Raw genomic sequence first — 922746 nt, 5'->3', positions numbered from 1 at the left:
GATGGCAGCAGGCGCATCATTACATGCACCAGAGCAAGAACGCCGCCGGCCAGCGCGGTTATGGTGAACAACTCAATCACACCCCGCAACGGGAGACCAATCGCCAAAGCCACCAGCAACTTGACATCGCCGCCGCCAATCATTCCCCGCTGGTATATGACTAACAGCAGCGCGAACAGAATTGTCGCGACGATCAGCGATCCGGCAACTTGCATCGGGCCGCCAACTTGCCCGGCGATCCCTAGCAGCGCCAACACCAGACAAATTTCATTTCTGATCAATCGTGTCGCGATATCGATCGTTGCGACATAGAGCAACAACAGAATTTCCAGAAACGAGGCTGTGGGAGCAATCCAATCCATTAAATGCACGCCTTTGAAAAGCCGGGCACATTAAAACGCATGCTTTAAGATCAAATGCATGCTTTAAAAAAGGAGGGGCAGATTCCATGCCCCCCTCTGAGGTCAGACGACCATATTACGGCACGGCGGCGAAATTGGTGACGATCTTGGCGATCCCCCCACTCAGAGCAGACCCGATACCAGAACCAGTAGTGGTACCGTACGCAGCTAGCACCGCGGCGATGATACAAACGGCTACGATCACGTACTCGAACGACACCACGCCGTCCTGGTCCGCGCGCAGGTTCTTCAAGGCTTCGGTTGTCTTAAAATAATACTTCAACATAGGAGGAAATCCTTCTTTACAAGATGAAACTGCAACTACGCTGGCAGACAAACGCGCTGCCAACTGGGTAAACTTTGTGTTAAAGTGGCCTCTAAGTCAATGTTTGCCCTAATTTAACCTTAACCGTGAAACTCCGGTGTAACCGGCGGGCTACAACGCCAAATCGCCGGGCATTCTCTGCTTTTTCTGGCGCCGGTTGACCGAGTTCCCTCCCGCGCTCAGGCGGAGTACCCCGAAAAAGCAGGATGTACCGGAATGATACGCGGCAACTGGCAGCATAAGCGCGTAGTCGGGAAACGCCGACGCCAAGAGTCGCTTCACATTCAATAACAGTTTGCACATTGCCGCCCAGCGACACGCAGCCATCGAGGATTCGAGGAGCGCCATTGTGTGACCGCTAGCGGCGCGTGTTTGTCAGCGTCAGCGTGACGGCCATCGCGATGTTCGTCGTCCACAGCTCGTCTTCGGCACCGAGAGCTGGCTGGCGTTCTTCCACTGGCTGCCGAGAACCTCGCAAGCGCACCTGACCGAGGGCAAGATGACATGGTGGAAGTTGCAGAGCATCCTCTCGATGGTGCGTTATTTCAGTGGCACCGAACGACCTTTCGTAACCGGCATGAGGCCCCCACCTCGCGGTCGTGCGCGTGGTCTGCGATACAGCTTGGCATGAGCTGATCGTTGGGAGTGAATCGATGGCAGATGCCATGCTTGATGCCAGGCAGGAAGGCTGTTCGTATCGTCGTATCGAGTTGATCACCGGGGAGCGCCGGCGGCGGCGGTGGACGGCGGAAGAGAAGGCACGGATCGTAGCGGAGAGCTTCGAGGAAGGCGCCAACATTTCCGAGGTCGCGCGCCGCAATGGCGTTGTCCGCGGGCTGCTCACGGTATGGCGACACAAGCGGCGGCAGGCGTCAAGGCGCTAGGCTTTGTGCCGGTCCGGATCGGTTCCGATTGCGGTCCGGCGACGGCAGACGAGCCGGGTCATCTTCCGCCGGCGCACACGAGGCCGCAGGAGATGGTCTCGCCACCAGGTCAGCTGCGCGGGGTGATCGAGATCGAGATGAGCGGGGTGCGCATCCGGGTCGAGCCGGGAGTCGACGCGCCGACGCTTTCGACGGTGTCGGCGCTTCGGGGCGGCCGGTGATCGCGCTGCGGGCCGACCTCAAGGTGGTGCTGGCGGCACAGCCGGTCGACTTTCGCAAATCGTTGCACACGCTGTCGGCGCTGGTGAGCGAGGCGCTACGTGCGAACCCGTATTGCGGCGACGTCTTCGTGTTCCGCAGCTCCATTGCATCTGGGTTGATGGGACTGCTTTCGAATGGGGACAAGCCCAAGCAGCTTGACCTTGATCTGCAAGTTTCTGGCCTGGTTTACCGGGCTGGCCATGTCCCGCTGGGACGGTGGTTGTGGCGATCTCGTTCATTCGGCTGGTGGCGGCTCGGCCGCACTCCGCTGCAGACGTTGAGGCGTCCGCCCCGGACATCATCATCAGGCGCGTCTCGCGACCTCGGAAAGGATCATGACCCAGCGACGGCAGCAACGCGATCGCATTGAGATTTATAGCAAAGCTGAACGACATCAAATACCAACTACCAACCACCCAGCTGGCGATCGATTTGCCAGCCGCCCTCGCCCCTTCTCCGCAACCCCGACCCGCTCCGACGGGACGAGCGCTACGGCATTGCCAAACGGCTTGAAAAAAGGAAGAGAGGACTTGACAACAATCCGCAATTAAAGGGCCGAATGACACTGCCGGCATTATCAAGCGGTTCAGTCCCCACCCCGGATCGCTGCTTGCAGCAGCTCGGCGTCAATGGCCTTCGGCTGCACCGTGGTATCGACCGTCACCCGCGCCAAATCCATGCCGCGCCAGCGCGGGTGTCGTGCGCCAGACGCAGGCTCTCGGCCAGCAACATCCCACGTTGGAAGAACTCAGTTAAGTGTTCTGAGATGCTGCCCACCCTCTCAAGGCGGCAGATTCCGCTGCCGCCTTTGAGGTCAGACGACCGTACTACGGGACGGCGCTGAAAGTGTTGGCGATTTGCGCGATCCCCCCACTCAGAGCAGACCCGATACCAGTACCAGTAGTGGTACCGTACGCAGCTAGCACCGCGGCGATGATACAAACGGCTACGATCACGTACTCGAACGACACCACGCCGTCCTTGTCGGTGCGCAGACGCTTAAAAGCTTCTGTGGTCTTGACATAAAAATTCAACATAGAAGCAAATCCTTCTACAAGGCGAATTAATGCATACATCAGAACGTCGATGGCCTCCTGCCAACAGCCCAAATTTATACTATCTGGTCCGAAGGTTGTCATCCGCTAATCCTTTATTAACCTTAAGGGGTACCCTTCCCTGGTTCTGCAGCATGAAATCTTTTTACCTTCCGGGCTTGGATCGATTTTGGTGGCTGGAGGACCGCGAACCTCCTGCCCCACGTCGATACGCGTTCTTCGTTCAGCCTCGCCGGCTGCGCGAAGGCCTGCAACCAAATGGCAGCACTTCCAGCAACGCTTCCGACATGCAACGGGACGGAACGCTATGAGCTGATCTGGGCCTTCGCGCCCCCGTTCCGTTGCGTCACCGATGCCAGCTTGTTGATCAACGGTTTCTCTCCATCGCTGAGTGAAGGATGGCTTAGATCAACCGGGCTCGATTCCGTGGAACGCCGGGCGAACCACCTACGGCGGGTTCGATCCTGAGAAAAACCGGCTAAGCTTTGTGGGGATCAGAAAGGATGTATTCGCGGCATAGGCGAGATATTCAGGAAAAGCCACCTTTAGAATCGCCTCTTCGTTTATCATACGCCGACATTGAACCATCGCAACTGCAATGAGAATCAGCACGGCAAGCGGCGAAAGCACCTGGAGGGTGATGCCGATCAAAGCAACCCCCTCACAGAGGTAAAGCGGATGCCGGACGATTCGATAAGGTCCTTCTGTCACCAAGCGCCTTGCCTCCGCAAAAATGCTGAAAGATTTGCCCAACCAGCGAAGCACCACGAAAGAAAGCGAAGTGCCCACCAGGATCAACGTCGTGGACACGACCGACCAAACAGGGCCCAGCTCTGCCTTCGGAAGCAAAGCAAGTGTTGTGCACAAAAACGTGCCGAGCAAAGCCGAGAGCCGCGGCTCGATGCCTTTGGACTTCTGTATCGGGGCCAGCCGGGTAATAGCTGTCGCTGCAACCAGGCTCAGAAAAAGGACGTTAGCAATACTGGCCGCAAGCATGAGCAGCTTATGGATGCTGTCCAACGGAAACAGGCGAGGAATTACCGCAACGCCAATCATGACAAGCGCGGTAAAAACAACAACGACCGCGGCTCTCGCGGTCCGATCGAGCCAACGATTGACAGTCAACTCTACGGCCATACTTTCCCCGTGGGATTCGGTTTCATCGAGTTTGACGGTCATCGTCTCAATCTCGTGCTTTCCTTGTCGGCGAAAGTGACCCGGCAAGTCCTTGAAAATTTACCTCCGTTCCCCGCTCAAGCAGGATAGATCATTCAAGGTGCAGATTTAACCGGTAAAGCACGGGGGTCCGTTACGAAGCGAGGGCGGTGTTGGCTCCGACCACCGCGATCCAATTACGAAAGCGCCTCGGCCACGCACTCAGCCATTATCGGAACGGATACGATAGCAACGAAGTCGTACGACCAAACATGGTGGGTCGTTCAGGTCGCAGACGGATGCAGGAGCCTTCATTGAGCCACGGACGCCCGCGTTCGGCTGTTTGGCCGACCTTCGAACTTGCGGCGGATGTCTTGGAAGACGGGACGAGCCGCGGCCGCAACATGCTTAATTGCCGTCGATGGAATCCGCGTTTCCCGGATGCCTGCGACGAACGTGGACGACGGCCACGTCATCGGCATAAGTCCGCTCCCATCCTTGCAGTCGATCGAGCAGACCTACGGCCTGAGTCGAGGGGAAAAGCAGCGTTGCATCGATATTGTATTCATCGAGCAATCTGACAAAATCCGCCAGATCATCGAGCCAAATGGCTCGGAAATAGCGTTTGAGAAAGACCGGCCCGTACAATTCGGCACGTGAATCAATGAACGTCGGAATACCCTGGAAAATCAGATACCCGCCGAAGTAGTAGTCATTTAAGACGCGATTTGCCTTTAAGCTCGTGAGCCTTTCCACTGCAACGCGCGGAACAAGCGGTGGCGTATTCTCCATTGTCGCCACGATCACTCCAGTTGTTAAAACGAGGCCCGCGATAGCTGCGATAAAAGCTGTCCTTGCTGCGGGAATGACTTTCCGGCTGTGCTGCAATTGGGGCCATGAGAGGTGCTCCCCTAATGGACCGGCAACGAAGAACGGGGCAACGAGTGCGAAAACGTCGACATAGCGTATATGGGCGAGAGTCTGGTAAATTACAGCTAGGAGCACAGCAATCCTGAGCGCAGGCAGCTTAAACCCGCTGTACAGGACGTAAGCAGCGCCAGCGATAATGCATACTGTAACGGGATTTAGTGTGCCGAAGTCCAGCGCCCTCCACTCGCTGATGTTTGAAAGGGTCGCCCCAAGGTTCAAAATGCGGGATGTGACCAGGATCGACTCGAGCCCATACGGGGTGATACAGCCAGCCACAAGTGCCAGTACCCCAAATCGAAGCCATTGCAACGCGATCGTCATGCGGGCGGATTTGCCCGCTGTCCAAAGTGCTTCGAAGGCAAACGGCGCAATCAAAGCCAGGCCCAGCGTAAAGCTTCCGTGCAGATTCGCCCAGAGAGTGATGAGCGGGATATACGCGACCGAAGGAGCTCGGCCCCGTTCGGTCGCCTCGACCAGGGCGTTAGCCCACAGCACCATTAAGGGAAAGATCAAGACATGCGGCCGGGCCAGCATGTGGATCTCCGTCATGGCAATTCCGGCACCCACCAAGATCATGACAGGTATGTTCGGCAGTCTTTTCAAAAGTAGAAGCGTAAGCAGGAAGAACGCTATGGACGCCGACAGCGCGGCTAGTATTGCAGGTCCCGGCCAACCAGCTAATTTGAATGCAGCGAAGTAAAGGACTTCTGAAAGCCACGCGCTGGTTATCCAAGGTGAATCGCGCATGGTGAAGGAGAACAGATCAACGTGAGGTACAGCACGATGATCAATGATCCACTGGCCGACCGTAATGTGCCAATAGAGGTCCGAATCCCTCGATAGGCTGGCCATCCTGGTGATGAGCGTCAGATAGGCTGTAGCCGCGAATATGAGTGGCAACCAAGGCCGAAGGTAATCGCTGCGAATAGGGGCCGCGCTCAGCCTGGTCTCCGCATCCACCTGAAACGAAATATTGCTTGAAGGCATGCTCTATGTCCCGGGATGTCGACTATTGTCAACTTCGACCTATCGGCGCAACGAAAAGCTCTCAAGTTGATTAATGGCCGCGCCAGCATTGGCGGTGGCGGGCTGAACTTTCGCTTAAAGAACATCACTGCATCGGCAGCGAACAGATTAAGTTAAATTCCAACGCGGCAGGCCGACACAATTGATGAGGGTTTTGATCCTGGGCCGACCTTGCTCGCTGCAGAGCGGCGCAATCCGCAATCTCGCCAACGGTTATCTCCATCGCTGAGTGAAGGAAGGCTTAGATCAACTGGACTCGATCCATCGAACCGGGGCGAACCACCTACGGCGGGTTCGATCCTGAGAACCAGCTAAGCTTTGTGGGGATCAGAAAAGATGTATTCGCGGCATAGGCGAGATATTCAGGAAAAGCCACCTTTAGAATCGCCTCTTCGTTTATCATACGCCGACATTGAACCATCGCAACTGCAATGAGAATCAGCACGGCAAGCGGCGAAAGCACCTGGAGGGTGATGCCGATCAAAGCAACCCCCTCACAGAGGTAAAGCGGATGCCGGACGATTCGATAAGGTCCTTCTGTCACCAAGCGCCTTGCCTCCGCAAAAATGCTGAAAGATTTGCCCAACCAGCGAAGCACCACGAAAGAAAGCGAAGTGCCCACCAGGATCAACGTCGTGGACACGACCGACCAAACAGGGCCCAGCTCTGCCTTCGGAAGCAAAGCAAGTGTTGTGCACAAAAACGTGCCGAGCAAAGCCGAGAGCCGCGGCTCGATGCCTTTGGACTTCTGTATCGGGGCCAGCCGGGTAATAGCTGTCGCTGCAACCAGGCTCAGAAAAAGGACGTTAGCAATACTGGCCGCAAGCATGAGCAGCTTATGGATGCTGTCCAACGGAAACAGGCGAGGAATTACCGCAACGCCAATCATGACAAGCGCGGTAAAAACAACAACGACCGCGGCTCTCGCGGTCCGATCGAGCCAACGATTGACAGTCAACTCAACGGCCATACTTTCCCCGTGGGATTCGGTTTCATCGAGTTTGACGGTCATCGTCGCAATCTCGTGCTTTCATCGCCGGCGAAGGGCAAGCCCTTGAAATTTGCTTCTGTTCCCGACTCGAGCAGGTTTGGTCATTCAAGGTGCAGATTAACCGGTTAAGCACGGGGGATCCGTTACGAACTGAGGTTTATTAGGGCGGGGCGCCTCCTCTGGCGCGCGCATCGTCTCAGCCAGCCCCGTTGTGTCCGGTTTGGATCGAAAGATCCGCTCGCCGATGAACGGATAAAGCAACTGAAGCCCATAGCGCTGCGGCATCGGCCGATCCAGACCGTAGATCGTCGGTATTTGCCCTCGCGGCAAATGAAAACTCCCGAACAATAAATCCAGGAAGGACAGCTGCGCCGCGAAATTCCGGTCCCTGGCTTCACGCTGGTTGCTATGATGCCAATGATGAAATTCTGGCGAAACAAACAAGAAGCGCAGCGGACCGAATCCTAAGCGAATGTTGGAGTGAGCGAGAACCGACTGCCACAGATGGAGCATGGCAAAGGCCCCAATTGCCCATTCGGAGAAACCCAGCGCGATTACAGGTACCAGCGAGACCCCCATGGTCACAATCTGATCGACCGGATGGCCCCTGCTCGCGGCCAGCCAGTCAAGCTCCTCCATGCTGTGGTGAATGGAGTGGAATCTCCATAGCCAGGGAACCGCATGAAACATGCGATGGGTCCAATAGAATCCCAAATCGGCGAGCACGATGACGGCCGCGATTTGCACCCAATAGGGCAAACCGCCGACCGTTGCCTGAAGGGATGCCGGGACAATCCATGCAGCGCAATAAATGGTCCCAATAATAACGGCCAGCAGACCAAGCTTAGTCAAAATGCCATTCAAGAGCAGGAAGATTACATCGTTGCCCCAATCGCGACGAAAAACCTTCTGCTCCGGATGCATGCCGAACAGCCGCTCGAGCGGTACAAACACAATAAAAATGACAAAAATTACCTTGAAGCCAAAGGGATCCATTACGCTCCTCCCTTGGCCGTTACCCTATCGCTATTTACCGATGGAATAAAGGCTAAACCGGCGGCTGCCCATCATGATGGTTAAGTGGTCCGGGATGCTGACCGTCTGATCTCCGACAACATAGAGGTAATCATAGTCGGTGCGCCAACCGCGGACATGGGCCGGCGCCGGTCCACCACCTGAAGCGCTGTTCAACTGCGAAATCGGTGTGGGTAGGTAGTCACGCGAATCTTCGATTTCGAAACGCGATTTCGAAGGCGCTTTCTTGATAGGCCCCGACACATTGTAAAGCGATGGCACGAATGCGTTTGCGTAGTGCGCCGCCAGTGTCGGGGCATAGAACATCGGCGTATCTACGCCCCCACTGCCATCGCTGCGTGCGATCAGGATCGTTGAACCAGGGGGAAGTAAATGAAATGACTCGATCATCTCGGCGTAGTCGGAACGGTAGGCCGACCAAACGGATGCGATGCTCGCCGCATTGACGAGAATGATGGTTACAGCCACGAGTGCGGCCACCGATTGAACGGACCGTGACGGCCAGCTCACCGTCAAGAACGCGGGAAGGATCGTCATTATCGCGGGAATGAGACGAACCTCGGAGTATGCGCTATCGAACAGTCGCGTCGGCATTAGTAGATATGCGACCAGAAAACCGGATCCGATTAAGATGGCAGGCCGCGTCAGCCCGAATACGCGGTTATATCCAAGGAACAGCAGCAATGCAGCGATTGTAAGCGCAAGTGCAATTGAAAGAGATAGGTTGTACCCATTCATAACCAGTAACGGCCACACCAACTTAAATATGAACCACCAGTCGAACACCGGCTTCCCAATCGCACCGCCTGACCAAATGAGATAGACGTAAAGCGCAACGACGGGGAACCCCATCACAGCTAGCGTTCGCGCCGCCTGACGGTACCCGGCAATTCGGCTGGCTTCGTAACAACCAATCGTCAAACCATAGATACCCAGCCCGAATAGGTGACTGACGAATAGCACAACGACAAAGATCGTATGTAATGCGATCTGCGCTTGCCAACGCCCGTCACGGTAGCGAATCCAAACCGCGATAGCCCACAACGCGACGCCACAGCCAAACTCAAAGTTCAACAAACCCCAAAGGAAAGGCAAGCTGTAAAGGGCAGTTAGCGCTGCGAAGCCTGAGAGTTGATGTCGCCCGCGAACCACGATCTCCAACGCAATCGCGCCGGTAACCACCAGGGTCTGGCTTGCAAGCAGGAAAAGTCGAGTGGCGGTTTCGACACCAACTAACTGAGCCAACCATGGAACAATAATATCGACAGCGAGATTCGGATAGAGGCGCGAATCCACTACATAAGCTGTGTTCGACCGTCCAGCGGCGGCATCAACGAGCACGTGCATTCGAGCGAGATGATTGACGTAGTCGATCATCGCGGGGATCCGAACTAAAAGTACGGGGGCGACCGATATGACAAACAGCGAACCTATTAGGATTAGATCTCGGTGCCTCAAAATTGCCTGCGGCTGCCCCCGCAACTTTTGCTCGTAAATCATGTTACTCGCCAAATAACGCTTGATATCTCGCCGGAAGGATATCCGCTACTCATACAACGTAACGTCTACGACTACACCTGATTATTTGCCGATTTGTTCCAAAGAGCCGGTCGCGGAAATCTGGACAGGACGATAAGTGGAATTTCTGCCTGACAGCGGCGGATAATTGCCGTGAACAGGAGAGACCATGAGCAGACGCATCCCGTATTCATCGAGCAATCGGACAAAATCCGCGACATCGCTAAGTGTAACTGCGCGTTCATAGCGAGTGAGGAAGGCTGCCCCGTACAACTCGGCACGTGAATCGATAAACGTCGGAATCCCCTGATAAATCAAATAACCGCAAAGTAGTACTCGTTGAAAATGCGATCGGCTTTCCTCTCTTTGATTTTTTCGACGGCAGCAGAGGGCGTCCGGGGTGGCGCAAAATCAGCCATGGCTATCGTCACACCGGTCACCGCGACGAGCGCCACGATGGCCGCGATAAATCCTCGCCGCGACGAAACAGTCATCTTCAGGTCGTCCGGCTGCACCCGGTATGACAGGTGTTGCGCCAGCGGGCGCGCAACAAAAAATGGTGCTACTGTTCTGACTCATTCATTTGCATCCCGCTTTTGCGATGGCGAGCGCTTTTTTGGCTCGGCGGTGCTTTGCGAGGATGGATTTGGCGCTGGCGGTCCACTTGAAGGGCTTTGGGTTTTGGTTTCGATGCTCGATCCACTCGTCAATCGCGGTCTTGAGTTCGGTGACGTCGTTGAAGGTTCCTCGCCGGATGCGCTGGCGAGTGATTTCGGCGAAGAGCCGCTCGACGAGGTTGAGCCAGGAACAGGATGTCGGCGTGAAGTGCAGTGTGAAGCGTTTGTGTCGCGCCAACCAGCGCTTCACGGCCGGCGTCTTGTGGGTGGCGTAGTTGTCGAGGATCAGATGCAGATCGAGATGTGCGGGCGTCTCGCGGTCGATTGTTTTCAGAAACGACAGGAACTCGTCTGCCCGATGGCGTGCCAGACATTCGCCGATGACGGTACCGGCCGCCACATCGAGCGCGGCGAAGAGTGTTGTGGTGCCGTTGCGCTTGTAATCATGGGTCATCGTGCCGGCACGGCCCTTTTTCAAGGGCAAACCCGGCTGCGTGCGGTCGAGTGCCTGGATTTGGCTCTTCTCATCGACGGAAAGCACCAGCGCCTTCTCCGGCGGATCGACGTAAAGGCCGACGATGTCCTCGACCTTCGCGACGAAGTCGGGATCGTTGGAGATCTTGAAGCTGCGCACGAGATGCGGCTTGAGGCCGTGTTCGGCCCAGATGCGCTGCACGCTCGTGTGGCTGATGCCCATTTCTTCCGCCATCGACCGCACGCTCCAGTGCGTGGCATTGGCGGGACGCTCCTTCACGGTCTTCTCGACGACCTTGAGCTTCATGGCAGCGCTGAGCGGCTTTCGGCCAGGCGGCTTGGAGCGGCCTTTGATCAGACCATCGACGCCGGCCTCGGCAAAATAGTCCTGCCAGCGCCAGACGGTGGTCTTCGAAACCCCGACCTCACGCATAATCGCCACGACGCCATGACCGTCCGCCGTCATCAGCACGATCCTCGCTCGCTTGGCGATCTTCTGAGCCGTGTTTCCATCGGTGAGCAGTTGCTCCAGTTCCCTGCGAGCCTTGCGATCAAGTACAATCAAGTCATTTCCCATGCCGCGAGTGAATCATGTTCGCGACAAGTTGGGATTCAAATGTCAGTGACAGAACACTACCAGTGCCATTACGTCGACGTAGCGCATGTGGGCCAAGGTCTCGTGAAGGACCGCAAGCAGTACAACAATTCGCATGGGAGGAAGCTTCAATCCGCTATAAAGAACGTAGGCCAGGCCGGCTAACAGGTAGCCTTCAAAAGGACCCAGCATCGCGAAATTTTGCGGTTGCCACTCGCCGATGGCCGAAAGAACGCTACCGAGGCCAAGGATCCGAAACGTGGCGAGGAACGACTCTGCGCCATACGGAGTAATACAGGCTGCCGCCAGCGCCAGCAGCCCAAACCGGAGCCATTGGATCGCCAGTGCCCTCCGCGCGGATGGGTCGGCCGTCCAGACCGCCTCTGATGCGAACGGCGCAATGAGCGCCAACCCCAGCGTAAAGCTGCCGTGAAGGTTCGCCCAATGGTGTAGGGAAGGAGACTTAGATACGCGGTTGCGCCGAATATGATTGGCAGCCAAGGCCGCAGGCCATTCCCGGATTTGCGGTTGTCTACGGCGGCTAGGAGCCTGTCCGAATAGTCGCTGTTCAATTCTGAGCGAGTCTGATTCAACCTTGGGCGATGAGCAAGTATTTTCGCCCCTGGAATATCGATCAGACGCTGCTTTTGCCGCCGAATGTGCAGGACTTCGTGCCGAAAGGCCATGTCTCGCGGTTTATCGTTGAACTGATGCGGGAGAGCCTCGATCTCAAGGAGATCACGGGCCGCTATGTGAGCGGGCTCGGGCAGCCGCCGTTTGACCCGCGCATGATGGTGGCACTTCTGCTGCACGGCTATGCGAGTGGGTTGTATTCGTCGCGGCGGATCGCGAAGGCCTGCCGCGAACGGAACGATTTTGTGATGATTGTGGCGCTGGATCCGCCGGACTTCCGGACGATCAGCGACTTCCGCAAGCGGCATTTGAAGGCGAGCTATGGCCCAAAGTTGGTGACGGCGTGAATCGGGAAGGCGGCATATCGTGGGGGTGTTCAACGCCTCCACTTCTCCACCAAAGGAGCGATATGCCGTGTCTAAGGATACCGTCGTAAAACTGATTCAGCCAGGAACTTTCAGCGACCAACTCACCGACATTTTGCGCGATGGGGCGCGTGCCCTTCTCGCCCAGGCGGTGGAGGCCGAGGTCGCCGGGTTTCTTTCCAAGCATGCCGATTTGAAGACCGAGGATGGCCACCAACGCGTGGTGCGCCACGGTCATCTGCCCGAGCGCGAGGTGATGACGGGCATCGGCGCGGTCCCGGTGCGCCAGCCCCGCGTGCGCGATCGCGAGGCCGCAGCCGGCGATCCCCGCCGCATCCGCTTCTCGCCATCGATCTTGCCGCCCTATATGCGCCGCTCGAAGTCGATCGAGACGCTGCTACCGATCCTCTACCTGAAGGGCATCTCGACCGGCGATTTCTCGGACGCTCTGGCGGCCTTGCTCGGCAAGGATGCGCCCGGCCTCTCGGCCAGCGCCATCGGCCGCCTGAAGGACGGCTGGCAGGATGATCATGCCCAGTGGCGCAAGCGTGATTTGTCGGGCAAGCGCTACGTGTACGTCTGGGCGGACGGCATCCACCTCGAGGCGCGGCTGGAAGATGAAAAGCAGTGCATCCTGGTGCTGATCGGCGCGACGCCCGAGGGCAAGAAAGAGCTCGTCGGGTTCACCGATGGCGCTCGGGAAAGTGCGCAGGATTGGCGCGATCTGCTGCTGGATCTGAAGCGATGCGGGCTCGATGCCCGGCCCGAGCTGATGATCGCCGACGGCGCGCTCGGCTTCTGGAAAGCGGCCGGCGAGGTCTGGCCGAAAGCACGCGAGCAGCGCTGTTGGGTGCACAAGACGGCGAACGTGCTGGGCAAATTACCCAAGAGTGTGCAACCAAAGGCCAAGCGGGCGCTGCAGGAAATCTGGATGGCCGAGACCAAGGCCAATGCCGAAGTCGCCTTCGACGCCTTCATCGAAAGCTACACGCCGAAATACCAGAAGGCCGTCGATTGTCTGACGAAGGATCGCGACCTGCTGCTCGCCTTCTACGACTTCCCGGCCGAGCATTGGAAGCACCTGCGCACCACCAACCCGATTGAAAGCACTTTCGCGACCGTCCGCCACCGCACGATCCGATCGAAAGGCTGCCTCTCAAACAAGACCGCTCTCGCCATGGTATTCAAGCTGGTCGAAGGGGCGCAACGATCCTGGCGACGGCTCGACGGACATGCACACTTGCCAAAGATCATTCTCGGTGTGAAATTCACCGACGGGATCGAGGTCACCGCCAAGCTGGCCGCCCCTCAGCCCGCAACCGCCGCCGCCTGACTGATCAGGCCGTCACCAAAAATTGGCGATAGCTCTTTGAAGGCGCTGGGTGCGCTGTTCCTGCAGGTTCTGAAGTTGTGCGAGACGGCCGGGCTGGTCAAACTCGGCCACGTGGCGCTGGATGGCACGAAGATCAAAGCAAACGCGTCGAAACATAAAGCGATGAGTTATGAGCGCATGAAGAAACGCGAGGCGGAATTGAAAGCCGAGGTCGCTCGCATGCTGGCGGCCGCTGAGGCGGCGGATGCTCAGGAGGACGAGACTTTCGGCAAAGACAAACGCGGCGACGAGCTGCCGGATTGGGCTGGCGACAAGGAGAAGCGGCTGGCGAAGATCCAGCAGGCGATGGCGGCGCTGGAGGCCGACGCCAGGCTGGCCGCGGAGGAAGAGCGTCGCATCGAGGCCGAAAAGGAACAGCAGCGCCAAGCCGAAGGCCGCAAGAAGCCGGGCAAACCGGCGGCGCCGGCATCGGACCAGCCTGATCCCAAGTCGCAACGCAACTTCACCGATCCGGAAAGCCGCATCATGAAGTCGAAGGATGGCTTCGTTCAGGCCTATAATGCACAGGCCGCCGTCGACGCAGGCGCCCAGATCATTGTCGCGCACGAACTGACGCAGTGCGGCAACGATCAGGGCCAGCTGGTGCCCCTGATCGAGGCCATCGAGAACAATCTCGGCCGCACGCCGGAGCAGGCCTCAGCGGACTCCGGCTACTGCAGCGAATCCAATCTCGAAGCGCTCGAAGCACATCGCGTTGACGGCTATGTCGCGCCTGGACGCGCCAAGCACCCGACAGCCGCGAACGGAAAAATCGGCGGACCGCTGACCCAACGGATGCGAAAGAAGATCGACGATGGCGGCTTCGAAACGCCCTACCGATTGAGAAAGCAAGTGGTCGAACCGGTGTTCGGACAGATCAAACAGGCACGCGGCTTCCGCCAGTTCCTGTTGCGGGGTGTCGAAAAAGTGCGTGCCGAGTGGGCCATGATCTGCACCGCCCACAACCTCCTGAAGCTGTTCACCCTCGCAAAGGCTGCCTGAGCCGGCTAACCTGCCAATAAATGCCCGTCGCAACGCCTATCTGGACGGGCTCCTAGGCTGGCAGAGCTGGCTTTCTTTGTTACAAGCATTAATCCTGCCATTTTGAGCGCGCCGCCATCTTCGCTTGTCCTGAGAACGGCATCAGTGAGCTGTCGTGCATTCATTCAATACGCATTCTAACACGACCAGCAACGGAGTAGCTGGGGATAACCCGACGCAGACACCGCCCTTGGTGGCATGGTAAAGGGCGGGCGCCGGAAGCGCCCCTGTGTCGTAGTTGTAGCACGTCGGAACTGTTCTACGTCGGCATGTTTCTCTGCAGCATTCCGTTCGCCTTGGGCTTCGTCAATTTTAAGTTCGGGCTCGGAGTCGCGCTACGCTCGTCTTCCCCAGCGCTCGATGCCAAGCAAGCCAACACCGCGCCGCCCGTAACCAGAACGGCCGGAGGATCATTCGTGCCAACCTCCTGGTCTGTGACCGATATTTTGGGCGGCTCTCGAATTTGGCCTTAATATACTGAAATGCCGTGACCAGCATGGGCTCTCCACGGCCCAAAGTACCGCGATTGATCGCGACACCGGCCTGATCAAACGGACCGCTACTTTGATTTATGCTTCCGGAAATGGGTGTCTGCGGGCCGGCCTGTTTGCGTGGCCTCGAAGACGGCTGCCCCCATGCAGATGCTCAATCAAGCATCAGGCCTATCCACAAAACAGCCTTGGTAATGGTAGCGAGTGCGGCGCATTTTAGAGGCGGGAACGCTCGTGGTCAGCATTTCGGTGCTGGCTGTGATCGCTTATTCCTACTTCATGCCGTAAGGCCGCCGTCGCCGTTCATAGCCCAAAGAACGTCAATGGCTTGCCGAATATCAGAGATAAACGACGTGGATTGCGTCCGGATCCGTGGCCTGAACTGGGAATTGCATATCCTTGTCGGCATAACCGTCATATGGAGGGCTCGGTTCGTTCAAGCCATCCCATGGTCCCGGGCTTTTCACCACGCGCGCCGTCTTATCCGGAAGCGCCGATAACTTCTCGATCAATTCAGCAACGGTCATTGAGCCCTCCCCAGGGGTAACGCTTGCCCGCCCTTCACTTCCGCCAACACGGCAGCGGCGCAGCGATTCCCTACCACCGCCAGCCCTGGAACCCGTTCTAAAGCCGCCGACGGGGGCCAAGCAAGCCCCAATCAACCCCCAATCCACCAAAACGGCTGCATTCGGCGAGGGCTGGGACGCGGTGAAATCGGCAGGCTAACCTCCGAACCCATGCGCAATCTCAGGCTATAGCGCCCGCCGACCAAGCTGCTTACACAAATGCCCGTGCGACTTGCGAAATGACATTGATCGCCGCCCGCGTATAGCGGGCGTCATTAAAATGCTCGTCCACAAAATTCAGAGTGAGGACAGCAACAATTGCAGCCATGCCGACTCTCATGCTGACAATTTCATGCCAATATTTTAATTCTTCCTTAAATGGAGGCGCGTTCCGCCCGACCTTTGCCAACCGCTTTGGAACGCGCCACCGGAAGGACATATAGCACTGCGTCGCGGGTTCGATGGTGGATTATGTTGCGGCGCAACTTGCACGCGTGGACAGGACATGCCTGCACACAAGGCGTCCGGCGTTCCTGCCGTTTCCAGCTCTAATCTCCGCGTCGTTCTCTGCATGGTCCTGTGCCGACCGCCCTAATGCCGCACGGCTCCGTTTGATGATTACCCCGCGCGGCTGGCGAATTTCAATTGATGTGGCGCAGCGTTTCGTCCCGTTGTTCTTCGCGACCTCTGCCCTTGGCGTATGCGGCAGGCGCGAAATGATCGAGGCCACTGTGCGGACTGATCATGGTTTGGTTACGATCGGCCCGTCACGACGTATTTTTGACGATGAATGATTTACAAAATGCGAGCCGCGAGGACTTCGAGAACGCGTTGCACGCAATTGAGAGAATCAGCCGGTACGAGACGAGAGCATTGTCGAGGCTCAGGCGAAAAAAGTGGAAATCGCCGAGCGATTGAATACGATTTTCTGTTCATCATCTGAAGGTGCAACAACAATTACATGAGGATCGAGGAGAGCGTTTTATCGGACAAGAGCGCCTTAGTGTCTGTCCGAAAACATGTTGAATCATCGGAATCATTTGTGATTCAAGGGAGGCGGTCCGAATCTGAAGGAGCGCCGATGTGGACGAAAGAGAACCGCGGTCGTTACGACCGCAGCCGGCTACGCTATCCCAGCGATTTGACCGATGAGGAATGGGCGTTTGTGGAGCCGCTGATTGCGTCAGCCAAGCGAGGCGGCAACAAGCGCACGGTGGATGTGCGTGAAGTGGTCAATGGTCTGATGTATGTGCTGAGCAGCGGTTGCCAATGGCGAGCGATCCCGAAGGATCTGCCGCCGCGCAGCACGGTGCACGGTTATTTTGACTTGTGGACTTGGGACGGCACGCTCGATCGCATCCATCACGCGCTCTATGTACAATGTCGGGAGTTGGCCAACCGAGAACCCAGCCCGAGCGCCGCCATCATCGACAGTCAAAGCGTCAAGAGCGCGGAAAAAGGGGGGCGTGGATTGACCCGCATGGCTACGATGCGGGAAAGAAGATCAAGGGCAAGAAGCGCCACATCCTAGTCGATACCCAGGGCTTATTGCTCCACGCCCTTGTACATTCGGCGGACATCCAGGATCGAGACGGCGGGGTGTTGGTGATGGCCACTCTGTTTGGCCTGCATCCATTCCTGCTGAAGCTCTATGCCGACGGCGGCTACCAGGGGCCGATCTTTCAGTCCGCCGTTCGCAAAATCCTCCGGCAAATCGACGTGGAAATCGTCAAGCGTTCCGATACAGCAAAGGGCTTTGCGGTCTTGCCCAAGCGATGGATCGTCGAGCGCACCATCGCCTGGCTCAATCGCTGCCGCCGCTTGGCCAAGGATTGGGAGTGCCTCAACCGAAAGGCCTTGGCGTTCTTGCGCCTTGCCTCAATCCGCCTCATGCTCAGAAAGCTCTGTCAAAAAACAGCATGATCCCGGACAGACTCTTAGGCCCCTACGATGTCGCCCCGAAGTGCGTTTGTTTCCCAGCGTCCCTTAGTCTGCGCCTGTAGAAGCCGTCTTTCTCAACGGCCGACCTAATTTCGTCGCTGACGGTGCCCGTCCCCGTTCTTTTCTTCCGCCATTTTCCTGATGCTTTATCACTCGGTATCGGCAGTCCTTTGGGGACCACCAAGAGGTAATCTCGCCTATGGCTCAAATAAATATCGAACATACGCCCTCCAAACGCATGAGCATACCCCGCCCGGCTGATAAGGGAGTTACCTAGATGCAACAGTCGAAGTCGGATTGATCACCATCTTGACCGGCTCCTTTCGACCTTGGCCGCATAGATGGCCCGACGATCTTGCTGGGGGTATCGGAAACCCATCTATTGAGCTTGCTGTTGGCGTTTGGAGTATTGCTTGATCGCTTCAGTAGCGGCAGCGTCTACCGCGAGACCGAGCTGGAGCGGACCGAGCTCGAAACCATTGTTAGCGAATTTATGACCGGGCAATTCAATGACCCGGTTCGCGTCATCGCCTTTCAACACCTTAGAGCATTGGGCGGACGACGTTTCCAAAGAAATCGCGCGAGAAATCCAGACACGTTGCGATATCGCAGGTGACCCGTACCTGACCGTAGCTTTGCGGCATCCGTCCGCGCGGCATATGCAAAGTCGAAGCGAACCAGGCATTGCTCTCGGACCCCTTGCTGTTAACCGCAATCACGGACCAGGCGATGTTGCCGAGCGGTTTGCGGCTTATCCGCGGGAACACTTGGCCGATGCGCCTAGAGCAACTGGTCAGGCCGGCGACGGCATGGCCGCACGATTCGATGCCAGCCAAATACGTCGACGGACGGACCCAGCATGACGCGACATGCGAACGGCGACTGCCTCCTCCCGGGGCCTTGGTCAGCGCATTACGACTTTTCGAACGGAAGCATCGAACTCAAAGCCGTGGCATTTCAGCTTGTCTTTAGCACCACGTTATTATACTATACGTCTGTAAAGTTTATTTCAAGAGAAAAATGAGGCTGGAATCCGGAGTGAGGCAACGCACGCCCAGGCGGTTGCGCGCCGGGCGGTCGCCGCCATCATCCGTTCAATTGAGGGAATCCGTCGAAGCGGCCAGGACTTCTGGTCTGGCCGCCTCGTTGGCTGCGGCCTATTTCCAAGTGGACCTAATTCTGCCTGCGCCTACCGCTTACTTGCTTCGTTGACCCGGGCAGGCTTCCCGCGCGCATATTTTCCAAAGACTGTTTCGTCCACAAGGCGCCAGTACGCCTCGATGACCTTCGCATTTTCAGCGGATAGTCCGCTCGTAGCCTGCATTTCAGGCCCGAATCCGGAGAGCGTCGCCGTAAGACTAACCATCATGTAGTGGAAGAGGATGGGATCAACCGCAGGAAGAAGTCCTTTTTTTTGGGCCGCAACAATCTGGGGGATCAATCGTCCAAGGAGCGGCGCCAATACCGTTTCCGCAACCCACTTCAGCCGCGGATTGTTGGTAAAGGCCTCCTGCCGCATGAACCGGTGAAACTCGGGAAATGCGACGGTGTAGCGGAAAAGCGTAGCATACTCCTCCCGCAATCGGGCAAGCGGAGCCAAATCGGAGTTTTCTGGCGCCGACGTATCCCACCCTGCCCTGATCTGCTCGAACGCATGTTCAGCCGCCGCTCGCCAGAGAATGTCTTTGCTTCGGTAATGGTATGTGATGAGAGGATGTTGCAGACCAAGCCGATCTGCAATCGCTCGAATGCTCGCGCCTTCGAATCCTCGTTCGGCGAACTCCGTGATGGCCGCGTCCAGGATCGCGCCTCGCGTCTCAAGCGAGCGTTGTTGTTCGGCTCTCTTGCGCGGACGCACCCGCCGCTCCACGGTCGATTTCAGCTTTGCGCTCTTCGCCATGTTCATTGGCTAACACGATTGCAGGAAAAACGCCAAGGGGCGTCATGCACTAACGACCACTGCGACCAACCTCATCTTCCGATACTGCTTCATCGTACTCCGCCCGTGCAATCCTCTCGGTACGGCAACAGTGTCGCTCATCCTAGAATTCGGAAGACCTGATCCCTTTGTTGCCCGCGACGAAGCTCGGCGACCTTGACTCTTCTGTGCGCAGCTCTCTGGCAAGTCCGAAGTTATATTCGACGGTGTTGGTAGCCTCTTTCACCTCGGGACGAACAACGAGCGACGGCTTAACCCCAAAAACCGCATCGCTCTCCAGAAATTCATCGCCTTCGAAGAATAGATGAGTGACGAGGGTGCGATAGCCCGGTGCGCTGATCATGAAATGAATGTGCGCGGGTCGGAAGGGATGTCGTCCCATTGCCGCGAGCAACTGACCCGCGGGACCGTCATCTGGAATTGGATAACTGACAGGCATGATCGTTTGGAATCGATAGGTACCTGCCATATCGGTCCGGAAGCTCGCCCTCAGGTGACCCTGTGGTTGATCTGTGTCCTGAACGTCATACAGTTGATTTGGAGCAGTTTGCCAAACCTCTATCAATGCGTTCGCAACGGGCTGCCCCTCGGGGTCAGTGACATTGCCGCTCATCACTAACGGCTCGCTCGCCTCCTCCCGAAGCAGGATACTGTCGCCTAGCGCGAGTTCACGCTGATGCCCGGCATAGAACGGACCGAGGACTGTCGAGTCACTGATGCCTGGACCGGCTACATTGTCGACCGCGTCAACGAGCATGGAGATGCCAAGAATGTCCGAGAGCAGAATAAGCTCCTGGCGGCTTTCGGAACACATCTGGCCCGCACGGGTGAGAAAGTCGATGGCTTGCCACCACTCGCCTTGCGTTATCTTCGATTCTCTGACGATCGCATGCAAATGGCGGATGACGACCTCCATGACCTCCTGCAATCTGGCGCTCTTCGCGTTGCTCATGCGGTCAATGACGTCGCGGGTCAGTTCTGGAAAGACTTCCTCTGTTGGAACACCCTTCTGGTTGCCGATCATGACCATCATTTGCGCTCCTGCTTAAGACGGCCGGCGGCCGTGATAGGCGTCGTCGAGAAGGGCTCGGATCGGATCCCGCTCGATTGGGCGCGGATTCCAAAGCCGCGTTGCGCCGGCGGTGCGTGATGTGGATCGGAACGAACGAAGGCCCGTTTGCGACCCAGAGCGATCAGCTCGTCGGTAACGCGCGCGAGTGTTCCGAACCCGAAAATGACACGCGCTGGCAGCGCCGAATATTCAAACGCCTCCATGTCGCTTGCCCGGAATGTCATGTCCCCGTTCTGCGCGGGCGAATTCCTCGATCATCGCCTCGCGCATTGCAAACTTCTGAATCTTGCCGGTTACGGTTGATGGAAAACTCTCGACGAAGCGAATGTAGCGCGGAATCTTGTAGTGAGAGATCCGGTCCTGACAGAACCTGCGGACCCCCTCCTCGTCGACAGCGGCGCCGGCCTTAGAGACGATCCAGGCGCACAGTTCTTCGCCGTATTTCGTGTCGGGCACCCCGAAAACCTGGACGTCTTGAATATCGGGATGACCGTACAGATACTCTTCGACTTCACGCGGATAGATGTTTTCTCCGCCGCGGATAACCATATCCTTGATCCTGCCGACAATACGGCAATATCCATTGTCATCGATGGTCGCCAGGTCTCCGGTATGCATCCAGCCGGCTGAATCGATGGCTTCCCTTGTTCGGACCTCGTCATTCCAATAGCCGAGCATGACCGAATATCCCCTGGTGCACAGCTCCCCGGCTTCGCCGCGCGGCACCACCCGACCGTCGCGGTCGACTATCTTGACTTCAAGATGCGGCTGTATCCGTCCGACTGTCGAAACACGGAGCTCCAGCGAATCGTCACGGCGGCTCTGAAAGCTCACCGGGCTGGTTTCCGTCATCCCGTAGGCAATCGTTATCTCGCTCATGTGCATTGTCGAAGCGACTTCCTTCATGACTTCGATCGGGCACGGAGCCCCAGCCATAATGCCGCGCCGAAGCGAACTGAGATTGAAGCGAGAGAACTCAGGATGGTTCAGTTGAGCAATGAACATTGTGGGTACCCCGTAGAGCACGTCACAACGTTCTGCTTCGACCGTTTCCAGGGTTTTCAGCGAATCGAAGGACTCCGACGGGTAGACCATCGTTGCCGCATGGGTCACACAACCGAGATTGCCCATTACCATGCCAAAGCAGTGGTATAGCGGCACGGGAATGCACACGCGCGAGCCGGGCTCGATTCCCGTCGCTTCTCCTACGAAGAACGCATTGTTGATCAGATTGTGATGCGAAAGTGTTGCGCCCTTCGGCAATCCCGTGGTGCCGCTGGTGAACTGGATATTCACGGCGTCGTCCATCTGGATAGCAGCCGCCACCGAACTCAGCCGCTGGCTACCGAGTTGCTTCCCTCGGTCCAGGACCCGATCAAAGGCCAGGCAGCCGGCGTAGCTGCCGCTGCCAATCGAGACAACGTGCCGCAGCTCTGGCAAACGCGAACTTTTCAGCTCACTGCTTCCGTTTCCCAGCTCAGGGACAAGCTCGCGAATCATTGCAATATAGTCGCTGGTCTTGAAGCGAGCCGCAGTTATCAACGCTCGACATCCCACCGCGCGCAGCACGTGCTCCAACTCGCTCAGGCGATAGGCGGGATTGATGTTGACCAGAATCAGACCAGCCTTCGCCGTCGCAAACTGCGCGACCGTCCATTCCGCGCAGTTCGGGGCCCAGATGCCGACGCGATCGCCTGGCTCAAGGCCGAGGGACAGAAGCCCCGAGGCGAAAGCGTCGGAGCGTGATTTAAGTTCGGAGTAGGTCCAGCGAATTTTCTGGTGCGCAACGACCAGCGCTTCACGCCCCCCGTCAGTCGCACTCACCTCATCCAGGAGAGCGCCGATGGTCTTCCCGATCAGTGGTGGGCCGCTGTTACCATGCACATAGCTTTCACGTAGCACGAATACCTCCGATACCTTCGGATCTGGAGCCAGAGTCCTTTCGCGGTCGATCTACTTCCCTTCGAACACAAGGGTCGGCGGCTCGATATCCCTGTTGAACGCATCCGCCGTGTTGGCAAAGCCGCGCTGCGCATCAGGGCCGTCGTAGAGTTCCATCGCCACGTCGAGCATCACGAGATCCGCAGCGGCCACGCCTCCGCTTGACCACGCCTTGAGTAGCGTGCGCGTCGCGGCGTACGACCTGGTCGGCCCTGTCGCGAGCTGCTTCGCCAATGCGGCGGCGGCTGCCCCAAGCTCATTCTCGGGAACTACATGCGTGGCAATTCCAAGTGCACCGGCCTCGCGTCCGGAAATGGGCTCGCCCAGCATGGCAAATCGTGATGCCCGGGCACGACCGGCGCGCTCGGCGATTCGCTGGAGAGCGCCGGCGATCGGCAGCATAGCAGTCGTGACTTCCACGCAACGGAAGGTGGCGTTGTCGGCCGCAACAAGAAAATCGCAGGCCAGCGCCAGCTCGAAACCGCCACCGAAGGCGATCCCCTGCACTACCGCTACGGTGGGTATTTTCAGCATCTCGATGGCGCGATAGGACACGTTCACGTCGGCAACGAACGTCCGGAACCAATTGACATCCCTTCCCGGCCATTCCCGGACTTCGCCGCCGAAGCTGAAATGCGGCCCTTCGGAGCGAACCACCAGCACACGTATGTCGCTTTCACCGGCCTGGCGTACGGCTACCCGCAAAGCCTCCGCAAAGCGCAGATCCAGTCGGTTAAAAGGCGGGTTGGCCAGCACGATATTGCCAATCGCGCCGTCTCGTTCAAATCGGATCGTCGTCATAGCACTTCTCCTTTGGCCGGCGTCAGGCCGGACGCTGATCGCGGGGTTCAGGGATGATGGGCAGCAGCAGATGCGATGGCCGCTCTGCATCCCGATAGATCCTGTGGGTCACGGTCCTGCTGCTGCAAACGTGGTATGGAATGTACTCGACATTGGTCATCGCGCCGGTGCCGGTCGGAACATCCATGGATGTGACATCGAGGCAAATCCGGTGCCCCGCCTTAAATTGGTTTGCCGTAGCGAGGATCTGTATCCGGTACTCGACCACTTCTCCCGGCTTCACCGGAGCAATCGAATCCTGCGTGAGCTTGTGGAACGGCTCCCAGGGCTTGGAGCGCTTCTCATCGAGAGCCCGATAAGACGCTTTCAGCCAGCCCCGCGTCAGCTCGCGTTCGGGCAGCGTCGACGGAACATCGCGTTCACCTTCGCGCGCGGTACGAACCGAGACGTCGGGTCCCACATCCTTGAGCACGACAATCCAGTTGGTGTCTTCCTGATCGATTGCCGCAAACAGCGTCAGCGTGATCGGGCCGGCGACGGTGACGTCGTGCGGCAAGGGATCGGTCATATAGCGCAGCCGCTCGACCTTCGTCGTTCGGGTCACCGGCATTTGCGTGAAGACGTCGGGCTCGCGCGCGGCCGCTCCGAGCTCGGAGGCGGGTCGTAGGGGCTCGGTCGACAGAGTCTCCCAATGCGACAGATAGTATTTTGTCCATCGTGTCTCGGGCAGTGGCCAATCCATTCCGGTTCGCCACTCGTTGGCACCCATGAGCCAGTAGCGCACCGGCGGTTCGTCCATGATGCCGGTGTTCTGCCCCTTCAGCCAATGGTCATACCACCGGATGATCTCGTCGTGGTATTGATGAAATGGCCGCTCCAGATGAGCCGGGCCCGTAAACAACAGCTTCTTTGGCGCATCGACATTCTGAAAGTAGTGCTGTGCGCCGAGCCAATGGAGCTTGTAAGTGTAGGCGTAAGCTCCTGAACCGGTATAGAATGGTATTTTGATTTTCTTGAAGGTCTCTTCCGCGCGCTCGACAGTGCCGTCGAACTCCCAGGGATGTGTCATCATGAGATACATGATGAACGTCCGCTGCCCCTTTTGAGTGAGAATGTTGTAGAGGTTGATGTACTGCTTATAGTCCGGATTCCGCATCGCCCGGCGCCAAAGGTCTTCCTCCGCGGCGGGAAGTTCCGCGGGCCGGTCACGCGACTCATGAACCGTGCTGAAGACGTCGAGCAAATAGGGGAAGGAATGAAGGAGGCCGCCGGGATTGAAATCGCGGAATCCGAACATGCCGCCATAGGCGCTGCACGCGTCGTACGGGAAGATAGCTTTCAGGGCCGGATGTCCCTGCGCGGCCGCGCGCCATTGTTCTCCGGCAAATCCGGAGATGCCGACCATCCCGACCTTGCCGTCTGACCAAGGTTGCTGGGTGATCCATTCGATCAGGTCGTAGTGGTCTGTGTCCTCGTTGCCGTAATGCCCCTCCGACTTGGCCGAGCCCCTCGGCTGCGCGATCACATGAACATAGCCGTTGGCGATAAAACGCCGCGTGTCGCCCGCCTCTATGGGACCGAACCAGAGCGGTGCGTGGGCCGGTTGCGGCGGCAATATGTCCGCGATGTCTGGGCCTTGAATGTCCTTGTTATGCAGGGCCGACGCATAAAGTACGGGATACTTGCCCGACTTATCCGGTCGATAGACGTCTACCGCCAACCGCGTGCCATCTCGCATGGCGACACTGATGTCTCGCTCCTCGATCATCGCTTCGTCTCCGCCCATTTTCGCGACGCTGACCGCCGGCATTTCGGAATAGCGAGCGCGGCATCGACTGATCGTCGTCCGCGCCGCGCGGATTGGAAGATACCATTGTCCTTTACGTTCGTAAAGTATAACTTTCGATATATCGCGGTGAGGAAGCGCTCCGACCGCCCTGGAAATCGTTTTGCATCGGATAAGGAAGGCGTTCGCGGGAGCGTGACGACTGCACGTCCCCCGAGCATTCTCAATACTTGTCAGCGCACGCTCGGTCATGACGCGCTGAAAGGGCACCCGGCTTGGCCAGGAGCCCCACGATGGTGAGAATTGTCTTGCGCTGGTAGCGGCTTACGTCCGGCGCTCTAGGCGGTCGCACCGGCGATATTTTTGGTATCCCGCGTTCTGCGTGCGTCAAGGCTGTAGCGTTCGGCGCCGAAATGCGCGATTTGCAAAAGACCGCCGATAATCATGATGTTCTTGAGAAAATGGATCATCTGATTTCGGTCAGCAAAGTCGTGGTGAAAGAAGATCGCCGCTGCCAGGGTGAACACCGCAAGGCCTGACGCCACCTCCCGCGCACGAAACCCAAGTATCAACAACACTCCACCGCCAACTTCGAAGGCAACGGCAATTGCCCAGCCCAGCGGCGCCACGGGCAAGCCCGCGCTGCTGATGTAGGCTGTCGTCGGTCCGAAGGCGGCGAGCTTGCCGAGGCCGCTCACGAGAAACGGCAGACCGATAAGTATGCGACCAAGCAGTGGCAGAAATCTTGTAATTTCCATGTTCGACTCTTTTCGCGACACTTGTGTTGACGTTTAGCGGCGGTCGGAAAGGGACGGCCTGACGACCAATTCCTCCGTTAACATTATCCTTTACGATTGTAAAGTGCAATCGTAACATCGAGGCCAACACCATATTTCTCAGCATTCTGCTGAATACAATTCAGCACACATGCCCGTTGCTGAGGGGTATTGTCGCCAGGTCTCGTCAGGATCCAAGACAGAGATTGGCTTTTGGCGTCACTCGGACCCGCTCAAAAAGAATTGGATATCTTCCATGGACGCATGTGACCAGGGAGAAAGGGCGCATACGATGAATTCCAACGCTCATCTGTTCGAACAGATGCGTGGCATGCATCGAGCCTGGCTCGAAAAGCTAAGGGAAATTCGTGATCTCGAGCTGGACTACGGTTCCAGAATCATGGCCGCAAAAACTCCCTCGGAAGCGGTAAGCTTCTGCAGCGAATGGATGGTAAAGCGCATGGCTATCGTAGCTCACGAGCAAAGGATGTTTGCAAGCTCATGGGCTCGGCTACTTTCGGACATGATGGGCAAGCAGTCAGCTGTGTCTGCCGGACTCTCTGAACGCGATTAGTAAGGAGCTTACTCCGTCGACGAGCGACGGGTTTGCAGTGATGAGTGTGTCCGCCTTCTTGCTCCAATATCGGCTCATTCCCCCGTCCCCCCGGTTCCAATGGAATGAGCTGTAGCCCCGGCGTCGACCCCACCCGCGGACGCCGGGGCAATTTGTTTGGGAGCACCGTTCAGTCTCGTGTGTGCCCCACCCTCTCCCCTTCGATCGCAGACGAATTGTACGCGTTCAACAGGTTGGCCCTTACGACCTGGAGTGTCTCGACCAGTAGCTCGATCTCTGCCGGCGCAAGTCCCGCCAATGCTTCGCTGCGGGTGAGATCGCCCAATTCGCGGACTTCCGCCACCTTGGCCCGCGCAGCCGGCGTCAAGTTAAGTCGCCAGACTCGCCGATCGGATGGGTCGGTATGTCGTTCGATCAATCCCATGCTTTGCATCTTGTCGATCAGCCGCACAAGAGTGATCGCCTTCACATCGAGGAGCTGAGCCAGGCACGTTTGATTGATGCCTTCGTTTCGATGGAGATAGAGCAGTGCCTGACACTGAGTTCTGCTGAGGCGCAATCCGCGTGCTTTCGAGTCGAATTGCCTTCGCAGCAGGCGCGCAACGCCGTAAAGCAAGAACTCCAATCTCCGGGAACGCCCTCCATAAACTTGATTGGTATTTGTCGGAAGCGCCGCGACGCCATAATGCCTCTTACCCATGACGCACCGGAGCGTTCGTCACGCCGGACCGACGACCAAATCGCCCCTTCAGACGCTCACGGAGGCGCTGGAACGTCGTATAAAGCATCGGCACCAGGAAGATGCCGATCGAGCTTGCGGCGATCATACCACCGAACACGGCCGTTCCTACCGCGCGGCGGCTGATCTGAGCGGCGCCGGTTGCCACTACCAGCGGCACCAGACCGAGAATGAAGGCAACTGAGGTCATCATCACGGCCCGAAAGCGCATCTGCGCGCCCAAAACGGCTGCCTCGTCAATGTCCACTCCGGCCTCGCGCTGCTCCTTGGCAAACTCCACGATCAGAATGCCATTCTTGGCTGCGAGCGCGATCAGAACGACCAAACCGATCTGACCGTAGAGATCGAGGCTAAGCCCAGCCACCTTGATGCCGGCGAACGAGCCGAGTACGCCAACGACGACGGACAGAAGAACAGGAATGGGAATGGTCCAGCTCTCGTAGAGCGCGACCAGGAACAAATATGCGAACAAGACGGCAAGCGAGAGGATCATGCCGGTCTGGCCGGAAGCGGCCTTCTCCTGATAAGCGGTGCCGGTCCATTCGAAGTTGTAGCCCGTCGGCAAAGTCTGGTCGGACACCTTCTGCATAGCCTCCAGGGCAGTGCCAGAGGAGACCCCAGGCGCCGGCCCGCCGTTGATGGTGACGGCGCGATAGTTGTTATAGCGCGTGATGACCTGCGGGCCCCGCTCGAAACGCATGTTGGCAATCGACTGAAGCGGAACCATCTCGTTGCGGTTATTGCGAACGTAGACCTGCCAGAGGTCCGGGATATCGTTGCGATTAGCCGCCTCGCCCTGAACGTTGACCTGCCAGGTCCGGCCAAGCATGTTGAAATTGTTGACATAGATGCCGCCGAATGTGGCCTGCAGGGCTGTGAACACGTCATTTATGTTGAGGCCGAGCGCCTGCGCCTTGCCGCGGTCGATGTCGAGATAGATCGAGGGAGTGGTGGCGGTGAAAGTCGAAAACACCCGCGCCAGCAAGGGATCCCGATTGGCCGCGGCAATGAGGCCGCCCATGACGCTATTGATTGCTGCGGGCTCCTGCCCCTCCAGAGCCTCGAGCACGTATTCAAAGCCGCCGCCGACGGACAGGCCGATGATGGGCGGAAAATTGAAGGCCACGACGTTAGCCTCGCGAATTTTCGATCCTTCGCTGAACACCTTGCGGATGAGCACCTGGGCAGACGCGGCAGCGGTGGTCCGATCCTCAAACGGCTTCAATCGCACGACTAAAAACGCGGCATTCGGGAGATTGCCGCCGTCGAGGAGCGAATAGCCAATGATCGACATCGTATGATCGACTGCCGGCATCCTTTTCAGGATGTCCTCAACGCGTTTGGTGACCTCGCTCGTGCGTGCGACCGATGCTCCATCCGGCAGCTGGACCATCACAAAGAAGGCGCCCTGGTCCTCCTCCGGCAAGAACCCGGTAGGCACGATGCGCGAGACACCGTAGATACCGCCGGCGAAAACAGCTACAGCGACCAACGACAGAATGGACATTCGCAAAAGCCGGCGCACCCCCCCGGCATAACGATCTCGGGTCCAATCGATCCCCGCGAGGACCTTGGCCAGGATGCGGCGGCGCGGCCCCGTGTGCCGCAGGAACAGCGCGCAGAGGGCCGGCGACAGCGTCAGCGCATTGATCGCCGAGATCAGCATTGCCGCGCTGATGGTGACTGCAAACTGACGGAACAACGTGCCGGAAATCCCCGGAATGAACGCGATCGGAACGAACACAGAAAGCAGCACGAGCGTGATCGCAATGATAGGCGCCGTGATCTGCGCCATGGCCTTCTTGGTTGCCTCTCCTGGCGACAGGCCGGGCCCTTCTTCGAGAACCCGCTCGACGTTCTCGACGACGACGATCGCATCATCCACGACAATGCCGATCGCGAGCACCATGGCGAGCAGAGACACAGTATTCGCCGAATAGCCGATCACCAGCAGAACGGCGAATGTCCCGATCAAACTGACGGGAACGGCGACCATTGGGATGATGGTCGCGCGCAGGTTTCCAAGAAACAGGAAGACCACGACGACAACCAGGACGAACGCCTCGGCCAGCGTCCGCAGCACCTCCTTGATGGTGTCGGTTACAAATGTGGTGGTGTCGAATTGGACGAGGTAGTGGAGGCCGGCCGGAAAGTGGGCAGAAGCCTCCTTCAAAGTACGTTGTACAGCGGCGGCGGTCGCCACCGCGTTGGCGCCCGGAGCGAGATAGATGCCGATGCCGACGCCGGGACGGCCATCGATGCGCGACTCGCTGTCGAGATTTTGCGCGCCGATTTCGACGCGGGCGACGTCGCTGACATGCAACAACGAGCCATCCTGGTTGGCCCGCAACACGATCTTGCCGAATTCCTCCGGCGTCGCCAGCCGTCCCTGGGTCTGGAGATTCAGCTGGAACTGCTGGTTGTCGTCGGTCGGGCGCGCTCCGATCCGTCCGACCGGGGCCTGCACGCTCTGGGCCCGAATCGCGTTGACGACGTCCGATGGCGCAAGATTGAGGCTTGTTAGTCGTTGCGTATCGAACCAGATCCTCATCGAATAGTTCATCTTCGCGAACAGGGTCGCCTGCCCGACGCCTGGCGTCCGCGAGATCGCGTCCAGGACGTGGACCACCGCATAGTTGGTGATGAATACCGGATCCTGGGCGCCCGTATCGCTATAGAGAACGATGAATTGCAGAATCGCTGACGACTTCTTCTGAACCGTCACCCCCTGAAGCTGCACCTCGGGCGGCAGTTGCGCCAACGCCGCTTGTACGCGGTTATTGACGTTCACCGTGTTGATGTCGGGATTGGTGCCGAGCGCAAAGCTCGTCGTCAGCGTATACGACCCATCGTCACCGCTCGTCGACTTCATGTAGAGCATCTTGTCGACGCCAATCACCTGCGCCTCGAGCGGCTGGCCGACGCTCGCTTCCACCACCGAGGCCGAGGCACCCGGGTATGTGGCGGTGGCCGTCACCTGTGGCGGCACGATGTCGGGAAATTGCGCGACTGGAATCTGTGTCAGCGCCAGCAAGCCGGCGATGGTCATGACGAATGCGATCACAATCGCCAGCCGAGGTCGGTCGACAAAAACCGACGAGATCATATCAATCACCCGCCATCCCGCGTCATCGCCCGTTGCGCCGCATTTGTGCTGCCAAGCTGCGATGCGCCCGGTCTCGGCCCAACCCGCTCCGGCTGATTCATGGCGGCCTGGACTCCAGCGCTGGCCGGGCCTGGCGCGACCACCTGCCCCGGTCGCACGCGCTGAATTCCTTCGACGATGACCTTGTCGCCAAGCGAAAGGCCGGTCGTGACCGATGCGATCGTCGTCGTGGACTGACCGACCTGGATGCGGCGCTGCTCGACCTTGTTCTCCGTACCGAGGACAAGGACGTAGTTACCCTGCTGGTCCGATAGCACGGCCGCACGAGGGATTGCGGGAACCTCGACGGGCTCCGCGCCCTCAAGCATGACAGTCACCAATTCTCCGTTGGTAAGCTCGCGCACCGGGTTGGGCGCCAAGTAAAGCGGGGGATTGGGAATTGTGCCACGCAACAGCAGTGTGTCGGTGGTCTGGGTAATGGAGTTGCTCTCAAAGTCCAAATGCCCGGTCTGGCCGTAGATGCGACCATCCGGAAGCCTTAGAACGATGACGACGGCGTCGCGAACGCCCTTGGCAGCATATCGCTCGCGCAACACCAATGCCTGCCTCACCGAGACGGGAAAGGTCACATACATCGGATCCTGGCTGACAATGGTGGTCAGCGTCCCCGTGGTGGGACTCACGACGTTGCCCTCGGTGACCGCAGTGCGTCCGATCTTTCCGTCGATCGGCGAACGGATATCTGCGTAGTCGAGGTTGATCTGCGAAAGGTTGACCTGAGCCTCGGCCGCCTGCACCTGGGCTTCCAGGCTCTTCTGATTTGAGATTGCCGTATCATAATTCGCGCGCACTCCGGCCGGGCCGTTTAGCAGAATGCTCTGTCGCTCCGTCGTGAGTTTTGCATTGGCGAGGGTCGCCTCGAGCTGTGCAACCTGCGCCTTCCTGGCGTCAAGATCCGCCTGGAACGGGCCACGCTCGAGGAGATAGAGCTGGTCATTGGCCGACACCTCCGCTCCCTCGGTAAAGAACCGCTTTTCCAGGAAGGCCGTCACACGGGCAACGACGTTGACGCGATTGATTGCCTCGATGCGTCCCAGGAACTCGCTGGTCTCCGTGATCGGCCGCTTGACCACTTCGACGACGCCGACCGCCGGTGGATCCGGCGCATGCTGGGCTGGCGCCGCGCACGGCACCGCAAACGTCGCCCCCAACGCGAGGAAAGCCGCGATTGTTCTGGACACCCGGCTCGTTCCATACCTGAATAAGCACATGCCTGAAAATGACCTCACGGCTGCTACAAACCTCGCCGGCAACTATTGACTCGACGCGGCCGGATGAAAATCTCATATCAGTCCATCTGGTATTGAGAGGAATTCATCAATGAATCGCGGCGACCTCAATGACCTCAACACCTTTCTCGCAATCGCCGACCATCTCAGCTTTCGTGCAGCAGCGGCCCAGCTCGGGGTGACCTCATCCGCCCTCAGTCATTCAATCCGGCAGCTGGAAGAACGTCTCGGCGTGAGGCTGCTGCACCGAACAACACGCAGCGTGTCGCTGACCGACTCCGGCCTTCGCCTGTTGGAACGTCTAAGGCCAGGCATGGATCAGATCTCGGATGCGCTTGAGGAACTGAAGGAGGAGCGCCGCCGTCCTTCCGGTCGCCTGCGGATCTACACGCAACAGTGGACCGCAGCGACGGTCATCGCACCGGTCTGGCAGCGATTCTTGTCGAGCTATCCCGAAGTGCATCTTGAGCTTTGTGTCGACTCCGGACCGACGATCGATATCGTTGCGGGCGGGTTCGACGCGGGCCTCGCGGTGCGTGAGCGCGTGCCGGACGAAATGATCGCGGTCCGCGTGACAGGGCCGATGGAGGCGGCCGTCGTTGCGAGTCCCAGCTATCTTGCAAAACATCCTGCGCCCCGCACGCCGGACGATCTCGCGTCTCACCAGTGCGTCCAGTTTCGCATTGGACGAGATGGCGAGATCTTTCGGTGGAGATTCGAGCGGAACGGCAGCAGGAAATTCGTTTCTCCTCGCGGAAACATCACCGTCAACACCGCCGAAACGGCCATCCGCGCCGCGCTCGACGGACTTGGGATCGTCTACATGCTCGACGCCCTGGCAGAGCCGTTCCTGCGCAGCGGCCAACTTGTACGCGTCCTCGAACCCTGGTCGCCATGCATCGAGGGAGCTTATCTCTACTATCACGGCCGAAGGCAGCCGCCCGCCGCGCTGCGCGCATTCATCGATATGGTTCGCGCGCCCAAGGGACGCTCGGGCCGACGTTCACTCAAGAACCCATTTTGAAAGCCTAGAAGTCTTATTCTGCTTTGGGCGAGAGTGGAGCGGCACTTTGCGCCGCGTGGTCGACATTGATAAAAACCGCGCTCTAGTTCGGCGAGCTCTCACGGTGCGCAAGGTGGGGCGAGTAATGGCGCGGGTCGCGCGGAGCGGGGCGCTCCGAGGGATCGCGGCTGACGAAAGGCTTCAGCTCAGTGATGTCGATGAAGTCGTCGGCTTGGCGGCGCAACTCATCCGCAACCATCGGTGGTTGGCTGGCAATCGTCGAGACCACCGTGACCCGGACGCCGCGACGTTGCACCGCTTCCGCCAATGGCCGAAAATCGCCGTCGCCAGAAAACAGCACCAGATGGTCGATGTGCTCCGCCAACTCCATTGCGTGGACGGCCAGTTCGACGTCCATGTTGCCCTTCACCTTCCGGCGCCCGGTTGCATCGATGAATTCCTTGGTCGTCTTGGTAACGACCGTGTAGCCGTTGTAGTCCAGCCAATCGATCAGGGGCCGTATCGACGAATATTCCTGATCCTCGATGATCGCCGTGTAGTAGTATGCCCGGACCATCGTCCCCCAACCCTGGAATTCCCTGAGCAGGCGCTTGTAATCAATGTCGAAGCCAAGTGCCTTCACTGTCGCGTAGAGATTGGCACCATCTATAAACAGCGCGAGCTTGTCGGACCGAAATGACATTGGCATCAATTCCTGGGGACGAGAACCGCAAGGGCCGAGATGGGCTCCCGCTCGGAGGTTGACCCAAGTCGCTCGACACGTGCGTCTCGGTGGTGCACCTTCTGACGCACTCCTCGCTTGGCGGAATTCCTTACGGCCTCGATGAGGCGCGCATTGTGAAGTGCGTGTTTGAATCCCGGAGTTCTGTAGGTCCCTTCACGCAAATCGCGGACAAGCTGGGCGTAGACCTCTCCTACATTGATTGCCGTCTCCACGGTCCCGCCCGAGACCGCGGCCGCGTCCGGTTCAACGAATAGCACATTTGACGTCAGCTTGAGATCCCCGGCCTGGAAACCGTAGGGATGATTACTGGTCAGGCTGAGCCATCCAATCGATCCCCTGACCTCGAAGCTGAAGCGAATATTCTCTGGGCTCACTCCAGCGTCGACGTCGGCCGTGAATGGGGTGCCGGAACGTGTCGTTCCCAGGACGCCGACGTAATCGGCGGTGTCCCGCAGGCTCTCCGCGCCGGTCTCCGTCAACCTGACGGTAGCCCACCGAATCTCAGTCCTTGCGTCGACCTCGACAATCGGCCCGAGGATCGCTTCCACCAAATCGAGCGTATGCCCTGCGGTGATGGTGAGCAGGTTGGCGCCGGATGATGACTTATTGAAAATATCCTGCGCAACCGGGATTTCCGGCCCGAAACCGAAAGTTGGGGATGCAACTCTGGCGCTGAGCGGACGCCCGATCTTTCCAGAGGAAACCAACTCGGCCGCGCGTCGCACGGCTGGATTGTGCCGGCCCTGCAACCCGATCGCTGTGTGGTGCGAACGTACCGCGCGCGCCATCTCTTGTGTCTCGGCGACGCTGCGTCCCAGAGGCGCCTCGCAGTAGACCGCTTTGCCCGCTTCCAGCGCCGTCAGAACGAGTTCGCGGTGTGCCGGCACCCTGACAGCAATCGTTACGACATCAATCCGGTCATCGCGGATCATCGCGAACGGATCTGAAAACCAGCGATCAGCACCGAAGGCTTGAGCCGCCTCTCGTGCACTCTGCTCGTTGCGCGTTGCCACAGCCGCGAGTCTCACGCCCGGAAGGCCCTTGATCGCCGGAACGTGCGACACCTTCGCCCAGCTTGCTTTGGTGTCCGCACCGACGATTCCGACACGAATCTCTTCTTGGGTCACAGTTCAACCTCGCCATGTCGCATGTGATCGGCACGAAAACTCTAAATCCAGTCAATTCAGCCCGATCGCCCGCAACGATGTTAATCCTCAGCGAGAGGCATGTGCGATGAAATATGTTCAACAGAGTGCTGAGATCGATGCAGTAATCTCAAGGCATTTCGCCGGAAGCCAAGGCGCATAATTTTCACTGCAAGCTCGACACGCCAGCTTCGCGCCACGATCGGCCGCGGCCGCCGAACGCAGCATCATGATGATGTCACCCCGACGCGAAACAAGATGCATGGCCCGCCTCCGCTGGCCATTCGCGCTGCCTTTCTCCCCTGAACCTCAACCGCAGGTCACCGCATCGACAGCACTTGCGAATTCGACCAGCATGCCGTCGCCCGTCGTCTTGACGATGCGGCCGTTGTGAGCAGCAATGGCAGGATCGACCACTTCGCGGCAGTGTTTTTCATGGCGGCGAGAGTGCCGACCTCGTCAGCGCCCATCAGGCGACTCTAGCCGGCAACATCAACCGCCAGCACCGCCGGCAATCGCCGCGGCATACGGCCGCCGCTCACGAGACCCGCTCTGCCATCACCTCAACGACTTGACGCTACAGTTCGATGCCACCGCGCTTCAATTCGGCTTCAATCGCGTCAAAGACGATCTCGGCCGGCATCACTGCAAGGCTAGTCCAGAGGATGGCCACAGCGCGCGCGGCGATTAGGTATTCGGTCATCCAAACGCTCCTCCCATGCGAGAATGTTGGTTAGATCCGTGGTGTACGCGCGCGCGTGATAGCCACGTAAGCGGTCGATCTCGCGTCCGCAGCGGAGGAGCGGCGATGGTGTCGCGACAAAGTCTGCGGCGGTCGAGCGTGGCCATCGATCCTGGAATCGCGTTCGTTCGCAGACGCATTGGCCGAGTCGGAGAAGATGGGGCGGCCCGCACTCAACAGGTCGGCACCGGTTGATAGACCGCATACGCACCTTGGTTCAGATATTGCCTCCTCAGCAAACACGGGTTGTCCGCCGCCAAACACAGCAAGCAAGGTCGTCGCAACGATTGCAGGTTTGGACATGTAACTTGCTCCTCTTGATGCTATATGGAGTAGCTGACCTGCTTTGGACGATCTTGTTCATTCCTGATCCATTTGGACGGTTACTGCGCAGTTCCGTGCGCAAAGCCAGACTCTGTTCGTCTTCCAAGTCCTGCCAGCAAGAAGAACCACAGGCGCGCTTTCGACGAAGATAAAGTAGCGGGCTAAGGGCTCCGCCTATCGCTCCTGCAAATTGAGCAATGTCGGCTCGTCCACGACCGCGGTACAGCTCCGCAAGTGCGGCGCGACGCCGATGGGATCGGCGGCGAACTCTCGAGGAAAACCGCTTTCCACCCTAAACAGCCTTGCCATCCTGTTTGCCGATTACGCAGCGCCATGCCGCCAGACGCTCGACCGGATGCTGCTTCATCCACTCGGCGAGCTGCGGCGCGCCCATAAGGCAGGATTGCATTGAGACCTCAGCGAAGTCCGAGGTGGTGACGGTCTGCTCGTGGCAATTTGCCGGAGAGGAGAGACTGCAGAGCACGGCGATGATCTTGATCACGACGGGAGAACCCCGTCGCTACGACGGGCATTGGCGCCGCTAACCGCATGACCTACCGGTGCCTTTTTCTTCTCGCTGACTGGATCAGCCGGCGAGAAGATGCGGTCGTATATCGCGCGGGCCTCTCGAATTAGCCGGGCTCGCTCGCGCTCAGACATTGGGACAAATCGAATAATTTCGCCCATATTCACTCCAAACATTGGTTAGAGAAGGAGTCCGCAGTTAGAGAACGAGCCAACCATACGATGATGAAAGTCATCTAATGTGGATTTAGGATGTCAGCCCCAACTTTAAAGCTCTGCTGGCGGTAACGAAGGCATAAAACGTTCGTGACTGGGCCGCGCGCCAGTATCCCAACGTTCACCACACATCTCCTCCGCAGGCTGGACCGTGATGCTGTCCATCAGGTCATGTACGCCACTCGCCTTCGGCGTTGCTTTGGCCGCATCAACATGCGGGCCTTTCTCAGCTAGCCGCTGGTAGTCGTCGGCATGGGCCTTAAGATGACCCGCAATCGCTCGGTCGCTCATGGTTTGGGCAGGGCGAAGCAAAGTCTCTGCCGTTTTTAAATATCCGCTGGCTCGTTGTGAGATCCGCTGAAAGGTCATAGAGCCTTCGCGCGGTTCTCTGTCACTTGGTCTAAGGCGATTTGGAGCCAACGCAGCCAGTTCCGGTCACTTGCCCGGCGAACTCCGAAGCGATCGACGCACTTCTTGGAACAAAGGGGAGTTCGGCACGAGTAGTACCGGACGAGACCAAACCTGCCCTCACAAACCGCGCATCGCGCGGCTCTGCCACATCTAAGACTTTCGGAGCAGTTCAGCATTGCAGTCTCCTCTTGGTACTATCGTCGTTGCTGGTCGATCATCCTTCTTTCACCGTCGCACCTCATGATCCTGTGCGCCTTTCCAACTTATCCAGCCTAAGACGATCGCGGTCACCGGCTCAATAGACCAAAGTGGTCACGGAACAATACGAACGTTTTATGGCGCTCTATAAAGCCGGCCACTTCCCGATACGAGACTTTGATTAGCTCGCCGGTGTGGGCGATCACTCCTGTAGTGATCTCAGGGTATCGTGAACACCCCTACTAATCTTGGTCATTCGTGATCTGTTTAGAGGGAAACCGCGGTTTTGCTCTCAGCCTTCCAGAGCGGCAAATCGCTGCGTCCTTGCGTGTCCGTAAGATCGCAGCAAGCCAGGCGGCGACGCATAGGATGAGGCCTACAGAAGTGCACTGACCTTCAATTTGCCTCCGGGAAATGCCAGCCTATCCATGAGTCCCGACGCGCGACACGCTTACGCGATGCAGCTTTTGATAATACGGGCCCATCCGCCCACTCAGACCGACAACACTCCTCGCCCGTGCTCAATGTTGGTTGCTCGTTGCGCTTACGAGCTCTGGCCACATGAACCGACGGAAATACCCTTGGCTTACGCTTGGCTAGCGCGGGCCGGCGATGAGTATCGATCGGCCGTACATCAGGATTTAGCTTGGCCAGGGAGTCCACGCGCGTTTGATCCGTTGTCTCATCGGGCAGGCTCGCGACCAACTGCTCGGTCGGCGCCACCTCGATGCATGGTGTTGGGATCGTCAGCTGACTGGTATCCAGGACAACCTTTTCCGGCCATTTGCGCTCGGATCGGATCCGGATCGTCGCCCTGTCAATGACCTCCGGCCGATCAGGAAAACTCTCCGGGTGCTCCGGCAAAGACCGGCCGGCTATCAGCAGAAGAAGAGCAAGCGCGCTTCCGACAACTACAAAATATTTGGCAATGGGCACAGCCGATGGTTCCCGTGACTTCAACAATCCCGGTCAGCCCATGGCAGCGTTGCTTGACCACACTCATGTTGCGCGGAAAATCGATAGGGCGTGCCACACCGCCGCACCGCATCCACTGTGGAGGATGACGGCTCGACTAGACGAAATTCTCCTTCACCATTTCCCAGACGTCCCCTCCACGACCGTGCAGAATGGCACGAGTCGAATAAAGCGCCATCCCGATGGCCGGCTCTACCTGCATGAATGGCGGCATGACGAGCTGCATCGGGTTGACGTGCACGTGCAGAAGTGCTGGCCCTGGTTGCGCCAACCAGTCCTTAACAGCAGCTTCGAGCTGGTCCGCGTCCGAAACCGTCTGGCCCCAGAGACCTAACGCGCGCGCGACCCCTGCAAAGTTCGGATTCTTCAACTTCGTAAAGGTATCGAGCATCCCCTCAGCCTTTTGCTCGATCTCCACAAAGCCAAGCTTGCCGTTGTCATACACGGCAATCTTGATCGGCAACTCCTGCTGCACGACAGTCATCAGGTCTCCGAACAGCATCGAAATTCCACCGTCCCCTGCCATGCACACGACTTGGCGACCGGGTTCTGCCTTTTGAAGTCCAATGGCTGACGGCATGCCGTTGGCCATCGTTCCGTGAAGCAGACTAGCGAAAATGCGGCGCTGACCGTTCGCCTCGATATGGCGATAGGCCCAGGCCGCCGGGGTACCGTCATCGGCCGTGAACAGCGCATCTGTTGCTGCGTTGCGGCTGATCACCTGTGTCAGATAGGTTCCGGGAATGCTGCCATCGTGGCCGACAGCGACTTTGGCCCGTTCCGACTCCCGATACTTCGCGTAGCGTTTAACGTATGCGCTTCGGAACGAGGCGTCGGTGCGCTCAACCAGCATCGGTAGCAACGACGCCATCGTCGCCTTCACATCGCCGACAACGCCCTTCGTGATCGGATGACGTCGTCCCAGATGGGTCGGGTCAATATCGACCTGCACGATCTTTGCTTTGTCGGGATAAAATTGTCGCCAGGCGAAGTCGGCGCCCAGCATCAACAACGCATCGCAGTCCAGCAAGGCGTGGTAGCCGGCCTCGTTGCCGAGCATCCCGGTCATTCCGATGTTGTAAGGATTGTCGAACTCGAGGAAGTCCTTTGCGCGCGACGTATGCGCGATCGGCGCCTTCAGCTTGTTGGCAACCGCGAGAATCTCCTGATGCGCCCCCTGGCAGCCCGATCCGCCGTACAGCACAACATTTTCGCTTTTGTTGAGAATATCTGCGATCTCGGCGAGATCGGCGTCGTTCGGCCGCGTGACGGGCCTGGCGACATGCACCGAGTAAGGGATGCTATCATCCACGACTGAGGCGGAGATATCCGCCGGCACGATCAGAACGGCAACGCCGCGTTTCGCCAGGGCCGTTTGGCAGGCGATCACGGTCTTCCGGCGCGCCTGCTCCGGCGTATGGATCATGTCGCAGAAGACGCTGCAGTCCCTGTAGACCTGCTTGAAGTCAACCTCCTGGATGAAATCGAAGCCCAGTTCGTCGCGAATGATTTGACTTGCGATCAGGATGACGGGCGCACGATTCCGATTGGCCTCGAATATGCCGTTGATGAAATGCAGACTACCGGGGCCGCAGCTCCCGGCAACTGCCGTCAGGCGATCCGCTACCTGCGCCTCCGCCTGCGCGGCAAATGCTCCCGCTTCTTCGTGTCTCACCGACACCCACTCGATTTCGCTTTTTTCGAGTGAGCGGGCGATCAGATTAAGCGTGTCGCCTACGATGCCGTAACAATGCTTGACGCCTGCATTCTGCAAGGTTTCAACAATGATGTCCGCGACCAGCTTGCCCATTGCATTCGATCTCTGCTGTGACCATTCCTGCCACAACATGCATCCAACTGCAGGCTTGGGCTTGTATCGGAATGCGAGGACTTGAACCTGGCTGCGCAGACAGGGCACGGTACTCGAAGGTGTCCGCTTTAGCCGACGGCGGCCTCGGCGCCGGATTGGAGCTGGTTGAGGATTTGCAGGGCGCCCTTGCGAGTCGGGGATACAATTCCGGCTGGAGTTCGATCAAGAGCCGCGCTGAGATGTTTGTAGGCTTCTGGCAAGCGATCCTGTCGCAGCAACAGCCCGGCAAGGTCCGTCGCAGCCTTCAATTCAAACAGGGTGGCGGACTGGCTTTTCGCCCAGTCGATCGCCGACAGCAGACTTCCTTCTGCTTCGAAACAATCCTCGTCCGACCGAGACGCCAAGATGAGCCCTTTCATCCTGAACAAGGCAGGCATATGCAGAAATTTGCCAACGCGCTGCTGTTGCTCGATTGCATTCACGGTTAGGGTCAGCGCCTGCTCGTGTTCACCAAGGTCCACAAGAGCCGCGGCCAGGTCGCAGGTAAAATCCATATTCAGCATCTCGTGACGCTGGGCGCGAAGCTCCTCCAGCGCTCTCTTCAGCAATTCGATTCCATCGATGCGATTGTTTTGAAGGAGCAACCATTGACCCCTCAGGCCAGTCGCTATCGCGCGATACGGTATCAGGGAGTGCGCGGCGGAGAGATTACTCAGTTCACTGATGTACTCATCCGATTGCCTCAAGTCCGCCATGGTCAGAAAGACAGGAAGGACCAAGGCCAGGGATCGGCAAAACGTGGCGGGGTGGCCCGACTTTTTGCCTTCCTCTCTGGCGCGCTTTGCATAATCTAGGGATTGATCGAGCAAGCCTCTGTACAGGAGAGAACGTGCCATGCCGACGAGCAAGAAGCTCGTATAATGAAAAAGATACTGTTCGGTTCGAACGCCCCGACCGGACACCAAGTATCGGAGGCCCGATTCGCAATGTAGTTGTGCGGCGAGGTGATTTCCCAGCAGATGATCGGAGGCGGCCAACATTGCTTCCGCTAGCGCCGCGTCGTCGGGATTCCCCGTCTTCAACGCTAATTTCTTGCTCTGGACGGCGATGTCGGTCGCACCCCGAATGTCCATGGTCCAATGCGAATACGTGAAGAGTCCGCTTAAAATCCTCAGCTCGTAGGCGAGGTCTCCCTGATCGATCGCAATCTCCAGCGCGCTCGCAAAAGCCGCTCGGACGCGTTGATCGTTACCTTCAGTATGCATCAAGGCCAACGGTAACGATGCATAGATTTCCATTGCCCAGCGAGAGCTTTGATTTCGAGTTCCAAGGCGTTCTATCGCGCGTTCTGCCCATGCCTGGCATTCGATGAGTAGTGATAGCTCCAGAAACACCTGTGCTGAAGCGGCGGCCAGTCGCGTCGCTATTTCGTCGTCACCGTGTGAACCAAAGCTCCATTCGAGCGCCGCACGGATGTTGCTCAATTGGTCGGAATAGGCTGCGGTCCTCCTCGCTCTCGGCAAGGCCAGCATCATCTCCCTCTGCGATTCGAGAAATTCCGCAACGTATTTCGCGTGTCGGCCGGAGATCACATCGAGCTCGTCATGCTCCTCCAATTTTTCGAGTGCGTATGCCCGCGTCGTGTCAAGCAGTCGGTACCGTTGCTGACCGTCGTCAAGCCGAGTTACGATCAACGACTTTTCGACCAGGCCGGCGATGGCGTCGAAAATCTCTGCGTCGACGGAGCTCTGCTCGCCGGCGACATATCTAGCGCCCTCAAGGGTGAAATGGCCAACGAAAGGAGCGATGCGTCGAAAGACAATCCTCTCTCCGTCAGACAGCAGATCGTAGCTCCAATCCAATGTTGCCTTGAGGGTCCGATGCCTGGGAACTGCCGTCCGATGGCTTAGTTTCAGCAATTCCGGCCGAGACACCAGGCGGGAAACCGTGTTCTTGAGGCCGAGTGCGGCCACCTGACCCGCTGCCCACTCAATTGCCAGGGGTATGCCATCCAGCTTTCGGCAGATTTCCGAGACAAACGGCGCCTCCGCGTCGGTGAGAACGAAGTTTCCCGCTCTCGCCGCCACGCGCCGTACAAACAATTGCACAGCCGGATATCGAAGCACGGCATTTGCCGTTTGCTCTGAGCCGTCTGGTGGAAAATCAAGGGGAAGAACCCGGCAACAATGCTCGCCCTCTACTTTCAGCAATTCGCGGCTCGTGGCCAGAAGATGGACTTGCTCCGTTTCCCGGGAGAGTTGCTCGGCAATCAGGGCGACCGTCTCGATCACGTGCTCACAGCTATCGAGAATGATAAGAAGCTTTCGCGAACGAACGAGGTCGACCAGCTCCAGACCGGGATCTTTCGATTTGAGTGCGAGTCCCAGGGATGTCGCGACAGCCCCCGCAACAAGGCGCGGATCGGTCAGGCTTTCCAGGTCGACAAAATGGACTTGTCCGCCAAACTCCTCGGCAGCGGCGCGGGCAACAGCCAAGGCAACGGTCGTCTTGCCAATGCCGCCGGGGCCGAGCAGTGTCACGAACCGTTCATCGCGAAGCTTGTCGCTAACCTCACTGACGACCGTTTCGCGCCCAATCATCATGAGCGGTCGCACGGGGAGCCTGCCTTGGTGCCAGAACTTGGCGTTCCTGCTCTCCGTATTGCCTGTGAGAGGGACAACGGTGCCGACGAACGAGTAGCCCCGTCCCTTGATGTTTGCGATGTATCGGTTGCCGAATTGGCCGTCACCAAGCGCCTTGCGGATTGCGGCCACGTGGACCCGGAGGCTCCCCTCCTCGACCGTTACGTCCGACCAGACGTAATCGATCAGTTCCTGCTTTGCGATCACCTCACCCGAACGCTCGGCAAGGTAGATCAGCAGGTCCAGGGCCCTGCTGCCAAGGGGCAGCGCCTCGCCCTCGCGCCGCAGCACCCTCTCGCCCATCGAAAGTTCGAAAGGACCGAACCTCAGCTTCCTATGAACCGCGGCGTCAGACATGTGTCATCCAAAGCGACGGATTTCGCGCGCCCTGTATGCCGTCGGCCGGCAACTGCCACAATTGTACGAGCGTAAAGTTGGCCGCAACGAAGCTCGTAACAAACTGAACCTTGGTATAGCGCTTAATCACCTCAACGCGGAGGATTGAGCCGAACCCCGCGCCGCTGCGACCACAATGAGGGGCACGAGCAGCATGCGCCGGCACGGCCGTCCTGCGTTGCGCGTCCAGCCGCTGGAGCTGATTGCACTCGGCAGATAACGGACTGGTCATATGTTCGCGCCCTCTGCGATGCGCCGATGTTATTGAGTCGCATCGCCGATGGCCGACGGAGGCGACCTGTCGCGTGCTTAGTGGTCATTGATGCAACGTAAGCAAACTAAGGCGCGCCTCTATTTCCCTTTGCGCGATCTAGAGCGGTATGAATACAATTCAGGAGGTCGCTCTCATCGAACGGCTTGGGCAGATAACAGCTGACCCCAGCTTTAAGTGCGCGGGCACGAATATCATCGCTTGGATAGGCAGTTATCAGTACGGTGGGAATCTCTTTGCCCAATCGAGACAAATTGTTGTGCAGATCAAGGCCACTCATCTTGGGCATGTCGAAGTCGACAACCAGGCAGCCGGTGCGGCTCAGTTCGGGTGAGCGCAAGAACTCCTCCCCCGACGAAAATGCTTGGGCGACCAACCCTATCGAACGCATTAAAACTTCGATTGCGTTTCCAACCGCTTCGTCATCATCGACTATGGCCACTATTGGTCCGCTATTTGGCACTTGGCAAGACCTGTAACCGCGAGCAGCTTTTACGGAGGAACGTATATAGTCCGCGAGACACTTTCTTATCCAGCCTAGGCGCAACCGCTACGTGCTTCGATTATACAAATGTATAGGAACTCAACGATTCGCTTCGGTGGTCGGAAATCCTGTGGTCGATGGAGCAAGCTGCGTCACAGGCATCGACCTTCATATCACCCTAGCCCCTGTTACCTCACAAGAGCCCCTCCAGCTTGGACTGCGCTGCAGGGGCAAGGGAGGCCGCAGGGAGTGATCGGCCTCGAGGGAGGAGAACTTCACCATAATGGCACGCATTGGCGCTCACTATTGATCTAGCGGAAAGATCGAGTACCAAATAGGAATGTGCGCACTATACGAAGGTTGTGCGCTGCCAGCTTAGTCGGTTCGACTTTGGGCAGCTGGCTGCCTGACGCAGAACCTGGCCGATTTCAACCGGCTAGTTCGCCCATGGCTGCGATCCGTCGGAGCCGAATTGGGCTGGTGGTTCCCTCTATCGCCCATGCGGTAATCTCACTATGCTCCATAGCGGACTGGCAAAGCTAATGCGCATGTCAACGAGGAACATGTGGTAGAGCAACCGCCAATAGTGATAGTCGTCGACGATGATCCGGGGGTGCGGGACTCCCTGGGCAAGCTGCTTCGATCGGCGGGCTTTCGGGTCAGCTTACTTGGTTCGGTGAGCGAATTTTTCAAGGCGGACCGGCCAGAAGGACCCGCTTGCCTGGTGCTTGACGTGCGGCTTCCCGGCCAGAGCGGACTCGAACTGCAGCGCGAACTGGCAGGTGCCAAAAGCCAGCTGCCAATTATCTTCATTACCGCACATGGTGACATTCCAATGTCGGTGCAGGCGATGAAGGGTGGCGCGATCGAATTCCTACCAAAGCCATTCCGAGAGCAGGATTTGCTTGAAGCGATTCAGCTCGGTCATGCCCGTGATCGAGCGCGGCTTGAGCAGGAACGAGCTATGGCAGAGCTGAAAGTTCGTTTCGAAACGTTGACGCCGCGGGAGCGCGAGGTCATGGCGCTCGTGGTGACCGGGCGGTTGAACAAGCAGATCGCAGCCGATCTCGGCGTAAGCGAAATCACGGTAAAAGTTCATCGTGGCCAAGTAATGCGCAAGATGCGGGCATCGTCTTTGCCTGACTTGGCGCGCATGGCCGACCAATTGCAACTGACGCCGACAAAACCGCATAACCCGGGTCGCGTTGCCTAGCGCAGACGCGCATCTCCCGTAATGGTCCCATTGCGCCTCGCCACCGATGATCAGGGTGCCTGCTAGACTCGACGTCTGTCACGTAAGCGGCATTCCACTACGATGCGGCGGCCGGATGAGCAGGCGCAACAAAGCCAAAGATAGCGCCACGTGGCACGTTAGGTCTCGCCCACAATCGTCCGTTATGCGCTTCGATAATCGACCGGCAGATCGACAGTCCAAGCCCCAGACCGCTCGGTTTCGTGCTGTAGAAAGCCTCGAATACGCGGTCAATTTCCGCCGGCGCGAAGCCTGGACCTGAATCTCGCACCTCGACTGACACGCCATCCGGTTCGTTACGGGTGCTGATGAGCAATTCTCGCTCCTCTTCGCCGACGTCGCGCATCGCTTCGATGGCATTGATGATCAAGTTAAGTACTACCTGTTGCAGCTGGACCCGATCTCCCTGGACGCGCGGCAAGCCCTCCGCTAACTGCGTCCGCACCGAGACGCTACTGTTTTCGGCCTCCGTACGGGTGAGAGCAATAACCTCGAGGATGGCATCGTTGATCTCTACGGCGTCTTTTCGTGCGGGCGCCTTCTGAATGAGCGCGCGGATTCGCCCGACGACCTCGCCTGCGCGGTTCCCTTCCTTGACAATAAAAGAGAGCGCGTCATCCACCTCATGAAAATTCGGCGGCTCCGCGCGTAGCCAGCGCCGAGCGGCTAACGCGTATGTGACTGCCGCGGTGATCGGCTGGTTCACTTCATGGGTGATCGAGGCCGTCAACTGGCCCGTCGTCGCGACGCGATTTGCGTGCGCCAGCTGCATCTGCACCTTGCGGAAGGCCTCTTCGGCGCGCTTACGCTCGATGAACTGACCGATCTGGCTGCCGATGGTAGCCAGCATGTTAAGCAGCTCCTGATCGGGCTGCCTGATCTCGCGACTGAAAAACTCGATCACGCCCAAGACTTCGCCCCCGAGCAGGATGGGAAAGCCGAAGGCCGCGTGTAGTCCTTCGCGTTCGGCGATGGGTCCGCGCGGAAAGTTCTCATCAGAAACGACATCGCGAACGTATTCAGGCTCAAGGCTGGACCATACCCGGCCCGGTAATCCCAAGCCCGGAACGAAAGTGAACTCCCGGCTGACTCTTTCAAATTCCGGGACTTCTATCGAGGCTTTATGCCAAAGCTCGACACAGCGCAGCACCTCGGCCTCCCGGTCCACGCGCCAGAGCGCACCCAAGTCCCACCCCAGACACTCGCCCATAGCCCACAATATTCTCGGAGTGGCCTCTTCGATCGTGGCCGCTTCCGCCAAAATTTGCGCGACCGTGTGCTGCACGCGGAGGCGTTCCTCTGCGCGCTTGCGATCCTCGATGTCGTAGGCGGTTCCGTACCACTTAATGATCTTGCCGTTCTCGTCGCGCGCAGCGACACGATCGATGGAGAACCAGCGATACTGTCCGTCGGCACGCCGGACGCGCTCCTCCGTATGCCATGGCTCGCCGGTGGCAAAAGCGTCATGCCACATCTTCTCACCGGTCGCGATGTCGTCAGGATGCGCCACGACGGACCATTCCGTGCCGAGCGCAGCCTCGTCGGAAAGGCCCGTGTATTGTTTCCAGGCAGCGTTGACGAAGTCGCGCCTGGCGTCTGCCGAATAGCTCGCCACCGGAATTGGGATGGTATCGATCATCTGCCGCAGCTCGCGCCGCGCCTCGGCGAGCTGAGCCTCTCTCTCGCGCAGCGCATCCTCCGCGCGCTTGCGCCCGGTCAGATCGAGCACGAATGCGACGCCCTCGTTACCGCCCTCTTCAAATGTCGCCCCACCAATCAGCACGGGTACACGGCTACCGTCTTTTCTGGTGTATTCCTTTTCAAACGGCTCGAACCGGCCGCTTCTTTTTTGCCGTTCGATCCTTGCGTTATTCCTGTCGCGCCAGTCGGACGGCGTCAGGTCCGCCCACCTTATGCGGCCCGAAACCAGGTCTTCGCGATCGTAGTTCACCATGCGAAGAAATTCATCGTTGGCCTCAAGAACGCGACCGTCGAAATCCCAGATGAAAATTCCGATAATGTTGGAATCGACCAGGCGCCGGATTTTCGTCTCGCGCTCCGCGACGTCGCGATACAAATGGGCATTCTCCAATGCGATTGCAGCCTGCGAGGCGAGCAGTTTCAAGACTGAGATCCGGGCGGGCGCGAAGACGCGAGGCATCAGGTTGTTTTCGAGGTAGAGCACGCCGATGAGTTTGGCCTGATTGAGCAGCGGCAGGCAGAGAATGGACCGGGCCTTGCGCTGACAGATGTAGGAATCCACGCCAAACGGGGACTGGGCCGCGGCATCGTCCAGAACTACACTCTCGCGGGTGCGCAGGACGTAGTGCAGCACCGACTCGGGCAGCACGTGCTCGGTTACGGCCCCCTCGACCAGACGTACGGTCACCGTATCGCCGCTGGTCGTAGCTTCTGCCTCGATGCGAGGCCCTTGCCCGCACGGCATAATCAACAGCGCTCGCTCGGCACCGGCCTGCTCCATTGCGGTACGCATGAGCGTGTCGATCAGATTTTCGAGCACAATCTCACCTGAGACAGCTTGCGACACCTTGATCACCGTCGCGAGGTCGAGGTGTTCAACCGGCGCACCGATGGTGCTCATCGGGCCGGGAAGTGAGTCTTCCTGTCTGAGGTCTGGATACGTCTCGTCGAGTTGTCGCACCTTCCCGACGGCCCCCCAACGGAGATAACCGTAGCGGGCATTCCGCAGATACAGGTCCGCGATCTGCTTGAACCCACGCGCCGCGTAAAAGCGCGCGGCCCGTTCGTAGGCGAGCGCCTCATTGTGAATAAAGCCGTTCTCGCGGGCTGAACGGATGGCCCGTTCGTATAGGTGCTCGGCATTGAGCACACGGCCATCGATCCGAGCGATCTCCGCGCCTACCAGTGCGGTGCGGTTCTCGAAGTTCTCCGGGCAGTTTTCAGCCCAGACAGCGATCTGCCTGTAATGATCCGCCAGCGCCGCCAAATGCTGGGATCGCTCCTCGGCCGGAGCTTCATCGCACCGTGCCGCCCGGGCAAGGGCACCATAGAACTGGTATTCAGATTGCTCCACTTGCGTGGGCGCTGTCCACAGCAGCGGCGCGAGTTTCGTTGTGGCCGCGATCGCAGCTACGGAGTCGCCGGCGTAGACCCCGGCTTGTAGCTTGCGCACCCAATAGTAACAGGCGCAAATGGCCAGCTGGCGATTGCTCTCAAGACGTTGCACGAAGCGGCTCTCCTCGAACGCTTCGTCATTGAAGGAGCCAAAGTCCGGTGTCAGTCCACGCAGCATCCGGATCAGCCTGAGCTGTCCGGTGAGGCAGTCGCTGGCAAGACCAAACCGCACCTTCTGCGCAAATTGGAGCCCATTTTCGGCCTCTCGTTCGACTACCTCAAGTGGATCGCCGTAGGCGAAGAGATTCGTGGTCAAGTCAATGCAGCTATAGGCGGCATAAGAAAGGTCACCGGCTTCCTGCGCGGCCTCAAAGGCGCGCCGCAGGAAGGCGCGGCTGGTGGCCAGGGACTGTGTCCAGTGCGCGACATGGACTGCGAAGACCAGGTAGACGCGGGCTCTGAACCGATCAAGGCCACGCTTCTCGACTAGATCCAGGCCAAGCCTGCCGAAGCGGAACCCTGCCTGGTAATCGCCGAAGTGCGTCCCAAGGACGCCGCCCAGCCAAGTATATGCAAGGGACGATCCGTCGGTGTTGCCATGCTCCAGGCTGAGGGTCGCCATCCGGCCGACAACGAGGCGGAAAAGATTTAAATCCGTGAACAGGGCGGGTGACGTCAGCACCGTGAGCACGTCCATGGTTGCGCGCCGGTCGGGATCGGTCATCAGCGGCAGCTCGAGCAGCCCCTCGATCGAGCCGGATCCGAGCCGCTGCCGTAGCCGACCATACTCCTGCTGGACGTCCTCGGCCGTTGCATGCTGCGGCCACCGGGCGTCAACATGGCGGAGATAGTCCAGCCCCACCTCGACAGCCCTGTCGCTCCGGTCGACGGTCGTATAAAGATTGATGCGCACGCAGGCGACCGCGGCAGCGTGAACAATGGTCAGTGCCCGCGCCGACAGCAACGAGAGCCGTTCTTCCGCTGCCGCCAATTCCCCGGTCAGATATTCGCACTCGCCCCTATTGAGCTCAAGGTCGAAGGTGAGCTGGTAGCACTGTTCCCAACCCTTTTCTCCCAGCAGCAAGCGTCCGACGACAAAATACCGCAGGGCTGCGGCGTAGGCGGTTGCCGCCTTGGCGCGCCTACCTGCCATTAAATTGAACGTGGCGACCTGCTCGCGCTCCCGCTCTGTGCTGATAAGCGCCGCGCCACGGTCGAACTGGTTCACGATTTCGAAGATGTTCTCTTCGAGGTGCTCCGGTGGAGTGCGCGCTGCAAGTAATCGGCCAATGCGAAGATGCGACATGGCCCGCTCGTCCTCGACGATGAGCGTATAGGCCGCCTCCTGGACGCGATCGTGGAGGAATGCGTAGGTGCCGCCCGAACGAAGGACGAGGCCGGCCCGAACAGCTTCCCACAGCGCTGCGTTTGTCGCTTCGTCGCTCGCCTCGTGAACCAGCGCGAGCGTCTCCGACTCGGCAGCATTCCCCAGGCAGGCCAACTGGCCGAGAACCTTCTGAGTCGTTGGCGGCAGACGGCTCAGCTTCGCCGCCATGAAATCTGCGACGTTGTCAGTATAACCCTTGGCGCGAATGCGATTGAGGTCCCAGGACCATCGCCCTTCACCATAGTCGAATGTGAGCAAACCCTCCTCGACAAGTACAGAGATCAACTGAATGGCGAAGAATGGATTGCCTGCCGTCTTCTCATGGATCAGTTCTGCCAGCGCGGTGACGCGTTCCGGTTCGCAGTGAAGAGCATCCCCAATCAGCCGTCCCAGGTCTTCACGCGCGAGAGGCGTTAAGATAATTTCGTGCACGACCGCGCCCGCCTTGCGGATCGCTTCGAGCTTGCGGATCAGAGGATGGGCGGAATTGACCTCGTTATCCCGGTAAGCCCCGATCAACATCAGATGCTGCACGTCCGGCTGGGTCAACAAATCCTCCAGCAGGTCCAGCGTTGCCGAGTCGAGCCATTGCAAATCGTCGAGGAACAGCGCCAGCGGGTGCTCCCGCCGCGCGAACACGGCGAGAAAGCGCCGGAAGACCAGCTGAAAGCGGCGTTGCGCGTCATGGAGCGGCAGCTCGGGGATCGGCGGCTGGTCGCCGACGATGAGCTTCAGTTCCGGAACCAGGTCTATGATAAGCCGCCCGTTCGGGCCTAATGCTTCCCGAAAAGCCTCGCGCCATCCAGCCAACTCCGGATCGCTCTTGCCAAGCAGTGGTCGGATCAAGCTCTGAAAGGCTTGCGCCAGGGTCGAATAGGGGATGTCACGCTTGTACTGGTCGAACTTGCCTGATGCGAAGAGCCCGCGCGGCGGCACCAGCACCTTGTGGAGTTCATTGACCACCGAGGATTTGCCGATGCCGGAATATCCGGAGACCAGCACCAGCTCCGCCGCGCCATTGTTGACTATCCGATCGAAGCAGGCGAGCAAGGTCTCTATCTCGCGCGCCCTTCCGTACAGCTTCTCGGGAAGCAGCAGCCGATCGGGCGCGTCGTGTTCGCCAAGCGCAAAGGGGGCGATGCGCCCTTTACGCTCCCGCTCGGCAAGACAGTGCCGAAGATCGCTTTCGACGCCAGCCGCAGTCTGATAGCGCTCCTCGGCGGTCTTCGCGAGCAACTTCATGATGATTTCAGAGACCGGAACGGGAATATTCTTCGACCGTTCACTGGGCCGCAGCGGCGTTCTGGCGATATGGCAGTGCACCCACTCCATAGGATCGGCCGCGGTGAACGGCAGGGAGCCCGTGAGCATCTGGTAGAACGTGACGCCGAGCGCATAGAGGTCGCTGCGGGAATCTATCGAACGATTCATCCGCCCGGTTTGTTCGGGCGCCATGTAAGCGAGTGTACCGGCGACAGTCTCCGGCGGCTCGGGCGCCTGTCGCTCGCGCGGTGCACGTGATGCGATCCCGAACCCCGTAAGACGCACCTGCCCGTCAGCGCAGTTCACCATGATATTGGCGGGCTTTATGTCCTTGTGCAGCAGGCCTCGCCGATGAAGCTTGCCGAGAGCCACAGCGATGTCGATCGCCGGGCGCAGGAAGTGGTCCGTCTCCAAGGGCGCGCCGAGCAGCCGCTCGAGCGGCTCGCCGCCGGGATCCTCGAGCACCAGCATGGTGCGGCCGCCTTCGCGAATCAACCCGAGTGGACGCACCGCCCACGCCCCGTCCAGCTCCTCCTTCAGTCCATATTCGTGAGCAAGACGATCGAGGGTGGCAGGTGTGGGATGCTCTGCAGCAGGCAGCACGGCCAGTACAGAGCCGTCAGCGTTGGCGTGGCTACCGACCCTGCAGAAGACACGTTCGCCATCTTCCAACAAGGCCTGGAAGTTGGCATTCCCATCTGCGCCAAGCAGAGTAGATGGATTCAACTGCCGCACTCCACCGTCGAGCGGCTCACCAACTCGGGCTGAGAAATGCCCTATGACAATAGTCCACCCGGTTGGTTACACCGAGCCTAAACAGCTAGTCTGCCACATATCATGCTGAATCACAATTTCCGGGTCCTCGCGCAAAGCAGCCAATTAACTCACTTTGATAGGACATCGGACCGACAATCCTCTTGGAGAGGCGAACGCAGGCGGTGTCGCCGGCGCAGACCCTGAGCCTCGTGATGCTCAGCCCCCGTTTTTCTTTGCCAGTGCAGGCTGCAGTTACCATGCTTGGTATGGGTCAAGATGTGATTTCATGAAGCTCCCTCTCTGCTTGACGATTGCGCCCTCATCCAGCTTGTCGCGCCGGAGCGCTCGTCTGTTCGAGCAGTCGCTTAGCCCGAATGAGATCAGGCGTCGCGAGGTAGCCGGCGACGTATTCCGCATGGCGGCGGAAGACCACGTCGACTTCGGCATGCTCCTCCAGTTTTTCGAGTGCATACGCCCGAGTCATGTCCAGCAACCGATACTGCGCCTGCGCTTCATCGATCCGGGTTGCTATCAATGACTTCTCGACCAGGCCGGCGATCGCGTCAAATATTTCTCCTGTGCCTGCGCCGAGTTCGCCTGCGACAGACCGCGCGTCCTCTAGGGTGAAATGGCTGACGAAAGGAGCAATGCGTCGAAGAAGAATCCTCTCTCCGTCGGACAGCAGATCGTAGCTCCAATCCAATGTCGCCCTAAGCGTCCGATGTCTGGGAACGGTGGTCCGATGGCTTAGTTTCAGCAATTCCAGCCGAGACACCAGGCGGGAAACCGTGTTCTTGAGGCCGAGGGCGGCCACCTGCCCCGCTGCCAACTCAATTGCCAGGGGCATGCCATCCAGCTTTCGGCACATTTCCGCAACAAACGGCGCCTCCTCGTCGGTGAGTACGACGCTTCCCGTCCTCGCCGCCACGCGCCGTACAAACAACTGCACAGCCGGATATCGAAGAACGGCATTTGCCGTTTGCTCAGAGCCGTCTGTTGGAAAATCAAGGGGAAGAACCCGGCAACAATGCTCGCCCTCTACTTTCAGCAATTCGCGACTCGTGGTCAGAAGATAGACCTGCTCCGTTTCCTGGTACAGTTGCTCGGCAATCAGGGCGACCGCCTCGATCACGTGCTCAGAGCTATCGAGAATGATAAGAAGCTTCTGCGAACGAACGAGGTCGACCAGCTCCAAACCGGGATCTCTCGATTTCAGTGCAAGTCCCAGGGATGTCGCGACGGCCCCCACAACATGGCGCGGATCGGTCAGGCTTCCCAGGTCCACAAAATGGACTTTCCCGCCAAACTCCTCGGCAGCGGCGTGGCCAACAGCCAAGGCAACGGTCGTCTTGCCAATGCCGCCGGGACCGACCAGTGTTACGAACCGCTCATTTCGAAGCTTGTCGCTAACCTCACTGACGACCGTTTCGCGCCCAATCATCATGAGCGGTCGCACGGGGAGGCTGCCTTGGTGCCGAAACTTGGCGTTCCTGCTTTCCGTGCCACCAGCGAGGGAGCCAACGGGGCCGACGAACGAGTAGCCCCGTCCCCTGATGTTTGCGATGTATCGGTTGCCAAATTGGCCGTCACCAAGCGCCTTGCGGATTGCGGCCACGTTGACCCGGATGCTTCCCTCCTCGACCGTTACGTCCGACCAGACGTGATCGATCAGTTCCTGCTTTGCGATCACCTCACCCGGACGCTCGGCAAGGTAGATCAGGAGGTCCAGGGCCCTGCTGCCAAGGGGCAGCGCCTCGCCCTCACGCCGAAGCACCCTCTCGCTGCTCGAAAGCTCAAAAGGACCAAACTGCAGATTTCTATGAACACTGTCAGCCATGGCTCGCAACACGAACTTGGTGCGCCTTTCGGGGTTGCTCAATCATCAGCGTAAAACCCAAGCGTCCCTGATCGACGTTTGCTTGCTGCGGCTCTCTGCGCACAGCCTTGCTCAAAGGGATCAGCACGCGGCGACCGGCAATGCGGGATGCTTACTGCCGACGATGCCCAGGGCTTCCCTCTCGCTAACAGAGATCGTACACTTTCACCATTGTTTGCATCCCCCGAATGGGGGGAGGACCGACGTGGATAGGGGGAGCCCTTTGATCCAGCCGCGCTCGAGCTATTTTGCATATGGAACTGGCACCTTGCCCGTCGGAGGACCGGTGCCATTTCTGGCGACCAAGATCGTGTCGGCACGATTCCGGGGGTTGGTCGCACGTCCCCGGCTCCTCTCCATCTTGTCCGAACTCCCGGCTAAGCGACTTGGCGTCATCAAGGCGCCCGCGGGATTCGGCAAGAGCTCACTGGCGGCCGCCTGGGCCGAGAAACTCGAGCAAAGCGGCAATTGCGTTGGGTGGCTGACCATCGATTCAGACGACGACGAGGCCACGCGGTTTCTATTTTACGTATCTCAGGCCCTGCACCATGCCTGTCCGGACGTTGGTGCCGGAGCGATTGGGCTGATCCTCGAGAACAACCTGATCGACCCGACAGCGATCCTGTCGAGCCTGATCAACGATCTGGCAGAGATGGAAGATGATGTTTACCTGTTTCTCGAAGACTATCACTGGCTCCGCGCTCCTCGCATCCATCAGACGGTCGCGTATTTTCTGAAGCACGTGCCCTCCCACTGTCATGTGGTGCTTACGACGCGTACCGAACCTCCCCTGCCACTGGCGAACTTGCGAGCCCAGAATCAGCTGATCGAGATTGATTCCGTAGCCCTGCGATTCGATATGCAGGAAACACAAGCCTTTCTGGACAGCGCCAAGCCTGGCGCCTTAGAGCTCGCCGACGTCCAGCTATTGCAACGCAAGACTGAAGGGTGGCCCGCCGCCCTGCGAATTATCTCATCCATGGGGTCGCAGTCCGGGTCCGGCCTGAAAGAGTATGTACACAATCTCTCGGGTTCGCAGCGCCCGGTTGCCGCCTATTTGGCGGAGATGCTGGATGGGCTTCCGGTCGAATTGGTCGACTTCATGCTGCGAACGGCCATCCTTGATCGGCTATCCGGTCCCTTATGCGAAGCCGTAACCGGTTCGAGCGCGAGCCGCACAATCCTGGCATCGCTGGCCCAGCGCCAAATGCTGCTCACGCCGCTTGATAATGATGGTGTCTGGTTTCGTTATCACACGCTGCTCGCCGAATATTTGAGACAGAGGCTGAACGCGGACCGCGGCGTTGAAGTTCCTGAGCTGCACGGACGTGCCGCTCTTTGGTATGCCTCCCGCGAATTGTGGACTGAGGCGGTTCAGCACGCGATCGCAGCCGGTGCTCCTGATCGTGCGATCGGCTGGATCAAGAATTGCGCAATGGCTTTGATAAAGCGAGGTGATCTCTTCACCTTGCTTGAATGGCAACGCCAGTTTCCCGATGAACTCATGCGAGGTCAGTGCGAGGTCCGATTGGCGATCGCCTGGGGGCTATCACTCGCGCTACGTTTTGACGAAGCGCTGAAGCTCGCAACTGACATAGAGGGCGATATCGCTGCAATGGGTCTGCCAGAGAGCGAGTTGCTGCACGAATGCCAGGCGATCCGCTCTGTTGCTATCGCGCTGAAGGATGACAGCGAAAGAGCGCTGCCTCTGGCACAGGATTGCGTGAATAGTTCGTCCGATCCCTGGACGGCGAACGTTGCGTCAAACGTCGTTCGCTTCAGCCATATGAAGGCGGGCAACCTCAAGCAATTCCATGCGACGCCATGGATTCCCTATTCAGTCGAGGAAGATCGCAGGAACGTATTTGCCTCGGTGTATCGACACTGCCTGAACGGACTTGCAGAGGAGCGGCAGATACGTCTCGCGGCGGCAGATGGGCACTACCGCGAGGGCTTGCGGATCGCCGAGCAAGATGTCGGGCCGAATTCGATTGCAGCGGCCTTGCCGGCAAGTCTGATCGCGCGAATTAGATACGAACAGGGTCATCTCGATGATGCGGAGGCCTGGGTCATCGATCGCGTACCGCTGATCAGCTCGGGGACAATGCTCGACTGCGTGTGGAGCGCCTATTTCGTGATCGCCCGGGTCGCAACTGCTCGAATGAACTTCGAGCGAGCCCGCACGCTCCTGGAGCGAGCTGAAAATCAGGGCGTCACGCGAGACTGGGGAAGGCTCTCGGCTGGCGCGACAGCGGAGCAAGCGCGACTCTACCTGAACGATGGACGACTGGATGAAGCCGCCGCGTGCGTCGATCGACTGGAACGCCTTGCCCGGAAGTACCCGGCGCCAAGGCCTTGCGCCTGGTCGGAAATCGAGTGGTACCACAAGTTGGCGCGCGCTCATTTGTTGGGGCAGCAAGCTCGTCCCGACGAGGCCATTCCAATCCTGCAACAGCTACAACGCGAAGCCGAAGCGATGCAGCATCGTCAATTCCTGATCTGCATTGCGATCCGTCTGTCGGCAGTTCAGCTCAGTGCGGGCAAAGTCGCGGAGGCGGTGGGCCATTTTCGCCGCGTGCTTGCCGCGTGTGCTGCAGCCGGTCTTTATCAAACCGTTTTGGACGAGGGCCCAATCATTTCCGAGCTTCTCCGGACGACCCAGGAGGGCGGGAACGTCAAAACGGATCTGATTCCCTACGTCGATCGGCTCGTGGCAGGTCTGCAGCGAGCAGGACAAGATCGTTCGGCCCCGACCTCAGGTGCACGGATTCTCAGCGCATTGAGTCCTCGCGAGACTGACATTCTCACGCTGATCGCGGAAGGATTGTCCAACAAGGAAATCGCTCGAAATCTTTATATTGGTCCTGAGACCGTGAAGTCCCACCTCAAGAGCGTTTTCACCAAGTTGGGTGTGGAGAGGCGCGCGCAGGCGGTGTCACGCGCGCAGACCCTGGGCCTTGTCACCACGCGGTGAAGCGATACAGACGACAGACCCGACGAACGCGTAGGCCCCTCCCTTGATGTTCGAGATATATCTGCTGCCGAATTGACGCTCACCAAGCGCCTTGCGAATGGCCGCCATGTGGACCCGCAGCCTCGCCTCCTCAATAGCGGCGCCCGACCACACACGATCCATGAGTTCCCTCTCTGCTACAATCTCGCCCGGACGCTCGGCGGGATAGATCAGAATACCGAGCGACCTCCTCCCGGGGGTAAGCACCACACCCTCGTGTCGGAGCACCCTCTCCGTGCTCGAAAGCTCAAACGGACCGAGCTTCCGATAGAGGCAGAGCTAGACTAGAGCACACCTGGGTCGACAACATCCGTCCTCACGATTCAACATTGCAATTTGTCATTTGGGCAACGGTCCGTTCAAGCTTTCGCTCTGCCAGATGATTTCGCCACCCTTCGCCCGGTCTGCCGCGCCGGAACGCTCATCTGTTCGAGGATTCGCCTGGCCGAAATGAGATCGGGTGTTGTGAGACCTTCGGAGAACCGACTGTAGACGGGACTGATCAGATCATGGGCTCTCTGCACCTCGCCGCGCCCGATCCAGATACGCGCGAGTTCCAATCCAGCTCGCAATTCGAACGGCAGCGCTGATTCTTGCCGTGCCTGCATCATCGCCTTCGCGAAAAACTCCTCTGCCAACAGACTCTCGGGCACGTCCCCGGACGCGAACGCCGAGCCTTTCGCCAGGAAGAATGCGGGCAGGTGAAGAGGCTTATTGGCCTTGACAACGGCGGCAATCGATCGATCGATAAGCGCTATCGCTTCCGAACGCGCGTTTTGCTTCGCCAGGCTAACCGTCAATTCAGAGACGAAATCGCTCGTCAGGATTTCGTGCCGGTGAATTGCAAGTTTCTCCAAACTCTCTTGCAAATGTTGTATGCCATCTGCCATTCGGCCGACGCGGATCAAGTAGCGGCCCCTAAGCCCTAAAGCGACCGCGCGAGCTGGTGCCAACGAATGCATCTCGGCGGTATGCTCGAGCTTTGAAAGACTGCGTTCGACCTGCTCCAAATCGTCGATCCAAAAATAGAGCCGCATAGGGTTAGCGTGCGCCCGAAACAGTCCAATTGGATGCCCTGACCTTGCGGCCTCCTCAATGTTCATTTTGGCATAGTGGACGGCTTGGTCGAGATTACCTGAGAAAAATAGTGAATGGGTAAGAGCGCTAAGGGAAGAACTCCGCAGATCGAACAAGTATTGGCTGGCATTGAACCGTCGGAGGTGAGGCAAGCCATGTAATGAGCGTTTCAGATGTTCTTGCGCCCGCAGTTGGTCAGAACGCAGACAGTATGCCGCCCCCAGCATGGAATCGGCAATGGCCGCATCGTCTGGACTTCCCGTTTTCCTTGCGACGGCCTCGCTACGAAGCGCGAGTTCATACGTTCCTGCCGCGTCGACAATGCAGTGAAGATACATCGACATTCCGCTAAGTAGAGACAAATGCAGACGCGTATCTTCGTGCCGCTGCGCAAAGTTCAGCGCTGTATGGAACGCCTCGCGAACCCTCTCACTATTTCCTTCGGTGTACATGAGCGACAAAGCAAGCGCTGCCTGAATCTTCATCTGATGCCGAGGATCACAGTCCGGCGTCATCAGATCGATCGCCTTCTCCATCCATGTTCGGCATTCCAATAGCAGTGACATGGCCAGGAGTCGCTGCGAAGCTGCGGCCGCTAATCTTATGGCTGTGGGGTCGTCTCCATTGGGACCAAAGCTCCATTCAAGCGCGGCACGGATATTTCCAAGATAGTCTCGCACGGCGTTGGCTGCAGCTTCCGTGAACTCCAAATCGAAGAGATCGACCGGGTTTCTTTCCAGCATTTGAATCGAGAAGCTCGCGTGCCGCCCGGCAATAGAATCTTGCTCGCCACTGGTGGCCAACTTCTCCAAAGCGTAGGCGCGCGTCGTATCAAGCAACCGGTAGAACGGTCCCCGCGAGCTGGTCCAAACCCCGATCAGAGATTTATTGACGAGATTTGCTAACGCACCCGATATCTCGGACTCGCCTATCCCCACTTCCTCCGCCACTGCGAGCGCTGCCTCCAGCGTGAAGTGCCCTACGAAAATAGCGACACGTCGCAAGAGGACCCGTTCGATCTCCGAAAGATGCTCGTGGCTCCAGTCCAGCGTTGCGATAAGCGTTTGATGCCGTGGATTTGCGGTTCGTCGGCCGAACTTCAAGAGATCGAGGCGCGAACCCAGTCTCGCCACCGTGTTCCCGAGGCCAAAGATAGCGGCCCTTCCGGCGGCGAGCTCGATGGCGAGTGCAATGCCGTCAAGCTTGCGGCAAATCTCGGCAACCATGGAAGCTTCGTCGTCACCGAGCGAAAAGTCGCCGCGGCGAACGCTGACACGCTCGACGAACAACCGTGCGGCGGGATAGGCAAGCACCTCTGACGCAGTCAGCCCCGGCTGCTCTGGCGGGCAATCTAGTGGACAAAGACGAAGTACGCGTTCACCTGGGACGTGCAATGCCTCCCTGCTGGTCGCAAGTATGTAGATGTCGGGGGTATTTCGAAAAATATGGTCGGCGATCCCCGCGGCTTTCTCGATGAGATGCTCACAACTATCGAGAATGATAAGCACCCTGCGAGGGCGCAGAAAATTAAGCAACGCCTCCTTCGGATCGCCTAACGGTGAGTTGAGCCCGACCGCGGAAGCGATGGCGCCGATGACCTGCTCTTTGTCTCTGACGGTCGAAAGATCGACAAAGAACACCGCGTCGGAGAAGTGCGCCAGCGCCGAGTGTCCGACGGACAGAGCAACCGTCGTTTTGCCCATGCCGCCAGCACCCAGAATCGTAATCAGACGTTCCGTCTGCAGCCGGGCTTGAATCTCAAGAACAACATCGTCGCGGCCGACCATGCGGCCCAGTGCGGGCGGCAGGTTGGACAATCCCGCAGATGCGTTATCCTTGTCGCGGTCCGAGGGAAGTCGAGCGACCGGTGCGATGAAGCTATAGCCGTGGCCCTGTGTACTCGCAATGTACTTGTTACCGAATTGACCATCGCCCAATGCCTTGCGCAGCGCCGACAGATGGACGCGAAGACTGCCTTCCTCGACCGTTACGTCAGGCCATGCCCTCGCGATCAGTTCGGCTTTCCCGACAACCTCGCCGGCGTTTTCGAGAAGAGCGATCAGGATGTCGTAAGCCCTGCCACCAAGTGGAATGACCTGGTTCGCCTTCCTGAGCGAGCGCTCGGCGACATTCAGCTCGAATGGGCCAAACCGAAGCCGCATTGCACTCGACGAGCCAATTTGTTGAACCGACATGAGTTATTCCGCCAAGATCCTCGACGATTCGATCGTTGCGCCGTTCGTCGTCGGTCTTGTGCAAATACACCCCCAGCCCCTCAAGTGTTAGCCGAAACCTCTTCCAGCAACAAGCGGTCAGTGTAACGAATTGATGGCGCGATCGGGTCGGTATGATCCGTTCAACACCTGCTTGGCCAACCGTAGATCGACGGTCTCAAGGCCTTCTCGAAATTTCGCGCGAGTGGCTTGCAAGGTCCGCCATGCGGCCTCCTTTCGCCCGGCCGCCTCTTCGGCAAGAGCAAGGCTGGTCGCGGCCCTGAGCGCCCACGACAAGCTCCCTTGTCTGTCCGATAGTTCGAGCGCACTGAGAAAATACTGCCTGCCAACCGCAAGCCCCTCGTCGTTGCCGAGGGCCAGTTCACCCCTGATGCGATGCAATTCCGGAGCGTACCATTGGATCTCGTCAAGATCGATCTTCGCTCGTTCGAAGACAGCAAGTCCTTGCCGGGGGCGACCGGCGACGGCCGTACATCTTGCAAATTCTGCTTGCAGGATCCAATTGAAGACCCCATAGCGCGCCGCTGACAGCTTCTCCAGACCGCGATAGAGCATCGCCGAAGCTGCATCGCCCTCGCCCCGCCTGACTCCGCAGAGAGCCTGTATGCTGAGGCCGAAGCCGAGATAGCTCTCCACCGCGTATTTTCCGGCGTGGTCGACTAGCTCGTTGGCGAGCGCTTCAGTCTCGCGATCGTCCGGACTTGTCAGGTACGTGTTGAAGCTTGCCCAGGCGAGCGCCACGCAGAGCGGTACCGCGTGATCGAGTTGGCGTGCCTCGGCGATCGACATCAGGTTGAGGCGCCGTGCCTGATCAGGACAGCCCCGGAGCCAGGCCAGGTTGGCCAATACACCCAGGGCGTCGACTTTCCGATCGTAGCCAAACCGCTTGATGAGAGATTGTCGGCACGCTTCATCATCGCGATGCAGGGACAATTCGAAATGAGCTTCGGCCTGCAATATTCGCCCAATGTGGTGGTATGTTACGCCGCGCATGTAATTGGCCGTTGCGATCCCGCCACGATCGCCGCTCCCTTCAGCGACATCGCCGCATCGATCCGCCAATTCGGTCGCCTCGGCATAACTTGGAAGCCGTATCTGGTGAGCCCAGAGAACAAGCAGAGAATCGAGTTGGCATTCAGTGTCGTTGAGGCACTCGGCAAGAAGGCGCGTTTTAGCCCAGCTCGCGTACGACTCTTCGGTCATACCATCCGTGAACATCATGCAACTGGCGAGGGCGGATTGAATTATCATTTCTTGCCGTGAACCGGCGCTCGCATCGTCGAGTCGACTAATGGCTTTCGTCATCCACTCCCGGCATTCGGTAAGAAGGGCCATTGCCATCCAGGTGCTTGCCGAGGCGGCAGCAAGTTCAACGCCGATTATCGCATCACCCTCGACTGAGAAAGCCCAGTTCAGAGCGGCTCTGAGATTGTCGACCTCGCCCCCAAGCGCCCTGAGCCTTTCAGGCATATCCTTTGAAGCGCCTTGTTTGAACAAGTCGCAGAAGTAGAGGGCGTGACGCCGGCGCCAGCTGCCCTCCTCAGCGCTTTCGGCAAGTCGTTGTGAAGCAAAGGCAAGAGTGGTGTCGAGTAAACGCAGCCTCGCCCCGTGTCCCTGAGCGGCAATCATCGATTTCGAACGGAGTTCCCAAACGCAATCCGAGACATTTGCTTCATCTATCGTCTCGTCAGCGACAACGGCGACGGCCGCTTCGAAGGTAAATCCGCCGGCAAAAACGCTGAGCCGGCTCAGTACGCGCTTCTCTGCCTCACCAAGCAGGTCATAGCTCCACTCCAGCGCGGCGTTCAAGGTCTGGTGCTTCGGCGGAGCCGTTCTTCGCCCCATCCATGACAGGTTTAGTCGGTCGTCGAGCAAGCTTGCGGTCTTGCTGAGGCCAAATATGTCAACCCTGCCGGCTGCGAGTTCGATTGCCAATGGAATTCCATCAAGCCGCCGACAGATCCCCGCGGCAATCGGCGCGTCCGTATCGGCCAGTTCGAAGTCACCTCGTACGGCCCGCACGCGATTGACCAGCAGTTGGACAGCGGGATATTGCAGGACGTCGTGTGCCGACAAGCTGCTATCTACCGGAGGGCATGCGAGCGCGCAGAGTTCATAGACATGTTCACCTTCAACACGCATCGCCTCCCGGCTGGTCGCGAGCAAATGCAGTGTCGGAACACGGCAAATCAGTTCTTCTGCCACAGCCGACGCCCCGTCGACAAGGTGTTCGCAACAGTCGAGAATGATGAGCGTCGGCCTTTCCTGCAAACGATCAATCAAGGCTGGTACGACATTGTTTGTTTGTACCGACACGCCGAGTGCTGCGGCCACGGCCGGCGCGACGAGCGAAGCGCCGCCGAGAGCACTCAGGTCGACGAAATATACCTGGCCGTTGAAAGTGGCGCTCATCTCATCGGCAACTGCGACCGCTACCGTGGTCTTGCCGATGCCGCCAGGCCCGACGATCGTCACGAACTTCTGCTCGGCCAGCTTCATCTGGATCTCGGCCAGCGCGTTTCTTCGTCCGAGCATCCGCATCAAACGCGCAGGCAGTCGGGACCTCGAGGACGGTTTGAGATCCTCCGAAGTCGGCGAGGAAAGTGACGTTACCGGTACGACGAAGCTGTACCCCCGCCCGGGCACGTTCGCGATATATCGCCTGCCAGGGTCACTCTGATCGAGAGCCTTGCGTAGCGCCGAGATGTGGACGCGGAGGCTGACCTGTTCGACTCCTCTCTTTGGCCAAACGCGTTCGATCAGGGTTTTCCTGCCAACGACCTTGTTTGCTTGCTCCACCAGGACGATGAGGAGATCCATGGCGCGCGCACCGAGCGGTACGACCTTTGCGCCATTTGTCAGAAGTCTGTTTCCGATCGACAGTTCGAAAGGGCCGAAGCTCAGGACTGTCCCGTGCTGACCGCTCATGGGATATTCTCGTCCGCTCCGGTTCTTGAGGTGACCTCGCCAGGAATTCCGCGCTCGCGTCGCCAGTTGGCCGGACTTTGACCAAAGGCCTGTCTGAAGAGCCTACATAGATGTGCTTGATCCGAAAAGCCTACGCTCAGGGCTATTTCGCTCAGTGGTTCCACACTGGTCATCATCAGGTGGCAGGCTCTCTCCAGACGCCTTCTCACCACGTAGGCATGTGGCGGCTCGCCAAGGGCCAGTTTGAACTTACGTGAGAAGTGCGCCGGGCTTCGACGCGCGACAGCACTGAGATCCCGGATGTGAATGGTGCGGTGTAAGTTGCTGTCAATATAAGCTCGTACTCGAAGGATCTGCCAAGCCGCCAGACCGCCCCTTGTGGAGCCGTTAGCGCCCGAACAACGTTCGATCTCCGCTTGCAGGATGTGCGATGCTGTGACCAGTGACGCCTTGGCCGCCTCCTGATCACGCCCCAGCTCTCGCCTTGCAGTCTCAACCAGCTTGGCCACGCTGTTCGCAACCAGGTGGAACTGTTGATCCTCCGCAAAGGAAGACTCTGCCGCGATAGTTTGAAGTCCTTCCATGATCACTCCCTCGACGAGCTATCCGAGGCTTCGGATCGGCGAGAGAGTGCAGCAAGGGGCGCCGTTTGGCTCGTTAATCAGCGTTATGGAAGGTTAATGTTGCGCAGCCCCGCGAAACGACTTTTGCATTAAAGATCAATATGTTAGACCTTTGCGAACCTGAGTTCGCAACAATTCAGAACACCTCGGCAGTCGCTCAGATCCAAAATGCTATGAGAGACGCGAGGATGCAGACGTACAGGGCCGCCTCCGCGAGTGGAGGATTCGCGAACATTGATCGCAATCCGAGGCGGCCGACAGCAAATCGAACGGCGATCAGGATCACCAACGCGAGAAACAGATATCGCACAAAGGGAGCCACCAGGATGCCTCCCAAATCAATATCCCTTGGTACGCTCATTGGATCTCCCTAAGGCAGGTTTACCAGCCGATAGAAGAGCCCCCGGTCGCGCCCGACTACCGGCATTCCCTTTCCTCCGACAACCGAGACGCTGCAGGTCATTCCTGCAACGAGCGATACCTCCGGAGGGACTTGTTCGATCCTGATGCGCACCGGAATTCGTTGCGCAAGCCGAACCCAGGTGAAGATCGGGTCGACGTTTGGAAGGCCCTGCGTGCTGCTTGCCGCGTTCGCAGCACTGATTCCGCTCGTGATGCTTTCGACCTTTCCGTTGATCGGAGCCTGGAAGCCCAGCAGCGTCGCCTCCACCGGATCGCCGACATGGATGTTGGCGAGTTTCGTCTCCTCAAAATAGGCATCGATCCAATAGGAATGCTCGTCGATCACAGACAGGTTGGGGGCACCGGCCCGGGCGAAATCTCCCACGCGCATCAGAAGATTTGTGACGTAGCCGTCGACGGGAGACTGTACCTCGGTCCTCTGCAGATTGATCTCGGCTTGCGAAAGGGCTGCCTTGGCGCTAGCAAGCGCCGCTTCCGCCATTTTCGCGTTGCCGTCAAACACCTGCTTCTCCTCAATCGAGGTGGACAGCGTCGTGAGAATCGCCCGCCGGGCGTTCTGCGCTTTCTTGACTGCGAGGTCGGCCTCTCGGTTCAGGATTGTTGCCTTGGCATTGTCGAGCGCCACCTCGAAATCGAACTTTTCGATGACGTAGAGCACATCTCCCTTGTGAACGTGCTGGTTGTCGTGTGTTCGCACCTCAACGATCTGACCAGAGATCTGTGGCGCCACGTTTGCGACCTGCACACGGACCATCCCATCGCGCGTCCATGGAGATGTCATGTAAATCCGCCAAGCGTGACGCGCGGCAACAAGCGCCGCGACGACAAGCACGCCGGTTGCGACATAACGGAGCACCTTGAGCGATCGCCTTCTCGTCTTCAGTGCAACGACCATCGAATATCTCCTTTCCTGACCGCGCCATGGTCGCAGAAGTGCCGGATCCTGCGTTTCTCACGCTCAAGCACCATGCCTACCGACCAGAGGTCGGTCGCCGCCGCCAGAAGTGGCTCGCGTGCCCCGGCTTGACTGACGCGCATCCGTCGAAGAATCGATCTCGCGCCGGCGCAAAGTCGTCGGCTGTTCCCGGACCAAAGAGCGCGTTGCAATTGGCCAATCCTTGAACGGATTGCCGGATCGTCCGAGCTTTGCTCTAAATAAATATGCGCCGAGGCCGCAGCGAGCGACAAGTCATTGGTCGAAAGCAGGCCCCTGAGCACTTCCCGACGCGGCCGGCACGCGGCAGCCGACGCGACGTAGTTGGCGATCCGGGAAGCCAAATCAAATTCGAGCGCGGGCAGGCTGTATTCGGTGCCGGCGACGGATGTCGTCAATGTTCTCTGCGTCGCCCTGACGGCCGCATGTTGCTTGTCGAGCGCAGACACCGGCCACACCAGGCGGGAGGCCAGAAACACGACCCCGAGGGCGAAAGCGACGAACATGCATTCGGAATAGAAAGTGAGCGGATTGTAGACTTGAGGGTTGGACGGCGCGAGGAGGACCAGGAAAATAATGTTCATGATCAGACCGATGCCGGCGATCGCAGGACGGACACTGAGCAAACAGCCAAAAATCACGACTGGCGCGATTGCAACGGCAAGTCTCACGAAATCCTGTGACTCGGTCAGGACGTAGAAGCGCACGATTCCAGCGCTCACCGAGGCCAGCGCGAAGCTCACCATAGCTGCTACCGCGAATTTTGAAGGACTTGGCATTGTGGTGCTGAGCGCGCACAGGATCGCTGTAATCGTCAGGGCAGCAACAGATGCGGGCCATCCGGCAAACACCAGAAATGTGGCTCCCGTGACCAGCGCAATCCCAATGCGCGTTGCGTTGCCCAACGCAACGGCAAATTCCCCGCGCTGCGGCAGGTGGACCTCGCGCGCCGGCTCGAGCCCTTCGCGCAAAGATAGCAGTCCGTCGTCGAGCAGGCTTTTCGATTCCACGAAGCGGACAGCCTGTTGAATCTGCCAAACCGCTCCAACAACAATATCCGGGCGGGACAACTCGATTTCACGCAGCTTTGTCAGGAACGCAAATCCCTCGGCCTGATGGTCGTCGAGAGCGGCAAGACATTGGTCTTTGACAGTCACGGCCAGGGGATCACCGTGCGCGAGCAAACTCAACAGCCGAACCCGTTGGACGATCTCGACGAGTGCGAGCATGGCACTCCTTGCGCCCGCAGCCCGGTGCCGCCCGTCCGCCATATCGTGAGCGACGATGTCGACCTGGTCTCTCAACCCCGAGATTTGTGCAAGGAGTTCTCCCGTCCGTTCGGGATTCTCCTGGTTCCCAGCCAACACATCGCGCGCATAGCCGCGGACATCGCGCCAAATATCGCTTATCCGGCGATCCAATCCGCGCCACACCGGTGGTGATCCGAAGACATCATTTAGCAGCGTCACGCACAGGATACCGATCGCGATCGCCGCCATTCGGTCAGTCATCGTCGTGAACACATTCTGCGGCGTATCGATGTTGACGAGCGCAATGATTGCGACGGTGTAGCCGGACAATACGGCGGCGTAGGCCTGGTAGCCGCGGAGGTAGCTTGCGACGAAGACACAAATGCATATCCAGCAAACAAAAGCGCCGAGCATTCCGATCCGCTCGCCGGGAAAAAGACCGGCGATCACGACCGACATGGTGGCGCCTATGAGTGTCGCTGCGATCCTGTTAACCGCCTTGGCAAGCGCGGCGCCGCGCGTCGGCTGTGCCAGAATTGCCACGGTAACGGCCGCCGATGATGCTCCTCCAAGCTGCAGCCAGAACGCTATGTAAAGCGCGACTACCGCCGCCAGCCAGATTCTGAAGGCATAGGCCCATATGTGAACCGGTATTACCATGCGCGAACGTCACGTGCCTTCAAGGAACAGCTCCCGCCGTCCGCAATGACGTGGAATGCCTTGACACAAAGCCGCGCCAGGCCAAGCAGCAGAAGCTCGATCCCCATCATGTCTCTGCTCCCTACCGCATCGCCGTCAGCGGACGAGAGCTATTCTCGCCAGGTCGACAGGCTGGGTCGCTCGGCCGTCGAGAGCGGCCCTCGTCATGTAGATGATTTGGACCAAATATTCGTTTGCCCACTATCTTTCCTCACCTAACGCAAGAACATCTCCCCGCCGAGGGTCTCCGCGCGACGGGGGTGGCACGGAGACCCTCTCGGCGAAGCGCGGGACTGTGCGCTTCGCCGTTACGGCAGGAGTATTTTCAGTCACTTACGAGCCATGGTCTTCGAGGATCTTCAGATCGCTAACTGAGTATGAAAGTGAGTAACGAAACCCCGACTCAATCCTGTTCGGCGCGAGCGCGTGTAGTTCTTCGCCATTCGTTTCCGTAAAATTAAGCTCGCCCTTCCCGATCCAAGCGCCAGCAACGGTGAGATTGTCGATGATCGACATCGCCAGCTCGTTAACCGCCGGCTTATCCTGGTAGCCGGCCGCCAATCTCGGGAAGTATCGCAACAAGACCGTGGGTCGGCCGAGCAACGACAATCCGTTTTCGACCGGCTTGTGCAAGGTCACGCAGGCTTCCGCAAGACGTTGGCCATGCGCCGAGAGGCTGGCGCCAAACCGGCCGCCGGACGCAACCGGTGCTGCGGCGGGGCCTGAGGCCGCAAAGGAGCGCGTCTGAAAAATGCTACCCATTTTCTTTGGAAACCCCTGCGTCCAACCGCGCGCCAGTGCAGCGTCATTGTCGACATAAATGTACGGACACCACATGACCGGCACGTCGCGATACATTGCGTCGACCAAAATAAACGCCTCGCGATATTGATAACGAGCCGGCTCAAGATATTCGTCGTCCTGGGCGGTGAATTGCCAATCCAGAAACATCATGACGGCGCGACCGTTTGAGTTCGGATCTGGGGAAAGACCAATCGGCAATGTCGCCGCCGTCGCATCGGGGTCCGTCCAGAATTCGACTCCAACAGCATCGCCGGCATAGTGCCAGGGCGGTGGCGGAGTTAGAGCGGCCTGGCCGAATGGCGATTTCGGAACTGTAAAGCCCTTGAGCATTCCCGTGTCCTGATGCGTCTATCACTTTCGGCACCGACGCTACCGAAACCAGCCACATTTGATTTGATCGAAGTGCGTCGACTTGTTTATTCCTGCCGCAATCCAGGACGCGTTTGTTAGTCAGCCAAGATTGCTAGGTGGTCAAGTCTGCCAGGATCTCGATATCGGTGACGGAATAGGAAAACGAGAATCGATAACCGCGCCCCACCTTCAGCGGTCCCAACACTTCCAACTCTTCGCCATAGGCTTCCGGAAAATTGAGCTCGCTCTCGCCGATCCAGATGTCTGTAATCAGGACATGATTCGAGACGCATCGAACGAGTTCATCCACAGCTGGCTTCTCGTGCATGCCGGCGGAGAGCCGTGGAAAATGCCGCCGTCCCACAATCTGGCGATCGAGCAATCCGACAAGACGCTCGACTCTTTCGCGCAAGGTAACACGGGCTTGCACCAGTAAACGGCCATGAGCGGACATGCAGGCCGAGAATCTGCCATCATGCACGAGTGGCGCCGAAGCGGCGCTCGCCGTGCCAAAAGTACGGGTCTGGTGTACGGCACCCAACTTTCTTGGATAACCCTGGATCCAGCCTCTCATCAAGGCAGCGTCGTTATCCGCATAACAATATGGACACCACGCTATCCGTGCCCCCTTCCACATCGCGTCGAGGAGGACGGTGAACTGGCGACATTGATACCTGGCGGGGTCAAGATACTCATCGTTCTGCGCGGTGAACTGGTAGTCTGCGAAGAGCGCAACAGAGTGGCCTGGATGTTTCTTATCAAGCTCGACACCCGTCGGAAGGCTGTGGACTGATGCATCAGGATCATTCCAAAATTCCACCGCCAGAACGTCACCGGCAAAATGCCAGGGTGGCGACGGGACCAGCGCAGCAACGCCAAGGGGGGATCGAGGGGCAGTGAATCCTTTGAGCATTTCTCGTCCCCACCACCAGTGGCGTATCAGCCGCGCATTATTTCAACATGAAATGTTAGCGTCGGTGTTGTTCCCAACGCTTGGACAAACGTGTGACGACTTGGCGGTTTGTGCGCCCCGATGCTGAACTCGACCGGACCAGACGGCTTCGCATTCTGCTCGATGCGCCGCACTCCCACTTTCGGGAAGCGGGAGGACTGCTGCGGGGTCGAAAGCTACAAAGGCTGACGTTTCGCTACAAGCACCGGCTCCGGCAAGCGTGTATTCGTCTCGCTCTGATGCGTATCGACTTCGAGTACGGATGGCAGGTCCTCTGATGAACGTAGAAAGCCGGGGTAAATGGATGCTGCTTCGGCTTCCTTTGACGCAGTGGCGCGTGTCGCTGGCGTTGCTGTCTGCGACAGCCTTGCCCGCTCCCTCCTTCGCGCAAGGAACACTAGAACAACGCCTGGCGTGCACGCCCGACGTGCTCGGACTTTGCAGTGCCTTCATTCCCAATGCAGATGAAATAACGGCTTGTCTCAGAGAGAAGAATGCCGTGGTCAGCGTTGCTTGCAGCACGGCGTTCGAGGCGGGAATGAAGCAGCCGCCCAACGCGGGCGACAGCACTCAATCTCGCAAACGCACCAAAAACTGGAGGGATAGGTGAGATGTCAGTTCAAAAAATGAGGTTTGTGCTGGTGAACGACGTGGCACCGCGCACGACATCAATCTGCACGGCATGCTCGCGACCGCTGGAACAGGGCTACTTGCATGATCTTTCCACCTTGATGCGCTATTGCGGGATTGAGTGCTACCCCCGATGGATGGTGGTGGGCGGGTTCGTCGGAACGTTCGCTCCAACGAACCCATTCGAACTCGCTATCGCCTGGCGGAAGCTCACCGTTGACGTCGCATCGGCGCTGTTCGACGGCGCGTGGCGCGACCATCGCGGTTGACGCCTGAGACGCATTCCACCTGCTCCTGTCCTGTTCTGAAAGGCCGGCGCGCTACAGAGCGGCGCCGAAAACGCTATTTCGGGTTTTGTGACAGGCATATACCAGGTAAAGAACAATCGGAAGCTCGCGAGGCAATTGGTAGCTCACGTTTGCGCCCGCCTCGTCATTATCGTCGACCTTTGCGACGCGGCAGCGTTTATTGACAGGCACGGCGACCGCCCCCGGCCATGGGTCACCGCGGAGACCGCCGTCAAGTGCGCCGGTCGTAACCCACTCCTGATCGACCACGCCACCAAGACTCTCGAAACCGCACTGCGCGGGGACGGTATGCTTGATTAGCAGCCGGTATCCCTGCGACGCTCTTTAATGTTGCATCCTCATGCTCATCGGCGCGCCCGACGGCATCATCATGTTCGCGTTCATATCTGCCACGATCCACATTGTGCCGGCGACCACGACGAATACGATGAGAACGCCAAAGGCGAGCGCGAGTACGTTGTTGGTGCTTTCCGGCCCGCTGGTGATGTGCAGGAAAAACACCAGGTGAATGCCCATCTGGGCAATGGCGAGGACAGCGAGGCCCAGAGCTACGCCACCGGGCCAAATCAGCGAGGTGTTAGCGGCCCAGAAAGATGTCGCCGTGAGAAGAACCGCCACAAATAGGCCGATCGTGTAGACGAGAAACTCGGATGGAGCCGATGCGTCCATCTCGCGGCTCGGCCTGTCTCCGGGTGCGCGATCGTATCGAGCTTCGGTCATGGACTCACTCCCATCAGATAAACCACCGTGAATACCCCGACCCAAACGATGTCGAGCGCGTGCCAGAACAAAGAGAAGCACAGCAGGCGATGCTGCACCCTCGCAGCGAATCCGAATACCGCCACCTGCACCATCATCACGATCAGCCAGATCAGTCCGAGCGCGACGTGCAGCCCGTGGCATCCGACAAGCGTGAAGAATGCGGACAGAAAGGCGCTCCGCTGCGGCGTCGCGCCGATGGCGATCATGCTTGAGAATTCGCGGATCTCGAAACTAAGAAACGTGGCTCCGAGTGCGAATGTGATCAGGGCCCCAAGATAAGTCCCGAGACGGCGTCGTGAGTTGACGGCCAGTGACATCAGTCCGCAGGTGTAGCTCGAAACGAGAAGGCAAGCAGTTTCGATCGCGACCGTAGCCTGATTGAACAGCTGGGCGCCGGTCGGACCGCCGGCCGTGGAGCGCACGAGGACCGCGTAGCTCGCGAACAGCGCGGCAAACATGATGATGTCACTCAGCAGGAAGATCCAGAAGCCATAGGTGACCACGATCCTCTTTGGAGCAGGTCCCGATTCACTGGCACTTGGCAGTGCGTCTTGCGGGATCTGATCAATTGCGACGGCGACATTCATGCTGCAACTCCTGCCTGGTGGGCCCGTACGAACCGGGCGATCTCCTCGGCTGGCACCTCAATTTCGCTGTGACGGCGGAATGAGAAGGCAAGCAACGTCATGAATGCGCCAAACACTCCGACGCTGGCCAGCCACCAAATGTGCCAGATCAGCGCAAAGCCGATGACGACTGCGAAGAAGGCCGTAACAAAGCCGGTGGCGCTGTTCTTCGGCATTTCGACGGGCTCGTACTTGCGCGTCGGCGTCGGCTCGTCCTTTGTCGCTTGCGCGCGGTTTTTGCTGTTCCAGAACGCGTCCAGTCCGGCGACCTTGGGCTGGAACGCAAAGTTCCATGCCGGCGGCGGCGACGCCGTCGCCCATTCGAGCGTGCGGCCGTTCCACGGATCACCGGTCACGTCGCGCAGCTTCTCGCGATTACGGATCGACACAACGAGTTGCACGACTTGGCAAACGACGCCGACCAGGATGATAGCGGTGCCGAATGCCGCCATGATCAACCAGGGCTGCCAGGACAAATTGTCGTAATGTTGCATGCGCCGGGTCATGCCCATCAGGCCCAGCAGGTAGAGCGGCATGAAGGCGATATAGAAGCCGACGAACCAGCACCAGAACGAGGCTTTGCCCCAGCGTTCGTCGAGCTTGAACCCGAATGCCTTGGGGAACCAATAATTGTACCCCGCCATCACGCCGAACACGACGCCGCCGATGGCGACGTTGTGGAAGTGCGCGACCAGGAACACGCTGTTGTGCAGCTGGAAGTCGGCCGGGGGCACCGCCATGAGCACGCCGGTCATGCCGCCGATGACGAAAGTCACCATGAAGCCAATCGACCAAAGCACCGGCACCGAGAACCGAACCCGGCCGCCGTACATGGTGAACAGCCAGTTGAAGACTTTCGCGCCCGTCGGCAAAGCGATGATCATGCTCATGACGCCGAAGAAGCCGTTGACGTTTGCGCTGGCACCCATTGTGAAAAAGTGGTGCAGCCAGACCAGGAAGGAGAGGATACAGATGGTCATCGTCGCGGCTACCATCGAGCGATAGCCGAACAACGGCTTGCCGGAGAAGGTCGCCATCACTTCCGAGAACACGCCGAACGCCGGCAGGATCAGGATGTAGACTTCGGGGTGCCCCCATACCCAGAACAGGTTGGAGTACAGCATCTGATTGCCCTGGCCTTCGAGCGTGAAGAAGTGAAAGCCGAGATAGCGATCGAGCGACAGCATCGCGAGCGTCGCGGTCAGGACCGGAAACGCCGCGACAATGAGCAGGTTAGCGGCAAGCGCGGTCCAGCAGAAGACCGGCATGCGCATATAGCTCATCCCTGGTGCCCGCATTTTGAGGATGGTTGTGACGAAATTTATTCCCGCCAGCAAGGTGCCGATACCAGAGATTTGCAGCGACCAAAGATAGTAGTCGACGCCGACGCCGGGCGAGTATTGCAATTCGCTCAGTGGGGGATAACCCCACCAGCCGGCTTTTGAGAACTCACCGACCGCCAGCGAAATGTTGACCAACAACGCGCCCGAGGCAGTCAGCCAGAAGCTGACGGCGTTGAGCGTAGGGAATGCGACATCGCGAACACCAAGTTGCAACGGTACTGCGAAGTTCATGAGCCCTACCACGAACGGCATTGCCATGAACAAAATCATGATCGTGCCGTGCGCCGAGAAAATCTGATTGAAATGCTCGGGCGGCAGATAACCTTCCGCACCGCCGGCTGCGAGCGCCTGCTGCGCGCGGATCATGATCGCATCGCTGAAGCCGCGCAGCATCATGACGAGCGCCAGTATGCAATACATGGCGCCGATCCGCTTGTGATCGACCGAGGTGAGCCATTCGCGCCATAGATAGAGCCAGGCTCCCTTCGCCGTGATGAATCCAAGGACAGCTACCACGACAAGGACCATGAACGCCGTTGCGCCCATGATGATCGGCTGATGGAGGGGAATCGCGTTCCAATCAAGCTTGCCAAGGAGATTCATCGTTCGGCCTTCTGCGATGTTGAACAAATGCGTTGTGACTGATCGTCGGCAGCCGATGCGGTATTCACAATGCCGCTGAACAGATCGGCAGTCACGGTGCGGTAGGTGAACGGCGCGACCGCTTGGCTCGGCTTGACCAGGTCGGCACAAGCCCGCTTATCGAGTACGGAACCGGTTTCGCGGGTCTGGCGAACCCATTGCGCAAATCCGTCGTCTGTCACTGCATCGACCGTAAAGCGCATGTCGGGAAAGCCGTCACCGCTGAACATGGCGGATAACCCCGCATAGGTTCCGAGATGGTCCGCCTGCAGGTGGAGGCGCGTCGCCATTCCGGACATGGTGTAGATCTGGCTCCCGAGCTGAGGCACGAAGAAGCTGTTCATGACGCTCGATGAGGTCAGTTCAAAGCTGATCGGCGTGCCAACCGGTACGACCAGCTTGTTGACGCTCGCGATCCCCTGCTCTGGATAGATGAACAGCCATTTCCAGTCGAGTGAGACGACCTGAACGTTGACAGGCTTGACAGTTGAGCTAATCGGCTTGCCCGGATCAAGGTCGTGTGCGCCGACCCATGCGACGCCGCCGACCAGGAGCACCGTCATCGCGGGGATGGACCAGACCAGCATCTCAAGACGTCCGGAATATGTGAAATTTGGCCGATAGCGCGCACGCTCATTCGATGCACGAAACCAGAAAGCAAAGCCAAGTGTCGCAAGGATCACCGGGATCACGATCGCCAGCATGATGCCAAGCGCGTTCAGCAGAATCTGTCGCTCGGCGAGGGCAATAGGTCCTTTCGGATCGAGCACGCCTTCGGTGCAGCCACCGAGCGTGGCCGCACCGATCAGGACCACAGCAAGTAAACCGTATCGCATATCAGACCTCGCTGAAGTTGGCGATGCAGCAGGCGCTGCCGACGGCGCCTGACTTGAATTCGGCATGCACCGGGAGGCCGCGGATGGGCGGGAATGAGCCACTTCCATGGTCAACCAGGAGGGCCGCAAACAGCACGAACAAATAGAAGATGGAGAACACGAACAACCTGTGAGCAGCGCGGCGATCAACCCCAGTGCTCCTGTTGAGCTGAAGCGCGAGAAGAAGGAAAAGCGCCCCGCAGATCGCGGTGATCGCGCCATAGATCGCCCCTGCAAACCCGAGCATCCAGGGCAGCTCCGAGGCGAGAGCCAGCAGGCCGCTGTAGATCAGGATCTGCCGCGTCGTCGCAGCCTTTCCCGCAACCACCGGCAGCATGGGAACGCCGGCGCGGGCATAGTCATCGGCGCGATTGAGCGCGAGAGCCCAGAAATGGGGCGGCGTCCAAAGGAAGACAATGAGGAACAGCGCAAGCGGCTCGAGCCCGACTTCTCCGGTTGCCGCGGCCCATCCGATCACGGGCGGCAGCGCGCCTGCAGCGCCGCCGATGACGATGTTCTGTCGCGTCGCCCGCTTCAGCCACGCCGTATACACGACAATGTAGAAGAGGATCGTGCCGGCCAACAATGCGGCTGCTGTGAGGTTCGTCGCCAAAGCCAGAACCACCACTGCGAACCCGCCCAGAACGAGACCAAAGACAAGCGCCTCGAACCGGGAGACCTTGCCGCGGGGAATTGGCCGCATCGCAGTGCGGCTCATGATCGCATCGATATCTGCGTCGTACCACATGTTGAGCACGCCGGCGGCTCCAGCTCCCGCGGCAATGGCAAGAACCGCGGCAAGAGTGGTCAGCGGATCAAGTCGAACTGGAGCGCTGCTCAATCCGACGAGCGCGGTGAAGACGGCAAGCATCATCACACGTGGCTTCGTGAGGGCGACGAAGTCAGCCACACGCCAATGGCCAACCAGCGGACGAGCGGAACGAGACGACAGTGCAATGCGAACTCGTCCTTCCCCAAGCTGGCCAGCACTGGATTTGACGTTCATCTCGCTGCTCCGGGTTCTTCAAAATGAGAGCTGTCGTGTTCGGCTCGGACAGCCGCAGTGCGTGCTTTCAATATGCATCCCCACCCTCGCCCGTGATTGAACGCGGCTGCTCGATTGGGGCCAATCATGCTTCAAATCGTCGGCTGGCGAATTCGGTTCCAACGACACGCGTCGCGATCGCACGATTCGGGATGGTTCGAGCACGTTTCAACAAGCGCGCTGCGCCGGCTCTTCCTAAAGCATGCCCTTGTTCGAGTATGCGCAACGCGCCGCTTCCCAATTCTGATCGACGAGGTCTGTTGCGTTACCTGGAATCGGCCGCTTCACCTGACGGAGAACTATCGATGAAGACGCTTTCGCTCTGGATAATTGCAGCCGCCTGCCTTGTTACTCCGGCAACTTTGGCGCACGCGCGTTCCGCCTATGATGGCTCCTGGGACCTTAACTTCGTCACGCAAAGTGGCTCATGCGATCCCGCCTATAACTTCACCGTCAATATTTCCGACGGCGTTGTGACCCACCCCAATCTGGTAAAATTCAGGGGATATGTCGCTAAATCCGGTTCCGTTCGTGCATCGGTAACGGTTCACGACAAATTCGCTTCCGGCACGGGCAGGCTTTCCGGAACCTCGGGTCGCGGAAGATGGAGCGGCAGCGCGGCAGGAACGCGATGCTCTGGCTATTGGACCGCGCAACGCAATTGACAGGTGTGGAAACCGAAGCACCGTGTCCCGAGCCGCTGACGCGCGAGGCGGCATTAAAGACGACCGCGCTGGCCGCCACCCTCCTGTTTGCTCATGGGCAGACCACAGAACGGACGGTTACCGCTGCTGAGCAGCTTGGGCGCGCTCTCGGCGTGACGGTTAAGGTGCTGCCTTACTGGGGCGAACTCACCGTCGCACTCAACGGCGCGCCCATCTCACAAATCGTACCCGCCAAGCCGCTCGGCGTTGACATGGGCAGGGTACTGGCCGTTACGACGGTGATCGATCAGGTCTGCCACGGCACGTTGTCGGCCGAGGCTGCGCAATCCGCGCTTGAGTCGGCTGGCCGGCTGCCGCCAGCTTCCACGCCACGCTTCACTTTGTTCGCAGCCATTGGCGCGGCTTCGCTCGGCGTCATTTTCGGTACGCTCGATGCGACGAGCCTGCTGCTGATCGCGACCAGCGCCGCCATCGGTGCGCTCGTCCGCCGCTGGCTGTCCGGCTTCAGCAATAATCCACTGATCCAGCCGCTTTGCGCCGCGTTTATCGCGGGTGTCGTGGCTGCCGCTGCCGGCCGTTTGCTGCTATCGGATGCAGCAACGATGGTCAGTTTCTGTCCCTGCATGGTGCTGGTTCCCGGTCCGCATATCCTCAACGGTGCCATCGACCTCGCTCGCACGCGCATCGCGCTGGGAATCGCGCGCCTTGCTTATGCCGGCGTCATCGTGCTCCTGATCTGCGCCGGTGGCCCCTTCGGCTTCACGGCGGTCGGCGCAAACCTTGCGATAGCCGGACCATCTCCACCCGTGCCCTTGGTCATCGACGTGATTGCGGCAGGATGCGCCGTCGCCTCCTTTGGCACTTTCTTCTCAATGCCGTGGCGCCTGTTGGCGTTCCCGATCGCGGTCGGCATGCTCGCGCATGCCGCACGCTGGGCGCTAATCTCCGTCGTGGGGACAAATGCCGCGACCGGCGCGCTCGTCGCCTGCACACTCGTCAGCATCCTCGCAACTCCGGTCGTCGATCGCCTGCGTCTGCCGTTCGCGGCCGTGGCCTTCTCCGCCGTCGTCTCGTTGATGCCGGGCTTTTTCCTGTTCAACGCGGCAACGGGCCTCGTCGAACTGGTCTCGATCGGGCCGGCCGCGCCGGCGGCTTTGCCGACAAGCATCGTCACCAGTGGCGCCACCGCGTTTTTGATTATCATGGCCATGACCTTCGGGCTGATCCTGCCTCGCATGCTGCTCGAACGCGCAACGCCAGCCGCATGATGCGGCACGATCGTTCAACGCACGGCAGCGCGGTCCAAGAATGGCCCGAAGCGCCGCAGTACCAATGCCAATCGGGTGACTGGTCCCGGAGAGCGTCGGTGCATCCATGACTACAGTTCTGACCAAATCGTTCCCGCAGGAAAAGCCGACTGTGAAGGCGGATCCAGGCAAGAAACGCGTCTTGATCGTCGGCGGTGGCTTTGCCGGTATCGCGGCAGCGCGGGCACTAAAACGCGCCGATGTCGAGATCACGCTGATCGACCGGCGTAATCACCATATCTTTCAGCCGCTGCTGTACCAGGTCGCCACCGCTGTTCTGTCACCCGCCGAGATCGCGGCACCGATCCGTCAGCTCGAGGCAAAACAGAACAACCTCAGCGTATTGCTGGCCGAGGTTAAGGGCGTCAATCTCGGCGCTCGTACCATCGAGATCACGAGCCCAGGCGTTGGCAGCCAGAAACTCGAATACGACTTCCTGGTCATCGCCACCGGAATGCGTCCGAGTTATTTCGGCCATGACGAGTTTGCGCGGTTCGCGCCGGGCCTCAAGAGCCTCAACGACGCCGAGACGATCCGAACCAAGATCCTGAGTGCGTTCGAACTGGCTGAGTCGACCGATGACCCGAAAGAACGTGCTCGCCAGATGACCTTTGTATTGGTGGGCGGTGGCCCGACCGGCGTCGAGCTTGCGGCCTCGATCGCTCAACTGGTCTCGGTGACCTTGCGTAACAATTTTCGCAGGATCGATCCTGCCAAGAGCCGGGTTTTGTTACTGGACGGCGGCGCGCGTATTCTTCCGACCTTTGCTGAGTCACTGTCGGGAAAGGCAGCCAAGCGATTAACCAAGCTCGGCGTCGAGGTTTCGACCGGCGTAAAGGTCGAGAAGGTTGATGAGCAGGGCGTGATCGCAGCCGGCGTCCGGATTCCCAGCGCCACCGTCCTATGGACAGCCGGCGTCAGCGCCTCGCCGGTGGTGAAAATGCTGGGAACACAGACAGACCGCGCCGGGCGCGCTTTCGTTGGTGCCTTCATGGACATTCCCGATGCCCCCAACGTGTTCGTGGCGGGCGACGCGGCCACGATGACCCAGGATGGTCACCCCGTCCCCGGCGTGGCGCAGGCAGCCATTCAGCAGGGACGATTCGTCGGACGCGTCATCGCCAACCGTGTCAGGGGACGCAAGGACGGTCGGCCGTTTCGATACCGCAACAAGGGCAACATGGCGGTGGTCGGCAAGAATTTTGCCATCCTCGAGGCCGGTCATTTGCGAACCAGCGGCTTTGTGACCTGGTTGATATGGGCCGCGCTGCACGTGCTCACGCTCCCGCAGCTTCAGAACCGGTTCCGCGTTCAAACGCAATGGTTCTGGTCTTATCTGTCGGGGCAACGGAGCTCACGGCTGATTTCCGAAGGGCCGCGGTCGTCCGCGTCATAGTCATAAGGCCCCGTAGTCATCACTGCCTGGCAGTTGATTGGGAACCGCACCCGTGGACGTATCCATCATCTCCGCACTCGCTGCCCTCACTGGAGCAGCCGTCGGCGGCTTGACCAGCGGAATGGCAGCGTGGCTGAACCACCGAAGCCAGGTCCGCGTCGAGTGGGCTCTGCACGAGAAGAGCCGCCGGCAGACCCTTTACAGGGATTTTATCGAAGACGCCGCCAAATGCTACATCGATGCGCTCCAGCACGATAAAGCCGACATTCCCGGTCTGGTCAGCCTCTATGCGAAGCTGAGTTCGATGCGGGCGGTTTCCTCGAAGAAGGTGGTCCAGCGCGCCGACGATGTTGTCCGAAAAGTTCTGGATGCCTATCTGGAGCCGGACAAGAGCTTTGTCGAACTCCGCGAAATGGCCATCGACGGCACGATCGATCTGTTGCGAGGCTTCAGCGAGGTCTGCCGCGACGAATTCGAGCAAATGCGGCCAATACAATTTTGAGCTTCAGCACGCGACCCAATCTGCCGTCACGGTGTTGCCGCCCCAGGAGCCCTCCTGCAGCCGATCGCGCCCATCCCGATTGAAATATGGCAGATAATTCAATAGCTTAATTGCCAGCGCGGTTCGCTGCGCCGGCAACGACGAACGCAACACGCCCTATCTTCATCGCAGTCGCAAATCTTCGCTAGCTGGATGCCGCGGCCACCCGCGCTTGCCGCATGGAATCAGGTGCGCTGCCCTGAGATCGGATCGTCTCGACCCAGTTCGCGAACGCCTGCATGAAGTCCTGCAGGAATTTGCGGGTGCCGTCGTTGACGAGCTTGCCATGCTCATCGAAGAGCTTGTCGGCGTGGCCAATATAGGCTTCCGGCTGCTGCATGGTCGGCACGTTCAGAAATACGAGCGACTGCCTCAAATGATGATTGGCGCCGAAGGCCCCTATCGCGCTCGGCGAGCCGCTGACGATCGCACCAGGCTTGCGGTCCCAGATGCTGCTGCCATACGGCCTGGAACCGACATCCAGTGCATTCTTGAGAACGGCCGGCACTGAACGGTTATATTCCGGCGTGACGAACAACACCGCGTCGGCAGCCTTGACGCGCTGGCGGAACGCGGTCCATTGCGCGGGCGACGCGTCGGTCTCCAGATCCTGATTGAAAAAGGGCAATTGTCCGATCTCGACGACGTCGAGCTTGATCGAAGATGGCGCGAGCGAGATCAGTGCATTCGCCAGCATCCTGTTGACCGACCCCTTCCGCAGGCTTCCAACCAACACACACACATTCATCGGCTTATCCATGGTCTTCATCCCTTATGTTCGCGCGTATGCGGCCGCTGGAGACTTAATGCTCCTCGTGAAGTCAGGCTTGCGCTTTTCCAGGAACGCCGAGAACGCCTCCTTTGCGTCTTCAGAGCGGACTTGCACGCTGAACTCTTCGTTCTCGGCCTTCATCGTCGCCTTGATCTGCTCACGTGATGACTGCTTCATGAGCCTCTTGCTGGCATGCAGCGCTGCCGCCGGCTTCGCTGCCAGCTTCCCGGCCGTCTCGGTCGCTTTCGCCAGGACGTCCTTGTCGGATACCACCTCCGTAACCAGCCCCAACTCCGCGGCCCGCCTAGCATCAAACGGAGCGCCCAGCAGGATCAGCTCCGCGGCGCGGAGATGACCGATCCGCGCCGGCACCGAGCAGCTCGATCCGAATTCCGGCACGATCGCGAGATTGATGAAGGGCATCTGGAATTTCGCGGTCTCGCCCGCGTAGATGAAGTCGCAGTGCGTCAGCATGGTGGTGCCGCCGCCGATCGCCGCGCCCTGGACCGCTACGACCACGGGCTTGTCGAAGTTGACGAATGCGTGCATGAGGCTCGCCTGTGGCGATTCGCCCGGGCCCGGAGGATTCTTCAGAAAGTCCTCGATATCGTTGCCCGCGCAGAACGAATCTCCCGCGGCATGCCAAAGCACGACACGCGTGTTCTCGTCATTCGCCGCCTTGTTGAAAATGCCGGCGAGAGCCAAGTACATGGCCGACGTCATCGCATTCCGCTTGGTCGGGCGGTTGAACTGGACGCGCAGGATACTTCCTGCCTGTTCGGTAACGATATCATCCATGGTCGAACTCCCGGGTTCGTTTGGTGAATTGCACGACAAATCGAAGTTCAGGGCGGCTCACGCCGCCCCGACAGTGTCGTGTGCTAGGCCGCATGTTCCTTTGGTTTCGGAATGGCGCCGCTCGTACGCAAACCGTCGATTTCGGTCGCGCTGAATCCGAGTTGCCGGAGAACCTCGTCGTTGTGTTCTCCAATCTTTGGGGCGCGCTTCGCGGACACCTTGGCGACGCCATGCACCTGAAGCGGGCTGCTGATCGTGGACGTCAGCTTGCCGCCGGCACCTTCGAGCGGAACGATGATGTCATTCGCCCGGAGCTGGGGATCGCTGATCACCTCTTGTGGCCCACGCACCGCTCCGAACGTCACGTGAACGCCATTGAACACGTTATACCAATGCGCCATCGGCTCGGCACAGAAGGTCACGTCGAGGATCGCCGTGAGCTCCGTCATGTTCACCATCAGCTTCGCCGGGTCGGAGAATCGCGGATCAGTCAGGAGATCGGGCCGGCCGATCGCCTTCACCACGGCCTCCACCTTATCGGGCGTGATGATGAGAACGAACCAGGTGTCATCCTTGGCGCGATAGACGTTCATAGCCGCGTTCACGGGATGCTTGCGATCGTGCAGTCCGAAAAATTTCGCCTCGCACAGTGCGGCCTGGATCGAGACGCTTGCGGACCACACGCCTTCGGCGAGAAGTGAGGTCGTGACATGCGCCCCCTCCCCCGTGCGCTCGCGACGATAGAGCGCGGTGACGATCGCCGAATAAAGCCCGACGGCGGTGGCATTGTCACCGCTACCCGCTACCGGCCAGGTCGGCGGCGCACCGGCATCGCGCGTCATCGACAGTAATCCACTGCGTGCCCAGTACGACGTGATGTCAAAGCCAGGGAGATCCGCATCCGGCCCCTTGTCGCCGAAACCCGTGAGGTCCGCGTAGATCAAACGCGGGTTCCACTGCACCACATCTTCATATTCGAGCTTCAGTCGCGCGCGCGCCGGGTGCGGCGTGTTGACGATAAGAACGTCGGCCCATTTGACGAGCTTTTCGAGAACCTGATGGGCGCTCGGAGACTTCAGATCAAGCGCGATGCCCCGCTTGTTGCGATTGGCGAGGTGCCAGGGATAAGCATCCTCAGCGACCGGCTGCGGTGGCATCTGGTGCGCATGTCGCCATAGCTCGCCGCTCGGCGGCTCCACTTTGATGACGTCAGCGCCGAAATCGGACAAGATCACCGCGGCGCTGGGGCCGGCGATGAAGCTCGCCAAATCTACCACTTTCAGTCCAGAGAAAATGTTGTTGCTTGTCATGGCTGTCCTTTCCAAATCGCTGTGTGCGGCGGCTACTTCACCGACCGCGAAACTGCGGCGCTCGTTTCTCGAGGAAGGCGGAGGTGCCTTCCTTCTTGTCTTCGGTTGCGGCGCAAATGCCGAAATAGGACGCTTCGAGTGCAAACCCCTCGGCCTGGCTGGTGTCCATCCCCTTGTTCGCGGCCTCCAGCGAGAACTTCACAGCGATCGGTGCGTTGGCCGCGATCTGCTTCAGAATCGTCTCGGCACGGTCGATCAGGCTGGCTGCGGAGACGACTTCGTTGACAAGGCCTATGCGATAGGCCTCCTGCGCGGAAATCGTTTCGCCCGTGAGGATCAGCTGCAACGCACGACCCTTTCCCACCAGGCGCGGCAAACGCTGCGTTCCGCCACCGCCCGGCAGCAGGCCCAGCTTGACTTCGGGCTGCCCAAATCTGGCATGTTCCGCTGCGATCCTGATCGTGCAAGCCATCGCCGTCTCGCAGCCGCCGCCGAGCGCAAAGCCATTAACCGCCGCGATCACCGGCTTGCCGAGATTTTCGATGAGGTCCAGCACACCCTGCCCGAACCTGCTGGACTCCTCCGCATCGTAGGCGTCGACATGCGCGAGTTCGCTGATGTCGGCGCCGGCAATGAAGGCCTTGTCGCCTGCGCCGGTGAGGATCACGCCGTGCACAGACGCGTCGGCCTTTGCATCCTCGAATGCGGCCCGCAAATCGGTCCAGGTCGGCGTGTTGAGCGCGTTGAGTACCTTGGGCCGATTGACCGTCACGTAGGCGATCGAAGCCTTTTTCTCGTACTGGACGTTCGCAAGCGCCAATGCCGCCCTGGGCAGAGGGTTGGGTGCTGTTACAGCCATAGTCTACCTCCTGGATGGGGGCAGCCGGCGTCGGAGCGCCGGCCGCTGAGATGTCACACGAAGGCGCCAAGGCCGGTGACAGCCTTGCCGACGATCAGATTCTGCATCTGATACGTGCCTTCGTAGGAGTAGAGCGCTTCACAATCCGCGAAGAAGCGTGCCGCCTTGTAGTCGGCAACGATTCCGTTGCCGCCGATCAACTCACGGGCCCAGGCAACCGTCTCGCGGCATTTGGCGGTGGCGAACGCCTTGGCAAGGGCCGCATGGGCGTCCGTCAGCTTACCTTCTGCATGCAGCTGCGCCTGGCGCACGATCAGGCACTGCGAAGCCGTGATGTTGGCGATCATTTTGGCGAGAAGGTCTTGGACCAGCTGGAACGACGCGATCGGCCTGCCAAACTGCAAGCGCTCCTGGCTATACTTCAGCGCCGCCTCGTAGGCGCCCATCGCGCATCCAGTCGCCATCCACGCCACGGCGTAGCGCGTCATCTTCAGCACCTTCGCGGTGTCGCGGAATGAATTGCCGCTCTGGAGGCGGTTCGTTTCCGGCACTCGAACATCCTTCAGCGTGATGTGGCCGTTCTGGACCACCTTAAGCGCAATCTTGTTCTCGATCTTCTCGACGCTGAAGCCGGGCGTGGTCTTGTTCTCGACGATGAAGCCCTTTACCTGGTTGTCGGCGATATCGCGCGCCCAGATGATTGAAACATCGCACCACGGAGCATTGCCGATCCAACGCTTCTCGCCATTGAGGATCCAGGTGTCGCCCTCGCGCTTCGCCGTGGTCAGCAGGCCGCCGCTCGCACCTGAGCCCACCAGCGGCTCGGTCAGGCCGAAACAGCCGATCTTATCGAAGCGCGCCATCTGCGGCAGCCATTTCTGCTTCTGCTCTTCCGATCCGTCGATGTAGATGGAGCCCATCGCCAGGCCGCCATGCACGCCCATGAAAGTCGCGACCGACGGGTCGACGCGTGCGACCTCCATCTGAACAAAGCCCAACAGCGCCAGGCTCCCGCCTGCGCAGCCGTAGCCGTGCATTGCAAGCCCACCGATGCCCAGCTCCTTGATCGCCGGCAGCAATTCGAAGGGAAAAGCGTCCTTCACCCAATAATCTGTGATGACAGGCGCGACCTTGGCTTCCATGAACGCGCGCACCCGTTTCACCGTCGCGAGTTCGTTGGCGCTCAAGGTCTCGTAGACCTCATAGAAGTCGCTATTTGGCGGCGATAGCGGCTTCGGCGCGCTGGTTTTGCTTGCTGCGGTTGCGGTGGGCATTTGAGACTCCTGATGCTGTGGCTTGAAAGCCGGAAAAAGTTGAAGGACGTATGATCGATCTCGCCGGTGGCGCGTGATCTCAGGCGACTGTCGCCGTCAATTTCGCTTTGCTCGACTTGGCAACCTTGTTGCGTAGCTCAATCAGGCCGAGCAGGACTTCGTCACGTTCCGCCGCGAGTTCGTCGATCGAACGCGATCCGGCCTCGGCATGGACGCTGTCGATGAGCTTCTTTTGCACTTCCGGAGTTAGCACCGGCGAGCCGAGGGTCTTCCACCAGGCCGTCATCGGGCCGGCGAACTGCTGGAAGAAGTGCTCGATGCCGCCCGGACCACCGCCGAGATGGTTGAGCATCATGTTGCCCATAACACCCCAGCGCAAGCCAGGGCCCCAGCACAGGGCGGTGTCGACGTCGGCGGCGCTCACCACACCCTCGGCGACAAGGTAGTAGACCTCGCGCGCCAATGCGGCCTGCAAGCGGTTAGCGACGTGGCCCGGCATCTCCTTGTTGACGCGCACCGTCCGCTGCCCGATCGACGTGTAAAATTCCGCTGCGCGCTGGATTGTCGCTTCCGAGGTCTTTGCCCCGCCGACGATCTCGACCAGCGGGATCAAGTGGGGTGGATTGAACGGGTGGCCTATCACGCAGCGCTCGGGATGCATCTCGCACGCCGACTGGATCTCGCTCATGGTCAAGCCCGACGAGCTCGAGGCGATGATGACGCTGGGATGCAACAGCTCGTCCAGTTGGCGATAGAGCGTCTTCTTGAAATCGATTTTCTCGGGCCCATTTTCCTGGACCAGATCGGCATCCTTGAGAGCGTCCGTAAGGGCGGCGGTGAATGATAGCCTGTTCTGGGAGGCACCGGATGCGAGGCCACGCCGTTGCAGTGCGGGCCAGGCCGCCGCAACAAAGCGCTTCAGTGCCGCTTCCGCGCCTGGTGCAACGTCGGTCGCCACCACGTCAAGACCGTTGGCAAGGAAGAGCGCGGCCCAGCTTGCGCCGATGACGCCCGTGCCAATAATGGCAACTCGGCGAATAGCCTTGTTTTGCGACATGTCACTTCTCCTTCGGGATTTCGGCGTATGCGATGCCGGTGAGGTTGCCCTGTGCGTAGAGGAAATTTCGTTCACTGGATCCATCGAGCTGTGCTGAGTAAATTGAGCCGGCGAAATCGGTCACGAACATGCGGTCGTTTGGAATGTCGAGCGCGATACCGATCCCCTCCATGAGATGGGTCACCACGATCTCCGGCTCGACAGGCTTGTTGTCGATCGAGGCCCGGTTCACTGTGTTGCCGCGCGGAGGGTCGCCGCGGTCGGTCCAGTAGAGAACACGGTTCTTGTGGTCGAGCTCGATATCGATCGGTTCCGGCAGACCGTCGAAGAAGATCTCGATGTCGGACCTGGTCGCTGCAGTTTGGCCGGCGGGAATTTCGACATTGGCGCGGAAGATGCGACCGAGCCCGGCATTGTCTGGGCCTTTTTGCGTCCAGTAGATATGTCCGGATTTCGGGTCGATCGTCAGCCCAACGCACCATCGCGTCTGATCCCGGCGATCGACTTCGCCGCGGCCGGCTTCAATGAGCGTCTCCAGCTGCGAGCCGTCGAGATCGCAGCGCATGACGCGCATACCCTCGCGGTCGCACCAGTAGAGCTTGCCGCCTTTCTTATCGAGTATGATCTGTTTCGGAGTGTGGGTCTCTCCCTGTGCGACGATTGTCCTGCGGTTCTTGCCGTCGATGTCGGCGCGCTCGATGGACCCGTCATTCAGGTTTGGAATGCCCATGTTGGTCCAGTAGATATGGCCGGCATCGACATCGACGACGATGCCGTCGGGCAAATGGCAATCCGACACGATAGTCTTACGGTCGGAACCGTCCGTATTCATGGAGTGAATGCGGCCGGCGTTCAGCTCAAGAACAAAGAGACGAGGGGCAACGGCGATGGCTCTGGCGCCAGCGCTTAGATTGTTCTTCTTGACGGCTTCAGACATGTGGCACCCGTATGGCGATCTGACGCGAAATTGGTCAACGCTTGACCGCGACTGTGCCGCGAAGACTTGCCACGATATTGAATGGGACGATCGTCGCTGGAACGGTTGTGCTTTTTTAGCGCTGTCGTACGGCGCGGCTCATCCCTTGCCGCGCACTTGCAAATTTCGAACGCGAAGGATATTTTTTGACACCGGTCCATGACCGGTTCACAGAGGGTTTTGCGACTGCGGACATGCGGACCGCGCGAGCCCCGCTCAACCCGCTCCCGCAGCGTCTTCCATAACGCTTATTTGCCGGCGATGGCCATGCGCGCGAAATTCGCCCTGGCGCTACCTTCCGCCTCCAAACCAGGGGCGACAGTCAGGTTGCCACTGATCGACGTTCGCGTGCCGTGGCGCACGAGGCATCAGGACAACGCCGCACAACATGCCCCATGCGGCAGTTCTAGTTAGGGACCCTGCCCAGCCTGTGAGATGCGCTGATCTCAGCGCAATGGAGGGAGGATTGGATACCGTCAGCGATTCTTGACCACGACCGCTTCCGGCAAGCACCAATGCCAGCGGACCGCTAAGGCGCGCTTCGCGCTTGAGGCGCTTGACCGCTCCAGTACTCCATCGCTGTACCGGGCTGCGCGCGCAGCTCCCACTTCGACTTCGACCGCTCCGATCTCGCCAGCGTCGAACAGTCGAACACACGATCAGACGGCTCATCAAAGTCAGAAGCAAAGCAGCGCTGCGCTTTGCCGGTGCCAAGCCCCGGCATCGCTCTAATCGCGGATTCGGTGGCCGTATCCCATGGAAGTTGCGCGCGGCGGGATGCGTGATTGTGCGCGTCGTAGGTTCAAATCGGGAACCTGCAGCCACCGACGCCGACATTCGCTGACGGTCGATATTTAACGTGTGATAATGTATAGGCCCGCCCTGGCATCAGCTATTCAAATTCATCCACACCGCCTTGGGCTCGGTGAAATTCTCGATCGCCGCCGAGCCGTGTTCGCGGCCGAAGCCAGAATCGCGCACGCCGCCCCATGGCAACCGCACATCGGTGTAGCCATAGGTATTGATCCAGACGGTGCCGGCGTTCGCTTTCTTCGCGAAACGCTGCACGCGCCCGATGTCGCGGCTCCATACCCCAGCAGCGAGGCTGTAGGCAGTACCGTTGGCAATGCGCAGCGCATCGGCCTCGTCGCGGAACTTGATGACACTCACCACGGGACCGAAGATTTCCTCCTGCGAGATGCGCATCTCGTGCTCGACGTCGGCGAACACCGCGGGGCTGATGAAGTAGCCGCGGTCGCCGACACGCCTGCCGCCGGTCGTCAACACGGCGCCCTCCTTCTCGCCGATATCTACGTAATCGAGAACGCTTTTCATTTGTTTCTCGGAGATTACCGGGCCAAGTGCGGTGGCACGATCTGCCGGATCGCCCATCCGGATCGCCTTCGCGCGTTGCGTCAGCCGTTCGACGACCTCCTCGTAAACCTTCTCGTGCGCAAGCACGCGCGAGCCTGCCGAGCATACTTGCCCGGCATTGAAGAAGATTCCTGACGCAGCGGCCTTGGTCGCGGCCTCGATGTCGGCGTCATCAAAGATGACATTGGCTGACTTGCCGCCAAGCTCGAGCGAAACGCGCTTGAAGTTACCCGCCGCGCCGCGCAGAATTCCGCGTCCTACCCCCGGCGATCCCGTGAAGGTAACCTTATCCACGTCAGGATGATTGACGAGGGCGTCGCCGACGACCCGGCCGGGTCCAGTGACGATATTGAGCACGCCCGGCGGCAGACCCGCTTCGAGCGCCAATTCACCAATGCGCAGCGCCGACAGCGATGTCAACTCGGCAGGTTTCATGACAATCGTGCAGCCGCAGGCCAAAGCCGGCGCCAGCTTCCACATCCCGATCATCAGCGGGAAATTCCATGGTACGATCACCGCAACCACGCCGACGGGCTCACGGACCGTGTAGGTGAGCGCGTCGTCCCGCGTTGAGACGACTTCGCCGCTGATCTTGTCCGCCCAACCCGCGTAGTAGGTCAGCGTGTCGATGGCAGCCGGCAGGTCCTGGCGCAGCACACCCGAGATCGGTTTGCCGGCATCAAGACTTTCCAGCGCGGCGATTTCATCCGCATGCTTTTTCATCAGGTCTACAAGCCTGAGCAGGATATGGCCGCGCTCGGCGGCGCGCATCGTGCGCCAGGGACCTTCGAAGGCACGGCGCGCGGCAGCGACGGCCCGATCGACGTCGACCTCGTTGCCTTCCGCCACGGTCGCGATCACCTGCTCGGTGGCCGGATTCAGGGTTTTGAACGTACGCCCGGAGGCTGACCAGACGTGTTGCCCGTCAATCAGCAACAGTTTGGGTCTGGAGGCCGAAACTGAGGGTGTCGTCTGACGGGAATAGTCATATGCAATCGACATCATATTTCCTCCGGTGATTGTGCACCAAAATGAGGACAAAACATGCTGCTGTAAATATGATATGATCTGCCGATGCTTGCTTATGCTTGACTCGCATATGAAGTTCATTTCATATTCTTGGGGATGACCGATGCTACATATCGAGATCGAAACCATCTGGCGATTTCACAAGGACGACAGCCCGCAGACCGCTGTGGTCATGCTCGGAATCCTCAACGATATCCGGCAAACCGGAAAGCTCGCCAGCGCAGCGAAGCACGCCGAGCTTTCTTATCGGCACGTCTGGAATTTGCTCGAGCAATGGTCGGAATTTTTCGGTGTGCCGCTGGTCGAGAGCCATCGCGGCAAAGGCACTGCGCTCACACCGTTTGGGGAAAAGCTGGTCTGGGCGGGACAGCGTATGCAGGCGCGCCTCGGTCCGCAGCTCGAAAATCTTTCGCAGGAACTGGCGACCGAAATCAAACCTTTTCTGCGTTATGGGCCGTCCGTCATTCGCGTTCACGCCAGTCACGGTTTTGCCGTTGCCAAACTGCGCGAACTCCTCGACCAGACGCCGGGGATCGGCATCGATCTGCGCTATGTGAGCAATCAGAATTCACTGCTGTCGCTTGCGCAGGGGGCCTGCGATCTCTCGGGGGTTCACCTGCCGCGCGGCGAATTGCGCCAGCAAAGCATCGACGCCTGCGAAGAATGGCTCGATCCGCTCGAATATCGCGTCATCAGTTTCGTGACCCGCGAGATGGGATTGATGGTCAAGCGCGGCAATCCGCTCGCGATCACGTCACTCAAGGACCTTGCCGAGCGAAAGGCGCGTTTCGTCAATCGCGACCATGATTCCGGAACGCGGCTGCTATTCGACCAGCTGCTGGCGCTGCACAAGATCGACGAAGCCGGAATCAACGGATCGCAGCAGATCGAATTTACCCACGCCGCCGTCGCCGCCTATGTAGCCAGCGACATGGCCGATGTCAGTTTTGGCGTCGAAGCCGCAGCGCGGCAATTTGGGCTCGATTTCATCCGGCTTCTGACGGAAGACTATTTTTTCGTCTGCCGTCGCTCATTTCTCGAAACGGAGCCGATGCAGCGCTTGCTTGATGTCATGAAGGGCAGCACGTTCCACGAGGCCGTCGCCCGCCTGCCCGGCTATGCGGCAGTCAATACTGGATCGGTCAGCACCGTCCGGCAATTCCTGGACAGCCTATACCCAAAACCTGTCACATCCCGGAAGCGGCATCTGCCAAGGTGATGCAACCTCTCAACTCGAACCGTTGCCCGCTCCATCACGACAAAACTGACTCAACAAACTTCGCTGGATCTAACCGCCGGTCACTTTCTTGGCTTCTTCCCGCGAACCGGCGCTTCCCGCCGTTTTATTTCCTGCATCAACGCAGCCAACCAGCGCAACAAGCCAGCTCTCTTCATCGCATCGTGCCGGGCCGGTCCAGGCGGCATGCTACGCGCCATTTCTATAGCGTGATCGGCCTTTGTCTCCCAGTCGGTTTTTGGGTTCGTATTCCCCGTCAAAAGACGCCCCCATGCGGTTACGCGCCGCGCATTTGACCTTCGAAAATTCGCCTGCACGCGGCAGCGATTGACGAACGGGTCCGGGTCATTGCCTGAACTCGTTGGCCAATTCGCCGATGCCGTCGATCGCGATGGTGACCTTGTTGACCTGATCTTTCATTGACCCGACGCCCAGCGATGTGCCGCAGCAGATCAGATCTCCCGGCAACAACGTCATGTCGTGCGAAGTCTTGCTGACAAGTTGCTGTGCGCTGAAGATCATGTCCGAAATCGGATACGACTGGCGCTCCTCGCCATTGAGAATCGTCCGAACAACGAGCTTCGCCGGGTCGATCCCGGACGCGATGACAGGCCCAAACGGGCAAAAGCTGTCGAAGCCCTTGGCGCGAGCCCATTGCGCAAACGTGGCATCTTTGCCGATGATATCGGCGGCGGTGATGTCGTTGACGCAGGTATACCCGAAAATATAATCATTGGCCTGATCGACCGATACCCCGCTGCATCTGCGCCCGATGACGATCCCGAGTTCGCCCTCGTATGTGACTTTGCCATCATAGGACGCCGGTCGTTTCACGACCGCATTCGGCGCGGCTGATGTCGTTGGCGCTTTCAGAAGGTAGAGCGGATCGTCGGGCTCAGTGACCTTCAATTTCGCGGCAAGCGCATGAAAATTATTCCAAAGAGCGATGATCTTCGAGGGCTCGGTCGGAGCCAGCAGTTCGACATCGGACAAAGCGAGGCGCTGGCCATTTGCCCGTGAGTTACCGAACATCTCGCCGTCATGGACGCTGATCTCTGATTGCGAGATCGTTCCAAACCCGGTCATGTCGCTGTGTTGAAAGCGAACCCAATAGGTCACGATGAAACTCTCCGAAGTTCAAGAGCAAGGTTACTGCGCCGGCGTCGGGCCGGCCGCAGGGTGATAACCGCGTTCAATAGAGCCCTGCGATTCTGGCGCGTTGCGTTACGAGCGCGAGAACTGCGTCGATCGCCGGTGTCGGAGTCTGCGTGAGACGCCCCATTTCCTGAACCACGGTGACGAGCGGATCGATCTCCATCGGGCGTCCGCGCTCAAGATCCTGGAGCATCGACGTCTTGTGCGCACCGACCTTGCGCGCGCCTTCGATCCGGCGTTCGACGTCGACGCGGAATTTGACGCCAAATGTCTCCGCGATGCACTGGGTTTCCAGCATCATGGCCTTCGACAGGGCGCGGGTTGCCGGATCCGTGCAGATCTTGTCCAGGGTTGCGTGCGTCAGCGCGCTGATCGGATTGAAACAGACATTGCCCCACAGCTTGAGCCAGATTTCGTCGCGGATCCGATCGAGAATGGGCGCTTGCAATCCGGCCTTGACGAACATCGCGGCAAGCCGTTCGACATCTGCGGTTCTCTCGCCGGATGCCTCGCCGAGCGGGAAGCGATCGCCATAGACATGACGGATGACGCCAGGCGCCTCGATCTCCGTCGCGGGATAGACGATGCACCCGATCGCGCGCTCCGGACCCAATTCCCGCCATTGCCGTCCGCCCGGATCGATGCTTTCAAGCGTCGCCCCCTCGCACTCATTGCCGTGCTTGTAGAAATACCAGTAGGGAATCCCGTTGACTGCAGTGACGATGCGCGTGTGCGCGCCAAGCAGCGGCTGGATTGCTTCGATGACACCGGTGATCGAGTGCGCCTTCAGGCAAATGATCACGAAATCCTGCGGCCCCAGCTCGGCTGGGTTGTCGGTACAACGGGGATGCACTACGCGCTCCTCATCGCCGATCAGCAATTTGAGACCATTGGCGCGCATTGCGGCCAGGTGCGCGCCGCGTGCAACGAGGCTGACATCTGCCCCCGCTTGAGCCAGCTGCACACCGAGATAGCCGCCGATCGCGCCGGCGCCGTAGATACAGATTTTCATACCGTCCTCCAAAGCACTGGACTGGTCGTTCATGACCCGGTTATCCCTTCAGCACGTCGATCAACGTCTTCCCAAGACGCGCCGGCGAAGGAGACACACGAATGCCGGCGCCCTCCATCGCAGCGATCTTGGATTCCGCATCACCCTTTCCGCCGGAGATGATCGCACCGGCATGGCCCATGCGGCGGCCCGGAGGGGCCGTACGCCCTGCGATGAAGCCGACCATCGGCTTCCTTCGGCCACGTTTTGCTTCATCCTTGATGAACTGCGCGGCGTCCTCTTCCGACGAGCCGCCGATCTCGCCGATCATGATGATGGATTTCGTCGCCGGATCGGCGAGGAATAGCTCAAGCATCGCGATGAAGTCGGTGCCCTTGACCGGATCGCCGCCGATGCCGACCGCGGTGGTCTGCCCGAGCCCCTCTGCGGTGGTCTGATATACCGCCTCGTAGGTCAGCGTTCCCGAGCGAGAAACGATTCCGACGTTTCCCTTCTGGAAGATATTGCCGGGCATGATTCCGATCTTGCATTCACCCGCCGTCATCACGCCGGGGCAATTCGGGCCAATCAGCCGGGACTTTGAACCGTCGAGTGCTCGGCCGACCTTGATCATGTCCGCCACCGGAATGCCCTCGGTGATACAGACGATGAGCGGAATCTCGGCATCGATCGCTTCGCAAATCGCATCCGCCGCGCCCGGCGGCGGGACATAAATCACGCTGGCATCCGCGCCGGTCTTTTCGCGAGCTTCGGCCACGGTATCGAACACCGGCAAGTCGAGATGCCGGGTGCTTCCTTTGCCGGGCGAGATGCCGCCGACCATCTTGGTGCCGTAAAGCACGGCCTGCTCGGAGTGGAAGGTACCGTTTTTACCCGTGAAACCCTGGCAAATGACCTTGGTATTGCCGTCAATCAGAATGGCCATTACGCGGCCTCCCTTCGTGTGGCTCTGACGATCTTTTGTGCGGCATCGTCGAGGTTGTCCGCCGGCACGACATTGAGACCGGACTCTTTGATGATTTTTTTGCCAAGCTCCACATTGGTGCCTTCGAGCCGCACCACCAGCGGTACCGTCAAGCCGACTTCCCGCACAGCCGCGACCACACCTTCGGCAACGACATCGCAGCGCATGATGCCGCCGAAGATATTGACCAGAATTCCCTCAACATGCGGATCGGATGTGATGATCCGGAATGCCGCCGCGACCTTCTCCTTGGTCGCCCCGCCGCCGACGTCGAGGAAGTTTGCCGGCGTTGCGCCGTAAAGCTTGATGATATCCATGGTTGCCATGGCCAGACCGGCGCCGTTCACCATGCAGCCGATCGTGCCCTCCAGCGCGATGTAGTTGAGATCGTGCTTCGACGCTTCGATCTCCTTCTCGTCCTCCTCTGTCAGGTCGCGCAGTTCGACCAGGTCGGAATGCCGGTACAGCGCGTTCGAATCGAAGCTGACCTTGGCATCGAGGCATCGCAATTCGCCCTGCCTGGTGACAACCAGCGGATTGATCTCAAGCATCGCCATGTCGGTGCCGACAAAGGCCTTGTAGAGCTGCGCCGCCAGCTTCTCTGCCTGCTTTGCGAGATCGCCCTTGAGGCCGAGCGCGCGGGCCACTGCGCGCCCGTGATGCGCCATGATGCCGGTTGCGGGATCGACCGAGAAGGTCACGATTTTGTCGGGCGTATCATGCGCAACCTTTTCGATGTCCATCCCGCCTTCGGTCGAGACAACGAAAGAGACGCGCGACGTCTCGCGATCGACCAGCATCGATAGGTAGAACTCCTTCTCGATGTCGCAGCCGTCCTCGATATACAGGCGGTTGACCTGCTTGCCTGCGGGACCAGTCTGCGCGGTGACGAGCGTGCGGCCGAGCATTTCCCTTGCACAGGTGGCCACTTCATCGATTGATTTGGCGAGCCGCACACCGCCTTTTGCATCGGCCGGTAATTCCTTGAATTTGCCTTTGCCGCGGCCGCCGGCATGGATTTGAGATTTCACCACGTACACAGGGCCCGGGAGCGTCTTGGCCGCAGCGACGGCTTCTTCAACTGTGAGCGCCGCTTGACCTTGAGAGACCGGTGCGCCGAAGCTCTTTAGAATGGCCTTGCTCTGGTATTCATGGATATTCATGCCGTCCTCGACTCTTGTATTTTGTATGCCAGTACTTTGGAGACGAAAAAGAGAGGTGCACGGATGTTCACCTCGCCTGGATTTTCAAACAGTGGCGCTCAAACCACGCCCATCGTCCGCGCATCTGCGTCGACGCGAGCGGCTTCATTGCCCAGAATGAACGCACGCCGCATCGGCTTGATCACGAACAATGCAAGCAGCGCTGCGGTGGCGTTCAGGCCGACAGCGATGACAAAGACCGCCTGCCAGCCGTAGGTTGTCGCAACCAGGCTCGCGAGTGGGACCAGCAGCGCGGCCGTCCCCTTGGCGGTGTAGAGCATGCCGTTATTGGTGGTCGCAAACTTGGCACCAAAGGTATCGCCGCTGGTTGCGGGAAACAGGCTGTAGATTTCGCCGAACACGCCGAAATACACAGCGGTCGCAAGGACGAAGACGATTGGGATATTGCCAAAGACGGAGAGGGTCAGCACCATGAGCGCTGCCGTCGCGAACGCGATGAACATCGTATGCTCGCGGCCAATGGTGTCAGACAGCCAACCGAAGAGCGGGCGGCCGAAGCCGTCGAAAATCCGGTCGAGCGATATTGCGAAGGTCAATGCCGCCATCTGAAAGCCCAGAAGACTGACGGGTTCGTTCGCGATCTTGAAGTCATGCGCGATCGGCGCGATCTGGGCTGCCGTCATGAGACCGCCCGCGGCGACCATCACAAACACCAGATACATGACCCAGAATATTGGGCTGCGCAGCACCTGTGGCGGCGTGAAGTCGATCTTGGTTTGGGGCAGGTTGAGCTGCTTCTTTGTCACCGCCATCACTTGCGACGGCTTGCGGATGAAGATTGCCAGAACAAAAACGATCAGGCCCTGCCCGATGCCGAATGTAAGGAACGCGCTTTGGTATCCGCTGGAAGCGATCATCTGAGCGATCGGCACTACCGTGATGGCGGCACCGGCGCCGAAACCGGCCGCGGTCGCGCCGGCCGCAACACCTCGCCGGTCAGGAAACCATTTCAGGGCATTACCGACGCATGTTCCGTAGACCGAGCCTGCACCGATTCCGCCGAACACGGCGGCGGCGTAAAGCATCGTCAGCGAGGTGGCGTAAGAATTTAAGACCCAGGCGAGGGCGATCATGACTCCGCCGAACATGACGACAATGCGCGGTCCATATTTGTCGACAAACCATGCCTCGATCGGCACCAGCCAGGTTTCGGTGAGCACAAAGAGAGTGAAAGCCAACTGAATAGCTGCGCGGCCCCAGTGAAATTTTGCGTCGATCGGATCGACGAACAGGGTCCAGCCATATTGCAGGTTCGCGATCATCGCCATGCAGGCAATACCCATCGCGAGTTGCAGCCAGCGGAAATTCTTGCCTTCAACCGTCGGCAACGCAGCAGCCTTTGTCGTGATTGTCATGCTTCCTCCGGGCCTGGTTTTAAAATGAGCCTCGTTCTGTCCTGCACACCAGTCTGGTATGCAATATACCAGATGGCAAGCGAATAGTTTGCGGAACTTCAATAAAAATCGCGCTTGTTACGCCAATCCCATTAGCGCGTGAAATATTGTGTCAAAAAAAGAAAGCCCCGAAATTCGGGGCTTAGTTTGGGAGAGACGGTCGTGCAGACATGGCAGCAAGGTGTGAAATTAAATCAGGGGCGGCGCATCGCGGATTTTGACGAACGGGCCGGAGGTTGAATCCATTGGCTCGTAACAGGTTAGATATACCAGATGCCAGACATCGAGGCTCTGAAGTCGCTTACTCCGCCGCCTGCTTCCGCGGCGGATCGAGGGCGCCGGAATCGTGGATCTCGGCGACCTGATGGTCGGTGAAGCCGAGCACCTGGCGCAGGATTTCGTCGGTGTGTTCGCCGAGCAGCGGCGAACGGGTGACGTCGCTCGGGCTGTCCGACATCTTGATCGGATTGCCGACCGAAAAGTACTTGCCGCGGGTCGGATGATCGACCTCGACCACGGTGCCGGTGGCGCGCAGCGACTGGTCCTCGATGATCTCCTTCATCGACAGGATCGGCCCGCAGGGGATGTCGTCCTTGTTGAGGATGTCCATCGCCTCGAATTTCGTCTTCGTCATGGTCCACTGTTCGATCCGCGCGAAGATTTCGTTCAATCGCGACAGCCGGGCCGGCGGCTTGGCGTAGTCCGGATGGGTCTTCCAGCCGGGTTCGCCGATCACGTCGCAGATCTTCTCCCAGACCGGCGCTTGCGTGATGAAATAGATGTAGGCGTTGGGATCGGTCTCCCAGCCCTTGCATTTGAGGATGCGGCCGGGCTGGCCGCCGCCGGAATCGTTGCCGGCGCGCGGCACCGCGTCGCCGAACGGAATGCCTTCGCCGAACTGGCTGTATTCCTTCAGCGGACCGTGGGCGAGCCGCTGCTGGTCGCGCAACTTGACGCGGGCAAGGTTCAAGACCCCGTCCTGCATCGCGGCGGTGACCTTTTGGCCGCGGCCGGTGACGGTGCGCTGATAGAGCGCGGTGACGATGCCGAGCGCCAGATGCAGGCCGGTGCCGCTGTCGCTGATCTGCGCGCCGGTGACGAGCGGCAGCCCGTCGCGGAAGCCGGTGGTGGAGGCGGCGCCGCCGGTGCACTGCGCGACGTTCTCATAGACCTTGCAGTCTTCATACGGTCCGGGGCCAAAACCCTTGATCGAGGCCACGATCATCTTCGGATTGATGCTCTGGATCTTCTCCCAGGGGAAACCCATGCGGTCGAGCACGCCGGGGCCGAAATTCTCCACCAGCACGTCGCAGCTCTTGATCAGGGCGGTGAGGACTTCCTTGCCCTTCGGGTTCTTGGTGTCGAGGGTGATCGAGCGCTTATTGTGGTTGAGCATGGTGAAATACAGGCTGTCGACGTTGGGAATGTCCTGCAGCTGGCCGCGCGTGATGTCGCCGACGCCGGGGCGCTCGACCTTGATCACGTCGGCGCCGAACCAGGCCAGCAATTGCGTGCAGGTCGGTCCCGACTGGACGTGGGTGAAATCGAGAATGCGAACGCCCTCGAGCGCCTTTGTCATCGTCTTTGCTCCGTACTCTCGCCCACGCATCCGCAGGGCGTATTGGGGGTTGAAGGTCTGTTCACTTCTTCTTCAAGATGCTTTGCGGATTGAGGTTGCCGATGCGGCCGCTTTCGGAGCCGGCGGCGGGATCGATCACGGCGTTGATCAGGGTCGGCTTGCCGGAATCCATCGCTTCGTTCACGGCGCGCTTCAGTTCATCCGGTGACGTCGCGTTGATGCCGACGCCGCCGAACGCTTCCATCATCCTGTCGTAGCGCGAGCCCTTGACGAACACGGTGGGCGCGGGATCGGCGCCGGCCGAATTGACGTCGGTGCCGCGGTAGATGCCGTCATTGTTGAAGATCACGATGCAGACCGGCAGCTTGTAGCGGCAGATCGTCTCGACCTCCATGCCGGAGAAGCCGAACGCCGAGTCGCCTTCGACCGCGAGCACCGGCTTGCCGGTCTCGATGGCCGCCGCAATGGCATAGCCCATGCCGATGCCCATCACGCCCCAGGTGCCGACGTCGAGCCGCTTGCGCGGCTGGTACATGTCGATGACGCCGCGCGCGAGGTCGAGCGTGTTGGCGCCCTCGTTGACGAGGATGGCGTCCGGCCGTTCCTTGATGATGGTCCGGAGCACGCCGAGCGCGCCGTGGTAGTCCATCGGCGAGTTGTTGTTCATCAGCCGCGGCGCCATCTTGGCGACGTTCTCTTCGCGCTTTTTGGCGACCGCGCCGGTCCAGTCGGACGGCGCCGCCGCCCAGTTGGCGCCCATGCCCTCGAGCAGCGCCGTAACGCAGGAGCCGATGTCGCCGACCACGGGAGCAACGATCTCGACATTGGAGTCCATCTCCTTCGGCTCGATGTCGATCTGGATGAATTTTTTCGGCTGATCGCCCCAGGTCTTGCCCTTGCCGTGCGACAACAGCCAGTTGAGGCGCGCGCCGATCAGCATCACGACGTCGGAATCCTTCAGCACCGTCGAGCGCGCCGCGCCGGCGCATTGCGGATGGGTGTCGGACAACAATCCCTTGGCCATGCTCATGGGGAGGAACGGAATGCCGCTCTTCTCGACCAGGCTCTTGATCGCGTCATCGGCCTGGGCGTAGGCCGCGCCCTTGCCGAGGATGATCAGCGGACGCTTTGCGTTCCTGAGCACGTCGAGCGCGCGCTTGACCGCGGAGGGCGCGGGTATCTGCGCCGGCGCGGCGTCGATCACCTTGACCAGCGACTTCTTGCCGGCCTCGGCGTCCATCACCTGGCCGAACAGTTTTGCCGGCAAATCGAGATAGACGCCGCCCGGACGGCCCGAGACCGCGGCGCGGATCGCGCGGGCCAGCCCGATGCCGATGTCGGCGGCGTGCAGCACGCGGAACGCCGCCTTGCACAGCGGCTTGGCGATCGCGAGCTGGTCCATCTCCTCATAGTCGCCCTGCTGCAGGTCGACGATCTCGCGCTCGGACGAGCCCGAGATCAGGATCATCGGAAAGCAGTTGGTCGTGGCATGGGCGAGCGCGGTCAGGCCGTTCAGAAAACCCGGCGCCGAAACCGTCAGACAAACGCCGGGCTTTTTGGTCAGGAAGCCCGCGATCGACGCCGCGTTGCCGGCGTTCTGCTCGTGGCGGAACGAAATGACGCGGATGCCCGCGGCCTGCGCCATGCGGCCGAAATCCGTGATCGGAATGCCGGGCACCCCGTAGATCGTGGTGAGCCCGTTGAGCTTCAGCGCATCGATCATCAGGTTAAAGCCGTCGGTCAACTCGCGCTCGGCTTCAGTTGCATCAATGCTCTGCAGTACCGCTACGGACATTCCGCTTTCTCCCCGGCCATTTCCTGATGTGGACGAGCTTGTCGTCTTCTGTGTCGCCTCCCAAAGCGAAACCATGGCTAATCTGGCATACCAGATACCATACGGTCAAGTCTGTTTCCGCGATTAATATGCGTATTTTGTGAAACACTCTTGACAAAACGCTCTATTGGCATACCAAATACCACCTGTGCCAGCAGATCCTTGCAGGCTCATTGTGCGAACGCTGCCCGGCGAAAGCAGCGGCATCGCGGGCGCCGGGAACGAAGCGAAACGCGAGAAGGCCTGAACGCGGCGCGCGTGCAGAGCGGAATTTGAAATCGAGCAAACGAACACTCTTCACACGGATATATGCAGGTCGCGATGAAGAGAAACGTGATCCGCCGCAAGGCCATCGAGCTGAAATCCCGTTCGGACAGCGATCCCGACCCCGCCGACGGCGGCGTACAATCGGTGGATCGTGCTCTCCTGATTATCGAAACGCTGGCCGAGGATGATGAGGGATATCGGCTGACAGACCTCGCGGTGCGCACAGGTTTGTCGCCTTCGACGGTTCACCGATTGCTGACGACGCTGGAGAAGCGGCGGTTCGTCCAGTTCGATCGCGACGAATCGATGTGGCACATCGGGGCGCAAAGCTTCGCTGTCGGCTCGACATTCGTTCGGCGTCGCAATTTCGTGACACAGGCCTTGCCCTATCTTCGCAAGCTTCGCGACCAGACGCGCGAAACGGCAAACCTCGCCGTCGTCGACGACGGCGCGATGGTTGTTCTGACCCGGGTCGAGAGCCGGGAGATCATGCGATCTGTCACCAAAGTCGGTGGCCGGGTCCCCATGGTTGCCTCGGGGCTCGGCAAGGCTCTGCTATCGACCTATTCCGAACAGGACGTCTTCGCGATCATTCAGCGTGAGGGCATGCCCAGGCTGACGTCGAAATCCATCGTGCGCGCCGGCGAACTCTGCAAATCGCTTCACGACATCAGACAGCAGGGTTACTCGATCGATGATGAAGAAGCCCTGATCGGCCTGCGGTGTGTCTCCGCTGTCGTCTACGACGATTGCAGCGAACCACTTGCTGCCATCTCGGTGTCGGGCAAGGCCTCTCGCGTTCCGAACGACCGCCTGCCTGTTCTCGGGAAACTCGTGCAGGAAGTCGCAGCCGAACTGACCAAAGCGCTCGGCGGCACGATGCCCGACGCAAAGTCTTGCTGAGCGAGACTCTCCGGGATTGCGGTGTTCTCACCGGCAAGCGGTTATCGCTTGCGTCGGCCACGTTCGTCCACACTCGATATCTTCCATTTTAGAATCCGCCTAATCGTCTGATATCGCGCAAACTTCGCGATCCATTCCGCATGATGGGAAACAAATTCAATCTCATTGAGATACTTCCTCCCTCCCCTGATGATCACGCCCGAACCAAAATAAGTGAACGGGGTGTGAAATGGCGAAGATGCGAGCAATCGATGCTGCCGTGCGTATTCTGGAAAAGGAAGGCGTTGTGTGCGCGTTCGGTGTTCCGGGCGCCGCAATCAACCCGCTGTATTCAGCCCTGAAGAAGCGCGGTTCGATCAACCACATTCTGGCGCGTCACGTCGAGGGTGCGTCCCACATGGCTGAGGGCTATACGCGCGCCAAGGCAGGAAACATCGGTGTCTGCATCGGGACATCAGGCCCCGCCGGCACCGATATGATTACCGGTCTTTATTCTGCGATCGCCGATTCGATTCCGATCCTTTGCATCACCGGCCAGGCGCCCCGCGCGCGTCTCTACAAGGAAGATTTTCAGGCTGTCGACATTGAGTCGATCGCCAAACCCGTGACGAAGTGGGCGGTGACCGTGCGCGAGCCGGCGCTCGTGCCCCGCGTATTCAGCCAGGCGTTCCACATTATGCGTTCGGGACGTCCCGGTCCGGTGCTCATCGATCTGCCGCTCGATGTGCAACTTTCGGAAATCGAATTCGACGACGAAACCTATGAACCACTGCCGGTCTACAAACCGTCCGCAACCCGCAAACAGATCGAGAAGGCCCTCGATATGCTCAATGCCGCCGAGCGTCCGCTGATCGTGGCGGGCGGAGGCGTCATCAATGCCGATGCATCCGACCTCCTCGTCGCGTTCGCGGAGATCGTCAACGTTCCAGTCGTGCCGACGCTGATGGGCTGGGGCGCTATCCCGGATGATCACGTGCTGATGGCGGGGATGGTCGGGCTGCAGACCAGCCATCGCTACGGCAATGCGACGATGCTGGAATCCGACTTCGTACTCGGTATCGGCAACCGCTGGGCCAACAGGCACACCGGGTCGATCGAGACCTACACCAAGGGGCGGACTTTCGTGCATGTCGATATCGAGCCGACCCAGATCGGGCGTGTCTTCAATCCCGACCTCGGCATCGCATCCGACGCCAAGGCCGCGCTTGAACTGTTCGTCAAAGTTGCGAAGGAACGGCGGAAATCCGGCAAGCTGAAGGAGCGTCAGGCCTGGCCTGCGGCGTGCCAGGATCGCAAGCGCTCGATGCTCCGCAAGAGCCATTTCGACAACGTGCCGATCAAGCCGCAGCGCGTCTATGAGGAGATGAGCAAGGCGTTCGGGCGCGATACCTGCTACGTCAGCGTGATCGGGTTGTCGCAGATCGCGGGCGCGCAATTCCTCGGCGTCTACCGTCCGCGCAACTGGATCAATGCCGGTCAGGCCGGCCCCCTGGGCTGGACATTGCCGGCGGCGCTGGGCGTGCGCGCCGCCGATCCACATCGCGAGATCGTAGCACTCTCCGGTGACTACGATTTCCAGTTCCTGATCGAAGAACTCGCGGTCGGCGCACAGTTCAAGCTGCCCTACATCCACGTCGTCGTGAACAATTCCTACCTCGGATTGATCCGCCAGGCCCAGCGCGGGTTCGACATGGACTATCACGTGCAGTTGTCGTTCGAGAACATCAACGCGCCGGAACTTGGCGTCTACGGCGTCGATCATGTCGCGGTCGCCGAAGGCCTCGGCTGCAAGGCGATCCGCGTGACCGATCCCAAGGACGCGCAGGCAGCGTTCTCGACGGCGCGCGACTTGATGGCACGATACAGTGTGCCGGTCGTGGTCGAGTTCATCCTTGAACGAGTGACCAATATCGCGATGGGGACCGAGATCGACAACATCGTCGAGTTCGAGGAAATTCTCGACTTGCCGATCGACGATACGCCCCCAAGTCCGCATGCGCCGTCGCGAGGCACGCTTCTGCCTGTCTAGAGGCAGATCAATCCGGATCGATAAACACCGTTAGCGGAAGACACGAGGACATCCGATCGTGCCGAAATTTGCAGCCAATCTGACCATGCTCTTCAACGAAATGCCATTCCTCGACCGGTTTGCCGCAGCCAAGGCCGCCGGCTTCAGCGGCGTGGAGTATCTGTTCCCCTATGAGTTCGAAAAGGGCATGTTGCGCGAGCAATTGGAGCAACATGGACTTACGCAAGTACTGCACAATCTGCCGGCGGGCAATTGGGGGGGCGGCGAACGGGGGATCGCTATTTTCCCGGATCGGGTCGATGAGTTTCGCGATGGCGTCCTGCGCGCCATCGATTACGCAAAGGCGCTCGATTGCCGTCAGGTCAATTGCCTGGTCGGCGTCGCGCCCGCCGATGCCGACATGCGTGAGTTGAACGAAGTACTCCTGAAGAATTTGCGATTCGCTGCCGACGCGCTCTCGCCGGAAGGCATTCGCTTGCTGATCGAGCCGATCAACACGCTCGATATTCCCGGCTTTTACCTGAACGGGACCCAGCAGGCTGTTCAGATCATCTCCGATGTCCGATCGGAGAATCTCTTCATTCAATATGACATTTACCACATGCAGGTGATGGAGGGTGATATCGCGCGAACGCTGCAAAAACATCTGCCGCGCATCGGGCATGTTCAGCTGGCCGACAATCCCGGCCGCAACGAACCCGGCACCGGCGAGATCAACTACCCTTTCCTGTTCCGTCATCTCGACCAGATCGGATACGGCGGCTGGATTGGCTGCGAATACAAGCCGAGGACTTCCACGACTGAAGGCCTCGGATGGCACGCGATGCTAACAATGGACACATAGTCAAACACCTACAGGGAAGATCAAAATGATTGATGTCGGCTTCATAGGCCTCGGTATCATGGGACGTCCGATGGCCGGACATCTTCAGGCTGCCGGCCATCGGCTATTTCTTCACGACGTCGGGCCAGTTGCGCAGGAGCTCGTGGCCGCGGGCGGCATCGTCTGCAAATCCGGCAAGCAGGTTGCCGACGAATCCGACGTGGTCATCGTCATGGTGCCCGATACGCCGCATGTCGAAGCGGTCCTGTTCGGCGCAAGCGGCGTCGCGGAGGGAATTTCAAAAGGCAAGATCGTCGTTGACATGAGCTCGATCTCGCCGCTCGCCACGAAGGAATTTGCGAAAAAGATCAACGCACTCGGCGCCGATTATCTCGATGCCCCGGTCTCGGGCGGCGAGGTCGGCGCAAAGGCCGCATCGCTGACGATCATGGTGGGTGGCCCGGAGCGGGCGTTCAATACCATGAAGCCGCTGTTCGAGAAGATGGGCAAGAATGTCACCCTCGTTGGTGGAAACGGCGACGGCCAGACCACGAAGGTCGCCAACCAGATCATCGTCGCGCTAACGATCGAGGCGGTGGGAGAAGCTCTGCTGTTTGCATCAAAAGCCGGAGCCGATCCGGCTCTCGTGCGGCAGGCGCTGATGGGGGGCTTCGCTTCTTCGAGAATTCTCGAGGTGCACGGGGAGCGCATGGTGAAGCGGAACTTCGAACCCGGCTTTCGTATTGAGCTGCACCAGAAGGACCTCAACCTCGCGCTGGAAGGTGCACGGGCGTTGGGGCTTTCGTTACCGAATACCGCAACAGCGCAGCAGCTCTTCAATTCCTGCGCGGCGCAAGGCGGCAAGGCCTGGGATCACTCAGCGATGGTGAAGGCGCTGGAGCTGATGGCAAGCCACGAAATCGGCAGCGCGTGAAGCCGATCGGAAGCACACCATGAGTATCGATTATCGCCGTCTGTTGCTCAACATGTTTCAGGCGGCGGTGAACGCGGCGGCGCCCGCCCTGTGCGTGCCGGCGCATCTGCCGCCGCGGCCGAAGGGCCGCACAGTCGTTGTCGGCGCCGGCAAGGCGGCGGCTTCGATGGCGGCGGCCGTGGAGGCTCATTGGAACGGCCCGATCGAAGGTCTGGTGGTGACCCGCTACGGCCACGGCGTGCCCTGCAAGCATATCGAGGTGGTGGAGGCATCGCATCCGGTTCCGGATGAGGCGGGATTGAAGGCGGCGCGCCGGATCCTCGACAAGGTCTCCGGGCTGACGGCGGACGATCTCGTGTTGGTTCTGATTTCGGGCGGCGGTTCCGCGCTGCTCGCTTTGCCCGCCGATGGCGTATCACTTGCCGACAAGCAGGCCATCAACCGCGCCCTGCTGAAATGCGGCGCGCATATCGCAGAAATGAACACGGTGCGAAAACATTTGTCTGCGATCAAGGGCGGTCGTCTTGCCGTCGCGGCAGCGCCGGCGCGCGTGGTTGCACTGATGATCTCGGACGTGCCAGGCGACGATCTCTCCGTTATCGCGTCCGGTCCCACCGTGCCGGACCTCTCCACGCGCTCCGACGCGCTGGCCGTATTGACAAAATATAGCATTGAGATTCCAGCTAGCGTTGCCATGCATCTGAACGACGAGGCGTCGGAGACGCCGAAGCCGGGCGATCCGCGCTTTGCAAACGTCACAAGCCGTCTGGTGGCGACGCCGCAGAAATCTCTGGAGGCCGCGGCCAGGGTCGCGCGCGATGCCGGATTGGCTTCCCTGATCCTTGGCAATGCCATCGAGGGCGAGGCCCGCGACGTCGGTCTCGTTCATGCAGGCATTGCTCGGCAATGCAGCGATTGGGGCCAGCCGCTCGAAATTCCCTGCGCTCTCATCTCCGGTGGTGAGACCACCGTGACCGTGCGCGGCAAGGGCCGTGGCGGCCGCAATGCGGAATTTCTTCTGGGTCTTGGGATCGCTACCGATTGCAGGAACGGCATTTGGGCGCTCGCCGCAGATACGGATGGCATTGACGGCAGCGAAAACAACGCTGGAGCGATTCTCACGCCTGACACGCTGGATCGCGCCAAGCTCGCCGATATCGACGTCAAGTCGCGGCTTGCGGACAACGATGCTTACACCCTGTTCGCAGCCCTGGACGATCTTGTCATGACTGGCCCGACGCGCACCAACGTCAACGACTTCAGAGCCATATTGGTCACCAAAAGGAATTGATTTTGCGCCGCTCCCGGAACGCGAAGATCATTGCTACGCTTGGACCCTCCAGTTCGTCGCCGGCAACGATCAGATCCCTGTTCGATGCCGGCGTCGACATGTTCCGGCTGAATTTCAGCCACGGGACCCACGACGATCACAAGAGACGCTTCGAGGCGATCAGGGGTGTCGAACGCGATGTCGGCCGTCCGATCGGAATCATGATCGATCTACAGGGCCCCAAGCTTCGCATCGGTACTTTTTTCGACGGCCCTGTCGAGCTTCATTCCGGAGACAAGCTCAGGCTCGATCTCGAAAACACACCGGGCGACCGGACGCGCGTGCCCCTGCCCCATCCGGAGATTTTCGCAGCCCTGGTTCCCGGCACCGATCTATTGCTCGATGACGGCAAGCTGCGCCTCGAAGTCCTGGAATGTGGTCCGTGCTACGCCGAAACGCGCGTGATGATCGGTGGCAGATTGTCGGAGCGCAAAGGCGTCAATGTTCCCGGCGTCATTCTGCCGCTGTCACCCTTCACCGAAAAGGACCGTCGCGACCTGACCTTCGGACTTGAGCACGGACCCGACTGGGTTGCACTTTCGTTCGTGCAAAAGGCCGAAGACATCGCCGAAGCACGAACCTTGATCGGATCTCGCGCGTTGATCATGGCCAAACTCGAGAAGCCGGCGGCCATCGAAAATCTTGATGCCATCGTGGCACTTGCCGATGGCATCATGGTTGCGCGTGGCGACCTCGGTGTTGAATTGCCACCGGCGCAGGTTCCAATAATCCAGCGCCGGATCGTGCGCGCATGCCGTCGCGAGGGGAAACCCGTCGTGGTGGCAACACAAATGCTTGAATCCATGACTGCGTCCCCGGTTCCGACCCGGGCAGAAGCCTCGGACGTTGCAGCGGCAGTCTATGAAGGCAGCGATGCTGTCATGCTGTCAGCGGAATCCGCCAGCGGGCGTTTTCCCGTCGAATCAGTTGTCATGATGGATTCGATCATTCACGGCGTTGAAAATGATGCACACACTCAAACCCTGACAGGCCCCAAACCGGAGGATTTTCGGGCCAGCCATGCCGATGCGATATGTTCGGCCTTGCGTCTTGTCGCCAAGCTGGTCTCGGCGACGGCGACCATTGCCTACACAAAATCCGGTTTCACCAGCATGCGCGCGGCGCGCGAGCGGCCTCTCGCGCCGATTCTCAGTCTGACGCCGTCGATTGCAACGGCACGTCAATTGACGCCGGTGTGGGGCATTCATTCGGTCGTGGTGGAAACCGAAATCACTGATGAGGCGTCAATGACCCAGCTCGCCTGCGATTCGGCCCTTGCGGGAGATTTTGGAAAGCCTGGCGATAACATCGTGATCATTGCCGGCATACCGTTCGGCGTATCCGGCACGACGAATCTTTTGCGCGTGGTAACGCTTTCTACCGCGCTTGCACCCGCGGTCCTGACGGACTGATGATGGATCGAAAAAGATACCTGACGAACTGCTGAAGTGCTGCCCGTCTTGGATTCAAACATCGCGAATAAAGAAGACGGCGCCGGCTTCATCAAGCCTGCCCTAACTTTCGGTCGCCGCCCTCGCCTTCAGCTTCAAATCCCTGCAAAGCGCAGCTTCTGTATTGTTTGTTAGTCAGTTCCCGACTGGATAGTTTCCCCAGTATCTGACGGTCCAAAGGTTTTATCGCTGGTATAATCGGCCGCTTCAGATTCAGGTGATCGATGAGGTATTTCAGATCGCCGACAAAGTTCTCGCCGGAATAGCCGGCTTACGCCTTGTCGGATTGGCCGAAGCCGCGGAGATCGATGATGACGACCCGATAGTCGGCCGACAGCCCGCGCGCTTGAATACGGCACCGCTCATCATGATGCCGTGCGGGCATGTTCGGCATGGCGCGTACCTGGGCGCTGGAGACCGCGCCTCACGGCATCACGATCAATTTGGTGGCGCCGGGACCAATCGAGACCGACATGTTTCACGAGCTGGTTCCGCAGGGCAGTCCGAAACTGGATCAACTCGCCCGCTCGATCCCCGTTGGGCGCATCGGCCGGCCGGACGATGTGGCCCGAGCCGTCATGTTTTTCTCGAGCCGGGATTCCGACTGCGGCGGCGCGAGCGTCGGCTCAATCACGCTTTAGATTTTGCTCGATCTATCCGGCCATGAGACGAGACAACGCCGGACCGACGTCTGATCGGCGCGGCGGATCAGCCCCCGCACGCCCGCAGGTGAACGCCGCGCAAGCCGACGCGAACGACAACGCCCGGGCAAGCTCGCCGGAATTCATTCGCGCCAGCGCCCGGCGCTCAATCCGCCCGATGGCACGCAAGGCGAACAGCAGTGCAGCTTGAAAACTGTCGCCAGCGCCGATGGTATCCACCACATCCGCTGCGGGCGCCTCGACTTCAACCAGACCTGCCTCTCCGTGGCACGCCCGAGCTCCCTTGATTCCACGCGTGACAACGACGAGGCTTGCACCGGCAGCAATGAGTGACTTCGCCTTTTCCCGGTAGTCACTGCCGCCATAGAGAAATTCGAAATCGACATCGGACATCCGCACGATGTCGGCGGCGGCGGCGAACGCATCCATCTGATCCACGTAGCGCGCCTTGAGCTTGACCAGATTGGGCCGGCAGTTCGGGTCGAAGGAGATGGTGGTTGCACCGCCGGCGTCTTCGATCATCGCAAGCGCCTGGGCGGCCCCCTGGTCGTGGGCGAGCGTGGAAGATCCGACATGGATTGCCTCGATCTCATCAAAGGGTATGGAGCCGCGCCGATAGGTCCAGGCTCGGGACGCCGTCGCCTCGTCGTAGAACGCATATTGCGGCTCGCCTTCCAGGTGTCGGACGAACGCAAGTGTCGTCTGATGTTCGCTGCGCGTCGCATGGCGGAGGTCAACCTGCGAGCCGAGCGCGTGGTCGGCGATGATGCGTCCGAACAAATCCGTCGAGATGCCGCCCACAAACCCTGCCGGCGCGCCCAGGCGCGCCATGCCGACGGCGATGTTGAGACAGGATCCACCGGCAACCGGTACGGCCGCGTCGCGCCCGTCGACAGATGTGACGGGCAGGAAATCGACCAGGGCATCTCCACAACTCAGCAGCATGGTTCTAGCTCTTCGCGTCAAGTCCGGCGTTCGATGCGATCCCCTGCATCGCCTCGCGGCTTTCAGAATCAAGTCTGCGCATCAGCCCGTGAACCTTTCGCTTGGTGCGATGGAAGGACGCCACCCCTGGCGCCGTGGATTCGCTGAGCCTGCCGATCGCCGACATCGAAGCCATGGCATCGCCGATCGACCCGCGAGACTTCGCCGCAACGGCGCCCAGCATCGCGGCGCCGAGCAGGACGGGCTCTTGCGTTCCGGGGACGGCAACGGTCAGGCCGGTCGTATCCGCCATGATCTGGCGGACCAGCGGACTTCGTCCGGCGCCGCCGCTGATCACCATCATGTCGCTTTCGACGCCGTGCGATCGAAAGGCGTCCACAACATCCGCGAGTCCGTAGGCAAGCCCGCAGAGCCCGGCCACGAACAGCCGCTCCATCGAGCCGATGTCGGCATCGAGGTCCATTCCGACGAGGACCGCACGCGCGTCAGGATCAGCGAACGGTGACCGGTTTCCGAGAAACTCGGGCAGTACGTGGATGTCACGGGCAAAGAATGCCGCTTCGCCGGGACCTGTCACGCGCGAGACGATGCGCCGCTCGAGAAATTCCGGAACTTCCATCGCAGCCGCGCGCGCCGTTGCGACGGTCTCATCATACGCAGGATGGGACCTGACCAGATGGTCGATCGCCGCGCCGGCGGCGGACTGCCCGCCTTCGTTGAGCCAGAACCCGGGAACCATTCCTGAATGATAGGGACCCCAGACACCGGGCACGAAGCACGGCTCACGTGTCGTTGCCATGATGCAGGCCGAGGTCCCCATGATGTAAGCAAGGCGACGACACACATCGACCTCTTCACCCGATTTTCCCTGCCCGCCGATCGTGCCGACGCCGCCGGCGTGAGCGTCGATCAGCGAGGCGCCGACCGGCGTTCCCTCGAGCAGGCCGAAATCGCTCGCGGCGGATTTGGTCAGGCCGGCGCCGAGCGGCGTGCCGGCCGCAACGATCACGCTTCCAATTCTCGCATATTTGTCCGCGGCTAGATCGCCAAGACCGACGCACTCCAAATAGCTGCCGCTCCACCGCCGTTCGTGGGCGAGATAATTCCATTTGCACGCCAGCGTACACATCGAGCGCGCGGTCGATCCGGTCGCGCGAAACGAAAGGTAATCAGCGAGGTCGAAGAAATGCCCCGCTGCCTGATAGGTCGATGGAAGGTACCGCTTCAGCCAAAGCAGTTTTGGAATTTCCATTTCCGGCGAGATCGAGCCGCCGACATAGCGGAGCACGTCGTCCCGCGTCTCGTTGACCCGGCGGGCCTCGGCAATCGCGCGGTGGTCCATCCACACGATGACATTTCGCCTGATGTCGCCGGATGCGCTTACCGTCAGCGGGTTGCCGGCGGCATCCACGACCACAAGCGAGCAGGTCGCGTCGAAACCGACACCCCTGACTGCGGAAGCAGGAAGTCCTGCTTCCGCCATAGCCGCGCGGACCGAGGCCGCACAGGCGGCCCAGATCTCGGAAGACGACTGCTCGGCGACGCTGCCCGCCTCGTGCCACACCGTGATCGGATGGCGGGCGCTCGCAAGCAGACTTCCGTTCTCGTCAAATATCCCGGCGCGCGCGCTTGATGTTCCGACATCGATGCCGACGAAGGCCTGCTGCATTGCAACCCCGCTTCAGATCAGCGCCAGCTCACCAGCACGTATAACCTCCGTCGACGAGGACAACGCTCCCGGTCATCAGGCTGGCGGCGTCGGACGCCAGAAACAGGACGACGGACGCAATCTCGTCGACCTCCCCCATCCGGGCCATCGGCGTGCCGCCGATCCAGGCATCGTACATCTGCGGGCTGTTTTTGACGAATGCATTGAGAGGGGTTGCGATGTAAGTCGGCGCCACGGCGTTGACGCGCACGCCGCGCCCGCCCCACTCGGCCGCGAGCGACTTGGTGAGATGGTGCACCGCGGCCTTGGAGGCGTTGTAGTAGCATTGCTCCTGCGGTTTGTTGACGATGAAGCCGGACATCGACCCGATGTTCACAATGGAACCCGACCTGGCGTCCAGCATGAGTTTGCCGAAGGCGCGGCAGCACCAGAATGTGCCGTTGAGATTGACGTCGATGACGTTCAGCCAATGTTCGTCGGCAACCTTCTCGGCCGGCGTCTCGCTTCGTGCGATGCCGGCGTTGTTGACCAGGATATCGATGCCGCCATAGCGGGACGCCAACTGGCCGGCGACCTCGGAAACGCCGCGCGAGTCGGTTACGTCCATGATGACGATTTCGGCATCCAGGCCTTTTGCCCTCAGGCTTGTACGCCCGGCGTCGGCAAGCTGGGGGTCACGATCGGCGATCACGACTTTCGCTCCCGCCTCCGCCAGCGCTTCCGCGCAGGCCAGTCCGATTCCCTGGCCGGCGCCCGTCACCACGGCCGTTTTCCGGTCCAGCTTGAATTTTTCCAGATACATCTTGTTGTTTTTCCTGTTTGCTTATCGTGGCGTAGCGCGCCGACCGCTCATGTCCCGATGACGGCGCCATCCTTGTCGAAGCGATGCAGGCGGGCTGGATCGGGCGAAAGCCACACACGGTCGCCAGCTTTCAGGCTGAACTCTCCGATGCATCGCGCCGTCAGCATCCCAAGCTTGCCGGCGTCGACGTAGAGGAAGGTGTCGCTGCCCAGATGCTCGGCGACCGACACGGTCCCGGGCCAGCCTTCCCCCTCCTTGCCGATTTTCAGATGCTCGGGCCTGACGCCGAGCGTGGCGACGCCGGGCTCGCCGACTGCCTCGCCGGGCACAAAATTCATCTTCGGCGAACCAATGAAGCCGGCGACGAACAGGTTTGCCGGCCGCTCGTACAACTCCAGCGGCGAGCCGTATTGTTCGATGTTGCCCGCGTTGAGTACGACAATCTTGTCGGCCATGGTCATAGCCTCGACCTGGTCGTGGGTGACGTAGACGGCGGTGGTGCCGAGTTGCTTCTGCAATTTGGTGACTTCCAGACGCATCTGGACCCGCAGTGCCGCATCGAGATTTGACAAGGGCTCGTCGAACAGAAACGCCTTCGGCTCGCGCACGATCGCGCGCCCTATTGCGACGCGCTGACGCTGGCCGCCGGAAAGCTCGCGCGGCTTGCGGTCCAGATAGGGCGTCAGGTTCAAGGTGGCGGCGGCCGCCTCGACCTTGCGGTCGATGTCCGGGCGCGGCAGGCCGGCCATCTTCAGGCCGAACGCGATGTTGCCGCGCACGCTCATATGCGGATAGAGCGCATAGGACTGGAACACCATCGACAGCCCGCGCTTCGCCGGAGGCACGTCCACCACATTCTTGCCGTCGATCAGGATTTGACCGCCGGTGACATCCTCCAGTCCGGCGATCAGGCGCAAGAGCGTGGTCTTGCCGCAGCCGGATGGCCCGACGAAGACCACGAAGGAGCCGTTGTCGATATCCAGATTGGCATCCTTGATGATGTTGACCGGCCCGAACGATTTGCGGACTCCCTGCAGCGTGATCTGGCCCATGATCCCTGATCCCTTTGCTATTTGACGGCGCCGAAGGTGAGCCCGCGGACGAGTTGCCGCTGCGTGAACCATCCGAGGATGATGATCGGCGCAATGGCGAGCGTCGAGGCGGCTGACAATTTGGCCCAGAACAGGCCCTCGGGACTCGAATAGGATGCGATGAATACCGTGAGCGGCGCTGCATCCAGCGTCGAAAGGTTCAGCGTCCAGAACGCCTCGTTCCACGCCAGGATGAAATTGAGCAGCAGCGTCGAGGCGAGCCCGGGAACGGCCATTGGCGTCAGCACGTAAATCAGCTCGCGCCCGATGGTCGCTCCGTCCATCCGCGCCGCTTCGAGGATATCCTTGGGAATTTCCTTGAAATAGGTAAAGAGCATCCAGATCACGATCGGCAGGTTGCCGAGGCACAGGATCATGACGAGACCGGCGCGCGTATCAAGCATGCCGAAATCCCGGAAGATCAGATAGATCGGAACCAGCACGCCGACCGACGGCATCATCTTGGTCGAGAGCATCCAGAGCAGAACGTCCTTGGTGCGCTTGGTCGGCGCGAACGCCATCGACCACGCGGCCGGAATGGCAATGATCATCGCAATCAGTGTCGACCCGCCGGCAACGATGATCGAATTGAGCGCATGATGAATATAATCGCTGCGCTGCTGCACCGTCGCATAGTTCTCCGTGGTCCAGTGGAACACCAGGAATTTCGGCGGCATAGCGAACGCATCGAGCTCAGTCTTGAAACTGGTCAGGACCATCCACAGGATGGGGAGAAAAATCATAAATCCGAACAGCCACGCGGCAGCCGTGGACACCCATACGCGTCTCGCAGTCACCTTGCGCGCCATGGCCTATGCCTCCAGATTCCGCCCGACGATCCGCACCAGGAAGAACGCGACGATATTGGCGATCACGACCGCCACCAGTCCGCCGGCCGAGGCGTTGCCGATGTCGTACTGGATCAGCGCCTGCGAGTAGATCAGGAACGCGATATTGGTGGTCTGCAGGCCCGGGCCGCCGCCGGTGGTGACGAAGATCTCGGCAAAAACCGTCAGCAGGAATATCGTTTCGATCAGGATGACGACGGTGATCGGCCGCGCCAGGTGCGGCAAAGTAAGATAGATGAAGGTCGAAAGCGCGCTTGCGCCATCCATCTCGGCCGCTTCCTTCTGCTCCTCATCCTGGGACTGCAGCGCCGTCAGCAGGATGAGGGTGGCAAACGGCAGCCATTGCCAGGCCACGATCAGGATCACCGCGAGCAGGGGCGCATCGTTGAACCAGTCGATCGGCGTCGCTCCCACCAGTGTCGCGAGCCAGGCGAACAGTCCGGACACCGGGTGCATCAAGAGGTTCTTCCAGACCAGCGCGCTGACGGTCGGCATCACAAAGAACGGCGCGATCACCATCAGGCGGACGATGCTGCGGCCGATCACCTGCTGGTCGAGCAGCAGCGCCAGCGGCGTGCCGAGCAGGATGGTGATCGCGAGCACCGAACCGACCAGCACCAGCGTGTTCCGCAGCGCGGTCAGAAAAGCCGGGTCGGTGAGAAAATATCGAAAATTCTCCAGCCCGACGAAGCTCCAGGTTTCCGAGTCGAGCAGGCTGTAGTGCAGCGTCGAAAAATAGATCGTCATCGCGAGCGGGACGATCATCCAGATGAACAGCAATGCGACGGCCGGCGTCAGCAGGGCCCTACCGAGGACCTGGGTTTGCTGCGTTGCCATCGCCGCCTCCTGTTATCGCTTGAAGGGAGATGCGGCTGCCGTCAGTCCTTGCCTGACGGCAGCCTGGATGGGTGCGGCGCGCTACTTGATATAGCCGGCCCGCTTCATTTCACGCTCGGTGGCCGACTGCGCGGCGGCGAGCGCCGCATCGACGGTCGAAGCACCCGACAACGCCGCCGAGAATTGCTGGCCGACGCTGGTGCCGATGCCCTGGAATTCCGGAATGGCCGCGTATTGCACGCCGACGTAAGGCACCGGCTGCACACTCGGCTTGTTCGGATCGGCGGCGTCGATCGACGCCAGCGTCAGCTTGGCGAAGGGAGCGACCTTCAGATACTCCGGATTCTGGTAGAGCGAGGTTCGGGTGCCGGGCGGCACGTTGGCCCACCCCTCCTTCTTGGCGACGAGCTGGGTGTAGTCCTTGCTGGTCGCCCAGGCGATGAATTTTTCCGCAGCCGCCGTCTTCTTTGAGCCCGCGGGGATGGCGAGGTTCCATGCCCACAGCCAGTTGGCGTTCTTGCCCAGTCCCGCATTCGGGGCGAGCGCAAAGCCTACCTTGTCGGCAACCGTCGAATCCTTCGGGTTGGTGACAAAGGACGCCGCCACCGTGGCGTCGATCCACATCCCGCATTTGCCGGAGTTGAACAGCGCCAGGTTTTCATTGAAACCGTTCGAGCTTGCGCCGGGAGGGCCTGCGGCCTTCATCAGATCGACATAGGTCGAGAGCGTCTTCTTCCACTCCGGTTTGTCGAACTGCGGCTGCCATTTCTCATCGAACCAGCGCGCGCCGAACGAATTGGACATCGCGGTCAGGAACGCCATGTTCTCGCCCCAACCCGCCTTGCCCCGCAGGCAGATGCCGTAGACGCCGGCCGATTTGTCGGTGAGCTTCTTCGCCGCATCGATCACGAAGTCCCAGGTCGGCTTTTCCGGCATCGTCAAGCCGGCCTTCTGGAACAGGTCGGTCCGGTACATCACCATCGAACTCTCGCCGTAGAACGGTGCGGCATAGAGCTTGCCCGATACCGACACGGCATCACGGATCTTGGGCAGCAGGTCCGCGGTATCGTAATCGGCTCCGAGATTGTCGAGCGGAATGAGCCAGTTCTTCTTGGCCCAGATCGGCACCTCATAGGTGCCGATGGTCAGCACGTCGAACTGCCCGCCCTTGGTCGCGATATCGGTTGTGACGCGCTGGCGCAGGACGTTCTCTTCGAGGGTCACCCACTTCACGGAAATCTCGGGGTTTTTGGCGGTGAATTCGTTGGTCAGCCCCTGCATCCGGATCATGTCGCCATTGTTCACGGTGGCGATGGTCAGGGTTGTCTGGGCGATGGAAGGGGCTGCACCCAACAAGGTAGCCGCGCCCAGGAGGGCGCTGAGGACGTGCTTCACGGTAACCTCCCTTATTGGCGTTGAGCATATGCTCACGCTTTGCAATTATGTTCACACCGAGTCCCAGGGTTGTCAAGGATCGGAATCGCACTTCGGCACCAAACCAGCGGGCTGGAGGAGATGCTCGAATACGGGCACGCGCCGGATCGGCCCGCGGGCAACCCCGCGTCGGCGTGACAGCCTTGAAGGACCGGCCAGTTCGCTACGGCTTGAGGATGGCGCCTGCCGTCGCCTCGTCGGTGATCAGCCCGTTGAGGAGCCGCCCCTTCAGCGCCGCCCTGATCGCCGAAACCTTGGCACGCCCGACCGCCGCGCCGATGGTCAGCGCCCGCGCCGGTACCCGCGGTGGAATGCTGGTGAGACGGAGGTTGGTCCCGCCGTTGATGATTCGGCCCTCCGCGTCGAATGCCCATCCGGTCAATTCGCCGACGGCACCGAGCCGCATCATCTCTAGCAGTTCTTCGCGCGAGACGAAGCCATCGACATGGACTTGCGCCTGCTGATCCATCTGCCCTACCCCGACCAGCCGCAGGTCAGCCTTGGCGGCGACCGCTCTCACCTTGGCGATCGGATCGATCTTGAGCATCTGGTCGCGCTCGCGCTCGGAGGACATCAGAAACGGCAGCGGCATCGGATAATGGCGCGCCTTGGTCCGGTCCGCGAGACGGCCGACCGTGTCGAAAAAGCTGGCCGAGCCATCGGCCGAGATATTTCCGACCAGCGACACGATCTGGTGGTTCGGGCAGTCGATCGGGGACACGCGCTCAACGGCAGCCCGCACCGCCCTGCCGGTACCAAGCGCCACGATCGTCGGCTTTTCGGTGCGCAGCGTCGTTTCCAGGATGTTGGCGGCGCGTTCGGCAATTCCGGCGGACGAGAGCGGCGCGGCCGGGTCGGTCGGCACCACTTCGCAATACGCAAGATGAAACAAGTCCTTGAGCTGCGCGGCTAACTCCATGCACGCCGCGATCGGATGCTCGAGCCGGAATGTGATCAGGCGCTCGGCGAGGCAGAGTGAAACCAGGCGCTGGGCCGAGGCGCGAGAGACCTGCAGCATCTTGGCAATTTCATCCTGGGTGTGGCCGGCGATGAAATACAGCCAGCCCGCACGCGCGGCTTCGTCGAGACGCGATTTCTCGTTGTCGGATGCTGCCATCAGTCTGCTTGCCGTTCCGTTCGCCAGAAATCAGCCATTCGTCCGAACACGCGATCGGCCCCCGCTTCGCGGAGAATGGCCTTGCCGTCACGCGATTGATAGTGGCTGCCTCCGACAAATCCCCAAACCGTCATGCCGGCCGCCTTGCCGGCCCTGACGCCGCTAACGCTGTCCTCAATCACGAGGGTGCGGTGCGGATCCGCCCGCATCCTTTCGGCTGCGTAAAGGAAGAGATCGGGCGCCGGCTTGCCGCGCCTCACCATCTGCGAGGTATAGAGGTGCGCGTCGAAATGCGGCGCGAGGCCGGTCAGGGAAAGCGAGAACGCCACCCGATCGACATCGCTGGACGAAGCAACGCAATGCGGGATTTGCAGGTCCGCCAGCACCGAATTCACCCCCTCAATCGCACAAAGTGAGGAAACAAACGCCGTGCGAACCCCCGTTTTCAATTCGGCTGCAAATTGCTCGGGGATCGTGCATCCCAACGCTTCGTAATGTTCGAATACCGCACTCAGATTCCGTCCGAGGAACAGGTCAAGTGCCTGATCCACACCAAGATCGATGCCATAGCCCGCCAGCGCTTCCGAAAGGCAGCGGCAGCTCAGCATCTCGCTATCGACCAGCACGCCGTCGCAGTCGAAAATGATCAGATCGGGCCGGAACATCGCTAGTTTTCCCCATCCATGAGAGCATATACTCATAGAATGGGCAATAACCCTCATATTGGGGGATAGATTGAGCCCCTCAAAACCGAACTCCCGCGTCCGATTCCAGCGTGCGCCATGTCGCTTGCGACAAGCTACCGGGCACGGGCGAGGTCCGCGACCGCGCCATGGGAGTACACGGTCCGAGCGTATTTGGCGGGAAGCTACATTCCCCAACGCAAAGCCGGCGTATGGACCGGCGCGTCCCAGAGGCGCTTCATCTCGTCATCGAGGATCGATACGGTCGTTGAACAACCTGCCATGTCGAGCGATGTGACGAAATTGCCCACCAGCGATCGCGCCACAATCAGACCGGCGGGCTCGAGCCGTTGGCGCACGGCGTCGTACATCAAATAGAGTTCCGACAAAGGCGTCGCTCCAAAGCCGTTGATTAACAGGATGGCTTCGCCGCGTGCGCGCTCGCCCAGATCAGCCGTGATGGCATGGACCATGTCGGCCGCTATTTCGGCAGCCGGCTTCAATTTCACCCGGCGGCGCCCCGGCTCGCCATGGATGCCTACCCCGATCTCCATTTCGTCTTCGGCGATGTCGAAGGTTGGCTTGCCGGCGGCCGGAACCGTGCAGCTCGTCAGCGCGATTCCGATCGAGCGGGTGGCCGCGTTGACGCGGTCGCCAAGTGCCTTCAGGGAAGCCAGGTCGCGCCCCTCTTCGGCAGCCGCGCCCACGATCTTTTCCACGATCAGCGTGCCGGCAACGCCGCGTCGTCCCGTCGAAAAAGTCGAGGCCTCCACCGCGACATCGTCATCGGTAACGACGGTCGCAATCGATTTCCCGGACATCTCGCGCGCCATGTCGAAGTTCATGACGTCGCCTTCATAATTCTTGACGATGAACAATACGCCGCCACCGGTGTCCGCGGCCTCGGCCGCGGCGAGGATAAGATCGGGTGTCGGCGAGGTAAACACCTGACCGGGACATGCGGCATCCAGCATTCCCTGCCCGACGAATCCGCCGTGAAGCGGCTCATGTCCGGAGCCGCCACCCGACACCAGGGCAACCTTGCCCTTTGTCAGACGCCGGCGCTGCACGAACGGCGCTTGTTCGCCGATGCGCACGATGTCGGAATGCGCCGCACAGAACCCGGCAAGGCTTTCAGTCACCACGTCGTCGACGGCATTGATCAGCTTCTTCATCCTAACCCTCCCCGTTTTGCGCTTCGCTTCGGCGTCAGGTGTCCTCGATCAGCCGTGCGACTTTTTCCGCGAACTCGCTCAACAGCGAGTCAAGCTTGTGGTTCTTCTGCTCTGAACCGAGATCGGGCAGCATCAATGTGAGCCGTCGGCTGCGCTCGCGCTCCTTCAGAAGCAGCAGCCGGCGCGGATGCGCGCGGTGATAGGCTTCGAGAAAGCGGTCCCTCTCCTGCGCCGAGAAGTGGCAGACCTGAATGATGGCATGGACGTGCTGCGCCGGGATCGGCGTTTGATAGGCCGGGTTGGCAATTTGAGTGATGAAGCTGCGGTTCTTGCCGAGTGCTTCGGCCAAACGCTGGCGCATGCCCGACGGCCGCCGGTCGAGCACATCGCGAAGGACGGCCTTGTACGCCGCGATCAGATCCTGCGACGCCGCTGGCGTTACGTCCGCGCTCATGCGGCAGAGCCGGCATAATTGGCAATCGCCGCCTTGACGGCGCCAAGCGCTCCCGGCGTCACCGAAAGGACGCGCAAGCCTTGATCCAGGAGCGCCGCGACTTGCGCGGGATCGCCGGCCAGATCGCCGCACAAGCTCGCTTCGCGGCCGGAGCGGTTGGCATGATCCACGACATGCCGGATCAGGTTGAACACCGCTCGCGAGGGACGCGAGAGGTCGGCGAGCTGCGGTTCGTCCCGGCTCGCCGCCGCCACATACTGGATGAGATCGTTGCTGCCGATGGAAAAGAAGTCGGCGTTGAAGTCTTCGATGGTCAGCGCTGCTGCCGGCACCTCGACCATCATGCCGAGCGGCGGCATCTGCGCTTTTTGGCCCTCGCGAAGCAATTCGTCGCAGGCCTGCTCGAACAGCGCGCGGCAGCGGTCGAGTTCCTCGGGCACCGTTATCATTGGAATCATCACCTTGAGATTCCCCGCGACGGCGGCACGGGCCAACGCTCGCAACTGCGCGCGAAAGACGTCCGGGTACCGCAACGACAGCCGCACACCGCGCACACCTAGAAATGGGTTCATATCTCCAGGCTGCGTCAAGCCAGCGATCGGCTTGTCGCCGCCAGCGTCGAGCGTGCGGATCGTCACGGGCTTACCCGCTGCCCATTCAAGCATGCGCCTGTAGATCCGATATTGCTCTTCCTCGGTTGGGAGTTTTTCACGGCCCTGGAACAGAAACTCGGTCCGCATCAAGCCGATCCCGTCGACCTCCGCAGGATCGAGTACGCTGAGCTCGGCAAGGCCGGTCACATTGATCATGACCCGAACCAATTCGCCGGTCGCGGTTAGCGCCGGACCGCTGAATGACGCCGCGGCCTGTCGAGCCTTCGACTGCTCGGCACGGCGTAGACTGAAGCCGGCTCGCATATTGGTGTCGGGATCGACGATCAGAAGCCCGGCATCCGCATCGAGCAGTGCGTCGGTGCCCTGTTCGAGACGATCGACGTCTACCCCAACAATCATCGGGACGCCGCGCGACCTGGCGAGAATGGCAACATGGCTGCTGGGGCTTCCGCGGCGCAAGACCAACCCGCCACCGCGCCAATCCGTGGCCAGAAAGGTGGAAGGCGGCATATCGTCGGCGGCGAGGATGACGCCTGATGGCACGGTCTGATCTGCCTCACCTGCAAGATGCCGCAGCACCCGATCCCGCAGATCGCGCAAATCAGACGCGCGCGCGCGGAAATAGGGATCTTCGGCCGCATCATACGACGCGATTTCCGGATCGATCGCCGCGCTCCAGGCCTGACCCGCGCCATCGCCGGCGTCGATCCGCGCCAGCGCCGGCGCGACAAGGCTGTCGTCCTCGAGCAGCGCCATCTGGAAGGCGAGAATGGCTTCCGCTTCATCGTCGCCCGCCTGGCGCGAGAGCGCGCCGAGGTCTTCCTGCGACGCCGCGAGCGCATCGACAAGGGCCCGATGCTCCTCCGCCGCAGAGCGGTATTGATGGACTTCATGTTGCACCGAAATCAGGCGCACGAGCGGTCCCAACGCCAGTCCAGGGGCGGCGGACCGTCCCTCGATGCGATGAGCAGCCCGGTGCGTTCTATCGTCCATCCTGAAAATCTCCGTCGACAAGCGTCACGAGCGCCTCCAGCGCGGCCTTCGCATCGGCCCCCTCCGCGCGAAAATAAATCGTCGAATCCTTTGGTGCCCTGGTCGCCATCACCTTGACGATGCTCTTGGCATCGACCCAGGGACCGTCCGGCGACAGGCCAAGGTCAATGCGCGATTCAAACGCCTTTGCGAGCTTGGTCAACTTGACCGACGGGCGAGCATGGAGCCCCACCTCATGCCGCATAAGCACTGATGCCTTGTGTTTATTCATCACCCTTGCCCTGCATCAGACCGGCGTCAGTTCTTCGGCGGTTTGACGCACCGCTTCAAGCGAAGCCCCCGAAGCCGCTTCGGTCGCCGCCATGACGGCGCCCTCGACAACTGGCGCGTTGCAAACCACGACACGGGCGCGGCGCTCCTCGGGCAACATCTCGATCGCCATCTCGCTATTGGTTTCTGCGCCGCCGAGATCGACCAGAATGGCAACGCCTCGCTCCGACCACGCCCGCTCGATCGCCGCCATGATCGCCTCGACGCTGGTGCCGAGCCCGCCGCCCGGATCGCCGCCGCACCAGCCGAGCGGCACTTCATGGCCGACCATTTGCTCGACCATCAGCGCGGTGCCCCGCGCTACGTCCGCCGAGTGCGACACAATGACGATTCCAACATTTTCGCTCATGCCAATCCTTCCATGACGTCTGCGACCGCGTCGACGATCAGCGCCGAGGATCGTGCCCCCGGATCCATGTGACCTACGCTGCGCTCGCCCAGAAACGACGCACGCCCGCGAATCGCCCGCATTGGTATAGTCTCCTCGGACGCAGCCTTGGCTACGGCCTTCAGGCGCACCGGGAGTTCTGTGCCGCCTTCGCGCAGAACTGCGAGCACCGGAAAAAGCACGTCGAGCATGGTCTTTTGCCCGACATCGGACTTGCCCCGCGCCCTGACCGCATCGATGGCTGTGGCAAACGCATCGGCAACCCGCTCACACGTCACCTCGTCATCCAGCGTCTTGCCGAGCGACATGAAAAGCGTGCCGTAAAGCGGACCTGATGCGCCGCCGACTTTCATGACGAGAGTGGTGCCGACGCCCTTCAGGGATTCGCCGAGGTTTTTCGCGGAGAGCTCATCAACCGCCGCCAGCACGGCTTCAAAACCGCGGCGCATGTTGGCCCCGTGATCGCCGTCGCCGATTGCGCGATCGAGATCAGTTAATTCTTCGGCGCTGGCAATGACACGCTGCGCCACCGTTTCAAACAACAATTTGCGAGCCTCGCGGTCGATCATCATGCATGCCCCCGCAATCCTTCGGCGCCGATTCGGCGACCGGCCTGATCGAAATAAAGCGGGGACTCGAATTCGAGTGAAACCTGATCCCCCGCCTTGAGTGGCTGGACAGGATCGGCAAGCGTCACCAGCGAATGGGTCGCGAGCTTGAGGTGAACGTGGTTTTGATCGCCGAGATGTTCGACCCAATGCACCTGTGCGCGTGGTCCGGGGCCGTCCGCGGTCGAGATGCGGATATGCTCGGTCCTTAATCCCACCGTCTCCACCTGCGGCGGCACCGGTCCGCCCAGAAGCCCGGCTGGAATGAGGTTGATGACCGGTGTACCCAACCGGCCCGCCACATAGGCACTGTTGGGCCGTTCATAGATCTCTCGCGGCGTACCAAGCTGTATGAGTAATCCCTCGTTCATCACGCCGATCCGGTCCGCCATGGTCATCGCTTCGATCTGGTCATGCGTCACGTAGAGAATCGTCGTTCCCAATTCGCGCTGGATGCGCTTGAGCTCGAGGCGTAATTCGGCCCGAAGTTTTGCATCCAGCGAAGAGAGCGGCTCGTCCATCAGATAGACGGCTGGTTCACGCACCAGCGCCCTGCCGATGGCGACCCGCTGCATTTCGCCGCCGGAAAGCGCGGTGGCCCGGTTATCGAGCTTGTGTTCAATGTGAAGCAGCTCCGATATCTGCTGAACCCTGCGGCGTATCGTCTTCTCGTCGACGCGCCGGGCCGGAGAACGCAGGGGGAAAGCCAGATTGTCGTAGACCGTCAGATGTGGATAAAGCGAATATTGCTGAAAGACGAACGCGACGTCGCGTTCGGCCGGAACTTCCCTGGTCACGTCGCGGCCCTGGATCACCACATGGCCTTGATCGGGCCGCTCCAGGCCGGCGATCAACCGCAGCGTCGTCGTCTTCCCGGCGCCGGTCGGACCAAGCAGCACGACAAACTCACCATGCGCGACCGAGAGCGAGAGACCACGGACCGCTTCGACGGCGCCGTAGCTCTTGCCGACATCGAGCAGTGCGACCTCAGCCATGGAGCCCTCCATAAAGCGCCGACGAGAGCGCCCGGCCGCTGACCGCGTCGAACAGCGATAGTTTGTCCGGACGCAGCGCAAGCCCGACCGTTTCGCCAATTCGGACCGCGTTGCCTGACGGCAGCCGCGCCTTGATTTGACCGTTGGCCGTCGTCACCGTGACGATCTGCGTCGTACCGAGATATTCGGCGCCGATCACGCGACCGCGCAAGCCCGCGCTATCTGCGAACGACACGTTCTCGGGTCTCACGCCGAGTGCGAGAGAGCCCTCGGCACGATCTTCGAACAGTTGGGGCATTTCGAGCGGCACGCCGTCCACCTCGATACTGCGAGCGCCGCGCTGCAGCGACGCCCTGACAGCAAGAAAACTCATCGGCGGGGCACCGATGAAATCGGCAACGAACATCGACGCGGGACGATCGTAAATCTCCTGAGGCGTACCGATTTGTTCAACGCGGCCCTGATTCATGATCGCGATAACATCAGCCATCGCCATCGCCTCGAGCTGGTCGTGGGTGATGTAGACCGTTGTCGCATCGATACGGTCGTGCAATTCCCGCAGCTCACCGCACATCAACTTGCGAAACTCGGAATCGAGGGCGCCGAGCGGCTCGTCCATGAGAAATGCCTTCGGCCGACGCACAATGGCGCGGCCGAGCGCAACGCGCTGCCGGTCGCCGCCGGAGAGGCCGCCGACCCGGCGGTCCAGTAGATGATCTATTCTCAGCAATCTTGCCGTTTCCTCGACGCTTCGTCTGACCTCGTCGCGCCGGTAATTCTGGCAGCGCAGCGGAAAGGCAATATTCTGGCGCACGTTCATGTGCGGGTAGAGCGCAAACAGCTGGAACACAAAGGCAATGTCCCGCGCCGACGCGGGCAGCACCGTCACGTCTTCGCCATCGAGCAGGATGCGGCCGGACGTCGGCAGTTCGAGGCCCGCCATCATGCGCAAGGTCGTCGTCTTGCCGCAACCCGAGGGACCCAAAATGACGAAGAACGAGCCGTGATCGACGGTGACGTCCACGCCCTTGACGGCAGCGAATGTTCCGAACGTCTTGGCAACGGATTCGAGTTTGATCTCTGCCATGGCGGCTAATCCGGAAAGTGACTGACGATCACGAAGCCGAGCGTCCCGGCCAGGATCGTCACGAAGGAATAGCTGTACAGGTTCAACGACAGTGGCTGCATCAGCATCACGACGCCAAGGCCGATCAACGCCATCGCCACAGCCTCGCAGGGACCGCGACGGAGCCAGAGCGGCCATCTCGATATGTATCGTGCAATCCTTTCCGTCATTTGCGCACCGCCCCAAAGGTAATGCCGCGCAGCAAATGGCGGCGCAACAGGATGGTGAAGCAAAGGATCGGGATGAAGAATATTGTTGTCGCAGCCGCCACCGCGGGCCAATCCTGGCCACCTTCGCCGATGATGAAGGGGATAAAGGGCGGCATCGTTTGGGCATCGCCGCTGGTGAGCAGAACCGCGAAGGCGTATTCGTTCCAGGCGAAGATCAGGCAGAAGATCGCGGTTGCCGCGATGCCGGTCGTCGCCTGCGGAAGAACCACCTTGAAGAACGCCTGAAGCCGTGTGTAGCCGTCGACCATCGCAGCCTCTTCGTACTCGCGCGGGATTTCATCCATGAATCCCTTCAACAGCCATACCGCCAGAGAGACATTCACGGCGGTGTACAACAGGATCATCCCGAGCTTGGTATCGGTTAGTCCCAAGTGCCGAAACATCAGATAGATCGGGATCGCGACCGCTATCGGCGGCATCATCCGTGTCGACAGGATGAAGAACAGCAAATCGTCGGCAAGCGGCACGCGAAAGCGCGAAAACGCATAGGCGGCGATCGTGCCGAAGCAGACGGCGAGAAAGGTCGAGCCGAAGCCGATCACCACGGAATTCACGAAGCGCGGCACCACTTTCGACGGTCCGCCGATCACCATGTTACGCGAGCGCACGAGACGCTCATACCAGGTTTGCGGCGGCGGCAAGGTGGCCAGGAATTCAGGTGTCTGTCGCGAGCGCGTCGTAAACAAATTGACGTAGCCTTCCACCGAAGGCTCGAACAAGACCTTGGGTGGATAGGCGATCGAATCCGGCGGCGTCTTGAACCCGGTGAGGAAGATCCACAATAGCGGTAGAATGGTTATGACCGCGTAGGTGACGACCAGCAACGAAGCGATCAGCTTCGATCGTGACGATGGCTCGGCCACTGAATGAGCGGTGACGGGCGTGCTCATCGTTGCTTCACCCGGTTAAGCGCCTTTACATAGATATTGGCGGCACCGAAGACGGTGACGAAGAGAATAATGGCCAAGGCCGACGAATAGCCGGTCCGCCATTTTTCGAACGCCTCGCGTTTCAGGGTGATCGACGCGACCTCCGTGGTGGATCCCGGCCCGCCCGAGGTCAGCAGATTGACCATGTCGAACATCTTGAAGTTTTCGATCGCCCGAAAAAGGATGGCGAGCATCACGAACGGCATCACCATCGGCAGCGTGATGGACCAGAATTGCCGCAACGGGGATGCGCGATCGACCTCGGCTGCCTCATAGATGTAATCCGGTATCGAGCGCAAACCGGCGAGGCAGATCAGCATCACATAGGGTGTCCACATCCAGGTATCGACCATGATGATGGACCAGGGTGCCAACCGGACGTCGCCGATCATCTGGAACGAACTCGGATCGACCCCGGTCACCAGCGCGATCCCGCTGTTGAACAGCCCTATCTGCGGCTGCAGCAGAAAGGTCCAGAAGTTGCCGACGACCGCGGGCGAAAGCATCATCGGCAGCAGGATGATGGTGGTCCAGAAACTGTGGCCGCGGAAGCCGCGGTTGATCAGGAGCGCCAGGCCAAAGCCGAGTATTAGTTCGAGCGCTATCGACCACAGCACGAAATGAGCGGTGGCCTGCATGGCCTGCCACACCTCGGGATCCGTCAGTATGTCGCGGTAGTTGTCGAGGCCGACATATCGGAGCACCGCATTCGGGCGATTGGCCCGGTAGTTCGTGAACGACAGCTGGATCGTCCACAGCAGCGGGAAGATGTTGACCGCGAGCAGCAGCAGCACCGACGGCGTTATGAACAACCAGGCAATGGCCCTGTCGGACATCCCGCCGAACCGCAACGCAAGCCGGCGTGGGGTCCGGGCCACGGCCCGCTCTGCAAGAGTGCTCATCTGAGACCTGTCGTTCACGGATCGGAACACGATTAGGGGGTCTCCCGGCCGAGGCCGGGAGACCTGCGACGCGTCAGGTTAGATCTTACCTTCGTCCTTGAACACCTTCTGCCAATCCTTGACCAGCAGGTCGAGCGCCTCCTTTGCGGTACCCTTGTCGGCCACGACGTAGTCATGGACGCGCTTCTGCATATCGAGCAGCAGCGACGCATAGGCAGGCTCGGCCCAGAAGTCCTTGACGATGTCCATCGACTTCAGGAAGTCGGCGGCAAACGGCGCGCTCTTGGGGAAGCTGGGGTCGTTGAGCACGGCCTTGTGGCAGGAATAGCCGCCCAGCGCCCACCACTTCTTCTGAACGTCGGGCTGCGCGAACCATTTGATGTAGGCGAGCGCGTCGTCCTTATGGTCGGAGTAGGAGACGACCGAGATCCCCTGCCCGCCGAGCTGGGTGAAATGGAACTTCTGCTTCGGGTTGACGAAGAAGCCGATCTTGTCGCCGCCGACATTGGGATCCTTGTAGAGGCCGGGAAAGAAGGCGAAGAAGTTCATCTGCATCGCGACCTGACCGGACTTGAAGGCGTCGAGCCCCTCGGACATGTAGGCATTGCTCATGCCCGGCGCGGTGCAGCATTTGTAAAGCGACTTGTAGAATTCCAGTCCCTTGACCGCATCGGGCGAGTTGACGAAGCCTTCCATCTGATAGGGCTTTTTGGGATCGTCGTACTGGAAGCCCCAATCGTAGAGCGCGTTGGTCACGCCCATCGTGATGCCTTCGGAGCCGCGCTCGGTGTAAATGTAAGCTCCGTAGACCTTCTTGCCGTCGATCTCTCGACCCTGAAAGAACTCGGCGATCTGCTTGAGTTCATCCCAGGTCTGGGGCGGGCTGAGATCGCGCTCGTACTTTTTCCTGAACTCAGCCTGAATCTCCGGCCGGGCGAACCAGTCCTTGCGGTAGGTCCACCCGATCGCATCGCCCATCGCCGGCAACGCCCAATAGTTCGGAGTATTCTTCGGCCATTGCGAATAGCCGACCACGGTGGCCGGCATGAAATCGTCCATCGATATCTTTTCTTTGGCGAAGAAGTCGTTGAGCTTGACGTAGTGACCATTCTCGGCGGCACCGCCAATCCACTGGCTGTCACCGATGATGAGGTCGCAAAGTTTCCCCTTTGAATTGAGTTCGTTGAGGAAACGGTCGGCGTAGCTCGTCCATGGGACGAACTCGTATTTCATCTGAACGCCTGACTTGGCGGTGAAGTCCTTCGAAAGTTCCACCAAAGCGTTGGCCGGATCCCATGCCGCCCAGCACAACGTTAACTGCTTCGTCTGGGCGACGGCCTGACTGCCAAGACAGGAGGCGACAACAACCGCGGTCGCCCCCAAAGCACGTACCATTTGGATCATCACAACCTCCCTGTTGTCGCAGGCGATTGCCTGCTTGCGCTTCCCGTCCTCGCCGTTCGGCAGTCGTGAGCGCGGAGATCAATCCGCCATTCATTACCGCTGCGCGAGTGTTTAGTGTTTTTGTTAAGTTACAGATTTTCACTAAACACAATGACTGTCAATGGACACCATCGATTTTTCATCGAGCCAAGTTATTGCTGCAGCGCAACCACTATTGCATCGACGCGGACCAACTCACATCCGGCAGGGAAACTTCCCTTGTTTAGTAAATGAGATAGGACTGCTCTGCGTGTCCACGCGTGATAGCGGCGAACGCCAGCGCACGCCGCAGCGCTTTCACAACCCCGTTTTGCGAACAGAACCCTCGGGCAAGATCGGCCCCGCTACTTGCGGGATTTTCCGAACGAGATCACTCTCTTGAAGACCCGACGTGCAGTTGACCCGTCGCAATGCGCCGCCTGCAATCTCGCAGAGGATCAACAGCGCCGCGTTATCCGTCAGCGCTTGAATATCAGGCGCTGCGCACTCAAACGTTCCTGCCAATTGTAGCGTTCGAGTTCGGGATCGAGGTGCTCCTCCACCGGCCGGCCGATACAGAGATAGGCGATCAGGGTCCAGGATTCCGGCACCTCGAGGACCCGGCATAGCGTCTCCGGTTCGAGGATCGAAATCCAGCCAAGCCCAAGTCCCTCGGCGCGGGCGGCAAGCCATAAGGTCTGAATTGCGGCAACAACGGAATATCGAAGGGTCTGCGGCATGGTTTGACGACCCAGGCCACTGCCCGCCTCCGTCGCCTCGTCGGCGAAGACCGCAAGATGGACCGGAGCATCTTCGAGCCCCTCAAGTTTCAGTCTGGCGTAACGCGCACGCTGTTCGCCGTCATAGGTTTCGAGCGCATTTGCGTTGGCCCGAACAAAGCTCGACCTCACCGCTTCCCGGCATTCGGCGGATTCGACCAGCACGAACCTCCAGGGCTGGCAATGCCCAACGGACGGAGCGTGGCAGGCGAGTTCAAGCAGCGAGTGAATCAAAGCCGAATCGACGGGATCGCGGCGAAACCGGCGAACGTCGCGGCGCCAGAGGACGAGGTCGCGGAGCGACTGCCGAAAGGCGGCATCGAATGGTCGCGGAGATCGATCGGGCGTCTCGGTCATATCGCGATCCGGTCGATGACGTGCAAAAACGTGCCCGTTGTCGAGCCCTGTCGGGCACCTTGTTCAGGAACTTCCGCGCCGGCGGCATCCCAGCAATCGACCAGCGGATCGTCGCTCGTCGAAACCGTGCTCGCGTAGTGGAACTCATGGCCGAGCACTTCCGTGCCCTTCGCGCCCAGCGCGCAGGCTGCGCGAAGCCGCGCGCGTCGATAGCCCAGGTGCAGCCTGCGCTTCGCGAAGGAAGTTTCGAGTCCGAGCAGACCGGTCATTTCGTGCCTGTTGCCGTCGGCATCCTCGAGGCCTCGCCCCAGCACCATATGGCCACCACACTCGCCGTGGATGGGAATGGAGCGGCGGGCCAGTTTCTGAAGACCCTCCCGGAAGCTGTGAGCGGATGCCAGCGCGCCGGCATGGAGTTCTGGATAACCGCCCGGCAACCAGACGGCATCCGCCGTGGCATCGGGAGGCTCGTCGGCCAGCGGCGAGAACGGAACGATCTCCGCGCCCGCGTGCCGCCATTGCCGAAGGACATGAGGATACATGAAGGAAAATGCCCTGTCCTGCGCGAGCGCGATGCGCTGCCCGGGCGGCTGCAGCCGCGATCGAACTCCGTCAGATTGCGCTTCGCGGATCGCGATGGCGGCCTTCGCGGGCCCCGCCGATTGCCCGATTGCATCGAGATCGATTGCAGCGCCAATGATATCTGCAAGCGTTTCCAGACGCTGGTCGATCGCGGGTATCTCGCCGGCCTGGACCAGGCCGAGATGCCTCTCGGGCAGCGCGAGACGGTCGTCGCGCAGTATCGCACCGAAGATCCGCATATTGATCCGGTCGAACGCCGGCGCCACCAGTGAGAAATGACGCTTGCTCGCCACGCGGTTCAGGATCACGCCGGCGATATCGACGTCGTCCCGATATCGGGCACAACCGAGCGCGACGGCTGCCGCCGTCTCGGTTTGGCCGGCGACATCGAGCACGAGCACCACCGGCCACCCAAGGAGAGCCGCCAGATCGGCGGTCGCGCCGGTCCCGGACCGTCCCCGCGCCGCAGCGCCATCGAACAGCCCCATCACACCCTCGGCAATGGAAATAGTCGCGCCGGTTGACGCTTCGGTCGCGAGGGTTGCGATCAGTTCCTCCCCCATTGCCCAGCTGTCGAGATTGAAGCTCGGCCGGCCCGCGGCGATTTCGTGAAAAGCCGGATCGATATAGTCCGGTCCGCACTTGAAGGGCTGGACGGCACCGCCGCGACGCCGAAGCGCCCGCAACAGCCCGAGCGTCACCGTTGTCTTGCCGGCACCCGAGCGCGGCGCCGCGATGATAAGGCCCGGCGGACCGAGGGAAAAGTTCATCGCGCGCCAACCATATTCGCCAGAAGCCGTTGCCTCATTTCCGCAATGGCACCGACGATCACGATCGCGGGCGCGTCGACCCCTTGCATCGCGGCGTCCCGGGCGGCCGTCCCGAGCTGCGTTTCGATAATCCGTTCCTCCGGTGTCGTCGAGGAGCTGATGATCACGGCAGGCGTATCGGGAGCCATGCCGCCGCGTTCAAACGCGCTCATGATCTCCGGCAGATTCGCCATCGGCATATAGACGATGATCGGCTGCCCGGCGCTCGCCAGCTTCTCCCACTCGGCCGCCGACGTGTCGTCCACCGCCCGGCTTCCCGCCACCAGGATAACGGCGTGGTTGGTCTCCCGCATTGTCGCGGGAATGCCGGCCAGCGCTGCAGCGGCAAGCCCCGATGTGATGCCGGGAATGATCCTGAACCGAAGCCCGGCACGCGTCAGCGCCAAGGCTTCTTCTCCGCCCCGCCCGAACACAAAGGGGTCGCCGCCCTTCAGGCGCAGCACGCGTCGCCCCATCCTGGCGCGCTCGATCAGAAGGTCGTTGATATCGGCCTGCTGAGACGAAGGTCTGCCGCCGCGCTTGCCGGCAAAGATCAGCTTGGCCTGGTTGCCCGCGAGTTGCAGGATGCGTGGATCGACCAGCGCATCGTGAACGATGTCGTCGGCCGCTCTCAGCGCATGCAACGCGTGCAAGGTCAAAAGCCCGGGGTCGCCGGGACCCGCACCTGCAAGCCAGACTTCGCCAGGCGGAAAGTCCGGGAAATCAGGGAGACCGTCGGCGAGCAGCTTCATGGCGAAATCGTGCTAGGTTTTGCTGCGCCCGAACGGAGCAGAATGTGAACGACGCCGCAGACGCAAATCAAAGGAGGCCGGGCCAGCCGCTCAGGCGCGGCTGGACCACGGGTGCTTGCGCGACTGCCGCGACGCGCGCGGCCTACGAGGCGCTTGTCACCGGCGAGTGTCCGGATCCCGTCGAAATAGGGCTTCCCAGCGGCGCGCGCGTCAGTTTCGCGGTTGCGGTCTTCGAAACGTTTGACCGGGGTGCGACCGCCGGAATCGTGAAAGATGCCGGCGACGATCCCGACGTCACGCATGGCGCGCTGATCAAGGCGACGGTGAGAGCGGGTACGCCAGGGTCCGGCGTCACCTTTGCTGCGGGCGAAGGCGTGGGAACGGCGACCAAACCCGGCCTCCCCATCCCGCCGGGTGAGCCCGCGATCAATCCGGTGCCGCGCGAGATGATGCGAGCGGCGGTTCGCGAAGTGGTGGAGCGCTTCGGAGCCTCCGGCGACGTTATCATCGAACTCTCGATTCCCGGCGGAGACGCGCTCGCCGCCAGAACGCTCAATGCGCGTCTCGGCATTGTCGGTGGACTTTCGATCCTGGGAACGACCGGAATTGTCGTGCCCTATTCCTGTGCGGCCTGGATCCACTCCATCTACCGCGGCATCGACGTGGCACGCGCCAGCGGCCTCAAACACATCGCGGGCTCCACCGGCTCGACTTCCGAGACGGCAGTTCAGAAGCTGTACGGTCTTTCCGAAACCGCGCTCATCGACATGGGCGATTTCGTCGGCGGCATGCTGAAATACGCGAAACGACACCCGGTCCCGCGCATCACCATCGCTGGAGGCTTTGCCAAGATGACGAAGCTCGGACAAGGACTGCTCGATCTGCACTCCAAGTCTGGCAGCGTCGACCGTATCTGGCTTGCGGAACTTCTCCGGGAGGCGGATGCGCCGGCCGATCTCATCGAACTTTGCCGTGACGCCAACACGGCATTGCAGGTCTTGCGCGAAGCAGAGCAGCGCGGGATCCCGATCGGTCAGTTCGTTGCCAGGGCTGCGTGGAAGACCGCTGCGCAGGTTCTCGACGGATCGCCGAGCACCCTCGACATCGCCGTGTTCGACCGCGAAGGCAAAATCGTCGGACGCTGGGGATAGCGGTTCGATCATGCGCCGCCTCCCCGGAATCGCCGGCGATATCCGCTGTCGTAGAGTGCGCTGTCCCTGAAATCGCGCGCTGCCAGTATGTCACCGACGATGATCAGCGCCGTGCGCTCGATATCAGTCTTTTTCACCTCGGCTACGATCGTGCCGAGCGTCGCCCGGATGATCCGCTCGTCAGGCCAGCTTGCGCGAAACACGACGGCAACCGGGCAGTCCTCCCCGTAAGCGGGGACCAGCTCTGCGACGGTCTTGTCGATCGCGTGAATCGAGAGATGAATCGCCAGCGTCGCGCGGGTTGCGGCGAACGCCCGGAGATTTTCGGTCACGGGCATCGCCGAGGCGCGTCCGGGAGTTCGGGTCAGTACCACCGATTGCGCCACTTCGGGCAATGTCAATTCCCTGGCCAACGCCGCGGCGGCCGCGGCAAAAGCGGGAACGCCCGGCGTGACCGTGTACGGGATATTGAGGGCATCCAGGCGCCGCAACTGTTCGCCGAGCGCGCTCCAGATCGACAGATCTCCGGAATGCAGGCGCGCGACGTTTTGGCCGCGCTCGGTGGCGCGCGCGATTTCCGCTATGATCTCGTCGAGCGACATCGACGCCGTGTCGATGATACTGGCTCCGGGCGGGCAATAGCCGAGCAACGCTTTCGGCACCAAAGAGCCGGCATAGAGGCAGACCGGGCAAGCCGCGATAAGATCGCGTCCCCGCACGGTGATCAGGTCGGGTGCACCCGGTCCGGCTCCGATGAAGTGAACGGTCATGAGGCCTCACTGATGGCGATGGCACAGGTCACCTTGTTGGCCGCGACCCGCGCGCCGAGCAGCCGGGCATTGCGACCCGCCGCGACGAGGGCCGACGCTTCCGCGATCGACGGAACTCCCTTGAGCGCCTGAACGCGCGATGAGCGCGTCACGACCCTGTCGGTGGCGCCATCCAGATCCGCAAGCGAGCACCGGACAAGACGAACCGACAACGATTGCACAGCATTTGCAATTCCGCTCTCATCCGCCTTCGACGCTTCGGTCGCGATCGCATCGAGTTTCTCGCGCGCGATTCCAAAACTCGCAAGAACCGTGAGAATCAAATTCTCAATGTCTTCGGACAATGTCCCGCGGCCACATCCGATCCCAGCGACGATCATGGCTTCCTCACTCGCCATTGCGTAACCGGCATCGCCGGGCGCCAGCCAGACATGGCGCCCACCGTATCGGCTCTCGCGACCTGCAGTCGAATGAGCTCGCCGCCGAAACGGCCGAAATAATCGGTCAGCCGGGCCTCGGTCTCGAGCGACACCGCGTTGGCCACCAGGCGGCCGCGAGGTTTTAGAGCTGCCCAGACCGCTTCGAACACACCATCGTCCATCATGCCGCCGCCGACAAATACGGCGTCCGGTCTGGCAAGCCCGGCCAGCGCCTCCGGTGCGCGGCCTTGCACGATCTGTAGTTCCGGCACGCCGAGCACGGCGGCGTTGCGGGCAGCCCGGTCGGCCCGGTCACTGCGCGCCTCGATGCCGATCGCGCTCAATGAGGAATGGCGCAACAGCCACTCGATCGCGATCGAGCCCGCACCGAGCCCGACATCCCAGAGCAGTTCGCCATGTCGCGGTTCCAGCGACGAAAGGGTCACGGCGCGAATTTCGCGCTTTGTCAGCTGGCCGTCATGCTCAAAGAACGCGTCGTCAAGGCCGGATGCGAGGGCAATAAACGCAGCCTCCGGTTCCGCGATCACCTCGATGGCGATCGTATTGAGTGGGAGAATTTCCTCGATCTCAAAATGCGATGCAGTCGCGTGACGTATCCGCTCGCGAGGGCCCCCCATCGCCTCCAGCACCGTGACCCGCGATCGCCCCATGCCACGCGCGTCGAGAAACCCGGCAAGGTGCCCAGGTGTCGCGCCGTCCCAGGACAGCGCCAGGATGCGTGCGCCGCGCTGCAGGTGTCGAATGATGCCCTCGAGCGCGCGGCCATGCAGCGTAACAAGCGAAACGTCCTGCAACGACCAACCCATTCTCGCTGCGGCAAGACTGAAGGCGGATGGTTGCGGCAGGCAAACGAACTCCTCAGCTGGGACAAATGCCGCGAGTTGCTTGCCAACGCCGAAATAGAAGGGGTCACCGCTTGCGAGAACCGCGACGGAACGCCCGCGATACCGCTTGATCTCGCCAAACGCATCGCTCATGGGACTGGGCCAGGCAAGACGCCGGCCGCGGATAAGATCACCCGCGAGTTCCAGATGGCGCGCGCCGCCGACGACCAGTTCCGCCGACCCGATCAACTGCCGCGCCACGGAGCACAGCCCCTCCACGCCGTCCTCGCCAATGCCGATGATAGACAGCCAGCGCTTCTCCGTGCAGGTTGCGGACTCAGCACTCATGGAAATAGCCTCGATGCGCGTTCTCGTCCTCGGAGGAACAACGGAGGCCTCGGAGCTGACGCGCCTGCTTGCGGCCGACCCGCGTTTTGAGGTCACCCTTTCCCTTGCCGGGCGCACCTCGAGCCCCAAAACGCAGCCCGTTCCAACGCGGATCGGCGGCTTCGGCGGCTCTGACGGTCTGGTGGCGTGGCTGAAGCAGAACGCAACGGAAGTGGTCATTGACGCGACGCATCCCTACGCCGATCAAATCTCGTCCAACGTCGTGGCCGCCTGCGCACGACTTGCGATCCCGCTCGCTTCGATCGTACGCCCTGCCTGGGAACCCCAGCCGGGGGACAGCTGGCTTCCCGTCGCGAGCGCCGAAGCCGCCGCCGACGCGCTTGGGCCGAACCCCCGCCGGGTTTTCTTGACGCTGGGCCGCCTGGAGCTTGGCGCCTTCGCAAGGCGCCCTCATCATCATTACATTGCGCGCACCATCGACCCGCCCGGCGACGTCGCGCTGCCGCCCGATATCAAATTGTTGTCCGGTCGCGGCCCCTTCGACCTGCAGGCGGAAACGACGCTTCTCAAGCAGGTGAAGGTCGATGTACTCGTCTCCAAAAACTCGGGGGGAACGGCGACCTACGCGAAAATCGAAGCAGCACGCCATCTTGGGATTCCGGTCGTGATGATCGGGCGTCCGCTTAAATTGCGCGGACATGCCGTCGAAAATGCCGAAGCGGCGATGATTTGGCTCGAACAGGGGCTTGCTCATCGCACAACGTCCTGTTCCGCCCGCGGCGTATAGACCCAGGGTCTGCGCTCCCCTCGCGATATGAGCCGGGTTGCCGCCGATCCAATGATGACCAGCGTCCGCATATCGGCATGGGTTGGATCCGCCTCCGCCAGGACTGTCGTGACGACGCGTGTTTCGGGTGTCGCGGCACTTCTGACGAAGAGCACGACGGTCTGCGGCGACTTTGTCGCCCTCAACAGATCGAAAGCGCGACCGAGCTGATGTGGCCTTGCGCGGGAAGCGGGGTTGTAAAGCGCAATGACGAAATCACCCTCGGCCGCAGCCCGCAACCGGCGTTCGATCGTCTCCCATGATTTCAGATTGTCCGACAGCGAGATCGCGCAGAAGTCTGCGCCGAGCGGCGCGCCGGCTTCGGCCGCAGCCGCAAGCATCGCCGTGATCCCGGGCTCAACATGAATATCGAGATCTCGCCAGGCGGGATTGCCGCCTTCGATCGCTTCAAAAACCGCAGCCGCCATCGCGAATACGCCGGGATCGCCGCCCGAGACGACGGCGACGCTTTTGCCTTCCGCGGCGAGCGTGAGCGCGTGGCGTGCCCGGTCGATCTCGACGCGATTGCCGGAAGCATGACGGTAACCGGTGAAGAGAGTTTTTGGAATCCGATCGAGATAGGTTTCGTATCCAACGAGATCGGTCGCTGTCCGCAATGCTCGGCTCGCCGCCGGCGTCAGGAGATCGATCGATCCCGGTCCAAGGCCGACGACGACGAGCGAGCCGGTCACAGCCGCCTCCCCTGGCCGGGGATCAGCACCATCGAAAAGTAAGGGCCCCTGCCATCGGGACATTCGGACAAGGGCATGATCTGCTCCCCTTGCATGGTGCCGCGCTCGATATAGATCGCGCGCGACAGCAATCCGGCCGCTTCGACAGCCCGGCGGACCTTTGCGAGGTTCTTGCCGACTTTCATAATGACGGCAGCGTCGGTCTCCGCGAGCCGGCGCGTCAATTGCTCCTCGCCCAACGTCCCGGGTAATACCGAAAGGATGTCGTTGCCCCAGGTGATGGGCGCATTGGCGCGCGTCCAGCAGCCTGACATGCCGGTGACGCCGGGGACAATTTCGACCGGGAAATCGCCTTCGAGACGGCGCCACATATGCATGAAGGAACCGTAGAAGAATGGATCTCCTTCGGCCAGAAGCCCGACGGACTTGCCTTGGCGCAGCAGCTCCATCAGCGCAGCGCCGCTTTCCTCGTAGAACCGGCCGATCTGCCTTTGATAGGAAGGATCCTCGGGCGGGATCTCGTCGGTCACTGGATATTCCAGCCGGAGCTCGCTGCGCCCCGTTTCAATCAGAGGGTCGACGATGCCGCGGGCATTTCCCTGCAGCCCCCGCTTGGCGAAAAAAGCCACGACGTCGACATCGCGCACGAGGGTTGCCGCCCGCAGCGTCAGGTAGCGAACGTCGCCCGGTCCGACGCCGATGCCGTAGAGCGTTCCACCACTGGCGGTTCCCGCGATCGCGTCAAGGCTTGTCATTCTCGCTCACTTGCCAGCGCATTGATTGCCGCAACGGCCATGGCGCTCCCGCCTCTGCGACCGCGCACGACAAGGAATGGCACCCGCGTCTGCAATCCAAGGGCTTCCTTGGATTCGGCTGCGCCGACGAAGCCGACGGGAACACCGATGATGGCGGCGGGCAGCGGCGCGCCCTCGTCGAGCATATCAAGCAACCGAAACAGCGCCGTCGGCGCATTGCCGATGGCGACGATGGCGCCGTCGAGATTAGGCCGCCAGAGTTCCAGGGCCGCCGCCGAGCGCGTATTGCCGGCTTCCGCGGCGAGGCCTGCAACGGCGGGATCGTCGAGCGTGCACATCACCCTGTTGTCGCGAGGCAGCCTGTTGCGCGTGATGCCGTGTGCGACCATCTTTGCATCACACAAGATCGGCGCGCCCCTCAGCAAGGCCGCGCGCGCGCTTGCGGCAAATGTCGGGGACATCACGATATCGCTGGCGATGTCGGTCATGCCGCATGCGTGGATGATCCTGACCACCACCTTTTCCTCGTTCTCCTTGAAACGGGAGAGATCGGCTTCAGCGCGGATGATCGCAAACGAGTTACGGTAAATCTCGGCTCCATCCCGGATATAGCTGCGAAATTCAGTCATGGTGGCGCCCTTGGAAACGATCGAAGAGCGCGTCAGGATCAGCGACAAGCGCTGCGAACGAGCAACTCCGTGCAGGCCGATCCTGGGCGGTTCCGTTACGAACGATCCCGTAGAGACCATCAGCGCCGACAAGCGTGAGGTCGGCCGCGTCGGACTTGGCGCACCCCTTGGCGCAACCGGAGACGTGAGCGGTCCCTTCAAAGCCGAAGCGGGGTAACAATTCGGCGAGACGGCGAGCATCGCCACGGGTATCGAGGCTCGTCGATCGACAGGCCGGCGCACCCGGACATGCTTCGATTCTAAGCAGTGGATCGCAGGGTTCGGCAACAAAGCCTGCGGCACCGGCGGCAGCGAGGATCGCATTTCCCGCCGATGCCGAGGAAACCTCGGCATACAGGATACGCCAGGGTGACAGCCTGATTTCCTTGACACCGAAAGCCGCCATCTCGCCGGCACATTTGCGAAGCTGATCGGTCTCGACGCGGCCGAAAGGCGCTACGACGCCCACAGCGAACCGGCCCAGGCCCAAATCAAGCAGGCCAACTCGCCGATCCAGCGACACATCGATTTTTGGTGGATCGCGCGTCAGCGGATCGAGCCGTCGCTTCATCGCCGATCGGACGAAGGCAAGGCCTTCAACGGAAAGGTCGCGCATGCGTTGCCGCGTCCCGTTCGAGATCACCTTGAGGAAGGCGTACGCGGCTTCCATCGCAGCTGCAGCGGCCGTTGCGGGAGAGACTGAGCCCAGCCATTCGATTCCGGCCTGCGTGTCGAGGCCGACCGCGACCGCGGGGGCTGCGCCGAGGCGAATAGCGGCAAGACGAATATCGGCGCGCTCGCCCGCAAGCGTCAAGCTGCCGCAACCGTCGACGACAAAGCCGAACTTGGACGGCAACGCCCAGAGATCCTGCTCGGATGCGAGCATTCGCGCGAGATCCCCGGCGATGCCGCTGATATTGAGCACCTCGCCCGGGTCGATCCCCGCGAGCGGGCTGATCATGAGGTTACGCACCGCCTCCGCTTCCGGTGTCGGGTCGAGAAGCCCAAGCGCTCCGATCACGTCTTGCAGCCCGGGCAGATTTTCTTCGCCGACACCGCGGATTTGCAGATTGGCGCGCCGCGTCAGGTCGATATGACCGTTGCCGAAACGCCGTGCGGCATCGGCGAGAACGATCAGCTGGTCCAGGCTGAACATGCCGCACCGTGGGCGCACCCGCACAATCAATCCGTCGCCGCTTTGCATCGGCGTCAAAGCACCCGGACACCAGCCCTTCACCTCGAATGCCACGGCCCGATTCACTGTGCGGCCTCCATCGATGGACCGCGATCGCCCGGCGATTTCCTGGTGGCGCGGTCCAGCTCGCCGGCAACGGCGTTGCGCCGCGCGACCCAAAGTCCGCGCACCAACGCATCGCGCAGCCGCGCAACGATGGCTGCCGCGCCTGCCGGGTTGGTTGCGATCATTCCGGCGAGCACGGCCTCATCCGCAATCAGGGCATCGTGGGTGAGATCGAATAAATGACCGGGCACAGCACGGGTCGTCGCCGCGAAGGCGTAGAGCGCGTCGACGCCTTGAGCGATCTCGGCCACGCCGCGGTGACCGTGGCCGAGCATACCCTCGATCCAGCGGGGATTGGTCAGCCGTCCCCGCACCACGCGCGCGACCTCCTCAGCAACCGTGCGAGCCTTGGGCGTCGATGGCGTGCTGGTATCGAGGTGGTAGAGTTCTACATCATTGCCGAGCAATGCCGCCGCCGCCGCAAAGCCGCCGACGAAATCGGCAACCCCGTCACCATCGAGAAGATCGCGCTCGCGGTCGTCTTGCGGGTGGACCAGCGCATCGGCCAAGGACACGCGGGTACGGAAGCCATCACCCGCCGGCATGGCCGCCTGCGCGCCACCGTAGGAATGGGTCACGGCGGAGAGGTAGGCCTCGCCAAGATCTTCACGTGCTCCCCAGTTGCTGTCGAGCGTGAGCGCCGCGGTTCCCGCACCGTAACTACCGGGCGCACCGCCGAAGATGCGCGCAATATCGTCACCGCGCCGGCGCGCGCCGGCGATCGGATTATCGGCGTCGTCCTCGTCGAGATCGGCGATCCTGCGAATCGCCGTATCAAGCAGGGCGATCTGTGTTTCGAAAATATCCCTGAAAAGACCTGATATCCGCAGCGTCACATCGATGCGCGGCCGTTCGAGTTTCGCCAGCGGCAGAATTTCGACACCCGTGACACGGTTCGACGACGTGTCCCAGACCGGTCGAGCGCCCAGATAACCGAGCGCCTGCGCCAGGTCGTCGCCGCCGGTTCGCAGCGACGTGGAGGCCCAGAGGTCGATCACGAGCGAACGGGGATAGTCGCCGTGATCTTGCAAGTAGCGGCGAACCACTTCATCCGCGGCCCTTAGGCCGATCGTCGTGGCCGTCCGCGTCGGAATCGATCGCGGATCAAGCGTCGTCAAATTTCTGCCCGTGGGTAAAACATCGGCCCTGCCCCGGCTCGGAGCCCCGGCCGGGCCCGGACTCACGCGGCACCCGTCGAGCGCCGCCAGCAGCGCCCTCTCCTCGTGCGAGGCGCTGCTACGCACCGCCCCTGCAATCCGTTGACGCTGCTCACCCGTTACCGACGTGCCTGCTGCCGCAACGATCGCTTCGACCAGCGATGACTGTACATCATCCGCGGGAGCTCGCCCGAAAACGTGCAGCCGGTCGCGGATGCTGAGTTCCTTGATATCGCACAGACGGGCATCGAGCTTGATGATCGCGTCCCTTGCCGGCTCATCCCTCAAGAGATTGCATTCGGCGGCGAGACCCGACGTCCAGGCGCAGTCGATGATGGCGCCTTCGAGCAAATCGAGCCGGCGTCGATCGAGCCCCCCTGCTCCGGCATATTCCTCGACCAGCGCCTCCAGCTCGGCCGCTGCGCCGTGCAGCCCCGCTGCGCTCAGCGGCGGGGTGAGATGGCCGATGGTCACGGCACTTAGCCGGCGCTTGGCCTGCACTGCCTCGCCGGGATTGTTGACGATGAAGGGATAGATGACCGGCAACGGACCCGTCACTGCCTCGGGCCAGCACTCGGCGGAAAGGGCTAGCGCTTTGCCGGGCAACCACTCCAGCGTACCGTGGGTGCCGAGATGAATGAGTGCGTCGATCCTGGCCTGTTCGCGCAACCAGGCATAGAACGCAACATAGGCATGGCGCGGCGGAATCGACGTGTCGTGATAGCCGGCCTTGCGGTTATCAGCCAATCCGCGGTCGGGCTGAAGAAAAACCAGCAGCTTTCCGGCTTTGAGCAGGGGGAAGGAGAAGACACCGTTTTCAGCGGTGGGAGCGCCCCAGCTATTTTCGACCTCGTTCTGCAGGCGCGGCGGAAAGGCTTTCAGCCATGATGCGTAAGTGTTCACGGCAATGTCAATGCCGGCGCAGTCTCCCGAAAGCAGCCGCTCGACATCAGCCGCGCACAATCCTGCTTCGCCGACATCGTAGCCTTCCGCATGGAGCAGCTTGGCAATTTGAACGACGCTTTCGGCCGTATCGAGCCCCACGGCATAGCCGGCACGTCCCGCGCGAGCCGGATAATCGGATAGAACGAGCGCCAATCGACGCTCCGCGCGCGGGGTTCGGCCCAACTTGACCCAGCGGGCCGCCTGACGCGCGACAAACTCGATCCGGTCAGGACAAGGTCTGTGCCGAACAGACGCAAATTCGATTCGGGCATCGAACTCTTCCTCGGTCTTGAACGAAATGGCACGGCTCAACAACCGGCCATCCAGTTCGGGCAACACGACATTCATCGCGAGATCTGACGGAGACAATCCGCGGGGCGACGAGGTCCATGCCTCCTGCGAGTTGCTTGCGAGCACAACCTGCAGCACAGGAACATCGGCGGCGTCGAGAACCGTCGTGCCATCTTCGCGCAGAGCGGAGAACGCCGTCGCATTGAGGATAATCGCCGGCCGTCGAACCGCGATCAGCCGTTCGAGAACTTCTGCCGCCGCCGGATCCTTGAGGCTGGAGACCGCGACTGCGACCGGCGCGAGGTTCTCCGCTTCGAGCGCCGCCATCAAGGCGCAGATGGGAGCCGTGTCGGCCGCGAGCAGGCTCGCTTTATAGAACAGGACCAGCGCAACGGGGCGTTTGTCGACCGCGCCAAACAAATCCTTCAGGGGTACCGTGCGTCCGTCGGCGGAAAACCCGACGGCCGGTCCGACCGGCATCGGATCGGTCCAGGCGGTGTCTTGACCCAGCAGGCTGCCGACATATCCCAGGGCCTGGCGCAGATTCTCCGGCCCACCTTCGCGAAAGAAACGGTCCAGACGAGACAGCGTCTCCGTTGTCACCGTGGAGATTTCGGCCAACCGGGAATCGGGGCGAACGTCGCCGGGCAAGGCGGCAAACAGAATGCCGTTACTGCGCGCGATCGAAGCGATGATTTCCAGTCCATACCGCCAGTATTCGAAACCGCCGAGACAGCGCACGATGACCATCCGTGCATGCGCGACGACGCGCTCGACATAGAGGTCCACGGACATCGGGTGCTTCAGTTTTTTGAGGCTTGCAAGCCGCAACGCAGGGAGTACCTCGGCATCCGACTGCCAGGCGGCGGCCAGAGCGGACAGGTCGCTGTCCGCGAAGGACAGCACCACGACATCGGCTGGCGACTGTTCGAGATCGACCGCGGCTTCCGCCTCGTCCAGTTTCGCAACGTTGGTCGCCAGCAGATGCATGCGGAATCAACCCAGGATCAGGTTTCGAATCGCTGCGGCGTCGAGCCCCTTCTGGCCGATGACGACCAGACGGCTGCTTCGCTCCTCGTTCTTTTGCCATGCGCGATCGAACCGGTGCTGGATGCGGGATCCGACCCCCTGAATCAGCAGACGCATCGGCTTGTCAAGAATCTCCACAAAGCCCTTGACGCGAAGGATGTCATGCGCCGCCGCCGCCTCGGCAATTTTCTGAACCAGGGTTTGCGGGGTTTCGAAACGCCGGAGATCGATGACAAAGGACTCGAAATCGTCGTGGTCGTGCTCGGCTTCGGCATCGTGGTGGGAGAACCGGTTGGCAATATCATCTTCCGTGGCAACGCCGAGTCCCAGCAGGATAGCGGGCGACACGCGGCCGCTTTCCACCTCGACGATCTTGACCGACCTGGAAATCACCCGTCCGATCTCGCCGACCACCCGGCCCCGTTCTTCCACCGACATCAGATCGGCCTTGTTCAGGACAATGAGATCAGCGCAGAGAAGCTGATCCTCGTAGACTTCTTCGAGTGGATTGTCGTGATCGAGCGCTGTGTCCTGCGCGCGCTGCCGGCTGACGGCATCCGGATCGTCGACGAACCGTCCGGCGGCAACGGCGGCGCCGTCGACGACGGCGACCACGCCATCGACCGTCACGCGCGAGGCGATCTCCGGCCAATTGAAGGCCTGCACCAGCGGTTTGGGAAGCGCGAGGCCGGAGGTTTCGATCACGATGTGCTCCGGCGGAACCGGATGATCGAGCAGACGTTTGAGGGCGGGAACGAAATCGTCCGCCACCGTGCAACAGATGCAACCGTTGGATAACTCCACGATGCGGTCTTCCGGGCAGCTCTCGATGCCGCAGCTCTTCAAAATCTCGCCGTCGATGCCGATGTCGCCGAATTCATTGACGATCACCGCAAGGCGGCGCCCGCCGGCATTTTCAAGAACATGGCGAACGAGTGTTGTCTTGCCGGCGCCGAGGAAGCCCGTGATGATCGTGCAGGGAACTTTGGCTAGGGATGTCATCAGCAATCTTCCTTCAAATTTCTGTTCGCTAGACCGGGAGCGGCGGAACTCGCGCAATCGTGTTCTTGCGGATGTGGACCGGGCGTTCGCGCCAGACCGGCAGCCCTTCGGCATGGGCATGGTGAAGCCGCGCAAACCGAACGATGTCATCGGCATGCTGCTCGGGGTCGAGTGCGCCAAGCACGTAAGTCCATTTGCCGGGTCCCGAAACCGCCACCGTGCAACCGCGCGTGCAGTTTGACAGGCACTCGACAGGCACAATCTCGATCTCTTGCTGGCCATCCTCGATGAGCTGCGACAGGATCCCTATCAGACGCGCGCCGGGGCGCGGCTGCTGATCCTCGGTCGTCTCGCCATTGAGACGGCACGTGATGCAGACAAACAGCTTTGAGGCGCTCGGGGGCGGCAAGGCCGCGGTATCGATCAAATTGGTCATCGGCTTCCCGCGTTCAGCTCGGGAAGCCAATGGCGGCAGCGGTCACAGCGCCGATGGGGGCAATGACGGGACTCGCTGCAAGCACGCCTGGTCGATTGAGCAAAGTTGTCATCGCGGACCTCCGTCGTCATGGGCTTCGTGCGCCCTGGCTTGGTGCCGCTTCCGACGGAGCCCAGTCGCGACGAGATTCATCGTCGGCTCGTGAGCCTTCCTGTGACCATCGCGACGCCCCGCGCGATGAGCCGGATAACAGCATTCTCGACGGCAGGTCTCCTGGCTCTCGGGTCTCAGCGTCAGGCCACCTTCCCGGTTTCCCAGTGGTGTGTTGGCCTTCAGCTCACCGACTACAGTTGCGGGGGCAGCCGCGGATTTGGGGCCTGATGACCCCTTACCGCATTCCCATTCAATCCCCTTGCGGGGAACCGTCGCCCGATTGATAAGGGCAAGGATCAACCCCCGTCAATCGAATTCGCGGATCATGAGCGTTCCTCCCCTGCCTCGTCTGACCTTCGTTCTCGGCGGCGCGCGCTCGGGAAAGAGCCGATATGCCGAGGGGTTGGTGACGGGCTGCGCCCCGCCCTGGGTCTACGTCGCCACCGCTGAGGCACATGATGACGAGATGACGGCGCGGATTGCCGAGCACCGGCACCGGCGTGATCGCAGGTGGCGCACGGTCGATGCGCCGTTGGACTTGGCTGCAGCGATCCAAGCGCATGGCGGCACGGGACAGGCCGTCCTGATCGATTGTCTCACGCTCTGGCTCAGCAATGTCATGCTGGCCGGTCAGGATTCGATCGCCGAGCTGCAGCGGCTTGTCGCGGCGTTGAGCAAGGCCAGCGGCCCAATTGTCATCGTCTCCAATGAAGTCGGCTGTGGAATCGTTCCCGATAACGTGCTGGCGCGGAAATTCCGCGACGCTCAAGGCCGCGCTAATATGGAGGTTGCGGCCATCGCCGACCGCGCTGTCCTGATTGCAGCGGGATTGCCGCTCATCCTGAAATAAGTCGATGTGAGGAACGTTTTATCATGACAGCCGAAACCAACGATGAAGCGCGCCACAAGGCCAAGATGGCCAACCGCAAGGCAGCCCAGGACGCCGAGGTTGCCGGAAAGACCATCGAGAAGGGGCTGCTCATTGTCCACACCGGCAAGGGCAAGGGCAAATCGACCGCGGCCTTCGGCCTCCTGCTGCGCGCGATCGGGCGCGGTTTTCAGTGCGGCGTGGTGCAGTTCGGCAAGGGAGCCTGGCAGTCGGGCGAGCGTACCGCGATCGAGCGCTTTGGCGATCAGGTCAGGTGGCACACCATGGGCGAAGGCTTTACCTGGGAAACTCAGGATCGCGCGCGCGATGTCGCTGCCGCTGAGCGCGCATGGGCCAGGGCGACCGAGCTGATGGAAGATCCCTCCATCAAATTACTGGTCCTCGACGAGCTCAATATCTCCTTGCGTTACGAGCACATCGACCTCGGCCAGGTGCTTGCAGCGTTCGCGAACCGGCGGCCTGACCTGCACGTCGTCGTCACCGGCCGCAACGCCAAGCCTGAATTGATCGAAGCAGCCGACCTCGTGACCGAGATGGTGGCCGTGAAGCATCATTTTGCGGCCGGCGTCAAAGCACAGCCAGGCATTGAATTTTGATGCCTGCGCGCGCGATCATGCTGCAGGGTACAGGCTCGGATGTCGGCAAGTCGCTGCTGGTTGCGGGATTGGCGCGCGCGTTCGCCAATCGCGGCTTGCGGGTGAGACCGTTCAAGCCGCAGAACATGTCCAATAATGCCGCCGTTACCGCTGATGGTGGCGAGATCGGGCGCGCGCAGGCGCTGCAGGCGCGGGCTGCCCGTGTGCAACCGAGCGTGCACATGAACCCGGTGCTGCTAAAGCCGCAGAGTGAAACCGGGTCGCAGGTGGTCGTACAGGGCCGCGTCGTCGGCAACGCCAGGGGGCGCGAATATCAGGCCATGAAGCCCGGACTTCTTGGCGCCGTGCTCGAAAGCCTGCGCCACATTGCAGGCGAGGCCGACCTCGTGCTGGTCGAAGGCGCGGGTTCGGCCTCTGAAGTGAACCTGAGAGCCGCCGACATAGCCAATATGGGCTTTGCACGAGCGGCCGGCGTGCCCGTTGTGCTGGTCGGCGATATCGACCGGGGCGGCGTTATCGCCAGCCTCGTTGGTACCAAGGCCGTCATCGCCGCCGAGGACGCCGCGATGATAGCCGGCTTTATCGTCAACAAATTTCGCGGCGATCCGTCGCTGTTCAGCGATGGGATGGCAACGATCGCACGACACACCGGCTGGCAGCCGCTCGGTCTCGTGCCGTTTTTCGACCTGGCGTACAGGCTGCCGGCGGAAGACGCGCTCGGACTCGGGACTGGCCGGGCTCGCGGCGGTGGCGACCGCAGCTTGATCGTCGTGCTTGCTTATTCCCGCATCTCGAACTTCGACGATTTTGATCCGCTGCGCCTTGAACCCGGCGTCGATCTCGTCTTCATCCGACCTGGAGAGCCCATTCCCGGCGACGCCGCGCTGGTCATCCTGCCAGGCTCGAAGGCCACCATGGCCGACCTCGCCGTGCTGCTCAAAACCGGATGGGACACGGACCTCAAGGCGCATGTGCGGCGTGGTGGTCATGTGCTCGGGATTTGTGGCGGGTATCAGATGCTCGGCACGCATATTTCGGATCCCGACGGAATCGAGGGACCTGCCGGTTCCGTTGCCGGTCTTGGACTGCTGGATGTCGAGACGGTGCTTCAGGGCGACAAGATGCTCGTCGAAATCTTCGGCGAGAGTGCCGACGGGAGCGCGCCCTTCAAGGGCTACGAAATGCACGTCGGACGCACGACCGGGATGGAGTGCGCCAAACCGCTACTGCATTTCGCAGACGGACGAGCGGAAGGGGCGGTCGACGGCACGGGCCGCATCGCCGGCTGCTACGTGCATGGGCTCTTTTCCGACGACCGGCAGCGCGACCACTGGCTGCACCGCGTTGCAAATCAAGCTTCCGGTCTCGCCTACGAAACCGACGTCGATGCGACCCTCGATCGACTGGCTGATCACATCGAGCGACACATCGACTGCAACCGCCTGCTTGAACTCGCACGCGCGCCCAATCTCAAAGCAGCGTCATAGCGGCGGCGAGGCCCGCGACACACGCAAATTGAATGACGCAGGCGGCCCGGTATTGCCTGAGAGCCAGGCGAATGTCCCCGGCACAGGCGGTCTCACGGCCATCGCCGATCCAATGGTCGTCGGCCATCGCGCCGTCATAGGCACGTGGCCCGGCCAGCCTCAAACCCAGCGCTCCCGCCACAGCGGCCTCGGGCCATCCTGCATTCGGCGAGCGGTGCCCGTCCGCATCGCGCCGCACGGTCGCGATCGCGCCTCGGGAAGAAAGTCCGGATAAGGCCGCCGCGGCCAGCACCAGCCACAGCGCGGAGAGACGCGATGCGGGCAGATTGACGAGATCGTCCACGCGCGCCGACGCCCAGCCGAAGGCGAGATAGCGATCGGATTTGTGGCCGATCATGCTGTCGGCGGTATTGATCGCCTTGTAGCTGAAAACGCCGGGCAATCCCGCAACCAGGAGCCAGAACAGCGGCGTCACGACGCCGTCGGAAAAATTTTCCGCCAGGCTTTCGATCGCGGCACGGCTGACACCGGCTTCGTCCAGGGCTGCGGTGTCGCGCCCGACAATCATCGACACGGCACGACGGCCTGCCTCGATCCCCTCTTGCTCCAGCGCATCGGCAACGGCCAGGACATGCGCATCAAGGCTGCGTTGGGCGAGCAGCGGGCTGGCGACGGCTCCGCAAACCAGCGTCGTTGCGAAGCCTGCAAGAAAGTGCTGCGCCAGCAGGAAGATGACCGTCGCTGAGAAACCGCTGACGGCGAGCAGCAAGAGCAGCGTTCCAACGCCAAGCATACGCCGGCGCTCAAACGAGAACTCACGGCGGTTCCAGGCACGGTCGCACCATGCTATCAGCACTCCAATCCAGCCTACGGGATGGCCGATCCTGCGATAGAGGACGTCCGGAAATCCGAAAGCGGCTTCGATAGCGAGCGCAGTGAGAGCGAGTTCAGTGAACATGCGTGATCCGGAACATTTGGGTAGTGCAAGGGCCCTGCCTATCATGCGGCCTGCGACCGCGGAACCTATCTCGCATGGCGGCGATTTGGACGCTGCACGAGAACGGTATCCCGGCGCGCCGGAGCCGTGGATCGATCTTTCCACCGGCATTAATCCAATCCCCTTCCCGATTCCCAATCTACCGGCGGAAATCTGGTCGCGCCTGCCGGCGCGCTCTGAAGAGGAAGCGCTGCTGGCCGCGGCAGCGGCGAGGTATCGCGTCCCCTATCCCGGGATGATCGCCGCCGCATCGGGCACGCAGGCCTTGATCCAGCTTCTTCCCAGTCTCGTCCCGACATCTCGCGTGGAGATTCTCGGGCCTACCTACGAGGAGCACGAGGCCTGTTGGACGAGACAAGGCCATCGCGTTTCGGTCGTGAAGGATCTCGAGCAGAGTGAAGGCGCCGACGTTGTTATCGCCGTCAATCCCAACAACCCGACCGGGCGTGTTATTCCAGTGAACAGGCTTCGCACCGTTGCAACGGCGCTTGCCAGCAAGAACGGTCTGCTCATCGTCGACGAAGCCTTCATCGATGTGCTTCCCGAAGCCGCGAGTATCGCCTCCGATCCGCCGCCTGCGACAATCGTTCTGAGGTCCTTCGGCAAGACCTATGGACTGGCAGGATTGCGGCTCGGCTTTGCAATTGCCGAGATCCCGCTCGCAACGCGCATCCGCGCTGAATTCGGCCCTTGGGCGGTTTCAGGCCCCGCGCTGCGGATCGGCAAGGCAGCGCTCTCTGACCCGCGTTGGCTCGCCGAGACGACCGCGCGTCTTCGGTCTAATCAGCAACGGCTCGATGCCGTGCTGGAAGATGCCGGCCTTACTGTACTTGGCGGGACACCGCTCTTCCGTCTTGCCCGTCATGTCGACGCGATCAAGCTCGCCGAACGGTTGGGCCGCCATGGTATCCACGTTCGCAGCTTTCCACGTGAACCGCAGTGGCTGAGATTTGGACTGCCCGCAGACAAGCTGGCATGGGACCGTCTCGCTGCTGCGCTTTTGAGTGAATAACAGCCGCGTCTTTGATCTCCCGGTGCACACGGGGCTCTCTAATGCATTGAAAAATAGGCCTCGTCACCGGGCGACGGACGACGCTATAACATATTGTTTTTACTAGATTTTATAACAAGTCGCGCGTCATGCGGATCAACCGTCCTCCTGCGCGCCTAGGCCTCCCACCGATCGCCCTTGATGATCCGGACGAACTGGCGCGCGTGATATTCGGCGCTGTCGACATTCACGATGGTGACGTCGGGCGCAGCCGAAATGTCATCGACCGTCCGGCTTAACCGGTGCTCGATTTTGCCATCGCTGCTGCGCCCCCGCATCGCCAGCCTTTCAGCAAGAACGTTTGTCGGCGCCGTGATCGAAACCACCACGACGTCGGCGTAAGCGCGGCGCACCGTTGCAATCACGGTCCGCGATACATTGGCAATCACCGTGCGCCCGGCGCGCAGGTCGTCGTCGATCTTGCGGGACAAGGCGTAGCAATGGCCGTGCGCCTCCCAGTGCACGGCATATTCGTTCCGCGCCAGCGCCTGCCGGAACGCGTCCGGGCTGACCTCTTCATTGTCTTCAGACACCGAGGCTGCGCGCGTGATCACGCGGCGCGGAAAGACAATATTGGGATCGTCGGCGCAGGCGGCTTTTGCCAGCCCAAGCAGCGTATCCTTGCCGGCGCCGCTTGGGCCAACCACCAGAATGAGACTGCCGGGTCCAATCGCGGCGACACGATGTTCTGCGACAACAGGCGCCTCCGTCATGCCACACGCTGCCCTTCGCGCCACACACTGCGCACCGCCGGAACGTTATGGGCGACGTGCACCCGGATCACGTCGGCGCGCTTGCCGACCGCGATCTCGCCGCGGTCAGCTAACCCCACGGCTTCCGCCGGCGTCTTGGTAACGGTACGAACCGCCGACGCCAGATCGATTGCCGGCACGCGCTCGGGCAATTGCAGGGCAGCCATCAAAAGGCTCGATGGAATGTAGTCGGACGACAGGATGTCCAACAGCCCTTCGCGCGCGAGATCAATCGCGGCGATGTTGCCCGAATGCGAGCCGCCCCGCACCACGTTCGGCGCCCCCATCAGGATGCCAATACCTGCCTGATGCAGTCCGCGTGCAGCCTCGATCGTGGTCGGAAACTCCGCCACCGATACGCGGTCGCTGATGGCGTCGGCGACATTTTCCTCGGTCGTATCGTCGTGACTGGCGAGCGGGATTTCATATTGCTGCGCCAGCGCGACGATCGCGCGCATATTGGTGGCGGCATAGGTTTTCTGATAGGTAAACCGTCTCGCGAACAGCACATCGAGCTCGGCGTCCGTCATGCCGGCGCCCTTGCCGCGATAATAGTCGCGCAGCTTGACCTCGTCGCGGAACTGACGCTGGCCGGGCGTATGATCCATCAGCGACATCAGCCGCACATCCGGCCGTCCTATCAGCTCCCTGGCCTCCTCGACCACGCTTGGCATCGGGATCTCGCAGCGCAGATGCAGGAAATGATCGGCGCGCAGCAGGTTCGCCTCCCGCGCCGATGTGATCGCCTCAGCCAGTACGCCGGCCCGGCCGTCAACCTCTTCGGCGCCGTCCTCGCGCCAGACCCGCAGCGAATCCAGCACCGTCGTGATGCCCGATGTCGCAAGCTGTCCGTCATAGGAGACGACCGCCGCAATCGGATCCCAGAACACTTTTGGGCGCGGCACATAATGCGCTTCGAGATGATCGGTATGCAGCTCGATCAGGCCGGGCATGATCAGGTCCCCGGCGGCATCCTCGCTGCCGGCAGGCGCATGGCCTTCGCCGAGTTCAGCGATGCGGCCATCGGCAAAAGCCACCCAGCCACGTTCGATCACGCGATCGGCCAGGACTATCCTGGCGTTTGCAATGACGGTCTCGTGCTTGATCGAAGTCATCTCACATCTCTTCCTTCATGCCGCAGCCGCAAACGACGTCACATCAACGATTCGGTCGGCGATCAGATGACGGATCTCGTCGTCATGGACGATTGCCACCATCGCCACGCCCTGACGCTTCTTCTGGTCGATCAATTCCACCACCACGGCGCCATTGGCGGTATCGAGCGAAGCGGTCGGCTCGTCCAGAAGCAGAATCGGCAAATCGGAAATGAAGCCGCGCGCGATGTTGACGCGCTGCTGCTCGCCGCCCGAGAAGGTCGATGGCGGCAGCGCCCACAGCCGTTCGGGAATATTAAGGCGGTGCAGCAGCGCACCGGCCTGTTCGCGCGCTTCGGGACGCGCCACCCCGTTCGCGATCAGGGGTTCGGCCACGACGTCGATGGTCGCCACCCGCGGCACCGCGCGCAGGAACTGGCTGACATAGCCGATGGTAGCGCGACGCACGCTGAGAACCTGCCGCGGCTCGGCCTTGGCCAGATCCATCATGGCGCCATGGTGCCGGATTCCGATCCGGCCGCCGTCGCAACGGTAATTGCCGAACATCATCTTGAGGATCGACGATTTGCCCGCGCCGGATGGGCCGGACAGCACCACGCATTCGCCCGGCTCGACATGAAACGAGACACCACGGACCACCGGCAGTTCCACCCCTCCCTGCAGATGCATGGTGAAAGTCTTTTCGGCGTTGGTAATTTCGATCATCGCAGTCATTGGTGTGCTCATGCCGGCAAGATCGAGGAGACGAGCAACTGGGTGTAGGGCTCGCGGGGATCGTCGAGCACCTGATCGGTCAGTCCGGTCTCGATGACGCGGCCGCCCTTCATCACCATCACGCGATGCGACAACAGCCGCGCCACCGCGAGGTCGTGGGTGACGACGATGGCCGCAAGTCCGAGTTCGTTGACGAGGTTGCGCATCAAATCCAGCAGGCGCGCCTGGACCGACACATCGAGGCCGCCGGTCGGCTCATCCATGAACACCAGGCGCGGCTCGGTGACCAGATTGCGCGCGATTTGCAGCCGCTGCCGCATGCCACCCGAATAGGTCCGCGGCGTATCGTCGATGCGGCCAACATCGATCTCGACGCGTTCCAGCCATGACGACGCGGTGTCGCGGATGCGGCCATAATGATTCCAGCCGACCGCCATCAGCCGTTCGCCGACATTGGCGCCGGCGGAGACGGCCATCCGCAAGCCCTGCGCCGGATCCTGATGCACATAGCCCCAGTCGGTCCGGAACAGAAAGCGCCGCTCGGCCTCGCCAAGGCTCACGAGATCGCGCAACACGCCATCGCGCATCCGATACGACACCCGTCCGGCGCTCGCCGCAAGCTGCGCCGACAATAGCTGCAGCAGCGTCGTCTTGCCCGAGCCGGACTCGCCGACGATCGCCAGCACCTCGCCGGGGTAGAGCGCAAACGACACATCGTGGCAGGCGATCAGCCGGCCATAATTCTTGCCCAATCCTTCGGCGACCAGCAGAGGCTGATCGTTTTCCGACGCGCGCACCTGTTCAACCATGCGCTCTCTCCTTGTGCGGGGCCGCGCTCTCGCTGCCGCGATGGCCCGCCGCCTGGCGTGTCTCGCAATAATCGGTATCGGAGCAGACGAACATCCGGCCGCCCTTGTCGTCGGTGACGATCTCGTCGAGATAGGAATCACCGGCCCCGCACAGTGCACAGGGCGCGTCGAACCGGTAACGCGTGAACGGGTGATCCTCGAAATCGAGCGAGACCACCGTGGTGTGCGGCGGGATCGCATAGATGCGTTTCTCGCGCCCGGCGCCGAACAATTGCAGCGCCGGACAATTGTCCATCTTGGGATTGTCGAATTTCGGCGTCGGCGACGGGTCCATCACGTACCGCGCATTCACCTTCACCGGATAGGCGTAGGAGGTCGCGATGTGGCCGAAGCGGGCGATGTCCTCGTAGAGTTTGACGTGCATCAATCCATATTCGCCGAGCGCGTGCATGCGCCGGGTCTCGGTCTCGCGCGGTTCGAGGAAGCGCAGGGGTTCCGGGATCGGCACCTGATAGACCAGAATCTGTCCGTCATGCAGCGGCGCCTCGGGAATCCGGTGCCGGGTCTGGATCACGGTGGCGTCCGTAGTGTTGGTCGTGGTCGCAACGCCGGCGGTCTTGCCGAAGAATTTTCGGATCGAGATCGCGTTGGTGGTGTCGTCGGACCCCTGGTCAATCACCTTCAGCACGTCATCGGGCCCGAGAATCGCCGCGGTCACCTGCACGCCGCCGGTACCCCAACCATAGGGCATCGGCATCTCGCGGCTGGCGAATGGCACCTGATAGCCGGGAATCGCGATCGCCTTGAGGATCGCGCGTCGGATCATCCGTTTGGTCTGCTCGTCGAGATAGGCAAAATTGTAAGTCGGCGCGTTCATTCGGCGGCCTCCTGCAACGCCGGGGCTTCCGAGGCTTCGGCGAATTCCTTGCGTAATTTGCGCAACAGGCCGAGCTCGGATTGGAAGTCGACGTAATGCGGCAGCTTGAGATGCTCGACGAATCCGGTCGCCTGCACATTGTCCGAATGCGACATCACGAACTCCTCGTCCTGGGCAGGCGCGATAACCTCTTCCCCGAGCTCGCGCGCGCGCAGGGTACGGTCGACCAGCGCCATCGACATGGTCTTGCGCTCGCTTTGTCCGAACGCCAGACCGTAGCCACGGGTAAAGCACGGTGCTTCGCTCGCCGAGCCCTTGAACTGGTTGACCATCTGGCATTCGGTCAGCGCGATTCCGCCGAGCGGTACCGCGAAGCCGGCATCTTCAGCAAAAAATTCAACCTCGACCTCGCCGAAGCGAATTTCACCGGCGAAGGGGTGGTTGCGGCCGTAGCCGCGCTGCGAGGAATAGCCAAGCGCCAGCAGAAAGCCCTCATCGGCCCGCGCCAGGTTCTGCAACCGCAAATCGCGATCGGCCGGAAAATCGAGCGGCTCGCGTGTGAGGTCGTCGACCGGCGCATCGGCATCGGCCTTGGGTGACGGCTCGATCAGGCCGTCGCGGCCGAGAATGTCGGTGACGCGCGGCATGGCCGCGGCTGACGCTTCACCCGTCGCGGGCAACTCGGGCACCCACCCCTCCGCAAGCTGCGGGTCCAACAGACGATGCGTATAGTCGAAGGTCGGCCCGAGAATCTGGCCGCCCGGAATGTCCTTGAAGGTCGACGAAATCCGGCGGCGCACCTGCATCTCGCCGGTATCGACCGGCTCGGTCGCGCCGAACCGTGGCAGCGTGGCGCGGAAGGCACGCACCAGGAAGATCGCCTCGATCATGTCGCCACGCGCCTGCTTGATGGCGAGCGCCGCAAGCTCGCGGTCATACAACGAGCCTTCGGTCATGACGCGATCGACGCCGAGCGAGAGTTGTTCCGAGATCTGGTCGAGCGAAACCTCGGGAACATCCCGATCGCCACGGCGCTCATGCGCCAGCAGGCGGTGGGCGTTCTCGATGGCGCGCTCGCCTCCCTTGACGGCAACATACATGGTCAGGCCCCCCTTGCGATGAGCCGCGCGGTGCGGGGTATCGCGACAATGACATCGTCATGGACCAGCACGACGTCGATGCCGCGGGGAAACATTGTCTGATTGATCGCAAGCCGTTCGAACAGGTCCGGCGGCTGGATCGTGGCCTGCAGCACAATCGTGCCGTCGATGCCAGGACCCCGCAATTCGAAGGCCGGCCCTGTGGTGAGGCTTTCGACCTGCAGGATCAGCGTCGTGGAGCGATCGGGATATTCATTGCTGCCGAACGCGAACCGTTCCAGCGCCGGAAGGCCCGGCGCGTCGCCGATCAACGCAAAGCTGGCAATCGAGGAATCCGTAGTCACCGGCGCGCTGGTGTGGAATTTCAGCCATTTGGCGACGGCCGATGTCTGGGACATCCGGGCATCGAGCCAGATCGGCGTATCATGATCGAACAAGGTCAGTGCGATGGCCGCAGTGCCGCGCATCACGCCGGCTGGCTCGCCTGCGACCGCCTCGATGCGCTGAACGCTGCCGGGGCGCGCCATCGCATCCATCACCGAGCGGAAGGTCGACTGCGCCGACAATACCTTGTCGATAAATCCTGCTGGTAACTCCGCAACCGTGGTCATGCCTCACCCCTCACCGCGCACCAGTGTGTAGAAATCAACCCGCGTCGCTGCGGTCTCCGCAGCGTAGCGGTTCCGGTTCGCGACCATCGCGGCACGCAACGGCGCGATCACACCGGATTCGACGGCCCCGGCGAATTGATCCGACTGCAGCATGGCATCGCACAGCGCGATCATCCGGGCCTTCTGCCGGTCGCGCCCGAGCGTGTAGCCGAAACCCACTTCGCCGGTCGAAAGCCGCACCGCCGCACGCGATACCGTAGCCTCGCCAAGATTAAACGGCGCACCGTCGCCGCCGATGCGGCCGCGCACCATCACGAGGCCATTCTCGGGCTCACGCAGATTTTCATGGGCCGGCAACGCGACCGCATCGAGACGACCCGAGATGTCGGCTGCATCGGAATGCGCGAGCACCGCCATCGCCGCCTTGCGCTGCGCCTGCCTGGTAGTTTCTGTCGTTTCGGTCATAGCGGCCCTTGCCGGAATCAAGTTGTCTATGATACTAGACAACTTGATAACGAAACGCCATGACTGTTTCGTGACAAGAGGATGATTTTCCGGATGCGTTCCGTGGGCGGGTCCACACCATGAGCATGCAGGATGCTGCTACCGGCGTCGCGCTGTGGCGGCAGGTCGCCGACGGAATCGAGCGCGGCATCGCCGAAGGCCGCTTTCCGGCCGGTGAAAAGCTGCCGGGCGAGACCGAGATCGCCGAAACCTATCGGGTTAACCGCCATACCGTCCGCCGGGCCTTGGCGACGCTGGCGGAACGCGGGTTGGTGCGCGCCGAGCGCGGCAGCGGCACTTATGTCGAGACGCGGCGGCTGGCCTATCCCCTGCGCTCGCGGACGCGGTTTTCCGAAATCGTCGGCGCCGGCGGCCGCGAGCCGCACGGCCAGCTGATCGACGCCTCCGAGGAAGTCGCGACCCGCGAACTGGCGCGGGAACTTGCATTGAAGACCGGCGCGCCGCTGATCCGGATCGAATCGCTGCGATTAGCCGACCGAACCCCGATCTGTGTCAGCACCACCTGGCTATCGGCCGAGCGCTTTCCCGGCGCCGGGAGCGTGTTCGCCGGCGCACGCTCGATGACAAAGCTGCTCGCGCATTACGGCATCCGCGACTATCGCCGGGGATCAACCCGGATCAGCGCGGCTATCGCAGACGCTTCCGACGCCGCACGGCTGGACCTTGCGCTCGGGCGCCCGGTCCTCGTGGTCGACAGCACCGACGTCGACCCCGCCGGCAAGCCGCTCGTGACAAAACGCTCACGTTTTGCCGCCGAGCGCGTCGAGTTCCTGGTCGAGAACAGCTAGAACTGGGCGACCGCGCGTCGCCCGATAATGGCGAAGCGCAGCTTGCCCGAGATCCAATCGATCGCGGCAACCGCGACCAAGATCATCAGGATCAGGAACGAGACCTTCTGCCACTCCAGCACGCGGATCTGCTCAGCCAGCTGCAGGCCGATACCGCCGGCTCCGACGATGCCGATAATGGTGGCCGAGCGCGTATTCGATTCGATGAAATAGAGCACCTGGCCCGCGATCACAGGCAGCACCTGCGGCATCAAGCCGAAGCGTATCTCGTGCAGGACACTGCCACCGGAGGCGCGGATGCCCTCGACCTGTTTCTTGTCGGCGGCCTCGATCGCCTCGGAAAACAATTTACCGAACGCGCCGAAGTCGGACACCGCGATTGCCAGCACGCCGGCGAACGGGCCGAGGCCGACCACATTGATCCATACCAGCGCCCAGATCAGCGTATCGACGCCGCGGATGGAGTCCAGGAACCGGCGAACGGGAAAGCGGATCAGTTTCGAGGGAATGATATTTCGCGCCGCCAGCAGGCTGACCGGCAGCGCGAACACTGCTGCGATCGTGGTGCCCAGCAACGCGATCGACAGGGTTTCGCCGAGCGCGGAGAGATAAATCGGCAACGAGGAGCCTGGGTCGGGCGGGATCATCATCAGCGTGATCCAGCCAAGCTGGTGCAGGCCTGAGAACAATCTTGCCGGCGAGAACTCGAGATCGACCAGCCCGAAAATGAAAATGGCGAAAGCGCCAAGGATCATCGCCGGCATCGCCAGCCGCGCCGAAGCCGGCCGGTCGAAGACGTCGGGGTATTTCGCCCGCAGCTGCCCTGCATCGGGTTTCGGTAGCTGGCTCATGCGCGCGCGTCCTTGCCGAACAGCCGGCCGCGCAACCACCCGGTAGCGATATCAATCACAAAGACGGTGACGATGATCATAACCAAAATCGCGCTGACGTCCGAATAGTAGAATTTCCGGATCGCGACCACGAGCTCCTGCCCGATGCCGCCGGCGCCGACGAAGCCCATGACGGACGCCTCGCGGACGTTGATCTCAAAACGCAGCAGCGCGTAGCTCGCGTAGCCTGCGGTCACCTGCGGCAGCACCGCGAACCGCATGCAGGACAGCCAGCTTGCGCCGGTCGATCGTACGCCTTCAACCGGCTTCATGTCGGCGTTTTCGACGATCTCGGAGAACTGCTTTCCGAGCGCGCCGGTGGAATGGATGGCGATGGCGAGCACGCCCGCCATCGGTCCGAGGCCGAATGCGATGACGAAGATCAACGCAAACACAATGCCGGGAACCGTACGGGCGAATTCCAGCAGACGGCGGACCACGAAGCGCAGCCACGGCGCGGGCGAGGTATTTTCGGCCGCAAGGAAATTCAGTGCAAACGCCAGCACCGCTCCGGTCAGGGTGCCGACATAGCTGATCAGGATGGTCTCGCCGAGCATCTTCAACCATTTGTGCCAGCCCCAGAACCATTCACCGATGTCGGTCCACACCCGGGTGCCGTTTTCCAGCGTGAAGATACGGTCGAAATAGCTGACGAAGTTTCCGAAATAGGTGAAGAAGGTGCGCAGATTCACCTCCGCGCCGATGGCGGCAATGACAAGAGCGGCGAAAAACACCGCCGCCGCCAATGTCATCTGCAGGCGCTTGCGCGCGACCGCCCTGCGATAGGCCTCGTTGAGCGCCGCCAGTTGCGGGCCTGGCAGAATGGATACGGCCGTGGCCATCGACGATTACGATCCGGTTCAAATGCCAAACGAGAAAAAGGCCGGGTCGCATGGACCCGGCCTGGTCTTGTCTCCGCCGATCGATCAGGACGCCTTCTTGCGCAGATTGTCGACGAACTTAATCAGCTCGATGGTCTTGTCGTAGTCTGCGTTGGTAATCGGCTGCCAGGGCAGATTCTTGCCATCGGACAGCTTCTTGAAGGCTTCCTTGTCCTTTTCGGGCGCGTTGAGGAATGCCTGCCTGATCGCGGCCTTCATGTCCTCGGGCAGGTCGCTGAGATAAGCGTAGGGCGAGTTGATGATGAGGTCCGACTTCACGATGACGCGAAAATCTTCCTTCTTCAGCGGCGTGCCGTCGCTCGACTTGACCATGTTCTTGGCGAGCATGCGCGTGAGGTTCGAATCATCTTCCGCATTCCACCAATTGGCAGCGACATCGACCGTGCCCTGGGCCAGCGCCAGCACGGCGTTCTCATGGCTGCCGGTGAAAATCACCTTGGAGAAATAGGCGTCGGGATCGATACCCATCTGGTTCATCTTGAAACGCGGCATGTTGTTGCCCGACGTCGAGTTCGGGTCGACCAGGCCGAGGTTCTTGCCCTTTAGGTCTTCGATCTTCTGGTACGGGCTCTTGGCGAGCACGTAGAACACCGAATAATACCCCTTGGAGCCGTCGGCGTTGACATCGATCACGAAGGCGTCGGTCTTCACCCCGGTGAGGCGGGCGCGCGAGAACGACGCCGGACCGTAATAACCGATATGGATGTTGCCGGCGCGTTGCCCTTCGATGACGGCCGCATAGTCGTTGGCGACACGCAGATTCACCTTGATGCCGAGCTCTTTCGACAGATAGTTCACGAACGGCGTGTAGCGTTCAAGAACGCCCGAGCCGTTCTCGGCCGGAATCACGGCAAAGGTGATTTCCGGATATTTCGCCTTCCAGTCTTCGGCTGACGCGGATGCGGTGAACGCCAGCGCGGCGGCGCCGGCCAGAACGATGCGACGAGTGATCATGATGTACCCTCTTGTTGTAGTTACGCCCATCGGCCGATTGCAGGTGTGCTGCGGCCGCCCTGTACTGAAGCAATTGCTCAGGCCGCAGCTGCGGTGCCGAGCGCCGGAACGGTTGCAGTTTGAGGCGCATGAATCGGCGTGCTGCCCATGACTTCGTTGGCCTCGAGATCGTAAAGCTCACGCGCAATATGATCGGTCAGAATCGCGGGCGCGCCGTCGAATACCACGCGGCCAGCCGACATCCCGATCAGGCGATCGCAATAGCTTCGCGCCAGATCGAGCGAATGCAAATTGCAGATCACCGTGATGCCGAAGTGCTTGTTGATGCGCAGCAGTGCGTCCATCACGATCCGGGTGTTGCGCGGATCGAGCGAGGCGATCGGCTCGTCGGCGAGGATGATGTCCGGCTCCTGCACCAGCGCGCGCGCGATCGCGACGCGCTGCTGCTGGCCGCCGGAAAGCTGGTCAGCGCGCTGGGCCGCGAGCGAGCCCATATCGAACTGCTCGAGCGCGGACATCGCCAGCGCCTTGTCGTGTTCGGGCCAAAGCTGCGCTAGCGAACGCCAGGACGGGATTTCCGCCAACCGCCCCATCAACACATTGGTCAACACATCGAGCCGGCCAACCAGGTTGAATTGCTGAAAGATCATCGCCGAACGCGCACGCCACTGCCGCAAATCCCTGCCGCGCAGCGCAGTGACATCGACGCCTTCGAACAGGATCCGGCCTTCGGTGGGGTCAGCGAGCCGGTTGATCATCCGCAGCAGCGTCGATTTGCCGGCGCCGGACCGGCCGATCACACCGATAAAGGCACCGGGTGCTACCGAGAAGGAAGCATTGTCAACCGCGGCTTTGGTGCCGAAACGGCACGTCAAACCTTCTACCACCAGCATGCATTGCTCCAACCGCGTCGTCCTCGGTCATCGCTAGCGCCGGTATCTAACAGTTGTGTGACAGCCGCGCCGCGGTGCGGCGATCATCCACACCGGGGACAACTGTCATTTATCCGTCATGACATTGTCATCAGGCCCATTGATGACGTGCGCAGCACCTCTAATCACGATTGCTCATGGAAACGCAAATGGCCGGCAAGATGCTCTCCGTTGAACCGACCGTCGATCCCACCGCCTCGGTGCGTGAAAGCCAACTCGGCGCCTATACCGAGGTCGGTGCGCGGACCATCCTGCTCGACGTCACCATGGACGACTATTCCTATGTCGTGAACGACGCACAGATCACCTACACCACGATCGGCAAATTCTGCTCGATCGCGGCGATGACCCGGATCAACCCCGGCAATCATCCGATGTACCGGGCGTCGCAGGCGCATTTCACCTATCGCGCCAGCGCCTATTTTCAGGGCGAGAGCGACGACGCCGATTTCTTTGAATGGCGGCGCGAACACCGCGTTCATATCGGCCACGACGTCTGGATCGGGCATGGCGCCATCGTGTTGCCGGGGCGCTCCGTCGGCACCGGCGCGGTGGTCGCGGCCGGTGCGATCGTGACCAAGGACGTGCCCGCCTACACCATCGTGGCGGGAAATCCGGCGCGGGCGATCAAGCGGCGGTTTCCGGAGGCCATTACGAGCCGGCTGGCCGAGCTTGGGTGGTGGGATTGGGACCATGAGACGCTCCGTGCCGCCCTACCTGATTTCCGAAGGCTTGGCGTCGAGGATTTCCTCGCGAAATATGAGGCGGCGGGCAGTACGGGTCGCTCTCACGCCAGACGGCGGAGTGCAATATCGTGACAGATATCCTTCTTGAAGGCGGCCGGGCGCTGGTCGGTCGCAAAATTGTCGAGACCTCGCTGCGGGTCGCCGGTCGCGAAATCAGCGCCGTGGGTTCGGACCAGGGACGCGCCTCGCTCCACATTGATGCCGATGGCCTCAAGGTGCTGCCTGGCATCATCGACCTGCATGGCGACGCGTTCGAGCGGCAGATGATGCCGCGCGCCGGGGTCGACTTTCCTGTCGATGTGGCGCTGGCGGACAGCGACCGGCAGGCAATCAGCAACGGCATCACCACCGTTTATCACGCCACGACATGGTCCTGGGAGCCCGGACTGCGCAGCGGCGATAATGCAAGGCTTCTGCTCGAGGCGATCGAATCGATGCGGCCGCAGCTTGCCGCGGATACACGATTCCATTTGCGTCACGAGACCTATAATCTCGATGCCGAGGCCGAAATCGCCAAATGGCTGGCAGAAGGACGCATCGATCTCTTGGCGTTCAACGATCACATGGATTCGACGATTGCCAATCTGGCAAAACCGCAAAAGCGCAGCCGCATGGTGGAACGAACCGGACTCTCGAACGACGCGTTCGACCGGCTGGTGGAGCGGGTCGTTTCCCGCGCTCACGATGTGCCTCCATCGATCGCACGCCTGGCGCAGGCCGCGCGCGCAGCCGATGTCCGGATGCTGTCGCACGACGATGCAAGCCCGGAGATGCGGGCGGCATTTCGCTCGCAAGGCGTCGGCATAGCCGAATTTCCGGTGAACGAGGAAACCGCGCGCGGGGCGGCCGAGGCCGGCGACTTCATCGTGTTCGGCGCGCCCAACGTCGTGCGCGGCGGCAGTCATACCGGATGGACCAAGGCATCCGACATGATCGCCAAGGGCCTGTGTTCGGTGCTGGCGTCCGACTATTACTATCCGGCGCAATTGCTGGCGGCGTTCCGGCTTGATGCGGACGGCGTGCTGCCGCTTGCCGAAGCCTGGGAGCTGATTTCGGCGGCGCCGGCGCGCGCTGCGGGTCTTGGAGATCGCGGCGTTCTCGCCGAAGGCCAGCGCGCCGACATCATCCTCGTCGATGACCGGATGCCGCTGCGGCCGCGAATCGTCGCGGTCATTGCCGCGGGACGTCTGGTGTATCTGACGGATACGAGCCGTCTCATCCATTCGTCCGTCGCCCCACACAAGGCAGTTGCAGCCGCGTGAAGCGGCTCTATTCTGCGGCAATGGGGATTTATCCGCGCTACGCCATCTATTACGCTCCCGCACCCGGCAGTGTGCTGGACCGTTTTGGCGCAGATCTGCTCGGCTACGACGCCTATCGCGGTGACGACCTGCCCTTTCCGGGTGACGTGACCCTGGCCAGGCCCGACTGGCGCGACCTGACCCAGGATCCCCGAAAGTATGGCTTTCACGCCACGCTGAAGGCGCCGATGGCGCTGGCGCCCGGCAGGACCGAGGCTGAGCTGGCCGCGGCGTGCGAGTCTTTCGCCGCTACGGCACGCTCCATCCCGATGATTGAGCCCGTCGTCGGTTCGATCAGCGGCTTTATCGCCGTGATGCTGGCAAAACCGTCGACGGAACTGGTGCAGTTTGTCGGGGATGTGACCCGCGAATTCGATTCATTCCGTGCGCCGCTGACGGCTGGGGATCGCGCGCGACGAAATCCCGAGAAGCTGACGCCGAGGCAGTGTGAATATCTCGATCGCTGGGGCTACCCTTATGTGATGGAAGAGTTTCGGTTTCACATGACGCTGACCGGTCGACTGGATGAAGCGCGGCGCGTGCCCGTGATGGCGATGCTGAGGGATCGGTTTTCCGCAATCGGTCTCAAGACGCTCGCGATCGACCGGATCGCATTGTTCCGCCAGGACCATGCCGACGCACGCTTCCGGATCATCCAACATTGCGCCGTCAAGCAAATGCGGAACTAGCCGGGATCGGGGATGGCGGACCCCCAACTTGCGATCAAGGCGCCTAAGCGGGTCTGTCCGACGGATGCTCCGTCACCGGCTCATCATCGGCAATGGCCCGCCAGGCTGCGCCGTCGAGATCGTCATACTGCCCGCTCTTGAGCGACCAGAGAAATCCCAGCAGCCCCACGAGGCCGAGGCCAAGCGCCAGCGGCACCCAGCACTTCCATCATGACCTCGGTTGCACGACGCCGCGCGCGCGAAGCGCGTTCAGCATCACCAGCAGTGAGGAGCCGGACATCGCGACCGCCGCGATCAGCGGCGTCACGAACCCGGCAATCGCGATCGGAACCGCAAGGAAATTGTATCCGACCGCAAGCCAGAGATTCTGCCGCATCAAATACAGCGCCTTCCGCGAGAAATCGATCGCGGCAACCACGGGAGCGAGCGGCTTGCCGAGAAAGACAAGATCCGCGGTGGCCTGGCTCAGATGGGCGGCACTGATCGGCGACATCGAAACATGCGCGGCGGCGAGCGCCGGCGCGTCATTCAACCCGTCGCCGACTATCATGACCTTGAGGCCCTGCCGTTTCAGTTCTTCGATGCGCGCGATCTTGTCGGCCGGCGTGACGCCGGCGCGCCACTCGCCAATTCCGAGCGATTGCGCGGCCGCCCGGACCGCCGGCTCCCGGTCGCCCGAGACAATCTCCACCGCGATACCGCGTGTCTGGAGCGCGGCCATCATCGCCGGCGCATCCGGGCGCAGAAGCTGCCGGACCGCGAACACATAGCGGGCACCGCCCCGGCTGAACGCGACGACCGACACTTCCGGGTCCCGGATCAGAATCTCGTTGGCCAACCGGTCGGCACCGCAAAAGGACGGCCTACCCAGCCTGATCTCTTCGCCTTCGATGAAAGCACGAACGCCCTGCCCGGGCTCCTCGACTACGCCTGCCAGGGGTAATCGGGCGTTCGACGCACGCGCCACCGCAGCGGCCACCGGGTGATGGCTTGCGAGCGCCAACCGTCCGGCAAGCTCGAACATTTCGGGCGGAATAGCTGCGGAATTGACAACGTCGAGTTCCGGCAAGGTCAGGGTTCCGGTCTTGTCGAAGATGACCCGGTCGACCTCGCCGACCAGATCAAGGCGGCCTTGAGCGAACTCGGTGAGACCTTGAGCGGGGAAGAGGATCATGTCGAGAAACTGATCGCCGAGCGACCGATCACGACGCTCGCATCCGCTTTCGCGCTTGGCGTCGTCATCGGCTTCATGATGCGGAGGCACTAGGGTGGACAGCGAGAATGTCGTCAAAAAGATGTCGTATCTTTAGCCACGGCGTGATCGCAGCAGCGTTCGCCGGATGAACGAGAGCGCCGCGCTCTCACGGTTGACCTAGAGCTTTAGCCTGACCTCACAAATATCGTGCTCGACGGGATCCGGCTTGACCTCAAAACCGAGACTGCGGCACATCGCCAGCATGATCGTGTTTTCGGCAAGTACATCGCCCGAGATGGCTTTCAGCCCTTCGGATTTCGCGTATTCGATGATCAGTTGCATCAGCGCCCAGCCAAGTCCCCTGCCCTTGAGATCCGATCGCAGCAGGATCGCATATTCGGCGGATTCGTAGATCGAGTCCGAGTGAATCCTGACCACGCCCACCATCTCGCCGGTCACTTCGTCGAACGCGACAAAGGCCATGGCGCGGGCATAGTCGAGCTGGGTCAGGCGCGCGATGAACTGGTGCGAAAATTCCTTCATGGGCGCGAAGAACCGCAGCCGCAGATCATGGCTGGTCACGTGCCGCAACAGTTCATGGATCAGCGGTTCATCCTCGGGCAGGATCGGGCGGACGTATACCCGCCAGCCGTCCTTGACCTCGATATGACGCTGCCATTGCGACGGATACGGCCGCACCGCGAAGTTCGCAGGCCCGGAGCCTGCGAATTTCCGTTCCACGCGCCCGACAACGACACGCGCGTCGACCGCGAGCACGCCGGCCTCATCTGCCAGCAGCGGGTTGATGTCCAGTCCGCGAATTTCGGGAATGTCAGCGGCCATCTGCGCCAGCTTGACCAGGACCATCGCGACGGCATCCTCCTTGACCGCCGGCACGTCGCGGTAGGCGCGAAGCAGCCGCGAGACACGGGTACGCTCGATCAGGGCGCGCGCGAGCTGCAGGTCGAGCGGCGGAAGCGCCAGCGCCTTGTCGTTGATGATCTCGACCGCCGTGCCGCCGCGGCCGAATACGACGACAGTGCCGAAGGTCGGATCGTCGGCGAGGCCGAGAATGAGCTCACGCGCCTTCGGCCGCAGCACCATCGGCTGCACCAAAACGCCGGCGATCCGCGCTTCCGGCCGCAACGCTTTCGCCCGCGCGAGAATGTCCGACGTCGCCGCGCGAACCGCATCGGCGCTGGTGAGATTGAGCACGACGCCGCCGACATCCGACTTGTGAACGATGTCGCGCGACATGACCTTGAGCACCACGGTCGCACCTTGCGCGAACAAGCCCGAGGCGTGGGCAGCTGCCTGTTCGGCATCGGCGGCGGCGAATGTCGGCACCATCGCGATCTCATAGACGTCAAACAGCCGCTTGATTTCGATCGGATCGAGGAAATGGCAGCCATCGGCCAGCGCAGCGGCGACGACCCGCCGTGCGGCCCCGATATCGGGCGCAAACGCGCCGGGCATGGCCGGCGGAACCTGCGCCAGCGCCTCCACGACCTCACGATGCCGCACCAGATGCATAAAACCCCGTACCGCATCGTCCTCGGTCGGGTAGTTCGGTATCCCGGCGTCGCTCAGGAGATTGATGACCTTCGGTTCTGCGCCGATCCAGACCGCGAGCACGGGCTTGGCGGAGCCCTGGTGCTGCCGGCGATATTCCTGCACCACCCCCGTCACAGTCGCGGCGATATCGTCGGCGCGCGCGATCGCAGTCTGGACGTTCAGCACCAGGATGGCGTCATTGCCGGGATCGGCCAGCAACACCTCGAGCGCCGCCGCATATCGCGCGGGATCGGCGTCGCCGATGATGTCGACCGGGTTTGATCCGGACCATGTCAGCGGCAACACGGCGTTCAGTCTTTCCCGGATCGCAGGCGTGATAGCAGCGGGAATCCCACCCAGCTCGGCCAGCCGGTCGACGGCGAGCACCCCGATGCCACCGCCATTGGTCAGAATCGCGAGCCGTTTTCCCGGCGGCGACTTGAGCCGCCCGAGCGTCTCGGCACAGTCGAACAACTCGCGAAGATCCGATACCCGCAACACACCGGCGCGCTGGAAGGCCGCGTCGTAAACGGCGTCCGAGCCTGCCAAGGCGCCGGTGTGGGTCGCGGCAGCTTTGGCGCCCTGGGCCATGCGCCCGGATTTGACGACGACGACCGGCTTGATCCTTGCGGCGGCACGCGCCGCCGACATGAACTTACGGGCGTCCTTGATCGCTTCGATGTAGAGCAGGATGGCCTGCGTCTTCGGATCCAGCGCGAAGTAGTCAAGCAGATCGGCGATATCGACGTCGAGTTGATCGCCAACCGATACGATCCCGGAAAACCCGACGGCGCGCTGCGCGGCCCAGTCGACCATGCCGGCAGCGATGGCGCCGGACTGCGAGACCAACGCCAGATTGCCCATCGCGGGCATGTGCGCGGAAAAGCTCGCGTTGAGATTGACGCCGGGCATCATGATACCCAGACAATTGGGACCGATCAGCCTCATGCCGTATTTTTGCGCCGCCCGTTCGGCTGCGTCCGCCGACGATCCCGCACCATGGCCGAGCCCGGCGCTGATAATGATCGCGCCCGCGGCGCCGTGGCGGCCGGCCTCATCGATCAGTCCGACGACCGTCGTTGCCGGCACGGTGATGACCACGAGTTCCGGCGCAAAAGTCAGCTTGCCGAGGCTATCGACCGTTGTAACGCCGTCGACCTCGGCATAGCGCGGATTCACCAGGCCGAATTCGCCCTTGAAGTGCGCCTTGCGAATATTGCCAAGGATAGCCCGCCCGACGGAGCCGTGGCGCGGGCTGGCCCCGACCAGCGCGATCGAACGGGGCGACAGCAGATTTTTCAGGCGATAGGTCGACATCGGTCTCAATATCTGGCCGGTGCCGGCCCCTTGCGGACCCAGTGGCGTCTTCCGCGCCGAGGGTTCTTGAAGTCACATTGTAACCCGGCCCGGTCTCGGCCCGATGACAAATCTGGTCGCACTCCCCGTACCTTTCGCGGTCGATTTCCTGTTGAGACAGATCAAAGCCCGATCCGGCCCGGCGTGCGATCCTTAATTTGGAGTTCTTTCACCAAGGGTCATCTGAGGGAGACGTACCATGCCGGTAAATGTCGGAACGATTGATCAGTACGTGCGGATCGTGCTGGGATTGGCGCTGGTCGCATTTGCGTTGCAGGATGGCTTGTCGATTCAGGGATGGCATTGGGCCGGATTGATCGGTCTGGTGCTGCTCGCGACCGCGTTCTTCAGGAGCTGCCCACTCTATACCGCCTTGGGCATCTCAAGCCGCACGGCCCGCCAGTAACTCGGCCATCCCAGCGTTGGCTAGAAAACGCCTCACTGGAGCATCGGCTCTGATTCAATCAGAGCCGATTAGTCCTGGCACGATTGATCACCCCCGAACATAGTCGCCCGGTGCATCGGGCAAATTTCTGCCTTCCGCCGTGCCCATGCGCGGCGGCTCAGATAGCTCCCCGGACCGGGCGGCCAGCCATTTGGTCCATTCCGGCCACCACGACCCTTCGACCGGCGCTACCGTCTTTAGCCATTCGTCGGGACCGGTATAGGTTGCATGTGCCGGCTTCGTCCTGACCCGATAGCTGTGCCCCTGCTCGCTCGGCGGCGCCACGATGCCTGCATTGTGGCCGCCGCTGGTCAAAAGATACGTCACGTCCGCATCTACCAGAAGATTTATCTTGTAAGTCGATTTCCAGGGCGCGACGTGATCGCGCAGCGTGCCGGCCACGAACATCGGCGTGTGAATATCCGACAGCGAGATCGGCTTGCCCTCGACGAGGTAACGGCCCTCCGCCAGATCGTTGTCGAGGAACAGGTTGCGCAGATATTCCGAATGCATCCGGTATGGCAGGCGGGTGGCATCGGCGTTCCAGGCCATGAGGTCGCTCGGCGGCGCCCGCTCGCCTATCAAATAGTCGCGGGTCATCCGCGACCAGATCAGATCGTTCGAGCGCAGCAGCTGGAATGCGCCTGCCATCTGGGTGGTGTCGAGTACACCGTGCTGCCACGTCATGTCTTCGAGAAATGTGACCTGGCTTTCGTTGATGAACAGGGTCAGTTCACCAGCTTCAGTAAAATCCGTTTGCGCGGCCAGCAAGTTGATTGACTTCAACCTGTTGTCGCCCTCACGTGCCATGGTCGCGGCGGCGATCGACAACAATGTCCCGCCAAGGCAATAGCCCAACGCATGGACTTGACGGCCAGGTACGATGTCTTCGATGGTGGCCAACGCCGCTTCCGCCCCGAGCACGCGATAGTCGTCGAAGGCGATATCGCGGTCAGCGGCTCCAGGATTGCGCCATGAGATCATGAATACGGTAAAACCCTGGCCGGTGAGATAGCTCACCAGCGAGTTCTGCGGCGACAGATCCAGAATGTAGTATTTCATGATCCAGGCCGGCACGATCAGGATCGGCTCCGGATGTACCTTGCCGGTTACTGGATAATACTGGATCAGTTCAATCAGCTCGTTGCGGAACACGACCTTGCCGCGTGACGTGGCAACGGTTTCGCCGACGACAAAATCGCCGGCGTTGGCCGATGCCTTGCCGCCCGACAACAGGCGCATCCAGTCGCTACAAAAATTCTGCCAGCCGAGCAGAAAATTCTCGCCGCCGCTCTGGAACGCCTTCTGCAACACTTCGGGATTGGTCGCGGCGAAATTGGACGGTGCCAGCACGTTCAGCATCTGCCGGACGGAGAACTCGACGATCGCCTCGTTCTGCTTTGCAACTCCGCGCACCCCAGTGGTCGCGTTGTGCCACCATTGCTCCCCCAGCAGAAACGCTTGCGCGAATAGATTGAACGGCGGGCTTTCCCACTCCGGCCGGGCAAAACGCCGGTCCTGCGGCTGCGGCTTGATCAGCGACCAGGGCTCCTGATCGGGCTTTGGATATTGCTGTGCGGATTCGATCAGCCGCTTCGCATCCTGAACCGCCTCCTGCGAGATCTCGATCTGCCGCTGCGGCGATGCCGCCAGATGCAAGAGCCAGTCGGTGTACGCAAGCAACAGGGCAACCGGCGAAATGCCCCCTGTCAGGCGCGCCAACATCGCATGAAACGCGCGATCGGCCTGATGGGCTTCGCCTTCGGTTTGCTGGCGCGCTTGCACTGCTGTTGCCGTTACGTCACCCGCCACGGCGGGCGCAAGGCTGGACACGGCTGACGCTTCAGCCTTCGGCATGGTCGATGTCACCGGCATGGAATTCCAATCAGTTCAGCGGATGGCTCTTGAACAAGCTGGACGTAGCTTCGATCAGTCGTTCGCCATGCCTGAAAAGCCGATCGCAGTCGCGGCGTACAAACTCGATCTGGTGTTTGCTGCATTCCTCGTACATCGTCCTGATGTCCTTGACGGAATGCGCGCCGGACATCTTCGATACGAGCTCCGAGAACAGGTGCATCTCGGTCTGTGCCCGCTCAACCATCGCATTGCTGGTAAATACGAGTTCCTCGAGCATCAATTTTTGTGCTCCGAAGATGAAGTTGGCGACGCGCTGATTGGCCTTGGCCATTTGGGTGGCGGCTTCGGCCGTTGCCTGCTCTGGGCTCGCTGCATCCGCTTCTGAAAGCTCTGGCATGGACATGATGACCTCCGGTCTTGCGTTGGCTGAATTCCTACACCCCCACGTCAGCGAGCTTATTGAGCTGCATCAAACTAATCAGATCGAGTCCCCTTCAGGCCCGCTTTCTTGAGGCAAATCAACGGCCTCCTCGGGATTTTCCGGCAGGGGGGCAGAGTGGCGCCGCAAGGGCCTTGCAGCGCATCGCCCGGTCAGTGCGACATCAGCACCGGGACCGTCATCGATTCGAATATGCCGCGGGTGACGCCACCGAGGATGCGTTCTCTCAGGCGGGAGTGACCGTACCCGCCCATCACCAGCAGACCGATATCGATGTCGGCCGCGATCGACAGGATGGTGCCGTGAACATTTTCCCGGTCAGCCGTCAGCCGCTCAGCGCGCGCCTTGATGTCGCGCCGAGCGAGATGACCGACGATCTGATCCGAACGTGCTTCGTTGTCGTCGTGCCGATCCTCGTTTACGGCAATCACGGTGACGGCGTGGGCGGCGGTCAAAAACGGCAGCGCATCGCGCAACGCTCGAGCGGCCAGCCGGCTGCCGTCCCAGGCAATCCCGACATGGCGTGCATCGAGCTGTCCCTTGTGGATGTAGGGAACCATCAGCATCGGTCCACCGGAATTGAACAGAATCGCCTGCGGAATGATGTTGTCATAACTGGAATGGGAGGCTTCCGGCTGAAGCACGACCGTTAGATCATAAAGCCGCGCAAGCTCTCCCATGGTTTCTTCGGCCTCGGCGGGGATCGCCGCCAACGTCCGGGCGCCGTACGCGATATTGGCGAGCTTGGCCTCGATTTCGAACACCGAGATCGCCGCATTTGCCCTCTCGAGGGCCCGATCGTGCTCAACTCCCATCACGGCGGCGACGGCGGCGCCGCCACCTTCGACCACCATCCCGATGGCGCTCATGGATTCATAGCCGATGGCGATGGCATCGAGATGGGATCGACGCGCCGTGGCCAGCGAGACCGCCGCGTCAACCACCGGCCTGACGGATCGCTCCGTCGGAATATGAACCAGAATATTCTTGAACATGGTCGTTCTCCCAGGCATTTGCGAAGCGGCACGGTCATCACGATCAGACGTGGCCGAATGCCTTCTCGAGCTCTCTGCACATGCAAAAGTATCTGACAGTTCCGCTGCCAAGGTTGACGCACATCAAACCCGGCGAAGGCGGACTCAAGGATAGTTAGCGGTGGCATGGAAACAATACCCGTACGGTCGAGCGCGACGTCAGCGCGCCTCGACCTGCCTGAGGCCGCGATAAGCTTCGACCGCGGCCGCCAGCAGCTTCTTCTTTTGTTGTCGATAGCCCGGCGGCCGGAGATTACTTTGCTTGCCGCCTTCCGGCGGCAGCGATCCGGCACCAAGGCGGCCGAAGCGCTCCAGATCGCGAAGATCGCCCAGTACGCGCTGGAGGCGCTTTGCCGGTCGGTGCATTCGGCGGAATTCACGGTGCACGGATACCGGAACAATGTCGGTCAGCACTTCCAGCATGTATCGCAAACGTTTCGCCTTGATCCGCAGGCGGTGACGGCGCGACGCGCCCATGGTCCTGAGACGGCGCCCTTTGCGGATCAGCCGCTTATGCCAGCGGCCAAGCTTATGCTTGCTGTAGCTCCTCAGCGGCTCGGCAGGCTTGCGGCGCTCGGCCTTCTTCCAACGTGCGACCCACGGACCGCGCTCTATCCAGTCTGACAGTCCCTCCATCAGGCGCCGGAACCGTTGGGATCTCAGGCACCGAACGAGCCGGCGATGATCCCGCAACCGGCGGACATCGAGATCCTGGCCGATCGTGCCCTGGGCCCATGTCCGGTACCGCTTGCGGCCTGCATAATCCACGGCGACGTCGGTATCGCGCGCGGCGCCGAGCGATCCGTTCAGCCAGGCTATTTCCTTCTTGAGGCGGAGCCATTCCGCGTCGACCGTCATCTGCGCGAAAAAGGATACGGCCGCCCGCAACCGTGTGATGGCCACGCGGATCTGATGCACGGCTTCGGCATCGCCGGCGCACGCACTGCTGTGATGCGCAGCTATCCTTGCGGTGCAGTCCCGTGCGATACTTTGGAACGCCGCCGCGCAATCCAGCGGGACCGCTGTCAATGATGGCTTGCGCCGGCGATATGCCGGCTTCGTTTTTCCGGACTCCCGGGTCTGGCCCATTCTCATCACCGGCTATAAAGCGGGGCCGGACCAAGCGTGGAAAGCCAGGCCATGCTCCGGTGCAGCGTGTCGTCGGGGCTTCCCGAAGCATCGACCACATCCCAGTCGATCTCGCCGATCGCCGACGCCTCCTGCTTCAAGGCGACGTCCCGCGTCGCATCCGACGCGTCGTTTTTCCGTTGGGCGATCCGCGCCAGCCGCGTCGGAAGATCCGCGGTCAGGAACAGGCCAACGAAATGCGCGTTGTGCTTGCGTGCCAGATCGAACAGCCCTTTTCGCTGGGTCTCCTGCATAAACGCGGCATCGAGGACGACCGAGCAGCCCTGCGCCAAAACGCGTTGCGCGGTATTCGAAAGCACGTCGTAGACGCGCTGCGAGGTATCGGCCTGATAGGCGGTCTCCGGCAGGCCTGTGGTTTCGCTGACGTCAAACAGGCGTTTGCGAACGACATCCGAACGGACAATGACTGCGCCGGGCACGGGCTCGATGATGCCCGCAAGCCCCCGCGCCAGAAGCGACTTCCCGGTCCCGGACAGACCACCAATCGCAACCAGCAGCGGGGGCTTTGGCATGGCGAGGCGTCCTGCAAGGTCGAAATATTGCTTCGCGTCATGCCACGCCGCCTCTCCGCCCCCGGCCTGCTCGCTTTTCATAAAGAGCACGTGGGCCCGAATGGCCGCCCGCATCGAAAGGAACAGCAGTAACACGGCGAGGCCGTCCAGATTTTCGTCGGATGCCCCGGCGAGGTAGCGATTGAAGAGAATGTTTGCCGCCGCGCCATTCCCGAAATGAATCAGGTCCATCAGCGTAAATGCAAGATCGTAGAGGATATCCGTCGTGGCGATGTCCGGATCGAATTCGATCGCGTCGAACAGCAACGGCCGGCCGTCCACCAGCGCAATGTTGGCCAGATGGAGATCGCCATGGCAACGCCGCACGAAACCTTGCCTGGCGCGACGGGCCAACGTCGTTCGAAGCATCGTTACATGATCGCGGCTGCGGGCATCGAGCCGATCGATGGCTGCGCCGTCAAGCCCGCGCACGGTGTGGAATTTTGCGGTGTTGCGGTCGATGATTGGGGAGATGGAGGCGAGCCAGTTCTCGCCGCCGGCGCGCGGCGCCCTGTCGTGCGATTGCAGGATTTTGTCGGCAAGGGCGATCGCAAGCGCCGGCTCGATCGGTTGCGCCGCCGCAAGGCGATCAAGCGTCCGCTCCTCGTCGAAGCGCGCCATTTCGACCGCCCATTCGACCGGAACTCCGCTTCCGCCGATTTCAAGGGAGCCGTCGTTACGGCGTGTAATCGCGACCACGCGTCGATAGAGTTCCGACGCATTGCCGGCATTGACTTTCAATTCCTCTTCGCAGGCGCGCCTGCGTTTTTCGAGCGTCGAATAATCGAGAAATGGCAATCGTACGGCGCGCTTGATCTTCAATGCGATGCCGTCGCCGAGAAAGACAACCGAGGCGTGGGTGTCGATCCGCCTGCCGCCTTTCGCCCCGCCAAATCGGGAGCCATCGAGAAACCCGAGTACCCGGCCCTGACGGTCGGCTTCGGAGACTGTCTCAGCCTCGGCGGGAGGTTCCAGCGTCATGGCCGCAACACGGCAGCGCCGGTGATCTGTCCCGACCGCAACTTCGACAGCACCTCGTTGGCCTCTCGCAGCGGAAAGACGGTGGTATGCGTCTTAATGCCCGCTTGCGCCGCGATCGCAAAGAATTCCATTCCGTCGCTCCGCGTGAGGTTGGCTACGGAAAGAAGCTGCCGTTCCTCCCACAGGATATTGTAGGGGAAAGAAGGGATGTCCGACATGTAAATCCCGGCGCAAACGACGCGGCCTCCCTTTCGCACGGCGCGCAACGCCGTCGGCACGAGCGCGCCGACCGGCGCATAGATGATGGCGGCGTCCAGCGGAACCGAGGGCCGCTCATCCGAGCCTCCGGCCCAATCGCAGCCGATGGAAACGGCCAGGCGTTGCGCTTCGATATCACCCTCGCGCGTGAACGCATGGACCGAACGTCCCTGCCAGCGCGCTACCTGGGCGATGATGTGCCCGGCGGCACCGAAACCGTAGATACCGAGACGCCTCCCGTCTCCGGCCATGACCAGGGAGCGCCAGCCGATCAGGCCCGCGCAGAGCAGCGGCGCGATCGCGACGTCATCGCCCGCCTCGCCGAGCGGAAAGCAGTAACGGGCGTCGGCGACGAGGTGTGTGGCAAAACCGCCGTCGCGCGTATAGCCCGTGAACAGCGGACGGTCACAAAGATTTTCCCGGCCGCTCCTGCAATAGGCGCATTCGCCACAGGTGTAACCGAGCCAGGGAACCCCGACACGATCGCCGATCTTGACGGCGGCTACCCCGGGGCCAAGCACGTCTACCCGGCCGACCACCTCATGACCGGGAACGATGGGATAGCTGATACCGGGCAGTTCGCCATCCACGACATGCAGGTCGGTCCGGCACACACCACAGGCGCTAATCGCGATGCGGACCGCACCAGGTCCCGGCGCCGGATCGTTCCGTTGCTGAAACTGGAGCGGCGCGCCGGGCGCCGTCAGAACCATGGCGTGCATCGCGTGTGCCGTCCTCACCACAAGCGATCGTACCCTATCCATGGCGGCGCGGCCAAAGTTTGATCCTCATCAAACGGGCTCGATCCGGCTCCCGCTATGATGGCTTCAGAACAGGAGATTAGCCATGCGCGCCCATCAAATCATGACCCGGTCCGTCTATTCGGTCTTGCCGGAGGCTACCATCCTCGAGGCCGCGAACATCATGCTGCAGCGGCATATCAGCGGGCTTCCCGTCGTCGATGCCGCCGGAAAGCTGGTTGGCATCGTCTCGGAAGGCGATTTCATTCGCCGCAGCGAAATTGGTACCCAGCGCAAGCGGGGCCGCTGGCTCAAATTCCTTCTTGGCGCGGGCGAAGCGGCAACCGAGTTCGTTCATGAACACGGCCGCAAGATATCCGAGGTCATGACCAGAGATCCGCTGACCATCTCCGAGGATACGCCACTCGAGGAAATCGTGAAGACAATGGAGAACAATGGCGTCAAGCGCCTGCCGGTCATGCGCGGAGACAAGCTCGTCGGTATCGTGTCACGTGCCAACCTGCTACAGGCTGTCGCGACACTCGCCCGGGACATCCCCGATCCGACCGCCGACGACGATCATATCCGCCGCCGTATCGTCGACACCCTAGGGAAGAACGACTGGTGTCCGTTCGGACTCAACGTCGTCGTGCGCGACGGCATCGTTCATCTCAGCGGCGTTATCACCGAAGAGCGTTCCAGGCAGGCATCCATTGTCGGAGCGGAGAACGTTGCAGGTGTAAAGAAGGTTCACGACCATCTGTGCTGGGTCGACACCATGTCCGGAATGTATCTGGAGTCACCGGAAGACACGAACATGGCGAAGGCGAGTTAAGCCTGCTCCCGAAATGGCTGGTGCGGTTGAAGGCTGCCGCGCCGGCGTGACCGAGTACCTTCCAGTGCCCTTGCGCTGTTTCGATTGCGCACGCCGGACTTCCCTGTCAACCAGTTGGCGACAAGGTCGAAGGTAAAGCCTGGAACCTGATACTTCTGGTCATCGGTTAACCCGCAGATCGGAAACCTCCTCAGCGGGGGAGCGGCGCCTTGGCGCCCACGCATCGCTGCAAGGCGCGTATCACGTCTTCGCGTGAGATCATACCCGCCAGCCGCTGGTCGTTGTCGATCACCGGCATGCTGCGTATGCGATGATCGACCATCAGCTGAAGCACCCTGGCGAGCCTGGTGTCGGTCCCGACATAGATGAATTCCGAAGTCATGACATCAGCGACCGTGCGCTTCATCAGATCACCGTAGCGCGGCATCATGTGCGCCGGGGTGAAGATGAAACAGGCAAGATGATCGAACTTCGACACCAGCCCCACGACTTGGCCGTTTTCTTCGACCGGGTAGGTGTTGAAGTCGTCTCTTTCAAAGAGATCGCCGAGTTCGCGCAGCGTGACGTCGCGTGCTACCGTCTTGACGTCGCGCGTCATATGGTCGGCGACAATCTGGTCAATAAAGCTATCCAAGACGTGATCCTCGGTCGGGGCTCGACTCCATTCAAGCACGGCATGAGCCAGCGGCGTTGATTGAGATCAATATCAATGTGACAGCATGGAACAGCGGTTCGATGGATTGATGAGCCGTCGCGTCACGCCCCCGAGGATCCATTCGCTCAGCCGCGAGTGGCCATAAGCGCCGGCGATGACGACGCCAGCCCCTACGTCCGACGCGATCCTCTCCAGTTGCGTGGCGGCGTCGCCGCGCTGCTCGGGCACCAGTTGCGACGCACGCACGCCATGCCGCGACAGCCACGCCACGACATCCCCGACCCGCGACAGTGCCGCCGGCCGGTCGGCCTCGTCCTCGACAATTTCGGCGACGGTGACTTCCTTCGCCTGACCAAGCAACGGCAGCGCATCGCTGACCGCGCGCCTCGCCTCGGCGGTGTCCTTCCAGGCAACCAGGACGCTTCGCAGGTCCAGCCAGTCGCAGGTTTCGGGAACGACAAGCAGGGGGCGTCCCGTCTGCATCACGAGATCGCTCGGATTGACCTGCGCGAAAGGATCGGCCAAGGCGCCGCGGCTGGCTTCGCCGACCACGATGATATCGCAGGCGCGAGCCTGCCGGACGACATATCGCGTCGGAAAATCCTCGGCGCAGCGCCATTCCAATTCAGCCGCACGGTTTTGCATGGCGGCGCGAAACTCGCCTTCCAGCGCCGCCAGCCGATTTTTGACCGCGGCCCACCCCTGATCAATCAGCCTCTGGGCCGGTTCGCCTTCCGTGAAATAGAGCGGCGGAGTGAACTCGGCCGCGGCAACGCCGATTACCCTGGCACCGAAGCGTTCAGCCAGTTGCGCGGCAATTTCAAGCCGCGAGTCGTTTGGCTGGCCAAGCGCCATGCCGACCATCACCGTTGCATATTTCATTCCCGCCTCCGAATATCCACGTGGCACGATTTGTAGGAGGTTTGGTCGAGCGAGGAACTGAGGCAGATCAAGAAATCCACGATGCCGTTGACCTAAAGCAGCGGGGCGCTGACCCGCCGGTTCGGCCGACAGGGACTTGCTGCAAAGCAGTGGCTTGCCATCGGGCATCTTGGTATTCTTCAGCGATGCCCGGCAATAAAGGCGGAACGTGACCACCATCATACATCCAGCGGCAGATGATCCCGTTCGAAACGAGCGTTTTCGGCTGGGTATCGAAGGATCCGGCATTGGCGTGTGGGATCTGGACCTTTCGACGCACCGGCTGCTTTGGTCGGATACGACCAGGACACTCTTTGGCGTACCTCGGGACCTGCCCCTTACTTACGAACTGTTCCTTTCCCTTCTTGACCCGGAAGAGCGCGAAAGCACCCGGCAAGGCGTAGCGCAATCTGTCGAGACCGGCTGCGGTTTCGACATGCAATACCACGTCAACGGCCGATCGCAGTCGCGCCAATGGGTTCGCGCGCGCGGCAGCATCGTAAGGGGTGAGCAAGGAGGGCCCGGCCATCTCAGCGGAATCATGATCGACGTCGATGATCAGAAGCAGATTGAGCAAGCACTGAGAGTAAGTGAAAGTCACCTGCGGTCGATCCTCGATACCGTTCCGGATGCAATGATCGTCATCGACGGCGACGGCATCATGCAATTCTTCAGCAGCGCCGCCGAGCGGCAATTCGGCTACACGGAGCGCGAAGCGATCGGCCAGAACGTCAGCATTCTGATGCCCAATCCCGACCGCTCGCGCCACGACGGTTATCTCGCGCGCTATCGATCGACCGGCGAACGGCATATCATAGGAATCGGCCGAATCGTAACCGGTCAACGCAAGGACGGAACGACCTTCCCGATGCATCTTTCGATCGGTGAAATGCAATCCGGCGGAGCGCCCTACTTCACCGGCTTCGTCCGCGATCTGACCGAACATCAGCAGACCCAGGCGCGGCTTCAGGAACTGCAATCCGAGCTCGTTCACGTCTCGCGACTGAGCGCGATGGGAGAGATGGCGTCAGCGCTTGCGCACGAACTCAATCAGCCGCTCGCCGCGATCAGCAATTACATGAAGGGGTCGCGTCGCCTGCTGAGCGCGAGCTCCGATCCCAACATTTCAAGGATTGAAAGCGCGCTGGACCGCGCCGCCGAACAGGCCATCCGCGCCGGGCAGATCATTCGGCGTCTTCGCGATTTCGTCGCCCGAGGGGAATCCGAGAAGCGGGTCGAAAGCATTTCCAAATTGATCGAGGAAGCCGGGGCGCTTGGTCTGACCGGCGCCCGGGAGCAAGGCGTGCAGATTCGCTTCAACCTTGACTCGCTACACGATCAGGTGCTGGTCGATCGGGTCCAGATTCAGCAGGTCCTGGTCAATCTGTTTCGCAATGCGCTCGAGGCCATGGCGCAATCGTTGCGCCGCGAACTCGCCGTTTCCAATATTCCGGTTGCCGACGATATGATCGAAATCGTCGTCTCCGATACCGGATCCGGATTTGGGGACGACGTGGAGCAATGCCTGTTCCAGACCTTCTTTACGACCAAGGAAACCGGCATGGGCGTGGGCCTGTCGATCAGCCGCTCGATCATCGAGGCGCATGGCGGCCGGATGTGGGCCGAAGGCAATCCTGCGGGTGGCGCGACGTTTCGCTTCACGCTGCCGGCAGCATCGAGCGAGAGTTTGACAGATGGCGCATAGAGGAAGGGTTTATGTCATCGACGATGACGAGGCGATGCGGGATTCGCTCGATTTCCTGCTCGGTGCCGCCGACTTCAACGTCAGGCTGTTCGAGTCGGCCCTGCATTTTCTCGACGCCCTTCCCGGCGTCGACTTTGGATGCGTGGTCTCCGACGTTCGCATGCCCGGCATCGACGGCATCGAACTTCTGAAGCGCCTGAAGGCGGACCGCAACACATTCCCGGTCCTGATCATGACCGGACACGGCGATGTTCCGCTGGCCGTCGAGGCGATGAAACAGGGCGCTGTCGATTTCCTCGAAAAGCCGTTCGAGGACGATCATCTGATCGGCATGATCGATATCGCGTTGAAGCAGGCTGAATCGGACGCGCGAAGCGAGGCCGCGACGCTGGATGTAGCCGCCAGGGTCGCGAGCCTCAGCCCCAGGGAGCGTCAGGTCATGGAGGGCCTGATCGCAGGGCTCTCGAACAAGCTGATTGCCAGGGAGTATGATATCAGCCCGCGCACCATCGAGGTCTACCGCGCCAACGTCATGACCAAGATGCAGGCCGGCAGCCTCTCCGAGCTCGTCCGCCTTGCGATGCGGGCCGGCGCGATCAAGGATTGAGGAAAATCAAGTCGCCCCGCGCGCAAATGGGCTTTCATCATTCAATGGATGAATATTTCCAGATCAATCCGGGCGACGATTCCTGATGGCTTCGGTACCCTCAGCACCTGTTGTCTATGTTGTTGACGACGACACCGGCGTCCTCGGATCGCTGCGATTCCTGCTTGAAACCGACGGTTTCGACGTTCGGACTTTTCGCAGTGGCGCCGCCCTGTTGACCGGGAGCCTGGCGGGCGAGGCCGACTGCTTCGTGATCGACTACAAGATGCCGGCCATGAGTGGCATCGACCTGGCGAACCGGCTGAGAAACCGTCTCATCGGCGCCCCGATCATTCTGATTACCGGCTATCCCGATGAAAATATTCAGGAAAAAGCCGCGGCTGTCGGCATACACCACGTGCTGCTGAAGCCCCATCTCGAAGAAAGTCTCGTTGGCCGCATCAGGGGCGCGATTCGGGAAGGCCCGCCCGCGGCTCCCTGAGCTTGCACGCCCTGGCCTCCGGTAAACTACTTAGGGTGTTCGCCTTAAGATATTGAGCGAAATTTTCAGACCGGATCGCCCCGCGTAGAAATTGGTCATCGCCGCAACGGAGATGGCTCATGTTCACCCAATCGCTCAACACCTCAATTGGCTCCACCCAGGTTGTTCCGGTTCCCCCTGCCAGTCCTGACCAGTTCTGCGCCCTGACCGGGCATGCCGGCGTGGTGGCGACGGAGTTTTCGTACCGGAAGGACGAGGAGATCTACGGCGAGGATGAACCGGCCGAATATGTCTATCAGATCATCCGCGGCGCGGTTCGGACCTACAAGCTGCTTTCCGATGGGCGACGCCAGATCGGCACGTTTCATCTGCCGGGCGACATCTTCGGACTGGAATCGGGCAACAACCACCGCCTCGCGGCGGAAGCCATCATCGATACCACCGTGCGCCTGGTAAAACGCAGCAGCCTCGAGCAGGCGGCGGGCGTCGATGTCCGGGTCGCGCGCAAGCTCTGGAGCATGACGGCCGGCGAGCTCCGGCATGCGGAAGATCACATGCTGCTGCTCGGGCGCAAAAGCGCGATGGAACGCGTCGCGAACTTCCTGCTCGAGATGGATCGCCGCCTCGCCGTCGCCGGGATGATGGCGCTGCCGATGTGCCGCCGCGACATCGGCGATTATCTCGGACTGACGCTGGAGACGGTGTCACGGGCGCTTTCACAGCTCCATGGCGAGGGCGTGTTGGGATTTTCAGGCGCAAGGCAGATCGTGCTGCGCAACCGCCAGCGCCTGCGGAACATGGACGCCTGAGGCTCGGCTTCGGGCCGGTCCGGCAGCACGGAAGCAGCGCAATGATCGAAGCACAGCGCGCATCCCGGCTTCTCGTATCGAAGCGCCAAGGCTCCTTGTCCGCGCAAGGAGCCGCTCAGCGGAGCGCCCTGTCGACGCCCGGGAATGCCGCACTGCTTTTGCAGGCACCGCTCCCGCCCGCGCGTCCAATGGGCAGCGTCTACCTCCGCATCCGCGCCCGCCTGAAAGCTCTGATCGAACGGATTGACCTTACGAATTTCCCGGGATCATGCTGCGGATGATCGCGCGGCGATCCCCGTTCGCGTCAGGACGGGAATTCGGCATCGGCGATGTGAACGCGGTCGGCATGGAGCAGCCAATCCCCAACGTTCTCGGTCTTGCAAAATTTCGCCTTCGCCAACTCGGCGGCATCGGTCAGGCATGACGCCTCGATCTCGACCGAACGCTGGCAAATCTCGGCTTCGTGCCCGTTTTCGCCGAGCACGTCTTTCATGAATCGAGCGATATAATGTGCCATGTTGGGCTCCCGCCTGGTTTCGATTAACCCTCGTTTCAGTCTATGGCATGCAAAGCCGTTCGTTTTGACGCAAGTCAAACGGCAACGAATCACGCAAAATCGACAACCCCCTGTTGCGCCCCGCGCGTCGACCATGCGAGCCGCGCCGTGAGCAGCACTGCGCCAAAAGGCAAAATCCGCCGAACCAATTTCTGTCGGGGACCCCGCGATCAGCAGCGGCCTCAATTGGCTCGCGAGCCAGAGGATACTCCCATGGATGCGGGTCGCAATCACAATGTAGATCGCCCGGCCGTGCGGGCTGAAACAGCAGACCCGATCTGCCCGGATCATATTGAAAGGACCGGGAACGACCAAACACAGCGCATGTCTGTACCGCACGCCGGTAAAAGGGCCGGTGCAAACACGATCTCCACGCCGGCACCACCGCCCGGCACTGTGAGCAATACTGCCCCAAGCGCCGACGATCGACGGACCGGGCCAAGAGCCCTGACCCATTCGTTAGCTCCGGCCGGTGAGCAGCCGGCCGAAAGCGATTGAGAAACCGAGGAAGGCCGCAGCCCACGCCAAGGCGGCAAGATGCAGCAACGGTTCGTAATGCGATGGATCGACGGCCGCGCAAATTCGCGCGCGAGTCCGATCGCGGGCCGGAAGATCCGCAAACCCATGCCTTCGGCCTGCCGCCGCGCAATCTCGGGTTCCGGCTGGTTCGTGAGCCGAAGGCTTCGGCAGTATCGGCTTTGCCCGAAAGCTGCGCGAACAGCTCCAGCCGGTCCAGATCCACGTCCAAGCCAGGGCAATTTAATTCTCCCCTTCTCCCCGAAGTAAGCAACTAGCGCAACGTCAGTTTTGCTGTACAATTTATCCGGTTAGAACCGTGGTGCAACGTCCTGTGCGCGAACGCCAAATGACGGGGGTGTACAGCCTGTGAACCCGTTCACGTTCGATGTGGCACGCCGAAACCGCTCACAGCCCGGTTCGGGAGGTTTCTCGATCTGCATTTACGAGTCACGGGTCGCGAACGCGGCTCATCAGATAAAGGGGCAAGCACATCCACCGATAATCGCACAACCAGATGGATTTCGGGCATGACCAAGGGAGAGGCCGATGGCTTTAGATGCGAAGCAGCTACTCCAAATGTCGCAACAACAGCTCGACGCGCTATTCAGCGCGCATGATGCCGGGCCGATCCCGGACGGCGAAGCCAAGGGCACCGCGATCATCGCGCCCGGCACGTCGTTCAGCGGCGCGATCGCCGAGTTCATCAACATCTTCGCCTGGCAAGGCAAGGTGTTCGACGCCAAAGCCGGGCTGCTGCGAAACCACATTCTGGTGCTCGGCCTGAAGGCTATCATCGCTCGCGTCTACAAGGCGCCCAGCTTGCTCGACGGCAAGGAATGCATCGTTCTCGATTATTCGGAGACATCGCTGGTCGCGTCGCACATTCGCGACGAAATTCGCATGATCGAACCCGGGTTCTATCTCGGCAAGGTTTACTGGGACAAAGCCCGGTTGATCGATTTTTCGCTCGACTTCAGGACCTAAAGCCGGATTGGCGGCATGATCCCGCAAGACAGTTTTATCATCGTCACAAAGATCGATCCTGTTCAGCTCGACAAGCTGAGATCGCTGCTCAAGACCATGACCTTCGCCAACCGCACAGGCATGGCGGATCCCGACAACCCGCTGGTACGGTTTCGCGACTTCGACGAGATCCACTTTGCGCGGTTCGTCGTGCTCGCGGACAACACGTTGAACGATCGTGCCGATTATCCGCAGCTTCCAAGTAGGGAGCCGTTCTACCTCTGCTTCATGGTGGATTGCGACGGCTCGGCGGATGAGCTGTTGGCGCGCATGGCACAAAGGCCGGACGGATTGCGGACAATCTTCGGTCATTGCGAGGAGTTTGGCCAAACCACCGACCTGCTCGGCTGGCTCCGCGCGCGCCGCGTAAAGCCCGCAGCTTCCTACGTCAATTGGGTCGGACGCAGCGTCGGTCAGGTGCGGGAAGAGGCGCGGTTGCACGATCTGTTGCGCGCTGCGCTATCGGGGATCGAGGAGAGTGAGCCTCAGAAGATTCTCGTCCGCTTGCGGCAGTCGATTATGTTGCCCGAGCCGCTGAAGCCGGCGCCTCCGACGCCCCTCTCCTGGCGCATTCGTAACTTGGCGCATCTGTTGCTTCCGTTCGTGGTCGCGTTGGTCTGCCTCGCATTGTTTCCAATCATCACGATCGTGCTGCTGGGCATCGGCTCAGTGCTGTTTGCCGTCGCATTGCGCAGGCAAGAACAAACGGACAAATTCGTCAAACAACTTTACGACGCCGACTGGGTCGCAGAGCTTCGCAAGAGCGAGGATCATGATGTAACCAACCAGTACACCGCGATGGGCTCCATCAAGCCGGCATGGTTTCGTCTCAGGACCGAGAAGGCGATCCTTTACGGAATCAATTGGGTGGCTCGCCACATTTTCACGCGCGGATCGCTCGCGCGCATCGGCACGATACATTTCGCCCATTGGGTGTTTCTGGACCAGGGCCGCCGCGCCTTCTTCTGCAGCAATTACGACGGCGGTCATGAAGCCTATATGGACGACTTCATCAACAAAGCCGGCTTTGGGCTGAACCTCTCGTTCTCGAGCGGCATCGGCTATCCCACTACCAACTGGCTCCTCGCCCGCGGGGCATGGCTGGAGCAGGAATTCAAGCACTTCCAGCGCCGCCATCAGATTCCCACGGACGTCTGGTACAAGGCCTATCCTGGGCTGACCGCCCACGATCTCGCCCGCAACAGCCGCATCCGCAACGGGTTCGAAAAAGCGGCGATGAGCTACGACGAAATACGCCGATGGCTGGCCGAAATATGACGGCGCGAGAAACCAACATGCGACGTGAGATCGACGCAACCGACATCCAGGCGATCGCCCGAACCGCCTTCGGCTCGTACAAGAGCGCAAGATACATGCTGTTGCGCGTTGTCGAGCCCAGTGCCGCGCGTCAATGGCTGCGCGGCCTTACCCCGACGAGCCTTGCGAAAATGTCTCTGAAAGAGCTACCTCCCGAAATCAGCCAGATGGCCTTTACGGCGGAAGGCTTAAGGGCACTGGGCATCAAAGACACGATCCTGCAGCAATTCGCGCCCGAGTTCGTCGACGGCATGGCAAACAATGACAATCGCTCTCGGCGATTGGGCGACACCGGGGCAAATGCGCCGACGAACTGGTGTTGGGGCGTCGGCGAGAAGGAACCGCACATCCTGCTGATGCTGTTTTCGAGCGTGGAACAGATCGAAGCGTTCACCGACAGGATGCTGGATCAGGCGCTTGCCGCCGGACTGTCCAAGATTGATATCCTTTCGGACAGCGACATGGACAACACGGAGCCGTTCGGATTCCGCGACGGAATTTCGCAGCCTACATTCGACTGGGATCGCCCTCGGATCCCCGGCACCAAGGCCGATCAGGACTACACCAATCTGTTGGCGCTGGGCGAACTTCTCCTCGGCTATCGAAACGAATATGGCCTGCTGACAGACCGCCCGCTGCTCGCCGCAAGCGAAAAAAATGTCGACATCTTGCCGAAAGATTTGACGGATCATGGGGACCTTGGCCTGAATGGCAGCTACCTGGTCTATCGTCAGCTCGCCCAGGATGTCGCAGGCTTCTGGCGATGGGTCGCCGACGAGGCCGCGCGTTCCGGAATAACAAAAGAGCAGCAGGCCGAGTCGATGGTTGGGCGCAAGCTTGACGGCAGTCCCCTCCCCGACCTCCCCGTCGGCCGGTCGATTCCCGGCGTCGACGAGCGCAACTCCGATCTCAACGGCTTTCTGTTCGATACCGATCCGGATGGACTGAGCTGCCCAGTCGGCGCGCATATTCGTCGCGCCAATCCGCGTACCGGCGATATGCCCGGCGGCAGGAAGGGGCCGCTCGACAGTCTGCTGACCATGCTGGGGCTGACCACGCGCCGCGATCGCCGCCCGACTTCGTCCACGCTTCCCTGGCGGCGCAATACGACGGTGTGGCCTTTTATTCGATCCGAGGATGATGCGGTGGCTTCGGCCCGCTTTCATCGTATCCTGAGACGCGGCCGGGAATATGGCCCGAAGCCCGATCCCGACCTGGGGCACGATCCCGCGATCCCCGCTCCGGAGACCGGTATCCACTTCCTTTGCCTCAACGCCAATATCGCGCGGCAATTCGAATTCGTTCAGGGCGCCTGGATCGCCAGCGCGAAATTTGCTGCACTCGCCGGGGAGCAGGACCCGTTGCTCGGCAACCGTGAACCGTTTCCGACCACCCCGATCGCCGGGCCGCAGCCCACCGACGGGTTTTCGCGCCCGGCCGCCCCACCCCATTGCCGGCACGCTAGCGGCCTTCCGCAATTCGTCCGCGTGCGCGGCGGCGCCTATTTCTTCCTGCCGGGCCTAGCTGCCCTGAGGTGGATCGCCAGCGATTGACCCGCCGTCGAACCGTTCGTCGCCGTTCGGCTCGATGTGGATTGCGCCATTCATCTTCTGACGAAACGTTGCCAGTTCGTCATACATCCGCTTACGCGCCCGGCTCTGGTTGCCGAGCGGACGATGCTCCGGCAGGCAATGCCATGGATTGAACTTCAGATTGCGGGTGAAGGCGAATTGCGCGGGGCTGTCGAATTCCTGTCGCGGGATTCGTAAAGTTGCCACCGGTACGCGCGGAGACAGGCGCTCGGGCCAAAGCACGGCGTTGTTTTCGATCGGCATCAAAAAGGCGTCGGTCTGCAGCTGAACGCGCATCTCAAATTCGACGTCCATCTCCTTGAGGGTGCTGATCATGTTGTCGCGCAAATAATTGTCGGGTGGACGCAGCGGCAGCCGCGGGATCCTGCGGTGGACATTGGTCTTGGACCTGAAGCTGTATTGCATCGCCTGGTGCGGTCCCATGAGATAGGGAACGCAGCTGTAAAAGGTGGCGCCGAGCGGGTTGGTCTGGGTCTCGTTCCAAAGGCCTTGCATTGCCATGTCCAGCAGATGGGTCCCGCGAAAATCCATAAAATAGAACGCCGGCAGATGGCGGCGGCTCCAATATTGCAGCCGTGCATTGGCCTTGATGTCAGGCGTCACGAACGTCGGCGTGCAAACCGCCGTGAAGTCCTGCGTGTGCGTTTCGTCTTTCCACAGCTTGTCGCCCTCAACGCCCATCACTTTGACGCTGATGCTGACAAACCCGACGTCGTCGATATCCGGTTCGATATGCGGGCCGGGACCGGAAAAACGGACCCAGCACCGGTAGGTCTTTGGCGTCGCGAACAGGCCATGCCGGAAGGCTTCCGGCAGATTGTCGGCAATGGTCAATTCGCCGCGCACGAGGCCATGGGTCTTGGTGTTGCCGGCGCGCTCGAAGCCGCCGGGCGGGAAATCGATCACCAGATGACGCCGCATCTCGTCGATCATGGTCTGGACATCCTGATCCTCGCCCGGCTGCGGCGTCTCCTCAGCCAGCGCGACGTCCTCGCGGCTTCGCATGAGATTGATCAGTGCTGTGAGGAGCCGCGCGATCGGTTCGCGCAGCAAATAGTTAAACGCCGGCCGCAGAAAAGGCTGCTCGAACCGCCGTTCGAAATGCAGCAGGATATCGATGATACGGTGCAGGAACCTGAGAAGCATCGCCAGTCTCTCCCCAGCAGACGCCGCCTTGAGTACCGCCAATCGTCGTAAGCTTTCGGACTCGCGGACGCCCGCAAAACAATACGCGAAGAAACGCTTCAACCGTAGCTTTCAGTCGACATTGCCACGGACCGACGCGAAACACAAAACTCTGCGCGCCGCGATGCAACCGGTCTTAGGTCGGGTTTTTCTCGTTCGCGTTCCGTAAACATTTGAATTTGGTCGCACTTCGGAGGAATCGGCAGGAAAATCAGCCTCCTCGTCGCACCCGAGGAGGATCAAAACCTGTCACAACCTAAGGAAGCCCGCTTTAATATTGCGCGTTTCGATAAATGGCGCAAAGATGCAAGATGCAAGATGCAAGGTGCGAGGCCGCCTTTGGGCTTTGAATTGCTGTCCGGCGAGCGTCGGCTTGACGTCCCCATATGCGCTGCCGGCGGATTTCGGAAGCGAGGAAGCGATCATGCAAGCAATCCATTTGCGCGCTCGTACCGCTGGACTCATGGGAATTGTCGCGGCGGCCATGGTGCTTTGGGTACCCGGCACGCAAGCCGCGCCCCCCGCAACACCGGATGAGGCGCAACGCGCCGGGCGTACCCCGGCGAGTTTTCCGCAGGCAAAGGAGGACTATTTTCACGACATGGACAATGGCGTGGCCATGTCTCCTGAAGAGATAGAGGGGCGTAACATGTGGCTGCTCTGGACCGGCGGCAATGACCGGTTCTGGGACAAAGTGACGCGAAACAGCATGGCGACATTCGACCTCCTGAAGATTGTCACATCGCACCCAAGCCAAACTTATTGCGACGGAAAGCATTGCGATCGCGATTCGCGCTGGCATTGGCTGGGCGCACTCAACGAACCCTGCTTCGAAAAGCCTACGGCGCCAGATCCGAACCGCTTCGGTCTATGGCTCGATGCGCGCCGCAACGACTGTCCGGCGGAGCCATTCGAGGACGAGAAGGCCTATCCCGGCGTAAAGATCGGTGCGCGCGGCGCGACTTTCGCCGACGGCTCAAAGCTGCCGGTCGGCTCGTATTTCGGTTATGCGACGGGCATCGTCGGCTTGCGGCTGTTCCCGAATCCGGACTTTGACCAGGCGGCAAAGGACAAGTGGGATCCGGAGAAGTACTACACCGACGAAAATTATTACAAGAATCCCGACCTCGTCCGGCCCTATCGCGTCGGCATGGCCTGCGGCTTCTGCCATGTCGGCCCAAGTCCCATCCATCCGCCGGCCGATCCGTCCAATCCAAAATGGGCCAATCTCAATTCGACCGTGGGCAGCCAGTATCTCTGGATGGACCGGGTGTTCGTTTACTCCGGCGACACCAAGGAGTTTCTGTACCAGCTGATGCATTCCTATCCGCCGGGCACGATGGATACGTCGCTGGTCTCGACCGACTACATCAACAATCCGCGCACGATGAACGCGGTCTATCTGCTGGAGCAGCGGCTGGCCGAATCCCGCCTCTGGGGCAAGGAGACGCTGAAAGGGGGCGAGCTCAACAACAAGCAGTTGCCGCCCTATTTTGACGATCCGAACACGTCCTGGTCGCCGCGCGTGCTGAAGGACGGCTCCGATTCCGTTGGCGTGATGGGCGCGCTCAACCGCGTCTATATCAACATTGGACTCTACAGCGAAGAGTGGATGAAGCATTTCAATCCGTTCTTTGGCGGCAAGAGCATCACGGCGATCGAGATCGAGACCGCGGAGAGCGGCTCTGCTTATTGGCGGGCCACCGAGGTTGGCACGCTGAACATGGCGAAGTTTCTGCTCAAGGCCGGGCGGCCGGACCGATTGGCGGATGCGCCCGGAGGAAGCCAACATTTGACAACCGACTCAGCTGTCCTGGCGCGTGGCAAGACGGTGTTCGCCGAAACCTGCGCCCGTTGCCATTCGAGCAAGCTCCCCCCCGAAGCACGTGCCAAGATGCCGGACGGTTGCTCGGGACCCGGCTACCTGACCTGCTGGAGCCGGTATTGGAGCTATACCAAGACCGATGAATTCAAGGCCAGGATGCGCACGATCGTGGCTGACCCTGACTTCCTCAAGGACAATTATCTATCGACCGAAGCCCGCATCCCCGTGACATTGTTGCGAACCAATGCCTGCAGCCCGCAGGCGACCAATGCCATCCGCGGCAACATCTGGGACAACTTCTCTTCATCAACCTACAAGACCCTTCCCTCGGTCGGAAAAATCACGGTGCAGGATCCCTTCACCGCAGAGCGCTGGCAATACCCGATGGCCGGCGGCGGACGCGGTTTTACGCGGGTGCCTTCGCTGGTCAGCATCTGGTCGACCGCGCCATTCCTGCTCAACAACCGGCTCGGACCGCGCGGGCCGTTTTCCGACGATCCGTCGGTCGAAGGGCGCCTGAAGATTTTCGACGCCTCGATCAAGCAATTGCTGTGGCCGGAAACGCGCGATCACGAAGCGAACTTTGACGGCTATATCGCCCGCACCACCGAGCGAAGCGCGATCAATGTGCCCAAGCGGAGCATTCCCGTCGAATTGAAGAGCCTGATCGACAGCCTTCCGCCAAAACCGTTCGGGCGTCTTTTCGACAGCGATGGCGCGTTCAAGCTCGGCCCGATACCGAAGGGATTTCCGATCAATCTGGCGGCCAACTACCAGCCGCTGCCCGATCTCGATCGCGCCGCCGCCGGGGAACGCATTGCTCATGCCGCCAACTTCACGCGATTGGTGGCAAAATTCCTCGAGAACTGGCCGAGTCTCGATCTATCAGCCGATGACGCAACGCTGCTCGCCTGGGGCGCCAAGCTTCGCGAGCCGTTGCTCAAATTAAGCAAATGTCCGGATTTCGTCGTCAATCGCGGCCATTATTTCGGCACGGCGAAATTCAACGACACCGATGGGTTGAGCGATGACGAAAAGGCGTTCGGAACCGAACCGCCCCTGAGCGACCAAGACAAGCAAGCATTGATCGAATTCATCAAGACGTTCTGACCATGGCCCCCGCGTCAACCGACGACTACGACTACGTCGTGGTCGGCTCCGGGGCCGGAGGCGGCACGGTCGCCACGCGCCTCGCCGAAGCGGGAATGCGGGTCCTGCTGCTCGAAGCAGGCAGCGACCCCTGCGATCAGCCCGGCTGCGACCCTGAACTTCCGAGCCAGTACCAGGTTCCCGCCTTTCATCCCTTCGCCTCGGAAAACCCGGCGATGGCGTGGAATTTTCTGGTGCACGATTTTGGCGAAGACGCATCCCGCCGCCTGCCGCACAAGAATCCGCCGGCCGGGGTACTCTACCCGCGGGCGTCAGCGCTCGGCGGCTGCACCGCGCATAACGCCATGATCTTCATGTACCCGCACGAGTCGGATTGGGACCAAATCGCCACGCTGACCGGTGACCGATCCTGGAGCGCGGGCAACATGCGGCGCTATTTTCATCTGCTCGAGAATTGTCGGCACCGCCCGCTCTGGCGTTTCCTCTCCTGGCTGACCGGCGATCGCTTCAACCCGACAGGACACGGGTGGAAGGGCTGGCTGGAAGCCGAAATCCCGCTGCCGCGGAAGGCATTCGGCGATCGAGCGCTGATGCGAACGATCAGGGACACGATCCGCTCTGACCTCGAACCAGACCAGCGAACCACGGTAGTTGCCTGGCTGCGCGATATCTACCTGCGGCTGGCGCGCTTCCTGATCGGCGAGAGCGATCCCAACGATCAACGCTTGCAAGGGTTGCTGGCCGAGGGCCTTTGCGAAATTCCGCTATCGACATACACGGGGCGACGGCGCGGCGCGCGCGAACGCGTCTTGTCCGCCGTGCATAAACACGGATTGGCCGTCGAGTTCGACGCGCTTGCGACCAGAGTCCTGCTTGATGCCGACAAACGCGCCATCGGCGTGGAATTTCTCAAAGGCAAGGCCCTCTATCGCGCCTCACCGAACACCAGCGGCGAACCCGGTGTGCCAAGGCGCGTCGGCGTCATGCGCGAAGTCATCCTCGCCGGCGGTTCCTTCAATACCCCGCAACTGCTGATGCTATCGGGCATCGGTCCGCCGGCGTCCCTCGTCGCATTGGGTATCAATGTCGAGGTCCCGCTGGAGGGCGTCGGTCGAAATCTGCAGGACCGTTACGAGATCGGCCTTGTTCACAAGACCTCGCGTCCGTGGAGCTGCTTGCGGGACGCTCGCTTCGCCGCCGATGATCCCGTCTACCGCGACTGGCTGGCGGGCCGCGGCTTGTACATTTCCAACGGCGCGGCGATCGCCTTCGCCTTGCGTTCGAGCCCGGTCCAGGCAAACCCGGATTTGTTCGTGATGGCGCTGCTAACGCGCTTTTCGGGTTATTTTCACGGCTATTCCGACCTCATCCGCAACAGCCATGACGATCTCACCTTCGCACTCTTGAAGGCCCATACCCATAATCGCGGCGGCACGGTGTCGCTGAAATCGAGCGATCCGCGCGATCCACCGCAGATCGATTTTCGCTACTTCGAGGAAGGGACCGATCCAGACGGCGACGATCTCGCCGCGGTCGTAGAAGGTATTCGCCGCGTCCGGAAAATGTCGGCGGCGCTGCAACACAGCGGACTGATTCATCGCGAGGAAACGCCTGGCGCAGACCTCCAGGACGATGAGCAGTTACGGCAATTCGTCCGCGACCACGCCTGGGGACACCACGCGTGCGGCACCTGCGCGATTGGTGATCGAGATGCCGGCGGCGTCCTCTCCAGCGACTTTCGCGTGCACGGAACGAGCGGTGTTCGCGTCGTCGATGCTTCCGTCTTTCCGCGCATTCCGGGGTTTTTCATCGCCTGCGCGGTCTACATGATCGGTGAAAAAGCCGCCGAAGCAATTCTTGAGGCCGCGAAGACGACGCGTGGGCATTCGACCAGGCCAGCGACAGGCCAAAGCAGCGGAGGTATCCATGCTTGAAAGTCCATTGGCACTCGATCCACGGGTCCGCGACCTGATGGTGGAGACCAAGGTCACCTGCCCGTTTCTTGGCAGCCTGGTCCATCAGGAATTGCTCAGCGTCAGGGGCGCCACCGACAATCCGCTAGCCAACATTGAGGATGTCAGGCGGTTGGGCAACGAAGGCGGCGGTGACCTCGGCGACCTGCTGGCGTTTTTTGCCGCCGGCAATCATGCCTTGATGCGCAATAGTTCGGGAAGCGCACTCGACACGCCAGTGCAGGCCGGCCTGTTCTCGCTCGAACTGCCGGGCTCGCAGGGTTCCCACCCCGGACACAGCGGTATCCTGCAGGGAAACCCCACGACATTGGGCTCTGGACGACTAAGCCAGGAGGATTTCGATCGGCTCGCGAAGCTCGCCACCGACAACTTCCTGAAACGGTCGGATGTTGGCAAATTCATCGCACAAAATCTGAAACGGGATCCGAACTCGAAGGTGGCGAGCGCAAACGTCGCTGAGTTGATGGCTCGTGATCTGGCAGGCGTCATCGGGGCCATTTCCACGGCCCTGGCCTCGAAACTGCTCGGCTCCGGGTCCGACGCCAGCGACAATCACCGACTATTGGAACAGACACTTACAAAGCTGATGGGAGAGAACAATCTGGTCGGTTCTGCCGGCGAGTTCGGCCTTCTCTTCGCGTTCCTGACCCATGATCCCAACACCAAGGAAATAGAGGGCGAACCGGCGCTCGCGCTCGATCGGCTCCATGGCATGTTTGTGCAAAAGCAGCTTCCGGATGGGTGGCAGACCTGGAAGAAATCGCGCGTGGATTGGGTGGTCCACACCACGGCGTTGCTGCTTGCTGCGGGCAAGGAATACCACCAGCTATCGGCGAACTGACGGCCCCCTCGCGTCAGCGCCGCTGGTTGTAGACATCAAGGCACACCGCGCCGAGCAGCACCAATCCCTTGATCACCTGCTGATAGTCGATGCCGATGCCAAGGATCGACATGCCGTTATTCATCACGCCCATGATCAGCGCGCCGATCACGGCACCGGCGACCCGCCCGACGCCGCCATAGGCCGAGGCGCCGCCGATGAAGCAGGCGGCAATGACGTCAAGCTCGAAGCCGGCCCCGGCTTTGGGCGTTGCCGTGTTGAGCCGCGCGGCGAACACGAGACCGGCGAGTGCCGCCAGCACGCCCATGTTGACGAAGGTCAGAAAGGTCAGCCGCTCGGTCTTGATGCCGGAGAGCTTGGCCGCCTTCTCATTGCCGCCGACCGCATAGATCTGCCGGCCGATCGTGGTACGCGCAGTGACGAAGCCATAGAGTGCGATCAGTGCGATCATGATCACCAGCACGTTGGGCAGACCGCGATGCGAAGCGATCAGATAGGCGAAATAGATGATCACGCCGAACAGAAGAGCGTTCTTGAGCGCAAAGAAGCCGGTTGGCTCGACCTCGACGCCGTGGCTTGCGCGCCGGGCGCGGGTCTTGACGCTGACATAGACCAGACCAAGCGCCAGCGCGGCGCCGATCAGGATCGACGTAGGATAGAGAGCGCCGGCGCCGGGAAACAATTCTGGAATGAAGCCGGAAGAGAGTTTCTGGAAGGTCGACGAGAACGGGCCGACCGACTGGCCCTGCAGCACGGCCAGCGCCAGTCCCTTGAACACCAGCATGCCCGCCAGCGTCACGATGAACGACGGAATCTTGAAATAGGCCACCCAGTAGCCTTGCGCCGCGCCGATCAGCGCACCGAGCGCAAGACAGGCGATGGTGGCCGGAATGAAATGCACGCCATATCGCACCATCAGCACCGCGGCGATCGCGCCGATGAAGCCCGCCACCGAGCCGACCGAAAGATCGATGTACCCGGTAACGATCACCAGCAGCATGCCGAGCGCCATGATCACGATGTAGCTGTTCTGCAGCACCAGATTGGTGAGATTGAGCGGACGCAGCAGCGTGCCGTCGGTCACGAACTCGAAGAACAGCATGATCGCAAACAGCGACAACAGCATGCCGTTCTCGCGCAAATTGGCCTTGAGAAAGCCCGCATGTTTGGGCGCTTCGGGAAGCGTCACGGTCTTGTCGCTCATGGATGCGCCTCTCCCAACAACTTCTCTTCCAGGCTTCTATCAACCAGCCGCTCGCCCTTGCGGACGATGACACGCATGATTTTTTCCTGCGTCGCCTCACCGCGGTCGAACTCGCCGACAAACGCGCCTTCGGTCATAACGCAGATACGGTCACAGATCCCGAGCAGTTCCGGCATTTCCGACGAGATCACGATGACCGCCTTGCCGGCGTCAGCCAGCTCGTTGATGATGCAATAGATCTCGTACTTGGCGCCGATGTCGATACCGCGGGTCGGCTCATCCAGGATCAGGATTTCCGGATCAGTGAACAGCCATTTCGACAGCACCACCTTTTGCTGGTTGCCGCCGGACAGGTTGCCGGAGGTCTGGTAGACGTCGGAACAGCGGATGCGCATGCGGTTGCGATAATCATTCGCTACGTGCAACTCCTTGATGTCATCGATAACGCGGCCGGCCGCGACACTGCCAAGATTGGCAAGCGTGATGTTCTTGCGCACGTCGTCGGCGAGCAGAAGGCCGAGCTGCTTGCGGTCTTCGGTGACGTAGGCAAGGCCAGCGTCGATGGCCCGGCTAACGGTCGAGAGATCGACCTCGCGCCCGTGCAGCGTAGCGCGGCCGGTGATCTTGCGGCCCCAGGAGCGGCCGAACAGGCTCATGGCGAATTCGGTGCGCCCGGCGCCCATCAACCCTGCGATTCCGACGATCTCGCCGCGGCGGACCTGGAAGTCGACATTCTTGATGACTTGCCGATCCGCATGTTGCGGGTGATAGACCGACCAATTCTCGACCTTGAGCACCACCTCGCCGATATCAGGATCGCGCTTCGGAAAGCGATGCTCGAGGTCGCGATCCACCATCTTGCGGATGATACGATCTTCCTCGACCGCGCCGGCCTCGCAATCCAGCGTATCGACGGTGCGACCGTCGCGCAGCACGGTAATGCGGTCGGCGACACGCGCCACCTCGTTGAGCTTGTGCGAAATCAGGATCGCGGACATGCCCTGGGAGCGGAACTCAAGCAGGAGATCGAGCAGCGCGGCGCTGTCGCGTTCGTTGAGGCTCGCGGTCGGTTCGTCGAGGATCAGGAGGCGCACCTGCTTGGACAGCGCCTTGGCGATCTCCACCAGTTGCTGCTTGCCGACCCCGATATTGGTGATCAGCGTATCCGGTGCCTCGTTGAGCCCGACCTTTGCCAATAGCTGCCGAGACCGCTTGTAGACCGCGTCGCGATCAATCACGCCGAACCGCGACGGCGGGCTGGCGATAAAGATATTCTCGGCAATCGAGAGCAGCGGGATCAGCGCGAGCTCCTGATGAATGATGATGATGCCGAGCGCCTCGGAATCATTGATGTTGCGGAACTGCCGCTCCTCGCCGTCATAGATGATGCTGCCGTCGTAGTCGCCGTGGGGATAGACGCCGCTCAACACTTTCATCAAGGTCGACTTGCCGGCGCCGTTCTCGCCGACCAAGGCATGGATCTCGCCCTCCCTGACGGTGAAATTGACGTCGTTCAGCGCCTTCACGCCGGCGAAGGCTTTGCTGATACCGCGCATCTCGAGCAGTGTGGTCATTCGGATACCCTGGGGCAAGAAAGACGCAGATGGCCGCAAACATCGCGCACGAAGATGCCTCGCGCCCTTTGCCCGGCCACCTCAGGCACAGCCCGCCTCAGTTGACCTGCGCCTTCTTGTAATAGCCGCCATCGACCAGCACCTTCTCCCAGTTGGTCTTGTCGACCACCACCGGCTTGAGCAGATAGGACGGCACCACCTTGACGCCATTCTTGTAGGTCGTGGTGTCGTTCACCGTCACGGTCTTGCCGCTCAGCGCCGCGTCCACCATGTCGGCGGTGACCTTGGCAAGGTCACGGGTGTCCTTGAAGATCGTCGAGTATTGCTCGCCGCGCAGCATGGATTTGATGGAGGGTATTTCCGCATCCTGGCCGCTGACGATCGGCATTGGCATATTGCCGCTGCCATAGCCGACGCCCTTGAGCGACGACAGGATACCGATCGAAAGCCCGTCATAGGGCGACAGCACCGCGTCGACCCGCTTGGTGGTGTAGAACGCGCTCAACAGATTGTCCATGCGGGCCTGTGCCGTGGCGCCATCCCAGCGCAGCGTCGAGACCTTGTCCATGCCGGTCTGGTGGCTGGCGACCACGAGCTTGCCGCTGTCGATATAGGGCTGCAACACCGACATCGCCCCGTTGTAGAAGAAGTAGGCGTTGTTGTCGTCGGGTGAGCCGCCGAACAGCTCGATGTTGAACGGGCCCTTGCCTTCCTTCAGTTTCAGTCCCTGCTCGATCGACTGCGCCTGCAGCACGCCGACCTGAAAATTGTCGAAGGTCGCATAGTAGTCGACGTTGGGCGTGTCGCGGATCAGCCGGTCGTAGGCGATCACGGTAATGCCCTTGGCCTTGGCCTGCTTGAGCACGTCCGAGAGCGTGGTGCCGTCGATTGCCGCGATCACAAGCACCTTGGCGCCCTTGGTCACCATGTTCTCGATCTGGGAGAGCTGGTTCGGAATATCGTCCTCGGCGTATTGCAGGTCGGTGTTGTAACCGCGCTCCTTCAGCACCTTGACGATGTTGTTGCCATCATCGATCCAGCGCGCCGAGGATTTGGTAGGCATGGCAATGCCGACCGTGGGCTTGTCCTGCGCGAGCGCGGATCCCGCAAGGGCGACCGAACCGAGCACGATGGCGGATAGAGCAGCTTTGAATAGGTTCATCTTTCGCTCCCAGAGGGTTGAGCCTTAGTTGCCGCGTTGCTGCGGTTTGCATTTGGCGCCAGTACGTATCGGCGCATTGTCAGGTACCCATCGTGGCCGACGGAAACGAGGGGATGATCGATCACGCATTGTGGTTCTGCAAGCATCATAAACTCTTGTGCGATGGGGCCGCTTTTCATGCCGGACCGAGCCTGACACGCGGTTCCGCCCGTCCCCGTGCGCCGACGTCGAGAATGAACGTCCTGCCGTGGTCGGGATCGGCAGCCCTGGCCTGCTCGTTCATTCCCTCCCAGGCGGTGGTCACCAGCAGCCGATCGAAATGCCGGCCGACGAACGCCGGGCAGCTCGGCTGCGTCGCCGGCACCCGAATGGTGCGAACGCGCCCGCCTTCCGGCGTATAGACGTCGATGCACGACCCGCCCCAACGCGCATTCCAGATCAATCCCTCGCTGTCGACGACGGCGCCGTCCGGGCTGCCTGGCCCGTCGCTGTGGCCATCGAGTGTCGCGGGATTTCCGGTCGGCAGGGCATTCGCCGGGTCGACTGCGACGCGATAAAGAATTCCTTCACGGCTGTCGGTGAAGTAGGCGGTGGCGCCATCCGGCGAAAAGCAAATCGCGTTTGGGATGCTGACGTTTGCATAGAGCCGGCGCAATGCTCCGCGATGAAAGTGATAGATCGCGCCCGCCCCCTTTTCTCCCCTGCGGCCCATGGTTCCGATCCACAGCGCGCCGCAAGGATGGACCCGTCCATCGTTGGACCGCGTTGCCGCATTACCGGCCTCAAGCGGCATGTGAAGCGCAAGGCGGCCATCCGCGATATCGCGAACATAGAGGCCGTTTTCGGTCGCTAGCAGCTGGTGCTGGTCGTCAATAAAAGCAAGCGCGCTGGCCATCAGCGGCAGCGCGTGCGTAGTGACGGCGCCGGATTGAAGATCTGCCTGAAACAGGGTGCGCTCGATGATATCGAACCACCATGCGGTATCGGTCGCCGGGTCATAGGTACAGCCCTCGCCGAGATGGCAATGCTGCTCGCTCAGGATCCTGGTGCCGACTTCTTCCACGCGATGTCCCTTTCTTCTGCGCGGTCAGTTGGTGGAAAATCGATACAGCGAGGTATGGCGATAGGTCTGCCCGGGATCGAGCCGCGCCGACGGAAAATCCGGACGGTTTGGCGTATCGGGATAGACCTGCGGCTCCAGGCACAGCGCATCAAACTGACGGTGGACGCGGCCATATTTGCCGGTCACGGTTCCATCGAGGAAATTGCCCGAATAGAACTGGACACCGGGCTGGTTGGTCCAAAGCTCGAGAACACGGCCTGACCCCGGATCTTCCACACGAGCAGCAAGGCGCGGGACGCTGCTGGCGCCGCCACGCAGGCAGAAATTGTGATCGTAACCCTGCCGGATCCGAACCTGTTCGTCCGCATCGCGAAGGCGGGCGCCGACGCGATGGGGCTTGCGGAAGTCAAACGGCGTTGCATCAACCTTGTCGGGCGCGCCTGAGGGAATGCCGGCCGCGCTCACCGGCAAATACGAATCCGCTGCGATTGTCAGAACGTGATCGAGAATGCCGCCGTCGCGATCGACGCCCGCGAGGTTGAAAAAGCTGTGATTGGTCAGATTGACGATGGTCGGTTTGCCAGTCACCGCGGAGAATTCAAGCGAAAGCTCGCTGCCGCCCGAAATGCGGTAGGTGATCTCGGTCTTCAGTGTGCCGGGATAGCCCTCCTCGCCGTCCAGGCTGAGATAGGACAGCGTAACGAACGGCGCAGGGTTCTCGCCGATTGCGGTGATGGTCCAGGGTTTGCGATCGAAGCCTGCCAACCCGCCATGCAGCGCATTGGCCCCATCATTGGTGGGCAATTGAAAGCGGCGGCCGTCCAGTTCGAAGCTGCCGTTCGCAATCCGGTTGGCGTACCGCCCAATCGTCGCGCCGAGGAACCGCCGAACCGCGAGATAGCCTGCGAGATCATCGCGGCCAAGCACAACATCGGCAAGGCGCCCGGCACGATCCGGCACAAAGATCGACTGCAGCGCCGCGCCATAGGTGATAAGGCGCACCTCAAAACCGTTGTCGCCGCGCAACCGCACCATTTCAATCGCGGTGCCATCCGGAAGATGTCCGAAAATCTCGCGCATGACTTTCGGCGTCTGTAATTTGCCCATCTGCGTCACATCAATCCTCGATGAATGGTTCGACATCGCGGCGCCGGCCGAGCATGAAGGCATCCGCGACATGAGCCAGCGGCGACAAATCGACGTCGGACACTCCGTTGGCGATCAGTTCGACGAAATGCCGATAGATGCCGCGGTATTCCGCCTGCTTCTCGTCGACCAGGGTGCGGTCATCATGAACGAGGCGGCTGCCGCCGGAAGAGAGCGTCAGCCGTCCGCCATCGGTCTCGACGTTGATATCCCAGGTCTGGGGGCCGGTCTGGCGCCAGTCGAACTCGGCCCGGATCGGCAGACCAGTGTCATCCGAGAAGACGAGATCGGCCGCGATCGGCGCCGCACGATTCCGCGGGAAGGACAGTTCAGCCTGGGTCAGAAAGAATGGCCGCGGCAAAATGCGGGTGAGGATCGAAAGCGCGTTGATGCCGGGATCGAACACCCCCAGCCCGCCGGGCTCCCAGATCCAGGCCTGACCGGGATGCCAGACCTTCACGTCTTCCTTCCATTCGACCACAACCGAGTTGATTTGCCGGTCGGCGAGGAACGCTCGCGCCGGTTCGACGGCCGGTGCAAAACGGGAATGCCAGGTTGCGAACAGCGTTCGCCCGCTTTGCCGTGCCGACGCGATCAGCGGCATCAATTCGCTGACGGTCGCGCCCGGGGGCTTTTCGAGCAACACGTGCTTGCCGGCCTGCAACGCTGCCGCCGCCTGCGCCTGACGAACCTGCGGCGGCGTGCAGAGCGCCACGGCGTCGATCCCGGGTGCGGCAAAGAGCAGTTCGTCGAGTGTCGCAAAATGCGCGATGCCGTCGATGGACGCATTGCGGCTGGCGATGGCCGCTAGCTCGATACCCTCAGTGCCGGCGATCGCGGGGATGTGCTGATCCCTGGCAATCTTGCCGAGACCGACAATGGCGAGGCGGACGGCGGTCACCACGGCTCACTTACCCCAGCGCAACACGAGTGGATCGAGACGGCCCGCGATTTCGATCAAACCCCGATCGAACCGCCGGATGCAGCGGCTGCAGCGGAAGGCGGACGGTTTCGTGTTTGATAACGCCGCCTTCCTTCATCAGCGCCTTGCATGCAATAAGGCCGCATTGGCGATTTTCGAAATTGATCAGCGGCAGCCAGCGTTGATAGGCCGCCATAGCTTCGTCACGGCGGCCGGCAAAATACGGGTCCGTGATCTGACGAATGCCATCCGGATACCCACCGCCGGTCATCGCGCCGGTCGCACCGGCATCAAGGTCGGCCATCAGCGTGATCGCCTCCTCACCGTCCCACGGACCTTCGATTGCCGCACCGCCGAGTGCGATCAACTCGCGCAGCTTGGCGGCGGCTTGCGGCGTCTCGATCTTGAAGTAGGCGATGTTCTTGAGGTCACGTGCCATGCGGGCGAGGAAAGCCGCCGACAGCGGCGTGCCGGCCACCGGCGCATCCTGGATCATGATGGGGATCGCGATCGCGTCCGAAACGGTTCGGTAGAACTCGTAGATGGCGTTTTCCCCAACCCGGATGGTCGCCCCATGATAGGGCGGCATCACCATCACCATGGCCGCACCTGCCTGCTCGGCCCGCCGCGAACGTTCGGCACAGATATGCGAAGCAAAATGGGTTGTCGTGACGATCACGGGGACGCGGCCCGCGACATGGTTCAGCACGGCGTCGAGTATCAGGTCGCGCTCGGCGTCGGTCAGTACGTACTGCTCGGAGAAGTTGGCGAGGATGCAGAGCCCCTGCGAACCGGCATCGATCATGCAGTCGACGGCGCGCTTCTGGCCATCGAGATCGAGCCGGCCGTCGCCGTCGAACACCGTCGGCACGACCGGAAATACACCCTTGTAGCGCCGTTGAACGGTGGAATTTGCCATGACCATGCTCCGTTTTCGCTTCAACCCGCCGCGCCGTGCCGGCGCAGGCCGTTGAAGATAACCTCCCTCATCGCCGCGGCAGCCGCTTCGGCATCCCGGTCGGCGATGGCGTCGACAATTCGTTCATGGGCGGCGATGGTGAGTTCGCGTTCCCGCTCCTCGGTCGGCGCACTCAGCCGGAATGAGGCGCGCAACGCCGCCTCGATCACGGCGCCGATCGAGCGCATGAACGGGTTGGCCGAGATCGTCGCGACGTCCAGATGCAGCCGAAGATCCGCATCGGCGAATTCAATGCTGTCCGAAGCAAAACTACGCATCTTGGCGATGCTATCGCGCAGAACGGCGATCGCATCGTCCGCCCATCGCTCGGCGGCGAGCGCTGCCGCGCGCGGCTCGACCGCGAGGCGGATATCGGCGAGATCGCGAAGAAACCGCTTGTCGATCCCGGCCTCGAGATGCCAGCCGAGCACGTCGGGATCGAACATGTTCCAGGCCGAACGTTCCCTGACCCGGGTGCCGACACCCGCTTTGGAATTGAGCAGTCCCTTGGCCGATAGCGTCTTGACGCTCTCGCGCAATACGGTGCGCGAGACGTCGAACATGGAGGTCAGTTCCGCATCGCGCGGCAAAGGGGTGCCTTCCGGATAGCGGCCGACGATGATGTCGATCCCGATCGTCCGGGTCACTTCCAGCTGGCTGGAATGGCCTCGCCCCGGCGGAATCACGACGATATTGGAGGTCATGATGCTCCTCCCGCGGTTAGGCCGCGCGCCAACCCGATTCCGAACCGATCTGCGAGAAGCCGACCGTCAGATCGGCGGCGAAGGCGCTGGTTGCCATTACCGAGTGAGCGCGATGAGCGCTGCGGGAAGAAGTTTTTTGAGAGTCATGGCTGGTTTCGCTCCCTAATTGTTGCGGGCCGCCGTCCTGTCTCTTCGGGCAGGATCGGGCTGGCAAATACTCCATGCCACAACTCGCAATTGCGGTACAGAACATTATCATATTAGTATGACTTACTCCGGCAGGGATGGAACCGGCCGGGATCGGCGCCAAAAAGCGGGGGATCCGAGCAATTATGCCTTTTGGATCAAGCGGCAAGAACCGCCTCTGCATCCCTTCGGTCATCTTATCGATAAGCGTGTGGACGACTGTGACGATCTGCGGGCGAGCGCTTGCCCTGGCGCGAGACATGCGCGCGCCGGCGCTCAAGCGGCTGCAGCGCAATTGGCCCCACAACGAAAACGACGTGCCGAGTCCTGGCCCGTCTAGCTGCGCGGCGCAGGACGGTCGCGGCACCCGTCCAGAAACAGTGCGGCCGCGGCAACGACCCGCTCGCGCAGATCCTTGTCTGATCTGGCCGCGTTGCCACTGAGGATCAGGTCGCGGGTGTGGCCGTCGACCACCGCGTACAGGAACTGCTCGGCCAGGAAGCCACCGAGGCGGCAATCGCTGCGATGGTGGCCATCACGCGAAGCCCTTCTGATCGACGCGTTCCTGAACCAGGCCGCGCTGATGCTCCCGCTGTCCGGCGCCGGAAATCCGGCCGCGCGCGTGAGACGCCACGCCGCGGCGTACGCCGAAGCCCTGCAGGGTGAATTCGGCCGGGTGCAGCTCGCGGTTATCTCCGAATGCATCTCGATCGCCCCGTGAGATGTTCGTTTCAGGTCTGCAGGATCGCCGATATCTCGGCATTGATGAAAGCGCTATCCGCGGCATTGTTGACCGGATTTCCGGCACGGTGCCCATGGATTGACGGGATCGGATGCAATTCCACCGACTTTGCGTTGGTCAGCCGCCCGACCTCGTCTTCGTTGTCGTGGAAATCGAAATAACGATCCGTTCGTCCCGGCATCAGCAGGACGCGCGCCTTGATCGCGGCCAGCGCACGATCGATGTCGCCGCCGAATTCGGGACATCGGCTGATGTCACCATTTTGCCAGATGTCAATCTGCGCCAGCAGATCGTTGGCATCACGCCTTGAAAAGGCATTGTCCCACGAACCCGCCAGGTAGTCTTCCAGGGAATCGAATCCGGCCTCGCGCCAGATCTCGTCACGGTAATAGGCATGCGACATCGCCCATCCGGCATAGACGCGTCCCATGGCCCGCAGCCCGGCGGAAGGTTTTGCGACGAAGCGGCCATCCCGGTACGCGGGGTCCGCGGTGAGCGCCGCCTTCACGCCCTCGAGGAAGACGTGATTGTACGGCGAGCATCTGGCACTCCCGCATACGATCGCGGCTCTTTCCACCATGTCGGGATAACAGGCCGCCCAGTGATAGGCCTGCATGCCGCCCATCGACCAGCCGTAGACGAGCGCGATCTTCGATATCGCGAATTGTTCCTGCAGAAGCCGGCGCTGGATCGCGACGGCATCGTGATAGCTGATGGCCGGGAACGGTTCGGCTCCAAGCACATCCCTGGAATTGGACGGCGAGGACGAGAGACCATTGCCGAACAGATTGGGGATGACGATGAAATAGCGATCGGGGTCCAACGCACCGCCGCGCTGGACCAGCCACTCGGTGTCGGTGTGTTGTGCGCCAAAGGACGTCGGATAGACGATCACGTTGTCCTTGCGCGCGTTCAGCGTGCCGTAGGTCTTGTAGGCGAGACGCATGGAACGGAAGACCACGCCTGATCTTTGCCATTGAGGAAACACCGGTTCACGGCGAACCCGCAAGCAACGAATTGCTTTGATGGCGGCCGGTCAAGGTCAGCACCGTCGATCCGACGGCGCTCGGGACTCGTGCCGGGCCAGGCGCGATCGTGCGCCGGAAATCACCGGGACCCGCCGCGCGCAGAGCGCCGACGGGTCCGCATAAGGCGATGCGCGGAAACGCCGCTCAGTTCGCCTTGCCGAACAGGATCGGAAGCTGGCGCGGCCCGCGCACGGTGCCTTGCGACCACTTGACCTGGCCAGCCGGATCGAGACGGAACTCGGGAATGCGCTTCAGCCATTCCTCGATCGCGACCGTCATCTCCATGCGCGCTAGGTTGGAGCCGACACAGCGGTGAATGCCGAGGCCGAAGGCGGCGTGACGGTTCTCCTTGCGGTCGATCACGACCTTGTCGGCATCCGGGAAGACAGTTGGATCGCGGTTGGCGGCCGGGAACGACAGCAGCACCATGTTGCCGGGCTTGACCGGGCAGCCGCTGATGGTGGTTTCCTTCATCACCTCGCGCGCCATCGTCACCGGCGAATAGGCCCGCAACAATTCCTCAATCGCGATCGGCATCAATTCCGGCTCCGCGATCAGACGCTCGCGGTCCGACGGCGTTTTGGCGAGATGCCACAAGGAAGCGCCGATCGCGCTCCAGGTGGTGTCGATGCCGGCGATCAGCAGCAGCCGCAGCGAACCCAGCACGTGGGAGTCATCCAGCGGCTGGCCATTCTTGTCCTTGGCGTTCATCAGCGTCGAGATCAGGTCGTCGGTCGGATGCTGCTTGCGCGCTTCGATGTGGCCGGCGAAATAGGCGGTCATCTCCTGCACCGCCTGCATCAGCATCCGCTCGTCCTTGATGCTGAGCTCGAGGATCATGTGGATCCAGGTGATGAAACGATCGCTGTCCTGTTCGGGGATGCCGAGCATGTGGGCGATGGCGCGCACCGGAATGTACTTGGTATAGCGCGCCGCCGCGTCGCAACTGCCGTCGGCGATGAACTCGTCGATCAATTCGTTGCAGATCGCGCGGACCCGCGGTTCCAGCTTTTTCATCGCATCCGGCGTGAACGGCGGCAGCAGCAATTGCTTGGCCGGCTTGTGCTCAGGAGGATCGGAGGTGATCGGCGGGGCGGCGTTCCGCGTCACCTCCGGCCGCTCGTCGCGGACGATGACACGGCGCGAGGAGAAATGCTCGGTGTCGTAGGCGATCTCCTTTACCGCCTGATAGGTGGTCGGCATGTAGCAGCCGAGAAAGCGGTCGGTGTGGACCACCGGGCTGTGGGAGCGCAACTCGTCCCAGATCGGAAACGGATTTTCGGTCCAGCGCGGATCGGTGTGGTCGAAATCGCGGACCCAGTCGGTCACCGGAGGATGCTCGGGCAGCACGCTGGAAGAATCGGACATCGGATCATTTCCTCTGTTTTGCTCGCTTGGATCAATATTCGCGGCTTGCATCGTCCTCGACCCGCGGTTCATTCCTCGGTGATCTCGATCGCGATTTCCGGACAATTGGAATGCGCCAGCCAGGCCTTGTCCTCCAGACCCGGCGGCACGGTGCCATCGCCGATCTCATGCGCGTTACCGAATTCGTCGAGATCGAACAGTTCCGGCGCCAGCGACTTGCAGCGCGCATGTCCCTGACATTTGTCCTGGTCGACGCGGATCTTCAGCTTTCCGGACATGGTCTGTCTCCCCTTGTCACGCGCTGTTGGCCGCGCGCGTTTCCTCGTGTCGATTGGACCGCGCGGGCGGGTCGGCGCCACGCCGGAAGTTATACCGTATTACATTCGGTCCATGGTTGTGCTGTCAAGCGGAAAGTTATAGATCATAACACTGAATGTCGCCCCGTCCCGCCCGCAAACCGCTCAATACCTACCACCATGGGGATCTCAGGGATGCCCTGGTTCAGGCTGCGCTTCAGCAGGTCGAGCTTGGCGGCCCCGAGGCCGTCAGCATCAGCGCGCTGGCCAAGAAGCTCGGTGTCTCGCAACCCGCGCCCTACCGGCATTTTGCCGACCGCGAGACGCTGCTGACCGCGGTGACGGCCGAGGCCTTCCGCCAGTTCAGCGCAACCCTTCGCGAGTCGATCGGAAAACCATCGACACGTTCGAAGCTGTCGCGCTTTGCGCTCGCCATGCTGGATTTCGGCCTTCGCCGCAATGGCATCTACCGGCTGATGTTCGCCTCGCGCACCATGGCCTGCGCGCCAAAGGGCACCGAGCTTCACGCCGCCGCGATGGAAACCTTTGGTCTGGTTCTGGAGGCCCTGGAAGCTCCGGCCGTTGGATTGTTGCGCGAACGGCATGCCCTGAAAATTTGGGCCGCGCTGCATGGCGTGGTCATGCTGGCGGAACAGGGGCTGCTCACCGGGCAAGTTGCTCACATCACGCGCGAAGAACTGGTCGAGGATATCGCGGAACAGACCAAACTCAGTCTGTCGCTTGCGATCAAGGCGGCCGAGAAGGACCGATAGCGCTTCGGCGGCGTGCGTCACGACTTATTTCACACCCCGTCGACGTCTCAACCGCCATGCTCGATGGCGCGAATGGCGCCGCGCAATTCGGCGAGGCCACGCAGCCGCCCGATCGCGGTATAGCCGGGATTGGTCCGCTTGGTCTCATTGAGATCGTCGAGCATGCGGTGGCGGAGCCACCGGGTCGCGCCGAGCCTCTCACCGTCATTGCGAGCGAAGCGAAGCAATCCATCGCGCCGCGCAAAGAAAGAATGGATTGCTTCGTCGCAAGTGCTCCTCGCAATGACGGCTGTCCAAATTGCAAACACAGCTTCATGTCCTCGCGGCGCGATACGCCCGAGCTGTTAATCAATCTCCGCCCGAAAGAGGGCGCAGGGAATGCCGGGTGCGCGCTGCACCCGCGGTCTCGTGTGCAAGATGCACAAAAGAAAACGCACACGAGCATACAGGTTCAGCGGAAACACTCCGGCATTCCCCGCGCAATGGCTTTACGGCTTATGCCGCGCTCTCCCCGGCGACGAATTCGTTTTGTCACCGTCATCGGCGAATTGACGATTTTTCGAACCCGGTCGGGTTCGCAAAAATCTCCGCCGACTTGACACCAGCAACGGATGCCAGGACCACACGGTTTTGCCGTACGCTTCTGCGCCGTTCGTCCGGCGCGCCGGTGATCGCTCACGGGCCGAAGCCCGCCCTGCTTTCACCCTTGCTCGCCCGATGCTGTCGCGTCCACCGCAATCCCTGCCCAACGTAGCTGACGATCATGATACGCCCCTCCTTGGGGCGGGGACCGCGGGAGTTATAGTTTTGATTTGCCCGACGGGATGAACAAGAAAATTTCACTTCGAGATAAAAAAATGACTCGACAACGGAATCGCCACCCCACCGATTGATTTGCCCGTCGGGCAAAACGCGGAGACACCAGAGCAGATGCTCTCTCGTATCAAGATTTGGGCGCAACACCTCAAGCGGGACAGCCACGCCGTCTATCTCGCGTCCCGCGATCCGCGCGTGCCGTGGCACGCAAAGGTCCTTGCTGTCGCCGTTGCCGCCTATGCGCTGTCGCCGATCGATCTCATTCCGGACTTCATTCCGGTCGTCGGCTATCTCGACGATCTCGTCATCGTGCCCTTGGGCATCTGGCTCGTGGTGTCGTTGATCCCCGACGAGGTCATGGCCGAGTGCCGCGCCAGGGCCGATGAGGTTGGGCAACGTCCAGTGAGCCGGGCAGGAATGATCGCCATCATCGTGGTCTGGATCGTTGCGGCCGTCCTATTCGGCTGGATCTGCTATATCGCCTGGCGCCGGCTCAAATAAGCGGGATGCAGCGATTTCAGAATGTCGCCTTCAGCCCCGCATAGAAGGCGCGCGGCCGCGCCGGGCTGACCGATCGCGGGTCGGTGAAGGCAGCGCCGCCATTGCTGAAATTGGGTACGGCGCTGGTATCGAAAAAGGTTCCATAGGTCGCGTAGCGATTGTCGAACAGGTTGTCGATGCGGCCGTAGATCTGGAACGTCTTGTTGATCTGATACGAGGTGTGGACGTTGAAGACAGTATACGACGGCAGCCGCTGTGCCTGATTGGATTCATCGCCGACGAAATATTGACTGCCGACGAACAGCGCGTCGCCGCCGACCTTGAGCGCATCGGTGATCGAATAGTCGATGCCGGCCTTGACCCGGTCGCGCGGGATCGCCGGGATCCGGTTGCCCGGCAGTATCTGGACGTTGCCATTGGCATCCGCAAACGGAGAATTGGAGCCGACCTGCAGCGTATCGAGGAAGCGTGCGTCGACCAGGGCGTAGCTGGCGTAGAGCTGCAGCGTCTTCGACGTCAGAGTGACCTGCGCCTCGATGCCTTGCCGGCGGGTCGAGCCGACGTTCTGGAAATAACCAAAACCCTGCAGCACCGGGCTTGGAATGGCGAGGATGTCGTCGCTATTGGTCGCGCGGAAAGCACCGAGCTTCCATCCCAGCGTTCCCACGCTCAACTCTTTGCTGCCGCGCAAGCCGGCCTCCACCGTGCGGGATACCACCTGTTTCAGCGGCGGGTCGGAGACCAGGAACGCCGCGATGGTGCAGGGATGGGCCGGATCGGCGCAGCCCAGTTCCAGCGGGGTCGGCGCGCGGTTGGCTTCGGAATAGCCGGCATAGGCGGTCAGCTCCGGCGTGATCTTGTAGGTGCCGCCGATGATCGGATTGAAGCGCTTGAACGTCTCGCTGCCGTTGAGCGCGGAGCCGATCTGGTCTTCGAGTTCGATCTGGGCCAGATTGAACCGGCCGCCGCCCGTGATCGAGAACTTGTCGGTGACGTCGAAGGTGTCGAGCGCGTAGAGCCCGCTGTAGCGGTTGGTGGTGCGCAGCGCGACCGGACCGATCGAAACGGGTTCGCCGGATTGTCCGAGGAATATCCCGCTGCCGCTGATGACGAAGTCCGGCGCCATCGTGCCCAATTCCGCGCTGGCCGTGAAACGCGTGACGCTGGAGTCGAAGCTGGTTCCGACCATGAAATGATTGTCGTGCCCGAACAGTTTTTCGGTATTGGTGGCCTGCAAGGACGCCCCTGTCGACACCGAGCGGGTCAGCGTGCGGTCAAGTTCCCCCAGCACAGCCCCGGTGGGGAACGGGTTGGCGAGTTGGACGCCATTCAGACCGTTGGCCGGCGGTTGGACGCCAGTCAATTTGTTGACGTCGCCAAAGCAAAGCAGCGTCGCATCGGCATCGCATGGCTGGGTAGCGGTCGGATTGCCGTCCAACGCATTGTGCTGAAACGCGCGCACATGCGCTGATGCTTCGATGGTCCAGGTCGGCGTGGCCTCGACCTTCCCCGTGAAATTGAGATAGCCGACGCGGTTGTTGGTGATCTGCGGCGAGGTGTAGGTCGCGCCCCAATATTGCTGCAGCAGTTCCACCGGCACCGTCGCAGTGGCGCCGAATTTATTATCGGCGACGCCCATATTGACATGAAACTCGTTGCCGTCGTCGCGGTAGCCGACATCGCCATAGAAGCGGCGGACATCCGACGCCGAGAAGTTGCGAAAGCCGCTGTCATGCAGCCCTTCGAGCGCGCCATAGACGGCAAAATTGTCGATCTGCTTGCCCCACTGCGCCGAACTCTGGATCCGGCCGAACGAACCGCCCATCGTGTCGATCTCGGCGCCGTGATAGTTGAAACCGTCCTTCATCAAGACGTTGACCGCGCCGCCCAGCGCATTGAGCCCGAATGCGGGGTTGTTGGTCACCACGGTGACCGACCGGATCGCCGTGGTCGGAATCAGATCCCAGTTGACGGTGTCGCCGAAGGCTTCGTTGACACGCACCCCGTTCTGGTAAACCGCAAGTCCCTGCGGCGTGCCGGCGATCGGGGAAGCGACGAAGCCACGGAATTCCACGTTCGGCTGAAATGGATTGCCGCTGACTTCGTTGAGGACGACGCCGGGCACCTGCTGCTGCAGGGCATCCGCGATGTTCAGCGAGCCGGTGCGCGCGATTTGAGCGGCGCCAAGCGCGTTGATGCTGGCCGGCACCCTGTCGACATCCATGCCCGAGCCAGCTGTGGCAGTTGGCGCGGTCGGATAGATGAAAACCCTTCGCAAATTTTGCTTGACCGGGCGCGGATTTCGGGCGTGACCGGGTTTGGTGCTGGTCCGCGGCGCCGTCACTTCGATGGTGGGCAAGACCTCGGTGGTACCCGGCGCATCCTCGGCGCGCGCGCCGGCACTCCCGGAAATCAGACATATCGAGAGGATCCCGACAAACGGGAAACGCGCGCCCATTGCCTCGTCCCATTCCATTCCGGCTGCGGTAGCGTTCCCGCCGGTTAGCTGCGGATCAGTGTAATGCGCCGGCGGCGTTGCGCAGCATTCAAAAGATCGGATACCGCGGACACTTTCTCCCCGAATAAATCGGGAAGAATTCCCGATTCAAGCGCGCAGGTCGTTGGGAACCAGGGCTTCCACCGTGACGCCCCCCTCGCCGGACGCAACACTCAGCGTGCCGCCCAGCGCCAGGATGCGCTCGCGCATCCCCGTCAAGCCAAGGCCGAGCCTGTGATCCGGCCGCAAACCGCCGCCATTGTCGCACACCCGCACCAGGGCGCCGCTGCGACTCGTTCCCGTCGTTTCCGAAAGCTCTGACGGTTCGATGGAGACGCTGACGCAGGTGGCGCCGGCGTGGCGAAAGACATTGGTGAGGGCTTCCTGAATGGTGCGGTAGATCGTGAGATCGGCGGTCTCGCCGCGCTCGCCGAGATCCGGCGAAATCGCGGTTTCGATCACCACATCGGGGTGCGACTCGCCCCACAGACGCAACAGCGCCCCGAGCGCTTCGCGAAGGCCAAGCTCGGTCAAGCCAGCGGGGCGCAGTTTCTCCAGAACGCGCCGGTTGAACTGCTGCAAGGCATTGACCTGCTCCAATATGGCGCCGCCGTGCTTGCGCAAACTATCCATGTTCGGCTCGCTCGAATCCGCGATCCGCGTCAGCGCGCTGGCGTGCGCCCGCAACGCGAACAGGTAGGGCCCGAACTCGTCGTGCAGCTCGCGCGCAATCTCCTTGCGCTCGACGTCCTGCAGCGACACCACGCGCTCCGCCAGCCGTCTCTTGTCGTCGACGGCGTCTCCCAGCGTTCCCGCCAGGTGATTGAGCTTGTTGCAGATATCAGCGAGTTCCGGCGGGCCATCGGGTTTCACCCGCGTGTCATAGGCGCCGGATTCGATCCTGGTCATCGCCTCCGACAGCGTCGCGATCGGCGCCAGCGCGCGGCTGACGACCATGAAGGTGATGAGAAAAAGCACGATTGCGATCGCCGAACCGACCTGGAGCTGGGTGACGATGCCGTCCCAGATCTCGGCCATCTCGTCGTCCGGATGGGAAGTGATCAGCAGCGATCCCGGCTTGCCGTTGATCGCAATCGGGACGCTCACCGCGGTCTTTTCCGGATGCACGAGGGCTTCGAACCAGGCGGGCACCGACTGCGGCCCGCCGTCGCCGCTGGTGCTCGTCGCGGGTGCGGCCTTGGCCCCATCATCCTGCCGCGTGATGCTGACATGACGCAGCCGGTTGAGGTCCCCGACGATCCGGTCAAGCCGCGCATCCGCGTCGGGGGTTTCGTTCGGGCCGACGACCAGGGTTTCGATGAATTCGCGCGCCAGCCGTATCACGCTTTGATCTTCGGCCTGAACGCGGGGCGCGGCTTCCAGCACCAGACGCGTGATGTTGACGGCGAGGCCCAGCGCGAGAACGAGCGCCAGCAGCATGCTCAGCCGGGTACGCAAGGAAAGTTTTTGCCACATGCCATTCATCCACTGCCGCACAGCTAGCGGGTCCGCATCAAGAGCAGCGTTGACAGATAAAAAACGCGGCTATCTAATTGAACCGTACAGCAATCTTGCCTTGGATGCATGATTGGCCGGAACCGCATCGCGACCGGGGATGCGTCAGCCGGTCAATCTGGTGCGACGCAACAATGAACTGACGCCGGCTGATCGGGACTGCGATATCGATGCGTGTTCTGATTGTGGATGATCACCGCATCGTTGCTTCCGGCTGCCGCGCTTTGTTCGCGGACGATCCCGACATCGCCATCCTGGAGGCCCCCGACGCAGAGAGCGGCGAGCGGGTTTTTATCGACGAGCATCCTGAAATCTGCGTGCTCGATATCAACCTGCCGACCGTATCCGGGTTCGAACTGGCGCGGCGCATCCTTGCGCGCGATGCATCGGCGCGCATCATCATGTTCAGCATGAACGACGATCCGATCTTCGCCGCGCGCGCGATCGAAATCGGCGCCAAAGGCTATGTCGCCAAGACCGGGGATCCCAACGACCTGGTCGAGGCCGTCCGCGAAGTCGGCAAAGGCGGCACCTATCTGCCGCCCGCGATCGCCCGCAGCATCGCGTTTGCCGGACCCGCCTACGCCAGGAGCCCGTTGTCGAAGCTGACCGCGCGCGAGATGGAGATCCTGCGCCTGCTCAGCACCGGCAAGAGTCTTTCCGAGATCGCCTGGCTGGTCCATTCGTCGTATAAGACGGTTGCCAATACATCCTCGATCATGCGCCAGAAGCTTGGGGTGCGTACATCGGCGGAACTGGTGCGGCTCGCGATCGAGAGCGGCGTGGCTTGAAATGGCGTCGCACGGCGCCGGAGTTTTGAAATCATGACAATCCAGGCCGTTTCGCAGAATAAATCCTATGGCGGCATGCAGGGCGTTTATAAACACGCCAGTCGCGAGACCAAAACCGACATGGTTTTTTCGGTCTATGTGCCGCCGCATGAAGAAGGCGCGAAGCTGCCGGTGGTCTGGTATCTCTCAGGTCTGACCTGCACCCATGCCAATGTGACGGAGAAAGGTGAATTCCGCAGCGCCTGTGCCGAATTGGGGCTGATCTTCGTCGCACCCGACACCAGCCCGCGCGGCGAAGGCGTCCCCGGCGATGCCGCCAACGCCTATGATTTCGGGCTCGGCGCCGGCTTTTATGTCGACGCAACGGAAGAACCTTTTGCGCGAAATTACCGGATGTGGAGCTATGTCACGGAAGAATTACCGGAACTGGTCGCGGCGAACTTTCCCGTCGATCCGAAGCGGCAATCGGTCGTTGGTCATTCCATGGGCGGTCACGGCGCGCTGACCGTGGCACTGCGCCACCCCACCCGCTACCGCGCGGCAAGCGCTTTTTCGCCGATCGTGGCGCCCTCGCTGGTGCCGTGGGGCACCAAGGCGCTCGGCGGCTATCTCGGCGGCAACCAGGACGCATGGCGCAAGCATGACGCGGTGGCGCTGATCGAGGATGGCGCAAGGTTTTCCGATCTGCTGGTCGATTACGGCGACGCCGACCCGTTTTTAACCGACCAGCTTCGCCCGGAACTGCTGCAGAGCGCCTGCGAGAAGGCGGATATCCCCCTCAACCTGCGCCGCCAGCCCGGTTACGACCACAGCTATTATTTCATCTCCACCTTCATGAGCGATCATCTGCGCTGGCATGCCGCGCGGTTGAAAGCCTGAGCACCCGCCGAAGCGCGCTCTCATCTTCGTGAACCGTGAAATGCAAGCCTCCGCAACGACAAAATGCGGGGTTGCAAGCCCGGGCAATTCGGTCATGAATCACAGCAAGAATTTTTGTAACTAAGGAATCCCTCCATCGTCGATCAAGGCGAGGAGGCGTGTCGGGAGGATGCATGATCCGATGGTTGGTCGGTGCGATCGGCTTCTGCGTCGTGGCCACCCACGCGCTCGCGGCCGACGTGACCGAGATCGGCATCGGCTATCTCGGCCACACCGGCGTCAAACCGAAATTGTCACTGGTCGAGCAGCCCGCGGATAATGACGGCATGGCCGGCGCGCGGCTCGCGATCGAGGACAACAATACCACCGGCAAGTTCCTCAATCAGCATTTTACCCTCGAGGAGGTTCGCCTCAAGGACGGCGACGATGTCGCCAAGGCCGCATTGGCGCTCGCCGGCCATAACGGCTTCATCATCGCCGATCTTCCGGCGGACGCGCTGCTGCAAGCCGCCGACGCGCTGCGCGACCGCGGCACCGTGCTGCTGAACGCCGGCGCGATCGACGACCGGCTGCGCGAGCAGGACTGCCGCGCCAATGTGATCCATGTGGCGCCGACCCGATCGATGCTGGCGGACGCGCTGGCGCAATATCTGGTGTGGAAGCAGTGGAAGCGCTGGCTGCTGGTGGCCGGCTCGCACGATACCGACAAGCTCTTTGCCGACGCGCTGCGGCGCGCCGCGGCGCGCTTTGGCGCCAAGATCGTCCAGGAGCGAACGTTTGAGGACACCGGCGGCGCCCGGCGCACCGACAGCGGCGTCACGTTGATCCAGCGCCAGATGCCGGTGTTCACGCAAGCTGCCCCGGCCTATGACGTCCTGGTCGCCGCCGACGAGAGCGAAGTCTTTGCATCCTACCTGCCCTACCGGACCTGGGACCCACGGCCGGTCGCGGGCTCCGCCGGTCTGGTGCCGGCCACTTGGGATGCGTCGCAGGACCAGTGGGGCGCGGTCCAGATGCAGAACCGCTTCTTGAAGCTGAATTCGCGGCGCATGACGGCGCTAGACATGCAGGCCTGGACCGCCGCGCGCCTGATCGGCGAAGCGGCCTCGCGCACCAACAGCGGCGATCCGAAGAAGGTGTTCGACTTCCTCAAGGGACCGGATTTTTCGGTTGCCGCCTTCAAGGGCACGCGGCTGACCCTGCGGGATTGGAACCTGCAGCTTCGCCAGCCCATTCTGCTGGTCGACGGGCGCATGGTGGTTTCGGTCTCGCCGCAGGAAGGTTTTCTGCACCAGGTCTCGGAACTCGATACGCTGGGGGTCGATCGGCCCGAAACCAAATGCAAGCTGCAGTGAAGCAATTGAAGCAGCCTTTAGGGAAGATTTGGAGTTCGCTGATGTGGCGTCGCTACCTGCTCGCCGGAACGGTTCTGTGGCTCGCCGCCGCGACCCCCGCCTCGGCCTTCATCGCCTATGTGTCGAACGAGAAGGGCAATACGGTATCGGTGATCGATACCGACAAATGGGCGGTCACCAACACCATCAAGGTCGGCCAGCGGCCGCGCGGCATCGAGTTCACGCGTGACGGCAAATTCGTGATGGTCGCGGTCGGCGACGACGACACCATCCAGGTGATCGACGCCAGGACCCAGCAGGTGGTGGACACCCTGCCCTCCGGTCCCGATCCGGAGCTGTTCACCCAGGATGCCCAGGGCAAGCTGCTTTATGTCGCCAATGAGAACGACAACACGGTGACGATCATCGATCTCGAAAAGCGCGCCCGCCTGGGGGATATCCAGGTCGGCGTCGAGCCCGAGGGCATGGCGATCAGCCCGGACGGCAAGATTTTGATCAACACGTCCGAGACCACCAACATGGCGCATTTCATCGACACCGCGACGCACCAGATCGTCGCCAATGTGCTGGTCGATGCGCGGCCGCGCTTTGCCGAATTCAAGCGCGACGGTTCCGAATTGTGGGTGTCCTCGGAGATCGGCGGCACGGTGTCGATCATCGACCCCGCCAAACAGGCGGTGACCGGCAAGGTCACCTTCGAGATACCCGGCCTGCGGCGTGAAGCGATCCAGCCGGTCGGCATCGGCATGACCAAGGATGGCAAAAGCGCGTTCATAGCCCTCGGCCCCGCCAACCGCATCGCGGTCGTCGATGCCGCAAGCCACAAGGTGACAAAATATCTTCTGGTCGGCCAGCGGGTCTGGCACATGGCCTTCACCCCGGACGAAAAATATCTGCTGGTGACCAATGGCGTCTCCAACGACGTCTCGGTGATCGATGTGCCGGCGCAGAAGGTGATCAAGACCATCCAGGTCGGCGAACTGCCTTGGGGCATCACGATGGTGCCGCAATGACCGCAACCGACGCACAAGCCGCCGCCCAGATCGTGCCGGACGTCCCGCCGCGGACCGAGCCCGCCGGAACGTCGGCATTGTCGATCGATGGCGTCAGCCATTCCTATGGCCCGCGGCGCGCCCTCATCGACATCAATTTTACGGTTGCGCCGGCCAGTTTTACCGCGCTGCTCGGCCTCAACGGCGCCGGCAAGAGCACCCTGTTCTCGCTGGTGACGCGGCTGTTCGGCATTCAGAGCGGGCGCATCAGCATTTTCGGCCACGACATCGGGCAGGCACCGGGTGAAGCACTGCGGCAGCTCGGCGTCGTATTCCAGCCGCGCACGCTCGACCTCGACCTCTCGGTGACGCAAAACCTGCTGTATCACGCCGCCCTCCACGGCATCGCACGGCGCGAGGCGCGGCTGCGCAGCGACGAGGTGCTGACGCGCATCGGGCTTGCCGACCGCGCCGGCAGCAAGGTGCGCGACCTCTCCGGCGGCCAGATGCGGCGGCTGGAAATCGCGCGCGCCCTGCTGCATCGCCCGCGCCTGCTGCTGCTCGACGAGGCGACCGTCGGGCTCGACGTCAAGGCGCGCGCCGACATCCTCACCCATGTCCGCCAGCTCGTCACCGAGCAGGGCATCGGCGTGCTGTGGGCGACGCACTTGTTCGACGAGATCATATCGAGCGATGACCTCGTGGTGCTGCATCAGGGCCGCGTACTGGCGCACGGCCCCGTCGCCCGCGTCATCGCGGATGCGGGGGCGCAAGACGTCAACACCGCCTTTATGCGGCTCACCGGCGCCGCGGCTCCATCCGGGAGCCCCACACCATGAGCTCCGTCACCGCACAGAAAACCCAAAGCGGCTTCTCGCTGTCGGAATATCTCACCTGCCTGAACGGCATCGTGTGGCGCGAGGCGCTGCGCTTCCTGCACCAGCGCGAACGTTTCGTCTCGGCGCTGGTAAGACCATTGGTGTGGCTGTTCATCTTCGCCGCCGGCTTCCGTCAGGTGCTGGGCATTTCCATCATCCCGCCTTACGAAACCTACATCCCCTACGAGGTCTATATCGCGCCCGGATTGATGGCGATGATCCAGCTGTTCAACGGCATGCAATCCTCGCTCTCGATGGTCTATGACCGCGAGATGGGCAATATGCGCACGCTGCTCGTCAGCCCGCTGCCGCGATGGTATTTGCTGTTCTGCAAGCTGCTGGCCGGAACTGCGGTGTCGCTGCTCCAGGTCTATGCCTTTTTGCTGATCGCCTGGTTCTGGGATATCGCGCCGCCGCCGATCGGCTATCTCACGGTGTTGCCCGGGCTGATCCTGTCGGGATTGATGCTGGGCGCGCTCGGCATGCTGATCTCGTCCGGCATCAAGCAGCTCGAGAACTTTGCCGGGGTAATGAATTTCGTCATCTTCCCGATGTTCTTTGCTTCCTCCGCGCTGTACCCGCTGTGGCGGGTGCAGGAGGGTAGCCCGATGTTGTATTATGTCTGCCTGTTCAATCCATTCACCCACGCGGTCGAGTTGATCCGCTTCGCGCTGTACGGACAGATCAACTTGCTTTCGCTGGCGGTCGTGGGCTCCTGCACCGCTGCCTTCATGATCGGCGCGATCTATGCCTATGATCCGTCGCGCGGCCTGATCCGCCGCGGGCCCGCCGGAGGCGAGACATGAAATGGAGTGGCGCGAAATGGAGTAGTGCGACCCTGGCGTTGTTCGCCGTCGCGGCATCGACCGCGTCGTGCCTTGCCGCCGATCCGCGCTACCCGGACTGGCCGTGCGCCCAGGCCAAGGTGCCGGAGATTTCGCTCGCGGCCGTATGGGCCGGTCCACCGCTCGACGATGCCTCCGACAAATGGAAGGGCGATGCCAAGGTCAGCGCCCTGGTGTCGAAACTGGCTGCGCGGCGGATCCCGATCGAGGAAGCGCAGAAGGACATCACGAAATTTCTGACGGGGTCGACGACCGAGAAGACCACCACGGGCAAGCTATTGTTCGCCGGCCTGTTCGATACGCTCAATGCGCAGCGCTCCCAGGTCATGAACGGGCTCGAACGTGTCATGCGCAAGCAGCGCGAGGCCGCCGACAAGATCCGGTCCGATACCGTGGCGCTGCAGGCGCTGCAGGACGCATCCCCGCCCGATCAGGCCAAGGTCGACGAGCTCGGCAATCAATTGACTTGGGAAACCCGGATCTTCGAGGACCGCCGTCGCGTGGTCAAATTCGTCTGCGAGGTACCGACCGCGATCGACCAGCGGCTGTTCGCGCTGGGCCGCGCGATCCAGCAGGAGATGGAATAGCGGAGGCGGCGTATCCGGAGACCGAAGCATCTTCGGCTCCAGGGCCTCATGGTTCGAGACGCGCAGCTTCGCCGCTCTCCTCACCATGAGGGTCTAACACCTCATCAGGGTCTAAGACCTCATCCTGATGAGGAGCACGCGTCAGCGTGCGTCTCGAAGGATGAAGCCACCGACCCCGAAAACCTTCTAACGCGGCGATGCTCCCTCACCCGCCCGCGGCTCGGGCTGCGATTCCGCGACCGGCAAACTGGCGCGCTCCCAACCATCCGTACCCTCAGGAAACCAGGCCACATTGGTGTATCCGTACGACAGCGCGCGTTTGGCCGCATTCCACGACATCCAGCAATCGGTCTGGCAATAGATCACCAGCAACGCCGCGTTGTTGCCGCCGGAGGCGCGGGCAAGGCCACGCCGCAGATAGTCTTCGGTCGCTTCCGCCAGCTTTCCGTAGCCGGTGTCCGGCAACCAGATGCTGCCGGGAATGTTGAACCGCGGCTTGTCGCGCCAGACCGTGCCAGGGGGGAGATTTTGCGGTTTTGGCGGGCGCGGCAGCACGTCGATGAAAGCCCCGGTCCTGGCGCGCCAGATCGTCTCGGCCTCCGCGGTCGTGAGCACGCGGGCGCCGGCGAGTGTGTCGGGGACGCGCGTGCGGTAATCATCCATGCGGTAGCCGTCAGGCTCGGGTACGAGCGGCTGCGGATACGCCGGGGCCGTCGTTGCAAACGTCGCAAGGATCAAGCCTGCGAGCTTCCACATCTCATGGCGACTTCGTTGCGGTCTCCGCGCCGATCGGCCTGTCATTCTCGTCGAGCAAGGGAACGCCGAAATCGAGCAATATCTTGTTGATGGCCGGCTGGTTCTCCTGGATCAAACGATTGAGTTGCCGTTTCCAGTTCTGGTCGGCCGGCCGCACGCCCATGCCGATGCGATAGGCGAGCTTGGGTCCGGTGGTTTCCTTGACCAGCGGCGTGACATGGAGCGCGGGGCTGGCGTTCTTGGCATAGAAGCCCGCCATCGGCCCCCACAGCACGGCGGCGTCGATCTCGCCCTTCTGGAGATCGCCGATCATGGCCTCCGCCGACGAATCGAAGCGGGTGTCGATCATCAGCGGATAGGGCTTGGCATTCATCATCAAACCGTTGACCGCCATGTTGGTGGCGGGCGGCGTGCCGGCAACGATGCCGATATGCTTGCCTTTCAGCCGCTCGTCTTCCAGCGTCGCGACATCCTCAAGGCCGCTGCGTTGCTTGACGACCAGCGCGTAGGCCGTGCGGTAATAGGGGTTGGTGCCCTGGGCGAGATCGTTGCCTTGCGGAAAACCCATGATGACGTCGCAACGATGCGAGCCAAGCGTCATCCGGACGAAACCGGTCGCCTGCGGGAAGTACATGTAGTCGAGCTTCTTCTGAAGCTTCTCGGCGAAAAATTCGGCGAGCTTGTTCTCGAAGCCTTCGCCCTTCTCGTTCGAGAACGGCAAATTGCGCGGGTCGGCACAGACGCGCAACACCTTGGGATCGACCAGTTCGATCGAGAGATCGCCGCTTTCGCTGGTCTGCGCGCGGCAGATGTCCCGGCTGACAAGCGTTGCGGCGATCGCGAGAAGCGAAACCAGCAGCGCGCGATGGAGTCCGGTATTTTGACGCAAGAGCCTGTCCTCGATGTCAGATGGAAACGAACCGGCGCATGGGAAACCACCCATGCGCCGGAACGAGGTTAGCTCGGTTTACTTCGGCAGTGCGAACACCGTCAGGGCTCCGCCGAGCGCGGTGTAGTTGCTCAGCGCAGCATAACCACCGACGGCACCGAGGCCCGCGGTCGGATCGGTCAGACCGGCCGCTAGCCCAATGCCCGCCCAGCCGCCGACGCCGGACAGCACGGCCACATACTGCCGTCCGCCCTGCTCATAGGTCGTGACGTTGCCGATGATCCCCGACGGGGTCTTGAACTTGTACAGTTCCTTGCCCGTCTTGGCATCGACCGCCTTCAGGTAGCCTTCCAGCGTGCCGTAGAACACCACGCCACCGGCGGTCGCGAGTGCTCCCGACCAGACCGAGAACTGCTCCTTGTTCGACCACGCGATCTTGCCGGTCTTGCCATCCCAGGCAATGAAGTTGCCCATGTTGGTTTCGCCGGGAGGCGGATACATCGACAGCGTCGCCCCGACATAGGGCTGGCCGGCGGTGTAGCTCACCTTGAACGGCTCATAGTCCATGCAGACGTGGTTGGTCGGCACGTAGAACAGCTGCGTGTCCGGAGAGTAGGCTGCCGGCTGCTCGTCCTTGGAGCCGAGCGCGGCCGGGCAGATACCCTTGTTGTTGTGGTCCTCGCCCTGCTTGTCGGTCGAGTACGCATCGACAACCTTCGGACGGCCATAGGTCGGCGAGTTCTTGTCCATGTCGACGCCGGAGGTCCAGTTGACCTTCGGATCGTACTTGTCGGCAACCAGCAATTCGCCGGTGGCGCGGTCGAGCGTATAGCCGAGGCCGTTACGATCGAAATGCGTCAGCAGCTTGCGCGGGGCGCCGCCGACCGCCTGATCGCTCAGGATCATCTCGTTGACGCCGTCATAATCCCATTCGTCGTGGGGCGTCATCTGATAGACCCACTTGGCCATGCCGGTATCCGGATTACGCGCCCAGATCGTCATCGACCATTTGTTGTCGCCGGGACGCTGTTTCGGATTCCAGGTCGAGGGATTGCCCGATCCGTAATAGACCAGGTTGAGCGCGGGATCGTAGGAGGTCCAGCCCCAGGTGGCGCCGCCGCCGATCTTCCACTGATCGCCTTGCCAGGTCTTCAGGCTGGAATCCTTGCCGACCGGCTTGCCGAGTGCGGTAGTCTTCTCGGGGTCGACCAGGATCTGGTCATCCGGTCCTTCCGAGAACGCCCGCCAGACCTGCTTGCCGGTCTTGATGTCATAGGCGGTCATGTGCGCCTGGACGCCGAACTCACCGCCGGAAATCCCGACCAGCACCTTGTCCTTGACCACCATCGGCGCCGAGGTTCCGGTCTCGCCCTTGCTGGGATCGCCGTTCTTGGCGGTCCATACGACCTGGCCGGTCTTGGCATCCAGCGCAACCAGCGTGGTGTCGGCCTGATGCAGGAAGATCTTGCCGTCGCCATAGGCAACGCCACGGTTGACCGTGTCGCAGCACATCACCGGGATGACGTTCGGATCCTGCTTGGGTTCGTACTTCCAGACGATCTGGTTGTCCTTGGAAAGGTCAAGAGCATAGACCTTGTTGGGGAACGGGGTGTGGACGTACATCATGTTACCGATGATCAGCGGTCCGCCTTCGTGGCCGCGCAGCACGCCGGTGGAGAAGGTCCAGGCGACCTGCAGCTTGCCGACATTGGCCGCGTTGATCTGGTTGAGCTTGGAGTAGCGCGTATTGGCGTAGTCACCCGTCGGCATGACCCAGCCCTTGGGGTCCTGCGACATCTTGTTGAGTTCTTCGTTGGCTGTAGCGCTTCCTGCGGCGAACGCCGCCATCGCGCCAAGACCGGTCGCAAATAGCACCTTGCGCATCGTCAAATCCTCCCAGTTTGAGCTTTGGGTTTTCCCGCCGAAGCGGCCCAGCCTTCCATTATTCGTTCCTATCCCTATCCCGTCCGGCAATGGGAAACTTGCCCAAGAGAGAAACGCGCTTGCTCGTAAGCGAAAGCGATTGCACTTTCGCCTGGTCAATTTGGCCAGCTTCCAATGGATATCGGCGCTCTCAATGAACCGAAGTCGAGCAGAAGCCGGGGACCATCAAAAAGCTATGCTTCCCGATTGGAGCGTGCAACAGGAATAGTCCTTGCAATGGTTCGCTTGGCAATGGTTCGCTTGCGTGCTGCGACGCACACCAGCCTCGGCGATGGAACAAGAAGCTGTCGCTTCGTGGCGAGACGGAGGCAGGAGTGTAATGGTTCGCCGCCTTTCGATACTTGCTGCGCTCGCCCTGCTCGGCGCATCGACACTCTCGTTTGCACAGCAACAAGAACTCGCCGTCCATGAAATCGCCGCCGGCGTGTTCGTGCATGACGGCCAGACCGCGCTGATGACGCGCGAGAACGACGGCGCGATAGCCAATGTCGGCTTCATCATTGGCGCGAGCGCGGTGGCGGTGATCGATAGCGGCGGCAGCGTTCGCGAAGGGCGCGAACTATTGGCAGCGATCCGCGGCCGCACCGACAAGCCGATCCGATACGTCATCAACACCCACGGCCATCCCGATCACGTCTTCGGCAACGCGGCCTTCGTGCACGATGGCACGGTGTTTGTCGGTCACCGGAACCTGCCCCGGGCGCTGGCCGCACGCGGGCAATTCTATATCGATGCGTTTCGCCGCATCATGGGCGAGCAACTGATCGACGAGGTCCGCCTCGTGCCGCCGACGCTGCTGGTCGATGACACCATCACACTCGATCTCGGCGCGCGAACCCTGACCTTGAAGGCGTGGCCGGTTGCCCACAGTGACAGCGATCTCACCGTGCTCGACGAAGAAAGCAAAACGCTGTTTGCGGGCGATCTCGTGTTCCTCACCCATGTCCCGGTGATGGACGGCAGTATTCGCGGCTGGCTCGGCGCGATGGACCAACTCGCCGCCCTGCCCGCGCAACGCGTGGTTCCCGGTCACGGAGCCGTGAGCGAATGGCCGGCGGCGCTCGCTGACGAACGCCGCTACCTCGACACGCTGGCCTCCGATGTTCGCGCGCTGGTCGCCCGCGGCGCGCCGATCACGGTCGCCGCCGATACCGCTGCCGCCTCCGAACGACCGCGCTGGCAATTGTTCGAAGATTACAACGCGCGTAACGCGACCGCAGCATTTTCGGAAATTGAATGGGAATAGCCGCCGCGATGCCCTATGTTGATATCGTTGCTTCGATCCTCGCGAGGACGCGGACCATGTTCGGAACTCATTTCCGTCTGCTCTGCATTGCCGGCGTTTTGAGCGCCGCGTTCGGCGCGCGCGCAGCACCTGCGGCAACCGCCGATGCCTATGATCCGTGGCCCGGCCTGGTCCAGGACATCTTCAACAACCGTCCGATGAACGACGGCACCGAGGTGATCTCGATCGAGATGCCCTACCGCGCCGAGGATGCGGCGATCGTCCCGGTGACCCTGCGCACAAAACTTTCGCCCGGCGATACCCGACGCGTCAAGACGATCACGCTGGTGATCGACCAGAATCCGGCGCCGATGGCGGCGAAGTTCGAACTCGGGCCGGACGCCAATGTCTCGGAAATCTCGACCCGCGTGCGCGTCAACAATTATACTGATGTTCATGCGGTGGCCGAGCTCAGCGACGGCAAGCTCTACGTCACCAAGACCTACGTCAAGGCCTCCGGCGGTTGTTCGGCGCCCGCCGTCAAGAATGCCGATGAAGCCAAGGCGAGGCTCGGCCAGATGCGATACCGGCAATTCGCCAAGGCCGGCCAGGGTCCGGCCAGCGGTGCCCGCGACGCCCAGATCATGATCGGCCATCCCAATAATTCCGGCCTGCAGATGGACCAGGTCACGCAGCTTTATGTTCCGCCCTTCTTCGTCAACGAATTGCGGCTGACGCAGGATGATAGTCTGGTATTGGCGATGGAAGGCGGCATTTCGATTTCGGAAGACCCCAATATTCGCTTCACCTATGTTTCCAACGGTGCCAAGCGTTTCCGTGCCGAGGCCAAGGACACCGACGGCCATTTGTTCGAGCACGAATGGAAGATCGACGATTCGGGGATTTGAGCTCGTCATGCCCGGGCTTGTCCCGGGCATCCACGCCTTTGCAGTCCTTCCGCAAGAAAAGACGTGGATGGCCGGGCATAGGCGAGCGGAAGCGACGCCGTCCTTCGGACGGCTATGGCCCGGCCATGACGGAAAGCGGAGTCAAGTCTCAAAAACATCTCACCTCCGCCTCCGCCTGCGCGCGCCGGAGATCGTTGAGCGCGTTGGCCGCCTGTTCGGAGGAGCGGAATTGTCCGCCGAGATTACCCCTGACCTGCGACATGCTCAGGACGGTTTCGGCCGTGACATACCGGTCATAGGGCACCAGCGATGCAATGACATCGATCGAACAGGAGCATTGCTCGATCGCCTGCCGCGTTTCGCCGTTGGCTTTCAGGCAGCCGAACACGTATTCGGCGCGCGCCGAGGTCGGATAGTCGTTGAAATCCTCGGCGCCCGCGATCCCCGCCGTCGCCGCAAGGGCTGCGACTGCGGCGACAATAGGTCGTACCGATCCGGCAAATCTCATGGCCATCCTCCCGCTGCTTCTTGCGGAAGCTATGCTATGACTGCCATGCTGAAAAGAACATGACCTGAGGAAACGGCCCGACCGAAAATGAAATTCTTTGTTCGCATGCTGCTGGCCGCAGCCGTTTTCGCTGTCGCGCAAGCGGCCAGCTGTTACGGAGCGGAGACGATCCGTCTCGCCGTGCAGAAAACCGGAACATTTGCGTGGGAACTGGCGGTTATCCGCGCGCACGATCTCGACAAGCAGGCCGATCTGTCGATCGAAGTGACCGAACTGGCGAGCGCGGAGGCCGGCAAGATCGCGCTGCGTGCCGGGAATGCCGATATGATGGTGTCCGACTGGCTGTGGGTGTCGCGCGAACGCGCGCTTGGCGCCAAACTGACATTCTATCCTTATTCGAGCGCGCTCGGTGCCGTGATGGTGCCGGACGCCTCCCCGATCCGGACTTTGGCCGGTTTGAAAGGCCGCAAGCTCGCGGTTGCCGGCGGCCCGATCGACAAGAGCTGGCTGCTGCTGCAGGCCCGGCTGAAGCAGGACGGCATCGACCTGAAGTCGGAAGCGACGATCGTCTACGGCGCGCCGCCGCTTTTGACGGCAAAGATGCTCGGCGGCGAAATGGACGCCACCATCAATTACTGGAATTTCTGCGCCGCACTGGAAGCCAAAGGTTTTCGCCGCGTCGCCGGCATCGAGGACATTCTGCCGAAGCTGGGCGCCAAGGGCCGTATCGCGATGGTGGGCTACGTCTTCGACGAAGGCTGGGGCAACGCCAACCGCGATGTGGTCGCGCGCTTCATCGCGATGACCCGCAAGGCAAAGGAGATCTTGTCGACCTCGGATGCGGAGTGGGAGAAGATCGCGCCGCTGACGGGTACCTCCGATGCCGCGACGCTGCGCGTCTATCGCGATCGTTACCGGGAAGGAATCCCGCGCCGCCCGATCGCCGACGAGGAGGCCGACGCGCGTATCCTCTATCGTGTGCTGACAGGGATCGGCGGCCGCGAACTGGTCGGGCCGGCGCCGGAGCTCGAGCCCGGCACCTTCTTCCACGCAATCGCCGGAGACTGAGGTGCTGCGTCTGCTGTCCTTCATCGTGTTCCTGGCGACCTGGTGGATCGCAGCGCTGCTCGCCGGGCCCGAGAAGCTGCCGCCGCCGCCCGTCGTGCTCGCGGCGATGATGACGGAGGCGCGTTCCGGCGCGCTGTTCCTCAATCTCGGCGTCACGCTGGCGCGCGTTGCGCTTGCCTTCACGCTCGCAATGTCGATCGGTTCGGCCATCGGCTATTTGATGGGCCGGGTGCGGCTGGCCAACCGGCTGGGCGATCCCTGGCTGATCCTGCTGCTCAATTTGCCGGCGCTCGTCGTCATCGTGCTCGCTTATATCTGGGCGGGGCTGACGGAAGTGGCCGCGATCGCGGCCATCGCCATCAACAAGCTTCCGACCGCCGTCGTCACCCTGCGCGAGGGAACCCGCGCGCTCGATGCGGCGCTCGACGAAATGGCCACGGTGTTTGCGATCCCGCGCTGGCGCGCGTTTCGGCACGTGGTCCTGCCGCAACTTGCGCCCTATATCGCGGCCGCCGCGCGATCAGGATTGTCGCTGGTCTGGAAGATCGTGCTGGTCGCGGAATTGCTCGGCCGCCCCAACGGCGTCGGCTTCGAGATCGGCGTCGCCTTCCAGTTGTTCGACATCCCGCTTCTGCTCGCCTATTCCTTGAGTTTTGCCGCCGTCGTTCTCATCATCGAAACCGCGCTGGTGCAGCCATTTGAAGCCCGTTTATCCCGGTGGCGCCCCCGTGCAGCTTGAGGTCGATATCGAAAGCAAGACGTATGAGAACGCGGCGGGCGGGCGCCAGCACGTGCTCGCCGGTATCAGCTTTACGCTCGGCCCCCGAGAAGTCGGCGTATTCGTCGGCCCGTCCGGCTGCGGCAAGAGCACGATGCTCAAAATTCTCGCCGGCCTCGATCATGACTTCAGCGGGCGCGTGTCGCGGCCGGCCGGCGCACGGCTCGGCATAGTGTTCCAGGAGCCGCGATTACTGCCCTGGCGATCGGTCGAGGAAAATGTGCGGCTCGTCGCCCCGCACGCCGATGATGCGAAGCTTTCGGCGCTGTTCACCATTCTCGAATTGAACGCGCATCGCCGCCATTTCCCGGGCGAATTGTCGCTCGGCCTCGCCCGCCGCGTGGCACTCGCCCGCGCGTTCGCGATCGATCCGGATTTCCTGATTCTCGACGAACCGCTGGCCTCGCTGGACGAGGCGCTTGCCGCGCGGCTGCGCGAACAGATTGCCATACTGGTCGGAAGCCGTCCCGTGATGACGCTCCTGGTCACCCACAATCTGGACGATGCGGTGCGCCTCGGCGACCGCCTGTTCTTCCTGTCGGCGCGGCCGGCACGGATTCTCGCCGACGTGTCAATCCACACACCGCGCAACGCGCGGGGAGACGCCGAGATCGCTGCGATCAAGATCGACATCGCCCGGCGGATCAATGGCGATCGCATCGAGCGAGATGCCTCATAGGCAGCGATTGAGGCGCGTGCTAAAATACACTATCGGCGGAGTTGACGATGAAACGCACGATCTCGACCGCAGCGCTCGCCCTTGGTCTTGTCACTGCGGCGACGGCGCAGGACATGATGCGTGACATTGACCTGTTGTCGCCTGATATGGTTTCGGCCGAGATCACCCGCGGCGAGGTCGAGGCCGCGCTTGCTGCGGCGACCATCGCCGCGCCCGCCGATTTCACCGGAAAGCGATTGTCCGGCCTCGACCTTTCCGGGCTCAATTTGTCCGGCGCGATTTTTCGCGCGGCACGGCTCAACAAGACGAGGCTCGCCGGCGCGAGACTCGATCGCGCGGTGCTCGACCAGGCATGGCTGCTCGACGCGGACCTGACGGGCGCGAGCCTGAAGGGCGCCAATCTGTTCGCCTCGCAGATGGCTCGCGCCCGCCTCGACGGCGCCGATCTGTCGGGAGCACGCGTTGCGGCCGACCTTACCGGCGCAAGTCTCGTCGGAGCCTCGATCGCGGGCGCGAATTTGGGCGCCGACATGCGCAACCAGTCGATGGGCCTCATGCGCGCGGTTCTGAAATCCGCCAATCTGGAGCGGCTGAACGCCCGCGGCGCTGACCTGTCTCGCGTCGATCTCGAATTTGCCTCCCTGAAGGGCGCCGACCTCACCGGTGCATCTCTCAAGAGCGCCCAGCTTGGGGGAGCCGACTTGACCGGTGTCACGGTCATCGACACCGACTTCGACGGCGCCGATCTCGTTTCAGTGAAGTTGGTCGCCCCGATTGGCCTCGGCCAGGCAAAAAATTTCGACAAGGCAAAAAATCGCGACCGTCTGATAAAAGAGTGACGATTCCAAGCGTTCCACTTAGGAGGATTACCTGATGCGATGGATTCTGGTTTCGATCGCGCTGTTGTTGGCGAGTGCCGACGAACTTGCCGCGCAGGGCAAAGGCATCCGATTGTGGAACCTAACCACCGCGACCATTTCCGGTTTTCAGCTTTCACCCGCCGGCAAGAATGACTGGGGGCCGAACCAGACCCTGAACGACAAGGACAAGGAGGTCGATCACGACGAGCGCCTGCGCATCACCGGCGTGGAACCCGGACGCTACGATGCCAAGGTCAGCTATGCCGGCTCAAAGCAATGCTTTGTGCGCGATATCGAGATCAAGGCGGATGCGGTGTTTTCGATCGCGGACAAGGATTTGAAGGACTGCAAGAAGTAGTGCCTTGCAGCGATCATCTCCGCGGCTCACGCCGTCACGTCAGGATTCAGCCCGCAGGCGTCGCCTTGCCTGCATCCGCCTTGTCGTTGGTGTGCGGATACTCGCAGCGCCATTTGACCGCGTTCCACTTTGGATGCTCGCCGACCCATTGGGCAATATAGGGCGGCGCCGCCATCACGCATTGTTGCAACGAACCGCCCCAGTTGAACACCAGATGGGTCTCTTCGCAGGTGGCCGGTGACAGCACGGCGCATACCGTTACGATCAGATCGATCGGATTCATGCCTGACATCCCTAAATCGTCCATATCACAGAGAGAGACGTATTCGGGGGCGGTAAGTTTCACGCCACCTTGAAAATCCGGATGCCGGGCCGCACCCTTGTGGCCATCAGCGCTAGAAATTGACGCCGAATACCAGCCGCGCCTGGTGGCGTTCGAAATTGACGAGATCCAGCGCCGCGTTCGATCCGGCCTGATGTCCCCAGGCCTGAATGCCCCAGGTGGCGGTCAGCCGCGAGCGCGGCGACAGTTGGAAATAAGCGGTCGGGCCGATAAACAGCGCCTGGCCTGCGAGTTGTTCCAGGCCAATCCCCTCGTATCTTCGGAAGTATCGCGCCTCTCCTCCGAGAAAAATGCCCGGACGTACTTGCGCCATCAGACCGAACGCGGCGCCCACGGTGGATTCCTGCTCCGCCGCGCCGGTGCCGGCCAAGCGGGTCCATTCCGGCTGATAGGTCAGATTGAGTGCGGCGACCGCCACGTTTGGAATCACCTCCCGGTCGATCGCCAGCGTAAAGTCCGTTCCGTAATTCCGCACCACCGCAGCGGTCGTCTCGTCGACGCGGTCGGCGTGGGTTTCCATCGCAAGGGTGAGGCCGAAGGGTGCTGCGTCCTTGTCGAGAAACCGGTAGCGGAAGTCGACGGAAACGCCCTGCCAGGATAATTCGCGGCGATCGTCAAAACCCATCACGCCATTGATGTCGTGCGCCGCAAAGCTGGTTCCCATCTCGACGCGAAAATTGTTGGCGGGCAGGAATTCCAGTTCGAGTTGCTCGCCGACCGCGCGATAGTTGCCGCCGTTCTTGGCAAATCGTCCGGTGGTCTCGCTCTGGAATTCGCGTTCGCCGACGGTGCCGACGTCGGTGCCGATCATAAATCCGAACAGATGCTCGGTATCGATTCCTTCGGCACGAACGCCGCCGGCGAGCAACGCCGAGAGGCACACCGTCGCGGCCCGGAACGTCTTTGCACTGATGGGCATTCACATTCCGAAAGCCATTGGGATGAATGGAAGGAGACAGCACCGCTGCCGACACCTCACCCTATCACAAGGCCAGAACCGGCGGCTAGAGCGGTTTCCACTTGATGTGGGTCACTACGCGTATCCGGCATGTCGAAAGTAGTTCGCGCATTGCTCGGGTGCAAATGTCTTGATGAGCTTGCCGATCAGCTTCATCAGCGTTGTTACGGTGCGAGCGGCACCCTTGCGCAGCGCCGTCTTCAGCTTCGAGAATGCCATTTCGATCGGATTGAGATCCGGCGAGTAGGCCGGCAAATAGCGCACTTTGGCGCCGACCGCTTCGACCGCATGGCGAACGCCGTCGATCTTGTGGGTGCGCAGGTTATCCATGAAGACGATATCGCCTTTGCGCAGCGTCGGCGCGAGGATCTGCTCAACGTAAGCGAGGAACGATGGCCCATCCATGGCGCCGTCAATGACATAAGGCGCCGTCAGGCCATTGATGCGTAGCGCGGCAATGAGCGTCAGCGTCTTCCAGTGGCCGTGCGGCACGCTCGCAACGAGACGCTCACCACGTGGTGAGCGGCCGCGGTGCCGGACCATCTTGGTCGTAACCGCCGTCTCGTCGATGAAGACGAGGCGCGGCGCGTCAAGCTTGGATTGCTCGAGCTTCAGCTCGGCACGCGCTGCAGCGACATCAGGACGATCCTGTTCGGCGGCGTGCAGAGTTTTTTTTGAACGTGATGTCATGGCGTTCGTAGAAACGCCAGACCGAGGTCGTACCGGTTTTCAGCCGCCTCTCGGACTTGAGCCGAGCGCGAATCTCTTCGAGCGTCAAGTCCGGCTCCGCTGCGACCAGATCAAGCAGCCATTGGCGATGCGCCTCGAGCGGCGAGCGACTGTGGCCCGTGCCGGGCAATGCCGCTACACTGCCCGTTGTCGCCCAGCGCTCGATCCAGCGGATTGCGGTCGAGGCGCCGAGACCGAGCACCCGCGCCGCCTCCCGTCTGCTCTCGCCGTCTTCGACAAGCGCGACCGCCCGCGACCTGAGGTCCTTCGAGTATCCCTTCGCCATCGCGCGACCTCACTGTTGCTGTCAAAGCAACCCGAATCTGATTTGCGCGCCTTTGGGAACCCCCTTACTGTTCCGATTCACATCAACCGAAAACCGCTCTAGCGATCGGAACGCTTGATCGCGGCGTTCAGATCGGCTGCAATGCGAGGACTTAAACCTTGGACCTGGCCTTCGACCCGGCCGCCCAGCAATAACAATTGGGAGAAGAGACCAAATGGCAAAAGTTCTCGTGCTGTATAAAACGCCGACGGATCCTGCAGCTTTCGACAAATACTACGCCGCGATTCATATTCCGCTTGCGAAGCAAATTCCTGGCCTGAAGCGATACGACGTCAGTACGGGTGTGGTCAGAACGCCGGCCGGCCCGAGCGGAGTTCACCTGGCCGCGGAGCTGAATTTCGACTCGTTGGATGCGCTCGCCGCCGGCATGGCGTCGCCGCAGGGACAGGCCGCAGCCGCCGATCTCCCCAACTTCGCAACCGGCGGGGTGGATCTCTATCTGTACGATTCAAAGGAAGTGTGAAGGCTTTGCCGCTGTGCTGAGGCCGTGGGTGTAATGCGCCCGTGGGCCGGACGCCTGCCCGACTCCGAGCGGCGGATTGCCGCCGGAGCCGGGCAGATCGTTTCGAATGCAGACTATTTGCGTGCGGCGCAGGCGTACATGTTGATTTCCATGCCCACCGGCACTTCGACAATCTTCGGAGTTTTCCAGGTCATTCCGATCTCCCAACTAGCTTGCAAGTAGTTTGGCGCGATGTCGCGCCGAGGTTGAACCTAGGGCGGCCTCGGAAACAGCGCAAGTACGGAACAGCGCAGGCCAAGCACCTTTGAGAGCCGATACTTCTCTCTTGGACAAAACCATTTCGCTCTTGGACAAATTTCGCTCGGACAAAGCGCGACAGGATATGATTGCCGCAATCGCCGGTCGAACGCGGGTTTCGGGTGGAAAGAGAAATCCAGGCGGTGTTCGATCGCGCGATTCTCCATTCGCGCTGTGTCACAGCGTCGAGATTTTGCGAGGCCACCATGCGATTCCCATACGGAACATCGATCGTCTTCATCTTCGCCATCTGTCTCACATGGTCCGCGGTCGCCCAGAATGCGCGATCGCCTGACCAGCCTGCACCGAACGCGACCGTCCAGCAGGAAACGCTGACCGGCAAGGAGCGGCTCGGGCCGAAGTGGACGGACGAGCAGCGGATCGACAATTGCAAGGTGCCGATCGACAAGCGAGGAACCAAGCCACGGTCGAGCGGCTGTCCCCCTATTCCTACGGGATGAACGGGCACCGGCCAATGCGCAGCGCCAATGAATGGACGATGCCGGCGACGACGCAACCAGTTTGCGCGCGCAGGATTTGCCGAGCGGGTGCTGAAGTTCTGGCTGGCCTGATCTCGATGTTGCTGACCGCGCCTGTCTGCTCGCCGACTCTGGCCGGCGAACCATCCGTCACACCTGCAAGCATGACCCGTATCGGCGAGGTCGACGCACGTTTCCAATCCTACAACATCGAAATGGTCGAAGTGACCGGCGGAAGATTCTGGAAGCCGTACGGTCCGGATCGTTTCGAAGCCGGCTCGGACCTGTTTGCGCAGCGTGCACCGATCGATCTGACCAACACTCGGCTGCGAAAACTCGCCGCCGCGCTGGCTCCGGCCTATCTGCGTGTCAGCGGAACCTGGGCGAACGCCACCTATTTTGCGGATTCGGCCACGGTCCCATCGGCGCCGCCGGCTGGATTCAACGGCGATCTGACCCGTCAGCAGTGGCGCGGCGTGATCGACTTCTCGCACGCCGTCGGAGCACCGATCGTGACGTCGTTCGCGGTCAGCCCGGGCACCCGCGACGCGGCCGGCGTATGGACGCCAGATCAGGCGTCCCGCCTTCTCGCCTATACCGCCTCGGTCGGAGGCCATATCGCGGCCGCAGAATTCATGAACGAACCGAACGTCGCTGCGCCGGGCGTTGCGGCAGCCAGCAATGATGCAGCGGCCTACGGACGCGACTTCAGGATATTCCGTTCGTTCATGAAGCGTGAAGCGTCTGACATCCTGATCCTTGGCCCGGGCATGGCGGGTGAGACGGATGCGGCCGCACGCCTGCTTGCGGCGTCCGGGCTCGGCCTGGATGTTTTCTCGTACCATCACTATGGCGCGTCGTCCGAACGATGCACCGGCACCCGCCCCTCGGATGGTGCGCTTTCGGAACAATGGCTGGCGCGAACCGACCAGACGCTGAATTTCTACCGCCGGCTTCGCGACCGCTACCAGCCGGGCAAGCCGATCTGGTTGACCGAGACCGCGGAAGCCGCCTGCGGCGGCAATCGCCTCGCCGCCACATTCCTCGATACGTTCAGATATCTCGACCAGCTTGGACGATTGGCGAAGGCCGGCGTTCAAATCGTGATGCACAACACGCTCGCGGCCAGCGATTACGGCCTGCTCGACGAGAAAAATTTTGCGCCCCGGCCGAATTACTGGGGCGCGCTGCTGTGGCGGCGGCTGATGGGACCGATCGTGCTCGAGTCCGGCGTGCCGATCCAGGCCGGCCTTCACGTCTATGCGCACTGCCAACATGGCACGCCTGATGGTGTCGGCCTGCTGGTGATCAACACCGACCGCGATGCAGCGCGCGTGCTCAGGCTTGACGCTGCTTCGGAGCGCTACACGCTGGATGCGGCAACGCCGGACGACGGCACCGTGCGCCTGAACGGCCACGCGCTCGAGCTGAGCACAACGGATGATCTTCCGGAGATCACCGGTGATCGGACGCCCGCCGGCCCGCTGACATTCGCGCCGGCGACCATCACCTTCCTGGCCATTCCCGCCGCGGCCAACGCTGCCTGTCGCACGCGCCGTTAAAACGGCGAGTACCGTCAACTCGCCGGATCAATTCGGCACGGCGCGCGATACGCGACCGATCAGACGCCGCCGGGTTGAACGTAGCAAAACACGTATCTGTTGCGGCTCAGGAATACGATGCCATGGCCGGTTGGATTCGATCGATCCCATTTCAGCTTGTTGTTCGGGATTTCGATTTCCGTTCCGGCCTCGATGTGAGGCCGGCCGCGCGGTTCATCGGGCCGATCATCGGTGATGGTCGCATAGGTTTTGCCGTCGCGGACATGGACCTCATCAGCCCAGTAAGCATCGGCCTCGCCGCAGCATGACGCACTTGGAACGTCCGGCTGCATGAGCGCCTGGTACCATTGCTTCAGTGAGGGATCGACGGCGTCCCATTGGCCGAGATCGCGGGCGCTAACATTTGTATTCAAGTAGCCGAAAATACTGAGAAAAAGGATGATGTGCTTCATCCACCTCGCTCCTGGTTTTCCGGCGAGATAGACAAAGCAATGTTCGTGCCGCGAATCAGTCGCGAGGCCCATAAGCCACCCAAATATTGTTGGGTGGCCTGAGTCGGCCTGATCCGGTGCTCGCGGGAGCAAAAGCCTGCGAGTACCGCAGGTTGTACCAGCAATCTGGTATCCCACATCGGGTCGCAATCGCATTTCGCTTTCGCTTGCGTATTGACGCTTTCACCTTTCGGGAAGATTGTTGGCGCGCAGCGTCAGCATAGGCGCGCAAAAATCTGGGAGGGAATGAATGAAACGCCTCGCGCTTGTCGCCAGCCTTGCCATTCTCGCGCCATTCGGTGCGAACGCTCAGACCAATGATCAGTTGGTCAAGGGTGCGACCGATACAGCCAACGTCCTCAACTACGGCATGGGCTATAATCTGCAGCGGTACAGTCCGCTGACGCAGATCAACAAGGATAACGCCAAGAATCTCGTTCCAGTCTGGAACTACAGTTACGCCGATGACCGCAGCGAGGAGTCGCAGCCGCTGGTTTATCAGGGCGTTCTCTACGTTACCACCCACGCCGCCACGATGGCGGTCGATGTCAAGACCGGCAAGCAGATCTGGAAGACCAAGGTCGAGTATCCCCCGGAGACGCCGCGCCTCACATGTTGCGGCATCATCAACCGCGGCGCCGCCATTTTCGATGGCAAACTGTTCCGCACCACGCTCGACGCCAACGTCATCGCGCTCGATGCCAAGACCGGCAAGGAACTTTGGCGTCAGAAGGCGGCCGAGATCAAGGAAGGCTATTCGATGACGGTGGCGCCGCTGGTCGCCGACGGCGTCATCCTGACCGGCATCTCCGGCGCGGAGTTCGGCACCCGCGGCTTCATCGACGGGTGGGATCCGGCGACGGGCAAGCATCTGTGGCGTACCCATACGATTCCAAGTCCGGATGAACCCGGCGGCGACACCTGGAAGGGTGACACCTGGAAACTCGGCGGCGGGTCGACCTGGATCACCGGCTCCTACGATCCCGAGCTGAACACGGTCTATTGGGGCATCGGCAATCCCGGACCGTTCAATTCGGCGGTACGTCCCGGTGACAACCTCTTCACCTGCTCCGTCCTCGCGCTCGACCCGAGGACCGGCAAGACCAAATGGCACTATCAGTTCTCGCCGAACAATCCGTTCGACTACGACGCGGTCGCCGAGATGGTGCTCGCCGACATGACCATCGAGGGCAAACCGACCAAGGTGCTGATGGATGCCAATCGCAACGGCTTCTTCTACGTGCTCGACCGCACCAACGGAAAACTGCTCGCGGCTAATCCCTACGTGAAGGTCAATTGGGCGTCCGGTATCGACATGAAGACCGGCCGTCCGATCGAGACCGACGTCACCAAGGATGCGCGCGACGGCAAAAAGGTCGTGGTGTATCCGTCGATCCTCGGCGGCAAGAATTGGGAACCGATGTCGTTCAATCCGCAGACCGGACTCGCCTACGCCAATACGCTGGCCTTCGGCGGCCACTACAAGACCGAACCCGCAACCTACAAGCAAGGCGAATTCTATCTCGGCATGGATCTGACCGATCTGTGGGAATGGCCGCAAGGCGATGAACCGCGCGGGCATCTCAAGGCCATCGATCCCATGACCGGGAAGACCAAATGGGAAGCGCCGAGCGCCATCCCGCGTTTCTCCGGCGTGATGTCGACGGCCGGCGGGGTCGTGTTCTCCGGTCAGCTGACCGGCGAATTTGAAGCCTTCGACGCCGACAGCGGTAAGAAGCTGTGGAGCTTCCAGACCGGTTCCGGCATCGAAGGACAGCCGGTGACTTGGCAGCAGGACGGTGTGCAGTATGTCGCGGTCTCCAGCGGCTACGGCGGCGTCTATTCGCTGTTCTCCGGCGACGAACGGCTGGCCAAAGTGCCGACCGGCGGGTCATTGTGGGTCTTCGCGGTCAAGAACTGAGCGCGGATCGCACGTGACGAAGAGAGTATCCAAGCGGACGGTGGCGTATTTCGCCGCCGTCGCGGCGACTGCTGTCGCGCAAATGACGATGCCGGTTGCCGCACAACAGGCAGGCGGCGATCAGGCACAAATCGATCTGGGCAAGAGAACCTATGCCCAGAATTGCTCGCACTGCCATGGCCCCAATATGGTCAACTCCGGCACGATCACGCCGGACTTGCGCACATTTCCGGACGACAGGATGCGCTTCGTCACCACGGTCAAACAGGGCAAGAATGGTAAGATGCCGCCTTGGGGCGATATTCTGAGCGAAGACCAGATCGCCGATATCTGGGCCTTTGTAGCGAGCCGGAGGAATCCATGAGGGCCTGGCTTGCGGCATCTGCAGCGGTGCTTCTGCTTAGCGTGACGGCCATGACGGCCGCACGCGCAGCCGATGAGCCGTTGAAAGTCTGTCTCGACGAAGACCTGCCTCCGCTTTCGGCGCATCATCGCGGCCAACCGGACAGCGGGTTCGATGTCGCGCTGGCCCAGGCGATTGCCGACCGGCTCGGCCGGCCGCTCAAAATTCAGTGGTTCGAAAGCAAGCTTGACGAGGATTCGAGCCCTGCGCTCGAAGCCAATGCGCTGCTCTCGGACGGCCGCTGCGCGCTGGTCGGCAGCTATGCCTTCACCAGGGACTCGCTGGTGGCGCCCGGCGTCAAGACCGCAAAGCTACCCGATTTCGAGGGCATCACCCCGCCCGATCGCAAGCGGCGGATTCCGATCGGCGTGCTCGCGCCGAGCCAGCCCTATATCTATTCGCCGCTGACGGTCGTCCTCGGTCCCAAGGCGCGCGACCGCAGAATCACTGATGTCGGCGACCTTGCCGGACTTCGCATCGCCATCGAAAGCGGAACGCTTGGCGACGCCATCCTGATGACGTTCGACAAGGGACGGCTGATCGACGACATCACGCATCTGGTCCCGGGCCGCGACGACCTGCTCGGCGCCGCCGACCGCGGTGATTTCGATGCGAGCCTGCTCGACTTGCGCCGGTTCGACGCCTATCGCGCCGCGCATCCCGAGACCAAACTTGTCGGCTCCGGATATTATTATCCAATCGGCGTCAATCGCGGCTATGTCGGCCTCGCCAGCGACCCCACTCTGCTTGCCGAGGTCAACAAGGCGCTTTCCGATTTGCAGGGCGCAGGAACCATCGCTGAGTTTGCCGGGACGGCGGGCCTCACCTACCTCGCCCCCCGCGAGCCGATCATTCTCGGCGATGTCTGGCTGAAGATACTTCAGAAGTGAGGGCGGATCAGTCGCGGCATTCTACGGCGCGGCGGTTGCCGCAAACCTCATGCACGCGGAGCGGATATCCCGTTCCCTAGGGAACTTCCGGCGACAGGCCGGCGTGCTGCGCCTTGTGGATGGCAGAGGGAACAAATCCAAAATATTTGCGGAAGACGCGGCTGAAATGGGATGAGCTCGAAAAGCCCCAGGAGAATGCGACGTCCGTGATCGTCTTTCCGGCCTGCGTCTCCAGCTCGTGGCGGCAGTTCTGCAGCCTTGTCTGCCAGATATAGTCGCTGACGGTCATGCCGCGGTCGCTGAACAGCATGTGCAGGTAGCGCTTGGTGCAGCCCAGGGCCGCGGATATCTGATCGATGGTCAGATCCGGATCGCGCAGATGTTCGCGGATGAAGCCCTGCGCCCGCACATACATCGCCTCGGGACCGACACGATCGAACATCGTGTCGGCCTCGCGCAGCGGCAACAGCAGCAGATCGATCAGCGAATCGGCGACGCCGGCGGCGTTGTTCGGTGACAGCTTGGTCGCCTCGTCGAACACGGCATGCACGAAGTCATGGGCAATGCGGCCGGTGCCGGTGCGCGCCGAAAGCTTGCACGCCGACATCTTCGACAAACGGAAGCCGCGCTCCAGCAGCAGCTCCTTCGGCACGATGACGACTTCATGCCGCGTGTGGGCCGGACTGACGATGGTATGCGGGCAGGATACATCGTAGGCGAGGCAATCGCCCGGCATCACCACGATCTGGCGGCCATTCTGTTCGAAGTAGGAAATTCCGTGGGTCTGGAACAGGATCTTGACGTAGGGATGTTCGCTTAAGCGTGCCCGCGAAATGGTATGCGCGATCCGGTGCTGGCTCGCCTCGATCTGACAGAGCTTCAACTTCGAAACAGTCGTATAGTTGACCCGTCCTTCGAACGACGACGCCTCCATCGGATCGACGTCAAAGTGACCGCAAAGATCGGTCAGCGCATCTGTCCAACATTGGATCTGCTGCTTCGGCGCCAATCCGGAGGTGCTGAGTGAACGGACTGTATCAGACATTAGCCAGCCACCGATTCGAGATCAGAACGTGAGGCGCGCCACATGAGCGCGATCACGGTGAAGCGTCATTTATCTCAATTTAAAGCGGTCTTGGGGTTTGAGCAGATTCCGTCCCGGTATCCATTTGATAATCCTCCGACTTAGTTTCGGCCCCGTCAAGGGGAACCTAACCGCGGGCTGCGCGTTTGGAGCACGCTCCAGAACGCTGCCGCATCGCGCGGGGTGGAGGCGCCGCCAGCAAAATCCATAGCCGAAAGCTAAATAGTTCGTCTGGTTTCGCTTACGAGCAAACCGGCTTCGCTCTTGGGCAAGTTTCCCGTTTTCGAACGGGATAGGGATATGAACCAAGAAAATAGAAGAACTGGGCCGCTCCGCGGAAACCCACAGCTCATAACTGGGAGGATTTGACGATGCGCAAGGTGCTATTTGCGACCGGTCTTGGCGCGATGGCGGCGTTCGCCGCAGGAAGCGCTACAGCCAACGAAGAACTCAACAAGATGTCGCAGGACCCCAAGGGCTGGGTCATGCCGACGGGTGACTACGCCAATACGCGCTACTCCAAGCTCAACCAGATCAACGCGGCCAATGTCGGCAAGCTGCAGGTCGCCTGGACCTTCTCGACCGGCGTGCTGCGCGGCCACGAAGGTGGGCCGCTGATCATCGGTAACATGATGTACGTCCACACCCCGTTCCCCAACAAGGTCTATGCTCTTGACCTTTCCAAGGACAACCAGATCGTCTGGAAGTACGAACCCAAGCAGGATCCGAACGTCATTCCGGTGATGTGCTGCGACACCGTCAACCGTGGCGTTGCCTATGGCGACGGCAAGATCTTCCTGCATCAGGCCGACACCACCCTGGTTGCGCTGGATGCCAAGACCGGCCAGGTGGTATGGACCGCCAAGAACGGCGATCCCAGCAAGGGCGAGACCGGAACCTCGGCGCCGATGGTGGTCAAGGACAAGGTGCTGGTCGGGATTTCCGGCGGTGAGTTCGGCGTCCAGGCGCATATGACCGCCTATGACATCAAGACCGGCAAGCAGGTCTGGCGGGCGTTCTCGGAAGGACCGGATGACCAGATCCTGGTCGACCCCGAGAAGACCACCGCACTCGGCAAGCCGGTCGGCAAGGATTCCAGCCTGAAGACCTGGCAAGGCGATCAGTGGAAGATCGGCGGCGGCGCCACCTGGGGCTGGACCTCCTACGATCCCGCGCTCAACCTGGTCTACTACGGATCGGGCAATCCCTCGACCTGGAATCCCAAACAGCGTCCCGGCGACAACAAATGGTCGATGACGATCTGGGCGCGTGATCCGGACACCGGCATGGCCAAGTGGGTCTATCAGATGACGCCCCACGACGAATGGGATTATGACGGCGTCAACGAAATGATCCTCAGTGATCAGACGGTCGGCGGCGCCCCGCGCAAGCTGCTGACGCATTTCGATCGTAACGGCCTCGGCTATACGCTCGACCGCGCCACCGGCGAATTGCTGGTTGCCGACAAGTACGATCCGAAGGTCAACTGGACCTCCGGCGTCGACATGGACAAGAACTCGCCGACCTATGGCCGTCCGAAGGTTGTCGATGCGTACTCGACCGACAAGCAGGGCGAGGACCACAACAACAAGGGTATCTGCCCGGCCGCGCTCGGCTCCAAGGACGAGCAGCCGGCAGCCTACTCTCCGGACACGCAGCTGTTCTACGTGCCGACCAACCACGTCTGCATGGACTATGAGCCGTTCAAGGTGAGCTACACCGCCGGCCAGCCCTATGTCGGGGCGACGCTGTCGATGTATCCGCCTCCCGGCGAAACCAACATGGGCAACTTCATTGCCTGGGATGGCAAGACCGGCAAGATCGCATGGTCGAACAAGGAGCAGTTCTCGGTCTGGTCGGGAGCACTCGCGACCGCCGGCGGCGTGGTGTTCTACGGCACGCTGGAAGGCTACCTGAAGGCGGTCGATGCCAAGACGGGCAAGGAACTGTACAAGTTCAAGACCCCGTCCGGGATCATCGGCAACGTCACGACCTATGAGCAGGGCGGACGGCAGTATGTGGCCGTGTTGTCCGGCGTCGGCGGCTGGGCGGGTATCGGCCTTGCGGCCGGTCTGACCGATCCGACCGCGGGCCTCGGTGCTGTCGGTGGTTACGCTGCGCTGAGCAACTACACCGCGCTCGGCGGAGCCCTCACGGTGTTCGCGCTGCCGCAGTGAGCTGAACCTCGTTCCGGCGCATGGGTGGTTTCCCATGCGCCGGTTCCTCTCCATCTGACATCGAGGACAAGCTCTTGCGTAACATCTGGTTTGTGGCTGCTGCGATCATCCTCGCGGCATCAGGAAAAACTGTCTTCGCTGAAGACGCGGCCGATCTGGCCGCCGTCAAATCCGAGGACGGCAAATATCTGGACAAGGAAGGCAACCCGACCTTCAAGGTCGCCGCCGACGGCACCGTGGACTGGTACACCTATTCCGGCTACCGCCGTTATCATTCGGAATGCCACGTCTGCCATGGCCCCGACGGAATGGGATCGACCTATGCGCCGGCGTTGAAGGACTCGCTCAAGACCATGAGCTATGCCGACTTCCTCGGCGTGGTCGCAAGCGGCCGCAAGAACGTCACCTCGTCGCAGGAGAACGTGATGCCCGCGTTCGGCGATAATCCAAATGTCGCCTGCTACATGGATGACCTCTACGTTTATCTGCGGGCCCGCGCCAATGATGCCGTCGGACGCGTGCGTCCGGCGAAGCACGAAGACAAGACCGAGGCCTATGCCAAAGCGGAAAATTCGTGCATGGGCCACTGAACGTGCCAGGGACGGATCGAAGTGCGGATAACGACATGTTTTACGGTTTGGAGATACTACGATGAAGACACGCGCCGCCGTCGCTTTTGCGGCAAAGAAGCCGCTCGAAATCGTCGAACTTGACCTCGAAGGGCCGAAGGCCGGTGAAGTCCTTGTCGAAATCAAGGCGACCGGAATCTGCCACACCGACGCCTACACGCTCGACGGCTTCGACAGCGAAGGAATCTTTCCGTCGATCCTCGGCCATGAAGGCGCCGGTATCGTTCGCGAGGTCGGTCCGGGCGTGATTTCGGTGAAGCCGGGCGATCACGTGATCCCGCTTTACACGCCCGAATGCCGCCAGTGCAAAAGCTGCCTGAGCCAGAAGACCAACCTCTGCACCGCGATCCGCGCCACCCAGGGCAAGGGGCTGATGCCCGACGGCACCTCGCGCTTCAAATACAAGGGCGAGACCGTCTTCCATTATATGGGCTGCTCGACGTTTTCGAACTTCACCGTGCTGCCGGAAATCGCGGTGGCGAAAATCCGCGAAGACGCTCCCTTCGACAAGAGCTGCTACATCGGCTGCGGCGTGACGACCGGCGTCGGCGCCGTGGTCAACACCGCCAAGGTCACGCCCGGTTCGAATGTGGTCGTGTTCGGGCTCGGCGGAATCGGACTCAACGTCATTCAGGGCGCCAAGATGGTGGGTGCCGACAAGATCATCGGCGTCGACATCAACGATTCCAAGGATAATTGGGGCCGCCAGTTCGGCATGACGCACTTCGTCAATCCGAAAAAGGTCGAGGGCGACATCGTCCAGCACCTGGTGACGCTCACCGATGGCGGCGCCGACTACACCTTCGACTGCACCGGCAATACCACCGTGATGCGCCAGGCGCTCGAGGCGTGCCATCGCGGCTGGGGCGTCTCGGTGGTGATCGGCGTGGCGGAATCCGGCAAGGAGATCGCCACCCGGCCGTTCCAGCTCGTGACCGGCCGGGTGTGGAAGGGCACCGCGTTCGGCGGCGCCCGTGGCCGCACCGACGTGCCGAAGATCGTCGACTGGTACATGAACGGCAAAATCCAGATCGATCCGATGATCACCCACACGCTCAAGCTGGAGGAGATCAACACGGGATTCGACTTGATGCACGAGGGCAAGTCGATCCGATCGGTCGTCGTATTCTAAACCCAAACGTCCAAACAAGGAGGAGAGGCCTATGACTGTTCATATCCACCCATCCGTTGACAGCGGTGTAATGAAGGGTACTGGCAGCTTTGCCGGCGGAACCCTTGTCTGCAAATGCCAGGACAAGCCGGTCAAGGTCGGCATCAAGGGCGATGTCGCCCACAACCACGCCTGCGGCTGTACCAAATGCTGGAAGCCCGAAGGGGCGACCTTCTCGGTGGTCGCCGTCGTGCCACGCGAGAACGTGACCGTGCTCGAAAACGGCGACAAGCTGCAAATCGTGGATACCTCCGCGGCTATCCAGCGGCACGCCTGCAAGGCCTGCGGCACGCATATGTACGGCCGCATCGAGAACAAGGGCCATCCGTTCTATGGCCTCGACTTCATCCACCCCGAACTGTTCCAGGAAAGCGGCTCGGCCGCCCCGGGGTTCGCGGCGTTTGTATCGTCGGTGATCGAGTCGGGCGTCAGTCCGTCGGAGATGCCGGGCATCCGATCGCGTCTCAAGGAACTCGGGCTCGAGCCCTATGATTGCCTGTCTCCGGCGCTGATGGATGCGATCGCCACCCACGTGGCGAAATCGCGAGCCATGGCGGCCTGACCGGACGACCGCGCGCGACTGCCGGTGGTGGGCGCCACCACCGGCGGAGCCGCGACCAATTCACGCGACGCCTTCGCGAGATCCGCCAGGGGCGATTCTCGACGACGATGTTGCGTGTGCCCAATATCTGCCCTGCGCCATTGGCGGCCCGTAAAATAAAACCCGATTGTGCGAAACGGAAGCTTCCTGGGCGCAAGTCGCGATGGCAAGAACTTATCTCGCACCGCAGTGTAAGGCCCGCTGACCAAAGCCGCGCCGCCGCGACAACAGCCCAGCTTTCGCCAAATACAGATGCAAGACAACGCGTTGTGAAGTCGATTTTCGCTGGTTTTCTGTTAGTGTCCGGGCACGCCGATCGCGCCAGGCGCGCGCCCCCTTGAAAAAGCAAAAAATCAAGACAGGAGGATGCCCGACACAAAAACCCAAGCCGATCCTACGGTGTCGTCAGCGGCTTCTCAGGGAGTTCGCTTTCCGCCGGATCATGCGAGCAGACTCACTGCGAGAAAACTCATTGCAAGAAGACTCATGGCAACGGCGCTGAGCGGTCAGGAAATATGTTCTCGCTCACGTCGAAAAAATATCGGCAGCTTATGAAGAGCGAGGGACGATCATGATCAAGATGAAGATTAACGGCGAGGAACGAACCTGGGACGGCGACCCGGATCTTCCATTACTCTGGTTTCTCCGCGACGAAGCCGGCTTGACGGGCACGAAATTTGGCTGCGGCGAGGCGCTCTGCGGCGCATGCACCGTCATCGTCGACAAGCAGGCCGTGCGCGCCTGCATCACTTCGGTTTCCGACGTGGTCGGCCGCGAAGTGACCACCATCGAAGGCCTTCATCCCACCGGCGATCACGCGGTTCAAAAAGCCTGGCGTCAGGTCAACGTCCCGCAATGCGGTTATTGCCAGGCCGGCCAGATCATGCAGGCCGCTGCCCTGCTGATACAAAATCCAAAACCGTCCCACGACCAGATAGTTGAAGCGATGTCCGGCAACATCTGCCGCTGCGGCGCTTACCAGCGGATCGAAAACGCCGTGCGTCTCGCATCGACGGGGGTGTGACCATGAACATCATTATGAACCCAAAAAAACTCCGTGGCTTTGAACAGTTCATCAAGGTCAAGGTCGAGAACGTATCGCGTCGCAGCATCCTGAAAGGCCTTGGCATTGCCGGCGGCTTCGTGCTCGCGGCTCCCGTGATGTCACGCCCGGCCTTTGCGGCCTACAAGACCGGCGCGGACAAGATGCCACACGGCACCGTGGTCGATCCGCGCGTGTTCGTGGCCATCGCCCCGGATGGAATCGTGACCATCGTGGCGCACCGCGCCGAAATGGGAACGGGTGTCCGGACCAGCCTGCCGTTGATCGTGGCCGAGGAAATGGAAGCCGATTGGTCGCGCGTCAAGGTCACCCAGGCGCCCGGCGACGAGGTCAAGTTCGGCAATCAGGATACCGACGGCTCGCGCAGCACGCGGCACTATCTGATGCCGATGCGCCAGATCGGCGCGTCGGCGCGCACCATGCTTGAAGCCGCCGCCGCCAAGCGCTGGGGCGTGCCGGTAACCGAGGTCAAGGCCACCAATCACGAGGTGGTCCATTCGGCCAGTGGCCGCCATCTCGGATTCGGCGATCTGGCTGCCGACGCCGCCAAGGAAGCGGTGCCGAGCCTCGAAGGTTTGAAGCTGAAAGACCCGAAGGATTTCCGCTATCTCGGCAAAGGCCAGATCGGCATCGTCGACCTTCACGACATTACGACCGGAAAAGCCCATTACGGCAGCGACACCCGCCTTCCCGGCATGAAGTATGCCGTGATCGCGCGACCGCCGGTCACCGGCGGCAAGCTTGTGTCCTTTGACGCAAAGGATGCGATGAAGGTCTCCGGCGTCGAAAAGGTCATGGAGGTGCAGGGCTGGCCCTGGCCGTCCAAGTTCCAGCCGCTCGGCGGCGTCGCGGTGATCGCGCGCAACACCGGTGCGGCGATCAAGGGACGCGACGCGCTGAAGATCGTCTGGGACGACGGGGCCAACGGCAAGTACGAGTCGGTGGCCTATCGGGCCGAACTCGAGGCAGCCGCGCGCAAACCCGGTTTGGTCGTGCGCAAGGAAGGCGACGTCGATGCCGCGCTGAAAACCGCCGACAAGGTCATTGTCGGCGAGTATTACCTGCCCCACCTCGCGCATGTGAGCATGGAGCCCCCGGTTGCGGTCGCCGACGTCAGGGATGGCAAGGCCGAAATCTGGGCGCCCGTGCAAAGCGCCGGCGGCACGCGCGAGGACGCCGCCAAGACGCTGGGAATCCCCGAAGACAAGGTGACCGTCAACGTCACCCTGCTGGGTGGCGGATTCGGGCGCAAATCGAAATGCGATTTCGCGCTCGAGGCAGCCCTGCTCTCAAAGGCGCTCGGCGCGCCGATCATGGTGCAATGGACGCGGGAGGACGACGTTCGTCACGACTTCCTGCACACGGTCTCGGTAGAACGTATCGAGGCCGGGCTCGACAAGAACGGCAAGGTGATCGCCTGGCGCCACCGCAGCGTCGCGCCGTCCATCGCCTCGACCTTCGCACCCAACACGGTGCATCAGGCAGCCTTTGAACTCGGCATGGGGTTGATCGACATGCCGTTCGAGATCGCCAACATCCAGTGCGAAAATCCGGAAGCCGCCGCGCATACCCGCATCGGCTGGTTCCGCTCGGTGTCGAATATCCCGCGGGCGTTTGCGGTCCAATCCATGGTCGGCGAGCTGGCGCACGCCACCAACCGCGATCAGAAGGATATGCTGCTGGAACTGATCGGCTCACCGCGGATCGTCAGTCTCGCCTCGGTGAAAGATCCCTGGAACTATGGCGAGCCCTACGACAGCTATCCGGTCGACACCGCACGCCTGCGCAAAGTGGTCGAACTCGTCGCCGACAAGGGCGGCTGGGGACGGTCGGTGCCCAAAGGCAGCGGGCTCGGCATTGCCGTGCACCGGAGCTTCGTCAGTTATATCGCGACCATTGTCGAGGTCGCCGTTGACGCCAAGGGCAAGCTCACGGTGCCGCGGGTCGATACCGCGATCGATTGCGGAACCTATGTCAACCCGGAGCGCATCGAGTCCCAGATCGAAGGCGCCGCCATCATGGGGCTCAGTCTCGCCAAATACGGCGAGATCACCTTCAAGGACGGCAAGGTGCAGCAGGGCAACTACGATACCTACCCCGTGATCCGGATGGACGAGTCGCCGCTGGTGACAAACGTCTACATCGTACCGCCCGGCCCCGATACCCCGCCGAGCGGCGTCGGCGAACCCGGCGTGCCGCCGTTCGCACCGGCGTTGATCAACGCCATCTTTGCCGCCACCGGAAAACGCATCCGAAGCTTGCCGATCGGCAAGCAACTGGAGGCGTAAGACGACATCGCGCGCCTGGCGCGCGCGCCAATCAAAAAAGGGCGGCGAACATCTTGTCCGCCGCCCTTTTCTTTCCGCCTTGGCTCCTACCCCAGGGCAGGTTCGATCCGCAGGTTCGATCCGCCGACTACTTCTTGACCGCGAACACCCAGACGACGCCGCCTTGCGGCACGTTATTCTCGACGCCGATATTATTGGTGGTCGCCAACGCGTCCTGGATACGCTGTGCGTCGACACCCCAGCCCGACTGGACCGCGATGTATTCCGTGCCGTCCACCTCATAGGCGACCGGCATGCCCATGATGCCGGAGTTGGTCTTCTGCTCCCATAGCAATTCGCCGGTCTTGGCATGATAGGCGCGGAACATCCGGTCGTTGGTGCCACCGACCAGAACGAGATCGCCGGCGGTCGCCGTCACCGAACCGAACAGCTGCGATTTGGGGTAGTTCTGTTGCCAGACCTTCTTTCCGGTCGCCGGATCCCACGCCTGCAGTTCACCGTAATGATCGGCGCCGGGCTTCACCTTCAGGCCGATATCCTCCGGCTTGGTCCCAAGCCAAAGCTGGCCGGGAACCAGCGGCACCTTCTCGCCGGTAAAACCGCCGCAGAAATTATCGTTGGCGGGAACGTAGACGAAGCGGGTCTTCGGGCTATAGGCCGCCGACGGCCAATCCTTGCCGCCCCACAATGACGGGCAGAACTCGATCCGCGTACCCATGACCGGCTTATGCGCGGGATCGACGATCGGCTTGCCGGTCTCGGCCTCGATGCCTTTCCAGACATCGGTTTGAACGAAGGGCCAGCCAGCGACATAGTTGATCTTGTCCGCCTGGCGTTCCAGCACCCAGAAGATCGCGTCGCGCCCGGGATGAATGAGGCTCTTGAAGGAGCGGCCATCCCGTTGCAGGTCGATCAGGATCGGCGCCTCCACCTCGTCCCAGTCCCAGGAATCGTTTTGATGGTACTGGTGGTAGGCCTTGATCTTGCCGGTGTTGGGATCCAGTCCGAGCACCGAACTTGTGTAGAGGTTGTCGCCCGGGTGCGTTGAGCCGGGCCAGGGCGCGGCGTTTCCGACGCCCCAGTAGATGGTCTTGGTGTCGGTGTCGTAATTGCCCGTCATCCACGCCGATCCGCCACCCGTCTTCCAGTCGTCGCCGCTCCAGGTGTCATGGCCGGGCTCACCTTCGCCGGGAATGGTGAAGGTCCGCCACAGTTCCTTGCCGTCATTGGCGTCGAACGCGACGACATAGCCGCGCACGCCGAATTCGCCGCCGGAACCGCCGACGATGACCTTGCCGTCGACGACCAGCGGCATCAGGGTCAGGTACTGACCCTTCTTGTAGTCCTGGACCTTGGTGTCCCAGAGAACCTTGCCGGTCTTGGCATCGAGCGCCACGACATGATCGTCGGTCGTGGCCAGGTACAGCTTGTCCTGCCACAAGCCGACGCCGCGGCTGGTCGGATGCAACTGGAAGAGATCGTCGGGGAGCTGGCGTTTATAGCGCCAGTACTCGTCGCCGGTCCTGGCGTTGATGGCGATCACCTGCCCCATCGGGGTCGCGACGAACATCACGCCATTGTTGACGATCGGCGGCGCCTCGTGGCCTTCGACCACTCCGGTCGAGAAGGTCCATACCGGCGTCATGCTCTTGACGTTGGTGGTGTTGATCTGGTCGAGCGGGCTGTAGCCCTGCCCGTCATAGGTCCGGCGATAGAGCATCCAGTTGCCGGGTTCGGGATTTTCGAGCCGGGCCGATGTCACCGGGCTGTAATTCTCGATCGGACCGGCGCCGGCGGTGGTTGAGACAAGGCATGTGAACGCGACGGTGCCAGACAATAGCCATTGCTTCGTGGTCATGGACGCTACCTCCCTGCTTGTTTTTCACTTGTTTCAGTGTTGCGCGGAATCCGACCCGGGCTGCCGTCAACCCGGCTGCTGTACCCCTACCTTTCCAACAAATGTTGCAGCTACCGTGAAGTAACCATCGGCTGTCGTCAGCGGAAGCGCGGCAAGCCGCCGCGGCGCCGGTCCGAATACGACTTGCGCGCTTTGTCGCGGATCAAATTCGGAATTGTGACAGAAGCATTTGAAAACGTTCTTGTCGCCCGTCGCGCCCTTCACCCAGCCGGTGATGGGACATCCGGCGTGGGTGCACGTATCCGAATACGCGACGATGCCGTCGGCAAACCGCGCGCGCGTTTCGTCATCGAGTTCGGCCGGATCGAGCCTGATGACCAGCACCTCGTTCAACCGGGAACCCTTGCGGACGACGGAGGTTTTTGGATCCTTTGGCCAGGCGCGCACCGGCGGACCGCCGAGCTTCAGATCCTCGGGCTTGATGACTTCGCCCGTACGTTCGCCTTCGGCGAAAACCAGGACGTCGGCTTTTTGAGGTCGCTCGTCGCTGCCGGGCTGATCCTCGTCGGCACGGGCCGATGGTGACGCCGCCGCGCCCGCCGCCGTGGCGAGCACCGCCAGGATCACCGTGCGCCGTGTCTGATCAGAAGACGATGACATTGCCGTCTCGCGTTCTGCACTGATGCCTGCCGTCGATGCTGCAGTGCGTGACCGGATTTAGAGATGACTCAAGCTGAACGGTCGAACTCGGCCAAAAAGAGGCGACGGACGATTTTTGTCACGCGACCTGCAATTTTCCGATGATACAACCTTAGCAAGAATACTATTTCCACTCCAATCAAATCATACTGCAGAAAATGACGTCATGCACCATTTCGCAGATCAGCTCGAATGCACGCGCGGCGCGTTACAGCGCGGCCCGAATGCGTATCGGTCAGGATTTGTGGAACCTTTTAAACATCGGGAAGTTAACGTCGACGCGCTTTGTGCCCTGCATCCACATCGTCCCTGGTCAACGACCGCCAAGACGCCGATGCCCGGTAAAATACCGGTTGGTCTGTAGGGCTCTGCTTTCGGGTTCGCCTTTTGACGCCGCAACGGTTTCACTGTGAACCGGCGGCCTCGCTGAAGAACTTTTCGAACTTGCCGTCCAGGCCTTCAAACTCCTCGGCGTCGGAGAGCGCCTCTTTCTTGTCGGAGATATTGGGCCAGACCACGGCAAATCTTGCGTTCAAGGCCAGCCATTTTTCCAGGCCCGGCTCGGTATCCGCCTTGATCGCATCCGCCGGACATTCGGGTTCACAGACGCCGCAATCGATGCACTCGTCGGGGTGTATCACCAGCATGTTGTCCCCCTCGTAGAAGCAATCGACGGGACATACCTCGACGCAGTCGGTGTATTTGCACTTGATGCAGGCTTCGGTGACGACATACGTCATCTGACGCTCCGGACTATCGCGGCTTCAAGAAATCCGCGAGGCGACTACGCGCCCGATTTTGCCTTACCGGCGGCGATCCGCTGCAGCCCCCAGCGCGCGTTCTTCCTGACTTCGGGATCGGGATCATTGGCCACGAGCACGAGATACGGTTCGGCCGCCGCGTCGGCAATCTCGCCTAGTGCCGCGGCCGCTTCCTTGCGCAGATTGGCCTGCTCGTGGGTGATGCATTTGCCGATCGGATGGACCGCCCGCTCGATCTTCATCTTGCCGAGGCTTCGGATCGCCTTGAGCCGCACCTGCCAGAAATCGTCCGCCAGCGCTGCTATCAGTTGATCCGCCGCCACCGAGCCGTTGGCATTCTGGCCAAGCGTCTCCGCCGCCATCTCGCGGACCATCCAGTCGTCATCGCCCAACGTGCGGGTGATCGATTCGGCCGCGGGCTTCATCTGCGAAAACGCCAGCGCGCTGACCGCCGCCCGCCGGACATGGGAATCGGAATCGCCGGTGGAAGCCGTCAGCGCGGGAATCGACTCTTCCAGCTTCAGGAAGCCGATGACGCCGATCGCCTGGACGCGGACCGCGGCATCGCTGTCCCTGAGCGCTTCGAGCGCGGGTTTAAGCGTATCCTTGCGCCGCAATTCCTTCAGCGCCCGCAGCGCGCCCATGCGGACGAAGGCGTGGCCGTGCTTGACCAGCGGCAATATCGCGTCGGCGCAGGCCGGATCCTTGAACTCGGCCATGCTGTCGGCCGCAGCGGACGCCACCGCCTGCTCCGGATCGACCAGCAGTCTCGCCAAGGCAGCCGCCGACTCCGGCCCATCGAATTCCCCGAGCGCCATTGCCACCTGCTGACGCACGCCGGCGTCGGGGTCGGAGACCATATTGGCGAGATGTCCGACCGCGGCCGGATCCCCGGAATGGCCGAGCGCGATGATGGCGACGCGACGTTCGGCCGGATCGGCCGCCTGAAGGCGTTCATCGGCGTCCTCGAGATCGTCGTAGGATTCGAAAGGGCCCGACATGGTTACCTCAGGAGGTAGGGAATGTTGACGGTGACGGCGCCGGTCGGGCAATCGGCCTCGCACGGCATGCAATACCAGCACTCGTCGTAGGCCATGTAGGCCTTTCCGGTCATGTCGCTGATACGCAGCACGTCGAGCGGACAGACGTCGACGCAGACGGTGCAGCCCTTGTCCGCGATGCATTTGGCATCGTCGACGACGACCGGCACCGACGTCTGATAGCTGGCGAGAGGCATGTGTTAAATCTCCTGTTGCTTCGTTGCAGGGCGGTTACGCGCTGGCACGGATGCGTTGCTTGTCGTAGAGATCCTTCTCGTCGTCGGCGATCGGAACCACATAGGGCTCCACATCCCGCTTCTCGCTGGTCATCTTGCCGTCCTGCTTGCTGAGCAGCGTGTGGCAGAACCAGTTCTCGTTGTCCTTCTCCGGGAAATCGGTCCGGAGGTGATAGAGGCCCCAGCGGCTCTCCTCGCGGTACAGCGAGGCGTGGGCGGCCATGTCGGCGCAATCCAGGATCGACTGGGTTTCCAGCGCGCGCAGCAATTCGTGCGAATTGCGCGCGATCATGCGCTGCTCCATGTCCTCGCGAACTTCCGCAAGGCGGCGCTGGCCCAGCTCGAACTTGCGCGTGACCTTCGGCGGCTGCAGATAATCGTTCACCAGGCGACGGGCCTTGTATTCGATCTGGTTCGGGGGAATGCCGTCTTCCCGCTTGGTCGGCGCCATCACGCGGTCGCGTTCCCTGGCGACGTCGGCGGCATCGAACTCGGCAAAGTCGTGGTTGTCGGCGAACTCCATCGCGTCGATGCCGGCGACCGAGCCGTTGGTGAAGGCGCCGAGCATGTAATTGTGCGGCACGCTGGCCATGTCGCCGGCGGCATAAAGGCCGGGCACCGTGGTGCGCGCAAAATCGTCGACGAACACGCCAGAGGCGCTATGCCCCGAACAGAACCCGATCTCGGAGATGTGCATCTCGATCGATTCGGTCCGATAGTCGGTGCCCCGCCCCTTCTGGAACAGGCCGCGCGTCGGCCGCTCGACCTTGTGCAAGGTGGATTCGATCTCCTCGATCGTGTTCGGATGCAGGTGCTTGAGCTGCAGGAACACCGGCCCCTTGCCGGACAACAGCTCGTTGTAGAATTCGAGCATCATCTGGCCCGACCAGTAGTCGCATTCGATGAATCGCGATCCTTCGTTATTCGCGGTGAATGCGCCGAAGGGACCCGCGACATAGGCGCAGGCCGGCCCGTTGTAATCCTTGATCAGCGGATTGATCTGGAAGCATTCGAGGTTCGCAAGTGCAGCCCCTGCATGATAGGCCATCGCGTAACCGTCACCTGAATTGGCGGCGTTCTCGTAAGTGCCGAACATATAGCCCGATGTCGGCAGGCCGAGACGTCCCGCCGCACCCATGCAGAGAATCACGGACTTGGCCTTGATGACCAGGATTTCCGCGGTGCGGGTGTTGACGCTGATGGCGCCGGCGACGCGTCCATCGCTCGCCGTCAGCAGACGTGTCGCCATGTAGCGGTTCGAAATCAGGATCCGCGCCCGACGGAGCTGGCGGTAGAGCGCCTTCTTCACGGTCTCGCCGTTCGGCATCGGAAGCACGTAGGTGCCGATGTGATGCACCTTCTTGACCGCGTAGTCGCCGTTTTCGTTCTTCAGGAAGCGGATGCCGAAACTGTCGAGTTCCTCGATGATGTCAAAGCAATTCTGCGCGTATTTATAGACCGCCTTCTGGTCGACGATGCCGTCGTTGGCGATGGTGATTTCCTTGGTGTATTGCTCCGGCGTCGCGTAGCCGGGAATGACGGCGTTGTTCAGCCCGTCCATACCCATCGAGATGGCGCCGGACCGCTTGACGTTGGCTTTCTCGAGCAGAACGACATTCGCCTTGGGATTTTTCAGTTTTGCTTTCAGCGCGGCCATCGGCCCGGCGGTGCCGCCGCCGATCACGAGCACATCGCAGGAAACTTCCGAAAGCCCGTCGACGATTTCATCCATTGCCATCATTCGCTCCTGGTTCGGCGCAGTCGCCGCCGTCGTCAGCAGATTTGTTCAGTTGTCCCTCCGGCGATAGCAATTAGTTGTCGCCGGAGGGAGAATGCCAATGTTTGGCCCGTTTGCTAAAATCGAAGCCAGCTTCATGATCAACAAACAGGCAAAAACATTGGCTGAACGTTCCCTAGGAAACCAAAGTCGCGCAACGCCGGACTTTGATTTCCGGTCGATTAGTTTCCAATTTTACGCGGAAGTGAAAGTGACGCGATCATCTAAAACATCCGTGATGCAGCATTTTCGTGCTGCGTCTCGCGCGCTCACCGGCAATTAGTTGCTATCCACGCCATCGGCCGCAACATAACGTCAACAGCGAGGGATTTTCAGATGTCGATGACGGAACCGCCAGCGACCGACTCATTCACCTGCGAGGTGAGCGCCGATCTCGCCGCGCTCTCCATGATCGCAGCCGACGGATCCTGCACCACCCTCAGCGCGGAGAAGCTCCGGCTGTTCTGCAAATGCGCCCATTGCACTCGCGCCCGCTTCGACGAGCGCTTTCCGGAGCACTTCCCGGGGATCGCGATCGTGGAAGTCGCCGATCTCGGCTACGGCCTGAATATCTGCTTCTCGGATGGGCACAATCGTGGAATCTACCCCAAGAGTTATCTAGCGAGCCTGACTGATCATTGATTTCATTGATCTTTTTGTTCGCGCCCCCTCGCTCAATCTGGCACGAAGATTGCTGCTTTTTAGATCAGTCATAAATGATCTGGAGACCGGCAATGTTGCTGCAGGCTACAAACACGGTGGGCAGAAGCCCGCCTTCGGCCGCGGCGACCAAAGCGAAATCGAGTTCGTCCCTGCTCTTGACCGAGAACCAGCAATCGATCGGCGGTCCACCCTCCCTGATGGAGAAACTGACGCTGCGCGAGCGGGAAACCGTTCTCAAGCAAGGACGCCGAAAGGTCCTCAACCGCGGACAGACGCTGTTCAGTCAGGGCGCGAAACACGACGGCATTTTTCTGATCGAAAGCGGCCGCGTCCGGGTGTTCTATTCCTCGCCGGCAGGGCGCGAGATCACGCTGGCCTATTGGCATGCCGGTAATTTCGTCGGCGGGCCGGAGGTATTCGACCACGGCATTCATCAATGGTCCGGCATTGCTTCCAGCAATTGCAGCGTCGTGCAACTGCCGGGCAAGGAACTGCGAACGCTCGCGGGCGAAATTCCGAACCTTGCCATCGGCTTGATCGAGGGGCTTGCCTTCAAGGGCAAATGCTATTCGGCGCTGGCGCAGATGCTGGGAACCCGTTCCATTACCCAGCGGCTTGCGCACCTGCTGTTGCACCTGATGGATCTCTACGGCGTCGAAGATCCCGATGGAACGGTGATCGCCGCGGCCTTCACCCATGCCGACCTCGCGCACATGGTGGGCGCGACCCGGCAATGGGTCACGATCAGCCTGAAGCGCATGCAGGAAAAGCGAATCGTGCTGACGAAGCGGTCGCAGATCGTCGTCTGTCTTCCAAACGTTCTGGAGGAGATGCGGGGCCAGGCCTCTGATTAACAAGCCTCTGATTAACAAGCCTCGGATTAAAAGGGATGCACACGCAAACGGCTTTGCCTGGCAAAACTGCCCAACGAGTATGCAACCGGCTTTTCACGGCAACTAATCGACTATGACCACAAGTCCGCATTTGCAGGGAGCGCCTCCCCAACCAATCATGGGGACCGCAGCACATCCAACCGAATGAGGATGAAAATGGTCCGCCACGTTCAAACACTCTCGACAGCGATGTCCATAGCGGCCGTGGCCCTGGCGCTCGCGCAGCCGGCCAAGGCGGAAACCGTCAGCATCGGCATCGGAACCCAGGATACCACGACCAATACCGTGACGGCCGGTACCGTGATTCGGCAGCTTCATCTGTTCGAGAAATACCTGCCGACCGACGGCAAATACGCCAACATCAAGTTCGAACTCGAATGGCAGAACTTTACATCCGGGCCGCCCGTCACCAACGCGATGATGGCGAACAAGCTGCAGTTCGGCATGATGGGAGATTATCCGCTCATCGTGAACGGCTTCACCTTCGAGAGCAATCCTGAAAGCAAGAGCCGCCTGATCGCGGTCGCCGCCTACAGCCTGTCCGGCTCCGGCAACGGCATCGTCGTCCACAGGGACTCGCCCTACTACGACCTCGGGGACCTCAAGGGCAAACTGGTCAGCGTTCCCTTCGGATCCGCAGCGCATGGCATGGTCCTCAAGGCCATGCAGGACCGCGGCTATCCCGCGGATTTCTTCCAGCTGGTCAGCCAGAGTCCTGAAGTCGGCTCGACCAACCTTCAGGAGAAGAAGATCGACGCGCATGCCGACTTCGTTCCGTTCGCCGAGCTGCTGCCGTTTCGCGGCTTTGCCCGCAAGATTTTCGACGGCGTGGAAACCAACCTGCCGACCTGGCATGGCGTCGTGGTCCGCACCGACTTCGCCGATAAATATCCGGAGGTCGTGACCGCCTACATCAAGGCGATCATCGCCGCCAACCAGTGGCTCCGCGCCGATCCAAAACTGGCGGCCGAAAAAATCCAGGAATGGACCGGCATCGCCAAGGAAGTCGTCTACATCTTCCTGGGCCCAAGCGGCAACATGACCGCCGATCCCACCATCAAGCCAGCGCTGATCGAGGCTGCGGCCACCGACGTCAAGGTGCTGCAGAATCTCGGACGCATGAAGGAGTTTGATCCCAAGAAATGGGTCGAGGACAGCTTCATCCGCAAGGCCTATGGCGAAATGAAGCTGGACTACGACGCGGAGCTCACCAGCGCCAAGAACTACGAGATTTCAGGCGAAGACAAGTTCTGCAAGAAGCCGATCGCCGATCCCCGCAAATCCGGCGAGGTGTGGGTCGACGACGAGGGAATCCTGCCCTTCAGCAGCACGACCTGCACGCTCGGCGCCTACGCCGATTTCAAGGCCAAGGGCAAGAAGATCAACGTCGCTTACGTCTTCGATACCGCGCGCGGCATCAAATTGTTCGCCGACCAGGCCTTCTTCGCGGTCGCCGGCGGCGATATCGCACCGTTCCTGCTGAAGAAGGATGCGGAAGCGTATGCTGCGAAGAATAACGGCAAGGTGCTTGGGTTCGAGGATGCCGTGAAGTCGACCGTGACCGGAGGCAAGACGTGAGCAGCCCCTCGCTCGTGCGACAACCAACGGAAAGCGAGACATCCGCGACCATGGTCGAGCCGACGCCGCCCACCTCAGCGCCGGTGATCGATCCCGTCACGCTCCGCGTCCTGGCCGGGCGCTGGTTCCGGCTCAACAAGGAGCGCATGCGCGCGATGCTGATCGGCGTGATCTCGCTGGTCGCATTCCTGATCGTCTGGCACCTCCTGACCAAATACCGCGTGGTGTTCTTCGTCCGCTTCACCAACGTTCCCTCGCCGCTGGCGGTCTACGCCAGCTTCACGAAGGCCATCCACGATCCAAAATTCCTGCTGCACGTGTTGCTGAGCTGCCGCCGGATCATCTTCGGCTTCTCGCTCGCAGCCCTTGTCGCGGTGCCGCTCGGCCTCGTGATGGGCCGTTTCAAGCTCATCCACGAAATCGTGTTCCCGGTTTCCGAAGTGCTGCGGCCGATCCCGGCGATCGCCTGGGTGCCGATGGCGATCATGCTCTGGCCGACCAACGAGCAGAGCATCGTCTTCATCACCTTCCTCGGCTCGTTCTTTCCGATCCTGGTGAATACACTGCACGGCATGTCGCTGGTCGACCCGGTGCTGGTTCGCGCCGCGCGATGCCTCGGCGCCAAAGAAGCTTCGATCTTCCGCGAGGTGTACTTTCCGGCTTCGCTGCCGCACATCTTCACCGGGCTTACCGTCGGGATGGGCGTAGCCTGGGTTTCGCTGATCGCCGCCGAGATGATCTCCGGCCAATACGGCATCGGCTACTTCACCTGGGAAGCCTATTCGCTGGTCCAGTACGCCGACATCGCGCTCGGCATGATCGCGATCGGCGTGCTCGGTCTGTTGTCCAGTCTCTTGATCCGCTCGGCCGGAAAGCTGGCAATGCCATGGGGGCGCACATGAGCCTGATCGAAGCCAAAACCGCCCAAGGCCACATCGAGGTCAAGAATTTCGCGCTCAGCTATGAGACGATCGACGGTTCGGTGGCCGCGGTCACCGACACGCAGATCCACGTCAAGCCGGGCGAATTCGTCTCGATCGTCGGACCCTCCGGATGCGGCAAATCCACATTGCTGAACGCAGTCGCGGGATTCCTGAAACCCACCAAGGGTACGGTCACCGTCGACGGCGAAGAGGTGAAGGGACCGAGCGCGGAACGCGGCATGGTGTTCCAGCAATATTCGCTGTTCCCCTGGAAGACGGTCCGCGAGAACGTCGAATTCGGATTGAAGATGCGCGGCATGGAGCGCTCGCGCCGCGAGCGCGCCGCACGCACCTTGCTTGGAATAGCCGGGCTGGAAGCGTTCGAGAAGCATTATCCCGATAGACTCTCCGGCGGCATGAAACAGCGCGTCGGCATTGTGCGGGCGCTCGCGACCGGGCCGAAGGTGCTGCTGCTCGACGAGCCCTTTGGCGCGCTGGACGCGCAGACCCGCGTCATCATGCAGCAGATCCTCACCAACATGTGGCAGCGGTTGAAGATCTCGGTGCTGTTCGTGACCCACGATATCGACGAGGCGATCTTCCTGTCCGACCGCGTCTACTGCATGACCGCGCGCCCGGGCTCGATCAAGGCGGAAATTCCGATTCCGCTGGAACGGCCGCGTCAGCAATCCATGATGATGTCGTCGGAGTTTTTGGGCCTGCGGCGCGGCCTGATGTCGTTGATCCGCGAGGAAAGCCTGAAAGCGATGGGTGGCGAAATCAGCGATCTCGGCATGCAGGGACTGAATATCGACCTGCACGGGCAATCCCTGGCCGACGTGCTTTAGAGGCGTGTACCCATAAATGCGCGATGTCCGCTTTTGGGCGTAGAGCACACATGCGCTGGTCACTCCGGAATTTCGCATTTTGACCCACTGCGGACATGGGCCGCGATCACCAATCCGCGGATGGTTGAAGGTGAAGGAGCTAATTTAAACCGCGAACGCCAAGACAGCGATTGACCCGGGCTCCCGTCCCTGAAACCATGGTTCCATTGAGGGAACTGCTGTGCGCGCATTGAGCTTTTCTTTGAGAACCAAGCGGCCAATATGCGGCTCCTTCGGAAAGTGATGGCCCGACGTGATCGGTTTCGATGGAGTCTCCGCCCAGGCGTTATCTGACACGATCGGCGCGATCTATGATTGCGCGCTCGATCCGCATCAGTGGCCGGACACTTGCCGGAAGATTGCCGATCTGTGTGAAAGCACAGCGGGCGGCATCTGCGTTCACGATATGCGACAAGTACAAAATGACCAGTTGTTCGTGTTCGGATACCAGCCGGAATTCCTGGAAAAGCTGGGAAAGAACTATGCACAAACACCAATGGCAGCAGCGGACATCGTCTCCAATATTGGCCACGTCAGCGCCCTCTCCATGGAACCCCACGAATTGCTTGAAAGCCGGTTCTATAGAGAAGTGCTAAAGCCGTTCGGACTACTGGATATAATCTGGTTTCCTGCGTTGCGGACCGGCGGCCGCATGGCTTCCATGCACGCCTCCCGGAGCGAGAAGGCCCCGCATTACCAACAGCTAGATATCGGCCTGTTCAAGCTCCTGTCCCCGCACGTCTGCCGCGCACTCACCATCTCGGATGCGCTCGATATCAGGGCGCTGAGGTCGGAGATGCTGGAAAAGACGCTTGATGTACTTGTCGCGGGTGTTTTCCTCACGGCACGCGATGGCCGCGTTGTCTATATGAACGACGCTGCTGAGCGCCAGACCAGGACCGGCAATTCCATTCGCATCGTAAACAACCGGATTTCTCCCACCGATCCCACCGCGCGCGCGGCCCTATCGAAAGCCATTGACGAGGCGTCGCGCGACGACATCGACATGGATATGAGCGAACATTCCCTGGCAATCCCGGATGTCGACGGCGCCGGCTACATTGCAACCCTGCTTCCGGTGGATCGTGGTCAGCGCAGCGGCATTATCGCGCCGTTTGCAGCATCGGTCGCTGTGTTCACGAAGGATCCTGCTCAGGCGCCCCTCATGCCGGGCGAGGCCTTTGCTAGGCTTTACAGGCTGACCGGCGGCGAACTTCGCGTGCTCCTAGCGCTTGCCCAGGGGCTCGGCGCCAAGGAGGCGGCCGACATGCTCGGCATCAGCGAGCCGACCGTGCGCACTCATCTGCAGCACATGTTCTCCAAGACCGACACGCCCCGGCAGTCCGACCTCCTGCGCCTGTTGCAGAACTCGACGCCCCAAATCCGGGCCCCACAGCAGCCTGTTCATTAATTCCTGAGGCGACCTGTCTCTATCGCTAATGCGCCCTATGGGCGACGGGACCGGTGCAGCTACGTTCTGACCTCGGTCCGTTTCGCCCGCCAGACTACCCCGCCATCATTCGCAAGTCGGCCGCGCGGCCAGCAAATAGCTGGGGAACTTGGCCTGTCCGCTGGCCATGCCCGACGAGCCCGATCGGCATTCGCGAGAGTCGGTTCAGCAACTGCCGCAATCCCTCATTGGTTCCGATGATGCGGCGGCCGGGGAAGACCGGTCTTATCCGCAGAGTCGGAATTTGGAGGTCACAATGGCTGCCGTAGCGAGAGCTCTCTCCCGTGCACTTCCCCCAACCTCGCTTCAGGCCGAGGCTCTCAAACAGCTCGCCCTTATTTGCGGGGCTGGCCTGTTTGTTTTGCTTCTCTTGGCGAGCTAACGCGGACTTGGCGCTCGATTTCGGCGATTTAACGTTACCGCCAGCTGCTTGGGGCACGTTCAATGAATAATATCATTCTGCTGTTCGTCTGCCTCGTTCTCGGCATGGGTCTTCGCACCACGCGACGGCTGCCGGAAAACGCACATGTTGCGCTAAACGCGTTCATCATCAACATCTCCCTGCCTGCCCTCATCATCCTGCAGATCCACCACGTTGCCCTCCAAACGCAACTGCTGTTCAGCATCGCGATGCCGTGGCTGATGTTCGCGCTCGGTGTCGGCTTTTTCTGGATGCTTTCCTCGCGTTTGAAATTCTCGCGCGAAACCACCGGGGCGCTGATGCTGGCCGGCGGGCTCGCGAATACATCTTTTGTCGGACTGCCGATGATCGAGGCCTTTTTCGGCGCTTCCAATATGGCGACCGGCATCCTCATAGATCAGCTGGGTACCTACCTGGTCCTGAGCACATTGGGGATCACGGTCGCCGCCATTTATTCGGCGGGTACGGAATCCAAAACCGCTATCTTCAAGCGGGTCCTCACATTCCCGCCTCTGCTTGCCCTGATCGCTGCATTCATTCTGATGCCCTTCGAGTTTCCCGATTGGGTCTCCGACGCACTCAAGCGTTTAGGCGACACCCTTTCCCCATTAGCCCTCGTTTCAGTCGGTTTCCAATTGAGGTTTGACCAAACCACCGGGCTCAAGACCGCGCTTGCGATGGGCCTGGGGTTCAAGCTGCTCCTGGCCCCCATCGTAATCGCTTCCATTTACTTCATCGTTTTGGGCACCGGCGAAGAAATCACCCGAGTGACCCTGTTTGAAGCTGGGATGGGCCCGATGATCGGCGGTGCAATCGTCGCGGCCCAGCACGGCCTGAACCCGCCACTGGTCTCGTTGATGGTCGGAGTTGGCATATCACTTTCGTTTCTCACACTGCCGCTGTGGTCCTACGCCTTGCACCACCTTTGACGGATGAAATCGATGACGGCTCGCAAAAATGAAAGGGAAACCAATGAAAATCCTTGAAGCGCTACAATCATACGAAGTTAGCTCCAGTGGAAGAGATCTGCACTTCATTTTCGGCTATTTCGGATTGGCAATGTGTATGTTGGGTACGATCTATGCTGCCGCGTTGTCTCCCGGAAACACGGTTAGCGATTTGGCATTGATGTCCGTGTTTCCCTGACAATCCAAGCTCTGCCGGCACGGGCGTCGTCCGCTATCAGTGGTGAGCCGACTTCCGCTGTTGGCACAAAGCAGACATGCTTTAGGCTAACGCGAATGTCCGCTTCCGAGGTGCCGGCTCAACCGGTCGCCGCAACACTTTATCTTAGAGGGAAAAGATGGAGTGTGGGATGGAACGGAGATTTCATAGAGGTTTTACTGCGGCAGAGAAGACGGAGTTATGGGATCGCTGGAAGCGTGGGGAGTCGCTGAAGGCGATTGGACGAGCTTTTGGTAAGCAGTCATCGTCGATCTATTTTTTGGTAGCTCCGCATGGTGGGATTCGTCCTGCGGAGCGGCGTCGCTCCAGGCTGGCGTTGACGCTCGCGGAACGCGAGGAGATTTCCAGAGGCGTTACGGCACATCAATCGGCACGGTCGATCGCCAAACGGCTTGGCCGCTCACCCTCGACGGTGAGCCGGGAAATGAGTCGCAATGGCGGCTATGATCGCTACCGAGCGACACTTGCGGACGAGAATGCCTGGGCGCGATCTCGTCGTCCAAAATGTTGTAAGTTAGCGACCAATCCGCGGCTGCGGCAGGCGGTGGCAGGGAAGCTCAGATTGGATTGGTCCCCCGAGCAGATAGCCGGTTGGCTGAAGAGAACGCACCCTGAAGACGAGTGTAATCAGGTGTCACACGAGACCATCTATCGCAGCCTGTTTGTCCAAGCGCGCGGCGTGCTGAAGAAAGAGCTGCTTAGCCATCTTCGATCGAAGCGCTCGATGCGTCGCTCCAGGCCGGTTGACCCGAATGGCGATAAACGGGGGCATATCAAGGATATCGTCTCAATCCGTCAGCGACCGGCGGCGGTTGAAGATCGGGCGGTGCCTGGTCATTGGGAGGGCGATCTCCTGTCCGGGCCGAACAACACCTACATCGCGACCTTGGTCGAGCGTCATACCCGTTACGTGATGTTGGCCAAGGTGGCAGGCAAGGACACCCGGACGGTTGTCACCGCGCTCATCAAGCAGGCGAAGAAGCTACCAAAGGAGCTATATAAATCCCTGACCTGGGACCGGGGCAAGGAACTTACGGATCATCGTCGCTTTACGTTGGCGACCAAAATCGACGTCTATTTTTGCGATCCGCAAAGCCCGTGGCAACGCGGGTCGAATGAGAATACCAATGGCCTGCTGAGACAGTACTTTCCCAAGGGCACCGACTTGTCGATGCATTCGCAAGCCCATCTGAACAAAGTGGCTCGTCAGCTAAATGAACGACCACGTGAGACCTTGCAATTTGAAACACCAGCAGAGAGATTTAACGCCTGTGTTGCGGCGACCGGTTGAGCCGGCAGGGGCAAAGCGGACATCGCTAAGCTCACGGGCGTCGCGACGAGCCAGCTCGGGACGGCCGCCAAAGCCGCCATGGGACCCGATATCCCGGGGCCAGTTCCGGAATGCGCCCGGTGCGGGCGCGCATGCGGCGTTCACGGCTTGAATCCAGCGGCCGGCGGGGGCATAAGACCCAAAAATTCCCCGACAGCCCAAGGATTTAGGATGCCCCCCTATCGCTCCCGCACCACTACACACGGCCGCAACATGGCGGGCGCCCGCGGCCTCTGGCGCGCCACCGGCATGAAGAACGAGGATTTCGGCAAGCCGATCATCGCGGTCGTCAATTCCTTCACCCAGTTCGTGCCGGGGCATGTGCATCTGCAGAACCTCGGCCAGCTCGTGGCGCGCGAGATCGAAAAGGCCGGCGGCGTCGCCAAGGAATTCAACACCATCGCGGTGGATGACGGGATCGCGATGGGACATGACGGCATGCTCTACAGCCTGCCCTCGCGCGAGCTGATCGCCGACAGCGTCGAATACATGGTCAATGCGCATTGCGCCGACGCGATGGTGTGCATCTCCAACTGCGACAAGATCACGCCGGGCATGCTGATGGCGTCGCTGCGCATCAACATTCCGACCGTCTTCGTCTCGGGCGGCCCGATGGAATCCGGCAAGATCGTCATCAAGGGCAAGAAGCGCGCGGTCGACCTGATCGACGCCATGGTGGCCGCGGCCGACAGTTCGGTGAGCGACGCCGAAGTCGAGGAGATCGAGCGATCGGCCTGCCCAACCTGCGGCTCCTGCTCGGGCATGTTTACCGCCAATTCGATGAACTGCCTGACGGAAGCCCTTGGCCTCGCGCTGCCGGGCAACGGATCGGTGCTGGCAACGCATGCCGACCGCAAGAGCCTGTTCGTCGAGGCCGGGCATCTGATCGTCGATCTCGCCCGCCGCCATTACGAACAGGACGATGCCAGCGTGCTGCCGCGCGGCATCGCCAGCTTCAAGGCGTTCGAGAACGCCATGACGCTCGACATCTCGATGGGCGGTTCGACCAACACCGTGCTGCATCTTTTGGCGGCGGCCCACGAGGGCAAGGTCCCCTTCACCATGAGCGACATCGACCGGCTGTCACGCAAGGTGCCGGTGCTGTGCAAGGTCGCGCCGTCGGTTGCCGACGTCCATCTCGAAGACGTTCATCGCGCCGGCGGCATCATGGCCATCCTTGGCGAGCTGGATCGCGCCAGGCTGATCACCACCGACCTTCCGACCGTCCACAGCGCGACGCTCGCCGACGCGCTCGATCGCTGGGATATCGCGCGCACGCAAAGCGAAAAGGTCCGGCATTTCTACATGGCCGCACCCGGCGGCGTACCGACGCAGGTGGCTTTCAGCCAGAACGAGCGTTTCGACGAACTCGATCTCGATCGCGCCGAGGGCTGCATTCGCGATGCCGCGCACGCCTATTCGAAGGACGGCGGTCTTGCGGTGCTGTCCGGGAACCTGGCCGAGGACGGCTGCATCGTGAAGACGGCTGGCGTCGATCAGAGCATTCTCAAATTCTCCGGTCCCGCCCGCATCTTCGAAAGCCAGGACGCCAGCGTCGAAGCCATTCTCACCAACAAGGTGAAGCCGGGCGACGTCGTCGTGGTTCGCTATGAAGGTCCGCGCGGCGGTCCGGGCATGCAGGAGATGCTGTATCCGACGAGCTACCTCAAGTCGAAGGGACTGGGCAAAGTCTGCGCGCTGATCACCGACGGCCGCTTTTCGGGCGGCTCATCAGGACTGTCGATCGGGCATATTTCGCCGGAAGCCGCCGAAGGCGGCCTGATCGGACTCGTCGAAGAGGGTGACCTGATCGAGCTCGACATTCCCAACCGCAGCATTCGCCTGGCCGTGCCGGACGCCGAGATCAGCCGCCGTCGCGCGGCCATGGTCGCAAAGGGCGCAGCTGCCTGGAAACCGGCGCCACGCAAGCGCGCGGTGACGACGGCCCTGAAGGCCTATGCGGCGTTCGCGACCAGCGCCGCGCGCGGCGCGGTGCGCGTCGTGCCGGAGTGATCGAGGGGAATCAAAAAGCCTGAGAGGTGAGGTCTGCGCCGATCAGGCGCCCGCGGCCGGCAGGCTGGCGGCGGCGATGGCGACGATCTGGGCCAGACGGCGTCCGATCATGGCCGGCGCGGCGCGCAGCAATGAAGTTACCTGTCGCATCTCATTTTCCTTTTGCCCCGGGAACGCCGGGTGCATCAGGAAAATGGTCGTTGGCGGCTAACTAGTCGAGACTACAGCGAAAATAGCAACAGCCGCTTCGCCCCGAGGGCAATTCGCAGTGGATTTATTGCCACGATCGAGCCTGCGGCGGACAAAATCTTCTCCCCCGGAGTTTGCCCGCCGGAGCCGCTATTTCGGCACAAAGCCGAACGTCCGTTCGAAGCGCCTGGCGTAGTCAGGCCAGACCTCGGGGTTGACGATACGTGGCGGCCGCTTGCCGTCGAGCCCGTCGAGAATCTGCTCGGCGGCGATCTTGCCCATGTTCATTCGCGCTTCCCTGGTCACGCCGGCCGTATGCGGGCTGGCCAGCACGTTGTCGAACTGCAGCAACGGATGGTCCGGCGGCGGCGGCTCCTTGGCCCAGACGTCGAGGCCGGCGCCGGCGATGCGTTTGTGGCGCAACGCATCCTCCAGCGCGGCCTCGTCATGAATGAAGCCGCGCGCGGTGGTGATGAAAAACGCGTGCGGCTGCATCAGCGCGAATTCGCGGCTGCCGATCATGCCGCGATTGTCCTTGGTCAGCGGGCAAGAGATCGACACGAAGTCCGAGCGGCGCAGGAGATTGTCGAGTTCGACCTTCTCCCCGCCCCGCGCGGCCATTTCCTGCCCAGTGAGATAGGGGTCGTAGGCAATCACGTTCATATGGAGCAGGCCCTTGCAGAGTTCGGCGATGCGGCGGCCGACATTGCCGAGCCCGACAATGCCGATGGTCTTGCCTCCGACTTCGTTGCCGATCAGCGCATTGCGATTGACGTTCGCCTCGCGCCGCAGCACGCGATCAGCCTCGAGGATACGTTTCGACAGCGTCAACAACATTCCCAGCGCGTGCTCAGCGACGGAATTGGCGTTGCCGCCGGATTGATTGACGACCAGCACGCCCGCCGCCGTGCAGGCGTCGACATCGACCGGATCGAAGCCCGCGCCGTTTGACGAGACGATCAGCAGGTTCGGCGCCCGCCGCAGCAGGTCCTGATCGACATGGAAATGTCTTGCCAGTTCGTCGCGCGCCGCGCCAATCTGATAGGCGTGCGCGGCGGACAGGATGGGGGCCGTGAGGTCATCCGGGCTTTCATTCTCCAGCCGGTCGAGCCGCACATCGGGCCGGGCCTTGAGGATCTCGGCATAGATCTCATGGGCGAGATATTTGACGTAGAAGACGCGCTTGTTATTCACGGACATTGCCTGGACGACTTTCAGTGAGGGAAGCCATAGAGTTTTGCTGGGTTGGTGACGAGAATGCGCTGCTGCGCCGCCTGATCCGGCGTCCAGGCTTGAAACAATTCGAGCAGATGCCCGGCATCGGGCATCTCGCCCTCGACGCGCGGATGCGGCCAGTCGCCGCCCCACACCAACACTTCCGGGTTTGCCTTCACCAGCGCTTCATGAAACGGCCGCGCGTCGGGATAATCAGGCGCGTTCTGGCTAAGGCGATGCGCGCCCGACAGTTTCGCCCAGCACCAGCCGTCGCCGACCGCGCGCAACAGGCTCTGGAAACCTTCGGTGCCGGTGCCCGCGCGGGCATCGGTGCGGCCCATGTGGTCGATCACGACCGGCAGGCCGAACGATTTCAGGAGCGGAATCGTCTGCGGCAAATCCTTCACATCGATCCAGAGCTGAAGATGCCAACCGAGTTCGGCCATGACCGGCGCAAGCTTTTCTGCCGCGGTGAGCGGCACGCCGCCGCGATAATGCAATTGCCCGCCGCGAAAGAAATGGTTGAAGCGCAGGCCGCGCACGCCAAGCCTGTTCCACTCGCGCAAGGTCGCCGGCGAAATATCGGCGTCGGCCACCGCGACGCCGCGCAGGCGCTCGGGCTGACGTTTCAGCGCGTCGAGCATCGCCGAATTGTCGTGGCCATGCGCGCTGCCCTGCACCAGCACGCCGCGGGCAAAGCCGATCGCGTCGAGCATGGCCAGATATTTTTCCAGCGGCGCATCCGGCGGCGTGTAGCTGCGGTCTTCCGCGTAGGGAAAGCGATCCCCCGGCCCGAACACATGGGCATGGGTATCGCAGGCGTTTGGCGGCAGCGGCTGTTTCGGGCGGCCGACCTCGCGCGGCGGCAGGCAGGCGGGAATCATCTGATGTGCCACCGCGTCATTCGGCTGTCATTCCGGCGGCCTTGATGATCGGCCCCCATTTGTCGTAGTCGGCATGGATCTTGGCATCGAATTGCTGCGGCGTGCTGCCGATCGGCACGGCGCCGAGCTTGGTCAGGCGTTCCTTGACCGAGTCCGTATTCACCGCTGCGACAAAATCATGCGAGAGTTTTGTCAGTAGCTCCGGCGGCATGCCGGCCGGTCCTAGCAGGCCCCACCATACTTCGGTGTCATAGCCCGGCACCGCCTCCGACATGCTGGGCACATCGGGCAGGAACGGCGCGCGCGTGGCCGTGGTGACGGCAAGCGCGCGTACGGTGCCGGCCTGCAGCTGTCCGATCGATTCCGGGCCGTTGTTGAACGACATCGGGATCTGCCCGCCGAGCAGGTCGTTGATCGCCGGCGCACCGCCTTTATAGGGGATGGCGTCGAGATCGATTTTGGCGAGGTTCTTCAAAAGCTCGCCGGCCAGATGCGTCGACGTTCCCGTGCCGGCGTGGGCAAAGGACAGGCTCCCCGGCTTCGCCTTTGCCGCCGCGATCATGTCGCCCAGCGTCTTGAACGGCGAATCCGCCCGAACCAGCAGCACATTGGGCGAGGACGCCAGCAACGAGATCGGCGTGAAATCCCGGAACGTATCGTAGGGAATTTTGGGATACAGGAACGCATTGGTGGCGTGGCCGCTGGCGACGACGATCAGGGTGTAGCCATCCGGCGGCGACGTCGCCAGCGCCTGCGAGGCGATCAACCCACCGGCGCCCGGCCGGTTTTCGACCACGACCGACTGTCCCCACTGCTTTGAGACCACGTCGCCCAACGTGCGCGCCAGGACATCGACGCCCCCGCCGGCGGGATAGGGCACGAAAATATGCACGGCCTTGGAGGGAAATGATTGCGCGGATGCCGCGCCGGCCACAGCGCACATGACCGCCGCGACGGCAGCCATCCGGAACCGGCTTCCCATGATACTCCTCCCGATCTTCTCGTTATCTCACATTGTGGCATGCCGACAGCATGGCCACATCGCCACCGCGCGCAGACCACGGCAACGACGGGGCATGTTGACAATCCCGCTGTTCGCGTCAAGTTTCGCCGCCTGAACAAGGCGACCGCGATTTGGATCGCGAACGAAAATCGTCGCGAAACAAGGGAGAACAAGATGGCGGTTGCGGAGCAGCGAACCTCGCCCGAAACCTCTGACAAGAAGACCTCTGACGAGAAGAGTTCTGACGAGAAGAGCTGGCACGGCATCGTGCTGCAGGCGCTCAAGCGCAACGACATCCGCCTGGTGCCCTATGTGCCTGACCGCGTGCTGACGACGCTGATCAAGAACATCCACGCCGATCCGTTCTTCACGACCTTTCCCACCGCGCGCGAGGAAGAGGCCGTCGGCATCGTCTCCGGCGCCTGGATGGGCGGCATGCGCGGCGCGGTGCTGATGCAGACCAGTGGCTTCGCGACGCTGGCGAACGTGCTGGCATCGCTGGCGATCCCCTATCAGATCCCGCTGATCATGTTCGTGTCCGAGCGCGGCACGCTCGGCGAGTTCAATTACGGCCAGTCGCTGGTGTGCCGCACCATGCGTCCGGTGCTGGATTCGCTTGCCATGGAGCATCACACCTGCACCCGGCTCGAAGAGTTCGAGTTCATCGTCGATCGCTCGATCAAGCAGGCCATCACCACCCAGGCGCCGGTGGCGCTGATCCTCTCGCCGCTGTTGACCGGCGGCAAAACCTTCGACAAGTGAGCGATCGCATGAACACCGCAACCAACCTGCCTGCGCGCAACACCAAGGTGATGAACCGCTTCGATCTCACCTCGCGGCTGATCAGAAAACTCGAGCATGAGGAAGCCGTGATCGGCGGCATCGGCAACACCAATTTCGATTTGTGGGCCGCCGGGCACCGCCCGCAGAACTTCTACATGCTCGGCAGCATGGGCCTCGCCTTCCCGATTGCGCTCGGCGTGGCGCTGGCGCAACCGAAGCGGCGCATCTTCGCGCTCGAAGGCGACGGCTCGCTGCTGATGCAGCTCGGTTCGCTGTCGACCATTGCGACGCTGGCGCCCAAAAACCTCACCATGGTGGTGATGGACAACGGCGTCTACCAGATCACCGGGGCGCAGCCGACGCCGGCCGCTGCGGTCGCCGACATCGTCGCGATCGCGGTCGCGTGCGGTCTCGTCAACAGCGCCTGGGCGGCGGACGAGGAGGATTTCGAACGCCTGATCGATCAATCCATGGCGGCCACGGGGCCGACCCTGATCGGCGTGCGGATCGACGACAAGCCGGGTGTCGGCACCACCCGCCGCGATCCCGTACAAATCCGGGAGCGCTTCATGCACGGCATGGGCGTGCGGGAACCGCTGTAGATACATAGCGTTTTCAAGCGAAGTGGGTACCGGTTCGCGCAAAGAAAACGCGTCAATCTGGGGCAATTGGCGTATTAACCACACGCCCACCTCGAGCCGGCGTGAACGATATCAGGCGGACAAATCGTGCTAATCCGGCACGATGAACACCGTCCTCAGAATCCTCGCCTGGGCGTTGGCCGCAGCCGTTGCTTTCGCAACGCTGGGCCCGCCATCGCTTCGGCCGCATTCCGACCTCGGTCAGGACGGCGAACATGCCCTCGCCTTCGTCCTGGTCGGCGTCGCGTTCGGGCTGGCCTATGGCCGTAACCGGCTGATGACGACGGCGGTCGCCGTCGTCATGATCGGCGTGCTCGAGATCCTGCAATTCTGGGCGCCGGGACGGCATGCCCGGCTCGAGGATTTCGCCGTCGACGCATTGGCGGCCTGTGTTGGCCTTGCGATGGCGGCTGCATTGGACTGGACGATCAAGCGAACCCGCCGGCCGAACATCGGCACTTCCTGACAGGAATAATCGCCGCGGGTACAGATCGGCAAAGGGTCGGAAGCGTCGTTTTAACACTCGCCCGGTCATTTTCAGACTTCAGGCCGCGTCTGAGTAAGGTCCGCTGTTCCCCCAATAGCCGACGTGCAGCGACTGCATCGACATGTCCGAAAAGTGCCAATTCCGGACTCATGCACCGCAGCAAGGGCGGTACTATTCGACAACCTCATCGGCGCGGGCGAGCAGCGAGGGCGGCACGGTGACGCCGAGAGCGTTCGCCGTCTTGAGGTTGATTACGAAATCAAACTTGGTTCGGGGGCAAGGCGGCTGGTGAAGAGTACGCCGACGTCAAACCCCTTTGCCGCGGCATGTTGCTCGGCCTTGTCGAGCCAGGTCTCGAGGTTCTTCAGGGCCTGGATGCACTGTCTAATTATTGGGTAATACATGCGTCATCTCCGCTTTGGTGTGACATTCCGTCGAAATCAGTGTGTTTCGTGATCGTTGACGATGCCGACCGCCTGCATCCAGGCGTAGACGATGACGGATCCCACGAATTGGAAACCGCGCTTCCTCATGACATTTGAAATTGTCTCGGACAGAGGCGTTCTTGCTGGCGTCGTCTTGCCGTCGCCCACTACGACGCGCTCGTTGATTACGGGTTTGCCGTCAGGCTGACATCACGACAAAACCGGCGCGTGGGAAATGCACACAGACCTGTCCGACCGCGGGATCGCTGCGTCGGATGACGATCTCATGGACGCCCGAGGCGACCAACTCGCCGACGACCGGGTCGCGTCCGGTATCATCCGGCGTGACGGTCACTGTCTGACCAGGTTTCCGGCCGATCGGATCTCGTGGATCGGGGATTACGCTGGCGATCGACGTCGCGTCCCTCGCCGCATCGAGCGCTTTTTTCGAGGTCGTTGGGCTCCGCCTGCCGTGGCCGATTGCGGCAATGCGCTCGGTCCAACTCAGCAGCCTCGGAAAGCCGTCGAGCGGCACCGCCGTTGGCCCGAATTTTTGTTTCAAGAACCAAATCGGATGGTAGGCGGCGAGATCGGCAAGGCTCGCAGCAGAGCCCTGCAAGAATGAGCGCTCGTCGATCAGCATCTGATTCAGCCAATCGAAATGCGCGCGCAACTGATCGAGCAGGTTCGGTACTGCCGCCATCATCGCGGCCGGATCGATATTTCGGCCGGAGAATTTGGCCCGGTCTTCGAGAAATCCTTCGGGCAACGCGTCGGGTCTCTTCGCGAACGCGATGCTAACAGCCGGGCTGAACGTTGTCTTCTCGGCCCACCAGGCAAGCGCATCGGCCGCGCCGTGGCCGGCGGGATAAAAGCTCGGGGTGGGATGCCGGCGCTCGAGTTCGCGCATAATCAACTGGCTATCGCAATAGATGTCCGCGCCGATCTGCAACACGGGCGTCTTGCGGTAGCCTCCGGTCAGCGCCGTCAGGTCGGGTTTTGGCAAGATGACGGGGATTTCCACCGATTCCCAGGCCAAGCCCTTCAGACCAAGACCGAGCCGAACTTTCTCCGAATAGGGAGAGGTCTCGTAGTGATGCAGGATGATATCGGTCATCGAGACGGCCCTCGTTTTGGGATGATCGTTCCCCTGGATATCCCGCTCACATCACCGGCTCTACCATAATCTTTAGCGATCTTACGTTCGGCGGTCGGCCAACTTCAGGAAAGTCGAGAGGAGTGTTGAAACGCCAAGGGTGTAAGGCCGTAAGCCTGTTTAAATGCGGTACTGAAATGGCTGTAGCTTGAAAAACCGAGGTCGAGCGCCAAGCCCGTCAAATCTGAACAATCATCAAGCAGGTCAAGCGCCCGGGCGAGCCGCAGTTGGAGTTGATAACGACAAAGCGGCAGACCCTCGACTTGCCGGAACACCTGAGTGAGATAGACCGGCGAGACGCCGACGGCACTGCCAATCTCAGCCAACGTCCATCGGCGTCCAAGATCTGAAGAAAGCACAAGTTTGGCGCGGTCCACCAGTTTTTGCCGCCCTACGCTGCCGGACGCGGCGTACGATGTGCGCTTCCCGAGGGCGCGGCTTACCAGCGATAGGATCAAATCCTCAGCTTCAAGAGTCTCAGTCATCCCGCGGGCAAGACGATGACGCACAAGTGCTGCGAGCAACTGTGCGGGCGCATCGATACGCATGCGAGGCCGGTTGAAAAGGATTCGATCTTTGGTATGGAGGAAGTCGGCAGGCGCCAGCTCCAACAGCGTCGCCTCATCGATTCCGATCGATAGACTTGCATCGCCGCCTTCAAGAGGATGGCTAACTCGATAGGGTTCACTTTCATTAAAGAACACCACCTGATTCGCTTCCGCGACTGTCTCGACCTGACCTGTATGATGCACGTAGACGCCGCGGTAAGGAAACACGAGATGTGTTGTGCTAACGCATTCCTCGGCGCTTTTGTGCTTGCATGTGCCTGAGCACAAAACGTCCCACACCGCTACGGTGTCAGTCGCCAAAAGTGGGTGAGAGTTGATTTCAGCCATTGTTGAACTGCCTACCCGGCCGCGTCGAGCTCAGTATCCTCGGTTGTCGGTTACGGCTCCTCGCCAGCTAGGTCATGGCCGCCTGCGCGCGGCATCGGCGTCTGCTATTTCCGAGAGCGGATATTCGCCAAGGTGAATGGTAGGTCGGCTAAGGGGCCATTTCCGGACTCATGACGTCAACGGAGTTCTTTTTCGACCGTTCCATTGAGGTCTATGAACTCGACGGCAAGATTTTCTCCCTCGGCATATCCAAGTTCTTTCAGCCGCTGTTCGAATGCTGTCCACAATGGTCCCGTGCGGGGTTGAATCGTCGCGATACCCACCCGCGTCATCTTGCGCGGTGCTTGCGCGCTGGACAGACGTGCAAGCGTGGTACCACCTCCCATGACGGCTAGGCCGGTGAGGAAATCACGCCGTCTCATGGATTTCTCGCCCCTAAGAGTGCTGCGCTGTAAAAGCCTAGCACAGTCTTCGAACGACTACGGTGTGGTCGCATTGCAGCAAATTGGGCCGCTCGACTTCCGCATCGGGTCAAAAGCTGAAAAGCTCAATGGGAGCATATGTTTTCCGCTCTGCCCCCAACAACGGACATCTTCACAGCCGGTCGGCATGTCTCAAAAGTGCCAATAAGCGGCATCGCGCAACCTAGTTCGATCACCCCGTCGCCAAGTATCCGTCCAGCGTAGATGCCGGCTTGCTGAAAGGTTTACTTTCTATCGACGAATGAAAGTATCAGGGCAATGGCCTGATCGGGCTGCTCCTCCATGATCCAATGACCGGAATCGCTTATCACGGCGCCGCGCACATTGGCCGCGACAAAACCGATCTCGGTTGCGAGGCGCGCGCCCCATGAATGATCGCCCCCGATTGCCAACACGGGGATCGTCAGCTTGCCCTTGGCGAGCAGTTCCTGATTGTCGACGGCATCCTGCGCAAAGGCGGCATATTGTCCGCTAAATGCGTTGTGGATGGCGCCGGGCCGTGCATAGAGCGCAGCATAGTGATCACGGGTCAGGTCATCGATGCGGAGTGGATTGGCCGAAAGTTCGTTGTAGAACCGATCCAGCAAGATGCGCTCCCGCCCGGCGACCAGGCGCTCAACATCGGGACCGCGGAAATTGAAGTGCCAAGCCCTTGGGTTTTTCAACTGCTCGTCCCAATGCCCGATCCCCGGGAGACCCGTGTCCAAGTCCAACCATCTCGTCACGCGCTGCCGATAGAGCGCCGCAAACGCGTAGCCAACCATATTGCCGAAGTCGTGGGTTACAAGGGCAACTTCTTGGATTCCAAGCTGGTCCAGGATTGCGGCAAGGTCGCGAGCCTGCGCGGTCTTTTCGTAACCGCCTTCGGGATGGGATGATAAACCCATGCCACGGAGATCAGGAATGATGACCGTGTGGTCCTTGACCAATGCCTCGGCGAGAGGCCCCCACATATCTCCGGTGTCACCGAAGCCATGCAGCAGGAGCACCGTAGGGCCTTGACCCCCGACCCGAACATATTGGGTGCCTCCGCTCACCGGCATTTGCCGGGCGCGAAAGGTGTCAGGCCAGACGCCGATCGTTGCGTCGGCTGCCGGCGTCCAGGCTATAAGCGCCGCTACGAAGGCCATCAGCACTGTGGCGACCAATGGATACGGAGAGCTTAAGTTTAGCATCGCCCTTACCTGTTCCTTTCGGCGGCTGGCTCAGCCCACAGGCTGCGCCTCGGGGAATCTCCATGTGCCATCGAAAATTTTCGGTCGCGGTTGAAAGAGGCGAACCGTGTAATTCCAGCCCTGCGTGATCGGCAGACAATTGGGGATTTTGCCATCGCACCCACCGAACTGGATGGTGACTGAGCCATCCGGGGCTTTTTTCGCGGTGATGCCGTTCACCGCATAGGTGTTGTATGGGTTCGGATGCAAGTATCCTTCACCGTCGTAGACGGTGACCGACCAAAAACCATCGACAGGGATGTCCTTGACTGTCAGCTTGTAGATGGTGCTGCCGTCATTTCGAGCCGGCGTGATCGGGAGATACAGCGCATCCTTTTCGGGATTGCCGCCCCACAGCATTGCGCTTCCAATCAGGTGCTTCACAGGGTCGACCTGATGCTCGTTGGCGCCAAACATGCGCCGTGTATCGGAGACCGTACTTCCAAGCTGTAATAGCGCTGCTTTCACCTTCTTGAGGCTCCCCTCATCCCAGTTCGGGATTTCGAACGTGCCGGAGCGCTCTTGGTCGAACTTGACCGCATCCTGCAAGGCGTGGACTCGCAGGATCTCTTCTTTGTTCGAAAAATCCACGAGGAAGCGGACGACGGCAATGGCATAGCGCGTGCCAATCATCTCGCGGGTCAGGGTGTGGCTGCCTGTACCGTAATAGACGCCCGTGGTGTACTGATCCTCGTTGACGACCTGCATTACCATGAAGCGCTTGGCACCGTCCGGCAGCGTGATCGTCACCGGTCCGGCCTCGAGGTCGAAAATCGCAAGCGAATACAACGTATCGCGATTGGGACGGACGATGCCTTGCTGGACGGGAGCAGCAAGTTCGCGGCCATGGCGGAATTTTCCGAAACCGCCATTCTTCACCACCCCGGCGAAATAAACATCGGTCTGAGCGCGATTGTAATTCTCGAAGACGACAGGCTCGGCTGTCGAAGTGGTTTGTGCCGAGTCAAGCGAACTCGCTAGTGCAAATGACATGGCTGCCAAGACGCTCGTGCTTGTCATTTTCATGACTTTTCCAACGAAGATCGCGTTTGGCGCTACGTAGACCAATCAAATATGAAAATGAACAGCCAAAACTGACAGTTGGTCTATCAGATGTGGTAGGTTGGGCACATGGATCTAAACGCCACCCGAATGTTTGTTGCGGTGGTCCAGGCAGGCAGCCTCTCGGCGGCCGCCACCCGCCTCGGAATTCCGCTTCCAACCTTGAGTCGCCGGATACGGGCCCTGGAACGGCAACTCAAAGTGCAGTTGCTGGAGCGCTCGGCTCGGGGTGCGAAACTCACCGATGCTGGAAAGAGGCTGTACGAGCACGCCGGCCGGGGTATCGAAACGCTGGCGGACGCCGAGCTGGCCGTCGTGAGCGACCAGGCCCACTTGAAGGGACGCTTACGGGTGTCGTTGCCGCAGACGTTTGAGCCGTGGTGGGACCTGCTGGCCGCTTTCCAGCGACGCTATCCGGACATCCAAATTCACGTTTACTCAACCGAGCGTCGCGTGGATCTGGTCGAGGACGGAATCGATGTCGTCCTTCGTGTCGGCGCGATCGTTCACGAGGCGATGGTGGCGCGACACGTTCTGTCCTATCGCAATGTTCTCGTTGCAAGCCCACTGTTGCTGGAGCGCTTCGGTGTGCCCGCACAGCCCGATGCCCTTCATCGCTACCCGTGTGCGGTGTGGGCATCGCGCATCGATGTCCCAGTCCGATGGGATTTGGGCGGACATGTGATCGAGCCCAAGGCCGTGCTGTCTACCAACGACTATCATCACTTGTGCCGCCGCGCACTCGGTGGCGACGTGGTAACGGAGCTGCCGCCCTTCCTGGCAGCCGGGGCTATCCGGGAGAACCGCCTCGTACCGCTCCTGCCGCAATACCCGTTACCCGAGTGGTCCATAAATCTGCTGTATCCGCCACACCGACACCAATCCACCATTGTCAGAACATATCTGGATTTCTGCCAGAGCTATCTCCCGAAAATCATTCAAGCCTGTAAAACCTGAGCCGCGACGGGTCCGCTTTGCTCACAAAGCGACCAAAATCGTGCGGCGGGGAAGTGTTCTGTCTGCTTTCCGCTGCCGAGGCAACGCTCGCGCGACGAGTTCCGGTTTGGGTCAAAATCGGAAGTGGCAGGGCTCGCGCGGCACGTCCGTTCTACCCTCAACAGCGGACATCGTCAGGCCGGCCCAGCACGTCCGAAAAGTGCCAACAGCGGACATCCGGGACGATGTGAATGAGAAAGAAAGACCGCCTTGCGGCGGTCTCTCAAAAATCGTGTCACGCCTTCACGCAGTTCTAGCTGCCCTGACTACGCTGCCTTGGATTTCTGAACGGCCTGTGCGGCGTTGCGGATCACGTCCAGCACAGCCTGTGGCTGGGAGAGCATCGGGACGTGACTGGAGCGTAACTCGACAGTTGTGGCGCCCATGCGCTTTGCAACGAAGCGCTCCAGTTCCGGCTGAATGGTTCGATCTTCAGTGGCCACAATGTACCAACTCGGCTTCGACTGCCAAGCGACACCGTCGATCTTTTGGTTGAACAGGTCGGGTACAGGGGCGGCCTGGGTCGCCCACACAACCTTCTGCTCCGCCTCGGGCAGATCACCCGCGAAGCGTGGGATGCCGTCAGACTTTAGCCAGATGCGTCCATCAGCGACTTCGATATGAGAAAATACCTCCGTAACGGGAAACTTCTGCTGCAGGCTTTGCGAGGTTTCGGTCTCGTCGGGTGCGAGGGCGGCGATGTAGACTAGGGCGGCGACTCGGCTATCCGTCCCGGCATGGGTGATCAGGGTGCCGCCGTAAGAATGGCCGACAAGGACCACGGGACCACTGACCCGCCCGAAGCAGCGGGTGACGCACTCCACATCGCCTTTGAGAGAGTCCAGGCCATGCTGGGAGCACATCACTTCGTGCCCATCCGCCTGCAGTGCGGGGATCAGCTTCTGGAAGCATGAGCCATCGGCCCAAAGTCCGTGGGCGAATACGATGCTTGGTTGGTTCTGCTTTGCCATAGTGCGACTCCTGATTTGATTTGGCTGTGTACGCACCCCCAGTAAACGCCGGAACGCTCTCGTCTAAAGTTGGTTCCCATGGAGCCGACGCCGGGAGATACTTCCCGGAAATTCTGTCATGTCCGCGTTGGGTCAATCGCTACCGAATCGGACCTTTCGGACGACGTCCGCTTTTCCCCCGACAGCGACCAAACTGCGGACAGCGCTGATAGTCCGGCTGGCGGCAAGAGCGTCGGTTTGCCCCCGAACCGGTGACTTCCGAATCGATTTCGGATGTTCTCGTCGCCGTTGGCGTTTTCACACCGCCAGGATCGTTCGAACGGAGCCCGTATCGCCACCGCTAACGTTGCAATCCCGGCCGACAGCAAAAATGCCGTCCGACGATCGGGCGGCATTTTCGATTGGCTCGCGTTCAAATCGTTTACAGGAGGCCCGCGCCGCGCGCCCATTTGTATTTGGCGCCCAGCACCTCGACCGGCAGTTCGGTCGAATAGGCATAGGACGGGATGCCGTTCTGGTAGAGATATTCGGCGGCCTCCTCGACCTCGACGTCGCCGGCGAGCGAGGCGACCATCGGCTTCACAAAGCCCTTGGCCTCCATCTCCTTCTTCACCTCGACCATGTTGCGGGCGAACACCATCGGCGGCGTGACGATGGTGTGCCAGTAACCGAGGATCAGCGCGTGGATGCGGTCGTCCGACAGGCCGAGCTTGACGGTGTTGACGTAGGTGATCGGCGGCTCGCCGCCGGTGATGTCGACGGGATTGCCGGCGGCGCCGAACGGCGGGATGAATTTCCGGAACGCCGCATCGAGATCCGGCGGCATCGCCATCAGCGACATCCCGTTATCGACCACCGAGTCGGACAACAGCACGCCGGAGCCGCCCGCGCCGGTGATGATCAGGATGTTCTCACCCTTCGGCGTCGGCAGCACCGGCACGCCGCGCGCGAATTCGAGCAACTGCCTCAAGCTGCGGGCGCGGATCACACCGGACTGCTTGAACACGTCCTCGTAGATCTTGTCGTTACCGGCAAGCGCGCCGGTATGCGAGCTTGCTGCCTTGGCGCCGGCCGAGGTGCGGCCGGCCTTGAGCACGATCACCGGCTTCTTCTTCGAAACCCGTTTTGCCGCTTCCGCAAAGGCGCGGCCGTCCTTCAGGTCTTCGCAGTGCTGGGCGATCAGATTGGTGTTCGGATCCTGCTCGAAGAAGGCGAGCAGATCGTCCTCGTCGATATCGGACTTGTTGCCGAGGCCGACGATCGCGGATACGCCCATCTTGGCCGAGCGCGAGAAGCCGATGATCGCCATGCCGATGCCGCCGGACTGCGACGACAATGCCGCGTGGCCCTTGACGTCGTAGGCCGTGCAGAACGTGGCGCAGAGATTGGCCGGCGTATAATAGAAGCCGTAGATGTTCGGCCCCATCAGGCGGACATTGTACTTCTGGCCGATTTCGACGATCTCGGCCTGCAGTTCGGGCGCGCCCGCTTCGGCAAAGCCCGACGGAATCAGAACCGCGCCGGGGATCTTCTTCTCACCGCATTCGACCAGCGCGCCGGCGACGAATTTTGCCGGGATAGCGAACACCGCGGTGTCGATCACACCGGGCACATCCTTGACGCTCTTGTAGGCCTTGTAGCCGAGAATCTCTGATGCCTTCGGGTGGATCGGATAGATCTCGCCCTTGTAGCCGCCATTGATCAGGTTCTTCATCACCGAGTTGCCGATCTTGCCGTCTTCGGCAGAGGCGCCGATCACGGCGACTGCCTTCGGCTGCATGATCCGGCTCATCGCCGTGACGATTTCCTCGTTCGAGCGCGGCGCCGGACGGGGCTTGTAGTCGAAGTCGACGACGATGCGGACGTCGGCGGCGATCGCATCCTTCTTGGTGGCGAATACCGGGTTGAGATCGAGTTCGACGATTTCGGGGAAGTCGCTGACGAACTGCGACACCTTGACGATGACGTCGGCCAGCGCCTCGCGGCTGACCGGATCGCCGCCGCGCACGCCCTTGAGCATGTCATGGGCCTGGATGCCGTCGAGCATTGACAGCGCGTCATCCCTGGTCGCGGGCGCGAGGCGGAAAGTGATGTCCTTCAGCACCTCGACCAGCACGCCGCCGAGGCCGAAGGCGACGAGCTTGCCGAACGAGCCGTCGGTGATCGAGCCGACGATGACCTCGGTGCCGCCGGCCAGCATCTGCTGGACCTGGATGCCCTCGATCTTGGCATCGGCTTTATACTTCCTGGCATTCGCCAGAATGGTCTCATAACTCTTTTCGGCATCGGCCGCGGTCTTGACGCCGACCACCACGCCGCCGGCTTCGGTCTTGTGCAGGATGTCCGGCGAGACGATCTTCATCACTACCGGGAAGCCGATGTCGGCCGCGAGCTTCGCGGCTTCGCTGGCAGATTTGGCCACGCCCTCTTTCGGGACCGGGATGCCGTAGGCATCGCACACCAGTTTGCCTTCCGGCGCCGTCAGGCTGGTGCGTTTATCCGCCTTGACCGCATCGAGCACTTTGCGGACGGCATGTTTTGGCATCGGCGCCACAGGTTCGACGATCTTGCGGGCCGCATCTGCAGAATTTGACATTGGCTTCCTCCTGGGGCTAATTTGATGGCATTTGGTATGCCAGCGAAGAGATTGTCAAGACCGACGAACCTGTGGAAACGCTGAAAACACGGGCAACTTGACAATCTGGCATTTGGTATGCCAAAAATCTTGCGGTATTCTTCTGCTACAAGACGTCTCCCAATGGATGGAGACGAATCGTGCCCGCACGTAAACAACCCAAGGCGTTGCCTGCTATGGCTGAGGCAGATATCGCGATCGTTCGGATTGCGCCTGAGACGAGCTTCAAGAACAAGGCCTATGAGGCCTTGAAGGAAGCCATTCTCAAGATGGATATCTATGCGACGCCCGAGCAGGTGATGCTCGATGAGCGCGCGCTGTCCGAGCGCCTCGGCGTCAGCCGCACGCCGATACGCGAAGCGATCGCGATGCTGGAGCAGGACGGCTTCGTCAAAACCGTGCCGCGCCGCGGCATCGTCGTGGTTCGCCGGACCAAGACCGAGATTGTCGACATGATCCGCGCCTGGGCGGCGCTGGAGAGCATGGCGGCACGGCTTATCACGACCACGGCGCGCAAGAAGGACATCACGGCGCTGCGCGACTTCTTCAAGGATTTCAACAAAGACCGTCTGCCCCAGGACCATATCGAGGAATATTCCAAGGCCAATATCGCCTTCCATCAGGCGCTGATCTCGCTTTCGGAATCACCGGTGCTGGTCGACATGACCAACGACATCCTGCTGCATGTGCGTGGCTATCGGCAGCTGACGATCGGGCGGAAGGATCGCACCGCGACCTCGCTGCCCGAACATATGGGTATCATCGAAGCGCTCGAAGCGCGCGACACCGAGCTTGCCGAGAAGCGTGCCCGCGATCACACGCTGGGGCTCGCCGCCTACGTCGAGGCGCACGGCCAAGAGCTGTTTACTTAACAAGAGCTGTTTACTTAAGTTTACGCAAGCGACCAACTTCACACAGAAGACGACGCACTCGTCCACGCCGAGAAATGACCAGGGAGAAAGTGGAATGTCCGTAACCGCAGCCAAGAGCATTGATGCAACTGAAGCCGAGCGCGAGCTGACCGACGGCTTTAACCTGATGATCGATGCGCTGAAGCTCAACGGCCTCACCACGATCTACGGGGTGCCGGGTATTCCGATCACGGATTTCGGCCGCATGGCGCAGGCCGCGGGCATCCGGGTCATTTCGTTCCGCCATGAGCAGAACGCCGGCAACGCGGCGTCGATCGCGGGCTTCCTGACCAAAAAGCCCGGCGTTTGTCTGACGGTTTCGGCGCCGGGTTTTCTGAACGGCCTCACCGCGCTCGCCCACGCCACCACCAACTGCTTTCCGATGATCCTGATCTCGGGCTCCTCCGAGCGCGAGATCGTCGACCTGCAGCAGGGCGACTATGAAGAGATGGACCAGCTCGCGATCGCCAAGCCGCTGTGCAAGGCGGCGTTCCGCGTGCTGCATGCCGCCGACATCGGCATTGGCCTCGCCCGCGCGATCCGCGCCGCGGTCTCGGGCCGCCCGGGCGGCGTCTATCTCGATTTGCCGGCAAAACTGTTCGGCCAGGTGATGGATGCCGAGGCCGGCAAGAAGTCGCTGGTCAAGGTGATCGACGCCGCGCCGGCGCAGATACCCGCGCCCTCGGCGGTCAAGCGCGCGCTCGACGTCCTCAGGAACGCAAAACGCCCGCTGATCATCCTCGGCAAGGGCGCGGCCTACGCCCAGGCCGACGACGCGATCAAGAGCCTGGTCGAGAAGAGCGGCATTCCGTTCCTCCCCATGAGCATGGCCAAGGGATTGTTGTCCGACACCCATCCGCAATGCGCCGGCGCGGCGCGCTCGACGGTGCTGAAGGACTCCGACGTCGTGATGCTGATCGGCGCGCGCCTCAACTGGCTGTTGTCGCACGGCAAGGGCAAGACCTGGGGCGATCAGCCGAAGAAGTTCATCCAGATCGACATCGAGCCGAAGGAGATGGACTCCAATGTCGAGATCGTCGCCCCCGTGGTCGGCGACATCGGCTCCTGCGTCACGGCGCTGCTCGAGGGCATGGGCGCCAACTGGGCGGCGGCGCCGTCCGACTGGACCGGCGCGGTCGCCAAAAAGCGCGAAGAGAACGTCGCCAAGATGGCGCCGCGGCTGATGAACAACAACTCGCCGATGGACTACCACGGCGCGCTCGGCGTGCTCCGGACCATCATCAAGGAACGGCCGGACGCCATCCTCGTCAACGAGGGCGCCAACACGCTCGACCTCGCCCGCGGCGTCATCGACATGTACCAGCCGCGCAAGCGGCTCGACGTCGGCACCTGGGGCGTGATGGGCATCGGCATGGGCTATGCCATCGCGGCCGCCATCGAGACCGGCAAGCCGGTGCTCGCGGTCGAAGGCGACTCGGCGTTCGGCTTCTCCGGCATGGAGGTCGAGACGATCTGCCGCTACAAGCTGCCGGTCTGCATCGTGATCTTCAACAATGACGGCATCTACCGCGGCACCGACGTCAATTCGGCCGGCGCCGACCCCGCGCCCACCGTGTTCGTCAAGGGCTCGCGCTACGACAGGATGATGGAAGCGTTCGGCGGCGTCGGCGTCAATGTGACCTCGCCGGATGAACTGAAGCGCGCCGTCAACGAGGCGATGGATTCCGGCAAGCCGACCCTGATCAACGCGGTGATCGATCCCGCCGCCGGCTCCGAAAGCGGCCGCATCGGCAACCTCAATCCGCAAAGCATCTTGAAGAAGAAGTGAACAGACCTTCAACCCCCAATACGCCCTGCGGATGCGTGGGCGAGAGTACGGAGCAAAGACGATGACAAAGGCGCTCGAGGGCGTTCGCATTCTCGATTTCACCCACGTCCAGTCGGGACCGACCTGCACGCAATTGCTGGCCTGGTTCGGCGCCGACGTGATCAAGGTCGAGCGCCCCGGCGTCGGCGACATCACGCGCGGCCAGCTGCAGGACATTCCCAATGTCGACAGCCTGTATTTCACCATGCTCAACCACAACAAGCGCTCGATCACCCTCGACACCAAGAACCCGAAGGGCAAGGAAGTCCTCACCGCCCTGATCAAGAGCTGCGACGTGCTGGTGGAGAATTTCGGCCCCGGCGTGCTCGACCGCATGGGTTTCCCCTGGGAGAAGATCCAGAGCATCAACCCGAAGATGATCGTGGCCTCGATCAAGGGTTTTGGCCCCGGCCCGTATGAAGACTGCAAGGTCTACGAGAACGTCGCGCAGTGCACCGGCGGCGCCGCCTCCACCACCGGCTTCCGCGACGGGCTGCCGCTCGTCACCGGCGCGCAGATCGGCGACAGCGGCACCGGCCTGCATCTGGCGCTCGGCATCGTCACCGCGCTCTATCAGCGCACCGTCACCGGCCGCGGCCAGAAGGTCACCGCCGCGATGCAGGACGGGGTCTTGAACCTTGCCCGCGTCAAGTTGCGCGACCAGCAGCGCCTCGCCCATGGTCCGCTGAAGGAATACAGCCAGTTCGGCGAAGGCATTCCGTTCGGCGACGCGGTGCCGCGCGCCGGCAACGATTCCGGCGGCGGTCAGCCCGGCCGCATCCTCAAGTGCAAGGGCTGGGAGACCGATCCCAACGCCTACATCTATTTCATCACGCAAGCGCCGGTCTGGGAGAAGATCTGCGACGTGATCGGCGAACCCGGCTGGAAGACCCATCCGGATTACGCCAAGCCGCCGGCCCGGCTGTCGCGATTGAACGAAATCTTCGCGCGGATCGAACAGTGGACGATGACGAAGACCAAATTCGAGGCGATGGATATCCTCAACAAGGACGACATCCCCTGCGGGCCGATCCTGTCGATGAAGGAGATCATCGAGGACCAGTCGCTGCGAGCCACCGGCACCGTGGTCGAGGTCGATCATCCGACCCGCGGCAAGTACTTTTCGGTCGGCAATCCGATCAAGATGTCGGACAGCCCGAGCGAGGTGACCCGTTCGCCGCTGCTCGGCGAGCACACCGACGAAATCCTGCGCCAGGTGCTCGGCTTCACCGACCATCAGGTCGCCGAGATCCACAATTCCGGCGCCCTCGATCCGCCGCGGAAGCAGGCGGCTGAATAAGCAACGCCCTCCGAACAACACGAAAGGCCGCCGGTTTCGGCGGCCTTTTTTGTTGGGGCGGGATCAAGTCAGACATCGGCAGTTTCATCGACCAGCATAACGCGGCACCCGAGCCGTTCAAACCGGCGTTCAACATGCTGGCCAGCATCGAGCGCTTCTCGATCCGAAGCACGCCGCCAGACCTCACACATGCGGTGATGCGAATTTCTGTTTCAAATCACTAGCGCGGCACATCACAGGGTGCTCCGTCAAATCGGACGCGAGCGGCATGGATATCGGAATAACGACGGTCGGCCCAATCGATGAGGCTCGCCATCGGGTCCAGCAGGGATTGGCCTAGCGGGGAAAGGCAATATTCAACGCTCGGCGGCTTGGTCGGAAAGACATGGCGGGTGATAAGTCCGTCGCGCTCCAGGTCGCGCAGCGTCTGGGTGAGCATGCGCTTGGAGATGTCGCGGATGGCTCGGTGAAGCTCGCTGAAGCGCTGCGGTCGCATCGCGAGATTCACGATCATGAGCATGCTCCATTTGTCGCCAATGCGGTCGAGCACGTCTCGCACCGGGCAATGTACGGGTTCCACTGACTGTGCGTCGTCCGATTGATATCGGCTGAATCGCTCGATCGCGCTCAATGCGTCGCTCATGCGGGTCCCCTTTTTCTCTCCTGGTTACAAAAAACTGCCTCCTTACGGTGCAGGTCAAAGGTCTCTATGTGAGACCTACCCTAGAATATAGACCATTCAGCACCGGGAGAATACGCATGTTTCTAGTCACTGGAGTTACAGGAAAAGTCGGCGGCGCAACGGCCAGACATCTGTTGGCGCAAGGTAAGAAGGTACGCGCGCTGGTTCGCGACCGCGCGAAGGCGGCAAGCTGGGCGGATCAGGGCGTGGAACTGGTGGACGGGGACTGGAACGACACGGCAGCGATCGAGCGGGCGCTCGACGGCGTAGACGGCGCCTTCGTCATGCTGCCGGCCGTCTGGGCCCCCTCGCCGGATTTCAAGGAAGCCAACGGCGTCATCGCGAACTATGTCGAGGTGCTGACCAAGGCCGCGCCGCCGCGTGTGGTCGCGCTCTCGTCGATGGGGGCGAACCGGACCAGCGGGCTGGGAATGATCACCGCCCTGTCGCTGCTGGAGCAAGGCTTTCGCGACTTGGCGTCGCCGGTCGCTGTCGTGCGCGCCGGCGGATTCTTCGAGAACTTCCTTTACGGCCTACACGTCGCCCAGGGCGGCACGCTCCCAGTTTACTACAATCCGACCAGCCGGAAATCGACGATGGTCGCGACGAACGACATCGGTGCCGAGGTGGCGATGCTGCTGACCGGGCCAGCGTGGTCGGGGCATCGCGTCATCGAACTTGGTTCGATGGTCAGCGCGGATGAAGTCGCAGCGCAACTGGGCGATGTCATGCGGCGCGAAGTCAAGGCCTTCGCTGTCCCGCGGGCCGAGTGGCCGGCAGCGTTCGAGCAGTTCGGCATCCCGAAGGGCCAAACCGGACCGGCTGAAGCGATGTTCGAGGCGGTCAACGCGGGGTGGATGGACCTCGGCGTCGCGGGCACGGAGCATGTCGCCGGCACAACGCTTCCCCGCGATGTCTTCGCGGCGGCCCAGAAGGCCGCCACGGCGTAGGTCCGCGGATCAGCGATGAGATGCGACTTTCGGACCTGCTCCGGAAATTCGCATCTCCTTCGGAATGAATGCGTCGCGGCCGCCGTCTCTTGGCGCCGCCACACACACACAGGTCCTCCGCGGCGCCCTCATCAGAAAAGGATAGACAAATGTCAAAGATTTCCTGGCGCCAGGTCTCGGCCTTGGCGCTTGCAGCTTTCTTCGTCGTGGGATCGCTCAGCAACATCTTCGCCCCCGGGTCTATCTACGAGGAATATCTGCGGTGGGGATACCCGCACTGGTTCCATTTCGTGACCGGATCGCTGGAACTCACGACCGCCGTACTGCTGGCGCAGGCACGGACGCGGCTGTGGGGCTCGGCGCTCGGCTACACCGTGATGTTGGCGGCGCTCGCGACCGTCACCCTCCACGGCGAATACGCGCACGGGGTGCCGCCGCTTATCGTGGCGACACTATCAATAGTCGTCGGCTGGATCGACTGGCGGAAGCGGCTCCCCAGCTCGGCGTGACTGACGCCACTGGGCCATCGGGCTTCCGCCAGCCCTTTTTTTCGCGATGGCTTTACCAGCCAAGCGGAATGGCCGAATTGCGCGAAATCCAATAGCGGAGTCAGGAAAGCGGGTTGCGTGAGCGATGCCCTCCGAAGGTGGAGGCCGCACGTTCGAATCGTGGCGGGTGCGCCATCTCCTCATTGCCAAGGTTGGGGTGAGGGTTCAAATCCCTTCGCCGCTCCAAATTTTCTAAAGAAGTCAGGTGGCTGGCTTGGCCCCTCGGGGCCGAGCGACTGCTTACACTATTTCGCGTCTGAGAATGTAAGCACTATGTAAGCAACCCGGCGAACGCATGGTGCGGTTTGAGCGTGTCCAGGTGTGCGTCAGGATGGCCACGCCAACCTTCGAGCGTTTGCGTACACGGCCTTCGCTGCGCTGCTTACGTGGGCGGATCGCTTCGGCTCGCCCCCCTGCACCGTGGCCGTCCATTCGCTACCACTGTGGTCACCAGCTTTGGGGTCACCCTTCGGGAAGCGTGGGAGAGCTACTGCGATAGCCATATGCGCCGTAAGGGACGTAGTGAGGGGACAATCACCAACTACCGCGACCATAGCGAGCGGCTTCTCGGCGACTGGATTGACGGGGAACAGGTTTGCCGGGCCAAAGTCAGTGTTCGTCAGAGTATTTCTTTACCCAACCGGCAAATGTCAGTAGCTGCGGATATTCTTGCCGCACCTGGGCAATGTCCGCTTTGAAGCCCTTTTCGCGAATCCAGGTGAACATGTCCAAGAACTCCTTCGGCATCGCCCTCTTGGCCAAAAAGGCGGGAATCGGCGCCACCCAAGGCTTGCGCCCGGTGACGGTCTTGAAGGTCCTGATTATTTCGCCAATGCTCAACTCGTCCCCCGCGAGCGGGATAACGCGTCCGGCGTAGCGCTCCGGATCTTCGAGCGCGCGCGCGGCAAACCAACCGATGTCGTAGGTCGCCACGAATTGGACGGGGAGTGAAACTCCAAAGTTCGCTCTGAATATTCCGAGGAACATTCCGCGCTGCATCGCTGGGACGCCAAACGCATCCATGAAACCGACCGGACGCAGGATCGTGGCCGCGAGTCCTAGATCACGAATATGCTGCTCAATCGCCCATTTGCTCTCGTAGTGGCCAAGGCCGCTTTTCCGCTCGACCCCCTCCGCCGATGAGTAGACGAGATGAGGGCTGCCCGATGCCTTTACCGCATCGGCAAACCGCTTCCCGTGTAGCTCCTCCGCCGCGGTTCCACCCTTTTCCGTCCATTGCTGCACCGAATACGCAGCGGAGACGCCTGCCAACGCCGTCCTAAGCGAAGCCACGTCGTCGAAGTCACCCTTGACGAGCTCCACGCCACGCGCGGCCAGGCTCTTGGCCTTCGGCGAGTCCAAGTTCCGCGTCAGGACCCTCACGCGAACTTTTTTCGCCACCAACAAATGAGTGACGGTCGCACCGCCCTGACTGCCGGTTCCACCAGTAACCAGCACCACGTTTTCATTAGACATAGATTTCATACCTTCTTGAATGGACTGAGGAAAGCGTGTCGGAACACGGCAAGAGATCTCCGATCAGAAGACGGAAGACAGTGGCCGGCCAGGCGCCTACCGATACGAATCTCCACTTGTCGCCACGAGCGACATGCCCACCTGGTCTGGCCTTACGACAGGGCCGCTCGCCAACAATTCCGATTGAAATTTCTTGAACGATGGAAGGCCGGTGATGACTGCAGACGGATCGTCTTGAGAGGTCACCAGGTGAAGAAAGGTTTGCCCGTCCTCTTCAAGGAATACCCGATAGGAAAGGCCACGCACCGAAGCCGCCGTCAGCGCTGCGATGAAATCATCAAGGTTTAGCCTGTTCTGCGCAACGTACTCCGGCTTCACCGTGTATCGATGGCGTGTGATTCTCATTTGGTTGGCGACTTGCCCGAACGCCCCATGCCGACCAAGTCTGGAGCAAGACACCGCCCAATGTCGCTGACGTGCGGAATGATGTTCCGCCAAAGGTACGAGGACGTCGGATTGCCGTGCAGGAAAACGATGGGATCGCCTTCGCCCACGTCTACATAGCTCATCTCGGTGTCGAGGACGGCGACACGCTTTCTTGGATGTGGATCGGAGGCTGTCATGTTTGACTCCCGTCAAGAGGTTTTGGCCGTTGAAACTGTGGATTGAGAGTCTTGCTGAGACCGCGAGCGCTCACCAAGCGCTGCGCTTCCACTCCGAAGCGGCCTGTGTTGCGAAAGCCTCGGAGCTACAAGGCGCACGCCCCAGTAGCTGCGTCAGCGCAAAGCAACGTCACGGATGCGAGTACATATTGACAAGATTTCCGTCCGGATCGCGAAAGACGATAGCGCGGGCGCCCCAAGGCATGACCTTCGGTGGCATCACCCAATCGCTCACGCTTTCCTGCAACCGTTCGTATTCAGCATCGACGTTGTCGACTTCGAAATCGAGGATCACAGAACGATTGGCCCCCGCTTCGGTGACGTCTTCGCCGTATGCTCGGGTCGACGTTAGCTCCACTATGGCTAATCCTTTGCAAGCCTCATTTTGGAATTGGACGTAGCTACTGTTAAGGACCTCGGCCTTGGATTGGCTGACGTTTTCGTAGAATCGCGTCAGCTTCGCCACATCGGTGGTAATCAGTCGGGTTTGCTTGAGAGTCATGGTAACGTCACCTTTAATGCCGTGCATTATGTTGAAGCTACGCTACAGTATCGTATCTAGCCATGAGGAGTCAAGGAGTGTCTACAAAGTCCCGCAGCGAGGGGGAGCCAGCCAAAGGACCGGGGCCGCTACGGCGCTCCAAGGAAGCCGTGAAGGTGGCGAGCTTGGCCGCCGCCTACGAATTGCTGACAGAGTTCGGACTGAGCGGTGTCAGCGTCGACGAAGTGTCACGGCGATCGGGCGTCGCCAAAACCACGATCTACCGGCACTGGCCATCGCGCACAGCCCTGCTGTTCGATGCCGTCATGCAATTTGCCCCTCGGCTTCAGACGCCCAACACCGGCAGTCTTCGGAACGACCTGACCGCATTGGCACTGGGCTTGGCTCAACGCTTGCAGACAGGCCGGTGGTCGTCCGCGATGCCCTCGATCATTGACGCCGCCGAGCGCGACAAGGAGGTCGCTGAGTTTCAGTCGCGCACTCATGCTGGTATGATGTCGGGGTTCAGCGCGATTGCTGCGCGGGCGCAAGCGCGCGGCGAGTGGGGCCCGAATTTCGATGTATCCGAACTCACGGCGGCGATCGCCGGGCCGCTCTTTTATCGCCGGTGGTTTTCGCGGCAAGAGCTCGATGACGCTTTTGTCCGTGGCGTCGTCGAAAGGGCCCTTGGCTGGGATTCCAGCGGCCACGGCTAGATCCAGCTTGAACCTCGGCTTGTGGTTGGCCGCAAGACGAGCCCTGGAGAGGTATGCCGAGGGCATCCAGCAGACCTTTTTGACTCCTTTAGCGTAGCTACCGTATTGTTTCCTTTTTGCCGTGCCGGCCCTTAGAGATACCGCTGGGGGAGCGGTTGGCGACGGTCCAAACGCAAAGGGACCACGGGTTCCCCACAGACTGTCCAAGGGACGGCTGACGGTCGGCTGGATCGCCTGGCGGAAGCGGTCCCCCAGTTCGCGTGACTGACGCCACGAGGGCCGCCGGGCTTCCGGGGGCCCTTTTCGTCGTCTGGGATGCCAATTCCCCGATCTATGCTGCATTGCACGCGCCAAATTGCTGCTATGCAAACAAAGGCGTTGTTCTTGGCATCTGGTATACCTAGATTGTCCTGAGATCACGGGGCGGCTGACGGCTGCCCACCAGGAAAGGGGACACAATGTCCAAGACTGCTTCGATTACGCTCCGGCCCTCCAGCACCCTGTTCGGCCGCCTGTTGGCCACCATCGACCGGTTGTTGATGAAGAGCGCCGAAATCGCGAACCGAAACGGCGACCTTCCCCGCATCGGCCTCTGAGCGCCGCGCGCCCGGCGGTCTCTCGATCGCTGCTTTCGTTTCGGGACCCGATCCGAAATCCTACTTTTGTCGAATGGCCTCGATTTTCGAGGCCATTTTTCTTGCGTTGGAGTACTCTCCTACCGCGGCGGTGCAGGCAGCTTATGCGGCATTTGCGCACGTTTGCGCTCGCGTCGCTTGTAGCTTGGCATGTCGAATAGCCAAAATGGCCGCCGGGTAGCGCTCAACAAAATCAGAAGCGCATCGGGAGGGAGCTATGACGGAGATGGTTCACGCAACGGGCCCCTCAGCCGCCCGTGTCAGCGACACCTATCGCTGGACGCAACTCGTGATCGGCGTCGCCGCGATGGTGATGATCGCAAACTACCAATATGGCTGGACGTTCTTCGTCCCCGACATCCAGAAAAAATTCGGCTGGGACCGCGCGTCGATCCAGTGGGCCTTCACGCTGTTCGTGCTGTTCGAAACCTGGCTGGTGCCGGTCGAAGGCTGGTTCGTCGACAAATACGGTCCGCGCCTTGTCGTCCTCATCGCCGGCATCCTCTGCGCGCTCGGGTGGGCGATCAACGCGCAGGCGACCACGCTCAACGGCTACTATCTCGGCATGATCGTCGCGGGCATCGGCGCCGGCGCCGTCTACGGCACCTGCGTCGGCAATGCGCTGAAATGGTTTCCCGACAAGCGCGGCCTCGCCGCCGGCATCACGGCAGCAGGCTTCGGCGCGGGCTCGGCGCTGACGGTCGCGCCGATCCAGGCGATGATCAAGGATTCCGGATTCCAGAACACCTTCCTCTATTTCGGCCTCGGACAAGGCATCATCATCGTGATCCTCGCCTTCTTCCTGTTCGCGCCGAAAGCGGGACAGGTTCCGGCGGCCATCTCGACCGGCACCGTGATCCAGTCGCGCCGCAACTATGCGCCGACCGAAGTGATCCGTGAGCCGATCTTCTGGCTGATGTACTTCATGTTCGTGCTCGTCGGCGCCGGCGGATTGATGGTGACGGCCAATCTCAAACCGATCGCGGTCGACTGGAAGGTCGACAACATTTCCGTCACGCTGGTCGGGTTGACGATGACGACGGTGACGTTCGCCGCGACCATCGATCGAATCCTCAATGGCCTGACGCGGCCGTTCTTCGGCTGGATCTCCGACATGATCGGCCGCGAGAACACGATGTTCATCGCCTTTGGCATCGAAGGCGTCGGCATCTGGGCACTGTACATGCTCGGCCACGATCCGGTCTGGTTCGTGATCCTGTCGGGCCTGGTGTTCTTTGCCTGGGGCGAAATCTATTCGCTGTTCCCCTCGACCTGCACCGACACCTTCGGCGCGAAATTCGCCACCACCAATGCGGGCCTGCTCTATACCGCCAAGGGCACCGCGGCGCTGCTGGTGCCGATGGCGAACTACATGCAGCAGGCGTCGGGGCATTGGGACACCGTGTTCGTCATCGCCGCCGGCGCCAACATTCTGGCATCACTGCTTGCGCTCGCCGTGCTGAAGCCCTGGCGCAGGACGGTTGTCGCCAAAGCGAGCGCGTAAGCGCCAACACCATCGCGGTCTGAACGAAGCGCTCGGCCCTCGGGTCGGGCGCTTTTTCCTTTGTCCGGCATCCCTGAAGCTGTGCCGAACCGGCCCGGCCGGGCGGTGGAACTTCTCCCGCGATTATGCTGTCCCGCAATTATGCCGCACCACAGCCTAAGGATGGGCTTGCATTCTGGGATATAGTATACCAACATCGGTCTGACGCTTGCGACACTAGGTCACACAAAAGAGCGCGCTTGGGGAGGACTTGATGGTTTCCAGCAGTACCACCACAGCTTCAGCACCGTCGTCCAGCAGCTTCCGCTGGCTTCAGCTTGTCATGGGCATCGTCTGCATGGCGATGATCGCTAACCTGCAATACGGGTGGACGCTGTTCGTCGATCCGATCGATGCGAAAAATCACTGGGGCCGCGCGGCGATCCAGCTCGCGTTCACGATCTTCGTGGTGACGGAGACCTGGCTGGTCCCGATCGAAGCCTGGTTCGTCGATAAATACGGTCCGAGCCTGGTTGTGATGTTCGGCGGCGTGATGATCGCGCTGGCCTGGGTGCTGAATTCCTACGCGGATTCGCTGACGCTGCTTTACGCTGCCGCTGTTCTCGGCGGCATCGGCGCCGGCGCAGTCTACGGCACCTGCGTCGGCAACGCGCTCAAATGGTTTCCGGACCGCCGCGGCCTTGCTGCGGGAGCCACCGCCGCCGGTTTCGGCGCAGGCGCTGCGATCACCGTGGTGCCGATCGCGAGCATGATCGCCACCAGCGGCTACCAAAGCGCGTTTCTCACTTTCGGCATCGGACAGGGCCTGATCGTTTTCCTTCTCGCCTTCTTCATTCGTCCGCCATTGGTGGCGATGCCCGCGAAAAAGAAGCAGCTCCATTTGCCGCAGACCAAGATCGACTTCACGCCGCCGCAAGTGCTGCGCAGCCCGATCTTCTGGGTCATGTATGTGGTGTTCGTGATGGTCGCGGCCGGCGGCCTGATGACGGCGGCGCAAATTGCGCCGATCGCGCATGACTACAAGATCGCCAACACGCCCGTCAGCCTCGCCGGTTTCCAGATGGCGGCGTTGACCTTCGCGATCTCGCTCGACCGCATCTTCGACGGTTTTGGCCGCCCGTTCTTTGGCTGGGTGTCCGATACCATCGGCCGCGAGCACACGATGTTCATCGCGTTCGGAACGGCCGCGATCATGCTGCTGACGCTCTCGGCCTACGGCCACAATCCGATCGTGTTCGTGCTGGCGACCGCCGTTTACTTCGGCGTGTTCGGCGAAATCTACAGCCTGTTTCCGGCAACCTCCGGCGATACGTTCGGCGTGAAGTACGCCACCACCAACAACGGCATGCTGTACACCGCAAAAGGAACCGCCTCGCTGCTGGTTCCGCTCGCGAGCGTTGTCGCCGCCAGCTACGGCTGGCAGGCGGTGTTCGTGATCGCGGTTGCGCTCAACGCCACCGCGGCCTTGATGGCCCTGTTCGTGATCAAGCCGATGCGGCGTGCGTTCATCCTGGGCAACGAAGCCGCCGCCGAGGAAGCGGCCGCGCGCAAGGTCAAAGCCGCCTGACAGCCATCCAGTCGCGGACAAAGAGGCGCACTCCGGTGCGCCTCTTTTTTTGCCTGCCGCCGCAGGAATACAAAATACAACGAAACGTTTTCGCCCCTGCAGCACCCAAAAATAAATGCGTCCCCGGCGGTCAGAATGTCAGCATCGCTGCCGTAAAATAACTGCTTCTTGAACGGGATCAGCGAACGACGCGGTATTGACAATTGGCATTATGTATACCAGTATTTGCACAAATTCACGTCAGAGGAGGTTGCCATGCAAGTCGGAGACGTCCTGCGCAAGAAATCTGGCCGTGTTGCAACGATCAGAATGAACGAGACGGTCGCGATCGCCTGCCAATTGATGCGCTCCGGTAATATCAGCGCGCTCGTGGTCAAGGACGTCGTGCGCACCGAGTGCAATACCGCGGTCGGCATGTTCACCGAGCGCGACGTGGTGCGCGCGATCGCCGAGCACGGCGCGGCCGGCGTCAACCTGAAAGTGTCGCAGCTGATTTCGGTGCAGCAACTGGTGTCCTGCAGTTCGTCCGACTCGCTCGAACACGTTCGGCGCCTGATGAACCTGCACCACATCCGGCATCTGCCGGTGATCGACAATTACAGCCTGATCGGCGTCATCAGCATCCGCGACATTTCGACCGCGTTCGACGAGGAAGCCAACGCCACGCTGGCCATTTCGGCCTGACATTTGTTCGGAGCCTGAACACCGGCGCGCCGGCCTGAGACACGTCCAGCGCCGGCGCGGGCTCATACGACGGAATTGTCCGCCCGGCGGAAACAAAAGCCCCCGCTTTTGCATGATTGCGATGCCCTGACCTCTACCGCCCCCCGTGGACATTTGCGGGAGGTGACGGCATCCTGCCCCTCGAAATCTGCAAAAAAGAGCATGCGCGCGATATTCCGCGCCGGGGAAACACAGGGCAGACCATGATCAAGACGCGATTTACCGAACTCGTCGGCGTAGAGCACCCGATCGTGCAGGGCGGGATGCAATGGGTCGGGCGCGCCGAACTGGTTGCGGCCGTCGCCAACGCCGGCGCGCTCGGCTTCATCACCGCGCTGACGCAGCCGACCCCGGAAGACCTCACCAAGGAGATCGCGCGCTGCCGCGGCCTGACCGACAAGCCGTTCGGCGTCAACCTCACCATTCTGCCCTCGATCAAGCCGCCGCCTTACGCCGAATACCGTCAGGCCATCATCGAGAGCGGCATCAAGGTGGTCGAGACCGCCGGCAACAAGCCGCAGGAGCACGTCACCGAATTCAAGAAGCACGGCATCAAGGTCGTGCACAAATGCACCAGCGTCCGCCACGCATTGTCGGCCGAGCGCATGGGCGTCGATGCGATTTCGATCGACGGCTTTGAATGCGCCGGCCATCCCGGCGAGGACGACACCCCCGGCCTGATCCTGATCCCGGTTGCCGCCGACAAGGTGAAGATCCCGATGATCGCCTCCGGCGGTTTCGGCGATGGCCGCGGTCTGGTCGCCGCATTGGCGCTCGGCGCCGAGGGCATCAACATGGGCACCCGCTTCATGTGCACCAAAGAGAGCCCGATCCATCAGCTGGTCAAGGAGCGCATCGTCGCCAATGACGAGCGCGAGACCGAATTGATCTTCCGCACCATGCGCAACACCTCGCGCGTCGCCAGGAACGCGATCTCGACCAAGGTGGTCGCGATGGAGAAGGAAGGCGCGAAATTCGAGGATGTCCGCGAGCTCGTGGCCGGCGCGCGCGGCAAGATGGTCTACGCCACCGGCGACGCCGATGAGGGCATCTGGTCGGCCGGCCAGGTGCAGGGATTGATCCACGACATCCCGACCTGCGCCGAACTGATATCGCGCATCATGCGCGACGCCGAAGCCATCATCCAAAGCCGCCTCGAAGGCATGATGTCCGGCGCGCGACAGCAGGCGGCGGAATAAGCGGCCGCTCGCTTCTCCCTCGCCCCGCTCTTGCGGGGAGAGGGTTGGGGTGAGGGGCTGCCTCCGCCAAGATGCTCTATCGATAGACCTGTACCCCCTCACCCGGATTGCATCTGCGATGCAATCCGACCTCTCCCCGCAAGCGGGGCGAGGTAAACCGAATCCGCTTTGCGATTTACCCAAAACCCCTTTCGCTCCAACCAGCCGAGAATGATCCCATGAAAGCCTATGTCTACGGCGCCAACGGCGCTGAAATCACCGACGTCGCCAAGCCGTCGCCGAAGGGCACCCAGGTGCTGGTCAAGGTTCACGCCTGTGGCCTCAACCGCGCCGACCTCGGCATGACCAAGGGTCATGTGCATGGCGCCGCCGGCGGCGTTGGCACCGTGCTCGGCATGGAATGGGCCGGCGAAGTCGCCGAACTCGGGCCCGACGCGAAAGGCGTAAAAGTCGGCGACAAGATCATGGGCTCCGGCGGCGCCGCGTTCGCCGAATATACGCTGGCCGACCACGGCCGCTTGTTCCGCGCGCCTTCCAACATGAACTTCGACGAGGCGGCCACCCTCCCCGTCGCGCTCGCGACCATGCACAATGCGGTCGTCACCAACGGCGCGCTGCAGCCGGGCCAGACCGTCCTGATCCAGGGCGCCAGCTCCGGCGTCGGGCTGATGGCGATGCAGATCGCGAAATTCAAGGGCGCCAGGATGGTGATCGGCTCCTCGACGGATGCGATGCGCCGCGGACGCCTGAAGGAATTCGGCGCCGACCTGGCGGTGGATTCCAGCGATCCCGGCTGGGTCGATGAGGTGCTGAAGGCCACGGGCGGCGAAGGCGTCGACCTGATCGTCGATCAGGTGTCCGGCAAGGTCGCCAACCAGAATCTCAAGGCCACCAAAATCAAGGGCCGCATCGTCAATGTCGGCCGGCTCGGCGGCACGCATGCCGATTTCAACTTCGACCTGCACGCCGCGCGCCGCATCCACTATATCGGCGTCACCTTCCGCACCCGCTCGATCGAGGAAATCCGCGAGATCTTTGACGAGGTGCGCAAGGACATCTGGCCGGCGGTGGAGCAGCGCAAGCTGCAATTGCCGATCGACAAGGTGTATCCGTTTGCCGAGATCGGCCGTGCGTTCGAGCATATGGAAGCGAACAGGCATCTCGGGAAGATCGTGGTGACGATGTAGGGCATGGCCCGCAGAGGGACGCCTTGGTGAAGAAGCTCGGTAACCTTTCGGCTCTGGACATGGCGTAGAGCTCTCGGCATGGAGCCAAAGACCGCGCGTCCGCCGAGGCGCTCCAATTGCCCCTGAGAAACCCGCCAAGGTTTCCTGCGCTTTCGAGCAACATCCGCCGCCAAATTGGCCCCGACCTGTCGTAAGTCCGGGTTCTCACACCAAGGAAAGCATCAACTAATTCGCGACGATTGCAAAGCCCTCACCCGAGCGGCTTTCGCGCGCGCTCAGGTTGCGTTATCTTTCCGCTTTATCATTGATTTGACGGGTCAAAGCTTATGACGGTTCCAGCCGCTCCAACGTCCACAGCGATTGCGCTGCCCAATTCCACAGCCCTGACCGGGAAAATGTTAGACGATCTTACCAAAGTGCTGGGAGTGGCGCGCTCTACTTTGCCCAGCGATCAGCAGATCGCTCACGCATGGACGAATCTCCCTCGCCTCCTCGAAAAAATACCGCATCAACACCGCAATGAGACGGTGGTCCGAATGTGCGTGGCTGTTTCAGCCGGCCTATTCGACAGCGCGATTAATTACGCATGGAATGCCGCGGTGGTTGAACTTCGCGAAAAAGTTCGACGGTTTGGTCTCGCGGTGATCCATCATGTTACCGGAAGCACCTTCGACGAAGCTGCGTTGTTGGATCTCAAAGACGCCGAACTTCTATCTCTCTGCCTCAAATTGAATTTGATTTCAGAGGATGGCTTCTTTTTTCTAGATCAGTGTCGAGACACACGAAATAACTTTTCAGCTGCGCACCCGTCGATGGGTAACCTAGACGAAGATGAATTCCTCGTTTTCCTGAGCAGGTGTTCAAGACACGCGCTGACCGCCGAACACAATCCGCGCGGCGTTGACCTACATGCGTTCCTCGCCGCAATAAAAGCATCCGGCTTTACAAAAGAACAACTTCAGACGTGGATTCAGCGCCTGCAACAGACTTTCGAAGCGCAGCGTGACGCATTGTTTGGTACGCTTCACGGGATTTATTGCGATCCAGCATCGGGAGAGCAGACCCGTCTGAACGCTTTAAATGTATTCGAGCCATTCAAGGCGTCGCTCTCCCCCAAAGCCCAGTCTGATCTTGTTGATCGACATCAAGAATACAAAGCCAAGGGAGACAATCAGAGAAGCAAGGCATCGTCACAGTTTTTTGAAAATCTCGGTCTTTTGAGTTTACTGGGAGAGACTGAACTACACGCGATATTCACGAACGCGAGCCAAAACCTCCTCGCCGTGCACAACGAGATGAATAATTTTTATAACGAGCCACCGTTCGCTCGGAGGTTATCAGAAATAATGGTCGGCAGCGCAGTCCCCGCTAGCGCCCAGTATGCCGTTGTAGAAGCTATAGTTACGTGCGCGGTTGGTAATCCATATGGAGTTTCGAACGCCGCGGTCCCATGGTACGAAAAAATGATCCGATCGTTCTCGCCGAACGAGGTAGCGATCATGCTCAATTTTGGATCGCTGCCAAACACGATTATCAATCAGCGGATGAAAAGCTATTCTGCCTGCCGAAATCGTTTTGCCAAATTGGTGACGCTGATCAATCCGGGAAGCGTTCCAACGCTGTCTCAAACTCAATATAATTTTTGGGTTGCCGAGTCCAAAAAGTGATGCAGGGGCTTTAAGCCTGCCCATAGCTGACAACTCCGATCCATTTTATTGCGGTGACAGTGCACAAAATCGCTGGATAAGTTAAATGCGCTGTCACTTCTGAACGCGACAAAGAGGCGAGACTGAAGATGATCAAAGTCCATGATGACCGGACGCGCGCCGGGAGTTCGCCATGTCGCTCGTGCTGACAGTATTTGGCATCGCCGCGCAAGCCGAGAGTCCGGTCTTCTGCTACGCTTTCTTGCGCGACGTTCGCGGCACAGGCGCGTATCCGAAACCCAATCTGCCAAGAAACAAAGTACCCAATGGGACAACACGTCTTCCCCTCGGGGCATTTGAAGGGCTTGAATTGGTTTGTTGGGATAAAATACTGAATGACGACGAAGCAACTGCTGCTCAAGAAAACATCGCACTTGGCCGGTTTTCAGTTCCCAAACAGTGCCCTATTGAGTCCAGCACAGAATTTACTGGGGATTTAGGTGAACCCAGCATTGTCCGCGAAGGCAAAACCTGGGTTCGATCCAGCGGAACGGCAATTCTCTGGTGTCGAAGTCTGGCGATCTCCGGTGGGATCGATCGCATCAGTGAATGCTTAGCTAAATCGCAGGGTATCGGAAGAGCCCCCGCCGCGCTTTTCAAACTCATCGAGCTCATCGCCGAGCAATCCGGCCTCGGAGAAACGTTCAAGAGCGGACGGCGAATTGGCTTGGTCGATCGACTTTATCGCGAAGAAAACGACGTCTCCCTTAATGGACCACTTCTGACGGTCGTTCCTGAAAAACCTGACTTTCGTAGTAAGGCTCCGATGCTCTGCTGCAGTGTTCAGCGTCACTCTGCCGCGCAGGATCGGCCTTTTACTCTACACGTGTCCCTCGCCAATCATGACGAGCTGCTGACGGACTATATTGTTGAAATGCCAGCGGGCGTCCCGGAGGTGATAATCGAAGCTGCGTCACACATCACTGATGTCGTTCTGGAAGCCTTCAATCCGGACGGCAAGCTTGCCCAACGATTAGAAGGAACGTTCATACAAGGCTTCGAGTTCGGAATTGCGGCGCTTGGACGGGCAGATCTTTTGCCGAAGGTTTTTCGGGGGGCTCCGGAAAGCGCCGACCTTCAAGATCGGCCGAGAGTCAGTACCGTTGCTTTCAGCGGACCCTCTATCGGCGATCGTTCAGGCGGTTTTGACACGATCAGGCGCAATCGGCGGAGCGTTGCGGCCCTTGTCGGAAAAGAGAGCTGGTCGCCGACAAGCCTTTGGTTCGAAAGGGGCGTCGACGGTCAGATTGCGGTTATTCGCTGGATCAAGGTCAAGCTTGAAGAACCGAAAACCGCGAGCGCCTACCTGGTTGATCCCTTTCTCGGCAGCGAGGCGTTGCAAAGGGTCATCGCACGGCAAGGACACGAGAATATCACTCTTACGATTTTGATCTCTCCGGGCGATGTCGATCCGGACGCGGAAAGTCCGGATACAAAGGCGGTAGAAAGCCACTCAAAAAAATTGGTGGATACGGCGAACGAGTGGTCTGACCGTTTACGTGGTAAAATCTCGATCGTTGATGTGCAGCGGGGAGATAGGCAGCGCCAGGCATTCCACGACCGGTATTTGGTTGTTATTGACCACAATGACGTACCAACGGCCTTCCTCCTTTCCAATAGCATGAGCAAAGCGGCGGGCGATTGGCCTTTTGCAATTTGCGAGCTCGATCAAGTTACCTCGCATCGCGTGAAGGCCTACATCGAAGATCTGCTGCAGGGGATTGACGGAGAACGAGCGGTTAAGCCGATCATAATTTGGAGCAGCGAGCAATCGCAGCCCGTCGAGAGCGTGACCCAACCGGCGGCCGTAAGCGATCGTCCGGCTTGGATGGAGGTAGCGGAAGCCTTTCTCAATAAACTTCTCTTCGTCGCAACCCGGAATTCAACGGATGGGCACGAGATCGACGAAACGGTCGATGAGTTTCTTGCTGTTTGGCCCGCAGGCATGGACCTAAAGGCCCTCGCCGAAAAACTCATGCAGGTGGTCGGCTATCGCGAACAAAATGTCGCGCGAATATCCTCTCGCCTTGCGGCAGGAACCGATGAACAGCGTGATGTAGCCAGTAAGGTCGATGAATTGCTGCTGAAAAGGTTTCTTGATGGTCTACCCCGCGCTTCAGAGAACACGCAATCCTCGTGGATTCACATTCGCAAGCGGGACGAATTAATTAGACATCTCGGGCAGGCAATCGCCCGGAAAACGGCTCCGACCAACTTTGTTAGGGACCATCTGAACCCGGTCATTGAAGAACTCATACAGGCAATGGAATTCCAGAGAATTGACACGGGGACAACATACTTGACGCTGCAGATTGCAACCTGCCTTATCAGCCTCGGACTCCAAGTAGCCGGGACGTCCGGCGCGCCCCAAGAATTCCGAGAAGGAATGGCTGTAGACTTTATCCATTTGGCCGGACGGCTGATGCGCGCGGAGCCCGCACATACCAGGTTTGAACACGCAAACGCGTTTGACGAATTCTGGAGCGATGACGTCACCTTCTGCGTCCGTCAAATCTCAAGCGCGCGCGACGCCTTGGGATCAAAGGTGGAAGATTCGATCAACCGCGTGCTCGAAGACAGCATGGTCTTGCCAGCCTTCAAGGACATGCTCCGGGACGGCCCTACCACCGCTTGACCACCTTATACCGCGAAAGAACGTCAGACGACGTCACGAAAAACGTCAATGTTCTCCAAGATATTCGAGCAGGCAGGGTCACTCATAACGGTCTGCTTGCAGCTTCGAATTACAGTTAAAGTGCATTTTACTGTCCTCTGTCATCACGCTCGCATTCGCGCGACCCGTCGGCTGTCGTCGAGCTAGTTAGTGCAGCAACCAGCTGTGCGGCCCCCTTACCTCTGCCCGTCGGGCAAATTATCGACGTGCGCGGAAAATTGATTTTCTGTAACGGTTTCAACGTGATTTGCCCTGTCCAGACCCTCCAACAAAAATATTCCTCTTCCCATCTCCCCCCAAATCAGCGGCATAACTCCCGCCATCCCGTCCCGGTAGAGGGGCGTTGGCCATCGTCACGAACGTGGGGCGGGATGCGGTGGACGCGGCAGCGTCGGGCGCGTGGTGGTGTTCGCAGGGCGGGCTTCGGTCCGTGAGCGAACACAGCGCGCAGACGACCGGCGCCAATGCCCGGCTTGACCCGCCGAAGTCCGGTTTCGGACGAAGGCGGTTGGCAAAGTCGAGCGGCTGCGTACGGCAAAACCGTGTGGTCCTGGCACCCGTTGCTGGTGTCAAGCTGGCGGAGGATAAGTCGACCCAACCGGGTTTTGGCAATCCTTCAATCCGTCAGCGACGGTGACAAGACGAATTCGTCGCCGGGGAGAGCGCGGTATAAGCCGTAAAACCATTGCGCAGGGAATGCCGGAATGCTCCGACTGTACCTGTATGCTCGTGTGCGTTTTTTGCACACTTTTGCACACGAGACCGCGGGTGCAGCAAGCACCCGGCATTCCCTGCGCCCTCTATTTCTTTGGGCGAACCAGTCATTAACAGCTCGGGCGCATCGCGCCGCGAGAGTGCGGAGTCGTATTCTGTGGAAGCCACGTCATTGCGAGCCAACGGGTCGCGCGAATGCGCGCCCGATGACAGGCTCCGCGAGAGCAATCCATTGTCACCTCGCATGCGGAAAGATGGATTGCTTCGCGGAGCCTGTCATCGGGCGGCGCTTTGCGCCGACCCGGTGGCTCGCAATGACGGCTCATTAACTGAGAACAATTCGCAACAAATATGCTTCTGCAAGCGAGTAGCGACTAGGGTTGTGGATCGCCGCTTGATGTTAGCGGATGGGCTGCTAAACCGCCGCCCATGAACGCCAATGACCACAGCACCAAATCGAACGTCGCCGCGATTTCGATCTTCGCCAGCGCCGGCATGGCCGCGGCGAAATTCGTGGTCGGCATTGCCATCGGCAGCCTGGCGCTGATCTCGGAGGCGCTGCACTCGTCGGTCGACGTGGTCGCGACCGTCATCACCTGGCTGGTGGTGCGGGTGTCCGACCGCCCCGCCGACGACGAACATCATTACGGCCACGGCAAGATCGAGAGCCTGTCCGCGCTCGGCGTCATTGCGATGCTCTACGTGCTGGCCGGCGGCATCCTGGTCGAGTCCTGGAGCCGCCTGACCGAAGGCGCGCCGCCGCCGACGCTGTCGGCGATCCCGTTCGTGGTGCTGCTGATCGACATCGCCGTCAATTTCTGGCGGGCGCGGGCGCTGCATCGCGCCGCGCGCGACACCAAAAGCCAGGCGCTGGCCGCCGACGCGCTGCATTTTGCCTCCGACGTGCTGGGTTCGATCGCCGTCATCATCGGTCTCGCGCTTTCGGGGCTGGGTTACGTCTGGGGTGACGCGGCGGCTGCGATCGCGGTTGCGGTGATGATCGCGCTGCTGGGCTTGCGGCTGGCGCGCTCCACCGTGGAAACCCTGCTCGATCGCGCGCCGGAAGGCGCCGCCGAGAAAGCCACCGCGGCGATCCGGTCGGTACCCGGCGTGGTCGGTGTCGAGCGGCTGCGCGTGCGCATGGTCGGGCCGACGCATTTCATCGACGCCATCGCAAAAGTGCCGCGGACCTACCCGATCGACCGCGTCGAGCAGATCAAGCGGACGGCGCAGGCTGCGGTGGCCAAGGCGCTCGGCGACGCCGACCTCACCTTCACCGCGGTGCCGGTCGCGCGCGACAATGAGAGCGTGCGCGAGCGCATCATGGTGATCGCCCGCAATTCCGGTCTCGCGATTCACCACGTCACCGTGCACAATCTCGGCGACAAGCTCATTGTCGGCATCGACCTCGAAGTCGACGGCGAGATGGCGCTGACGGCCGCCCACGCCATCGCGCACGCGCTGGAGCGGAGCATCCGCGAGGATTTTGGCGAGGACGTCGAGGTCGATACCCACATCGAGCCGCTGGAGCCGGAATTGCCGCACGGCACCGACGCCGCGCCCGAGCGCGTCGAGGCCGTCAAGGCCGCGCTGTCGCGCTTTGCCGCCAATGGGGCCATCCACGACATCCATAATGTGCGGGTGCGCAACACCGACGCCGGCGAAATCGTCAACTTCCATTGCCGCGCCGCGCCCTCGATGAGCGTCATCAAGGTCCATGAGAAGGTCGACGAGATCGAGCGCGCGTTGCGCCGCGCATTTCCTTCCATCAAGCGCGTGATCAGTCACGCCGAACCGCCGCACGCGTAATATTACGGACCCGTTCCCGTTTCGGACTCACGCATGCAGTCCCGATTCCCCGTTGGACAAGATTTATTTCGCATTAACGAATCGTTGACTCTCGACAGCCCCGGAAAACTGGATTCAAATCGCTGTGATTCGGAAGCGGCGTGGGGCTCCTTCCGGACATTGTGCAAAAAGAATATTTTGGGGGTTTAGGCATGGCGCGCGCGCATGCGGCGAACGCGTGCGTCCAATCCGATTCGATCAAGGGATTGGCGCAATCGATCGCGAAACCTGCCTATCACAGGCTGCTGACCGCGGAGCCAGCGCTCCGCCGGGCGGTACCTACCCTCATCATCGCCTTCCTGATCACCATCTGTCTCGGCGCCTTCGTGCAGGTGATCGACCAGAGCCGGCAAAAACGCGCCGCGATGAAGCTCGACCTCTCGGCGCTCTCCGACATGCTGGCCGAGCGCCTCGACCGCGTCTCCTCGGTCCGGCAGGATCGCGTGACGAGCATCGAGCGCCTGCAGGCGTTGCTGCCCGATCTCATTCCGTCGTGGGGCTTCGCCCCCGGGCGTCATGTCATCGTCACCGGCGCGGACCATCGCGTGCTGGCCCGCGTCCCCGTCGAGAGCCTCGGCGACAGCGACGGCATCCTCGACGTCATCAGCACCGCGCAGCTGCTCGCCGCGCCGGGCCAGCAGGGCACCGTCAGCGACATGATCCTGCCCAACGGCAACGGCGCGATGGCCATTTCGCGGCTGGTCAAATCGCTGCCCGGCCAGGTCACCGTCATCCAGGAAAAAAACGAACCGCTGTGGGGCTCCGATGCCGCGCTGTCGGTCACGCTGTCCGCAACCACCGGCTTCGTCGTGCTGATCCTCGGCTTTGCCTTCCACTGGCAGTCGACCCGCGCCCGCGAGGGCGATCTCATCAATGACGCGGTGCGCGGCCGGATCGATACCGCGCTCAACCGCGGACGCTGCGGCTTGTGGGACTGGGATCTGTCGCGCGGCCGGATATTCTGGTCGGCGTCGATGTTCACCATGCTGGGGCTGGACTCCCGCAACGACCTGCTCACCTTTGGCGAGGTCAACGCACTGGTGAAATCCGACGACATCGACCTGTTCGAGATCGCCGACCAGCTGATCTCCGGCCAGATCCACCACATCGACCAGACCTTTCGCATGCAGCACACCGGCGGCCACTGGATCTGGCTGCGCGTCCGCTGCGAGCTCAGCCAGGCCGCCGCCGATAACGGCCTGCATTTGATCGGCATCGCCGTCGACATCACCGAGCAGAAGAGCCTCGCGGAGAAGACGGTGGAGGCCGATCTGCGGCTGCGCGACGCGATCGAGACCATTCCGGAAGCCTTCGTGCTGTGGGACGCCGAAGACCGCCTCGTGCTCTGCAACTCGCACTTCCAGCGCCTGCACAAGCTTCCGGACTCGGCGGTCACGCCGGGCACCTCCTATGAGACCGTGATCGAGGTCGGCAGCATGCCGGAGGTCCGCACCCGGCTGCAGGAGACCGGCGCGCAGGCGCCGGGCGCGCGCACCTTCGAGGCGCAGCTCGACGACGGCAGCTGGCTCCATATCAGCGAGCGCCGCACCAAGGATGGCGGCTATGTTTCGGTCGGCACCGACATCACCCGCATCAAGGAGCACGAGCAGAAGCTCGTCGACAACGATTTGCGCCTGCGCGCCAACGTGCTCGACCTGAAGCGTTCGCAGGCCGAGCTTGCCGATTTGGCCGAAAAATACTCGCAGGAGAAGAACCGCGCCGAGGAAGCCAACCATTCCAAATCGAAATTCCTGGCCAATATGAGCCACGAATTGCGCACGCCACTCAACGCCATCATCGGATTCTCCGAGATCATGGGAAGCGGCATGTTCGGAACGCTCGGCTCCGACAAGTATCAGGAATACTGCCACGACATCCTCACCAGCGGCAAATATCTGCTCGAAGTCATCAACGACATCCTCGACATGTCGAAGATCGAAGCCGGCCGCATGAAGCTCGACATGGAGCCGCTCGATCTGCCGAAGATACTGGCGGAATCGCTGCGCGTGGTGTCCGGACGCGCCGAGGACAAACATCTGACGCTGGACGCGGATTTCGAAAGCGCGATTTCCGTGGTGGCCGATCGCCGCGCCGTCAAGCAGATCATCGTCAATTTGTTGTCCAATGCCGTGAAGTTCACCCCCGATGACGGCAAGGTCATCGTCCGCAGCCAGGTGTTGAGCGATTCAATCGTGCTGGTGATCGCCGACACCGGCATCGGGATCGCCCCGGATTCGCTGCGGCGGCTGGGCAAGCCGTTCGAGCAGGTCGAGAGCCAACTGACAAAAACCTATCAGGGCTCGGGACTGGGGCTGGCGATTGCGCGGTCGCTGACCAATCTGCACGGCGGCACGATGCGGCTGCGCTCGAAACTCGGCACCGGCACCGTGGTTCGCATCACGCTGCCGCGCGATGGGCGAAAGGCAAAGGAAAAGGTTCAGGTCGCCGCTTGATGTGGCGCGTCAGAGAGCCTCGATCGACCGGGTCGCAGGCGGCGGCCTTAATCGTCCCAGATGCGCTCACCGCACCGGCATTCGTACATGCGAAGGGTTTTGCCCGTGCGCGGGTCAAGCATTACCTGAACGATGGTGGGCCGATCACCGCAGCGAATGCACCTGAGCTCTTCCTTAGTCTCTTCGCCGATCAGCTTGCGAGCACTAAAAAAGTTCATGTTGTGCCCCTATGGGTATCCAACAGGACGACGGAACTTGGTTCCGGAAAATTGGCTTAATAGTGAATATTTCGTGGCTCCATCGTAGAATTACTGCGCTCGGAGCAAGACCGGTGAACAGCTTGCTGCCGGGTTTGTCCCCTTTCAAGACACGCCATTGAACCTGTAGACTGTCACCTTGGAGCGAGGTCCCCCACCGCAAAGGATTTGTGATGGAAAGGGCAAGGTTCGGTAAAGTCAGGATTTCCGCGTTTGGCAGCGCCCGGAGTACTGCGACCTACCTGGTCGAACTTTTGATACTCGCCGCGAGTTACAGTGGCCTTGCCGGGTCCGCGCTGTTGCTACCCGCGATTAATCCGGCCGCGACGCCGTTGTGGCCACCAACCGGGTTCGCGCTCGCGCTGGTCCTGCTGCGCGGCTATCGGATTTGGCCCGCGATTTTAGCGGGGTCTCTCTCGCCTTACCTCATGGCCGGCCGATCGCTCCTGGAGTTGGGCTCAGTCGGGATCGGTACTCTCCTCGCCGCGTTTGCCGGGGCATGGCTGATTGGTCGCTGGTCGAACGGTCACCAGACGTTTGATACCCCCCCTGATGTCGCAAAGTTTGCAATTATTTCCTTTGTGCCGACCACGATAATTAGTTCAACCGTCGCCCTGGCAGGATTCGTTCTCGCCAACACACCCGGTCTTTACGATTCTGTCTTCACCTGGTTAACCTGGTGGCTTGCAGACGCGGCCGGGACCTTGGTTATTGCTCCGGTCGTCGTGCTCTGGGCGACGATGCCTTTGCGCGGTTTTTCCGAATGGAAGCTGCTGGAATCCGTCGTAGTCTGTGTTCTCGTGAGCGTCATCGGGATCGTTGCTTACAGCCCGCTCATCGGCAGTAACCTCATCAGCGATGACCTCAACGTGAGGCTGCCGTATCGGAGTCTTCTTGGCTTTCTGGTTTTACTACCGTTGATGTGGGCTGGTTTGCGCGGTAATCAACGCAACGTCGCCTCAGCCGCGCTCATTTTCTTCGGAATCGCCGTGTGGGGTTTCTCGGTGGGTAGCGATCCATTTCCAAAAACGGATCTGAATGGAGCCCTGCTATCGATGCTCGTGCTTTCGATCAGCATAACAGCGCCGCCTCTCGCGTTGGCTGCAGCAATTTCGACACGCCAAAACACCGAAGCCCATTTGCTTTCTGTGCAGAACCAATTGAACCGTCAGATTGAACGGAAAACTTTGGTGCTCAACAGCGTCAAACGCCACTTCCAAACTTTAATCGAAGGCGTTGTCGACTATGCAATTTTTGCGCTCGACAAAGAAGGGCACGTTGCAAGCTGGAATAGCGCCGCACAAAAAATCATGGGCTACACCGCGGACGAAATTATCGGCAAGCATTTTGGAATATTTTATCGACCGGACGAGCGCCGCGCGGGCGCACCAAACCACGCACTGGAATTGGCAATCCAAAGAGGCAAGCACGAAGTTGAAGGTTGGCGCATCAGAAAAAATGGCACGCCGTTTTTCATCACCGGCTCGGTCTCGTCGAACCGTGATGACGCTGGAAATCTGGCCGGCTTTATCAATATCCTCCGGGATGCAACCGAGCGACGCGACGCGGAAGAGAAACTGGTCCAGGCACGCGAACAGCTTGCGATGTCGCAGAAAATGGAGGCAATCGGCAAATTAACTGGCGGGATTGCGCACGACTTCAACAATCTATTGATGATCATTGGAGGTAGCGCCCAGATCTTTGCACGCCTACTTGATCCGAAACTGCCAAAAGCAATCGAAGCCATACAGACCGCGGCCAAGCGCGGAGAAAGTCTCACACGCCAATTATTGACATTCTCTCGTCATCAGCATCTTAGCCCGACGGTCGTCGATTTGAATGCTTCCATAAAGAACATGCGGACCATGATTGAAAGCTCGCTGCGCGGGAACATTGTGTATAACGAAAATATTGGTGACGGGGTTTGGCCGGTTAAAGTGGACCTCGCCGAACTGGAACTTGCGATTGTCAATATCGCCGTCAATGCCCGCGACGCAATGCCAAACGGCGGCACATTCACGCTATCCGTCAACGAGGTGACGGCGAATCAGGAGATCGGCGCCTTCCTTGCGATAACGTTTAGCGATACGGGCACTGGTATTCCGCCAAATCTTCTGTCCAAGATGTTCGATCCTTTTTTCACAACCAAAGAGGTCGGCAAAGGAACCGGGCTCGGTTTGTCGCAGGTATATGGTTTTGCGCACCAGGCCGGTGGAACGGTGACGGCAAACAGCGAGGTCGGAAAAGGAACAACGATTACGGTCTATTTACCGTCTTGTGCGGACGAGCAAATCACCAGCAAAGAGGCCTCCGCTGCTAAAACAAGAACACAGCATTCGCAACGGCAGACGGTCCTCGTTGTCGACGACAGCGCTGATGTGGCGGAAGTAACATCCTCGATGTTCGAGCATTTGGGCTATGAGACCATCTATCGAGATTCGGCCGAAGCGGCATTAAAACTGCTGGAAGCCGGGACGAAGATCGATCTCGTCTTCAGCGATATCGTCATGCCAGGGACCATCGACGGTGTCGGACTTACGAGAGAAATCCGTTCGCGGTATCCCAATTTGCCGGTGGTCCTTACGACCGGTTACAGCGATGCGGCAAACGCAGCTCCCCCAAATGTAAGGGTACTGCGTAAGCCGTTCGATACCGAGGCGCTAAGAGATTTTATCCATGATATTACGCCTCTGAGATTATTGAAACCATCCGGCGTGCCGCCGACGTCAAGCACGGCTAGCGCTTTGCGCAGAAGTTGATCGACCGTGGCCGGCGGCTGTGCCGACGCAGTAATCGAACAGGCTTCTTTTGTTACAGTGCATGAGTCCGGTTTTGGCGCTTTTCGGACCTCTCGCGATGTCCGACGTGAGTCCGGCGTGCCCACCATAGCGGACGTCCGCCGACCACTCCGAATTATGGGTTCACGCCCTCGATCAGCCTCCGGAATACCGAAAACTGAAAATGCTGAATGGCGGCCCATGGGGTCGCATGATCGTGGAGGCGGGTGTGAAGCAATTCGAAATCGCCTCCCAGCGCCCTGCCGAGGCTCGCGGCGTCATGACAGACGATCGGCAAGCCGCTGCAACGCTCGGGACCATTCATCGCGAACGTGCCAATGATGACATGGCCGCCCGGCTTGACGGCTTTCTCAAGCCGCTCGACATAAGCGGCCTGATCGGCCGCTGTGGTGAGGAAATGGAAGGCGGCGCGGTCATGCCAGATATCGAAAAGCTGTGTCGGGTGCCATTTTGTGACATCTGCCGCGATCCACCGCGCCCTCGTCGCTCTGTCACCGAGCCGGGTCCTGGCAGCGTCAAGCGCCGCTTCCGACAGATCCAATACGGTCACATTGATGAAGCCGCGGTCGATCAGCGCATCAACGAGATGTGACGCTCCCCCGCCGACGTCCACGACGGCGGCGGCAGGCGCAGGCCTGGCAAGGTCGATCAATTCGAGCGAGGGTGCGGGGCTCTCCTGAAACCAACTGACCTCGTTCTCCGCCTTCGTGCGGTAGACATTCTCCCAATGGGCCTTTCGGCTCGCATCGTTCATAAGCGTCTCTCCGGCCCGCGATCACGGGGAATGCTGGAATGGCCACGCCTCCGATACTCAGCGACAAGCATACCACCTCCCCCTCGGTGTTTGTATGGTGGTGCCGTCTTACGCCGACAGATTCAGATCGCGGTCAAGCCGCCATCGACTGGGAGGTCCACGCCTGCGATGAAGCTTGCTTCGTCAGAAGCGAGGAACAAGGCGGTCGACGCGATCTCCTCCGGGCGGCCGAGCCGCCCGAACGGGACGGCCGCGGCGAACTGGGCGCGGGCTTGGTCGGCCCCCTCCTTGGTCGGCGCCTGCTGCTCGAAGATCGGCGTGTCGATCGGTCCCGGGCTGATCGCATTGACCCGGATGCGACGATCCTTCAACTCAGCCGTCCAGGTGCGGACGAAGGAGCGGACTGCAGCCTTGGTGGCGCTGTAGGCGGTGAAGCCGGGGATGCCCTTGTTCTCGGCGATCGAGGTGATCACAATGATCGCCCCGCCGTCATTCAAAAGCGGCAGGGCCTTCTTCACCGTGAAGGCCAAAGCCCGCGTGTTAATCGCAAAGAGCTTGTCGAAGCTTTCTTCCGTCATCTCGGCGAGCGGCTGAGGATCGACGATACCCGCCCCGGCAAAGAGGATATCGATCTTCCCCTTCTCGCTGGCAATCCTGACGTAGAGTCGGTCGAGATCGGCGAGGTTGGACACGTCACCCCGCACTGCGGCGACGCTGCGGCCGATCAGCGATACCGCCTTGTCCAGTTCGGTCTGGCGGCGCCCGGTGATGTAGACGAAGGCGCCTTCTTCAACGAAGCGCTTGGCGGTGGCGAGACCTATTCCGCTGCTGCCGCCAGTGACGAGGGCAACTTTTCCTTGGAGCTTTGGCATTGAAATCCTCTTTACAAGATGGGAACGGCCGCGCTTGGGCCGGTCGGGAAAACGGCGCGCCGGACGGTTGGAGCGCTCGGGAAACGATCGCCTGGGGCTGGCTCAGACGGAGCACATGCCGCCATCGACCAGCAGTTCGCTGCCGGCGACGAAGCTGCTGTCCTCAGAGGCCAGGAACAGCATCGCGGCCGCGATCTCTTCCGGCCGCGCCATGCGGCCGAGCGGGATGCTCGCGGCATGCTTGGCGCGGACCGCGGCCGCCTCATCGGGCGAACTGACCTGGGCATCGATCAGCGGCGTGTCGCAAGGACCCGGCGTGATCGTATTGACCCGGACGCCCCGGTCCTTGAGCTCCATCGTCCAGGTCCGGGCATAGGAGCGCAGTGCTGTCTTGGAGGCGGCGTAGGCGCTCCGACCGGGGAAGCCGCGCAGGGCGGCGATCGTGCTGGTCAGGATGACGGATGCGCCATTGTTCAGGAGCGGCAGCGACTTCTGCACCGTGAACAGCACGCCGCGGGCGTTGACGTCGAAATTGTGGTTGAAGCTCTCGATGGTGACATCGGTAAGTTTCACGCTGTCGACGGCGCCGATATTGGCGACCACCACGTCGAGCTTGCGGCCATCGGAAGCGACCCTGGCGTAGAGGCGGTCGAGATCCTCGAGCTTGCGGACGTCGCCCTGGACGCCGGCGATGTTCCGGCCGATCGAGGTGACCGTCTTGTCCAATTCGTCCTGACGGCGGGCGAAGATGTAGACGAACGCCCCTTCGGCGACGAACCGCTGTGCCGCTGCCAGTCCAATCCCGCTGGTGCCGCCGGTAATCACGGCGACCTTGTTCTGTAGTCTCGACATCGTTGCTTCCTCAATCGCTGGAGTCGGGCGCGGCGCGAGCCGTTCCCTTGAAGACCGCAGCCTAGCGGCGCCCTGCCGCCACCGTCGTGTCAGCAGCCGCGGCGGAATAGCAGTCATTCCAGGATGGAATTATCGCCCGGCGGCGTCAGCTACAGCCGTCCGTCCGGTTTCCCGAGCCTCCAGTTTCGGAGCTTGAATCACGTCTGCGGCGGCCCCATCAACCCGCAATGCCCAGTCGCGGAGCCGCTAATGCTCTGACTACACTTTCGCTTTCAGCAGCAAAGCGGACTTGGCCGGACGTGTGGCCGGCTCCCTTCGGTCGCGAATGATATTTTCAAGCGTGTGCTTGGAAAATGGTGGTAGGCTGACGCATCGAGCATCGGGGTGGACAACTGGATAACGCGGACCGTGCGACCGGCCCAAGGCAAATCAAATGAGTATGGCGGGTTGAAGCACGATTGGATGAAGCGGCTCTAGAAGCCGCGCTGGCGTTGATCGTGTGACGACCAGCTTCATGACAGGCCGGCTCTATTGATATCGTAATCCCGGTGATAGGGGCGCCTTCATTACAAGAAACAAACGCACCCGTATTTCCCGACGTGTTTCTCACTAGGACTCGCCATGAAAGAGCTTCACGGAAAAGTTGCGGTGATTACAGGTGCGGCCAGTGGATTTGGTCGTGAATTTGCGATCCGTTGCGCCGACGAAGGAATGAAGGTTATTCTCACAGATATCGATACAGGTGGCTTAGGTACCACCGTCGCGCTGCTCAAGCCTGGCACCGAGTCCCTCGTGATTGGCAGCGACGTCTCAAGTGCCGACAGCATTGAGCATCTGGCAAGGTCGACATACGACCGCTTTGGCGCATGCCACCTGCTCTTCAACAACGCGGGCGTGGGAACGGCGGGGCCGATCTGGACGGCCACGCTCGACGACTGGAAGTGGACGTTGGGTATCAACGTGATGGGTGTGGTACACGGGTTGCGCAGCTTCGTGCCGCGCATGCTGGCGCAAAAGGAAGAGTCTTACATAGTCAACACGGCCTCCGCAGCGGGTCTGCTTGCGCCCCCGGGCTCCGGCGTCTATGCCGCGAGCAAACACGCCGTCGTCGCGATCACGGAATGCCTTCATCACGAGCTGCGCGGCCAGAATGCGCCGATCGGCGTTTCCGTGCTATGCCCCGCATTTGTTGATACCGGGATATCGAACTCCGAACGCAACCGGCCCGCGCAACTCGCGGACTCCAATCCGGAAGCGGAGCAGTACTCGGATCGCATCAGACAGGCGATCAAATCAGGAAAGCTTTCCGCCGCCGATATCGCAAGGATCACGATCGACGCGGTGAAGGACGGGCGCTTCTATATTCTGCCGCACCCGAACGTGAAAATCGCGGTGGAAATCAGGATGAACGATATTCTGTTGGATCGGCAGCCGACCAATACATCGCAGCGCTGACGTCGCCGATTTTCCGCAATTGTTCATCGGCGCGTCGTTGTGGCATCGTTTGCGCCAATGTCGCATCTTGGCACATCGCGACATTTCGCTGCGCCGCCGGATTTGGTCTCTATCGGCGCACAGCGGACTTCAATCAAGCAGCAGCGACCAAGCTCAATTCATAGGTACGCCAGCTTTCACTCCAGCGTCGGCGCGACTTCGCGGGCGACCTGCACCAGCGCAGCGATCAACGGCGTCATCGGATCGCGCTGCGGGATCACGAGGCCAATGCTGTAATTGACCGCGGGATCGACGATCGGAATGCTGCGGACGGTATCAGCAAGGCCCAGCGTCTCCGCGAGTTTGGCGGGCATCACGCTGGCCCAGCGGCCGGTCTTGACGTGGGTATAGAGCACCAGCAGCGAATTGGAGGTCAGCGTCGGCGTCGCCTCGGCGCCGACCGAAAGCAGCGCGCGATCGATGATGCGCCGGTTCTGCATGTCCGGGGTCAGCAGGCACAGCGGCACCTGCCCCACTTCCTTCCAGGTGACCTGCTTGCGGTCGCCGAACATGCCGTCGGGCGACGTCAGCAGGCGATAGCTCTCGTTATAGAGCGGAATGGTGCGAACCCGGCCGATCGGCTCGTTCTCGATATAGGTCAGGCCGGCATCGACCTCGAGATTTTCCAAAAGACCCAGCACGTCTGCGGAGGTGCAGGACTGAATCCGGAAGCGCACGTCCGGATGGCGCGCGCGGAACGGCGTGGTCAGCGATGCCACCATGCCGAGCACGGTCGGGATCGCCGCGATCCGGATCTCGCCCGACAGCTTGTCCTTTAATCCGTTGATCTCCTGCTTCATCGCGCGGGCGTCGCCGACGATGCGCCGCGCCCAGTCGAGCGTGCGCTCGCCCTCCGGCGTAAAGCCCTGGAAGCGGGAGCCGCGCTGCACCAGCATAACGCCGAGGATTTCCTCGAGCTGCTTGAGGCTGGTCGACATCGTCGGCTGGGTGACGCCGCAGGCCTCGGCGGCCCGTCCGAAATGACGTTCCTTGGCCAGCGCGAGCAGAAGTTCAAGCTTGTCGATCAAGAAGGGAGCCTCACAGGATAGGTAGAATAGCCGTCATGAATATCACGGCCGCTGCCGGACCCATACGCCAAAAGCCGCGCCTTGGGCGCGCGATTTTCACATTGCATTTCCAAATCGCCCGATTTCCCGGGAACATTGATCGCGTTTTGATATCGCAGCATGAGACAGCTTTATTGATCTTTGGAGCAATTCCAACTCTCATCAGCGGGTGCCAGCAACCCCTGATTTGAGAGCGCGGATGACACCGGTCTATGAACCCTGGGATGAGGCGCGCGGCGCCGAAATCATCGCCGAGCACGACACGCTCGAAGGCGCCACGCTGGTGATCCTGCATGCGCTGCAGGAAGCCTTCGGTTACGTGCCGGAGCCGGCGATTCCGATGATCGCCGCAGCACTCCATCTGTCGCGCGCCGAGGTCCACGGCGTGTTTACCTTCTACCACGATTTCCGGCACCAACCCGCCGGCCGCCATGTGCTGAAACTGTGCCGCGCCGAGGCCTGCCAGGCCGCGGGCGGCGATGTGCTGGCCGCGCGCGCGGAAGCAAAACTCGGCATTTCCCTTGGCAACACCACCGCCGATGCGCGGGTGACGCTGGAGCCGATCTATTGCCTCGGGCTCTGCGCCACCGCGCCGTCGGCGATGCTCAATGGCCGTCTCGTCGGCCGGCTGGATGACGCAGGGATCGATGCGCTGGTGGCGGAGGTGCAGCGATGACGATGCGCATTTTCATTTCCCGCGATGCCGGTGCGGTCGCCGTCGGCGCCGATGACGTCGCCGTCGCGCTAGAGCAGGCCGCCGCAAAGCGTGGCCTCGCCGTCGAGATCGTCAGGACCGGATCGCGCGGGCTCTATTGGCTCGAGCCCATGATCGAGGTCGCAACATCGCAAGGCCGAGTCGCGTTCGGCCCGGTGACCACGACCGACGCGCGGTCGGTGCTGGATGCGATGGCAGCCAGCGGCCCGCATCCGCTGCGGCTTGGTGTCGCCGACGAAATCCCCTGGCTGAAGCGGCAGACGCGGCTGACCTTCGCGCGTTGCGGCGTGATCGATCCGCGCGTGGTCGAGGATTATCGCGCCCATGAGGGCTTCAAGGGCCTGGAACGGGCGCTGCGGCTGACCCCGGACGAAATCCTCGCCGATGTCACCGCCTCAGGGCTGCGCGGCCGTGGCGGCGCCGGCTTTCCGACCGGGATCAAATGGAAGACTGTGGCGCAGGCCAGCGCCGAGCGGAAATACATCGTCTGTAACGCCGACGAAGGCGACAGCGGCACGTTTGCCGATCGCATGATCATGGAGGGCGATCCCTTCGTGGTGATTGAGGGCATGACGATTGCGGGCATCGCGGTCGGCGCCAGCAAGGGTTACATCTACATCCGCTCGGAATATCCGCACGCCGTGGCGGCAATGAAGGCGGCGATATCGGCCGCGAAACGCGCCGGCTATCTCGGCGCCCGCATCAACGGCTCCGCGCACGATTTCGACCTCGAAGTCCGCGTCGGCGCCGGCGCCTATGTCTGCGGCGAAGAGACCTCGCTCCTGGAAAGCCTGGAAGGCCGCCGCGGCATCGTGCGCGCCAAGCCGCCGCTGCCGGCGCATAAGGGCCTGTTCGGCAAACCCACCGTGATCAACAACGTGCTGTCGTTCGCGGCGATCCCCTTCATCCTGGCCGGCGGTGCAACAGCCTATGCGGATTCCGGGATGGGCCGTTCGCGCGGCACCATGCCGATCCAGTTGGCCGGAAACATCCGATATGGCGGCCTGTTCGAGACCGCCTTTGGCGTTACCCTCGGCGAACTGATCGACGATATCGGCGGCGGCACCTTGACGGGCCGTCCGGTCCGCGCGGTGCAGGTCGGCGGCCCCCTGGGCGCGTACTTTCCCCGCGCGCTGTTCGATACGCCGTTCGATTACGAAGCGTTTGCGGCGCGCGACGGCCTGATCGGCCATGGCGGCATCGTGGTGTTCGACGACAGCGTCGATATGGCGAAGCAGGCGCGCTTTGCGATGGAATTCTGTGCGGTGGAATCCTGCGGCAAGTGCACGCCGTGCCGGATCGGCTCCACTCGCGGCGTCGAGACCATCGACAAGATCCGCGCCGGCGAGCGCGTGGCTGAAAATCTCGCGGTGGTCGAAGACCTCTGCAACACCATGAAATTCGGCTCGCTCTGCGCGCTCGGCGGCTTCACGCCCTATCCCGTCATGAGTGCACTGAAACATTTTCGGGAAGATTTTGGCCCGGCACCGGCCCGTCTGCAGGCCGCGGAGTAAAGGAAATCGCCATGTCGCTGATCCAGGAAACCGACTTCGGAACGCCCCGCTCGAAATCCGAGACGATGGTGACGCTCACCATCGACGGCAACAGCGTCACGGTGCCCGAGGGCACCTCGATCATGCGCGCGGCGATGGAAGCCGGCACGCAGATCCCAAAGCTGTGCGCCACCGACATGGTCGATGCGTTCGGCTCCTGCCGGCTGTGCCTGATCGAGATCGAGGGCCGCGCCGGCACGCCGGCGTCCTGCACCACGCCCGTTCTGCCCGGCCTCGTGGTTCACACTCAGACCGAGCGGCTGAAGAAGCTGCGCAAGGGCGTGATGGAGTTGTACATCTCCGACCACCCGTTGGATTGCCTGACCTGTGCCGCCAACGGCGATTGCGAATTGCAGGACATGGCCGGCGCGGTCGGCTTACGCGACGTGCGCTACGGCTATGAGGGCGACAACCACGTGTTCGCCAAGTCTCACGGCGAAGCCAATGCGGCGTGGATGCCGAAGGACGAGTCCAACCCCTATTTCACCTATGATCCCTCCAAATGCATCGTCTGCTCGCGCTGCGTCCGCGCCTGCGAGGAAGTGCAAGGCACGTTTGCGCTGACGATCTCGGGCCGCGGCTTCGACAGCCGGGTGTCGCCCGGCATGAGCGAGAGCTTTCTGGGATCGGAATGCGTCTCCTGCGGCGCCTGCGTGCAGGCCTGCCCGACCGCGACGCTGACGGAAAAATCGGTGATCGAGATCGGCCAGCCCGAACATTCTGTTGTGACGACTTGCGCTTACTGTGGCGTCGGATGCACCTTCAAGGCCGAGATGCGCGGCGAGGAAGTCGTGCGCATGGTGCCCTACAAGGACGGCAAGGCCAACCGCGGCCATTCCTGCGTCAAGGGCCGCTTTGCCTGGGGCTATACCACCCACAAGGAGCGTATCCTTAAACCGATGATCCGCGAGAAAATCGCCGATCCCTGGCGCGAAGTGTCGTGGGAAGAAGCGTTCAATTTCGCTGCCGCCAAATTCAAGGGCATCCAGGAAAAGTACGGCCGCGACGCCGTCGGCGGCATCACTTCGTCGCGCTGCACCAATGAAGAAACCTATCTGGTGCAAAAGCTGATCCGCGGCGGGTTCGGCAACAACAACGTCGATACCTGCGCCCGCGTCTGCCATTCGCCGACCGGCTACGGCCTGTCGACCACGTTCGGCACCTCGGCCGGCACCCAGGATTTCGACTCGGTCGAACACACCGACGTGGTGCTGATCATCGGCGCCAATCCGGCCGCCGCTCATCCGGTCTTTGCATCGCGTCTCAAGAAGCGGTTGCGGCAAGGTGCAAAGCTGATTGTGATCGATCCCAGGCGCACCGAGATGGTCGAGGCCCCGCATCTGACGGCGCTGCACCTGCCACTGATGCCCGGCACCAATGTCGCCGTGCTCACGGCGCTGGCGCATGTCATCGTTACCGAAGGCCTTGTCGATGAAGCCTTCGTGCGCGAGCGCTGCGACTGGAGCGAATTCGAGGAATGGGCCGCCTTCGCAGCCTTGCCGAACAACAGCCCCGAGGCCACCGCGATCATGACCGGCGTCGATCCGAAGGAGTTGCGCGAAGCAGCCCGGCTGTTCGCCACGGGCGGCAACGGCGCGATCTATTACGGGCTCGGCGTCACCGAGCACAGCCAGGGCTCGACCACCGTGATCGCGATCGCCAACCTCGCGATGGCAACCGGCAATATCGGCCGGCCCGGCGTCGGCGTGAACCCGCTGCGCGGCCAGAATAACGTTCAGGGCTCCTGCGACATGGGCTCGTTCCCGCACGAACTGCCCGGCTACCGCCATATCTCGGGCGACGCCGTGCGCGACCAGTTCGAGGCGATGTGGAACGTCAAGCTCAATCGGGAACCGGGCCTGCGCATTCCCAACATGTTCGACGCCGCGATCGAGGGCACCTTCATGGGGCTCTACGTGCAGGGCGAGGACATCCTGCAGTCCGATCCCAATACCAAGCATGTGGTGGCGGCGCTGTCTTCGATGGAATGCGTCATCGTCCACGATCTCTTCCTCAACGAGACCGCGAACTACGCCCACGTCTTCCTGCCCGGCTCGACCTTCCTGGAAAAGGACGGCACTTTTACCAACGCCGAGCGGCGCATCCAGCGCGTCCGCAAGGTGATGACCCCGCGCAACGGGCTCTCCGACTGGGAAGTCACCATCGGCCTCGCCAAGGCGATGGGCTTCGAGATGCGCTACGACCATCCGTCTCAAATCATGGACGAGATCGCGGCGCTGACGCCGACCTTTGCCGGCGTCTCGTATACAAAACTCGACGAACTCGGTTCGGTGCAATGGCCCTGCAATGAGAAGGCACCGCAGGGCACGCCGGTGATGCATATCGGCGGCTTCGTCCGCGGCAAGGGCAAGTTCGTGATCACTGAATATATCCCGACCGACGAGCGCACCGGCCCGCGTTATCCGTTGCTGCTGACCACCGGCCGCATCCTCAGCCAGTATAATGTCGGCGCCCAGACGCGGCGCACCGATAATATCATCTGGCACGAGGAAGACCGGCTCGAAATTCATCCGCACGATGCCGAGCAGCGCGGCGTGCGCGACGGCGACTGGGTAAGGCTCGCCAGCCGGGCCGGCGAAACCACCTTGCGTGCAGAGATCACCGATCGCGTCGCGCCCGGCGTGGTCTACACCACCTTCCACCATCCGGACACGCAGGCCAACGTGATCACGACCGAGTATTCCGACTGGGCGACCAACTGCCCGGAATACAAGGTCACGGCGGTGCAGATTTCGCCGTCGAACGGCCCGTCCGACTGGCAGAAGGCCTATGACGAGCAGGCCCGTCACTCGCGCCGGATCGCGCCGGTCGTGGAAGCCGCGGAATGACGATGCACGATCCCGTCCGCAAGGCCCGCCGCCAGGTCTGGCGCGACGGCTGCCGGAGTGAAGGCCCGCGCCTGATCCCGGAAGAAACCGCGCTGGCGCTGACCTACAACGGCGGCACCTACGCCGTGATGATGGGCACGCCGCAGAACTTAAGAGATTTCGCCGTCGGCTTCAGCCTCAGCGAAGGCATCGTGCAATCGCCTGACGAGATCGAGACCCTCGACATCGTCGAACTCGACGACGGCATTGAACTGCGAATGTGGCTGAAGCCTTCGAAGGCCGCACTCATCAACGAGCGGCGGCGGCATATCGCCGGCCCCACCGGCTGCGGCATCTGCGGCATCGACTCGATTGCCGAGGCCGTTCGCCCCGCAGCCATAGTGCCGGAGGGCCGCGGCTTCGCGCCCCATGAGATCATGGCGGCGATGGCTGCGATCGCGCCGCTGCAGCAAATCAACATCGAGACCCGCGCCGTCCACGCCGCGGCGTTCTGGACGCCGGCGCGCGGCATCATGTGCCTGCGCGAGGATGTCGGCCGCCACAATGCGCTGGACAAGCTCGTGGGTGCGCTGGCGCAGGCCAAGGTCGCCGCCGGCGAAGGCATGGTGCTGCTGACCAGCCGGGTCTCGGTCGAGATGGTGCAGAAGACCGCCGCACTCGGCGCGCCGCTGATGGTTGCGGTTTCGGCGCCGACGGCGCTCGCGGTGCGGATGGCGGAGGCGGCCGGCATCACGCTGGCCGCGATCGCGCGATCCGATGGTTTTGAAGTGTTCACGCATCCGGAGCGGATTGCGGCAGAAGTCATGGCCAAGGAGGCCGCTGATGTCGCCTGATCGACTGATCTACATGGCCAACCAGATCGGCAAATTCTTTCAGAGCCAAGGCCGCGACAAGGCCGTACCCGGCATTGCCGATCACATCAAAAAATTCTGGGATCCGCGGATGCGCAAGGCGATCTTCGCCCATGTCGACACCGGTGGCGCCGGCCTCGATCCCAATGTCCGCGACGCGATCCAATCGCTGAAGCAGGCGTAGCGCATCAAGCGGTTGTGATTGCTTTAGATCGAACGCGCCTGCTCCGTTAGCCTGAGAGGCTGTGAAGCTATTTCGGACCTCATCCTGAGGAGCGGCGTCTTCGCCGCGTCTCGAAGGATGGCCGCGCACACCGGAGCAACCATCCTTCGAGGCTCGCCGAATACGGCGAGCACCTCCAGCGACAACGGCGACGCCGTTGCGCAGGGATGACGGCGATAGCGCGAGTAGTTGGCGCGGCATCGCCGACTCGTGAAAGCCTACTGCCTCTCGAGCTTCGTGATGGTTTTGGCTCCGCCCGCTTCGGTGGCGGAGAATGTCACCCTGTCGCCGGCGTGCAAATTGTTCAGCATGCTTTCTTGCACCTTGAACTCCTCGGCGGAGCTGCCGGAATTCGCTCCGACCGTGCCGCTCTGGGTTTCTCGAATGGCGATGATGCCGCTGATCCGATCAATTTTGGTGACCGTTCCCGTCGACGCTTGCTGGGCCAGAGCCGCCGAACTGACGACGATGAGGGCCGCAAAACCGGCCAAAACGATCTTTGCCATGTTCATGGGATTCTCCCGGAATTCGAACCGTCGGCGATAAGCCGCCATGGCCGGATTTGTTCCCAGCGGCGTGACGATTGAGGTGCAACAGGCGGTTCCATCGTCACTCACGCATGCTCTGTGCCGTCTCGCTTCGGGAGGTTGCGTAAGGATGCGGTTCAGCGCTAGTTTTTGTTCCCGAACAAGGAGACTGTGATGCGCTTTGGTCTGTTGCTACTGGGATTGATTGCCGTTGCCGCTCCGGCGCATGCCGAGCAGCGCCTGGCCTATGTGACCATGGTCCTGCAGGCTTTCGCCGCCAAGGTGGAATGCCCCGGCACGGATGTCGCCTATCAGGATCTGGTTCAAAGGGCGCAGGAGATGCAACTGCCGGATGGAACCACCGAGCAGGTGCGCAAGGCCATCGCCTACATGCACACCGGCGGCAAAATGGGCGAACGCGGGGATGAAGAGCTGATGACGGAAGTCGCGATGGCGACGAGGTCGACGGACCTCGACCAGAAGCGGATCGGCATGGCGGCCTGGTGTGAGGCTCAGAAAACCAAGCTTGCCGGGTTTATCCGCACCAGGAACTAACCCGGTACCGCACCGCTCGCACGCAGGCGCAGGATCATTTTTTCAGCGCGCCAAACCCAAAGCGCAGCACGCTGCGTTTTGCGGAATGAGCATCGTCACGCCTTCCCATCCGCCAGCATCCTGGCGCGGATCTCGGATTTCAGCACCTTGCCGACTTTGGAGCGCGGAAGGTCATCCCAGACTTCGATCTGCTTGGGTGTTTTGACGCTTCCGATCCGCTCCTTCACGAAGCTCGATACCGCGGCGACATCGATTGTGCGCCCTGCTCTCGCCTGTACCACGGCGACAACGCGTTCACCCCACTTGTCGTCCGGCAAACCGATCACGGCGCAGTCCTGAATGGTTTCGTGGGCCTGAAGGGCGTTCTCAACTTCGACCGAATAGACATTGAAGCCGCCAGTAATGATCATGTCTTTGGCGCGATCGACGATGTACAGGAAATTGTCCGCGTCGAGATATCCGATATCCCCCGTATGGTGCCAGCCGTGCGCGGAAGCCTCCGCCGTGGCTTCGGCGTTCTTGTAGTACCCGTCCATCACCAGCGATCCGCGGACGACGATTTCGCCGCGCTCTCCGGCCGGCAGCAAATTGCCGTCGCTATCCATGATGCCGACCCGAACCAGCGGCCCGACACGGCCCGCCGACGACAGCCGTCCCGTCGCGATCGAACCGTCGGGATTGTAGTGGTCCGCAGGCGGCATCATCGAGATCATCATCGGTGCTTCGGTCTGCCCAAAAAGCTGCGCCATCGGGCCAATCTTTTCCAGTGCCTCGGTCAGGCGCGCTACCGAAATAGGGGCCGCGCCGTACCAGAAGCATTGCAGCGAGCTGAGATCGGCACTTTCGAGCTTCGGATGATCCAGCAGCATGTAGATGACAGTTGGCGGAAGGAACGTGTGCGTGACCCGGTAGCGTGCGATCAGGTCGAGGAATTCGCCGACGTCCGGGTGATGCATGATCACCACCCTGCCTCCGAGCGTCATGATGGGAAAGCACAGCACGCCGGCAGCATGCGTCAGCGGCGCGAGCGCCAGATAGATCGGCCGCCCCTTGAACGGATAACCCATCAGGGTCAACGCAGCCATCGTTTCGATGTTGCGTCCCGAGAGCATCACGCCTTTGGGTTTGCCGGTCGTTCCGCCGGTGCCGGGTATCATCGCAAGGTCATCAACGCAATCGCGCTGAAAGGGCTGGTCGTCGACGTCGGCAAGCCAGGTTTCGAACGACGGCGCGAAGGACATCTCGGTGTCGAGACATACAAGCTGACGCAATTTCGGCAGCTGCGGCCTTAGTTTGTCGACCATCGGCGCGAAGCCGCTGTGGAACAGCAACAGGCTGCAATCGAACGCGTCGAGGATGAACTGGTTTTCCGCCGCCTCGTTGCGTGGGTTGATCGGACACCAGACGGCCCCGGCGCGGGAAATACCGAACACGCAGGCAAAGGCGACCGGATCGTTGCCGGAAAGGATCGCGACTTTCTCCCCGGGAGCAACGCCGCAATTGTCCAATCCGCGTGCGATTCGGTAGCTAAGGCGCTGCACGTCACCATAGCTCAGGTCGTTTCCGTCCATGGTCAGGCATGGCGCATCGGCGCCAAGCGAGGCGCCCTTATCCAGATAATCGAGAAGTCGCACGGACCACCTCCGGAAAGAAGACGGGTGGCGCGGTGGTCCGCGCCACCCGGTTGCATCAATTATGAACCGTCAGAACCGGATTCATGACCAGTCCGAAGCTTCGCAACTGACCCAGCAGTTCGCGATGCCCGAACGCCTGACAGGCGGAGGCAAAGCCAACTTTCCTGGGAGCCGTCTGCAACAGCGAGAATGCGGCATAGGCCTGCAGCATTCCGGTCTGCTTGTAATTGCAGTTGCCATGAATCACGCAATGCGCGCGGCCGAGCGGACCGGATGCATAGACGGAGTCGATCGAGGTATTGATGCGCGGATTCTCGCGCGGCGGCATGCTTGCCTGCAGCGTTGCCGCGATGTCGGCCAGCGCCTTCTCCTGCTGGTCGGGCGGAAGCGGCCTGATTTTCTCTTTCACCATCTCCTGGGTTTGAACCACACCGAGCATGATGTCGCGCTGCATGACGCCACCGAGCACCTTGCAGTTGGAGACGCGCGGATCGTTCTTGAACCAGACCGGATGCGCAGTGCCGCCCCACGGCACGGCAATGGCGCCCTCATGCTGACCGGGAACATTGACCTCGAAATTGGCGGCCACATCCCATTCAACAAATTTGTTCTGGACCAGATAGTACCAGTTCGCCTTGAGAATGGTGAAGATCGTCTGCGTCGAGGCGTAGGTCGGGAACCCCTTCCACAGCACCAGGATATCGAGCGTATCGAGACCCGGCGTTTCGAGGCAAATGTTCGCCGCGATTTCTCCCGTCGTGTACATCTGCGCGACGTTGGGCGCCAGCAGCAATTCCTTTGCCGCGAATTTTGCTCCCCAGCGTTCCTGCGCCAGCATCACCCAATCCTGTTCGCCGGTCGTATCCGTGTAGTGACAGCCGGCCGCAAGACAGGCTTCGACGACTTCGGGGCCGAACTTGATAAACGGGCCGACCATATTGCTGACGACCTTCGCGCCCTTGAACAGCTCAGTCAGCGCTCCGACCGTTTGTTCAACCTCGGCAATCTCGTAGTCTGCCGTTTCGATGCCGGGAATTTTTTCGACGACGGCCTTCACTTTGGCGGCGTCGCGGCCGGCCGCAATGAAGGGAATGTTGTACTCACGCAGGTATTCGCAAACCAGACGCCCGGTGTAGCCGGAGACGCCATAGACGATGACAGGTTTCTTCTCGCTCATATTCATATCCTCCCGAATTTCTGTTTTTTTGCGTTTGGCGATTTACATGCCCATGCCGCCGTCGACCGGCAGGCCGGCACCGGTGATGAAGCGCGCCTCGTTGGAGCAAAGGAAAACTGCGGCGTCGGCCATATCGCCGACCTCGCCCAACCGGCCAAGCGGTGTCTGCTCGACGACCGAGGCGACGGCGGCGCCGACGTCCGGTGCTAATCCGGCGGCGACGATGTCGTTGGCCAATTGCATGCCCATGTCGGTGGGGACAAGCCCGGGATAGAGACAGTTGATCCGCACGCCATAACCGAGCTTGCCGGCTTCCATCGCGGCGACCCGCGTCATGCGGTCAACGGCCGATTTGGTGCCGGAGTATCCGGCAATGGCCGGAAATGCGATCGTAGCTGCGACCGAGGCAATGTTGACGATGGCCCCGCCGGCACCGGCACTTCCGCCAGGTCGCATCGCGCGAAACGCGTGCTTCATGCCGAGAGCGGTGCCAACGATGTTGACGTCGCACATCCGGCGCAGATCTTCAGCCTTGAGATCGACGACGAGCGAGGTGATCTCGATGCCGGCGTTGTTGATCAGGATATCGTAGCCGCCCAGCGTGGCGATGGTGGCAGCGACTGCCTTTTCCCATTGCGCGTCGTCGGTGACATTCAGTTCCACAAAGCCTGTCTTGGCGCCTGTTTTGGCAAGACGAACGGCGGTTTCCTTGCCGAGATTGCCGAGAATGTCGCCGATCATCACCGAAGCGCCGGCATTCGTAAGCGCCTCCGCGATCGCAGCGCCGATGCCTCGCGCGCCGCCAGTGACCAGAGCCTTGCGGCCAGCCAGATTCTTCGTACTCATCGTTGTCCCTCCCTTGTGATTTCTGTTGTGACGCGCCGAGGCACGCGCCAGCGCGTTCTCCCTATGCACGGCTTCTTCCGGCCGTGAATCCTGAAAACTTGACGATTGTCCAAGATTATCTTGACGATTGTCTAAAATCTTGACATTTGTCAAGCAATCCTTGACTGAGGATGATTTCGGAAGGCATTTCAGGGCATTATGGCCGCCGAAGTAACGCGGCGATTCGGAGTTTTGGACGTGCGCAAGCAATCTGCGGTGACGCAGCGGAAAATTGAAACGCCAAGCCGACCAAGCAAGCCTTCGGCTCGGATCGAGCGTTCGCGTGTCGATAAATTCAGCGCCCGACGCATCGAACTGGCCGAGGCGGCGTTGGAAACCCTGGCCGAGCTCGGCTATGCGCGAACCAGCCTGCGCGAGATCGCGCAGAAATCCGAGTTTACGCACGGGGTGCTGCACTATTACTTCAGCGACAAGGTCGACCTGATCTGCTGCTGTGTTCGTCACTACAAGTCGAAATGCGTCACGCGGTACGACCAGATCACGTCAGCGGCGCAAAGCCGCGACGAACTGATGAAGGGCTTTCTGGAGAAGCTCGGCGCCACGGTTCGCGACGAGGCCGGGATGCATCGCCTTTGGTACGATCTTCGTTCGCAATCCCTGTTTGAAGGGGCCTTTCGCGACGACGTCGCCGAGATCGACAAGAGCCTGGAAGACATGGTGTGGCGGATCGCGTCTCGCTTTGCCGCACTTGGCGGCCGACAGCCTGTCGTCTCCCGGGGCGCCCTCTATGCGCTGTTTGATGGCCTTTTCCAACGCTGCCTGTTTCGGCATCTCTCCGGCGATCGCACGGCCATCGCGGACCTGCAGGAAGAAGTGGGGCGCCTGCTCCCGACCATTGCATAACGGCCGCCGGCAGCGGTCACCCGCGGAGGCGACAGCATGGTCGGGAGGATTGCAGGATCGAGCACACAGCAGCCTGCTGGATGCCGGCGTCCTCGACGCTAGTTGAACCCGACCTTGATGAAGAACGCCAGAAGTGTGCCGCCTATGACGGCGCAAATGGCCGCGAGGATGAGCGGCGCCAGCGAGCCCTGCCGATTATCCGGCTCCAGCACGGCATTGCCCGGCCGCTCCGGATCGTAATAGACGGTGACGGGTTGTCCCGGCCGGTAATGGCCCGCGGCTTTTTCCGCGAGTTCGCGAAGGCCGTAGATCGCGGTCCCTCCCCAGTTCGCCGCGGTGCCGACGAAATCGCGCTTGCCGACCTGATACGCGTAGCGCAGGTCGACCTGATAGCGATGGATTTTGCGAATGAACGACTTGTCGTCATTGCTCTTGTCCTCGATCGCCTCCTCGATCACGCCCGAGGTGGTAATGCTGCCGGCCACGGTCGGCCACCGCAGGCTGGCGCTGGCGACCTGCCGCCCGCGGACGAATGCGACGACGCCGAAGACAGCGCCGAGCAGTGCTAGGATCGGCAACGGGAAAACGAACAGCGGAACACCGTTGCCGGAATAAAGCACATGGCCTGCGATCGAATGCGCGGTCAGAATCGCCGCAATAAAGCCGAACACGATCGTGAAGGCGGTCAGGGCCGAGACATTCCGCAGCTCGGCGGGCTCCAGCAGCGTTTGCTTGGGGTTGTTCGGGTCGACATAAACATCGACGTGGGCGCCGACCGGATATCTCCCGACCAGTTTGCCGGCGAGCACGCGGGTCATCAGCGGCTGGCCGCCGATCGCGACCTGGTCACTCTCCAGTTCCTGACCGCCGGCGCGATAGCGATAGCGGATGATGGGAGTGGCGTCGTTCAGATCGTCCGAGACATGCTCGGGCGGTTGATCCACCTCGGAGACGGTGATGACGCCCTCGATTTTGTCCCAGCTGCGGGCCGCCTGCATTTGGCCTCGCATGCGAAACAGATTGAACAGCATCGCGCCAAAAATCAGCAGGCAAACGCCGGCGGCAATTTGCGTCCAAAGCAATTGATGGGCATCCAGCATCTGGTTTCCTTATTTGAATTGCAAAAATCGCAACGAAGATGGTCGTCACGGCTGAAATCACGTGCCGGCCGGCAGACGGCCGGACCTCAATTTGTCGCGTAGAGAAAACACCCGATTGCCCCCCGATGCAGCGCGAGCGCGCCACGTGCTGGCCGCCGGCGCGCTCGACCAGGCGTTACCTGATCGCACACAGCCTTGGTCGCGCCCTGCGCCATTTAAGTTCACAGGCGTCGTGCCGGGCCGCAACATGAGGGGTCGGGAGCGACGCTGCGGGCGGTGGTCCTGGCGCGCCGCAAACGTCCGGTGATGGAAGTCCGGCGCCCTAGCCGCCAACCAACGCCCCGAACACCCGCCGCACCTCGGCCTGGGTTTCGCGCACGCGGGCTTCCAGCGTTGAAAAGTCCGGCGTGTCGCCGGCCCGCGCCATCACCCGCAACAAATCTTCGCCCGCGGTTTCCGGCTTGAATTTTTCAGTGACGCACAGCCTTAGGATCTGCGTGAGATCGTGGTAGAGCCGCGCGGCCGAGCGCAGGATTTCGGTTTCCGGCTGCGCCAGCACGCCGAGCCTGGCGGCATTGTCGAGCACCTGCAGGGTCGAGACGTTGAGAATTTCCGGCTTCTCGGCGGCGTGCACGAGCTGGAGATATTGCGCGATGAAATCGATATCGACGAGGCCGCCGGCGGCCAATTTCAAATCCCAGACGTCGTCTTCGCCCTTCTCCAGCGCGATGGCGCGGCGCATGTCGGCGACGTCGGCCGCCGTGCCGGCCGGATCGCGCGGGCGCGTCAGCGCGGCGCGGATGATGGCTTCGATCCTGCCGCGAAGCTGCGGCGAGGCCGAAATCACCCGCGCCCGCGTCAGCGCCATGTGCTCCCAGGTCCAGGCTTCGCGCTCCTGGTAATCGGCAAAAGCGTCGACCCGCGACGCCACCGGTCCGGCGCGGCCGGAAGGACGCAGCCGCATGTCCACGTCATAGAGCACGCCGTAATTGGTCCGCGTCGTGAACGCCGAGATCAGCCGCTGGGTAAGACGCGCAAAATACTGCGCGCCGTGCAGCGATCGCTCGCCGTCGGAATCCGGCTGCTCGTGGTCGAAATCATAGAGCAGGATCAGGTCGAGGTCGGAGGACGCCGTCATCTCGCGGCCGCCGAGCCGGCCCATGGCGAGGATCGCGGTCTCCTGCCCCTTGATCCGGCCGTATTGCGCGGCGAACTGATCGGTGACCAGCCCATGCACAGTATGGACGATGCCCTCGGCGACGTCGGCGAAGGCGACATTGGCCTGCTGGGCGGAAACCGTGCCGGAGAGAATCCGCGTGCCGATCAAAAACAGGCTCTCCTGGCCGAACAGGCGCAGCCGGTCGAGAAAGTCCTCGTAGGAATGGGCGTCCTTCAGCGTCGCCGCCAACCGCGCCGATAATTCCTTCTGATCCGGCATCGCGCCGAAGAAGCGCGGGTCGATCAACCCGTCCATGATCTGCGGTTGGCGCGCCAGCATGTCGCCGAGTCGGGGTGCTGCGCCGAGGATCAGCGCCACCAGCGCGACCAGATCGCGGTTCTGGCTCAACAGCGAGATCAGCCGTCCGCCGCGTTGCAAGGCCCCCAGAAAACGATCGAACGCCGTCACCGCATCGTCGGGGTCTTCGGCATGCGCCAGCCCGTTGATCAGGCCGGGAATAAACTCGACGAAGGCGCTCCTCGTGGCATCGGCGCGCAGTGCGCGATAATCGCCCTGCATCCATTGCTGCACGGTCTTTGCCACCATGAGCGGCTTCTTGAAGCCGAGCGTGGCGAGATGGTCGAGCAGACGCGGATCGTCCGGGCCGGTGCCGTAGTCGACATCAGGCAGTTTTTCGGTGCCGGTAGGGTCGCCTTCGAACAGCTTGCTGTAATGCCCCTGCACGGTGTTGAGATGGCCGAGCAGGTCCCTGGCAAAGGCGGCGCGGCTGTCATAGCCGAAGAAATGCGCGAAGCGTTCCACCGCCTCGGCATCCTCGGGCAGCGCATGGGTCTGCTCGTCGGCGATCATCTGCAGCCGGTGCTCGACCCGGCGCAGGAATTCGTAGGCTGCGGCCAGTTCGTCGTGCGCCTGGAAGGTGATCCAGTTGCTCGTCGCCAGCACGTTCAACGCCGCCAGCGTCGGCCGCACCCGCAACTGCGGATGACGGCCGCCGGCGATCAATTGCTGGGTTTGAGCAAAGAACTCGATTTCGCGGATGCCGCCGCGTCCGACCTTGACGTTATGGCCCTCGACCGCGATCTCGCTCTGGCCGCGATAGGTCTGCATCTGCCGCTTCATGTCGTGGACGTCGGCGAGCGCCGCGAAATCCAGATGCTTGCGCCAGACGAAGGGCGCCAGCTCCGAAACCAGCGCCTCGCCGGCTTTGGGATCGCCGGCGCAGGGCCGCGCCTTGATCATCGCCGCGCGCTCCCAGGTGCGCCCTTCCCGCTCGTAATAATGCAGCGCCGACAAGGTCGAGATCGCGACCTGGGTCGAAGCCGGATCCGGCCGCAGGCGCAGATCGACGCGGAACACATAGCCGTCGCCCGAGCGCTGCTGCAGCAGCCGCGACAGCGCCTGCGTCACGCGCACGAAAAACGGCTGCGGCTCGATATCCGGAACCAGCGACGTCGCGGCCGGATCGAAGAACACGATCAGGTCGATATCGCTGGAATAATTCAGCTCGCCGGCGCCCATCTTGCCCATCGCCAGCACGATCAGGCCGCTGTCCTGCTCGGGCCGGTCGGGGTCGGCCGGAATCATCCGGCCGCGCGCAACCTCCTGCCGCAGCAGAAACCGCAAGGCCGCCTGCACCGAGGCCGTCGCAAGATCGGTCAGCGCCGCCGTCACCCGCATCACCGGCCAGACCCCGCCGATATCGCACAGCGCAATCAGGAGCGCGGCTTCCGCCTTCATGCGACGGAGCAGGTGCATCACGTCGGTCTCGCCGGCGGCGGCGAACACCTCGTTTGATGTCTTCTCGATCAGCGTAGCGAGGTGTTGTTCCGGGTCGCACGCCAGCAACCGGATCAGCCGCGCGGCGTCGGCCCGGATCAGATCGAACAGATAGGGCGAGAATTCCGCGATCCCGAGCAAAATGGTTTTGGCGAACGGATGATCCAGCAGTCCGCGGAGCGCAGCCGATTGCGCCGGCTCCAGATCGGAGAGCCAGTCGTTCAAGAGCTGTTCGGCTTGATTGGAAGCGGAGACATGCGGCCCGTCCGCGAATCGCGCGACCAGTCGATGTCGTTCCGCGTTGCCCGGCGCGGATGAATTCATGCCACCTTCTGTGGCACATCCTGCGTTTGAGCCGCAAGCCTGTCACTGGCCGCGGGGAGTGCGGGGATCGCCAGCGTCGCGATCAGCCCCGGATAGGAATCACCGAGCCTGAGCTCGCCGCCATGCAGCGTCGCCACCGCCGACGCCAGGCTGAGACCAAGTCCGGAACCCGGCAGGGTGCGGCTGGCCTCGAGCCGGACGAATCGTTCCACCGCGTGTTTGCGATCGCCTTCGGGAATGCCGGGACCATGATCCCTGACGCTGAGCAGTATCTGGTCGCCCTCGCGCCGCGCCTCGATCAGGATCTCCTTGGTGCCCGCCACGGCATCGGCGCCCAGCGGCTGCGCCGATGGGGCCGGCTTACCGTATTTGATCGCGTTCTCGACCAGATTGGCCAGCGCCTGGCTGATCAGCTCGCGGTTACCGTGAAGCCGCGCCGGGGCGGATTTGACGTGCAGGATCATCCCGTCGTCTTCCGCCAGCGGCTCATAGAGTTCGTGGATGCCGTTGGCGACGTCGGCGGCGTCGAAATCGTCCATATTGCCGCGCGCCTGCCCGGACTCGGCGCGCGCGATCATCAACAGCGCATTAAAGGTGCGGATCAGGCCGTCGGATTCCTCGATGGTCCGTTCCAGCGCCGCGCGGTATTCGCCCTCGCTGCCGGAACTCGCCAGCGCCTCCTCGGCGCGGTTGCGCAGGCGCGTCAGCGGCGTCTTCAGGTCGTGGGCGATGTTGTCGGAGACTTCCTTCAACCCCATCATCAGGGCCTCGATCCGCTCCAGCATGGCATTAAGGTTTTCGGCCAGCCGATCGAGTTCGTCGCCGCTGCGCCCGACCGGCAGCCGGCCCGAGAGGTCGCCGGCCATGATGCGCCGGGTGGTGCCGGTCATGGCGTCAATCCGGCGCAGCACCCGTCGCGCCACAAAGATGCCGCCGCCGATACCGAGCACCACGACGACCAGTATCGACCATTGCGCGGCGTGGGCGACGATCCCGAACAGCCGCCGGCGCTCCTCCAGATCGCGGCCGATCAACAACCGGAAGCCATTGGTCATTTCGGTAACGCGCACCAGCGCCCGATGATCGGTATTGTCCTGATCCTCCATCCGCCGGTAGGCGGTCTCCGACCAGCCCGATGTCGCCATCACGCCCGGCGCCAGCGAGCCGACATTGCCGGCAAGCGCCTGTCCGGTCGGCGTGGTGACGAGATAGAGATTGGCGCCTGGCCGCAGCGACCGGTTGCCGATCGACAAGATAAGGCCGCGCAGCCCGCGCCGCGCATAGATATCGCTGATCTCGCTGACTTCGACGTTTACCGTGGTGGTGATCTGCTCGGTGATCAGCCGGCGCGTATTCCAGGCGAAATAGCCGAGCAGCGAAGCGGCAAACAGCGCAAACAGAAACAGATAGACCAGCGTCAGTCGAAACGCCGTGGTCCGGATCAGTTTACCGAATGCCGTCACGGATCATGTATCCGGCGCCGCGGATCGTATGCAGCAAGGGTCGTTCAAAACCCTTGTCGATCTTGGAGCGCAGCCTCGAGATATGCACGTCGATGACGTTGGTCTGCGGATCGAAATGATAATCCCAGACGTTTTCCAACAGCATGGTGCGGGTCACCACCTGCCCTGCGTGCTTCATGAGATATTCGAGCAGCCGGAACTCGCGCGGCTGCAGGGTCAGCTCGTCCTTGCCGCGGGCGACGCGGTGGGAGAGCCGGTCCAGTTCGAGATCGCCGACCTTGTAGGTGGTTTCTTCCGCCGGGCCGCCATGACGGCGCGACAGCACTTCGACGCGCGCCAGCAACTCGGCGAACGAATAGGGCTTTGGCAGATAATCGTCACCGCCGGCGCGCAGGCCCTTGATGCGGTCGTCGACCTGCCCGAGCGCCGACAGAATCAGCACCGGGGTCCGGTTGCCCTTTTCGCGCAGGGAACCGATCAGCGACAGGCCGTCGCGCTTCGGCAGCATGCGGTCGACCACCAGCACGTCGTAATCGCCGCTGTCGGCGAGCGACAGGCCTTCCTCGCCATCGCTGGCGAGATCGGCGACATAACCGACTTCACGGAACGCCTTGACCAGATAGTCGGCGGACTCGCGGTCGTCTTCGATGATCAAGAGGCGCATCTGGGGGGCGGTTGCGGTCAAGTGATTGGCTTTCTCTCACCATGGCGCGGGCCGCATGCCGATGCAAGGCGACCCGGAACCCTATCGATTATGTGAAAAAAGCGGGCGGTGAAGCTGGGGGACCTCACCGCCCTTAGGCCTTCCGACGGAGGGGGGCGTATTCCACCGGAAGGTAGCCAGTGGGAGCGAACCTTGAGCCCGCTCCCCGGAAAGTGCCGTCGGCGGGGGCGACGAATGCCGGCGACACCCTCCATTGGTGTAGTTAACCCTTGGCCAGCGGCAACGCCACAAACCGCGACGAACCGCCGCTCTTCACGCGCATGAGAACGCTGTTCTTGTTGTCGGTGCGCGCGGCATTGATCGCCTCCCGGATGTCGCCGGCATTAGTGACGCTCTTGCCGGCGACTTCGAGAATCACGTCGCCTTCCTTGAAACCGCGTTCCGCTGCCGCACTCTTCGGGTCGACCTCGGTGACCACGACGCCGTCCTTGCCGGCGCCGGCCACGCTGTTGGCGGGGGCCACCGTCAGGCCGAGCTTCGGCACGTCGGTGCCGCGGGTGACGCCGCCGCCCTTGTCGTTGTTGTCGGTATCGGCCTTGGCCTCCAGCGTATTCGGCAACTGGCCGAGCGTGAGGTTGATGACCTTGTCCTCGCCCTTGTGCAGCACGTTGAGCTTCACGGCGTTGCCGGGCGCCAGACCGCCGATGGTGCGGGCGAGCTCGCGGGCATCCTTGACCGATTCACCGTTCACCGCAGTGATCACGTCACCGGATTCGATGCCGGCCTTGGCCGCCGGGCCGTTGGCCTGGGGTTCCGCAACCAGCGCGCCTTCCGCCTTCTTCATGCCGAGGCTGTCGGCAATGTCTGAGGTGACCGGCTGGATCTGGACGCCGATCCAGCCGCGGCTGACCGAGCCCTTGTCCTTGAGCTGCGCGATCACGCTCTTCACCGTCGAAGCGGGGATCGAGAACGCAATGCCGACGCTGCCGCCGGACGGCGAATAGATCGCGGTGTTGACGCCCATCACCTCGCCTGAGGTATCGAACGCCGGGCCACCGGAGTTGCCCTTGTTCACGGGCGCGTCGATCTGGATGAAATCGTCATACGGGCCGTTGCCGATGTCGCGGCCGGAGGCCGAGACGATACCGGCGGTCACGGTGCCGCCGAGGCCGAACGGGTTGCCGACCGCCAACACCCAATCGCCGATCCGCGGCTTGCCGTCGGACAGTTTTGCGAACGGGAAGTTCGATCCGCCTTCGACCTTGATCAGCGCAACGTCGGTACGCGGATCGGTGCCGATCACCTTGGCGGTGTAGGTCTTGCCCTCGTCGGTCGTCACTTCGACCTTATCGGCGCCGTCGACGACGTGGTTGTTGGTCACCGCATAACCGTCAGGCGAAATGAAGAAGCCCGAACCCTGACCGGTTATGGCGCCACGGCCGCCGCGCGGACCACCGCGCAAGCCCGGAGGCAAGCCATCCGGTCCGCCGAAGCGACGGAAGAAGCGCTCCATCGGCGAGCCCGGCTGGAACGGCGAGTCGTCGTCCTTGCCGGCGCTGTCGTCCTTGCTGACCTTCTCGTTGATGTTGACCTTGACCGAAATCACCGACGGCTTCACGCGCTCGACAATGTCGGCAAAGCCGATGGGCTTCTCGACTTTGCGGACTTCGTTGTTGACCTGCGCGTGCGCGGGGCTGGAGAAGATATTGACGGGGTCGTGCGACGGGCTGAAGCCATAAACGGCGACGCCGAGGCCGGCGACGACGGAAGCCATCAGCGCGAATTTGCGCGCCGAGAACAGCGAGCGCCGCGGCGCACGATAGGACGGAAGCGAAGAAAGATCGGTGGGACGGTCGGTCATTGTTCGGAATCTCCAGGGCCAAAATCGACGGTGCCGGGCGAGCACCTGACAGCACCAAACATGGGGATTTCCGCCTTACCGCGCGCTGGCGAGGGAATTAAACTTTGGTAATGGAGGCATAACCGGATGCGGCAGAATAGCGCAGGCCAAAGAGGGGGTTAAAAGAGGGGGTTAGACGAGACCTAAAGCAGCTTTTCGGTCGGCTCCGCCGCCATCAGGCGTTCCAACCGGGCTTTTTCGTCCGCGGTCAATTTGACGGCGGAGTCGTCGGTATCTCCTGCGGATTTTCCGCGACGGCGGCTGTACCGCCACATCGCAAATCCGCCGCCCAAAAGCACCAGCGGCGGCACCAGCCACAGCAACAGGGTGTGCTGATTGACCCGCGGCTTCAGCAGCACGAACTCGCCATAGCGCGCGACCAGAAAATCGATCACCTGCGCGTCGCTGTCGCCGGCTGCGATCCGCTCACGGACCAGAAGCCGGAGATCGCGCGCCAGCGGCGCCTCGGAATCGTCGATCGACTGGTTCTGGCATACCATGCAGCGCAATTCCCGCGACAGATCGCGCGCCCGCGATTCCTTGGCTGGATCCGCCATGATCTCGTCGGGCTGCACGGCGTAGGCGGCCGGGCATCCCAGCAGGACGGTCACGGCGAACAGGCAGGCAAGGAACTGCTTCAATGGATCACTCCGCCGCCTGCAACCCGCGCAACGCCCTCGCCGGTTTCGGCGCCCCGACCCGCAGCCTGCGGTCCGACAGCGACAGCATGCCGCCGAACGCCATCAGCACGGGTCCCCACCAGATCAACAGCACCAGCGGCTTGTGATAGATGCGCACCGCAATCGCGCCGTCGGCCGTGGTGTCGCCAAGCGAAATGTACAACTGGCTGGCGCCGCGCGTCAGCAGCGCGGCCTCGGTGGTCGATGCTTCCCGGGTGGTGAAATTGCGCTTCGACGGCGTCATCACGCTGAGCTTTTGACCGTCGAGATCGACCGTGAACCGCGCGATCATCTCGCGGAAATTCGGCCCCTGCCGCTGGACCATGTCGTCGAGCTTCAACTCGTAGCCTGCGACTTTCGCCACGTCGCCCGGCCTCATCGTGCTGATATATTCGCTGTTCCAGGTGGTTTCGCAGACGATTCCGATCAAGGCGATGCCGACGCCGGCATGGGCGAACGCCGAGCCCCAGGTCGCGCGCGGCAATCCGCGCGCACGGCGCATCGCCGTTCCCAAGGGAACCCGGAACAGGCCGGTGCGCTCGGCCAGATCAGTGAACGCGCCGGCAATGACGAACACCGCAAGGCCGATCGCAAGCGGCGCCAGCGTGCTGCCGCCATACGTCCATGCCCACAGCAGCGCGATGGCGATCAGCGCCACGAAGCCGGCCGCCGTCAGCCGCTGCGCGGCGCCGAGCAGATCGCCGCGTTTCCAGGCGAGCAACGGCCCGAACGGGACGGCGACCATCAGCGGCACGAACAAGGGCGCAAAGGTCAGGTTGAAGAACGGCGCGCCGACCGAGATCTTGTCGCCGGTCAGGACCTCGAGCGCGAGCGGATACAGCGTGCCGATGAAAACCGTCGCGCAGGCGGTGGTGAGGAACAAATTGTTGAGCACCAGCGCGCCTTCGCGCGAGATCGGCGCGAACAGCCCGCCCTGCTTCAGCGCGGACGCCCGCCAGGCGTAGAGCGACAGGCTGCCGCCGATGAAGATACAGAGGATCAAAAGGATGAACACGCCGCGCGTCGGATCGGTCGCAAACGCGTGCACCGATGTCAGCACCCCCGAACGCACCAGGAAGGTGCCGAGCAGCGACAGCGAGAAGGTCAGGATCGACAAAAGGATGGTCCAGACTCTCAGCGCGTTGCGCTTTTCCATCACGACCGCGGAATGCAACAGCGCGGTGCCGGCCAGCCACGGCATCAGCGAGGCGTTTTCGACCGGATCCCAGAACCACCAGCCGCCCCAGCCGAGCTCGTAATAGGCCCAGTACGAGCCCATCGCGATGCCGAGCGTTAGGAATATCCAGGCCACCAAGGTCCACGGCCGCACCCAGCGCGCCCACGCCGCATCGATCCGGCCTTCGAGCAAGGCTGCCACGGCGAACGAGAACGAGATCGAGAATCCGACATAGCCGAGATAGAGCATCGGCGGATGCACGGCGAGCCCGATGTCCTGCAGCACCGGATTGAGGTCGCGGCCCTCGATCGGCGGATTGGCGATCCGCAGGAACGGGTTCGAGGTGATCAGGATGAACAGATAGAACGCGCTGGCGACCCAGGCCTGCACCGCCAGCACATGGGCGCGCAGCGACAGCGGCAAATTATTGCCGAAGGCTGCGACCAGGCCGCCGAACAGCGCCAGGATCGACACCCACAGCAGCATCGATCCTTCGTGATTGCCCCAGACGCCGGTGATCTTGTAGATCAGCGGTTTGAGCGAATGCGAATTCTCGTACACGTTGACGACGGAGAAATCCGAGGTGACGTGCAACGACACCAGCGCGGTGAACGATATCGCCGCGAACAGCAATTGCGCCAGCGCGGTGGAGCGCGCGACATTCATCAGGGCGACGTCGCCCCAGCGCGCGCCCGCGATCGGCACCGTGGACTGGATCAGCGCCAGCGCGAGCGCCAGCACCAGTGCGTAATGTCCGGCTTCAGCGATCACCGCATGGCTCCCTGCGTCGGCTGGGGGGCGGCCGATGCGCTCGGCTTTTTGCCGTAGTCGTCCTTCCAGTGGCCCTGCTTCTTCAGCGCGTCTGCGACATCCTTGGGCATATAGGTCTCGTCATGCTTGGCCAGCACGGTGTCGGCCCTGAATGTGCCGGAGGCATCGAGCGCGCCCTCGGCGACGACGCCCTGCCCTTCGCGAAACAGGTCGGGCAGGATTCCCTTGTAGGACACCGGCAGCGTGGCGCTGCCGTCGGCGACGCTGAAACTGACCGCCAGATTGTCGCCGCGCTGGAGCGATCCCGGCTGTACCAGCCCGCCGAGGCGGAAGCGCTTGCCGGCGGAGATATGTTTTTCGGCCACCATCGACGGCGTCGAGAAGAACACGATGGAATCGCGCATGGCGTTCAGCACCAGTGCCGCCGCGACCGCGAGCACCGCGAGCGAGCCACCGATCATCGTCAAACGCCGCTGCTTGCGCGTCATGGTCTTCCCTTGTGCATTCGCCTGATCATCCATCAAGCCCGAGATTCTTCAGGCCCTCATTGAGCTGGCGCAAGCGCTCCGCATTGTTGGCGACGGCCTGACGGGCATCGGTGACCGCGCTTGCTGCCTTGTCGCGGTCGCCCATCACCATATAGGCCCGCACCAGCCGCAGCCATCCCTCGACGTCGTCGCCGTTTTGCTTCAGCCGCGTCGCCAGGCGATCGACCATGCCACGGATCATCGCGCCGCGGTCGGCGTCGTTCATTTCCTTGGCCGCGGCCATCGCGCCATCCGGCAGCGCAGGCACTGCCGGACCGCCGACCCGGACCAGCGCCGCCTGGACCAGCGGCCGCCATGGCGCGTCCGCCGGCGCCTTGGCGAGCATCCCACGCCAGATCGAGGCGGCATCGGCGTTGCGGCCGTCCTGCTCGGCGGCGAGCCCCAGGAAATAGTTGGCCTTGGGATCGTCGGCGCTCAGTGCGATGGCGCGCTCGAATTCGGCCTTGGCGTCCGAGGTGACGACACCGCCCGCGGCACCCGCAAGGGCTTCGCCAAGATCGGACCGGCGCTCGGCGCTGTCGCCGTTATAGGTGATCGAATTGCGATAGGCGCGGACCGCCTCGTCGAAACGGCCGAGCCGCGCCAGCACCGGCGCCAGCACATTCCAGCCGCGGCCATCGGTCGGGTTCTGTTCCAGATGGGCTTCGACCTGGGCCACCAGACTGCCGAGCGACTGGGTGGCGTCGGCGACGCGGGCGCGCCCGGCAAGCGGGAAATCGCCGAGTTGCGGCGATCCCAGCGAAAGGTAGAAAGCAACCGCCACGACAGGCAGCCCGATTAATGCCGACACCGCAGCCAAACGGCGCAATCTGACGTTCGACTGCATCGTGGGATCGCGCTGATCGTCAACGGCGGCCAACAGACGGCGGCTGATTTCGACCCGCGCAGCATCCGCCTCCGGCGGCGCGATCAGGTCGGCGGCAACATCGCGATCGATCTCGGCGAGTTGATCCTTGTAGACCGCAGCCTCACTGCCCCCACTTTGCGGCCGGGCGCGCCGGCCCAACGGCCAAAGCACGGCAAAGATCGCCGCGACCGTCATCAGCGCGAACACAAACCACAGCGTCATCAAGCGGTTCCCGGGCGGAACGGCGCTTTTCACGGAAGCGCCGATGCGCCGCTTTACACTACCGGCGGCAAGCCCGGCAATTGACAATTACTGGATCGAAACCCGGGCCGGAAGACCCGGAATTCGCTGGCAAATGAGACTGCCGCCCTATCCGGCGCGGGAGGGTTTGCGCTCGCCGGTCACGGCGTTTTCGGCGGCCCGGCTCATCAGCGACGCATAGTCGTGGCCGAACAATACCTCGCAGAAGCGGATCGCCGCCTTGACCTGCATCTGCCGGTAGGCGCGCGCCCTGGTGTCGCCGCCGCGCAGCGCCTGCACCAGCCCCTCGGTGGAATGTTCGACATATTGTTGCAGGTCGGAATAGGTCCGCAGCGTGACCTCGTTGATCGCGAGCTCGCTCGCATAGGTGCGGCACACCGCGACGAAGTCGATCAGGGCGGCGGCTTCCTCGACCTCCGACGGATCGATCTTGGGAGCGGAGGAAATGTCCTTGTCGGCACGCTGACGCAGGATACGGCGGACCCGGCCGGGCACGCTGTCGATTTCCGACTGCAGCGAGTTGGAAATATCGGCGCGGATCGCCGTCAGTTGTTTGCCCCATGAGGAATCGTTGCGCAGATCGAGTTCGGTCCGCAAGCCGCGCACCCCGTCATGGAGGATTTTCAGCTGCTCACCGACATTTTCAAAATGGCCGCGCCTGATATCCGTCCGCAGGCAGGCCGCGAGGAAGTAGAGATCGTGCAGCGCGATGGTGACGGCCACGCCGTAAGGCGTAGCGGCAACGCGAATTTCATCGTCGGATGCCGCCATCTTGATCGCGAGGCGGATGATCTGCCAGGGCGCCGCCAGCCGCAGCATGATCAGCGACAGCGCAAACGGCAGCAGCTGCGGCGTTTGCAGCGAGGGAACATTGAGCGCCGAGCTCACCGACGCGATCTGGGGGTCGGCAAAAACCCGCAATTGGCTGGGGAGTCGGCTGCCAAGCGTATCCAGCGCCTCGCGTGCCCGCAGAACCGCGCCGATCGACAACAGATCCTCGACGACATTGGACGGGCCGATGCGGGATAGCGATCGCTGCTTGTCGTCGCCCGGTACGGTTGCAACCTTCGAGATCGCCTCGACCGCGGCGAGCTGGAACTTGCGGGCGGCCGCTTCGAGCATGGACGCCGTGCCGGCCTGCCGCGCCTGGGACAGCATGGCTTCGAATTCGCGCGCCTGCACCGGCGCGCCGTCACGACTGAGCCATTGCCAGACCGGCAACAGCGACGTGCGCCGGATCTGGCCCGGCCGCACCGGAAAAATGCTCTCGGCGAGAAACGGCTCGAGCGGACGGAACAGGAGACGCGCCGGATCGTCGGTCCGCGGCTGCGCTTCCTCGTCTTCCTCGGTTCCGCGCGCGAGCTTGCGCAATTGCTCCAGCACGAGGGTCGCGACCGCGGTGTCTTCGCCACGCTCGATGGCGCGCTCGAACCCCCGCATCAGCAGCGCCTGCGCCTGCGGCGGGAGCTGCGCGAGATAGTCCCTCAGCCGCTCGGTCGATGTCTGGCTCATGCGTCCGGTAAGGATGCTTGTTCACGCGGACGGCAAAGCGCGTCCTCTGCAATCATAAAAGTGCGCGCGTTAAGAAGTCGTTTAGGAATGATGAGTTGACAGGCTTCAAGGCTCATTCCGGATCGAAATTGCCCTGTGTTTCCCGCGGGTCTGGCATTCACACCCCCGGCAGCACCAGTTCCGCGCGCAAGCCGCCGGTCGGGGCGTTCCCCAGCGAAAGATTGCCGCCATAGAGGCCGGCAAGATCGACCACGATCGAGAGCCCGAGCCCGGAGCCCGGCTTTGATTCGTCGAGCCGCTGGCCGCGCCGCGAGACCTGCGCGCGTTCGGCGGCCGACAGGCCGCGACCGTCGTCATCGACGATAATCCGCAGCCTCGGTCCCACGCCCGGCAATGCCGGCGGTTCCACCAGCACCTCGATGAAGACCTGGGACGCGGCCCATTTGCAGGCGTTGTCGACCAGATTGCCGGCCATCTCCTCGAGGTCCTGGCGTTCGCCGCGAAACTTCGCCTGCGGATCGGCCTTGAGCTCGATGGCGATGCCGCGATCGCGGTGGATCTTCTCCATGGTCCGCCGCAAGGCCTCGATCGCGGGCGCGACTTCGGTGACGGTGCCGATGATGGTGAGCCGCGCCGCGATGCGCGCACGCTCCAGATGGTGCGCCACCTGATCGCGCATCACGTCGGCCTGCTCCAGCACCTTGCTCGCAAAGGGATCGGCGGCATGCGCCGAGGCTTCGTTGACGATGACGGAGAGCGGCGTCTTGATGGCGTGGGCGAGATTGCCGACATGGGTGCGCGCGCGCTCGACGATTTCTCTGTTGGCATCGATCAGCGCATTGGTCTCGCGCGCCAATGGCGCGATCTCGACCGGAAATTCGCCCTCCAGCCGCTCGGCCCGGCCGGAGCGGACGTCGGCGATCGATTCGGAGATGCGCTTGAGCGGCGCGAGGCCAAAGCGGACCTGGAAGATCGTGGTCAGCAACAGCACGATACCAAGTGCTGCGAAGGTGCCGCCGAGATAGTAATCGAAGCTGCGGGTTTCGTCGAAAATTTCGGAAGCGTCGCCGGCGACGCTGACCAGGAACTTGCCGTCGGCGCCGAGATCGACCGGCCGCTCGACCATCCGCAAACCCTGGCCCTCCGGGCCGTCGACGTAACCGAGACGGATTCCGGCGGCGGTCAACTCCGCGCCGTGCTCTTCCAGCTTCGGCAGTTTCTTGTCCCACAGCGAACGCGACGCCCGCGTTTCCGCTTTCTCGGTATCGGTCCGGACGATCTGCCAGTACCAGCCGGACAGGGGCAGATCGAACAGCGGCTCGCCGAGCGACTGGAACTGGCGATCGGGCGGCTCGTCCGGGGTTGCTACTTCGGCAACCAGGGTGCGCAGATAGAGATTGAGGCGGCGATCGAAGGCGCGCTCGGTCGCATCGCGATAGACCGACGACAGCACGACCCCGGTGATGACGAGGATCACCACCACCCACGCGGTCGCCGACAGGAACAACCGCGTGGCGAGCGAGCTTCCGCGCATCAGAGCATGATCCCGAAAAGCATGTCCTTGGGCCCGGAGCCTGCGGACGGAGGCCCGTTTTCGGACAATATCATGCCCACTACAAGAGCAAGCGCGGCGCTCAGGCGCCGGGCGCGGGCGGCGTCAAGAGATAGCCGAGCCCGCGCACGGTCTGGATGATATCGACGTCGAGCTTCTTGCGGATGCGGCCGACGAACACTTCAATGGTGTTGGAGTCGCGGTCGAAATCCTGATCGTAGAGATGTTCGACCAGTTCGGTACGCGACACGACGCGTCCGGTGTGATGCATCAGATAGGCCAGCAGCCGGTATTCGTGCGACGTCATCTTGATCGGGTTGCCGGATACGCTGACCCGGCCGGTGCGCGTATCCAGCGACACCGGACCGCAGGTCAGCTCGGACTGGGCGTGGCCGGCGGAGCGGCGCAGCAGCGCGCGAATCCGCGCCAGAATTTCTTCGAGATGAAACGGTTTTGCGACGTAGTCGTCGGCGCCGGCATCGAAACCCTGGACCTTGTCGCTCCAGCGGTCGCGCGCGGTGAGGATCAATACCGGCATCGCGCGCCCGTTGCGGCGCCATGCCTCCAGCACCGAGATGCCGTCCATCTTGGGCAGGCCGATATCAAGCACGACGGCGTCATAGGGTTCGCTGTCGCCGAGGAAGTGCCCTTCCTCGCCGTCGAACGCGCGATCGACCACATAGCCGGCATCTGTCAGCGCTGTCGTAAGCTGACGGTTGAGATCCGGATCGTCTTCAACGACGAGCAGGCGCAAGCTGGCCTCCGATAATGAGCTTCACAATAACTGGTCTCAAGATGAGGCTCACGGGCGTGAACAGGCTATGAACAGGGCACCCGGCAAAAATTACATTTTCTTCATAACCGCTTGTTCTTCATAACGGCTTTCGGCGGCCCGGGTTCATCTCCCGTCCGCGCCGCCAGCCTCAGGAGAGGCCAAGCCGCTGCCTAACACGGCGAATCGGAAGCCCCAAGAGGCTGTAGCTGGCTGTGAAGAGGCCGCGACCGCAAGGCTCCCGTTAACCTCCGGCCGGCGGCCCCGTGACCACGATAAAATCGACCGGGCCGCCCGCTTTGTCGTCGTCGAAAACCCCGACCGTCAGCCGTCCCGTTCGCCAGGCAAGCGTGTCCAAATTGGTGCGGCCTTCGTATAGCAGCGGGCCGTCGGGATCATTGTCGTGACCATGGACCACGTGAAGTTCGCCGAAGCCGTGCTTGTATCCCTTCGGATAACGCTTCCACAACATCGTTACCTCGTCCTGCCGGTCCAGGGGAACTTCGGGATCGACACCGGCGTGAACGTAGACGCGGTGTGCGTCGACATGCATCAGTTGCAGTCGATCGAGCCAGGCGATGTGGGTTTGCGGCACGGCGAAGGGGTCGCCGCCGTAGGACGCCAGCGCCGCGTCGCCGCCCTTCTCCAGCCACGACGCCATCTTCGCGGGATTCCGCAACGCCTGCTCCATCATGGCGTCATGGTTGCCCTTCAGCGCGATGAGGCGCCAGCCATCGGCAACGCCCGACAACAGCCGGTCAATGACCTGCCTGCTGTCCGGGCCCTTGTCGACATAGTCGCCGATCGCGACAATGATTCCGGCTTCGCCGCCATACGCGGCGATCTTCGTCAGCGCACGGCCGAGCAGATCATCGCGGCCATGGATATCCGGAATGACGTAAGTGAGGCTCATACCGCTTGCGCATTTCCGGCTGTCGGGTCGGGACGCGACGGTCCTATTCCAATCGACCACGGCCGGCAACCGACGCCCGCCGGCCTGGCTCGGCTTGCGGTGTTGGCGCGATCATCACCTCCAGAGCCAGCCTCGCCGCCTGACCGCCGCTCAGGTCCGGAAGAACACGAACCAGACCACGCCGAGGCTCAATACCGCGAGCCCGGTGGACGCCGTCAAAAGCGCGAGCACCGAGGGGCCCGGTTCGGCCTGGCGTGCCTCGGTCGGGGTTTCGACAATCTGGCCGTGTCGACGCGTTACCATGGGGACCTCATTGCTTAAGTGCCTGTAATGCCAGCCAATGCCTCGACACCGCCTGTCGAAAGCAACGCTTGATGGAAGATCATGTTCCGATCTTTTGGGCACCGCGGCGCGAGGCCGATCCGTGCAAAAGGTCGCAGCGGATCGAACCTTCCCCCGGGGACGGTTAACGCCGTTGCGAGATTCCCTGCCCCGCCATGTTTGAAACCGCCTGCCCCGGTGGTATCCTCGGCCCTTCGTCAGTTGCGTTTTCGGAGTTTTCCCATGGCCCCCCGCGCCAACTGGAAAGGCTTTTTGCGCCTTTCGCTCGTGACCTGCCCGGTCGCCCTGTATCCGGCGACTTCGGACACCGAGAAGGTCTCTTTCAACCAGATCAATCGCAAGACCGGCCATCGCATCAAATATGCCAAGGTCGATGCCGACACCGGCGAGGAAGTGGCAGCCGAAGACATCATGAAGGGCTACAAGATCGACACCGACACCTACATCGAGGTGTCGAAGGACGAACTCGACGACATCGCGCTGGAATCGACCCGCACCATCGAGATCGACGAATTCGTGCCGAAGACCGATATCGACAACCGCTATCTGATCCGCCCCTATTATCTCGTGCCGGACGGCAAGGTCGGCCACGACGCGTTCGCGGTGATCCGCGAAACCATCAAGAGCATGAACAAGGTCGCGATCGGCCGCGTGGTGCTGACCAACCGCGAGCACATCATCGCGCTGGAGCCGCTGGACAAGGGCTTGATGGGCACGCTGCTGCGTTACCCCTATGAGGTCCGCAGCGAAAAGGAATATTTCGACGACATCCAGGACGTCAAAGTCACCAAGGACATGCTGGATCTGGCCAAGCATATCGTCGAGCAGAAATCCGGCTCCTTCGAGCCGGAAGAATTCGAGGATCGTTACGAATCCGCGCTGATCGAACTGATCAATCAGAAACGCAACGGGGTTACGACCGCAGCGAAGGCCGCGCCGAAAACCGCCGGCAACGTCATCAATCTGATGGACGCGCTCAAACGCAGCCTCGCCAGCGAAAAGCAATCTGCCCCTGCGGCCGCCAAGGAAACCGGCAAGGCCAAAGGCAAGAAGCCGAAGAAGGCAGCCTCCGGCCAGCGCGAAATGCTGCTGCCGATCAGCGGCGGCGGCAAGCGCGCCGTGAAGGAAGCCGTGAAGGAAACGCCGAAAAAGGCGGAGAAGCCGGTGCGTACGCCCGCCCGATCGAAGAAGGCTGGATAGCCGGACGGACCGTTGCGGTAGGTAGCCCGCGATGCCGTGGTCGACGCCGTTCGATGAACCGATAGCGCTACGCTCCGGCCGCAAGCTCGCGACGCTGCAACACGCCGCCGATCACATCATGAAGCTGCCGGAAGACGCCCAGCAAAGCCAATGCTGGCAGGTCGCGGTCGAGAATTTGATCAATGCCGCGGAGACCGGTGGCGGCTGGCTGATGTTCGCACGGATCGCGATGATGCGGGCGCTGAATGCGAATGAAGACGGCTGATCCGGCTTACTTCAGTGAGGTGCTCACCGTGGTGAACGTGGTGGTGAGTTTGGTGCCGATGCCGTTCACGGAGGCGACGATGACGATGCTGATGCCAGCCGCGATGATGGCATATTCGATGGCCGTCGCGCCGGACTCATCACCCAGAAATTTGGTCAATAACCGTCGCATCCCGATAACTCCTGTCGACGCCTTCCCCCGGATTTGTCCCGCGCCTGTTCGGACCTACTCTAGATTGTGATTGGTTGACAGTGCATTCACGAACACGATGAACGCTTGATTAAAGCCGGGCTGCGGATTCCGTGCCTTCCGTCCGGTATTCATACGGGACGGAAAATTTACGTTCGATTGTCCATAGCCGCTGCATGCTCGCCGGATCAGCACCCCCTGGAGCCAGCGCCATGTCCACGCAGAAGCGTGAGCCGGGAAAAAACTACATCGGCCTGATGATCGACGACGAAGGACAACGCGCCACTGAGCCGACGGCGCCGTCCGATCGCCGTATGCAGGATTATTTTCTTGGCCTGGTGGCCGCGGTATTCAATCGCCGCAGCGACGCAAGGTAATTTCCCCCTCGCCTCGCCTCGGCGTCGACCCCGAACCCCGGCGGTCAGAAATTGCGCTGCGCCCGAATCTGCAGCGAAACCGCATCCTGATCCTTGAACTCGTACCGCGCCGTCGGCTTGGGCGCCGCGGGCCCGAGCACGGCCGTACCCTGGAACATCTGGTCGAGGTGGAACCACTGGACTTCGGCCGAGAAGGTCAAATTCTTCACCGGCACCCAGCGGGTGATAACGCCAAGCTGCGAGACGTTGTAGTCGGGATTGCAGACGTAATCCGCACTGACGGCCTTGGCCGGCGTCGTGTAGTTGGCGCACATGAAGGCCTTCGCCGTCCCGTCATATCGAACGGCGGAATAGCTTCCAAAGAGGCTCGTCGACCAGTTCGGATTCCAGTTGTGGTTGAAGGCGCCGCGGACGCCGTAAGCCGTCGTCAGATGCAGCGAACCGTCGCCGCCATTCGCCACCGGAAGATAGACCGCATCCGTCGTCGCACCGAACCCGATGCTCTGATAGGCGCCGGCAGCACTGGTGCCGCCGAACATCGCAAAGCTCGGCGAGGCCGCGGCGGTGGAAATGACGTTTTTCGTCTCTCCCTTCGCGTAGCTCGCATCGATCTTGAAATCGTCGGCGGGTCCGGTCGGAAGGTTCTTGATCTGCAATGCCGCCATGACCGAGCCGCCCCATTTGGTCTCGGGGTGGCCGGAGATTTCCGACAGCGCGGTCGGCGAGGCGCCGGCCACGCCGACCGAACCGGCAGGGGCAGCAACGGCGTTGAGGATGTTGTAGGAGCCGCTGACCTCATGTGCCGCCGCCGAGACCTGGAACAGGCCCCAGGCCTGGTCGACGCGGATGTTGCCTACGATATCTGGCGCATGGGCGCCCGCATAGGCGTTGCCCGAGTTAAGTGTGGCATTGAGCGGAAGCGACAGATTGTAGACCGCGGTGCGGTCCCAGACGACGGGATCATCGAGGCCGATGGTGCCGGACACGCCGTTACCGAACTGGGCGGTGTACTGGATGTTGTTGACGCCGGTGTCGGTATTTTGACCGCCGAGCAGGAACGACGAGATGTTGCCCGGGAAACCCTGCCAGGGCGTCGCATAGGCCGAAGCGGACTTGCCGAAGGTGAACCCGGCGAACTGGAGGAAAATGTACTCCGTCGCGACGTAGCCTTCGCCGGGCTGGTTGAGCAGGGCCGTGTTAGTGCCGGCGGCCGGCGATGCGGTGAAGTTGGCCGGATTGACCGTGTTGCTGCCCTGGGTCGTGAACTGGATATTGGCTTGCATGAAGGTGCGGACCACGCCGTATTCGCTGGCGGTGCGGGTATCGACCGTTAGCGCCAGACGGGACCGCGCAGCATAGTAGTCGTGGTAGCGGTTCTGCTCGCCGAGATCGCCGTTCCAGGCCGGCTGGCCGTGCGTGCTGCCGTTGAAGGTGACGTCGGCGCGGAAATAGCCGCCGAGCTTGATGCAGGTATCGGTACCCGGGATGAAGAAGAAGCCGGCGCCATACAGCGAGCAGATCCGCACATATTCCACCGCCTTGGCCTTGACCGGAAGGTCGGCCGCCTGCGCGCCGCTAATGGCGATCAGGCCTGCCGCGGAGCCAAGAACAAGGGTTCGCATCGCTTTCATTTGCGTCTCCCGCCCCGCGATTCATGCAGGCGCATACGTTCAGAACCTAGCTACTCCAAAAATTCCCGACCGCAATGCCAAGCCGAGACGTCGAAGCACTTGGCCGCTTACTGTGATTTTTTCGCCACGCGTCGCGGCCGAAACCGCCGTCCGCAGCCGACTTTCGCCCAAGGCACTGGTCGCCGACAGCAAGAATATTCTCTTCCTGAATCGTCGCCGTCGTGCGGGTGCGCATTCGCCGCACGCCTGACCGTCACGAACGCCGCGACGATCACCTGCTATTGGCAAAGACTGGAAGTAGACCCAACGCCAAAGTGGAGATAGTGCATCGCACGCGGTCACTGACGAAGAATTGCAGCTGGCGGATGGAGGGCCTATGTTGACCCTATCATTATGCAGCCGCCCATCGTACGCGAGGCTCTGCAGGAAGACCTTGTGGCGGGTGGTTTGCCCACTGCACCGGAGGTCAAGTCATGTCCATTGCACCCACACTCCAGAAATACCTGGCCGCTGAAAACATCCAATACGAAGTGATCCCGCACGAATTCAGCATGACGTCCACTCGCACGGCTGAGGCATGCCATATTTCGGGCGATCGCCTCGCCAAGGGCATCGTGTTGCGGCGCGACGGCCAATTCATTCTGGCCGTCTTGCCCGCATCGCATCACCTCCGCCTGTCGGACCTGAGGACAGAACTCGGTGACAATGTCCACATGGCCGATGAAACCGAGATCAATCGGCTGTTCGGCGACTGTGCACACGGTGCGGTTCCCGCCGTCGGCAAATGCTACGGGCTCGACATCATCGTCGACGACAGCATCCAGGCACAGCCGGAAATCTATATGGAAGCCGGCGATCACGAGACGCTGCTTCATATGGGTCACGCGCAGTTTGCGCGCCTGACGGCCAACGCACCGCACGGTCGCTTTAGCGCGCACGACTGAGGATTTGTCGGTCGTATCGGACGGTCCACGGCGACCGTCGTGGTCCCGAACGGGAATATCTTGCCGCTGCTTGACTATTCATGCGGCGGCGCGACGCCTCTTTATGTCGCATGCAGGCGAAGACCAGGACCCCGCCCTCGCCTGCCAAACCCCAAAACGCATATCAGCACTTCCGCCCGCACGCGCCGGGCGCGCTTTACCGCTCCGCAAAATCCTGTTCCAACTGTAAATAACTCGGTCGGACCAAACCGGCCTGAATCAAATGGGGGACAGACCGCCATGAAGCTCGGCACCGCGATCGCGGAAATCATGAAGCGCGAGGGGATCGAGATCCTCTGCGGCTATCCCGTCAATCATCTGATCGAACATGCCGCCAATGCCGATATCCGCCCCGTGATGGTGCGGCAGGAACGCATCGGGCTGCACATGGCGGACGCGATCTCCCGGGTCACTTCGGGCTACTCCATCGGTGCGTTCTGCATGCAGCACGGGCCGGGCGCCGAAAACGCCATGGGCGGCGTGGCGCAATGCTTTGGCGAATCCGTCCCGGTGCTCGTGCTGCCGATGGGCTATGCGCGCCGGCTTGCGAACATCGAGCCGAACTTCAATTCCAGCCAGGCGATGAAGGCTTTTTCAAAATCGTCCGAACCGATCAACATCGCCGCTGAAGTCTGCAACATCTTTCGACGCGCTTTCACAAAGCTGAAGAACGGCCGCGGCGGGCCCGTCATCGTCGAGATCCCGGCCGACATGTGGAACGAGGACGTGCCGGAGCCCTTGAACTACACGCCGGTGCTGCGCACCCGCTACGGGGCTGATCCCGTGCATGTGAAGGAAGCGGCGGCGCTGTTGATCGGCGCCCGGCGGCCGGTGATCTATGCCGGCCAGGGCGTACACTACGCCAAGGCATGGCCGCAGCTGAAACGCCTCGCCGAACGGCTCGCCATTCCCGTCACCACCAGCCTCGGCGGCAAATCGTCGTTTCCCGAAACGCATCCGCTTTCGCTCGGCTCCGGCGGCCTCGCCGTGCCGCGCGCGGTGCCAAAGTTCCTGGCCGAGGCCGATGTGATCTTCGGCATCGGCTGCTCGTTTACCGAAACCTCGTTCGGCATCGCGATGCCGAAGGGCAAGACCATCATCCATTCCACGCTCGACCCCAACCACCTCAACAAGGATGTCGAGGCCAGGATCGGCCTGGTCGGCGATGCCGGCCTGGTGCTTGATGCGCTCTTGGAAGAGATCGGCAAGAGCGTCGCCAGGGATCGCGACGCAAGCGCAGTGGCCGCCGAGATAGCGGCCTCGCACAAGGAGTGGCTGGCGAAATGGATGCCAAAACTCACCCATAATGACGCGCCGCTGAATCCATACCGCGTGCTGTGGGACCTGCAGCACACCGTCGATATCAGGAACACCATCATCACCCACGACGCCGGCAGCCCGCGTGACCAGCTCTCGCCGTTCTGGAAGGCGGTCGAACCACTGTCCTATATCGGCTGGGGCAAGACCACGCAGCTCGGCTACGGCCTCGGCCTCGCAATGGGCGCCAAGCTCGCAAGGCCGGACAAACTCTGCATCAATGTCTGGGGCGACGCCGCGATCGGCTTCACCGGCATGGATTTCGAGACCGCGGTGCGCGAGCGGATTCCGATCATGTCGATCCTGCTGAACAATTTCTCGATGGCGATCGAATTGAAGGTGATGCCGATCTCGACCGAGAAATATCGCTCCAGCGACATCTCCGGCGACTACGCCGCGATGGCGCGCGCCTTCGGCGGCTATGGCGAGCGGGTGACCAAGCCGGAGGACATCATCCCGGCCATCCAGCGCGGCATTGCCAAGACCAAGGAAGGCATTCCGGTGCTGCTGGAGTTCATCACCTCAAAGGAGACCGAGGTATCGAGGCCGGGAACCTGAGGTCCAAGCGCGCCAAGCCCGTTTGCCAGCATTAACGCCGACCGGAAAAATGGCCCGTGGCGCTGGCCGGGATGTGTCCGGAGTGGAATAATCAGCTACTGGTATTCCAGCCCGGCGCCGCCAGGCCCCTGGCGCAATGGATTTGGGTAAATGACCACGGTACCCCCGGATGCAGTAGCCGATCTCAGGCGGGAGAACGCCCGGCTGCTGACCGAGTTGCGCACTGCCCGGGATCGCCAGGCCGCCAGCGCCGAGATCCTGCGCACCATCGCCAGCGCGCCAAACGATGCCGAGCGGGCCCTGCAGCAAATCGCCGAAACCAGTGCCCGCCTGTTCGGCGCACCAAGTGCCACGATCCATATCGCCGAAGGCGACGGCTGGGCCCGGACCATACGTTTCGGCGCCAGTTCGAAACGCGTTGGCGCAGGCGTTCCGGACTCGCAGCTCAAGATCGGCGGCCGGAACATGCCCGGCACGATCGTCGCCGAAAATCGCCAGATCCACATTCCCGACGTTGACAATATCGACCCCGCGATTGCCGACTGGCCGGGCCTTCCCTACGTGCGGGCCGCAGGCACGCGTTCGATGTCGGGCTCGCCGCTGCGGCGCGAGGGCAAGGCGATCGGCGCCCTCATCGTCTACCGCGACCGGCTCGCGCCTTTCACCGCCGAAGAGCTTGCGGTTCAGCAAACCTTTGCCGATCAGGCGGCGATCGCCATCGAAAACGCGCGGCTGTTCAATGAGACCAGGGAGGCGTTGGAGCGGCAGACTGCGACCGCCGATATTCTGAGGGTCATCGCGAGTTCGCCGTCGGACGTGCAGCCGGTGTTCGACGCGATCGTCAACAGCGCAGCGAAGCTCTTCGAACCGTGCTCTGCCACGATCACAACGTTGAAAGACGGGAAACTGCACTGGAATGCGGTCGCCCAAATCGTTCCGAGCTTTGATCACAAAGCGGCCGAGGCCACGTATCCGATACTATTCGACCCGGACCGCTCACCCTCGGCACGCGCCATTCTCGAGCGCCGCATTATCCAGATTCCCGACATCAAGGCACCCGGCACACCAGAGTTTACCCAAAGGGCCGCAGCTGGAGGCGGTTTCCGGAACATCATCTTCGTGCCGCTGATCAGCGAAAACAAGGGCGTCGGCAGCATCATCCTCACGCACCCGCAGGCTGGTTTCAAATTTTCGGACAGGCAACTCACACTGCTTCAGACCTTCGCGGACCAAGCGGTCATCGCGATCGAGAATGTCCGGCTGTTCAACGAGACGAGGGAGGCCCTGGAGCGGCAAACCGCGACCGCCGATATTCTGAAGGTCATCGCGAGTTCGCCGTCGGACGTGCAGCCGGTGTTTGACGCCATTGCCGAGAGCTCCAAAAGGCTGATCGGCGGCTTTTCGGCCACCGTGGTGCGCTTCGTGGGCGACATGCGTCAACTGGTCGCGCTCACACCGACCAATGCGGCGGCGGACGAGGCCTTGAAAGCGACATTCCCGGTGCCGCTGGCCGAATTTCCACCCTTCCTGCTGGTCCGCGACGGCGAGGCCGTGCAATTCGCCGATACCGAATCAGAGGATGTGCCGCCCCTGAACAGAGAACTGGCACGCCAGCGCGGCTATCGCAGCATGGTGTTCACGCCTCTGATGAACAACGGGACACCTATCGGCATGATCAGCGTCACGCGCAGGGAGCCGGGGACGTTTGCGGAGCACCACGTCCAGTTGCTTAAGACCTTCGGCGATCAGGCGGTGATCGCGATCGAGAACGCGCGGCTGTTCGATGAGGTACAAGCGCGGACGCGTGATCTTTCAGAATCGCTGCAACAGCAAACCGCGACCGCCGACGTGCTCAAGGTGATCAGCCGTTCCGCGTTCGATCTGCAGGTTGTTCTCGATACGCTCGTCGAATCGGCGGCGCGCCTCTGCGAAGCGGACATGGCGGCCATCACCCGGCGAATCGGCGACGATTATTATCGGGCCGGCTCGTACGGCTTTCCGCCGGAGTTCACGAAATATGTCAGGGGCCTTCCGGTACAGCCCGAGCGACGCACGATTACCGGCAGAACCTTGCTCGAGGGCCGCATTGTCCATGTCAACGACGTACTCGCCGATCCCGAATACGACTTTGAGGGCCAGCAGCTGAGCGGCAATCCCCGTACTTTTCTCGGGGTGCCGCTGCTGCGTGAAGGCACGCCGATCGGCGCGCTGACCATGACCCGATCCGTGGTGAGGCCGTTTACCGACAAACAGATCGAGCTGATCGCGACCTTCGCCGACCAGGCCGTGATCGCGATCGAAAACGTCCGCCTGTTCGATGAGGTGCAGGCGCGAACAGACGATTTGCGTGAATCCCTGCAGTTCCAAACCGCAACATCCGACGTGCTCAAAGTCATCAGCAGTTCTCCGGATGCATTGCAACCGGTGCTTGATGTTATCGTCGATACATCCCGGCATTTGTGCGGCACTGAGACCTCAACCATTTTCCTGCTCAAGGATGCGCAATTCCACATCGCCGCAGCATCGGGCGCGATGCCGGAATATCTGACATTCCTGCAGGCCAATCCGATCGCGCTGGATCAAACCGGATCCTCGACTTCGAGGGCGGCGCGCGAGAGGCGCACGGTACATATCCCTGATATTGCCGCCGATCCCGAATTCGGCCAGGGCCCAATGTCTGTCGGACAGCGCCGCGCGCTGCTCTCCGTACCTCTGATGCGCGAGGGCGTCGCGATCGGCGTGATTACGATGCGCCAATCCCATTTGACGCCATTCACGGAGCGCCAGATCGAGGTTGTTCAGACGTTCGCCGACCAGGCCGTGATCGCCATCTCCAACGTCCGGCTATTCGAGCAGGTCCAGCAACGGACCCGCGAGCTATCTCAATCGCTGGACAATTTGCGCACCGCGCAGGACCGGCTGGTGCAGACGGAAAAACTCGCCTCGCTCGGCCAGCTCACCGCAGGCATCGCCCATGAGATCAAGAACCCGCTCAACTTCGTCAACAATTTTGCCGCGCTCTCCGCGGAATTGACCGACGAGCTGAACGACGTGCTCAAGGCGGCGACGATCAGCGACAAGATTCGAAAAGAGATCGATGAGCTGACGGGTCTGCTGAAGGACAATCTGCAAAAGGTGGTTCAGCACGGCAAGCGCGCCGACTCCATCGTCAAGAACATGCTGTTGCATTCGCGCGAGGGATCAGGCGATCACCGGCCCGCCGACATCAATGCCCTGGTCGATGAAAGCCTCAACCTCGCCTATCACGGCGCCCGCGCCGAAAGGCCCAATTTCAATGTCACACTGCAGCGCAACTTCGACCCGGGCGCCGGCATGGTCGACGTATTTCCGCAAGAAATTACCCGCGTATTCCTCAATCTGGTCGCGAACGGCTTTTATGCGGTAACAAAACGCAAGAGCGAGAACGGCGATGCGGCGTTCGATCCCATACTCAGCGCGGCGACCCGCGATCTCGGCGACAGCGTGGAAATCCGCATTCGCGACAACGGCACCGGCATCCCGCCGGAGGTGAAGGACAAGATGTTCAATCCGTTCTTCACGACAAAGCCCGCCGGCGAAGGCACCGGCCTTGGCCTGTCGATGAGCCATGACATCATCGTGAAACAGCACGGTGGCACCATCGACGTCGAGACCGCGCCCGGGCAATTCACCGAATTCCGCATCGTGCTGCCGAGGATCGGCAATCTTCCAAACAAGAACAGAGGTCAGACGTGAGCGTTTTGGTTCTCGTGGTCGATGATGAGCCTGACGTCGAGGCGCTGTTTCGCCAGCAATTTCGCAGAGATTTGCGCGCCCAGCGTTTTGTGATGGATTTTGCCAATTCGGCGGCGGATGCGCTGGCGCGGATCGCCTCTACGATCGAGCAGTCGCTGATCCTGATCCTGTCCGACATCAACATGCCCGGCATGACCGGCCTCGAGATGCTGCCCAGGGTCAAGGAAATCCGGCCCGAGGTCCCCGTCATCATGATCACCGCCTACGGCGATCCCGAGACCAGGCGCAAGGCGATCGCCGGCGGCGCGAGCGGGTTATTGACCAAGCCGATCGATTTTGCGCTGCTGCGGGAAGAAATCGATACCCGCCTGGAGCGGGCCGGTTAGCTCACGGCTTGAAGAACGCGGGATCGTTGAGCGCCTTGATCATGGTGTCGACCATGTCGGCGGCGCCGTGGTCTTCCCGCTCTTCCAAGAGCTCCCACATCTTGCGCAAATTGGCGCGCATCGGCGCTTTCAGCGAAGGATCGCGCTCGATCAGGGTCCGCGCGATGCAGAACGCGATGCCCTCCGCGCCCATCTTTGTCTGCTCGATGGACGGTTTGCTCATGGCCGGCTCCTTGTCGGATTTCAACGTTTGATGTGCTGCGGCCGCTGTAGATCAAATCGCGGCTCAGGGATAGCCACGCGGATGGCGCGGCGGCAGCCGACGGCGCGAAAAGGGGCTCACGCGCCCTACTCCGCCATCTCCGCGGGCACCGTCGCAGGACCGGCCAGCGGCCGTTCTTCCATCGCGACCATGCACAGCGCGGCGCCGGCGAGCATTACGGCAGCGGCGCCGAACACGTAGTGGAACGCCGTGATCATGTCGGCGACGGGGATCGAGTTCACGGGGCCGCGATGTTCGCCGGCGAGCGAAATGTCCGCGCCCAGCGCCATCAGCAGGATCGCCGCGAACGCCGCGACCGTGAACGAGGCCATCAGCGCGCGGAAGAAATTCATCGCGCCGGTCACGGTGCCGATCTGCGGACGCGCCACCGCGTTCTGCAGCGACGTCACGCTGACCGGGAACGTCGTGCCAAGCCCGAGCGCGAGCAACGACAGGATCGTCAACAATCCCCACAGCGGCAGTGTGGTCGTGGCCAGCACAATTCCGAAAACCGTCGCCAGCGACGTTCCGGCGATGGCGACGCGCTTATAGTGCTTGGCGCGCGCCATGGTGCGGCCGGCAAACGCCGCGCCGCAGGTCGAGATCGCGGCGAGCGGGATCAATGCAAGGCCCGCCTCGCTGGCGCTGAGATGGTAGACCACCTCGTAATACAGCGGCAGATGCACGGTCAGTCCGATCAGCGCACCGAGCGCGCAGGCGCCGGCGACCATCGCATAGGGCACCACCGTCCCGCGCGTCAGCAGCGACAGCGGCAGGAAGGGCTCTTCGGTATTTCCCGCGTGCCAGACAAAGGCACAAGCCAGCGCGATCGCCGCGCCCATCATCGCGAGAATCGTTGGTGACAGCCAGAGATAGCGGTTGCCGCCCCAGGTCAGCACCAGCATGACCGCGACAGCGGACGCCATCAGCAGCACACCGCCGAGCCAGTCGACCTTGCGCTTGCGATGGAACACCGGAATCTTGCCCATCTTCGGCAACAGCATCGCCAGCGACACCACCGCGAGCGGCACGTTGATCCAGAAGATCAGCGACCAGTGCAGATGCTCGGCGAACACGCCACCGACGACCGGCCCGACCAACCCCGCCGCCATCCACACGCCGCTGAAATAGGCCTGGTACTGCCCGCGCTCGCGCGGACTAACCACGTCGGATATCACGGTCTGCACCACCGGCATGATGCCGCCGCCGCCGAGCCCCTGCAGGCCGCGCGCCAGAATCAGCACCGTAATGTTCGGCGCCACCGCACAGAGGATCGAGCCCGCGACGAACAGGCTGAGCGACACGATGATCATGACGCGGCGGCCGTAGATGTCGCTGAGCGTACCGAAGACCGGCGCGACCGCGGTCGACGCCAAGAGATAGGCCGTGATCACCCAGGACAGATTGGAGACGTCCTGGAACTGGCGGCCAATGGTCGGCAGCGCGGTCGCCACGATGGTCTGGTCGAGGGCTGCCAAAAACATCGTCAGCAGCAAGCTCATCAGGATGGTGCGGACCTCGCCCGGCGTCAGCGGCGCGGGCGGCGCGATCGGCGGGGCATCGCTGATGTCGATGACCTCGGTCGGCATGCGCGCCAGCTCGGCGGCGACGTCTTCCGGCAACGTCTTGATGTCAGCAGAGTGACGGCCCTGCCGTTCGTATTTGTTCATGTCGGACTTATTATTTGCTGCTTATTTGCTGCGCGGCGCAACACCGCAGCGGAATCGTTCTGTTGACCGCTATTTACGCGGCAAAATCGTCTCCAGGCAGGCGCTTGCACGCATGGGTGCATCCCGCGACGGCATCTTCGCAATCATGTGATCGATCGGCCCCAGGAAACAGCCTGAAGAAAGTCAGGCTTTCGGCCGCTTTTTCAGCCGCGCCCGCTTCGGCAACTGCGCCGGCCATTGCACGATGTGATCCTCGAGATCGGCATCCGCGATCTCGTTCTCGGTGCCCTGCACCCGCCCGCGCACGGAAACCCCGGCTTCATGCACAGTATTGGGGTCGCCGGAAATCAGCGGGTGCCACCAGTACAAATCGCGGCCTTCGGCGACCAGTCTGTAGCCGCAGCTCGGCGGCAGCCAGTTCAGGGTGCGGACATTTTCCGGGGTCAGCCGGACGCAGTCGGGAACCTTGTCGGAACGGTTGGGGTAGTCCTTGCAGGCGCACAGCCCGGAATCGAGCAGCTTGCAGGAGACATGGGTGAAATAGATCTTGCCGGTATCCTCGTCCTCTAGCTTCTCCAGGCAGCAGCGCGCGCAGCCGTCGCACAGGCTCTCCCATTCAACATTGGACATCTCCTCCAACGTCTTGGTTTTCCAGAAGAATCCTTCCTGGGTGGAGGGCGGTTTAGGCGGTGCGGTCATGAAATCGGTTGGTTCCGGTTCGGCTGGGCGTCAGCCCTTCTAGGAGGTGGGGTGGCCGGGGCGCAAGCGGCAGGGTGTGCAACCGCAAAAAAGCCGTGGGCAGCATTAGCACTACTGTTCAAAATCGTGAGCCCGACCATTGGTTTATGGCGTCTGCTCGGATAGAACAGCCGCGAGTCTCCAAGGTCGTTATAGCGGGTCGCAAAAGCGCCTTGGGTTTGCCGCAACATGGAAGCAAGACGTCTCAACAGTGCCCGGCGGGCGCTTGAGCGCCTTCGAACCGACCAAGGGCCCCGGTGCGCGAGATCATTCCAGCGCGATGGAAAAACAGGATCCAGAACTTCTTTCTGGACCTGGACGCGCGCATCGACTCGACGCTGTTCTCGTCGGGCAAGGGCTTGCGCGAACTCTATGAGCGCTACTCGACCTTCATGGACCGCTTCTATGTCGGCCGCTGGAAGCGCTGGGTCTTCATCGAACCTTTGTCTGAAGCCGCCACCATCGGCCTCGGCGGTTCGATCCTGATGCTGGCGCTGGCGGTGCCGGCGTTTCGCGAAACTGCCGACGATGACTGGCTGAAGAAGTCCGATCTCGCGGTGACGTTCCTCGACCGCTACGGCAATCCGATCGGCAGCCGCGGCATCAAGCACAACGACTCGATCCCGCTGGAAGATTTTCCGGACAATCTGATCAAGGCGACGCTTGCGACCGAAGACCGCCGCTTCTACGACCATTTCGGCATCGACATCGCCGGCACCGCGCGCGCGCTCTTGACCAACGCGCAGGCCGGCGGCGTGCGCCAGGGCGGTTCGTCGATCACGCAGCAATTGGCGAAGAACCTGTTCCTCAGCAATGAGCGCACGATCGAGCGCAAGGTCAACGAGGCGTTCCTCGCGGTGTGGCTCGAGACCCGCCTCACCAAGAATGAAATCCTGAAGCTCTATCTCGACCGCGCCTACATGGGCGGGGGCACCTTTGGCGTCGACGGTGCGGCGCATTTCTATTTCAACAAGTCGGCGCGCGACGTCAATCTGGCGGAGGCCGCGATGCTGGCCGGCCTGTTCAAGGCGCCGACCAAATACGCGCCGCACATCAACCTGCCCGCGGCGCGCGCCCGCGCCAACGTGGTGCTGGACAACCTCGTCGACGCCGGCTTCATGACCGAAGGCCAGGTGTTCGGTGCGCGGCGCAATCCGGCCTTCGCCGTCGACCGCCGCGACGAGGCTTCGCCGAACTATTATCTCGACTACGCCTTCGACGAGATGCGCAAGCTGGTCGATACGTTCCCGAAATCCTACACCGAACGCGTCTTCGTGGTCCGCACCGCGATCGACATGAACGTGCAGCGCGCCGCCGAAGAAGCCATCGAGAACCAGTTGCGCCAGTTCGGCCGCGACTATCACGCGACCCAGGCCGCCACCGTGGTCGCCGATCTCGACGGCGGCGTCCGCGCCATGGTCGGCGGACGCGACTATGGCGCAAGCCAGTTCAACCGTGCGGTCGATGCCTACCGGCAGCCCGGCTCGTCGTTCAAGCCCTATGTCTATTCGACCGCGCTGATGAGCGGCTTCACGCCGAACTCGACCGTGGTCGACGGCCCGGTCTGCCTCGGCAACTGGTGTCCGCAAAATTATGGCCACTCCTACTCCGGGACGGTGACCCTGACGCAGGCGATCACCCGCTCGATCAACGTGGTGCCGGTCAAGCTGTCGATCGCGATCGGCAATTATCCGAAGGGCCAGAATCCGAAAAACGAGTGGGAGGCCGCCAAGAGGGGCCGCGCCAAGATCGTGGAAGTGGCGCGCCGCTTCGGCATCAAGGCGCCGCTGCCGGATACGCCCTCACTGCCGATCGGCGCCGACGAAGTCACCGTGATCGAACATGCTGTCGCCTACGCGACCTTCCCCAACAAGGGCAAGTCAGTGACGCCGCACGCGGTGCTGGAAGTGCGAACCGGCGCCGGCGACCTGGTCTGGCGCTTCGACCGCGACGGCAAGAAGCCGCTGCAGGCGATCCCGGCCTCGGTCGCATCCGATATGGCGGGCATGATGAGCCACGTCGTCAGCGAAGGCACCGCGCGGCGCGCGGCGCTCGACGGCATTCCCACCGCCGGCAAGACCGGCACCACCAACGCGTATCGCGACGCCTGGTTCGTCGGCTATACCGGCAACTTCACCTGCGCGGTCTGGTACGGCAATGACGACTATTCGCCGACCAACCGCATGACCGGCGGCTCACTGCCGGCGCAGACCTGGCACGACATCATGGTCGCGGCGCATCAGGGCGTGGAAGTCCGGGAGATCCCGGGCATCGGCATGGGCACGAAACTGCCGCAACCGACGACGCCGGCGACGATCGCGGCCAACAACGCGCCGAAGGTGCTGGAGACCAAGCCGGGACCGCCGCCGGTCCTGACCAAGCGCGGCGCGGATATCCTGGTGCGCGTGGAAAAACTGCTCGACGAGGCCGGCAAGACCGCGGGCAAGACGTCGTCCAGCGATCAGGCGGCGCCGGTCTCGACGGGCGCGCTGGCGTTCCCGGAGAACTACGCAGCGGTGGGACCGGGCGACCAGACCGCGCCTGCGCCGCGGAAGAACTAGTGCAGTGAATTTGCGGAGCACTGGGCCGTGCGGCTGATCTTCATCACTTTGCTGGCGCTGATCCTCGCCACCGTGGTCGGCCTCGGCTCGACCTATCTGACGGCGACGCGCGGCACCGATCTCGGCACGCTGACGATCGGCGCCTGGACCGCACGGCCGAAAAGCGGCACCGCCGATGTCGATCCCTATTCGCGGGCGTCGATTGCCCGCAGCGGCGAATTGCCGATCGGCACCGGCGACGGCATCGCCTTCTCGGCGACCACCGACGACAAGAAGAAGCCGCTCGACGGCCGTTGCGACATCGTCGTCAGCGGGGTTACGCCGGCCGCGCGGTTCTGGACGCTGACGCTGTTCGACCGCAAGGGGCATCTGGTCGCCAATTCGCTGCAGCGTTACGGCTTCACCAGCCAGGAGATCATCCGCGGCTCCGACGGCGCGTTCGATATCCGCGTGGCCTCGCGTTCGCGCGCCGGAAACTGGCTGCCGACCGGCGGCATCGAACGTTACGCGCTGATGCTGCGGCTGTACGACACGCCGGTCGGGGTTGCGACGCGAACCCAGCGCGATGCGCCGATGCCCTCGATATCCACGGTGGGTTGCCCATGATCCGCCTCGTGTTCACCATCATCGCGGGCGTGCTGCTGGGCGGCGTGGTGCATCTCGTCAGCGTGCTGGCGTTGCCGCGGATCGCGAGCCAGGATGCCTATTCGCGCCTGACGCCGATGACCAAGCTCAACGCCGTGACGCCGCTGCCGCTGGCCGATCCGAACAACGCGCCGATGCCGTTCATGGATCCGGCCTTTGCGCTCGCGATCTGCCGCTACGATCTGTCGGGCGGGCCGATCAAGCTCACGGTGCCGGTCAGCCAGGCCTACACCTCGGTGTCGTTCTATACGCGCAACGAGGTTGCCTATTACGCCATCAACGACCGCTCGGCCGGCCGCAAGGTGATCGAACTCGATCTGATGACGGAAGCGCAACACAATGAATTGCCGGAAGATGAAGAGGTCACCGCCGCCGACCGGCTGATCATCGACTCCCCGACTGCCACCGGCCTGATCGTGCTGAAAGCAATGGCGCCGGAACCGGGCCTGATGCCGCAGGCGCAGGCCTCACTCGCGGCATCGAGCTGCAAGGTGCAGACCGATGCACCGGTCGCCAAGCAGGAAGAGCCGGCGCCCGCTCCGCCACCACCTCCGGCGCCGCGGGGCAGGCGCTAGTCAGCCGTCAGCGTGCCGCGAACCGCAGCGGCAATTCTCATAGTCGACGGGATCATGGCTGTTGACGATCGTCACGGCATCGCCGTGGGTTGCCTTTAGCGTCCGCAATCGATCCTGGTTGGCGATGCGCGTGGCGCGGTCCATATCGGCCTTGCGCTGAAACATACCCAGCACCAGCGGCATCCGTGGCGGCGTCTGCAATTGACCATGGAAGAAGTAGCTGTCGCCGGCGTGCAGCAACCATTTGTCCCTGGACCGCACGGCGATGCCGCAATGGCCCAGCGTATGGCCGGGCAGCGGGATCATCAGAATATCCGGTTCGCTATTTCCCAGTGCGCGCACGCCCTTGAAGCCGAACCAGTCTTCACCGCCTTCACCATAGAACGCCCAGTCGGGACCGTGCTGCCATTGATCAGTGATGTAGCGGCCCTTCGGCGCGGGGATTTTTTGCGACACCGCCATCTCGTATTCGCTGCGATGGACATGCACCTTCGCCTTCGGGAAATCCGGAACGCCGCCGGCATGATCGCGATCGAGATGCGTCAGCAAGAGATGCCTGACATCGCCGGGTGAATAGCCCAGCGACTTGACCTGCTGGATTGCGGTCTCGGCCGGATCGAGCCGCGGCGTCGTTTGCCGGACCCATTTGCGGCCGAGCCGCGGCGGATTTTTGATGTCGTCCAGCCCGATGCCGGTATCGACCAGCGCCAGCCCGTCATTGGTCTCGACCAGCAGGCAGTGACAAACCATCCGGGCGCGCTGGAAGATGCTGCCGGTGCCGTTCACGAGACGCCGCCCGATCGGGCACATGGTACCGGTGTTGAGATGGTGGATGCGCATGACGAATTCCCTGGCTGGAGGTCAGGTGCCCTGCTTGCCATCTGAATTTCCATAGGTAAAATATTCATATCAGATATCATCGATAGGATAGAACTATGGATATCCGCGAGCTTCGGTATTTCGCCTCGGTGTTCCGGGAACGTAACCTGACTGCTGCGGCCAAACGCTGCTTCATCTCGCAGCCCTCGATCTCGGCCGCGATCACCCATCTGGAAGCCGAGCTCGGCACCACGCTGTTCATCCGGCACAAGAAGGGCGTCGCGCCGACGGCGTCGGCCGAACAGTTTTACGCGGCGGCCCGCCGCATCATCGACGACACCGATGCTGCGCGAAATCTGTTCAGAAAGCCGTCGACCCGGCATGCGCTGACGCTCGGCCTGATGCGCACGCTGGATCAGCCCCGCACGATCGCCTTGCTGAAGCCGCTGACCGGCAATTCCGAGATTGCGCTCCGTCTGGTCGGCATCAAGGAAGCCGCGGATGCGCGGATCATTTCCAAGAACATCATCGACGCCGGCGAGCACTTCATTCCACTCTGGGTCGAACGCTATGTCGCAGCACTGCCGCCATCGCATCCGCTCGTTCTGAAAGAACGGCTTCGCACCTCGGACCTTGCCGGCATGCCGATGATCGATCGCTGCCACTGCGAGCAGAGCGCGTTCTTCGGCCGCAACGCATCGGCACGCCAGCCCGCGGCCATCGCCGAATCGGAGGACTGGGCGATGGCGCTGGTCGCCGCCGGCGTCGGCATTGCCATCGTTCCGGAAGGCGTGGCGCGCGCCAATCCCGACGTCGTCGTGCGCGAGATCGAGGTCGACGTGAAGCGTCAGGTCGGGCTTGCCTATAGCGCAGCCCGGCCGCCGTCAGATGCGTTGCAGAACTTTATCGCGAAACTTCAGAAGCAGCGCCCCAAAGCGGGCCGCGCCGGGCTTGCCACCAAGCGCAAGCGATAGTTTAGCCCTTCACCGTCACGGCGCGCCCGATCACGGGCTGGGCTGCCACCGGCGGATTGGCGGTTTGGGCTGCGAGTTCGCCGATCAGCCGGTCGGCTTCGGCGGCGATATTATCCGGCGCCTGGATCACCAGCCGCTCCAGCGCCCAGCGATAGGACGAGATCCGCCGCTCCAGGCATTGCTGGACCCACTGCACGATCAGGCTGTTCTCTTCCATGCGGGCGATCGCGTCGGCCCGTTCGGGCGGCGACAGCTCCGACACCATCTTGAGACTCGCATTGCGCTTGCGGTCTAGTTCGATCACGCGCGCGGCCGAGGCGAAGAATGGCTCGAACCGGGTGATGTCGTCGCGCACGTCCTCGATCAACTGCTGATAGCGCGAGGTGTGCGAGCGGTGCGGCTCGTCGATCAGGGTGCGCCCGTAGGTGGTGCGGTCGAACACGACCTTCTGCCGCCACGGCGAAGGCAGCGGCTGGTAGTCACCGAACACGCTCTTCCAGGCCGGGCGCGAATGCGGCGGCTCGATCAGGGGATATGCGAGATCACGCAGCTGGCGTTCATTGTCGGTGAGCTGGAACTGCGACGCCTTGAGGCCGACGCTGCCGGTCACCTCGGCGCCCAACCAGCTGTGCATGTCGTCGTTGCGAAAGTCCTGGCGGGTACGGCCGAAATCGCCGCCGCTGCAGCCGCCTAGGGCTGCGCCGATCAAGCAGAGAGCGAGAGCCGGTAGTGATCGCCGAACTCCGGTAGTCCGGATCGGAAGGCACATCTCCGGCATTTTCAAACGTCCAATGTCAGGGGCGCCGACGGCGACGGCGACCGGGTGCTGCACCTTCTTCCGGTCCACGCCCACCGCTCGTACCGTCGGTGCCGCGTTCGATCCGGACAACGGGAAGGATCAGCAAGGTTCCCAGCCCCTCGCGTGACGCGCCATCCATGCCCGGCCGCCGCGAAGCCGCATCCGCCGGAAATTCAATGATGGTGCACATGTTCCGTTCTCTTTCGTTGCCGCGCGGACATCATCTGGCCGGCGACATGCCATCATTAAGAACAGCATGTGGTTAACGGCATGTTAATTTATGGACAGGGCCGATTACGGATCAGCCGCTGTGGTCGTTCGACACCCCGCCAATTTTATCCGATTTCTTCACCGGTTGTTTTCCTTAACCGACTCTTAAAGCCGCCCGCGTAGGCTGGGGGTTAGAACCTCCAAAGTCGCGTACGCTGACATGACTGCAACTCCCCTGTTTCCGGGTTTCGACGGCTTGATGACGCTCTCGCGCCGCGAGGGCGTCGATATCCGCCCTACTTTGCTGCGCGTGCTGACCGATCTCTATGTTCAGGCCAACTCCCATTCCGGCGACGAGGAGCGGCAATTCATCGAATTGACCTCCCGCCTGATCGAAGAGGTCGACGACGCCACCCGCGCGGCCGTGCGGGCCCGGCTTGCGGTCTATCCGGCGACCCCGGCTGAAATTTTGAACAAGCTCGGATTACGGCGTTCCGACCCCGGCCAGATCGTGCCGGTCGCATCGGCGATTCCCACGTTCCCGGCGGAAACGCCGCCGCTCAAGGCGCCGACCGAAGCGCAGTTGCGGATGGCATCGAATTTGTCGATGCGGCCGAACGATGCCGCCGAAATCAGCGACATGTTTTTCGCAGCCAGCGCCAGCGAGCGCGCGCTGATCCTGCACAATCTCAATGCAACACCGCTGAAGGCTTCGGCGCGGATTCCGGCTGCCCGCGCCGCGCGCGCCATCGAGACGCTGGAGATGGCAGCGTTTGCCGAAGACAGCGAAAACTTCATCCTCGAGCTCGGCGATGCCTTGATCCTGCCGACGCGGATCGCTGCCCAGGTGGTCAACGACCCCGGCGGCGAACCGCTGGCCGCGGCGATGCGCGCGCTGGATATGCCAAGCGCGGTTTTCCAGCGGGTGCTGATGTTCCTCAATCCCGAATTCGGCTCCTCGGTGCACAATGTCTACCGGCTGTCGCGGCTTTACGACCGCCTGAGCGAACGATCCGCCCTGGTCATGCTGGCGGCGTGGCGTGGCTCGACCATGGCGGTCACCCGCGCCAAATATCGCCCCTCGCTTTACGACGACGAGCGCAACCGCGCGCGCACAGCGCCCGCGCAAACGCGTCCGGCCGTGCAGCCGGGCACCGCACCCGCTGTAAGAACGGGCACGGATGGCTCGGGGCGCTAAGTTGATGCGAGCTTGATGAAGGCCAGATAGTTGGCCGCGAGCATCGCAGGTTACCGGCCCCAGAACGCCGGCGTCGCCTTGAACCGCCGCCATCTCCTGCGCAACGTTTTCGTCACCGCCATCTGATCGCGGGCTTGCCAGCCGGCCACCGCCCCGATGGCGAGATGAAGCTCAGGCTGGTCGTCCTGCCGGATGGCATCGAGCAGGATGCGGGTGCTTGCGATGTCGCGCACGCGTCCCAGACTGGCCTGGAGCCTGGCGAGCCGCCTCACGTAGCGCTTCGCGGGCGCATGGGTGGCATAAAGCGGCAGGAAGAACTCCGCCGCATAGCGCAATTTCTTGAGATCGATTCTGAGATCGTGCTGCGCACCGATGTTGAGCTGCCGGAAATGCGCGCCACGCTTGAGGGCCTTGCGATGCAATCGTGCCAGAATTTTATCGGCAAGCGTCGGTATCGGTTGCGACAGGACGGCCAGCGCTTCGCTGTCGACCTCGTTGCGCCAGCCGCGGCGTTCTACCAAATGCCCCAGCGAGAGCAGGAAGCGGCTGCAACGGGGATCGGCGAGAACGATCTGCAACGTGGCGTAGCTCGACTTGCGCTGCCGTTCGACCGCCTCGCGCAGGCCGCCGAGGTTGACCTCCGGAGCCGCCGTGACCAGGCGAGTGGTGGTCGCCTCGGCGAATACATCCCAATCCCGCGCCGGGCCGAGCTGCTGCATCAGCCACTTCGCCTCGCTGTTGACCGCCTGGAATGCGGGCGACGGAATATCGCGCCGGAACAGCGCACAGATCGTCCGCAAACGCCGCAAGGCGACGCGCATCTGGTGCACGCCTTCGGGGTCCGATCCCTCCTCCGCCACCCTGTGATTTTTAAGAAGATGATGCCAGCAGGACCCCACCAGGAGTGCGATGACGTCGTCGACCACATGCTCCGCGGTAACGCTGAATGACTCAGCTTTCGCCGCAGACTGCACCACGTCGAATGCGAGCGCATAGCCGCGTTCCGCCTTGCTGCGCGTGCCGACCCGTAGCGGCGCAGCGTCGAGCAACTGCGTTCCGAGATCGAACAAGACGCCGGCATTGCCACTCTTCAATTCGAGTTCGATTTCCGACAGGACTTGCTGGCGCGCACCGGCCTCGATCGTCCCCTCGTCGAATGCGATTTCAACCGACGCATCGGGCAGGTCGAGCTGCCGCGCATGCCGGCGAACTTTGGTGGCGAAAACCGGCACCAGTGCGTCGTTGGTCAGTGTCGTCACGGGATCACCGACCTCGTCGGCGGGAAGCCGCGCCAGATCAGGGGTGATGCCGTCAACCGGCGCTTCCCACTGCCGTCGCGCCAGCGGTTGCCCGCTATTGGGTGGAAGCTTCAGTGTCTGGATGAAGTGCTTGCCGCTGTGTCGCACGCGCAGCGACATGCCATGTTGGAACAGCAGCCGCTCCGGCGTGTCGTAGTACACCGTTTCCAGCCGGTGAAACGCACCCCGGTTGCGCGCATGCTGCACGATGACGGGCGCCTCGCGCAGTTTTTCGAGGGCTCCTTGCGGCGCAAGCAGCTTAAGTTCAATTTCCGCACCCGGGCGCACAGCAATGCCAGTGCCCGCATCGCTCGCGATTGGCTGCCGCGCGTTCAACGATATCTCCATCGGGATGGCGTATGAAGATTTTATGACAACGACAAGGCATATCCTAATAATCCAAGGGAGATGAGTCGCGAATTGACGCGGAGGCTACGCGGTGAAGTTGTGCGACGCCACGATGCTGCAAGCCAAAGTCGAGGAATGCCTCACTGTTGCGGAAGACCCTCAGCGGCCTCCCGGACTTTGCTCATGCGCCGCAGCGCAGTCGCGACCGGCCCGATTCAGCAGGTAACGTGAAAAAGGCCGATCTTCTTCGCATGCGAATTGTTGAACGTGCGAATCGCCTCGGGAGTCGGCTGCAACAGGACCGTGCAACCCTTTTTCGCAAAATACGCCTCAGCTTCCGGAGACAGATGCACGTTGCCCATCTGACCCGAGCCAAGAACCAGCTGCTCGCATCCCTTCTCAAAGACGAACTTCGCTTCGTCCTTCGAGAGGACATGCGAGGTGCCGTAGTACCGCTTCGACAGCTTTTTCTTCCGCCTTGCCACTTCGCCGGACAGACGAATGATCACGTCGTGTTCATAGGTCTTTCCGTCAATCGTGATAGTGCCAAATGCAGTGCGTTCGATCTCCAGGGCCTCACCTCCCTATGATCTCGGCACGAGGCCCTGACTCCGAGTCGGCAGACCAGCCTGGCATCGATGTCGGGGCTCCGTTGCTTCGTGTCGCTCGCCAGACCTCAGCCGCTCCGCCCATGTCGGCAAGGTTCGGCGGCGGCGAGCAACCGCGCTATGGGCGCCCAGGGGTTGCTCCCTTCCCTAGGTATGGCAAAGCCACCATCCCGCAACTGCGAGACCGGGCTGGGTGTATTGGGCGCTACTCACCCCGGAATGGGTCAGCGTGCTTGTAGTTTTTCGACCTGCCGCTCGTTCGGTAGAGACGAACTAAATTAATTGGGCTCAACGGAATGAAGGCTGTGAAATCGACGCTTTTTCATGAAAATTTCGATGCGCAGGGACTAGCGACTGCCCTCTCGCGTGAGTAATTTAATACCAACTCTTCCGAATCGGGGGAGGCTTACATGCTTGCTGAGAAATTTTTTCTGTGTCTTGAAACGCTTATGAGCCACGCCGCCGACGGCGGTCCGATCGTGGTAAGCAGCGTGCCACACATTCCGGTCGGTTGTGCCGTTCAGGAAACTGGTTTGAGCGGCCGTGACGTTGGCATGTCGTCGGGGCATATTTCGCCCGATGAAAAAGTCCGACGTCCAATGCCCTGATTGCGCGGCAGGCTACCGGCGTATCGAGCTAACCTCCAAAGGAGGGCGAAGCGGGTGCCTACCGCCGTCAAGTGTGTGACCGCCTTCTTGAGGTGTCTGAAGGCACCACTTAAGTCGCCTATCGGCTGACTACCACGCCCGAAAGAATTTTTGAAAGGCGGAGATAATCGGCTTTCAGCTCCGGCGCCATGCACTCGAAAGCCGCTTGTGAGAAGCACGCCTGAAAGCGTGGTGCCGCCGCCTGAACCGAGTTTCGAAGCGGAGCGCGGGTGTGCGTCCGGTCTCACACTTCACTGCATTTGGAAGCTGGCCACGAGCGACACGTTCGAATGAGCCCTAAGCGTTGGCCAAATCCAGAAAGTGCCGCCCTGCCCGGTCCTCGGTCTCGACGATCCAGGCATCCGGGTCGAAGCGGATTTCCTTGGCGAGACGTTCTTCCACCGATTGCTCCGGCACCGGCTGCGGCGATGCCGCGGTAAAGATGCGTTCGGCCGGACGGCTCTCGTCATAGACCGTCTGCGGCGCGGGCGCATAGAGCATGGCATTGCCGTCAAGCGTCGCCACCTTGACGAAGACAGCACCGGCTTCTTCCGCGCCGCGCCGGCGTACGGCGCCGAAGATGCCCTCGGTTTGACAGCGGCGCAGATAGGCCGCCACCCAGATACTTGATTTCAATCGCATGGGGCCGACGATAGGCCAGCGGATATTTTGAAGCTAGTACCCTGATCCCCAGGCCGCGCGGCTGCCGCCGGGGTCAGCGACGTCGTCTGTTTGAGCTTGTATCGCGGGGACAAGTTACGCACACTTCGCCGTAAGGGAGGAGGTAGAAGCGGGATGGCTGATCAAAATGATGATGGTCTCCTGGCCCCGGCCGAGCGGGATCTGCGGCTCGATCTGGTGCGGGGCATCGGACAATGGATGGTCTTTCTCGATCACATCCCCTACGACATCGTCAGCTGGTTGACGCTGCGCAACTACGGTTTCAGCGACGCCGCTGAATTCTTCGTTTTCATTTCCGGATATACCGCCGGCTTCGTCTACGGCCCGGCGGTTGCCAACGGACAGCTCCTCGCCGCCACCAAGCGACTACTGAAGCGGGCCTGGCATCTCTACGTCGCGCATATTTTCCTGTTTCTGTTTTTTGTTGCGCAGATCGCGCGCGCCGCTCGCCGCTTCGACAATCCGATGTACGGCAATGAGTACAACATCTTTCTGTTTCTCGAGCACCCCGACGTGATGATAGGGCAAACCCTGATGTTGAAGTTCAAGCCCGTCGATCTCGACGTGCTGCCGCTCTATATCGTGCTGGTACTCGCGTTGCCGGCGATCCTGTGGGGCCTCGTCAAAATTCCACGCTGGACCCTGCTCGGCTCCTCGGTCCTTTACGTACTGGCACGTTATTTCGACTGGAATCTGCCTTCGTTTCCGGGAGGAAACTGGTACTTCAATCCGTTCGCGTGGCAGCTGCTGTTCGTGTTCGGGACCTGGTGCGGCCTTAACGGAGCCGCGGAGATTGCGGCATTGATCCGGTCGCGCGCCGTGCTGATCCTGGCCCTCGTCTGGATCGCGTTCTCGTTCCTGATCGTGATGACCTGGCACCTTCCGGCGCTGGACGCGATGATTCCGAAATGGATGATCCATGTCATCTATCCGATCGACAAATCCGATCTCGACATGTTCCGGCTGATCCACTTCCTGGCGCTGGCGGTAGTGTTCGTGCGGTATGTGCCGCGCAACTGGCCGGCCCTGCGTTCAAACCTGCTGCGCCCGCTCGTTCTCGTCGGGCAGCACTCGCTGCCGATCTTCTGCCTCGGCGTATTCCTGTCATTCGCCGCGCACTGGTTCCTTGTCCAGATCGAAGGCGATATCGCCGCCCAGATCGTCGTCAGCGTTGCCGGTATGGCGGCGATGGTGGGCGTGGCCTGGGTATTGGACAAGTTCAAGGCGCTCCCGGATCACTTCGCGCCGCGCAAGGCAGCCGCACCGGAAACGGCGTAACGTGGCCTAGTCGATCGGATGCCCGATCATCGCAGCGAGCTCCTTCACCACGCGTTCCGATATCTGTCCGGTCACCGGGAGCTTGCGGTCGCGCTCGAATTTCGAGATCGCGGCCTGGGTGTCCGAACCGATGGTGCCGGTCGGCCTCAACTGGCCGTAGCCATATTCGGTGAGCGCGCGCTGCACCGCCGCTATGCGGTGCGCGGCGGTGGATTGGGTGATGTCGCCATGGGACGGGATCGGCGCCGGCGGCCGCGCGACGTTCAAAGCAGCAATGGGAGCAGCGCTGGTCGGTTTGACCACCGGATTGGCCGCGTTGGAAGTTGCAGCGGGAGCCGAACTGGTCGATTTAACCACCAGATTGGTCATGGGATCTGAGGTCTTGGGATCTGAGTTCTTCACCTCAACCGGTTTGGCCTCGACCGCCTTCGGTTCTGCCGGCGCGGGCTCTGCGGGTCTCACCGCAACTTCGACCGGGCGCGGACGCGGCAACGGGCTTGCGACGGCTACCGGGGGCGCGGGCTGCGGCAGCGTGACGACCGATCCGCCGAACATTGGCGACGGATGACGGCCGGCCTGCAGGAACAGCGCGTTGGTGATGATGGCCAAGACTGCGGCGACAGCCAGCGCGCCGGCCACCATATCCTTCGGACTGTGCAGCAGGATGCGCATCACAAGGCCGCGTTCCTCCTCGGCTTCGATCGCAACCGCCTTCGCGCCACGCCGGCGGCGGGGCATCAAATCGTCATCGGCAATCTTTCTAGGCACTTTTCTTCACCTGATGGGCTTGGTCTTGTAATCCGGACCGCAGCGCCGGCTTCAGCGTCGCGATATTGCTCGACGGCTCTCGCGCCTGTGGTGCGAACGAAAGCGGCAACGCAACGGTCACCGTGGTTCCCTCGCCGACCTTGCTCTGCACATTGATCTCGCCATTATGCAATCCGACCAGGCCTTTCACGATCGACAATCCGAGGCCGGTGCCTTCGTGCTTGCGCTGATAGGTCTTGCCGGCCTGGAAGAAGGGATCGCCGATCCGCTTGAGGTCGTCGGCGGCGATGCCGACCCCGGTGTCGGCGACGCGCAGCATCAGACGCGATCCCTCGACCACGGCCGAGACCGTCACGCTGCCGCCGCGCTCGGTGAACTTGATGGCGTTGGCGACGAGGTTCAGCGCGATTTGCTTGAATGCGCGCGGATCGCCGTTCATGACGGGCAAATCTTCCGGCGCGCGGGTGACGAGATCGACGCCGCTTTCCCGCGCCTTCAGCGCCAGCAGGTTGCAGCAGTTGAGCAGGGCTGCGCGCGGCGCGAACGGTTCCGGCGATATCTCGAAATTACCCGTTTCCATCTTGGACATGTCGAGGATGCCGTTGACCACCGACAGCAGATGCTGGCCGGAATCGTTGATCAGCTGCGCATATTCCTTGCGGCGCGCAGCATCGATCATCAGCACGTCCTCCTGCACGATCATCTCGGAAAATCCGATGATGGCGTTCAGCGGCGTGCGCAGTTCGTGGCTCATGGTGGCAAGGAAGCGGGTCTTGGACGCATCCGCCTGTTCTGCGGCGATGCGCGCCAGTTCGAGCGCCTCTTCCTGGACCTTGCGGTCGGTGACGTCGCGCATGACGGCGACGACCTCCGCTTCATCAGATGCCTGCTCGAGCGGCCGGCACCGCATCTCGACCCAGATGAAATCGGCGGGTTGGTTCTGGCCGCGGACGGCATCGCGCCGCAGCCGGAACTCGACGCTGCGCGCCTCGCCGCCCCGCGCGGCATCCGACAGCGCGGTCAGATAGGCCGGGCGATCGGCGACATGAACGCGGTCGAACAGGCCATGGCCGAGCAGCCGGGCGACCGGCGCCCCGACCATGGTCTCGGCGGCGGGCGAAACGAACTGCACCGCGCCGTTGCGGCTATGACGCGAAATCATGTCGCTCATATTGCGTGCCAGCAGGCGGTAGCGGTCTTCCTCAACATAGAGCAAGGACACGGTGGTGCGCGCCAGCGATTCGGCGCCGAAGGCAAGGCCGGCCGCATAGAAGATCGCCGATACCACGCCGAACCCGGTCAGTGCGCCGCGCAGCGCGGTGCCAAGATCCGGCACCGGCAGCAGGTGGTAATGGCCGAGCACGATCAAAAGCGCCGCGCACGACATCGCCAGTGCGAACGAAAACGCTACCACGCGGCGCGAGGCCGAGAGCGCGGCCTCGAGCGGAATGACGATCAGCCAGACCGCGGCAAAGGATTCGATGCCGCCGGTGGCCGCCGCGACCGCCATGACGAAACCCGCCAGCGCCAGCGACGACAGCACATGTGCGCCTTCGTAACGGCCGGTACGCGACAGAAACCACGACAATAGAATGGGTGCGATCAGCCAGGCGAATGCGGCGACCTCGAGTGCGGTGGGCGCGCCGCGCATCGCGAGAAATACCGGAAATGCCGCAAGCAGGGCGAGGCTGCCGAGCAACCGCGGCGCCATGAAGGCGCGATGACGCGCGCGCGTCAACGCGTCATAGCGCGCCGACGGGTGCAGCAGCGCATCGAGACAGTCGCGGATGATACTCAAAACACTCACGGTTACTTGCGCTTCGGCTTGTTGGTCGAACAGACGCGCCGGAACGCCCCCTTTATCTTTGCCCCACCGTGTCAGAGCGAACTTAAGCGAACACTAAGGTGCGGCGGCCGGCCGCCAAACACCTGACATTCGCGGGGGTTTGACGCAGGATGCGATGCGCATTCGACGCGGATGGTGAACGTCGGGTTTCCAGCGCGTTCGCGCTATGGTTTCGAAATGGTGGACGCGCAGGGCGAGCGGAGTTCACGCGCCAAGATGATATCAATCGAAAATTTACATCGAATCAAATCAGTCGGATTTTCAGCCAATTTTCGGCGAGTTTACCTCAATGCAAACACTTACGATTTATCGACGGCTGCTAGTCAGGAGCAAACGGCGGCATCAACCGCAATTCAACCAAAAGAAATCATCGGGGTCGCGAGATGTTTTTCCTGCTTCGCATGGCATTCTGGCTCGGGCTTGTGCTCGTGCTGTTGCCCAGGGAAAAGACACCTGCATCGGACAAGATGCCGCAGATCGGCGCGTCCGAGGCCGTATCGGCTGCGACCGCAGCCGTGTCCGACATGAGCCAATTCTGCAAGCGCCAGCCGGCGGCCTGCGAAGTCGGCGGGCAGGCCGCAACCGCCATCGGCCAGCGCGCGACCGAGGGCGCCCGCAAGCTGTATCAGATCATCACCGACAAGAAGGCGCCCGATCACACCGGCTCGATCAGCGGTGGCGAGAATATCGACGCTCCGCTCACCGTCGCAGCGCCCCGCGACACGCTGACGCTGGACGATATGACCGTCGAATGGCGCGTGCCGCCGGCGCCGTGACCGCAAATTAGGCGCGGAACTGGTTCCATTTTCGTCGCTTTCGGCCGCCTGCGATCCTATATAACGGTTTCAGGATTGGACCCAGGCCACGATGACGATCGACGAAATCAGGGATAATTTTGCGCTGCTGGACGAGTGGGACGACCGCTACCGGTACGTCATCGAACTCGGCCGTATGCTGGCGCCGATGCCGGAGGCCGAGCATTCCGCGACCAACAAGGTCAATGGCTGCGCCAGCCAAGTCTGGCTTTCGAAGCAGATCGATCGCACCGGCAATCGCGAACCGCGATTGAATTATCTCGGCGACAGCGACGCCCACATCGTCCGCGGCCTGATTGCGATCCTGCTGACGCTGTATTCCGGGCACACGCCGCAGCAGATCCTGTCGACCGACGCGATCGCGGTGTTCGACGAATTCGGATTCCGAGAGCACCTGACGCCGCAGCGCTCCAACGGCCTGCGCTCGATGGTCGAGCGCATTCGCTCCGATGCGCGCGAGGCGCTCGCCACCGCTTCCTGAAAATAGCGCCTATTTCCGCTTCCGCTGCTGCTGGCCGAGCCCCATCTTCTTGGCGAGCTGCGAACGGGCCACCGCATAATTCGGCGCGACCATCGGATAGTCGGCCGGAAGCCCCCATTTGTCGCGGTATTGCTCCGGCGTCATGTTGTACTGCGTGCGCAGATGGCGCTTCAGCGACTTGAAGCGCTTGCCGTCCTCGAGACAGACCAGATATTCCGGCGTCATCGATTTCTTGATGGAAACCGCGGGCTTTGCCGGCTCGAGCGGCGCCTCCACCCGGCCGGTCGATACCCGCATCAGCGCGGCATGAACCTGGCTGATCAGGTTCGGAATTTCCGACGCCTGGGTCGGATTGTTGCTTAGATATGCCGATACGATACTGGCGGTGAGTTCGACTGGCGTCTTGCCGGCGGCATCGGTCATGGCTCAACCTTCCCTCGGATTGCGGACGGGCCGCGCGATTCTGACAGTATCCGGCCACGTCTATACGCTGCGGAACCTTGCACGACTTGACGAATATGAGCGGATCGCCGGGAATCTGACAAGAACAACGGTGTTTTATTTTCAAAATGGATTTTGCTGCAAGTATTGCCCGCTCAGGGGCGCTGATCGAGGTGCGAGCGCAATTCGTCGATCGAGGCAAAGCGCATCATGCCTTCCGGCATTTGCGCCTCGATCGAACCGTCGGAATAGAGCGAATAGGCCATCCCTTCGACAACGCCTGACTTCAGGACCGTGACCTGCGGCTGATCCTCGTTTCGCCCGGTGGCGGCATTTTCGCTGAATGTCGAGGATGGCGTCGAGGGTGGCCTGGGACTCCACCGCTGCGGCGAGACCTCGCCAGGCGACCTCGGCCGTTCCGATTTTGGCCAGGCAGTGTCGAAGGAAGCGGGCGGCGCTTCGGTTGCTTCGAGCGGTGGAGGTGCTGCCGGTGGATTGGGGCGAAGCTCCGGTGACAGGATATCGGGCGGCAACGGTTCGCTGGTTCGGGTCTGGGCGCGCTCGCGCTCTTTCCGCGACGACGAGGAAAACAGCAGGTTGCGCTTTGGCTTGGCGGGCGGTGCGGCCTCGGCCGGCTCGGTCTCTGGCGGCACCTCGTTGCGCGGGCGATCGCGCGAGGCGGCTTCTTCATGCCACGGCCGCGGCGCTGCGGGCGCGGCCGGTTCGGCGTAGCCGGCATGCTCGGCTGCGGGCGGCTGGTCGCGACTGAACAGAAAGCCGCCATCGCCCGGCGCTGGCGCGCGCGGGGCCAGCGGCTGTGCCACGACTTCCCCGTGCGGTTCGGCCGAGATTCCCGCGCCAAGCCGCCGCGCGACGTTTTTCAACTCCCGCACGGCCATCCAAAGGCCGAGCATGATTGCGCCGGTGCAAACCCCGATAACGCCCGTGAGAATCAGCGTATTGCCGAAACTGAACTCCTTGACCGGGATACCGAAGCCGATCGCCAGCAGGCCCGCCAAAACGAAGCCAAACCCGGCGACCAACATGACAACCATCATCGAACTCACCCCCTGCAGCCGCGCTCGAAACACTCGCAAGCCGCCAACGCCACGATACCGTCATATTGTGTGCATCGCCAACCGGCAATTACGGAGCCGGTTCCCCAAAAATCGGCCCTCGGCTGGAAGATTCCGGTCAACACTTTGCGGCTCGCCGGCCCGCCCGGCCCCGCCCGTATTTTTACCGTCTACCAATTGATATGCCATATGTTGCGTTGCATCAGGAAAATTACGCCACAATTGCCAATTACTTGGAAAGGGAACTGCGCTATATGGATGCCGGGGAATGAGGCCCAAAAGCGCCAACGCTGGGCCAAAGGGACGCCGGGTTACCAATAGCCATGTCATCCATCACGACTTCGGCCATCGAAACGCCGGCGAGGCGCTCGTTGGAGCGGACTTGCGACGAACTCGCCATCATTGTGCTGGGCGCGGTCGCTTTGGTCGCAAGCCTTACCTTCCGCGATTACGGACTGGGGTGGGACGATTATACCCACGCCGAATATGCCGACCTCCTGCTGCGCATGTACGGTTCCGGGTTCAGGGATACCGGCGCGCTGTCGTTCGCCAATCTCTATATGTATGGCGGCGGCTTCGACATGGCGGCAGCATTGCTGCACAAGGTCATCCCGCTAGAACTATTTGAAACGCGCCGCCTGCTCGGCGCCGTCGTCGGCGTCATCGGCCTTGCTGTGACATGGCGGCTCGGACGGCGCGTCGGCGGCCCGCTCGCGGGCCTCGCCACGTTGCTGTTGCTGGCGCTGTGCCCGACCTTCTACGGCCACATGTTCATGAACCCGAAGGACGCGCCTTTCGCGGTGGCGATGGTGATCCTGATCCTGGGCCTGGTCCGATTGGCGGAGGAGTATCCCCAGCCGTCGCCGCGAACCATCCTGATCGTCGGATTTGGCGCCGGCCTTTCGATCGGCTGCCGGGTCCTCGGCGGGCTGGCCCTGGTCTACGCGGTGGCCGGTTTCGTGCCGCTGCTGCTCGAGGAATACCGCACGCAGGGAGCGCGCGAAGCGGCGCATCGCTTTGCCCATGTGGTTTACGTGCTGCTGCCGGGTCTCGCGTTCGGCTATCTCCTCATGGGCCTGATCTGGCCATGGTCGATCATGGAGCCGGGACACCCGTTCGAGGCGCTGACCTATTTCTCGCATTTCTTCGAAAAGCCCTGGAAGGAAATGTTCGACGGCGCGCTGGTGTCGGTCCCGGACATGCCGTGGTCCTATCTGCCGACGCTATTCGCGCTGCAGCTTCCCGAAGTGCTGCTTGCACTGTTGGTTGCCGGCGTCATCGGCACGTTGATGTCGCTGTCGCGGCCTGACGTGCCGGGCCGCCGCAAGACGGTTCTGCTGATGCTGACGCTGGCGGCGACGCTGCCGCTCTTGATTGCGATGGTGAAACGGCCGGCGCTCTACAACGGCATCCGCCATTTCATTTTCGTGATCCCGCCGATGACGGTGCTCGCGGGCCTTGCCTTCGCCCGCGGCATGGACCGGCTGCGAGAGAACCGCCGCAGCTGGCAGCCGGTGGCGTTGGCGGTGTTCGCGTTCGGCTTGCTGCTGCCGCTCGGCGAAATGATCCGCCTGCACCCCTACCAGTACACGCACTTCAACCATATCGCCGGCACCGTGCGCGCCGCCGATGATCTGTTCATGCTGGATTACTGGGGTCTGGCGCTGAAGCAGGCCTCCGACGGCCTGCGCGAGGAACTGACCGAGCGGCAGGAAGCGCCGCCCCACGGTCGCAAGTGGAAGGTCGCGGTCTGCGGTCCGCAGCGGCCGGCGCAGGTCGCGCTTGGTCCGGATTTCACCATCGGCTGGGACAGCCATTCCGCCGATTTCGCCATGACGCTCGGCGAGTTCTATTGCAAAGGCCTGACCGCGCCGGTGCTGGTGGAGATCAAGCGCGACGACGTGGTGTTTGCCCGCGTCTACGACATCCGCGGCCGCAGCATCTCCAGCCTGCTCTCGATACCGGCGCCGTAAGGCGGCACTCACTCACCGTCCGAAAGCATATCTGCCACCCCGGGCCCGCGCCTTGCTGCGGACCGGGCGCAGGGCTAGGCTCTCGGTCAAATCAGCCATTCACACGGAGATACCTCATGTCGCCCGCCGAAGCTCGCCGGAAGGAAGTGCCGTCGGACATGACGGATGCGGAGTGGAACCAGCGCGTCAATCTCGCCGCCTGCTATCGCCTGGTCGCGCTGTACGGCTGGGACGATCTTGTCGACACCCACATCTCGGCGCGCGTGCCGGGACCGGAGCATCACTTCCTGATCAACCCCTACGGGTTGATGTTCGACGAAATCACCGCTTCGAGCCTGGTCAAGGTCGATCTCGACGGCAACCAGCTCACCAAGAGCGACTACAGCATCAACCCGGCCGGCTTCACGATCCATTCAGCGATCCATGAAGTCCGCGAGGACGCCGGCTGCGTGCTGCATCTCCACACCCCCGACGGCACCGCGGTCTCAAGCTGCATGGAGGGCCTGCTGCCGCTGAACCAGACCGCGCAGCTCGTCACCTTCGATCTCGCCTATCACGATTATGAAGGCATCGCGCTCGATCATGACGAGCGCCCTCGCCTGCAAAGGGACCTCGGCAACAAGAACCACATGCTGTTGCGCAATCACGGCACGATGACGGTCGGCCGCTCGGTCGCCTCCGCCTTCGAGCGCATGTATCATCTGGAACGCGCCTGCACCATGCAGGTCCGCACCCGCATGCTGGGGCCTTCCGCCTATCCGGTCGACGAGGCCGTGGTCGACAAGAACACCAATCTGCTCTCAAACCGCGACCGCGCGGAATTGCGCTCGACCACGCTGGTCTGGCCGCCGCTATTGCGCAAGCTCGACCGCATCGACCCCAGCTACAAGAATTGAAATTTTACCGTTTCCGTGTAAGATCGCGTCCAACGACCTCTGCACGACCGAATCAAAACGCCGCCCAATTCCGGGCGGCGTTTTTATTTTTGATGATCGTGTCCCGGACGCGGTGCAGCGTCCTTCACGCTGCTCCGCAGAGCCGGGACCCAAGCTTCGACTATCATGGGTCCCGGCTCTGCGGTTCACCGCGCCGCTCTGCGGCGCAGTGCACCGCGTCCGGGACACGCGCTGGATACTGTCGTTACCGCGCCGCGTCCGCGAACGCGCCCAGGATCCGAGCCCAGGAGCGGATGCCCTTGTGGAAGCTCTTCAGGTCGTACTTCTCGTTCGGCGAATGGATGTTGTCGTCGTCGAGACCGAAGCCGACTAGCACGGTATCGAGGCCGAGCGTGCGCTTGAAATCCGCCACGATCGGGATCGAGGCGCCGGAACCGATCAGGAGCGCTTCCTTGCCCCATTCGTCGGTCAGCGCGCGCTTGGCAGCCGCCAGCGGCTTCATGTTCCAGTCGAGCGCAATCGCCGGTGCGTTGGAGTGATCGGTGAACTCGGCCTTGCAATCGCCCGGCAGACGCGACGTCACATAGTCGCGAAAAGCCTTGCGGATCTTTTCGGGGATCTGGCCCTCGACCAGCCGGAATGAAACCTTCGCCGACGCTTCGGCGGGGATCACCGTTTTCGAACCCTCGCCGGTATAGCCGCCGATGATGCCGTTGATGTCGCAGGTCGGACGCGAGGAGACCTGCTCGATCAGCAGGCGGTCCTTTTCGCCGGCGGGAAGCGAGAGGCCGATCGGCTTCAGGAACGATTCGGGCGTGAGGTTGAGGTTTTTCCATTGCGCCAGGATTTCCGGCGGCAAATCCTTCACGCCATCGTAGAAGCCGGGAATGGTGATGTGGCCGTTCTCGTCATGGAGGCTGCCTAGAATGCGGGTCAGCACCCGGATCGGATTTTGCGCGCCGCCGCCGAAAATGCCGGAATGCAGGTCGCGATTGGCGGCCTTGATCTTGACCTCGTCATAGACGAGTCCGCGCAGCTGCGTGGTGATCGCCGGGGTGTTCGGATCCCACATGCCGGTATCGCAGACCAGCGCGAAGTCGGCCTTGAGGTCCGCCTTGTTCGCTTCGAGAAATGGAACGAAGTTCTTCGAACCGATTTCTTCCTCGCCTTCGATGACGATGGTGATATCGACCGGCAGCGACCCCGTCACCGATTTCCAGGCGCGGCAGGCCTCGACAAAGGTCATCAACTGGCCCTTGTCGTCCTCGGCGCCGCGCGCGACGATGATCTTTCGCCCATCGGCGTGATCGGTAACGACGGGCTCGAACGGCGGACGATGCCAGAGATTGAGCGGATCGACCGGCTGTACATCATAATGGCCGTAGAACAGCACATGCGGCCGGCCGTCGGTACTGCCATTGGCCTTGGCGACAATGGCGGGATGACCGGCGGTCGGCCTGACCTCGGTCGCAAATCCAAGCGACGCAATGTCTTTGGCGAGATGATCGGCGGCCGTCTTGCAATCGCCGGCAAAGGCCGGATCGGCCGAGATCGACTTGATCCGCAGCAGCGCAAACAGCCGCTCGAGGCTGTTGTCGAAATCGGCGTCGATGCGGTCGAGGACCGGCTGAAGCTTTGGGTTGGACATCACGATATTCCCTGACTGTGGGCGTTATGATCTGCGCCACGTTGTAGCCCGCTTGCGGCCGGAGGCAAGGCGTCCGCGACGAGCGGATGCAGCATATGCCAGACCAGCCCTGCCACCAGCACGACGGTTGCGGCGAGGTTATTGCCGAAAGCCTGCAAATCGATCGGGAACACCGGAAGCGACAGCAGCATCAGACCGCCCGCAACGGCCAGCAAGGCCCAGGTGCCGGCCCTGACGGCCGGACGCGGGTCGTAGGCGGCGCGATGCATCAGCACGGTCATCGGAAAGAACAGCCACATAAAATAATATTGTCGGGCCAGCGGCGAGGCGACCGTCATCAGACAAAACAGGATGCCGATCTCTTCGGCGTCGGACCGTTCGGTCCGGCGCGAAGCCTTCGGCATCACCGCGAGATAGCCGAGCCCGATCAGAAGCGAGACCGCCACGACGATCAGGTTCGCGGTCTTGAAATCGAGATTGGCGACATTCATGTAGCGCGCGGGCTTGATTTGGGTCGGATCGTCCTGGCCGTAATTGACCGGGCGCGTCAGCCGGTGCGTCATCGCGATGATGGACTGATTGACCCACGACCAGTTCTGCTCGTCGCGCTGTCCGAAGCCCTTCTCGGAGCTCGACCCGATCATGCCCTGGTACCAGGTCTTCAACTCCCTGACATTGTGCTGGTAACCGCGGAACGGCGCCGGAAGCACGAACAGAAACAGCCCTAGGAAAACCACCATGCTGGCGGCTGCGGTCCACTGTTTGCGCCAGATGAGATAGGGCAACACCGCCACTGGAAAAACCTTGATCGCGGTCGCCAGCGCAAACATGCTGCCCGCCATCCATGGCCGCATCCGCCGCAGCAGCCAGAACCCATACAGCATCATCGCCAGTAGCATCAGGTTCGGCTGGCCGAGATCGAACATGTCGAACACGAAGGTCACGGTGACGATGCCCGGCAACGCTTCCAGCCAAACCCCGGGCTTGCGGTCCGATCCGGTCATCGCGTGCGAGAATTGCGCCGTCATCCACCAGGCGACGATGTTGAGCAACGACAGGCACAGATACAGCGGTATCTTGCCGAAGAAGCTCGGCACCGCGAGCAGGACCGCGGGCAGCGGCGGATAGATGAATTCGAAATAGGCGCCGGGATCGCTGGGGTAGAGATCCCTGCCCTGCAGCACCTGCTGCCCGGCCCAGAACCATAGCGGATAGTCCTTGGTCTTGCCGTGCCCCCAAATCTCGGGGGCGATGACATCGGCCGTCAGCGCGATACAGCAGATCAAGAACAGGATATCGAGCGGCGCTCGCAGCGATGGGTATCTCAGCACAAGCTCGTTCCGGACATCAGGAAGCTATCCATTCTTTGGTTCAGCGGCGATACCATGGATTGCTTCGCTTCGTTCGCAATGACGAGCGAATACTTCTAAATTCGTCATTGCGAGGAGCGAAGCGACGAAGCAATCCATACTTTCCGCGGAAGGTGGTGCGCGACACTAGCGCCGCAGCAATCCGCCGAGCGCGCCGCGCACCAGCGCGCGCCCGACCGAACCGCCGATCGAGCCGCCCATCGATTTGCCGAGATCGGCGACGGCGCCGCCGACCACCTTGTTGGTGACCGAGCGCGTGACGCTTCGCGCGATGATTTGCCCGGTCGACATCCGGCCGCGCGATACGTTGGTACCGAAGATGGTGCCGACAATCGAGCCGATCTGTCCAAGGATTCCGCCGCCAGTGCCGCCATCCGACCCATCCGCCGGCGCCGCCATCCCGGCGACGCGCTTCTGCAGGATCTCATAAGCGGATTCGGCATCGATCGCCGTGTCGTATTTACCCTTCACCGGACTGTTGTCCATGATCACCTTGCGCTCCTCCGGCGTGATCGGTCCGATCCGCGCCGATGGCGGCCGCACCATGACGCGCTCGACCATCGCCGGCGTGCCGCCCCCTTCAAGGAACGACACCAGGGCTTCGCCCTTGCCGAGTTCCATGATGACCCGGGCGGTGTCGAGCTTCGGGTTGGGCCGGAAAGTTTGCGCCGCCGCGGTCACCGCCTTCTGGTCGCGCGGCGTGAAGGCGCGCAGCGCGTGCTGCACGCGGTTGCCCAATTGGGCGAGCACCTTGTCCGGCACGTCGATCGGGTTTTGCGTGACGAAATAGACGCCGACGCCCTTGGAACGGATCAACCGCACCACCTGTTCGATCTTGTCCATCAAAGCCTTCGGCGCATCGTTGAACAACAGATGCGCCTCGTCGAAGAAGAACACCATTTTCGGTTTGGGCAGGTCGCCGGCCTCCGGCAGTTCCTCGAACAGTTCCGACAGCATCCACAACAGGAAGGTCGCATAGAGCCGCGGGCTCTGCATCAGCTTGTCCGCGACGAGGATATTGACCATGCCCCGGCCGTCGCGGTCGGTTTTCATGAAATCCTTCAGCGACAGTGCCGGCTCGCCGAAAAATTTCGTCCCGCCCTGGTTTTCCAGCACCAGAAGCTGGCGTTGAATGGTTCCAACCGTCGCCCTGGTGACATTGCCGTAGCCTTGCGCGGCCTTTCTGATCGGCGCCAGCGGATCGTCGGCGTCCGCACCCTTCTTGGTCGTGTCGGGGACGATCGCGTCCAACAGCGCGCGAATATCTTTCATATCGATTAGCGCCAGGCCGTTCTCGTCCGCGACACGGAACGCGACATTGAGGACACCTTCCTGCACGTCGTTCAGATCGAGCATCCGCGACAGCAGCAACGGCCCCATTTCCGTGACGGTGGCGCGGACCGGATGGCCTTGTTCGCCAAACACGTCCCAAAATACCGTCGAGAACTGGTCCGGCTGGAAGGTCAGGCCCATCTCGCCTGCCCGCTTGACGATAAAATCCTTGGCCTCGCCGACTTCGGAGATCCCGGACAAGTCTCCCTTGATATCGGCCGCAAAAACGGAAACGCCGGCACGCGCAAACCCTTCCGCCATCACCTGCAGCGACACGGTCTTGCCGGTTCCGGTCGCGCCGGTGACGAGGCCGTGCCGATTTGCAAGCGCGAGCGTCAGCCAGACTGTCTCGTCACCCTTGCCGATAAAAATATTCTCGTCGGTATCGGCGGTTTTGTTATCGGGGGTGGCCATCGCATCGCCTCTTCGCGCGTATCGGGGAGGTTCGGTCAGCAAGCAACCCGATCATAGCGCATCCTGCCCGTCGATTGAAACCGTCAGCGGACATGGACCTATCGCGCCGCCGCGAAAACCATGCTCGTCATACTTTTCTCCGATCCCCGGTAGGCAAACGGAGGACGCGCTGCGGCAACTTGACCTGAATCAATTGCATTGCTGCAACACTCGCCGCGCGATCTCAGTCGAAAATCGCCTTGGTGTGCGGTCATCGCTTGTATTTCAGGTCGCAGGCGATCAAGATAAATTCACAAGCAAATGACCCGGTAATCAACCGGCTGAGGGCGGGGCAATATGGACGAATTGATTGGAAGGCTGGCCTCGAAGGCTGGCATCGATAGCATTGTCGCTGAAAAAACCATCGGCATCGTTCTGGGATTCCTCCGTAACGAGGGGCCTTCGGACAAGGTCCAGGCTCTGATCGACCAAATTCCAGGTGCGGAAGCTGCGATCGCGGCCTCGAGCAGCAATGGCGGGCTCTCCAGGTTGATGGGCGGCGGCTTGATGGCGCTCGGTACCAAGCTGATGGCGCTTGGTTTGGGCATGGGCGAGATTCAGAGCATCGCGCGTGAACTTTTCCGGTTCGGCCGCGACAAAATCGGAGCGGATCAAATGGGCGAAATTATTTCGGGGACGCCGGGCCTGAGCCAGTTCGCTTAGCAGCACCGTTCGGCCTGCGCAATTTTCTTTGCATATCGAGTATCATGACATATCCCCTTTCCGAGATTGATGGCTTGACCGCCTATTCCGCTTCGAAACTGAAATCGCTTGGCATTCGCACCACCGAAGCGTTGCTTGAAGCCGCGAGTACAGTCAAAGGGCGCAAGGCGCTGGCCGCGAAGACCGGCATCAGCGAACAGCAACTGCTCGAATGGGCCAATTTTTCCGACTACATGCGGATTCCCGGGATGGGCAAGGCAAAGGTCGGACTGGTGCGCGCCGCCGGCGTCCCCACGGTCCGTGAACTGGCGCTCCGTAATCCCGCGCGCCTTGCCCAGAACATGAAAGACGTGAATAGCAAGCGCAAGCTCCTCCGCGTCATGCCGTCGGAGAAGTCGGTCGGGCAGTTGATCGCGCATGCGCGCAAGCTGCAGCCGAAAATCAGCTACTAAGCCGGGTTACAAAGCCGACCCTGCCGGCGTGCTTGGCCGGCTCTCCTGCCTTGACTCGCTTGCGCGGACCGCGCAAAGCGACCGCATGATCGCAACCATGCCAAGACCCGCCATGGCGGCCGGCCCGGCCGGTCATCCCCTGCTGAGGGCGCTGTTGTCCAGGCCCTATCCGGCCGTGATGGGCGTCTTGAATGTCACGCCGGATTCATTCTCGGACGGCGGACAGTTCGCGACCCCCGAACACGCGCTGGCGCAGGCCCGCCGGATGGTTGCCGAGGGCGCCGACATCATCGACATCGGCGCGGAATCCACCCGACCCTACGGTTCGGAACCGATATCCGCGGATGAAGAACTGAAACGGTTGCAGCCGGTGCTGCCCGACGTCGTTTCGCTCGGCGTTCCCGTATCGATCGACAGCATGAAATCCGCCGTCGTCGCATGGGCGCTCGACAATGGCGCCGTGATCGCCAACGATGTCTGGGGCCTGCAGCGCGATGGCGGCATGGCCGCGCTGGTGGCCGCGCGCCATGCACCAATCATCATCATGCACAACCGCGACAGCGCCGATCCCGCCATCGACATCATGCAGGATATCGCGGCCTTCTTCGTGCGCTCACTCGACATTGCAACCGAAGCGGGTATTTCGTCCGACCATATCGTGCTCGATCCCGGGATCGGGTTCGGCAAGACGCCGGAACAGAGCATGACCGCGCTGGCGCGCCTGAATGAACTCAGCATTTTCGGCCTGCCGCTGCTGGTCGGCGCCTCGCGCAAGCGCTTTATCAGCACGGTGACGCCGTCCGAGCCGCAGCAACGACTCGGCGGCTCGATCGCGGCGCATCTGATAGCCGCCCAGCGCGGCGCGCGGATCGTACGAACGCATGATGTGGCGGAAACCGTGCAGGCATTGCGGGTAGCGGCAGCGATCAGGGAACGCGAATGAGCGATACCATCTTCATCACCGGCGTCGTCATCCATGCCCGCCATGGCGTAATGGAACACGAGACCGAGGTCGGGCAGCGCTTCGTGATCGACCTCGAACTCTCGGTCGATTTGTCGGAATCCTCGCATACCGACCGCCTCGCCGACACCGTGTCCTATTCCAACGTGGTGGCGACCGCGACGGCGGCGTTCAAGAATACCAATTACAAGCTGCTGGAGCGCGCGGCCGGCGCCGTCGCCGACGCCATTTTGTCGAGCTTCCCGCGTATCAGCGCGGTCGAGGTCACCGTCCACAAGCCGCATGCGCCGATCGCTGCGATCTTCGACGATGTCGGCGTGGTGCTGATGCGCACACGGCAACCCTCCCATGGCTGACGTGCTGATCGCGCTCGGCGGCAATGTCGGCGACGTCCGCGCGACATTCCAGAAGGCGATCTCCAATATTTGCGGCATGACGCAGGCCGCGTTGCTGGCACGGTCGTCGGATTACGCCACCCCGCCCTGGGGCGACGAGCAGCAGACCGACTTCATCAATGCCTGCATCGAAATCGAAACCAGCCTGGATCCCCATGCCTTGCTGTTCACGCTGCACAAGATCGAAAAGAAATTCGGCCGCGACCGCGCCCAGGAAACGCGCTGGGGTCCGCGCACCCTCGACCTCGATCTGATCGCCTATGACGACGTCAAAATCGACAAACCCGAGTTGACGCTGCCGCACCCCCGGCTGTTCGAGCGCGCTTTCGTGCTGGTGCCGCTCGCCGAGATTGCCCCGGACCGTCTCATCGCGGGACGCAGTGTTGCGGCGGCGCTGGCACAAGTTTCGACCGAAGGTATTTTGCGGCTACCCGAACTGGGCTAGCCAAAAAGGACCGAAAACAACCGTTTGGCTTGGCGACCGCCCCGTGGCAATTTCCGGCCAAATAGAAGAAGCGACCAAGGAACGATTGGCCGGATGACCACCACAAAAGACGAGCTGCGATTGGCCGCGGACTTTGCTCCCGCGACTTACGACGACTGGCGCAAGCTGGTCGACGGAGTGCTGAAGGGCGCTCCATTCGAAAAGCTGGTCGGCAAGACCTCCGATGGATTGAAGATCGATCCGATCTATCCGCGCGCAAAGGGCGCAACGCCGGTCGCCGCGCGGCCCGCGGCCGCCCCGTGGCAGATCATGCAGCGGATCGATCATCCCGATGCCAAACAGGCCAACGCCCAGGCGCGGCATGATCTTGAGAATGGCGCAACCGGGCTCACGCTCGTCTTCGCCGGCGCCAATGGCGCCTATGGTTTTGGACTGGAGCCCACGGCCGAGGCGATCGAGCAAGTGCTCGACGGCATCTACCTCGATGCCGGAATCGCCATCGAACTGCAGATCGGTCCGCAGTCGCGGATGGCCGCCATTCACGTCGCCGAATATGTGAAACGCAAAGGCCTGAGCCCGGCGGCCTGCGCTATCCGCTTCGGTCTCGATCCGCTCGGCGCCTGCGCGGTGTGGGGGTCCAGTCCCTATAGCTGGCCCGAGATCGTGCCGGCGGTAACGGGCGCGATCAAAGGCCTCGCCGCGATGGGCTTCAAGGGTCCGTTCGCGGCGGCCGATGGACGGGTGATCCATGATGCCGGCGGATCGGAGGTGCAGGAACTGGCGTTCGTGCTGGCTTCCGGCGTTGCCTATCTGCGCGCGATCGAACAGGCCGGTGTTACGCTGGAAGATGCGCAGGGCATGGTCTATGCCCGGCTCAGCGCCGATGCCGACCAGTTCCTGACACTGGCGAAATTCCGTGCGCTGCGGCTGCTGTGGGCGCGGATCGAACAAGCCTGCGGCCTCACGCCAAAGCCGCTTTACGTCGCTGCCGATACCGCCTGGCGCATGCTGACCCAGCGCGACCCTTACGTGAACATGCTGCGCGCGACGATGGCGACGTTTTCCGCCGGCCTCGGCGGCGCCAACGCCATCACCGTGCTGCCGCACACGCTGGCGCTGGGACTGCCCGATCCGTTCGCCCGGCGCGCCGCGCGCAACACGCAGCTGGTGCTGCTGGAAGAATCCAACCTCGCCAAGGTGTCCGATCCCGCGGCCGGATCCGGTGGCATCGAGACACTGACGAAACAGCTTTGCGAAACCGCGTGGGCGCTGTTTCAGGAAATCGAAAAGGCCGGCGGCCTGTTCGCTTCGCTCGAGCAAAACCTGATCCAGCGCAAGGTCGCAGCGACCCGGGCCGTGCGCGAGGCCAATATCGCCAGGCGCCGGGACGTGCTCACGGGCGCCAGCGAATTTCCAAACCTGCACGAGGCCGAGGTCGCGGTGCTGGACGCAAAACCGGTCGCGCTCGCACCCTACGGCGAGGCCAGGTTCAAATTCGATGCACTGCCGCCGATGCGGCTGGCGGCGCCGTTCGAGGCGCTACGCGATAAGTCGGATACCCAGCTCAAGAACACCGGGGCGCGGCCAAGAATCTTTCTCGCCAATCTCGGCACGCCCACCAACTTCACGGCGCGTGCTGCGTTCGCAAAAAGCTTCTTCGAGACCGGCGGCATCGAGGCGCTCGATACTCCGGGGTTTACCGAGCCGATAGCGCTTGCCGCCGCCTTCAAGGCTTCCGGCGCGGCGGTGGCGTGCCTGTGCTCGTCGGACAGGGTCTATGCGGCGCTCGCGGGCGCTGCCGCCAAGGCCCTTCAAGCCGCTGACGCAAAGCATATCTATCTGGCGGGCCGTCCCGGCGGGCAGGAAGCAGGCTTGCGGGCCGCCGGCGTCGGCGATTTCATCTTTGCCGGCGGCGACGCGCTGGCGACACTGCAGGAAGCCTGGCGGCGGATGGAGTGAGCATGACCGAGGAGACCAAGACCGTCCTGACCGGCGGCTGCCAATGCGGCGCCGTCCGCTTTGCGCTGTCGGGGCTGCCGGCCAAGATCAGCATCTGTCATTGCCGGATGTGCCAAAAGGCCTCCGGTGCGCCGTTCGCCTCGTTCGCCGACATCGAGCATGCCGATTTCGCCTGGACCCGCGGCAAGCCGGCGGCGTTTCAGTCCTCCTCCATCGCCGTGCGTGACTTTTGCAGGGATTGTGGCACGCCGCTCAGCTTCCGCCGCATCGACGGCCCGCGGATCGAGATCATGACCGGTACGTTCGACCGGCCGGATCAGATCATACCCACCCGGCAGTATGGAACCGAATCCCGGCTCGGCTGGGTGGTTGGCATCGCCAATTTGCCGAGCCAAACCACGCTGCAGAATTACGGGCCGGAAAAGGCAAATGGCATCGTCAGCCACCAGCATCCGGACCATGAGTGAGGCTGGCAGCGCAATGACGCTCATGGCCGGCTATGATATTGTCGCTATCAACCCGTCATGCCCGGGCTCGTCCCGGCTCGTCCCGGGCATCCACGTCTTCTTTCGCCAACGAAACGGACGTGGATGGCCGGAACAAGTCCGGCCATGACGAACGAGGCTAGCAGAATGACCCGCATACCGAACTTCGCTGATGTCTCTTTCGAGCCCGTCGCTGCGGCGATGCCCGCCGGCAGCGCCGAGCCCTGGCTCACGCCCGAGGGCATCCCGGTAAAGCCCGGCTACAGCGAAGGCGATCTCGAAGGCATCGATTTCCTGGAGACCTGGCCCGGCATCGCGCCGTATCTGCGCGGCCCCTACCCGACCATGTATGTCAACCAGCCCTGGACCATCCGGCAATATGCCGGGTTCTCCACGGCGGAAGATTCCAACGCGTTCTACCGGCGCAATCTGGCTGCAGGGCAAAAAGGCCTGTCGGTCGCGTTCGATCTCGCCACCCACCGTGGCTACGACAGTGATCATCCGCGCGTCACCGGCGACGTTGGCATGGCCGGGGTTGCAATCGATTCGATCTACGACATGCGCACGCTGTTCTCAGGGATCCCGCTCGACCAGATGAGCGTGTCGATGACCATGAACGGCGCGGTGCTGCCGATCCTGGCGCTGTTTGTCGCCGCCGCCGAAGAACAGGGCGTGCCGCCGGAGAAACTTTCAGGGACGATTCAGAACGACATCCTGAAAGAGTTCATGGTGCGCAACACCTACATCTATCCGCCAGCGCCCTCGATGCGGATCATCTCCGACATCTTTGCCTACACCTCCCAGAAAATGCCGAAATACAATTCGATCTCGATTTCCGGCTATCACATGCAGGAAGCCGGCGCGACGCAGGACCTCGAACTCGCCTATACCTTGGCCGATGGCGTCGAATATCTCCGCGCCGGCCTGGCCGCCGGTCTCGATGTCGACCGCTTCGCGCCGCGGCTGTCGTTCTTCTGGGCGATCGGCATGAATTTTTTCATGGAAGTCGCCAAGATGCGCGCCGCGCGGCTGCTGTGGGCCAAGCTGTTGACGCAGTTCAACCCGAAGGACCCGCGCTCCCTGTCGCTGCGCACCCATTGCCAGACCTCCGGCTGGTCGCTGACCGCGCAGGATGTCTACAACAACGTGATGCGCACCACCATCGAAGCGATGGCCGCGACCCAAGGCCATACCCAGTCGCTGCACACCAACGCGCTCGACGAAGCGCTGGCGCTGCCGACCGACTTCTCGGCCCGCATCGCCCGCAACACGCAATTGTTCCTGCAGCAGGAAAGCGGCACCAACCGCATCATCGATCCCTGGGGCGGCTCCTATTATGTCGAGCGGCTGACCCGCGATCTCGCCGCCAAGGCCTGGGGCCACATCCAGGAGGTCGAGGCGCTCGGCGGCATGGCGAAAGCCATCGAGGCCGGCGTGCCAAAGCTGCGGATCGAAGAAGCTTCCGCCAAGACCCAGGCGCGGATCGACGCCGGCCGGCAGGCCGTGATCGGCGTCAACAAATACAAGCCGGTCAATGAAGCCGCCATCGACGTGCTGAAGGTGGAAAATTCCACGGTGCGGCGCCTGCAGATCGACAAACTGTCGCGGCTGAAGCAGGAACGCAACCAGAAGGACGTCGACGACGCGCTGGCGGCGCTGACCCGCAGCGCCGGCGAGGGCAACGGCAATTTGCTGGCACTGGCGATCGACGCCGCCCGCGCGAAGGCTACCGTTGGCGAAATTTCGGACGCGATGGAGAAGGTGTTCGGCCGGCACCGCGCCGAAATCAAGTCCATCACCGGCGTCTACAAGCGGGAGGCGTCTGCCATGTCCAACCGGGTCGAAAAGGTGCAGGCGTTGATCGATGCGTTCGAGGATGCCGAGGGCCGCCGCCCGCGCATTCTGGTCGCCAAGATCGGCCAGGACGGCCACGACCGCGGCCAGAAGGTGATCGCCTCCGCCTTTGCCGATGTCGGCTTCGACGTCGATATCGGGCCGCTGTTTGCGACCGCTGACGAAGCTGCGCGGCAGGCGGTCGAGAACGACGTCCATATCCTCGGCGTGTCGTCGCTGGCGGCCGCCCACCTCACCGCGGTGCCGGAATTGAAGGCCGCGCTGAAGAAGCAGGGCCGCGAGGACATCATGATCATCATCGGCGGCGTGGTGCCGCCGCAAGACTACGACGCCCTCTACAAGGCCGGCGCCGAGGCGATCTTCCCGCCGGGCACCGTGATCGCGGACGCCGCCGAAGAGCTGATCCACAAGCTCAACGCCCGGCTCGGCCATAGCGAGGCGGCGGAGTAATTCCGCTCCCCGCCTCCCGTTGCTTCAAAGGAATTCCCGTGCACACCGCTGCATTCGTCACGTTCGTTCGCCGGATGAGCCTCGTCGGCGCACTCGCGTGCTTCGCCCTCCCTGTCTTCGCCGCCGACCCAAAGCCCGACGCCGCGATCAAGAGCAAGATCATCGACGCCGGCGTGTTCCTTGACGACAAGATCAAGGCCGATCCGGCGCTGGCGGCGGATTGTCTCGCCGAGGGCAAGGCATGGGCGGAGAAGAACCGCACCGACGCCGAGAAGGAACGCAAGCAGGATCCGCAAATGTTCCGCAATGGCGCGTGGTCGATGGAGCGGAAATACGAGACGCGCTCGGTGGTCGACGGCCGCTATGTCAGCATCGTCAGGTCCGACTACATGGACACCGGCGGCGCTCATCCCAATTCCGACGTCAACACCATTCTCTGGGATAAATCCGCGAGCAAGCGCATCAGCATCCGGCCGTTCTTCACCGAGACCGCCGACGACGGCCCGACCATGAAGGCGATGGTCAAGGCCGTCATCGCCTCGCTCAATGTCGAGAAGAAGAAGCGCGACACCAGCGAGACCGCGACGGCGGAATGGTACAAGGATCTGAAGCCGACCCTGCTCAAGATCGGCGCGGTGACGCTGGCGCCGTCGACCGTTTCAGGCAAGAGCTCCGGCCTCACCTTCCACTACCCACCCTATGCGGTCGGACCCTACGCCGAAGGCGAGTATGTCGCGTTCGTGCCGTGGGAAGCGTTGAAGCCGTTTCTGACGCCGGAAGGCGCCAACGTATTCGGCGGCGCGCGGCCCAAGGGCGACGATGACGGTCAGCAATGAGCGGGAACAAAACGCTCGACATCGACAAGCTGACCAAAGACCTCCGCGCCGGCCACCGCGCGGCGCTGGCGCGCGCGATCACGCTGATCGAAAGCCGCCGCGCCGATCATCAGGCCGCGGCGCGCGATCTGGTGCAGGCGTTGCTGCCGGACACCGGCAAGGCGATCCGCGTCGGCATCACCGGTTCGCCCGGCGTCGGCAAATCCACCACCATCGACGCGCTCGGCATGTTCCTGATCGAGCGCGGCCACAAGGTCGCGGTGCTTGCGGTGGACCCGTCGTCGGCGCGCACCGGCGGCTCGATCCTCGGCGACAAGACGCGGATGGCGCGGCTCTCGGGCTCCGACGGCGCCTTCATCCGGCCCTCGCCGGCATCCGGAACGCTCGGCGGCGTCGCCGCAAAGACCCGCGAGGCGATGCTGTTGTGCGAGGCCGCCGGCTTCGACGTGGTGCTGGTGGAAACCGTCGGCATCGGCCAGTCCGAGACCGCGGTCTGCGACATGACCGATTTCTTCCTGGCGCTGATGCTGCCCGGCGCCGGCGACGAATTGCAGGGCATCAAGAAGGGTCTGGTCGAACTCGCCGACATGATCGCGATCAACAAGGCCGATGGCGACAACATCAAGCGCGCCAACCTTGCGGCCGCCGAATATCGCGGCGCGCTGCATATCCTCACCCCCCGTTCGGAGCACTGGCATCCGCCGGTCCTGACCTATTCGGCGCTGACCGGGACCGGCATGGACACGCTGTGGGAGAAGATCCTGGACCACCGCACCGCCATGAACGCCTCGGGCGAGTTCGCCGCACGGCGGCGCGAGCAGCAAGTGAAATGGATGTGGTCGATGCTGGAGCAGCGGATGATGGCGCGGCTGCGCTCCGATCCGGCGATCCGGGCGAAAGTGAAAAAGACCGAAGCCGAGGTCGCGGACGGCCGGATCACGCCGGCGGTCGGCGCCGCAGAGATCGCGGAGATGCTGCGGTGAGCGCCAGGCTTCGCATCCTCATCACCGGTTTCGGTCCGTTTCCCGGGGCGCCGTTTAATCCGACGCAAGCGCTGGTGGCGCGGCTAAAGCGGCTGCGCCGCCCGGCGCTTGGCGATGTCGAAATCATCGGCCACATCTTCCACGTCACCTACGCGACCGTCGATCGCGAACTGCCGCTGCTATTGGCAAAGCACCGGCCGCAGGCGCTGTTGATGTTCGGCCTCGCCGGCCGCACCGCGCATCTGCGGGTCGAGACCCGCGCCCGCAATGCCGTCACCACGCTATGGCCGGACGCCGATCGAACCCGCGTCCGCAAGGGATCGATCCTCAGTGACGCCGACGCCAGAATGTTCGGCCCGCATACCGCCAAATTGCTGCGCGCGGCGGTCGGTACCGGAATAAACGCCCGCGCCTCGCGCGACGCCGGCAGCTATCTCTGCAATTATCTGAGTTGGCGCGCGATCGAGGCAGTCAACAAGGGCGACGGCCTCCGTGTGGCTTCGTTCGTACACATTCCGCTGCTCTCACGCGACGGCGCATCCCGGCGCAAGGGTTCACCTCGCATCACGCTGGAGGACCTGGTCGATGCCGGCGAGGCGATGCTGCTGGAGATAGTGCGGCTGACGCGACAGGCGGCACGGACTTCGTAGAGCGGGCTTCGGCGGGCGTTAATTATTCCACCCGCGATTAACCCTACCTCCAACAATCGCCCTGTTCCGCCCGTCTCTTCACCACGCGCCGCCGTATTTTAGCGTTACGTAGAAAGCGCGAATGCCAAAACGTGCGTTGCGCGAGGGCCATTCAATCATGGACATCAACCGCCGCCATCTGATGGGCGCATCCGCCGCCGGCGTTGCCGGCGCGCTGGCGATGTCGCCGGATACCGCGCGCGCAGCGCCGCTCACTTCCGCGCTTGGGCGCGACGTCACGCAATTTGGCGTTCGGCCCGGCAGCACCGACGATCAGACCAGGAATTTGCAGCGCGCCATCGACGAGGCCGCGCGGGCGCAAGTGCCGCTGGCGCTGCCGCCCGGCGTCTACCGCACCGGCATGCTTCGGCTGCAGAGCGGCACGCAGCTGATCGGCGTCCGCGGCGCGACCAAGCTCGTGTTCAATGGCGGACCGTCGATGCTACAGGGCGAAGGCGCGGGCAGCATCGGCCTTTCCGGCATCGTTTTCGACGGCGGCAACATACCGCTGCCGACGCGGCGCGGCCTCGTGCATTGCCTCGGCGGGCGCGATGTCCGCATCATCGATTGCGAACTCACCGGCAGCGGCGGCAACGGCATCTGGCTCGAACAGATCTCCGGCGACATCAGCGGCAATATCTTCACCAACATGGCGGCGACCGCGGTCGTTTCGTTCGATGCGCAGGGCCTGATCGTCTCGCGCAATACCATTACCGGCACCAACGACAACGGCATCGAAATCCTGCGCACCGCGATCGGCGATGACGGCACGCTGGTTGCCGACAACCGCATCGAGGACGTCAAGGCCGGCCCCGGCGGCTCCGGGCAATACGGCAACGCCATCAATGCGTTCCGCGCCGGCAATGTGATCGTGCGGGGAAACCGGATCCGCAACTGCGATTACTCGGCGGTGCGCGGCAATTCGGCGTCCAATATCCAGATATCAGGCAACAGCGTTAGCGATGTCCGCGAGGTCGCGCTCTATTCGGAATTCTCGTTCGAAGGTGCCGTAATCGCCAACAACACCGTCGATGGCGCGGCTGTCGGCGTCTCCGTCTGCAATTTCAACGAGGGCGGCCGCATCGCGGTGGTCCAGGGCAACATCATCCGCAATTTGATCCCGAAACGGCCGATCGGCACCGCGCCCGACGACGACGCCGGCGTCGGCATCTATATCGAGGCCGACAGTTCCGTCACCGGCAATGTGATCGAGAACGCGCCGTCGTTCGGGATCGTCGCCGGCTGGGGCAAATATCTCCGCGACGTCGCCATCACGGGCAATGTGATCCGAAACGCCTTTGTCGGCGTCGGCGTATCGGTGGCGCCGGGCGCGGGAACGGCGCTGGTCAACAACAACATGATCTCGGAAACCCCGCGCGGCGCCGTGGTCGGGCTCGACCACGCCCGCGCCATTACCACCGACTTGTCCGCCGACGGCGCCCAGCGCTACGTGCAGGTGGTGATCGGGACCAATGCGGTACGGCGGTAAATACTCGTCGCCTCCGCGAACCTCTACAGCGCGTTGCGCAGCAGCGGATAGCGATCCTGCATCGCGTCGAGATCGAGCGCCGCTAACGACGGCTCATCCACGACCGGCGCATCAGGTGCGGAAGGTGCCTCATCCGAGGCAATGAGTTCGTTTTCCAGCGCGAGCAGAACATCTTGCGGGATTGCGCGTTCCGGAATAGCCAGCGACGGCGCGATCGTCGCTGGCGCAGGCTGCGGCTGACGCAGCTGGGCCCGCTCGCGCAATCTGTCGCCGGGCGGCAGCGGCAGGCGCGCACCGCTGAGCCTGGAGACATCGACGGCTGAATTGTCGAGCGCGGCCTCGCGGTTCAACAGATTGCGCCAGGTCTCGACCGCGGCCTTGGCTTCCTGGATGTTTTCGAGGAAGGCGAGTTCGCTGTGAAAGCGGCGCCAGCGCCCGGTCTCGAACAGTTCGGTGAGGTATTCCAGCCGTTGCTCGGCAAGGTTGCACCAGCGCGCGACGACATTGCGGCCACGCGCCACGTCTACATGAAGTGTCATGAATCAGCCCGCAAAGAGAAAAACGGACGCGGACGCAACAGAGACGAATCAATTCGATGTGACAGGGATATTCTGTGGAAAACTTCTGCGTTGTCCAGTGCGCGACAATACGGGTCACGTCCCAATCGAAGAACGCCGCACAAATACAGGGTTATTTGCGCTATCCACCGTCAAGCCGCACGGCGGCATGGCCGCGTTGCGGAGCGCGGTCGGTCATTGCGGCGAACGAACGCACAGGAAATATCGGCACAGATTTTCGGTTCGAAAGCCCTGCGGCGCGTTTCCTCAACCCGGCGGCCCGCGCGGCGGGCTTTGATCAAAATGCTCTCGAAAACGAAAAGACCCGTCCGGGGGGACAACCGGACGGGTCAAGCCATATGGGGCGCTTGGGGTGGATGGGCGCTCGCGCCGAATATAGCCGATGGGGAGGGATTACCGCTCCCACATTGATAAGTCGCAGCAGGCGCGCCGGACGTTCAAAACATCAGGCGATTTTTTTGATTTTTTTATTCCGAGGTTCCGACGGCTTTCCAGCGGATTTACCGCTGAAAATCCGGGCAAAATCACCGCGTCGCTGGGCGATTGGGGTCGTTTGCCGCAGATTTGTCCGACGCCATCGAGGGCGCAGGGTCATTCAATGCTCTGCTCACGGAAGCGTTATTGCGATCGGGCGCTTTTTCCGCGGCAGGCTGACCCGAAACCGCGGCGACGGGCACCGAAGCCGGGCCGATCGCGGCCGTGACCGCCGCGTATGCATCGGCCTCGCCCGCCCCGAACAGATCGTCGCGGCCGGGCGCGCCGAGATCGCGGGCGGTATTTTCAAGAATTGCGCGCACTTCGTTCGGCTTCAACGCAGGATTGCGCTCCAGCATCAGCGCCGCGATGCCGCTGACGTAAGCGGCGGAAAACGAGGTGCCGGACGTCATCTGATATTTTCGGTCCGGCGCCGGCAGGAAGATATCGGCGCTGGGAGCCGCCAAGGCGATGTAGTTGCCCCGGTTCGACGCCGCGAACAGCTTTTCCTTGGCGTCGGTGCCGCTCACCGCGATCACGTTCGGATTGGCGGCGGGATAGAGCGGCGGCGATTTTGCGCCGGCATTGCCGGAGGCGGCGACCAGCACGATGCCTCTCGCCGCAGTCGCGGCGACGCCGCGTTCGATCAGTGGATCCTTCGGACCGGCAAAGCTCATATTGACGATCTGCGCCCCGTGCAAAGCGGCATAGTCGAGGCTTTTCAGGATCACCCACGAAGTGCTTTCCGCGCCGCCGTATGCCGAGCCAAACGCACGGATCGCCAGGATCCGCACCTCCGGCGCACTTCCCATCAGCTTCGCATGCGCGGCGATCGCGCCGGCAATGCCGGTGCCGTGAACGTGCGGACCCTCCGTGCTGCCAAGCGCGTCGAACGTGTCGGCAATCGAGTTGGTCAATTCCGGATGTTTGGCGTCGATGCCTGAATCGATCACGGCAATCGTGACGTTCATGCCGTGGGCAAGGGTATGCGCCTGCGGCAGGCGAAGCTGCGCCAGCGCGTATTGCGCCGGATCGCCCTCGCTGGGTACCGCCTTCTGATCCTGCAGCACATAGCGGAAATTGGGCTGCACCGAGCGGGCGCTGGCGGCCAGTTCACGGCTCACGGTCTCGACCGGGCGGCGATCGATGATCCGGAACAGGCCGATGGTGCCGCCAACAAGCTGAAAGTTCTGCGACTGGATGCGCTCGAGGCCATGACTCCGCGCCCACTCGTCCGCCTGCGCGTCCGACATCGCGCCGTCGAGTTCCGCCACGAGTTCGTTGGCAACGGTACGCAGATTGACCGCCGTTTGCGGATTATTGCCGCGCGGGCCGCCGCTATTGCCGTTCTTGGCCGAGCCACCGCCGGTGCCGCCGCCATCGGTCGTGATGACGCGGCGGTCATAGCATTCGCCGTCGGGCCCGCGATAGGCGTACTCGCAAACGGGATAAAGATTATGCGAATAGCGCGCGTAAGGCAGCGTCGACCCCACCGCTATGCGGGAAACCGGATGCATGGCCGAAGTCGATCCACCAACCCGGGACGTCGTTCGTCCGCCGCCGTCGACGCTCACATGGGTGCGGCCGGCGATACCGGGATTGACCCGCGGCGCAACCGTCGGGTTGATGGTGGAGATCCGCGACTCGATGTGGAGGCTGGGCGTGCGCATGATGCTTTGCGCAAGAACCGCCGATCCTTCGAGGCAGGCAAACGGCAGCAGCGCGGCGGTGAATGTCACCGCCGTCTGGATGCGCCGATTCAAGGGATCACGGGTCATCGGACCTCTGGCTTTGGCTAAGAAACGCCGGACGCCGTTACGGCGTCTCAACTGCGAGACTGACGATCTTCTCCTTCTGCAGCTTGCTCATCAGCGCCGCGAGATCGTTCTTGCCCATCGCGCTGTTGCCGAATTGCAGCCGGAACATGCCGCCCTTGGCGCCATCGACGATCGAGGCTTGATAGTTGTCGAGCAGTGCGGTGATGTCGGCAACGCGGGCATCCTCGGAGAACCGGACCAGCGCGCGCGGCGGCGACGACCCGCCCAGGTCGCGGGTGATGGGTGCCGACCGATCGTTCACGATCAATGACGCCGTCTGGAACGAGCCGCCCTGGCTCTTCACCAGCACCGCACCGATCACGCCGGCCTGCAACAATAGCACCACCGCACCGAGGCTGGCCGACCAGGCCAGCGTCCGCGGCGAAAGCCTTGCGAAGAATTCCGATATCCGCGCGGAGATATTGACCGACACCGATGGCTTGCGCACGGGCTCTCCGTCAATCGCAGCAAACAGCTTCTGCATCGCGCGCGCCGACGGCGCACCAAGGCTTTCGTTGAGGTGAATGGTCTCGGCGTATTCCTCGCGGATGACGGCGTATTGCCGGGCCAATGCGGGATCGCTGGCGAGAGCCTCGTCGACACGGCGCGCATCACGCGCGTTCAGCGTGCCGGCCGCATGCCATGGCAACAGCACCTCGATTTCGCTGGGCTCTTGATCCAGCATTTTTTTGCTCGCTGCCATCATGGCCAACCTCGCTCTATGCCGGCTGCCTTCAGCAACTCGGCCAATTTCTTGCGCGCATAAAACAGGCGCGTCTTGACGGTGTTTTCCGGAATACCGACGATTTCGGCCACCTCTTCCACGGACTTCTCGTGGTAGTAGACGAGATCGACGATCTCCCGATGGTCTGGCGAAAGTGATGTCAGGCACTTGCGCAACGCTTCGCTGGTATCCTTCTTCTGCACCACCACTTCCGGATCGTCGGACGTATCCTCGATCGCGTTTGCGGCCTCCTCGTCCAGTCCAACGTCCTTGCGGCGCCGCAACGCCGACAGGGCCTTGAACCGTGTAATCGCCAGCAGCCAGGTGGTAACGGCGGATCGCCCTTCGAACTTGCCAGCCTGACGCCACACATCGAGAAAAACCTCGCTGATGAGGTCTTCCGCAACCTGTTCGTCCCGAACGAGCCGGAGCCCGAAACGAAAAACCCTGACATGGTGCCTTCCGTAGAGCACCTGCATCGCGAGCCGGTCGCCTTGGGCGATCCGGGCGATCAGAACCTCGTCTGAAGCCGCCTGTGTCGCGCTCAATGGCCGTCTCGCAAAGTTGGTCTGATGGGGGGGGCCGGTGGTTCGATGGGGGAGGCAAGATTCTTCACAATACGGCAATGTCCGAAATGCATGTGTGATCTACCCCACAGAACATGATTGCCGGGCAGTCTTTCTGCTGGTGAAAACGAACAGAGCCGCGAAATCGGTATCATAATACGGAAATACTTTCTGAGAGATTGCGCGTCCGCGGCGACCTTACCAAGGCGACCTTACCAAGGCTTGGGCCGCAAGGCAGCACCTGCTTACTCCCCGACCAGCCCGCCCGGCCAGCGATCCGGCGTCCCGGATGCAATGGATTTCCGTTGCAAAACAGGGCAATGGCGGGATTTTAACGGACCAGATTCGGCCCCAAAAGATACCAAACCTAAAGGCTTTCCCACTTAGATTTTTTATTGGGTTCCACCAACGGCGAGACCATGGGCACCGCTGCGTCCTCATTCCTGAATCCGATTGCGGCCGAACTGGACGGCGTGGGTATCAGGCCGACGGCGCAAGCACTAATGCGCCGCGCCAAGCAGCGGCGCCAGATCCAGGGAATGATCGGCGCCAGCTATGTCGTCGATGCCGCGGTGCTGATGCTCTATGCCTATGCCGGCACGATCCCGCTCATGATCGGCCCTGCCTTTGCCGCCTGTGGCCTGACCTTGACCGCCTGCAGCATCACCCTCTCTGAACTCGGCTTCAACGAGCGCTTCAAGGACCATTATCTGGTCGCGCCGCAGTCGACCACCAACATGATGATCATGCTGGTCTTCACCTGGATCGCGCCCGAAGTCGGCGTGATGTTCCTGTGCACCCTGTTCGTCGTGTTCAGCTTCAGTTCGCTGCGCTCCACGCCGCGGCAAACGATGATGATCTGGACGGCGATGGCGCTCGGTCTGTCCGGGCTGTTCCTGCTGACCGACAAACCGATCGCGATGCCGCACGGCAGCTATCTCGAGCGCGTTGCCACCATGCTGGTGTTCATCCTGACCATCGGGCGCTGCATGTTCGTCGGAATGTTCTCCAGCTCGATGAAGCAATCGCTCTATCAGAGCGGGCAGAAGCTCAAGGAAGCCTACAAGCGTATCGAAGAGCTCGCCGAACTCGATGAACTGACGGGATCGTTCAATCGCCGCTGCATCATGCGGATGCTGGACGAGGAAATCGCCCGCGCCGGCCGCAGCGCATCGCCCTGCTCGATCGCGCTGATCGACCTCGACTGGTTCAAGCGCATCAACGACGGCTATGGCCACCCGACCGGCGACGAAGTGCTCAGAACGTTCGCGATCACCATGTTCGCCAATATCCGCGGCGTCGACCGGTTCGGCCGCTATGGCGGCGAGGAATTCCTGCTGGTGCTGCCCGATATGGCCGCAGACAATGCCATACGCGCCCTGGACCGGCTGCGCGCGATTATCGCCGATCTCGACTGGAGCGCATTCTCGCCCGGCATGAAGGTAACGATTTCCGCAGGGGTTGCGACGCTGAGGCCGAACGAGACCCCGGACAGTTTTCTCGCGCGCGCCGACAGCGCGCTCTATGCAGCCAAGGCACGGGGACGCAATCGCATCGCCAGCGCCTGACATTTTCAGTTTCCGGTGACGGAGAAGCCATCACCGCCATACACTCCAGGACAGAGTCATGAGTTCGAAGTCTGCTACCGCCCCCGGAAACCTGCTCGACGAGCTGCAGTCCACGCTCGCGCACGGAACCGTCGCGCGCCGGGTCGAGACCCTGCGCCGGGTAACCGATCTCTTTATCGACGGCGTGGTGGATTATTCGGACGAACAGATCGGGCTGTTCGACGATGTCTTCCAGTGCCTGATGGATCACATCGAGACATCCGCCAAGTCGCTGCTTGCCAACCGTCTCGCCCCGATCGACACCGCGCCGCCGCTGACGATCCGGACACTGGCATTCGACGACGTCATCGAGGTTGCCGGACCCGTGCTTTCTCAATCGGCGCGGCTCGACGACAAAACCCTGATCGAAAATGCGCGCAGCAAGAGCCAGGCGCATTTGATGGCGATTTCGACGCGAAAAGTGCTGAGCGGCGCGGTAACCGATGTGCTGGTGCAGCGCGGCAACGACGAGGTGGTCCAGAGCACCGTCAACAATCCAGGCGCGGAGTTCACCGAGCGCGGTTTTACGCGGCTGGTCAACCGCGCCGAGGGCGACGATAACCTCGCGACCTGCGTCGGCCTCCGTCCGACCATTCCGCGGCACCTCTATTTGAAACTGCTCGCGAAGGCGTCCGACATCGTGCGGCAGCGGCTGGAAGCCGCCAACCCGCAGCAGGCGGGCGAAGTGCCGATGGCGGTCAGGGAGGCGACGCGGCGCGCGCGCGCCCGCCCTCGGCGATCACCCGGAACACCGAGATCGCCCACGCGCTCGTCAAGTCGCTGCACGCGGACGGACGGCTCGACGAATTTCAGGTGGCGTCATTCGCCGATGCCGGCAAATTCGACGAAGCCAACGCGTCGATCGCGGCACTCGCCAACGTGCCGGTGACGATTGCCGAGAACATGATGATCGAAACCCGGGCCGAAGGCGTGATGATCCTGGCGAAGGTCGCGGGGCTGTCGTGGTCGACCGTGAAATTGATCATCAACATGCGCGACGAGCTGTCAGGCGGCGACCCGACCGACCTCGCGGCTTGCAAGGACACCTATGAGCGGCTGCGGCCGTCCACCGCACAGCAGGTGCTGCGCTTCCACCGCATGCAGCAGAACATGCCGGCGGCGTGAGCTGTTAAGTGCAGCGTCGTCCCGGCGAAGGCCAGGCGAAGGCCGGGACAACGAAAAATCAGAACCTCAGCAGTTTCGATCCGGCCAGCGCGCCGATCGCCGTGACCAGCGCGGTTGATACCGTGTACCAGGTCGCAACGAACACCGGTGAATCATCCGTGCAATGCGACGCATAGAGCGTCGCCGCCAGTCCTGCCGACAACAGCCCGGCAACGGCGCCGGCGACCGCAGGCCGCGCCGGTGCGCCGTGACGCAGGCCGATCAATGCCCCTGCCAGGATCGGCAACGACATCAGCGGAATGGCGGTCATGCATACCCTGGAATTGCTGCCGACGAGCCGCGTCATCATCGGCAGCCGCTGCGGCATCATCATCTCGCCTACGATTCCTGCGGTCAGGATTCCGGCCGGGATCAGCAGCAGCCAGCCCCAGCCGCGCAATGAGGCCTCCGGCCGCGACAGATGCAGGCTGACCACCATCGCCGAGATCGCCAGCGCCAGCGTCACCGCGAACTTCAGGTCGAAGAACGGGTTGCGCATCGCAATCATGACGTCGGGCCGGACGCCGAGCTCGGTGAAGAACATCAGCAACGAGACCGGAGCCGCGGCAAGCAGCGCCAGCATGAGCGCAAAGCCGACCGGCCGCGCGCGGGACGAATTGTCTGCGGCAAGGGTTCGAATGAGCTGATCGGTATCCATTCTCACTGTCCCCGTAACTTCGCCGTCAGGCTGGCGAGGCCGCGATGCAGCGCCACCCGCACCGCGCCTTCGCTCATCGCAAATTTAGCAGCCGTATCCTTGATCGAGGCGCTGTCGACCGCGATCGCCTGCAGCACGTCGCGCTGACGGGCCGGCAGCGACTGCAGCTGGGCGGCGACCTCGCCCGCCGAAGCGGTCTCGGCCACCGCCTCGCCCGGCATCGTCTCGGCGAAATCGTCGATATTGACGAAAATCCGTCTTCCGCGCCGGCGCAGCGCATCGATCAGCTTGTTGCGGGCGATCGCAAACAGCCACGGGGCGAACGGAGCGCTGGCGTCCCAGGTATGCCGCTTCAAATGCACTGCCAGTAGAATGTCCTGCACGATGTCCTCGGACTGATCGACCGGTTGCCCTGCCCGCGCCAAGCCGCGCCGCGCCGCCGCCCGGAGCACCGGCGTGACGGCCTTGAGCAGGCGATGATACGCCGCATCGTCGCCTGAAATGGCCGACCGCATCAGGCCGGTCCATTCGTCCTCAGTTTCGCGCACGCGCGCTCCCACATTGCAATTCGGTCGATCTTTCAATTTGTTACGTCGGAACCCGATTATCACGAAGTCGTGATCGAGGATCCCTCGGCGAGATGGTCGAACGGCCCCTCGGGGAATCGAGACAGCCAATTCCATCCTGGCAGGCTCATAACATCGATTGCGCCGCCTCGCACCCGCCGCCGCCACGGCGGAAGTCCGCCCGCAACGAGCCAGGCGCTGTTGCCCTGCTTTCGCCCGGTCCAGCCCGAAGATTCCCTTTTTTTGCCCCGCTGTGGACACGCAGCGGGGTCTCATTTCGCCTTCGGGGACGGGCAAATGGGGAGATTGCCACATGAAGATCAAAGCCAGCGGGCGCTCGGCGTTGATACTGGCGACAGGACTGTTCGTGTGTTTCGCGGCGCCGTCGCAGACAATGGCAGCCAGCGCCGACAGCGCGGCCACTATTTTGAAATCGGACGGCGCAACGGCCGGCAATGCCGTCAAACCGAGCACGCGGCACTGGAAACGGTCCGCGCATCGCAAGGCCCCCTCGAAATCCGAGGAGACCAGGAAGGCCGATGTCGCCGACGCCGCCGGCAATGCGCCCGCCGCGATCCCGGCTTCGGTCGCCAACGCCAACGCGCAGTTGACGTCCGCTGACGCCCCCGCCGACAGCGCCTGGGCAATGTCGGCGAAGGCCAGCACGATGCTGATGGCCACAACCGACAGGCCGGCCGACGCTCAGGCCGCCCCCGACGCTGAGCTGGTCGCCTCCGATGAGCTCAACGATGTCGATCGGGCATTGCAACAGAGCCCGCTGCCGTCAACCCAGACGGTTGCGATGGCCAACGCGAAGGCTGCGCCCGCCGCCCGGGTGTTGGCCTCCGGCAGCGACAGCTCGACCTGGGATCAGACGTCGCTGATCGGGAAGATCTTCATCGCCTTCGGCGCCTTGCTGACGATGGCCTCCGCCGCACGCATGTTCATCGCGTGAGTAGTTTCGTGCCCCGGCGCAGCGCGTAAGCGTTGCGCTGCAGAGCCGGGGCCTAAAGCAGTGCAACGGAATTATGGGTCGCGGCTCTGCGGAGCAGCGCAAAAGCGCTGCACCGCGTCCGGGACAAGGTTTTGTCCCCCACTTGAAGCCCATCCCGGCAGCAGGCACATTGCCCGCGAAATCAGGCACCGGGGTGGACCATGGCTACATTCGAATACATCATCGTCGAGAGCAAAGGCGCGGTCGGCGTTATCACGCTGAACCGCCCGAAAATGCTCAACGCGCTGTCGTTCGGCGTGTTTCGCGAGATCGCCGCCGCCGTCGATGACCTCGAGGCCGACGACAAGATCGGTTGCATCCTGCTCACCGGCAACGAAAAGGCTTTTGCCGCCGGCGCCGACATCAAGGAGATGCAGCCGAAGACCTTCATCGACATGTTTTCCAGCGATTTCGCCGCTATCGGCGGCGACCGCGTCGCCCGATGCCGCAAGCCGACGATCGCGGCCGTCAGCGGCTATGCGCTCGGCGGCGGCTGCGAACTTGCCATGATGTGCGACATCATCATCGCATCCGACACCGCTAAATTCGGCCAGCCGGAAATCACCCTCGGCACCATCCCCGGCATCGGGGGCACCCAGCGGCTGACGCGCGCGATCGGCAAATCCAAGGCGATGGATCTGTGCCTCACCGGACGGATGATGGATGCCGCGGAAGCCGAGCGCTCCGGCCTCGTCAGCCGGGTCGTGCCGGCGGACAAATTGATGGAAGAGGCGCTGTCGGCTGCGGAAAAGATCGCCTCGATGTCGCAGCCGGCCGCCGCGATGGCCAAACAGGCCATCAACCGCGCGTTCGAGACGCCGCTGTCGGAGGGCATGAACGTCGAGCGCAATTTGTTCCACTCGACGTTTGCGCTGGAAGATCGCTCCGAAGGCATGGCGGCGTTCATCGAAAAGCGCAAGCCCGTGAACAAGAACAGGTAGGATTGTTCCTTTTCGTCATTGCGAGCCAACGGGTCGCGCTAATGCGCGCCCGATGACAGGCTCCGCGAAGCAATCCATAGCGCCGCAAAGAAAGTGTGGATTGCTTCGTCGCTGCGCTCCTCGCAATGACGGTATTCCCCGTCAGTCCTTGCGGCTCCGCACCAGCGCCGCACTGACCAGCGCGCGATAGGCGCGCTCGGCCAACGTCACAGGCTTGTCGAGTCCGAGCCGCGTCAGGCATTCGCTATCAGCCGCATCCTGCTGCCGGAAAAGCCCCCGCCACAACAATCCCGGCAGCCGCAGCGGCGTGCGTTGCGCGTCCTGCAGCACCTGCAAGGCCGGGATCAGCCGCTGCTCGGATTCGGTGAAATCGCTGCCGAACGGAAACGACGGCAGCAGGCCGGCTTCGCGCGCAGGCTTCAGGGCCTCGGCGATCCGCTCGGGAAAATTCTCGCGATGCGCGGCCGGAATTTCAAAATTCTTCGGCAGCTTGCCGGCATCCTTGGCGAGGCGCGCAAGTTCGGCCTGGAAGCGGGAATCCGTCACCTGCAGCATCGCCGCGATCACGTCGGCGTCGGATTTTCCTTTTGTATCGGCAACACCGTATTCGGTGACGAAGACGTCGCGCAGATGCCGCGGGATGGTCTCGTGGCCGTAGTTCCAGCGGATATTCGATTGCGTCCTGGCGCCGGCCGGCCTCGTCGCCTCCAGGGCCAGCAGCGAACGCGCGCCGGCAAGCGCGAACGCTTGCGCCACGAAATTATACTGGCCGCCGACGCCGCTCACCACCTGACCGTCGTCGAGGCCGTCGGAAATCGCGGCCCCCATCAAGGTCGCCATCATCGCATTGTTGACGAAGCGGGCGTCGACGCGCGCGCGACGCTTGGCGGCCTCGTCACCGTAGAGCTCGTTGGTGAAGGACACCGGCATCATCTGGATTCGTGCGAGCTGGTCGGGCGGCATCTCGCGCAACGCGCGATAGAACGATTTCGGCCCGAGGAAGAACGCGCCGTGCAGCATCACGCCGTCGACGTCGCGCTTGATGATGCCGGCGTCGATCAGGCCCAGAAACGCCTCGAACAGCATTTCGCTGACGCCATAGAGCCCCTTCTCGAACGGTCCGGTCTCCAGCGCCGAGAGCTGCTCGTTTCCCCGCGCAAGCCGCTTCATGATGGCGTGGAATTGCGTGTTGTCGCGATGGCGGACCACCAGCCCCTGCGCCAGCGCGTCGCCGACCTGCCCGATGCCGATCTGCAGCGTGCCGCCATCGCGCACGAGGCCCGCGGCATGAAGCCCGATGGCGTATTTGGTGTCGCTGATCGGCTCGGCGGGCGGCGCGAACAGCGGAAAGTCGGTCTCGGGGCTGTCGAGTACCGCGGAAAACTCTTGCCCCGGCAGGTCGCCCAGGCCCGGCATGAACGGCAGTTCGGAATTGACCTGGCCGATGAGTTTGAACGACGCCCGGCCTTCGGCACGGGCGCGCAATATATCCAGGGTGGTATCGGTGTTGCAGCTCAGGCTATAGCGCGCGGCGCCATCGACGACGCGCCTGGCCACCAGCTGGGTGACGACATTGAGCCCGCGCGCCAGCAAATAGGACGCGGCGTGGGTATAGTTCGCGGAGATGTAATGCTGCTGCGCGAACGGCACATGCAGCCACCGGCCCGCCAGGAAGAAAAACTCGATGATCTTGATGTTGGGCGGCAATGCGCCGGCATGCAGCGCGTCGGCGTAGGCGAGATCCGGATAGCTTCCGAACAGCCGGTCGATCACGGGCCCGATAAAACGCCGTTCCAGCAGGTTGTTCGGTTTCGGCTTTTCCAGCGTCAGCGCGGAAAAGAACGTCAGGTTGATGGAGCGGTCGGCGGCGGCCCGGGCGTAGAGCGCATTGACGATGTGATTGGCTTTGCCGAGACCGAGCGGCAAGCCGACCACGAGGTTGGTTCCGACATCGCGGATGACGTCTTCCGCGATCGCTTCAGGGTCGGAAAACAGCTTTGGCATCAAATGCGGACCCGTGGCACGACTGCATGGCCATCCGCCCTGGAATCGGACGCAGCCGCTTGGGAGCTATAGCGCATTTATGGCGGCTGTTCGTCTGTGACGAACCGGCAACAGCCAAGCACTGAATTGATGTGCGGATGTCGCGCGGCCGTTTGCCTGTGGCGGCGCCGCCCCCTAAACAGGTAAATGTGTCGAGGTTGTCGGCGGGGCCGGACGGCCAGGGTTGTTACGGGATCACATGGTTGGGCGTGCCGCTAGAATTGGCCACGTTGGAAGGCGCGTGCTTCGATCGGGCATTTGTCTTGGCGTGCTGATTTGCGCCGCGTTTGCCGCGCCGGTGGCTTTAAGTTTTGCCGCTACCGCGGCTCGGGCCGAGGGCCTCCCGGAGGCGCTGGCCAAGGCCTATCAGACCAACCCGCAGCTCAATGCCGAACGGGCGCGCCAGCGCGCCACCGACGAGAACGTGCCGCAGGCGCTGGCGGGTTATCGACCCCAGATAATCGCCAGCCTGAGCGCCGGCTTGCAGGCGGTGCGCAACCTTCTGCCCGACAATACGTTCCAATCGGCGACCCTGAAACCCTGGACGATCGGGGTGACCGTGACGCAGACGCTGTTCAACGGTTTCAAGACCGCCAACAGCGTGCGGGTGGCGGAATTGCAGGTGCGGTCCGGCCGCGAGGCGCTGCGCAATGTCGGTCAGGGCGTGCTGCTCGACGCCGTCACCGCCTATACCAATGTGCTGGCCAACCAGTCGCTGGTCGAGGCGCAGCGCGCCAATGTGGCGTTCCTGCGGGAAACCCTCGGCATTACCCAAAAACGCCTCAACGCCGGCGACGTGACCCCGACCGATACCGCACAGGCCGAGGCGCGCCTCAACCGGGGCCTCGCCGATCTCAACGCCGCCGAGGTCAGCCTCGCCATCAGCCAGGCGACCTATACCCAGGTGATCGGCAACCCGCCCGCGCAGTTGCGCCCCGCCGAAACCGTCGACCGCTATCTGCCACGCAGCCGCGACGATGCCACCGGCCTTGCCTTCAAGGAGCATCCGGCGGTGATGGCGGCGGGTTTTGACGTCGATGTCGCCTCGACGAGCATTCATGTTGCCGAAAGCAGCCTGATGCCGACCATCACCCTGCAGGGCAGCGCCAGCCACAGCAGCGATTCTGACCCGACACTGAGCACGTTCAGAACGGACCAGGCCTCCGTGGTCGGTACGCTCACGCAGCCGATCTACGATGGCGGCACCGCGGCCTCGCAGACCCGGCAGGCCAAGGAAGTCGCCGCCCAAAGCCGGCAGGTGCTCGAGCAGGTCCGCAATCAGGCCCGCACTGCGGCGGTCGGCGCCTGGGTCGCCAATGAAGGCGCCAAGATCGCGGTAGCGGCGTCCGAATCCGAAGTCCGCGCCGCAGGGGTCGCGCTGGCGGGCGTGCAGAAGGAAGCCGCCGGCGGCCAGCGCACCACCGTCGACGTGCTGAACTCGCAGCAGGACCTAATCTCGGCCAGGGCGCGGCTGATCGGCGCGCTGCGCGACCGCGTCATCGCCTCCTATACGCTGCTCAGCGCCATCGGCCGGCTCGACGTCAAGACGCTCGCGCTCAATACGCCCGACTACCTGCCGGAGGTGCACTACCACCAGGTGCGCGACGCCTGGCACGGATTGCGTACGCCGTCGGGGCAGTAGGTCGGGTATTTCGGCAATCTGAAGGTTGAGAGGCCAGGCTTGCTCGGACCCTCCGCGGCCAATCGAACATTTATCAGTGCATCAACCTCCCGCCTGCGACGTCGATCGTGGCGCCGGTGATCCACGAGGCACTTTCCGAGGCGAGAAAGAGTGCGGCGGCGGCAACGTCAGCCGGAATCCCAAGCCTGGAAATCGGGTGCAGGGCAGCAATCTGCGATCTTTTCCCTTCAGGCATATGCAAAGCTGTGCGTTCGGTGAGAATGGCGGAAGGCGAGAGGCAGTTGGCGCGAATATTGAAGCTACCAACCTCCTGTGCCACATGGCGGGTCAACATGATTACGCCGGCCTTTGCAGCAGCGTAAGCCGGGGAAGCTGGTGAGGAGGACCGGCCAGCGGTCGACGCCATCGTCAGAATAGAACCCGACCGTCTCACCTTCATGCCGGGAAGGAATGTCTTCAGCGTCAGAAACGTCGCGGTAAGATTGTGATCGATACCAGACCGCCAATCGCTCTCGGAGGTCATTTCGACTGGCGCGGGCATGGCAGTGCCGCCGCCTGCGAATGCGACAAGAATGTCTATTGGCCCTAAGCGCTTTTCTGCATCACTCCGCGCACGCTCCAGCGATTGCGCATCTGTGCATTCCGCTGGGATCGCTGCCGCTTCGGCGCCTGCCCCCCTCAATTCAGCCACAACTTGGTCTAGCGCTTCTTCGTTGCGTCCGCTGACGGCAACCTTGACGCCATTATCTGCCAACCAGCGACAGGTCTCAGCGCCGATGCCACCAGATCCACCGGTAACGAACGCTATCTTTCCCTTCAGATCGGGGTACGTCGGCTTGCTCAAAGGCTGTCTCCATTTCCTAAAAGAAACGCATCGATGGGCAACGACGAATCGCGAACCGATGCTGGTCATACTGAAGCGGTTCAAAACGCAATTTTGAGTGCTGCTTGGCCTCCGTAGTCGTCGCCGCCCCGGCGGCCGAAGGTGCTGTTCGCAAACACCTGAACCAACATCCGCGAATTTATGGTGCCTGATACGCCGCCTGCGACGCGCCCATAGACGTTTTGGGAGTTGCCGTCGTGGATATTCAAAGTATTGACGATGATCGGAGCGGAAGTCGCGCCGTATTGGATAAGTCGGCTATCTCCCAAAACGTCGCTCTCGGCGGTCAAATTGATGAACGGCTCTAATCTGAACGCAGGCAACGTGCCAGGAAAGCGGAATTGCGCACCAGCGCTGACAACGAGCGCCTCCCTGGTCTGCTTGCCTACGCTGAGCGTCAGTGCAGCGTCGCCGCTCTCGGTGTAGTTATCTACCCGGGTGCGTCCATAAATCAGTCCGGCGATCGGTCCGGCGCGACCCCCAGCGAAATCGAATAGCTTACCGACCTTGCCGCCGACGGCGAGGGTGGTGCCGTCCGGGCTCGATGAGATTAGATCGAATACTCCCGGCCGGATGTTGTGATAATTCTGGAAGCCGACGATGCCGATGCCTTGCGCGAAGAAGTTGGCACTGGTCCAGCCGCCGTATAGGCCAAATTGATAAGAGTCGGTATCAGTTTTGGTTCGTCCGTCACCCAGCACAATCGTTGGTTTGGAATAGTTGAACGCCGCGCCGACAATTGCATTGGCGCTCAGTTGATATTCCGCGCCGACCGAACCACCGAAGGATGTGAATTTGTAACCCGATGCCGTCGCGGTGCTTTGCTGGTCGCCACCGCCGCCATCGACCGAAATATAGACCGAAACAGGCGAGCCAACCGGTGGCTGTGCCGGCGGAGCCTTGGCAAGGGGCGACGGGTAGTACGCCATCGCTTGCTGGAAACCGCCGCTTTGGGCGGTGCCGCCGAACATGTCGAGGCGGGCGAACAACGATTGGGCGAATGTCATCTCGACCATCGCGCCGGTTTCCGCCTGCGGCCCAAACGTCATTGGCGCGTTCAGTCGGTTGATGATGTACTCACCGATTACCGCGAAACCATGTGACGTGAGGTGAGTATCGTCTATGTAAAAGAGGTATTTGAATTGCTCTGCGCTATTGCCGTAGCACGCCATCGTACATGCCCCAGCGCTGGTAAACCCGTAGATTGCCGGGTTCGATCGGATTTTGTTCAGGATAAGGCTCGTGTCTAAATACTCGACGCGAACGCCGGTGGCCGCGACGGAGGAAAGGCCCGATTGTATGATCGAGTTGGCGGTCCGGTTGAATGCCGAGGCGATCGGGGCATGCACCGGATCAGCCGTAGCCAGGGGAAACGTGCCGGTATCCAGCGCAGTGAATACTATGTTGCGAGCTCCAGCGGCCACCAACGCATTGATCCCGACCAACGTTTGCGTCGCGGCATAACCCGCTGCCGCGGGCACGCCGGCCATCGTTCCGCCGATCCCGCTCGGAAAAAAGCCTCCCGGCGGCGAAGCATATTGGAGCGCGTCGTTGGCGGTAACATTCAGAAGGACCAGATCGGTGGGGGCAATTCGCAAGCCCCCCGGACCAGCGAAAAGTCCCCATTGTTGCGCAAACCCCGGCTGGCCCGGCTGCGCATTGGTATTGTCGGTCTTCGCGCCGCCATAGGCAAAGTTCAATTGATTTGCTTGCGGGATGCCCAACAGAGTCGAAACCGTATCGACATAGTTGGTCCCGCCGCTGAAGCGTCCGGTCGAATAGAGACCAACATAGTAGGCCAGATAGGCAAACTTGACGGGATCCGACTTATAGAGATCCAGAAGCGGTTTGATAGCGTTCCCGGTATCGGGAAAGCTGTCGCCGAACGCCACCGTCCTCGTGAATGCAGTCTGAGCTTTGGCGGACTCAAGACAAAATGCCGCCGATGCCACCAGAAATACGGCGATAGTCACTCCGCAACTGCGCGGTGCAGTGATTTTACCCCGAGCCATAATTTCCCCCACGCTGTTCGTTGACGTTTCAAACGGCGGGGATGATGATATTAACTAGACTTATTGTCTACTTAAATATTTGCACAATTATAAGCGATTTGTGCTTTTTGTTGACCATCTCAGGGTCATTCAGACAATATGTCTATTCAATGTTGGGCTTCGGCGACGAAGAAAAAAAGCGGCGCACACGCCACACGGGTTCGCGAGGATGGCGGTGTGGAGGTCGCCTGCGCATCGGCCACGCCGCCAGGCAACGCGTTGTGGCGTTGACCGAAAGTTCGCCCTACCTTGTTCGCCGAGGATTGGCCAAAACCGAGGAGTCTTCATTATTTCGAAGCGGCTTTGACTTGGCGAAACAGAGCGACCGGATAACGGCTTCGACCAGGTCGAGCATCAACGCTTCCACCTCGGCCTCCGAGCGTTCGGTCGCTATCAATTGACCAATAAATTCGTAGCTCGTCATTCCGTAAAGCGCATCGATTAGATCGTCGGCGCGATGGAGCGTCAGTTTCTGAGCAAGGCGACCAACAATGACGGCTATGCCGCGGCGGCGGCGCTCCGATCGAGCCGTCAATCGCGCTGCCGCTTCGTCATCCGCTAATTCACGCGAGAGGCGCGGCCAAACTTCTCTCTGCGCGATCCAAAACCTAACAAAAACGGACGTGAATTTTTTCAACGCCTCCACAGGATCTGGTTCTGTGAAGGCCTCAGGCAAAACACCCAACCCCCCTTCGTTGGCGATCGTGTCGAAGACAGCTTCGAGCAGACTCCCCCGGTTCTCGAACTGTAAATAGACCGTTGCGCGCGCCACGCCCGCCTTTTTTGCCACCGCATCCATCGAAAACGGCGTCCGACTACTGCGTTCGCTCAATATCTTCCGAGCTGCCGCAATTAATTGAGAGCGGGTATTTTCCGCTTCCGCCTTCCTGCCGCTGTTGTCGTAGATCCGCTTAGCCATATGCGACGTCGTTCATCGTCAAACCTTCGAGTTGGAATTACGGTGCACTTAACTCTCGATTCGGTTCGGCGATCTATATGGCCCGCCTCCGACGCCATGAAACACCCGATCCCGGTGTCCGTCCATCAAACCGGCAGCAATTCCGTCGCTCGAAAACGCTGATTTATCGAGCCGATTCAACGTGATTTGCCCTGTCCAGACCCTCCAACAAAAATATTCCTCTTCCCATCTCCCCCCAAATCAAGGGCATAACTCCGCCGTCTCATTCCGCTCGAGGGGCGTCGGCCGTCGTCACGAACGTTGGGATGAGATGCGGTGGACGCAGCGGCGTCGGGCGCGAACGAGATCGCAGGGCGGGTCTCCCGTGAGCGACCATCGCGCGCCAGACGAACGGCGCTGAGGCGTACGGCAAAACCGTGTGGTCCTGGCACCCGTTGCTGGTGTCAAGTCGGCGGAGGTTTTGTGAATCCAACCGGGTTCGGAAAAACCTTCAATCCGCCAACGACGGTGACAACACGAATTCGTCGCCGGGGAGAGCGCGGCATAAGCCGTAAAACCATTGCGCGGGGAACGCCGGAATGCTCCGACTGTACCTGTATGCTCGTGTGCGTTTTTCTTTGTGCATCTTGCACACGAGACCGCGGGTGCAGCAAGCACCCGGCGTTCCCTGCGCCCTCTCTTTAGGGCGAAACGATTTGCAAGGCCCGGGCGAAACGCGCCGCGGGAACGCGGAGGTGCGTCATGAATTCGTCATTGCGAGGTGCGTTTGCGACGAAGCAATCCACTCTTTCTTTATGCCGCACGATGGATTGCTTCGCGGAGCCTGTCATCGGGCGCGCGTTCGCGCGACCCGGTGGCTCGCAATGACGGGGCTGGCGGTTGATGTTTGAACCGAGAAGCCGCGGCGCACTGAATCGGCTCTGGGGGTAATTCATTAAATGCTGTCGCATTACGCTTTCTGCATCGCCCGCCCCCGCCGTTGATTGAACCGTATTGCGAGGCCCCGTGATCTCCAACATCCTGCGCTGGTCGGCCAAGACCCTGCTTGTGCTGCTGGCCCTGATCATCCTTGCGATCGCTTCATTTCGGATGGCCGCATCGTTGCGCGAAACCGGTCCACGCGCCGAGCTTGCCCCACCGACCGGCCATCTGGTGCCGACGAGCTCGGGCGGCGTGTTCGTGCAGGAAAAGGGTCCGGCGAGCGGCGTTCCCGTGGTGCTGTTTCACGGCACGGCAGCGTGGAGCGAGTTGTGGCGGCGCACCATCGATGCGCTCGCCGCGGCCGGATTTCACGTCATCGCACTCGACCTGCCGCCATTCGGATTCTCGGACCGGCCGGGCAGTTACACGCGGCAGGATCAGGCCGCGCGCGTCAACGATGTGCTGGGCCGGCTGCAAGCTGCGCCTGCCATCATTGTCGGCCATTCCTTTGGCGCGGGGGCAGCGACCGAACTCGTGATGCGGTATCCGGCGCGCGCACGCGCGCTGGTACTGGTCGACGCGGCGCTCGGTCTGACGTCAGAACCGTCCGATCCGCCGCTGTTGCTGCAGCCAAACGGCGGCGACCGACACGCCGGTTTTGAATTTTTGAGAGAATTTTCGCATGATTGATTCCAAGTGATGCCGAAGTGTCCGGGGGCGGGAAGGATTAGTCAAATCCGGAAGGCGGCTGGTTCGATTAGCTGGTGCATGTTACCGAAACAAAAGATCGGGGCCGGAGCCGAATGACCATGAACGACAGATCCGCGCTTTCGAAAGCCGCGCAGCCCTCAACGCCGGTGAATTTCGACATTCCCGCCGGCGCCTGCGACTGCCATACCCATATCCACGGCGATCCCGAGAGATTCCCGTTCTTCGCGGGCCGCGTCTATACGCCGGAGCTGGCCTCGCCCGAAGAGATGTCGGCCCTGCACAAGGCACTGCATATCGAGCGTGTCGTGATCGTGACGCCGAGCGTCTATGGACCGGACAACTCCTCCACGCTGTACGGCATGAAGGCGCGCGGGGCGACCGCGCGCGGGGTTGCCGTGATCGACGACAACACGCCGGAGAGCGATCTCGACGCCATGAACAAGCAGGGTTTTCGCGGTATTCGGCTCAATCTCGCCACCGGCGGCGTCAACGATCCGACCGTCGGCCGGCCGCGTTTCTCGGCCGCGGTCGAGCGAGTGAAGGCACGCGGCTGGCATGTGCAGCTGTTCACGAGTCTTGCCATGATCTCCGCGATCAAGGACCTCGTCGCCGCCTCGCCGGTGCCGGTCGTATTCGATCATTTCGGCGGTGCGCAGGCCGAACTCGGCCTCGACCAGCCGGGGTTTGCCGACCTGCTGGAGCTGGTGAAGTCGGGCAAGGCCTATGTAAAGATCTCCGGCGCCTACCGGGCGTCGAAACTCGGTCCCGATTATGCCGACGCGGCGCCGCTGGCCAAGGCGCTGATCGCGGCCAATGTCGACCGCATCGTCTGGGGCACCGACTGGCCGCATCCGGATTCCGTCCCCGGCCGGAAAGTCACGGATGTCACTCCGCTGCTCCAGATCGACGATGGCCGCCTGCTCAACCAACTCCCGGTCTGGGCGCCGGATGCCGCGATCCGCAACAAGATCCTGGTCGACAACCCGGCGCGGCTTTACGGGTTCGGATAAGCAGAATCGCGTTGCGACATCTGCGGTCGTGGACAACCCGCGAGAAAAATCATCGCGCCCGGCGCGAGAACACCGAGATCAGGACCGGCAGCGTCACCAGGATGACGAGCGGCGCCAGCATCATGCCGGTGACGACCACCACCGCGAGAGGCTTTTGCACCTGCGATCCGATCCCCGTCGACAGCGCGGCCGGCAACAGCCCGACGCCCGCCACCACGCAGGTCATCAACACCGGCCGCAATTGCAATTCACCGGTGCGGATCACCGCGCGCACCCGGTCAAAACCCTCGTCGATCAGCTGATTGTACTGCGACAGGATGATGATGCCGTCCATCACGGCGATGCCGAACAGCGCGATGAAGCCGATCGCGGCCGACACGCTGAAGGGAATGCCCGTTATCAACAGCCCCAACACGCCGCCGAAGATCGCCATCGGGATCACGCTCATGGCGAGCATGGTGTCGACCATCGAGCCGAAATTGAGAAACAGCAGCACCGCGATCAGCGCGAGGCTGATCGGCACCACGATCGACAGGCGTTTGATGGCGTCCTGCAGATTGCCGAACTCGCCGACCCACTCGACATGCGATCCCGGCGGCAACTGGACCTGTTCCGCAACCTTTGCCTGCGCTTCCTGGATCGCGCTGCCGAGGTCGCGCTCGCGCACCGAAAACTTGATCGGCAGATAGCGCTCCTGCTGTTCGCGATAGATATAGGCCGCGCCCGAGACCAGGTTGATCGAAGCGACTTCGCTCAGGGGTATCTGCGTAATTCCGCCGTTCGGACCCGCCACGCCGATCCTTAAGTTCTGGATCGCTTCGGCGCTTTTGCGGTATTCCGGCGCCAGGCGGATGATGATCGGAAAATGCCGGTCGCTGCCGGGCTCATAGAGGTCGCCAGCGCTGTCGCCGCCGACCGCGACCTTGATGGTGGCGTTGATATCGCCCGGCGCCAGGCCGTAGCGGGCGGCGCGCGCACGATCGATATCGATCTGGATGGTGGGCTGGCCGAGCGAGGTGAACACCGCCAGGTCGGTGATGCCTTGTACCGTCGAGAGGACGGATTTAATCTTGTTGGCGGTGTCGCTCACCGCCTGCAGATCGTTGCCATACAGCTTGATCGAGTTCTCGCCCTTGACGCCCGAGACCGCCTCCGAGACGTTGTCCTGCAGATATTGGGAGAAGTTGAATTCGACACCGGGGAATTTGTCCTGCAACTGGGCCAGCAACTGGCCGGTCAATTCTTCCTTGTCATGGGTACCCGGCCATTCGCTTACCGGCTTCAGCGGTGCGAAGAATTCGGCGTTGAACAGACCGGCGGCGTCGGTGCCGTCATCCGGGCGTCCGTGCTGCGAGACCACGGATTCCACTTCGGGCCGGGCACGGATCGTCTTCCGCATCTCGTTGACGTAAGCGTTGCCTTCCTGCAGCGAAATCGTCGGCGGCAGCGTAGCGCGAATCCATAAATTACCCTCTTCCAGCTTGGGCAGGAATTCGAGGCCAAGCAGCCGCGAGAACACGATGGTCATGACCACGAGACCCGCGGCGCCGGCCATGATGATCGTTCGGTTCGCGATTGCCCAATTCAGGACCGGTACGTAAAGCTGGTCCAGCTTCCTCACGATCCAGGTTTCGGTTTCAGCCAAATGCGACGGCAGGATGATCGCGCTCAGCGCGGGCGTGACGGTAAACGTCGCCAGCATCCCGCCCGCCAGCGCGTACGCATAGGTCCGCGCCATCGGCCCGAAGATGTTGCCTTCGACGCCGCTCAGCGTGAACAGCGGCAGGAAGGCGGCGATGATGATGGCGGCGGCAAAGAAGATCGAGCGCGACACGTCGGCGGCGGCGGAGAGGATGGCGTGGCTCTTCATCCCCATGGCCGTGTCGTAGGAAATGTGGCTCTCCTCGGCCTCCGACAGCGCGGTCGTTTGCGACAACCTGCGGAAAATCGCTTCCACCATGATGACGGTGGCGTCGACGATCAGTCCGAAATCGATGGCGCCGACCGACAGCAGGTTGGCGGATTCGCCGCGCAGCACCAGGATGATCACGGCAAAAAACAGCGCGAACGGGATCGTGGCGCCGACGATCAGCGCGCTGCGCAGATCGCCCAGAAAAATCCATTGCAGAAGCACGATCAGGAGGATCCCGACCACCATGTTGTGCAGCACGGTTGCGGTGGTGAGATCGATCAGGTCCTTGCGGTCGTAAATGCGCTCGATCTGTACGCCCGGCGGCAGGATGGTGGAATTGTTGATGGAGGCGACGACCTGTTCGACTCGTGTGATGGTCGGCGAACTCTGCTCGCCGCGCCGCATCAGCACGATGCCCTGCACGATGTCGTCGTCATCGTCGATTCCGGCGATGCCAAGCCGCGGTTTCTCACCGACAGTCACGGTTGCGATGTCCTTGACCAGCACCGGATTGCCACCGCTTTGCGATACCATGGTACTGTTGAGATCGTCGATCGAGCGGATCAGGCCGACGCCGCGGACCACGGCGGATTGCGCGCCGATATTGACGGTATTGCCGCCGACATTGATGTTGGCATTGCTGACGGCCTGCAGCACCTGCGGCAGCGTCAGTCCGTTGGCGACCAGCTTGTTGAAATCGACCTGGAGCTCATAGGTCTTGGTCTTGCCGCCCCAGCCGGTGACGTCGATCACGCCGGGCACGGCGCGGAAACGGCGCTGCAAGACCCAGTCCTGCAGCGTCTTGAGGTCGAGCACGCTGTAGTTTGGCGGCCCCTTCAACCGGTAGCGGTAGATTTCGCCGATCGCGCTGAGCGGCGAAATTCCCGGCTGCACGTTGCCCGGCAGCGGCGCAAGCTGCGACAGCCGGTTCAACACCTGCTGCAGCGCTTCGTCATACGTATAGTCGAACGAGAACTGCAGTTTGACGTCGGACAAGCCGTACAGCGAGATGGTGCGGATGGTGCGAAGGTTCTTGATGCCCGCGACCTGGGTCTCGATCGGGATCGTAATGTACCGCTCGATCTCCTCCGACGACAGCCCCGGACTTTGCGTCACGATGTCGACCATCGGCGGGGTCGGGTCGGGATAGGCCTCGATGTTGAGCTGCTTGAACGCGATCAGGCCGCCGACGAACACCGCGACGAACATGCCGACCATCAAATAGCGGCGGCTGACTGCAAGGGCGACAAGGCGATCCATTCAGACCGGAGCTTTCAAAGGCTTAAGGGGTTACGTACCGGATGCAGCGCGGTCGATGAACAGGCTGCCCCTTGTAACGATCTGTTCGCCGGGCTTCAAATTGTCCATCACCTCGACAAGATCGCCGTTGGTGAGGCCGGGTTTGATGTTGCGCAGTTCGATCGACTTGTCGTCGTGCGCGACCCAGACCCGGACCTTGTCGCCCTCATAGATCAACGCCTGCTTTGGCACGCCAACGGCGGGATGATCACTGGCGGAGTAGAGCGTGACATTGGCGAACATTTCCGGCTTCAACTGACCGTCCTTATTATCGATCGTGGCGCGGACCAGGAGCCGGCGCGTCGCAGGATCGATCGCCGTGGCAACATAGTTGATGCGTGCCGACAAAGGTCGCCCCGGCAGCGCCATGACATTGAAATTGAGGTCCTGCCCGACCGAGACCTTCGCAGCGTCGGTCTCTCGGACGAAGGCGACCAGCCAGACCGTGGAGAGATCGCCAATGACATAGACCGGGTCGCTGGCGCCGGTAGAGACATATTGTCCGGGGCCGACCTTGCGCTGAACCACGGTGCCCGCGATCGGCGCAAAAACCGTGGTCTCCGGATTGATGCGGCCCTTTTGCCGAAAGGTGGCAATGTCCTCGTCGCTGAAGCCGAGAATGTGTAGTTTGTTGGTTGAGGCTTCCAGCGCCGTTTGCGAAGAGCGCAAATCGTTCTGCGCCTGAATCAGCGTCGCCTGGCTCTGCTGGTAGTCCTTCAGCGGAACGGCCTTGCCTTCGAACAGGTCCTTGGCGCGCGTGTCCTGGATCTTCGCGAGATCGACCGCGGACTGCGCCTTGTTGAGGCTGGTCATGGCCGCGATGTAATCATTTTGCGCCTGCACCGTGTCGGCGGCTTCGATCACGAACAGCGGCTGGCCCTTTACGACGCTGTCGCCCGGCCGCACCAGCAATTTGGTGACCCGGCCGGTATAGGGCGAGAACACCGGCGTCGAGCGATCCTCATCGATCGCGATCTTGCCCTCGGTGACATATTCGGCGCGGAAGGCCCGCTCGGCGACCGGCTGAAAGCTCAGGCTGGCCCATTCGGCCGGCGTCGGCGTGTAGCGCTGCAATCCCTTGCGGGACTGGCTGGACACCTCCGAATGCGCCTGCTTGGCGCCGTTGAGATGCACGAACCCGTAAATGGCCGCGGCGGCAAACCCCAGCAACGCCAGGGCCGCCGCCTGTCGTTTCCCGCTAAGCGCCTGCAATTGCTTGTTAAATTCGTTCAGCATGCGGTCCGGATCAAGTCGACGATGTTTCCGGCAAGGACTGCCCCTGCGGTGCGCTAATAGTGCCCAATTGATATTTCAAACAACCTAAAAAACGCGATTAGCCTTAGCGTTTGTCGTTAAAGTTTCGAGAGACAAGCCCCGAGGACTTCAACCGCGCGCCGGCCATTGGGGCAGATGACTGCCGAGCGGCATCGCCGGCCGAGCCCAGAAGGCGGGCGTTTTCGACAAAACCGCCGAATGCCTGACCGACCGCAGCGGTCCGAAGCCCGACGCGACTTCCTCGATAAAGGGCATCACCGTTTCTCCCTTCAAATCCTCGGTCATAAAACCGTCGGCGACGCGGCCGAGATTCCATAGCCACCGCCCGGTTTGCGCCAGCGACACCCGGACATGCCAGCTGCCGCCTTCGCGAGCCTGACGCGCTTTGGCCATCATGGCGCCGAACGCCATGAAGTAGCCGGTGGCGTGGTCGAGCATCTGCGCCGGCAATTCCTTCGGCCCGTCGACGCCCGCGGCCTGGCCTTCGGCATGGTTGAAACCGGACGCGGTCTGCACCAGCGAGTCAAAGCCGCGGCGCTCCGCCCAGGGACCGGCGCGGCCATAGGCCGACAGCGTCACATAGACGATACCGGGATTGATGCTGGCCGCCTCGTCCGGCGAGAAGCCGAGCCTGGCGATCGCGTGCGGCCGATAACCCTGAGAGAAGATATCTGCCTCTGCCAACAGATCGCGCAATGCGCCGCGGCCCTGCTCGCTCCTCAATTCGACAAAGCTCGTGAGCTTGCCGCGGCCGGTGTCGATGGTGAGCCAGGGAATCGCCGGCAAATCCGGACCGGAGATCAACAGCACATCGGCGCCATGGGCCGCGAGGGTACGGCCCGCGACCGGCCCCGCGATCACGCGCGACAGATCGAGCACGCGAATGCCGGCCAGCGGCCGATCGCCGGTGGGCCAGGGTTTTGGCGCCGCGTCGCCGATCTTCTCAATGCTGATCAGCGGCAATTCCGCCAGCGCTTTTGCGTGCGGCGTTGCCGACCACTCCTCATGCGAGCGCATCAACGCAACCACGCAACCGCCGGCATAGGCCGCGGTCTCGAACGCCTCGCCGTCCCACTGCATCAGCGCCGCCTGCACCTCGTCGCGCTCGGGCTTGCAGTTCAACACCTTGCAGACGGCGTCGCGGTGATGCCTGAAATTGGTGTGCAGCCGCACGAAGCGTTGATCGCGGGTGTTGTAGATTCCAGCGATCGCATCCCATGCCGGCGGCGGCGGCTTGCCGTCGACCCGCAGATAGCGCTCGCTTCGGCATTCGACCACGGCATGACGCATATCGACCGCGACGTCCTGGCCTTGCCCGCTGCGCAGCTTCCAGATCTGCGCCGCCGCCAGTCCGGTCGCGGCCACGCTGGTCTGCGCCGCGGCAGCGACGCGAAACGACGACGGCAATTGCGCTTCGTCACCGGTCAGCTTGACTGCGTCGAGCGCGGCCGGATCACCGCCGGCCGATGTCCAGATATCGGAGAGGATTTCCTTGGGGCTTTCCATGCGGCTTTCCTTGGGGCTTTGCATCACCGTCCCTCTTCTCTAGCTTTCGACAAGCTCTGCCTCACCCTGGAGGGAACTGCAATGGCCGCCATCGATCCCCTCACCGCCGGTGCCGTCTTGCTTGCAACCGCCGCAACGGACGCGGTCTATGTCATGTTCACCTCGGCCGTGGTGGCGCGCAAGCGGGTGCCGGCCGCGACCTGGAGCAGCGTCTGGTATCTGCTCTCGTCCTATGCCGTCATCAGCTACACCGAAAACTGGGTCTATGTCGGGTTTGCGGCGGTCGGTTCGTGGATCGGTGCCTTTGCGTCGATCACATTTTTGCACCGGCCGCCCGGTGGCCCACCGGTGGGAGCGGCGCCGGAGTAGCGCAGCATTGGCTGTCATTCCCCGCGCATGCGCGGAATCCAGTACGCTGCGGCCTCTCGGTTCAATCATTGGCGTCTCTGGAATACTGGATCGCCCGCTTTCGCGGGCGACGACGAATGGGATGGCACCGACTTGTCCACGTCATTGCGAGCCAACGGGTCACGCGAATGCGCGCCCGATGACAGGCTCCGCGAAGCAATCCATCTATCAGCGCAAGCGGAGCAATGGATTGCTTCGCTTCGCTCGCAATGACGGCTTGCTACATCCCGCAAACATAAATCCGCATTCTCGCGGCGCGATGCGTCCGAGGTTTGCCAGAACACTGTCCCTCTCGAAAACAGAGGGCGCAGGGAAAGCCGGGTGCGCGCTGCACCCGCGGTCTCGTGTGCAAGCTGCACAAGAAAATGCGCACACGAGCATACAGGTTCAGCGGAGAGCATCCGGCCTTCCCTGCGCAATGGTTTTACGGCTTATAGCGCGCTCTCCCCGGTGACCGGCTTTCTTGCCACCGTCATCGGCGGGATACTTCCGCCAACTTGACGCCAGCATCGGGGCGTCAGGACCACGCGACTTCGCCGTCCGCATCGGCCACGCTCGTCAGTCGCAGCTTTCGCGTCCACCGCATCCCACCACGCGTTTCGTGACGATCGCGAGCCGCCCCTCTTGTCGGGTGAGACGGGCGGAGTCAAATCACTGATTTGCCCGACGCGACAAGCGGAATATTTTCTTGGCATTGGCTTGACAGAAAATCACTGATTTGCCCGTCGGGCAATCTGCGGGGCAAATCACTGGATGAACCGCTCCAAATCATGCAGTCTTATTGCGTCGCCTGCGGAAACCCTGTGTTTCCCAGCGCAGTCTTGCCAGACAGCGAGCGACTATTAGCTCGTAACCAAATAAGAACGCGGCGCCCTTCGTCCGGGTCGAGGATTTGGCGTCGCAGCCTGCTCCTCCCGTTCACGCATATTGAAAACTCACGGCGCGATGCGCTAACGCATGCCAAAAGGCATGCCACAACCGGATACGACAGATGACCACCCCGCTCGAATTTGGGCTCGATACCTTTGGCGACGTCACCAACGATGCGCTCGGCTCGCCGCTGCCGCCTGCGCAGGTGATCCGCAACGTCATCGAGGAGGCGGTGCTGGCCGACCAGCTCGGCATCGACTTTATCGGCCTTGGCGAGCACCACCGGGCCGACTTCGCGATCTCTTCGCCCGAAACGGTGCTGGCGGCGATCGCCGCGCGCACCCGTCGCATCCGGCTCGGCTCGGCGGTGACGGTGCTGAGTTCGGACGATCCGATCCGCGTGTTCCAGCGGTTTGCGACCGTCGATGCGGTGTCAGGCGGACGCGCCGAGGTGATCCTCGGCCGCGGCTCGTTCACCGAATCTTTCCCGCTGTTCGGCTTCGACCTGCGCCAGTATGAAGGGCTGTTCGAGGAGAAGCTCGATCTGTTCACCGAGCTCTTGAAGCAGCAGGCGGTGAACTGGCAGGGCAAGCTGCGCCCACCGCTCAATAACCAGCATGTGTTTCCGCCGATCGAACACGGCACGCTCAAGACCTGGATCGGCGTCGGCGGCAGCCCGGAGTCGGTGGTGCGCGCGGCGCATTATGACCTGCCGCTGATGCTGGCCATCATCGGCGGCGATCCGAAGCGGTTCGCACCCTATGTTGACCTCTACCACCGCGCCTTCAAGCAGTTCGGCCGCCCGGTCAAGCCGATCGGCGTGCATTCGCCGGGTTATGTCGCCGATAGCGACACGCAGGCGCGCGAGGAGCTCTGGCCCGACTACAAGACCATGCGCGATCGCATCGGCAAGGAGCGCGGCTGGCCGCCGATGGGCCGCGACGAGTTCGTGCAGGAGGCCGATCACGGCTCGCTCTATGTCGGTTCGCCGGAGACGGTGGCGCGAAAGATCGCGGCCACCGCGAAGGCGCTCGGCATCGCGCGCTTTCAGCTGAAATATTCGGCCGGCCCGCTGCCGCATGAGAAGCTGATGCGCAGCATCGAACTGTACGGCCGCAAGGTCGTGCCGCTGGTCCGGGACATGCTCGCGCAGGAAGCTGCTTGATCGATCCAGCCAGGCGAGCGAGGCCGTTTCAGCGGACCAGAAAAACCAGCTTGCCGCGAAAGTGGCGGGATTCGCTTACCCTGTGCGCGGCTACGGCGTCGCTGAGCTGATAGCGTGTCACTTCCGGGGGACGGACGGCCCCTGCCGCAACCAGCGCCACGATGCGCTCGAGATGCGGCCGATCGCGTCCGACGTTGGGCCGCAAGGCAACGACATCGCTGCGGTCCGGTTTTGGCGCCTGTGCGCCCGAGGCAATAAAGGCCGCCCGGCCGCCTGGTTTCAGCACGCTGAACGACCGCTGCGCGACATCGCCGCCGACGGTATCGAATACGGCGTCGCAGCCGCTCACGGTTTTGGTAAAATCCACCGCATTGTAGTCGATGATCTCGTCGGCGCCGATTTGGCGGAGATAATCATGGTTCGCAGCGCTTGCGGTCGTGATCACGCGCGCCCCCAGATGTTTTGCCAGCTGGACGGCAAAGCTCGCGACGCCGCCCGCGCCGCCCTGGATCAGGATTGTCTCGCCCGCCTTCAGTTTCAATGTGTCTTCGACGGTGCAAATCGCCGTCAACCCGGCAAGCGCCAGTGCGGCGGCATCGACATGCGACAGGCGATCGGTTTTCTTTGCGACAATAGCCGCCTTGATCGCAATCTTCTCGGCATAGGCACCCTCCTGGCCAACGTCGCAGACGGCGAAGACCTCATCGCCGACGCGCAGGTCTGTGACACCTTGCCCAACCGCCGAAACGACGCCGGAGAAATCCCGCCCGAGAATGTAAGGGAATCGCGAAAGCTGGCCCGATTTGCCCTCGCGCACTTTCCAGTCCGCGCCATTGACGCTGGCGGCGACAATATCGACCACGACCTCGCCGGATGCGGCCACGGGATCGGGCATCTCGCCGAATTGCAGAACTTCCGGTTCGCCGTGCCGTTCGATGAAGGCCGCTTTCATTGGTGCTCCTCGCTTTGGTGGAACCAACGTCGCATGTTTGATTGACGCAATCAAATTCGATATCAGGTCTTCCCCTCAAAGCCGACATTCATCAGCGCTACGGCGATGTCCGTTTTGTGCCAATAACGGAAGTGACCGCACTCATTCGATCACACGGTCGGAGAGTGCGAGCAGGTTTGCGGGCACGCTGGGGCCGAGCGATCTGGCAGTCTTGAGATTGATGACGAACTCGAACTTGGTTGGAGCCTGCGCCGGAAGACTAGCCGGGGTTTCTTCACAAGCAAAGGCGCCGGGAAATGAGGGCGGCGAGATTGCAAGAGCTGGAAGAAATGGCGGCGGAACTGTTGGCGACCGCTCGCAAGCTTCCGCCGAGCCAGGAGCGCCACGAAATTTTTCAGGAAATCGGGAAAATCCGTGCGCAGATCGATGCGCTGAAGGCGAAGGGGAATGAGCGGTGCGAGTGGCCTGGGGACACCATGCGAACGACGATAAAAGCCCGCTGATGGTGTCAGCTAAAAAACCGAACAAAGAGATTTCGAAAACCCGAAACAAGTAAGCCCAGAATGGCTCCAGCGATAGTGCCACCAATTAATCCGCCACCGGCTTGCCCGCTCATATCGACTTGTGTCCAAAGCCCAATCTCCAGAAAGGCTGCGTAGAGCAGTCCTAGGCAAGCTCCGTACATGGCAAATCTAAGCGTGTTCGATTTGTTCATTTGGCTGCTCAATCGTCCTGGGGTCGATATGGAAATTCACATGGCATCGGCACTACCTGTCGGTGATCTCAGCGTCCGGATGCGAGACGATCGTCATGAACCAAACGGCGCTGAAAAACAGTGACCAGAACGTATCCCAGTAACATCGCAGCTGCTCACGCAACGCCACTGGGGCTGTGGCCATTAATTCGCTGCTTTAGAATGGCCGATGGCTTGAACACGATTACGCGACTCGGAGAAATCGGCGCCTCGATGCCGGTCTTCAGGTTACGGCGCGATACGCTGATCTTTCTTGAGATTTTTTTCATGGCTCTACGCGCAAGATAGCCTTGCGAACCTGGTGAAATCGCTCGTGAAGCATCAAGGTCGCTTGTTCCGGCGTATAGCCTTGAGAAACTTTAGCCGCGAAGAATTCTTCAGCAGCGCGCTGAAGATCTTCGTCTCTCTTTTTCTCGTTGTCCGTCATTTACTCTCTCCAAGATTTGCCGGGCGATGTCCTGAGCGGTGCATCGCGCTTTTCGGCGGCTTCGCGAAGTCGTCGCAAGAAAGGACGGCATGCTCCGGTCCCGATGCCCTTGAACGAGGTGGCGAGAGCCGTGTCGAGAACATCAAACATCAGTAGTTCGATTTCGGTCCGCCATGATAACGGTGCGCATTGGGGTCGACCGTCTGCGTCGCCATCGCCGGATCGAATGCATTGAAGGCGCGTACCACTTGCCGGTCTGAGGGGTCGGTCGCTGTGGGCCAATACCGCGTCTTCGGTGCGGCCGCGCCTGCAAGCGCCGGTCCTGAGATCGCAACCAGCATCATCGTTATCGATGCGGCTAAAGCGAGATTTTCGTCATAACTTTGTTTCCTTGCTGTGTGAGAATCCCCGATCGTCGGGAAATGCCCATCACGGCATAGGAATGCGAGCAGGATTCAGCCGTCCGTTCATAAACGCGACATAGGAAACGAGACGCATGGTTGTGGCGGGGAAATTGAGGTTGATCGGACGACCATCAGGCACATATTTGCGGGATGACGCGGCAACGCATTTTTAGAAAGATCGGCATTGTTGGCGCGGTCATATTGCTGCCAGCCTGGTTTTACTGGGGCTATCTGGAAAGCGTCTATGTCGGCGTGTGCAACCGCGATGTCCGCTTTACCGCGATGAGCCGAAATTGTCGGCCGGTACTTCAGAGCTGGCAGGTAATAAGCTTCATCGCTTTGTCGCCTGCCTGGTAATCGGGACGGGGAGCCAAAGACTTTTGATCTGTGACGACGGCATCATTGGCTTCGTCAACCCGCAAAAGCTTCCATCCGATTGGTTCTTTGTCGTCGGCGCCGCCTCGAATTTGCCAGGCACGCATGATGGGGTTGTCTTCTTCGGTGAAACCCACGGCATGAACTTCGACCAATCGAGAATAACCATCGTATTGGAGTTCAAGAACGTGCCCTGAACGAAGGGCTCACATGCCGTTTGCACCAACATTCCATGCTCCCGTATGGACCAATCCTTGAGCGCAGAAGACAGGCTGCTCTTCCCTGACCCGACGGCCTTGATGCAGCTCAAATGCGGGTCACCTGCGTCCGAACAGTCCGCCCACGACGCCGCCAATCAGTCCGCCTGGACCGCCACTGCTGTGATGGCGAGCACCGCCCCCGCCGTGACGACGGGCCGAGCGGTCGTCATCGGATGTGTCGCTGCCGCTGACGCTGGCGTGTGCCGCCGAGACGGACTCGGTCAGCAGCGCCTGATGCTGCAGCGTGTTGAGGAAGCCCGTCCTGGGATAGCCGCGTGCCGCCTGCCAGCGCGCGATGACGGTGCGGGCCTGCTCGTCGAACCGTCCGTTGACCCTGGTGTCGAAGCCGATACCGGTCAGCCGGCGCTGCACGTCGCGACGCTTTGCCTTGTTCAGGCCAATCTGATCTTCGGTTTCCTGAGTTGCCTCGTCGGCGGAGGTCGCCGAATCGAGGGATGCCACCAACTCGCGGTCGGTCGTGCTCGGACCGGCTTTGGCAACATTTGCACCGGCGAGAATTGCCAGGACTGACAATGCGAGGATGAAGACACGCAATGGCTTGATCTTCCCTGATCTTGAAGTCTCTCGATGATTTCGCTTTGAAAACCTATGTCGGTTCAAATACACCGCCACTCGAACTTCCGGCGGCGTCTAAATCAAAGGTCGATTCCGGCTTGGTCGTTGGGCAACGGTTGTCCGGATGACTTGTTCCTTGGGGCGCGTCGATTGTTACACTGCATCGCACTGAGGCTGCCCGACAAAAGAAACGGCACGGTAAGGACCTCTGTGTGTGACGGCCGCTTTGCCCGCGCCGCGGTTCTGGTACAGTCGCGCGGGTCAACAAAAGGAAGAACAAAATGGATTTGGGCTTGAAGGGACGAAACGCGGTCGTGCTCGGGGGCACGCGCGGCATTGGACGCGCGATTGCGGGCACGCTGGCTGCCGAAGGCGCAGGCGTCGCGGTCTGCGCCCGCAACGCGGATCAGGTCGGAAGCACGGTTGCCGAGTTGAAAGCCCAGGGCGTGCGGGCGACGGGCGCGCCGGTCGATATCACCGACGCCGCCGGGCTGAAATCATGGATATCGGGCGCGGCGCAGGAGCTCGGCAGTATTGACATGCTGTTTTCCAATGCCGGCGCGATGGCGCAAGGCGGCGACGCCGCGTCGTGGGAGCAGAATTTCCGGCTCGATGTGCTGGGCGCCGTCCATGCGTTCGAGGCCGCGCGTCCGTTCCTCGAGGCCAGCGGCGAGCAGCGCGGCGACGCCGCCTTTCTCATCATTTCATCGGTTTCGGCGGCGCAGGCGGAAAACGCCAGTTCGTACGGTCCGATCAAGGCGGCGCTGGTGCACATGGCGAAGGGATTGGCGCGGCAATACGCGCCTAAGAAAATCCGCGTCAATGTGGTGTCGCCGGGCACGGTGTATTTCAAGGGCGGCGTCTGGAACATGGTCGAGCAGAACGCGCCCAAGCGCTATCACGATACGCTGGCGCGCAATCCAACCGGCCGCATGGCCACCCCGCAGGAGATCGCCAACGCAGCCGTGTTCCTGGCCAGCCCGGCTTCCTCCTACACCACGGGTTCGAATTTGATCGTCGACGGCGCGATCTCGAACCGCGTGAATTTTTAAGCGGCGAAAAGGCGAAGGGCGGCCTCCCGACATGAAGCCGGGGAGTTTGGGAGTCCGCCCCTATCGTGAAATGTGATATGTTTCTCCGAGATGATCTTGATGCTCGGGGAACCGACATGAAGCGCCGCGATTTCATCAAGGTGCTGAGCGGCGTTTTGATTTGGCCGCTCGCTGCTTCTGCACAACAAGGCAAGATATGGCGTATCGGCGTGCTGGAAACGTCCGCACTCGCCTTGAACACTGCCAATATGGAAGCCTTTCTGGAGGGCCTGCGGGCATTGGGTTATGTCGAGGGACGCAACCTCATGATCGACTACCGGTCGGCGGATGGAGTTGCGGAGAGGTTTCACGATCTGGCCACCGAGCTCGTCAAGGAGAACTGTGACCTCATCCTGACGAGAGGCACACCGGCCGTGCTTGCTGCCAAAAATGCGACGGCAGCGATTCCGATCGTCATGGCGGCCAGTGGCGCCCCGGTCGGCGTCGGCGTGGTCGCCAGCCTCGCGCAGCCGGGAAAAAATGTCACTGGCCTGAGCGCCTTCACAACGGAACTGGAATCGAAGCGGGTCGAAATCCTGCGCGAGATCCTGCCGGAACTGAAACGATTGGCCGCGCTGTACAATATGTCCAATCCGATTTCGCAAGCCCGATGGGAATCCCTGGAGGGATCTGCCCGGAGCCTTCGGATAGAGCCGCAACTTCTTGACGTGCGAAAAATGGAAGATCTGGAATCCGCGTTTGCTCGGGCGATCGAGCGGCACGCCGATGCCCTCATCGTCGAAAACGACGGGCTGATTCATGCGAACCGTCGATTGATCACCGGTCTGGCGAGCAGGCACAAGCTCCCGGCCATGTACGCAACGCGTGAGCTTGTCGATGAAGGCGGCCTGCTCTCGTATAGCGTCGACTATGCCCACCTCTATTTCAGAGCAGCGACCTTTGTGGACAAGATATTGAAGGGAGCGAAGCCCTCCGATCTGCCGGTCGAACAGCCCACAAAATTCGAGCTGGTGGCAAATCTGAATGCCGCCAGGAGTATCGGTCTCACGCTGTCCGAATCTTTTCTGCTCCGGGCCGATAAGGTCATTGAATAGGCGAAAGCTCCATCGCCCCGTCGTCGGCCGTGCGCCGTCGGACATTTTCCAGAACGTCGGCGCGGACACGACCAGGGCGGAAGCCGTATTCGCGCCGACTGCCGTCCTGTCCGATCAAGCTGACCCAGCCGCACCGCAACATAATTCCACTTCCGCCTAAGCGGGACATCAGGTGCCAGCGGATCGAAGATGCGCTATGCTTGATGTCTTCGGCAATGCGATGGGACGTCACGAATTGACTTGAGAGGGCGACTGAAGCGGGGCAGCACCAATGATGACATTACCGGAGCTGGCGGCGAATGCCCTGGAGGAATTTCTCCGTTCCTTCATGCGGCGTGCCTTCGGGTCTTCAGAGGTGCAGTTCGCGGAGATCGTGCCGAACGCCGCCCGCGTCGCGCTGGAATGCATCGGAAACAGCGACGCGCTGTACCACAACGTCGAGCACACGCTGCTCGTCACGCTGGCGGGACACGAGATCTTCTGCGGCCGAGTGTTGCATACGCAGCTGACGGCGAACGATTACGCCCATATCATCATCGCCTGCCTGGCGCACGATATCGGTTATGTGCGCGGACTTTTCAAGGAAGACGATGCGGACGGCTTCGTGATCGATTCGACTGGCCGGAAGGTGATGCTGCCGCGCGGTTCGTCGGACGCCAGCCTGATGCCTTACCATGTCGACCGGTCGAAGCTCTATGTGATGGAGAGGCTCCAACCCATCGCTCCGCTCGACACGCAGCGAATTGCCATGGCGATCGAAGGAACCCGATTTCCCCCCGTCGAAGGCCAGCAACATGGCGAGGAGGCCTCGATCGTTCGCGCCGCGGATTTCATCGGCCAACTCGGCGATCCGAATTACATCAGGAAGGCCAACGCGCTCTACCATGAATTCGAGGAAGTCGGCATGAATCGCCAGCTTGGCTATGATTCTCCCGCCGACATCGTCAATCGCTATCCGCAATTCTACTGGAACAGCGTGGCGCCGTATATCCAGACTGAAATAGGCTACCTCAACAAGACGACGCGCGGACGGCAGTGGATCGCCAATCTCTATGGCAACGTGTTCCGCGCCGAACGCGACATCGCGCTGTCGGGGCCACAAAGGTAGCGCGGGGATCGCGACCGTGTCGCCCGCGGCCTCATGGTTCGAGACGCTCAGCGTTGCCGCGCTCATGGCAAGGTCAGCTTTCGCCGTCATTGCGTTGAACGCCGCAATCGGTTGGCGCCGTCTGGATACAGCGTTTCTCGAGGCGACGAATGCAGACCCGGTCAGGCGGGCGAGCAATTTGAAGTGGAGCCGCCGCCGGTCTTGCCGATCGTCCCGTCGGGATAGGCGATCGTGGTCGGCGGGGCCTGCGCTCGCGCGGATGCCTTATTCCTCGGGCATGAGTTCCTACCTGCTTCAGATCACGCTGCCATTCTAGTGAAAATCCCGCGACGGCGGCAGGATGCGGACGTTGCGCGGGTGGCGGATTTTTTGCGCCGGCGTGTCGGGATGGTCGCGGCGGTCGCCGTTGAGCGGCTCGATCAGCGCGGGCCCCGCCGGTACCGGAAGCTTGCGGCTGAGCGCGTCGTTGGCAAGCCCGATCAGATCGTGCGAGCGATCGAACATCCGCTGCGCGACCAGATGGGTCACCTGCTCCGGACTGCTCTGGATATAGCCCTCGACCAGGATCAGCCGCGCGCCCATCACTTCCTTGCGGTACTGCTCCATCACCTTCGGCCACACCACGATGTTGGCGATGCCGGTTTCATCCTCCAGCGTCATGAACACGACGCCCTTGGCGCTGCCCGGACGCTGCCGCACCAGCACCACGCCGGCGCAGCGGACCCGGCGTTTGTCGTTGCGATAACAGATTTCGTTGCAGGGAACAACGCGCTCCCTGGTGAACATCTCCCGCAAAAATTCCATCGGATGCCCCTTCAGCGACAGCCGGACGGTCTGATAGTCGGCGACCACCTGCTCCGGCAGCGGCATCTCGGGCAACGGCTTTGCATTCTCGTCCGGCTGCTCGCGCGCGGTGGCGGCTTCGAACAGCGGCAGCGGCAAATCGTCGGGCAGCCGCCGCACCGCCCAGAGTGCCGCGCGGCGATCCAGCCCGATGGAGCGGAATGCATCGGCATCCGCGAGCAGGATCAGCGCGCGCTTGGGCAAACCGGTGTCGCGCGCAAAATCCTCCAGCGAGGTGAAGGCGCGGCGTTGTCGCGCGGCGACGATGCGGTCGGCCCAGTCGTTTACTCTCTCGTCGTTCCGGGGCGCTGCGAAAGCAGCGAACCCGGAACCTCGAGATTCTCCGATGCGCAATTGCGCATCGTAGTTCACGCTTCGCGTGCCCCGGAATGACAGCAAGTTTCGCTTCAACCCCTCCTCATCCGGATCGACCCAATGAAACCCGTCGATCTGGCGAAAACCGAGCCGCACCGCGCAATACTTGCCCTCGCCCTGCTCCAGCGTGTTCTGCGCAAAACTGAAGGACACATCGATCTCGCGCACCTCGACGCCGTTCTTGCGGGCATCGCCGACGATCTGCGCCGGGGCATAAAAGCCCATCGGCTGCGAATTCAACAGCCCGCAGCAGAACGCGTCGGGGTGGTAATGCTTGAGCCATGACGAGATGTAGACGAGCTGCGCAAAGCTCGCGGCATGGCTTTCCGGAAAGCCGTAAGAGCCAAAACCCTTGATCTGCTCGAAACAGTTCTTGGCGAACGCGGGATCGTAGCCGCGCGCGATCATGTTGCCGATCATCTTGTCTTCGAATTTGCCGATGGTGCCGACATTGCGGAAGGTCGCCATCGAACGGCGCAGCCCGTTGGCTTCCTCGGAGGTGAATTTGGCCGCCTCGATCGCGATCCGCATCGCCTGTTCCTGGAACAGCGGCACGCCGAGCGTCTTGTGCAGCACCCGGCGCAATTCGTCCTTGTCGCCATGCTCTGGCGACGGCGACGGGTAGCTCACCTTGTCGATGCCATTCCGCCGGCGCAGATAGGGATGCACCATGTCGCCCTGGATCGGGCCGGGCCGCACGATCGCGACCTCGATGACGAGATCGTAAAATACCCGCGGTTTTAAGCGCGGCAGCATGTTCATCTGCGCGCGGCTTTCGACCTGGAACACGCCGAGCGATTCACCGCGGCACAGCATGTCGTAGACCGGCTTGTCGTCCTGCGGGACCGTCGCCAGCTCCCAGCGCCGGCCCTTGTAATCGGCGATCAGATCAAAACATTTTCGGATGCAGGTCAGCATGCCCAGCGCCAGCACGTCGACCTTCATCATGTTGAGCGCGTCGACGTCGTCCTTGTCCCATTCGATGAAGGTGCGGTCATCCATCGCGGCATTGCCGATCGGCACATAGCTGTCGAGCCTATCTTGCGTCAGCACGTAGCCGCCGACATGCTGCGACAGATGCCGGGGAAATTCGATCAGCTCGGTGGTCAATTCGACTGCGAGTTCGATCATCAAATTTTTGGGGTCGAGCCCGGCCTGCCTGACCTGCATCTCGTTGAGGCCCTTGCCCCAGCTTCCCCACACCGTATCGGCCAGTGCTGCGGTAACGTCTTCCGTCAGCCCCAGCGCCTTGCCGACATCGCGGATCGCGCTGCGCGGACGATAGTGGATGACGGTGGCAATGATCGCGGCGCGGTGGCGGCCATAGCGGCGGTAGACATATTGCATCACCTCCTCGCGCCGCGAATGTTCGAAATCGACGTCGATGTCGGGCGGCTCCAGCCGTTCCTTGGAAATGAAGCGCTCGAACAGCAAATCGACCTTGGTCGGATCGACCGAGGTGATGCCGAGCACGTAGCAGACGGCGGAATTGGCCGCCGATCCCCGGCCCTGGCAGAGGATGTTCTGGCTGCGCGCGTAATGGACGATGTCGTGCACGGTGAGGAAGTAATGTGCGTATTTGAGCTCGGCGATGAGGTCGAGTTCCTTGCGCAGGGTGGCGCGGAGCTTTTCGTCGATCTGGCCGGCAAAATACCGCTTCACGCCCTGCCATGTCAGGTATTCCAGATGCTGCTGCGCGGTCTTTCCCGGCGGCACCGGCTCGTCCGGATACTGGTATTTGAGCTGATCGAGCGAAAAATTGATGCGGCCGGCGAAGCGCGTGGTTTCCGCGATCGCGTCCGGGAGATCGCGAAACAGCCGCGCCATTTCGTGGCCCGGCTTGAGATAGCGCTCGGCATTGGCTTCAAGCCGCTTGCCGATTGCCTCGATCGTCGTCTTCTCGCGGATACAGGTGAGCACATCCTGCAGCGGGCGGCGCGCGGGGTGGTGATACAGCACTTCGTTGGTCGCGAGCAGCGGCACTTTTGCTTTTATCGCGATGTGATGCAGCCGCGCCAAACGGCGCTTGTCGTCGCCGCGATAGAGCAGGCTCGCGGCCAGCCACACGCCATCGGCGCGGCCGGCCTTCAAACGGTCCAGAACTTTCAAAATTTCAGCCGCATCAAAACGATGCGGCAGGGTCAAAACCAGAAGCTGGCCTGCGGCGAACTCCAGGAGGTCATCGAGTTTGAGGTGGCACTCGCCTTTTTCGATCCGCTGGATGTCGTCGCCGCGCTTGCCGCGGGTGAGCAACTGACACAGCAGGCCGTAGGCTGTGCGGTCGCGCGGATAGACCAGGATGTCAGGGGTGCCGTCGATAAAGACGAGCCGCGAACCGATCAGCAGTTTCGGCTTGTATTCGACCGCGGGATTGTCGAGCTCCTTCCAGGCGCGCACCACGCCGGCCAGCGTGTTGTGATCGGCGATGCCGATCGCAGGAATGCGCAGCTTGCCTGCCTGATGCACATAGGCGCGCGGATCCGAGCCGCCGCGCAGGAACGAGAAATTCGTGGTGATGCCGATTTCGGCATAGCCAGGCGCTGGTTCAATGCCGGTCATGCGAACAGCCCGTGCACGAACCAGTTGACCGGAACCGGCTTTTCCTCCGCGCCGCCAGCTTCGCTTTCATAGAGCCCGTCGCGAAAGATCCAGAAGCGCAGGCCCGCTTCGTCCTCGACGCGAAAATAATCCCGCGTCAGCGCCTTGCCGTCTTGTTTCCACCATTCCATGGCGATGCGCTCGGGCCCCTCCACCCGCACCACCGCATGCGTGACCCGCCGCCAGGTGAAATGGTGCGGCGGCCCATCCGGCACCGTCGCGAACGGCACCTTGATCGGCTCCGGCTTTTCGAACAGCCGCAATGGCCGCAGCGGCGGCTCGCTTTCGGTGCGCTCAGGCCATGCGGCCTGCGCCGCGGCGGCCAGATGATGCTGCGCCGGCACCGCCATCACCGCGCGCTCCGGAATATGGGTGTCTTGCGGCAAATGCACGACCACGCGTTTTCCACCGATGCGCGCGGCGATGCGGTCGATCAGCGCGGCCAGTTCGTCATTGTCATGGACATTGGCATCGAGATCGCGCTGCTGCTGCACCACGATTTCGGTGCGGCTGGCGGACAGCCTGACGAGATCAAAGCCGAAACCGGGATCGAGGGGATCGTTGAGCGCATCGAGCCGTTCGCGAAACAGGCGGTCGATCATTTCGGCCTTCGTCACCGGACGCCCGGTATCAACCATGATCGTGCGCACCGCGCCGTCGGTGCGGAAGAAACTCGCTTCCAGCCGCCGCGCACCCTTGCCCTGCTTGTCCATCGCCGTGACCAGCATCGCGGCCAGCCGGGACAGCGTCGCCGATATCACGCCTTCGGTGGCGACCGGTTCGGGGAAGCGTTTTTCCACAATGTAATCCGGCAGCGGTTTGCGCGGACTGATCGGCGCATCACCCTGCCCCAGCGCCTGCTCCAGCAGGATCGTGAAGCCTGCGCCGAACCGGGCCGATAGCTCGTGGCGCGCGCGCGCGGCGACATCGCCGATGGTCTTCAGGCCGGCGCGGCGCAGGCCGCTTGTGATGGCCGCATCGGCGCCGAGCGCAAACACCGGCAATGGACTGACCGCATCGGCCTCCTCGCCGTCGGCGATGATTTTTCCCGACACATGGCGCGTCATCGTGCGCGCGCAGACCGATGTTCCGGCGATGCCCGCGCTGACGGCAAAGCCGCGCCGCGTCAGCGCGCCAGATACGATCTGCAGCAGCGCGCGTTCGCCGCCGAACAGATGGGCGCAGCCGGTGATGTCCAGAAACAGGCCATAGGGCGGATCGAGCGCCACCAGCGGCGTAAAACGGTCGCACCAGTCGGCGATGTCACCCAGCGTTTTGGCATCCGCCACCGCATCGGCATCGAACACCGTCAGCTCCGGACAGATGGCGCGGGCATTGGCGAGCGGCAGCCCGACCTCGAGGCCGCAACGCGCCGCGGTATCATCGAGCGCGTAGATCTGCAGCGCGTTGTTCTGCTTGGCGACGACGACGCTGGGCGTTTTATCCAGCTCGGCGTTGCAGCTCCCCATCATGCGCTTGATGCGGTCGATGGGCAGGCGCGGCAGCCACAGGCTGAGGATACGCCGCCGGTTCAAAGAAAAGGCACTCATCACATTTCCATTCCATGATCCACCGCCCAACCGGGCCATGACGGTTACGAACGAGCTGCGCGTCGAACACCGGCGCGCCCCATGCGTGCCAGGGATTGCCCGGCGGCGAATGCGCCGCGCGCACGATCCATCGCGTCTCCGCGGTCGAAGGCTGAGGAGTTGCCGCCAGCCGCAGCAGCAGCGCGGTAACGCCGGAGGCCTGCGCCGCCAGGGTCAGCTTGCGGCTGGCGACGAGATCGAGCTGCCGCGCCTCGCCCCAGACTTCCAGCACGACGAGGCCCAGCGCATCGCAGGCCAGCGCATCGGCCGCCGTCCGCAACGCACTGTCGGCGTCGGCCGCGCGCACGGTCACGAGCAGGTGCGGATCGAGACCGAGTTCGGAAAACCCGCTCATCGACAGCGCGCCGGATTCGATGTCGGAAAAATCCTGCCGCACCCAGACCAGCGGCCGGCGCGCGGTGATGCGCCCCGCAAGGCCTGCGATGAATCCGGTCGCCGCAGCGCTCTGATGTCCCTCGGAAAACACTTCATGCACCGCGGCCAGCGCAAGGCCGCCGCGCAGCGTCGCATCGGCGCCGGCATGGCCGAGCGGCACCTTGTTGGGGGCGTATGCATCGCCATGCGCTTCGATGCGCTCGATGCGTCCTCGCAAAGTCGCAAGCGTATTCGTGCGTGCGCCGCTCATGCGCCGCTCCCTTAAGATTTTGGGCCGTTACGGGTTGGTTGAATGAACCCGCTGCTGGCTCATTTGTTCATGATATGTTCTAATATAAAGCTAACAGGGCCGGCGGAGTCAATCGGGATTCACGGCCGGGAAATTCATGAATAGAATCAATAGGATTCGTTCGCTGTTGTGCAACGGGATTTTAGACTGCCGTCATGGTCGGGCTTGCCCTGGCCATCTACGTTCTTTTGCTCGACGAGAGGTAAAGTGTAAGGTTACGTTCATCTAGATGAACAGCCGGATCTTTTCGATCCTCTCTATAAGTGGCGTGTCTAGGCGGACTCACTCCGAGAAAAAGTTAACTTTATCCCCAAAATGTTCTTGTTTTGTACTAATTTCGCGTCAAGTTGTTAACCAGCGCTGATCGGATTTAGCAGACAATTGTTAATTCACGATTCTGAGCTGCACCCGGTTCTGTTGACACCTGCTTAAGCTAATCCAGCCTGCTGCTCGAACTCCATAGGGCTCAAATATCCGATCGTCGAGTGCCGGCGTTTCGGATTGTAGAAGCGCTCAATATAATCGAAGACGTCAGCCTTGGCGTCATCCCTCGTTCGGTACACTCTGCGCGTAGTCCGCTCGGTCTTCAATGACGAGAAGAAGCTCTCCATCGCCGCGTTATCCCAGACGTTGCCTGACCGGCTCATCGAGCAGACGACGCCGTGATCGGCCATCAGCCGCTGGAACTGTTCGCTGGTGTATTGGCTGCCGCGATCGGAATGATGCAAGAGCGCGTCCGGTTTGCCCCGTCGCCAGATCGCCATCACCAGGGCGTCAGTGACGAGCTGGGCCGTCATCGCTGCGTTCATCGACCAACCAACCACACGGCGGGAGAAGAGATCGACGACAGCGGCAACATAGAGCCAACCCTCCGCTGTCCACACGTACGTGAAGTCAGCGATCCATTTGCGGTTGGGAGCGGACGCATCGAAGCTGCGGTCGAGCACGTTGGGAGCGACGGCGGCGACCTGCCGCTCACCCAGATCGGGCGGCAGTCGCCGCCGTCGTGGACGGGCTTTGAGAGCCTGTAGCCGCATCAAACGCTCGATCCGATGCAGTCCACACAACCCGCCTTCCGCCAACATGTCGTGCCACACTCGCCTCGCGCCCATAGGTTCGATCGCTGGCGAGGAAACTGGCGCGAACCTTCGCGCCCAACTCCTCATCGCTCCGGCTGCGTTGGCTGCGCGGCCGTGTCAGCCAGGCATAGAACCCACCCCGCGAGACACCGAGCGCCCCGCACAACCATTCCGCCGGCCAGATCCCCCGGTGCTTCGCGATGAAGGCGAACTTCATGTTGATTCCTTCGTGAAGTAGGCCGCGGCTTTTTTTAGATGTCCCGTTCGGCTCTCAGCTTGGCGACCTCGCGCTTGAGCTGCGCGATCTCCAACTGCTCCGGCTTCATCTGGCCCTGGCCGGGGAATGCATGCTGCGGATCGTCCGCCAGCTGCTTCACCCAATTGCGCAACTGCGTTGGATGAACGCCAAGGTCTGCTGACGCCTGCGCATACGACACGCCGCGCTCCTTGATCAGGCGTACAGCCTCAAGCTTGAACTCTCGCGTAAACTGCCGTCTCTCCATGACACACCTCCTGCTCCATAAAACACCTAACTCGGTGTCCTCGGAACCGGGTGCAGCTCATTCGCGCTTGCTTTAATGAAAAAGAACGGGAGATACTCCATGATGCGCCTCAAAGTTGAAAAAATCGGCGAAGGCCTTCACCCGAGCGAGATCGTGGTTTCCGTTAAAGGAAAAGATGGTCTGATTTCTCTAGTTTTAGATCCTTCCATTATCTTTGAGGACAGCACTGTAAACGTTGGTTGGCCCGTCGCGACTAACGGCAATTTTTTTCTTATTGAGCTTCCTCGCGAAACGATGAACGGATCGTGGCGCATTTGGGTTCCGGGAGAGGAACTTAAAAGCGAAGAGGAAAGAAAACGAGCGATGGCTTGATTTTAACAGATCGCGAAATTCGAAATTCTCTGGAAGCAAACCTCTTCGATATTCTTCCGAGGCCATCTCTCGAAGCATACTCGTCAACTACGGTTGACCTCACTTTGAGTCCGGTACTACGGGTTTACAGATCGCAACCCACCGGACTCAAAAGCGCGATTGATCCATCGCAGCCTGGATTCAACGCCATTAAACTGATCAACCAACTCACGGACGTCGCCGATATTGACGATAAGAATGGGTACGATCTCCCTCCCGGAGTTCTGGTTCTAGGTTGGACGCTAGAAACTATCGATCTCAAGGATCACTGTCGGTTGGCTGCTAGAGTTGAGGGGAAAAGCTCGCTAGCGCGCGTCGGACTTGGCATTCATGTCACCGCACCGATCATTCACACCGGCTTTAAAGCGCCCATTCAACTTGAGATGATCAATCACGGGCCGCTTCCGATTTGCCTGCGCAAAGGAATGCGTATTTGCCAGATCGTGTTTGAACAAACACTCGGCATGCCTGACCGCTCCTATAAGGGGCAGTTTCTTGGACAAACCGCGACTTAGATTCGCTTTGCTTTTCGTTGGTCACGCGCACCTATCAGCGCGACGATATCTTCCATGTTCCAAAGCTTGTCGGACACACCAGCGGCCATCGCTGGAGCAACCTTCAGCGTCTTATGGATGCTGAAGTACAACGCCAGCGCGTGGCAGTGATTTTCCAGATTCTCTCCGTAGCAATCCTGCCGACTACGATGGCAGCACCGATCACGTCGGCCGGGCGCTTTTCGCCTTTTGGTCCTCTTGGCATTTGCAACACAACCTCTAGACTTCTTGGCCGATGATAACACCACTTGTTACCGGTATAATGGGCGCATACTTCACAAAGTTTATTACGCTGGCACAGGCGTTTGAGCTTGGAGGACTAGCTACCATCGTCTTGGCTGGACTTTGGATTGATTACGACCGGGACATAGCCAAAGCCGCCAAGGGGATTCAAAGAATCGAGGAGCGCGTCAATCAGTTCGCGGGAGAAGAGTTATTACAATGGGAATCTAAAAAGGGGCGCGGCGGCGTAATTGGAAAGCACCTCATCAAGTAAAAATTTCAAACTGAGACATTACCCGACGAAAGGAAGGACGTGGATGCCCGGGACATCTAGCGCGAAGACGCGCTTCGCGCTTTTGCCCGGGCATGACGAGAAGCGAGCGAGTGTCATGCACGGCATCACCCTCGGCAGCGAAACCGATTTCGACGGCTGGCGGAAAGCGGCCCGGACGCTGGCACTGCATGAAGTGCAGCCGTCGGCAGTGACATGGCGCGTCGGCAGCAACGGGCCCGAACCGGTCGAACCGTCCGCCGCGCCACTCGAAACACCGAACAATGCCATCAGCGTACCCGCAAAGTTCGTCGTGCTGGCGCAATCGGCGATCCTGCACCGCGATCCCCTGCGCTTTGCCATTCTGTATCGCCTGCTGTGGCGGCTGCGCGGCCATCACGATCTGCTCGGCGTCGCTGATGATCCCGATGTCTCACGCGTTCTTGCAATGGCGAAAGCCGTGCATCGCGACCAGCACAGGATGCGCGCCTCGGTCCGTTTCCGCGAAATCGGCCGCGAGCAAAAATCGCATTACGTCGCCTGGTTCGAGCCGGAGCATCACATCGTCGAAGCGACCGCGCCATTTTTCGCCAGCCGTTTCGCCGACATGCCATGGTCGATCCTGACCCCGGATCTCTGCGCCCATTGGGACGGCCACGCCGTCGCGATCACGCCTGGGATCGAGGCGCCGGGCGAAGACCGGCTGGAACAAACATGGCGGCGCATTTACGCCAACATCTTCAACCCAGCGCGGCTGAAAACGGTACTGCCGCGATAATCGCCGCGCGCGGCATAAACATTCCAAATGGCTGGGGAACCACAAATTGCCGTGACAAGCGGTGATAAAACGAAAAATAAATGTACAACCTTTAATTGATAGATGATATTATCGCATTGTCGGCAGGAAATTGGGGCGTCCTGTTCACGCCATGACGTTCCCATGAGGTCGGCGCGCTGCACGGTACGAACAGCCCCAGTGCTGTGCAGCGCGCGACCTACCCACCTTCCAAAATCTTTGGCGTTTGCATCGCTACCAGCGAAGGCCTGCGCAGCGTCGCGCCCATGGCGGCTGTCAGCGCCTCATTTCCGAGCATCGCGGTTCGAACATCGTGGCCCGCACAGCCAGCGGCTGCCCGCCAACTGCATCGCACCAGGAACTGGCGTTCCCGCCCGCATTTCCGTCCGCGGCAACGATGGGAACAGCCGATCCGCATTTCAATCAACTGTCACAAGCATCCGCCAAAATCGGAGGCATTGGGACAGGAGATTGCAATGAGCGATATGGCATTACCCGGTTCGATCGAACCCGCATTGCGGAAGGGTCCGGATCTCGACAAAGGCTTTCATCCACTGACCGGCATTATCTACATGGGGGTGGTCGCTGCCGCCCTGCTGTTCGTTGCCTACAGCATCTATTCCGACATCTATGCGACCGGCACGCGCGTCACCTCCTACATGCCCTATATCCTGCTCTTCGTCGCCTTGCTGATCGCGCTCGGCTTCGAATTCGTCAATGGCTTTCACGACACCGCCAATGCGGTCGCCACCGTCATCTATACCCGCTCGCTGCCGGCGCACATTGCCGTGGTCTGGTCGGGCATGTTCAATCTGTTCGGCGTGCTGCTTTCCAGCGGCGCCGTCGCCTTCGGCATCGTGTCGTTGCTCCCGGTCGAACTGATCCTGCAGGTCGGCAGCAGCGCGGGTTTCGCCATGGTGTTCGCGCTGCTGATCTCGGCCATCATCTGGAACGTGGGCACCTGGTATCTCGGGCTGCCGGCATCGAGTTCGCACACCCTGATCGGATCGATCATGGGTGTCGGCATCACCAACGCGCTGTTGCGCGGCCGCGACGGCACTTCCGGCGTGGACTGGTCGCAGGCCGGCAATATCGCCAAGGCGCTGCTGCTGTCGCCGCTGTTCGGCTTCGCGCTGGCCGCGATCCTGCTCTATGTCCTCAAGCTCATCTTGCAGCGCGCGACGCCTGCGCTGTTCGGAGAGCCGAAGGGCGACCAGCCGCCGCCATGGTGGATCCGGGGCGTCCTGATCCTCACCTGCACGCTGGTCAGCTTCTTCCACGGCTCCAATGACGGTCAGAAGGGCATGGGCCTCATCATGCTCATCCTGATCGGTACGGTGCCGACGGCCTATGCGCTCAACCGGGCAATGCCCGCGAGCCAGATCGAACAGTTCACGGCGAATTCGATGACCGCAAGCAAGGTCATCGAGGGCAAGGCCGCCGGTTACAACGTCATCGGCAACCCGCGGCCGGCCGTGACCAACTATGTCGCGCAGCACCAGATCAACGAGGGCACCTATCCGTCATTGGCGGTGCTGGTGCGCGACATCGGCACCCAGGTCACCCAGTATGGATCGCTGGCGAAATTCCCGGCGGAGACCGTCGGCAACACCCGCAACGACATGTACCTGGTCTCCGAGGCCATCCGCTTTCTGATGAAGGACAAGGAAGCCGAACTCTCCAGCGCCGATGTTGCCACGCTCAACAGCTACAAAGGCTCGCTCGACGCTGCTACGAAGTTCATTCCGGGCTGGGTGAAGTTCGTCGTCGCCATCGCGCTCGGCCTCGGCACCATGGTCGGCTGGAAGCGCATCGTCGTCACCGTCGGCGAGAAGATCGGCAAGACCCACCTGACCTACGCGCAGGGCGCCTGTGCCGAAATCACGGCGGCCGCGACCATCGCAGCGGCCGACGGCTACGGACTGCCGGTTTCAACCACGCACGTGCTGTCGTCCGGCATCGCCGGCACGATGGCGGCCAACGGAAGTGGGCTGCAATGGTCGACGATCCGCAACATCGCCATGGCCTGGGTACTGACCCTGCCGGCCGCGATGATGATCTCGGGCGCGCTGTACTTCGTGTTCTACCATCTGTTCTGAGAAACGCGCCTGCGGCGCTCCCTGCTGCGCCTAAACGAAAAAGGCCCGCGCCGAAAGTGCGGGCCTTTTTTTCTCGAAAGCGACTCCGGATCACCTCCTCGTCATTGCGAGCGAAGCGAAGCAATCCATTCTTTCCTTTCCGTGGAGAAATGGATTGCTTCGTCGCTATCGCTCCTCGCAATGACGCTGAGGGAGAGCCTCACGCCGCCAGCGTGTTCTCGACCAGCTTGATCCAGTACGAGGTGCCGTACACGATCGCATCGTCGTTGAAATTATAGGCGGGGTGGTGCAATCCGGCGGTGTCGCCATTGCCGCAGAAGATGAACGCGCCCGGCCGCGCCTGCAGCATATAGGAGAAATCTTCCGCGCCCATCATCGGCGGCGCTTCCATGACATTGGCGTCGCCGGCGATTTCCTTGGCCACCCGAATCGCGATATCGGTCTGCGAGGCGTGATTTTTCGTCACGGGATAGCCGCGCTCATAAACCAGATCGATCCTGGCGCCGGTCATCTGCGCGACACCGGCCACGACTTCGCGGACGCGCTTCTCGACCAATTCCCGGACTTCCTGGGTCAGGGTGCGCACGGTGCCCCGCAACTCGGCGGTCTGCGGGATCACGTTGCGGGCATTGCCGGCATGAAACTCGCAGATCGAGATCACCGCCGAGTCCAGGGGATCGATGGTGCGCGCGACGATCGATTGCAGCGCGGTGATCAGCTGCGAGCCGACCAGAACCGAGTCGATGCATTTGTGCGGCCGCGCGGCGTGACCGCCAAGGCCTTCGATCCTGATATCGATCGAATCGGTTGCGGCCATGATCGGACCTGGCCGGATCGCGAACGAGCCGACCGGAATTCCCGGACCATTATGCATGCCGTAAACCTGCTCGATGCCAAAGCGGTCCATCAGCCCATCCTTGATCATCGCGTCCGCGCCGGCGCCGCCTTCTTCCGCCGGCTGGAAAATCACGACCGCATCGCCGGCAAAGTTCCGGGTCTCGGCGAGGTAGCGGGCGGCGCCGAGCAGCATCGCGGTGTGGCCGTCATGGCCGCAGGCGTGCATCAGACCCGGCGTCTTGGAGGCGTAAGGAAGGTTGGTTTCCTCTTCGATCGGCAGCGCATCCATGTCGGCCCGCAGCCCGATCACCCTGATGTCGCCGTTGCCGGCGGGCTTCTTGCCCTTGATGACGCCGACCACGCCGGTGCGGCCGAGACCGGTGGCGACCTCATCGCAGCCAAATTCGCGCAGGCGATCCGCCACGAATGCCGCAGTGCGGTGCACCTCGTACAGCAATTCGGGGTTTTCATGGATATCGCGGCGCCAGGCCTGGATATCGGGTTGCAGATCGGCGACGCGGTTGACGATGGGCATGAGGGGTTCTCGACTTCGGGTTGGAACGCTTTGTCCTCTGTAGCATGCAAGCACCGGTCCACCCAACAACTAGAACGGTGCCCTGATCCGCGTGGCGGGCTTGTCCCGGCCATCCACGTCTGACTAATAGCAGCTCAAGAAGCATGACCGCCGGGAACAGGAAATGCCGCGCAGGCTTGAAGGTGATTTCGACTATATCGTCGTCGGCGCGGGCACGGCCGGCTGCATCATGGCCAACCGGCTGTCGGCCGACGCCAACAACCGCGTGCTGATCCTGGAGGCCGGCGGCAACGACAACTGGATCTGGTTTCACATCCCGGTCGGCTATCTCTTTGCGATCGGCAATCCCCGTTCGGACTGGATGTTCAAGACCGAGGCCGAACCCGGCCTCAATGGCCGCGCGCTGGCCTATCCCCGCGGCAAGGTGATCGGCGGCTCCTCGGCCATCAACGCCATGATCTCGATGCGCGGACAGGCCGCCGATTACGATCACTGGCGTCAGCTCGGCCTCACCGGCTGGGGCTATGACGACGTGCTGCCGCACTTCCGGCGGCTGGAAGATCACTTTCTCGGCGAGAGCGAACATCATGGCACCGGCGGCGGCTGGCGCATCGAGGCGCCGCGGCTGTCCTGGGACATTCTGGATGCGGTCGGCGACGCCGCGGTGGAAATGGGCGTCCCCCGGATCGCCGATTTCAACACCGGCGACAATGAGGGCGTCAGCTATTTCCACGTCAACCAGAAGCGCGGACGGCGCTGGTCCTCGGCACGCGGTTTTCTCAAACCGGTGCTGAACCGCGCCAATCTGCGGCTGGAGAAGAACGTGCTGGTCGATCGCCTGATCGTCGAGCACGGCCGCGCCGTCGGCGTGCGGTTCATGCAAGGCGGCGAGGTCGTCGAGGCCCGCACCAAAGGCGAGGTGATCCTCTGCGCCGGTTCGATCGGATCGACGCAGGTGCTGCACCGCTCCGGCATCGGCCCTGCGGACTGGCTCAGCCCGCTCGGCATCGACGTCGTGCTCGACAAGTCCGGCGTCGGGCGCAATTTGCAGGACCATCTGCAGCAGCGCGCGATCTACAAGGTGCAAGGCGTCCGCACGCTGAACGAGACCTACTACAATTTGTTCCGCCGCGGCCTGATGGGCCTCGACTATGCCTTCCGCCGCCGCGGGCCGTTGACCATGGCGCCGTCGCAGCTCGGTATCTTCACCCGCTCGGACGCTACCCGCGAGCGCGCCAACATCCAGTTCCATGTGCAGCCGCTGTCGCTCGACAAGTTCGGCGATCCCCTGCACCGTTTTCCCGCGATCACGGTCAGCGCCTGCAATCTGCAGCCGACCTCGCGCGGCACCGTGCGCATCCGCTCGGCGCAGCCCGACGAAAAGCCCGCGATCGCGCCGAACTATCTCTCGACCGACGACGACCGCCAGGTCGCCGCCGACGCCATCCGCACCACACGGCGGCTGATGAAGCAGAAGACGCTTTCGAAATATCACCCGCAGGAATTTTTGCCGGGCCCTGCCGTCGGCGACGACGATGCCTCGCTGGCCAAAGCCGCCGGCGATATCGGCACCACCATCTTCCATCCCGTCGGCACCGCGAAGATGGGCGCGGCGTCGGACCCGGCGGCCGTCGTCGACGAACGGCTGCGGTTTTACGGGATCGCGGGCCTTCGCATAGCCGATGCTTCGGTGATGCCGACGATCACCTCGGGCAATACCAACACGCCGACGGCGATGATTGCCGATAAGGGCGCCGCGATGATTTTGGAGGATTCGCGATAACGCAAAAAAATGCCGTCCCTTGTGACAGGGACGGCAACACGCGACGCTACGCGGTACTAGACCGAATTAATGCTGGCCGTGGTGCTCGGCGTGATGACGGCTGGCCTCGGCATGATGCTCCTCGGCTTGGCTGGCGTGGCCATGGGCGCTGTAGGCGTGGTGCGCGGCCTTGTCGTGATCGCCGGCCTCATGGTGCTTGGCGGCTTCGCGATGATGCCTGGCGGCGTGTTCGTGGTGCTCGGCAGCTTTGTGATGGTGCTCGATACCTGCGTGGTCGCTCATATCTGCTCTCCCGGTCTGGCGATTGAAGTCCGGCTGGTTTACCCAGGTCACCTGACACGGTGCTGACGGCGGCAAGACAGCTTTGTTGCAGCCGGGCCGGCTGGACGCCCTCTTCGTTCACGGAAACGTTACCGCCTCCCCGCCGGTTCCGGCGGAGGGGCCGGGAAGCCCGGGAATAAACCCCGCTCCGGCCCGATAACGTCCCCGGAAGCCCAATCAAGGGCTCTCTCTGGGAGATTTGTCATGAGCCACCACGATCATCACGACGACGAAAACCCGGGCGTCAGCCGCCGCCGCGTCCTGGAATGCATGACCTGGGCGGGCACTGGCGTGCTCTGGACGGTTACGGGCGGCGTGCCCCGTTCGCTCGGACTTGTCGACTCCGCGGAGGCCGCCGAACCGGCCGGAATGACCTTCCTGCAGATCAGCGACAGCCATGTCGGCTTCGACAAGCCGGCCAATCCCAACGCGCTCGGCACGCTCGAGGAAGCCATCAACAAGATCAAGGCGATCCCGACCAAGCCGTCGTTCATGATCCACACCGGCGACATCACCCATCTGTCGAAGGCCGCCGAATTCGACAACGCCGAACGCATCATCTCGCAGGCCAAGCTTGACGTGCATTACGTGCCCGGCGAGCACGATTTCATCGACGAAGAGGTCAAGCTCTACAAGGAGCGTTACGGCAAGGGCACCAAGGGCGCCGGCTGGTATTCGTTCGACGCCGGCGGCGTGCATTTCGTCGGTCTCGTCAACGTGGTTGACCTCAAGGCCGGTGGCCTCGGCAATCTCGGCAACGAACAGCTCGAATGGCTGGAGGACGACCTCAAGGGGAAATCGAAGTCGACCCCGGTCGTGCTGTTTGCCCATATCCCGCTCTGGACGGTGTATCCGCAGTGGGGCTGGGGCACCGAGGACGGCGCCCGCGCGCTGGAATACGTCAAGGGTTTCGGCTCGGTGACGGTGCTCAACGGCCATATCCACCAGGTGATGCAGAAGGTCGAAGGCAACGTCACCTTCCACACCGCGCGCTCGACCGCCTTCCCGCAGCCGGCGCCGGGCACCGCCCCCTCGCCCGGACCGATGAAGGTCGAAGACGCCAAGCTTCGCGGCCTGCTCGGCGTCGCCAGCATCAACTTCAAACAGAACAACCAGCCCCTCGCGATCATCGACACCCCGCTGCAGGGCTGAGAACCAGAGACCAAGGGAACTTGAAAATGATATCGGCAACTCTCCGCAGCCTTGGTCGTCAAAGGCTTGGCATTCGAAGGCTTGGCATTCGAAGCCTCGGCCTGGCCATCGCTGCGGCCATGCTCCTGCATGTCAATTTCGCCAGTGCTGAAGACGCCAAGGTCGAAACCGCCAAGGTCGAAGACACCAAGGTGATGATCGACAATTTCACCTTCGAGCCGGCACAGCTCACGGTGAAGGTCGGCACGACCGTGACCTGGACCAACCGCGACGACATTCCGCATACGATTGTCTCCGCGGGCAAGTTCAGATCGAAGACCATGGATACCGACGGCACCTTCTCGTTCACGTTCACGACAGCCGGCGAATACAAGTATTTTTGCTCGCTGCATCCGCATATGACAGGGACAGTCAAGGTTGAATAGCCTGCGAAACCAAGGCAACACTGCGGTGTCCGGCGGCTGGATCGAACCCGGTCGGGCACCGTTGTTGTCTGTAGCAGCCGGACGAGAGGCGATGCCCGTCAAAGCATCCGACGACAATCCCGAAAAGGCGCGGCGGTTTCGCGAAGCCGCACTGCCGTATCTGGATGACGCCTATACGCTGGCGCGCTATCTGCTTCGCAACGCCGCCGACGCCGAGGACGCGGTGCAGGAATGTTACCTGCGCGCCTTCAAGCATTTCGACAGCTATCGCGGGCCGGCGATGAAGCCGTGGCTGTTCGCGATCCTCCGCAATGTCTGCCGCGCCGAATATGCACGCCGGGCAACCACGCCGACCAGCGCGATCGAGGACGTGCCCGAGAGCGCCGAACAGGCGCCGCTGTGGCACGAAACCCAGGAAACGCCGGAGGCGCAGGTGTTGCGCCGCTGGGATTCGGACACCATCCGCCGGCTGGTGGCCGCGCTCGCCGAACCGTTCCGGGAGACTTTTGTGCTGCGGGAAATCCAGAATCTTTCATACCGCGAAATCGCCGATGTCGCCGAGGTGCCGGTCGGCACCGTGATGTCCCGGCTCGCGCGCGCCCGCGCCATGCTGCGATCGGCATGGATGGCGGAACAGGAGCAAGTGAAATGACCTGCGACGAAGCCGAAGTTCTTCTTCACGCGCTGATTGACGGCGAACTCGACGCCGGACATGCGCGCGACGTCGAAACCCATATTGCAGGCTGCCAGCACTGTGCGGCGGCGCTGAGCGACTATCGCGAAATGAGCAAGGCGGTGGCGGACGCCGATCTGCGCTACAAGGCGCCGCCTGAATTGCGCCAGCGCATCGAGGCCGCGCTGCCGCAACCCCAGGCGCAGGTGGTGCCGATGCCGAGCCGGCGCGCGGTGCTGCGCGGCTTTGCGATGGGATCGGCGGTGTCAGCGCTGGCCGCGACCGGGCTCGTCGCCATCGTGCTGCGCAACGACGATATGGAGCGGATCCAGTCCGAGGTGGTGTCGGCGCATCTGCGCTCGCTGCAGGCGGGACATCTCATCGACGTGACCTCCACCGACCAGCACACGGTAAAGCCTTGGTTCAATGGCAAGCTCGACGTGTCGCCGCCGGTGATCGACCTGACCGCGCAGGGCTTTACGCTGATCGGCGGCCGGCTCGATTACGTCGACGCCCGCGCCATCGGCGCGGTGGTCTACCGAAGGCGCCAGCACGTGATCAATCTGTTCGTGGCGCAGACCGCCAGCACCGAACGCCGCTCGGCGAAAATCGAAACGGTGCAGGGCTTCAATATCCGGCACTGGAGCAATCGGGGATTGAACTACTGGGCGGTCAGCGATCTCGCCAAGGACGAACTCGCCGAATTCGGCGACAAGTTCGAGGCCGCAATGGGAAGCAATACCGGCTAGAAGCAGGACGGGGCATTGACGGCTGGAATTGTTGCCTACGCCGACTTCCGCACCGCGTTGTCGACCAGCGTCTTGCCGAGCGACCAGATCGCGCCGGGGACCTTGTGGCTGGAGGCGATCACGGTGTCGAACGCCTTTTCGATCCAGCTGCAATCCTCGTCGGTGATGACGAGCGGCGGCAGCAGCTTGATGGTGTGGCTGCCGTGGCCGGAGACCTGCGTCAGGATCTTGTGATCCTTGAACAGCGGCACGGTGATGAGCTGGCAGAACAGGCCCTTGTTGGCGGTTTCCAGCACATTCCAGGATGCCTTGAGCCGCAGCGATTTCGGCGGACCGAACTCGACCCCGATCATCAAGCCCTTGCCGCGCACTTCCTTCAGCAATTCGTAGCCCGGCACCATCCGGGTCAGCGCCAGCCGGAGCTCGGCGCCGCGCTTGGCCGCCTGCTCGACCAGTTTTTCGGCCTTCATCACTTCGAGCGTGGCGATACCGGCCGCCATCGCCAGATCATTTTTCGCAAAGGTCGAGCCGTGCACGACGGCGCGGTCCATCTGATTGAAGATCTTGTCGAAGATGTTCTTGCGGGTCAGAAGCGCGCCGACCGGGACGTGTCCGCCGGACAGCGCCTTCGCCAGCAGCACCATGTCGGGTTCGACATTCCAGTGCTCGACCGCGAGGAATTTTCCGGTGCGGCCGATGCCGGTCTGGATCTCATCGGCGATGAACAACGATCCGTATTTGCGGCAGAGTGCGGCGGCCCCCGGCAGGAATTCATCGGAGGGCATGTTGACGCCCTTGCCCTGGATCGGCTCGACGATGAAGGCGGCGACCTGTCGCGACGACAGGGCCTGCTCGAGCGCTGCGAGATCGTTAAAAGGGATGGCGGTGCACCCCGGCAGCAGCGGCTCGAAGCCGCCGCGAAAATTCGGATCGTCGGTCAGCGACAGCGCGCCATAGGACAGCCCGTGGAAGGAATGGGCGCAGTAGACGATGCCGGGCCGGCCGGTCGCGCCGCGCGCGAACTTGATCGCGGCTTCGACGGTTTCCGCGCCGGAATTGGCAAAGAACACCTTGTCCAGATATGGGACATGTTCGAGCAAGCGCTCGGCGAGCACGCCCGCTAGCGTTGAAACGTCAAGCTGCACCAGATTGGGCAAATCGCTGTCGAGCACGCTCTTGAGCGCCTGGCGCAGCGCCGGATGATTGCGGCCAATCGCAAAAACGCCAAAACCGCTCAGTAGATCGAGATACTTGGCCCCATCGCGATCGAAGAGATATTGACCTTGCCCCTTCTGAAAGCCGACATCGTAGCCGATGGTCTTGAGCACGCGAACGAGCTGCTCGTTCAAATGGCGCGCATGCATGGAACTGCGCTGCGCCTGCCGCTCCACAAACATCTCGGAAACGTCTAGATTTGAACTTAGCATCCGCTACATACTTCGCTTGATGGCCATTTCGTCAACTGAAAACGCTCATTGCGGTGCGTTTTGCCCCCCGCTGGATCATCTAATTAAGCATAGGTTCAAACCATGTTGCACTGCCCAAGGACGATCGCGCGCACAATAGCCTATTCCGGACTTTTTTTGGCCACGGGTCTTTGCTCGGCGCTGGCGGCGGACCCTACCGGCGACTGGAAGGTGGCCGATGGTGTCGCCAACATCCGAGTCGCGCAATGCAATGGCAGCATGTGGGGTGCCGTTGCCTGGGAGCAAAGGCCGGGTGGCAAGGATATTCACAATCCGGATGCCTCAAAGCAGACAAGGCCGACGCTCGGCATGCCGATCCTGATCGACATGAAGAAAAAGGCGGGCGTCGATGCGTGGGAAGGCCAAGTCTATAACGCCAAGGACGGGCAGTTTTACAGCTCGACCATCAAGCCAACTGGTACCGACCAGATGGAGATTCAAGGCTGCGTACTGGGCTTTCTTTGCGGCGGCGAGACCTGGACCCGCGTCGCGCCTCCGATCCCCTCAAGTCCGGCGAACAGCATGGCCAAGGGCGCGGTGAAGGGCACGACGCCTGCTCAGGCGAAGGCTGGAGCACCGGTCAGCCCGAAGACCACCGGTTCAGTGAACCCCGCTCCCAAGCCTGCCGGACAAAAGCAGGCCGCCGCGCCGTCAGGTGACGTCGTTGGCGATATCTGTCTCCTTCCCGATATTGCGCGGTTTGCCCATTAGCGCGGGCTGGAACAGCAGCACCGCGGCAAGGGTGGTGACGAGCGACAGCGCCAGCAGCTTGCCCATGCTTGCTGTGCCCGGATGGCTCGACAGCCACAGGCTGCCGAACGCCGTGGCCGTCGTCATCGCACTGAAAAAGATCGCGCGCGTCAGGCTGGTCTGCAGCAGATTCGTTCTGCCCGAGCGCCACGCCGTCACATAATAAATCTTGAACGCGACGCCGACGCCGAGCAGCAGCGGCAATGCTACGATATTCGCGAAATTGAGCGGCAGCCCGATCAACACGCAGATCTCCAGCGTCACGATGCCGGCCACCAGCAGCGGGATCAGCGTCATCAGCACGTCGGTGATCCGCTGCAGCGTCAGCCAGAGCAACAGGCCGATCACGACCAGCGCGTAGATGCCGGCGTGGATGAACGCGCTCACGACGACGTCGCCGGATTTGAGGATCGAGACCGGTCCCCCGATCGCGGTCGGCTCGGCGACCAGAACGGCATCGGCGAACCGGCGCAGATTGTCGTTGTCGTTGGGATCGCCCTTCGGCAAGGCCTCGACGCGCATCAGGCCGTCCTTGGTCTTCCAGCCGTTGACGAGATCGGCCGGCAGCGTCTTCAGGCTGACCGGCTGTGCCTGCAGCGTGTTCTTCAACTGGTCGAACACGATCTTGAGCGGGGCGACGAAAACATCCTGGGTCTTTTCGCGCGTGGCCTGACTGGATTCGGCAAGCTTTGACAGTGCGTCAGCCAACCGTCGCGCGGCGTTGGCGCCCGCACTCTTGTTGTCGCCGGCGGTTTTGCGCAGGCTCTCGACCGAGCTCTTCAGCGCGTCCACATTCTCCGCGTCAGAGGGCGCCGCATCGATGGAATCGGGATTGAGCGCCGGACCAACCACCTTGGCGGCCTGCGCGATCAGCTTCAGCTTGGCCGGCTGGTCCTCCGGCACGAAGCTGTCGAGCGACATGACGCGAAGCACTTCCGGCAGCTTCTCCAGCTTTGCTTCGATCTTCTTCGCGTCGGCCTCCGAATTCGTCATCACATTGATGGCGTTGGCGCCGGTGTTCGGATCCTTTCTCAGATCGAGGAAGGTCGCGATCGACTCGGCGTTCTTGTTGCGAAGATTGATCGGATTGAAGTCGAACTTCATGAAATAGAGCAGCGGCAGGCCCGCCACCGCCACCAGCAGCGTGCCGACGATGATGATGACGCGATGCTTTTCGAGGAAGTGGTCAACCGGCGCCAGGAACGCATAGCCGACGGGGTCCTTTTCCCCGGGAGGATTGAGCAGGTCCAACAGCGCCGGCAACGTCGTGATGCTGGTCAGGAACGCAACCAGCATGCCGGCGCCGGCGATCTTGCCGAGCTCCGAGATGCCCTTGTAGTCGGTCGGCAGGAAGCACAGGAAACCCGCCGCCGTCGCCATCGCCGCAAGCGAGAGCGGCACCGCGGCGCGACGCGCCGCATTCTCCAGCGCCAGCGGCAAATTGTCGTTCTTGAACCGCTCGGAACGGTAGCGGACGCTGTACTGAATGCCGAAGTCGACGCCGAGACCGACGAACAACACCGCGAATGCGATCGACAGCAGGTTCAGCGAGCCCACCATCATCAGGCCGACTGCCGTGGTGACCGAAAGGCCGACGAACAGATTGACGAACACGGCGAAGATGATCTTCGCCGAGTGCAGCGCCAGCCAGAGAATCACAAGCACGATCACGACGGTGCCGATGCCATTGGTGATCGCGCCGTCCTGCACCGTGGCGTATTCTTCATTGGCCATCGGAACCGGTCCGGTCAGCCGGACCCGCGCGCCGTATTCGCTGGCGAAATTGAGATCCTTGGCCGCCTGCCTGATCGCGTCGGTGGCGTCCTTGCCGGGCTGCAGCGCGTTGTAATCGAGGATCGGCTTGAATTCGATGAAGGAACGCCGGTCGGCGTCGGTCGACGGCTTGTCGCTGGTGAGCTCGCGCCAGGAGAACGTGCCGGTTCCCTTGCTCACCACGTTCTCGACGGTCTGGGCGATCAGGTTGAAGGGCCGCTCGGCATTTTCCAGCTTGGCCTGCCCGCGCTTGATGCCGGCCAGGCCGGTTTCCAGCGCGCCGGTCAAACCACGGATCGACGGATCGCCGGCCATGATCTCGATCAGGGGCGCTGCGGATTCGAGCTGGCCGGTGACCTGGCCGACCTCTTCCACCGGCAAGAACAACAGCCCGTTCTTTTCAAAGAACTCGCCCGAACCGAGCGGCGTCACCGACTCGAAATTCCGGGTGTCGCCGGAAAGCTTCTGCGTCAGCGCCTTGGTCGCGGCACTGGAGAGTTCAGGCGTCGGGGCCTCGACCACGGCCAGAATCAGCCGCTCCCGGTCGAACGCCTCCTCGAACTGATTGTCGCGCTTGCGCCAGTCGAGCTCGGACGAAATCAGCTTGTTGATGTCGGTGTTGATGGAGAAGTTCCGGGCGGTATAGAAGCCCGCGCCGATCGCGAGGACCAGCGAGACAATCACAACAGGAATGGCAAACCGCGTACACGTTCTAACAATCGAGACAACAGTACTTGTCAGCACATCGATTCTTTCTCAGGCTTAAGGAGCTTGGGCTTAAGGAGCTTGCCGAAAACGCCCGCTGTCTAGCGGAGTTCCAGGGACCGATCTAATGTTGTTTTGGTTACCGTCTTCGGGGTTCAAGAACGGGCAACAAAACAGCGCAAAACGGCGTTGAAGGCTCGGTATAGACCGCCACGAAGGGCGATAAAGTGGCGGCCAGCGAAGGCAAGAGGGTCGCAGGGGACGAGCGGGGCGTATCATATTACCGTAGCATGGGATGGCGGGCGCGAACTTTCGCGTTGCACCTTTTCGAAGCGCTGATTTTTTGACACAAAGCCCTGTGCTTCCATGCGCTTGGGCCGGGATTTAAGCGCCGGAACCGGTCATGGTGCGAATATTGCAGATATCGGGCATATCCGGACGGCACGGGGGCTTTTGAATGATTTTGGTGCAACTTGCGTAGTGGACGTCCCATGGAAGTGTATTTGGCTCAACCGCGCGGGTTTTGCGCGGGCGTCGTGCGTGCCATCGAGATCGTCGAGCGTGCGCTTGAGAAGTATGGCCCGCCGGTCTATGTGCGCCACGAGATCGTCCACAATAAATACGTGGTCGAAAGCCTGAAGAACAAAGGCGCTATTTTCGTCGAGGATTTGTCGGAAGTACCGCCGCTCGCCGTGACCGTGTTCAGCGCCCATGGCGTGGCACGGAGCGTCGAGGAGGAGGCTGCGGTCCGCGGCCTGCCGGTCCTCAATGCCACCTGCCCGCTGGTCACCAAGGTCCATAATCAGGGCAAGCGCTATATGTCGAAAGGCCGGGCCCTGATCCTGATCGGCCATGCCGGCCATCCCGAGGTCGAGGGAACCATGGGCCAGGTTCCAGGCCCGGTTCTGCTGGTCCAGAACGTCGACGACGTGGCGGCCCTGACGCTGCCGGCCGACACCCCGGTGGCCTATATCACCCAGACCACCCTGAGCGTGGACGACACAAAAGACATAATTGCCGCCCTTCAGGCCCGATTTACGGATATTCAAGGCCCGGACATCCGGGATATCTGCTATGCGACACAGAACCGCCAATCTGCGGTAAGGGATCTGAGCAAACTGGTGGACGTCATTTTGGTGGTGGGGGCCGCCAATAGTTCCAACTCAAACAGGCTACGGGAAATCGGCACCGAAGTCGGCGTCGCGAGTTATCTCATTGCCGATGGCAGCGAGCTCAACCCCGATTGGCTGAAGGATGCGAAAGCCGTCGGCATTACGGCGGGCGCCTCGGCGCCCGAAGTTTTGGTCGACGACGTGATCGAGGCTTTGAGGCGCATCGGACCCGTCAAGGTCTCGGTGCTTTCGGGCCGGGAAGAAAATATCGAATTCCGGCTTCCAGCCGAACTGACTGCGGGCTGATCCACTTCACGACTTGTTAGGTCCAGAAAGAGAACTTGTAATGGCTATACCGTTCTTCAAGGAAATGCGTATCGGCGGCTACCTCATCAAGCAGAAGCTGCTTGGCCGGAAACGCTATCCGCTGGTGCTGATGCTGGAACCGTTGTTCCGCTGCAACCTCGCATGCGTCGGCTGCGGCAAGATCGACTATCCCGATGCGATCCTCAATCGCCGCATGTCGGCGCAGGAATGCTGGGACGCGGCCGATGAATGCGGCGCGCCGATGGTGGCGATCCCCGGCGGCGAACCGTTGATCCACAAGGAGATCGGCGAGATCGTGCGCGGCCTCGTCGCGCGCAAGAAGTTCGTCTCGCTGTGCACCAACGCGCTGCTGCTCGAGAAGAAGCTCGACCTGTTCGAGCCGTCGCCCTACCTGTTCTTCTCGGTGCATCTCGACGGCCTGAAGGAACACCACGACAAGGCGGTGTCGCAGAAGGGCGTGTTCGACCGCGCGGTGTCGGCGATCAAGGCTGCCAAGGCCCGCGGCTTCACCGTCAACGTCAACGCCACCATCTTCGACGGCCATCCGGCGGAAGAGATCGCCAAATTCCTCGACTTCACCACCGAGCTCGGCGTCGGCGTCTCGATGTCGCCCGGCTACGCCTATGAGCGCGCGCCGGACCAGGAGCACTTCCTCAACCGCACCAAGACCAAGAAACTGTTCCGCGACGTGTTTGCGCTCGGCAAGGGCAAGAAGTGGAACTTCATGCACTCCGGCCTGTTCCTCGACTTCCTCGCCGGCAACCAGGAATACGAATGCACGCCCTGGGGCATGCCCGCGCGCAACATCTTCGGCTGGCAAAAGCCCTGCTATCTGCTCGGCGAGGGCTACACCAAGACCTTCAAGGAATTGATGGAGACCACCGACTGGGAGACCTACGGCACCGGCAAGTACGAGAAGTGCGCCGACTGCATGGCGCATTGCGGTTACGAGCCGACCGCTGCGAATGCGGCGCTGACCAATCCGTTAAAGGCAATGTGGGTGGCGCTGCGCGGCGTCAGGACCACGGGTCCGATGGCGCCCGAGATCAATCTCGATAAGCAGCGTCCGGCGCAGTACATCTTCTCGGCCGAGGTGCAGAAGCGGCTGTCGGAGATCCGCAAGGATGAGGCGGCTGCCGCCGCGGCGAAGCAGCAGCAAAAGGCGTCCACCGCCGCCTGAGCGCGGCCGGGGGCGCAACGGGTTGCCATTCGTTGCGCTTTTAGGTGCGGCTGATCGGATAGTTAAGTTACTGCCAAAACGCGAAAACGCCGCTCTCTGGGAGCGGCGTTTTTATTGAAGCCGGCTTGACGCCAGCGCCTGTCAGATATCCGCGGTGACGAGCCCCTCACCGCCGAGCAGAAAGCCCCGGCAGCCGCGCAGGGAACGCAGCGCGCGATTGAAATCGATCCCGGTCGAGACCAGCGCGCGCAGCGTTCTCGGGTTGCGCGCAACCCCGCGCAGCACCTTGCGCAGATCGATATCGCCGTTCGGCTTGACCGCGCTCATGGCGAGCGCCGGCAGCGCGCGGCTGGCCGGATCGCTGATGACCCGCAAGGCTGCGAACGGAAGGCCAGCCTCGGCCGCATAGGCCGCCGCAATATGGCTCTCCATGTCGACGGCAGCAGCCCCCGTCTCGGAGTGCAGCGCCGCCTTGCAGGCCGTCGCCGCGATCACCTGTTCCACCCCCGCCAGAACGCCCCGGACCACGCGCCGGCGGCGCAGCGCGGCGCTGGCGATCATTTCCTCGTTGAGCGCAAGACCGGCCAGAAAGCGGGTGTCGCCGGCATACACTTCGGTCGCCACCACCACGTCGCCGGACTTCAGCGACGGATCGAGCCCGCCGGCGACGCCGAACGAGATGACGCCCCTGAATGTGGTCGAATCCAGCGTCGCGAGCAGCGCGCGCAATTGCTGCGGATCGCTGGAACTGCAGATCACGATCATGCCGGGCCCGGCCGCTATGCGGGCCTCCTGCACCAAACCTGTCACGATCAAAACCGGCCGTGGATCAATCGTATTGCCCACGGTCACGGCGGCCCCCGCCAAAATCACATCCCGACCCCTACCACCCTGTTGTTGGTGCTGCTCAAATTTCGATACCGCGCCAGCGCCCAGAGCGGAAAGAACTTCGAGTAGCCATGATAACGCAAGTAAAACACCCTCGGAAAGCCCGTTGCCGTGTAGCGCGCCTCGTCCCACAGCCCTTTTTCGGTCTGTGTGCTTTTTAGGTACTCCACGCCACGGGCGACAGCCGGGTTTTCGACCTCGCCCGCCGCCATCAGTCCAAGCAAGGCCCATGCCGTTTGCGAGGAGGTCGACGGCGCGCCCTCAAATCCCTTGTAGTCGAGTCGGTAGCTGACCGCATCCTCGCCCCAGCCGCCATCCCGGTTCTGGATCGAAATCAGCCAGTCCACCGCCTTGCGCGTCATCGGGTCCTGGTGGTCGATTCCGGCGGCATTGAGCGCGCACAGCACCGACCAGGTTCCATAGACGTAGTTCAGCCCCCAGCGGCCGTACCACGATCCCTCCGCCAACTGGGTCCGGCGCAGATAGGCGACCCCGTCCGCCACCGCCTTGCTGGTCTGGGCGGTCTCGCCGAGTTGCGCCAGCATCGAGAGGCAGCGAGCGGTGACGTCCTCGGTCGGCGGATCGAGCAGCGCGCCATGGTCGGAGAACGGGATGTTGTTGAGGTAGTATTCGAGGTTGTCCACGTCGAAGGCGGCCCAGCCGCCGTTGCGGCTCTGCATGCCCTCGATCCACTCGCGGCCGCGCGCGATCGCAACGTCGTATTCGCCGCTGCCGGATTGCCGCCGTACGCGATCCATCGCCATCACCACCACGGCGGTGTCGTCGAGATCGGGATAATAGTCATTGTTGTACTGGAACGCCCAACCGCCCGGCCGCACGTCGGGGCGTTTCACGGCCCAGTCGCCCTTGAGGTCCAGCACCTGCTTCGGCTTCAGCCAATCCAGGCCCTGCTTGGCCGGCAGCATCGCCTCACCCCCGGCTTCGATCATCGCGTGGCAGGCGAGCGCGGTGTCCCACACCGGCGAAACGCAGGGCTGGCAATAGGCTTCGTGCTCGCGGATCACGAGCAGCTTGTCGAGACCCCGCCTTGTGACGGCGCGCGGTGGATAATCCGCGGGCCTGCCGAACGCCTCATACATCATCACGGCGTTGGCCATCGGCGGATAGATCGCGCCGAGCCCGTCTTCGCCGTTCAGCCGCACTTCGATAAACTCAACGGCGCGCTCGATCGCCCTCGCGCGGAGCTTCTTGGGAAACATCGGTTCGAGAAACCGCAGCACGATGTCCAGCGCGCGGAACAGCGCGAACCAGCCCCAGCTTTGATGCGGCGCCTTGGCGGTCATGCCGATCGAACGCGGATCCTGCAGGAACAACTCGTCGATGCCGACGCCTTTCGGGTTTTTCGCGCGCGGCTTCAGCGCCGCCAGCACCATCAGCGGCACCATCGTGGTGCGCGCCCAGTACGAGATCTTGTTGATGTGGAACGGCGACCACATCGGCAGCAGCATGATCTCGATCGGCAGCACCGGCACGCTGCGCCAGGTCAGCACCTCGAACATCGCCAGCATGAACCGGGTGAAAACGTTGCTGTGGATGCCGCCGCCGCGCGACAGGATCGCCTGGCGCGCCCGCACCATATGCGGCGCGTCGACGGAATCGCCGATCATCTTCAGTGCAAAATAGCATTTGACGCTGGCGCTCATGTCGAACGCGCCGTCCTGCACCAGCGGCCAGCCGCCATGATCGCCCTGGACGCGGCGCAGATAGTTCGCGATCTTGGCCTCCAGCACGCTGTCGACGGGCTCGCCGAGATAGTGGCGCAGCAGCACATATTCCGCCGGGATCGTGCTGTCGGGTTCAAGCTCGAACACCCAGTGCCCGTCGGATTGGCGATAGCCGAGCAGCGCCTGCGTCGCCTGGGAGATGCTCTTCTCCAGCGTGGCTTGATCGACTGCAGCGGTGTGATGGCCGGAAAGCATTTCGCTTTACATCCCCCTGTTTGCGCGACCGGCGGACCGCCGGCGCTGTGTCCGATCAGCCCGGCGGCCTCGCCAGAACCAGATCGGCAGCACGGTCCCCGGACCGCACCGAACCCTCGATGGTTGCCGGCAACCCCGTATCAGTCCAGTCGCCGGCGAGAAACAGGTTTTTATGGGCGGTAACCGGGCCCGGCCGCAGCGCATTCTGCTCCGGCGTCGCCTCGAACGTCGCACGGCGTTCGCGCACGATCTGCCAAGGAGGTAATGGCGGCGGCAATTCGCCCTGCACGCCCGCGGCCTTGCAGACATCCCGCCAGATTGCCTGCGCGAGTTCCTCGCGCGGCATATCGACCAGCCGGTCGCCATTGCTGATGGTGACCGACAGCCGCTGCGGAAACGCAAACAGCCACTCCACCAGTCCGCCGACGACGCCGAGGATGGCCGGCGCATCCTTCGGCGGATCGAAGCGGAAATGCGCATTGACGATGGCGCGGAATTTCGACGGCGTTTTCAGGCCCGGCAGCAGCGAAGCCGCCGGGCGTGGCGGAACGGCGAGCACCACGGCATCGTCGGCTCCGAGGGCGATCGTGTCGTCGCCAAATTTCAATTCGACGACCTTGTCGCCGGCCATCACGAACTCGCGCAGTTCATGCCCGAACTGGATGGTGGCGCCTTTTTCCTGCAGCAGCTTGACCGCGGGCTCGATCAGCACCGAACTCAAACCGTCACGCGCGATCAGCGGCCGGCAGGCCTGGCCGCCGGCCAGCAGGGTTTCCCGCACAATCGCGCCGGCAAGGCCCGCCGAGCCCTCGGGCGGGTCGACGTTGAGCGCGGCCAGCAACAGCGGCTGCACCAGCCGCCGGTACAGCGTGCCGTCGCAAGGGATCGCGTTGCCGACCAGCTTGTCCGTCCCTGCCCAGATCAGAGGCATCAGCGCGAGATAATCCAGCAGGCCGGTGTCGGGCACGCGGCGCGCCGCATCGAACACCCAGAGCGGCAATTTGGAGTCGCCGAGATCGAGTTGCCAGCGCTTGCCGCTGGTCAGGTCGACGAACGGAAATTGCGCCCGCTTCGGTCCGACCAGCCCGGCCTCGGTGCCGATCGATCTGGCGTAGGCCAACGCGTGGCGGTTACCCGACAGCAGCAAATGATTGCCGTTGTCGATCATGAGATTGGTCGCGGCGTCGAAATAGGATCGGCAGCGGCCGCCGGCCGTTTGCGTCGCCTCGTGGACGTGCACCCTGTAATTGGCGTTGGCCAGCCGGACGGCCGCCGAGAGGCCGGAAATGCCGGCGCCGATGATATGAACGGTTTTCTGCATCAGATGATCGCGTAGCGGAGCAGGATGGCGAGCTTGGCCATCTTGTTGACGCGAACCGGCGCGCGCGGGGATGCGAATCCCCGTGCAACCAATAGCTCCAGTATCGCGCGATAATATTTCGACATGATCCTTGGCGCGCGCACCGCGCGCCGCGAATTGCGCTTCATGATCTCGTCGGACTTTTCGAAATGCGCCCTCGCCCGCTCGACCAGCGGCAGGCATACTTTCGGCAACGCCCGTTCGGCCGACACCTTGAGCGGATCGTCGCTGGTGATCCCGGCATGCAGCAGGCCTTCGCGCGGCAGGTACAGACGGCCAAGGCCCGCGTCCTCGTCGATGTCGCGCAGGATGTTGGTCAATTGCAGCGCGCGGCCGAGGTGATGGGCGAGCAGGATGCCGTCATTCTCGGGCAAGCCGAACACCCGCACCGACAGACGTCCGACGGCGCTGGCAACGCGGTCGCAGTACAGATCGAGCGTGGCCAGATCCGGCGCGCGGATGTCCTGCGGAACGTCCATCTCCATGCCATCGACGATGGCCAGGAAGTCCTCGCGCTTGAGACCGAACCTTCGAACCGACGCCACGTAATCCTGCAGCCGCGCCGGCGGGCGGCCCTGATACAGCGCGTCGATATCATCGCGCCATTGCTGCAGGGCGGCCAGCCGCTCGGGCCGCGGGCCGTCGGAATCCGCGATGTCGTCGACCTGACGGCAAAAACTGTAGATCTGGAACATCGCCTCGCGCTGTTCGCGCGGCAGGATGCGCATCGCCGCGTAGAACGAACTGCCGGACGCGGTCGTATCGTAATTTGCGTTGGCCGCCGCCTCGAGCGTCATGCGCCGGCCGCCGGTTTCGACAGGGGCCGGCGTCCGACCGCACGGCGCGCGATCTCGCTGGCGATGCCACCGACGCTCTGACCGAGCAGTTCGAGCGGACCAAGATGCACGCGCTCGCTGAGGGGATCGCGCACTTTCAGCATGCCGACAATCCTGTCGGCGAAGGCCTGGATCACCGAAATCTCGAGCCCGAGCCGGAAATCCCTCACCTCGGCGGCGAGCGATTTGCTTTCGTCGAGCAGCGTTGCGGTCCGCACCGCCAGCGCCTTCAGGCATTGCAGCAGCGCCGCGGGCGACTTCGGCGCTCCCAGCATCTCGACGGTCGCCCCCGAGGCCGCCAGCGCGTCGCGCGGCAGGTAGACGCGGTTGAGATTCCGGTAGTCCTTGGCGCAATCCTGCAGGTGGTTGTTGATTTGCAAGGCTGCGCACAGCGCGTCCGACGCGGCCCAGGTCGAGGTGCTCTCGCCATGCACGTCGAGCATGAAGCGCCCGACCGGCATCGCCGAGTAGCGGCAATAATGAATGACGTCGTCCCAATTCTCGTAGCGAAGTTTCGTCACGTCCATCCGGAACGCGATCAGGACATCGAGCGCATGACGCGGCGGCATCGCGCGCTCGGCCAGCGCGATCCGCAGATTGACCGCCTCCTTCTGCGTGTCGCCCTTGCCCAGCAATTCGGCTTCGAGCAGATCGAGGTAGCCGAGCTTTTCCTCGGCACTCAGCGTCGCGTGATCGGCAATATCGTCGGCGGTCCTGACGAAATTGTAGAACGCCAGGATCAGCGCCCGGTGACGCGGATGAATGATCCACGACGCGACCGGAAAATTCTCGTCGCGGTGGGTCTTTCCGGATCGCAGATCGCTCGCGCTGGTCATCAGGAACTGGCTACATTCATCTGGGCATGGCGCATACGCCGATGCTCAGCGCATGCGAGGGATCGCGTGCCCCATATAGGGGAATACGCCGCCAAAACCAATGCTATCTCAGCCAGCCATGCATGCCTGCGTGCCGGATCTCACACACCGGTCACGCGCCTTGCGGCGACTTTTGGATGCGCGCGCGGTCTATTGCCCGTGGCTTTTCAGCACCTGATCGCACGCCACGGATATCTTGGGGCGATTGGTCTGCAGGCAAGCGAGAATGGTGAAGTCGCCCTGATCTATCACCGGGCGGCAGTAGCGCTGCACGTCACGGGCGCAGGCCTTTTGCTCCTCGGGCGTGCCGCTGCGTTGCTGCTGGGCAAAGGCGTCCGACGAAACCGATGTCGACATAAGGGCGAGAACCAGGAGAAATTTACGCATCGTATTCCTTCATTTAGGCAGCAAAAACCTGTTCCCGAATTGCGTTTCGGCATGGCCGGGACGGATTTGTTGGGATTGCAGACGCCGCGTACCGCAGCAACGAAAAAAGAACAAGCACTGGTAAATGCGGCCAAATTTGCAGTGGGGCTCACCTCCCGGACAACCATTTGATATATAGAGTATATTTTTAAGGCTAGCTTTGTTCGAAAATGGCTGTTGCAGACGATGGCGGCGGAAAGTTAGATGCGTGTCCGCGACGCCTGGATCATCGGATGGTTTGATTCCGCTGAGCGAAATGCTATTTGCGCGGCGATTGCCGCAGCCGGCATTTTGTCATTTTGAACCTAACATACTGCGGGGACACTAAATCTTCGATGCGGCGAGACGGGTCTTTTCGAAAGAACGTCTATTTTGATGGGAAAATTCGCTATGAAAATGTTTGGTTCCAGCTTGTTCGGTCAGGCTGTCAAGGCTGCAGGCGTCGGCGCCGCGCTCATGCTGTCGGTCTCGGCAGGTCACGCCCAGGCGTCAGGGCCGTTTGCCGGTTTTGACGGTTCCTGGAGTGGCTCGGGCACGGTTGCGCTGTCCAACGGCACCACCGAGCACATCCGTTGCAAGGCCGACTACAAGGTCAACGCCTCCGGGCTCGGCCTGAAGCAGAACCTGCATTGCGCCAGCGACAGCTACAAGTTCGATCTCAGTAGCGACGTCACCAGCCAGGGCGACCGCATCTCCGGCAACTGGAGCGAAAAGAGCCGCAACATCTTCGGCAATCTGCAGGGTACCGCGGGCGGCGGCCAGATCGACGTGTTCGTCGAGGCTTCCGGCTTTGCCGCCAATCTGAACCTGCGCACCAACGGCAGCAAGCAAATCGTCCAGATCGACTCCAAGGGCGAAATCCGCGGCGTCTCGATCACGATGACGAAGGGCTGATCTAAGCCCTTCGTCCGGTACCCCAACTCAACACCAGACCTACTCTGCCGGCTTCGCGTGACCTGCGGTCCCGCGAAGCTTTTCCGACAAATTGATCAGGAACATCGACGTCGGCCGCAGGATGAAGAGGTCGGCGACGAGGGCTGCGATCATCGAGAACGCGCTGAGCCAGCCGAACAGGCGCAGCGACGGCAGGTCGGAAAACACCGTTACGACGAGGCCGCAAGCCAGCACCACCGTGGTCAGGATCAGTGCCGGACCGACCAGCACGGTGGCGCGCTCCACCGCCAGTTCCGCGCTGATGCCCGGCTTTCGCTCCAGCCGCAGGCGGTTGAGGAAGTGGATCGTCGCGCTGAGGCCGAGGCCAAACGACACGGTCAGCGCCACGACGCTGGCGAATTGCAGCCCTTCGCCGAGCAGCCACAGCACGGTGCCCGACATCACGACCGGGAAAATGCCGGGCAGGATGCAGGAGAACATCACCACCACAGAGCGGAACGCCAGGCCGATGAAGATCGCAACCAGCAGGAATTCGACGGTCAGGCCGCGGTTGAGTTTTTCAATCATGTTGGCGCTGTTGCGCGCGGCGATCACCGACAGACCGGTGACCGCGATCTCGTAACCGGGATGCTCGGCGCGCACCTTGTCGAGCGCGGAATCGAGTTTATTCACCACGGGAAGCAGCTCGCTCGAATCCAGATCGGGTACCCGGCCCGACACCACCACCGCATCCTGATCGGCCGAGATAAAGCGCCGAACCAGATGTTCGGGAATCACGCCGACATATTCCTTCAGCGTCGCGACATCCGAACTGCCGGCCTTTTCAGCGAGCCAGCGGCGCAAGGTTTCCAGCGACCAGACGTTGCCGACGCCGGCCGCGGTTTCGACCATCGAATGGACATCGGCGATCGTCTTCAGGGTTTCCGGCGCGTAGAGCGAGGCGCCCTTGGGGAATTCGATCAGCACATCGACCGGATTGGCGCCCGTGAGCTTGGCATCCAGGCGGCTTGAAGCCGCCACCGCCTGCCGCTTGTCCGGCACCTGGTCGGCGAGCCGATAGCGCGGCTCCAGATTGGCGTAGATGATGCCGAGACCGCCGACGACGATCACCGCGATCAGGCTGAACACACCGGGGCGGCTAACCATGCGCACCGCGATCCAGTAGCAGAAATTGCGCAGCGCCTGAACGCCGGCGTCGGCGCTCTGGAATTTCACCGCAAAGACCTTTTCGTTGCGCACCAGAAGCACGCCGAAAACCGGCACCAGCGACAGCACCGCGATCAGCGCAATGATGGTGGCGGCCAGTCCCGCCTCGCCGAATTTGCGAATCAGCTCGGAATTCGAAAATTGCAGGGCGATGAACGAGATGCCGGCGGTGCCATGGGTCAGCACGCAGGCCGGCCCCACAACCATCACGGCGTTCCTGAACGCGGTGTATTTGTCCTGGCCCGCGATCAGCCGGTCGCGCGCCGCAAAGGTCAGCTGCATCGAGTCCGAGAAGCTGATCACCATGATCAGCGGCGTCATCACGTTCAGGAACATGTTGAGATTGAACCCGGCCCAGCCGAGGCCGCCGAGCGCGAGCAGGATCGCGATGATGGGCGGAAACGCCGCAACCACCATGAACGATATCTTGCGGAAGAAGATGATCGCGATGATGCAGCCGGCCAGAATGCCGAGAATGTTGTAGGTCAGCCCGTCGCGCTTGACCGCGTTGCGGATCTCGAGCTGCATGACGGGAACGCCGGACAGCTGCGCGTTGAGCCCACTGCCCGAGAGATCGTCGGCCATGATCTTCCTGATATCGCCGACGGCCTTCGTAAGGCTGTTGCTGGCGACGATATTCGGCTCGAGCGAGAGCACGACCAGCGCCAGCGTGCCGTCTTCGGACAACAGCTTGCCGCGGATGATCTCGTTGGACTTAACGGTCTCGACGAATTTGTCGTAAGCAGCCCCCTCCGGCAGCTCCGGCGGAAACAGCGCCGCCGGCAGCTTGCCGGGCGCCGGAGCCTGGCGCGCCGAAAACAGCGAGACCAGACCGCGCACGCCGTCGACCAGTTGCAGGTCGGTGACCATGTCACGGATCTTCTCGAGGTTGTCGCGCGCCAGCAGCGTCTTGCCTTCGACCACGACCAGCACGTCGAATTCGGTCGCCGGGAAGCGCTTGGTCACGGCCTCGTATTGCTTGTAGTCCTTGGAATTGGAGCGGAACAGCTGGCTCAGCGAATCGTCGATCTTGATGCGATCGATGCCGAAAAGGGCCGCAATGATCAGCGCCACCAGAATGATGCAGGACAGCACCGGCTTCTGAACCGCGATCAGCCCGATGCGCTCGAGCCCGAAGGCGATGCTGGCGCCGGCCGGCCGCTCCTCCGTCGCTGCGACGTGGACCTGACTTTCGGAGTTCTTTTCGAGCATACCCTGTCCAGTTCTCACATCGGCTTAAATTGTCTAGCTTGGGTTCCGGGCGCGAATGAGGCTTTGTCAGCTCTGACCGATCGGCGCTAGCCCTTGAAAACACGCGGTAAATTAACCGCCGCCGTTTTACAGGGCCGAACCGCATACGGCAAGCGCAGGGGCGACGTCAAATCCGTACGCCGATGCCGATAACCGATATTAAGTATCTGATTTGTCACACGAGAGTGCGCATCGCGCATTTGTGCGCTTCAGGCTGGCCTGTTCCGGAAATCCTTGTCCGGTTTGCGCCGGCGGGCCGGGATTGTGCCCTAGTACCCGGAATCAGAGCTGAGTGATACGGCGGCCTTTGAAACGGCGTTGACGGACCTTTTTCTTGGTCCAGACGAAGGGCTCGGCTTTGTCGTTGTACGCGTTGACGTAGGCATCGATGTGTTCCTGAAGCTGCTTGAGGCTTGTGAAGGAGGTGCCGCTAAGCGACTGCCCCTGCAAGATCGAAAACCATACCTCGACCTGATTGAGCCAGGACGCACTTGTCGGCGTGAAATGAAATTGCACGTTGGGGTGGGCCTTGAGCCAATGCTCGTTTTTCTTGTGGGTGTTGAGGTTGTCGAGGATGACGTGAAGCTTTCGGCCCGGAAAGGCCGCGGTGAGGCTGTTCATGAAGTCGAGAAACTCGACGCGACGACGGCGTTTTGAATGCGTTGCGATGATCTTTCCGGTGGCGACTTCGAGCGCCGCAAACAATGTTGTGGTGCCATGCCGCTTGTAATCGTGGCTCTGGCCGGTCAAGGCGCGGCCATTGGGCAACTTCAGATAACCCTGCGCTCGCTCCAAAGCCTGGATCGAGGGCTTCTCGTCCACGCACAGCACAATGGCCTTCGCGGGCGGGGCGACGTAGAGGCCAACAACATCGGCGGCTTTGGCCGTAAAGTTCGGGTCGGTGCTCTCGCACCAGGACTTGCGAGCCGCGAGGTCAATCTTGTGGCTGCGCAGGAACCGCCAGACATATTGGACGTCAACATCGCCCAGCGCCTCGGCCAGCAGAGGGCCGGTCCAGCGCGCAAACCCTTGCGGGGGCGGCTTATCCAGCAGCTTCAGAATCCGCTTGTCGGTCGTCTTCGTATAAATCGGCTGCTTGCCGGGCCGCGGCTTGTCTTGCAGCCCTTCAAGGCCATGGTCGGCATAGCGATGCCGCCAAAGGCTGACAATCCGCGGCTGGACCCCAACTTCCTTGGCGATCGACCGGGTGCTGCGCCCGTCCGCCGCCAACAGAACTATCCGCGCCCGCTTCAAATCGCGCTGCAACGTCACCGGTGAGCGACAACACGCCTCAAGCACCTTGCGATCTTTCCTCGAAAGGTGGACTTCTCTTGCTTCGGGTATCATCCATATCTTGAATCACGACTCACGATCCAAGAAAAGTGGGTACTAGCTTTGGCCGGTCGCGATTCGCTGAGCCGTTCCACTGGCGCTCTCATCTTTGAGCGCGACACCGGTGATCCGCCGCGCCAGGCCCTCGCGCACCAGCCACGCGATCTTGGCGGCGGCTTCATCGTAACTCAGCCCAGCGCCGTGGATATTGGATACGCAATTGCGCTCGGCGTCGGTGAGGCCAATCCGCGGTGCATGGGTCAGATAGGCCCCGAGGCTGTCGGGCGCGGACAGGCCCGGCCGCTCGCCGATCAGCATCACCATCATGCTTGCGCCGAGAATGGCGCCGATCTCGTCGCCCAGCGCCACGCGCGCGCCCGACGCGACCACGGCATGGCCGATCGGAATGCCGGCCGCGGCCAACCGTGGCGCGAGATGGCGAACCAGTTCGACCGCGTGAATATTGACGGCGGCGGGCGACAGGCCGTCACCGATGACGATCGCAAGCTGATCGATCTTGCCGCGGCGGTCGGCAAGCTCGCTCCGGGAGGCCGCGTCGAGCATGCGTCCGAGGTCGGGACGGCGGAGATAATCGCGCCGGTTGCGCGCCTGGCTGGCAAGCTGCACCGGCTGCAGGCCGAGGCCGCTCAATCCGGCAACAATCCCCGCATGATCGAAGGCGGCATGAACGGCGTCGCGCGCCCGCGCGTGGTCAAGGGTAAAGCCGAGCAGCGCTGCGGTCGGCAGGCTCGCGCCGGTGCGGCCGAGCCCGACCCGGGCCGGCGTCAACTCGCGCAGAAGTTTAAGCGAACCGGACGATGGCGCCGGCGGCTTCATGTTCGCATCATTCGGCCGGAACCGAGGCCTCGCGCAGCCGGATCGAATAGTTCGAGGCGCTCTGCTGGCCGCTGGTAGCTGCGCGCGCAAACACGATCAGATGATGCGCAATCATCGACGATCCGATCAGGCCTTCGATGTCGCCGCGCCGCAGCCGACCAAACGCAAACTTCCAGAACACCTTCTTGTAATCGCCGAGCACGCCGACTTTCCAGACGATGTTGCGCAGCATGATCAGACCGCGCCGGATGTTGCGCCAACTTTTCATTTCCGGGCTGACAGGCACTTTCAGCCGGTTTGTATAGGTGTAGTTGCACTGGTACTCGTAGCGCGCGAACAGCTTCGCCGGCTCGTAGGCGGTCTCCATGCACCTTTTCCAGGAGCTGACGACATCCTCATAGGGTAGCAGGAAGTCGACATTGGAATCGCGGTCTTCATCTTCCGAGATCAGACGGCCCTCTCGCTCGAGTCGGTCCCACAACGGCGTCTTCGGCAGCGCCTGCAGCAGATTGATCGTCAGCAGCGGAATCCGGGATTCATCGACAAAGGCGAGCAGCGCATCGCCGGTCTCCGGCTTGTCGGTGTCGAGCCCCATGATGATGCCGGAGACGACTTCCATGCCGTAGGAGTTGATGGTGTGGATGCCCTCGAGGATCGGGACCATCATGTTGTGGTCCTTGTGCATCGCCTTCAGCGCGTCGGGATCCGGGGTCTCGATGCCGCAGAACACCGTGACGAAGAAGGCCTCGCGCATCTTATCGAGGATTTCCGGCCGCTTGGCGATGTTGAGGGTCGCCTCGCAGGCAAGCCGCGTGATGTAGCCGGTTTTCTTCTGCCATTCGATGAGGTGCGGCAACAGATCCAGCGCCGCCTTGCGGTTGCCGATGAAATTGTCGTCGACGAAATACACCGTGTCGGTCATGCCGCATTCGCGCAGCTTGTCGAGCTCGGCGATGATCTGCTGCGGCGTCTTGAGGCGCGGATTGCGGCCGTAGAGACCGGGGATGTCGCAGAATTCGCACTGGTAGGGACAGCCGCTCGAATACTGGATGCTGCCGAGGAGATATTTCCTGGTCTCCGCCAGCTCATAGGCCGGAATCGGAAAGTCGCTCATCTCAACGCGATCGGCGGTCTTCAGCACCACCTGCTGCTCCGGACGCGACGTGTCGCGCGCCAGCCGCGCGATCAGCTCATTGGTCGCGTCGCCGAGTTCGCCGACATGGAGATAGTCGAACGACGGATAGTAATCCGGGCATGCGCTGACCGACGGCCCGCCGATCGCGACCGCGAGATCGAACGCATGCGCGCGGCGGCAGATATCGTTCATCTGCTGGCGCTGGATGTGCATGCCGCTGACGAACACCGCTTCGGCCCATTCGAAGTCTTCACTGGTCGCGGGGCGGATGTTCTCGTCAATGAACCGGACCGGCCAGTTGGCCGGGAGATAGGCTGCGATCAGCAGCAGCCCCTGCGGCGGCATGAAAGCCTGAACGCCGTCGGTCAGGGGATAGGCGTGTTCGAAAGTACCAAAAGAAGACGTATAGCGCGGGAAGACACACAGAATGCGCCGTACCGTCTCAATGCCCTCAGCTCTCATTCAAACGTCCTCGCAAACGTCCTCGGACGAAACCAGCAAATTTAACCACGGGTTGACAGGCTGGGCCAGAAATTCTTCAACATTATGACGCGGGCTAACGTCCGGACGGTTCAATGGTCGCGCGGAAAGACCCGCCGCGGACCGCGCTTACGCAATCAATCTCGAGGCAAATTCGGGCAGCAGGCCTGGATCGGAGGCAAGGCGAAAGTCTCTGCCGGCCAGACCGCTGCGGAGCAGCCAATCGTCGAACTCGGGCGCCCGCTTCAGGCCAAAGAGGTCGCGGACGTAAAGCGCATCGTGAAACGAGGTGGATTGATAGTTCAGCATGACGTCGTCGGCGCCCGGCACCCCCATGATGAAGGTCACGCCGGCGGCGGCCAGCAGCGTCAGGAGATTGTCCATGTCGTCCTGGTCGGCTTCGGCGTGGTTGGTGTAGCAAACGTCGACGCCGAGCGGCAGGCCGAGCAGCTTGCCGCAAAAGTGATCCTCCAGCCCGGCGCGGATGATCTCCTTGCCGTCATAGAGATATTCCGGCCCGATGAAGCCGACCACGCTGTTGACCAGCAGCGGATCGAACGCGCGCGCCACCGCGTAGGCCCGGGCCTCCACGGTCTGCTGATCGACATTGTGATGGGCGTTGGCCGAGAGCGCCGAGCCCTGCCCGGTCTCGAAATACATCACATTGTCGCCGACGGTGCCGCGGCGCAGCGCCAGCCCCGCCTCCCGCGCTTCACGCAGCAGCGCCAGGTCGACCCCGAAACTTCGGTTGGCCGCTTCCGTCCCGGCAATCGACTGGAACACCAGATCGACCGGCACGCCCTGCCCGATCAATCCGAGCGTGGTGGTGACATGGGTCAGCACGCAGCCCTGGGTCGGCACCTCCAGCCGCGCGATGATGCCGTCGAGCAGCCGCAGCAATTCGCCGATCACCTTGGGATCGTCGCTCGCCGGGTTGATGCCGATACAGGCGTCGCCCGATCCGAGCAGGATGCCGTCGAGGATGGAGGCGGTAATGCCCTTGATGTCGTCGAAGGGATGATTGGGCTGCAGCCGCACGCTCATCCGCCCAGCGAGGCCGATGGTGTTGCGGAAGCGGGTCGTCACCTGGCATTTTTTCGCGACCAGGATCATATCCTGATTGCGCATCAGTTTTGAAACCGCCGCCGCCATTTCCGGCGTGATCGCGCGCGACAGCTCGCGCAGCACCTCCGTGGTCGCGGCATCGGACAACAGCCAATCGCGGAAAGCGCCCACGGTCAGCGACGATATCGCCGCAAAGCTCGCGGCGTCGTGGGTATCGACGATCAGGCGGGTGACTTCGTCGTCCTCGTAGGGCACGACGGTTTCACTCAGGAACTGCTTGAGCGGGACATTGGCGAGCGCCATCCGCGCCGCGATCATCTGCTCGGCGCTGTCCGCGGCGATCCCGGCCAGGCGATCGCCGGACCGCGGCGGCGTGGCCCTGGCGAGCAAATCGCGCAGGTCATTGAACAGGTAACTGGTGGCATCGATGGCTTGGCGATAGACCATGGCGGCTCCGGGCCCATCTGCGTCGAAATGGGCATCGCCAAGCTATCATTTCACGATGGCCCTCGCCGACTGGAAGCGAAGAAATCGCCATCAGATCGTTGGTGCCCCCGGTCCCAAAAGGTGCGCCCTCTGGTCACAGCAGACCAATTATTTTGTATACCAATAGTTTACAGCAACGCAACTATTTGATTTTATTATATATTTATTCCACGGTTGCAGTGCAGCGAACTTCGCGCGTTAAGAAATAATCCATTCAAGTTAAGCATAATTTTTGACGGCCGACGGAACTCACCGGCCTCTTTGGAGAGCCGTTATGGCCGAACTCATGAAATCCTCCGGTCCCAGCCCTGTCGCCGCCGCGGCGTCCCGGTTTTCGCTCGCAGCCAGGCTGTATTCGATCTTTGCGTTGTTCGCGGTGCTCACCGCCGCCATCACCGCGCTGTCCGACTACAATACCCGCCGCAGCGCAGAACTCATGGAGGCGGTCGACACCGCCAGCCGCGCGGCGCTGAACGTCGAACGCATCAATTCGCTGGTCTATGCCGTCGTGATGGAATCTCGCGGCGTCTATATGTCGACCGACCCGGCCGTCGTAAAGAAATACGGCGAAGGGCTGCTCAAGTTCAACGAACGGATTCTCGCGGTCGTCGCAAGCTGGCAATCACTCGTCCAGGCCGATGACGCCCAGCAGTTCGCCACCTTCAAGAAGCGGATCGAACAGTTCGTCGACTTCCGGAAAGAGCTGGTTCGCCGCGGAGTCGAGATCAGTGCTGCGGCCGGCCGCGAATGGGGCGACAATGATGCCAATCGTGAAGTGCGCTCGGCGCTGAACAAGGATCTCGAGGCGCTCTCCAAGGTCTACGCCGAACGCAGCAAGAAGCTGGCGCAGCAGACCGACATCAACCACACCATGGCCTTTGTGCTGACCTGTCTCGGCGTGCTGGCGATGGTCGTGGTCGTCATCGGCGTGCTGATCATCTTCCGTTCGGTCGCGCGTCCGTTGTCGGTCATCACAGCCACCATCAAGCGCGTCGCCGAAGGCGACGAAAACGTCGAGGTCCCCCACACCAGACGTGCCGACGAGATCGGCGCGCTGGCGCGCGCGATTCAGATCTTCAAGGAAGCGATGGACCGTAACCGCAACCTCAACTCGCAGGTGGTCGAGGACTCCAAGGCCCGCGAAGAGCGCGCCAAGCACATCGAATCCTCGGTCGACGCGTTCCGGGAAGCGATCGGAGGCGTGCTGCGCGCAGTGACCGACAATGCAACGTTGATGCGGGCCACCGCCGAGACCATTGCCAGCGTCTCAGCCGACGCCAGCGGACGCGCCGTCGCCGCCTCCGGCGCGACCGAGCAAGCTGCCAGCAACGTTTCCGCCGTCGCCAGCGCCGCAGAAGAACTCTCCACCTCGGTTCAGGAGATCGGCCGGCAAGTCCGTCAATCCGCCGGCGCCGTCGAGCAGGCGGGCCAGCGCACCGACAAATCGATCGCCGAAATCGAGGGCCTTGCCGCGGCCACCCAGCGCATCGACGGCGTGCTCAGCCTGATCCAGGCGATCGCCGAGCAAACCAACCTGCTGGCGCTGAACGCGACCATCGAAGCCGCGCGCGCCGGCGAAGCCGGGCGCGGTTTCGCGGTCGTGGCGCACGAGGTCAAGGCGCTGGCCGGACAGACCGCGAAAGCGACCGCCGAGATCGGCCAGAACGTCAGCACGATCCAGGAATCGACCCGGACCTCGGTCGAGGCTGTCCGCGAGATCGGCAACGCCGTGCGCGAGATCAACACGGTGACGTCGAATATTGCCGGCGCCGTGGGGCAGCAGGACGCCGCCACCCGCGAGATTTCGGTGAATGCGCAGATGGCCGCGCAGGGCAATGGCACCCTGGTCGTCAACATCGGCTCGCTCCGCGATGCCATGAGCCAGACCTCTACGGCCGCCGAATCAGTGCTGGCGGTATCGAGCGAATTGACCGCGACGGCGGCGACACTGTCCCGCGAGGTCGAAAAATTCTTCGGCACGCTGCGCGCCGATCCGCTTCAAGGCGCAAGGCGGACGGGGAGCTAAACTAGGCCGCGCCGCTCGGACCTTCCTCGTCATTGCGAGGAGCGATAGCGACGAAGCAATCCATGCTTCAGCAAGCGGATAGATGGATTGCTTCGCGGAGCCTGTCATCGGGCGCGCATTCGCGCGACCCGTTGGCTCGCAATGACGTCGGGAGAGCTGCGGACTCTTCAGTTCAACTCACACTCTCCTACTCCACCAGCAGCACGTCGACGGCGACGCTGAGCTTCTGCTTGCGTGAGCCCACGATGATACCGTCGACCGGCGAGACATCGGAAAAATCCCGCCCCACCGCCAGAATGATGTGATCGTTCTCCACCAGGAGATCGTTGGTTGGATCGAACCCGATCCAGCCGATCTCGGCGCCGCACCACACCGAAGCCCAGGCGTGGGTGGCGTCCGCGCCCTGCAGGCGCGGTTTGCCCGGCGGCGGGATGGTGCGCAGATAGCCGCTGACATAGGCCGCCGGCAGCCCGAGCCCGCGCAGGCCTGCGATCATCACATGGGCAAAGTCCTGGCAGACGCCGTGGCGCTTCTCGAACACCTCCTTGAGCGGCGTCGAGATCACGGTGGCCTTCGGATCGTACTTAAACTCGGTCCGTATCCGGTGCATCAGGTCGACCGCACCGGCGATGATGCCGCTGCCCGGCGGAAAGCTTGCCGCGGCATAGGCGGTGACCGGCGCCTGCACCGGCACCAGGGAACTGGCGAACACATAGCCGACGGGCGACGAGGGCCCGAGACTGGTGGCTTCAAACGCCACGTCGCGGACGCTCTCCCACGACGGGCTCGGCGCGGCGCGGCCGGGCGCGCGGCGCGACAACGAAACCCGCGACCTCGAATCGATGCGGAGATTGCGGTGCGCGGTCTCGATCAGGACGCTCTCGGTGTGGGTACCGAAAAAATCCCGCCTGACCGTGCGCTCCGCCGGCCGCGGCCGGATCTCGACGCTGTGGGAGACCAGTTGCTGTCCGTCGCCGCTGCGCGGCTCCAGCCGCAGCGAGCACCGCGCAAAACTCACCGGGCTCTCGTAACTGTAACTGGTGACGTGACGGATGTCGTAGATCACGCGAGGCCCGTCAGCTTCTCCGGCCGGCTCGCATTGGGACCGTGCGGGAAATAGTGCAATCCAATCGCATCGGCGAGATTGAGCAGATCCTGCTCCAGCGCGAACAGGGTTTTTGCGTCCAGCGCCGCGGCCTCCGCGGTCGTCAGCGTCGCCTGCAGCGCTACCGCCAGACGCTGCGGCCGCTCGATCATGCCGTACTGCTTGAGGCTCGGAAGGCTCGCGATGTGCTCATTGAGCGCGGCAACCTGGAACGCGACGGAACGCGGATTGTAGGGGTCCAGCACCGCGAGATCGCGCACCGGCGCCAGCGCGGGGCCGACGAGATAGCGCGAACGATAGGTGATCTGGCAATCCACCAGCGTCAGCAGCACGTCGAGGTCCTCGTCGCCGGCTTCATCATAGGCAAACTGCCGCGCGAACCGCGCGGTGTTGATGGCGCGCTCGGCGCGGCGGCCCATCTCGAGGAAGCGCCAGCCGGCGGCGCGGTTCATGTTCTCCTGCGCCAGGCCGGCGAAGCTCGCCAGTTCCTGCAGCGTCAGTTCGGCGGCGCTGACGACGCCGTCGTCGTCTTCGACTTCATGGGCCAGCCGTTCCGCCATCTCGGTAATGACCTGCCAGGCATCCGGCGACAGCCGTTCACGCAGCGAGGTCGCGGTCCGCTGCGCCGATCGCACCAGCGACAGCGCCGAGCCGAATTTCTCGGTGCTCTGCAGCGCTTCCGCGGCGACCTTGCCGGGGTTCGCTCGCGTCGCCTGCGAGGCCGCGCCCCAGGTCACCAGCAGCCGCTGGATCCGCTCGACCGAGGGAAGCCCCGTCGTCGATGCCCCCTTTGCGGGATCGCGCGTCGGCGTGCCAAGCGCACGGATCAGCCGCAGCGTCGCCTCGGCGCGTTCGAGATAGCGGCCGAGCCAGAACAGATTGTCGGCGGCGCGGCTCGGGACCACGCCGGCGATACGCCTGATCCGCACCGTGTCGGCCGCCGGCAGCAGCGTCGAGGCCGATACCGCCTTGTCGGATACCACCCAGACATCCGCGGCCCGCGCGCCATCGCCCATCGACACGGCGCGGGCATCGGGTTGCTCGGCGATCCGGCAGAAGCCGCCGGGCAGGATGGTCCAGCCATTCGGGGTCGCGGCGGCAAACACCCGGAGCACGAACGGGCGCGGCGTAATCCGGCCGTTTTCCCACACCGGGGTAGTCGACAGCCGCACCAGTTCCTGGCCGACATAATCGATGCCGCGGTCGGAGATTGCGGCCCGGAGCCGCTCGCGCTCGGCGGGCGACAACTGACCGGGTAGCACCGGGCCGTTGCCCGGAAACCCCGGGACGCCCCGGCCATAGGCGCCCTCGATCGCGAACTCGTCGAGCCGCGACAGCACTTCCTCGCGCGCGCGTTTCTGGCCGCACCACCAGGTCGCAATGTGCGGCATCATCAGTTCTTCACCGAGCAAACGCCGGCAAAGACTGGGCAGGAACCCGAGCAGCGCCCGCGCCTCCAGCACGCCCGAACCCGGCATATTGGCGACGACGACGCCATTTTTGCGCAGCACGTCGATCAGCCCGGGTACGCCGAGATGCGACGAAGCATCCAGTTCCAGCGGATCGAGAAAATTGGAGTCGACCCGGCGCAGCAGCACGTCGAGCCGCTTCAGGCCGGCGACGGTGCGGATATGAATGCGGTCGCCGCTGACGGCGAGATCGTCGCCCTCGACCAGGAGAAAGCCGAGATAGCGCGCGAGCGTCGCATGCTCGAAATAGGTCTCGTTGAAGGTGCCCGGCGTCAGCAATCCGATCCGCGGCTCGTCGCGGTCGGCACTGGCGCGCAGGGAGTCGCGGAAGGCCTCGAAGAACGGCGCGACGCGCTCGACGTTCATCGATTTGTAGAGATTGGAAAAGGCGCGTGACAGCACCAGGCGATTTTCCAGCGCGTAGCCGGCGCCCGATGGCGCCTGCGTTCGGTCGCCCAGCACCCACCAGCGCCCGTCGGGCCCACGGCCGACGTCGGCGGCGTAGAGATGAAGGTAGCGCCCGCCCGGTGGTTTGACGCCGCAAACCGAGCGGAGATATTCGTTCGAGCCGGCGATGGCGGCCGCCGGCACTGCGCCGTCCGCGACCAGACGGCCCTCGCCATAGAGGTCGCGCAGAACCATTTCGAGCAGTTGCGCGCGTTGCTGGATACCGGCGGTGAGTTGCTGCCAGTCGGTCTCATCGATGATCAGCGGCAAATGGCTCAGCGGCCACAACCGGTCGGCGGTCTCGCCGGGCGCACGATAGGTGACGCCGGCTTCGCGCAGATGCCGGTCGGCGGACGCGAATCGGCGGTCGATATCGGCTGGCGCCAGCGCCGCAAAGGCATCGAAGAACCGGGTCCAGGCTGCCCGCGGTGCGCCGTCCTGGCCGATATATTCATCGGGAATTCCGGGCAGCCGCGCGTAGTCGCGCGTCCATTGCGCCATCCGGCGCTGACCCGGACGGGTCTTGTTTTCCTGACTACTGCCTTGGCCGCCGTGTCCCGCCATTCCGACTCCAGAGAGCAAAATTAATGCAGGAGCGGTGTCCTCAAGTCGAGGGTCAAAGGGAATTCAATTGTGCGTTCTTCGGGCGGCGGATCGATCTTGCCGGGGGTGTGGCCGTGATCCTGGAAGCGGGCCAGCCGCCTGGCCTCGGCCTCATAGGAATTGACCGGCTTGGTCTCGTAGCTGCGGCCACCGGGATGGGCGACATGGTAGACGCAGCCGCCGAGCGAGCGGCCATTCCAGGTATCAATTAAGTCAAATGTCAGCGGCGCATGGACCGGAATGGTCGGATGCAGCCCTGAGGCCGGCTGCCAGGCCTTGAAGCGGACGGCGGCGACCGCCTCGCCGGAGCGGCCCGTTTCCGTCATCGGCATCCGCCTGCCATTGCAGGTGACGACGTGGCGGCCTTCGACAAAGCCCGTCGCCTTGATCTGCAGCCGTTCGACCGACGAATCAACGTAGCGCACGGTGCCGCCCGCCGACCCCTCCTCGCCCATCACATGCCAGGGCTCCAGCGCCTGCCGCAATTCCAGCGCGACGCCGCCATGATGAACGCGGCCGAAGGCGGGAAAGCGGAATTCGAGCTGGGCGGCGTACCATTCCGGCGAAAATTCGTAGCCGGACTGCCTCAGTTCATCGAGCACGCCCAGAAAATCTTCCCAGAGAAAATGCGGCAGCATGAACCGATCATGCAGCGTGGTACCCCAGCGCACGAACTTGCCCTGCTGTGGCTCGCGCCAGAGCTTTGCGATCAGCGCCCGGATCAGCAATTGCTGCGCCAGCGACATCCGCGGATCGGGCGGCATTTCCAACGCCCGGAACTCGACCAGGCCGAGCCGGCCGGTCGGACTATCCGGCGAATAGAGCTTGTCGATGCAGATTTCGGCGCGATGGGTATTGCCGGTGATATCGACCAGGATATGCCGGAACAGCCGGTCGACGAGCCAGAGCGGCGCTTCGATGCCGGGCGGCGGCACGTGCGCCAGCGCGATCTCCAGTTCATACATGCCGTCGTGCCGCGCCTCATCGATGCGCGGCGCCTGGCTGGTCGGGCCGATGAACATGCCCGAGAACAGATAGGACAGCGACGGATGCCGCTGCCAGTACAGCACCAGGCTCTTGAGCAGATCGGGCCGGCGCAGGAACGGCGAGTCCTGCGGCGTGCTGCCGCCGACCACGACGTGATTGCCGCCGCCGGTCCCGGTGTGGCGGCCATCGACCAGAAAACGGTTGGCGCCGAGCCGGGTCTTGGCGGCGTCTTCATAGAGTCCGAAGGTGATATCGACCGCCTCGCGCCAGGTCTGCGCCGGCTGGATGTTGATTTCGATCACGCCGGGATCGGGCGTCACCTTGATCACTTCGACCCGCGGGTCGTAAGGCGGCGAATAGCCTTCGACATGGACCTGTATCTGCATGTCTTCGGCGGTCGCCTCAACTGCCGCGATCAGTTCCAGATAATCTTCGATCTTCTCGACCGGCGGCATGAAGGCACACAAAATGCCGTCACGGATTTCGATCGACATCGCGGTACGCACGGGTTCCAGTTTGGGTTTTGGCTTCTCCTTGGCCACCGAGCCGTCCGCTTTGGAATCGGAGGCCGCAAGCTCGTCACGCGGCTCCATCGGATCCTGCTCGACGATGTAGGGAAATTCCTCGGGTGGAATGTGCTCCAGCGACGCGATCGGCAACCGCAAGCCAAGCGGCGAATCGCCGGGCGTCAGGAACAAATGGCCGCGCCGCACTTTCCAGTGCTCGCTGCGCCAGCGCCCGCGATACGGTTCTGCGGCAGCACTCCAGCGTTGGATCGGCAGCACAAATCCCTTCGGCGTGTTCAGCCCGTGATCGAACACCCGCGCCATCCGCAAGCGTTCTTCCGGATCGGACAATCTGGAATCGCCGGGATCGACATTGTGCGGCAGGCTGGCTTCCTTCTGGATCCAGTGCGCGGGATCTTCGAACGCCGGCAGGACGTAGCCGGTGCCGAGGCCAAGTTTCTTCGCGGTGCCCTGCGCGAAGCGTTCGGCGGCGGCGATATCAGTTTTGTGAGGATTGTCGATCGTCGCAATCAGATCGGAATTCTTCCAGATCGGTGCGCCGTCCTTGCGCCAATAGAGCCCGAACGCCCAGCGCGGCAGGCTTTCGCCCGGATACCATTTGCCCTGCCCGTAATGCAGCAGCCCACCGGGCGCGAAACGGGCGCGCAATTTGCGGATCAAATCATCGGCTAGCGCGCGTTTGGTCGGACCGACGGCGGCGATATTCCATTCCGGCGATTCCAGATCGTCGATCGAGACGAAGGTCGGCTCGCCGCCCATCGTCAGCCGCACGTCGTCCTGTTTGAGATCGGCATCGACCTGTTCGCCGAGCCGGTCGAGCCGCGCCCAGGATTCATCCGAGAACGGTTTTGTGATCCGCGGAGCCTCGCGGATGCGCTTGACGCTCATGTCGAAGGCGAATTCGGTGTTGGCGAAGCCGGCGGTGCCCGAGATCGGCGCGGCCGAGCGGTAATGCGGCGTGGCGGCGACGGGAATATGCCCCTCGCCTGTCAGCATCCCCGAGGTGACGTCGAAGCCGATCCAGCCGGCGCCGGGAAGATAGACCTCGGCCCAGGCATGCAGGTCGGTGAAATCGTTCTCGACCTCGCGCGGTCCTTCGACCGGATCGATGTCGGGGCGCAATTGAATGAGATAGCCAGAGACGAAACGCGCGGCGAGCCCGAGATGGCGGAAGATCTGGATCAGCAGCCAGGCCGAGTCGCGGCACGAACCAGAACCGCTGCCAAGCGTCTCCTCCGGCGTCTGGATTCCCGGCTCCATGCGGATGACGTAGCGAATTTTCTTCTGCAGTTGCGCGTTGAGGTCGACCAGGAAATTGACCGTGCTGTCGGCTTCGCGCGGAATCTCCTTTAAGTACGCGGCCAACAGCGGCCCCTGATCCGACGTCGCGAGATAAGGCGCAAGTTCGGTCTTGAGGTCGTTGGTGTACTGAAACGGAAAACTGGTGGCGTAGGGCTCGACGAAGAAATCGAAGGGATTGACCACGGTCATCTGCGCCGTGAAGTCGACCTCGACTTTCAGCTCGGTGGCCTTCTCAGGAAACACAAAGCGCGCCAGCCAGTTGCCCTGCGGATCCTGTTGCCAGTTCACGAAGTGATTGGAAGGCGTAACTTTAAGCGAATAGCTCAGGATCGGCGTGCGCGTATGCGGCGCCGGACGCAGGCGAATGGTCTGGGGGCCGAGGTCGATCGGTCGGTCGTATTTGTAGTGGGTGACGTGATGTAGTGCGACGAAGATCGACACAGGCTGATAACTCCAGCAGCTTTTTTAAGCAGAACACTGGTTCCGGTGTGGATCAAGCACTAACAACGGGCACGGGGTGCCTACGGGGAGTGCGCTGGCTCCCACTCCCCGACATTGCGAGGAGCAAAGCGACGAAGCAATCCATGCCTCGGCTTGCGGCGCTATGGATTGCTTCGCGGAGCCTGTCATCGGGCGCGCATTCGCGCGACCCGGTGGCTCGCAATGACGGCCGTAGCGAGCGCCTTGCGCAAATCACCCCTTCCGTTGGTTATGGGGCCCGGCCTTCACCGGGACGACCCAAGGAACTACATCGTTGCCCCAAGCACCCACGGCGCGAACTCGGCGCCGCCGAAATCAAAGCTCTCGCTCTTGGTCGGCTGGCCGGAGGCGGTCTTCAGCATCAGATCGAAGATGCGCTGGCCGCATTGCTGCACCGTCTCCTCGCCGTCGAGGATGGTGCCGCAATTGACGTCCATGTCGTCTTCCATGCGCTTGTACATCGGCGTGTTGGTCGCGAGCTTGATCGACGGGGCCGGCTTGCAGCCGAACACACTGCCGCGGCCGGTGGTGAAGCAGACGAGATTGGCGCCGCCGGCCACCTGCCCGGTCGCCGCGACCGGGTCGTAGCCGGGCGTGTCCATGAAGACAAAACCCTTCTTGGTGACGGTTTCGGCGTAGTTGAGAACATCGACGAGATTGGTGCTGCCGGCTTTCGCCATCGCTCCGAGCGATTTCTCCAGAATCGTGGTGAGGCCGCCGGCCTTGTTGCCGGGGCTCGGATTGGCGTTCATCTCGGCGCCTTCGCGCGCCGTGTATTCCTCCCACCAGCGCATCAGCCCGACCAGCTTTTCGCCGACTTCGCGGCTGACCGCGCGACGCGTCAACAGATGTTCGGCGCCGTAGGTTTCGGGCGTCTCGGACAGGATCACGGTGCCGCCATGGCGCACCAACAGATCGCTCGCCGCGCCCAGCGCCGGATTGGCGGAGACGCCGGAATAGCCGTCGGAGCCGCCGCATTGCAGCGCCACCGTCAATTCGCTGGCCGGGACCTTCTCGCGCCTCACCTTGTTGGCATCCGTCAGCGCCTCGCGCACAAAGGCGACGCCAGCCTCGACGGTCTTGCGGGTGCCGCCGACTTCCTGAATGTCCATCGCGCGCAGACGTCCGGCAAGCTTCTGTTCCTGCATCAGGCCGCCGATCTGGTTGACCTCGCAGCCCAACCCCAGCACGACCACCGCGGAGAAATTCGCATGCCGCGCATAGCCGCCGAGCGTGCGCCGGAGCAACGCCAGCGGCTCATCCTGGGTCATGCCGCAGCCGGTCTTGTGGGTGAGCGCGACCACGCCGTCGACATTGGGGAAATCGGCCAGCGGATTGTCGCCGGTGAACGGATTCTTCTTGAAGATATCGGCGACCATGCCGGCGACATGCGCGCTGCAATTCACCGAGGTCAGAATGCCGATATAGTTGCGGGTCGCGACCCGGCCGTCGGCGCGGCGGATGCCGTCGAAGGTCGCGGGCAGATCGAAATTCGGCACCGGCTTGACGTCGACGCCGTAGGCATAGTCCTTGGCGAAATCGCCCATGCCGCAGTTTTGCGTATGCACGTGCTGGCCGGGCGAAATCGGGATGGTCGCAAAGCCGATGATCTGGCCGTAGCGCCGGATCGGCTCACCGACAGCGATCGGCCTGATCGCCACCTTGTGGCCCGCGGGAATCCGCTCGACCGTGGTGACGCCGTCGGCCACCACCAGGCCCGCCGGCAGGCTCGAGCGCGCAATCAGCACGCCATCGTCAGGATGCAAGCGGATGACGGGTGCTGGGGCCATGATGGATCTCCTTGGTATCCAAAACTATCGTGCCTCGGATGCTGCGCAGCGCGCAAGCGGTGCGCTGCTGATCCGGGGCCCACGCTTCGTGCTGCATCCAGGTCCCGGCTCTGCGGTGCACCGCTGAAGAAGCGCTGCACCGCGTCCGGGACACGTGACGTTACGCCTTGCCGGCGGAATCCTTCCGGGTCTGGTTCACCTGCATCTTGGCGTAGGTCATCATCAACCCGCTCTCGTTCGACAGCGTCACGAGCTTGAAGCCCATGTTGATGGCGCGCACCGCGCCCTCGGCACCGGAGCAGTGGATGCCGGGATAGAGGCCGCGCTTGCCGCATTCCTTGACGATCTTCTCATAGATCTTGAGGATCTCCGGCTCGTCACGGTCGAGCTTCGGCACCAGGCCGTAGGAGAAGCCGAGGTCGGACGGGCCGATATAGACGCCGTTGATGCCTTCGACGTCGAGGATCGATTCCATGTTCTCGACCGCCGTCTTGGTCTCCATCATCGGCAGCAGCACGATCTCGTCGTTGGCGGTCTGCTGATAGGTGCCGGCCGAGCCGTACATGCCGGAACGGATCGGGCCGTTCGACCGCGTGCCCTTCGGCGGATATTTGGAATAGGCAACCAGGTTCTTGGCTTCCTGCGGCGTATTGATCATCGGGCAGATCACGCCATAGGCGCCGCCGTCGAGCACTTTTCCGATGATGCCGGGCTCGTTCCAGGGCACGCGGACCATCGGCGTCACCGGATGGCCGTTCATCGCCTGGAAGCACTGCACCATCGACAGGTAATCCTGCACGCCATGCTGCATGTCGACGGTCACGCTGTCGAACCCGCATTGCGCGATCACCTCGGCGGAGAAGCCCGACGGGATCGCAAGCCAGGCGTTCACCACAGCCTTGCCCGAGGCCCATACTTTCTTGACGTTATTTGCCACTTTGGATTCCTTCCCTGTTGTCCAAATTTTGCGTCATTGCGAGGAACGCTTCGCTGCGCTCGCAATGACGTGCGAACTATGCCGTTGCCCGCTGAATGCTGACCTCGCTGACGCCGACCTCGCGTGCGGTATTCACTATCGCCGCCCAGGTGTCGTCAGGCAAGGGTACCCCGTTTTTGGTGCGCTCGGCGCGCATTTTCCGCTCGGGATCGCCGGGGATCAGCACCGCATCGACGCCCGCGACCGGCTTGGTGGCCCGGATGAAATCGACATAGCGCGAGATTTCGCCGTCGAAGAAATGGCTGGTGTCGATCACCTTGGGATCAACATAGAACGCCAGCATGCCGTTAGCGAAACGCCGGTCCGGCGCGGTGGCACCGGTGCCGGTCAACGCGCCGCCGAGCAGTTCGCAGATGAAGGCCAGCCCCGAGCCCTTGTGCTCACCGAAGGCGCGGATCGCGCCTGACCCATTGGTATGGTCGCGCGGGCCTTCCGCGGTGTGCGGGCCGTACAGCACCGCCGGGTCCTCGCTCAACGTGCCGTCGGCGTCGATCAGCGCCCCCTTCGGCAATTTCTTGCCGCCGCGGCTGGCCACCAGCACCTTGCCTTCGGCGACGATCGAGGTCGCGAAATCCAGCACGATCGGATCCTGGCCCTGGCGCGGAATGCCGACGCAATAGGGCGCGGTCGACAGCCGCTTCTGCACGCCACCAAACGGCGCGACCAAAAGCGAACCCGCGGCATTGACGAAGTGGACCGACACCAGCCCTTCGGCGGCGGCCATCTCCGCCCAGTCGCCGACGCGGCCGATGTGGCCGGCATTGCGCAGCGCAATGGCGGCAAGGCCCGCCTTCTTGCACTTCTCGATGCCGATCCTGACCGCCTGCGGCGTCACCGTCTGTCCATAGCCGAACTTGCCGTCGACCACCGCCAGCGACGGCGTATCGACCACGACCTCCGCGGTCTGATTGGGAACCACCGAACCCATCTTCTTCCACCTGACATAAACGGGCACGCGGATCACGCCGTGGCTGTCATGGCCGGTCAGGTTCGCGGTTGTAAGGTACGTCGCGATGCGCCGGGCTTCCTCGGGCGAGGATTCCGAATGCGAAAATACCTCAGCAACGAAATTGATGAGGTTTTCAACCTTGATCGTGACCATGAATGGTTAGCTCGTTACTTTGGTTTGAGCATGATCTTTTCGGAAAACCGGTGCCCACTTTTCCGGATCATGCTCTAGGCGCTTGCTTTGGCGTGACCGCCGAGATAGGCGGCGGCAATGGCTTCGTTGCCCCACAATTCGTCGGGCTTGCCGCCCAGCACGATCCGTCCGGTTTCCAGGACGAAGCCGTGATCGGCAACTGAAAGTCCCATGCGCGCATTTTGCTCGACGAGCAAGACCGTGGTGTCTTGTCTGATCTGCGAAATAATGCGGAACACCGCCTGCACGATCACCGGCGCGAGCCCCAGCGACGGCTCGTCCAAGAGCAACAGCCGCGGCTTCGCCATCAGCCCGCGGGCGACCGCGACCATCTGCAACTGGCCGCCGGACAAGGTCCAGCCCAGCGCATTGGAGAACGCGCGGATGTCCGGAAACAGGTCGAACATCGCGTCCGCTTCGCGCGACAATTGCGACGTTGCGACCCGGCGATTGGACGCGCCGAGCATGATGTTTTCTTTCACGGTCAGGCCCGGGAACACCCGCCGCCCTTCCGGCACGTGCGAGATGCCCATGCGCACGATCGCTTCCGGTCCGAGACCGGCGATCGGCTTGCCGTCGTAAAGGATGTCGCCGGATGCAGGCTTGGCGAGACCGGAGATCGCGCGCAGCGTGGTCGACTTGCCGGCGCCGTTGGCGCCGAGCAGGGTCACCACCTGGCCCTCTTCGACATTGAGCGAGATACCGCGCAGCGCCTCGATTTCGCCGTAGCGGACCACCAGATCGTGGATTTCGAGCAGCGCCATTATTCGGTTCCGAGATAGGCGGAGACGACGTCGGGATGGCGCAGCACCGCCATCGATTCGCCGTCCGCGATGCGGCGTCCGAAATTGAGCACGGTGATGTGCTGGGCGGCTTCCGAGACCAGCGTCATGTCGTGATCGATGATCAGGATGGTGAGGCCTTGCGCTGCGATCCGCTTCAGCAGTTCATGCAGTTCGAGTTTTTCGGTCGAGTTCAAGCCGGCCGCGGGCTCGTCGAGCAAAAGCAGCGTCGGATTGGCGGCGAGCGCGCGTGCGATCTCGATCAGCCGCTGGTGGCCGTAGGAGAAGCCCGAGATCAGTTCATTGGCGCGGCCGCCCAGACCGACGAAGGTCAGCGCTTCCATCGCCCGTTCGGTCAGGGCGGCGTCACCGCCCTCGCCGATCATCTTGTTGCCGGGACGCTCGGCACCGATCTCGACGTTTTCCAGCGCGGTCATCGAGCGGAACAGACGGATGTTCTGGAACGTACGCCCGAGGCCCGCGGCCGTGCGCTGATGCGGCGGCATGGTGGTGATGTCGGTGCCGTCGAGTAATATTTTGCCCGCGGTTGCCTTGTAGAGGCCGGAGAGCACGTTGAGCGTCGTGGTCTTGCCGGAACCGTTCGGCCCGATCAGCGCATGCACGCCGCCGCGCTTGACCGCGATATCGACGCCGTCGACCGCTTTGAGGCCGCCGAAATATTTCGAGAGCCCGGTGACTTCGAGCACGATATCGCCGCCGACGGTCGCGGGCTTCAGTTGCAACGCGGCCGCCGCCGGCGGCGTCTTGAGCTGCGCGCGCCATCGCTCAAAGGCGGCGGCGACAAAGCCCCAGATACCATCAGGCATGAAGCGTATGATCAGGATCACGGACAGGCCGTAGATCGCCAGATAAAGTCCGGGAACGCTTTTGAGGAAGCGCAGCCATTCCGGGATCAGGATCAACAACCCCGTGCCGATCGCCGAGCCGATTGGAGAGGCCACGCCGCCGAGCAAGGACATCGTGAGGAACACGATCGATTCGGCGAACGAAAATTGATCCGGGCTGACATAGGCAAATCCGCCGGCGAACAGGCCGCCGGCCAGCCCGCCCAGCACCGCGCACAGCGCGAACGCGTAGACCTTGGTGCGGAACACGTCGATGCCGACGACGCCGGCCGCAAGCTCGTTGTCGCGCACCGCGCGCATCGCGCGTCCAAGCCGCGTGTCCGGCAGATGCCAGACGAAATAGCCGACCAGCGCGAGCATGCCGACGCAGAACGCGAGATAGGATTGCGAACTCTGGAACAGATCAGGCCGGCCGATCCGCGACACGCCGTCCGGACCATGGGTGAGCCAGATCGCGTTGATCATGACCAGCGTGACGATCTGCTGGAACGAGATCGTCACCATGGCGAGGTAATGCCCGCCGAGACGCAGCGTCGACATGCCCAACACCGCGCCGGCGACCAGCGCCATCAGGCAGCCCGCCAGCAGGCAGAACCAGTAGCTGATGTGGTAGTCTGACGTGCCGATACCGACGGCATAGGCGCCGAAACCGAAGAACGCCGCCTGCGCCAGATTGATCTGGCCGCAGAGGCCGAGCACCACCGAAAGGCCGAACACCGCGATTGCAAACGTGGTCGCCTGCATCAGGATGTTGAGGATGTAACCATCGAACTGCATGGTTGCGGCGAGCGCGACGAGCGCAGCCGCGCCGATGAAATACGGCAGATGCCGAAGCAGCAGCGGCTTCGAACGCGGCACGGACACGGTAACCGGCATATTTTCGCTGGGGGAGCTCATGCTTTCTCCGCCACGCGTTCGCCAAAAATACCCTGCGGCCGGAAGATCAGGAACGCCACCAGCACCAGGAACGCAAAGCCGTCCTTGTAGGGCACGGAGATATACGCCGCGCCAAAGGTTTCGATCACGCCGAGCGCCAGTCCGCCGATGATCGCGCCCGCGACATCGCCGAAGCCGCCGATGATGGTGGCGGCAAAGGCTTTCAGCGCGATCGTCGAGCCCATCTGGATCGACACGAACAGCACGGGTGCGACGAGGATGCCGGCGAGACCGCCGAGCACGGCCGAATAGATGAAGGTGATCATGATCATCGTGGAAACGGAAATGCCGAGCAGCGAGGCCATTTCCTTGTCCTGCGAGGTCGCCTGCAGCTTCTTGCCGAGCAGCGTCTTCTCGAAGAACCAGTAGTTGAAGATCACCAGCGCAAACGTCACTGCGATGATCAGGAGATACTGGCTGTCGAGATAGACCGGGCCGAGCTGGATGCCGGGCGTCTCGAACCAACCCTGCAGCACCTGCGGCTGCGGGCCGTAGATCGCAAGCACGGAATTGGCGAGCAGGATCGAAGCGCCGATGGTCGCGATGATGACGGGCAGGAACGTGCGATGACGCAGCGGATAATAGACCCCGAGATTGAAGATCACGCCGACCAAGGCCATGCCGGTGAGCGCGAGCAGGAACGACAGCCAATAGGGCCAGCCGAGATCGACGGCGAACACCACCATCAGATAGGCGGCGACCATTGAGAATTCGCCTTGCGCAAAATTCACCACATTGGTGGCGCGGAAGATCAGCACGAAGCCGAGCGCGACCAGCGCATAAACGGCGCCGATGCCGATGCCGGTAAAGAGCAGTTGCAGTGCGAGATCCATGACAACACTCGGTGGGAGAATTCGCTCGCGGCCATGTGACGACCGGCAGCAGCGCGAAGCCGGTCATCAAAAGCCCGCGGGCTCCCCTCACGCGAAGGGAGCCCGCGTCGCGATCAATCGTTGAAGTCGATGTGCTTGTCGTAAACGATAGTTCCCTTGTCGTTCTTCACGACATTGTAGCCGTGCAGGCCATCGCCGTTCTGGTCGAAATTGTATTCGCCTTCCGCACCGGGGGTTTTCTTGGTGGCAAGCAGCGCCTCGCGGATTTTCCCGGGATCGGTCGAGCCGGCCTTGTTGATCGCCGCCGACAGGATGGTGACGGCATCGTAGGGCCATGCGCTTTGATTGTCCGGCGCGGTCTTGTAGGCGTCACGATAGGCCTTGCCGAAGGTCTTGGAGGCGTCGCTGGATTCTTCCGCGTAATCGGCCACGCCATAGGTGCCATACAGCGCCGGGCCGGCCAGTTTGGTCGACGAAACCGCCACCACCGAGGGCGAGCCCACCCAGGGAATGTTGACGCCGAGCTGACGGAGCTGACGGGCGAAAATCCCGAGATCGTTTTCGAAGGTAAAATACGTGCCGAGAACGTCGGCGCCGGACTGCTTCACCGCCAGCACGACCGGCGTGAAATCCTGGCTCTGGTTGGCATAGCCCTGGTCGAGCACCGCCGGGGTGCCGAGCTTTTCGAGCGCCGAGGCCAGGGCCTTTCCCCCTGCGGTTCCGAAGGCGTCGGTCGAATGGACGATCGCCCATTTTTTCTTGCCGAGCGTGTTGACGCCGTAGTCGGCGATGACGCGGCCGGAATAGCTGTCATTGGGCCGGAAGCGGAACAGCCATTGATTGCCCATATGGGTGAGCGTGGGATCGGTTCCCCCGATCATGACGGGTTTGCCGAGCTTGAGAACGTCGGGGGCCATGGCATGCACCTGGGTCGAGCGGATCGAACCCAGGAAGGCGACGATGTCGTTCTGCGCGGCCAGTTTCGAAAACGCCAGAACGATACCGGGATTGGTGGTTTGGTCGTCTTCGATGACGAGTTCGACCTGTTTGCCGAGCACGCCGCCGGCCTTGTTGACGGCTGCGAGCGCAAGCTTTGCACCGTTCTGCGCCCAAAGCCCCTGTTCGGCCGCGGGCCCCGTCGCCGGCACGCACATGCCGATCTTGATAGTGGCGCCCTGCGCCTTCGCACTGGTGATGATGTGGGGTGCGGCAATACCGGCTACGATACCGGCCGCGAAATCGCGTCTCGTAAGCTTCATCCATTCCTCCCTGAGGCCGGGCTTCTTCGTCGGCCTTTCTTGGTTTTAGCGGTCCTTGACCGGACGCGTAACCGGATGCGTCTTAAGGACTCTCGCGCCCTTAGTAAATTGATATCGCGGGGAGTTCGACTAACGGTGCAGATGTGTCGCCGAATGCGACGGCCAGAGAATATTAACGCCTGACTGCCCGGCCTATTCCCGGCCGTTTCGTGCGATCGGCAATCGCTTTGGCTGCTCAAACAACGTGCAGCGAACCCAAGCTATGCGTCCCGTTATGCATTATCATGCAAATTTGCGCTCACTCGTCCGCCTCGGCATCGCCGGCGCCAGCGACTTCCAGTCCCGAAAGGCTGTCCTCCAGCGCGCTGAGCATGTCCTGCAATTCGCTGAGTTTGCGGGCACCGTAAAGTTTGGTGATAGCGGCATAAATAGATTCTGACGTCGGCGCGACCGCCTCAATCAGCTTCAATCCCTTTGCCGAAATCGACACCATGCCGCGGCGCAGATCGGCCTTGGCCGCGCGTCGCTCGATCAAATGGCGCGCCTCGAGGTCCCGCAGGATTCGCGACAGGCTCGGGCCGAGCAGGAAGGCGACCCGCGCCAGTTCCGTCACCTCGATCGCGTCCACCGCGGTCAGCGCGCGCAGGATCCGCCATTGCTGTTCGGTCAGGCCGTGATTGCGCAGCGACGGACGGAACTGGCGCATGACCGCCTCGCGCGCGCGCAACAATGACATCGGCAGCGAACGCGAGAATTCGCGCATCGGTGTCCGCCGAACCCTGGACGTCTCTGCGGCGGTCGAACCTGGACCGTTCGGGGATTTCTTACCTGCCATCGTCAACCTTCCGCGATCAGGAAACGCCGGTTTCGACGGGCTGCAAGTTTTGCAGTGCAACAACGTCAATTCGATTTGATCTGATAAACTTAACATGTTAATCATCTCCCCGCATCCTCTTTTTGCGTGTCGCCCATGGCCCTCTCCAAAGACGAAATCCGCAGCGCCGCCGAACGGCTCGATCACGCGGAGAAAACCCGGACACAGATCCGGCAGATTTCGCTGGAGCATCCCGGCGTCGATATCGCCGACGCCTACGCGATCCAGAAGGCGTGGATCGAGATGAAGGTGGCGCAGGGCCGCGTCGTCAAAGGCCACAAGATCGGCCTGACCTCGAAGGCGATGCAGAGCGCGCTCAATATCGACGAACCGGATTCCGGCATCCTGCTCGACGACATGTTCTTTGCCGATGGCGGGCTGGTCCCGACCGATCGCTTTATCGCGACGCGCGTCGAAGCGGAGCTTGCCTTCGTCATGAAGACGCGGCTGGCGGGGCCGGACTGCACCATGTTCGACGTCCTCAACGCCACCGACTTCGTGGTGCCCGCGCTGGAAATCCTCGATACGCGGATCGAGCGGGTCGACCGAGAGACCAAAGCGACCCGAAAGATCTTCGACACCATCGCCGACAACGCCGCGAATGCCGGCATCGTGCTCGGCGGCCGCCCGATACGGCCGATGGATGCCGATTTGCGCTGGATCGGCGCGCTTTGTTTCCGCAACGGCCAGTTGGAAGAAACCGGGCTTGCCGCCGGCGTGCTCAATCATCCCGCGACCAGCGTAGCCTGGCTTGCCAACAAGATCGCGCCGAACGGACTGGCGCTCGAAGCGGGTCAGGTGGTGCTGGCGGGATCCTTCATCCGCCCGATCGAGACCCGCAAAGGCGACACGATCCAGGCCGATTATGGTCCCTGCGGCTCGGTGAGCTGTTACTTCGCTTGATGGTTTCAGACCAATTGCAGGAGTGAGCCGGCCATGCCCCATTTCACGATCGAATATTCCGCCAATCTCGATGCCCTCGTCGATATGGGCAACGTCGTCGAACTGGTGCGCAAGGCCGCGGTCGAAACCGGCATCTTCCCGCTCGGCGGCATCCGCGTGCGTGCTGTCAAATGCGAACATTATGCGATCGCCGATGGCCAGAAAAACCTGGGCTTTCTCGACATGGTACTGCGGCTTGGCGAGGGGCGCGATCTCGCGACCCGCAAGAAGGCCGGCGAACACATCTTTAAGGCGCTGTCGGCCCATCTTGATCCAGTCTTTGCCAACAGCAAATTCGCGCTGTCGTTCGACATGCAGATCAACGACAAGGAAACCAGCTGGAAGCGCAACAACATCCACGAAGCCCTGAAAGTGGAGAAAGTCCATGGATAAGATCGCGCCGAAAGATGTGTTTCAGGCCAACCGCGACCGCGCAGCCCCGCTGCTCGCCAAATTGAAGGCCGAGGGCATCGGGCACATGATCGACGGCAAGATCGTGCCGTCGATCTCCGGCCAGACCTTTGAGACCAGATCGCCGGTCGATGGCGCGTTGCTGGCCTCCGTCGCCCGCGGCAATGCCGAAGACATCGACCGCGCCGCCACGGCGGCGGCGCTGGCCTTCAAGGCCTGGCGCGATATGCCGGCGACCATGCGCAAGAAATTGCTGCACCGGGTGGCCGACGCGATCGAGGACCGCGCCGACGATATCGCCGTGCTCGAATGCATCGATACCGGCCAGGCCCATCGCTTCATGGCCAAGGCCGCGGTCCGGGCGGCCGAAAATTTCCGCTTTTTCGCCGACAAGTGCGCCGAAGCGCGCGACGGCCTCAACACGCCGAGCGAAGAGCACTGGAATATCTCGACCCGGGTGCCGATCGGCCCGGTCGGCGTGATCACGCCGTGGAACACGCCGTTCATGCTGTCGACCTGGAAGATTGCGCCAGCGCTCGCGGCCGGCTGCACCGTCGTACACAAGCCGGCCGAATGGTCGCCGGTGACGGCCGACCTGCTGGCGAAACTGGTAAAGCAGGCCGGCGTGCCTGACGGCGTGCTCAATACGGTGCACGGCATCGGCGAGGAAGCCGGCAAGGCGCTGACCGAACATCCCGCGATCAAGGCGATCGGCTTCGTCGGCGAAAGTTCGACGGGATCGGCGATCATGGCGCAGGGCGCGCCGACGCTGAAGCGCGTGCATTTTGAACTCGGCGGCAAGAACCCGGTGATCGTGTTCGACGATGCCGATCTGGATCGCGCGCTCGATGCGGTCGTGTTCATGATTTACTCGCTCAATGGCGAGCGCTGCACCTCGTCGAGCCGGCTGCTGGTCCAGCAAGGCATCGCCGAAAAGTTCATCGAAAAACTCACCGCGCGGGTGAAGGCGCTCAAGGTGGGGCATCCGCTCGATCCCGTCACCGAGATCGGGCCGCTGATCCACGAGCGGCATCTGGCAAAGGTCTGCAGCTATTTCGACGTCGCGCGCAAGGACGGCGCCACCATTGCGGTCGGCGGCCAACCGCATGACGGTCCCGGCGGCGGACATTATGTGCAGCCGACACTGGTCACGTCAGCGCATTCGAAAATGCGGGTGGCGCAGGAGGAAGTGTTCGGGCCGTTCCTGACCGTGATCCCCTTCCGCGACGAGAACGACGCGATCGAGATCGCCAACGGCGTGCAATATGGCCTGACCGGCTACGTCTGGACCGGCGACATGGGCCGCGCGCTGCGCGTCGCGGATGCGCTGGAGGCCGGCATGATCTGGCTCAATTCCGAAAACGTCCGCCATCTGCCGACCCCGTTCGGCGGCATGAAATCATCCGGTATCGGCCGCGACGGCGGCGACTATTCGTTCGACTTCTACATGGAAACCAAACACGTCTCGCTCGCGCGCGGGACGCACAAGATTCAGAGACTGGGGATTTAACAACAGTCGTCATTCCGGGGCGGAGCGCAGCGACGAGCCCGGAATCAATAACCACGATCGTGCGTATGGATTCCAGGCCTGCGCCAAGGGGGCGCATCCCGGAATGACGAACTCAATAGGGAAACAGCATGCCCGTTCCAAAGCACATCTTCGATCCGCCATTCAACATCATCCGCTCCAGCCACGCCGTGCTCGACGTGACCGATCTCCGCGCCAGCCGCGCCTTCTATGAAAAAACCGTCGGCCTCCATGTCGAGGACTCTGACGACAAGGCGGTGTATCTGCGCGGCAGCGAGGAGCATCAGCATCACTCGCTCGTCTTGCGCAAAGCGCCGGTGGCGGCCTGCAATCGCCTGGGCTTCAAGGTCGGCAATGACGGCGATCTCGACAAGGCAGCCAGCTTCTTTTCCGAGAACGGCATCGCCTACGCCTTCACCGAGCAGCCGTTCCAGGGCCGCACGCTGCAATTCACCGATCCCTTCGGCTTCCAGATCGAGTTGTATGCATCGATGGACAAGCGCCCGCATCTGCTCAGGCGCTACGACCTCTACAAGGGCTGCCACCCGCAGCGGCTCGACCATTTCAACGTCTTCGCCGCCGAGGTTCAGAACACCGTCGACTTCTACGCGCGGCTGGGTTTTCGGCTGACCGAATATGGCGAGGAAGACGGGCCGAACGGGCGCATTGCGGCGGCCTGGATGCACCGCAAGGGCAATGTGCATGATTTCGCCATCACCAACGGCAAGGGCCCTCGCCTGCACCATTTTGCCTACTGGGTGCCGACGGCGATGAACATCCTGCATCTCTGCGACGTCATGGCCTCCAGCGGCTTCCTCAATAACATCGAGCGCGGGCCCGGCCGTCATGGCATCTCGAATGCATTCTTCCTGTATGTCAGGGATCCCGACGGTCACCGTCTCGAACTCTACACCAGCGATTATTTCACCGGCGATCATGACCATGAGCCGCTGCGCTGGTCGTTGAAGGACCCACGGCGGCAAACGCTGTGGGGGGCGCCGGCACCACGCTCCTGGTTCGAGCAGGGCTCGCCCTTCGCAGGCCAAAAGGTGCGCGAGCCGGCCTTTGTCGCCGACGTCACGATCGGGGACTAGGGTGCGTCGGGTCCGGTCACAACGAGGATATCATGAGCAAGCCGCTGACTATCGCCGTCGCATTGGGCTTGTCGCTGCTGTCGGCGGCCGCCATGGCCAGTGAACTGAAAATCATCGCCGGCGGCTCCATCACCAGCTTGCTGAATGCACTCGGCCCGCCCTTCGAGAAGGCCAGCGGGCACAAGCTTTCAATCCACTTCGACTCCACGCCCAACATCATCACCCGGATCAACTCGGGAACGCCGTTCGATCTTGTTGTGGTGCCGATCGATGTGTTCAAAAATGCTGAAGCGAAAACTCATTTCGCGGCCGGACCGACCATCGACATCGCACGCGTCGGTTACGGCGTCGCCGTCCGCGCCGGCGCACCAAAACCTGACGTCTCCACACCCGATGCGTTGAAAAAGACTCTGCTCAGCGCGTCATCGATCGCGTTCGTGCCGGCCAGCGCCGCCGGCGCGTACGTGACAAAAGTGTTCGAGCGCCTCGGCATCGGCGAGGAGATGAAAGCCAGGACCAGGGCGCAGGCCGGGCCGCCGCAAATCGCGCCGGCCATCGCCAAGGGCGAGGTCGAGCTTGGCGTGTTCCTCACCAATGTGTTGATCGCGCCCGGCGTCGAGCTCGCCGGCCCCTTCCCGGCCGAGCTGCAGCAGGAACTGGTGTTCACCGCCGCCATCGCTGCCGACAGCAAGGAAGCTGACGCGGCCAGGGCGCTGATCGACTACTTACGCACCCCCGCAACGGCGGCCGCGATCAAGGCCGCCGGAATGAATCCGGGTTGAACAGGAACTTTCATGACCGCACATCGTCTCGCAACCTACACCGTCGGCGGCGTCACCCGATATGGCGCGGTGACCGACAACGGCATCGTCGATCTGTCCGCGCGCTTCGGAAACGACTATCCGACGCTGCGCGAAGCCATCGCCGCCGGTGCGCTTTCGAAACTGGCCGAGGATGCCGCGCGGCATTCGCCGGACCATGCGCTCGATGCGATCATCTGGCAGCCGCCGATCCCCGCGCCGGAAAAGATCATTTGCATCGGCGTCAATTATCCCGACCGTAACGCCGAATATAAAGACGGCACGGACGCCCCGAAATATCCGAGCATGTTCCTGCGCACGCCGCGCTCCTTTGTCGGGCACGACACGCCGCTGGTCCGGCCGCGCGCGTCGCCGCAGCTCGATTACGAGGGCGAACTGGTGCTGGTCATAGGCAAGGCCGGCCGTCACATTCAGGAGAGCGCGGCACTGGATCACATCGCCGCGGTCACGCTGTGCAATGAAGGCACCATCCGCGACTGGGTGCGGCACGCGAAATTCAACGTCACGCAGGGCAAGAACTTTGATTCCACCGGCAGCCTCGGGCCGTGGCTGGTCCCCTACAGCAGCGAGTCGCAGATCGCCGATGTTCGCCTGACCACGCGCGTCAATGGCGAGACCCGGCAAGATGACCGCACCGGCCGGCTGATCTTCGGCTTCCGCTATCTCATCAACTACATCTCGACCTTCACGACGCTGGCGCCCGGCGACGTCATCGTCACGGGAACACCGACCGGCGCCGGCGCGCGGTTCGACCCGCCGCGCTACCTCAAGCCCGGCGACGTCGTCGAGGTCGAAGCCGAAGGCGTCGGCACCTTACGCAACGGCGTCGCCGACGAAGCCTGATAAAAATCTCTCGAACGAGTGGACAGTAACATGACTTCAACTTCCGGCGGCGAAGCGATCGTCAATGGCCTCGTCGCGCATGGCGTCGACACCGTGTTCGGCCTGCCCGGCGCGCAGATCTACGGCCTGTTCGACGCCTTCCATCAGGCGCAGCTGAAGGTGATCGGCGCGCGGCATGAGCAGGCCTGCGGCTACATGGCCTATGGCTATGCGCGATCGTCCGGCAAACCCGGCGTGTTCAGCGTGGTGCCCGGCCCCGGCGTGCTCAACGCCGGTGCGGCGCTGCTCACCGCATTCGGATCGAACGAGCCGGTGCTGTGCCTGACCGGCCAGGTGCCGACGCAATTTCTGGGCAAGGGCCGCGGCCATCTGCACGAGATGCCGGATCAGCTGGCGACGCTGCGCACTTTTGTGAAATGGGCCGACCGCATCGAATATCCGGATATCGCGCCCGCCATGGTCTCGCGCGCGTTCCAGGAGATGCTGTCGGGCCGACGCGGACCGGTGTCGCTGGAAATGCCCTGGGACGTGTTCACCCAGCGCGCGCAAGTCGGCCCCGCAAAAGTGTTCGATCCCTTGCCCGCCCCGCAGCCCGATCCGGACCGGATCAAGGCGGCTGCGGCGCTGATCAAGGGCAGCAAGACGCCGATGATCTTCGTCGGCAGCGGCGCCATCCACGCGCGTGAGGAAACTCTCGAACTGGCCGAGATGATCGACGCGCCGGTGGTCGCGTTCCGCAGCGGCCGCGGCATTGTCAGTAACGCCCATGAACTCGGGTTGACGATGGCAGCGGCCTACAAGCTCTGGCCAAAAACCGATCTCATGATCGGGATCGGCACCCGGCTGGAATTGCCGACAATGACGCGCTGGCCGTTCCGGCCCGAGGGGCTGAAATCCGTTCGCATCGATATCGATCCCGTAGAGATGCGGCGGTTCACGCCGGATACCGCCGTGATCGCGGATTCCAGGGCAGGCACCAGCGACCTGGTCGCCGCGGTGAAAAAGGCCGGCTACAGCAGGACCAACGGCCGGCGTGCGGCGATCCGTGAAGCCACAGCCGCGGCGCATCAGGAAATCCAGAAAGTCCAGCCGCAGATGGCTTACCTGAACATCCTGCGCGAGGTGCTGCCCGCGAACGCCATCGTCACCGACGAACTGTCGCAGGTAGGCTTCGCCTCCTGGTACGGTTTTCCGATCTACGAGCCGCGCACCTTCATCACCTCGGGCTATCAGGGCACGCTCGGCTCCGGCTTTCCCACGGCGCTCGGCGCCAAGGTCGCCAATCCGGACCGGCCGGTGGTCGCCATCACCGGCGACGGCGGCTTCATGTTCGGCGTGCAGGAACTCTCGACCGCCGCGCAGTTCAAGATCGCCGTGGTGACGCTGATCTTCAACAACAACGCCTACGGCAATGTGCGGCGCGATCAGCGCGAGCGCTTTGACGGCCGCGTGGTGGCGTCCGACCTCGTCAATCCGGATTTCGTCAAGCTTGCCGAATCCTTTGGCGTCGGCGCTGCCCGCGTCACCTCGCCGGATCATTTCCGCACCGCTTTGGAAAAAGCGCTGGCCGATGGCGGGCCTTACGTGATCTCGGTGGAGGTGCCGACCGATTCCGAAGTCAGCCCGTGGGCGTTCATTCACCCGGCGAAGCCGTAGCTGTCCTCATGGTGAGGAGGCGCTTCTTCAGAGCGTCTCGAACCATGAAGCCCGGGCCCCATCCTTCGAAACGCGGCCTGAAGGCCGCTCCTCAGGATGAGGAGAATTACACCCGGCGCATCAACATACTCCGCTGCGCCCGCGACGCGGCGGGCTCGCGGCCCCGCCAGCATAGACCAGACGAAACTCGAATGGGAAGACGACCTTCCTTCCCTCTCCCCTTGTGGAAGACGGTGGACGCGATGCGAAGCAGCGCGGACGAGTGAGGGTCTGTCTCCGCGAACACCGAATGCGCGGTGAGAGACCCCTCATCCGCTCCTCGCTTCGCGAGGATCACCTTCTCCCACAAGGGGAGAAGGAAAAAAGCGCGCACGTTAGCGCGCCTTGCGAAAGGTCAGATTGACGCGCTGGCGGCCCAGCACGGCGTGTTCGCCATCGGCCAGCGGCGCGACACCGTGGAAGAACAGGCGCGATGGCCCGCCCCATACCGCGATGTCGGCATGTTCCAGCCGAAACCGACGCGGCTTGTCGCTGCGTTTGATGCCGCCGAACAGGAAGATCGCGGGCAGGCCCAGCGACACCGAGACGATCGGCGCGCCGAAATCGTTCTCGTCCTTGTCCTGATGCAGGGACATCCGCGCGCCGGGCTCGTAGCGGTTGATCAGGCAGGCATCCGGCGTAAAGCCATCGAACCCCCCAGCGGCCGCCGCACGCAACGCCAGTTCGCGAAAGGCCGGCGGCATCGCCGGCCATGGTTTTCCGGAATCGGGATCGATACCGTCATATCGGTAGCCGCTGCGATCGGTGACCCAGCCGAAATTACCGCAATTCGTCATCGCCACCGACATCCGGTGGCCGCCGGGCGTGAACATATGCCGGAACGGCGCCTGGGCGACGATCTCGCGCAACGTCGAGAGCAGATTGGCTTCGATGGGCTTGGCGAAGCCGCGCAGCAGCACAGCGCCATCCGCCATCACTTCCCGCGACGGGCGCACATCGGGCACGGCTTCGAACAGGTCCGCAGTCAAAGTGGATCGCACTCACTTCGCATCATGAAAGATCACGCCGACGGTATGACGGTGGCCGGAGCGGATTTGGCTGACGCCATGGCGCAGATTAACCCGGTAGAAGCCGCGCGTCCCCTGCACCGGCCTGTGATGCACAGCAAAAGCCACCGCGTCGCCTTGCTTAAGCGGCACCACCTCGGGCCGCGACTGCATGCGCGGCCGTTGTTCCGTGAGCACGAATTCGCCGCCGGTGAAATCACGGCCCGGTTCCGACAACAGGATCGCGACCTGCAGCGGGAATACATGCTCGCCATAGAGATCCTGATGCAGGCAATTATAGTCCCCGGCGCCATATTGCAGCAGCAGCGGTGTTGGCCGGGTCTGTCCGGCGTCGTGGCAGCGCTTGAGGAATGCTTCGTACGTCGGGGGATAACGGATATCGATCCCCATGGTCTCGTTCCAGCGATTGGCGATGCCGGTGAGTTGCGTATACAGCGCCGGCCGCAGCTCCGCGATCAGGTCGGGCAGTGGATAGGCGAAGTATTTGTATTCGCCGCGGCCAAAGCCATGGCGGCCCATGACGATCCGGCTGCGGAAGTGTTTGTCATCGGGATACAGCGATGCGAGGGCGTCGCATTCCTCAGGCGAGAGCAACCCCTTGAGGACGGCGCAGCCTTGCGCGTCGAGATCGGCGGTCGCCTGCGCCCAATCGAGGGCCTCGACGCGGGCGGCGATGTCGGATGCCGGCGCAATCTGGTTTTTCATGTTCGCTTTCATGGGCGGCAGTTTCGCAAGCTTTTCTGCAGCAGGCCACCCGATTTCCGATCGTCAAAGTTGAAAGACTTCGCGAAATTCGCCGCAGCGCGCAACCCGCAGGATGGGCAGCGGGGCGTTGGCGAAGGTCCGCTTTGGTTCGCATAACCTGTAACTTTAGGTATACTCCGGTCAATTTAACAATCTTGGCCACGGAGCAGCCATGAGCATCGCACAAATTTTGAAAATTATCCGGGACCACACCGGGAGCCATGCAAGTGATACGGTAAAGATAACCCACCAGGAAGTCGTCGATATGCTCGCGGCGGCCGACGAGAACGGCTTCATCCCGATTAGAGCGCGTTCTCTGCTGTTGGAAGCATTGACCACCTTTGGAGGAAACGAAATTCATCCCGACATTTTTTCCAGCCCGGAAGATAAGGCTGCGATCGGTGCCGCCGCGATCAAGGGTATCGAGACCGCGGACAAGTTTGCGAAGTTGCCGCCGAAAAGCCAGCTCAAGTTCATCAAATCGACCCTCGCCTTGTTTGAAGGTGGCTCCGTGGGATTTAGCTCGTCGGTCCTGCGCGCGGTACCCGCGGATGTCCAGACGAAGATAGATGCTGTCCTGCGGTCCGTCGAACGACGTGCGGGTCAGTCTATTTCGGGTACCCCTCACACAACGGTCCGGGCCTTTGTGCGAAACGCACAACCATACGGATATGAAGGAACGGCATTTTGGGAATCGACAGTTGAAGCCGGGGGCACTTTTTTCGCTACCTTTTATTTGGGTCCATCCGGCGACTTACTCCAGGTTTCGACTGATGAGGAACCGCCAGACGACGGTTGAGGATGACGCAAATCGCGTTCTTCGTCGCGCATCGGCCGGCGCGATCTTCCCAGGCGAACATGGCTTCGGCTTTGGCACGCCTGCCCGCACGAGCCAATACGTCAAATCCGTTTCATCGTGCTGTCACCAACTACTCGAAGGTCGATCCTGCCGATCAATTCTGAACGGAGCACCTCGGCGGCGGTCATGGCGGCCATCGTCTGTCGCAAGGTACTGACGTTCGATCCGAGCGACACGGTTCCGCCCAGCACCACAGCAATCGATCCGATAGCGGTGACCTGATTGGATCCGACCAGGCCGAGCATCACAACGAGCAGCAATGTGACGCCGCCGGCGATGGCCGCCTTGGAAACCAGAATGATCTTCCGGCATCGCTCGGCGACGTCGGCAAGCTCCTCGATCCGCGCTTCGATCCGTGAAATCTCGTCGATCGGGCTGTCCTCGTCCGTCAGATTCAAGATCGATCTCCGCTGGGGTTACTGTCAAAAGCGGCGCACGGTCGCGGGCGGCCTTTTGAGCGCGTTTATCTTGGCATAAACGGCGCCCGGAAAGTGTTCAGTTTTTTGGCAATCAGACCGATTTTGACCCAAATTGGGCTATCCCCGCGATGTCCGGTTTACCTCCGTTAGCGATCGAAACTTCGGATCTCTCCGGAGGTCCGGTTGGTGCCATGAACGGACATTTCCGGGGAGCCGCAGCTGGCGGTTCGAACTGGATGACAGGCGGACCTCTCGGCGACCCTGCTTCCGCTACCGCGATTGAGTGGCGGGTCGCAGCTTCACGGTGTCCGTTGGTCGCGTTGAGCCAACTCGGCTGCATCGAGGGGCCAACAGACGTCCCAACGACCGTACGTGCCATCCACAAAAGAAAGTGATAGTCTCCGTAGTCACCAAGGTTCGCTTAGGCCGCACAAAGACAGTGGGGGCCGCCATGCAGCAGATTGCGGACTGGCTCAACACACTTGGCCTCGGGCAATACGCGCAGCGCTTTGCCGAGAACGACATTGATCCAAGCGTTCTGCGCGATCTGACCGACCATGACCTCGAAAAAATCGGTGTATCGCTCGGCCATCGCAGGAGAATATTGCGCGCGATTGCGGAATTTGATGAGGCCGGACCGAGACTCGCGCCTGCTCCTCGGACCGCGGCCGAGAGACGTCATCTCACGCTGATGTTCGCTGATCTTGTTGGTTCGACAGCGCTCTCGACAAGGCTCGACCCTGAGGACTTGCAGGAAATCATGGGCGCGTACCATCGCTGCTGCGCCGAGCAGATCGAGAAATTTGGCGGGTTCGTTGCCAGATACATGGGCGACGGCGTGCTCGCATATTTCGGCTATCCGCGGGCGGATGAGGACGATGCTGAGCGCGCGGTATGCGCCGGGCTGGCATTGGTCGCGGCCGTGGCAGGACTCGATGTCGGTCCGGGGGCAAAATTGCGAGTGCGAGTTGGCATTGCCACCGGGTTGGTGATCGTCGGCGATCTCATCGGGGATGGCGCGTCCCAGCAGCATGAGGTGGTCGGTGAGACCCCCAATCTGGCCTCGCGGCTTCAGGCCCTGGCCGAGCCGGACACGGTGGTCATCGACGGCAGCACCCGCCGCCTCGTCGCGGGACTCTTCGAGTATCTCGCTCTCGGGACCGTGTCCATCAGAGGCTTCAGCGACCCGGTGCCGGTCTGGCGAGTCATGGGCGCAAGCGCGGTCGATAGCCGCTTCGAGGCCTTGCGCGTAGCCAGAACGCCACTGCTTGGCCGCGATGAAGAGATCGAGCTGCTGATGTGCCGCTGGCAGCAGATAAAACGCGGCGATGGCTCGGTCGTGCTGATATCGGGTGAGCCCGGCATCGGCAAATCGCGCCTCGCCGAGACCGCGGTGGAGCGGCTGAGCGATGATCCACACATCCGCTTGCGCCGTTTCTGCTCGCCGCACCATCAGGACAGCGCGCTTTTCCCGACCATCTCACAGCTCGAGCGGGCAGCGGGATTCCGGCGTGACGATACGGACCAGCAGCGGTTGGACAAGCTCGAAGCGTTGCTCGCGGAGGCAAACGTTGACCTCAGCGAGGCCGTCCCTCTGATCGCGGACCTGCTGTCCGTGCCGATCGGCAATCGCTATCCACCGCTCAGCCTCACACCACAGAAGCGCAAGGAGAATACGCTTCGGGCCCTCCTGGCCCAGCTCGAGGGACTGGCGGCGCGTCGGCCCGTGCTGATGATGTTCGAGGATGTGCACTGGATCGACCCCACCTCGCTCGACCTGTTGGACCTCATCGTCGACCGGGTGGCCACCCTCCCGGCCTTGTTGGTCATCACCTTCCGGCCAGAGTTCGCGCCGGCCTGGATCGGGCGCTCGCACGTGACACAGATCAGCCTCGGTCGTCTGCCGCGTCGACAGCGCGCCGAGATGGTCATGCGGGTGACCGGCGGCAAAGCGTTGCCCCAGGAGATCGCCGAACATATCATCGATCGGACCGATGGCGTACCGCTGTTCATCGAGGAATTGACCAAGGCGGTGATCGAGAGCGGCATGCTGACCGACGCGGGCGACCGCTTTGATGCGAGAGGGCCCGTGCTTCAGGTTGCCATCCCTACCTCGCTCCAGGCCTCGCTCCTGGCACGGCTCGATCGCCTGGCACCCGTGCGCGAGATGGCGCAGATCGGTGCGGCCCTCGGACGGTCGTTCTCGCATGAGCTGATCAGCGCCGTCGCGGCTGTGCCGCAGCACCAGGTGGACGGGGCCTTGGCGCAGCTCGTAGGCGCCGAATTGGTCTTCCAGCGGGGCACCCCACCCGATGCAGAGTACACTTTCAAGCACGCGCTGGTGCAGGACGCAGTCTATAGCACCCTGTTGCGCGGTCGACGCCAGCAGATCCATGCCCGCGTTGCGACGACGCTGGAAAGCCAGTTCCCTGAAATCGTGGCCGCTCAGCCGCAACTCATGGCCCACCATTGTGCCGAGGCCGGTTTCAACGAGAAGGCGGTCGGCTACCGGCTCAAGGCCGGCCAGCAGGCGGTCGCGCGGTCGGCGATGACAGAAGCGGTGGCACAGTTGCAGAAGGGCCTGGAATTGCTGGCGAACATGCCCGAGGAGTCCCGGCCCGTGCAGCACGAACTCGACCTGCAAATTGCCCTCGGGCGGGCGCTGATGGCAGCTCGAGGGTATTCGGCGCCGGTGGTGGGCGATACGCTTGTCAGGGCGCGAGCACTTGCTGAGCGGTTCGATCGGCCGGATCGTCTCGTTCCGCTGCTCTATTCCCAATGGGGTTTCCATATGGTTCGGTCCGAGCACGAACTGGCGGTGTCCCTTGCCGAGCAGATGGAGAAATTTGGCGAGACTAGAAAAGATCAGGTCGCTCTGCTGCTGGGTCACTATATCCACGGCGCCAGTTGCTACTTTCGCGGGGAGTTTGTGACAGCGCGCGCCCTTCTCGAGCTGTGTGATGGCCTGAAAGATCCGGCCGCTCGCGCGATTTGCGCCGCCATAGCGGTGGCCGATCCGTACGCCGCGAGCCTGGGTCACCTGGCGTTGACATTGGCGCTTCTGGGCCACATCGATCAGGGACGCGCGCGCGTGGACGAGGCGTTGTCGGAAGCCCGCGGGCTCGACCATCCGTTTACGGTGGCCTTTGTGTTGAGCAAGGTATGTGCGGTGGAGGCGGCCGCCGGCTTGCCGCAGGACGCACGGCGGCACGCGGAAGAGCTGGTCGCTCTCTCGAACGAGCACGGTTTTCCACTCTGGTTGGGCCTCGGACTTCTCCAGCATGGTCGCTCATTGACAGCACTTGGACAGGCGCAGGATGGCCTCGCGATGCTCGCGAAGGGGCTCTCGGTGCTTCGTGGTGCCGGAGCCGTCGTGCACACGCCGCGCGCGCTCTGCTTTCTCGCCGAGGCTCACGCCAAGGTCGGGCATCTGCAGGAGGGACAGAATTGCCTCGTCGAGGCTGCGCAGCTCATCGAGACGACCCACGAGCGGTCCGGTGAGGTCGAGCTGCATCGACTTCGAGGCGATATGATGAATGCGCGAGGCGACCAAGCCGCTGCCGAGCAGAGTTATCATCGAGCGCTCGCTGTGGCGGAGCGCCAGAGCGCGAAGACATTTGGGCTGCGCGCTACGACCAGCCTCGCCCGCCTGTGGCGCGATCAAGGCAAGTGCACGGAAGCTCGTGACCTCCTCGCGCTGGGGTATGGCTCGTTCACCGAAGGCTTCGACACGCCGGTCCTGCGGGACGCCAGGGCGCTGCTCGAAGAGCTGACCTGATGCAGTTCACCTCTTGCGTGGCGGGATAGCTGCACTCCAGGGCTTTACGCACTTTGGTCGATGATCTCATCAAGTGTCATTTGCAGCTCGTCGCCGCCCGCGCAGAGTGTGAGGATGGAATGCGACATATCACATACACCGTGCAGGACACGCTGCACGCGTGGAACACGGCTCTTCAGCTGACTGACAGGAAATGATGCCCTGCGCGGGAGGGCACAGCCGGTCGCGCTGTGCCCTCCCAGCGAAGTGCGTCTATCATTCGCGTCGTTGTTGCCATGCCTGCAACATGCCCGCTATCCGGCCCATTCCAGTTCGCAGGGCGCAATAGCGTCAGCGTATGGCTCCGAAAGGCAAGTGAATCGGCGGAATACGCTGACGCTATTCCGCCCTAAGAGCTACGAGCTCTGCCACATCCGGTTTACCCCAAACAAGGGACATTATCAGACCGGTCGGGCTGGTCCGTTTGGTGCCAGAACCGGAAGTACGATCATTGTAGCCAAGGTGCGAACGCGTCCTCAAAATGGTCCCAGGTGAATGCCGCACGACCATCAGCCGGTTTGTCTTGAAGAAGTTTTCCGCAACCATGCAGCGCGTTGCACGAATGCGGCAAGACATAACAGTGGTCCGACGACTGAAAGAGCGGCAAAAGGCAAGTATCCTACCAAATACTTGAAACTGCCAAATTGCGGGTATCCCAAAAAATCCGTCGCAAAAGCATAGGCTATGTAATTGAGCCCGACCGCGCGTAAGAACCACCAGCCCTTTGACCCCAGCGCTTTTTGCAGACGAGGGATCGAGAACAACGCAAGAAGGTAGGTCCACAGGGCGGCGACTCCAAAAAAGAGAAATACCCCGCGAGCTGGCGCGTGGCCAATGTAAGTGAGCCACGCGACAAGCCCGAGGTGCACTAGGTGCGCTGAAGCAAAGGCGAGGCCAAACTCACGCCCGCGCCGTTTAAGGGGCTCGAAAGCTGGTCCGAATAAAGTCGTCATCGCTCCGGCGGCATAAGCCAGCCAAAACAACAGGAACGAGAACCGCGCGGTTACCTTTAGTGCCAAGATGGTGCCGTGCTCTCCCGGTCCCAGTGTTGCAAGCGCCAGAGCCGCCAGACCGAGCGCCGCGCAGAAGGCCGAGCCCATCCACGCAGCGGCAACAGGTAAGGCAAAGCCAATGAGGTTCAGAGAGTGTCTCTCCTGCTGACCCATCGCTCTTACTGCCGATCCGTCGGAGCTTGGTCATTTAATGATGCCACATCCGGCTCCCTGCTGGAAACGGAAATGCAAACATCGCACGCGGATGGGACGGCCATTTAATTGTTCTGCGCCCGACGGCTAATGTCCGAAGTGGGTCAAAAGCGTCGTTTTGATCGAGCACCGGCGACTTTCGGTCTACCCCGGTGAACGGACATTTTCAGGACAGGCGGGCATAATCAAAGGTGCCATGAAGAGACATGAGCGGACCAACGCTCCATCACCCTGTCCGTGCCACGATACGGCGGCCATATCGTATGATCGTCCTCCAGCGATGCGAAACGCCCGCTGTCTGCGACGTTCCGACAAGTTTTTCTACGCTGTCCCTTAAAGCGAGTTGAGGCCTGGGATCGGCATACCCATCGTTTGCGGTTGGGGACATGAGGGGTTTCGCAAGCTCAACCCATGCTGCCTGCTAACCCAGCATCGGCAGCGTGATCACGTCATAGCCATGGCGGATGGTCCGCTTCAGCACGGGATCCTCCAGTTCGAACTCGAACCGGCTCGCGGGGCGGATGCCGCCCTTGGCGGCAAAGGTGCCGCCGAACATCGCGCAGCCGTCGGGCAATCCTTTGCCGCCGAAGCCGCCTGCGATCAGGTCTTTTACGGGAAGCATGCCGTCGAGCGTCCCTTCCTGGTACAGCACCTTTGCGCTGTCGATGAAGGCATAGGAGCGCAGGATCATCTGGTCCCAGTGGCCGATCACGTCCTCCAGTTCCCACAGTTCGGAGGCGATCGGCTTGTCGCACATCTGTTTTGACACCGTGACGCTATAGGCCTCGACCTTGCGGTCGGTGTGGTCGGAGCCGCAGCCGACAAAGATGCGGCCCTGCCAGCCGATGAGCACGAACTCGACCTCGCCGCTGGAGTTCTCGCCGCAGACCTCGATCGCGTCGGCCATGGTCAGCCGCCGCGCCGAGACGCGATAATAGATCGGTGTCGAAGCCGGCCGCGCGATGCCGATCGCTTCCAGCTCGGCAATGTGCTTGTCGCGCGCCACCGGATCGCGCCCGGTCCAGCCGGCGATCACGGCGCGATCGATCGGCAGCGTGAGGTAGGTGGCCGCGCCGTTGTCGTCGACGGTAAAAGTAAGATCAAACACGGATGAGATCCTCCATTCCGGCCGCGAGTTCGAAGATACGGCGGTCCGATCCGCCCGACGATGCAAGCATCAGGCCGACCGGCACCTCGCCTTCGCGATGCGCCGGCAGCGAGATCGCGCAGCCATCGAGCATGTTGATCAACGTGCAATTGCGCAGCGCGCGCGAATTTTCTGCAGCAAACGCCTTGTCGTCGGCGAGATCGGCGATTTTTGGCGGCGTGTTGGCCGTGGTCGGCAACACCAGCGCGTCATAGGGCGCGATGCGCGCTTCGGTCCGCGCGATGAAGGATTTTCGCGCGTTGATGAGATCGATATAGTCGGCCGCGCTGATGCCTTCGCCGCGCAGGATGCGCACGTAAACGCGGGGATCGTAGAAATCGCCCTTGCTCACGATCAGATAGCGATGCCAGGCAAAGCTTTCCGCGGCAGCAAAACCGCCCTTGGAATTCATCACGCCGACGTCGAGGAATTCCGGCACCTCGATCCGCTCGATCAGCGCTCCCTGACGCGACAGCGTCTCCAGCGCGCGCTCAAAAGTCTTCGCCACCGCTTCGTCGAGATCGTCGAGCGCAACCGTGGTTGGTACCGCCAGCCGCATGCCCTTGACGGGATGCGGCTGCAAGGGCTGCTCGGGCTCGTCGGCGAGCACGGCATCCAGCACCGCACAGCATCCGACCGTCCGCGCCAGCGGCCCAAAACTGTCGAGCGAGAACGACAACGGTACGCCGCCGTCGAGCGGTATGCGGCGCTGCGTCGGCTTGAAGCCGACGATGCCGTTGAAGGCCGCCGGAATCCGGCACGAGCCGCCGGTATCGGTGCCGAGCCCGCCATGCGCCATACCATCGGCGATCGAGACCGCCGCGCCCGACGATGAGCCGCCCGGCACATGGCCGACGCTGCGGTTCCAAACACTTCTCGGCGTGCCGTAATGCGGATTGATGCCGATGCCGGAATAGGCGAACTCGGTCATGTTGGTGCGGCCGATCACGATGAAACCGGCACGGCGCAGCCGCGCCACGACCGGCGCATCGGCGTCTGCCGGACAACAATCCTCCTCCAGCGCACGGGAACCGGCGCGGGTCACCTGCCCCTTGATGTCGAACAGGTCCTTGATCGAGACCGGAATGCCGGCATAGGGCGACGGCGCCGCCTGCGCCTTGCGCAGCCGGTCCATCGCGTCCGCCGCCTCGAGCGCAGCGTCCTTGTCGACATGGATGAACGCACGCGCGCCTTCGCCTTTGGGATCGGCGATTTTGGCGAGACATTCCTCAACCAGCTTGCGGGCGGAGGTCGCCCCGCTGTCGAGGTCGGTGGCGAGGGAGGCAAGTGTCGGATGGTTCGGCATGGTGTTCTCTTCGCTTCTTTGAGCGCTACTTGTCGTCCGAACCGGGCTCAATGTCGAGATCAAGCAGCGCCGAACTCAGCGATTTGCCGTGGGCGTCGAGCGCCAGCGAACGCGTCACGCCGCCGCCGAGCGCGCTGGCCATCACGAAATTCAGCGCGGACAGATTGGGCAGTTCATAGCGAACCACCTCGCCTTCGACCACGCCGGTAAAATGCGCCTTCACCCGCGCGCTGGTGACCTGCGCCAGCAGCAGCGGATAGTGCCTCGCGTCATAGGCGATCACGGAGATATTGGAAGTGTTGCCCTTGTCGCCGGTGCGGGAATGGGCGATCTCGCGCAGCTTCATCTCACGCTCCCACGAAGCGGACTTGCGGCTTCGCCACCTCGCGCGGCAGCAGCACCGATGCCACCGCGACCACATCGCGCGCCGACTTCCATGCGCCGCCGCCGGCGGCCGGGCCATTGGTGTAGAGCGTCTCGACCTCGTTGCCGATCCTGACGGCCTCGCGGAGGTTTTCGGTGCGCCCGGTGACGCGAACGCGAACCTCATAGGGTTCATTGGCGTGCGCGGAGATTTCTGCACCGTGTAGCGCGTCGACGCCCACCAGTTCAAACCGCAATTCGCTGGACGCGACGCCGATCAGCTTCAGCCGTTCGCGGACGATCTCCAGTGCCAGCCGCCCGCGCGCGAGCGCGCCGGGGCCGGCGTAGGAAATCTGGCCCTCGCCGATATAGCTGTCGACATAGCCGACCGAGACCTTCAGTGTATCGGTGCGCTTCGTTCCACGACCGCCGCTGACGCGGACGCGATCCGGGCCGATCTCCTCGACCCTCACATGCGAAAAATCCGCGACCACGTCGGGCTGGACGTATTTGGCGGGATCATGCACCTCGTAAAGCAACTGCTCCTTGCAGGTTTGCGCCGTCACCGCGCCTCCCGAACCCTTGACCTTGGTGATGACAAGCGAGCCATCCTCGCCGACTTCACCGATGGGAAAGCCGAGCCGCGCCAGATCGGGCACATCCTTGTAGCCGGGATCGGCGAAATAGCCGCCGGTGATTTGGCCCGCGCATTCCAGCAAATGCCCGGCGACGGTGCCCTGCCCCAACAGATTCCAGTCGTCCATCGCCCAGCCGAAGGCGTCAATCATCGGCGCCAGAAACAGCGCCGGATCGGACGCGCGCCCGGTGATGACGATATCGGCGCCGGCGCTCAACGCTTCCGCCATCGGCGCGGCACCGAGATAGGCATTAGCCGACAAGAGGCGGTTGCCGAGCTGTTTGATCGTGCTCTCAAATTCCATGATCGGCAAATCGCCGTCCTTGCAGGCCTCGAGCACATCGTCGCCGACGATGGCCGCGATCTTCAGCGACGAAAGCCCTAGCGATCTGGCGATCTCCGCGGTCTTTTTCGCCGCGGCCTCCGGATTGGCCGCGCCCATATTGGTGACAATCTTGATACCCTTGGCGGCGCAAACCGCCAGCACCGCGCGCATCCGTTCTTCCAGCAGCGGGTCATAGCCGCCTTCCGGATTTTTCATCCGCGCCTGTTGCGCCAGCGCGACGGTGCGCTCGCCGAGACACTCGAATACGAGGTACTGGATGTCGCCATTTTCGGCGAGTTCGACCGCGGGCTCGATGCGATCGCCCGAATAGCCCGCCCCTGAGCCGATCCGGATCGTTCGCATCATTTCAATCCGAAATAGGCGCGCCGCAGCGCTTCATTGTCGGTCATTTCCGCAACCGTCCCGGAAAACTTGATACGGCCACCTTCGAGCACGAACACGCGGGTGGCGACTTCGAGAAATCCGATATTCTGTTCGGCGATCAGAAGTGCCAGCCCGCGCCCACGCAGTTCGCTGAGGATACGAATGACTTCCTTGACGAAAAGGGGTGACAGTCCGGCCGACGGCTCGTCCATCACCAAAAGCTTCGGCTCGGCGGCAAGCGCCTTGGCAATCCCGAGCATCTTGCGCTGGCCGCCGGAAAGACTGGATGCGGCGGCACGCCGCTTGTCGCGGAGCACGGGAAAAAGACCATAGAGTTCCTCGACGCGCGCACCGGGATCGGCATGGCCGAGCGCCTGCGCGCCGACGCGGATGTTTTCCTCGATCGACAGATCGGGGAACACCGCAAGCTCGGACATGTAGGTCATGCCGCGCTTCATGCGATCGCTGGAGCGCGTCCGCGTCACATCCTCGCCGCCGAGCTTGATGCTGCCGTGCCGCGCCTCGATCAATCCAACCAGCGATTTGAGGAAGGTGGTCTTGCCCGCCCCGTTGGCGCCGAGCAGCAGCACGGTTTCGCCGGCGCGGACGTCGAGATCGACGCCCCACAGCACCTGCATGGTGCCGTAGCCCGCATCGACGCCGGACGCTTCCAGAAGTGAAATCGTCTCAGGCGGCATGCTCGCCTCCCAGGAATACTTCGATCACCTGCGGCACCTTGACGGCAACCGCGAGCGTGCCTTCGAAAATCTCCTTGCCCGCATTGAGGACGATGACGCGATCGGTGATGTGTTCGATAAATCCCATCAGATGCTCGACCACGATGATCGCCATGCCCGTGCTGGCCAGTGCCTTGATCTTTTCGGCAATCCAGTCGAGTTCCGCCGGATTGAGGCCGGCAGCAAGCTCATCGAGCAGCAAAAGCCGCGGACCGGTGGCCAGCGCCCGGACCAGGTCCAGCATCTTCTGCTGCGCGCTGTTGAGGTCGGCGGCAGGACGGTCGGCGACTTCAGTCAACCGGTACTCTTCCAGTAGCGCCGCCATCGCCGGCGGCGCCACCCCGGCACGGCCATAGGCGAGTGCGACCTCGATATTCTGGCGCACCGTCAGCGACAGAAACGGTTTCGGAATCTGGAAGGTGCGGTTGATGCCACGATGAACCAGTTTGTGGGATGCAACGCCACCGATCGAATGACCATCGAGCGCCACCTCGCCTCCGTCAGGCGCATAGAGACCAGAAATCACGTTGATCGCCGTGGTCTTGCCCGAGCCGTTCGGCCCGACCAACCCCAGGATCTCGCCAGACGTGACGTGGAAGCTCAGCCCGTCGAGCGCGTGAAAGCCGCCGAAGCGTTTGACGAGCGTGGTTACCTCGAGGATCGGCGCGTTGTCAGGGGACATGCCATCCCCTCCGCGTCGCCAGCGAAACCAGGCCGGCCGGCAAAAACAACACCAGCCCCATGATCAACAGCCCATAGATTAGCTGGAAATATTGCGGCGTGGTGAAGCCGATCAGATTGTAGACGCCATAGAGAATGATGACGCCGACGATCGGCCCGGTGATCGTGGCGACGCCGCCGAACAGCGCGAACACGATCGCAAAGATGCTGAAATCGCCGCTGAAGACATTGTCGGGATAGAACACCGACACATACCAGGCATAGACGCCGCCGGCGAGACCCGCGACTAGCGCCGAAGCCAGCCACGCGATCACGCGCATGTTGACGACGCTGACGCCTGCCATCGACGCGCTGACGGCATCTTCACGCACCGCCTGCAACGCCAGACCGAAGCTCGAGTTCTTCAGGTACACGACCGCAGCAAGCGTCAGCGTCAACACGACAAGTGCGGCGGTGTAAGCGTCATCGGGATTGAATGTGCCCGTCAGCGAAACACCGTACGGCCCGCGTGTGATATTTTCGAGCGCCGGATTGGCAACGAAGTGAAGCACGGCCAGCGACGCGGCCAGATTGGCGATCGCAAAATACGCGCCCGAAAGCCGCAACAGCGGCGTCAGCAACAGTCCCAGCGCGACGCCGACCAGCCCCCCGACCAGCACCGCGATCACGGCCGGCGATTGATAGTGCATCACCATGATCGCAAAACCGTAAGCGCCGGCGCCGAAGAATCCGACATAGCCGAACGGCAGATAGCCGGTGAAGCCGTAGATGATGTTCACGCCCTGCGCCAAGGTCAGGAAAATGACGAAGTTGAACAGCAGCAGATGGTTTTGATAGACACCGGGAAGCACCGCAAACACAGCGATCAGCGGCACGACAATGAACAGCAGATGTCTGAGGATGCTAGGCAACGCGCACCCGCCTTCCGAGCAGACCGCTCGGACGCAACAGCAGGATGAAAATCAGCAGCACATAGGGCAGAAGATCCGCCCAGGAACTGAGATAGGTCTGCACCAGCATGTAGCAGACACCATAGACGACGCCGCCAAGCGCGGTGCCCAGCGGGTTGCCGAGTGATCCCAGCACCACGATCGCGAATGAAGTGACGGTAGCATCCGCGCCGAAAGCCGGCGTCACCGAACCAAACATGAAAGGCGCGAACACGCCCGCCAGCGAGGCGAGCCCGAGGCCAATGCCGAAGGCCGCCGCCGAAACACGGTCAACGTCGATGCCGGTGGCCAGCGCTTCATCGCGACGCGACATCACCGCGCGGGTCAGCGTGCCTAGGCGTGTCCGGTACAAATAGACATAAACCAGCGCGATCGCGATCAGGCTGGTCACTGCCGCGATCACCCAGGGCGCCGGAAATCCCTGGCCAAAAATCTGGATCGGGCCGGAACCATCCGGTTTGCCGCCGAACAGCTTGACCTTGATGGTCTGAAATACCGTGCCGAGCAAACGGCTCTGGATCGAGCGCTCGCTGGTGCCGAAGAAGATCGTCGTGACGGCCTCGATCACCTGCGACAGCCCGAAGAACAGGATAATCGACAGCATTTCGGGATTGACCGATCCCTGCAGCCGCGGCACCAGCACCCAATAGAGCAGCAGGCCGACGAGCAGGAAGATCACAAACGCCAGCGGCACCGCAAACAGCGGATCGATGCCGGCCAGCGTCACGACGCCGAACGCGACGAACGCGCCGAGCATCAGGAAGTCGCCATGCGCAAGATTGACGATGCGCATGACGCCGAACACCAGATTGAGGCCGATGCCGACCAGGCTGAAATACAGCCCGAACAGAACGCCGGCGACGAGCGCATAGACCAGCATCAGCGCGTCGCTCCGGTCGTCCGGTTCGGGATTGCAATCCGCGTCATGGACGCGGATAGACCGGCTTGCCGGTGGCGGTTTCGTGCGGATAGATCGAGATGAACTTGATGTGTTCGTGCTCGTTCAACTCGAGCTGGCCGAGCGGCGTCAGTTCGCCGATCTGGCCGCCCATTTCATCCAGTGCGAAGGTGCCGTCCAGCGTCTTGAGATTGCCCGACAGGCTGAACACCGCACGCCGCAGTTCAAGTTGATCGAGGCTGCTCGCAACCGACAGCGTCTTCTCGATCACGAGACCCGTGGTGTATCCGGCAACCGCATTAAAACCGAACTCGATCTTGCCGTCAGGATATTTCTTGTCCCACGCGGCCCGGTAATCCTTCATGCTCATCCCGAACTCGACGGGGTATTCGAGTTCTGAAGGCGGCACGTAGGTAAAGACGTGCTCAAGGCCCTTCTCGCCAACGTTCTTCTCCAGAAGCTCGGTCTCAAGACCGGCATAGATGCAGAACAGCATCTTGAACTTGACACCGACATCCTGAACATTGCGCAGGAACGCGATATCGTTCGGCGCGTAACCGAAGTGAATCACCGCGTCCGGATTGGTGTTGTTGATATTGTTGATGATCACGGTGTAGTTCGTGGTTTCCGTCGGGATGCCCTGATCGTAGACGATCTCGATCGGCGCGCCGGAGTCCTTGACGAATTTGCGGAATGCGTTGGCCTGCGTGCCGGTGAATTCGTTGGTGGAATAGAGGATCGCGACCTTCTTGATGCCGAGGCCCGGGCCGTCATGCGAAACGAAGTCCGCCACCGGCTTTGGCCATACGGTCGAAACCGGATCGGCCATCAGCGCGATGTAGGGATTGTCCTTGGAAAAAAAACTGGCGCCGGTGCCGGTCTGGTCGAACAGGAACATCTTGCGGTCGCGCGCGATCGCCACCGCCGGCGCCGTCAGCACCGAACCAGAATCCGCGACCAGAAGGTCCACCTTGTCCTGCGTGATGAGCTGATTATAGAGCGTGGAAGCAGTCGCGGTATTGCTCTGGTCGTCATAGGCGACGAGCTTGATCGGGATTTTCTTGTCGAAGGCCTTCACATAGGTGCCGCCGTCGGCATTCTTCTGATCGACCCAGAGCTTGAGAGCGCTGAAAACCGGCATCGAGATCGACGCATAGCGCCCCGACGAGGCATAGAGCGTGCCGATCTTGATCTCGGCCGGCGCATCAGCGGCAAAGGCTTGTGCGCCAAATGCCAATCCTGCGGCCAGCACTGTGCCCGTCAACTTGAACATGGAATCCTCCGGATTTTCTTCGATCTGGCCGCCCTTCTACCGCGCCGGCTTGGAGAGATACAAGCATTCCCGCTTCATCCCCTATGCGCCTACCGGGACGCGGCATGCGGGAGTATGCGCTGGACCGTTGACGCCGAGCCGTCCAATGTCGCATCAAGATTGGAACAAACGGGCCAAACGGGCCGATCCAGGGAGGAATTGCCGACATGGCGGAGCCAGCGCGCGCTAAACCAAAGCCGACACCGGAAACCCAGCATTTCTGGGACGGCACGCAGGCCGGTGAGTTGCGCCTGCAGCGCTGCGACGCCTGCGCCAATGTGTATTTCCCGCCCCGCCCGTTCTGCCCGTCCTGCGCCTCGCGCAAGGTCAGCGTGTTCAAGGCCAGCGGCAAGGGCACACTTTACAGCTACGTCATCAACCACCGGCCCGCCGCGCCCGGCTTCACGCCGCCTTACGCGATCGCGATCGTCGAACTCGACGAAGGTCCGCGCATGATGAGCAACATCATCGATTGTCCGCAGACGCCGGAGGCACTCGAGCTCGACATGAAGCTTGAAGTCGCGTTCGAAAAACTCGACGACAAGATCACCCTTCCCCTGTTCCGTCCGGCGAAGGGCTAAGCACCATGCGCAGAAACCAGGTCGCCGTCGTCGGCGCTGCCGAAACCACCGAGCTCGGCGTCATCCCGAACATGTCGCAGATCCAGTTGCACGCCGATGCGGCGCTCAACGCCATCGCCGATGCCGGACTGAAATTGTCCGACATCGACGGCATCGCCACCGCGGTGGAAACCCCGCAGCAGATCGCGCATTACCTCGGCATCACGCCGACCTGGGTAGACGGCACCTCGGTCGGCGGCTGCTCGTTCATGCTGCATGTCCGGCACGCTGCGGCGGCGATCGAGGCCGGTATGTGCAAGACCGTGCTGATCACGCATGCCGAAAGCGGCAAGTCGATGATCGGCAAGCAGCCGCGCTCGACGCCTGCGGACAGCCTCAACGGCCAGTTCGAACAGCCGTTCGGCGTCTACGGCCCGCCCAGCATGTTCCCGATTCCGGTGCTGCGCTACATGAAGACCCACGGCATCACCCACGAGCAGATCGCCTCGGTCGCGGTGGTGCAGCGCGAATGGGCCGCGAAGAATCCGCGCGCCACCATGAAGGACCCGATCACGGTTGCGGACGTCCTGAACTCGCGGATGATCGCCTACCCGTTCCGCATCCTGCAATGCTGCCTCGTCACCGACGGCGGCGGCGCGCTAATCCTGACTTCGGCCGATCGCGCCAAGGACTTTCCGCGGAAGCCGGTCTACATATCAGGCACCGGCGAGAGCGTGGAAACGCCGATGGTCAGCCAGATGAAGACGTTTGACAGTTCACGCGCCTTCAGGACCGCGGGCCCCCTCGCCTTCAAGGAAGCGGGCATTGCTCACAAGGACGTCGATCACCTCATGATCTACGACGCCTTTGCGCATCTGCCGCTGTATGGCCTCGGCGATCTCGGCTTCATGCCGCATGAAGAGACCGGAAAATTCATCGCCGACGGCAACACCCGCCCCGGCGGCAAATTGCCGCTCAACACCAATGGCGGCGGCCTGAGCTACATGCATTCGGGCATGTACGGCATGTACGCGCTGCAGGAAAGCGTGCGGCAAATGCGCGGCATCGCGCCGGCGCAGGTGCAGGGCGCCAAGATATCGGTCTGCCACGGCGTCGGCGGCATGTTCGCCGCGTCAGGCACGATCATTTTTACGAACGAGAAGTAATCACCTTCGTCATTCCGGGATGGTGCGTAGCACCAAACCCGGAATCTCGAGATTCCGGGTTCGTGCTTCGCACGCCCCGGAATGACGAAAACAGCGGGAGAACCATCAATGGCCAAATCACTGCAGGACAAAGTCATCATCGTCACCGGCGCCGGCCGCGGTATCGGCAAGGAAATCGCGCTGCTCTGCGCGGCCGAAGGCGCCAAGGTCGTGGTCAACGATCCCGGCGTCGCCGCCGACGGCTCGGGAACCAGCGCAGCACCGGCCGAAGAAGTGGTCGAGGAAATCAAGAAGCGCGGCGGCACGGCGATCGCGAATTTCGAGACAGTCGCGGAAGCGATTCCGGCCAGCAAGATCGTCAAGATGGCGACCGATCATTTCGGCAAGCTCGATGGCGTCGTCAACAATGCCGGCATTTTGCGCGACATGATCTTCCATCGCATGAGCGTGGAAGCCTTCGAATCCGTCATTAAGGTGCATTTGATGGGCTCATTCTATGTCGCGCATGCCGCGGCACGGCTGTTCCGTGAGCAGGAAAGCGGCTCGTTCGTGCACTTCACCTCGACCTCGGGCCTCGTCGGCAATTTCGGCCAGGCCAATTATGCCGCCGCCAAACTCGGCATCGTCGGCCTGTCGAAATCGATCGCGCTCGACATGAACCGCTTCAACGTGCGCTCGAACTGCGTTTCGCCGTTCGCCTGGAGCCGACTGATCGGAACCATCCCGACCGAGACCGAGGAAGAGAAGGCGCGCGTCGCAAAAATCCAGCAGATGGGACCGGAGAAGATCGCGCCGGTCTGCGCCTACCTGCTCAGCGACGCCGCCAAGGACGTCACCGGACAGATCTTCGCCGTGCGCATGAACGAGATCTTCCTGATGGGCCAGTCGCGCCCGCTGCGCTCGGTGCATCGGGGCGAAGGCTGGACACCGCAAACCGTCGCCGAACATGCGATGCCCGCGCTGAAGTCGTCGTTCTACAAGCTCGACCGCTCGGCGGACATCTTTAACTGGGACGCGATTTAGCCGTCATTCCGGGGCGACGCGAAGCGGAGAGCTATGATGTGCAATTGCACATCAGAGAATCCATAACCGCCATCGTGAGTATGGATTCCGGGCCTGCGCCCAAGCGGCGCATCCCGGAATGACGAGAGTTGAGCGTGCGCGTCATCCCGCCATCTCAGGTTGTTTTCCAAGACTTCGCCCGCTTTATGCCGGATTGCGGGCAGATGGTTCCCCTCCCAACAAAAAAACGGGAGGAAACCATGACTGCACCACTGACCTTTCCCGATAACCAATCTCTCAACCGCCGCAACCTGATCAGAGGCGCGGCGGCGCTCGCCGCAACGGCCGCGACGATGAAAGCGGCCTCTGCGGCAACGGTGGCGCCTCTCGGCCAAACCGGCGCTCCAACGCTGTCAACGGAACCGCTGCCCTTGGGCCCGCTCCCGGGAAGCCGCTATCCAGATTCCCATCTGGAGTCCGCCAATCCCAAGCTTTCGTTCGGGCCCACCGACTTCCCGGCCTTCGCCGGCACCATGGCGGTTGAGCGCGTCGCAACGGGGATGCGCTGGGCCGAGGGCCCGGTCTACTTCCCGGCTGGACGCTACGTGCTGTTCAGCGACATTCCCAACAACCGCATCATGCGGTTTTCGGAGGACGACGGTCACCTGAGCGTATACCGCCAGCCGTCGATGAACTCGAACGGCAATACTATTGATCGGGAAGGACGCCTGATCACTTGCGAACATAGCGGCCGACGGGTCACCCGGACCGAACTCGACGGCTCCATCACAGTCATCGCCGACAAGTACAACGGCAAGAAGCTGAACTCGCCGAACGACGCGGTTGTCACTTCCGATGGTGCAATCTGGTTCACCGATCCGGTCTACGGCATCGGCGGCTTCTATGAGGGCATCAAAGCCGAGCCTGAGCAGGAGAAGCACAACGTTTACCGGGTCGATCCTAAATCCGGTGATATCAAGGTTGTCGTCGATGACTTCGTGGAGCCTAACGGTATCGCATTGTCGCCCGACGAGAAGACGCTCTATGTCATCGACACCGGCTTCACGGACGGGCCGGACAATCCGTCGCATATCCGCGCGTTCAACCTGGATGTTGGGGCAGGAAAGGCATCGAACAGCAAAGTCTTTGCCGAAATGCCCAAGCCCAGCATTACCGACGGCGTCCGTTGCGACACCGAGGGGCGCGTTTGGTGCTCCGTAGGTTGGGGCGACCCCAAGGAGGACGGCGTGCGCTGCTACACCGCTGGCGGCGAACTGCTCGGCAAGATCCACATCCCGGAAACTGTCGCCAACCTGTGCTTCGGCGGCCAGCAACGAAATCGACTTTACATCTGCGGCTCGACGTCACTCTATGCCGTGTACACGAGTGTACAGGGCGCAATGAAGCCATGATCGGTTGGCGAATAGGGAGTGGCGAGTAGCGAAACCGCCTGTTCATGACCGCGAGCCAGTCGCTCTACGCGGTCTATGTGGAGACCCAGGGCGCGCATAATTGTTGAGGGGCTAGCACCGTCATTGCGAGGAGCAAAGCGACGAAGCAATCCATTCTTTCTTTACGCTGCAAGATGGATTGCTTCGCTTCGCTCGCAATGACGGGGTGAGATTTTCACCTCTTGCCTACCCGCTATTGCGCAACCCCGCCGAGATCCCGTTGATGGTGATCTGGATGCCGCGCAGCACCGCTTCGTCGGGATTCTGCGCGCGATGCTCCTTCAGCAGCTCGACCTGCACGTGGTTGAGCGGATCGAGATAGGGAAAGCGGTTGCGGATCGAGCGCTCCAGCAGCGGGTTGCCCTGCAGCAGCCGCTCCTGCTCCATGATGTTCAACAGTATGTCGATCGAGGTTTGCCATTCCTGCCGGATGCGCCCGAAAATCTTTTCCCGCAGCGCCTCGTCCGGCACCAGCTCGGCATAGCGCGAGGCGATCGCGATCGAGCTTTTCGCCAGCACCATGTCCATGTTCGATAGCAGGGTGCGGAAGAACGGCCATTCGCGATAGAGTTCCTGCAGGAACGGCATGCCCTTGTCGGGATGCTCCTTGATCCAGGTCTCCACCGCGCTGCCAAAACCATACCAGCCCGGCAGCATCAGCCGGCATTGGGCCCAGCTGAACACCCAGGGAATGGCGCGGAGGTCCTCGATCTCGCGGGTTTTCTTGCGCGAGGCCGGGCGGCTGCCGATGTTCAGCGTGGCGATTTCGGTGATGACGGTGGAAGACCAGAAGTAATCGGCAAATCCTTCGGTTTCATAGACCAGCCCGCGATAGGCCTTGAAGGCCAGCGCCGACAATTGCTCCATCGCCTTGAGATATTCCTCACGCGGCGCGCTGTGCTTTGGCTGCAGCAGGCTCGCTTCCAGCGTCGCCGCGGCGAGAATCTCCAGATTGTTGCGGCCGACTTCGGCGTTGGAATATTTGCTGGAGATGATTTCGCCCTGTTCGGTGATCCGAATCTGGCCATTTACCGCGCCGCCCGGCTGCGCGATGATGGCCTCATAGCTCGGCCCGCCGCCGCGGCCGACCGAGCCGCCGCGGCCGTGGAACAGCCTCAACCGCACGTGATGGCGCTCGAACACCTCGATCAGGCCGATCTCGGCCTTGTAGAGTTCCCAGCCCGAGGTAACGAAGCCGCCATCCTTGTTGCTGTCGGAATAGCCGAGCATCACTTCCTGCACGCCGCCGCGGCTGTCCACCAGCTTGCGGTAATCATGCAGCGACAGCATCCGGTCCATGATGCCGCTCGACGCCTGCAGATCCTCGATGGTCTCGAACAGCGGCACGATATTGATCGCGCTGCGGCCCGAGGGGTCGACCAGGCCGGCCTCCTTCAGCAGCAGCGCGACCTCCAGCATGTCGGACATCCCCTTGCACATGGAGATGATGCATTGAGGAATCGCGTCGGCGCCGAATTTGGCGTGGGCTTCGGCCGCCGCATGGAAGACCGCGAGTTCGCCGATCGTTTCTTCGCTGTACTTGACGAAGGCCGACGTCAGCGGCCGTGCATTGCGCAGTTCGCCCGACAACAGCGCAATCCGCGCCTCTTCGTTCAGCGCCAGATACGACATGCCAGGCATCGCCGCATCGATCAGCTCGGCAACCGTGCGCTCGTGCACGGCCGAATTCTGCCTGATATCGAGACAGGCCAGATGGAAACCGAAGCAATCCACCGCCTGGCGCAAGTGCCGCAGCCGTCCGCGCGCGATCACGCGCGAATTGTTCGATATCAGCGAGCGATAGAGCGTATCGAGATCGGCCTTGAACTCCCCCACATCGGCATAGGGCGCGGCGGCACCGACCGGCGGCCGGGTGGTTTCCACGTCCAGCTTCGCAGCGGTAGCGGTGAGCCGCGCGTAAATGCCGGACACCGCCAGCCGGTACGGCTCGCCGCTTCGATGCGGCGAAGTGTCGGGCGAGCGTTCGGCCAGCGCCCGCAGATCCTTGGAGACATCGGCAAGATGCGCCGCGAGCGACAGCTCGGCGCCGAGCAAATGCAGCTCTTCGAGATAGAAGCGCAGCACACGGCTGCTCTGCAGGCGCAGCGTTCCGCGCATCACTTCCGCCGTCACGAACGGATTGCCGTCGCGGTCGCCGCCGATCCAGCTGCCCATTCTCAGGAAGGACCCCACTTCGCCCTGCGCCACGCTGTCGCCCTCGTTCAACCGGTCCTCCAGCGTGCAATGCAGCCGGGGCACTTCGTGCAGGAAAGTGTAATCGTAGAAAGAAAGCCCGTTGGCGACCTCGTCGAGCACGGTCAGCTTGGTGCGGCGCAACAGGTTGGTCTTCCACAATGTCAGCACCGCGCGGCGCAGCTGCTCGTCGCTCGCCTCGGCTTCTTCAGGCGTCAACTGGACCCGTTCGCGCCGGTCCAGCAGTGCCGCGATCTCCATCTCGCGGTCGATCGTGCTCTTGCGGCGCACTTCAGTCGGATGCGCGGTCAGAACCGGACTGACCAGCGCTTCGGCGAAGAATTTGCGCAAGTCAGCCCCGCTAAAGCCGGCGGCGCGCGCATGCGACAGTGTCAGCGCCAGCGTTCCTGGCCTCGGCGTCCCAGCGGCGGATGAGCGGGCCCGCATCTGCCTTATGTTGTTCTGGTCTTCGGCGATATTGGCGAGATGCGAAAAATAGCTGAAGGCGCGCACGATGCGCACGGTTTGGCTGATCGACATGCTGTCGAGAATAAGCTCGAGCTCGCGGCGCGCCGGCTTGTCGTCATCGCGGTGGAACCGGATCGAGGTCTGCCGGATGCGCTCGACCAGGTCGAACACGTCGGCGCCCTCCTGATCGCGCACGGTGTCGCCGAGGATGCGTCCGAGCAGCCGAATGTCCTCGCGAAGCCGCGCGTCGGCCTCCAGTGCCTGCGCATCCTCCATGCGATTGGGACGGACTTCGGTCTCGGAAGGCATGGTCTGGGGTGACATGGCTGGCTACTCCAGAGGCTGCCCGGCAAGTTAGCAGTCTGCAACTTTTTTGCCGCAGTGCAAGATAAAGATGGAGGCGGCGCACACTTGACCTTCCTCCCTCGTCGTCCCCGCGAAAGCGGGGACCCATAACCACAGGACGCCGGGCTCAAAAAGGTCTCTCCCCAGAGCGCCAAACGAGAGGACACGGCGTATGGGTTCCTGCTTTCGCAGGAACGACAGATCAAATCCTTCTCCCCGCCCGCTCCCAATACGGGTCGCGCAGCCGGCGCTTGAAGATCTTGCCGGAATCCTCGCGCGGCAAACTGGCCTGGATTTCGACGTGTTTCGGCACCTTGTAATCGGCCAGCGACGTCCGGAGCTGGGCGCGGACCGAGGCGACGTCCAGCGTTACCCCAGGCTGCGGTTCTACGACCGCCATCAGCGCCTCGCCGAATTCCTCGTCGGGAATGCCGAACACCGCGCAATCGTGCACGCCGGGCACCGCGTGCAGCGCCGCCTCGATTTCGGCCGGGTAGATATTGACGCCGCCCGAGATCACCATGTCGCGCTTGCGGTCGCAGATGAAGACATAGCCGTCTTCGTCGATGTAGCCGACGTCGCCCGAGGTGATAAAACCCTCGCGCTCGATCTCGGCGCGCTTTCCCGGCTTGTTGTGATAGGTGAAATCCGGATTGCCGGATATCCGCGAATAGATTTCGCCGATCTGGCCTGCGGCAACTCCTTGCCGTCGTCGCCGATGAAACGCAGTTCCGCGCCGGGCGATATCTTGCCGACGGTGCCGGGCTTCCTCAGCGCGTCCTCGGAATTGGCAAAGGTGACCGCGCCCGATTCGGTCGAGCCGTAGAATTCATAGATCACCGGCCCCCACCACTCGATCATCGCGCGCTTGACGTCGGCCGGACACGGTGCCGCGGCATGGATGATGTGGCGCAGCGATGACATGTCGTATTTGCGGCGGACCGCTTCCGGCAGCTTCATCAGCCGGATGAACATGGTCGGCACCATGAAGATGGTGTCGATCCGCTCGCGCTCGATCAGCGCCAAAAATTCTTCCGCGTCGAAGCGCGGCATCAGCACCAGCGCGCCGCCGAGACGCCCGGCGCGCAGGCCGAACGAGTTCGGCGCCGAATGATAGAGCGGCCCCGGCAGGATCGCCCGCGCGCCCGGCTTGAGGCCATAGATCATGCCGCGCATGGCTTCGGCGTTCGCGGTCTGCTCCGGCGTCGGCGCAAAGCGGCGCACGCCCTTGGGATGGCCCGTCGTGCCCGAGGTGTAGATCATGTTCTGCGGCTGCGGCACCGCCGGCCCGTCATAACGCGGCTGAACGTTCAGCCATTGCTCAAAATCGATCGCGAAATCGGGCGTCGCGAGATGATCGGGATTGATCTTGTAGTTGGCCAAAATCTCCGGCGGCGTCGGAACGCTGAGCACGGTGACACCGGACGGAATCGCATCGCGCAATTGATGCAGCATGTCGGCATGCGCGATCAGGACCGTCGAGCCGGAATCCTTCAGTACGTAGTTGATCTCTTCCGGCTTGAAGTGCCAGTTGATCGGCACGCCATAGGCGCCGAGCCGCATCGCGGCATAGGCGGCCTCCATGAAGGCGATATCGTTGCGCATCAGCATGCAGACGCTGTCGCCCTGGCTGACGCCGAGCTTCTGCAGTCCGGAGGCGATGCGGTCGGCGCGATCGGCGACCTCGGCGTGATCGCGCCTGCGCTGGCCGCTGATGATGCCGAGGAAGGGTTGGGAGGACATTGTCGTTTTCCGATCTCTCGTCGGGTTAGGATGCCATGCCGTCGTTCCGGGGCGATGCGAAGCATCGAACCCGGAATCTCGAGATTCCGGGTCTGGTCCTTCGGACCATCCCGGAATGACGAAGGTTGTTTATCCAGCCTCCGCAAACCGCGGCGCGCGCTTTTCCATGTTGGCGCGGACCGCCTCGGTCTGGTTCGGACTGCCCAGCAGCTTCTGCTGCTCCACTGACTCCGCGAGCAGCGCCGGGCCGGGATCGACCGACAGATTGTTCAGCATGCGCTTGGCGGCGCGGATCGCGTCCGGACTCTTGCCCGCGATCTCGCGCGCAAGCTCGAAGGCGGCAGCGCGCGGGTTGTCGCAGATCCGGGTTGCGAGCCCGTAGCTCAGGGCTTCCTGGGCCGAAAAAATCCGTCCCGTATAGGTCAGCTCCCGCAAAATATCGTCGCGCACGAGGCTGGCCAGGATCGGTGTGCCCGCCATGTCCGGCACCAGCCCCCATTTGATCTCCATGATCGACATCCGCGCGTCCGGCGTGAGGAACCGCATGTCGGCGCCGAGCGCGAGCTGAAAGCCGCCGCCGAACGCCACGCCGTGGATCGCGGCAATCACCGGTACCGGGAGCTGCCGCCAGCCCCACACTGCCTGCTGCGGAAAATTGGCTTGCCCATGGGTGCGCTCCGTCAGGTCGCGCTTCTCGCCGCCGGCTATCCCGTTACCGCCTTGATCCTTCATGGCGGCGAAGCGTCCCATATCGAGGCCGGCACAGAACGCCCGTCCCTCGCCGGACAATACTACCGCTCGAACCCCTTTCTCATGGGCAAGCCGTCCGGTCGCGGCCACCAGTGCGTCGAACATCGCGGCATCGAGCGCGTTCATCTTGTCCGCCCGCACCAGCCGGACATCGGCGACACCGTCCGAAATCGATATCGAGACGCGTTGCTCCATGAGAATGTTCCTCCGCTGCTGTTATTCTTTGTTTGCCGCTTTACAGAAAGGCCGTTGTCCGCTTTTAGTCAATCGACCAATTAACAACAATTCCTTTGGGTGGAAACGATGTTCAACGATCAACTTCTCGCCGGGCGGCGCATCCTCGTGACCGGAGGCGGAACCGGCCTCGGCAAATCCATGGCTTCGAAATTCCTCAGCCTCGGCGCCGAGGTCCATATCTGCGGCCGCCGCAAGAGCGTCTGCGACGAGACCGCAACCGAATTGATGGATTTGCACGGCGGACGTGTGGTGAGCCACGGCGTCGATATCCGCAATTCGCTCGCGGTCGACGAAATGATCCAGTCGATCTGGACCGGCGGGCCGCTCACGGACCTCATCAACAACGCCGCCGGCAATTTCATCTCGCGCTCGGAAGAACTCTCCCCGCGCGGCTTCGACGCGGTCGCCAACATCGTGATGCACGGCACCTTCTATGTGACGCATGCGGTGGGCCGGCGCTGGATCGCCGACAAGCAGCCCGGCAATGTGGTGTCGATCACCGTGACCTGGGTGCGCAACGGCTCGCCTTATGTGGTGCCGTCGGCGATGAGCAAATCGGCGATCCACGCCATGACGATGTCGCTGGCGGTCGAATGGGGCAAATACGGCATCCGTCTCAACACCATCGCGCCCGGCGAAATTCCGACCGAGGGCATGAGCAAGCGCATCAAGCCCGGCGACGAAGCCGGCGCGCGCACCAGGGCGCAGAACCCGATGGGCCGGGTCGGCACCATGGAGGAATTGCAGAACCTTGCCGTGTTCCTGATCTCCGGCGGCTGCGACTGGATCAACGGCGAGACCATCGCCATGGACGGCGCCCAGGCGCTCGCCATGGGCGGCAATTTCTATCAGCTGCGCGACTGGAGCGACGACGACTGGACCAAGGCCCGCGACTCGATCAAGGCGCAGAACGAAAAGGACCGCGCGGCACGGGGATAGTCTCTCCACGTCATTGCGAGCCAACGGGTCGCGCGAATGCGCGCCCGATGACAGGCTCCGCGAAGCAATCCATCGCACCGCGAAGGAAGCATGGATTGCTTCGTCGCTGCGCTCCCTTGCGCAAACGCTTCGCGTTTGTCGCAGGCAATGACGAACGATTGCGTTGCGTGCTCCGAGCCAATATCATCCCGAAGGTAAAACAACAAAAGACCCTCGGGAGAAACATGTCCGCTGCCCAGCAACTGACGAACCTTGCCGACATGGTGCGCGACCGCGCCAGGAGCCGCGGCGATGCGGTAGCCTACGAATTCGAGGGACGCGAGACCAGTTTCGCCGAGTTCGACGTCAAGACCAACCGCGTTGCTAACGCGTTGATCGCGATGGGCGTCAGGCCCGGCGAGCGCATCGCTTATCTCGGCAAGAACAGCGACATCTATTTCGAGCTGCTGCTCGGCGCGATAAAAGCCAACGTGGTGATGGCGCCGGTGAACTGGCGCCTCGCCGGCCCCGAGGTCGCCTTCATCGTCGCCGACTGCAAGGCGCCGGTGCTGTTCGTCGGGCCCGAATTCATCACCCAGGTCGGCAACATCAAGGCGCAATTGGCTGATGTGCGCACCGTGATCACGACCGAAGGCGGCGCGGCGGAATGGCAGGATTTTACGGCCTGGCGCGACGCCCAGAGCGGCGACGACCCAAAAGTGCCCATCAGTTCGAAAGACATCGCGATCCAGCTCTACACTTCCGGCACAACAGGCAAGCCAAAAGGCGCGATGCTGTCGCACGCCAATTTCCTCAATTTGGTTCAGACCGGCAACGAGGCCGAAAAGCCCGAGTGGAACAAATGGACGACCGACGACGTCTCGCTGGTGGCGATGCCGATCTTCCATATCGGCGGCTCCGGCTGGGGCGTGATGAGCCTCTATCACGGCGCGAGAGGCGTGATCGCGCGCGAGTTCGATGCGACCAAGGTGCTGGACTTCTTCGAGCAGTCCGGGATCACCAAATTGTTCATGGTGCCGGCCGCGATGCAGTTCGTGGTGCGGCAGCCCCGCGCCCGTCAGGTCGATTTCTCGCGGCTGAAATACATGCTCTACGGCGCCTCGCCGATTCCGGCGGCGCTGCTGAAGGAATGCATCGAGGTCTTCAAATGCGGCTTTGTGCAGATGTACGGCATGACGGAGACGACCGGCACCATCGTGGCACTGCCGCCGGAAGACCATATCGAGGGACTGGACCGGATGCGCTCGGCCGGCAAGGCCCTGCCCGGCATTGAACTTGCGATCCTCGACGCCGACGGCAAGCGCCTGCCGCCGGGCGAAGTCGGCGAGATCGCCACCCGCTCCGGCTCCAACATGGTCGGCTACTGGAACCTGCCGGAGGCCACCGCTAAAACGCTCGACAGCGACGGCTGGCTGCGCACCGGCGACGCCGGCTACATGGACAGCGACGGCTACCTCTATATCCATGACCGCATCAAGGACATGATCATCTCCGGCGGCGAGAACATCTATCCCGCCGAAGTCGAGAGCGCGATCTGCGATCATCCCGATGTCGCCGAAGTCGCGGTGGTCGGCGTCCCCGACGACAAATGGGGCGAGGCCGTCAAGGCGATCGTGGTGATGAAGCCGGGCAAGCAGGCGACGTCGACCGACATCATCAATTTTACCCGCGAGCGCATTGCCGGCTTCAAGACGCCGAAGACGGTCGACTTCATCGAGGCGTTGCCGCGCAATGCGTCGGGCAAGATCTTGCGGCGCCATCTGCGCGATCCCTATTGGGCGGGGAAAGACCGGCAGGTGAATTAGCTCCGTCGTCCCGGCGAACACGACGACACACCCTCAGCGTCGTCCCTGCGAAGGCCAGGACCCATATGTGGACGGCCCCCGTGCCGCAAGAGCTTTTTGACGGTTTGATCGGATCGCTTGCATCCATATGTCCGGCCTGTTGATGCGGTTGGTGGCCGCTGGCCAAGATGGTTTTCCGCGACGCGAGTTCCAAACACGCCAGCGACCTTTACGGGCCAATGGGTCCCACGGATTGTCTCGCACCTCGGATCGATCGATCCTACCATCTGTCTCCTCTTGCAGCTCCGGCTCAGCCGGTGCGGCGAACCCGCCGCCCGACTGATCTCTTAAGCGGCGAGTGCGGATGCGTCAGGCATCCGCGCGCCGTCGTAACTCTCGCCCGTCACCAACAGCTTCCAGGCGATGCGGGCAATCTTGTTGGCGAGCGCCACCGCTGCGAGCTTTGGCGACTTGCGCGCCAGCAGCGCAAGGAGCCAGGGCGACGCACGGCCGCGGCTTTTTCTGGCTTGCTGGATCACGGCGGTTGCTCCCGCCACCAGCACGCTACGCAGCATCTCATCTCCGGCGCGGGTGATCTTGCCGATCCGGGTCTTGCCGGCGGTGGAATGGTCTTTCGGGGTCAGCCCGATCCAGGCCGCAAAGTGCCGGCCGGAAGGGAACAGGCGAGGATCCGGCGCCTTCATGACCAGCGCGGTGGCGCCAATCGGCCCGATCCCCGGAATCTTTGCCAGACGTCGGCTGTCGGCATTGGCGCGGTACCAAGCCATCAATCTGGCCTCGATCGCCTTCAGTTCGGCCTGCAGTCGCGCATACTCCCTGCCGTGCGCCGCAAACATCTCGCGCGCCAGCTCTGGCAATCTCTCTTCCTGAGCGATCCGCGCCAATAGCGGCTCGAGCTTGTCGAGACCCTTGGCGGTGATCAGACCGAACTCCGTCGCATAGCCGCGGATCGCGTTGCCAAGCTGGGTGCGCCTGGCGATCAGTTGCTGGCGGACCCCTATCAGCATCAGCGCCGCCTGCTGCTCCTCGGTCTTCACCGATACGAACTGCATCGTCGGCCGGCTCATCGCCTCGCACAGCCCCTCGGCGTCGCGTCCGTCATTCTTGTTGCGCTTGATGTAGGCCTTCACGTGCTGCGGCGCCATCAGCTTCACCTCGTGGCCGAGCTTGCGCAACTCCCGCGCCCAGTAGTGCCCCGCGCCGCAGGCCTCGATCCCGATCACGGTTGGCGGCAGCTTGGCAAAAAACGCCAACACCTCGTTGCGTCGCAGCTTCCTGCGCAACACCGGCCGCTCGGCGGCATCCACCCCGTGCAGCTGAAAAAAATGCTTCGACGTATCCATTCCAATGCGGATAATCTGGTCCACGGACGGCTCCCTTGTCTGAGATTTGAAACAACCTCATTCTGGCACAATCGATGCCGTAGGGGGCCGTCCACACCATCACGCCGTGCGGTTTGTTGAATGGGAAGTGTTAGTTGCCTTGTTTGATCAGTGTGCCTCACACCGCGTCCTGTGGTTATGGGTCCCCGCTTTCGCGGGGACGACGGGTTGAGAGAACGTGCGCTCGTCTCCCTCAATGCTTCCCCGCCCCCATATAGCCGAACAAAAATCCCGCCACCTTCCGCTTCTGGATTTCCTCGCTGCCTTCGGTGATGCGGTAGCGGCGGTGGTGGCGGTAGATGTGTTCGAACGGCTTGTGGCGCGAATAGCCCATGCCGCCGTGCACCTGCATGGCGCGGTCGGCGGCCTCGCAGCAGAGACGGTTGGCCCAGAAATTGCACATCGAGACCTTGTCGGACAGCGTGTGCTCGACCTGGGCCTGGGTGAGTTGGTCCATCTCCCAGGCGGTCTTGCGGATCAATAGCCTGAGCATCTCGGCTTGCGTGGCGAGTTCCACCAGCGGCCACTGGATCGCCTGGTTCTCGGAAAGCGCCTTGCCGAACGGTTTGCGTTCGCGCGCGTATTTGACGCTCTCGTTGATGCAGTAGACCGCAGCGCCCAGCGAGCTTGCCGCCTGGCGGATCCGGTTCTCATGCACGAAGCATTGCGCCAATGAGAGGCCGCGGCCGACTTCGCCGAACAGCGCGTCGTCAGGCACGAACACATCCGTAAAGCTGACCCGCGGATGATCGGTCGGCATATTGAAGGTCCACATATATTCCTCGACCTTCACGCCCTCGGCTTTGGCCGGCACCAGCAGGCAGGTGATGCCGCGCGCATCGCCGTCATTGCCGCTGGTGCGCGCGAACAGCGCGCAATGCGTGGCGACGTGCATACCGGTGGTCCACATCTTCTGGCCGTTGATGATCCAGCCCTTGACGTTGTCGCGGGTCGCCGGCACCGCCCGGGTTTCCATATGCGTCGCGTCCGACCCGTGCTCGGGCTCGGTCAGGCCAAAGGTGATGCGGTACTTTCCGGTGATGGAACCGTCGATCATCGCTTTCTGGTCGTCGCGGCCGTAGCGATCCAGCATGGTCACGATCGGGAGGTTGCCGACGATCGAATGCTCGTTCTGCAGATCGTTGTGCAGCCCGAGACCCTTGGCCGCGAAATGTTCGCGGATCACGGCCATCCAGAGATTGGAACCGTCCTTGCCGCCGTAACGTTTCGGGATCGCAAAGCGCAAATGGCCGGCGGCGTCGGCGAGATTTTTCGCCTTGCGCAGCAGCGCTTCCCATTCATGCCGCGGCAGGCCGCCCTTGTCGAAATCGGTGCGCGCCCATTCGCGGCGATGGTCGAAGAAGCGGATGTTGTCGTCGGCCTCTTCCAGCGGCTTGATTTCGCGCGCGATGAAACGATCGAGTTCGTCGAGATAGGCAACGAGGTCAGCCGGCAGGTTGAAATCCAAGGCAGTCTCTCCCGAAAATGTCGCTTATTGTCGTTTTGCGTTAAGGCGCTACGGGCCTTTTTGATCGATCGATTAAGGTGAGAAGATGCTGTCCAAGTCAAGCAACCGGATAAGGCTTGGCACGCGCGGGCGCCTTGCGTAATTGGATGGTATCGGGCAGCGGCCACGCCGCTAATATCCGGCCAATATTCTTCGCCACAGAAAATCGAAATGGGAGCAAACATGGATCTGAAATTCTCAAAGGTGACGCGCAAGGGGCCGATCACGATCGTGACGCTGTCGCGGCCGGAAGTGTACAATGCGCTGCATATCGACGCGCATTTCGAACTCAACAAGGTGTTCGACGATTTCTCCGCGGACCCCGAGCAATGGGTCGCGATCGTCACCGGCGCCGGCGACAAGGCGTTCTGCGCCGGCAACGATCTGAAGTGGCAGGCCGCCGGCGGCAAACGCGGCTGGGACAAGGGCGGTTTTGCCGGCCTGACCTCGCGCTTCGACTGCGACAAGCCGATCATCGCCGCCGTCAACGGCGTTGCGATGGGCGGCGGGTTCGAGATCGCGCTGGCCTGCGACCTCATCATCGCCGCCGAGAATGCGACGTTCGCCTTGCCCGAGCCGCGCGTCGGCCTTGCAGCGTTGGCCGGCGGCGTGCACCGGCTGCCGCGGCAGATTGGCCTCAAGCGCGCCATGGGCATGATCCTGACCGCGCGCCACGTCTCGGCCAAGGAAGGGCAAGAGCTCGGCTTCGTCAACGAGGTGGTGCCGCAGGGTGAAGCGCTGGCCGCGGCCGAACGCTGGGCGGAGACGATCTGCAAAAATTCGCCGATGTCGATCCGCGCCTCCAAGCAGGCGATCCAGAAGGGCCTCGAGGTCTCGCTGGAGCAGGCGATATCAGAGCAGCGCGAATACCCGGCCGTAAAGGCGATGGCGGCGTCGCAGGATTATATCGAGGGACCAAAGGCATTTTCGGAAAAGCGCGCGCCGAAGTGGGTGGGGAAGTAATCTCCGCCGTCATTGCGAGCGAAGCGAAGCAATCCATTTCTCCGCGTAAAGAAAGAGTGGATTGCTTCGTCGCTTCGCTCCTCGCAATGACGAGGATGGAAGACTGGCGCTAATCACTTCGTCCCCAGCTCCCTTTTGTACGACGCATAATTCGGCTGATCGACGGCGAGCTTGTCCATCGTGGTTTGCCATAGATGCTGCGATAATCCCGGCGTCTGCAGGTCGATCTCGCCTTTTGCAATCTTGTCCGACAGCGCGCGGTTAAGCTCCTTCAGCGAACCGTCCGCGCCGAGTAATTGCTTCAGCCGTGCGGCCTCGGCGGCATCGCCGTCACTCTCCAGCGCCAGTTGCCGCGTCACCAGATCGAGCGCGTTGATGCCGACGCGGAGCTTGAAGGCGTTGTGGCCTTTAATCACAGGCGTGATTTCGTTGCGCAGAAACTCCGCGACCGCCTTGATCAGTTCGGTGGGTGTCGGCTCGTCCTGCATCTCATCTCCCCCGTGGAGCAAGTAGCCGCAGCAAATCGATCTCCGTCTCCGACGAACGCCGCCCGATCATCGCGCGTTCCATCGAATGATCGGGACCACTGCGGAACCGCTGCATCATACCGCAGCACATCACGCCCCAGCGCAGTGTGCCCATCACTTCCCAAAACATCACGCGATCCGGATCGGCGCGGCGGCCGGCTTCCTCGTATCCCGCAAACAGATCCTCGCGCGTGCCAAACCCGCCGACCGGCTTGTCGATCTCGCCAAAGCGCCAGGAATTGACGCAGATCCAGCCGAGATCCTCCATCGGATCGCCCAGATGCGCGAGCTCCCAATCCAGCACCGCGCGGACGCCGTCGGGGCCGATGATTAGATTGCCGTGGCGGAAATCGCCATGCACCAGCGTCACCTCGGCCGACGGGCCGGGATCGTGGCGCTTGAGCCAGCGCAGCGCCAGTTCGAACACCGGCCGCGGCCAGTCGAAGCTGCGGTATTCGCGCTCGAGATCGGCAATCTCCTTGGTCGACGTCATCTGCCGCAGTTTTGGCAGTTTCGAGCCGTCGAGCCCGTGGATGCCGGCGATGACCTTGCCGAGTTGGCGCGCCAGCATCGGCCGCGCTTTTGCAAATTGTTCATCGCGAAGGATCTTGCGCGCGATGGTTTCGCCCTCGATCCGCTGCATGATGAAGCCGGTGCCGAGGTGGTCCTCCGGCTGCAGCACATGCATCACGCGTGGCGACGGCAGGCCGGCGTCAAACGCGAGCTGCATCAGCGTCGCCTCGGCATCGAGGCCGGCGGCCCGCCCCGGCGAGGCGCCATAGCCCGGCGGCGCGCGGCGCAGGATCGCGCCGATGACACCGCCGGGATGGACGATGTCGAACGACCAGGTCTCCTGGCTGGCGCCGCCGGAGAGTTTTGCCGCGCCGGCAATGCCGGTCGCGCCCGGATAGAAGGCGGCGACGCAGCGTCCGAGTTCCTGCTCGATCATTTGCCTTTGAACTTTGCCGGGCGCTTTTCGAGGAAGGCGGTGACGCCCTCCTTGAAATCTTCCGCCGCGCCCGCGGTGCGCTGCGACTCGAACTCGAGGTTGAGTTGCTCCTCGAACGAGTTCTCCGGGCTGTCCCAATACAGTTTGTGGATCAGCGACAGCGCAATCGTCGGACCGTTGGCGAGCTCATGCGCGAGCTTCATGGCCTCCTCCATCAAAGCCGCATCGTCATGGACGCGGTTGACCAGCCCCCATTCCAGCGCCTTTTCCGCCGGCAGCCGCTCGCCCATCAGCGACAGCTCGACCGAGCGCGCCTTGCCGATCAGCCGCGGCAGCAGCCAGGTCGATCCGCAATCCGGCACGAGGCCAATGCGGCGGAACGCCTGCAGGAAATAGGACGAGCGCGCGCACAGGATCATGTCGCCCATCAGCGCAAAGCTCATCCCGGCGCCGGCGGCCGGGCCGTTGACCGCGGTGACGAGCGGGCAATGCAGATTGCGCAACCGGCGCAGGAACGGGTGAAAGCCGATTTCCAGCGAGGCGCCGGCGTTGCTTCTGCCCGGCTTCTGGTTGTTGCGGCCCCGCAGATTGGCGCCGGTGCAGAACGCGCGCCCCGCGCCGGTCAGCACCACGCAGCGAATTTCGGATTTCTTCTCGTCGATGGTGTCGAGCGCCTCGGCAAGGCCGCCCAGCATGTCCATCGAGACCGCGTTCATGACCTCCTGATGGTCGAGCCTGAGAACGGCGACCGGTCCATCGATGTCGAGCGTGACGTGCTTGAACTGCATTGTTTCCTCATGACTTGTGTTTACGCGCTATTGCGTTGCGCGGCAGATTGAATCTGCCATCTCGGCCCATATTTGATTTTTCTGATAGCCTTGTCCATGGTTGGCTCTGAACATCTGGCCATCATTGAACGCACGACCTAACGTGCGCCATACCAAATGGAAACACCCATGAGCATCTTCGACCTCTCCGGCCGCGTCGCCATCATCACCGGCGGTAATGGCGGCATCGGGCTTGGCATCGCGCAGGCGCTGAACGCCGCCGGCTGCAACGTCTCGATCTGGGGCCGCAACGCCGAGAAGAACAAAAATGCCGCGGCCACCATGGCGGCCGGTCCCGGCAAGGTCGACACCCGCATCTGCGACGTCGCCGATCCCGCCTCCGTCAAGGATGCGATGAAGGCGACGCTCGACACCTTCGGCCGCGTCGACGGCTGCTTTGCCAATGCCGGCATCGGCGGCGGCGGACGGCGCGCCTTCATCGACCGCACCGAGGAGGAATGGCGAAAAATGTTCGCGACCAATCTCGACGGTGTCTTCCATGTGTTCCAGGCCGCCGCGCGCCACATGACCGAGCGCGCCGACGCCGGCGACAAATTCGGCCGGCTGGTGGCGACCTCGAGCCTCGCCTCGCTGTTCGGCACCGCGCGCAACGAGCATTATGCCGGCACCAAGGCGGCGCTGAACGCGCTGTGCCGCGCGCTCGCGGTGGAACTCGCCCGATACGGCGTCACCGCGAACGCGATCCTGCCCGGCTGGATCAAGAGCGACATGACCGCGAACATCATGGCGAACGACAAATTCGTCGCCAATGTGATGCCGCGGATTCCGGTGCGGCGCTTCGGCGAGCCCTCGGACTTCGGCGGCATCGCGGTGTATTTGATGAGCAAGGCCTCGTCGTATCATACCGCGGATTGCTTCGTGATCGACGGCGGGTATACGGCGTTTTGAGATCGAGGTCGTCATACGCAGCTCGTCGTCCCGGCCCATATGCGCAATTGCGCATCAGGAGCCGGGACGACGTGGATGGAGTTTCGCTGATTTTTTGCCCGCCGGGCAGGCACGTACCTTCCACGGGGCGGAAAAACCACAGCGTCGTTTGCCTGTGCAAAGGCCAAGCGGACGTTTACAGTGACGACCAGAAACAAGCGTTTCAGACAGATCGCCCGAGCGAACGGGAACGAACGATCTGCCCCAATGGGAGGACTGCATGAAACACGCCTACATACCCCGCACCACGACCTATACGCTCAATCCGGAAGACGAACTCAACGATCTTAGGATGTCGGAGAAGGTCCGCCCGCTCTACGACCACGTGAAAAAATTCATCCGTGAAACGGTCGAGCCAATGTCGGTCGAGTTTTACCGGCATGGCGAGAAAAAGACCGACCGCTGGAGCTTCACGCCGGAGCAGCTCGAGGTGCTGGGCAAGGCCAAGGCGAAGGCCAAGGAAGTCGGCCTGTGGAACTTCTTCCTGCCCGACGCCGAGACCGGCGAAGGCCTGAAGAATCTGGACTACGCCTATATCGCCGCCGAACTCGGCAAGAGCCCGCTGGCCTCGGAAACCATGAACTGCTCGGCGCCGGATACCGGCAACATGGAAGTGATCGAGCGCGTCGGCACCAAGGAGCAGAAGGAGAAGTGGCTGAAGCCGCTCCTGGCCGGCGAAATCCGTTCCGCCTACGCCATGACCGAACCGAATGTCGCCTCCTCCGACGCCAAGAATATCTCGACGACCGCAAAACTGGTCGGCGACGAATGGGTGATCAACGGCGAGAAATACTACATCTCCGGCCTCGGCGATCCCCGCTGCAAGATCATGATCGTGATGGTGAAGACCAGTCCGGACGCTGCACCAAGCAAGCAGCAGTCGCAGATCCTGGTTCCCAAGGACACGCCCGGCGTCGAGATCATCGGGCCGATGCACGTGTTCGGCCACGACCACGCGCCGCGCGGGCACATGCATCTGCGCTTCAACAATGTCCGGGTGCCAAAGGAGAACATCCTGCTCGGCGAAGGCCGCGGTTTTGAGATCTCGCAGGTCCGGCTCGGACCGGGCCGCATCCACCACTGCATGCGCACCATCGGCAAGGCGGAAAAGGCGCTCGACCTGATGGTCTCGCGCGGCCTGACCCGCGAGGCCTTCGGCAAGAAGATCGCGCATCTCGGCGGCAATTTGCAGATCATCGCCCAGGCGCGCTGCGAGATCGAGGCGATGCGGCTGATGGTGCTGAAGGCCGCCAAGGCGATGGACGTGCTCGGCAACAAGGAAGCCCGCACCTGGGTCAGCATGGTCAAGGCGATGGTGCCCGAGCGCGCCTGCAAGATCATCGACCAGGCGATCCAGATGCACGGCGCCACCGGCATCTCGCAATGGTCGCCGCTCGGCGAAATGTACCAGGACGTGCGCCACCTCCGCTTCGCCGACGGTCCGGATGAAGTGCACTGGATGGTGGTCGGGCGGCATGAACTGAGCATGCCGTAGGCTAGCTTCTCCTTCTCCCCGCTTGCGGGGAGAAGGTCGGGATGAGGGGGACTCTCCACGGGCTCGCTCGCTGAGAGTCCCCCTCACCCGGATCGCCTAAGGGCGATCCGACCTCTCCCCGCAAGCGGGGCGAGGTAAGCAAGTGGATCCCGCCTCAACGGAATACACCATGCAATACGCCCCTGGCGATCTCACCCAGCGCGAGCTCGCGCCCTCGACCAAGATCGCGGTGCCGCGGCTCGCCGACGCGCCATGGGCGATGGAATGCAGGACCTGGAAAACCATCGACGTGAACGGCGACCGCCAGCTCATCATGGGCGAAGGCATCAACTTCCACATCCGCGACGAATTGTGGGACAGCAAAACGATGCGCGTGCATATGGACCGCTATCACCCGGTCGGCCGCATGTTCGCCGACCGCTATTGCCGCACCGACGACCGAATGGTGTTTCCGCCGGCGCAGGGGGTAGTGGCGACTTAATTTGCAGGGTGGGCAAAGGCGCGTTTTGCGCCGTGCCCACCGATCCAAAACAGGAGCGCCCATGACCGACAATTTCAGCGACAATGAAGCGCGCGATCGGTTCGAACTCGATGTCGACGGCACGATCGCCTTCGTCACCTACCGCAAATCGCCCGGCGCCATCACGCTGGTGCACACCGAAGTGCCGCCGGAACTGGGCGGCCGCGGCGTCGGCTCGAAACTCGGACGCGCGACGCTCGATGCGGTGCGGGCGCAGGGACGAAAACTTTCCGTCGAATGCGATTTCATCCGCAACTACATGACCAAGCACGCCGAATACAACGATCTGCTGGCCGACGGCGAGGCAGCGAAAACGAATGCGGCCACCTACAAGGCCGGCTGCTTTTGCGGCGCGGTCGAGGTGGAGGTGACGGGCACGCCGGTGTTCACGGGCTACTGCCATTGCGGGGATTGCCAGGCCTGGTCGGCGGCGCCGATCAACGCCTTCAGCCTGTGGAAGTCGGATGATGTGCGGATCACCAAGGGCGAAGCCGAAATCGGCACTTTTCACAAGACCGAAAATTCCTACCGGAAATTCTGCAAGGTCTGCGGCGGCCACATCATGACCGACCATCCGCGCATGCGGCTGATCGATGTCTATGCCAATCTGCTGCAGGGCTACACGCATGCGCCGACCCTGCATGCGAATTACGGGAGCAAGATGGTTTCCGTAAAGGACGGCCTGCCGAAGTACAGGGATTTGCCGGCGGAGCTCGGCGGTTCCGGAGAGACGCTGCCGGATTAGAGCGTGATGGCTTGGGTGAAATCAGCGCAGCCGTCATCCTGAGGTGCGAGCGTAGCGAGCCTAGAAGGATGGGCCACGGGCCGTGCTCATGCTTCGAGGCGCGCAAGGGCGCGCACCTCAGGATGACGGAACACAGACACGGCTGCCGCCCTACGCCGCAGCCGGCCGATGCGCCCGCAGGAAGGAACGGATTTGCCGCACCGCGAGCGGAATCCGCTCCTGGGGCTCCTTCCACGGGAACATGCTGACTTCGGCGTTCGGCGCCAGCATCGCCGCTTCCATCGCGACCGCATAGGGATGGGCCGGGACATCGTCGGGCAGGATCAGCACCGGCGTCTGGCACTGGCGGACGAAGTCGCGCGTCACGGTGAAGACGAAATCGGGGTTGGTGCGGTACATCCTGGTCAGGAATTTCTCCACCGTCTCCATCGTGACTTCGGACCGGCGTTTGACCAGCTCGGGCCCCCAGCCTTTCATATTGTTGTCGTAGAACAGGTTGCGCATTTCCGGGCGCGAGCCGCTGGGCTGCGCCAGCACCGCGGCGACGATGCGATTTGGCGCGCGCCGCAACAGGTTCCAGATCATGGGGCCGTCGATGCAAAAGCCCAGCACCATGAACTTGTCGATACCGAGATGATCCATCAGACCGAGTTGGTCGTCGGTGTGAGAATCCCAGGGACGCTCGATCTCGAGCGGGCCGGTGGACTGGCCGGCATTGGCGTTGCGCAGATCCGCGGCGATGCAGCGGTATTCGCCCTTGAATTCCACGAAGGAGTCGAAGGGCGGGTAACTGCCGCTGAGGCCCGATATCGTCGAGTTCAATCCGCCGCCCGCAATCAGCAGCAGCGGGTAGCCGGAACCGGCCTCCTCGTAGTGGATGCGTACGGCGCCTTTTTCAAAAAAGCTCATGGCGGCTCCTCCCTGCCCGGTCTGCTGCGCGAACGCGCGCGGTGCTGTGGCGATCGCCGTCACCGCGGCGCCCGTGGTCAGTATGGTGCGTCTGATCGGATCCATCATCGGCCCCCCTGATCAGTTTCTTGGCCGCTACGTGCGCCCTACGGCGACGCGCTGACGACCTCTCCAATCTTGTCCTGCGTCTTCGTTTCGAAATCGCTGGCGTCGTGGCGCTCGTGCAACTGGCTGGCGGGATCGCCCCACGTGCGGTTCACCATGCGGCCGCGCTGCACGCCTGGGCGTTTGGCAATCGCATCGGTCCAGCGCTGCACGTTCTTGTAGTCCTGCACGGATAAAAATTCGCCCGCGCCATAGAGCACGCCCTTCACCAGCGAGCCATACCAGGGCCATACCGCGATGTCGGCGATCGTATAGTCGTGGCCTGCGAGATATTCGTTGTCCGCAAGCCGCCGATCGAGCACGTCGAGCTGGCGCTTCACCTCCATCGCGTAGCGGTCGATGGCGTATTCGATCTTTTCCGGCGCGTAGGCATAGAAATGGCCAAAGCCGCCGCCGAGAAACGGCGCGCTGCCCATCTGCCAGAACAGCCACGACAGGCATTCCGCGCGCGCCTGACCGCCCGATGGCAGCAAGGCCCCGAATTTTTCCGCAAGATGCACCAGGATCGCGCCGGATTCGAACACCCGGATCGGCGTCGGTCCGCTGCGGTCCATCAGCGCCGGGATTTTCGAGTTCGGATTGACCGCGACGAAGCCAGAGCCGAACTGGTTGCCGTCGATCTTGATCAGCCACGCGTCGTATTCGGCGCCGCTGTGCCCGAGCGCGAGCAGCTCTTCCAGCATCACGGTCGCCTTGACGCCATTCGGCGTCGCCAGCGAATACAACTGCATCGGATGACGGCCGACCGGCAGCTCCTTGTCATGCGTTGCGCCTGCGATCGGGCGGTTGATGCTGGCAAAGCGGCCGCCGCTCCCCTTGTTCCAGGTCCAGACTTTTGGCGGCTCGTAGGCGGGGGTTTCAGTCACGGGTGCGTCGGTCACTCGGTTAGCTCCTGATTGTGAATTCGTAGGGTGGGCAAAGGCGCTTGCGCCCTGCCCACCACCCAAGCTCCGCACTAGATGGTGGGCGCGCTTCGCTTTGCCCAGCCTACGAGACCCGATTTTTTTACCCCGTCATTGCGAGGAGCGCAGCGACGAAGCAATCCATTCTTTCTTTTCGTGGTGGGATGGATTGCTTCGCGGAGCCTGTCATCGGGCGCGCATTCGCGCGACCCGTTGGCTCGCAATGACGGTCATTGAGACGCCGCCACTTTCCGCTTCTGCTCCGCGCCCGCCATCACAAACCCCTCATAGCCCTTCGCCGCGATGTCGTTGCAGATCTGCCGGTACGGTCCGACGCCGCCGATATAGGGCATGAAGATCCGCGGCTTGCCCGGCACGTTGGCGCCCATGTACCAGGAATTGGCCTGCGGATAGAGCGTGGTGTAGGCAACCTCGTTGACATGGGCCACCCACTTGTCCTCGGCGTCCTTGTCCGCTTCCATCGTCTGGAGGCCGTGGTTGCGCATATAGGCGACGCAATCGGCGATCCAGTCGACATGCTGCTCGATCGAAACGATCATGTTGGACAGTACCGACGGGCTGCCGGGACCGGTGATGATGAACAGGTTTGGAAAACCCGCGCTCATCAGGCCGAGATAGGTTTTTGGACCCTCGGCCCATTTCTGGTTCAGCGCCTGTCCGTTGCGGCCGCGGATGTCGATTTTTGCGACCGAGCCGGTCATGGCATCGAAGCCGGTCGCCAGCACCAAAGCATCGACCTCAAAGTCCTTATCGCCGGCGCGCACTGCATTCGCGGTGATCTCCTCGATCGGGCTGGACTTGATGTCGACCAGCGTCACGTTCGCCCGATTGAAGGTCGCGAAATAATCGGTGTCGATGCAGATGCGTTTCGAACCGATCGGGTGGTTGTTCGGCTGCAGCAGTTTTGCGGTTTGCGGATCCTTCACGATCTCGGCGATCTTCTCGCGGACGAAATCGGCGGCGGTGTCGTTGGCCGTCTTGTCGAGCGCGAGGTTGTTGTAGACCGACATGAAGGTCAGCCCGCCCTTGCTCCAGCGTGATTCATATTTGGCGCGGCGCTCGTTGTCGCCGTCGTCAAGCGCGCCGCGATCGGGCAGATCGGTATAGATGCCGTTGCGCGCCTCCTCGCGGGCAAAGCGCCTTATTTCCGGATATTTTTCGCGGAACCGTTGTCGCTCGTCTTCGGTCAGAACAGCGTTGCGGGCGGGAATGGAAAAATTCGCGGTGCGCTGGAATACCGTAAGATGGCTGGCCTGCTCGGCGATGATGGGCACCGACTGGATGCCCGACGATCCCGTGCCGATCACGGCCACGCGCTGGCCGGTGAAATCGACCGCTTCGTGCGGCCAGTGGCCGGTGTGATAAACCTTGCCCTTGAAGCCATCGAGACCCCTGATGTCGGGCATCTTCGCGTTCGAGAGGCAACCGGTCGCGAGCACGACGTACTTAGCGGTCACAGTCTTGCCGCCGGACGTGGCGACCGACCAGACGCCGGCGCTCTCGTCGAACTCGGCCCGTTCGACGCGGGTGTTGAATTGGATATCGGGGCGGAGATTAAAACGGTCGGCGACGTGGTTGGCGTATTTCAGGATCTCGGGCTGCGGCGCGTAGCGCTCGCTCCAGTCCCATTCCTGCTGCAGCTCGTCGGAGAACGAGTAGGAATATTGCATGCTCTCGACGTCGCAGCGTGCGCCGGGATAGCGATTCCAGTACCAGGTGCCGCCGACGCCATCGCCCTGCTCATAGACCCGCGCCGTCATTCCCTGCTTGCGCAGCCGGTGCAGCATGTACATGCCGGCAAAGCCGGCGCCGACCACGACGACGTCGTAGGTCTCGGAAGCTTTACCGGATACGGATGGCAAGGCGGCGGACATGAAGGCGGGCTCCCCAAGGATTTCTTGTCGATTTGCAGAGCAGCATTCCCTTCGGCCAGCCAAAGCGCAAGAGACAAAACCGTCGTTCCGGGCTGCATATTCTGCAGCGTGGAATGCTCATTCCTCATGGTGAGGAGGCGCACTTGCGCCGTCTCGAACCATGAGGCCCGTGGCCCATCCTTCGAGACGCGGCGACGACGCCGCTCCTCAGGATGAGGTCGGAGACTTGGCATGCACACCCTCGATGCGCTAGCGTCCGGCAACAACGCGTGAATTCGAAACGAAATGAGCAGCACCAAAACGCTGCCGCAGGGAGTGAACAAAACCATGAAATCACCGATCTGCGACATGCTGGGAATTGAATTCCCCCTGCTGGCCTTCAGCCATTGCCGCGACGTGGTGGCAGCCGTCAGCCGCGCCGGCGGTTTCGGCGTGCTGGGTGCGACCGCGCACTCGCCCGAAACGCTGGAGCGGGAGCTGAAATGGATCGACGATCACGCCGACGGCAAACCCTACGGCGTCGATGTCCTGATCCCCGAGAACATTTCGACAGCGGGCGAAAAGGACGTCACCTGGAAGAGCCTGGAGGCGCGGATATCGCCCGCGCATCGCGACTTCACCCGCAACCTCCTGAAGAAGTACGGCATCGAACTGACGACGACCAATGTCGCCGACAATCAGCCGCAGCCGTTCGACGCGCAGCGCGCGCTGGAACTGCTCGACGTCTCCTTCGATCATCCGATCCGGCTGATCGCCAACGCGCTCGGCGTGCCGCCGAAGGCGATGATCGATCGCGGCAAGAAGCACAATGTGCCGGTCGCCGCACTGGTCGGCGCCAAGGAACATGCGCTGCGCCAGGTCGCGGCCGGCGTCGATATTCTGGTCGTGCAGGGCACCGAGGCCGGCGGCCATTGCGGCGAGGTCTCGACCATGGTGCTGGTGCCCGAGGTGATCAAGGCGATCAAGCCGATCCGCGACGTGCCGGTGCTGGCGGCGGGCGGCATCATGACCGGGCGCCAGATGGCGGCGTGCATGGCGATGGGCGCCGCCGGCGCCTGGACCGGCTCGGTGTGGCTTGCCACTGTCGAGTCCGAGACCACCGAAATCTTCCGCGAGAAAATGATCGCGGCGTCCTCGCGCGACGCGATCCGCTCCAAGGGCCGCACCGGAAAACCGGCGCGGCAACTCCGTTCGGTGTGGACCGACGCCTGGGATCGCGGGCCCGACAGCCCCGGCGCGCTGCCGATGCCGCTGCAGAGCATCATCAGCCGCGACGCCTTCAACTCGATCGATCGTGCAGCCGCAGCCGGCAATACGCAGGCGCGCGATCTCGTCAGCTATTTCGTCGGCCAGGGCGTCGGCCTGATCGACAGCGTGAAGTCGGCGGGCGCGGTGGTGCAGGAGTTCAAGGAAGATTTTGTCGAGGCGGTGGAGCACATGAATGCGCTGGTGGCGGAGTAGGTGCCCGTCATAGCGAGCGAAGCGAAGCAATCCATCTCTCCGCGGAAGGAAAGAATGGATTGCTTCGTCGCTTCGCTCCTCGCAATGACGGATGTAACGAATTGACGATCTGAGAGAGTGAAACAAAAAAAATGACAAAATCCCCCCTCCCCGAAGACCGCATTCCTGTTATCGTCGGCGTCGGCGAAATCGTCGATCGCCCGAAAGAACCCACCGCGGGCCTCGAGCCGCTCACCTTGCTGGAGCAGGCACTGAAGCGCGCGGAGGCGGACTCAGGCGCAAAATTGCTTGGCGAGATCGGCTCGCTCGACGTCGTCAATTTCCTGAGCTGGCGCTACCGCGATCCCGAGCAACAGCTCGCGGCGCGTATTGGCGTCCAGCCTTCACATCTCTATTACGGCCCGGTCGGCGGCGAGAGCCCGATCCGGTATCTGCACGAGGCCGCGCAACGTATCGCGCGCGGCGAGTGCAGCGTGGCCGCGGTCTGCGGCGCCGAAGCGCAATCGACCGCGACCAAGGCGCAGCGCGCTGGTATCGACCTGCCATGGACGCCGTTCGCGCATGACGTCGAGGAGCCGAAGCGCGGCGCGGTGTTCCAGAAGCCGCTTGCCGTGAAACTCGGCGTGTTCCGGCCGATCACGGTCTATCCGCTGTATGAATCCGCGACGTCGGCGTATTGGGGCCAGACGCCGCGCGAGGCGCTGGCGGAGTCGGGTAGCCTGTGGTCGACCTATTCGGATGTCGCTTCGCAAAATCCCAATTCATGGCTGAAAAAACATTTCACGCCGGACGAAATCACCACGCCCTCGCCCGATAACCGGCTGATCGCGTGGCCGTATACAAAACTGATGGTGGCCAATCCGACCGTGAACATGGGCGGTGCGCTGCTGATGACCAGCCTCGCCAAGGCCCGCGCGGCGGGCGTCCGCGAAGATCGCATCGTCTACGCCTGGGGCGGCGCGTCGGCGGAAGAGCCGCGCGATTATCTGGTCCGCGACCAGTTTTACGAGAGCCATCCGCAGAATGCCGTGCTGAAAGCGGTGATGGATCTGGTCGAAGGCGACGGCAAAAATTTCGATGCGATCGAATTGTACAGCTGCTTTCCCTGCGTGCCCAAGATGGCGCGGCGGACGCTGGGCTTAGGTGCTGACGTGCAGCCGACCGTGACCGGCGGGCTGACGTTCTTTGGCGCGCCGCTCAACACCTACATGACGCACGCGGCCTGCGCGATGGTGCGCAAGCTGCGGAATGGGGCAAAGCTCGGCCTGCTCTACGGCCAGGGTGGCTTCGTCACCAAGCATCACGGCCTGGTGCTGTCGCGCGCGGCGCCAAGGCAAGCGCTCGCGCAGGACACCAGCGTGCAGGCCGCAGCCGACCGCCGCAAGGGCGCCGTGCCGGAGTTCGTCACCGAAGCCGGCGGCAAGGGCAAGGTCGAAAGCTTTACCGTGATCTATGGCGGCAAAGGCGAGATCGAGCACGGCGTGGTGATGCTGCGCACCGCGAACGACGCGCGGACATTGGGACGAATTCCCGCCAGCGACGCGAAGACGCTGGCGCATCTGCGCAACATGGACCGCACGCCGGTGGGGACGGTCGGGAATATCGTCACGGCCGAGGATAGCGTGCTGGAATGGCGGGTGGGGTGAACATCCTCTCCGTCATGGCCGGGCTTAGCCGTCCGAAGGACGGCGTCGCTTCCGCTCGCCTATGCCCGGCCATCCACGTTCTTTGTTGAACCGAAAGAAAGTAAGTCGTGGATGCCCGGGTCAAGCCTCACGGCTGTCCGGTTTAATTTTAGCATAGGCTGAGGCTCAACTGTCGCTGATCTTTGATGATCGGAGGCGGTGGAAGGAGCAGCCTGTTGATCGGTCGTCTGTGCATAAGGTTTACGCGCACCAGACGGGTGAAGGTGAGCAGGCTGTGAACGGCTCGCTGGGCGGTGTGTGCCAGGCGCAGCAGTAGGAAGGCGATCAGAGCCACTGCGATCTGAATGCGCACGGCATTTTCGGAGCGTCCAATGAACTGCTTGATTTTGAGGGTCTGCTTGACCCAACGAAAGAACAGCTCAATCTGCCAACGGCGTTTATAGAGATCGGCGATATCGGTTGCCGGTAGATCGAGGTCATTGGTGAGGATGCGCAGGATCCTTCCGGTGTCGATGCGCACGCGGATCTCGCGGACGGGATCCTGGAACGGGTTTTGACGGTTGCGTGCCATACGTTGCGGCAGATGGCCGATGCGATCAGAAAGAATATTTGAGCCTGCCGCGACTGCATTCTTGTGGACCACGTGAAGCTTGGTGTTGCTCTTGAGCCGGGTCACGATCCGGCAGTCCGCGGCGTGGAGTTTGGCCCACCAGGAGTAGTCATAATAGCCGAGGTCGAACACGTAGGTGGCCCCGGCCTCGATCGGCATGTCCTTGGCGGCAGTGATGTCATTGATGTTGGCCGGCGTGACAGCGGCATAGATCGGGCAAACGGCGTCGGGGTCATAGACGATGTGCATCTTGGCGCCGCAGACACCTGCCGAGAACCTCGCCCAGTCCTTGCTCAGCGCGCTCAGACGAAGGCTGCTCGAATCGATCAGGTGCACCGCTTCGCCGGTCTTGCGCTTGAGCCCACGCGTGAGCTGCCCGACCAAATGCGCGAACAGGCCGCTGAACACCTGCCAGGGCCGCTGTGCGTTGGCATCCGCAAGCGTCGAGCGCGACACCTCATCGCTGCCCAAATGGTAGAGCCTGGTGGCGTGGCTCTGCAGACCGGCCTCGATCTCTCGCAGGCTCTGCGCCCCCGACAATTGTGCGTACATCAGCGCAATTAATTGGCTCTTCGTCGTCAGGGTGCGAACATGCTTGTCGGCCCCGTGCTCATCCACAAGCTGATCAAAGCGATGCCACGGAACCTGCTTCAATACGCTGTGGAATACACTATTGTGATGCTGCATGGCTTGATCCTTCTCCGTGTCCCAAAACGTCGCCAAACGCTTGGAACACAGAAGAATCAATGCCATGCGCCATGTCCACCAAAATTAAACCGGACAGCCGTGGGTCAAGCCCGGGCATGACGGATGGTAGAGGTCGGCCCGCCCCTACCCCTTCACGTCCTGCTTTTCCGACGCCGTCGTGGGTTTTGCGCCCTTGGCGCCGGCGCCGACGACGCGCACCGGATCGCCGTCGGCGATGCCGTCGGGCGGCGCGGTGATGACGCGGTCGTCGGGGGCGATGCCGGAGGCAAGCTCAATCTCCTTGCCGAGATCGCGGGCGATCGTCACCGTCTTGAACAGCACCTTGTCGTCCGGGCCGACGGTCGCAACGCGCAAGCCGTTCTGGTTGAAGATCAGCGCGCTGGCCGGGATGTGCAGCGGGATCGTGCCGCGCTGCAGGTTGAGGCGCACATTGGCGTAGCCGCCCGGCATCAGCTCGCCGGCGGAATTATCCAGCGCCAGCTGCATCCGCGTCGTGCCGGAACTAACATCGACCGATTGCGAGGAGGCTTCCACGGTCGCGGCAAAGCTGCGGTTCGGATATTCCGGCATCGTGATCGCGGCCTTGGCGCCGATCTTGATCGACGGCACGTAATTCTGGGGAACGTTGACATAGACGCGCAGCTTGGTGATGTCGGAGACCACGAACATCGCCGGCCCCGAGCCGCCGCCGGCATTGATCAGCGCGCCGACGTCGGTATCGCGCGCGGTGACGACGCCGTCGAAGGGGACGGTGATCTTCTTGTAGCCCGCCAGCGCTTCCAGCCGCTCGACATTGGCCTGCCCGGAATTGACCGCGGCCTTCTTGTTGGAAAGGTCGGCGGTGCGCTCGTCGATTTCCTGCGCCGAGACGAAGTTGGACGCCACCAGCGTCTTGCGGCGCGTCAGCGTCGCTTCAGACAATCTCGCGCTGGCTTCCTGGCTGGCGAGATCGGCGCGGGCCTGGAGCAATTGCTGGTCCAGATCGGGCGCCTCGATCTCGGCAATCACCTGGCCCGCCCTGACCTTGGCGCCGATATCGGCGCTCCAGCTTTTCAGATAACCCGAGACGCGCGCGAAGATCGGCGCACGATAATAGGCTTCCAGCCGGCCCGGCAGCTCGAAGGTTGGATTGAGGGCGCGAGCGTTGGGGAGTGCGACGGCGACGGTCGGAACCGCCTGATTGTCGGTCCATTCGCGCAGCCTGGAGCCTTGATCCTCACGCGCCCGGATGCCGGTTGCGACGATCAGGCCGGCGCCGATCACCGCCACCACGGCGAAGATGCCCAGCTTCCGGCGCGAGACCGTCGGGGGCTGTTCAGTGGGCATTCGGCATCTCCGGTGAGGCGGCGGCAGTGACGCCCTGTTTCTTGTGTACCATACTGAATACCACGGGAACAAACATCAGGGTGGCGATCGTCGCGAAGATCAAGCCGCCGATCACGGCGCGCCCGAGCGGCGCGTTCTGCTCGCCGCCCTCGCCGAGACCCAGCGCCATCGGCGTCATGCCGATAATCATCGCCAGCGCCGTCATCAGCACCGGGCGGAACCGGACGAAACCGGCCTCCAGCGCCGCCGCGATGGGGTCGCCGAGCTCTTCGTAACGTTCGCGCGCAAAACTGATCACCAGCACGCTGTTGGCGGTGGCAACGCCCATGCACATGATGGCGCCGGTCAGCGCCGGCACCGACAGCGTGGTCTGCGTCGTGAACAGCATCCAGACGATGCCGGCAAGGGCTGCCGGCAGCGCGGTGATGATCACGAACGGATCGGACCAGGACTGGAAGTTCACCACGATCAGGAAATAGATCAGCACAACTGCGGCAAGCAATCCGAACAGCAAGCCGGAAAAGGCGCTGTTCATGGTCTGCACCTGGCCGAGCAGAACCACCGACGAGCCCTTCGGCACTTCCCTAGCGGTATCTGATATCACCTGCCGCACGTCGGCCGCGACCGCGCCGAGGTCGCGCCCCTGCGGGGTGGCGTAGATCTGCACCATCGACTGGATGTCGTATTGCGACACCACGGCGCTGGAGATCGTGCGCTTGATGTCGGCAATGCCGCCGAGGATCGGCGACTGCGGGTTGCCGGTCGCGGTGATCGGCAGCGTCTGCAACGCGCTCAGCGAGTCGATCTGGTATTGCGGCGTCTGCATCACGATCGAATAGGACACGCCGTTATCCGGGTTCAGATAGTAGGTCGGCGCGACCTGCGAACTGCCGGCGAGGTTGACGACGAGGCTGTTGGTTACGTCGCGCTCGGTCAAACCGACATATTGCGCCCGGGTGCGGTCGACATCGATGTTGAAGGTCGGATTGTTCGGCGATTGCTGGATCCGCGCATCCGCGATGCCGGGAATCCGGCGGATCTGGCTCAGCAGCTTGTTGGCATAGGCGAAATTGGCTTCGAGATTGGCGCCGCGGATCTGCAGATCGATCGGCGCCGGCGCGCCGAAATTGAGGATCTGGCTGACGATGTCGGCGGGCAGGAACGCAAAACTCAAGCCGGGAAACTGCCGCGGCAATTGTTCACGCAGCAGCTGGACATAGTCGGCGGTCGGGCGGTGGCCTTCTTTGAGCTTGATCTGGACGTCGCCATCCTGCGGGCCGATCACGCCGGTATTATTGTAGGTCATGTTGATGCCGGAAATCGGCATGCCGATGTTGTCGGCCAGCGTATCGATCTGGTCAGGCGGGATGATCTTGCGGATCGCCTTTTGCACGTCGGCGAGCTGGTTGGCGGTTTCCTCGACCCTCGTGCCCACTTGTGTCCGCACATGCATCAGGATGTTGCCGGCGTCGACGGAGGGAAAGAAGTTGCGGCCGAGATACGGCACCAGCAGGAACGAGACCGCGACGATGCCGAGGAAACCGGTCACGAACAGCGGCCGCCGCCCGAGCGCCATCGACAACAGATCGCGATAGGTGCTGCGGACGCGCTCGAACCGCGCCTCAAAACCGCGCTGGAAGCGCACCAAGGGATTGCGCGACCGCGGCGGCTCGCCGTCATGTTGGACATGCGCCTTCAAGAGATAGTTCGCCATCGTCGGCACCAGCGTGCGCGACAGAATGAACGACCAGATCATCGCGAACATCACGGCTTCGGCCATCGGCACGAACAGGAAGCGCGCGACGCCGGTCAGGAAGAACATCGGCACGAACACGATGCAGATGCAAAGCAGCGAGACGAAGGCCGGCGTCACGATCTGGTTGGCGCCGTCCAGGATCGATTGCTCGACCGGCTTGCCCTGCTCGAGATGGTAATTGATGTTCTCGATGGTGACGGTGGCATCGTCGACGAGAATGCCGACCGCGAGCGCCAGCCCGCCCAGCGTCATGATGTTGAGCGTCTCGCCGATCGCCGACAGCATGATGATGGCGCCCAAGACCGACAGCGGGATCGAGACGGCGATGATGACGGTCGAACGCCAGCTTCCCAGAAACAGCAGGATCATCACGCTGGTCAGGAGGGCTGCGATCACGCCTTCATTGGCGACGCCGGTGATGGCGCCGCGGACAAACAGCGACTGGTCGCCGATGAAGCCGATCTTCAACGCATCCGGTAGCTGATCCTTGACGTCGATCACCTTCTGCTTGATGCCGGCGATGATATCCAGCGTCGAGATCGCGCCGGCTTTCAGCACCATCATCAGCACCGAGCGGTTGCCGTCGACGTGAACGATATTGGTTTGCGGCGGGTTGCCATCGCGCACGGTAGCGACATCGCGGACATAGACCATCGCGCCGTTGACGGTCTTGATCGGCAGGGCGCCGAGGTCTTCCATCTTCAGCGGCGAGTTGTTGAGCTGGATGTTGTATTCGAACTGCCCGATCTTCTGGGTGCCGACCGGCGTGATCAAATTCTGTGCAGCCAGCGCATTGGCGACGTCCTGTCCGGACAGGCCGCGCGCCTGCAGCGCCGTCGAATTGAGATCGATCTGGACCTGGCGCTGCTTGCCGCCGAACGGATACGGGATCGCAGCACCGGGCACGGTAACCAGCGGGGTGCGGAGCTGGTTGATGCCGATATCGGCGAGGTTCTGCTCGGTGAGGCCGTCGCCGGACAACGCAACCTGGATGATCGGAACGGTGGACGCGCTGTAGTTGAGGATCAAGGGCGGCGTTGCGCCCGGCGGCATCTGCTTGATCAGGGTCTGCGAGATCGCGGTCACTTGCGCGTTCGCGATCCGGATGTCGACGGTCGGCTGGAAGAAGATCTTGATGATGCCAAAGCCGTTATAGGAATTGGCGACGATGTGATCGATATCGTTAACGGTCGTCGTCAGCGCGCGCTGAAACGGCGAGGTGATGCGCCCGGCCATCTGGTCCGGCGGCAGGCCGGTATATTGCCAGACCACCCCGATCACGGGGATGCGAATATCCGGAAAAATGTCGGTCGGCGTGCGCAGCGCCGCCAGCGGTCCGATGATCAGAAGCAGCAGCGCGAGCACGACAAACGTATACGGCCTGCTCAGCGCGATACGGACCAATGCGATCATAAACGAGGCAACCCCCTGGAAAGGCGGTAATTGGCTTCCCGAAAGGCCAATCCGCTCGGGCCGATTTACCCGAATCGAACCGGAATGCCAACGCAGCGGCGCGCAGGCGGCCTTCACTTCCCCGGCATAGCTCGTGCCTGCACGCCCGCGGCCGGAACCGGAGCCGCCAGCCGGCGGCGTTACGCCGCCCGCACCGAGTTCAGGAACTTGCCGACCTCGAGCTTGAGGCGGTTGCTGTCGCCGGACAGCGACTGCGCCGCGGACAGAACCTGCGAGGAGGCCGAGCCGGTCTCGCTGGCGCCGCGCTGCACGTCAGTGATGTTGGCGGAGACCTGGTGGGTGCCCTGGGCGGCCTGCTGCACGTTGCGGGAGATTTCCAGCGTCGCGGCACCCTGCTCTTCCACCGCGGCTGCAATGGTCGAGGAGATCTCCGCCAGCCTTTCGATGGTGCCGCTGATTTCCTTGATCGCGTTCACCGAGTCCTGGGTTGCGGCCTGGATGCCGGCGACCTGCTGACCGATCTCGCCGGTCGCCTTGGAGGTTTGCTCGGCCAGCGCCTTCACTTCGGACGCCACCACCGCAAAACCGCGGCCGGCTTCGCCGGCACGCGCGGCCTCGATGGTGGCGTTGAGCGCCAGCAGATTGGTTTGTTCGGCGATGGTATTGATCAGCTCGACCACATCGCCGATGCGGGAGGCCGCCTTGGACAATTCGCTGACCCGGTCGTTGGTGGTGCGGGCCTGGCCGACGGCCTCGGAGGCCATCCGTGCCGATTCCTGGACCTGGCGGCTGATTTCGTTGACGGAGGTCGACAGTTCCTCAGTCGCCGACGCCACCGACTGCACGTTGGTCGACGCTTCCTCGGAAGCGGCGGCGACCATGGTGGTGAGTTCCTGCGAGCGCTCCGCCGTCGAGGTGAGCGTGCCGGCCGACGCCTCGAGCTCGGTCGAAGCCGACGACACGGTCTCGACGATCTCGCCGACGGCACCTTCGAAATCATTGGCGAGCCGGATCATGTCCGCCTTGCGTTGTTCGGCAGCGATCTGTTCCTGCCTGGTCTTGGCCGCCGCCTCGTCGCGCGCCTTTTGCTCGGCGTTCTCGCGGATCACGGTGACGGTCTTGGCGAGGTCGCCGATCTCGTCGCCGCGGCCGGCGCCGGGAATTTCGATATCGAGCTTGCCGCCGGCCATCTCGCCCAGCGCGCGGTTCAGGCGCGTCATCGGACGCGCGATCCCGAGGAAGGAGAATACGCCTGAGGCGACCAGGGTCAGGATGACGATCCCGGCCATGATCAGGTTGATGCGATTGGCCTGCGCGGTCTCGGCCGCAACCTCGTCTCTGGAAACCGCCGAATTCTTTTGTGCGGTACTGACCGTCATTTCCATCAATTCGGCGGCCTCATTGGCAAACTTGACCGCACGATTGGCAATAATGTCGTCCTTCAGCGCCTCGGTCCTGACGACGTCGTCATTGGCAGCGAGGAAACGTTTGACGACCGAATCCAGCGAGCTAATCACGGAGAGCAATTCGCGGTCATCGGCCTCGCCCCGCAACAGGTTGAAAATGGTCTTGAGCGCGGTCTGGGTCTTCGCAATCTGGTCGATCAGGCTGGCATCGCCGGTGGCGCCTAACCGCCAGACCATGGCCTTTAGCGCGTTCACCTTGGCGTCGGCCTGATGCAGCAGCTTTTCGACCTCGGCGCGATTGTCCAGCTTGGTCATTGCCGGCGAAGCCAGTTCGGCCTCGATAGCCTTGGTCCATTCACCTGAGATCGCCGAGCGCTTGTCGATCTGCGCGAGAAGTGCTGCCTGCGCTTTCGCGATCTCCTCCACGCCGGCACTGAAACGGTCCATCAGGGATTTTATTTTCTGCAGCCGCTCCCGGGTCTCCGGCTTCTGGGCGCTCGCCAGTGCGGCTTCCAACTGGCTGGTTTCGGACGCTTTCAGGCGCTCCAGTTGGGCGAAGTGCTTTTCGACTTCGGCGGGAGTCCTCGACAATCTGATGTTGCGCCCCGCGAGCTCCATCTGCCGCATCGCCAGGTTGGCGGCCAGCGCGGCGTCGGACACCCGTTGCGAGCGGCCGGCACGGTCGTTAACGGCCGCCACCGATGCGTCGGTCATCATCTGGTTGGCGGCCATGCCCATCGCCAGCAAGACGCCGACGGCGCCCGCCAGACCCAGTTTGTACCCGATGCGATTGAGCTTGATCATTTCGCCGAACCTTTGACTTCCCGGAATTGGGTGAGCCGCGACGGCAAGCGAAGACAAGTGACCAGCGCGACTGCTGGAAGATACCGGCTGTAGAACTATGGAAGGTTAATGGGGTTCAGTGGAACTACCTAGCCCGTGACCGAACTTCGCAACGCATAGCCCAATGCAAAAAGCCCGGCCCCTTTTGGGCCGGGCTGATCGATTGTCGCCAGTGGCGTTGTTGTCAGGCCGCCCGGACCGAATCCAGGAACTTGCCGACTTCGAGCTTGAGGCGGTTGCTGTCGCCCGAGAGCGACTGGGCCGCGGAGAGCACCTGCGACGAGGCCGAGCCGGTCTCGCTGGCGCCGCGCTGCACGTCGGTGATGTTGGCGGAGACCTGCTGAGTGCCTTGGGACGCCTGCTGCACGTTGCGGGAAATCTCCTGCGTCGCAGCACCCTGCTCTTCCACCGCCGCCGCAATGGTCGAGGATATCTCCGACAGTCTCTCGATGGTGCCGCTGATTTCCTTGATCGCGTTCACCGAGTCCTGGGTCGCGGCCTGGATGCCGGTGATCTGCTGGCCGATCTCGCCGGTGGCCTTCGCGGTCTGCTCGGCCAGCGCCTTCACTTCGGACGCCACGACCGCAAAGCCGCGGCCGGCCTCGCCGGCGCGCGCCGCCTCGATGGTGGCGTTGAGTGCCAGCAAGTTGGTCTGGCCGGCGATGGTATTGATCAGTTCGACGACGTCGCCGATGCGGCTGGCCGCCTTCGACAATTCGCTGACCCGGTCGTTGGTGGTGCGGGCCTGACCGACGGCGTCGGTGGCCATCCGCGCCGATTCCTGGACCTGGCGGCTGATCTCGTTGACGGAGGACGACAGTTCCTCGGTCGCCGACGCCACCGACTGCACGTTGGTGGAGGCTTCCTCGGAGGCCGCCGCCACCGCGGTGGTCAATTGCTGCGAACGTTCCGCCGTCTTCGACAGCGTACCGGCCGAGGCTTCGAGCTGTGTCGACGCAGACGATACCGTCTGAACGATCTCGCCGATCATCGATTCGAAATTGCGGGTGATGCTGTCGACCCGGCGGCCGCGCTCGATCTTGGCTTCCGCGTCAAGCGCGGCAGCCTCATCGGCGGCCTTCTTGGCAATCAGGGCTTGCTTGAACACCTGCAGCACGTCGGCCATGGCGCCGATCTCGGTCTTCTCGCCCTGATGCGGCACGTTTGCACTCAGATCGCCCTTGCCCAGCGCCTGCATCGGGGTGACGATCGAAGATATACCGGTCGAGACGTCGCGAACCAGATAGAAGCTGACGCCGATGCCGATGATGACGGCAGCACCAAGGATGGCCGCGAGCATCATCAACGCCGAACTGTAGCTGTCGGCGGCATCCTGCGCCGCCTTGTCGGCGCCGGTGTTGTTGAGGTCGATGTCCTTTTTCAGGATGGCGTCCGCCTCGAGCCCGATCTTGTTCACGGTCTTGGTGTTCAATTCATGCGCCTCGGTCGGACTCTTGCCGGCGGCCTTGCGGGACAGCGCCATCACTTCCTCGGTGCCCTTCTGGTATTTGTCCCAGACCTGCGACCATTCGTTGTAGAGCGCGCGCTCTTCCGGCGCGGTAATCATCGGCTCGTAGGTCGCGCGGATCTTGTTGTTGCTCTCGACCACGCCCGCCAGGGTCTTTTCCGCGGCTTGCTTTTCCTCAAGCGTCTCCGACAGCATGTGCTCGCGGATCACGTTACGGTAGGTGATGATGCCGGCGCGCAAATCGCCCAGCACCCGGACGCTCGGCAGCCAGATCGTCGCGATATCGACGGTGTTGGCATTCATCGCGCGCATGTTCTTGACCGCGAGCAGGCCCATGCCCGTCATCGCGGCGAGCAGGAAGGCGACGACGGCGATGATTTTGGCGCGGATCGAGTATTTGGCGAGCATGGCTGGGAATCTCTTGGTTTTTTGGGCGCGTGGGGCGCGCCTGATGTGACGAGCTTCAGAGTCCGTTAGAGCGCGGGACCGCCTGCCTGCACCAAGCCCTAACGCCTGCTGAGGTTGTGTTAATTTGGCAGTCCGTGAAACTACGGTAGTCGACAGCCGTCACCAACAAATGAACGGGGAGACGCGATCAGCGCATCAATGCGAGAGCGTCGGAGAAAAATTCCGGACCGCCGAAATTGCCTGATTTCAGTGCAAGCAACATTTCACCATTGTTGGCACCGACCGCGCGTAAAACCGGCACGCCTGCAGCGATTTCTGCGCCAACCAGAAAGCCGGGAATCCGCAGCCGATCCACGACGGCGCCTGAAGTTTCACCACCGGCGACCACCAATCTGCGCACGCCGGATTGAACCAGGCCTTCGGCGATATCGGCCATCGCCTGCTCGATGGCATGTCCGGCTGCATCACGGCCATGACGTGACTGCAGAGCTGCGACCTCTTCCGGCGTCGAACTACTGGCGATCAGGATCGGGCCTTGATTGATTCGCGTCTTCGCCCAGGCCAGCGCGCGCCCGGCTTCGTCCTTGCCGGCCACGACGCGCTCGGGATCGAGAAGCAGCACCGGCATCGTCTTTTCGGCGTTGGCGATCTGCTGCAGCGTCGCCTGCGAGCAACTGCCGGCGAGACACGCCGCGGGTCCGCCGACCGGCGTATCGGGAACGGCACTTGGCGCGCTCGATTTGACCTTGCCGGAGGCGACAAGCGCCCGGGCGATGCCTAACCCGATACCGGAGGCGCCGACAGACAAGCGATGATCCAGCGCGACGCTGCCGATGGTTTCGAGGTCGCGGTCGAACACCGCATCGATAATGGCCGCGCCAAACCCCTTGGCCGAGAGATCGGCCAGTTGCGCGCGGACCGCATCCGGACCGCGCGTCAGCGTTGCAAGGGCAATCAGCCCGACCCTGGTCTTGCTCTGGCGCGCCAGCACCCGCACCAGATTGGAATCATGCATCGGATTGAGCGGATGATCCTTTAGCGGGCTTTCGTTCAGCGGCACCAGGCCTACGAACAGATTGCCCTGATAGACGGTGCGGCCGGTTTCCGGAAAGGCCGGCGTCACCAGCACTATTGTGTCGGCAGACTCCGCGCGCAGCGCGTCCATGACCGGCCCGATATTGCCCGCATCGGTGGAATCGAAGGTCGAGCAGATCTTGAACAGCACGTGATCCGCGCCGCGGCTGCGCAGCCATTTTTCCGCCGCGCGCGAGCGCGTCACCGCCAAACCCGCTTCGATCGAGCGGCTCTTCAGCGAGACGACGACTGCATCGACCTCGGGGAGCGCCAGATTGTCGGAGGGCACCCCGATGGTTTGCACCGTACGCAGGCCCGCGCGCGTCAACGTATTGGCGAGATCGGAGGCGCCGGTGTAGTCGTCGGCAATGCAGCCGAGAAATAATTTGCCGGCCAGCGTCACGGTTTTACTCCGGCATAGGGTTTGAACCAGGCAAGGCCATCGGTGGTCTTGGCCCGCGGATTGTATTCGCAGCCGACAAAGCCGCCATAGCCGAGCTTGTCGAGTTCGGTGAACAGGAACGGATAGTTCAGCTCCTCGCCGTCAGGTTCGTTGCGCGAGGGGATGCTGGCGATCTGGATGTGGCCGATCACCGGCATCATATCGCGCAGTCGCATGGTGACGTCGCCATGGATGATCTGGCAGTGATAGATGTCGAACTGCAGTTTCAGATTGGGAATCTTCAATTCGTTGATCAAATCGTGCGCGAAGTTGAAGTCGTTGAGGAAATAGCCGGGCACGTTGCGCGGATTGATCGGCTCGATCACGACATCGAGGCCATGCGGCGCAAAAAATTCCGCGGCCCATGCCACCGATTTATAAAACGCCTCGACCGCCTTGCGCTCGCTGCGGCTGGCGATGCCGGCCATCAGATGCAGCCGCTTGACGCCGGTCGCCTGCGCATAAGGCAGCGCGGTCTGCAGACTCTGCTTGAGATCGTCGAAGCGCTCCGGCAGCGCGGCAAAGCCCTTTTCGCCGGCCGCCCAATCGCCCGGCGGCAAATTGAACAACGCCTGCGTCAGGCCGGCGGCCTTCAGCCGTTGGCCAACTTCTTCGGCCGGATGGTCGTAGGGAAACAGGAATTCGACTGATGTAAAGCCCGCTTTCGCCGCCGCATCAAAGCGGTCGAGGAACGGCACCTCGTTGAACATCATGGAGAGATTGGCGGCAAAACGGGGCATCGCTGTCCTCTTGTTGTCGGTTTATTTCGGTTCGCCCGGCAAAGCCGTGCCGGTGACGCGGGCATACATCCGCGCCACCGAGGCGTCATCGTCGCGGCCCATGCCGGAGGCCGCTGTCATCAAGAACATCTGCAGCGCTGCGGCGGCGACCGGCACCGGGAATTTCGCCGTGCGCGCCATGTCCTGGATGATGCCGAGGTCTTTGACGAAAATCTCCACCGCGCTGCGCGGCGCATAATCGCCGTCCAGCACATGCGGCATGCGGTTCTCGAACATCCAGGAATTGCCGGCGGAAGCCGTGATCACCTCATACACCTTCCGGATATCGAGGCCCTGCTTGGCGGCAAACGTAATCGCCTCCGAGGCCGCCGCGATATGAACGCCGGCGAGCAGCTGGTTGATCATCTTGAACGCGGCGCCCTGGCCCGCGGCATCGCCGAGTTCATAGAGTTTTGCCGCCATCGCATCGAGCGCCGGCCGCGCTTTCGCAAAAGCCGCAGCACTGCCTGAAGCCAGAATGGTGAGTTCGCCCTGCGCCGCGCGCTGGGCGCCGCCGGAGATCGGCGCGTCCAGATAGAGCCGGCCGGATTCTTCCAGGTGCTTTGCCAGCCGCCGCGCGACATCGGGATCCATGGTGGCGGAGGAAATGAAAACCGCCCCCTTGGGCAGGGTTTCAGCAACACCATTGGCGCCGAACAAAATGGTCTCGGTCTGCGCGGCGTTGACAACGACGCTGACCACAATGTCAGCGCCTTTGGCCGCTTCCGCCGGAGTTTTGGCGCCGCTGCCGCCGTCGGCCACGAACCGCTTGACCGATTCCGCCGAGACGTCGCAGCCCGTGACGGCAAAGCCCGCCCGCCGCAGCGAGGTCGCCATGCCGAACCCCATCGAGCCCAGCCCGATCACGGCGACGCTTGGTTTTACGGATTCAGGCATACGGCGTTCCCTCAGAAGTTTCCTTGAGCATGATCTTTTCGGAAAACCGGTACCCACTTTTCCGGATCATGCGGCTTGCGGCTTTGCCTCTGGGTATCACGGCTTGGCCGCGCTGCCAAAGCATGAGACAAGGCGGCAAGAGGATGCTGCCATGAGCGAAACCAAGCTCCGCGAGGAAATCTGCCGGCTCGGCCGTTCGCTGTTCGAGCGCGGGCTGACGCCGGGCTCATCGGGCAATATCAGCGTGAAAGTCTATGACGGCGGCTGGCTGGTGACACCGACCAACGCCTCGCTGGGCTCGCTCGACCCGGCGCGGCTGTCGCGGCTTGACGCGTCCGGCAGGCTGCTCTTCGGCGATGCCCCGACCAAGGAAGTGCCGCTGCATACCGCGCTCTATCAGACCCGCAACGCCGCCCGCGCCGTGGTGCATCTGCATTCGACCCATTCGGTGGCGCTGTCGATGCTGCCCGAAATCGATCCGCGCGCCGCCCTGCCGCCGATGACGGCCTATTACGTCATGAAGTGCGGGGCGACCGCGCTGGTTCCGTATTATCGGCCCGGCGATCCCGCGGTCGCGGATGCGATCAAGGGACTGGCCGGCAGATACTCATCCGTGCTGCTGGCCAATCACGGCCCGGTGGTATCAGGCGACACGCTGGAAGCCGCGGTGTTTGCGATCGAGGAACTGGAAGAGACCGCGAAATTGTATCTGCTGCTGCGCGGGCTGAACCCGCGCTATTTGTCACCGGAACAGGTCAAGGATTTGACGAAGGTGTTTGGGCTGGCGTTGCCGGAACACGCGCACGACTGACCTCCCCTCGTCGTCATGGCCGGGCATAGCCGTCCGAAGGACGGCGTCGCTTCCGCTCGCCTATGCCCGGCCATCCACGTCTTCGGCGCGACAAGAAAGTAAGGCGTGGATGCCCGGGACAAGCCCGGGCATGACGGAGAGAACTGGGACACGCTCTCTCCACGTCATTGCGAGCAAAGCGAAGCAATCCATCTCACGACGCAAAGAAAGAATGGATTGCTTCGTCGCTACGCTCCTCGCAATGACGAATCACAGCCCGAGATACGCCTTGCGCACGTCCGGGTTGGTCCTGATCTCAGCCGCACTGCCCTGCATCAGCACGCGGCCGGTTTGCAGGATGTAGGCGCGGTCGGCGATTTCGAGGCACTCAGCCATCCGCTGCTCGACGATCAGCACCGTCAAACCGGTGTCGCGGATGCGCATCACGGCCTGAAAGATTTCGTCGACCAGTTTTGGCATGATGCCCTGCGAAGGCTCGTCCAGCATGAGTAGCCGCGGGCGCGTCATCAGCGCGCGGCCGATCGCCAGCATCTGCTGCTCGCCGCCGGAGAGCGTTTCGGCGCGCTGCTCCAGCCGCTCGGACAGCCGCGGGAACAGCTTGAACACGAGATCCAGCGGTTCGTCGCGGTTGGCCTCGCCGCGATAGAGGTAGCTGCCGAGCCGCAGATTGTCGCGCACCGACAGCCGCGGGAACAGCCGGCGGTTTTCCGGCACATAGGCGATGCCGTCCTTGGTGATCAGGTGCTGCGCCTTGCCGTCGATGCGTACGCCGTCGAAGGTCACGGTGCCCGAGCGCGGGCGTTCGGCGCCGGCGATGGATTTCAGCAGGGTCGACTTGCCGGCCCCGTTGGCGCCGGCGACGCAGACGATCTCGCCCTTGGCGACTTCGATGCTCACCGCCGAGATCGCGACCAGCCCTTGATAGGCGGTGGTGACTTCATGCACCGACAGCATGACGGTCCCCCAGATAGGCGCTGATGACTTTGGGATCGCGGACCACCTCGGTCGGCTTGCCCTCGACCAAAACCTTGCCGAGATCGAGCACGATGGCGCGATCGACCAGCGGCATCACGATTTCCATGACGTGCTCGACCATCAGCACGGTGACGCCGGTATCGCGCACCTTGCGTACCAGTTCGACGCCGGTTTTCGCCTCGACCGGCGTCAGACCCGTGAGCACTTCGTCGAGCAGCAGCAGCTTTGGTTCGGTCGCGAGCGCCCGCGCGACTTCGAGCCGGCGCTTTTCCGACGGGACGAGCTCGCTGGCCAGCACGTTGGCGCGGGCGGCTAGGCCGCAGAATTCCAGCACCTCGTAGGCCTTGCGGCGCGCCACGCGCATCACGGTGTTGCGGACCAGCGCGCCGACGATGACATTGTCGATCACGCTCATGGTCTCAAAACTCTTTACGACCTGAAAGGTGCGGCCGATGCCACGCTGGCAGCGCTCGGCCGCCGGCAGCTTGGTGACGTCCTCGCCGTCGAACCAGATCGAGCCCTGGGTCGGCGGCAGCACGCCCGCGATCAGATTGAACAGCGTCGACTTGCCGGCGCCGTTGGGCCCGATCAGTCCGACGATTTCGCCGCGCCCGACCGAAATCGAGACATCGCTGTTGGCGATCAGGCCGCCGAAGCGTTGCCAGACGCCGCGGGTTTCCAATAGAGGCGTCATCGCACCGCCTCCTTGCGCTTCGGAGAGAACAGCCCGATCAGGCCCTGCGGCCGCGCCAGCGAGATCAGCACGATCAGCGAGCCGTAGACGATCAGGTCGACGCCGCGGCCGGAGCCGCCGATGAAGGAGCGCGTCAGTTCGGTGAGCGGGATCAGAATCACCGCGCCCAGCATCGGCCCCCACAATGTGCCTATACCGCCGACCACCGCAGGCAGCGCCATCAGCAGCGAGAACTGAAAACCCATCACGCTTTCGGGATCGATGTAGGAGACGAACTGCGCATAAAAGCCGCCGCCGACCGCGGTGAGGAAGGCCGACACCGCTGCCGCCCCCATCTTGGAATTGAACACGACGACGCCGAGGCTTTCGGCGGCGTCCGGATTGTCCTTCACCGCGCGCCACCAAAAGCCCCATTTGGAATCTTCCAGCCACCAGGTGACGAACCAGGCGACGCAGGCCAGCCCCAGCGCGAAATAGAAATAGGGCAGCTTGCTGCGCGTGAACTGGAATTTGAGCCAGCTGTCGCCGCGCACGGGAATATCGATGCCGAGCGCTGCACCCGCCCAATCCCAGTTCTGGATCAGCAGCAACGCGATTTCGGCGATGACGATGGTGGCGATGACAAAGTAATGTCCACGCAGCCGAAAACATGGATAACCCAGCGCCATCGCGATGAGCGCCGAGATCAACCCGCCGCCGAGCATGCCGAACCACGGCAGCACGCCGAACTTCGTGAACAGGATCGCGGTGGTGTAGGCGCCGAGTCCGAAATAAAGCGCATGGCCGAGCGAAATCTGTCCACAATAGCCAGACAAGATATTCCAGCTTTGCGACAACGCGGCGTACATCAAGGTCAGAACCATGATGTTCTGGACGTAGACGTCCTTGACGAACAGCGGGACGAGAGCAGCGATCACGGCGAGGCAAGCGGCGACGATCAGGTCGCGGCGGCGGCGCTGGGCGAAATCGCTATCCATCAGATCGACCCGAACAGGCCGCGCGGCCGGACGAACACCACCAGCAAATAGACCGCGTAGATGCCGACCGATTTCAGCGACGGCGGCAGGATCATGGCGGTGGTGGCTTCGACAAGGCCAACGATGATGCCACCGGCAAAGGCGCCGAACACGCTGCCGAAACCGCCGAGCGCCACAGTAACGTAGGCGATCAGCGCAAACGACGCGCCGACATCGGGATAGATGTAGAAGAATATCGACATGATGGCGCCGGCCAGGCCCACCAGCGCAGCACCGAGGCCCCAGCCCAGCGCGAACACGCGATTCTTGTCGATGCCGACAAGTGCCACCGCGCCGGCGTCCTCGCGGGTGGCTTCGAGCGCGCGGCCGAAATCGGTGCGGTTGATGAAGAAATACAGCCCGCCGAACGCCGCGATCGAGACTGCTGCGCCGACCAGTTGCGGCTCGGGCAGGAAGATGCCGCCAAGCGAGATGGTTTTACCGCCAAGCCAGGAATGGGTGACGCTGCGATAATCCGGCGTGAAGAAGAATTGCGCCAGGCCGCGCATGACGATCGCAAGCCCAAAGGTGGAGAAAATCTGCACCATGCCGGCGTTGGCCTTGGCGCGCACCGCAAAGCGCACGATCAAAAGGTAGACCACCGCCCCGAACACGAACAGCGCCGCCGCCACCAGCGGCGCCGCCAGCAAGGGATCGATCGCGAAGAATGCGAACAGAAAGAAGGTCGCATACATCGCGATCATCAGGAATTCGCCATGGGCGAAATTCACGACGTCCATCAGGCCAAAGATCAGCGCCAGCCCGACGGCGATCAGCCCATAGAGCAGCCCCATCAACAGGCCGCTCGCCAGACTCTGGATGATGGTCTCGGCTGTCACCGGGGTTGCTCCAGGCTCACGACCTTATCGTGAGGGTTCGTCATTGCGAGGAGCGAAGCGACGACGCAATCCATTCTTTCTTCTCGCTGCACCATGGATTGCTTCACGGAGCCTGTCATCGGGCGGCGCTTCGCGCCGACCCGGTGGCTCGCAATGACGAAAGGCGCCAGACTCTGGATAATGGTTTCGGCTGTCACAGCCCGGTCCCCCCGCCCCCGCGCGCGACCATTACATCATCGGCCAGACGGCTTCGGCAATCGCCGCTTGCGGCGGCGAGACGGTGACGAACTTGCCACCGGTATATTGCAGCAGCACCGGGTCGGCGTCGTTGTTCTGGCCCATCTCGTCGAACTTGATGCGCTTCCACGGCATGATGGTCTGCTCGCCCGCGATGTCGGTCGCCACCAGCGCCTCGCGGATCTTGTCGCCGTCGGTGGATTTGGCGCGGTTGATGGCTTCCGCCATCACGATCAGGCCCATGAACTGCCGCGACGTGAGGTCGTTGAAATCCTTGCCGGACTTTTCCTTGAACATGGCGTTGATCTTGCCGACCATCGGCCGCTTGGCGGCGAGATCGAGCGAGAAGGTGCCGCGCGAGATCACGCCTTCGAGCTTGTCGCCGACCGCGTCATACAGCGCCTTCTCGGAGAAGCCGGCGTCCTGGGCCACGATCGCATTCGGCTTGTAGCCGAGTTCGCCCATGGTCTTGACCAGGAGGATGCCGTCGGTGGTGTAGCTCGAGGGCATCAGCACGTCGGCATTGGCCGCCTTGAGCTGCTGCACCTCGGCCGACAATGACGGCGAGTTGGCGCGGTATTTGATATCGGCGACCACCTTGTAGCCGCGCTCACTGGCCAGCTTGAGCTGGGCGTTGGCGGAATCGGTGCCGAAGATGGTGTCCTCGTGGAACAGCGCCAGCGTTTCGATCTTGGTGCCCTTCTTCTTCATGGCATCGAAGAAATCGAACATCGCGGCCGAGTACATCTCGTCATGCGGTGCGGCGCGGAAGTAAAATTTCAGACCGCGGCGATGCAGGCTCGGCGAGGAATTGTCCGCCGAGATAAACGGGATCTGGTAGCGCTCGCAGATCTGGCTGACGGTGACCGCGACCGCGCTCTGATAGGTGCCGATGACGGCGCAAACCTTTTCCTGGGTGATCAGGCGTTCGGTCTCGGCGCGGCCCTTCTGCGGATCGGACTGGTGGTCGGCGAATACGAGGCGGATTTTTGCGCCGCCGAGACCGGACAAACCTTCGCCCTTGGCCAGCGGCAGAACGAAATCGTAGTCCTTGTTGATGATTTCCAGCGCGGTCTCATAGGCCTTCTGGGCATCGACGCCCAGCTGGGCGTTGGCGCCGGAGAATGGATAGATGACGCCGATCACCACTTCCGTGGTTTGCGCGCGGCTCGCGATCGGTGCGAGAGCTGCGACAGCGGTGGCTCCGAGCAATATATTGCGGCGAGTGATCGTCATTGTAAAATCCCCTGTTAATCCCAAGACTATCTGATTCAAGACTATCGATGAAACGCGCGAGGCTTGCGGTAAAGCCTCAAAGAACGGCAGACGCTGCCCATTAAAGCACGGCCAATTGCTTGTTCTTCAGATCGGTCACTAGCATCAATCCCGGCGCATGCGTGATCGCGAACGGCAGCTTGGCGGCTGATATCACCGCCTGCGGCGTCACGCCGCAAGCCCAGAAAACCGGAATCTCGTCGGCTGCGACCGGTACCGGATCGCCATAGTCGGGCTTGGTGATATCGGCGATGCCGATCGAACCCGGCAGGCCGAGATGAACCGGCGCGCCGTGCACGGACGGAAAGCGCGAAGTGATCTGCACCGCGCGGATCGCATCCGCCGGCTTGAACGGCCGCATCGACACCACCATCGGACCGGCAAACGGTCCCGACGGGCTGCAGGCGATGTTGGTGCGGAACATCGGCACGCGCACCTTGTGCTCGATGTGGCGGATCGGCAGCCCCTCGTCCAACAGCGCCTCTTCAAACGAGAACGAGCAGCCGAGCACGAAGGCGACCAGATCGTCGCGCCAGTACGATAGGATGTCGGTCGGCTCGTCCACCACCTCGCCGTCGCGCCAGACGCGATAGCGCGGCACGTCGGTGCGGATGTCGAGGTCGAGGCCGAGCGAGGGAATGTGGGGGTCGCCGACATCGGACATGCCGATGATCGGGCAGGGTTTCGGATTGAGCTGGCAGAAGCGGTGAAACGCGCCGGCGAGCTTTTCCGGCAGGATCGCGAGATTGCCCTGGACGCAGCCGTTGGCGACACCGGCGGTGCTTGCCGCCATTCCGGCGCGGTAGGCATGCCGGGCCGCGACGCTGGGCGAAAGATCCGCCGCCGCTTGATCGATAAGCCGCTCTGTTTTTGCGAGGCTGGTCATCGTTGATCCCGCGCTAATTTGCTCGACAGACAATGGCGCATATGGCTACCATAATGTCTAATCGTAGTTTTTAATCAAGATCGATAAATCAAATTTATCGATCTGCGAGATTGAAGTGCATGGTCGATTTCAAGGCAATTGAGACCCTCATGTGGGTGGTGACGCTGGGCAGCTTCCGCGGCGCGGCCCAGAAGCTCAACACCACTCAGCCCGCGATCTCGCAGCGGATCGCCCAGCTCGAGCAGGAGGTGGGCGTGAAGCTGCTGCAGCGCGACCGCCGCATGGTGCTGCCGACGCCGCACGGACGGCAGATGATGGTGTATGCGGAAAAGCTGATCGGCCTGCGCTCGGAAATGCTGGCCGTGGTCGGCGACCACTCGGCGATGCGCGGCGTGCTGCGGCTCGGCGTCGCCGAGACCATCGTCCACACTTTTCTGACGCAGCTGATCAAGAGCGTCAATCACGCCTATCCCAACCTCTCTGTCGAGATCGAAGTCGACATCACCTCGAATTTGCGCACCCGGCTGCTGGCGCAGGAAATCGAGCTCGCGTTCCTGCTCGGACCGCTGACCGGGCCGACCATCAGCAACCGGGTGCTGTGCGACTATTCCGTGGGATTTCTGGCCAGCCCTTCGCTCGGCCTGGGCAAGGAGCGACTGACGGTGCACGATCTGGCGAAATTTCCGATCATCACCTTTCCGCGCAAGACCCCGCCTTACGAGATCGTGCGCGCGCTGTTCAACCGGCCCGATTTGCCGCCGATCCGCCTGCACGCCAGCGCTTCACTGGGAACGGTGATCCATATGGCGATCGAAGGCCTCGGCATTGCTGTGATACCGACCGCGATCGTCGAAAACGAACTGGCTGATGGACGGCTGCAATTGCTGTCGACCAACCTGCAGATACCGCTGTTGACGTTTTCGGCGAGCTGGCTGGCCTCCCCCGACACCGTCGCCATCGAGCGGGTGGCCGAACTCGCCGCTTCCCTGGCGCAAGGCGGCGTCGTTGTTGACGCGCCGCTGTCGCCGCGTCATTGAAACGGATCGCCTGATCTTTGGAATAGCTCCGGAATAGCTCAATGACAAAAATCGCATCCAATTTGCAAATCGATTCCGCCCGCCTGTGGGACACGATTCACGAAACCGCGAAATTCGGCGCCACGCCCAAAGGCGGCGTGCGGCGGCTGACGCTGGGCCCCGAGGACAAGCAGGTGCGCGACTGGTTCCGCAAAGCCTGCGAGGCTGCGGGCCTCGAGGTCCATGTCGACACGCTCGGATCGATGTTCGGCCTGCGCAAGGGGCGCGACATGTCAAAGCCTCCGGTCGGCATGGGCTCGCATCTCGACACCCAGCCGACCGGCGGCAAATATGACGGCGTGCTCGGCACGCTGGCCGCACTCGAAGTGGTCCGCACCCTCAACGATGCCGGGATCGAAACCGAGATGCCGATCTGCATCTGCAACTGGACCAATGAGGAAGGCTCGCGGTTCGCGCCGGCGATGATGGCCTCGGCCGCCTATGTCGGCGACTTCACCACCGACGATATTTTGTCGCGAAAGGATGCCGAAGGCGTCACCGTCGGCGAAGCGCTCGACAGCATCGGCTATCGCGGCGCAAGCCCGGTCGGCCGCCAAAAATTCTCCGGATTCGTCGAACTGCACATCGAACAGGGGCCGATTCTCGAAGCCGAGAGCAAGACCATCGGGGTGGTCGATTCCGGCCAGGGCGTGCTGTGGTACGATGGCAAGATCACCGGCTTTGAGAGCCACGCCGGCTCGACGCCGATGCCGCTGCGCCGCGACGCGCTGGCAACACTGTCGGAAATCGTGCTGGCGATGGAGGCCATCGCCAGGAAACACGGCCCGAAGGCGGTCGGCACCATCGGCGAATCCGTGATCGCCAACCCCTCGCGCAACGTCATCCCCGGCGAAATCGCTTTCACAATGGACTGCCGCAGCGCCGATGCCGCGATCATGGACGCGCTCGACAAGGATCTGCGCGCGGCGATCGCGGAAATCGCCGCCCGGCGCAAGGTCGAGGTCAAGCTCGATCTGGTCTGGCGCAAGCCGCCGACGCACTTCAATCCCAAGCTGGTCGATGCGGTCGAGAACGCCGCCACGATGCTCGGCTATTCCCACCGCCGCATCACCTCAGGCGCGGGTCATGATGCCTGCAACCTCAACACCATCATGCCGGCCGCGATGGTGTTCGTTCCCTGCAAGGACGGCATCAGCCACAACGAGCTGGAGGATGCGACCCAAGCCGATTGCACGGCGGGTGCCAACGTGTTGATGCATACCGTGCTGGCGCTCGCCGGCGTCGCGTCCTGACCATCATCCCATAATCGGAGAATTCCCGTGCACGGTGTTTTTGTCGATGCCAATGAATCGCTGGCGGTGATTTTTGAGCGGCTGGAAAAATCCGGCGATCCAAAGGTTCGCATTAATCGCAACCCGGACATCACACCAGATCAATATCCGAAACTGCTGGATGGCGCCGCCATCGCGATCGTCGATCACACCGCGCTGCCGACCGAGGTGGCGAAGAAGTGCACCGGTCTTAAGCACGTGGTGTTCCTCGGCACCGGCGCGCGCAGCTACATGAACCCGGAAGAACTCGACGAGCTCGGCATCGCCGTACATCTGATCAAGGGCTATGGCGATACCGCGGTCGCCGAATGCGCCATCGCGCTGATGTGGGAAGCCGCGCGCGGCATCGCGCGAATGGACCGCGAGATGCGCGCCGGCAACTGGCTGCGCGAGGACGCGATGCAGCTCACCGGCAAGACGCTGGGCCTGATCGGCTTCGGCGGCATCGCCGCCGAAGTCGCGCGCATCGCATCCGGCAGCGGCATGCGCGTGATCGCCTGGAACCGGTCGCCGAAGAAACATCCAAAAGTCGAGTTTGTCGATCTGGACGAACTCCTGACCGAGAGCGATGTGGTGTCGATCCATCTGCTGCTCAACGACGAGACCCGCGGGCTGGTCTCGCGCGCCTGCATCGAGGCGATGAAGCCCGGCATGATCCTGGTCAACACCGCGCGCGGCGCCATCGTCGATGAAGCTGCGATGATCGATGCCTTGAAGTCAGGCCAGATCCGCCACGCCGGCCTCGACGTCTTCAACGTCGAGCCGCTGCCGGCCGATCATCCGCTGACCAAGCTGCCGAACGTGACGCTGTCGGCGCATTCGGCCTTCCGCACGCCCGAGGCGAGCGAGAATTTGATCGGCGCCGCGTGGGCGCATTGCCGGAGGATTGCGAAGGGTTCGAAGTAGGCACGGACGCCCTTACTTCCCCTCTCCCCTTGTGTTCTCGGGAGAGGGGCGGATGTTGATGGAAGTTGTTTCCTAAAGGTGGATGCAGCGGTGATATTGCTTGCGTCAACTGAGAGGAACTTTCCCAAAATCGGTCGGCGCCGGAAATCTCACGGATGCTTCGCCGAGAGGTCGGGTCGGCATGGGGAAGCCGCAGCATTCCGGTCGTCGGCAGGCTTCAGCGCCGCCGTCCGAAGCACAGCCACAGATCGGTCGTGGCCGGCTTTCAGAAGCGGAACCGCAATCCGACTGTGGGAGCGATGTTGTTGCGCTGGAGAAAGCCGAAGGCCAATCCGCCATTCACCTGCGTGAACATGATCCCGGAATAGACATCCCACTTTGGTGCAAACCGCCAATCGATAGCGGCAGAGATCCCGTCGAACGTCCCGGCGCATTGCGGGTGCGAGCTGTCGGAGCAGAAGGCGGGCCCAGCGGCGGGGGTGCCGAAATAGGAATTCTGGATGTAGTGGTAATAGGCGCCGATCACATCCAGATTTTCGGTAACAGCGTACTTGGCGCCGGCCCACATGACTTGGAAAGTTTTGTTACCAAGACCGTTCACGCCGAAGGCGGTATTGTTGATATTCGTGTTGTTGATCGCATCACAACCCATACAAAGAAAGCTTCCCGAGATATCGGTAAAAGCGGTCTGCGGATTGCTGGGCGCCATATATCGAATATGTTCGTAACCGGCGTACACCTTCAGCGGTCCGTTGGTGTATTTGGCCACAAGCATCACGGCTTCATTGTCGGAGATCGTCGCTGTGAGCGTCTGTGGCAGGAACGGGGGTATCGGCACGCCATTGGCGTTATTGCTTCCCGGCGCAAGTGCGACAGACACGGAATCTGTGACATGGCTGTAGATTGCGTCGAGCGAGAGCACACCTTTGCCCCACGTTGAGATATCGCCGCCGGCCTGGAACTGGTATGCTCCATTGGAGGCATTGTTCTGGGCGTAGCCGCCGAACTGCCACAGCGCCGCCGCCCGGAACTGGCCGACATTGACCCGATATTTCAGTGAGGTCGAATTTCTGCAGTTTTCGGTATTGCCGCCGCCGCAGGTTATTCCCTGAAAGCCGATGGGCGAGAAGCCGTAAGAGGCGCCGAACGGATCGTAGTCGAAGACAGCGTCCAGGGTCAGCGAGTTCTGTCGGAAAACGGTCAGGGTGCCATAGGTCGGAGAACTGACGCCGACATAACCCTGGCCGTTGAACCACTGGCCCGCTCGGCTTGAATCGGAGTAGGCGGTTGCAAAGTTTTGGGGGATGCCGGCGTTCGCAGCAATCGATCCCGGTCCATTGGAGAAGCGCAAGGAATATGGGTCGAAGCCGGCATCCAGAGCAAAGACAACAGATAAGTTCCCGCCGATCGGCTCAGTTCCCTTGATTCCAATGAATGAATTGGACAACGCGTTGGGTGCAGGGCCCCACAGCGCCAAGTTGTTCTGTTTCTGGATTAAGTATGAGGCTCCGACAGCGGATCGTGGATCCCACGGCGCGCCGTGGCTCTGCCAGCCGAACCCCGTGTCAATCGCGCCGTAGACTGTGATGCCCTGCCAGGTCAGCTGGCAGTCCGTGGCAATAAAGCCCCAACCGTCGGTGCATGGCTTGGGCGTGGAAGCCGCCGTCGCCGCGGCGGCCCCGGCCGGGAGGACGTCGGCGGCCCGCGCCTCCACCCCGCAGAAGGCGCCAGCGGCCGCGAGGATCACTGCAGCAAAAATGCCGAGCTTTGCCATGCGAGCCTCCCTGGCTCAACAATGCATAATTGTAGGATGGTAAAGTTGGTTGGCAAGACAAAGTCGGCGCCATATGCAGCGATGACAAAAAATTCCGATGCGAGTGGCAACCGAGCCACAGTCATCTCAAAGGGCCAAAAGGGTTCGGCGGCGACAGTTGCTCTAGGGCGACCGCCGATGAGGGTCAGCTAATGAAATGGTCCGGCCGTGCTCCGGCCCTGCCAGTACGAGAAACTGGCAAAGGGCACTCAAGACAAGGAGCACGCCATATCTCAGAAACTCAACGCAGTGATCGCCGTGATCGGCGTCGATATCGGCAAGAACTCGTTCCACATCGTGGGTCATGATCACCGCGGTGCCATCGTGCTGCGGCAGAAGTGGTCACGCGGCCAGGTGGAAACGCGGCTCGCCAACCTGCCGCCGTGCTTGATCGGTATGGAGGCCTGCGTCGGCGCGCATCATCTCAGTCGCAAGCTCCAAATGCTCGGCCACGACGCCCGACTGATGCCGGCGAAATACGTGCGCCCCTATTCGAAGGGACAGTGTGGTCGCGCCGCCACAGTTCCTTTTTTCCTTCGCCGGAAGGCATTTTGTGATTCGCGCCTGCTGCTGGCGCTATGCAAGTCTATAAGCACCGCGGCGGGTCATTCATAGCCAATTGATTTTGAGCCCGGTGGCCGCTGGATGCAATGTCCAACGGCCTTTTCGCGCTATGCCTGCGAAGTATCGAACAGCGCTCAGCGAGCCCCAATGTCCGCTTTGAAGCGCATTACGGACTCAAGTCGGACATCGCGCCACGGACATCGCGCCACGTCCGACAAGTGCCACTTTCGGAAGTCGCCGCGCCCATTCGACTATTTCGTCCGAGCGGACGAACGAGATGGGGCGGCTCCCGATTGATTACAGATCGCGCAGCCTTCTGGTGTGCGACACCGCATAGGATGGTGAACGAAACAGTAGAATTGGATCGTTGGTCGCCTCAATCCCTTCGGCCATCATTAGCGGATCAAAATTTATCTTGTAACTCCCAGCCTTGGGGTCTGGCATTGCTGACGAAAGCGTCAATGTTCCAGCCCTTACTTCCTTTCGATTGTTGGGCCACAGTATTGTCGGGTCGTCCTCGGGATCGCCTGGCTGGCCGATTGTCACCAGCATGTCCCATCGCACCGGACCCCGATGCGTGCGGTGGATGAATGCCTTTTCGAGAAAATCTCGCGGCATGGACTTCTGCTCGGCATCGGAGAGCTGTTTTTCACCATCCTGCGGCACGAAGCGAAACCGGACCATGGTGACCTTGTTATGCTTGTTGACGAACTTGAAGGTGTGAATGCCGTAAAAGGAGCAGTTGGCATAGCTTGGCGGTGGGTTGGTGGTCTGGAGGAAATGAAACTGCGACGTGTTGTCGGGGTGGCTGTTGAGGAACGCCTTAAATTTTTCGGGATCAGGCTTCCCGGTTGCGGGGTCCGGTCTCAGCGCGAGGAATTTATCGAGAAATGTCTTCGGCATCGTTGCGAAGAACATCGGCGTGTGAATCATCGTGATGTGATGCAGACTGCCGCCCGGCAGCCGGAATTGAAGGCCAAGCCCCCGCGGACTTTTTTCCGTATCGGAGGCTTCAGGGTCACCACCAGCCAGGGAAAACCGCGCGACAACCTCGATCTCCTGTCCGGAAAATAGCTGCGAGCGCGAATATTCCGCTGCCTCCGGTGCACCGACAAATATGCCCAGTGCTCCGAACCCCTTAGTATGATTTCTCCGCTTGCCTTGATTGACGCCGTAAGCTGCTTCGAGCGTATTCACGACGTTGTCAGCGGTCGCTTCGAAGGTCTTTTCCGCGATCTCGCTGTTCGGCTCGGCGGCCGCCGCTGGCGATACGAGCGATGACGAGGCGATGGCTTGTCCCATCGCTCCCGCAATTGATAAACTTCCGACTGTCGTAAGGACCTGCCTGCGGCTGTGGCCTTCATTTCCATTGGACATTGAACACTCCTGTTTTGCGATGACTTCATCGGTTGCACTGTGTGTGACTCACGGGAGATAGCGGCCCGCGCGGACCTGCCAATTAAATACGAATTCATTCGTGAGCCTAACTGACGGCCGTTGTCTTTGGATGAAAGCGATTTGAGACGTCGAACTCGGACATTGCTCGACGCAGTCGGCATGTCTCAAAGGTGCCGATCCATTGCGCGATTGAGCGCCTCGGCGCCGTCGTCTCACGACCTGTCCTTGGCGGCCTTCACCATAAGTATCGCAGAATCTGAACTAATTTTCGGCACACACTGGGACTGACTTACCGGTTGCCAAAGCTTGCTACGGATCAGCAGAGAGCCTGGTGAGGCAGCCAAGACGTTGCGGTTTTGACAGAAACTGGCGCGCCGTTCAGAATAAAACGACGAACTCCTGTAAGAAGCGAACGCGCAGGCCTCACCAGATTCGAGTTCAAAAAAGCATCGATCAGCGCATCAGGGTTGGGCCTGCGATAAGCCCGGATCTGTCGAGATCGGACGCAGACCGTTGGATTCCCGTGCCGCTGCGGCGATCGCAGGCTCTGGGAGCCGGATGGGTGGAACTGCCTGGTAGTGCTCCCATCCGCCGCCGAGTGCCTTGTAGAGGGCGACCAGCTGAACGCCTGCTATCCGCCGGGAGATCTCGTATTGGGCTTCGATTTCAAACCGCTGTCGCTCGGCATCGAGGACGTTGAGGAAGTCCGTCAGCCCTCTCTCGTAGCGCTCGGTCGAAAGCCTGACTGCGTCAAGCGCGGCACCGCGGGCGCGGGAAAGGCTGTCCAGCCGACTCTGTTCGGCGTTGTAAGCCGCAATCGCCTGGTCTACCTCCTGCACGGCACCTAGCACATTCGCCTTGTATCGAAGCAGCGCTTCGCGGGCCCGATAGTCAGCCACCTCGATACGCGCATCCAGGGTCCCGAAGTCCAGGACCGGCCAGTAGAGCGCCGGACCAATCCCGCCGATGAACGTAATGGGTGTTCCGGTAGCAGCACGCGGACCGCCCTGCCCGCCCACGGCACCTGTCACAGCCACGCGCGGGAAAAGATCGGCGATTGCAGATCCCATGCGGGCTGTCGCGGCCCCTATCTCAAATTCCGCTTGCTGAATGTCCGCACGCCGCTGCAACAGACTGACCGGCAGCCCGGTCGGAACCTTGGCCGGAAAACGTGGAGCGGGTCCATCCGCCCTGAGTTCTTTCGCCAACGTCTCCGGATACTGTCCGAGCAAGGCGGCGATGACGTAGCGGCTTGACTGGACCTGGCCCGTGAGCGGTCCGAGGCCGGCCTCGAAAGCGGCCAGCTGGCGTTGCGCCAGCGTCACATCGAGCTCGTTGGTGAGTCCCTGGTTGAAGCGGTCCTGCACGAATTCAAGACGCCGCCGGGCAGATTCGATGTTGCTGCGGGTTACAGCGGCCTGCGCCTGAAAACCCCGCAGCTCGATGTACGCGCGAGCAACGTTGGCGATGACCGATACGAGAACCGCGTCGCGGGCCTTCGCGGCCGCCAGCGCATCCAAATGGGAGGCCTCGATCTCGCGACGCAGCTTGCCAAAAATATCAAGCTCCCACGCGGCATCGAAGCCGCCGGCTTCGTCTATGTGATTATAGCCGGTCGTATTGGCCGCACTATGCAGCGTGTCCCCGACGCGTGCGCGAGTATTGTCGGTGCCGGTTCCATAAGCAGCGCCCGCCGACAACTCCCCCTTCGGAAGCGCCGCGCCAATCGCGATGAATTGCTGCGCGCGGGCCTGCTGCAATCGCGCAAGCGCGATTGCGATATCCGGATTGGCGGCGATTGACTGCTCGACAAGCGAAACAAGTCGAGGGTCCCGGAAGGAGCGCCACCATTGCGTGAGATTGACGCTTGCCACGAGCTCGGAGGCCGGGGCGGTCTTACTGGTGTTCACACCAGCGAGGTAGCGTTCCGGAAGCCCCGTTTCGGGAAGCTGGAAATCAGGGCCCACGGAACAAGCCGACAGACCTGCGGCTCCGCAGCACGCAATCCAACCTCTAAATACCCGCCTGGAAAGGAGTGAACTCATATTGTCCCCCTGCCATTATCAAAGGCTGCGACAAATCTGGATTCATTTCATTCCGACGCATTCACGTCGCGACGTTCTCCGACTCACTCCCCTGAAGGCCGGCCACTGGGCTCATGCCCATCAACCTTCATTCCAAAGACGATTTAGCTGCTAAGGTTCACGCAACCTTATCACCTGCCTTGGGGCAAGATTCGGCCTGCGCGACATCTCCATCGTCTATCCGGTCTTGCCCTCTTCGAAACTCTACCACAATTCTTTCCGTCGATGATCGCAATCTGACGGGAGGGTGCGTGGCCGACGCAAGCCCAGCTCTAGTTCGCTTCAGCTTCCTTTTCTGACCCATCCGGCGGGTTGCCTGGGGCGGGATGGCCGGCAATGCGCACGACGTCGCCGGATCCAAGCGAATCGGGCGGGCTATCGACGACCCTGTCGGTCGGCATGAGACCGCCCGTCACTTCGACCTGGACGCCAAGGTTCCGACCCAAACTGATCTTCTTCAGCGTGACCTTATCGTCGTCGCCGATCACGGCGACTTCCAGACCATCTTGCCGGAACAATATCGCGCTGGCCGGCATCAGCATGGTGCTGGGATCGCTCGGAAGGTTCAACCGAGCTTCGACATAAGTGCCGGGCTGAAGCAGCCCATCCGGATTGTCTGCCTGAAGCTCGACCAGCAGGGTTCGCGACGACGTGTTGACCGAGCGTGAGGTCGTCGTGGCCTTGGCCGTAAAGACCTTGCCCGGATATTGCGGCAGGCGCAGTTCGACCGTCAGGCCCCGGTGAATGTTTGCGGCCTGCCGCTGGGGCACCTTGACGTAGATGCGCACCTTGTGAATGTCCGCAACGCTGAACAGTTCCCGCGCCGTGCCGTTGCTACCGGCATTGATGAGCGCGCCGATGTCGGTTTCGCGCGCGGTCACAACGCCATCGAAGGGGGCGACCACCTGCTTGAAGGCTTGCAGCGATTCCAGGCGATCAACATCGGCCTGGGCCATAACCATATCGGCTTTGGCCGCGTTGAGGCGCGCCATGCCGCTCTGATAGTCCGCCTGTTTCGCGTCCTGTTCCTGGACCGATACCACGCCGCGCGGCGAGTCCCGCCAGCGCTCGTAGGTCGTCTTGGCGAACTGGGCTTCGGCGTCCCGAACCTTGACCGTGGCGCTTGCCGCATTGAGCTTGGCCTTGGCGGCCGTCAGCTGGGCGTCAATTTCCGGCGTCTCGATATCGGCGAGCACCTGACCTTTCTTCACCTGAGCTCCGAAGTCGAAGTACCAGTTCTTCAGATAGCCGTTGACCCTCGCGTAAATCGGCGCTTCGTACCAGGCATGGATATCGCCCGGCAGGACGACTTGCTGCTCCGGCGCGCCTTTGGTGGGATGAACAATGTTGACAGTCGGTATCGCGGCAGCATCGGTCCATGCAGCGACCGCCTTCTCTTGCGACTGACGAAGTAAGACTCCATCAAGTGCGACCGCCATCACAAGGACGACGGCGCTTACGCTGAGCAGTCGCGGCATCTTGCGTGGCCGCGGCTTCGCCGGGATGGATTCTTGAACCTTGTCGCCGTGTTCCGACACATCGTTTCTCCCATTCAGGTGGCAGGTTCCGCGGTCTGCTCGGAAGGCGGTCCGCCCTCGGTCGCGTGAGTGTGGCGGCCATGCAGAAGGCTGAACACCGTTGGAACGAAGAACAGCGTGGCCAACGTTGCAACGAGTAGCCCGCCGATGACGGCTCGCCCAAGCGGAGCGTTCTGCTCGCCGCCTTCACCCATCGCGAATGCCATGGGCAGCATGCCGATGACCATCGCAAGGGCGGTCATCAGCACCGGTCGAAAACGGGTGAACCCGGCTTCGAGCGCCGCGGCCGTCGCGTCCAAACCTTCCTCGAGCTTTTCGCGCGCGAAACTGACCAGCAAAATGCTGTTTGCTGTCGCGATGCCCATGCACATCAGGGCCCCCGTCAGAGCAGGAACCGACAACGTCGTCTCGGTAATGAACAGCATCCAGACAATGCCGGCGAGTGCCCCAGGCAACGCCGAAATGATAATGAGCGGATCGAGCCAGGATTGGAAATTGACCGCGATCACCAGATAGATCAGCACGATCGCGCCGAGCAGGCCGAGATAGAGCTGGTCATAGGCGCTCGTCATCGTCTGGACCTGCCCGCGCAGCGCCACATAGGAGCCGGGCGGGACGTCCTTTTTGGTCTCGCTGATAATGCGGCGGATGTCGGAGGCGACCGCGCCAAGATCCCGTGCTTGGGTGGCGCCGTAGATATCGATCACCGGCTGAGCGTCGTAATGCGATACGACTCCCGCGCTCGGACCGAAGGAAAAGTCGGCCAGCCCGCCGAGATATTGCGGCGTTCCGGATTTATTGGACGTGATCGGAACATTGGCGAGATCGGACATGGTGTCGATGCGGTACTGCGGCACCTGCGCGACGATCGGGTAGGAAACGCCGTTCTTGGTATTGAGCCAGAAATTCGGCTTCACCTGACCGCTGCCGGACAGCGTGACCAGAAGGCTGTCGGCGACGTCGCGCTGGCTCAGCCCGACCTCGTCCGCAAGCGTCCGATCGACCGCAACATTGATTTGCGGATAGCTGTAGGTTTGCTGGATGCGCAGGTCGGCGATCCCGGGCACCTTGCGGATGCGCTTGAGGAGCTCAGTCGCATACGCGTAATTGGCTTCCTGCTTCGTTCCGATCACTTGCAGATCAATCGGCGCCGGCAGGCCGAAATTAAGGATCTGCGTAACGATGTCGGCCGGAAGGAATGCGAACGTTGTGCCGGGGAATGCCTGCGGCAGCAGGGTCCGCAACCGCTTGACGTAGGAGGCCGTCGGCGAGTGGTTCTCGTGAAGCGAAATGAGGATATCGGCATCCGAGGGACCGATCGTGCCGGTGTTGCTATAGGCGACGTTGATGCCGCTGATCGGCAGTCCGATGTTGGTCACGGTGCTCGCGAGCTGATCCGGCGGGATCATCTGACGAATTTTCTGCTCGACCTCGTGGCACAGGCTCGCGGTTTCCTCGATTCTCGTTCCTGCCTGCGAGCGCACATGGATCAGGATTTGCCCTGCATCGACCGACGGAAAGAAATTCTGCCCGAGAAACGGCACCAGGACGAACGACGACACGGTACAAGCCAGGAATCCGGCGACAAACAACTTGGGACGCCCGAGAGCGCCGGAGAGAAATCTGTGGTAGGCGTTGCGGATTTGCTCAAACCGATACTCGAATCCGAGTTGGAAACGCTTCAGCAGATTTCGCGATGGAGCGGCCGGGCGTGCGGAACCATCGGCGCCGTGGGCAAGGTGCGGCACACGCAGCAAATAATTCGCCAGCGTCGGGACTAAGGTGCGGGACAGCAGGAACGAGCCGAGGAGGGCGAAAACGACGGCTTCCGCCAACGGCCTAAACAGATAGCCGACGACGCCGGCAAGCTGGAACATCGGTGCGAACACGATGCAGATGCAGACCAGTGTGACGAAGGCAGGAACGACGATCTGCCGGGCTCCGTCCATGATTGCCGATTCCAGCGACTTGCCCTGTTCGAGATGCCAGTTGATATTCTCAAGGGTGACGGTGCCGTCATCGACCAGGATTCCAACCGCAAGCGCGAGCCCCCCGAGCGTCATCACATTGATCGTTTCGCCCAACAACGACAGCGTGGCGAGCGAAAATAGAATAGCGAGCGGGATCTCGATCATGATGATGATGGTCGAGCGCCAACTTCCGAGGAACAGCAGGATCATCAATCCGGTCAACGCCGCCGCAATGGCGCCTTCGCGAACCACGCCGGTGACGGCGGCCCTAATAAAGGGCGACTGGTCACCAACGGTGTGGAGGTCGAGCCCAGACGGCAATCCCGCCTCGATCCTGGGCAGCCGCGCCTTGACGCCGGCGATAATGTCCAGGGTCGAGGCCGACCCGGCATTCAGGATCGACATCAGCACGGCCTTGGCGCCATTAACCCGAACAATATTGGTCTGCGGCGGCGAGCCGTCATGCGCATAGGCGACGTCGCGGACATGAATGACTGTGCCGTCAACCTTCTTCACCGGGAGGTCATTGATCCGGTCCAGCACAGTTGGGCTGGCATTGAGGCCAACGTTCCACTCGAATTTGCCGATCTTTTGCGTACCGGCTGGAAGGACCAAATTTTGCGCGGAGATCGCGTTGACGACATCGTCGGCCGACACATTGTGCGATTGCATCGCCCGCTGATCGAGGTCGACCTGAGCCTGAAGAATTTTGCCGCCATAAGGGGAAGGCAGGGCGGCGCCATTGACGGTTGCGAGCTGCGGGCGAATGGAATTTTGGCCAAGATCGAATAACTGATCTTGGGGAAGCTTCTTGCTCGAGAGCGCCAGATTGAGGATCGGCACGCTCGAGGCATTGTAGCTGAGGACATAAGGTGGAGTGATGCCAGCCGGCAGGAGCTTTAGGACGGTCTGCGACACGGCGGTCACCTGAGCGAGCGCAGCCCCGATGTCGACACCCTTCTGGAAGAAGATCTTGACGACGCCGTAGCCGCTCAGCGACTGCGACTCGACATGCTCGATGCCGTTGACCTGCGAGGTCAGCTGGCGTTCGTAATAGTAGATGACCCGGTCGGACATGTCCTTCGGCAGCAGTCCGGAATAGGTCCAGACGACACTGACGACAGGAATATTGATTTTGGGAAATATGTCGGTCGGTGTCCGTAGCGCCGACAACGAACCGAAGATCGCAATGAGAAATGCCAACACGATGAACGTGTAAGGCCGCTTGAGGGCTACTTGAACAATCCACATTTGTATAGCCCCTCCGGCCCGTCCGACGATTGCTCTTTCCGCGTTGACATATTCTTTGGGCGCAAGATTTCCCCACAAACGAGCGCATCATGATGGACGGCCCACATCCAGCCGACGCCGTGGACCGCATAATGTCGCCTCGGGGGACAAGCGTTGCGTGGTTGCCCGGAACGTTATCTAGGCCGCGGGTCTATTTGCGCGATTAAATATTGGTTTAGGGTTGCTCATATTGTTCTGAGTGGTCGCAGGATCAGATCCTATTTTCCGATCAACTGCGATTAGGTATTCCGCCGCACGCCAAGTCGTATCGTTCGGCGAAGGCCTGACAGGACCGGCTCTTTGAGTACGGAGGGCTGATAGCCGAAGGAGAAGCGGTCCGCCGCTTTCTGTCATGTCGCAGGGTCTGCGCCGTCCTGCATCTCGACGGTGGTGATCCCACTGCGCAGGAGAAACGCGTACTGGTCCGGTAGGATGTTGCCCGTCGCTCTGATCTCGGCAGAAAACGCCAGGTGCCCGCGCAGGCTACGGGCCTGAGTAAAACCGCGCCCGTCACGAAACGTCGGGAAATTGACAGCAACGAGAGACAGTCGGTCGAGATAGGGCGCCAGAACCTCTGCCGGTTGGTCAACCGGCAGGGCGACGCCGAGACGCAGATGCGTTGCAGTTCGAACGGCCCGTCTTGCTTCAAGCAAGACAGGTTCAAAATACAGGGGCCCGAAGGCAGCGCCGCGTCGTCCGCCGTGCTCGACAACTGCGCCGACGACATCGCGTTCCGTAAACATACCAACCGCGGTGTTGCCCTGAGTCCGGCAACATCCTTAACCACAAGGGCGCTTATGTTGTCGGCGCGTATTAACTTGGGCGGCAACGACGACGGTTTCGTTCATTAGACCCGTCGCAACGCAAGCGATTTTCTTGCGCAAGATGTCTCCGAACTTGCATCTCAATACTCCCTCAGATGGCCTGCTCCCAGCTCCCGTCAATGTCAGAACGCATTCTTGAATCGCGCGACATAGTCTGGGCTTCCGTAGACCCACATAGGCTCGTCGCATTGGCTCGGGCCGTGGTCGGTCATACAGGCAGCGCTCCAAGGCGGAGCCGCGACCTCGCGGCCCTCGATGCCAAATGTCTGCGAGGGAATCCTGCTTTCGTGCGTTCGCGCCTGAACCGTAGCCGGCGTAGCGAGTGACGGTACTAGCAGCAGCGCCGCCAAAAGATATTTCGTCTTCATCGTTTGGCTCCTCGTTTGCGGGAGCCTCATATTGACTGCTCTCCGTCACCAAAACTGGATGCTCGCAGCACTCGAAATCGGATCATCGAGCTGCGCGCGAGCGCTAACGAGAAAGATAAGAACGATGCACGGGACGACCATTAAATTGATTTTTAAGGCATTAAACTCGAATTGAAATCGGCAAGAACCGCAAAAGAAGGAATGTTAGATGATCGCCTGTCAGCATTGCTTCAGTAAAAACGCTGCTGATGTCGTTTGCATTATGCGTGAAGGATCATTCGCCGCCAACTCGCATCCAAGTCCGCGCGCGCCCGAAGCCGACCTGCTTTCAAGGCCGTAACCGGCCACACATGGCCCTAGTCCTCTGCAACCAAGGATTCGCGGCATTCCGGGAAGCGGGCGATGACGCGGGCATCGAGCCGGTCGGTCTTCTCCAGAACTCCCATCGACTCGGCGTAGCGGCGGACGCTGCGCGGATTGGTCAGGGCGCAAGACAGACCCGCCTCCCACAACGACAAAAACGCCAGGCGTTCATAGCCCCCGGTCGCTTCCATCACCACCAGTCCCGCCTGATGCTGGCGGCAAAACGCCGCCAGCTCGGCGATCCCGGCGGCACTATTGTCGAAACTCGCGAAGACCGCCCCGGGCTCAATGCACGCATCGAGCCTGGCCTTCGAAAAGATCAACTCCACAAATGATCCTCATCACGGTAACCTGCCTTGTTCGTGCGATCGTGATCCAGCGACTGTTCGGTCGTGCGTGACAACGGCGAAGATCCCAGGCTCACCCACGGTTGTTGCCGGAGGGGTATCGGGCGACATCGCCGCGCTTTGGGGGGGGGGGGGGGGGGCCCCCCCCCCCCCCCCCCCGCCCCCCCCCCCCCCCCCCCAAAGCGCTCAGTCGCTTCCATCGCACATTTTGGTCAATGGGCAGATACAAGGGGTCTTCTCCGCGCATAGAGACCCCTCATCCGGCGCGGACTTCGTCCGCGCCACCTTCTTCCACAAGGGGAGAAGGAAAGAAGTCCCTACGCCACCATCTCCGCCACCGCCTTGCCGCACGCGGTCGTGTCCGCATTGCCACCGAGATCCCTGGTGCGCAGCGTGCGTTCACCGAGCGTGCGCTCGATGGCGTCGACGATCGAGGCGGCCGCCTGTTTCTCACCGAGATGCTCCAGCATCATCGCGCCCGACCAGATCATGCCGATCGGGTTGGCGATGCCCTGGCCTGCGATATCGGGCGCGGAGCCGTGCACGGGCTCGAACACCGACGGGAAGTTACCTTCCGGATTGATATTGCCCGATGGCGCAATCCCGATGGTGCCGGTGCAGGCCGGGCCGAGATCGGACAGGATATCGCCGAACAGATTGGAGCCGACCACGACGTCGAACCAGTCCGGGTGCAGCACGAAATTCGCGGTCAGAATATCGATGTGATATTTGTCCCACTTCACTTTCGGATAGCTTTTGGCCATCGCCTCCACCCGCTCATCCCAATACGGCATGGTGATCGAGATGCCGTTGGATTTCGTGGCCGAGGTCAGGTGCTTCTTCGGGCGTGACTGCGCCAGATCGAACGCGAATTTGAGGATGCGGTCGACGCCGATCCGGGTCATCACCGTCTGCTGGGTGACGAATTCGCGGTCAGTGTCCGGGAACATCCGGCCGCCGACCGAGGAATATTCGCCTTCGGTATTCTCGCGCACCACCCAGAAATCGATATCGCCGGGCTTGCGGCCCGCGAGCGGCGACGGCACGCCGGGCATCAGCCGCACCGGACGCAAATTGACGTACTGGTCGAATTCCCTGCGGAATTTGATCAGCGAGCCCCACAAGGAAATGTGATCGGGGATTTTTGCGGGCCAGCCGACCGCGCCGAAATAGATCGCGTCATGCTTGCCGATTTGCCCCTTCCAGTCCTCCGGCATCATCTCGCCGTGCTTTTCGTAATAGTCGTAGGACGCGAAGTCGAAATGGTCGAAATGCACGGCCACGCCGTGCTTTTTCGCGGCCGCTTCCAGCACGCGCAGGCCTTCCGGGACCACTTCCTTGCCGATGCCGTCGCCGGGAATGACCGCGATCCGATACTGCTTTTTGCTCATTGGGATTTCCTTAAGGTAACTCGCCGCGCCGCTAATGCCGCTTATTTGACGGCCTTGCAATGGACCAAACCTTGCCGTGGCGCAACGCTGCACTGCAAAGTTGACCACCACACCACCGGCCGCTTACCAATTCAGCCGACCTGCCGACATCCCCCAGCAAGCGAGCATTCCCATGGATCTGCATTTACGCGGCAAGCGCGTCCTGATTACCGGCGCCTCGAAGGGCATTGGCGCTGCCGCGGCCGAAGCCTTCGCCGAGGAAGGCTGCGACCTCATGCTCGCTGCCCGCAGCGGCGACACGCTCAACGCGCTCACCGAGCGCCTTCGCTCCACCCATCAGATCAGCGCCACGGCCCACGCCGTCGACCTCCGAAATGCCGCCGATCTTGCAAAACTCGCAAAGGACGCCGCCGACATCGACATCCTCGTTAACAATGCCGGCGATATCCCGGGCGGCTCGATCGACAAGATCGATGAGGTGACCTGGCGGCACGCCTGGGAACTCAAAGTGTTCGGCTATATCAACCTGACCCGCGCTGTATATGCGCAGATGAAGGCGCGCGGCCACGGCGTGATCGTCAACGACATCGGTGCGGCCGGTGAAAAATTCGACGCCAATTACATCTGCGGCAGCGCCGGCAACGCCGCCCTGATGGCCTTCACCCGCGCGCTCGGGGGAAAGAGCCTGGCCGACAATATCCGCGTGGTCGGCATCAATCCCGGCCCGGTCGGCACCGACCGCCACGTCACGCTCTTGAAGACCCGCGCCAAACATCAGTTCGGCGACGAGAACCGCTACAAGGAATTCCAGAAAGGCATGCCGCTCGGCCGTCCCGCCCATGCGCGCGAGATCGGCGACCTGATGGCGTTCCTGGCTTCCGATCGCTCGGGGTATACCTCGGGGGTGATTTACACGGTGGACGGCGGCATCAGCGCGGGGTGGGGGTAGTTTCAATGTCCGCCGACAGGAGATTGTGGATGGCCCGTCGTGGGCCGACTGACTCGCCCGACACCAGACGCCGTCATTTCCTGAGACAGCTGGCGACGGCCGGCCTGGCGGCAGGTGCGCCGGGATTTCCGGCGACGGCGCAAACCGGGCAGGATTCCGCAACGGCCGGAAGAAATCCGGTTTCGCTGGCGGAGACGCTGGCCCGCTATGCGACCGAACTGCGGTACGAGGATCTTCCCGAAGATGTCGTACGGATCGCCAAGCGCAGCATTCTCGATACAATTGGCTGCGCATTCGGCGGTTACGCGGCGGGACCGAGCAAGATTGCCATCAAGCTTGCGAGCGACGTCAGTTCAAAGCAGCCTGCGACCGTCCTGGTCAGCGGTATCAAGACGAGCCCCGATCTGGCGGTTTTCGCCAACGGCGTCATGATCCGATACCTGGATTTCAACGACGCTTTCGTCAGTCTCACCCATGGCGCCGGGCATCCGAGCGATACCATCGCGGCGCTGCTGACCTCGGCCGAACTCTCCGCGCGCAGCGGCCGCGATCTCGTCGTTGCGACCGTGCTCGCCTACGAAGTATTCTGCAAGATCGCGGATGTCTTTGACTATCTCGGCAACGGCATCGACCATTCGACCATCACCGGCATCGCGGCCGTGGTTGGCGCCGGGCGCCTGATGGGGCTGACGGCGCCGCAAATGGTCCACGCGATCGGGATCACCGTCGGTGGCAACACCGCAACCCGACAGGGCCGCGCCGACGAACTGTCGAACTGGAAGGCCTTCGCGGCGGCCGACGCCTGCCGCAAGGCGATCTTCGCCGCGCAACTCGCACAAAACGGAATGACGGGGCCGGGCCAGGTGTTCGAGGGACGCTATGGCTTCTTCAAGGTGATGGGCCGCCAGCCGGTCCAGCCGCCGCAGCTCGGCGAGCCGTTCGGCATAAGGCGCGCCTTCACCAAACGTTTTCCGCTTGGCCAGTTCTCGCAAACCGTTGCCCAGGCGGCCGTGGAAGCGCGGCCGTTTTTCAAAGACCCGGACGACATCCAGCAGGTCAACGTCCACGTCTCGCACTCCGCGATCAAGATCATGGCTGACGGACCAGACAAGTGGCGGCCGCAGACGCACGAAACCGCCGATCACAGCATCCCCTATGCGGCGGGCATCGTGCTGATGTACGGCAAGATCGAGCCCGAATACTACGAGGACCCCTATCTGCACGACCCCCACCTGCTCGACCTCGTCAGCCGTATCAAAATCCTGCCGTCGGATGAAGCCGACAGGACGGAGCGGGAATTCAATCTGTGCGAGCTGGAAGTCGTCCTCAAATCGGGCCCGCGCAAGACGGTCCGCGTCGAATACCATCGCGGGCACTTCAGGAATCCGATGACCGACGCCGAAATGGAAGAGAAGTTTCGGCTGATGGCGCAGAAGCATCTTGGCGCCGATCGCGTCGACAATCTGCTGCGCCTTTTGTGGGGAATCGAGAGTGTGCCGCAGGCGAATGCCCTCATCGCCGCGACGCTGATTTGATCGCCAGCGCCGGAATACGACGATCAGGCCGCCGTCCGCTCGAACAACTGCCGGATCAGCGTCGTGATCCGTCCCTCCCGCGCCATCATCTCCTGCATGATCGTAAAATGGTTGGCGCCGGGAATTTCCTCATAGGTCACCGGCAATCCATATCGGGCGCGGTGACCGGCAAAATCCGCGGTCTGCTTGCGCAGCAACGGCAATTCCGCGCTGCCGACCACCAACGACAACGGTTTTGGCGGGCCGCCCGCCTGCGTCATCGGCGAGTTGCGGTGCGACATCGGCCCATCGAGCCTGAGCTTGACGTTGAGATAGCTGTGCCGGATCGGATCGAGATCGTAGATACCCGATATCGCCATCCCCGCTTTCACGTGCGGATGCGACAGCGCCATCGAGGTGAGATGGCCGCCGGCGGACCAGCCGGATACCACGATGCCGTCTTTGGCCGCGCCAAGCGCCGGCAATTGTTTTGCCAGAAAGTCGATGCCGGCATGGATCTCGGCGACGATCTCGTCCAGCGTCGCATCCGGCGCCAGCGTGTAGCCGATCAGCGCGACATTGATGCCGTGCGCCATCGGGCCCTCGGCCACGATCGTAAAGACCTCCTTGGCCCGCGTCTGCCAATAGCCGCCATGGATGAACAGCAGCGTCGGCGCATTGTCGACCGCCTTTAAAAAATCGATCCGGTTTCGCTCGCGCGGGCCATACCGGAGGTCGATGTGATCGGGGTAGCGCTTGCGCATCTCGGCGGAACGCTGTTCCCAGCCGGCGACCATGGCGACGCTTTCGGGCACCGCAACGCCGTTATTGAAGCCGCGGTCGCGCTCCTCCTGGCTCATGGTGCGCCAATCCAGCGCAGCGAACGTCGTCGTCATGCTTGGGTCTCCGATTCGAGCCACAACTTGAGCACGTTTCCTCTTTTCCTGAAAATGTTCTACAGCACCATCGGTGACCTCAAGGCGGGACGCATGGGAGAGACGCGAGTGGCTGATCAAGACTTGGTGAAGGAAACGGCGTGCGCCGTCGTTGGCAAACTGAACGCGGGCGAAATCACCCCGCTCGATCTGCTCGACGTGCTGGAAAAACGGATTACCGAAGTCGATGGCAAGGTCAATGCCCTGCCGACGCTGTGCTTCGATCGCGCCCGCAGCCACGCCAAAACCCTGATGAAGAAGCCGGCCGGCGAACGCGGCCTGCTCGCGGGCCTGCCGGTGCCGATCAAGGATCTGACCGCGGTCGCGGGCGTGCTCACCACGCAGGGCTCTCCGATCTATAGGGACAATATCCCCGCGCGCTCCGATATCCTGGTCGAGCATCTCGAAAACAATGGCGGCGTGATCTACGCCAAGTCGAACACCCCGGAATTCGGCGCCGGCGCCAACACCTTCAACGAAGTATTCGGCGCGACCCGCAATCCCTGGGACACTTCGCTCTCCGCCGCGGGCTCCTCGGGCGGTGCTGCAGTGGCGCTCGCGACCGGCATGGCCTGGCTCGCCCACGGCTCCGACATGGGCGGCTCGTTGCGCAACCCCGCGAGCTTCTGCGGCATCGTCGGTCTGCGCCCGAGCATCGGCCGCGTCGCGCATACGCCAAAATTCGGGATCAACCGCACCCTCGGCGTCCAGGGACCGATGGCGCGCAATGTCGAAGATCTCGCACTGCTGCTTGACGCGATGAGCGGCGAGCACGCGGCCGATCCGCTGTCCCTGCCCGCGCTGCCGAATTCGTTTCTTTCCGCCGCGCGATCCGGCGGCAGGCCGAAGCGGATCGCCTATTCGCCGGATCTCGGCATCACGCCGGTCGATCCCGAAGTCAAAGCGGTCACCCGCAAGGCCGCCGAACGCTTTGCCGAAGCCGGCGCGATCGTCGAGGAGGCGCATCCCGACCTCAGCGAAGCGCATGAATGCTTCCACGTGCTGCGCGCCTTTGACTTTGCGATCAGCAAGGCCGAACTGCTGCGCACCAAGCGCGACCAGCTCAAGCCGGAAGTGATCTGGAATATCGAGGAAGGCCTCAAGCTAACGGTCGAGCAGCTCGAGCGCGCCGAAGCGCAGCGCGTCACCATGACCGCACGCACGCTCGAATTCTTCCATACCTACGATCTGCTGCTGACGCCCGCGACCATCGTGGCGCCGTTCCCGGTTGAAAACCGCTACGTCGCCGAATGCGCCGGCAAGAAATTCGACAATTATGTCGAGTGGCTCGGCATCGTCTATGCGATCACGCTGGCGTGCTGCCCGGCGCTTTCGCTGCCCTGCGGCTTTACCGCGAGCGGCCTGCCTGTCGGGTTGCAGATGGTGGCGCCGCCGCGCGGCGAGGCGCAACTTCTCGCAGGCGCCAAGGCGCTGGAGGACATTCTCGGCGTGCGTGGCACGACGCCGATCGATCCGAGGGCGCCGAGGTAATTTGTTCCCTCATGGTGAGGAGGCGCACTCCCGGCAGTGCCTTGGCGCTGTCCGGTGCGCCGTCTCCGGACGATGCTTCGCATCGCCGGGAGAACCATGAGGCCCCAGCCGGGCTTTCATCCTTCGAGACGCGGCGAAGACGCCGCTCCTCAGGATGAGGTCAAGAAGATTTTCCACGCTGGCGAATGGCGCTTGCGCGGCTATAATCCCGTCAACGAAAATTCAAGGCGCGCGCAACGCGTGCCGCTGAGGGAACGCCGGCCATGTCGGGAAAACTGAAAATCCGCGTCGACCAGGACAAATGTCAGGGACATGCCCGCTGCAAGGCGCTGGCGCCCGAACTGTTCGATCTCGATGAATTCGGCAACGCCCACGAGGTCGGCGACGGTTCCGTTCCCGCAGGGCTGGAAGACAAGGCGTGGCTGGCCCAGACCAATTGCCCGGAGATCGCCATCGCGGTCACCGAGGAATAGCCCGATCCCGAAGGCCATCCAATGACAGAACAAGCGATCAAACCCGCGGCCGATCATCTCGACATCGCCGACGTCGAACGCCGGATCAAGGCGATCTTCATCGGCTCGGTCTACCACCTTCGTGATCTTCGGCTCGCTGATCTTCGCGACCATCCTGCAGCCGCTCTACGGCGCGCTGTCGGACCGCATCGGCCGCAAGCCGCTGCTGATCTTCTTCGGCGTCGCCGGCACATTGTCGACAATCCCGATCCTGACCACCTTGAAGGAGACCAAGTCGCCCTTCATGGCCTTTCTGCTGATTTGCGCCGCCTGGATCTTCGTCGCCGGCTATACCTCGATCAACGCCATCGTGAAGGCCGAATTGTTTCCGACCAATGTCCGCGCGCTCGGCGTCGGCCTGCCCTTTGCGATCACGGTGTCGCTGTTCGGCGGCACCGCGCCCGCGGTCGCGCTGTACTTCAAGAGCCTCGGCCATGAGGACTGGTTCTATTACTACCGCTCTGGCATGATCTTTCTGTCGCTGCTGATCTATGCAACGATGCGCGATACCAAACATGAATCGGCGATGCATCGCCACGAATGACTGGTCCCGGCATGACCGACGACAACGAGCCGCCGCCCGAGAGCAAGCTGACGCGCAGCAAGGAACGCTGGGCGCGCGAGGGACGCTTCCTCACCGGAAAGATCTCGCGTCCCGAAGACCAGCGCCTGCCGCCCGGACAGCATCTAACGAAGGATTGGCCGACGCTCGATCTCGGCTTGACGCCGAACATCTCGCGCGAGCGCTGGCGGCTCGACGTTTACGGCGTGGTCGAACAGCCGATCTTCTGGGATTTTAATCAGTTCACGGCGCAGCCCCAGACGAAATTCCTGTCCGACATCCACTGCGTCACGACCTGGTCGCGCTACGACAATCAATGGGAAGGCCTCGCCACGCGCGATCTGCTGATGGCCTGCCAGCCCCGCGACGAGGCACGCTTCGTGGTGCTGCATTCCCATGACGGCTACATCACCAATCTTTCGCTGGAAGATTTTGCCGCCGAGGACGCCCTGCTCGCGCATAGCTGGTCGGGCCAGCCGCTGGAGCAGGAGCACGGCGGCCCGGTGCGCCTGGTCGTGCCGCATCTCTATTTCTGGAAGAGCGCCAAATGGCTGCAGAGCATCGAATTCCTTAGCGAGGACGCGCTGGGCTATTGGGAAGTGCGCGGCTATCACAACCGCGGCGATCCCTGGAAGGAAGAGCGATATTCCGGGGATTGAGTGCGACGCTTGAGTTCAGCAACACCTCTCCCATTGGGAGAGGTGAAGACCAACACCCTGGAGAGAACACCGTGCCAACTGAACGTTTCCAATTCACCGGCGAAGGCGGCCATCAACTCGCCGCGGCACTCGATCTGCCTGAGCGCAAGCCTACCGCCTACGCGCTGTTCGCGCATTGCTTCACCTGCGGCAAGGACGTGCTGGCGGCGAAGCGGATCGCGACCGCGCTGGCGGCCAAGGGAATAGCGGTGCTGCGGTTCGATTTCACCGGCCTTGGCTCCAGCGAAGGCGATTTCGCCAATTCGACCTTCTCCTCCAACGTCGCCGACCTCGTCCGCGCCGCCGATCATTTGCGCGAGACCCGGCAGGCGCCGACGATCCTGATCGGGCACAGCCTCGGCGGCGCCGCGATCCTGGCCGCGGCTGGACAAGTTCCGGAAGCCAGGGCGGTGGTCACGATCGCAGCCCCCTCCGATCCCGCGCATGTCACCAATTTTTTCAAAGATCGCATCGAGGACATCCGCAAGCACGGCGAGGTCGAAGTCGCACTCGCCGGCCGGCCGTTCCGCATCAAGCGCGAATTCCTCGACGACATCGCCGAGCACGGCCTGATGGCGCATGTCGCGAAACTGCACAAGGCGCTGCTGATCATGCATTCGCCGACCGACGATACCGTCGGGATCGACAATGCCACGCAGATCTTCGTCGCAGCAAAACATCCCAAGAGTTTTGTCTCACTGGCGGGCGCGGATCATCTGCTAAGCGGCAAGCGCGATGCCGCCTATGTCGCCGGTGTCATCACCGCCTGGTCCGAACGCTACATCGACGTCGCTGCCGCGGAACCGACCGCCGATCCGGGCGAAGCGCCGCGCCATGTCGTGGTGCGCGAGACCCGCGCCAGCAAGTTCCAGCAAACCGTCAGCATGGGGCCGCACCAGATGCTGGCCGACGAACCCACAGCCGCCGGTGGTCAGGATAGCGGCCCCGGGCCGTATGATTTCGTGCTCGCGGGCCTCGGCGCCTGCACCTCGATGACCATGCGGATGTATGCCGACCGCAAATCGCTGCCGCTCGAGCGCGTCACGGTGACGCTCCAGCACAGCAAGATCCATGCGGAAGATTGCGCCGAATGCGAAACCAAGGTGGGGATGCTCGACCAGATCGACCGCGTGATCACGATCGAGGGCGCGCTCGACGCCGATCAACGCCAACGGCTGATGGAGATCGCCGACAAGTGCCCGGTGCATCGCACCCTGACGTCGGAGGTGCGTATCGTGACCAAGGCTGCGGATTGACCAACAATTGGGCGGGCCTGGCTCTTCACCTCTCCCCGCGAAGAGCGGGGCGAGGGAGAAGAAATCTAGCTAGGCCGCGGCCAGCGGCCGGACGCGGAGCGCGCCGCGCAGGCCAATGGCAGTGCCCGCCAAAATTCCGGCGACCGCAACGAATGACGCCAGCGACAGCGTCGAGAGCCCCGTCAGCCCCTGCCCGATCGAGCAGCCGAGCGCCATGACGCCGCCGGCGCCCATCAGCGCCGCGCCGCCGGCGGAGCGCAGCATATGACGCGGCGATTGATAGCCTTCGAGATGAAAGCGGCCGGTGGCCAGTGCCGTCGCCAGACTGCCGGCAAACACGCCGAACACCGTGACGATGCCGAAATTCAGCGTCGATCCCGTCGACAGCATGACATATTGCAGCGCGTCCGCGATCGGCGCGATGAAGGTGAGCGAAGTCACCGGCGTCGGATTGAAATCGTCGGCGCCGAGATAGCCGGTCGCGTACCAGCCGGCGGCGACGAGAACGCCGACGATAAGGCCGGCGGCGATCTGGCCCCATGATTTCCGGAACGGCTCATGCGCGAAAGCAAAGATGATCAGCGCCGCGCCCAGGACCGAAGCGGCGATCATGCGCGAGGGGATCTCGCCGAGCCCGGCGGCGGACAGCAACGCCGGCACCGAGGTCAGCTTCGCCGTCGCCTGCGACGCCTGCACCATCGCGATGCGCGCCGGCGCGATCAGACCCTTCAGCGTCATCTCCGCGAAAATGCCGAGCACGATCACCACGACGAAGGAACGCAGATTGCCGCGGCCGAGCAGCACCAGCGCCCGCGAGCCGCAGCCGTTCGACATCACCATGCCGTAGCCGAACAATAGCCCGCCGAGGAACATAACCGGCGCCGAGAATGACGGCTGCAGATAGATCGACTTGCCGAGATCGACCAGACCGCGTGCCGCGAGAAGCTGCGAGGCCGCAATCGCAACCCCGATCGCCAGCGCGTAGGTGCGGACCAGTCGGCCGTCGCCCTCCGCCCACAGGCCGCGCAGGCTGCTCATCATGCAAAAGCCCGAGAGCAGCCCAACCGCGCCATAGATCAGACCGATGACGAGGCCGGCAAGGACGACGATGTTGGCGGCGGAGTCCATGGGCGTGTTCCCTCAATCCTTTCCGTCATTGCGAGGAGCGAAGCGACGAAGCAATCCATTCTTTCTTTTCTTGGCGAGATGGATTGCTTCGCTTCGCTCGCAATGACGGCTAATCTACTACGGCCGCAGGATGACGCGGTCGCGCGACGAGCCCGCGACTGCGATGAACGCTGCCTTGGCCTGCTCCAGAGGATAGATCGCGGCCGGCTTGATCGGAAACGGTTTCAGATGCCCGCCAGCGAAGCCGGGGCCGAGCTCGCGCAGCACCGCGCCGGTCGCGATCGACGACAGGCCGAGCGTGTCGATGCCGACATAGGTGTGCTGGCCGCGATAGAATTCCAGAATGTTGAACTGCACGATGCGGTCGACCGCGGCGATCAGTATCTGGCGTCCGCGCAAGGCGAGCGATTGATGCGCGGCCTGGAAATAGGGATCGCCGACAGTATTGAACACGATATCGGCGCCCTTGCCGCCGGTGAGTTCACGGACCCGCGTCGCGACATCCGTCGCCGAGGCATCGATGACGTCGACCTTGGAATTCGTGTGGCCTTCATAGGGCTCGTTTCTGCGCACCACGCCGATCACGCGCGCGCCGTGCCAGCTCGCGATCTGCACCGCCGCCTGACCGACCTTGCCGTTGACGCCCATGACCAGCACGGTCTCGCCCGGCTTCGGAACGCCGGCGCGGCGCAGGCCTTCCATGGCGGTGACGAAGGGAACGCCGATGCCCGCGGCCTGCTCCCACGATAGACCCGCAGGCTTTTCGACCACCGCATCGGCTTCGACCACGAGATACGTCGCATGGGTGCCGTCGCGGCGGATGCCGAGATCGCCGGAGGAGCCGAACACTTCGCGCCCGACCCAGCCCGCCGGGCCGTCGACCACGACCCCCGCATAGTCGCGGCCCGGCGTCCGGGGAAATACCGCATAGGCCATCAACCCGGTGGCGGCCTTGACGTCCGACGGATTGACCGCCGCCGCCTTGACCTCGATCAGCAGCTCATCGGCGCCGCGCGACAAAGCGCGGGTCTCGACCCCCGGCGCCAGCGAAGCGGCATTGTCCGCCCTCGCCGACAGCCGGACGCAACGCGCCTCGATCGCAACAGGTGGCGCATTTGGCTTTTCGGCAACCGGCATCAAGGATATTCCCGCTGTCTCGTCTGACTCGAGAGGCAGGAGTTACCCTTTCGGCCGCTTGTCGTAAACCCGTTTCGCCTTGCCGAGCGAACGTTCCAGCGTGTCGGGCGCCACCGCCTTGATGCGCGCGGTGACGCCAATCGTGTTCTTGATGAAGACCGCGACCTTTTCGGCCTGCCCGGCCAGACCGCTGCCGTCCCAGCTCTCGGAACGCGCTTCCGCCAGCACCGTCATTTCGTCCATTCGCCCTTCGCGCGTCAGCTCGATGACGAAATGGCCGCCGCACCAGTCGGTGGCCAGCAGCGCCTCCTCGATCTGGGTCGGGAACACGTTGACGCCGCGCAGGATGATCATGTCGTCCGACCGTCCCGTGACCTTCTCCATCCGCCGCATACCCGGCCGCGCCGTGCCCGGCAGCAGCCGCGTCAGGTCGCGGGTGCGATAGCGGATGATCGGAAAACCTTCCTTGGTCAGCGAGGTGAACACCAGCTCGCCCTTCTCGCCGTCGGGCAGCACCACGCCGGTCTCGGGATCGATCACCTCGGGATAGAAATGATCCTCCCAGATGTGCAGGCCGTCCTTGGTCTCCACGCATTCCTGCGCGACGCCGGGGCCGATTACCTCGGAGAGGCCATAGATGTCGGTCGCGTCCATGTCGAAGGCATGCTCGATCTCGGCGCGCATCGCGTTGGTCCAGGGCTCGGCGCCGAAGATGCCATATTTGAGCGAGCATTTGCGCGGGTCGAGGCCCTGCTTTTTGAACTCGTCAAGGATCGCCAGCATGTAGCTCGGCGTCACCGTGATGATGTCGGGCTTGAAATCGTTGATCAGCTGCACCTGCCGCTCGGTCATGCCGCCGGAAACCGGCACAACGGTGCAGCCGAGTTTTTCGGCGCCATAATGGGCACCCAGGCCACCGGTGAACAAGCCATAGCCATAGGCGTTATGCATGATCATGCCGGAGCGGCCGCCGGCGGCGCGGATCGATCGCGCCATCACATCCGACCAGGTGTCGATATCGCCCCTGGTGTAGCCGACCACGATCGGCTTGCCGGTGGTGCCGGAAGACGCGTGGACGCGCACGAGTTTTTCGCGCGGCACCGCGAACATGTAGAACGGATAATTGTCGCGCAAATCGGTTTTGACCGTGAATGGAAATTTGGCCAAATCCGACAGCTGCTTGAAATCGGACGGATGCACGCCGGCCTTGTCGAACGATTTTTTGTAATGCGCGACGTTGTCGTAGGCATACGCCAGCGACCAGGCGAGGCGTTTGGTCTGCAACGCCATGATCTCGTCGCGCGAGGCGCGCTCGGCGTCGTCCATTTCGGCGCGGTAGCCGCTTCTGCTGGATTTGAGTTTCGTCATGGCCATGGCGCGTTTCCCTAAAATCTATTTTTGTTTGGTCTCGGTATCCGCCGCCGGCAACCAGGTGCCGCCGATGCTGCGCGAATGGCCGCGAAACTCGGCAATCACAATGTCGTTCGCGGTGACGCGCACGTCGTAGATTCCGGATCGCCCGCTGCGCGAGATTTCGCGCGCGGTCGCGACCAGCAGGTCGCCGAGCTTGCCCGGCCGGATGAAGGTGATGTTACCCTCCGCGGCGACGACGCGGTCGTTATGGGTGTTGCAGGCAAAGGCGAAGGCGGAATCCGCCAGCGTGAAGATGAAGCCGCCATGGGCGATGCGCTGACCGTTGACCATGTTCGGCCTCACGGTCATGGAAAGCGTCGCCTGCCCGGGCTTGATCTCGACAATCTCCATGCCGAGGCCCTGACTGGCGTCATCCTCCTTCCACATCGCGTCCGCGCAGGCGCGCGCGAGATCTTGCGGCGAAAGCGTAGCCTTGACGTTCACTTCGAACTCCCTGTTGCCGGGCCCGTATAGTCAGGCCTCTCTGCCGTTAGTGTTGAGCGCAGCACCCGAGCTGTCAACGCTGTCCACTTCCGTCATTCCGGGATGGTCCGAAGGACCAGACCCGGAATCTCGAGATTCCGGGTTCGCGTCTACGACGCGCCCCCGAATGACAATCAAACATGGTCGTAATCGACCACGACCTTGTCCGAGCATGGCCGCGCCTGGCAGGCGAGAATAAATCCCGCCTTCAGCTCCCACGGTTCCAGCGAATAGTTCACTTCCATCTGCGCTTCGCCCTCGACCAGCTTGGCGCGGCAGGTCGAACACATGCCGCCCTTGCAGGCGAACGGCAGATCCATGCCGGCGCGCAGCGCCGCATCGAGGATCGATTCATCCTCGGCGACCGGGATTTCACGGCGCTTGCCGTCGATGATCAGCGAAGCCGTTGCCTTCGGCGGCGCGCTCGCCGAAACGACTTTCTTCGCGCGCGGCTTGCCGCCGAATTCAGAGACAAAGCGCTCGACGTGAATTTTGTCATCGGCAATGCCGATCGCGCGGCAGGTGGTCTCGATGTCCTCGCTCATGCCTGATGGCCCGCAGATGAAGACGTGGTCGACGCTGGGCGCCGGCACCAGCGAACGCAGCAGCACCCTCACCTTGTCGCCATCGAGCCGGCCGTGCAGGATCGGAATGTCCTGCTCTTCGCCCGAGATGACATGGAACAGCGAGAAGCGCTGCATGAAACGGTCTTTCAGCTCTTCCAGTTCTTCGAGGAACAGCATGCCCGAGGTCGAGCGGTTGCCGTAGAACAGGAAGAAGCGGCTGTTCGGCTCGCGCGTCAGCACGCCCTTCACGATCGACAGGATCGGCGTGATGCCCGAGCCCGCGGCAAATCCGACATAGACCCGCGCGGAATCGGGCGCATGCGCGACGCCGAAGCGGCCGGTCGGCGTCATCACGTCGAGCTCGTCGCCGGCCTTCAATTCATCCGCAGCCCAGCTCGAGAACGCCCCGCCGTCGACCTTCTTCACGGCGATCCGCAATTCACCATCATCGGGGCCGGAGCAGATCGAATAGGACCGGCGCACCTCCTCGCCGTCCATCGTCATGCGCAGGGTCAGATATTGGCCCGGCGCGAAGCTGTAATCGTCGGCCAGCTCTCTGGGAATCGCAAATGTCAGCGACACCGCATCCGGCGCTTCGCGGCGCAGGTCGTTGACGGAAAGGCGGTGAAAACGCGGGGCTAGCGACATCAATAAACTCCCCCCGTCATTGCGAGGAGCGAAGCGACGAAGCAATCCACACTTCCTTTGTGGCTCGATGGATTGCTTCGCTTCGCTCGCAATGACGGATCATCTCAGTGACACTTGAAATAGTCGAAGGGTTCGCGGCAGTTCTTGCAGCGCCACAGCGCCTTGCAGGAGGTCGAGCCGAACTCGGACAGCACTTCGGTATCGACAGATCCGCATTGCGGGCACGCCACCCGCTGTTCGCCGAACAGCGCGCGGCGGCCGCTGCCAGCCTGCGGCGGTGCGATGCCGTATTCCCTGAGCTTGCGGCGGCCATCGTCGCTCATCCAGTCGGTGGTCCAAGCCGGCGACAGCACGGTGCGGATGTTCGGCTTGCGAAAGCCTTCGCGTTCCAGCGCCAGTTCGATCTCCAGCGCGATCATGTTCATCGCCGGGCAGCCGGAATAGGTCGGCGTGATCGCGACCTCGACATGGCCGTCGCTGACCGCGACGTCCCTGAGCACGCCGAGATCGGCAATCGTCAGCACAGGGATTTCCGGGTCGACCACTTGGGCAGCCGCGTTCCAGGCGCGCTGGCGCAAATCAGCATCGCTGAGCACGGCGGCTACCATGTCGCCCCCGGAAAAGTTCGCGGCATCGATTGCAATTCGCTGAGGAGATGGCCGAGATGCTCGCTGTGCCGGCCGCTGCGGCCGCCCTGCTGCATCCAGTTGCTCTTGGGCAGCGCGAGCGTCGCCTCATCCACGACATCGGACACTATCTTGAGCCACTGCGCATGCAGCGCCGCGGGATCGATCGCGATGCCGGCATCGATCAGCGCGCGCTCGCTGTCGTCGACCGCGAACATCTCGCCGGTAAAAGCCCAGAGATCGTCGATCGCGGTTTGCGCGCGGGTGTGGCTTTCCTCGGTGCCGTCGCCGAGCCGAACCATCCATTCCGACGAATGCCGCAAGTGATACGCGCTCTCCTTCTCCGACTTTGCCGCGATCGCGGCCAGCGTCGGATCGCTCGACTTCATCATCGCGCGCCAATAGAGATCGGCGAAGGCGGCATAGAAGAATTGCCGTGCAATCGTGCGCGCAAAGTCGCCATTCGGCTGTTCCAGCAGCAACAGATTGCGGTACTGCCTGACGTCACGCAGATAGGCGAACTTGTCTTCGTCGTTGCCCTTGCCCTCGACCTTGGCGGCGTAGCTATAGAGCTCGCGCGCCTGGCCGAGCAGATCGAGGCCCATATTGGCGAGCGCCATGTCCTCTTCCAGCATCGGGGCATGGCCGCACCATTCCGACAGCCGATGGCCCAGGATCAGCGCGTCGTCGGCGCGGCGCAGGGTGTAGAGCACCAGCGGGGTTTCAGAGACCTGGATCGAGGCGGTTGCCATGTTTCTTGACCTGATCGCGCTACATTGTTGTCGTCATTGCGAGGAGCGAAGCGACGAAGCAATCCACACTTGCTTTGCAGCCCGATGGATTGCTTCGCTGCGCTCGCAATGACGTAGAGAGAAAATCACATATGCCCGACTTCGTCCGGCACATCGTAAAACGTCGGGTGCCGGTAGATTTTTGACTCAGCCGGCTCGAACATCATGCCTTTCTCGGCGGGATCGGAGGCCGTGATCGCGTTCGACGGCACCACCCAGATCGACAGGCCCTCGCCGCGGCGGGTGTAGATGTCGCGCGCGGCCTGCAGCGCCAGCGTGGCGTCGGTCGCATGCAGCGAGCCGACATGCTTGTGCGCAAGGCCATTGCGGCTGCGGATAAAAACTTCCCAGAGCGGAGTGTTCGGTGTCGCCATCACGGTCTCCCTCTATTCGGCGGCTTGCGCGAGTTGCCGATGCCTGCGCTTCTCGGCAAACGCCAACGCGGCCTCGCGCACCCAGGCGCCGTCGTCATGCGCCTTGCGCCGCGCCGCCAGCCGATCGCGGTTGCAGGGCCCGTTGCCGGCCAGCACCGCATTGAATTCCGTCCAGTCGATCGCGCTGTATTCCCAGTTACCGCCAGCATTCTGCTTCATGCCGGGATCGGGAATCGTAAGCCCCAAAAACTGCGCCTGCGGCACGGTGGCATCGACGAATTTCTGGCGCAGCTCGTCATTGGAAAAACGCTTGATCTTCCATTTGGTCGAGGTGTCCGAGTGCTGGCTGACCTTGTCGGGCGGGCCGAACATCATCAGCACCGGCCACCACCAGCGATCCAGCGCGCTTTGCGCCATCGCTTTCTGCTCTTCGGTGCCACGCGACAGCGTCACCATGATTTCAAAACCCTGACGCTGATGGAACGACTCTTCCTTGCAGACCCGGATCATCGCGCGCGCATAGGGACCATAGGAGCAGCGGCACAGCGGAATCTGGTTCATGATCGCCGCGCCGTCGACCAGCCAGCCGATCGCGCCGATGTCGGCCCAGGTCAGCGTCGGGTAATTGAAGATCGAGGAATATTTTGCCTTGCCCGCCAGCATCAGGTCGACCAGCTCTTCGCGGGAGGTGCCGAGCGTCTCGGCCGCGGCGTAGAGATAAAGCCCGTGGCCGCATTCGTCCTGAACTTTAGCCAGCAGCGCGGCCTTGCGGCGCAGTGACGGCGCGCGGGTGATCCAGTTGCCCTCGGGCAGCATCCCGACAATTTCGGAATGGGCGTGTTGGGAAATCTGCCGGGTCAGCGTCTTGCGATAGGCCGCCGGCATCCAGTCATTCGGCTCGATGCGCTCGTCGGCATCGATGCGCGCCTGGAACTGCGCGGATCGTTCGGCGTCCTCGATGTGGCGGTCTTCGCCGTCGGACGTGTTGAGCGCCTGCGTGTACATGGCCGGGCCTCCCGAATGTTGTTGGCTTTGATATATATCAAAACTTTAAACATGCAAGATATTTTTGTAACATATTCACATCCCGTCAAACCGCCGCGCCAGTTCCGCGGCGGGCTTCGGCAGCGGGCCGTTTTCGTTCGTCGCGTGGCGGTCAAGCCATTGTTCGGACTGACGAAGCAGCCCGCGATAGATCTCGCCGCAGAGCTCCCTCGCCGCCCCACCCGGCCAATCCCGGGGCAACAGCGACGTCGGCAACAGCGGATCGCGCAGCACCACGCGGCGGTAATGATGGATCAGCAGGATGCGCGCGGCGAAGGCGTCGGCCTCGGTGAGTGGCTCGCCGCGGCCGATCCAGCCGCGCAACGGCTCGAAGGTTTTCATGAACTTTTGATAGGCATCCGCAGTGCGTTGCAGCGGCCAGCTTTCACTGAGCAGACGCCTGCCGCTGTCGTCCTCGGCGGAGACTTCGAGGCGGATAGCGCCTGCGGCTTCCTCGGGAACAGCCACGCCCGACGGCGCCACCCAGACGCCCGGCAGCGGGCTGCCGAAGCCCGCGTTCTTCAGGGCCTCGCGCGACGCGTCACGGTCCTCGCCATTGCCGATCAGCAGCAGCTCGAAGCGTCCGGTCCAGTCGGACGGCGGCGGATCGTAGATATGCCGGGTGGCGGCGGCAAAGGTCTGCCGGCCCTTTTTGGCCAGCCGGTAAAAACTGTTGCGGCCGACCTTGTTGCGCTCGAGCCAGCCGTCGGTGGCGAGCCGCGACATCGCCGTGCGCACCACGCCGCTGTCGATGTCGAGCGCTTCGAAAAACTCCAGCAGCGTGCCGAGCCAGACCGAGCCGCCGCGCGGCACGATGGCATCGCCGAACACGGTGATGACGATGGAGCCGGTGCGCGACGGTTCGCGCTTCAACTGGTCGACGATGCGGGCGAGCGGCGGTTGCGGCATGCGTCAACGCATACCGCGTTTTGTGGATTCACGACAACGGCAGTGCTGCTTCTCCCTCGCCCCGCTCTTGCGGGGAGAGGGTTGGGGTGAGGGGCTGCCTCAACGAATACCGAATGCGCGGAGAGTCCCTCTCACCCGGCGCTACGCGCCGACCTCTCCCCGCAAGCGGGGCGAGGTAAGCAAGCGCCGCGCCGACTTACGCCGGCGCTTCGCAATCAGCGGTTCGGATCGGGATAGGCGAGGCTGCGCCAGCCCGAACGGTCGAACGGCGCCCATTTGCCCTCGGGCTGCGCCAGGCGATCGGCGACCGCAAAGACCGCGGCGGGATGATGGCCCATGCCGCAATGGCTGCTTTCGACTTCGATGCTTTCGGACATCGACGAGGTCTGTTCGCGGCAGCCTTCCCAGGCGCAGATGCCGTCGGTGCGGCTGAAGATCGCGGTGGTCGGCACCGGGGGGGTGCCGGCCAGCGATCCACCGAACCGCGCCTCCTCTTCGTCGGCGCGACGGCCGCTGGCCATCTCGTAGACGCGCCAGGCGTTGGTCGCCTTCGGACCGCTTGCAAACGGACTGCCGAGCGTGATCACCGAGCGCACACGCTCCGGCATCATCTTGGCGAGCTGGCGCGCGTAGAGACCACCGAGACTCCAGCCGACCAGCGAGACCTTGCGGCCATGGGTGTCGTTCAATTCCTGCACCAGGTCGACCATCGCGTGCTGCACGCCATGGCGCAGCCCGAGATTACGACCCTGCCGCCAGCCGCTGACGGCGTAGCCTTTGCTCTTCAGAAAACTGCGCAGCGGACGCGTCGAGGTGTCGGAGGCGACGAGGCCGGGCAATACCAGCACCGGGTGTCCGTCACCTCGGGGCGCCAGGCTGAGAAGCGGCAAGGCCCCGAGAAACGCGCCCAACTCGGAAATGGCCCGCCCTTCCAGAAACATCAGTGTTCTGGATGGCGGGCGAAGCGTCTGCGCAGCAACGGACATCGTATCTCCTGTTCAGGCCTGGCCCCTTACGTCTCGGCAGCCGGCCAAATGTGGCAAATTAGAAGACGTCTCTTCGGTACAATCGTTCCGCAACGCAACAACCTGACTTGGAAAGCTAGGGAACTGATTCTGCCCTTTCAAGCGGAACGCACTGCAACAATGGCCAGTAAAAACGCAGTCGTGATCAATTAGTCACAGCCACCGCAGCAGGTACTCAAGCGTGTACAACGCCAGGCCGGCAAGCCCGCCGATCAGCGAGCCGTTGAAGCGGATGTATTGCAGGTCCCGGCCGATGTTGATTTCGATCAGCGAGATCAATTGCCCCATGTCCCAGGCCTTGACCTGATCGGAGATGAAGGTCGAGACGCCGCTCTTCTGCTCGGCGATCACGGTTTTGAGCACGGCCACGAGACCCTGGTTGATCTCGGCGCGCAGTTCGGCATCGCCGGCCAGCGCCTCGCCCGCCTCCGCGAACATCCGCGCCAGAATCTGCTGCAGCACCTGCGTCTCGCCCGAGGCGCTGCGTTCGATGAACGAGCGCGCGTTCGACCAGACATTGCGCGCGAGGTCGCCGAGCTCCGGCCGCGCCAGCAGATCGCGCTTCAGCCCGTCGATGCGATCGGCAAAGGCCTTATCCGTGCCGAGGCGATCGACGAACGACAGCAGCATGCGATCGAATTCACCGCGGAACGGGTGTTTTGGATCGTTGCGCACTTCCTCGAAGAAGGTGGTCGCGGAGGCCACGATCCGGTTCACCAGAAACCGGTCGGCGCGGTAGAGCTTCAAAAGCGTCGGCAATTCAGCGCGGATCTTTTCGCGGATCACGGCCATGGTTTCCGCCTGCGTCAGCGTTTGATGCATCACGCGCAGGATATCGTCGAGCAATCCCTGATGGCGGCCTTCCTGCACGAAGCCGCGCAGCGTGCCGGCGGCGAGCGGCGCGAGATCGATCGACATCAATTTCGCGGTGATGCGGCGGCTGACGAAGGTCATCAAGCCCGAACTTTCCGTCGCCGAGACCGCCTCCGGCAACAGCCGCAGCGCGAAGCGGGCGAGATCCTCGCTGCGCTTGCGGTCGCGCAGCCAGTCGGCGATGAACGAGCCGAAGTCGATCTGGCGCAATTTGGCTTCGACGGGAGCGGCTTCGAGGAAATGCACCTCGATGAACTCGCCGAGCTTGTCGGCGATGCGGTGCTGATTGCTCTGGATGATCGCGGTGTGCGGGATCGGCAGTCCCAAGGGCCTGCGGAACAAGGCTACCACGGCGTACCAGTCGGCCAGGCCGCCGATGGTGGCGGCTTCCGCGAACGCCGCGATGAAGCCGAAGGCCGGATGCAGCGGCAGCAGCACCTTCGCGGCGACGAACAGCAACAGCGTTGCCGCCAGCACCGATGTCGCCAGCCACTTCACGCGCCGCAGCTCGGCGGCGCGTTGCGCGTCGCCGGGAGCGTCGATGACGAAGGTGGCGGGAAGGCTCATGACGGCTTTCGGATGAATGACGGCGACTTCAAGTATAGCGCGATGCACCCATCGCCGTCATTCCGGGGCGTGCGAAGCACGAACCCGGAATCTCGAGATTCCGGATCGCCGCTTCGCGTCGTCCGGAATGACGCGGATGTAATCGTCAAAAAGAAGGCCCGCCTAAGCGGGCCTTCGAAACGGCAGTTGGCAGGGAAACGCGATCAGGCGGTCTTGGTGTAGACCTTGGAGAAGTTGTCCTGCGCGGTCTTGGCACCGTCGGCGACGAGCTTGCCGAGATATTCGGTGGTGGCCTTCGCCCGCGTGACGAGAACTTCGCCGCGCGCACGGACCATGTCCGACTGGATCTGGGCGGCTTCGCTCAGCGACTTGGCCGAAGCGAGCTTGTCGATGCCGGCGAAGAACGCTTCCGCGTCCTGATAGAGCGCCTGCTGGATGTTGCGGCTGATCTTGGCGGCCTCGGTGACCGAACCGGCAACGGCGGTTTCGATCGCGGCGGTCACCTTCTCGGAACCGGCATGGAGGTCGGCGGCGCGAACCTTGGCGGTCTCGGCCTGCTTCTTCACGAACTCACGGGCAGCTTCCGGAACTTCCAGGTTCTGGAGCTTGGTGAACGCCTCGGTGACGGGCGCGAAGGCTTCCTTGACGGTATTCAGCACGGAATTGGTCTCGGTGGTCATGGGGGTCTCTCCATCCTCAGGTTTGAGCTATGGGCTCACCCCGTCCGGTTTGGCCCGGGGCGAGAGGGTTGTGCCATAATTAATGGTGCGTTGCAACATCAATGGTGCAGCGCGACATCACTAATTCGTGATCAGCCTTAACGCTGAGCGATTTGCCTAGCGAACCGGCGAAAGTTCCACTTTAGGCTAATGCGTGACCGCCCCGGGAAGCCCATAGGCCTCCATCTGTGCCCGAACCTGCGCCACATTGTGCCCGAGCACGACGATGTCGTGCTTCTTGCCGTCGACGTCGCGGACGTGGTCGCGCAGCAGCGCCTCGGCCTTGAAGCCGAGGCTCTCGAACAGCGCGATCGCCGCCTGCTGATCGACCGTCATCTGCACCGACAGCTTTTCCAGCCCGGCGCCGAGCGCCAGCGCAAAGGTCTCCTGCGACAGCGCCCGGCCGACGCCCTGGCCGCGCACGTCCTGCGACACCACCATCCGGATCTCGCCGACATGGGGCGACCAGGAGTGCGGATCGCGCACCAGCGTGCCGCAGCCGACCACCGCCCCCGCCTTCACCGCCAGCAGGCTTACGATCGCGCCACGCTCGATCTCGTTGACCCAGGCCGACAGCACTTTGGGCTGGCTGATATTGCGCGGCAGGAACAGCAGATCATGGGTCGGCAGTTTCTGCGCGAAGGCGAGCACGGCGGGCTCGTCGGCCGGCGCCATCAGGCGGAATTCAATCTCGCCGGCATCGGTCTTGACGTGCCGAGGGTAGGAACGTGTTTCACTCATATCGATCTTCCACCTAACCAGTTGTCCAGTTTCGGCCACAGCCGCTTGATGGCGTTGGCCCCTGCAACGAGGCTGACGTGACCGCCCTTGAGCATCACCTCTTCCTTGTCGGATGAGCCGACCTTCGCGATCAGATGCTTGGCCGCGTCATAGGGCACGATGTGGTCGTGCTCGGCCACCGCGTGCAGGATCGGCACCTTGATCTTGGAAATATCCGCCGCACGGCCGCCGACTGACATGGTGTCGTTGAACAATTTGTTGTCCCACATCAGGTCCTTGGTGATGGCGCGGAAATATTCGCCGGCCAGCGGCAGCGTATCGGTCGCCCAGCGGTCGAACATCCGGTACGATTTGACGAACTCGTCGTTCCAGATGTTCTCCCATAATTGCACCTGGCTGACCGCGCGGGAGGCCGGCCGCAGCATTTCGAACGAGGACAGGATCATTTCCGGCGGTACGTTGCCGACGCTGTCGACCAGGCGGTCGACGTCGAAATAGCGCCTATCCGAGAAATTCGAGAACAGCTTCATCTCACGGAAATCGATCGGCGTAGTGAAGCAGATCAAATTCTTCATCGGCCCGTCGCTGAAGATCGAGCCGTACAGCAGCGACAGCACGCCGCCGAAGCAATAGCCGATCACCGTGACATCCTGCTCGCCGGAATCCTGCTGCACGCGGCGGACGCAATCCGGAATGAAGTCGAGGACGTAGTCCTCCATCCCCAGCGACTTCTCCTCCGGCTTCGGCGCGGTCCAGTCCAGCATGTAAACGTCGTAACCGCGCTTGAGCAGGAATTCGATGAAGCTCTGGCCGGGCACCATGTCGAGGATGTAGCCGCGGTTGGTGGTCGCCATCACGATCAGGATCGGCACACGGTAGATTTCGTCCGCCATCGGGCGGTAGTGATAGAGGTTCATGGTGCCGCGGACCGCCAGGATGTCTTTCGGCGTCGATCCCAGCGACGGCCCGGACGAAGCGATATATTCGACGCCCTTGATGCTGCGCTGGATCGCACGCTGCACCTCGGACTGGATCCGGTCCGGGATGTCAGCCAGATCGAGGCCCGCAGATCTGAGGCCAGCGCTGGCGCTCATCTCTGTTCTCCTTCCGAGGGAGGACGCTTGGTGCGCGGCGGCCGCGGCGCGCCATAGCCGCTATCCGGCGCGCTGGAGTTGTTGTGCACCTGGTGCAGCAGCGCCTTGATCTCGTTCAACTGGCCTTCGATCGCCTGAATCCGCTCGGCCATGCCGACGAGCTGCGCCCGGCTCGGCAGGTTCATGCTGACGAGATATTTCTCCATGAGTTCGCCGAGCTGCTTTTGCGCACCCGCCGTGACGCCGCCGACCTGATTCATCACCTTGGAGAATTCAGGCGACGCCATCGCCTTGTTGGCGAAGGAGTTAAAACCCTTCTCCATCTCGCCGATCATCGTCTGCCAGATCACGGCAGGATCGTTGCCCTTGTCGACCATTGGCGCTCTCCCGGACGGTTACGAGCGCTTTGCACGCTTCGCTTGTTTCCAAGCATACCATACCGTTGCGGCGGGCTGGTCAACACCAAGTCACGGAAAGCCTTCTGCGCTGCGACAAACCGTGGCATAGAGTTTCCTCATCGCGATACCACCCAGGGGATAGCCCACCGTGAACCCGCAAGCTCATCAGCCGCCGCAGATCATCAGCGCCAACGGCATCGACATTTGCTACGAGGTTTTTGGCGACCCGAGCGCAGAACCGATGCTGCTGATCATGGGGTTAGGGGCCCAGATGATCCACTGGGACGACGAGTTCTGCCGCCAGCTCGCCGCGCGCGGCTTTCGCGTCATCCGCTTCGACAATCGCGACATCGGCAAATCAGGCAAATTGAGCGGCGGCAAGCGGCTCACGCCCGTCGAACTGCTCAAGCTGCGGTTCCTGAAGATCCCGGTCGCCGCGCCCTACAAGCTCATCGACATGGCCAGGGACACGACCGGGCTGATGGACGTGCTCGGCATCAGGTCGGCGCATCTGGTCGGGGCGTCAATGGGCGGCATGATCGCCCAGGAAATCGCGATCTCGTTCCCGCAGCGGGTGCGCTCACTGACCTCGATCATGTCGACCACGGGCAATCCCAAAGTGCCGCCGCCGACCCGCGAGGCCTCCGCGATGCTGATGGCGCCGCCGCCGGCCACCAGGGAAGAATATTTCGAGCGGTTTGCACAGACCTGGAAAATCCTGCGCGTCGGTTCCTTCCCGGAAGACGAGGCGCTCGATCGCTCGCGCGCGGAACGCACGTTCGAGCGCGGCCTCAATCCGGCCGGCGTCGGCCGGCAGCTCCGCGCCATTCTGGCTTCGGGCAGCCGCAAGGAACGGCTGCACGCGGTGAAGGCGCCGACACTGGTGATCCACGGCACCGTCGATCCGCTGGTCCGCCCGGAGGGCGGCAAGGACACCGCGGCGTCGATCCCGGGCGCAAAGCTCCTGATGGTCGAAGGCATGGGCCACGCGCTGCCGATCCCGCTGTGGCCGCAGATCATCGACGCCATCGACAAGCACGCGCATGGCGCGGCGGCCAAGGCGGCGTAGCCCAGCGCTTAATCGTTACATGCAGCACCGGTCGTGCGCGTCCAGGGGAGCAGTACGATGGTGGCATCCGATAAACTATTTGCCGGTTCTATCCCGGAAATCTACGACCGGTTTCTGGTCCCGCTCATCTTCGAGCCTTACGCGCGCGATCTCGCCCGGCGGCTGGCACAAGCAACACCGGGGAATGTGCTGGAAACGGCCGCAGGAACCGGCGTTCTGACCCGCGCGATGGCGTCGATCCTTGCTGCGGAGGCGCGCATTGTCGCAACTGACCTGAACCAACCGATGCTCGATCGGGCAGCGCTATCGTCCGGGGATGGACGGATCGAGTGGCGGCAGGCCGACGCGCTTGCCCTGCCATTTACAGATCAAAGCTTTGACGCGGTGGCCTGCCAGTTCGGCGCGATGTTCTTTCCGGACAAGGTTTTGGCCTACAAAGAGGCGCGCCGGATCTTGCGGCCGGGCGGACGTTTCCTTTTCAATGTGTGGGGCCCGATCTCGGATAACGAATTCGCGGACACGGTCACGGATGCGCTCGCCGTGCTGTTTCCGCACGATCCCCCGCGCTTCATGGCCCGCACCCCGCATGGCTACCATGATGTCCAACTTATCCGACAGGAACTGGATGCCGCCGGGTTCACGGCCGTCTCGATCGACACCGTGGACCACCGCAGCAAGGCGCCCTCGCCGCGCGAGCCCGCAATTGCCTATTGCCAGGGAACGCCGCTGCGAAACGAGATCGAGGCCCGCGACGCCTCAGGCCTCGAGGCGGCGACCCAACGAGCGACGGAAGCATTGTCACGCCGATTTGGCACCGGGGCCATCGAAGGCCGCATCCAGGCGTTGGTGATCAGCGCCAGCCGCGGCTGATGCGCGCGTTATTCCCTGGTCGCGATCCAGATCACATGGCGCGCGCCGCCGCCTCTTCCAGTGGCGCGGATGGCAACTTCGTTGACGTCGAAGCCGGCGCCGCGCAGACGTTTTGCAAAGGGCGGATTGGGTCCGGACGACCAGACCGCCAGCACGCCGCCGGGGTGCAACGCCGCGTGCGCCGCTTTCAGTCCGGCTGAATTATAGAGCGCATCATTGGCCTTGCGGGTCAGGCCCTCCGGACCATTGTCGACATCCAGCAGTATCGCATCGAAGGTTCGTGCACGCGACCGGATAACCTCGGTGACATCAGTCTCCAAAACGCTGACGCGGGGATCGATCAGGCTGTCGCCGAAAATCTCGGCCATCGGGCCGCGTGCCCAGGCCACCACCGCCGGCACCAGCTCAGCCACCACGACCTGCGCCTTGATTCCGAGCACGCCGAGTGCCGCCCGCACCGTAAAACCCATGCCGAGGCCGCCAATGAGCACATGCGGCTTTGCGACCTTTTCGATCTTCTTGGCTGCAAGCGTCGCGAGCGCGGCCTCGGAACCGCTGAGGCGGCTGTTCATCAGCTCGTTGGTGCCGAGCATGATGGAGAACTCGGCGCCGCGCCGCATCAGCCGCAATTCCGCGTCGGTGCCGGGAATGCGCGCGGTGTCGATCTTGACCCATGGAATCATGGAAGGGGTTCTAGCACACGAATTGCCGTCGTCCCGGCGCAGGCGGGACGGCGGAACTACCCCCCGGCCCACACATCCAGCACGTAGCGATTCTTCGTGCCCATCTCGTCGATCCAGCGCTGCCCGGCTTCCGCGCCTGCGCCGGAGTGTTCGCGATAGATCGCGACCAATGCGGCCTTGACGTCCGGCTCCATCTTGCCGCCATCGCCGCAGACATAGATGATCGCGCCCTGCTCGATCAGGCTCCATACCCGGTCCTTCTGCGCCGCGACCAGGTGCTGCACATAGGTCTTCGGCCCGTCGGCGCGCGAGAACGCGGTGTGCAGTTCGGTGATGCCGTTGGCTGCGAACGCTTTCAGTTCGTCGGCGTAGAGATAATCCTGTTCGGGATGACGGCAGCCGAAGAACAGCATCGCCGACCCGAGGCTGGCGCCCTTCGCCTTGCGGTCGGCGCGCTCCTGCAGAAAACCGCGGAACGGCGCCAGGCCGGTGCCGGGCCCGATCATGATGATCGGCTGGGCGGCGTCGTCGGGCAGCCGGAAGCCGGCCTTGGTTTCGCGAACCGTGGCGTGGATGGTTTCCCCGTTGCGGCGGCCGGCGAGATAATTCGAGCAGACGCCCCTGTAGATGCCGCGGCCCGAACTTGCGGGCGCCTCGACCACGGCGACGGTGACGCTGCAGCGCGCGGCATCGCCAGCGGGCGACGACGAGATCGAATAATAGCGCGGCGCCAGCAGCGACAGCATTTCCAGATAGGCATGGAACGGCAGTTCGCAGGCCGGATGTTCCTCCAGCAGGTCGAACACCGATTTGCGCTTTCCCAGCACCTCGGTCCGGTACCGCTCCGTCGAATCGGCGTCGTCGCCGACAAGGCTAAGCAATTTCGGCTTGGTGACCGGACACCGGGTGTTTTCCGACATGATCTGGATCTGCTTGCGGGTCGCGACCTGCTGCAACTCGACGAACTCGGTCAGGAGACGCCCGACCGACACCGCGTCGCCGACCGGCAATTGCGCGCGGCGGCCTTCGGCGACCTGCAGCCGGATTTGATCGGCCGGCAAAAAGCCGAAGCGGCGCGCGACGGAATCGACCAGCGCCGGATCGTTGCGCGGCACTACGCTGAGGTGGTCACCGACGCGATAGGTGATGTTGGACGGCAGTTGCACCTCGATATGCCGGGTCGAGCGGTCGGATGGCTGGGCGCCCGCCTTGTTCTGCAGCTCGGAATTGACCAGCATCTTCATCGGCGCAGCGCCGCCCAGGGCGACGATCGCATTCACCGCTGAGGGCGCCACCGGCTCGATCTTGTAGAGCGGCTCGTCGTCGGCGCTGCGCGTGATGTTCGAGGCGAGGCCGAACTCCTGCGCCGCCGCCGGTCCCAGTGCGGCGAACCATTTTTCGAACTGGCCATCGAGGTCGCTGCGGGCATCGCCCTCGCCGCGCGCATAGACGCTGCGCCCGCCATGCGCGGCCAGTTGCTCGTCGATCCCGCGCGGAACCGATTGATAGGTTGCAGCCCAGTCGCTGTTGCCGCAGCCGAACACGGCATAGCGCAGCTTTGCAAAGGCATCCTTCGGCAAATCGCCACCGAGCCATTTGACGAATTGCGTGGCATTGTCGGGCGCAGCGCCATTATAGGACGCACAGAAGATCAGGACGCCGCCCTGCTCCGGTAGCTTGCCGACGTAATCGTCGAGCGGCGCGAGTTTGGTCGCAAAGCCGTTGACCTCGGCGAGATCGGCGACCCGCGTCGCCAGCTCTTCCGCGGTGCCGAGGTTGGATCCATACAGAACGAGCAGCGGCGTGTTGTGTCCCGGACGCGTCCGGGCGCGAGGCGCCGCCGCGGTCGACACTGCGGCCGCCGCCGTACCGCCGGTGAACGCACCGCGCTCCCGGTCGGCGCGCGGACGAACCTTGATCTTGAAGCCGTCGGGCTTGATCGTCAGCGTTTCCTTCAGATGCATCTGGTAGCGGTGATTATCCACCAGCTTGAAGCGCTGCAGGATCATGCCAATCGCCAGCGCCGCCTCATGCATGGCAAATCCGCGCCCGATACAGGCGCGCTGGCCGTTGCCGAACGGCTTCCACGCGTTGATCGGGCGCGCCGCCTCGGCCTCGCGGCTAAAGTTTTCCGGATCGAACTTGTCCGGGTTCGGTCCCCACACGCTCGGATCGCGGTGCAGCGCCATGACGAGCACGGTGACGAAGGTGTTCTTCCTCAGCTTGTATTTGCCGCCGATGGTTTCGTCATTGAGCGGCGCGATGCCGTAGGCCGGCGCCGGCGGCCACAGCCGCAGCGCCTCTTTGAGGATCTGCGTGATGTAGGTCAGTTGCGTGACCTGCTGATAGGTCGGCCGGGCGTTGGTATCGGGCCCGAGCACCCGGTCGACTTCCTCATAGGCCTTCTTGAGAATGTCGGGATGCTTGAGCAGCGCGTAGATCGTGCAGGACAACAGGCCGCTCGTGGTCTCGTGGCCCGCGATCAGAAACGTGTTGATCTGGTAGCGGATGTTGACGTCGTCGAGTTGCTCGCCGGTTAAGCGGTCGACGCCGGTCATCATGGCGCCGAGCATGTCCTTCTTGCCCTCGGCGGCTTCGGCGTTGCCGCGCCGCTCGGCGATGATCTCGTCGACCATCCTGTTCATGAAGGCGACGTCCTGCGCCAAATCCTTGCGGCGCTTCTGCAGCCACAGGCCCTCGAGCGGCAGGCCGCGGGTCATCATGATGGTCTCGAGCGAGCGCACCAGCGATTCGACGAATGGATGGTAATCGCGGCGGTAGAAGGAATTGAAGCGGTAGTCGAACCCGCAGAGGCCGATGGTGTCGAGCGTCAGCGCCGTCATGTCGTGAACGACGTCGATCTCCTCGTCGGCGTTCAGCCGCTCCCATTTCTTGACCAGCTGCTCGGCGATATCGACCATGCTCGGGTGATAGGACTGCATCGCGCGGTTGCCGAACGGCTGCAGCAGGATGTTGTGCGCCTTGCTCCAGTTCGGCTCCGAGGTATCGGCGGTGAACAGCCCGTCGCCGCCGACCGCGCGGACCCGGCGCAGCGAGCCGCGCACCGCCTTGTCGAAGCGCGTTTCGTCGCTGAGTTCATCGACGAGATCGTGGCCCGACACGATCACCAGCGGCGCCCCCATCATGTCCAGCCAATAGATCGGCCCGAGCTCCCTCGTCAGCCTTACCAGATGCTGCACCGGCGCGTTCGGATCCAGCGACAGCATGTTGCCGACCACGGGCTTTTTCGGCGGATGCGGGATCGGACTGAGTTTATTGGGTGACGCCATTGCGGTAGTCTCTCCTGCGATCTCGCTACATAACCAGCGTCATCCCCGGACGAACGCACTTGCGTTCGCTCGGGAGGTGCGCGCACTTGCGCGCCTCGAAGGATGGGCCGCTTGCGCCCGTCGCCGCATCCTTCGAGGCTCGCCGAAGAGGGCTCGCACCTCAGGATGACGACACCGGATACGCCTCACCCAAATCTCTTCCTACGCCATTCGATCAGCTTGGCGCTGACCTCTTCCGGCTTTTCCTGCTGCGTCCAATGGCCGCTGCCCCGGACCAGATATTTTTCCAGATCGAGAACGAGCTTCTCCATGCCGTCGGCGGCGGAGGGCGGCAGCACCGCGTCGTTCTCGGCCATGATCATCAGCGACGGTACCCGTACGGTGAAATCGAGGCCGGCCGAGCCCTGCCAGTTGCGGGTGAAGTTGCGATACCAGTTGATGCCGCCGGTGAAGCCCGTCTTCGTAAAGGTGTCGACGAAGACCTGCTTTTCCTCCGGCGACAGGATCGGCGTGCGCGGATCGTGCTTGGCGTCGTAATTCGCGATCATCTGCGGAAACGCCAGATTGAGTCGCGCTGACGCGCCGACGCCCGCAATAGGCTGTTCTTCCGGCGTGCCTTCGGGGCGCGTCACCGGCTTGCGCATGAAGGCGTCGAAAGTCTGCTCGACACGGCTGCCGAAGATCTTGTCGGGTTCGCGGCCGGGGGCCTGAAACTGCACGATATACATGCTGTCGCCGAAGCGCTGGCGGAACAGCTCGATCGGATCCGCCGGCGCGCGACCCAGGTGAGGCGTGTTGACCCCGACGACCCCGGCGACGCGTGAAGGATGCCGCAGCGGCATCTGCCAGACGACAAAGCCGCCCCAGTCGTGGCCGACGAAAATCGCCTTGTCGATCTTCAGATGGTCGAGCAGGCCGACGAGATCGCCGGTCAGGTGCTCCATGTCATAGGCTTCGACCGGCTCCGGCCGGTCGGTCGCGCCATAGCCACGCTGGTCCGGCGCGATCACGCGGATGCCGGCCTCGCCCAGCGCCTTGATCTGGTAACGCCAGGAAAATGCGATCTCCGGCCAGCCATGGCAGAGAATGACCGGTGGCTTGTCGGTTGTCGGGCCCGCCTCGTAATAACCCATGCGGATCCCGTTGGTCTGGGCGAACTGCAGCGGCGGCATCTCTATCATCGAACGATCTCTGTTTTCTCTTGGGCATGATCTGTCGAAAAACCGGTTTCCCACCCCGCATCAACTGCGGGGCAGGCTTTTTTCGGATCATGCCCTATTCAGCTGCGCCCTTGATATCGGCGGGCGGTGGCGCGAGCGCCTTTTCCAGCGCCTCGAATTCGAGCGGAAGCATGTCGCACAAAACCTGGACATGGGGAATGATGTTGGCGCCGGCGATGAAGCCGAAATCGAGCTGGTCGCGATAGCTCTGCACGGTGATGTTGAGCGCAAGCCCGTGGGTCGAGATTGACACAGGGAAGATGTGCAGCAATTCGGCGCCGGCCGCATAGAGCGTCTGCCGCGGCCCCGGCACGTTGGAGACCGTGATGTTCGCCGCCGGCGGCAGCACGTTGGAGAGATCGGAGCGGCTGTAGAGCAGCGCCATGATCTGGACCAGGATCGGCGTGCCCAGCATCGAGATATTAGAGACCTGCGGCATGAAGGCGCGCAGCGGATGCGACATCTCCTTCGACTTGGTGGATTGCGCGATGATGGTTTCCAGCCGCGTCTTGGGATCCTCGACGTTGGTGGCAATCGAGCAGATCATGCCGAACACCTGGTTGTTGGCGTCGGTGTTGCCCTCTTCGCGCAGCGAGATCGGCACCGCGGCGGTCATCGCCTTGGCCGGGAGGGCGCCGCGCTCCAAAAGATAGCGCCGCACCACGCCGGAGGCGAGCGCCAGCACGACGTCGTTGAGCTTGCCGCCGGATTGTTTGGCCAGCGCCTTGGCTTTCGACAGCGAGATCGAGGTGCCGGCAAAGCTGCGCTCCGACGAGATCGCCTTGTTCAGGATCGTCGAGGGCGAAACCATGCTGGCGATGCTGTCGCGCGATTTGGGATCGGTGACCTTGCCGATCACCTCGGAGACGCTCTTCAGCATCGTCGGCACGCTGCTGGCGAATTTCACCGCGCTCTCGATCTGGAACATGGCGTTGTCGAACAGGATCGACCCGAGATCGCTCTTTCCGGAGCGCGGCAGGTCGATGGTCTTCGGGCTCGACGAGGCATCGAATGGCTGCCGCCAAAGCGCCTGATAGGAATCGATGAGGTTGGCGGCGATGTCGCGCGGCTCCGGCCCGCCCTTGGCCTGCGGAATCGGCGGCTCGACCACCCGCGGCACCGGCGTCACGTCGTAGATCATGTTGGTCAGCGCCGCGCCTGCGCCGCCGTCGATGCAGGCGTGATGCATCTTGGAGTAAAGCCCGATCTCGTTGTCCTTCATGCCCTCGAAGACATAGAACTCCCAGAGCGGACGGGCGCGGTTGAGCAGTTTGGCATGCATCCAGCCGACGATGCGCTCCAGCGTCGCGCGGTCGTAGGGGGCCGGCAGGCTGCCGCGGAAAATATGCCGGTCGATATCGAACTGGTCGTCCTCGACCCAGGACGGATGATCGATGTCGAGCGGCGCCTTTTCCAGCCGCGCTTTCAGGATCGGCGCGATGTGCAGCCGGGAGGCGATCATCGCCTTGAACTCTTCGAAGAAATTGCCGTTGTAATTCTCGGGCAGGCGAAAGATCGCCATGCTTCCGACATGCATCGGCATTTCCGGCGTTTCCAGATACAGGAACGAGGCGTCCATCGAGGACAGCTTTTTGGCGTCGCTCATATTTTTCCTCCCGAGAAACAAATCACGCGGCGCCTTGGCGGCGCTTCTGGCGTTCTCACGGCCCTGAAGATATCAGGACATCGATCAGGATTGTGCATTTTCCGGGGGCGCATATGCAATGGCAAACGGCCCCGATCGGTCAAATTGCCTGAATTCACCCTCCGGCTGCGCCAGCCGATCGGCCACCGCCCATAGCGCGGCGGGATTGACGCCCAGACCTACGTGGCTGGCGAGATAGACCTCGATATTTTCGGCCGTTTCGGACGGGCGCAGCAGGCAGGTATGGTAGTTCACGATGCCATCGGTACGGGAATAGATCGAGGTAGCGGGAACCGGCAGGTCGCCGGCGATCGCCTCCCGGATCTCCGGATTGTCGTTCACGCCCTCGCCCGACAACGCCTCGTAGAGCCGCGTGGCGTTGGTCGCCCTGACATCATTGGCGAACGGACTGCCGAGCGTGATCACCGATCGCACCATGTCCGGCAGTTGCAGTGCGAGATCGCGCGCGTAGACGCCGCCGAGACTCCAGCCGACGATAGAGACCTTGCGCCCGGTGATTTCGTGAATCCGTTTCAGGAGGTCGCGCAGCGCGCCGCGCAGACCGGAGATGCCGCCGAGATTGCGGCCCATGTTCCAGGCATAGGCGTCGTAGCCGAGTTCCTTGAGATATCGCCGCATCGGCGCCATCGACAGGTCGCTGGCGAGAAATCCCGGCAGCGTCAGCACCGGATGACCGTCGCCCTTCGGCGCGCGCAGCAATAGCGGCGACAGCAGCAGGCTCGAATTGAGTTCGAACAGGCTCCTCGCCTCGGCCAGCATCAGGAACAAGCTCGGTGCACGAAGCTTTTTTTGTTCCGCCGGCGCGCTCCCGTCCGTCGCGGCCACTATTTCTTACTCTTGCTGGCGCCACCGAGGCCGGCCATGGTCACGAACATGTCCTGAAAGCGCTCGGCGATCTTGGGATCGAAGGTGAACCAGCTCTGCATGAGGGCTTCGGGCGAGACCTTTTCGATATTGCTCAGCATCTGCTGTTGCAGCTTGTCCATCACGGCCGTCTGCATCGGCTGCACATCCGGCAACCCAATAAACTGCCGGGCTTCGAGGGGCGTGCAATCTATTTCGACGTTTACCTTCATGACCGCTCCTTCTCTTGATCGCCTGCCGCAGTATCGCCGCGTCAGGCTGAGTCACGCAAGGACAAGACACTGCCCTTGCCCCTCATTCGTCCCACATGGTCAACCAAAACGCTCCACCGCAAAAGGCCTGATATCGGCGAACGGGACCTCGCCGGTCATCATTTCCGCCAGCAGGCGGCCGGTTGCAGGCCCGAGCGTCAGCCCGTGGTGCTGGTGGCCGAAATCGAACCACAGCCCGGCATGGCGGGGCGCCTTGCCGATCACCGGCAGCATATCCGGCAAGCAGGGCCGCGCCCCCATCCAGGGTTTGGCCTCGATCGGGTCTCCCAGCGGAAACAGCGCATGCGCCCGCGGCAGCGCCCGCAGCACCTGGAGCGGCGTTGGCGGCGCATCGCGGCGGGCGAACTCCACACCCGTGGTCATGCGAATGCCGCGGTTCATCGGCGCCAGCAGGTAGCCGAGATCGGAGTCCAGAACGGGATGATTGAGCACGGCATTGCCGCGCGGCTGAAGATGCAGATGATAGCCGCGCTTGATGTTGAGCGGGATCGAATAGCCGAGCGGACCGAATATCTGATCGGACCACGGCCCCATCGCGACGACGACCTCGCGCGCGGTCACCGCCCCCTCCAGCGTCGCCACCCGCCACCGCCCGCCGGACGCTTCGAGCGTTCGCGCGTCGCCGACGAGAAACCGCCCGCCCTTGCGGCCGAACAGCGCCGCATAGGCCTTGGCGAGGCCCCCGGGATCAGGAACGAAGCCGGGTGTTGGAAAATAAGTTGCGCCGGCGAAGTCACCGGTCAGATTGGGCTCGCGCGCCGCGATCGCCTTGGGATCGAGAATCTCGCTCGCAACGCCATATTGTTTGGCGCGTTCGAGGTCGCGGCCGGCATTGGCAAGCGTCGCTTCGGAGCGAAACAGCTTGATCCAGCCGGTGCGCCGCAACAACTCCGGCACCCTGGCTTCCGCGATCAGCGCCTCGTGCTCGATGAGGCTGCGCTGGATCAGCGGCAACTCGGCCATCGCGCTGTGCAGTGCCCGCGCCGGCGAAGACGCCAGATAATATCGCACCAGCCACGGCAGGAATGCCGGAAGATCGGACAGGCTGTAGCGCACCTGCGGCGAGCGATTCATCGCGTATCGCAGGATCTGGCTGAAATCCCGCGGAAACATGTAGGGAAATACCGAGGCGCATTCGATCAGCCCGCCGTTTCCAAAGCTGGTCTCTTCGCCGGCGAGCGCGTGCTTGTCGATCAGGACCACATCGCGGCCCCGCTTCTGCAGATGCAACGCAGCGCCGACGCCGACCATGCCCGCACCCAGGACGAGTACATCGGCCTTCAATTCCGCCATCGGCGCTCCGAAAGTTGAATGTCACGCGCTTGCGCGCCCGGCTTAAGGTGAAGCTAGTCATTGCGGCATTGCGACGCAAACCGGTTCGCCAATACGGGAAATCGCGCTTGCGCGGCGGCCAAACTCTGGCAACAATACAAAAAGGTAATATCTGCCGGTAGCGCGCGAACCGGCTGATCATAACGGGAACAAGGTCAGTCATATGTCGGTACGTCAGAGTTTGCTTGCAACGGCCACAGCCTTAACTGTCGCGATTGCGACGCTGCCGGCATCGGCCCAAACCTTGCGCTACGCCAACCAGGGCGACCTGAAATCGCTGGATCCCTATACGCTCAAGGAAACCACGACCATTGCGCATCATGCGCATGTCTATGAGGGCCTGGTCACCCGCGACAAGGATCTGAAGATCGTTCCGGCATTGGCGGAAAGCTGGGAAATCCTGAAACCAACCCAGTGGCGCTTCCATCTGCGCAAGGGCGTCAAGTTCCACAATGGCGACCCCTTCACCGCCGAGGACGTGATCTTCTCCGCGGATCGCGTGCGTGCCACGGGCTCCAATTTTCTGACCAACGTTGCGACCGACGCGAAGTTCGTCAAGGTTGACGATTACACGGTCGACGTGATGCTCGACTCGCCCAATCCGATTCTCGTTTCGCAATGGGACGGCTGGTTCATCATGGACAAGAAGTGGTGCCAGGAAAACAACTCGGTGGCGCCGACGCCCGCCTCGGCGACCTCGCCGAGCTACGCATCGCTGCACGAAAACGGCACCGGCCCATTCTACATCGAGAGCCATCAGCCGGGCGTGAAGACCGTGTTCAAGGCTAACCCGAACTGGTGGGGCAAGCCCGAACATAATTTGAAGGAAATCGACTTCACGCCGATCGCTTCCGCCGCGACGCGCGTTGCCGCCCTGCTCTCGGGCGAAGTCGACGTCATCGAGCCGGTTCCGATTCAGGACATTGAACGCGTCAATGCGAGCGGGATCGCCAAGGTTCTGACTGGGCCGGAACTGCGCACCATCTTCCTCGGATTGGACCAGACCCGCGACGAATTGCTGTACTCGAACGTCAAGGGCAAGAACCCGTTCAAGGACATCCGCGTCCGCGAAGCCTTCTACAAGGCGGTCGACGTCGACCTGATCCAGAAACGCGTGATGCGCGGCCTCTCGACCCCGTCGGCGCTGATGGTCGCCCCGCCGCTGTTTGCGCTTTCCAAGGAGTTCAAGCGGCCGAAATTAGACCCCGACGAGGCCAAGAAACTGCTGACCGAGGCCGGTTACCCCAGCGGCTTCGAAGTCACGATGGATTGCCCCAACGACCGTTACGTCAATGACTCCGCGATCTGCCAGGCCGTGGTCGGCATGCTGGCGCGCATCGGCGTCAAGGTTGACCTCCTGGCGCAGCCGAAGCAGCAGTTCTTCGCCAAGGTCTTGAAGCCCGGCGGGTTCAAGACCTCGTTCTATATGTTGGGCTGGACGCCGGCCTCATCGGACTCGCACAACGTGCTGCACGACATCATGGGCTGCCGGGACGACGAAAAGGACCCCAACCGCGGTGAAGCCAATCTCGGCGGGTACTGCAACAGGGAACTGGACGTCCTCACCGACAAGATCCTGGTCGAGACCGATGCGGCCAAGCGCGACCAGTTGATCAAGCAGGCCTTCGAAATCGGAAACAAGGACTACAGCTACGTCCCGCTGCATCAGCAGGCCCTGGCCTGGGGCGTCTCGAACAAGGTGAAATTGACCCAGCGCGCGGACAACGAAGTGCTGTTGTACTGGGCGACCAAGCAGGAGTAGCAGCTTGAATGCACGGGTCCCGGGAGCCTCGCGCCTCCGGGACTTTTCGTTACGGTTCGCAATGACGCGCACCGCACTTGCAGAGAAGTGAAAGGATCACATGCTCGCTTTCACTCTTCGCCGGGCGATCCAGGCCATGGGCGTCATGATCGCGGTCGGCATCATCGCGTTCTCGATGTTCCGGTTCGCCGGCGACCCCGTCAACCAGATGGTTGCGATCGACACCTCGGCCGCCGAGCGCGCCGCGATCCGCCAGTCCCTCGGCCTCAACGATCCCGTGCCGGTCCAGTTCGTGCACTATTTCGCCAACGCCGCGCAATTCAAATTTGGCGTCTCCTACCAGTTTCGCCAGCCGGTCTCGGACCTCCTGAAGGAGCGAATGCCGGCGACGCTGGAACTCGCGATCTGCGCCACGATTTTCGCGATGGTGTTCGGCATCCTGATGGGCGTCTATTCGGCGCTGCGGCGTGACACCGTGCTTGCCAAGATATTCCAGGCGGTATCGCTGATCGGAATCTCGCTGCCGACTTTCCTGATCGGCATTCTCCTGATCTATCTGTTCGCGGTGACGCTGGGCTGGCTGCCCTCGTTCGGCCGCGGCGAGGTGGTGCGGCTCGGCTGGTGGACCACCGGCCTGCTCACGGTTTCCGGCCTCAAGGCGCTGATCATGCCGTCGATCACGCTTGGCTTGTTCCAGATGACCCTGATCATGCGGCTGGTGCGCGCCGAAATGCTCGAAGTGCTCCGCACCGACTATATCCGCTTCGCCCGCGCCCGCGGGCTGACGACGCGGGCGATCCATTTCGGCCACGCGCTGAAGAACACGCTGGTTCCCGTGATCACGGTGGCCGGGCTGCAGTTTGGCTCGGTTATTGCATTTGCAATCATCACCGAAACCGTATTCCAGTGGCCCGGCATGGGCTTGCTATTCGTACAGGCAGTGCAAAACGTGGATATCCCGATCATGGCGGCGTACCTGCTGATGGTGTCGCTGATCTTCGTCACCATCAATCTCGTGGTCGATATCCTCTATACCGTGGTCGATCCGCGCCTGCGCTCGACCATCAGCCGTCCGGGCTAGAGCGAGATTTTCATGTCCGACGCCGTTGTCCCACACCAAGCCGAACCGAGCGCACCGCACGGCCGCGGCTGGTTGCGGCGCGCGCTCGAAAGCGACGTGTTCTATTCATTCCGCCGTTCCAGACTGACAATGGTGGCGGCGGCCATCACGATCCTGTTTTTCCTGCTGGCGATCTTCGCTTCCGTCCTGGCCGTTCAGAACCCGTTCGATCCGGCACAGCTTCAGTTGATGAATTCGCGCATCGCGCCGCTGTGGACAGCCGACGGCCAAAGCCCGTTCCTGCTCGGCACCGATGAGCAGGGCCGCGACGTGCTTTCGGCGATCCTGTACGGCCTGCGCATTTCGCTCGTGGTCGGCGTGCTCGGCGTCGTGTTCTCCGGCGCGCTCGGCATCATGCTCGGCCTGATCGCGGGCTATGTCGGCGGCGCCGTCGACAGCCTGATCATGCGGATCGCCGACGTGCAGCTCACCTTCCCTGCCATTTTGATCGCTCTGCTCGTCAACGGCGTGGTCAAGTCGGTGTTCGGCAACCGGCTGGACGCGATGAACATGCTGGCCGTGCTGGTGGTTGCGATCGGCCTTAGCTTCTGGGTGCAATATGCCCGCACCGTGCGCGGCTCGGTGCTGGTGGAGAAGAGCAAGGATTACGTCGCCGCAGCGCAGCTGATCGGCCTGCCCGCCCCCGTCATCATGCTGCGTCACGTGCTGCCCAACACGATGGGGCCGATCCTCGTCATCGCCACCATCAACCTCGCGCTTGCCATCATCACCGAGGCGACGCTGTCGTTTCTCGGTTCAGGGATGCCCGATACCATGCCCTCGCTCGGCACCCTGATCGGCATCGGCAACAATTATCTGTTTTCCGGCGAATGGTGGATCGTCGCCTTCCCCGGCATGGCGCTCGCGGCGTTGATCCTTTCCATCAACCTGCTCGGCGACTGGCTGCGCGACGCGCTCAATCCGAAGCTCAGATGAGACGCGGCTTTCTCAGAGATTTGGCTGTATGACCGCTCCTGTTCTCTCGGTGCGTAATCTCGAGGTGGAGTTCGTCACCCGCCACCATACGCTGCGCGCCATCGACGGGGTTTCGTTCGACATCGCCAAGGGCGAAGTGCTCGGCGTGGTCGGGGAATCCGGCGCCGGCAAATCGGTCACGGGACTTGCGGTGATCGGGCTGATCGACCCGCCCGGCCGGATCGCCGGCGGCGAGATCTATCTGTCGGGCATGCGGATCGATCATCTGCCGCCGGAAGAGATCCGCCGCATCCGCGGCAAACGCATCGGCATGATCTTTCAGGATCCGCTGACCAGTCTCAATCCGCTCTACCGGATCGGCGACCAGATCATCGAGACCATCCGCACCCACAGCAATTTGTCGGAGTCCGCAGCGCGCAAGCGCGCGATCGATCTGTTGGCCGAGGTCGGCATTCCCGCACCGGAAAAGCGCATCGACGCCTATCCGCACGAATTCTCCGGCGGCATGCGCCAGCGCGTCGTGATTGCACTGGCGATCTGCGCCGGGCCGGAGCTGATCATCGCGGACGAGCCGACCACCGCGCTCGACGTCTCCGTCCAGGCCCAGATCATCTCCTTGATCAAGCGCCTCGGCCGCGATCACGGCACAGCCGTCATGCTGGTGACCCACGACATGGGCGTGATCGCCGAAACCTCCGACCGGGTTGCTGTGATGTATTCCGGCCGGATTGCCGAGATCGGGCCGGTACAGGACGTCGTGCAGAACCCGCTGCATCCCTACGCCAAGGGCCTGATGGGCGCGATCCCGACATTGGCGGGCGAAGACAAGCGGCTGGTGCAAATTCCGGGTTCGATGCCGCGGCTGTCGGCGATCCCGCCGGGCTGCTCGTTCAACCCGCGCTGCGCGTTCGCATTCGATCGCTGCCGCGTCGAACGGCCGGAGCCAACTCCGCACGCCACGCAGGCGGTGGCCTGCCATCTCTACGACCCCGCCGCCAAGGAAAACGTCAAGGAGACCGCGGCATGAGCCCGGCACCCTTCATCGACGTCAGGAATTTGCGCCGCGTGTTCGACGTTTCAAAACCGTGGCTGAACCGGGTGCTCGAAGGCGGCCATCTGGAATTTCTCAAAGCGGTCGACGGCGTGACCTTCGATATCAGGCGGGGCGAGACGTTTGCGCTGGTCGGCGAATCCGGTTCGGGAAAGACTACCGTCGCGCGCATGGTGGTCGGACTGTTGCCGCCGAGTTCCGGCGAGGTGATCATCGACGGCATTTCGATGACCGACCGCAAGCAATCGCAGGCTCGCCAGCGTCTGCGCCGCCGCATCCAGATGATTTTTCAGGACCCCTATGCGAGCCTCAATCCGCGCTTCCGGGTCGATGCCATCGTCGCAGAGCCGATTCGCGCCTTTGATCTGATCCAGGGCGAGCGCGACATCAGGGCGCGCGTCGGGGAGTTGTTGAACCTGGTCGGCCTGCATGCCGATGACGGCCTGAAATTTCCGCATGAGTTCTCCGGCGGCCAGCGGCAGCGCATCGCGATTGCGCGGGCGCTGGCCTCGGAAGCCGAATTCATCGTCTGTGACGAGCCGACCTCGGCGCTGGACGTCTCCGTGCAGGCGCAGATCCTCAACCTGATGCGCGACCTGCAGGACAAATTCGGTCTGACCTATCTCTTCATCAGCCATAACCTCGCGGTGGTCCGCCACATGGCGAGCCGCATCGGCGTGATGTATCTCGGCCGCATCGTCGAGATCGCTGAGGGGCGCGAACTCTTCAACAATCCGCGGATGCCCTACACCAAGATGCTGCTCGGCGCGGTTCCCGATCTCGCGATGTCCGGCCGGCAGCGGATTCCGGTCAAGGGCGAGATCCCCAATCCGATCGATCCGCCGCCCGGCTGCGCCTTCAATCCGCGCTGCCCGCTGGCGTTCGATCTCTGCCACAAGGTGGCGCCATCGCTGATCGACGGCGTCGCCTGTCACGCCGTCAACAATCCGGTCCCGGCGAAAGCTTCCGCATGATCACGCGAATGGAAGCCAACCTTGTCAACCAAACGGTTGGCAGCGGGCCTCTCCTGTGATCAAGTGCGCCCGCACCAAGATACCAGCGCAAACGAAACGATAGGTTCCCATGGGCAACATCAATCCCGATCCGTTCACGACCCGGCCTGAAATCGAAGGCACGTTCGGGGTCGTCACCTCGACCCACTGGATCGCGACCGCCGTCGGGATGGGTATTTTGGAGAAAGGCGGCAACGCCTTCGACGCCGGCGTCGCCACCGCGTTTACGCTGCAAGTGGTCGAGCCGCATCTGAACGGCCCGGGCGGCGACGTCCCGATCATCGTGCATGACACCAGGCGCGCGCGCACCGAGGTGATCTGCGGCCAGGGCCCCGCGCCTTCGAAAGCGACCATTGCGCATTATCGCAGCGAGGGGCTGGAGATGGTGCCCGGCACCGGACTTTTGGCCGCCTGCGTGCCCGGCACATTCGAATCCTGGATGCTGCTGTTGCGCGACTACGGCACGATGCGGCTGCGCGACGTGCTGGAGCCCGCGATCGCCTATGCCCGCGACGGTTACCCGCTGGTCGAGCGCGCCGCCGCCACCATCCAGATCGTCGAAAAACTGTTCCGCACGCACTGGAAGACGTCGGCGGCGGTCTATCTGCCGAACAATGAGGTGCCCAAACCCGGCACGCTCTTCACCAACAAGACGCTTTCGGAAACCTATGCGCGCATTCTCAAGGAGGCCGAAGCTGCGGGAGGCGACCGCACAGCCCAAATCGAAGCCGCGCGAAAGGCCTGGTCGCACGGTTTTGTGGCCGAGGCGATCGACAAATTCTGCCGCACCCAGGACGTGATGGACGTCAGCGGCTCGCCGCATCGCGGCGTGCTCTCGGCCGACGACATGGCGCGCTGGCAGCCGACCATCGAGGCGCCGCTGACCTATGATTACGGCCGCTACACCGTGTGCAAGGCGGGGGTCTGGAGCCAGGGCCCGGTGATGCTGCAGCAGCTGGCGCTGTTGAAGGGATTTGAGCTCGACGGGCTCGATCCCGCCGGCCCCGAATTCATCCATCTGCAGATCGAGGCAGCCAAGCTTGCGTTTGCCGACCGCGAGAAGTTCTATGGCGATCCCAAGTTCACGGAGATCCCGATCGCGACCTTGCTGTCGGACGCCTATAACGACGAACGCCGCAAGCTGATCTCCAGGGATAAAGCCTCGCTCGACTTCGTCCCCGGCTCGGTCGAAGGTTTTGGTTCGGTGGTCAAACTGCGCCGCGCCGAAGGCCATCGCGAGGCCGTCGGCGCGATGGGCGCGGGCGAGCCGACCGTTGGCCGGTTCGGCGAGGTGCGCGGCGACACCGTGCATTTCGACATCATCGATCAGGCCGGCAACATGATCTCGGCGACGCCGTCCGGCGGCTGGCTGCAATCCTCGCCGGTTATTCGGGAACTCGGCTTCTGCCTCGGCAGCCGCGCCCAGATGTTCTGGCTCCAGGAAGATCATCCGGCGGCACTGGCACCCGGCAAACGCCCGCGCACCACGCTCTCGCCCACCATGTGCTATCGCGACGGTGAGCCGTACATGGCCTGGGGTTCGCCCGGCGGCGACCAGCAGGATCAATGGACCACGCAATTCTTCCTGCGGCACGTCCACGCCAAATTGAACCTGCAGGAAGCGATCGACGCGCCGGCCTGGCATTCCGAACATTTCCCGATTTCGTTCTGGCCGCGCACCGCGCGCCCAGGCGTGCTCGTGGTCGAAAACCGCGTGCCGAAGGCGACCGTGGATACGCTGAAGAGCCGCGGCCACGTCGTCGAGATCGGGCCCGACTGGTCGGAGGGACGCCTGACCGCGGCTTCCAAGGTAGGCCGCCGCCGCCGCGCCGCTGCCAATCCGCGGGGCATGCAGGGCTATGCGGCCGGACGGTAGGCTGAGATGACTGTCAGCGCATGATGACTTCGCATCGAATCGCAGAGCGAGCCCCAAACTCCACCTCGCCCCGCTTGCGGGGAGAGGTCGGAATTCAAGCACAGCTTGAATTCCGGGTGAGGGGGAGCCTCCGCGAACCCGATTTCCACCTTGTTTGCCGAACAAGCCCCTCACCCCAACCCTCTCCCCGCGAGGAGCGGGGAGAGGGAGAGAAGATTTGAGATGACCTGGTCGATCATCGCCCGCGATAGCGCTACCGGCCGTTTTGGCATCGCGGTCGCGACGCGTTTTTTCGCGGTCGGCGCCCGCGTGCCGCACATCGCCGCCGGATGTGGCGCTGTCGCGACGCAGGCGCTGGTCAATCCCTATTACGGCATCGACGGCGTGAAATTGCTGCGCGAGGGGCGCGAATCCTGCGACATCGTCAAAACCTTGATCGCTGCCGACAGCGGCCGGGAGAGCAGGCAACTGCACGTCATGGATGCCAAGGGCCGCATCGCGTCTTTCACCGGCAAGGAATGCGTCGACTGGTGCGGGCATATTCAGGGCGACGGCTTTTCGATTGCGGGAAATATGCTGGCGGGTGCAGCCGTGTTGGATGACACTGCGAAAGCCTATGCCGCGAGTGCCAGCCTGCCCTTCGCCCGGCGGCTGATCGCAGCGATGCGGGCCGGCGAAGCCGCCGGCGGCGACAAGCGCGGCAAGCAATCGGCGGCGCTGCTGATCCACGGCGAGGAAGAATGGTCCGATCTCGACCTGCGCGTCGACGACCATGCCGATCCGCTTGCCGAGCTGGAGCGGCTTGAACAAGTCAGCCGCGAGCGCTGGGTACATTTCCGCCAATTTCTCCCGACCCGCAAAAATCCGGCCGGGGTGACCGACCGCGAGACCATCGACGCCGGGATCAACGCCGCGATTGCGAGTCAGGGATGACAGCGAGCCCGCTGATCGAAATCGAGGGATTGCGCGTCATCTTCCATGGCGATGACGGCCGTTCGACACATGCGGTCGATTGCGTCGATCTCAGCGTCGCCAACGGCGCGACACTGGGGCTGGTCGGCGAATCCGGCTGCGGCAAGAGCGTGACCTCGCTCGCGATCATGGGGCTGCTGTCAAAATACTCCGCCGAAGTCTCCGGCTCGATCCGGTTCGACGGCTTCGATCTGCTCGACGTCCCCGACCAGACGTTGCGCGACCTCCGCGGCAATCGGCTGGCGATGATCTTTCAGGAACCGATGACCTCGCTCAACCCGAGCTTTACCGTCGGCGACCAGATCATCGAGACCATTTTGCGCCATCGCGGCGGAACGCGGCGCCAGGCCCGCGAGCGCGCGATCGAGCTGTTGCGCCGCGTCCATATCCCCTCGCCCGAAAAGCGCATCGATGAATATCCGCACAAGCTTTCCGGCGGCATGCGCCAGCGCGTGATGATCGCGATGGCGCTGGCCTGCGATCCCAGGCTTCTGATCGCAGACGAGCCGACCACCGCACTCGACGTCACGCTGCAGGCGCAGATTCTCGATCTGATGCGCGAATTGAAAGCCGCAAGCGGGGCCGCGATCATTCTGATCACCCACGATCTCGGCGTCGTCGCCGAAGTCTGCGACGAGGTCGCCGTGATGTATGCCGGCGAAATCGTCGAACGCGCGCCGGTGGACGAATTGTTCGCCAACCCGCAGCATCCCTACACCGTCGGCCTGCTCGGGTCGATCCCGCGGCTCGACCGCCGCGCCTCGCATCTGGCGACCATCGAGGGTATGGTGCCGAACATGGCCAATCCGCCATCCGGCTGCCGCTTTGCCGCGCGCTGTCCGTTCGTCAGCGACATCTGCCTCGCCGCGCCGCCACCGCTGGCGTTGCTGAGCCCAAGTCACGCGTCGCGCTGCGTCCGGGCCCCACTGGAGAGGCTGGTGTCGTGACCGCACTCCTCTCCCATCTCGTGCCCCGGGCGCGGTGCAGCACAGGCGTAGCGCAGTGGTGCACCGCTGAACCGGGGCCTAACTTTGATGCCGAGAAGAATGGGTCCCGGTACTGCGGAGCAACGCTTCGCGCTGCGCAGCGCCCGGGACACGAGAACTTCGGAGCGCGAAAATGACCGCTCTGCTCGAAGTCGAAGGCCTGGTCAAACATTTCGTCGCCGATCGTTCGGTGTTCGGCCGGCCGACCGCCCACGTCAAGGCCGTCGATGGCGTCAGCTTCTCGGTCGATGCCGGCAAGACGCTGGCGCTGGTCGGCGAGTCCGGCTGCGGCAAGTCCACGGTGAGCCGGCTGGTGCTGCGGCTGATCGAGCCCGATGCGGGCACGGTTCGCTTCGAGGGGCGCGATCTGCTCGCATTGGACGCCAACCAATTGCGTATCTTCCGCCGCGATGCGCAGATCATCTTTCAGGACCCTTACGCCTCGCTCAATCCGCGCATGACGGTCAGCCAGATCCTGACCGAGCCCCTGGCGCTGCATGACCTCGTGCCGCCGCCGCGCCGCCGCGAGCGGGTCGAGGAATTGCTGCGGCTGGTCGGGCTCGAGCCGCGCTTTGCGCGCCGCTATCCGCATGAATTCTCCGGCGGCCAGCGCCAGCGCATCGCCATCGCCCGGGCGCTGGCGGTCGAGCCGAAACTGATCATCTGCGACGAGCCGGTATCGGCGCTCGACGTCTCGATCCGCTCGCAAATCCTGAACCTCTTGCGCGACCTGCAGGACCGGCTCGGCCTCGCCTACATCTTCGTCTCGCACGATCTGGCCGTCGTGAAGCACATCGCCGACCGGGTCGCAGTGATGAATCTCGGCACCATCGTCGAGATCGCCGAGGCGCAGGCGCTGTTCGCCGCGCCAATGCACCCCTATAGCCGCGCGCTATTGTCGGCCATCCCCGTACCAAAACCGCGCGCAAAACGCAGCCGTATCGTGCTGCAGGGCGAGATGCCGAGCGCGCTCCGTCCGCCGCCGGGCTGCCGCTTCCACACCCGCTGCCCCTATGCGATCGAGCGCTGCCGCGTCGAGGTGCCGCAACTGCTCGCCGACGGCACCGGACATGCAACGGCCTGTCACCGCACGGCGGAACTGCCGCCACCCGAGAGCATCGTTCCAGCCGATGGCGGCTTTTCGTCGACACTGGAAAAATTGGTCGCCGCGTTCAGCGGTGGTGCGGAAGGGCCGGCGCGGGCCGGGGTTGATACAGTCGGGACTTAATCCAAGAGGACATTTAATCCAAGAGGACATGGGGACAGAGCGATGAAAATCCTGCGTTTGGCAGTGACGGCGGCGGCCTTGCTGCTGTCGTTCGAGGCAAATGTTCAAGCCCAGACCACGCTGCGCATCGGGCTTGCCGAGGACCCTGATATCCTCGACCCGACGCTGGCGCGCACCTATGTCGGCCGCATCGTATTTGCAGCGTTTTGCGACAAGCTGTTCGACATCGACGAAAAGCTCAACATCGTGCCGCAGCTCGCGCTGTCGCACGAGACCTCGGCCGACGGCAAGGAGGTCACGATCAAGCTGCGGCCGGGCGTGAAATTCCAGGACGGCGAGCCGCTGGACGCCGCGGCTGCGAAATTCTCGCTCGATCGCCACCTGACGATGCCGACGTCGTTTCGCAAGCCGGAGCTTGCCGCCGTCGACCACATCGACGTCGTCGATCCTCTGACCATCAAGATCGTGTTGAAGACGCCGTATTCGCCGCTGGTCGCGCAACTCACCGATCGCGCGGGGATGATGGTGTCGCCGAAGGCGGCGAAGGAGGAAGGCGACAAGTTCGGGCTGCATCCGGTTTGCGCCGGCCCCTACAAATTCGTCGAGCGTGTGCAGCAGGACCGCATCGTGTTCGAAAAATTCGCCGATTACTGGAACAAGGACAACATCCACATCGACCGCATCGTCTATCTGCCGCTGGTGGATGCGACGGTCCGCCTCGCCAATCTGAAATCCGGCGGCCTCGATCTGATCGAACGGCTGCTGGCGACCGACATCAAGGCGGTGCAGGCGGACCCGAAACTCAAATTATCCAGCGCGATCGAGCTCGGCTATCAGGGCGTGACCTTGAACATCGGCAAGGACAAGGCCAAGGGACCGCTCAGCCAGTCCGCCAAGGTGCGCCAGGCGCTCGATCTGTCAATCGATCGCGAGGCCATCAACCAGGTCGTATTCAACAGCGAGTTCAAACCCGGCAATCAATGGGTCAATCCCGATCATCCTTACTACCAGAAATCCTTCCCGGTGCGCGGGCGCGACGTCGCCAAGGCCAAGGCGCTATTGAAGGAAGCAGGCGTGACCGCGCCGGTCAGCGTCGACTTCATGGTGCCGAAGGGCGCCGAAACCGAAGCCGTCGCGCAGGTGATCCAGTCGATGGCGGCGGAGACCGGCTTCGACATGAAGATCAGGGTCACCGAGTTCGCGACGTCGCTGAAGCAGGCCGAGGCCGGCGAATACCAGGCCTATATGCTGGCGTGGAGCGGGCGCATCGATCCGGACGGCAATTCCTACATCTTCCTCAAAACCGAAGCGCCACAGAACTATAGCGCCTGGTCGAATCCCGATGCCGACAAGGCGCTCGACGACGGCCGCCTGGTCACCGATCAGGCGCAGCGCAAGGCGATCTATGAAAAGCTGACGAAGGCCGCACTCGACGAGGAGCCGATCCTCTACATCTTTCACCGCAAGATACTGATCGCGCATACCACGAGGCTGGAGGGCTACAAGCAGATGCCCGACGGCCTGGTGCGCGTGGTCGGGCTGAAGCTGAAGTGAGCATGGCTGCGCCCGCATTCTCGTGTCCCGGACGCGGTGCAGCGTTCTTACGCTGCTCCGCGGAGCCGGGACCTGCCGCGCATCGTGGATGGGTCCCGGTTCTGCAGCGCACCGTTGCACGCTGCGCTGCGCCCGGGACACGATAATGCCATGCTGAACTTCCTCGCACGGCGTATTGTCCAGTTGATCCCGACACTGTTCTTCGTGTCGATCCTGATCTTTTCGCTGCAGCATCTGTTGCCCGGCGATCCCGCGCTGATCATGGCCGGCGAGGAGCGCGATCCCGCGGTCATCGAGCAAATCCGGCAGCAGTACCGGCTCGATCGGCCGGTGCCGGTCCAGTATGTCTACTGGGTCAAGGGTGTATTATCCGGCGACTTCGGCGAGTCCTTGCGCATCAAGGTGCCGGTGCGCGAATTGATCGCGCAAAAACTGCCCGTGACCATGCAACTGGCGGCGATGGCGATCGTGATCGCATTCCTGATCGGCATCCCCGCCGGCATCGTGTCGGCGGTAAAGAAGGGTACGGCCTGGGACTACGGCGCCAATCTGTTCGCGCTGTGGGGAATCTCGACGCCGAATTTCTGGCTCGGCATCATGCTGATCTTCCTGTTCTCGATCGAACTCGGCTGGTTGCCGGCTTCAGGCTATGTGCCGCTCAGCGAAAACTGGCGCGCCAGCCTCGCCTCCACCATCATGCCCGCTTTCGTGCTGGGCAATGCGATCGCCGCGATCCTGATGCGCCATACCCGCAGCGCCATGCTGCAGGTGCTGGAGAGCGACTACGTCCGCACCGCCCGCGCCAAGGGCCTTTCCGAGCGCTCGGTGATTCTCAAGCACGCCATGCGCAACGCGCTGACGCCGGTCATCACGCTCGGCGCGCTCGAACTCGGCACGCTGTTGTCTGGCGCGGTGCTGACCGAGCAGATCTTTTCGATTCCGGGTTTTGGCAAGCTGATCGTCGACGCCGTATTCAACCGCGATTATGCGGTGGTGCAAGGCGTGGTGCTGGTGACGGCGACGATCTACATCACGCTGAATTTGATCGCCGATATCGCCTATATCCTGGTCAATCCGCGGCTGAGGGCTTGAACGGCATGACCGACGCTGCACTCAACATTCCCATTGGGGTCTCCGAAGAACTGGAGAGCCCGACGCGGCGCGCGCTGCGCCGGCTGTTCCAGCGCAAGGGCGCGGTGGTCGGCCTGATCGTGATCGCGACGTTCATCCTGCTGGCGCTGTTTGCGCCCTTGATCGTGCCCTATGACCCGATCGCGACCAGCTGGTCGCTGGTGCGCAAGCCGCCGTCGGCTTTGCATTGGTTCGGCACCGACGATCTCGGCCGCGACATTCTGGGCCGCGTCATCTACGGCGCGCGGGCCTCGCTGGTGGCCGGTGCGATCTCGGTCGGGATTGCGCTTTCCGTCGGCGTCCCCCTCGGATTGCTGTCGGGCTATCGCGGCGGCTTCATCGACGCCCTGATCAGCCGCATCACCGATGCGATGCTGGCGGTCCCGTTCCTGATCCTCGCCATTGCGCTCGCGGCGTTTTTAGGTCCCAGCCTCGGCAACGCCATGATCGCGATCGGTGTCTCCGCCACGCCGATCTTCATCCGGCTGACCCGCGGCCAGGCGATGAGCGTCAAGGTAGAGGACTATGTCGAGGCCGCGCGCGCGATGGGCAACCCGCGCTGGCGCATCGCGCTGTTCCACATCCTGCCCAACATCATGCCGGCGCTGCTGGTGCAGGCGACGCTGTCGATCGCGGCCGCCATCATCGCCGAAGCCGCGCTGTCGTTCCTGGGCCTAGGCCAGCAGCCGCCGCAGCCGTCCTGGGGCAGCATGCTCAACGCCGCGCAGCGCTTCCTGACCAACGCACCCTGGATGGCGCTGTGGCCGGGGCTTGCGATCTTCCTGGTGGTGCTGTCGTTCAATTTGGTCGGCGACGGCTTGCGCGACGCGCTCGACCCAAGGGAGCGGTGATGCCGCTTCAACATCGTCATTGCGAGCGCAAGCGAAGCAATCCATCTCACCACACAAAGAAAGAATGGATTGCTTCGTCGCTTCGCTCCTCGCAATGACGAAAGAAGGCCTGTTTCGCTCCAGTCAGACTCTCAAATCACCATCTCGCGCGCCACCCTCCGGCAATCCATCTCGTATTCGAGATCGATCACCGGCGGACGCGCGAAGTGCCAAGTCAATCCGGAGCGCGTGGCGCCGCGGCGCGCCAGTTCGTCGACCATGACGGGATGGAAGTCGTGCACGGTGTAGGCCTGCGCCGCCGTGGTGTCGTTCCAGCCGAAACCGAACTCGGCGAGGCGGCGTTCCATCTCTGCGGTCGTGAACCTCACCTTTTCCTTCAAGCCGTCCGGACTGAGATCGCGGTAGCGCACGATGCGCTCGGGATAGCTCCCGGCGCCGCCGCGCGCTTCGGCGCTGCCGGCGATGACGAAGGACGGCGACGTGCCCGAACCCGGGCGCGTGAACGAGAACGCGTAAAACGACGGCTCGGCGGGCGGATCGATCTCGGGACAGACATTGCTGCGCGCCACCGGGTTGGTGGTCCCGTCGAACAGGCCCCATTCGGCCAGCGTCTTGACGTAATGCTGGTTGAAGGCGCGAAAGCCATCCTCGGTAAACGCCGCGGGCGAGCGCAACTCGCAGGCGCAGAACGACGTCAGCGGCCGCCCCGCCGCCTGAATATATGTTGCGATCCGCGCAAAGCCCTCGGCCAGGGCTACCGGTTTGTCGAAGCGCACGCGCTCGATTTCAAAGCCGGGAGCGGCGGCGGCGCCGCTCGAATATTGAAACACCGCCGGAATGAACCGGTAATTCCCGGCCGGAAAATCGCGCGTCATGTCTGTTCCCCAGATCCTGTTACTCGTATCCCGTTATTCCAGCTGCATGCGGACGCCCTTGGCGCCGTTCAATAGCCGCTTCAGATGAAAGCCGGCGAGCGCATCGTCGGCATGCAGCCCGACCAGCGCCGCAAAGGCCGGCATCGCCGTGGCATCGCCGGCCTCGAGCTTGGCGAAGGCATCGGAATATTGCGACGTCGCGGACTCCGCGAACACCGCCTCCGGCAACGGTTCGTAGGCGCGCAGCGGCTCGCTGCGGCCGCGCAGCATGAGATCGCCGACCGGCCGCCCGCGAAAATCCGCGGCGGCGTCGGCCACCACGGCGCTGACGCAGATCCGGGTGCCCAGGAACTTGTTGGCGGCCTCGAGCCGTGCTGCGGTGTTGATGGTGTCGCCATAGGCGGTGTAGTCGAAGAACCGGCTGCCGCCGAAATTCCCGACCAGCGCCGGACCGGCGTGAACGCCGATCCGGGTGGCGCCGAAATTCACGCCCTTCGCCTTCCAGCGTTCGCGGAACGCCTGGGCCCAGATGTCGAGATCATGCGCGCAGGCGATCGCGCGCCTGGCATAATCCGGCTGTTCTCCCGGCGCGTTGAACAGAATCTGGATCGCATCGCCGATGATTTTGGCGACCGTCCCCTCATGGGCGAACACGACATCGGTCATCCCGCCGACATATTCGTTGAGCAGCGCGCCCAGCACTTCAGCTGCTGCGGTCTCCACCAGCGAGGTAAAACCGGTGATGTCGGTGAAGATGACCGCGACGTCGCGCCAATGCACCTCCATGCCGTCGCTATCGCCGATCGCGGCAAGCCGGCTTGCAATCTGCGGCGAGAAATACCGCGACAGCGAGGCATGGGCGCGCTCGGCCTCGGCCTGGCGACGGCGGGCTTCGCGCATCATCTCGACATGGCGGATGGTCTTGTCGATCGTCATTTCGAGATCGCCGAAATCGATCGGCTTGGTCAGGAAGTCGAACGCGCCGCGGTTCATCGCGGTGCGGATGTTGCTCATGTCGCCATAGGCGGAAACGATGATGGTCGATGTCTTGTCCTCGGCCTCCTGCAGCTTTTGCAACAGCGACAGCCCGTCCATCCGGGGCATGTTGATGTCGGACACCACCATGTCGACATGCGGATGTTGCTCGATCGAGGCCAGCGCCTCGATGCCGTCATGCGCGAACACAAAGGTCATCGCGCCGTCGCGGATCTGCCGGCGGAATTTTTGCAGTACCAGAGCCTCGAGATCGGGCTCGTCATCGACGACGAGGATGGTTGCGGTCATGCGGCTTGCCCGAGCCTGGTATCGATCTCGTGGCGCAGCAGCGCGAAATCGATCGGCTTGGTCAACAGACCCACCGCGCCGCGCTCGATCGCCTTGCGCCGCGTCTCGGCGTCGCCATAGGCGGTGATCATGATCACGGGCACGTCGGGCCGTTCGGCGCGCACCTTCGGCAGCATTTCAAGGCCGCTCATGCCGGGCATATTGATGTCAGATAGGATCAGGATCAGCGACGGGTCACGAATTTCCGCGGCACGCAGCAAGGCCGAGGGCGCCGACGGAGCAAACTCCATCGTGAAGCGCCCGGACTTGAGATCGCGCCGGAATTGCTGGCGAAACAAGGCTTCGACATCGGGCTCGTCATCGACGACGAGTATGTAAACGCTCAATTCTTGCCTCCAATATATTTGAGCACGATCTTTCCCGAAAACCGGTTTCCACTTTTCGCTAACGCGGCCCTTCGGGTCATGCCTTTGCTTGTGCCGCCCCGGTTCGGGGCAGCGTAATGATGAATTCGGTAAATACGCCAGGTTCGGTATCGACGTCGATTGCGCCGCCGTGCTGTTTCACCACGATGTCGTGGCTCATCGACAGGCCAAGCCCGGTTCCCTCGCCCGCGGGCTTGGTGGTGAAGAAGGGATTGAACATTTTCTCCTTCACCTCCAAGGGGATACCGGTGCCATTGTCGCGAATCCGGATTTCGACCTTGGCGCCCAGGCTTTTGGTCGACGCCCTCAACGTCGGCTCGAAGGTTCCGTCGCCGGCTCCCTTGCGCTTGGTCGCGGCGTAGAAGCCGTTCGAAATCAGGTTGAGGAAGACGCGCGTGATTTCCTGCGGGTAGAGATCGACCATCCCGGCTGCGGGATCGAGGTCGCGCTCAAGCTTGATGTTGAATCCGGATTTTTCCGCGCGCGCGCCGTGGTAGGCGAGATTGAGGCTCTCCTCGACGATCGCGTTGATGTCGGCCGGGCGGTGCTCACCCGATCCCTCGCGCGAATGCAGCAGCATGTTCTTGACGATCGAATCGGCGCGCTTGCCGTGCTGAACCACCTTTTCCAGATTGCCCTTCAGCATATGCGTCAGCTCGTCGATCTCCTCGCGCGTCTTGTCGTCGAGCGAAGCGTCCTTGAGCAGATCGTTCAGTTCGTCGATCAATTCACCCGACAGCGCCGAGAAATTGTTGACGAAATTGAGCGGATTCTTGATTTCATGCGCGATGCCGGCGGTGAGCTGGCCGAGCGAGGCGAGTTTTTCGGTCTGCACCAGGCGGTCCTGCGCGGTGCGCAGGTCTTCCAGCGAGAGCGACAGCTCCCTGGTGCGCTCCTGGACCTGCTCGAACAGGCGCACGTTCTCGATAGCGATGACGGCCTGGTCGGCAAAGGTCTGGACGAGATCGATCTGGCGCTCGCTGAAGGGCCCGGGCCTGGGCCGTCCCAGCAGCAGCACGCCTTCGACCGCGCCGTCGCGCATCAAGGGCACCGCGAGCACCGCCCTGTAATCGCCGAGTGTGGATGCTGGACCAAAATTATATTCGGGATCGCGTTGCACATCCGGGACGTGGACAGGCTTGCTGTCCATAAAAACCCGGCCGGTGATCGTGTTACGGCCCGGCTTGATCGGGTTGGCGTGCATGAAATCGATAAAGGCCCGCGTACAGCCCGATTCGGCCTGCAGCCGCATTACCTCGCCATCCCTGAGGCAAATGATGCCAAGCGATGCCCCGCACAGCGCCTTGGCCGATTCCGTCAGTGTCGTCAGCACCGATTTCAGGTCGAATGCCGAGCGGCTGATCACCTTGAGCACATCCGCGGTGGCCGTCTGCTGCTGCAGCGATTCGCTCAGTTCCGCAGTCCGCTGCTCGACCTTGTTCTCCAAGTCCGCGTAGGATTCCTGCAAGCGTGAGCCCATGTCGTTGAACTGATTGGCGAGGCCTTCCAGTTCGTCGCCGGTTTTGATCGAGATGCGCTGGGCGAAATCGCCGCCGCCGATCCGCTCCGCGCCGGCCCGCAACGCCTGGATCGGGCCGACCATGCGCCGGGCCAGGAATATCCCGGCGAGCACGGCGAAGATCGATGCCATCAGCAGCACCACCGCGAGCCGCTGCAACGCCTGGTACAGCGACGCATAGGCTTCCTTGACCGGCAGTTCGACGAACATGGTCCATTTAAGCGGCAAGATCGGCGCGGAGGCCGTCAGCACCTCTTGCCCTTGAATGTTCAGCGCACCCTGCAACGGGTCCACGCCATCCGGATTTCCCGACATTGCAGCCTGCACCTGCGCGAGCTTCGACATGTCGGTGTTGCGCAGCACCAGGCTGATGTCGGGATGCGCGATCAGGCGGCCCTGCGAGCCCACCACATAGGCGTGGCCCTTCTCGCCGACCTTGATCTGCGAAACCACGTCCCAGATCAGCTTCAGATTGACCTCGGCGATGCTGACGCCGGCGTCCTTGCGGGTGCCGGCCAGCGACAGCGTCATGTAAGGCTCGGATTCGCGGCGGAAATAGACCGGCCCGTAATAGACCTTGTTGGCGACGGCCTCGGTAAATTTCGGGTCCTTGGAGAGGTCGACGCCGGAATCGACGACGTCCATGGCCAGGCGCGAAACCCGCAAGCGCTCCTTGCCGGTCGAATCGATCTGCGACAGTTCGGTAATGGCCGGCACCTGCCGCAACAGCCGCAGCGCATCGAACCGGCGGTCCTGCAGCGACCCGGCCGACCAGGGCAATTGGGTGGTCCAGCCGAGCTGGCTTTCGATTTCCTTGATGAACTGGCTGATCTTGGCCGCCGCGGCCTCGGCCTGCTCGTGCTGAATCCGGATCAGGGCCAGCTTGTGCTCGCGGTAGTAGAAGAAAACCTCGAAAATCCCGTTGGAAAGCAATGCAACGCCGACCACCGCGACGAACAGCGCGACGTATTTGGTGAACAGCCGGCTGCGGATCTTGGTGCCCGTCGGTCCCGATGCGGGCGGCACGGCCGCCGCCGGCGATGCCGCCAGCGTCCGGCCTTCCGGCGTATCGGGATGCAGTGAAATGCTCATCCCGCCCTGTCTAGCAAGAACGCAGGAATTTGTCTCTTGCCGCAGTGCGGTAGGGTTTAAACAGCCGCGGCGGCCGAGGCCGCCGCTGGATCCTCAACGCTATTGGGCTTGCGGCCTCAGGTCGGCTTCAGCGCCGTCCGGCCGAGATCGAATTCCTCGATCTCCTTGGTGCGGTCGGACTCGGCATGGGCCCGGTGATCGGTCGCGATCGTCACATAGACCGCGGGCAGCACGAACAGCGTAAACAGCGTGCCGATCGACATGCCCGAGACGACCACGAGCCCGATCGAGAACCGGCTTGCGGCGCCGGCGCCCGATGCGGTCAGGAGCGGAATCAATCCGGTGACCATCGCCGCCGTCGTCATCAGGATCGGACGAAGCCGGATGCGGGCCGACATCTCGATCGCCGAGCGCCGGTCGAGGCCTTCGTTGAGCTGCAACTCATTGGCGAATTCCACCATCAGGATGCCGTGCTTGGTGATGAGACCCACCAGCGTCAGCAATCCCACCTGCGTGTAGATGTTCATCGTCGCCACGCCGAAGAACAGCGGGATCAGCGCGCCCACGATCGCCATGGGCACGCTGATCATGATCACCAGCGGATCGCGCAGACTCTCGAACTGCGCTGCCAGCACCAGGAAGATGATGATCAACGCAAACCCGAAGGTGATCGCGAGCTGGTTGCCTTCCTGCACATATTGGCGGGAGTCGGCGAGATAGTCGTGGCTGAAGCCCGACGGCATCTTCCTGGCCTCGCCTTCGAGGAAGTCGACGGCCTGGCCCACGGTGACGCCCGGCATCGGCACCGCCTGGAAGGTCGCGGAGTTGAGCTGGTTATAATGCGTCAGCGCATTCGGATCAGTTCCGGTCTCGATCGACACGATGGTCGAGATCGGCACCAGTTGCCCGGTGTTGGTCGGCACGTAATAGCCGCCGAGCGATTCCGGCGACAGCCGCAGGCTGCGTGGCACCTGCGGGATCACCTGGTACGACCGCCCCTCGAGGTTGAAGCGGTTGACGTAATTGCCGCCTAGCAGCGTCGCCAGCGTATTGCCGACCTGCTGCATGTTGATGCCGAGGTTGCTCGCCTTGGAGCGATCGACCTTGATCCGCACCACCGGTTGGTTGAAGTCGAGGTCGCTGTCGGAGACGATGAACAACCCGCTCTTGCGCGCGGCCGCCTTCAGCTTGTCCATCTGTTCATAGACGGCCTGGAAGCCCGCGGTGGTATTGATGACCATCTGCACCGGCAAGCCGCCCGGCCCGCCCGGCAGCGGCGGCAGGTTGAAGGCGAACGCGTTGACGCCTTCAATCTTGGAGAGTTCCGCCTGCACCAGCGGCTTCAGCTTGATCGACGAGCGGGTGCGCTCATCCCACGACGTGAGCAGCATGCCGGCGATCCCGCCCTGCGGACCGTTGATGCCGTTCAGAACGAAGCGAAGGTCGGTTTCCGGAAACTTCTGGAACTGCTTGTCGAGCTTTTCGCCGTAGTAATCGATATAGTCGATGTTGGCGTATTTCGGCGCCTTGGTCACAGCAAACACGATGCCCTGGTCCTCTTCCGGCGCGAGCTCCTTCGACGTGTGCATGTAAAGGAAGCCGACGAGGCCGAGGATCGTCAGCGCGAACAGCCCGGTGATCGGACGATAATCGAGCGAGCGGTCGAGCTTGCGGCCGTACCAGCGCGTCATGGCGCCGAACACCTTGTTGACGATCCTGGCGAACCGGCCCTCTTCGGTGTTCTTGAGCAGGACCGAGCACATCATCGGCGACAGCGTCAGCGCGATCACGCCTGACACGATCACCGAGCCCGCCAGCGTGAACGCGAATTCGCGGAACAACGAACCGGTGAGACCGCCGAGGAAGCCGATCGGCGCGTACACGGCAGCGAGCGTGATCGTCATCGAGATCACGGGACCGACGATTTCACGCGCGCCCTGCAGCGACGCCTGTACCGGCGATTTGCCCTCTTCCAGATGGCGGTGGATATTCTCCACCACCACGATGGCGTCGTCGACCACGAGCCCGATCGCCAGTACCATCGCCAGCAAGGTCAGCAGATTGATGCTGAAGCCCATGATCAGCATCAGGCTGCAGACGCCGACCAGCGACAGCGGAATCGTGACGACGGGAATGACGACCGAGCGGAACGAGGCCAGGAACAGGAAGATCACGACGACGACAATGAGCACGGCTTCGCCGAGCGTCTTCTCCACTTCGTTGATCGATGACTGGATGAATTTGGTGGAATCGTAGGCCACCTTCATCTTCATCGACGGCGGCAGGTTGCGTTCCATCTCGGGAAACAGCGCGCGAACGCCCTTCACCAGTGTCAGCGGGTTGCCCTGCGGCGTCGCCTTGATACCGATGAAGATCGCGTGCTCGCCGTTGAACGCAACGCTCGCATCCGTGCTCTGCGCGGCAAGTTCGACAGAGGCGATATCCTCGATCCGCACGAAGCCGCCGTCCTGCGATTTGACGATCATGCGCTTGAACTCGTCGAGGTTGCGCAGGTCGGTGTTGGTCGAGACGTTGGAAACGATGAAATAGCCCTTGGCCTGACCGGCCGCGGCCTGGAAGTTGTTGGCGGCGATGGCCAGCGACACGTCGTTCGGCGACACCCCGCGTCCGGCCATCTTGACCGGGTCGAGCCACAGCCGCATCGCGAAGGTCTGGCCGCCGAGAATGTCGGCCGACGCCACGCCGTCGACCGTCGATAGCACTGGCTGCACTACGCGCGTCAGATAGTCCGAGATCGCCGAACCCGAGAGCTCCTCGCTCGAGAAGCCGAGATACATCACGGCAATGGTATCGCCGGTGGTCTTGCTGACGATCGGATCGTTGGATTCCTTGGGGATCAGGTATCTAACCGAGTTTACCTTGGCGAGAACCTCGGTCAGCGCCTGGTTCGGGTCGAAGTTCAGCTTGACGAAAACCTGGATCGTAGAGGTGCCGAGCACCGAGGAAGAGGTGATGTAGTCGATGCCTTCGGCGGAGGCGACCGCCTGTTCGATCGGCGTCGTGATGAAGCCCTGAATCATATCCGCCGCCGCGCCCGGATAGACTGTCGTGACGGTCACGACCGTATTCGACAGTTTCGGATATTGCCGGATCGGCAGCGTGGTCGCTGCCCGCAGACCGATCAACAGGATCAGCAGGCTGACGACGACCGAGAGAACCGGACGCTTGATGAAGAGATCGGTAAAAACCATCGCGACAGTCTCTCGTTATCAATAGCGCGGCGGCTGCGCGGGGATGGGCGGGGCCGGATCGGCGGAGATCGTCACGGCCGCGCCCGACTGCAGCTTGAGCTGGCCGACAGCAACAACCCGGTCTCCGGTCTTCAGGCCCTTGAGAATTTCAGCCCGTCCGTCGAGGCGATTGCCAGTCTGGACGAAGGTGCGCACAGCCGTCAGGCTGGTCTTGCCATCGTCTTCCTTTTTCTCGGTGATCAGATAGACCGCGTCACCATAGAGCGTGTAGTCCACCGCCGTTTCGGGAACGGTGACGACCGCCGGCTTGTCCGGCAGCACCACGGTGGTGGTGGTGAACATGCCGGGCTTGAGAATATGATCGGGATTGGTAATCGTCGCCTGTACGCGGATGTTGCGCGTGTCGGTTGCGACCTGCGGCTCGATGGTGCTGATCTTGCCCTCGAACTTGCGGCCCGGATAGGCGTCGACAGCGATCCGAACGGTCTGTCCGACCTTGAGTGCGGCGCTGCCCTTTTCCGTCACGGTGAAGTTCGCATAGAGCTCGGACAGATCAGTCAGAGAGACGATCTGGGTGCCCGCGGTCAGGTACTGACCGACTTCGACCTTGCGAACGCCGAGCTCGCCGTCGAACGGCGCGCGCACCAGCTTCTGCGAGATCAAGGCCTCGGTCTTGGCAATGCCGGCCTGGGCCTGGTCGAACGCCGCCTGCGCAGTATCGACGGTCGCCTGCGGACCGAACTGGCGCGAGGCGAGCTGCTTGGCGCGGTCGAGCGAAAGCTGCGCCACCGTCGCCTGCGCCTTGAAGTTGGCGAGGTCGCCCTGGTCGGGGGCGTCGAACAACTGAACCAGCGGCGTACCCGATTTCACGCTGGCACCCGGAGTGAACATGATGTCGGTGATGCGCCCGCTGACATCGGAGGTGACGTTGACCTGGTGCACGGCGGCGAGATCGCCGACCGCGATCAAGAGGTTGGGAATCACTTCGGTCCTGGCCTCCGCAATGCTGACGGAGGCCGGCGGCGGCTTCATGTTGGCGAAGTACTTCGCCATCCCGTAACTGCGTAACGCATTGAAGCCGACCAGACCGCCCACCAGCAGCGCCAGCAACAGCCCGACGATGATAAACCAGCGCACCATCCGAATCGGACGCTTGCGCGATTTTTCGCCAATCGGTTCGCCCGAGATATGGCTTTCGGTTACAATGTTCATGTCATGCACTTTCTGCGGTTACCGATTGTCCCGAATTCGGCGACAGCTCGCGATCCAGATGAAAAGCAATTGCGGCTTCGTTAAGCCCGATTCCGCGGAGTATGAATTGACAAAGCTGCCGCTCGTGGCCGGCGGCATCGCCATAGGAAAGACAGGGCACGGCGGGAAGCCGCACCAGCGCCGCCATCAGCACGGTGTGATGCGCAAACCAGAACAGATTGAGCGGCGCGTGGCCGATGGCTGAGGCATCACCGGCGGCGATCGCGCTTTCGAGCGAGGTGGTGAACACCGACCCGATCAGATTTTCGATCTTGCCGTAGAGCAGCCGCGCGAACTCGCCGTCGTCGAGATGGCTCGTCACCATCAGCCGCAGCCGCTGCGCCTCTTCCTGGTCCGGCGCCTCGAGAAGCTCCCTGAAATGCCCAACCATGCCGCAAACCAATTCGACCAGCGTCGCGGTCGACGGCTCCTGGCCGAGCAGATGCATCAGATCCGGGTCGGCCTCGCACTCTTCGGCGAGGATTTCGGCATAAAGCGCCGCTTTGGAGGGGAAATGCTTGAACAACAGCCCTTCCGATATGGCCGCCGCCGCCGCGACGCTCTTGGTCGTGGTTCCGGCAAAGCCATTTCGGGCGAAGCATCGCTTGGCGGCGCTCAAGATCAATTGCCGCCGCAAATCACTGGTCATGCGCAGGGTAGACATGGGAATGTGAGTAATCACTCACCAAGGTGAATGTCAAGAAATATGGCAACGCTGCGGGCGAATTCCGGTACGCTGCGGCGCAAAAATCACACCCTCATCTCTTTGTTTGAACGTCAGTTTTCCGAAAACCTAAGCCTCATTACTTGCGGCTCACTCGGATCGGCCTGCGAGCCCCAGCGCACCGCTTGTGGTCCCGGCCGGGCGTCGTGGTCGTAATCGCCCGGCATCATCGCTTCAATCCGAGTTGACGCCGGCGCGGGAACAGCATTTAAGATAGTTGCAGGTGCGACTAATTTTGGTGGTCGTTCATTTGTCCGTCTTCACGAAGAGTGACAGGCATGAATTCAGACGCGCGCGAGCTGGCGGCCGGTTTCGACCTTGAGAAACTGACACCGGAGTTCTACGCCAACCCCTACCCGACCTATCGGGCCCTGCGCGAGCACGAGCCGGTCAAGTGCCTGCCGAACGGTTCCTGGTTCCTGACCCGCTACGACGATCTGGTCTCGGCCTACAAGAGCACCAAGGTGTTCTCATCCGACAAGAAGAAGGAGTTTGCGCCGAAATATGGCGCCTCCCTGCTCTACGAGCACCACACCACCAGCCTCGTCTTCAACGATCCGCCCGCCCACACCCGCGTGCGGCGGCTGATCATGGGCGCGCTGTCGCCGCGCGCGATCGCGGCGATGGAGCCCGACCTGATCGCCTTGGTCGACCGCCTGCTCGATGGCCTCGCCGCCAAAGGCCAAGTCGAGGGCAGCGTCGACCTGATCGACGATTTTGCTTCCGCGATCCCCATTGAAGTGATCGGCAATTTGCTCGACGTCCCCCACGACGAGCGCGAGCCCTTACGCGACTGGTCGCTGGCGATTTTGGGCGCGCTCGAACCCGTCGTCAGCCCGGACGCCTTTGCCCGCGGCAATTTGGCGGTGAAGGACTTTCGCGCCTATCTCGAAGGCCTGGTCGAAAAGCGGCGCGCCAAGCCGGGAAATCCCCTCAACGACGTGCTGACGCGGCTGATCCAGGGTGAAGACAATGGCGAGCGGCTGACCAAGAAGGAATTGCTGCACAATTGCATCTTCCTGCTCAACGCCGGCCACGAGACCACGACCAATCTGATCGGCAACGGCCTGGTGGCCCTATTGGATCATCCCGCCGAGAAGCAACGGCTGATCGAACACCCCGAACTGATCAAGACCGCGGTCGAGGAAATGCTGCGGTTCGAAAGCTCGAACCAGCTCGGCAACCGCATGACCGTGGAGCCCGTCGAACTCGGCGGCGTCACGCTGCCCGCGGGCACGCCGGTGACGCTGTGCATCGGCGCCGCCAACCGCGATCCCCTGCAATTCCCCGATCCGGAGCGTCTCGACATCGGCCGTACCCCGAACCGCCACCTCGCCTTTGGCACCGGCGCGCATCAATGCGCCGGGATGGCGCTGGCACGGCTCGAAGGCGCGATCGCGATCTCGCATTTTTTGGCGCGGTTTCCGGAGTATAAGCTGAACGGCGAACCGGTGCGCGGCGGCCGGGTGCGATTTCGCGGTTTTTTGAGGGTGCCATGTGTGGCCAGCTAATGCTGCATCAATCTCGTCATCACCGATGAATGAAGCCTGATCCCATGGACATCGATCAATTGCGCGATCGCTTGGCCGATTCCCTGCTGACGGCCCTCACCATTCTGCTCGTCGTCATGCTGTTTGTCGTGGCCCCGCTGCAGGCGCAGGGCATTTTCGCGTTTCAGGTGTTCGAACTGGTGCTGGCGCTGTTTCTCGTCGGCGGCGTTTTCTTCATGTCGGGCAGCCGATGGGCGGTGATCGCGATGCTGGTCGCGCTCAGCATGATCGTCACCGGTGCCATCCTGCGCATCCGATCACCCTCGATCCTCGACCTCAATCTGTTCGCGGCGTCCTGGCTGATAATGGGAGTGACGATGGGATGGGTCGTCGCGCGTGCGACCTTTGCGCCGGGACGAATCACCTATCACCGCGTCATCGGCGCCGTGCTCTTGTACCTGACGGTCGCCGTCGTCTTCGCAAGCCTGTACACCTTTGTCGGAACGCTGGAGCCGAAGGCATTTTCCGGCATGATTGTCGAAGACAGCCCGGCGCTGGCGAGCCGGCTGATTTATTTCAGTTTCGCGACGATGACCACTACCGGCTATGGCGACGTTGCTCCCGTCGACCCGATCGCGCGCAGCCTCTGTAATCTGGAGGCGATCTTTGGCCAGCTTTATCCCGCGACGCTATTGGCACGGCTGGTGACGCTCGAACTGGCGCACCGGGAGAAGGATTGACGCCCAACCATGGTCGGGACCAGCGAGCCGGGCCATGCGACTTGCCCGTTCGGCGCGGCGCCCTGCGACCAGGGAATATTTGCAATTAGGTCGGCATCAATCCTTCCCAGCGGCCGGGCCGATGCCCAAGTGATTGATAGCGTGATTGATAGCGTGATCGATAGCGTGATTGATGGCGTCGTGGCTGGCGCTGTTCCGAGCGCTTTGGTCGCGCCGGCGCGGCCTGCCAGGGGAGTGACGAAAGATGAATCGATCGGTCACTGATTTCCTCGCCACCGAAGCCCGCCTGGGCACCTACAATTACGAGCCGATCGGGGTCGTGGTGTCGCGCGGCGAAGGCGTCTTTGTGTGGGATACGGAAGGCAACCGCTATCTCGATTGCCTCTCCGCCTATTCGGCGGTCAACCAGGGCCATTGCCATCCCAAGATCCTGGCGGCGATGGTGCAACAGGCCGGCCGGCTGACGCTGACCTCGCGCGCCTTCCACAACGATCAGCTGGCGCCGTTCTACGAAGAACTCGCGCAGTTGACCGGCTCGCACAAGGTGCTGCCGATGAACAGCGGCGCCGAAGCGGTCGAGAGCGCGATCAAGTCGGTGCGCAAATGGGGCTACGTGATCAAGGGCGTGCCTGACGGGCAAGCCGAGATCATCGTCTGCGCCAACAATTTCCACGGCCGCACGCTCGGCATCGTCGGCTTCTCTACCGATCCTGAGACGCGCAAGCATTTTGGACCGTTCGCGCCCGGCTTCAAGATCATCGCATTCGGCGACGCTGACGCGCTGGAAGCGGCGATCACGCCAAACACCGTCGCCTTCCTGGTCGAGCCAATTCAGGGCGAGGCCGGCGTCATCATTCCACCGGCGGGCTATTTTGCGCGGGTACGCGAGCTCTGCACCGCGCATGACGTGATGCTGATCCTCGACGAGATCCAGACCGGGCTCGGCCGCACCGGCAAGCTGCTCGCCGAGCAGCATGAAGGCATCGAGGCGGATGTGACGCTGCTCGGCAAGGCGCTGTCCGGCGGCTTCTATCCGGTCTCGGCGGTGCTTTCCAACAACGACGTGTTGGGCACGTTGAGGCCCGGCCAGCACGGCTCGACCTTCGGCGGCAACCCGCTCGCCTGCGCGGTGGCACGGGCCGCGCTGCGCGTACTGGTCGAGGAAGGCATGATCGAGAATGCGGTCGTGCAAGGCGCGCGCTTCCTCGACGGGCTCAAGACAATCCGCGCCAACACCGTCCGCGAGGTGCGAGGCCGCGGATTGATGCTGGCGGTCGAGCTTCACCCCGAAGCCGGCCGCGCCCGCCGCTATTGCGAGGCGCTGCAGGCGCGGGGCCTGCTCGCCAAGGACACCCACGAGCACACCATCCGCATCGCCCCGCCGCTGGTGATCACAAGCGATCAGGTCGACTGGGCGCTGGAGCGGATCGATGCGACGCTGAAGCAGGATTTGTCATGACGATGGTGCACGACCGCCGTCGCAGCCGCCGATTCTCTTGAGCGAATTGGGTTCACCCGTTCCCCTGCGGCGTAAAATCGCAATGCCGCAATCGTCGGCGGGCGAACGATTCTTGCGCTCTCGCGTTGAGTTCGGTGGGCGACCGGACCTACCGGGGAGCTACGATGATCCTTCCACGTGGCGCTTGCCTTGCAGCGTTATTTGTTGGTCTCTCCGCGATCGCGGCGAGCGTCGGCGCGCACGCCCAGCAGAAAGGGCATGGACCGCCTGCGGCGGCCGCCCGGCCCGCCGGACCGCCAGCCGCGGCATTTCATCCTGCAGCACCGCCGGCAATGGCACGGCCGGCCGCACCGGCATTCCATTCCGCTCCCCTACAGCGTCCAGCCATGGCGGCGCCGCGCCCGATGCCTCACTTCGCTGCACCGCCACACGTGGCTGCACCGCGCGTTGCAGCTCCGCGGCCTGAGTTCCATCGTGGTCCGGCGGCGCTGCCGCAGCGTCCGGCCATGACGCGGCGGCCGGAGCCCCACATCGCCGCACCATCGCGCCCCAACACAGCGCCCGCTGTGAGCGCGCGGCAGTCGCGACAGGAACAACGCGCGCAACAGCGTGAGCAGAACATCCAGCAGCGACAGCAAATCGTGCAGCAACGTCAGCGCGAGACGCTTTCGCGCCAGACTGTGGAGCGTCAGACCCGTATCGATCGCCTGCAGCAGCGCGTGCAGCAATTGCAGTCGCAGAAGCCGCAAGGCGCGCGGGCGCAACGCCAGCAAGAGCGATTGCTGCAGGCGCAGAGCCGCCTGCTCGAGCGCGAGCAGCATGCGCAGCAGAGTGATCTGGCGCGCCAGAAGCAGTTGGGACTGCAGTCTCCCGCGGCTGGGCGAGCCGCCGCGGCAGCCGCCGCCGTGCAGGCCGCCGAACGCGGGCGGTTTGCGGCGCGCTTCCGCGGCAATGCCAACCCGCAGGCCCAGGCGGCACTCACCGTCCGACAGCACGGCTGGGCTCCCCGCTTCGCCTGGCGGCGCGGCCTGCACGCGGCGTTCGTGCCATGGCTTGGCCCGGTGTTCTGGCCCTATGCCTATTCCGACATCTTCGATTACACGTTCTGGCCTTACGCCTACGACCCCGGCTATTGGGCGTACGCCTATGATGACTTTTTCGACACCGTATTCTGGGGCGACGAAGGTCCGTATTCCGCCTACGCCATGCTTGGCCCGGAACCCGGAGGCGAAGGATACGCTTCGCGCGCACGCGAACGGCCAAGCGCGAGCCCGCAGACCCTGCGGCAATTGTGCGGCGATGCCGACAAGGGCGTCACGGCCTGGCCGTTGGCCTCGATCGCGCGGGCGGTACGGCCGACGCCCGAGCAGCGTGCGTTGCTGGACGAATTGAAGACCGCGGCGGCACAGGCTGCCGCCGTGTTCAAAGAATCCTGCTCCGATACTTTTGCGATGACGCCACCCGGCCGTCTGCGGGCGATGACGAACCGCATCAGCGCGACGCTCGAGGCGGTGCGGATCGTGCGGCCGGCACTGGAGAAGTTCTATAATTCGCTAAGCGACGAGCAACAGGCCCGCTTCAACGCGCTTGGTCCTCATGTCGGTGAGCGTCCGCCGCAGCAACCGTCGCAGGATGCGAATGCGCAGTCCGAAAGCTGCGGCCAGCCCAAGTCCAGCCTGACCCAGCTGCCAATCGAGCGGATCGAGGCCGTGGTGCACCCGGCCGGCAAGCAAAAGGAAGCGCTCGACCGCCTGAGCGCGGCGACCAGGAAGGCCGTTCAGGGATTGCAGGCGGCCTGCCCGGACGAGGTGCCGCTGACGCCGGTCGGGCGGCTGCAGGCGATGCAGAAGCGGCTCGAGGCCATGCTGGAGGCGGCGAACAGGGTGCAGCCCGCGCTCGACGAGTTCTATGCCGAACTGAGCAGCGAGCAGAAGGCCCGCTTCAACACACTGCAGCAGGTCGCAAGCCCCTGACCTAATCCGAAGAACGCATGTCGCAGTTTACGAACCCAGGAGATTCGACATGACCACCAGATTCGGCATGACAATCGAGGACATCGCGGTACCGGCCGGCTTGGCTGTCCTGTTCTGCTGGACCTATATCTTCCTGCCGCTGGCGTTTTACCACGGCTGACGCGTGCCCCTTTGCCGACCGGGCGTTGGAGAGGATCGGAGCCGCCTTGAAGCAGGATTTGTCGTGGGCCGCGACCTGCGGCCGCTATCGCGCAAGTTCAGTTCGGCTTCTTTTCCATTCGATAGACCCGGTTGTTCAATCCGAACAGCGCCGTGCCGGCGTTGACGAAATGAAAATCGATGGCGCCGTCGCATCCGGTCTCGATTGTCGGGATCGTCTTGTCGGTAAAACCCAGCGCCGTGGCCTGCTTGCCGGGATCGGTCAATCCGCCCTGAAACAGCATGTCGGGCGCATATTGCTTGATCGCGTAATGCGGCTTTTTGCACCCCAGCGGAGGCGGCGCGTCGATCCGGTCGGCGCGGAACGTGACGGCGTGGCCGATCAACGCTTTCGCGCCGCTCAAACCACTGTCCGGTGCCGTTCGATGCAGATCTGCAAGACCTCATCCATTGGCCTGCCCCACCAATCGCTGGAAAAAATCTCGATCTCGGAATAGCCGGCAAATCCCTGCGCTTCGACCGCCGCGCGCACCGATTTGATGTCGATGACGCCGTCGCCCATCATGCCGCGGTCGTTGAGGATGTCCTTGGTCGGCACCAGCCAGTCGCAAACATGGAACGCGAGCAGGCGATCCTTGCCGGTGCGGGCGATCTGCGGCAGCATCTCGGGGTCCCACCAGATGTGATAGACGTCAAGCGCGACGCCGAGCGCGCCTGATCGTTGCGGGTCCAGCGCGTCACAGAGATCGAGCGCCTGTTTTGTGGTGTTGACGCAGGCGCGGTCGGCGGCATAGGCCGGATGCAGCGGCTCGATCGCCAGCGGCATGTTTGCCTGTCTGGCGTAGTCCAGCATTTCGGCCAGGCCGTCATGGACCTGCGCCCGCGCCGCCAAAATATCCTTTGAGGCGCTGCTGCCGGGCCGCGAATATTGCGGCAGGCCACCCGCGACCAGCACGATGCAGGGTGCGCCCAGTGCCTTGGCCTCATCGATCGTGCGGTGATTGTCGTCGCGCACCGCGATCCGGTGCGCGGCGTCGGCCGTGAACATGCCGCCGCGGCAATAGCCTGACAGCTCGAGCCCGGCGTCGCGCACGGCACGCGCAGCGCGGTCGAGCCCGATCGCTGCGATCTGGTCGCGCCAGGGATCGATGGCGCGGATGCCATGGCGGGCGCAGGCGTCGATGATCTCAGTGAGATCGCCCTGCTTGCGGATAGTCGCCGTGTTCAGCGACAGCCAGCGATGATCGCCCGAAAAATCCCGCATCAGGATTCAACGCCGCGGGTGGAAAGCCACGTTTTCATCCGCCGTGTCGCCAACTCCGGATTGGCGAGCAGGCCGGCCTTGTCGGCGAGACGAAACAGTTCGGCCAGATGCAGCGTCGAGCGCGTGCTCTCCTGCCCGCCAACCATGGTGAAGTGGTCCTGATGGCCGTTGAGCCAGGCCATAAAAACGATGCCGGTCTTGTAGAACCGCGTCGGCGCCCTGAAGATGTGGCGTGACAGCGGCACCGTTGGCCCCAGCACGTCGTGAAAGCCCGCTTCGTCGCCGGCCGCCAACCGCGACAGCGCATAGGACGCCGCCGGCGCGATGGCATCGAAGATGCCGAGCAGCGCGTGCGAAAAGCCCGCGTCGTCGCCGGCGATCAGTTCGGCGTAATTGAAGTCGTCGCCGGTATACATCTTCACAGATTTGTCGAGCCGGCGGCGCATATCGATCTCGCGCTGCTTGTCGAGCAGCGAGACTTTTACGCCGTCGACCTTGGCGGCGTTGGCATTGATGATGCCGACCGCGATGTCCATCGCGGTATCGAGGCTGGACGTGCCCCAGTAATTCCTGAGCGCCGGATCGAACATGTCGCCGAGCCAGTGGATGATCACGGGCTCGCGGACCTGCGACAGCACGCGGTCATAGACTTTTGCGTAATCGTCGGCGCTGCGGCCGAGCTTGGCCAGTGCCCGCGACGCCATCAGGATGATGCGGCCGCCGGCTTTTTCCACCGCCGCGATCTGCTCTTCGTAAGCGCGGATCACGTCGTTGATACTTTTGGCGTCTTCGACCGCGAGATGGTCGGTGCCGGCGCCGGAGAACACCAGCGCGTTGCCTCTGGTCTTGGCGGCCTTCACCGAGCGCTGGACCAGTTCCAGCGAGGTCGGCCAATCCAGCCCCATGCCGCGCTGCGCGGTATCCATTGCTTCGGCAACGCCGAGGCCCAAGTCCCAGACGTGTTCGCGGAACGCGATCGTCCGGTCCCAGTCGACCGCCGCCGTCAGCCACGGATCGCACTCGGCCAGCGGATCAGCCACCACATGCGCGGCGGAAAACGCGACGCGGTTGAGCGTGCCTTCAAGTTTGGCCGGAAAGGTCCGCGAGGCCGCCAATCGATAGGTCTCGATCGAACGATCCGCATTCGGCAGTTTTAGCGACAGCGACGAGACGGGCAAAACGGGCTTGTTCATGGCCCTCACCTCACACCTTGATCGGAGCGACGTCGATCCAGCGGCGCTCCTTCCAGCTCTGCAGCGCGCACTCGGCGAGCTGCACGCCCTTGGCGCCTTCCAGCAGCGTGTATTTGTAGGGCGCGTCCTCGCAGACATGGCGAATGAACATTTCCCACTGCTCCTTGAATCCGTTGTCGTAGACGACGTTTTCGGGAAGCTTTTGCCAGTCGCCGTAGAAATCGTGTGTGCGCTTTTCGTCCGGATTCCATACCGGCCGCGGCGTCGCCTGTCGCGCCTGAATGACGCAATCGGTGAGGCCCGCCACCGCCGAGCCGTGGGTGCCGTCGACCTGGAAGGTAACGAGATCGTCGCGATAGACCCGCGTCACCCAGCTCATGTTGATATGCGCGATCACGCCGCCCTTGAGGCGGAAGGTGGCGTAGGCGGAATCGTCGGCGGTCGCGGTGTACTTCTTGTTCTTCTCGTCAAAACGTTCGGGAATATCCGTGCTGCCGAGGCAGCTCACGCTCTCGACTTCGCCGAACAGATTGTCGAGCACATAGCGCCAGTGGCAGACCATGTCCAGAATGATGCCGCCGCCGTCCTCGCTGCGATAATTCCACGACGGCCGCTGCGCTTCCTGCCAGCCGCCCTCGAACACCCAATAGCCGAACTCGCCGCGCACCGAGAGCATGCGGCCAAAGAAGCCGGAGTCGCGCAGGAAGGCGAGCTTCTTCAGGCCCGGCAAAAACAGCTTGTCCTGCACCGTGCCATGCTTGACGCCTTTGCCGTTGGCAAGCCGCAGCACGGCCACCGCCTCGTCGAGATTGGTCGCGATCGGCTTCTCGCAATAAACGTGCTTGCCGGCGTTGATCGCCTTGGTCAGCAGCGACGGGCGCGCCTGCGTCGTCGCGGCATCGAAGAAGATCGTGTCATTCCTGTCGGCCAGCGCCTTGTCGAGATCGGTGGTGCAGCGCTGCACGTCGAAGCGCTTGGCCAAGGCTTCCACCTTTTCCGCGTCGCGGCCGACCAGGATCGGATCCGGCATCATGCGATCGCCGTTCGACAGCAGCACGCCACCCTGGTCGCGGATGGCGACGATGGAGCGGATCAGATGCTGGTTGAGCCCCATCCGGCCGGTGACGCCGTTCATGATCAGGCCGAGGCGTTTGGTGGTCATACAATCTGCTCCTGCAAAACTTGTGTTGTTGGCCGCGCCAGCGGCGATAGCGTGGACCAGTCCGGATGGACGGATGTGGCAAAACCGGGTGCGGTCAGCGATCCCGTCAGGAGATCCCCGTCGTGGATCGCTAGGCGGATTTTGTTGCCGTCGCGGGCATAGAGATCGGGATGCGCCGACAAGAACGCTTCGGCTTCGCCGGCCGGCGTTTCGGCGAAACCGTCGACATAATGGTGACCGTTACGCTCGGCGTGGGTGACGCCGATCAGGGCGCCCAGCGCAAGGTCCTGCTGCACGCCGAGGCCGGCCTGACAGGTCAGGTCTTCGCCGGTGATGAAGTACTTCTCGCCCTTCGCGCTCCATTTGGCGGCGCGGGTCGCATTGACGATCGACTTGTAGATGCCCTTGCACGATTTCGAGGAAATGCCGCGATAGCCGAGCGCGCGCGCCACCGGGAAGGCGTCATAGCCATCGTCGGCTTCGTCGATGATGAAATTGCGGCCGGCGAGCGCGCCCAGCGGCGATTGCCGGGTAACGTCGCGCGGCATCGGCTGTTCGAGATATAACAGTTTTGCCGCAATCGGCTTTAGCGCGCTATCGCGGTCGAGCCGCTCGACCAGCGCGCCTAGAACCGTCAGGTCGGCATATTGCTCGTTGGCGTCCAGAGAAACCCTGTAGTCATGCGGCAGCGTGGCGAGTTCCTTGCCGATGCCGGTCAGGCGATCCGCGTCATGCGCGGGATCGCCATTGAGCTTCAACTTGAAATACCGCGCGCCGGCGGTTTCCTTTGCGTCGGCAACGCCGCCCTCGCCTTCTATCCTGTCGTCGAGCCCGACGGTGTGCCGGATCGCGACGCGCTCCAACCGTTGACGTCCGGCCAGGAAGCCCGCGATCTCCTCATCGTTCAAATCGCGCGACAGACGCGCGTCGATACCGCTGATATTTCCGGCCATGCCGTCGAAGAAGTTCACGCCTACACAGCGCAACAGCGCATCGAGGATGGCCTTGTCGATCTCGGCCGGGCCGTAAGCCGCTGCAAGCGGCGGGATATCCTCGCGCGCGCAAGCCTCAACCTGCGCATCGATGCACGCCGCATGCAAGCCGAACGCGGTCTCAAAACCCTTGCGCCCGAGATAAAGCTCGCGAGCGATCGTGAGCGAGCGCCGCAACGCTTCCACCGTTTCGTCCGGCGCAAGATGCGGCCGCTTGTCGAACCATTTTGGCACCAGCAACTCGGCGCTGGCACCGGTGGCCGTGCCCTTGCCTTCGACCTCGATCTCGACCCGCACGAACGCCTGCGGCGTGGCGTTGATCGTTACCGCGCCGAAGCGGAACGGCCGGGCAAAACTGACCGGACGTTCGAAGAAGGCGATATCTCGTACGGACAGGCGATAAGGCATCAATCCAGCGTGCCCTGGGTGAAGAAATGCTTGCGGATCCGCTGCACCAGTTCGGTGAAGGCGGGATCGGCCATGGCGTCGAGCGAGCGCGGCCGCGGCAGCGGCACGTCGTAGATCGCCGCGATCGCGCCGGGCCGCTCGGTCATGACGAGGACACGGTCGGCCAGGAACACCGCTTCCGGTATGGAATGCGTGATCAAGAGCACGGTCTTGCCGGTCTCGCGCTGGATCCGCATCAACTCGACATTCATCTTCTCGCGCGTCATCGCATCGAGTGCGCCGAACGGCTCGTCCATCAGCATGATTTTCGGGTCGTGCACCAGCGCCCGGCAGATCGAGGCGCGCTGCTGCATGCCGCCGGAAAGTTGCCAGGGCAGCTTTTTCTCAAAACCCTCGAGCCCGACCAGTTTCAACAGCGCCTTGGCGCGCGCCAGATATTTTTCGCGCGGCAGTTTTTTCATATCGATCGGCAACATCACGTTGGACAGGATGTTGCGCCACGGCAGCAGCAGCGCGTTCTGGAACACGATGCCGACATTGCCGTGCGGTTTTGTCACCTGCTCGCCTTCGACGAGGATCTCGCCGGTTGAGGGCGGCAGCAGGCCGGAGATCATCTTGAGCAATGTGGACTTGCCGCAGCCGGACGGACCGACCACGACAAAGAACTCGCCTTCGTTGATGTGGAAGTCGAGCGGCCGCAGCGACGGCACATCGCCGTCGCGCGACCGGTAGGTTTTCGACACGCCGGAGAGCGTGATCCCCGCCGTGCCGCTGGCGGCGCGATCGGACACCAGGCGCAGATGCGCGGCCGGCTGATCGATTTGTTTGGTCGCTGCGCTCATTCAGCAAATCCATTCGAAAAGCGGTGTTGCGAATCCGTCATTCCGGGATGGTCCGCAGGACCAGACCCGGAATCTCGAGATTCCGGGTTCGATGCTTCGCATCGCCCCGGAATGACGGCATCTGCTTGTCGCGCTCACGAGCCGCCCTTCGGCAGATAGTCGTTGGTATAAAACGCCTTCGGATTGTCCTTGGCCTTGGCATCGAGCCCGCCATATTCGACCATCAGATTGACCGTGTCGGTCATGTTCTGGTCGGTGACCTGGAACGGCCGCCTGGCCTTGGTTTCCGGCGTCCGATAGAGCGGGATCGTGAGCTCAAAGCCTTGCGTCAGCGTTTCGATCTTGCCGCCCTTGGGATTGGCGTCGAGGATCGACTGCGCCGCACCCTTGGGATCCTTCTCGGCCGCTTCGACCGCCTTCGTGGTCGCCGACATGAAACGCTTGACCAGATCGGCGTTGGCCTTGACGTAATCGGTGTTGGCGATGATCCCTGAGGAGACCATGTTGATGCCGTAGTCGGCGAATTTGATCGGATAGACGTCCTTGCCGGTGGCGTCCTTGATCTTCATCGACTGGTCCATGACATAGCCGAGCAAGAGATCGGCCTGGCCGTTGATGACAGCGTTGAGCTTGGTCTGGCCGTCGCCGGCAACGGTCTGGAAGTCGCTTTCCTTCAGGCCGGTCTTTTTCAGGAACAGCGGCCAGATCTGGGTCATCGAATCCGCAGGCGTGATCGCGACCGTCTTGCCCTTGATGTCCTCGGGCTTCCTGATGTTCTTGTCGACAAACCCCATCGCCGACATCGGGCTGGTCTGCAGCAGCACGCCGGTGGCAATCACGGGCGCGCCCTTGATCGCCGCGCGCATCATGGTGGGCACGTCGACATAGCCGAAGTCGGCGGTCTTGGCCGCAACCGCCTGCGTGGTCGCCGCCGAGCCACGGCCTTCCTGGATTTCGAGATCGATGCCCTCAGTGGCATAAATGCCCTTGGCCTTGCCGTAATAGAACGGCGCGTGCTCGCCATAGACGTACCAGTTCAGCATCAGCACGACCTTGTCCGCCGCCGATGCCGGCACCACCGCCAGCGCCGTCCAGATCAGTGCAGCGAAAACCGCCGCCAGCAAACGCATCATCATATTTCTCCCCTCTTCTTTGTTGTTCGTCATTGCGAGGAGCGTAGCGACGAAGCAATCCATTCTTTCTTGTGACGCTATGGATTGCTTCGCTGCGCTCGCAATGACGGCTTATTTCTCTTCTCGTTCACGCCGCAAGAATGATGTCCTCGCGCTGGCTGACATGCCAGGGAATGACGAAACTTTCGATCATGTCGACGATCCAGAACAGGATGACGCCGAGCAATGCCAGGATCACCAGTGCTGCGAACATCGTCGGCAGATCGAAAGTACCGATCGAACGCTGCAACACATAGCCGATGCCGGAATTGGAGCCGACGAACTCGCCGACGACAGCCCCGACCACCGCCAGCGTCACCGACACCTTCAGCCCGGAAAAGATCGCCGGCATCGCGTGCGGCAGATTGACCGCGCAAAACACCTGAAAGCGGCTGCCCTGCATAGCGCGTGCAAGATCGACCATGTCGGGGTCGACCGATTTGAACCCCTGCACCGCCGACACCACCACCGGAAAAAATCCGAGCAGGAACGCCGAGATCACCTTCGGGATGATGCCGAAGCCGAACCAGACCACGAACAAGGGTGCGATCGCGATCTTCGGCACCGATTGCGAGAACACCAGCAGCGGATAGACGTAACTCTCCACCGTCTTCGAGCCCGCGATCAGCATCGCCACGGGAATGCCGAACAACGCCGACAGCAGGAAGCCGCAGATCGTCGCATACGTCGTGGGCCACGCCTGCCGCAGCAGCTCCGGCCAGTCGCTCCACAGCACCGCCACGACATCGCCGGGCGCCGGGATCTGATAGGCGGGAATGTGGAACAGCCGGATGCTCAGGTCCCAGGCCACCACGATGAAAATCAGGAACAGAAACGGCCGCACCCACGCCGCGTTCAGCGCTTTCGCTACGCCTCCAGGGCCCTTTTGTTCGGCCACGCTCTACTCCCTCGGTTTTCGTTTTTCGCGGAGAAATTAACTCGTTGGATAAATACTGTCTAGTGGCTTGCGTGTGACATTTTGGGGCTCGTCGGGCCTCACCCTCCGCCGTCATGCCCGGGCTTGACGGAATTTTGAGACTCCAGGTTCCGTCATTGCGAGGAGCGTAGCGACGAAGCAATCCATTCCTCGGCTTGGACCGCTATGGATTGCTTCGCTTCGCTCGCAATGACGGGGTAGGATTTGGACGTAACGCGCAAAATTCAGCCCGACGGGCAAATCACCCAAAATCTGTCTAGTCCCCTCGTGAAAAATATTTCTGTTTTTCCGAAATGCAAATCAGGCTATTGATTTGGCCGTCTCACCCGGCAAGAGGGGCGTTGCGCACGTCACGAAACGCGCGGTGGGATGCGGTGGACGCGGAAGCTGCGACTGACGAGCGTGGCGGACGCGGACGGCGAAATCGTGTGGTCCTGGCGCCCGACGCTGGCGTCAAGTTCGTGAGAAGCAGGCTTCTCGCGGGCGATGGTGGCAAAAGAGCCCGGCTCACCAAGGAGAGCGCGCCATAAGCCGTAAAACCATTGCGCAGGGAAGGCCGGATGTTCTCCGCTGAACCTGTATGCTCGTGTGCGTTTTTGCTGTGTGCATTTAGCACGCGAGACCGCGGGTGCAGCGCGCACCCGGCTTTCCCTGCGCCCTCTGATTTCAGAGGGTGGGACATTCAAGGTAAAACTCGCGCGGAATGCGCGGCGAGATCGCGAAAGCATGTTTGCGAATAAAAATGAAGCTGAACTACTCTCTCACTGTCATCGCCCGCGAAGGCGGGCGATCGAGTATTCCAGGACGTTAGCGATAGAACCGAAAAGCCGCGGCGTACTGGATACCCGCCTGCGCGGGGTATGACGGCCGCCTGTGGCGGAGTGGCGTTCGCCGGGACGACATCGAATTCAAACCACCTGCTGTGCCGCAGACCGCAGCTTCGGCGCCGCGTCCTTGCCGAAATCCGCGGTGGATTTTCCGGTCAGCGCCGCCAGCACCAAGGCCACCATGTGCGCGAGGCGCTCGTCCCGCGCCTCCTTCTTCAGGAGGTCGCGGCCGAAGATCACGCTCAACGTGGCGCTGTTCGACAGATAGAAAAAGCACAGGCCTGCGATCGAAATATAGAGCTGGACCGGATCGACCGCAACGCGGAAATCGCCGCTTTCGACGCCGCGCCTCACCACCGTGCGGATCATCTCGACGAACGGCGAATGCATCGATTTGACCTTAGTCGAGCGCTTGAGATGGCGCGCCTTGGCCAGGTTTTCAGTGTTGAGCAGCGCCAGGAATTCCGGATTGCGGAGGAAGTAATTCCAGGTGAAGTCGATCAGCCGCTCGATCGCCTCGGGCGGATCGAGATGTTCGAGGTCGAGCCCGCGCTCCTCGGCGCGGATTTTTTCGTAGGCGCCTTCGAGCACCTCGAGATAGAGGTCCTCCTTGTTGCCGACGTGATAATACAGCATGCGCTTGTTGGCGCCGGCGCTGGCCGCGATCCGGTCGACCCGCGCACCAGCAATGCCGTGCGCGGCGAATTCCTGCTTCGCGGCCTCGAGGATGCGGATCCGCATGCCCTCGGGGTCACGTTGCCATTTCAGAACTCGCTTTGCCTTGGCCAAATCGTCTCGCCCGGGTGATGTCAGACTGGATGTAGCACGCATGGCGGCATTTGAGAATGAATCATGCTCCATCCACCGTCATTGCGAGGAGCGTCAGCGACGAAGCAATCCATTCTTCCTTTGTGGCCTCATGGATTGCTTCGCGGAGCCTGTCATCGGCCGGCGCTTCGCGCCGACCCGTTGGCTCGCAATGACGTTGATAGAGATCGCTCCGCTTCACGCCAAATCACTCCCGTCCCGCCGACGGCTGCACCAGCAGCGTCGGCACGCCGCAGGTGCCGCTGCGCACGGTCATGACCCGCGTCCCCGGCTTGCGGCCGGTGCGGACCTCCGAGACATCGACGCCGTCGGCGGCAAGCCGCGCCCGGGTCGCGTCGATATCGGCGACGCGCCAGCAGATGCCGCGAAGCCGGTCCTGCGCCGTGTCCGTTGGCTTGTCGCCAGGCTTGCGCGGCCGGTGCGTCACCTCGACGACGAGATCGCCGCAGCGGAAAAACATCAGCCGGCCCCAGTCCGGATGCGAACGGTCGAGCGCCATGTCGAGCCCGAGCCGCGCGCCATACAGTGCGGCGGCGCGTTCCGGATCGCCCGTCGAGACCACGACGTGGTCCATCGCGGTGATCGATGCGGGCGCGGTCCGCACCGAGAGCGGGCGCTCCTTCGAACGCTCGAGGAAGAACAGCCGGACGCCGCGCGTTGCATCGGTCGCGGCGCGGGTGCGCTTCCACGACAAGGTCGCGCCCGAAATCAAGTCGTGGCTCTCGACCTCGGAGACCGGTTCCGGCTTCAGCGTCAGCCGGTCGAGCCGGCGGTGCATTTTCGCGATGTCGCCGGTGCGGAAGCAAAGGCTCGCCAGCCCCTCGCCTTGCGCCGCCAGCACCGTGCGGATCCGGTCCGCAGGCGCCCCCTCGCCGCTCGGCGCCATCAGCTCCAGCGTCATGTTGTCCAGCGTGAACAGCACGCGCTCGGCGCCGTCGCCGCTGTTGCGCCAGGAAGGCTGCCGCGCGAACAGCGTCTGATACGCCGCTTCGCCGGCTGCGATGTCCCCGACCAGGACGACGACATGATCAAGCCCGGTAATCACGGAAACACACCCCTCTCCCTCTGTCTCGCTGCCCGGAACTCAAGGCCGCGGCCGACCGTTATCGGCGGCATGCTGGTGAAGCCCCCTGAACTCGGGTTTACCCGAGTTCAGTTATATCGATGTCCAAGTCGGCAACAGCCGACTTGGATCGACGGTCCTAGTCTCCTCATATCCCCATCTCAAGCTGCAAAGACGGCAGGCATGCGAATAATTTCAGCGAATGCATCCGATAACCGGTGCTAATGTATCGACGCCGGCCGGGTACCACCCCTCAGCCACGACGGAAAACGAATGCAGGCTCTCTTCATCGGACAGACTTATATCGACGTTACCTTCATCACCGACCACATGCCGACCGGCGACGAGAAACATGTGGCGTCCGCTTACGCGGTTTCCTTCGGCGGCAACGCCGTCACGGCCGCGTTCTGCTGCGCCAAGCTCGGTATCGTGCCGGACCTCGTCGCCACCGTCGCCAATGACTGGCTGGGGCGGATGTTCTGGGATATGAGCGCGAAATACGGGATCTCGATCCACCCGCGCAAGGTCAACTCCTCGTCGCTGTCCTTCATCATGCCGAAGGACGGCAAGCGTGCCATCGTGCGCTGCCGCGACGACGATCACATCCATCCCTTTCCGATGCTGAACCTGAAGGGTTGCCGAGCCCTGCATGTCGACGGCCACCAGCCCGACGCTGCGATCCACTATGCCAGGCTATGCCGTGAGGATGGAATTTTGACCTCGCTCGACGGCGGCGGGCTGCGCACCAACACACACGAGCTGCTGGAGTTCATCGATGTCGCCATCGTCGCCGAGCGGCTGTGCGAGCAGATGGACCTGACCCCGGAAAAGATGCTGGATTATCTCAAGAGCCGCGGCTGCCGCGTCGGCGGCGTGACCATGGGGGAAAAAGGCCTGCTCTGGTATGACGAGGCGGGGGCGGTTCGCACCTTGCCCGCGCTTCCGATCGCGCCCGATCGCGTGCTCGACACCAACGGCGCGGGTGACGTATTCCATGGCGCCTACATCTATTCCTATCTCGCCAGTCCCGGCAAAGGCTGGAAGGACCATTTCGAGTTTGCGCGCGCGGCCTCGACTTACAAGATTCAAAAGCTCGGCAATGAGGCCGGACTGCCGACGCTGGCCGATATCGAGACGGTCAAGCAGGAGTTTCAAATCGGAAGCAAGAAGGAGTTCTGGGATTAGGCGGGCAGTCATGGCGCGGGTTTTCGTCGCCGGCAGCATCAACATGGATGTGGTGGCGACGGCCGACCGGCATCCCCGGATCGGCGAGACCGTCGCCGGCAAGGCCGTGCTGTATTTTCCCGGCGGCAAGGGCGCCAACCAGGCGGTATCCGCGGCCAAACTGGGCGCGCCGACAACGCTGATCGGCCGGGTCGGCACCGATGCGTTCGGACGGGAGTTGAAGGCGTTCCTCGCCGCGCAGGATGTCGACATCTCCTTCGTCAAGGACACGGCCGAGGCGCACAGCGGAACGGCTGTCATTACCATCGCGAAAGCCGACAACACCATTGTGGTCGTGCCCGGCGCCAATGGGTTGGTGAGTGCCGAGGATATCGCCGCACCGGTGCTCGCCAAGGGCGACATCGCGGTGAGCCAGTTTGAAATCCCGCTAGCGACCGTTAGCGCGTTCTTCAAGCGGGCGCGGGCCGCGGGCGCGACCACGATTCTCAATCCGGCGCCGGCGGTCGAATTCGGCACTGAGTTACTCGATCTCGTCGATATTCTCATTCTCAATGAAACCGAGCTTGGCCTTCTCACCAAAACCGAGCTGCGCGACAGCGACGAGCCCGCGCGCTTCGTCGAGGCGGCGCGCCGGCTGCCGGCAAACCTTGGCAGAACGATCTGCGTGACGCTCGGCAAACGCGGCGTGCTGGCGCTGATCGAGGGCCAATCGCTGCTCGTTCCGGGCCATCAAGTCAAAGCCGTCGACACCACCGGCGCCGGCGATTGCTTCGTCGGCGCGCTGGCGGCGCAGCTTGCAAGCGGGAGGACGATCGACGAAGCGCTCGACTACGCCAACGTCGCCGCCTCGATCTGCGTGCGGCGGATGGGCGCCGCGCCGTCGATGCCGACGGCCGCGGAAGTTGCGGCAATCATCTCCGCCGGTCGTCCCGAAGCGCCGCTGTAGCTATACAGTGGTTTCCCACACCGCTCCGAAAAAAGGAAAACCATCCGCGCCATGACCTCCTTGCCGGCCGGCCCGTCACTTCAGCGCTTGCAATTCGTCGTATTGCGCCCGGCTCCAGCCGGCGCCGGCGGATGGATCGTTGTGCAGCGGGATCGCCGCCTTGCGGAAGGCTTCGCGGTCGGGCACGACCACGGTCATGCCGAGCCCCTTGAACTCGACGGCAAGCACCCGCTCGGAGGCCTCGATTGCGTCCGTCGCTCGCGATGCGGCTTCCTTCAGCACCTCCGCAAAAATCTTTCGCTCATCCGGCGTCAGCTTGCTCCAGACATGGTTGCCGACCACCGTCAGCATCGATTCCATGATGTGGCCGGTCAGAATGAGATGGCTTTGCACTTCATAGAATTTCTTGGCCATGATCGTCGGCATCGGATTTTCCTCGCCGTCGACTGTGCCCTGCTGCAGGGCGCGGTAGACTTCCGCGAATGCGATCGGCGTCGCACTGGCGCCGACAGATTTGGTGAACATCAAAAACAGCGGCGCCGGCGGCACCCGCAGCTTCATGCCCTGCATGTCCTCAGGCTTCATGATCGGCCTGTTGGCGGTGAGTTGACGCAGGCCGTAGTAGGTGAACGCGACGATCTTGTGCCTGGTCTTGTCCTCGTAACCGCTGGCCAGATCCTGGAACAGCTTGCTATCGCGATAGGCCTTCCAGTGCTCGAAATCGCGCAGCATGAACGGAGCGCCGCTGATACCGAGCGGCTTGTAGGTCGCAGCCGCAAAAGTCACGCCGGTGTAGATCAGATCGATGGTGCCGAGGCCGAGCCCTTCGTTGATCTGGTTCTCGTTGCCGAGCTGCGAGAGCGGAAACACCTCGATGTCGTATTTGCCCTTGGTGCGCTTCTTGATTTCGCCGGCCGCCCACAACGCTTCAGTGTGGAAGGGCTCGGTAATCTCGTAGACATGCGCCCATTTCAGCTTGATCTGGGCCGAAGCCGGGCCTGCGACTACGGCTGCAACGATCAATGCCGCCGATAGCGTGAGACAGCGTGTCCAGACCGGCATGATACCCTCCCAGATGGCCGCCTGAGACATCTTTGACGGGTCTTGAGTCGATAGCGTTGCCGAAATGACCAACGGATGCAAGTGGAAGCGGGCGCAACTTAAGTCAGCGCATGCTTCAGATCGAAGCCGGTATCGGCGGCCTGCTCCGGCGTGATCGAGCCGTTGGCGGCGAGCAGGCGCCGGCCGAACATGTGATCGCCGGCGCGGTTGACGGACTCGATGCCGACGAGTTGCCCGGATTTGTAACAGAAGGCCGAGAACGCGCCCTGCGCGCGATCGCCCCGCACCACCACGCGGTCGTAGCCGGTGGTCAGACCGGCGATCTGCAGCTTGTCGGGGCCCTGATCGCTCCAGAACCACGGCAGGCCGTCATAGGCCTTGGCATCACCGGTCAGCCGAGCCGCGACGCAGCGCGCGTGATCGGTGGCGTTCTGCACGGACTCAAGCCGCAGCGACGCGCCGAACCGTGGGCTCGCATACAACGCGCAATCGCCAATGGCCGAGATGTTCGGATCCGCGGTCAGCAGGTGCTCGTCGACGATAATCCCTGACGCGACAGGCAATCCGGCCTCCGCAGCAAGCTCGACATTGGGCAAAACGCCGACGCCGACCACGATGAGGTCGGCCGGGATGTGCCGGCCGTCGCTGAGGCTGACGCCGGTGACCTTACCGCCCTCGGCCTCGATGCTGGTGACCTGCACGCCGAGATGGATGCGAATGCCCGCCACCGTATGCCTTTGTTGGAAGAATTCCGAAATCTCCGCGGTCACCGCGCGCGCCATCACGCGGGTGCCGAGTTCGATGACATCGACTTCAAGGCCTTTTGCGCGCGCGGTCGCGGCGAATTCCAGCCCGATGAAGCCGGCGCCGATCACGACGACGCGCTGGCCCGAACTGATCCGCTGCCGCAACGCCTCGCTTTCGTCCAATATCCGTAGATAGCGCACGGCTTCCAGATTGGCATTGGGGATATCGAGCAGGCGATTGCGCGCGCCGGTGGCCAGCACCAGACGCCAGTAATCGAGCGACGCACCGGAGGCGAGCAACAGCTTCCGCCTGACACGATCGATCGACACCGCGCGATCGGAGATCAGATCGATGTTCTGGTCGTGATAAAATTTGTCCGGCCGGAACATCAGGCTGTCGGGACGGCCTTCGCCCTTGAGATAGGCCTTCGACAAAGGCGGCCGCTGATACGGCAGATGGCCCTCGTCGTTGATGAGCGCGATGCGCTCGCCAAAACCATGTTGGCGCAACGAGGCCGCGAGCTGAAAGCCGGCGTGGCCGGCGCCGACGATAAGGACGGGTCCTTGCGTCATCGCGACAACCCAATTGCAAGCGCACAGGAATGACCCATGTCGTCTCCTCTCTCTGCCGATTTTGGCTTGCTCGCCTCATCGTTCTAAGGAGCGGCGCTCGTGTCCGCGTCCCGAACGATGGCGGGCTTTATTTGGCCTCATGGTCCAGGGATGCGCAAGAGCGTCCTTGCCCAGGAGGAAGGTCAGGCCGCATTTTGCAGACTTGGCCGGGGATTGTCACCCCTTCCCTTCTGCTATTTAAATGCCCCGCTATCCAGAGGATCCGCGACCGCTCCGACCGGAGGCCTGCCAATGCCCGCACCCGCTCCTACCACCGCCCCTGCCGACGATCCGGCGCTGCTCAGGGTCGAAGGCCCGATTGCGACCATCACGCTCAACCGGCCCGCCGCCTTCAACTCGATCGATCTGTCTATCGCGAAAAAGCTCGAACAGCTGGGCCTCGAGGTCGAGGCCAATGGCGATGTCCGCGTGCTGGTCATCGAGGGCACAGGCCGGGCGTTCTCGGCCGGCGGCGATCTGCAAACCATCGGCGCCGCCGCGGCCGCGGACACCATCGCTCCGGTGGTCGGGGAATTGCTGAAACACTATCACGCGTTTATCGAGACCGTGCGCCGGATGCCGAAGATCGTGCTGTCCAGCGTTCACGGTTCCGCCGCCGGCGCGGGCATGGGGCTGGCCTTCGTCACCGACCTCTGCATCGCCGCCGACGACGCCCGCTTTACGCCGGCCTACGCCAAGATCGGCGTCTCCCCGGACGGCGGCAGCACGGTCGGCATGGTCGGCACCGTCGGCGTCCGCCGCGCGTTGCAGATATTTCTGGCGGAGGACAGTTTTTCCGCGCAGCAGGCGCTTGATTGGGGTCTTGTCGCCAAAATCGTTCCGGCGGTGGAACTGAAAGCGGCGACCCGGCAATTCGCCGAACGGCTCGCCCAGAATCCGCCGGCCGCCATCAGCGGCACCAAATCACTGGTGTACCAGGCCTGCGTTACCCCGACCAAACAGCAACTCGACGCCGAAGAAGCGAAGATCATCGACGCCATGAACACCGACGAGTTTCGTGCGGCGGTGAAGAAATTCACCAGCAAATCGAAGTGAAGCCGTTGGCGGCGCCGTCGCGTTCCTTTCTCTGCCTGCGTCACGGCGCCACCGACTGGAACCGGCAAGGGCTGTTTCAGGGACGCACCGACAATCCCCTGAATGACGACGGCATCGCGCAGGCGCAGGCCGCCGCCCGGCGCTTGCAGCCCGTCCGCCTCGACCACATCGTCACCAGCCCGCTGGTCCGCGCGGCGAAGACCGCCGAAATTATTGCCGCGGCTTGTTCGAAGCCGGTCAGCACAGACGACGGCATCACCGAATGCGATTTCGGTAGCCTGGAAGGAATATCGATTCGCGGCGCCATGGCCGAGCACGGCATCAGCGCGATGGAGGAGATGGTCTCGATCCTGCCGCCCGATGGCGAGGCATGGAGTTCGGTCTCAACCCGCGCGCTGTATTGCGTGCGCAAATGGCTCGACCATCTTCCCCAAGCCAACATCCTGTTCGTCTGTCATGACGCGGTGATGCAATCGCTGGCGTCGGCGCTGTGCGGTCGCTGGTTCGACAACCGCCACCGCACGCCGTTCCGCTTTGCGCGGACGGGCGATGGGTGGAATGTTGAGGAAGTAGGTTAGCCCCATCGTCGTCCCTGCGAAAGCAGGGACCCATAACCACAGGGTCTTGGTTGTTACGGAAGGCGTCGGCCTTGCCTCATCGAGAGCACAACGCGGTATGGGTCCCGGGTCGCGCTTCGCTTGCCCGGGACGACGATTACGGCGGACAGATATACCCCGTCCCCGCCGGCGACTTGAAGCAGCCGACCGATTCCGGGATCACCTGCTTCGGCAGCCACAGCACCACTTTTGGAAAATAGATCGTGAAACAGATCGTCACCAGAAACACCACATAGATCGGCAGCGCCGCGCGCAACGCTTTGGCGAAACTGACGCCGACGAACTTCGAGGCCATCAGCAGCACCAGCCCGTAAGGCGGCGTGATCAAACCGAAGGCCAGCGTCGCAATCAGCACCACGCCCATATGGACGCCGTTGATGTCCCCCGCCTGGGTCAGCGCATTCACCAGCGGCATGAAGATGATGATGGTCGGCACCGGCTCGATGAAATCGCCGACGACCGTGAACAGCAGCACCATCAGCAGCATGATCAAATGCGGATCGTGGCCGGCGATCCCGGTGATCGTGTCGGCGATGTAGATGGCGCCGCGCAGGTAAGCCAGCATCCAACCAAAGGCGTTGGCGGCGCCGATGGTGATCAACGGCAGCGAGAAGATCAGCCCGGCCAGGCAAAAGTCGTAAGGGATCTTCTTGATGTGCCCGCGGTTGAGCGCGGGAATCACGACCGCGATGATCCAGACCACCGCAACGACGCCGGCTTCCGTCGGCGTAAACCAGCCGGTGAGGATGCCGCCGAGCAGGATCACCGGGATCATCAGCGGCAGCGCGGCGTCGCCGGCGGCGAAGGCGACCTGACGCAGCGGCGCGCGCGGCTTGCGCATGCCGGAGGGGCCGAAGAAATAGCAATAGATCATCAGCCCGAAGCCGATCATCAAGCCCGGGACGACGCCGGCCATGAAAAGACCTGCGATCGAGACGTTGCCGACCGCGCCGTAGACCACCGCGGTGATGCTCGGCGGCACCAGCGCCGCGATGGTGGAAGCGGATGCGATGATCGCCGCGATGAAAGCCGGCGTATAGCCTTCCCGCTTCATCGGCCCGCCCAGCGCCCGGCTCATCACCGCGACGTCGGCGGTGGTCGAGCCCGACATTTCCGAGAAGAACATCGAGAACACCACGACGACCTGCGACAGCCCGCCCCTGACGTGCCCGACCAGCGACACCGACAGATTGGCTATTCGCACCACCACATTCGCCGAACTCATGAGTTCGCCGACCAGGAGGAAGAACGGGATCGCGAGCAGCGCCTCGGAGTCCACGCCGTCAAAGATCTTCTGGATGATCGCCGCCAGCGAGACATCGGACAATATCGCGCCGACGAACACGCCGGCCAGCAGCGAAAACGGCACGGGCACGCCCAGATAGCCGAAGAACAGGAAGCAGAACGACATCAACGCGAGGACGACGGGCGCGCTCACGGCTGCGTCCCGATCCGGGTGGTGTCGATCGCAGGAATCGCGAGGTCTTGTTCCGGCGGTTCGGGATGGTCAAAGCCATTTCTGATGCCGTTGACCATTTGCTCAATCGTGAACAGTCCGATCAGGATGCCGGACAGGGGAATGATCGCGTAGAGCGAGGCGATCGGGGTGCCCGATGGCAGCCGGAAGCTGCCAAATCCCCTGATATAGTTGAGATAGCCGTACCAGATCAGAACGAACGCGACGCCAAGCACCACCATGCGGATGATGATCTCGACGATCATGCGCGGCGTGCCGTGCATCGCCTCGGAGATCGCGGTCAGGTACAAATGATCGTTGCGGCGGGTGGCGACTGCCGCACCGATGAAGATCGCATAGATGAACAGGGTGGAAGTGACTTCCTGCAGCCACAGCCAGGGATGGCCGATGGTGCGTGTGACGATGTCGCACGTCACCGAAAGCGAAAAGCCGAAACACAGCACGCCGCAGAGGATCATCAGGACCAGTTCGAGCCGGTCGAACGACTGCCATTTCAGATGGCGATGCCGCTGCAGCACCAGTTTATCGGCGATGGCCATCAAAATTCCTGAGCGGTTGGTATTCCCTCGTCATGGCCGGGCTTGTCCCGGCCATCCACGTCTTGCCTCGGCATCAAGAAAGACGTGGATGCCCGGGACAAGCCCGGGCATGACGACTTAATTGCAATTCATTCCACGACCTCAGTTGATCGCGCGGATCAGGTTCTTGATCTTCTCCGCGTGCGGCCCAAGCTCCTTGGCGAGCTTGTCGAGATAGGGATCGGAGACCGCGGCAAAGCTTTTCTTGTCCTCATCCTCGACGATCTTGACGCCCAAACCCTTCAGCCTGGTGGCCGCAGCCTTCTCGAGCTCGAACGCCTTGGCCGGCTCCCTGGCGCTGACTTCCGCCGCTGCCGTCTTCACCCACGCCTTCTGTTCGGCGGAAAGACTCTGCCACAGCTTGTCGCTGACGAACAACAGCGCATTGTTGGCCTCATGCTCGGTCATCGACAGCACGGGTGCGACTTCATAATGCTTGTTGACGAGATAGACGTTGATGCTGTTCTCGGCGGCATCGACCACGCCGGTTTGCAGCGAGGTGTAGACGCTGCCGAACGGCATGTGCACGGTCTGCGCGCCATAGGCCGGGAAGATCGCGTCCTCCGTCGCCGTGGCCTGTACGCGGATCTTGATTCCCTTCATGTCGCCCGCGTTGTGGATTTCCTTCTTGCTGTAGATGCTGCGCACACCCTGCGAGCCGGTGGCAATGACGTGCAGGCCTTGCGTGGTTTCGTCGATCATCGCCGTGATCGCATCGATCACCTGCTGGTCGGCCAGCGCCTTGACAAGGTGATCGGCGTTGCGGAACAGGAAATGCAGCGACATCACGCCGGCCTGCGGCGAGATGGTCGCGGTATTCGCTGACGAGACGACGGCGAATTCGATGTCGCCGGATTTCACCAGTTGCAGCAGCTGCGGCTCCTGCCCGAGCTGCGCGCCGGGATACTGGTCGACCAGCATGGTGCCATTGCTCAGTTCCTTGAGCTTTGCGGAAAACATGTCGTAGGCGACGCTGTAGCCGGTGTTGAGCTGCTGATCGTGGGCGAAACGATAATGCTTCACCTCCTGCGCACCGGCAGCGCCCGCGAACACGAAAGCCGCCGCAGCGACTGCCGCGGCCATGAACGTCCTTCGATTATCCATCGCGCCGTTTCCCCCTGTTTTGGTTTTCCCGATCATCCCATCAAGGTCGCCGGATTGTCAATAAAGTAACGGGCAAGCGACCACTTGCGGCAATTCGCGGCGCGCTGGAGCGAAGATTGTCTATAATTCAGCCATCAGTTCCCTCTGCGTCATGGCCGGGCTTGTCCCGGCCCATCCACGTCTTTTCGGCACAGCTGAAGGAAGAACGTGGATGCCCGGGATCGCAGACAAGTCTACGCGGTCTGCGCAAGCTTGACCGCTATGCCCGGGCATGACGATTTCGTTTTCCTCGCTGCTCGCCTACTTGATCGCGCGGATCAGGTCTTTGACCTTCTCGGCGTGCGGCCCAAGCTCCTTGGCGAGCTTGTCGAGATAGGGATCGGCGACCGCGATGAAGCCGGACTTGTCGACGTCGGTGACGATCTTGACGCCGATCTTCCGCAGCTGGTCCTGCGACTGATGTTCGAGCTCGATCGCTTTCGCCGGTTCGGTCTTGTTGACCTCGTCGGCGGCGGCCTGCACCCAGCCCTGCTGCTCCGGCGTCAGGCTGTTCCAGAGCTTGTCGCTGATCCACACCAGGCTGTTGTTGGCCTCGTGCTCGGTCATCGAAAGCACGGGGGCGACTTCGTAATGCTTGTTGGCGAGATAGACGTTGACGCCGTTTTCCGCGACGTCGACCACGCCGGTCTGCAATGACGTATAGACGCTGCCGAACGGCATGTGCACGATCTGGGCGCCATAGGCCGGGAACATGGTGTCCTCGGTCGGCGTCGCCTGCACGCGCACCTTGAGGCCCTTCATGTCAGCGATGTTCTTGATCTCGCGCTTGGCGTACATGCTGCGTAAGCCGAGCGTCGACAGCGCGATGACGCGGGCGCCCTGCACGGTATCCGCGATCATCGCCTTGACCGCCTTCGACACTTCGGGGTCCGCGATCGCCTTGATCAGATGCGCCTCGGAGCGGAACAGGAAGTGCATCGACATCACGCCGGCCTGCGGCGACAGCGTCGCGGCATTGGCGGAGGAGGAAATGCAGAACTCGACGTCGCCCGCCTTCACGAGCTGCAACACCTGCGGCTCCTGCCCGAGCTGCGCGCCGGGATACTGGTCGATCAGCATAGTGCCCTTGCTCAGCGCTTTCAGTCTGTCGCTGAAGATATCGCCGACGATGCCGTAACCCGTCGTCTTCGGCTGATCATAGGCGAAGCGATAATGCTTCACCTGCTGCGCACCGGCACTTGCCGCCGTCATCATCACGGACACGGCCGCGATCGCACCGAGCATTGCTCTCAATCTGGTCATCGTCTCCCCCTGTGATATTTTTGTTTCATCATCCCATCGGGATTGTTTGAAAGTCAATCAAACCAAAGGCGGCAACGCATGTGCGAGATGGCGGCGTGCGATCACACCTACTACCGTCAGAGGAGCGAAGCGACGAAGCAATCCACTCTTTCTTCTCGTGGCGCCATGGATTGCTTCGCGGAGCCTGTCATCGGGCGCGCGTTCGTGCGACCCGTTGGCTCGCAATGACGGGGAAGCAGCGGTGATTACTGGATGCCCGCTGGAGCCTGTCATCGGGCGGCCGTTCGGCCGACCCGTTGGCGGGCATGACGACCGTGTGTATGTGCGAAGAAACTACCCCTTCCCCTCGCCGCGCATGAAATCGAAATCACAGCCTTCGTCGGCCTGCAGAATGGTCTCGTTGAACAGGTGCGCGTAGCCGCGTTTCGCCCAATCGGGCGTCACGGCAGGCTTCAGCGCGGCGCGGCGCTTTTCGAGTTCGGCCTCGTCGACCAAGAGATCGATGCTGCGCCTGGCGACATCGAGCCGGATCATGTCGCCGTTCCGGACCAGCGCCAGCGGCCCGCCGACGGCGGATTCCGGAGTGATGTGCAGCACGATGGTGCCGAACGCGGTGCCGCTCATGCGCGCGTCCGAGATCCGCACCATGTCCTTGACGCCGGCGCGTCCGAGCTTCTTCGGGATCGGCAAATAACCGGCTTCCGGCATGCCCGGCGCGCCCTTCGGCCCGGCATTGCGCAGCACCAGCACGTCGTCGGCGGTCACATCCAGCGCGGGATCGTCGACCCGCTCAGTCATGTCCTCGACGGATTCGAACACCACGGCGCGGCCGGTGTGCTGCAGCAGCTTTGGGCTCGCCGCGGAATGCTTGATGACCGCGCCGCGCGGCGCGAGATTGCCGTGCAGCACCGCCATTGCGCCTTCCGGCTTGATCGGATCTTTGCGCGGGCGGATCGCGTCCTGGCCGGGCACTTCCTCGGCGCCGGCGACCACATCGCGCAACGTCGCGCCGGTAATGGTTTTGGCATCGAGGTCGATGAGGTCGCCGAGTTGCGCCATCAGCTTCGGCACGCCGCCGGCATGATGAAAGTGCTCCATGTAATGCTCGCCCGACGGTTTCAGGTCGATCAGCACCGGCACCTCGCGGCCGAGCTTGTCGAAACCTTCGAGATCAATGCGATGCTTGGTGCGGTTAGCGATCGCGGTGAGATGAATGAGACCATTGGTCGAGCCGCCGATCGCCTGCAGCACCACCTGCGCATTGCGGAACGATGAAGCGGTCAGAAACTCGCTCGGCCGCGGGCTTTTCGCCTTGGCCATCGCCGCCGCTACCTTGCCGCTTGCTTCGGCCAAGCGAAACCGCTCGGCATGGGGCGCCGGAATCGTTGCGCTCATCGGCAGCGACAGACCGAGCGCCTCGGTGATGCAGGCCATCGTGCTCGCGGTGCCCATCACCATGCAGGTGCCGACCGACGGCGCGAGACGGCCATTGACGGCTTCGATCTCGACGTCGTCGATTTCGCCGGCGCGGTATTTGCCCCACAGCCGCCGGCAATCGGTGCAGGCGCCCAGCACCTCGCCCTTGTGATGCCCCACCACCATCGGCCCGACGGGGATAACGACGGTCGGCAGATCGGCCGAGACCGCGGCCATGATCTGCGCCGGCAGGGTCTTGTCGCAGCCGCCGATCACGACAATGGCGTCCATCGGCTGGGCGCGGATCATCTCCTCGGTATCCATCGCCATCAGATTGCGCAGATACATCGAGGTCGGATGCGAAAAGCTTTCGGCGATCGAAATGGTCGGAAACACCATCGGCATGGCGCCGGTCAGCATCACGCCGCGCTTCACCGCCTCGATGATCTGGGGCACGTTGCCGTGGCAGGGATTGTAGTCGCTGTAGGTGTTGGTGATGCCGACGATCGGGCGGTTCAGCGCGTCGTCGGAATAACCCATCGCCTTGATGAAGGCCTTGCGCAGGAACAGCGAAAACCCGGCATCGCCATAACTTGCCAGTCCCTTGCGAAGTCCTTCAGCCATTTTCTCATTTCCTGTCGTGGTGGTGGGGCACTAAACGAGCCCGTCGAATTATTGTCAATATTTGATTATTCGACCTCTGGAAGGCGACAATGGACCCCAAAACGGCCATCATTATTGACAATGGCTGCCGTACCGTGCTGATTTCCGGCGATGATCCGACGCGGATGGCCATGAAACCGCTTGCCAGCCCAACCGAACCTTCCGCGCTGTCGCGCGAGGAGGAGCAGGCGGAAGTCATTCGCCGGCTGGAGGAAGACATCATCTTCGGCCGCTTCGCGCCGGGGTCGCGGCTGGTCGAAGACACCTTGATGTCGCGCTACGGCGCCAGCCGCCATTTCGTGCGCCAGGGCCTGTTTCAGCTCGAGCGCCAGGGCATCGTGCTGCGCGAGAAGAATATCGGCGCCACGGTGCGGTTCTATTCCGCCGAGGAAGTGCGGCAGATCTATGAGGTGCGGGAAATGCTGACGCGGCAGGCGGCGCTGATGATCGCGCTGCCGGCGCCTGCCGGCCTGATCGAACAATTGAGCGAGTTGCAGCGGCAATATTGCGCCAGGGCCGACGCGCAGGATCTGCGCGGTATCCATGAGGCCAACGACGCCTTCCACGTCGCGCTGTTCTCGGCCTGCGGCAATCCCTATCTGGTGCGCTCGCTGCAGGACTATATGAACCTGACCTTGCCGATGCGCGCCAAGAACCTCGCCGACAAGGAGGGCCTCGCGCTATCGCGCCGCCAGCATGAGTTGATGATCGAACTCCTGAAAGGCCGCGACAGCTGGGCGCTGGCCCAGCTCTGCGTCGATCACATGCAATACAGCAAGTCGGATTATCTCGGCCGCATCGCGGCGGATGATAGGCCGCAATAACCCGATGAGCTGCGAGCGATCGTGAGGGAATCGTCCATGAACCGCGCGCTTGTGCTGCTTGCGTTGATTGCGGCGTATCCGGTGTTTGGCGGCAGCGCCGCCAAAGCCGACGATCCCCGCGCCATGCAGCTCACCTATGGGCCGTGGACAAAACTGTGCTTCAAGCGGGCCGACGGCAATTCGGACTGTTTCATTTCGGCGGCCGCGCGCGGCGCGTGTCATCCTTCCGGCGGTGGCGTCTCGATCTCCATTCGGGATGAAAAGACCCTGAGCCTGCTCGCCAATTTCGGCACCAAGCGAGCGCTCGAAGGCGGGATCGGCGTCCAGATCGATCAGGACACTCCGATCCTGATATCGCACCCCGAATGCTTCGGGCTCGGTTGCCGCGGCAAAATCGACATCGACCGCGGCTTCATCGAACGGCTGAAGCGCTCGCGAACGATCGCCATCGAGGCGACCGATGCATCCCACCAAAAGCTCAGCCTTGCCTTTTCCCTTGCCGATTTCGCCGCGGCCTATGATGGGCCTGCAAGCGATCCACCCAAGGTGCGCGACGAGACCGCCACGGGCGACAAGATGAAGCAGCTGACGAAACAGTCGGAGCAGCAGAAGCAGGCGTTTGAATGTAGGGAGTAGAGGTCGTCATTCCGGGATGGTCCGTAGGACCAGACCCGGAATCTCGAGATTCCGGGTTCGTGCTTCGCACGCCCCGGAATGACGCCGGTTACACAATCCGGCTTGTGTCGCCGTCGAACTCGATGCTGCAGAACCCGCCACCCTGGTAGAAATCGCCGATCGGATCCGGCTTGAGCTTGGCCTGCTCGGCCATCGCGTGCTCGCGGAAATCCTCGGCCCTGCCGGTCGGCCGGTAGCCGAGATCGTGGGCGCGATGATTGTCCCACCAGCCGCGCTCGTTGTCGGAGGCGCCGTAGAAAATCTCGAAGTGGATGTCGGGATGGTCGAGCCCGATCCGGCAGAGCTGCGCCAGATCTTCGGGCTTCAGCCAGATCGACAGCCGCCGGTGATCCAGCGGCTTTTCGCCGAAATTGCCGATGCGAAGGCAGGTGACCTTGAGCCCGTGCTTGTCGGCATAGAGCGCGCCGAGCGCTTCGCCGAACACCTTGCTGACGCCGTAGCGGCTGTCCGGCCGCGCGGTGACATCGGTACCGATCCGGTGATGCCTCGGGTAGAAGCCGATCGCATGGTTGGAGGAGGCGAACACCACGCGCTTGACGCCTTGCCGGCGCGCGGCCTCGAACAGATTGTAGACGCCGATGATGTTGGCCTGCAGGATGCCGTCCCAGGGCCCTTCGACCGAATAGCCGCCGAAATGCAGGATGCCGTCGACGCCCTCGCAGATCGCCTCGACCTGGGCGAGGTCGGCGAGATCGGCCGCCTTGAATTTTTCGTGTCTGCCGAGATCGGCCGGCGCCTTCAGATCGCTCAGCAGCAGATCCGGATAGACGGGCGCTAACAGCTTGCGCAGGCTTGTGCCGATGGCCCCGGCGGCGCCGGTTATCAATATGCGTGGCATTTCTTCCCTCGTTTCTTGCGACCGAATTGCGGTCATAGGCCGACAATGATAGCAAATCAAACCGCGAGGAAACGCAACAACAACGAGAACAGCAAATGTCCGAGGCAACATCCCGCGCTGGCTGGCAGCCGGCGACCTATTATCCCGATCCGGCCATCCACGCACTCGATCCGCGCTTTGAAAAATACTGGCTGAAACTCTCGGCCGTGGAGCGGCTGACCACGGGCCTGCGCTGGGCCGAGGGCCCGGTGTGGTTCGGCGACGGGCGCTATTTATTGTGCAGCGATATTCCGAACCAGCGCATCCTCAAATGGGAGGAGGAGACCGGCGCGGTCAGCATTTTCCGCAAACCCTCGAACTTCGCCAACGGCAACACCCGCGACTGCCAGGGCCGGCTGGTCACCTGCGAACATGGCGGCCGCCGCGTCACCCGTACTGAATATGACGGTTCGATCACTGTGCTGATGGATTCGTTCGAGGGCAAGCGGCTGAACTCACCCAACGACGTGATCGTGAAATCCGACGGCTCGATCTGGTTCACTGATCCGGTGTTCGGCCTGCTCGGCAATTACGAAGGCTACAAGGCCGAATCCGAGATCGACATGAATGTCTACCGGATCGACGGGGCCACCGGGAAAGCCACCATCGTCGCCGAGGGCATCCTCGGGCCCAACGGGCTGTGCTTCTCGCCGGATGAGAAGATTCTCTACATCATCGAATCGCGCGGCGTACCGGCCCGCAAAATCCTCGCTTACGACGTTGCCCCCAGCGGGACCACGATTTCCAACAAGCGCGTGTTCGTCGACGCCGGCCCCGGCACCCCCGACGGCATGCGCGCCGACATCGACGGCAATCTGTGGTGCGGCTGGGGCATGGGCGACCCCGAGCTCGACGGCGTGGTGGTGTTTGCGCCCGACGGCGTCATGATCGGCCGCATCGCGCTGCCCGAACGCTGCGCCAATCTCTGTTTCGGCGGCCTGAAGCGCAATCGCCTGTTCATGGCGGCGAGCCAGTCGATCTACGCGCTGTACGTCAACACGCAGGGCGCGCTGGGGGGATAATTCTCCGTCGTCCCTGCGAACGCAATGCGAACGCAGGGACCCATACGCCGCGGCTGCCGTGTTCAAGCACGCTGGTAGATACCTTCTGCAACAACGGGCTTCGGTGGTTATGGGTCCCTGCGTTCGCACATATGCGTTAAGATAGTGGGGATAGTGGGAACATTGTTTGATACTGACGTTTTCTTGGCGGCTCGCGGAGATGGCGTTGGAGGACCGATTTTGCTCGGCGCAGGCGGTCGATCGTGGGCTGTGGAATCACCGCTTGGAGCAGCGAGGCGATGAGATGCTGGAGCAGACGCCAGGCACCAGGCGGTGTCAGGCGGCTTCGACCAAGCGGGGAGAGTCCTCAAGTTCGTCGATGAGCGGCTCGAGCAGTAGAATAGTCAATAGATGAGCCAGCACATGAGGTCTGGCGGAGCGTTCGTCGATTCCTGGTGGTCCCTTGAGACCGATCAGGCTCTTTAGCCGTTTGAAGCCGAGTTCAATCCGCCATCGCAGGCGATAGAGTGCGAGAACATCCGCGGTCGCGAACTCTGTCGGCTTCAGTGAGGTCACCAGGATCACCCAATCTGCCGCGTCGAGCGTTTGCTTGGATATCTGATGGCCTCCGCGCTGGGCGGCCCGACGCGCCTTGCGTCGCGCCTCGGCAGCAGCATGCGCCGGCTTCTTGACCGCGACCAGACGCAAGGCGAGAGGCTCGCCGCTTTTGCGTTTTATCCAAATCGGCCGATCGATCAGCCCACGGGCCGCCGCCTTGCGCAACTCGGCGACGAGATCGAGCACATTGCCTTTACCATCGAGCCAGCACGCGCTCTTCCAACCAGCCCGGATCACGAAATCTCCGCCGGCTTCGATCACGCTCGCCATGCGATCCGGTTGCAAATAGGCACGGTCGCCAAGGCGAATCTCGCCCGCCACCACCGGTATCCGGTCGAGCGTCTCGCCCGCCTGCTGATCGGTCAGTTCGAAGTGGCCAAAGCGCTCCTGCGGAAGATCGAAGGCGCTGTGAATCCGCCACAACTCGTTCTTCTTTCTGGCGTCAGCTCCGTTCTTCGGCACTGTAGTGGCATCAACGATGCGGATGATCCGACCGCGGCTCGCTTGCGGGGCGGCGGCCGCAAGCATCTGACCCACCAGCAACGCGAGCCAGTCTCCGCACTGACGCAAGCGATACAGCAGCGCCACGCTCGAAATATCGACAAGGCCCACCGATGTCGCCCAGGCCGCAGTCGACCGCAACCCCCGCTCGCCCAGACAATAGGCCAGGATCACGCGCAGCAAATCCACCGCGTTGGTGATCTCTCGCGGACGCAAAAACGCTTTCGTCTCGCGCGCCGTCACCTTGAGCGTTTCCACCCCGCCAAGCCGGGCGACAACATTCTTCCAGTCTTCGTTCACAAGCGATTCGTGTCTCATGACACTTTGGAATCACAGACGATTCCGCGCCGCAAGACTATTTTAACGCCTATGTGCGTTCGCAGGGACGACACTGAATTTGTTCAACACTCCTCTACAAGCGCAAAAACGCCGGAGCGGTTTCCCGCTCCGGCGTCTGCATTGATCGCTCGAAAACTTACGCCGCGTTGTAGCCGGCGACCGCCTTCACTTCGAGATATTCTTCCAGGCCGTACTTGCCCCATTCGCGGCCGTTGCCGGACTGCTTGTAGCCGCCGAACGGCGCGGAGCGGTCGTTCGGCACGCCCTGTAGGTTGACGTTGCCGGCACGTATCTGGCGGCCGACCCGGCGCGCGCTTTCAACGGTATCGCCGGAGACGTAACCGGCGAGGCCGTAGGGCGTGTCGTTGGCGATCTTCACCGCATCGGCTTCATCCTTGGCACCCAGGATCGTGAGCACCGGCCCGAAGATTTCCTCGCGCGCGATGGTCATGTCGTTGGTGACGTCGGCGAAGATGGTCGGACGCACGTAGAAGCCCTTGTTGACGCCTTCCGGCAGGCCCGGGCCGCCGGCAACCAGCGTCGCACCTTCCTCGATGCCCTTGTGGATCAGGGCCTGGATCTTGTCCCACTGGATGCGCGACACCACCGGACCGATGGTGGTGCCTTCCGCGCGGGGATCGCCGGCCTTGGTCTTGTCGGCGACGCCCTTGGCGATGGCGGCGACTTCCTTCATCTTCGACAGCGGTACGATCATCCGCGACGGTGCGTTGCAGGACTGTCCCGAATTATTGAACATGTGCATCACGCCACCGGTGACGGCCTTGGTGAGGTCGGCGCCTTCGAGGATCACGTTCGGCGACTTGCCGCCGAGTTCCTGGCTGACGCGCTTCACGGTCGGGGCCGCGCGCTTGGCGACATCGACGCCGGCGCGGGTCGAGCCGGTGAACGAGATCATGTCGATATCCGGGTGCTCGCTCATGGCGGCGCCGACTTCGGGGCCGAGGCCGTTGATCAGGTTGAACACGCCTTTCGGCACGCCGGCTGCATGCAGGATTTCCGCGAAGATCAACGCCGACGACGGCGTGAATTCCGACGGCTTCAGGATCATGGTGCAGCCGGCGGCCAGTGCCGGCGCGACCTTGCAGGCGATCTGGTTCAGCGGCCAGTTCCAGGGCGTGATCATGCCGATGACGCCGACCGGCTCGCGCACCACAACCGCAGTGCCGACGTTTTCCTCGAAATGATAATTCTTCAGCACTTCCAGGGTGGAGGCGATATGGCCGAGGCCGGCGCCGGCCTGCAGCCGCTCGGCCATCGGCAGCGGCGCGCCCATCTCGTCGGAAACGGCGGCGCCGATATCCTTCATGCGGGTCTTGTAGACCTCGATGATCTTTTCGAGCAGCGCCACCCGCTCCTCGCGGCTGGTCTGCGAAAACGTCACGAAGGCGCGCTTGGCAGCAGTGACCGCCTTGTCGACATCGGCCTTGGAGCCGAGCGCAACCTCATACATCGCCTCTTCGGTCGCCGGATTGACGACGGGCGTGGACTTCTTGACGGCGGGATCGACCCAGGCGCCGTCGATGTAGAATTGCATGCGATTGACCATCGGAAACCTCTTTATTTCGGGGCGAATTGATAAGGGAACGGAAGCGTTCGGCAGGCATCCTTGCACGAAAGCCGGGCAAATTGAACCCGCCATATGCGGGACGCCGCGTTGCGGCAGACACCGGATATAAGGTCAGGGGGGTGGAGGAAGCAAGACTTTGCCGTCATTCCGGGGCGCGCGAAGCGCGAGCTTTGACGTGCAATTGCACGTCAGAGAATCCATAACCACCATCGTGAGTATGGATTCCGGGCCTGCGCCAAGTGGCGCATCCCGGAATGACGACTTCAATAGCCTACACCGCCATCTTGCGGTGCCGCACCGGGGCGCCGGCGGTAAGGGCTTCCGCTGCGTCGATGATGGCGTTGGCGTCGATGCCGTGGTGGCGATAGAGGTCCGAGATGGTGCCGGTCTGGCCAAACTGCTCGACGCCGAGCGCCTCGACGCGGTGGCCGCGCACGCTGCCGAGCCAGCCGAGCGTCGCCGGATGGCCGTCGATCACGGTGACGATGCCGCAGTCGCGCGGCAATGGCGCCAGCAGCCGTTCGATGTGGCTGAGGTGCTGCACGCCGCGGCGGTCGCGCCGCAAATTCCGTGCGGCGGTCCATCCACCATGCAGGCGGTCCGCCGAAGTTACCGCCAGCAGTCCGACGTCCCTGCGGCTTTCGCCGATGAAGCCTGTGGCCTCGATCGCCTCGGGCGCCAGCGCGCCGGTATAGGCGACCACGATTTCACAGTTCGGGCCCGGCTTGCGCAGCCAATAGGCACCGTCGGTGATGTCCCGCTGCAGGTCAGGCGTCATGATCCGCTGCGGCTGCTCGAGCGTGCGCGTCGACAGCCGCAAATAGACCGACCCGCCCTCGCCGCCTTCGCGCTGCATATGCCGGAACCCCCAGCCCATGATCACGGCAAGTTCATCGACAAACGCCGGCTCGAACGAGGCCAGGCCGTCCTGCGCCATGCCGATCAGGGGCGTCGCGATCGACTGGTGCGCGCCGCCCTCCGGCGCCAGCGTGATGCCGGACGGCGTCGCCACCACCATGAAGCGGGCGTCCTGGTAGCAGGCGTAGTTCAGCGCATCGAGGCCGCGCTCGATGAAGGGGTCATACAGCGTCCCGATCGGCAGCAGCCGTTCGCCGTTGATCTGATGCGACAACCCCAACGCGGAGAGCATGATGAAAAGGTTCATCTCGGCGATGCCGAGTTCGAGGTGCTGGCCCTTCGGCGAAAAATCCCAGTTGAAGGTCGAGGGTATCTTCTCCTGCCGGAACAGATCGTGGTTTTCCGCCTTCGCAAACAGCCCGCGGCGGTTGACCCAGGCGCCGAGATTGGTCGACACGGTGACGTCAGGCGACGCGGTGACGATGCGCGAGGCGAGCTCGGTATCGCCGCGCGCGATTTCGTTTAGCACGAGCCCAAAGCCCTGCTGTGTCGACATCTGCGCCGCCGGCTTGAACGCCAGTTGCGGCGGCACCTCGATGACGGGCGCATCCAGACGGCGACGACCTTCGCGGTTGAACGGCGCCTCCGCCAAAAATGCCTCCAGCGTCGCGGGCTCCTGCGACAGTCCCTCGAACTTCTCCCATTCATGGCCGGGACGGATGTTCTGCGTCGCGCGCCACTTCTCCATCTGCGTCGGCGTCATCAGCCCCGCATGGTTGTCCTTGTGGCCCTGGAACGGCAGGCCGACGCCCTTGATGGTGTAGGCGATGAAGCAGACCGGACGGTCGTGATCGATCGACTCGAACGCATCGATCATGCTGGTCATGTCGTGTCCGCCGAGATTGGACATCAGCGCCAGCAACTCCTCGTCACTGCGGCGGTCGATCAATTGCGTGACCGGGCCCTGATCGCCGATGTCGTCCTGCAGATGCTTGCGGAACGCCGCGCCACCCTGGAAACACAGCGCGGCATACATCTGATTCGGACAATTATCGATCCAGCGCCTCAGCGCCTCGCCGCCTGCTTCCGCAAACGCCGCCTGCATCAGCGTGCCGTATTTCACGATCACCACGTCCCAGCCGAAATTGCGGAACATGGATTCGAATTTCGCCCACAACCCTTCGCGGACCACCGCATCGAGGCTCTGGCGGTTGTAGTCGACTACCCACCAGGTGTTGCGCAGCCCGTGCTTCCAGCCCTCCAGCAGCGCCTCAAAAATATTGCCCTCGTCCATCTCGGCGTCGCCGACCAGCGCGATCATGCGGCCCTCGGGCCGGTCCTTCATCCAGCCATGCGACTTGACGTAGTCCTGCACCAGCGAGGCGAACAGCGTTTGCGCCACGCCAAGGCCGACCGAGCCGGTGGAGAAGTCGACGTCGTCGGCATCCTTGGTACGCGACGGATAGGATTGCGCGCCCTTGTAGCCGCGAAAGTTTTCCAGCTTCTCGCGGGTCTGGTGCCCGAACAGATACTGGATGGCGTGGAACACCGGGCTCGCATGCGGCTTCACCGCGACGCGGTCCTGCGGCCGCAGCACCGAGAAATACAAAGCCGACATGATGTTGGCGAGTGAGGCCGAGGAGGCCTGATGGCCGCCGACCTTCAGGCCGTCGGTATTGGGCCTTATGTGGTTGGCATGATGGATCGTCCACGACGACAGCCAGAGAACTTTGCGTGCCAGCGCGGACAGCAATTCGAGGCGTGCGGGTTCGATTCCCATGGCAAAGCTCCGGAGACATCCAGTATGCGCCGATTTTAGCGGTTCTGCCGCCGCCGAAATTCTCAAATCCTCGCGACATACCCCCAAATATTGGGATAAATTACCACTCCCACTCCCAAAAGCCCGAGTTTGTCCCAATGCCTGCCCTCGATGCCATCGACCGAAAAATCCTCAGCCTGCTGCAATCCGACAGCCGCATGACCATGCAGGAACTGGCCGACAAGGTCGGCCTGTCGGTATCGCCGTGCCATCGCCGGGTGAAACTGCTGGAGCAGCGCGGCGTGATCACGCGCTATATCGCAACCGTCGACCAGAAATCGCTCGGCCTGCATGTCAGCGTCTTCATCTCGATCAAGCTGGCGCGGCAGAAGGAGGAGGACCTGAATCGCTTTGCCAAGGCGATCTCGAAATGGGACGAGGTGCTGGAATGCTATCTGATGACCGGCAACCGCGACTATTTGCTGCGCGTCGTCGCCGCCGACCTGTCGTCCTATGAAGCATTCCTGAAGAACAAGCTGACCCGGCTCGACGGCATCGCCTCGATCGAGTCGAGCTTTGCATTGAGCCAGGTGAAATATTCGATTGCGCTGCCGGTGTGATATCGGTGCAGCGGATGATCTTGGAGCCGTCATTGCGAGCGAAGCGAAGCAATCCATATCTCCACTTGCTGAGGCATGGATTGCTTCGTCGCTATCGCTCCTCGCAATGACGCGTTGAGACATCGGATTCAACATTCGAACACCTGAAGAATATGACTCCGCCTTCTCGCGGCACGAAATGCCCGAGGTTTGCTTCGGTTTCACCCTCTTAACAACAGAGGGCGCAGGGAAAGCCGGGTGCGCGCTGCACCCGCGGTCTCGTGTGCAAGATGCACAAAGAAATGCGCACACGAGCATACAGGTTCAGCGGAGAGCATCCGGCCTTCCCTGCGCAATGGTTTTACGGCTTATAGCGCGCTCTCCCCGGTGAACGGGCTTTGTTGCCACCGTCGCTGCGCAGGCATTCCGCGCAACTTGACGCCAGCGTCGCGGCGTCAGGACCACACGATTTCGCCGTCCGCCTCAGTGCCGTTCGTCAATGGCACATCCGCGTCCACCGCATCTCACCGCACGTTCGTGACGATCGCGAGCCGCCCCTCATTCGGGTGAGACGGGCGGAGTCAAATCACTGATTTGCCCGACGCGACAAGGGGAATATTTTCTTAAGAGGGGCTTGACAGGAATCCTTGATTTGCCCGTCGGGCAAAAACGGCCAGAGCGCGTACTCACAAAGCGACTTGATGTGTAACCGGCCCAAGCACGGAACGGAGATCATGGCTTAATCAAAGGTTACTCGGCAGGTCGGATTTTCCTCGATCGCCTATAGAGAACTTAAATACCTAGGCGGGAATATGTGGCGGAATCAGGCAAACGCAGGGGGGAGTCATGAACTCCACGGGCAACTGCCGTACTCGTTTCAGGAACATTTCGTGCGCTATGGCGCATGCTCCTATGATTTCCGAGCCGAACGGCAAACGCTTACTACGACGATTTGCTGCCGATAAGTCCGGCAGCAACGTGATTATCTTCGCGCTCATCATGCCTGTTCTGGTTGGAGCCGCCGGCCTCGGCACTGAGGCCGGGTGGTGGTCCTACAAGCACAAAAACATGCAGAGCGCGGCAGACTCCGGGGCTGCGAGTGCGGCGACCGCAGGCAGTAACCTGAACACCGAAGCCAACGCAGTAACAGCGACCTATGGTTACGCGAATGGGTTGAACAACGTTACGGTCACCGTCAACCAGCCGCCGTCCACCGGCAATCATACCTCGGACCCGCAGGCCGTCGAAGTTATCATCGGCCAGCCGCAACCGCGGCTGTTCTCGGCGCTGTTCGGCTCCGCCCCGGTTCTCATCACGGCGCGCGCCGTGGCGGTCCCAAACGCCGGAACGGGTTGTGTGCTCGCGCTCAACTCGACAGCCAGCCCCGCCGTGACAGTGGGCGGCAGTAACCAGCTCAATCTGGTTAATTGCAATCTCTACAGCAACTCCAGCGCCAGCCCGTCGCTGAACGTCGGCGGCAGCGCAGCGGTGTCCGCCAATCAAGTCGGGGTAGTCGGCAACGTCTCCGGCGCAAGCAATATTACAGCGACGAACGGCATTCGGACCGGCATGCGGCCAGTCGTCGACCCCTATGCCAGCGTTTCTCCGCCCCCGGAGCCGAGCTGCAGCAGCGCCAAGATCACGGTGAACAGCAACGGGAAAACCAACTCGCTCGACCCGGGCTGCTATACAGGTAGCATCACCGTCAATGCCGGAGCGACGCTGAACCTGAATCCCGGTATCTATTACCTGGATGGCGCGAACTTGAGCGTGGCAGGCAATGCCACGATCACCGGAACCGGCGTAACTCTCGTGTTTACCGGATCTGGCGGCAATTGGGGCACGGCCTCAATCGGCAGCAATGCCAACATCAACTTGACGGCGCCAAGCTCCGGATCGACGCAGGGCATCGTGATCTACGGCGACCGCAACATGCCGGCGGGTACGACTTTCAATCTGACCGGCGGCGGCACGCAGAATTTCGGCGGCGCCATCTACCTGCCAAAGGCGAACCTGAGCTTCAGCGGCGGCAACGGCACGACCACCTCGTGCACCAAAGTCATCGCGGACACGCTCACCTTCACCGGCAGTTCGAATCTCAAGGTTAATTGCGCCGCGCTTGGCGTCGCCGCGATCGGCATCAGCACCGCGCAGCTCGTCGAATAGATGAGGTGATTCGAAATGACGCACATCTCCCCCGTATATCGCGTTCGCCGAGGAGCCAGCACGCTCCGCCGCTTTTTTGCCCGCGTGGCGGGCGATCAAACCGGTGCGGCAGCCATCGAGTTGGGCCTGCTTGCCCCGGTGTTGACGCTCATGATGGTCTCCATGATCGATATCGGCCTGGGCGTCTACCGTAAGATGCAGGTCGAGGACGCCGCCCAGGTCGGCGTCCAATACGCCATGAGAAATCCCTTTGACGCCGACCTGATCTCCAACGCCGTGGTCAGCGCGACGAATTTTTCGTCGATCGCTGCGTCGCCCGCGCCGGTCAAGTTTTGTGGCTGCGCGACGGGTTCCGGCATCAATACTGTAAGCTGCGGTACGACATGTCCGGGAGGAGCGCTGGCCGGAACGTACACCACGGTTTCGGCGCAGGCCAGGTACAGCTCGCTTCTGAACTATCAGATCGTTCCCCAAAACTATAATTTCAGCGCGCAATCGACGGCGAGGTTGCAGTGAAGTTCGCGAAAATGTTGAGAGATCAGAGCGGTACGTCGGCGCTTGAATTCGGGTTGACGGCCCCGGTGTTCTTTTTGTTTATTTTCGGCGTGATCGAAGTCGGATTGCTGTTCTGGACCCAGATCGGTCTGCAGCATGGCGCCGAAATGGCCGCGCGATGCGCCAGCATCAACGCTGCACTTTGTCCCATCAGTAATCCGAATGCCATTACCGGCTATGCCACCCAACAGGCGTTCGGTTTAGGTCTGCCTGCCTCGACCTTCACCTACAGCAGGCCGACTTGCGGAAACCAGGTGAACGCGAGCTATTCGTTCCAATTTCCCGGCATCATCCCCCTCGACCCACTAACGCTGACGGCGCAAGCGTGCTTTCCGATATAATGCTCGCGTGAGCCGTACGAACTGGCCACCAAACCAGCCGATCTGCCGGTGGAACAGGCGTCTAAATAAATACGAGCTGGTAATCATACCGCCAGGACCCGCGCCCTACAGGACCTTCCGCTTCGCCAGATTCCGCATCAGCGCCGATATACCGAACGTCCACGGCTCGCATTCATCGCTGTTGCGCATGCGGTTGACGAGCTTGCCGAGCTGAGGCGCTGCGATGGTGACAACATCGTCGCGCTTGTGGGTGAAGCCCTGGCCCGGCGCGTCGCGATCCCTAACGGGCGCGAACATGGTGCCGAGGAACAGCGCAAAGCCGTCGGGATATTGATGCACCGGCCCGATGGTCTGGGCCACGAGATCGGTCGGATCGCGGCTGATCTTGCTGATCGAGGAATGGCCCTCGAGGACGAAGCCGTCCGCGCCCTGCACGGTCAATCCGACGTCCATCCTTCTGACGTCGTGGAGCGAAAAGGTCTGGTCGAACAGCCTGAGCAACGGGCCGATCGCGCAGGAGGCGTTGTTGTCCTTGGCCTTGGACAATAGGAGCGCCGAGCGTCCCTCGAAGTCGCGCAAATTGACGTCGTTGCCGAGCGCCGCGCCGACAATGTTGCCGCGGCTCGACACCGCCAGCACGACTTCCGGCTCCGGGTTATTCCAGGTCGATTTCGGATGCAGGCCGGCGTCCATGCCTGACCCGACCGAGGACAGTACCGGCGCTTTTGTAAATACCTCGGCGTCGGGACCGATGCCGACTTCCAGATACTGGCTCCAGGCGTTTTGCTCGATCAGCACCTGCTTCAGCCGGATCGCCTCGGCCGAGCCGGGCTTGAGCTTGGAGAAATCGTCGCCGACCAGCCGCACCACTTCCTTGCGAATGGCGTCCGCGGAAGCAGGATTGCCGCGCGCCCGTTCTTCGATCACCCGCTCCAACATCGAGACGGCAAACGTCACACCCGCAGCCTTCAGCACCTGCAGATCGAGCGGCGCGAGCAGCCAGGGTTTTTCGCGATCGCGCCGGTCGGGCGGCGTGTTGGCGGCAAGGTTTTCGAGATCGCCGATGCGCTCGCCTTTGAACGCGCGCAACGCAGCCGCCGGATCTTCCTGCTCGCATAGCGCGCTCACGGTAGCAAAGCTCGCCGTGACATCGAAGACGCCATCGCCGCGAACCGCAATCACCGCGGGCCCGTTCAGCCGCGGCAACCACGCCCGCCCGACCAGCGTGCCGCGCGTGCCGTCGTCGGGCAGGAGGTCTTTTGTTGTCAGTGTGATCATGGCTGCTCCGATTTCATTCGACTGGTCCTCCGGTCGTCGTCCCGGCCTAGTGCGCAATTGCGCACGGGCGCCAGGACCCAACCGCAGTGCCACCTTGTCGCGCTCAACACCAGAAGCACAATTCGATCCCCGACAATCAACCGGCTTGACAAGCGTCGATCTTAACGAGAGCATATCGCGATATTCCTCCTTTGATTGTATGACGAAGATGCATATTTCGAACCCCTCCTTGCACCCTCCCGTGGTGATGATGCAATCCGACCGGGATTCGCTCGCGAGCCAGTTGTCACCCATCTCTGCAGAATTGGCAGCCCGCGTGACCACGGTCTCGCGCACCGCCGTGGCGGCGGCCTCGCTCAATATCCCCCTGACGACGGTGTCACTCAATGGGAATTTTGACGCCTACATTCACATCACTTACCGTGACGCGCCGGCAACCCTTTCCGTGCCGCTGATGGTCGATTCCGGCAACTTCTCGCTCATCGTTCCGGAATATGAAAAGATCGCAGCACTGCCAAATTTCGGGACGGACTACGCCATCCTTGCCGACAACGTGACCGAGCCCTGGGGCTGCCCGGCCAAAATCCTGAAAGGGCCCATCAGGATCCCGACGCAAGACGGCAGCATTTACGAAATTCCGGGTTGCGTGTTCTATGCGTGTACCGGGACGAGCCCCAGCACCAAACAGCGCACCGCGAATTTTGGCGCCGGCTGCATTTCACCTTGGGGACGGGAAGGGAATGTCACGATTCAGTCCCCGCTCTCCTTCGACCCGGCCTACCCCTTTGCCGAATTCAACTATGTTTCGGCCAGCAGGATTTTCTCGGCAACAAGTCAGGTGAACCTTGCGCAGGGATCGTCGCTGACCTTGTATCGAACGACGCCGACAGGCTATCAGATGTTCAACATCATCAAGAATCTGATGTGGATGTCGCTCATCCCGCGGTCCCTGAGTATTGGTGCCGTCAAGACTGCCTGGCCTGGTCTACTCACCCTGCCGCCCATCGCCATGGTGGATACCGGCGGCGGTCCCGTTTTTCTGAGCGATCCCAATGCCGACATCTACACCGCCAACTGGCCCAACATCGTTCCTTCGCCATCATGGACGTCGCCGGGATCGCTGCCCTGCGAGTCCACCAAGCAGGATATCACGATTGATGTCGGCGACACCGGCAGCTCATTCACGTATCGGATCGATACCTCGACGCTGCCGCCGCCGGTTCAGGGACTGACGCTGGTCATGTGCAGATCGTGCGAATACATGAGACAAAATCAAGGTATGAATCTCGGCGGTATTTCCGCCCTGTTCAACTACATCCTGATCGATTTTTCTTCCGGTAAAGTAGGCTTCAAGGCGAAGGCGGCGGCGCTCGTCTGACGTCCGGTGCCGGAGAAGCCATCACCGGCCTACCGCCACGGCTCGACGATGATCTTGGTGTGCGCTTCCGGATTGGCGAGATCGGCGAACGCTTTTGCGACGCCGTCGATGCTGACGCTTGCGGTCACCATCGAGGCGGCGTCGACCTGCCCTTCCGCGATCAGGCGCAGCGAAGCGGCGAATTCGTCGGGCGTATAGCCCAGCACGTACTGGACGTTGAGCTCCTTCATGATGCCGAGCATCGGCTCGGAGCGATCGTTCTCCATGCAGACGCCGACCACGACGATGCGGGCATCGCGCGGCGCGCCCTCGAACACCTGCTGGATCAATCCGGGGATGCCGACGCATTCGAAAATCAGCGCCGGCTTGAGCGCCGGCAGCATCGCCTGCAGCGGCGGCCGCGCGGCTTTTTCCTCCGGTGACATCTGGGCATGCTCGGCCCAGGTGGCATAGGGCTGCGAGCGCGCAGGATCCACCACGATATCGGCGCCGAGTTTCTCGGCGAGCGCGCGGCGCGCCGGCGAATAATCTGCCGCTATGATCGGGTGCAATCCACTGATCTTGAGTGCGGCGATGACCGCGAGCCCGACCGGCCCGCAGCCGATCACCAGCGGCACCTCGACGCCCTGAATATTGGCTTTGGCGACCGCATGCACGCCCACCGCAAGCGGCTCGGTCAGCGCCGCATGTTCGGCCGAAAGCCCGTTCGGTACTTCCAGCAGCAGCGCCTCGCTGAGCAGCATGCGCTCGGCATAGGCGCCGACATTGTCATTGGAATAGCCGATGCCCTGCACGCCTTCCGGCGTCAGCAGCGCCGGCAGCGAGCATACTTTGGTGCCGGTCTTGAGCTTGCGCGTGGTGCCCGGACCATAATCCAGAATCTCGCAGCAGAATTCGTGGCCGAACACGACGTCGCGCGCCAAATCCATCGGCTTGCGGCCGGGAAAATGCCGGGATAGTTCGACCATGCGGTGGGCGTGCTTGCGCGCGTGCAGGTCGGATCCGCAGATGCCGCAGGCCAGCGATTTGACCAGCACCTGGCCGATTCCCGGCTTCGGCTCGGGCATGTGATCGACGACGATCTCGCCGTTCCTGAAGATGGCTGCGCGCATGGTTCCTCCCGCGTGGGTTTTCCCACTCATAGCATGCAGGATCACCACGGAATCCTTTGATTTGAAACGAAAAACAGTCGTTTTCCGACCCAACTGTTGCCCACACGCAACGCCTGTGCTGCAACAATTCTCACCCTCACCCAACGCACGATTTCGGCCGGAAGGCTCAGGCGTTCGGCGACGGCTCCGCCGGCACCACCAGAAGCTGCGAGTGCCGCACCCGCTCGCGATGCGCGGTGTAGAGGCCGCTGGCGACGATGAAAGACGCGCCGGTCACGGTCCAGACGTCGGGCAATTCGCCGAAGATCAGGAAGCCGAGGATGCTGACCCACAACAGCTGCGTGTAGGAAAACGGCGCGAGCACCGAGGCATCGGCGTAGCGGAACGCGAGCACCACGATCCATTGCCCCACCGTCGATGCGACGCCGATGAAAATGCCGAACATGATGTCGTGCCAGGTCGGCGCGACCCAGACGAACGGCACCAGCGCCGAAAGGATGCAGACGCCGGCGATCGACGAATAGCTCATGATGGTGACGGCGCGCTCGCTGCCGCTCATCATCCGCGTCATGATCAGGGTGCAGGCCCAGGCCAGCGCCGAGACGATCGGGAAGAACGCGGCGGGATGAAACGCGCCGGAGCCCGGCCGCAGGATGATGATCACGCCGACGAGACCGACCGCGGTCGCGATCCAGCGGCGCAGGCCGACCTTCTCGCCGAGGAAAAAGATCGACAGCGCGGTGACGAACAGCGGCGAAACGAAGCCGGTGGCGGACGCTTCGGCGATCGGGAGAAACCGCAGGCCGGAAATGAAGAACAGCGATGAACCGAGCAGCGCCGCGCCGCGCAGCAATTGCAGGCCGGGCCGTCCGGTCTGCAGGGCGAACAGCGGCGAGCCCGGCAGCATCGCCGGCGACATGATCAGCGCGAAGGTCAGAAACCTGATCCAGGTGATCTCGATCGACGGCAACGTCGCCGACAGATATTTCGCCGTGACGTCGGAGGCACCCAAAAATATCGTCGACGCAAGGATCAGCGCGATGCCCTTGAAGGGACGATCGGCGCGCGCGGGCGCTTTGCGGGCGGCGGACTTCTTCTCGGGCAACGGCAATGGAGCGCGGTCCAGCCTGGCGGCTGCGGCGGGGGGCGGTGTCACGGCAATCTCGAAAGGCAGCAATCGTTGAATCGGGCGAAGCTCCAAAAAACGCCATTTGCGGGGGAACAACAAGCTCCGAAAACGGGACTCCGATATGCGCGAGCGGGCGCGGCCGCCCGCCGCGGCAGCTTGCCGTAGCCCGCGCGGCTGTTGCCGTAGCCGGCGCGGCGCTTGCCGTCGCCATTGCAACACTTTGTTAACAAGTGTGCTCGCTAGAGCATCGGCAAACCGCGCGGCTTGGGGCCACGCGGAAAAGCGCTGTCGAGTCCGGCAAGCTCGCTGTCGCTCAACTTCAGTCTGCCCGCGGCGGCATTGTCGGCGGCGTGATCCGCGCTCGAGGCTTTTGGAATCGCAAACACCGAAGGCCGGCGCGTCAGAAAGCCGAGCGCGACCTGACGAGCCGTCGCCTTGTGCGCGTCGGCGATGCTCTGCAACATCTGGCCTTGCTTGCTGCGTGGCGACGGAAAATCATCGTGGCCGAACGGCGAATAGGCGACGACGGCAACGCCATGTTTCTCGCACCACGGGATCACCGCATGCTCGATCGCGCGTTCCTGCAGATGATAGAGCACCTGGTTGCAGGCGATCCTGCCCTTGCCGGCGACCGCCAGCAGTTCGTTGAGATCGTCGGTATCGAAATTGCTGACGCCCCATGAGCGGATTTTTCCCGCTGCGATCAATTCATCGAATGCCGCGACGGTGTCGTCCAGGGAAAAGGACCCGCGCCAATGCAGCAGATAGCAATCGAGATGATCGGTCTTCAGCCGCTTGAGGGATCGCTCGCACGCCGTGATCGTGCCGCGCCGCGAGGCATTGCTCGGCAGCACCTTTGAAACCAGGAAGAGCTCGTCGCGCAGACCTGCGATCGCGTCGGCGATCACGAGCTCGGCATCGCCATACATCTCGGCGGTATCGATATGGGTCATGCCTGTTTCGATGCCGCGCCGGAGCGCCGCGACCGCCGACTTGCGATCGCCGCGATCGAGATACCAGGTGCCCTGCCCGATCACGGACACGTCGGGACCGCTATTGCCGAATTGCTGTTTTCGCAAAGTCGCCTCGTTCGTCCATGAAACCACGCGCGGCGGAACATAGACGAAACGGATAGCGCTGTCCTCCCACAACGTCGTCCCGGGCAAGCCAACGGGTCGCGCGAATGCGCGCCCGATGACAGGCTCCGCGCGACCCGGGATCCATACGCCGCGGCGGTAGTAATTTTGCGAAGTCTCTAATTCACTGCCGAAACGAGAGGCCGCGGCGTATGGGTCCCGGCGAACGCCCATAGGCGTTAAAATAGTCTTGCGGCGCGGAATCGTCTGTGATTCCAAAGTGTCATGAGACACGAATCGCTTGTGAACGAAGACTGGAAGAATGTTGTCGCCCGGCTTGGCGGGGTGGAAACGCTCAAGGTGACGGCGCGCGAGACGAAAGCGTTTTTGCGTCCGCGAGAGATCACCAACGCGGTGGATTTGCTGCGCGTGATCCTGGCCTATTGTCTGGGCGAGCGGGGGTTGCGGTCGACTGCGGCCTGGGCGACATCGGTGGGCCTTGTCGATATTTCGAGCGTGGCGCTGCTGTATCGCTTGCGTCAGTGCGGAGACTGGCTCGCGTTGCTGGTGGGTCAGATGCTTGCGGCCGCCGCCCCGCAAGCGAGCCGCGGTCGGATCATCCGCATCGTTGATGCCACTACAGTGCCGAAGAACGGAGCTGACGCCAGAAAGAAGAACGAGTTGTGGCGGATTCACAGCGCCTTCGATCTTCCGCAGGAGCGCTTTGGCCACTTCGAACTGACCGATCAGCAGGCGGGCGAGACGCTCGACCGGATACCGGTGGTGGCGGGCGAGATTCGCCTTGGCGACCGTGCCTATTTGCAACCGGATCGCATGGCGAGCGTGATCGAAGCCGGCGGAGATTTCGTGATCCGGGCTGGTTGGAAGAGCGCGTGCTGGCTCGATGGTAAAGGCAATGTGCTCGATCTCGTCGCCGAGTTGCGCAAGGCGGCGGCCCGTGGGCTGATCGATCGGCCGATTTGGATAAAACGCAAAAGCGGCGAGCCTCTCGCCTTGCGTCTGGTCGCGGTCAAGAAGCCGGCGCATGCTGCTGCCGAGGCGCGACGCAAGGCGCGTCGGGCCGCCCAGCGCGGAGGCCATCAGATATCCAAGCAAACGCTCGACGCGGCAGATTGGGTGATCCTGGTGACCTCACTGAAGCCGACAGAGTTCGCGACCGCGGATGTTCTCGCACTCTATCGCCTGCGATGGCGGATTGAACTCGGCTTCAAACGGCTAAAGAGCCTGATCGGTCTCAAGGGACCACCAGGAATCGACGAACGCTCCGCCAGACCTCATGTGCTGGCTCATCTATTGACTATTCTACTGCTCGAGCCGCTCATCGACGAACTTGAGGACTCTCCCCGCTTGGTCGAAGCCGCCTGACACCGCCTGGTGCCTGGCGTCTGCTCCAGCATCTCATCGCCTCGCTGCTCCAAGCGGTGATTCCACAGCCCACGATCGACCGCCTGCGCCGAGCAAAATCGGTCCTCCAACGCCATCTCCGCGAGCCGCCAAGAAAACGTCAGTATCAAACAATGTTCCCACTATCCCCACTATCTTAACGCATATGGGCTTTCGCCGGGACGACGGCTGATTTAATGACGCGCACCCCTAGTAATTGGTCGCGGACTTCTCGTTCGGGATGCCGTCGATCGGGCATTCGTCGGTGCCAGCGGTCGGGCGGGTCATCGCCTCGACCATTTCGCGCGTGCCTTCCGGATCGGATATCCACTTCGTGTAGAAATCGTAGGGACAGGCCGCGAGGCCGCGCGCGCTTTCGCCGGAATTGATCATGCCGGTATAACCGCGATGGACCAGCTTGTAGAGGTGGTTCTGCGACTGGCCGTTGCGGCGGAAATCGCGGATCAGGTTCTTCGACAGAGCTGCATACTGGATGCCGTATTCCTCCTCGCCGGTCTCGCCCAGGGTGCGGCCGTCGAAACCGATGATCGCCGAGTGACCGAAGTAGGAGTAGACGCCGTCGAAGCCGGCGGCATTGGCGACCGCGACATAGACATTGTTGGCCCAGGCCATCGCCTTGGAAATCAGGATCTGCTGTTCCTTGGCCGGATACATGTAGCCCTGGCAGCGCACGATCAGCTCGGCGCCCTTCATGGCACAGTCACGCCAGATTTCCGGAAAGTTGCCGTCGTCGCAGATGATCAGGCTGACCTTGAGGCCTTTCGGACCGTCGGAAACATAAGTGCAATTGCCGGGATACCAGCCTTCGATCGGCACCCACGGCATGATCTTGCGGTATTTCTGGACGATCTCGCCCTTGTCGTTCATCAGGATCAAGGTGTTGTACGGCGCCTTGTGCGGGTGTTCCTCGTGGCGCTCGCCGGTGAGCGAGAACACGCCCCAGACCTTGGCCTTGCGGCAGGCTTCGGCGAAGATGTCGGTCTCGGGACCAGGGACCTGCGAAGCCGTCTCGTACATCTCTTTCGAGTCGTACATGATGCCGTGGGTGGAGTATTCCGGAAAGATCACCAGATCCATGCCCGGCAGGCCGGTCTTCATGCCCACCACCATGTCGGCGATCTTGCGGGCGTTGTCGAGCACCTCGGCCCTGCTGTGCAGCCGCGGCATTTTGTAGTTGACGACGGCTACGCCGACGGTGTCGTTGCTTGAGGAAATGTCGCCATGAAGCATGGGGATCGCCTTCTGTTTTTGGTTTGAGTTTGCTGTCGATCAGACGTCGTGGGGCATCAGTGGCTGATCATCCAGGGCCGCGCGGTCGGAAAGCCCTTGGCGCCGCCCTTCGTTTTTGTCACCAGCCGCGCCGGCTTCTTGCCGGAACAGCAGCCGCAGCCGGGTGCATGCGACGCCTTATATTCGCCGACGGTTTTGGGCGCGTTGGCGCTGCGCTCGTTGGTGGCATGGGCCTTGCGCTTGTCGGAGGGCATGCAGAAGAAAGCCGGCGCGGTCAGGATCACGCGCGGCGCTTCAATGTCGCATTGCGGACAGTCCTGCGGCAGATCACATTCGGCCATCGGCCGCATATCCGTGAACGGGCCGCAATCATTGCAGAGATATTCATAGACGGGCATTTGGTTTCCCTTGCGCGATTGAATTGTTAGGCGGCGGCGGATGCGGGGCGGCCGATACTCAAGCCGTCCCGCATCCCGTCGCGCAGGGATCATTTGTCCGGCGAGAGCGGCATCTGGATGTCGCCCTTGATGTGTTTGATGGGACCGACCGACGACGGCATGATGTCGAAGTCGAAGATCTCCGTCGGCAGCCACAGCGTGGCGCAGGCGTTCGGCACGTCGACCACGCCGGAGATGTGGCCCTGGCACGGCGCGGTGCCGAGGATCGAATAGGCCTGCGCGCCGGAGTAACCGAACTTCTTCAGATACTCGATCGCGTTCAGGCAGGCCTGGCGGTAGGCGATGTGGACGTCGAGATAGTGCTGCTTGCCTTGCTCGTCGACCGAGATGCCCTCGAAGATCAGGTAGTCCTTGTAGTTCGGCGTGATCGGCGACGGCTTGAACACGGGATTCTTGATGCCGTATTTGGCGACGCCGTCCTTGATCACGTCGACCTTCAGATGCAGCCAGCCGGCCATCTCGATCGCGCCGCAGAAGGTGATCTCGCCGTCGCCCTGGCTGAAATGCAGATCGCCCATCGAGAGCCCGCCGCCGGGCACGTAGACCGGGAAGTAGATTTTCGAGCCGCGCGACAGATCCTTGATGTCGCAATTGCCGCCATGCTCGCGCGGCGGCACCGTGCGGGCGCCCTCGGCGCCGATCTTGGCCTTGACGTCGCCTTTCGCCTGGCCGGCGTGCGCGGTCGGCGCGAACGGCGGATTGGCGAGGCCGGGGATGCGCGTCGGGTTGGTCGCGATCAGCGCGGCCTCGCGCTCGTTCCAGGTCGCCAGCATTTTCGGGTCGGGCAGACAGCCGATCAGGCCGGGATGGATCAGCCCCGCGAAGTTCACGCCGGGAATATGGCGCGAGGACGTATAGAGGCCCTTGATGTCCCAGATCGATTTCTGCGCCAGCGGGAAATGATCGGTCAGGAAGCCGCCGCCATTCTGCTTGGAGAAGAAGCCATTAAAGCCCCACAGGCTTTCCTTCAGCGGCCCTACATCGAGCAGATCGACAACGAGAAGATCGCCGGGCTCGGCGCCCTTGACGCCGATCGGGCCGGACAGGAAGTGCACGATCGATAGATCGATGTCGCGCACGTCGTCGGCGGAATCGTTGTTCTTGATGAAGCCGCCGGTCCAGTCGACGGTCTCGATGATGAAGTCGTCGCCCGGCTTGACCCACGCCACGATCGGGATGTCGGGGTGCCAGCGGTTGTGAATCATGTCGTTGTCGTAGGCCGACTTCGAAAGATCGACCTTGATCAGTGTCTCTGGCATCGGATGCTCCCCTTTTTACTGGCCATGTTACAGTTCAGACGGACAAATATTTCGAGATCTGCGCGGCATCGACGTTGTCGCGCGGATCGTCGCGCACGATCTCGCCGTTCTCGATCACGAGCACGCGGTCGGCGATGTCGAGCGCAAAGCTCAGCACCTGCTCGGAGACCACGATCGACAGCCCGCGCTCGTCACGAATGCGCTTCAACGTGCGCGCCATCTCCTTGATGATCGAGGGCTGGATGCCTTCGGTCGGCTCGTCCAGCAGCAGCACCTTTGGCTTGGTGGCGAGCGCACGCGCGATCGCGAGCTGCTGCTGCTGGCCGCCGGACAGATTGCCGCCGCGGCGATCCTTCATCTCGAGCAGCACCGGGAACAGCTCATAGAGGTCGCCAGGGACTTCCTTTTCGCCTGATGCGACAAGGCCGGTCTCGATATTCTCCTTGACGGTCATCGCCGAGAAGATCATGCGGCCCTGCGGCACGTAGGCGAGCCCCTTGACGACGCGCTCGTAGCTCTTGAGGGCCGACAGTTCGGTACCCTCCATGTTCACCGAACCGCTCCTGGTCGGCACGATGCCCATCAGCGACTTCATCAGCGTGGTCTTGCCCATGCCGTTGCGCCCCATGATCGCCACGATCTCGTTGGGCGCGACGGATATGTTCAGGCCATGCAGCACCTCGCTCTGGCCGTAAGCGACGTGAAGATCGGAGATTGCCAGCATCACGCGTTCCTTATCCGTTAAGCACCGAATTACCTCGCCCCGCTTGCGGGGAGAGCAAAGGCCGCCTCCGGCGGCCGTTCTTGTAGAAGAACGCCGAAGCAAAGCTTCGGCTATCGCGCAGCGCCGGGTGAGGGGGACTCTCCAAGCATACCGCTCGTGGAGACTCCCCCTCACCCCAACCCTCTCCTCGCATGCGGGGAGAGGGAGACGAGGCACCGCATTCGCTTCGATTGAACTTCATCTGCTCAGTGACCCAGATAGACTTCGATAACCTTGGGATCGTTCTTGACGTGATCCATCGTGCCTTCCGACAGGATCTGGCCCTGATGCAGGACCGTGACCTTGTGCGCGATGTCCTCGACGAATTTCATGTCGTGCTCGATCACCAGCACCGAACGATCCCTGATGATGCGGTTGAGCAGCTCGGCGGTCTTGACGCGCTCGCTGACGCTCATGCCGGCGACCGGTTCGTCCAGCATCAGCAATTCGGGATCCTGGATCAGCAGCATGCCGATCTCGAGCCATTGCTTCTGGCCGTGGCTAAGCAGTTCGGCGCTCATATTGAGCCGGTCCTTCAAAAAGATCATTTCGGCGACCTCGTGAACGCGGTCGCGCACGATCGTGTCGCGCGTGAAGGTCAGCGCGCCGAACACGGTACGTCCGCGCGGAAACGAGATCTCGAGATTCTCGAACACGGTGAGGTCGTCGTAGATCGAGGGGGTCTGGAATTTTCGTCCCACCCCGGCCTGCACGATCTGGTTCTCCTTCAACTTCGTGAGTTCCTGCCCACGGAATTGAATCGAGCCGGAGGTCGCCTTGGTTTTTCCGCAGATCAGGTCGAGCACGGTGGTCTTGCCGGCGCCATTGGGGCCGATGATGACGCGGATTTCGTTCTCCTCGACGTAGAAGGAGAGATCGTTGACCGCCTTGAATCCATCGAAGGAAACCGTGAGCGCCTCGACCGCGAGCAGAAACTCCTTGGACTGGTGGCCTATGAGCATGGTCTATCTCCTCATTCCGCCGGGGCGCCGTCGGCAACCGAACCGTCGGTCCAGCCGTCGCCGGATTTCGGCTTGCGCGAATTGACCAGCCGGTCGATGCGCGGCTGCACGTAATCGCCCCAGATCCCGGCGAGACCGTTGGGGAAGGCGAGCACCACCGCGATGAACAATCCGCCGAGCCCGAACAGCCACAATTCGGGGAAGGATTCCGACAGGCTGGTCTTGGCGAAGTTGACCAGCAGCGTGCCGTACACCGCACCCAGGATCGAGAGCCGGCCGCCGACCGCCGTGTAAATCACCATCTCGATCGACGGCACGATGCCGACAAAGGACGGCGACATGAAACCGACATTGAGCGCGAACATGGCGCCGCCGATCGCGGCGAATATGGCCGCGACGCAGAAGGCGAAGATCTTGAAATTGGCGACGCTGTAGCCGGAGAAGCGAACCCGATCCTCCTTGTCACGCATCGCGACCAGGATGCGGCCGAGCTTCGAGTGACGGATGAACTGGGCGATGAAGATGCAGACGAACAGGCAGCCGACCTCGAAGAAGTAGAGCACGATCTTGGCGTGGTCCGGCCGGATGTCCCATCCCTTCAGGGTGCGCAGGTCGGTCATGCCGTTGATGCCGCCGGTATAGCCCTGCTGTCCCACGATCAGGATGGTCAGGATCGCGGCGACCGCCTGGGTGATAATGGCGAAATAGGTGCCGCCGACCCGGCGCTTGAACATCGCGGCACCGATGATCAGGGCAAAGATGCCGGGTACCAGGATGACGGCGGCAATGGTGAAGGTGAGACTGTGAAACGGCTTCCAGAACAGCGGCAGCGAGGTGATCTGGTTCCAGTCCATGAAATCGGGAATGCCGGGCGTCGACTGGATCTTGGTGTTCTCGACGCTTGACGCTTCAAGCTTGAGAAACATCGCCATGCAGTAGCCGCCGAGACCGAAGAACACGCCCTGCCCGAGGCTTAAGATGCCGCCATATCCCCAGCAGATCACCAGCCCCAGCGCCACGAAGGCGTAGGTCAGGTATTTCGCGACCAGATTGAGCCTGAAGACATCGAGGCAGAGCGGCAGGATCACCACCAGGAAAACGGCGAGCAGCAGAATTCCGATCAGCTCCGATCGATTGACAAAGCGATTGTCGGTCATGGCTTCAGCCCTCTGTTATTTGCGGACCTTGAGGGCGAACAGACCCTGCGGCCGCAGCATCAAGATTCCGACGACCGCGAGCAGCGTGAGGACCTTTGCCATCGACCCCGACATGAAGAACTCGAGCGTCGATTGCGTCTGCGAGATGCTGAATGCCGATGCGATGGTGCCGATCAGGCTGGCTGCGCCGCCGAACACGACCACCAGGAAGGTATCGACGATATAGAGCTGGCCGGAAGTCGGCCCGGTGGAGCCGATCATGGTGAACGCGCTCCCGGCGACGCCGGCGATGCCGCAACCGAGGCCGAAGGTGTAACGATCGACTTTCTCGGTGTTGATGCCGACGGCGCCGGCCATGATCCGGTTCTGCACGACGGCGCGGACCTGGCGGCCCCAGCGCGATTTGTACATGATGTAGGCCACTGCCATCGTGATCAGCAGCGTCAGGGCCATCACGAAGACGCCGTTGATCGGAACCTCGATGCTTTCGGTGACATGCAGCGAGCCCAGCATCCACTGCGGCAGTTCGACGCCGACCTCACGGGCGCCGAAGATCGAGCGGTAGGCCTGCTGCAGGATAAGGCTCAAACCCCAGGTGGCGAGCAGCGTATCCAGCGGACGTTTGTAGAGATGCCGGATCAGCGCCCATTCGACCAGCATGCCGAGCGCTCCGGACGCGAAGAACGCCAGGATCATCGCGAGGAAGAAGTAGCCGCCGAACAAACCCGGCAGGTAGGCCTGGAACAGGTTCGACGTCATCCAGGTCACGTAAGCGCCGAGGATCATGAACTCGCCATGGGCCATGTTGATGACGCCCATCTGCCCGAAGATGATCGCAAGTCCGAGCGCCATCAGCACGTAGACGGAAAACAGGATCAGGCCCGCAAAACCCTGCATGACAAAGATGGAGCCCAGATCGCCAATCGAATAATCGCCGAACATCGATGTTCTCCGTCGGGGGAAGTCCCGCGTCGCGAGCTAAGTTAGCGACGCGGGGGTGTGCAGCGTGGACTTGCGATCCACGCCAGGGAGCGGCTTGATTGCGGGGAAGACGACGGTGGGCCTTACTGGTAGCCCTTCGGGAACGGATCCGGCTCGACCAGATCGGCGGTCTCGTAGATCAGTTCGAACTGGCCATCGAGCTTGGCGCGCCCGACCCGGGTCTTCGACCAGAGATGATGGTTTTCATGAATGCGCACGTAGCCTTCCGGCGCCCCCTTGAATTCCACGCCGGGCGAAGCTGCCGCGATCTTGTCGACGTCGAAGCTTCCGGCCTTCTCGACCGTTAACTTCCACAGCCACGGGCCGAGATAGGCGGCCTGCGTGACGTCGCCGATCACGGTCTTGGCGCCCCACATCTTCTGGAATGCCGGCACGAAGGCCTTGTTGTTCGGATTATCGAGCGACTCGAAGTATTTCATGCAGGCATAGGCGCCCGCGATGTTCTCGCCGCCGATACCGTCGATTTCGTCTTCGGTCACCGAGATCGTCAGCAGCGCCTGCTTCGACAGGTCGATGCCGGCCGCCTTGAGCTGCTTGTAGAACGCGACGTTGGATCCGCCGACGACGTCGGTGAAGATCACGTCGGGCTTGGTCAGCTTGATCTTGTTGATCACCGAGTTGAACTGGGTATTGCCGAGCGGGTAATATTCCTCGCCGACGACCTTGCCCTTCAGCACGTTTTCGACGTGCTTGCGTGCGATCTTGTTCGAGGTGCGCGGCCAGATGTAGTCCGAGCCGACGAAGAAGAAGGATTTTGCGCCCTTCTCCTTGGCGATCCAGTTCAGGCCGGCGAGGATCTGCTGGGTGGCTTCCTGGCCGGTATAGATCACGTTCTTGGACTGCTCGAGGCCTTCGTAGAAGGTCGGATAATAGAGCATGCCGTTATATTGCTCGACCACCGGCAACACCGCCTTGCGGGAAGCCGAGGTCCAGCAGCCCATGATCGCCGCGACCTTGTCGTTGACGAGCAGCTTCTTGGCCTTCTCGGCGAAGGTCGGCCAGTCGCTGGCGCCGTCTTCCTGGATGAACTTGATCTTGCGGCCGAGCACGCCGCCGGCGGCGTTGATCTGGTCGATGGCGAGCTTCTCGGCTTCGATCGAACCGGTTTCCGAAATCGCCATCGTGCCGGTGGCCGAATGCAGGATGCCGACCGTCACTTCAGTATCGGTAACCGCGAGGCCCGTGGTGTTGATCGCGGAGGTTGCCGGCGCTTGCGCAAAAGATGGGCGAGGAAGCATGGTTAGAGCGGGAATTGCGGCCATTCCCATCAGCAGTTTGCGGCGAAATGCCGACTGCAGGCCCTTATTGGTTTCGTCTGACATGAGCACCCCGTTTGGTTCGAGAACACGCTTATTGGTCAGGCAAGGATTGCTCACATTTGTGCACTGCACAGATACGTGAGATCGCGTATATTGCACCGCAAAATAGCGACGTAGGTTTTTGGTACGGGAATTGCGAGCGGAATCACGAACGCAATCGCGAACGCAATCGCGGTCGGTTTCGCGTGCAGTCGGGCTTGAGGAGTTAATCGAAGTGGCAGGGCGGCAGCGGATCGACCGCGTCAGACGCCAGTACAATCAATGGGTTGCGAACCAGACCCTGGAAGACTACGCGCTCCGCTTCACCGCCAAGAGCGCGCGGCGATGGTCGGCCGCCCGCGTCGCCAACACCGCGCTCGGCGCGATCTCGTTCCTGGCGATGGAGGCGATCGGCGGCACGATCACGCTCAATTACGGTGCAATGAACGCGACCGCCGCCATTCTTGTGGTCAGCGTCATCATTTTCCTGTGCGGTTTGCCGATCGCCTATCACGCCGCCAAATGCGGCATCGACATCGATCTTCTGACCCGGGGCGCCGGCTTCGGTTATATCGGCTCGACCATCACCTCGCTGATCTACGCGTCGTTCACCTTCATCTTCTTTGCGATCGAAGCCGTCATCCTCGCCAGCGCGCTCGAGATGTGCTTCGGAATCCCGCGGCCGATCGGCTATCTCATCAGCGCCGTCGTCATCATCCCGCTGGTGGCGTACGGCATCACGCTGATCAGCCGCTTCCAGTTGTGGACGCAGCCGCTGTGGATCGTGCTTCACATCATGCCGTTCGCGGCGATCGCCTATGCCAATCCGTACTCCTTTACCGAATGGCGAAAATTTGCCGGCGAGCATGGCGATGCCGGCGGCCATCTCGATCTCTTGCTGTTCGGCACCGCCGCCTCGGTGGTGTTTTCGCTGGTGGCGCAGATCGGCGAACAGGTCGACTTCCTGCGCTTCCTGCCGCGCGACCGGCGAACCTCGCGAAAATCGTGGTGGATCGCGCTGCTGAGCGCCGGTCCCGGCTGGATCGTTCTCGGTTCGCTCAAGCTCTTGGCGGGATCGTTCCTCGCCTTCTTCGCGCTGAGCCACGGCGTCTCCAACGAGCACGCCGCCGAGCCCGCGCATATGTATCTCGAAGCGTTTCGCTATGTGCTGTCGCAGCCCAATCTGGCGCTGGCATTGACCGGCACCTTCGTGATCCTGTCGCAGGTCAAGATCAACGTCACCAACGCCTATGCCGGTTCGATCGCCTGGTCGAACTTCTTCTCCCGCCTCACCCACAGCCATCCCGGCCGCGTGGTCTGGCTGGTGTTCAACGTCATGGTCGCGCTCTTGTTGATGGAGATCGGCGTCTACAAGGCGCTGGAGCAGACGCTGGCGCTCTACTCCAACGTCGCGATCGCCTGGGTCGGCGCGCTGGTTGCCGATCTCGTGATCAACAAGCCGCTTGGCCTGCGCCCGCAGCACATCGAGTTCAAGCGCGCGCATCTCTACGACATCAACCCGGTCGGCGTCGGCGCGATGTTGATTGCGACCATCGTCTCGATCAGCGCCTTCTACGGCCTGTTCGGTCCGACCGCGAAGGCGCTGTCGGCTTTTGTCGCACTGGCCGTTGCCTTCATCGCGGCACCGCTGATCGCGTGGGCGACCGACGGCAAATATTACATCGCGCGCAAGCCGAAGCGGAGCTGGCAGAACCTCGAATCGATCCAGTGCTGTATCTGCGAACACGCGTTCGAGCCGGAGGATATGGCCTCCTGCCCCGCCTATGCCGGCCCGATCTGCTCGCTATGTTGTTCGCTCGACGCGCGCTGCCACGATCTCTGCAAGCCGCATGCGCGGATCCAGGCGCAGGTCTCGGAAACGCTAGGAAAAATGCTGCCGGAGCCGATCTATACCCGGATCAACTCCCAGCTCGGGCATTATCTCGGCGTGTTCGCGATATCCGCCGGTATGGTCGGGCTGACGCTGGCGCTGATCTACCTGCAGACGTCAGCGACGGTGCATGCCGCCGGACTGTTGTCGGACGTGCTCTGGAAAGTATTCTTTGCGCTGACCATCATCATCGGCGTGGTGGCGTGGCTGTTCGTGCTGGCGCAACAAAGCCGGCGCGCGGCGGAAGCGGAAACGCGGCGGCAGACCACGCTCCTGATCCAGGAAATCGACGCGCATAAGCGCACCGACGCCGAACTGCAGCGCGCCAAGGAAGTCGCCGAGTCCGCCAATCTCGCCAAGAGCCGCTATGTTGTGGGCATCAGCCATGAACTGCGCTCGCCGCTGAACGCGATCAGCGGCTACGCCCAATTGCTGGAGCAGGATTCCAGCCTGCAGACAAAACCGCGCGACCAGGTGCGCGTGGTGCGCCGCAGCGCCGACCATCTGTCCGGGCTGATCGACGGCATTCTGGATATCTCGAAAATCGAGGCCGGCCGGCTCTATCTGTCGCGCGACGAGGTGCGCCTCAGCGATTTCCTCGATCAGCTCGTCGGCATGTTCCGCCTGCAGGCCGCCGCCAAGGGCGTCGACTTCGTCTTCAAGCGGCCGACGCTGTTGCCGGTCGTGGTGTATGCCGATGAAAAGCGGCTGCGCCAGATCCTGATCAATTTGCTGTCGAACGCCATCAAATTCACGCAAGCCGGCAGCGTGCGGTTCGTCGTGCATTACCGCAGCCCCGTTGCGGAATTCGAGGTGATCGACACCGGTCCGGGCATCCAGGCCGGCGATCTCGAACGTATCTTCGCCCCCTTCGAGCGCGGCGCGCTCGGCGTGTCGCAGCCGCAAACCGGCACCGGCCTTGGCCTGACGATCAGCCGGCTCTTGGCGGGCGTCATGGGGGGCGACATAAGGGTCACCAGTACGGTCGGAACCGGCAGCAATTTTCGCGTCAAGATCCTGCTGTCGGAAGTCACCAACCCGACGCGGATCGCCCCGGTCGAGGCCCCGATCTATGGCTATCACGGGCCGCGCAAGACCATCCTGGTCACCGACGACGATCCGACCCACCGCGATCTGCTGCGCGAGGTGCTGGCGCCGCTCGGCTTTATCCTCCTGAGCGCGCCGGACGGACCCGCCTGCCTTGCGCTGGCCCAGCATTGCCGGCCCGATCTTTTCCTGCTTGATATCTCGATGGCCGGAATGGACGGATGGACGGTGGCGGAAACATTGCGTTCGAACGGCCATCATCAGGCCCGTATCCTGATGGTGTCGGCCAGCGCCCTCGAGGCACACGGCACGCCGCTGGCGCAGCCGTTCCATGACGGCTATCTGATGAAGCCGATCGACATTCCCCGCCTGCTGGAATCGATCCGGCAGTTGCTCAAGCTCGAATGGCAGTATGAGGCCGATGAAGAAATCCCCGTGCCGCACTGGAAGCCCGATACCGGCTCGCGGCCGCCGGTGAGATATGTCGAGGAACTGATCGGCCTCGGACAATTGGGTTATATCCGCGCCATCCAGGTCAAGCTCGACGAGATCGGCAACGATTACCCCGAGCATGCCGATTTCGTCACGCAAATGCGCGCACTGATCGACCGTTTCGACCTCGACCAGTACATGGCGACCTTGAAGACCCTGCACAGCTATGATCACTGAATCCAAAAAGCGCGATGTCGCGCTCGTCGTCGATGATTCCCCGGAGACGCTGCGGCTGCTCACCGACGCGCTCGACGGCGCGGGCATGACCGTGATGGTCGCGCTCGACGGCGCTTCGGCGATGCGGATCGTCGACCAGATTACGCCCGACATCGTGCTGCTCGACGCCGTGATGCCTGGCATGGACGGTTTTGAGACCTGCAAACGGCTGAAGCGCGACGCCGGCCTTGGCAACGTCCCGATCATCTTCATGACGGGGCTGGCGGAAACCGAACATATCGTCCGCGGCCTCGAGGCCGGCGGCGTCGATTACGTCACCAAGCCAATCGTGGTCGAGGAGATGATCGCGCGGATTCGGGTCCACCTCGCCAACGCGCGGCTGACGCAGAGCGCCCGTGCCGCGCTCGACGTCTCCGGCCGCTATCTTCTCGCGGTCAACGGCCAGGGCAAGATCATGTGGGCGACCCCACAGGCGCAAAAACTGTTGTCGGCCACGCTCGCCGCCGATACCGAGGAAGAATTCGTGCTGCCGGATCCGATCCCGCACTGGCTCAATCAGGCCCAGCAGGGCAAGGCCGGATCGAAGGCCGCGGCGATGGCGTCTTTTGCAGGTCACGAGCAGTTGCGCTTGCAATATATGGGCAAGCTCGGCCCCAACGAATTCCTGCTTCGGCTGGCCAAGGACACCGGCGCCGACACGCCGGCGGAATTCTCCAGCGAACTTGGCCTGACGACGCGCGAGGGCGAGGTGCTGTCGTGGCTGTCCAAGGGCAAGACCAACCGCGACATCGCGCAAATCCTGGGCTTGAGCCCGCGCACCGTCGACAAGCACCTCGAGCAGATCTATTCCAAACTCGGCGTCGAGAACCGCACCGCGGCGGCCGCGATTGCGGTCAATGCAAAGCATCGGAAGTCGTGAGGGTGGCTACAAAAGCCGTCACTGCGAGCGAAGCGAAGCAATCCATACCTAACGTGGAAAAGAAAGAATGGATTGCTTCGTCGCGGAGTTTATCATCGGGCCGGCCGAAGGCCGGACCCGTTGGCTCCTCGCAATGACGGGCTAACCATCCAGCACGCCGATATCCGCCACCAGCACCGAGCCGGTTACCGACTCCGTAATATAGAGACGGTCGCGCTTCTCGCCGCCGATCGCGACATTGGTGCAGCTTTGCCCGGCGCAGGATTTGATGCGGGCGATCAATTCGCCGTTCGGAGCGAACACGAAGACATGCCCGAGCGAGGCATGCGCCACGAACAGCCGGCCGGCCTGGTCCATGGTCATGCCGTCAGGGCCGCTCGGTCCAAACATGGAACAGAAGCGGCCGACTTTTGAAACGCTGCCGTCCTTCATGAACGGCATGCGCCAGACCGCATTGTCGCGGGTCATTGCGACAAACAGCACCGCCTCATCGGGATCGAGCACCAGCCCGTTGGGGCTGATGCCGGTATCGATCAGGCAGTCGAGCCGGCCGTCGGTTTTCAGCCGGTATACCCGCCCTGTCGGGTCGTGCAGGCCGGTCTGGCCCTGATCGGTGAAATAGATGTCGCCATTGGAGGCAAGATGCAGGTCGTTGCAGCCGCGGAACGATTCCGAATTGCGCGATGTCAGAACCTTCTGCATCCGCCCTGCCCGCGCATCGAGTTCCATGATGCCGTGCATGTAGTCGGCGACAAAAATGCGGCCGTCGCGGCTGATCTTGAGGCCGTTGGGCCAGCCGTCATATTCGACCACCAGCGACCATTTCCGGTCTGGCGTGATCTTGAAGATGCGCCCGAACGGAATGTCGACGACGTAGAGATTGCCGTCAGCGTCGAACGACGGGCCCTCGATGAAGCAATCGGTCGCCGCGCCCGGCCGGTTGGCGTCGGCCCAGTCGGTGCGCTCCTTGCGGCGGAACTCGGCGGGCATCGCCGAGAAGATTTGGGTTTCGATCAGTCGCGGCGGCGTTTCCAGATACATCATTTCTTGGGTCTCACCCGTATTGCAAAAGCAGGCGCACCATAGAGGACGTCTTCCGTACCGTCGATTGGCCGCAAGGCGGGTATTCCGCATTGACAACTACATACCGATATGACAATATATTGTCATGTCAAAGCGAGACGAAACCGTTGCCGACCTCATCGTGTCGGTGTTCCGGCTGAACGGAGCGCTGATCGACACCGGCAATCGCCTGGTCGCCGATATCGGCCTGACCTCCGCGTGGTGGCAGGTGCTCGGCGCGCTTGATTTGTCGCCGGTGCCGCTCCCGGTCGCGCATATCGCCCGCAACATGGGCCTGTCGCGGCAGGCGGTTCAGCGGGTCGCCGATCTCCTGGCGGAGAAGGATCTGGTGCGTTTCGCGGCCAATCCGCATCATCAACGCGCAAAACTGGTGGTGTTGACGGCGCAGGGGCGCGCCGCGGTGAAGGACGCCGAAAAGCGTCAACGACCCTGGGCGCGCGACCTGATGGCGGGATTGTCGCTGGAGCGCATCTCCACGGCGCTCGACGTGCTCACGCATATGAACAGCAATTTGGCGCAGGCCGCCGGCGAGGCGGATGAATATCTCGCAGCAGAGGAGAAGTAACCATGCTTCAGCTAAGGGAACTGGATGAACGCGTCTCGATCCGCGACCAGATACAGGACCAGAGCAAGGAGCCGGTCGTGCTGGTCAATGTCTTCCATGTCGCGCCCGAACAGGCCGATGCCTTGATTGCCGCATGGACCGACGATGCGAACTACTTCAGGGCGCAACCGGGCTTTATCTCGACCCAACTGCATCGCGGCATCGCCGGAAGCGCGACCTATCTGAACTACGCGGTCTGGGAGAGCGTCGGCGCGTTCAGGGCCGCGTTCACCAACCCCGACTTTCAATCGAAGCTGCAGCACTACCCGGACGGTTCGACCGGCTCGCCACATCTGTTTCGCAAGATGGCGGTCGACGGTCTTTGCGTCGCCTGAGATTTCCAGCGCGCTAATGAGCCGTGGCCGCCAATTGCTGCGGCGGGGAATTCACACCTGTCTGCGCGATCAGCCGCTTCAGTTCCGGAATGCACGAGCCGCAATTGGTGCCGGCTTTAAGCTTCGCCCCGATCTCGGCGGCGGAGCGCGCACCGGCCGCAATGGTGTCGCAGATCGTGCTGCGGCCGACCCCGAAGCAGGCACAGACGATCGGACCGGCGCTGGCGAGGCCATCCGCCGATTTGCCCGAGAGCAGCATGCGGCGCTGCACGTTGCTGAGCGTGTCGGCCGCAAACAGCCCCTTGACCACGTTCCAGTCGCCGGCATCGCGCGCGGGCCCGATGAACAGGCAGGTTTCGATACGGTCGCCGGCAAAGGACGCCGCACGATAGACGCCGCCGCCAAAATCCTTGTATTCGGCAAAGTCATGCCCGGCGCGGGACTTCAGCCAGGATTGCCAGCCGGTGAGATCGGCATTGTCGGCGAACAGATAGCCGTAGCCGCCATTGACGGCGACGCGCACAACCCACGCATGCGCCGGCAAGTTGAGTGGCTTGCGTGACAGCGCAAAGCCCCGGAACACGTATTCATACGGCGCGATCGAGGCCGGCGTCGCCTTGTTCTCGGGCTGGCCCGAGTATGGATCGGTGTGCGGCGCCACCAGCGCGCCGACGCGGGCACCGGTGGCGTTGGCCTCGCTCCAGTGGATCGGTGCGAACAGCATGCCGCGCTGCTGCCGCTCGCTCACGACGACTTTTAGCGTGCATTGTCCGTAATCGGTCGTCACCCGCGCAAAGTCGCCGTCGGCCACGCCGTGCCGTGCGGCATCGTCGGGATGAACTTCGACGAACGGCTCCGGCAGATGCTGGCCCAGCCGCGGGCTGCTTCCGGTGCGGGTCATGGTGTGCCACTGATCCCGGATGCGGCCGGTGTTCAGCCGCAACGGCCGCGCGGCCGTGGTCTCGGTCCGCAACGCCGGAATTTCCGGCGCGATGAAGCGTGCTCTGCTGTCGTTGGAGAAAAATCCGCCTTCGCCAAAGAAGCGCGCCTGCGGCTGTTCATTAAGGCGGATCGGCCATTGTACCGGCGCCATGGCGTCGAAGCCTTCGTCCGATACCGCTTTCAATGCGCCGATATCGAAATCGCGGGCGCCGTCATTCTCGAATGCCGAAAGTGCTGCGTGCTCGCGGAATACGTCCGCCGCGGAGTTGAAATCGAATGCCGCGCCAAAGCCGAGCCGCTTTGCGATTTCGCCGACAATCCACCAATCGGGCTTGGCCTCGCCCGGGGCGTTGAGAAACGCGCGCTGGCGCGAGATGCGCCGTTCCGAATTGGTCACCGTGCCCGATTTCTCGCCCCAAGCCTCCGCCGGCAGCAGCACATGCGCGCCGGCGTCGACGGTGTCATTGGAGCGCACATTCTCGGAGACCACGAACAGTTCGAGCTTCTTCAGCGCGGCGCGGGCCGCGTCGGCGTCCGGCAGCGACACCGCCGGATTGGTGCCCATCACCCACAACGCCTTGATCTCGCCGCGCGCTACGCCCTCGAACATCTGCACCGCCTTCAGCCCCTCATGGGTGGCGATGCGCGGCGCCTTCCAGAACCGACGCACGCGGTCGATGTCCGGCGGCGTGAACGCCATGTGGGCGGCGAGCTGGTTGGCGAGCCCGCCGACCTCGCGCCCGCCCATCGCATTGGGCTGTCCGGTCAGCGAGAACGGCGACGCGCCGACTTTGCCGATCCGGCCCGTCGCGAGGTGGCAATTGACGATGGCATTGACTTTGTCGGTACCCTGCGCCGACTGGTTGACGCCTTGCGAATACAGCGTGACCACGCGCGGCGTATTGGCAAACATCTGGAAGAACGCCGCGACGTCGCTTTCCGACAGGCCGGTCGCCAGCGCGGTCGCGCGCACGCTGCCGGCCATGCTTCGGGCGCGCGCAATCGCTTCGTCGAAACCGGCCGTGTAGCGGTCGATATAGTCGCGGTCGAGCGCGCCATGGTCGGCAAGGTGCGCCAGCAAGCCGGAGAACAACGCGGTATCGGTGCCGGGCTTCAATCCGAGGAACAGGTCGGCATCGCCGGCGGTATCGGTCCGCCGCGGGTCGATCACCACGATGCGGGCGCCGCGCGCCTGCTTGTTCGCGAGCATGCGCTGGAACAGCACCGGATGGCACCATGCCGCGTTGGAGCCGACCAACACCAAAAGATCCGCCTCGTCGAGATCCTCATAGCAGCCGGGCACGGTGTCCGCGCCGAACGCGCGGCGATGGCCCGCGACCGACGACGCCATGCAGAGCCGCGAATTGGTGTCGACATTGGCGCTGCCGATAAAACCCTTCATCAACTTGTTGGCGACGTAATAATCTTCGGTCAGCAATTGGCCGGACAAATAGAACGCAACCGCGCCGGGACCGTCACGGGCGATGATATGCTGAAAGCGGTGCGCGACATGATCGAGCGCGTCGCTCCAGGCCACCCGCTCCAGGGTCCCCTTGTCGCAGCGGATCATCGGATAAAGCAGCCGGTCCTCAAGGCCGAGCGTTTCGCCGAGCGCCGAGCCTTTCGAGCACAGCCGGCCGAAATTGGCTGGATGCTCGGGGTCGCCCGATATCGCCGCCCCGCCCCTGCCGTCGGGCGTCGCCAGCACGCCGCAGCCGACGCCGCAATAGGCGCAGGTGGTGCGGGTGGCCCGCAGTTGCGGATCGACCGCGGTCATGTGAACGCTTCGGTCATGCCGCCTCCGAACGGGTGGCGAGCGAGCGGCCGAACATCATGTCGGCGCGGATTCGCGCGGTCGGCTGCCGGTTGCGGATCAATTCGAGATACCAGAGCGCGTCGGCGACATCGCCGATCAGCACCGCGCCGGTCAATTTTCCCTCCGCGATCACCAGCTTCTTGTAGGTGCCGTGATTGATGTCGGTGAGTACGATGGTCTCGGAGCCCTCGGCACCGATGAAATCGCCGGCCGAAAACACGCTGACGCCGGAAACCTTCAGATTGGTCGCGACCACGCTGCCGCCATAGGACGCGGCGGCGCCAGCGAGGTGTTGCGCCAGCACCCGCGCCTGCTCATAGGCCGGTTCGACCAGGCCATAGCAGGTGCCGTGGTGTTCGGCGCATTCGCCGATCGCAAACACGCCCGCAGCGCTGGTCTGCAGATGGTCGTCGACGACGATGCCGCGATTGACTGTGATGCCGGCCTCCTTGGCCAGCGCGACATTCGGCCGGATGCCGGCCGCGAAGATCACCGCATCCGCATCGATCAGGCGGCCATCCACGAGTTCAACGCCTTCGACGCGGGTCTCGCCATGGATGCGCGCGGTGTTGGCATTGAGCAGGATCTCGATGCCCTTGCGCTCGACGAGGGATTTCAAAAGCTCGGCCGCGGGCACATCGAGCTGGCGCTCCATCAGCCGGTCCATCAGATGAACCAGCATCACCGTGGCGCCGGCCTTGGCGAGCCCGTAGGCCGCTTCCAGTCCCAACAGGCCGCCACCGACCACGACCACGCGCTTTTTCTGCGCGGCCAGCGTCAGCAGGAGATCGACGTCCCTGGTGTCGCGAAAAGTGTGCACGCTGGCAAGTTCAGCGCCGGGCACACTCAGCCGCAATGCCGACGAGCCGGTGGTCAGGATCAGCCTCGAGAAAGCGATGCTCTCCTCACCCGCGATCTTGAGCTCGCGGCGGCCGACATCGATCTCGGTGGCGCGGCAGCCATATTTCAAGGTCACGCCGCGGTCGCGCCACCAGGTCGCGGGCCTGAGCTCGATGTCGTGTGACGCGGTCTCGCCGGCCAGAACCGACGACAGCAGCACGCGGTTATAGGCCAGCCGCGGCTCGTCGCCGATCACGGCGATGGCGTAGCGCCCGAGCGCTACCTTCGCCAACTCGTCGACCAGACGGGCGGCCGCCATTCCGTTGCCGACAATGACCAGCGGTTCGCTCACGGCATTTCCTTACTCGGCGGCTTGAGCGCGGCCGTAGGCTTCCGAGATCATGTAACCCGACAGCGTGCCATAGGCCGCGGTCCAGGCCGCCGCGACGTCAGTTGTCCAGGCTTCGCCGAGGCCCTTTTCGAGGGTCCACAGCAACGCGCCGCCGACGACGGGATAGTGCTCGGGCTTGGCGCCATAGTTGACGTGACGTTTTGCCAGCGCGCTTGCAGCCGGGAGGATGGCTTCGAGATTGGAAAGTCCGTTGACGACGACGGCGAGCGCCGCCATCAATTTCTTGCGCTGCTCGGTCATCTCATTGGGAAACATCGCCCGCACGGTCGGCGCGACCTCGAACAGGCGATCGTAGAAGATCACCGCGGCCTGCTCGGAGATCGGCGCAACCTTCGAAAAACTCTGCTGCACGAGCGTGACTTGTTCGGGTGTCATTTTTTTCTCCTGCCTTTTCCAATCCCTCTCCCCGGGGAACGGGGAGAGGTAAATGGCATCTGCGGTTTCAGGCGCTCTTCACGTCATCAAATCCGCGCTTCGGCGAGGCTCGGCACGGTCGATGCCGAAGGACTCCGGCGCAAGTAGTTCCACCAGGTCAGCGCGAGGCAGACCGCGTAGAACGCCAGGTAGATTTCCAGCGCGAGCTGCGGGCCGCCGGTCATGGCGATCGACTTGCCGAAGCCGCTTGGGATCAAATATCCGCCGCACGCTCCGATGGCGCCAATGAAGCCGAGTGCGGCACCGCTCTCGATGCTGGCCGCCTTCAGCGCCAGCGCCTTGCCGGCTTCGCCCTTGCCCCTGGCCTTTTGCAGATTTTCCTCGCGGAAAATCGACGGAATCATCCGGTAGGTCGATCCGTTGCCGACCCCGGTCGTGACGAACAGGATGAGGAACATCACCAGGAAGCCGGTGAAGTCCTTGATCCCCACGAAATACAGGACGCCGACCGTCGCCGCCCCCATCGCGATGAAGTTCCAGAACGTCACGATCGCGCCGCCGACCTTGTCGGCGAGCAGACCGCCGAGCGGGCGCGACAGTGAGCCCACCAGCGGTCCAAGGAACGCGATGGCGATCGTGACCGCCGGGAATTGGGTCTTGATCAGCAGCGGGAACGCTGCCGAATAACCGATGAATGAACCGAACGTGCCGATATAGATGAACGCCATGATCCAGGTATGCTTGCGACCGACGATTGCGAGCTGGTCCTTGAACGAGGACTTGGCCGAGGTCAGGTTGTTCATGAAGAACACGGCACCGAATATGGCGATGCACAGCGGCAGCACCCACATCAGTCCGGCATTCTGCAGGTAGACTCCCGTGACCGGCGTCGCCTGGTAGAGGTTGATAATGCCGACGCCCATCAGAATGGGCGTGAGCAACTGCACGCTGCTGACGCCGATATTGCCGCCGGCTGCATTGAGGCCCAGCGCCCAGCCCTTCATGCGGTCGGGATAGAAGAAAGAGATATTGGCCATGCTCGATGCAAAGTTACCGCCGCCGAGGCCCGCGGTGGCAGCGACCAGCAACATCAGCCAGAACGGCGTATCGGGCTGGCTTACGAAATAAGCGAGCCCAAAGGTCGGGATGAAGAGCACCGACGCACTGAAGATGGTCCAGTTGCGACCGCCGAACATCGTCACGGCAAAGGTGTAGGGGAAGCGCATCAGCGAGCCGATCAGCCCGGGGATGGCTACGAGTTGAAACAGCTGGTCGGTGGTGTAGTGGAAACCAGCTGCCGGCAACTTGGTCGCGACGATGCTCCAGATCAGCCAGACCGAAAATCCGATGTGCTCGGCCACGATCGACCAGATCAGATTGCGTCGGGCGACCGTCTTACCCGTGGTATTCCAGAACGTCTCGTCCTCCGGGTTCCATTCTGAAATCCAGGTCGGATTCGGCGTGCTCATTGAAGTTATCCTTTCTAGCGCTGTCGCTTGCAGACACGAAGGCGCGCTCTGGGGAGGCCCCAGCGTCGGCGGTGTCGCAATTCGGATGATTGGTTTCGAAGGACGGCGTCGATGGCGTCAGGCCTGAGCAATTCAAACTTCGTGCCAAACCGGAATTTCACAAAAAATGTAAATATTTTAATATGTTATCAGGACTGCCTGAAGGTTTTGCAGTCGAAAATCCGCATTGAAAACTTGCGATTCGCTCATTTGTTGTGCGTCGCACAATTAGCGAGCATGCCGCCCAGGAACTAAGCAGGCCCGTAGTTACCGCGCTCGACTCGCATCTGATTCGGTCGACCAATTCCTGGAAATGGCACGCGATTTCGAGCGTTCTGTCTCGTGCGAGTTGGCACAACCATTGCTTCGAATCTTGTCAGTCAACGAGGACTACGGTTCGCCGAACCGCCGAGGCCAGCACTGGCCGAAGCTGCCGGCGGTCCTAATGCCGCTCCACCGAGGTAGCTCGGCGCAGTCGTCGTGACGCCATCCCACAAGGCATTCGCGCCATTGCACCTCTTCCGCGGTCGTCCACCGCGCTCACTTGCGCAGTCAAACCGGGTGTTTTCATTCATCAGAAGCAAGAGGAATTACGATGTCATATCTGGCGCCTTCAGAATTCGTCACAAAAATGGTGGACGCAGGCGAGTCCAAAATCTTCATGTCTACCCGCGACACGGTGATCCGGGCCTATATGGCCGGCGCCATCCTCGCACTGGCGGCCTGGTTCGCCGTGACGATCAACGTCAACACCGGCCAGCCGATCGTCGGGGCACTTCTGTTTCCGGTCGGATTTTGCATGCTTTATCTTTTGGGCTTCGATCTGCTGACCGGCGTGTTCGTCCTCTCGCCGCTGGCACTGCTCGACAAACGCCCCGGCGTCACGCTCGGCGGCGTGTTGCGAAATTGGGGCCTCGTGTTCATCGGCAACTTTGCCGGCGCTCTGACCGTCGCTTTCATGATGGCCTTCGTGACAACGTTCGGCTTCACGCAGGACCCCGACAAGGTCGGCATGACGATCGGAAGCATCGGCGAGGGCCGAACGCTGGGCTACGCCGCGCATGGCGCGGCCGGCATGGCAACGCTGTTCATCCGCGGGATGCTGTGCAACTGGATGGTTTCCACCGGCGTCGTCGGCGCCATGATCTCGACGACGGTCCCCGGCAAGGTCATCGCGATGTGGATGCCGATCCTGGTGTTCTTCTACATGGTGTTCGAACATTCCGTGGTGAACATGTTCCTGTTCCCGTCGGGATTGATGCTCCATGCGAAGTTTTCGATCATGGACTACCTCATCTGGAACGAGATTCCGACCGTGCTGGGCAATTTGGTCGGCGGCCTCGCCTTCACCGGATTGACCCTCTATGCGACCCACGTTCTGACACAGCCGAAGCGCGAGGCCTCCAAGCCGGCTCCGACCCGCGTTGCCGCCTGATCGATTGCGCCTCAACAAAGGGGGCCGCGCCCGATAGGGTGAGGCCCCTTTAACTTTTGGTGCCGGGAATGTCGCGAAGACTGCAAATCTCGGTCGGGCAGTATTCCGACCAAGGCCGCAAACCGGCCAATCAGGACTTTCACGGGATTCTGATTCCGGACGAGCCGCTGCTGAGTTCGAAGGGCATCGCCATCGTTCTGGCCGACGGCATCAGCAGCAGCAGCGTCAGCCACATCGCCAGCGAATCCGCCGTCAAGAGTTTCCTGACCGACTACTACTGCACGTCGGAATCCTGGTCGGTGAAGACATCGGCCCAGCGCGTCATCGCCGCGACCAATTCCTGGCTGCATTCCCAGACCCGGCGCAGCCAGTACGCCTACGACAAGGACAGGGGCTATGTCTGCACGCTGACCGCCATGGTCATCAAGTCGACGACGGCGCATATCTTCCACGTCGGCGACTGCCGGATCTACCGCCTCGCCGGCCATTCGCTCGAGCAACTCACCGACGATCACCGGATCATTGTCTCGGAGGAACAGACCTACCTTGGCCGTGCGCTGGGAATAAACCCGCAGATCGAAATCGACTATCAGACGCTTCAGGTCGAAAACGGCGATGTCTTCCTGCTGGCGACGGATGGCGCCTATGAGCACGTCAGCGACCGGTTCATCGCCGCTTCGCTCAGGGATCACGCCGGCAATCTGGACCAAGCCGCGTCCGTTATCGCCGGCAAAGCCTATGAGCAAGGCAGCACCGACAACATCACCGTCCAGATCGTCCGCATCGACGGGATACCGGACAATGCAGCCGGCGGGATCTTCCCGCAGGCGGCCGAACTGCCGCTGCCTCCGCTACTGGAGCCGAGGATGGTGTTCGACGGATACCGGATCGTGCGAGAAATCCACAGCAGCAGCCGAAGTCACATCTATCTCGGCGTCGATGTCGAAAGCGACACGCCGGTCGCCATCAAGATACCGTCGATCGATTTGCGCGACGACGCCGCCTATTTGAAGCGGTTCCTGATGGAGGAGTGGATCGCCCGGCGCATCGACAGTCCCCACGTTTTGAAGCCCCGCCCGCAGCTCCGAAAGCGCAATTACCTCTATGTCGTCATGGAATTCATCGAGGGGCAGACGCTCACGCAATGGATGATCGACAATCCAAGACCCGATCTGGAGGCCGTACGCGGCATTGTCGAGCAAATCGCCAGGGGTCTGCGCGCCTTTCACCGGATGGAAATGCTGCATCAGGACCTGCGGCCGGACAACATCATCATCGACAAAACCCGAACCGTGAAGATCATCGACTTTGGCTCGACAAAGGTCGCCGGTGTCGCCGAGGCGTCGCCGCCTACCGGCCAGCACGACGTGCTGGGCACCGTTCAGTACACGGCGCCCGAGTACTTTCTCGGCGAAGGCGGCTCGCCGCGCTCCGACATGTTCTCGCTGGGGATCATCACCTACCAGATGCTGACCGGGAAACTGCCTTATGGCGCCGACGCGGCCAGGGCGAGAACGAAATCACAGGTCCGCAAGTTGAGATACAACTCCGCGCTCGACGAGGATCGCGAGATTCCGGTCTGGGTTGACGGGGCGCTGCGGAGGGCGGTGCATCCCGATCCCTACAAGCGCTACGAGAGTCTGTCGGAATTTGTGTTCGACCTGCGACAGCCCAACGCCAGCTATCTCAATCCCTCGCTCACGCCCCTGATCGAGCGCAACCCCCTGTTGTTCTGGAAATGCACGACGGCGATACTGGCGTGCATCATCGTCGTGCTGCTCGCCATTCATCATGGTGCGCGGTGAGAGCTCGGCCTGACCGCGATTTCAGGCGTCCTCGGTCGTCTTCGCCGCCATCGCCTTCGGCGCAGCACCGCCGCCCGGCTTCATGCGGAACTCGTAGGTCATCAGATGCCACGGCCCGCCCGCGGGCTTGCCGTCCGGCATCGTCGCATCGGTGCGCTTCTCGATTTTCGCAATCAGTTCGTCCTTGACCCCGAACACGACATCGGAATCGATATATTTGTCGCCCTCGATGAACACATGCGTGATCAACGGCTCGTAACCGGGCGCATTGACCAGGAAGTGCACGTGCGCCGGCCGCATCGCATGACGGCGCACGCCGATGATCATTTCGCCGACCGGGCCGTCGGTCGGGATCGGATAGCTGCACGGCAGAATGGTGCGGAAGAAGAACCGGCCGTCCTTGTCGGTGACGAACCGCGCCCGCGACGACGGGCCCTCGGTCGCGTAGGTCGGCCGCTGTGAATCGTAATAGCCTTCGTCGTCGGCGTGCCAGATGTCGACCGGAACCCCGGCCAGCGGCTTGCCCTTGAGGTCGGTGACGCGGCTCTGCACGAACATCCGCTCGCCCGGCAGATTGGCCGAGACATCGGTGCCATGGGGCATCTGTTTGTGCTCGCCGACATAGAACGGGCCGAGCACGGTGGTCTCGGTAGCGCCCTCGCGCTCCCGGTGGTTCACGGCGTCGACCAGCATCGAGACGCCGAGCACGTCGGAGAGCAGGATGAATTCCTGGCGGATCGGCGTGCACTTCTGGCCGGTGCGGGTCAGGAAATCGATCGCATATTCCCATTCCTCGAAGCTGAGATCGGTTTTGCGGACGTAGTCGTGCAGCGACTTCACCAGTTCCTGCAGCAGGAATTTTGCTCGCGGGTTCGGCGTATCCTCAAAGCTGCGGACGACGGCGGCGGTCAGTTCGGTTTCGTTGAATTGGGGCATTTTTTGCTGTCCTGCGGAATATGCGATGGCGCGGCTGAGCCTACACCACCGTTCCCGCCGGGGTAAGCGGCCGGCGATTGGAACAGGCCACACTTTTCGGCTATCAAGGCCTCCCTTGCCAGCCGGAGACCGCCCCGATGTTAGCCCCTACCCCCGCCTCGCCCGAATCCGCCGGAATGTCCAAACAGGCCCTGGATCGCCTCGAAAATCATCTGAAGCGGAATTACGTCGATGCCGGCCGCTTTCCCGGGACCCAGCTTCTGGTCTACCGCCGCGGCAAGATCGTCCACTCGACCGTGCAGGGTTTTGCCGATCTCGAGCGCAAGGCGCCGGTCAAGGACGATACCATTTTCCGCATCTATTCGATGACCAAGCCGATCACAAGCGTCGCCTTCATGATGCTGGTCGAGGAAGGCCGCGTCGCGATCGACGAGCCCGTTCATAAATACATTCCGGAGTGGAAGAACCTCGGCGTATTCCAGGCCGGGACGCACCCCGCCTTCCTGACCAAGCCACCGTCGCGGCCGATGCTGATCGTGGACCTGCTGCGGCACACCTCCGGCCTCACCTATGGCTTCCAGCAGCGCTCCAACGTCGATGCCGCCTATCGCGAAAACAAGATCGGCGAGGTCATCAAGGCCGGCACGCTGCAGGGCATGATCGAGGACCTCGCAAAAATTCCGCTGGAATTTTCGCCGGGCGAAGCCTGGAACTATTCGGTCTCCACCGACGTGATCGGCTATCTCGTAGGCCTGATCAGCGGCATGCCGTTCGAGCAATTCCTGAAGGAACGGATCTTCAATCCGCTTGGCATGAGCGACACCGACTTTTTCGTACCCGCCGACAAGGCCCATCGTTTCGCCGCGTGCTATTCGGCCGACCCGAAGGGCGGCATGATTTTCCACGCCACCGACCGCAAGGGCACCCTGACATTGCAGGATGATCCCGCCACGAGCTCGTTCCTGTCGCCGCCATCGCTGATTTCGGGCGGCGGCGGGTTGTGTTCGACCGCGGCCGACTATCTCACCTTCTGCCGGGCGCTGCTCAACGGCGGCGAACTCGGCGGCGTCAGGCTGCTGGGCCCGAAGACGCTGGCCTTGATGACGGCCAACCACCTGCCCGGCGGAATGGATCTGCCGGGGCTGTCGCGCTCGCTGTTCTCCGAGGCGACCTATAACGGCATCGGCTTCGGTCTCGGCTTCTCGGTGACGATGAACCCGGCGCAGACCCTGATTGCCGGCAGCGCCGGGGAATATGCCTGGGGCGGTGCAGCGACGACGTCGTTCTTCATCGACCCCGCCGAGGAGTTGATCACCATTTTCATGACCCAGGTGCTGCCGTCGAGCGCCTATCCGCTGCGGCGCGAGCTGCGCAGCATGGTGTACGCCGCGATCACCGACAGCAATCTGTAAAGGCAACGGTTTGGATTCCGCGGCGCACTCGCGCGCCGTGGAACCCGCAAGGGTAAAATCCTTGGCGGATTTCCGCCCATTCTCCTATGCTCCCGGCAGTTGGGCGCCGATCCCGGGACCATTGTGCCAAAACTTTCACTGCCAGTGCGTCTCGCCCTTCTGGTCGCGGGAACCATGCTGCCGCTGATCGTTTTCGCGGCCGGTATTGTTTTCAGCAACTACGAGCAGGACCGCAGGGACGCGACGCAGCGCGTGCTCGAGACCGTGCGCAGCATCCGCCTGGTGCTGGACGCCGAAATGCAACGCATGGCCGGCGGGCTGCAGGTCCTGGCGCTCACCGATTCGCTGCGCAGCGGCGACTTCAACAGTTTTCGGCGCATTGCCGCGGGATTTCTCGATCAATACGGCAAGGAAGGCGTCGTGCTGGTCGCGGACCGCGAGGGCCGCCTGCTGTTTTCCTCGATCACGCCGGATGTCGCGAGCCTTCCGCCGCGCAACAACCGCGATATCGTCGAAAAGGTGTTCGCGACCAAGCGCCCGTATTACTCGAACCTGTTCACCGGCGCGATCAAGAAACGGCCGATCGTGACCGTCGAAGTGCCGGTCATTCGCGACGACGAAGTCCTCTTCGACATCTCCTTCAGCCCGCCGCTCGAAATCTTCCAGGCCATCATCGAACAACAGCGTCCGGGCGCGGACTGGACGATCTCGATCTTCGACGGCGACGGCGTCAATTTCGCGCACGTCCCCAACCCGCAACAGACCATCGGCAAGCGTGCTTCGCCCTCGCTGTATGCCGAAATGTCTCACCAGCCGGAGGCGACCCTGCCGGCGGTCTCGCTCGAAGGCACGCCGCAGATCACGAGCTTTGCGCGCTCCTCGCTGACCGGCTGGACCGTGGCCGCCGGCATTGCGGAAAGCTCGCTGGTCGCGCCGTTGTGGCGCAGCCTTGCGATCACCAGCGTGATCGGAGGCTTTCTGCTGCTGGTCGGCCTCGGCTTCGCGGTGCGGATGGCGGCGGCCATCGCTCGCGGCGAGATGCTGCATAATTTGCTGATCGAAGAGCTCAACCACCGCGTCAAGAATACGCTCGCGATCCTGCAGTCGTTCGCCACCCAGACCTTTCGCAGCGCCAGCCGCACCGAGCGCGAGAAATTCGAAGGCCGGCTCGGCGCATTGGCGGAAGCGCATAATCTGCTCAGCGAGGAGAAATGGCAGGGCTCCGACCTGCAGGACCTGATCGCGCGGGTGCTGCAGCCCTACCTGCTCAACAACCCGGAACGGGTCCGGATGTTCGGACCGAAGGTGCCGCTGTCGCCGCGGCTTGCCGTGGTGCTGTCGATGATCGTGCACGAGATCGCGACCAATGCCACCAAGTACGGCGCGCTGTCGAACGACACCGGCACCGTCGCGCTGGATTGGGAAATCATCGAGGACAACACCGGGCGCCAATTGAGGCTGATCTGGACCGAGGCCGGTGGCCCGCCGGTCACGGCCCCGGTGCAGCGCGGATTTGGGTCGCGGCTGATCGAACGCAGCGCCCGCGACCAGCTCGGCGGCGAGGCGACCATCGATTTTCTGCCTCGCGGTGTCGTCTACACGCTGTCCTGCGCGCTTGATGGCGAAGGCTGACCGTCGAAATAATGCAATGCTGCGAACACCTTGCGGCCCTGCGGCGATGCTCGATCCGGTTCGGGCCGGATATTTGCCAACGCAAATCGCGTGCTTTTTTGGCATGCAAGTTGCTAGGTGCGATCGAACCGAGCCTGGACCAATGGGGAGCACGTTATGTCGACCATCACCGCCGCAGCGGCTGCACCGGACACGCGCAAGCCGCTTTACACCTCGCTTTTCGTCCAGGTGCTGGCGGCGCTGTTGCTCGGCATTGTACTCGGGATGGCGGCACCCGAGTTCGCTGTCGGGCTCAAGATCTTCAGCGACGCGTTCCTGAAACTGATCTCGATGATCGTGGCGCCGGTCGTGTTCTGCGTCGTCGTGCACGGCATTGCCGGTGCCGGCGATCTCAAGAAGGTCGGCCGCGTCGGCGTCAAGGCGCTGGTCTATTTCGAAGTGATGACCACGATCGCGCTGGTCGTGGGTCTTTTGCTCGCCTATCTGTTCGGCCCCGGCCACGGCATGAACATCGATCCGTCGACGCTGGACGCCAAGGCGCTCAACACCTATGCCGACAACGCCCACAAGCTGAAGGGCGGCGGCATCGGCTCGTTCCTCGTCAACATCATCCCGACCACCTCGTTCGACGCGCTGTCGCGCAACGACGTGCTGCAGGTCCTGTTCTTCGCGATCGTCTTCGGCGTCAGCCTGGCCTTGGTCGGCGGCGAAAAGGGCGAAAAGATCACCTCGTTCATCGACGCGGTTTCGACCGTGCTGTTCCGCGCGATGGGACTGATCGTGCGCGTGGCGCCGCTCGGCGTGCTCGGCGCGGTGGCCTATACGGTCGGTCAGTACGGCGTCGGATCGCTCAAGCAGTTGCTGTCGCTGGTCGCCTTGTTCTATGTCTCGCTGACGATCTTCGTTCTCGGTGTGCTCGGCGGCGTGATGGCGCTGGCCGGACTGAATATCCTCAAATTCCTCGCCTATCTGCGCGAGGAGCTGACCATCGTTCTGGCCACCGCCTCTTCCGACGCCGTGCTGCCGCAGATCATGCGCAAGCTGGAAGCGCTCGGCGTCAAGAAGTCGGTGGTGGGCCTCGTGATTCCCACCGGCTATTCCTTCAACCTTGACGCCTTCTCGATCTATCTGACGCTGGCGGTGGTGTTCATCGCGCAGGCGACCAACACGCCGCTGTCGATCGGCGACCTCCTGCTGGTGCTCGGCGTCTCGCTGATCACCTCGAAGGGCGCGCATGGCGTGCCGGGCTCGGCGATCGTCATCCTGGCGGCGACGCTGAACGCGGTGCCGAGCATCCCGGCGATCGGCCTCGTGCTGGTGCTGTCGGTCGACTGGTTCATCGGCATGGCGCGCGCGCTCGGCAACCTGATCGGCAACTGCATCGCGACCGTGGTGGTCGCGGCCTGGGAAGGCGATCTCGACCGCGACAAGGCGCGGCGCGTGCTCGATGGCGCCGAACTGGTCGACGTCACCGCGGGGTAGCAGCGCGTTTTCCAGGTCAGGACTTCATCCTTCGAGACGCGCTGCTCACGCAGCGCTCCTCAGAGCGTGTGAATGTTTTGATTCCAGGCATTTGCAACGGCTGACGCTGTATGATTCCATCGATGTGGTAGCTGAATCGGTGAGCTTGCGATGGCCGACGAAGGTTTGTTCGAGGAATTGCCCGAACAGAAGAGACCGCAACCGGAGGGCCGCGGTACGCCGCGGCTGCGGGTTCCGGAGCGCAGCCAGATCGATACGCATTGGGCGTCGCTGGACGATCTGATACCGGATGACCATCCGGTACGGGCGGTCTGGTCCTTTGTTCAAGGACTTGATCTGTCGGCGCTCCACGAAGCGATCAAAGCCCGCGAAGGGCAGCCGGGCCATCCGCCGGCTGCGCCGGAGTTGCTGATGGCGCTCTGGCTATGGGCCACGGTCGATGGCGTCGGCAGCGCCCGCCGGCTGGATCAATTGTGTCGGGATCATCTGGTTTACCGCTGGCTGTGCGGCGGCGTCTCCATGAACTATCACAGCCTGTCCGACTTCCGGATCGCGCATCGGGCGGTCCTGGATCAGCTGCTGGCGCGCGGTGTCGCCTCGCTGGTGGAAGCCGGATTGGTGTCGCTGGATATCCTGGCGCAGGACGGATTGCGGGTGCGCGCATCTACCGGAACGGGCTCGTTCCGCCGGCGCAAACGGCTGGAGGAACTGCGGACGGCGGCGCAGGCACGGGTGGCTCGGCTGCGCGCCGAACTCGAAGCTGACCCCGGCTCAGGCGACAAGGTGCGGCGCGCGGCGCAAGAACGGGCGGCGCGCGAACGCGAGGCCCGCATCGTGGCGGCTCAGGAGCGCATGCAGGAGCTGGAGGCCGAACGGGCCCGCCGGAAGAATACCAACAAGCAGGAAGTGGCCAAGCAGAAGGAGCCGCGGGCTTCGACGACGGACGCCGAGGCCCGGGTGATGAAGATGGCCGATGGCGGCTTCCGTCCCGCCTACAACATGCAAATTGTGGCTGAGCCGACCAGCCAGCTGATTGTCGCTGTCGATATCGACACCAGCGGCTCGGATCGCGGCTTGGCGCGCCCGGCAATCGAGGGCTTGCGCGCCCGCGACTGCAGGCCTTCCGACTATCTGGTCGACGGCGGGTTCACCAAAAACGACGATATCGAGTGGACGCATGCAACCGGTACGACGTTGTGGTGTCCGCCTGGGCATACCAAGCACGGCACCGATCCGTATGCGCCGAAGCCGGGCGACAGTGTAGCGGTGGCCGATTGGCGCAAGCGCATGGGGAGCGATCTCGGCAAAAACATCTATCGACGCAGAGCTGAGCACGAGTGCATCAATGCCTATGCCCGGCGCATGGGGCTCCAGCAGATCACGGTCCGCGGCAAAGACAAGGCACGCACGGTCCTGCTCTGGTTCGCGCTGGCCCACAACATGATGTGCAGCTTCAGATTACGTGCCGCAGCCCAGGTTCCGGCATAACAACGGGAGACAAAGGGCAGAAAAGCCGCACTCCCAGTCAACTCACAATCGAGCCGCCGGCTCGAACCAGCCGAGCCGGCGGACCCGAAGATGCTTACCAACGGCTCCCCGCAGGATACATTCTCAGCCTCTCAGGATGAGGTCTTCGAGACGTCGCGCGGCACCCGGCTCCTCGGGGACGAGGTCTCGGACCCTCATGGTGAGGAGCGCGGCAAAGCCGCGCGTCTCGAACCATGACGCCACCGGCAAGTTTGCTGATTTACTTGATGAGCTTCAGATAGGGCGGCAGCCGCAGCCGCGCCTCTTTCCGGTCCGGCGGCGGCGGTTCGTCTTCCGGCACCATCAGGTCGCAAAGCGCCTTCAGTTCGGAGTCCGTCACCTTATGGAGTTCCATGCGAAGCTCGAGAATGGCCAATGACAGCAATCTCGCCGGTTCCAGGCTGGCCTTGTCCATCAGGATCGCCCGACACTCCTCAAGCGTTTCGAGAAGCGACCGCAGACGTTGTTCTGAATTGGCCACCGGCATTTTTACAGGTCCCGAGCTTGCGAGATAGATTCGAGGCGATCCGGTTCGTCGTTTCATCAGATCTCTCCACGGAAGGGCGCGCTGGATTTTGATCCGCCGGCACGTGGTCGAGTGCGTGAGCCTGGCTGTGATGATCCAGAAATTTTTCGAAATTGTCCAGCGCGCGATTGATCCGGAAATCGGATCGCGCCCGGGGCTGCGGGGATATGTCGCTGTCCAGAAATATGACAGTTGGCGCGCTCGCCCGGCCGGCGCCCTGCCGAAAACCCTCCCGGGTTGCCTGGCCGGATGGTTTCAACCGGCGTCAAACCGGCCCATGGCTCCGTAGAAGTACCCGGATATCTGGCCCAGGCGGTAAGTATGCAATCAAAATCTGTGGCCATTCGTCCCGCAGTGGTTGTGGTTTGTCGAATATTTTGCCAAATGTAGAGTGCGGGGTTTTGATAAAAGACGCCCCGGGCGCCAACGACTTTAAGTAGCCGACAGCGCCGGTATCAGGGTGCTTCCAAACCGCAAATGCGTTTGGCTACCATCCCGCAATCTCTCAGGCTTCCTGTGGTTCTAAGACCACGATCGAGAACGAACTTAACGCGGAAAATACGGATGAAGCCCTGACCAATCCGTCGAGGGCTTCCCGATCGAAGGACGGTAAAATCAGAATGATCAGATCAGCAGCAAAGAAGATGAAGCAGCGCAGTGCCGGCAAACCCGACATTGAATTGGGCAAGCGGATTCGCCTGCGGCGCGTAGAGCAGAAGATCTCGCAAGCGGAGCTCGGCGACAAGCTCGGCGTCAGCTTCCAGCAGGTCCAGAAGTACGAGAAGGGTGTCAACCGCGTCGGCGCAGCTCGTCTGCAAGCGATCGCCACCGCGCTCGACGTGCCCGTTACGTTCTTCTATGACGGCGACGGCAAGGCACGCGAAGTCGAGAGCCTCTTGTTCCTCGACAGCGCATTCAGCCTCCGGTTGCTGCGGGCCTACAGCAAGATCAAGGACCAGACCGTCCAGCGTCAGCTGGTGTCCTTGATGGAATCGATCGCCGCGAACGAAGCCTGAGCAGTTCCTGCTGCTCCAGGTCGCGAGCCCGGCGGAAGCGGTCACTCAATCGAACCGGATCGGCGGGCCGCCGATTGCCGCGTCAGGCTACAGTCTGGTCGGCTGAGACAAGATGAGAGCGTTGCCATCGGAAAATGGCAGCGCTCTTTTCTTATCGAACAGGCAGGATGGGTAGAGCTGTTCGCGAACCTACGTGCTCATATTCAGAATTGGGAAGCCGTCATTGCGAGGAGCGTAAGCGACGAAGCAATCCATACTTTGCTTGCGCGGCGAGATGGATTGCTTCGCGGAGCCAGTCATCGGGCGCGCATTCGCGCGACCCGTTGGCTCGCAATGACGGGCTCACAGCGCGCCCGCAGCCCCACGAACACGATCGATCAACCGGGCCGGATCGGCCGGCAACCGGTTGCCGCGCCAGGCGACGTGCTGGTCGGGCCGCGACAACACCAGCGCGTTGCCATCGAAGATGGCCGCGCGGCTTTTTTCGATATCGAGAATCCTGAACGGAACGGCTCGCGCGCGGGCTGCCGCTTCCAGCGCTGCAACATCGATTGTCGGATCGAACCGCAGCAGCGTGAAGCCAGCGCCCATCGCGTCGTAAAGCGAGGAGCCGTCTTCGCGCCAGAGATGCGGCGTGCGGCAGCCCGGGACCGTCGACGGCGTGTAATGGTCCATCGTATAGGCCGGATGTTCGGCGCCATCATAGGCAATGATCGGCGAGCGATCGTAATAGGTGCCGAAGTTCAGCCCGGCGCAGGCATATTGCTGGACGTTGATCTCATAGGTGAGACGGCCGACTTCCTCCCGCGCCCGCTCGCCTTGCGGTCCCGGATCCTCGATTTCGTCCGGCACGGCGCCGCGGCGGCGGATTTCGGCTTCCGCGTGCGACATCGCAAATTTCGAAACCTGGCTGGTGATCGGCCAGCGCTCCGCCTCATAGGCGTCGAGGATGGCGGGCGGCGCCCAGCCGTTGAGATGGGCCGCCAGCAGCCAGGACAGGTTCATGGCGTCGGCGATGCCGGCATTCATGCCATAACCGGCATAGGGCACCCAGATATGCGCGGCATCGCCGGCGATGAAGGCGCTGCGGTCGCGAAACTTGTTGGCGATCAGGCGGCGGCCGTACCAATCCTCCTTCGAGATGATCTCGTAGTCGAAGCCGGCGTCGACGCCGAGGATGGTGCGCAGACAGTAGTCGCGATCCACGGAATCGAAATCGCCCTCGCCGGGCTTCATGTAGTTATGCACCAGCCAGCGCTCGCTGCCGTCGATCGCATACACCATGCCCGCGCGCCGCGGATTGATCGCCCCGGTCCCCCAGGCGCGCGCGCTCTGCTGGAGATCGATCAGCCCGGGGGCGCGGATATAGGTCGACTGCACACGCTGGACGATGGCGTCGCCCGAAAGCTCGGCGCCGATCGCCTTGCGCACGACCGAACGCGCGCCGTCACAGCCGATCAGGTAGCGGCAGTTTTGGCGCCTGACCGCGCCGGAGTCGAGATCGCGGAGATTCACGCGGGCGGAACTATCCTCCACCACGACGTCTTCGACCGCGGTCCGGCTGATGATGCGGATCCGCGATTGGGCTGCGGCATGCTCGAACAGGATCGGCTCGAGAAAGATCTGGTTGATGCGGTGCGGCGGCTCCGGCGTCGGCCAGTTGCAGTCCGGACCATCGGTGGCCGTAAAGCGATCGCGCCGGCAGGGAATTTTGATCCGCGTCAGCTCCTGCCCGGTGAAGGAGGTGCGGTAGCTGATGTCGTGCGGATAATCCGCCGGCAATCCGGCATTGCGGATTTTTTCGACGATACCGAGCCGCCGGAAAATTTCCATGGTGCGGGCGGCGACGTGGTTGCATTTCGGCTCCGGCGGGGCGGCCGGCGCGCGCGTCTCCACGACAGTCACACCGATGCCGCGCCACGCCAGATCGATCGCGAGCGTGAGCCCGACCGGTCCGGCGCCGACGATCAGGACCTCGGACTCAGACATTGCGGGCACGGAAGATGCGTTGCGAAGGGAATATGACCGATGACATGTTGTTGTTCTTGTTATTCGGGTTCGGCGCCGGAATTCCTGACGATCACGGCACAGCGATCGACTTCGGCTTTGATGTAAGCCGCAAAACTGTCCGGTGTCGATGGCGGTAACGGCTCCAGCGAGATCGCGTTGAGTTTCTCGCGCGTCGCGGGATCGGCCAGCAGCTTGTTCAGCTGTGCGGCCAGTTGATCGACGATCGGCCGCGGCGTGCCGGCCGGCGCCACCACGCCCTGCCAGGCGACCAGTTCGAACCCGGGCAACCCGGCTTCGGCGAGGGTCGGAATCTCCGGCGCGGCCGCGACCCGCTTCGGCGTGGTCACACCGAGCACCCTGACCTTGCCTTCGCGAATCTGTTGCAGGGCCGGCTGCAGGTCCACCACCATGAAAGGGATATGGCCCGCGATCACATCGAGCATCGCCGGCACGCTGCCGCGATAGGGCACGTGGCGGATGTCGATGCCCGCGGCGGTCTTCAACATTTCGGCGCCGAGATGCTGCGGGCTGCCATTGCCGGCCGAGCCATAGGCCAGTCCCGGTTTCGATTTGGCGTAGGCAATGAACTGGGGCAGCGTTTTTGCCGGGATCGTCGGATTGATGATCAGCGCAAAGGGCACGCCGGCGACGAGGCCGATCGGCGCAAAGTCCTTCACGGGGTCATAGGGCAGCTTTTTGTAGAGCGTCTTGTTGATGGCAAGCGTGGTCGAGGTCGCCATCAATAGCGTGTAGCCGTCGGGCTCGGATTTTGCGACCTGGTCCGCGCCCAACGTCGTGCCGGCGCCGGGCTTGTTCTCGACAATCACGGTTGCGGAAAGACCGTTCTTGAACTGGTCGGCGATCAGCCGGCCAAGCAGATCGGTAGTTCCCCCGGCCGGATAGGGCACGATCATCTTGATGGTCCGGCTGGGATAGGCCGTCTCGGCCCGCGCCGGAACGCCCGCGAGCCAGACCAGCCCACCGCCTCCCGCAATCACTTCCCGGCGCGTCAACGGCATGCCGTTCTCCCAAGGGTTGTTTTCTTGATCTGTTGCGAACCACCATAGCGTGCGCGGCGACATAGCAAAGGGGGCGAAAGTCCAATCGCGGCAATGGGTCGGCCGGGGCATTTGCGGCAGTGCAACAGCCTCAACAACAACTTAATCAGAACGCAACGGTCGCGGGGTAATCTGGCCGAAGAGTGTTGTGGAGCAGCTTTGCCCGGCCCGTTCGGCCCGAATGGCCCGGCATTTCATGTTGATATCGGCGCCTCGCGCGCATCGCAAAGAAGTCTGCCAAGGAAGTCTGACATGCAAAGAATGACAATCGTTGCCATAGCCGCGATGCTCGCAGCCGCGCCGGCGTTTGCTGAAGGAACGGGTTCGGGCGCATCCGACGCCGGCACGACGCTCGCCCAGGCCAAACCGGCAGCGATCGCGCCGGCGGGTGCTCCTCCTTCCGCGCACGCCGCGCCGGCAAAGCCGGCGGCGGCCGCCTCCACGCCGGAACAGCGCTCGGCGGCAGCGCTGGCGCTCTCGCACGAACCGACTTTTGACGAAGGCAGCGCGCAACGCATCCGCGAGGCCGCGCTCAGTTACTCTGATCTGGCGGTGCGCGGCGGGTGGCCCATGATTCCGGCGGACGCCAAATTCGCGAATGGCACGCCGGGCCCCAACGACGATCTGCTGCGCAAGCGCCTGATCATCACCGGCGACCTCGCCGCCGACAAGGCGACCGGCGCTTACGACGATGCGCTCGCAGAAGCCGTCAAGCGCTTCCAGGCCCGCCATGGCCTCGCGCTGACGGGGACGGTGACGCCGCGCACGCTGGCCGCGCTCAACGTGCCAGTCCAGAAGCGGATCAGGCAGCTCGAGGCCTCGCTGGAACGCCTCGGCAACATGAATTTCTCGTTCGGCCAGCGCTACGTGGTCGTGAACATTCCCGCGACATTCGCGGAAGCCGTCGAGGACGACAAGGTGGTGCGGCGCTATCGCGTCATCGTCGGCAAGACCGAAAAGCCGTCGCCGACGCTGACCGCCCAAATCACCAGCGTCAATCTCAACCCGACCTGGACCGTGCCGTCCTCGATCGCCAAGACCGAGATTTCGGCGCATATGCGCAAGGATCCCGGCTATCTCTCCCGCATGCACATGGAAGTGCTCGGCGCCAATGACGCGCCGATTGATCCGCATTCGGTGGACTGGTCCGGCGCGCATACGCCGAATTTTACGGTGCGCCAGCAATCCGGCACCTGGAACGCGCTCGGCGCGGTCAAGATCGACATGCCGAATTCCTATTCGGTCTATATGCACGACACCAACCAGCGCAACCTGTTCAACGACGACTACCGCTTCGACTCCCACGGCTGCTCGCGCGTCGACAATGTGCGCGATCTCGCCGCCTGGCTGTTGAAGGACCAGCCGCAATGGAACAGAGCCGCGATCGACGCCGCGATCGCGACCGGCCAGCGCCACGACATTGCGGTGACGAGGAAGGTGCCGGTGGCGTGGATCTATCTGACGGCCTGGATGACCAGGGACCAGACCGTCCAGTTCCGCAACGACATCTACGACCAGGACGAGCAGCTCCTGGAAGCGACCGCCGAGGAAGCCGCGTTCTTCAACAAGGCCGCGGATCATCCGCTGACCGCCCATCTGGCGCAGTAGGGCTCTTGCTTCCCCCTCGCCCCGCCCTTGCGGGGAGAGGGTTGGGGTGAGGGGCTCTCTCCACGCACCCGGACTCGCGGATAGTCCCCCTCACCCGCCGCGCAAGAGCGCAGCGACCTCTCCCCGCAAGCGGGGCGAGGTGAAGAAGCCACCACACCCGCGCATGGATCGGTCCCGGCGCCGGACCTTGCCCGCGATCACCGAAACGTGGCACCACATTCCCAACAAAAAGACCGGTTGATCGGCTTCGGGAGGCGACCATGATGATCCTGCACCACGGCTGGCGTTCCAGCGCGTCGCGCCGGGTGCGGCTGTGCCTTGAGGAAAAGGGCCTTGCCTACGAGGGCCACGTCGTCGACATGACGGCGATGGAGCATCATTCGCCGGAATATTTGAAGATCAATCCGCTGGGGGTGATCCCCCGGCCGCTGCACGAGAGCGGCACGATCTGCGAATATCTCGACGAGACGTTTCCCGACCCACCACTGCGCCCGGACGCGCCGTATCAGCGCGCCCTGATGCGGAACTGGATCCGGCATATCGACGCCCTGATCGGCAATCTCATCATCTTCAACTGGCGGCACCATCTGGCGAAAACCGCGTCGCAATGGACCGACGAGGAGCTCGCCGAAAAACTCAAGAATATCCCGAGCAAGGAGCGCCAGGAAGCCTGGATCCGGGCAGCGCGCAAACCCTACACCGAGGAAGAGCGCGACGCCGCGCGCGGAAAACTGGTGGTGCTGCTCGACAAGATGGAAGAGGCCTTGAAACCCGCGGGCTGGCTGGTCAGCAAAACCTATTCAATCGCGGATATCGCCGCGGCGCCCTTTGTGAAGCGGATCGACGAGGAAATTGCGCCGGATGAAATGACGGCGAAGAAACATCCCCGCGTCCACGACTGGTGGACTAAACTGCAGGCACGGCCGGCCTATCAGCGCGCGAATTTCGGCCCCTTCCTCACCTCCTAAAACCCGAACCGGATCCTGACCCATGCTCGACACTCCCAAAAACGCCGAAAAATCCTACGCCGACGGCAAGATCCTGCAGAGCGTCGCTGACGGCGTCGGAATCATCACCTTCAATAATCCCGACAAGCGCAACGCGATGTCGCTGGAGATGTGGGAGGGGTTCGGCAATGCGCTGGTCGAATTGCGCGACAATCCCGACGTGCGCGTCGTGATCCTGACCGGCGCCGGCGACAAGGCGTTCGTGTCGGGCGCCGATATCAGCCAGTTCGAAAAGACCCGCCATAACGCGGCAGCCTCGGAGGAATATTCCAGACGCAGCGAGGCGCAGCGCGCTTTGCTCGCGAGCTACCCGAAGCCGACGATCGCCTGCATCCGCGGCTTCTGCCTCGGCGGCGGCATGCAGGTCGCGATGATGTCGGACATCCGCTTCGCCGCCGAGAACAGCCAGTTCGGAATTCCCGCCGCCAAGCTCGGCATCGCCTATGGCTATGACGGCCTGAAACATCTGGTCTCGCTGGTCGGGCCGTCCTGGGCGCGGCTCATCATGTACACCGGCATGAAGATCGACTCCGCGGAAGCGTTGCGGATCGGGCTGGTCGACCGCGCCCTGCCCGGCACCGAGCTGTGGGACGCGACGATGGAAATCGCGCGCACCATCTCCGGCAATGCGCCGCTGGCGATCAAGGCCGCCAAAATCACCATCGCCCAGGTGCTGAAGGACGAAAGCCGTCGCGACATGGACGCGATCAAGCAGATCGGCTCCGCCTGCATGGACTCGGAGGATTTTCGCGAGGGCCGCACCGCGTTCATGGAAAAGCGCAAGCCGCGATTCACTGGCAAATAGCCGACGCTCAAAACCACCCGTCGCACATCATCCCGGGGATCAGCATGCACAAGCCCGTCGAAGGGTTCGGCTCAGCCAATGCGCAAACCGAAAAACCGCGGCTGCCGCTGTCGCGTTTCAAGGTCATCGACCTGACGCTGGCACGCGCCGGCCCGTCCTGCGTGCGCACGCTGGCGGATTGGGGCGCCGACGTGATCCGGGTCGAGCCGCCGCCGGAAGATGGCGACGCCGGCGAACTGGTCGGACGGCGCGACGGCTCGGACTTCCAGAACTTGCATCGCAACAAGCGCGCGATCACGTTGAACCTGAAAACCGACGAAGGCCGCGAGATCCTGATGCGGCTCGCCGAACAGGCCGACGTCATCGTCGAGAACATGCGGCCCGGCGTCACCAAACGGCTCGGCGTCGATTTCGAAGCCGTGAAGGCGCGCAATCCGCGCATCGTCTATGGCAGCATTTCCGGCTTCGGCCAGTACGGCCCCTACACCGCGCGGCCCTCGATCGACCAGATCGCGCAGGGCATGAGCGGCATCATGTCGGTGACCGGGCTTCCCGGCCAGGGCCCGGTCCGCGCCGGCGTCGCCGTCACCGATATCATGGCCGGTGCGTTTCTGGCACAGGGAATCCTGATCGCCCTGCTCGACCGCGAAGTTTCAGGCGTTGGCCGCTGGGTGCAGACCTCGCTGATCGAAGCCGGCATCACGCTGCTCGACTTCCAGGCGACGCGCTGGACCATGGACAAAAAGGTGCCGCCGCAGGAAGGCAATTACCATCCGACCAACGTGCCGATGGGGCTTTATCCGACCGCCGACAGTTTTCTCAACCTCGCCGCCACCAGCAACAAGAACTTTCAGCTTTTCTGCAAGCTGATCGGCCGCGAAAAAATGGCGACCGATCCGCGCTTCGCCTCCTCGGTGCTGCGCCGCCGCAACAAGGAAGCGCTCAACGAACTGATCGCCACAGCCTTGCGCGCAAAGACCAGCCGCGAGTGGTTCGAGATGATGGTCGAGGCCGGCATTCCCTGCGGCCCGGTCTACAGCATCCGGGACGTCTTTTCCGACCCGCAGGTCGAGGCGCTGCGCATCAAGCGCCCGGTCACGCATCCCCGGCTCGGCGAACTCGACCTGATCGCACAGCCCTGCGAGATCACGGGATTCGATCGCGAGATCAGAACGGCGACGCCGGATCTCGGCGAGCATAATGACGAAATCTTGCAGTCGCTAGGCTATGACGCGGACGCGATCGCAAAGCTGAAGGCGGCGCGGGCGATATGAAAATTCTTCGGGTGGGTTAGCCCAACGGGTCCACGCAAAGCGCGGCGCGATGGGCGTAACCCACCATTTCAACGACGGCGTTTGAGCGAATAAACGGGGTGTCCACTGCGCCGTCCTATGCACAAAGACCACGTTGCGCCTGGAAAGGCCGCGAAGACCGAAGTCGCTCCCGGTCTCGATCTCGACGCGTGGATCGGTGCGTTGCGCGCACTTCCGGTCGCGCCGGTAACCGAAGCCGACGTTGTCGCCTGGGTCGACGGGCCTTTGCGAAAATTCTTTCACTTCCAGAAATTTCTCCCCGCCTACGGCAATCTGTCCGGTGGCCGCATCCAGATGCGCTCGCTGGTATCGAGCGGGCATTCGCCGGAATTCCTTAGCGGTCTCGAAGGCCGGTTCGACCTGAAAGCGCGCGGCTGCTTTGCGTGGTGGGTGTCCAATCGGAAGGCGTTCATCCTGGACAAGTCAGGTGCGCTGGACGAATCCGGTGTGCCGATTGTCGCCACAAAACGCGAACTCGAAGAGATCGACCGGTTTTCGCTCGGCGTCGTCGCCGCCCACGGCGTCATCGATCCCTTCGTCAATGCCGGGACCTATCTGAGCTTTTCTGGCGTGCCGGAAACCCGGCCGAAGCGAACGCTGGCTGCGCTCGACCTGATCGCGCCGGTACTGCACACACTGTTCCTGCTGACAAAACAGGCCGCGAAACCGGCGATCGATTTAACCGTCTTGACGGATAGGCAACGGGAATTGGTCGACCTCGTCTTGACGGGATTGTCCGACAAGGAAATTGCTCGGCGCCTCTCGATTTCCGACAACACCGTCGGAAATCATTTCCGCGCCATCCACGAGCGGCTCGGCGTCACCAAGCGCAGCCAGCTCATCGCCCTGCTGAAGTAGTCGGGCGCATAGCACTAACGTGCCATCGATTTGGTGGCGGATCGGTGCTGTTCTGATCCCGTTGCTTTCAAGCAGCGACGAGTCCGCAGACGGGGCTGGTCTTCCTCACACAACCGGGAGGCAAACATGAAACTGAATAAAGGCGCGCTGAAGCTCTGCGCCGTTTACACGGTATATTGCTTTGCGCTGATCGCGCTTGGTTACTCGGTCACCGATTTCAAGGGTCGGCTGTATTTCAACGGCTTGGCTTATCTGCCGGCCCTTTTGCCATTCTGCTGGCTGGGTCTCATTCAGAAGGTCAGGCCAGACTCCTGGATCAACACCGTGTTCTTTTTTCTATCCGGCTTCTCTCGTCGTCGTCTATTGGGTCGGCGCGACAATCAGCGCCTTGAGACGGCTGCTGGAGCGGTTGCAGCCATCTACTCCCATCGGCGACGAGCCGCCTGGTTGGCGGCGGCCTCGGTGACGGCCGAAACGCCCCGTCGGGCAATCGCCCATCGCCAGGTTACGTTTGGAAGTGCGATGCCAACACACCCACATCCGTCATTGCGAGCGAAGCGAAGCAATCCATGTCACCACGCCAAGAAAGAATGGATTGCTTCGCTTCGCTCGCAATGACGATGTTGCGCGACTGCCGCCATTCGCCTCGCCTACAGCGCCGCCAGCAGCGCTTTCGCGATATCCGCGGTGCCGTTGCTGCCGCCGAACTCCATCGGCTTGATACCATCCGCGTAAACCTTGTCGACCGCGCGCTCGATTCGTTCGCCGGCTTCGGCGGCGGCCTCGAGGCCGTGCTTGTCGGCGAGCCAGTCCAGCATCATGGCGGCGGAGAGGATCATTCCGGTGGGATTGGCCTTGCCCTGCCCCATAATATCGGGCGCGGTGCCGTGGCAGGGCTGGAACACGGCGTGGCGGTCGCCGATGTCGGCCGAGGGCGCCATGCCCATGCCGCCGATCAGGCCGGCGGTCATGTCGGAGAGGATGTCGCCGAACATGTTCTCCATCACCATCACGTCGAAATCCCAGGGACGCTTGACCAGGAGCGCCGCGCAGGCGTCGACATAGAGCCGGTCGGCCTTGACGTCGGGGTGGCGTTTGGCGGCGTCATCGAACATCTCGCGGAAGAACGCAAACGCCTTGAACACATTGGCCTTGTCGACGCAGGTCAGCCCGCCATTGGCGCGGCCCCGCGCCTTGCGGCGTTCGGCGAGGCGAAACGAGAATTCGAACAGCCGCTCCGAAGTCTTTCGCGTGATCACCAGCGTCTCGCGCGCCTCGGTGCCGGTGACGACGCCCTTGCCCATCGAAGCGAACAGGCCTTCGGTGGATTCCCTAATAACGACGAGATCGATGCCGCGCTGGTCGGCGCCGACGATCGGGCTCGGCACGCCCGGAATCAGCCGCGCCGGGCGCACGCCGGCATAGAGATCGAAATGAAAGCGCAGCTCGACCTGCGGCATGATCTCGGTGTTATCGGGGTAGCGCACCGACGGCAGGCCGCAGGCGCCGAGCAGGATCGCATCCGCCTCGTGGCACAGCCGCACGGTGCTCTCGGGCATCGACTTGCCGGTCTCGCGATAATTGTTGGCGCCGGCCGGCGCATCGGTGAAGCGGAATTTCAGATCGGTGGTCGCCTCGATCTTGCGCAACACTTCGAGCGCCGGCGCCATCACTTCGGGGCCGATGCCATCGCCGCCGAGCACGGCGATGTGGAGGGCGTTATTCGCGGACATGGGGATTCCTTGGCGGGTAGAAAAACAAATCATGGATTTAGTCGTCATTGCGAGCGAAGCGAAGCAATCCATCGTGCAACGAAAAGAGAGAATGGATTGCTTCGTCGCTGCGCTCCTCGCAATGACGGTTGTGAGAGCAGAATCCTACGGCGTCAGCACCGCGCGGCCGACGAGCTTGCCCTTCTGCAGATCGACCAGCGCCTCATTGGCTTTCGACAGCGGCATGGTCGTCACCGGGATCGGAGCGATCTTCCTGGTGCGGACCAGATCGAGCAACTCCTGGGTCTCGCGGAGGTTGCCGACATAGCTGCCCTGGATCGTGATCGCCTTGATCGGGATCAGCGGCAGCGCCCAGGGCGCGCCGCCGCCGAACAGCCCGACGATCACGAGCTTGCCGCCCTTGGTCAGGCAGTCGAAACCGAGTTGCGCGGTCTGTGCGTTGCCGACGAGATCGATCACCGCGCGGATCGGGCCACCGGCCGTTTTCGCGAGTTGCTCCAGCGCGTCGGGCGCCTTGCCGTCGACGGTCGCGAGCGCGCCGGCGGCTTCTGCCGCCTCGCGCTTGCGCGCATCGATATCGACAACGATGGCGCCCTTGCCGCCCATCGCCTTCAGCAGCGACAGCGCCATCAGGCCGAGGCCGCCGGCGCCGAAGATGACGATCGGCGTATGGAAGACGGATTCGACCTTCTTCAGCGCGCTGTAGGTGGTGACGCCGGAACAGGCATAGGGCGCGGCGGTGACGGGATCGAGCCCCTTCAGATCGAGCAGATATTTTGGATGCGGCACCGTCATGTGATCGGCGTAGCCGCCGTCGCAATAGACGCCGATCGAATTCGGCTTGACCACGCACATGTTCTCGTCGCCGCCAAGGCAGGTCTCGCATTTGCCGCAGCCCAGCCAGGGATAGACCAGCGCGACGTCGCCAATCTTGAGATCGCCCTTGTCGCCGGCCGCAACATCGGGCCCGAACGCCAAAATCTCGCCGACGGACTCATGGCCCATCGTGCGCGGCAGCGACACGCCGCGGTCCTTCAGCGACAGCGGCTTGCGGCCATGGCCGAGATCGTAGCCGCCTTCCCAGATGTGCAGGTCGCTGTGGCAGACGCCGGCCGCCTTGACCTTGATCAGCACCTGCGTTCCCGATGGCTGCGGCGTCGGCTGATCCACTTCCTTCAAGGGGGCGTTGAAATCGGCAACCTGGAAACTCTTCATCGCTGCTCTCCCGGTATTATTGTTCTTGACGACGGACACTGCCACGTCCGTCCAACAGGCGCATCTGGATATTCAGATCAGCGGATGATGGCAAGCCGCGAACTGGCCGGGCGCGACAGCGCGAAGTTCCGGCATCTCGCTGCTGCATCGCGCATCCGCGCGGGGGCAGCGGGTGCGAAAACGGCAACCAGAGGGCGGCGCAATCGGCGACGGCGGCTCACCGACCGCCACGCTTTCGGCCGGGCGGACGTCCGGATCGGGCACCGGGATCGCCTCGATCAGCAGCGCGGTATAGGGATGCGCCGGATGGGCGAACAATTGCTCGGACGGCCCCACTTCGCAGAGGCGGCCGAGATACATCACCGCCACGCGGTCGCTGACCGCTTTCACCACGGCCAGATCGTGGGCGATGAACAGCAGCGTCAGCCCGTAGCGCGCCTTCATCTCTTCCAGCAGATTGAGGATCTGCGCACGGATGGAAACGTCGAGCGCCGAGACCGGCTCGTCGCAGATCACAAAGTCCGGATTGAGCACCAGCGCGCGCGCGATGCAGATGCGCTGGCATTGCCCACCGGAGAACTCATGCGGCAGGCGCCCAATCACAAGCTGGGGATCGAGGCCGACCGCACTGAGCGCGTCGCAGACCCGCTGGCTGCGTTCGGCCGGATCCTTGACGCCGGCGATCACCAACGGCTCGGCGATGATGTCGCCGATCCGGCGCCGCGGATTGAGCGAGGCGATCGGGTCCTGAAAAATCAGCTGCACGCGCTGGCGCATCTTGCGCAAGGTGTCGCCGTGCATCGCCGTCAGATCCTGGCCGTCGAACAGCACCTTCCCCGACACCGCCTGGCGCAATTGCAGCACCGCGCGGCCGAGCGTGGATTTGCCGCAGCCGGATTCGCCGACCAGACCAAGCGTCTCGCCGCGCGCGACCTGCAGGCTGACACCGGACACCGCGTGGACGATCTTGCCGCCGACGCCATATTCGACGACGAGATTTTTCACGTCGAGAAGCGGATCGCTCGGGGCTGGCGGGGTGCCGTGCATCATGCGGAGGCCTCAGCCGCGGTCTCAACCGGATGGAAGCAGGCGTACAGATGATCGCGCGATTCAGCTTCGCTGAGCGAAGGCTTCTCCGTCTGGCACCGCGCGTCAGCGTAACGGCAACGCGGCGCGAACGAGCAGCCGGGCAACGGCCGGGTCGGATCGGGCGGCCGTCCGGATATCGCCGGCAGCGGCGTATGCGGGGCGGCATCGATCTTCGGGATCGCCGCCAGCAGCGCCTCGGTGTAGGGCATCCGCATTTTCTTGAACAAGGCCGGCGTCGGCGCGCGCTCCACCACGCGGCCGGCATACATCACCGCCACCTCGTCGGTGCGGCCGGCAACGACGCCGAGGTCATGGGTGATCAGGATCATCGCCATGTGGCGGCGGCGCTGCTCCCGCGCCAGGAGATCGAGAATTTGCGCCTGGATGGTCACATCGAGCGCCGTTGTCGGCTCGTCGGCGATCAAGAGCTTCGGTTCGCACGACAGCGCGATCGCGATCGCCACCCGCTGCCGCATGCCGCCCGAGAGCTGATGCGGGTATTGCATCAAGCGCTGTTCGGGCGCGGGAATACCGACCGCCGCCAGCAGCTCGACGCTGCGTTGTCGCGCCGAGGCCATATCGAGCTCCAGATGCTCCTGCAGCGTCTCCATCAACTGGGTGCCGATGGTCAGCACCGGATTGAGCGAGGTCATCGGGTCCTGGAACACGACCGCCAGCGACCGGCCGCGCAGCTTTCGAAGTTTTTCGGACGCAAGCCGCACCAGATCCTGGCCGTCGAACATCACGCGGCCGGAGAGTTTTGCTTTTTTCGGCAACAGCTGCAGCACCGCCCGCGACAGCATGGTCTTGCCGCAGCCGGATTCGCCGACGACCCCGAGCGTCCGCCCGGCCCCGACCGTGAGGTCGACACGGTCCACCGCGCGCAGATTACCGCGCGGCGTCGGCAAATCGACCGACACATCCTCGATCGAAAGCAGCGCGCCCTCGCTCACAGCGCGCCCTGCCGGGGATCGGTAAGCGCCCGCAAGGTGTCGCCGACCAGATTGAAGGACAGCACGGTCAGGAACATCGCAATCGCCGGCAGGAAGGCGAGCCGCGGCGCCACATCGAGACTCTCGCGCCCCTCCCCGATCATGCTGCCCCAGCTTGAGATCGGCGGCGGCACGCCGAGGCCGAGGAAAGACAGCGAGCCTTCGACCACGATGAAGACGGCAACGCCAAGCAGGAAGAAAGCCAGCAGCGGCAGCAGGACATTGGGCAGCAACTCACGCAGCAGGATGCGCGCATGGGTGGCGCCGAGCGCCTGCGCCGCAATCACGAATTCGCGCCGCGCCAGCGTGAGCGTCGAGGCCCGCGCGACACGCATGAAGGCGGGAACGCCGAGCACACCGAGAATCAAGGTCAGGTTGAGGATCGATTGCCCGAGAAAGGCGGTGACGGCGAGCGCCAGGATCAGCGGCGGGAACGCCAGCAGCACATCCATGCTGCCGACGACATAGGTTTCGAAGCGGCCACGGAAATAGCCCGCGAGTATGCCGAGCGCACCACCGATCGTGAGCCCGATGATCGGCGCGCAGAGACCGACCACCAGCGATATCCGCGCACCATGAATCAGCCGGGACAGTTCGTCGCGCCCGAGCCCGTCGGTACCCAGCCAGTGCGCAAACGAGAACGGCGCCCGCCGTTCCAGCATGTCCATGTCGGTCGGGCTCGGCAGCGGCAGCAAATCGGCCAATATCGCCACCGCAAACACGAAGGTCATCCAGCCGATCGCCATCCAGAACAGCAAGCCGAGCCGGCGCGCGCGCGGCGCCGCTACGGCGGTGACATCTTCATTGAGCGAGAGTTCAAGCGTGGCCATGACGAATCCTGGGATCGAGGACGGCGTAGAGCAGGTCGACGATGAAGTTCATCAGCACGAAGCCCGCGGCGACCAGCAGCACCACGCCCTGCAGGATGATGAGGTCGCGGGTATTGATGGCGCCGACCAGAAGCCGGCCGATCCCCGGCAGTGCAAAGATGGTTTCGACAATGACCGCGCCGCCGATCAATCGCCCGATATTGATTCCGGTGATCGTGATCAGCGTCAGCGACGAGGGTTTCAGCGCGTGCACGAACAGGATACGCGACGCGGTCAATCCCTTGGCCTTGGCCAGCGCGATGTAGTCCTCCTGCAGTGTCGCGATCATGTCGGAACGCAGCACCCGCATGATCCCCGGCCATTCGGCCAGCGCCAGCGTCAGCGCCGGCAACACGAAGAAGCGCAAATTGCCGGTCGGATCTTCCGTGAAGGGCACGTAGCCGGTCGCCGGCAGCCAGCGCAGCTCGACCGCGAACAAATAGATCAGGAGGATGGCGGACAGGAAGGTCGGCACCGAAAGCATGCCGAACGCGCTGCCGGTCATGAAGCGGTCGAACGCGCCGCCGCTGCGCGCCGCGCAGACGATGGCCAAGGGAACGCCGATGGCAAGCCCCATGATCTCGGCCAGCAGCATCAGCTCGAGCGAAACCGGCAGCCGCTCGGTCACCGCCTGCAGCACGGTCTGTCCGGTGCGGAAGGACCGTCCGAAGTCGCCCTGCAGGATATGGCCGAGCCAGCTGACGTAGCGCCACAACACCGGCTGATCGAGCCCCATGTCATGGCGCAACGCCGCGACCTTTTCCGGCGTCGCCTGATCGCCCAGGATCACGTAAGCGAGATCACCCGGCAAGAGCGACGCGATCAAAAATGTCAGCAGCGACACGGCGACCAGGACCGGGATCAGGTACAAGAGCCTTCGAGCGACGAAGAACAGCATCGACGGTTATTCCAGCCAGGTGTCAGATACGTCGATCACCCCGTGATAGATCTTGGGCAGGCCCTTCAGCTTGGACGTCGAGATCGCGTAATAGGTATTCTGGAAGGTCCAGAACCAGATCGCTTCCTTGTTGACGAGCCGGCTGACCGCGCAATAGTCCTCGGTGCGCTTGTCGATCTCTCCCGTAGTCCGGGCATGCTCCAGCAACTGGTCGAGCTCGGGATTGGAATAATTGGCCAGCGCGACCGGACTGCCGGTGTGGAAATTGGCATACATCTGCGGATCGGGATCGGCGAGATCGACGATCCGCCACGGCGTCAGCTGGAACTGGCGCATGAAGGCGCGCGGCACCACGGTGGCCTGGTCGATCTGTTCGATCTCCATATTGGCGCCCGCCTGCTTCCAGAACTGCTGCAGAACCTGGCCGATGGTGCGCCCGCGCGGGGTCGCGGTCACGATCATCTTGAATTCGACCGGCTTGCCGTAATCCTTGATCAGCGCCTTCGCCTTTTCGACATCGAAAGGCAGCGCGCCGTCATCCTTGCACTTCACCCACGAACCGTCGCCGTAGGGATTGCTGGCCGGTCTCGCGAGCCCGTTGGTGATCGCTTGCGACATCTTCTTGCGATCGATCGCCATCACCAGCGCCTGGCGCACGCGGACGTCGTCGAATGGCGGGGTCTTGGTGTTGAAGGCGTAAACCTGGGCGCCGGAGCCGGCATAGGTATGCACCGTCATCTTCGAATCTTTTTGCGCCTTCTGGATGTTATCGGCGTCGTATTCATCGTCCCAGACGATATCCGCCTCGCCCGATTGCAGGCTCGCGAAGCGCGACTGCGCGTCCGGCAGCGGCTTCAGCACGATCCGGTCGAGATAGGGATGGCCCTTGTTCCAGTAGTCCGGATTCTTTTCCAGAACCATGCGGTCGCCGGCGGTCCAGGATTTCAGGATGTAGGGACCGGTACCCACGGGGTTGCGATTGTAGTCGTCGCCCTTGGTCTTCCATGCCGTCGGCGAATGGATGACGTTGTTGGAGCTTTGGATGGTCAGGATCGCCGGAAAGTTCACCGCAGGATCGGTCAGATTGTAGACCAGCGTCGATTCGTCGGGTGCCTGCACGTCGTGAATGCCGGCGATGTAGAAGGCGCAGCGGCACTTGTTGGCGGGATCCTTCTGGCGGTCGAAATTGGCTTTCGCCGCTTCGGCGTTGAACGGCGTGCCGTCATGAAACTTGACGCCCTGACGGAGTTTGAAAGTCCAGGTCTTGTAATCGTCCGAATGGGTCCAGGAGAGCGCGAGCTTCGGCACCGGCTGGCCCTTGTCGTCGAGCCCGACCAGCGTATCGAAAATGGCGGCGGCCGCGGTTTCCGCCGAGGTATCGTAGACGCCGACCTTCAACGGATCGAAGCCGGGGATGTCGAGTTCGAGACCGACCGTGATGCTGCCGCCCTGCTTCTGGGCGCTAGCCGGCCCTGCGCACAGCGCGACGCCAAATCCCGCCACAAGAAATATTCGCGCAAGCGCGTTCGAACCGATCGCCGCCTTCATTCGTGCTCCCTCCAGAATGCATCCGTCCGGTATTCCGGATCGTTGGATGACGGCGGCAGATTGGCTGGAATCGCAGTCTGCGGCAAGGCCGTTGGCGGGTCGCGGATGAAAGGCCGCAGGGGCGAGCCTTCGTTCCGATTGAATCGCAACGAAAGTTCTACCTGTTGTGTTGTCGCGTTTCCTGGCTCAACCGCGCGCCGCCATCGACGGCTTGCCGGCGAAGCCCGCGATTTCGTCCTCGGACAGGCCGGTCTCCTTGAGAAAGGCCACCGTATGTTCGCCGAGCGTCGACATCCGCCTGGCCGCCGATACCGTGGCGCCCGACATGCGGAACGGCAAATTGAGGACCTTGAAAGTCCCGCCGCCGTCCTCAACCTCGGCCAACGCGCCGCGATGGGCGATCTGCGGATCGCGCAAGGCCTCGCTTACCGTGCGATACGCCGAGGAGGGAACGCCGTGATCGTTGAGCGCGACGAGGCATTTGTCGGTCGTCACCGCGCGCGACCATCCCTCCACGCCGTCCATCAGGCTTCCCCAGTGTTCGCGGCGATCGGCATATTTCGCAAAGCGCGGATCGGACACCCATTCCGGATGACCGATCACCTGCATCAGGCTCTGGAAGGTTTTTTCGCTGGCAATGGCGACCATCACATATCCGTCCGATGTTTCGATCGGGCCGAACATCGGCCGCTGCGTCGCCTTCACTTCGAATTGCGACCATTGCAGTTCGTTCAAGGTCAGGCTGAGCATCGATTCCAGCATCGACACGTCGATGTGCTGGCCCTTCCCGCTTCCGGCGCGCTGGTACAACGCCGCCGAAATGGCGCCGAAGGCATAGACGCCGGTGAGGACGTCGGCGTGATAGATGCCGCAATAGTCCGGCCGGCTGCGTCCGGGCTGGTAGGCCAGATGGGCCATTTCATAGCCCGAGGCGGCATGAATCACGGGCGCATAGGCCGGCAGTTCCGCCGACGGCCCGGTCTGGCCGTATCCGGAGATCGAGCAGTAGATCAGTTTCGGATTGAACTCCCCGAGCGATGCATAATCGAGCTTCAATCGCCGCATCACGCCCGGCCGAAAATTCTCGACCAGCACGTCCGCGCCCGCAACCAGCCGGCGCACGACCTCGATCCCGCTGGGCGATTTCAGATCGAGCACCACGCTCTTCTTGCCGACATTGAGCTGGCCGAACGTGGTGCTGCAGCTGTCGCGCAGCGGCGGCCGGGTTCGCATCGTCTCGCCTTCGGCGGTTTCGATCTTGATGACCTCCGCGCCCATGTCGGCGAGCATCCGCGTGCAATGAGGTCCGGCAATCGTGGTCGAAAAATCGAGGACGCGCAGGCCTGCGAAGCTCTTTGTCAAATTACCCTCATCGTTACCGGCTATTGTCATTCTCAAGGCTCCCTCGACCGCGCGTCGTTTTTGTTTTTCCAGTGCGGCGTGACCCCAGGTTGCGCCGAGCCGACAGGGAAGCGTTCCCCACTTGAAAGGCCTGCCCGACGCTCACAGGTGAGTCAAAAGAAAATTGGACCCATTCTTGCTTACCCCTTGTCAGGGTTGGAACGAGGGCGTTTTTTGAAGGTCCTGTTTGTCACCACGGAGATGGACGATTTTGTCCGCGTTGGCGGTCTCGCCGCCGTTTCCGCGGCCCTGCCCCGGGCACTGCGTCCCTGGGGCGATATCAGGATTATGCTGCCGGGCTATCGGGATGTCGTCGAACAGTTCACCCATATTGAAATCGTTGGGCAATGCGCGCCTTTGGCGGAAATGCCGGCCTGCTCGCTCGGGCGGGCATCGACCCGGGACGGGCTGCCGGTTTACGTCCTGCTGTGCCCCCAATTGTACGACCGTCCGGGCAATCCCTACGGCGATGAATCGGGCCGCGACTGGCCCGATAACGATATCCGCTTCGGAAGATTGGCGTCCGCCGCAGCCGAACTCGCCGCGGGCACTTTGGACAAGAATTGGGCAGCGGACCTGGTCCACGCCAATGACTGGCAGGCCGCACTCACGCCAGCCTACCTCACCTGGAAGGGCGCGCGGATCCCGTCCATTCTGACCATCCACAATCTGGCCTATCAGGGGATATTCCCCAAGGAGTCCCTGCGGCGGATCGGCGCGCCGGAGAGCTCCTTCCATATCAATGGCGTCGAGTTTTACGACAAATTGTCGTTTCTCAAAGGCGGCCTCGTCTATGCCTCGCACCTGACCACCGTCAGTGCGAACTATGCCAGGGAGATCACGACGCAGGAACTCGGCTGCGGGCTCGAAGGTCTGCTCCGCGTCCGCTCCGACGCCGACCAGCTGACGGGGATATTGAACGGCATCGACGAAAGCTGGGATCCCAGGTTCTGCGCGCAGCTGGCGCAGCCGTTTGGCGCCGGCGACTGGAACGGCAAGCAGGCCAACGCGGATTACGTCCGCAAGCAGTTTGGACTGGCGGTATCCCGCGGTCCGATTTTCGGGCTCGTCGCGCGTCTGGTTCATCAGAAGGGCGTCGATCTCGTATTGCAGGCCGCCGACAAGATCATCGAGGCCGGCGGACAGATTATCGTCACCGGAAGCGGCGAGCCGGAGATCGAACAGGCCCTGGTCGATGCGCATCGCCGCAGGCCGGATGCGATCGGGGTCACGATCGGATTCAACGACGGCCAGGCGCGGCGGATTTTCGCGGGCAGCGATTTCACGCTGATGCCGTCGCGGTTCGAGCCGTGCGGGCTGAGCCAGATGTATGCGCAGCGGTTCGGATCGCTGCCGATCGGTCACCAGACCGGCGGGTTGGCCGAAACCATCAAGGACGGCGAAACCGGATTTCTGTTCTCGCAACCATCGGCCGAATCCTTCCTCGGCGGCATCCGCCGCGCCTTCGAGACGTTCATGGCAAAGGACCGCCTCGACTCCATGCGCCGCAGCGCGATGGCGCGATCGTTCAGCTGGGATCTTTCGGCGGCCTATTACAGCGCGCTGTATCGGAAGACGTTGGGCACCGCTTGAGCCCCGCTCACTCCGCCGCTTCCGGCAAGATCTCCATCTGCTCGTGAAGAACGACGCCCGCGAGCGGATCGAACTCGCCGACCCACGGCCTGCGCTCGAGCACGGCTTTGGTATGGCGATAGCCGGCGTCCCAGCGCTGCATGATGCCGGACGGACTGAAGTCGATGTCCTTGGTGTGGTTCTCGCGATTGAGCTGCGGCGCCAGCAACCGCACCACGTGCATCCGCGTCGGACAGCCATAGCTCGCCAGTTCGCGCACCGCTTCGCTTTGGCGTTCGGCCTCCGGTAGCCGCGCCGCGAGCTGGTTGATGACATGGCGCAGGCGATGCGCCTGCTCCTGACGCGCGATCTGGCTGGCGATCCGGCTCGAATACTGCACGTCCTTGTGCCGGTTCAGCACTTCCGCCATCGTGGTCGGCTCCGCGCCGGACGGATTCCACAAATGCACGGCGAAGATCAGCGAATTCTTGCGCGGGCTGTCGTCGAACACGGCTTCGGTCGGCGAGTTCGAAAGGATGCCGCCATCCCAATACAGTTCGTCATCGATGCGCACGGCGGGAAATGCCGGCGGCAGCGCGCCTGAGGCCATGATGTGCTTGACGCCAAGTTCGCCGTCGCGGCTGTCGAAATACCGCATCTGGCTGGAGCGGACGTGGGCGGCGCCGACAGTCAGGCGCAGCGTGCAGCGGTTGACCAGATCGAAATCGACCAGCTCGGTCAGCGTCCGCTCCAGCGGCGAAGTCGAATAATAGCCGGCCTGGTCGGCGCCAAGCGGATAGCTCTCGCCGGCATGCGCCAGCGGGTTCGGCCGGAAGAAGCCAGGAATGCCGTTGGTCACCGTCGACCAGTAGGACAGCTTTTCGTTGAAGCCGGGAAATATGTCGCGAAAATTCCAGATTGGATTCTGCTCCATCTTCTTCCAGAATTCCCGCAACCGCGGCAGCCGGTTTTGCGGCGAATTGCCCGCGATCAGGCTGGCATTGATGGCGCCGATCGAGGTGCCGATGATCCAGTCCGGCTCGATGCCAGCCTCATGCAGCGCCTGATAGACGCCGGCCTGATAGGAGCCGAGCGCACCGCCGCCCTGCAGCACCAGCACGACCTGACCCGGTTCGGACTTGCCCAGCGGGCTCATATTCGGCGAAGTGCAGTTGTCCTGACCGTCAATCATGTCACGCTCCCTTTGGATATCTAGCACGCTCCCAGAGGTTCGCGCGCGATCTGCATTTGTTACCTCAGCCGTTCACATTTCAGTGTGCGGTCCAGCCGCCGTCGACCGGCAGCGCGATGCCGGTGATCGACGCCGCCGCGTCGCTGGCAAGAAACACCGTGAGCGCGCCCGTCGCGGTTCGAGCCGTGCGGGTTGAGCCAGATGTATGCGCAGCGGTTCGGATCGCTGCCGATCGGTCACCAGACCGGCGCGTTGGCCGAGACCATCAAGGACGGCGAAACCGGATTTTTGTTCGCGCAACCCCCGACCGAATCCTTCCTCGGCGGCATCCGCCGCGCCTTCGAGACGTTCATGGCAAAGGACCGCCTCGACTCCATGCGCCGCAGCGCGATGGCGCGGTCGCTCGGCTGGGACCTTTCGGCCGCCTATTACAGCGCGCTGTATCGGAAGACCGTCGGCGCCTAGGCGGGCTTGAACACCTCTTCTTTGGTCCGCCGCGTTTCCGGCATGATGAGCCAGATCATCGCAAGACCCAGTGCGGCGACGGCCGCGAGGCCGATGAAAGCCGTGTTGCTGCCGAGCTTGTCGCTGACGTAACCGGCGAGCACGGTGCTGAACGATGCCCCGATGCCGATTGCGGTGCCGACGATGCCCTGCGCAAAGTTGAAGTGACCGCTGCCGAAGGCAATGTCGGCCACGATCAGCGGCACCATGACGCTGAACACCGCGGCGGTGATGCCGTCGAACACCTGCACGGCGACCAGCAAATAGGGGTCTTTCACGATCGCAAACAGCAATCCGCGGATCGCCAGCGCCGCGAACGCCAGCAGCAGCAGCGGCCGCCTGCCCCACGCCTGCGCCTTGCGTCCGACCGATGGCGAGGTCAGCGCCACGATCGCCTGCGGCACGATGATGCAGGCCGCGATCAAAACCGGCGCCCACTGGCTCGATCTCGTCGTGACCACGCCCGCCATCAGCGGCAGCATCGCGGCGTTGGCGAGCTGGAACAGCAACATGCTGGCGGCAAAGATCAATAGCGGGCGCTGACGCACGAGATGGAACACGCTGGTGGCTTCGGCGTCCGGTTTGTCGCGCACGACCTCGCCATGGCATTGCGCGACGTCGATCTCCCGCTCGCGGATCCGCCCCAGCGCCAGCAGCGTCGGTATCGCCAGGATGAAGGTGACGAGGAATACCGATCGGCTCGACACCAGATAGCCGCACGCCCCCATCAGCGCCGCCGCCGAGCCGTTGCCCAGCGACGCAAAGCGGGCATTTCGCCCGAGCCGTTCGCCGATCGCGAGCGGTCCGACCAGGCCAAGGCTGATCGCGGCAATCGCGGGACCGAGCACGCAGCTCGCGAGCGCATGCAGCGTCGCGGCCGCCGCCACCACGGGAAAGATCGGCCACACCGCGTAGGCCAGCGCGCTGGTGCCGATAGTGGCGACCGCAAGGCCTGCCATCAGCCGTTCGGAACGCGCGGCATCGACGATCGCTCCGCCCGGCATCTGCCCGATCAGGCCGATGATGCCGCCGATCGACAGCACAAAGCCGATCTCGACCTGGGTCCATTTCTGCGTGGTGAGATAGACCGCAACGAAGGGGCCGAAACCGGTCTGAACGTCGGCCAGAAAGAAGATGAACCAGTCAAGCCCGTGCTGGCTTTCGCGCGATGGCTGCGGCCGGGGGGCGAGCGGCGGCTCCGGAGGAAGCGGCACAAACTTATCGCGGCCGGCCGATCGCTTGCGACGATCGTCGTCTATCCGATCCAGCGAGGGGGACGGATGCGCGACCAGATCATTCTCCATCAGTGATCAAATTCCCAGGGGTGCAGACTACCCGCCGCGCCAAGCACAATAAGCGGCGTGTCTTCCTTGTATTCCGGAGCCGCCGTTACCTGCTGCTTGGTCAACTCAAGTGTGATGCTGTCGCTCTTGTTGGCAACGCTGCCGAAGTGAAGCGCGTTCCAGTCGACGACGATTTTTCGGCTGCCGACACCGAGGAAGCCGCCGAAATCGATCACGGCGGCGCGTACCGTGCCTTCGCGATCCACGATCGCGTCGACGATGCGCCCCATGTCCTCGTTGGCGGCGCTGCGGACCTCGCGGCCGAGGATTCCGTGTGCATCGCGGGCGCCGATTACGGTGACCGATGGCGGCGGCGCGGGTTCTTTCGCAGCCCCTTGGGGTGCAGTTTTGCTCGCTGGTGGCGCACCGGAATCATCCGCCGCCCGGGCGGCGGCGAATACCGCAAGAGCCCCCGCGACCAACACGATCAACATCCTTGCCCGCATGTGGCTCTCCCTTAACGCCGGAAGCACTATCGCGCGCACAAACTCCTATTGCGTCAGCACGATCGACACCTGAATCTGGCCGCGCGTGCGCAACACCTCGAGCGAGACGTCCTCGCCGTGGCGGCGGACCCGCAAATCGACGCTCGACGGCCCAAGCAGCAGGTCGCGCAACACCACCTCATTGAGGAATTCGGGCAGACGCGGATTGCGCAGGCGGATCTCGCCGCGCGCGGCGTCGAATTCGAGACCGAGGGCGGCCTCCAGCAGGCTGAAGGGCGTGGCGCTGGCCCAGGCCTGCGGCGCGCAGGCGACCGGATAGAGCACCGGCCCGCGCCGCCGCTCGCGCCGGAACCCGCAGAACAGTTCGGGCAGCCGCCGCAGGTCCATGTAGCTCGCGGCGTCGAACAGGCCCTTGAACAGCTGCGCCACCGAATGCTTCAGGCCGTAGTGCGCGAAGCCGAGCGCGATCAGCGCATTATCGTGCGGCCAGATCGACCCGTCGTGATAGGACATCGGATTGTAGCGAGCTTCGCCAAGCGCAACCGTGCGGATGCCCCATCCCGAAAAGAATTTCTGGCTCATCAGATTAGCCGCAACCAGGCGGGCGCGGTCTTTCCGCACCACGCCGGTGAACAGGAGCTGCCCGGCGTTGGAGGTCCGCACCCTGCACGGCTGCTTCGTGCCATCGAGCGCCAGCGCGTAGGTGCCGAGCCCCTCGCACCAGAACGCCTCCTCGAAACGCTCGGCGAGAAGCAAGGCTTCCGATTCCAGCCTGGCAGAAATGTCGGTCATGCCGAGGCGGCGAGCGCATCGCGCCGCCAGCCGCTTGCCGGCGAACACATAGCCCTGCACTTCCGCCAGCGCGATGTAGCCTTCCGCCAGTTGCCCATTGGCGTGAAAAATCGCGTCGAAGGAATCCTTCCAGCCCTGATTGGCCAGCCCCTGCTCGGTGGCGCGTTGATATTCAACAAAACCGTCCTGGTCGGGATCGCCGGGACCGTCGATCCACCGCAACGCTGCCTCGATCGCAGGCCACAATTCGGCCAGCGTTTCCTCGTCGCCGGTGCGTTCGACGTAGAGCCCGGCCAGCAGCACGAATAGCGGCGTCGAATCGACGCTGCCGTAATATTGCGCGAACGGCACCTCGCGCAGCGCTGCCATCTCGCCGCCGCGCATCTCGTGCAGAATCTTTCCGGGCTCGGCGTCGTTAAGCGGATCCGCGGCCTTGGCCTGGAAGAAGGCTAGCCGCTTGAGCACGCCCTTGGCGATGCGCGGATCGACCCACAGCATCTGCAGCGCCGTGATCAGGCCGTCGCGGCCGAACGTCGTGGAGTACCAGGGAATGCCGGCATAGGGATAGCGGCCCTGCGGGGTTTCCGTCATCAGCATGTTAAGGTCGGCCATCGCCTGGCACAGCACCTCGTTGAAGATGCTGTTCGAGGTCTCGATGCTGGCCGCACCTGCAGTCAAACATCGCATCTCGCGGCGGTGCGCCAGCAGGCCGCGGAAGAACGGCACCGGCTTTTGCATGATCGGCCTGTTGCAGGACACCGCGATGAAAAGCGACGTGGCCTGTTGCGGCGCCAGGTCGAAATGATAGGTCGCGGCATTGACCGAAAGCCGCGTCGGCCGCGGCTCGAAATGCAGCGCGGTGATCCGCGACTGGGCGTCAAGCCCGCTATATTCCAGCACCACATCGGTCGGACCCAATAGCTTGCTCGAGCCGATGCCGCGGCGCGGGCGGCGTTCGCCGCGGACCTCGAACAAGTCGGCAAAGTCATTGTCGAACAACAATGTCAGGTCGAAACTCGCCGGCCGGTCGCCGTGGTTTTGCAGACCGATCCGCTGATAGGCGGTGCCGCGCCACAGGAAGATCGTGCGCACGATGTGCAGCGTATCCTTCTGCAACACCAGCCGGCCGTTGCGGTACACGTCGGAATTGGTGAGGTCGATACTCAGCGCCGAATTGTCGTCGCGCAGGTTGGAGCCGAGCAGCAACGGCTGGACTTCGTCCAGCACCATTTCAAGCCGGGCGAGGTAACGGGTGTCGGCATTGAACAGCCCGTCGGGTCCGCCGGCGGAAGCGCCGATATCGCCGTGGCTGTCGAGCACGATAAAGGTGTCGTCATGCTTGAGCGAGCACCGCGGCCGCGCCGCGGGGCCCGTCATCGGGATGTAGAACGGGGATTCGGATACCTGCTCGACGGAACGGACCGCCGTCAGTTGAGTCACGACTTCCGCTGCCATTTCGACCTCAAGCAGTTTTCAGGCTGGCGACCGACGCACGACCAAAGCAACACCGGCGATACATCAGGCCGCATGCGTTGCGAGGCGGCCCATTTCGCGCGCGACCAATTCGCGGTAGGGGCCCTTTCCCTGCAACAGAATATCCGGCGGCCCGTCCTCGATGATGCGACCGCCCTGCAGCATCACCACGCGATCGAAATTACGCAGCGTCGCCAGACGATGGGCGATCGCGACGACGGTTCGTCCGCGCATCAGGCGGGACAGCGACTCGCGGATCGCCTCTTCCGATTCGCTGTCGAGCGCAGCGGTAGCCTCATCGAGCAGCAGAATCGGCGCGTCCTTCAGGAAGGCGCGGGCAATGGCGATGCGCTGGCGCTGCCCGCCCGATACCTTGATACCACGATCGCCGACGATGGTCGCCATGCCCTCGGGCAAGGTTTCGATGAAATCGCAGCGCGCCGCGATCGCCGCGCGCAGCACCTCGTTGTCAGTCGCGTTCGGCCGGCCGTAGCGGATATTTTCCATGATCGAGCGGTGGAACAGCGAGATATCCTGCGGCACCACCGAGATCGCCTCGCGCAGGCTTTGCTGCGTGACCTTTGCGATGTCCTGGCCGTCGATCGTGATGCTGCCGTGCTGGACGTCGTAGAAGCGCTGCAGCAGCGTGAACAGGCTGGATTTCCCGCCGCCGGACTGGCCCACCAATCCGACCCTTTGCCCGGGCTGGATGCGCAGGCTGAATTTTTCGAACACTTGAATCCCGCCGGGATAGCGGAACGTGATGTTATTGAAGGCAATGGCGGCACCGCTCTTGATCAGCGGCTCGGCTTCCGGATGGTCGCGCAGTTCGTGCGGCAGCAACAAGGTGGCGATCGCCTCGGTCAGGCGAGCGACGTGCTGGGTGACGTCGACCAAGGCCACCGCGAGGTCGCGGGTCGCGCTCAGGATCGAAAGTCCGAGCGTGCAAACCAGCACCACATCGCCGGTCGTGGCCGCGCCGCGCTCCCACAGCGTGACGGCCCAGGCCAGCAGCGCAATGGTCAGGACGACGGTGACAGCGGCATGGGTTAACCGCAGCTTTTCGAGATAGCGCAGGCTGCGGCCGCGGGCGTCGAGTTCCCGGTTCACGGTCGCGTCGAACCGGTCGTGCTCGTAGCTGAGCCCGCAGAACGCCCGCACCAGCGGCATATTGTTGATGACATCGACCATTTCGCCGTCGACCGCGGCCGCCTTGTCGGCAAAATCATCGTGCAGCGGCTTGCCGGCGGCCGCCATATGGAACATTGCCAGCACCATGGTTCCCGCGACGACGATCAGCCCCGCCGACATCGGCAGGCTTACGGTTCCAATCAGGGCAATCGCCGAGACCGTGGCGATGCATGGCGGCAACACGTTCCACACGAACATATTTTCGACCGTGAAGATCGCGTTCGAGGTCGCGGTAATACGGCTGGTCAGCATTCCCGGCAGCCGGTCGGAGAAGTAGCTCGGCGCGTGACCGGTCAGATGACGGAACATTTCGCGCCGCAAATCTCCGGTGACGCCGACGAACGTGAAGCTCGCCGTCCAGCTCGCGATCCGCCACAAAAAATTATCGGCCGCGATCAGCGACATGAGGAAAACGAATGCCAGCCATACGCCGCCTGCGTGCGACGGTCCCGCGGTCAGGCTGTCGACCAGATTCTTGACGCCGTATTGCGTGCCTACCGAGCAAGCAACCGCCGCAACAACGGCGGACAAGATGACCGCATGCGATGCGAGACGGCGGCGCAGATAGCGCAACACAAATCGAAAGGGACGGTGCGCATATCCGGAAAGATTGTCCATAACTTCTGCAAACCTGTTGAGGGTGAACGGGAATTCTTACGACAGGGTCCCGCGCACGATTACGTGAAGAACGGCGATTTTGGTGTCGCGGCACGCGGCCATCACTGCGCAACAATTTTGCAGCATCAGCAGCAACCAGAATTTGTTCGCACGAGATGGCATCAGCAAGACGACAGTGTGGACGAAGGAAGAAGCGTCAAACGCACAAAGGGAACTTCGCAAACGCGAGAACGTTCCCGTATTGGCATGCCGGTGCCAACCGGAGGGTGGGGCTTTTGTTCATCGATCATCACAGGAGACGAAAAGATGCGCATCGCGCAGGTTGCCCCGCTGACGGAGGCTGTTCCCCCCAAACTGTACGGCGGCACCGAACGGGTCGTGCACTGGCTGACCGAAGAACTGGTGGCGTTGGGACACGACGTCACCCTGTTCGCCAGCGGCGATTCGCGGACGTCAGCGAAACTTGACGCGACATGGCCGAAGGCGCTCCGCCTCGATGGCGCGGTGCGCGATCCCAACGCGCTGCACATGGTGATGCTGGAACGCGTTCGCCAAAAATGTGACGACGAGGAATTCGATTTCCTGCACTTTCATCTCGACTATTATCCGTTCTCCTTGTTCTTCCGGCAGCCGACGCCGTTCCTGACCACGCTGCATGGCAGGCTCGACCTGCCGGAGCACCAGCCGGTGTTCACGACCTTCGCAAAAGTTCCCGTGATTTCGATTTCCAACGCGCAGCGGCGGCCGGTGCCGCAGGCCAATTGGGTGCGGACCATCCATCATGGCCTGCCGGAGAAGTTGCTGACGCCGCAGCCGGTGAAGCCGTCCTATCTCGCGGTGCTTGGCCGGATCGCGCCGGAAAAGGGCGTGGACCGCGCCATAAAGATCGCGACCCGCTGCGGCCTGCCGCTGAAGATCGCCGCCAAGGTCGACCGCGCCGACCAGGAATATTACGACGAGCTGATTTGCCCGCTGATCACGGGCAATCCACTGGTCGAATATATCGGCGAGATCAGCGATCGCGAAAAACCAGACTTCCTGAGCGGCGCGATCGCGCTGTTGGTGCCGATCGACTGGCCGGAACCGTTCGGCCTGGTCATGATCGAGGCGATGGCCTGCGGTACGCCCGTCGTTGCCTATAATCGCGGATCGGTGCCGGAAATCATCGACGACGGATTGACCGGTTTTGTCGTCGAGGATGAAACCAGCGCGGTCGCTTCGGTCGGCCGGCTCTCCGGCCTCGACCGGATGGCCATTCGCCGGCAATTCGAAAAGCGTTTCACCGCGCGGCGCATGGCGCTGGATTATCTCGCCGCCTATCGCGGCCTGACGGAAGCCGCCAAGCCGCGGATCAAGCTGGTGAGCAGCGCCGAGTAGTTCGGCTCAGTTCAAGGCGCGGGCGCCAGATCGGTTTTGCCGAAGCGGCGCTCGTAAGCCTTGATATAGGCTTCCGGCGAGGGCTTCAGGTGGCGCCGCGTCAGCGCCACCAGATCGTTGCGCCGCGACGCGCGAAGCGCCTTGATCATATCGAGGTGGTCGCGGCGGGCGCCATCCAGCGATTCCGGAAATGCATTCGCATAAGAGCGGATACCGTAGACCTTCCGGGCCAGCAGATCGATGGTTTCGATCAGGCAGGCATTGCCGCAGAGACCGAACAGAGCCTGGTGAAAACTGAGATTGCTGTAAAACACGTTCAGCAGGTCACCCGCGGTGATGGCGGCGGCATGCCGGCGCTGCAGCTGCTCCAGCCGCTCGATATCCTTGTTGCCGACGGGAAACGGAATGATGCGGACCGCCATCACTTCCAGCTCTTCGCGCACCGCGTAAATTTCCTTCACCTCCAGCGGGGTCAGGCCACGAACCAGCGCGCCGCGATTTGGGATGCGCTCCACCAGGCCTTTCTTTTCGAGCTCGAACAGCGCCAGCCGCACGTCACCGCGATGGGTCTGGAACAGGTCGGAGAGATCCTGCTCGATCAGCCGCTCTTTCGGCTGGCGCCGCCCCAGCACGATGTCCTCCTCGAGGCGTTTGGCAATCATGATGGCGGCGGGCCCGCGGGCCGGCGATGCCGCAACCGGCCGGGATTTGGCCGGGCTCGAGATCGCGCGTTTGGATGGTTTTCCGACCATAATTTCCCCGGTGTGGCGGGCAGGCCCCGCCCGGCGCAACCAACGGCATCACAAGCACCGCGCCTTCGATCATAATAATATTGAAAACTATATTGTAAACAATTTTGAATGGGGCTACGATCCCAAAAAACCGGCGGACAGCATGCTGCATCGCCGCCAGCACAGGGGGAAACGGCATGAAAAAAGATCGCAAGGCTGTCGGCAACAAGGCTTCTGTCGGCAATAACGGCGAGTTGAAACAGTCAGTGTCGAAGCGGCAAAGCCGCCGCCAGTTTCTGGTCAAGACCGGCGGCATTCTCGCTGCCGGCGCCTTCGGCGCAGTGCCGCTACGCGGCTGGGCGGCCGATCCCATCAATATCGGTGCGCTCTATCCGACCACCGGCAGCATGGCGCAGATCGGGGTGGGCTGCGTTGCCGCTGCCAAGCTCGCGATCGAAATGGTCAACGAGGCCGGCGGCATCAAGTCGCTCGGCGGCGCCAAGCTCAACCTGATCCTTTCCGACGTGCAGAGCGATACGACGGTAACGCGCACCGAAACCGACCGGCTGATCACCGGCAACAAGCTGTCGGCAATCCACGGCTGCTTCGCCAGCGCGCTGACCCTGATCGCAAGCGAAGTTTGCGAGCGCGCAAAGGTTCCGATCATCACCGGCTCCAGCTCCGACCAGCTCAACAAGGGCCGCAACTATACGTTCACGCCGTTCGCCCGCGCCTCGCAATTTGCCAGGGCGCAATTGCAAATGGCGAAACTGGTCGGCGACAAGCCGAAAGTGGCCGTGATCTTCGAGAACACCGCGTTCGGCACTTCGACGTCGAACGGCCTGAAGGAACTGGCGCCGGGCGAAGGCGTCGAAATCGTCATGTTCGAACCTTACTCGGCCGGCTTCACCGATGCTTCCCCGCTGATCAACAAGGTCAAGGCCTCCGGGGCGAACGCGCTGTTCTCGGTTTCCTATCTGAACGACCTCATCCTGATCGTGCGCACCGTCAAGCAGGTCGGCCTCAACGTCGCCATCAACGGCGGCTCCGGCGGGTTCGTGATTCCGGACTTCTACAAGAACGTCGGCAAGCTCGCCGAAGGCCTGCAGGGCGTGGCGCACTGGAATCATGACATGAGCGACGACGCGCAGAAGGTGAGCGCCGAATACAAGAAGCGCACCGGCGAATTCCTGTTCGAATACGCCGGCGGCCTCGTGGCGCAGACCTTCATGTTGGCCGACGCGCTGGAGCGCGCCGGCTCCGCCGATCCGCAGAAGGTTCGCGAAGCCCTGTCCACGCTCGATGTGTCAAAGGGCTACGCCGCGATGGCGCCCGGCGGCAAGGTGAAGTTCGGCCCCGACGGCAAGAACGTCTACGGCCATCCGGTCGGGGTGCAGTGGCAGAACGCCGATCTCGCCAGCGTCTTCCCGGACGAAGACAAGCGCGCGCCGCTGATGAAAACCTGAAGCACCGGTCAATTCGATGTGGGAGACACTGGCCCAGGCCGTGATCAACGGCCTGCTCATCGGCGGCATTTATGCGCTCGTCAGCATCGGCGTCACGCTGATCTTCGGCGTGGTCAAGATCGTCAATTTCGCCCAGGGCGAATTCGTGATGATCGGGATGTATATCTCGTTCTTTCTCGCCAACCAGTTCGGCATCGACCCGATCGTGTCGCTGGTGGTATCGATGCCGGTGCTGTTCGTCATCGGCGTCCTGATCCAGCATTTCCTGATCCGCCGGGTGCTGGGGCCTAACGACATGCCCCAGATCTTCCTGACCTTTGCGCTGTCGCTGTTGCTGCTCAATCTGGCGCTGATGCTGTTCACCGCGAATTACCGCACCGTTCACACCTCCTATTCGGATGAAGCGTTCCACATCGGCGGGCTCTATATCCCCGTCGCCAAACTGATCGCCTTCGTGGTCGCGATGGGGCTGAGCGGCGCGCTCTGGGTGTTCCTGCACACCACCGATCTCGGCAAGGCGATGCGTGCCGCATCGCAGAACCGCGATGTCGCGATGCTGATGGGGATCAATCCCAACCGGGTGTTTTGCGTCGCGCTCGGCGTCGCGCTGGCACTGGCCGGCGCCGCCGGCTCGCTGCTGATGCCGTTCTATTCGGCCTATCCGTTCGTCGGGCAAACCTTTGTGCTGATGGCCTTTGTCGCCGTGGTGCTGGGCACGCTCGGCAACGTGATCGGCGCACTGGTCGCCAGCCTGATGATGGGGGTCGCGGAATCGCTCGGCATCCAGTTCGTCGGCGCCGACTCCGGACTGATCGTGGTGTTTGCGATGCTGCTGTTGACGCTGGCCTTCAAGCCGACCGGCCTGGGCGGCGGGAGGGCGCGATGACGATTTTGGGACTGCGAACGCAGACTTTGGTTTGGCTCGCGTTGGGCGCAATCGTACTGATTGCCCTGCCGCTGGTCGTCAAAACCTCGTTTGCGATCGACATCTTCATCCGGATCCTGCTGTTCTCGTTCATCGGCGTCGCCTGGAACTTGATGGGCGGCTACGCCAAGCAGCTATCGCTGGGGCACGCCGCCTATTTCGGGCTCGGCGCCTACACCTCGACCATCCTGCAGATCGATTTCGGCATCTCGCCCTGGATCGGGATGGTCGCCGGCGGCGTGGTGGCGATGCTGGCGAGCCTGCCGATCGGCTGGCTGTGCTTTCGCCTGCGCGGCCCCTACTTCACCATCGCCACCATCGCGACCGCGCAAGCCCTGATGCTGATCTTCCTGAAATTCCGCGATTTCGCCTGGGGCGCCGAAGGCACCACCATCCCGAATCTCGGCAATGCGCCCTTGATGATGCAGTTCGAGGCCAAGGCGGCTTATTACTACGTCGCGCTCGGCCTGCTCGCCCTCGGACTTTTTATAACCTGGCTGATCGAGCGATCCTGGATGGGTTATTATCTCGTCGCCATCGGCGAGGATGAAGACGCAGCGGAAGCGATCGGCGTCAACGCCCCGAAGATCAAGCGCGACATCTACATGATCAGCTCGTTCCTGACCGCGATGGCCGGCACCTTCTACACGCAATACATCTACTTCATCGACCCCGCGACGGCGTTCAGCTTCAGCATCTCGATCGAGGCGGCGCTGGTATCGATCGTTGGCGGCATCGGGACGCTGTGGGGGCCGGTCGTCGGGACCGTGCTGCTGGAGACGACGTCGACCCTGCTGCAGAGCTGGCTCGGCGGTTCGGTCGGCGGCATTCAGCTTACCGTCTACAGCCTGATCCTGATGGCGGTGATCCTGTGGCGGCCGACCGGGCTGATGGGCGTGGCGACGGAAGCGTATCACCGCTATGTCCGCCGCCATCCGGCGCGCGCGTAAGGACCGGCCGATGGCAGAAGCACTGGTTATCAAGGGTCTCAGCAAGCGGTTCGGCGGCTTGCGCGCCGTGCAGGACGTCAGCTTTGCGGTGCAGGAGAACGAGACCGTGGCACTGATCGGGCCGAACGGCGCCGGCAAGACCACGAGCTTTCATCTCATCACCGGTTTTCACCGGCCCGACGCCGGTTCGGTTAAGGCGTTCGGCCGCGACATCGTCGGCCTCAAGCCGCATGACATCTGCGCGCTCGGGATGGCGCGCACTTTTCAGGTCGCAAAGCCCTTTGGCGCGATGACGGTGCTGGCGAATGTCATGACCGGCGCCTTCCTGCGCGACCGCCATGTTGCCGCCGCCCGCACCCGGGCGCTGGAGGCGATCGAGTTCGTCGGCCTCGCGGCCAAGGAACAGACCGCGGCCAAGGATCTCACTACGATCGACCAGCGCCGGCTGGAGATGGCGCGCGCGCTGGCGACCGAGCCGCGGATTTTGCTGCTCGATGAGGTGATGGCCGGGCTCAACCCGGCCGAGATCGATCAGGCGGTCGCCTTGGTCGGAAAGCTCTCCAGCCGGGGGCTGACGATCGTGATCGTCGAGCACGTGATGCGCGCGATCATGGCGGTGGCCCGCCACATCGTCGTGCTCGACCACGGGCAAAAGATCGCCGAGGGCACGCCCAAGGAGATCGTGGAAGATCCGGAAGTGATCCGCGCCTATCTCGGCTCCTACGTGCATCCGCCGGCCTCGGGAGACGCGCATGCTTGAACTGTCAGGTGTGTGCGCCAGCTACGGCTCGGTGCCCGCGATCACAAATGTCAGCATCACGATCGGCGAAGGCGAAGCGGTCGGCCTGCTCGGCGCCAACGGCGCCGGCAAGAGCACGACGCTGCGCGCGGTCTCCGGGCTGGTCAAACTGTCGGCCGGCAATATCACCTTCGCCGGCACCAATCTGGCTTCCCTGCCGCCGCACCGGATTCCGGAACTGGGCATTGCCCATGTCCCGGAAGGGCGTCAAGTGTTTCCCGAAATGACGGTGCACGAAAATCTCGAGATCGGCGCCTATGTGCCGAAGGCCAAGGCGGAACGCAGTCGCACGCTCGAGCTGGTCTACAGCATCTTTCCACGGCTGGCCGAACGAAGGCAGCAACTGGCCGGCACCATGAGTGGCGGCGAGCAGCAGATGCTCGCGGTCGGCCGCGGGCTGATGCTGAAGCCAAAACTCCTGATGCTCGACGAACCCTCATTGGGCCTCGCGCCTGTGATGACCGACGTGACCTTCGAGAAGATCGGCGAGATCCACAAGATGGGCACCGCGATCTTGCTGGTGGAGCAGAACGTCAGCCGCGCGCTGTCGCTGGTCCAGCGCGCCTATGTGCTGGAAAGCGGCAATGTCATCATGCACGGGACGAGCACGGAGCTTGCCAACAACAAGCAGGTGCAGGCGGCGTATCTGGGGATTTAGTGGCCGCTGTCGTCATTGCGAGGAGCAAAGCGACGAAGCGATTAGACCTCGTCATTCCGGGATGGTCCGAAGGACCAGACCCGGAATCTCGAGATTCCGGGTTCGATGCTCCGCATCCTCCCGGAATGACGACGCCTAACTCACCGCCGTCCGCTTCGGCTCGACGATCTCGAACATGCGCGGAAACTCGTCCATCAGCATCATCAACTCACCGAGACGCAACGGCTCGCCGGAGACCTTGATTTTGCCGGCGCCAACCGCTTCCGGAAACGTCGTCAGTTTTGCAATCACTTCATCCAGTGTGCTGCGCGCCAGCGTGAAGCTCGCATGGGCGTCGGCGGCTTGTGCGCCGGCGACATAGGTGAGCGCGGAATTTTCCAGATTGAGGACAAAACTCTCCTTGGTATCGGTAAAATTCCAGTTCAGCACGATGCGTTTTCCCTCGGCCTTGGGGCCATTGAGGCGGACGCCGAGCACGTCCCATAGCTGCTCGGTGCGTAGCGCCGCCAGCGTTTCGCGCGGCATCCCCGCGCGTGGCGGCACTTTGGGCATGCCGTGCCGCAACTCCTGCGCGCCGAACAGATAGGCGTTGCGCCAGGTCGAGCTTTCCGAGGCGTAGCCGAGCTGCTCGAACGTATCGGCCAACATCGCGCGCGCGGCCTGGTTGTCGGGCTCGGCGAATACCAGATGGCTGACGGCCTGCGCCACGAAGCGGAATTCGCCCTTGGCAAAGTCCTTGGCCGCCCGCGCCAGGATCGCCTCCGCGCCGCCCATATACTCGACATATTTCTTGCCGGACTCGACCGGCGGCAGCGGATCGAGATTGACCGGATTGGCGTCATACCAGCCGAGATACTTTTGGTAGATCGCCTTCACATTGTGCCGGATGTGGCCGTAATAGCCGCGTCCATGCCAGGCGCCGTCGAGGCTTGCGGGCAGCCGGATCGCCTCGGCTATTTCGGTCGCCGTCAGGCCATGATTCATCAGGCGGATGGTCTGGTCATGCGCGAATTTATAGAGATCGCGCTGCTGGCGGATCATGGTGTCGATCCGCTCATGGCCCCATACCGGCCAATGGTGCTGGCCGCACATCGCATCCGCCTTGCCGCCCCACATCTGCAGGGCTTCGCCGAGATATTTCGACCAGGCGAGCGCGTCGCGCACGTCGGCGCCGCGGAACGGCAGCAAATTGTGGAAATTATGCGTGCAGTTTTCCGCAAGATTGAGCAGCTTGTAGCGCGGGATAAAGAAATGCATCTCCGCCGGCGCCTCGGAGTTCGGCGCCATCTGGAACTCGAATTCGAGCCCGTCGATGATGCGCTTGTCGCCGGTTGCGATGATCAGATCGGTCGGCCGCAGCAGCGCGACCGAGCCCGCCGCCATCGATTTGCCGAGCCCGCAATCGACCTGCCCGCGCACGCCCTTCGCCAATAGCGGCCCGAACTGATATTGCGCACGCCGCAGCATCGCGGGCCCCGCGATGATGTTCTCGGACACCGCGTGCTCCATGAAGAAGTTTGGCGCGATGATCGGCACTTTTCCGCTCGCCAGCGTCGCATCATCGAGCACGCCGCGCGCGCCGCCCCAATGGTCGGTGTGGGTATGGCTGAAGATCACGGCGGAGACCGGCTTCTTGCCGCGGTGCTGAAAGTAGAGCTCCATCGCCGCCCGCGCGCCTTCGATCGAGGTCAGCGTGTCGAGCACGATCACGCCGGTGTCGCCCTCGATCAGCGTCATGTTGGCGATGTCGAGCCCGCGCACCTGATAGACGCCGGGCACCACCTCGAACAGGCCGTGATTCATGTTGAGGCGCGACTGCCGCCACAGGCTCGGATCTACCGTCGGCGGCGCTTTTTCCTCGCCGAGGAACGCGTAGGGCTCCAGGCTCCAGACCGTCCGGCCCTGCGGCGTGGCGATTTTCGCGTGTTCCACGCTGCCGAGGAAGCCGCGCGCGGCGTCGTCAAAATCGCGCGTGTCGGAGAACGGCAGCGCCTTCAGCGTCGCCGCATGCTGCGCGATGACCGATGCGGACGCGTCCTTGGGGGTTTCAGTGCTGACGTTCTGGGTCATCTTGTTGTTCTCCCTGGTCCGTTTCGTTTGTAGGTCGGTGGCTTCATCCTTCGAGACGCGCGCGAGTGCGCGCTCCTCAGGATGAGGTCTTAGACCCTCATGGTGAGGAGCGCGGCAACGCCGCGCGTCTCGAACCAGGAGGCCACGAAACCGAGATCATGACGGATGCACCGCGAGATAGGGCGAATTCGCGATCGACCATGCCGGCATCGGCTCCATCCGAAAGATCTGCCGCAGATGCACCTCGTCGGGACCGTCGCCGATCCGCAGCAGCCGGCCCCAGGCCAGCGCCTGATGAATCGGCGTATCGTCGGAGCCGCCCATGGCGCCGAACACCTGCAGCGCGCGGTCGGCGATCCGTTGCAGCATCGCGGGCACCGCGACCTTGATCAGGGAGACGTCGCGCCAATTCTTTATTGAAGAACTTGCGCCGTGATGGCCGGTCTGGTCGAGCCGCCAGGCGCAGCGACAGGCGAGCAGGCGCGCCTGCTCCAGTTCGACGCGGGATTCGGCGATCCAGCGCTGCACCGTATCGTATTGAATGACGGTCCGCCCGAACGCAGAGCGCTCGGACGCGCGCACCATCATCAATTCGATCAAAAGCTCGCACAGCCCGATCGAGCGCATGCAATGGTGAATCCGCGCCGGGCCCAGGCGCACCTGCGCCACTTTAAAGCCCTCGCCTTCCTCGCCAAGCAGGTTCGACGCGGGCACGCGCACATTGTCGAACGCGAGTTCGCCGATCGGTGCGGTGTGATCCTCGCAGCCCATCCAGCGCAGCCGCCGCACCAGGCGAACGCCTGGCGTCTGCATCGGCACGATGATGCAGGAGTGCCGGCGCGTGCGGTCGGCGTCCGCATCGGTTACGCCCATCACGATCAGGAACGTACAGTTTGGATGGGCGGCGCCGGTGATAAACCATTTGCGCCCGTTGAGAACGTAGTCGTCGCCATCGCGAACCATTTTGGTCGCAATGTTGGTGGCATCCGAGGAAGCCACATCCGGCTCGGTCATCCCGAACGCCGAACGGGTTTTTGCTTCCAGCAGCGGCCGCAGCCAGCGCGCCTTCTGGTCCGGTGTCGCGCAGTTCTGCAGCGCGATCATGTTGGGCACGTCGGGCGCCTGGCAGTTAAAGACTTCCGGCGCCCAGAACAGCCGGCCCATGATTTCGGCCAGCGGCGCGTAGTCGAGATTGGAAAGCCGCGTGCCCGGCTCGTCGCCGGCGAGTTCGGGCAGGCCGAGATTCCATAAGCCAGCGGCGCGCGCCTTCTGCTGCAGGTCGCCCATGAAGGGCGGCGCTTCGCTTCTATTGGCGAAATGTTCGACCCAGGCGCGGTGGCGCGGCAGCACCTCGGCGTCGAAAAACGTCTGCAGCTTGTTCCGCCACTGCTCAGCCCCCGGGGAAAGATCGAAATCCATGCCGCCTCCCTCATTTGGGCGGCACCTAAGCGTATATCGACACGGATTGCAAATTCATTCCGATATCTTGACAGACACAGCGATATGGCCATTATTTTGGAATGGCAGCGATCTCCTCCCTCGATCCCTCTCCGGCTTCCCGGGCCAAACCCTCGATGGATCAGGCCGATCCGTCGTTCGCAACAACATTGGCGCACGGGCTCGATTTGCTGGCCGCATTCCGCAATGCCAGCGGATCGCTGTCGAACGCGGACCTTGCGCAGCACACGGGCTTGTCCAGACCGACGGTGTCGCGGCTGACCTACACGCTGGCGCAACTCGGCTACCTCAAGCGTGACGCCAAGGGCCGGTTCGAGCTCGGGCTCGGCATTCTCGCCGCCGCCTATCCAGTGCTGTCGGCGCTGAAGGTTCGGCAATTGGCGCGTCCACTGATGCGCGACTTTGCCGCTTACGCCGGCGGCACGGTTTCTATCGCGATGCCGCTCGGCCTCGACTTCATCTATGTCGAGACGCTGCGCACCACCGACGCCGTGCCGCACGTTCCCGACGTCGGCTTTACCGGAACGCTGGCGACCACCGCAGTCGGCCGCTCGCTGTTATCGCTCTACACAAAAGACGAACTCGACGCGCATGTGGCGCGGGTGAAGGCGGAACGCCCGGAAGAAGCCGACTATGTGCAGACGCGGACCTTGCCCGACATCGAGCTGTGCAAGGAGCGCGGATTTGCGGTCTCGCTGGGCGAATGGCGGCGGGAGATCTTTGGCGTCGCCGCCCCGCTCTACCGGACGCCGACAGGCGATTGTCTTTCGGTCAATTGCGGCATTCCCTCGTTTCGTTTCAGCGCCGAGCAGATCGAGCGCGAATGCGGGCCGCGTATCCTCGGCCTCGCGCGCAGTATCCGGTCGCTGGTGGCTAACGGCTAAACGCCTCGCTCACGGGGCCAACGCGTCGCTCGAACGACGCGGCACAAATGGGAGGGGAGAATGCGCGGGATCAACGCCGGCTTAGGTTTTTCCTTGGGTTTTTCCTTGGGTGTTTCCCTGGGTTTTGTTGCGGCCTTCGCCACGCCATTCGGCGGCGCCGCGCAGGCGGAAGGCAATTACCCCAGCCGCCCGATCCACATCGTCGTGCCCTACCCCGCCGGCGGCATCGTCGACATCGTCGCCCGCGCCGTGACCGAGCAGGTCGGCCGCGACTGGAAGCAAACGGTGGTGGTCGAGGCGCGCCCCGGCGCCAACAGCAATATCGGCACCGCCGCCGTCGCGCGAAGCGAACCGGATGGTTACACCTGGCTGGTGACGGGGCCGGCGGTGCTGGTCAATCCCGACCTGTACAAGGACGCCGGCTGGGAGGTGAAGAATTTCAGATGCGTCGGCCTCGCGGTCTGGAATCAAAGCGTGGCGCTGGTGCATCCCTCGATGCCGGTCAAGACCATCGGCGAATTCGTCGAACTCGCACGCAAAAAACCCGGTGAGCTGAATTTCGGTAATCCCGGCACCGGCACATCGATAGATTTGACCGCGCAAAAGCTGTTCGAGGTCGCCCACATCAAGCTGACCAATATCGGCTACAAGGGCCAGCCGCCGGCGCTGATCGATCTGATCACCAATTTGATGCACTTCGAGATCGTCTCGCTCGAGCTCGCGCTGCCGCACATCAAGGCCGGCACCGCAAAACCACTCGCGGTATTCACCGACAAACGCGTCGCGGAACTTCCCGACGTGCCGACCATCGCCGAGGCCGGCTTTGCCGAAGCTGCCTACATCCCCTGGTACGGCATCTATGTGCCGTCAGCGACGCCGGAGACAATCCTCGAGAAGATCAATGACGCCATCAACAAGGCGCTGCAAAACCCCGACGTCCAGCGTCAGCTGTCGCTGGCCAACATCCCCGGCAAGCCGATGCCGCTCGGCGAACTCGCCGCCCTGATGAAGGCGGATCACGAGAAGCTGACGACGGTGGTGAAGACGACGGGCATGGCGCTGCAGTGATACGGAACGAGAAGAGCACTTAATCTCTCCACGTCATTGCGAGGAGCGAAGCGACGAAGCAATCCATTCTTCCTTTTCCGCGGTGAGATGGATTGCTTCGCTTCGCTCGCAATGACGGCTGGGGTGCGTCCGTGACTCGCCCCATCACTTCTTCACCTTGCTCGCGTCCATCTTGACACCCGTATCCAGCATCTTGGTCGAAAACGCCGTCCCGACCTCGAACGGTTTTTCCATGCCGAGATAGGTCTGCACCAGTTCGTAGTCCTTCTTCATTCGCTCGCCGTCGATCCAGCCCAGCGCCTTGGTCGTGGTGAACTCGTCGGTCATCAAAAACTTGATGCGTTCCCACTGCCGCTCCTGGTTCTCCTTATCCAGACCGGAGACCTGATCCAGGAGCGCCTTCAAGCAAGGCGTGGCATCGGCGACGCAAGCGGCAAAGGCCTTCTGGCTGATCTTGACGAAATCCTCGACCAGTTTTGGATTCTTCTCCATGTAGGCGCCGTTGACGATCAGCGAATTGCCGTAAGGATTGAGTCCGATATCCTTCCAGTTGACGTAGCCGAGGTCGTTGCCGAACTCGATCGCCTTCAGATCATGCTCGTTATAGAAATCGCTGATGATATCGACGGTGTGGCTCTTCAACGCTGCGATCTTGGCGGTCGGGCCGACATTGACGAAGCTGACCGCGTCGGGCGCGATACCGGCGGCCTTGGCAAAGGCCGGCCACATCACCCGCGAAGCGTCGCCCGGCGGGTTGCCGATCTTGTGGCCGGGAAAGTCCTTCGGGCCATTCACGCCATAGCTCTTCAGCCAATAGAAGGTCTGCCCGGTGTTGGCGTAGATGCTCATGACGGCCACATCGTCGGCGCCCTTGCTCTTCGCCACCAGCATGGTCGCGAGGTCGGCGATGCCGAACGGCGAACCGCCGGAGCCGACCTTGAGCGAGGAGACGCCGGATCCCTTGCCGACCTCGATCGTCAGATCGATGCCGGCCTTCTCGTACCAGCCCTGCGCCTTGGCGTAATAGAACGGCGAATGGTCCGCGGTCGGCGTCCAGTTCAGGATCAAATTGACCGGCTCGCCGGCGTGAGAGGGCACGGCCGGCAGGACGAGCGCGAGCACCAGTCCCGCAATTCGTAAGCCCTTCATGGCAACCTCCTCGTTTACAACCGGCCTTGTCGTTGCACGCCCGTGACGCTACCAATGCAACAAGGGGCCACGCGAATTGTCAACTGTTTGGTTGGAAATGCCAAAAAGACGATCTGATGACATCAAGCCGCAGCGGCGCGACCCGGCCGCGACCCGGAAAAAGCTGCTGACGGCGGCGCGGCGCGAATTCGCGGACAGCGGGCTCGCCGGGGCCCGGGTCGACGAGATCGCGGCGCGCGCCGGCGTCAACAAGCAACTGGTCTATCACTACTTCGGCGACAAGGACGCGCTCTATCTCGCGGTGCTCGAATGGGTCTATGAGGAGATCCGTGCCCAGGAGCGCAAGCTTAACCTCGAGGGATTGCCGCCCGAACAGGCGATCAGGAAGCTGATCGAAGCCTCTTTCGACCACCTCGACGCCCATCCCGACTTCATCGTGCTATTGAATGACGAGAACCGCGGCGGCGCCCGGCATGTGCGAGGCTCCCGGAAACTGGAGGCGATGCATTCGCCGCTGGTCAGCATGGTTTCCACCATCCTGAGCCAGGGCATACGCGCGGGGGTTTTCCGCAAGGGCGTCAACCCGGTGCACCTCTACATCTCGATCGCGGGCCTGAGCTATTTCTTCTTCTCCAATACGCCGACCCTGTCGGCGATCTTCGGCAAGGATTTTTCGGGCACGGCGGCCAAACGGGCGCGCCGCAGGCACGTCGTCGATCTGGTGATGCAGTCGCTGCGGCCGTAGGCAGCACCCGTCATTGCGAGGAGCGGCTTGTCCGCCGTAGCTCGAAGAGCGAAGGCGGAAGCGACGAAGCAATCCATGGACGATACGGGCTGTGTTATGGATTGCTTCGCGGAGCCTGTCATCGGGCGCGCGTTCGCGCGACCCGTTGGCTCGCAATGACGGTGGAACTACCAGGGCCTAATCAACCAGATGGTTGAAACCCGACGCTGGCCGCGATAGTCTGACCTGCGCGCCAGGAAAACCCGGCGCGCCAACAGGAGCCCACCTTGTTCAGCGACGGAGCACGATCGGCGCGGACGCTGGCGATCATCCTGATCGTGCATCTGGCCGTGATCGTGCTCTGGCAGGTGCTGGTCGACGCCTTTCAGGTGCCGAAATTCATCCTGCCCTCGCCGCTGGCGACGCTCGCCACGCTGGGTTCGGCCAAATATGCCTGGCTTTCCAACCTCGCGGTGACCGCGATCGAAATCCTCGGCGGCTTCTGCCTCGGCGCCCTGGTCGGCGTCATGCTCGCGGTGATCTTCACCTGGTCGCCGCTGGTCAGCCTGTTGCTGCTGCCGTTGTTCGTGACGCTGAACATGATCCCGAAGGTGGCGCTGGGCCCGCTGTTCATCGTCTGGTTTTCTTACGGGATATTCCCGAACATCCTGATCGCGTTTTCGATCTGCTTCTTCCCGATCCTGCTCACCACCGCGCGAGGCCTGAGCGAGGTCGAGCCTGATCTGCTCGATCTGGTCAAATCGCTGCGCGGCTCGCGCTGGACCCTGTTCCGAAAGATCCAGTTGCCGGGTTCGCTGCCTTACGTGTTTTCCGGCATGAAGGTCGGCGCCATCCTGGCGGTGGCGGGTGCGATCGTCGGCGAGTTCATCGCCTCGGAGCGCGGGCTCGGCTATCTCATGATCCAGGTGCAGTCCTCGCTCGATACACCGGCGATGGTGATGGCCGTTGTGCTGCTGACCCTGTTGGGCATTACGCTTTATGGCCTCGTGCTTGGCCTCGAACGGCTGTTCGTCGTCAAGGATGTACGGCTAAATTAGGAAAATCAGGGACGAGACATGCTGCTGACGCGCGAAACCCTGCCGGAGACGATTCCAGACGTCGCGACCCTCGACGAGCTGCTGTGCCGCCCGAGCCAGGCGCTGATCGACGATCTCAGAAGCGTCGACGGCGACATCATGATCCTCGGCGTCGCCGGCAAGATGGGGCCGACCTTGGCGGGTCTCGCCAAGGCAGCGCTGCCCGACCGCAAAATCATCGGCGTCGCGCGCTTCAGCGAAGCCGGTGTGAAGGAGGGGCTGCAGGCGCGCGGCATCGAAACCATCCCTTGCGACCTGCTCGACGAAGCCGCGATCAAGGCGCTGCCAAAAGTTAAAAACATCGTCTTCATGGCGGGCCGCAAATTCGGCGCCGAGGGCGACCTGTCGCTGACCTGGGCGATGAATGCGCACGTCCCGGCGCTGGTGGCGCAGGCCTTCGCGGGGTCGCGGATCGTCGCGTTCTCGACCGGCTGCGTCTATCCCTTCGTTCCCGTCAGCGGCAAGGGTTCCGGCGAGGACATGGCGCCCAATCCGCCCGGCGAATACGCGCAATCCTGCGTCGGGCGCGAGCGCATGTTCGAATACTTTTCGCGCAAATTCTCGACGCCGGGCCGCCTGTTCCGGCTCAACTACGCGATCGACATGCGCTATGGCGTGCTGCACGACATCGCGAGCAAGGTTTTGGCCGGCAAGCCGATCGACGTCAGCCTCGGCCATGTCAATTTCATCTGGCAGGGCGACGCCTCCGCGCAGGCGCTGCGCTGCCTCGCGCATTGCGACACTCCGACCTCGCCGATCAATGTTTCTGGCCACGAGATTTTGGCCGTGCGCGATCTCGCCGCAAAATTCGGCCAGCTGTTTGGGCGCGCGCCCGTGATAACCGGCAAGGAGGAGCCGACGGCGTGGCTCACCGACACCTCGCAGGCCGTCAAATTGTTCGGCCTGCCGGTCGTCGATACCGATCAGTTGATCCGCTGGACCGCGGACTGGGTCTCGGGGTCGATGCCGAGCCTCGGCAAGCCCACCAAATACGAGGTGCGCGATGGCCGATACTGAGCACATCTCGATCGTCGAACTCGGCGTCGGCGACGCGCAGGCCGGGCTTGCACTGTCGACCGAAGCGCACTGGAACCAGAACGAGGACGACTGGCGGTTTTTCCTGACCAAAGGAATCGTGTTCGGCGTGCGCGACAAGGCGCGACTGGTCGCGACCGCGGCGCTGCTGCCCTACTCGGCCGGCAATGCGTGGATCAGCATGGTGCTGGTGACTGCGAACTGGCGCCGCCGCGGCGTTGCGACGCGGCTGGTCGACGCTTGCCTCAACGCGGCGAGGAAGCTCGAGCTGACCACCTGGCTCGACGCGACGCCGGCCGGGGTCGTGGTCTATGGTCCGCTCGGTTTCACGCCGGCGCTGCAGTTGCGGCGGCTGCGGCTGGAGAAGGCGACACCGGCCGAGGCGCTGCCGTCGCTATCGCCGTGTAGCCTCGACGAATTTATCGCGCGCGACAGCCGTGCGATCGGGTTTGACCGCAGTATCCTTCTCGGGGAATTCGCCGCGCGTTCCGGCTCACGCATTCTGTCTGACGGCCATGCGATGGCCATCGTCCGCGACGGCCGCACGGCACGACAGATCGGCCCCTTGTTGGCGGAGAGCCCGGAAAGCGCACTGGCATTGGTCGATGCAATCGCTCGATCCGAGACTGGACCGCTTCTGCTCGACGCCGTCAGTTCGCAAGACGAATTTTTTCGCGAGCTCATCGGTTCCGGCTGGATTGTCGAGCGGCCGTTTCAGCGCATGCGGTTCGGCCGCGCCACAGCGCAATGTTCAGAATTGCCGTTCGCGGTCGCCGGCCCGGAATTTGGATAGAAGCCATGCATCATAGTGACATCAAATCCGAAGTTCGAAAACTGATCGCAGATGGCACGGTGCTCCCGGCGCATCCGCTGGCGCTCGACGCCGGGCGCGCCCTCGACGTCAGGTATCAGCGCGCATTGACGCGCTATTACATCGACGCCGGTGCCGGCGGTCTTGCAGTCGGCGTTCACACCACGCAATTCGCAATCCGCGATGTCGGCCTATACCGGCCGGTGCTGGAACTGGCGGCGGAAACTGCGGCGGCCTGGACCAAGCGGCCACTGGCGATGGTCGCAGGCCTCGCCGGCCCGACGCAGCAGGCCATCGCCGAAGCAGGAACCGCACGCGGCATCGGCTATCACGCGGGGCTGCTCAGCCTCGCCGCGATGAAATCGGCGTCCGAAGACGAGATCATCGCGCATTGCGAGGCGGTGGCGCGCGAAATTCCGCTGGTCGGCTTCTATCTGCAACCCGCGGTCGGCGGTGTCATCCTGAGCGCCGATTTCTGGCGGCGCTTTGCTGCCATCGACAACGTCATCGCGATCAAGATCGCGCCGTTCAACCGCTACCGCACGCTCGACGTGCTGCGCGGCGTCGCCGCCGCCGGCGCGCTCGATCGCGTCGCGCTCTATACCGGCAATGACGACCACATCCTGCTCGATCTGATGCTGCCGTTCGATCTGCGCGACAAAGGCGTCACGACGCGGACCTATTTCAAGGGCGGCCTGCTCGGGCATTGGTCGGTGTGGACCGCGGCCGCCATCAAGCAGTTCGAGATGTGCAAGGCCGCGCGCGGCAAGGCCTCTGTGCCCGCGGACCTGCTGGCGCTCGATGCCCGTGTCACCGATTGCAACAGCGCGTTCTTTGACGTCGCCAATAATTTTCACGGCTGCATCGCCGGCTGCCATGAGGTGCTGCGGCGACAGGGCCTGATGCGGGGCCTCTGGTGCCTCGATCCGGCCGAAGGCTTGAGCCCCGGCCAGATGCAGGAGATCGACCGGGTGTGCAACGAGCACGCCGATCTCTCCGACGACGATTTCGTCGCGGCGAACCTGCAGAAATGGCTGGCATGACGGAAGAGCCCTTCATCAGCCTGCGCAACGTCCGCAAGGTCTATCGGTCGAAGGGTGTCGAATTCCTCGCCGTCTCCGACGTGACCATGGACGTGCAGGAGGGCGAACTGGTCTCGCTGGTCGGCCCGTCCGGCTGCGGCAAGACCACGGTGCTGAAGATTCTCGCCGGACTCCACCGGGTCGACGGCGGCACCATCAAAATCGGCAACGAAAAAACGCCGTTCGATCCGGCGCGCGATATCGGCATGGTGTTCCAGCAAGCCTTGCTGTTAAAATGGCGGACCGTTCTCGACAACGTACTGTTGCCCGCCGAAATCGTCGGGCTGCCGATCAAGGCGGCGCGGACCCGCGCCCGCGAGCTGCTCGATCTCGTGGGCCTCGCCGGCTATGAGGACAAATATCCGCAGCAATTGTCCGGCGGCATGCAGCAGCGCACCGCGATCGCGCGCGCCTTCATCCACGATCCAAAACTGATCCTGATGGACGAGCCGTTCGGCGCGCTCGATGCGTTGACCCGCGAGCAGATGAACCTGGAAATGCTGCGGATATGGCGCGAAAGCGGCAAGACCATCATTTTCGTCACCCACAGCATCCAAGAGGCGGTGTTCCTCGCCTCGCATTGCGCGGTGCTCACGGCCGGTCCGGCGCGGATGGCGGAATATCTTTCGATCGATCTGCCGTTTCCGCGCGCGCTGCCGATCAAGACCACGGATGAATTCGGCGCCTATGCGCGCCGCATCTACGCCAGCCTCGGGCTTGGAACCGGAACATAGCCACGCAATCTGTCGTCCTCCCGATTATCAGTGCATCCCAAGCAGCGTCGGAAGAAACAGCGTCAGGGCGGGCCAATAGGTCACGATGACAAGGAAGACCAGCATTGTGAGCAGCCACGGCATCACGGCCATCGCCAGATCGGTAATGCGCATGCCGGCGATCATCGATGCCACGTAAAGGTTGAGGCCGACCGGCGGGTGGCAGAGGCCGACCTCCATATTGACGTCGATCACGATGCCGAAATGGACGAGATCGATGCCCAGCCGCTTCGCGGCCGGCGCCAGGATCGGCGCCATGATCAGGATGATCGACGTCGGCTCCATGAAATTGCCAGCCAACAGCAACAATATGTTGACGAGCAGGAGGAAGCCAACCCAGCCGAGATCCTGCGCCGTGATCCAGTCGGCGAGCGCCGAGGGAATGTTCTCGTTGCTGAGAACGAACGAAAACAGCACCGCATTGGTCACGATATAGAGCAGCATCGCGCTGGTGTTCGCGGCCCGCAGCAATACGCGCGGCACATCCTTGAACTTGAGCGCCTTGTACACGAAGACCGAAATGAAGAACGAATAGACCGCGGCCATGGCAGCGGCCTCCGTCGCGGTGAACAGGCCGCTATAGATGCCGCCGATGATGATGACGACCAGCATCAGGCCCCAGATGCTCTCGCGGAACGCGTGCAGGGTCTCGCCCCAGCTCGCTCTGGTCATGCGCGGATAGTTGCGCTTCCTGGCCAGGAACCAGGTTACGACACAGAGCATCGAGGTCAGCAGCATGCCAGGCAGCAAGCCCGCGACGAACAGGGCGCCGATCGATGTGCCGGTGGAGACCGCGTAGATGATTTTCGGAATCGACGGCAGCATCAGGATGCCGAGCGACCCGGCAACCGTGATGATGCCCGCTCCGAATCGCATCGGGTAACCGTGCCTCACCATCTCGGGCAGCACGATGGCGCCGACCGCGGCGACGGTGGCGACGCTCGATCCGCAAACCAGCGCGAACATCGAGCAGGCCACGATGCCGGCGAGCCCCAATCCGCCGTGCCAGTGCCCGATCAGCGAGGTCGCGAAGTCGATCATCCGCCGTGCGACGCCGCCATGGGTGAGGAAGTTGCCGGCCAGAATAAAGAACGGGATCGCCATGATCTCGAAGCTTTCGATGCCGGTGAACAGCTTCATCGACACCGCTTCAATCGGCACCGTGGTCAGCGTGAACAGGAACGTCATCACGGTGAGACCGAGCGCGATCGAAACCGGTATGCCGGTCAGCATCAGCGCGATCAGCAGCGCAAAAATGGAAGCCGCGCGCAAGGCCTGCGGCAAAACGATGATGCCGGCCTTCTCGCCCAGGCAGATCATCAGAATCAATATCGGCGCCATAATCAGGATCAGCCCCAGCGGGCTCCTCCTGCCGCGGGAGTCTTCCGCGGGATCGGCCACCGCCGGATGCAACGCAGGCGCGGTTATTTCGACGCCCTCGACGTGCGCCTCATTGTGCTGCGGCAGGTGGCCGGTCCAATAGTAGAACCAGCAGACCTGCAGGAAGCGGAAGCACATCAGGCCGGAGCCGAGCGGGATCGCCAGGTAGACGATCCACATCGGCATCTCGAGGTCGTTCGATTGCTGCCCGGTCTTGAACATCTCGGCCACGAACGAGCCGCCGAAGGTGGCGATCATGCCGGTGAAAAACGCGCCGCACAGCAGGCTGAAAAGAATGACCCGCTTGCGCGCGTGTCCCGGCACCATGTTGACGAGCAAATCGACGCCGACATGGATGCCGGTGCGCACGCCATAGGCAGCGCCGAACTTGGCCATCCAGATGAACATGTAGATGCAGAGTTCCTGCGCCCACGAGACATCGAGGGCCGCAAGCCACGAATAAATGCCTTTGAAGAACTCGGGCAGAACCGGGACGCCGCGCGCAGCCAGCCATTTTGACAGGTCGATCGAAACGCCGGTCCCGTACCGGTGCACCACCGCTGCAAAGATCAACGCCGTCGCTGCCGCGATGAGGCTGGCGATCAACCATTCTTCCAGATGGTCGAGCGCCCGATTGAGCACCTTAAACACCGTGTCCCCCCGTCTCAGGCCAAAACGGCCGGGAGTGCCATCACTCCCGACCGTTTTCATGTTGTTGTGCAAAAGGATCGGCCGTCAGTTCATCTTGACGTCGAGTTCTTTGGCCACGAGATCGAGCACTTCTTGCCCGACGCGGCCCTTGGCCCATGCGTAGGTCGGCTGCATGGCCTTCTGCCAGGCCTTGCGCTGATCGTCGTTCAGATAGTGCAGCGTGGTCTTGCCCGACTTCTTGATCTCGGCCAGCGCATCCTCGTTTTCCTTGACCGCGATCGAGTTGGTGTAATCGGTCGCCTCGTCCATCGCCTTGTCGAGTGCCTTGCGGATATCCGGCGGCAACCCGTTCCAGAACTTCGAGTTCACGATCACGGCGTATTGCAAATGAGCGTGATAGGAGACCGTGATGTCCTTCTGCACTTCATAGAACTTCTGCGTCAGATAGTTTGAGGCCGTGTTCTCGCAGGCGTCGACCACGCCGGTCTGCAGCGCCTGATAGACTTCCGAAAACGCCATGATCTGCGGAATCGAGCCCATGTCACGGAAGTATCGGTCGGCGATCTTGGACCCGGAGATGCGGACCTTGATGCCCTGGAAATCGGCCGGCATCAGCAATGGACGGTTGGCCGATGTCATGTGGAAGCCGTTGTCCCAATAAGCGAGACCGCTGATGCCCTTGGCCTCGAGCTTCTGAAACAGCCACTTTCCGACCGGACCCTTCATGGCCCTGGTGTAGGTTTCTTCATCCTTGAACAGCCACGGCAAATCGAGCGCCTCGAACTCCTTGATGCCGAGCGGAGCAAATTTGGCGGTCGATGGCGCAAGCATCTGCACCGAGCCGAGTTGCAGTGCCTCGATTTCTTCCTTGTCCTTGTAGAGCGAAGAGTTCGGGTAGACTTCAACCTTGACCTTGCCGTCGGTATACTTCTCGGCAAGCTCCTTGAACTTGAGCGCGCCCTTGCCCTTCGGCGTATCGTTGGCGACGACATGGCTGAATTTGACGACGATCGGCCCTTCGGCCGACGCCAGGCCCGGGGCCAGAAAAATGGCGACCGCAATGCCCGCAAAAAGCAATTTGCGCATGAACTCTCCTCCCAATAGGCGTCGAAACCGGCTCTTTTTGTTTTTCCGGGAGTAGTGGCAGCAATCCGACTGTCAAACAACTAGACCTAAGCCGAATTGGCTGGCCACGAGATCACGCAAAATGCCGCATGCACGAGCCGATTCGGACCGCTCTCCTGCCTACTCCCTGATAATCGCGTGAATCCTAGTGCAGCGCAGCGGCATCAGCCCTTGCGCCGCACTACCATGAACAATCGCCGGAACGGGAAAAGCGTCTGCCCCGCCGAATTCCGTGGATAGGCCTTCGCAACGCGCTCACCATATGCGGCTTCGAAGGCTGCTTTTTCCTGGCCTTGCAGGATGTCGAGATAGCGCGTCAACCACGTGCCCTTGGTCCATTCCTTGACCGGGTTCTCACCCTCCAGTACCTGCAGATACTCCGTCTCCCAGATGTCGACTTGCTCCGACAGCGGCGCCAGCAGGTCATGATAGAAGCCGGGTTCGCCGACCGGCGGTGGCGCTACCAGATGCTCGACCTGGCTGCGCCACGGCCCGTTCAGGGCGGTTTCCGCGATCAGCAAGTGCGACGGCGCTGCGAAATTACGCGGCATTTGCACGGCAAGGATGCCGCCGGGCTCGACCTTTTCCATCAAGGAAGGAAACAGCCTGGCATGATCCGGCAGCCAGTGCAGCGCAGCATTGGAATAGACGACGTCGTATCTGTGGGGCGGCTGCCACGTTCCCAGATCCTGGTGCAGCCATTCAACCTCGGGGGCAGCCTTTTTCCCCGCCGCGACCATTTCCGCCGATCCCTCGACGCCGATGACGTTGGCATCCGGCCATCGCTCCTTGATCAGTTTGGTGACGTTGCCAGCGCCGGCGCCAAGATCGGCGACGCTCCGCACCGGAAAATCCGGGATACGCATCAGAAGATCGACCGCGGGCCTCAATCGATGTCCGGAAAATTTCAGATATTGCTGCGGATTCCATACCATCGTTTTTCTTCTTCCTTTGCCCGACCGCCGGGGTATTACACTTTGTGGCGCTGATCGTTGTGGCGCTGCACGGCCAAATCCATCCTAACATGCCCGCGTGAGCCTTGCCGCTGCGCGCATGTTGTTAACAGAAAGAAAGCCTTCGAACATGGATCTCGATCTCAAGTCCAGGACCGCCGTTGTGACCGGAGCAAGTATCGGGATCGGCCGAGCCATCGCCAAGGGGCTGGCGATGGAGGGCGTACGCGTGGTCGCGGTGGCGCGGCGGAAGGAGCTGCTCGACACGCTTGTGCAGGAGGTCCAGGCCGCCGGCGGCGCTCCGGTAATTCCGGTGGCGCAAGACATCATGCAGCCGGATGCCGCAAAGAATCTCGTGGCCACCGCGGTCATCGCGCTGGGTCACGTCGACATCCTGGTCAACAACGCAGGCGGCAGCCGGCCCTTGCCGGTGGATGCGCCCGACAGCGATTGGGACGAAGCCATCGCGTTGAATTTCACCTCTTACCGCAAAATTGCCCACGCGCTGTTGCCGCAGATGATCGAACGCCGCTGGGGACGCATCATCAACATAACCGGCAAATCCGAACCCGAAGGCCTCAACGCCGCGTTTGCGGCGAAAGCGGCGGTTCATGCCTGGGCGAAGGGACTGTCCCGCGAGATCGGACAGCATGGCATCACGGTCAATTGCATTCCGCCCGGACGCATCATGAGCGAACAGATCCGGCGCAATTATCCGGAGGATTACCGAAAGCATTTTGCCGAGGAGGAGATTCCGGTGCGCTATTGGGGCGAACCGGAAGATCTCGCGGCGCTGGTGGTGTTCCTCGCCTCCCCCGTGGCGCGCTACATTACCGGGACGGTCATTCCCGTCGACGGCGGGCTTCGCCGGTATCAATTCTAGCGGCGAACGAACGATGCGTCCGGCGCGAACGGCAAATGCCGTTTCCGCGCGCGCTGCCGATCAAGACCACCGATGAATTCGGCGCCTAAACACGCCGAATTTACGCGGCGGAGGATTGGTTCCACCCGTTAACGTCGGCGGCCGTTGCACGTTTTAGCTCCCACCAATAGGGCCACTATTCGTAAGACGACGGCCCGGTATCGCGATAGGCCCAACAGCATTCCCGCGGCAACGAAACCGGCGTTTCGACTCCGACCTGATGCCTCGCGGCGGTGCCGAGTTCGATCACCTCGAGCCGGCGGCCCAACAGTTCGATGCCATAGGCGGTCTGCGTACCCTGATAGCGGCGATCGAGAATTTTGGCGGGGAAAACATTGCCGCCGTCGCATTTGCCGATCGCGATGTTTTCCGGCCGCAACGCAATCCGCACCTTGTCGTCCGGGCCGAGGCCGTGCAGCAAGGCGACCTCGCCGCGCCGCCCGTCACCGAAATCGACCACGCCGAATTCGCCGTTGCGCGCGACCAGCGTTCCCATCAGTTCGTTGGTGGCGCCGGTGAAGTTGGCGACGAAGAGGTCCGCCGGGCGGTTGTAGATCGCGTCCGGCGTGTCCATCTGCAAAAGCTTGCCGTCGCGCATCACGCCGATGCGGTCGCCGAGCACGACCGCTTCCGCCTGGTCGTGGGTGACGTAGAGCGCGGTCATGCCGGTCTGCTTGAGGATGACGCGCAGATCGTCGCGCAGACGCAAGCGCAATTTGGCGTCGAGGTTCGACAGCGGCTCGTCGAGCAGCAGCAATTGCGGTCGATAGACCATGCTGCGCGCCAGCGCGACGCGCTGCATCTGGCCGCCCGACAGCGCGATCACCGGCCGGTCGGCATATTCCGACAGCCCGACAAGCGCGAGCGCTTCATCGACCTTGCGGTTGGCATCGCCGCGCGAAATTTTCCGGTGCTTGAGCGGGTAGACCACGTTCTGCCGCACCGTCATGTGCGGCCACACCGCATAGGACTGGAACACCATGCCGAGTTCGCGGGAGCGCGGCGGCACCAATATGCCGCGTTCCGGCGACGACACCACCCGGCCTGCGATGCTGATTTCGCCGGACGTCGGATGCTCCAGTCCTGCGACGCAGCGCAACGTCGTGGTCTTGCCGCAGCCGGAAGGCCCGAGCAGCACGACGATCTCGCCGGCGGGTACCGCGAAACTGACGCCGTCGATCGCCGGGCGGCCGATCGCGAACTGCTTGCGCAGGTCGGTGACCTCGAGCGTTGCCGTCATGAATGGACTCGCTTCATGCGCCACTCACTGCCGATAGCCAAAAATCTTGTCCCAATCGGCGACCCAGGGACCGTGCAGCTTCACATACTCGTCGAACCTGGGGTACCAGACCTTGACCACCTTGGGATCGAAACCTTCAGGATACACCGGCGGATCTTTCAGCGATGTGAGATTGCCGAGTTCCTTGATCATGAAGGTCTGCCCTTCCTTCGAGAGGCACCAGTTCAGGAACAGCTTTGCAGCGTTGGGATGGGCGGCGGTCTTCGGAATTCCCGACGCATAGGGGTTGACCGGCGCGCCCTCGGGCGGGAAGAAGATCTTGATCGGGGCGCCGTCCTTCTGCTTCGGGTAGATCGCGTTGTAGAGCAACGGCCCCATCGCGACTTCGCCGCGCACCAGCGAATCCGCCATCGGTGCGCCCGAGGGATAGAGGACCGGATGGGTTGACGCCTGCTTGGCCCAATAGTCTTCGCCGAGCACCTGACGCTCGAACATGATGCGGGTCCAAGTGGTGCCGCCGGATTGCGCGAACACCTGTCCCGTCAGCTTGTCATATTCGGGCTTGGTCAAATCCATCCAGGTCTTCGGCGGATTCTTCACCAGTTCGGTGTTGTAGGCGATCGACCAGACCAGCGTCGCGCGCGGCCACAGCTTGGGCGAAATCTGCGCGTCGGGATTGTAATCGGCGGCATTCGGCGGCGCGTAATCCTGGAACATGTCGATCAGGTCGGACATTAGCGCGCGGTCGGAATGATCGACCACATCCGCAATCAGTTTTCCCGCCGCGGCCTCGGTCTTGACTCGGGTGATGAGCTGGCCGCCCGGCGCGCGCACCATCTCGACTTTGATCTCGGGGAAACGCTTGTTGAAGGCCTTGATGACCTGCTGTTCGACCTCGGCAAAGTTCGCCGTGTAGAACACCAGCTTGCCCTCCGCCTTGGCAGCGGCGATCAGTTCGGGCGAGCCGAATTCCTGCGCCTGCGCCGATGCGCTTGATGCCATGCAAAGCCCGGCGAGGCCGGCCAAGACGATTGCAGTGGTAAAAGCCCTTCTATTCATAGCCAATCCTCCCATTATTCTTATCCCGTGCGGGCGACGCTGCTCTGTGCCGCGCCGCGCGACAGCCAGTTGGCGCCGCCGATGAGCACGCCGAGCAAGATCGTTTGCACGATGCTGAAGGCGGCGGTCTTTCCGAGATTGCCGCCTTCGTAATAGTCGAGCAGCAGCACCGACATCACCATGGTGTTGCTGGTATAGAGAAACAGCGACGAGCCGAGTTCGCGGATCGCCAGCACGAACAGCAGCGTCATCGACGCGATCACGCCGGGCCGCGCCAGCGGCAGCACGATCGTCCGGATGGTGCCGAACATGCCCCTGCCGCAGACCCAGGCCGCCTCTTCCAGTTCGCGATGGATTTGCAGGAACGAGGTCGACAGCGCCTTCACCGTGTCCGGCATGAAGCGCGCGATGAAGGCCAGCGCCAGAATCCAGATCGTGCCGTAGAGCCCGCCGGGAATGCCGATCCAGGCCCAGAGGTAGGCGACGCCGACCACGAGGCCGGGAATCGCGACCGGCACGGTGGAGATCAGATCGATCCAGCGCCGGCCGGTGACCTGCGTGCGATGAATGGTGTAGCCGATCGCAAACGCCAGCGTGCCGCCGACCACCGCGGTGATGATGCCGACCTCGACCGCGTTATAGATCGAGTTCAGCGTCAGCGGATTGTCGAAGATGGCATTGAAATGCATCAGCGAATATTGCCGCATGTCGAACAGGCTGGCGGCGTCGCGGATGAACATGAATTTGCGGAACCCGGCCACGATCAGCGCCAGCGACGGCAGGATCACCACCACGAAGAGATAGACGACACCGATGGCGAAGGTGAGCCAGCGCCAGCGCCCGAGATCGAGGGTGCGCGGCCGGAAGGCCTTTCCGGCAACCGTGGTGTAGCTGCGGCCGCTCAGCACCTTCTGCTGCAAAAACACCAGCGCCCCGGTGACGACCATCAGGATGATCGCAACGGCCGCGGCGGTATTGTAGAGCGGCGGCGACCAGTTGGTGAGCTTGAAGATATAAGTGGTGAGCACGGCGAGATTGGTCGGCGCGCCCAGCACCGCCGGAATGCCGTAGATGCCGAGCATCACGATGAACGACAGCAGCATGCCCGAGACGATCGCAGGCATGATCAGCGGGAACGTCACCGAGAACAGCGTCGCGAACGCGCTGGCGCCGGAAATTTCGGCGGCCTCCTCCAGGCTTGGATCCATGTTGCGCAGCGCCGATGACGTGAACATGTAGACATAGGGCGCGTAATAGATGCCGAACACGAACACCAGGCCCCACAGCGAATAGAAATCGACGTGCCAGTCGAGCCCGATCCATTTGAACATGGTGTTGATCAGACCAGTTTTGGGCGAGCCGAGAATGGTCCACGCGACGCCCGCGACCAGCGGCGGCGCGAACAGCGGCAGAATGCTGGCGGCGGCGATAAAGCCCTTGAACGGCGTATTGGTGCGAACCACGATCCAGGAAAACAACAGCCCGATCGCGACCGCGATCGCCGTGCCGCCGCCGCAGGCGATCAGCGTGTTGAGCAGCGCCTCGGCGACATTCGGATTGACCAGCACGGTGAGGAAGTTCGTGACCGAGAGATGGCGCAGGCTGAACCCGTCGACCACCGGATTGGTGTCGGTGAGCGCGCCGAGCAACAGCATCAGCACGGGATAGACGACCAGAAAACCGAGGATCGCGAGCAGCGAGCCGACCCACAGACCGGTCCACACGCGCCGGCGCACGCCCTCGCTGGCGCTCCGCGTGACCTCGCCGCGCCGGTCCGTCTGTCCGTGCAAAGCGCTTTCCCCTCAGCCTGCGAGCGGCTTTCTTTATTCTTGTTGCGGTCAAGCTTAGTCGATGGTGCGGCCGGCGGGAAGTAGCAGAAAGTCGACGTATCGAGCCATCGACCGCCAAAATTGACTCAAGGAGGCATCCTCCTTATCGCTGGACCAACTCCCGTTGCGACACGGTGCCACATCCCAGGGAAACAGCAGGTCGGAGGTCACGTGACAGATCGAACAGTGGGCATCATTGGCCTGGGCATCATGGGCGGTGCCATCTCCCGCAATCTCATCGAGCGAGGCTGGGCAGTCGTCGGATTCGACACCGAGCCGTTGCGCAGGCGCGAGCTTGAGCGTTCCGGCGTGACGATCGCCGATGGCGCAGGCTCGGTCGCGGCCCGCGCGGCGATCATCATGACGAGCCTGCCCAACGCCGATGCCGCCAATGCCGTTGCCGCACAAATTGCCGGTTGTGGTCAACCCGCGCGCATCGTCGTCGAACTCAGTACGCTCACCATCGCGGACAAGCTGCATTTCAAGGCCATCCTCGAGCCCGCCGGTCATATTGCGCTCGATTGCCCGCTCAGCGGAACCGGCGCCCAGGCCGCGGTTCGAGACCTCGTCGTCTATGCGAGCGGCGACAGCGCCGCGATCGCGCGGTGCCGTGACCTGTTTGCCGACTTTGCCAAGCAGAGTGCCGATCTCGGCGCTTACGGTAATGGCAGCCGGATGAAATTCGTAGCCAACCATCTTGTCGCCATTCACAACGTCGCCTCGGCGGAAGCGATGCTGCTGGCGGAACGGGCCGGGCTCGATCTCGATCAGGTGATCGAGATGGTCGCGCCCGGCGCGGGCGGTTCGCGGATGTTTCAGATGCGCGCACCGATGATGGCAAAACGCAGTTATGAGCCGGCAACGATGCGGATCTCGACCTGGAAGAAGGACATGGCCATCATCGCCGAATTCGCCAGCGACCTCGGCTGTGAAACGCCGCTGTTCACGACGACGCAGCCGGTCTACGCCCAGGCGATGGTGATGGGATTGGGCGATCAGGATACGGCCGCCGTGTTCGAAGTGTTGAAGGCGAGCGGCACCTGACCGTTGCTGATTTTGCGCTGCATCAAAGCACGGCAACGTTCGCGATCAGCAATTCCCAATCGTTGCGCTACGTAGTTATCGCTTGATCATTAATTATTTCCGGATGATAAATCAGGCGACGCCACATTTTTCCGGCGACGATCCCATGCGGCCCAATCCGTCAGAAGGCGGATGTGCCTGTGCAAGAACAATAATTCAAGAAACAAGAACAAAGCGTCAGGGAAACATCACCGGAGGACGACAAGTGCCGATATCACGACGACAATTCGTCAGCACCGCGGCCGGCGTCGGCATTGCGAGTGTGGCTGCACCTCGACTGACATTTGCGCAAAACAGCGGACCGATCCGCATCGGCTTGCTGGCAGCCAAGACCGGCCCGCTCGCGTCCGGCGGGATCGACATGGAACTCGCACTGACCATGTTCCTGAAGGAGCGCGACAACACACTTGCGGGCCGCAAGGTCGAATTGATTGTCGCAGACACCGCCGGCGTTCCCGCGACTGCGCGTACCAAGGCGCAGGAACTGATCGAAAAAAATAGTATCCACTGCGTCATCGGACCGCTCGCGGCCTTTGAGGCGCTCGCGATCGCCGACTATTTGACGGAAAAGGAAGTCCCGACGCTGGGCGTCGCCGCCGCTGAAGACATGACGCAACGGCATCCAAGCCCGTGGTTCGTTCGCCTGACCTCGACCTCGGCGCAATGCGCCTACCCGCTGGCCGAATACTCCGCCAAGGAACTGAAATACAAAAAGATCGTCACCATTGCCGATGACTTCGCCTACGGCCATGAAATGTGCGCCGGCTTCCAGCGCGCGTTCGAGGACAATGGCGGCAAGATCATCCAGAAGATCTTCACGCCGCTGGCGACGCCCGATTACGGCAGCTACGTCGCGCAAGTGAAAGGCGCGGACGCGATTTTCCTGGGCACCGCCGGCTCCAACGGATTTCGTTTCCTGCGCCAGTTCATCGAATACGGCATGAAAGACAAAATGGCCGTGATCGGAGGAATGACCGCCCTCGACGAATCCGTGCTGCGCAACATGGGCGACGAGGCGCTGGGGATCCTGACCACCAGCTGGTATTCGGCGGAACTGGACAATGCGGCCAACAAGGTGTTTGCGCCGGCGTTCCGCAAGCAGTTCAAATACGATCCCGGCTATTACGCCGGCAGCACCTACCTCTCCGGCCAGGTCCTCGAAGCCGCGCTGAAAACCATCAACGCCAATGTCGAGGACAAGAAGGCCCTGATGGCGGCGATCCGGGGCAGCAACGCCGACACGGTGCGCGGCCTCGTCAAGTTTGACGACCTCGGCAACGTGATCGGCAACGTCTATATCCGCAAGGTGACGCGCAGCGACGGCCGCCTGGTCAATTCCGTGATCAAGACCTATCCCGACGTCACCCAATTCTGGACCTATGACAAGACTGCGTTCCTGAAGAACCCGGTCTATTCGCGCGACTATCCGCCGGCAAAAAATCTCGAGCCTTAGCCATTCCGCCATAGCAGCGACCAGCCGCAGGTTTCCGAACGAGATCGGCAGACGATGCAATTTTGGATCATCCAGGGTCTCAACAGCCTCTCGCTGGGTGGTCTGCTGTTTCTGCTGGCGTCGGGCTTCTCGCTCATCTTCGGCTTGATGCGGCTCGCCAACCTGACGCATGGCGCGTTCTTCATGCTCGGCACCTATTTCGGCGCAACCGCGATGCGGGCCTATAGCGACCTCAGCATCTGGACCGTGGCGGTTTGGGCCGGCGTTGCCGTTGCCGCGCTCGGCGGGCTGTTCGAGCGGCTGGTGCTGACCAGACTGAAGGCCAATCCGCTGGGCCAGGTGCTGGTGACACTCGGCATGTCCTTCATCATTTCCGACGCCTGCCTGGCGCTATGGGGCGGCGATTCGATACCGGTACCGACGCCGCGGAATCTGCAGGCGCCGACGCGGCTTTTTGGCTTCGTGTTTCCGACCTATCGCCTGGTGCTGGTGGGGTGTGCCATCACGGCGGCGATCACGCTGTATCTCCTGCTGGAACGCACGCGGCTTGGCGCCATGATCCGCGCCGGCGTCGATGACGCGCAGATGGCACGCGCGGTCGGGATTCCCGTCTCGAACCTGTTCACGATCGTATTTTGTCTCGGTGCGGGCATCGCCGGCGCCGGTGGCGTGCTGGGCGGTCCGATCCTGTCGGCCTATCCCGGGCTCGACGGCGACATGCTGCCCCTGGCGCTGATTGTCGTCATCCTCGGCGGAATTGGAAGCCTGCTCGGCGCGTTCATCGGCAGCTTCATTGTCGGCTTCATCTACACGTTCGGGACCGCGCTGTTTCCGGAATTGGCCTATATCATCCTGTTCCTGCCGATGATCCTTGTGCTCGCACTCCGGCCCCAGGGCCTGCTGGGGCGTCAGGGCGCATGAAGTGGATCGCAGCCGTCCTGTTCGCAGCCCTGCTTGTCCTGCTGCCGTCCGTCGCGGGCGACTTCTACGTCAACCTCGCCAGTCAGATCCTGATCGCGGCCATTTTCGCGCTCAGCCTTAACCTGCTGGTCGGGTTTGGCGGGATGACGTCGCTTGGACACGCCTCCTTTCTCGGGGTAGCCGCCTATATCTCCGCCCTGCTCACCAGCCGTTATGGCTTCGCGCACGGACCCGCTGCGATCGTCTCGATCGCCGGCACGACCGCGATGGCCGCCGTTTTCGGCGTCATCGCACTCCGCGCGTCGGGCCTCGGCTTCCTCATGATCACGCTCGCGCTGTCGCAGGTGCTGTGGGGACTTACCTATCGCATGTCCAACGTCACGAACGGCGACAACGGGATTGCCGGCCTGACCCGGCCAATGCCGTTCGGCCTCTCGCTCGACAGCGCCGCATCGTTTTACTGGTTCGCGCTGGCGGTGGCGTCCGTTTCCTTCCTGATGATGACGACGTTCGTGTCTTCCGCCTTCGGATCGTCGTTGAAGGGCGTTCGCGACCAGCCGCGACGGATGGCGGCCCTCGGCTTCAATCCCTGGATGATCCGCTGGATCACCTTCATCTATGCCGGCTTCTGGGGCGGCGTGTCCGGATTGCTCTATGTCTATTACAACAAGTACATCCATCCGACATCGCTATCCACCACGAGTTCGGCCGAGGCGCTGCTCGGCGTGATCGCCGGGGGCTCGGGGACGCTGAGCGGCCCGGCGGTCGGCGCAGCGCTCGTACTGCTCTTGAAGAATTACGCGTCGGCCTATGTCGAGCGCTGGAATATGCTGCTCGGACTCGTATTCCTGTTCATCGTTCTGGTGATGCCGACGGGGATCGTCCCCGGCTTGAGCAAGCTGCTGAACCTGCGCAGGGGCTCGCGATGAATTCCGCGAAACCGACCTGTGCGCTCGAGATCAGCCATCTCAGAAAATCGTTCGGCGGACTGGTTGCCACGCACGACGTCTCGCTCGCGATCCGGCCGGGTGAACGCCGCCTGATCATCGGCCCGAACGGCGCCGGCAAGACAACCCTGTTCAACCAGATCACCGGTGACCTGCAGTCGACTGCGGGACAGATAAGATTGTTCGGTGTCGACGTTACGCAACTGACACCCTACCGGCGCGCGCATCTCGGATTGGCGCGCACCTACCAGATTATCACGCTGTTCGATCGCGACACGCTGGAGCACAATGTCACGCTCGGCCTGCTCGGCCTGCGGCCGTCGCGCTGGCAGATGTGGCGTCCAGTATCTTATTACGGCGATCTTTCGACCGAAGCCCGACGCATTCTGGATGCGGTCGGGCTGCTGCATCTGGCAGACAGCCTGGTTTCCGACCTTGCTTACGGCGAAAAACGCCGCGTCGAACTGGCGATGGCGCTTGCGCAAAAGCCCCGCGTGCTGCTGCTGGACGAGCCGCTGGCGGGGTTGTCCAATGCCGAGCGAGCTACCGTGAAAGCGCTGATCGCGGCGATCCCGCGCGAAACTGCGGTCGTCATGATCGAACACGACATGGATACCGCGCTCGACCTTGCGGAGACCGTGACGCTGTTGAATTACGGCCGGGTCATCGTTGATGGCGAGCGTGACGCCGTGGTCGCGGACCCCAAAACGCGTGAGGTGTATCTTGGCGTCTGATGCGCTTCGCCTGACGGATGTGCAGGCTTTCTATGGCGACGGCCACATCCTGCATGGGGTCAGTTTTGCCCTGCAACCCGGCAAGGTGCTGGCATTGCTGGGCCGCAATGGCTCGGGAAAGACAACCTGCATTTCGACCATCATCGGGTTTCTCAAGCCCAGAGGGGGCGAGATCAGGCTGTTCGGGGAAGCCATCGAAGGCCTGAGCCCCGAACGCATCTCGCATATGGGCATCGGTCTCGTGCCGCAGGGCCGGCGCATCTTCCCTTCTTTGACGGTGTGGGAAAATCTCGTCGTGGCGCGGCAACGCCGCAGCAAGGTTGCGACGCCATGGGACGTCGACCGGATTTACGACATGTTTCCGCGGCTGGGCGAGCGCCACAAGCAAATCGCCGGCACGCTTTCCGGCGGCGAACTGCAGATGCTGGCGATCGCCCGGGCGCTGATGGGCAATCCCCGCGTTCTGCTGCTGGATGAACCCTCGGAGGGCCTCGCGCCGCTGATCGTGGCCGAGGTCGGGCGCACGATCCGGCGGCTCAAGGAAGAAGGGCAATCCATCGTCCTGGTCGAGCAAAATCTCAAGCTCGCGCTCGAAGTCGCAGACCAGGCGGTGATCCTCAATACCGGACGTTGTGTATTCGATGGCTCGCCCCAGGAGCTGACGGACAACGATGCGATCGTTTCACAAAATCTCGGTATCTTTCATGCGCATTGAAATCGGTATCTTTCATGCGCATTGAAAGAAGAATTCCCGTTGAAAAGGAGGTTCGATCATGAAAGTCGGCGTATGCGGAACGGGACGAATGGGATCATCGATTGCACAGCGATTGATGGCGGTCGGGCACGACGTTGCGGTCTGGAACCGGGACACGGCGAAGACCAGATCGCTGACCGATGCGGGTGCAAAATTGTTCGCGTCGCCCACCGAACTGGTGGAGGGTTGCGAAGCCATCGTCGTGATGTTGCTGAATGACGCTGCCACCGAAGCGGTCTATCGCGGACCAAAGGGTATTCTGACGGGTAAACTCGCCGGCAGGCTTTTGATCGACATGAGCACGCTGCGGCCGGACACCATGCAGTCGATCGGAACCGCCGTCACGCAGCAAGGTGGCGGCTTCGTGGAATGTCCCGTCGGCGGAAGCACCGTCCCCGCCAGGGAAGGAAAACTGTTCGGCCTGGTCGGCGGGGCGCGCGACGATGTCGGCCACGCGATGCCGATCCTCGAGCAATTGTGCCGGCGCATCGAACATGTCGGCGAACTCGGCTCAGGCGCCACCATGAAGCTCGCGATCAACCTGCCGCTATTGGTGTACTGGCAGGCACTGGGCGAGGCCCTCACCATCTGCGAGCCGCTCAAGCTGGCTCCCGATCGGCTCATCGATATCCTGTCCGACACGGCCGGCACGCCGACCGCGATGAAGGGGCGTGGCGCCGTCATCGCCAAGGGATTGAGCGGGCAGCCGCGCGGCGAGACCGCGTTCGGCATCAGCGCCGCGAAAAAGGACCTCGCGACCGCCGTGCAATTCGCCGCCTCGATCCATGCAGCGCTTCCGGTCGCGTCGAGTGCGCTGGCCTGCTTCGAGGAAGCCGAAGCGGCCGGTCTCGGCAAAGCCGATGCCACGACGGTCTCGGTCCGCTGGCCGCAGCGAAACGCCGCCAAATCGAACTAGCGAACAACAGAAGAAAAAGGAAATGCATCCCATGATCGAGAAGAAAAATCGCTATGGCCGTACCGCGGCACGGATCCACGACGCCGACGGCCTCGCCCGGCGACCGTCGTCCGTCACCATCGATATCCACGCGCACATCGTGGTTCCCCAGGCCGCCAAGCTCGCCCAGCCCCATGTCGATGTCAGCCGCATCCCGCTCGCGCATTTTGCCGATGCTGCCACCAGGGAAGTTAACGCGCAGCAGGAAAAGGATGTCGGCGAGGTCATGACCACGATCGATCGCAGGCTGTCCGACCTCGACCGGATGGGCATCGATATCCAGGTCGTGGCCCCTGCGCCAGGCCAGTGCTACTATTCGATCGATCCGAAAATTGCCGAGAAAGCCCACCGGATCGCCAATGAAGGCGTCGTCGAATATTGCGCGCGCAAGCCGGACCGCTTCGTTGGCCTCGGCGTGGTCACGCTGCAGGAGCCGGAACTCGCGGTACGCGAGCTCGACTATGTGATGGGTGAACTCAAATTGAAAGGCGTCGAGATCCTGACCAATGTCGACGGCCAGGAATTATCCGACCCGAAATTCCGGCCGTTTTTTGCGAGAGCCGAACAACTCGGGGCATTCATCATGATGCACCCGAACGGCTTTACCCATGGCGAGCGGCTGACCCATTTCTATCTCAGTAACGTTCTCGGCAATCCGCTGGACACCACGCTGGCGCTCCACAACCTGATCTTCTCGGGCACGCTGGCGCGTTTTCCGGAACTGAAGCTGATGGCCGTACACGGCGGCGGCTATCTTCCCGGCTATTCCGGCCGGATCGATCACGCCTGGGGCGCCCGCCGGGATTGCCACGCCGACCTGCCGCTGCCGCCGACCACCTATCTGCGGCAGGTTTATCTCGACACCGTTGTGTTCAGCTATCACCAGCTGGCCTACCTGCTCGACCTGTTCGGGCCGGACCGCATCCTGATGGGCACCGATTACCCCTTCGACATGGCCGAATACAATCCGATCGGCCACATCGCGGGCATCCAGGGCATCGACGAGGGCACGATCGCGCAGCTCGCCGGAGGCAACGCGATGCGCGTGCTTGGTTTGGATTGAAGCACGCTGCGCCGGGGGTCGCGCGGTATGTCGTTCAAGAGAAGCAACAAGCTCCGTCATTCCGGGACGCGCTACTTGGCGCGGGCCCGGAATCCATAACCACGATCGGGAGTATGGATTTCGGGCTCGTGCTTCGCACGCCCCGGAATGACGGGGAGTGAATTTCCGACGTCCCTCCCCGTCATTGCGAGGAGCAAAGCGACGAAGCAATCCACACTTCCTTTGCCGCCCAATGGATTGCTTCGCGGAGCCTGTCATCGGGCGCGCGTGCGCGCGACCCGTTGGCTCGCAATGACGATGTGCACCGCGCCGAAGGCCGCCGGTACGTTGGGAACGCTCGTCGCAAATCAGCCCACTCGCAGAATCAAACCAGGCCACCGTTTGCCGATACTAATCTTCGTTCCGCCACGCACCCAACAGGAAGCCTTTGTGCTTTCTGCGGTTTGGACCGGCCTGCGACTGAATGTCGGTCAGGTCGGTATCGCGGCCGAGGCGATCGACGGCCAGCTTCGCAAGCAGCCCGATCGTGAGAAATGATCCGAAGTAAAGTGCCGCTACCAGAGATGCTCTCATGACTGACCTCGCAATAGCTTGGCCTGAAACGCGAGCATCGCGCCGATCCGCGGCCGAGGCAACCTCTGAATGCCGTCATTCCGGGATGGTGCGTTAGCACCAGACCCGGAATCTCGAGATTCCGGGTTCGATGCTTCGCATCGCCCCGGAATGACGACTGAATTTGACAACAAAATCCAGCCCGACGGGCAAATCACCCAAAACCTGTCCAGCCCCCTCCGAAAAAATATTCTGCTTGTCCCGTCGGCCAAATCAGTGGCGTTTCTCCGCCCGTCTCACCCGACAAGAGGGGCGGCTCGCGATCGTCACGAACGTGCGGTGGGATGCGGTGGACGCGAAAGCTGCGACTGACGAGCGTGGCTGACGCGGACGGCGAAGTCGTGTGGTCCTGACGCCTCGACGCTGGCGTCAAGTTCGTGAGAAGCACGCTTCTCACGGGCGACGGTGACAAGAAAGCCCGATCACCGGGGAGAGCGCGTTATAAGCCGTAAAACCATTGCGCAGGGAATGCCGGATTGCCTCCGCTGAACCTGTATGCTCGTGTGCGTTTTTTTTGTGCATGTTTGCACACGAGACCGCGGGTGCGGCGCGCATCCGGCGTTCCCTGCGCCCTCTGATTGGAGAGGGCGGAATGTTGAGAGCAAAACTCGCGCGGATCGTGCGGCGAGATCGCGAAACTGTGTTTGTCGCGTCGTCCCGGCCTTGAGCCGGGACCCATACTCCGCGGCCGTTCGGTCAAGGGCGGTTGTGCGACACCTTCAGCAACAACAGACGACCGGGATTATGGGTCCCGGCTCAAGGCCGGGACGACACCTATGTTCACCTCGCCCGCAACGCCGCCCCCCTTCGCATACGCAGCATGCAATGGCGCGCCTGTGGAACGCGGTTTGTCCGTAGTACATGCCGCTATGGACGCCATCGCTCAAGCCTAGAGAACCCGGCAGGATGTCAGTAGAGATTATCGCAAAACCACCTGCCACAACTCCGATGGACGGCTTGCCGCCAAAACTCCGGCGATGGGCGGTGGCGGCGATCTTTACCGCGCTGGCGATGGCCTCGCTGGATACGGCCATTGCCAACATCGCCCTGCCCGCGATTGCCGCCAACCTCCATGTCAGCCCCGCCGAAGTGGTGTGGGTGGTCAACGTCTATCAGATCGCGCTGGTCGCCACGCTACTGCCGCTCGGCGCGCTTGGCGAAATCGTCGGCCACCAGCGCATCTATCTCGGCGGGCTCTTGCTGTTCACGCTGGCCTCGCTCGGCTGTGCGTTGGCGTGGTCGCTGGAGAGCCTGCTGGTCGCGCGCACGCTGCAGGGGCTCGGTGCCAGCGGCCTGATGAGCGTGAACACGGCGCTGGTCCGCTTCGTCTACCCGACCCGCATGCTCGGCCGTGGTTTTGGCCACAACGCGCTGGTGGTCGCAACCGCGTTCACGCTCGGGCCGACGATCGCCTCCGGCATCCTGGCGTTCGGGCCCTGGCCGTGGCTGTTCGCGGTCAATCTTCCGTTCGGCGTGATCGCACTCCTGATCGGCCTGAAGACGCTGCCGTCGACGCCGCGCGCCGGGCACGCCTTCGATTTCGCAGGCGCCGCGCTGGCGGCCGGCTGCCTCGGGCTCTTCATTACCGGCATCGGCAGCGCCGCGCACAAGGCGTCGACCGGCGTGGTGTCAGGCGAACTCGCCGCCGCGGTGCTGCTGGGCTGGATCCTGACCCGGCGGCACGCCGATCACCCGGCGCCGATGCTGCCGATCGACCTGTTCCGGCGGCCGATCTTCGCGCTGTCGGCGGCCACCGCGGTGTGCTCGTTCGCGGTGCAGGGCCTGGCGTTCGTCTCGTTGCCGTTCTACTTCGAGGACGTGCTGCTGCGATCGCAGGTCGAGACCGGTTTCTTCATGACCCCGTGGCCGCTCGTGGTCGCCATCATGGCGCCGATCGGCGGCCGGCTGTCCGACCGCTATCCCGTCGGCATTTTGGGCGGCATTGGCCTCGCACTGCTCGGTGTGGGAATGGTGCTGCTGGCAACGCTCCCTGCTTCGCCCGGCGTCGCCAACATCGTCTGGCGTATGGTGATCTGCGGAATCGGATTTGGCTTCTTTCAAACGCCCAACATGAAGGCCCTGATGTCGAGCGCGCCAGCGCATCGCAGCGGCAGCGCCAGCGGTATCGTCGCGACCGCGCGCCTGACCGGGCAAACGGCCGGTGCGGCGCTCGCAGCGCTGTGCTTCGCCCTCGCCGGTCACGATGGCGCGACGCTTGCATTGGCGCTCGGCGCCGGATTTGCCGCGCTCGGAAGCGTGATGAGTTTTTTGCGTCTGGTGGTCGGCGCGCCGCCCAAGACATGATTGCCATGCCGGCCAGATGATGGAGCCGGTGTAATGTGGATCGGAGGACGAGTTGCGACTTCTCAGTCTGCTGGCCGGTGCGCTGCTGTTGCTGTATCCGGCCACCCCGCGTGCCCAGACCGTTTGGGATATGCCGACCGAATATCCGGAGAATGCAATGCCGGGACTCGGCCTGACGACATTTACAAAACATGTCGCCGAATTGAGCGGCGGAAAACTCCAGATCAAGCCGAGCTTCGATGCCACGGCCGGCATCAAATCGGCCGGCATGCTCACCGCGATTGCGGACGGCCGGGTGCAGGCCGGCGATGCGTTTGCCGGCTCGCTGGAATCCGAAGACGCGATCTTCGCCCTGCCCTCGCTGCCGTTTCTGGTGACATCGACCACCGATGCAAAACATCTTGCCGACATCGCGCGGCCCTATCTCGCAGCGGCGCTGCAGAAGAAGGGCCTGCGGCTGCTTTACCTGACGCCGTGGCCGCCGTCCGGCATCTGGTCGAAGACGCCGCTGAAGACAGCGTCCGATTTGTCCGGCCTTTCGATTCGCACCTATGACAAGACATCCACCGAGGTGTTCGCCGGCGCCGGCGCCAAAGCCGCATCGATCAGTTTCGCGGACACGATGCCGAAACTGGTCGACGGCAGCATCAACGCGGTGCTGTCGTCCGGCGATGGCGGCGCCGGCCGCAAGCTTTGGGAGTTTTTGCCCTATTTCAGCGAGATCACCTATTCGCTGCCGCTGTCGGTCGCGAGCGTCAATCAGGCGGTCTATGACGGCCTGAGCGGCGATTTGCGCGAGGCCGTCGATGCGGCCAGCCGTCAGACCGAGCGTGAATTGTGGCTCGCGCTGTCGACCCGGCTGCAGGAGAACTATCAGCGCATGCGCCAGAACGGCGTCACCATCGATTCAAGTCCTGCTCCCGCCATCGCCGAAGCGCTGCAATCGGGCGCCGCAGCGGTGCAGCGCGCCTGGTGCGTCAAGTCGGGCCCGGCCTGCGTCCCAATTCTCGACGCCTTCAGGGCGAGCAAGCCGTAACGTCCGCCATGAGTGCGCTCGTATTTGCAAGTCAGGAATGCAGCGCAGGCGCAACACCGGCAGATCACCTTTCTTCCGCATTGCAAACGCGTTTTCTTGATTTGAATCGTTCCAGCTTCCAGTCCAACATCGCCCCAAGGTTCAGTTGGAGAATTGAATCAACACAGGGGAACGCGATGGCAAACCTCACTATCAACGGCAAGACAATCGACGTCGACGTGGAGGCGGATACGCCGCTTCTTTGGGCAATCAGGGAGAACGTCGGACTGACCGGCACCAAATACGGATGCGGCATTGCACAATGCGGCGCCTGCACCGTTCATATCGACGGCGTCGCGATGCGCTCATGCGGCGTTTCGGTCAGCGAAGCCGCCGGCAAGCAGATCACCACCATCGAAGGCCTCGGCCCCGATGGCGCGCTGCACAAGGTGCAGGAGGCCTGGATCGCCAATGATGTTCCGCAATGCGGCTATTGCCAGAGCGGCATGATCATGGCGGTGGCAGCACTTCTGAAGGAGAAGCCGAAGCCGACCGACCAGGACATCGACGAGGCCATCACCAATATCTGCCGATGCGGAACCTTTCAGCAGGTTCGCGAGGCCATCCACGAAGCCGCGAACGCGTGAGGGGGGCAATCATGAACCAGCACAGCATGCCCAAACTCAATCGCCGCGCTTTCGTGATCGGTACCGCTACCGCGGGCGCCGGTCTTGCGCTCGGCCTCGATCTTCCCTTCGGCGGTCCGACCGTCGTGCGCGCCGCCGACGGCGCGCCTGAGGTCAACGCCTGGGTGGTGATCCGCCCCGACGATACCGTCGTGATCCGTATCGCCCGTTCCGAGATGGGACAGGGCACCCTCACCGGCCTCGCGCAACTCGTTGCCGAAGAGCTCGAATGCGACTGGTCGAAAGTCACGACCGAATTTCCGACGCCCGGCCAGAGCGTCGCCCGCAAGCGCGCCTGGGGCGATTTTTCCACCGGCGGCAGCCGCGGCATCCGCGCCAGCCAGGAATATGTCCGCAAGGGCGGCGCCACCGCGCGCGTGATGCTGATCCAGGCCGCCGCCAACGAATGGAAGGTGCCTGCCTCGGAATGCTCGGCGGCCAACAGCGTCATCACCCATACGCCGTCGGGCAAGACCACCACTTACGGCAAGGTGGTCGAAGCCGCCGCCAAGCTTGAGCCGCCGGCCGACGTCAAGCTGAAGGATCCCAAGGACTGGAAGATCGTCGGCAAGGGCGTGAAGCGGCTGGATACATCAGACAAAACCACCGGCAAGACGGTCTACGGCATCGACCTCAAGCTGCCCGGCATGCTCAACGCCGCGATCAAGGATTGCCCGGTGTTCGGCGGCAAGCTGAAGAGCTTTGACGAAGCCAAAGTCATGGGCATGAAGGGCGTCAAGAAGGTGGTGCGGGTCAACGACAGCGCGGTCGCCGTCGTCGCCGACACCTGGTGGCACGCCAAGACCGCGCTCGACGCGCTGCCGGTCGTCTGGGACGAAGGCGACAACGCCAAAGTCTCGAGTGCCACGATCGCCAAATGGCTGGGTGAAGGGCTCGACGATTCGCAGCAGGCCTTCGTCGGCAACCAGAACGGCGACGTCAAAGCGGCCATCGCCGGCGCCGCCAAGAAGGTCGAGGCGGTCTACAATTATCCCTACCAGAACCACGCCACCATGGAGCCGATGAACGCCACCGCGCTCTACACGTCAGATAAATGCGAGGTCTGGTGCGGCACCCAGAACGGCGAAGCGGCGTTTGCCGCAACGCTGGAAGCCTCCGGCCTGCCAGCCGACAAATGCGACGTGCACAAGCTGATGCTCGGCGGCGGTTTTGGCCGCCGGGGCCAGACCGACTATGTCCGCCAGGCGGTCTTGATCGCCAAGCAGATGCCGGGCACGCCGATCAAGCTGTTATGGTCGCGCGAGGAGGACATGCAGCACGGCCTGTATCACCCGATCACGCAATGCAAGATGACCGGCGCCTTCGACGCCGACAACAATCTGATCGCCCTGCGTATGCGCATATCCGGGCAGTCGATCCTGTTCAGTCTGCGTCCGGAGGCGTTGGTCAACGGCAAGGACCCGGTCGCGTTCCAGGGCCTCAATGCCAGCGGCGAGGCGGCGATCGGCTATTCGATTCCCAACCTTTTGGTCGATCACTCGATGCGCAATCCGCACGTCCCGCCCGGCTTCTGGCGCGGCGTCAACGTCAATCACAATGCGATCTATCTCGAATGCTTCATGGATGAGTTGGCGCACTCGGTCGGACAGGATCCGCTCGAGTTCCGCCGCAAGCTGATGACCAAGCATCCGAAGCATCTCGCGGTGCTCAACGCCGTGGCCGAGAAGATCGGCTGGGATACGCCGGCCCCGCAAGGCGTCTATCGCGGCATCGCCCAGCACATGGGCTATGGCAGCTACGTCGCGGGGGCTGCGGAGATATCCGTCACCGATGGCACCAAGATAAAAGTGCATCGCATCGTCGCCGCCACCGACCCCGGCTACGCCGTCAATCCGGCGCAGATCGAACGGCAAATTGCGGGCTCCTTCGTCTACGGGCTGACCGGCCTGTTCTACGGTGGCTGCACCGTGAAGGACGGACGGATCGAACAGTCCAACTTCGACAATTACAACTCGATGCGCATCAACGAGATGCCGAAGGTGGAATCAATCATCATGCCGAGCGGCGGCTTCTGGGGCGGCGTCGGCGAGCCGACCATCTGCGTCGCTGGACCGGCGGTGCTCAACGCCTATTTCGCGGCAACGGGCAAACGCATCCGTTCGGTGCCGCTGAGGGACCAGAACATCACCTTCGCCTGACGCAGCGAGCGGCGGCCTCACGGCCGCCGCTCCGGTTTTCGGATTGTGCTTATGGACGTCACGGGCCGGCCGACGCGCAGAGCTGTCGCTCGCGGCATCGCCGCCTCTGCCGCGGCTGCGGCCTTGTCGTGTCCGTCGTTCGCACAATCCGCCGCGCGTATCGTCGTGATCGGCGGCGGCTTTGGTGGCGCAAGCTGCGCGCGGGCACTACGGAAGCTCGATGCAAGGCTACAGGTGACATTGATCGAGCCGAACCGCATTTTTACCGCCTGCCCGTTCAGCAATGAGGTGATCGCAGGCTTGCGGGAAATCGAAGCGCAGCAATTCGGCTATGACAAAATCGCCGCCGATGGCGTGACCGTGATTCCGCAGGCCGCCGCAAAGGTCGATCCGCACGCGCGCACGGTCGGCCTGGCCGACGGAAGTTCGGTCAGCTACGACCGCCTGGTGCTGGCGCCCGGCATCGACCTGCGCTTCGACGCATTGCCCGGCTATGACGAAGCGGCATCCCTCAAGATGCCGCACGCCTGGAAGGCCGGCGAGCAGACGACGCTGCTGCGAAGGCAGATCGAAGCCATGGAGGACGGCGGCGTTGTCGTGCTGGCAGTGCCCGCAGCACCTTTGCGCTGTCCGCCCGCGCCATACGAGCGCGCCAGCCTGATCGCGCATTATCTGAAGACCAAAAAGCCGCGCTCGAAGATCCTGATCCTCGACGCCAAGGATGGCTTTTCGCAGCAGCGATTGTTCGAAGCCGCCTGGAAGGAACTGTATCCCGGCATGATCGAACGGATCGCGCTGTCGCAGGGCGGACGGGTCACCTCGGTCGATCCGGCGACCGGCACCATCGTCACCGACTTCGGCAATTACACGGCGCAAGTCGCCAGCGTGATCCCGCCGCAAAAGGCCGGCCACGTCGCCGAGATCGCCGGCGCCGCCGACAACACCGGCTGGTGCCCGATCGATCCCGTCAGCTTTGGCTCAAAGCTCCTGCCCGATGTCCACGTCATCGGCGACGCCTGCATCGCCGGACAGATTCCGAAATCGGCATCGGCCGCGAACGCGCAAGGCAACGCCTGCGCCGCAATTATCGCGAACCTGATTTCCGGCAAATCGCCCGACATGCCCCGGCTGAACGGCGCCTGCTACAACACGGTCGCGCCCGGCTATGCATTCTCACTGTCGGGGATCTATCAGCCCAAAGAGGACCAGTTCGCCGAGGTCGAAGTCAACACAAGCCCGGTCAATGCCCCGCGCGACGTTCGCCAGCAGGAAGCCGAGAAAGCGCAAAACTGGTTCAAGACGATCACGGTGGACGCCTTTGGCTAGGTCGGCAATCCTGATGATTGGGATCGGGCTCGCGGCGGCGCTGCTTGCGCTGCCCTGCCCGGCCGGCGCGCAGGCCTTGCGCTCCTATGCCATCGTTGGCGACGCCATTCCGGAATCGCTTACGACGACGCGAGGCGACGTTGCACGCGGACACGCGCTCGTCATCGATCGGTCAAACACTTGCATCCTCTGCCATAGCGGCCCATTTCCCGAAGTGAAGTTCCAGGGCGATCTGGCGCCGAGCCTTGCGGGTTCCGGCAGCCGGTGGTCGGAGGGCCAGCTTCGGCTGCGGCTGGTCGACGCCTCCCGCCTCAATGCCGCGACGATCATGCCGTCCTATTATCGCGTCGACGGCCTCAACCGTGTCGGCCCGGCCTGGCGCGGCAAGCCGATCCTGTCGGCCGAACAGATCGAGGATATCGTGGCGTATCTGACAACGCTGCGCGAATAGGAAGCAACCATGCCCCAGCCCCGTGATTCGAGCCGCCGCCAATTTCTCAGCCTCGCCGGCGGCGCGGCCGTGCTGGGCGCTGTCCCCATCGTGACGCTGCGGCCCGCCGAAGCCACGCCGGCGATGCTCGCCACCGCGATCCGCAACGTGGTCGGCGAAGCCGCGGTGCGGACCGGAAAGGTCAAGCTCGACATTCCGCCGCTGGTCGAGAACGGCAACACGGTGCCGATGACGGTCAGTGTCGCCAATCCGATGACGGCGGACAACCACGTCAAGAGCATTCACGTCTTCAACGAAAAGAACCCGCAGCCCAATATCGGCAATTTCTATCTCGGCCCCCACGCCGGCCGCGCGCAGGTCTCGACCCGCATCCGGCTCGCCGACAGCCAGAAGGTCGTCGCCATCGCGCGGCTGTCGGACGATACGTTCTGGTCCGTCAGTGTCGACGTCGTGGTGACGCTGGCCGCCTGCACCGAGGAGGTGATCTGATGCCTTCAGCCCTCATCAACGTACCCCGCACGGCAAAACGCGGCGACATCATCGAGATAAAGACCTTGATGTCGCACATCATGGAGACCGGCTATCGCCACCTCGCCTCCGGCGAAGTCGTGCCGCGCGATATCATCACGAGCTTCAGCTGCCGCTACAACGGCACCGAGATCTTCCGCGCCGACCTTTTTCAGGCCATCGCCGCCAACCCGTTCATCACCTTCTTCACCACCGCGACCGAGAGCGGAAAATTCGAATTCGAGTGGATCGGCGACAAGGGCTTTTCCGAAACCGCCTCCGCCTCAATTACCGTCGAATGAGATTTGCCGGGATCATAGCCCTTGCTGCCCTGCTGACGGCCGGCGCCGTTCGCGCCACGGATATCCCGCAAGACCAGCGCCGCTCCGGCTACAGCTTCATGACGCCGGACACCCAGGCGATGCAGGACGACGACACCGCCAATCCCGGCATGCTCTGGGTGCTCGACGGCGAAGCGCTGTGGAAGCGCAAGGTAGGCACCGCCGACAAGGCTTGTGCCGATTGCCACGGCGAGGCCCGCGCGACCATGAAGGGCATAGCTGCCCGCTATCCCGCGTTCGACAAAGCGCTCGGCCGCCCCGTCGATCTGGAGCAGCGCATCAATCTGTGCCGCGTCAACCATCAGCAGGCGTCGCCGCTTCCTTACGAGAGCCGCGATCTGCTGGCGTTGACCGCCTTCGTCGCGCAGCAGTCGCATGGCATTCCGATCGAGACCGGCGCCGACCCGCAACTCGAACTGTTCATCGCCAAAGGACGCGAGTTGTTCAAGCAGCGGCAGGGGCAGCTCAATCTCGGTTGCACCAATTGCCACGACGATAATTGGGACAAGCGGCTGGCGGGGTCGGCGATCACGCAGGCCCATCCGACCGGCTATCCGCTCTACCGCCTGGAGTGGCAGTCGCTGGGATCGCTGCAACGGCGCCTGCGCGCCTGCATCACGGGCATCCGCGCCCAGGCCTACGACTACGGCGCACCGGAACTGGTCGAGCTCGAGCTCTATCTGATGTCGCGCGCGCGCGGCATGACGGTCGAGGCGCCAGCGGTGCGGCCGTAAGCGCGCCATTTTACTGATGGCATCAACGATATCGCAACCAGCGCGGCCAATCGCGGCACATATCGCTTGCGCAAAACATCAATCACCGAATACTGCACTCAAGGTACGAATCAACCATAATCACGGCTTACCCTCGCGGCGAGTGTGGACATGAAGCGCTGCCCGTCCCTGGCGATTGCGATTTTGCTGTTCGGCTGCGGTGCGGTCGCCAACGCCCAGACCCTTCCATCCTACATGGCGCCGATCGCAGGCAAGACCGCGTCGACGTCAGCCGATATCGCGACCAAGGACATGCTGGCGCTCAACACCGGTATGTTCGACCTGTACGGCGACGCCGCAAAAATCTTCCAGCAGAATGTCCTGAACAAGCATCCGGTGATCCTGGCGCTGTTTTCCGGCGCCGGCGGCAGAATGATCCTTTACCGCCCGGGAATGGCGCCGACGGAAGCGCCGCAGGTGCCGATCGTCTATCAATTGCTCAAATCGGTCGGTCACAGCACGATGGCGCTGGCCGAGGTTGTCGGCCCCTACGTCGACAACGCGGACGACAAATCCTGGCGCGGCGCGATGCTGGCTTACCGCAGCCGGATGCAGTCGGCGCTCGACGGGCTGGACCTCACGCCGATGGAGCCCGGCTGGCGCGACAACAACCGCACCATCCTGCAGAACAACATCGCCTTCATGGATGAGTGCGTTGCCAAGGGCGTGATCCCCTTTGCGACGCTCGAGGCCTTCGGCAAGAAGCAGGCACCGTTCCTGGCGAAAAACGTCTCTTGGGCGGCGCAGACCCAGGTCGGACACTGGATGAATGTCTTGACCGACTGGAAGGCGCAACTTGGCGCCGACTGGGACAAGGCCTATGGCGCCAGCAATACGATCTATGTGGCGCGGCAGAACAACGTGCTGTTCAGCGTGCTCGCGCAGTTCTTCGGTCCGGAGGCAATCAATGACCGCCTGCTCCTGATCGAAACCGTCTCCTTTACGACGACGCCGGCGGACATGCTGGAATCGCTGACGCGGATCATCGCGGATCGCTCGGTCGGTTCGCTGTTCTTTGGCAATTATCATCTGATGGATTATGAGCTGATGGGCGGCGATGCGCGGGTCGCGATCGCAGCCGAGACCGGAAAGCGCGGCATGACCACGTTCCTGCCACCGGTGGTGCCGTTCGGCTCGAAGCAGTGGCCGACATTGATCACGCCGGGCCCCGGCCCCGCATCGATCGCCGACTTGCGATAGTCTCGCTGGATGCACGAGTGATTCGTGCATCGACGGCTTTCATGTCCGCACGCCCGTCACGGCGTGGACCGAGAGGTAGCGCTATGCGGCCTTCGCGACGTGAGTTCGTGAAGTGGGTGACGGCGAGCGGCATTGCGCTCAGCCTGTCGCGGTTGGAGGCGATGGAGCCGACCGGCTTTCCGGCGCGCGCGACGCTGCCGGGACGCGGGGGATGGAATCCCGCGGCCAATGGCGCCGGGCGGATCGACGGCGTCGCCAAGGTCACGGGCGCAAAACTTTACGCCTCCGATTTTCGCGCCGCCGATCTGCCGGGATGGCCGGCTGCCACATCGCACGCGATCCTGGTCCGCGCGCCCGATGCCACGCATGTCTACCTCGGCATGGATCTCGCGCGCCTTAGCGGCGCATCAAAGCCGTCGGTGGTGGTGACAGCGGAAGACCTTGCGAAAATCGGCACCCGCGTTCCCGAATTCTATGCCAGTGATCTATTTTGTCCGATCGGCAAGACGCCGCTGTATATGGGCCAGCCGGTGGCGTTGCTGATCTTCGAGCAGTTCGACGCGTTCGACCGCGCGCGGCTGGCGCTGCGCGATGGCACATTCGTGAAATTCGGCGAAGAAACCGGCCCCGTCGATCTTCCCAGTTATGGCGCCTTCCGTTTCACGCGTGTGGCCGGGCCGACGCCCGAGTCTCCCGACGTCTACTCCCCGATCCAGGCCGGCTGGGTGACACCGGGGCGCATCCAGAACACCGCACTTCCGGTCTGGTCATCCTACGCGAAGGAGACTGCGGCGCCCTATGGCAAAGCCGCGGTCCACGGCGAGCAGATCCGCGCCGAACTCGATCCGAAAAATCCGGCTTTGCTGGTGCTCGACCGCACCTTTGAGACCCAGTCCGTCGACCCGATGTTCCTGGAGCCGGAAGCCGGGCTCGGCTGGTACGACAGGAAAGACGAAAGACTCGAGCTCGTGCTCGGCGTTCAGGGACCTTACGAGGCCACCGAGTCGATTGCGTTCCTGCTCGGGAAGGCCCGCGCGCCGTTCAAGCCCGCGCGCATCAATACGCAGTTCACCTATCTCGGCGGCGGTTTCGGCGGGCGCGATCACACGTCCTTCGTGCTCTACGTCGCGCTCGCCGCGATGTTCTTTCCAGGCAATCCGGTCCGGCTCGCGCATGACCGCTATCAGCAGTTTCAGGGCGGCATCAAACGTCATCCGTTCAAGATGCGCTCGCAGATCGGGATCGACCGCGCGACCGGCAAGATCAGGGCGTTCGCCGCCGACCATGTGCTGGATGGCGGCGGCATGGCGAATTTTTCGGCCAACGTCGCGGTGGTCGGCGCGACCGCAGCGATCGGCATCTATGACATCCCCAAGGTCGACGTCACCACGGTGGCGGTTCATACCCGCGGCGTCACCGCGGGATCGATGCGCGGCTACGGAACGCTGCAGACCTTGACGGCGCTCGAAGTATTGATCGATGAGGCGGCATCCGCCTTGCCGCTCAATCCGATCGAGTTCCGGCGGCGCAATGCGCTCAAGTCGAACGACAGAACCATGATGGGAAATCTGTACACCGTCTCGGTTCGCACGCCCGAGATTCTGGACAAGCTCGAAATGCATCCGATCTGGCGGCAGCGAGCGGAGGAAAAGGCGCGCCTGCAGTCCGGCGGAATCCTCGTCGGCACCGGTGTCGCCTGCGTCACCAAGGATTACGGGACCGGCGGCGACGCTTCGCTCGGGCGTGTGGAGATCGGCGCGGACGGCGAAATTTCGATCGATGGCGATCATGTCGAGATGGGCAACGGCATCGGAACCGCATTGGCCAACCGTGTCGCCATCCACCTCGGCGGCGTGGCCGATCAGGTATCGGTGGCGCGGGTCGATACCTACGATGCGCTGGGGCTCGTCACATCCGGCGATCCCTACACGATGGACCAGAAGACGCAGGACGCGGCGGAGAAAAATCCGCGCTGGGTGCCCGCGATCAGCTCGGCGACCAGCGCCTCGATCGGCGCGCATGTGGGTACGCACGCGGCCGCCGAGGCCGCGCGCGTGATTTTCCGCTACGGCCTGTGGCCGGCGGCGCTCGAGCTCTGGCGCATCCCGTCTGCCGATCCCCGGACAAAAGATTTCGCGAAAGCACGCTGGAAGGACGGGCAGCTCAGCCTGCCCGGCCTGACGCCGCTGGAATTGCCGGTGCTGGCTGCAACCGCACATGCACGAAATTTGGTGACGGGCGCGATCGCGCACAGCTTCTCTCGCTGGGGCTGGTCGCGCGCCCGCTTCCAGTTTGGCGGCGAGCAATACCGGGCGGAGATCGATGCGCTTGCCGTGCGCAAGGGTGGCGGAAAATTCGCGCCTCTGGATCGCGTCAATGTCCTGTTTCCGCCGACCCATAACAACCAGAGGGGCAACGTCTATACCTCGATGTGCGGCACGCTCGTCCGCGTCGAGATCAATCGCACAACCGGCGCGCTGCGCATCGCCAAGGCTTACAGCGTGCTCGAATGCGGGCAGCCGCTGGTGCCGGAAATCGTGCGCGGTCAGTCGCAAGGCGGTTTCGCGATGGGCGTCGGCTATGCGTTGCTGGAAAATTTGCCGCCCTACGATGGCGGCCCCGGCAATGGCCAATGGAACCTCGGACAATATCTGGTGGCGCGGGGATCGGATCTGCCGCTACACGACCTCGAGATCGAGATGCTGCCGCCGCTGACGCCGGACGAGCCGCCAAAGGGCATGGCGGAAGTCGTGATGGTCCCGGTGGTGCCGGCGATCCTGAACGCCATCTTCGATGCCACCGGCCACCGCTTCCAGTCGCTGCCAGTCACCCAAGCCATGCTCAAGGGAGCGATCGCGTGACGAGGCTTGCCATCACCATCAACGGCCGCGCGCTCGCACCGACCGAGGTGCGCGACGATCTGACCATGAACGATTTTCTGCGCGAGCATCTCGGGATGACCGGCACCAAATTCGGCTGCGGCGCAGCGCAATGCCTGAGCTGCGCCGTCATCATCGATAATCCGGACGGCACCAGCTACACCAGTCCGACCTGTGTCGTGTCGGCGATAAGTTTTGACGGCAAGGCGATCCGGACGGTCGAGGGCCACGCCAAAAACGGCGAACTGACCGCGCTCCAGAAGGCTTTCATCGAACACTTCGCGTTCCAGTGCGGCTACTGCACTGCCGGCTTCCTCAACGAAGCCCAGGTGTTGCTGGAGCGGCTGGCGCGAAAGCCGGTGGCGCGGGATGAGCTCGAGAAGACCATCGCCGAGGCGCTCGACGGGCATATCTGCCGCTGCACCGGTTACGTCAAATACCACGAGGCGGTGCGTGACGTAGTTCTCGCCGATCCCAAACGTTATCTGGCCTGACCATGAAATCAGAAACCCGGTTTCAGATTTTGGTTTCGGTCGCAGCGATCGGTTTGAGCATGTTGACCGGTTACGCGGCTTCGCAACCCGTTTCGAACACGCTGGCTTCGCCCGAAAGTTTTGCCGGGATCGCCGGCACCGCGGCGCGGTCGGCGGCGATGTTCACCGAACTCGGCAAGGTGCTGACGCATCCGCGCTGCACGAATTGCCATCCCGCCGGCGAACATCCGCACCAGACCGATGCGAGCCGGCTGCACCAGCCACCGGTCACGCGCGGTCCCGACGGACATGGCACCGAGACGATGCGGTGCTCGATCTGTCACGGCAACGCCAATTTCGATCCGGGCCGCATGCCGGGCCATCCGGAATGGCATCTGGCGCCGCGCGAGATGGCGTGGGAAGGCAAAACGATCGCCGAGATTTGCGCCCAGATCACGGATCCCGCCCGCAACGGCGGCCGCAAGGTCGAAGACCTCATTCATCACATCGGTGCCGACACGCTGGTCGGCTGGGCCTGGCATCCCGGCTTCGGCCGCTCGCCGGCGCCCGGCACGCAACAGGAGGCCGGCGCACTGGTGGAAGCCTGGGTGAAAACCGGCGCGGCGTGTCCGGCGAAATAATTGCGCGTGGCTTCATCCTTCGAGACGCCACGCTGCGCGTGGCTCCTCAGGATGAGGTCTTAGACCCTCATGGTGAGGAGCGCGTCTTCGCGCGTCTCCGGACGATGCTTCTCATCGCCGGGAGAACCATGAGGTTCGTGGCCGATCCCTCGTGACGCCGCTTGCGCGGCTCCTCGTGATGAGGTCGCGTCAGCGCTCCGCGAACGCCTTTTCGACCACGAACTGCGCGGCTTCGCCGTGGTTGCCTTCGACAAAGCCCTTACCGGTCAGCAGCGCGCGGGTGTCGTGCACCAACGCCGGGCTGCCGCAGATCATGACGCGGTCATGTTCGGGTTCGAGCGACGCCAGCCCGATATCGCCGAACAGCTTGCCGGAGTTGATCAGGTCGGTGATGCGGCCACGGTTGCGGAACGGGTCGCGCGTTACGGTCGGATAATAGATCAGCTGGTTGCGCACGAGGTCGCCGATCAATTCGTCATTCGGCAGCTTTTCGGTGATCATCTCGCCATAGGCGAGCTCTTTGACGCGGCGGCAGCCGTGCAGCAGCACCACCTTCTCGAAACGCTCATAGGTCTCGGGATCCTTGATCACGCTGAGAAACGGGGCCAAGCCCGTGCCGGTGCCGATCAGATAGAGATTGCGGCCGTCCTCGAGATTGTCGATCACCAGCGTGCCGGTGGCCTTGCGACTGACGATGATCTCGTCGCCTTGCTTTAAATGCTGGAGGCGCGAGGTCAGCGGCCCGTCCGGCACCTTGATCGAGAAGAATTCGAGGGTGTCCTCGTAATTGGCGCTGGCGACGCTGTAGGCGCGCAGCAGCGGCTTCTCGCCGACCTTCAGCCCGATCATGGTGAATTCACCGTTCCGGAACCGGAACGAGGGATCGCGGGTGGTGGTGAAACTGAACAGCGTGTCGGTCCAGTGATGGACGCTCAAAACGCTTTCCTGGTTGAAATTGCTCATGCTGCCGATCCCACGCTGCGAAGGCCGATTGCGACGCTCAATTCATTCGTATACATTCGTTTGTATACGAATGAATAATCCGGCTTGATCCCGGTGTCAAGCCGCGCGCAAGATGGCTGCCAGCGCCCTGCGAAGGCATTGAACAAGAAGGATAAAGTGATGGCCCATGACGCCCCCCAGACCGCTGGCCCGAGCAAGCTGGTGATCCGCAATATCGGGCTGTTGCTTTCCGGCGCCATGGAAAAGCCAATCCTCGACGCCGACACGATCGTCGCCGAGAATGGAAAAATCACTGCGATCGGACGCTTCAAGGACGTCAACACCGATGACGCCACCACCACCGTCAATGCCAACGGCACCACCGTCGCGCCCGGCCTGATCGACAGCCACGTCCATCCCGTCGCCGGCGACTGGACACCGCGGCAGAACCAGATCGGCTGGATCGACAGCTACCTGCATGGCGGCGTCACCACGATGATTTCCGCCGGCGAGGTTCATATGCCCGGCCGTCCGCGCGACGTCGTCGGCGTCAAGGCGATGGCGATCTTTGCGCAGCGCTCGTTCTGGACGCTGCGCCCTGGCGGCGTGAAAATCCATGCCGGCGCGCCCGTGATCGAAAACGAAATGGTCGAGGACGACTTCAAGGAATTGGCCGCAGCCGGCGTCAAACTGCTCGGCGAGGTCGGGCTCGGCGGCGTGAAGGATGGACCGACCGCGCGGAAAATGGTGGGCTGGGCGCGCAAATACGGCATCCAGAGCACGATCCATACCGGCGGACCTTCAATTCCCGGCTCCGGCCTGATCGACAAGGACGTGGTGCTGGAGGCCGATACCGACGTGATCGGCCACATTAATGGCGGCCATACCGCCCTGCCCGATGACCAGATCCGCTGTATCTGCGAAGGCTGCAAGCGCGGCCTCGAACTGGTTCACAACGGCAATGAGCGCTCGGCGCTGTTTACGCTGCGAACCGCGCGCGAGATGGGCGATCTCAGCCGCGTCATTCTCGGCACCGACGCACCGGCCGGCTCCGGCGTGCAGCCGCTCGGAATCCTGCGCATGGTCTCGCTGCTGTCATCGCTCGGCGATCTGCCTGCCGAAATCGCCTTCTGCCTCGCCACCGGCAACACCGCGCGGATGCGGGCGCTGGACTGCGGCATCATCGAGGTCGGCCGCTCAGCCGATTTCGTGATCATGGACATGGCGCAGCATTCGCCCGGCAAGAACATTTTGCACAGCGTCCAGCTCGGTGACCTCCCCGGCATCGGCATGACCATCATCGACGGCATCGTCCGCACCCAGCGCAGCCGCAACACGCCGCCGGCGACAAGGGTGCCGGAGATTGTCGGGCACTGATCCATCCGCCGGTTTGATGTCAGGAAACGGCAGGGTCGTCATTGCGAGCCACCGGGTCGCGCGAATGCGCGCCCGATGACTGGCTCCGCGAAGCAATCCACCTCCGGCGGTTTCGCTTTTGTCTTGGCGCCGCGTAACCCCTTGGGACGGGACCGCAATAGGGACTCGTAACGGAAGAAGCCGCCGCTGAGCCAACCCCAGCGGCGGCTTTTTTGTGCCTTTAAGCCGCGGTTGCCGCTTGCGCGGGCCGAGCTCGCTCGGTGTGACGCTGTTCAAGGGCGGCAATGGTCATCTTGAGATTGTCGCGCCGCTCGATCAGCGTCCTCGCCAGTATCGGATACTTAGCGTCGGATCGGTCGGAAACCCCGGCGCGCTCTTCTTCGGCTGCGATGTCGGATTCGATCAGTTGAACGGTGCGAACAAGATCAGCCAGTATCTTACTAATTACTGCGACCTCTCGTACTGCACCTTCGCGCGCTGTCTCGAAACGAGATTGTATGTTCATTTGCGTGCTCCCAATGGCTTAGTTCGGCACATCCAGAGCCCGGAAGCCGAACAGCTGACACACCCATCGCAAGCTGTTTGCCAATTACGACCCGTAAGAACACGGTCATCGGAACCCATCGGCCGCGAGGCCTTCGGCCTCGCGCCCGCCTACATCGGAAACGACACCCCACACTCACAGATTTCTTTCTCCGGTGCCCCCGAAAAGAGGTGGGTTTTTCACAGGGCGCCACCCATCCAGAAATAAGTTCTTGTGATGGGAGTAGGTCTTCCAACTCTGAAGACTTAGAACCAGCTGTTGGCGGAATGTTTTTCCAGCCTTGGAGAACCCCATGGGTGAAGTCATCCGTTTTGTCGCGAAATCCGAACTCGAGCGAACCCGTTTGATCCGCGAGGCCCGCGCGATATACGAAAGCATATTCCCATCGGATGATGCCGTCGGCAGCGCGAAGCATGACCGCAGGGAATGAGCGCGCCCGCAAGCAGCGCTACGCGTGAGCGCGGCGCGATAGCATCAGACACCGGACGGCTAATCGCGTTCACAAGACAGACCCGCGTCACTCACGTTCGATCGCTGGTAAACCCGGTGGCGCGCCAGCCCGGACGGGTGGCATCCAGCTCGGCGACCTCCCCGGCATCGGCATGACATCATCGACGGCATCGTGTGGACGCAACGCAGCCGCAACACGCCAGGGGTGACGCGGGTGCCGGAGATCGTGGTGCGCTGATTGTCGCAGGCCTGGCCTCTGCATCGTTCCTTTCACCTGATGCCATTGAGGAGTATGGTGACCACAAGCGAACCCCAGCCGGCGGCACTCGCAAGAGGAATCAACGGGCCGGGTTAGTTTTTGCTGCTGCATGCCGCTGAGCCGTGTTGGTACACACCAAGGCAAACAGGGAGGCAGTCCGATGACGATCAGGCCAGATCCCACATTTCATGCATCGCCGAAGCTTGCAATGGAAGCCCCGCCAGAGAGCTTTGCCTACACCTTGCTGCTCAGCCCGGACTTTTCAGAACCCGACGCGCTCGCGGTGATTGATGCAAAGCCTGACTCTCCGACCTTCAGCCAGGTCGTCCACACACTGACAATGCCGACCAAAGGCGACGAGTTTCACCATTTCGGATGGAACGCCTGCTCGTCGGCGCTGTCGCCGCTCGCCGGGCACGCATTCCTCGAGCGCCGCTACCTCATCATTCCCGGCATGCGGTCGTCCCGCATTTACATCGTTGATACGAAGCCGGATCCCACCAAGGCGAATATTCGCAAGATCATCGAGCCTGAAGAAATCTTCAAGAAGACCGGCTACTCGCGGCCCCACACGGTCCATTGCGGGCCTGAAGGCATTTACATCAGCACGCTCGGTGGCGGCGGCAAGGATGGGACCGATGGACCGCCCGGCGTCTTCATCATGGACTGCGAGACATTCGATGTCCTCGGACGCTGGGAGATCGATCGTGGCGCCCAGAAACTGCACTATGACTTCTGGTGGAATCTGCCGCGCGACTACATGGTGACGAGCGAGTGGGCGTTGCCACCGCAGTTCGAGAACGGGATCGTGCCGGAGGATCTGCTCTCGAACAAATACGGCCATCGGATCCACTTCTGGGATCTGCGGGCGCGGCGGAATGTCCAGACCATCGATCTCGGCGCCAACCATCAGATGGCGCTGGAAGTGCGTCCCGCGCATGATCCGGTTCGCGAGTATGGCTTCCTGGGCGTCGTGGTCGACACCACAAACCTCGAAGGCTCGATCTGGACCTGGTGGCGCGAGGGCGGCAAGTTTCACATCGAGAAGACGGCGACGATCCCGCCGGAGGCCGCGCCGAAGGACCAGCTGCCGCCGCTTCTGCAGGGCTTCGGCGCCGTGCCGCCGCTGGTATCCGATATCGACCTGTCCATGGATGACAAGTTTCTCTACGTCGCGTGCTGGGGCACCGGCGAGATGCGTCAATACGATGTCAGCGATCCCCGAAAGCCGAAGCTCGCCGGATCGGTCCACATCGGCGGCATTGTACGGCGTACGCCTCATCCGAACGGCAAGGCCTTTGCCGGCGGCCCGCAGATGGTCGAGATCAGCCGCGATGGCAAGCGCGTATACTGGACCAACTCGCTCTACTCGACGTGGGACGACCAGTTCTATCCGAGTGGAATACCGGGCGCCGAGGTCATGGCCAATGCAGGCCCGGGCGGCGGGCTCGAGCTGGCCAGGGATTACTGGGTCAACTTCCCCGACGGGTACCGGGCGCATCAGATCCGGCTCGACGGCGGTGACTGTTCGACGGATTCGTTCTGCTATCCGTCGGTTTGAATGTGAGCGCGGCCGATTGGACACCGGCCTGGCTCTGGCTGGCTGTCATCGCGAGCGGCCTCTATCACGGAGTAAATCCGGGAATGGGGTGGCCGCTCGCCGTATCGGCCGGATTGATGGAGAGGAGTCCGCGTGCGCTGGTGGCCGCGCTTGGGCCGCTGGCGGCGGGCCATCTGCTCGCGATGCTGCTGGTGATCCTTCCCTTCGCGCTGCTGGTCGCCCTCGTCGAATGGCAGCGCCAGATACAGATCGGCGCCAGCCTCCTCGTCATCGGGTTCGGTATCTTTCGGCTTGTCGATCGGCGCCATCCGCGGGCACTGGCGCGAATATCACCGACGCAACTGGGACTTTGGTCCTTCGCGGTCGCAATCGCCCACGGTGCGGGACTGATGCTGGTGCCGATCTATCTCGGGCTCTGCCGGGAAGCCGACCTGGATAAGGGCCACGAGGCCGTCGGGACCATCATCAATGGCAATCTCGGTATGGCGGCGCTCGTCTCCATCGTTCACACCAGCACGATGATCGCCGCCGGCGGATTCCTGGCGTGGCTGGTCTACCGTTATCTTGGCCTCAAATTCGTATCGCGGAGCTGGTTCAATCTGGATTCATCCTGGGCCGTCAGCCTCATTCTGGTGGGGCTCATCGCACTCGGGTTCGGCCTCGCGGAATAGCGCGAGTTCTGCGCGGCATTGCAACATGACAGCAATTCAAGCTGAATGAAGCACGCGCCCTGTCACCGCAGCTTGTTCAGCAATCCCATCAGCGTCTCGCGCTCCCTGGCGTCGAGCGGCGCCAGCGTCTCCTTGGTGATCGCCAGTGCGTTCGGCGCAGCTTTTTCGGCCAGCTGCTGGCCGGCGCGCGTCAGACTCACCAGCAAGCGCCGGCCGTCTTCGGGATCGGGGCTGGTCTCGGTCAGGCCGCGCGCGGTGAGGCGGTCGATCACGCCCTTGATGGTGGCGACGTCCATTGCTGTCAGCCGTCCGAGCAGGTTTTGCGAGCATGGCCCGGTCTCGGTCAATTTTGCCAGCGCCGCCCATTGCGTCGGCGTCAGGTTGATGCCGATGTCGCGGGCGAAGATCATGGCGTGGCGTTGCCACACCTGGCGCAGGATGAAGCCGATCTGCTCGTCCAGGATGTAGGACGGCTTTGACGGCTTGACGCTTCGCTTGGGCGAACCATTTCTGGCCATGGCGTTTCCCATCCCTATTCTTGTCCTGCGCCGGTCACAGCGACAGATGCGCGTCGCGGATATCCGGACGCGCGTCGAGTTCGCTCATCGTGCCGCCGAAACAGATCTTGCCGCGCTCGATGATGTAGGCGCGGTCGGAAATCAGGCGCGCGAAGTGCAAATTCTGCTCGGATACCACGATGCTGACGCCCTCTTTCTTCATGGCCAGGATGGCGTCGACCATCTGCTCGACGATTTTTGGCGACAGCCCCTCCGACGGCTCGTCGAGCAGCACCAGCGACGGATTTCCCATCAGCGTGCGCGCGATCGTCAGCATCTGTTGCTCGCCGCCGCTCATGCGCCCGCCCGCGCGGCCGCGCATTTCGCCGAGGTTCGGAAACAGCGTGAACAGCTTTTCCCGAGTCCAATACGGCGCATTCGGCCGCTTCGGTTGCCGGCCGACTTCGAGATTTTCCTCGACCGTCAGATCGGTGAAGATACGGCGCTCTTCCGGCACATAGCCGAGCCCGCCGCGCACGATCGCATGCGTCGGCTCGGCCGATACGTCCTTGCCTTCGAACAGGATGCGGCCGGTGCGGTTCGCGACCAGGCCGACGATGGAGCGGAAGGTCGTCGACTTGCCGGCGCCGTTGCGCCCGAGCAGTGCGACCACCTCGCCATCGCCGACTTCAAGTCCGATATCGAACAGAATATGCGCGGGGCCATAAAAGCTGTTGAGGTCTTTGACTGAAAGCTTCATGCGCCCGCTCCCTCGCGGTGGCGGGCGTCGTAGACCAGACCCTCGCCGAGATAGATGGCGCGGACTTGTGGATTGCCGCGGACTTCTTCCGGCGATCCCTCGGCGATCAATGTACCGCGATTGAGCACCAGGATGCGGTCGGCGTGCTCGAACACCACATCCATGTCGTGTTCGGTGAAGAGAACGCCGATCGACTGCTCGCGGGCGATGCGCGCGGTGAGCCGCATCAATTCGATGCGCTCGCGCGGCGCCATGCCGGCGGTCGGCTCGTCCATCAGCAGCAGTTTCGGCTGATTGGCCAGCGCCACCGCGAGCTCGAGCCGCTTGAGATCGCCATAGGCGAGTTCGCCGCAGGGGCGCTCGGCGTAGGCACCCATGCCGACGAGATCCAGTAGCCGTCCGGCCTCGTCCCGCGCGTAATGCGCCGTCGAGGTCCAGAGATTGAACAATTGCCGGCCATAGGACACCAGCGCAACCTGGACATTCTCGCGCACCGTCATGGTCGGGAACGTCGCGGTGATCTGAAAAGTGCGGCCGACGCCGAGCCGCCAGATCGCGCGTGGCTTCTTGCCCGCGGTATCCTCGCCCAGCAGATTGATCCGGCCGCTATCGGGAATGTTCTGGCCGTTGAGCATGTCGAAGCAGGTGCTCTTGCCGGCGCCGTTGGGGCCGATCAGCGCCAGGATTTCGCCCGCCCGCAGTTCGAACGAGACGCCGCGCACGGCATGCACGCCGCCATAGGACTTCGTCAGCCCATCGACCGACAGCAATGTAGGGACCATGCTCATTCGGCGGTCTCGATGCGCGAGGTGACCAGTGCAGTCTTTGGTGAAGAAGGACGACGGCGATTCCTGATCGTCTCCAGCATGCCGACGATGCCCTTGGGGAAAGCCACCACGATCAGGACGATGAAGCCGCCAAGCACCAGCTTGGAGAGATCGGTCTGACTCACCAGCCAGATATTCAGCGCCTTGTAGACGATGGCGCCGACGACCGCGCCGGAGACGGTTTCGACGCCGCCGAGCAGCACCATGACCAGTGCATCGACCGAGAGCGATATGCCGAGGCTGTCGGGGAAGACGCTGCCCTTGAGGTACGCAAACAGCGCGCCGGCGACACCGGCGACGGTGCCGGCGATCACAAAGGCGGTCCACTGGATGCGCTTGCCGTTGATGCCGACGGCTTCACTGCGCAGCGGCGAATCCCGCGTCGCGCGTAGCGCAAAGCCGAATGGCGAGAACACGATGATCCGCAGCACCGCCACCGCCAATGCCGCGATCCCAAGCGAGAGCCAGTAAAAATGCGACGGGCTCGCCGCCCATTTCTCCGGCCAAACGCCCAAAATGCCGTTGTCGCCGCCGGTGACCGCGACCCATTGGAACGCGATCGACCAGACGATCTGCGCAAACGCCAGCGTCAGCATCGCGAAATAGACGCCGGACAATTGCACGGCGAAGAAGCCGAACACCGCAGCCCCAAGACATCCGAGCAGCGGGCCGAGCAGAAGCGAGACGATCATCGGCAGTCCCGCCATCTTGGCGAGGAAGGCGACGCCATAGGCGCCGAGCCCGAAATAGGCGGCATGGCCGAACGAGGCGAGCCCGCCGACCGACATCAGGAAATGCAGGCTGGCCGCAAAGATCACGAAGATCGCGATCTCGGAACCGACGGTCAGCGCGTAGTTGCCGCTGACGAACGGCAGCGCTGCCGCTGCGATCAGCGCAGCCACCGCGGCCCATCGTTCGCCCGGGCCGAGCGGACGCCAGGGATTGACGGTCAGACCCGGCGTGCGGCGCGCCGGCGCCTCGGCTTTGCCGAACAGCCCCCACGGCCGCACGATCAGCACCACGGCCATCACCAGGAACACCAGGATGATCGATATTTTCGGGAAGATCAGGATGCCGAAGGCGTTGAGTTCCGACACCAGCACGGCGGCCACGAAAGCGCCGATGATGCTGCCGAGGCCGCCGATCACCACCACGACGAAGACATCGACGATGATGCGCAGGTCCAGCGCGTGATGCACGGCATCACGCGGAATCTGCAGCGCGCCGCCGAGGGCGGCGAGAAATACGCCGACCGCAAACACGCTGGTGAACAGCCATTTCTGATTGACGCCGAGCGCCGCCACCATGTCGCGGTCCTGCGTCGCGGCGCGAACCAGCACGCCCCAGCGCGTGCGCTGGAACATCAGCCACAGCAATCCCAGCACGACCGGGCTGAGCGCGATCAGAAACAGATCGTAACTCGGAATGTTCTGGCCGAAGAAATCGACCGCGCCCTTGAAGCCCGGCGCGCGGCGGCCGAGCAGATCCTCCGGTCCCCAGATCAACACCACAAGATCCTCGACCATCAAGGTCAGGCCGAAGGTCGCGAGCAACTGAAACAGCTCCGGCGCGTGATAGATCCGCCGCAGCAGCACCATCTCGACCAGCACGCCGATCGCGGCCACGACGAGCGCCGCGACGACCATGCCGCCCCAAAATCCAAACGCGCCGGAAAGCCGTTCGGTCAGCGTGAACGCGACATAGGCGCCGAGCATGTAGAACGCGCCATGGGCGAAATTGACGATCCGCGTCACGCCGAAAATGATCGACAGGCCTGACGCGACCAGAAACAGCGACGCCGCGCTGGCCAGACCAGTCAGGAACTGAACGAAGTAAAAGGCCATGGGCGATCCGGGTTAGGGGCATCCAATGAGATGCCAAAATGCAGTGCGTTTACTTCACCTCTCCCATAGGGAGAGGTCGGATCGCGCAAGCGATCCGGGTGAGGGGTTACGGACCAACGATAGATCAAAACCCCTCACCCGAATTTTTCGCTGCGCTCTAAATTCGACCTCTCCCTTCGGGAGAGGTAGGTCTCACTCCTTCGGACGAAGCTTTTCGACTTCGGCATCACCAGGCAGATAGTCGGAACCCTTTCGGTAGACCGAATCCACCATCACGCCCTTGCCGTCCTTCACCGCGGTCTTGCCGACGTAAGCGCCGAGCGTGGACTGATGGTCGATCTTGCGGAAGGTGATCTCGCCGAGCGGCGACGGCACCGACAATCCCTCCGTCGCTGCGATCAGCTTTTCCGGATCGGTCGAATTCGCTTTGGCAAGGATCGCCGCCGCCGACTTGATGGTCTGGTAGCCGACGATCGAGCCGAGCCGCGGATAGTCGTTGTACTTGGCTTGATAGGCCTTCAGGAACGCGTCATGCTCCGGCGTCTTGATCGAGTACCAGGGATAGCCGGTCACGATCCAGCCGTCCGGCGTCTCCTCCTTCAGCGGATCGAGATATTCCGGTTCGCCGGTCAGGAAACTCACCACCGCGCGATCCTTGAACAGGCCGCGGGTGTTGCCTTCACGCACGAATTTGACGAGATCGGCGCCGAAGGTGACGTTGAGGATCGCCTCGGGATTGGCGGCGGCAAGCGCCTGCACTACCGGACCCGCATCGATCTTGCCCTGCGGCGGCCACTGCTCGTCAACCCACTGGATGTCGGGGCGCTTTTCCGACATGAGCTTCTTGAATACCGCGACCGCCGACTGGCCGTATTCATAATTCGGCGCAATCGTTGCCCAGCGTTTGGCCGGTAATTTCGCCGCCTCTTCCACCAACATCGCCGCCTGCATGTAATTGGAGGGCCGGAGGCGGAAGGTGTAGCGGTTGCCCTTGGCCCAGGTGATGGCGTCGGTCAAAGGCTCGGCCGCGAGGAAAAATACCTTCTTCTGATTGGCAAAATCGCTGACGGCGAGACCGATATTGGACAGGAACGTGCCGGTCAGCATCGCTACGTTTTCGCTCGATACCAGCTCGTTGGCGGCGGTCTGCGCGTCGGCCGGCTTGCCGCCGTCATCCTTGGAGACGACGACGAGTTTTTTGCCGTTGATGCCGCCCGCGGCGTTGATCTCCTCGACCGCGAGCTGCCAGCCCTTGCGATAGGGCTCGGTGAACGCGGGCAACAGCGAATAGCTGTTGATTTCGCCGATCTTGATTTCGCTTTGGGCCACGGCGGTATTGGCCATGCCGGCGACCATGATCGCCAATCCCGCTCCCAGCAAATAACTCCGTCGCATACCCAACCTCCAATGTTACAGAGAATTATCTCAAACCGTCTTCGCCCTTGACTTCAGAAATCGTGAGCCCGCCGACCCGCGGCAGCGGCCGGCCGCTGTCGGTCACCGCGACCGCGACCATGATTTCATTGGCGCGCGGCGCATCGTTGATCTGCACCTCCATGCCATCGAAATGGCTGCGCACGAACGCCGCATCCTTGTGCCCGAGCGGAATATCCAGCGTGGTTCCCGGGCCGCTGCGCTTCTTCGACGACGGAATTAGCGCAGCACCCTTGCTCAGCACTTTGCGCACCGGGGCGCCCATCTTCGGATGCAAGATCGCGGCCGCATGCTCGAGTTCACCGTTTTCGCCGACCGCGGCGGCCTTGCCGTAGCTTTGCGCCTTGGCGCCGTCGATCCCGAGCGCCGCCACTGCCCTCTTCGACAGCAATTCGCCGAGTTCCTCGCCGATCGCGATCAGCGGCGAGAGGTCCTCGACATATTTTCCGGCAAACGGGTTTTCGATCACGGCAATCGCCGCCGCACGCCGGGTCGGCGGCAAAATCTTCTGCCCCATCTCCAGATGGGTTTCCTCGACCACCGTGACGATTTTGCGAATGATCGCGCTCATCCCTGTCAGCCCTGTTCCCCGATCAAGCATGCATCGTCCTTTCTATCGTCTGGTTGTGAAGCGCTTGCGATCCCTGCGTCGGGGTCCCCGTCACCCCCACCACGACGATTTCGCCGAGTAGCCGCAAGGCTGCACCCTCGATCAATCCTGCCACGAGCGCTTGGCGCGCGCACCGTGCACCCGCCGCGAGCGCGTCCTCGATCTCATCGTTCGACAGCCTTCCGACGTCCCGGGTGACGAGCCGCGCACCGAGATCGCTGTCCGGCTGCAACGCATCGGCTGGACAGCGGACGATCGCGGGATGCCCGGGCAGATCGACGGCATTGGCGATGACGGTCGCGGCGGCATCCGCATGGGACGCCGTTCGCGCCAGCACGGTGACGGCGTCGGCAATGCCGAGCGAGAAGCTGCGGCCGTGGCGTCCGCTGGTCGCGACGCCCCGGATGCAATCGTCAGCCTCGATGACCATCGTCCGCAGCAATCCATGCCGGTCCGGACGGTCCATTAGGCCCACCGTGAACTGTTCGCCTTCGGCCAGATGCAGCGCGATATCGCCACCATTATTGACGTAAGCGCGATCGAGCCGTGCTGCGCCCTGCATCGCGCCGAGAATCTCTTCCGCCACGCTGCCAGCCACCGCCGCCATCGGCGTGATGAAGCAATCGGCCGCAAATGGCGCGACCGCCGCATGCATGCGGCGCGCGACGACGCCTTTCAGCGAGCATCGCGCCGGATCGGCCGCGCTGCGCAATTCCGAAAGCTCGGCGCAGAGTTCATCCAGCAAGCCGGGGAAGCGCCGCGCCGCGGCCTCGTAAGCCGCACCAACATCCGCGTCGTTGCCTTTCGCCTCGACGATCAGATCAATCGGACCGTCCTGCAAATGCAGCCGCTTGCCGTCGGGAAGAAGCGCGATTTGCGGCAGCCGTTTCATGCGCGACGCCCGGGAATGTAAGGCATCGGACGGGTTTCGGTGTTGTCCTTCAACGACGCCAGCGGACGCACATAATCCATATGGCCGCCCAATGCCGCATAATCCGACAGTTTGAGCGTGAACTCGATCGGCGCCACCAACGCCGGCGTCGGAACGTAACCGAAAGCGCCTGCCGGCATCTGCGTGACGTCGACCATGAAGGTGATGCCGCCGCCCGGCCAGACATAGACCGGCGCGCCGCCGCTGGTGACGCGCGTCAGCGCGTCCTTCACCGAACGCGTCAGCCGCACCGGATTGTCGGTGACGCCGGCGCGCAGCGATCCGCCCGCGCCGCCCATGAACAACACCGTGCACAGCGCCGGTTCGCAGTTTTCCTGAATCCGCTCGACGGAAAGTTTCAGGTCCAGCGGCATCTGCTTTTCGACCGGCTTCAGCGCCTCGTCGAGTTCGTAATATGCCGCATGTTCGCCGGTGGTGGAGACCATCAGCATGGTGAGGCCCGGCCGCGCCTCCTTCGGATCGAACGGGCCGAGCACCGACAACGGATTGGAAATCTTGGTGCCGCCCCAGCCGGTGCCGGGCTCGGCGACCTGGAAATAGCGGCCCGGCGTCGAGCGCCGGCCCTTCATCTTGATCCCGGTATCGGGAATATCCAGCAGCTTGCCGGCCTGATGTTCGCTGAGGACGCCGGTAATGTGGTCATCCACCACGACCACCTCATCGACCTTGCCCTGCCACTGCTTGGCGAACATGCCGATGGTGGCCGAGCCGCAGCCGACCCGCATGCGTTCTTCCGCGACGCCATTGACGATGGGCGGATAGCCGGCCTGCACCACCACGGTGGCGCCGCCGTCGATCGTGAGCTCGACCGGCTTGCAATTGGAGAGGTCCATCAGCGCGTCACAGGTGACGCGGCCTTCCTTCTTGGAACCGCCGGTGAGATGATGCACGCCGCCGAGCGACAGCATCTGCGAGCCGTATTCGGATGTCGTGACATGGCCGATCGCTTCGCCCTGCGCGCGCACGGTCGCGGTTTCCGGACCGAGATAGCGGTCGGTGTCGATCTTCACCTTGACGCCGCAATAGCTGAAGATGCCTTCGGTCACGACCGTGACCATGTCGACGCCGTCGATCTCCGAGGAAACGATAAAGGGCGCCGGCTTGTAGTCAGGGTAAGTCGTGCCTGCCCCGATCGCCGTGACAAAGACCTCCGGCTGATGGACGATCTTGCCGTCCCAGTCGCCGGTGGCCTGAAACGGCACCAGACGGCCACCGTGCTCAACCGTTCGCTCCAGCACGATATGCGGATCGACCCGCACCAGTTCGCCGTTGTGATTGGCATAGCGGTCGCAGGCGCCTGCCGCGCCCGGCTTGATGTAGCACATCACCGGGCAGGCATCGCAGCGGATCTTGTCGCCACCGGCGGCCGTCGTCGCATCGATCGTCATGAACAAGCCTACTCTCGGGCGGCCTCAATCATACCCCGTTTTCAGCCGCCGGGCATATTGTTCGTATACGAACGATCCTGCGCGCAGGCTGGAAACCTGTCAAGCGGTCGGGGAAGCGAAAAACCGCCATTGCCGAATAAAAAATCAATTGCCTCGCACCGTTGTTTATAAAGCGGGCAACGCACTGCACCGCGGAACGGGCGGCTTGCACGTTTGTATACAAACGTTATCCTCCGATCAGGTTTAGATCCGACATTACAGTGCAATCGTCGGGGTTTTAGGGAGCACGATCACGATGCGCCTGACCGTTAACGGCAGGGTCCATGATGTCGACGCCGCTCCCGACACCGCATTGCTCTATGTGCTGCGCAACGATCTCGCATTGAACGGACCGAAATATGGCTGCGGGCTCGGCGAATGCGGCGCCTGCGCCGTGCTGATCGACGGCATCGCCGCGCGCGCTTGCGCGATTCCTATTCAAGGCTGCGCCGGACGCGACATTGTGACGCTCGAAGGCCTCGGCACACGCGAGCATCCCGATCCCGTGCAGGCCGCTTTCATCGAGGAACAGGCCGCGCAATGCGGCTATTGCCTCAACGGCATGATCATATCCACCAAGGCGCTCTTGACGCGTAACCCGCATCCCTCCGAAGCCGAGGTGCTGGAATCGCTGCGCTACAATCTGTGCCGGTGCGGCGCGCATATCGAGATCGTGCGCGCAGCAATGCGGGCGGCCGGGCTTGTCGCAGAGGCCCAGGATTGATGGCGGTGCCGAACTCCCCAGGGAATCGTGAACGGCAGCAGGGATCGCTGTCGGTGGTTCGTCTCGGCTGGTGGGGCGAGAGCAGCGCATTCGAGACGTTCATCAAGATCACCGCAGATGGCTCGGTCACCGCCTATAACGGCCATGTCGATCTCGGAACCGGCATTCGCACCGCGCTCGGACAGATCGTCGCCGAGGAACTCGACGTGTCCTTTGCCCGAGTCGTCGTGGTGCTCGGCGACACCTCGCGGGTGCCCAATCAGGGCGCGACGATAGCGAGCGAAACCATCCAGATCACATCCGTGCCATTGCGCAAGGCCGCGGCGCAGGCACGCCAATTCCTGATCGCGCGCGCGGCCGAACGGCTGGAACTGCCGGTCGCGGATCTCGCGATCGAAGACGGGCTGATCCGCGGCAAGGACAACCGCAGCGTCAGCTATGGCGAATTGATCGCCGACGACATCATTCGCCTCGAACTTGGCGACGACGTTCCCGTGAAGGACGTCAATGCCTACACCATCGTCGGGCAATCGGTGCCCCGCGTCGATCTTCCGGCGAAAGCGACCGGCGAACTGGTCTATGTTCACGACGTCCGCTTGCCAGGCATGCTGCACGGCCGGGTCGTGCGTCCGCCTTATGCCGGCGTCGATGCCGGCGCGTTTGTCGGCACCAGCCTGATCGCGGTCGACGAAGCTTCGGTGCGCGACATTCCGGGGCTGGTGGCGGTGGTCCGGATCGGCGATTTCGTCGGTGTCGTCGCCGAGCGCGAGGAAAACGCGATCAAGGCGGCGGCACGGTTGAAGGTCAGCTGGAAGCCGGTGCCGACGCTGCCTGACCTCGGCGATGTCGAGACGGCACTGCGCGCCAATCCGTCGACGCCGCGGACGTTGATCGACAAAGGCGATGTCGATGCCGCCATCGCGGCCGCCGCAAAACCGATGCCGCGGACCTATGTCTGGCCCTACCAGATGCACGGCTCGATCGGTCCATCGTGTTCTGTCGCGGATTATCAGGACGGTGCTATCCGGGTGTGGTCCGGCACGCAAAATCCGCACATCCTGCGCATCGATCTGGCGCTCTTGATCGAACGGCCGGAAGCCGAGATTGACGTGATCCGGATGGAAGCCGCCGGCTGCTATGGCCGCAATTGCGCTGATGATGTGTCCGCCGACGCGCTCTTGCTGTCGCGCGCGGTCGGCCGCCCCGTCCGCGTACAATTGACGCGGGAACAAGAGCACGCCTGGGAGCCGAAGGGCGCCGGGCAGCTGATGGACGTCAAGGGTGGGCTCAATGCAGATGGCAGCGTTGCGGCGTACGATTTTGCCACGCGCTATCCATCCAACGGCGCGCCGACCCTGGCGCTGTTGCTCACGGGAAGGATTGCGCCGGAGCCTGCGGTATTCGAGATGGGCGATCGCACCGCGATTCCGCCTTACGATTACGACCACCTGCGCGTGGTAGCGCACGACATGCCGCCGATCGTGCGCGCCTCCTGGTTTCGCGGGGTCTCTGCGCTGCCGAATACGTTTGCGCATGAATGCTACATCGATGAGCTCGCGGCCGAAGCCGGCGTCGATCCGATCGAATATCGTCTGCGCTACCTGAAAGACGCGCGCGCGGTCGATCTCGTCAACGCGGTTGCCGAACGCGCCGGCTGGGTTCCGCGTCCGGTCCGGCAGGAACCGGAGGCCGAAGGCGATATCGTGCGCGGCCGCGGGTTTGCCTACGCGCTCTATGTTCACAGCAAGTTTCCCGGCTATGGCGCGGCGTGGTCGGCCTGGATCGCCGATGTCGCGGTCAACAAGGCGACCGGCGACGTCAGCGTCACCCGCGTGGTTGCCGGGCAGGATTCCGGCCTGATGATCAATCCGGACGGCGTTCGCCACCAGATCCACGGCAACGTGATCCAGTCGACCAGCCGCGCGCTGATGGAAGAGGTCTCGTTCGACCGCCATTCGGTAACAAGCCGCGAATGGGGCGCCTACCCCATCATCAAATTCCCGGATGTGCCCAAGATCGACGTGCTGATGCTGCCGCGTCAGGATCAACCGCCGCTCGGCGTCGGCGAGTCCGCTTCCGTTCCCAGCGCCGCCGCGATCGCCAACGCCATTTTCGACGCGACCGGCGTGCGGTTTCGCGAGCTGCCGTTCACGCCCGAGCGCATTCTGAAAGGGTTGCGCGGCGAGGAGCAGGCTGCGCCAGCCGCGTTGCCCTCGCGCACGCCTGCTGTCGCATCCGACAAATGGCGAAACCCGTTTGCCGGACGTCGCGGCGTGCTTGCAACAGCCGCAGCCCTTTGCGCGGCGTTGGTTGGCGTCGGCGCCGCCATGCTCCCGTGGCGATCCATCGCGCCAATCGCGCGGCCGGACCCGTCGGTGTTTTCGGCCGCGACCATCGCCCGCGGCCAGCAACTGGCCGCGCTCGGCGACTGCGCGGTCTGCCACACCTCGCTAAACGGCGTCCTCAACGCCGGCGGCCGCGCCATCGAAACGCCGTTCGGCACGATCACCTCGACCAACATCACGCCCGATATCGAAACCGGCATCGGCGCGTGGTCCTATCCCGCCTTCGAGCGCTCGATGCGTGAGGGCATCCATCGCGACGGCCGGCATCTTTATCCGGTGTTTCCCTACACGCATTTCGCCAAAGCGACCGACGCCGATTTGCAGGCGCTCTATGCCTATCTGATGGCGCAGACACCGGTCCGCGCCGAGACGCCGAGAAACGCGCTGGCATTTCCGTTCAACCTCCGCCCGCTGCTGGCGGGGTGGAACGCGCTGTTCCATCAAGCGAACGTATTCCAGGCAAACGCGACCAAATCGGAGATCTGGAATCGCGGCGCCTACCTGGTCGAAAGCTTTGGCCATTGCAGCACCTGTCATTCGCCGCGCAATGCGCTCGGTGCGGAAAGGCAAACTGCCTACCTCGCCGGCGGTTTCGCGGAAGGCTGGGAAGCGCCGGCGCTGACGTCGCTGTCGCAAGCGCCGATCCCGTGGAGCGAGGACGAGCTTTACGCTTACTTGCGGACTGGCGAGTCGCGCTTTCACGGCGTCGCGGCTGGGCCGATGGCACCCGTCGTGAAGGAGCTGGCAGCCCTGCCCGATCAGGATATCCGCGCGATGGCGGTGTATCTTGGTTCGTTCAACGACGACGCCCCAGACAAGTCGACGCAGGAACTGACAGCCGCCGAACTCGAAACCTCGACCGGCACCAACACCGTCGCGGCCTCGTCCCTCGGCGCCCGCCTCTACCAGGGCGCCTGCGCAGTTTGCCACGAGATCGGCGGCGCGCCGCTGTTCGGCAGCCGGCCCTCGCTGGCGCTGAACAGCAATCTGCACAGCGCGGTACCGGACAATCTGATCCAGGTGATCCTGCACGGCATCGCTTCCCCTGCATCGAGCGATCTCGGCTACATGCCGGCCTTCAAGGACAGCCTGAGCGACGGCCAGGTTGCGGAACTGGCCTCTTACCTGCGGCGGCAATTTGCCCCGGATAAGCCGGCCTGGAGCGAAATTCATGCGGCGATCGGCCGTATCCGGCAGGAAATAGCGCGCTGAGCTGCCATGCCGCCGCCAAAACCCACTGGTTGAGCGGCTTCCGGCACGGTACAGTTCCGCCATGGCAGTGACCGATATCGCATCCCGCACTTACAACCATGGCTGGCGGCTCGACCCGATCGTGCGCAGCCTGCTCGATACCGATTTTTACAAGCTATTGATGCAGCAGATGATCCGGGAGTTTTACCCGGATCAGCGCGTGACCTTTTCGGTGATCAACCGCAGCAAGCAGGTGCGGCTTGCCGAAATCATCGACGAGGACGAGCTTCGCGCCCAGCTCGACCACGCCCGTTCCATCCGTTTCACCAAGAAGGAGCTGATCTGGCTCGCCGGTAACACGTTCTACGGCAAGACCCAGATGTTCTCGCCTGACTTCATCAACTGGCTCGCCGCTTTCCGCCTGCCCGAATATGAGCTGAACAAGGTCGACGGTCAGTACGAACTTCACTTCCACGGGCCGTGGACCCATACCACGATGTGGGAGATCCCTGCGCTCGCGATCATGAACGAACTGCGTTCGCGTCAGGCATTGAAGGGACAGGGGCGGTTTGCCCTCGACGTGCTCTATGCCCGCGCCAAAGCAAAGCTCTGGTCCAAGGTCGAGCGGCTGCGCAAGCTCGACGGCTTGCGGCTTTCCGATTTCGGCACCCGCCGCCGCCATGGTTTTCTGTGGCAGCGCTGGTGCGTCGAGGCGGTCAAGGAAGGTTTGGGGTCGTCCTTCACCGGCACTTCCAACGTGCTGCTCGCGATGGACAACGATCTCGAAGCGATCGGAACCAACGCGCATGAACTGCCGATGGTTGCGGCCGCCCTGGCGGACGACGATACCGAACTGCGCTGGGCGCCCTATCGCATCCTCGACCAATGGCGCCATACCTATGGCGGCAATTTGCTGATCGCGCTGCCCGACGCCTTCGGCACCAAACCGTTTTTGCGCGACGCGCCCGATTGGGTCGCGGACTGGACCGGCTTTCGCCCCGACAGCGCGCCGCCGATCACGGCCGGTGAAGACATCATCAAATGGTGGAAGCAGAAGGGCCGCGATCCCAAGGAGAAGCTTCTGGTTTTCTCCGACGGCATGGATGTCGGCTCGATCGAGGAGACCCATCGCCATTTCGCCGGCCGCGTCCGCGTCAGCTTCGGCTGGGGCACCAACCTCACCAATGATTTCGTCGGCTGCGCACCGGACGGATCGGCCCTGCTCGACCCGATTTCGATCGTCTGCAAGGTGACATCGGTCGACGGGCGGCCCGCCGTCAAATTGTCCGACAATCCGGAAAAAGCCACCGGCACCGCATCCGAGGTCGATCGCTATTTGCGCGTGTTCGGCAATGTCGGCCGCGTCCGCGCCGCCGTGCACGTCTGAACCAACGCGCCTTCCTCCCAGGCCCCCCATCGATAAGACGAGCCCCGCATGCCCGCACCCAAGCCGCCTGCCTTCGAAACCCTGAGCCTGCATGCGGGCCAGCGTCCCGATCCCGTCACCGGTGCGCGCGCGGTGCCGATCTATCAGACCACGTCCTACGTCTTTCAGGATTCCGATCACGCCGCCGCGTTGTTCAACCTGGAACGGGCCGGGCATATCTACACCCGGATTTCCAATCCCACGACCGCGGTGCTCGAAGAGCGGCTGGCGGCGCTGGAAGCCGGTGTCGGCGCGATCTGCACCGCGAGCGGCATGGCCGCGATGCATCTCGCGATCGCGACCCTGCTCAGTAACGGCGATCATATCGTCGCTTCCTCCTCGCTCTATGGCGGCACCATCAACTTGCTCGCGCACACGCTGCCGCGCTTCGGCATCACGACCACGTTTGTGAAGCCCCGCGCGCTGGATGAATTCCGCGCGGCGATCAAGCCGAATACGCGGATGGTGATCGGCGAGACCATCGGCAATCCCGGCCTCGAGGTTCTGGACATTCCGGCGGTCGCTCAAATCGCGCATGACGCAAAGATTCCGCTGTTGATCGACAACACCTTTGCGACGCCGTTTCTCAGCCGCCCGATCGAGCTCGGCGCCGACATCGTGATGAACTCCGCGACCAAATGGATCGGCGGCCACGGCATCGCAATCGGCGGCGTCATTGTCGATGGCGGCCGGTTCGACTGGCACGCCTCCGGCAAATTTCCCGTGCTGACCGAGCCCTATGCCGGTTATCACGGCATCGTCTTCGACGAGCAATTCGGCCAGGCCGCCTTCATCATGCGCGCCCGCACCGAGGGCCTGCGCGACTTCGGCGCCTGCCTGTCGCCGACCAATGCGTTCCAGCTGCTGCAGGGCGTGGAAACCTTGGGCGTGCGCATGGAACGACATATGACCAACACGCTGGCGGTGCTCGAATTCCTCAAGAGCAACAAGGCCGTCGACTGGGTGCTGCATCCCGCGCTGAAAGATCATCCGGACTTCGAACTCGCCAAGAAACTGTTGCCGCGCGGCGCCGGATCGATCGTCAGCTTCGGTATCAAGGGTGGCCGGCCTGCGGGCAAAAAGTTCATCGAGACGCTCCGCATGGTCAGCCATCTCGCCAATGTCGGCGACGCCAAGACGCTGGTGATTCATCCGGCCAGCACCACGCATCAGCAGATGGACGCCGCCCAGCTTCAGGCCGCGGGCATCGGCGAGGAACTGGTGCGGCTGTCGGTCGGCATCGAAGCCGCATCTGACATCATCGACGATCTCGGCCAGGCGCTTCGCGCGTCGCAGAGGGTTTAAGTCATGCAACTGTCCGTCAATGGGTTCGATACATTCGTCGCCACCGGTGGCCGGCCGTTCGATCCCTCGTTGCCCGCGGTCGCGATGCTGCACGGCGCGGGTTTTGATCATTCGACCTGGGCGCTGCACAGCCGCTGGTTCGCCCATCACGGCTATTGCGTATTGGCGCCGGATTTGCCGGGCCATGGCCGTTCGTTGGGCAATGCCTTGCCGACCATCGCCGGCATGGCCGACTGGACCGCGGCGCTGCTCGATGCCGCCGGTGCGCCCAAGGCAAAGCTGGTCGGGCACTCCATGGGCTCGCTGATTGCACTCGAAACATCCGCGCGGCATCCGGAAAAGGTCGCGGGCCTGAGCCTGATCGGAACCGCCGCGACGATGACGGTCGGTCCCGACCTGCTGAAGGCCGCCGAGGCCAACGATCCCGACGCGATCGACATGGTCTCGATCTGGGGCCTCGGCTTCAAGGCGGAACTCGGCGGCAGCCTCGCGCCGGGACTCTGGATGCACCAGGGCGCACAACGCGTGCTGCAGCAGACCCGCCCGGGCGTGCTGTATAGTGATCTCAATGCCTGTAACGCCTATCAGGGCGCACTCGCTGCGGCGGCGCAGGTCAAGGTGCCCGCCACCTTCATCCTCGGCGAGCGCGACATGATGACGCCTGCGAAGGCCGGCAAGACGCTGGCCGCCGCGACGCCGAACGCCCGCACCGTGGTGCTGTCCGGCGCGGGGCACATGATGATGGTGGAAGCGCCCGACGAGTTGCTGGCGGCGCTGCAGCAGTAATGTAGTCAGTCCACGGCCCTCTCTTTCCTTCTCCCCTTGTGGGAGAAGGTGGCGCGCAGCGCCGGATGAGGGGTATCTCACCGCGCATTCAGTGTTCGCGGAGAGATACCCCTCACCCGTCTTCGCTTCGCGAAGCCACCCTCTCCCACAAGGGGAGAGGGGGAAAAACAGCGCGCGAACTGCCTACTGCCTTGCCACAGGCTTGCGCTCGATCGGGTGGATATCGAGCGCCCGCAGGCGACCCATCCGCAGCACGTCCATCGCAAGGCTCCGGTCGATCCGGTCGCGGTCCAGCGCGCGGATCAGATCGTCGACGCCGTTGACATCGACGCCGTCGAGCTTGATCACGACATCGCCCGGCAACAATCCCGCCTTCGCGGCCGGACTGTCCGGCTCGACCTGCGCCAGGAGCGCGCCCATCTTGTTGTCGACGCCGGCGACGACCGCATGCCGCCGCGGGATCGGCGCGGTCTGGCCGGCCACGCCGATATAGGCGCGGCGGACATAGCCGTGGCGGATGATCTCCGACAGCACGAACTGCGCGGTGTTGCTCGCCACCGCAAAGCAGATGCCCTGCGCACCGCTGATGATGGCGGTGTTGATGCCGATCACCTCGGCCGAGGAGGACACCAGCGGCCCGCCGGAATTGCCGGGATTGAGCGCGGCATCGGTCTGGATCACGTCCTCGATGGTCCGGCCGCTGACCGAGCGGATCGAGCGGCCGAGCGCCGACACCACGCCCGCGGTGACGGTCGATTCAAAGCCGAGCGGGTTGCCGATCGCGACCACCAATTGGCCGCGGCGCAGGCTTTTTGAGTTACCGAGCGAGGCATAGGCCAAATCGCGCGCACCGTCGGCCCGCAGCAGCGCGAGGTCGGTGTCGGGATCGACACCCAGCACATGGGCGTCGGTCACAAAGCCTTCGGTATCCCGAAGCCTGATCTCCTTCGACGATCCGACCACGTGACTGTTGGTCAGCACGAGGCCATCCGGCGAGATCACGATGCCGGAACCAAGCCCGCCCCGCTCGCGCGCGTTGCGGACTTTCGGTCCGGTTTCGACCCGGACCACCGCGGGCCCGACGCGTTCGGTCACGCCGATCACGGCATTGGAATAGGCGTCGAGCAGCGCTTGATCGTTGGCGGGCGTTTTTTCGGTCGCTCCCGGCGACAGTCCGTCGCCGGGAATATCAGAGGTAAGATCCAGCATAGCGAAATTCCTTCGACCTCATCAGATGGTGGCCGGATTTCGCTCTCGCAAGAGCCAGCGCACGGGCGCAGGGCAGCCCCGCCACCTATTGCGCCCGCCGCAACGTTGGAGGCCTCGCCTTCACGGGATCGAGCAGCGACCAGTCGCCCTGCTCCAGCGTGTATCCTAACGGAAAGGGCGCGCGCAGTTCCAGCCCCAGCGAACGCAGCACGCGGTCGTCGCGGTAGTAGCATTGCAGCACGACGCGAACGAGCATCGCCGCAGCGGGTCCGCCCGTGCTCCGGAATTCCCTGGCCACCGCATCGCGCCGTGCCGGATCGAGGTCGGCGAGAGGCTTGCCGGCGAGGCGCGCGAGGTGATCGAGTGCCTGACGTACCATATCGGTATCGCGGCCGAGCGTTGCAAGGATGTCGGCCTGGACAGCCGCATCGTCGGCGCCGGGTACCTTGTACTCGTCACTTGCCGGTATAATCATCGCGGCGATGCTGCGCAGGTCGTCGCGTTGCGCTGAAGTCAGGATATTTTCGGCGGACATCACTTCCTCAATCGAACAAATTGGCGAGGCGCTGCTTCATCTGGTCGGCGATGTAGAGCGCGATTGCCTGGATGGTGGAGGTCGGATTGACGCCGCCCGACGTCACGAACACGCTGCCGTCGACGATGAAGAGATTCTTCACGTCGTGCGACCGGCCCCATTCGTTGACGACCGAGCGTGCCGGGTCGGTGCCCATCCGCGCGGTGCCGAGCAGATGCCAGCCGCCATAGGGGATCGGACTGTTGATGCAGAGATCGGTGGCGCCGGCGGCTTCGAGGATTTCACGGCCGCGCGCCAGCCCGTGCTCAAGCATCTTCGCGCTGTTGGCGCCGATGGTATAGTCGACGCGCGGCGCCGGAATGCCGTGGCTGTCTTTCAGCACGGGATCCAGCGTGACGCGGTTGTGTTCCTCCGGCAGATCCTCGCAGATCGCGGAGATGGCGAGCCTGTGGCCGTTGAGCTTGCGGAACACACGGTGATGATCGGCGCCCCAAGGCAGGATACCCTTGCCCTCGCTCATCACGGCTTCGAACACCGGCCCGACCCCACGGCCGAACTGGATCGCGTAGCCGCGCACAAAGCCGCGCGACAGATCGGTGTCGTAAAATTCCTTGCTCCACAGGCAGGTCGGCGGCGCCCGGTTGCTGTCGGTCGGTTCTTCGACATATCCGTAAACCTGCCCGTAGGGGTGGAACATCAGGTTCTTGCCGACCAACCCGCTGGAGTTGGCGAGGCCATTCGGGAAACGGCCGGAGGCCGAATTCAACAGCAGCCGCGGCGTGCCGACGCCGTTGCAGGCGATGATGACGACTTCGGCCGCCTGAAACTGTTCGACGCCGTCCTTGTCGTAATAAACGACACCGGATGCCATGCCGTGCTCGTTGGTGGTGATCTCGCGCACCCGGCAATGCGTGCGCAGTTCGACCCCGGCGCGCAGCGCATGCGGCCAATAGGTGATATCGGTTGACGCCTTGGCGCCCTGTGCGCAGGCCGGCGTGCAATGGCCGAGATTGATGCAGCGCGCGCGCCCCTCATAGTCCGTGGTCGCAACCGTCGTATCCGACGGCCACCAGTGCCACCCAAGCTTGTTCATTGCCTTGCCGAAGATCGCGCCGGAGCGGCCGAGCGGCTGCGGCGGCATCGGCGGCTCCGTCAGCGGCGAAAGCGGATCGCCTGACAGTCCCGAGACGCCCATCATGCGGTCGTTCTCGGCGAAGAACGGCGAAAGCGCGTCGTAATCGATCGGCCAGTCGTCGGCAACGCCGTCGAGCGTCTTCACTTTGAAGTCGGACGGATGCAGGCGCGGCCAGTGCGCGGTGTACATCACCGTCGAGCCGCCGACGCCATTGAAATTCACCACCTTGATCGGCGAGTTGTCGTCGTTGATCGGATAGTCTTCCGGCCGGGCACGGATATTGGGACTGGTCGAATAGTCGCCATAGAAGCGCGCTTCCCAGTCACGGCCCGTGCTCGGATATTGTGCGGGATTCATCCAGCCGCCCTGGTCGAGACAGAGGATGTGCATCCTGGTGTCGGCAAGGCTCCAGGCCACCGCCGCGCCGGACGCGCCGGCGCCGATGATCAGGACGTCAACGGGATCGTTCATTGTGGTTCCTTGAAGGTCTCTCTGGCGTCATTGCGAGCGAAGCGAAGCAATCCATTCTTTCTTCGCGCGGCAAGATGGATTGCTTCGTCGCTTCGCTCCTCGCAATGACGGACTAATTCACAATCCTTACCGGCAGCGAACGAATGCCGCGAATGAAATTCGAATAGAGCCGCTGCGGCGGACCCATGATTTCGAAATGAAGATCCCGTTGCAAAATTTCCTCCCACAATATCCGTAATTGCTGTTCGGCGAGGCGGTCGCCGACACAGCGGTGAATGCCGGCGCCGAACGAAAGATGCTGCCGCGGCTTGACGCGATCGATAATGAATTGGTCGGCGCGCTCGATCTTGTCCTCGTCGCGATTGCCCGAGATGTACCACATCACGACCTTGTCGCCCTTTGCAATCCTGCGGCCGGCGAGTTCGAGGTCGTGGCGCGCGGTGCGGCGCATATGCAGCACCGGCGTGTGATAGCGGATGGTCTCGGCGACAAGGCTCGGGATCAGCTCGCGCTTCGAGCGCAACAATTCGAACTGCGCGGGATTTTCGACCAGCGCCATCAGCCCGCCGGTCATGGAATTGCGCGTGGTGTCGTTGCCACCGACGATGAGCAGCGCGATCGTCCCGATGAATTCGCGCGCCTGCAGGTTTCGCGTCGCCTCGGAATGCGCCAGCATCGAGATCAGGTCGAAGGCCGGCGGAGCATCTGCACGCGCATCCCACAATTTGCGGAAATATTCGCCCATCTTGGTCAGTTCGGCGACGCGCTCGTCCGCCGAATGAACGACGGCATCGGGCGAGTCGACATTGGCGATGGCGACATCGGACCACCAGGTCAGCATCGAACGGTCTGCCCAAGGGAAATCGAACAGCGTCGCCAGCATCATGTTGGTCAGCTCGGTCGAAACCCGCGCAACCCAGTCGAAAGTCTCGTGGCGCGGCAGCGCGTCGAGCACATCCGACGTGCGCTGGCGGATCAAGGGTTCGAGATTGACGAGGTTCGACGGCGCCACGATCGGAGCGACGGTACGGCGGTGCGCGGTGTGACCGGGCGGGTCCATCCGGATGAAATTCGCAAACTCCTGTCCCTTGGGCTGATCGGCCACCTGGATACCGCCGAGTTCCGAACTCGACGAATAGTTTTCGTGATCGAGCTCGACCGTAAAAATGTCGTCGTAGCGGGTCACCGACCAGTACGGGCCGAACGGCGAAGCCTCGCAATAATGCACGGAATCGTCGCGGCGCAGTTGCGCGAACAGTGGCCGCCAAACGTCGTCCTGATAAAGATGGGGATCGCTGACGTCGATCGAGGTCAGCTTGCGCTGCAGCGCCTGGGCCATCGCTTCGCTCCCTCATTTGCCGTCGCCGCTTGACGCGATCGTCGTCTTGAGCCCGGACGCGTCGATACGGCCGGGCCCGGGCGGCAGACGATAGAGTCAAACCGGATGCTTAGTAAAGCCGACCAGGCGTGGATCTGACGAGCGCTCAGGGCTGCTTGACCGCGATGAAAGACGCCACCACGCCCGCAGGGTTGCCGTTGTGAGGTTTTGCACGGATCACGTTACCGACGATCGCCGGCACCTGGTTGACGCCGTTCGGCCACTGATAGGCAAGCTGGCCGTGATAATCATACTCCCAGTTCGCGGTACCGGTGTTGGGGCGCCCGGTACCGACGATCTCCACGATCGGTCCACCGTCGTTCTCCCGGATCTTTCCCTTAAGATCGAGGCCGCCGCCGGTCCAGTCGATCGCACCCGTCAGCGTCGTATCGTTCGGAATCTCGAACGTGAACACGGCCTCCGCGAACAGCAGCGCATACAGGTTCGCCGGCGCCGTATTCGGATCGTCGCCGATCAGCGTCGGGTCGTTGAGAAAGCTTCGATAGGTCCATTTGCCCGCGAGCGCCGCGGCCGGTTGCGCATATGCCATGGTTCGACCTCTCAAATATCCAAGGTTGATCGTTGTATAATATTATACCTGTGCGAGCGATGCGGCAAGCCGACGGAAGAGCGCGGGCACGCCTGGAGCGCCCGCCAATTCGCGATAGCAGCTACGCGCTCCGAGGTTTGTTGATGGGCGCGAGACCGGATAGCGTTTGGGTCAACCAAGTATCCCGGGAGTAATGCCAAGTGGCCAATGCGAGCCAGACCGAACGACCTCAAACTACAGCCGTGCCGGAATACGACGCCATCATCGTCGGCGCCGGCATGTCGGGCCTGTACCAGCTCTATCGCTTGCGCGAACAGGGGTTGCGGGTGCGCGTGCTGGAGGCCGGCACCGAGGTCGGCGGCACCTGGTACTGGAACCGCTATCCCGGCGCCCGCTTCGATTCCGAGAGCTATTCCTACGGCTACTCTTTTTCCAAAGAGTTGCTGGCGGAATGGGACTGGTCCGAGCATTTCGCCGGCCAGCCGGAAACGCTGCGCTACCTCCAGCACGTCGCCGACAAATTCGATCTGCGCCGCGACATCCAGTTTCGCAGCCGGGTCACGGCCGCGATCTATCAGGAGGATGTACGAAGCTGGAATGTCACGCTGGAGGACGGCCAAAACTTCCGCGCCCGCTTCCTGATCACCGCGATCGGCCCGCTGTCGACGCCGACGCTGCCGCGCATCGAGGGCCGCGACAGTTTTAAAGGACAATCCTTCCATACCGCGCGATGGCCGCATGAGCCGGTCGATTTTGCCGGAAAACGTGTCGCCGTGATCGGCACCGGCGCCACCGGCGTGCAGACCATCCAGACCATTGCCGGAAGCGTCGGGCATCTCACCGTGTTCCAGCGCACACCCAATTGGTGCGCGCCGCTGCACAACGGCAAGATCGACGCCGAGACGCAGCAGAAGATCAAAGCCGGCTATCCTGAAATGTTCGCCCGCTGCCAGGAGACGTTTGCGTGCTTCCTGCACACGCCGGATCCGCGCGGCGCGTTCGAGGTGTCCGATGAGGAGCGCGAGGCGTTCTACGAAAGGCTGTACGGCGAGCGCGGCTTCGGCATCTGGCAGGGCAATTTCCGCGACATCCTGATCGACCGCAAGGCCAATGCCACGATCAGCGATTTCGTCGCGCGCAAGATCCGCGCGCGTGTCAACGACCAGAAGGTGGCGGAGAAACTGATCCCCAGGAATCACGGCTTTGGCACCCGCCGCCTTCCGCTCGAGACCTTTTATTACGAGGTCTACAACCGCGACAATGTCGAGCTGGTCGACATCACGGAAACGCCGATCGAACGGATCACGCCTCGGGGCATCAAGACCAGTGCCAAGGAATACGAATTCGACATCATCATTTTCGCCACCGGATTCGACGCCATCACCGGCAGCTTCGACAAGATCGATTTTCGCGGCGTCGACGGCGCGCGACTGAAGGACAAGTGGAAGAGCGGGCCACAGACCTATCTCGGCATCATGGTCGACGGTTTTCCCAACATGATGATGCTGATGGGGCCGCACACCGCGCTCGGCAATATTCCGCGCAGCATCGAATACAGCGTCGACTGGGTCACCGGCCTGATCCGCTTTGCGCGGGAAAACAACCTGACGCGGCTGGAGGCGACCTCTGCCGGCGTGGCGTCGTGGACCGATCACGTCAAGGCGCTCGGCGTCGGCCTCTTGTCCAACGAGGTCAATTCCTGGATGACCGGGATCAACTCCAATGTCGAGGGCAAGCAAACCCGCATCGTCGCCCGCTACAGCGGCAGCGCGCCGGCCTATCGCGCGAAGTGCGATGAGGTGGCTGCGAAGGGGTATGAGGAGTTGCGGCTGGGGTAAGTTCTTGCGCGCGGACCTTCCGCGCCCACCGGCCGTCATCCCCCGCGAAAGCGGGGAATCCAGTACGCCGCGGCTTCTCGCTTCTATCATTGACGTCTCTGGAATACTGGATCGCCCGCCTTCGCGGGCGATGACGACAGGGGGTCGCACTGACCTATCCACGTCATTGCGAGCGTAGCGAAGCAATCCATCCATCGGCGCAAGCGGAGCAATGGATTGCTTCGTCGCAAGTGCTCCTCGCAATGACGGTGCCAAACATGAGTCCGCCTTCTCGCGGCGCGACGCGCCCGAGGTTTGTGAATTATTTGGCCCTCTCGAAAACAGAGGGCGCAGGGAAAGCCGGGTGCGCGCTGCACCCGCGGTCTCGCGTGCAATTTGTGCATAAGAACACGCACACGAGCATACAGGTTCAGCGGAGGCAATCCGGCCTTCCCTGCGCAATGGTTTTACGGCTTACTTCGCGCTCTCCCCGGTGAACGGGCTTTCTTGCCACCGTCGCCCCTGAGAAGCTTGCTTCCCTGGAACTTGACGCCAGCATCGGGGCGTCAGGACCACACGACTTCGCCGTCCGCATCAGCGCCGTTCGTCAAAGGCGCATCCACGTCCACCGCATCCCACCGCGCGTTTCGTGACGATCGCGAGCCGCCCCTCTTGTCGGGTGAGACGCGCGGAGAAATGCCACTGATTTGCCCCATGAGGGCAAGCAGGATTTTTTCTTACGAAGGACTTGACAGAAAATACTGATTTGCCCGTCGGGCATTTTGCGTATTGCATCCAAGCCCAAACCCGTCATTGCGAGCCAACGGGTCGCGATGACGGTTGATGGAATCCCTTTCCATCACCACGCATCGATGCACGGCCGCTTGCGGCCGCTGCGCGGCTCCGGCTTCGGCACCGAGCGCAGGCCCGACATGATCCAGTGCCGCGTGTCGGCGGGATCGATCACCTCATCGATCTCGAGCACCGAGGCAATCGAGACCGCCTTACCGTTGGCATAGAGCTCGGCGACCTTGGCCTTGTAGTAGTTCTCGCGCTCGACCGGGTCTTCGATCGCCTCCATCTCCTTGCGGAAGCCGAGCCGGACATAGCCTTCGAGACCCATGCCGCCGAACTCGCCGGTCGGCCACGCCACCGTGAAGAACGAGGCATGAAAGCCTCCGCCGATCATCGACTGCGCGCCGAGGCCGTAACCCTTGCGCAGCACGATGCCGAACAGCGGCACGGTGAGGCTGGCGCCGGTCACGAACATCCGCGCCACATGGCGCACGATCGCGGTCTTCTCGGCCTCAGGGCCGACCATGAAGCCCGGCGTGTCGCACAGGGATACGATCGGGATGTCGAAGGCATCGCACAGCTGCAGGAAGCGCGCGGCCTTGTCGCCGGCCGGCGCGTCGATCGCGCCGCCGAGATGTTTTGGGTTGTTGGCGATCAATCCGAACGGCTTGCCCTCGATGCGAATGAAGGCGGTGATCATGCCGACGGCAAAATCCCGGCGGATTTCCAGCACCGAGCCTTCGTCGGCCAGCAGATCGATGACATTGCGGATGTCGTAGACGCGTAAGCGATTTTCCGGGATCGCCCGCCGCAGCAGGCGCTGGTCCGGCGCTTTCCAATCCGAAACCGCGCCCTGAAAATACGACAGGTATTTTTGCGCGGCGGCGGTGGCTTCCTGCTCGTCCTCGACCAGGATGTCGATGACGCCGTTCGGCGACTGGAACGAGACCGGCCCGACTTCGGCGGGGTGATAGACGCCGAGGCCGCCGCCCTCGATCATCGCGGGGCCGCCCATCCCGATCGATGCGTTCCTCGTCGCAATGATGACATCGCAGCAGCCGAGCATCGCGGCGTTGCCCGCAAAACAATAGCCGGAGACGACGCCGATGACCGGCACCAGCCCGGACAGCTTTGCAAACTGCACGAAGGACGGCCCGTCGAGGCCGGTCATGCCGAGCCGGTCGGTATCGCCGGGACGGCCGCCGCCGCCTTCGGCATAAAACACCAGCGGCAGGCGCCACTGCTCGGTCAGGCCGAGCATGCGGTCGATCTTCTTGTGGTTCATGTGGCCCTGGGTGCCGGCCAGCACGGTATAGTCATAGGAGATCACCATGCAGCGTGCGCCTTCCGCGCCGAATTTTTCCGCGTTGACGGTGGCAACACCCGAGATCAGCCCGTCGGCGGGCGTGTTCCGGATGAGGTCGTCGACCTTGCGCCGCCGGCGCTGGGCGGCGATCGCCAGCGAGCCGTATTCGACGAACGAGCCCGCATCGACCAGCTGCGCGATGTTTTCGCGCGCGGTTCGCTGATTGGTCTTGCGCCGGCGCTCGACCGAGGCCGGGCGGTTTTCGTCCAGCGTGATGGCGTGGCGCGCGATCAGTTCGGCGAGGTCGGGGCGGATGTGATCGAGGTCGATGTCTTCCTCTTCGGCCTCATGATGGCCATCGATCTCGGCCGGCTCGAGGAACAGAATCGCCTCGTCCTGCATCAGCGTCACGCCGACACCGGCCGCGATCCTGGTCACCCTGCCGCCATGCGGCGCGGTCACGAGGTGTTCCATCTTCATGGATTCGAGCACGGCGATTTGCTGCCCGGGACGAACGAGGTCGCCCTCGCCGACCTCGATCGCAACAATCGTGCCCTGCAGCGGCGCCGGCACCGGGACCGAACCTGCCGGCGCGGTTTCGCTGGCCAAGGATTTGGCGCCATCGCCGGCAGCGCCGGTCGCTTCGAAAAACAACGGCTCGGAAATCTCGTTTGCCGCGCCGACCAATGCCGCGACATGGGTATCGATGAAGCCGGTACTGATGTGGTTGGCGATAAATTCCGGATGCGCCAGCACCGCGCCGAGGAACGGGATATTGGTGGTGACGCCGCCGATGCGGAATTCGCGCAAGCTGCGCGTGGCTTTCTGAACCACATCTCCCCAGTTCGCGCCCGGCGAATGGACAATGACTTTTGCGAGCAGGGAGTCGAAGGCCGCGCTGGTCCTGTAACCGGTGTAGCCAAAGGTATCGACGCGAACGCTGGGACCGGACGGCAGGTCGAACACCGCAAGCGTGCCGCCGGTCGGCCTGGTCACGCCGTTGGCGTCCATCACCTCCATGTTGACGCGAAGCTGCATCGCATAGCCGCGCGGCGTGGGGACCGAAGCCTGCGCAAGGCCGAGCGAAGCCAGCGTAGCACCGGCCGCGACCGCGAGCTGCGATTTCACCAGATCGACGCCGAGCACCTCCTCGGTGACGGTATGCTCGACCTGAAGCCGCGGATTGGCCTCGATGAAGGCGAACGCGGTGTCGCCGCCTTTGGCGTCGATATCGACCAGGAACTCGAAGGTGCCGAGATTGTCGTAGAGCGCCGCCGCGGCAAGCGCTTTTGCCGCCTCGATGATGCGCTTGCGCAGGGCGTCATCCAGCGAGGGGCTGGGTGCCACCTCGATCAGCTTCTGGTTACGGCGCTGGATAGTGCATTCGCGCTCCCACAGATGGCTGATCGCGCCATGGCGGTCGCCGATGATCTGCACCTCGATGTGGCGGGCGTTGCGGATCAGGCGTTCGACATAGACGCCATCGCTGCCGAAGGCCGCCCTGGCCTCGGACTGGCAGCGCGCATAGGCCTCTTCCAGCTTGGCGGCATCGTCCACAATGCGCATGCCGCGCCCGCCGCCGCCGGCGATCGCCTTGATCATGATCGCGCCGCTGGCGCCCAATGATGCAAAAAACGCCTTGGCTTCGTCGAGACTGGTCGCACCGCTCGTGCCATCGATAATGGGAACGCCGCAACGTTTGGCCAGCGCCTTGGCCTGCGCCTTGTCGCCGAACAGGTCCAGCGCCTCCGGCGAGGGGCCGACGAAGGTGATCCCCTGCTCCGCGCAGCGCCGCGCCAGCGCGGAATTCTCGCTGAGAAAGCCGTAGCCGGGATGCAGCGCGTCGCACCCGGTCGCCCTGGCGGCGGCGACGACCGCCTCGATGTCGAGATAGGCCCGCGCGCCCCGCCCCGGGATTTCGTAGGCCTCGTCCGCGCTGCGGACGTGCAGCGACAGCGCGTCGTCGGCGGGATAGATCGCGACCGTGGCAAGACCGGCCTCGCCGGCGGCACGTGCGATGCGAATGGCAATCTCGCCGCGATTGGCGATCAGCAGTTTCTTGAAGGGCATATGCGGTTCCGTTTGGACTCTAGAACGTAGTGAGTTGCATCAGTGAGCGAGAGGTCACTTCACCTCGCCCCGCTTGCGGGGAGAGGTCGAAGCCGTAGCGAAGCGAAGGCTTCGGGTGAGGGGGAGTTTCCGCAAGCACGCTCGTTGAGTGTCCCCCTCACCCGGCGCTGCGCGCCGACCTCTCCCCGCAAGCGGGGCGAGGTAAGAGGGCAGCTCGCGTTGCTTTGACAATTAACAGCCACACTCAGCGATCCTTCATGGTCGGATCGAGTACGATGCGCAAGGATTCTCCGAGCGCGTTGAAGGCCAGCGAAACCACCAGAATGGCGAGCCCGGGCGCATACATCTGCTCCGGCGCGATTTCCATATATTGGTAGGCGCGGGCCAGCATTGCGCCCCAGCTTGGATTGGGCGGCTGGATGCCGAGGCCGAGGAAGCTGAGGCTGGCTTCAGCCAACAATGCGGCCGCCAGCAGCAACGTCACCTGCACGATCACCGGCTGCAGCGCATTCGGCAGCACGTGCTTCCACAGGATGTACCAGCTTGGCGCGCCGAAACCGCGCGCCGCGTCGACATAGAGTTCCTGGCGCACGATCAGCGTGCGGGCGCGGACGATGCGCGCCAGCGCCGGAAACATCACGATACCGACCGCGATCATGCCGTTGGTGAGGCCGATGCCGAGCGCGCCGGTGACCGCGATCGCCAGCACGATCGCCGGAAACGACAAAAACGTGTCGATCACCCGACTGATGATATCATCGGTCCAGCCGCCGAAGAATCCGGCGATCAGGCCGACCGGCAAGCCGATGGCGACCGCCACCGTGACGGCCAGCAGACTCGCATACACCGTCGCCGGCGCGCCGTAGATCAGCCGGCTAAAGATGTCGCGGCCGAGATCGTCGGTGCCGAGCAGATGGGCCGCACCCGGCGGCGCCAGCATGTTGTTGACGTCCTGCGCGGTCGGCGCATAGGGCGCGATCCAGGGCGCGCCGATCGCAACGATCACGAGCACCAGCAGCACGAGGATCGCCAGCGCCGCGCGCAGATCGGTGGCGAGCCAGCGCAGGAAGCGGCGCAGGCGGGTGGGCCTAGCCTGTAGTTCCCGGTTCGTGAGCGCAACATCTGTCATGACTCGATCCTGGGATCGACGGCCGCGCACAGCAGATCCGCGATCAGATTGACCGCGATGACGACGATCACCATCGCGAACACCACGCCCTGCACGATCGGAAAGTCACGCTGGATGGCGCCGCGCACGATCAGGCTGCCGAGGCCGGGAATGGCGAACACCGCCTCGATCACGACGGTCGCCGCCAGCATGCGGTTGACCAGGAGGCTGATGATGGTGAAGAGATTGACGCTGACATTCTTCAGGCCGTGCTGCCAGAGAATGCGCGACATCGACAGGCCCTTGGCGTGCAGGGTGCGCACATATTGCGACGACAGCACTTCCAAGAGCGAGCCGCGCAACTGCCGCGCCACCTCGGCCATGCCATAGGCCGCGATCGCAATGCCGGGCAGCAGCGCGTGCCTGACAGCCTCGACCGGCGACACGCTGAAGGATTTTGCGCCGGTGGCCGGCAGCCAGTTCAGTTTCAGCGAAATTTCGGCGACCAGAATCATCGCCAGCCAGAAGCCGGGAATCGCGACGCCGAGGGAAGCGATCATGCTGACCGATTTGTCAACCCATCCATTGGGCTTGATCGCCGCGATGACGCCCATCGGGATTCCCGTCACCAGCGCCAGCACCAGCGCGATCGCCACGATCAGCAGCGTGTTGGGAAACGCGCGCCCGATCGAGGTTGCGACCTTCTCGCCGGTCAGCAGCGATTGCGAGAGGTCGCCCTGCGTGACTTTTCCGAGCCAGGCGCCATATTGCACCAGGAACGACCGGTCGAGCCCGTAGATTTTCTTGATCTCGGCGATGCGGGTGTCGGACGCGTTGTCGCCGGCCAGCGTCACCGCGATGTCGCCGGGTACGAGTTTTAACAGCGCAAACACCATGAAGGTCGCGAGCAGGATCACGGGCAGCGCCTGCAACAGGCGGCTGCCGATCACCCTTGCCGGACTTCGTCGCGCCATGGTTCAGCTTTCCAGCCAGACGTCGTCGTATTTCGGCTTGCCGAGCAGGTTCGGCCGATAGCCCTGCACCTTCTTGTTCATCGCGACCAGCTCGAACTGGAAGGCGAGCGGCGCCACGAAGGCATTCTCCATCACCAGCCGCTGCACCGTCGAGAACGCCTTGCGGCGGAATTCGATATCTTCCGACGCGCGCGATTCCCTGATCGCGGCCTCAAGCTCCGGTGGCACCGGGGCGCGGCCGCCATTGTAATAGGCGTCCTTGGTGAACATCAGCGAATAGGTCAGGCTCGGGTCCGGCCGTCCGGTCCAGGCCGCGAGCAGGCCGGAGCCGCGCTTCTCCGGCCCGAAGAACGCGGCGGAGGCTTCCGCGATCGGCGCATTGACAAACTTCACATTCATGCCGGCCTTGCGGAACTGCTCGATCAAAATTTCCTGGCGCTGCACCGAATCCTGATCGGTATAGCCGCCGATCTCGATCACCGTTCCCTCCTTGAAGCCCGCCTCCGCCAGCAGCTTGCGCGCCTTGTCGGGATCATAGGGATAGAGCTCGGCGACCGATTTGTCGTAAGCCCAATGCGCTTTCGGCAGGTTCATGTAAGCGGGTTCGGCGAGGCCTGCGAGCGCGGCCTTGACGAACGTCTCGCGGTCGATCGCAAAATTGAAAGCCTGGCGAACCTTCAAATTGTCGAACGGCGGCTTGGCCCAGTTCAGAAAGATCTGGAACACATACAAGGTCGGCCCGTTGAAGACCTTGATGCTGCTGGCGCGCTCGATGATCGCCTTCTGGCGCGGCGGCAGCTGATAGATCAGGTCGTTCTGCCCGGCGGTGACCGAGCGTGCGCCGGTGGTCAGTTCCGGAATGATGGAAAACTCGATGCCGTCGGGATAGGGACGGTTGGGCTTCCAGTATTTTTCGTTGCGCTTGACCACGATCTTTTCGCCATCCGCCCAGCTGACAAAGGCATAGGCGCCGGCGCCGACCGGCTTGCGCGCGACATTGCCGGCTTCGCTGGCCTTCAGCGCTGCCGGCGACACCATCATGCCGGCGCGGTCGGAGAGAATGCCGGGCAGCGCGGCGTCGGGTGTATTGAGCTTCAGCGTCACCTGCATCGGACCGGTGACTTCGGCCGAGGCCATCGAGGCGAGATCGGCCTTGATGTTGGATTTCTGGTCGCTCTTGTTGCGCTCCAGATTGAATTTGACCGCTCCGGCGTCGAGCGGCGTGCCGTCATGAAAGGTGATGCCGGCGCGGATGTTGAGCACGAAGGTGGTGGGATCGGTAAAACTCCAGCTTTCGGCGAGGCCCGGCTTCGGCTTCAACGTTTCGAAATCCCACTCGGTCAGCGTGTCGTACATCGTGAACAGGAACGCATGATCGGAGCCGGCGCCGCCGGTCGCGGGGTCGAGGCTGGACGGATTGGCCGGCGCCGAGATGCGCAAGATGCCGCCGCGCTTCGGCGTGCCTTGCGCGAAGGCGCGGCCGCCAAAGGCAGAAGCTGCCAGCGCGGCCGTCATCAGCGCCATTGCCTCGCGTCGTGTCTGTGTCATGGCCTATCCTCCGGCAGTTTTTTAGTTCGGCGAAAAGTTCGGGCGGTCGGCAAAATGGCAGGCGACCCAGTGATCGGGCATCAGCTCGCGCCACTCCGGCGTCCGGGCGGCGCAGAGGGCTTGCGCATATTGGCAGCGGGTGCGGAAGCGGCATCCCGACGGCGGATCGATCGGGCTCGGGATTTCGCCCTGCAGCACGATGCGATGATCGTCGCGCATCGACGACGGCAACGGCCGCGGCTCGGCCGACATCAGCGCCTGCGTATAGGGATGCAACGGCCGTTCCGAGACTTTGTCGGTCGGGCCAAGCTCGACGAAGCGGCCGAGATACATCACCGCCACCCGCTCGCTGATATGGGACACCACGGCGAGATCGTGGGTGATGAACACGTAGGTCAGCCCGAGGTCGCGCTGCAATTCGGCGAACAGATTGAGCACGTCGCCGCGGATCGACATATCCAGCGCCGCCACCACCTCGTCGCAGACGATCAGCTTTGGCCGCAGCGTCAGCGCGCGGGCGATCACCACGCGCTGCTTCTGGCCGCCGGACAATTGGTGCGGATAGCGCTCGCCGGCTTCCTGCGGCAGGCCGACGCGGTCCATCGCCTCCCGCGCCCGCGCCAGGCGCTCCGCCCTGGTGCCGGCGCGCGCCAGTTCGAGCGGCTCCAGCACTGAAGCCAATATCGTCATGCGCGGATTCAGCGCGGCGTTCGGGTCCTGGAAGATGATCTGGTAATCGCGGCAGTGGCTCTGGAACTGTTTGCGCGGCAACGCAAGCGGATCGACGCCGTCATGCAGGATGGCGCCGGCGCTGGGCTTAAGCAAAAATACCAGCGCGCGGCCGATCGTGGTCTTGCCCGACCCGGATTCGCCGATGATGCCAAAGGTCTCGCCGCGGCGGACGTCGAAGCTGACGCCATCGACCGCCTTGACGGTGGCGCGGCGATCGGTGGTCTGGAATTGCACCTCGAGATCGCGCACCGAGACGATCGCGGTCTCTCGGGCGTCCTGTGCAATGTCGGCGGCCTGCGCAATCATGGCTGGCTGACCATCGCCGCGATCGGCGCCGAGGCCAAGTGCTGCAACGCGCCCGGCAGTTCGAGCTCGCGAAAACGCCAACAGCGCACCTTGCGGCCGTCTCCGGCATCGCACAGTTCCTGCTCGGCCTCGCAACCTTCCACCGCGTGCGGGCACCGCGCCTTGAAGCGGCAGCCATTGGGCATATCCAGAATGGACGGCACCCGGCCCGGGATCGACGGCAGCTTGCCGCCGCGCGGGCTCAAATGCGGCAGCGACCGCAACAGGCCCGACGTATAGGGATGCAACGGCCGCACCAGCGCATCGTCGACCCCGGCATCCTCGATCACCTCGCCGGCATACATCGTGATCATGCGGGTGCAGGTCTCGGCGACGACACCGAGGTCATGCGTGATCAGCATCAGCGCGGTGTTCGATGTCGCGCTGAGGTCGCGCAGCAATTGAAGGATCTGCGCCTGCACGGTGACATCGAGCGCGGTGGTCGGCTCGTCCGCGATCAGCAGTTGCGGTCCGCAAATCAGGGCAGCGGCGATCATCACGCGCTGGCGCATGCCGCCCGAGAGTTGGTGCGGATAATCGTCGATGCGCCGCTCCGGCGAGGCAATGCCGACCCGGCGCAGCATATCCAGGGTTTTCGCCCGCGCCTCTTCCTTAGCTATGCCGGTGTGGACGCGCAACGTCTCGGCGATCTGGTGGCCAACGGTGAACACCGGATCGAGCGCGCTCATTGGCTCCTGAAAGATCATCGCAATCCGCCGCCCGCGGATCGCGCGCATCGCGCGCGCGCTGCAGGTGGCCAGGTCGACCCCGTCGAACAGGATCGAGCCGTCGAGGCCGGAAAGATTATTCGGCAGCAGTCTTGCGATCGACAGGCCGGTGATGGTCTTGCCGCAGCCGCTTTCGCCGACAATGCCGACGCGCTCGCCCGGCGCGATGTCGAAGTCGATCTTGCGCGTCGCCTGCCAGATGCCGTGCGAGGTCTTGAAGCGGATGCCGAGGCCGCGCACCGACATCAGCGCGGGCGAGCCGCCCGAGGTGGCCGCGTCCGATCTGCGCTGTGCCGGCTCCGCCGTTTGCATCAGCCCGCCGCCCGCTTCTTCTCTTTCACCAGCTGTTCCTCCATCAGCATCTCGGTGCCGATGATGCCGTCGCGGGTCAATTGCTCGATCTCGGCGTCGGACAGCCCCAGCAGGCCTGCAAGAATTTCGCGATTATGCTGGCCAAGCGTCGGCGGCGGTTTTCGGATCGGAAACGGGTTGGCGCCTTCGCGGAACGGCATTGACGGCTGCGGATGCCTGCCGATAAAGGCGCGGTCGATTTCCTGGATGAAGCCGCGCGCATGCAATTGCGGGTCCTGCAGCAGTTCGATCGGCAGCCGCGCCACGCCGGAGGCGATACTCGCCGCCTGCAACGCTGTCATCGCCGCCTCCGGCTCGCGCGACGAAGTCCAGTCAGCAATGGCGGTCTCGATTTCGCTCTCGATGTTGCGCCGGCCGGCAGCCGTCTTCAGCGTTTCATCGCTCGCCCAGTCGGCACGGCCGAGCAGCCGCGCAAGTTTTGGCCACATCGCATCGCCGGAAACCGCGACCACGATCCAGTTGTCCTGACCTTTGTCCTGCCCCGAGCATAGGAAGCAGCCATGCGGCACGAAATCCGGATGACGGTTGCCGTATTTTGTCGGCGCCTCGCCGCCGATCGAATGCGCCACGATCCAGGGCGCCGCGAACGGCATCATGCATTCGATCTGCGCCAGATCGATGAACTGGCCCTTGCCGGTCAATTTGGCGTGGATCAGCGCGGTCAAGACCGCGGCGCAGCCGTTCAGGCCGCCGACCGCATCGCCGAACGCGGTGTGGCTCATGACCGGCGGACCATCGGGGTCGCCGACCACGCTCGGCAGGCCCGAGCCCTGCTCCAGCGTCGAGCCATAGGCGCGGCAATCGCGATTGGTGCTGCCGGCGCCAAAGGCCGACATCGACATCATCACGAGTTTTGGATTGAGCTGGCTCAGTACCTCATAGCCGAGCCCGAGCTTCGGCAGCACCTCGACCGAATAATTGTCGACGACGAGATCGGCATCGACGAGCAACTGCTTTGCCAGATCGAGGCCCGCCGGCCGGGTCAAATCGAGCGTGATCCCGCGCTTGTTGCGGTTCATGATGCAGTAACGCACCGACTTCTCGTACATCTGCTCGAGAATATAGGCCGGGCGGCGGTCGACGCCGCGCCACCAGTCCGGGTATTGAATGGCCTCGATCTTGATCACATCGGCGCCGAGATCGGCGAGCGTTCGGGTGCAGATCGGGCCGGCCCAGCCCATCGAGAAATCGATCACGCGGATGCCGTCGAGCGGCAGGCGATTGGCGCCGCCCGGGCTGGGCGAAGCCGCCGGCATCTCTGTCTTGTGCGCATGGGCGCGGCCAAGCATCTGCTCGCCGATATCGGGAACCGCGCCGCCACGGCGCGGCGGCGTGCCGGTCAGGCGCTGCATCGAGCCGGCAGTGAAGCCGGCCTCGTCGCCGATCATGATCGGAACGATCGCGCCGCGCGCCTGCTTCTCTTCGTCCGCGATCAGGTCGGCAATCGCGGGCACCGGCACGATCGGGATCTTTCGCCGCAAGCCTTCGGCGAACCAATCCTGCGCGGTGCGTTCCTTCAATTTCGGAATGATCTTGCTTTCGATCGCCGCGATGTGCTGGAGCCGGTCGACACCCAGAAACAGCGCCGGATCGTCGCGCAGCTCAGGCAGGCCCAGCATTTCGCAGAACGCGCGCCATTGCGCCGGGGTCACGGTGGTGACACCAAGCCAGCCTTGTCTGGTTTCGTAGATGCCGACCGGAAAAGTCGGCCAGAACCGGTTGACGCCGATCCGGCGGATGATGTCGCCGCGCGAAAACGACTCGAACATGATGTATTCGGTGACGGCGATGCTGGATTCGAAGATGCTCAGGCGGCTGCTGCGTCCGCGCCCGTCCTGCATCCGGCCCAGCACCGCCGAGGCCGCCGATATGAATCCCCACAGGCCGGCAAGGATGCCGGTCTGGAAATCCGGCGCATGCATCGGCGGTCCTTCAACCGGTCCGACCAGCTTTATCAGCCCCGTCAGCGCGCGGATGGTCGAATCGGTCGCCTCGAATTGCGCATAAGGCCCCTCACCGCAGAACCAGCTCGCTTCGAGATGAATGAGGCCGGGATGGCGTTGCTTGACGGCGGCAAGGTCGAATGCCGGACAATTCGCCGCGTCGACGTCGCGGCCGTCGATCAGGATGTCGCAGTGCTCGATCAGTTCCGACAGGCGCGCCGCGGCTTTCGCATCATCGGGATCGAGCGCGATGCTGGATTTGTTGAAATTGAGGAATGCAAACCAGGCGCTCTGCCCTTTCGGCGTCAGCGGCGCGGCGCGGCGAAGCGGATCGCCCGCTGATGGTTCGACCTTTTGAACGGTCGCGCCGAAATCGGCGAACAGCCGGGCGCAGTAGCTCGTCGCGGCGGCGCTCCCGATCTCGACAATCCGCAGATGCGACAACGCGCCCATCACGCTTCCTCATCACAAAATGACCGGCGCAAGAGGGCCGCCGGTTCGGTTTCTTGTTGACGAGCATGAAACCTTGCTGAGGTGTCGATGCAAGCGGAATTTTGTTCCGCGTTACGGAATTCGCGAGGAAGCGCTTGCGCTTATCGGCAATCCAGCTGCGCTTCGAACCAGTTTGGCAATGCGGCCGAAAGCGGCGGCCAGGCGCGTTGAAAATTGGAGAGCTGCCTTGCATTCGCGCGATAGATTCCGCGCAGCTCGTCCTCGATTGCCGGGAGATCAACACCAAGGCACCGGCCTTCGCTGACGACCAGCCGCCCATCCACAACCACATCGCGTAGCAACGATGCATTGCCTCGCGCAAACAGGAGATCCAGCGGATCGACCGGCAGGATCTGATCGCGATCGAGGCGATCGAGATCGACCGTCACGAAATCGGCCGGCGCGCTCGCGACAAGCTCGCCGGTTCCCGGCGCGCCGGTGGCGCGACGGCCGTTGCGAACCGCGAGACCGAAGAACTCCGGACATGTCCAATTCCGCTTGAAGCCGAGGCCGCCGTGCATCATCTGCACCAGCCGCATTTCCCGCAGCACGTCGTCGTCCTCGTCCAGCGCCAGCCCATCGACGCCGACCGCGATGGCGCAGCCGCATTTGTGCGCGGCGGCGATCGGGGCGAGACCGGAGCGCAGGTGCATGTTGGAGCTGAAATTGGTGACGATGCGTGCGCCGGATGCCGCGATGAGATCGATTTCGTCCGGCCGGGCATGGATGCAATGCGCCAGCGTCAGCCGCTCGGAGAGAAATCCGATATCGCTGAGATAGCGAACGATCCCTTGCGGGAAATGCTCGTCGGCCCAGGCGCGCTGATAGACCGTCTCCAGCAAATGCATATGGATGCGCCGGCCGGTCCGCGCCGAGTTCTCGGCGACGGCTTCCAGCAACTGTTTCGAACACCACTGCACACCGGCGGGGCCAAGCTGCACATCGATCTTCGGGCCGGCGATCGCGGAGGCGATCGCATCCGTCAGTTCGATATAGGCCCTGGGTGACATCGGCGATCGGACGAACAGTTCCTCGACCGTTTTGCGATCATCGCTGGATAGGCTCGACAGCACCGGTTCGCTATCGCCATACACCACCGGGTTCTGGTCGCGCACCGCGAGCGCGAACGCGATGCGGATACCGACGTCGGAGGCTGCCCGCGCGATCGCCCTGGCCTCGTCCACCAGCGGCATGGTCCCGCTCGGCCGGGTATAGTGAACCATCATCGCGGCACAGCCGGCCCGCGCCGAGCGGGCCAGCGCGGATGCTGCCGTGAGGTAAGGGTCGACCGGCGTGCCCAGCGCGGACCGCAAGATCCAGCTTTCCAGAGGCATGCCGAGCGCCCCGAACGACGAGGTGGGCGCCCGCGCATGGTCGTGGGCGTTGACGAAGGCCGGAATGACGAAGGAGCGAGGCCCGGTCGCGGCTCCCACGGCTTCCGAGATGGAGGTGATGATGCCGTTGTCGTGCCGCAGCACGACGTGCTCGAGCAGCCCCCGGTCAGGGCCACAGAACAGGCTGGTTGCCGTCACTTCGGTCGTCATCACCGCACCTTTTCGTCATTGCGAGGAGCCAACGGGTCCGGCCTTCGGCCGGCCCGATGCTAAACTCCGCGACGAAGCAATCCATTCTTTCTTAGTGCCGCTAGATGGATTGCTTCGCTGCGCTCGCAATGACGATCTGAAGCACCTTCTGTCAGTTCGTGATGTAGGTCAGTTCGCGCTCGCCGCGCGGCGGCAGGAATTCGCGCGTGAAGATCTCGGAAGGCGTCGGCGTACGCGCCAGCTGATAACCCTCGACAATGATCCCGATGTTGCGGGCCATGCGGTCATCCCTGATGTCGCCGACGCCGATATCCTTCATCTCGGCCGAGACGATCAGCTTGTCGAAGGAGTATTGCAGGCGGCGCTTCTCGACGTCGACGTTGATCAGATTGTCGTAGTTGACCGCCGCCTTCATGCCGGCGTTCTGATCCCTGGCGACCGCGATCAAGCCCTTGTTGATGGCGCGGACGAGGCCCGCCACGGCCTTGGGATTGGACGCCAGCAGCTTGCGCGAGACCATTACGCCGTTGGAATAGAGGTCCATGCCGTAGTCGCCGAACGAGAACCATTTGTAGTCCTTGTCCGGATCCTGGCGGTTCAGCACCAGATTGAAGTAGCTGGTAATGTTGAACACCAGCGCGGCGTCGATATCGCCCTTGATCAACATCGGCTCCTGCAGGTTCGGCGCCATGTTGGAAATCTTGATCTTCTCGCTCTCCAGTTTGTTCTTCTGCACGAACACCGGCAACAGCCGCGTGGTCGGCGTGCCCTGCGCGCCGCCCAGCGTGTGGCCCTCGAAATCCTTGATACTGTTGATGCCGCTGCCGTTCCTGGTCACGATCGCGAACGGCGGCTGATTCCAGATCATGTAGACCATGACGGGCGCATCCTGTGGCCGCGTCGCAGCGTTCTGGATGATGGCGTTGACGTCGCCGAAGCCGGCGTCATAGGCACCCGACATGATGCGCGTCACGGTCGCACCGGAGCCTTCGCCCTGGTCGATCACGACGTTGAGGCCCTCGTCCTTGAAGTAGCCGTTGTCCTTGGCATAGAAGAACGCGGCGTCGGACCCTTGCGTCTTCCAGCCGAGCGTAAACTTGATGGTGGTTTCCTGGGCGCTGGCTGCGCCCGCGAACAGAGCGACCCCTAACAGTGCAGCACCTACTCTAGTTAACATGGTGACCTCCTCAACTGGGTTGGACGGCGGTTGGCGAAATGAAATTCATGTGGCGATCACGTCGTTCTTGCGGGTGGCCCAGCCGGTGACGCGGCCCTCGATCAGCGAAAAGATCACGTAGAGCGCGACGCCGAGGCCAGCGAGCACGAACAGGCCGGCGAACACCAGCGGCACGTTGAAATTGGACGACGCGGTCATCATCACATTGCCGATGCCGCGGTTTGAGGCCACGGTCTCCGACAGCACCGCGCCGACAAAGGCGTAGGAGATCGCGACCTTCAGGGACGCAAAGAAGAACGGCATCGTGCGCGGCAGGCCGACATTCCAGAGGATGTCGAACTTGCTGGCGCCGAGCGCCTTGAGCACGTCTTCGAGTTCCGGCTCGGTGGTGGCGAGCCCGGTCGCGATGTTCACGACGATGGGAAAGAAACAGATCGACAGCGAGGTCAGCACCGCCGGCACCGTGCCGGAGCCGAACCACAGCACGAAGATCGGCACGACGGCGACTTTCGGGATCGACGAAAAGCCCACCAGCAGCGGATAGGCGGTATCATAGGCAGTTTTGGAAACGCCGATGACGGCGCCAAGCACGACGCCGAGTGCGACGCCAAGCACGAAGCCGGCCATGGTCGTGGCCAGCGTCTGGATGATGTGCGGCCACAGGATCGGGAATTTCTGGTACAGCGTGACGAAAACCTGCGACGGGCGCGGCAGCACGAGGTCGGACATGCCGGTCATCAGGCAGAACAGCTCCCAGCCGACGAAGAACAGCACGATCAGCCCCGCCGACCAGGCCTTTTGACGGTAATCGAGTTCGGGCATGGCTTAAGCCGCTCCCTCCGCTGATGCGGTTCGGGCATCGACGATGAAGGCCCGCAGTTTTTGGTTGAGCGCCACGAAGTCGGGCTCGAATGTGTTGGCGACCGTACGCGGGCGGCTGAAGGTGACCTGGCTGTCGTCGAGAATGCGGCCGGGCCGCGCGCTCATCACGCAGATGCGGCTGGCGAGGAACGCGGCCTCGCGCAGATCGTGGGTCACCAGCAGCACGGTGGCGCTGTGGGCCATCCAGAGATCCTGCAGGATCGACCACAGCTCTTCGCGGGTGAACTGGTCGAGCGCGCCAAAGGGCTCGTCGAGCAACAGCATGCGCGGCTCATGGATCAGCGCGCGGCACAGATTGGCGCGCTGAAGCATGCCGCCCGAGAGTTGCCAGGGAAACCGGCTGCCAAATCCCTTGAGCCCGACCTGCTCCAGCAATGCGTTGGCCTTGTCGCGGAATTCGGTCTTGCGCAGTTTTCGAAACTGCGAGCGGAACGGCTCGACGATCTTGAGCGGCAGCATGATGTTCCGCTCGATCGTCATCCACGGCAGCATGGTCGGATTCTGGAACGCCATGCCGACGCGCAAGGCGCGCGCCGCGACTTCGCGGCCGCCGACGATGACAACGCCGGTGGTCGGCTGAACCAGGCCGCTCACCAGCCGCAGGATGGTCGACTTGCCGCAGCCGGACGGCCCGACAAGGGCAACGAACTCGCCGTCCGCGATACGGAGCGTGGTTTTGGACAAGGCCGGCACCGCGCGCGCACCGCGTCCGAAGGTGACGGAGGCGTCCGACAGTTCGATGGCGACAGGGGCTGGGGCGGCCGGAACCGGCATTCCCTCGAACTCCGAGACTGGTTGCATGCGCATCATGGCAGCAAGTGCATGCAAGCCGGATGCCAGCGAAACTCGCGTTTTAAATCAACAACATCGCGAAAGGCCGCTGGATTCACCGGATTCGTTTTGGGCAATCGGGCCTGAAACTGCATGCAATTGAGGCGCTCAATTGTTGGACATTTGTGATATAGAGGTCCTATTCGAAGCCCTTCGATCAAGGATTCGCCGATGGCGCCTCGCGCTGCCAGCAAAACTGCCGAATCTTCCGACAAGGTCAGCGTCATCTGCCGCGCGCTGCGCCGCGCCATCATCGAGCAGGCTTTGGAACCCGGCGCCAAATTGCCGGAGGATTCGCTCGGCGAACGCTTCGGCGTCAGCCGCACCATTGCGCGCCATGCGCTTGGACAACTGGCCGCCGAAGGGCTGGTCGAACTTCGCCGCAACCGGATTGCGGTGGTGGCGACGCCGAGCTGGCAGGAAGCCCGCGATGCCTTCGACATCCGGATCGAGCTCGAGCGGCTGGTGGTGCGCCAGCTCGCCGGCAAGCTGACCAAAGCCCAGATCGCCACGCTCAACACGCATGTCGACGCCGAAGACGGCGCCCGCGACGGTTCCGACCCGGTATCGATCCGCCTCGCGACCGAATTCCACATCCTGCTCGCCCACATGACCAACAGCCCGATTCTGGTGCGTTATGTCAGCGAGGTCGCCTATCGCTGCTGCCTGACGCTATCGCTGTACAGCCGCCCGCACTCGTCGGAATGCGCGATCAATGAACATCGCGCGATCATCGCGGCGCTCGTGAAGGGTGACGAAGGCAAGGTGATGAGCCTGATGCACAGTCACCTGGATTCCGTCGCCAACCGCGCGCTGGTGACACCCGCCCCGCAACGCGGCCGCGATTTGCTGGATATTCTGGCGCCCTACGCCGAGGAAGGCGACGGCGATCGCGTGGTGAAACTGCCGAAGGTGGTGAGGGCGAGGTAGGCAACACCGTCATTGCGAGGAGCGCAGCGACGAAGCAATCCATTCTTTCTTCTTGCGGCGCTATGGATTGCTTCGCTTCGCTCGCAATGACGGATGGCCTCAGGCTAACGCTGCTACGCCTCGATCCCGCGCTGAACCAAGATCCGCTCCGCGCTGTCGTTCCAGACATCCATCTTCACGATCTGCCCGTCCTTGACCACGAAGCGGTCGACATAGCGGTTGCCCTCGAACGGCGTGCCGTCGATCCATTCGCCGTACAGCGTGCCGACGCTGTAGACGACGGTCTCGCCATTGCCGGGGCAGACATCGAAGCGGTCCATCTGCTTTTTTACCCAGCGATAGCGCCGCGCATTGAAGCCGGTCGGCCCGCGCGGATGGTCGAATTCGCGCCCGCCGGTGAAGGTGATCACCGTGCCCGGCTTCATATAGGCTGCGGCGGCGTCCGGATCGGGGATCATCGATGCGGTCAGATAGGCTTCGACCACTTCGGCATCCGACAAGGATCGGGCTTCGGCTTGCGCGGCAGCGGACATGACGAATTCTCCGTGGACGTCGAAATACTACAATCCGGCCACCAAATTGCATGCACATTTTTTGAACACTTTGGCCTATAAACTGCACACAATCTAGTGCTGCCTGATGATGGCGCTTCCGCTAGGGTTCGCTTCCAGTCTGCCTCCTCCAGCCCGCCTTGCCCATGAACGCGCGAACCGCCTTCGACCTGATCTTCCGCAATGCCAGGACGCGGTCCGCGGCAACACCCGTCGATATCGGGGTATCCGGTGGCCGGATCGCCGCCATCGAACCACGTCTCGCCTGCGAAGCCATGGAGTTCGACGCCGGCGGCAGACTGGTTCTCCCCGGCTTCGTCGACACCCACATCCACCTCGACAAGGCGTGCCTGCTCGGCCGCTGCGGGCACGATCATGGCACCGTCAGCCAGGCCATTGCCGCGGTGGCGGCGATGAAGCGCGATTTTACGGTCGACGATATCTATGCGCGCGGCGCCCGCGTGATCGAACGCGCCGTCGTGCACGGCACCACGCACATGCGTACCCATGTCGAAATCGATCCGCGCATCGGCTTGCGCGGGTTCGAGGCGGTCAAGACGCTGAAACGCGATTATGGCTGGGCGATCGACCTGTCGATCTGCGTGTTTCCGCAGGAAGGCCTGACCAACGATCCCGGCACCGAGGAGCTGCTGGTCGAAGCCCTGCACGACGGCGGCGAGGCCATCGGCGGCTGTCCCTATATGGACACCGACCCGAATGCGCATATCGAAAAGCTGTTCGACCTGGCGCAACAGTTCGACGTCGATGTCGATCTCCACCTCGACTTCGATCTCGATCCATCCTGGTGCCATATGGAGGAGGTCTGCCGGCAGACCGACCGGCGCAATTATCACGGCCGCGTCGCCATCGGTCACGCCTCAAAACTGTCGGCGATGCCGCCGGATCAACTCAAAGCGGCGACCGAACGGCTGGCCAAGGCCGGCGTCGCCGTCACCGTGCTTCCCGCAACCGATCTTTATCTGATGGGGCGGGACGCCACGCACAACTCGCCGCGCGGGCTCACCGTCGCGCACAGGCTGGTCGAAAGCGGCGTGCTGTGCTCGGTCGCGACCAACAACGTGCTCAATCCATTTACCCCGTTCGGCGACGCGTCGCTGCTGCGGATGGCCAACTTCTACGCCAATGTTGCCCATGCCGGCGTCAGCGAGTTCGACGCCTGTCTCGACCTGGTGACCGACCTCCCCGCACGCCTGATGAACCTGCGGGATTACGGCATCGCCGTCGGCAACCCCGCCGATCTGATCATCCTCGATACCGACTCCGGCCCCAACGCGATCGCGGAATTGCCTGACGTGCTGATGGGGTTCAAGCACGGGCGCCAGGTGTTCGAGCGGCGCCGGCCGACGCTGTTTCCGCCGCAGGGCTAGGTTTCCGTCATGGCCGGGCATAGCCGTCCGAAGGACGGCGTCGCTTCCGCTCGTCTATGCCCGGCCATCCACGTCCTCCTGACGGAGCGACCGCAAGACGTGGATGCCCCGGACAAGCCCGGGCATGACGTGCAAGGTGCATTGGTGCCCTACCACTCCTGCAATTGACGGGCCGATCAATCCATTGTTGTTATCGGCCAACTCAAAAACACGACCGGGCAGGAAAATCATGACCAAGGCATCCAGCATCAGAAGTGTCGAAACGCTGTCCTGCGACGCCGGCTGGCGCAACTACCACTTCGTCAAGGTCATGACCGAAGACGGCATCGTCGGCTGGAGCGAATTCGACGAAGGGTTCGGCGCGCCCGGCGTCGGCACCGCAATCCAGCGGCTGTCGACGCGGATCATCGGCCAGAACGCCTTCCAGCATGAACGGATCTATGCCGAGCTGTTTTCGGCGACGCGCCCCGCCGCCGGCGGCGTGGTGGCGCTGGCGCTCGGCGCGATCGAGAACGCGCTGCTGGACGTCAAGGCAAAAGCGCTCGGCGTGCCCTGCTATGAACTGCTCGGCGGCAAAATCCGCGATCGCGTCCGGGTCTACTGGTCGCATTGCGCGACCTGGCGCATCAATCATCCCGACTGGTACAAGCCGGCCATTACCGACCTCGACGGCGTCAAGGCGATCGGCTACGAGGTGCGCGAAAAGCGCTTTACCGCGATGAAGACCAATATCTTCGTCTACACCGACGGCAAGCCGCAGGGCTGGCGGCCGGGCTTCGGCTCGCCGTTCGAGCCCGAGATCAATGTCGACCGCAAGGTGCTGCGCAATCTCTGCATGCACCTGGAGGCGATCCGCGACGGCGCCGGGCCCGACGTCGATCTGCTGCTCGACCTCAACTTCAACGCCAAGACCGAAGGCTATCTGAAGATCTTGCGCGCGATCCGGGATATGGACATGTTCTGGGTCGAAATCGACAGTTTCAATCCGCAGGCGCTGGGCTACATCCGCCGCCAGAGCCCGCACCCAATCTCGTCCTGCGAGACGCTGCTGGGCTTGCGCGAATTCCTGCCCTATTTCACCGAACAGGCGATGGATGTCGCGATCATCGACACGCCCTGGAACGGCGTGTGGCAGTCGATGAAGATCGCCGCCGCCGCGGAGCATTTCGAGGTCAACGTCGCCCCGCATAATTTCTACGGACATCTCTGCACCATGATGAATGCGCATTTCTGCGCGGCGGTGCCGAATTTGCGGATCATGGAAACCGATATCGATCGCCTCGCGTGGGATCACGAGCTGTTCACGCATGTCCCCGACTATGTCGACGGCCACCTCGTCATTCCGGACCGGCCGGGCTGGGGTACCGAGCCGAACGAGGAAGGCCTGCGCGCGCATCCGGCGAAGAGCAAGGCCGGGTTGCTGAATTACGGGCAGGCGGGAAAGCGGTAGGTCACCTTCGCCCCGCTTGCGGGGAGAGGTCGAAATTCAAGCCCAGCTTGAATTTCGGGTGAGGGGGACCCTCCGCGAACACTTCGCGCATCGAATCGGCGGAGAGAGCCCCTCACCCCGCCCCTCTCCTCGCGAAGAGCGGGGAGAGGGAGAAATGCCTCAATCAATTATCCCCGGGAACGCTGGTAAACGCGCTCTCGATCACGTCGCCGATCGGCTGCCAGGCGTTGCCGTCGAACTGCACCAGCCGCATCTGCTCGATCGGGCGGAAGTCGGTCGGCCCGGTGTTGATCGCGATGCCCGGCAGCGCGATGGGGTTCTGATAGTCTTTCAGGGACGCCGCCTGCCGCATGATGTTCTCGCGCGACAGGTCGTTGCCGCACTGGGTCAACACCTGCAACAGCGTTTCGGCTGCCGCGTAGCCAAACAGGGCGTAGGCGTCCTCCCTGTCGCCGTCGGGATAATATTTGTCCATGAACGCCAGCCACGCCTTGATGGCAGGGTCTTCTTTCCAGGTTGTATCGCCGGCATCCTTGAGGAACGAGGTTGAAATCACGCCGACGGCATTCTGAAGCCCCGCCGGTCTCAACGCGTTTGCTATCGAAGCCGCCGCATTGACCAGCACCAACACCGGATGCCAGTCCAATTCGGCCGCTCTACGGATGGCACGGGCCGAGATCGGCGGCGCGCAATTGAGGACGAGCACTTCAGCGCCGGAGTTCTTGAGGATGTCGACCTGGGCATCGATCGACATGTCCGCTTCAATGGCGATGTCCGCCACAATCCTGTCGGCCGTCACTCCCAAGCCTTCCTGCAATCCGCGGAAGAGATCGCGACCGAACTGATCGTTCTGCCAGAGCACGGCGATCTTGCGGTCCGAATAGGAAGCCTGGATGTAGTTGGCGTAAATCCGTCCCTCTGCCCGAAACGTCGGCTGCCAGCCCATCGTCCACGGAAATTTTTTGGGGTGCGCCCACTCCTCGTCGGCGGAGGCGACGAAGAGCTGGGGTATCTTCTTGTCGTTGAGATATTTCCGGGTCGCCAGATTGCCCGGCGTTCCGAACGACCCGAACATCAGCAGCACGTTCTCCTTCTCGACGAGATCGCTGGTCTGCTCGACTGCTTCCTTCACATTCGAACTGTCGTCGCGGGAGATGAACCTTATCTTGTGTCCGTTAATGCCGCCGCGCTCGTTGACCATGTTGAAATAGGCAGCCTCCGCCTTGCCGATGGTCGCAAACCCAGCCAGCGGTCCGGTGTAGGGCATGATATTGCCGATGCGGATGTCGCTGTCGGCCGCGCCGGCGTCGGCGGCCTGCTGCGCGCTCGGTGGCGTAGACGTGAGGAGCGCGGCGAGGAGGAGAGATATCGAAAGTCCGGTTTGTTTTATTGTTTGCATCAACATCGCCTCAAACGCGTCGACCACCCCCCGGAAGCCGCCCGCTGCGTTCCGTCCAGCGATCACAACAATACCGCGCAAGTGTGACTGTTGAAATCAATTGTTGCGCTTGACCGGTGGCCGGACGATCCGTCAGCGCAGCCTGATATCCAGCCAGCCCAGCGCGTTAACGGTTACCCGGTCGCCGCTATCGACCAGCACCGTCGTGGTCTCGGCCTCGATGATCGCAGGTCCCGCCAGGGAATGACCGGGCTGGAGTGCGTCGAGCGAATAGACGGGAACCTCGCGCCACGCGCCGAAGAACGCCTGCCGCGTCGTGCGTGGCGAGCAGGCGCCGGACGACATTGCGGATCCCGTATCCCGATCGATTGGCGCGACTGCGCCGACCGCCGCGACCCGCGCGTTGACGAACACCACCTCCTGGCCGCGCGAGGCGTAGGTGTACAACTCCTCATGCCGGCGGTGAAAGCGCTCCTCGATCTGCTCGACGATGTCAGGCACAGCCAGATCAAGATCGGTCAGGGATACGTCGATTTCAAAGACCTGCTCGCCGTAGCGCATCTCTGCCGAGCGTTCGATCGAAACCGGCCCGTTGAACCAGGCGCGCAGTCGGCCGGCCGCCAGTTGTTCCAGTTCGGCAAAGAGCTCACGCACTTCGCCGGCCGAAATCCGCGGACCGGCGCCGTAATGGGTCCGGCTCAGTTCGTAACGCAGGTCGCTGGTCAGCATGCCCCAGGCCGACAGCACCGAGGCCACCGTCGGCACGATGATGCGCTTGATTTCCAGTTCGCGCGCGACTTCGGCGGCGTGCAACCCCGCTGCGCCGCCAAAGCTCAGCAGCGCCAATTTTCTGGGATCGACGCCGCGGCGCAACGTCATCAGGCGAATGCCATCCGCCATCGTCAGGTTGATCATTTTGTGGATGCCGGCGGCAGCCTCCAGCCGCGACAGTTCCAGCGATGCCGCGATCCGGTCGACCGCGGCCTCGGCGGCCGCGCGGTCGAGCGGCCGCGCGCCGCCCATGAAGGCGGCGGCATCGAGATAGCCGAGCACGACGTTGGCGTCGGTAACGGTGGCGGCAGTGCCGCCATTGCCGTAACAAGCCGGCCCCGGCACCGAGCCGGCGCTCTCCGGCCCGACCCGCAATGTACCGCTGCTATCGACGCTGGCGATCGAACCGCCGCCCGCCGCGATGCTGGCAATGTCGAGGCTGCGGAGCGCGATGCGCTGGCCGGCGAGCATGCCGTCGGCGGACAGCGACACCTGCCCGTCCGAGATCAGCGAGATATCGGTGCTGGTTCCACCCATGTCGAACGGCACCAGATCGGGAATTTTGAGCAGATCGGCGCAGCGCCGGCTGCCCGAAATGCCACCGGCGGGTCCGGACAGCACCGTGCCGGCGGCCAGACGCGAGGCTTCCTCCACCGGCGCCATGCCGCCATGCGACAGCACGACGAAAAGGCTGCCTTTGAATCCGGCCTCGGTCAGCCGCGCTTCCAGATTGGTCAGATAGCGCCGCACGACCGGTTCGACATAGGCGTTCACAATCGTGGTCGAGACGCGCTCATATTCCTTGATCTGCGGCAGCACGTCGCTCGACCGCGACACGCTGATGCCGGGCAATTCCTTTGTCAGACGCTCGACCGCGTCGCGTTCGTGGACGGGATTGAGGTATGAATGCAGAAAGCAAACCGCGACCGAGGTCGCGCCGGATTTCCTGACCGCGGCAATGGCGTCGCCGAGCGATCCGACGTCCAGCGGCGTGAGAACTTCACCACTGGCCTTGAGCCGTTCGCGCACGCCAAAGCGGCGCTCGCGCGGCACCAGCGGTTCCGGCGGCGGCGAGCGCAAATCGTAACGGTCGGGTTTCAGGCCTTCGCGCATTTCGATGATATCGCGATGGCCCTCGGTGGTGAGCAGCGCTACTTTTGCTCCCTTGCGCTCCAGCAGCGCGTTGGTCGCGACCGTCGTGCCATGAACGAGGCGCTCGGTCGTAGCGAGCATCTCCGCACGCGTCACGCCCAGACGGCGCGCCAGTTCTTCCAGGCCCGCCATGACGCCGAGCGACTGGTCGGCCGGCGTCGACGGCGATTTTGCAAAGATCGTCCGCCCGGTTTCATCCGTGGCGACCAGGTCGGTGTAGGTCCCGCCGACATCAACTCCTATTCTGAACATTGTCAGCTACGCTGCTCCGCCGGAGTGCCGGTCAGTCCCTGCTCCGCGTCGCGCTGGCGCGCGTTCGCCGATCTCAGGGAAGGCGGCCCCCAGCCGCCGCCGCCGGAGGAGCGGACTTCGAGGCAATCGCCGGGGTGGAGTTCGATGCCGACTTCCTTGGTGCGCAACACGCGCGGCTCGCGGCCTTCCGACAGCAGACGATAGCGATGCGGTTGGCCGTCCTCGCCGCCGAGCATGCCGCAGGGCCCATAGCGCACGCCATCGCCGGCGGTATTGCCCTTCGCCGGTTTCTCCGTCTCCAGCACCAGATCGAGGGAGACGCCGAGCCCGCCGCGAAACTGTCCGTCGCCGCCGGAGCCGGCGCGGAATTCATGCTGCCGGAAGTGCAGCGGGAAGCGCACTTCGGCGACTTCCAGGCTGCCGAATTTGAGGCCGCCGACCGAATGCCATTCGCCGATCGACGACCAGCCGTCGCCACCGGACGAGGCGCCGCCGCCGGGGCGGGCGTGAAACATGTGCCAGATGAAATCGCGCCCGGTGCGCGGGTCTTCGCCCTGGATCGCGATCCGGAACCGGCGGCCCCATCCGGCCATCGCGCGTTCGGGGCACGACGCCGACATCGCTTTGACGATCGCCTCGACGATTTCATTGGAAGGATGGCTGGTGCACAGCGTCACCGGACGGCCGGGGTCGGCCCAGACGATCGTGCCCTGTTTTGCGATCACCTTCAGCGGCCGCAGCGCGCCGGTGTTTTTCGGAATTTCGGCGTCGATCAGATAGGCAAAGGCCATCGCGACCGCAGCCTGCATGTTGGCATGCGAGGAATTCACAAAACTGGTCGATTGCGGATCGGATCCGGACAGATCGACCTCGATATCGCTGCCGTTCTTGGTGACCTTAGCCGCGATGCGGATGTCGCTGCGGCCATGGCCGTCATCGTCGAGAAACGCCTCGCCGTGAAACACGCCGTCCTTCCAGGTCGAGACCACGGCGCGGGTCTGCTGCTCGGTCGCGTCGAGGATCGCTTCAATGGCGGCTTCGACGACGGGCGCGCCGAACTCCGAGAACAGTTTTGAGACGCGCCGCTCGCCGAGATGCGCCGCCCCCAGCATCGCGGCGAGGTCGCCGCGAAACTCGCGCGGGTTTCGGACGTTCAGCGCCAGCAGATCGAGCAGATCCTCGCGCGGCCGGCCGGCCTCGTAGAGTTTGATGGGCGGAATGCGCAGCCCCTCCTGGAAGATCTCGGTGGCGCCGGGATTGTAGGCGCCATGGGTGGCGCCCCCGATATCGCTTTGATGGGCACGCACGATGGTCCAGAGCAGACGCCTGTCGCCGGCAAAAACCGGCACGAAGACGGTCAGATCCGGCAGATGGCTGCCGCCATGATAGGGATCGTTGAGCAGGATGACGTCGCCGGGTGCTACGTCCTTGAACCGCTCCTCGACCGCGATCGTAGCCCACGGCAGCGCGCCGACATGCACCGGAAGGTGATCGGCCTGCGCGATCAGGCGCGCGCGCGCGTCGCAAATTGCCAGCGAGAAATCGCGGCTGGAATTGAGGATCTGGGAATAGGAGGTGCGAAGCATGGCTTCGCCCATTTCCTTCACGATCGAACTCAGACGATGCTGGACGACGGATCGGGTGATGGGATCGATCTTGGTGGACATTATTGCCTTGTTATTAACGCATCGCCAGTTCGGGGGAGCCTTCCGCCAACTGCCGGGCGTTGCGCACGGGTGTCTATCTTACCGCTGTCGCCGGCGACGTATAGATCAAAAACAGGGAGGTGCCGGCCGCCAGCACCGCAGCCATGAATAGCAGCACTGCAGGCAAGCCATGGAGTGCCGCAACCAACCCGGTTGTCGACTGCATCAGCGCCGCACCGAGGAAGAAGGCAAGGTTGATCGCCGACAGCGCCTTGCCGGTATTCTGGGCGTCGACGAGCTGCCTCGTCATTCCGTAAAGCAGCGGCTGCGACGATAGAACGAAGCCGATCAGGACGAACAGGATGGCATCATATTGCGCGGGCATGACCGTAACGCCGAACAGGTCTGAAACCGGATAATGCGGCGCGCCTGCTGCCATCAAACAAAGCAAGACCGCCGCCAGAAAATGGCTGGCTGCGAGGATGGCCCGACGATGGCCGAACTTGCGGTCGAAGATCCCGATGCACAACGGCCCGACAATCAGCGCGACCGTGAACACGCCGAGTTCATTGCCGGCCTCGACGCGGCTAAGCCCCTTGACCTGCATCAGCCACGGACCCGCCCACAATCCCCGCAAGACCAGTGTGGCCGCCAACGAGACCAGCGCCAATGCGATCAGGCCGCGAAGCGGACGCGACAGGCCGAGACGCAGCACCTCGGCCATCTGCGACAGCGGCGAGGATCTGTCCGCATGCGCGGCCGGTTGTTTCGGGACGAGAATGAAGACGGCGAGCGCTACGGCAAAACCGAGGCCGGCGGAGATCCAGAAGCCTGCCCGCCAGCCCAGATGCTCAACGACCCAGGCGAGAGGGCTCGACGACAGCAGCATGCCGATATTGCCGATCGACAGGATCACGCCGGACCACAGGCCGAACCGCGCCGCCGACATCTGCTTTGCGGCCAGCGTCATCGGACACATCAGCATCCCCGATGTCGCGACCCCGAGCAGAAATTGTCCAAACAGAAAACTCTCCGGTCCCGTCGCGAAACCGGACGCCATCGCGCCAACGATGGTTCCGAGCAAAAGGCTCAGCGAAACCGGCCGGACGCCAAAGCGGTCCATCGCCGCGCCGACGGGAATCTGCGAGGCGGCAAAGGCAAAATGATAGATCGAGGTCAGGCTCGCCAGCGCCTGCGGCGGTGTACCGAAATCGGCGGCCATCAGGTCGAGGCTGATGGCCGGAATCGTCCGCAGCAAGGTCGACAGCATGTGGCCGCAAGCGAGCGCCAGCAGCGCAAAAATCAATCCGCGGAAGCTGGTCCCCGCACCGTCAACCTTCCCAGCGTCCATGAACCGTCTCGTCCCAAAAAAATCTTGAGACGCGGCGTATCACCAATAAGCGGCAGACGCCAATCGCCTGCCGCCACGCGATCACTGCTTGTGGAACACCAGCGTCCGCAGCTCGATGCTCTCGCGCGGCGGCGCGTCCGCCGGCGTGGTCGGATCGACGAAGGCGGTATGCGGCGCGAACCGGGTACGGCCATCGGTTGCTGAATCGTAACACTTCAGCAGCAGCGCCTCGTCGGCGGTCATCTGCGGAACGTAGAACCAGCGATGGTCGGGATTGTATTTGACCGAATAGGTTTCGCCGCTGCGGTTTGGATAGATCAGGTCGGAGGCGACGAGATCGCCGGGCTCAACCGTCTGCCCGTCGCACATCGCCAGCGGCGCGTCGCGCAACGGCCCCCGGATCGGCCGCCACAGATTGATGACCTGTACCCGTCCCTTTAGAAGCTCATCGGCCTCATCGGGCAAATGCTCGCGCACGCGGTTGGCCCCCGATACATCGGTCTGGTCGACATGGACGCGGGTGGCCGGCTGCCGCGGACCGGCGCCGCGAATATCGGCGGCACCTTCCACCCGCTTGCGCACGGTGTGGTCGAAGATGACGACGCGATCGGCCTTCAAGGTGGCCCGGAGGAAGGCCTCGGCGGCGGGATAGTAGACGCTCCTCACCTCCTTATCGTCGTAGAAATTCCGCACGATGGTCGGGTGTTTGACCAGGGCAAAACCCTCGCGGTCGAGCGAAAGGGTATCGGCGATCAGCCGCGCATCGAAGACCGGGACGTTGTGAGGTTCGGGCAGCGCGGTGGTCTTGGGCTCGCCCGGCGGCGGATCGAACGCGTAGGTTCGCGGCTTTCCCGGCGTCGGCGCCAGGTAGTTGAGCTCGGCGGTGACGAACGGAAGCGACTCGATGCTAGTTTGTTGAAGGCCCATGGTGGTCTCCCGGACTCCATTGTTTGTTGTTTTGATCTTGGCGGCGCCAGCGCTCCCCGCAAGGCCGCCCCGCAAATAGCAACGTTGCGATTTCGGAGGGTGCAAACCGGAGAACATTCGTGTCGTCTGCGTCGCCCGGGCCGCGTGGTTGTTCTGGCAAGGCAAATCCGCCGACATTGACGCTCGGGCGATGCGCGGCAACAATAAATCCGCCAGGGAGAGAAACCATGAACATAACCATGAAAGACCGTGTTGCCGTCGTCACCGGCGGCAGCAAGGGGATCGGCATCGCGGTCGCGCGACGATTTGCCGAATCCGGCGCCAGGGTCGCGATCCTGGCGCGCGGCGCAGCGGATCTGAAGGCCGCGCGGGAGCGGCTCGCCAGGGACGGCCTCGAGGTCCGCGACTACGCCTGCGACGTTTCCAAGGCGGCGGACATTTCGAAGACCTATGAGAAGATCACAGCCGATCTCGGCAAGATCGATGTCCTCGTCAACAATGCGGGGACGTCGCGCGCAATGGCGTTCGAGTCCGTCACCGACGAAATGTGGCAGGAAGACCTTGACCTGAAACTGTTCGCCGCGATCCGCTTCAGCCGGCTGGTCTGGCCGGGCATGAAGGGGCGCAAATGGGGCCGCATCATCAATGTGCTGAACATCGGCGCCAAGGCGCCTGCCGCCGCATCGACGCCGACCTCGGTTTCGCGCGCGGCCGGCATGGCGCTGACCAAGGCGATGGCCAACGAAGGCGGCGCGCACAACATCCTGGTCAATGCGATGCTGGTCGGCCTGATCGTCAGCGATCAATGGGTCAAGCGGCACGCCCAAAGGGCACCGGACACGGATTTCGACGCCTTTACCCACGATCTGGCCAAGGGCGTTCCGCTCGGCCGGATGGGGACCGCAGAGGAGTTCGCCAACCTCGCCTGCTTCCTCGCCTCGGAGCAGGGCTCGTATATCACCGGCACCGCCATCAATGTCGACGGCGGCCGTTCACCGGTGGTGTAGCCCGCGGTTATGTAGGTGGGCGCAGCCCCAGACCACCTCGCCCCGCTTGCGGGGAGAGGTCGAAATTCAAGCGCAGCTTGAATTTCGGGTGAGGGGGACTCACCGCGAGCGAGTCTGTGGAGAGTCCCCCTCACCCCAACCCTCTCCCCGCAAGCGGGGCGAGGGAGCCGGTCCAGCGAAGCCCGCTCTGGCAAGGCGTCGCCAGCAGGTCCCAAAAGCAAAAGGCCTCCGTCACCGGAGGCCTTTTCTTTTTTAAACCGCGTCCTTGGCAGCCTTGACCGGCCGTGCCCTGACGATCTTCCGGGCCGGCTTGGCCTTGAACATCATCTCTTCGCCCGTGAAGGGGTTGGTTCCCTTGCGGGCCTTGGTCGCGGGTTTCTTGACCACAACGAACTTCGCGAAGCCGGGAACGAGGAACACCCCGTTCTTCTTCAGCTCCTTGTGACCGACGTCGACGAGCGCTTCCATCACGCCCTTGACCTCTTTCTTGGAAACTTCGGTGGTGGTCGCGATCTTTTCGATCAACTGCGACTTCGACATTTGGGTAGCCATGTTTGCTCCATTGATTCTGGAATGAGCACGTTATGGCGGAAACTGGCTAAAAAAACAGGCTTTTCGACATTCTGCACAGCTATATCGCCGCGAAAGGCGCTATTTCCTGCAGTTCTAGGCGTTTTCTGGCCTGCCGGACGTGGCGGAGGCTCTATTTCAAGAGGTTTCGGGCGGCAAGAATCGTCTGCGGCGCGTTTCAGGAATGATCTTTCCGAATCAGAACATCATTAGAAAATGACTCTGGCTCACCTTCCATCGTAACATCGGAGCCAGCTGCCGCCGCAGAGGTGGCTCACCACCCGATGCGCCCCCGGAGACCGCCGAATGGACTTGACCCGCCTCGAAATCAACCGCCGAACCGCGCTGCTGACATCGGCCGCGATCGCGGCGAATGTCATCAATCCGATGCGGGCTTTTGCACAGGAAACACCGCGCAAGGGCGGCGTGTTCAACGTCCATTACGGCGCCGAGCAGCGCCAGCTCAATCCCAGCATTCAGGCTTCCACCGGCGTCTACATCATCGGCGGCAAGATCCAGGAGAATCTGGTCGACCTCGATGCCAGCGGCCAGCCGGTCGGCGTGCTCGCCGAGAGCTGGGAAGCCGCCCCCGACGGCAAGACCGTCACCTTCAAGCTGCGCAAGGGCGTCACCTGGCACGACGGCAAGCCGTTCACCTCGGCCGACGTCGAATTCACCGCCATGAATATGTGGAAGAAGATTCTGAATTACGGCTCGACGCTGCAGCTTTTCCTAACCGCAGTCGACACACCGGATCCGCAGACCGCGGTCTTCCACTACGAGCGGGCGATGCCGCTCAACCTCTTGCTGCGCGCGCTGCCCGACCTCGGCTACATCTCGGCAAAGCACCTCTACGAGAGCGGCGATATCCGCCAGAACCCGACCAACCTGGCCCCGGTCGGCACCGGCCCGTTCAAATTCGTCAAGTACGAGCGCGGGCAATACATCATCGCCGATCGCAATCCGGACTACTGGCGCCCCAATGCGCCCTATCTCGACCGCATCGTCTGGCGCGTGATCACCGACCGCGCCGCGGCCGCGGCGCAAATGGAAGCCGGCGAATTGCATTACAGCCCGTTCTCGGGCCTGACGATCTCGGATATGGCGCGGCTGTCCAAAGACAAGCGCTTCATCGTCTCGACCAAGGGCAATGAAGGCAACGCACGCACCAACACCATCGAGTTCAATTTCCGCCGCAAGGAGCTGTCGGATATTCGCGTCCGCCGCGCCATCGCGCACGCAATCAATGTGCCGTTCTTCATCGACAATTTCCTCGGCGACTTTGCCAGGCTCGGCACCGGGCCGATTCCCTCGACCTCGACCGATTTCTATCCCGGCGCCAACACGCCGCAGTATCCCTATGACAAGGCCAAGGCCACAGCGCTACTCGACGAGGCCGGCTTCAAGGCCGGCGCAGGCGGCACGCGCTTCTCGTTAAAACTGCTGCCGGCGCCGTGGGGCGAGGATATCTCGCTGTGGTCGACCTTCATTCAGCAATCCCTTGGCGAAGTCGGCATCACCGTCGATATCGTGCGCAATGACGGCGGCGGCTTCCTCAAACAGGTCTATGACGAGCACGCCTTCGACCTCGCCACCGGCTGGCATCAATACCGCAACGACCCTGCGGTCTCGACCACGGTCTGGTACCGCTCGGGCCAGCCCAAGGGCGCGCCCTGGACCAACCAATGGGACTGGCAGGATGCCACCGTCGACAAGACCATTGATGATGCCGCCACCGAGATCGACCCGGCCAAGCGCAAGGCGCTCTATGCCGAGTTCGTCAAGGAGGTGAATACGGAACTGCCGGTCTGGATGCCGATCGAGCAGATTTTCGTCACGGTGATATCGGCCAAGGCGCGCAACCACTCCAACACCCCGCGCTGGGGCTCGGCAAGCTGGCACGATCTTTGGCTTTCCGCCTGACGCGAAGTCCGTCAGTATCTGCCCATGCGCATCCTTGGCCTTGCGGGGCGGCGTCTTGCCGCCTCGATTCCAACACTCATTCTGATCCTGATCGGCGTGTTTTTGCTGTTGCAACTGGCGCCGGGCGACACCGTCGACGCGCTGATGGCGCAGATGGGCGGCGGCGATGCCGCGACCGCGCGCGAGCTGCGCAAGTTCTACGGCCTCGATCTCTCAGTCCCCGTGCAGCTCGGCAATTATCTGTGGCGACTGATCCGCCTCGATCTCGGCTTCTCCTCGATCTACGGCAAGCCAGTCGCGACCGTGATCCTGGAACGGCTGCCGCCGACCATTCTATTGATGACCGCCTCGCTGTCCTTTGCGTTCTTCTTCGGCCTGCTGTTCGGCGTGATCGCCGCCCGCGGCGTCAACCGCTGGCCGGACACGCTGATCTCGACGCTCGGACTGATCTTCTACGCGACCCCGTCGTTCTGGTTCGGATTGATGGCGATCGTGGTGTTCTCGATCTATCTTCAGTGGCTGCCGGCCGGCGGGTTTCAGGATATCGGAACCGCGCAAGCGGGCATCTGGGGCGTCATCGACATCGCAAAACACCTGGTGCTGCCGACGCTGACGCTTGGGCTGATCTTCCTCGCCATCTATCTGCGCATCATGCGCGCCTCGATGCTGGAAGTCCTCAACCTCGATTATGTCAGGACCGCGCGCGCCAAGGGCCTCGACGAGACCCGCGTGGTGACCCGCCATGTCCTGCGCAACGCGCTGTTGCCGATGGTGACGCTGATCGGCCTGCAGGCCGGCACCATGCTGGGCGGCTCCGTCGTGGTCGAAAGCGTGTTCTCGCTGCCCGGCCTTGGGCGGCTGGCCTACGAATCCGTAGTGCAGCGTGACCTCAATACGCTGCTCGGAATCGTGTTCGTCTCCGCCCTGCTCGTCATCGTGGTCAACTTCGTCGTCGACCTCCTTTATGCGCGGCTCGATCCGCGCATCGCGGCCGGGGGCTAAACGCATGGACGCGCTGAAACGCTATTTTCGCAGTCCCGCCGCGGTCGCAGGCCTGATCCTGTTGCTGGTCGTGGTCGCGATGGCCGCCAGCGCCAGCTTCCTCTATCCGCGCGATCCGCTGGCGCTGGCCGGACGTCCCCTGATCTGGCCGTTCTCCAATCCGCGCTTCCTGCTCGGCACCGATAATTCGGGCCGCGATATCGCCGCCCAGATTTTCTACGGCGCGCGAATCTCGCTGTTGATCGGCGGCGTCGCCACCGCGATCGCGATCCTGATCGGCATCCTCGTCGGCGCCTTCGCCGGTTACTATGGCGGCTGGGTCGACAACGTGCTGATGCGGATCACCGAGGCGTTCCAGACCTTGCCCAATTTCGTGCTGCTGCTGGTGCTGGTCGCCGTGTTCGGCTCGACGCTGACCACCGTCACGATTGCGGTCGGCGTGGTGTCGTGGCCGGCGCCGGCGCGGCTGACCCGCGCCGAATTTTTGTCGCTGCGCAACCGCGAATTCGTCCAGGCCGGACGGACGCTCGGCATGAAGGACCTTCAGCTGATCCTCGGCGAGATCCTGCCCAATGCGATGCCGCCGGTCATCGTCTACGCCAGCGTGGTGATGGCGGTCGCGATCCTGCTCGAAAGCGCGCTGGCGTTCCTTCGGCTGTCGGATCCCAACGTCGCCTCCTGGGGCAATCTGATCGGGCTTGGCCGCGACGTCCTGCGGGTGCAATGGTACGTCTCGGCGGTCCCCGGCATAGCAATCCTTGTCACCGTGCTCGCGGTGTCGCTGGTCGGACAGGGCCTCAACGATGCGCTCAATCCGAGGCTGAAGAGCCGATGAGCGGGATCGTCGACGCCATCCTCTCGCTCGAGCATCTCGGCGTGAGCCTGCCGAGGGGCGCAGACCGGCCGCATGCGCTGTCGGACGTGTCGCTGTCGATCGCCTCGAACGAAATCCTGTGCGTGGTCGGCGAGTCCGGGTCCGGCAAGTCGATGATGGCGAACGCCATCATGCGGTTGCTGCCGAACGAGGTTCGAATCGACAGCGGCCGCATGGTGTTCGAAGGGCGCGACCTCTGCGCCGCCTCCGTCGCCGAGATGCGCCAGGTGCGCGGCGCCGGCATCGCCATGATCTTTCAGGAGCCGATGACCGCGCTCAATCCGCTGCGCACCATCGGCGATCAGATCGCCGAAATGTTTTCGATCCATACAAAGCTGGCGAAGGCCGAGATATCGGCCAAAGTGCTGGCGCTGCTCGAAGACGTCCGCATCCCCGACCCCAAAGTCGCGGCAAAGGCCTACCCGCATGAGCTGTCCGGCGGCCAGCGCCAGCGCGCCATGATCGCGATGGCCCTGGCGCTCGACCCGAAACTGCTGATCGCCGACGAGCCGACGACGGCGCTCGATGTCACCACGCAGGCGCAAATCCTGAAGCTGATCCGCGACCTGCAGCAGCGCAAGAAAACCGCCGTGCTGTTCGTCACCCATGATTTCGGCGTCGTCGCCGAGATCGCCGACCGCGTGGTTGTCATGCAACACGGCGTGGTCGTGGAGCAAGGTGCTGCGGCGCAGGTCTTGAACGATCCGCGGCACCCCTACACCAAACAGCTCATTGCCGCCGTGCCGCCGCTGAAGGCGCCGCCAGCGCGCATCATTTCCGGCAAGAACATTCTGACCATATCGGGCGTCTCAAAAACCTATCGCACCGGCGGCTTTTTGGGACGCGGCGCGCGCGTGACGCCGGCGGTCCAGGACGTATCGCTCAACCTGCCGAAGGGCGCGACGCTGGGCATTGTCGGCGAATCCGGCTCCGGCAAATCGACGCTGGCGCGCTGCATCGTCCGGCTGATCGATCCGGAGACCGGATCGATCGTGCTCGGCGGCAAGGACTGGGCGAAACTAACCCGCGAGGAGGTCCGCCGCGAAACCCGTCATATCCAGATGGTGTTTCAGGACCCGTTCGCCTCGCTCAATCCGCGCCGCAAGGCGGCCGAATTGGTCGCGCAGGGACCGATCGTGCACGGCACGCCACGGGCGGAAGCTATCGCCGAGGCCAAGGAGCTGTTCGCGCTGGTCGGCCTCAATCCCTCCTCGGCTGACCGCTTTCCGCACGAATTCTCCGGCGGCCAGCGCCAGCGCATCGGGCTGGCGCGGGCGCTCGCGCTCAAGCCGGACGTGCTGGTCGCCGACGAGCCGGTCTCCGCGCTCGACGTTTCCGTGCAGGCGCAGGTGCTGAAACTGCTGGCCGAGTTGCGCCAGCGGCTCGGCCTGTCCATCATCTTCATCACCCATGATCTCCGGGTCGCCGCCCAAATCTGCGATCTCGTCGCCGTGATGAAGGATGGCGCCGTGGTGGAGCAAGGGCTGGCGGCCGAGGTGTTCGGCAACCCGCAGCATCCCTACACGCAGGCGCTGCTCGCCGCGATCCCCGGCGGCAAGTTCGCGCGCGAGCACGCCACGGCGACCGTGTAGCCAGGCACGCGGTACGCAGCGTTTCTCTACTCGGCCGCTTCCGGCTTGCGCTCCTCGCGCAGCCGAAAACGCTTGAGAAGCGCGGATACGGTGTCGCGGAAGCCGCCATACTCCAGCTCGGAATAGGGCAGCATCGCGGCGCCGGACCAGCCCTGGCTGCGCATCTCGATCGCCTTGCGCTGGGCGCGCTGACGGACCTCATCCCACGCAAGGTTGTCGAAGAAATCGGTATACGACTCCGAGAATTTTCCGTCCTTGTCGATCGAAAAGCCGGCGCAGGAAACGATCGGCAGGCAGTACATACCCGTCACCGGCGTGTTAAGTGGCACCGGCATCAACGGCATCACGTGCGAGCCGCGCGCATCGCCGCCCACGAAGTGCGCTTTGGCGAACGGCGAGATGATTTCTTCGGGCGCCGGGAAAATCCCCTGGTTTCTGACGATCGCAACCGGATCATCCTTGCCAGTGTACTTGCCTGCGATCGAGTGAAGGCGCTGCGCCGAAACAGCGACGGCGACCTCGCCATATGTTTGAGAAACGATACGGTCAATGCCAAAGCGCTCGTTGTCGCGAAGCAGCGCCGCAATATGGTAGCCGTCCGCGGGCGCGTCGAGTTCGATCACGCTGTCGCCACCCGTGTTATCCATGTCGATGACATGGAAACGGAAACCCTTGATCATCGGGGGCAGCATCAGCCCGGCGCAATACATCGGATCGGCAAAGGCCAGATAGAGCGGCAGGTTGTAGGCGCCGGGGCCGCATTTGTCGGCGGCGAACACCATGAAGGACTCCGCGGGTCTCGCACCCGAGAGGCTGTGCTCGAAGCTGAGCTCGGCGACGGCCGGGCCGGCACCGCGAACGTTTCCGGAAGGTGCGTCGACGAGAAGATCCTGGCCGGCGCCATAGAGCCCGGAAGCCTTCGCGACCGATGTGGCTGCGAGAAACGTTTTCCATGCGAATTGATGTACCTCGGAGCTGCCTTCGCCCCGTGTGTGCGTCATGATGATCGCAATGTCGTCGCCGGTGTGGCGGACGAAACCGTCGATCAAGAGGTCATTGTCGATCGCTTTAGCGACCTCGCCCTCGACAGTCGCCATCATGCGTGCAGACGGTTTCGTGTGCCCGCCGACGGAACCAATGTCAGCCTTGATGACCGAAAGAGTGAGTCTCATGAGCATTCCTCCGACCGCAGCTCAGCGCCTCCGCCTCGGCGCTCGCTGCGCCGGGGCGACGGCGCTGCTCATCAATGAAAGGAACCTCTGATAGGTTCCTCGCTGCATTATGGCCCTCCAGCAACCGCGTGTCGATACGCGCTTACGACGCACCGCAGCAGCCGATCATGCCACGGTCCGGATTGCCGCTCCCCGTACTATGACGCGCGGTTGAGAAAGATCGGCAACCCCCGCTTGTTGGCGTAGATGGGACGGTAGCGCTTCGTGTTGTACGTGCTGGCGACGTCCAATTTGCGTGGCCCGAGTCTGGCGTCAGGGATAGGCACGAGGTCGTAGCGGCCATCGACCAGCGCCGACATGAGGCCGGTCCGGCCTTCCAAAACGGCATCGTAGGCCATGTTGCCGAAGGTCAGGGCGACAAGCTTGTCGATGAAGTCGGGATCGCCCGATCGCAGATCGTAGGTGAGGTCGGAGACGATGGTCTCCTCGCCCGTGCGCCGCTTGATCTCGTCGGCAAGCGCTTCGGCCACGCTGGCTTTCTTGCGGTGACCATAGGCGTCGGACTCGCCGTATTCCTGCACCCTGTAGCCCTCCCACTCGGCGCCCTCGCTGAGCACGATCAGCGCATAATTGCTCGGGTTGGCGTGCTTGTCCTCGAGCAGCAACTGGATCAGTTCGTCGAGATTGACCTTGTATTCCGGTATGACGCATCGAATCGAGGTCGCGTACGCGGTGTAGAGCGCGGTAAATCCGGCATCACGGCCGAAGATCCGGAAAATGCCAATTCGTTCGTGCGAGCCGACGGTGGTGCGCTGCCGCTGGATGGCGTCGCTGGCGCGGGTGATCGCGGTCGAGAATCCGATGCAGTACTCGGTGTTCCGGACGTCGTTGTCCATCGTCTTCGGAATGGCGATGATCTTGACGCCGAGTTCGTTGAGCTTGTCCGCATAGCTGAGCGTATCGTCGCCGCCGATCGCGATCAGGTGTTCGATGCCGAGCCCCGAGAGATTCGCCAGCACCTGCCTCGTGAGGTCCCACGTTTTGGTTGCGATGCCGCCCTTGGTACTCTCTGAGAATGGAAAATCCCTGCCGACGAGATGATCGGGCAGCTTTTTCGTTTTGGACGGATTGGTGCGGCTCGAGTGCAACACGGTGCCGCCGCGCCGGTCGATGGTGCGGGTGTTTTCACGGTTCAGTGGAATGAGGTAGTGAGATTTGCTGGCGGGGTCGTCCAGGTTCAGATGGGTAAGGGCCTCCCAACCGCGGCGGAGCCCGACGACCTCGATGTCGTCCTCACTGCCGCGATAAGTCACGCTCTTGATGACCGCGTTGAGGCCGGGGACGTCGCCGCCGCCCGTGAGAATGCCGATATGCTTCCTCGCCATGCCCACCTCCCAGGATTGCCATAGCGTAATAACGTCTGCATCACGTTGTGGTTTCCGTAAGGCGGGTCCGTGGCTATCCGCCAGCGGAGGCATACTCGCCTAAATCTCCACTTTGAGTTGCGCGACCCTCCTTGCTCTACATCTCCCGCGCATCGCGCCGCCGGTAGACCAGCAGCATCAGCGGCGCCAGTTTGCGCAGCAGCCCATGGGCCACGATCGGCACCGGCTCGGTGAACGGCAGCGCTAATTCCTTCTCCGGCACACCGCGAACCGCCTTCGCCAACTCACCGCCGAGTGGAATGGTGAGCGCCACCGCGCGGCCGTTGCAGCCGGTCCAGCCAAAGGCATTCGGTCCGAGCCGGTGAATGCGTGGCAAAAAGTCCGTGGTCATCCCGACATAGCCGTTCCAGACGTAATCGAAGGAGATCTCGCCGATCTGCGGCCAGAGCCGCTGCAGCCGCTCCGTCACCCGCGCCTTCAACCGCTCGGCCTTGTTGCCCGGACCGATCACGGCGCCGCCGGTAACCAGGCGATTGCGCGCATCGTAACGCGCAAAGTAAAGCTCGCCGTGGGTATCGGACATCGCCTGCCGGCCGGGGATGATGGTCTTGCGGACATTGTCCGACAGCGGCTGCGTCGCCATCTGCCAGGACAGGATTGGCATCACTTCGGTCGCGATATCAGGCACCAGCGATTTCGAGAATTCGCCGCTATAGGCATTGGTCGCGACCACCAGCGACCGGCCCGAAATCTCGCCCTTCGCCGTCTTCACCACCCATTTGCCATTGCGGCGCTCAAAGCTCTCCGCCGGCGAGCGCGCATAAATCCGCGCGCCGAGACCGAGCACAGCGCGCGCGAGGCCGCGCGCCAGCGCCAGCGGATTGATGTGGCCGCCGGTCCTGTTCCAGAAGCCGCCGTACCACGCGTCCGAGCCGAGCATCTCGCGCGCCTGCTCGCGCGACAGCAAGTCGACCGGCGCGCCGTAGTTCGACCATTGCCGCACGCGACGTTCCGCGATCTTGATGCGGCCGGGCGAATGCACCGGCTGAACCCAGCCGGCCTGCTCCTGCTCGGCCTCGATCTTGTATCGCCGCGCCACCTCGAACAGCGTCGAGGCGCTGTCGCGCAGCATCCCGACAAAGCGTTCGCCGACCGCGCCGTGCCTGGCGACGATGTCGTCGGGATCGGGCCGCGACAATGTCGGGATCACCTGGCCATTATTGCGCCCGGACGCACCCCAGCCCGGCTCCGCGGCCTCGACGATCGCGACATCGACGCCGGCTTCGCGCAAATGCAATGCCGTCGAGAGCCCGGTGAAGCCTGCGCCGATCACGATGACATCGGCTTGTTGCGTGCCGATCAACTCCGGAAGATCGGGCCCCGGTGGCGTCGCCGCGGCCCACAGCGAGTCGGGCCAGCGGACGTTTGTCGTATTCATCGGGATCCTTTCTTGCGGGCGCCTGATCGATCTGGTTAGCTTAAACCTTCAATCCATGCCGGGGAAATAAAAGAGTGGCACTCAAAAACGTCATCGGACTAGATCACGCCGTCGTCATGGTGAAGGATCTCGACAAGGCCGCGGAAAACTGGAAGCGGCTGGGGTTCACCATTTCGCCGCGCGGCACTCACAGCGCGCATATGGGATCTGGCAATTACACCATCATGCTCGACCCTGATTATATGGAATTGCTCGGCGTACTGACGCCGACGGAACATAGTGCTCCGGCGCGGGCGTTTCTGGAGAAACGCGGCGAAGGCATCGAGCGCATCGCCTTCACCGCGGTGGATTCGGCCGCCGGCGCCGAAGAAATTCGCGCGCGCGGCTATGTGCCGATCGGTCCGACCGATTTCGAGCGCCCGGTGACGATGCCTGACGGCACGCTGTCGGCGGCCAAATTCCGGACCTTTCAATGGCCGACCGCGGAAGCGCCAGGCGGCGTGCGCATCTTCGCCTGCCAGCACAAGACGCGCGAAACTGTCTGGATCCCCGAACTGATGAAGCACGCCAATGGCGCCAAGCGCCTGAAGCAGGCGTTGATCATCACGCCGGATCCGGCCAACGACGCCGCGCATCTGTCGCGCTTGATCGATCGCGATGTGCGGGCTGAACCGGACGGCGCCACCGCGGTGCCATCGGGCGGTGACCGCGCCGACTTCGTGTTCCTGACCAGGGATCAGCTCGGCAAGCGCTATCCCGAAGTTTCGCTCGCGGGCCTGCCCGAGCGCGGCGGCGCCGGTCTTGTGATATCAGCCGATGTCGCGGCTGCCGAGAAAGCGCTCGGTTCAACCGGTGTCCACAGCAGCGGCGCCATCTGTGTGCCGCCTGCTGCGGGCAATGGCACGCTGCTCGCCTTCGTGAAGGCGTAGCCGGAAAATCCTGTGCGCGCGGCCACCGCACTGCGATACCGCGCACATTAGGGCTATGCACACCGCTCGCGCGCGCTAGTATTCTCCCAAAATACAAGCCGACCCCAGGGAGAGAAACCATGAACGATCATCTGATCTCGCGCCGTGCATTGCTGGCAGGCACGGCCGCGGCCGGCGCACTCAGCCTCACCGGATTGCCCGCACGCGCCGAACCGCAATGGAAGAAATACGCCGGCACCAAGCTGGAAGTGGTCCTCGCCAAGGGCCCGCGCGGCGACAATCTGCAAAAGTACATCAAGGAATTCACCGATCTCACCGGCATTCAGGTCGAGTCGGAGCAGATTCCGGAGCAGCAGCAGCGCCAGAAGGCCGTGATCGAGCTCGCCTCGGGCAAGCCGAGCTTTGACGTCGTTCACGTCAGCTATCACGTGCAGAAGCGGCAGTTCGAGAAAGCCGGCTGGCTTGCCGACATGACCGGCTACATGAAGGACCCGAATCTCACCGCGCCCGACCTCGTCGAAAGCGATTTCTCCGCCGCCGGGCTGGAATACGCCAAGAACGACAAGGGGCAGATGCTGTCGCTGCCGTGGTCGGTCGACTATTTCATCCTCTATTACAACAAGGAGCTGTTCCAGAAGAAGGGCGTCGCGGTGCCGAAGACTTTTGACGAGATGGTCGCCGCGGCCGAAAAGCTCACCGACGCCAAGGAAGGCATTTACGGTTTCGTCGGACGCGGACTGCGCAACGCCAACATGACGCTGTGGACCAACTTCTTCCTCAACTATGGCGGCGAATTCCTGGACTCCAAGGGCAACATCCTGACCGACGGCCCGGAGGCGATCCAGGCGACAAAACTCTATCAGACGCTGCTGACCAAAGTTGCCCCGCCCGGCGTCGCCGGCTTCAACTGGATGGAGTCGATGGCGTCCTTCACGCAAGGCCGCTCGGCGATGTGGATCGACGGCGTCGGCTGGGCGCCGCCGCTGGAAGACCCGGCCGCCTCGCGCATCGTCGGCAAGGTCGGCTACACCGTCGTGCCGGCCGGACCCAAGGGACAATATTCGGCGACCTATGGCGACGGCCTCGGCATTGCGGCCGCGAGCAAGAACAAGGAAGCCGCCTATCTCCTGTGCCAATGGGCGGTGTCGAAGACGCAGGGCGCGCGGCTGTTGCAGGCTGGCGGCGGCGTGCCGTTCCGTAACTCCATCCTCAACGATCCCGAGATCCAGAAGGGCGTGAAGATGCCGAAGGAATGGCTGCAATCGGTGATCGATTCCGCCAAGATCAGCAAACTCGGCCTGCCGGTGGTGATTCCGGTCGCCGAATTCCGCGACCTCGTCGGCGCGGCGATTACCGCGACGTTGGCCGGCGCCGATCCCGCGACGGAATTGAAGAAGGCCCACGAGCAGTACCGGCCGATCCTGGAGCGCAGCGAGAAAGCGTGAGTGCGTTGACACAGACTACTCCGGCCGCGGCGCAAAACGATGCCGCGCCGGAGCGCGAATGGCGGCCGCCATCCTACTGGCCGTTCGTGGTACCGGCGCTGGTCGTCGTGCTCGCGATCATCATATTTCCATGGCTGTTCACGATCTGGATGAGCCTGAACGAGTGGAAGGTCGGTTCGCCGACCACTTTTGTCGGGTTCGCCAATTATTGGCGGCTGCCGAACGATCCCCGCTTCGTCGAGGCGGTCGGCCACACCATTCTCTACACGGCTCTCTCCGTACTGCTGCCGCTGGTGTTCGGCACTTTGGCGGCGGTGGTGTTCCACGCCAAATTTCCCGGGCGAGGCTTTCTGCGCGGGGTGTTCATCATGCCGATGATGGCGACGCCTGTTGCGATCGCGCTGGTCTGGACCATGATGTTCCACCCGCAACTCGGCGTGCTCAATTATCTGCTTTCGCTGGTCGGCCTGCCGCCGCAGCTCTGGGTGTTTCACCCGGCAACCGTGATTCCGTCGCTGGTGCTGGTCGAGACCTGGCAATGGACCCCGCTGGTGATGCTGATCGTGCTCGGCGGCCTCGCCGCGATCCCGGTCGAACCTTACGAGAGCGCGCAGATCGATGGCGCCGGCGTCTGGCAGATGTTCCGCTACATCACGCTGCCGCTGATCACGCCGTTCCTGTTCATCGCCGGCATGATCCGCATGATCGACGCCGTCAAAAGCTTCGACATCATTTTCGCGATCACACAAGGCGGGCCCGGCTCGGCGTCGGAGACCATCAACCTCTATCTCTACAGCGTCGCCTTCATCTATTACGACCTCGGCTATGGTTCGGCGATCGCGGTGGTGTTCTTCCTGCTCATCATTGCGATGGCCGCCATGATGCTGCATCTGCGCCAGCGCACGCTGTGGACCGAGATCGGCGGTGGCGCATGAGCTTGCGTCAGATCCTCGGCAAGATCGGGCTTTGGCTCGCGGTGTTCATCATCGTGTCGCCGGCCATCCTGTTCTTCCTCTGGATGGCTTCGCTGTCGCTGAAATTCGAGGTCGACAACGCCGCCTACCCGCCGGTCCTCATCCCCGAGCACTTTGCCTGGAAGAATTACGCCGACGTGCTGGCGTCGAACCGGTTCCTGACCTATTTCGTCAACAGCCTGATCGTGACCGGCAGCGCGACGTTGCTGGCGATGCTGGTCGGCGTGCCCGCCGGTTACGGGATCGCGCGCATGGCCGCGCACAAATCCGCGATCGTGATCCTGATCGCCCGCATCACGCCGGGACTGTCCTATCTGATTCCGCTGTTTTTGCTGTTCCAGTGGCTCGGACTGCTCGGCACGCTGCTGCCGCAGATCATCATCCATCTCGTGGTGACCGTGCCGATCGTGATCTGGATCATGATCGGCTATTTCGAGACCACGCCGCTGGAGCTGGAGGAAGCCGCCCTGATTGACGGCGCCACGCGCTGGCAGGTGTTCCGCCACGTGGCGCTACCTATCGCCCGCCCGGGCCTTGCGGTCGCCTTCATCCTCGCGGTGATCTTTTCCTGGAACAATTTTGTGTTCGGCATCGTGCTGGCGGGGCGCGAGACGCGCACGCTTCCAGTGGCCGTCTACAACATGATCTCGTTCGATCAGTTGAGCTGGGGACCGCTGGCGGCCGCAGCGTTGATCGTGACGCTCCCGGTGCTGCTGCTGACGGTATTCGCCCAGCGACAGATCGTCGCCGGGCTAACCGCAGGTGCCGTCAAGGGCGGATAGGGCCCCCGTGCGTTACTTGTCTTCCTTACCTCGCCCCGCTTGCGGGGAGAGGTCGGATCGCATCAAAGATGCGATCCGGGTGAGGGGGACTCTCCGCGGAAACAACTGTCACCGTCTTCGCGGCGCGGCCCCTCACCCCACCCTCTCCCCGCGAAGAGCGGGGCGAGGGAGAAGTAAGACTCACTCAGCCGGCGCCGCCGACATTTCCGGATGCGAACTGTAGCTCTCGCTGGTGCTGGTCTTGCCCAGCGCGTACAGGCCACCGGCCATCACGACATAGGCCAGCGCCACGCCCGGCGTCACGCCGAGCCCACTGCCGATGCCGACCGCTTCGCCGTGCATAAAGCCGAAATAGGTCATCACAGCGCCGGCGAGCGCGAAGGCCGAAGCCTTCATGAAATCACGCTCGATGATGAAGACACCGATCGCACCCAGGATGAGCCCGGCAAGGATAGAACCGCCGCCCATCACTTCCAGCCCGTGGTAGATCACGCCTTGCTGTGGAAGCGAGGCAATGGCCGCGGTCTTGACCGCGCCGACCTTGTCGGGAGCCAGCGCACCGACCGTCTGGGCCGCACTCAAGGTAGCTCCGAGCATGGTGTCGATCTGCAGCTTGGCCCAGGCCGCAAGATGCGGCGTCAGCGCCAGCACCACAGCGGGCGCGTGCTTGACCGGCGTGGTCTGGAACGCCTGCGCGCCGATCAGCATGCCGATGTAGAGCAGGATCGGTGAGATCGCGACGACAGGCACCAGCGCCAGCAGCACCGAGATGATGCCGAACCACGACAACACGACCACCATGATGCCGGTCGCGGCGGAATAGCCGATCCGGCCGCCCATCGCCTTCCAGCCGGGATGGCCGATATAGACCGCGTTGATGAAGGGGTTGCCCATCAGGCAGCCGATCAGGCTGACGACGCCGTCGGCGGTCAAAACGCGGGTGGTCGGATATTCGTCGCCGGCCGCTTCCGCGCTCTCGACGTTGTCCATGGCTTCGACGAGATCGTAGATGCCGAACGGGATCGCCGTGACCAGGATGACGCCGAGGAACTCGAAGCCCGAGAACACCTGGCCAATGGCCGGGATCGGCACCGAGAAGCCGAAGCTTGCAAAGGCATCGCCGACGCCCTTGACGCTGAGGCCACCGAGCCCGAGGCCGAACAGGTTGGAGCCCCACGCGATGATCATGCCGACCGCGATGGCGACCAGGCCTGCCGGGATGTTCTTCGGATATTTCACACCGCCGAACCAGCTCACCAGGATGATGCCGAAGCAGACCAGACCGATCTGCGGCGTCATGTACATTTCCAGCGCCGGCCGCATCGAGATGAAGGTGACGGAGACGCCGGCGAGCGTGCCGAGCAGCGCCGCACGCGGGGTGATCTTGCGGATATACGGGGCGATGAAGCCGCCGATCATGAGAAGGAAACTCTGGAAGAACACCCAGACCAGGCCGGCCGACCAGCCCTTCATGGGATCGCCAGTCTTGATCGTGATCGGCAGCATGATCACGAAGGTGACGATGAACATGTGCGGCACGCTGACGCCCGACGGCAGCGCGCAGACGTCCGTACGGCCGGTTTTCAGCGCCAGCCGATAGGCGAGGAAGGCATAATAGAAGGTGGACAGGCACATCATCAGGCCGAGCGCCGGCAGGATGCGGCCGAACACTAGGGAGTCCGGCATCTTCAGCACGAAGCGCAACAGGCCGGTCAAGACCAGCATGTTGACGAGGATGTTGGTGCCGAAACCGAAAAAGGCGTTCCAGTCGCCCGGTGTCCACAGAACCGGCCTGAAATCGGACTTGCCGGCAGTCCCCGTCATGCTTGTGCTCATCGTGATCCCCCTGCTGCTACTGTCTTTGAAGTCTCCGGTGAAAGTGCCTCCAGTACCGCGGCTGAATCGGTGACCCAGCCGAAGATTCCGCCCTGGGCCTTGATCATCTTCAGGCCCATCTCGTGGAATTCAGGGAAATAGGACGCGCAGCCGTCGGACAGCACGACGCAGCGATAGCCGCGGTCGTTGGCCTCGCGCACGGTGGTGTTGACGCACACTTCGGTGGTGACGCCGCACACCAGCAGATTCTCGATGCCGTATTTCTGCAGGACGTCGGAAAGCTCGGTGGCGTAGAACGCGCCTTTGCCCGGCTTGTCGATCACGACCTCGCTGTCGAGCGGATAGAGTTCGGGAATGATGTCATGGCCGGCTTCGCCGCGGATCAGGATCCGCCCCATCGGTCCGGGATCGCCGATGCGCAAGCTCGGCGCGCCGCGTTCGACTTTCGCCGGCGGCGCGTCGGACAGATCGGGCAAATGTCCCTCACGGGTGTGCACGACCAGCATGCCCGTATCGCGCGCCGCCGCCAGCACCGCCGCGATCGGCTTCACCGCGCGCGCGAGCTGCGAGACATCATTGCCCAGCGTTTCACCGAAGCCGCCGGGCTCCATGAAATCGCGCTGCATGTCGATGATGACGAGTGCGGTTTTGGTCCAGTCGAGCTCGATCGGCTCTGGTTCCGCCGCCACTTTGCCGAAGGTACCGCTTGAGTTCGTCATGACGTACGCGCCCCGAACGAGAGAACTCCTTAAGCCAGGCCAAGCAAGGCGCGTGCCATTGTGTACAATCCCGTTTGGCGTTTCCAAAAAACGGAATCCATCATGTTTTCAATTTGTTGGGCGTCGATGGAGCAGTTGCTCATTCTCTGTGCGTCGCTTTGATGACGTGCATTTGCTTATTGGATGTGCGGAATTTTTATTGCACTTGATTTGCGCAGGGAGGGTCAGGGCTGGCATATTTGTTGCTGATTACGATTGGATTGGATGGAACAGCGCTGGCAGCATTTCGCGCATCGAAGGGCACCGGCTGACGGGAGGACAACATGAACGGACTTGGCGGCCTCAACAAATCGCCCGAAGGCGTCGTGATCGGGCTGGTTCAACTGCAATTGCCCGTGGTCGTGACCCGCGCCGACCTGGCGCGGCAGACCGAGCGCATCGTCACCATGGTCGGCAAGGCGCGGCGCAATCTTTCCACCATGGACCTGGTCGTGTTTCCCGAATATTCGCTGCACGGCCTGTCGATGGACACCAATCCCGAAATCATGTGCCGGCTCGACGGCCCCGAAGTCGCGTCCTTCAAGCGTGCCTGCATCGACAACAAGATCTGGGGCTGTTTTTCCATCATGGAATTCAACCCCGACGGCAATCCCTACAATTCCGGCCTGATCATCGACGACCACGGCGAGATCAAGCTCTACTATCGCAAATTCCATCCCTGGATTCCGGTCGAGCCGTGGGAGCCCGGCGATATCGGCATTCCCGTGATCGAGGGACCGAGGGGCGCCAAGATCGCGCTGATCATCTGCCATGACGGCATGTTCCCGGAAATGGCGCGCGAATGCGCTTATAAAGGCGCGGAGATCATGATCCGCACCGCCGGCTATACCGCGCCGATCCGCGAAAGCTGGCGCTTCACCAACCAGGCCAATGCGTTCCAGAATCTGATGGTCACCGCCAATGTCTGCATGTGCGGCTCCGACGGCTCGTTCGATTCCATGGGCGAAGGCATGATCGTGAATTTCGACGGCACGATCATCGCCCACGGCACCACCGGGCGCGCCGACGAGATCATCACCGCCGAGGTGCGCCCCGACCTGGTGCGCGAGGCGCGGATCAACTGGGGTGTCGAGAACAACATCTATCAGCTCTGGCACCGCGGCTATGTCGCGGTGAAGGGCGGCGCGATGGACTGCCCCTACACCTTCATGCAGGACATGGTCGCGGGCACGTTCCGCCTGCCCTGGGAAGACCAGGTCAAGGTCACCGACGGCACCTCGTGCGGTTTTCCGGCGCCGATGCGAATGTTCGGCAAGACCGCGAAGGCGGCGGAGTGAAGCAACGGCTGATTCTGGGCCGTCATTGCGAGCCAACGGGTCGGCGCAAAGCGCCGCCCGATGACAGGCTCCGCGAAGCAATCCATTGGGCCGCAAGGCAAGAATGGATTGCTTCGTCGCTTCGCTCCTCGCAATGACGGAAAACATGGCTTCGCGACCTCGCCGCGCATTTCGCGCGAGTTTTTCTGAAAACGTCGCGCCCCAAGTGATTTGCCCGTCGGGCAATCAGGTCGCAAGGATATCCGTCATTGCGAGCCAACGGGTCGCGCGAAGCGCCGCCAGTTGACAGGCTCCGCGAAGCAATTCATCTCGCCGCCAAACGAGAGAATGGATTGCTTCGTCGCTTCCGCCTCGTTGAGCTACGGCGGACAAGTCGCTCCTCGCAATGACGGCGTTCCAGGGCGTGAACCCATACATTCGGAGCGGTCGGCGGACGTCCGCTTTGGTGCGCATTCCGGACTCGAGTCGGACATCGCGCGAGGGCCGAAAAGTGCAAATACCGGACATACAGGTCCATGCTGCTGTATGTATGCAGCTGGCGGGATTCTGCTCAACCAAAAGCGGTTATGTGTCGATCTTGTTCATGAAGATGAATGGAACTCGATGAGATGTTTCGCATTTTATGGCACAGGCAATCCTTGCGCGCCGGTTTCGCCGAGCGCACGCTTGCCAAGCGTTTTCACTGGAACTTACGGAGGATGCGACCATGCCACAGGTCAAGCAAGCTTCGAAGAAGAAACGCACAACCAAAGCCGCCGCCGTGAAGGTGCTGGGTGCCGCCGGACTGGGTCTTTCGCTGGTGGGTAATGCATCCGCATCCACGATGCCCACTGCCGGTATCCCGCAATCTGACAATACCTCGCCCAATCAGCGCTTCGTTCTTAGCGAAGAGGAAGTGGCCGACGTCAGTCTCGCCACGTTCCATCTCTTCGATAGGGAGAACGTTGGCAGCGGCGTGCAGCTAGCCCGCGGATGCGGTGGTTGCGGCGGCTGCCGAGGTGGCGGTGGTTGCGGCGGCTGCCGAGGTTGCGGCGGTGGCGGCGGCTGCCGAGGTTGCGGCGGTGGCGGCTGCCGAGGTTGCGGCGGTGGTGGCTGCGGGTTCGGGTTCGGGTTCGGTGGCTGCGTGGGTTGCGCGGGCTGCGTGGGTTGCGCGGGCTGCTGCCTGTCCTGGGGAGCGTGCCGCTTGTGCTAAGTCCCACGACATGACGGCAGGCCACACCAGGGACTCTGCCAAGCTGGGCCTCTAATCGATCAGCCTCTCGCTGGTTGCGAGACAGGGCCGTTGATGCGTAGTCGAGTACGCGCTTGGCCGAGCTTTCGGCCGGCGCCACCGCTCCATGCTTTTGTGCCGGGCCTTAAGCCTGAACCCTTACTAACATAAACCCGACGCCGAGAAAATTGCATCCAATGAGTTCAATAGCCGATTTTCCCAAGGTCGCCTAATGGGATGGTCCGGCCGTGCTCCTGCCCCGCCAGCATGCGAAGCCGGCAAGGGGCGCCAAAGACAAGGAGCACGCCATGTCCCAGACACTCAATAGCGCGATGGCCGTGATTGGCATCGATATCGGCAAGAACTCGTTCCACGTCGTGGGCCACGATGCGCGCGGCGCCATCGTGCTGCGGCAAAAGTGGTCGCGTGGCCAAGTGGAGGCGCGGCTCGCCAATATACCGCCTTGCCTGATCGGCATGGAAGCCTGCGTCGGCGCCCATCACCTGAGCCGCAAACTCGCATCGCTGGGTCACGATGCCAGATTGATGCCGGCCAAATATGTACGCCCCTATAGCAAGGGACAGAAGAACGACTTCAATGATGCCGAAGCGATTGCCGAAGCCGTGCAGCGCCCGACGATGAAGTTCGTGGCGACCAAGACCGCGGAGCAACTGGATCTGCAGGCGCTGCATCGGGTGCGCGAGCGACTGGTGTCGCAACGCACCGGCATCATCAACCAGATTCGCGCCTTCATGTTGGAACGCGGGATCGCCGTGCGCCAAGGTATCGGCTTCCTGCGCACGGAACTGCCCACCATCCTTGCGACGCGCACCGATGCCCTGTCGCCACGCATGTTGCGTGTCATCGAGGAGTTGGCAGGCGACTGGCGCCGACTGAATCAGCGTATCGATGGCCTCTCCGGCGAGATCGAAGCCCTGGCCCGTCAAGATCAGGCATGTTCGCGCCTGATGACGGTGCCCGGCATCGGGCCGATCATTTCGAGCGCCATGGTGGCCGCGATCGGCACTGGAGACGTATTCTCCAAAGGCCGCGACTTCGGCGCCTGGCTCGGACTGGTGCCCAAGCAGATCTCAACGGGAGACCGCACGATCCTCGGCAAAATCTCGAGGCGCGGCAATCGCTACCTGCGCGTTCTGTTTGTGCAGGCGGCATGGGTTGTGCTGGTCAGGATAAAGGACTGGGAACGTTACGGGCTCAAATCCTGGATCGAAGCCGCCAAGAGGCGGTTGCACCACAACGTGCTCGCGATTGCGCTCGCCAACAAACTTGCCCGCATCGCCTGGGCGGTGCTGGCGAAAGGACGCGCCTTCGAGCTGACGAGGACCGACGATGCAGACGTCCGACCCGCTTGATCCTCGCGCCGTGCTCGGCGCGGTCAAGGCGCAGCCTGGCAACGCCGGAGCCAGCCGCAAGCCAAGCGCGACGGCCGGCCTTGACCGCCCCTGCGCGCGACGCGATCGACGTTCTGCGGGCCGGGACGAAGGAACGGCCCTCGGCTCGAACAAAGGAACTGCGCGATATGAGGAGCAAGCGATGACGTAACCCTATCAACAGTTTCCAGCCGAGGTCTGCGAGAGGATGAGACGAGATGGAGGATCGGTCTTCCCGGCGCATGCGAACACTGGTGACCCAAATGGCCCAATCGAGGCCTGTCGCCTAATGAGAACGCACGCGCGCTGATATCCATGATGGTCCGGAGCAAAACAGCTCCAACTAGAGACCGGATACATTGATGCAAGACCGCTTACCACCAGATCGACGAAACCTCTTGCAACGCACGGCCGGACCATACATTCGGGTCAAAAACGGTCCTGACGCCCTTGAAATGGGATGTCTGTTTTACCCCCGAAAGCAGACCTTGGCCGAATTGCACAGCGCATTTCAACGCCGAGGCGGCCTTTTACTCGGGAGCCTTAAGGCCGCCTGCCGTCCAACCCGTGTTGGCTGCCTTCATCGGGTCCCCGACAACCATCTTTTGGACATGCTCGCACTTCGGACATTGGAGCGTCAGAAAGTCGGAATGGGCGGGACCAGGTTCGATCCGGGCAGCATCATCCGGCCCTGACACTTAGGGCAGCGGGGCCGTTGGATGGGAAGCAGAGGACGGTGATGGAACCAGCTGCTCTTCTGGTTCGCGGAGTCGGTGGTAAATATTGCTCACATCGGAAAAGTTAAATGAAGGCGAATCGCACACTCACCTCACAACGCATTCAGGTCGTCGGGCACATCGCCGAACTTCCTGATTAGCCTATGCGATGAATTTAATCTGCGTTTGGAACGTTAAACTACACAGTATGTTGTCGCTGCACACGAATGACCGTTGTGGTCGCCCAATCATCCCCTGGAGTGCCACATGACCAAACGTAAACCGGCAACAGCGTCAAAGCAGGCCCACAGCACGAAAATAGCCGCCCAACGGGCCAAGCAGGCTATTATTACAAGCCCGAAAGACAGCCCCCCGCGCTCGGTTGCGGCAGGCTCGACTGAACCGCCCCCTGAGCGTCATAACGACTCAAAACAAGAGGCTCCCCTCGTTGAGAAACCGGCGACAGCCTTACAAGATGACGGCAAACAGACGATGACGGATAACGATTCAAAGAAGGGGTTTGTTTTTTCTTCAGCCACGGCAAACGTGCGGGCTTATCAAGCAAAGCTGCTGGAAATGGCACAAGCCAACATGCAATTGGCTTTTGAATTCGCCCAGAGGCTTGCGACGATTAGGTCGCCCGTTGAAATTCTCAGTGTCATTGCAGAATTCACAAGCAAGCGGATCGCCATGTTCCAGAAGTATTCGATAGAAATGGCTGAATTAGGTACCAAGCGGTGAAAAAGCCCAAGACCAAGGCCGCCTGGCGAGGTCTTTTTCAAACAGTATCGGTCAATCGCTGATCCGCCGCCGTCAATACCCATAGAGTTGGCGACGTGATTCATGATTCAAGCGTCTATCGGATATGTCCGCTGGCGTAATGCTTGACTTCCGCCGCAGTCATCGGCGGCCTCACCGCCATCGCCGAAACGACTGCAACGGCGGTTTGGCCGGGTCGGTTTTGCCGCAGCACCAGCACGTCGATGCCTTGCGGGGTGATCTTCATCGCAAAATCGTAACCTTCGAGGACGCGTGCAGCGACGCGCTGCAATGGCCCGTCGAAGACGCCGGTCTTGAGCGTCTCCAGCGTGTCGTCCGAGCGGTACTGCAGACCGAACCTGTCGTGCAGCGCGGACAGCACCTCCTGCAGCGGCACGTCGTGAGCTTCGACATGAACGGTCTCCGGCCGTCCCTCCACCCGCACCTGCGCCGGCGCCGCGCTGCCGCCGGCCAGCAGGAGCGCCGATGCGACCGCCAACAGCAGGGACGTACGATGAGCCGTCATGCCAGCTCCGCTTCCGGAATCTCGCGCAACAACCGGGCGCGAAGTGGCGCCAGCCGCGCCGCATGCGGCCGCCACTTGCCGACCGACGAAGCGTAGATCGGGCGGCGCACCTGAACGGCGCTGGCCGTCGCCGACGGCGCCGGGCTTTCGTGAAAGCGCATCACGTCGTCCTCCCACGGCAGCCCGATGAAACGAATGATGTCCCGGCTCGCCGCCGCCTGGTCCTTGACGATGTCTTCGTAGTTGATTTCCAGCAGCACGTCGGGCGGCAACACTTCCCGCCAGTGCTGCGACAGGCGGCGAAAGGCCAGATAGTAATCCGCAAGCTCGATCTGATCATACGAGAACGGGAACTTGCCGCGAAAGTGGGCCTTGTAGATCGCCCAGCACGCGTCCATCGGATGCCGCTGCACCAGGATGATCCTGGCCGCCGGCAGGGCTGCGTGAATGAGTCCGCAGTAGAGATAGTTTTCCAGCGTCTTGTCGACGAAACGAGCGTCCGGCGGCACGCGAAGTGCTGCCGCCGCGTCCATATATCGCTCGCCGATGCCTGCGAGGTCGCTCCCGGCCGAGTTCGTGGTCATGGCACGGTGCATCTCGGCCGCGAATACACCGGTCTCGCCGACCGAATGCATGGCGGAGTGACTGGCGATGATGCGTTCCACCAGCGTCGTGCCGGTGCGCGGCAGCCCGGTCACGAACACCGGCGCGGCGCCGCTGTAACCCGCCGGCGCGGTGTCGAGCCAGCGTCGGGTATGCGCGCGGATGATCCCGTCGATTTCCCCGATCCCGGCAGCGGAATCGCGCGCGAGCAAGCCGTGCTGCAGCGTGCAGCCGGCCTCGACGTGCTCGAAGGCGCGGTCGTGGCGATCGAGGTCTTCGCATTCCTTGCCGAGCGCGAATCGCAGCAAGACCTCGCTCGGACCCGTCAGCCTGCCCTCGCCGACCAGCGCTTCCATCTCCTCGATATGGTTGCGCTCGGCGGTCTGGATGCGCAGGTCGGAGCGCAAATAATGAGCAAGGCCATAGTGGCGGTCGCGCGCGATCGCCAAATCGCAATGCGCTTCGGCGTCCTTCAGCGCGCCGGTCATCCGCTCGGTCGCCGCTAGATTGAACAGATATTGCGGCACATCGGGACGGGCAGAAGCGGCGCGCAGGAATAATTGCTTTGCCTTTGCGTGCAAGCCGAGCAGGCCGAAGATCGCGCCGAGCGCGTCCTGCCCTTCGGGGGCGTCGCCGATGATCTGAGCGGCGGCTTCGGCGGCCTCGAACGCGCCGCGCGCCTCGCCAGAAACGAACAGGCATTTTGCGCGCAGAATGAGCGCGATCGGATCCTTCGGCATCAGGGCAACCGCGCGATTGGCGCAGACGATGGCCGCGTCGGGGCGCCCTCGCTGCAACGCAGTTTCGGTCAGCAGCGCCCATGCGGCTCCTTCGTCGGGCGCGCGGGCGAGCACTTCGGCGCAAATCCGCTCGGTCGTCGCCAGATCTCCGCCGGCAAAGGCGCGGCGCGCTGTCTCTATTGTCGGTATCGTCGGTGCGGGAGCCCGCTGCGGCGCGATTGTTTTCAAGGGGACAGCTCCATGACGAAGGCCGGATGGTGATCCGGCCCTCGATACGCGTGTGAAATGGCGATAAGGCCGTTCCCTGGCGGGAACGGCCTTTGTCGATCAATGATCGCCGTGGTCGTCGCCGTGCTGGTCGTGATCCCCGCCCCCATGATCCGCGAAGGCGAAATTGCCGAAGAGATCGCCGATCGCCGGCCGGTTTTGCGGCACATAGGGATTGTCGTCCGAGGTCTGCGGGTTCGGCAGATTGTCGCGGCTCCGGGTCGAGAGCTTGGGCAGATGCCAGTTGCGTTCGATGAATTTGATGACCGAGGCATGATCGGAATATTCGTGCGACATGTGCCCGCCTTGCGAATATTTCGACACCACGATCATCGGAATGCGCGTGCCGTCGCCGAAATAGTCGACCGGCTGGACGTAACCGGAGTCGTAATAGCCGCCGCCCTCGTCGGTGGTGACCAGGATGGCCGTGGACTCCCACAGTTCATCGTTGGCCTTGACCTGTTCGATGATCCGCTTGGCGAAGGATTCGAACAGATCGAGCCGGGACGACGAAGGATGGCCGTCGTTGAAGGTGCTCGGCTTCACGTACGACACGGCCGGCAGATTGCCTTTGGCGATGGCGTCATAAAGATCGAGCGTATCCTTCATGTGCGCATTGATCGCCGCCGGGTTGTTCATGACGGAGGCGGAATAGAGGAACGGATTGCAGATGTTGCAATACAGATAGGCGATCGGGTCGAGCGCGCCGAAGTTCGTGCCTTCGCCGGGCGCGGTCTTGAAGTCGTTCCAGCGCTCGCCGAAATACGCCCACGATACGTGGGCCTGGCTCAGCACATCGCCGATGTGTTGCTGTTTGATCACCGGCGGCAGCGTGAACGGGCCGTTATTGATCGGATCCTGGGCGCCGCTGCCGATGAACGCGGGGACGTAGTTGTTGAGCAGGTAATAAGCGTGCGGCGCGCAGTTCGGCGGCACGTGGATCGCCGTCAGATAGTTGACGATCGGGGCGACGCCCGGCTGCGTGAAGTCGGAGCAATTGGTGTAGCTGCCGCCGCCATAGCCGTCATTGCTGTACCAATTGTTGGTGCCCGGCGCCGGATTGGGGTTCTCGACCTCATCGACAAAAACCGGCGGGTTCGAACCCGGAACCAGAACGTGGTTGGGGGTGGCGGGACCGCCCTTGGCGTCCGCGTAATACAGCGCGTCGGCATAGCCAAACATCATCTGGTTGGCGAAGGTGCCGCCCATCACCGGCTGGTGATAGTTGTCGTTGAGCGTGTACGTGCGGGCGAGTTCGGTCAGATAGGGCGCGTCGCCCTTGGCGACGTTGTAAAAGCCCATCGCGATATTGCCTTCGTTGAGCGGATGCGGCGTCGGATTGCCGTTGCTGCCGGAAGAGACGGTCTGCTCGACCCAGGGGAACAGATCGGCCTGACATCCGCTCGGATTGTGCCCGGTGGACTTGCTGACATCGCAGTCAAGCTGTTGCCACATCTGGTAGAAGCGATGCACCGGGCTGCCGCCGTAGGTCGCATAAAGGCTCTGGGTGGCTTCGCCCGGCACCACCGTCACCAAAGGATAGGGGCCGTTCGGCAGGTTGCTGGAGCTCAGGATGCGGGTATCGGGCGAATTGCCGGCGATGCCGGTCGCACCGGTCGTGAGCAACGGTAAATCCTGCGGACGCAGGCCGTAATCGCCGCGGGCGGCTTCCGACAGCGTGGAGAGGCAACCCGGACCGTTGAGGGCAGCCTGTTCCACGGTGGTATAGCACTGCTGCGGCGCGTACGAGGTTCCGGGCGCCTGAAGCTTATTGGTCGAGTTGTTGTAGGGGGTCTTTTGACCCGGGCTGTTCGAGAAGGTGTTGTTGACGACCGCCGAGAATTGCGCCGCCTTGGCGTAATTCGGGCCGGGCGAGCCGTCCTCGTTGATAATTCCCTTGGACAGAAGATTGTCGACGCGTTCACCGTGGCCCGGCTTGTAAGTCGCGAACACATGGTCGAAAGTCCGGTTTTCTCCCATGATGACGATCACGTGCTTGATCGGGCTTTCGGTCCGGCGGCCGTTGCTGTTGTCTCCGAAGGCGTTGTTGTCCATCGCGTAGACGTCATGTCCCATCAGCGACAGGATCGCTGCGGTGACGACAGTACGATCGCGTAGACGTCTAGTCAGTTTAGGAAGCATGACGCGCCCTCTTTTGTTATGAATGCGGGGGAAAATGGTTCGGCAGGCAGCAAGTGCCCAGGCGAACGTTAAAGGGCGCAGTTGTCAGATGTGCTGCGGCAACATGTCAGTTCCGTTAAAGGATCATGACAGCGGGCAGAGGTCGCCCGCCAAAGCGCCGCTCGACCGCTCGGGGTTTATGGTTTTCGCTCAACGCTTTGCGGGTAGAACCCGAGATTTCGGACTCAGCGCTTCAGAATTCGTCGCTTCCGCCTTCTCAGCCGAGCTCCGGCGGACGTGCCCTGCTCGCCATGACGTGGCCCGTGCAAACGCAGATTCGCAATCCCGCGCTTTCAAAACGATGCGCAATGGCGCCTGCAATGCAGGAATCGATTGGATAAATCCCTAGTTCCATTTGAGCAGCGGGCTTCCGAATGCCCTTCGCCAGACCGAAAGGAAACGAGGAAACCAGGAGTGCGCAACCGCTCCCCGATAGGCCCATGTCCGGTATTTGAGACCTTTTTCGGACAGCAGTTCCTGATATCCGCCATGTGTCTCGGTAGCGGTTCGAATGTCGTTCAATATCTCCCGGGCATGAGACCGGTACGTATCGACTCCCGCGAAATCATCGTAGTCCAGCATGCGATCGGCGAATTCGACATTGAACGTCGGCCAGGAGGAACGTCCCTGGTAGGCTGGAGCTGCAATTCTGTGGATCATCTTGTTCTGCGGGTTATCCACGGATACCAGGAAGTGAGACGTACTTGGTATACGAAACCGGGGTTCAGCGAGGACCAGATCGGTCGTGGCTGCGAATAACGCGCGCTCGCCAGCGTCGCTCAAATCCCAAAATCCCCGGTGCACATTGACGAAATCCAGGGCGATGGCAGACGCGGGCGGTACGCTGGGGGACTGCAGCGCATGCCTGATATAGCCATGCTTGCCGAACAGAAGGAGAAGCTCCTTCTTGTATCGTGACAACTCGCGCCCGAGCTCTCGTTCCAGCTCGGCCTGGTCAATCACCCCGAGTTGTATGCCGCGCAGGAATGTCGTGTGGACACAGGCGTTGGTGACGAACCGCCTGCGTTCGGCGCGGGTGTCGGTTGCCGCGGAACGAGGCGCGGTCACGTCACAAAGCAAATATTTGGCGCCGCCATCGTCGAACGACTCCAGCGATTTCGCGAGTTGCAGTATCGCCCTTTTCACATCCTCACGATACTCAGCAAGCAGCAAGCGGCCGGCATGCGCGCCCTGTGACATCACCAGATAGGAAGACGGCCTTTGGTCCGCGCCGACAATCTGTTCCAGACCTGCCAGGATGCCCAACAGCGTATCCGAAGGCCGCGAGAAATAATTGACGCCAAGATACCGATCGCGTCCCGCCGGGATGAGAGTCGTGGTGACGACATCGGCGCGAACGGCCTCCAGCATCAGCCGGACACTTTTTTCGAGCAAGCGAACCCGCCGGACGGCGTCCTCGGAATCCATGATGGTCTCGGGATCGAGAACATCGGGATAGAACCAGGCGAAGTCCCGCGGATAGTAGGCGGTTGCGTGCGGTGCCCCCGTGACGAGAAACGACTCGGTTGCGGAAAACGCAGAGTTCATCGCGTGCCGGTACAGCTCATCGATGGCCGACGACAGGCCATGGGTCTTCCTCAGGAATCGATCACCGAGAAAATTCACCGCCTGAATGGAATTGGCGACACAGGTGGCAACGAGCCCCTGGTAAAACCGGTATTCGCGATGAGATGGAAATGAAATATCGCTGTTCATATGCCCCGATGAATTATGTTCGTGTGTCAAGTGCTGTCAGTTAGTACTCAAACAGCCATGATTCGTCTCTCTGCTTGCTGGACTCTCAATACGTCGTCCCGGCGAACGCCTGGCGAACGCCGGGACCCATACGCCGCGGCGGTAGTTGTTGAAGAAGGTGTTTGACGACAGCATCCTCACCGATAGGCCACGGCGTATGGGTCCCGACTCAAGGCCGGGACGACGTGTATTTACACCTCCCGCGGCCGGAAATTCTCGATCAGCCGTAGCAGCACCCGCGCACCGGCGTCGGCGTCGGCGGGTTCGACGTGCTCGTCGGGATGATGGCTGATTCCGCCGCGGCAGCGGACGAAGATCATGGCGACGTCGGCGATATCGATCATCGCCATGCCGTCATGCCCTGCCCCGCTCGGCAGTTCGAACACGGGATAGCCTTCGGCGGCGACGGCTTCGGCGACCTGCCCCTTCAGCCACGGCGCGCACGGCACGGTGCGGTTCTCGTGGGTGACGTCGACCTGCAGCGCGAGATTGCGGCGTTTGGCGATCGCTTCGATCCGGCGGACGATGTCGGCCACCGCCAGTTTGCGGTGCGCATCGGTCGGGGCGCGGATGTCGATGGTAAAATTGACCCGGCCCGGAATCACGTTGGTCGCGCCGGGCATGGCGTCGATATAGCCGACGGTGCCGACGAGCCCATCCTCGTCGGTCTTGCAAAACCCCTCGATCGCGACGATGCACTCGGATGCTCCCGCCAGCGCGTCGCGCCGCAGCGCCATCGGCACGGTGCCGGCATGTCCGGCCATGCCGGTCAGGTGCGCCGCCAGCCGCGTCGCGCCGGCGATGGCGGTGACCACGCCGACCGGCAGGTCGTGCTGCTCCAGCACCGGTCCCTGCTCGATGTGCAGTTCGACATAGGCATGCAGTTCGCGGCGCGCGCGGGCGGCGGCGCCGATATGGTCGGGGTCGAGGCCGAACTGCACCATCGCCTCGCGCATCGAGATGCCGGCATGGTCGCGGCTGTTGAGCACGCTCTCGACGAACGTTCCGGCGACGGCCCGGCTGCCGAGCAGCGTCGAGGCGAACCGCACCCCCTCCTCGTCGGCAAAGCCCACGACCTCGATCGCGAACGGCAGCCGCCGCTCTCTCTTGTACAGATCGGCGACGCAGGAGATCGCCGTGATCAATCCGAGCGGCCCGTCCCATTTGCCGGCATCGCGCACGGTGTCGTAATGCGAGCCCAGCATCAGGCACGGCAGGCCCGGCCGCTCGCCTTCATAGCGGCCGCAGACATTCCCGATCGCGTCGAGATGCGCGCTCATGCCCGCGCCGCGCATCCAGGACAGGATCAGATCGGCGGCCGTGCGATGCTCGGGCGTCAGGAATATCCGCGCCAGATGTTCCGGCGTCTCTGAAATGGCCCCGAGCTGATTGATCCGCTCGACGATTTCGCCACCAAGCGATGATCGTCCCGTCCCGGCAGCTGCCGCCTCTGTCTTGCTCATGCTTTTCCAGTGCAGCGCCGCTGCCGATCCGCGCTTTCTTGATCGATACAAGTTCAATGCCAGCGGAGGAGATGCAACCATCGCCCGGACGTTTTCACTGGTAGCAGCCCCGATCCGCTTGGGCAGCCGACAAATGACCAATCCCCGCCTTAGTGCACGCATCCGGAGCCCCGGCCGGAGCCAAGAACTGCTTAACCTCCTTGCATACAATGATAAATTGATGCCTATAAATTAAGCCAGCAGGCTCCTGCACAAACTTTGAACGGCGGCGACTAGCTATACATAAAGTTGTTATTTCAAATAGTTACTTAAATATGCTCATCAAAAGTGCTCTGGCACGAAGCTTGCGACGTCCCCTTAAGCTCCGCCGTGTCGGCGCGGCTGCGAAATTGGTGGCGGGTCATCCGCCGAGAGGGAGCAGGCACATGGATTTCAGCAGGATTTCACGACGGCATTTGTTGCAGGGAAGTGCGGCGCTGACGCTGGGCACGGCTTTCGGCGCACGCCCGGCTGCGGCGGCCGATACCACGATCGGCTTCATCTATGTCGGGTCGCGCGACGACTACGGCTACAATCAGGCCCACGCGCAGGGTGCGGCGGCGCTGAAAAAAATGCCCGGCCTCAAGGTGGTCGAGGAAGAAAAGGTCCCCGAGACCGACGCGGTCGAAAAGACCATCGAGTCGATGATCAATCTCGACGGCGCCTCCCTGCTCTTCCCGACATCGTTCGGATACTACAATCCGCACATGATCAAGATGGCCAACAAGTTTCCAAAACTCCATTTCGAACATTGCGGCGGGTTGTGGAGCGACAAGGATCCCAAGAATGCCGGCAGCTATTTCGGTTATATCGACGAGGCCCAGTATATTTCCGGGATCGTTGCCGGCTACTCCACCAAGAGCGGCAAGCTCGGCTTTGTCGCGGCGAAGCCGATCCCGCAGGTGCTGCGCAACATCAACGCGTTCACGCTCGGCGCGAAACTTGCAAACCCCAAGGCCACCACGCAGGTGATCTTCACGGGGGACTGGTCGATGCCGGTCAAGGAAGCCGAGGCCACCAACAGCCTGATCGACCAGGGCGTCGATGTCCTGACCTGTCATGTCGACGGTCCGAAGACCATGGTCGAGAACGCCGCGCGCCGCGGCGCCATGGTCTGCGGCTATCACGTCAACCAGTCGCCGCTGGCGCCAAAATCCTATCTCACCGGCGCCGAGTGGAACTGGGAAGCGCTGTATCCGAAATTCGTCAAGATGATCGCCGCCGGCGAGGCCATCCCGAACTTCTATCGCGGCGGCCTGAAGGAAGAGATCGTCAAATGCTCGCCCTACGGCGAGGCGGTCTCGGCGGAAGCCCGCAAGCACGCCGACGACATCAAGGCCCAGCTCATGGCCGGCACCTACACCATCTTCAAGGGCCCGATCATGGACAACAAGGGCAAGGCCGTGATCACCGCGGGCACCGATCGCGGCCAGAAGGATCCTGAACTCGAGAAGATGGATTACCTGGTCGAGGGCGTGATCGGAGCGACTTCGTGACAACAGACACGGCGGATCCAGCGGAGGCGGCCGGAATAGCTCCGGCCGCCGATTCCGGCTTCCTCCAACGCTACGGCATGACCATCGAATACATCCTGATTCCGGGCGCGGCGCTGCTTGGCGCGCTCGGCGTGTTCGGGATATTCGTGGCGGTGTTCGGCAAGAGCCCGCTCGACCTCTATTTCTACATGTACCAAGGCGCGTTCGGGACCTGGTTCTCCTGGCAGAACACCTTGACCCGCGCCGCTCCTCTGATCCTGACCGCGCTGTGCACGGCGCTGCCGGCACAACTGGGCATGGTGATCATCGGCGGCGAAGGCGCGCTCCTGATCGGCGCGCTCGCCGCCACCAGCGCCGCGCTGACGATGCCATGGGCGCCGCCACTATTGGTGCAGATTGCGATGGTTTGCGCCGGCATGATCGGCGGCGGTCTCTGGATCATGCTGGCGGGCGGCTTGCGGCAATACCGCGGCGTCAATGAAACGATTTCCAGCCTGCTGCTGGTCTACATCGCGCTCGCGATCCTCAACCATCTGGTCGAGGGCATGATGCGCGATCCCGCCAGCCTCAACAAACCGTCGACGCGCGAGATCGGCGCCGCCAACATGATCGGCAGCATTCCCGGTACCGACGTGCATTGGGGGCTGGTGTTCGGCGTGATCGCCGCCGTCGCATCCTACGTCCTGATCTATCACACCGTGTTCGGGTTCGCCGCGCGCGTGGCGGGCGGTAACATCCGCGCGGCCAAGATCGTGGGGTTGGGCGTCAGCAAACTGATCCTGACCATCTGCTTTCTGGCGGGCGCATGCGCCGGCCTGGCGGGCATGGTCGAAGTCGCCGCCGTCCAGGGCCGCACCAACGCCAACCTCGCCGCCGGCTACGGCTTTACCGGCATCCTCGTCGCCTTCCTGGCGCGGCAAAATCCGCTGGCCGTCATTCCCGTCGCCATCCTGCTTGGCGGCATCAGCGCCAGCGGCGGCCTGTTGCAGCGCCGGCTCGGCCTGCCGGATGCTTCGGTGCTGGTGCTGCAGGGGATCATCTTCGTCTTCGTGCTCGCCAGCGACGCGTTGTACGGACGCATCGGCTTCCTGAAGGGAAAGTCCTGACATGGCGGATGGAACGATCGGACTCTGGACGGTGCCGCTCGCCGTGTTCGGTGGCGCGATCCGCGTCTCCACGCCGTTCCTGTTCGTCAGCCTCGGCGAATGCATCACCGAGCGCTCGGGTCGCATCAATCTCGGCCTCGAGGGCACGCTGGTGATGGGCGCGATGAGCGCCTATGGCATCTCCTATCTCACCGGCTCGCCCTGGCTCGGCGTGCTCGCCGCCGGCGTAACCGGTTCGCTGCTCGGCGCGCTCCACGCCGGAATTTGCTCATTGCCACGAGTCAACGACATCGCCGTCGGCATCGCGCTGATGCTGTTCGGCACTGGCCTCGCATTCTATCTCGGCAAGCCGTTGATCGAACCGACCGCGGCGCGGCTGCCCGCGATCGATTTCGGCTGGTGGAGCGATATCGCGCAGGTTCGCGCCGCGCTGCGGATCAACGTGCTGTTCCTGATCGGCATTGCGCTGGCGCCTGTTTTGTATTGGGCCTTCCGCACCACCCGCTGGGGCCTGCTGATCCGCACCGCCGGCGAGAGTTCGGATGCCGCGCGCGCGATGGGATATTCCGTCCTTGCAATCCGGCTGCGCGCGACCATGGTCGGCGGCTTCCTCGCCGGGATCGGCGGCTCGTTCCTGTCGCTGTTCTATCCCGGCAGCTGGAACGAAGGCCTCTCCTCCGGACAGGGCGTCACCGCGGTGGCGCTGGTGATCTTCGCGCGCTGGGACCCGATGCTGTGCATGTGGGCGTCGCTGGGCTTCGGCGGCGCCGCAGCCCTCGGACCGGCGCTGCAATCGGTCGGCGTCACCTCCGGCTATCATCTGTTCAATGCCGCGCCCTACATCCTGACCCTGGCGATCATGATCATCACCTGCTCGCCGAAGCGCACGCTGACCGGCGCGCCGGCCGAACTGTCGATCACCCGTTAAGACCGATGAGCGAGAACCAGCCATGCCCGAGCGCTATCTGAAATCCGAACCCTATGCCTGGCCCTATAATGGCGACCTGCGTCCGGCAAACACCGCGCTGATCATCATTGACATGCAGACCGACTTCTGCGGTGTCGGCGGCTATGTCGACAAGATGGGCTACGATCTCTCGCTGACCCGCGCCCCGATCGAGCCGATCAAGAAACTGCTCGCGGTGATGCGCGCGCAGGGTTTTCACATCATCCATACCCGCGAAGGCCACCGCCCTGACCTCACCGACCTGCCCGCCAACAAGCAATGGCGCTCGCGGCAGATCGGCGCCGGGATCGGCGATCCCGGCCCCTGCGGCCGGGTGCTGGTGCGCGGCGAAGCCGGCTGGGAGATCATCCCGGACCTGGCGCCGCTGCCCGGCGAGCCGATCATCGACAAGCCCGGCAAGGGCTCGTTCTGCGCCACCGACCTCGAACTGATGCTGCGGCTGCGCGGCATCGAGAACATCGTGCTGACCGGCATCACCACCGACGTCTGCGTCCACACCACGATGCGGGAAGCCAACGACCGCGGCTTTGAATGCGTGCTGATCGAGGATTGCTGCGCGGCCACCGACAAGAGCAACCACGAGCATGCGCTGAAGATGATCAAGATGCAGGGCGGCGTGTTCGGCGCGGTCGCGACTTCCACGGCTCTGATCGGAGCCCTGTCATGATCATCGGCGAAACGCCGCTACCGGAGGGGCCGCTGGGCGTCGACGCCGTCGCCATGACCATGCGGTTCGGCGATTTCACCGCGCTCGACAATGTCGAATTGAAGGTGCGGCCCGGCTCGTTCCACGCGCTGCTCGGCGAGAACGGCGCGGGAAAAAGCACGCTGGTGAAATGCATCATGGGCTATTACCACCCGACCGAAGGCGACGTCCTGGTCGGCGGCCGCGAACAGACGATCGCCAACCCCAAGGACGCCCACGCGCTGGGGCTTGGCATGGTCTACCAGCACTTCACGCTGGTGCCGGCGATGACGGTGGCCGAGAACCTGGTGCTGGCGCGCGACGACGTGCCAGCGGTCGTCAATTGGTCGAAGGAAAAGAAGGAACTCGAGGCGTTTCTCGCCCGCATGCCATTCAAGGTGCCGCTGAACGCCAAAGTGTCGGATATTTCCGCCGGCGAGCGCCAGAAATGCGAAATCCTCAAGCAGCTTTACCTCAAGCGGCGCTTTCTGATTCTGGATGAGCCGACCTCGGTGCTGACGCCGGGCGAAGCCGACGAAGTGCTGGGCATGTTGCGCGACATGGTCGTCCATGGCGGCCTGACCATCCTGATGATCACGCACAAATTCCGCGAGGTGATGGCGTTCGCCGACGAGGTCACGATCCTTCGCCGTGGCAAGCTGGCGGGCAATGGCAAAGTTGCCGATCTCACGCCTGACAGCATGGCCCGCATGATGATCGGCGCCGAAGAACTGACGGTTCAACCGGCCCGCGTCGGACAAGTCGGTGCGGCGCGACTCGAACTCGACAAACTGAACGCGCTCGACGACGCCGGCGCGGTGGCGGTTCATAACGTGTCGCTCGCGGTTCGCGGCGGCGAAATAGTCGGCATCGCCGGCGTGTCCGGCAATGGCCAGCGGCAGCTCGTCGAGGTGCTAGCCGGCCAGCGCGAGGCCGAGAGCGGCGAGATCCGCGTGATCGGCGACGTCTATCACGCCAGCCGGGAGGAGATGCGCCGTCACAAGATGTCGCTGCTGCCCGAGGAACCGCTGAAGAACGCCTGCGTCGGCGGCATGAGCGTCGCCGACAACATCGCGTTCCGTGAGTTCGACCGCGCGCCGTTTGCCAGCGGCGGCTGGTGGCTCAACCGCGCGGCCTTTCGCGAGGACGCCGAACGCAAGATCGGGCTCTACAAGATCAAGACCCGCACGCCGGATACGCCGATCTCGGCGCTGTCGGGCGGCAACGTGCAGCGCGCGGTGCTGGCGCGCGAACTCGGCGGCGAGGTCGAGGTGCTGATCGCCGCCAATCCCTGCTTCGGACTGGATTTCGCCGCGGTGGCGCAGATCCATGCTGAGATCATGGCCGCGCGCAACCGGGGGGCGGCGGTGCTTTTGGTCAGCGAAGACCTCGATGAATTGCTCGAGCTCTCGGACCGGCTTGTGGTGATGTTCCACGGCGAATTCGTCTATGAAGCGCGCGCCAGCGAAGCCGATCTCACGGACATTGGACGGCACATGGCCGGACATTGAGTTTGCTTGCCTGCCGCATCCGCCATCTGCATGATGGACGGAGCGGTGGGAGCGGCGATGAGCAGCACTTCAGATTTGGACCAAACGAAGCTCGACGAACTCTTCCTGCGGCGGTCGTTCGACGTCGCCCGCCGCGCCATCAGCCACGGCAACCATCCCTTCGGCGCCATTCTCGTCGACCAGAACCGCAACGTGCTGATCGAGACCGAGAACGGCTATATGCCCGCCCATGACGGCACCGCGCATGCCGAACGCCTGCTGGCGACGCAGGCCTGCACGACGCTCAGTCCGGACGTGCTCAAGGGAGCGACGCTGTACTCGTCCGCCGAGCCCTGCGCGATGTGTGCGGGCGCGATCTACTGGGCCGGCATCGGACGGCTGGTGTACGGGTTGAGCGAACACCGGCTGCGGGACCTGACCGGCAATCACCCGGAAAATCCGACCCTCGATCTGCCATGCCGGGACGTCTTCAAGAGCGGGCAACGGCCGACGGAAGTGGTCGGCCCCCTGCTCGAGGACGAAGCGGCGGCACCGCACGCCGGCGTCTGGAACAAGTAGCGCTCTACGCCGCAAATCACCCAAAGAAAAATGGCGCCGCGGGAACATCGCGGCGCCATCGCTTTTCACCTGGAGAAGGATCAGGCGGTTAGAACTTCACCGTCACGCCGCCATAGACGGTCGATTCGGTGCAGGAGTTGGTGCTTTGACCGGTTGCCGCAATCGTGCAGACGCCGGGGGACGCGTTGTGATCGAGACCGAACTTGTTCTGCCAGTAGCGATAGGCAACCCAGAGATCAACGAAGTGAGAGTACTTCGGGCCGATAAAGGCCTTTGAGGCGTCGAAGGTCAGACGGATCGGTTCGCTGTTGAACTCGGTCTTGGTCGCCGTGCTGAAGCGGCCGACACCAAGCCCGGTGAGCGGCTGGTCCTGATCGCCCTTCGGTCCGTACCAGGCAGCGCGGCCGCTGATCGACCAGAACTGCATGTTCTCGGGCAGGAAGCCCAGATCCATGTAGTAGTTCGTCTCGACCGCCCATGTCGCGTTGTACTTGGTGTTGCCGTCCGCGAGGCAGGTTACGCCGGGGACGCCGGGACCAAACAGGCCGCACTGGTCAAATGCGTTGTGGTTGGCGAATTCCCAGTAAACCAAGGGCGCCACGTTGAAGTAGCCCTTGTAGGGCAGGTCGAAGGCGAACTGCAGACCGGCGACGACGTCGCGCTTGGCCGGAGCCAGGAAGTTGTTTTCGGTGTTGGCGTCCATACCGACTTCGAACGAGACGTTATGCAGCGGCCCCATGGTGAAGGCTTTGGTGTTGAAGATCTCGTTCCAGCCGAAGGTCGAGCGGAACAGGCCATAGATTTCGGTTGCGCCTGCGCAATCGGCGGGAACCCCGAAGATGGTTCCCGCATTCGTGCACGGCGAGGCGGGATCATTATGACCCGACTTGAACATCGAGATGGTGAAGAAGTTGGTGCCGTAGGCCCAAAGGTCGAAATGGGTAAACGAATAGACCTGCTTGGCGGTCGTACCGTTGATCGAGCCATTCGGATTAACGGTGAACATTCCCGGATCGGTACCCTTGGGCATCCAGGAGAAAGACACCCGGTCGTCGATCACCAGGAAGAACGGGAGGTCGGCGACCGGCTTCGCCTTGGCCTTGACCGGCAAGTCAGCGGCGCTGGCAAACCCCGCCGGAATGAGACTGGAAAGCGACAGCGCCGCAGCTGCCAATGTTCTACGTAGACGAGACATCCTAAATACCCCCAAGTTGACGATCGATGATCGAGGCCCTTGGCGGCGACCCTTGCTCGGTTCGCATGAAGTTAGAAGCCTCAACTTTCTCCATGGCATGGCGTAAGTTTCATCAAGAACGCGCTGCGCTGCAGCGGTTTTTGCGAACATTGGTCGGATCGGACGAGCGGTGAAACAACCCTGAGTGGAGCTCGAAGATTCCACTTATGCCTATTTTTGTTGGCTTTCCGCGACCATTGAGCGCAGGGCAAGCAGCATGATCGGCGCAAAAGCCGCGATCGTACACAGGACGAACAATCCTGCTCAACTTCGCGTCAGCCGCGCCTTCGCGACTCCGATTTGTTTCCACCGTCACAATTTTGCAACAGGTTGTTCGGCGCTTTCGTGGATGCTGCAGCGTGCAAATGCGGAAAGGCAGCTAACGGTCAGGAAGCCTGCCCAGAATCACGCTGGGTGCGCCTGCCAAAGAGTTGGGCAAGGGCTGGCGCTTTTTCCCTACTTACGCAGGCGTCCAAACTAGCACAGTATTGAGGCATTCACTCCTGATACGCGTGACACCGGATGTTAGATTCGACGCCTGCCGCGCTGCACACTGGTGCCACGCCGCTGCTCCAGACGATCGGCCTGACCAAGCGTTATGGCGATTTCCTCGCCAATGAAAACATCGACATCGACATCTGGCCGCAGCAGATCCACGCCTTGCTCGGCGAGAACGGCGCCGGAAAATCGACGCTGGTCAAAACCGTCTATGGACTGATCCAGCCGAGCGACGGCGAGATGCGCTGGCAGGGCGAGAAGATGGTTCTGTCCGGACCGTCGGAAGCCCGCGCACGCGGCATCGGCATGGTGTTCCAGCATTTTTCGCTGTTCGACAATCTCACCGTCGCCGAAAACGTGGCCCTTGGGCTCGACGGCAAGGAATCCTTCAAGGACATGTCGGCCCGGCTCGAGCAAGTATCCAATGTTTACGGGCTTCCGCTCGATCCCAGGCGCGAGGTCTGGCAGCTCTCGGTCGGCGAGCGGCAGCGCATCGAAATCGTGCGCGCGCTGATGCAGAATCCGAAGTTCCTGATCCTCGATGAGCCGACCGCGGTGCTGACCCCGCAGGAGGCCGATCAGCTCTTCGTCGTGCTCGACCGCCTCAAGGCCGAGGGCCGCGCGATCCTCTACATCAGCCACAAACTCGAGGAAGTGAAGCGGCTGTGCGACACCGCCACCATCCTGCGCGGCGGCAAGAAGGTCTCGACCTGCAATCCCAGGGCGGAGACCGCGGCCTCACTGGCGCGCATGATGGTCGGAGCCGACATCAAGCAAGTGAAGGCGCCGGCGAGCCGGAAAACCATCGTGCCGCGCCTTGTCGTCAACGACCTCGGCCTGGAGCCCGACGATCCGCATGGTGTAAGGCTCGAACACATCTCGTTCGAGCTCAAGGGTGGCGAAATCCTGGGCATCGCCGGCGTCGCCGGCAACGGCCAGGACGAGCTTTTCGCCGCCCTTTCCGGCGAGCGGCTGGCGAAGGACCCGGGTACGGTGGTGATCGAGGGTATCGCCGCGGGGCATCTCTCGATCACCAGGCGCCGCAAGCTCGGCGCCGCCTTCGTGCCGGAAGAGCGGCTCGGCCACGGCACCGCGCCGCGGATGAAGCTCTCGGAAAATGCGCTGCTGACCGGCCACGCCGCCAGCGGCATGGTACAGCACGGCTTCGTCAACACGGCCGCGACCCTGAGGACGGTCGATCGCGCGACCGAGGCTTTTGATGTCCGCAAGGCCAAGCGCGACCCGGAAGCCGCGAGCCTGTCCGGCGGCAATTTGCAGAAATTCATCGTGGGCCGCGAAATCCTCCGCAATCCGGCCGTGCTCGTCGTCAGCCAGCCAACCTGGGGCGTCGACGCCGGCGCCGCCGCCGTGATCCGGCAGGCGCTGCTCGACCTCGCCGCCGCCGGCGCCGCCGTCCTGGTGACGAGCCAGGATCTCGACGAGCTTGCCGAGATCACCGACCGGATCGCCGTGATGTTCCACGGCCATCTGTCGGAGCCGCTCAAGACGGCCGACGCCAGCCGCGAGAAACTCGGTCTCCTGATGGGTGGAAGCAGCCTCGAGCCGAAGGAGGCCGCGCATGCAGTTGGTGCTTGAGAAACGCGCCGAGCGCTCCAACACGATCGCGCTGGTCTCGCCGCTGATCGCCATCGGCCTGACGCTCGTGACCATGAGCATCCTGTTTGCGATCCTCGGCAAGAATCCGATTTCGGCGCTTGGCGTCTACTTCATCGATCCCCTGACCGACAGCTATTCGCTGCAGGAGATCGCGGTGAAGGCGACGCCGCTGGTGATGATCGCCATTGGTCTATCGCTCTGCTACCTCGCCAATGCCTGGAACATCGGCGCCGAAGGCCAGTTCCTGATCGGTGCGGTGGCCGGAAGCTGGCTTGCGGTGAAGACGCAGGGCACCGGCGCCGGCCCTTGGGTGCTGCCGGCGATGCTGCTGCTGGGGGCTGCGGCCGGCGCGCTCTATGCCCTGATCCCGGCGCTGTGCAAGGTCAAATTCGGCGCCAGCGAAATCCTCACCAGCCTGATGCTGGTCTATGTCGCCGATCTCTTTCTGGATTATCTCGTCCGCGGCCCATGGCGCGATCCGGCCGGCTTCAACTTCCCGACCACGGCCGAATTCGATCCGGTCGCGACCGTTCCCGTGCTGATCGAGGGCGGCCGGCTGCATCTCGGCGCCATCATCGCGCTTGTCGTGGTCGCCGCCGGAGCGGTGCTGCTCGGCAAGACCATCAAAGGCTTCGAAATCCGTGTCGTCGGCGCCGCACCGCGCGCGGCGCGCTTCGGCGGTTTCAACTCCAACCAGTTGGTCCTCCTGACCTTCGCGATCTCGGGCGCGCTGGCCGGGATGGCCGGGATCATCGAGGTCGCCGGTCCCGTCGGGCATCTGCAGCCGGGCATCTCGCCAGGTTACGGCTTCACCGCGATCATCGTCGCCTTCCTCGGGCGGCTGAACCCGGTTGGAATATTAATTGCAGGACTCTTCCTCGCACTTACCTTCATCGGCGGCGAGCAGGCCCAGATCGCAATGAAAATCCCGTTGGACGTCACCAAGGTCTTCCAGGGCATCCTGCTGTTCTACGTGCTCGCCTGCGATTCCCTCATTCTCTACCGCTTCCGGCTCATTTTCGCGTCGCGACAGGTGGCCTGATGGAGCTCATTGAGGCCATCATCCTGGCGGTGCTGGCGGCTTCCACGCCGCTGTTGCTGGCGGCCACCGGCGAACTCGTGACCGAGCGCGCCGGCGTCCTCAACCTCGGCGTCGAGGGTATGATGATCGTCGGCGCTGCCTGCGGCTTCGGCGGCGCCTGGCTCACCGGTTCGATCATCATCGGCGCGCTCTGCGGCATTGTCGCGGGCACCTTGCTGTCGCTGGTCTTTGCCATGATGACGCTGGGCCTTGCCGTCAATCAGGTCGCGACCGGTCTTGCGCTCACCATCCTCGGCATCGGGCTGTCTGGCCTGATCGGCGCCGGCTTCGTCGGCGAGCGGATTAGCCCCGCGCCGCATCTTCACCTTCCCGTCCTGACCGATATCCCGCTGGTCGGGCGCATCCTGTTCGGCGAGGACGCCTTCGTCTATCTCTCGCTGGCGCTGGTCGTCTCCGTCTGGCTGTTTCTGTATCGGACCCGCGCCGGACTGGTGTTGCGGGCGGTCGGCGACAATCATGTTTCGGCGCATGCGCTGGGATATCCGGTACTCAAAATAAGAATGTTCGCGGTGATGTTCGGCGGCGCCTGCGCAGGCCTCGCCGGCGCCTATCTACCGCTGGCCTATACGCCGTTCTTCATTCCGGGCATGACCGCCGGGCGCGGCTGGATCGCGCTGGCGCTCGTGGTGTTTGCGTCATGGCGGCCGGGCCGCCTCGTGGTCGGCGCCTATCTGTTCGGCGCCGTCACGATCCTGCAACTGCATGCCCAGGGCTGGGGCGTCGGCATACCCTCGCAATTCATGTCGTCCTTGCCGTATCTCGCGACCGTGATCGTTCTCGTCCTGATTTCGCGCGCGCGGACCGGCGGCTCGACGGCGCCCGCGGCGCTGGGGACGGTGTTCGTGCCCGATCGATAAAACATACCGGAGCGCGCGCGATGGGGCGCGGGCGCATCGGGAGTGACATTCAACCCCTTAAGTAAACCGGAGATATCCATGAGAAAAATTCTCATTGCGGCGACCGCAGTGATGCTCACCGCCGGAGCAAGCATGTTCGGCGCTTCCGCCGCCGAAAAGCTCAAAGTCGGCTTCATCTATCTTGGTCCGGTCGGCGATTTCGGCTGGACCTACCAGCATGACCTTGCGCGCCAGGCACTGGTCAAGGAATTCGGCGACAAGATCGAGACCACCTATCTCGAAAACGTCAGCGAGGGTCCCGATGCCGAGCGCTCCATCGAACAGCTGGTGCGCGCCGGCAACAAACTGATCTTCACCACCTCGTTCGGCTACATGGATCCGACGCTGAAGGTGGCCAAGAAATATCCCAACGTGCATTTCGAGCACGCCACCGGCTTCAAGCGCGACAAGAACATGTCGATCTATAACGGCCGGTTCTACGAGGGCCGCTACATTCAGGGCGTTATCGCCGGCAAGATGTCGAAAGCCGGCGTGCTGGGCTACATCGGCTCGTTCCCGATCCCGGAAGTCGTCATGGGCATCAACGCCACCATCCTTGGCGCCCAGACCGTCAATCCCAACATCAAGGTCAAGATCATCTGGGCGAACACCTGGTTCGATCCCGGCAAGGAAGCCGACGCCGCCAAGGCGCTGCTCGACCAGGGCGCCGACGTGATCATGCAGCACACCGACAGTCCGGCGGCGATGCAGATCGCCTCCGAGCGCGGCAAGCTGGCGTTCGGCCAGGATTCCGAAATGATCAAGTTCGGACCGAAGACGCAGCTGACCTCGATCATGGACAACTGGGCGCCCTACTACATCGACCGGGTCAAGGCCGAACTCGACGGCAAGTGGACCTCGGAAGACACCTGGGGCGGGTTGAAATCGAAAATGGTCGTCATGGCGCCCTACACCAACATGCCCGACGACGTGAAGAAGCTGGCGATGGATACCGAAGCAGCCATCATCGACGGCAAGCTGCTCCCGTTCAAATGTCCGGTCGTGGGCCAGGACGGCAAGGAAGTCGAGTGCAAGGGCGGCACCCATCTCGACGACGGTCAGGTGCTCGGCATGAACTTCTACGTCAAGGGCATCGACGACAAGATTCCCGGCAAGTAAGGCCGGCTTCTCTTCACCTCTCCCCGCAAAAGCGGGGAGAGGTCGGATCGCGTAGCGATCCGGGTGAGGGGCGAGGCACTATGCTTGCGCCGTCGACGCTTCCAGAAGACTGCGGCTTTCCAAACCATTACCATCGAAGTTGGGAGAGAGCCCCTCACCCCAACCCTCTCCCCGCAAGGGCGGGGCGAGGGAGCGCACCGGCCGTCACCCCACCTGCATCGCATGCGCCGCGGCGCTGTGGCGGCGGATCAGGTCGGGCATATCAAGCCCGGGAATCGCGCCGTCCATCACCACCCAGTTGCCGCCGACCATCACCCGGTCGGCCCGATGCGCGCCACACAGCACCAGCGCCGCCAAGGGATCGCCGTGGCCGGAGAAACGCAATTCGTCAAGCTTGAACAGCGCCAGATCGGCCGCCTTGCCGACCGCGATCTCGCCGAGCTCGGGACGGCCGACACAGGCCGCCGAGCCCCGGGTGGCCCAGCGCAGCGCGTCCTTGTGGCTGATGCGGCCGACGCCGTAGCGCGCCCGTTGCAGCAGGAACGCGACCCGCACCTCCTGCATCAGATTGGATCCGTCGTTCGAGGCCGAGCCGTCGACGCCGAGCCCGATCGAAACCCCCGCCTCTTCCATCTCGCAGACCGGACAGCAGCCGGAGGCCAGCAACTGGTTGCTGCAGGCGCAGTGGCTGATGGCGGTCCTGGCCTTGCCCAGCCGTTTCATCTCGTCGGCGTTGAAGTGGATGCCATGCGCCAGCCAGGTCCGCGCGTTGAGCCAGCCGCATTGATCGAGGTAATCCAGCGGCCGGCAGCCGTGCATCTGCTCGCAGAATTTGTTCTCGTCCTCGGTTTCCGCCAGATGGGTATGCAGGCGGACGTCGAGCTTGTCGGCAAGGTCTGCGGTCGCGCGCATCAGCGAGGTCGTCACCGAGAACGGCGAACATGGCGCCAGCGCGATCTGCACCATGGCGTCCGCGCCACGCTGATGATGCTTTGCGACCACGCGCGCGCTGTCGGCCAGGATCGTGTCTTCGTCCTGCACCACGCTGTCGGGCGGCAGGCCGCCGTCGCGCTGCGAACGGTTCATCGAACCGCGCGTCAGCAGCACGCGAATGCCGAGCCGCTTGGCCGCGGCCACCTCGATATCGACGGCGTCCTCGAGCCCGGCCGGAAAGACGTAATGATGATCGGTGGTGGTGGTGCAGCCCGACAGCAGCAATTCCGACATCGCCACGGTGACGCCGAGATTGAGGGCATCCGGCGTCAGCCGCGCCCAGACCGGATAAAGCGCCTGCAACCAGGGAAACAGCTCGCGATCCAGCGCCGCCGGCACCGCCCGCGTCAGCGTCTGGTAGAAATGATGATGGGTGTTGATCAGCCCCGGCAGCACCACATGGTCGCCGGCCTCGAAGAAAACCGCCGATGTCCTGGGCTGGCCGCCTTTCGGCACCAGTTCGACGATCCTGCCGTTCTGGACGACAATGCCGCGTTCCGCTCCATCGGCGAGGATGGCCAGTGGATCCTTGATCCAGATTGCCCGCGTGGGGTCCATGCTCCGAACTTTCCTTGGGATACCGAATTGCAGAACGATCAGCTTAACCGTCCCTGCAATTCAAAGAACATCGCAAGCCCCGTGACAATTGGCGCTGGTCTTGCAAGACTTCATAGGCTGAGATGCATCGTGTTGAAAGCGTTGGCGTATCTATGGATTTGAATACCATCAATGAAGTTGCGCATCCGACCTCGCGGGCGCAATTGCCCGTTTGGACGGCCGGCGACGCTTGGCTCGCGGGCGGGACCTGGCTGTTCTCGGAGCCACAGGTCCATCTGACCCGGTTGATCGACCTCACCGATTTCAAATGGCCGGCGCTGACCATCGGCGAGTCCGGGCTCAGCGTTGCGGCGACCTGCACCGTGGCGCAGCTCGATGCGCTGGCCTGCCCGCCGGAATGGATCGCTTCGCCCTTGATCAACCAGTGCTGCCGGGCGTTTCTGGCCTCCTTCAAGATCTGGAAGACGGCGACCGTCGGCGGCAACATCTGCATGTCGTTGCCGGCAGGTCCCATGATCTCGCTGACATCGGCGCTCGACGGCGTCTGCACGATCTGGCAGGCCGGCGGCGGCGAGCGGAAAGTTGCCGTCGCCGACTTCGTCGCCGGCGATCAGCGCAATGTGCTGGCGCCGGGCGATCTGCTGCGGCAAATCGATATTCCGCTGGCGGCGCTGAAACGCCGTTCGGCGTTTCGCCAGATCTCGCTGACACCGGTCGGCCGGTCGGCGGCGCTGCTGATCGGCAGCGTCACGAGCGAAGGTGATTTTGTGCTTGTTATCACCGCGGCCACCGCGCGGCCGGTAAAGCTGTCCTTTGCGGGAATGCCAAAACCAGAAGAGCTGCGCGAAACGATCCTGCAGCGGATTCCCGACGGCCTCTACCACACCGACATCCACGGTAAGCCGATGTGGCGCAAGGCCATGACGCAGCGGCTGGCGCAGGAAATCCGCAGCGAATTGCAGGCGCTGCCATGACCTTCGAGATCAATGGCAAGGAATTTTCCGAAAGCCCGCGGGCCGGCCAATGCCTGCGGACATTTCTGCGCCAGCTCGGCCATTTCGGCGTCAAGAAAGGCTGCGATGCCGGCGACTGCGGCGCCTGCACCGTGCTGATCGACGGCGAGCCCGTGCATAGCTGCCTGATCCCGGCGTTCCGCGCCGACGGCCACGCCATCACCACCATCGAAGGGCTGGCACCCGACGGCGGTACCCATCCGATGCAGCAGGCCTTCGTCGATGCGCAGGGGTTTCAGTGCGGCTTCTGCACCGCCGGCATGATCCTGACCTGCGCCTCGCTGAACCAGGCGCAGCGACAGGATCTCGGCGCCGCGCTGAAAGGCAATATCTGCCGCTGCACCGGCTATCGTTCGATCGAAGACGCGCTCGATGGCAAGACCAATATCGAGGACGCTACTGCAGGCGGCGCGTTCGGCCGCAGCCTGCCGGCGCCCGCGGGACCGCAGGTGGTGCGCGGCGCGGCGCGCTACACGTTCGATACGGATATCGAAGGCCTGCTGCACATCAAGATGCTGCGCTCGCCGCATCCGCACGCCAAAATCATCTCGATCGACAAGAATGCGGCGCTGAGCGTCCCCGGTGTGCACGCGGTACTGACGCATGAGGATTCGCCGGATCGCCTGTTCTCGACCGCGCGGCACGAGAGGGTCTGGATGGATCCCGACGACACCCGCGTGCTCGACAATGTCGTCCGCTTCATCGGGCAGAAGGTTGCCGCGGTCGTTGCGGAGACCGAGGCCGCCGCCGAGGAAGGCTGCCGCCGCCTCAAGGTCGCCTACGAAATTCTCCCCGCCGTGGTCGATCCCGCAGAGGCGATTGCGCCGGGCGCGCCCGTCATCCATCCCGACAAGACGCCGGAGCATCGCGTCACCAATGCCAAACGCAATATCGTCGCGGAAAGGCACGGCGAATATGGCGACGTCGCCACCGCGCTGGCGCAGGCGGCCGCGACCTATGAGGGCACCTTCACCACCCAGCGGGTCCAGCATGCCGCCCTGGAAACCCATGGCGGTCTTGCCTGGGTCGACGCCAAGGGCGTCCTGAACGTTCGCTCCAGCACGCAGGTGCCATTCCTGACGCGGCGCGCGCTGGCGGAGATTTTCGATCTCGCGCCCGACAAGGTGCGGGTGTTCTGCGAACGGGTCGGCGGCGGCTTCGGCGGCAAACAGGAGATGTTCGTCGAGGATATCCTGGCGCTCGCCGCGATCAAGACCGGACGCCCTGTAAAATTCGAACTCACCCGCGAGGAACAGTTCATCGCGACCTCGACGCGGCATCCGATGCGCGTCACCGTGAAGGCCGGCGCCGACAACAACGGAAAACTGACCGCGCTGCAGCTCGACGTGCTCTCCAACACCGGCGCCTATGGCAACCATGCCGGCCCGGTGCTGTTCCACGCCGTCGGCGAATGCATCGGCGTCTATAATTGCCCGAACAAGAAGGTCGATGCCGTCGCCGCCTATACCAACACCGTGCCGTCAGGCGCCTTCCGCGGCTATGGCCTGCCGCAAACGCTGATCGCGGTGGAAGCGGCGATCGACGAACTTGCAAGACAGCTCGGCATCAGCCCGTTCGAAATCCGCCGCCGCAACATCGTCAAACCCGGCGATCCCATGCGCTCGCCGCCCGGCCCCGAACATACCGACGTGCTCTACGGCTCCTACGGGCTGGACCAGTGCCTCGATCTGGTCGAGCGCGCGATGGCCGCCGAGACGGCTGACACCGCGCTCTCCGCCGAGTGGCTGATCGGCGACGGCATCGCGCTGACCATGATCGACACCGTCCCGCCCGAAGGACATTTGGCCGACTGCAAGATTTCGCTGCGAGACGATGGCGGGTTCGAATTGACGGTCGGCACGGCGGAGTTCGGCAATGGCACCTCTACGGTGCATCGCCAGATCGCCGCGACCGCCCTGGCGACCACGGTCGATCGCATCCACCTGCGGCAATCCGACACCGCCCATGGCGGCCACGACACCGGCGCCTATGGTAGCGCCGGCACCTTTGTGGCCGGGCGCGCGACGCAGGCGGCTTCGGAAAATCTCGCGCGCGACCTCAAGGCGCTCGCGTCGCAGATCGCCGGAGCCGATCCCGCCGCTTGCGCCATCCAGAACGAGAGCGTGGTTTGCGGCAAACACCGCCTGTCCTTTGCCGAACTAGCCGAAGCCGCAAAAGTCGGGGGAACAACGCTGGTCGCAACCGGCACCTCTGAGGGGACGCCGCGCTCGGTCGCCTTCAATGTGCAGGGCTTCCGTGTCGCCGTGAACGAGGCTACCGGCGAGATCAGGATATTGAAGAGCGTGCAGGCCGCCGACGCCGGCCGGGTCGCCAATCCCATGCAATGCCGCGGCCAGGTCGAAGGCGGCGTCGCCCAATCGCTCGGCGCCGCGCTGTACGAGGAGATGCTGATCGATGAGGGCGGCCGCGTGGTCAATCCCAAATTCCGCGATTATCATCTGCCGTCTTTCGCCGACGTTCCGCGCACCGAAGTATTGTTCGCCGACACCTCGGACACATTGGGGCCGATGGGCGCCAAATCGATGAGCGAAAGCCCGTACAATCCCGTCGCCGCCGCGCTCGGTAACGCGATCGCCGACGCCACCGGCATCCGCTTTACGGCAACGCCGTTCAAGCCGGACCGGCTGTGGCCGGCGTTGCATGAGAAATTTGGTGGCAAGGATTCGTAGGCCTCACCACCGCCGTCATTGCGAGGAGCGAAGCGACGAAGCAATCCACACTTGTTTTGCGGCCCTATGGATTGCTTCGCTTCGCTCGCAATGACGCCGGGAGAGCGAACCTAGCCCCGCCCTACCGTGCATTCGATCTGGCCGTGCGGCTCATCGGTCGGCAGGAACACATCGTTGTGGTTATCGAGCCCGAACGCCGACAGGTTGATCGGGATGAAATGCATATTCGGGCAGGCCATGCTGATTTCGGAAATCTCCGGCACCGCCGCGAGCGCCGCCTCGCCCATCCGGTACAGGCTGTCCTGAACGCTCATGCTGTAGGTGGTCGAGAACACTTCCAGCACCGTGTCGAGTATCTTCACGTTGATGGCGGAATACTTTTGCGGCTTACCCGACCATTTCCAGGACGCTACCATGGAGGTTGCGCACATCCGGTCGCCAGTCGGCGGAATCGTGGTGTAGCGATCCTTCACGTAATTCTCCCAGCCCGACTGGGTCGACTTCATGAAGGTAAAGCCGTCGATGCCCGAAATCAGCGTCGAGGCACCATCGCGGGCAAGCGTCGCCTCGACGAACGGCTTGCCGTTGCTGTCGAGCACAAAGCTGTGCGGATTCGGCTTGCCACCAAAGCTCAGGCGGCTCCATTTCGTCTCATGCGCGGTGATCGCGACCGATGAAATCCGCGGGTAGTTGTCGAGATATTTCTTCGCCAGCACCTGGCAGAATTCTTCGGTGCAGAGCCCGGTGTTTTCGCGGGCGACGATGTTGACCACGTTCTTGATGGTGTCGGTCGAGACCGAAGTGGAATTGTCGCCGTGGGTGTAGGCGCGGGCAAAATCGCCTTCGATCATCGCCTTGATGTTGAGCTGGCTGACCTCGTGCTTGTCGCCATCGCGATGAATCCGCATCACGCGGACGCGGCCCTTCCCATATCTGTTCTTGATCAGCGGCACGCGAGAGCCTCCAGTTCAGCGGTAAATTCGCGGGATTTCGTCACCCGTTACGAGCCAATAATGAGCAACCTTCGTGCCATCGGATGAGGCATAGAGACATTCAGCTCCCCCGATACGTGGCGTAGCTCCATGGCGTGACCAATAGCGGCACGTGGAGATGGCCCTCGGGATCGCTCACCGAAAAGCGCAGCGGAATCTGATCGAGGAACGGCGGATCCGACATCGGCACCTGCCGTGCGGCGAAGTATTTCCCGACGCTGAACACCAATTCGTAACGCCCGATCGGTACCGGACGGCCGCCGATCAAGGGCTGATCGGTGCGGCCGTCGCTGTTGGTGACGGTGCGCGTCACCACGCGGCTGACGCCGAGGTCGGACAATTCGACGAGTTCGACTGCGATCCCGGCAGCAGGCTTGCCGCTATGGGTATCCAGCACATGGGTCGACAGCCGCCCGTGCACCGCGAGCCGGTCGTCCGACGTCACCAGTTGATCGAGCCGCAGCGCCGCGATCCGGCAGATTTCCGCGACCGAGGCCTGCGTTTCCGTGTTCGCGTCGTTCGGCAGCCGGCGTTCGAAATCGCGCAGGATGGAATCCTTGGTGTGGCGGCGAACGCAGACGACATAGGGAAAACCGAATTTTGAGCGATAGGCGTTGTTGACGCGCTCGAACGCGTCATATTCGGCATCCGACAACCGGTCGAGGCCGACGCTGTTCTGCTCGTCGCTGGATTCCGCGGTCAGGCCCCCGGCGCGCTGGGTCTTGTTGGCGAGATCAGGATGCCCCTTGATCAGCGCCAACCGCAATTCGGAGGGCGCGCGATCGACCACCGCCTTCATGGCCGCGAATAACGCATTGACGCCCGCGAACGGCCGCGCTGACGCCGCCTGTTCGGCGATCCATGGCGAATACTCGAAGATGTTCGCGAGCGCTGCGACGAATTCGTCCTTGCTGCAGGCATTCAGATCGGCGAGCGTTTTCTGAATCATTTCGCGCTTTCACTGTCCGATGTCGAAGGCGTTGGCGGCGAGATGCCCGAGATTGGCGTGCCAGTGCTGCGCGATCTGCAGCCGCGTCGGTACCCAGACCCGCTCATGCTTCATGATGTAATCGAGAAACCGCATCAGGGACGCCGCGCGGCCGGGGCGGCCGACGACGCGACAATGCAGCCCGATCGACATCATCTTCGGCGAGGTCTCGCCCTCGGCATAGAGGACATCAAAGCTGTCCTTGAGATAGGTGAAGAACTGATCGCCGCCGCCAAAGCCCTGCGCGTTGACAAAACGCATGTCGTTGGCGTCGAGCGTGTAAGGAATGACCAGATGCGGGCCAGCGGATGGCGCCTTGATCCAGTACGGCAGATCGTCGGCATAAGAGTCGCAGAGATAAAGCAAGCCGCCGGCTTCCATCAAGAATCTCAGCGTATTGATCGACGAGCGCCCGGTGTACCATCCGAGCGGACGGGCGCCTGTCGCCTCGGTATGCACGCGGATCGCCTCGACGATCTCCCGGCGCTCCTCGACTTCCGACATGTCCTTGTGCTCGATCCATTTCAGGCTGTGGCTGGCGATATCCCACCCGGCCTCCTTCATGGCCGCGACCACTTCGGGATTGCGCTTCAATGCAGTGGCGACACCAAACACGGTGGTCAGCAGTTGGCGTTCGCCGAATATCCGCCACAGCCGCCAGAAGCCGGCGCGCGAACCATATTCGAACATCGACTCGATGTTGGCATGGCGCTGGCCGGGCCAGGGCTGTGCGCCCAGCACGTCGGACAAGAACGCCTCCGAGGCGCGGTCGCCGTGCAAAATGTTGTTCTCGCCGCCCTCTTCGAAATTCACTACGAACTGCACGGCGACGCGCGCGTTGCCCGGCCATTTCGGATCGGGCGGGTTGCGGCCGTAGCCGCGGAGATCGCGCGGGTAACCGACCTCAGCCACCTAGACTTCCTCGAAGCGGATTTTCTGCGCGCCCTTCCACAGCACGGTCTTGCCGAATGCGGTCAGATTTTCCAAGCCCGAAGTGAGCGTGATGAAATGATTGCCGGCGAGCTGGCCCATCTTGCTGGCGAAGTGCACGCCGCCATAGGCGAGCAGGATCTCGGTCTCGCTGATGCCGCCGGGATAAAGAATGATCTGGCCGGGCGCGGGATAGCTGGTGTGGTTTTCATAGGAAACGCCGAAATCAAGATCGCCGAGCGGCATCCAGACCCCCTCGCCGCTCCAGCGGACATGGATCGCCTGGCTCTCGAACGGCATGGCTTTGCGAAACGCCGTGACGGTCTTGGGCGCCAGCTGTTCTTCGAAACGGGCCTGGAAGGTGAACTCGCCGGCGCGGACAATCAACTGGCTCATCGATATCTTCTTCTCATAGTGGGCTTGGAGGGCTTGCGAAAGGGGGTCGGCAATATCCATTGCAGCCGGAATTAGCCGAAGCAAGGACCATTCTAGCCCCAAAGGCAGGTTTTCAGCGGCGGCCCGCCGCGATCGCTCTATTGCCGGCGGTCATAGGACCAGCCGAAAATGCCGCTCCGCTGCACCTCGGGTTCCGGGGGCGGCGCCGGCGCTTCGGCCTGTGGCGGCGGCGGTGGCGGCGCCGGCAAATTGTCGCACTTGATCGAGTAGACCAGTTCGCCCTTCGCGGTCCGCCCGATCGGAGCGCAGTCGTCGACCACGCGCGCCGACGCGCCCTTGGGCGCCGTCGCCTTGGGCGTCAATTGAGTCTGCGCCCAGGCAGGCGACGTCATCAGGAGAATGACCAGCAAAATCTTCTTCATCGGCCTCACTCGCAACACAGGTATTCCCTGATCGAACCGGATCGGTCACAGCCAGTCTATTACAGACTGACGACAGCCGCTGCTGAATATTTAGCCGAAAATATTTTTGATCAAGAAATTTGCTCGCCGCTTCGTGATTGGCGGGGTCGTAATAATCCACGCCGGCCATCGTTATCTCTGGAGCAGCGCTGACACGCGAAGGCGCGTTTGCCTCGCCAGCGAAAAGCGCAAAAGGGAGAACTAAAATGCGCAAGACCATCCTCACCATTCTCGGCTCGGCCTTGATCGTTGCGACGTCGGTGCAATTCGCCGCGGCCGCGCAGCGTCATCATGGCAAAGCGGACCGCGCGGTCGCGACCCACCAGCAGAACCGCAACGCCGATGCCTACGCGGCTTGGCCGGCTCCGGCCGCACTGTCCGACGCGTACCGCTATTCCGGCGGCTACTCGGCGCCTGCCGGGCACTGAACGCCGAACCGGCGTTGACAACAGAAAGCCGGTCGCACATTGCGGCCGGCTTTTTGTTTTGCCGCGGGACTGCCGACGCCTAATATCGAATGCACAACGAATTGGTGATGCCGATGACGACAGAAACCTTGCGCGGACGGGTGGCGCTGGTGACCGGGGGCTCGCGCGGGATTGGGGCTGCGATCGTGCGAAGGCTGGCGGATGCCGGCGTCGCCGTTGCCATCAATTATCGCGAGCGCACCAACGAAGCCAATGGATTGGTGAAAAGCATTGGTGGAACCGGCGGAAAGGCCATCGCGATCGCCGCGGACGTTTCTCAAGCCGACGCCGTGGCACAGATGGTCCAGCGGGTAAATTCCGAACTCGGGCCGGTCGACATCCTCGTCAACAACGCCGGCATCGCCATCACCCGCGGGATCGACGATCTCTCGGAAGCCGACTTCGATCGCACGATCGCGGTGAACCTGAAGTCGGTTTTTCTGTGCACCCAGGCGGTGCTGCCGACGATGCGCGCGAAGCGATGGGGCCGCATCGTCAATATATCGTCGGGCGCCGCCCGCGGCGCCGGTTCGATCGGAGCGCACTACAACGCCTCGAAGGCCGGTATCGAAGGGCTGACCCGCGGCTATGCCGCGCGCCTGGTCAAGGAAGGCATTACCGTCAACGCGGTGGCGCCCTCCTTGATAGAGACGGATATGATGAAGGGGCAGCAAGGTCTGGTCAGCCGGGTTCCGCTCGGCCGCTTCGGCAAGGCGGATGAAGTCGCCCAGGCCGTCATGATGCTGCTCGACAATCCCTACATGACCGGCCAGACGGTGGCGATGAGCGGCGGCTTGGCGTTCAATTAGTGCATGGGCGCCAAGCTCTTGCTTTCGGGGATCATTGCAGGTTTCATTCGGATCATTGGCGCAGCAGTCGCCCCGGATGGGAGGAACAGCCATGCCCGTGAAGATCGCCGGTATGATCGGCACCCAGATGGAGGGGGTCGCGGTTCACCTGATCAAGGGCAAGATTTCGCGCGAGTGGGTGATCGACTTCACCCGCCTGCATGAGCAATGGGACTATGATTCCGTTCTGGTCGGATATTATGCGTCGGCGGCCGAAGGGTTCGCCATCGCGCTGTATGCCGCCGACCATACCGAGCGGATCAAATTTCTGATCGCACACCGGCCGGGCTCCGTCGCCCCCGCACTCGCGGCGCGACAGGTCGCCACCTTCGACCAGCTCACGCAGGGCCGGATGTCGCTTCACATCATCGCCGGCACGACCGACCAGGATCAGGCCAGCGAGGGCGACTTCCTGCCCAAAAACGACCGCTACCGGCGTGCCGGCGAATATCTCAATGTCATGCGCCGGATGTGGACCAGCGAGGCCCCGTTCGATCACCACGGCGAGTTTTACCGGGTCGCCGGTGCCTATTCGGACATCAAGCCCTATCAGCAGCCCTACCCCACGCTGTTTTTCGGCGGGTCGTCGGACGGCGCGCTGCAAATGGGCGCCGAATATTGCGACGTGTTCGCGATCTTCGGCGAGCCACTCGCGGAGACGCAGGACCGGATCAACGATTTCCGCAGGCGCACCGCCAAATATGGGCGAAAAGCTGATTTCAACATGTCGCTGCGCCCCATCATGGCGCCAAGCGAGGGCGAGGCGTGGGACAAGGCGCATCGCCTGCTGGCGGATGTCGAACGCAAGACCGGCGCCGCGCCGCAACCCGGCAATCATTCCAGCGAACGCCTGCTCGGCTTCGCCGCGCGCGGCGACGTACATGATGAACGGCTGTGGATGGGAATCGCGCGCGCCACCGGCGCCCCCGGCAATACATCGTGTCTGGTCGGGACGCCGGAACAGGTCGCCGCCGCGGTGCTGCAATATTACCGCCTCGGCATCCATTCGTTCCTGCTGCGCGGCTTTGAGAACCCGCACGACACGATTGCCATCGGACGCGATCTGATCCCGTTGATCAGGGCTGGAGCTGCCGAGATCGACCGGCAAGTCCAGGCCGCCGAGTAAATTCGGCCTTGCAGCCGCGGGCCCCAAGAAGAACAAGAGGAATCGGCATGAAAGCGGTGGTCGTCGAAAATTACGATTCGATCGACGGCATTTCCATCAAGGAGATCAGCCAGCCGGGCATCGCGGCCGGCGAAGTCCGCGTCAGGATTGGAGCTGCCGCCATCGGCTTTGTCGACGGCCTGAAGGTGCAGGGACTTTATCAGACCAAGGATCCGCTGCCGTTCGTGCCGGGCACCGAATTCGCAGGAATTGTCGATGCCGTCGCCGACGACGTTCCGGCGTTCACGCCAGGCATGCCCGTGATCGGCATGGCCCGTTCCGGCGGCCTTGCCGAATACATCTCGGTGCCTTCGGCGGCGCTAAAAGCCTTGCCAGAGCAGGTTGCCGCGGAAGCCGGCGCGTCATTCCAGGCCAACTATCTGACGGGGCTCTATGCGCTGAGCGAACGCGCTTACCTGCGCGCGGGCGAAACTCTTTTGGTGTTGGGGGCCGCGGGCGGCGTCGGCATCGCCGCCGTCCAACTCGGAAAACTTCTGGGCGCGCGAGTCATTGCCGCGGCTTCAACGCCGGAAAAGCGCGCATTCGCCACGGGCTTCGGCGCCGACGATGTCGTGGACTACACCAAGGCGGATTGGCGCGACACGCTCAGGACGCTGACCGCCGGTCATGGTCCGGACGTCATCTTCGATCCCGTCGGCGGCGAAGTCGCGCTGCAGGCATTCCGCTCAATCGCCTGGCGCGGCCGGCATCTCGTGGTCGGGTTCGCCTCCGGCACCATTCCAGCGCTGGCGTTCAACCTTCCCCTGCTCAAGGGCGGCGCTTTGCTCGGGGTCGATATGGCCCAAATCCAGAAGCGCGAGCCGGAAACCCATGCGCGTCTGATCGCCCAGCTGTTCAGCTGGCTCGCATCGGGCACGTTGAAGCCGGTCGTCGGCAAGGTCGTGCCGTTCGAGAATTTCCGCGAGGCCTTCAAGACCATGCAGTCGCGATCGGCGCTCGGGAAGATGATCGTCAAGCTCCCTTGATGCCAAGCTAGATCCGATAAAGCCGCGCCGCGGTGTCATGCAGGATCGCGGCCTGCGCGGCTTCGTCGAGATGCGCGATGGCGTTTCGAAAAGTCCGATAGAGCGTGGCGTAGTCCGTCCACAGTTTTTCGATCGGAAAATTGCTGCCGTAGAAACAGCGGTCCGCACCGAACATCGCAACCGTCTCCCGGACGATGGGACCGACCAAATCGTCGCGGCAGGCATGAACGAAGGTGCCGAGCCCGGAAAGCTTGACGTTGACGTTGGAGCATGCGGCCAGCGCCGTCATGCCCTCGCGCCAGAGCCGCCAGCCATCGGGCGACATGTCCTCGAGCATGCCGGCATGCTCGAGCACGAAGGTCGTTGACGGAAACGACCGCGCAAGCTTCGCGCCATCCGGCATCTGACTTGCAAAGATCTGCAGCTCGAACAGCAAGCCGTGATCGGCAAGCCGCGCCAATCCGCGGCGCCAATCGGCATCGTTCATGACATCGGACCGCGGCGCAAAGCGATATTGCGGATTTTCGTGCCAGTGCAATTGCTGCCGGATGCCCCGCGTCGCCGGCAGTTCGGCCAGACGCTTCAGCAATGAACCGACATCGGGATCGGCAAGGTCCGCGTGCGCGACGCTGGCGTGCGGCCAACCGGTTTCGTCGGCCACCGACTGCACCCATTGAGCCTCGTCAAGACTCCGCCCCGCGGGCCAGTTGGTCTGGATGTAGATCGATTTGACGATATCGCAGCCGGCGATGTCGCTGCGATATTCCGCGATCGGATAGTCGCGGCAGATCGGCTGATACGGTCCGAAGATTCGCGGCATCTGCGGCCCCGACAGCCAGGGGAGATCGTTCAGCCGCCAGGTATGATGGTGGGCGTCGATAGCTGGAACAGATTTCATTGCAGCATTCGCTCAAGGCTCGATTTGCTGGGTCTTGGCCGGCGCGCCGGGCGCTTCGCCAAAAATCTCCGCCGCAATGCGGTTGGTCTCGATCGCGGCCGGCACGCCGCAATACATCGCAACCAGCAGCAGGACATCCTGCACCTGCTCCCTGGTGCATCCGTTCGCGAGCGCGCCCTTGGCATGGACCTTGAACTCGGCGGGCTTGTTGCTGGCGGCGGTGATGCCGAGCATGACGAGGCTGCGGATATCATTGGGGAGGCCCGACCGTTCCCAGACATCCCCGTAGACATAGGCGTTGATGATGTTCTGCAGCGGTGCGCCGAATTCGCCGGCGGCCGCCATTCGCTTCTCGACATCCGCCTCACCGAACATCGCTTTGCGCCGGCGCAGACCGCGCGCGTATAGTTCGCTGGTGTCCAATTTTCCGCTCCCGGTCCTGTTGTGGTTGAACGATTTATACGGTCATTTGGCCATTAGTTCAATCAAGCCGGCCCCTTCATAGATCGCCATCCTGTTGCCTAAGCCAACTTTGTCCGTATAATTCCCAAGGGCGTCCGTAGAGAGGCCTTGGAAATGTCAGGGAGCGAACGGATGGGACTGCGACCGGGTGTTCTCGCCGCTGTTGTTCTGCTTGGGATGGTGGGGGCGCAGGGCCATGCCGCCGCCGACGACTATCCGACCCGGCAGATCAAGATCATCGTGCCGTTTCCCGCCGGCGCCGGCCCCGACCAGGTCGCACGGATGCTCGGACAGCACCTGCAGGACGCATTGGGGCAGACCGTCGTGATCGAGAACCGCAGCGGCGCGCTCGGCAGCATCGGCGCCCAGGAGGTCGCGCGCAGTGTGCCGGATGGTTACACGCTGCTGATGGGAACCAATACGACCCAGGCCAGCAATGTCTCAATGCTCAAAAACCTTCCCTACGATCCCGCCAAGGATTTTGCGCCGATACTGCGGACCGTAACCACCGCGATGGTGCTGCTGGTCAAGCCCGACTTTCCGGCCAAGGATCTTTCGCAATTCATGGAATATGCGAAAACCCATCAAAACATGACCGCCGGCTACGGCTCCGGTGCCTCGCAGATATCGAACGCGCAATTGCAAAGCCGGGGCGGCATGTCAATCATCTCGGCATCCTATCGCGGCGTGCCGCTGGCGGTGACCGACGTGATCGCCGGCGTGATCGATCTCGCCTTTGCGGATTTTTCGGTGGCTATCCCGCAAATGCAGGGCGGCACGCTGCGCGGCATCGGCGTGACATCGCCGAAGCGAAATGAATTGACACCGGGCCTGCCCGCGCTCGCCGAGGCCATGCCGGGCTTCGAGGCCACGATCTGGTACGGCCTGCTGGCGCCCGCCAATACGCCCGAGCCGATCATCAAGAGGCTCTACACCGAAAGCGAAAAAATCCTGTCGACGCCGGCGGTCCGCGAAAAGCTTGCCAACCTCGGCATGGTTGTTTCCACGATGCCTCCGGCCGAATTCGGCAGCTTTATCCGCAGCGAGATCACGCGATGGACGGCGGAAGCCAAGGCCGCCGGCATCGAGGCGAAATAGCGTGCTGAACGGACGGAAGAGGCACGTTGCCCATGCAAGCTGACGCGCCGGTCGGAATCCTCGGACTTGGTCTGATCGGGACCGCCTTTTCCGAGCGCCTGGTCGGCGCGGACATTCCCGTGATCGGCTTCGACATCGATCCCGGCAGATGCGCGAAACCTAGGGAAAATCGGGGAACGGCCGCCGCTTCCGCGCGCGAACTCGCCGACCATTGCCGCGCAATCGTCATCGCCGTCTACAGTGGTGCGGAGGCCGAAGCGGCGTTCGCCGATCTCGAAAGCAGCCCTGCCCGTCCGGCGATCATCTGCACGACGACCTGCGCACCGGACGAGATCATCCGCCTTGCGAAGCGCGCGGCGAGTGCCGGCATTGCCTTTGTCGAAGCGCCGATTTCGGGCACCAGCGCCGAGGTCAGGGACGGCACCGCGACCGTGCTGGTCGCCGGGGACGCCGCCGCCATCGACGCCGTTGACGGACTCCTGGACATTCTCTGTCCGCAACGTACGCGGATCGGAAAAGTGGGCGACGCCAGCCGCGCCAAGCTCGCGATCAACCTGATCCTGCAGAATAACCGCGCGACGCTGGCCGAAGGAATTGTTCTGGCAGAGCGTATGGGGCTCGATGGACAGACCTTCCTGGCGACGGCGCGCCAATCCGCCGCCTACTCCCGCGTGATGGATACCAAGGGCGAAAAAATGTTGAACCGGGATTTTCGGCCGCAATCGCGCCTCGCGCAAACCCTCAAGGATGCCGAACTCATCCTGGCAGAAGCCGCGCGACAAGGTCTTCGACTGCCTGTTACCGAGGCGCAGGCTGATTTGCTGCGCACCGCAATTGCGATCGCGGGGCCGGACAGCGACAGCGCGGCGATTATCGAGGCGATCCGGCAACGGCCGGATTCAACAGAGGATTCCCGATGATCCACGGCGCAATCGTCGGCCTCGGCCGCTGGGGCCGCAATCTCGTCGAGGCATCGCGCGGCCACGAGCGCCTGAAAATCGTCCGCGGCGTCGAGCCCGACATGGCGGCGGCACGGAGCTTTTGCAGCGAACACGATCTGGCGCTCACCGACGATCTGAACGCCGTCCTCGCGGATCCCGCCATCGACGCTGTTCTATTGGCGACGCCGCACTCGCTGCATCCGGCGCAGGTGATCGCCTGCGCCGCGGCACGCAAGCAGGTGTTTTGCGAGAAGCCGCTGGCGCTGCACCGCGCTGACGCGGCACGCATGTTCGGCGCCTGCCGCGAGGCGGGAGTGACGCTCGCCGTCGGACACAACCGGCGTTTCTGGCCGTCGATGCGCACGCTGCGCGACATGGTGGCGAGCGGCGAGCTGGGCAGGATTCTTCATATCGAGGGCCACAACAGCAACGAGAACTCGCAAAGCATCACGGCGGGCTGGCGATTATCCGAAGAGGAGTCGCCCGGCGGCGGCCTGACCGGCGCCGGGCTGCATGTGCTGGACGCCTTCGTCAGCCTGCTGGGTCCAGTACGTCGCATCAATGCCCAGCTCAATTCGCGGGAACGAGGTCCGCCGCCGCTGGATACGGCCGTTCTGATGATGGATTTCGTCAGCGGCGTCACCGGCACGCTCTCGACCATCCGGGCCACGCCGTTCTATTGGCGGGTTCATGTGTTCGGAACAAACGGCTCTGCCGAGGTGCTGGATGAGACCACGCTGATCGGGCGCAATTCCGGCAGCAAGCCCCGGCAGGAAAGCTACCCGGCGACCGACGTTCTGCGCGCCGAACTCGATGCATTCGTCGACGCGATCGAAGGCAGGCGGCCGTATCCTGTCTCGGAAGCCGAGGTGCTGGCGACGCTGTCGGCATTCGAAGCCGCGCTCGCGTCGATGAAATTCCAAAGCCCGGTTCAGTGCGATGCCGCCTAAACAGGAAACACCCAAGACGTCGCGCTATCGCGACATCGCCGCCGAATTGCAGAAAGCGATCCGGCTCGGCGCCTATCCGGTCGGAGATCTGTTGCCGACCGAGACCGAGTTGATGGCGCGCTATGCGGCAAGCCGCCAGACCGTGCGCGAGGCGCTACGCATCATCACCGAGCAAGGCCTGATCGTTCGCCGCGCCGGACTCGGCTCCGTCGTGATCGCGGCCGAGCCGCCGGTTCTGTTCACCCACAGCGTCAAATCGCTGACGGAATGGCTGCGATATTCCAACGAAACCTATCGCCAGGTCGTTCGCAGCGGCGAGATTACGGCCGACCGCAAGCTCGCCGCACTTTTGAAATGCGAGCCAGGCAAGCACTGGTTCCTGATTGAAGCCGTCCGTCGCGCCGACGCGTTTACCGCGCCGCTCGGCTGGACCGAGATCTATGTGTTGCGGAAATTTGCCGGCGTCGTCGACCGGCGCGATCACGGCCGGACGCCCGTGCATGAGCAGATCGCGAAGATGTATGGCGAGACCATCGAATATGCGCAGCTCGAGGTATTTGCGCGGGGGATGCCGGCAAAACTCGCAAAGCCCCTCGGGGTAAAGCCGGGATCGCCGGCGCTCACCATGGTGCGCCGCTATTACGGCCAGCGTGAAGAACTGTTCGAGGTGACGGTCACGACCCATCCGGAAGGCCGCTACACCTACACGATGGACATGCAGAGATCGCTGCGGCCGCGCATCTAGAGGAGCCGTTAACTCAATATTCAAGATGCGGGCGAAGCGACTTCAATTTGCCGGCGATCTCGCGGGCATCGGCATCGTCGGAGTTCGCTAGATGCCGGGTGATCGAAGCATAATCCTCATCGGATTTGTGCTGGTTCAGTTTCCGCTGTCCCTCCACCCGCTTCACGTCCATCTCGAGCACGACGATCGACTGCAGCATGGTCTCGCGCTTGTTTTCCTCCATGGTCGACAGCGACCACGGTTGCTTCGGCATCAACCGTTCCTCGAATGTCGAAAGCAGGACGTCGCCGTGACCGCGGTTGCCTTCGGTCGGAAGCCGCCGTACCGGACCGGAAAGATGCACCGCCTCATAGAGCCAGGTCGAGACGTGATCCGGCGTCGCGTACCAGTCGTTTGAAACATAGGCGTCCGGGCCCCATACGATCAGCAGGAACGGATTCCGGCCATCCGCAAGCTCGGCCAGTTTGTTCCGCGCGGCCAAATGGAATTGTACGGCCACTGAATCGGATGTCCGGTGGATGCTGAAGGGCACGTGCGAACTGATCGGACCGGTGTCTGCGCTCGCGATGACAGCGCCAAATCCGCGGGCCGCAGCAAAATCCAGCGCACCGTCGCGATCCCAGGCAAACATTGGACGAAGGATGTGCACCGCGGTCTCCTCGTGATTCAGCCGTTCGGCCGCGCGAGGAGAGCTTGGCGAGATTTCAGGCAGCCACCGTCGCGCTGGCAAATGTTCGCGGTGAATTGGCCGGGGGTCAAGGGCCGCATGTCGTTGGCGAATTGGTCGCCGGACGCCGCCCTTGCTCAGGGCAAAAATGCGTTTGCTCCACGGTTTTCGCTTGATCCAAATCAAAAGCCGGGGAGTTTCGGCGGATAATGTGCCTAGCCTTGGTTGAACTTGCATCGAATGGTAGCCGCAATCTCCGGATCAAGCTAAACGGGCATACCTCCGGAGACGAGGATTCGAGATGCCTTCCCTCCCCGACTTACTTGCGGTGACCATGTTGCTTGCGGTTGCGTCGCCCGCATCCGCCGAATCGTCATTCGACCCTCCAGCCATTTGCCGAACGGCGATGGCAGCGATCACGGACCGCGATCCAAAACTCATGCAAACGAGAACCGCCCCTGACGGCGTCGTGATGCTGACCTATGCGCGCCCGATCGACAATTTCGTCTGGGCCTATCGATGCCGGCTGGAGGGCAATCGCGTCGTATGGGCGAACGAGCCCGGACGTTGGCGCGACAAGGCCAAGGACGACAAGATCTTCTTTGAAGTTGTCGGCGCCGGCACCCAGCTTCGCATCATCGACAACCATGCCAACGGAACGACGACGCAGGAACTGTTCGATCGTGCCAAGATTGAATGAGCTTCGCCCGGGAATGACCTCCTGCGCAGCTCGCATCAACTAGATCGGCTTCTCGTCATCCGTCACCGGCGAGGTGATCACCAGAAACACCAGATCAGCCAGACCCGAATTGGAGATGGCGTGTTCGACGCCGGGCGGCAGGAAGATGAAGTCGTGCCTGCGCACGACATGATTCTTTCCGGCGATTTCCATCAGGCCCTCGCCTTCAAGGACATGATAGATCTGTTCCTGAACCTGATGCTTGTGACGCGCGACATGCGCCTCAGGCAGGAACCCGTGCCGGAGAAGATCATCCTGCCCGCCGAGGTGATCGACCAGACCAACTACAGGGCGTGGCTGATTCCGATCGAGCAGCGCACCTGTCCGGAATGGAGCGAAGTGGCGAAGTGAGAGCGAACAGGGCCCAGGCTACGCCGCCCCGTCAGCGGGTGCTCCGACAACGGCGATATCGCCAAACCTGTCCCACATCCGCTGCAGCGAGGGCCCGTAACGCGTTTCGAGACAGGCCGGACGCCTGTTCGCGTATTTGTTGCCGGCCACGACGTAAATCGTGGTCCAGCGCCCGGCCACCCTTATTGGAATAGGCCACAGGGTCCGGCACCTCTTATCCAGCATGTCATCAGCAGGCGGCATCAGCAGAACGGCGTTGCCGTCGCGCGCAAGGACGCGGAGTATCTCGGAGATCGCCAACCCAATATCGTTCCGGACAATTCCTTCCGGCTGCACCGCCTGCCCCCAGGGCAAATTCGCCAGCACACAGTCCGCTGAGCCGTCACGATACGGCAATCGGCCGAGGTCGGCTCTGGCGAGCCACAACGCGCAACCGGCGTTGATCCCGTTGTTGCGCGCGGCCTGCAGCGAGACCTCGCTGAAGTCGGAACCGATTGCCATGGTATCCGGTATCAGACGCTTGGCCTCAATTAGCAACGTTCCGGTCCCGCAACATGGATCGGTGATGAGATGGCCCGGCTGAGCGCCGCCCAGCATCGCCATCGCAAACGCCACCGGCGGATGCAGCGCACCCGGGATCGAAGCTGTCCGGTAATCCCGACGATGCAGCGAGCGAGAGGTGACGCGCAGCCCGACGATGGCCTGGGTATCCCGGATGTGAATTCGAAAGCTGACATCGACGGCGCCCGGATCAATCAAATCGTGATCGAAGAACGGCAGGCTCACGATCCCGGCGATCGCTTCTCCCGCCGATGTTTCAATCTCCTTGCGATTGTAGTTCCGGCGCCCGAGAAAGCTGCCGACAACTTCAAAGCCCGATGATCGCCGAACGGGGCGAAATTTCTCGACCTTCGCCAGGAAGCGCGCGAGCGGAAGCTTTCGTACCCCCTCCGCCAATCTCGACAGACTCGCGCGTGTGCGGTCGATTGCGTCGATCTCCCCGCAGACGAAGAACAGATCGTCGATGCTGCCGAGCTGCGATATTTTCGAATCGCGGGGTGCCCTGAAAACGATTTCCCGATGCCCGACTTCGACGATCTCGCCGCCCAAATCCGTCTCGATCTCAGCCGCCGCCAGCCATTCGAGGCCTCGCACGGAACGCGCCAGAAATGTCTCAACGTCAGGAGCCGCACCCTGTTTAGCGTCGCGCAAAATGATCCCCTCAGATGTCATGGTGGCCGGGCAACTCCCTACGGCGCAGTCTGGCCGGCTTGCAGCTGAATCTGCAGCACGATGAATTCGGCCGGCTTCACCGGGGCGAAGGCGACGATGACGTTGACGATGCCGCGATCGATGTCGTCTTGCGTGGTGGTCTCCCCGTCGCATTTCACAAAGCGATCGTGGAACGCGCCTTGCAGGAAAAGACCGGTCATGAACGCCCCGATGGCCTCTCGCAGTTTCGACCAGAGAGCCTCATCGTTAGGCTCGAACGCGGCGAATTTGGTGCCGCGAACAAGGCTCTCCTCGATGTAGAGCGCGAGCCGCCGCACTGGAACGTATTTGTAATCGTCCGACAGCAGGTCCGCGCCGCGCAGCGTGCGCGCGCCCCACACCACCGGACCCACGACCGGAAAATTGCGCAGACAGTTGATGCCCAGGGGATTGAGCTGCCCGTTCTGGTCATCGTTGAGGCTGAACTCGAGCCCATTGATGCCGCCGATGCCGGCCGTGATGCCGGCCGGCGCCTTCCACACCCCGCGCAAATTGTCGGTCGCCGCGAAGATGCCGGCGATCGCGCCGCAGGGCGGGAAGGTTTCGATCTGGCCGGTCCTGGGATCCGCTTTCCTGATCCGCGGGAAGTAGACGGCGCAATTGCGCGCCTCCAGTTCCGGTCCGCCGATTCCAAGATCGCTCGGCTGGATCTGGTCGAGCCTGCCCTTGCGGGCGTGGTCGCTCCATGCCTTCGGTGGGTCGAGGATCAGCATCGCGCGGCGCTTCAGGCAATACAGCGCCGCGGCTTGATACAGCGTCTCGAGATCGCCGTAGTCGGCTTCCGCCGGATCCGGCGGGATGCACATGAGGTTGAACAGATCGACATTGTCGAGCGCGTAGATGCCGGTGCGCAGTTCCGGATTGCCGGCGAGGTCCGCGGCAGTGAGATCGGCGCTGTCGGCGCCGCCGGCAAACGCTACATGGGTTGCGGCGGTCGGCGTGGCCACCGGCAGCGGATCGCCCGGCACGCGGGCGAGCTGTGACTGTGTCTCCAGCACCCGGTCCAGCCTGTGCGGCCCGGCGTTGCCCTTGATCGAGACGTCTTGAAAGCGTTCGACGGTCTCGCTGCCGTCGGGCGCCTTGTATGTCAGCGTCAGATTGAACAAATCGACAGAGCCAAGCGTGGCGTCGATCGACATCAACAGATGGCCATTGGGCCAGGCGCCAGGCGCGGCCGCCACCAGCGTCAATTCGCCGCCGTCGGCGCGCGCCAGCCCATCCCCCGCTCCGGCCGGCGCCTTGAACACGCGCACGATGATCGCATGGCTGCCGCCGTTGCCAAAGAAATCCCAGACGGCGTCACCCAGCGGATAACCAGCGGTCCGTCCGCCAAAGGAACGCTCGAAATCCGCTGCGCTGAAGCAGTGCATCGGCGCAAGCGGCCCCATCATCGTGCGACCGACAAAGGCTGTGATCGAGGTTTCGACACCGGTAATGGTGACGTTGCCGCTGGGGATCTCCTGGACGGAGACGCCGGGAGATTTAACCGGGATCGGCATGGGCGCTCCAAACCCGAAAGGGATAAAACGAAGCAATGCCGTTGCGCAAACAGCTCGTCACGCAGACCGGCTTGCAAGCCAACACGCGGATGGGAAAGCCGGACGTCTCACAACGTGTTTTGTCGTACGTGATTATGCGGAGATTGCCCAGCGTGCGAGTTCCACGAAAGTGCGACTGCTCAAGGGCCCAGCACTGCTGTTTTCATAGGCAAGTCTGCCACAAGAATCGGCAAAGGACCGAACTTGTTCCGGTCGTGCGAACTGGAATCGCTGATAATTCAATAGGTTGTGCAAACAATACCGATGGCATGAATCTTGATTGAAAAGGTTAAAAATTGGATGCGGGAACGTCAACGGCATTGTCCGACCCTGGCTAAGCAGCGGGGAAAGGCCGGTAAGCCATGGGGCCATTCGCTACCAATCTCCCGTCGTTTGACGCCGGCGCGGTTACCCCGGCGCCGAGCATAGCGTTGGCTTTGTGCCCATCATCTCGCCCCCGGGCAGCGGAGCGGCGCGATCACGACGGCCATTCGGACTACAGCGAGAAGGGAACAGGCGGGCGAGGACAGGATCCTTGCCTCGCCCGATCGAGCGTGCCGTTCGCGTTCGCAAATATGGAGAGACTGGGGGAAGGCTGGATAAATCTTAACCGACATCTCTTGTGACGAGGAGTGGAGACAATGGAATCCTGGAAATACGCGCGGCAAAGACTTGTACCTTTGGTGGCTGCTCTCTTGGGGACTGCGCTGCTCTGCTTTCTGCTGAGTGACATCGCATTCGCGGAAGACGCGGGCCCGCCAGCCTGCGGGGGCAAGATTCTCGAGAAGTGCACTCCCAATTCCGGCGACACCGCATGGATGCTCGCTTCCGTCGCACTCGTCCTGATGATGACGATCCCGGGCCTTGGTCTGTTCTATGGCGGCATGGTGCGCAAGAAGAACGTCGGCGACACCGTGATGACCAGTTTCGCCGTCACCTGCCTCGTCACGATCCTTTTCGCGCTCGTCACCTACAGCATGGCGTTTCGCGCCGGCACGCCCTTTATCGGCGGCCTGGATCGCATGTTCCTCAAGGACATCCTGAGCGACATCGGCAAGGGAGGTATCGGCAATCCCAATCCCCTCGCCGCGACCATCCCGGAAAGCGTCTACATCTGCTTCCAGATGACGTTCGCCATCATTACGCCGGCGCTGATTGCCGGCGCGTTCGCCGAGCGCATGAAATTCTCGGCCATGCTCTGGTTCATCGGGCTGTGGGCGATTTTCGTCTATGCGCCGATCGCGCACTGGGTCTGGGGACCTGACGGGATCTTCTCCTCCGGCAACGATGCCGCGTTGGTGAAGGTACTCGATTTCGCGGGCGGCACGGTCGTGCACATCAACGCCGGCGTCGCCGGACTGATGTGCGCCATCATGCTCGGCAAGCGCAAGGAGACCGGACCGGCGCACAACATGGTGCTCACCTTCATCGGCGCCTCGCTGCTGTGGGTTGGCTGGTTCGGCTTCAACGCGGGCTCCGCCGTGAGCGCAGGCATGCAGGCCGGCATGGCCATGCTGGTGACCCAGATTGCCACCGCTGTCGCCGGGTTCACCTGGATGCTGGTGGAATGGGCGCTGAAGGGCAAGCCGACCGTCGTCGGCATCTGCTCCGGTGCGGTCGCGGGCCTCGTCGCCATTACGCCGGCTTCCGGCTTCGTCGGCCCCGTCGGCGCCTTTGCCATCGGCGTGGCCGCGGGCGCTGTCTGCTACTGGGGATGCACCGGGCTCAAGCGCTTGTTCAGCTATGACGATGCGCTGGATTGCTTCGGCGTGCATGCGGTTGGCGGCATCGTCGGCGCGCTGCTGACCGGGGTGTTCGCGGTCGAGCAATATGGCGGAACGGCGGGCGTGCTGGAGGGGAACGTTGCTCAGTTCTTCAACCAGTGCATCGGCGTCGCCACCGTATTCGTCTATGATGCCGTGGTCAGCCTGATCATCCTGTTCGTGGTCAAGATGTTCGTCGGGCTGCGCGTGACGGAGGATATCGAACGCGAGGGCCTCGACCTCGCGCTGCATGGAGAAGTCGTACAATAAGCAATTGACGTCAAAGCAGCGTCGCCGGGCGTTGGAGCATGATCCGATCAGATTCGATCGGGTCATGATCCAGCGCTCGCCGCGAACAAGCTGCCCGGAACAGGGTGGAAGCAACACAGGCACTAAGGCCAAGGACAGGCCGGACCGGTGCCTGAGCGCAAGCGAGGAGCCACATGAACTGGGTCTATTGGGACACAGCATGGTCGCTGTTCTTCAGCCTCGTTTGGTTCATGACCATCACGCACCATCCGGATGCACAGATCTCGGACGCGCATTTCCGCGATGAGGCGTTCGGCGGCTGAACGAAGCAAGACGTGACGGAGCGGATCGAGCCGGAGCCCCGGATACCCGAGGGGTCGTTGTTTGCCGGGATGTCCCGGTTGCGCGCGTGTTGGAGGCGGCGGTGGCGTTGGGGTCCATGCGCTAGCTCCGGTAATAGCGCAACATCCTGAGGAATGTGCGGTGGATCTCATCGGCCGGCTGGTCGAACGGTTCCACGTTGACCCGCACCACGCCGTTGTGGTCCATGCGCCACGGCAGGCGCATCAGCCGGCGATAGTTCGGCTGCTTGCGCCAGTCGGCCACGAGCGCGCTGCCGAGCGGCGCGTTGAGCACGATCTGCAGCTCGTGAACGGTCATCGCGCGCTCGGCGATCTCCGCCAGACCGATATATTCGATCGCGCGCCACCGGATCAGTCCGAAGGCCTGGATAAAGATGCCATACTGATTGGCGCCGATGGTGGGCCGCCCGGTCTCCAGCAAGGGCATGTTGTAGTAGGTGAAGCCGGCGGCCGCCAAGGCGAATGCCAGCCAATAGGCTTCGCCGGTGATCCAGGCGGCCGTGACGAACACCGCGGCCAGCGCGGCCGTGACATAGACGGGAAAGTTGGTGTCGTCGCGCCGGTAGGCGACCGAGTAGCCACCCACATCGCGTTCTTCCAGGTTTGCGTTCATGTCTGGACCCTGCCCGGATGCGCCAAGCTTACGCCTCTGCGCCTGTCTGATCCATTTCGTGTCTCGGAGAGAGTGGGTACGAAGCCTCGGATTTTCACCTGCTCGATGACGTCGTCGGCAGAAGAATTTCGCCGATCGCGGTCGGAATGAATCGCAGCGATTGAAGAAGCGGCCGATTTCATTTCTTGAACGCATGGCTGGCGACACAGTGCTGATCGCACCCGTCTCCACGCAAATTCCCTGCTAACAGGGAATTTTACACTTTTGAGGCTCCCTGGCCCGATTTCATGGCAAGAAACCGCAGCGCTGCAGCCACTTGTCTCGCCATTCCCTACTCAAATTAACAGGGAAAATATTTGAAGAACAGGGAATTCAAAACCAAAAGCAGGGAATTAACTCGACAACCAGACCTTACCCGACCCTGGTTCGCTGCGTCATTCCGATAAGACGTCGACGAAGTCATGCCGAGGTGCGTTACTGCAAAGAGTCGACATGCGCCCTGGAGGTCTTCAAGTCGGTGGTTTCAAAGCCGCTTCGTACCGGACGGCTCAGGGCCATCCGAAGGAAACTGCTTGACCGACCCGCCGAATCGCTCCTTCACGCGCTCGCGCAACTTCTGGAATGTCACGTAGACCGACTCCTTCTGGGTCGATGGCTACTTCGAGGAGACCAGTCTCGGCAGGATCCACGAGGGCGACCCGGCAACCGTCAAGCTGATGGGCTACAGCCAGCTCGTTCGTGGCCATGTCGGCGGCGTCGCTCGTGGCATCAACATCCCGAACGCGCAGCCGGACCAGGCGGGGCTCGCGTCGGTAAATCCGATCTTCACCTGGGTCCGGCTTGCGCAGCGCGTGCCGGTACGCATTCACATCGATCAGGTAGCGGATGGCATCCGCCTCGTGGCCGGCATGACGGCTACCGTGCAGATCGACGCTCCCCCGCGGGCGTCGCCTCCGTAGCTAGCAAGTCAGCCTACTTAGGCAAGGGTGCCGTCGCCTTGGCCGGACCCGACGGTCCGCTGTGAATCAAGACGCGGCATTTTTGGCGTATCGGGGATATACTGTCAGCTAATCCTTCAGAAGAGAGCATTCC

795 protein-coding genes, 17 pseudogenes and 1 riboswitch (1 of these 813 running past the window's edge) are annotated in these 922746 nt (G+C 62.3%); of the genes and pseudogenes, 349 read left to right on the top strand and 463 right to left on the bottom strand.

What is annotated here, in order from left to right:
* On the bottom strand, positions 1 to 362 hold the 5' portion of the coding sequence (locus NL528_RS18555; protein ID WP_309184133.1) for an A24 family peptidase. The gene continues 145 nt to the left of window position 1, outside the view; only the first 362 of its 507 coding nucleotides appear in the window; it begins with the start codon at positions 360 to 362; the stop codon falls past the left edge of the window.
* Between the two features lie 115 nt (positions 363 to 477).
* Positions 478 to 687: a hypothetical protein gene (locus NL528_RS18550; protein ID WP_309184132.1), complete on the bottom strand. Its 210-nt coding sequence runs from the start codon at positions 685 to 687 to the stop codon at positions 478 to 480.
* 692 nt (positions 688 to 1379) lie between these two features.
* Here NL528_RS18550 and NL528_RS18545 point away from each other — a divergent pair.
* Genes NL528_RS18545 through tnpB form a run of 3 tightly spaced genes read left to right on the top strand, consistent with a single transcriptional unit; the run spans position 1380 to position 2241 of the window.
* Positions 1380 to 1610: a transposase gene (locus NL528_RS18545; protein ID WP_375144027.1), complete on the top strand. Its 231-nt coding sequence runs from the start codon at positions 1380 to 1382 to the stop codon at positions 1608 to 1610.
* Entirely contained in the window at positions 1574 to 1831 is a 258-nt protein-coding gene (locus NL528_RS18540; protein ID WP_309184131.1) for a hypothetical protein, read from the top strand. The genes NL528_RS18545 and NL528_RS18540 overlap by 37 nt, the downstream gene beginning before the upstream one ends.
* Positions 1828 to 2241 carry an IS66 family insertion sequence element accessory protein TnpB gene (tnpB, locus tag NL528_RS18535; protein WP_309184130.1) on the top strand — a complete coding sequence of 138 codons (414 nt, stop codon included), beginning with the start codon at positions 1828 to 1830 and terminating at the stop codon, positions 2239 to 2241. The genes NL528_RS18540 and tnpB overlap by 4 nt, the downstream gene beginning before the upstream one ends.
* Positions 2242 to 2466: 225 nt before the next feature.
* Here tnpB and NL528_RS18530 read toward each other — a convergent pair.
* The 10 genes and pseudogenes from NL528_RS18530 to NL528_RS18485 all read right to left on the bottom strand — a co-directional run.
* Positions 2467 to 2600: pseudogene (locus tag NL528_RS18530) on the bottom strand (IS5/IS1182 family transposase); the annotation flags it as partial.
* Between the two features lie 98 nt (positions 2601 to 2698).
* Positions 2699 to 3010 (bottom strand): hypothetical protein, encoded by a 312-nt coding sequence (locus tag NL528_RS18525; protein WP_309184129.1) that lies wholly within the window; start codon positions 3008 to 3010, stop codon positions 2699 to 2701.
* 363 nt (positions 3011 to 3373) lie between these two features.
* Positions 3374 to 4105: an isoprenylcysteine carboxylmethyltransferase family protein gene (locus tag NL528_RS18520; protein WP_309184128.1), complete on the bottom strand. Its 732-nt coding sequence runs from the start codon at positions 4103 to 4105 to the stop codon at positions 3374 to 3376.
* Between the two features lie 384 nt (positions 4106 to 4489).
* Positions 4490 to 5998, bottom strand: coding sequence for a hypothetical protein (locus NL528_RS18515; RefSeq protein WP_309184127.1), 1509 nt, complete (start codon positions 5996 to 5998; stop codon positions 4490 to 4492).
* A gap of 322 nt (positions 5999 to 6320) precedes the next feature.
* Positions 6321 to 7049, bottom strand: a complete 729-nt coding sequence (locus NL528_RS18510; RefSeq protein WP_309184126.1) for an isoprenylcysteine carboxylmethyltransferase family protein — start codon at positions 7047 to 7049, stop codon at positions 6321 to 6323.
* 96 nt (positions 7050 to 7145) lie between these two features.
* A complete protein-coding gene (locus NL528_RS18505) occupies positions 7146 to 8024 on the bottom strand; it encodes a sterol desaturase family protein (protein WP_309184125.1) in 879 nt (292 codons plus the stop codon).
* A gap of 30 nt (positions 8025 to 8054) precedes the next feature.
* The gene (locus NL528_RS18500; protein ID WP_309184124.1) at positions 8055 to 9440 is read right to left on the bottom strand and encodes a hypothetical protein; all 1386 of its coding nucleotides are present in this window, start codon (positions 9438 to 9440) and stop codon (positions 8055 to 8057) included.
* A 455-nt stretch (positions 9441 to 9895) separates the two neighbouring features.
* Positions 9896 to 10075: a hypothetical protein gene (locus tag NL528_RS18495; RefSeq protein ID WP_309184123.1), complete on the bottom strand. Its 180-nt coding sequence runs from the start codon at positions 10073 to 10075 to the stop codon at positions 9896 to 9898.
* Positions 10076 to 10160: 85 nt separating this feature from the next.
* Entirely contained in the window at positions 10161 to 11249 is a 1089-nt protein-coding gene (locus NL528_RS18490; RefSeq protein ID WP_309183221.1) for an IS630 family transposase, read from the bottom strand.
* Between the two features lie 42 nt (positions 11250 to 11291).
* Positions 11292 to 11768, bottom strand: coding sequence for a hypothetical protein (locus tag NL528_RS18485; protein WP_309184122.1), 477 nt, complete (start codon positions 11766 to 11768; stop codon positions 11292 to 11294).
* Positions 11769 to 11869: 101 nt separating this feature from the next.
* On the opposite strand from NL528_RS18485, the gene NL528_RS18480 reads away from it, so the two are divergent.
* The 3 genes from NL528_RS18480 to NL528_RS18470 all read left to right on the top strand — a co-directional run bounded on the left by NL528_RS18480 (position 11870) and on the right by NL528_RS18470 (position 14639).
* On the top strand, positions 11870 to 12247 hold the full coding sequence (locus tag NL528_RS18480; RefSeq protein ID WP_309184121.1) for a transposase: 378 nt from the start codon (positions 11870 to 11872) through the stop codon (positions 12245 to 12247).
* A 67-nt stretch (positions 12248 to 12314) separates the two neighbouring features.
* Complete coding sequence (locus tag NL528_RS18475) at positions 12315 to 13598, top strand: IS256 family transposase (RefSeq protein WP_309176722.1); 1284 nt, start codon at positions 12315 to 12317, stop codon at positions 13596 to 13598.
* A 36-nt stretch (positions 13599 to 13634) separates the two neighbouring features.
* Positions 13635 to 14639: a transposase gene (locus NL528_RS18470; protein ID WP_309184120.1), complete on the top strand. Its 1005-nt coding sequence runs from the start codon at positions 13635 to 13637 to the stop codon at positions 14637 to 14639.
* A gap of 868 nt (positions 14640 to 15507) precedes the next feature.
* Here NL528_RS18470 and NL528_RS18465 read toward each other — a convergent pair.
* A complete protein-coding gene (locus NL528_RS18465; RefSeq protein WP_309184119.1) occupies positions 15508 to 15696 on the bottom strand; it encodes a hypothetical protein in 189 nt (62 codons plus the stop codon).
* 500 nt (positions 15697 to 16196) lie between these two features.
* Between NL528_RS18465 and NL528_RS18460 the strand changes: the two genes are divergently transcribed.
* From NL528_RS18460 to NL528_RS18450, 3 genes and pseudogenes are all read left to right on the top strand, one after another.
* Positions 16197 to 16529 carry a hypothetical protein gene (locus tag NL528_RS18460; protein WP_309184118.1) on the top strand — a complete coding sequence of 111 codons (333 nt, stop codon included), beginning with the start codon at positions 16197 to 16199 and terminating at the stop codon, positions 16527 to 16529.
* 167 nt (positions 16530 to 16696) lie between these two features.
* Positions 16697 to 17658, top strand: a pseudogene (locus tag NL528_RS18455) (IS5 family transposase).
* 400 nt (positions 17659 to 18058) lie between these two features.
* Positions 18059 to 18292 (top strand): hypothetical protein, encoded by a 234-nt coding sequence (locus NL528_RS18450; protein ID WP_309184117.1) that lies wholly within the window; start codon positions 18059 to 18061, stop codon positions 18290 to 18292.
* Positions 18293 to 18865: 573 nt separating this feature from the next.
* Here NL528_RS18450 and NL528_RS18445 read toward each other — a convergent pair.
* The 6 genes from NL528_RS18445 to NL528_RS18420 all read right to left on the bottom strand — a co-directional run bounded on the left by NL528_RS18445 (position 18866) and on the right by NL528_RS18420 (position 25973).
* A complete protein-coding gene (locus tag NL528_RS18445) occupies positions 18866 to 19582 on the bottom strand; it encodes a TetR/AcrR family transcriptional regulator (protein ID WP_309184116.1) in 717 nt (238 codons plus the stop codon).
* A gap of 136 nt (positions 19583 to 19718) precedes the next feature.
* On the bottom strand, positions 19719 to 20648 hold the full coding sequence (locus NL528_RS18440) for a dioxygenase (protein WP_309184115.1): 930 nt from the start codon (positions 20646 to 20648) through the stop codon (positions 19719 to 19721).
* A 228-nt stretch (positions 20649 to 20876) separates the two neighbouring features.
* Positions 20877 to 22589, bottom strand: a complete 1713-nt coding sequence (locus tag NL528_RS18435) for an AMP-binding protein (protein WP_309184114.1) — start codon at positions 22587 to 22589, stop codon at positions 20877 to 20879.
* 51 nt (positions 22590 to 22640) lie between these two features.
* The gene (locus NL528_RS18430) at positions 22641 to 23429 is read right to left on the bottom strand and encodes an enoyl-CoA hydratase/isomerase family protein (RefSeq protein ID WP_309184113.1); all 789 of its coding nucleotides are present in this window, start codon (positions 23427 to 23429) and stop codon (positions 22641 to 22643) included.
* A 22-nt stretch (positions 23430 to 23451) separates the two neighbouring features.
* Complete coding sequence (locus NL528_RS18425) at positions 23452 to 25239, bottom strand: CocE/NonD family hydrolase (protein ID WP_309184112.1); 1788 nt, start codon at positions 25237 to 25239, stop codon at positions 23452 to 23454.
* 314 nt (positions 25240 to 25553) lie between these two features.
* Positions 25554 to 25973 carry a DoxX family protein gene (locus tag NL528_RS18420; protein WP_309184959.1) on the bottom strand — a complete coding sequence of 140 codons (420 nt, stop codon included), beginning with the start codon at positions 25971 to 25973 and terminating at the stop codon, positions 25554 to 25556.
* Between the two features lie 274 nt (positions 25974 to 26247).
* Here NL528_RS18420 and NL528_RS18415 point away from each other — a divergent pair, with 274 nt between their 5' ends.
* Positions 26248 to 26565 carry a hypothetical protein gene (locus NL528_RS18415; RefSeq protein WP_309184111.1) on the top strand — a complete coding sequence of 106 codons (318 nt, stop codon included), beginning with the start codon at positions 26248 to 26250 and terminating at the stop codon, positions 26563 to 26565.
* 169 nt (positions 26566 to 26734) lie between these two features.
* Here NL528_RS18415 and NL528_RS18410 read toward each other — a convergent pair whose 3' ends face one another.
* The 3 genes from NL528_RS18410 to NL528_RS18400 form a co-directional block, all read right to left on the bottom strand.
* Positions 26735 to 27181: a MarR family transcriptional regulator gene (locus tag NL528_RS18410; protein ID WP_309184110.1), complete on the bottom strand. Its 447-nt coding sequence runs from the start codon at positions 27179 to 27181 to the stop codon at positions 26735 to 26737.
* A 76-nt stretch (positions 27182 to 27257) separates the two neighbouring features.
* A complete protein-coding gene (locus NL528_RS18405; protein ID WP_309184958.1) occupies positions 27258 to 30410 on the bottom strand; it encodes a multidrug efflux RND transporter permease subunit in 3153 nt (1050 codons plus the stop codon).
* A 5-nt stretch (positions 30411 to 30415) separates the two neighbouring features.
* Positions 30416 to 31651: an efflux RND transporter periplasmic adaptor subunit gene (locus NL528_RS18400; RefSeq protein WP_375144026.1), complete on the bottom strand. Its 1236-nt coding sequence runs from the start codon at positions 31649 to 31651 to the stop codon at positions 30416 to 30418.
* A 139-nt stretch (positions 31652 to 31790) separates the two neighbouring features.
* Here NL528_RS18400 and NL528_RS18395 point away from each other — a divergent pair, with 139 nt between their 5' ends.
* Entirely contained in the window at positions 31791 to 32723 is a 933-nt protein-coding gene (locus NL528_RS18395) for a LysR family transcriptional regulator (protein WP_309184109.1), read from the top strand.
* 82 nt (positions 32724 to 32805) lie between these two features.
* Here the strand turns inward: NL528_RS18395 and NL528_RS18390 are convergent, their stop codons facing one another.
* From NL528_RS18390 to NL528_RS18350, 9 genes are all read right to left on the bottom strand, one after another.
* Entirely contained in the window at positions 32806 to 33405 is a 600-nt protein-coding gene (locus NL528_RS18390; RefSeq protein WP_309184108.1) for an NYN domain-containing protein, read from the bottom strand.
* 5 nt (positions 33406 to 33410) lie between these two features.
* A complete protein-coding gene (locus tag NL528_RS18385) occupies positions 33411 to 34574 on the bottom strand; it encodes a Gfo/Idh/MocA family oxidoreductase (protein ID WP_309184107.1) in 1164 nt (387 codons plus the stop codon).
* A gap of 595 nt (positions 34575 to 35169) precedes the next feature.
* On the bottom strand, positions 35170 to 35295 hold the full coding sequence (locus NL528_RS18380; protein WP_309184106.1) for a hypothetical protein: 126 nt from the start codon (positions 35293 to 35295) through the stop codon (positions 35170 to 35172).
* A gap of 655 nt (positions 35296 to 35950) precedes the next feature.
* Entirely contained in the window at positions 35951 to 36160 is a 210-nt protein-coding gene (locus NL528_RS18375; RefSeq protein ID WP_309184105.1) for a hypothetical protein, read from the bottom strand.
* Positions 36157 to 36345, bottom strand: a complete 189-nt coding sequence (locus NL528_RS18370) for a hypothetical protein (RefSeq protein ID WP_309184104.1) — start codon at positions 36343 to 36345, stop codon at positions 36157 to 36159. The genes NL528_RS18375 and NL528_RS18370 overlap by 4 nt, the downstream gene beginning before the upstream one ends.
* 105 nt (positions 36346 to 36450) lie before the next feature.
* A complete protein-coding gene (locus tag NL528_RS18365) occupies positions 36451 to 36768 on the bottom strand; it encodes a hypothetical protein (protein ID WP_309184103.1) in 318 nt (105 codons plus the stop codon).
* Positions 36769 to 38080: 1312 nt separating this feature from the next.
* Positions 38081 to 39793, bottom strand: a complete 1713-nt coding sequence (locus tag NL528_RS18360; RefSeq protein ID WP_309184102.1) for a thiamine pyrophosphate-dependent enzyme — start codon at positions 39791 to 39793, stop codon at positions 38081 to 38083.
* Between the two features lie 128 nt (positions 39794 to 39921).
* Positions 39922 to 42792: a winged helix-turn-helix domain-containing protein gene (locus tag NL528_RS18355; protein WP_309184101.1), complete on the bottom strand. Its 2871-nt coding sequence runs from the start codon at positions 42790 to 42792 to the stop codon at positions 39922 to 39924.
* A gap of 377 nt (positions 42793 to 43169) precedes the next feature.
* Positions 43170 to 43565: a response regulator gene (locus NL528_RS18350; protein ID WP_309184100.1), complete on the bottom strand. Its 396-nt coding sequence runs from the start codon at positions 43563 to 43565 to the stop codon at positions 43170 to 43172.
* A gap of 586 nt (positions 43566 to 44151) precedes the next feature.
* Between NL528_RS18350 and NL528_RS18345 the strand changes: the two genes are divergently transcribed.
* Positions 44152 to 44799 carry a response regulator transcription factor gene (locus NL528_RS18345; protein WP_309184099.1) on the top strand — a complete coding sequence of 216 codons (648 nt, stop codon included), beginning with the start codon at positions 44152 to 44154 and terminating at the stop codon, positions 44797 to 44799.
* A 97-nt stretch (positions 44800 to 44896) separates the two neighbouring features.
* Here the strand turns inward: NL528_RS18345 and NL528_RS18340 are convergent, their stop codons facing one another.
* On the bottom strand, positions 44897 to 51310 hold the full coding sequence (locus NL528_RS18340) for an AAA family ATPase (RefSeq protein ID WP_309184098.1): 6414 nt from the start codon (positions 51308 to 51310) through the stop codon (positions 44897 to 44899).
* 349 nt (positions 51311 to 51659) lie between these two features.
* Positions 51660 to 53177 carry a winged helix-turn-helix domain-containing protein gene (locus tag NL528_RS18335; RefSeq protein WP_309184097.1) on the bottom strand — a complete coding sequence of 506 codons (1518 nt, stop codon included), beginning with the start codon at positions 53175 to 53177 and terminating at the stop codon, positions 51660 to 51662.
* Between the two features lie 325 nt (positions 53178 to 53502).
* Between NL528_RS18335 and NL528_RS18330 the strand changes: the two genes are divergently transcribed.
* Positions 53503 to 56190 carry a LuxR C-terminal-related transcriptional regulator gene (locus NL528_RS18330; RefSeq protein WP_309184096.1) on the top strand — a complete coding sequence of 896 codons (2688 nt, stop codon included), beginning with the start codon at positions 53503 to 53505 and terminating at the stop codon, positions 56188 to 56190.
* On the opposite strand, the gene NL528_RS47120 is transcribed toward NL528_RS18330, so the two are convergent.
* The 9 genes from NL528_RS47120 to NL528_RS18290 all read right to left on the bottom strand — a co-directional run bounded on the left by NL528_RS47120 (position 56152) and on the right by NL528_RS18290 (position 68465).
* Complete coding sequence (locus NL528_RS47120; protein WP_375144025.1) at positions 56152 to 56436, bottom strand: transcriptional regulator; 285 nt, start codon at positions 56434 to 56436, stop codon at positions 56152 to 56154. The genes NL528_RS18330 and NL528_RS47120 overlap by 39 nt on opposite strands.
* 152 nt (positions 56437 to 56588) lie before the next feature.
* A complete protein-coding gene (locus tag NL528_RS18325) occupies positions 56589 to 59501 on the bottom strand; it encodes a winged helix-turn-helix domain-containing protein (protein ID WP_309184095.1) in 2913 nt (970 codons plus the stop codon).
* Positions 59502 to 59618: 117 nt separating this feature from the next.
* A complete protein-coding gene (locus NL528_RS18320) occupies positions 59619 to 62468 on the bottom strand; it encodes a winged helix-turn-helix domain-containing protein (protein ID WP_309184094.1) in 2850 nt (949 codons plus the stop codon).
* Positions 62465 to 63052, bottom strand: coding sequence for an AraC family transcriptional regulator (locus tag NL528_RS18315; protein ID WP_309184093.1), 588 nt, complete (start codon positions 63050 to 63052; stop codon positions 62465 to 62467). Before NL528_RS18315 ends, NL528_RS18320 begins: the two co-directional genes overlap by 4 nt.
* Positions 63053 to 63248: 196 nt before the next feature.
* The gene (locus NL528_RS18310; RefSeq protein ID WP_309184091.1) at positions 63249 to 63452 is read right to left on the bottom strand and encodes a DUF1656 domain-containing protein; all 204 of its coding nucleotides are present in this window, start codon (positions 63450 to 63452) and stop codon (positions 63249 to 63251) included.
* Positions 63453 to 63461: 9 nt separating this feature from the next.
* Positions 63462 to 64409, bottom strand: a complete 948-nt coding sequence (locus NL528_RS18305; RefSeq protein ID WP_309184090.1) for an HlyD family secretion protein — start codon at positions 64407 to 64409, stop codon at positions 63462 to 63464.
* A complete protein-coding gene (locus NL528_RS18300) occupies positions 64394 to 66358 on the bottom strand; it encodes an FUSC family protein (protein ID WP_309184089.1) in 1965 nt (654 codons plus the stop codon). The genes NL528_RS18305 and NL528_RS18300 overlap by 16 nt, the downstream gene beginning before the upstream one ends.
* Before the next feature lie 372 nt (positions 66359 to 66730).
* The gene (locus tag NL528_RS18295) at positions 66731 to 67531 is read right to left on the bottom strand and encodes an acetoacetate decarboxylase family protein (RefSeq protein WP_309184088.1); all 801 of its coding nucleotides are present in this window, start codon (positions 67529 to 67531) and stop codon (positions 66731 to 66733) included.
* A 133-nt stretch (positions 67532 to 67664) separates the two neighbouring features.
* A complete protein-coding gene (locus NL528_RS18290; protein WP_309184087.1) occupies positions 67665 to 68465 on the bottom strand; it encodes an acetoacetate decarboxylase family protein in 801 nt (266 codons plus the stop codon).
* 316 nt (positions 68466 to 68781) lie between these two features.
* Between NL528_RS18290 and NL528_RS18285 the strand changes: the two genes are divergently transcribed.
* Together NL528_RS18285 and NL528_RS18280 are read left to right on the top strand one after the other, a co-directional pair.
* A complete protein-coding gene (locus tag NL528_RS18285) occupies positions 68782 to 69114 on the top strand; it encodes a hypothetical protein (RefSeq protein WP_309184086.1) in 333 nt (110 codons plus the stop codon).
* Between the two features lie 31 nt (positions 69115 to 69145).
* Complete coding sequence (locus NL528_RS18280; RefSeq protein ID WP_309184085.1) at positions 69146 to 69403, top strand: hypothetical protein; 258 nt, start codon at positions 69146 to 69148, stop codon at positions 69401 to 69403.
* A 363-nt stretch (positions 69404 to 69766) separates the two neighbouring features.
* On the opposite strand, the gene cyoD is transcribed toward NL528_RS18280, so the two are convergent.
* Genes cyoD through NL528_RS18255 form a run of 5 tightly spaced genes read right to left on the bottom strand, consistent with a single transcriptional unit; the run spans position 69767 to position 74564 of the window.
* Positions 69767 to 70162: a cytochrome o ubiquinol oxidase subunit IV gene (gene cyoD / locus NL528_RS18275; protein ID WP_309184084.1), complete on the bottom strand. Its 396-nt coding sequence runs from the start codon at positions 70160 to 70162 to the stop codon at positions 69767 to 69769.
* Positions 70159 to 70791, bottom strand: a complete 633-nt coding sequence (cyoC, locus tag NL528_RS18270) for a cytochrome o ubiquinol oxidase subunit III (RefSeq protein WP_309184083.1) — start codon at positions 70789 to 70791, stop codon at positions 70159 to 70161. The genes cyoD and cyoC overlap by 4 nt, the downstream gene beginning before the upstream one ends.
* Entirely contained in the window at positions 70788 to 72776 is a 1989-nt protein-coding gene (gene cyoB, locus NL528_RS18265) for a cytochrome o ubiquinol oxidase subunit I (RefSeq protein WP_309184082.1), read from the bottom strand. Before cyoB ends, cyoC begins: the two co-directional genes overlap by 4 nt.
* Positions 72773 to 73630, bottom strand: a complete 858-nt coding sequence (gene cyoA / locus NL528_RS18260; RefSeq protein ID WP_309184081.1) for a ubiquinol oxidase subunit II — start codon at positions 73628 to 73630, stop codon at positions 72773 to 72775. The genes cyoB and cyoA overlap by 4 nt, the downstream gene beginning before the upstream one ends.
* A 22-nt stretch (positions 73631 to 73652) precedes the next feature.
* Positions 73653 to 74564, bottom strand: coding sequence for a heme o synthase (locus NL528_RS18255; RefSeq protein WP_309184080.1), 912 nt, complete (start codon positions 74562 to 74564; stop codon positions 73653 to 73655).
* 476 nt (positions 74565 to 75040) lie between these two features.
* Between NL528_RS18255 and NL528_RS18250 the strand changes: the two genes are divergently transcribed.
* From NL528_RS18250 to NL528_RS18235, 4 genes are all read left to right on the top strand, one after another.
* Positions 75041 to 75400 carry a hypothetical protein gene (locus NL528_RS18250; protein WP_309184079.1) on the top strand — a complete coding sequence of 120 codons (360 nt, stop codon included), beginning with the start codon at positions 75041 to 75043 and terminating at the stop codon, positions 75398 to 75400.
* Positions 75367 to 76668: a threonine/serine exporter family protein gene (locus tag NL528_RS18245; protein WP_309184078.1), complete on the top strand. Its 1302-nt coding sequence runs from the start codon at positions 75367 to 75369 to the stop codon at positions 76666 to 76668. Before NL528_RS18250 ends, NL528_RS18245 begins: the two co-directional genes overlap by 34 nt.
* Positions 76669 to 76774: 106 nt before the next feature.
* On the top strand, positions 76775 to 78103 hold the full coding sequence (locus NL528_RS18240; RefSeq protein WP_309184077.1) for an NAD(P)/FAD-dependent oxidoreductase: 1329 nt from the start codon (positions 76775 to 76777) through the stop codon (positions 78101 to 78103).
* A 52-nt stretch (positions 78104 to 78155) separates the two neighbouring features.
* Positions 78156 to 78605 carry a hypothetical protein gene (locus tag NL528_RS18235; RefSeq protein WP_309184076.1) on the top strand — a complete coding sequence of 150 codons (450 nt, stop codon included), beginning with the start codon at positions 78156 to 78158 and terminating at the stop codon, positions 78603 to 78605.
* A 184-nt stretch (positions 78606 to 78789) separates the two neighbouring features.
* On the opposite strand, the gene NL528_RS18230 is transcribed toward NL528_RS18235, so the two are convergent.
* The 8 genes from NL528_RS18230 to NL528_RS18195 form a co-directional block, all read right to left on the bottom strand.
* Positions 78790 to 79404: an NAD(P)H-dependent oxidoreductase gene (locus NL528_RS18230; RefSeq protein WP_309184075.1), complete on the bottom strand. Its 615-nt coding sequence runs from the start codon at positions 79402 to 79404 to the stop codon at positions 78790 to 78792.
* 12 nt (positions 79405 to 79416) lie between these two features.
* Complete coding sequence (locus NL528_RS18225) at positions 79417 to 80214, bottom strand: enoyl-CoA hydratase (RefSeq protein WP_309184074.1); 798 nt, start codon at positions 80212 to 80214, stop codon at positions 79417 to 79419.
* A gap of 83 nt (positions 80215 to 80297) precedes the next feature.
* Positions 80298 to 81524, bottom strand: a complete 1227-nt coding sequence (locus NL528_RS18220) for a CoA transferase (protein WP_309184073.1) — start codon at positions 81522 to 81524, stop codon at positions 80298 to 80300.
* Between the two features lie 37 nt (positions 81525 to 81561).
* A complete protein-coding gene (locus NL528_RS18215) occupies positions 81562 to 82383 on the bottom strand; it encodes an enoyl-CoA hydratase-related protein (protein WP_309184072.1) in 822 nt (273 codons plus the stop codon).
* A gap of 53 nt (positions 82384 to 82436) precedes the next feature.
* Positions 82437 to 83657 carry an acyl-CoA dehydrogenase family protein gene (locus tag NL528_RS18210; protein ID WP_309184071.1) on the bottom strand — a complete coding sequence of 407 codons (1221 nt, stop codon included), beginning with the start codon at positions 83655 to 83657 and terminating at the stop codon, positions 82437 to 82439.
* A gap of 79 nt (positions 83658 to 83736) precedes the next feature.
* On the bottom strand, positions 83737 to 84714 hold the full coding sequence (locus tag NL528_RS18205; RefSeq protein WP_309184070.1) for a 3-hydroxyacyl-CoA dehydrogenase NAD-binding domain-containing protein: 978 nt from the start codon (positions 84712 to 84714) through the stop codon (positions 83737 to 83739).
* 1 nt (position 84715) lies between these two features.
* Positions 84716 to 85651 (bottom strand): 3-hydroxyacyl-CoA dehydrogenase, encoded by a 936-nt coding sequence (locus NL528_RS18200; protein ID WP_309184069.1) that lies wholly within the window; start codon positions 85649 to 85651, stop codon positions 84716 to 84718.
* Between the two features lie 927 nt (positions 85652 to 86578).
* The gene (locus NL528_RS18195) at positions 86579 to 88066 is read right to left on the bottom strand and encodes an aldehyde dehydrogenase family protein (RefSeq protein WP_309184955.1); all 1488 of its coding nucleotides are present in this window, start codon (positions 88064 to 88066) and stop codon (positions 86579 to 86581) included.
* A gap of 130 nt (positions 88067 to 88196) precedes the next feature.
* On the opposite strand from NL528_RS18195, the gene NL528_RS18190 reads away from it, so the two are divergent.
* Complete coding sequence (locus NL528_RS18190; RefSeq protein ID WP_309184068.1) at positions 88197 to 89312, top strand: substrate-binding domain-containing protein; 1116 nt, start codon at positions 88197 to 88199, stop codon at positions 89310 to 89312.
* 363 nt (positions 89313 to 89675) lie between these two features.
* Here NL528_RS18190 and NL528_RS18185 read toward each other — a convergent pair whose 3' ends face one another.
* The 7 genes from NL528_RS18185 to oxc (NL528_RS18155) form a co-directional block, all read right to left on the bottom strand.
* Entirely contained in the window at positions 89676 to 90416 is a 741-nt protein-coding gene (locus tag NL528_RS18185; protein WP_309184954.1) for a fumarylacetoacetate hydrolase family protein, read from the bottom strand.
* Positions 90417 to 90522: 106 nt separating this feature from the next.
* A complete protein-coding gene (locus NL528_RS18180) occupies positions 90523 to 91497 on the bottom strand; it encodes a 2-dehydropantoate 2-reductase (RefSeq protein WP_309184067.1) in 975 nt (324 codons plus the stop codon).
* A 40-nt stretch (positions 91498 to 91537) separates the two neighbouring features.
* A complete protein-coding gene (gene sucD / locus NL528_RS18175) occupies positions 91538 to 92422 on the bottom strand; it encodes a succinate--CoA ligase subunit alpha (RefSeq protein ID WP_309184066.1) in 885 nt (294 codons plus the stop codon).
* On the bottom strand, positions 92422 to 93624 hold the full coding sequence (gene sucC / locus NL528_RS18170; protein ID WP_309184065.1) for an ADP-forming succinate--CoA ligase subunit beta: 1203 nt from the start codon (positions 93622 to 93624) through the stop codon (positions 92422 to 92424). Before sucC ends, sucD begins: the two co-directional genes overlap by 1 nt.
* A gap of 98 nt (positions 93625 to 93722) precedes the next feature.
* A complete protein-coding gene (gene oxlT / locus NL528_RS18165) occupies positions 93723 to 95039 on the bottom strand; it encodes an oxalate/formate MFS antiporter (protein WP_309184064.1) in 1317 nt (438 codons plus the stop codon).
* A 340-nt stretch (positions 95040 to 95379) separates the two neighbouring features.
* Positions 95380 to 96657 carry a formyl-CoA transferase gene (frc, locus tag NL528_RS18160; RefSeq protein ID WP_309184063.1) on the bottom strand — a complete coding sequence of 426 codons (1278 nt, stop codon included), beginning with the start codon at positions 96655 to 96657 and terminating at the stop codon, positions 95380 to 95382.
* Positions 96658 to 96718: 61 nt separating this feature from the next.
* Positions 96719 to 98452 carry an oxalyl-CoA decarboxylase gene (gene oxc / locus NL528_RS18155; protein ID WP_309184062.1) on the bottom strand — a complete coding sequence of 578 codons (1734 nt, stop codon included), beginning with the start codon at positions 98450 to 98452 and terminating at the stop codon, positions 96719 to 96721.
* 360 nt (positions 98453 to 98812) lie between these two features.
* On the opposite strand from oxc (NL528_RS18155), the gene NL528_RS18150 reads away from it, so the two are divergent.
* The 6 genes from NL528_RS18150 to pyk all read left to right on the top strand — a co-directional run bounded on the left by NL528_RS18150 (position 98813) and on the right by pyk (position 106189).
* On the top strand, positions 98813 to 99661 hold the full coding sequence (locus NL528_RS18150; RefSeq protein WP_309184061.1) for an IclR family transcriptional regulator C-terminal domain-containing protein: 849 nt from the start codon (positions 98813 to 98815) through the stop codon (positions 99659 to 99661).
* Positions 99662 to 99890: 229 nt separating this feature from the next.
* Entirely contained in the window at positions 99891 to 101690 is a 1800-nt protein-coding gene (gcl, locus tag NL528_RS18145) for a glyoxylate carboligase (RefSeq protein ID WP_309184060.1), read from the top strand.
* A 58-nt stretch (positions 101691 to 101748) separates the two neighbouring features.
* Complete coding sequence (gene hyi / locus NL528_RS18140; RefSeq protein WP_309184059.1) at positions 101749 to 102534, top strand: hydroxypyruvate isomerase; 786 nt, start codon at positions 101749 to 101751, stop codon at positions 102532 to 102534.
* Positions 102535 to 102559: 25 nt separating this feature from the next.
* A complete protein-coding gene (glxR, locus tag NL528_RS18135; protein WP_309184058.1) occupies positions 102560 to 103447 on the top strand; it encodes a 2-hydroxy-3-oxopropionate reductase in 888 nt (295 codons plus the stop codon).
* Between the two features lie 19 nt (positions 103448 to 103466).
* Positions 103467 to 104738 (top strand): glycerate kinase, encoded by a 1272-nt coding sequence (locus NL528_RS18130; protein ID WP_309184057.1) that lies wholly within the window; start codon positions 103467 to 103469, stop codon positions 104736 to 104738.
* Positions 104739 to 104740: 2 nt separating this feature from the next.
* Positions 104741 to 106189 carry a pyruvate kinase gene (pyk, locus tag NL528_RS18125; protein WP_309184056.1) on the top strand — a complete coding sequence of 483 codons (1449 nt, stop codon included), beginning with the start codon at positions 104741 to 104743 and terminating at the stop codon, positions 106187 to 106189.
* Between the two features lie 310 nt (positions 106190 to 106499).
* Here the strand turns inward: pyk and NL528_RS18120 are convergent, their stop codons facing one another.
* Entirely contained in the window at positions 106500 to 106622 is a 123-nt protein-coding gene (locus tag NL528_RS18120) for a hypothetical protein (RefSeq protein ID WP_309184055.1), read from the bottom strand.
* Here NL528_RS18120 and NL528_RS18115 point away from each other — a divergent pair.
* The gene (locus NL528_RS18115) at positions 106621 to 106869 is read left to right on the top strand and encodes an SDR family oxidoreductase (RefSeq protein ID WP_309184054.1); all 249 of its coding nucleotides are present in this window, start codon (positions 106621 to 106623) and stop codon (positions 106867 to 106869) included. The two genes, NL528_RS18120 and NL528_RS18115, sit on opposite strands and share 2 nt — an antisense overlap.
* Before the next feature lie 12 nt (positions 106870 to 106881).
* On the opposite strand, the gene NL528_RS18110 is transcribed toward NL528_RS18115, so the two are convergent.
* The 24 genes from NL528_RS18110 to cobA all read right to left on the bottom strand — a co-directional run bounded on the left by NL528_RS18110 (position 106882) and on the right by cobA (position 129761).
* Positions 106882 to 107835: a carbohydrate kinase gene (locus tag NL528_RS18110; protein ID WP_309184952.1), complete on the bottom strand. Its 954-nt coding sequence runs from the start codon at positions 107833 to 107835 to the stop codon at positions 106882 to 106884.
* A 4-nt stretch (positions 107836 to 107839) separates the two neighbouring features.
* Positions 107840 to 109504, bottom strand: coding sequence for an FGGY-family carbohydrate kinase (locus NL528_RS18105; protein ID WP_309184053.1), 1665 nt, complete (start codon positions 109502 to 109504; stop codon positions 107840 to 107842).
* A gap of 28 nt (positions 109505 to 109532) precedes the next feature.
* Complete coding sequence (locus NL528_RS18100) at positions 109533 to 110306, bottom strand: SDR family NAD(P)-dependent oxidoreductase (protein WP_309184051.1); 774 nt, start codon at positions 110304 to 110306, stop codon at positions 109533 to 109535.
* Positions 110307 to 110353: 47 nt separating this feature from the next.
* On the bottom strand, positions 110354 to 111358 hold the full coding sequence (locus tag NL528_RS18095; protein WP_309184050.1) for an ABC transporter ATP-binding protein: 1005 nt from the start codon (positions 111356 to 111358) through the stop codon (positions 110354 to 110356).
* Positions 111359 to 111375: 17 nt separating this feature from the next.
* Positions 111376 to 112206 carry a carbohydrate ABC transporter permease gene (locus NL528_RS18090; protein ID WP_309184049.1) on the bottom strand — a complete coding sequence of 277 codons (831 nt, stop codon included), beginning with the start codon at positions 112204 to 112206 and terminating at the stop codon, positions 111376 to 111378.
* 3 nt (positions 112207 to 112209) lie between these two features.
* Positions 112210 to 113082: a sugar ABC transporter permease gene (locus tag NL528_RS18085; protein WP_309184048.1), complete on the bottom strand. Its 873-nt coding sequence runs from the start codon at positions 113080 to 113082 to the stop codon at positions 112210 to 112212.
* An 81-nt stretch (positions 113083 to 113163) separates the two neighbouring features.
* Positions 113164 to 114477 carry a sugar ABC transporter substrate-binding protein gene (locus NL528_RS18080; protein ID WP_309184047.1) on the bottom strand — a complete coding sequence of 438 codons (1314 nt, stop codon included), beginning with the start codon at positions 114475 to 114477 and terminating at the stop codon, positions 113164 to 113166.
* Positions 114478 to 114679: 202 nt separating this feature from the next.
* Positions 114680 to 115633 (bottom strand): sugar-binding transcriptional regulator, encoded by a 954-nt coding sequence (locus tag NL528_RS18075; protein ID WP_309184046.1) that lies wholly within the window; start codon positions 115631 to 115633, stop codon positions 114680 to 114682.
* A complete protein-coding gene (locus NL528_RS18070; protein ID WP_309184045.1) occupies positions 115633 to 116298 on the bottom strand; it encodes an HAD family hydrolase in 666 nt (221 codons plus the stop codon). The genes NL528_RS18075 and NL528_RS18070 overlap by 1 nt, the downstream gene beginning before the upstream one ends.
* A gap of 203 nt (positions 116299 to 116501) precedes the next feature.
* A complete protein-coding gene (dhaK, locus tag NL528_RS18065; protein ID WP_309184044.1) occupies positions 116502 to 117491 on the bottom strand; it encodes a dihydroxyacetone kinase subunit DhaK in 990 nt (329 codons plus the stop codon).
* A 34-nt stretch (positions 117492 to 117525) separates the two neighbouring features.
* Positions 117526 to 117945, bottom strand: coding sequence for a hypothetical protein (locus NL528_RS18060; RefSeq protein ID WP_074281062.1), 420 nt, complete (start codon positions 117943 to 117945; stop codon positions 117526 to 117528).
* A complete protein-coding gene (gene ptsP / locus NL528_RS18055; protein WP_309184043.1) occupies positions 117942 to 119552 on the bottom strand; it encodes a phosphoenolpyruvate--protein phosphotransferase in 1611 nt (536 codons plus the stop codon). The genes NL528_RS18060 and ptsP overlap by 4 nt, the downstream gene beginning before the upstream one ends.
* A complete protein-coding gene (locus NL528_RS18050; protein ID WP_074281060.1) occupies positions 119542 to 119823 on the bottom strand; it encodes an HPr family phosphocarrier protein in 282 nt (93 codons plus the stop codon). Before NL528_RS18050 ends, ptsP begins: the two co-directional genes overlap by 11 nt.
* Positions 119824 to 119838: 15 nt before the next feature.
* Positions 119839 to 120231 (bottom strand): dihydroxyacetone kinase phosphoryl donor subunit DhaM, encoded by a 393-nt coding sequence (gene dhaM / locus NL528_RS18045; protein ID WP_309184042.1) that lies wholly within the window; start codon positions 120229 to 120231, stop codon positions 119839 to 119841.
* Positions 120228 to 120842 carry a dihydroxyacetone kinase subunit DhaL gene (gene dhaL / locus NL528_RS18040; protein ID WP_309184041.1) on the bottom strand — a complete coding sequence of 205 codons (615 nt, stop codon included), beginning with the start codon at positions 120840 to 120842 and terminating at the stop codon, positions 120228 to 120230. The genes dhaM and dhaL overlap by 4 nt, the downstream gene beginning before the upstream one ends.
* Positions 120839 to 121873 (bottom strand): ABC transporter ATP-binding protein, encoded by a 1035-nt coding sequence (locus tag NL528_RS18035; RefSeq protein WP_309184040.1) that lies wholly within the window; start codon positions 121871 to 121873, stop codon positions 120839 to 120841. The genes dhaL and NL528_RS18035 overlap by 4 nt, the downstream gene beginning before the upstream one ends.
* Complete coding sequence (locus NL528_RS18030) at positions 121866 to 122960, bottom strand: ABC transporter ATP-binding protein (RefSeq protein ID WP_309184039.1); 1095 nt, start codon at positions 122958 to 122960, stop codon at positions 121866 to 121868. Before NL528_RS18030 ends, NL528_RS18035 begins: the two co-directional genes overlap by 8 nt.
* Positions 122961 to 122965: 5 nt before the next feature.
* Positions 122966 to 123169: a hypothetical protein gene (locus NL528_RS18025; protein WP_309184038.1), complete on the bottom strand. Its 204-nt coding sequence runs from the start codon at positions 123167 to 123169 to the stop codon at positions 122966 to 122968.
* The gene (locus NL528_RS18020) at positions 123166 to 124119 is read right to left on the bottom strand and encodes a carbohydrate ABC transporter permease (RefSeq protein ID WP_309184037.1); all 954 of its coding nucleotides are present in this window, start codon (positions 124117 to 124119) and stop codon (positions 123166 to 123168) included. Before NL528_RS18020 ends, NL528_RS18025 begins: the two co-directional genes overlap by 4 nt.
* Positions 124116 to 125078, bottom strand: a complete 963-nt coding sequence (locus NL528_RS18015) for a sugar ABC transporter permease (protein WP_334407866.1) — start codon at positions 125076 to 125078, stop codon at positions 124116 to 124118. The genes NL528_RS18020 and NL528_RS18015 overlap by 4 nt, the downstream gene beginning before the upstream one ends.
* 60 nt (positions 125079 to 125138) lie before the next feature.
* Positions 125139 to 126455 (bottom strand): ABC transporter substrate-binding protein, encoded by a 1317-nt coding sequence (locus NL528_RS18010; protein ID WP_375144059.1) that lies wholly within the window; start codon positions 126453 to 126455, stop codon positions 125139 to 125141.
* 506 nt (positions 126456 to 126961) lie between these two features.
* A complete protein-coding gene (gene bluB / locus NL528_RS18005) occupies positions 126962 to 127618 on the bottom strand; it encodes a 5,6-dimethylbenzimidazole synthase (RefSeq protein WP_309184035.1) in 657 nt (218 codons plus the stop codon).
* The gene (locus NL528_RS18000; RefSeq protein ID WP_309184033.1) at positions 127615 to 128970 is read right to left on the bottom strand and encodes a cobyrinate a,c-diamide synthase; all 1356 of its coding nucleotides are present in this window, start codon (positions 128968 to 128970) and stop codon (positions 127615 to 127617) included. The genes bluB and NL528_RS18000 overlap by 4 nt, the downstream gene beginning before the upstream one ends.
* A complete protein-coding gene (gene cobA / locus NL528_RS17995; RefSeq protein ID WP_309184032.1) occupies positions 128967 to 129761 on the bottom strand; it encodes a uroporphyrinogen-III C-methyltransferase in 795 nt (264 codons plus the stop codon). Before cobA ends, NL528_RS18000 begins: the two co-directional genes overlap by 4 nt.
* Positions 129762 to 129805: 44 nt before the next feature.
* Here cobA and NL528_RS17990 point away from each other — a divergent pair, with 44 nt between their 5' ends.
* Complete coding sequence (locus NL528_RS17990) at positions 129806 to 130912, top strand: cobalt-precorrin-5B (C(1))-methyltransferase (protein ID WP_309184031.1); 1107 nt, start codon at positions 129806 to 129808, stop codon at positions 130910 to 130912.
* 8 nt (positions 130913 to 130920) lie between these two features.
* On the opposite strand, the gene cobM is transcribed toward NL528_RS17990, so the two are convergent.
* Genes cobM through cbiE form a run of 3 tightly spaced genes read right to left on the bottom strand, consistent with a single transcriptional unit; the run spans position 130921 to position 133294 of the window.
* Positions 130921 to 131682, bottom strand: a complete 762-nt coding sequence (cobM, locus tag NL528_RS17985; protein WP_309184030.1) for a precorrin-4 C(11)-methyltransferase — start codon at positions 131680 to 131682, stop codon at positions 130921 to 130923.
* Positions 131679 to 132062: a cobalamin biosynthesis protein gene (locus NL528_RS17980; RefSeq protein ID WP_309184029.1), complete on the bottom strand. Its 384-nt coding sequence runs from the start codon at positions 132060 to 132062 to the stop codon at positions 131679 to 131681. Before NL528_RS17980 ends, cobM begins: the two co-directional genes overlap by 4 nt.
* The gene (gene cbiE, locus NL528_RS17975; protein WP_309184028.1) at positions 132059 to 133294 is read right to left on the bottom strand and encodes a precorrin-6y C5,15-methyltransferase (decarboxylating) subunit CbiE; all 1236 of its coding nucleotides are present in this window, start codon (positions 133292 to 133294) and stop codon (positions 132059 to 132061) included. Before cbiE ends, NL528_RS17980 begins: the two co-directional genes overlap by 4 nt.
* A gap of 13 nt (positions 133295 to 133307) precedes the next feature.
* Here cbiE and NL528_RS17970 point away from each other — a divergent pair, with 13 nt between their 5' ends.
* Entirely contained in the window at positions 133308 to 134081 is a 774-nt protein-coding gene (locus NL528_RS17970) for a cobalt-precorrin-6A reductase (RefSeq protein WP_309184027.1), read from the top strand.
* On the opposite strand, the gene cobJ is transcribed toward NL528_RS17970, so the two are convergent.
* The 7 genes from cobJ to NL528_RS17935 are packed head-to-tail and all read right to left on the bottom strand — an operon-like array spanning position 134045 to position 142395.
* Positions 134045 to 134812, bottom strand: a complete 768-nt coding sequence (gene cobJ / locus NL528_RS17965) for a precorrin-3B C(17)-methyltransferase (protein WP_309184024.1) — start codon at positions 134810 to 134812, stop codon at positions 134045 to 134047. The genes NL528_RS17970 and cobJ overlap by 37 nt on opposite strands.
* Positions 134809 to 135567 carry a precorrin-2 C(20)-methyltransferase gene (locus NL528_RS17960; protein ID WP_309184023.1) on the bottom strand — a complete coding sequence of 253 codons (759 nt, stop codon included), beginning with the start codon at positions 135565 to 135567 and terminating at the stop codon, positions 134809 to 134811. The genes cobJ and NL528_RS17960 overlap by 4 nt, the downstream gene beginning before the upstream one ends.
* Positions 135564 to 136196 (bottom strand): precorrin-8X methylmutase, encoded by a 633-nt coding sequence (locus NL528_RS17955; RefSeq protein WP_309184022.1) that lies wholly within the window; start codon positions 136194 to 136196, stop codon positions 135564 to 135566. The genes NL528_RS17960 and NL528_RS17955 overlap by 4 nt, the downstream gene beginning before the upstream one ends.
* Complete coding sequence (gene cobG, locus NL528_RS17950) at positions 136189 to 137496, bottom strand: precorrin-3B synthase (RefSeq protein WP_309184021.1); 1308 nt, start codon at positions 137494 to 137496, stop codon at positions 136189 to 136191. The genes NL528_RS17955 and cobG overlap by 8 nt, the downstream gene beginning before the upstream one ends.
* Positions 137493 to 140918 (bottom strand): cobaltochelatase subunit CobN, encoded by a 3426-nt coding sequence (cobN, locus tag NL528_RS17945; protein WP_309184020.1) that lies wholly within the window; start codon positions 140916 to 140918, stop codon positions 137493 to 137495. Before cobN ends, cobG begins: the two co-directional genes overlap by 4 nt.
* A 6-nt stretch (positions 140919 to 140924) precedes the next feature.
* On the bottom strand, positions 140925 to 141959 hold the full coding sequence (gene cobW / locus NL528_RS17940) for a cobalamin biosynthesis protein CobW (protein WP_309184019.1): 1035 nt from the start codon (positions 141957 to 141959) through the stop codon (positions 140925 to 140927).
* Between the two features lie 28 nt (positions 141960 to 141987).
* The gene (locus NL528_RS17935; RefSeq protein WP_309184018.1) at positions 141988 to 142395 is read right to left on the bottom strand and encodes a DUF1636 domain-containing protein; all 408 of its coding nucleotides are present in this window, start codon (positions 142393 to 142395) and stop codon (positions 141988 to 141990) included.
* Positions 142396 to 142640: 245 nt separating this feature from the next.
* Positions 142641 to 142837: riboswitch (cobalamin riboswitch) on the bottom strand.
* 36 nt (positions 142838 to 142873) lie between these two features.
* On the opposite strand from NL528_RS17935, the gene cobU reads away from it, so the two are divergent.
* The 3 genes from cobU to NL528_RS17920 are packed head-to-tail and all read left to right on the top strand — an operon-like array spanning position 142874 to position 145520.
* A complete protein-coding gene (gene cobU, locus NL528_RS17930; protein WP_309184017.1) occupies positions 142874 to 143398 on the top strand; it encodes a bifunctional adenosylcobinamide kinase/adenosylcobinamide-phosphate guanylyltransferase in 525 nt (174 codons plus the stop codon).
* 23 nt (positions 143399 to 143421) lie between these two features.
* Entirely contained in the window at positions 143422 to 144033 is a 612-nt protein-coding gene (gene cobO / locus NL528_RS17925) for a cob(I)yrinic acid a,c-diamide adenosyltransferase (protein WP_309184016.1), read from the top strand.
* Complete coding sequence (locus NL528_RS17920; RefSeq protein WP_309184015.1) at positions 144033 to 145520, top strand: cobyric acid synthase; 1488 nt, start codon at positions 144033 to 144035, stop codon at positions 145518 to 145520. Before cobO ends, NL528_RS17920 begins: the two co-directional genes overlap by 1 nt.
* On the opposite strand, the gene cbiB is transcribed toward NL528_RS17920, so the two are convergent.
* On the bottom strand, positions 145504 to 146478 hold the full coding sequence (gene cbiB, locus NL528_RS17915) for an adenosylcobinamide-phosphate synthase CbiB (protein WP_309184014.1): 975 nt from the start codon (positions 146476 to 146478) through the stop codon (positions 145504 to 145506). The genes NL528_RS17920 and cbiB overlap by 17 nt on opposite strands.
* On the opposite strand from cbiB, the gene cobD reads away from it, so the two are divergent.
* A complete protein-coding gene (cobD, locus tag NL528_RS17910) occupies positions 146477 to 147529 on the top strand; it encodes a threonine-phosphate decarboxylase CobD (RefSeq protein WP_309184013.1) in 1053 nt (350 codons plus the stop codon). The genes cbiB and cobD overlap by 2 nt on opposite strands.
* Positions 147530 to 147684: 155 nt before the next feature.
* Here the strand turns inward: cobD and phnN are convergent, their stop codons facing one another.
* From phnN to phnG, 8 genes are read right to left on the bottom strand one after another with little or no spacing between them, the layout of a single operon-like run.
* Positions 147685 to 148281 carry a phosphonate metabolism protein/1,5-bisphosphokinase (PRPP-forming) PhnN gene (gene phnN / locus NL528_RS17905; RefSeq protein WP_309184012.1) on the bottom strand — a complete coding sequence of 199 codons (597 nt, stop codon included), beginning with the start codon at positions 148279 to 148281 and terminating at the stop codon, positions 147685 to 147687.
* Positions 148278 to 149435, bottom strand: a complete 1158-nt coding sequence (locus NL528_RS17900; protein WP_309184011.1) for an alpha-D-ribose 1-methylphosphonate 5-triphosphate diphosphatase — start codon at positions 149433 to 149435, stop codon at positions 148278 to 148280. The genes phnN and NL528_RS17900 overlap by 4 nt, the downstream gene beginning before the upstream one ends.
* A 15-nt stretch (positions 149436 to 149450) precedes the next feature.
* A complete protein-coding gene (gene phnL / locus NL528_RS17895; protein WP_309184010.1) occupies positions 149451 to 150149 on the bottom strand; it encodes a phosphonate C-P lyase system protein PhnL in 699 nt (232 codons plus the stop codon).
* A gap of 8 nt (positions 150150 to 150157) precedes the next feature.
* A complete protein-coding gene (gene phnK / locus NL528_RS17890; RefSeq protein ID WP_309184009.1) occupies positions 150158 to 150958 on the bottom strand; it encodes a phosphonate C-P lyase system protein PhnK in 801 nt (266 codons plus the stop codon).
* Positions 150951 to 151835: an alpha-D-ribose 1-methylphosphonate 5-phosphate C-P-lyase PhnJ gene (locus tag NL528_RS17885; RefSeq protein WP_309184008.1), complete on the bottom strand. Its 885-nt coding sequence runs from the start codon at positions 151833 to 151835 to the stop codon at positions 150951 to 150953. The genes phnK and NL528_RS17885 overlap by 8 nt, the downstream gene beginning before the upstream one ends.
* The gene (locus tag NL528_RS17880; protein WP_309184007.1) at positions 151832 to 152935 is read right to left on the bottom strand and encodes a carbon-phosphorus lyase complex subunit PhnI; all 1104 of its coding nucleotides are present in this window, start codon (positions 152933 to 152935) and stop codon (positions 151832 to 151834) included. The genes NL528_RS17885 and NL528_RS17880 overlap by 4 nt, the downstream gene beginning before the upstream one ends.
* Positions 152936 to 152937: 2 nt before the next feature.
* Positions 152938 to 153546 (bottom strand): phosphonate C-P lyase system protein PhnH, encoded by a 609-nt coding sequence (gene phnH, locus NL528_RS17875; protein ID WP_309184006.1) that lies wholly within the window; start codon positions 153544 to 153546, stop codon positions 152938 to 152940.
* A gap of 3 nt (positions 153547 to 153549) precedes the next feature.
* Positions 153550 to 153963, bottom strand: a complete 414-nt coding sequence (phnG, locus tag NL528_RS17870) for a phosphonate C-P lyase system protein PhnG (protein WP_309184005.1) — start codon at positions 153961 to 153963, stop codon at positions 153550 to 153552.
* 167 nt (positions 153964 to 154130) lie between these two features.
* On the opposite strand from phnG, the gene phnF reads away from it, so the two are divergent.
* On the top strand, positions 154131 to 154859 hold the full coding sequence (gene phnF, locus NL528_RS17865) for a phosphonate metabolism transcriptional regulator PhnF (protein WP_309184003.1): 729 nt from the start codon (positions 154131 to 154133) through the stop codon (positions 154857 to 154859).
* Here the strand turns inward: phnF and phnE (NL528_RS17860) are convergent.
* The 4 genes from phnE (NL528_RS17860) to phnC form a co-directional block, all read right to left on the bottom strand.
* Positions 154856 to 155710: a phosphonate ABC transporter, permease protein PhnE gene (gene phnE, locus NL528_RS17860; RefSeq protein WP_309184002.1), complete on the bottom strand. Its 855-nt coding sequence runs from the start codon at positions 155708 to 155710 to the stop codon at positions 154856 to 154858. The genes phnF and phnE (NL528_RS17860) overlap by 4 nt on opposite strands.
* Positions 155707 to 156591 carry a phosphonate ABC transporter, permease protein PhnE gene (gene phnE / locus NL528_RS17855; protein ID WP_309184001.1) on the bottom strand — a complete coding sequence of 295 codons (885 nt, stop codon included), beginning with the start codon at positions 156589 to 156591 and terminating at the stop codon, positions 155707 to 155709. The genes phnE (NL528_RS17860) and phnE (NL528_RS17855) overlap by 4 nt, the downstream gene beginning before the upstream one ends.
* A gap of 84 nt (positions 156592 to 156675) precedes the next feature.
* Positions 156676 to 157605: a phosphonate ABC transporter substrate-binding protein gene (gene phnD, locus NL528_RS17850; protein ID WP_309184000.1), complete on the bottom strand. Its 930-nt coding sequence runs from the start codon at positions 157603 to 157605 to the stop codon at positions 156676 to 156678.
* Between the two features lie 77 nt (positions 157606 to 157682).
* A complete protein-coding gene (gene phnC, locus NL528_RS17845) occupies positions 157683 to 158498 on the bottom strand; it encodes a phosphonate ABC transporter ATP-binding protein (RefSeq protein WP_309183999.1) in 816 nt (271 codons plus the stop codon).
* A gap of 188 nt (positions 158499 to 158686) precedes the next feature.
* Between phnC and NL528_RS17840 the strand changes: the two genes are divergently transcribed.
* The 3 genes from NL528_RS17840 to NL528_RS17830 are packed head-to-tail and all read left to right on the top strand — an operon-like array spanning position 158687 to position 161273.
* Positions 158687 to 159355 carry a chloramphenicol acetyltransferase gene (locus NL528_RS17840; RefSeq protein ID WP_309183998.1) on the top strand — a complete coding sequence of 223 codons (669 nt, stop codon included), beginning with the start codon at positions 158687 to 158689 and terminating at the stop codon, positions 159353 to 159355.
* Positions 159352 to 160545: an alpha-D-ribose 1-methylphosphonate 5-triphosphate diphosphatase gene (locus tag NL528_RS17835; protein ID WP_309183997.1), complete on the top strand. Its 1194-nt coding sequence runs from the start codon at positions 159352 to 159354 to the stop codon at positions 160543 to 160545. Before NL528_RS17840 ends, NL528_RS17835 begins: the two co-directional genes overlap by 4 nt.
* A gap of 20 nt (positions 160546 to 160565) precedes the next feature.
* On the top strand, positions 160566 to 161273 hold the full coding sequence (locus NL528_RS17830; RefSeq protein WP_309184951.1) for a DUF1045 domain-containing protein: 708 nt from the start codon (positions 160566 to 160568) through the stop codon (positions 161271 to 161273).
* 43 nt (positions 161274 to 161316) lie between these two features.
* Here NL528_RS17830 and ccoS read toward each other — a convergent pair whose 3' ends face one another.
* The 3 genes and pseudogenes from ccoS to NL528_RS17815 all read right to left on the bottom strand — a co-directional run bounded on the left by ccoS (position 161317) and on the right by NL528_RS17815 (position 165339).
* The gene (ccoS, locus tag NL528_RS17825) at positions 161317 to 161469 is read right to left on the bottom strand and encodes a cbb3-type cytochrome oxidase assembly protein CcoS (RefSeq protein ID WP_309183996.1); all 153 of its coding nucleotides are present in this window, start codon (positions 161467 to 161469) and stop codon (positions 161317 to 161319) included.
* A 12-nt stretch (positions 161470 to 161481) separates the two neighbouring features.
* Positions 161482 to 162384: pseudogene (locus NL528_RS17820) on the bottom strand (HAD-IC family P-type ATPase); the annotation flags it as partial.
* A 261-nt stretch (positions 162385 to 162645) separates the two neighbouring features.
* Positions 162646 to 165339: a bifunctional acetate--CoA ligase family protein/GNAT family N-acetyltransferase gene (locus NL528_RS17815; protein ID WP_309183995.1), complete on the bottom strand. Its 2694-nt coding sequence runs from the start codon at positions 165337 to 165339 to the stop codon at positions 162646 to 162648.
* A gap of 238 nt (positions 165340 to 165577) precedes the next feature.
* On the opposite strand from NL528_RS17815, the gene NL528_RS17810 reads away from it, so the two are divergent.
* Positions 165578 to 165784, top strand: a complete 207-nt coding sequence (locus NL528_RS17810; protein ID WP_309183994.1) for a DUF2892 domain-containing protein — start codon at positions 165578 to 165580, stop codon at positions 165782 to 165784.
* Positions 165785 to 165871: 87 nt separating this feature from the next.
* On the opposite strand, the gene NL528_RS17805 is transcribed toward NL528_RS17810, so the two are convergent.
* The 6 genes from NL528_RS17805 to NL528_RS17780 form a co-directional block, all read right to left on the bottom strand.
* A complete protein-coding gene (locus NL528_RS17805; RefSeq protein WP_375144024.1) occupies positions 165872 to 167680 on the bottom strand; it encodes a PHA/PHB synthase family protein in 1809 nt (602 codons plus the stop codon).
* Positions 167681 to 167708: 28 nt separating this feature from the next.
* A complete protein-coding gene (locus NL528_RS17800; protein WP_309183992.1) occupies positions 167709 to 168083 on the bottom strand; it encodes a hypothetical protein in 375 nt (124 codons plus the stop codon).
* Positions 168084 to 168271: 188 nt separating this feature from the next.
* Positions 168272 to 169114, bottom strand: a complete 843-nt coding sequence (locus tag NL528_RS17795; protein WP_309183991.1) for a universal stress protein — start codon at positions 169112 to 169114, stop codon at positions 168272 to 168274.
* A 198-nt stretch (positions 169115 to 169312) separates the two neighbouring features.
* Positions 169313 to 170242, bottom strand: coding sequence for a CHAD domain-containing protein (locus NL528_RS17790; RefSeq protein WP_309183990.1), 930 nt, complete (start codon positions 170240 to 170242; stop codon positions 169313 to 169315).
* A gap of 5 nt (positions 170243 to 170247) precedes the next feature.
* Entirely contained in the window at positions 170248 to 171834 is a 1587-nt protein-coding gene (locus NL528_RS17785) for an AAA family ATPase (protein WP_309183989.1), read from the bottom strand.
* Entirely contained in the window at positions 171831 to 172814 is a 984-nt protein-coding gene (locus NL528_RS17780; protein ID WP_309183988.1) for a zinc-dependent alcohol dehydrogenase family protein, read from the bottom strand. Before NL528_RS17780 ends, NL528_RS17785 begins: the two co-directional genes overlap by 4 nt.
* A gap of 124 nt (positions 172815 to 172938) precedes the next feature.
* On the opposite strand from NL528_RS17780, the gene NL528_RS17775 reads away from it, so the two are divergent.
* The gene (locus NL528_RS17775) at positions 172939 to 173667 is read left to right on the top strand and encodes a CBS domain-containing protein (protein WP_309183987.1); all 729 of its coding nucleotides are present in this window, start codon (positions 172939 to 172941) and stop codon (positions 173665 to 173667) included.
* Between the two features lie 190 nt (positions 173668 to 173857).
* Here NL528_RS17775 and NL528_RS17770 read toward each other — a convergent pair whose 3' ends face one another.
* Together NL528_RS17770 and NL528_RS17765 are read right to left on the bottom strand one after the other, a co-directional pair.
* Positions 173858 to 174265: an HPP family protein gene (locus tag NL528_RS17770; RefSeq protein WP_375144023.1), complete on the bottom strand. Its 408-nt coding sequence runs from the start codon at positions 174263 to 174265 to the stop codon at positions 173858 to 173860.
* Positions 174266 to 174373: 108 nt separating this feature from the next.
* Positions 174374 to 175204: a universal stress protein gene (locus NL528_RS17765; RefSeq protein ID WP_309183984.1), complete on the bottom strand. Its 831-nt coding sequence runs from the start codon at positions 175202 to 175204 to the stop codon at positions 174374 to 174376.
* A 208-nt stretch (positions 175205 to 175412) separates the two neighbouring features.
* Here NL528_RS17765 and fixL point away from each other — a divergent pair, with 208 nt between their 5' ends.
* The 4 genes from fixL (at position 175413) to NL528_RS17745 (ending at position 178845) form a co-directional block, all read left to right on the top strand.
* The gene (fixL, locus tag NL528_RS17760; protein ID WP_309183983.1) at positions 175413 to 176948 is read left to right on the top strand and encodes a sensor protein FixL; all 1536 of its coding nucleotides are present in this window, start codon (positions 175413 to 175415) and stop codon (positions 176946 to 176948) included.
* A complete protein-coding gene (gene fixJ, locus NL528_RS17755; RefSeq protein ID WP_074280998.1) occupies positions 176938 to 177555 on the top strand; it encodes a response regulator FixJ in 618 nt (205 codons plus the stop codon). The genes fixL and fixJ overlap by 11 nt, the downstream gene beginning before the upstream one ends.
* Positions 177556 to 177640: 85 nt before the next feature.
* Positions 177641 to 178036: a response regulator gene (locus tag NL528_RS17750; RefSeq protein WP_309183982.1), complete on the top strand. Its 396-nt coding sequence runs from the start codon at positions 177641 to 177643 to the stop codon at positions 178034 to 178036.
* 119 nt (positions 178037 to 178155) lie between these two features.
* Positions 178156 to 178845, top strand: a complete 690-nt coding sequence (locus NL528_RS17745) for a helix-turn-helix domain-containing protein (protein WP_309183981.1) — start codon at positions 178156 to 178158, stop codon at positions 178843 to 178845.
* A gap of 304 nt (positions 178846 to 179149) precedes the next feature.
* On the opposite strand, the gene NL528_RS17740 is transcribed toward NL528_RS17745, so the two are convergent.
* Positions 179150 to 179362 (bottom strand): hypothetical protein, encoded by a 213-nt coding sequence (locus NL528_RS17740; RefSeq protein WP_309183980.1) that lies wholly within the window; start codon positions 179360 to 179362, stop codon positions 179150 to 179152.
* Between the two features lie 1104 nt (positions 179363 to 180466).
* Between NL528_RS17740 and NL528_RS17735 the strand changes: the two genes are divergently transcribed.
* From NL528_RS17735 to NL528_RS17725, 3 genes are read left to right on the top strand one after another with little or no spacing between them, the layout of a single operon-like run.
* Positions 180467 to 180904, top strand: a complete 438-nt coding sequence (locus tag NL528_RS17735) for a hypothetical protein (RefSeq protein ID WP_309183979.1) — start codon at positions 180467 to 180469, stop codon at positions 180902 to 180904.
* A gap of 15 nt (positions 180905 to 180919) precedes the next feature.
* Positions 180920 to 182221, top strand: coding sequence for a hypothetical protein (locus NL528_RS17730; protein ID WP_309183978.1), 1302 nt, complete (start codon positions 180920 to 180922; stop codon positions 182219 to 182221).
* A gap of 17 nt (positions 182222 to 182238) precedes the next feature.
* Positions 182239 to 183813, top strand: a complete 1575-nt coding sequence (locus NL528_RS17725) for a peroxidase (protein ID WP_309183977.1) — start codon at positions 182239 to 182241, stop codon at positions 183811 to 183813.
* Here the strand turns inward: NL528_RS17725 and NL528_RS17720 are convergent.
* The gene (locus NL528_RS17720) at positions 183781 to 184998 is read right to left on the bottom strand and encodes a catalase family protein (RefSeq protein ID WP_309183976.1); all 1218 of its coding nucleotides are present in this window, start codon (positions 184996 to 184998) and stop codon (positions 183781 to 183783) included. The genes NL528_RS17725 and NL528_RS17720 overlap by 33 nt on opposite strands.
* Before the next feature lie 463 nt (positions 184999 to 185461).
* On the opposite strand from NL528_RS17720, the gene NL528_RS17715 reads away from it, so the two are divergent.
* Genes NL528_RS17715 through NL528_RS17705 form a run of 3 tightly spaced genes read left to right on the top strand, consistent with a single transcriptional unit; the run spans position 185462 to position 190786 of the window.
* A complete protein-coding gene (locus NL528_RS17715) occupies positions 185462 to 187972 on the top strand; it encodes a hypothetical protein (RefSeq protein ID WP_309183975.1) in 2511 nt (836 codons plus the stop codon).
* A gap of 2 nt (positions 187973 to 187974) precedes the next feature.
* On the top strand, positions 187975 to 189906 hold the full coding sequence (locus NL528_RS17710; RefSeq protein WP_309183974.1) for a GMC family oxidoreductase: 1932 nt from the start codon (positions 187975 to 187977) through the stop codon (positions 189904 to 189906).
* Complete coding sequence (locus tag NL528_RS17705; RefSeq protein WP_309183973.1) at positions 189899 to 190786, top strand: hypothetical protein; 888 nt, start codon at positions 189899 to 189901, stop codon at positions 190784 to 190786. Before NL528_RS17710 ends, NL528_RS17705 begins: the two co-directional genes overlap by 8 nt.
* Positions 190787 to 190799: 13 nt before the next feature.
* Here NL528_RS17705 and mmsB read toward each other — a convergent pair whose 3' ends face one another.
* The 9 genes and pseudogenes from mmsB to NL528_RS17660 all read right to left on the bottom strand — a co-directional run bounded on the left by mmsB (position 190800) and on the right by NL528_RS17660 (position 199742).
* Positions 190800 to 191990 (bottom strand): multiple monosaccharide ABC transporter permease, encoded by a 1191-nt coding sequence (mmsB, locus tag NL528_RS17700; RefSeq protein ID WP_309183972.1) that lies wholly within the window; start codon positions 191988 to 191990, stop codon positions 190800 to 190802.
* The gene (mmsA, locus tag NL528_RS17695; protein WP_309183971.1) at positions 191987 to 193564 is read right to left on the bottom strand and encodes a multiple monosaccharide ABC transporter ATP-binding protein; all 1578 of its coding nucleotides are present in this window, start codon (positions 193562 to 193564) and stop codon (positions 191987 to 191989) included. Before mmsA ends, mmsB begins: the two co-directional genes overlap by 4 nt.
* A 97-nt stretch (positions 193565 to 193661) precedes the next feature.
* Complete coding sequence (chvE, locus tag NL528_RS17690) at positions 193662 to 194726, bottom strand: multiple monosaccharide ABC transporter substrate-binding protein (protein ID WP_309183970.1); 1065 nt, start codon at positions 194724 to 194726, stop codon at positions 193662 to 193664.
* 175 nt (positions 194727 to 194901) lie between these two features.
* Complete coding sequence (locus tag NL528_RS17685; RefSeq protein ID WP_309183969.1) at positions 194902 to 195789, bottom strand: SMP-30/gluconolactonase/LRE family protein; 888 nt, start codon at positions 195787 to 195789, stop codon at positions 194902 to 194904.
* A gap of 24 nt (positions 195790 to 195813) precedes the next feature.
* Entirely contained in the window at positions 195814 to 196896 is a 1083-nt protein-coding gene (locus NL528_RS17680) for an aldose epimerase family protein (protein ID WP_309183968.1), read from the bottom strand.
* Positions 196897 to 196906: 10 nt separating this feature from the next.
* Positions 196907 to 197836, bottom strand: a complete 930-nt coding sequence (locus NL528_RS17675) for a Gfo/Idh/MocA family oxidoreductase (protein WP_309183967.1) — start codon at positions 197834 to 197836, stop codon at positions 196907 to 196909.
* A 6-nt stretch (positions 197837 to 197842) separates the two neighbouring features.
* A pseudogene (locus tag NL528_RS17670) lies at positions 197843 to 198776 on the bottom strand (dihydrodipicolinate synthase family protein).
* A 20-nt stretch (positions 198777 to 198796) separates the two neighbouring features.
* The gene (locus NL528_RS17665; RefSeq protein WP_309183966.1) at positions 198797 to 199519 is read right to left on the bottom strand and encodes an FCD domain-containing protein; all 723 of its coding nucleotides are present in this window, start codon (positions 199517 to 199519) and stop codon (positions 198797 to 198799) included.
* Between the two features lie 16 nt (positions 199520 to 199535).
* Complete coding sequence (locus tag NL528_RS17660; protein WP_309185379.1) at positions 199536 to 199742, bottom strand: hypothetical protein; 207 nt, start codon at positions 199740 to 199742, stop codon at positions 199536 to 199538.
* A gap of 486 nt (positions 199743 to 200228) precedes the next feature.
* Between NL528_RS17660 and NL528_RS17655 the strand changes: the two are divergent.
* Positions 200229 to 200414: pseudogene (locus tag NL528_RS17655) on the top strand (TetR family transcriptional regulator); the annotation flags it as partial.
* 22 nt (positions 200415 to 200436) lie between these two features.
* Here NL528_RS17655 and NL528_RS17650 read toward each other — a convergent pair.
* From NL528_RS17650 to NL528_RS17640, 3 genes are all read right to left on the bottom strand, one after another.
* Positions 200437 to 201393, bottom strand: a complete 957-nt coding sequence (locus tag NL528_RS17650) for an alpha/beta fold hydrolase (RefSeq protein WP_309184948.1) — start codon at positions 201391 to 201393, stop codon at positions 200437 to 200439.
* 226 nt (positions 201394 to 201619) lie between these two features.
* Positions 201620 to 202843 (bottom strand): cytochrome P450, encoded by a 1224-nt coding sequence (locus NL528_RS17645; protein ID WP_309183965.1) that lies wholly within the window; start codon positions 202841 to 202843, stop codon positions 201620 to 201622.
* A 68-nt stretch (positions 202844 to 202911) separates the two neighbouring features.
* Complete coding sequence (locus NL528_RS17640) at positions 202912 to 203121, bottom strand: ferredoxin (RefSeq protein WP_074280974.1); 210 nt, start codon at positions 203119 to 203121, stop codon at positions 202912 to 202914.
* Positions 203122 to 203276: 155 nt separating this feature from the next.
* On the opposite strand from NL528_RS17640, the gene NL528_RS17635 reads away from it, so the two are divergent.
* Positions 203277 to 203912 carry a TetR/AcrR family transcriptional regulator gene (locus NL528_RS17635; protein ID WP_309183963.1) on the top strand — a complete coding sequence of 212 codons (636 nt, stop codon included), beginning with the start codon at positions 203277 to 203279 and terminating at the stop codon, positions 203910 to 203912.
* 47 nt (positions 203913 to 203959) lie between these two features.
* Here NL528_RS17635 and NL528_RS17630 read toward each other — a convergent pair whose 3' ends face one another.
* Entirely contained in the window at positions 203960 to 204139 is a 180-nt protein-coding gene (locus NL528_RS17630) for a hypothetical protein (protein WP_309185378.1), read from the bottom strand.
* A 703-nt stretch (positions 204140 to 204842) separates the two neighbouring features.
* Here NL528_RS17630 and NL528_RS17625 point away from each other — a divergent pair.
* Positions 204843 to 205229, top strand: coding sequence for a DUF1232 domain-containing protein (locus tag NL528_RS17625; protein WP_309183962.1), 387 nt, complete (start codon positions 204843 to 204845; stop codon positions 205227 to 205229).
* Positions 205230 to 205245: 16 nt separating this feature from the next.
* Here the strand turns inward: NL528_RS17625 and NL528_RS17620 are convergent, their stop codons facing one another.
* Entirely contained in the window at positions 205246 to 207687 is a 2442-nt protein-coding gene (locus tag NL528_RS17620; RefSeq protein ID WP_309183961.1) for a TonB-dependent receptor domain-containing protein, read from the bottom strand.
* A 147-nt stretch (positions 207688 to 207834) separates the two neighbouring features.
* Complete coding sequence (locus NL528_RS17615; RefSeq protein ID WP_309183960.1) at positions 207835 to 209202, bottom strand: histidine kinase; 1368 nt, start codon at positions 209200 to 209202, stop codon at positions 207835 to 207837.
* 209 nt (positions 209203 to 209411) lie between these two features.
* Here NL528_RS17615 and NL528_RS17610 point away from each other — a divergent pair, with 209 nt between their 5' ends.
* The 7 genes from NL528_RS17610 (at position 209412) to NL528_RS17580 (ending at position 215568) form a co-directional block, all read left to right on the top strand.
* Positions 209412 to 210032 carry a response regulator transcription factor gene (locus NL528_RS17610; RefSeq protein WP_309183959.1) on the top strand — a complete coding sequence of 207 codons (621 nt, stop codon included), beginning with the start codon at positions 209412 to 209414 and terminating at the stop codon, positions 210030 to 210032.
* 33 nt (positions 210033 to 210065) lie between these two features.
* Positions 210066 to 210911: an S-formylglutathione hydrolase gene (gene fghA / locus NL528_RS17605; RefSeq protein ID WP_309183958.1), complete on the top strand. Its 846-nt coding sequence runs from the start codon at positions 210066 to 210068 to the stop codon at positions 210909 to 210911.
* 173 nt (positions 210912 to 211084) lie between these two features.
* Positions 211085 to 212266: an ABC transporter substrate-binding protein gene (locus NL528_RS17600; RefSeq protein ID WP_309183957.1), complete on the top strand. Its 1182-nt coding sequence runs from the start codon at positions 211085 to 211087 to the stop codon at positions 212264 to 212266.
* A 41-nt stretch (positions 212267 to 212307) separates the two neighbouring features.
* The gene (locus NL528_RS17595) at positions 212308 to 213279 is read left to right on the top strand and encodes a YVTN family beta-propeller repeat protein (RefSeq protein WP_309183956.1); all 972 of its coding nucleotides are present in this window, start codon (positions 212308 to 212310) and stop codon (positions 213277 to 213279) included.
* Positions 213276 to 214097: an ABC transporter ATP-binding protein gene (locus NL528_RS17590; protein ID WP_309183955.1), complete on the top strand. Its 822-nt coding sequence runs from the start codon at positions 213276 to 213278 to the stop codon at positions 214095 to 214097. Before NL528_RS17595 ends, NL528_RS17590 begins: the two co-directional genes overlap by 4 nt.
* Entirely contained in the window at positions 214094 to 214942 is an 849-nt protein-coding gene (locus NL528_RS17585) for an ABC transporter permease (protein ID WP_309183954.1), read from the top strand. Before NL528_RS17590 ends, NL528_RS17585 begins: the two co-directional genes overlap by 4 nt.
* Positions 214939 to 215568, top strand: a complete 630-nt coding sequence (locus NL528_RS17580) for a hypothetical protein (RefSeq protein ID WP_309183953.1) — start codon at positions 214939 to 214941, stop codon at positions 215566 to 215568. Before NL528_RS17585 ends, NL528_RS17580 begins: the two co-directional genes overlap by 4 nt.
* A gap of 186 nt (positions 215569 to 215754) precedes the next feature.
* On the opposite strand, the gene NL528_RS17575 is transcribed toward NL528_RS17580, so the two are convergent.
* From NL528_RS17575 to xoxF5 (NL528_RS17565), 3 genes are all read right to left on the bottom strand, one after another.
* Entirely contained in the window at positions 215755 to 216324 is a 570-nt protein-coding gene (locus tag NL528_RS17575) for a PQQ-dependent catabolism-associated CXXCW motif protein (protein ID WP_309183952.1), read from the bottom strand.
* Position 216325: 1 nt separating this feature from the next.
* Positions 216326 to 217213 carry a substrate-binding domain-containing protein gene (locus NL528_RS17570; RefSeq protein WP_375144022.1) on the bottom strand — a complete coding sequence of 296 codons (888 nt, stop codon included), beginning with the start codon at positions 217211 to 217213 and terminating at the stop codon, positions 216326 to 216328.
* 78 nt (positions 217214 to 217291) lie between these two features.
* A complete protein-coding gene (xoxF5, locus tag NL528_RS17565) occupies positions 217292 to 219097 on the bottom strand; it encodes a lanthanide-dependent methanol dehydrogenase XoxF5 (protein ID WP_309183951.1) in 1806 nt (601 codons plus the stop codon).
* A 379-nt stretch (positions 219098 to 219476) separates the two neighbouring features.
* On the opposite strand from xoxF5 (NL528_RS17565), the gene NL528_RS17560 reads away from it, so the two are divergent.
* Positions 219477 to 220403: a quinoprotein relay system zinc metallohydrolase 2 gene (locus NL528_RS17560; protein WP_309183950.1), complete on the top strand. Its 927-nt coding sequence runs from the start codon at positions 219477 to 219479 to the stop codon at positions 220401 to 220403.
* Positions 220404 to 220459: 56 nt separating this feature from the next.
* A complete protein-coding gene (locus tag NL528_RS17555) occupies positions 220460 to 221290 on the top strand; it encodes a quinoprotein dehydrogenase-associated SoxYZ-like carrier (protein WP_309184945.1) in 831 nt (276 codons plus the stop codon).
* 148 nt (positions 221291 to 221438) lie between these two features.
* Here the strand turns inward: NL528_RS17555 and NL528_RS17550 are convergent, their stop codons facing one another.
* Entirely contained in the window at positions 221439 to 221798 is a 360-nt protein-coding gene (locus NL528_RS17550; protein WP_309183949.1) for a hypothetical protein, read from the bottom strand.
* Between the two features lie 105 nt (positions 221799 to 221903).
* Between NL528_RS17550 and NL528_RS17545 the strand changes: the two genes are divergently transcribed.
* From NL528_RS17545 to NL528_RS17525, 5 genes are read left to right on the top strand one after another with little or no spacing between them, the layout of a single operon-like run.
* Complete coding sequence (locus NL528_RS17545; protein WP_309184944.1) at positions 221904 to 222866, top strand: ABC transporter substrate-binding protein; 963 nt, start codon at positions 221904 to 221906, stop codon at positions 222864 to 222866.
* Position 222867: 1 nt separating this feature from the next.
* The gene (locus NL528_RS17540) at positions 222868 to 223605 is read left to right on the top strand and encodes an ABC transporter permease subunit (RefSeq protein WP_309183948.1); all 738 of its coding nucleotides are present in this window, start codon (positions 222868 to 222870) and stop codon (positions 223603 to 223605) included.
* Positions 223595 to 224323, top strand: coding sequence for an ATP-binding cassette domain-containing protein (locus NL528_RS17535; RefSeq protein WP_309183947.1), 729 nt, complete (start codon positions 223595 to 223597; stop codon positions 224321 to 224323). The genes NL528_RS17540 and NL528_RS17535 overlap by 11 nt, the downstream gene beginning before the upstream one ends.
* Positions 224324 to 224370: 47 nt before the next feature.
* A complete protein-coding gene (locus tag NL528_RS17530) occupies positions 224371 to 225162 on the top strand; it encodes a pentapeptide repeat-containing protein (protein ID WP_309183945.1) in 792 nt (263 codons plus the stop codon).
* A gap of 34 nt (positions 225163 to 225196) precedes the next feature.
* A complete protein-coding gene (locus tag NL528_RS17525; RefSeq protein WP_309183943.1) occupies positions 225197 to 225541 on the top strand; it encodes a hypothetical protein in 345 nt (114 codons plus the stop codon).
* Between the two features lie 46 nt (positions 225542 to 225587).
* On the opposite strand, the gene NL528_RS17520 is transcribed toward NL528_RS17525, so the two are convergent.
* The 3 genes from NL528_RS17520 to NL528_RS17510 form a co-directional block, all read right to left on the bottom strand.
* Positions 225588 to 225824 carry a hypothetical protein gene (locus NL528_RS17520; RefSeq protein WP_309183942.1) on the bottom strand — a complete coding sequence of 79 codons (237 nt, stop codon included), beginning with the start codon at positions 225822 to 225824 and terminating at the stop codon, positions 225588 to 225590.
* Between the two features lie 112 nt (positions 225825 to 225936).
* Positions 225937 to 226803, bottom strand: coding sequence for a hypothetical protein (locus NL528_RS17515; RefSeq protein WP_309183941.1), 867 nt, complete (start codon positions 226801 to 226803; stop codon positions 225937 to 225939).
* 114 nt (positions 226804 to 226917) lie between these two features.
* Positions 226918 to 227857, bottom strand: a protein-coding gene (locus tag NL528_RS17510) for an IS630 family transposase (RefSeq protein WP_309177575.1) whose coding sequence is annotated in 2 segments (ribosomal slippage) — positions 226918 to 227517 and positions 227519 to 227857 — 939 coding nt in all. Because the reading frame shifts where the segments join, the coding sequence is not laid out codon by codon here.
* Positions 227858 to 228071: 214 nt separating this feature from the next.
* On the opposite strand from NL528_RS17510, the gene NL528_RS17505 reads away from it, so the two are divergent.
* Complete coding sequence (locus NL528_RS17505; RefSeq protein ID WP_309183940.1) at positions 228072 to 228380, top strand: EthD family reductase; 309 nt, start codon at positions 228072 to 228074, stop codon at positions 228378 to 228380.
* Between the two features lie 113 nt (positions 228381 to 228493).
* Here NL528_RS17505 and pqqA read toward each other — a convergent pair whose 3' ends face one another.
* Positions 228494 to 228574, bottom strand: coding sequence for a pyrroloquinoline quinone precursor peptide PqqA (gene pqqA, locus NL528_RS17500; protein ID WP_035721241.1), 81 nt, complete (start codon positions 228572 to 228574; stop codon positions 228494 to 228496).
* A gap of 309 nt (positions 228575 to 228883) precedes the next feature.
* Here pqqA and NL528_RS17495 point away from each other — a divergent pair, with 309 nt between their 5' ends.
* Positions 228884 to 229138, top strand: a complete 255-nt coding sequence (locus NL528_RS17495; protein ID WP_309183939.1) for a hypothetical protein — start codon at positions 228884 to 228886, stop codon at positions 229136 to 229138.
* A gap of 14 nt (positions 229139 to 229152) precedes the next feature.
* Positions 229153 to 230718 (top strand): hypothetical protein, encoded by a 1566-nt coding sequence (locus NL528_RS17490; RefSeq protein ID WP_309183938.1) that lies wholly within the window; start codon positions 229153 to 229155, stop codon positions 230716 to 230718.
* Positions 230719 to 230777: 59 nt separating this feature from the next.
* Here the strand turns inward: NL528_RS17490 and NL528_RS17485 are convergent, their stop codons facing one another.
* Positions 230778 to 231170 carry a hypothetical protein gene (locus NL528_RS17485; RefSeq protein WP_309183937.1) on the bottom strand — a complete coding sequence of 131 codons (393 nt, stop codon included), beginning with the start codon at positions 231168 to 231170 and terminating at the stop codon, positions 230778 to 230780.
* A 289-nt stretch (positions 231171 to 231459) separates the two neighbouring features.
* On the opposite strand from NL528_RS17485, the gene NL528_RS17480 reads away from it, so the two are divergent.
* The 3 genes from NL528_RS17480 to NL528_RS17470 are packed head-to-tail and all read left to right on the top strand — an operon-like array spanning position 231460 to position 234423.
* Positions 231460 to 233130 carry a methanol/ethanol family PQQ-dependent dehydrogenase gene (locus NL528_RS17480; RefSeq protein WP_309183936.1) on the top strand — a complete coding sequence of 557 codons (1671 nt, stop codon included), beginning with the start codon at positions 231460 to 231462 and terminating at the stop codon, positions 233128 to 233130.
* 13 nt (positions 233131 to 233143) lie between these two features.
* Complete coding sequence (locus tag NL528_RS17475) at positions 233144 to 233494, top strand: cytochrome c (protein ID WP_309183935.1); 351 nt, start codon at positions 233144 to 233146, stop codon at positions 233492 to 233494.
* Complete coding sequence (locus NL528_RS17470) at positions 233491 to 234423, top strand: transporter substrate-binding domain-containing protein (RefSeq protein WP_309183934.1); 933 nt, start codon at positions 233491 to 233493, stop codon at positions 234421 to 234423. The genes NL528_RS17475 and NL528_RS17470 overlap by 4 nt, the downstream gene beginning before the upstream one ends.
* A 76-nt stretch (positions 234424 to 234499) precedes the next feature.
* Here NL528_RS17470 and NL528_RS17465 read toward each other — a convergent pair whose 3' ends face one another.
* Positions 234500 to 235468 (bottom strand): helix-turn-helix domain-containing protein, encoded by a 969-nt coding sequence (locus NL528_RS17465; protein ID WP_309183932.1) that lies wholly within the window; start codon positions 235466 to 235468, stop codon positions 234500 to 234502.
* Positions 235469 to 235878: 410 nt separating this feature from the next.
* On the opposite strand from NL528_RS17465, the gene xoxF5 (NL528_RS17460) reads away from it, so the two are divergent.
* From xoxF5 (NL528_RS17460) to NL528_RS17435, 6 genes are all read left to right on the top strand, one after another.
* A complete protein-coding gene (gene xoxF5 / locus NL528_RS17460) occupies positions 235879 to 237684 on the top strand; it encodes a lanthanide-dependent methanol dehydrogenase XoxF5 (RefSeq protein WP_309183931.1) in 1806 nt (601 codons plus the stop codon).
* Positions 237685 to 237758: 74 nt separating this feature from the next.
* On the top strand, positions 237759 to 238274 hold the full coding sequence (locus NL528_RS17455; protein ID WP_309183929.1) for a c-type cytochrome, methanol metabolism-related: 516 nt from the start codon (positions 237759 to 237761) through the stop codon (positions 238272 to 238274).
* Positions 238275 to 238335: 61 nt separating this feature from the next.
* Positions 238336 to 239445, top strand: a complete 1110-nt coding sequence (locus NL528_RS17450) for an S-(hydroxymethyl)glutathione dehydrogenase/class III alcohol dehydrogenase (protein WP_309183928.1) — start codon at positions 238336 to 238338, stop codon at positions 239443 to 239445.
* Between the two features lie 31 nt (positions 239446 to 239476).
* Positions 239477 to 240046 carry an S-(hydroxymethyl)glutathione synthase gene (gene gfa, locus NL528_RS17445; protein ID WP_309183927.1) on the top strand — a complete coding sequence of 190 codons (570 nt, stop codon included), beginning with the start codon at positions 239477 to 239479 and terminating at the stop codon, positions 240044 to 240046.
* Positions 240047 to 240656: 610 nt separating this feature from the next.
* Positions 240657 to 241109, top strand: coding sequence for a 2Fe-2S iron-sulfur cluster-binding protein (locus tag NL528_RS17440; protein ID WP_309183925.1), 453 nt, complete (start codon positions 240657 to 240659; stop codon positions 241107 to 241109).
* 2 nt (positions 241110 to 241111) lie between these two features.
* Complete coding sequence (locus tag NL528_RS17435) at positions 241112 to 243436, top strand: molybdopterin cofactor-binding domain-containing protein (RefSeq protein ID WP_309183924.1); 2325 nt, start codon at positions 241112 to 241114, stop codon at positions 243434 to 243436.
* 127 nt (positions 243437 to 243563) lie between these two features.
* On the opposite strand, the gene NL528_RS17430 is transcribed toward NL528_RS17435, so the two are convergent.
* From NL528_RS17430 to NL528_RS17405, 6 genes are all read right to left on the bottom strand, one after another.
* Entirely contained in the window at positions 243564 to 245294 is a 1731-nt protein-coding gene (locus NL528_RS17430; RefSeq protein WP_309183923.1) for a methanol/ethanol family PQQ-dependent dehydrogenase, read from the bottom strand.
* Between the two features lie 66 nt (positions 245295 to 245360).
* Positions 245361 to 245954, bottom strand: coding sequence for a Rieske (2Fe-2S) protein (locus tag NL528_RS17425; RefSeq protein ID WP_309183922.1), 594 nt, complete (start codon positions 245952 to 245954; stop codon positions 245361 to 245363).
* Between the two features lie 443 nt (positions 245955 to 246397).
* Positions 246398 to 246733, bottom strand: coding sequence for a ferredoxin FdxA (gene fdxA, locus NL528_RS17420; RefSeq protein WP_309183921.1), 336 nt, complete (start codon positions 246731 to 246733; stop codon positions 246398 to 246400).
* Between the two features lie 44 nt (positions 246734 to 246777).
* On the bottom strand, positions 246778 to 247755 hold the full coding sequence (locus tag NL528_RS17415) for a HEAT repeat domain-containing protein (RefSeq protein WP_309183920.1): 978 nt from the start codon (positions 247753 to 247755) through the stop codon (positions 246778 to 246780).
* Positions 247756 to 247757: 2 nt separating this feature from the next.
* The gene (locus NL528_RS17410) at positions 247758 to 247991 is read right to left on the bottom strand and encodes a ferredoxin family protein (RefSeq protein WP_008141081.1); all 234 of its coding nucleotides are present in this window, start codon (positions 247989 to 247991) and stop codon (positions 247758 to 247760) included.
* Between the two features lie 34 nt (positions 247992 to 248025).
* Positions 248026 to 249768 (bottom strand): fumarate reductase/succinate dehydrogenase flavoprotein subunit, encoded by a 1743-nt coding sequence (locus NL528_RS17405; RefSeq protein ID WP_309183919.1) that lies wholly within the window; start codon positions 249766 to 249768, stop codon positions 248026 to 248028.
* 100 nt (positions 249769 to 249868) lie between these two features.
* Here NL528_RS17405 and NL528_RS17400 point away from each other — a divergent pair, with 100 nt between their 5' ends.
* The 10 genes from NL528_RS17400 (at position 249869) to ilvD (ending at position 261150) form a co-directional block, all read left to right on the top strand.
* A complete protein-coding gene (locus NL528_RS17400) occupies positions 249869 to 250090 on the top strand; it encodes a hypothetical protein (protein ID WP_309183917.1) in 222 nt (73 codons plus the stop codon).
* A gap of 53 nt (positions 250091 to 250143) precedes the next feature.
* The gene (locus NL528_RS17395; RefSeq protein WP_375144021.1) at positions 250144 to 250449 is read left to right on the top strand and encodes a DUF971 domain-containing protein; all 306 of its coding nucleotides are present in this window, start codon (positions 250144 to 250146) and stop codon (positions 250447 to 250449) included.
* Between the two features lie 92 nt (positions 250450 to 250541).
* The gene (locus NL528_RS17390) at positions 250542 to 251324 is read left to right on the top strand and encodes a Crp/Fnr family transcriptional regulator (RefSeq protein ID WP_309183916.1); all 783 of its coding nucleotides are present in this window, start codon (positions 250542 to 250544) and stop codon (positions 251322 to 251324) included.
* Positions 251325 to 251519: 195 nt separating this feature from the next.
* Positions 251520 to 252941, top strand: a complete 1422-nt coding sequence (locus NL528_RS17385) for an ABC transporter substrate-binding protein (RefSeq protein ID WP_309183915.1) — start codon at positions 251520 to 251522, stop codon at positions 252939 to 252941.
* Positions 252942 to 252991: 50 nt separating this feature from the next.
* A complete protein-coding gene (locus NL528_RS17380) occupies positions 252992 to 253843 on the top strand; it encodes an ABC transporter permease (RefSeq protein WP_309184941.1) in 852 nt (283 codons plus the stop codon).
* The gene (locus NL528_RS17375; protein ID WP_309183913.1) at positions 253840 to 254712 is read left to right on the top strand and encodes an ABC transporter ATP-binding protein; all 873 of its coding nucleotides are present in this window, start codon (positions 253840 to 253842) and stop codon (positions 254710 to 254712) included. The genes NL528_RS17380 and NL528_RS17375 overlap by 4 nt, the downstream gene beginning before the upstream one ends.
* 292 nt (positions 254713 to 255004) lie before the next feature.
* Positions 255005 to 256162, top strand: coding sequence for a LuxR C-terminal-related transcriptional regulator (locus NL528_RS17370; RefSeq protein ID WP_309183911.1), 1158 nt, complete (start codon positions 255005 to 255007; stop codon positions 256160 to 256162).
* A gap of 483 nt (positions 256163 to 256645) precedes the next feature.
* Positions 256646 to 257551: an AEC family transporter gene (locus NL528_RS17365; protein WP_309183908.1), complete on the top strand. Its 906-nt coding sequence runs from the start codon at positions 256646 to 256648 to the stop codon at positions 257549 to 257551.
* Positions 257552 to 257937: 386 nt separating this feature from the next.
* Positions 257938 to 259098 carry an IS30 family transposase gene (locus tag NL528_RS17360; protein ID WP_309183907.1) on the top strand — a complete coding sequence of 387 codons (1161 nt, stop codon included), beginning with the start codon at positions 257938 to 257940 and terminating at the stop codon, positions 259096 to 259098.
* Positions 259099 to 259308: 210 nt separating this feature from the next.
* Complete coding sequence (gene ilvD / locus NL528_RS17355) at positions 259309 to 261150, top strand: dihydroxy-acid dehydratase (protein WP_309183905.1); 1842 nt, start codon at positions 259309 to 259311, stop codon at positions 261148 to 261150.
* 339 nt (positions 261151 to 261489) lie between these two features.
* Here ilvD and NL528_RS17350 read toward each other — a convergent pair whose 3' ends face one another.
* The 3 genes from NL528_RS17350 to NL528_RS17340 are packed head-to-tail and all read right to left on the bottom strand — an operon-like array spanning position 261490 to position 264420.
* The gene (locus tag NL528_RS17350; RefSeq protein ID WP_309183904.1) at positions 261490 to 262539 is read right to left on the bottom strand and encodes a hydroxyacid dehydrogenase; all 1050 of its coding nucleotides are present in this window, start codon (positions 262537 to 262539) and stop codon (positions 261490 to 261492) included.
* 14 nt (positions 262540 to 262553) lie between these two features.
* Positions 262554 to 263450 (bottom strand): amidohydrolase family protein, encoded by an 897-nt coding sequence (locus tag NL528_RS17345; RefSeq protein ID WP_309183903.1) that lies wholly within the window; start codon positions 263448 to 263450, stop codon positions 262554 to 262556.
* A gap of 4 nt (positions 263451 to 263454) precedes the next feature.
* Positions 263455 to 264420: a tripartite tricarboxylate transporter substrate binding protein gene (locus NL528_RS17340; protein ID WP_309183902.1), complete on the bottom strand. Its 966-nt coding sequence runs from the start codon at positions 264418 to 264420 to the stop codon at positions 263455 to 263457.
* A 195-nt stretch (positions 264421 to 264615) separates the two neighbouring features.
* Between NL528_RS17340 and NL528_RS17335 the strand changes: the two genes are divergently transcribed.
* The 3 genes from NL528_RS17335 (at position 264616) to NL528_RS17325 (ending at position 266331) form a co-directional block, all read left to right on the top strand.
* Positions 264616 to 265203, top strand: a complete 588-nt coding sequence (locus NL528_RS17335) for a thiamine pyrophosphate-binding protein (RefSeq protein WP_309183900.1) — start codon at positions 264616 to 264618, stop codon at positions 265201 to 265203.
* A gap of 8 nt (positions 265204 to 265211) precedes the next feature.
* Positions 265212 to 265826: a thiamine pyrophosphate-dependent enzyme gene (locus NL528_RS17330; RefSeq protein WP_309183899.1), complete on the top strand. Its 615-nt coding sequence runs from the start codon at positions 265212 to 265214 to the stop codon at positions 265824 to 265826.
* A gap of 142 nt (positions 265827 to 265968) precedes the next feature.
* Complete coding sequence (locus NL528_RS17325) at positions 265969 to 266331, top strand: VanZ family protein (protein ID WP_309183898.1); 363 nt, start codon at positions 265969 to 265971, stop codon at positions 266329 to 266331.
* Positions 266332 to 266523: 192 nt separating this feature from the next.
* On the opposite strand, the pseudogene NL528_RS47115 reads toward NL528_RS17325, so the two are convergent.
* The 8 genes and pseudogenes from NL528_RS47115 to NL528_RS17290 all read right to left on the bottom strand — a co-directional run.
* Positions 266524 to 266622 (bottom strand): annotated as a pseudogene (locus NL528_RS47115) (ABC transporter substrate-binding protein); the annotation flags it as partial.
* The gene (locus NL528_RS17320) at positions 266604 to 266756 is read right to left on the bottom strand and encodes a DUF1993 family protein (RefSeq protein ID WP_309183897.1); all 153 of its coding nucleotides are present in this window, start codon (positions 266754 to 266756) and stop codon (positions 266604 to 266606) included. The pseudogene NL528_RS47115 and the gene NL528_RS17320, both read right to left, overlap by 19 nt.
* Before the next feature lie 36 nt (positions 266757 to 266792).
* On the bottom strand, positions 266793 to 266885 hold the full coding sequence (locus tag NL528_RS17315) for a DNA-3-methyladenine glycosylase I (RefSeq protein ID WP_309184940.1): 93 nt from the start codon (positions 266883 to 266885) through the stop codon (positions 266793 to 266795).
* A gap of 91 nt (positions 266886 to 266976) precedes the next feature.
* Positions 266977 to 267894: a glutathione S-transferase gene (locus tag NL528_RS17310; RefSeq protein WP_309183896.1), complete on the bottom strand. Its 918-nt coding sequence runs from the start codon at positions 267892 to 267894 to the stop codon at positions 266977 to 266979.
* A 104-nt stretch (positions 267895 to 267998) separates the two neighbouring features.
* A complete protein-coding gene (locus NL528_RS17305) occupies positions 267999 to 268829 on the bottom strand; it encodes an AraC family transcriptional regulator (protein ID WP_309183895.1) in 831 nt (276 codons plus the stop codon).
* A gap of 176 nt (positions 268830 to 269005) precedes the next feature.
* On the bottom strand, positions 269006 to 269251 hold the full coding sequence (locus NL528_RS17300) for a hypothetical protein (protein WP_309183894.1): 246 nt from the start codon (positions 269249 to 269251) through the stop codon (positions 269006 to 269008).
* A 284-nt stretch (positions 269252 to 269535) separates the two neighbouring features.
* Positions 269536 to 270441: an alpha/beta hydrolase gene (locus NL528_RS17295; protein WP_309184939.1), complete on the bottom strand. Its 906-nt coding sequence runs from the start codon at positions 270439 to 270441 to the stop codon at positions 269536 to 269538.
* A gap of 75 nt (positions 270442 to 270516) precedes the next feature.
* Complete coding sequence (locus NL528_RS17290; protein ID WP_309183893.1) at positions 270517 to 271551, bottom strand: DUF1254 domain-containing protein; 1035 nt, start codon at positions 271549 to 271551, stop codon at positions 270517 to 270519.
* A 105-nt stretch (positions 271552 to 271656) separates the two neighbouring features.
* Here NL528_RS17290 and NL528_RS17285 point away from each other — a divergent pair, with 105 nt between their 5' ends.
* Complete coding sequence (locus tag NL528_RS17285) at positions 271657 to 272544, top strand: LysR family transcriptional regulator (RefSeq protein WP_309183892.1); 888 nt, start codon at positions 271657 to 271659, stop codon at positions 272542 to 272544.
* 305 nt (positions 272545 to 272849) lie between these two features.
* Here NL528_RS17285 and NL528_RS17280 read toward each other — a convergent pair whose 3' ends face one another.
* Positions 272850 to 273554: an alpha/beta hydrolase gene (locus NL528_RS17280; RefSeq protein ID WP_309183890.1), complete on the bottom strand. Its 705-nt coding sequence runs from the start codon at positions 273552 to 273554 to the stop codon at positions 272850 to 272852.
* A 421-nt stretch (positions 273555 to 273975) separates the two neighbouring features.
* Positions 273976 to 276099, bottom strand: coding sequence for an acetate--CoA ligase family protein (locus NL528_RS17275; RefSeq protein WP_309184937.1), 2124 nt, complete (start codon positions 276097 to 276099; stop codon positions 273976 to 273978).
* 266 nt (positions 276100 to 276365) lie between these two features.
* Between NL528_RS17275 and NL528_RS17270 the strand changes: the two genes are divergently transcribed.
* From NL528_RS17270 to frc (NL528_RS17260), 3 genes are all read left to right on the top strand, one after another.
* Positions 276366 to 277061, top strand: a complete 696-nt coding sequence (locus NL528_RS17270) for a GntR family transcriptional regulator (RefSeq protein WP_309184936.1) — start codon at positions 276366 to 276368, stop codon at positions 277059 to 277061.
* 94 nt (positions 277062 to 277155) lie between these two features.
* On the top strand, positions 277156 to 278889 hold the full coding sequence (oxc, locus tag NL528_RS17265; protein WP_309183889.1) for an oxalyl-CoA decarboxylase: 1734 nt from the start codon (positions 277156 to 277158) through the stop codon (positions 278887 to 278889).
* Positions 278890 to 278950: 61 nt separating this feature from the next.
* Positions 278951 to 280228 carry a formyl-CoA transferase gene (gene frc / locus NL528_RS17260; RefSeq protein ID WP_309183888.1) on the top strand — a complete coding sequence of 426 codons (1278 nt, stop codon included), beginning with the start codon at positions 278951 to 278953 and terminating at the stop codon, positions 280226 to 280228.
* Positions 280229 to 280448: 220 nt separating this feature from the next.
* On the opposite strand, the gene NL528_RS17255 is transcribed toward frc (NL528_RS17260), so the two are convergent.
* On the bottom strand, positions 280449 to 280871 hold the full coding sequence (locus tag NL528_RS17255; protein WP_309183887.1) for a helix-turn-helix domain-containing protein: 423 nt from the start codon (positions 280869 to 280871) through the stop codon (positions 280449 to 280451).
* A gap of 116 nt (positions 280872 to 280987) precedes the next feature.
* Between NL528_RS17255 and NL528_RS17250 the strand changes: the two genes are divergently transcribed.
* Both NL528_RS17250 and NL528_RS17245 read left to right on the top strand, forming a co-directional pair.
* Positions 280988 to 281860, top strand: a complete 873-nt coding sequence (locus NL528_RS17250; protein WP_309183886.1) for an NmrA family NAD(P)-binding protein — start codon at positions 280988 to 280990, stop codon at positions 281858 to 281860.
* A 149-nt stretch (positions 281861 to 282009) separates the two neighbouring features.
* Positions 282010 to 282369 (top strand): DoxX family protein, encoded by a 360-nt coding sequence (locus tag NL528_RS17245; RefSeq protein ID WP_309183884.1) that lies wholly within the window; start codon positions 282010 to 282012, stop codon positions 282367 to 282369.
* A gap of 648 nt (positions 282370 to 283017) precedes the next feature.
* Here NL528_RS17245 and NL528_RS17240 read toward each other — a convergent pair.
* The 4 genes and pseudogenes from NL528_RS17240 to NL528_RS17225 all read right to left on the bottom strand — a co-directional run bounded on the left by NL528_RS17240 (position 283018) and on the right by NL528_RS17225 (position 285048).
* On the bottom strand, positions 283018 to 283884 hold the full coding sequence (locus NL528_RS17240; protein WP_309183882.1) for an NmrA/HSCARG family protein: 867 nt from the start codon (positions 283882 to 283884) through the stop codon (positions 283018 to 283020).
* Positions 283885 to 283980: 96 nt separating this feature from the next.
* Positions 283981 to 284262, bottom strand: a complete 282-nt coding sequence (locus NL528_RS17235) for a hypothetical protein (RefSeq protein ID WP_309183881.1) — start codon at positions 284260 to 284262, stop codon at positions 283981 to 283983.
* A 38-nt stretch (positions 284263 to 284300) separates the two neighbouring features.
* Positions 284301 to 284453: pseudogene (locus tag NL528_RS17230) on the bottom strand (alpha/beta fold hydrolase); the annotation flags it as partial.
* Between the two features lie 223 nt (positions 284454 to 284676).
* The gene (locus NL528_RS17225; RefSeq protein WP_309183880.1) at positions 284677 to 285048 is read right to left on the bottom strand and encodes a VOC family protein; all 372 of its coding nucleotides are present in this window, start codon (positions 285046 to 285048) and stop codon (positions 284677 to 284679) included.
* A 77-nt stretch (positions 285049 to 285125) separates the two neighbouring features.
* Here NL528_RS17225 and NL528_RS17220 point away from each other — a divergent pair, with 77 nt between their 5' ends.
* The 12 genes from NL528_RS17220 (at position 285126) to NL528_RS17165 (ending at position 304969) form a co-directional block, all read left to right on the top strand.
* On the top strand, positions 285126 to 285743 hold the full coding sequence (locus NL528_RS17220; RefSeq protein WP_309183879.1) for a TetR/AcrR family transcriptional regulator: 618 nt from the start codon (positions 285126 to 285128) through the stop codon (positions 285741 to 285743).
* Between the two features lie 458 nt (positions 285744 to 286201).
* Entirely contained in the window at positions 286202 to 286339 is a 138-nt protein-coding gene (locus NL528_RS17215) for a hypothetical protein (RefSeq protein ID WP_171986097.1), read from the top strand.
* Positions 286340 to 286595: 256 nt separating this feature from the next.
* Positions 286596 to 287882: an oxalate/formate MFS antiporter gene (gene oxlT / locus NL528_RS17210; protein ID WP_309183876.1), complete on the top strand. Its 1287-nt coding sequence runs from the start codon at positions 286596 to 286598 to the stop codon at positions 287880 to 287882.
* Positions 287883 to 288135: 253 nt separating this feature from the next.
* Positions 288136 to 289449 (top strand): oxalate/formate MFS antiporter, encoded by a 1314-nt coding sequence (oxlT, locus tag NL528_RS17205; protein ID WP_309183875.1) that lies wholly within the window; start codon positions 288136 to 288138, stop codon positions 289447 to 289449.
* A 255-nt stretch (positions 289450 to 289704) separates the two neighbouring features.
* A complete protein-coding gene (locus tag NL528_RS17200; protein ID WP_309183874.1) occupies positions 289705 to 290133 on the top strand; it encodes a CBS domain-containing protein in 429 nt (142 codons plus the stop codon).
* Positions 290134 to 290375: 242 nt separating this feature from the next.
* Positions 290376 to 291371: a nitronate monooxygenase family protein gene (locus NL528_RS17195; RefSeq protein ID WP_309183873.1), complete on the top strand. Its 996-nt coding sequence runs from the start codon at positions 290376 to 290378 to the stop codon at positions 291369 to 291371.
* A gap of 218 nt (positions 291372 to 291589) precedes the next feature.
* Positions 291590 to 292558, top strand: a complete 969-nt coding sequence (locus NL528_RS17190) for a zinc-binding dehydrogenase (protein ID WP_309183872.1) — start codon at positions 291590 to 291592, stop codon at positions 292556 to 292558.
* A 326-nt stretch (positions 292559 to 292884) separates the two neighbouring features.
* Positions 292885 to 294225, top strand: a complete 1341-nt coding sequence (locus NL528_RS17185) for a hypothetical protein (protein ID WP_309183871.1) — start codon at positions 292885 to 292887, stop codon at positions 294223 to 294225.
* Positions 294226 to 294397: 172 nt separating this feature from the next.
* Positions 294398 to 296899: a VPA1262 family N-terminal domain-containing protein gene (locus NL528_RS17180; protein ID WP_309183870.1), complete on the top strand. Its 2502-nt coding sequence runs from the start codon at positions 294398 to 294400 to the stop codon at positions 296897 to 296899.
* Between the two features lie 1182 nt (positions 296900 to 298081).
* A complete protein-coding gene (locus NL528_RS17175) occupies positions 298082 to 299461 on the top strand; it encodes a cation-efflux pump (RefSeq protein ID WP_309183868.1) in 1380 nt (459 codons plus the stop codon).
* Positions 299462 to 299652: 191 nt separating this feature from the next.
* The gene (locus NL528_RS17170) at positions 299653 to 301953 is read left to right on the top strand and encodes an ATP-binding protein (protein WP_309183867.1); all 2301 of its coding nucleotides are present in this window, start codon (positions 299653 to 299655) and stop codon (positions 301951 to 301953) included.
* Positions 301954 to 302383: 430 nt separating this feature from the next.
* Positions 302384 to 304969, top strand: coding sequence for an MASE1 domain-containing protein (locus NL528_RS17165; protein WP_309183866.1), 2586 nt, complete (start codon positions 302384 to 302386; stop codon positions 304967 to 304969).
* A 154-nt stretch (positions 304970 to 305123) separates the two neighbouring features.
* Here NL528_RS17165 and NL528_RS17160 read toward each other — a convergent pair whose 3' ends face one another.
* The 3 genes from NL528_RS17160 to NL528_RS17150 all read right to left on the bottom strand — a co-directional run bounded on the left by NL528_RS17160 (position 305124) and on the right by NL528_RS17150 (position 307486).
* Positions 305124 to 305762 carry a class I SAM-dependent methyltransferase gene (locus tag NL528_RS17160; protein ID WP_309183865.1) on the bottom strand — a complete coding sequence of 213 codons (639 nt, stop codon included), beginning with the start codon at positions 305760 to 305762 and terminating at the stop codon, positions 305124 to 305126.
* 122 nt (positions 305763 to 305884) lie between these two features.
* Positions 305885 to 306634, bottom strand: coding sequence for a glucose 1-dehydrogenase (locus tag NL528_RS17155; protein ID WP_309183864.1), 750 nt, complete (start codon positions 306632 to 306634; stop codon positions 305885 to 305887).
* Positions 306635 to 306736: 102 nt separating this feature from the next.
* Positions 306737 to 307486, bottom strand: a complete 750-nt coding sequence (locus tag NL528_RS17150; RefSeq protein ID WP_309183863.1) for an SDR family oxidoreductase — start codon at positions 307484 to 307486, stop codon at positions 306737 to 306739.
* A gap of 621 nt (positions 307487 to 308107) precedes the next feature.
* On the opposite strand from NL528_RS17150, the gene NL528_RS17145 reads away from it, so the two are divergent.
* Positions 308108 to 308941, top strand: a complete 834-nt coding sequence (locus NL528_RS17145) for an SDR family NAD(P)-dependent oxidoreductase (protein WP_309183862.1) — start codon at positions 308108 to 308110, stop codon at positions 308939 to 308941.
* Between the two features lie 176 nt (positions 308942 to 309117).
* On the opposite strand, the gene NL528_RS17140 is transcribed toward NL528_RS17145, so the two are convergent.
* Complete coding sequence (locus NL528_RS17140; protein WP_309183860.1) at positions 309118 to 310008, bottom strand: LysR family transcriptional regulator; 891 nt, start codon at positions 310006 to 310008, stop codon at positions 309118 to 309120.
* Between the two features lie 238 nt (positions 310009 to 310246).
* Between NL528_RS17140 and NL528_RS17135 the strand changes: the two genes are divergently transcribed.
* Genes NL528_RS17135 through NL528_RS17115 form a run of 5 tightly spaced genes read left to right on the top strand, consistent with a single transcriptional unit; the run spans position 310247 to position 316199 of the window.
* A complete protein-coding gene (locus NL528_RS17135; RefSeq protein ID WP_309183859.1) occupies positions 310247 to 310723 on the top strand; it encodes a formate dehydrogenase subunit gamma in 477 nt (158 codons plus the stop codon).
* Positions 310720 to 312276: an NADH-quinone oxidoreductase subunit NuoF gene (locus NL528_RS17130; protein WP_309183858.1), complete on the top strand. Its 1557-nt coding sequence runs from the start codon at positions 310720 to 310722 to the stop codon at positions 312274 to 312276. Before NL528_RS17135 ends, NL528_RS17130 begins: the two co-directional genes overlap by 4 nt.
* An 11-nt stretch (positions 312277 to 312287) precedes the next feature.
* The gene (fdhF, locus tag NL528_RS17125) at positions 312288 to 315164 is read left to right on the top strand and encodes a formate dehydrogenase subunit alpha (protein WP_309183857.1); all 2877 of its coding nucleotides are present in this window, start codon (positions 312288 to 312290) and stop codon (positions 315162 to 315164) included.
* Positions 315165 to 315166: 2 nt separating this feature from the next.
* Positions 315167 to 315997: a formate dehydrogenase accessory sulfurtransferase FdhD gene (gene fdhD, locus NL528_RS17120; RefSeq protein WP_309184935.1), complete on the top strand. Its 831-nt coding sequence runs from the start codon at positions 315167 to 315169 to the stop codon at positions 315995 to 315997.
* The gene (locus tag NL528_RS17115) at positions 315987 to 316199 is read left to right on the top strand and encodes a formate dehydrogenase subunit delta (RefSeq protein ID WP_309183856.1); all 213 of its coding nucleotides are present in this window, start codon (positions 315987 to 315989) and stop codon (positions 316197 to 316199) included. The genes fdhD and NL528_RS17115 overlap by 11 nt, the downstream gene beginning before the upstream one ends.
* A 257-nt stretch (positions 316200 to 316456) precedes the next feature.
* Here NL528_RS17115 and NL528_RS17110 read toward each other — a convergent pair whose 3' ends face one another.
* A complete protein-coding gene (locus NL528_RS17110; RefSeq protein WP_309183855.1) occupies positions 316457 to 316750 on the bottom strand; it encodes a copper-binding protein in 294 nt (97 codons plus the stop codon).
* A gap of 189 nt (positions 316751 to 316939) precedes the next feature.
* Between NL528_RS17110 and NL528_RS17105 the strand changes: the two genes are divergently transcribed.
* The gene (locus NL528_RS17105) at positions 316940 to 317320 is read left to right on the top strand and encodes a hypothetical protein (protein ID WP_309183854.1); all 381 of its coding nucleotides are present in this window, start codon (positions 316940 to 316942) and stop codon (positions 317318 to 317320) included.
* 95 nt (positions 317321 to 317415) lie between these two features.
* On the opposite strand, the gene NL528_RS17100 is transcribed toward NL528_RS17105, so the two are convergent.
* Genes NL528_RS17100 through NL528_RS17090 form a run of 3 tightly spaced genes read right to left on the bottom strand, consistent with a single transcriptional unit; the run spans position 317416 to position 320977 of the window.
* Positions 317416 to 318954, bottom strand: coding sequence for an AMP-binding protein (locus NL528_RS17100; RefSeq protein WP_309183853.1), 1539 nt, complete (start codon positions 318952 to 318954; stop codon positions 317416 to 317418).
* 55 nt (positions 318955 to 319009) lie between these two features.
* A complete protein-coding gene (locus NL528_RS17095; RefSeq protein ID WP_309183852.1) occupies positions 319010 to 320131 on the bottom strand; it encodes a DUF5938 domain-containing protein in 1122 nt (373 codons plus the stop codon).
* A gap of 42 nt (positions 320132 to 320173) precedes the next feature.
* Positions 320174 to 320977, bottom strand: a complete 804-nt coding sequence (locus NL528_RS17090; RefSeq protein ID WP_309183851.1) for an SDR family oxidoreductase — start codon at positions 320975 to 320977, stop codon at positions 320174 to 320176.
* Positions 320978 to 321214: 237 nt separating this feature from the next.
* Here NL528_RS17090 and NL528_RS17085 point away from each other — a divergent pair, with 237 nt between their 5' ends.
* Positions 321215 to 321880 (top strand): TetR/AcrR family transcriptional regulator, encoded by a 666-nt coding sequence (locus NL528_RS17085; RefSeq protein WP_309184934.1) that lies wholly within the window; start codon positions 321215 to 321217, stop codon positions 321878 to 321880.
* A 98-nt stretch (positions 321881 to 321978) separates the two neighbouring features.
* On the opposite strand, the gene NL528_RS17080 is transcribed toward NL528_RS17085, so the two are convergent.
* The 14 genes from NL528_RS17080 to NL528_RS17015 form a co-directional block, all read right to left on the bottom strand.
* Entirely contained in the window at positions 321979 to 322980 is a 1002-nt protein-coding gene (locus tag NL528_RS17080) for a DUF3592 domain-containing protein (protein ID WP_309183850.1), read from the bottom strand.
* A gap of 322 nt (positions 322981 to 323302) precedes the next feature.
* Positions 323303 to 326260 (bottom strand): bifunctional [glutamine synthetase] adenylyltransferase/[glutamine synthetase]-adenylyl-L-tyrosine phosphorylase, encoded by a 2958-nt coding sequence (locus tag NL528_RS17075; protein WP_309183849.1) that lies wholly within the window; start codon positions 326258 to 326260, stop codon positions 323303 to 323305.
* Positions 326257 to 327723, bottom strand: coding sequence for an ATP-binding protein (locus tag NL528_RS17070; protein WP_309183848.1), 1467 nt, complete (start codon positions 327721 to 327723; stop codon positions 326257 to 326259). Before NL528_RS17070 ends, NL528_RS17075 begins: the two co-directional genes overlap by 4 nt.
* A complete protein-coding gene (locus NL528_RS17065) occupies positions 327707 to 328387 on the bottom strand; it encodes a response regulator transcription factor (RefSeq protein ID WP_074280906.1) in 681 nt (226 codons plus the stop codon). The genes NL528_RS17070 and NL528_RS17065 overlap by 17 nt, the downstream gene beginning before the upstream one ends.
* 262 nt (positions 328388 to 328649) lie before the next feature.
* Entirely contained in the window at positions 328650 to 330248 is a 1599-nt protein-coding gene (locus tag NL528_RS17060; RefSeq protein ID WP_309183847.1) for a Do family serine endopeptidase, read from the bottom strand.
* A gap of 182 nt (positions 330249 to 330430) precedes the next feature.
* Complete coding sequence (locus NL528_RS17055; protein WP_309183846.1) at positions 330431 to 330928, bottom strand: cytochrome c-type biogenesis protein CcmH; 498 nt, start codon at positions 330926 to 330928, stop codon at positions 330431 to 330433.
* A 4-nt stretch (positions 330929 to 330932) separates the two neighbouring features.
* Positions 330933 to 332915, bottom strand: coding sequence for a heme lyase CcmF/NrfE family subunit (locus NL528_RS17050; RefSeq protein WP_309183845.1), 1983 nt, complete (start codon positions 332913 to 332915; stop codon positions 330933 to 330935).
* On the bottom strand, positions 332912 to 333403 hold the full coding sequence (gene ccmE / locus NL528_RS17045) for a cytochrome c maturation protein CcmE (RefSeq protein ID WP_074281469.1): 492 nt from the start codon (positions 333401 to 333403) through the stop codon (positions 332912 to 332914). Before ccmE ends, NL528_RS17050 begins: the two co-directional genes overlap by 4 nt.
* A 25-nt stretch (positions 333404 to 333428) precedes the next feature.
* Entirely contained in the window at positions 333429 to 334532 is a 1104-nt protein-coding gene (ccmI, locus tag NL528_RS17040) for a c-type cytochrome biogenesis protein CcmI (protein WP_309183844.1), read from the bottom strand.
* Between the two features lie 147 nt (positions 334533 to 334679).
* Entirely contained in the window at positions 334680 to 336083 is a 1404-nt protein-coding gene (locus NL528_RS17035) for a hypothetical protein (protein WP_309183843.1), read from the bottom strand.
* Between the two features lie 157 nt (positions 336084 to 336240).
* Positions 336241 to 337617 carry a sensor histidine kinase gene (locus NL528_RS17030; RefSeq protein WP_309183842.1) on the bottom strand — a complete coding sequence of 459 codons (1377 nt, stop codon included), beginning with the start codon at positions 337615 to 337617 and terminating at the stop codon, positions 336241 to 336243.
* A 100-nt stretch (positions 337618 to 337717) separates the two neighbouring features.
* Positions 337718 to 338389, bottom strand: coding sequence for a response regulator transcription factor (locus tag NL528_RS17025; protein WP_074280900.1), 672 nt, complete (start codon positions 338387 to 338389; stop codon positions 337718 to 337720).
* Positions 338390 to 338651: 262 nt separating this feature from the next.
* Positions 338652 to 339320 carry a metallophosphoesterase gene (locus NL528_RS17020; RefSeq protein ID WP_309183841.1) on the bottom strand — a complete coding sequence of 223 codons (669 nt, stop codon included), beginning with the start codon at positions 339318 to 339320 and terminating at the stop codon, positions 338652 to 338654.
* A gap of 150 nt (positions 339321 to 339470) precedes the next feature.
* The gene (locus tag NL528_RS17015) at positions 339471 to 339623 is read right to left on the bottom strand and encodes a hypothetical protein (RefSeq protein ID WP_309183840.1); all 153 of its coding nucleotides are present in this window, start codon (positions 339621 to 339623) and stop codon (positions 339471 to 339473) included.
* 261 nt (positions 339624 to 339884) lie between these two features.
* On the opposite strand from NL528_RS17015, the gene NL528_RS17010 reads away from it, so the two are divergent.
* Together NL528_RS17010 and NL528_RS17005 are read left to right on the top strand one after the other, a co-directional pair.
* Positions 339885 to 340862: a Ku protein gene (locus NL528_RS17010; protein WP_309183838.1), complete on the top strand. Its 978-nt coding sequence runs from the start codon at positions 339885 to 339887 to the stop codon at positions 340860 to 340862.
* A gap of 31 nt (positions 340863 to 340893) precedes the next feature.
* On the top strand, positions 340894 to 341127 hold the full coding sequence (locus tag NL528_RS17005; protein ID WP_309183837.1) for a hypothetical protein: 234 nt from the start codon (positions 340894 to 340896) through the stop codon (positions 341125 to 341127).
* Positions 341128 to 341133: 6 nt separating this feature from the next.
* On the opposite strand, the gene NL528_RS17000 is transcribed toward NL528_RS17005, so the two are convergent.
* Positions 341134 to 341298, bottom strand: coding sequence for a Flp family type IVb pilin (locus NL528_RS17000; protein ID WP_074280896.1), 165 nt, complete (start codon positions 341296 to 341298; stop codon positions 341134 to 341136).
* A 230-nt stretch (positions 341299 to 341528) separates the two neighbouring features.
* Here NL528_RS17000 and NL528_RS16995 point away from each other — a divergent pair, with 230 nt between their 5' ends.
* Positions 341529 to 341693, top strand: a complete 165-nt coding sequence (locus tag NL528_RS16995; RefSeq protein ID WP_309183836.1) for a hypothetical protein — start codon at positions 341529 to 341531, stop codon at positions 341691 to 341693.
* A 44-nt stretch (positions 341694 to 341737) separates the two neighbouring features.
* Here NL528_RS16995 and NL528_RS16990 read toward each other — a convergent pair whose 3' ends face one another.
* Entirely contained in the window at positions 341738 to 343324 is a 1587-nt protein-coding gene (locus NL528_RS16990) for a porin (protein ID WP_309183835.1), read from the bottom strand.
* A gap of 473 nt (positions 343325 to 343797) precedes the next feature.
* Between NL528_RS16990 and NL528_RS16985 the strand changes: the two genes are divergently transcribed.
* The 4 genes from NL528_RS16985 (at position 343798) to NL528_RS16970 (ending at position 350303) form a co-directional block, all read left to right on the top strand.
* The gene (locus NL528_RS16985) at positions 343798 to 344268 is read left to right on the top strand and encodes a YbaK/EbsC family protein (RefSeq protein WP_309183834.1); all 471 of its coding nucleotides are present in this window, start codon (positions 343798 to 343800) and stop codon (positions 344266 to 344268) included.
* Between the two features lie 279 nt (positions 344269 to 344547).
* Entirely contained in the window at positions 344548 to 346182 is a 1635-nt protein-coding gene (locus NL528_RS16980) for a thiamine pyrophosphate-requiring protein (RefSeq protein ID WP_309183833.1), read from the top strand.
* A 150-nt stretch (positions 346183 to 346332) separates the two neighbouring features.
* Positions 346333 to 349917 (top strand): GAF domain-containing protein, encoded by a 3585-nt coding sequence (locus NL528_RS16975; protein WP_309183832.1) that lies wholly within the window; start codon positions 346333 to 346335, stop codon positions 349915 to 349917.
* A complete protein-coding gene (locus NL528_RS16970) occupies positions 349914 to 350303 on the top strand; it encodes a response regulator (protein WP_309183831.1) in 390 nt (129 codons plus the stop codon). Before NL528_RS16975 ends, NL528_RS16970 begins: the two co-directional genes overlap by 4 nt.
* A 1-nt stretch (position 350304) precedes the next feature.
* Here the strand turns inward: NL528_RS16970 and NL528_RS16965 are convergent, their stop codons facing one another.
* Positions 350305 to 350526, bottom strand: coding sequence for a hypothetical protein (locus tag NL528_RS16965; RefSeq protein WP_143206083.1), 222 nt, complete (start codon positions 350524 to 350526; stop codon positions 350305 to 350307).
* 125 nt (positions 350527 to 350651) lie between these two features.
* Positions 350652 to 352235, bottom strand: coding sequence for an MDR family MFS transporter (locus tag NL528_RS16960; RefSeq protein ID WP_309183829.1), 1584 nt, complete (start codon positions 352233 to 352235; stop codon positions 350652 to 350654).
* On the opposite strand from NL528_RS16960, the gene NL528_RS16955 reads away from it, so the two are divergent.
* The gene (locus NL528_RS16955; protein WP_309183828.1) at positions 352234 to 352386 is read left to right on the top strand and encodes a hypothetical protein; all 153 of its coding nucleotides are present in this window, start codon (positions 352234 to 352236) and stop codon (positions 352384 to 352386) included. The genes NL528_RS16960 and NL528_RS16955 overlap by 2 nt on opposite strands.
* Before the next feature lie 32 nt (positions 352387 to 352418).
* On the opposite strand, the gene NL528_RS16950 is transcribed toward NL528_RS16955, so the two are convergent.
* The gene (locus NL528_RS16950; RefSeq protein ID WP_309183827.1) at positions 352419 to 352934 is read right to left on the bottom strand and encodes a YcgN family cysteine cluster protein; all 516 of its coding nucleotides are present in this window, start codon (positions 352932 to 352934) and stop codon (positions 352419 to 352421) included.
* Positions 352935 to 353230: 296 nt separating this feature from the next.
* Here NL528_RS16950 and NL528_RS16945 point away from each other — a divergent pair, with 296 nt between their 5' ends.
* The 3 genes from NL528_RS16945 to NL528_RS16935 are packed head-to-tail and all read left to right on the top strand — an operon-like array spanning position 353231 to position 356754.
* On the top strand, positions 353231 to 355534 hold the full coding sequence (locus NL528_RS16945) for a PBP1A family penicillin-binding protein (protein ID WP_309183826.1): 2304 nt from the start codon (positions 353231 to 353233) through the stop codon (positions 355532 to 355534).
* Between the two features lie 27 nt (positions 355535 to 355561).
* On the top strand, positions 355562 to 356140 hold the full coding sequence (locus NL528_RS16940; protein WP_309183825.1) for a DUF1214 domain-containing protein: 579 nt from the start codon (positions 355562 to 355564) through the stop codon (positions 356138 to 356140).
* On the top strand, positions 356137 to 356754 hold the full coding sequence (locus NL528_RS16935; protein ID WP_309183824.1) for a DUF1254 domain-containing protein: 618 nt from the start codon (positions 356137 to 356139) through the stop codon (positions 356752 to 356754). Before NL528_RS16940 ends, NL528_RS16935 begins: the two co-directional genes overlap by 4 nt.
* On the opposite strand, the gene NL528_RS16930 is transcribed toward NL528_RS16935, so the two are convergent.
* Positions 356755 to 357594, bottom strand: coding sequence for an MBL fold metallo-hydrolase (locus tag NL528_RS16930; RefSeq protein WP_309183823.1), 840 nt, complete (start codon positions 357592 to 357594; stop codon positions 356755 to 356757).
* A 95-nt stretch (positions 357595 to 357689) separates the two neighbouring features.
* On the opposite strand from NL528_RS16930, the gene NL528_RS16925 reads away from it, so the two are divergent.
* Positions 357690 to 358547, top strand: a complete 858-nt coding sequence (locus NL528_RS16925) for a LysR family transcriptional regulator (protein WP_309183822.1) — start codon at positions 357690 to 357692, stop codon at positions 358545 to 358547.
* 1 nt (position 358548) lies between these two features.
* Here NL528_RS16925 and NL528_RS16920 read toward each other — a convergent pair whose 3' ends face one another.
* A complete protein-coding gene (locus NL528_RS16920) occupies positions 358549 to 359316 on the bottom strand; it encodes a hypothetical protein (RefSeq protein WP_375144058.1) in 768 nt (255 codons plus the stop codon).
* 25 nt (positions 359317 to 359341) lie between these two features.
* Positions 359342 to 359536 (bottom strand): hypothetical protein, encoded by a 195-nt coding sequence (locus tag NL528_RS16915; RefSeq protein ID WP_309183821.1) that lies wholly within the window; start codon positions 359534 to 359536, stop codon positions 359342 to 359344.
* A gap of 240 nt (positions 359537 to 359776) precedes the next feature.
* Here NL528_RS16915 and NL528_RS16910 point away from each other — a divergent pair, with 240 nt between their 5' ends.
* Positions 359777 to 360754: a DUF2336 domain-containing protein gene (locus tag NL528_RS16910; protein ID WP_309183820.1), complete on the top strand. Its 978-nt coding sequence runs from the start codon at positions 359777 to 359779 to the stop codon at positions 360752 to 360754.
* 50 nt (positions 360755 to 360804) lie between these two features.
* Here NL528_RS16910 and NL528_RS16905 read toward each other — a convergent pair whose 3' ends face one another.
* Both NL528_RS16905 and NL528_RS16900 read right to left on the bottom strand, forming a co-directional pair.
* Positions 360805 to 362388 (bottom strand): CHAD domain-containing protein, encoded by a 1584-nt coding sequence (locus tag NL528_RS16905; RefSeq protein WP_309183819.1) that lies wholly within the window; start codon positions 362386 to 362388, stop codon positions 360805 to 360807.
* Between the two features lie 227 nt (positions 362389 to 362615).
* Entirely contained in the window at positions 362616 to 362909 is a 294-nt protein-coding gene (locus tag NL528_RS16900) for an MTH938/NDUFAF3 family protein (protein WP_309183818.1), read from the bottom strand.
* Positions 362910 to 363418: 509 nt separating this feature from the next.
* On the opposite strand from NL528_RS16900, the gene NL528_RS16895 reads away from it, so the two are divergent.
* Positions 363419 to 363616 (top strand): hypothetical protein, encoded by a 198-nt coding sequence (locus NL528_RS16895; RefSeq protein ID WP_309183817.1) that lies wholly within the window; start codon positions 363419 to 363421, stop codon positions 363614 to 363616.
* A gap of 336 nt (positions 363617 to 363952) precedes the next feature.
* Here the strand turns inward: NL528_RS16895 and NL528_RS16890 are convergent, their stop codons facing one another.
* Complete coding sequence (locus NL528_RS16890) at positions 363953 to 364297, bottom strand: DUF1491 family protein (protein WP_309183816.1); 345 nt, start codon at positions 364295 to 364297, stop codon at positions 363953 to 363955.
* Positions 364298 to 364450: 153 nt separating this feature from the next.
* Between NL528_RS16890 and NL528_RS16885 the strand changes: the two genes are divergently transcribed.
* The gene (locus tag NL528_RS16885; RefSeq protein ID WP_309183815.1) at positions 364451 to 365614 is read left to right on the top strand and encodes an OpgC domain-containing protein; all 1164 of its coding nucleotides are present in this window, start codon (positions 364451 to 364453) and stop codon (positions 365612 to 365614) included.
* 6 nt (positions 365615 to 365620) lie between these two features.
* Here the strand turns inward: NL528_RS16885 and NL528_RS16880 are convergent, their stop codons facing one another.
* Together NL528_RS16880 and NL528_RS16875 are read right to left on the bottom strand one after the other, a co-directional pair.
* Positions 365621 to 366382, bottom strand: a complete 762-nt coding sequence (locus NL528_RS16880; protein ID WP_309183814.1) for a peptidoglycan-binding protein — start codon at positions 366380 to 366382, stop codon at positions 365621 to 365623.
* Entirely contained in the window at positions 366375 to 368189 is a 1815-nt protein-coding gene (locus NL528_RS16875; RefSeq protein ID WP_309183812.1) for an ATP-binding protein, read from the bottom strand. Before NL528_RS16875 ends, NL528_RS16880 begins: the two co-directional genes overlap by 8 nt.
* Before the next feature lie 422 nt (positions 368190 to 368611).
* Here NL528_RS16875 and NL528_RS16870 point away from each other — a divergent pair, with 422 nt between their 5' ends.
* Both NL528_RS16870 and NL528_RS16865 read left to right on the top strand, forming a co-directional pair.
* Positions 368612 to 369004: a DUF5330 domain-containing protein gene (locus NL528_RS16870; RefSeq protein ID WP_309183811.1), complete on the top strand. Its 393-nt coding sequence runs from the start codon at positions 368612 to 368614 to the stop codon at positions 369002 to 369004.
* Between the two features lie 91 nt (positions 369005 to 369095).
* The gene (locus NL528_RS16865) at positions 369096 to 369524 is read left to right on the top strand and encodes a SufE family protein (protein WP_309183810.1); all 429 of its coding nucleotides are present in this window, start codon (positions 369096 to 369098) and stop codon (positions 369522 to 369524) included.
* Positions 369525 to 369533: 9 nt separating this feature from the next.
* Here the strand turns inward: NL528_RS16865 and NL528_RS16860 are convergent, their stop codons facing one another.
* Both NL528_RS16860 and NL528_RS16855 read right to left on the bottom strand, forming a co-directional pair.
* A complete protein-coding gene (locus NL528_RS16860; RefSeq protein ID WP_309183808.1) occupies positions 369534 to 369947 on the bottom strand; it encodes a MucR family transcriptional regulator in 414 nt (137 codons plus the stop codon).
* A 173-nt stretch (positions 369948 to 370120) separates the two neighbouring features.
* Positions 370121 to 371023 (bottom strand): DUF308 domain-containing protein, encoded by a 903-nt coding sequence (locus tag NL528_RS16855; RefSeq protein WP_309183807.1) that lies wholly within the window; start codon positions 371021 to 371023, stop codon positions 370121 to 370123.
* 341 nt (positions 371024 to 371364) lie between these two features.
* Here NL528_RS16855 and NL528_RS16850 point away from each other — a divergent pair, with 341 nt between their 5' ends.
* Both NL528_RS16850 and NL528_RS16845 read left to right on the top strand, forming a co-directional pair.
* Positions 371365 to 373014, top strand: a complete 1650-nt coding sequence (locus tag NL528_RS16850) for a glycosyltransferase family 39 protein (protein WP_309183806.1) — start codon at positions 371365 to 371367, stop codon at positions 373012 to 373014.
* 116 nt (positions 373015 to 373130) lie between these two features.
* Positions 373131 to 373910: a class II aldolase/adducin family protein gene (locus NL528_RS16845; RefSeq protein ID WP_309183805.1), complete on the top strand. Its 780-nt coding sequence runs from the start codon at positions 373131 to 373133 to the stop codon at positions 373908 to 373910.
* A 244-nt stretch (positions 373911 to 374154) separates the two neighbouring features.
* Here NL528_RS16845 and NL528_RS16840 read toward each other — a convergent pair whose 3' ends face one another.
* The 3 genes from NL528_RS16840 to NL528_RS16830 form a co-directional block, all read right to left on the bottom strand.
* Complete coding sequence (locus tag NL528_RS16840; protein WP_309183804.1) at positions 374155 to 375558, bottom strand: M20/M25/M40 family metallo-hydrolase; 1404 nt, start codon at positions 375556 to 375558, stop codon at positions 374155 to 374157.
* Positions 375558 to 376889 (bottom strand): glycosyltransferase family 87 protein, encoded by a 1332-nt coding sequence (locus tag NL528_RS16835; protein ID WP_309183802.1) that lies wholly within the window; start codon positions 376887 to 376889, stop codon positions 375558 to 375560. The genes NL528_RS16840 and NL528_RS16835 overlap by 1 nt, the downstream gene beginning before the upstream one ends.
* A gap of 165 nt (positions 376890 to 377054) precedes the next feature.
* The gene (locus tag NL528_RS16830; RefSeq protein ID WP_309183800.1) at positions 377055 to 378674 is read right to left on the bottom strand and encodes a helicase HerA-like domain-containing protein; all 1620 of its coding nucleotides are present in this window, start codon (positions 378672 to 378674) and stop codon (positions 377055 to 377057) included.
* Positions 378675 to 379010: 336 nt separating this feature from the next.
* On the opposite strand from NL528_RS16830, the gene NL528_RS16825 reads away from it, so the two are divergent.
* The 12 genes from NL528_RS16825 (at position 379011) to NL528_RS16770 (ending at position 390374) form a co-directional block, all read left to right on the top strand.
* Positions 379011 to 379376 (top strand): DUF2267 domain-containing protein, encoded by a 366-nt coding sequence (locus NL528_RS16825; protein ID WP_309183799.1) that lies wholly within the window; start codon positions 379011 to 379013, stop codon positions 379374 to 379376.
* A gap of 44 nt (positions 379377 to 379420) precedes the next feature.
* Positions 379421 to 379828 carry a DUF4332 domain-containing protein gene (locus NL528_RS16820; protein ID WP_309183798.1) on the top strand — a complete coding sequence of 136 codons (408 nt, stop codon included), beginning with the start codon at positions 379421 to 379423 and terminating at the stop codon, positions 379826 to 379828.
* An 85-nt stretch (positions 379829 to 379913) separates the two neighbouring features.
* Complete coding sequence (gene folP / locus NL528_RS16815; protein ID WP_375144020.1) at positions 379914 to 380771, top strand: dihydropteroate synthase; 858 nt, start codon at positions 379914 to 379916, stop codon at positions 380769 to 380771.
* A complete protein-coding gene (gene folB / locus NL528_RS16810) occupies positions 380768 to 381145 on the top strand; it encodes a dihydroneopterin aldolase (RefSeq protein ID WP_074280861.1) in 378 nt (125 codons plus the stop codon). The genes folP and folB overlap by 4 nt, the downstream gene beginning before the upstream one ends.
* Entirely contained in the window at positions 381138 to 381629 is a 492-nt protein-coding gene (gene folK / locus NL528_RS16805) for a 2-amino-4-hydroxy-6-hydroxymethyldihydropteridine diphosphokinase (RefSeq protein ID WP_309183796.1), read from the top strand. Before folB ends, folK begins: the two co-directional genes overlap by 8 nt.
* A 93-nt stretch (positions 381630 to 381722) precedes the next feature.
* On the top strand, positions 381723 to 383588 hold the full coding sequence (locus tag NL528_RS16800; protein WP_309183795.1) for a methylmalonyl-CoA mutase subunit beta: 1866 nt from the start codon (positions 381723 to 381725) through the stop codon (positions 383586 to 383588).
* 2 nt (positions 383589 to 383590) lie between these two features.
* Positions 383591 to 384055 (top strand): GFA family protein, encoded by a 465-nt coding sequence (locus NL528_RS16795; RefSeq protein WP_309183794.1) that lies wholly within the window; start codon positions 383591 to 383593, stop codon positions 384053 to 384055.
* A gap of 165 nt (positions 384056 to 384220) precedes the next feature.
* Positions 384221 to 386377 carry a methylmalonyl-CoA mutase gene (gene scpA, locus NL528_RS16790; RefSeq protein WP_309183793.1) on the top strand — a complete coding sequence of 719 codons (2157 nt, stop codon included), beginning with the start codon at positions 384221 to 384223 and terminating at the stop codon, positions 386375 to 386377.
* A gap of 74 nt (positions 386378 to 386451) precedes the next feature.
* Positions 386452 to 387213, top strand: a complete 762-nt coding sequence (locus tag NL528_RS16785; RefSeq protein ID WP_309184931.1) for a DUF3298 domain-containing protein — start codon at positions 386452 to 386454, stop codon at positions 387211 to 387213.
* A complete protein-coding gene (gene meaB, locus NL528_RS16780) occupies positions 387210 to 388196 on the top strand; it encodes a methylmalonyl Co-A mutase-associated GTPase MeaB (protein ID WP_309183792.1) in 987 nt (328 codons plus the stop codon). The genes NL528_RS16785 and meaB overlap by 4 nt, the downstream gene beginning before the upstream one ends.
* A complete protein-coding gene (locus NL528_RS16775; protein WP_309183791.1) occupies positions 388193 to 388846 on the top strand; it encodes a pyroglutamyl-peptidase I in 654 nt (217 codons plus the stop codon). The genes meaB and NL528_RS16775 overlap by 4 nt, the downstream gene beginning before the upstream one ends.
* 157 nt (positions 388847 to 389003) lie before the next feature.
* Complete coding sequence (locus NL528_RS16770; protein WP_309184930.1) at positions 389004 to 390374, top strand: TIGR03808 family TAT-translocated repetitive protein; 1371 nt, start codon at positions 389004 to 389006, stop codon at positions 390372 to 390374.
* A 23-nt stretch (positions 390375 to 390397) separates the two neighbouring features.
* On the opposite strand, the gene NL528_RS16765 is transcribed toward NL528_RS16770, so the two are convergent.
* The 4 genes from NL528_RS16765 to NL528_RS16750 form a co-directional block, all read right to left on the bottom strand.
* On the bottom strand, positions 390398 to 390913 hold the full coding sequence (locus tag NL528_RS16765) for a TIGR03809 family protein (protein WP_309183790.1): 516 nt from the start codon (positions 390911 to 390913) through the stop codon (positions 390398 to 390400).
* Between the two features lie 563 nt (positions 390914 to 391476).
* Positions 391477 to 393204: a S8 family serine peptidase gene (locus NL528_RS16760; RefSeq protein WP_375144019.1), complete on the bottom strand. Its 1728-nt coding sequence runs from the start codon at positions 393202 to 393204 to the stop codon at positions 391477 to 391479.
* A gap of 37 nt (positions 393205 to 393241) precedes the next feature.
* The gene (locus NL528_RS16755) at positions 393242 to 393949 is read right to left on the bottom strand and encodes a hypothetical protein (RefSeq protein ID WP_309183789.1); all 708 of its coding nucleotides are present in this window, start codon (positions 393947 to 393949) and stop codon (positions 393242 to 393244) included.
* Positions 393946 to 394515, bottom strand: a complete 570-nt coding sequence (locus NL528_RS16750; RefSeq protein ID WP_309183788.1) for a sigma-70 family RNA polymerase sigma factor — start codon at positions 394513 to 394515, stop codon at positions 393946 to 393948. Before NL528_RS16750 ends, NL528_RS16755 begins: the two co-directional genes overlap by 4 nt.
* A gap of 437 nt (positions 394516 to 394952) precedes the next feature.
* Between NL528_RS16750 and NL528_RS16745 the strand changes: the two genes are divergently transcribed.
* Entirely contained in the window at positions 394953 to 396101 is a 1149-nt protein-coding gene (locus tag NL528_RS16745; RefSeq protein ID WP_309184928.1) for a GGDEF domain-containing protein, read from the top strand.
* Positions 396102 to 396159: 58 nt separating this feature from the next.
* Positions 396160 to 397265, top strand: a pseudogene (locus NL528_RS47110) (DUF2336 domain-containing protein).
* Positions 397266 to 397323: 58 nt separating this feature from the next.
* On the opposite strand, the gene NL528_RS16730 reads toward NL528_RS47110, so the two are convergent.
* Both NL528_RS16730 and NL528_RS16725 read right to left on the bottom strand, forming a co-directional pair.
* The gene (locus NL528_RS16730) at positions 397324 to 397962 is read right to left on the bottom strand and encodes a DUF1109 domain-containing protein (RefSeq protein WP_309183787.1); all 639 of its coding nucleotides are present in this window, start codon (positions 397960 to 397962) and stop codon (positions 397324 to 397326) included.
* Positions 397963 to 397964: 2 nt separating this feature from the next.
* On the bottom strand, positions 397965 to 398510 hold the full coding sequence (locus NL528_RS16725) for a sigma-70 family RNA polymerase sigma factor (RefSeq protein ID WP_309183786.1): 546 nt from the start codon (positions 398508 to 398510) through the stop codon (positions 397965 to 397967).
* Positions 398511 to 398841: 331 nt separating this feature from the next.
* On the opposite strand from NL528_RS16725, the gene NL528_RS16720 reads away from it, so the two are divergent.
* Together NL528_RS16720 and NL528_RS16715 are read left to right on the top strand one after the other, a co-directional pair.
* Complete coding sequence (locus NL528_RS16720) at positions 398842 to 399483, top strand: hypothetical protein (RefSeq protein WP_309183785.1); 642 nt, start codon at positions 398842 to 398844, stop codon at positions 399481 to 399483.
* Positions 399484 to 399683: 200 nt separating this feature from the next.
* Entirely contained in the window at positions 399684 to 400463 is a 780-nt protein-coding gene (locus NL528_RS16715) for an enoyl-CoA hydratase (RefSeq protein WP_309183784.1), read from the top strand.
* Between the two features lie 141 nt (positions 400464 to 400604).
* Here the strand turns inward: NL528_RS16715 and NL528_RS16710 are convergent, their stop codons facing one another.
* Entirely contained in the window at positions 400605 to 402467 is a 1863-nt protein-coding gene (locus NL528_RS16710; protein WP_309183783.1) for an acetyl-CoA hydrolase/transferase C-terminal domain-containing protein, read from the bottom strand.
* A 238-nt stretch (positions 402468 to 402705) separates the two neighbouring features.
* On the opposite strand from NL528_RS16710, the gene NL528_RS16705 reads away from it, so the two are divergent.
* Positions 402706 to 404148 carry a TolC family outer membrane protein gene (locus NL528_RS16705; protein WP_309183782.1) on the top strand — a complete coding sequence of 481 codons (1443 nt, stop codon included), beginning with the start codon at positions 402706 to 402708 and terminating at the stop codon, positions 404146 to 404148.
* 73 nt (positions 404149 to 404221) lie between these two features.
* Here the strand turns inward: NL528_RS16705 and NL528_RS16700 are convergent, their stop codons facing one another.
* The 3 genes from NL528_RS16700 to NL528_RS16690 all read right to left on the bottom strand — a co-directional run bounded on the left by NL528_RS16700 (position 404222) and on the right by NL528_RS16690 (position 408001).
* Positions 404222 to 404992, bottom strand: coding sequence for an SDR family NAD(P)-dependent oxidoreductase (locus NL528_RS16700; RefSeq protein ID WP_309183780.1), 771 nt, complete (start codon positions 404990 to 404992; stop codon positions 404222 to 404224).
* An 80-nt stretch (positions 404993 to 405072) separates the two neighbouring features.
* The gene (locus NL528_RS16695; RefSeq protein ID WP_309183779.1) at positions 405073 to 407004 is read right to left on the bottom strand and encodes an autotransporter domain-containing protein; all 1932 of its coding nucleotides are present in this window, start codon (positions 407002 to 407004) and stop codon (positions 405073 to 405075) included.
* A gap of 322 nt (positions 407005 to 407326) precedes the next feature.
* Positions 407327 to 408001, bottom strand: coding sequence for a TetR/AcrR family transcriptional regulator (locus NL528_RS16690; protein ID WP_309183778.1), 675 nt, complete (start codon positions 407999 to 408001; stop codon positions 407327 to 407329).
* Positions 408002 to 409006: 1005 nt separating this feature from the next.
* Here NL528_RS16690 and NL528_RS16685 point away from each other — a divergent pair.
* Together NL528_RS16685 and NL528_RS16680 are read left to right on the top strand one after the other, a co-directional pair.
* On the top strand, positions 409007 to 409612 hold the full coding sequence (locus tag NL528_RS16685) for an alpha/beta fold hydrolase (RefSeq protein ID WP_309183776.1): 606 nt from the start codon (positions 409007 to 409009) through the stop codon (positions 409610 to 409612).
* Between the two features lie 113 nt (positions 409613 to 409725).
* Positions 409726 to 410643, top strand: a complete 918-nt coding sequence (locus tag NL528_RS16680) for an amidohydrolase family protein (RefSeq protein ID WP_309183775.1) — start codon at positions 409726 to 409728, stop codon at positions 410641 to 410643.
* 49 nt (positions 410644 to 410692) lie between these two features.
* On the opposite strand, the gene NL528_RS16675 is transcribed toward NL528_RS16680, so the two are convergent.
* From NL528_RS16675 to NL528_RS16665, 3 genes are all read right to left on the bottom strand, one after another.
* Positions 410693 to 413815 (bottom strand): CusA/CzcA family heavy metal efflux RND transporter, encoded by a 3123-nt coding sequence (locus NL528_RS16675; protein ID WP_309183774.1) that lies wholly within the window; start codon positions 413813 to 413815, stop codon positions 410693 to 410695.
* Between the two features lie 30 nt (positions 413816 to 413845).
* On the bottom strand, positions 413846 to 415090 hold the full coding sequence (locus tag NL528_RS16670) for an efflux RND transporter periplasmic adaptor subunit (RefSeq protein WP_309183773.1): 1245 nt from the start codon (positions 415088 to 415090) through the stop codon (positions 413846 to 413848).
* A 147-nt stretch (positions 415091 to 415237) separates the two neighbouring features.
* Positions 415238 to 416635: a CoA transferase gene (locus NL528_RS16665; protein WP_309183772.1), complete on the bottom strand. Its 1398-nt coding sequence runs from the start codon at positions 416633 to 416635 to the stop codon at positions 415238 to 415240.
* A gap of 81 nt (positions 416636 to 416716) precedes the next feature.
* Between NL528_RS16665 and NL528_RS16660 the strand changes: the two genes are divergently transcribed.
* Positions 416717 to 417004 carry a hypothetical protein gene (locus NL528_RS16660; protein ID WP_309183771.1) on the top strand — a complete coding sequence of 96 codons (288 nt, stop codon included), beginning with the start codon at positions 416717 to 416719 and terminating at the stop codon, positions 417002 to 417004.
* A 1030-nt stretch (positions 417005 to 418034) separates the two neighbouring features.
* Positions 418035 to 419078 carry an LLM class flavin-dependent oxidoreductase gene (locus NL528_RS16655; RefSeq protein ID WP_309183769.1) on the top strand — a complete coding sequence of 348 codons (1044 nt, stop codon included), beginning with the start codon at positions 418035 to 418037 and terminating at the stop codon, positions 419076 to 419078.
* 28 nt (positions 419079 to 419106) lie between these two features.
* Here NL528_RS16655 and NL528_RS16650 read toward each other — a convergent pair whose 3' ends face one another.
* Positions 419107 to 420030, bottom strand: coding sequence for an NADP-dependent oxidoreductase (locus NL528_RS16650; RefSeq protein WP_309183768.1), 924 nt, complete (start codon positions 420028 to 420030; stop codon positions 419107 to 419109).
* 311 nt (positions 420031 to 420341) lie between these two features.
* Between NL528_RS16650 and NL528_RS16645 the strand changes: the two genes are divergently transcribed.
* Complete coding sequence (locus NL528_RS16645; protein ID WP_309183767.1) at positions 420342 to 420533, top strand: hypothetical protein; 192 nt, start codon at positions 420342 to 420344, stop codon at positions 420531 to 420533.
* A gap of 5 nt (positions 420534 to 420538) precedes the next feature.
* Here the strand turns inward: NL528_RS16645 and NL528_RS16640 are convergent, their stop codons facing one another.
* The 4 genes and pseudogenes from NL528_RS16640 to NL528_RS16625 form a co-directional block, all read right to left on the bottom strand.
* On the bottom strand, positions 420539 to 420745 hold the full coding sequence (locus tag NL528_RS16640) for a hypothetical protein (protein ID WP_143206117.1): 207 nt from the start codon (positions 420743 to 420745) through the stop codon (positions 420539 to 420541).
* A 155-nt stretch (positions 420746 to 420900) separates the two neighbouring features.
* Positions 420901 to 421017, bottom strand: a pseudogene (locus tag NL528_RS16635) (HU family DNA-binding protein); the annotation flags it as partial.
* A gap of 32 nt (positions 421018 to 421049) precedes the next feature.
* Positions 421050 to 421211, bottom strand: a complete 162-nt coding sequence (locus NL528_RS16630) for a hypothetical protein (protein ID WP_309183766.1) — start codon at positions 421209 to 421211, stop codon at positions 421050 to 421052.
* 149 nt (positions 421212 to 421360) lie between these two features.
* Positions 421361 to 421552, bottom strand: coding sequence for a hypothetical protein (locus tag NL528_RS16625; RefSeq protein WP_309183765.1), 192 nt, complete (start codon positions 421550 to 421552; stop codon positions 421361 to 421363).
* Between the two features lie 356 nt (positions 421553 to 421908).
* Between NL528_RS16625 and NL528_RS16620 the strand changes: the two genes are divergently transcribed.
* Positions 421909 to 422187, top strand: coding sequence for a hypothetical protein (locus tag NL528_RS16620; RefSeq protein ID WP_309183763.1), 279 nt, complete (start codon positions 421909 to 421911; stop codon positions 422185 to 422187).
* 120 nt (positions 422188 to 422307) lie between these two features.
* On the opposite strand, the gene NL528_RS16615 is transcribed toward NL528_RS16620, so the two are convergent.
* Positions 422308 to 422805, bottom strand: a complete 498-nt coding sequence (locus NL528_RS16615; RefSeq protein ID WP_309183762.1) for a peptidoglycan-binding domain-containing protein — start codon at positions 422803 to 422805, stop codon at positions 422308 to 422310.
* A gap of 302 nt (positions 422806 to 423107) precedes the next feature.
* On the opposite strand from NL528_RS16615, the gene NL528_RS16610 reads away from it, so the two are divergent.
* The 3 genes from NL528_RS16610 to NL528_RS16600 all read left to right on the top strand — a co-directional run bounded on the left by NL528_RS16610 (position 423108) and on the right by NL528_RS16600 (position 426080).
* Positions 423108 to 423878 carry an SDR family oxidoreductase gene (locus NL528_RS16610; RefSeq protein ID WP_309183761.1) on the top strand — a complete coding sequence of 257 codons (771 nt, stop codon included), beginning with the start codon at positions 423108 to 423110 and terminating at the stop codon, positions 423876 to 423878.
* 116 nt (positions 423879 to 423994) lie between these two features.
* A complete protein-coding gene (locus NL528_RS16605) occupies positions 423995 to 424972 on the top strand; it encodes an ABC transporter substrate-binding protein (protein ID WP_309183759.1) in 978 nt (325 codons plus the stop codon).
* Positions 424973 to 425243: 271 nt separating this feature from the next.
* Positions 425244 to 426080: a metal-dependent phosphohydrolase gene (locus NL528_RS16600; RefSeq protein WP_309183758.1), complete on the top strand. Its 837-nt coding sequence runs from the start codon at positions 425244 to 425246 to the stop codon at positions 426078 to 426080.
* Between the two features lie 312 nt (positions 426081 to 426392).
* Here the strand turns inward: NL528_RS16600 and NL528_RS16595 are convergent, their stop codons facing one another.
* The 4 genes and pseudogenes from NL528_RS16595 to NL528_RS16580 form a co-directional block, all read right to left on the bottom strand.
* On the bottom strand, positions 426393 to 429857 hold the full coding sequence (locus NL528_RS16595; RefSeq protein WP_309183757.1) for an error-prone DNA polymerase: 3465 nt from the start codon (positions 429855 to 429857) through the stop codon (positions 426393 to 426395).
* On the bottom strand, positions 429854 to 431446 hold the full coding sequence (locus tag NL528_RS16590) for a DNA polymerase Y family protein (protein ID WP_309183756.1): 1593 nt from the start codon (positions 431444 to 431446) through the stop codon (positions 429854 to 429856). Before NL528_RS16590 ends, NL528_RS16595 begins: the two co-directional genes overlap by 4 nt.
* Positions 431337 to 432131 carry a DNA repair protein gene (locus NL528_RS16585; protein ID WP_309183755.1) on the bottom strand — a complete coding sequence of 265 codons (795 nt, stop codon included), beginning with the start codon at positions 432129 to 432131 and terminating at the stop codon, positions 431337 to 431339. The genes NL528_RS16590 and NL528_RS16585 overlap by 110 nt, the downstream gene beginning before the upstream one ends.
* 467 nt (positions 432132 to 432598) lie before the next feature.
* Positions 432599 to 433752: pseudogene (locus NL528_RS16580) on the bottom strand (IS3 family transposase).
* A 99-nt stretch (positions 433753 to 433851) separates the two neighbouring features.
* Between NL528_RS16580 and NL528_RS16575 the strand changes: the two are divergent.
* The 5 genes and pseudogenes from NL528_RS16575 to NL528_RS16555 all read left to right on the top strand — a co-directional run bounded on the left by NL528_RS16575 (position 433852) and on the right by NL528_RS16555 (position 438105).
* Positions 433852 to 434124, top strand: coding sequence for a hypothetical protein (locus NL528_RS16575; protein ID WP_309183754.1), 273 nt, complete (start codon positions 433852 to 433854; stop codon positions 434122 to 434124).
* Entirely contained in the window at positions 434121 to 434678 is a 558-nt protein-coding gene (gene dcd / locus NL528_RS16570; RefSeq protein ID WP_309183753.1) for a dCTP deaminase, read from the top strand. Before NL528_RS16575 ends, dcd begins: the two co-directional genes overlap by 4 nt.
* A 274-nt stretch (positions 434679 to 434952) precedes the next feature.
* On the top strand, positions 434953 to 435213 hold the full coding sequence (locus NL528_RS16565) for a hypothetical protein (RefSeq protein ID WP_309183752.1): 261 nt from the start codon (positions 434953 to 434955) through the stop codon (positions 435211 to 435213).
* A gap of 115 nt (positions 435214 to 435328) precedes the next feature.
* Positions 435329 to 435970 (top strand): annotated as a pseudogene (locus tag NL528_RS16560) (TIGR03915 family putative DNA repair protein); the annotation flags it as partial.
* 512 nt (positions 435971 to 436482) lie between these two features.
* Positions 436483 to 438105, top strand: coding sequence for an inorganic phosphate transporter (locus tag NL528_RS16555; protein WP_309183751.1), 1623 nt, complete (start codon positions 436483 to 436485; stop codon positions 438103 to 438105).
* A 199-nt stretch (positions 438106 to 438304) separates the two neighbouring features.
* Here NL528_RS16555 and NL528_RS16550 read toward each other — a convergent pair whose 3' ends face one another.
* On the bottom strand, positions 438305 to 439477 hold the full coding sequence (locus NL528_RS16550) for a M20 aminoacylase family protein (RefSeq protein WP_309183750.1): 1173 nt from the start codon (positions 439475 to 439477) through the stop codon (positions 438305 to 438307).
* Positions 439478 to 439640: 163 nt separating this feature from the next.
* On the opposite strand from NL528_RS16550, the gene NL528_RS16545 reads away from it, so the two are divergent.
* The 6 genes from NL528_RS16545 to NL528_RS16520 all read left to right on the top strand — a co-directional run bounded on the left by NL528_RS16545 (position 439641) and on the right by NL528_RS16520 (position 444580).
* Positions 439641 to 441260, top strand: coding sequence for a GMC family oxidoreductase N-terminal domain-containing protein (locus NL528_RS16545; RefSeq protein ID WP_309183749.1), 1620 nt, complete (start codon positions 439641 to 439643; stop codon positions 441258 to 441260).
* A gap of 69 nt (positions 441261 to 441329) precedes the next feature.
* Complete coding sequence (locus NL528_RS16540) at positions 441330 to 441608, top strand: hypothetical protein (protein ID WP_309183748.1); 279 nt, start codon at positions 441330 to 441332, stop codon at positions 441606 to 441608.
* 177 nt (positions 441609 to 441785) lie between these two features.
* Complete coding sequence (locus NL528_RS16535) at positions 441786 to 442733, top strand: metallophosphoesterase (protein ID WP_309183747.1); 948 nt, start codon at positions 441786 to 441788, stop codon at positions 442731 to 442733.
* Between the two features lie 26 nt (positions 442734 to 442759).
* Positions 442760 to 443158, top strand: a complete 399-nt coding sequence (locus NL528_RS16530; protein ID WP_375144018.1) for a cupredoxin family copper-binding protein — start codon at positions 442760 to 442762, stop codon at positions 443156 to 443158.
* A 91-nt stretch (positions 443159 to 443249) separates the two neighbouring features.
* A complete protein-coding gene (locus NL528_RS16525; RefSeq protein WP_309183746.1) occupies positions 443250 to 443810 on the top strand; it encodes a sigma-70 family RNA polymerase sigma factor in 561 nt (186 codons plus the stop codon).
* Complete coding sequence (locus tag NL528_RS16520) at positions 443807 to 444580, top strand: anti-sigma factor (protein WP_309183745.1); 774 nt, start codon at positions 443807 to 443809, stop codon at positions 444578 to 444580. Before NL528_RS16525 ends, NL528_RS16520 begins: the two co-directional genes overlap by 4 nt.
* Before the next feature lie 35 nt (positions 444581 to 444615).
* On the opposite strand, the gene hpnO is transcribed toward NL528_RS16520, so the two are convergent.
* Positions 444616 to 446007, bottom strand: a complete 1392-nt coding sequence (hpnO, locus tag NL528_RS16515; protein WP_309183744.1) for an aminobacteriohopanetriol synthase HpnO — start codon at positions 446005 to 446007, stop codon at positions 444616 to 444618.
* 102 nt (positions 446008 to 446109) lie between these two features.
* Here hpnO and NL528_RS16510 point away from each other — a divergent pair, with 102 nt between their 5' ends.
* Positions 446110 to 446757: a DUF2147 domain-containing protein gene (locus NL528_RS16510; protein WP_309183743.1), complete on the top strand. Its 648-nt coding sequence runs from the start codon at positions 446110 to 446112 to the stop codon at positions 446755 to 446757.
* Here the strand turns inward: NL528_RS16510 and NL528_RS16505 are convergent.
* Positions 446698 to 449313, bottom strand: a complete 2616-nt coding sequence (locus NL528_RS16505; RefSeq protein WP_309183742.1) for an MMPL family transporter — start codon at positions 449311 to 449313, stop codon at positions 446698 to 446700. The two genes, NL528_RS16510 and NL528_RS16505, sit on opposite strands and share 60 nt — an antisense overlap.
* A 452-nt stretch (positions 449314 to 449765) precedes the next feature.
* Between NL528_RS16505 and ispH the strand changes: the two genes are divergently transcribed.
* A complete protein-coding gene (gene ispH / locus NL528_RS16500; RefSeq protein WP_309183740.1) occupies positions 449766 to 450692 on the top strand; it encodes a 4-hydroxy-3-methylbut-2-enyl diphosphate reductase in 927 nt (308 codons plus the stop codon).
* A gap of 40 nt (positions 450693 to 450732) precedes the next feature.
* Positions 450733 to 451893: an adenosyl-hopene transferase HpnH gene (gene hpnH, locus NL528_RS16495; RefSeq protein WP_309183739.1), complete on the top strand. Its 1161-nt coding sequence runs from the start codon at positions 450733 to 450735 to the stop codon at positions 451891 to 451893.
* A 141-nt stretch (positions 451894 to 452034) separates the two neighbouring features.
* Here the strand turns inward: hpnH and NL528_RS16490 are convergent, their stop codons facing one another.
* The 6 genes from NL528_RS16490 to NL528_RS16465 form a co-directional block, all read right to left on the bottom strand.
* Positions 452035 to 452745, bottom strand: a complete 711-nt coding sequence (locus tag NL528_RS16490) for a phosphorylase (protein ID WP_309183738.1) — start codon at positions 452743 to 452745, stop codon at positions 452035 to 452037.
* A gap of 17 nt (positions 452746 to 452762) precedes the next feature.
* A complete protein-coding gene (gene shc, locus NL528_RS16485) occupies positions 452763 to 454721 on the bottom strand; it encodes a squalene--hopene cyclase (protein ID WP_309183737.1) in 1959 nt (652 codons plus the stop codon).
* Between the two features lie 55 nt (positions 454722 to 454776).
* Positions 454777 to 456042, bottom strand: coding sequence for a hydroxysqualene dehydroxylase HpnE (gene hpnE, locus NL528_RS16480; RefSeq protein ID WP_309183736.1), 1266 nt, complete (start codon positions 456040 to 456042; stop codon positions 454777 to 454779).
* A complete protein-coding gene (gene hpnD / locus NL528_RS16475; protein WP_309183735.1) occupies positions 456042 to 456878 on the bottom strand; it encodes a presqualene diphosphate synthase HpnD in 837 nt (278 codons plus the stop codon). The genes hpnE and hpnD overlap by 1 nt, the downstream gene beginning before the upstream one ends.
* Positions 456875 to 457753 carry a squalene synthase HpnC gene (hpnC, locus tag NL528_RS16470; protein WP_309183734.1) on the bottom strand — a complete coding sequence of 293 codons (879 nt, stop codon included), beginning with the start codon at positions 457751 to 457753 and terminating at the stop codon, positions 456875 to 456877. Before hpnC ends, hpnD begins: the two co-directional genes overlap by 4 nt.
* A gap of 189 nt (positions 457754 to 457942) precedes the next feature.
* Positions 457943 to 458179 (bottom strand): hypothetical protein, encoded by a 237-nt coding sequence (locus NL528_RS16465; RefSeq protein WP_309183733.1) that lies wholly within the window; start codon positions 458177 to 458179, stop codon positions 457943 to 457945.
* 429 nt (positions 458180 to 458608) lie between these two features.
* On the opposite strand from NL528_RS16465, the gene NL528_RS16460 reads away from it, so the two are divergent.
* Positions 458609 to 459112, top strand: a complete 504-nt coding sequence (locus tag NL528_RS16460) for a hypothetical protein (protein ID WP_309183732.1) — start codon at positions 458609 to 458611, stop codon at positions 459110 to 459112.
* Between the two features lie 39 nt (positions 459113 to 459151).
* Here the strand turns inward: NL528_RS16460 and NL528_RS16455 are convergent, their stop codons facing one another.
* The 5 genes from NL528_RS16455 to NL528_RS16435 all read right to left on the bottom strand — a co-directional run bounded on the left by NL528_RS16455 (position 459152) and on the right by NL528_RS16435 (position 466865).
* Entirely contained in the window at positions 459152 to 461530 is a 2379-nt protein-coding gene (locus NL528_RS16455) for an MMPL family transporter (RefSeq protein WP_309183730.1), read from the bottom strand.
* 321 nt (positions 461531 to 461851) lie between these two features.
* Positions 461852 to 462916 carry an IS630 family transposase gene (locus NL528_RS16450; RefSeq protein ID WP_309183728.1) on the bottom strand — a complete coding sequence of 355 codons (1065 nt, stop codon included), beginning with the start codon at positions 462914 to 462916 and terminating at the stop codon, positions 461852 to 461854.
* A 42-nt stretch (positions 462917 to 462958) separates the two neighbouring features.
* Positions 462959 to 463738, bottom strand: coding sequence for an ethanolamine ammonia-lyase subunit EutC (eutC, locus tag NL528_RS16445; protein ID WP_309183726.1), 780 nt, complete (start codon positions 463736 to 463738; stop codon positions 462959 to 462961).
* Between the two features lie 7 nt (positions 463739 to 463745).
* A complete protein-coding gene (locus NL528_RS16440; RefSeq protein WP_309183725.1) occupies positions 463746 to 465335 on the bottom strand; it encodes a B12-binding domain-containing radical SAM protein in 1590 nt (529 codons plus the stop codon).
* Positions 465336 to 465482: 147 nt separating this feature from the next.
* Positions 465483 to 466865 carry an ethanolamine ammonia-lyase subunit EutB gene (locus NL528_RS16435; RefSeq protein ID WP_309183724.1) on the bottom strand — a complete coding sequence of 461 codons (1383 nt, stop codon included), beginning with the start codon at positions 466863 to 466865 and terminating at the stop codon, positions 465483 to 465485.
* A 313-nt stretch (positions 466866 to 467178) separates the two neighbouring features.
* Here NL528_RS16435 and NL528_RS16430 point away from each other — a divergent pair, with 313 nt between their 5' ends.
* Positions 467179 to 468930: a HAMP domain-containing methyl-accepting chemotaxis protein gene (locus tag NL528_RS16430; protein ID WP_309183723.1), complete on the top strand. Its 1752-nt coding sequence runs from the start codon at positions 467179 to 467181 to the stop codon at positions 468928 to 468930.
* 187 nt (positions 468931 to 469117) lie between these two features.
* Here NL528_RS16430 and NL528_RS16425 read toward each other — a convergent pair whose 3' ends face one another.
* The 11 genes from NL528_RS16425 to hpaR form a co-directional block, all read right to left on the bottom strand.
* Positions 469118 to 469996 carry a transglutaminase family protein gene (locus NL528_RS16425; RefSeq protein WP_309183722.1) on the bottom strand — a complete coding sequence of 293 codons (879 nt, stop codon included), beginning with the start codon at positions 469994 to 469996 and terminating at the stop codon, positions 469118 to 469120.
* Complete coding sequence (locus NL528_RS16420; protein WP_309183721.1) at positions 469993 to 472515, bottom strand: circularly permuted type 2 ATP-grasp protein; 2523 nt, start codon at positions 472513 to 472515, stop codon at positions 469993 to 469995. Before NL528_RS16420 ends, NL528_RS16425 begins: the two co-directional genes overlap by 4 nt.
* Before the next feature lie 20 nt (positions 472516 to 472535).
* Positions 472536 to 475811 carry a transglutaminase family protein gene (locus tag NL528_RS16415; protein ID WP_309183720.1) on the bottom strand — a complete coding sequence of 1092 codons (3276 nt, stop codon included), beginning with the start codon at positions 475809 to 475811 and terminating at the stop codon, positions 472536 to 472538.
* A 305-nt stretch (positions 475812 to 476116) separates the two neighbouring features.
* Positions 476117 to 477640: an altronate dehydratase family protein gene (locus NL528_RS16410; protein ID WP_309183719.1), complete on the bottom strand. Its 1524-nt coding sequence runs from the start codon at positions 477638 to 477640 to the stop codon at positions 476117 to 476119.
* Between the two features lie 160 nt (positions 477641 to 477800).
* Positions 477801 to 478577: an aldolase/citrate lyase family protein gene (locus NL528_RS16405; protein ID WP_309183718.1), complete on the bottom strand. Its 777-nt coding sequence runs from the start codon at positions 478575 to 478577 to the stop codon at positions 477801 to 477803.
* 76 nt (positions 478578 to 478653) lie between these two features.
* Positions 478654 to 479739 carry a malate/lactate/ureidoglycolate dehydrogenase gene (locus tag NL528_RS16400; protein ID WP_309183717.1) on the bottom strand — a complete coding sequence of 362 codons (1086 nt, stop codon included), beginning with the start codon at positions 479737 to 479739 and terminating at the stop codon, positions 478654 to 478656.
* 74 nt (positions 479740 to 479813) lie between these two features.
* Positions 479814 to 480542, bottom strand: coding sequence for an ABC transporter ATP-binding protein (locus tag NL528_RS16395; protein ID WP_309183716.1), 729 nt, complete (start codon positions 480540 to 480542; stop codon positions 479814 to 479816).
* Positions 480542 to 482323 carry a branched-chain amino acid ABC transporter ATP-binding protein/permease gene (locus NL528_RS16390; protein ID WP_309183714.1) on the bottom strand — a complete coding sequence of 594 codons (1782 nt, stop codon included), beginning with the start codon at positions 482321 to 482323 and terminating at the stop codon, positions 480542 to 480544. Before NL528_RS16390 ends, NL528_RS16395 begins: the two co-directional genes overlap by 1 nt.
* The gene (locus NL528_RS16385) at positions 482320 to 483195 is read right to left on the bottom strand and encodes a branched-chain amino acid ABC transporter permease (RefSeq protein WP_309183713.1); all 876 of its coding nucleotides are present in this window, start codon (positions 483193 to 483195) and stop codon (positions 482320 to 482322) included. The genes NL528_RS16390 and NL528_RS16385 overlap by 4 nt, the downstream gene beginning before the upstream one ends.
* Positions 483196 to 483308: 113 nt before the next feature.
* On the bottom strand, positions 483309 to 484454 hold the full coding sequence (locus tag NL528_RS16380) for an ABC transporter substrate-binding protein (RefSeq protein WP_309183712.1): 1146 nt from the start codon (positions 484452 to 484454) through the stop codon (positions 483309 to 483311).
* A gap of 298 nt (positions 484455 to 484752) precedes the next feature.
* Entirely contained in the window at positions 484753 to 485217 is a 465-nt protein-coding gene (gene hpaR, locus NL528_RS16375; protein WP_309183711.1) for a homoprotocatechuate degradation operon regulator HpaR, read from the bottom strand.
* Between hpaR and NL528_RS16370 the strand changes: the two genes are divergently transcribed.
* The 8 genes from NL528_RS16370 to NL528_RS16335 all read left to right on the top strand — a co-directional run bounded on the left by NL528_RS16370 (position 485159) and on the right by NL528_RS16335 (position 492623).
* The gene (locus NL528_RS16370) at positions 485159 to 485368 is read left to right on the top strand and encodes a hypothetical protein (protein WP_309185377.1); all 210 of its coding nucleotides are present in this window, start codon (positions 485159 to 485161) and stop codon (positions 485366 to 485368) included. The two genes, hpaR and NL528_RS16370, sit on opposite strands and share 59 nt — an antisense overlap.
* 56 nt (positions 485369 to 485424) lie before the next feature.
* Positions 485425 to 486231 carry a 2-oxo-hept-4-ene-1,7-dioate hydratase gene (hpaH, locus tag NL528_RS16365; RefSeq protein WP_309183710.1) on the top strand — a complete coding sequence of 269 codons (807 nt, stop codon included), beginning with the start codon at positions 485425 to 485427 and terminating at the stop codon, positions 486229 to 486231.
* Between the two features lie 33 nt (positions 486232 to 486264).
* The gene (locus NL528_RS16360) at positions 486265 to 486663 is read left to right on the top strand and encodes a 5-carboxymethyl-2-hydroxymuconate Delta-isomerase (RefSeq protein ID WP_309183708.1); all 399 of its coding nucleotides are present in this window, start codon (positions 486265 to 486267) and stop codon (positions 486661 to 486663) included.
* Positions 486656 to 488191 carry a 5-carboxymethyl-2-hydroxymuconate semialdehyde dehydrogenase gene (hpaE, locus tag NL528_RS16355; protein ID WP_309183707.1) on the top strand — a complete coding sequence of 512 codons (1536 nt, stop codon included), beginning with the start codon at positions 486656 to 486658 and terminating at the stop codon, positions 488189 to 488191. The genes NL528_RS16360 and hpaE overlap by 8 nt, the downstream gene beginning before the upstream one ends.
* Before the next feature lie 128 nt (positions 488192 to 488319).
* Positions 488320 to 489303 carry a 3,4-dihydroxyphenylacetate 2,3-dioxygenase gene (hpaD, locus tag NL528_RS16350; RefSeq protein ID WP_309183706.1) on the top strand — a complete coding sequence of 328 codons (984 nt, stop codon included), beginning with the start codon at positions 488320 to 488322 and terminating at the stop codon, positions 489301 to 489303.
* A 32-nt stretch (positions 489304 to 489335) separates the two neighbouring features.
* Complete coding sequence (locus NL528_RS16345; RefSeq protein ID WP_309183704.1) at positions 489336 to 490085, top strand: substrate-binding domain-containing protein; 750 nt, start codon at positions 489336 to 489338, stop codon at positions 490083 to 490085.
* Positions 490086 to 490097: 12 nt separating this feature from the next.
* Positions 490098 to 490967: a fumarylacetoacetate hydrolase family protein gene (locus NL528_RS16340; RefSeq protein ID WP_309183703.1), complete on the top strand. Its 870-nt coding sequence runs from the start codon at positions 490098 to 490100 to the stop codon at positions 490965 to 490967.
* Between the two features lie 30 nt (positions 490968 to 490997).
* Positions 490998 to 492623, top strand: a complete 1626-nt coding sequence (locus tag NL528_RS16335; protein ID WP_309183702.1) for a thiamine pyrophosphate-dependent enzyme — start codon at positions 490998 to 491000, stop codon at positions 492621 to 492623.
* A 374-nt stretch (positions 492624 to 492997) separates the two neighbouring features.
* Here NL528_RS16335 and alkB read toward each other — a convergent pair whose 3' ends face one another.
* Positions 492998 to 493651: a DNA oxidative demethylase AlkB gene (alkB, locus tag NL528_RS16330; RefSeq protein WP_309184924.1), complete on the bottom strand. Its 654-nt coding sequence runs from the start codon at positions 493649 to 493651 to the stop codon at positions 492998 to 493000.
* Positions 493652 to 493663: 12 nt separating this feature from the next.
* A complete protein-coding gene (locus NL528_RS16325; RefSeq protein WP_309183700.1) occupies positions 493664 to 494395 on the bottom strand; it encodes a 2OG-Fe(II) oxygenase in 732 nt (243 codons plus the stop codon).
* A gap of 211 nt (positions 494396 to 494606) precedes the next feature.
* Between NL528_RS16325 and NL528_RS16320 the strand changes: the two genes are divergently transcribed.
* Complete coding sequence (locus NL528_RS16320; protein ID WP_309183699.1) at positions 494607 to 495233, top strand: hypothetical protein; 627 nt, start codon at positions 494607 to 494609, stop codon at positions 495231 to 495233.
* Between the two features lie 101 nt (positions 495234 to 495334).
* Here NL528_RS16320 and NL528_RS16315 read toward each other — a convergent pair whose 3' ends face one another.
* On the bottom strand, positions 495335 to 495685 hold the full coding sequence (locus tag NL528_RS16315; RefSeq protein ID WP_309184923.1) for a hypothetical protein: 351 nt from the start codon (positions 495683 to 495685) through the stop codon (positions 495335 to 495337).
* A 478-nt stretch (positions 495686 to 496163) separates the two neighbouring features.
* Between NL528_RS16315 and NL528_RS16310 the strand changes: the two genes are divergently transcribed.
* Complete coding sequence (locus NL528_RS16310; protein ID WP_309183698.1) at positions 496164 to 499490, top strand: AAA family ATPase; 3327 nt, start codon at positions 496164 to 496166, stop codon at positions 499488 to 499490.
* A 548-nt stretch (positions 499491 to 500038) separates the two neighbouring features.
* Here the strand turns inward: NL528_RS16310 and NL528_RS16305 are convergent.
* The 10 genes from NL528_RS16305 to NL528_RS16260 all read right to left on the bottom strand — a co-directional run bounded on the left by NL528_RS16305 (position 500039) and on the right by NL528_RS16260 (position 509435).
* On the bottom strand, positions 500039 to 500695 hold the full coding sequence (locus NL528_RS16305; RefSeq protein ID WP_309183697.1) for a hypothetical protein: 657 nt from the start codon (positions 500693 to 500695) through the stop codon (positions 500039 to 500041).
* A gap of 460 nt (positions 500696 to 501155) precedes the next feature.
* Positions 501156 to 501842, bottom strand: coding sequence for a DUF2848 domain-containing protein (locus NL528_RS16300; protein ID WP_309183696.1), 687 nt, complete (start codon positions 501840 to 501842; stop codon positions 501156 to 501158).
* The gene (locus NL528_RS16295) at positions 501835 to 503187 is read right to left on the bottom strand and encodes an amidase (protein WP_309183695.1); all 1353 of its coding nucleotides are present in this window, start codon (positions 503185 to 503187) and stop codon (positions 501835 to 501837) included. Before NL528_RS16295 ends, NL528_RS16300 begins: the two co-directional genes overlap by 8 nt.
* Positions 503188 to 503212: 25 nt before the next feature.
* Positions 503213 to 503533: a hypothetical protein gene (locus NL528_RS16290; RefSeq protein ID WP_309183694.1), complete on the bottom strand. Its 321-nt coding sequence runs from the start codon at positions 503531 to 503533 to the stop codon at positions 503213 to 503215.
* A gap of 1 nt (position 503534) precedes the next feature.
* Positions 503535 to 504875, bottom strand: coding sequence for an acyclic terpene utilization AtuA family protein (locus NL528_RS16285; protein ID WP_309183693.1), 1341 nt, complete (start codon positions 504873 to 504875; stop codon positions 503535 to 503537).
* Positions 504875 to 505594: an ABC transporter ATP-binding protein gene (locus NL528_RS16280; protein WP_309183692.1), complete on the bottom strand. Its 720-nt coding sequence runs from the start codon at positions 505592 to 505594 to the stop codon at positions 504875 to 504877. Before NL528_RS16280 ends, NL528_RS16285 begins: the two co-directional genes overlap by 1 nt.
* Positions 505584 to 506315: an ABC transporter ATP-binding protein gene (locus NL528_RS16275; protein ID WP_309183691.1), complete on the bottom strand. Its 732-nt coding sequence runs from the start codon at positions 506313 to 506315 to the stop codon at positions 505584 to 505586. The genes NL528_RS16280 and NL528_RS16275 overlap by 11 nt, the downstream gene beginning before the upstream one ends.
* Positions 506305 to 507225 carry a branched-chain amino acid ABC transporter permease gene (locus NL528_RS16270; RefSeq protein ID WP_309183688.1) on the bottom strand — a complete coding sequence of 307 codons (921 nt, stop codon included), beginning with the start codon at positions 507223 to 507225 and terminating at the stop codon, positions 506305 to 506307. The genes NL528_RS16275 and NL528_RS16270 overlap by 11 nt, the downstream gene beginning before the upstream one ends.
* Entirely contained in the window at positions 507218 to 508144 is a 927-nt protein-coding gene (locus NL528_RS16265; RefSeq protein ID WP_309183687.1) for a branched-chain amino acid ABC transporter permease, read from the bottom strand. Before NL528_RS16265 ends, NL528_RS16270 begins: the two co-directional genes overlap by 8 nt.
* A gap of 43 nt (positions 508145 to 508187) precedes the next feature.
* Positions 508188 to 509435, bottom strand: coding sequence for an ABC transporter substrate-binding protein (locus tag NL528_RS16260; protein ID WP_309183686.1), 1248 nt, complete (start codon positions 509433 to 509435; stop codon positions 508188 to 508190).
* Positions 509436 to 509641: 206 nt separating this feature from the next.
* On the opposite strand from NL528_RS16260, the gene NL528_RS16255 reads away from it, so the two are divergent.
* The 4 genes from NL528_RS16255 (at position 509642) to NL528_RS16240 (ending at position 513614) form a co-directional block, all read left to right on the top strand.
* A complete protein-coding gene (locus NL528_RS16255) occupies positions 509642 to 510055 on the top strand; it encodes a Zn-ribbon domain-containing OB-fold protein (protein WP_309183685.1) in 414 nt (137 codons plus the stop codon).
* Between the two features lie 5 nt (positions 510056 to 510060).
* Positions 510061 to 511200, top strand: a complete 1140-nt coding sequence (locus NL528_RS16250) for a thiolase (RefSeq protein ID WP_309183684.1) — start codon at positions 510061 to 510063, stop codon at positions 511198 to 511200.
* A 108-nt stretch (positions 511201 to 511308) separates the two neighbouring features.
* A complete protein-coding gene (locus tag NL528_RS16245; protein WP_074280730.1) occupies positions 511309 to 512223 on the top strand; it encodes an SDR family oxidoreductase in 915 nt (304 codons plus the stop codon).
* 239 nt (positions 512224 to 512462) lie between these two features.
* Positions 512463 to 513614 (top strand): SMP-30/gluconolactonase/LRE family protein, encoded by a 1152-nt coding sequence (locus NL528_RS16240; protein WP_309183683.1) that lies wholly within the window; start codon positions 512463 to 512465, stop codon positions 513612 to 513614.
* A gap of 225 nt (positions 513615 to 513839) precedes the next feature.
* Here the strand turns inward: NL528_RS16240 and ppc are convergent, their stop codons facing one another.
* The 3 genes and pseudogenes from ppc to NL528_RS16225 all read right to left on the bottom strand — a co-directional run bounded on the left by ppc (position 513840) and on the right by NL528_RS16225 (position 519347).
* On the bottom strand, positions 513840 to 516638 hold the full coding sequence (gene ppc, locus NL528_RS16235; RefSeq protein ID WP_309183682.1) for a phosphoenolpyruvate carboxylase: 2799 nt from the start codon (positions 516636 to 516638) through the stop codon (positions 513840 to 513842).
* Positions 516639 to 516861: 223 nt separating this feature from the next.
* Positions 516862 to 518402 (bottom strand): annotated as a pseudogene (locus NL528_RS16230) (acyl-CoA synthetase).
* Positions 518403 to 518531: 129 nt separating this feature from the next.
* Positions 518532 to 519347, bottom strand: a complete 816-nt coding sequence (locus NL528_RS16225; RefSeq protein ID WP_309183681.1) for a crotonase/enoyl-CoA hydratase family protein — start codon at positions 519345 to 519347, stop codon at positions 518532 to 518534.
* Between the two features lie 108 nt (positions 519348 to 519455).
* Between NL528_RS16225 and NL528_RS16220 the strand changes: the two genes are divergently transcribed.
* Both NL528_RS16220 and NL528_RS16215 read left to right on the top strand, forming a co-directional pair.
* Positions 519456 to 520328, top strand: coding sequence for an SDR family oxidoreductase (locus tag NL528_RS16220; RefSeq protein ID WP_309183680.1), 873 nt, complete (start codon positions 519456 to 519458; stop codon positions 520326 to 520328).
* Positions 520329 to 520552: 224 nt separating this feature from the next.
* A complete protein-coding gene (locus NL528_RS16215; RefSeq protein WP_309183679.1) occupies positions 520553 to 522133 on the top strand; it encodes a fatty acid--CoA ligase in 1581 nt (526 codons plus the stop codon).
* A 326-nt stretch (positions 522134 to 522459) separates the two neighbouring features.
* Here NL528_RS16215 and NL528_RS16210 read toward each other — a convergent pair whose 3' ends face one another.
* The gene (locus tag NL528_RS16210; protein WP_309180493.1) at positions 522460 to 523500 is read right to left on the bottom strand and encodes an IS110 family transposase; all 1041 of its coding nucleotides are present in this window, start codon (positions 523498 to 523500) and stop codon (positions 522460 to 522462) included.
* 208 nt (positions 523501 to 523708) lie between these two features.
* The gene (locus NL528_RS16205) at positions 523709 to 524983 is read right to left on the bottom strand and encodes an acyl-CoA dehydrogenase family protein (RefSeq protein ID WP_309183678.1); all 1275 of its coding nucleotides are present in this window, start codon (positions 524981 to 524983) and stop codon (positions 523709 to 523711) included.
* A gap of 222 nt (positions 524984 to 525205) precedes the next feature.
* Between NL528_RS16205 and NL528_RS16200 the strand changes: the two genes are divergently transcribed.
* Complete coding sequence (locus tag NL528_RS16200; protein ID WP_309183677.1) at positions 525206 to 525985, top strand: enoyl-CoA hydratase-related protein; 780 nt, start codon at positions 525206 to 525208, stop codon at positions 525983 to 525985.
* A gap of 113 nt (positions 525986 to 526098) precedes the next feature.
* Here NL528_RS16200 and NL528_RS16195 read toward each other — a convergent pair whose 3' ends face one another.
* From NL528_RS16195 to NL528_RS16185, 3 genes are read right to left on the bottom strand one after another with little or no spacing between them, the layout of a single operon-like run.
* Complete coding sequence (locus tag NL528_RS16195; protein WP_309183676.1) at positions 526099 to 526473, bottom strand: DUF6285 domain-containing protein; 375 nt, start codon at positions 526471 to 526473, stop codon at positions 526099 to 526101.
* Position 526474: 1 nt separating this feature from the next.
* Positions 526475 to 527461 (bottom strand): phosphotransferase family protein, encoded by a 987-nt coding sequence (locus tag NL528_RS16190; RefSeq protein ID WP_309183675.1) that lies wholly within the window; start codon positions 527459 to 527461, stop codon positions 526475 to 526477.
* Positions 527458 to 528249 (bottom strand): enoyl-CoA hydratase/isomerase, encoded by a 792-nt coding sequence (locus tag NL528_RS16185; protein WP_309183674.1) that lies wholly within the window; start codon positions 528247 to 528249, stop codon positions 527458 to 527460. The genes NL528_RS16190 and NL528_RS16185 overlap by 4 nt, the downstream gene beginning before the upstream one ends.
* Positions 528250 to 528417: 168 nt before the next feature.
* On the opposite strand from NL528_RS16185, the gene NL528_RS16180 reads away from it, so the two are divergent.
* The 4 genes and pseudogenes from NL528_RS16180 (at position 528418) to NL528_RS16165 (ending at position 531996) form a co-directional block, all read left to right on the top strand.
* The gene (locus tag NL528_RS16180; protein WP_309183673.1) at positions 528418 to 529197 is read left to right on the top strand and encodes an SDR family oxidoreductase; all 780 of its coding nucleotides are present in this window, start codon (positions 528418 to 528420) and stop codon (positions 529195 to 529197) included.
* Positions 529198 to 529456: 259 nt separating this feature from the next.
* Positions 529457 to 530731, top strand: coding sequence for an acyl-CoA dehydrogenase family protein (locus NL528_RS16175; RefSeq protein ID WP_309183672.1), 1275 nt, complete (start codon positions 529457 to 529459; stop codon positions 530729 to 530731).
* A 202-nt stretch (positions 530732 to 530933) separates the two neighbouring features.
* A pseudogene (locus NL528_RS16170) lies at positions 530934 to 531212 on the top strand (flavin reductase family protein); the annotation flags it as partial.
* A 61-nt stretch (positions 531213 to 531273) separates the two neighbouring features.
* On the top strand, positions 531274 to 531996 hold the full coding sequence (locus tag NL528_RS16165) for an N-acetyltransferase (protein WP_309183671.1): 723 nt from the start codon (positions 531274 to 531276) through the stop codon (positions 531994 to 531996).
* 150 nt (positions 531997 to 532146) lie between these two features.
* Here the strand turns inward: NL528_RS16165 and NL528_RS16160 are convergent, their stop codons facing one another.
* The 3 genes from NL528_RS16160 to NL528_RS16150 all read right to left on the bottom strand — a co-directional run bounded on the left by NL528_RS16160 (position 532147) and on the right by NL528_RS16150 (position 535867).
* Complete coding sequence (locus NL528_RS16160) at positions 532147 to 533010, bottom strand: alpha/beta fold hydrolase (RefSeq protein ID WP_309183670.1); 864 nt, start codon at positions 533008 to 533010, stop codon at positions 532147 to 532149.
* A gap of 41 nt (positions 533011 to 533051) precedes the next feature.
* Positions 533052 to 533936: a glutathione-dependent disulfide-bond oxidoreductase gene (yghU, locus tag NL528_RS16155; protein ID WP_309184922.1), complete on the bottom strand. Its 885-nt coding sequence runs from the start codon at positions 533934 to 533936 to the stop codon at positions 533052 to 533054.
* A gap of 266 nt (positions 533937 to 534202) precedes the next feature.
* Positions 534203 to 535867 (bottom strand): NAD(P)/FAD-dependent oxidoreductase, encoded by a 1665-nt coding sequence (locus NL528_RS16150; protein ID WP_309183669.1) that lies wholly within the window; start codon positions 535865 to 535867, stop codon positions 534203 to 534205.
* A gap of 327 nt (positions 535868 to 536194) precedes the next feature.
* Here NL528_RS16150 and NL528_RS16145 point away from each other — a divergent pair, with 327 nt between their 5' ends.
* A complete protein-coding gene (locus NL528_RS16145) occupies positions 536195 to 537328 on the top strand; it encodes a nitronate monooxygenase (RefSeq protein ID WP_309184920.1) in 1134 nt (377 codons plus the stop codon).
* A gap of 131 nt (positions 537329 to 537459) precedes the next feature.
* Positions 537460 to 538974 (top strand): acetyl-CoA acetyltransferase, encoded by a 1515-nt coding sequence (locus tag NL528_RS16140; protein ID WP_309183668.1) that lies wholly within the window; start codon positions 537460 to 537462, stop codon positions 538972 to 538974.
* A 148-nt stretch (positions 538975 to 539122) separates the two neighbouring features.
* Here NL528_RS16140 and NL528_RS16135 read toward each other — a convergent pair whose 3' ends face one another.
* The 8 genes from NL528_RS16135 to ltnD all read right to left on the bottom strand — a co-directional run bounded on the left by NL528_RS16135 (position 539123) and on the right by ltnD (position 552104).
* The gene (locus tag NL528_RS16135) at positions 539123 to 540271 is read right to left on the bottom strand and encodes an IS4 family transposase (protein WP_309184800.1); all 1149 of its coding nucleotides are present in this window, start codon (positions 540269 to 540271) and stop codon (positions 539123 to 539125) included.
* Between the two features lie 144 nt (positions 540272 to 540415).
* On the bottom strand, positions 540416 to 541618 hold the full coding sequence (locus NL528_RS16130; protein WP_309183667.1) for an efflux RND transporter periplasmic adaptor subunit: 1203 nt from the start codon (positions 541616 to 541618) through the stop codon (positions 540416 to 540418).
* The gene (locus tag NL528_RS16125; protein WP_309183666.1) at positions 541608 to 544787 is read right to left on the bottom strand and encodes an efflux RND transporter permease subunit; all 3180 of its coding nucleotides are present in this window, start codon (positions 544785 to 544787) and stop codon (positions 541608 to 541610) included. The genes NL528_RS16130 and NL528_RS16125 overlap by 11 nt, the downstream gene beginning before the upstream one ends.
* A 179-nt stretch (positions 544788 to 544966) precedes the next feature.
* Positions 544967 to 546997, bottom strand: coding sequence for a methyl-accepting chemotaxis protein (locus tag NL528_RS16120; protein ID WP_309183664.1), 2031 nt, complete (start codon positions 546995 to 546997; stop codon positions 544967 to 544969).
* Positions 546998 to 547220: 223 nt separating this feature from the next.
* Positions 547221 to 548912: a methyl-accepting chemotaxis protein gene (locus NL528_RS16115; RefSeq protein ID WP_309183663.1), complete on the bottom strand. Its 1692-nt coding sequence runs from the start codon at positions 548910 to 548912 to the stop codon at positions 547221 to 547223.
* Positions 548913 to 549099: 187 nt separating this feature from the next.
* Positions 549100 to 550389 carry a 3-oxo-tetronate kinase gene (gene otnK, locus NL528_RS16110; RefSeq protein WP_309183662.1) on the bottom strand — a complete coding sequence of 430 codons (1290 nt, stop codon included), beginning with the start codon at positions 550387 to 550389 and terminating at the stop codon, positions 549100 to 549102.
* Positions 550386 to 551168, bottom strand: coding sequence for a 2-oxo-tetronate isomerase (gene otnI / locus NL528_RS16105; protein ID WP_309183661.1), 783 nt, complete (start codon positions 551166 to 551168; stop codon positions 550386 to 550388). Before otnI ends, otnK begins: the two co-directional genes overlap by 4 nt.
* Positions 551169 to 551189: 21 nt before the next feature.
* Positions 551190 to 552104 carry an L-threonate dehydrogenase gene (gene ltnD, locus NL528_RS16100; RefSeq protein ID WP_309183660.1) on the bottom strand — a complete coding sequence of 305 codons (915 nt, stop codon included), beginning with the start codon at positions 552102 to 552104 and terminating at the stop codon, positions 551190 to 551192.
* A 151-nt stretch (positions 552105 to 552255) separates the two neighbouring features.
* Between ltnD and NL528_RS16095 the strand changes: the two genes are divergently transcribed.
* A complete protein-coding gene (locus NL528_RS16095; protein ID WP_309183659.1) occupies positions 552256 to 552915 on the top strand; it encodes an aldolase in 660 nt (219 codons plus the stop codon).
* A gap of 249 nt (positions 552916 to 553164) precedes the next feature.
* Here the strand turns inward: NL528_RS16095 and NL528_RS16090 are convergent, their stop codons facing one another.
* The 6 genes from NL528_RS16090 to NL528_RS16065 all read right to left on the bottom strand — a co-directional run bounded on the left by NL528_RS16090 (position 553165) and on the right by NL528_RS16065 (position 558837).
* Positions 553165 to 553869 carry an ABC transporter ATP-binding protein gene (locus NL528_RS16090; protein ID WP_074280690.1) on the bottom strand — a complete coding sequence of 235 codons (705 nt, stop codon included), beginning with the start codon at positions 553867 to 553869 and terminating at the stop codon, positions 553165 to 553167.
* A complete protein-coding gene (locus NL528_RS16085; RefSeq protein ID WP_309183658.1) occupies positions 553853 to 554584 on the bottom strand; it encodes an ABC transporter ATP-binding protein in 732 nt (243 codons plus the stop codon). Before NL528_RS16085 ends, NL528_RS16090 begins: the two co-directional genes overlap by 17 nt.
* Complete coding sequence (locus NL528_RS16080; protein WP_309183657.1) at positions 554581 to 555561, bottom strand: branched-chain amino acid ABC transporter permease; 981 nt, start codon at positions 555559 to 555561, stop codon at positions 554581 to 554583. Before NL528_RS16080 ends, NL528_RS16085 begins: the two co-directional genes overlap by 4 nt.
* On the bottom strand, positions 555561 to 556394 hold the full coding sequence (locus NL528_RS16075) for a branched-chain amino acid ABC transporter permease (protein WP_309184918.1): 834 nt from the start codon (positions 556392 to 556394) through the stop codon (positions 555561 to 555563). Before NL528_RS16075 ends, NL528_RS16080 begins: the two co-directional genes overlap by 1 nt.
* A gap of 273 nt (positions 556395 to 556667) precedes the next feature.
* Positions 556668 to 557912: an ABC transporter substrate-binding protein gene (locus NL528_RS16070; protein WP_309183656.1), complete on the bottom strand. Its 1245-nt coding sequence runs from the start codon at positions 557910 to 557912 to the stop codon at positions 556668 to 556670.
* A 100-nt stretch (positions 557913 to 558012) separates the two neighbouring features.
* A complete protein-coding gene (locus NL528_RS16065) occupies positions 558013 to 558837 on the bottom strand; it encodes a putative hydro-lyase (RefSeq protein ID WP_309183655.1) in 825 nt (274 codons plus the stop codon).
* 119 nt (positions 558838 to 558956) lie between these two features.
* On the opposite strand from NL528_RS16065, the gene NL528_RS16060 reads away from it, so the two are divergent.
* From NL528_RS16060 to NL528_RS16050, 3 genes are read left to right on the top strand one after another with little or no spacing between them, the layout of a single operon-like run.
* Positions 558957 to 559874 carry a LysR family transcriptional regulator gene (locus NL528_RS16060; RefSeq protein ID WP_074280678.1) on the top strand — a complete coding sequence of 306 codons (918 nt, stop codon included), beginning with the start codon at positions 558957 to 558959 and terminating at the stop codon, positions 559872 to 559874.
* 41 nt (positions 559875 to 559915) lie between these two features.
* Positions 559916 to 561166 carry a Zn-dependent hydrolase gene (locus NL528_RS16055; RefSeq protein ID WP_309183653.1) on the top strand — a complete coding sequence of 417 codons (1251 nt, stop codon included), beginning with the start codon at positions 559916 to 559918 and terminating at the stop codon, positions 561164 to 561166.
* A gap of 27 nt (positions 561167 to 561193) precedes the next feature.
* A complete protein-coding gene (locus NL528_RS16050) occupies positions 561194 to 562111 on the top strand; it encodes an NAD(P)-dependent oxidoreductase (protein ID WP_309183652.1) in 918 nt (305 codons plus the stop codon).
* 265 nt (positions 562112 to 562376) lie between these two features.
* Here the strand turns inward: NL528_RS16050 and NL528_RS16045 are convergent, their stop codons facing one another.
* A complete protein-coding gene (locus NL528_RS16045; RefSeq protein ID WP_309183651.1) occupies positions 562377 to 563885 on the bottom strand; it encodes a porin in 1509 nt (502 codons plus the stop codon).
* Between the two features lie 267 nt (positions 563886 to 564152).
* Between NL528_RS16045 and NL528_RS16040 the strand changes: the two are divergent.
* Positions 564153 to 564425, top strand: a pseudogene (locus NL528_RS16040) (IS110 family transposase); the annotation flags it as partial.
* A gap of 360 nt (positions 564426 to 564785) precedes the next feature.
* Here NL528_RS16040 and NL528_RS16035 read toward each other — a convergent pair.
* From NL528_RS16035 to NL528_RS16000, 8 genes are all read right to left on the bottom strand, one after another.
* Positions 564786 to 565865, bottom strand: a complete 1080-nt coding sequence (locus NL528_RS16035; protein WP_309183650.1) for a catalase family peroxidase — start codon at positions 565863 to 565865, stop codon at positions 564786 to 564788.
* Between the two features lie 482 nt (positions 565866 to 566347).
* Positions 566348 to 567853, bottom strand: a complete 1506-nt coding sequence (locus NL528_RS16030; RefSeq protein ID WP_309183649.1) for an efflux transporter outer membrane subunit — start codon at positions 567851 to 567853, stop codon at positions 566348 to 566350.
* A 389-nt stretch (positions 567854 to 568242) separates the two neighbouring features.
* Positions 568243 to 569409: an efflux RND transporter periplasmic adaptor subunit gene (locus tag NL528_RS16025; RefSeq protein ID WP_309184916.1), complete on the bottom strand. Its 1167-nt coding sequence runs from the start codon at positions 569407 to 569409 to the stop codon at positions 568243 to 568245.
* 113 nt (positions 569410 to 569522) lie between these two features.
* Positions 569523 to 572729, bottom strand: a complete 3207-nt coding sequence (locus NL528_RS16020) for an efflux RND transporter permease subunit (protein WP_309183648.1) — start codon at positions 572727 to 572729, stop codon at positions 569523 to 569525.
* Between the two features lie 389 nt (positions 572730 to 573118).
* Positions 573119 to 573511 carry a DUF934 domain-containing protein gene (locus tag NL528_RS16015; RefSeq protein WP_309183647.1) on the bottom strand — a complete coding sequence of 131 codons (393 nt, stop codon included), beginning with the start codon at positions 573509 to 573511 and terminating at the stop codon, positions 573119 to 573121.
* A gap of 203 nt (positions 573512 to 573714) precedes the next feature.
* Positions 573715 to 573960 (bottom strand): hypothetical protein, encoded by a 246-nt coding sequence (locus tag NL528_RS16010; protein ID WP_309183646.1) that lies wholly within the window; start codon positions 573958 to 573960, stop codon positions 573715 to 573717.
* A gap of 356 nt (positions 573961 to 574316) precedes the next feature.
* The gene (locus NL528_RS47105; protein ID WP_375144017.1) at positions 574317 to 574652 is read right to left on the bottom strand and encodes a transposase; all 336 of its coding nucleotides are present in this window, start codon (positions 574650 to 574652) and stop codon (positions 574317 to 574319) included.
* Between the two features lie 335 nt (positions 574653 to 574987).
* Positions 574988 to 576061 carry a tartrate dehydrogenase gene (locus NL528_RS16000; RefSeq protein WP_309183644.1) on the bottom strand — a complete coding sequence of 358 codons (1074 nt, stop codon included), beginning with the start codon at positions 576059 to 576061 and terminating at the stop codon, positions 574988 to 574990.
* Positions 576062 to 576233: 172 nt separating this feature from the next.
* Between NL528_RS16000 and NL528_RS15995 the strand changes: the two genes are divergently transcribed.
* Both NL528_RS15995 and NL528_RS15990 read left to right on the top strand, forming a co-directional pair.
* Positions 576234 to 577010, top strand: a complete 777-nt coding sequence (locus NL528_RS15995) for an SDR family oxidoreductase (RefSeq protein ID WP_309183642.1) — start codon at positions 576234 to 576236, stop codon at positions 577008 to 577010.
* Positions 577011 to 577039: 29 nt separating this feature from the next.
* On the top strand, positions 577040 to 578545 hold the full coding sequence (locus tag NL528_RS15990) for an MmgE/PrpD family protein (protein WP_309183641.1): 1506 nt from the start codon (positions 577040 to 577042) through the stop codon (positions 578543 to 578545).
* Positions 578546 to 578568: 23 nt separating this feature from the next.
* Here the strand turns inward: NL528_RS15990 and NL528_RS15985 are convergent, their stop codons facing one another.
* Positions 578569 to 579420 (bottom strand): alpha/beta hydrolase, encoded by an 852-nt coding sequence (locus NL528_RS15985; protein WP_309183640.1) that lies wholly within the window; start codon positions 579418 to 579420, stop codon positions 578569 to 578571.
* A 93-nt stretch (positions 579421 to 579513) separates the two neighbouring features.
* On the opposite strand from NL528_RS15985, the gene NL528_RS15980 reads away from it, so the two are divergent.
* The 5 genes and pseudogenes from NL528_RS15980 (at position 579514) to NL528_RS15960 (ending at position 583978) form a co-directional block, all read left to right on the top strand.
* Complete coding sequence (locus NL528_RS15980) at positions 579514 to 580950, top strand: amidase family protein (protein WP_309184915.1); 1437 nt, start codon at positions 579514 to 579516, stop codon at positions 580948 to 580950.
* Positions 580951 to 581213: 263 nt separating this feature from the next.
* Positions 581214 to 581423: a ferredoxin gene (locus tag NL528_RS15975; protein ID WP_309183639.1), complete on the top strand. Its 210-nt coding sequence runs from the start codon at positions 581214 to 581216 to the stop codon at positions 581421 to 581423.
* Between the two features lie 112 nt (positions 581424 to 581535).
* Positions 581536 to 582006: pseudogene (locus tag NL528_RS15970) on the top strand (MFS transporter); the annotation flags it as partial.
* A gap of 11 nt (positions 582007 to 582017) precedes the next feature.
* Positions 582018 to 582683, top strand: a complete 666-nt coding sequence (locus NL528_RS15965) for a sulfite oxidase-like oxidoreductase (protein ID WP_309183638.1) — start codon at positions 582018 to 582020, stop codon at positions 582681 to 582683.
* 71 nt (positions 582684 to 582754) lie between these two features.
* Positions 582755 to 583978 carry a bifunctional alpha/beta hydrolase/OsmC family protein gene (locus NL528_RS15960; protein WP_309183637.1) on the top strand — a complete coding sequence of 408 codons (1224 nt, stop codon included), beginning with the start codon at positions 582755 to 582757 and terminating at the stop codon, positions 583976 to 583978.
* A gap of 69 nt (positions 583979 to 584047) precedes the next feature.
* Here the strand turns inward: NL528_RS15960 and NL528_RS15955 are convergent, their stop codons facing one another.
* The 16 genes from NL528_RS15955 to NL528_RS15880 form a co-directional block, all read right to left on the bottom strand.
* Positions 584048 to 585106 (bottom strand): YeeE/YedE family protein, encoded by a 1059-nt coding sequence (locus tag NL528_RS15955; RefSeq protein ID WP_309183636.1) that lies wholly within the window; start codon positions 585104 to 585106, stop codon positions 584048 to 584050.
* A 117-nt stretch (positions 585107 to 585223) separates the two neighbouring features.
* Complete coding sequence (locus NL528_RS15950) at positions 585224 to 586243, bottom strand: zinc-binding alcohol dehydrogenase family protein (protein WP_309183635.1); 1020 nt, start codon at positions 586241 to 586243, stop codon at positions 585224 to 585226.
* A gap of 42 nt (positions 586244 to 586285) precedes the next feature.
* Complete coding sequence (gene paaK / locus NL528_RS15945; RefSeq protein ID WP_309183634.1) at positions 586286 to 587617, bottom strand: phenylacetate--CoA ligase PaaK; 1332 nt, start codon at positions 587615 to 587617, stop codon at positions 586286 to 586288.
* An 18-nt stretch (positions 587618 to 587635) separates the two neighbouring features.
* Complete coding sequence (gene paaI, locus NL528_RS15940; protein WP_309183633.1) at positions 587636 to 588100, bottom strand: hydroxyphenylacetyl-CoA thioesterase PaaI; 465 nt, start codon at positions 588098 to 588100, stop codon at positions 587636 to 587638.
* Positions 588101 to 588273: 173 nt separating this feature from the next.
* Positions 588274 to 589353, bottom strand: a complete 1080-nt coding sequence (gene paaE / locus NL528_RS15935) for a 1,2-phenylacetyl-CoA epoxidase subunit PaaE (RefSeq protein ID WP_309183632.1) — start codon at positions 589351 to 589353, stop codon at positions 588274 to 588276.
* 104 nt (positions 589354 to 589457) lie between these two features.
* Complete coding sequence (gene paaD, locus NL528_RS15930; RefSeq protein ID WP_309183631.1) at positions 589458 to 589961, bottom strand: 1,2-phenylacetyl-CoA epoxidase subunit PaaD; 504 nt, start codon at positions 589959 to 589961, stop codon at positions 589458 to 589460.
* Positions 589955 to 590731 (bottom strand): 1,2-phenylacetyl-CoA epoxidase subunit PaaC, encoded by a 777-nt coding sequence (paaC, locus tag NL528_RS15925; protein WP_309183629.1) that lies wholly within the window; start codon positions 590729 to 590731, stop codon positions 589955 to 589957. The genes paaD and paaC overlap by 7 nt, the downstream gene beginning before the upstream one ends.
* 125 nt (positions 590732 to 590856) lie before the next feature.
* Positions 590857 to 591144 carry a 1,2-phenylacetyl-CoA epoxidase subunit PaaB gene (gene paaB / locus NL528_RS15920; protein ID WP_309183628.1) on the bottom strand — a complete coding sequence of 96 codons (288 nt, stop codon included), beginning with the start codon at positions 591142 to 591144 and terminating at the stop codon, positions 590857 to 590859.
* Positions 591145 to 591156: 12 nt separating this feature from the next.
* Positions 591157 to 592149: a 1,2-phenylacetyl-CoA epoxidase subunit PaaA gene (paaA, locus tag NL528_RS15915; protein ID WP_309183627.1), complete on the bottom strand. Its 993-nt coding sequence runs from the start codon at positions 592147 to 592149 to the stop codon at positions 591157 to 591159.
* 75 nt (positions 592150 to 592224) lie between these two features.
* Entirely contained in the window at positions 592225 to 593097 is an 873-nt protein-coding gene (gene paaX / locus NL528_RS15910) for a phenylacetic acid degradation operon negative regulatory protein PaaX (protein WP_309183626.1), read from the bottom strand.
* Between the two features lie 215 nt (positions 593098 to 593312).
* Entirely contained in the window at positions 593313 to 594083 is a 771-nt protein-coding gene (locus NL528_RS15905) for an alpha/beta hydrolase (RefSeq protein ID WP_309183625.1), read from the bottom strand.
* A gap of 192 nt (positions 594084 to 594275) precedes the next feature.
* Positions 594276 to 595562: a DUF445 domain-containing protein gene (locus tag NL528_RS15900; RefSeq protein WP_309183624.1), complete on the bottom strand. Its 1287-nt coding sequence runs from the start codon at positions 595560 to 595562 to the stop codon at positions 594276 to 594278.
* 203 nt (positions 595563 to 595765) lie between these two features.
* A complete protein-coding gene (locus NL528_RS15895) occupies positions 595766 to 596242 on the bottom strand; it encodes a phasin (protein ID WP_309183623.1) in 477 nt (158 codons plus the stop codon).
* Positions 596243 to 596428: 186 nt separating this feature from the next.
* Positions 596429 to 597022: a GNAT family N-acetyltransferase gene (locus NL528_RS15890; protein WP_309183621.1), complete on the bottom strand. Its 594-nt coding sequence runs from the start codon at positions 597020 to 597022 to the stop codon at positions 596429 to 596431.
* Positions 597019 to 598116, bottom strand: a complete 1098-nt coding sequence (locus tag NL528_RS15885) for an alpha/beta fold hydrolase (protein ID WP_309183620.1) — start codon at positions 598114 to 598116, stop codon at positions 597019 to 597021. Before NL528_RS15885 ends, NL528_RS15890 begins: the two co-directional genes overlap by 4 nt.
* Positions 598113 to 598493 (bottom strand): hypothetical protein, encoded by a 381-nt coding sequence (locus NL528_RS15880; RefSeq protein ID WP_309183619.1) that lies wholly within the window; start codon positions 598491 to 598493, stop codon positions 598113 to 598115. Before NL528_RS15880 ends, NL528_RS15885 begins: the two co-directional genes overlap by 4 nt.
* A 169-nt stretch (positions 598494 to 598662) precedes the next feature.
* Between NL528_RS15880 and NL528_RS15875 the strand changes: the two genes are divergently transcribed.
* Positions 598663 to 599583: an alpha/beta hydrolase gene (locus tag NL528_RS15875; protein WP_309183618.1), complete on the top strand. Its 921-nt coding sequence runs from the start codon at positions 598663 to 598665 to the stop codon at positions 599581 to 599583.
* Between the two features lie 57 nt (positions 599584 to 599640).
* Positions 599641 to 600453 carry a methyltransferase domain-containing protein gene (locus NL528_RS15870; protein ID WP_309183617.1) on the top strand — a complete coding sequence of 271 codons (813 nt, stop codon included), beginning with the start codon at positions 599641 to 599643 and terminating at the stop codon, positions 600451 to 600453.
* An 8-nt stretch (positions 600454 to 600461) separates the two neighbouring features.
* Here NL528_RS15870 and NL528_RS15865 read toward each other — a convergent pair whose 3' ends face one another.
* From NL528_RS15865 to NL528_RS15835, 7 genes are all read right to left on the bottom strand, one after another.
* Positions 600462 to 601136 (bottom strand): spermidine synthase, encoded by a 675-nt coding sequence (locus tag NL528_RS15865; protein WP_309183616.1) that lies wholly within the window; start codon positions 601134 to 601136, stop codon positions 600462 to 600464.
* 56 nt (positions 601137 to 601192) lie between these two features.
* Positions 601193 to 604426 carry a cytochrome P450 gene (locus NL528_RS15860; protein WP_309183614.1) on the bottom strand — a complete coding sequence of 1078 codons (3234 nt, stop codon included), beginning with the start codon at positions 604424 to 604426 and terminating at the stop codon, positions 601193 to 601195.
* 185 nt (positions 604427 to 604611) lie between these two features.
* Positions 604612 to 605607: an alpha/beta hydrolase gene (locus tag NL528_RS15855; protein WP_309183613.1), complete on the bottom strand. Its 996-nt coding sequence runs from the start codon at positions 605605 to 605607 to the stop codon at positions 604612 to 604614.
* Positions 605608 to 605701: 94 nt separating this feature from the next.
* Entirely contained in the window at positions 605702 to 607252 is a 1551-nt protein-coding gene (locus tag NL528_RS15850) for a wax ester/triacylglycerol synthase family O-acyltransferase (protein WP_309183612.1), read from the bottom strand.
* 84 nt (positions 607253 to 607336) lie between these two features.
* Positions 607337 to 608140, bottom strand: coding sequence for an esterase/lipase family protein (locus tag NL528_RS15845; protein WP_375144057.1), 804 nt, complete (start codon positions 608138 to 608140; stop codon positions 607337 to 607339).
* Entirely contained in the window at positions 608137 to 608388 is a 252-nt protein-coding gene (locus NL528_RS15840; RefSeq protein WP_074280644.1) for a DUF6489 family protein, read from the bottom strand. The genes NL528_RS15845 and NL528_RS15840 overlap by 4 nt, the downstream gene beginning before the upstream one ends.
* A 99-nt stretch (positions 608389 to 608487) precedes the next feature.
* Positions 608488 to 609741, bottom strand: coding sequence for an FAD-dependent oxidoreductase (locus NL528_RS15835; protein ID WP_309183611.1), 1254 nt, complete (start codon positions 609739 to 609741; stop codon positions 608488 to 608490).
* Positions 609742 to 609943: 202 nt separating this feature from the next.
* On the opposite strand from NL528_RS15835, the gene NL528_RS15830 reads away from it, so the two are divergent.
* The 12 genes from NL528_RS15830 (at position 609944) to NL528_RS15775 (ending at position 624260) form a co-directional block, all read left to right on the top strand.
* Complete coding sequence (locus NL528_RS15830; RefSeq protein ID WP_309183610.1) at positions 609944 to 611542, top strand: ABC transporter substrate-binding protein; 1599 nt, start codon at positions 609944 to 609946, stop codon at positions 611540 to 611542.
* Between the two features lie 100 nt (positions 611543 to 611642).
* Positions 611643 to 612623, top strand: a complete 981-nt coding sequence (locus tag NL528_RS15825; RefSeq protein WP_309183609.1) for an ABC transporter permease — start codon at positions 611643 to 611645, stop codon at positions 612621 to 612623.
* A 12-nt stretch (positions 612624 to 612635) separates the two neighbouring features.
* Positions 612636 to 613598, top strand: coding sequence for an ABC transporter permease (locus NL528_RS15820; protein WP_309183608.1), 963 nt, complete (start codon positions 612636 to 612638; stop codon positions 613596 to 613598).
* A gap of 28 nt (positions 613599 to 613626) precedes the next feature.
* The gene (locus tag NL528_RS15815) at positions 613627 to 614625 is read left to right on the top strand and encodes an ABC transporter ATP-binding protein (RefSeq protein ID WP_309183607.1); all 999 of its coding nucleotides are present in this window, start codon (positions 613627 to 613629) and stop codon (positions 614623 to 614625) included.
* Complete coding sequence (locus NL528_RS15810) at positions 614622 to 615623, top strand: oligopeptide/dipeptide ABC transporter ATP-binding protein (RefSeq protein ID WP_309183606.1); 1002 nt, start codon at positions 614622 to 614624, stop codon at positions 615621 to 615623. Before NL528_RS15815 ends, NL528_RS15810 begins: the two co-directional genes overlap by 4 nt.
* 109 nt (positions 615624 to 615732) lie before the next feature.
* Positions 615733 to 617538 (top strand): gamma-glutamyltransferase family protein, encoded by a 1806-nt coding sequence (locus tag NL528_RS15805; RefSeq protein WP_309183605.1) that lies wholly within the window; start codon positions 615733 to 615735, stop codon positions 617536 to 617538.
* A 222-nt stretch (positions 617539 to 617760) separates the two neighbouring features.
* The gene (locus NL528_RS15800; RefSeq protein WP_309183604.1) at positions 617761 to 618471 is read left to right on the top strand and encodes a DUF1028 domain-containing protein; all 711 of its coding nucleotides are present in this window, start codon (positions 617761 to 617763) and stop codon (positions 618469 to 618471) included.
* The gene (locus tag NL528_RS15795) at positions 618468 to 619457 is read left to right on the top strand and encodes an ABC transporter ATP-binding protein (protein ID WP_309183603.1); all 990 of its coding nucleotides are present in this window, start codon (positions 618468 to 618470) and stop codon (positions 619455 to 619457) included. The genes NL528_RS15800 and NL528_RS15795 overlap by 4 nt, the downstream gene beginning before the upstream one ends.
* 172 nt (positions 619458 to 619629) lie before the next feature.
* Complete coding sequence (locus NL528_RS15790; protein WP_309183602.1) at positions 619630 to 620724, top strand: dipeptide ABC transporter ATP-binding protein; 1095 nt, start codon at positions 619630 to 619632, stop codon at positions 620722 to 620724.
* A 42-nt stretch (positions 620725 to 620766) separates the two neighbouring features.
* On the top strand, positions 620767 to 622278 hold the full coding sequence (locus NL528_RS15785; protein ID WP_309183601.1) for an ABC transporter substrate-binding protein: 1512 nt from the start codon (positions 620767 to 620769) through the stop codon (positions 622276 to 622278).
* A 150-nt stretch (positions 622279 to 622428) separates the two neighbouring features.
* Positions 622429 to 623370, top strand: coding sequence for an ABC transporter permease (locus tag NL528_RS15780; RefSeq protein ID WP_074281428.1), 942 nt, complete (start codon positions 622429 to 622431; stop codon positions 623368 to 623370).
* Between the two features lie 5 nt (positions 623371 to 623375).
* A complete protein-coding gene (locus tag NL528_RS15775) occupies positions 623376 to 624260 on the top strand; it encodes an ABC transporter permease (protein ID WP_309183600.1) in 885 nt (294 codons plus the stop codon).
* A 131-nt stretch (positions 624261 to 624391) separates the two neighbouring features.
* Here NL528_RS15775 and NL528_RS15770 read toward each other — a convergent pair whose 3' ends face one another.
* The 7 genes from NL528_RS15770 to NL528_RS15740 form a co-directional block, all read right to left on the bottom strand.
* Positions 624392 to 625135: a hypothetical protein gene (locus NL528_RS15770; protein ID WP_309183599.1), complete on the bottom strand. Its 744-nt coding sequence runs from the start codon at positions 625133 to 625135 to the stop codon at positions 624392 to 624394.
* A 33-nt stretch (positions 625136 to 625168) separates the two neighbouring features.
* A complete protein-coding gene (locus NL528_RS15765; RefSeq protein WP_309183598.1) occupies positions 625169 to 626419 on the bottom strand; it encodes a response regulator in 1251 nt (416 codons plus the stop codon).
* Complete coding sequence (locus NL528_RS15760) at positions 626416 to 626805, bottom strand: response regulator (RefSeq protein WP_309183597.1); 390 nt, start codon at positions 626803 to 626805, stop codon at positions 626416 to 626418. Before NL528_RS15760 ends, NL528_RS15765 begins: the two co-directional genes overlap by 4 nt.
* Positions 626806 to 626881: 76 nt before the next feature.
* The gene (locus tag NL528_RS15755) at positions 626882 to 629455 is read right to left on the bottom strand and encodes an ATP-binding protein (protein WP_309183596.1); all 2574 of its coding nucleotides are present in this window, start codon (positions 629453 to 629455) and stop codon (positions 626882 to 626884) included.
* Positions 629456 to 629571: 116 nt separating this feature from the next.
* Entirely contained in the window at positions 629572 to 632667 is a 3096-nt protein-coding gene (locus NL528_RS15750) for a MexW/MexI family multidrug efflux RND transporter permease subunit (RefSeq protein WP_309183595.1), read from the bottom strand.
* An 18-nt stretch (positions 632668 to 632685) separates the two neighbouring features.
* A complete protein-coding gene (locus NL528_RS15745) occupies positions 632686 to 633879 on the bottom strand; it encodes an efflux RND transporter periplasmic adaptor subunit (protein WP_309183594.1) in 1194 nt (397 codons plus the stop codon).
* Position 633880: 1 nt separating this feature from the next.
* Positions 633881 to 634582, bottom strand: a complete 702-nt coding sequence (locus tag NL528_RS15740; RefSeq protein ID WP_309183593.1) for a helix-turn-helix domain-containing protein — start codon at positions 634580 to 634582, stop codon at positions 633881 to 633883.
* 338 nt (positions 634583 to 634920) lie between these two features.
* Between NL528_RS15740 and NL528_RS15735 the strand changes: the two genes are divergently transcribed.
* The 4 genes from NL528_RS15735 to NL528_RS15720 all read left to right on the top strand — a co-directional run bounded on the left by NL528_RS15735 (position 634921) and on the right by NL528_RS15720 (position 640304).
* Positions 634921 to 636153, top strand: a complete 1233-nt coding sequence (locus NL528_RS15735) for a cytochrome P450 (RefSeq protein ID WP_309183592.1) — start codon at positions 634921 to 634923, stop codon at positions 636151 to 636153.
* A gap of 44 nt (positions 636154 to 636197) precedes the next feature.
* Positions 636198 to 636872 carry an ion channel gene (locus NL528_RS15730; RefSeq protein WP_309183591.1) on the top strand — a complete coding sequence of 225 codons (675 nt, stop codon included), beginning with the start codon at positions 636198 to 636200 and terminating at the stop codon, positions 636870 to 636872.
* A 244-nt stretch (positions 636873 to 637116) separates the two neighbouring features.
* The gene (rocD, locus tag NL528_RS15725) at positions 637117 to 638331 is read left to right on the top strand and encodes an ornithine--oxo-acid transaminase (RefSeq protein ID WP_309183590.1); all 1215 of its coding nucleotides are present in this window, start codon (positions 637117 to 637119) and stop codon (positions 638329 to 638331) included.
* 506 nt (positions 638332 to 638837) lie between these two features.
* The gene (locus NL528_RS15720) at positions 638838 to 640304 is read left to right on the top strand and encodes a Spy/CpxP family protein refolding chaperone (protein WP_309183588.1); all 1467 of its coding nucleotides are present in this window, start codon (positions 638838 to 638840) and stop codon (positions 640302 to 640304) included.
* A gap of 257 nt (positions 640305 to 640561) precedes the next feature.
* Here the strand turns inward: NL528_RS15720 and NL528_RS15715 are convergent, their stop codons facing one another.
* The 10 genes from NL528_RS15715 to NL528_RS15670 form a co-directional block, all read right to left on the bottom strand.
* On the bottom strand, positions 640562 to 640867 hold the full coding sequence (locus NL528_RS15715; RefSeq protein WP_309183587.1) for a hypothetical protein: 306 nt from the start codon (positions 640865 to 640867) through the stop codon (positions 640562 to 640564).
* Positions 640864 to 641727, bottom strand: coding sequence for a sugar phosphate isomerase/epimerase family protein (locus tag NL528_RS15710; protein ID WP_309183586.1), 864 nt, complete (start codon positions 641725 to 641727; stop codon positions 640864 to 640866). Before NL528_RS15710 ends, NL528_RS15715 begins: the two co-directional genes overlap by 4 nt.
* The gene (locus NL528_RS15705) at positions 641727 to 642920 is read right to left on the bottom strand and encodes a dihydrodipicolinate synthase family protein (protein ID WP_309183585.1); all 1194 of its coding nucleotides are present in this window, start codon (positions 642918 to 642920) and stop codon (positions 641727 to 641729) included. The genes NL528_RS15710 and NL528_RS15705 overlap by 1 nt, the downstream gene beginning before the upstream one ends.
* 10 nt (positions 642921 to 642930) lie before the next feature.
* Positions 642931 to 644082, bottom strand: a complete 1152-nt coding sequence (locus NL528_RS15700) for a Gfo/Idh/MocA family oxidoreductase (RefSeq protein WP_309183583.1) — start codon at positions 644080 to 644082, stop codon at positions 642931 to 642933.
* Positions 644079 to 645482: a hypothetical protein gene (locus NL528_RS15695; protein ID WP_309183582.1), complete on the bottom strand. Its 1404-nt coding sequence runs from the start codon at positions 645480 to 645482 to the stop codon at positions 644079 to 644081. Before NL528_RS15695 ends, NL528_RS15700 begins: the two co-directional genes overlap by 4 nt.
* Positions 645482 to 646324 (bottom strand): ABC transporter ATP-binding protein, encoded by an 843-nt coding sequence (locus tag NL528_RS15690; RefSeq protein WP_309183581.1) that lies wholly within the window; start codon positions 646322 to 646324, stop codon positions 645482 to 645484. The genes NL528_RS15695 and NL528_RS15690 overlap by 1 nt, the downstream gene beginning before the upstream one ends.
* Before the next feature lie 134 nt (positions 646325 to 646458).
* Positions 646459 to 647457, bottom strand: coding sequence for an ABC transporter substrate-binding protein (locus NL528_RS15685; RefSeq protein WP_309183580.1), 999 nt, complete (start codon positions 647455 to 647457; stop codon positions 646459 to 646461).
* 127 nt (positions 647458 to 647584) lie between these two features.
* On the bottom strand, positions 647585 to 648394 hold the full coding sequence (locus NL528_RS15680; RefSeq protein ID WP_309183578.1) for an ABC transporter permease: 810 nt from the start codon (positions 648392 to 648394) through the stop codon (positions 647585 to 647587).
* Positions 648395 to 649341: 947 nt separating this feature from the next.
* Positions 649342 to 650049 (bottom strand): TetR/AcrR family transcriptional regulator, encoded by a 708-nt coding sequence (locus NL528_RS15675; protein WP_309183577.1) that lies wholly within the window; start codon positions 650047 to 650049, stop codon positions 649342 to 649344.
* Between the two features lie 226 nt (positions 650050 to 650275).
* Complete coding sequence (locus NL528_RS15670) at positions 650276 to 651133, bottom strand: VOC family protein (RefSeq protein WP_309183576.1); 858 nt, start codon at positions 651131 to 651133, stop codon at positions 650276 to 650278.
* A gap of 291 nt (positions 651134 to 651424) precedes the next feature.
* On the opposite strand from NL528_RS15670, the gene NL528_RS15665 reads away from it, so the two are divergent.
* Both NL528_RS15665 and rbsK read left to right on the top strand, forming a co-directional pair.
* The gene (locus NL528_RS15665) at positions 651425 to 652336 is read left to right on the top strand and encodes a sugar kinase (RefSeq protein ID WP_309183575.1); all 912 of its coding nucleotides are present in this window, start codon (positions 651425 to 651427) and stop codon (positions 652334 to 652336) included.
* A 10-nt stretch (positions 652337 to 652346) separates the two neighbouring features.
* The gene (rbsK, locus tag NL528_RS15660) at positions 652347 to 653282 is read left to right on the top strand and encodes a ribokinase (RefSeq protein ID WP_309183574.1); all 936 of its coding nucleotides are present in this window, start codon (positions 652347 to 652349) and stop codon (positions 653280 to 653282) included.
* Between the two features lie 75 nt (positions 653283 to 653357).
* Here the strand turns inward: rbsK and NL528_RS15655 are convergent, their stop codons facing one another.
* The gene (locus NL528_RS15655) at positions 653358 to 654344 is read right to left on the bottom strand and encodes a sialic acid TRAP transporter substrate-binding protein SiaP (RefSeq protein WP_309183573.1); all 987 of its coding nucleotides are present in this window, start codon (positions 654342 to 654344) and stop codon (positions 653358 to 653360) included.
* A 98-nt stretch (positions 654345 to 654442) separates the two neighbouring features.
* Positions 654443 to 655663 carry an FAD-dependent oxidoreductase gene (locus NL528_RS15650; RefSeq protein ID WP_309183572.1) on the bottom strand — a complete coding sequence of 407 codons (1221 nt, stop codon included), beginning with the start codon at positions 655661 to 655663 and terminating at the stop codon, positions 654443 to 654445.
* Between the two features lie 291 nt (positions 655664 to 655954).
* Here NL528_RS15650 and NL528_RS15645 point away from each other — a divergent pair, with 291 nt between their 5' ends.
* Together NL528_RS15645 and NL528_RS15640 are read left to right on the top strand one after the other, a co-directional pair.
* On the top strand, positions 655955 to 656758 hold the full coding sequence (locus NL528_RS15645; protein ID WP_309183571.1) for an enoyl-CoA hydratase/isomerase family protein: 804 nt from the start codon (positions 655955 to 655957) through the stop codon (positions 656756 to 656758).
* Positions 656755 to 657336, top strand: coding sequence for a histidine phosphatase family protein (locus tag NL528_RS15640; protein WP_309183570.1), 582 nt, complete (start codon positions 656755 to 656757; stop codon positions 657334 to 657336). The genes NL528_RS15645 and NL528_RS15640 overlap by 4 nt, the downstream gene beginning before the upstream one ends.
* 136 nt (positions 657337 to 657472) lie before the next feature.
* Here NL528_RS15640 and NL528_RS15635 read toward each other — a convergent pair whose 3' ends face one another.
* The 5 genes from NL528_RS15635 to NL528_RS15615 all read right to left on the bottom strand — a co-directional run bounded on the left by NL528_RS15635 (position 657473) and on the right by NL528_RS15615 (position 663876).
* Positions 657473 to 658813 carry a TRAP transporter large permease gene (locus NL528_RS15635; protein ID WP_309183569.1) on the bottom strand — a complete coding sequence of 447 codons (1341 nt, stop codon included), beginning with the start codon at positions 658811 to 658813 and terminating at the stop codon, positions 657473 to 657475.
* The gene (locus tag NL528_RS15630) at positions 658810 to 659391 is read right to left on the bottom strand and encodes a TRAP transporter small permease (RefSeq protein ID WP_309183568.1); all 582 of its coding nucleotides are present in this window, start codon (positions 659389 to 659391) and stop codon (positions 658810 to 658812) included. Before NL528_RS15630 ends, NL528_RS15635 begins: the two co-directional genes overlap by 4 nt.
* A gap of 141 nt (positions 659392 to 659532) precedes the next feature.
* Positions 659533 to 660534, bottom strand: coding sequence for a TRAP transporter substrate-binding protein (locus NL528_RS15625; RefSeq protein ID WP_375144016.1), 1002 nt, complete (start codon positions 660532 to 660534; stop codon positions 659533 to 659535).
* Positions 660535 to 660834: 300 nt separating this feature from the next.
* Complete coding sequence (locus tag NL528_RS15620) at positions 660835 to 661818, bottom strand: TRAP transporter substrate-binding protein (RefSeq protein WP_309184911.1); 984 nt, start codon at positions 661816 to 661818, stop codon at positions 660835 to 660837.
* A gap of 351 nt (positions 661819 to 662169) precedes the next feature.
* On the bottom strand, positions 662170 to 663876 hold the full coding sequence (locus NL528_RS15615; RefSeq protein WP_309183566.1) for an IlvD/Edd family dehydratase: 1707 nt from the start codon (positions 663874 to 663876) through the stop codon (positions 662170 to 662172).
* 170 nt (positions 663877 to 664046) lie between these two features.
* On the opposite strand from NL528_RS15615, the gene NL528_RS15610 reads away from it, so the two are divergent.
* Both NL528_RS15610 and NL528_RS15605 read left to right on the top strand, forming a co-directional pair.
* Complete coding sequence (locus NL528_RS15610) at positions 664047 to 664739, top strand: GntR family transcriptional regulator (protein WP_309184909.1); 693 nt, start codon at positions 664047 to 664049, stop codon at positions 664737 to 664739.
* A 36-nt stretch (positions 664740 to 664775) separates the two neighbouring features.
* Entirely contained in the window at positions 664776 to 665375 is a 600-nt protein-coding gene (locus NL528_RS15605) for an invasion associated locus B family protein (protein ID WP_309183565.1), read from the top strand.
* Between the two features lie 88 nt (positions 665376 to 665463).
* Here NL528_RS15605 and NL528_RS15600 read toward each other — a convergent pair whose 3' ends face one another.
* On the bottom strand, positions 665464 to 666273 hold the full coding sequence (locus NL528_RS15600) for an NAD(P)-dependent oxidoreductase (RefSeq protein WP_309183564.1): 810 nt from the start codon (positions 666271 to 666273) through the stop codon (positions 665464 to 665466).
* Positions 666274 to 666368: 95 nt separating this feature from the next.
* Between NL528_RS15600 and NL528_RS15595 the strand changes: the two genes are divergently transcribed.
* Entirely contained in the window at positions 666369 to 667334 is a 966-nt protein-coding gene (locus tag NL528_RS15595; protein ID WP_309183563.1) for an SMP-30/gluconolactonase/LRE family protein, read from the top strand.
* Between the two features lie 315 nt (positions 667335 to 667649).
* Here the strand turns inward: NL528_RS15595 and NL528_RS15590 are convergent, their stop codons facing one another.
* The 3 genes from NL528_RS15590 to NL528_RS15580 form a co-directional block, all read right to left on the bottom strand.
* Entirely contained in the window at positions 667650 to 668750 is a 1101-nt protein-coding gene (locus tag NL528_RS15590) for a transposase (protein ID WP_309180912.1), read from the bottom strand.
* A 157-nt stretch (positions 668751 to 668907) separates the two neighbouring features.
* On the bottom strand, positions 668908 to 670338 hold the full coding sequence (locus NL528_RS15585) for an aldehyde dehydrogenase family protein (protein ID WP_309183562.1): 1431 nt from the start codon (positions 670336 to 670338) through the stop codon (positions 668908 to 668910).
* A 292-nt stretch (positions 670339 to 670630) separates the two neighbouring features.
* Positions 670631 to 672997, bottom strand: a complete 2367-nt coding sequence (locus NL528_RS15580) for a transketolase (RefSeq protein ID WP_309183561.1) — start codon at positions 672995 to 672997, stop codon at positions 670631 to 670633.
* A 137-nt stretch (positions 672998 to 673134) separates the two neighbouring features.
* Between NL528_RS15580 and NL528_RS15575 the strand changes: the two genes are divergently transcribed.
* From NL528_RS15575 to NL528_RS15560, 4 genes are all read left to right on the top strand, one after another.
* Complete coding sequence (locus tag NL528_RS15575; RefSeq protein WP_074280601.1) at positions 673135 to 673596, top strand: Lrp/AsnC family transcriptional regulator; 462 nt, start codon at positions 673135 to 673137, stop codon at positions 673594 to 673596.
* Between the two features lie 891 nt (positions 673597 to 674487).
* Positions 674488 to 675741 carry a pilus assembly protein TadG-related protein gene (locus tag NL528_RS15570; RefSeq protein ID WP_309183560.1) on the top strand — a complete coding sequence of 418 codons (1254 nt, stop codon included), beginning with the start codon at positions 674488 to 674490 and terminating at the stop codon, positions 675739 to 675741.
* A gap of 15 nt (positions 675742 to 675756) precedes the next feature.
* Positions 675757 to 676257: a TadE/TadG family type IV pilus assembly protein gene (locus tag NL528_RS15565; RefSeq protein ID WP_309183559.1), complete on the top strand. Its 501-nt coding sequence runs from the start codon at positions 675757 to 675759 to the stop codon at positions 676255 to 676257.
* Positions 676254 to 676637 carry a pilus assembly protein gene (locus NL528_RS15560; protein WP_309183558.1) on the top strand — a complete coding sequence of 128 codons (384 nt, stop codon included), beginning with the start codon at positions 676254 to 676256 and terminating at the stop codon, positions 676635 to 676637. Before NL528_RS15565 ends, NL528_RS15560 begins: the two co-directional genes overlap by 4 nt.
* Positions 676638 to 676742: 105 nt before the next feature.
* Here NL528_RS15560 and NL528_RS15555 read toward each other — a convergent pair whose 3' ends face one another.
* Positions 676743 to 677915 carry a fumarylacetoacetate hydrolase family protein gene (locus NL528_RS15555; RefSeq protein WP_309183557.1) on the bottom strand — a complete coding sequence of 391 codons (1173 nt, stop codon included), beginning with the start codon at positions 677913 to 677915 and terminating at the stop codon, positions 676743 to 676745.
* Between the two features lie 199 nt (positions 677916 to 678114).
* On the opposite strand from NL528_RS15555, the gene NL528_RS15550 reads away from it, so the two are divergent.
* On the top strand, positions 678115 to 679293 hold the full coding sequence (locus NL528_RS15550) for a hypothetical protein (protein ID WP_309183556.1): 1179 nt from the start codon (positions 678115 to 678117) through the stop codon (positions 679291 to 679293).
* A 29-nt stretch (positions 679294 to 679322) separates the two neighbouring features.
* Here the strand turns inward: NL528_RS15550 and NL528_RS15545 are convergent, their stop codons facing one another.
* The 3 genes from NL528_RS15545 to NL528_RS15535 form a co-directional block, all read right to left on the bottom strand.
* Positions 679323 to 680405: a zinc-binding dehydrogenase gene (locus tag NL528_RS15545; protein WP_309183554.1), complete on the bottom strand. Its 1083-nt coding sequence runs from the start codon at positions 680403 to 680405 to the stop codon at positions 679323 to 679325.
* A gap of 166 nt (positions 680406 to 680571) precedes the next feature.
* Positions 680572 to 681561, bottom strand: coding sequence for a DMT family transporter (locus tag NL528_RS15540; protein WP_309183553.1), 990 nt, complete (start codon positions 681559 to 681561; stop codon positions 680572 to 680574).
* A gap of 212 nt (positions 681562 to 681773) precedes the next feature.
* On the bottom strand, positions 681774 to 682613 hold the full coding sequence (locus NL528_RS15535) for an aldo/keto reductase (RefSeq protein WP_309183552.1): 840 nt from the start codon (positions 682611 to 682613) through the stop codon (positions 681774 to 681776).
* A gap of 282 nt (positions 682614 to 682895) precedes the next feature.
* Between NL528_RS15535 and NL528_RS15530 the strand changes: the two genes are divergently transcribed.
* Complete coding sequence (locus NL528_RS15530; RefSeq protein ID WP_309180912.1) at positions 682896 to 683996, top strand: transposase; 1101 nt, start codon at positions 682896 to 682898, stop codon at positions 683994 to 683996.
* A gap of 228 nt (positions 683997 to 684224) precedes the next feature.
* Here the strand turns inward: NL528_RS15530 and NL528_RS15525 are convergent, their stop codons facing one another.
* The 8 genes from NL528_RS15525 to urtA form a co-directional block, all read right to left on the bottom strand.
* On the bottom strand, positions 684225 to 685265 hold the full coding sequence (locus NL528_RS15525; RefSeq protein ID WP_309183551.1) for an aliphatic amidase: 1041 nt from the start codon (positions 685263 to 685265) through the stop codon (positions 684225 to 684227).
* 56 nt (positions 685266 to 685321) lie between these two features.
* Positions 685322 to 685663: a zinc ribbon domain-containing protein gene (locus NL528_RS15520; protein WP_309183550.1), complete on the bottom strand. Its 342-nt coding sequence runs from the start codon at positions 685661 to 685663 to the stop codon at positions 685322 to 685324.
* Positions 685664 to 685752: 89 nt separating this feature from the next.
* Complete coding sequence (gene fmdA / locus NL528_RS15515) at positions 685753 to 686982, bottom strand: formamidase (protein ID WP_309183549.1); 1230 nt, start codon at positions 686980 to 686982, stop codon at positions 685753 to 685755.
* 34 nt (positions 686983 to 687016) lie between these two features.
* The gene (urtE, locus tag NL528_RS15510; RefSeq protein ID WP_309183548.1) at positions 687017 to 687706 is read right to left on the bottom strand and encodes an urea ABC transporter ATP-binding subunit UrtE; all 690 of its coding nucleotides are present in this window, start codon (positions 687704 to 687706) and stop codon (positions 687017 to 687019) included.
* 245 nt (positions 687707 to 687951) lie between these two features.
* Positions 687952 to 688707 (bottom strand): urea ABC transporter ATP-binding protein UrtD, encoded by a 756-nt coding sequence (gene urtD, locus NL528_RS15505; RefSeq protein ID WP_309183547.1) that lies wholly within the window; start codon positions 688705 to 688707, stop codon positions 687952 to 687954.
* Positions 688708 to 688718: 11 nt separating this feature from the next.
* A complete protein-coding gene (gene urtC, locus NL528_RS15500) occupies positions 688719 to 689864 on the bottom strand; it encodes an urea ABC transporter permease subunit UrtC (protein WP_309183546.1) in 1146 nt (381 codons plus the stop codon).
* Positions 689865 to 689879: 15 nt separating this feature from the next.
* Positions 689880 to 690806, bottom strand: a complete 927-nt coding sequence (urtB, locus tag NL528_RS15495) for an urea ABC transporter permease subunit UrtB (protein WP_309183544.1) — start codon at positions 690804 to 690806, stop codon at positions 689880 to 689882.
* A gap of 122 nt (positions 690807 to 690928) precedes the next feature.
* Positions 690929 to 692188, bottom strand: coding sequence for an urea ABC transporter substrate-binding protein (gene urtA / locus NL528_RS15490; protein WP_309183543.1), 1260 nt, complete (start codon positions 692186 to 692188; stop codon positions 690929 to 690931).
* A gap of 211 nt (positions 692189 to 692399) precedes the next feature.
* Between urtA and NL528_RS15485 the strand changes: the two genes are divergently transcribed.
* Positions 692400 to 695771 (top strand): ATP-binding protein, encoded by a 3372-nt coding sequence (locus tag NL528_RS15485; protein WP_309183542.1) that lies wholly within the window; start codon positions 692400 to 692402, stop codon positions 695769 to 695771.
* Positions 695761 to 696690, top strand: a complete 930-nt coding sequence (locus NL528_RS15480; protein WP_309183541.1) for a response regulator transcription factor — start codon at positions 695761 to 695763, stop codon at positions 696688 to 696690. Before NL528_RS15485 ends, NL528_RS15480 begins: the two co-directional genes overlap by 11 nt.
* A gap of 141 nt (positions 696691 to 696831) precedes the next feature.
* Here NL528_RS15480 and NL528_RS15475 read toward each other — a convergent pair whose 3' ends face one another.
* On the bottom strand, positions 696832 to 697731 hold the full coding sequence (locus tag NL528_RS15475) for an SMP-30/gluconolactonase/LRE family protein (protein WP_309184907.1): 900 nt from the start codon (positions 697729 to 697731) through the stop codon (positions 696832 to 696834).
* Between the two features lie 127 nt (positions 697732 to 697858).
* Between NL528_RS15475 and NL528_RS15470 the strand changes: the two genes are divergently transcribed.
* Together NL528_RS15470 and NL528_RS15465 are read left to right on the top strand one after the other, a co-directional pair.
* Positions 697859 to 698338 carry a MarR family transcriptional regulator gene (locus NL528_RS15470; protein WP_309183540.1) on the top strand — a complete coding sequence of 160 codons (480 nt, stop codon included), beginning with the start codon at positions 697859 to 697861 and terminating at the stop codon, positions 698336 to 698338.
* 2 nt (positions 698339 to 698340) lie between these two features.
* Positions 698341 to 698712: an antibiotic biosynthesis monooxygenase family protein gene (locus NL528_RS15465; RefSeq protein ID WP_309183539.1), complete on the top strand. Its 372-nt coding sequence runs from the start codon at positions 698341 to 698343 to the stop codon at positions 698710 to 698712.
* A 13-nt stretch (positions 698713 to 698725) separates the two neighbouring features.
* Here the strand turns inward: NL528_RS15465 and NL528_RS15460 are convergent, their stop codons facing one another.
* The 4 genes from NL528_RS15460 to NL528_RS15445 form a co-directional block, all read right to left on the bottom strand.
* Positions 698726 to 701431, bottom strand: a complete 2706-nt coding sequence (locus tag NL528_RS15460; protein WP_309183538.1) for a molybdopterin-dependent oxidoreductase — start codon at positions 701429 to 701431, stop codon at positions 698726 to 698728.
* A gap of 13 nt (positions 701432 to 701444) precedes the next feature.
* Positions 701445 to 702629: an FAD-dependent oxidoreductase gene (locus tag NL528_RS15455; protein WP_309184905.1), complete on the bottom strand. Its 1185-nt coding sequence runs from the start codon at positions 702627 to 702629 to the stop codon at positions 701445 to 701447.
* A gap of 42 nt (positions 702630 to 702671) precedes the next feature.
* Complete coding sequence (locus NL528_RS15450; protein ID WP_309183537.1) at positions 702672 to 703097, bottom strand: globin family protein; 426 nt, start codon at positions 703095 to 703097, stop codon at positions 702672 to 702674.
* A gap of 86 nt (positions 703098 to 703183) precedes the next feature.
* On the bottom strand, positions 703184 to 704566 hold the full coding sequence (locus tag NL528_RS15445; RefSeq protein ID WP_309183536.1) for an MFS transporter: 1383 nt from the start codon (positions 704564 to 704566) through the stop codon (positions 703184 to 703186).
* A 634-nt stretch (positions 704567 to 705200) separates the two neighbouring features.
* Between NL528_RS15445 and NL528_RS15440 the strand changes: the two genes are divergently transcribed.
* Complete coding sequence (locus NL528_RS15440; protein WP_309183535.1) at positions 705201 to 706040, top strand: formate/nitrite transporter family protein; 840 nt, start codon at positions 705201 to 705203, stop codon at positions 706038 to 706040.
* Between the two features lie 68 nt (positions 706041 to 706108).
* On the top strand, positions 706109 to 707845 hold the full coding sequence (locus NL528_RS15435; RefSeq protein ID WP_309183534.1) for a bifunctional protein-serine/threonine kinase/phosphatase: 1737 nt from the start codon (positions 706109 to 706111) through the stop codon (positions 707843 to 707845).
* A gap of 21 nt (positions 707846 to 707866) precedes the next feature.
* Here NL528_RS15435 and NL528_RS15430 read toward each other — a convergent pair whose 3' ends face one another.
* Positions 707867 to 708781, bottom strand: coding sequence for an intradiol ring-cleavage dioxygenase (locus tag NL528_RS15430; RefSeq protein ID WP_309183533.1), 915 nt, complete (start codon positions 708779 to 708781; stop codon positions 707867 to 707869).
* Positions 708782 to 708918: 137 nt separating this feature from the next.
* Here NL528_RS15430 and NL528_RS15425 point away from each other — a divergent pair, with 137 nt between their 5' ends.
* From NL528_RS15425 to NL528_RS15410, 4 genes are all read left to right on the top strand, one after another.
* Positions 708919 to 710193, top strand: coding sequence for a serine hydrolase domain-containing protein (locus tag NL528_RS15425; protein WP_309183532.1), 1275 nt, complete (start codon positions 708919 to 708921; stop codon positions 710191 to 710193).
* Between the two features lie 123 nt (positions 710194 to 710316).
* Positions 710317 to 711825: a sensor histidine kinase gene (locus NL528_RS15420; protein ID WP_309183531.1), complete on the top strand. Its 1509-nt coding sequence runs from the start codon at positions 710317 to 710319 to the stop codon at positions 711823 to 711825.
* Between the two features lie 156 nt (positions 711826 to 711981).
* Positions 711982 to 713307 carry a dicarboxylate/amino acid:cation symporter gene (locus tag NL528_RS15415; protein ID WP_309183530.1) on the top strand — a complete coding sequence of 442 codons (1326 nt, stop codon included), beginning with the start codon at positions 711982 to 711984 and terminating at the stop codon, positions 713305 to 713307.
* Between the two features lie 150 nt (positions 713308 to 713457).
* Positions 713458 to 714795: an IS1182 family transposase gene (locus NL528_RS15410; protein WP_309176618.1), complete on the top strand. Its 1338-nt coding sequence runs from the start codon at positions 713458 to 713460 to the stop codon at positions 714793 to 714795.
* Positions 714796 to 715054: 259 nt separating this feature from the next.
* Here the strand turns inward: NL528_RS15410 and NL528_RS15405 are convergent, their stop codons facing one another.
* Positions 715055 to 715378 (bottom strand): hypothetical protein, encoded by a 324-nt coding sequence (locus NL528_RS15405; protein WP_309183529.1) that lies wholly within the window; start codon positions 715376 to 715378, stop codon positions 715055 to 715057.
* Between the two features lie 602 nt (positions 715379 to 715980).
* On the opposite strand from NL528_RS15405, the gene NL528_RS15400 reads away from it, so the two are divergent.
* On the top strand, positions 715981 to 716376 hold the full coding sequence (locus NL528_RS15400) for a helix-turn-helix transcriptional regulator (protein ID WP_309183528.1): 396 nt from the start codon (positions 715981 to 715983) through the stop codon (positions 716374 to 716376).
* A 342-nt stretch (positions 716377 to 716718) separates the two neighbouring features.
* Here the strand turns inward: NL528_RS15400 and NL528_RS15395 are convergent, their stop codons facing one another.
* Complete coding sequence (locus NL528_RS15395; protein WP_309183527.1) at positions 716719 to 718365, bottom strand: FAD-dependent oxidoreductase; 1647 nt, start codon at positions 718363 to 718365, stop codon at positions 716719 to 716721.
* 59 nt (positions 718366 to 718424) lie between these two features.
* Positions 718425 to 719405, bottom strand: coding sequence for a tripartite tricarboxylate transporter substrate binding protein (locus tag NL528_RS15390; protein ID WP_309183526.1), 981 nt, complete (start codon positions 719403 to 719405; stop codon positions 718425 to 718427).
* A gap of 291 nt (positions 719406 to 719696) precedes the next feature.
* On the opposite strand from NL528_RS15390, the gene NL528_RS15385 reads away from it, so the two are divergent.
* The 6 genes from NL528_RS15385 to NL528_RS15360 all read left to right on the top strand — a co-directional run bounded on the left by NL528_RS15385 (position 719697) and on the right by NL528_RS15360 (position 725653).
* Positions 719697 to 721052 carry a L,D-transpeptidase family protein gene (locus NL528_RS15385; RefSeq protein WP_309183525.1) on the top strand — a complete coding sequence of 452 codons (1356 nt, stop codon included), beginning with the start codon at positions 719697 to 719699 and terminating at the stop codon, positions 721050 to 721052.
* A gap of 260 nt (positions 721053 to 721312) precedes the next feature.
* Positions 721313 to 722020, top strand: a complete 708-nt coding sequence (locus NL528_RS15380; RefSeq protein ID WP_309183524.1) for a glutathione S-transferase family protein — start codon at positions 721313 to 721315, stop codon at positions 722018 to 722020.
* Positions 722021 to 722042: 22 nt separating this feature from the next.
* The gene (locus NL528_RS15375; protein ID WP_309183523.1) at positions 722043 to 722864 is read left to right on the top strand and encodes an enoyl-CoA hydratase; all 822 of its coding nucleotides are present in this window, start codon (positions 722043 to 722045) and stop codon (positions 722862 to 722864) included.
* 44 nt (positions 722865 to 722908) lie between these two features.
* Positions 722909 to 724138: a CaiB/BaiF CoA-transferase family protein gene (locus tag NL528_RS15370; RefSeq protein ID WP_309183522.1), complete on the top strand. Its 1230-nt coding sequence runs from the start codon at positions 722909 to 722911 to the stop codon at positions 724136 to 724138.
* Positions 724139 to 724255: 117 nt separating this feature from the next.
* On the top strand, positions 724256 to 725035 hold the full coding sequence (locus NL528_RS15365; protein ID WP_309183521.1) for a LuxR C-terminal-related transcriptional regulator: 780 nt from the start codon (positions 724256 to 724258) through the stop codon (positions 725033 to 725035).
* Between the two features lie 126 nt (positions 725036 to 725161).
* Entirely contained in the window at positions 725162 to 725653 is a 492-nt protein-coding gene (locus NL528_RS15360) for a hypothetical protein (RefSeq protein ID WP_309183520.1), read from the top strand.
* A 32-nt stretch (positions 725654 to 725685) separates the two neighbouring features.
* On the opposite strand, the gene NL528_RS15355 is transcribed toward NL528_RS15360, so the two are convergent.
* The 8 genes from NL528_RS15355 to NL528_RS15320 all read right to left on the bottom strand — a co-directional run bounded on the left by NL528_RS15355 (position 725686) and on the right by NL528_RS15320 (position 734771).
* Complete coding sequence (locus NL528_RS15355) at positions 725686 to 726768, bottom strand: isocitrate/isopropylmalate dehydrogenase family protein (RefSeq protein ID WP_309183519.1); 1083 nt, start codon at positions 726766 to 726768, stop codon at positions 725686 to 725688.
* 144 nt (positions 726769 to 726912) lie between these two features.
* Positions 726913 to 727983 (bottom strand): alcohol dehydrogenase, encoded by a 1071-nt coding sequence (locus NL528_RS15350; protein WP_309183518.1) that lies wholly within the window; start codon positions 727981 to 727983, stop codon positions 726913 to 726915.
* Positions 727984 to 728055: 72 nt separating this feature from the next.
* Complete coding sequence (locus NL528_RS15345; protein WP_309183517.1) at positions 728056 to 729033, bottom strand: oligopeptide/dipeptide ABC transporter ATP-binding protein; 978 nt, start codon at positions 729031 to 729033, stop codon at positions 728056 to 728058.
* Positions 729030 to 730025 (bottom strand): ABC transporter ATP-binding protein, encoded by a 996-nt coding sequence (locus NL528_RS15340; RefSeq protein ID WP_309183515.1) that lies wholly within the window; start codon positions 730023 to 730025, stop codon positions 729030 to 729032. The genes NL528_RS15345 and NL528_RS15340 overlap by 4 nt, the downstream gene beginning before the upstream one ends.
* Positions 730022 to 730894, bottom strand: coding sequence for an ABC transporter permease (locus NL528_RS15335; protein ID WP_309183514.1), 873 nt, complete (start codon positions 730892 to 730894; stop codon positions 730022 to 730024). Before NL528_RS15335 ends, NL528_RS15340 begins: the two co-directional genes overlap by 4 nt.
* Positions 730881 to 731831 carry an ABC transporter permease gene (locus tag NL528_RS15330; RefSeq protein WP_309183513.1) on the bottom strand — a complete coding sequence of 317 codons (951 nt, stop codon included), beginning with the start codon at positions 731829 to 731831 and terminating at the stop codon, positions 730881 to 730883. Before NL528_RS15330 ends, NL528_RS15335 begins: the two co-directional genes overlap by 14 nt.
* A 6-nt stretch (positions 731832 to 731837) precedes the next feature.
* Positions 731838 to 733379, bottom strand: coding sequence for an ABC transporter substrate-binding protein (locus NL528_RS15325; RefSeq protein ID WP_309183512.1), 1542 nt, complete (start codon positions 733377 to 733379; stop codon positions 731838 to 731840).
* 186 nt (positions 733380 to 733565) lie between these two features.
* Complete coding sequence (locus tag NL528_RS15320) at positions 733566 to 734771, bottom strand: CoA transferase (protein ID WP_309183510.1); 1206 nt, start codon at positions 734769 to 734771, stop codon at positions 733566 to 733568.
* 210 nt (positions 734772 to 734981) lie between these two features.
* Here NL528_RS15320 and glgA point away from each other — a divergent pair, with 210 nt between their 5' ends.
* Positions 734982 to 736373, top strand: a complete 1392-nt coding sequence (gene glgA / locus NL528_RS15315; protein WP_375144056.1) for a glycogen synthase GlgA — start codon at positions 734982 to 734984, stop codon at positions 736371 to 736373.
* A gap of 7 nt (positions 736374 to 736380) precedes the next feature.
* On the opposite strand, the gene NL528_RS15310 is transcribed toward glgA, so the two are convergent.
* Complete coding sequence (locus tag NL528_RS15310) at positions 736381 to 737544, bottom strand: patatin-like phospholipase family protein (protein ID WP_309183508.1); 1164 nt, start codon at positions 737542 to 737544, stop codon at positions 736381 to 736383.
* Positions 737545 to 737623: 79 nt separating this feature from the next.
* Positions 737624 to 737713 (bottom strand): annotated as a pseudogene (locus NL528_RS15305) (3-hydroxybutyrate dehydrogenase); the annotation flags it as partial.
* Here NL528_RS15305 and NL528_RS15300 point away from each other — a divergent pair.
* Positions 737713 to 738009: pseudogene (locus tag NL528_RS15300) on the top strand (glycosyltransferase); the annotation flags it as partial. The pseudogenes NL528_RS15305 and NL528_RS15300 sit on opposite strands and share 1 nt — an antisense overlap.
* Here the strand turns inward: NL528_RS15300 and NL528_RS15295 are convergent.
* The 4 genes from NL528_RS15295 to NL528_RS15280 all read right to left on the bottom strand — a co-directional run bounded on the left by NL528_RS15295 (position 738006) and on the right by NL528_RS15280 (position 743911).
* On the bottom strand, positions 738006 to 739352 hold the full coding sequence (locus NL528_RS15295; RefSeq protein ID WP_309183507.1) for an MFS transporter: 1347 nt from the start codon (positions 739350 to 739352) through the stop codon (positions 738006 to 738008). The pseudogene NL528_RS15300 and the gene NL528_RS15295 sit on opposite strands and share 4 nt — an antisense overlap.
* A complete protein-coding gene (locus tag NL528_RS15290) occupies positions 739352 to 739837 on the bottom strand; it encodes a PRC-barrel domain-containing protein (RefSeq protein WP_375144015.1) in 486 nt (161 codons plus the stop codon). Before NL528_RS15290 ends, NL528_RS15295 begins: the two co-directional genes overlap by 1 nt.
* A 45-nt stretch (positions 739838 to 739882) precedes the next feature.
* Positions 739883 to 742084, bottom strand: coding sequence for an amylo-alpha-1,6-glucosidase (locus NL528_RS15285; RefSeq protein ID WP_309183506.1), 2202 nt, complete (start codon positions 742082 to 742084; stop codon positions 739883 to 739885).
* A gap of 63 nt (positions 742085 to 742147) precedes the next feature.
* Positions 742148 to 743911, bottom strand: a complete 1764-nt coding sequence (locus NL528_RS15280; RefSeq protein WP_309183505.1) for an ABC transporter ATP-binding protein — start codon at positions 743909 to 743911, stop codon at positions 742148 to 742150.
* Between the two features lie 306 nt (positions 743912 to 744217).
* Here NL528_RS15280 and NL528_RS15275 point away from each other — a divergent pair, with 306 nt between their 5' ends.
* Positions 744218 to 745288 carry a glycosyltransferase family 4 protein gene (locus tag NL528_RS15275; protein ID WP_309183504.1) on the top strand — a complete coding sequence of 357 codons (1071 nt, stop codon included), beginning with the start codon at positions 744218 to 744220 and terminating at the stop codon, positions 745286 to 745288.
* An 11-nt stretch (positions 745289 to 745299) separates the two neighbouring features.
* On the opposite strand, the gene NL528_RS15270 is transcribed toward NL528_RS15275, so the two are convergent.
* The gene (locus tag NL528_RS15270; protein WP_309183503.1) at positions 745300 to 746040 is read right to left on the bottom strand and encodes a GntR family transcriptional regulator; all 741 of its coding nucleotides are present in this window, start codon (positions 746038 to 746040) and stop codon (positions 745300 to 745302) included.
* Between the two features lie 176 nt (positions 746041 to 746216).
* Here NL528_RS15270 and NL528_RS15265 point away from each other — a divergent pair, with 176 nt between their 5' ends.
* Genes NL528_RS15265 through NL528_RS15245 form a run of 5 tightly spaced genes read left to right on the top strand, consistent with a single transcriptional unit; the run spans position 746217 to position 750817 of the window.
* The gene (locus NL528_RS15265; protein ID WP_309183502.1) at positions 746217 to 747485 is read left to right on the top strand and encodes an ABC transporter substrate-binding protein; all 1269 of its coding nucleotides are present in this window, start codon (positions 746217 to 746219) and stop codon (positions 747483 to 747485) included.
* Positions 747486 to 747501: 16 nt separating this feature from the next.
* Positions 747502 to 748371, top strand: a complete 870-nt coding sequence (locus NL528_RS15260; protein ID WP_309183501.1) for a branched-chain amino acid ABC transporter permease — start codon at positions 747502 to 747504, stop codon at positions 748369 to 748371.
* Complete coding sequence (locus NL528_RS15255) at positions 748368 to 749360, top strand: branched-chain amino acid ABC transporter permease (protein ID WP_309183500.1); 993 nt, start codon at positions 748368 to 748370, stop codon at positions 749358 to 749360. The genes NL528_RS15260 and NL528_RS15255 overlap by 4 nt, the downstream gene beginning before the upstream one ends.
* Positions 749361 to 749370: 10 nt before the next feature.
* The gene (locus tag NL528_RS15250) at positions 749371 to 750120 is read left to right on the top strand and encodes an ABC transporter ATP-binding protein (RefSeq protein WP_309183499.1); all 750 of its coding nucleotides are present in this window, start codon (positions 749371 to 749373) and stop codon (positions 750118 to 750120) included.
* The gene (locus NL528_RS15245) at positions 750113 to 750817 is read left to right on the top strand and encodes an ABC transporter ATP-binding protein (protein ID WP_309183498.1); all 705 of its coding nucleotides are present in this window, start codon (positions 750113 to 750115) and stop codon (positions 750815 to 750817) included. The genes NL528_RS15250 and NL528_RS15245 overlap by 8 nt, the downstream gene beginning before the upstream one ends.
* A gap of 135 nt (positions 750818 to 750952) precedes the next feature.
* Here the strand turns inward: NL528_RS15245 and NL528_RS15240 are convergent, their stop codons facing one another.
* A complete protein-coding gene (locus NL528_RS15240) occupies positions 750953 to 752887 on the bottom strand; it encodes an alkyl sulfatase dimerization domain-containing protein (RefSeq protein ID WP_309183497.1) in 1935 nt (644 codons plus the stop codon).
* A gap of 156 nt (positions 752888 to 753043) precedes the next feature.
* On the bottom strand, positions 753044 to 754306 hold the full coding sequence (locus NL528_RS15235) for an acyl-CoA dehydrogenase family protein (protein ID WP_309183496.1): 1263 nt from the start codon (positions 754304 to 754306) through the stop codon (positions 753044 to 753046).
* A gap of 101 nt (positions 754307 to 754407) precedes the next feature.
* Between NL528_RS15235 and NL528_RS15230 the strand changes: the two genes are divergently transcribed.
* Positions 754408 to 755229: an IclR family transcriptional regulator gene (locus NL528_RS15230; RefSeq protein ID WP_309183495.1), complete on the top strand. Its 822-nt coding sequence runs from the start codon at positions 754408 to 754410 to the stop codon at positions 755227 to 755229.
* A gap of 60 nt (positions 755230 to 755289) precedes the next feature.
* Entirely contained in the window at positions 755290 to 756297 is a 1008-nt protein-coding gene (locus NL528_RS15225) for a tripartite tricarboxylate transporter substrate binding protein (protein WP_309183494.1), read from the top strand.
* Between the two features lie 144 nt (positions 756298 to 756441).
* On the opposite strand, the gene NL528_RS15220 is transcribed toward NL528_RS15225, so the two are convergent.
* On the bottom strand, positions 756442 to 757446 hold the full coding sequence (locus NL528_RS15220) for an ABC transporter substrate-binding protein (protein ID WP_309183493.1): 1005 nt from the start codon (positions 757444 to 757446) through the stop codon (positions 756442 to 756444).
* A 97-nt stretch (positions 757447 to 757543) separates the two neighbouring features.
* Here NL528_RS15220 and NL528_RS15215 point away from each other — a divergent pair, with 97 nt between their 5' ends.
* The 6 genes from NL528_RS15215 to NL528_RS15190 all read left to right on the top strand — a co-directional run bounded on the left by NL528_RS15215 (position 757544) and on the right by NL528_RS15190 (position 762929).
* On the top strand, positions 757544 to 758191 hold the full coding sequence (locus NL528_RS15215) for a TetR/AcrR family transcriptional regulator (RefSeq protein ID WP_309183492.1): 648 nt from the start codon (positions 757544 to 757546) through the stop codon (positions 758189 to 758191).
* A gap of 266 nt (positions 758192 to 758457) precedes the next feature.
* Positions 758458 to 759228, top strand: coding sequence for an ABC transporter permease (locus NL528_RS15210; RefSeq protein WP_309183491.1), 771 nt, complete (start codon positions 758458 to 758460; stop codon positions 759226 to 759228).
* An 18-nt stretch (positions 759229 to 759246) separates the two neighbouring features.
* A complete protein-coding gene (locus NL528_RS15205; RefSeq protein WP_309183489.1) occupies positions 759247 to 760284 on the top strand; it encodes an NAD(P)-dependent oxidoreductase in 1038 nt (345 codons plus the stop codon).
* Positions 760271 to 761095 (top strand): GNAT family N-acetyltransferase, encoded by an 825-nt coding sequence (locus tag NL528_RS15200; protein WP_309183488.1) that lies wholly within the window; start codon positions 760271 to 760273, stop codon positions 761093 to 761095. The genes NL528_RS15205 and NL528_RS15200 overlap by 14 nt, the downstream gene beginning before the upstream one ends.
* A gap of 5 nt (positions 761096 to 761100) precedes the next feature.
* The gene (locus NL528_RS15195) at positions 761101 to 762156 is read left to right on the top strand and encodes a dihydrodipicolinate synthase family protein (RefSeq protein WP_309183487.1); all 1056 of its coding nucleotides are present in this window, start codon (positions 761101 to 761103) and stop codon (positions 762154 to 762156) included.
* Positions 762144 to 762929 carry an ABC transporter ATP-binding protein gene (locus tag NL528_RS15190; RefSeq protein WP_309183486.1) on the top strand — a complete coding sequence of 262 codons (786 nt, stop codon included), beginning with the start codon at positions 762144 to 762146 and terminating at the stop codon, positions 762927 to 762929. The genes NL528_RS15195 and NL528_RS15190 overlap by 13 nt, the downstream gene beginning before the upstream one ends.
* Before the next feature lie 27 nt (positions 762930 to 762956).
* Here the strand turns inward: NL528_RS15190 and NL528_RS15185 are convergent, their stop codons facing one another.
* The 3 genes from NL528_RS15185 to NL528_RS15175 form a co-directional block, all read right to left on the bottom strand.
* Positions 762957 to 764999 (bottom strand): TRAP transporter large permease subunit, encoded by a 2043-nt coding sequence (locus tag NL528_RS15185; RefSeq protein WP_309183485.1) that lies wholly within the window; start codon positions 764997 to 764999, stop codon positions 762957 to 762959.
* 84 nt (positions 765000 to 765083) lie between these two features.
* The gene (locus NL528_RS15180; protein ID WP_309183484.1) at positions 765084 to 766085 is read right to left on the bottom strand and encodes a DctP family TRAP transporter solute-binding subunit; all 1002 of its coding nucleotides are present in this window, start codon (positions 766083 to 766085) and stop codon (positions 765084 to 765086) included.
* Between the two features lie 203 nt (positions 766086 to 766288).
* Complete coding sequence (locus tag NL528_RS15175) at positions 766289 to 767059, bottom strand: methyltransferase domain-containing protein (protein ID WP_309183483.1); 771 nt, start codon at positions 767057 to 767059, stop codon at positions 766289 to 766291.
* 148 nt (positions 767060 to 767207) lie between these two features.
* On the opposite strand from NL528_RS15175, the gene NL528_RS15170 reads away from it, so the two are divergent.
* On the top strand, positions 767208 to 767960 hold the full coding sequence (locus NL528_RS15170; RefSeq protein ID WP_309183482.1) for an SDR family oxidoreductase: 753 nt from the start codon (positions 767208 to 767210) through the stop codon (positions 767958 to 767960).
* A 175-nt stretch (positions 767961 to 768135) separates the two neighbouring features.
* On the opposite strand, the gene NL528_RS15165 is transcribed toward NL528_RS15170, so the two are convergent.
* From NL528_RS15165 to NL528_RS15155, 3 genes are read right to left on the bottom strand one after another with little or no spacing between them, the layout of a single operon-like run.
* A complete protein-coding gene (locus tag NL528_RS15165; RefSeq protein WP_309183480.1) occupies positions 768136 to 769239 on the bottom strand; it encodes an ABC transporter ATP-binding protein in 1104 nt (367 codons plus the stop codon).
* 24 nt (positions 769240 to 769263) lie between these two features.
* Positions 769264 to 770298 (bottom strand): extracellular solute-binding protein, encoded by a 1035-nt coding sequence (locus NL528_RS15160; RefSeq protein ID WP_309183479.1) that lies wholly within the window; start codon positions 770296 to 770298, stop codon positions 769264 to 769266.
* A 20-nt stretch (positions 770299 to 770318) separates the two neighbouring features.
* Entirely contained in the window at positions 770319 to 772088 is a 1770-nt protein-coding gene (locus tag NL528_RS15155) for an iron ABC transporter permease (protein WP_309183478.1), read from the bottom strand.
* Positions 772089 to 772298: 210 nt separating this feature from the next.
* Between NL528_RS15155 and NL528_RS15150 the strand changes: the two genes are divergently transcribed.
* The 8 genes from NL528_RS15150 to NL528_RS15115 all read left to right on the top strand — a co-directional run bounded on the left by NL528_RS15150 (position 772299) and on the right by NL528_RS15115 (position 780037).
* A complete protein-coding gene (locus NL528_RS15150) occupies positions 772299 to 773171 on the top strand; it encodes an NAD(P)-dependent oxidoreductase (RefSeq protein WP_309183477.1) in 873 nt (290 codons plus the stop codon).
* Positions 773172 to 773415: 244 nt separating this feature from the next.
* Positions 773416 to 774663: an ABC transporter substrate-binding protein gene (locus NL528_RS15145; RefSeq protein WP_309183476.1), complete on the top strand. Its 1248-nt coding sequence runs from the start codon at positions 773416 to 773418 to the stop codon at positions 774661 to 774663.
* Positions 774664 to 774717: 54 nt separating this feature from the next.
* Positions 774718 to 775584: a branched-chain amino acid ABC transporter permease gene (locus NL528_RS15140; protein ID WP_309183474.1), complete on the top strand. Its 867-nt coding sequence runs from the start codon at positions 774718 to 774720 to the stop codon at positions 775582 to 775584.
* Complete coding sequence (locus tag NL528_RS15135) at positions 775581 to 776513, top strand: branched-chain amino acid ABC transporter permease (protein ID WP_309183473.1); 933 nt, start codon at positions 775581 to 775583, stop codon at positions 776511 to 776513. The genes NL528_RS15140 and NL528_RS15135 overlap by 4 nt, the downstream gene beginning before the upstream one ends.
* A complete protein-coding gene (locus NL528_RS15130; protein ID WP_309183472.1) occupies positions 776510 to 777265 on the top strand; it encodes an ABC transporter ATP-binding protein in 756 nt (251 codons plus the stop codon). Before NL528_RS15135 ends, NL528_RS15130 begins: the two co-directional genes overlap by 4 nt.
* On the top strand, positions 777255 to 777980 hold the full coding sequence (locus NL528_RS15125; RefSeq protein ID WP_309183471.1) for an ABC transporter ATP-binding protein: 726 nt from the start codon (positions 777255 to 777257) through the stop codon (positions 777978 to 777980). Before NL528_RS15130 ends, NL528_RS15125 begins: the two co-directional genes overlap by 11 nt.
* Before the next feature lie 58 nt (positions 777981 to 778038).
* Complete coding sequence (locus tag NL528_RS15120; protein WP_309183470.1) at positions 778039 to 778935, top strand: NAD(P)-dependent oxidoreductase; 897 nt, start codon at positions 778039 to 778041, stop codon at positions 778933 to 778935.
* A 31-nt stretch (positions 778936 to 778966) separates the two neighbouring features.
* Positions 778967 to 780037, top strand: coding sequence for an amidohydrolase family protein (locus NL528_RS15115; RefSeq protein WP_309183468.1), 1071 nt, complete (start codon positions 778967 to 778969; stop codon positions 780035 to 780037).
* Between the two features lie 390 nt (positions 780038 to 780427).
* Here NL528_RS15115 and NL528_RS15110 read toward each other — a convergent pair whose 3' ends face one another.
* Entirely contained in the window at positions 780428 to 780610 is a 183-nt protein-coding gene (locus tag NL528_RS15110; RefSeq protein WP_309183466.1) for a hypothetical protein, read from the bottom strand.
* 945 nt (positions 780611 to 781555) lie between these two features.
* Here NL528_RS15110 and NL528_RS15105 point away from each other — a divergent pair.
* The 13 genes from NL528_RS15105 to NL528_RS15045 all read left to right on the top strand — a co-directional run bounded on the left by NL528_RS15105 (position 781556) and on the right by NL528_RS15045 (position 795404).
* Positions 781556 to 782953, top strand: coding sequence for an MFS transporter (locus NL528_RS15105; protein WP_309183465.1), 1398 nt, complete (start codon positions 781556 to 781558; stop codon positions 782951 to 782953).
* A 52-nt stretch (positions 782954 to 783005) separates the two neighbouring features.
* Positions 783006 to 783989, top strand: a complete 984-nt coding sequence (locus NL528_RS15100) for a TRAP transporter substrate-binding protein (RefSeq protein ID WP_309183464.1) — start codon at positions 783006 to 783008, stop codon at positions 783987 to 783989.
* A 176-nt stretch (positions 783990 to 784165) separates the two neighbouring features.
* Positions 784166 to 784615 (top strand): 2Fe-2S iron-sulfur cluster-binding protein, encoded by a 450-nt coding sequence (locus NL528_RS15095; protein ID WP_309183463.1) that lies wholly within the window; start codon positions 784166 to 784168, stop codon positions 784613 to 784615.
* Positions 784616 to 784626: 11 nt separating this feature from the next.
* Complete coding sequence (locus NL528_RS15090) at positions 784627 to 786813, top strand: molybdopterin cofactor-binding domain-containing protein (RefSeq protein WP_309183461.1); 2187 nt, start codon at positions 784627 to 784629, stop codon at positions 786811 to 786813.
* A gap of 51 nt (positions 786814 to 786864) precedes the next feature.
* Positions 786865 to 788139 (top strand): FAD/NAD(P)-binding oxidoreductase, encoded by a 1275-nt coding sequence (locus NL528_RS15085; protein WP_309183460.1) that lies wholly within the window; start codon positions 786865 to 786867, stop codon positions 788137 to 788139.
* Between the two features lie 13 nt (positions 788140 to 788152).
* The gene (gene soxX / locus NL528_RS15080) at positions 788153 to 788590 is read left to right on the top strand and encodes a sulfur oxidation c-type cytochrome SoxX (RefSeq protein ID WP_309183459.1); all 438 of its coding nucleotides are present in this window, start codon (positions 788153 to 788155) and stop codon (positions 788588 to 788590) included.
* A 9-nt stretch (positions 788591 to 788599) separates the two neighbouring features.
* Positions 788600 to 789079 carry a SoxY-related AACIE arm protein gene (locus NL528_RS15075; RefSeq protein ID WP_309183458.1) on the top strand — a complete coding sequence of 160 codons (480 nt, stop codon included), beginning with the start codon at positions 788600 to 788602 and terminating at the stop codon, positions 789077 to 789079.
* Positions 789079 to 789399 carry a thiosulfate oxidation carrier complex protein SoxZ gene (gene soxZ, locus NL528_RS15070; protein ID WP_309183457.1) on the top strand — a complete coding sequence of 107 codons (321 nt, stop codon included), beginning with the start codon at positions 789079 to 789081 and terminating at the stop codon, positions 789397 to 789399. The genes NL528_RS15075 and soxZ overlap by 1 nt, the downstream gene beginning before the upstream one ends.
* Positions 789396 to 790172, top strand: a complete 777-nt coding sequence (gene soxA, locus NL528_RS15065) for a sulfur oxidation c-type cytochrome SoxA (protein WP_309183456.1) — start codon at positions 789396 to 789398, stop codon at positions 790170 to 790172. Before soxZ ends, soxA begins: the two co-directional genes overlap by 4 nt.
* A 150-nt stretch (positions 790173 to 790322) precedes the next feature.
* Complete coding sequence (locus NL528_RS15060; RefSeq protein ID WP_309183454.1) at positions 790323 to 791411, top strand: hypothetical protein; 1089 nt, start codon at positions 790323 to 790325, stop codon at positions 791409 to 791411.
* A gap of 83 nt (positions 791412 to 791494) precedes the next feature.
* Positions 791495 to 794272, top strand: coding sequence for a molybdopterin cofactor-binding domain-containing protein (locus NL528_RS15055; protein WP_309183453.1), 2778 nt, complete (start codon positions 791495 to 791497; stop codon positions 794270 to 794272).
* Positions 794269 to 794784, top strand: a complete 516-nt coding sequence (locus NL528_RS15050) for a 2Fe-2S iron-sulfur cluster-binding protein (RefSeq protein ID WP_309183452.1) — start codon at positions 794269 to 794271, stop codon at positions 794782 to 794784. Before NL528_RS15055 ends, NL528_RS15050 begins: the two co-directional genes overlap by 4 nt.
* A 2-nt stretch (positions 794785 to 794786) precedes the next feature.
* Positions 794787 to 795404 carry an Isoquinoline 1-oxidoreductase subunit gene (locus tag NL528_RS15045; RefSeq protein ID WP_309183451.1) on the top strand — a complete coding sequence of 206 codons (618 nt, stop codon included), beginning with the start codon at positions 794787 to 794789 and terminating at the stop codon, positions 795402 to 795404.
* Between the two features lie 189 nt (positions 795405 to 795593).
* Here NL528_RS15045 and NL528_RS15040 read toward each other — a convergent pair whose 3' ends face one another.
* Positions 795594 to 796367 (bottom strand): ferredoxin--NADP reductase, encoded by a 774-nt coding sequence (locus NL528_RS15040; protein ID WP_309183450.1) that lies wholly within the window; start codon positions 796365 to 796367, stop codon positions 795594 to 795596.
* 159 nt (positions 796368 to 796526) lie between these two features.
* On the opposite strand from NL528_RS15040, the gene NL528_RS15035 reads away from it, so the two are divergent.
* Entirely contained in the window at positions 796527 to 797723 is a 1197-nt protein-coding gene (locus NL528_RS15035; protein WP_309183449.1) for an amidohydrolase family protein, read from the top strand.
* Between the two features lie 220 nt (positions 797724 to 797943).
* On the opposite strand, the gene NL528_RS15030 is transcribed toward NL528_RS15035, so the two are convergent.
* Positions 797944 to 798228 carry a hypothetical protein gene (locus tag NL528_RS15030; RefSeq protein ID WP_309183447.1) on the bottom strand — a complete coding sequence of 95 codons (285 nt, stop codon included), beginning with the start codon at positions 798226 to 798228 and terminating at the stop codon, positions 797944 to 797946.
* A 331-nt stretch (positions 798229 to 798559) separates the two neighbouring features.
* On the opposite strand from NL528_RS15030, the gene NL528_RS15025 reads away from it, so the two are divergent.
* From NL528_RS15025 to NL528_RS15015, 3 genes are all read left to right on the top strand, one after another.
* A complete protein-coding gene (locus NL528_RS15025; RefSeq protein WP_309183446.1) occupies positions 798560 to 798697 on the top strand; it encodes a hypothetical protein in 138 nt (45 codons plus the stop codon).
* Between the two features lie 439 nt (positions 798698 to 799136).
* On the top strand, positions 799137 to 800537 hold the full coding sequence (locus tag NL528_RS15020) for a selenium-binding protein SBP56-related protein (protein WP_309183445.1): 1401 nt from the start codon (positions 799137 to 799139) through the stop codon (positions 800535 to 800537).
* Positions 800538 to 800539: 2 nt separating this feature from the next.
* Positions 800540 to 801208, top strand: a complete 669-nt coding sequence (locus NL528_RS15015) for a hypothetical protein (RefSeq protein ID WP_309183444.1) — start codon at positions 800540 to 800542, stop codon at positions 801206 to 801208.
* Between the two features lie 62 nt (positions 801209 to 801270).
* Here the strand turns inward: NL528_RS15015 and NL528_RS15010 are convergent, their stop codons facing one another.
* The 8 genes from NL528_RS15010 to NL528_RS14975 form a co-directional block, all read right to left on the bottom strand.
* Positions 801271 to 801726 (bottom strand): MarR family transcriptional regulator, encoded by a 456-nt coding sequence (locus NL528_RS15010; RefSeq protein ID WP_309183443.1) that lies wholly within the window; start codon positions 801724 to 801726, stop codon positions 801271 to 801273.
* Between the two features lie 34 nt (positions 801727 to 801760).
* The gene (locus NL528_RS15005) at positions 801761 to 802465 is read right to left on the bottom strand and encodes an ABC transporter ATP-binding protein (protein WP_309183442.1); all 705 of its coding nucleotides are present in this window, start codon (positions 802463 to 802465) and stop codon (positions 801761 to 801763) included.
* Positions 802462 to 803253 carry an ABC transporter ATP-binding protein gene (locus NL528_RS15000; RefSeq protein WP_309183441.1) on the bottom strand — a complete coding sequence of 264 codons (792 nt, stop codon included), beginning with the start codon at positions 803251 to 803253 and terminating at the stop codon, positions 802462 to 802464. The genes NL528_RS15005 and NL528_RS15000 overlap by 4 nt, the downstream gene beginning before the upstream one ends.
* Positions 803250 to 805136: an ABC transporter permease gene (locus NL528_RS14995; RefSeq protein ID WP_309183440.1), complete on the bottom strand. Its 1887-nt coding sequence runs from the start codon at positions 805134 to 805136 to the stop codon at positions 803250 to 803252. The genes NL528_RS15000 and NL528_RS14995 overlap by 4 nt, the downstream gene beginning before the upstream one ends.
* 192 nt (positions 805137 to 805328) lie before the next feature.
* Positions 805329 to 806531: an ABC transporter substrate-binding protein gene (locus tag NL528_RS14990; RefSeq protein WP_309183439.1), complete on the bottom strand. Its 1203-nt coding sequence runs from the start codon at positions 806529 to 806531 to the stop codon at positions 805329 to 805331.
* A gap of 25 nt (positions 806532 to 806556) precedes the next feature.
* On the bottom strand, positions 806557 to 807141 hold the full coding sequence (locus NL528_RS14985; RefSeq protein WP_309183438.1) for an amino acid synthesis family protein: 585 nt from the start codon (positions 807139 to 807141) through the stop codon (positions 806557 to 806559).
* Positions 807142 to 807163: 22 nt separating this feature from the next.
* Entirely contained in the window at positions 807164 to 808072 is a 909-nt protein-coding gene (locus NL528_RS14980; protein ID WP_309183437.1) for a UPF0280 family protein, read from the bottom strand.
* The gene (locus NL528_RS14975) at positions 808069 to 809520 is read right to left on the bottom strand and encodes a 6-hydroxynicotinate reductase (protein ID WP_309183436.1); all 1452 of its coding nucleotides are present in this window, start codon (positions 809518 to 809520) and stop codon (positions 808069 to 808071) included. Before NL528_RS14975 ends, NL528_RS14980 begins: the two co-directional genes overlap by 4 nt.
* Positions 809521 to 809815: 295 nt before the next feature.
* Here NL528_RS14975 and NL528_RS14970 point away from each other — a divergent pair, with 295 nt between their 5' ends.
* The 5 genes from NL528_RS14970 to NL528_RS14950 all read left to right on the top strand — a co-directional run bounded on the left by NL528_RS14970 (position 809816) and on the right by NL528_RS14950 (position 817336).
* On the top strand, positions 809816 to 810283 hold the full coding sequence (locus tag NL528_RS14970; protein ID WP_309183435.1) for a 2Fe-2S iron-sulfur cluster-binding protein: 468 nt from the start codon (positions 809816 to 809818) through the stop codon (positions 810281 to 810283).
* Positions 810283 to 813840 carry a molybdopterin cofactor-binding domain-containing protein gene (locus tag NL528_RS14965; RefSeq protein ID WP_309183434.1) on the top strand — a complete coding sequence of 1186 codons (3558 nt, stop codon included), beginning with the start codon at positions 810283 to 810285 and terminating at the stop codon, positions 813838 to 813840. The genes NL528_RS14970 and NL528_RS14965 overlap by 1 nt, the downstream gene beginning before the upstream one ends.
* A gap of 61 nt (positions 813841 to 813901) precedes the next feature.
* Positions 813902 to 815206: a nicotinate phosphoribosyltransferase gene (pncB, locus tag NL528_RS14960; protein WP_309183433.1), complete on the top strand. Its 1305-nt coding sequence runs from the start codon at positions 813902 to 813904 to the stop codon at positions 815204 to 815206.
* Between the two features lie 48 nt (positions 815207 to 815254).
* Positions 815255 to 816550 carry an O-acetylhomoserine aminocarboxypropyltransferase gene (locus NL528_RS14955; RefSeq protein WP_309183432.1) on the top strand — a complete coding sequence of 432 codons (1296 nt, stop codon included), beginning with the start codon at positions 815255 to 815257 and terminating at the stop codon, positions 816548 to 816550.
* A gap of 3 nt (positions 816551 to 816553) precedes the next feature.
* The gene (locus tag NL528_RS14950; protein WP_309183431.1) at positions 816554 to 817336 is read left to right on the top strand and encodes an alpha/beta hydrolase; all 783 of its coding nucleotides are present in this window, start codon (positions 816554 to 816556) and stop codon (positions 817334 to 817336) included.
* A 183-nt stretch (positions 817337 to 817519) separates the two neighbouring features.
* Here the strand turns inward: NL528_RS14950 and NL528_RS14945 are convergent, their stop codons facing one another.
* The 5 genes from NL528_RS14945 to NL528_RS14925 form a co-directional block, all read right to left on the bottom strand.
* Positions 817520 to 818545 (bottom strand): trypsin-like peptidase domain-containing protein, encoded by a 1026-nt coding sequence (locus tag NL528_RS14945; protein ID WP_309183430.1) that lies wholly within the window; start codon positions 818543 to 818545, stop codon positions 817520 to 817522.
* A gap of 85 nt (positions 818546 to 818630) precedes the next feature.
* On the bottom strand, positions 818631 to 819080 hold the full coding sequence (locus NL528_RS14940; RefSeq protein ID WP_309183429.1) for a gluconate 2-dehydrogenase subunit 3 family protein: 450 nt from the start codon (positions 819078 to 819080) through the stop codon (positions 818631 to 818633).
* A 7-nt stretch (positions 819081 to 819087) separates the two neighbouring features.
* Positions 819088 to 820686 carry a GMC family oxidoreductase gene (locus tag NL528_RS14935; protein WP_309183428.1) on the bottom strand — a complete coding sequence of 533 codons (1599 nt, stop codon included), beginning with the start codon at positions 820684 to 820686 and terminating at the stop codon, positions 819088 to 819090.
* Between the two features lie 112 nt (positions 820687 to 820798).
* Positions 820799 to 822025 carry a cytochrome P450 gene (locus NL528_RS14930; RefSeq protein WP_309183427.1) on the bottom strand — a complete coding sequence of 409 codons (1227 nt, stop codon included), beginning with the start codon at positions 822023 to 822025 and terminating at the stop codon, positions 820799 to 820801.
* A gap of 145 nt (positions 822026 to 822170) precedes the next feature.
* Positions 822171 to 822614, bottom strand: a complete 444-nt coding sequence (locus NL528_RS14925) for a hypothetical protein (protein ID WP_309183426.1) — start codon at positions 822612 to 822614, stop codon at positions 822171 to 822173.
* Between the two features lie 200 nt (positions 822615 to 822814).
* Here NL528_RS14925 and NL528_RS14920 point away from each other — a divergent pair, with 200 nt between their 5' ends.
* Positions 822815 to 824452: an NAD(P)/FAD-dependent oxidoreductase gene (locus NL528_RS14920; RefSeq protein ID WP_309183425.1), complete on the top strand. Its 1638-nt coding sequence runs from the start codon at positions 822815 to 822817 to the stop codon at positions 824450 to 824452.
* Between the two features lie 838 nt (positions 824453 to 825290).
* On the opposite strand, the gene NL528_RS14915 is transcribed toward NL528_RS14920, so the two are convergent.
* The 11 genes from NL528_RS14915 to NL528_RS14865 all read right to left on the bottom strand — a co-directional run bounded on the left by NL528_RS14915 (position 825291) and on the right by NL528_RS14865 (position 841221).
* Entirely contained in the window at positions 825291 to 828602 is a 3312-nt protein-coding gene (locus NL528_RS14915; protein WP_309183424.1) for a carboxyl transferase domain-containing protein, read from the bottom strand.
* Between the two features lie 244 nt (positions 828603 to 828846).
* Positions 828847 to 829731, bottom strand: coding sequence for an ABC transporter permease (locus tag NL528_RS14910; protein ID WP_309183423.1), 885 nt, complete (start codon positions 829729 to 829731; stop codon positions 828847 to 828849).
* Entirely contained in the window at positions 829728 to 830684 is a 957-nt protein-coding gene (locus tag NL528_RS14905; RefSeq protein ID WP_309183422.1) for an ABC transporter permease, read from the bottom strand. Before NL528_RS14905 ends, NL528_RS14910 begins: the two co-directional genes overlap by 4 nt.
* Before the next feature lie 3 nt (positions 830685 to 830687).
* Positions 830688 to 832232 (bottom strand): ABC transporter substrate-binding protein, encoded by a 1545-nt coding sequence (locus NL528_RS14900; protein WP_309183421.1) that lies wholly within the window; start codon positions 832230 to 832232, stop codon positions 830688 to 830690.
* A gap of 21 nt (positions 832233 to 832253) precedes the next feature.
* Positions 832254 to 833270, bottom strand: coding sequence for an oligopeptide/dipeptide ABC transporter ATP-binding protein (locus tag NL528_RS14895; RefSeq protein ID WP_309183420.1), 1017 nt, complete (start codon positions 833268 to 833270; stop codon positions 832254 to 832256).
* Positions 833267 to 834349: an ABC transporter ATP-binding protein gene (locus tag NL528_RS14890; protein WP_309183419.1), complete on the bottom strand. Its 1083-nt coding sequence runs from the start codon at positions 834347 to 834349 to the stop codon at positions 833267 to 833269. Before NL528_RS14890 ends, NL528_RS14895 begins: the two co-directional genes overlap by 4 nt.
* A complete protein-coding gene (locus NL528_RS14885; protein WP_309183418.1) occupies positions 834349 to 836805 on the bottom strand; it encodes a CoA transferase in 2457 nt (818 codons plus the stop codon). Before NL528_RS14885 ends, NL528_RS14890 begins: the two co-directional genes overlap by 1 nt.
* A gap of 140 nt (positions 836806 to 836945) precedes the next feature.
* The gene (locus NL528_RS14880; protein ID WP_309184903.1) at positions 836946 to 838388 is read right to left on the bottom strand and encodes an amidohydrolase family protein; all 1443 of its coding nucleotides are present in this window, start codon (positions 838386 to 838388) and stop codon (positions 836946 to 836948) included.
* Between the two features lie 151 nt (positions 838389 to 838539).
* A complete protein-coding gene (locus NL528_RS14875; RefSeq protein ID WP_309183417.1) occupies positions 838540 to 839565 on the bottom strand; it encodes an ABC transporter substrate-binding protein in 1026 nt (341 codons plus the stop codon).
* A gap of 45 nt (positions 839566 to 839610) precedes the next feature.
* Positions 839611 to 840387 carry an ABC transporter permease gene (locus NL528_RS14870; protein ID WP_309183416.1) on the bottom strand — a complete coding sequence of 259 codons (777 nt, stop codon included), beginning with the start codon at positions 840385 to 840387 and terminating at the stop codon, positions 839611 to 839613.
* A 3-nt stretch (positions 840388 to 840390) separates the two neighbouring features.
* Complete coding sequence (locus tag NL528_RS14865; RefSeq protein ID WP_375144014.1) at positions 840391 to 841221, bottom strand: ABC transporter ATP-binding protein; 831 nt, start codon at positions 841219 to 841221, stop codon at positions 840391 to 840393.
* A 228-nt stretch (positions 841222 to 841449) separates the two neighbouring features.
* Between NL528_RS14865 and NL528_RS14860 the strand changes: the two genes are divergently transcribed.
* The gene (locus NL528_RS14860) at positions 841450 to 842208 is read left to right on the top strand and encodes a GntR family transcriptional regulator (protein ID WP_309183414.1); all 759 of its coding nucleotides are present in this window, start codon (positions 841450 to 841452) and stop codon (positions 842206 to 842208) included.
* A gap of 113 nt (positions 842209 to 842321) precedes the next feature.
* On the opposite strand, the gene NL528_RS14855 is transcribed toward NL528_RS14860, so the two are convergent.
* A complete protein-coding gene (locus NL528_RS14855) occupies positions 842322 to 842741 on the bottom strand; it encodes a nuclear transport factor 2 family protein (protein WP_309183413.1) in 420 nt (139 codons plus the stop codon).
* A 164-nt stretch (positions 842742 to 842905) separates the two neighbouring features.
* On the opposite strand from NL528_RS14855, the gene NL528_RS14850 reads away from it, so the two are divergent.
* Together NL528_RS14850 and NL528_RS14845 are read left to right on the top strand one after the other, a co-directional pair.
* Positions 842906 to 844147, top strand: coding sequence for an amidohydrolase family protein (locus tag NL528_RS14850; protein ID WP_309183412.1), 1242 nt, complete (start codon positions 842906 to 842908; stop codon positions 844145 to 844147).
* Positions 844148 to 844376: 229 nt separating this feature from the next.
* The gene (locus NL528_RS14845) at positions 844377 to 845597 is read left to right on the top strand and encodes a mandelate racemase/muconate lactonizing enzyme family protein (RefSeq protein ID WP_309183411.1); all 1221 of its coding nucleotides are present in this window, start codon (positions 844377 to 844379) and stop codon (positions 845595 to 845597) included.
* 163 nt (positions 845598 to 845760) lie between these two features.
* Here the strand turns inward: NL528_RS14845 and NL528_RS14840 are convergent, their stop codons facing one another.
* The 5 genes from NL528_RS14840 to NL528_RS14820 all read right to left on the bottom strand — a co-directional run bounded on the left by NL528_RS14840 (position 845761) and on the right by NL528_RS14820 (position 853095).
* Complete coding sequence (locus tag NL528_RS14840; RefSeq protein WP_309184902.1) at positions 845761 to 846987, bottom strand: ABC transporter substrate-binding protein; 1227 nt, start codon at positions 846985 to 846987, stop codon at positions 845761 to 845763.
* 141 nt (positions 846988 to 847128) lie between these two features.
* Entirely contained in the window at positions 847129 to 849171 is a 2043-nt protein-coding gene (locus tag NL528_RS14835) for a hydantoinase/oxoprolinase family protein (protein WP_309183410.1), read from the bottom strand.
* Positions 849172 to 849173: 2 nt separating this feature from the next.
* Entirely contained in the window at positions 849174 to 850838 is a 1665-nt protein-coding gene (locus NL528_RS14830) for a hydantoinase B/oxoprolinase family protein (protein WP_309183409.1), read from the bottom strand.
* A gap of 73 nt (positions 850839 to 850911) precedes the next feature.
* The gene (locus NL528_RS14825; protein WP_309183408.1) at positions 850912 to 852168 is read right to left on the bottom strand and encodes an MFS transporter; all 1257 of its coding nucleotides are present in this window, start codon (positions 852166 to 852168) and stop codon (positions 850912 to 850914) included.
* Between the two features lie 81 nt (positions 852169 to 852249).
* Positions 852250 to 853095, bottom strand: coding sequence for a CmcJ/NvfI family oxidoreductase (locus NL528_RS14820; RefSeq protein ID WP_309183407.1), 846 nt, complete (start codon positions 853093 to 853095; stop codon positions 852250 to 852252).
* 227 nt (positions 853096 to 853322) lie between these two features.
* On the opposite strand from NL528_RS14820, the gene NL528_RS14815 reads away from it, so the two are divergent.
* Positions 853323 to 854102 carry an SDR family oxidoreductase gene (locus tag NL528_RS14815; RefSeq protein ID WP_309183406.1) on the top strand — a complete coding sequence of 260 codons (780 nt, stop codon included), beginning with the start codon at positions 853323 to 853325 and terminating at the stop codon, positions 854100 to 854102.
* 252 nt (positions 854103 to 854354) lie between these two features.
* On the opposite strand, the gene NL528_RS14810 is transcribed toward NL528_RS14815, so the two are convergent.
* A complete protein-coding gene (locus NL528_RS14810; protein ID WP_027536409.1) occupies positions 854355 to 854654 on the bottom strand; it encodes an HU family DNA-binding protein in 300 nt (99 codons plus the stop codon).
* Positions 854655 to 854978: 324 nt separating this feature from the next.
* Here NL528_RS14810 and NL528_RS14805 point away from each other — a divergent pair, with 324 nt between their 5' ends.
* The 4 genes from NL528_RS14805 to NL528_RS14790 are packed head-to-tail and all read left to right on the top strand — an operon-like array spanning position 854979 to position 860063.
* On the top strand, positions 854979 to 856595 hold the full coding sequence (locus tag NL528_RS14805; protein ID WP_309183402.1) for an ABC transporter substrate-binding protein: 1617 nt from the start codon (positions 854979 to 854981) through the stop codon (positions 856593 to 856595).
* 24 nt (positions 856596 to 856619) lie between these two features.
* Positions 856620 to 857597, top strand: coding sequence for an ABC transporter permease (locus NL528_RS14800; protein WP_309183401.1), 978 nt, complete (start codon positions 856620 to 856622; stop codon positions 857595 to 857597).
* Positions 857598 to 857601: 4 nt separating this feature from the next.
* Positions 857602 to 858432 (top strand): ABC transporter permease, encoded by an 831-nt coding sequence (locus NL528_RS14795; RefSeq protein WP_309183400.1) that lies wholly within the window; start codon positions 857602 to 857604, stop codon positions 858430 to 858432.
* On the top strand, positions 858429 to 860063 hold the full coding sequence (locus NL528_RS14790) for an ABC transporter ATP-binding protein (protein WP_309183399.1): 1635 nt from the start codon (positions 858429 to 858431) through the stop codon (positions 860061 to 860063). The genes NL528_RS14795 and NL528_RS14790 overlap by 4 nt, the downstream gene beginning before the upstream one ends.
* Before the next feature lie 26 nt (positions 860064 to 860089).
* Here NL528_RS14790 and NL528_RS14785 read toward each other — a convergent pair whose 3' ends face one another.
* The 3 genes from NL528_RS14785 to NL528_RS14775 form a co-directional block, all read right to left on the bottom strand.
* Entirely contained in the window at positions 860090 to 861235 is a 1146-nt protein-coding gene (locus NL528_RS14785) for a fructose 1,6-bisphosphatase (RefSeq protein ID WP_309183398.1), read from the bottom strand.
* 197 nt (positions 861236 to 861432) lie between these two features.
* Positions 861433 to 862620, bottom strand: a complete 1188-nt coding sequence (locus NL528_RS14780; RefSeq protein ID WP_309183397.1) for a 6-phosphofructokinase — start codon at positions 862618 to 862620, stop codon at positions 861433 to 861435.
* 136 nt (positions 862621 to 862756) lie between these two features.
* Positions 862757 to 864058 carry an FAD-binding oxidoreductase gene (locus NL528_RS14775; protein ID WP_309183396.1) on the bottom strand — a complete coding sequence of 434 codons (1302 nt, stop codon included), beginning with the start codon at positions 864056 to 864058 and terminating at the stop codon, positions 862757 to 862759.
* Between the two features lie 74 nt (positions 864059 to 864132).
* On the opposite strand from NL528_RS14775, the gene NL528_RS14770 reads away from it, so the two are divergent.
* The 4 genes from NL528_RS14770 to NL528_RS14755 all read left to right on the top strand — a co-directional run bounded on the left by NL528_RS14770 (position 864133) and on the right by NL528_RS14755 (position 868188).
* Entirely contained in the window at positions 864133 to 864987 is an 855-nt protein-coding gene (locus NL528_RS14770) for a VOC family protein (RefSeq protein WP_309183395.1), read from the top strand.
* Between the two features lie 119 nt (positions 864988 to 865106).
* Positions 865107 to 866432 carry a sugar ABC transporter substrate-binding protein gene (locus tag NL528_RS14765; RefSeq protein WP_309183394.1) on the top strand — a complete coding sequence of 442 codons (1326 nt, stop codon included), beginning with the start codon at positions 865107 to 865109 and terminating at the stop codon, positions 866430 to 866432.
* Positions 866429 to 867367 carry a sugar ABC transporter permease gene (locus tag NL528_RS14760; protein WP_309183393.1) on the top strand — a complete coding sequence of 313 codons (939 nt, stop codon included), beginning with the start codon at positions 866429 to 866431 and terminating at the stop codon, positions 867365 to 867367. The genes NL528_RS14765 and NL528_RS14760 overlap by 4 nt, the downstream gene beginning before the upstream one ends.
* The gene (locus tag NL528_RS14755; protein WP_309183392.1) at positions 867364 to 868188 is read left to right on the top strand and encodes a carbohydrate ABC transporter permease; all 825 of its coding nucleotides are present in this window, start codon (positions 867364 to 867366) and stop codon (positions 868186 to 868188) included. Before NL528_RS14760 ends, NL528_RS14755 begins: the two co-directional genes overlap by 4 nt.
* 180 nt (positions 868189 to 868368) lie before the next feature.
* Here the strand turns inward: NL528_RS14755 and NL528_RS14750 are convergent, their stop codons facing one another.
* Complete coding sequence (locus NL528_RS14750) at positions 868369 to 870024, bottom strand: regulator (protein WP_309183391.1); 1656 nt, start codon at positions 870022 to 870024, stop codon at positions 868369 to 868371.
* Positions 870021 to 870743: an isochorismatase family cysteine hydrolase gene (locus NL528_RS14745; protein ID WP_309183390.1), complete on the bottom strand. Its 723-nt coding sequence runs from the start codon at positions 870741 to 870743 to the stop codon at positions 870021 to 870023. The genes NL528_RS14750 and NL528_RS14745 overlap by 4 nt, the downstream gene beginning before the upstream one ends.
* 323 nt (positions 870744 to 871066) lie before the next feature.
* Between NL528_RS14745 and NL528_RS14740 the strand changes: the two genes are divergently transcribed.
* Positions 871067 to 872080, top strand: a complete 1014-nt coding sequence (locus tag NL528_RS14740; RefSeq protein WP_309183389.1) for a formamidase — start codon at positions 871067 to 871069, stop codon at positions 872078 to 872080.
* A 961-nt stretch (positions 872081 to 873041) separates the two neighbouring features.
* Here NL528_RS14740 and NL528_RS14735 read toward each other — a convergent pair.
* The gene (locus NL528_RS14735) at positions 873042 to 873314 is read right to left on the bottom strand and encodes a hypothetical protein (RefSeq protein WP_309183388.1); all 273 of its coding nucleotides are present in this window, start codon (positions 873312 to 873314) and stop codon (positions 873042 to 873044) included.
* Between the two features lie 284 nt (positions 873315 to 873598).
* On the opposite strand from NL528_RS14735, the gene NL528_RS14730 reads away from it, so the two are divergent.
* Complete coding sequence (locus tag NL528_RS14730; RefSeq protein WP_309178052.1) at positions 873599 to 874663, top strand: IS110 family transposase; 1065 nt, start codon at positions 873599 to 873601, stop codon at positions 874661 to 874663.
* A 1001-nt stretch (positions 874664 to 875664) separates the two neighbouring features.
* On the top strand, positions 875665 to 876138 hold the full coding sequence (locus NL528_RS14725) for a phasin family protein (RefSeq protein WP_309183386.1): 474 nt from the start codon (positions 875665 to 875667) through the stop codon (positions 876136 to 876138).
* Positions 876139 to 876253: 115 nt separating this feature from the next.
* Here the strand turns inward: NL528_RS14725 and NL528_RS14720 are convergent, their stop codons facing one another.
* The 5 genes from NL528_RS14720 to NL528_RS14700 form a co-directional block, all read right to left on the bottom strand.
* Positions 876254 to 876682: a hypothetical protein gene (locus NL528_RS14720; RefSeq protein WP_309183385.1), complete on the bottom strand. Its 429-nt coding sequence runs from the start codon at positions 876680 to 876682 to the stop codon at positions 876254 to 876256.
* Positions 876679 to 878253 carry a sulfotransferase gene (locus NL528_RS14715; RefSeq protein WP_309183384.1) on the bottom strand — a complete coding sequence of 525 codons (1575 nt, stop codon included), beginning with the start codon at positions 878251 to 878253 and terminating at the stop codon, positions 876679 to 876681. The genes NL528_RS14720 and NL528_RS14715 overlap by 4 nt, the downstream gene beginning before the upstream one ends.
* A gap of 99 nt (positions 878254 to 878352) precedes the next feature.
* A complete protein-coding gene (locus NL528_RS14710; RefSeq protein WP_309183383.1) occupies positions 878353 to 880434 on the bottom strand; it encodes an alkaline phosphatase family protein in 2082 nt (693 codons plus the stop codon).
* 384 nt (positions 880435 to 880818) lie between these two features.
* Positions 880819 to 882189 carry a hypothetical protein gene (locus NL528_RS14705; protein ID WP_309183382.1) on the bottom strand — a complete coding sequence of 457 codons (1371 nt, stop codon included), beginning with the start codon at positions 882187 to 882189 and terminating at the stop codon, positions 880819 to 880821.
* A 230-nt stretch (positions 882190 to 882419) separates the two neighbouring features.
* A complete protein-coding gene (locus NL528_RS14700) occupies positions 882420 to 883691 on the bottom strand; it encodes an allantoate amidohydrolase (RefSeq protein ID WP_309183381.1) in 1272 nt (423 codons plus the stop codon).
* A gap of 425 nt (positions 883692 to 884116) precedes the next feature.
* Here NL528_RS14700 and NL528_RS14695 point away from each other — a divergent pair, with 425 nt between their 5' ends.
* From NL528_RS14695 to NL528_RS14670, 6 genes are read left to right on the top strand one after another with little or no spacing between them, the layout of a single operon-like run.
* Positions 884117 to 885226, top strand: coding sequence for a BMP family ABC transporter substrate-binding protein (locus tag NL528_RS14695; RefSeq protein ID WP_309183380.1), 1110 nt, complete (start codon positions 884117 to 884119; stop codon positions 885224 to 885226).
* The gene (locus NL528_RS14690; protein WP_309183379.1) at positions 885223 to 886332 is read left to right on the top strand and encodes an ABC transporter permease; all 1110 of its coding nucleotides are present in this window, start codon (positions 885223 to 885225) and stop codon (positions 886330 to 886332) included. Before NL528_RS14695 ends, NL528_RS14690 begins: the two co-directional genes overlap by 4 nt.
* A gap of 1 nt (position 886333) precedes the next feature.
* Positions 886334 to 887260, top strand: coding sequence for an ABC transporter permease (locus NL528_RS14685; protein WP_309183378.1), 927 nt, complete (start codon positions 886334 to 886336; stop codon positions 887258 to 887260).
* Between the two features lie 22 nt (positions 887261 to 887282).
* Positions 887283 to 887966, top strand: coding sequence for a cysteine hydrolase family protein (locus NL528_RS14680; protein ID WP_074279953.1), 684 nt, complete (start codon positions 887283 to 887285; stop codon positions 887964 to 887966).
* Positions 887963 to 889495, top strand: a complete 1533-nt coding sequence (locus NL528_RS14675; protein ID WP_309183377.1) for an ABC transporter ATP-binding protein — start codon at positions 887963 to 887965, stop codon at positions 889493 to 889495. Before NL528_RS14680 ends, NL528_RS14675 begins: the two co-directional genes overlap by 4 nt.
* Positions 889496 to 889552: 57 nt before the next feature.
* Positions 889553 to 890053, top strand: coding sequence for a nucleoside deaminase (locus tag NL528_RS14670; protein WP_309183376.1), 501 nt, complete (start codon positions 889553 to 889555; stop codon positions 890051 to 890053).
* An 88-nt stretch (positions 890054 to 890141) separates the two neighbouring features.
* On the opposite strand, the gene NL528_RS14665 is transcribed toward NL528_RS14670, so the two are convergent.
* The gene (locus NL528_RS14665) at positions 890142 to 891248 is read right to left on the bottom strand and encodes a hypothetical protein (protein WP_309183375.1); all 1107 of its coding nucleotides are present in this window, start codon (positions 891246 to 891248) and stop codon (positions 890142 to 890144) included.
* Between the two features lie 561 nt (positions 891249 to 891809).
* On the opposite strand from NL528_RS14665, the gene NL528_RS14660 reads away from it, so the two are divergent.
* From NL528_RS14660 to NL528_RS14645, 4 genes are all read left to right on the top strand, one after another.
* The gene (locus NL528_RS14660; RefSeq protein ID WP_309183374.1) at positions 891810 to 893381 is read left to right on the top strand and encodes an ABC transporter ATP-binding protein; all 1572 of its coding nucleotides are present in this window, start codon (positions 891810 to 891812) and stop codon (positions 893379 to 893381) included.
* Positions 893365 to 894444 carry an ABC transporter permease gene (locus NL528_RS14655; RefSeq protein WP_309183373.1) on the top strand — a complete coding sequence of 360 codons (1080 nt, stop codon included), beginning with the start codon at positions 893365 to 893367 and terminating at the stop codon, positions 894442 to 894444. The genes NL528_RS14660 and NL528_RS14655 overlap by 17 nt, the downstream gene beginning before the upstream one ends.
* Positions 894444 to 895361: an ABC transporter permease gene (locus tag NL528_RS14650; RefSeq protein WP_309183372.1), complete on the top strand. Its 918-nt coding sequence runs from the start codon at positions 894444 to 894446 to the stop codon at positions 895359 to 895361. The genes NL528_RS14655 and NL528_RS14650 overlap by 1 nt, the downstream gene beginning before the upstream one ends.
* Before the next feature lie 78 nt (positions 895362 to 895439).
* Positions 895440 to 896519, top strand: a complete 1080-nt coding sequence (locus tag NL528_RS14645; protein WP_309183369.1) for a BMP family ABC transporter substrate-binding protein — start codon at positions 895440 to 895442, stop codon at positions 896517 to 896519.
* 204 nt (positions 896520 to 896723) lie between these two features.
* Here NL528_RS14645 and NL528_RS14640 read toward each other — a convergent pair whose 3' ends face one another.
* Positions 896724 to 898070 carry an 8-oxoguanine deaminase gene (locus NL528_RS14640; protein WP_309183368.1) on the bottom strand — a complete coding sequence of 449 codons (1347 nt, stop codon included), beginning with the start codon at positions 898068 to 898070 and terminating at the stop codon, positions 896724 to 896726.
* Positions 898071 to 898222: 152 nt separating this feature from the next.
* Between NL528_RS14640 and NL528_RS14635 the strand changes: the two genes are divergently transcribed.
* Positions 898223 to 899044: an FAD binding domain-containing protein gene (locus NL528_RS14635; protein WP_309183366.1), complete on the top strand. Its 822-nt coding sequence runs from the start codon at positions 898223 to 898225 to the stop codon at positions 899042 to 899044.
* Positions 899041 to 901773: a molybdopterin cofactor-binding domain-containing protein gene (locus tag NL528_RS14630; protein WP_309183364.1), complete on the top strand. Its 2733-nt coding sequence runs from the start codon at positions 899041 to 899043 to the stop codon at positions 901771 to 901773. Before NL528_RS14635 ends, NL528_RS14630 begins: the two co-directional genes overlap by 4 nt.
* Positions 901774 to 901883: 110 nt before the next feature.
* On the opposite strand, the gene pucL is transcribed toward NL528_RS14630, so the two are convergent.
* From pucL to NL528_RS14605, 5 genes are all read right to left on the bottom strand, one after another.
* The gene (gene pucL / locus NL528_RS14625) at positions 901884 to 902726 is read right to left on the bottom strand and encodes a factor-independent urate hydroxylase (protein WP_309183363.1); all 843 of its coding nucleotides are present in this window, start codon (positions 902724 to 902726) and stop codon (positions 901884 to 901886) included.
* Between the two features lie 100 nt (positions 902727 to 902826).
* Positions 902827 to 903714 (bottom strand): 2-oxo-4-hydroxy-4-carboxy-5-ureidoimidazoline decarboxylase, encoded by an 888-nt coding sequence (gene uraD, locus NL528_RS14620; protein ID WP_309183361.1) that lies wholly within the window; start codon positions 903712 to 903714, stop codon positions 902827 to 902829.
* A gap of 9 nt (positions 903715 to 903723) precedes the next feature.
* Positions 903724 to 904665, bottom strand: coding sequence for an allantoinase PuuE (gene puuE / locus NL528_RS14615; protein ID WP_309183360.1), 942 nt, complete (start codon positions 904663 to 904665; stop codon positions 903724 to 903726).
* Positions 904666 to 905079: a DUF3830 family protein gene (locus tag NL528_RS14610; RefSeq protein WP_309183359.1), complete on the bottom strand. Its 414-nt coding sequence runs from the start codon at positions 905077 to 905079 to the stop codon at positions 904666 to 904668.
* A 137-nt stretch (positions 905080 to 905216) separates the two neighbouring features.
* On the bottom strand, positions 905217 to 905501 hold the full coding sequence (locus NL528_RS14605; protein WP_309183358.1) for a hypothetical protein: 285 nt from the start codon (positions 905499 to 905501) through the stop codon (positions 905217 to 905219).
* A gap of 245 nt (positions 905502 to 905746) precedes the next feature.
* On the opposite strand from NL528_RS14605, the gene NL528_RS14600 reads away from it, so the two are divergent.
* The 4 genes from NL528_RS14600 (at position 905747) to NL528_RS14585 (ending at position 909006) form a co-directional block, all read left to right on the top strand.
* On the top strand, positions 905747 to 905968 hold the full coding sequence (locus NL528_RS14600; protein ID WP_309183357.1) for a hypothetical protein: 222 nt from the start codon (positions 905747 to 905749) through the stop codon (positions 905966 to 905968).
* 113 nt (positions 905969 to 906081) lie between these two features.
* A complete protein-coding gene (locus NL528_RS14595) occupies positions 906082 to 906816 on the top strand; it encodes a 3-oxoacyl-ACP reductase family protein (protein ID WP_309183356.1) in 735 nt (244 codons plus the stop codon).
* A gap of 91 nt (positions 906817 to 906907) precedes the next feature.
* Positions 906908 to 907981: an LLM class flavin-dependent oxidoreductase gene (locus NL528_RS14590; protein ID WP_309183355.1), complete on the top strand. Its 1074-nt coding sequence runs from the start codon at positions 906908 to 906910 to the stop codon at positions 907979 to 907981.
* 47 nt (positions 907982 to 908028) lie between these two features.
* The gene (locus NL528_RS14585) at positions 908029 to 909006 is read left to right on the top strand and encodes an NADPH:quinone oxidoreductase family protein (protein WP_309183354.1); all 978 of its coding nucleotides are present in this window, start codon (positions 908029 to 908031) and stop codon (positions 909004 to 909006) included.
* A 7-nt stretch (positions 909007 to 909013) separates the two neighbouring features.
* On the opposite strand, the gene NL528_RS14580 is transcribed toward NL528_RS14585, so the two are convergent.
* Positions 909014 to 909904 (bottom strand): amidohydrolase family protein, encoded by an 891-nt coding sequence (locus tag NL528_RS14580; RefSeq protein ID WP_309183353.1) that lies wholly within the window; start codon positions 909902 to 909904, stop codon positions 909014 to 909016.
* A gap of 12 nt (positions 909905 to 909916) precedes the next feature.
* The gene (locus NL528_RS14575; protein ID WP_309183352.1) at positions 909917 to 910327 is read right to left on the bottom strand and encodes a carboxymuconolactone decarboxylase family protein; all 411 of its coding nucleotides are present in this window, start codon (positions 910325 to 910327) and stop codon (positions 909917 to 909919) included.
* A gap of 171 nt (positions 910328 to 910498) precedes the next feature.
* Here NL528_RS14575 and NL528_RS14570 point away from each other — a divergent pair, with 171 nt between their 5' ends.
* From NL528_RS14570 to NL528_RS14555, 4 genes are read left to right on the top strand one after another with little or no spacing between them, the layout of a single operon-like run.
* Positions 910499 to 911464: a tripartite tricarboxylate transporter substrate binding protein gene (locus NL528_RS14570; protein ID WP_309183351.1), complete on the top strand. Its 966-nt coding sequence runs from the start codon at positions 910499 to 910501 to the stop codon at positions 911462 to 911464.
* Between the two features lie 32 nt (positions 911465 to 911496).
* On the top strand, positions 911497 to 912384 hold the full coding sequence (locus NL528_RS14565) for an NAD(P)-dependent oxidoreductase (RefSeq protein WP_309184901.1): 888 nt from the start codon (positions 911497 to 911499) through the stop codon (positions 912382 to 912384).
* On the top strand, positions 912381 to 913355 hold the full coding sequence (locus NL528_RS14560) for a Gfo/Idh/MocA family oxidoreductase (RefSeq protein WP_309183350.1): 975 nt from the start codon (positions 912381 to 912383) through the stop codon (positions 913353 to 913355). The genes NL528_RS14565 and NL528_RS14560 overlap by 4 nt, the downstream gene beginning before the upstream one ends.
* Positions 913345 to 914100 carry a GntR family transcriptional regulator gene (locus NL528_RS14555; protein ID WP_309183349.1) on the top strand — a complete coding sequence of 252 codons (756 nt, stop codon included), beginning with the start codon at positions 913345 to 913347 and terminating at the stop codon, positions 914098 to 914100. The genes NL528_RS14560 and NL528_RS14555 overlap by 11 nt, the downstream gene beginning before the upstream one ends.
* A gap of 13 nt (positions 914101 to 914113) precedes the next feature.
* Here the strand turns inward: NL528_RS14555 and NL528_RS14550 are convergent, their stop codons facing one another.
* A complete protein-coding gene (locus tag NL528_RS14550; RefSeq protein ID WP_309183348.1) occupies positions 914114 to 914749 on the bottom strand; it encodes an FMN-binding negative transcriptional regulator in 636 nt (211 codons plus the stop codon).
* Positions 914750 to 915173: 424 nt separating this feature from the next.
* Between NL528_RS14550 and NL528_RS14545 the strand changes: the two genes are divergently transcribed.
* A complete protein-coding gene (locus NL528_RS14545; protein WP_309183347.1) occupies positions 915174 to 915467 on the top strand; it encodes a hypothetical protein in 294 nt (97 codons plus the stop codon).
* Between the two features lie 39 nt (positions 915468 to 915506).
* On the opposite strand, the gene NL528_RS14540 is transcribed toward NL528_RS14545, so the two are convergent.
* Positions 915507 to 915689, bottom strand: a complete 183-nt coding sequence (locus NL528_RS14540) for a cupin domain-containing protein (RefSeq protein ID WP_309184900.1) — start codon at positions 915687 to 915689, stop codon at positions 915507 to 915509.
* On the opposite strand from NL528_RS14540, the gene NL528_RS14535 reads away from it, so the two are divergent.
* Positions 915621 to 915857: a hypothetical protein gene (locus NL528_RS14535; RefSeq protein ID WP_309183346.1), complete on the top strand. Its 237-nt coding sequence runs from the start codon at positions 915621 to 915623 to the stop codon at positions 915855 to 915857. The two genes, NL528_RS14540 and NL528_RS14535, sit on opposite strands and share 69 nt — an antisense overlap.
* A gap of 18 nt (positions 915858 to 915875) precedes the next feature.
* On the opposite strand, the gene NL528_RS14530 is transcribed toward NL528_RS14535, so the two are convergent.
* Together NL528_RS14530 and NL528_RS14525 are read right to left on the bottom strand one after the other, a co-directional pair.
* A complete protein-coding gene (locus tag NL528_RS14530) occupies positions 915876 to 917090 on the bottom strand; it encodes a methyltransferase domain-containing protein (protein WP_309183344.1) in 1215 nt (404 codons plus the stop codon).
* Positions 917091 to 917107: 17 nt separating this feature from the next.
* The gene (locus NL528_RS14525) at positions 917108 to 918628 is read right to left on the bottom strand and encodes a phage tail sheath C-terminal domain-containing protein (RefSeq protein ID WP_309183342.1); all 1521 of its coding nucleotides are present in this window, start codon (positions 918626 to 918628) and stop codon (positions 917108 to 917110) included.
* A 680-nt stretch (positions 918629 to 919308) separates the two neighbouring features.
* Between NL528_RS14525 and NL528_RS14520 the strand changes: the two genes are divergently transcribed.
* Positions 919309 to 920700 carry an ammonium transporter gene (locus NL528_RS14520; RefSeq protein ID WP_309183341.1) on the top strand — a complete coding sequence of 464 codons (1392 nt, stop codon included), beginning with the start codon at positions 919309 to 919311 and terminating at the stop codon, positions 920698 to 920700.
* Between the two features lie 173 nt (positions 920701 to 920873).
* Positions 920874 to 921002: a hypothetical protein gene (locus NL528_RS14515; RefSeq protein ID WP_309183340.1), complete on the top strand. Its 129-nt coding sequence runs from the start codon at positions 920874 to 920876 to the stop codon at positions 921000 to 921002.
* 121 nt (positions 921003 to 921123) lie between these two features.
* Here the strand turns inward: NL528_RS14515 and NL528_RS14510 are convergent, their stop codons facing one another.
* Positions 921124 to 921654 (bottom strand): hypothetical protein, encoded by a 531-nt coding sequence (locus NL528_RS14510; protein WP_074279926.1) that lies wholly within the window; start codon positions 921652 to 921654, stop codon positions 921124 to 921126.
* Positions 921655 to 922370: 716 nt separating this feature from the next.
* Between NL528_RS14510 and NL528_RS14505 the strand changes: the two genes are divergently transcribed.
* Positions 922371 to 922613, top strand: coding sequence for a hypothetical protein (locus NL528_RS14505; RefSeq protein ID WP_309183339.1), 243 nt, complete (start codon positions 922371 to 922373; stop codon positions 922611 to 922613).
* Positions 922614 to 922746 lie beyond the last annotated feature (133 nt).

The organism is Bradyrhizobium sp. Ash2021, from assembly GCF_031202265.1.
GTDB lineage: Bacteria > Pseudomonadota > Alphaproteobacteria > Rhizobiales > Xanthobacteraceae > Bradyrhizobium.
This window is presented reverse-complemented; position numbering and strand designations above follow the sequence as displayed.

Bases quoted from the DNA above. Each gene is read 5' to 3' on its own strand.
- NL528_RS16545 (WP_309183749.1), top strand. From the start codon at position 439,641: ATGCCGCGCAGGCTTGAAGGTGATTTCGACTATATCGTCGTCGGCGCG.
- NL528_RS18030 (WP_309184039.1), bottom strand. From the start codon at position 122,960: ATGGCAGAGATCAAACTCGAATCCGTTGCCAAGACGTTCGGAACATTC.
- NL528_RS18215 (WP_309184072.1), bottom strand. From the start codon at position 82,383: ATGGCTGTAACAGCACCCAACCCTCTGCCCAGGGCGGCATTGGCGCTT.
- NL528_RS17740 (WP_309183980.1), bottom strand. From the start codon at position 179,362: ATGGCACATTATATCGCTCGATTCATGAAAGACGTGCTCGGCGAAAAC.
- NL528_RS15810 (WP_309183606.1), top strand. From the start codon at position 614,622: ATGAGCCCGGCACCCTTCATCGACGTCAGGAATTTGCGCCGCGTGTTC.
- NL528_RS14965 (WP_309183434.1), top strand. From the start codon at position 810,283: ATGGCGGTGCCGAACTCCCCAGGGAATCGTGAACGGCAGCAGGGATCG.
- NL528_RS16650 (WP_309183768.1), bottom strand. From the start codon at position 420,030: ATGAAAGCGGCCTTCATCGAACGGCACGGCGAACCGGAAGTTCTGCAA.
- NL528_RS15825 (WP_309183609.1), top strand. From the start codon at position 611,643: ATGCTCGCTTTCACTCTTCGCCGGGCGATCCAGGCCATGGGCGTCATG.
- NL528_RS16870 (WP_309183811.1), top strand. From the start codon at position 368,612: ATGTTTTTCCTGCTTCGCATGGCATTCTGGCTCGGGCTTGTGCTCGTG.
- NL528_RS16760 (WP_375144019.1), bottom strand. From the start codon at position 393,204: ATGACCCGTGATCCCTTGAATCGGCGCATCCAGACGGCGGTGACATTC.
- NL528_RS15630 (WP_309183568.1), bottom strand. From the start codon at position 659,391: ATGGCCATCGCCGATAAACTGGTGCTGCAGCGGCATCGCCATCTGAAA.
- NL528_RS14555 (WP_309183349.1), top strand. From the start codon at position 913,345: ATGCCGCCTAAACAGGAAACACCCAAGACGTCGCGCTATCGCGACATC.
- NL528_RS15285 (WP_309183506.1), bottom strand. From the start codon at position 742,084: ATGGCAGCGGAAGTCGTGACTCAACTGACGGCGGTCCGTTCCGTCGAG.
- NL528_RS15360 (WP_309183520.1), top strand. From the start codon at position 725,162: ATGAAACTGAATAAAGGCGCGCTGAAGCTCTGCGCCGTTTACACGGTA.
- paaC (WP_309183629.1), bottom strand. From the start codon at position 590,731: ATGGCAACCGCCTCGATCCAGGTCTCTGAAACCCCGCTGGTGCTCTAC.
- NL528_RS15890 (WP_309183621.1), bottom strand. From the start codon at position 597,022: ATGAGTGAAACACGTTCCTACCCTCGGCACGTCAAGACCGATGCCGGC.
- NL528_RS16275 (WP_309183691.1), bottom strand. From the start codon at position 506,315: ATGTCCCCTGACAACGCGCCGATCCTCGAGGTAACCACGCTCGTCAAA.
- NL528_RS17185 (WP_309183871.1), top strand. From the start codon at position 292,885: ATGACGGTTCCAGCCGCTCCAACGTCCACAGCGATTGCGCTGCCCAAT.
- NL528_RS15170 (WP_309183482.1), top strand. From the start codon at position 767,208: ATGGATCTCGATCTCAAGTCCAGGACCGCCGTTGTGACCGGAGCAAGT.
- NL528_RS15290 (WP_375144015.1), bottom strand. From the start codon at position 739,837: ATGCGGGCAAGGATGTTGATCGTGTTGGTCGCGGGGGCTCTTGCGGTA.
- NL528_RS16045 (WP_309183651.1), bottom strand. From the start codon at position 563,885: ATGGCAAAGCTCGGCATTTTTGCTGCAGTGATCCTCGCGGCCGCTGGC.
- NL528_RS15255 (WP_309183500.1), top strand. From the start codon at position 748,368: ATGACGATTTTGGGACTGCGAACGCAGACTTTGGTTTGGCTCGCGTTG.
- NL528_RS14860 (WP_309183414.1), top strand. From the start codon at position 841,450: ATGGCGCCTCGCGCTGCCAGCAAAACTGCCGAATCTTCCGACAAGGTC.
- NL528_RS16640 (WP_143206117.1), bottom strand. From the start codon at position 420,745: ATGAACAAATCGAACACGCTTAGATTTGCCATGTACGGAGCTTGCCTA.
- NL528_RS18195 (WP_309184955.1), bottom strand. From the start codon at position 88,066: ATGTCGATTGCATATGACTATTCCCGTCAGACGACACCCTCAGTTTCG.
- NL528_RS15965 (WP_309183638.1), top strand. From the start codon at position 582,018: ATGACCGACGACAACGAGCCGCCGCCCGAGAGCAAGCTGACGCGCAGC.
- NL528_RS17575 (WP_309183952.1), bottom strand. From the start codon at position 216,324: ATGTGGAAGCTCGCAGGCTTGATCCTTGCGACGTTTGCAACGACGGCC.
- NL528_RS16550 (WP_309183750.1), bottom strand. From the start codon at position 439,477: ATGCCCATCGTCAACCGCGTCGCCGATCTGCAACCCGATATCCAGGCC.
- NL528_RS14545 (WP_309183347.1), top strand. From the start codon at position 915,174: ATGGCAGCGATCACGGACCGCGATCCAAAACTCATGCAAACGAGAACC.
- NL528_RS15040 (WP_309183450.1), bottom strand. From the start codon at position 796,367: ATGAGCAATTTCAACCAGGAAAGCGTTTTGAGCGTCCATCACTGGACC.
- NL528_RS16675 (WP_309183774.1), bottom strand. From the start codon at position 413,815: ATGGATCGCCTTGTCGCCCTTGCAGTCAGCCGCCGCTATTTGATGGTC.
- NL528_RS17020 (WP_309183841.1), bottom strand. From the start codon at position 339,320: ATGAGCCTCACTTACGTCATTCCGGATATCCATGGCCGCGATGATCTG.
- NL528_RS18395 (WP_309184109.1), top strand. From the start codon at position 31,791: ATGAATCGCGGCGACCTCAATGACCTCAACACCTTTCTCGCAATCGCC.
- NL528_RS18200 (WP_309184069.1), bottom strand. From the start codon at position 85,651: ATGTCTGAAGCCGTCAAGAAGAACAATCTAAGCGCTGGCGCCAGAGCC.
- mmsB (WP_309183972.1), bottom strand. From the start codon at position 191,990: ATGAGCGACAAGACCGTGACGCTTCCCGAAGCGCCCAAACATGCGGGC.
- NL528_RS17245 (WP_309183884.1), top strand. From the start codon at position 282,010: ATGTCAAAGATTTCCTGGCGCCAGGTCTCGGCCTTGGCGCTTGCAGCT.
- NL528_RS15595 (WP_309183563.1), top strand. From the start codon at position 666,369: ATGTCCGAGGCAACATCCCGCGCTGGCTGGCAGCCGGCGACCTATTAT.
- NL528_RS16460 (WP_309183732.1), top strand. From the start codon at position 458,609: ATGAAAATGTTTGGTTCCAGCTTGTTCGGTCAGGCTGTCAAGGCTGCA.
- NL528_RS16535 (WP_309183747.1), top strand. From the start codon at position 441,786: ATGAGCCACCACGATCATCACGACGACGAAAACCCGGGCGTCAGCCGC.
- NL528_RS15055 (WP_309183453.1), top strand. From the start codon at position 791,495: ATGCGGCCTTCGCGACGTGAGTTCGTGAAGTGGGTGACGGCGAGCGGC.
- NL528_RS16450 (WP_309183728.1), bottom strand. From the start codon at position 462,916: ATGATACCCGAAGCAAGAGAAGTCCACCTTTCGAGGAAAGATCGCAAG.
- NL528_RS17425 (WP_309183922.1), bottom strand. From the start codon at position 245,954: ATGTCATCGTCTTCTGATCAGACACGGCGCACGGTGATCCTGGCGGTG.
- NL528_RS15230 (WP_309183495.1), top strand. From the start codon at position 754,408: ATGGCAGCGATCTCCTCCCTCGATCCCTCTCCGGCTTCCCGGGCCAAA.
- NL528_RS14600 (WP_309183357.1), top strand. From the start codon at position 905,747: ATGCGCAAGACCATCCTCACCATTCTCGGCTCGGCCTTGATCGTTGCG.
- NL528_RS15615 (WP_309183566.1), bottom strand. From the start codon at position 663,876: ATGGCTGAAGGACTTCGCAAGGGACTGGCAAGTTATGGCGATGCCGGG.
- NL528_RS16435 (WP_309183724.1), bottom strand. From the start codon at position 466,865: ATGGTCTATCGCCAAGCCATCGATGCCACCAGTTACCTGTTCAATGAC.
- NL528_RS16075 (WP_309184918.1), bottom strand. From the start codon at position 556,394: ATGGGGCTGCTCTATGGGCTGATCGCCGTCGGGCTGGCGCTGATCTTT.
- NL528_RS17130 (WP_309183858.1), top strand. From the start codon at position 310,720: ATGACGATGCGCATTTTCATTTCCCGCGATGCCGGTGCGGTCGCCGTC.
- NL528_RS15370 (WP_309183522.1), top strand. From the start codon at position 722,909: ATGCACAAGCCCGTCGAAGGGTTCGGCTCAGCCAATGCGCAAACCGAA.
- gcl (WP_309184060.1), top strand. From the start codon at position 99,891: ATGGCGAAGATGCGAGCAATCGATGCTGCCGTGCGTATTCTGGAAAAG.
- NL528_RS16915 (WP_309183821.1), bottom strand. From the start codon at position 359,536: ATGTGCACCATCATTGAATTTCCGGCGGATGCGGCTTCGCGGCGGCCG.
- NL528_RS16020 (WP_309183648.1), bottom strand. From the start codon at position 572,729: ATGTGGATTGTTCAAGTAGCCCTCAAGCGGCCTTACACGTTCATCGTG.
- NL528_RS17560 (WP_309183950.1), top strand. From the start codon at position 219,477: ATGGTTCGCCGCCTTTCGATACTTGCTGCGCTCGCCCTGCTCGGCGCA.
- NL528_RS15710 (WP_309183586.1), bottom strand. From the start codon at position 641,727: ATGCGGGATTTTTCGGGCGATCATCGCTGGCTGTCGCTGAACACGGCG.
- NL528_RS18310 (WP_309184091.1), bottom strand. From the start codon at position 63,452: ATGAGCGTACCAAGGGATATTGATTTGGGAGGCATCCTGGTGGCTCCC.
- NL528_RS18190 (WP_309184068.1), top strand. From the start codon at position 88,197: ATGCTACATATCGAGATCGAAACCATCTGGCGATTTCACAAGGACGAC.
- NL528_RS16610 (WP_309183761.1), top strand. From the start codon at position 423,108: ATGGATTTGGGCTTGAAGGGACGAAACGCGGTCGTGCTCGGGGGCACG.
- NL528_RS17750 (WP_309183982.1), top strand. From the start codon at position 177,641: ATGGCTTCGGTACCCTCAGCACCTGTTGTCTATGTTGTTGACGACGAC.
- NL528_RS17480 (WP_309183936.1), top strand. From the start codon at position 231,460: ATGAAACGCCTCGCGCTTGTCGCCAGCCTTGCCATTCTCGCGCCATTC.
- NL528_RS16890 (WP_309183816.1), bottom strand. From the start codon at position 364,297: ATGCGATTGAAATCAAGTATCTGGGTGGCGGCCTATCTGCGCCGCTGT.
- NL528_RS16795 (WP_309183794.1), top strand. From the start codon at position 383,591: ATGACCGAGGAGACCAAGACCGTCCTGACCGGCGGCTGCCAATGCGGC.
- NL528_RS15565 (WP_309183559.1), top strand. From the start codon at position 675,757: ATGACGCACATCTCCCCCGTATATCGCGTTCGCCGAGGAGCCAGCACG.
- phnF (WP_309184003.1), top strand. From the start codon at position 154,131: ATGAGCATGCAGGATGCTGCTACCGGCGTCGCGCTGTGGCGGCAGGTC.
- NL528_RS16715 (WP_309183784.1), top strand. From the start codon at position 399,684: ATGGCTACATTCGAATACATCATCGTCGAGAGCAAAGGCGCGGTCGGC.
- otnI (WP_309183661.1), bottom strand. From the start codon at position 551,168: ATGCCCCGTTTTGCCGCCAATCTCTCCATGATGTTCAACGAGGTGCCG.
- hpnH (WP_309183739.1), top strand. From the start codon at position 450,733: ATGGCTATACCGTTCTTCAAGGAAATGCGTATCGGCGGCTACCTCATC.
- NL528_RS17640 (WP_074280974.1), bottom strand. From the start codon at position 203,121: ATGTCCGGAAAGCTGAAGATCCGCGTCGACCAGGACAAATGTCAGGGA.
- NL528_RS18540 (WP_309184131.1), top strand. From the start codon at position 1,574: ATGGCGACACAAGCGGCGGCAGGCGTCAAGGCGCTAGGCTTTGTGCCG.
- NL528_RS17610 (WP_309183959.1), top strand. From the start codon at position 209,412: ATGCGTGTTCTGATTGTGGATGATCACCGCATCGTTGCTTCCGGCTGC.
- NL528_RS16215 (WP_309183679.1), top strand. From the start codon at position 520,553: ATGTCCGCTGCCCAGCAACTGACGAACCTTGCCGACATGGTGCGCGAC.
- NL528_RS16630 (WP_309183766.1), bottom strand. From the start codon at position 421,211: ATGACGGACAACGAGAAAAAGAGAGACGAAGATCTTCAGCGCGCTGCT.
- NL528_RS15165 (WP_309183480.1), bottom strand. From the start codon at position 769,239: ATGACGGCAACGCTCGAGGTCACCGACCTGCGCAAGCAGTTCGCGATC.
- NL528_RS18365 (WP_309184103.1), bottom strand. From the start codon at position 36,768: ATGACCTTTCAGCGGATCTCACAACGAGCCAGCGGATATTTAAAAACG.
- NL528_RS14865 (WP_375144014.1), bottom strand. From the start codon at position 841,221: ATGCCGGTTCCGGCCGCCCCAGCCCCTGTCGCCATCGAACTGTCGGAC.
- NL528_RS15785 (WP_309183601.1), top strand. From the start codon at position 620,767: ATGAAAATCCTGCGTTTGGCAGTGACGGCGGCGGCCTTGCTGCTGTCG.
- NL528_RS17160 (WP_309183865.1), bottom strand. From the start codon at position 305,762: ATGAACGATGCGAGCCGAAAGGCCCATTGGGAGAATGTCTACCGCACG.
- NL528_RS15205 (WP_309183489.1), top strand. From the start codon at position 759,247: ATGCTGCTGACGCGCGAAACCCTGCCGGAGACGATTCCAGACGTCGCG.
- NL528_RS18290 (WP_309184087.1), bottom strand. From the start codon at position 68,465: ATGCTCAAAGGATTCACTGCCCCTCGATCCCCCCTTGGCGTTGCTGCG.
- NL528_RS17880 (WP_309184007.1), bottom strand. From the start codon at position 152,935: ATGTATGTTGCCGTCAAGGGAGGCGAGCGCGCCATCGAGAACGCCCAC.
- NL528_RS18095 (WP_309184050.1), bottom strand. From the start codon at position 111,358: ATGGGCCAGATCACGCTGCAGGGAGTCCGCAAATCGTTCGGGCCGGTC.
- paaA (WP_309183627.1), bottom strand. From the start codon at position 592,149: ATGTACACGCAGGCGCTCAACACGTCCGACGGCGAAGACCGCCACATC.
- NL528_RS14695 (WP_309183380.1), top strand. From the start codon at position 884,117: ATGGATTTCAGCAGGATTTCACGACGGCATTTGTTGCAGGGAAGTGCG.
- NL528_RS15435 (WP_309183534.1), top strand. From the start codon at position 706,109: ATGTCGCGAAGACTGCAAATCTCGGTCGGGCAGTATTCCGACCAAGGC.
- NL528_RS15200 (WP_309183488.1), top strand. From the start codon at position 760,271: ATGGCCGATACTGAGCACATCTCGATCGTCGAACTCGGCGTCGGCGAC.
- NL528_RS18425 (WP_309184112.1), bottom strand. From the start codon at position 25,239: ATGCCGGCGGTCAGCGTCGCGAAAATGGGCGGAGACGAAGCGATGATC.
- NL528_RS16150 (WP_309183669.1), bottom strand. From the start codon at position 535,867: ATGTCCGCCGCCTTGCCATCCGTATCCGGTAAAGCTTCCGAGACCTAC.
- NL528_RS16070 (WP_309183656.1), bottom strand. From the start codon at position 557,912: ATGACGATCACTCGCCGCAATATATTGCTCGGAGCCACCGCTGTCGCA.
- NL528_RS14825 (WP_309183408.1), bottom strand. From the start codon at position 852,168: ATGGACGCTGGGAAGGTTGACGGTGCGGGGACCAGCTTCCGCGGATTG.
- NL528_RS15700 (WP_309183583.1), bottom strand. From the start codon at position 644,082: ATGACCACCAAACGCCTCGGCCTGATCATGAACGGCGTCACCGGCCGG.
- NL528_RS18510 (WP_309184126.1), bottom strand. From the start codon at position 7,049: ATGACCGTCAAACTCGATGAAACCGAATCCCACGGGGAAAGTATGGCC.
- NL528_RS14710 (WP_309183383.1), bottom strand. From the start codon at position 880,434: ATGCTTCCTAAACTGACTAGACGTCTACGCGATCGTACTGTCGTCACC.
- NL528_RS14570 (WP_309183351.1), top strand. From the start codon at position 910,499: ATGGGACTGCGACCGGGTGTTCTCGCCGCTGTTGTTCTGCTTGGGATG.
- urtE (WP_309183548.1), bottom strand. From the start codon at position 687,706: ATGCTGGCAATCTCCGATCTTCACGTCGCTTACGGCCAGAGCGAGGTG.
- NL528_RS15780 (WP_074281428.1), top strand. From the start codon at position 622,429: ATGCTGAACTTCCTCGCACGGCGTATTGTCCAGTTGATCCCGACACTG.
- NL528_RS14895 (WP_309183420.1), bottom strand. From the start codon at position 833,270: ATGATTGCGCAGGCCGCCGACATTGCACAGGACGCCCGAGAGACCGCG.
- NL528_RS17505 (WP_309183940.1), top strand. From the start codon at position 228,072: ATGGCAAAAGTTCTCGTGCTGTATAAAACGCCGACGGATCCTGCAGCT.
- NL528_RS15740 (WP_309183593.1), bottom strand. From the start codon at position 634,582: ATGTCTACCCTGCGCATGACCAGTGATTTGCGGCGGCAATTGATCTTG.
- NL528_RS15580 (WP_309183561.1), bottom strand. From the start codon at position 672,997: ATGGGAATCGAACCCGCACGCCTCGAATTGCTGTCCGCGCTGGCACGC.
- NL528_RS15880 (WP_309183619.1), bottom strand. From the start codon at position 598,493: ATGGTCGACAAGGGCAACGATCCTGCCGTGATCTGGCAGACGATGATC.
- NL528_RS18115 (WP_309184054.1), top strand. From the start codon at position 106,621: ATGGCGCGTACCTGGGCGCTGGAGACCGCGCCTCACGGCATCACGATC.
- NL528_RS15310 (WP_309183508.1), bottom strand. From the start codon at position 737,544: ATGATTGACGGTCAGGACAACTGCACTTCGCCGAATATGAGCCCGCTG.
- NL528_RS16600 (WP_309183758.1), top strand. From the start codon at position 425,244: ATGATGACATTACCGGAGCTGGCGGCGAATGCCCTGGAGGAATTTCTC.
- NL528_RS15195 (WP_309183487.1), top strand. From the start codon at position 761,101: ATGCATCATAGTGACATCAAATCCGAAGTTCGAAAACTGATCGCAGAT.
- NL528_RS15095 (WP_309183463.1), top strand. From the start codon at position 784,166: ATGGCAAACCTCACTATCAACGGCAAGACAATCGACGTCGACGTGGAG.
- NL528_RS18100 (WP_309184051.1), bottom strand. From the start codon at position 110,306: ATGTATCTGGAAAAATTCAAGCTGGACCGGAAAACGGCCGTGGTGACG.
- NL528_RS17810 (WP_309183994.1), top strand. From the start codon at position 165,578: ATGCCGGTAAATGTCGGAACGATTGATCAGTACGTGCGGATCGTGCTG.
- NL528_RS16015 (WP_309183647.1), bottom strand. From the start codon at position 573,511: ATGTTTACGGAACGCGATGTCGTCGGCGCAGTTGTCGAGCACGGCGGA.
- NL528_RS14520 (WP_309183341.1), top strand. From the start codon at position 919,309: ATGGAATCCTGGAAATACGCGCGGCAAAGACTTGTACCTTTGGTGGCT.
- NL528_RS18320 (WP_309184094.1), bottom strand. From the start codon at position 62,468: ATGAGCGGTCAGCACGGGACAGTCCTGAGCTTCGGCCCTTTCGAACTG.
- NL528_RS15650 (WP_309183572.1), bottom strand. From the start codon at position 655,663: ATGACGCAAGGACCCGTCCTTATCGTCGGCGCCGGCCACGCCGGCTTT.
- NL528_RS15180 (WP_309183484.1), bottom strand. From the start codon at position 766,085: ATGCGCAAATTGCTTTTTGCGGGCATTGCGGTCGCCATTTTTCTGGCC.
- NL528_RS15120 (WP_309183470.1), top strand. From the start codon at position 778,039: ATGAAAGTCGGCGTATGCGGAACGGGACGAATGGGATCATCGATTGCA.
- NL528_RS17115 (WP_309183856.1), top strand. From the start codon at position 315,987: ATGTCGCCTGATCGACTGATCTACATGGCCAACCAGATCGGCAAATTC.
- NL528_RS15075 (WP_309183458.1), top strand. From the start codon at position 788,600: ATGCCCCAGCCCCGTGATTCGAGCCGCCGCCAATTTCTCAGCCTCGCC.
- NL528_RS14725 (WP_309183386.1), top strand. From the start codon at position 875,665: ATGACCAAACGTAAACCGGCAACAGCGTCAAAGCAGGCCCACAGCACG.
- NL528_RS17590 (WP_309183955.1), top strand. From the start codon at position 213,276: ATGACCGCAACCGACGCACAAGCCGCCGCCCAGATCGTGCCGGACGTC.
- NL528_RS18495 (WP_309184123.1), bottom strand. From the start codon at position 10,075: ATGACTGTTTCGTCGCGGCGAGGATTTATCGCGGCCATCGTGGCGCTC.
- NL528_RS16525 (WP_309183746.1), top strand. From the start codon at position 443,250: ATGCCCGTCAAAGCATCCGACGACAATCCCGAAAAGGCGCGGCGGTTT.
- NL528_RS16995 (WP_309183836.1), top strand. From the start codon at position 341,529: ATGTCCACGCAGAAGCGTGAGCCGGGAAAAAACTACATCGGCCTGATG.
- NL528_RS14800 (WP_309183401.1), top strand. From the start codon at position 856,620: ATGCGCATCCTTGGCCTTGCGGGGCGGCGTCTTGCCGCCTCGATTCCA.
- NL528_RS15470 (WP_309183540.1), top strand. From the start codon at position 697,859: ATGTCAAAGCGAGACGAAACCGTTGCCGACCTCATCGTGTCGGTGTTC.
- oxc (WP_309184062.1), bottom strand. From the start codon at position 98,452: ATGTCCGTAGCGGTACTGCAGAGCATTGATGCAACTGAAGCCGAGCGC.
- NL528_RS17520 (WP_309183942.1), bottom strand. From the start codon at position 225,824: ATGAATCCGATCGATCTGATCGTAACGGTATGCGCCGTGCTGTCACCG.
- NL528_RS18150 (WP_309184061.1), top strand. From the start codon at position 98,813: ATGAAGAGAAACGTGATCCGCCGCAAGGCCATCGAGCTGAAATCCCGT.
- NL528_RS16720 (WP_309183785.1), top strand. From the start codon at position 398,842: ATGAAGATCAAAGCCAGCGGGCGCTCGGCGTTGATACTGGCGACAGGA.
- NL528_RS17080 (WP_309183850.1), bottom strand. From the start codon at position 322,980: ATGCTGGATGCCCATCAATTGCTTTGGACGCAAATTGCCGCCGGCGTT.
- NL528_RS14525 (WP_309183342.1), bottom strand. From the start codon at position 918,628: ATGCCGATCCCGGTTAAATCTCCCGGCGTCTCCGTCCAGGAGATCCCC.
- NL528_RS18490 (WP_309183221.1), bottom strand. From the start codon at position 11,249: ATGGGAAATGACTTGATTGTACTTGATCGCAAGGCTCGCAGGGAACTG.
- NL528_RS15475 (WP_309184907.1), bottom strand. From the start codon at position 697,731: ATGTATCTGGAAACGCCGCCGCGACTGATCGAAACCCAAATCTTCTCG.
- NL528_RS16390 (WP_309183714.1), bottom strand. From the start codon at position 482,323: ATGAGCTCCCCCAGCGAAAATATGCCGGTTACCGTGTCCGTGCCGCGT.
- NL528_RS15950 (WP_309183635.1), bottom strand. From the start codon at position 586,243: ATGCCGGTTGCCGAAAAGCCAAATGCGCCACCTGTTGCGATCGAGGCG.
- NL528_RS16145 (WP_309184920.1), top strand. From the start codon at position 536,195: ATGAAATCACCGATCTGCGACATGCTGGGAATTGAATTCCCCCTGCTG.
- NL528_RS18505 (WP_309184125.1), bottom strand. From the start codon at position 8,024: ATGGATCCCTTTGGCTTCAAGGTAATTTTTGTCATTTTTATTGTGTTT.
- NL528_RS16135 (WP_309184800.1), bottom strand. From the start codon at position 540,271: ATGCAGCATCACAATAGTGTATTCCACAGCGTATTGAAGCAGGTTCCG.
- NL528_RS15990 (WP_309183641.1), top strand. From the start codon at position 577,040: ATGGCCCGTCGTGGGCCGACTGACTCGCCCGACACCAGACGCCGTCAT.
- NL528_RS14910 (WP_309183423.1), bottom strand. From the start codon at position 829,731: ATGACAGATGTTGCGCTCACGAACCGGGAACTACAGGCTAGGCCCACC.
- NL528_RS16605 (WP_309183759.1), top strand. From the start codon at position 423,995: ATGAAGCGCCGCGATTTCATCAAGGTGCTGAGCGGCGTTTTGATTTGG.
- NL528_RS15610 (WP_309184909.1), top strand. From the start codon at position 664,047: ATGAAACCGCTTGCCAGCCCAACCGAACCTTCCGCGCTGTCGCGCGAG.
- NL528_RS15415 (WP_309183530.1), top strand. From the start codon at position 711,982: ATGTCGACCATCACCGCCGCAGCGGCTGCACCGGACACGCGCAAGCCG.
- phnN (WP_309184012.1), bottom strand. From the start codon at position 148,281: ATGACGGAGGCGCCTGTTGTCGCAGAACATCGTGTCGCCGCGATTGGA.
- NL528_RS16010 (WP_309183646.1), bottom strand. From the start codon at position 573,960: ATGAAGACGAAATATCTTTTGGCGGCGCTGCTGCTAGTACCGTCACTC.
- NL528_RS18085 (WP_309184048.1), bottom strand. From the start codon at position 113,082: ATGGCAACGCAGCAAACCCAGGTCCTCGGTAGGGCCCTGCTGACGCCG.
- NL528_RS16250 (WP_309183684.1), top strand. From the start codon at position 510,061: ATGCGCAGAAACCAGGTCGCCGTCGTCGGCGCTGCCGAAACCACCGAG.
- NL528_RS18255 (WP_309184080.1), bottom strand. From the start codon at position 74,564: ATGATGCTTGCCGTCTTCACCGCGCTCGTCGGATTGAGCAGCGCTCCA.
- NL528_RS16185 (WP_309183674.1), bottom strand. From the start codon at position 528,249: ATGCAGTTCAAGCACGTCACGCTCGACATCGATGGACCGGTCGCCGTT.
- NL528_RS16060 (WP_074280678.1), top strand. From the start codon at position 558,957: ATGGTCGATTTCAAGGCAATTGAGACCCTCATGTGGGTGGTGACGCTG.
- NL528_RS17840 (WP_309183998.1), top strand. From the start codon at position 158,687: ATGGCCGGCAAGATGCTCTCCGTTGAACCGACCGTCGATCCCACCGCC.
- sucD (WP_309184066.1), bottom strand. From the start codon at position 92,422: ATGGCCATTCTGATTGACGGCAATACCAAGGTCATTTGCCAGGGTTTC.
- NL528_RS16930 (WP_309183823.1), bottom strand. From the start codon at position 357,594: ATGCGCATCCACCATCTCAACACCGGTACCATGTGCCCGATCGGGCGG.
- NL528_RS17065 (WP_074280906.1), bottom strand. From the start codon at position 328,387: ATGCGCCTCTTGATCATCGAAGACGACCGCGAGTCCGCCGACTATCTG.
- NL528_RS16770 (WP_309184930.1), top strand. From the start codon at position 389,004: ATGGACATCAACCGCCGCCATCTGATGGGCGCATCCGCCGCCGGCGTT.
- NL528_RS16120 (WP_309183664.1), bottom strand. From the start codon at position 546,997: ATGATCAAGCTCAATCGCATCGGGTACAAACTGGGTCTGGCGGGCGCC.
- NL528_RS16980 (WP_309183833.1), top strand. From the start codon at position 344,548: ATGAAGCTCGGCACCGCGATCGCGGAAATCATGAAGCGCGAGGGGATC.
- NL528_RS15405 (WP_309183529.1), bottom strand. From the start codon at position 715,378: ATGAAACGACGAACCGGATCGCCTCGAATCTATCTCGCAAGCTCGGGA.
- NL528_RS15355 (WP_309183519.1), bottom strand. From the start codon at position 726,768: ATGTCCGCGAATAACGCCCTCCACATCGCCGTGCTCGGCGGCGATGGC.
- NL528_RS17315 (WP_309184940.1), bottom strand. From the start codon at position 266,885: ATGAGGAAGCGCGGTTTCCAATTCGTGGGATCCGTCATCGTCTACGCC.
- NL528_RS17305 (WP_309183895.1), bottom strand. From the start codon at position 268,829: ATGGCTGAAATCAACTCTCACCCACTTTTGGCGACTGACACCGTAGCG.
- NL528_RS17340 (WP_309183902.1), bottom strand. From the start codon at position 264,420: ATGGGAAGCCGGTTCCGGATGGCTGCCGTCGCGGCGGTCATGTGCGCT.
- NL528_RS18300 (WP_309184089.1), bottom strand. From the start codon at position 66,358: ATGGTAATACCGGTTCACATATGGGCCTATGCCTTCAGAATCTGGCTG.
- NL528_RS15375 (WP_309183523.1), top strand. From the start codon at position 722,043: ATGCTCGACACTCCCAAAAACGCCGAAAAATCCTACGCCGACGGCAAG.
- ispH (WP_309183740.1), top strand. From the start codon at position 449,766: ATGGAAGTGTATTTGGCTCAACCGCGCGGGTTTTGCGCGGGCGTCGTG.
- NL528_RS17800 (WP_309183992.1), bottom strand. From the start codon at position 168,083: ATGTCCATGCCAGAGCTTTCAGAAGCGGATGCAGCGAGCCCAGAGCAG.
- NL528_RS18120 (WP_309184055.1), bottom strand. From the start codon at position 106,622: ATGCCGAACATGCCCGCACGGCATCATGATGAGCGGTGCCGTATTCAA.
- NL528_RS14705 (WP_309183382.1), bottom strand. From the start codon at position 882,189: ATGAACAGCGATATTTCATTTCCATCTCATCGCGAATACCGGTTTTAC.
- sucC (WP_309184065.1), bottom strand. From the start codon at position 93,624: ATGAATATCCATGAATACCAGAGCAAGGCCATTCTAAAGAGCTTCGGC.
- NL528_RS16190 (WP_309183675.1), bottom strand. From the start codon at position 527,461: ATGATCGAGCAGGAACTCGGACGCTGCGTCGCCGCCTTCTATCCGGGC.
- frc (WP_309184063.1), bottom strand. From the start codon at position 96,657: ATGACAAAGGCGCTCGAGGGCGTTCGCATTCTCGATTTCACCCACGTC.
- NL528_RS17730 (WP_309183978.1), top strand. From the start codon at position 180,920: ATGATCCCGCAAGACAGTTTTATCATCGTCACAAAGATCGATCCTGTT.
- NL528_RS16115 (WP_309183663.1), bottom strand. From the start codon at position 548,912: ATGCTCGCCAAATACTCGATCCGCGCCAAAATCATCGCCGTCGTCGCC.
- NL528_RS17170 (WP_309183867.1), top strand. From the start codon at position 299,653: ATGGCGCGCGCGCATGCGGCGAACGCGTGCGTCCAATCCGATTCGATC.
- urtD (WP_309183547.1), bottom strand. From the start codon at position 688,707: ATGCTCATAGGCCACCAGTCCAAGGAGTTTCTGCTCGCGGTCGAGGCG.
- NL528_RS14585 (WP_309183354.1), top strand. From the start codon at position 908,029: ATGAAAGCGGTGGTCGTCGAAAATTACGATTCGATCGACGGCATTTCC.
- NL528_RS16130 (WP_309183667.1), bottom strand. From the start codon at position 541,618: ATGCCCACTGAACAGCCCCCGACGGTCTCGCGCCGGAAGCTGGGCATC.
- NL528_RS15130 (WP_309183472.1), top strand. From the start codon at position 776,510: ATGAATTCCGCGAAACCGACCTGTGCGCTCGAGATCAGCCATCTCAGA.
- NL528_RS17805 (WP_375144024.1), bottom strand. From the start codon at position 167,680: ATGCCGAAGGCTGAAGCGTCAGCCGTGTCCAGCCTTGCGCCCGCCGTG.
- NL528_RS14875 (WP_309183417.1), bottom strand. From the start codon at position 839,565: ATGTTAACTAGAGTAGGTGCTGCACTGTTAGGGGTCGCTCTGTTCGCG.
- NL528_RS17545 (WP_309184944.1), top strand. From the start codon at position 221,904: ATGCTGCTGGCCGCAGCCGTTTTCGCTGTCGCGCAAGCGGCCAGCTGT.
- hpaR (WP_309183711.1), bottom strand. From the start codon at position 485,217: ATGCGCGAATTCTCGCGTTCGCTGCCGATGTCATTGTTGCGCGCGCGC.
- NL528_RS14785 (WP_309183398.1), bottom strand. From the start codon at position 861,235: ATGAGACTCACTCTTTCGGTCATCAAGGCTGACATTGGTTCCGTCGGC.
- NL528_RS15175 (WP_309183483.1), bottom strand. From the start codon at position 767,059: ATGGTATGGAATCCGCAGCAATATCTGAAATTTTCCGGACATCGATTG.
- NL528_RS18225 (WP_309184074.1), bottom strand. From the start codon at position 80,214: ATGGATGATATCGTTACCGAACAGGCAGGAAGTATCCTGCGCGTCCAG.
- NL528_RS14650 (WP_309183372.1), top strand. From the start codon at position 894,444: ATGGAGCTCATTGAGGCCATCATCCTGGCGGTGCTGGCGGCTTCCACG.
- phnE (WP_309184001.1), bottom strand. From the start codon at position 156,591: ATGGCCACGGCCGTATCCATTCTGCCAGGCCCGCAACTGGCGGCGCTC.
- NL528_RS16265 (WP_309183687.1), bottom strand. From the start codon at position 508,144: ATGCTGGTCTATGCGCTCGTCGCCGGCGTTCTGTTCGGGCTGTATTTC.
- NL528_RS15060 (WP_309183454.1), top strand. From the start codon at position 790,323: ATGAAGCGCTGCCCGTCCCTGGCGATTGCGATTTTGCTGTTCGGCTGC.
- oxlT (WP_309183876.1), top strand. From the start codon at position 286,596: ATGACGGAGATGGTTCACGCAACGGGCCCCTCAGCCGCCCGTGTCAGC.
- NL528_RS15805 (WP_309183605.1), top strand. From the start codon at position 615,733: ATGGGCAACATCAATCCCGATCCGTTCACGACCCGGCCTGAAATCGAA.
- paaB (WP_309183628.1), bottom strand. From the start codon at position 591,144: ATGGCGACACCGAACACTCCGCTCTGGGAAGTTTTTATCCGCAGCCGC.
- NL528_RS18420 (WP_309184959.1), bottom strand. From the start codon at position 25,973: ATGGAAATTACAAGATTTCTGCCACTGCTTGGTCGCATACTTATCGGT.
- cbiE (WP_309184028.1), bottom strand. From the start codon at position 133,294: ATGAGTGCTGAGTCCGCAACCTGCACGGAGAAGCGCTGGCTGTCTATC.
- NL528_RS17735 (WP_309183979.1), top strand. From the start codon at position 180,467: ATGGCTTTAGATGCGAAGCAGCTACTCCAAATGTCGCAACAACAGCTC.
- NL528_RS18210 (WP_309184071.1), bottom strand. From the start codon at position 83,657: ATGCCCACCGCAACCGCAGCAAGCAAAACCAGCGCGCCGAAGCCGCTA.
- NL528_RS15395 (WP_309183527.1), bottom strand. From the start codon at position 718,365: ATGTCTGAGTCCGAGGTCCTGATCGTCGGCGCCGGACCGGTCGGGCTC.
- NL528_RS15545 (WP_309183554.1), bottom strand. From the start codon at position 680,405: ATGCGCGCAGCCATCTTCAGGAACGGCGAGATCGTCGTCGATCACATG.
- cobW (WP_309184019.1), bottom strand. From the start codon at position 141,959: ATGACATCCCTAGCCAAAGTTCCCTGCACGATCATCACGGGCTTCCTC.
- NL528_RS15455 (WP_309184905.1), bottom strand. From the start codon at position 702,629: ATGGCGGCCGCCCGTCTGGTCGACGAGTTGGCGAAGGTAGCGCTCGGG.
- NL528_RS16160 (WP_309183670.1), bottom strand. From the start codon at position 533,010: ATGGATCCGATCAGACGCACCATACTGACCACGGGCGCCGCGGTGACG.
- fmdA (WP_309183549.1), bottom strand. From the start codon at position 686,982: ATGCCAGAGACACTGATCAAGGTCGATCTTTCGAAGTCGGCCTACGAC.
- NL528_RS14665 (WP_309183375.1), bottom strand. From the start codon at position 891,248: ATGTCTCGTCTACGTAGAACATTGGCAGCTGCGGCGCTGTCGCTTTCC.
- cyoC (WP_309184083.1), bottom strand. From the start codon at position 70,791: ATGAATGTCGCCGTCGCAATTGATCAGATCCCGCAAGACGCACTGCCA.
- NL528_RS16655 (WP_309183769.1), top strand. From the start codon at position 418,035: ATGACCACCCCGCTCGAATTTGGGCTCGATACCTTTGGCGACGTCACC.
- NL528_RS17955 (WP_309184022.1), bottom strand. From the start codon at position 136,196: ATGACTGAATTTCGCAGCTATATCCGGGATGGAGCCGAGATTTACCGT.
- NL528_RS17090 (WP_309183851.1), bottom strand. From the start codon at position 320,977: ATGAGTACGAAGAATCTGGCTGGCCGCAAGGCTCTGGTCACTGGCGGC.
- NL528_RS16025 (WP_309184916.1), bottom strand. From the start codon at position 569,409: ATGGCGGTCGCACTTGATGGAGTCTTACTTCGTCAGTCGCAAGAGAAG.
- NL528_RS18520 (WP_309184128.1), bottom strand. From the start codon at position 4,105: ATGACCGTCAAACTCGATGAAACCGAATCCCACGGGGAAAGTATGGCC.
- NL528_RS15870 (WP_309183617.1), top strand. From the start codon at position 599,641: ATGGTGGCATCCGATAAACTATTTGCCGGTTCTATCCCGGAAATCTAC.
- NL528_RS16800 (WP_309183795.1), top strand. From the start codon at position 381,723: ATGACCACCACAAAAGACGAGCTGCGATTGGCCGCGGACTTTGCTCCC.
- NL528_RS15430 (WP_309183533.1), bottom strand. From the start codon at position 708,781: ATGCCCCAATTCAACGAAACCGAACTGACCGCCGCCGTCGTCCGCAGC.
- NL528_RS17440 (WP_309183925.1), top strand. From the start codon at position 240,657: ATGATCAAGATGAAGATTAACGGCGAGGAACGAACCTGGGACGGCGAC.
- ptsP (WP_309184043.1), bottom strand. From the start codon at position 119,552: ATGGACGATAGAACGCACCGGGCTGCTCATCGCATCGAGGGACGGTCC.
- NL528_RS15045 (WP_309183451.1), top strand. From the start codon at position 794,787: ATGAAATCAGAAACCCGGTTTCAGATTTTGGTTTCGGTCGCAGCGATC.
- NL528_RS17320 (WP_309183897.1), bottom strand. From the start codon at position 266,756: ATGTATTACCCAATAATTAGACAGTGCATCCAGGCCCTGAAGAACCTC.
- NL528_RS17920 (WP_309184015.1), top strand. From the start codon at position 144,033: ATGCCTGCGCGCGCGATCATGCTGCAGGGTACAGGCTCGGATGTCGGC.
- NL528_RS14940 (WP_309183429.1), bottom strand. From the start codon at position 819,080: ATGTCCGCCGAAAATATCCTGACTTCAGCGCAACGCGACGACCTGCGC.
- NL528_RS15985 (WP_309183640.1), bottom strand. From the start codon at position 579,420: ATGACGACGACGTTCGCTGCGCTGGATTGGCGCACCATGAGCCAGGAG.
- NL528_RS18070 (WP_309184045.1), bottom strand. From the start codon at position 116,298: ATGTTCCGGCCCGATCTGATCATTTTCGACTGCGACGGCGTGCTGGTC.
- NL528_RS16340 (WP_309183703.1), top strand. From the start codon at position 490,098: ATGACCGCACATCGTCTCGCAACCTACACCGTCGGCGGCGTCACCCGA.
- NL528_RS14630 (WP_309183364.1), top strand. From the start codon at position 899,041: ATGACCTTCGAGATCAATGGCAAGGAATTTTCCGAAAGCCCGCGGGCC.
- NL528_RS14755 (WP_309183392.1), top strand. From the start codon at position 867,364: ATGAGCTTGCGTCAGATCCTCGGCAAGATCGGGCTTTGGCTCGCGGTG.
- cobN (WP_309184020.1), bottom strand. From the start codon at position 140,918: ATGCATCTGCTGGCGACCAACGTTGCGAAACTGGACGAGGCGGAAGCC.
- NL528_RS16410 (WP_309183719.1), bottom strand. From the start codon at position 477,640: ATGGCCCCAGCACCCGTCATCCGCTTGCATCCTGACGATGGCGTGCTG.
- NL528_RS14580 (WP_309183353.1), bottom strand. From the start codon at position 909,904: ATGAAATCTGTTCCAGCTATCGACGCCCACCATCATACCTGGCGGCTG.
- NL528_RS18525 (WP_309184129.1), bottom strand. From the start codon at position 3,010: ATGACAACCTTCGGACCAGATAGTATAAATTTGGGCTGTTGGCAGGAG.
- NL528_RS14775 (WP_309183396.1), bottom strand. From the start codon at position 864,058: ATGAATACGACAAACGTCCGCTGGCCCGACTCGCTGTGGGCCGCGGCG.
- NL528_RS17665 (WP_309183966.1), bottom strand. From the start codon at position 199,519: ATGACCTCCAATATCGTCGTGATTCCGCCGGGGCGAGGCCATTCCAGC.
- NL528_RS16850 (WP_309183806.1), top strand. From the start codon at position 371,365: ATGTCATCCATCACGACTTCGGCCATCGAAACGCCGGCGAGGCGCTCG.
- NL528_RS15480 (WP_309183541.1), top strand. From the start codon at position 695,761: ATGATCACTGAATCCAAAAAGCGCGATGTCGCGCTCGTCGTCGATGAT.
- NL528_RS16540 (WP_309183748.1), top strand. From the start codon at position 441,330: ATGCTGGCCGTGGTGCTCGGCGTGATGACGGCTGGCCTCGGCATGATG.
- phnH (WP_309184006.1), bottom strand. From the start codon at position 153,546: ATGACCACGGTTGCGGAGTTACCAGCAGGATTTATCGACAAGGTATTG.
- NL528_RS14980 (WP_309183437.1), bottom strand. From the start codon at position 808,072: ATGAAACGGCTGCCGCAAATCGCGCTTCTTCCCGACGGCAAGCGGCTG.
- NL528_RS16090 (WP_074280690.1), bottom strand. From the start codon at position 553,869: ATGCTGTCGGTGCATGAAGTCACCACCGCCTATCAAGGGCTGGTCGCG.
- NL528_RS17525 (WP_309183943.1), top strand. From the start codon at position 225,197: ATGCGATGGATTCTGGTTTCGATCGCGCTGTTGTTGGCGAGTGCCGAC.
- NL528_RS17175 (WP_309183868.1), top strand. From the start codon at position 298,082: ATGAACGCCAATGACCACAGCACCAAATCGAACGTCGCCGCGATTTCG.
- NL528_RS15250 (WP_309183499.1), top strand. From the start codon at position 749,371: ATGGCAGAAGCACTGGTTATCAAGGGTCTCAGCAAGCGGTTCGGCGGC.
- NL528_RS15330 (WP_309183513.1), bottom strand. From the start codon at position 731,831: ATGCTGTTCTTCGTCGCTCGAAGGCTCTTGTACCTGATCCCGGTCCTG.
- NL528_RS15980 (WP_309184915.1), top strand. From the start codon at position 579,514: ATGGGAGAGACGCGAGTGGCTGATCAAGACTTGGTGAAGGAAACGGCG.
- NL528_RS15265 (WP_309183502.1), top strand. From the start codon at position 746,217: ATGAAAAAAGATCGCAAGGCTGTCGGCAACAAGGCTTCTGTCGGCAAT.
- NL528_RS17015 (WP_309183840.1), bottom strand. From the start codon at position 339,623: ATGGTAACGCGTCGACACGGCCAGATTGTCGAAACCCCGACCGAGGCA.
- cobM (WP_309184030.1), bottom strand. From the start codon at position 131,682: ATGACCGTTCACTTCATCGGAGCCGGACCGGGTGCACCCGACCTGATC.
- NL528_RS15685 (WP_309183580.1), bottom strand. From the start codon at position 647,457: ATGATGCGTTTGCTGGCGGCGGTTTTCGCTGCACTGATCTGGACGGCG.
- NL528_RS15295 (WP_309183507.1), bottom strand. From the start codon at position 739,352: ATGGAGAATGATCTGGTCGCGCATCCGTCCCCCTCGCTGGATCGGATA.
- NL528_RS17795 (WP_309183991.1), bottom strand. From the start codon at position 169,114: ATGTTCAAGAATATTCTGGTTCATATTCCGACGGAGCGATCCGTCAGG.
- ccmI (WP_309183844.1), bottom strand. From the start codon at position 334,532: ATGACGCTGTGGTTTGTGTTCGCGCTGATGACGGTCGCGGCGATCTTT.
- NL528_RS15705 (WP_309183585.1), bottom strand. From the start codon at position 642,920: ATGAACAAGCCCGTTTTGCCCGTCTCGTCGCTGTCGCTAAAACTGCCG.
- NL528_RS14880 (WP_309184903.1), bottom strand. From the start codon at position 838,388: ATGACGACCGAAGTGACGGCAACCAGCCTGTTCTGTGGCCCTGACCGG.
- NL528_RS17375 (WP_309183913.1), top strand. From the start codon at position 253,840: ATGAGCCTGATCGAAGCCAAAACCGCCCAAGGCCACATCGAGGTCAAG.
- NL528_RS17725 (WP_309183977.1), top strand. From the start codon at position 182,239: ATGCGACGTGAGATCGACGCAACCGACATCCAGGCGATCGCCCGAACC.
- NL528_RS15160 (WP_309183479.1), bottom strand. From the start codon at position 770,298: ATGAATAGAAGGGCTTTTACCACTGCAATCGTCTTGGCCGGCCTCGCC.
- NL528_RS18050 (WP_074281060.1), bottom strand. From the start codon at position 119,823: ATGAATAAACACAAGGCATCAGTGCTTATGCGGCATGAGGTGGGGCTC.
- NL528_RS16625 (WP_309183765.1), bottom strand. From the start codon at position 421,552: ATGCTGGTTGCGATCTCAGGACCGGCGCTTGCAGGCGCGGCCGCACCG.
- NL528_RS17400 (WP_309183917.1), top strand. From the start codon at position 249,869: ATGTTTGGCCCGTTTGCTAAAATCGAAGCCAGCTTCATGATCAACAAA.
- pncB (WP_309183433.1), top strand. From the start codon at position 813,902: ATGGCAGTGACCGATATCGCATCCCGCACTTACAACCATGGCTGGCGG.
- NL528_RS15620 (WP_309184911.1), bottom strand. From the start codon at position 661,818: ATGCTCGGTGCGATCGCGGCCGTGTCCGTGATGATGACGGCGGCAAGT.
- NL528_RS16290 (WP_309183694.1), bottom strand. From the start codon at position 503,533: ATGAAGCTGCGCGAGATCGCCCATTCCCGCACCGGCGACAAGGGCAAC.
- NL528_RS15345 (WP_309183517.1), bottom strand. From the start codon at position 729,033: ATGATGCACGGCACCCCGCCAGCCCCGAGCGATCCGCTTCTCGACGTG.
- NL528_RS14905 (WP_309183422.1), bottom strand. From the start codon at position 830,684: ATGGCGCGACGAAGTCCGGCAAGGGTGATCGGCAGCCGCCTGTTGCAG.
- NL528_RS17450 (WP_309183928.1), top strand. From the start codon at position 238,336: ATGAAGACACGCGCCGCCGTCGCTTTTGCGGCAAAGAAGCCGCTCGAA.
- NL528_RS17145 (WP_309183862.1), top strand. From the start codon at position 308,108: ATGAAAGAGCTTCACGGAAAAGTTGCGGTGATTACAGGTGCGGCCAGT.
- NL528_RS14815 (WP_309183406.1), top strand. From the start codon at position 853,323: ATGAACATAACCATGAAAGACCGTGTTGCCGTCGTCACCGGCGGCAGC.
- NL528_RS18035 (WP_309184040.1), bottom strand. From the start codon at position 121,873: ATGGCTGAGGTCGCACTGCTCGATGTCGGCAAGAGCTACGGCGCCGTC.
- NL528_RS17830 (WP_309184951.1), top strand. From the start codon at position 160,566: ATGGGGATTTATCCGCGCTACGCCATCTATTACGCTCCCGCACCCGGC.
- folP (WP_375144020.1), top strand. From the start codon at position 379,914: ATGATCGCAACCATGCCAAGACCCGCCATGGCGGCCGGCCCGGCCGGT.
- NL528_RS14795 (WP_309183400.1), top strand. From the start codon at position 857,602: ATGGACGCGCTGAAACGCTATTTTCGCAGTCCCGCCGCGGTCGCAGGC.
- NL528_RS16910 (WP_309183820.1), top strand. From the start codon at position 359,777: ATGACTGCAACTCCCCTGTTTCCGGGTTTCGACGGCTTGATGACGCTC.
- NL528_RS17530 (WP_309183945.1), top strand. From the start codon at position 224,371: ATGAAACGCACGATCTCGACCGCAGCGCTCGCCCTTGGTCTTGTCACT.
- NL528_RS14530 (WP_309183344.1), bottom strand. From the start codon at position 917,090: ATGACATCTGAGGGGATCATTTTGCGCGACGCTAAACAGGGTGCGGCT.
- NL528_RS18000 (WP_309184033.1), bottom strand. From the start codon at position 128,970: ATGAACTTTTCCCTCGGTCCGCCGGGCCTTATCATCGCGGCGCCGCGC.
- NL528_RS17470 (WP_309183934.1), top strand. From the start codon at position 233,491: ATGAGGGCCTGGCTTGCGGCATCTGCAGCGGTGCTTCTGCTTAGCGTG.
- NL528_RS16035 (WP_309183650.1), bottom strand. From the start codon at position 565,865: ATGTCCAATGGAAATGAAGGCCACAGCCGCAGGCAGGTCCTTACGACA.
- NL528_RS14900 (WP_309183421.1), bottom strand. From the start codon at position 832,232: ATGACACAGACACGACGCGAGGCAATGGCGCTGATGACGGCCGCGCTG.
- NL528_RS15225 (WP_309183494.1), top strand. From the start codon at position 755,290: ATGCGCGGGATCAACGCCGGCTTAGGTTTTTCCTTGGGTTTTTCCTTG.
- NL528_RS15190 (WP_309183486.1), top strand. From the start codon at position 762,144: ATGGCTGGCATGACGGAAGAGCCCTTCATCAGCCTGCGCAACGTCCGC.
- NL528_RS17715 (WP_309183975.1), top strand. From the start codon at position 185,462: ATGCAAGCAATCCATTTGCGCGCTCGTACCGCTGGACTCATGGGAATT.
- NL528_RS16975 (WP_309183832.1), top strand. From the start codon at position 346,333: ATGACCACGGTACCCCCGGATGCAGTAGCCGATCTCAGGCGGGAGAAC.
- fdxA (WP_309183921.1), bottom strand. From the start codon at position 246,733: ATGACGTATGTCGTCACCGAAGCCTGCATCAAGTGCAAATACACCGAC.
- NL528_RS14590 (WP_309183355.1), top strand. From the start codon at position 906,908: ATGCCCGTGAAGATCGCCGGTATGATCGGCACCCAGATGGAGGGGGTC.
- NL528_RS17770 (WP_375144023.1), bottom strand. From the start codon at position 174,265: ATGACGCGCGACGTCAAGACGGTAGCACGCGACGTCACGCTGCGCGAA.
- NL528_RS15220 (WP_309183493.1), bottom strand. From the start codon at position 757,446: ATGAAGGGCTTACGAATTGCGGGACTGGTGCTCGCGCTCGTCCTGCCG.
- NL528_RS18325 (WP_309184095.1), bottom strand. From the start codon at position 59,501: ATGTCGGTTCAACAAATTGGCTCGTCGAGTGCAATGCGGCTTCGGTTT.
- dhaL (WP_309184041.1), bottom strand. From the start codon at position 120,842: ATGATGATCGACCGCGAGGCTCGCAAATTGTTGTTTGAAACGGTGGCG.
- folB (WP_074280861.1), top strand. From the start codon at position 380,768: ATGAGCGATACCATCTTCATCACCGGCGTCGTCATCCATGCCCGCCAT.
- hpnO (WP_309183744.1), bottom strand. From the start codon at position 446,007: ATGCTAAGTTCAAATCTAGACGTTTCCGAGATGTTTGTGGAGCGGCAG.
- NL528_RS16510 (WP_309183743.1), top strand. From the start codon at position 446,110: ATGTTGCACTGCCCAAGGACGATCGCGCGCACAATAGCCTATTCCGGA.
- NL528_RS15440 (WP_309183535.1), top strand. From the start codon at position 705,201: ATGTCATATCTGGCGCCTTCAGAATTCGTCACAAAAATGGTGGACGCA.
- phnC (WP_309183999.1), bottom strand. From the start codon at position 158,498: ATGCTGGTGGTAGAAGGTTTGACGTGCCGTTTCGGCACCAAAGCCGCG.
- NL528_RS15830 (WP_309183610.1), top strand. From the start codon at position 609,944: ATGTCGGTACGTCAGAGTTTGCTTGCAACGGCCACAGCCTTAACTGTC.
- ccmE (WP_074281469.1), bottom strand. From the start codon at position 333,403: ATGACGCGCAAGCAGCGGCGTTTGACGATGATCGGTGGCTCGCTCGCG.
- cbiB (WP_309184014.1), bottom strand. From the start codon at position 146,478: ATGTTCACTGAACTCGCTCTCACTGCGCTCGCTATCGAAGCCGCTTTC.
- NL528_RS16920 (WP_375144058.1), bottom strand. From the start codon at position 359,316: ATGTGCCTTCCGATCCGGACTACCGGAGTTCGGCGATCACTACCGGCT.
- NL528_RS17515 (WP_309183941.1), bottom strand. From the start codon at position 226,803: ATGCCCATCAGTGCAAAGACGTTCCGGGCCGCGACGGTGTGCCTCTCG.
- NL528_RS18440 (WP_309184115.1), bottom strand. From the start codon at position 20,648: ATGATGGTCATGATCGGCAACCAGAAGGGTGTTCCAACAGAGGAAGTC.
- NL528_RS14640 (WP_309183368.1), bottom strand. From the start codon at position 898,070: ATGGACCCCACGCGGGCAATCTGGATCAAGGATCCACTGGCCATCCTC.
- bluB (WP_309184035.1), bottom strand. From the start codon at position 127,618: ATGACCGAGACGCCCGATCGATCTCCGCGACCATTCGATGCCGCCTTT.
- NL528_RS17075 (WP_309183849.1), bottom strand. From the start codon at position 326,260: ATGAATTCATCCGCGCCGGGCAACGCGGAACGACATCGACTGGTCGCG.
- NL528_RS15905 (WP_309183625.1), bottom strand. From the start codon at position 594,083: ATGTCCGTTGCTGCGCAGACGCTTCGCCCGCCATCCAGAACACTGATG.
- NL528_RS17710 (WP_309183974.1), top strand. From the start codon at position 187,975: ATGGCCCCCGCGTCAACCGACGACTACGACTACGTCGTGGTCGGCTCC.
- oxlT (WP_309184064.1), bottom strand. From the start codon at position 95,039: ATGACAATCACGACAAAGGCTGCTGCGTTGCCGACGGTTGAAGGCAAG.
- NL528_RS15955 (WP_309183636.1), bottom strand. From the start codon at position 585,106: ATGGACTCCGCCGCCAACATCGTCGTCCTTGCCGGCCTCGTCATCGGT.
- NL528_RS17585 (WP_309183954.1), top strand. From the start codon at position 214,094: ATGAGCTCCGTCACCGCACAGAAAACCCAAAGCGGCTTCTCGCTGTCG.
- NL528_RS17660 (WP_309185379.1), bottom strand. From the start codon at position 199,742: ATGGAGTATTTGCCAGCCCGATCCTGCCCGAAGAGACAGGACGGCGGC.
- NL528_RS14845 (WP_309183411.1), top strand. From the start codon at position 844,377: ATGACCAAGGCATCCAGCATCAGAAGTGTCGAAACGCTGTCCTGCGAC.
- NL528_RS15425 (WP_309183532.1), top strand. From the start codon at position 708,919: ATGTTAGCCCCTACCCCCGCCTCGCCCGAATCCGCCGGAATGTCCAAA.
- NL528_RS15525 (WP_309183551.1), bottom strand. From the start codon at position 685,265: ATGCTTCATGGCGACATTTCCTCAAGCAACGACACCGTCGGCGTAGCC.
- NL528_RS15555 (WP_309183557.1), bottom strand. From the start codon at position 677,915: ATGATCACACTGACAACAAAAGACCTCCTGCCCGACGACGGCACGCGC.
- NL528_RS18465 (WP_309184119.1), bottom strand. From the start codon at position 15,696: ATGACCGTTGCTGAATTGATCGAGAAGTTATCGGCGCTTCCGGATAAG.
- NL528_RS15865 (WP_309183616.1), bottom strand. From the start codon at position 601,136: ATGATTCCATGGGTCAAGATCGACACCGCGCGCATTCCCGGCACCGAC.
- NL528_RS16165 (WP_309183671.1), top strand. From the start codon at position 531,274: ATGACCGACAATTTCAGCGACAATGAAGCGCGCGATCGGTTCGAACTC.
- NL528_RS17380 (WP_309184941.1), top strand. From the start codon at position 252,992: ATGGTCGAGCCGACGCCGCCCACCTCAGCGCCGGTGATCGATCCCGTC.
- NL528_RS14730 (WP_309178052.1), top strand. From the start codon at position 873,599: ATGTCCCAGACACTCAATAGCGCGATGGCCGTGATTGGCATCGATATC.
- NL528_RS14990 (WP_309183439.1), bottom strand. From the start codon at position 806,531: ATGCGACGGAGTTATTTGCTGGGAGCGGGATTGGCGATCATGGTCGCC.
- NL528_RS17035 (WP_309183843.1), bottom strand. From the start codon at position 336,083: ATGAGCCAGACATCGACCGAGCGGCTGAGGGACTATCTCGCGCAGCTC.
- NL528_RS15325 (WP_309183512.1), bottom strand. From the start codon at position 733,379: ATGAAGGCGGCGATCGGTTCGAACGCGCTTGCGCGAATATTTCTTGTG.
- NL528_RS17790 (WP_309183990.1), bottom strand. From the start codon at position 170,242: ATGGGCCAGACCCGGGAGTCCGGAAAAACGAAGCCGGCATATCGCCGG.
- NL528_RS17095 (WP_309183852.1), bottom strand. From the start codon at position 320,131: ATGAGCGAGAAGAAACCTGTCATCGTCTATGGCGTCTCCGGCTACACC.
- NL528_RS16765 (WP_309183790.1), bottom strand. From the start codon at position 390,913: ATGACACTTCATGTAGACGTGGCGCGTGGCCGCAATGTCGTCGCGCGC.
- NL528_RS15240 (WP_309183497.1), bottom strand. From the start codon at position 752,887: ATGACCCAGAACGTCAGCACTGAAACCCCCAAGGACGCGTCCGCATCG.
- NL528_RS15995 (WP_309183642.1), top strand. From the start codon at position 576,234: ATGGATCTGCATTTACGCGGCAAGCGCGTCCTGATTACCGGCGCCTCG.
- cyoD (WP_309184084.1), bottom strand. From the start codon at position 70,162: ATGACCGAAGCTCGATACGATCGCGCACCCGGAGACAGGCCGAGCCGC.
- NL528_RS16430 (WP_309183723.1), top strand. From the start codon at position 467,179: ATGGCCGAACTCATGAAATCCTCCGGTCCCAGCCCTGTCGCCGCCGCG.
- NL528_RS15335 (WP_309183514.1), bottom strand. From the start codon at position 730,894: ATGGCCACGCTTGAACTCTCGCTCAATGAAGATGTCACCGCCGTAGCG.
- NL528_RS15690 (WP_309183581.1), bottom strand. From the start codon at position 646,324: ATGAGCGCAGCGACCAAACAAATCGATCAGCCGGCCGCGCATCTGCGC.
- NL528_RS17980 (WP_309184029.1), bottom strand. From the start codon at position 132,062: ATGATCGTCGCTGGGATCGGATGTGGCCGCGGGACATTGTCCGAAGAC.
- NL528_RS17195 (WP_309183873.1), top strand. From the start codon at position 290,376: ATGATCAAGACGCGATTTACCGAACTCGTCGGCGTAGAGCACCCGATC.
- fdhD (WP_309184935.1), top strand. From the start codon at position 315,167: ATGCACGATCCCGTCCGCAAGGCCCGCCGCCAGGTCTGGCGCGACGGC.
- NL528_RS16420 (WP_309183721.1), bottom strand. From the start codon at position 472,515: ATGGCGGGACACGGCGGCCAAGGCAGTAGTCAGGAAAACAAGACCCGT.
- NL528_RS15380 (WP_309183524.1), top strand. From the start codon at position 721,313: ATGATGATCCTGCACCACGGCTGGCGTTCCAGCGCGTCGCGCCGGGTG.
- NL528_RS16225 (WP_309183681.1), bottom strand. From the start codon at position 519,347: ATGGAGCAACGCGTCTCGATATCGATTTCGGACGGTGTCGCCGATGTC.
- NL528_RS17430 (WP_309183923.1), bottom strand. From the start codon at position 245,294: ATGACCACGAAGCAATGGCTATTGTCTGGCACCGTCGCGTTCACATGC.
- NL528_RS16065 (WP_309183655.1), bottom strand. From the start codon at position 558,837: ATGACCAGCCTCGCAAAAACAGAGCGGCTTATCGATCAAGCGGCGGCG.
- NL528_RS18110 (WP_309184952.1), bottom strand. From the start codon at position 107,835: ATGCTGCTGAGTTGTGGAGATGCCCTGGTCGATTTCCTGCCCGTCACA.
- NL528_RS17180 (WP_309183870.1), top strand. From the start codon at position 294,398: ATGTCGCTCGTGCTGACAGTATTTGGCATCGCCGCGCAAGCCGAGAGT.
- NL528_RS15730 (WP_309183591.1), top strand. From the start codon at position 636,198: ATGGACATCGATCAATTGCGCGATCGCTTGGCCGATTCCCTGCTGACG.
- NL528_RS16665 (WP_309183772.1), bottom strand. From the start codon at position 416,635: ATGGAAAGCCCCAAGGAAATCCTCTCCGATATCTGGACATCGGCCGGC.
- NL528_RS15625 (WP_375144016.1), bottom strand. From the start codon at position 660,534: ATGGATAATCGAAGGACGTTCATGGCCGCGGCAGTCGCTGCGGCGGCT.
- NL528_RS16925 (WP_309183822.1), top strand. From the start codon at position 357,690: ATGGATATCCGCGAGCTTCGGTATTTCGCCTCGGTGTTCCGGGAACGT.
- NL528_RS17635 (WP_309183963.1), top strand. From the start codon at position 203,277: ATGTCGCCCCGTCCCGCCCGCAAACCGCTCAATACCTACCACCATGGG.
- NL528_RS17885 (WP_309184008.1), bottom strand. From the start codon at position 151,835: ATGAACGCGCCGACTTACAATTTTGCCTATCTCGACGAGCAGACCAAA.
- NL528_RS17280 (WP_309183890.1), bottom strand. From the start codon at position 273,554: ATGGCAAAGCAGAACCAACCAAGCATCGTATTCGCCCACGGACTTTGG.
- NL528_RS15445 (WP_309183536.1), bottom strand. From the start codon at position 704,566: ATGAGCACGCCGAATCCGACCTGGATTTCAGAATGGAACCCGGAGGAC.
- hpnE (WP_309183736.1), bottom strand. From the start codon at position 456,042: ATGCAGAAAACCGTTCATATCATCGGCGCCGGCATTTCCGGCCTCTCG.
- NL528_RS16175 (WP_309183672.1), top strand. From the start codon at position 529,457: ATGAAACACGCCTACATACCCCGCACCACGACCTATACGCTCAATCCG.
- NL528_RS15605 (WP_309183565.1), top strand. From the start codon at position 664,776: ATGAACCGCGCGCTTGTGCTGCTTGCGTTGATTGCGGCGTATCCGGTG.
- meaB (WP_309183792.1), top strand. From the start codon at position 387,210: ATGAGCGGGAACAAAACGCTCGACATCGACAAGCTGACCAAAGACCTC.
- NL528_RS15795 (WP_309183603.1), top strand. From the start codon at position 618,468: ATGACAGCGAGCCCGCTGATCGAAATCGAGGGATTGCGCGTCATCTTC.
- NL528_RS15260 (WP_309183501.1), top strand. From the start codon at position 747,502: ATGTGGGAGACACTGGCCCAGGCCGTGATCAACGGCCTGCTCATCGGC.
- NL528_RS17010 (WP_309183838.1), top strand. From the start codon at position 339,885: ATGGCCCCCCGCGCCAACTGGAAAGGCTTTTTGCGCCTTTCGCTCGTG.
- NL528_RS17780 (WP_309183988.1), bottom strand. From the start codon at position 172,814: ATGCACGCCATGGTTCTGACGGCGCCCGGCGCGCCGCTCCAGTTTCAG.
- NL528_RS16990 (WP_309183835.1), bottom strand. From the start codon at position 343,324: ATGAAAGCGATGCGAACCCTTGTTCTTGGCTCCGCGGCAGGCCTGATC.
- NL528_RS15835 (WP_309183611.1), bottom strand. From the start codon at position 609,741: ATGGCGGAATTGAAGGCCGATGTACTCGTCCTGGGTGCGGGCATGGTC.
- NL528_RS15655 (WP_309183573.1), bottom strand. From the start codon at position 654,344: ATGCCGGTCTGGACACGCTGTCTCACGCTATCGGCGGCATTGATCGTT.
- glxR (WP_309184058.1), top strand. From the start codon at position 102,560: ATGATTGATGTCGGCTTCATAGGCCTCGGTATCATGGGACGTCCGATG.
- NL528_RS15135 (WP_309183473.1), top strand. From the start codon at position 775,581: ATGAAGTGGATCGCAGCCGTCCTGTTCGCAGCCCTGCTTGTCCTGCTG.
- NL528_RS17360 (WP_309183907.1), top strand. From the start codon at position 257,938: ATGGAACGGAGATTTCATAGAGGTTTTACTGCGGCAGAGAAGACGGAG.
- NL528_RS16885 (WP_309183815.1), top strand. From the start codon at position 364,451: ATGGCTGATCAAAATGATGATGGTCTCCTGGCCCCGGCCGAGCGGGAT.
- NL528_RS18445 (WP_309184116.1), bottom strand. From the start codon at position 19,582: ATGAACATGGCGAAGAGCGCAAAGCTGAAATCGACCGTGGAGCGGCGG.
- hpaE (WP_309183707.1), top strand. From the start codon at position 486,656: ATGGATAAGATCGCGCCGAAAGATGTGTTTCAGGCCAACCGCGACCGC.
- NL528_RS17365 (WP_309183908.1), top strand. From the start codon at position 256,646: ATGAATAATATCATTCTGCTGTTCGTCTGCCTCGTTCTCGGCATGGGT.
- NL528_RS17325 (WP_309183898.1), top strand. From the start codon at position 265,969: ATGAACACCGTCCTCAGAATCCTCGCCTGGGCGTTGGCCGCAGCCGTT.
- ilvD (WP_309183905.1), top strand. From the start codon at position 259,309: ATGCCCCCCTATCGCTCCCGCACCACTACACACGGCCGCAACATGGCG.
- NL528_RS16785 (WP_309184931.1), top strand. From the start codon at position 386,452: ATGAGCCTCGTCGGCGCACTCGCGTGCTTCGCCCTCCCTGTCTTCGCC.
- NL528_RS16955 (WP_309183828.1), top strand. From the start codon at position 352,234: ATGTCGGACTTATTATTTGCTGCTTATTTGCTGCGCGGCGCAACACCG.
- NL528_RS14700 (WP_309183381.1), bottom strand. From the start codon at position 883,691: ATGAGCAAGACAGAGGCGGCAGCTGCCGGGACGGGACGATCATCGCTT.
- NL528_RS14655 (WP_309183373.1), top strand. From the start codon at position 893,365: ATGCAGTTGGTGCTTGAGAAACGCGCCGAGCGCTCCAACACGATCGCG.
- NL528_RS16195 (WP_309183676.1), bottom strand. From the start codon at position 526,473: ATGCAGGACGAGCCGACACCCACCGAACTGATCAAGGCGGTCGCGGAG.
- phnK (WP_309184009.1), bottom strand. From the start codon at position 150,958: ATGGTTGAACAGGTGCGCGCGTCGGAAAACGATCAGCCTCTGCTGGTC.
- NL528_RS16360 (WP_309183708.1), top strand. From the start codon at position 486,265: ATGCCCCATTTCACGATCGAATATTCCGCCAATCTCGATGCCCTCGTC.
- NL528_RS14720 (WP_309183385.1), bottom strand. From the start codon at position 876,682: ATGACGGCTCATCGTACGTCCCTGCTGTTGGCGGTCGCATCGGCGCTC.
- NL528_RS15885 (WP_309183620.1), bottom strand. From the start codon at position 598,116: ATGAGCGCCAGCGCTGGCCTCAGATCTGCGGGCCTCGATCTGGCTGAC.
- NL528_RS17705 (WP_309183973.1), top strand. From the start codon at position 189,899: ATGCTTGAAAGTCCATTGGCACTCGATCCACGGGTCCGCGACCTGATG.
- NL528_RS18245 (WP_309184078.1), top strand. From the start codon at position 75,367: ATGCTCTGGCTATTGGACCGCGCAACGCAATTGACAGGTGTGGAAACC.
- NL528_RS14805 (WP_309183402.1), top strand. From the start codon at position 854,979: ATGGACTTGACCCGCCTCGAAATCAACCGCCGAACCGCGCTGCTGACA.
- hpaH (WP_309183710.1), top strand. From the start codon at position 485,425: ATGGCCCTCTCCAAAGACGAAATCCGCAGCGCCGCCGAACGGCTCGAT.
- NL528_RS17765 (WP_309183984.1), bottom strand. From the start codon at position 175,204: ATGAAATATGCAACGGTGATGGTCGGCATGGCGCTTGGCCAGCCAAAC.
- NL528_RS17215 (WP_171986097.1), top strand. From the start codon at position 286,202: ATGTCCAAGACTGCTTCGATTACGCTCCGGCCCTCCAGCACCCTGTTC.
- NL528_RS14935 (WP_309183428.1), bottom strand. From the start codon at position 820,686: ATGAACGATCCCGTTGACGTCCTGATCATCGGCGCCGGCGCGTCCGGC.
- NL528_RS14930 (WP_309183427.1), bottom strand. From the start codon at position 822,025: ATGGCCCAGGCGCTGCAGCGCAAGCTGACCTCGATCGACGTCAGCGAT.
- NL528_RS17290 (WP_309183893.1), bottom strand. From the start codon at position 271,551: ATGAAAATGACAAGCACGAGCGTCTTGGCAGCCATGTCATTTGCACTA.
- fixJ (WP_074280998.1), top strand. From the start codon at position 176,938: ATGGCGCATAGAGGAAGGGTTTATGTCATCGACGATGACGAGGCGATG.
- NL528_RS17300 (WP_309183894.1), bottom strand. From the start codon at position 269,251: ATGAGACGGCGTGATTTCCTCACCGGCCTAGCCGTCATGGGAGGTGGT.
- NL528_RS17485 (WP_309183937.1), bottom strand. From the start codon at position 231,170: ATGAAGCACATCATCCTTTTTCTCAGTATTTTCGGCTACTTGAATACA.
- phnE (WP_309184002.1), bottom strand. From the start codon at position 155,710: ATGAGCCAGCTACCGAAACCCGATGCAGGGCAGCTGCGGGCGAAATAC.
- soxA (WP_309183456.1), top strand. From the start codon at position 789,396: ATGAGATTTGCCGGGATCATAGCCCTTGCTGCCCTGCTGACGGCCGGC.
- NL528_RS16295 (WP_309183695.1), bottom strand. From the start codon at position 503,187: ATGCCGAACCATCCGACACTTGCCTCCCTCGCCACCGACCTCGACAGC.
- NL528_RS17105 (WP_309183854.1), top strand. From the start codon at position 316,940: ATGCGCTTTGGTCTGTTGCTACTGGGATTGATTGCCGTTGCCGCTCCG.
- NL528_RS16680 (WP_309183775.1), top strand. From the start codon at position 409,726: ATGACCATGAACGACAGATCCGCGCTTTCGAAAGCCGCGCAGCCCTCA.
- NL528_RS16325 (WP_309183700.1), bottom strand. From the start codon at position 494,395: ATGAAAAACCAGATTGCGCCGGCATCCGACATCGCCGCCCGCGTCGAG.
- NL528_RS16595 (WP_309183757.1), bottom strand. From the start codon at position 429,857: ATGACCGGCATTGAACCAGCGCCTGGCTATGCCGAAATCGGCATCACC.
- NL528_RS14670 (WP_309183376.1), top strand. From the start codon at position 889,553: ATGAGCAGCACTTCAGATTTGGACCAAACGAAGCTCGACGAACTCTTC.
- NL528_RS16730 (WP_309183787.1), bottom strand. From the start codon at position 397,962: ATGGATACCGATCAGCTCATTCGAACCCTTGCCGCAGACAATTCGTCC.
- NL528_RS14595 (WP_309183356.1), top strand. From the start codon at position 906,082: ATGACGACAGAAACCTTGCGCGGACGGGTGGCGCTGGTGACCGGGGGC.
- NL528_RS14810 (WP_027536409.1), bottom strand. From the start codon at position 854,654: ATGGCTACCCAAATGTCGAAGTCGCAGTTGATCGAAAAGATCGCGACC.
- NL528_RS14850 (WP_309183412.1), top strand. From the start codon at position 842,906: ATGAACGCGCGAACCGCCTTCGACCTGATCTTCCGCAATGCCAGGACG.
- paaK (WP_309183634.1), bottom strand. From the start codon at position 587,617: ATGGCCATGACGAAACTCAAATCCAGCAGAAGCGGCTACCGCGCCGAA.
- NL528_RS16255 (WP_309183685.1), top strand. From the start codon at position 509,642: ATGGCGGAGCCAGCGCGCGCTAAACCAAAGCCGACACCGGAAACCCAG.
- dhaM (WP_309184042.1), bottom strand. From the start codon at position 120,231: ATGAGCGAAAATGTTGGAATCGTCATTGTGTCGCACTCGGCGGACGTA.
- NL528_RS15775 (WP_309183600.1), top strand. From the start codon at position 623,376: ATGACCGACGCTGCACTCAACATTCCCATTGGGGTCTCCGAAGAACTG.
- NL528_RS16305 (WP_309183697.1), bottom strand. From the start codon at position 500,695: ATGGGTCAGCAGGAGAGACACTCTCTGAACCTCATTGGCTTTGCCTTA.
- NL528_RS15245 (WP_309183498.1), top strand. From the start codon at position 750,113: ATGCTTGAACTGTCAGGTGTGTGCGCCAGCTACGGCTCGGTGCCCGCG.
- NL528_RS18075 (WP_309184046.1), bottom strand. From the start codon at position 115,633: ATGGCAGCATCCGACAACGAGAAATCGCGTCTCGACGAAGCCGCGCGT.
- NL528_RS14740 (WP_309183389.1), top strand. From the start codon at position 871,067: ATGAACGGACTTGGCGGCCTCAACAAATCGCCCGAAGGCGTCGTGATC.
- NL528_RS18545 (WP_375144027.1), top strand. From the start codon at position 1,380: ATGGCAGATGCCATGCTTGATGCCAGGCAGGAAGGCTGTTCGTATCGT.
- NL528_RS17900 (WP_309184011.1), bottom strand. From the start codon at position 149,435: ATGACTTCGATCAAGCACGAGACCGTCATTGCAAACGCCAGGATAGTC.
- rocD (WP_309183590.1), top strand. From the start codon at position 637,117: ATGAATCGATCGGTCACTGATTTCCTCGCCACCGAAGCCCGCCTGGGC.
- oxlT (WP_309183875.1), top strand. From the start codon at position 288,136: ATGGTTTCCAGCAGTACCACCACAGCTTCAGCACCGTCGTCCAGCAGC.
- NL528_RS16705 (WP_309183782.1), top strand. From the start codon at position 402,706: ATGGTTGGGCGTGCCGCTAGAATTGGCCACGTTGGAAGGCGCGTGCTT.
- NL528_RS14680 (WP_074279953.1), top strand. From the start codon at position 887,283: ATGCCCGAGCGCTATCTGAAATCCGAACCCTATGCCTGGCCCTATAAT.
- NL528_RS15390 (WP_309183526.1), bottom strand. From the start codon at position 719,405: ATGCCGTTGACGCGCCGGGAAGTGATTGCGGGAGGCGGTGGGCTGGTC.
- NL528_RS18025 (WP_309184038.1), bottom strand. From the start codon at position 123,169: ATGACGGAAAGGATTGCACGATACATATCGAGATGGCCGCTCTGGCTC.
- NL528_RS15090 (WP_309183461.1), top strand. From the start codon at position 784,627: ATGAACCAGCACAGCATGCCCAAACTCAATCGCCGCGCTTTCGTGATC.
- phnG (WP_309184005.1), bottom strand. From the start codon at position 153,963: ATGGCGGTGCTCGCGCATTCCGATGCAGCCGACATCTCGGGTCGTCTC.
- NL528_RS18250 (WP_309184079.1), top strand. From the start codon at position 75,041: ATGAAGACGCTTTCGCTCTGGATAATTGCAGCCGCCTGCCTTGTTACT.
- NL528_RS16335 (WP_309183702.1), top strand. From the start codon at position 490,998: ATGACTTCAACTTCCGGCGGCGAAGCGATCGTCAATGGCCTCGTCGCG.
- NL528_RS16820 (WP_309183798.1), top strand. From the start codon at position 379,421: ATGACATATCCCCTTTCCGAGATTGATGGCTTGACCGCCTATTCCGCT.
- NL528_RS15855 (WP_309183613.1), bottom strand. From the start codon at position 605,607: ATGATAGAGATGCCGCCGCTGCAGTTCGCCCAGACCAACGGGATCCGC.
- NL528_RS16440 (WP_309183725.1), bottom strand. From the start codon at position 465,335: ATGAGAGCTGAGGGCATTGAGACGGTACGGCGCATTCTGTGTGTCTTC.
- NL528_RS16310 (WP_309183698.1), top strand. From the start codon at position 496,164: ATGCAGCAGATTGCGGACTGGCTCAACACACTTGGCCTCGGGCAATAC.
- NL528_RS17150 (WP_309183863.1), bottom strand. From the start codon at position 307,486: ATGTCGAGACTACAGAACAAGGTCGCCGTGATTACCGGCGGCACCAGC.
- NL528_RS16755 (WP_309183789.1), bottom strand. From the start codon at position 393,949: ATGATGGCAGCGAGCAAAAAAATGCTGGATCAAGAGCCCAGCGAAATC.
- cobD (WP_309184013.1), top strand. From the start codon at position 146,477: ATGCGTGATCCGGAACATTTGGGTAGTGCAAGGGCCCTGCCTATCATG.
- NL528_RS15115 (WP_309183468.1), top strand. From the start codon at position 778,967: ATGATCGAGAAGAAAAATCGCTATGGCCGTACCGCGGCACGGATCCAC.
- NL528_RS15900 (WP_309183624.1), bottom strand. From the start codon at position 595,562: ATGAGCCTTCCCGCCACCTTCGTCATCGACGCTCCCGGCGACGCGCAA.
- NL528_RS16950 (WP_309183827.1), bottom strand. From the start codon at position 352,934: ATGACCGCACCGCCTAAACCGCCCTCCACCCAGGAAGGATTCTTCTGG.
- NL528_RS17240 (WP_309183882.1), bottom strand. From the start codon at position 283,884: ATGTCTAATGAAAACGTGGTGCTGGTTACTGGTGGAACCGGCAGTCAG.
- NL528_RS17650 (WP_309184948.1), bottom strand. From the start codon at position 201,393: ATGCGTCTCGCCTACAAGACCTACGGCACGCTGAACGCGCGCAAGGAC.
- NL528_RS16895 (WP_309183817.1), top strand. From the start codon at position 363,419: ATGCTTGCTGAGAAATTTTTTCTGTGTCTTGAAACGCTTATGAGCCAC.
- NL528_RS16125 (WP_309183666.1), bottom strand. From the start codon at position 544,787: ATGATCGCATTGGTCCGTATCGCGCTGAGCAGGCCGTATACGTTTGTC.
- NL528_RS17555 (WP_309184945.1), top strand. From the start codon at position 220,460: ATGTTCGGAACTCATTTCCGTCTGCTCTGCATTGCCGGCGTTTTGAGC.
- NL528_RS16520 (WP_309183745.1), top strand. From the start codon at position 443,807: ATGACCTGCGACGAAGCCGAAGTTCTTCTTCACGCGCTGATTGACGGC.
- NL528_RS18500 (WP_309184124.1), bottom strand. From the start codon at position 9,440: ATGATCGACTACGTCAATCATCTCGCTCGAATGCACGTGCTCGTTGAT.
- NL528_RS17580 (WP_309183953.1), top strand. From the start codon at position 214,939: ATGAAATGGAGTGGCGCGAAATGGAGTAGTGCGACCCTGGCGTTGTTC.
- NL528_RS15365 (WP_309183521.1), top strand. From the start codon at position 724,256: ATGCACAAAGACCACGTTGCGCCTGGAAAGGCCGCGAAGACCGAAGTC.
- NL528_RS17390 (WP_309183916.1), top strand. From the start codon at position 250,542: ATGTTGCTGCAGGCTACAAACACGGTGGGCAGAAGCCCGCCTTCGGCC.
- cobU (WP_309184017.1), top strand. From the start codon at position 142,874: ATGAGCGTTCCTCCCCTGCCTCGTCTGACCTTCGTTCTCGGCGGCGCG.
- ppc (WP_309183682.1), bottom strand. From the start codon at position 516,638: ATGTCACCCCAGACCATGCCTTCCGAGACCGAAGTCCGTCCCAATCGC.
- NL528_RS14565 (WP_309184901.1), top strand. From the start codon at position 911,497: ATGCAAGCTGACGCGCCGGTCGGAATCCTCGGACTTGGTCTGATCGGG.
- frc (WP_309183888.1), top strand. From the start codon at position 278,951: ATGACAAAGGCGCTCGAGGGCGTTCGCATTCTCGATTTCACCCACGTC.
- NL528_RS16845 (WP_309183805.1), top strand. From the start codon at position 373,131: ATGTCGCCCGCCGAAGCTCGCCGGAAGGAAGTGCCGTCGGACATGACG.
- NL528_RS14870 (WP_309183416.1), bottom strand. From the start codon at position 840,387: ATGCCCGAACTCGATTACCGTCAAAAGGCCTGGTCGGCGGGGCTGATC.
- NL528_RS14560 (WP_309183350.1), top strand. From the start codon at position 912,381: ATGATCCACGGCGCAATCGTCGGCCTCGGCCGCTGGGGCCGCAATCTC.
- NL528_RS17600 (WP_309183957.1), top strand. From the start codon at position 211,085: ATGATCCGATGGTTGGTCGGTGCGATCGGCTTCTGCGTCGTGGCCACC.
- NL528_RS18380 (WP_309184106.1), bottom strand. From the start codon at position 35,295: ATGACCGAATACCTAATCGCCGCGCGCGCTGTGGCCATCCTCTGGACT.
- NL528_RS17255 (WP_309183887.1), bottom strand. From the start codon at position 280,871: ATGAGCGACGCATTGAGCGCGATCGAGCGATTCAGCCGATATCAATCG.
- fghA (WP_309183958.1), top strand. From the start codon at position 210,066: ATGACAATCCAGGCCGTTTCGCAGAATAAATCCTATGGCGGCATGCAG.
- NL528_RS16345 (WP_309183704.1), top strand. From the start codon at position 489,336: ATGAGCAAGCCGCTGACTATCGCCGTCGCATTGGGCTTGTCGCTGCTG.
- NL528_RS16865 (WP_309183810.1), top strand. From the start codon at position 369,096: ATGACGATCGACGAAATCAGGGATAATTTTGCGCTGCTGGACGAGTGG.
- NL528_RS15745 (WP_309183594.1), bottom strand. From the start codon at position 633,879: ATGAACATTGTAACCGAAAGCCATATCTCGGGCGAACCGATTGGCGAA.
- cobA (WP_309184032.1), bottom strand. From the start codon at position 129,761: ATGAAGCTGCTCGCCGACGGTCTCCCTGATTTCCCGGACTTTCCGCCT.
- NL528_RS15385 (WP_309183525.1), top strand. From the start codon at position 719,697: ATGCAAAGAATGACAATCGTTGCCATAGCCGCGATGCTCGCAGCCGCG.
- NL528_RS18550 (WP_309184132.1), bottom strand. From the start codon at position 687: ATGTTGAAGTATTATTTTAAGACAACCGAAGCCTTGAAGAACCTGCGC.
- NL528_RS14780 (WP_309183397.1), bottom strand. From the start codon at position 862,620: ATGGCGAGGAAGCATATCGGCATTCTCACGGGCGGCGGCGACGTCCCC.
- phnD (WP_309184000.1), bottom strand. From the start codon at position 157,605: ATGATCACTCGTCGCATCGTTCTGGCCGGCGCCGCCGCGCTGGCGTTC.
- NL528_RS16280 (WP_309183692.1), bottom strand. From the start codon at position 505,594: ATGCCGCCTGAGACGATTTCACTTCTGGAAGCGTCCGGCGTCGATGCG.
- NL528_RS17645 (WP_309183965.1), bottom strand. From the start codon at position 202,843: ATGTCCGATTCTTCCAGCGTGCTGCCCGAGCATCCTCCGGTGACCGAC.
- scpA (WP_309183793.1), top strand. From the start codon at position 384,221: ATGACCCGCATACCGAACTTCGCTGATGTCTCTTTCGAGCCCGTCGCT.
- NL528_RS17615 (WP_309183960.1), bottom strand. From the start codon at position 209,202: ATGTGGCAAAAACTTTCCTTGCGTACCCGGCTGAGCATGCTGCTGGCG.
- NL528_RS17495 (WP_309183939.1), top strand. From the start codon at position 228,884: ATGCGATTCCCATACGGAACATCGATCGTCTTCATCTTCGCCATCTGT.
- NL528_RS15025 (WP_309183446.1), top strand. From the start codon at position 798,560: ATGGGTGAAGTCATCCGTTTTGTCGCGAAATCCGAACTCGAGCGAACC.
- NL528_RS17465 (WP_309183932.1), bottom strand. From the start codon at position 235,468: ATGTCTGATACAGTCCGTTCACTCAGCACCTCCGGATTGGCGCCGAAG.
- NL528_RS18285 (WP_309184086.1), top strand. From the start codon at position 68,782: ATGAACGTAGAAAGCCGGGGTAAATGGATGCTGCTTCGGCTTCCTTTG.
- NL528_RS15280 (WP_309183505.1), bottom strand. From the start codon at position 743,911: ATGGACAATCTTTCCGGATATGCGCACCGTCCCTTTCGATTTGTGTTG.
- NL528_RS17620 (WP_309183961.1), bottom strand. From the start codon at position 207,687: ATGGGCGCGCGTTTCCCGTTTGTCGGGATCCTCTCGATATGTCTGATT.
- NL528_RS16080 (WP_309183657.1), bottom strand. From the start codon at position 555,561: ATGGATAGCGATTTCGCCCAGCGCCGCCGCCGCGACCTGATCGTCGCC.
- NL528_RS14855 (WP_309183413.1), bottom strand. From the start codon at position 842,741: ATGTCCGCTGCCGCGCAAGCCGAAGCCCGATCCTTGTCGGATGCCGAA.
- NL528_RS15110 (WP_309183466.1), bottom strand. From the start codon at position 780,610: ATGAGAGCATCTCTGGTAGCGGCACTTTACTTCGGATCATTTCTCACG.
- NL528_RS18480 (WP_309184121.1), top strand. From the start codon at position 11,870: ATGAGCAAGTATTTTCGCCCCTGGAATATCGATCAGACGCTGCTTTTG.
- NL528_RS18295 (WP_309184088.1), bottom strand. From the start codon at position 67,531: ATGCTCAAGGGCTTTACAGTTCCGAAATCGCCATTCGGCCAGGCCGCT.
- NL528_RS16575 (WP_309183754.1), top strand. From the start codon at position 433,852: ATGATGCGCCTCAAAGTTGAAAAAATCGGCGAAGGCCTTCACCCGAGC.
- rbsK (WP_309183574.1), top strand. From the start codon at position 652,347: ATGGCGCGGGTTTTCGTCGCCGGCAGCATCAACATGGATGTGGTGGCG.
- NL528_RS15030 (WP_309183447.1), bottom strand. From the start codon at position 798,228: ATGAACATACAATCTCGTTTCGAGACAGCGCGCGAAGGTGCAGTACGA.
- NL528_RS17200 (WP_309183874.1), top strand. From the start codon at position 289,705: ATGCAAGTCGGAGACGTCCTGCGCAAGAAATCTGGCCGTGTTGCAACG.
- NL528_RS17595 (WP_309183956.1), top strand. From the start codon at position 212,308: ATGTGGCGTCGCTACCTGCTCGCCGGAACGGTTCTGTGGCTCGCCGCC.
- NL528_RS14955 (WP_309183432.1), top strand. From the start codon at position 815,255: ATGCCCGCACCCAAGCCGCCTGCCTTCGAAACCCTGAGCCTGCATGCG.
- NL528_RS17970 (WP_309184027.1), top strand. From the start codon at position 133,308: ATGCGCGTTCTCGTCCTCGGAGGAACAACGGAGGCCTCGGAGCTGACG.
- NL528_RS18010 (WP_375144059.1), bottom strand. From the start codon at position 126,455: ATGGTACGTGCTTTGGGGGCGACCGCGGTTGTTGTCGCCTCCTGTCTT.
- NL528_RS16860 (WP_309183808.1), bottom strand. From the start codon at position 369,947: ATGACCGATGCCGCCGGCAAGACGCCAGTCGAACTCACCGCCAGTATC.
- NL528_RS15570 (WP_309183560.1), top strand. From the start codon at position 674,488: ATGATTTCCGAGCCGAACGGCAAACGCTTACTACGACGATTTGCTGCC.
- NL528_RS17060 (WP_309183847.1), bottom strand. From the start codon at position 330,248: ATGACCGACCGTCCCACCGATCTTTCTTCGCTTCCGTCCTATCGTGCG.
- paaX (WP_309183626.1), bottom strand. From the start codon at position 593,097: ATGCCGCAACCGCCGCTCGCCCGCATCGTCGACCAGTTGAAGCGCGAA.
- NL528_RS18305 (WP_309184090.1), bottom strand. From the start codon at position 64,409: ATGGTCGTTGCACTGAAGACGAGAAGGCGATCGCTCAAGGTGCTCCGT.
- NL528_RS16140 (WP_309183668.1), top strand. From the start codon at position 537,460: ATGACAAAATCCCCCCTCCCCGAAGACCGCATTCCTGTTATCGTCGGC.
- NL528_RS18180 (WP_309184067.1), bottom strand. From the start codon at position 91,497: ATGAAAATCTGTATCTACGGCGCCGGCGCGATCGGCGGCTATCTCGGT.
- NL528_RS18405 (WP_309184958.1), bottom strand. From the start codon at position 30,410: ATGATCTCGTCGGTTTTTGTCGACCGACCTCGGCTGGCGATTGTGATC.
- NL528_RS17165 (WP_309183866.1), top strand. From the start codon at position 302,384: ATGGAAAGGGCAAGGTTCGGTAAAGTCAGGATTTCCGCGTTTGGCAGC.
- NL528_RS14835 (WP_309183410.1), bottom strand. From the start codon at position 849,171: ATGTTCAGAATAGGAGTTGATGTCGGCGGGACCTACACCGACCTGGTC.
- oxc (WP_309183889.1), top strand. From the start codon at position 277,156: ATGTCCGTAACCGCAGCCAAGAGCATTGATGCAACTGAAGCCGAGCGC.
- NL528_RS17960 (WP_309184023.1), bottom strand. From the start codon at position 135,567: ATGACAAGCCTTGACGCGATCGCGGGAACCGCCAGTGGTGGAACGCTC.
- NL528_RS16965 (WP_143206083.1), bottom strand. From the start codon at position 350,526: ATGAGCAAACCGTCCATCGAGCAGACAAAGATGGGCGCGGAGGGCATC.
- NL528_RS15085 (WP_309183460.1), top strand. From the start codon at position 786,865: ATGGACGTCACGGGCCGGCCGACGCGCAGAGCTGTCGCTCGCGGCATC.
- NL528_RS18335 (WP_309184097.1), bottom strand. From the start codon at position 53,177: ATGGCTGACAGTGTTCATAGAAATCTGCAGTTTGGTCCTTTTGAGCTT.
- hpaD (WP_309183706.1), top strand. From the start codon at position 488,320: ATGCCCGTTCCAAAGCACATCTTCGATCCGCCATTCAACATCATCCGC.
- NL528_RS15215 (WP_309183492.1), top strand. From the start codon at position 757,544: ATGCCAAAAAGACGATCTGATGACATCAAGCCGCAGCGGCGCGACCCG.
- xoxF5 (WP_309183931.1), top strand. From the start codon at position 235,879: ATGCGCAAGGTGCTATTTGCGACCGGTCTTGGCGCGATGGCGGCGTTC.
- xoxF5 (WP_309183951.1), bottom strand. From the start codon at position 219,097: ATGCGCAAGGTGCTATTTGCGACCGGTCTTGGCGCGATGGCGGCGTTC.
- paaD (WP_309183631.1), bottom strand. From the start codon at position 589,961: ATGGTAGCCGCCGTGCTCAGCGATGCTGATTTGCGCCAGCGCGCCTGG.
- ltnD (WP_309183660.1), bottom strand. From the start codon at position 552,104: ATGCCTGAATCCGTAAAACCAAGCGTCGCCGTGATCGGGCTGGGCTCG.
- NL528_RS17155 (WP_309183864.1), bottom strand. From the start codon at position 306,634: ATGCCAAAGCTCCAAGGAAAAGTTGCCCTCGTCACTGGCGGCAGCAGC.
- NL528_RS17720 (WP_309183976.1), bottom strand. From the start codon at position 184,998: ATGCTTCTCAGGTTCCTGCACCGTATCATCGATATCCTGCTGCATTTC.
- NL528_RS18205 (WP_309184070.1), bottom strand. From the start codon at position 84,714: ATGTCGCAAAACAAGGCTATTCGCCGAGTTGCCATTATTGGCACGGGC.
- NL528_RS17410 (WP_008141081.1), bottom strand. From the start codon at position 247,991: ATGCCTCTCGCCAGCTATCAGACGTCGGTGCCGGTCGTCGTCGACGAT.
- NL528_RS14995 (WP_309183440.1), bottom strand. From the start codon at position 805,136: ATGGCCTTTTACTTCGTTCAGTTCCTGACTGGTCTGGCCAGCGCGGCG.
- NL528_RS17005 (WP_309183837.1), top strand. From the start codon at position 340,894: ATGCCGTGGTCGACGCCGTTCGATGAACCGATAGCGCTACGCTCCGGC.
- NL528_RS15550 (WP_309183556.1), top strand. From the start codon at position 678,115: ATGACGAAGATGCATATTTCGAACCCCTCCTTGCACCCTCCCGTGGTG.
- NL528_RS16935 (WP_309183824.1), top strand. From the start codon at position 356,137: ATGATCCGCCTCGTGTTCACCATCATCGCGGGCGTGCTGCTGGGCGGC.
- NL528_RS15720 (WP_309183588.1), top strand. From the start codon at position 638,838: ATGACGCGGCGGCCGGAGCCCCACATCGCCGCACCATCGCGCCCCAAC.
- NL528_RS16960 (WP_309183829.1), bottom strand. From the start codon at position 352,235: ATGAACAAATACGAACGGCAGGGCCGTCACTCTGCTGACATCAAGACG.
- NL528_RS15815 (WP_309183607.1), top strand. From the start codon at position 613,627: ATGACCGCTCCTGTTCTCTCGGTGCGTAATCTCGAGGTGGAGTTCGTC.
- NL528_RS15765 (WP_309183598.1), bottom strand. From the start codon at position 626,419: ATGACCGCAACCATCCTCGTCGTCGATGACGAGCCCGATCTCGAGGCT.
- phnL (WP_309184010.1), bottom strand. From the start codon at position 150,149: ATGACTGCGATGATCGAAATTACCAACGCCGAAAAGACTTTCACCATG.
- NL528_RS15105 (WP_309183465.1), top strand. From the start codon at position 781,556: ATGTCAGTAGAGATTATCGCAAAACCACCTGCCACAACTCCGATGGAC.
- NL528_RS14985 (WP_309183438.1), bottom strand. From the start codon at position 807,141: ATGAGCGCGATCATTCGCAAAATCGTCACGGTGGTCGAGGAAACCCAT.
- NL528_RS17490 (WP_309183938.1), top strand. From the start codon at position 229,153: ATGCGCAGCGCCAATGAATGGACGATGCCGGCGACGACGCAACCAGTT.
- NL528_RS15530 (WP_309180912.1), top strand. From the start codon at position 682,896: ATGAGACACGAATCGCTTGTGAACGAAGACTGGAAGAATGTTGTCGCC.
- NL528_RS17775 (WP_309183987.1), top strand. From the start codon at position 172,939: ATGCGCGCCCATCAAATCATGACCCGGTCCGTCTATTCGGTCTTGCCG.
- pqqA (WP_035721241.1), bottom strand. From the start codon at position 228,574: ATGACCTGGAAAACTCCGAAGATTGTCGAAGTGCCGGTGGGCATGGAA.
- NL528_RS14750 (WP_309183391.1), bottom strand. From the start codon at position 870,024: ATGAGCACAAGCATGACGGGGACTGCCGGCAAGTCCGATTTCAGGCCG.
- NL528_RS14950 (WP_309183431.1), top strand. From the start codon at position 816,554: ATGCAACTGTCCGTCAATGGGTTCGATACATTCGTCGCCACCGGTGGC.
- NL528_RS17000 (WP_074280896.1), bottom strand. From the start codon at position 341,298: ATGCGACGGTTATTGACCAAATTTCTGGGTGATGAGTCCGGCGCGACG.
- NL528_RS18105 (WP_309184053.1), bottom strand. From the start codon at position 109,504: ATGCAGCAGGCCTTCGTCGGCATCGATGTCGGAACATCAAGCGCGCGC.
- NL528_RS17550 (WP_309183949.1), bottom strand. From the start codon at position 221,798: ATGAGATTTGCCGGATCGGTACGACCTATTGTCGCCGCAGTCGCAGCC.
- NL528_RS15520 (WP_309183550.1), bottom strand. From the start codon at position 685,663: ATGCCCGTCTATGAATATCTCTGCAATGATTGCGGCCCGTTCACGGAT.
- NL528_RS17350 (WP_309183904.1), bottom strand. From the start codon at position 262,539: ATGTCCGTGAATAACAAGCGCGTCTTCTACGTCAAATATCTCGCCCAT.
- NL528_RS18360 (WP_309184102.1), bottom strand. From the start codon at position 39,793: ATGGGCAAGCTGGTCGCGGACATCATTGTTGAAACCTTGCAGAATGCA.
- dhaK (WP_309184044.1), bottom strand. From the start codon at position 117,491: ATGAAGAAGCTGATCAATGCCGTCGACGACGTGGTGACTGAAAGCCTT.
- NL528_RS16585 (WP_309183755.1), bottom strand. From the start codon at position 432,131: ATGAGCGGCGCACGCACGAATACGCTTGCGACTTTGCGAGGACGCATC.
- NL528_RS15800 (WP_309183604.1), top strand. From the start codon at position 617,761: ATGACCTGGTCGATCATCGCCCGCGATAGCGCTACCGGCCGTTTTGGC.
- NL528_RS18515 (WP_309184127.1), bottom strand. From the start codon at position 5,998: ATGCCTTCAAGCAATATTTCGTTTCAGGTGGATGCGGAGACCAGGCTG.
- NL528_RS14890 (WP_309183419.1), bottom strand. From the start codon at position 834,349: ATGCAAACGGCGGAGCCGGCACAGCGCAGATCGGACGCGGCCACCTCG.
- cobO (WP_309184016.1), top strand. From the start codon at position 143,422: ATGACAGCCGAAACCAACGATGAAGCGCGCCACAAGGCCAAGATGGCC.
- NL528_RS14605 (WP_309183358.1), bottom strand. From the start codon at position 905,501: ATGAAGAAGATTTTGCTGGTCATTCTCCTGATGACGTCGCCTGCCTGG.
- NL528_RS15320 (WP_309183510.1), bottom strand. From the start codon at position 734,771: ATGACAATAGCCGGTAACGATGAGGGTAATTTGACAAAGAGCTTCGCA.
- NL528_RS16000 (WP_309183644.1), bottom strand. From the start codon at position 576,061: ATGAGCAAAAAGCAGTATCGGATCGCGGTCATTCCCGGCGACGGCATC.
- NL528_RS16180 (WP_309183673.1), top strand. From the start codon at position 528,418: ATGAGCATCTTCGACCTCTCCGGCCGCGTCGCCATCATCACCGGCGGT.
- shc (WP_309183737.1), bottom strand. From the start codon at position 454,721: ATGCTTTCCGGCCATCACACCGCTGCAGTCGATCAAGCCACGCTGGAG.
- NL528_RS15695 (WP_309183582.1), bottom strand. From the start codon at position 645,482: ATGCCTTATCGCCTGTCCGTACGAGATATCGCCTTCTTCGAACGTCCG.
- NL528_RS17785 (WP_309183989.1), bottom strand. From the start codon at position 171,834: ATGACGCTGGAACCTCCCGCCGAGGCTGAGACAGTCTCCGAAGCCGAC.
- NL528_RS15460 (WP_309183538.1), bottom strand. From the start codon at position 701,431: ATGACCGCGGTCGATCCGCAACTGCGGGCCACCCGCACCACCTGCGCC.
- NL528_RS17335 (WP_309183900.1), top strand. From the start codon at position 264,616: ATGGCGGTTGCGGAGCAGCGAACCTCGCCCGAAACCTCTGACAAGAAG.
- NL528_RS15000 (WP_309183441.1), bottom strand. From the start codon at position 803,253: ATGAGCATGGTCCCTACATTGCTGTCGGTCGATGGGCTGACGAAGTCC.
- NL528_RS14610 (WP_309183359.1), bottom strand. From the start codon at position 905,079: ATGAGCCAGTTGATTGTCCGCGCCGGCGAGTTCACCTTCCAGGCCCGT.
- NL528_RS18060 (WP_074281062.1), bottom strand. From the start codon at position 117,945: ATGAGCGCGGACGTAACGCCAGCGGCGTCGCAGGATCTGATCGCGGCG.
- NL528_RS15410 (WP_309176618.1), top strand. From the start codon at position 713,458: ATGGCCGACGAAGGTTTGTTCGAGGAATTGCCCGAACAGAAGAGACCG.
- NL528_RS15235 (WP_309183496.1), bottom strand. From the start codon at position 754,306: ATGGATTTCGATCTTTCCCCGGGGGCTGAGCAGTGGCGGAACAAGCTG.
- NL528_RS18315 (WP_309184093.1), bottom strand. From the start codon at position 63,052: ATGGAAGGACTTCAAACTATCGCGGCAGAGTCTTCCTTTGCGGAGGAT.
- hpnD (WP_309183735.1), bottom strand. From the start codon at position 456,878: ATGACGCTCGAGGCGGCGGCCAACGCAAATTACGATACGACCGCGTCC.
- NL528_RS16455 (WP_309183730.1), bottom strand. From the start codon at position 461,530: ATGCTCGAAAAGAACTCCGAAAGTCAGGTCCACGTCGCAGCGACGGAG.
- NL528_RS16285 (WP_309183693.1), bottom strand. From the start codon at position 504,875: ATGCGAACGATCCGGATCGGCTCAGGGGCGGGCTATTCGGGCGATCGC.
- NL528_RS15140 (WP_309183474.1), top strand. From the start codon at position 774,718: ATGCAATTTTGGATCATCCAGGGTCTCAACAGCCTCTCGCTGGGTGGT.
- NL528_RS17135 (WP_309183859.1), top strand. From the start codon at position 310,247: ATGACACCGGTCTATGAACCCTGGGATGAGGCGCGCGGCGCCGAAATC.
- NL528_RS16385 (WP_309183713.1), bottom strand. From the start codon at position 483,195: ATGGATCTCGCACTGCAACTGCTCTTTACCGGCATCGGCATCGGCGCC.
- NL528_RS16985 (WP_309183834.1), top strand. From the start codon at position 343,798: ATGTCCATTGCACCCACACTCCAGAAATACCTGGCCGCTGAAAACATC.
- NL528_RS16245 (WP_074280730.1), top strand. From the start codon at position 511,309: ATGGCCAAATCACTGCAGGACAAAGTCATCATCGTCACCGGCGCCGGC.
- NL528_RS14685 (WP_309183378.1), top strand. From the start codon at position 886,334: ATGGCGGATGGAACGATCGGACTCTGGACGGTGCCGCTCGCCGTGTTC.
- NL528_RS17625 (WP_309183962.1), top strand. From the start codon at position 204,843: ATGCTCTCTCGTATCAAGATTTGGGCGCAACACCTCAAGCGGGACAGC.
- NL528_RS16745 (WP_309184928.1), top strand. From the start codon at position 394,953: ATGGGCACCGCTGCGTCCTCATTCCTGAATCCGATTGCGGCCGAACTG.
- NL528_RS17680 (WP_309183968.1), bottom strand. From the start codon at position 196,896: ATGGGCAAATTACAGACGCCGAAAGTCATGCGCGAGATTTTCGGACAT.
- NL528_RS17225 (WP_309183880.1), bottom strand. From the start codon at position 285,048: ATGACTCTCAAGCAAACCCGACTGATTACCACCGATGTGGCGAAGCTG.
- NL528_RS15020 (WP_309183445.1), top strand. From the start codon at position 799,137: ATGACGATCAGGCCAGATCCCACATTTCATGCATCGCCGAAGCTTGCA.
- NL528_RS14765 (WP_309183394.1), top strand. From the start codon at position 865,107: ATGAACGATCATCTGATCTCGCGCCGTGCATTGCTGGCAGGCACGGCC.
- NL528_RS17745 (WP_309183981.1), top strand. From the start codon at position 178,156: ATGTTCACCCAATCGCTCAACACCTCAATTGGCTCCACCCAGGTTGTT.
- NL528_RS17285 (WP_309183892.1), top strand. From the start codon at position 271,657: ATGGATCTAAACGCCACCCGAATGTTTGTTGCGGTGGTCCAGGCAGGC.
- eutC (WP_309183726.1), bottom strand. From the start codon at position 463,738: ATGAAGCCGCCGGCGCCATCGTCCGGTTCGCTTAAACTTCTGCGCGAG.
- NL528_RS16555 (WP_309183751.1), top strand. From the start codon at position 436,483: ATGAGCGATATGGCATTACCCGGTTCGATCGAACCCGCATTGCGGAAG.
- NL528_RS16565 (WP_309183752.1), top strand. From the start codon at position 434,953: ATGATAACACCACTTGTTACCGGTATAATGGGCGCATACTTCACAAAG.
- NL528_RS16590 (WP_309183756.1), bottom strand. From the start codon at position 431,446: ATGAGTGCCTTTTCTTTGAACCGGCGGCGTATCCTCAGCCTGTGGCTG.
- NL528_RS17415 (WP_309183920.1), bottom strand. From the start codon at position 247,755: ATGTCGGGCCCTTTCGAATCCTACGACGATCTCGAGGACGCCGATGAA.
- NL528_RS15895 (WP_309183623.1), bottom strand. From the start codon at position 596,242: ATGACCACCGAGACCAATTCCGTGCTGAATACCGTCAAGGAAGCCTTC.
- NL528_RS15790 (WP_309183602.1), top strand. From the start codon at position 619,630: ATGACCGCTCTGCTCGAAGTCGAAGGCCTGGTCAAACATTTCGTCGCC.
- NL528_RS16320 (WP_309183699.1), top strand. From the start codon at position 494,607: ATGAGCATCGCACAAATTTTGAAAATTATCCGGGACCACACCGGGAGC.
- NL528_RS16200 (WP_309183677.1), top strand. From the start codon at position 525,206: ATGGATCTGAAATTCTCAAAGGTGACGCGCAAGGGGCCGATCACGATC.
- NL528_RS17030 (WP_309183842.1), bottom strand. From the start codon at position 337,617: ATGCGCGGAAGCTCGCTCGCCACGCGGTTGTTCCTGTCGGCGACCGCG.
- NL528_RS15850 (WP_309183612.1), bottom strand. From the start codon at position 607,252: ATGAGCGACGCCAAAAAGCTGTCCTCGATGGACGCCTCGTTCCTGTAT.
- NL528_RS18460 (WP_309184118.1), top strand. From the start codon at position 16,197: ATGGTGGATTATGTTGCGGCGCAACTTGCACGCGTGGACAGGACATGC.
- NL528_RS17275 (WP_309184937.1), bottom strand. From the start codon at position 276,099: ATGCCAAAACATGCCGTCCGCAAAGTGCTCGATGCGGTCAAGGCGGAT.
- NL528_RS17270 (WP_309184936.1), top strand. From the start codon at position 276,366: ATGGCTGAGGCAGATATCGCGATCGTTCGGATTGCGCCTGAGACGAGC.
- hpnC (WP_309183734.1), bottom strand. From the start codon at position 457,753: ATGACCAGCGCGAGCGATCTGCGATCCGGAAAGACCCACCGCGACGAG.
- NL528_RS18415 (WP_309184111.1), top strand. From the start codon at position 26,248: ATGGACGCATGTGACCAGGGAGAAAGGGCGCATACGATGAATTCCAAC.
- NL528_RS15665 (WP_309183575.1), top strand. From the start codon at position 651,425: ATGCAGGCTCTCTTCATCGGACAGACTTATATCGACGTTACCTTCATC.
- NL528_RS14975 (WP_309183436.1), bottom strand. From the start codon at position 809,520: ATGACGATCGATGCGACGACGGCCGCCGGTGGCGACAAGATCCGCTGC.
- NL528_RS15590 (WP_309180912.1), bottom strand. From the start codon at position 668,750: ATGAGACACGAATCGCTTGTGAACGAAGACTGGAAGAATGTTGTCGCC.
- NL528_RS16240 (WP_309183683.1), top strand. From the start codon at position 512,463: ATGACTGCACCACTGACCTTTCCCGATAACCAATCTCTCAACCGCCGC.
- NL528_RS15465 (WP_309183539.1), top strand. From the start codon at position 698,341: ATGCTTCAGCTAAGGGAACTGGATGAACGCGTCTCGATCCGCGACCAG.
- NL528_RS17405 (WP_309183919.1), bottom strand. From the start codon at position 249,768: ATGGCAATGGATGAAATCGTCGACGGGCTTTCGGAAGTTTCCTGCGAT.
- NL528_RS16670 (WP_309183773.1), bottom strand. From the start codon at position 415,090: ATGCTGAACGAATTTAACAAGCAATTGCAGGCGCTTAGCGGGAAACGA.
- NL528_RS17435 (WP_309183924.1), top strand. From the start codon at position 241,112: ATGAACATCATTATGAACCCAAAAAAACTCCGTGGCTTTGAACAGTTC.
- NL528_RS18130 (WP_309184057.1), top strand. From the start codon at position 103,467: ATGAGTATCGATTATCGCCGTCTGTTGCTCAACATGTTTCAGGCGGCG.
- NL528_RS18230 (WP_309184075.1), bottom strand. From the start codon at position 79,404: ATGGATAAGCCGATGAATGTGTGTGTGTTGGTTGGAAGCCTGCGGAAG.
- NL528_RS18355 (WP_309184101.1), bottom strand. From the start codon at position 42,792: ATGTCTGACGCCGCGGTTCATAGGAAGCTGAGGTTCGGTCCTTTCGAA.
- NL528_RS18370 (WP_309184104.1), bottom strand. From the start codon at position 36,345: ATGGGCGAAATTATTCGATTTGTCCCAATGTCTGAGCGCGAGCGAGCC.
- NL528_RS14915 (WP_309183424.1), bottom strand. From the start codon at position 828,602: ATGCCCTTCAAGAAACTGCTGATCGCCAATCGCGGCGAGATTGCCATT.
- NL528_RS14925 (WP_309183426.1), bottom strand. From the start codon at position 822,614: ATGGCATATGCGCAACCGGCCGCGGCGCTCGCGGGCAAATGGACCTAT.
- NL528_RS15860 (WP_309183614.1), bottom strand. From the start codon at position 604,426: ATGGCGTCACCCAATAAACTCAGTCCGATCCCGCATCCGCCGAAAAAG.
- NL528_RS17815 (WP_309183995.1), bottom strand. From the start codon at position 165,339: ATGTCGACCTATCGCCTGAAAAATCTGCTGTCGCCCCGTTCGATCGCG.
- urtB (WP_309183544.1), bottom strand. From the start codon at position 690,806: ATGTTCGGCGATTATTCGATTGGCGATCTGGGCTCCATCTTTGTCATG.
- paaE (WP_309183632.1), bottom strand. From the start codon at position 589,353: ATGTCGCTAGCCCCGCGTTTTCACCGCCTTTCCGTCAACGACCTGCGC.
- NL528_RS15820 (WP_309183608.1), top strand. From the start codon at position 612,636: ATGTCCGACGCCGTTGTCCCACACCAAGCCGAACCGAGCGCACCGCAC.
- NL528_RS14515 (WP_309183340.1), top strand. From the start codon at position 920,874: ATGAACTGGGTCTATTGGGACACAGCATGGTCGCTGTTCTTCAGCCTC.
- NL528_RS14645 (WP_309183369.1), top strand. From the start codon at position 895,440: ATGAGAAAAATTCTCATTGCGGCGACCGCAGTGATGCTCACCGCCGGA.
- NL528_RS17935 (WP_309184018.1), bottom strand. From the start codon at position 142,395: ATGACCAATTTGATCGATACCGCGGCCTTGCCGCCCCCGAGCGCCTCA.
- NL528_RS15770 (WP_309183599.1), bottom strand. From the start codon at position 625,135: ATGACGCGCGATTTTCCGGCCGGGAATTACCGGTTCATTCCGGCGGTG.
- NL528_RS14830 (WP_309183409.1), bottom strand. From the start codon at position 850,838: ATGTCCACCAAGATCGATCCCATCACCCGATCCGTCGTCCAGCATCGT.
- glgA (WP_375144056.1), top strand. From the start codon at position 734,982: ATGGACGATTTTGTCCGCGTTGGCGGTCTCGCCGCCGTTTCCGCGGCC.
- NL528_RS18020 (WP_309184037.1), bottom strand. From the start codon at position 124,119: ATGAGCACGCCCGTCACCGCTCATTCAGTGGCCGAGCCATCGTCACGA.
- NL528_RS14745 (WP_309183390.1), bottom strand. From the start codon at position 870,743: ATGACGAACTCAAGCGGTACCTTCGGCAAAGTGGCGGCGGAACCAGAG.
- NL528_RS15005 (WP_309183442.1), bottom strand. From the start codon at position 802,465: ATGAAGCTTTCAGTCAAAGACCTCAACAGCTTTTATGGCCCCGCGCAT.
- NL528_RS15975 (WP_309183639.1), top strand. From the start codon at position 581,214: ATGTCGGGAAAACTGAAAATCCGCGTCGACCAGGACAAATGTCAGGGA.
- NL528_RS16830 (WP_309183800.1), bottom strand. From the start codon at position 378,674: ATGGCCACCCCCGATAACAAAACCGCCGATACCGACGAGAATATTTTT.
- NL528_RS16530 (WP_375144018.1), top strand. From the start codon at position 442,760: ATGATATCGGCAACTCTCCGCAGCCTTGGTCGTCAAAGGCTTGGCATT.
- NL528_RS16400 (WP_309183717.1), bottom strand. From the start codon at position 479,739: ATGGTCACGATCAAGGTTGAAAACCTCATCAATTTCGTTGCTGAGGTA.
- NL528_RS16825 (WP_309183799.1), top strand. From the start codon at position 379,011: ATGGACGAATTGATTGGAAGGCTGGCCTCGAAGGCTGGCATCGATAGC.
- NL528_RS17395 (WP_375144021.1), top strand. From the start codon at position 250,144: ATGTCGATGACGGAACCGCCAGCGACCGACTCATTCACCTGCGAGGTG.
- NL528_RS16260 (WP_309183686.1), bottom strand. From the start codon at position 509,435: ATGTTCAAGTTGACGGGCACAGTGCTGGCCGCAGGATTGGCATTTGGC.
- NL528_RS18090 (WP_309184049.1), bottom strand. From the start codon at position 112,206: ATGGCGCGCAAGGTGACTGCGAGACGCGTATGGGTGTCCACGGCTGCC.
- NL528_RS14970 (WP_309183435.1), top strand. From the start codon at position 809,816: ATGCGCCTGACCGTTAACGGCAGGGTCCATGATGTCGACGCCGCTCCC.
- NL528_RS14505 (WP_309183339.1), top strand. From the start codon at position 922,371: ATGGGCTACAGCCAGCTCGTTCGTGGCCATGTCGGCGGCGTCGCTCGT.
- NL528_RS16395 (WP_309183716.1), bottom strand. From the start codon at position 480,542: ATGGCGCTGCTCGAAATCCACGATCTGGTGGTCCGCTACGGCGAAATC.
- NL528_RS14820 (WP_309183407.1), bottom strand. From the start codon at position 853,095: ATGGGCCTTCAACAAACTAGCATCGAGTCGCTTCCGTTCGTCACCGCC.
- NL528_RS16380 (WP_309183712.1), bottom strand. From the start codon at position 484,454: ATGAAGCTTACGAGACGCGATTTCGCGGCCGGTATCGTAGCCGGTATT.
- NL528_RS15270 (WP_309183503.1), bottom strand. From the start codon at position 746,040: ATGGTCGGAAAACCATCCAAACGCGCGATCTCGAGCCCGGCCAAATCC.
- NL528_RS18430 (WP_309184113.1), bottom strand. From the start codon at position 23,429: ATGACGACGATCCGATTTGAACGAGACGGCGCGATTGGCAATATCGTG.
- soxX (WP_309183459.1), top strand. From the start codon at position 788,153: ATGATTGGGATCGGGCTCGCGGCGGCGCTGCTTGCGCTGCCCTGCCCG.
- NL528_RS17110 (WP_309183855.1), bottom strand. From the start codon at position 316,750: ATGAACATGGCAAAGATCGTTTTGGCCGGTTTTGCGGCCCTCATCGTC.
- NL528_RS17295 (WP_309184939.1), bottom strand. From the start codon at position 270,441: ATGGCCTTCGTAGCGGCGCTTATAGCCTGGACGCCGGCAGCCGACGCA.
- chvE (WP_309183970.1), bottom strand. From the start codon at position 194,726: ATGAACCTATTCAAAGCTGCTCTATCCGCCATCGTGCTCGGTTCGGTC.
- NL528_RS16710 (WP_309183783.1), bottom strand. From the start codon at position 402,467: ATGCCAAAGCTGTTTTCCGACCCTGAAGCGATCGCGGAAGACGTCATC.
- NL528_RS16370 (WP_309185377.1), top strand. From the start codon at position 485,159: ATGACCGCCTCGCGCGCGCGCAACAATGACATCGGCAGCGAACGCGAG.
- NL528_RS15645 (WP_309183571.1), top strand. From the start codon at position 655,955: ATGCCCGCACCCGCTCCTACCACCGCCCCTGCCGACGATCCGGCGCTG.
- NL528_RS15755 (WP_309183596.1), bottom strand. From the start codon at position 629,455: ATGAGCATTTCACTGCATCCCGATACGCCGGAAGGCCGGACGCTGGCG.
- NL528_RS15600 (WP_309183564.1), bottom strand. From the start codon at position 666,273: ATGCCACGCATATTGATAACCGGCGCCGCCGGGGCCATCGGCACAAGC.
- mmsA (WP_309183971.1), bottom strand. From the start codon at position 193,564: ATGACCACACTGCTCGAGATGCGCGGTATCAGCAAAGCCTTCGCCGGC.
- NL528_RS14660 (WP_309183374.1), top strand. From the start codon at position 891,810: ATGTTAGATTCGACGCCTGCCGCGCTGCACACTGGTGCCACGCCGCTG.
- NL528_RS17190 (WP_309183872.1), top strand. From the start codon at position 291,590: ATGAAAGCCTATGTCTACGGCGCCAACGGCGCTGAAATCACCGACGTC.
- NL528_RS16840 (WP_309183804.1), bottom strand. From the start codon at position 375,558: ATGTCCAACCCAAAGCTTCAGCCGGTCCTCGACCGCATCGACGCCGAT.
- NL528_RS14635 (WP_309183366.1), top strand. From the start codon at position 898,223: ATGGATTTGAATACCATCAATGAAGTTGCGCATCCGACCTCGCGGGCG.
- folK (WP_309183796.1), top strand. From the start codon at position 381,138: ATGGCTGACGTGCTGATCGCGCTCGGCGGCAATGTCGGCGACGTCCGC.
- NL528_RS14945 (WP_309183430.1), bottom strand. From the start codon at position 818,545: ATGCTGGATCTTACCTCTGATATTCCCGGCGACGGACTGTCGCCGGGA.
- urtC (WP_309183546.1), bottom strand. From the start codon at position 689,864: ATGACCGACAATCGCTTTGTCAATCGATCGGAGCTGATCGGAATTCTG.
- NL528_RS18390 (WP_309184108.1), bottom strand. From the start codon at position 33,405: ATGTCATTTCGGTCCGACAAGCTCGCGCTGTTTATAGATGGTGCCAAT.
- NL528_RS17330 (WP_309183899.1), top strand. From the start codon at position 265,212: ATGAACACCGCAACCAACCTGCCTGCGCGCAACACCAAGGTGATGAAC.
- NL528_RS15035 (WP_309183449.1), top strand. From the start codon at position 796,527: ATGGCCCATGACGCCCCCCAGACCGCTGGCCCGAGCAAGCTGGTGATC.
- soxZ (WP_309183457.1), top strand. From the start codon at position 789,079: ATGCCTTCAGCCCTCATCAACGTACCCCGCACGGCAAAACGCGGCGAC.
- NL528_RS14790 (WP_309183399.1), top strand. From the start codon at position 858,429: ATGAGCGGGATCGTCGACGCCATCCTCTCGCTCGAGCATCTCGGCGTG.
- cyoB (WP_309184082.1), bottom strand. From the start codon at position 72,776: ATGAATCTCCTTGGCAAGCTTGATTGGAACGCGATTCCCCTCCATCAG.
- fdhF (WP_309183857.1), top strand. From the start codon at position 312,288: ATGTCGCTGATCCAGGAAACCGACTTCGGAACGCCCCGCTCGAAATCC.
- NL528_RS17385 (WP_309183915.1), top strand. From the start codon at position 251,520: ATGGTCCGCCACGTTCAAACACTCTCGACAGCGATGTCCATAGCGGCC.
- NL528_RS15735 (WP_309183592.1), top strand. From the start codon at position 634,921: ATGAATTCAGACGCGCGCGAGCTGGCGGCCGGTTTCGACCTTGAGAAA.
- NL528_RS18185 (WP_309184954.1), bottom strand. From the start codon at position 90,416: ATGACCGGGTTTGGAACGATCTCGCAATCAGAGATCAGCGTCCATGAC.
- NL528_RS14675 (WP_309183377.1), top strand. From the start codon at position 887,963: ATGATCATCGGCGAAACGCCGCTACCGGAGGGGCCGCTGGGCGTCGAC.
- NL528_RS18220 (WP_309184073.1), bottom strand. From the start codon at position 81,524: ATGACAAGCAACAACATTTTCTCTGGACTGAAAGTGGTAGATTTGGCG.
- NL528_RS16085 (WP_309183658.1), bottom strand. From the start codon at position 554,584: ATGACGCCTCTATTGGAAACCCGCGGCGTCTGGCAACGCTTCGGCGGC.
- NL528_RS17310 (WP_309183896.1), bottom strand. From the start codon at position 267,894: ATGACCGATATCATCCTGCATCACTACGAGACCTCTCCCTATTCGGAG.
- NL528_RS14885 (WP_309183418.1), bottom strand. From the start codon at position 836,805: ATGGGCGCGTTGTCGCATCTGCGGATTGTCGAGATCGGGAGCGCCGCC.
- NL528_RS16055 (WP_309183653.1), top strand. From the start codon at position 559,916: ATGACAAAAATCGCATCCAATTTGCAAATCGATTCCGCCCGCCTGTGG.
- NL528_RS18240 (WP_309184077.1), top strand. From the start codon at position 76,775: ATGACTACAGTTCTGACCAAATCGTTCCCGCAGGAAAAGCCGACTGTG.
- NL528_RS14510 (WP_074279926.1), bottom strand. From the start codon at position 921,654: ATGAACGCAAACCTGGAAGAACGCGATGTGGGTGGCTACTCGGTCGCC.
- gfa (WP_309183927.1), top strand. From the start codon at position 239,477: ATGACTGTTCATATCCACCCATCCGTTGACAGCGGTGTAATGAAGGGT.
- NL528_RS16095 (WP_309183659.1), top strand. From the start codon at position 552,256: ATGAGCGAAACCAAGCTCCGCGAGGAAATCTGCCGGCTCGGCCGTTCG.
- NL528_RS15750 (WP_309183595.1), bottom strand. From the start codon at position 632,667: ATGGTTTTTACCGATCTCTTCATCAAGCGTCCGGTTCTCTCGGTCGTC.
- NL528_RS16465 (WP_309183733.1), bottom strand. From the start codon at position 458,179: ATGCGTAAATTTCTCCTGGTTCTCGCCCTTATGTCGACATCGGTTTCG.
- NL528_RS15400 (WP_309183528.1), top strand. From the start codon at position 715,981: ATGATCAGATCAGCAGCAAAGAAGATGAAGCAGCGCAGTGCCGGCAAA.
- NL528_RS15275 (WP_309183504.1), top strand. From the start codon at position 744,218: ATGCGCATCGCGCAGGTTGCCCCGCTGACGGAGGCTGTTCCCCCCAAA.
- NL528_RS17250 (WP_309183886.1), top strand. From the start codon at position 280,988: ATGTTTCTAGTCACTGGAGTTACAGGAAAAGTCGGCGGCGCAACGGCC.
- uraD (WP_309183361.1), bottom strand. From the start codon at position 903,714: ATGATTCAGAAAACGCTCGCCGATCTGAATGCCTGCAGCAAGGACGAA.
- NL528_RS15010 (WP_309183443.1), bottom strand. From the start codon at position 801,726: ATGGCCAGAAATGGTTCGCCCAAGCGAAGCGTCAAGCCGTCAAAGCCG.
- NL528_RS15350 (WP_309183518.1), bottom strand. From the start codon at position 727,983: ATGAAGAGTTTCCAGGTTGCCGATTTCAACGCCCCCTTGAAGGAAGTG.
- NL528_RS16220 (WP_309183680.1), top strand. From the start codon at position 519,456: ATGTTCAACGATCAACTTCTCGCCGGGCGGCGCATCCTCGTGACCGGA.
- urtA (WP_309183543.1), bottom strand. From the start codon at position 692,188: ATGTCAGACGAAACCAATAAGGGCCTGCAGTCGGCATTTCGCCGCAAA.
- NL528_RS15450 (WP_309183537.1), bottom strand. From the start codon at position 703,097: ATGACACCCGAACAAGTCACGCTCGTGCAGCAGAGTTTTTCGAAGGTT.
- NL528_RS15575 (WP_074280601.1), top strand. From the start codon at position 673,135: ATGCCTGCCCTCGATGCCATCGACCGAAAAATCCTCAGCCTGCTGCAA.
- NL528_RS16660 (WP_309183771.1), top strand. From the start codon at position 416,717: ATGGCCGCCATCGATCCCCTCACCGCCGGTGCCGTCTTGCTTGCAACC.
- NL528_RS15585 (WP_309183562.1), bottom strand. From the start codon at position 670,338: ATGGTCAATCGCATGCAATTCTACATCGACGGCGCCTGGGTCGATCCC.
- NL528_RS16855 (WP_309183807.1), bottom strand. From the start codon at position 371,023: ATGATGGTTGTCATGTTGGTCGCCGGGTTTGGCTTCGTTTTGGCGGGC.
- NL528_RS15840 (WP_074280644.1), bottom strand. From the start codon at position 608,388: ATGAAGGTAAACGTCGAAATAGATTGCACGCCCCTCGAAGCCCGGCAG.
- NL528_RS16690 (WP_309183778.1), bottom strand. From the start codon at position 408,001: ATGGCTAAGCGGATCTACGACAACAGCGGCAGGAAGGCGGAAGCGGAA.